General features: G+C 54.3%; 932 protein-coding genes, 21 tRNA genes, 2 rRNA genes, 1 other RNA gene, 2 pseudogenes and 3 CRISPR repeat arrays (2 of these 961 running past the window's edge). Of the genes and pseudogenes, 515 read left to right on the top strand and 443 right to left on the bottom strand.

Annotated elements, in window-relative coordinates; genetic code table 11:
• The 3 genes from Pyrde_RS07320 to Pyrde_RS07310 all read left to right on the top strand — a co-directional run.
• Nucleotides 1–375: the 3' portion of a TIGR04013 family B12-binding domain/radical SAM domain-containing protein gene (locus Pyrde_RS07320; RefSeq protein ID WP_231656709.1), read on the top strand. 1,110 nt of this gene lie to the left of the window's left edge; the window shows 375 of its 1,485 coding nt (coding positions 1,111–1,485); its start codon lies off the left edge, out of view; the stop codon is at nucleotides 373–375.
• An 87-nt stretch (nucleotides 376–462) separates the two neighbouring features.
• Entirely contained in the window at nucleotides 463–1,098 is a 636-nt protein-coding gene (locus Pyrde_RS07315) for a TlpA family protein disulfide reductase (RefSeq protein WP_143522160.1), read from the top strand.
• Between the two features lie 72 nt (nucleotides 1,099–1,170).
• Nucleotides 1,171–3,096 (top strand): aldehyde ferredoxin oxidoreductase family protein, encoded by a 1,926-nt coding sequence (locus Pyrde_RS07310; RefSeq protein ID WP_338050852.1) that lies wholly within the window; start codon nucleotides 1,171–1,173, stop codon nucleotides 3,094–3,096.
• 171 nt (nucleotides 3,097–3,267) lie between these two features.
• On the opposite strand, the gene Pyrde_RS07305 is transcribed toward Pyrde_RS07310, so the two are convergent.
• From Pyrde_RS07305 to Pyrde_RS07290, 4 genes are all read right to left on the bottom strand, one after another.
• Nucleotides 3,268–4,251, bottom strand: coding sequence for an aldo/keto reductase (locus Pyrde_RS07305; protein ID WP_231656839.1), 984 nt, complete (start codon nucleotides 4,249–4,251; stop codon nucleotides 3,268–3,270).
• Nucleotides 4,252–4,497: 246 nt separating this feature from the next.
• The gene (locus Pyrde_RS07300; protein ID WP_231656708.1) at nucleotides 4,498–6,276 is read right to left on the bottom strand and encodes a hypothetical protein; all 1,779 of its coding nucleotides are present in this window, start codon (nucleotides 6,274–6,276) and stop codon (nucleotides 4,498–4,500) included.
• A 171-nt stretch (nucleotides 6,277–6,447) separates the two neighbouring features.
• The gene (locus tag Pyrde_RS07295; RefSeq protein ID WP_055409499.1) at nucleotides 6,448–6,792 is read right to left on the bottom strand and encodes a P-II family nitrogen regulator; all 345 of its coding nucleotides are present in this window, start codon (nucleotides 6,790–6,792) and stop codon (nucleotides 6,448–6,450) included.
• A 7-nt stretch (nucleotides 6,793–6,799) separates the two neighbouring features.
• On the bottom strand, nucleotides 6,800–8,101 hold the full coding sequence (locus tag Pyrde_RS07290) for an ammonium transporter (protein WP_197272667.1): 1,302 nt from the start codon (nucleotides 8,099–8,101) through the stop codon (nucleotides 6,800–6,802).
• 624 nt (nucleotides 8,102–8,725) lie between these two features.
• Here Pyrde_RS07290 and Pyrde_RS07285 point away from each other — a divergent pair.
• From Pyrde_RS07285 to purT, 8 genes are all read left to right on the top strand, one after another.
• Nucleotides 8,726–9,499, top strand: a complete 774-nt coding sequence (locus tag Pyrde_RS07285; protein WP_338050851.1) for a phosphoribosylaminoimidazolesuccinocarboxamide synthase — start codon at nucleotides 8,726–8,728, stop codon at nucleotides 9,497–9,499.
• A gap of 2 nt (nucleotides 9,500–9,501) precedes the next feature.
• The gene (purS, locus tag Pyrde_RS07280; RefSeq protein WP_055409495.1) at nucleotides 9,502–9,756 is read left to right on the top strand and encodes a phosphoribosylformylglycinamidine synthase subunit PurS; all 255 of its coding nucleotides are present in this window, start codon (nucleotides 9,502–9,504) and stop codon (nucleotides 9,754–9,756) included.
• Complete coding sequence (gene purQ / locus Pyrde_RS07275) at nucleotides 9,749–10,426, top strand: phosphoribosylformylglycinamidine synthase subunit PurQ (RefSeq protein ID WP_055409494.1); 678 nt, start codon at nucleotides 9,749–9,751, stop codon at nucleotides 10,424–10,426. Before purS ends, purQ begins: the two co-directional genes overlap by 8 nt.
• A 3-nt stretch (nucleotides 10,427–10,429) precedes the next feature.
• A complete protein-coding gene (gene purL, locus Pyrde_RS07270; RefSeq protein WP_055409492.1) occupies nucleotides 10,430–12,607 on the top strand; it encodes a phosphoribosylformylglycinamidine synthase subunit PurL in 2,178 nt (725 codons plus the stop codon).
• 10 nt (nucleotides 12,608–12,617) lie between these two features.
• A complete protein-coding gene (purF, locus tag Pyrde_RS07265) occupies nucleotides 12,618–13,973 on the top strand; it encodes an amidophosphoribosyltransferase (protein WP_055409490.1) in 1,356 nt (451 codons plus the stop codon).
• Nucleotides 13,974–13,983: 10 nt separating this feature from the next.
• Nucleotides 13,984–15,207 carry a phosphoribosyltransferase family protein gene (locus Pyrde_RS07260; protein ID WP_055409488.1) on the top strand — a complete coding sequence of 408 codons (1,224 nt, stop codon included), beginning with the start codon at nucleotides 13,984–13,986 and terminating at the stop codon, nucleotides 15,205–15,207.
• Nucleotides 15,204–16,682 carry a phosphoribosylamine--glycine ligase gene (gene purD, locus Pyrde_RS07255; RefSeq protein WP_055409487.1) on the top strand — a complete coding sequence of 493 codons (1,479 nt, stop codon included), beginning with the start codon at nucleotides 15,204–15,206 and terminating at the stop codon, nucleotides 16,680–16,682. Before Pyrde_RS07260 ends, purD begins: the two co-directional genes overlap by 4 nt.
• An 86-nt stretch (nucleotides 16,683–16,768) precedes the next feature.
• Nucleotides 16,769–17,986, top strand: coding sequence for a formate-dependent phosphoribosylglycinamide formyltransferase (purT, locus tag Pyrde_RS07250; protein WP_055410850.1), 1,218 nt, complete (start codon nucleotides 16,769–16,771; stop codon nucleotides 17,984–17,986).
• 191 nt (nucleotides 17,987–18,177) lie between these two features.
• On the opposite strand, the gene Pyrde_RS07245 is transcribed toward purT, so the two are convergent.
• Entirely contained in the window at nucleotides 18,178–19,332 is a 1,155-nt protein-coding gene (locus tag Pyrde_RS07245) for a radical SAM protein (RefSeq protein ID WP_055409485.1), read from the bottom strand.
• Between the two features lie 107 nt (nucleotides 19,333–19,439).
• Between Pyrde_RS07245 and Pyrde_RS07240 the strand changes: the two genes are divergently transcribed.
• Nucleotides 19,440–20,459, top strand: a complete 1,020-nt coding sequence (locus Pyrde_RS07240; RefSeq protein WP_055409483.1) for a phosphoribosylformylglycinamidine cyclo-ligase — start codon at nucleotides 19,440–19,442, stop codon at nucleotides 20,457–20,459.
• A gap of 68 nt (nucleotides 20,460–20,527) precedes the next feature.
• Here Pyrde_RS07240 and Pyrde_RS07235 read toward each other — a convergent pair whose 3' ends face one another.
• Complete coding sequence (locus tag Pyrde_RS07235) at nucleotides 20,528–21,892, bottom strand: DsbA family protein (RefSeq protein WP_055409481.1); 1,365 nt, start codon at nucleotides 21,890–21,892, stop codon at nucleotides 20,528–20,530.
• Nucleotides 21,893–22,056: 164 nt separating this feature from the next.
• Between Pyrde_RS07235 and Pyrde_RS07230 the strand changes: the two genes are divergently transcribed.
• Together Pyrde_RS07230 and Pyrde_RS07225 are read left to right on the top strand one after the other, a co-directional pair.
• Nucleotides 22,057–23,592, top strand: coding sequence for a carboxypeptidase M32 (locus Pyrde_RS07230; protein ID WP_055409479.1), 1,536 nt, complete (start codon nucleotides 22,057–22,059; stop codon nucleotides 23,590–23,592).
• A 138-nt stretch (nucleotides 23,593–23,730) separates the two neighbouring features.
• Complete coding sequence (locus Pyrde_RS07225) at nucleotides 23,731–24,324, top strand: tetratricopeptide repeat protein (RefSeq protein WP_055409477.1); 594 nt, start codon at nucleotides 23,731–23,733, stop codon at nucleotides 24,322–24,324.
• Nucleotides 24,325–24,359: 35 nt separating this feature from the next.
• Here the strand turns inward: Pyrde_RS07225 and Pyrde_RS07220 are convergent, their stop codons facing one another.
• Genes Pyrde_RS07220 through Pyrde_RS07210 form a run of 3 tightly spaced genes read right to left on the bottom strand, consistent with a single transcriptional unit; the run spans nucleotide 24,360 to nucleotide 27,719 of the window.
• Entirely contained in the window at nucleotides 24,360–25,202 is an 843-nt protein-coding gene (locus Pyrde_RS07220) for an energy-coupling factor transporter transmembrane component T family protein (RefSeq protein WP_055409475.1), read from the bottom strand.
• Nucleotides 25,184–26,530: an ABC transporter ATP-binding protein gene (locus Pyrde_RS07215; RefSeq protein ID WP_055409474.1), complete on the bottom strand. Its 1,347-nt coding sequence runs from the start codon at nucleotides 26,528–26,530 to the stop codon at nucleotides 25,184–25,186. Before Pyrde_RS07215 ends, Pyrde_RS07220 begins: the two co-directional genes overlap by 19 nt.
• Entirely contained in the window at nucleotides 26,517–27,719 is a 1,203-nt protein-coding gene (locus Pyrde_RS07210) for a hypothetical protein (RefSeq protein WP_055409472.1), read from the bottom strand. The genes Pyrde_RS07215 and Pyrde_RS07210 overlap by 14 nt, the downstream gene beginning before the upstream one ends.
• Nucleotides 27,720–27,722: 3 nt before the next feature.
• On the opposite strand from Pyrde_RS07210, the gene Pyrde_RS07205 reads away from it, so the two are divergent.
• A complete protein-coding gene (locus tag Pyrde_RS07205; protein ID WP_055409470.1) occupies nucleotides 27,723–27,980 on the top strand; it encodes a hypothetical protein in 258 nt (85 codons plus the stop codon).
• Between the two features lie 65 nt (nucleotides 27,981–28,045).
• On the opposite strand, the gene Pyrde_RS07200 is transcribed toward Pyrde_RS07205, so the two are convergent.
• On the bottom strand, nucleotides 28,046–29,695 hold the full coding sequence (locus tag Pyrde_RS07200) for a WD40 repeat domain-containing protein (protein WP_055409467.1): 1,650 nt from the start codon (nucleotides 29,693–29,695) through the stop codon (nucleotides 28,046–28,048).
• Between the two features lie 97 nt (nucleotides 29,696–29,792).
• Between Pyrde_RS07200 and Pyrde_RS10940 the strand changes: the two genes are divergently transcribed.
• From Pyrde_RS10940 to Pyrde_RS07185, 3 genes are read left to right on the top strand one after another with little or no spacing between them, the layout of a single operon-like run.
• On the top strand, nucleotides 29,793–32,183 hold the full coding sequence (locus Pyrde_RS10940) for a cobaltochelatase subunit CobN (RefSeq protein WP_055409465.1): 2,391 nt from the start codon (nucleotides 29,793–29,795) through the stop codon (nucleotides 32,181–32,183).
• 4 nt (nucleotides 32,184–32,187) lie between these two features.
• Nucleotides 32,188–33,723: a cobaltochelatase subunit CobN gene (locus Pyrde_RS10935; protein ID WP_055409463.1), complete on the top strand. Its 1,536-nt coding sequence runs from the start codon at nucleotides 32,188–32,190 to the stop codon at nucleotides 33,721–33,723.
• The gene (locus tag Pyrde_RS07185; RefSeq protein ID WP_055409461.1) at nucleotides 33,713–35,716 is read left to right on the top strand and encodes an ATP-binding protein; all 2,004 of its coding nucleotides are present in this window, start codon (nucleotides 33,713–33,715) and stop codon (nucleotides 35,714–35,716) included. Before Pyrde_RS10935 ends, Pyrde_RS07185 begins: the two co-directional genes overlap by 11 nt.
• Here Pyrde_RS07185 and Pyrde_RS07180 read toward each other — a convergent pair.
• Together Pyrde_RS07180 and Pyrde_RS07175 are read right to left on the bottom strand one after the other, a co-directional pair.
• On the bottom strand, nucleotides 35,713–35,952 hold the full coding sequence (locus Pyrde_RS07180) for a hypothetical protein (RefSeq protein WP_055409459.1): 240 nt from the start codon (nucleotides 35,950–35,952) through the stop codon (nucleotides 35,713–35,715). The two genes, Pyrde_RS07185 and Pyrde_RS07180, sit on opposite strands and share 4 nt — an antisense overlap.
• Before the next feature lie 51 nt (nucleotides 35,953–36,003).
• On the bottom strand, nucleotides 36,004–36,837 hold the full coding sequence (locus Pyrde_RS07175) for an SAM hydrolase/SAM-dependent halogenase family protein (protein ID WP_231656706.1): 834 nt from the start codon (nucleotides 36,835–36,837) through the stop codon (nucleotides 36,004–36,006).
• Between the two features lie 333 nt (nucleotides 36,838–37,170).
• Between Pyrde_RS07175 and Pyrde_RS07170 the strand changes: the two genes are divergently transcribed.
• Both Pyrde_RS07170 and Pyrde_RS07165 read left to right on the top strand, forming a co-directional pair.
• Nucleotides 37,171–37,419, top strand: a complete 249-nt coding sequence (locus Pyrde_RS07170; protein WP_055409455.1) for an AbrB/MazE/SpoVT family DNA-binding domain-containing protein — start codon at nucleotides 37,171–37,173, stop codon at nucleotides 37,417–37,419.
• A complete protein-coding gene (locus Pyrde_RS07165; protein ID WP_156328032.1) occupies nucleotides 37,386–37,850 on the top strand; it encodes a type II toxin-antitoxin system VapC family toxin in 465 nt (154 codons plus the stop codon). The genes Pyrde_RS07170 and Pyrde_RS07165 overlap by 34 nt, the downstream gene beginning before the upstream one ends.
• Before the next feature lie 171 nt (nucleotides 37,851–38,021).
• On the opposite strand, the gene Pyrde_RS07160 is transcribed toward Pyrde_RS07165, so the two are convergent.
• The gene (locus tag Pyrde_RS07160) at nucleotides 38,022–39,008 is read right to left on the bottom strand and encodes an N-glycosylase/DNA lyase (protein ID WP_055410847.1); all 987 of its coding nucleotides are present in this window, start codon (nucleotides 39,006–39,008) and stop codon (nucleotides 38,022–38,024) included.
• A 254-nt stretch (nucleotides 39,009–39,262) separates the two neighbouring features.
• Between Pyrde_RS07160 and Pyrde_RS07155 the strand changes: the two genes are divergently transcribed.
• From Pyrde_RS07155 to Pyrde_RS07130, 4 genes are all read left to right on the top strand, one after another.
• Nucleotides 39,263–40,249 carry a hypothetical protein gene (locus Pyrde_RS07155; RefSeq protein WP_055409453.1) on the top strand — a complete coding sequence of 329 codons (987 nt, stop codon included), beginning with the start codon at nucleotides 39,263–39,265 and terminating at the stop codon, nucleotides 40,247–40,249.
• A gap of 792 nt (nucleotides 40,250–41,041) precedes the next feature.
• On the top strand, nucleotides 41,042–41,398 hold the full coding sequence (locus Pyrde_RS07140; protein WP_055409447.1) for a hypothetical protein: 357 nt from the start codon (nucleotides 41,042–41,044) through the stop codon (nucleotides 41,396–41,398).
• A gap of 299 nt (nucleotides 41,399–41,697) precedes the next feature.
• Complete coding sequence (locus Pyrde_RS07135; protein WP_088171955.1) at nucleotides 41,698–41,964, top strand: hypothetical protein; 267 nt, start codon at nucleotides 41,698–41,700, stop codon at nucleotides 41,962–41,964.
• Nucleotides 41,965–42,036: 72 nt separating this feature from the next.
• Complete coding sequence (locus tag Pyrde_RS07130; RefSeq protein ID WP_055409441.1) at nucleotides 42,037–42,234, top strand: hypothetical protein; 198 nt, start codon at nucleotides 42,037–42,039, stop codon at nucleotides 42,232–42,234.
• 75 nt (nucleotides 42,235–42,309) lie between these two features.
• Here Pyrde_RS07130 and Pyrde_RS07125 read toward each other — a convergent pair whose 3' ends face one another.
• Nucleotides 42,310–42,600 (bottom strand): hypothetical protein, encoded by a 291-nt coding sequence (locus Pyrde_RS07125; RefSeq protein WP_156328031.1) that lies wholly within the window; start codon nucleotides 42,598–42,600, stop codon nucleotides 42,310–42,312.
• 232 nt (nucleotides 42,601–42,832) lie between these two features.
• Here Pyrde_RS07125 and Pyrde_RS10705 point away from each other — a divergent pair, with 232 nt between their 5' ends.
• From Pyrde_RS10705 to Pyrde_RS07110, 4 genes are all read left to right on the top strand, one after another.
• Nucleotides 42,833–42,988, top strand: coding sequence for a hypothetical protein (locus Pyrde_RS10705; RefSeq protein ID WP_156328030.1), 156 nt, complete (start codon nucleotides 42,833–42,835; stop codon nucleotides 42,986–42,988).
• A 121-nt stretch (nucleotides 42,989–43,109) separates the two neighbouring features.
• Nucleotides 43,110–43,451, top strand: coding sequence for a hypothetical protein (locus Pyrde_RS07120; protein WP_055409437.1), 342 nt, complete (start codon nucleotides 43,110–43,112; stop codon nucleotides 43,449–43,451).
• Complete coding sequence (locus tag Pyrde_RS07115) at nucleotides 43,378–43,824, top strand: toxin-antitoxin system TumE family protein (protein ID WP_143522162.1); 447 nt, start codon at nucleotides 43,378–43,380, stop codon at nucleotides 43,822–43,824. The genes Pyrde_RS07120 and Pyrde_RS07115 overlap by 74 nt, the downstream gene beginning before the upstream one ends.
• Before the next feature lie 385 nt (nucleotides 43,825–44,209).
• Nucleotides 44,210–44,425, top strand: coding sequence for a hypothetical protein (locus Pyrde_RS07110; protein WP_055409433.1), 216 nt, complete (start codon nucleotides 44,210–44,212; stop codon nucleotides 44,423–44,425).
• Here Pyrde_RS07110 and Pyrde_RS07105 read toward each other — a convergent pair.
• Together Pyrde_RS07105 and Pyrde_RS07100 are read right to left on the bottom strand one after the other, a co-directional pair.
• Nucleotides 44,417–45,124: a phosphoribosyltransferase family protein gene (locus Pyrde_RS07105; RefSeq protein WP_055409431.1), complete on the bottom strand. Its 708-nt coding sequence runs from the start codon at nucleotides 45,122–45,124 to the stop codon at nucleotides 44,417–44,419. The genes Pyrde_RS07110 and Pyrde_RS07105 overlap by 9 nt on opposite strands.
• A gap of 227 nt (nucleotides 45,125–45,351) precedes the next feature.
• Entirely contained in the window at nucleotides 45,352–46,143 is a 792-nt protein-coding gene (locus tag Pyrde_RS07100; protein WP_055409429.1) for a ZIP family metal transporter, read from the bottom strand.
• Between the two features lie 154 nt (nucleotides 46,144–46,297).
• On the opposite strand from Pyrde_RS07100, the gene Pyrde_RS07095 reads away from it, so the two are divergent.
• Entirely contained in the window at nucleotides 46,298–47,059 is a 762-nt protein-coding gene (locus Pyrde_RS07095; protein ID WP_055409427.1) for an MBL fold metallo-hydrolase, read from the top strand.
• Here Pyrde_RS07095 and Pyrde_RS07090 read toward each other — a convergent pair.
• Nucleotides 47,049–47,621: a V4R domain-containing protein gene (locus Pyrde_RS07090; RefSeq protein WP_055409425.1), complete on the bottom strand. Its 573-nt coding sequence runs from the start codon at nucleotides 47,619–47,621 to the stop codon at nucleotides 47,049–47,051. The two genes, Pyrde_RS07095 and Pyrde_RS07090, sit on opposite strands and share 11 nt — an antisense overlap.
• Nucleotides 47,622–47,884: 263 nt before the next feature.
• Between Pyrde_RS07090 and Pyrde_RS07085 the strand changes: the two genes are divergently transcribed.
• On the top strand, nucleotides 47,885–49,348 hold the full coding sequence (locus Pyrde_RS07085) for a 4Fe-4S binding protein (RefSeq protein ID WP_082419543.1): 1,464 nt from the start codon (nucleotides 47,885–47,887) through the stop codon (nucleotides 49,346–49,348).
• A 205-nt stretch (nucleotides 49,349–49,553) separates the two neighbouring features.
• Here Pyrde_RS07085 and Pyrde_RS07080 read toward each other — a convergent pair whose 3' ends face one another.
• Both Pyrde_RS07080 and Pyrde_RS07075 read right to left on the bottom strand, forming a co-directional pair.
• Nucleotides 49,554–50,453: a fumarylacetoacetate hydrolase family protein gene (locus Pyrde_RS07080; protein ID WP_055409421.1), complete on the bottom strand. Its 900-nt coding sequence runs from the start codon at nucleotides 50,451–50,453 to the stop codon at nucleotides 49,554–49,556.
• Nucleotides 50,454–50,541: 88 nt separating this feature from the next.
• A complete protein-coding gene (locus tag Pyrde_RS07075; RefSeq protein ID WP_055409420.1) occupies nucleotides 50,542–51,354 on the bottom strand; it encodes a metallophosphoesterase in 813 nt (270 codons plus the stop codon).
• Between the two features lie 288 nt (nucleotides 51,355–51,642).
• Here Pyrde_RS07075 and Pyrde_RS07070 point away from each other — a divergent pair, with 288 nt between their 5' ends.
• Nucleotides 51,643–51,912 carry a hypothetical protein gene (locus tag Pyrde_RS07070; protein ID WP_055409418.1) on the top strand — a complete coding sequence of 90 codons (270 nt, stop codon included), beginning with the start codon at nucleotides 51,643–51,645 and terminating at the stop codon, nucleotides 51,910–51,912.
• Between the two features lie 94 nt (nucleotides 51,913–52,006).
• On the opposite strand, the gene Pyrde_RS07065 is transcribed toward Pyrde_RS07070, so the two are convergent.
• The 7 genes from Pyrde_RS07065 to Pyrde_RS07035 all read right to left on the bottom strand — a co-directional run bounded on the left by Pyrde_RS07065 (nucleotide 52,007) and on the right by Pyrde_RS07035 (nucleotide 59,345).
• The gene (locus Pyrde_RS07065) at nucleotides 52,007–52,903 is read right to left on the bottom strand and encodes a DMT family transporter (protein WP_055409415.1); all 897 of its coding nucleotides are present in this window, start codon (nucleotides 52,901–52,903) and stop codon (nucleotides 52,007–52,009) included.
• A 158-nt stretch (nucleotides 52,904–53,061) separates the two neighbouring features.
• On the bottom strand, nucleotides 53,062–54,471 hold the full coding sequence (locus Pyrde_RS07060; protein ID WP_055409413.1) for a DUF7347 domain-containing protein: 1,410 nt from the start codon (nucleotides 54,469–54,471) through the stop codon (nucleotides 53,062–53,064).
• A 269-nt stretch (nucleotides 54,472–54,740) separates the two neighbouring features.
• Complete coding sequence (locus tag Pyrde_RS07055) at nucleotides 54,741–55,415, bottom strand: molybdenum cofactor biosynthesis protein MoaE (RefSeq protein ID WP_055409411.1); 675 nt, start codon at nucleotides 55,413–55,415, stop codon at nucleotides 54,741–54,743.
• Between the two features lie 80 nt (nucleotides 55,416–55,495).
• A complete protein-coding gene (locus Pyrde_RS07050) occupies nucleotides 55,496–56,350 on the bottom strand; it encodes an HD domain-containing protein (RefSeq protein ID WP_055409409.1) in 855 nt (284 codons plus the stop codon).
• 24 nt (nucleotides 56,351–56,374) lie between these two features.
• The gene (locus Pyrde_RS07045; protein ID WP_055409407.1) at nucleotides 56,375–56,851 is read right to left on the bottom strand and encodes a molybdopterin-guanine dinucleotide biosynthesis protein B; all 477 of its coding nucleotides are present in this window, start codon (nucleotides 56,849–56,851) and stop codon (nucleotides 56,375–56,377) included.
• A 179-nt stretch (nucleotides 56,852–57,030) separates the two neighbouring features.
• Nucleotides 57,031–57,912: an SDH family Clp fold serine proteinase gene (locus Pyrde_RS07040; protein ID WP_231656705.1), complete on the bottom strand. Its 882-nt coding sequence runs from the start codon at nucleotides 57,910–57,912 to the stop codon at nucleotides 57,031–57,033.
• A gap of 83 nt (nucleotides 57,913–57,995) precedes the next feature.
• The gene (locus Pyrde_RS07035; RefSeq protein ID WP_055409405.1) at nucleotides 57,996–59,345 is read right to left on the bottom strand and encodes a BMP family ABC transporter substrate-binding protein; all 1,350 of its coding nucleotides are present in this window, start codon (nucleotides 59,343–59,345) and stop codon (nucleotides 57,996–57,998) included.
• Between the two features lie 130 nt (nucleotides 59,346–59,475).
• Between Pyrde_RS07035 and Pyrde_RS07030 the strand changes: the two genes are divergently transcribed.
• Entirely contained in the window at nucleotides 59,476–60,204 is a 729-nt protein-coding gene (locus Pyrde_RS07030) for a phosphoribosyltransferase family protein (RefSeq protein ID WP_055409403.1), read from the top strand.
• On the opposite strand, the gene Pyrde_RS07025 is transcribed toward Pyrde_RS07030, so the two are convergent.
• Entirely contained in the window at nucleotides 60,201–60,650 is a 450-nt protein-coding gene (locus tag Pyrde_RS07025; protein ID WP_231656837.1) for a thioredoxin family protein, read from the bottom strand. The two genes, Pyrde_RS07030 and Pyrde_RS07025, sit on opposite strands and share 4 nt — an antisense overlap.
• A gap of 376 nt (nucleotides 60,651–61,026) precedes the next feature.
• Here Pyrde_RS07025 and hisG point away from each other — a divergent pair, with 376 nt between their 5' ends.
• A complete protein-coding gene (gene hisG, locus Pyrde_RS07020) occupies nucleotides 61,027–61,896 on the top strand; it encodes an ATP phosphoribosyltransferase (RefSeq protein WP_231656704.1) in 870 nt (289 codons plus the stop codon).
• Nucleotides 61,897–61,898: 2 nt separating this feature from the next.
• Complete coding sequence (locus Pyrde_RS07015; RefSeq protein ID WP_055409399.1) at nucleotides 61,899–62,648, top strand: 1-(5-phosphoribosyl)-5-[(5-phosphoribosylamino)methylideneamino]imidazole-4-carboxamide isomerase; 750 nt, start codon at nucleotides 61,899–61,901, stop codon at nucleotides 62,646–62,648.
• 190 nt (nucleotides 62,649–62,838) lie between these two features.
• Here Pyrde_RS07015 and Pyrde_RS07010 read toward each other — a convergent pair whose 3' ends face one another.
• Nucleotides 62,839–63,579, bottom strand: a complete 741-nt coding sequence (locus Pyrde_RS07010) for a DUF2202 domain-containing protein (RefSeq protein WP_055409397.1) — start codon at nucleotides 63,577–63,579, stop codon at nucleotides 62,839–62,841.
• A gap of 504 nt (nucleotides 63,580–64,083) precedes the next feature.
• On the opposite strand from Pyrde_RS07010, the gene Pyrde_RS07005 reads away from it, so the two are divergent.
• Both Pyrde_RS07005 and Pyrde_RS07000 read left to right on the top strand, forming a co-directional pair.
• Entirely contained in the window at nucleotides 64,084–64,686 is a 603-nt protein-coding gene (locus Pyrde_RS07005) for an imidazoleglycerol-phosphate dehydratase (RefSeq protein ID WP_055409395.1), read from the top strand.
• 134 nt (nucleotides 64,687–64,820) lie between these two features.
• Complete coding sequence (locus Pyrde_RS07000; RefSeq protein ID WP_055409393.1) at nucleotides 64,821–66,212, top strand: ATP-binding protein; 1,392 nt, start codon at nucleotides 64,821–64,823, stop codon at nucleotides 66,210–66,212.
• Here Pyrde_RS07000 and Pyrde_RS06995 read toward each other — a convergent pair.
• Entirely contained in the window at nucleotides 66,199–66,906 is a 708-nt protein-coding gene (locus Pyrde_RS06995) for a hypothetical protein (protein WP_055409391.1), read from the bottom strand. The genes Pyrde_RS07000 and Pyrde_RS06995 overlap by 14 nt on opposite strands.
• A 165-nt stretch (nucleotides 66,907–67,071) precedes the next feature.
• On the opposite strand from Pyrde_RS06995, the gene Pyrde_RS06990 reads away from it, so the two are divergent.
• Together Pyrde_RS06990 and Pyrde_RS06985 are read left to right on the top strand one after the other, a co-directional pair.
• Complete coding sequence (locus Pyrde_RS06990) at nucleotides 67,072–68,745, top strand: AAA family ATPase (protein ID WP_055409389.1); 1,674 nt, start codon at nucleotides 67,072–67,074, stop codon at nucleotides 68,743–68,745.
• A gap of 20 nt (nucleotides 68,746–68,765) precedes the next feature.
• Nucleotides 68,766–69,278, top strand: a complete 513-nt coding sequence (locus Pyrde_RS06985; protein ID WP_055409387.1) for a hypothetical protein — start codon at nucleotides 68,766–68,768, stop codon at nucleotides 69,276–69,278.
• Between the two features lie 48 nt (nucleotides 69,279–69,326).
• Here Pyrde_RS06985 and Pyrde_RS10460 read toward each other — a convergent pair whose 3' ends face one another.
• From Pyrde_RS10460 to Pyrde_RS10965, 7 genes are all read right to left on the bottom strand, one after another.
• Nucleotides 69,327–70,124 carry a phosphoribosyl-AMP cyclohydrolase gene (locus Pyrde_RS10460; RefSeq protein WP_197272664.1) on the bottom strand — a complete coding sequence of 266 codons (798 nt, stop codon included), beginning with the start codon at nucleotides 70,122–70,124 and terminating at the stop codon, nucleotides 69,327–69,329.
• A 63-nt stretch (nucleotides 70,125–70,187) separates the two neighbouring features.
• Nucleotides 70,188–70,808: an imidazole glycerol phosphate synthase subunit HisH gene (hisH, locus tag Pyrde_RS06975; protein WP_055409385.1), complete on the bottom strand. Its 621-nt coding sequence runs from the start codon at nucleotides 70,806–70,808 to the stop codon at nucleotides 70,188–70,190.
• The gene (gene hisE, locus Pyrde_RS06970) at nucleotides 70,793–71,098 is read right to left on the bottom strand and encodes a phosphoribosyl-ATP diphosphatase (RefSeq protein ID WP_197272663.1); all 306 of its coding nucleotides are present in this window, start codon (nucleotides 71,096–71,098) and stop codon (nucleotides 70,793–70,795) included. Before hisE ends, hisH begins: the two co-directional genes overlap by 16 nt.
• Nucleotides 71,085–72,368 (bottom strand): histidinol dehydrogenase, encoded by a 1,284-nt coding sequence (hisD, locus tag Pyrde_RS06965; RefSeq protein WP_055409383.1) that lies wholly within the window; start codon nucleotides 72,366–72,368, stop codon nucleotides 71,085–71,087. Before hisD ends, hisE begins: the two co-directional genes overlap by 14 nt.
• 2 nt (nucleotides 72,369–72,370) lie before the next feature.
• Nucleotides 72,371–73,147: an imidazole glycerol phosphate synthase subunit HisF gene (gene hisF, locus Pyrde_RS06960; protein ID WP_055409381.1), complete on the bottom strand. Its 777-nt coding sequence runs from the start codon at nucleotides 73,145–73,147 to the stop codon at nucleotides 72,371–72,373.
• Nucleotides 73,148–73,621: 474 nt separating this feature from the next.
• On the bottom strand, nucleotides 73,622–74,098 hold the full coding sequence (locus Pyrde_RS06955) for a hypothetical protein (protein WP_055409379.1): 477 nt from the start codon (nucleotides 74,096–74,098) through the stop codon (nucleotides 73,622–73,624).
• Nucleotides 74,099–74,153: 55 nt separating this feature from the next.
• Nucleotides 74,154–74,276: a hypothetical protein gene (locus Pyrde_RS10965; protein ID WP_257640412.1), complete on the bottom strand. Its 123-nt coding sequence runs from the start codon at nucleotides 74,274–74,276 to the stop codon at nucleotides 74,154–74,156.
• 78 nt (nucleotides 74,277–74,354) lie between these two features.
• On the opposite strand from Pyrde_RS10965, the gene Pyrde_RS06950 reads away from it, so the two are divergent.
• The 3 genes from Pyrde_RS06950 to Pyrde_RS06940 all read left to right on the top strand — a co-directional run bounded on the left by Pyrde_RS06950 (nucleotide 74,355) and on the right by Pyrde_RS06940 (nucleotide 76,000).
• Nucleotides 74,355–74,744 carry a hypothetical protein gene (locus Pyrde_RS06950; RefSeq protein WP_143522163.1) on the top strand — a complete coding sequence of 130 codons (390 nt, stop codon included), beginning with the start codon at nucleotides 74,355–74,357 and terminating at the stop codon, nucleotides 74,742–74,744.
• A 48-nt stretch (nucleotides 74,745–74,792) separates the two neighbouring features.
• Nucleotides 74,793–75,407, top strand: coding sequence for a pyroglutamyl-peptidase I (locus Pyrde_RS06945; RefSeq protein ID WP_055409375.1), 615 nt, complete (start codon nucleotides 74,793–74,795; stop codon nucleotides 75,405–75,407).
• A gap of 77 nt (nucleotides 75,408–75,484) precedes the next feature.
• Nucleotides 75,485–76,000, top strand: a complete 516-nt coding sequence (locus tag Pyrde_RS06940) for a hypothetical protein (protein ID WP_055409373.1) — start codon at nucleotides 75,485–75,487, stop codon at nucleotides 75,998–76,000.
• Nucleotides 76,001–76,205: 205 nt separating this feature from the next.
• Nucleotides 76,206–77,052: a CRISPR direct-repeat array (repeat unit 25 nt; unit sequence CTTTCAGTTCTATTTGTTATGATTC).
• Between the two features lie 359 nt (nucleotides 77,053–77,411).
• Here the strand turns inward: Pyrde_RS06940 and cas6 are convergent.
• A complete protein-coding gene (gene cas6 / locus Pyrde_RS06935; RefSeq protein ID WP_055409371.1) occupies nucleotides 77,412–78,356 on the bottom strand; it encodes a CRISPR system precrRNA processing endoribonuclease RAMP protein Cas6 in 945 nt (314 codons plus the stop codon).
• A gap of 198 nt (nucleotides 78,357–78,554) precedes the next feature.
• Here cas6 and Pyrde_RS06930 point away from each other — a divergent pair, with 198 nt between their 5' ends.
• Nucleotides 78,555–79,655 (top strand): tRNA-guanine transglycosylase, encoded by a 1,101-nt coding sequence (locus Pyrde_RS06930; RefSeq protein WP_055409369.1) that lies wholly within the window; start codon nucleotides 78,555–78,557, stop codon nucleotides 79,653–79,655.
• A gap of 148 nt (nucleotides 79,656–79,803) precedes the next feature.
• Here the strand turns inward: Pyrde_RS06930 and Pyrde_RS06925 are convergent, their stop codons facing one another.
• Both Pyrde_RS06925 and Pyrde_RS06920 read right to left on the bottom strand, forming a co-directional pair.
• Nucleotides 79,804–80,133: a type II toxin-antitoxin system VapC family toxin gene (locus Pyrde_RS06925; RefSeq protein ID WP_055409367.1), complete on the bottom strand. Its 330-nt coding sequence runs from the start codon at nucleotides 80,131–80,133 to the stop codon at nucleotides 79,804–79,806.
• Complete coding sequence (locus Pyrde_RS06920; protein WP_088171960.1) at nucleotides 80,130–80,375, bottom strand: hypothetical protein; 246 nt, start codon at nucleotides 80,373–80,375, stop codon at nucleotides 80,130–80,132. The genes Pyrde_RS06925 and Pyrde_RS06920 overlap by 4 nt, the downstream gene beginning before the upstream one ends.
• Before the next feature lie 361 nt (nucleotides 80,376–80,736).
• Here Pyrde_RS06920 and Pyrde_RS06910 point away from each other — a divergent pair, with 361 nt between their 5' ends.
• From Pyrde_RS06910 to Pyrde_RS06880, 8 genes are all read left to right on the top strand, one after another.
• The gene (locus tag Pyrde_RS06910; RefSeq protein ID WP_143522164.1) at nucleotides 80,737–82,287 is read left to right on the top strand and encodes a TM1812 family CRISPR-associated protein; all 1,551 of its coding nucleotides are present in this window, start codon (nucleotides 80,737–80,739) and stop codon (nucleotides 82,285–82,287) included.
• 284 nt (nucleotides 82,288–82,571) lie between these two features.
• Nucleotides 82,572–82,982 (top strand): RAMP superfamily CRISPR-associated protein, encoded by a 411-nt coding sequence (locus Pyrde_RS10455; RefSeq protein ID WP_156328029.1) that lies wholly within the window; start codon nucleotides 82,572–82,574, stop codon nucleotides 82,980–82,982.
• Nucleotides 82,924–83,559 (top strand): type III-B CRISPR module RAMP protein Cmr4, encoded by a 636-nt coding sequence (cmr4, locus tag Pyrde_RS06905; protein ID WP_197272662.1) that lies wholly within the window; start codon nucleotides 82,924–82,926, stop codon nucleotides 83,557–83,559. The genes Pyrde_RS10455 and cmr4 overlap by 59 nt, the downstream gene beginning before the upstream one ends.
• A 12-nt stretch (nucleotides 83,560–83,571) precedes the next feature.
• A complete protein-coding gene (gene cmr5 / locus Pyrde_RS06900; RefSeq protein WP_055409357.1) occupies nucleotides 83,572–84,102 on the top strand; it encodes a type III-B CRISPR module-associated protein Cmr5 in 531 nt (176 codons plus the stop codon).
• 17 nt (nucleotides 84,103–84,119) lie between these two features.
• Nucleotides 84,120–85,985 (top strand): RAMP superfamily CRISPR-associated protein, encoded by a 1,866-nt coding sequence (locus tag Pyrde_RS06895; protein WP_055409355.1) that lies wholly within the window; start codon nucleotides 84,120–84,122, stop codon nucleotides 85,983–85,985.
• 22 nt (nucleotides 85,986–86,007) lie between these two features.
• The gene (cmr6, locus tag Pyrde_RS06890) at nucleotides 86,008–86,934 is read left to right on the top strand and encodes a type III-B CRISPR module RAMP protein Cmr6 (protein WP_055409353.1); all 927 of its coding nucleotides are present in this window, start codon (nucleotides 86,008–86,010) and stop codon (nucleotides 86,932–86,934) included.
• A 36-nt stretch (nucleotides 86,935–86,970) separates the two neighbouring features.
• Nucleotides 86,971–90,684 (top strand): type III-B CRISPR-associated protein Cas10/Cmr2, encoded by a 3,714-nt coding sequence (locus Pyrde_RS06885; RefSeq protein WP_055409351.1) that lies wholly within the window; start codon nucleotides 86,971–86,973, stop codon nucleotides 90,682–90,684.
• A gap of 14 nt (nucleotides 90,685–90,698) precedes the next feature.
• Entirely contained in the window at nucleotides 90,699–91,760 is a 1,062-nt protein-coding gene (locus Pyrde_RS06880) for a type III-B CRISPR module-associated Cmr3 family protein (RefSeq protein ID WP_143522166.1), read from the top strand.
• A gap of 294 nt (nucleotides 91,761–92,054) precedes the next feature.
• Here the strand turns inward: Pyrde_RS06880 and Pyrde_RS06875 are convergent, their stop codons facing one another.
• Nucleotides 92,055–92,702, bottom strand: coding sequence for a helix-turn-helix domain-containing protein (locus tag Pyrde_RS06875; RefSeq protein WP_231656836.1), 648 nt, complete (start codon nucleotides 92,700–92,702; stop codon nucleotides 92,055–92,057).
• Between the two features lie 78 nt (nucleotides 92,703–92,780).
• Entirely contained in the window at nucleotides 92,781–93,251 is a 471-nt protein-coding gene (locus Pyrde_RS06870; protein ID WP_156328028.1) for a hypothetical protein, read from the bottom strand.
• A 444-nt stretch (nucleotides 93,252–93,695) separates the two neighbouring features.
• On the opposite strand from Pyrde_RS06870, the gene Pyrde_RS10700 reads away from it, so the two are divergent.
• From Pyrde_RS10700 to Pyrde_RS06855, 3 genes are all read left to right on the top strand, one after another.
• Nucleotides 93,696–94,145, top strand: coding sequence for a hypothetical protein (locus Pyrde_RS10700; RefSeq protein ID WP_156328027.1), 450 nt, complete (start codon nucleotides 93,696–93,698; stop codon nucleotides 94,143–94,145).
• A gap of 1 nt (nucleotide 94,146) precedes the next feature.
• A complete protein-coding gene (locus Pyrde_RS06860) occupies nucleotides 94,147–94,353 on the top strand; it encodes a hypothetical protein (RefSeq protein ID WP_055409341.1) in 207 nt (68 codons plus the stop codon).
• 415 nt (nucleotides 94,354–94,768) lie between these two features.
• On the top strand, nucleotides 94,769–95,353 hold the full coding sequence (locus Pyrde_RS06855; RefSeq protein WP_055409339.1) for a hypothetical protein: 585 nt from the start codon (nucleotides 94,769–94,771) through the stop codon (nucleotides 95,351–95,353).
• An 18-nt stretch (nucleotides 95,354–95,371) separates the two neighbouring features.
• A CRISPR array of direct repeats spans nucleotides 95,372–95,945; the repeat unit is 25 nt; unit sequence CTTTCAGTTCTATTTGTTATGATTC.
• A gap of 356 nt (nucleotides 95,946–96,301) precedes the next feature.
• Here the strand turns inward: Pyrde_RS06855 and cas4 are convergent.
• From cas4 to cas4a, 4 genes are read right to left on the bottom strand one after another with little or no spacing between them, the layout of a single operon-like run.
• Entirely contained in the window at nucleotides 96,302–96,889 is a 588-nt protein-coding gene (gene cas4 / locus Pyrde_RS06850; protein ID WP_055409337.1) for a CRISPR-associated protein Cas4, read from the bottom strand.
• Nucleotides 96,858–97,151, bottom strand: a complete 294-nt coding sequence (cas2, locus tag Pyrde_RS06845; protein ID WP_055409335.1) for a CRISPR-associated endonuclease Cas2 — start codon at nucleotides 97,149–97,151, stop codon at nucleotides 96,858–96,860. Before cas2 ends, cas4 begins: the two co-directional genes overlap by 32 nt.
• Nucleotides 97,148–98,137, bottom strand: a complete 990-nt coding sequence (gene cas1, locus Pyrde_RS06840) for a CRISPR-associated endonuclease Cas1 (protein ID WP_055409333.1) — start codon at nucleotides 98,135–98,137, stop codon at nucleotides 97,148–97,150. The genes cas2 and cas1 overlap by 4 nt, the downstream gene beginning before the upstream one ends.
• Nucleotides 98,134–99,027, bottom strand: a complete 894-nt coding sequence (gene cas4a, locus Pyrde_RS06835; RefSeq protein WP_231656835.1) for a type I-A CRISPR-associated protein Cas4/Csa1 — start codon at nucleotides 99,025–99,027, stop codon at nucleotides 98,134–98,136. Before cas4a ends, cas1 begins: the two co-directional genes overlap by 4 nt.
• A 345-nt stretch (nucleotides 99,028–99,372) precedes the next feature.
• On the opposite strand from cas4a, the gene Pyrde_RS06830 reads away from it, so the two are divergent.
• Nucleotides 99,373–99,873 carry a winged helix-turn-helix domain-containing protein gene (locus Pyrde_RS06830; RefSeq protein ID WP_055409329.1) on the top strand — a complete coding sequence of 167 codons (501 nt, stop codon included), beginning with the start codon at nucleotides 99,373–99,375 and terminating at the stop codon, nucleotides 99,871–99,873.
• Between the two features lie 366 nt (nucleotides 99,874–100,239).
• A CRISPR array of direct repeats spans nucleotides 100,240–100,750; the repeat unit is 25 nt; unit sequence GAATCATAACAAATAGAACTGAAAG.
• A gap of 72 nt (nucleotides 100,751–100,822) precedes the next feature.
• Here Pyrde_RS06830 and Pyrde_RS06825 read toward each other — a convergent pair.
• The 3 genes from Pyrde_RS06825 to Pyrde_RS06815 are packed head-to-tail and all read right to left on the bottom strand — an operon-like array spanning nucleotide 100,823 to nucleotide 104,031.
• On the bottom strand, nucleotides 100,823–101,299 hold the full coding sequence (locus Pyrde_RS06825) for a hypothetical protein (protein WP_055409327.1): 477 nt from the start codon (nucleotides 101,297–101,299) through the stop codon (nucleotides 100,823–100,825).
• A 26-nt stretch (nucleotides 101,300–101,325) separates the two neighbouring features.
• On the bottom strand, nucleotides 101,326–103,032 hold the full coding sequence (locus Pyrde_RS06820; RefSeq protein ID WP_055409325.1) for a hypothetical protein: 1,707 nt from the start codon (nucleotides 103,030–103,032) through the stop codon (nucleotides 101,326–101,328).
• A gap of 24 nt (nucleotides 103,033–103,056) precedes the next feature.
• Complete coding sequence (locus tag Pyrde_RS06815) at nucleotides 103,057–104,031, bottom strand: putative CRISPR-associated protein (RefSeq protein ID WP_055409323.1); 975 nt, start codon at nucleotides 104,029–104,031, stop codon at nucleotides 103,057–103,059.
• A gap of 81 nt (nucleotides 104,032–104,112) precedes the next feature.
• Here Pyrde_RS06815 and Pyrde_RS06810 point away from each other — a divergent pair, with 81 nt between their 5' ends.
• The 3 genes from Pyrde_RS06810 to Pyrde_RS06800 all read left to right on the top strand — a co-directional run bounded on the left by Pyrde_RS06810 (nucleotide 104,113) and on the right by Pyrde_RS06800 (nucleotide 109,723).
• Nucleotides 104,113–105,699, top strand: coding sequence for a hypothetical protein (locus tag Pyrde_RS06810; protein WP_055409321.1), 1,587 nt, complete (start codon nucleotides 104,113–104,115; stop codon nucleotides 105,697–105,699).
• Nucleotides 105,700–105,843: 144 nt separating this feature from the next.
• Nucleotides 105,844–108,147 (top strand): helicase HerA domain-containing protein, encoded by a 2,304-nt coding sequence (locus tag Pyrde_RS06805; RefSeq protein WP_055409319.1) that lies wholly within the window; start codon nucleotides 105,844–105,846, stop codon nucleotides 108,145–108,147.
• Nucleotides 108,148–108,190: 43 nt separating this feature from the next.
• On the top strand, nucleotides 108,191–109,723 hold the full coding sequence (locus Pyrde_RS06800; protein ID WP_055409318.1) for a CRISPR-associated DxTHG motif protein: 1,533 nt from the start codon (nucleotides 108,191–108,193) through the stop codon (nucleotides 109,721–109,723).
• Between the two features lie 151 nt (nucleotides 109,724–109,874).
• On the opposite strand, the gene Pyrde_RS10695 is transcribed toward Pyrde_RS06800, so the two are convergent.
• Complete coding sequence (locus Pyrde_RS10695) at nucleotides 109,875–110,051, bottom strand: hypothetical protein (protein ID WP_156328026.1); 177 nt, start codon at nucleotides 110,049–110,051, stop codon at nucleotides 109,875–109,877.
• Between the two features lie 18 nt (nucleotides 110,052–110,069).
• Nucleotides 110,070–111,137: an SPFH domain-containing protein gene (locus Pyrde_RS06795; protein ID WP_055409316.1), complete on the bottom strand. Its 1,068-nt coding sequence runs from the start codon at nucleotides 111,135–111,137 to the stop codon at nucleotides 110,070–110,072.
• 184 nt (nucleotides 111,138–111,321) lie between these two features.
• Here Pyrde_RS06795 and Pyrde_RS06790 point away from each other — a divergent pair, with 184 nt between their 5' ends.
• Entirely contained in the window at nucleotides 111,322–111,708 is a 387-nt protein-coding gene (locus tag Pyrde_RS06790) for a hypothetical protein (RefSeq protein WP_055409314.1), read from the top strand.
• Nucleotides 111,709–111,821: 113 nt separating this feature from the next.
• On the opposite strand, the gene Pyrde_RS06785 is transcribed toward Pyrde_RS06790, so the two are convergent.
• Both Pyrde_RS06785 and Pyrde_RS06780 read right to left on the bottom strand, forming a co-directional pair.
• Entirely contained in the window at nucleotides 111,822–112,400 is a 579-nt protein-coding gene (locus tag Pyrde_RS06785) for an NUDIX domain-containing protein (protein WP_055409312.1), read from the bottom strand.
• Nucleotides 112,397–114,352 carry a V-type ATP synthase subunit I gene (locus Pyrde_RS06780; protein WP_055409310.1) on the bottom strand — a complete coding sequence of 652 codons (1,956 nt, stop codon included), beginning with the start codon at nucleotides 114,350–114,352 and terminating at the stop codon, nucleotides 112,397–112,399. Before Pyrde_RS06780 ends, Pyrde_RS06785 begins: the two co-directional genes overlap by 4 nt.
• Before the next feature lie 118 nt (nucleotides 114,353–114,470).
• Between Pyrde_RS06780 and Pyrde_RS06775 the strand changes: the two genes are divergently transcribed.
• The 6 genes from Pyrde_RS06775 to Pyrde_RS10690 all read left to right on the top strand — a co-directional run bounded on the left by Pyrde_RS06775 (nucleotide 114,471) and on the right by Pyrde_RS10690 (nucleotide 119,730).
• Nucleotides 114,471–114,812, top strand: coding sequence for a V-type ATP synthase subunit F (locus Pyrde_RS06775; protein WP_055409308.1), 342 nt, complete (start codon nucleotides 114,471–114,473; stop codon nucleotides 114,810–114,812).
• On the top strand, nucleotides 114,809–115,396 hold the full coding sequence (locus tag Pyrde_RS06770; protein ID WP_055409306.1) for a V-type ATP synthase subunit E: 588 nt from the start codon (nucleotides 114,809–114,811) through the stop codon (nucleotides 115,394–115,396). Before Pyrde_RS06775 ends, Pyrde_RS06770 begins: the two co-directional genes overlap by 4 nt.
• Nucleotides 115,393–117,174, top strand: a complete 1,782-nt coding sequence (locus tag Pyrde_RS06765) for a V-type ATP synthase subunit A (protein WP_055409304.1) — start codon at nucleotides 115,393–115,395, stop codon at nucleotides 117,172–117,174. Before Pyrde_RS06770 ends, Pyrde_RS06765 begins: the two co-directional genes overlap by 4 nt.
• A complete protein-coding gene (locus Pyrde_RS06760) occupies nucleotides 117,171–118,565 on the top strand; it encodes a V-type ATP synthase subunit B (RefSeq protein WP_197272660.1) in 1,395 nt (464 codons plus the stop codon). Before Pyrde_RS06765 ends, Pyrde_RS06760 begins: the two co-directional genes overlap by 4 nt.
• A gap of 4 nt (nucleotides 118,566–118,569) precedes the next feature.
• Nucleotides 118,570–119,187 carry a V-type ATP synthase subunit D gene (locus Pyrde_RS06755; RefSeq protein WP_055409303.1) on the top strand — a complete coding sequence of 206 codons (618 nt, stop codon included), beginning with the start codon at nucleotides 118,570–118,572 and terminating at the stop codon, nucleotides 119,185–119,187.
• A 162-nt stretch (nucleotides 119,188–119,349) separates the two neighbouring features.
• The gene (locus Pyrde_RS10690) at nucleotides 119,350–119,730 is read left to right on the top strand and encodes an ATP synthase subunit C (protein ID WP_156328025.1); all 381 of its coding nucleotides are present in this window, start codon (nucleotides 119,350–119,352) and stop codon (nucleotides 119,728–119,730) included.
• On the opposite strand, the gene Pyrde_RS06745 is transcribed toward Pyrde_RS10690, so the two are convergent.
• Nucleotides 119,719–120,744, bottom strand: coding sequence for a V-type ATPase subunit (locus tag Pyrde_RS06745; protein ID WP_055409301.1), 1,026 nt, complete (start codon nucleotides 120,742–120,744; stop codon nucleotides 119,719–119,721). The two genes, Pyrde_RS10690 and Pyrde_RS06745, sit on opposite strands and share 12 nt — an antisense overlap.
• A gap of 4 nt (nucleotides 120,745–120,748) precedes the next feature.
• Nucleotides 120,749–121,081: a hypothetical protein gene (locus Pyrde_RS06740; protein ID WP_055409299.1), complete on the bottom strand. Its 333-nt coding sequence runs from the start codon at nucleotides 121,079–121,081 to the stop codon at nucleotides 120,749–120,751.
• 75 nt (nucleotides 121,082–121,156) lie between these two features.
• Between Pyrde_RS06740 and Pyrde_RS06735 the strand changes: the two genes are divergently transcribed.
• Nucleotides 121,157–122,314: an SPL family radical SAM protein gene (locus Pyrde_RS06735; protein WP_143522239.1), complete on the top strand. Its 1,158-nt coding sequence runs from the start codon at nucleotides 121,157–121,159 to the stop codon at nucleotides 122,312–122,314.
• Between the two features lie 200 nt (nucleotides 122,315–122,514).
• Here Pyrde_RS06735 and Pyrde_RS06730 read toward each other — a convergent pair whose 3' ends face one another.
• Together Pyrde_RS06730 and Pyrde_RS06725 are read right to left on the bottom strand one after the other, a co-directional pair.
• The gene (locus tag Pyrde_RS06730; protein ID WP_055409295.1) at nucleotides 122,515–123,258 is read right to left on the bottom strand and encodes a hypothetical protein; all 744 of its coding nucleotides are present in this window, start codon (nucleotides 123,256–123,258) and stop codon (nucleotides 122,515–122,517) included.
• Nucleotides 123,259–123,431: 173 nt separating this feature from the next.
• Nucleotides 123,432–124,163, bottom strand: a complete 732-nt coding sequence (locus Pyrde_RS06725; RefSeq protein WP_082419528.1) for an SDR family NAD(P)-dependent oxidoreductase — start codon at nucleotides 124,161–124,163, stop codon at nucleotides 123,432–123,434.
• Nucleotides 124,164–124,528: 365 nt separating this feature from the next.
• Between Pyrde_RS06725 and Pyrde_RS06720 the strand changes: the two genes are divergently transcribed.
• On the top strand, nucleotides 124,529–125,266 hold the full coding sequence (locus Pyrde_RS06720; RefSeq protein WP_143522240.1) for a hypothetical protein: 738 nt from the start codon (nucleotides 124,529–124,531) through the stop codon (nucleotides 125,264–125,266).
• A 145-nt stretch (nucleotides 125,267–125,411) separates the two neighbouring features.
• Here the strand turns inward: Pyrde_RS06720 and Pyrde_RS06715 are convergent, their stop codons facing one another.
• Nucleotides 125,412–126,263, bottom strand: a complete 852-nt coding sequence (locus Pyrde_RS06715) for a LipS1 family lipoyl synthase (RefSeq protein WP_055409289.1) — start codon at nucleotides 126,261–126,263, stop codon at nucleotides 125,412–125,414.
• The gene (locus tag Pyrde_RS06710; protein ID WP_088172104.1) at nucleotides 126,260–127,246 is read right to left on the bottom strand and encodes a LipS2 family lipoyl synthase; all 987 of its coding nucleotides are present in this window, start codon (nucleotides 127,244–127,246) and stop codon (nucleotides 126,260–126,262) included. Before Pyrde_RS06710 ends, Pyrde_RS06715 begins: the two co-directional genes overlap by 4 nt.
• 179 nt (nucleotides 127,247–127,425) lie before the next feature.
• Between Pyrde_RS06710 and Pyrde_RS06705 the strand changes: the two genes are divergently transcribed.
• Both Pyrde_RS06705 and Pyrde_RS06700 read left to right on the top strand, forming a co-directional pair.
• A complete protein-coding gene (locus Pyrde_RS06705) occupies nucleotides 127,426–128,199 on the top strand; it encodes a lipoate--protein ligase family protein (protein WP_055409288.1) in 774 nt (257 codons plus the stop codon).
• Between the two features lie 8 nt (nucleotides 128,200–128,207).
• Nucleotides 128,208–129,152, top strand: coding sequence for a radical SAM family protein (locus Pyrde_RS06700; protein WP_055409286.1), 945 nt, complete (start codon nucleotides 128,208–128,210; stop codon nucleotides 129,150–129,152).
• A 146-nt stretch (nucleotides 129,153–129,298) separates the two neighbouring features.
• On the opposite strand, the gene Pyrde_RS06695 is transcribed toward Pyrde_RS06700, so the two are convergent.
• On the bottom strand, nucleotides 129,299–130,381 hold the full coding sequence (locus tag Pyrde_RS06695; protein ID WP_197272757.1) for an AAA family ATPase: 1,083 nt from the start codon (nucleotides 130,379–130,381) through the stop codon (nucleotides 129,299–129,301).
• 154 nt (nucleotides 130,382–130,535) lie between these two features.
• Between Pyrde_RS06695 and Pyrde_RS06690 the strand changes: the two genes are divergently transcribed.
• The gene (locus tag Pyrde_RS06690) at nucleotides 130,536–131,231 is read left to right on the top strand and encodes a CDP-alcohol phosphatidyltransferase family protein (protein ID WP_197272658.1); all 696 of its coding nucleotides are present in this window, start codon (nucleotides 130,536–130,538) and stop codon (nucleotides 131,229–131,231) included.
• Here the strand turns inward: Pyrde_RS06690 and Pyrde_RS06685 are convergent.
• Nucleotides 131,169–131,558, bottom strand: a complete 390-nt coding sequence (locus Pyrde_RS06685) for a MarR family transcriptional regulator (RefSeq protein ID WP_055409280.1) — start codon at nucleotides 131,556–131,558, stop codon at nucleotides 131,169–131,171. The two genes, Pyrde_RS06690 and Pyrde_RS06685, sit on opposite strands and share 63 nt — an antisense overlap.
• A gap of 172 nt (nucleotides 131,559–131,730) precedes the next feature.
• Between Pyrde_RS06685 and Pyrde_RS06680 the strand changes: the two genes are divergently transcribed.
• Together Pyrde_RS06680 and Pyrde_RS06675 are read left to right on the top strand one after the other, a co-directional pair.
• Nucleotides 131,731–132,333 (top strand): MarC family protein, encoded by a 603-nt coding sequence (locus Pyrde_RS06680; RefSeq protein WP_055409279.1) that lies wholly within the window; start codon nucleotides 131,731–131,733, stop codon nucleotides 132,331–132,333.
• Between the two features lie 233 nt (nucleotides 132,334–132,566).
• Entirely contained in the window at nucleotides 132,567–133,388 is an 822-nt protein-coding gene (locus tag Pyrde_RS06675; protein WP_055410835.1) for an aldo/keto reductase, read from the top strand.
• Nucleotides 133,389–133,481: 93 nt separating this feature from the next.
• Here the strand turns inward: Pyrde_RS06675 and Pyrde_RS06670 are convergent, their stop codons facing one another.
• Complete coding sequence (locus tag Pyrde_RS06670; RefSeq protein ID WP_143522242.1) at nucleotides 133,482–134,345, bottom strand: hypothetical protein; 864 nt, start codon at nucleotides 134,343–134,345, stop codon at nucleotides 133,482–133,484.
• A 402-nt stretch (nucleotides 134,346–134,747) separates the two neighbouring features.
• Nucleotides 134,748–135,488: a CdvA-like protein gene (locus tag Pyrde_RS06665; RefSeq protein ID WP_055409276.1), complete on the bottom strand. Its 741-nt coding sequence runs from the start codon at nucleotides 135,486–135,488 to the stop codon at nucleotides 134,748–134,750.
• 106 nt (nucleotides 135,489–135,594) lie between these two features.
• Here Pyrde_RS06665 and Pyrde_RS06660 point away from each other — a divergent pair, with 106 nt between their 5' ends.
• From Pyrde_RS06660 to Pyrde_RS06650, 3 genes are all read left to right on the top strand, one after another.
• The gene (locus tag Pyrde_RS06660; protein ID WP_156328024.1) at nucleotides 135,595–136,536 is read left to right on the top strand and encodes a hypothetical protein; all 942 of its coding nucleotides are present in this window, start codon (nucleotides 135,595–135,597) and stop codon (nucleotides 136,534–136,536) included.
• Between the two features lie 106 nt (nucleotides 136,537–136,642).
• Complete coding sequence (locus Pyrde_RS06655; RefSeq protein WP_055409272.1) at nucleotides 136,643–137,518, top strand: inositol monophosphatase family protein; 876 nt, start codon at nucleotides 136,643–136,645, stop codon at nucleotides 137,516–137,518.
• A 55-nt stretch (nucleotides 137,519–137,573) separates the two neighbouring features.
• Nucleotides 137,574–138,599, top strand: coding sequence for a thiamine-phosphate kinase (locus tag Pyrde_RS06650; protein WP_197272657.1), 1,026 nt, complete (start codon nucleotides 137,574–137,576; stop codon nucleotides 138,597–138,599).
• A gap of 91 nt (nucleotides 138,600–138,690) precedes the next feature.
• Here Pyrde_RS06650 and Pyrde_RS06645 read toward each other — a convergent pair whose 3' ends face one another.
• The gene (locus tag Pyrde_RS06645) at nucleotides 138,691–140,823 is read right to left on the bottom strand and encodes a nitric-oxide reductase large subunit (RefSeq protein WP_055409268.1); all 2,133 of its coding nucleotides are present in this window, start codon (nucleotides 140,821–140,823) and stop codon (nucleotides 138,691–138,693) included.
• A gap of 223 nt (nucleotides 140,824–141,046) precedes the next feature.
• Here Pyrde_RS06645 and Pyrde_RS10685 point away from each other — a divergent pair, with 223 nt between their 5' ends.
• Complete coding sequence (locus Pyrde_RS10685) at nucleotides 141,047–141,556, top strand: helix-turn-helix domain-containing protein (protein ID WP_143522244.1); 510 nt, start codon at nucleotides 141,047–141,049, stop codon at nucleotides 141,554–141,556.
• A gap of 166 nt (nucleotides 141,557–141,722) precedes the next feature.
• Here Pyrde_RS10685 and Pyrde_RS06630 read toward each other — a convergent pair whose 3' ends face one another.
• On the bottom strand, nucleotides 141,723–142,070 hold the full coding sequence (locus Pyrde_RS06630; RefSeq protein WP_055409262.1) for an FmdB family zinc ribbon protein: 348 nt from the start codon (nucleotides 142,068–142,070) through the stop codon (nucleotides 141,723–141,725).
• Between the two features lie 348 nt (nucleotides 142,071–142,418).
• Between Pyrde_RS06630 and Pyrde_RS06625 the strand changes: the two genes are divergently transcribed.
• Entirely contained in the window at nucleotides 142,419–143,036 is a 618-nt protein-coding gene (locus Pyrde_RS06625; protein WP_055409261.1) for a class II aldolase/adducin family protein, read from the top strand.
• Here Pyrde_RS06625 and Pyrde_RS06620 read toward each other — a convergent pair.
• Nucleotides 142,999–143,874: a DMT family transporter gene (locus Pyrde_RS06620; RefSeq protein ID WP_082419525.1), complete on the bottom strand. Its 876-nt coding sequence runs from the start codon at nucleotides 143,872–143,874 to the stop codon at nucleotides 142,999–143,001. The two genes, Pyrde_RS06625 and Pyrde_RS06620, sit on opposite strands and share 38 nt — an antisense overlap.
• A 109-nt stretch (nucleotides 143,875–143,983) precedes the next feature.
• Between Pyrde_RS06620 and Pyrde_RS06615 the strand changes: the two genes are divergently transcribed.
• Nucleotides 143,984–144,868, top strand: a complete 885-nt coding sequence (locus Pyrde_RS06615) for a TIM barrel protein (RefSeq protein WP_055409257.1) — start codon at nucleotides 143,984–143,986, stop codon at nucleotides 144,866–144,868.
• 87 nt (nucleotides 144,869–144,955) lie between these two features.
• The gene (locus Pyrde_RS06610; RefSeq protein ID WP_055409256.1) at nucleotides 144,956–146,761 is read left to right on the top strand and encodes a DEAD/DEAH box helicase; all 1,806 of its coding nucleotides are present in this window, start codon (nucleotides 144,956–144,958) and stop codon (nucleotides 146,759–146,761) included.
• 55 nt (nucleotides 146,762–146,816) lie between these two features.
• Here Pyrde_RS06610 and Pyrde_RS06605 read toward each other — a convergent pair whose 3' ends face one another.
• Genes Pyrde_RS06605 through Pyrde_RS06590 form a run of 4 tightly spaced genes read right to left on the bottom strand, consistent with a single transcriptional unit; the run spans nucleotide 146,817 to nucleotide 150,550 of the window.
• The gene (locus Pyrde_RS06605) at nucleotides 146,817–147,083 is read right to left on the bottom strand and encodes a 4Fe-4S dicluster domain-containing protein (protein WP_055409254.1); all 267 of its coding nucleotides are present in this window, start codon (nucleotides 147,081–147,083) and stop codon (nucleotides 146,817–146,819) included.
• Between the two features lie 15 nt (nucleotides 147,084–147,098).
• Nucleotides 147,099–148,550 carry a Ni/Fe hydrogenase subunit alpha gene (locus Pyrde_RS06600; RefSeq protein ID WP_180385545.1) on the bottom strand — a complete coding sequence of 484 codons (1,452 nt, stop codon included), beginning with the start codon at nucleotides 148,548–148,550 and terminating at the stop codon, nucleotides 147,099–147,101.
• 48 nt (nucleotides 148,551–148,598) lie between these two features.
• The gene (locus Pyrde_RS06595) at nucleotides 148,599–149,582 is read right to left on the bottom strand and encodes an NADH-quinone oxidoreductase subunit B family protein (RefSeq protein WP_055409251.1); all 984 of its coding nucleotides are present in this window, start codon (nucleotides 149,580–149,582) and stop codon (nucleotides 148,599–148,601) included.
• On the bottom strand, nucleotides 149,579–150,550 hold the full coding sequence (locus tag Pyrde_RS06590) for a hypothetical protein (RefSeq protein ID WP_055409249.1): 972 nt from the start codon (nucleotides 150,548–150,550) through the stop codon (nucleotides 149,579–149,581). The genes Pyrde_RS06595 and Pyrde_RS06590 overlap by 4 nt, the downstream gene beginning before the upstream one ends.
• A gap of 365 nt (nucleotides 150,551–150,915) precedes the next feature.
• Between Pyrde_RS06590 and tatA the strand changes: the two genes are divergently transcribed.
• The 10 genes from tatA to Pyrde_RS06540 all read left to right on the top strand — a co-directional run bounded on the left by tatA (nucleotide 150,916) and on the right by Pyrde_RS06540 (nucleotide 161,978).
• Complete coding sequence (gene tatA, locus Pyrde_RS06585; protein ID WP_055409247.1) at nucleotides 150,916–151,287, top strand: twin-arginine translocase TatA/TatE family subunit; 372 nt, start codon at nucleotides 150,916–150,918, stop codon at nucleotides 151,285–151,287.
• A 299-nt stretch (nucleotides 151,288–151,586) separates the two neighbouring features.
• Nucleotides 151,587–152,438 (top strand): twin-arginine translocase subunit TatC, encoded by an 852-nt coding sequence (tatC, locus tag Pyrde_RS06580; RefSeq protein WP_055409245.1) that lies wholly within the window; start codon nucleotides 151,587–151,589, stop codon nucleotides 152,436–152,438.
• A 131-nt stretch (nucleotides 152,439–152,569) separates the two neighbouring features.
• On the top strand, nucleotides 152,570–153,721 hold the full coding sequence (locus tag Pyrde_RS06575; RefSeq protein ID WP_180385546.1) for an MFS transporter: 1,152 nt from the start codon (nucleotides 152,570–152,572) through the stop codon (nucleotides 153,719–153,721).
• 94 nt (nucleotides 153,722–153,815) lie between these two features.
• Nucleotides 153,816–154,928, top strand: coding sequence for a zinc metalloprotease HtpX (locus Pyrde_RS06570; protein ID WP_231656703.1), 1,113 nt, complete (start codon nucleotides 153,816–153,818; stop codon nucleotides 154,926–154,928).
• 548 nt (nucleotides 154,929–155,476) lie between these two features.
• On the top strand, nucleotides 155,477–156,814 hold the full coding sequence (locus Pyrde_RS06565; protein ID WP_231656834.1) for an ABC transporter substrate-binding protein: 1,338 nt from the start codon (nucleotides 155,477–155,479) through the stop codon (nucleotides 156,812–156,814).
• Between the two features lie 412 nt (nucleotides 156,815–157,226).
• Nucleotides 157,227–157,997, top strand: a complete 771-nt coding sequence (locus tag Pyrde_RS06560; RefSeq protein WP_055409238.1) for an ABC transporter ATP-binding protein — start codon at nucleotides 157,227–157,229, stop codon at nucleotides 157,995–157,997.
• Nucleotides 157,998–158,017: 20 nt separating this feature from the next.
• Nucleotides 158,018–158,749 (top strand): ABC transporter ATP-binding protein, encoded by a 732-nt coding sequence (locus tag Pyrde_RS06555; protein WP_231656702.1) that lies wholly within the window; start codon nucleotides 158,018–158,020, stop codon nucleotides 158,747–158,749.
• A gap of 29 nt (nucleotides 158,750–158,778) precedes the next feature.
• Entirely contained in the window at nucleotides 158,779–159,723 is a 945-nt protein-coding gene (locus Pyrde_RS06550) for a branched-chain amino acid ABC transporter permease (protein WP_055409236.1), read from the top strand.
• A 3-nt stretch (nucleotides 159,724–159,726) separates the two neighbouring features.
• Nucleotides 159,727–160,875, top strand: coding sequence for a branched-chain amino acid ABC transporter permease (locus tag Pyrde_RS06545; RefSeq protein WP_055409235.1), 1,149 nt, complete (start codon nucleotides 159,727–159,729; stop codon nucleotides 160,873–160,875).
• A gap of 392 nt (nucleotides 160,876–161,267) precedes the next feature.
• On the top strand, nucleotides 161,268–161,978 hold the full coding sequence (locus Pyrde_RS06540) for a hypothetical protein (RefSeq protein ID WP_055409233.1): 711 nt from the start codon (nucleotides 161,268–161,270) through the stop codon (nucleotides 161,976–161,978).
• Here the strand turns inward: Pyrde_RS06540 and Pyrde_RS06535 are convergent, their stop codons facing one another.
• Together Pyrde_RS06535 and Pyrde_RS06530 are read right to left on the bottom strand one after the other, a co-directional pair.
• Nucleotides 161,979–162,260, bottom strand: a complete 282-nt coding sequence (locus tag Pyrde_RS06535; protein ID WP_055409232.1) for a hypothetical protein — start codon at nucleotides 162,258–162,260, stop codon at nucleotides 161,979–161,981.
• A gap of 312 nt (nucleotides 162,261–162,572) precedes the next feature.
• Nucleotides 162,573–164,105: an HD domain-containing protein gene (locus Pyrde_RS06530; protein ID WP_055409230.1), complete on the bottom strand. Its 1,533-nt coding sequence runs from the start codon at nucleotides 164,103–164,105 to the stop codon at nucleotides 162,573–162,575.
• A 325-nt stretch (nucleotides 164,106–164,430) separates the two neighbouring features.
• Here Pyrde_RS06530 and Pyrde_RS06525 point away from each other — a divergent pair, with 325 nt between their 5' ends.
• A complete protein-coding gene (locus tag Pyrde_RS06525; protein WP_055410829.1) occupies nucleotides 164,431–164,721 on the top strand; it encodes a 30S ribosomal protein S26e in 291 nt (96 codons plus the stop codon).
• A 167-nt stretch (nucleotides 164,722–164,888) separates the two neighbouring features.
• Nucleotides 164,889–165,485 carry an RNA methyltransferase gene (locus tag Pyrde_RS06520; protein WP_143522245.1) on the top strand — a complete coding sequence of 199 codons (597 nt, stop codon included), beginning with the start codon at nucleotides 164,889–164,891 and terminating at the stop codon, nucleotides 165,483–165,485.
• Here the strand turns inward: Pyrde_RS06520 and Pyrde_RS06515 are convergent.
• Complete coding sequence (locus Pyrde_RS06515; RefSeq protein ID WP_055409226.1) at nucleotides 165,442–165,996, bottom strand: class I SAM-dependent methyltransferase; 555 nt, start codon at nucleotides 165,994–165,996, stop codon at nucleotides 165,442–165,444. The genes Pyrde_RS06520 and Pyrde_RS06515 overlap by 44 nt on opposite strands.
• A 423-nt stretch (nucleotides 165,997–166,419) precedes the next feature.
• Here Pyrde_RS06515 and Pyrde_RS10680 point away from each other — a divergent pair, with 423 nt between their 5' ends.
• Nucleotides 166,420–166,632, top strand: coding sequence for a ribbon-helix-helix protein, CopG family (locus tag Pyrde_RS10680; protein WP_143522246.1), 213 nt, complete (start codon nucleotides 166,420–166,422; stop codon nucleotides 166,630–166,632).
• Here the strand turns inward: Pyrde_RS10680 and proS are convergent.
• Entirely contained in the window at nucleotides 166,562–168,013 is a 1,452-nt protein-coding gene (gene proS, locus Pyrde_RS06510) for a proline--tRNA ligase (RefSeq protein ID WP_055409224.1), read from the bottom strand. The genes Pyrde_RS10680 and proS overlap by 71 nt on opposite strands.
• Before the next feature lie 243 nt (nucleotides 168,014–168,256).
• Nucleotides 168,257–168,565, bottom strand: a complete 309-nt coding sequence (locus Pyrde_RS06505; RefSeq protein WP_055409223.1) for an ATP synthase subunit c family protein — start codon at nucleotides 168,563–168,565, stop codon at nucleotides 168,257–168,259.
• A 126-nt stretch (nucleotides 168,566–168,691) separates the two neighbouring features.
• Here Pyrde_RS06505 and Pyrde_RS06500 point away from each other — a divergent pair, with 126 nt between their 5' ends.
• A complete protein-coding gene (locus Pyrde_RS06500) occupies nucleotides 168,692–169,534 on the top strand; it encodes a D-aminoacyl-tRNA deacylase (RefSeq protein ID WP_055409221.1) in 843 nt (280 codons plus the stop codon).
• Here the strand turns inward: Pyrde_RS06500 and Pyrde_RS06495 are convergent.
• From Pyrde_RS06495 to Pyrde_RS06475, 5 genes are all read right to left on the bottom strand, one after another.
• Complete coding sequence (locus Pyrde_RS06495; protein WP_055410827.1) at nucleotides 169,531–170,193, bottom strand: V-type ATP synthase subunit D; 663 nt, start codon at nucleotides 170,191–170,193, stop codon at nucleotides 169,531–169,533. The genes Pyrde_RS06500 and Pyrde_RS06495 overlap by 4 nt on opposite strands.
• A gap of 94 nt (nucleotides 170,194–170,287) precedes the next feature.
• Nucleotides 170,288–171,709, bottom strand: a complete 1,422-nt coding sequence (locus Pyrde_RS06490; protein ID WP_197272656.1) for a V-type ATP synthase subunit B — start codon at nucleotides 171,707–171,709, stop codon at nucleotides 170,288–170,290.
• Between the two features lie 142 nt (nucleotides 171,710–171,851).
• Nucleotides 171,852–173,663, bottom strand: a complete 1,812-nt coding sequence (locus Pyrde_RS06485) for an ATP synthase subunit A (RefSeq protein ID WP_055410823.1) — start codon at nucleotides 173,661–173,663, stop codon at nucleotides 171,852–171,854.
• Between the two features lie 51 nt (nucleotides 173,664–173,714).
• On the bottom strand, nucleotides 173,715–174,347 hold the full coding sequence (locus Pyrde_RS06480) for a V-type ATP synthase subunit E (protein WP_055409219.1): 633 nt from the start codon (nucleotides 174,345–174,347) through the stop codon (nucleotides 173,715–173,717).
• A 7-nt stretch (nucleotides 174,348–174,354) separates the two neighbouring features.
• The gene (locus Pyrde_RS06475) at nucleotides 174,355–174,663 is read right to left on the bottom strand and encodes a V-type ATP synthase subunit F (RefSeq protein ID WP_055409218.1); all 309 of its coding nucleotides are present in this window, start codon (nucleotides 174,661–174,663) and stop codon (nucleotides 174,355–174,357) included.
• A 114-nt stretch (nucleotides 174,664–174,777) separates the two neighbouring features.
• Between Pyrde_RS06475 and Pyrde_RS06470 the strand changes: the two genes are divergently transcribed.
• Complete coding sequence (locus tag Pyrde_RS06470; protein WP_231656833.1) at nucleotides 174,778–176,877, top strand: V-type ATPase 116kDa subunit family protein; 2,100 nt, start codon at nucleotides 174,778–174,780, stop codon at nucleotides 176,875–176,877.
• A gap of 304 nt (nucleotides 176,878–177,181) precedes the next feature.
• On the opposite strand, the gene Pyrde_RS06465 is transcribed toward Pyrde_RS06470, so the two are convergent.
• The 5 genes from Pyrde_RS06465 to Pyrde_RS06445 form a co-directional block, all read right to left on the bottom strand.
• Nucleotides 177,182–178,195: a hypothetical protein gene (locus Pyrde_RS06465; protein WP_055409214.1), complete on the bottom strand. Its 1,014-nt coding sequence runs from the start codon at nucleotides 178,193–178,195 to the stop codon at nucleotides 177,182–177,184.
• Nucleotides 178,192–178,533 carry a hypothetical protein gene (locus tag Pyrde_RS06460; RefSeq protein ID WP_055409212.1) on the bottom strand — a complete coding sequence of 114 codons (342 nt, stop codon included), beginning with the start codon at nucleotides 178,531–178,533 and terminating at the stop codon, nucleotides 178,192–178,194. The genes Pyrde_RS06465 and Pyrde_RS06460 overlap by 4 nt, the downstream gene beginning before the upstream one ends.
• A gap of 126 nt (nucleotides 178,534–178,659) precedes the next feature.
• Nucleotides 178,660–179,970, bottom strand: a complete 1,311-nt coding sequence (locus Pyrde_RS06455) for a cyclic 2,3-diphosphoglycerate synthase (protein WP_372435199.1) — start codon at nucleotides 179,968–179,970, stop codon at nucleotides 178,660–178,662.
• 143 nt (nucleotides 179,971–180,113) lie between these two features.
• Entirely contained in the window at nucleotides 180,114–181,370 is a 1,257-nt protein-coding gene (locus Pyrde_RS06450; RefSeq protein ID WP_055409209.1) for a hypothetical protein, read from the bottom strand.
• 70 nt (nucleotides 181,371–181,440) lie between these two features.
• The gene (locus tag Pyrde_RS06445; RefSeq protein WP_143522237.1) at nucleotides 181,441–181,740 is read right to left on the bottom strand and encodes a hypothetical protein; all 300 of its coding nucleotides are present in this window, start codon (nucleotides 181,738–181,740) and stop codon (nucleotides 181,441–181,443) included.
• Nucleotides 181,741–181,847: 107 nt separating this feature from the next.
• Between Pyrde_RS06445 and Pyrde_RS06440 the strand changes: the two genes are divergently transcribed.
• From Pyrde_RS06440 to Pyrde_RS10675, 5 genes are all read left to right on the top strand, one after another.
• Complete coding sequence (locus Pyrde_RS06440; protein WP_055410822.1) at nucleotides 181,848–184,037, top strand: CDC48 family AAA ATPase; 2,190 nt, start codon at nucleotides 181,848–181,850, stop codon at nucleotides 184,035–184,037.
• Between the two features lie 363 nt (nucleotides 184,038–184,400).
• Nucleotides 184,401–184,604 carry a hypothetical protein gene (locus Pyrde_RS10860; RefSeq protein WP_197272654.1) on the top strand — a complete coding sequence of 68 codons (204 nt, stop codon included), beginning with the start codon at nucleotides 184,401–184,403 and terminating at the stop codon, nucleotides 184,602–184,604.
• Nucleotides 184,562–186,184: a cytochrome ubiquinol oxidase subunit I gene (locus Pyrde_RS06435; protein WP_307772131.1), complete on the top strand. Its 1,623-nt coding sequence runs from the start codon at nucleotides 184,562–184,564 to the stop codon at nucleotides 186,182–186,184. Before Pyrde_RS10860 ends, Pyrde_RS06435 begins: the two co-directional genes overlap by 43 nt.
• A 96-nt stretch (nucleotides 186,185–186,280) precedes the next feature.
• The gene (locus Pyrde_RS06430) at nucleotides 186,281–187,429 is read left to right on the top strand and encodes a cytochrome ubiquinol oxidase subunit I (RefSeq protein ID WP_055409203.1); all 1,149 of its coding nucleotides are present in this window, start codon (nucleotides 186,281–186,283) and stop codon (nucleotides 187,427–187,429) included.
• 17 nt (nucleotides 187,430–187,446) lie between these two features.
• On the top strand, nucleotides 187,447–187,623 hold the full coding sequence (locus Pyrde_RS10675; protein ID WP_156328023.1) for a hypothetical protein: 177 nt from the start codon (nucleotides 187,447–187,449) through the stop codon (nucleotides 187,621–187,623).
• A 332-nt stretch (nucleotides 187,624–187,955) separates the two neighbouring features.
• On the opposite strand, the gene Pyrde_RS06425 is transcribed toward Pyrde_RS10675, so the two are convergent.
• The 6 genes from Pyrde_RS06425 to Pyrde_RS06390 form a co-directional block, all read right to left on the bottom strand.
• A complete protein-coding gene (locus tag Pyrde_RS06425; protein ID WP_055409201.1) occupies nucleotides 187,956–188,582 on the bottom strand; it encodes a KH domain-containing protein in 627 nt (208 codons plus the stop codon).
• A complete protein-coding gene (locus Pyrde_RS06420; protein ID WP_231656700.1) occupies nucleotides 188,546–189,307 on the bottom strand; it encodes a serine protein kinase RIO in 762 nt (253 codons plus the stop codon). Before Pyrde_RS06420 ends, Pyrde_RS06425 begins: the two co-directional genes overlap by 37 nt.
• 171 nt (nucleotides 189,308–189,478) lie before the next feature.
• The gene (locus Pyrde_RS10450) at nucleotides 189,479–190,690 is read right to left on the bottom strand and encodes an MFS transporter (RefSeq protein WP_180385540.1); all 1,212 of its coding nucleotides are present in this window, start codon (nucleotides 190,688–190,690) and stop codon (nucleotides 189,479–189,481) included.
• A 229-nt stretch (nucleotides 190,691–190,919) separates the two neighbouring features.
• On the bottom strand, nucleotides 190,920–191,264 hold the full coding sequence (locus Pyrde_RS06405) for a translation initiation factor aIF-1A (protein ID WP_055409193.1): 345 nt from the start codon (nucleotides 191,262–191,264) through the stop codon (nucleotides 190,920–190,922).
• Between the two features lie 804 nt (nucleotides 191,265–192,068).
• Entirely contained in the window at nucleotides 192,069–193,064 is a 996-nt protein-coding gene (locus Pyrde_RS06395; RefSeq protein WP_055409189.1) for a hypothetical protein, read from the bottom strand.
• Nucleotides 193,065–193,111: 47 nt separating this feature from the next.
• Complete coding sequence (locus Pyrde_RS06390; RefSeq protein WP_055409187.1) at nucleotides 193,112–194,146, bottom strand: C-GCAxxG-C-C family protein; 1,035 nt, start codon at nucleotides 194,144–194,146, stop codon at nucleotides 193,112–193,114.
• Between the two features lie 186 nt (nucleotides 194,147–194,332).
• On the opposite strand from Pyrde_RS06390, the gene Pyrde_RS06385 reads away from it, so the two are divergent.
• Nucleotides 194,333–195,121 (top strand): hypothetical protein, encoded by a 789-nt coding sequence (locus Pyrde_RS06385; protein WP_055409185.1) that lies wholly within the window; start codon nucleotides 194,333–194,335, stop codon nucleotides 195,119–195,121.
• A 519-nt stretch (nucleotides 195,122–195,640) separates the two neighbouring features.
• Here the strand turns inward: Pyrde_RS06385 and Pyrde_RS06380 are convergent.
• Both Pyrde_RS06380 and Pyrde_RS06375 read right to left on the bottom strand, forming a co-directional pair.
• Nucleotides 195,641–196,051: a hypothetical protein gene (locus tag Pyrde_RS06380; RefSeq protein WP_143522236.1), complete on the bottom strand. Its 411-nt coding sequence runs from the start codon at nucleotides 196,049–196,051 to the stop codon at nucleotides 195,641–195,643.
• Nucleotides 196,052–196,211: 160 nt separating this feature from the next.
• Nucleotides 196,212–196,982, bottom strand: a complete 771-nt coding sequence (locus tag Pyrde_RS06375; protein ID WP_143522059.1) for a hypothetical protein — start codon at nucleotides 196,980–196,982, stop codon at nucleotides 196,212–196,214.
• On the opposite strand from Pyrde_RS06375, the gene Pyrde_RS06370 reads away from it, so the two are divergent.
• The 4 genes from Pyrde_RS06370 (at nucleotide 196,974) to Pyrde_RS06355 (ending at nucleotide 200,047) form a co-directional block, all read left to right on the top strand.
• The gene (locus tag Pyrde_RS06370) at nucleotides 196,974–198,062 is read left to right on the top strand and encodes an ATP-binding protein (protein WP_055409179.1); all 1,089 of its coding nucleotides are present in this window, start codon (nucleotides 196,974–196,976) and stop codon (nucleotides 198,060–198,062) included. The genes Pyrde_RS06375 and Pyrde_RS06370 overlap by 9 nt on opposite strands.
• Before the next feature lie 176 nt (nucleotides 198,063–198,238).
• A complete protein-coding gene (locus tag Pyrde_RS06365) occupies nucleotides 198,239–198,688 on the top strand; it encodes a Panacea domain-containing protein (protein WP_143522060.1) in 450 nt (149 codons plus the stop codon).
• Nucleotides 198,678–199,295: a hypothetical protein gene (locus tag Pyrde_RS06360; RefSeq protein ID WP_055409175.1), complete on the top strand. Its 618-nt coding sequence runs from the start codon at nucleotides 198,678–198,680 to the stop codon at nucleotides 199,293–199,295. Before Pyrde_RS06365 ends, Pyrde_RS06360 begins: the two co-directional genes overlap by 11 nt.
• Nucleotides 199,292–200,047 carry a hypothetical protein gene (locus Pyrde_RS06355; protein ID WP_055409173.1) on the top strand — a complete coding sequence of 252 codons (756 nt, stop codon included), beginning with the start codon at nucleotides 199,292–199,294 and terminating at the stop codon, nucleotides 200,045–200,047. Before Pyrde_RS06360 ends, Pyrde_RS06355 begins: the two co-directional genes overlap by 4 nt.
• 300 nt (nucleotides 200,048–200,347) lie before the next feature.
• Here Pyrde_RS06355 and Pyrde_RS06350 read toward each other — a convergent pair whose 3' ends face one another.
• The 5 genes from Pyrde_RS06350 to Pyrde_RS06325 all read right to left on the bottom strand — a co-directional run bounded on the left by Pyrde_RS06350 (nucleotide 200,348) and on the right by Pyrde_RS06325 (nucleotide 203,667).
• Entirely contained in the window at nucleotides 200,348–201,541 is a 1,194-nt protein-coding gene (locus tag Pyrde_RS06350; RefSeq protein WP_055409171.1) for a hypothetical protein, read from the bottom strand.
• A gap of 186 nt (nucleotides 201,542–201,727) precedes the next feature.
• Entirely contained in the window at nucleotides 201,728–202,321 is a 594-nt protein-coding gene (locus tag Pyrde_RS06345; RefSeq protein WP_055409169.1) for a hypothetical protein, read from the bottom strand.
• 189 nt (nucleotides 202,322–202,510) lie between these two features.
• Nucleotides 202,511–202,804 carry a hypothetical protein gene (locus Pyrde_RS06335; protein WP_055409166.1) on the bottom strand — a complete coding sequence of 98 codons (294 nt, stop codon included), beginning with the start codon at nucleotides 202,802–202,804 and terminating at the stop codon, nucleotides 202,511–202,513.
• On the bottom strand, nucleotides 202,780–203,445 hold the full coding sequence (locus Pyrde_RS06330) for a hypothetical protein (RefSeq protein WP_156328022.1): 666 nt from the start codon (nucleotides 203,443–203,445) through the stop codon (nucleotides 202,780–202,782). Before Pyrde_RS06330 ends, Pyrde_RS06335 begins: the two co-directional genes overlap by 25 nt.
• A 111-nt stretch (nucleotides 203,446–203,556) precedes the next feature.
• A tRNA-Pro gene (locus Pyrde_RS06325) sits at nucleotides 203,557–203,667 on the bottom strand.
• A 184-nt stretch (nucleotides 203,668–203,851) separates the two neighbouring features.
• On the opposite strand from Pyrde_RS06325, the gene Pyrde_RS06320 reads away from it, so the two are divergent.
• The 3 genes from Pyrde_RS06320 to Pyrde_RS06310 all read left to right on the top strand — a co-directional run bounded on the left by Pyrde_RS06320 (nucleotide 203,852) and on the right by Pyrde_RS06310 (nucleotide 207,743).
• Entirely contained in the window at nucleotides 203,852–206,479 is a 2,628-nt protein-coding gene (locus tag Pyrde_RS06320; RefSeq protein ID WP_156328021.1) for a hypothetical protein, read from the top strand.
• Between the two features lie 76 nt (nucleotides 206,480–206,555).
• Nucleotides 206,556–207,179, top strand: coding sequence for a hypothetical protein (locus tag Pyrde_RS06315; protein ID WP_055409160.1), 624 nt, complete (start codon nucleotides 206,556–206,558; stop codon nucleotides 207,177–207,179).
• 57 nt (nucleotides 207,180–207,236) lie between these two features.
• A complete protein-coding gene (locus Pyrde_RS06310; RefSeq protein WP_307772124.1) occupies nucleotides 207,237–207,743 on the top strand; it encodes a PaREP1 family protein in 507 nt (168 codons plus the stop codon).
• Between the two features lie 72 nt (nucleotides 207,744–207,815).
• Here the strand turns inward: Pyrde_RS06310 and dcd are convergent, their stop codons facing one another.
• Both dcd and Pyrde_RS06300 read right to left on the bottom strand, forming a co-directional pair.
• On the bottom strand, nucleotides 207,816–208,346 hold the full coding sequence (dcd, locus tag Pyrde_RS06305; RefSeq protein ID WP_055410820.1) for a dCTP deaminase: 531 nt from the start codon (nucleotides 208,344–208,346) through the stop codon (nucleotides 207,816–207,818).
• A gap of 86 nt (nucleotides 208,347–208,432) precedes the next feature.
• Nucleotides 208,433–209,206 (bottom strand): biotin--[acetyl-CoA-carboxylase] ligase, encoded by a 774-nt coding sequence (locus Pyrde_RS06300; protein WP_055409158.1) that lies wholly within the window; start codon nucleotides 209,204–209,206, stop codon nucleotides 208,433–208,435.
• Between the two features lie 87 nt (nucleotides 209,207–209,293).
• Here Pyrde_RS06300 and Pyrde_RS06295 point away from each other — a divergent pair, with 87 nt between their 5' ends.
• Both Pyrde_RS06295 and Pyrde_RS06290 read left to right on the top strand, forming a co-directional pair.
• The gene (locus tag Pyrde_RS06295; RefSeq protein WP_082419666.1) at nucleotides 209,294–210,769 is read left to right on the top strand and encodes an acetyl-CoA carboxylase biotin carboxylase subunit; all 1,476 of its coding nucleotides are present in this window, start codon (nucleotides 209,294–209,296) and stop codon (nucleotides 210,767–210,769) included.
• Nucleotides 210,738–211,202 (top strand): acyl-CoA carboxylase biotin carboxyl carrier protein subunit, encoded by a 465-nt coding sequence (locus Pyrde_RS06290; protein ID WP_055409155.1) that lies wholly within the window; start codon nucleotides 210,738–210,740, stop codon nucleotides 211,200–211,202. The genes Pyrde_RS06295 and Pyrde_RS06290 overlap by 32 nt, the downstream gene beginning before the upstream one ends.
• On the opposite strand, the gene Pyrde_RS06285 is transcribed toward Pyrde_RS06290, so the two are convergent.
• Complete coding sequence (locus Pyrde_RS06285; protein WP_082419665.1) at nucleotides 211,199–212,749, bottom strand: acyl-CoA carboxylase subunit beta; 1,551 nt, start codon at nucleotides 212,747–212,749, stop codon at nucleotides 211,199–211,201. The genes Pyrde_RS06290 and Pyrde_RS06285 overlap by 4 nt on opposite strands.
• Nucleotides 212,750–212,843: 94 nt before the next feature.
• Nucleotides 212,844–213,956, bottom strand: coding sequence for a M42 family metallopeptidase (locus Pyrde_RS06280; RefSeq protein ID WP_055409151.1), 1,113 nt, complete (start codon nucleotides 213,954–213,956; stop codon nucleotides 212,844–212,846).
• A 78-nt stretch (nucleotides 213,957–214,034) separates the two neighbouring features.
• Between Pyrde_RS06280 and Pyrde_RS06275 the strand changes: the two genes are divergently transcribed.
• Together Pyrde_RS06275 and Pyrde_RS10670 are read left to right on the top strand one after the other, a co-directional pair.
• Nucleotides 214,035–216,176 carry a GNAT family N-acetyltransferase gene (locus Pyrde_RS06275; protein WP_082419521.1) on the top strand — a complete coding sequence of 714 codons (2,142 nt, stop codon included), beginning with the start codon at nucleotides 214,035–214,037 and terminating at the stop codon, nucleotides 216,174–216,176.
• Entirely contained in the window at nucleotides 216,163–216,942 is a 780-nt protein-coding gene (locus tag Pyrde_RS10670; protein WP_143522063.1) for a hypothetical protein, read from the top strand. Before Pyrde_RS06275 ends, Pyrde_RS10670 begins: the two co-directional genes overlap by 14 nt.
• On the opposite strand, the gene Pyrde_RS06270 is transcribed toward Pyrde_RS10670, so the two are convergent.
• The 8 genes from Pyrde_RS06270 to Pyrde_RS06235 form a co-directional block, all read right to left on the bottom strand.
• A complete protein-coding gene (locus tag Pyrde_RS06270; RefSeq protein ID WP_055409148.1) occupies nucleotides 216,866–217,591 on the bottom strand; it encodes a VTT domain-containing protein in 726 nt (241 codons plus the stop codon). The two genes, Pyrde_RS10670 and Pyrde_RS06270, sit on opposite strands and share 77 nt — an antisense overlap.
• Before the next feature lie 275 nt (nucleotides 217,592–217,866).
• Nucleotides 217,867–218,388 carry a Mut7-C RNAse domain-containing protein gene (locus Pyrde_RS06265; RefSeq protein ID WP_231656831.1) on the bottom strand — a complete coding sequence of 174 codons (522 nt, stop codon included), beginning with the start codon at nucleotides 218,386–218,388 and terminating at the stop codon, nucleotides 217,867–217,869.
• A gap of 256 nt (nucleotides 218,389–218,644) precedes the next feature.
• Entirely contained in the window at nucleotides 218,645–219,457 is an 813-nt protein-coding gene (locus tag Pyrde_RS06260; protein ID WP_143522064.1) for a CBS domain-containing protein, read from the bottom strand.
• 44 nt (nucleotides 219,458–219,501) lie between these two features.
• Nucleotides 219,502–220,374 carry a CBS domain-containing protein gene (locus Pyrde_RS06255; protein WP_082419520.1) on the bottom strand — a complete coding sequence of 291 codons (873 nt, stop codon included), beginning with the start codon at nucleotides 220,372–220,374 and terminating at the stop codon, nucleotides 219,502–219,504.
• Nucleotides 220,375–220,434: 60 nt separating this feature from the next.
• On the bottom strand, nucleotides 220,435–221,364 hold the full coding sequence (locus Pyrde_RS06250; protein WP_055410816.1) for a CBS domain-containing protein: 930 nt from the start codon (nucleotides 221,362–221,364) through the stop codon (nucleotides 220,435–220,437).
• Nucleotides 221,365–221,556: 192 nt separating this feature from the next.
• Nucleotides 221,557–222,450, bottom strand: a complete 894-nt coding sequence (locus tag Pyrde_RS06245) for a CBS domain-containing protein (protein WP_055409142.1) — start codon at nucleotides 222,448–222,450, stop codon at nucleotides 221,557–221,559.
• The gene (locus Pyrde_RS06240) at nucleotides 222,450–222,902 is read right to left on the bottom strand and encodes a CBS domain-containing protein (protein WP_082419519.1); all 453 of its coding nucleotides are present in this window, start codon (nucleotides 222,900–222,902) and stop codon (nucleotides 222,450–222,452) included. The genes Pyrde_RS06245 and Pyrde_RS06240 overlap by 1 nt, the downstream gene beginning before the upstream one ends.
• Nucleotides 222,903–223,001: 99 nt before the next feature.
• Nucleotides 223,002–223,649 carry a tRNA(Phe) 7-((3-amino-3-carboxypropyl)-4-demethylwyosine(37)-N(4))-methyltransferase gene (locus Pyrde_RS06235; protein WP_055409140.1) on the bottom strand — a complete coding sequence of 216 codons (648 nt, stop codon included), beginning with the start codon at nucleotides 223,647–223,649 and terminating at the stop codon, nucleotides 223,002–223,004.
• Between the two features lie 130 nt (nucleotides 223,650–223,779).
• Here Pyrde_RS06235 and Pyrde_RS06230 point away from each other — a divergent pair, with 130 nt between their 5' ends.
• From Pyrde_RS06230 to Pyrde_RS06220, 3 genes are all read left to right on the top strand, one after another.
• Nucleotides 223,780–224,937, top strand: coding sequence for a PhoH family protein (locus Pyrde_RS06230; RefSeq protein ID WP_055409138.1), 1,158 nt, complete (start codon nucleotides 223,780–223,782; stop codon nucleotides 224,935–224,937).
• A gap of 143 nt (nucleotides 224,938–225,080) precedes the next feature.
• A complete protein-coding gene (locus Pyrde_RS06225; RefSeq protein ID WP_231656830.1) occupies nucleotides 225,081–225,497 on the top strand; it encodes a putative metallopeptidase in 417 nt (138 codons plus the stop codon).
• Nucleotides 225,498–225,535: 38 nt separating this feature from the next.
• Entirely contained in the window at nucleotides 225,536–226,234 is a 699-nt protein-coding gene (locus Pyrde_RS06220) for a hypothetical protein (protein ID WP_055409133.1), read from the top strand.
• Here the strand turns inward: Pyrde_RS06220 and Pyrde_RS06215 are convergent.
• A complete protein-coding gene (locus Pyrde_RS06215; RefSeq protein ID WP_055409131.1) occupies nucleotides 226,231–227,439 on the bottom strand; it encodes a proteasome-activating nucleotidase in 1,209 nt (402 codons plus the stop codon). The genes Pyrde_RS06220 and Pyrde_RS06215 overlap by 4 nt on opposite strands.
• A gap of 91 nt (nucleotides 227,440–227,530) precedes the next feature.
• On the opposite strand from Pyrde_RS06215, the gene Pyrde_RS06210 reads away from it, so the two are divergent.
• The 5 genes from Pyrde_RS06210 (at nucleotide 227,531) to Pyrde_RS06190 (ending at nucleotide 231,440) form a co-directional block, all read left to right on the top strand.
• On the top strand, nucleotides 227,531–228,142 hold the full coding sequence (locus Pyrde_RS06210; RefSeq protein ID WP_055409130.1) for a multiprotein bridging factor aMBF1: 612 nt from the start codon (nucleotides 227,531–227,533) through the stop codon (nucleotides 228,140–228,142).
• Between the two features lie 178 nt (nucleotides 228,143–228,320).
• Nucleotides 228,321–229,433 (top strand): GTPase HflX, encoded by a 1,113-nt coding sequence (gene hflX, locus Pyrde_RS06205; RefSeq protein ID WP_180385438.1) that lies wholly within the window; start codon nucleotides 228,321–228,323, stop codon nucleotides 229,431–229,433.
• On the top strand, nucleotides 229,385–229,954 hold the full coding sequence (locus Pyrde_RS06200) for a tRNA (cytidine(56)-2'-O)-methyltransferase (RefSeq protein WP_055409126.1): 570 nt from the start codon (nucleotides 229,385–229,387) through the stop codon (nucleotides 229,952–229,954). The genes hflX and Pyrde_RS06200 overlap by 49 nt, the downstream gene beginning before the upstream one ends.
• 24 nt (nucleotides 229,955–229,978) lie before the next feature.
• Nucleotides 229,979–230,515: a transcription factor gene (locus tag Pyrde_RS06195; protein WP_055409124.1), complete on the top strand. Its 537-nt coding sequence runs from the start codon at nucleotides 229,979–229,981 to the stop codon at nucleotides 230,513–230,515.
• The gene (locus Pyrde_RS06190; protein ID WP_055409122.1) at nucleotides 230,490–231,440 is read left to right on the top strand and encodes a DNA cytosine methyltransferase; all 951 of its coding nucleotides are present in this window, start codon (nucleotides 230,490–230,492) and stop codon (nucleotides 231,438–231,440) included. The genes Pyrde_RS06195 and Pyrde_RS06190 overlap by 26 nt, the downstream gene beginning before the upstream one ends.
• On the opposite strand, the gene Pyrde_RS06185 is transcribed toward Pyrde_RS06190, so the two are convergent.
• Nucleotides 231,412–231,888 (bottom strand): RecB-family nuclease, encoded by a 477-nt coding sequence (locus tag Pyrde_RS06185; RefSeq protein WP_055409120.1) that lies wholly within the window; start codon nucleotides 231,886–231,888, stop codon nucleotides 231,412–231,414. The genes Pyrde_RS06190 and Pyrde_RS06185 overlap by 29 nt on opposite strands.
• A 231-nt stretch (nucleotides 231,889–232,119) precedes the next feature.
• Here Pyrde_RS06185 and Pyrde_RS06180 point away from each other — a divergent pair, with 231 nt between their 5' ends.
• On the top strand, nucleotides 232,120–232,926 hold the full coding sequence (locus Pyrde_RS06180) for a hypothetical protein (protein ID WP_143522067.1): 807 nt from the start codon (nucleotides 232,120–232,122) through the stop codon (nucleotides 232,924–232,926).
• A gap of 266 nt (nucleotides 232,927–233,192) precedes the next feature.
• Here Pyrde_RS06180 and ahcY read toward each other — a convergent pair whose 3' ends face one another.
• From ahcY to Pyrde_RS06160, 4 genes are all read right to left on the bottom strand, one after another.
• Entirely contained in the window at nucleotides 233,193–234,446 is a 1,254-nt protein-coding gene (gene ahcY, locus Pyrde_RS06175) for an adenosylhomocysteinase (protein ID WP_055409116.1), read from the bottom strand.
• A gap of 183 nt (nucleotides 234,447–234,629) precedes the next feature.
• Nucleotides 234,630–234,766: transfer RNA gene (locus tag Pyrde_RS06170), tRNA-Trp, on the bottom strand.
• A gap of 104 nt (nucleotides 234,767–234,870) precedes the next feature.
• On the bottom strand, nucleotides 234,871–235,365 hold the full coding sequence (locus Pyrde_RS06165) for a helix-turn-helix domain-containing protein (protein WP_143522068.1): 495 nt from the start codon (nucleotides 235,363–235,365) through the stop codon (nucleotides 234,871–234,873).
• A 124-nt stretch (nucleotides 235,366–235,489) separates the two neighbouring features.
• On the bottom strand, nucleotides 235,490–235,678 hold the full coding sequence (locus Pyrde_RS06160) for a chromatin protein Cren7 (RefSeq protein WP_055409113.1): 189 nt from the start codon (nucleotides 235,676–235,678) through the stop codon (nucleotides 235,490–235,492).
• A gap of 282 nt (nucleotides 235,679–235,960) precedes the next feature.
• Between Pyrde_RS06160 and Pyrde_RS06155 the strand changes: the two genes are divergently transcribed.
• The 8 genes from Pyrde_RS06155 (at nucleotide 235,961) to Pyrde_RS06120 (ending at nucleotide 242,260) form a co-directional block, all read left to right on the top strand.
• Nucleotides 235,961–236,037: transfer RNA gene (locus Pyrde_RS06155), tRNA-Ile, on the top strand.
• 221 nt (nucleotides 236,038–236,258) lie between these two features.
• Nucleotides 236,259–236,334, top strand: a tRNA-Asn gene (locus tag Pyrde_RS06150).
• A gap of 95 nt (nucleotides 236,335–236,429) precedes the next feature.
• Complete coding sequence (locus Pyrde_RS06145; RefSeq protein ID WP_055409110.1) at nucleotides 236,430–237,269, top strand: protein-tyrosine phosphatase family protein; 840 nt, start codon at nucleotides 236,430–236,432, stop codon at nucleotides 237,267–237,269.
• Nucleotides 237,270–237,463: 194 nt separating this feature from the next.
• The gene (locus Pyrde_RS06140) at nucleotides 237,464–238,015 is read left to right on the top strand and encodes a hypothetical protein (RefSeq protein ID WP_055409108.1); all 552 of its coding nucleotides are present in this window, start codon (nucleotides 237,464–237,466) and stop codon (nucleotides 238,013–238,015) included.
• Between the two features lie 150 nt (nucleotides 238,016–238,165).
• Nucleotides 238,166–238,831, top strand: a complete 666-nt coding sequence (locus tag Pyrde_RS06135) for a hypothetical protein (protein WP_055409106.1) — start codon at nucleotides 238,166–238,168, stop codon at nucleotides 238,829–238,831.
• Between the two features lie 178 nt (nucleotides 238,832–239,009).
• A complete protein-coding gene (locus Pyrde_RS10900; RefSeq protein ID WP_143522069.1) occupies nucleotides 239,010–240,230 on the top strand; it encodes a signal peptidase I in 1,221 nt (406 codons plus the stop codon).
• 175 nt (nucleotides 240,231–240,405) lie between these two features.
• Complete coding sequence (locus tag Pyrde_RS06125; protein WP_055409102.1) at nucleotides 240,406–241,386, top strand: hypothetical protein; 981 nt, start codon at nucleotides 240,406–240,408, stop codon at nucleotides 241,384–241,386.
• A 28-nt stretch (nucleotides 241,387–241,414) separates the two neighbouring features.
• Complete coding sequence (locus Pyrde_RS06120) at nucleotides 241,415–242,260, top strand: winged helix-turn-helix domain-containing protein (protein WP_143522070.1); 846 nt, start codon at nucleotides 241,415–241,417, stop codon at nucleotides 242,258–242,260.
• On the opposite strand, the gene Pyrde_RS06115 is transcribed toward Pyrde_RS06120, so the two are convergent.
• From Pyrde_RS06115 to Pyrde_RS06060, 12 genes are all read right to left on the bottom strand, one after another.
• On the bottom strand, nucleotides 242,257–242,607 hold the full coding sequence (locus tag Pyrde_RS06115) for a hypothetical protein (RefSeq protein WP_055409098.1): 351 nt from the start codon (nucleotides 242,605–242,607) through the stop codon (nucleotides 242,257–242,259). The two genes, Pyrde_RS06120 and Pyrde_RS06115, sit on opposite strands and share 4 nt — an antisense overlap.
• A 150-nt stretch (nucleotides 242,608–242,757) precedes the next feature.
• Complete coding sequence (locus Pyrde_RS06110; RefSeq protein WP_055409096.1) at nucleotides 242,758–243,240, bottom strand: hypothetical protein; 483 nt, start codon at nucleotides 243,238–243,240, stop codon at nucleotides 242,758–242,760.
• Between the two features lie 38 nt (nucleotides 243,241–243,278).
• Nucleotides 243,279–245,651 (bottom strand): CARDB domain-containing protein, encoded by a 2,373-nt coding sequence (locus tag Pyrde_RS06105; RefSeq protein WP_055409095.1) that lies wholly within the window; start codon nucleotides 245,649–245,651, stop codon nucleotides 243,279–243,281.
• 75 nt (nucleotides 245,652–245,726) lie between these two features.
• Complete coding sequence (locus tag Pyrde_RS06100) at nucleotides 245,727–247,379, bottom strand: type II secretion system F family protein (protein WP_055409093.1); 1,653 nt, start codon at nucleotides 247,377–247,379, stop codon at nucleotides 245,727–245,729.
• 29 nt (nucleotides 247,380–247,408) lie between these two features.
• On the bottom strand, nucleotides 247,409–249,169 hold the full coding sequence (locus Pyrde_RS06095) for a type II/IV secretion system ATPase subunit (protein ID WP_082419516.1): 1,761 nt from the start codon (nucleotides 249,167–249,169) through the stop codon (nucleotides 247,409–247,411).
• Between the two features lie 54 nt (nucleotides 249,170–249,223).
• Complete coding sequence (locus Pyrde_RS06090; RefSeq protein ID WP_055409091.1) at nucleotides 249,224–249,952, bottom strand: ATPase domain-containing protein; 729 nt, start codon at nucleotides 249,950–249,952, stop codon at nucleotides 249,224–249,226.
• On the bottom strand, nucleotides 249,936–250,442 hold the full coding sequence (locus Pyrde_RS06085) for a hypothetical protein (protein WP_143522072.1): 507 nt from the start codon (nucleotides 250,440–250,442) through the stop codon (nucleotides 249,936–249,938). Before Pyrde_RS06085 ends, Pyrde_RS06090 begins: the two co-directional genes overlap by 17 nt.
• A 5-nt stretch (nucleotides 250,443–250,447) precedes the next feature.
• On the bottom strand, nucleotides 250,448–250,939 hold the full coding sequence (locus Pyrde_RS06080) for a hypothetical protein (protein ID WP_055409087.1): 492 nt from the start codon (nucleotides 250,937–250,939) through the stop codon (nucleotides 250,448–250,450).
• Nucleotides 250,940–250,970: 31 nt separating this feature from the next.
• A complete protein-coding gene (locus tag Pyrde_RS06075) occupies nucleotides 250,971–251,708 on the bottom strand; it encodes a hypothetical protein (RefSeq protein ID WP_143522073.1) in 738 nt (245 codons plus the stop codon).
• Nucleotides 251,709–251,862: 154 nt separating this feature from the next.
• A complete protein-coding gene (locus Pyrde_RS06070; RefSeq protein ID WP_055409083.1) occupies nucleotides 251,863–252,087 on the bottom strand; it encodes a hypothetical protein in 225 nt (74 codons plus the stop codon).
• On the bottom strand, nucleotides 252,074–252,904 hold the full coding sequence (locus tag Pyrde_RS10665; protein ID WP_143522074.1) for a hypothetical protein: 831 nt from the start codon (nucleotides 252,902–252,904) through the stop codon (nucleotides 252,074–252,076). The genes Pyrde_RS06070 and Pyrde_RS10665 overlap by 14 nt, the downstream gene beginning before the upstream one ends.
• A gap of 57 nt (nucleotides 252,905–252,961) precedes the next feature.
• The gene (locus tag Pyrde_RS06060; RefSeq protein WP_088171764.1) at nucleotides 252,962–253,594 is read right to left on the bottom strand and encodes an archaellin/type IV pilin N-terminal domain-containing protein; all 633 of its coding nucleotides are present in this window, start codon (nucleotides 253,592–253,594) and stop codon (nucleotides 252,962–252,964) included.
• 220 nt (nucleotides 253,595–253,814) lie between these two features.
• On the opposite strand from Pyrde_RS06060, the gene Pyrde_RS06055 reads away from it, so the two are divergent.
• The 4 genes from Pyrde_RS06055 to gatC all read left to right on the top strand — a co-directional run bounded on the left by Pyrde_RS06055 (nucleotide 253,815) and on the right by gatC (nucleotide 257,396).
• Nucleotides 253,815–254,675, top strand: coding sequence for a helix-turn-helix domain-containing protein (locus tag Pyrde_RS06055; protein ID WP_055409077.1), 861 nt, complete (start codon nucleotides 253,815–253,817; stop codon nucleotides 254,673–254,675).
• Between the two features lie 193 nt (nucleotides 254,676–254,868).
• Entirely contained in the window at nucleotides 254,869–255,885 is a 1,017-nt protein-coding gene (locus tag Pyrde_RS06050; RefSeq protein ID WP_231656699.1) for a hypothetical protein, read from the top strand.
• Nucleotides 255,886–256,068: 183 nt separating this feature from the next.
• On the top strand, nucleotides 256,069–257,100 hold the full coding sequence (locus Pyrde_RS06045; RefSeq protein WP_055409075.1) for an MBL fold metallo-hydrolase: 1,032 nt from the start codon (nucleotides 256,069–256,071) through the stop codon (nucleotides 257,098–257,100).
• 5 nt (nucleotides 257,101–257,105) lie between these two features.
• Entirely contained in the window at nucleotides 257,106–257,396 is a 291-nt protein-coding gene (gene gatC, locus Pyrde_RS06040) for an Asp-tRNA(Asn)/Glu-tRNA(Gln) amidotransferase subunit GatC (RefSeq protein WP_055409073.1), read from the top strand.
• 62 nt (nucleotides 257,397–257,458) lie between these two features.
• Here the strand turns inward: gatC and Pyrde_RS06035 are convergent, their stop codons facing one another.
• The 3 genes from Pyrde_RS06035 to Pyrde_RS06025 all read right to left on the bottom strand — a co-directional run bounded on the left by Pyrde_RS06035 (nucleotide 257,459) and on the right by Pyrde_RS06025 (nucleotide 259,841).
• Nucleotides 257,459–258,190 (bottom strand): methylenetetrahydrofolate reductase, encoded by a 732-nt coding sequence (locus Pyrde_RS06035; protein ID WP_143522075.1) that lies wholly within the window; start codon nucleotides 258,188–258,190, stop codon nucleotides 257,459–257,461.
• A 173-nt stretch (nucleotides 258,191–258,363) separates the two neighbouring features.
• Nucleotides 258,364–259,200, bottom strand: coding sequence for a BtpA family protein (locus Pyrde_RS06030; protein WP_055409069.1), 837 nt, complete (start codon nucleotides 259,198–259,200; stop codon nucleotides 258,364–258,366).
• A 224-nt stretch (nucleotides 259,201–259,424) separates the two neighbouring features.
• Nucleotides 259,425–259,841: a thioredoxin family protein gene (locus Pyrde_RS06025; RefSeq protein ID WP_082419663.1), complete on the bottom strand. Its 417-nt coding sequence runs from the start codon at nucleotides 259,839–259,841 to the stop codon at nucleotides 259,425–259,427.
• Nucleotides 259,842–259,975: 134 nt separating this feature from the next.
• Here Pyrde_RS06025 and Pyrde_RS06020 point away from each other — a divergent pair, with 134 nt between their 5' ends.
• Nucleotides 259,976–260,386: a secondary thiamine-phosphate synthase enzyme YjbQ gene (locus Pyrde_RS06020; RefSeq protein WP_055409065.1), complete on the top strand. Its 411-nt coding sequence runs from the start codon at nucleotides 259,976–259,978 to the stop codon at nucleotides 260,384–260,386.
• Nucleotides 260,387–260,389: 3 nt separating this feature from the next.
• A complete protein-coding gene (locus Pyrde_RS06015; RefSeq protein ID WP_055409064.1) occupies nucleotides 260,390–261,571 on the top strand; it encodes a nicotinate phosphoribosyltransferase in 1,182 nt (393 codons plus the stop codon).
• On the opposite strand, the gene Pyrde_RS06010 is transcribed toward Pyrde_RS06015, so the two are convergent.
• The gene (locus tag Pyrde_RS06010) at nucleotides 261,548–263,728 is read right to left on the bottom strand and encodes a hypothetical protein (protein ID WP_143522076.1); all 2,181 of its coding nucleotides are present in this window, start codon (nucleotides 263,726–263,728) and stop codon (nucleotides 261,548–261,550) included. The genes Pyrde_RS06015 and Pyrde_RS06010 overlap by 24 nt on opposite strands.
• Nucleotides 263,729–263,926: 198 nt before the next feature.
• A tRNA-Met gene (locus tag Pyrde_RS06005) sits at nucleotides 263,927–264,003 on the bottom strand.
• A gap of 177 nt (nucleotides 264,004–264,180) precedes the next feature.
• Between Pyrde_RS06005 and Pyrde_RS06000 the strand changes: the two genes are divergently transcribed.
• Both Pyrde_RS06000 and twy1 read left to right on the top strand, forming a co-directional pair.
• Nucleotides 264,181–264,540, top strand: a complete 360-nt coding sequence (locus Pyrde_RS06000) for an MGMT family protein (protein ID WP_055409060.1) — start codon at nucleotides 264,181–264,183, stop codon at nucleotides 264,538–264,540.
• A 404-nt stretch (nucleotides 264,541–264,944) separates the two neighbouring features.
• Complete coding sequence (twy1, locus tag Pyrde_RS05995; RefSeq protein ID WP_055409058.1) at nucleotides 264,945–266,096, top strand: 4-demethylwyosine synthase TYW1; 1,152 nt, start codon at nucleotides 264,945–264,947, stop codon at nucleotides 266,094–266,096.
• Nucleotides 266,097–266,139: 43 nt separating this feature from the next.
• On the opposite strand, the gene Pyrde_RS05990 is transcribed toward twy1, so the two are convergent.
• The gene (locus Pyrde_RS05990) at nucleotides 266,140–266,889 is read right to left on the bottom strand and encodes a DUF2208 domain-containing protein (RefSeq protein ID WP_055409056.1); all 750 of its coding nucleotides are present in this window, start codon (nucleotides 266,887–266,889) and stop codon (nucleotides 266,140–266,142) included.
• Between the two features lie 502 nt (nucleotides 266,890–267,391).
• Between Pyrde_RS05990 and Pyrde_RS05985 the strand changes: the two genes are divergently transcribed.
• From Pyrde_RS05985 to gcvPB, 3 genes are all read left to right on the top strand, one after another.
• Nucleotides 267,392–267,513 (top strand) — tRNA-Thr (locus Pyrde_RS05985).
• A 317-nt stretch (nucleotides 267,514–267,830) separates the two neighbouring features.
• Nucleotides 267,831–269,261 carry an aminomethyl-transferring glycine dehydrogenase subunit GcvPA gene (gcvPA, locus tag Pyrde_RS05980; protein WP_055409054.1) on the top strand — a complete coding sequence of 477 codons (1,431 nt, stop codon included), beginning with the start codon at nucleotides 267,831–267,833 and terminating at the stop codon, nucleotides 269,259–269,261.
• Nucleotides 269,258–270,817, top strand: a complete 1,560-nt coding sequence (gene gcvPB / locus Pyrde_RS05975; protein WP_055409052.1) for an aminomethyl-transferring glycine dehydrogenase subunit GcvPB — start codon at nucleotides 269,258–269,260, stop codon at nucleotides 270,815–270,817. The genes gcvPA and gcvPB overlap by 4 nt, the downstream gene beginning before the upstream one ends.
• On the opposite strand, the gene Pyrde_RS05970 is transcribed toward gcvPB, so the two are convergent.
• Together Pyrde_RS05970 and Pyrde_RS05965 are read right to left on the bottom strand one after the other, a co-directional pair.
• Nucleotides 270,812–271,210: a YkgJ family cysteine cluster protein gene (locus Pyrde_RS05970; protein ID WP_055409050.1), complete on the bottom strand. Its 399-nt coding sequence runs from the start codon at nucleotides 271,208–271,210 to the stop codon at nucleotides 270,812–270,814. The two genes, gcvPB and Pyrde_RS05970, sit on opposite strands and share 6 nt — an antisense overlap.
• Complete coding sequence (locus tag Pyrde_RS05965) at nucleotides 271,203–272,132, bottom strand: carbohydrate kinase family protein (protein WP_055409048.1); 930 nt, start codon at nucleotides 272,130–272,132, stop codon at nucleotides 271,203–271,205. The genes Pyrde_RS05970 and Pyrde_RS05965 overlap by 8 nt, the downstream gene beginning before the upstream one ends.
• A gap of 91 nt (nucleotides 272,133–272,223) precedes the next feature.
• Between Pyrde_RS05965 and metG (Pyrde_RS05960) the strand changes: the two genes are divergently transcribed.
• From metG (Pyrde_RS05960) to Pyrde_RS05945, 4 genes are all read left to right on the top strand, one after another.
• Nucleotides 272,224–273,945: a methionine--tRNA ligase gene (metG, locus tag Pyrde_RS05960; protein ID WP_055410807.1), complete on the top strand. Its 1,722-nt coding sequence runs from the start codon at nucleotides 272,224–272,226 to the stop codon at nucleotides 273,943–273,945.
• A 59-nt stretch (nucleotides 273,946–274,004) separates the two neighbouring features.
• On the top strand, nucleotides 274,005–274,421 hold the full coding sequence (gene ubp / locus Pyrde_RS05955) for a UBP family nucleoid-associated protein (RefSeq protein WP_143522077.1): 417 nt from the start codon (nucleotides 274,005–274,007) through the stop codon (nucleotides 274,419–274,421).
• A 187-nt stretch (nucleotides 274,422–274,608) separates the two neighbouring features.
• Nucleotides 274,609–275,511: an MBL fold metallo-hydrolase gene (locus tag Pyrde_RS05950; RefSeq protein WP_231656698.1), complete on the top strand. Its 903-nt coding sequence runs from the start codon at nucleotides 274,609–274,611 to the stop codon at nucleotides 275,509–275,511.
• Nucleotides 275,435–276,106: an SAM-dependent methyltransferase gene (locus tag Pyrde_RS05945; RefSeq protein WP_082419514.1), complete on the top strand. Its 672-nt coding sequence runs from the start codon at nucleotides 275,435–275,437 to the stop codon at nucleotides 276,104–276,106. Before Pyrde_RS05950 ends, Pyrde_RS05945 begins: the two co-directional genes overlap by 77 nt.
• Here Pyrde_RS05945 and Pyrde_RS05940 read toward each other — a convergent pair.
• A complete protein-coding gene (locus Pyrde_RS05940) occupies nucleotides 276,103–276,393 on the bottom strand; it encodes a hypothetical protein (protein WP_143522078.1) in 291 nt (96 codons plus the stop codon). The two genes, Pyrde_RS05945 and Pyrde_RS05940, sit on opposite strands and share 4 nt — an antisense overlap.
• On the bottom strand, nucleotides 276,338–278,365 hold the full coding sequence (gene rqcH / locus Pyrde_RS05935) for a ribosome rescue protein RqcH (protein ID WP_055409041.1): 2,028 nt from the start codon (nucleotides 278,363–278,365) through the stop codon (nucleotides 276,338–276,340). The genes Pyrde_RS05940 and rqcH overlap by 56 nt, the downstream gene beginning before the upstream one ends.
• A gap of 179 nt (nucleotides 278,366–278,544) precedes the next feature.
• On the opposite strand from rqcH, the gene Pyrde_RS05930 reads away from it, so the two are divergent.
• Nucleotides 278,545–278,775 carry a 30S ribosomal protein S25e gene (locus tag Pyrde_RS05930; RefSeq protein WP_055409039.1) on the top strand — a complete coding sequence of 77 codons (231 nt, stop codon included), beginning with the start codon at nucleotides 278,545–278,547 and terminating at the stop codon, nucleotides 278,773–278,775.
• Between the two features lie 380 nt (nucleotides 278,776–279,155).
• Here Pyrde_RS05930 and Pyrde_RS05920 read toward each other — a convergent pair whose 3' ends face one another.
• Nucleotides 279,156–279,401: a winged helix-turn-helix transcriptional regulator gene (locus tag Pyrde_RS05920; RefSeq protein WP_055409035.1), complete on the bottom strand. Its 246-nt coding sequence runs from the start codon at nucleotides 279,399–279,401 to the stop codon at nucleotides 279,156–279,158.
• 100 nt (nucleotides 279,402–279,501) lie between these two features.
• Entirely contained in the window at nucleotides 279,502–280,626 is a 1,125-nt protein-coding gene (locus tag Pyrde_RS05915) for a hypothetical protein (RefSeq protein WP_055409034.1), read from the bottom strand.
• Nucleotides 280,627–280,832: 206 nt separating this feature from the next.
• Between Pyrde_RS05915 and nucS the strand changes: the two genes are divergently transcribed.
• Nucleotides 280,833–281,630 (top strand): endonuclease NucS, encoded by a 798-nt coding sequence (gene nucS, locus Pyrde_RS05910; protein ID WP_055409032.1) that lies wholly within the window; start codon nucleotides 280,833–280,835, stop codon nucleotides 281,628–281,630.
• 5 nt (nucleotides 281,631–281,635) lie between these two features.
• Here the strand turns inward: nucS and Pyrde_RS05905 are convergent, their stop codons facing one another.
• Nucleotides 281,636–283,498: a type II secretion system F family protein gene (locus Pyrde_RS05905; protein ID WP_082419511.1), complete on the bottom strand. Its 1,863-nt coding sequence runs from the start codon at nucleotides 283,496–283,498 to the stop codon at nucleotides 281,636–281,638.
• A 240-nt stretch (nucleotides 283,499–283,738) separates the two neighbouring features.
• The gene (locus Pyrde_RS05900) at nucleotides 283,739–285,409 is read right to left on the bottom strand and encodes a type II/IV secretion system ATPase subunit (protein WP_231656697.1); all 1,671 of its coding nucleotides are present in this window, start codon (nucleotides 285,407–285,409) and stop codon (nucleotides 283,739–283,741) included.
• 218 nt (nucleotides 285,410–285,627) lie between these two features.
• Between Pyrde_RS05900 and Pyrde_RS05895 the strand changes: the two genes are divergently transcribed.
• The 5 genes from Pyrde_RS05895 to Pyrde_RS05875 all read left to right on the top strand — a co-directional run bounded on the left by Pyrde_RS05895 (nucleotide 285,628) and on the right by Pyrde_RS05875 (nucleotide 292,514).
• Nucleotides 285,628–289,011 carry an Ig-like domain-containing protein gene (locus Pyrde_RS05895; RefSeq protein ID WP_156328020.1) on the top strand — a complete coding sequence of 1,128 codons (3,384 nt, stop codon included), beginning with the start codon at nucleotides 285,628–285,630 and terminating at the stop codon, nucleotides 289,009–289,011.
• Nucleotides 289,012–289,168: 157 nt separating this feature from the next.
• Nucleotides 289,169–289,591, top strand: coding sequence for a hypothetical protein (locus tag Pyrde_RS05890; protein WP_055409023.1), 423 nt, complete (start codon nucleotides 289,169–289,171; stop codon nucleotides 289,589–289,591).
• A 117-nt stretch (nucleotides 289,592–289,708) separates the two neighbouring features.
• Nucleotides 289,709–290,620, top strand: coding sequence for a lysylphosphatidylglycerol synthase transmembrane domain-containing protein (locus Pyrde_RS05885; protein WP_180385440.1), 912 nt, complete (start codon nucleotides 289,709–289,711; stop codon nucleotides 290,618–290,620).
• Complete coding sequence (locus tag Pyrde_RS05880; protein ID WP_156328019.1) at nucleotides 290,569–291,783, top strand: glycosyltransferase family 4 protein; 1,215 nt, start codon at nucleotides 290,569–290,571, stop codon at nucleotides 291,781–291,783. Before Pyrde_RS05885 ends, Pyrde_RS05880 begins: the two co-directional genes overlap by 52 nt.
• Nucleotides 291,780–292,514, top strand: a complete 735-nt coding sequence (locus tag Pyrde_RS05875) for a polysaccharide deacetylase family protein (RefSeq protein WP_219336915.1) — start codon at nucleotides 291,780–291,782, stop codon at nucleotides 292,512–292,514. The genes Pyrde_RS05880 and Pyrde_RS05875 overlap by 4 nt, the downstream gene beginning before the upstream one ends.
• On the opposite strand, the gene Pyrde_RS05870 is transcribed toward Pyrde_RS05875, so the two are convergent.
• The 5 genes from Pyrde_RS05870 to Pyrde_RS05850 form a co-directional block, all read right to left on the bottom strand.
• The gene (locus Pyrde_RS05870) at nucleotides 292,511–294,187 is read right to left on the bottom strand and encodes a M28 family peptidase (protein ID WP_082419509.1); all 1,677 of its coding nucleotides are present in this window, start codon (nucleotides 294,185–294,187) and stop codon (nucleotides 292,511–292,513) included. The two genes, Pyrde_RS05875 and Pyrde_RS05870, sit on opposite strands and share 4 nt — an antisense overlap.
• A 202-nt stretch (nucleotides 294,188–294,389) precedes the next feature.
• Nucleotides 294,390–294,752, bottom strand: a complete 363-nt coding sequence (locus Pyrde_RS05865; protein ID WP_055409016.1) for a hypothetical protein — start codon at nucleotides 294,750–294,752, stop codon at nucleotides 294,390–294,392.
• A 160-nt stretch (nucleotides 294,753–294,912) separates the two neighbouring features.
• Nucleotides 294,913–295,842, bottom strand: coding sequence for a 4Fe-4S binding protein (locus Pyrde_RS05860; protein ID WP_055410802.1), 930 nt, complete (start codon nucleotides 295,840–295,842; stop codon nucleotides 294,913–294,915).
• Between the two features lie 24 nt (nucleotides 295,843–295,866).
• Nucleotides 295,867–296,868 carry a 4Fe-4S dicluster domain-containing protein gene (locus Pyrde_RS05855; RefSeq protein ID WP_231656696.1) on the bottom strand — a complete coding sequence of 334 codons (1,002 nt, stop codon included), beginning with the start codon at nucleotides 296,866–296,868 and terminating at the stop codon, nucleotides 295,867–295,869.
• Nucleotides 296,869–297,296: 428 nt separating this feature from the next.
• On the bottom strand, nucleotides 297,297–301,055 hold the full coding sequence (locus Pyrde_RS05850) for a molybdopterin oxidoreductase family protein (protein WP_055409012.1): 3,759 nt from the start codon (nucleotides 301,053–301,055) through the stop codon (nucleotides 297,297–297,299).
• A 200-nt stretch (nucleotides 301,056–301,255) separates the two neighbouring features.
• Between Pyrde_RS05850 and Pyrde_RS05845 the strand changes: the two genes are divergently transcribed.
• Nucleotides 301,256–302,221 (top strand): hypothetical protein, encoded by a 966-nt coding sequence (locus tag Pyrde_RS05845; RefSeq protein ID WP_055409010.1) that lies wholly within the window; start codon nucleotides 301,256–301,258, stop codon nucleotides 302,219–302,221.
• Here Pyrde_RS05845 and Pyrde_RS05840 read toward each other — a convergent pair.
• The 5 genes from Pyrde_RS05840 to Pyrde_RS05820 all read right to left on the bottom strand — a co-directional run bounded on the left by Pyrde_RS05840 (nucleotide 302,181) and on the right by Pyrde_RS05820 (nucleotide 306,842).
• Complete coding sequence (locus tag Pyrde_RS05840; RefSeq protein WP_180385441.1) at nucleotides 302,181–303,209, bottom strand: ATP-binding protein; 1,029 nt, start codon at nucleotides 303,207–303,209, stop codon at nucleotides 302,181–302,183. The genes Pyrde_RS05845 and Pyrde_RS05840 overlap by 41 nt on opposite strands.
• A 213-nt stretch (nucleotides 303,210–303,422) precedes the next feature.
• Nucleotides 303,423–304,109 carry a Reeler domain-containing protein gene (locus Pyrde_RS05835; protein ID WP_055409006.1) on the bottom strand — a complete coding sequence of 229 codons (687 nt, stop codon included), beginning with the start codon at nucleotides 304,107–304,109 and terminating at the stop codon, nucleotides 303,423–303,425.
• A gap of 243 nt (nucleotides 304,110–304,352) precedes the next feature.
• Nucleotides 304,353–304,430 (bottom strand) — tRNA-Arg (locus tag Pyrde_RS05830).
• 38 nt (nucleotides 304,431–304,468) lie between these two features.
• A complete protein-coding gene (locus tag Pyrde_RS05825) occupies nucleotides 304,469–306,466 on the bottom strand; it encodes an arginine--tRNA ligase (RefSeq protein ID WP_055409004.1) in 1,998 nt (665 codons plus the stop codon).
• A 52-nt stretch (nucleotides 306,467–306,518) separates the two neighbouring features.
• Complete coding sequence (locus Pyrde_RS05820) at nucleotides 306,519–306,842, bottom strand: DUF167 domain-containing protein (RefSeq protein ID WP_055409002.1); 324 nt, start codon at nucleotides 306,840–306,842, stop codon at nucleotides 306,519–306,521.
• A 124-nt stretch (nucleotides 306,843–306,966) separates the two neighbouring features.
• Between Pyrde_RS05820 and Pyrde_RS05815 the strand changes: the two genes are divergently transcribed.
• Nucleotides 306,967–307,731, top strand: a complete 765-nt coding sequence (locus tag Pyrde_RS05815) for a CBS domain-containing protein (protein ID WP_055409000.1) — start codon at nucleotides 306,967–306,969, stop codon at nucleotides 307,729–307,731.
• Between the two features lie 91 nt (nucleotides 307,732–307,822).
• A complete protein-coding gene (locus Pyrde_RS05810; RefSeq protein ID WP_055408998.1) occupies nucleotides 307,823–308,059 on the top strand; it encodes a DUF2283 domain-containing protein in 237 nt (78 codons plus the stop codon).
• 346 nt (nucleotides 308,060–308,405) lie between these two features.
• On the opposite strand, the gene speD (Pyrde_RS05805) is transcribed toward Pyrde_RS05810, so the two are convergent.
• The 5 genes from speD (Pyrde_RS05805) to Pyrde_RS05790 form a co-directional block, all read right to left on the bottom strand.
• Complete coding sequence (speD, locus tag Pyrde_RS05805) at nucleotides 308,406–308,831, bottom strand: adenosylmethionine decarboxylase (protein WP_055408996.1); 426 nt, start codon at nucleotides 308,829–308,831, stop codon at nucleotides 308,406–308,408.
• 153 nt (nucleotides 308,832–308,984) lie between these two features.
• Complete coding sequence (locus tag Pyrde_RS10660) at nucleotides 308,985–309,203, bottom strand: hypothetical protein (RefSeq protein ID WP_143522080.1); 219 nt, start codon at nucleotides 309,201–309,203, stop codon at nucleotides 308,985–308,987.
• A gap of 216 nt (nucleotides 309,204–309,419) precedes the next feature.
• Nucleotides 309,420–309,794, bottom strand: coding sequence for a hypothetical protein (locus tag Pyrde_RS05800; protein WP_055408994.1), 375 nt, complete (start codon nucleotides 309,792–309,794; stop codon nucleotides 309,420–309,422).
• Between the two features lie 180 nt (nucleotides 309,795–309,974).
• A complete protein-coding gene (locus tag Pyrde_RS05795; protein ID WP_055408992.1) occupies nucleotides 309,975–310,538 on the bottom strand; it encodes a hypothetical protein in 564 nt (187 codons plus the stop codon).
• A gap of 109 nt (nucleotides 310,539–310,647) precedes the next feature.
• Nucleotides 310,648–310,944, bottom strand: a complete 297-nt coding sequence (locus Pyrde_RS05790) for a TIGR00304 family membrane protein (RefSeq protein WP_055408990.1) — start codon at nucleotides 310,942–310,944, stop codon at nucleotides 310,648–310,650.
• Between the two features lie 170 nt (nucleotides 310,945–311,114).
• Between Pyrde_RS05790 and Pyrde_RS05785 the strand changes: the two genes are divergently transcribed.
• Nucleotides 311,115–311,690, top strand: a complete 576-nt coding sequence (locus Pyrde_RS05785) for a class I SAM-dependent methyltransferase (RefSeq protein WP_082419508.1) — start codon at nucleotides 311,115–311,117, stop codon at nucleotides 311,688–311,690.
• A 44-nt stretch (nucleotides 311,691–311,734) separates the two neighbouring features.
• Here the strand turns inward: Pyrde_RS05785 and cysS are convergent, their stop codons facing one another.
• Nucleotides 311,735–313,186 (bottom strand): cysteine--tRNA ligase, encoded by a 1,452-nt coding sequence (gene cysS / locus Pyrde_RS05780; protein WP_055408988.1) that lies wholly within the window; start codon nucleotides 313,184–313,186, stop codon nucleotides 311,735–311,737.
• Nucleotides 313,187–313,274: 88 nt separating this feature from the next.
• Here cysS and Pyrde_RS05775 point away from each other — a divergent pair, with 88 nt between their 5' ends.
• From Pyrde_RS05775 to Pyrde_RS05755, 5 genes are all read left to right on the top strand, one after another.
• A complete protein-coding gene (locus tag Pyrde_RS05775; RefSeq protein ID WP_082419507.1) occupies nucleotides 313,275–314,426 on the top strand; it encodes a radical SAM protein in 1,152 nt (383 codons plus the stop codon).
• 114 nt (nucleotides 314,427–314,540) lie between these two features.
• Nucleotides 314,541–315,104, top strand: coding sequence for a THUMP domain-containing protein (locus Pyrde_RS05770; protein WP_055408986.1), 564 nt, complete (start codon nucleotides 314,541–314,543; stop codon nucleotides 315,102–315,104).
• 100 nt (nucleotides 315,105–315,204) lie between these two features.
• Nucleotides 315,205–316,752, top strand: a complete 1,548-nt coding sequence (locus Pyrde_RS05765) for an ATP-binding protein (RefSeq protein WP_055408984.1) — start codon at nucleotides 315,205–315,207, stop codon at nucleotides 316,750–316,752.
• A gap of 53 nt (nucleotides 316,753–316,805) precedes the next feature.
• Nucleotides 316,806–317,996: a metallophosphoesterase family protein gene (locus Pyrde_RS05760; protein WP_055408982.1), complete on the top strand. Its 1,191-nt coding sequence runs from the start codon at nucleotides 316,806–316,808 to the stop codon at nucleotides 317,994–317,996.
• Nucleotides 317,997–317,999: 3 nt separating this feature from the next.
• Nucleotides 318,000–320,750: an AAA family ATPase gene (locus Pyrde_RS05755; protein WP_055408980.1), complete on the top strand. Its 2,751-nt coding sequence runs from the start codon at nucleotides 318,000–318,002 to the stop codon at nucleotides 320,748–320,750.
• Here the strand turns inward: Pyrde_RS05755 and Pyrde_RS05750 are convergent.
• Nucleotides 320,736–321,698 (bottom strand): hypothetical protein, encoded by a 963-nt coding sequence (locus Pyrde_RS05750; RefSeq protein WP_055408978.1) that lies wholly within the window; start codon nucleotides 321,696–321,698, stop codon nucleotides 320,736–320,738. The two genes, Pyrde_RS05755 and Pyrde_RS05750, sit on opposite strands and share 15 nt — an antisense overlap.
• 203 nt (nucleotides 321,699–321,901) lie before the next feature.
• Here Pyrde_RS05750 and glnA point away from each other — a divergent pair, with 203 nt between their 5' ends.
• A complete protein-coding gene (gene glnA, locus Pyrde_RS05745; RefSeq protein WP_055408976.1) occupies nucleotides 321,902–323,293 on the top strand; it encodes a type I glutamate--ammonia ligase in 1,392 nt (463 codons plus the stop codon).
• A 109-nt stretch (nucleotides 323,294–323,402) separates the two neighbouring features.
• Nucleotides 323,403–324,152: a hypothetical protein gene (locus Pyrde_RS05740; RefSeq protein WP_055408974.1), complete on the top strand. Its 750-nt coding sequence runs from the start codon at nucleotides 323,403–323,405 to the stop codon at nucleotides 324,150–324,152.
• A gap of 260 nt (nucleotides 324,153–324,412) precedes the next feature.
• Here the strand turns inward: Pyrde_RS05740 and Pyrde_RS05735 are convergent, their stop codons facing one another.
• The 4 genes from Pyrde_RS05735 to Pyrde_RS10655 form a co-directional block, all read right to left on the bottom strand.
• Nucleotides 324,413–325,699 (bottom strand): BPG-independent phosphoglycerate mutase family protein, encoded by a 1,287-nt coding sequence (locus Pyrde_RS05735; protein WP_055408972.1) that lies wholly within the window; start codon nucleotides 325,697–325,699, stop codon nucleotides 324,413–324,415.
• Nucleotides 325,700–325,745: 46 nt separating this feature from the next.
• Entirely contained in the window at nucleotides 325,746–326,414 is a 669-nt protein-coding gene (locus tag Pyrde_RS05730; protein WP_055408970.1) for an HD domain-containing protein, read from the bottom strand.
• A 139-nt stretch (nucleotides 326,415–326,553) separates the two neighbouring features.
• The gene (locus tag Pyrde_RS05725; protein ID WP_055408968.1) at nucleotides 326,554–327,177 is read right to left on the bottom strand and encodes a VIT1/CCC1 transporter family protein; all 624 of its coding nucleotides are present in this window, start codon (nucleotides 327,175–327,177) and stop codon (nucleotides 326,554–326,556) included.
• Between the two features lie 152 nt (nucleotides 327,178–327,329).
• Nucleotides 327,330–327,575 (bottom strand): hypothetical protein, encoded by a 246-nt coding sequence (locus tag Pyrde_RS10655; protein WP_088171772.1) that lies wholly within the window; start codon nucleotides 327,573–327,575, stop codon nucleotides 327,330–327,332.
• Between the two features lie 173 nt (nucleotides 327,576–327,748).
• Here Pyrde_RS10655 and moaA point away from each other — a divergent pair, with 173 nt between their 5' ends.
• Nucleotides 327,749–328,879: a GTP 3',8-cyclase MoaA gene (gene moaA / locus Pyrde_RS05720; RefSeq protein ID WP_338050850.1), complete on the top strand. Its 1,131-nt coding sequence runs from the start codon at nucleotides 327,749–327,751 to the stop codon at nucleotides 328,877–328,879.
• On the opposite strand, the gene cyoE is transcribed toward moaA, so the two are convergent.
• Nucleotides 328,876–329,805, bottom strand: coding sequence for a heme o synthase (gene cyoE / locus Pyrde_RS05715; RefSeq protein WP_055408965.1), 930 nt, complete (start codon nucleotides 329,803–329,805; stop codon nucleotides 328,876–328,878). The genes moaA and cyoE overlap by 4 nt on opposite strands.
• Before the next feature lie 280 nt (nucleotides 329,806–330,085).
• On the opposite strand from cyoE, the gene Pyrde_RS05710 reads away from it, so the two are divergent.
• Nucleotides 330,086–330,427, top strand: coding sequence for a hypothetical protein (locus tag Pyrde_RS05710; protein WP_143521996.1), 342 nt, complete (start codon nucleotides 330,086–330,088; stop codon nucleotides 330,425–330,427).
• 139 nt (nucleotides 330,428–330,566) lie between these two features.
• On the top strand, nucleotides 330,567–331,508 hold the full coding sequence (gene argF / locus Pyrde_RS05705; protein WP_055408961.1) for an ornithine carbamoyltransferase: 942 nt from the start codon (nucleotides 330,567–330,569) through the stop codon (nucleotides 331,506–331,508).
• A 13-nt stretch (nucleotides 331,509–331,521) separates the two neighbouring features.
• On the opposite strand, the gene Pyrde_RS05700 is transcribed toward argF, so the two are convergent.
• Entirely contained in the window at nucleotides 331,522–331,875 is a 354-nt protein-coding gene (locus Pyrde_RS05700) for a hypothetical protein (RefSeq protein ID WP_055408959.1), read from the bottom strand.
• A gap of 89 nt (nucleotides 331,876–331,964) precedes the next feature.
• On the opposite strand from Pyrde_RS05700, the gene Pyrde_RS05695 reads away from it, so the two are divergent.
• From Pyrde_RS05695 to Pyrde_RS05660, 8 genes are all read left to right on the top strand, one after another.
• Nucleotides 331,965–332,225, top strand: coding sequence for a hypothetical protein (locus tag Pyrde_RS05695; RefSeq protein ID WP_055408957.1), 261 nt, complete (start codon nucleotides 331,965–331,967; stop codon nucleotides 332,223–332,225).
• Nucleotides 332,226–332,237: 12 nt separating this feature from the next.
• Entirely contained in the window at nucleotides 332,238–334,481 is a 2,244-nt protein-coding gene (locus Pyrde_RS05690; RefSeq protein WP_055408955.1) for an STT3 domain-containing protein, read from the top strand.
• 131 nt (nucleotides 334,482–334,612) lie between these two features.
• A complete protein-coding gene (locus Pyrde_RS05685; RefSeq protein WP_143521997.1) occupies nucleotides 334,613–335,104 on the top strand; it encodes a hypothetical protein in 492 nt (163 codons plus the stop codon).
• Between the two features lie 61 nt (nucleotides 335,105–335,165).
• A complete protein-coding gene (locus Pyrde_RS05680) occupies nucleotides 335,166–335,501 on the top strand; it encodes a transcriptional regulator (RefSeq protein ID WP_055408951.1) in 336 nt (111 codons plus the stop codon).
• A gap of 77 nt (nucleotides 335,502–335,578) precedes the next feature.
• A complete protein-coding gene (locus tag Pyrde_RS05675) occupies nucleotides 335,579–335,818 on the top strand; it encodes a hypothetical protein (RefSeq protein ID WP_088171665.1) in 240 nt (79 codons plus the stop codon).
• A 53-nt stretch (nucleotides 335,819–335,871) separates the two neighbouring features.
• Nucleotides 335,872–336,276: a hypothetical protein gene (locus Pyrde_RS05670; RefSeq protein ID WP_055408944.1), complete on the top strand. Its 405-nt coding sequence runs from the start codon at nucleotides 335,872–335,874 to the stop codon at nucleotides 336,274–336,276.
• 84 nt (nucleotides 336,277–336,360) lie between these two features.
• The gene (locus Pyrde_RS05665) at nucleotides 336,361–336,702 is read left to right on the top strand and encodes a hypothetical protein (protein WP_055408942.1); all 342 of its coding nucleotides are present in this window, start codon (nucleotides 336,361–336,363) and stop codon (nucleotides 336,700–336,702) included.
• Nucleotides 336,671–337,252 (top strand): hypothetical protein, encoded by a 582-nt coding sequence (locus tag Pyrde_RS05660; RefSeq protein ID WP_055408940.1) that lies wholly within the window; start codon nucleotides 336,671–336,673, stop codon nucleotides 337,250–337,252. The genes Pyrde_RS05665 and Pyrde_RS05660 overlap by 32 nt, the downstream gene beginning before the upstream one ends.
• On the opposite strand, the gene Pyrde_RS05655 is transcribed toward Pyrde_RS05660, so the two are convergent.
• Nucleotides 337,207–337,800, bottom strand: a complete 594-nt coding sequence (locus Pyrde_RS05655; protein WP_082419503.1) for a nicotinamide-nucleotide adenylyltransferase — start codon at nucleotides 337,798–337,800, stop codon at nucleotides 337,207–337,209. The genes Pyrde_RS05660 and Pyrde_RS05655 overlap by 46 nt on opposite strands.
• A 73-nt stretch (nucleotides 337,801–337,873) precedes the next feature.
• Between Pyrde_RS05655 and Pyrde_RS05650 the strand changes: the two genes are divergently transcribed.
• Nucleotides 337,874–339,010 (top strand): ATP-NAD kinase family protein, encoded by a 1,137-nt coding sequence (locus Pyrde_RS05650; RefSeq protein WP_082419502.1) that lies wholly within the window; start codon nucleotides 337,874–337,876, stop codon nucleotides 339,008–339,010.
• Between the two features lie 65 nt (nucleotides 339,011–339,075).
• A complete protein-coding gene (locus tag Pyrde_RS05645; protein ID WP_055408935.1) occupies nucleotides 339,076–339,669 on the top strand; it encodes a zinc metalloprotease in 594 nt (197 codons plus the stop codon).
• 32 nt (nucleotides 339,670–339,701) lie between these two features.
• Here the strand turns inward: Pyrde_RS05645 and alaXM are convergent, their stop codons facing one another.
• Both alaXM and Pyrde_RS05635 read right to left on the bottom strand, forming a co-directional pair.
• Nucleotides 339,702–340,445, bottom strand: a complete 744-nt coding sequence (gene alaXM, locus Pyrde_RS05640; protein ID WP_055410796.1) for an alanyl-tRNA editing protein AlaXM — start codon at nucleotides 340,443–340,445, stop codon at nucleotides 339,702–339,704.
• A 99-nt stretch (nucleotides 340,446–340,544) separates the two neighbouring features.
• Nucleotides 340,545–341,387, bottom strand: coding sequence for a hypothetical protein (locus Pyrde_RS05635; RefSeq protein ID WP_055408934.1), 843 nt, complete (start codon nucleotides 341,385–341,387; stop codon nucleotides 340,545–340,547).
• A gap of 160 nt (nucleotides 341,388–341,547) precedes the next feature.
• On the opposite strand from Pyrde_RS05635, the gene Pyrde_RS05630 reads away from it, so the two are divergent.
• Nucleotides 341,548–342,324 carry a hypothetical protein gene (locus tag Pyrde_RS05630; protein WP_055408932.1) on the top strand — a complete coding sequence of 259 codons (777 nt, stop codon included), beginning with the start codon at nucleotides 341,548–341,550 and terminating at the stop codon, nucleotides 342,322–342,324.
• Nucleotides 342,325–342,743: 419 nt separating this feature from the next.
• Here Pyrde_RS05630 and Pyrde_RS05625 read toward each other — a convergent pair whose 3' ends face one another.
• The 4 genes from Pyrde_RS05625 to prf1 all read right to left on the bottom strand — a co-directional run bounded on the left by Pyrde_RS05625 (nucleotide 342,744) and on the right by prf1 (nucleotide 346,458).
• Complete coding sequence (locus Pyrde_RS05625; protein ID WP_143521998.1) at nucleotides 342,744–342,986, bottom strand: hypothetical protein; 243 nt, start codon at nucleotides 342,984–342,986, stop codon at nucleotides 342,744–342,746.
• Between the two features lie 180 nt (nucleotides 342,987–343,166).
• Entirely contained in the window at nucleotides 343,167–343,922 is a 756-nt protein-coding gene (locus tag Pyrde_RS05620) for a DUF2258 domain-containing protein (protein ID WP_055408929.1), read from the bottom strand.
• Between the two features lie 83 nt (nucleotides 343,923–344,005).
• Complete coding sequence (locus Pyrde_RS05615; RefSeq protein WP_055408927.1) at nucleotides 344,006–345,256, bottom strand: Nre family DNA repair protein; 1,251 nt, start codon at nucleotides 345,254–345,256, stop codon at nucleotides 344,006–344,008.
• 89 nt (nucleotides 345,257–345,345) lie between these two features.
• The gene (gene prf1, locus Pyrde_RS05610; RefSeq protein WP_055410794.1) at nucleotides 345,346–346,458 is read right to left on the bottom strand and encodes a peptide chain release factor aRF-1; all 1,113 of its coding nucleotides are present in this window, start codon (nucleotides 346,456–346,458) and stop codon (nucleotides 345,346–345,348) included.
• Nucleotides 346,459–346,613: 155 nt separating this feature from the next.
• Between prf1 and Pyrde_RS05605 the strand changes: the two genes are divergently transcribed.
• Nucleotides 346,614–346,934 (top strand): hypothetical protein, encoded by a 321-nt coding sequence (locus tag Pyrde_RS05605; RefSeq protein ID WP_143521999.1) that lies wholly within the window; start codon nucleotides 346,614–346,616, stop codon nucleotides 346,932–346,934.
• Here the strand turns inward: Pyrde_RS05605 and Pyrde_RS10650 are convergent.
• The 4 genes from Pyrde_RS10650 to Pyrde_RS05590 form a co-directional block, all read right to left on the bottom strand.
• The gene (locus tag Pyrde_RS10650; RefSeq protein WP_143522000.1) at nucleotides 346,931–347,344 is read right to left on the bottom strand and encodes a hypothetical protein; all 414 of its coding nucleotides are present in this window, start codon (nucleotides 347,342–347,344) and stop codon (nucleotides 346,931–346,933) included. The genes Pyrde_RS05605 and Pyrde_RS10650 overlap by 4 nt on opposite strands.
• 53 nt (nucleotides 347,345–347,397) lie before the next feature.
• The gene (locus Pyrde_RS05600) at nucleotides 347,398–347,988 is read right to left on the bottom strand and encodes a transcriptional regulator (RefSeq protein ID WP_055408924.1); all 591 of its coding nucleotides are present in this window, start codon (nucleotides 347,986–347,988) and stop codon (nucleotides 347,398–347,400) included.
• Between the two features lie 87 nt (nucleotides 347,989–348,075).
• The gene (locus Pyrde_RS05595) at nucleotides 348,076–348,435 is read right to left on the bottom strand and encodes a hypothetical protein (protein ID WP_055408922.1); all 360 of its coding nucleotides are present in this window, start codon (nucleotides 348,433–348,435) and stop codon (nucleotides 348,076–348,078) included.
• Nucleotides 348,436–348,598: 163 nt separating this feature from the next.
• Entirely contained in the window at nucleotides 348,599–348,979 is a 381-nt protein-coding gene (locus Pyrde_RS05590) for a hypothetical protein (protein WP_055408920.1), read from the bottom strand.
• Between the two features lie 169 nt (nucleotides 348,980–349,148).
• On the opposite strand from Pyrde_RS05590, the gene Pyrde_RS05585 reads away from it, so the two are divergent.
• Together Pyrde_RS05585 and Pyrde_RS05580 are read left to right on the top strand one after the other, a co-directional pair.
• Nucleotides 349,149–349,457 (top strand): helix-turn-helix domain-containing protein, encoded by a 309-nt coding sequence (locus Pyrde_RS05585; protein WP_055410792.1) that lies wholly within the window; start codon nucleotides 349,149–349,151, stop codon nucleotides 349,455–349,457.
• A 133-nt stretch (nucleotides 349,458–349,590) separates the two neighbouring features.
• Nucleotides 349,591–349,983: a hypothetical protein gene (locus Pyrde_RS05580; RefSeq protein ID WP_055408919.1), complete on the top strand. Its 393-nt coding sequence runs from the start codon at nucleotides 349,591–349,593 to the stop codon at nucleotides 349,981–349,983.
• A 124-nt stretch (nucleotides 349,984–350,107) separates the two neighbouring features.
• Here Pyrde_RS05580 and Pyrde_RS05575 read toward each other — a convergent pair whose 3' ends face one another.
• Nucleotides 350,108–350,422 (bottom strand): RNA-binding protein, encoded by a 315-nt coding sequence (locus tag Pyrde_RS05575; protein ID WP_055408918.1) that lies wholly within the window; start codon nucleotides 350,420–350,422, stop codon nucleotides 350,108–350,110.
• A 239-nt stretch (nucleotides 350,423–350,661) separates the two neighbouring features.
• Here Pyrde_RS05575 and Pyrde_RS05570 point away from each other — a divergent pair, with 239 nt between their 5' ends.
• Nucleotides 350,662–351,705, top strand: coding sequence for an NAD(P)/FAD-dependent oxidoreductase (locus Pyrde_RS05570; RefSeq protein ID WP_156328018.1), 1,044 nt, complete (start codon nucleotides 350,662–350,664; stop codon nucleotides 351,703–351,705).
• On the opposite strand, the gene Pyrde_RS05565 is transcribed toward Pyrde_RS05570, so the two are convergent.
• Entirely contained in the window at nucleotides 351,702–352,325 is a 624-nt protein-coding gene (locus Pyrde_RS05565) for a hypothetical protein (protein ID WP_143522002.1), read from the bottom strand. The two genes, Pyrde_RS05570 and Pyrde_RS05565, sit on opposite strands and share 4 nt — an antisense overlap.
• 526 nt (nucleotides 352,326–352,851) lie before the next feature.
• On the opposite strand from Pyrde_RS05565, the gene Pyrde_RS05560 reads away from it, so the two are divergent.
• Complete coding sequence (locus Pyrde_RS05560) at nucleotides 352,852–353,349, top strand: adenosine-specific kinase (protein ID WP_055410790.1); 498 nt, start codon at nucleotides 352,852–352,854, stop codon at nucleotides 353,347–353,349.
• Between the two features lie 377 nt (nucleotides 353,350–353,726).
• Entirely contained in the window at nucleotides 353,727–354,185 is a 459-nt protein-coding gene (locus tag Pyrde_RS05555; protein WP_055408912.1) for a hypothetical protein, read from the top strand.
• An 88-nt stretch (nucleotides 354,186–354,273) separates the two neighbouring features.
• On the opposite strand, the gene Pyrde_RS05550 is transcribed toward Pyrde_RS05555, so the two are convergent.
• On the bottom strand, nucleotides 354,274–354,591 hold the full coding sequence (locus Pyrde_RS05550) for a hypothetical protein (protein ID WP_055408910.1): 318 nt from the start codon (nucleotides 354,589–354,591) through the stop codon (nucleotides 354,274–354,276).
• 4 nt (nucleotides 354,592–354,595) lie between these two features.
• On the bottom strand, nucleotides 354,596–355,090 hold the full coding sequence (locus Pyrde_RS05545) for a hypothetical protein (RefSeq protein WP_055408909.1): 495 nt from the start codon (nucleotides 355,088–355,090) through the stop codon (nucleotides 354,596–354,598).
• A 241-nt stretch (nucleotides 355,091–355,331) separates the two neighbouring features.
• On the opposite strand from Pyrde_RS05545, the gene Pyrde_RS05540 reads away from it, so the two are divergent.
• From Pyrde_RS05540 to Pyrde_RS05530, 3 genes are all read left to right on the top strand, one after another.
• Nucleotides 355,332–356,063 (top strand): 60S ribosomal export protein NMD3, encoded by a 732-nt coding sequence (locus tag Pyrde_RS05540; protein WP_180385409.1) that lies wholly within the window; start codon nucleotides 355,332–355,334, stop codon nucleotides 356,061–356,063.
• Nucleotides 356,060–356,374, top strand: a complete 315-nt coding sequence (locus tag Pyrde_RS05535) for a hypothetical protein (RefSeq protein WP_055408905.1) — start codon at nucleotides 356,060–356,062, stop codon at nucleotides 356,372–356,374. Before Pyrde_RS05540 ends, Pyrde_RS05535 begins: the two co-directional genes overlap by 4 nt.
• A gap of 74 nt (nucleotides 356,375–356,448) precedes the next feature.
• Entirely contained in the window at nucleotides 356,449–356,892 is a 444-nt protein-coding gene (locus Pyrde_RS05530; RefSeq protein WP_055408903.1) for a hypothetical protein, read from the top strand.
• Between the two features lie 335 nt (nucleotides 356,893–357,227).
• Here the strand turns inward: Pyrde_RS05530 and Pyrde_RS05525 are convergent, their stop codons facing one another.
• Both Pyrde_RS05525 and hxlB read right to left on the bottom strand, forming a co-directional pair.
• The gene (locus tag Pyrde_RS05525) at nucleotides 357,228–358,193 is read right to left on the bottom strand and encodes an SPL family radical SAM protein (RefSeq protein WP_055408902.1); all 966 of its coding nucleotides are present in this window, start codon (nucleotides 358,191–358,193) and stop codon (nucleotides 357,228–357,230) included.
• A gap of 85 nt (nucleotides 358,194–358,278) precedes the next feature.
• Nucleotides 358,279–358,860 carry a 6-phospho-3-hexuloisomerase gene (hxlB, locus tag Pyrde_RS05520; RefSeq protein ID WP_055410788.1) on the bottom strand — a complete coding sequence of 194 codons (582 nt, stop codon included), beginning with the start codon at nucleotides 358,858–358,860 and terminating at the stop codon, nucleotides 358,279–358,281.
• Nucleotides 358,861–359,129: 269 nt separating this feature from the next.
• Between hxlB and leuS the strand changes: the two genes are divergently transcribed.
• Nucleotides 359,130–362,075 carry a leucine--tRNA ligase gene (leuS, locus tag Pyrde_RS05515; protein ID WP_055410786.1) on the top strand — a complete coding sequence of 982 codons (2,946 nt, stop codon included), beginning with the start codon at nucleotides 359,130–359,132 and terminating at the stop codon, nucleotides 362,073–362,075.
• Nucleotides 362,076–362,111: 36 nt separating this feature from the next.
• Here leuS and Pyrde_RS05510 read toward each other — a convergent pair whose 3' ends face one another.
• Entirely contained in the window at nucleotides 362,112–362,729 is a 618-nt protein-coding gene (locus Pyrde_RS05510) for a hypothetical protein (protein ID WP_143522004.1), read from the bottom strand.
• 435 nt (nucleotides 362,730–363,164) lie between these two features.
• On the opposite strand from Pyrde_RS05510, the gene Pyrde_RS05505 reads away from it, so the two are divergent.
• Together Pyrde_RS05505 and Pyrde_RS05500 are read left to right on the top strand one after the other, a co-directional pair.
• Nucleotides 363,165–363,860: a metallophosphoesterase family protein gene (locus Pyrde_RS05505; protein ID WP_055408898.1), complete on the top strand. Its 696-nt coding sequence runs from the start codon at nucleotides 363,165–363,167 to the stop codon at nucleotides 363,858–363,860.
• Nucleotides 363,861–364,152: 292 nt separating this feature from the next.
• Complete coding sequence (locus tag Pyrde_RS05500; protein WP_055408896.1) at nucleotides 364,153–364,896, top strand: TatD family hydrolase; 744 nt, start codon at nucleotides 364,153–364,155, stop codon at nucleotides 364,894–364,896.
• Nucleotides 364,897–364,905: 9 nt separating this feature from the next.
• Here Pyrde_RS05500 and tes read toward each other — a convergent pair whose 3' ends face one another.
• From tes to Pyrde_RS05450, 10 genes are all read right to left on the bottom strand, one after another.
• Entirely contained in the window at nucleotides 364,906–366,729 is a 1,824-nt protein-coding gene (gene tes / locus Pyrde_RS05495; RefSeq protein WP_055408894.1) for a tetraether lipid synthase Tes, read from the bottom strand.
• 103 nt (nucleotides 366,730–366,832) lie between these two features.
• Entirely contained in the window at nucleotides 366,833–368,548 is a 1,716-nt protein-coding gene (locus tag Pyrde_RS05490; protein ID WP_055408892.1) for a radical SAM protein, read from the bottom strand.
• A 15-nt stretch (nucleotides 368,549–368,563) separates the two neighbouring features.
• Complete coding sequence (locus Pyrde_RS05485) at nucleotides 368,564–369,721, bottom strand: radical SAM protein (RefSeq protein WP_420806966.1); 1,158 nt, start codon at nucleotides 369,719–369,721, stop codon at nucleotides 368,564–368,566.
• Nucleotides 369,722–369,809: 88 nt separating this feature from the next.
• Entirely contained in the window at nucleotides 369,810–370,085 is a 276-nt protein-coding gene (locus tag Pyrde_RS05480; protein ID WP_055408890.1) for a hypothetical protein, read from the bottom strand.
• A gap of 75 nt (nucleotides 370,086–370,160) precedes the next feature.
• Nucleotides 370,161–371,543, bottom strand: a complete 1,383-nt coding sequence (gene serS / locus Pyrde_RS05475) for a serine--tRNA ligase (protein ID WP_055408888.1) — start codon at nucleotides 371,541–371,543, stop codon at nucleotides 370,161–370,163.
• Between the two features lie 290 nt (nucleotides 371,544–371,833).
• Nucleotides 371,834–372,226, bottom strand: a complete 393-nt coding sequence (locus Pyrde_RS05470; protein WP_055408886.1) for a metal-sulfur cluster assembly factor — start codon at nucleotides 372,224–372,226, stop codon at nucleotides 371,834–371,836.
• 79 nt (nucleotides 372,227–372,305) lie between these two features.
• The gene (locus Pyrde_RS05465; protein WP_055408885.1) at nucleotides 372,306–372,524 is read right to left on the bottom strand and encodes a hypothetical protein; all 219 of its coding nucleotides are present in this window, start codon (nucleotides 372,522–372,524) and stop codon (nucleotides 372,306–372,308) included.
• Nucleotide 372,525: 1 nt separating this feature from the next.
• Nucleotides 372,526–373,296, bottom strand: coding sequence for a nicotinamide mononucleotide deamidase-related protein (locus tag Pyrde_RS05460; RefSeq protein WP_055408883.1), 771 nt, complete (start codon nucleotides 373,294–373,296; stop codon nucleotides 372,526–372,528).
• A gap of 270 nt (nucleotides 373,297–373,566) precedes the next feature.
• Entirely contained in the window at nucleotides 373,567–374,883 is a 1,317-nt protein-coding gene (glyA, locus tag Pyrde_RS05455; RefSeq protein WP_055408881.1) for a serine hydroxymethyltransferase, read from the bottom strand.
• Nucleotides 374,884–374,955: 72 nt separating this feature from the next.
• Complete coding sequence (locus Pyrde_RS05450; protein WP_156328017.1) at nucleotides 374,956–375,210, bottom strand: hypothetical protein; 255 nt, start codon at nucleotides 375,208–375,210, stop codon at nucleotides 374,956–374,958.
• A gap of 206 nt (nucleotides 375,211–375,416) precedes the next feature.
• On the opposite strand from Pyrde_RS05450, the gene Pyrde_RS05445 reads away from it, so the two are divergent.
• Nucleotides 375,417–375,845, top strand: coding sequence for a thioredoxin domain-containing protein (locus tag Pyrde_RS05445; protein WP_055408877.1), 429 nt, complete (start codon nucleotides 375,417–375,419; stop codon nucleotides 375,843–375,845).
• On the opposite strand, the gene Pyrde_RS05440 is transcribed toward Pyrde_RS05445, so the two are convergent.
• From Pyrde_RS05440 to Pyrde_RS05430, 3 genes are read right to left on the bottom strand one after another with little or no spacing between them, the layout of a single operon-like run.
• Nucleotides 375,795–376,727 (bottom strand): PfkB family carbohydrate kinase, encoded by a 933-nt coding sequence (locus Pyrde_RS05440; protein ID WP_055408874.1) that lies wholly within the window; start codon nucleotides 376,725–376,727, stop codon nucleotides 375,795–375,797. The two genes, Pyrde_RS05445 and Pyrde_RS05440, sit on opposite strands and share 51 nt — an antisense overlap.
• On the bottom strand, nucleotides 376,724–376,969 hold the full coding sequence (locus Pyrde_RS05435; RefSeq protein ID WP_143522005.1) for a hypothetical protein: 246 nt from the start codon (nucleotides 376,967–376,969) through the stop codon (nucleotides 376,724–376,726). Before Pyrde_RS05435 ends, Pyrde_RS05440 begins: the two co-directional genes overlap by 4 nt.
• A 51-nt stretch (nucleotides 376,970–377,020) precedes the next feature.
• Complete coding sequence (locus tag Pyrde_RS05430; protein WP_055408871.1) at nucleotides 377,021–378,376, bottom strand: digeranylgeranylglycerophospholipid reductase; 1,356 nt, start codon at nucleotides 378,374–378,376, stop codon at nucleotides 377,021–377,023.
• A gap of 167 nt (nucleotides 378,377–378,543) precedes the next feature.
• On the opposite strand from Pyrde_RS05430, the gene hsp20 reads away from it, so the two are divergent.
• Nucleotides 378,544–379,080, top strand: a complete 537-nt coding sequence (gene hsp20 / locus Pyrde_RS05425; RefSeq protein WP_055408869.1) for an archaeal heat shock protein Hsp20 — start codon at nucleotides 378,544–378,546, stop codon at nucleotides 379,078–379,080.
• Nucleotides 379,081–379,123: 43 nt separating this feature from the next.
• Here hsp20 and Pyrde_RS05420 read toward each other — a convergent pair whose 3' ends face one another.
• Nucleotides 379,124–379,714 (bottom strand): ZPR1 zinc finger domain-containing protein, encoded by a 591-nt coding sequence (locus tag Pyrde_RS05420; RefSeq protein ID WP_231656692.1) that lies wholly within the window; start codon nucleotides 379,712–379,714, stop codon nucleotides 379,124–379,126.
• Nucleotides 379,715–380,021: 307 nt separating this feature from the next.
• On the opposite strand from Pyrde_RS05420, the gene Pyrde_RS05415 reads away from it, so the two are divergent.
• Nucleotides 380,022–380,315 (top strand): ribbon-helix-helix domain-containing protein, encoded by a 294-nt coding sequence (locus tag Pyrde_RS05415; RefSeq protein WP_143522006.1) that lies wholly within the window; start codon nucleotides 380,022–380,024, stop codon nucleotides 380,313–380,315.
• Nucleotides 380,316–380,417: 102 nt separating this feature from the next.
• On the opposite strand, the gene lrs14 is transcribed toward Pyrde_RS05415, so the two are convergent.
• Complete coding sequence (gene lrs14, locus Pyrde_RS05410) at nucleotides 380,418–380,834, bottom strand: Lrs14 family HTH-type transcriptional regulator (protein ID WP_231656691.1); 417 nt, start codon at nucleotides 380,832–380,834, stop codon at nucleotides 380,418–380,420.
• A gap of 75 nt (nucleotides 380,835–380,909) precedes the next feature.
• Nucleotides 380,910–381,452 (bottom strand): stage II sporulation protein M, encoded by a 543-nt coding sequence (locus tag Pyrde_RS05405; protein ID WP_082419500.1) that lies wholly within the window; start codon nucleotides 381,450–381,452, stop codon nucleotides 380,910–380,912.
• Nucleotides 381,453–381,859: 407 nt separating this feature from the next.
• Between Pyrde_RS05405 and Pyrde_RS05400 the strand changes: the two genes are divergently transcribed.
• Nucleotides 381,860–382,723: a TatD family hydrolase gene (locus Pyrde_RS05400; protein ID WP_082419499.1), complete on the top strand. Its 864-nt coding sequence runs from the start codon at nucleotides 381,860–381,862 to the stop codon at nucleotides 382,721–382,723.
• Here the strand turns inward: Pyrde_RS05400 and Pyrde_RS05395 are convergent.
• The gene (locus Pyrde_RS05395) at nucleotides 382,720–384,033 is read right to left on the bottom strand and encodes a vWA domain-containing protein (protein ID WP_055408859.1); all 1,314 of its coding nucleotides are present in this window, start codon (nucleotides 384,031–384,033) and stop codon (nucleotides 382,720–382,722) included. The two genes, Pyrde_RS05400 and Pyrde_RS05395, sit on opposite strands and share 4 nt — an antisense overlap.
• A 4-nt stretch (nucleotides 384,034–384,037) precedes the next feature.
• Nucleotides 384,038–385,189 carry an AAA family ATPase gene (locus tag Pyrde_RS05390; protein ID WP_055410780.1) on the bottom strand — a complete coding sequence of 384 codons (1,152 nt, stop codon included), beginning with the start codon at nucleotides 385,187–385,189 and terminating at the stop codon, nucleotides 384,038–384,040.
• Nucleotides 385,190–385,860: 671 nt separating this feature from the next.
• On the opposite strand from Pyrde_RS05390, the gene Pyrde_RS05385 reads away from it, so the two are divergent.
• Both Pyrde_RS05385 and ppsA read left to right on the top strand, forming a co-directional pair.
• Entirely contained in the window at nucleotides 385,861–386,238 is a 378-nt protein-coding gene (locus tag Pyrde_RS05385; protein WP_143522007.1) for a hypothetical protein, read from the top strand.
• A gap of 133 nt (nucleotides 386,239–386,371) precedes the next feature.
• Nucleotides 386,372–388,774, top strand: a complete 2,403-nt coding sequence (ppsA, locus tag Pyrde_RS05380; RefSeq protein ID WP_055410779.1) for a phosphoenolpyruvate synthase — start codon at nucleotides 386,372–386,374, stop codon at nucleotides 388,772–388,774.
• Nucleotides 388,775–388,873: 99 nt separating this feature from the next.
• On the opposite strand, the gene Pyrde_RS05375 is transcribed toward ppsA, so the two are convergent.
• The gene (locus Pyrde_RS05375) at nucleotides 388,874–389,494 is read right to left on the bottom strand and encodes a MarC family protein (protein ID WP_055408856.1); all 621 of its coding nucleotides are present in this window, start codon (nucleotides 389,492–389,494) and stop codon (nucleotides 388,874–388,876) included.
• The gene (locus Pyrde_RS10645; protein ID WP_088171674.1) at nucleotides 389,460–389,819 is read right to left on the bottom strand and encodes a hypothetical protein; all 360 of its coding nucleotides are present in this window, start codon (nucleotides 389,817–389,819) and stop codon (nucleotides 389,460–389,462) included. Before Pyrde_RS10645 ends, Pyrde_RS05375 begins: the two co-directional genes overlap by 35 nt.
• Before the next feature lie 313 nt (nucleotides 389,820–390,132).
• Here Pyrde_RS10645 and Pyrde_RS05370 point away from each other — a divergent pair, with 313 nt between their 5' ends.
• Both Pyrde_RS05370 and Pyrde_RS05365 read left to right on the top strand, forming a co-directional pair.
• Nucleotides 390,133–390,462: a hypothetical protein gene (locus tag Pyrde_RS05370; RefSeq protein ID WP_055408854.1), complete on the top strand. Its 330-nt coding sequence runs from the start codon at nucleotides 390,133–390,135 to the stop codon at nucleotides 390,460–390,462.
• A 36-nt stretch (nucleotides 390,463–390,498) separates the two neighbouring features.
• On the top strand, nucleotides 390,499–390,852 hold the full coding sequence (locus Pyrde_RS05365; protein ID WP_055408852.1) for a hypothetical protein: 354 nt from the start codon (nucleotides 390,499–390,501) through the stop codon (nucleotides 390,850–390,852).
• A 29-nt stretch (nucleotides 390,853–390,881) separates the two neighbouring features.
• Here Pyrde_RS05365 and Pyrde_RS05360 read toward each other — a convergent pair whose 3' ends face one another.
• Nucleotides 390,882–391,886 carry a hypothetical protein gene (locus Pyrde_RS05360; RefSeq protein ID WP_055408850.1) on the bottom strand — a complete coding sequence of 335 codons (1,005 nt, stop codon included), beginning with the start codon at nucleotides 391,884–391,886 and terminating at the stop codon, nucleotides 390,882–390,884.
• An 84-nt stretch (nucleotides 391,887–391,970) separates the two neighbouring features.
• Nucleotides 391,971–392,048: transfer RNA gene (locus Pyrde_RS05355), tRNA-Arg, on the bottom strand.
• A gap of 141 nt (nucleotides 392,049–392,189) precedes the next feature.
• Here Pyrde_RS05355 and Pyrde_RS05350 point away from each other — a divergent pair.
• Nucleotides 392,190–395,201, top strand: a complete 3,012-nt coding sequence (locus Pyrde_RS05350) for a DNA-directed DNA polymerase I (RefSeq protein WP_231656690.1) — start codon at nucleotides 392,190–392,192, stop codon at nucleotides 395,199–395,201.
• A gap of 41 nt (nucleotides 395,202–395,242) precedes the next feature.
• Here the strand turns inward: Pyrde_RS05350 and Pyrde_RS05345 are convergent, their stop codons facing one another.
• The 3 genes from Pyrde_RS05345 to Pyrde_RS05335 form a co-directional block, all read right to left on the bottom strand.
• On the bottom strand, nucleotides 395,243–395,767 hold the full coding sequence (locus Pyrde_RS05345; RefSeq protein ID WP_055408849.1) for a DUF2286 domain-containing protein: 525 nt from the start codon (nucleotides 395,765–395,767) through the stop codon (nucleotides 395,243–395,245).
• Between the two features lie 516 nt (nucleotides 395,768–396,283).
• The gene (locus Pyrde_RS05340) at nucleotides 396,284–396,601 is read right to left on the bottom strand and encodes a hypothetical protein (protein WP_055408847.1); all 318 of its coding nucleotides are present in this window, start codon (nucleotides 396,599–396,601) and stop codon (nucleotides 396,284–396,286) included.
• Nucleotides 396,602–396,820, bottom strand: a complete 219-nt coding sequence (locus Pyrde_RS05335; RefSeq protein ID WP_055408845.1) for a hypothetical protein — start codon at nucleotides 396,818–396,820, stop codon at nucleotides 396,602–396,604.
• Nucleotides 396,821–396,969: 149 nt separating this feature from the next.
• Between Pyrde_RS05335 and Pyrde_RS05330 the strand changes: the two genes are divergently transcribed.
• Nucleotides 396,970–398,529 (top strand): PINc/VapC family ATPase, encoded by a 1,560-nt coding sequence (locus Pyrde_RS05330; RefSeq protein ID WP_055408843.1) that lies wholly within the window; start codon nucleotides 396,970–396,972, stop codon nucleotides 398,527–398,529.
• A 21-nt stretch (nucleotides 398,530–398,550) separates the two neighbouring features.
• Nucleotides 398,551–398,988, top strand: coding sequence for a Holliday junction resolvase Hjc (gene hjc, locus Pyrde_RS05325; RefSeq protein ID WP_055408841.1), 438 nt, complete (start codon nucleotides 398,551–398,553; stop codon nucleotides 398,986–398,988).
• Nucleotides 398,989–399,078: 90 nt separating this feature from the next.
• Here the strand turns inward: hjc and Pyrde_RS05320 are convergent, their stop codons facing one another.
• The 4 genes from Pyrde_RS05320 to Pyrde_RS05305 form a co-directional block, all read right to left on the bottom strand.
• Nucleotides 399,079–400,119, bottom strand: a complete 1,041-nt coding sequence (locus Pyrde_RS05320; RefSeq protein ID WP_156328016.1) for a hypothetical protein — start codon at nucleotides 400,117–400,119, stop codon at nucleotides 399,079–399,081.
• Nucleotides 400,120–400,227: 108 nt separating this feature from the next.
• Nucleotides 400,228–401,841 carry a DEAD/DEAH box helicase gene (locus Pyrde_RS05315; RefSeq protein ID WP_231656689.1) on the bottom strand — a complete coding sequence of 538 codons (1,614 nt, stop codon included), beginning with the start codon at nucleotides 401,839–401,841 and terminating at the stop codon, nucleotides 400,228–400,230.
• A 52-nt stretch (nucleotides 401,842–401,893) separates the two neighbouring features.
• On the bottom strand, nucleotides 401,894–402,394 hold the full coding sequence (locus Pyrde_RS05310) for a hypothetical protein (RefSeq protein WP_055408836.1): 501 nt from the start codon (nucleotides 402,392–402,394) through the stop codon (nucleotides 401,894–401,896).
• Nucleotides 402,395–402,426: 32 nt separating this feature from the next.
• Nucleotides 402,427–403,056: a helix-turn-helix domain-containing protein gene (locus Pyrde_RS05305; protein WP_180385410.1), complete on the bottom strand. Its 630-nt coding sequence runs from the start codon at nucleotides 403,054–403,056 to the stop codon at nucleotides 402,427–402,429.
• Nucleotides 403,057–403,296: 240 nt separating this feature from the next.
• Between Pyrde_RS05305 and Pyrde_RS05300 the strand changes: the two genes are divergently transcribed.
• From Pyrde_RS05300 to Pyrde_RS05285, 4 genes are all read left to right on the top strand, one after another.
• Nucleotides 403,297–404,169, top strand: coding sequence for an Mrp/NBP35 family ATP-binding protein (locus Pyrde_RS05300; RefSeq protein WP_055408832.1), 873 nt, complete (start codon nucleotides 403,297–403,299; stop codon nucleotides 404,167–404,169).
• Between the two features lie 59 nt (nucleotides 404,170–404,228).
• Nucleotides 404,229–404,639 (top strand): AbrB/MazE/SpoVT family DNA-binding domain-containing protein, encoded by a 411-nt coding sequence (locus tag Pyrde_RS05295; protein WP_055410775.1) that lies wholly within the window; start codon nucleotides 404,229–404,231, stop codon nucleotides 404,637–404,639.
• Between the two features lie 18 nt (nucleotides 404,640–404,657).
• On the top strand, nucleotides 404,658–405,449 hold the full coding sequence (locus Pyrde_RS05290) for a DUF72 domain-containing protein (protein WP_055408830.1): 792 nt from the start codon (nucleotides 404,658–404,660) through the stop codon (nucleotides 405,447–405,449).
• A gap of 178 nt (nucleotides 405,450–405,627) precedes the next feature.
• On the top strand, nucleotides 405,628–406,389 hold the full coding sequence (locus Pyrde_RS05285) for a DNA polymerase sliding clamp (RefSeq protein ID WP_055408829.1): 762 nt from the start codon (nucleotides 405,628–405,630) through the stop codon (nucleotides 406,387–406,389).
• Between the two features lie 28 nt (nucleotides 406,390–406,417).
• On the opposite strand, the gene Pyrde_RS10440 is transcribed toward Pyrde_RS05285, so the two are convergent.
• Nucleotides 406,418–406,663, bottom strand: coding sequence for a hypothetical protein (locus tag Pyrde_RS10440; RefSeq protein WP_082419497.1), 246 nt, complete (start codon nucleotides 406,661–406,663; stop codon nucleotides 406,418–406,420).
• A gap of 302 nt (nucleotides 406,664–406,965) precedes the next feature.
• Between Pyrde_RS10440 and Pyrde_RS05280 the strand changes: the two genes are divergently transcribed.
• Nucleotides 406,966–407,361 carry a hypothetical protein gene (locus tag Pyrde_RS05280; protein WP_231656688.1) on the top strand — a complete coding sequence of 132 codons (396 nt, stop codon included), beginning with the start codon at nucleotides 406,966–406,968 and terminating at the stop codon, nucleotides 407,359–407,361.
• 11 nt (nucleotides 407,362–407,372) lie between these two features.
• Here Pyrde_RS05280 and Pyrde_RS05275 read toward each other — a convergent pair whose 3' ends face one another.
• Complete coding sequence (locus tag Pyrde_RS05275) at nucleotides 407,373–407,606, bottom strand: hypothetical protein (RefSeq protein ID WP_055408826.1); 234 nt, start codon at nucleotides 407,604–407,606, stop codon at nucleotides 407,373–407,375.
• A gap of 102 nt (nucleotides 407,607–407,708) precedes the next feature.
• Nucleotides 407,709–409,583, bottom strand: coding sequence for an ATP-binding protein (locus Pyrde_RS05270; protein WP_156328015.1), 1,875 nt, complete (start codon nucleotides 409,581–409,583; stop codon nucleotides 407,709–407,711).
• Between the two features lie 60 nt (nucleotides 409,584–409,643).
• Between Pyrde_RS05270 and Pyrde_RS05265 the strand changes: the two genes are divergently transcribed.
• The 8 genes from Pyrde_RS05265 (at nucleotide 409,644) to Pyrde_RS05235 (ending at nucleotide 418,004) form a co-directional block, all read left to right on the top strand.
• Nucleotides 409,644–412,514 carry a DEAD/DEAH box helicase gene (locus tag Pyrde_RS05265; RefSeq protein ID WP_055408822.1) on the top strand — a complete coding sequence of 957 codons (2,871 nt, stop codon included), beginning with the start codon at nucleotides 409,644–409,646 and terminating at the stop codon, nucleotides 412,512–412,514.
• Nucleotides 412,515–412,653: 139 nt separating this feature from the next.
• Nucleotides 412,654–412,923 carry a DNA import protein CedA1 gene (gene cedA1 / locus Pyrde_RS05260; RefSeq protein WP_180385411.1) on the top strand — a complete coding sequence of 90 codons (270 nt, stop codon included), beginning with the start codon at nucleotides 412,654–412,656 and terminating at the stop codon, nucleotides 412,921–412,923.
• Between the two features lie 17 nt (nucleotides 412,924–412,940).
• Complete coding sequence (locus Pyrde_RS05255) at nucleotides 412,941–414,380, top strand: hypothetical protein (RefSeq protein WP_055408817.1); 1,440 nt, start codon at nucleotides 412,941–412,943, stop codon at nucleotides 414,378–414,380.
• Nucleotides 414,381–414,405: 25 nt separating this feature from the next.
• Nucleotides 414,406–414,582, top strand: a complete 177-nt coding sequence (locus Pyrde_RS10640; protein ID WP_156328014.1) for a hypothetical protein — start codon at nucleotides 414,406–414,408, stop codon at nucleotides 414,580–414,582.
• 5 nt (nucleotides 414,583–414,587) lie between these two features.
• Nucleotides 414,588–415,994, top strand: coding sequence for an ATP-binding protein (locus Pyrde_RS05250; RefSeq protein WP_143522011.1), 1,407 nt, complete (start codon nucleotides 414,588–414,590; stop codon nucleotides 415,992–415,994).
• Nucleotides 415,987–416,703, top strand: a complete 717-nt coding sequence (locus Pyrde_RS05245) for a 50S ribosomal protein L2 (RefSeq protein WP_055408813.1) — start codon at nucleotides 415,987–415,989, stop codon at nucleotides 416,701–416,703. Before Pyrde_RS05250 ends, Pyrde_RS05245 begins: the two co-directional genes overlap by 8 nt.
• An 81-nt stretch (nucleotides 416,704–416,784) precedes the next feature.
• Complete coding sequence (locus Pyrde_RS05240; protein ID WP_055410771.1) at nucleotides 416,785–417,219, top strand: 30S ribosomal protein S19; 435 nt, start codon at nucleotides 416,785–416,787, stop codon at nucleotides 417,217–417,219.
• Nucleotides 417,220–417,479: 260 nt separating this feature from the next.
• Complete coding sequence (locus tag Pyrde_RS05235; RefSeq protein WP_197272640.1) at nucleotides 417,480–418,004, top strand: class I SAM-dependent methyltransferase; 525 nt, start codon at nucleotides 417,480–417,482, stop codon at nucleotides 418,002–418,004.
• A 59-nt stretch (nucleotides 418,005–418,063) separates the two neighbouring features.
• Here Pyrde_RS05235 and Pyrde_RS05230 read toward each other — a convergent pair whose 3' ends face one another.
• Nucleotides 418,064–418,516, bottom strand: a complete 453-nt coding sequence (locus tag Pyrde_RS05230) for a hypothetical protein (protein WP_055408809.1) — start codon at nucleotides 418,514–418,516, stop codon at nucleotides 418,064–418,066.
• 268 nt (nucleotides 418,517–418,784) lie between these two features.
• Between Pyrde_RS05230 and Pyrde_RS05225 the strand changes: the two genes are divergently transcribed.
• A complete protein-coding gene (locus Pyrde_RS05225; RefSeq protein WP_055410769.1) occupies nucleotides 418,785–419,741 on the top strand; it encodes an AAA family ATPase in 957 nt (318 codons plus the stop codon).
• On the top strand, nucleotides 419,704–421,722 hold the full coding sequence (locus Pyrde_RS05220; RefSeq protein ID WP_082419495.1) for a VWA domain-containing protein: 2,019 nt from the start codon (nucleotides 419,704–419,706) through the stop codon (nucleotides 421,720–421,722). Before Pyrde_RS05225 ends, Pyrde_RS05220 begins: the two co-directional genes overlap by 38 nt.
• A gap of 25 nt (nucleotides 421,723–421,747) precedes the next feature.
• Here Pyrde_RS05220 and Pyrde_RS05215 read toward each other — a convergent pair whose 3' ends face one another.
• Complete coding sequence (locus Pyrde_RS05215) at nucleotides 421,748–422,026, bottom strand: hypothetical protein (RefSeq protein ID WP_055408805.1); 279 nt, start codon at nucleotides 422,024–422,026, stop codon at nucleotides 421,748–421,750.
• 2 nt (nucleotides 422,027–422,028) lie between these two features.
• A complete protein-coding gene (locus Pyrde_RS05210) occupies nucleotides 422,029–422,604 on the bottom strand; it encodes a YkgJ family cysteine cluster protein (RefSeq protein ID WP_180385412.1) in 576 nt (191 codons plus the stop codon).
• Between the two features lie 614 nt (nucleotides 422,605–423,218).
• Between Pyrde_RS05210 and Pyrde_RS05205 the strand changes: the two genes are divergently transcribed.
• The 33 genes and pseudogenes from Pyrde_RS05205 to Pyrde_RS05040 all read left to right on the top strand — a co-directional run bounded on the left by Pyrde_RS05205 (nucleotide 423,219) and on the right by Pyrde_RS05040 (nucleotide 444,898).
• Nucleotides 423,219–424,079 (top strand): putative RNA uridine N3 methyltransferase, encoded by an 861-nt coding sequence (locus Pyrde_RS05205; protein ID WP_082419661.1) that lies wholly within the window; start codon nucleotides 423,219–423,221, stop codon nucleotides 424,077–424,079.
• 93 nt (nucleotides 424,080–424,172) lie between these two features.
• The gene (locus Pyrde_RS05200; RefSeq protein ID WP_055408799.1) at nucleotides 424,173–425,216 is read left to right on the top strand and encodes a 50S ribosomal protein L3; all 1,044 of its coding nucleotides are present in this window, start codon (nucleotides 424,173–424,175) and stop codon (nucleotides 425,214–425,216) included.
• A 37-nt stretch (nucleotides 425,217–425,253) separates the two neighbouring features.
• Complete coding sequence (gene rpl4p / locus Pyrde_RS05195; protein ID WP_082419494.1) at nucleotides 425,254–426,084, top strand: 50S ribosomal protein L4; 831 nt, start codon at nucleotides 425,254–425,256, stop codon at nucleotides 426,082–426,084.
• A gap of 14 nt (nucleotides 426,085–426,098) precedes the next feature.
• Nucleotides 426,099–426,359, top strand: coding sequence for a 50S ribosomal protein L23 (locus Pyrde_RS05190; protein ID WP_055408797.1), 261 nt, complete (start codon nucleotides 426,099–426,101; stop codon nucleotides 426,357–426,359).
• A 515-nt stretch (nucleotides 426,360–426,874) separates the two neighbouring features.
• Nucleotides 426,875–427,345, top strand: coding sequence for a 50S ribosomal protein L22 (locus tag Pyrde_RS05185; RefSeq protein WP_055408795.1), 471 nt, complete (start codon nucleotides 426,875–426,877; stop codon nucleotides 427,343–427,345).
• Between the two features lie 2 nt (nucleotides 427,346–427,347).
• Entirely contained in the window at nucleotides 427,348–428,058 is a 711-nt protein-coding gene (locus Pyrde_RS05180; protein ID WP_055408793.1) for a 30S ribosomal protein S3, read from the top strand.
• 50 nt (nucleotides 428,059–428,108) lie between these two features.
• Nucleotides 428,109–428,327: a 50S ribosomal protein L29 gene (gene rpmC / locus Pyrde_RS05175; RefSeq protein WP_082419660.1), complete on the top strand. Its 219-nt coding sequence runs from the start codon at nucleotides 428,109–428,111 to the stop codon at nucleotides 428,325–428,327.
• Nucleotides 428,324–428,683: a ribonuclease P protein component 1 gene (locus Pyrde_RS05170; protein WP_055408791.1), complete on the top strand. Its 360-nt coding sequence runs from the start codon at nucleotides 428,324–428,326 to the stop codon at nucleotides 428,681–428,683. The genes rpmC and Pyrde_RS05170 overlap by 4 nt, the downstream gene beginning before the upstream one ends.
• The gene (locus tag Pyrde_RS05165; RefSeq protein WP_055408789.1) at nucleotides 428,619–428,969 is read left to right on the top strand and encodes a 30S ribosomal protein S17; all 351 of its coding nucleotides are present in this window, start codon (nucleotides 428,619–428,621) and stop codon (nucleotides 428,967–428,969) included. Before Pyrde_RS05170 ends, Pyrde_RS05165 begins: the two co-directional genes overlap by 65 nt.
• Before the next feature lie 80 nt (nucleotides 428,970–429,049).
• Nucleotides 429,050–429,466 (top strand): 50S ribosomal protein L14, encoded by a 417-nt coding sequence (locus Pyrde_RS05160; protein ID WP_055408787.1) that lies wholly within the window; start codon nucleotides 429,050–429,052, stop codon nucleotides 429,464–429,466.
• A gap of 77 nt (nucleotides 429,467–429,543) precedes the next feature.
• Entirely contained in the window at nucleotides 429,544–429,984 is a 441-nt protein-coding gene (gene rplX / locus Pyrde_RS05155) for a 50S ribosomal protein L24 (RefSeq protein ID WP_055410764.1), read from the top strand.
• A gap of 31 nt (nucleotides 429,985–430,015) precedes the next feature.
• Nucleotides 430,016–430,786, top strand: a complete 771-nt coding sequence (locus Pyrde_RS05150) for a 30S ribosomal protein S4e (protein ID WP_055408785.1) — start codon at nucleotides 430,016–430,018, stop codon at nucleotides 430,784–430,786.
• Entirely contained in the window at nucleotides 430,783–431,391 is a 609-nt protein-coding gene (locus Pyrde_RS05145; protein WP_156328013.1) for a 50S ribosomal protein L5, read from the top strand. Before Pyrde_RS05150 ends, Pyrde_RS05145 begins: the two co-directional genes overlap by 4 nt.
• A 33-nt stretch (nucleotides 431,392–431,424) precedes the next feature.
• On the top strand, nucleotides 431,425–431,589 hold the full coding sequence (locus Pyrde_RS05140; protein WP_055408783.1) for a 30S ribosomal protein S14: 165 nt from the start codon (nucleotides 431,425–431,427) through the stop codon (nucleotides 431,587–431,589).
• A 24-nt stretch (nucleotides 431,590–431,613) separates the two neighbouring features.
• Nucleotides 431,614–432,015 carry a 30S ribosomal protein S8 gene (locus tag Pyrde_RS05135; RefSeq protein WP_055408781.1) on the top strand — a complete coding sequence of 134 codons (402 nt, stop codon included), beginning with the start codon at nucleotides 431,614–431,616 and terminating at the stop codon, nucleotides 432,013–432,015.
• A gap of 139 nt (nucleotides 432,016–432,154) precedes the next feature.
• Nucleotides 432,155–432,715, top strand: coding sequence for a 50S ribosomal protein L6 (locus Pyrde_RS05130; protein ID WP_055408779.1), 561 nt, complete (start codon nucleotides 432,155–432,157; stop codon nucleotides 432,713–432,715).
• Nucleotides 432,715–433,104 carry a 50S ribosomal protein L32e gene (locus Pyrde_RS05125; protein ID WP_055408778.1) on the top strand — a complete coding sequence of 130 codons (390 nt, stop codon included), beginning with the start codon at nucleotides 432,715–432,717 and terminating at the stop codon, nucleotides 433,102–433,104. Before Pyrde_RS05130 ends, Pyrde_RS05125 begins: the two co-directional genes overlap by 1 nt.
• Nucleotides 433,105–433,178: 74 nt before the next feature.
• On the top strand, nucleotides 433,179–433,643 hold the full coding sequence (locus Pyrde_RS05120; protein ID WP_055408776.1) for a 50S ribosomal protein L19e: 465 nt from the start codon (nucleotides 433,179–433,181) through the stop codon (nucleotides 433,641–433,643).
• A 270-nt stretch (nucleotides 433,644–433,913) separates the two neighbouring features.
• Nucleotides 433,914–434,549, top strand: a complete 636-nt coding sequence (locus Pyrde_RS05115; RefSeq protein WP_055408774.1) for a 50S ribosomal protein L18 — start codon at nucleotides 433,914–433,916, stop codon at nucleotides 434,547–434,549.
• Nucleotides 434,549–435,199, top strand: coding sequence for a 30S ribosomal protein S5 (locus Pyrde_RS05110; protein ID WP_055408772.1), 651 nt, complete (start codon nucleotides 434,549–434,551; stop codon nucleotides 435,197–435,199). Before Pyrde_RS05115 ends, Pyrde_RS05110 begins: the two co-directional genes overlap by 1 nt.
• Before the next feature lie 117 nt (nucleotides 435,200–435,316).
• Nucleotides 435,317–435,859, top strand: a complete 543-nt coding sequence (locus Pyrde_RS05105) for a 50S ribosomal protein L30 (RefSeq protein WP_055410760.1) — start codon at nucleotides 435,317–435,319, stop codon at nucleotides 435,857–435,859.
• 46 nt (nucleotides 435,860–435,905) lie between these two features.
• Entirely contained in the window at nucleotides 435,906–436,364 is a 459-nt protein-coding gene (locus tag Pyrde_RS05100; RefSeq protein WP_055408769.1) for an uL15m family ribosomal protein, read from the top strand.
• Between the two features lie 299 nt (nucleotides 436,365–436,663).
• Nucleotides 436,664–438,052, top strand: a complete 1,389-nt coding sequence (secY, locus tag Pyrde_RS05095; protein WP_055408767.1) for a preprotein translocase subunit SecY — start codon at nucleotides 436,664–436,666, stop codon at nucleotides 438,050–438,052.
• Between the two features lie 178 nt (nucleotides 438,053–438,230).
• A complete protein-coding gene (locus tag Pyrde_RS05090) occupies nucleotides 438,231–438,848 on the top strand; it encodes an adenylate kinase (protein ID WP_055408765.1) in 618 nt (205 codons plus the stop codon).
• A gap of 89 nt (nucleotides 438,849–438,937) precedes the next feature.
• A complete protein-coding gene (locus tag Pyrde_RS05085) occupies nucleotides 438,938–439,429 on the top strand; it encodes a hypothetical protein (RefSeq protein WP_055408764.1) in 492 nt (163 codons plus the stop codon).
• Nucleotides 439,430–439,467: 38 nt separating this feature from the next.
• Complete coding sequence (locus Pyrde_RS05080; protein WP_055408762.1) at nucleotides 439,468–439,770, top strand: 50S ribosomal protein L34e; 303 nt, start codon at nucleotides 439,468–439,470, stop codon at nucleotides 439,768–439,770.
• 243 nt (nucleotides 439,771–440,013) lie between these two features.
• Nucleotides 440,014–440,607 carry a (d)CMP kinase gene (gene cmk / locus Pyrde_RS05070; RefSeq protein WP_231656828.1) on the top strand — a complete coding sequence of 198 codons (594 nt, stop codon included), beginning with the start codon at nucleotides 440,014–440,016 and terminating at the stop codon, nucleotides 440,605–440,607.
• Between the two features lie 53 nt (nucleotides 440,608–440,660).
• Nucleotides 440,661–440,957 carry a 50S ribosomal protein L14e gene (locus tag Pyrde_RS05065; RefSeq protein WP_055408759.1) on the top strand — a complete coding sequence of 99 codons (297 nt, stop codon included), beginning with the start codon at nucleotides 440,661–440,663 and terminating at the stop codon, nucleotides 440,955–440,957.
• Between the two features lie 248 nt (nucleotides 440,958–441,205).
• On the top strand, nucleotides 441,206–442,252 hold the full coding sequence (locus tag Pyrde_RS05060; RefSeq protein WP_055410756.1) for an RNA-guided pseudouridylation complex pseudouridine synthase subunit Cbf5: 1,047 nt from the start codon (nucleotides 441,206–441,208) through the stop codon (nucleotides 442,250–442,252).
• Nucleotides 442,249–442,872 carry a class I SAM-dependent methyltransferase gene (locus tag Pyrde_RS05055; protein WP_231656810.1) on the top strand — a complete coding sequence of 208 codons (624 nt, stop codon included), beginning with the start codon at nucleotides 442,249–442,251 and terminating at the stop codon, nucleotides 442,870–442,872. Before Pyrde_RS05060 ends, Pyrde_RS05055 begins: the two co-directional genes overlap by 4 nt.
• A gap of 54 nt (nucleotides 442,873–442,926) precedes the next feature.
• Nucleotides 442,927–443,014 (top strand) — tRNA-Ser (locus Pyrde_RS05050).
• A gap of 305 nt (nucleotides 443,015–443,319) precedes the next feature.
• Nucleotides 443,320–444,566 (top strand): annotated as a pseudogene (locus Pyrde_RS05045) (ammonium transporter).
• A 2-nt stretch (nucleotides 444,567–444,568) separates the two neighbouring features.
• On the top strand, nucleotides 444,569–444,898 hold the full coding sequence (locus Pyrde_RS05040; protein ID WP_055408755.1) for a P-II family nitrogen regulator: 330 nt from the start codon (nucleotides 444,569–444,571) through the stop codon (nucleotides 444,896–444,898).
• Nucleotides 444,899–444,927: 29 nt separating this feature from the next.
• On the opposite strand, the gene Pyrde_RS05035 is transcribed toward Pyrde_RS05040, so the two are convergent.
• Nucleotides 444,928–445,326: a thioredoxin family protein gene (locus tag Pyrde_RS05035; protein WP_055408753.1), complete on the bottom strand. Its 399-nt coding sequence runs from the start codon at nucleotides 445,324–445,326 to the stop codon at nucleotides 444,928–444,930.
• A gap of 212 nt (nucleotides 445,327–445,538) precedes the next feature.
• Here Pyrde_RS05035 and Pyrde_RS05030 point away from each other — a divergent pair, with 212 nt between their 5' ends.
• A complete protein-coding gene (locus Pyrde_RS05030) occupies nucleotides 445,539–445,814 on the top strand; it encodes a MoaD/ThiS family protein (RefSeq protein WP_055408751.1) in 276 nt (91 codons plus the stop codon).
• Between the two features lie 10 nt (nucleotides 445,815–445,824).
• Here Pyrde_RS05030 and Pyrde_RS05025 read toward each other — a convergent pair whose 3' ends face one another.
• Entirely contained in the window at nucleotides 445,825–446,430 is a 606-nt protein-coding gene (locus Pyrde_RS05025) for a YbhB/YbcL family Raf kinase inhibitor-like protein (protein WP_231656807.1), read from the bottom strand.
• 178 nt (nucleotides 446,431–446,608) lie between these two features.
• Here Pyrde_RS05025 and Pyrde_RS05020 point away from each other — a divergent pair, with 178 nt between their 5' ends.
• The 5 genes from Pyrde_RS05020 to Pyrde_RS05000 all read left to right on the top strand — a co-directional run bounded on the left by Pyrde_RS05020 (nucleotide 446,609) and on the right by Pyrde_RS05000 (nucleotide 451,206).
• Nucleotides 446,609–447,904, top strand: coding sequence for a tRNA (N(6)-L-threonylcarbamoyladenosine(37)-C(2))-methylthiotransferase (locus Pyrde_RS05020; protein ID WP_055408749.1), 1,296 nt, complete (start codon nucleotides 446,609–446,611; stop codon nucleotides 447,902–447,904).
• A complete protein-coding gene (rpiA, locus tag Pyrde_RS05015; protein WP_055408747.1) occupies nucleotides 447,894–448,643 on the top strand; it encodes a ribose 5-phosphate isomerase A in 750 nt (249 codons plus the stop codon). Before Pyrde_RS05020 ends, rpiA begins: the two co-directional genes overlap by 11 nt.
• On the top strand, nucleotides 448,640–449,053 hold the full coding sequence (locus Pyrde_RS05010; protein ID WP_055408745.1) for an SWIM zinc finger family protein: 414 nt from the start codon (nucleotides 448,640–448,642) through the stop codon (nucleotides 449,051–449,053). Before rpiA ends, Pyrde_RS05010 begins: the two co-directional genes overlap by 4 nt.
• An 85-nt stretch (nucleotides 449,054–449,138) precedes the next feature.
• Nucleotides 449,139–450,077, top strand: a complete 939-nt coding sequence (locus Pyrde_RS05005) for a coiled-coil protein (protein WP_055408743.1) — start codon at nucleotides 449,139–449,141, stop codon at nucleotides 450,075–450,077.
• A complete protein-coding gene (locus Pyrde_RS05000; RefSeq protein WP_055408740.1) occupies nucleotides 450,040–451,206 on the top strand; it encodes a DUF373 family protein in 1,167 nt (388 codons plus the stop codon). Before Pyrde_RS05005 ends, Pyrde_RS05000 begins: the two co-directional genes overlap by 38 nt.
• On the opposite strand, the gene uppS is transcribed toward Pyrde_RS05000, so the two are convergent.
• The 3 genes from uppS to Pyrde_RS04985 all read right to left on the bottom strand — a co-directional run bounded on the left by uppS (nucleotide 451,115) and on the right by Pyrde_RS04985 (nucleotide 453,485).
• Complete coding sequence (gene uppS / locus Pyrde_RS04995) at nucleotides 451,115–451,831, bottom strand: polyprenyl diphosphate synthase (RefSeq protein ID WP_055410752.1); 717 nt, start codon at nucleotides 451,829–451,831, stop codon at nucleotides 451,115–451,117. The two genes, Pyrde_RS05000 and uppS, sit on opposite strands and share 92 nt — an antisense overlap.
• A gap of 222 nt (nucleotides 451,832–452,053) precedes the next feature.
• Nucleotides 452,054–452,944: a CBS domain-containing protein gene (locus tag Pyrde_RS04990; protein ID WP_055408738.1), complete on the bottom strand. Its 891-nt coding sequence runs from the start codon at nucleotides 452,942–452,944 to the stop codon at nucleotides 452,054–452,056.
• 91 nt (nucleotides 452,945–453,035) lie between these two features.
• A complete protein-coding gene (locus Pyrde_RS04985) occupies nucleotides 453,036–453,485 on the bottom strand; it encodes a translation initiation factor IF-2 subunit beta (protein WP_055408735.1) in 450 nt (149 codons plus the stop codon).
• 87 nt (nucleotides 453,486–453,572) lie between these two features.
• Between Pyrde_RS04985 and Pyrde_RS04980 the strand changes: the two genes are divergently transcribed.
• A complete protein-coding gene (locus tag Pyrde_RS04980) occupies nucleotides 453,573–453,893 on the top strand; it encodes a DUF424 domain-containing protein (protein ID WP_055410750.1) in 321 nt (106 codons plus the stop codon).
• Here Pyrde_RS04980 and Pyrde_RS04975 read toward each other — a convergent pair.
• Nucleotides 453,841–454,161 (bottom strand): hypothetical protein, encoded by a 321-nt coding sequence (locus Pyrde_RS04975; RefSeq protein ID WP_143522012.1) that lies wholly within the window; start codon nucleotides 454,159–454,161, stop codon nucleotides 453,841–453,843. The two genes, Pyrde_RS04980 and Pyrde_RS04975, sit on opposite strands and share 53 nt — an antisense overlap.
• A 270-nt stretch (nucleotides 454,162–454,431) precedes the next feature.
• On the opposite strand from Pyrde_RS04975, the gene Pyrde_RS04970 reads away from it, so the two are divergent.
• The 4 genes from Pyrde_RS04970 to Pyrde_RS10845 all read left to right on the top strand — a co-directional run bounded on the left by Pyrde_RS04970 (nucleotide 454,432) and on the right by Pyrde_RS10845 (nucleotide 456,479).
• Nucleotides 454,432–454,782: a hypothetical protein gene (locus Pyrde_RS04970; RefSeq protein WP_143522013.1), complete on the top strand. Its 351-nt coding sequence runs from the start codon at nucleotides 454,432–454,434 to the stop codon at nucleotides 454,780–454,782.
• A 229-nt stretch (nucleotides 454,783–455,011) separates the two neighbouring features.
• Nucleotides 455,012–455,779 (top strand): proteasome assembly chaperone family protein, encoded by a 768-nt coding sequence (locus tag Pyrde_RS04965; RefSeq protein WP_055408729.1) that lies wholly within the window; start codon nucleotides 455,012–455,014, stop codon nucleotides 455,777–455,779.
• Nucleotides 455,780–455,812: 33 nt separating this feature from the next.
• Nucleotides 455,813–456,241 carry an Hsp20/alpha crystallin family protein gene (locus Pyrde_RS04960; protein ID WP_055408728.1) on the top strand — a complete coding sequence of 143 codons (429 nt, stop codon included), beginning with the start codon at nucleotides 455,813–455,815 and terminating at the stop codon, nucleotides 456,239–456,241.
• 82 nt (nucleotides 456,242–456,323) lie between these two features.
• Entirely contained in the window at nucleotides 456,324–456,479 is a 156-nt protein-coding gene (locus Pyrde_RS10845) for a hypothetical protein (RefSeq protein ID WP_180385413.1), read from the top strand.
• 52 nt (nucleotides 456,480–456,531) lie between these two features.
• On the opposite strand, the gene Pyrde_RS04955 is transcribed toward Pyrde_RS10845, so the two are convergent.
• Nucleotides 456,532–457,548 carry a DUF1152 domain-containing protein gene (locus tag Pyrde_RS04955; protein WP_055408726.1) on the bottom strand — a complete coding sequence of 339 codons (1,017 nt, stop codon included), beginning with the start codon at nucleotides 457,546–457,548 and terminating at the stop codon, nucleotides 456,532–456,534.
• A gap of 150 nt (nucleotides 457,549–457,698) precedes the next feature.
• On the opposite strand from Pyrde_RS04955, the gene glmM reads away from it, so the two are divergent.
• The 5 genes from glmM to Pyrde_RS04930 all read left to right on the top strand — a co-directional run bounded on the left by glmM (nucleotide 457,699) and on the right by Pyrde_RS04930 (nucleotide 461,995).
• The gene (glmM, locus tag Pyrde_RS04950; protein ID WP_055410748.1) at nucleotides 457,699–459,084 is read left to right on the top strand and encodes a phosphoglucosamine mutase; all 1,386 of its coding nucleotides are present in this window, start codon (nucleotides 457,699–457,701) and stop codon (nucleotides 459,082–459,084) included.
• A complete protein-coding gene (locus Pyrde_RS04945) occupies nucleotides 459,081–459,506 on the top strand; it encodes a Trm112 family protein (protein ID WP_055408724.1) in 426 nt (141 codons plus the stop codon). The genes glmM and Pyrde_RS04945 overlap by 4 nt, the downstream gene beginning before the upstream one ends.
• A gap of 89 nt (nucleotides 459,507–459,595) precedes the next feature.
• Nucleotides 459,596–460,450 carry a 5'/3'-nucleotidase SurE gene (surE, locus tag Pyrde_RS04940; protein WP_055408722.1) on the top strand — a complete coding sequence of 285 codons (855 nt, stop codon included), beginning with the start codon at nucleotides 459,596–459,598 and terminating at the stop codon, nucleotides 460,448–460,450.
• A gap of 172 nt (nucleotides 460,451–460,622) precedes the next feature.
• On the top strand, nucleotides 460,623–460,856 hold the full coding sequence (locus tag Pyrde_RS04935) for a hypothetical protein (protein ID WP_143522015.1): 234 nt from the start codon (nucleotides 460,623–460,625) through the stop codon (nucleotides 460,854–460,856).
• 98 nt (nucleotides 460,857–460,954) lie between these two features.
• Entirely contained in the window at nucleotides 460,955–461,995 is a 1,041-nt protein-coding gene (locus tag Pyrde_RS04930) for an amidohydrolase family protein (protein ID WP_055408718.1), read from the top strand.
• Nucleotides 461,996–462,074: 79 nt separating this feature from the next.
• Here Pyrde_RS04930 and speD (Pyrde_RS04925) read toward each other — a convergent pair whose 3' ends face one another.
• The gene (gene speD, locus Pyrde_RS04925) at nucleotides 462,075–462,470 is read right to left on the bottom strand and encodes an adenosylmethionine decarboxylase (protein ID WP_055408716.1); all 396 of its coding nucleotides are present in this window, start codon (nucleotides 462,468–462,470) and stop codon (nucleotides 462,075–462,077) included.
• Nucleotides 462,471–462,656: 186 nt separating this feature from the next.
• Here speD (Pyrde_RS04925) and Pyrde_RS04920 point away from each other — a divergent pair, with 186 nt between their 5' ends.
• Together Pyrde_RS04920 and Pyrde_RS04915 are read left to right on the top strand one after the other, a co-directional pair.
• Nucleotides 462,657–463,439 carry a nucleoside phosphorylase gene (locus tag Pyrde_RS04920; protein WP_180385414.1) on the top strand — a complete coding sequence of 261 codons (783 nt, stop codon included), beginning with the start codon at nucleotides 462,657–462,659 and terminating at the stop codon, nucleotides 463,437–463,439.
• Nucleotides 463,440–463,473: 34 nt separating this feature from the next.
• Entirely contained in the window at nucleotides 463,474–463,698 is a 225-nt protein-coding gene (locus Pyrde_RS04915) for a hypothetical protein (protein ID WP_055408712.1), read from the top strand.
• A gap of 584 nt (nucleotides 463,699–464,282) precedes the next feature.
• Here Pyrde_RS04915 and Pyrde_RS10435 read toward each other — a convergent pair.
• Entirely contained in the window at nucleotides 464,283–464,999 is a 717-nt protein-coding gene (locus tag Pyrde_RS10435) for a diphthine--ammonia ligase (RefSeq protein WP_082419488.1), read from the bottom strand.
• A 218-nt stretch (nucleotides 465,000–465,217) separates the two neighbouring features.
• Here Pyrde_RS10435 and Pyrde_RS04905 point away from each other — a divergent pair, with 218 nt between their 5' ends.
• Nucleotides 465,218–465,691 carry a hypothetical protein gene (locus Pyrde_RS04905; RefSeq protein WP_055408708.1) on the top strand — a complete coding sequence of 158 codons (474 nt, stop codon included), beginning with the start codon at nucleotides 465,218–465,220 and terminating at the stop codon, nucleotides 465,689–465,691.
• Here Pyrde_RS04905 and Pyrde_RS04900 read toward each other — a convergent pair.
• Complete coding sequence (locus tag Pyrde_RS04900; RefSeq protein ID WP_055408707.1) at nucleotides 465,678–466,169, bottom strand: hypothetical protein; 492 nt, start codon at nucleotides 466,167–466,169, stop codon at nucleotides 465,678–465,680. The genes Pyrde_RS04905 and Pyrde_RS04900 overlap by 14 nt on opposite strands.
• Nucleotides 466,170–466,513: 344 nt before the next feature.
• Here Pyrde_RS04900 and Pyrde_RS04895 point away from each other — a divergent pair, with 344 nt between their 5' ends.
• Nucleotides 466,514–469,636: a DEAD/DEAH box helicase gene (locus tag Pyrde_RS04895; RefSeq protein WP_231656804.1), complete on the top strand. Its 3,123-nt coding sequence runs from the start codon at nucleotides 466,514–466,516 to the stop codon at nucleotides 469,634–469,636.
• Here Pyrde_RS04895 and Pyrde_RS04890 read toward each other — a convergent pair.
• Nucleotides 469,602–470,507 carry a triphosphoribosyl-dephospho-CoA synthase gene (locus Pyrde_RS04890; RefSeq protein WP_055408705.1) on the bottom strand — a complete coding sequence of 302 codons (906 nt, stop codon included), beginning with the start codon at nucleotides 470,505–470,507 and terminating at the stop codon, nucleotides 469,602–469,604. The two genes, Pyrde_RS04895 and Pyrde_RS04890, sit on opposite strands and share 35 nt — an antisense overlap.
• On the bottom strand, nucleotides 470,492–472,042 hold the full coding sequence (locus Pyrde_RS04885) for an amidohydrolase (RefSeq protein WP_055408703.1): 1,551 nt from the start codon (nucleotides 472,040–472,042) through the stop codon (nucleotides 470,492–470,494). Before Pyrde_RS04885 ends, Pyrde_RS04890 begins: the two co-directional genes overlap by 16 nt.
• Nucleotides 472,043–472,269: 227 nt before the next feature.
• On the opposite strand from Pyrde_RS04885, the gene Pyrde_RS04880 reads away from it, so the two are divergent.
• Nucleotides 472,270–473,322, top strand: a complete 1,053-nt coding sequence (locus Pyrde_RS04880; RefSeq protein ID WP_055408701.1) for a 60S ribosomal export protein NMD3 — start codon at nucleotides 472,270–472,272, stop codon at nucleotides 473,320–473,322.
• 2 nt (nucleotides 473,323–473,324) lie between these two features.
• Here Pyrde_RS04880 and Pyrde_RS04875 read toward each other — a convergent pair whose 3' ends face one another.
• Entirely contained in the window at nucleotides 473,325–473,669 is a 345-nt protein-coding gene (locus Pyrde_RS04875) for an MTH1187 family thiamine-binding protein (RefSeq protein WP_180385416.1), read from the bottom strand.
• Nucleotides 473,670–474,062: 393 nt separating this feature from the next.
• Here Pyrde_RS04875 and pstS point away from each other — a divergent pair, with 393 nt between their 5' ends.
• The 5 genes from pstS to Pyrde_RS04850 are packed head-to-tail and all read left to right on the top strand — an operon-like array spanning nucleotide 474,063 to nucleotide 478,480.
• The gene (gene pstS / locus Pyrde_RS04870) at nucleotides 474,063–475,187 is read left to right on the top strand and encodes a phosphate ABC transporter substrate-binding protein PstS (protein ID WP_055408698.1); all 1,125 of its coding nucleotides are present in this window, start codon (nucleotides 474,063–474,065) and stop codon (nucleotides 475,185–475,187) included.
• A 44-nt stretch (nucleotides 475,188–475,231) separates the two neighbouring features.
• Entirely contained in the window at nucleotides 475,232–476,233 is a 1,002-nt protein-coding gene (gene pstC / locus Pyrde_RS04865) for a phosphate ABC transporter permease subunit PstC (RefSeq protein WP_197272749.1), read from the top strand.
• The gene (gene pstA / locus Pyrde_RS04860) at nucleotides 476,226–477,095 is read left to right on the top strand and encodes a phosphate ABC transporter permease PstA (protein WP_055408696.1); all 870 of its coding nucleotides are present in this window, start codon (nucleotides 476,226–476,228) and stop codon (nucleotides 477,093–477,095) included. Before pstC ends, pstA begins: the two co-directional genes overlap by 8 nt.
• 2 nt (nucleotides 477,096–477,097) lie before the next feature.
• Entirely contained in the window at nucleotides 477,098–477,859 is a 762-nt protein-coding gene (locus Pyrde_RS04855; RefSeq protein WP_055408694.1) for a phosphate ABC transporter ATP-binding protein, read from the top strand.
• A 27-nt stretch (nucleotides 477,860–477,886) separates the two neighbouring features.
• On the top strand, nucleotides 477,887–478,480 hold the full coding sequence (locus Pyrde_RS04850) for a metalloprotease family protein (RefSeq protein WP_055408692.1): 594 nt from the start codon (nucleotides 477,887–477,889) through the stop codon (nucleotides 478,478–478,480).
• Nucleotides 478,481–478,506: 26 nt separating this feature from the next.
• Here the strand turns inward: Pyrde_RS04850 and Pyrde_RS04845 are convergent, their stop codons facing one another.
• Nucleotides 478,507–479,379: a shikimate kinase gene (locus Pyrde_RS04845; RefSeq protein WP_055408690.1), complete on the bottom strand. Its 873-nt coding sequence runs from the start codon at nucleotides 479,377–479,379 to the stop codon at nucleotides 478,507–478,509.
• A gap of 109 nt (nucleotides 479,380–479,488) precedes the next feature.
• Between Pyrde_RS04845 and aroA the strand changes: the two genes are divergently transcribed.
• Entirely contained in the window at nucleotides 479,489–480,796 is a 1,308-nt protein-coding gene (aroA, locus tag Pyrde_RS04840) for a 3-phosphoshikimate 1-carboxyvinyltransferase (protein ID WP_055408688.1), read from the top strand.
• A 29-nt stretch (nucleotides 480,797–480,825) separates the two neighbouring features.
• On the top strand, nucleotides 480,826–481,986 hold the full coding sequence (aroC, locus tag Pyrde_RS04835) for a chorismate synthase (protein ID WP_197272748.1): 1,161 nt from the start codon (nucleotides 480,826–480,828) through the stop codon (nucleotides 481,984–481,986).
• A gap of 92 nt (nucleotides 481,987–482,078) precedes the next feature.
• Here aroC and Pyrde_RS04830 read toward each other — a convergent pair whose 3' ends face one another.
• From Pyrde_RS04830 to Pyrde_RS04815, 4 genes are read right to left on the bottom strand one after another with little or no spacing between them, the layout of a single operon-like run.
• Complete coding sequence (locus Pyrde_RS04830; protein ID WP_055408686.1) at nucleotides 482,079–482,306, bottom strand: hypothetical protein; 228 nt, start codon at nucleotides 482,304–482,306, stop codon at nucleotides 482,079–482,081.
• Between the two features lie 40 nt (nucleotides 482,307–482,346).
• Nucleotides 482,347–483,393: a prephenate dehydrogenase/arogenate dehydrogenase family protein gene (locus Pyrde_RS04825; protein ID WP_055408684.1), complete on the bottom strand. Its 1,047-nt coding sequence runs from the start codon at nucleotides 483,391–483,393 to the stop codon at nucleotides 482,347–482,349.
• Between the two features lie 6 nt (nucleotides 483,394–483,399).
• Nucleotides 483,400–484,368, bottom strand: a complete 969-nt coding sequence (locus Pyrde_RS04820; protein WP_055408682.1) for a transketolase family protein — start codon at nucleotides 484,366–484,368, stop codon at nucleotides 483,400–483,402.
• Nucleotides 484,346–485,200 (bottom strand): transketolase, encoded by an 855-nt coding sequence (locus Pyrde_RS04815; protein WP_055408680.1) that lies wholly within the window; start codon nucleotides 485,198–485,200, stop codon nucleotides 484,346–484,348. Before Pyrde_RS04815 ends, Pyrde_RS04820 begins: the two co-directional genes overlap by 23 nt.
• A gap of 148 nt (nucleotides 485,201–485,348) precedes the next feature.
• Here Pyrde_RS04815 and aroF point away from each other — a divergent pair, with 148 nt between their 5' ends.
• From aroF to Pyrde_RS04760, 11 genes are all read left to right on the top strand, one after another.
• Nucleotides 485,349–486,167, top strand: a complete 819-nt coding sequence (gene aroF / locus Pyrde_RS04810; protein ID WP_055408678.1) for a 3-deoxy-7-phosphoheptulonate synthase — start codon at nucleotides 485,349–485,351, stop codon at nucleotides 486,165–486,167.
• Nucleotides 486,164–487,279, top strand: coding sequence for a 3-dehydroquinate synthase (gene aroB, locus Pyrde_RS04805; protein ID WP_055408677.1), 1,116 nt, complete (start codon nucleotides 486,164–486,166; stop codon nucleotides 487,277–487,279). The genes aroF and aroB overlap by 4 nt, the downstream gene beginning before the upstream one ends.
• Nucleotides 487,257–487,937 carry a type I 3-dehydroquinate dehydratase gene (locus tag Pyrde_RS04800; protein ID WP_055408675.1) on the top strand — a complete coding sequence of 227 codons (681 nt, stop codon included), beginning with the start codon at nucleotides 487,257–487,259 and terminating at the stop codon, nucleotides 487,935–487,937. The genes aroB and Pyrde_RS04800 overlap by 23 nt, the downstream gene beginning before the upstream one ends.
• A 213-nt stretch (nucleotides 487,938–488,150) precedes the next feature.
• Complete coding sequence (gene lpdA, locus Pyrde_RS04795) at nucleotides 488,151–489,530, top strand: dihydrolipoyl dehydrogenase (protein WP_055408673.1); 1,380 nt, start codon at nucleotides 488,151–488,153, stop codon at nucleotides 489,528–489,530.
• Nucleotides 489,531–489,611: 81 nt separating this feature from the next.
• Nucleotides 489,612–490,379, top strand: a complete 768-nt coding sequence (gene trpA / locus Pyrde_RS04790) for a tryptophan synthase subunit alpha (protein ID WP_055408671.1) — start codon at nucleotides 489,612–489,614, stop codon at nucleotides 490,377–490,379.
• An 8-nt stretch (nucleotides 490,380–490,387) separates the two neighbouring features.
• Nucleotides 490,388–491,689 carry a TrpB-like pyridoxal phosphate-dependent enzyme gene (locus Pyrde_RS04785; RefSeq protein WP_055410741.1) on the top strand — a complete coding sequence of 434 codons (1,302 nt, stop codon included), beginning with the start codon at nucleotides 490,388–490,390 and terminating at the stop codon, nucleotides 491,687–491,689.
• 6 nt (nucleotides 491,690–491,695) lie between these two features.
• Nucleotides 491,696–492,742, top strand: coding sequence for an anthranilate phosphoribosyltransferase (gene trpD / locus Pyrde_RS04780; protein WP_055408670.1), 1,047 nt, complete (start codon nucleotides 491,696–491,698; stop codon nucleotides 492,740–492,742).
• A complete protein-coding gene (locus tag Pyrde_RS04775; RefSeq protein ID WP_055410739.1) occupies nucleotides 492,724–493,386 on the top strand; it encodes a phosphoribosylanthranilate isomerase in 663 nt (220 codons plus the stop codon). The genes trpD and Pyrde_RS04775 overlap by 19 nt, the downstream gene beginning before the upstream one ends.
• The gene (locus tag Pyrde_RS04770) at nucleotides 493,377–494,669 is read left to right on the top strand and encodes an anthranilate synthase component I family protein (RefSeq protein WP_055408668.1); all 1,293 of its coding nucleotides are present in this window, start codon (nucleotides 493,377–493,379) and stop codon (nucleotides 494,667–494,669) included. Before Pyrde_RS04775 ends, Pyrde_RS04770 begins: the two co-directional genes overlap by 10 nt.
• Before the next feature lie 19 nt (nucleotides 494,670–494,688).
• Nucleotides 494,689–495,279, top strand: coding sequence for an anthranilate synthase component II (locus Pyrde_RS04765; RefSeq protein WP_055408666.1), 591 nt, complete (start codon nucleotides 494,689–494,691; stop codon nucleotides 495,277–495,279).
• An 11-nt stretch (nucleotides 495,280–495,290) separates the two neighbouring features.
• Nucleotides 495,291–496,070, top strand: coding sequence for a beta/alpha barrel domain-containing protein (locus tag Pyrde_RS04760; protein WP_180385418.1), 780 nt, complete (start codon nucleotides 495,291–495,293; stop codon nucleotides 496,068–496,070).
• A 74-nt stretch (nucleotides 496,071–496,144) separates the two neighbouring features.
• On the opposite strand, the gene Pyrde_RS10635 is transcribed toward Pyrde_RS04760, so the two are convergent.
• Complete coding sequence (locus Pyrde_RS10635) at nucleotides 496,145–497,365, bottom strand: helix-turn-helix transcriptional regulator (protein ID WP_055408663.1); 1,221 nt, start codon at nucleotides 497,363–497,365, stop codon at nucleotides 496,145–496,147.
• Nucleotides 497,366–497,697: 332 nt separating this feature from the next.
• Between Pyrde_RS10635 and Pyrde_RS04750 the strand changes: the two genes are divergently transcribed.
• Nucleotides 497,698–500,514: a hypothetical protein gene (locus Pyrde_RS04750; RefSeq protein WP_055408661.1), complete on the top strand. Its 2,817-nt coding sequence runs from the start codon at nucleotides 497,698–497,700 to the stop codon at nucleotides 500,512–500,514.
• 46 nt (nucleotides 500,515–500,560) lie between these two features.
• On the opposite strand, the gene Pyrde_RS04745 is transcribed toward Pyrde_RS04750, so the two are convergent.
• Together Pyrde_RS04745 and Pyrde_RS04740 are read right to left on the bottom strand one after the other, a co-directional pair.
• Complete coding sequence (locus tag Pyrde_RS04745) at nucleotides 500,561–501,454, bottom strand: ferritin family protein (RefSeq protein ID WP_156328011.1); 894 nt, start codon at nucleotides 501,452–501,454, stop codon at nucleotides 500,561–500,563.
• Between the two features lie 202 nt (nucleotides 501,455–501,656).
• The gene (locus Pyrde_RS04740; RefSeq protein ID WP_055408656.1) at nucleotides 501,657–503,426 is read right to left on the bottom strand and encodes a heavy metal translocating P-type ATPase; all 1,770 of its coding nucleotides are present in this window, start codon (nucleotides 503,424–503,426) and stop codon (nucleotides 501,657–501,659) included.
• Nucleotides 503,427–503,565: 139 nt separating this feature from the next.
• Here Pyrde_RS04740 and Pyrde_RS04735 point away from each other — a divergent pair, with 139 nt between their 5' ends.
• Nucleotides 503,566–503,961: a CopG family ribbon-helix-helix protein gene (locus Pyrde_RS04735; RefSeq protein WP_055408654.1), complete on the top strand. Its 396-nt coding sequence runs from the start codon at nucleotides 503,566–503,568 to the stop codon at nucleotides 503,959–503,961.
• On the opposite strand, the gene aroE is transcribed toward Pyrde_RS04735, so the two are convergent.
• Complete coding sequence (gene aroE, locus Pyrde_RS04730; RefSeq protein ID WP_055408652.1) at nucleotides 503,958–504,812, bottom strand: shikimate dehydrogenase; 855 nt, start codon at nucleotides 504,810–504,812, stop codon at nucleotides 503,958–503,960. The genes Pyrde_RS04735 and aroE overlap by 4 nt on opposite strands.
• Nucleotides 504,813–504,946: 134 nt before the next feature.
• On the opposite strand from aroE, the gene Pyrde_RS04725 reads away from it, so the two are divergent.
• From Pyrde_RS04725 to Pyrde_RS04710, 4 genes are all read left to right on the top strand, one after another.
• Nucleotides 504,947–505,873 carry a NitrOD5 domain-containing protein gene (locus tag Pyrde_RS04725; protein ID WP_156328010.1) on the top strand — a complete coding sequence of 309 codons (927 nt, stop codon included), beginning with the start codon at nucleotides 504,947–504,949 and terminating at the stop codon, nucleotides 505,871–505,873.
• A gap of 44 nt (nucleotides 505,874–505,917) precedes the next feature.
• Complete coding sequence (locus Pyrde_RS04720) at nucleotides 505,918–506,475, top strand: hypothetical protein (protein WP_055408648.1); 558 nt, start codon at nucleotides 505,918–505,920, stop codon at nucleotides 506,473–506,475.
• 190 nt (nucleotides 506,476–506,665) lie between these two features.
• The gene (locus Pyrde_RS04715) at nucleotides 506,666–507,127 is read left to right on the top strand and encodes a helix-turn-helix domain-containing protein (RefSeq protein WP_055408646.1); all 462 of its coding nucleotides are present in this window, start codon (nucleotides 506,666–506,668) and stop codon (nucleotides 507,125–507,127) included.
• Nucleotides 507,120–507,398, top strand: coding sequence for a hypothetical protein (locus tag Pyrde_RS04710; RefSeq protein ID WP_156328009.1), 279 nt, complete (start codon nucleotides 507,120–507,122; stop codon nucleotides 507,396–507,398). The genes Pyrde_RS04715 and Pyrde_RS04710 overlap by 8 nt, the downstream gene beginning before the upstream one ends.
• A 289-nt stretch (nucleotides 507,399–507,687) precedes the next feature.
• On the opposite strand, the gene Pyrde_RS04705 is transcribed toward Pyrde_RS04710, so the two are convergent.
• A tRNA-Ala gene (locus Pyrde_RS04705) sits at nucleotides 507,688–507,764 on the bottom strand.
• A gap of 62 nt (nucleotides 507,765–507,826) precedes the next feature.
• A complete protein-coding gene (locus tag Pyrde_RS04700) occupies nucleotides 507,827–508,264 on the bottom strand; it encodes a hypothetical protein (RefSeq protein ID WP_143522019.1) in 438 nt (145 codons plus the stop codon).
• Between the two features lie 235 nt (nucleotides 508,265–508,499).
• Here Pyrde_RS04700 and Pyrde_RS04695 point away from each other — a divergent pair, with 235 nt between their 5' ends.
• The 7 genes from Pyrde_RS04695 to Pyrde_RS04665 all read left to right on the top strand — a co-directional run bounded on the left by Pyrde_RS04695 (nucleotide 508,500) and on the right by Pyrde_RS04665 (nucleotide 517,291).
• Nucleotides 508,500–511,043, top strand: a complete 2,544-nt coding sequence (locus Pyrde_RS04695) for a molybdopterin-dependent oxidoreductase (RefSeq protein WP_055408640.1) — start codon at nucleotides 508,500–508,502, stop codon at nucleotides 511,041–511,043.
• Between the two features lie 22 nt (nucleotides 511,044–511,065).
• Nucleotides 511,066–511,728 (top strand): 4Fe-4S dicluster domain-containing protein, encoded by a 663-nt coding sequence (locus Pyrde_RS04690; RefSeq protein ID WP_055408638.1) that lies wholly within the window; start codon nucleotides 511,066–511,068, stop codon nucleotides 511,726–511,728.
• Between the two features lie 26 nt (nucleotides 511,729–511,754).
• Complete coding sequence (gene nrfD, locus Pyrde_RS04685; RefSeq protein WP_055408636.1) at nucleotides 511,755–512,984, top strand: NrfD/PsrC family molybdoenzyme membrane anchor subunit; 1,230 nt, start codon at nucleotides 511,755–511,757, stop codon at nucleotides 512,982–512,984.
• A gap of 302 nt (nucleotides 512,985–513,286) precedes the next feature.
• On the top strand, nucleotides 513,287–514,510 hold the full coding sequence (locus Pyrde_RS04680) for a pyridoxal phosphate-dependent aminotransferase (RefSeq protein WP_231656802.1): 1,224 nt from the start codon (nucleotides 513,287–513,289) through the stop codon (nucleotides 514,508–514,510).
• Nucleotides 514,511–514,630: 120 nt separating this feature from the next.
• Entirely contained in the window at nucleotides 514,631–515,344 is a 714-nt protein-coding gene (locus Pyrde_RS04675) for a tRNA(His) guanylyltransferase Thg1 family protein (RefSeq protein ID WP_055408634.1), read from the top strand.
• A gap of 86 nt (nucleotides 515,345–515,430) precedes the next feature.
• A complete protein-coding gene (locus Pyrde_RS04670) occupies nucleotides 515,431–516,288 on the top strand; it encodes a 7-cyano-7-deazaguanine synthase (protein ID WP_082419477.1) in 858 nt (285 codons plus the stop codon).
• Nucleotides 516,289–516,499: 211 nt separating this feature from the next.
• Nucleotides 516,500–517,291 (top strand): hypothetical protein, encoded by a 792-nt coding sequence (locus Pyrde_RS04665; protein ID WP_143522020.1) that lies wholly within the window; start codon nucleotides 516,500–516,502, stop codon nucleotides 517,289–517,291.
• Nucleotides 517,292–517,753: 462 nt separating this feature from the next.
• On the opposite strand, the gene Pyrde_RS04660 is transcribed toward Pyrde_RS04665, so the two are convergent.
• Nucleotides 517,754–518,452: an MBL fold metallo-hydrolase gene (locus Pyrde_RS04660; protein ID WP_055408630.1), complete on the bottom strand. Its 699-nt coding sequence runs from the start codon at nucleotides 518,450–518,452 to the stop codon at nucleotides 517,754–517,756.
• 136 nt (nucleotides 518,453–518,588) lie between these two features.
• Here Pyrde_RS04660 and Pyrde_RS04655 point away from each other — a divergent pair, with 136 nt between their 5' ends.
• Nucleotides 518,589–519,728 carry a hypothetical protein gene (locus Pyrde_RS04655; RefSeq protein ID WP_055408628.1) on the top strand — a complete coding sequence of 380 codons (1,140 nt, stop codon included), beginning with the start codon at nucleotides 518,589–518,591 and terminating at the stop codon, nucleotides 519,726–519,728.
• Here Pyrde_RS04655 and Pyrde_RS04650 read toward each other — a convergent pair.
• Together Pyrde_RS04650 and Pyrde_RS04645 are read right to left on the bottom strand one after the other, a co-directional pair.
• Nucleotides 519,725–520,522, bottom strand: coding sequence for a DUF4234 domain-containing protein (locus Pyrde_RS04650; protein WP_156328008.1), 798 nt, complete (start codon nucleotides 520,520–520,522; stop codon nucleotides 519,725–519,727). The two genes, Pyrde_RS04655 and Pyrde_RS04650, sit on opposite strands and share 4 nt — an antisense overlap.
• Before the next feature lie 350 nt (nucleotides 520,523–520,872).
• Nucleotides 520,873–522,561, bottom strand: a complete 1,689-nt coding sequence (locus tag Pyrde_RS04645; RefSeq protein WP_082419476.1) for an ABC-ATPase domain-containing protein — start codon at nucleotides 522,559–522,561, stop codon at nucleotides 520,873–520,875.
• A 254-nt stretch (nucleotides 522,562–522,815) separates the two neighbouring features.
• Between Pyrde_RS04645 and Pyrde_RS04640 the strand changes: the two genes are divergently transcribed.
• On the top strand, nucleotides 522,816–523,049 hold the full coding sequence (locus tag Pyrde_RS04640) for a hypothetical protein (protein WP_055410734.1): 234 nt from the start codon (nucleotides 522,816–522,818) through the stop codon (nucleotides 523,047–523,049).
• Nucleotides 523,050–523,108: 59 nt separating this feature from the next.
• Here Pyrde_RS04640 and Pyrde_RS04635 read toward each other — a convergent pair whose 3' ends face one another.
• Nucleotides 523,109–523,681, bottom strand: coding sequence for a nucleotidyltransferase (locus Pyrde_RS04635; RefSeq protein ID WP_055408623.1), 573 nt, complete (start codon nucleotides 523,679–523,681; stop codon nucleotides 523,109–523,111).
• 162 nt (nucleotides 523,682–523,843) lie between these two features.
• Between Pyrde_RS04635 and Pyrde_RS04630 the strand changes: the two genes are divergently transcribed.
• Together Pyrde_RS04630 and Pyrde_RS04625 are read left to right on the top strand one after the other, a co-directional pair.
• Nucleotides 523,844–525,301, top strand: coding sequence for an oxygen-binding di-iron domain-containing protein (locus tag Pyrde_RS04630; protein WP_055408621.1), 1,458 nt, complete (start codon nucleotides 523,844–523,846; stop codon nucleotides 525,299–525,301).
• Between the two features lie 33 nt (nucleotides 525,302–525,334).
• The gene (locus tag Pyrde_RS04625; RefSeq protein ID WP_055408619.1) at nucleotides 525,335–525,958 is read left to right on the top strand and encodes a hypothetical protein; all 624 of its coding nucleotides are present in this window, start codon (nucleotides 525,335–525,337) and stop codon (nucleotides 525,956–525,958) included.
• Here the strand turns inward: Pyrde_RS04625 and Pyrde_RS04620 are convergent.
• Entirely contained in the window at nucleotides 525,955–526,785 is an 831-nt protein-coding gene (locus Pyrde_RS04620; RefSeq protein WP_082419475.1) for a protein phosphatase 2C domain-containing protein, read from the bottom strand. The genes Pyrde_RS04625 and Pyrde_RS04620 overlap by 4 nt on opposite strands.
• 103 nt (nucleotides 526,786–526,888) lie before the next feature.
• On the opposite strand from Pyrde_RS04620, the gene Pyrde_RS04615 reads away from it, so the two are divergent.
• The 5 genes from Pyrde_RS04615 to Pyrde_RS04595 all read left to right on the top strand — a co-directional run bounded on the left by Pyrde_RS04615 (nucleotide 526,889) and on the right by Pyrde_RS04595 (nucleotide 531,549).
• Nucleotides 526,889–527,647: a hypothetical protein gene (locus Pyrde_RS04615; RefSeq protein ID WP_055408616.1), complete on the top strand. Its 759-nt coding sequence runs from the start codon at nucleotides 526,889–526,891 to the stop codon at nucleotides 527,645–527,647.
• Between the two features lie 97 nt (nucleotides 527,648–527,744).
• Nucleotides 527,745–528,536: a vWA domain-containing protein gene (locus Pyrde_RS04610; protein WP_143522023.1), complete on the top strand. Its 792-nt coding sequence runs from the start codon at nucleotides 527,745–527,747 to the stop codon at nucleotides 528,534–528,536.
• 124 nt (nucleotides 528,537–528,660) lie between these two features.
• The gene (locus tag Pyrde_RS04605; protein ID WP_055408612.1) at nucleotides 528,661–529,704 is read left to right on the top strand and encodes a BUD32 family EKC/KEOPS complex subunit; all 1,044 of its coding nucleotides are present in this window, start codon (nucleotides 528,661–528,663) and stop codon (nucleotides 529,702–529,704) included.
• 82 nt (nucleotides 529,705–529,786) lie between these two features.
• Complete coding sequence (locus Pyrde_RS04600; RefSeq protein WP_055408611.1) at nucleotides 529,787–530,587, top strand: zinc ribbon domain-containing protein; 801 nt, start codon at nucleotides 529,787–529,789, stop codon at nucleotides 530,585–530,587.
• Nucleotides 530,588–530,694: 107 nt separating this feature from the next.
• Nucleotides 530,695–531,549: a hypothetical protein gene (locus Pyrde_RS04595; RefSeq protein ID WP_055408609.1), complete on the top strand. Its 855-nt coding sequence runs from the start codon at nucleotides 530,695–530,697 to the stop codon at nucleotides 531,547–531,549.
• Here Pyrde_RS04595 and Pyrde_RS04590 read toward each other — a convergent pair.
• Entirely contained in the window at nucleotides 531,527–532,189 is a 663-nt protein-coding gene (locus Pyrde_RS04590; RefSeq protein WP_231656801.1) for a hypothetical protein, read from the bottom strand. The genes Pyrde_RS04595 and Pyrde_RS04590 overlap by 23 nt on opposite strands.
• A gap of 131 nt (nucleotides 532,190–532,320) precedes the next feature.
• On the opposite strand from Pyrde_RS04590, the gene Pyrde_RS04585 reads away from it, so the two are divergent.
• The 3 genes from Pyrde_RS04585 (at nucleotide 532,321) to Pyrde_RS04575 (ending at nucleotide 533,817) form a co-directional block, all read left to right on the top strand.
• Nucleotides 532,321–532,397, top strand: a tRNA-Ile gene (locus Pyrde_RS04585).
• 98 nt (nucleotides 532,398–532,495) lie between these two features.
• Nucleotides 532,496–533,494: an SIS domain-containing protein gene (locus Pyrde_RS04580; RefSeq protein ID WP_143522024.1), complete on the top strand. Its 999-nt coding sequence runs from the start codon at nucleotides 532,496–532,498 to the stop codon at nucleotides 533,492–533,494.
• A gap of 71 nt (nucleotides 533,495–533,565) precedes the next feature.
• Nucleotides 533,566–533,817 (top strand): hypothetical protein, encoded by a 252-nt coding sequence (locus Pyrde_RS04575; RefSeq protein WP_055408605.1) that lies wholly within the window; start codon nucleotides 533,566–533,568, stop codon nucleotides 533,815–533,817.
• Nucleotides 533,818–533,985: 168 nt separating this feature from the next.
• On the opposite strand, the gene Pyrde_RS04570 is transcribed toward Pyrde_RS04575, so the two are convergent.
• The 5 genes from Pyrde_RS04570 to Pyrde_RS04550 all read right to left on the bottom strand — a co-directional run bounded on the left by Pyrde_RS04570 (nucleotide 533,986) and on the right by Pyrde_RS04550 (nucleotide 541,382).
• Nucleotides 533,986–535,641 (bottom strand): hydantoinase B/oxoprolinase family protein, encoded by a 1,656-nt coding sequence (locus Pyrde_RS04570; RefSeq protein WP_055408603.1) that lies wholly within the window; start codon nucleotides 535,639–535,641, stop codon nucleotides 533,986–533,988.
• A gap of 12 nt (nucleotides 535,642–535,653) precedes the next feature.
• Nucleotides 535,654–537,702 (bottom strand): hydantoinase/oxoprolinase family protein, encoded by a 2,049-nt coding sequence (locus Pyrde_RS04565; protein WP_055410731.1) that lies wholly within the window; start codon nucleotides 537,700–537,702, stop codon nucleotides 535,654–535,656.
• A gap of 192 nt (nucleotides 537,703–537,894) precedes the next feature.
• Nucleotides 537,895–538,479, bottom strand: a complete 585-nt coding sequence (locus Pyrde_RS04560; RefSeq protein WP_055408601.1) for a CDP-alcohol phosphatidyltransferase family protein — start codon at nucleotides 538,477–538,479, stop codon at nucleotides 537,895–537,897.
• A 26-nt stretch (nucleotides 538,480–538,505) separates the two neighbouring features.
• Complete coding sequence (locus tag Pyrde_RS04555; protein WP_055408599.1) at nucleotides 538,506–539,687, bottom strand: DNA double-strand break repair nuclease NurA; 1,182 nt, start codon at nucleotides 539,685–539,687, stop codon at nucleotides 538,506–538,508.
• 12 nt (nucleotides 539,688–539,699) lie between these two features.
• Nucleotides 539,700–541,382: an ATP-binding protein gene (locus Pyrde_RS04550; RefSeq protein WP_055408597.1), complete on the bottom strand. Its 1,683-nt coding sequence runs from the start codon at nucleotides 541,380–541,382 to the stop codon at nucleotides 539,700–539,702.
• Between the two features lie 94 nt (nucleotides 541,383–541,476).
• Here Pyrde_RS04550 and Pyrde_RS04545 point away from each other — a divergent pair, with 94 nt between their 5' ends.
• From Pyrde_RS04545 to Pyrde_RS04525, 5 genes are all read left to right on the top strand, one after another.
• Nucleotides 541,477–542,733, top strand: coding sequence for an FprA family A-type flavoprotein (locus Pyrde_RS04545; RefSeq protein ID WP_082419474.1), 1,257 nt, complete (start codon nucleotides 541,477–541,479; stop codon nucleotides 542,731–542,733).
• Nucleotides 542,734–542,765: 32 nt separating this feature from the next.
• Nucleotides 542,766–544,133 carry a phosphoadenosine phosphosulfate reductase domain-containing protein gene (locus tag Pyrde_RS04540; protein ID WP_055408594.1) on the top strand — a complete coding sequence of 456 codons (1,368 nt, stop codon included), beginning with the start codon at nucleotides 542,766–542,768 and terminating at the stop codon, nucleotides 544,131–544,133.
• 225 nt (nucleotides 544,134–544,358) lie between these two features.
• Nucleotides 544,359–546,920: a CehA/McbA family metallohydrolase gene (locus Pyrde_RS04535; RefSeq protein WP_231656827.1), complete on the top strand. Its 2,562-nt coding sequence runs from the start codon at nucleotides 544,359–544,361 to the stop codon at nucleotides 546,918–546,920.
• Between the two features lie 324 nt (nucleotides 546,921–547,244).
• Nucleotides 547,245–547,949, top strand: coding sequence for a B3/B4 domain-containing protein (locus Pyrde_RS04530; protein WP_088171701.1), 705 nt, complete (start codon nucleotides 547,245–547,247; stop codon nucleotides 547,947–547,949).
• A gap of 52 nt (nucleotides 547,950–548,001) precedes the next feature.
• Nucleotides 548,002–548,292 (top strand): hypothetical protein, encoded by a 291-nt coding sequence (locus Pyrde_RS04525; RefSeq protein WP_055408590.1) that lies wholly within the window; start codon nucleotides 548,002–548,004, stop codon nucleotides 548,290–548,292.
• On the opposite strand, the gene Pyrde_RS04520 is transcribed toward Pyrde_RS04525, so the two are convergent.
• Nucleotides 548,289–548,642, bottom strand: a complete 354-nt coding sequence (locus Pyrde_RS04520) for a cupin domain-containing protein (RefSeq protein ID WP_055408588.1) — start codon at nucleotides 548,640–548,642, stop codon at nucleotides 548,289–548,291. The two genes, Pyrde_RS04525 and Pyrde_RS04520, sit on opposite strands and share 4 nt — an antisense overlap.
• Nucleotides 548,643–548,774: 132 nt before the next feature.
• Here Pyrde_RS04520 and Pyrde_RS04515 point away from each other — a divergent pair, with 132 nt between their 5' ends.
• The 6 genes and pseudogenes from Pyrde_RS04515 to Pyrde_RS04490 all read left to right on the top strand — a co-directional run bounded on the left by Pyrde_RS04515 (nucleotide 548,775) and on the right by Pyrde_RS04490 (nucleotide 555,835).
• On the top strand, nucleotides 548,775–549,380 hold the full coding sequence (locus tag Pyrde_RS04515) for a LysO family transporter (protein WP_055408587.1): 606 nt from the start codon (nucleotides 548,775–548,777) through the stop codon (nucleotides 549,378–549,380).
• A gap of 151 nt (nucleotides 549,381–549,531) precedes the next feature.
• Nucleotides 549,532–550,879: pseudogene (locus tag Pyrde_RS04510) on the top strand (BMP family lipoprotein).
• Nucleotides 550,880–551,685: 806 nt separating this feature from the next.
• A complete protein-coding gene (locus Pyrde_RS04505; protein ID WP_055408585.1) occupies nucleotides 551,686–552,126 on the top strand; it encodes a hypothetical protein in 441 nt (146 codons plus the stop codon).
• A 166-nt stretch (nucleotides 552,127–552,292) separates the two neighbouring features.
• Complete coding sequence (locus Pyrde_RS04500) at nucleotides 552,293–553,786, top strand: ABC transporter ATP-binding protein (protein WP_055410727.1); 1,494 nt, start codon at nucleotides 552,293–552,295, stop codon at nucleotides 553,784–553,786.
• A 29-nt stretch (nucleotides 553,787–553,815) separates the two neighbouring features.
• A complete protein-coding gene (locus tag Pyrde_RS04495; protein ID WP_055408583.1) occupies nucleotides 553,816–554,946 on the top strand; it encodes an ABC transporter permease in 1,131 nt (376 codons plus the stop codon).
• On the top strand, nucleotides 554,939–555,835 hold the full coding sequence (locus Pyrde_RS04490; RefSeq protein ID WP_231656800.1) for an ABC transporter permease: 897 nt from the start codon (nucleotides 554,939–554,941) through the stop codon (nucleotides 555,833–555,835). Before Pyrde_RS04495 ends, Pyrde_RS04490 begins: the two co-directional genes overlap by 8 nt.
• Here Pyrde_RS04490 and Pyrde_RS04485 read toward each other — a convergent pair.
• Entirely contained in the window at nucleotides 555,820–556,227 is a 408-nt protein-coding gene (locus Pyrde_RS04485; RefSeq protein ID WP_055408581.1) for a gamma-glutamylcyclotransferase family protein, read from the bottom strand. The two genes, Pyrde_RS04490 and Pyrde_RS04485, sit on opposite strands and share 16 nt — an antisense overlap.
• A gap of 31 nt (nucleotides 556,228–556,258) precedes the next feature.
• Here Pyrde_RS04485 and Pyrde_RS04480 point away from each other — a divergent pair, with 31 nt between their 5' ends.
• Nucleotides 556,259–556,909: an L-threonylcarbamoyladenylate synthase gene (locus tag Pyrde_RS04480; RefSeq protein WP_180385422.1), complete on the top strand. Its 651-nt coding sequence runs from the start codon at nucleotides 556,259–556,261 to the stop codon at nucleotides 556,907–556,909.
• Here Pyrde_RS04480 and Pyrde_RS04475 read toward each other — a convergent pair.
• Nucleotides 556,906–557,754, bottom strand: coding sequence for a PH domain-containing protein (locus Pyrde_RS04475; RefSeq protein WP_055408579.1), 849 nt, complete (start codon nucleotides 557,752–557,754; stop codon nucleotides 556,906–556,908). The genes Pyrde_RS04480 and Pyrde_RS04475 overlap by 4 nt on opposite strands.
• Nucleotides 557,755–557,968: 214 nt before the next feature.
• Here Pyrde_RS04475 and Pyrde_RS04470 point away from each other — a divergent pair, with 214 nt between their 5' ends.
• The 3 genes from Pyrde_RS04470 (at nucleotide 557,969) to Pyrde_RS04460 (ending at nucleotide 562,453) form a co-directional block, all read left to right on the top strand.
• Entirely contained in the window at nucleotides 557,969–559,375 is a 1,407-nt protein-coding gene (locus Pyrde_RS04470) for an ATP-binding protein (RefSeq protein WP_055408577.1), read from the top strand.
• Nucleotides 559,376–559,676: 301 nt separating this feature from the next.
• The gene (locus Pyrde_RS04465) at nucleotides 559,677–562,112 is read left to right on the top strand and encodes a heavy metal translocating P-type ATPase (protein ID WP_055408575.1); all 2,436 of its coding nucleotides are present in this window, start codon (nucleotides 559,677–559,679) and stop codon (nucleotides 562,110–562,112) included.
• 155 nt (nucleotides 562,113–562,267) lie between these two features.
• Nucleotides 562,268–562,453, top strand: a complete 186-nt coding sequence (locus Pyrde_RS04460) for a YHS domain-containing protein (protein ID WP_055408573.1) — start codon at nucleotides 562,268–562,270, stop codon at nucleotides 562,451–562,453.
• A gap of 37 nt (nucleotides 562,454–562,490) precedes the next feature.
• Here the strand turns inward: Pyrde_RS04460 and Pyrde_RS04455 are convergent, their stop codons facing one another.
• Nucleotides 562,491–563,051: a rubrerythrin family protein gene (locus Pyrde_RS04455; RefSeq protein ID WP_055408571.1), complete on the bottom strand. Its 561-nt coding sequence runs from the start codon at nucleotides 563,049–563,051 to the stop codon at nucleotides 562,491–562,493.
• Between the two features lie 241 nt (nucleotides 563,052–563,292).
• On the opposite strand from Pyrde_RS04455, the gene Pyrde_RS04450 reads away from it, so the two are divergent.
• Complete coding sequence (locus tag Pyrde_RS04450) at nucleotides 563,293–563,724, top strand: OsmC family protein (RefSeq protein WP_055408569.1); 432 nt, start codon at nucleotides 563,293–563,295, stop codon at nucleotides 563,722–563,724.
• Nucleotides 563,725–563,916: 192 nt separating this feature from the next.
• On the opposite strand, the gene Pyrde_RS10420 is transcribed toward Pyrde_RS04450, so the two are convergent.
• From Pyrde_RS10420 to Pyrde_RS04425, 6 genes are all read right to left on the bottom strand, one after another.
• Nucleotides 563,917–564,042, bottom strand: a complete 126-nt coding sequence (locus tag Pyrde_RS10420) for a PIN domain-containing protein (protein ID WP_082419471.1) — start codon at nucleotides 564,040–564,042, stop codon at nucleotides 563,917–563,919.
• Between the two features lie 318 nt (nucleotides 564,043–564,360).
• A complete protein-coding gene (locus Pyrde_RS04445) occupies nucleotides 564,361–564,564 on the bottom strand; it encodes an antitoxin family protein (RefSeq protein ID WP_055408567.1) in 204 nt (67 codons plus the stop codon).
• 212 nt (nucleotides 564,565–564,776) lie between these two features.
• Entirely contained in the window at nucleotides 564,777–565,916 is a 1,140-nt protein-coding gene (locus tag Pyrde_RS04440) for a pyridoxal-phosphate-dependent aminotransferase family protein (protein ID WP_055408564.1), read from the bottom strand.
• Between the two features lie 200 nt (nucleotides 565,917–566,116).
• On the bottom strand, nucleotides 566,117–566,350 hold the full coding sequence (locus Pyrde_RS10630; RefSeq protein ID WP_143522026.1) for a hypothetical protein: 234 nt from the start codon (nucleotides 566,348–566,350) through the stop codon (nucleotides 566,117–566,119).
• Nucleotides 566,351–566,823: 473 nt separating this feature from the next.
• Nucleotides 566,824–567,717, bottom strand: coding sequence for a hypothetical protein (locus Pyrde_RS04430; RefSeq protein ID WP_143522027.1), 894 nt, complete (start codon nucleotides 567,715–567,717; stop codon nucleotides 566,824–566,826).
• A complete protein-coding gene (locus tag Pyrde_RS04425; RefSeq protein ID WP_143522028.1) occupies nucleotides 567,686–569,074 on the bottom strand; it encodes a hypothetical protein in 1,389 nt (462 codons plus the stop codon). Before Pyrde_RS04425 ends, Pyrde_RS04430 begins: the two co-directional genes overlap by 32 nt.
• A gap of 290 nt (nucleotides 569,075–569,364) precedes the next feature.
• On the opposite strand from Pyrde_RS04425, the gene Pyrde_RS04420 reads away from it, so the two are divergent.
• The 6 genes from Pyrde_RS04420 (at nucleotide 569,365) to Pyrde_RS04395 (ending at nucleotide 575,695) form a co-directional block, all read left to right on the top strand.
• Nucleotides 569,365–570,567: a hypothetical protein gene (locus Pyrde_RS04420; RefSeq protein ID WP_143522029.1), complete on the top strand. Its 1,203-nt coding sequence runs from the start codon at nucleotides 569,365–569,367 to the stop codon at nucleotides 570,565–570,567.
• A 283-nt stretch (nucleotides 570,568–570,850) separates the two neighbouring features.
• Complete coding sequence (locus Pyrde_RS04415) at nucleotides 570,851–572,491, top strand: AAA family ATPase (RefSeq protein ID WP_180385423.1); 1,641 nt, start codon at nucleotides 570,851–570,853, stop codon at nucleotides 572,489–572,491.
• A 15-nt stretch (nucleotides 572,492–572,506) separates the two neighbouring features.
• Nucleotides 572,507–573,520 carry a hypothetical protein gene (locus Pyrde_RS04410; RefSeq protein WP_143522031.1) on the top strand — a complete coding sequence of 338 codons (1,014 nt, stop codon included), beginning with the start codon at nucleotides 572,507–572,509 and terminating at the stop codon, nucleotides 573,518–573,520.
• Between the two features lie 148 nt (nucleotides 573,521–573,668).
• Nucleotides 573,669–573,863: a hypothetical protein gene (locus tag Pyrde_RS04405; protein ID WP_055408552.1), complete on the top strand. Its 195-nt coding sequence runs from the start codon at nucleotides 573,669–573,671 to the stop codon at nucleotides 573,861–573,863.
• Between the two features lie 102 nt (nucleotides 573,864–573,965).
• Nucleotides 573,966–574,910: a hypothetical protein gene (locus Pyrde_RS04400; protein WP_055408550.1), complete on the top strand. Its 945-nt coding sequence runs from the start codon at nucleotides 573,966–573,968 to the stop codon at nucleotides 574,908–574,910.
• 257 nt (nucleotides 574,911–575,167) lie between these two features.
• Nucleotides 575,168–575,695 carry a hypothetical protein gene (locus Pyrde_RS04395; protein ID WP_143522032.1) on the top strand — a complete coding sequence of 176 codons (528 nt, stop codon included), beginning with the start codon at nucleotides 575,168–575,170 and terminating at the stop codon, nucleotides 575,693–575,695.
• Here Pyrde_RS04395 and Pyrde_RS04390 read toward each other — a convergent pair.
• Together Pyrde_RS04390 and Pyrde_RS04385 are read right to left on the bottom strand one after the other, a co-directional pair.
• Nucleotides 575,692–578,835 carry a DUF499 domain-containing protein gene (locus tag Pyrde_RS04390; RefSeq protein WP_055408547.1) on the bottom strand — a complete coding sequence of 1,048 codons (3,144 nt, stop codon included), beginning with the start codon at nucleotides 578,833–578,835 and terminating at the stop codon, nucleotides 575,692–575,694. The two genes, Pyrde_RS04395 and Pyrde_RS04390, sit on opposite strands and share 4 nt — an antisense overlap.
• 62 nt (nucleotides 578,836–578,897) lie before the next feature.
• Nucleotides 578,898–581,552 carry a DUF1156 domain-containing protein gene (locus tag Pyrde_RS04385; RefSeq protein ID WP_055408545.1) on the bottom strand — a complete coding sequence of 885 codons (2,655 nt, stop codon included), beginning with the start codon at nucleotides 581,550–581,552 and terminating at the stop codon, nucleotides 578,898–578,900.
• 166 nt (nucleotides 581,553–581,718) lie between these two features.
• Here Pyrde_RS04385 and Pyrde_RS04380 point away from each other — a divergent pair, with 166 nt between their 5' ends.
• The 7 genes from Pyrde_RS04380 to Pyrde_RS10415 all read left to right on the top strand — a co-directional run bounded on the left by Pyrde_RS04380 (nucleotide 581,719) and on the right by Pyrde_RS10415 (nucleotide 588,629).
• A complete protein-coding gene (locus Pyrde_RS04380; RefSeq protein ID WP_055408543.1) occupies nucleotides 581,719–583,542 on the top strand; it encodes a PD-(D/E)XK nuclease family protein in 1,824 nt (607 codons plus the stop codon).
• Between the two features lie 20 nt (nucleotides 583,543–583,562).
• The gene (locus Pyrde_RS04375; RefSeq protein WP_055408541.1) at nucleotides 583,563–585,143 is read left to right on the top strand and encodes an AAA family ATPase; all 1,581 of its coding nucleotides are present in this window, start codon (nucleotides 583,563–583,565) and stop codon (nucleotides 585,141–585,143) included.
• Between the two features lie 75 nt (nucleotides 585,144–585,218).
• Nucleotides 585,219–585,569, top strand: a complete 351-nt coding sequence (locus tag Pyrde_RS04370) for a YraN family protein (RefSeq protein WP_055408539.1) — start codon at nucleotides 585,219–585,221, stop codon at nucleotides 585,567–585,569.
• 22 nt (nucleotides 585,570–585,591) lie between these two features.
• Nucleotides 585,592–586,716 (top strand): hypothetical protein, encoded by a 1,125-nt coding sequence (locus Pyrde_RS04365; protein ID WP_055408537.1) that lies wholly within the window; start codon nucleotides 585,592–585,594, stop codon nucleotides 586,714–586,716.
• A gap of 172 nt (nucleotides 586,717–586,888) precedes the next feature.
• Complete coding sequence (locus tag Pyrde_RS04360; protein ID WP_156328007.1) at nucleotides 586,889–587,698, top strand: hypothetical protein; 810 nt, start codon at nucleotides 586,889–586,891, stop codon at nucleotides 587,696–587,698.
• 256 nt (nucleotides 587,699–587,954) lie between these two features.
• The gene (locus Pyrde_RS04355; protein WP_055408533.1) at nucleotides 587,955–588,164 is read left to right on the top strand and encodes an antitoxin family protein; all 210 of its coding nucleotides are present in this window, start codon (nucleotides 587,955–587,957) and stop codon (nucleotides 588,162–588,164) included.
• A gap of 18 nt (nucleotides 588,165–588,182) precedes the next feature.
• The gene (locus Pyrde_RS10415) at nucleotides 588,183–588,629 is read left to right on the top strand and encodes a type II toxin-antitoxin system VapC family toxin (RefSeq protein WP_143522035.1); all 447 of its coding nucleotides are present in this window, start codon (nucleotides 588,183–588,185) and stop codon (nucleotides 588,627–588,629) included.
• A gap of 77 nt (nucleotides 588,630–588,706) precedes the next feature.
• Here Pyrde_RS10415 and Pyrde_RS10835 read toward each other — a convergent pair whose 3' ends face one another.
• From Pyrde_RS10835 to Pyrde_RS04335, 4 genes are all read right to left on the bottom strand, one after another.
• Complete coding sequence (locus Pyrde_RS10835; RefSeq protein WP_055408531.1) at nucleotides 588,707–588,931, bottom strand: PIN domain-containing protein; 225 nt, start codon at nucleotides 588,929–588,931, stop codon at nucleotides 588,707–588,709.
• 190 nt (nucleotides 588,932–589,121) lie between these two features.
• Complete coding sequence (locus tag Pyrde_RS10625; protein ID WP_143522036.1) at nucleotides 589,122–589,283, bottom strand: antitoxin family protein; 162 nt, start codon at nucleotides 589,281–589,283, stop codon at nucleotides 589,122–589,124.
• A gap of 208 nt (nucleotides 589,284–589,491) precedes the next feature.
• Nucleotides 589,492–589,908: a type II toxin-antitoxin system VapC family toxin gene (locus Pyrde_RS04340; RefSeq protein ID WP_055408529.1), complete on the bottom strand. Its 417-nt coding sequence runs from the start codon at nucleotides 589,906–589,908 to the stop codon at nucleotides 589,492–589,494.
• Nucleotides 589,890–590,147 (bottom strand): AbrB/MazE/SpoVT family DNA-binding domain-containing protein, encoded by a 258-nt coding sequence (locus Pyrde_RS04335; protein ID WP_055408527.1) that lies wholly within the window; start codon nucleotides 590,145–590,147, stop codon nucleotides 589,890–589,892. Before Pyrde_RS04335 ends, Pyrde_RS04340 begins: the two co-directional genes overlap by 19 nt.
• A gap of 280 nt (nucleotides 590,148–590,427) precedes the next feature.
• On the opposite strand from Pyrde_RS04335, the gene Pyrde_RS04330 reads away from it, so the two are divergent.
• From Pyrde_RS04330 to Pyrde_RS04310, 5 genes are all read left to right on the top strand, one after another.
• Nucleotides 590,428–591,150: a hypothetical protein gene (locus Pyrde_RS04330; RefSeq protein WP_055408525.1), complete on the top strand. Its 723-nt coding sequence runs from the start codon at nucleotides 590,428–590,430 to the stop codon at nucleotides 591,148–591,150.
• A gap of 218 nt (nucleotides 591,151–591,368) precedes the next feature.
• Nucleotides 591,369–591,635, top strand: a complete 267-nt coding sequence (locus tag Pyrde_RS04325; protein ID WP_143522037.1) for a hypothetical protein — start codon at nucleotides 591,369–591,371, stop codon at nucleotides 591,633–591,635.
• Nucleotides 591,598–591,993 carry a toxin-antitoxin system TumE family protein gene (locus Pyrde_RS10825; RefSeq protein ID WP_055408522.1) on the top strand — a complete coding sequence of 132 codons (396 nt, stop codon included), beginning with the start codon at nucleotides 591,598–591,600 and terminating at the stop codon, nucleotides 591,991–591,993. The genes Pyrde_RS04325 and Pyrde_RS10825 overlap by 38 nt, the downstream gene beginning before the upstream one ends.
• A 187-nt stretch (nucleotides 591,994–592,180) precedes the next feature.
• Complete coding sequence (locus Pyrde_RS04315; RefSeq protein WP_055408520.1) at nucleotides 592,181–592,426, top strand: hypothetical protein; 246 nt, start codon at nucleotides 592,181–592,183, stop codon at nucleotides 592,424–592,426.
• Between the two features lie 76 nt (nucleotides 592,427–592,502).
• Nucleotides 592,503–593,003 carry an NUDIX hydrolase gene (locus Pyrde_RS04310; protein WP_180385424.1) on the top strand — a complete coding sequence of 167 codons (501 nt, stop codon included), beginning with the start codon at nucleotides 592,503–592,505 and terminating at the stop codon, nucleotides 593,001–593,003.
• Between the two features lie 94 nt (nucleotides 593,004–593,097).
• Here Pyrde_RS04310 and ileS read toward each other — a convergent pair whose 3' ends face one another.
• Together ileS and Pyrde_RS04300 are read right to left on the bottom strand one after the other, a co-directional pair.
• Nucleotides 593,098–596,055 (bottom strand): isoleucine--tRNA ligase, encoded by a 2,958-nt coding sequence (ileS, locus tag Pyrde_RS04305; protein ID WP_055408516.1) that lies wholly within the window; start codon nucleotides 596,053–596,055, stop codon nucleotides 593,098–593,100.
• A gap of 79 nt (nucleotides 596,056–596,134) precedes the next feature.
• Nucleotides 596,135–597,250, bottom strand: a complete 1,116-nt coding sequence (locus Pyrde_RS04300) for a hypothetical protein (protein WP_055408514.1) — start codon at nucleotides 597,248–597,250, stop codon at nucleotides 596,135–596,137.
• A gap of 199 nt (nucleotides 597,251–597,449) precedes the next feature.
• Here Pyrde_RS04300 and Pyrde_RS04295 point away from each other — a divergent pair, with 199 nt between their 5' ends.
• Nucleotides 597,450–598,019, top strand: coding sequence for a class I SAM-dependent methyltransferase (locus Pyrde_RS04295; protein WP_055408513.1), 570 nt, complete (start codon nucleotides 597,450–597,452; stop codon nucleotides 598,017–598,019).
• Between the two features lie 45 nt (nucleotides 598,020–598,064).
• Here the strand turns inward: Pyrde_RS04295 and rgy are convergent, their stop codons facing one another.
• A complete protein-coding gene (gene rgy / locus Pyrde_RS04290; protein WP_055408510.1) occupies nucleotides 598,065–602,345 on the bottom strand; it encodes a reverse gyrase in 4,281 nt (1,426 codons plus the stop codon).
• 539 nt (nucleotides 602,346–602,884) lie between these two features.
• Here rgy and Pyrde_RS04285 point away from each other — a divergent pair.
• Both Pyrde_RS04285 and Pyrde_RS04280 read left to right on the top strand, forming a co-directional pair.
• The gene (locus Pyrde_RS04285; RefSeq protein ID WP_231656798.1) at nucleotides 602,885–603,847 is read left to right on the top strand and encodes a mechanosensitive ion channel family protein; all 963 of its coding nucleotides are present in this window, start codon (nucleotides 602,885–602,887) and stop codon (nucleotides 603,845–603,847) included.
• Nucleotides 603,795–604,628 (top strand): Rossmann-like domain-containing protein, encoded by an 834-nt coding sequence (locus Pyrde_RS04280; protein ID WP_143522038.1) that lies wholly within the window; start codon nucleotides 603,795–603,797, stop codon nucleotides 604,626–604,628. Before Pyrde_RS04285 ends, Pyrde_RS04280 begins: the two co-directional genes overlap by 53 nt.
• On the opposite strand, the gene Pyrde_RS04275 is transcribed toward Pyrde_RS04280, so the two are convergent.
• Nucleotides 604,625–605,944, bottom strand: a complete 1,320-nt coding sequence (locus Pyrde_RS04275; protein WP_055408506.1) for a radical SAM protein — start codon at nucleotides 605,942–605,944, stop codon at nucleotides 604,625–604,627. The two genes, Pyrde_RS04280 and Pyrde_RS04275, sit on opposite strands and share 4 nt — an antisense overlap.
• Before the next feature lie 352 nt (nucleotides 605,945–606,296).
• On the opposite strand from Pyrde_RS04275, the gene Pyrde_RS04270 reads away from it, so the two are divergent.
• Nucleotides 606,297–608,438 carry an ATP-binding protein gene (locus tag Pyrde_RS04270; protein WP_055408504.1) on the top strand — a complete coding sequence of 714 codons (2,142 nt, stop codon included), beginning with the start codon at nucleotides 606,297–606,299 and terminating at the stop codon, nucleotides 608,436–608,438.
• 77 nt (nucleotides 608,439–608,515) lie between these two features.
• On the top strand, nucleotides 608,516–609,403 hold the full coding sequence (locus Pyrde_RS04265; protein ID WP_055408503.1) for an ornithine cyclodeaminase family protein: 888 nt from the start codon (nucleotides 608,516–608,518) through the stop codon (nucleotides 609,401–609,403).
• Here the strand turns inward: Pyrde_RS04265 and Pyrde_RS04260 are convergent.
• Genes Pyrde_RS04260 through Pyrde_RS04245 form a run of 4 tightly spaced genes read right to left on the bottom strand, consistent with a single transcriptional unit; the run spans nucleotide 609,357 to nucleotide 613,063 of the window.
• On the bottom strand, nucleotides 609,357–610,496 hold the full coding sequence (locus Pyrde_RS04260; RefSeq protein WP_055408501.1) for a branched-chain amino acid ABC transporter permease: 1,140 nt from the start codon (nucleotides 610,494–610,496) through the stop codon (nucleotides 609,357–609,359). The genes Pyrde_RS04265 and Pyrde_RS04260 overlap by 47 nt on opposite strands.
• 24 nt (nucleotides 610,497–610,520) lie before the next feature.
• Nucleotides 610,521–611,480 carry a branched-chain amino acid ABC transporter permease gene (locus Pyrde_RS04255; protein WP_180385425.1) on the bottom strand — a complete coding sequence of 320 codons (960 nt, stop codon included), beginning with the start codon at nucleotides 611,478–611,480 and terminating at the stop codon, nucleotides 610,521–610,523.
• Between the two features lie 43 nt (nucleotides 611,481–611,523).
• Entirely contained in the window at nucleotides 611,524–612,249 is a 726-nt protein-coding gene (locus tag Pyrde_RS04250; protein ID WP_055408497.1) for an ABC transporter ATP-binding protein, read from the bottom strand.
• Nucleotides 612,250–612,256: 7 nt separating this feature from the next.
• Nucleotides 612,257–613,063 (bottom strand): ABC transporter ATP-binding protein, encoded by an 807-nt coding sequence (locus tag Pyrde_RS04245; protein WP_231656797.1) that lies wholly within the window; start codon nucleotides 613,061–613,063, stop codon nucleotides 612,257–612,259.
• 215 nt (nucleotides 613,064–613,278) lie between these two features.
• On the opposite strand from Pyrde_RS04245, the gene Pyrde_RS04240 reads away from it, so the two are divergent.
• Entirely contained in the window at nucleotides 613,279–614,634 is a 1,356-nt protein-coding gene (locus Pyrde_RS04240) for an ABC transporter substrate-binding protein (protein ID WP_055408495.1), read from the top strand.
• Nucleotides 614,635–614,950: 316 nt separating this feature from the next.
• Here Pyrde_RS04240 and Pyrde_RS04235 read toward each other — a convergent pair whose 3' ends face one another.
• A complete protein-coding gene (locus Pyrde_RS04235; protein WP_055408493.1) occupies nucleotides 614,951–615,838 on the bottom strand; it encodes a carbon-nitrogen hydrolase family protein in 888 nt (295 codons plus the stop codon).
• 324 nt (nucleotides 615,839–616,162) lie between these two features.
• On the opposite strand from Pyrde_RS04235, the gene Pyrde_RS04230 reads away from it, so the two are divergent.
• From Pyrde_RS04230 to Pyrde_RS04220, 3 genes are all read left to right on the top strand, one after another.
• On the top strand, nucleotides 616,163–617,764 hold the full coding sequence (locus tag Pyrde_RS04230) for a hypothetical protein (protein ID WP_055408491.1): 1,602 nt from the start codon (nucleotides 616,163–616,165) through the stop codon (nucleotides 617,762–617,764).
• Between the two features lie 201 nt (nucleotides 617,765–617,965).
• Entirely contained in the window at nucleotides 617,966–618,709 is a 744-nt protein-coding gene (locus Pyrde_RS04225) for a hypothetical protein (RefSeq protein ID WP_055408490.1), read from the top strand.
• A 71-nt stretch (nucleotides 618,710–618,780) separates the two neighbouring features.
• On the top strand, nucleotides 618,781–619,647 hold the full coding sequence (locus Pyrde_RS04220) for a cation diffusion facilitator family transporter (RefSeq protein ID WP_055408489.1): 867 nt from the start codon (nucleotides 618,781–618,783) through the stop codon (nucleotides 619,645–619,647).
• Nucleotides 619,648–619,781: 134 nt separating this feature from the next.
• Here the strand turns inward: Pyrde_RS04220 and coaBC are convergent, their stop codons facing one another.
• The 3 genes from coaBC to Pyrde_RS04205 form a co-directional block, all read right to left on the bottom strand.
• Entirely contained in the window at nucleotides 619,782–621,068 is a 1,287-nt protein-coding gene (gene coaBC, locus Pyrde_RS04215; protein WP_055408488.1) for a bifunctional phosphopantothenoylcysteine decarboxylase/phosphopantothenate--cysteine ligase CoaBC, read from the bottom strand.
• Between the two features lie 66 nt (nucleotides 621,069–621,134).
• The gene (locus tag Pyrde_RS04210) at nucleotides 621,135–621,497 is read right to left on the bottom strand and encodes a hypothetical protein (protein ID WP_156328005.1); all 363 of its coding nucleotides are present in this window, start codon (nucleotides 621,495–621,497) and stop codon (nucleotides 621,135–621,137) included.
• Between the two features lie 106 nt (nucleotides 621,498–621,603).
• Nucleotides 621,604–621,807 (bottom strand): hypothetical protein, encoded by a 204-nt coding sequence (locus tag Pyrde_RS04205; RefSeq protein WP_156328004.1) that lies wholly within the window; start codon nucleotides 621,805–621,807, stop codon nucleotides 621,604–621,606.
• Between the two features lie 190 nt (nucleotides 621,808–621,997).
• On the opposite strand from Pyrde_RS04205, the gene Pyrde_RS04200 reads away from it, so the two are divergent.
• The 12 genes from Pyrde_RS04200 to Pyrde_RS04145 all read left to right on the top strand — a co-directional run bounded on the left by Pyrde_RS04200 (nucleotide 621,998) and on the right by Pyrde_RS04145 (nucleotide 633,754).
• Nucleotides 621,998–622,852, top strand: a complete 855-nt coding sequence (locus tag Pyrde_RS04200; RefSeq protein WP_055408482.1) for a GHMP family kinase ATP-binding protein — start codon at nucleotides 621,998–622,000, stop codon at nucleotides 622,850–622,852.
• 168 nt (nucleotides 622,853–623,020) lie between these two features.
• Complete coding sequence (locus tag Pyrde_RS04195; RefSeq protein WP_055408480.1) at nucleotides 623,021–624,022, top strand: acyl-CoA thioesterase; 1,002 nt, start codon at nucleotides 623,021–623,023, stop codon at nucleotides 624,020–624,022.
• A gap of 10 nt (nucleotides 624,023–624,032) precedes the next feature.
• The gene (locus Pyrde_RS04190; RefSeq protein ID WP_055408478.1) at nucleotides 624,033–624,974 is read left to right on the top strand and encodes a ketopantoate reductase family protein; all 942 of its coding nucleotides are present in this window, start codon (nucleotides 624,033–624,035) and stop codon (nucleotides 624,972–624,974) included.
• A complete protein-coding gene (panB, locus tag Pyrde_RS04185; RefSeq protein WP_055408476.1) occupies nucleotides 624,935–625,813 on the top strand; it encodes a 3-methyl-2-oxobutanoate hydroxymethyltransferase in 879 nt (292 codons plus the stop codon). Before Pyrde_RS04190 ends, panB begins: the two co-directional genes overlap by 40 nt.
• Before the next feature lie 422 nt (nucleotides 625,814–626,235).
• Nucleotides 626,236–626,994, top strand: a complete 759-nt coding sequence (locus Pyrde_RS04180) for an ABC transporter ATP-binding protein (RefSeq protein WP_055408474.1) — start codon at nucleotides 626,236–626,238, stop codon at nucleotides 626,992–626,994.
• Between the two features lie 6 nt (nucleotides 626,995–627,000).
• Nucleotides 627,001–628,185, top strand: coding sequence for an ABC transporter permease subunit (locus tag Pyrde_RS04175; protein WP_055408472.1), 1,185 nt, complete (start codon nucleotides 627,001–627,003; stop codon nucleotides 628,183–628,185).
• 57 nt (nucleotides 628,186–628,242) lie between these two features.
• Nucleotides 628,243–629,106, top strand: a complete 864-nt coding sequence (gene nadC / locus Pyrde_RS04170; RefSeq protein ID WP_231656796.1) for a carboxylating nicotinate-nucleotide diphosphorylase — start codon at nucleotides 628,243–628,245, stop codon at nucleotides 629,104–629,106.
• On the top strand, nucleotides 629,100–629,882 hold the full coding sequence (nadX, locus tag Pyrde_RS04165; RefSeq protein ID WP_231656795.1) for an aspartate dehydrogenase: 783 nt from the start codon (nucleotides 629,100–629,102) through the stop codon (nucleotides 629,880–629,882). Before nadC ends, nadX begins: the two co-directional genes overlap by 7 nt.
• A 38-nt stretch (nucleotides 629,883–629,920) precedes the next feature.
• Nucleotides 629,921–631,048 (top strand): DUF917 domain-containing protein, encoded by a 1,128-nt coding sequence (locus tag Pyrde_RS04160; protein ID WP_055408468.1) that lies wholly within the window; start codon nucleotides 629,921–629,923, stop codon nucleotides 631,046–631,048.
• Nucleotides 631,049–631,077: 29 nt separating this feature from the next.
• Entirely contained in the window at nucleotides 631,078–631,863 is a 786-nt protein-coding gene (locus Pyrde_RS04155; RefSeq protein ID WP_055408466.1) for a hypothetical protein, read from the top strand.
• Nucleotides 631,864–632,024: 161 nt separating this feature from the next.
• Nucleotides 632,025–632,654: a hypothetical protein gene (locus Pyrde_RS04150; protein WP_055408465.1), complete on the top strand. Its 630-nt coding sequence runs from the start codon at nucleotides 632,025–632,027 to the stop codon at nucleotides 632,652–632,654.
• A 221-nt stretch (nucleotides 632,655–632,875) separates the two neighbouring features.
• On the top strand, nucleotides 632,876–633,754 hold the full coding sequence (locus Pyrde_RS04145) for a methyltransferase domain-containing protein (RefSeq protein ID WP_055408463.1): 879 nt from the start codon (nucleotides 632,876–632,878) through the stop codon (nucleotides 633,752–633,754).
• A gap of 206 nt (nucleotides 633,755–633,960) precedes the next feature.
• Here the strand turns inward: Pyrde_RS04145 and Pyrde_RS04140 are convergent, their stop codons facing one another.
• Together Pyrde_RS04140 and Pyrde_RS10620 are read right to left on the bottom strand one after the other, a co-directional pair.
• On the bottom strand, nucleotides 633,961–635,904 hold the full coding sequence (locus Pyrde_RS04140) for a phosphoadenosine phosphosulfate reductase domain-containing protein (RefSeq protein WP_055408461.1): 1,944 nt from the start codon (nucleotides 635,902–635,904) through the stop codon (nucleotides 633,961–633,963).
• Between the two features lie 102 nt (nucleotides 635,905–636,006).
• The gene (locus Pyrde_RS10620) at nucleotides 636,007–636,144 is read right to left on the bottom strand and encodes a hypothetical protein (RefSeq protein ID WP_156328003.1); all 138 of its coding nucleotides are present in this window, start codon (nucleotides 636,142–636,144) and stop codon (nucleotides 636,007–636,009) included.
• A 73-nt stretch (nucleotides 636,145–636,217) separates the two neighbouring features.
• On the opposite strand from Pyrde_RS10620, the gene Pyrde_RS04135 reads away from it, so the two are divergent.
• A complete protein-coding gene (locus Pyrde_RS04135) occupies nucleotides 636,218–636,895 on the top strand; it encodes a restriction endonuclease (RefSeq protein ID WP_055408459.1) in 678 nt (225 codons plus the stop codon).
• 13 nt (nucleotides 636,896–636,908) lie between these two features.
• Here Pyrde_RS04135 and Pyrde_RS04130 read toward each other — a convergent pair whose 3' ends face one another.
• Together Pyrde_RS04130 and Pyrde_RS04125 are read right to left on the bottom strand one after the other, a co-directional pair.
• On the bottom strand, nucleotides 636,909–637,355 hold the full coding sequence (locus Pyrde_RS04130) for a PIN domain-containing protein (protein WP_055408457.1): 447 nt from the start codon (nucleotides 637,353–637,355) through the stop codon (nucleotides 636,909–636,911).
• Nucleotides 637,300–637,539, bottom strand: coding sequence for an AbrB/MazE/SpoVT family DNA-binding domain-containing protein (locus tag Pyrde_RS04125; protein ID WP_055408455.1), 240 nt, complete (start codon nucleotides 637,537–637,539; stop codon nucleotides 637,300–637,302). Before Pyrde_RS04125 ends, Pyrde_RS04130 begins: the two co-directional genes overlap by 56 nt.
• Nucleotides 637,540–637,758: 219 nt before the next feature.
• On the opposite strand from Pyrde_RS04125, the gene Pyrde_RS04120 reads away from it, so the two are divergent.
• A complete protein-coding gene (locus tag Pyrde_RS04120; protein ID WP_055408453.1) occupies nucleotides 637,759–638,694 on the top strand; it encodes a molybdopterin-dependent oxidoreductase in 936 nt (311 codons plus the stop codon).
• A 224-nt stretch (nucleotides 638,695–638,918) separates the two neighbouring features.
• Here Pyrde_RS04120 and Pyrde_RS04115 read toward each other — a convergent pair whose 3' ends face one another.
• The gene (locus Pyrde_RS04115; RefSeq protein ID WP_055408451.1) at nucleotides 638,919–639,422 is read right to left on the bottom strand and encodes a hydrogenase maturation protease; all 504 of its coding nucleotides are present in this window, start codon (nucleotides 639,420–639,422) and stop codon (nucleotides 638,919–638,921) included.
• A gap of 373 nt (nucleotides 639,423–639,795) precedes the next feature.
• Here Pyrde_RS04115 and Pyrde_RS04110 point away from each other — a divergent pair, with 373 nt between their 5' ends.
• The gene (locus Pyrde_RS04110) at nucleotides 639,796–640,233 is read left to right on the top strand and encodes an RNA-binding domain-containing protein (protein WP_055410713.1); all 438 of its coding nucleotides are present in this window, start codon (nucleotides 639,796–639,798) and stop codon (nucleotides 640,231–640,233) included.
• Nucleotides 640,234–640,251: 18 nt separating this feature from the next.
• Here Pyrde_RS04110 and Pyrde_RS04105 read toward each other — a convergent pair whose 3' ends face one another.
• From Pyrde_RS04105 to Pyrde_RS04090, 4 genes are all read right to left on the bottom strand, one after another.
• Nucleotides 640,252–641,007, bottom strand: a complete 756-nt coding sequence (locus tag Pyrde_RS04105; RefSeq protein ID WP_055408449.1) for a P-loop NTPase — start codon at nucleotides 641,005–641,007, stop codon at nucleotides 640,252–640,254.
• Nucleotides 641,008–641,013: 6 nt separating this feature from the next.
• Nucleotides 641,014–641,430, bottom strand: a complete 417-nt coding sequence (gene hypA / locus Pyrde_RS04100; RefSeq protein WP_055408448.1) for a hydrogenase nickel incorporation protein HypA — start codon at nucleotides 641,428–641,430, stop codon at nucleotides 641,014–641,016.
• Nucleotides 641,431–641,488: 58 nt separating this feature from the next.
• Nucleotides 641,489–641,908, bottom strand: a complete 420-nt coding sequence (gene purE / locus Pyrde_RS04095) for a 5-(carboxyamino)imidazole ribonucleotide mutase (RefSeq protein WP_055408446.1) — start codon at nucleotides 641,906–641,908, stop codon at nucleotides 641,489–641,491.
• 118 nt (nucleotides 641,909–642,026) lie between these two features.
• A complete protein-coding gene (locus Pyrde_RS04090) occupies nucleotides 642,027–643,499 on the bottom strand; it encodes a hypothetical protein (protein ID WP_231656793.1) in 1,473 nt (490 codons plus the stop codon).
• Between Pyrde_RS04090 and pyrD the strand changes: the two genes are divergently transcribed.
• Both pyrD and Pyrde_RS04080 read left to right on the top strand, forming a co-directional pair.
• Entirely contained in the window at nucleotides 643,471–644,502 is a 1,032-nt protein-coding gene (gene pyrD, locus Pyrde_RS04085; RefSeq protein WP_082419462.1) for a dihydroorotate dehydrogenase PyrD, read from the top strand. The genes Pyrde_RS04090 and pyrD overlap by 29 nt on opposite strands.
• Before the next feature lie 129 nt (nucleotides 644,503–644,631).
• A complete protein-coding gene (locus Pyrde_RS04080) occupies nucleotides 644,632–645,051 on the top strand; it encodes a CBS domain-containing protein (RefSeq protein ID WP_197272741.1) in 420 nt (139 codons plus the stop codon).
• 261 nt (nucleotides 645,052–645,312) lie between these two features.
• On the opposite strand, the gene Pyrde_RS04075 is transcribed toward Pyrde_RS04080, so the two are convergent.
• On the bottom strand, nucleotides 645,313–645,492 hold the full coding sequence (locus tag Pyrde_RS04075) for a hypothetical protein (protein WP_055408442.1): 180 nt from the start codon (nucleotides 645,490–645,492) through the stop codon (nucleotides 645,313–645,315).
• Between the two features lie 95 nt (nucleotides 645,493–645,587).
• Nucleotides 645,588–646,157 carry a class IV adenylate cyclase gene (gene cyaB, locus Pyrde_RS04070; RefSeq protein WP_055410707.1) on the bottom strand — a complete coding sequence of 190 codons (570 nt, stop codon included), beginning with the start codon at nucleotides 646,155–646,157 and terminating at the stop codon, nucleotides 645,588–645,590.
• A gap of 312 nt (nucleotides 646,158–646,469) precedes the next feature.
• On the opposite strand from cyaB, the gene sucC reads away from it, so the two are divergent.
• The 6 genes from sucC to purB all read left to right on the top strand — a co-directional run bounded on the left by sucC (nucleotide 646,470) and on the right by purB (nucleotide 653,558).
• On the top strand, nucleotides 646,470–647,627 hold the full coding sequence (sucC, locus tag Pyrde_RS04065) for an ADP-forming succinate--CoA ligase subunit beta (protein ID WP_055408440.1): 1,158 nt from the start codon (nucleotides 646,470–646,472) through the stop codon (nucleotides 647,625–647,627).
• Nucleotides 647,624–648,493, top strand: coding sequence for a succinate--CoA ligase subunit alpha (sucD, locus tag Pyrde_RS04060; RefSeq protein ID WP_055408438.1), 870 nt, complete (start codon nucleotides 647,624–647,626; stop codon nucleotides 648,491–648,493). Before sucC ends, sucD begins: the two co-directional genes overlap by 4 nt.
• Before the next feature lie 413 nt (nucleotides 648,494–648,906).
• Entirely contained in the window at nucleotides 648,907–649,491 is a 585-nt protein-coding gene (locus tag Pyrde_RS04055) for a hypothetical protein (protein ID WP_055408436.1), read from the top strand.
• A 125-nt stretch (nucleotides 649,492–649,616) separates the two neighbouring features.
• Nucleotides 649,617–650,633 (top strand): adenylosuccinate synthetase, encoded by a 1,017-nt coding sequence (locus Pyrde_RS04050; RefSeq protein ID WP_055408434.1) that lies wholly within the window; start codon nucleotides 649,617–649,619, stop codon nucleotides 650,631–650,633.
• Nucleotides 650,633–652,066, top strand: a complete 1,434-nt coding sequence (locus tag Pyrde_RS04045) for an NAD(P)/FAD-dependent oxidoreductase (RefSeq protein WP_082419461.1) — start codon at nucleotides 650,633–650,635, stop codon at nucleotides 652,064–652,066. The genes Pyrde_RS04050 and Pyrde_RS04045 overlap by 1 nt, the downstream gene beginning before the upstream one ends.
• 88 nt (nucleotides 652,067–652,154) lie before the next feature.
• Complete coding sequence (gene purB / locus Pyrde_RS04040; protein WP_055408430.1) at nucleotides 652,155–653,558, top strand: adenylosuccinate lyase; 1,404 nt, start codon at nucleotides 652,155–652,157, stop codon at nucleotides 653,556–653,558.
• Here purB and Pyrde_RS04035 read toward each other — a convergent pair.
• From Pyrde_RS04035 to Pyrde_RS03980, 12 genes are all read right to left on the bottom strand, one after another.
• Nucleotides 653,555–654,640, bottom strand: coding sequence for a TIGR04084 family radical SAM/SPASM domain-containing protein (locus tag Pyrde_RS04035; RefSeq protein ID WP_055408428.1), 1,086 nt, complete (start codon nucleotides 654,638–654,640; stop codon nucleotides 653,555–653,557). The two genes, purB and Pyrde_RS04035, sit on opposite strands and share 4 nt — an antisense overlap.
• Nucleotides 654,641–654,963: 323 nt before the next feature.
• Nucleotides 654,964–655,710, bottom strand: coding sequence for a hypothetical protein (locus Pyrde_RS04030; protein WP_055408426.1), 747 nt, complete (start codon nucleotides 655,708–655,710; stop codon nucleotides 654,964–654,966).
• 54 nt (nucleotides 655,711–655,764) lie between these two features.
• Nucleotides 655,765–657,033 carry a cytochrome c3 family protein gene (locus tag Pyrde_RS04025; protein ID WP_180385427.1) on the bottom strand — a complete coding sequence of 423 codons (1,269 nt, stop codon included), beginning with the start codon at nucleotides 657,031–657,033 and terminating at the stop codon, nucleotides 655,765–655,767.
• 105 nt (nucleotides 657,034–657,138) lie between these two features.
• Nucleotides 657,139–659,037 (bottom strand): hypothetical protein, encoded by a 1,899-nt coding sequence (locus Pyrde_RS04020; RefSeq protein WP_055408422.1) that lies wholly within the window; start codon nucleotides 659,035–659,037, stop codon nucleotides 657,139–657,141.
• Between the two features lie 172 nt (nucleotides 659,038–659,209).
• Nucleotides 659,210–661,198 carry a multiheme c-type cytochrome gene (locus Pyrde_RS04015; RefSeq protein WP_055408420.1) on the bottom strand — a complete coding sequence of 663 codons (1,989 nt, stop codon included), beginning with the start codon at nucleotides 661,196–661,198 and terminating at the stop codon, nucleotides 659,210–659,212.
• Nucleotides 661,199–661,572: 374 nt separating this feature from the next.
• Complete coding sequence (locus Pyrde_RS04010) at nucleotides 661,573–662,304, bottom strand: hypothetical protein (protein WP_055408418.1); 732 nt, start codon at nucleotides 662,302–662,304, stop codon at nucleotides 661,573–661,575.
• A 19-nt stretch (nucleotides 662,305–662,323) separates the two neighbouring features.
• Complete coding sequence (locus tag Pyrde_RS04005; RefSeq protein WP_055408416.1) at nucleotides 662,324–663,307, bottom strand: MreC domain-containing protein; 984 nt, start codon at nucleotides 663,305–663,307, stop codon at nucleotides 662,324–662,326.
• Between the two features lie 141 nt (nucleotides 663,308–663,448).
• Entirely contained in the window at nucleotides 663,449–666,436 is a 2,988-nt protein-coding gene (ccsA, locus tag Pyrde_RS04000; protein WP_055408414.1) for a cytochrome c biogenesis protein CcsA, read from the bottom strand.
• A 31-nt stretch (nucleotides 666,437–666,467) separates the two neighbouring features.
• Nucleotides 666,468–667,652, bottom strand: coding sequence for a thioredoxin domain-containing protein (locus Pyrde_RS03995; RefSeq protein WP_082419459.1), 1,185 nt, complete (start codon nucleotides 667,650–667,652; stop codon nucleotides 666,468–666,470).
• Nucleotides 667,653–667,830: 178 nt separating this feature from the next.
• Nucleotides 667,831–668,478 (bottom strand): hypothetical protein, encoded by a 648-nt coding sequence (locus tag Pyrde_RS03990; RefSeq protein ID WP_055408410.1) that lies wholly within the window; start codon nucleotides 668,476–668,478, stop codon nucleotides 667,831–667,833.
• Nucleotides 668,475–668,747 carry a hypothetical protein gene (locus Pyrde_RS03985; RefSeq protein WP_143522040.1) on the bottom strand — a complete coding sequence of 91 codons (273 nt, stop codon included), beginning with the start codon at nucleotides 668,745–668,747 and terminating at the stop codon, nucleotides 668,475–668,477. Before Pyrde_RS03985 ends, Pyrde_RS03990 begins: the two co-directional genes overlap by 4 nt.
• Nucleotides 668,748–668,773: 26 nt before the next feature.
• The gene (locus tag Pyrde_RS03980; protein ID WP_219336911.1) at nucleotides 668,774–670,360 is read right to left on the bottom strand and encodes a transglutaminase-like domain-containing protein; all 1,587 of its coding nucleotides are present in this window, start codon (nucleotides 670,358–670,360) and stop codon (nucleotides 668,774–668,776) included.
• Between the two features lie 483 nt (nucleotides 670,361–670,843).
• On the opposite strand from Pyrde_RS03980, the gene Pyrde_RS03970 reads away from it, so the two are divergent.
• The 11 genes from Pyrde_RS03970 to Pyrde_RS10615 all read left to right on the top strand — a co-directional run bounded on the left by Pyrde_RS03970 (nucleotide 670,844) and on the right by Pyrde_RS10615 (nucleotide 681,565).
• Nucleotides 670,844–671,290 (top strand): archaellin/type IV pilin N-terminal domain-containing protein, encoded by a 447-nt coding sequence (locus tag Pyrde_RS03970; protein WP_055408402.1) that lies wholly within the window; start codon nucleotides 670,844–670,846, stop codon nucleotides 671,288–671,290.
• 118 nt (nucleotides 671,291–671,408) lie between these two features.
• A complete protein-coding gene (locus Pyrde_RS03965) occupies nucleotides 671,409–671,813 on the top strand; it encodes an archaellin/type IV pilin N-terminal domain-containing protein (protein WP_055408400.1) in 405 nt (134 codons plus the stop codon).
• Nucleotides 671,814–672,015: 202 nt separating this feature from the next.
• On the top strand, nucleotides 672,016–673,626 hold the full coding sequence (locus Pyrde_RS03960; protein WP_180385428.1) for a type II/IV secretion system ATPase subunit: 1,611 nt from the start codon (nucleotides 672,016–672,018) through the stop codon (nucleotides 673,624–673,626).
• Nucleotides 673,592–674,437 carry a type II secretion system F family protein gene (locus Pyrde_RS03955; RefSeq protein WP_055408398.1) on the top strand — a complete coding sequence of 282 codons (846 nt, stop codon included), beginning with the start codon at nucleotides 673,592–673,594 and terminating at the stop codon, nucleotides 674,435–674,437. Before Pyrde_RS03960 ends, Pyrde_RS03955 begins: the two co-directional genes overlap by 35 nt.
• A gap of 12 nt (nucleotides 674,438–674,449) precedes the next feature.
• Nucleotides 674,450–675,346 (top strand): type II secretion system F family protein, encoded by an 897-nt coding sequence (locus Pyrde_RS03950; RefSeq protein ID WP_055408396.1) that lies wholly within the window; start codon nucleotides 674,450–674,452, stop codon nucleotides 675,344–675,346.
• A 398-nt stretch (nucleotides 675,347–675,744) separates the two neighbouring features.
• Nucleotides 675,745–677,292: an RAD55 family ATPase gene (locus Pyrde_RS03945; protein WP_082419456.1), complete on the top strand. Its 1,548-nt coding sequence runs from the start codon at nucleotides 675,745–675,747 to the stop codon at nucleotides 677,290–677,292.
• A gap of 354 nt (nucleotides 677,293–677,646) precedes the next feature.
• Nucleotides 677,647–677,982 carry a hypothetical protein gene (locus Pyrde_RS03940; RefSeq protein WP_055408392.1) on the top strand — a complete coding sequence of 112 codons (336 nt, stop codon included), beginning with the start codon at nucleotides 677,647–677,649 and terminating at the stop codon, nucleotides 677,980–677,982.
• 139 nt (nucleotides 677,983–678,121) lie between these two features.
• Nucleotides 678,122–678,538: a ParB N-terminal domain-containing protein gene (locus tag Pyrde_RS03935; protein ID WP_231656791.1), complete on the top strand. Its 417-nt coding sequence runs from the start codon at nucleotides 678,122–678,124 to the stop codon at nucleotides 678,536–678,538.
• A 60-nt stretch (nucleotides 678,539–678,598) separates the two neighbouring features.
• The gene (locus Pyrde_RS03930; protein WP_055408388.1) at nucleotides 678,599–679,810 is read left to right on the top strand and encodes a PLP-dependent cysteine synthase family protein; all 1,212 of its coding nucleotides are present in this window, start codon (nucleotides 678,599–678,601) and stop codon (nucleotides 679,808–679,810) included.
• A gap of 52 nt (nucleotides 679,811–679,862) precedes the next feature.
• Complete coding sequence (locus tag Pyrde_RS03925) at nucleotides 679,863–681,110, top strand: aminotransferase class V-fold PLP-dependent enzyme (RefSeq protein WP_088171710.1); 1,248 nt, start codon at nucleotides 679,863–679,865, stop codon at nucleotides 681,108–681,110.
• Between the two features lie 86 nt (nucleotides 681,111–681,196).
• Entirely contained in the window at nucleotides 681,197–681,565 is a 369-nt protein-coding gene (locus tag Pyrde_RS10615) for a helix-turn-helix domain-containing protein (protein ID WP_143522041.1), read from the top strand.
• Between the two features lie 58 nt (nucleotides 681,566–681,623).
• Here the strand turns inward: Pyrde_RS10615 and Pyrde_RS03920 are convergent, their stop codons facing one another.
• Together Pyrde_RS03920 and Pyrde_RS03915 are read right to left on the bottom strand one after the other, a co-directional pair.
• The gene (locus tag Pyrde_RS03920) at nucleotides 681,624–682,109 is read right to left on the bottom strand and encodes a DUF2795 domain-containing protein (protein WP_055408386.1); all 486 of its coding nucleotides are present in this window, start codon (nucleotides 682,107–682,109) and stop codon (nucleotides 681,624–681,626) included.
• 355 nt (nucleotides 682,110–682,464) lie between these two features.
• Nucleotides 682,465–683,262: a helix-turn-helix domain-containing protein gene (locus Pyrde_RS03915; protein ID WP_055408384.1), complete on the bottom strand. Its 798-nt coding sequence runs from the start codon at nucleotides 683,260–683,262 to the stop codon at nucleotides 682,465–682,467.
• A 170-nt stretch (nucleotides 683,263–683,432) separates the two neighbouring features.
• On the opposite strand from Pyrde_RS03915, the gene hemA reads away from it, so the two are divergent.
• Nucleotides 683,433–684,818 (top strand): glutamyl-tRNA reductase, encoded by a 1,386-nt coding sequence (hemA, locus tag Pyrde_RS03910; RefSeq protein WP_055408382.1) that lies wholly within the window; start codon nucleotides 683,433–683,435, stop codon nucleotides 684,816–684,818.
• A 27-nt stretch (nucleotides 684,819–684,845) separates the two neighbouring features.
• Here hemA and Pyrde_RS03905 read toward each other — a convergent pair whose 3' ends face one another.
• From Pyrde_RS03905 to Pyrde_RS03890, 4 genes are all read right to left on the bottom strand, one after another.
• Complete coding sequence (locus tag Pyrde_RS03905) at nucleotides 684,846–685,100, bottom strand: sulfurtransferase TusA family protein (RefSeq protein ID WP_055408380.1); 255 nt, start codon at nucleotides 685,098–685,100, stop codon at nucleotides 684,846–684,848.
• 97 nt (nucleotides 685,101–685,197) lie between these two features.
• Entirely contained in the window at nucleotides 685,198–685,440 is a 243-nt protein-coding gene (locus Pyrde_RS03900) for a hypothetical protein (RefSeq protein WP_143522042.1), read from the bottom strand.
• A 93-nt stretch (nucleotides 685,441–685,533) separates the two neighbouring features.
• On the bottom strand, nucleotides 685,534–686,115 hold the full coding sequence (locus tag Pyrde_RS03895) for a DUF998 domain-containing protein (protein ID WP_143522043.1): 582 nt from the start codon (nucleotides 686,113–686,115) through the stop codon (nucleotides 685,534–685,536).
• Between the two features lie 64 nt (nucleotides 686,116–686,179).
• A complete protein-coding gene (locus Pyrde_RS03890) occupies nucleotides 686,180–686,953 on the bottom strand; it encodes a class I SAM-dependent methyltransferase (RefSeq protein WP_055408374.1) in 774 nt (257 codons plus the stop codon).
• A 183-nt stretch (nucleotides 686,954–687,136) separates the two neighbouring features.
• Between Pyrde_RS03890 and Pyrde_RS10815 the strand changes: the two genes are divergently transcribed.
• The 3 genes from Pyrde_RS10815 (at nucleotide 687,137) to Pyrde_RS03875 (ending at nucleotide 689,538) form a co-directional block, all read left to right on the top strand.
• On the top strand, nucleotides 687,137–687,358 hold the full coding sequence (locus Pyrde_RS10815) for a hypothetical protein (protein ID WP_180385430.1): 222 nt from the start codon (nucleotides 687,137–687,139) through the stop codon (nucleotides 687,356–687,358).
• A complete protein-coding gene (locus Pyrde_RS03885; protein ID WP_055408372.1) occupies nucleotides 687,292–687,777 on the top strand; it encodes a PIN domain-containing protein in 486 nt (161 codons plus the stop codon). The genes Pyrde_RS10815 and Pyrde_RS03885 overlap by 67 nt, the downstream gene beginning before the upstream one ends.
• A gap of 1,287 nt (nucleotides 687,778–689,064) precedes the next feature.
• Complete coding sequence (locus Pyrde_RS03875) at nucleotides 689,065–689,538, top strand: hypothetical protein (RefSeq protein WP_143522044.1); 474 nt, start codon at nucleotides 689,065–689,067, stop codon at nucleotides 689,536–689,538.
• 47 nt (nucleotides 689,539–689,585) lie between these two features.
• Here the strand turns inward: Pyrde_RS03875 and Pyrde_RS03870 are convergent, their stop codons facing one another.
• From Pyrde_RS03870 to Pyrde_RS03845, 6 genes are all read right to left on the bottom strand, one after another.
• A complete protein-coding gene (locus Pyrde_RS03870) occupies nucleotides 689,586–690,014 on the bottom strand; it encodes a hypothetical protein (RefSeq protein WP_055408366.1) in 429 nt (142 codons plus the stop codon).
• Between the two features lie 273 nt (nucleotides 690,015–690,287).
• Nucleotides 690,288–691,265: a WD40 repeat domain-containing protein gene (locus Pyrde_RS03865; RefSeq protein WP_055408363.1), complete on the bottom strand. Its 978-nt coding sequence runs from the start codon at nucleotides 691,263–691,265 to the stop codon at nucleotides 690,288–690,290.
• A gap of 69 nt (nucleotides 691,266–691,334) precedes the next feature.
• Nucleotides 691,335–692,207 carry a ModD protein gene (gene modD / locus Pyrde_RS03860; protein WP_055408362.1) on the bottom strand — a complete coding sequence of 291 codons (873 nt, stop codon included), beginning with the start codon at nucleotides 692,205–692,207 and terminating at the stop codon, nucleotides 691,335–691,337.
• An 89-nt stretch (nucleotides 692,208–692,296) separates the two neighbouring features.
• The gene (gene cimA / locus Pyrde_RS03855; RefSeq protein ID WP_231656790.1) at nucleotides 692,297–693,964 is read right to left on the bottom strand and encodes a citramalate synthase; all 1,668 of its coding nucleotides are present in this window, start codon (nucleotides 693,962–693,964) and stop codon (nucleotides 692,297–692,299) included.
• A gap of 235 nt (nucleotides 693,965–694,199) precedes the next feature.
• A complete protein-coding gene (locus tag Pyrde_RS03850) occupies nucleotides 694,200–695,384 on the bottom strand; it encodes an NAD(P)/FAD-dependent oxidoreductase (protein ID WP_197272738.1) in 1,185 nt (394 codons plus the stop codon).
• A 1,006-nt stretch (nucleotides 695,385–696,390) separates the two neighbouring features.
• Nucleotides 696,391–697,098 (bottom strand): DNA/RNA nuclease SfsA, encoded by a 708-nt coding sequence (locus Pyrde_RS03845; RefSeq protein WP_055408360.1) that lies wholly within the window; start codon nucleotides 697,096–697,098, stop codon nucleotides 696,391–696,393.
• Nucleotides 697,099–697,336: 238 nt separating this feature from the next.
• Between Pyrde_RS03845 and Pyrde_RS03840 the strand changes: the two genes are divergently transcribed.
• A complete protein-coding gene (locus Pyrde_RS03840) occupies nucleotides 697,337–698,044 on the top strand; it encodes an acetate--CoA ligase family protein (protein WP_055410700.1) in 708 nt (235 codons plus the stop codon).
• Here the strand turns inward: Pyrde_RS03840 and Pyrde_RS03835 are convergent.
• The 14 genes from Pyrde_RS03835 to Pyrde_RS03770 all read right to left on the bottom strand — a co-directional run bounded on the left by Pyrde_RS03835 (nucleotide 698,041) and on the right by Pyrde_RS03770 (nucleotide 711,815).
• Nucleotides 698,041–699,159: a formate--phosphoribosylaminoimidazolecarboxamide ligase family protein gene (locus tag Pyrde_RS03835; protein WP_082419451.1), complete on the bottom strand. Its 1,119-nt coding sequence runs from the start codon at nucleotides 699,157–699,159 to the stop codon at nucleotides 698,041–698,043. The genes Pyrde_RS03840 and Pyrde_RS03835 overlap by 4 nt on opposite strands.
• A 67-nt stretch (nucleotides 699,160–699,226) precedes the next feature.
• Nucleotides 699,227–699,814 carry a DUF445 domain-containing protein gene (locus Pyrde_RS03830; RefSeq protein ID WP_055408358.1) on the bottom strand — a complete coding sequence of 196 codons (588 nt, stop codon included), beginning with the start codon at nucleotides 699,812–699,814 and terminating at the stop codon, nucleotides 699,227–699,229.
• Between the two features lie 91 nt (nucleotides 699,815–699,905).
• On the bottom strand, nucleotides 699,906–700,571 hold the full coding sequence (locus tag Pyrde_RS03825; RefSeq protein WP_055408356.1) for a CDP-alcohol phosphatidyltransferase family protein: 666 nt from the start codon (nucleotides 700,569–700,571) through the stop codon (nucleotides 699,906–699,908).
• A complete protein-coding gene (locus Pyrde_RS03820; protein WP_082419450.1) occupies nucleotides 700,546–701,307 on the bottom strand; it encodes a phosphocholine cytidylyltransferase family protein in 762 nt (253 codons plus the stop codon). The genes Pyrde_RS03825 and Pyrde_RS03820 overlap by 26 nt, the downstream gene beginning before the upstream one ends.
• 238 nt (nucleotides 701,308–701,545) lie before the next feature.
• Nucleotides 701,546–703,438, bottom strand: a complete 1,893-nt coding sequence (locus tag Pyrde_RS03815) for a CBS domain-containing protein (protein WP_055408352.1) — start codon at nucleotides 703,436–703,438, stop codon at nucleotides 701,546–701,548.
• 299 nt (nucleotides 703,439–703,737) lie between these two features.
• Nucleotides 703,738–703,815 (bottom strand) — tRNA-Glu (locus Pyrde_RS03810).
• Nucleotides 703,816–703,992: 177 nt separating this feature from the next.
• Entirely contained in the window at nucleotides 703,993–706,785 is a 2,793-nt protein-coding gene (locus tag Pyrde_RS03805; RefSeq protein ID WP_055408350.1) for a hypothetical protein, read from the bottom strand.
• Nucleotides 706,760–707,212 carry a hypothetical protein gene (locus Pyrde_RS03800; protein WP_055408349.1) on the bottom strand — a complete coding sequence of 151 codons (453 nt, stop codon included), beginning with the start codon at nucleotides 707,210–707,212 and terminating at the stop codon, nucleotides 706,760–706,762. Before Pyrde_RS03800 ends, Pyrde_RS03805 begins: the two co-directional genes overlap by 26 nt.
• 139 nt (nucleotides 707,213–707,351) lie before the next feature.
• Nucleotides 707,352–707,684, bottom strand: coding sequence for a hypothetical protein (locus tag Pyrde_RS03795; RefSeq protein ID WP_055408347.1), 333 nt, complete (start codon nucleotides 707,682–707,684; stop codon nucleotides 707,352–707,354).
• Between the two features lie 233 nt (nucleotides 707,685–707,917).
• The gene (locus Pyrde_RS03790) at nucleotides 707,918–708,160 is read right to left on the bottom strand and encodes a zinc ribbon domain-containing protein (RefSeq protein ID WP_197272735.1); all 243 of its coding nucleotides are present in this window, start codon (nucleotides 708,158–708,160) and stop codon (nucleotides 707,918–707,920) included.
• Nucleotides 708,161–708,307: 147 nt separating this feature from the next.
• Nucleotides 708,308–708,386 (bottom strand) — tRNA-Gly (locus Pyrde_RS03785).
• A gap of 107 nt (nucleotides 708,387–708,493) precedes the next feature.
• Complete coding sequence (locus tag Pyrde_RS03780; RefSeq protein WP_231656789.1) at nucleotides 708,494–709,249, bottom strand: anaerobic ribonucleoside-triphosphate reductase activating protein; 756 nt, start codon at nucleotides 709,247–709,249, stop codon at nucleotides 708,494–708,496.
• On the bottom strand, nucleotides 709,237–709,842 hold the full coding sequence (locus Pyrde_RS03775; RefSeq protein WP_055408340.1) for a hypothetical protein: 606 nt from the start codon (nucleotides 709,840–709,842) through the stop codon (nucleotides 709,237–709,239). The genes Pyrde_RS03780 and Pyrde_RS03775 overlap by 13 nt, the downstream gene beginning before the upstream one ends.
• 53 nt (nucleotides 709,843–709,895) lie before the next feature.
• Complete coding sequence (locus Pyrde_RS03770; RefSeq protein WP_055408338.1) at nucleotides 709,896–711,815, bottom strand: anaerobic ribonucleoside triphosphate reductase; 1,920 nt, start codon at nucleotides 711,813–711,815, stop codon at nucleotides 709,896–709,898.
• Nucleotides 711,816–712,260: 445 nt separating this feature from the next.
• Between Pyrde_RS03770 and Pyrde_RS03765 the strand changes: the two genes are divergently transcribed.
• Together Pyrde_RS03765 and Pyrde_RS03760 are read left to right on the top strand one after the other, a co-directional pair.
• On the top strand, nucleotides 712,261–713,019 hold the full coding sequence (locus tag Pyrde_RS03765) for an MFS transporter (RefSeq protein ID WP_257719969.1): 759 nt from the start codon (nucleotides 712,261–712,263) through the stop codon (nucleotides 713,017–713,019).
• A gap of 14 nt (nucleotides 713,020–713,033) precedes the next feature.
• Complete coding sequence (locus Pyrde_RS03760) at nucleotides 713,034–713,486, top strand: MFS transporter (protein ID WP_231656788.1); 453 nt, start codon at nucleotides 713,034–713,036, stop codon at nucleotides 713,484–713,486.
• A 71-nt stretch (nucleotides 713,487–713,557) separates the two neighbouring features.
• Here the strand turns inward: Pyrde_RS03760 and Pyrde_RS10395 are convergent, their stop codons facing one another.
• The 3 genes from Pyrde_RS10395 to Pyrde_RS03745 all read right to left on the bottom strand — a co-directional run bounded on the left by Pyrde_RS10395 (nucleotide 713,558) and on the right by Pyrde_RS03745 (nucleotide 716,373).
• Nucleotides 713,558–714,418: an integrase gene (locus Pyrde_RS10395; protein WP_082419448.1), complete on the bottom strand. Its 861-nt coding sequence runs from the start codon at nucleotides 714,416–714,418 to the stop codon at nucleotides 713,558–713,560.
• A gap of 182 nt (nucleotides 714,419–714,600) precedes the next feature.
• Nucleotides 714,601–714,906 (bottom strand): hypothetical protein, encoded by a 306-nt coding sequence (locus Pyrde_RS03750; RefSeq protein WP_055408330.1) that lies wholly within the window; start codon nucleotides 714,904–714,906, stop codon nucleotides 714,601–714,603.
• A gap of 186 nt (nucleotides 714,907–715,092) precedes the next feature.
• Entirely contained in the window at nucleotides 715,093–716,373 is a 1,281-nt protein-coding gene (locus Pyrde_RS03745) for a hypothetical protein (RefSeq protein WP_156328002.1), read from the bottom strand.
• 84 nt (nucleotides 716,374–716,457) lie between these two features.
• Here Pyrde_RS03745 and Pyrde_RS03740 point away from each other — a divergent pair, with 84 nt between their 5' ends.
• The 9 genes from Pyrde_RS03740 to Pyrde_RS03700 all read left to right on the top strand — a co-directional run bounded on the left by Pyrde_RS03740 (nucleotide 716,458) and on the right by Pyrde_RS03700 (nucleotide 725,990).
• A complete protein-coding gene (locus Pyrde_RS03740; protein WP_055408327.1) occupies nucleotides 716,458–716,790 on the top strand; it encodes a hypothetical protein in 333 nt (110 codons plus the stop codon).
• 4 nt (nucleotides 716,791–716,794) lie between these two features.
• Nucleotides 716,795–718,030 (top strand): type II/IV secretion system ATPase subunit, encoded by a 1,236-nt coding sequence (locus tag Pyrde_RS03735; protein WP_055408325.1) that lies wholly within the window; start codon nucleotides 716,795–716,797, stop codon nucleotides 718,028–718,030.
• The gene (locus Pyrde_RS03730; RefSeq protein WP_197272734.1) at nucleotides 717,940–720,069 is read left to right on the top strand and encodes a hypothetical protein; all 2,130 of its coding nucleotides are present in this window, start codon (nucleotides 717,940–717,942) and stop codon (nucleotides 720,067–720,069) included. The genes Pyrde_RS03735 and Pyrde_RS03730 overlap by 91 nt, the downstream gene beginning before the upstream one ends.
• A 98-nt stretch (nucleotides 720,070–720,167) precedes the next feature.
• On the top strand, nucleotides 720,168–720,941 hold the full coding sequence (locus Pyrde_RS03725; protein WP_156328001.1) for a hypothetical protein: 774 nt from the start codon (nucleotides 720,168–720,170) through the stop codon (nucleotides 720,939–720,941).
• 231 nt (nucleotides 720,942–721,172) lie between these two features.
• Nucleotides 721,173–721,586 carry a hypothetical protein gene (locus Pyrde_RS03720; protein WP_156328000.1) on the top strand — a complete coding sequence of 138 codons (414 nt, stop codon included), beginning with the start codon at nucleotides 721,173–721,175 and terminating at the stop codon, nucleotides 721,584–721,586.
• A 44-nt stretch (nucleotides 721,587–721,630) separates the two neighbouring features.
• Nucleotides 721,631–721,960, top strand: coding sequence for a hypothetical protein (locus Pyrde_RS03715; protein ID WP_055408317.1), 330 nt, complete (start codon nucleotides 721,631–721,633; stop codon nucleotides 721,958–721,960).
• Nucleotides 721,961–721,965: 5 nt separating this feature from the next.
• The gene (locus Pyrde_RS03710; RefSeq protein ID WP_156327999.1) at nucleotides 721,966–722,592 is read left to right on the top strand and encodes a hypothetical protein; all 627 of its coding nucleotides are present in this window, start codon (nucleotides 721,966–721,968) and stop codon (nucleotides 722,590–722,592) included.
• Between the two features lie 34 nt (nucleotides 722,593–722,626).
• The gene (locus tag Pyrde_RS03705; protein WP_055408313.1) at nucleotides 722,627–724,528 is read left to right on the top strand and encodes a VirB4 family type IV secretion system protein; all 1,902 of its coding nucleotides are present in this window, start codon (nucleotides 722,627–722,629) and stop codon (nucleotides 724,526–724,528) included.
• 1 nt (nucleotide 724,529) lies between these two features.
• The gene (locus Pyrde_RS03700; protein ID WP_055408311.1) at nucleotides 724,530–725,990 is read left to right on the top strand and encodes a hypothetical protein; all 1,461 of its coding nucleotides are present in this window, start codon (nucleotides 724,530–724,532) and stop codon (nucleotides 725,988–725,990) included.
• A gap of 499 nt (nucleotides 725,991–726,489) precedes the next feature.
• Here the strand turns inward: Pyrde_RS03700 and Pyrde_RS03695 are convergent, their stop codons facing one another.
• Entirely contained in the window at nucleotides 726,490–726,780 is a 291-nt protein-coding gene (locus tag Pyrde_RS03695) for a hypothetical protein (RefSeq protein ID WP_156327997.1), read from the bottom strand.
• 286 nt (nucleotides 726,781–727,066) lie between these two features.
• Between Pyrde_RS03695 and Pyrde_RS03690 the strand changes: the two genes are divergently transcribed.
• Nucleotides 727,067–729,169, top strand: coding sequence for a hypothetical protein (locus Pyrde_RS03690; protein ID WP_055408307.1), 2,103 nt, complete (start codon nucleotides 727,067–727,069; stop codon nucleotides 729,167–729,169).
• On the opposite strand, the gene Pyrde_RS03685 is transcribed toward Pyrde_RS03690, so the two are convergent.
• Both Pyrde_RS03685 and Pyrde_RS03680 read right to left on the bottom strand, forming a co-directional pair.
• The gene (locus Pyrde_RS03685; protein ID WP_055408304.1) at nucleotides 729,138–729,641 is read right to left on the bottom strand and encodes a hypothetical protein; all 504 of its coding nucleotides are present in this window, start codon (nucleotides 729,639–729,641) and stop codon (nucleotides 729,138–729,140) included. The genes Pyrde_RS03690 and Pyrde_RS03685 overlap by 32 nt on opposite strands.
• A 3-nt stretch (nucleotides 729,642–729,644) precedes the next feature.
• Entirely contained in the window at nucleotides 729,645–729,950 is a 306-nt protein-coding gene (locus tag Pyrde_RS03680; protein WP_055408302.1) for a hypothetical protein, read from the bottom strand.
• Between the two features lie 129 nt (nucleotides 729,951–730,079).
• On the opposite strand from Pyrde_RS03680, the gene tnpA reads away from it, so the two are divergent.
• On the top strand, nucleotides 730,080–730,469 hold the full coding sequence (gene tnpA / locus Pyrde_RS03675) for an IS200/IS605 family transposase (protein ID WP_197272732.1): 390 nt from the start codon (nucleotides 730,080–730,082) through the stop codon (nucleotides 730,467–730,469).
• Nucleotide 730,470: 1 nt separating this feature from the next.
• The gene (locus Pyrde_RS03670; protein WP_055408300.1) at nucleotides 730,471–731,811 is read left to right on the top strand and encodes an RNA-guided endonuclease InsQ/TnpB family protein; all 1,341 of its coding nucleotides are present in this window, start codon (nucleotides 730,471–730,473) and stop codon (nucleotides 731,809–731,811) included.
• A 25-nt stretch (nucleotides 731,812–731,836) separates the two neighbouring features.
• Here the strand turns inward: Pyrde_RS03670 and Pyrde_RS03665 are convergent, their stop codons facing one another.
• Both Pyrde_RS03665 and Pyrde_RS03660 read right to left on the bottom strand, forming a co-directional pair.
• Nucleotides 731,837–732,292 (bottom strand): hypothetical protein, encoded by a 456-nt coding sequence (locus Pyrde_RS03665; protein WP_156327996.1) that lies wholly within the window; start codon nucleotides 732,290–732,292, stop codon nucleotides 731,837–731,839.
• A gap of 21 nt (nucleotides 732,293–732,313) precedes the next feature.
• A complete protein-coding gene (locus Pyrde_RS03660) occupies nucleotides 732,314–732,691 on the bottom strand; it encodes a hypothetical protein (protein ID WP_231656787.1) in 378 nt (125 codons plus the stop codon).
• A 126-nt stretch (nucleotides 732,692–732,817) separates the two neighbouring features.
• Between Pyrde_RS03660 and Pyrde_RS03655 the strand changes: the two genes are divergently transcribed.
• The gene (locus Pyrde_RS03655) at nucleotides 732,818–733,324 is read left to right on the top strand and encodes a hypothetical protein (protein WP_156327995.1); all 507 of its coding nucleotides are present in this window, start codon (nucleotides 732,818–732,820) and stop codon (nucleotides 733,322–733,324) included.
• A 257-nt stretch (nucleotides 733,325–733,581) separates the two neighbouring features.
• On the opposite strand, the gene Pyrde_RS03650 is transcribed toward Pyrde_RS03655, so the two are convergent.
• Together Pyrde_RS03650 and Pyrde_RS03645 are read right to left on the bottom strand one after the other, a co-directional pair.
• On the bottom strand, nucleotides 733,582–733,881 hold the full coding sequence (locus Pyrde_RS03650) for a hypothetical protein (protein ID WP_055408291.1): 300 nt from the start codon (nucleotides 733,879–733,881) through the stop codon (nucleotides 733,582–733,584).
• A 25-nt stretch (nucleotides 733,882–733,906) separates the two neighbouring features.
• Nucleotides 733,907–734,425 carry a hypothetical protein gene (locus Pyrde_RS03645; RefSeq protein WP_156327994.1) on the bottom strand — a complete coding sequence of 173 codons (519 nt, stop codon included), beginning with the start codon at nucleotides 734,423–734,425 and terminating at the stop codon, nucleotides 733,907–733,909.
• Between the two features lie 169 nt (nucleotides 734,426–734,594).
• On the opposite strand from Pyrde_RS03645, the gene Pyrde_RS03640 reads away from it, so the two are divergent.
• Complete coding sequence (locus Pyrde_RS03640) at nucleotides 734,595–734,864, top strand: hypothetical protein (protein ID WP_156327993.1); 270 nt, start codon at nucleotides 734,595–734,597, stop codon at nucleotides 734,862–734,864.
• A 115-nt stretch (nucleotides 734,865–734,979) separates the two neighbouring features.
• Here Pyrde_RS03640 and Pyrde_RS03635 read toward each other — a convergent pair whose 3' ends face one another.
• From Pyrde_RS03635 to Pyrde_RS10960, 3 genes are all read right to left on the bottom strand, one after another.
• The gene (locus Pyrde_RS03635; protein WP_055408285.1) at nucleotides 734,980–736,779 is read right to left on the bottom strand and encodes a hypothetical protein; all 1,800 of its coding nucleotides are present in this window, start codon (nucleotides 736,777–736,779) and stop codon (nucleotides 734,980–734,982) included.
• 110 nt (nucleotides 736,780–736,889) lie between these two features.
• Nucleotides 736,890–737,213: a hypothetical protein gene (locus tag Pyrde_RS03630; RefSeq protein ID WP_055408283.1), complete on the bottom strand. Its 324-nt coding sequence runs from the start codon at nucleotides 737,211–737,213 to the stop codon at nucleotides 736,890–736,892.
• A gap of 13 nt (nucleotides 737,214–737,226) precedes the next feature.
• Nucleotides 737,227–737,355 (bottom strand): hypothetical protein, encoded by a 129-nt coding sequence (locus Pyrde_RS10960; RefSeq protein ID WP_257719968.1) that lies wholly within the window; start codon nucleotides 737,353–737,355, stop codon nucleotides 737,227–737,229.
• Nucleotides 737,356–737,518: 163 nt separating this feature from the next.
• Between Pyrde_RS10960 and Pyrde_RS03625 the strand changes: the two genes are divergently transcribed.
• Nucleotides 737,519–737,797 carry a LexA family transcriptional regulator gene (locus Pyrde_RS03625; RefSeq protein ID WP_156327992.1) on the top strand — a complete coding sequence of 93 codons (279 nt, stop codon included), beginning with the start codon at nucleotides 737,519–737,521 and terminating at the stop codon, nucleotides 737,795–737,797.
• Between the two features lie 324 nt (nucleotides 737,798–738,121).
• Here the strand turns inward: Pyrde_RS03625 and Pyrde_RS03620 are convergent, their stop codons facing one another.
• A complete protein-coding gene (locus tag Pyrde_RS03620) occupies nucleotides 738,122–741,772 on the bottom strand; it encodes an ATP-binding protein (protein ID WP_055408279.1) in 3,651 nt (1,216 codons plus the stop codon).
• Nucleotides 741,773–741,879: 107 nt separating this feature from the next.
• Here Pyrde_RS03620 and Pyrde_RS03615 point away from each other — a divergent pair, with 107 nt between their 5' ends.
• Nucleotides 741,880–742,101, top strand: a complete 222-nt coding sequence (locus Pyrde_RS03615) for a hypothetical protein (protein ID WP_055408277.1) — start codon at nucleotides 741,880–741,882, stop codon at nucleotides 742,099–742,101.
• 116 nt (nucleotides 742,102–742,217) lie between these two features.
• Here Pyrde_RS03615 and Pyrde_RS03610 read toward each other — a convergent pair whose 3' ends face one another.
• Entirely contained in the window at nucleotides 742,218–742,517 is a 300-nt protein-coding gene (locus Pyrde_RS03610) for a hypothetical protein (RefSeq protein ID WP_156327991.1), read from the bottom strand.
• A gap of 5 nt (nucleotides 742,518–742,522) precedes the next feature.
• Nucleotides 742,523–742,726, bottom strand: coding sequence for a hypothetical protein (locus tag Pyrde_RS03605; RefSeq protein ID WP_055408273.1), 204 nt, complete (start codon nucleotides 742,724–742,726; stop codon nucleotides 742,523–742,525).
• Nucleotides 742,727–742,835: 109 nt separating this feature from the next.
• Between Pyrde_RS03605 and Pyrde_RS03600 the strand changes: the two genes are divergently transcribed.
• Nucleotides 742,836–743,042: a hypothetical protein gene (locus Pyrde_RS03600; protein ID WP_055408271.1), complete on the top strand. Its 207-nt coding sequence runs from the start codon at nucleotides 742,836–742,838 to the stop codon at nucleotides 743,040–743,042.
• Here the strand turns inward: Pyrde_RS03600 and Pyrde_RS03595 are convergent.
• Both Pyrde_RS03595 and Pyrde_RS03590 read right to left on the bottom strand, forming a co-directional pair.
• Nucleotides 743,039–743,365: a hypothetical protein gene (locus Pyrde_RS03595; RefSeq protein WP_055408269.1), complete on the bottom strand. Its 327-nt coding sequence runs from the start codon at nucleotides 743,363–743,365 to the stop codon at nucleotides 743,039–743,041. The two genes, Pyrde_RS03600 and Pyrde_RS03595, sit on opposite strands and share 4 nt — an antisense overlap.
• Before the next feature lie 79 nt (nucleotides 743,366–743,444).
• Nucleotides 743,445–743,783: a hypothetical protein gene (locus Pyrde_RS03590; protein ID WP_156327990.1), complete on the bottom strand. Its 339-nt coding sequence runs from the start codon at nucleotides 743,781–743,783 to the stop codon at nucleotides 743,445–743,447.
• 65 nt (nucleotides 743,784–743,848) lie between these two features.
• On the opposite strand from Pyrde_RS03590, the gene Pyrde_RS03585 reads away from it, so the two are divergent.
• A complete protein-coding gene (locus tag Pyrde_RS03585; protein WP_156327989.1) occupies nucleotides 743,849–744,556 on the top strand; it encodes a hypothetical protein in 708 nt (235 codons plus the stop codon).
• 728 nt (nucleotides 744,557–745,284) lie between these two features.
• On the opposite strand, the gene Pyrde_RS03580 is transcribed toward Pyrde_RS03585, so the two are convergent.
• The 17 genes from Pyrde_RS03580 to Pyrde_RS03505 form a co-directional block, all read right to left on the bottom strand.
• On the bottom strand, nucleotides 745,285–745,899 hold the full coding sequence (locus Pyrde_RS03580) for a hypothetical protein (RefSeq protein ID WP_055408263.1): 615 nt from the start codon (nucleotides 745,897–745,899) through the stop codon (nucleotides 745,285–745,287).
• A gap of 20 nt (nucleotides 745,900–745,919) precedes the next feature.
• Nucleotides 745,920–746,285, bottom strand: coding sequence for a hypothetical protein (locus Pyrde_RS03575; protein ID WP_055408261.1), 366 nt, complete (start codon nucleotides 746,283–746,285; stop codon nucleotides 745,920–745,922).
• A gap of 6 nt (nucleotides 746,286–746,291) precedes the next feature.
• The gene (locus tag Pyrde_RS03570) at nucleotides 746,292–746,531 is read right to left on the bottom strand and encodes a hypothetical protein (RefSeq protein WP_055408259.1); all 240 of its coding nucleotides are present in this window, start codon (nucleotides 746,529–746,531) and stop codon (nucleotides 746,292–746,294) included.
• 2 nt (nucleotides 746,532–746,533) lie between these two features.
• Nucleotides 746,534–747,475, bottom strand: coding sequence for a hypothetical protein (locus Pyrde_RS03565; protein ID WP_055408256.1), 942 nt, complete (start codon nucleotides 747,473–747,475; stop codon nucleotides 746,534–746,536).
• The gene (locus Pyrde_RS03560; protein WP_055408254.1) at nucleotides 747,472–747,783 is read right to left on the bottom strand and encodes a hypothetical protein; all 312 of its coding nucleotides are present in this window, start codon (nucleotides 747,781–747,783) and stop codon (nucleotides 747,472–747,474) included. The genes Pyrde_RS03565 and Pyrde_RS03560 overlap by 4 nt, the downstream gene beginning before the upstream one ends.
• Nucleotides 747,776–748,051: a hypothetical protein gene (locus tag Pyrde_RS03555; RefSeq protein ID WP_055408253.1), complete on the bottom strand. Its 276-nt coding sequence runs from the start codon at nucleotides 748,049–748,051 to the stop codon at nucleotides 747,776–747,778. Before Pyrde_RS03555 ends, Pyrde_RS03560 begins: the two co-directional genes overlap by 8 nt.
• A 14-nt stretch (nucleotides 748,052–748,065) precedes the next feature.
• A complete protein-coding gene (locus Pyrde_RS03550; RefSeq protein WP_231656786.1) occupies nucleotides 748,066–748,719 on the bottom strand; it encodes a hypothetical protein in 654 nt (217 codons plus the stop codon).
• Between the two features lie 4 nt (nucleotides 748,720–748,723).
• On the bottom strand, nucleotides 748,724–748,921 hold the full coding sequence (locus Pyrde_RS03545) for a hypothetical protein (RefSeq protein WP_143522051.1): 198 nt from the start codon (nucleotides 748,919–748,921) through the stop codon (nucleotides 748,724–748,726).
• A gap of 6 nt (nucleotides 748,922–748,927) precedes the next feature.
• Entirely contained in the window at nucleotides 748,928–749,191 is a 264-nt protein-coding gene (locus tag Pyrde_RS03540) for a hypothetical protein (protein ID WP_055408247.1), read from the bottom strand.
• Between the two features lie 4 nt (nucleotides 749,192–749,195).
• Nucleotides 749,196–749,675 (bottom strand): CopG family ribbon-helix-helix protein, encoded by a 480-nt coding sequence (locus Pyrde_RS03535; protein ID WP_197272731.1) that lies wholly within the window; start codon nucleotides 749,673–749,675, stop codon nucleotides 749,196–749,198.
• A 12-nt stretch (nucleotides 749,676–749,687) separates the two neighbouring features.
• Nucleotides 749,688–750,005: a hypothetical protein gene (locus Pyrde_RS03530; protein ID WP_143522052.1), complete on the bottom strand. Its 318-nt coding sequence runs from the start codon at nucleotides 750,003–750,005 to the stop codon at nucleotides 749,688–749,690.
• A 198-nt stretch (nucleotides 750,006–750,203) separates the two neighbouring features.
• Nucleotides 750,204–750,641, bottom strand: a complete 438-nt coding sequence (locus Pyrde_RS03525; RefSeq protein WP_055408241.1) for a hypothetical protein — start codon at nucleotides 750,639–750,641, stop codon at nucleotides 750,204–750,206.
• Nucleotides 750,620–751,477 (bottom strand): hypothetical protein, encoded by an 858-nt coding sequence (locus tag Pyrde_RS03520; RefSeq protein ID WP_143522053.1) that lies wholly within the window; start codon nucleotides 751,475–751,477, stop codon nucleotides 750,620–750,622. Before Pyrde_RS03520 ends, Pyrde_RS03525 begins: the two co-directional genes overlap by 22 nt.
• Nucleotides 751,478–751,484: 7 nt before the next feature.
• On the bottom strand, nucleotides 751,485–751,784 hold the full coding sequence (locus Pyrde_RS10890) for a hypothetical protein (RefSeq protein ID WP_156327988.1): 300 nt from the start codon (nucleotides 751,782–751,784) through the stop codon (nucleotides 751,485–751,487).
• A 16-nt stretch (nucleotides 751,785–751,800) separates the two neighbouring features.
• Complete coding sequence (locus tag Pyrde_RS03515) at nucleotides 751,801–752,199, bottom strand: hypothetical protein (RefSeq protein WP_143522055.1); 399 nt, start codon at nucleotides 752,197–752,199, stop codon at nucleotides 751,801–751,803.
• A gap of 103 nt (nucleotides 752,200–752,302) precedes the next feature.
• Nucleotides 752,303–752,380: transfer RNA gene (locus Pyrde_RS03510), tRNA-Val, on the bottom strand.
• Nucleotides 752,381–752,456: 76 nt separating this feature from the next.
• On the bottom strand, nucleotides 752,457–752,738 hold the full coding sequence (locus Pyrde_RS03505) for a ubiquitin-like small modifier protein 1 (protein ID WP_055408235.1): 282 nt from the start codon (nucleotides 752,736–752,738) through the stop codon (nucleotides 752,457–752,459).
• Between the two features lie 172 nt (nucleotides 752,739–752,910).
• Here Pyrde_RS03505 and Pyrde_RS03500 point away from each other — a divergent pair, with 172 nt between their 5' ends.
• A complete protein-coding gene (locus Pyrde_RS03500; RefSeq protein WP_055408233.1) occupies nucleotides 752,911–754,020 on the top strand; it encodes a single-stranded-DNA-specific exonuclease RecJ family protein in 1,110 nt (369 codons plus the stop codon).
• 19 nt (nucleotides 754,021–754,039) lie between these two features.
• Here Pyrde_RS03500 and Pyrde_RS03495 read toward each other — a convergent pair whose 3' ends face one another.
• Nucleotides 754,040–754,255 (bottom strand): hypothetical protein, encoded by a 216-nt coding sequence (locus Pyrde_RS03495; RefSeq protein WP_055408231.1) that lies wholly within the window; start codon nucleotides 754,253–754,255, stop codon nucleotides 754,040–754,042.
• 160 nt (nucleotides 754,256–754,415) lie between these two features.
• Here Pyrde_RS03495 and Pyrde_RS03490 point away from each other — a divergent pair, with 160 nt between their 5' ends.
• Entirely contained in the window at nucleotides 754,416–755,621 is a 1,206-nt protein-coding gene (locus Pyrde_RS03490) for a Clp1/GlmU family protein (protein WP_082419446.1), read from the top strand.
• A 19-nt stretch (nucleotides 755,622–755,640) separates the two neighbouring features.
• On the opposite strand, the gene Pyrde_RS10955 is transcribed toward Pyrde_RS03490, so the two are convergent.
• Complete coding sequence (locus Pyrde_RS10955) at nucleotides 755,641–755,763, bottom strand: hypothetical protein (RefSeq protein ID WP_257640420.1); 123 nt, start codon at nucleotides 755,761–755,763, stop codon at nucleotides 755,641–755,643.
• A 181-nt stretch (nucleotides 755,764–755,944) separates the two neighbouring features.
• Here Pyrde_RS10955 and Pyrde_RS03485 point away from each other — a divergent pair, with 181 nt between their 5' ends.
• The gene (locus Pyrde_RS03485; RefSeq protein WP_082419445.1) at nucleotides 755,945–757,240 is read left to right on the top strand and encodes a molybdopterin molybdotransferase MoeA; all 1,296 of its coding nucleotides are present in this window, start codon (nucleotides 755,945–755,947) and stop codon (nucleotides 757,238–757,240) included.
• Here the strand turns inward: Pyrde_RS03485 and Pyrde_RS03480 are convergent.
• The gene (locus tag Pyrde_RS03480) at nucleotides 757,237–757,935 is read right to left on the bottom strand and encodes an orotidine 5'-phosphate decarboxylase / HUMPS family protein (RefSeq protein WP_055408225.1); all 699 of its coding nucleotides are present in this window, start codon (nucleotides 757,933–757,935) and stop codon (nucleotides 757,237–757,239) included. The two genes, Pyrde_RS03485 and Pyrde_RS03480, sit on opposite strands and share 4 nt — an antisense overlap.
• A gap of 131 nt (nucleotides 757,936–758,066) precedes the next feature.
• Here Pyrde_RS03480 and Pyrde_RS03475 point away from each other — a divergent pair, with 131 nt between their 5' ends.
• From Pyrde_RS03475 to dph5, 3 genes are read left to right on the top strand one after another with little or no spacing between them, the layout of a single operon-like run.
• Nucleotides 758,067–759,032 (top strand): beta-ribofuranosylaminobenzene 5'-phosphate synthase family protein, encoded by a 966-nt coding sequence (locus Pyrde_RS03475; RefSeq protein ID WP_055408223.1) that lies wholly within the window; start codon nucleotides 758,067–758,069, stop codon nucleotides 759,030–759,032.
• Between the two features lie 45 nt (nucleotides 759,033–759,077).
• Nucleotides 759,078–760,229: a DUF1464 family protein gene (locus Pyrde_RS03470; RefSeq protein WP_055408221.1), complete on the top strand. Its 1,152-nt coding sequence runs from the start codon at nucleotides 759,078–759,080 to the stop codon at nucleotides 760,227–760,229.
• A gap of 23 nt (nucleotides 760,230–760,252) precedes the next feature.
• Nucleotides 760,253–761,065, top strand: coding sequence for a diphthine synthase (gene dph5 / locus Pyrde_RS03465; RefSeq protein ID WP_055408219.1), 813 nt, complete (start codon nucleotides 760,253–760,255; stop codon nucleotides 761,063–761,065).
• A gap of 25 nt (nucleotides 761,066–761,090) precedes the next feature.
• On the opposite strand, the gene Pyrde_RS03460 is transcribed toward dph5, so the two are convergent.
• Both Pyrde_RS03460 and Pyrde_RS03455 read right to left on the bottom strand, forming a co-directional pair.
• Nucleotides 761,091–761,603, bottom strand: a complete 513-nt coding sequence (locus Pyrde_RS03460; protein ID WP_055408217.1) for a hypothetical protein — start codon at nucleotides 761,601–761,603, stop codon at nucleotides 761,091–761,093.
• An 81-nt stretch (nucleotides 761,604–761,684) separates the two neighbouring features.
• Complete coding sequence (locus Pyrde_RS03455) at nucleotides 761,685–762,923, bottom strand: M20 family metallo-hydrolase (RefSeq protein WP_231656785.1); 1,239 nt, start codon at nucleotides 762,921–762,923, stop codon at nucleotides 761,685–761,687.
• Nucleotides 762,924–763,138: 215 nt separating this feature from the next.
• Here Pyrde_RS03455 and Pyrde_RS03450 point away from each other — a divergent pair, with 215 nt between their 5' ends.
• Nucleotides 763,139–764,053 (top strand): thiamine-phosphate synthase family protein, encoded by a 915-nt coding sequence (locus Pyrde_RS03450; protein WP_156327987.1) that lies wholly within the window; start codon nucleotides 763,139–763,141, stop codon nucleotides 764,051–764,053.
• Complete coding sequence (locus Pyrde_RS03445; protein ID WP_197272729.1) at nucleotides 764,032–764,505, top strand: DUF488 domain-containing protein; 474 nt, start codon at nucleotides 764,032–764,034, stop codon at nucleotides 764,503–764,505. Before Pyrde_RS03450 ends, Pyrde_RS03445 begins: the two co-directional genes overlap by 22 nt.
• Here Pyrde_RS03445 and Pyrde_RS03440 read toward each other — a convergent pair.
• The gene (locus tag Pyrde_RS03440) at nucleotides 764,489–765,283 is read right to left on the bottom strand and encodes an ATP/GTP-binding protein (protein WP_055408210.1); all 795 of its coding nucleotides are present in this window, start codon (nucleotides 765,281–765,283) and stop codon (nucleotides 764,489–764,491) included. The two genes, Pyrde_RS03445 and Pyrde_RS03440, sit on opposite strands and share 17 nt — an antisense overlap.
• 153 nt (nucleotides 765,284–765,436) lie before the next feature.
• Here Pyrde_RS03440 and Pyrde_RS03435 point away from each other — a divergent pair, with 153 nt between their 5' ends.
• From Pyrde_RS03435 to Pyrde_RS03410, 6 genes are all read left to right on the top strand, one after another.
• Nucleotides 765,437–765,808: a hypothetical protein gene (locus Pyrde_RS03435; protein WP_055408209.1), complete on the top strand. Its 372-nt coding sequence runs from the start codon at nucleotides 765,437–765,439 to the stop codon at nucleotides 765,806–765,808.
• A 148-nt stretch (nucleotides 765,809–765,956) separates the two neighbouring features.
• The gene (locus Pyrde_RS03430; protein ID WP_055408206.1) at nucleotides 765,957–766,160 is read left to right on the top strand and encodes a ribbon-helix-helix domain-containing protein; all 204 of its coding nucleotides are present in this window, start codon (nucleotides 765,957–765,959) and stop codon (nucleotides 766,158–766,160) included.
• 196 nt (nucleotides 766,161–766,356) lie between these two features.
• Nucleotides 766,357–766,626 (top strand): hypothetical protein, encoded by a 270-nt coding sequence (locus Pyrde_RS03425; protein ID WP_055408204.1) that lies wholly within the window; start codon nucleotides 766,357–766,359, stop codon nucleotides 766,624–766,626.
• 97 nt (nucleotides 766,627–766,723) lie between these two features.
• A complete protein-coding gene (locus tag Pyrde_RS03420) occupies nucleotides 766,724–768,088 on the top strand; it encodes an NfeD family protein (RefSeq protein ID WP_143522232.1) in 1,365 nt (454 codons plus the stop codon).
• Between the two features lie 166 nt (nucleotides 768,089–768,254).
• On the top strand, nucleotides 768,255–769,142 hold the full coding sequence (locus tag Pyrde_RS03415) for a CBS domain-containing protein (protein WP_088172074.1): 888 nt from the start codon (nucleotides 768,255–768,257) through the stop codon (nucleotides 769,140–769,142).
• Between the two features lie 352 nt (nucleotides 769,143–769,494).
• Nucleotides 769,495–769,983: a Fur family transcriptional regulator gene (locus Pyrde_RS03410; protein WP_055408198.1), complete on the top strand. Its 489-nt coding sequence runs from the start codon at nucleotides 769,495–769,497 to the stop codon at nucleotides 769,981–769,983.
• Nucleotides 769,984–770,119: 136 nt separating this feature from the next.
• Here the strand turns inward: Pyrde_RS03410 and Pyrde_RS03405 are convergent, their stop codons facing one another.
• From Pyrde_RS03405 to Pyrde_RS03390, 4 genes are all read right to left on the bottom strand, one after another.
• Complete coding sequence (locus Pyrde_RS03405; RefSeq protein WP_055408196.1) at nucleotides 770,120–770,479, bottom strand: hypothetical protein; 360 nt, start codon at nucleotides 770,477–770,479, stop codon at nucleotides 770,120–770,122.
• Nucleotides 770,480–770,700: 221 nt separating this feature from the next.
• Nucleotides 770,701–771,138, bottom strand: coding sequence for an HTH-type transcriptional regulator LysM (lysM, locus tag Pyrde_RS03400; protein WP_055408194.1), 438 nt, complete (start codon nucleotides 771,136–771,138; stop codon nucleotides 770,701–770,703).
• Nucleotides 771,139–771,231: 93 nt separating this feature from the next.
• Entirely contained in the window at nucleotides 771,232–772,848 is a 1,617-nt protein-coding gene (locus Pyrde_RS03395; protein WP_055408193.1) for a CTP synthase, read from the bottom strand.
• Nucleotides 772,849–772,870: 22 nt separating this feature from the next.
• Complete coding sequence (locus Pyrde_RS03390) at nucleotides 772,871–773,872, bottom strand: PLP-dependent cysteine synthase family protein (RefSeq protein WP_055408191.1); 1,002 nt, start codon at nucleotides 773,870–773,872, stop codon at nucleotides 772,871–772,873.
• A gap of 113 nt (nucleotides 773,873–773,985) precedes the next feature.
• Here Pyrde_RS03390 and pyrF point away from each other — a divergent pair, with 113 nt between their 5' ends.
• The 7 genes from pyrF to Pyrde_RS03355 all read left to right on the top strand — a co-directional run bounded on the left by pyrF (nucleotide 773,986) and on the right by Pyrde_RS03355 (nucleotide 780,268).
• Nucleotides 773,986–774,654 carry an orotidine-5'-phosphate decarboxylase gene (pyrF, locus tag Pyrde_RS03385; RefSeq protein ID WP_082419444.1) on the top strand — a complete coding sequence of 223 codons (669 nt, stop codon included), beginning with the start codon at nucleotides 773,986–773,988 and terminating at the stop codon, nucleotides 774,652–774,654.
• 4 nt (nucleotides 774,655–774,658) lie between these two features.
• Complete coding sequence (gene pyrE / locus Pyrde_RS03380) at nucleotides 774,659–775,261, top strand: orotate phosphoribosyltransferase (protein ID WP_055408189.1); 603 nt, start codon at nucleotides 774,659–774,661, stop codon at nucleotides 775,259–775,261.
• Nucleotides 775,242–776,213 (top strand): aspartate carbamoyltransferase, encoded by a 972-nt coding sequence (gene pyrB, locus Pyrde_RS03375; RefSeq protein ID WP_231656784.1) that lies wholly within the window; start codon nucleotides 775,242–775,244, stop codon nucleotides 776,211–776,213. The genes pyrE and pyrB overlap by 20 nt, the downstream gene beginning before the upstream one ends.
• Nucleotides 776,214–776,219: 6 nt before the next feature.
• Nucleotides 776,220–776,714: an aspartate carbamoyltransferase regulatory subunit gene (gene pyrI, locus Pyrde_RS03370; protein WP_055408187.1), complete on the top strand. Its 495-nt coding sequence runs from the start codon at nucleotides 776,220–776,222 to the stop codon at nucleotides 776,712–776,714.
• Nucleotides 776,715–776,724: 10 nt separating this feature from the next.
• Entirely contained in the window at nucleotides 776,725–777,513 is a 789-nt protein-coding gene (locus tag Pyrde_RS03365) for an iron-sulfur cluster-binding protein (protein WP_055408185.1), read from the top strand.
• Nucleotides 777,498–778,742, top strand: coding sequence for a dihydroorotase (gene pyrC, locus Pyrde_RS03360; RefSeq protein ID WP_055408184.1), 1,245 nt, complete (start codon nucleotides 777,498–777,500; stop codon nucleotides 778,740–778,742). The genes Pyrde_RS03365 and pyrC overlap by 16 nt, the downstream gene beginning before the upstream one ends.
• A 143-nt stretch (nucleotides 778,743–778,885) precedes the next feature.
• A complete protein-coding gene (locus Pyrde_RS03355) occupies nucleotides 778,886–780,268 on the top strand; it encodes an RAD55 family ATPase (RefSeq protein ID WP_055408182.1) in 1,383 nt (460 codons plus the stop codon).
• A 56-nt stretch (nucleotides 780,269–780,324) separates the two neighbouring features.
• Here the strand turns inward: Pyrde_RS03355 and Pyrde_RS10390 are convergent, their stop codons facing one another.
• The 5 genes from Pyrde_RS10390 to Pyrde_RS03335 all read right to left on the bottom strand — a co-directional run bounded on the left by Pyrde_RS10390 (nucleotide 780,325) and on the right by Pyrde_RS03335 (nucleotide 787,148).
• The gene (locus Pyrde_RS10390; protein ID WP_180385536.1) at nucleotides 780,325–780,696 is read right to left on the bottom strand and encodes a hypothetical protein; all 372 of its coding nucleotides are present in this window, start codon (nucleotides 780,694–780,696) and stop codon (nucleotides 780,325–780,327) included.
• Between the two features lie 76 nt (nucleotides 780,697–780,772).
• Nucleotides 780,773–781,087, bottom strand: coding sequence for a signal recognition particle protein Srp19 (locus Pyrde_RS03350; RefSeq protein WP_055410689.1), 315 nt, complete (start codon nucleotides 781,085–781,087; stop codon nucleotides 780,773–780,775).
• Nucleotides 781,088–781,195: 108 nt separating this feature from the next.
• On the bottom strand, nucleotides 781,196–782,416 hold the full coding sequence (locus tag Pyrde_RS03345; protein WP_055408180.1) for an ABC transporter permease: 1,221 nt from the start codon (nucleotides 782,414–782,416) through the stop codon (nucleotides 781,196–781,198).
• Nucleotides 782,417–782,418: 2 nt separating this feature from the next.
• Complete coding sequence (locus Pyrde_RS03340; RefSeq protein ID WP_156327986.1) at nucleotides 782,419–786,342, bottom strand: NEW3 domain-containing protein; 3,924 nt, start codon at nucleotides 786,340–786,342, stop codon at nucleotides 782,419–782,421.
• A gap of 74 nt (nucleotides 786,343–786,416) precedes the next feature.
• A complete protein-coding gene (locus Pyrde_RS03335; RefSeq protein WP_055410687.1) occupies nucleotides 786,417–787,148 on the bottom strand; it encodes an ABC transporter ATP-binding protein in 732 nt (243 codons plus the stop codon).
• Nucleotides 787,149–787,724: 576 nt separating this feature from the next.
• Between Pyrde_RS03335 and Pyrde_RS03330 the strand changes: the two genes are divergently transcribed.
• Entirely contained in the window at nucleotides 787,725–788,138 is a 414-nt protein-coding gene (locus tag Pyrde_RS03330) for a CopG family ribbon-helix-helix protein (RefSeq protein WP_180385535.1), read from the top strand.
• Between the two features lie 4 nt (nucleotides 788,139–788,142).
• On the opposite strand, the gene Pyrde_RS03325 is transcribed toward Pyrde_RS03330, so the two are convergent.
• From Pyrde_RS03325 to Pyrde_RS03305, 5 genes are all read right to left on the bottom strand, one after another.
• Nucleotides 788,143–788,709, bottom strand: coding sequence for a hypothetical protein (locus Pyrde_RS03325; protein ID WP_055408174.1), 567 nt, complete (start codon nucleotides 788,707–788,709; stop codon nucleotides 788,143–788,145).
• A 172-nt stretch (nucleotides 788,710–788,881) separates the two neighbouring features.
• Nucleotides 788,882–790,768, bottom strand: coding sequence for a nickel-dependent hydrogenase large subunit (locus Pyrde_RS03320; protein WP_231656783.1), 1,887 nt, complete (start codon nucleotides 790,766–790,768; stop codon nucleotides 788,882–788,884).
• Nucleotides 790,769–791,357: 589 nt separating this feature from the next.
• Nucleotides 791,358–792,479 carry a saccharopine dehydrogenase family protein gene (locus Pyrde_RS03315; protein ID WP_055408170.1) on the bottom strand — a complete coding sequence of 374 codons (1,122 nt, stop codon included), beginning with the start codon at nucleotides 792,477–792,479 and terminating at the stop codon, nucleotides 791,358–791,360.
• 121 nt (nucleotides 792,480–792,600) lie between these two features.
• Nucleotides 792,601–792,942: a methionine--tRNA ligase subunit beta gene (metG, locus tag Pyrde_RS03310; RefSeq protein ID WP_055408168.1), complete on the bottom strand. Its 342-nt coding sequence runs from the start codon at nucleotides 792,940–792,942 to the stop codon at nucleotides 792,601–792,603.
• Nucleotides 792,943–793,018: 76 nt separating this feature from the next.
• Complete coding sequence (locus Pyrde_RS03305) at nucleotides 793,019–793,309, bottom strand: DUF211 domain-containing protein (RefSeq protein ID WP_055408167.1); 291 nt, start codon at nucleotides 793,307–793,309, stop codon at nucleotides 793,019–793,021.
• Between the two features lie 262 nt (nucleotides 793,310–793,571).
• On the opposite strand from Pyrde_RS03305, the gene Pyrde_RS03300 reads away from it, so the two are divergent.
• The 5 genes from Pyrde_RS03300 (at nucleotide 793,572) to Pyrde_RS03280 (ending at nucleotide 798,225) form a co-directional block, all read left to right on the top strand.
• On the top strand, nucleotides 793,572–794,033 hold the full coding sequence (locus tag Pyrde_RS03300) for an Lrp/AsnC family transcriptional regulator (RefSeq protein ID WP_055408165.1): 462 nt from the start codon (nucleotides 793,572–793,574) through the stop codon (nucleotides 794,031–794,033).
• Nucleotides 794,034–794,113: 80 nt separating this feature from the next.
• Nucleotides 794,114–794,359, top strand: coding sequence for a 50S ribosomal protein L13e (locus Pyrde_RS03295; RefSeq protein ID WP_055408163.1), 246 nt, complete (start codon nucleotides 794,114–794,116; stop codon nucleotides 794,357–794,359).
• Between the two features lie 77 nt (nucleotides 794,360–794,436).
• The gene (locus tag Pyrde_RS03290; protein WP_180385533.1) at nucleotides 794,437–795,951 is read left to right on the top strand and encodes an ABC transporter ATP-binding protein; all 1,515 of its coding nucleotides are present in this window, start codon (nucleotides 794,437–794,439) and stop codon (nucleotides 795,949–795,951) included.
• A gap of 389 nt (nucleotides 795,952–796,340) precedes the next feature.
• On the top strand, nucleotides 796,341–797,375 hold the full coding sequence (locus Pyrde_RS03285; protein WP_055408159.1) for an ABC transporter permease subunit: 1,035 nt from the start codon (nucleotides 796,341–796,343) through the stop codon (nucleotides 797,373–797,375).
• On the top strand, nucleotides 797,368–798,225 hold the full coding sequence (locus Pyrde_RS03280) for an ABC transporter permease subunit (RefSeq protein WP_055408157.1): 858 nt from the start codon (nucleotides 797,368–797,370) through the stop codon (nucleotides 798,223–798,225). The genes Pyrde_RS03285 and Pyrde_RS03280 overlap by 8 nt, the downstream gene beginning before the upstream one ends.
• An 8-nt stretch (nucleotides 798,226–798,233) precedes the next feature.
• Here Pyrde_RS03280 and Pyrde_RS03275 read toward each other — a convergent pair whose 3' ends face one another.
• Genes Pyrde_RS03275 through Pyrde_RS03260 form a run of 4 tightly spaced genes read right to left on the bottom strand, consistent with a single transcriptional unit; the run spans nucleotide 798,234 to nucleotide 801,841 of the window.
• Complete coding sequence (locus Pyrde_RS03275) at nucleotides 798,234–799,610, bottom strand: hypothetical protein (protein ID WP_055408156.1); 1,377 nt, start codon at nucleotides 799,608–799,610, stop codon at nucleotides 798,234–798,236.
• Nucleotides 799,611–799,659: 49 nt separating this feature from the next.
• The gene (locus Pyrde_RS03270) at nucleotides 799,660–800,586 is read right to left on the bottom strand and encodes an AEC family transporter (RefSeq protein ID WP_055408154.1); all 927 of its coding nucleotides are present in this window, start codon (nucleotides 800,584–800,586) and stop codon (nucleotides 799,660–799,662) included.
• 57 nt (nucleotides 800,587–800,643) lie between these two features.
• A complete protein-coding gene (locus tag Pyrde_RS03265) occupies nucleotides 800,644–801,666 on the bottom strand; it encodes a PP-loop family protein (protein WP_055408152.1) in 1,023 nt (340 codons plus the stop codon).
• Nucleotides 801,632–801,841, bottom strand: coding sequence for a MoaD/ThiS family protein (locus tag Pyrde_RS03260; protein WP_055408150.1), 210 nt, complete (start codon nucleotides 801,839–801,841; stop codon nucleotides 801,632–801,634). The genes Pyrde_RS03265 and Pyrde_RS03260 overlap by 35 nt, the downstream gene beginning before the upstream one ends.
• 59 nt (nucleotides 801,842–801,900) lie before the next feature.
• Here Pyrde_RS03260 and Pyrde_RS03255 point away from each other — a divergent pair, with 59 nt between their 5' ends.
• Nucleotides 801,901–803,088: an MFS transporter gene (locus tag Pyrde_RS03255; RefSeq protein ID WP_055408148.1), complete on the top strand. Its 1,188-nt coding sequence runs from the start codon at nucleotides 801,901–801,903 to the stop codon at nucleotides 803,086–803,088.
• Nucleotides 803,089–803,182: 94 nt separating this feature from the next.
• On the opposite strand, the gene udp is transcribed toward Pyrde_RS03255, so the two are convergent.
• The gene (gene udp / locus Pyrde_RS03250; protein WP_055408146.1) at nucleotides 803,183–804,034 is read right to left on the bottom strand and encodes a uridine phosphorylase; all 852 of its coding nucleotides are present in this window, start codon (nucleotides 804,032–804,034) and stop codon (nucleotides 803,183–803,185) included.
• Between the two features lie 90 nt (nucleotides 804,035–804,124).
• On the opposite strand from udp, the gene udg reads away from it, so the two are divergent.
• On the top strand, nucleotides 804,125–804,841 hold the full coding sequence (udg, locus tag Pyrde_RS03245; RefSeq protein ID WP_372435198.1) for a type-4 uracil-DNA glycosylase: 717 nt from the start codon (nucleotides 804,125–804,127) through the stop codon (nucleotides 804,839–804,841).
• Here the strand turns inward: udg and Pyrde_RS03240 are convergent.
• Nucleotides 804,800–806,557, bottom strand: coding sequence for a S16 family serine protease (locus Pyrde_RS03240; protein ID WP_055408144.1), 1,758 nt, complete (start codon nucleotides 806,555–806,557; stop codon nucleotides 804,800–804,802). The genes udg and Pyrde_RS03240 overlap by 42 nt on opposite strands.
• 189 nt (nucleotides 806,558–806,746) lie before the next feature.
• Here Pyrde_RS03240 and Pyrde_RS03235 point away from each other — a divergent pair, with 189 nt between their 5' ends.
• Nucleotides 806,747–807,199 (top strand): hypothetical protein, encoded by a 453-nt coding sequence (locus Pyrde_RS03235; RefSeq protein WP_055408142.1) that lies wholly within the window; start codon nucleotides 806,747–806,749, stop codon nucleotides 807,197–807,199.
• Here Pyrde_RS03235 and Pyrde_RS03230 read toward each other — a convergent pair.
• A complete protein-coding gene (locus tag Pyrde_RS03230; protein ID WP_055408140.1) occupies nucleotides 807,196–808,053 on the bottom strand; it encodes a class I SAM-dependent methyltransferase in 858 nt (285 codons plus the stop codon). The genes Pyrde_RS03235 and Pyrde_RS03230 overlap by 4 nt on opposite strands.
• Nucleotides 807,992–809,137 (bottom strand): NAD(P)/FAD-dependent oxidoreductase, encoded by a 1,146-nt coding sequence (locus Pyrde_RS03225; protein ID WP_197272727.1) that lies wholly within the window; start codon nucleotides 809,135–809,137, stop codon nucleotides 807,992–807,994. Before Pyrde_RS03225 ends, Pyrde_RS03230 begins: the two co-directional genes overlap by 62 nt.
• A 186-nt stretch (nucleotides 809,138–809,323) precedes the next feature.
• Between Pyrde_RS03225 and Pyrde_RS03220 the strand changes: the two genes are divergently transcribed.
• Together Pyrde_RS03220 and Pyrde_RS03215 are read left to right on the top strand one after the other, a co-directional pair.
• A tRNA-Cys gene (locus Pyrde_RS03220) sits at nucleotides 809,324–809,431 on the top strand.
• A 142-nt stretch (nucleotides 809,432–809,573) separates the two neighbouring features.
• Nucleotides 809,574–809,942, top strand: coding sequence for a hypothetical protein (locus Pyrde_RS03215; RefSeq protein ID WP_055408135.1), 369 nt, complete (start codon nucleotides 809,574–809,576; stop codon nucleotides 809,940–809,942).
• A 97-nt stretch (nucleotides 809,943–810,039) separates the two neighbouring features.
• Here the strand turns inward: Pyrde_RS03215 and Pyrde_RS03210 are convergent, their stop codons facing one another.
• Entirely contained in the window at nucleotides 810,040–810,264 is a 225-nt protein-coding gene (locus tag Pyrde_RS03210; protein WP_055408133.1) for a hypothetical protein, read from the bottom strand.
• Nucleotides 810,265–810,464: 200 nt separating this feature from the next.
• Between Pyrde_RS03210 and Pyrde_RS03205 the strand changes: the two genes are divergently transcribed.
• Complete coding sequence (locus Pyrde_RS03205) at nucleotides 810,465–811,565, top strand: hypothetical protein (RefSeq protein ID WP_055408131.1); 1,101 nt, start codon at nucleotides 810,465–810,467, stop codon at nucleotides 811,563–811,565.
• On the opposite strand, the gene Pyrde_RS03200 is transcribed toward Pyrde_RS03205, so the two are convergent.
• From Pyrde_RS03200 to Pyrde_RS03190, 3 genes are all read right to left on the bottom strand, one after another.
• Nucleotides 811,522–812,640 carry a glycoside hydrolase family 130 protein gene (locus Pyrde_RS03200; RefSeq protein ID WP_055408129.1) on the bottom strand — a complete coding sequence of 373 codons (1,119 nt, stop codon included), beginning with the start codon at nucleotides 812,638–812,640 and terminating at the stop codon, nucleotides 811,522–811,524. The genes Pyrde_RS03205 and Pyrde_RS03200 overlap by 44 nt on opposite strands.
• Nucleotides 812,641–812,894: 254 nt before the next feature.
• A complete protein-coding gene (locus tag Pyrde_RS03195; protein ID WP_055408127.1) occupies nucleotides 812,895–813,578 on the bottom strand; it encodes a phosphoribosyltransferase in 684 nt (227 codons plus the stop codon).
• 48 nt (nucleotides 813,579–813,626) lie between these two features.
• Complete coding sequence (locus tag Pyrde_RS03190) at nucleotides 813,627–814,043, bottom strand: cupin domain-containing protein (protein ID WP_055410684.1); 417 nt, start codon at nucleotides 814,041–814,043, stop codon at nucleotides 813,627–813,629.
• 563 nt (nucleotides 814,044–814,606) lie between these two features.
• On the opposite strand from Pyrde_RS03190, the gene Pyrde_RS03185 reads away from it, so the two are divergent.
• A complete protein-coding gene (locus Pyrde_RS03185; protein ID WP_055408125.1) occupies nucleotides 814,607–816,670 on the top strand; it encodes a DUF460 domain-containing protein in 2,064 nt (687 codons plus the stop codon).
• Here the strand turns inward: Pyrde_RS03185 and Pyrde_RS03180 are convergent.
• The 5 genes from Pyrde_RS03180 to Pyrde_RS03160 all read right to left on the bottom strand — a co-directional run bounded on the left by Pyrde_RS03180 (nucleotide 816,638) and on the right by Pyrde_RS03160 (nucleotide 821,385).
• Nucleotides 816,638–817,867, bottom strand: a complete 1,230-nt coding sequence (locus Pyrde_RS03180; protein WP_055410682.1) for a methionine adenosyltransferase — start codon at nucleotides 817,865–817,867, stop codon at nucleotides 816,638–816,640. The two genes, Pyrde_RS03185 and Pyrde_RS03180, sit on opposite strands and share 33 nt — an antisense overlap.
• A gap of 65 nt (nucleotides 817,868–817,932) precedes the next feature.
• Nucleotides 817,933–818,217, bottom strand: a complete 285-nt coding sequence (locus Pyrde_RS03175) for a U6 snRNA-associated Sm-like protein LSm6 (RefSeq protein WP_055410680.1) — start codon at nucleotides 818,215–818,217, stop codon at nucleotides 817,933–817,935.
• A gap of 98 nt (nucleotides 818,218–818,315) precedes the next feature.
• A complete protein-coding gene (locus tag Pyrde_RS03170; protein WP_055408123.1) occupies nucleotides 818,316–819,365 on the bottom strand; it encodes a PhoU domain-containing protein in 1,050 nt (349 codons plus the stop codon).
• Between the two features lie 406 nt (nucleotides 819,366–819,771).
• Complete coding sequence (locus Pyrde_RS03165) at nucleotides 819,772–821,067, bottom strand: S8 family peptidase (RefSeq protein WP_055408121.1); 1,296 nt, start codon at nucleotides 821,065–821,067, stop codon at nucleotides 819,772–819,774.
• Between the two features lie 240 nt (nucleotides 821,068–821,307).
• A tRNA-Val gene (locus tag Pyrde_RS03160) sits at nucleotides 821,308–821,385 on the bottom strand.
• Between the two features lie 194 nt (nucleotides 821,386–821,579).
• Here Pyrde_RS03160 and Pyrde_RS03155 point away from each other — a divergent pair.
• On the top strand, nucleotides 821,580–822,158 hold the full coding sequence (locus Pyrde_RS03155; protein ID WP_055408119.1) for a macro domain-containing protein: 579 nt from the start codon (nucleotides 821,580–821,582) through the stop codon (nucleotides 822,156–822,158).
• 162 nt (nucleotides 822,159–822,320) lie between these two features.
• Here Pyrde_RS03155 and Pyrde_RS03150 read toward each other — a convergent pair whose 3' ends face one another.
• Together Pyrde_RS03150 and Pyrde_RS03145 are read right to left on the bottom strand one after the other, a co-directional pair.
• Nucleotides 822,321–822,674: an ArsR/SmtB family transcription factor gene (locus Pyrde_RS03150; RefSeq protein ID WP_055408117.1), complete on the bottom strand. Its 354-nt coding sequence runs from the start codon at nucleotides 822,672–822,674 to the stop codon at nucleotides 822,321–822,323.
• 148 nt (nucleotides 822,675–822,822) lie between these two features.
• Complete coding sequence (locus Pyrde_RS03145) at nucleotides 822,823–823,722, bottom strand: RIO1 family regulatory kinase/ATPase domain-containing protein (protein WP_055408115.1); 900 nt, start codon at nucleotides 823,720–823,722, stop codon at nucleotides 822,823–822,825.
• Between the two features lie 153 nt (nucleotides 823,723–823,875).
• On the opposite strand from Pyrde_RS03145, the gene Pyrde_RS03140 reads away from it, so the two are divergent.
• Entirely contained in the window at nucleotides 823,876–824,340 is a 465-nt protein-coding gene (locus Pyrde_RS03140; protein WP_055408113.1) for a hypothetical protein, read from the top strand.
• A 109-nt stretch (nucleotides 824,341–824,449) separates the two neighbouring features.
• Nucleotides 824,450–824,905, top strand: a complete 456-nt coding sequence (locus tag Pyrde_RS03135) for a hypothetical protein (protein ID WP_055408111.1) — start codon at nucleotides 824,450–824,452, stop codon at nucleotides 824,903–824,905.
• Here Pyrde_RS03135 and Pyrde_RS03130 read toward each other — a convergent pair.
• Together Pyrde_RS03130 and Pyrde_RS03125 are read right to left on the bottom strand one after the other, a co-directional pair.
• Nucleotides 824,902–827,040, bottom strand: coding sequence for a metallophosphoesterase family protein (locus Pyrde_RS03130; RefSeq protein WP_055408109.1), 2,139 nt, complete (start codon nucleotides 827,038–827,040; stop codon nucleotides 824,902–824,904). The genes Pyrde_RS03135 and Pyrde_RS03130 overlap by 4 nt on opposite strands.
• Before the next feature lie 241 nt (nucleotides 827,041–827,281).
• A complete protein-coding gene (locus Pyrde_RS03125; RefSeq protein WP_055408107.1) occupies nucleotides 827,282–828,646 on the bottom strand; it encodes a hypothetical protein in 1,365 nt (454 codons plus the stop codon).
• A gap of 279 nt (nucleotides 828,647–828,925) precedes the next feature.
• Between Pyrde_RS03125 and Pyrde_RS03120 the strand changes: the two genes are divergently transcribed.
• From Pyrde_RS03120 to Pyrde_RS03110, 3 genes are all read left to right on the top strand, one after another.
• On the top strand, nucleotides 828,926–830,491 hold the full coding sequence (locus Pyrde_RS03120; protein WP_156327985.1) for an ABC transporter substrate-binding protein: 1,566 nt from the start codon (nucleotides 828,926–828,928) through the stop codon (nucleotides 830,489–830,491).
• The gene (locus tag Pyrde_RS03115; RefSeq protein ID WP_055408105.1) at nucleotides 830,481–832,358 is read left to right on the top strand and encodes an ABC transporter permease; all 1,878 of its coding nucleotides are present in this window, start codon (nucleotides 830,481–830,483) and stop codon (nucleotides 832,356–832,358) included. Before Pyrde_RS03120 ends, Pyrde_RS03115 begins: the two co-directional genes overlap by 11 nt.
• A 72-nt stretch (nucleotides 832,359–832,430) precedes the next feature.
• Nucleotides 832,431–833,534 (top strand): ABC transporter ATP-binding protein, encoded by a 1,104-nt coding sequence (locus Pyrde_RS03110; protein ID WP_055408103.1) that lies wholly within the window; start codon nucleotides 832,431–832,433, stop codon nucleotides 833,532–833,534.
• Nucleotides 833,535–833,596: 62 nt separating this feature from the next.
• Here Pyrde_RS03110 and Pyrde_RS10600 read toward each other — a convergent pair whose 3' ends face one another.
• The 3 genes from Pyrde_RS10600 to Pyrde_RS03100 form a co-directional block, all read right to left on the bottom strand.
• On the bottom strand, nucleotides 833,597–833,770 hold the full coding sequence (locus Pyrde_RS10600; protein WP_156327984.1) for a hypothetical protein: 174 nt from the start codon (nucleotides 833,768–833,770) through the stop codon (nucleotides 833,597–833,599).
• A gap of 321 nt (nucleotides 833,771–834,091) precedes the next feature.
• Entirely contained in the window at nucleotides 834,092–835,951 is a 1,860-nt protein-coding gene (locus tag Pyrde_RS03105; protein ID WP_055408101.1) for an ATP-dependent DNA helicase, read from the bottom strand.
• A 39-nt stretch (nucleotides 835,952–835,990) separates the two neighbouring features.
• Nucleotides 835,991–836,638 carry a cysteine hydrolase family protein gene (locus tag Pyrde_RS03100; protein WP_082419438.1) on the bottom strand — a complete coding sequence of 216 codons (648 nt, stop codon included), beginning with the start codon at nucleotides 836,636–836,638 and terminating at the stop codon, nucleotides 835,991–835,993.
• Nucleotides 836,639–836,737: 99 nt separating this feature from the next.
• Between Pyrde_RS03100 and Pyrde_RS03095 the strand changes: the two genes are divergently transcribed.
• Together Pyrde_RS03095 and Pyrde_RS03090 are read left to right on the top strand one after the other, a co-directional pair.
• Nucleotides 836,738–836,944 (top strand): DUF5622 domain-containing protein, encoded by a 207-nt coding sequence (locus Pyrde_RS03095; protein ID WP_055408098.1) that lies wholly within the window; start codon nucleotides 836,738–836,740, stop codon nucleotides 836,942–836,944.
• Between the two features lie 202 nt (nucleotides 836,945–837,146).
• The gene (locus tag Pyrde_RS03090) at nucleotides 837,147–837,773 is read left to right on the top strand and encodes a DUF1028 domain-containing protein (protein ID WP_055408096.1); all 627 of its coding nucleotides are present in this window, start codon (nucleotides 837,147–837,149) and stop codon (nucleotides 837,771–837,773) included.
• A 25-nt stretch (nucleotides 837,774–837,798) separates the two neighbouring features.
• On the opposite strand, the gene Pyrde_RS03085 is transcribed toward Pyrde_RS03090, so the two are convergent.
• Entirely contained in the window at nucleotides 837,799–838,533 is a 735-nt protein-coding gene (locus tag Pyrde_RS03085) for a DUF357 domain-containing protein (RefSeq protein ID WP_082419437.1), read from the bottom strand.
• 74 nt (nucleotides 838,534–838,607) lie between these two features.
• Nucleotides 838,608–839,231 carry a YkgJ family cysteine cluster protein gene (locus tag Pyrde_RS03080; protein WP_055408094.1) on the bottom strand — a complete coding sequence of 208 codons (624 nt, stop codon included), beginning with the start codon at nucleotides 839,229–839,231 and terminating at the stop codon, nucleotides 838,608–838,610.
• A 136-nt stretch (nucleotides 839,232–839,367) separates the two neighbouring features.
• On the opposite strand from Pyrde_RS03080, the gene Pyrde_RS03075 reads away from it, so the two are divergent.
• A tRNA-Thr gene (locus Pyrde_RS03075) sits at nucleotides 839,368–839,443 on the top strand.
• A gap of 343 nt (nucleotides 839,444–839,786) precedes the next feature.
• Here the strand turns inward: Pyrde_RS03075 and Pyrde_RS03070 are convergent.
• Nucleotides 839,787–840,767, bottom strand: a complete 981-nt coding sequence (locus tag Pyrde_RS03070; RefSeq protein ID WP_055408093.1) for an aldo/keto reductase — start codon at nucleotides 840,765–840,767, stop codon at nucleotides 839,787–839,789.
• Between the two features lie 316 nt (nucleotides 840,768–841,083).
• Here Pyrde_RS03070 and speE point away from each other — a divergent pair, with 316 nt between their 5' ends.
• A complete protein-coding gene (gene speE / locus Pyrde_RS03065) occupies nucleotides 841,084–841,905 on the top strand; it encodes a polyamine aminopropyltransferase (RefSeq protein WP_476726659.1) in 822 nt (273 codons plus the stop codon).
• A 133-nt stretch (nucleotides 841,906–842,038) separates the two neighbouring features.
• On the opposite strand, the gene Pyrde_RS10385 is transcribed toward speE, so the two are convergent.
• From Pyrde_RS10385 to Pyrde_RS03040, 5 genes are all read right to left on the bottom strand, one after another.
• Nucleotides 842,039–842,449, bottom strand: coding sequence for a helix-turn-helix domain-containing protein (locus Pyrde_RS10385; protein ID WP_180385529.1), 411 nt, complete (start codon nucleotides 842,447–842,449; stop codon nucleotides 842,039–842,041).
• 115 nt (nucleotides 842,450–842,564) lie between these two features.
• A complete protein-coding gene (gene lysS, locus Pyrde_RS03055; protein WP_197272726.1) occupies nucleotides 842,565–844,256 on the bottom strand; it encodes a lysine--tRNA ligase in 1,692 nt (563 codons plus the stop codon).
• A gap of 182 nt (nucleotides 844,257–844,438) precedes the next feature.
• The gene (locus Pyrde_RS03050; RefSeq protein WP_055408089.1) at nucleotides 844,439–844,870 is read right to left on the bottom strand and encodes a hypothetical protein; all 432 of its coding nucleotides are present in this window, start codon (nucleotides 844,868–844,870) and stop codon (nucleotides 844,439–844,441) included.
• Entirely contained in the window at nucleotides 844,827–845,351 is a 525-nt protein-coding gene (locus Pyrde_RS03045; RefSeq protein ID WP_055408087.1) for a hypothetical protein, read from the bottom strand. The genes Pyrde_RS03050 and Pyrde_RS03045 overlap by 44 nt, the downstream gene beginning before the upstream one ends.
• 449 nt (nucleotides 845,352–845,800) lie before the next feature.
• Entirely contained in the window at nucleotides 845,801–846,736 is a 936-nt protein-coding gene (locus tag Pyrde_RS03040) for a transcription initiation factor IIB (protein WP_231656781.1), read from the bottom strand.
• Between the two features lie 191 nt (nucleotides 846,737–846,927).
• Between Pyrde_RS03040 and Pyrde_RS03035 the strand changes: the two genes are divergently transcribed.
• The gene (locus Pyrde_RS03035; RefSeq protein ID WP_055408085.1) at nucleotides 846,928–847,521 is read left to right on the top strand and encodes a hypothetical protein; all 594 of its coding nucleotides are present in this window, start codon (nucleotides 846,928–846,930) and stop codon (nucleotides 847,519–847,521) included.
• A gap of 79 nt (nucleotides 847,522–847,600) precedes the next feature.
• Here Pyrde_RS03035 and yciH read toward each other — a convergent pair whose 3' ends face one another.
• Nucleotides 847,601–847,912: a stress response translation initiation inhibitor YciH gene (gene yciH, locus Pyrde_RS03030; protein WP_055408083.1), complete on the bottom strand. Its 312-nt coding sequence runs from the start codon at nucleotides 847,910–847,912 to the stop codon at nucleotides 847,601–847,603.
• A 192-nt stretch (nucleotides 847,913–848,104) separates the two neighbouring features.
• Between yciH and Pyrde_RS03025 the strand changes: the two genes are divergently transcribed.
• Nucleotides 848,105–848,251, top strand: a complete 147-nt coding sequence (locus tag Pyrde_RS03025; RefSeq protein ID WP_055410670.1) for a TFIIB-type zinc ribbon-containing protein — start codon at nucleotides 848,105–848,107, stop codon at nucleotides 848,249–848,251.
• Between the two features lie 16 nt (nucleotides 848,252–848,267).
• Here Pyrde_RS03025 and speB read toward each other — a convergent pair whose 3' ends face one another.
• Nucleotides 848,268–849,194: an agmatinase gene (gene speB / locus Pyrde_RS03020; protein WP_231656779.1), complete on the bottom strand. Its 927-nt coding sequence runs from the start codon at nucleotides 849,192–849,194 to the stop codon at nucleotides 848,268–848,270.
• 98 nt (nucleotides 849,195–849,292) lie between these two features.
• On the opposite strand from speB, the gene glyS reads away from it, so the two are divergent.
• The 3 genes from glyS to Pyrde_RS03005 all read left to right on the top strand — a co-directional run bounded on the left by glyS (nucleotide 849,293) and on the right by Pyrde_RS03005 (nucleotide 852,312).
• The gene (gene glyS, locus Pyrde_RS03015; RefSeq protein ID WP_055410668.1) at nucleotides 849,293–851,065 is read left to right on the top strand and encodes a glycine--tRNA ligase; all 1,773 of its coding nucleotides are present in this window, start codon (nucleotides 849,293–849,295) and stop codon (nucleotides 851,063–851,065) included.
• A 116-nt stretch (nucleotides 851,066–851,181) separates the two neighbouring features.
• Nucleotides 851,182–851,562 carry a hypothetical protein gene (locus tag Pyrde_RS03010; RefSeq protein WP_055408079.1) on the top strand — a complete coding sequence of 127 codons (381 nt, stop codon included), beginning with the start codon at nucleotides 851,182–851,184 and terminating at the stop codon, nucleotides 851,560–851,562.
• A 309-nt stretch (nucleotides 851,563–851,871) separates the two neighbouring features.
• Nucleotides 851,872–852,312, top strand: coding sequence for a hypothetical protein (locus Pyrde_RS03005; protein ID WP_055408077.1), 441 nt, complete (start codon nucleotides 851,872–851,874; stop codon nucleotides 852,310–852,312).
• Nucleotides 852,313–852,376: 64 nt separating this feature from the next.
• Here Pyrde_RS03005 and Pyrde_RS03000 read toward each other — a convergent pair whose 3' ends face one another.
• Nucleotides 852,377–853,942, bottom strand: coding sequence for a B12-binding domain-containing radical SAM protein (locus Pyrde_RS03000; protein WP_055408075.1), 1,566 nt, complete (start codon nucleotides 853,940–853,942; stop codon nucleotides 852,377–852,379).
• A gap of 179 nt (nucleotides 853,943–854,121) precedes the next feature.
• On the opposite strand from Pyrde_RS03000, the gene Pyrde_RS02995 reads away from it, so the two are divergent.
• From Pyrde_RS02995 to Pyrde_RS02985, 3 genes are all read left to right on the top strand, one after another.
• On the top strand, nucleotides 854,122–854,820 hold the full coding sequence (locus Pyrde_RS02995; protein WP_055408073.1) for a DUF47 domain-containing protein: 699 nt from the start codon (nucleotides 854,122–854,124) through the stop codon (nucleotides 854,818–854,820).
• A gap of 176 nt (nucleotides 854,821–854,996) precedes the next feature.
• Nucleotides 854,997–855,545 (top strand): tRNA-intron lyase, encoded by a 549-nt coding sequence (gene endA / locus Pyrde_RS02990; protein WP_055408071.1) that lies wholly within the window; start codon nucleotides 854,997–854,999, stop codon nucleotides 855,543–855,545.
• Nucleotides 855,546–855,677: 132 nt separating this feature from the next.
• On the top strand, nucleotides 855,678–856,106 hold the full coding sequence (locus tag Pyrde_RS02985; protein WP_055408069.1) for a hypothetical protein: 429 nt from the start codon (nucleotides 855,678–855,680) through the stop codon (nucleotides 856,104–856,106).
• Between the two features lie 80 nt (nucleotides 856,107–856,186).
• On the opposite strand, the gene Pyrde_RS02980 is transcribed toward Pyrde_RS02985, so the two are convergent.
• Complete coding sequence (locus Pyrde_RS02980) at nucleotides 856,187–856,735, bottom strand: UbiX family flavin prenyltransferase (RefSeq protein ID WP_231656778.1); 549 nt, start codon at nucleotides 856,733–856,735, stop codon at nucleotides 856,187–856,189.
• On the bottom strand, nucleotides 856,716–857,540 hold the full coding sequence (locus tag Pyrde_RS10380; RefSeq protein WP_197272724.1) for a class I SAM-dependent methyltransferase: 825 nt from the start codon (nucleotides 857,538–857,540) through the stop codon (nucleotides 856,716–856,718). Before Pyrde_RS10380 ends, Pyrde_RS02980 begins: the two co-directional genes overlap by 20 nt.
• A 203-nt stretch (nucleotides 857,541–857,743) precedes the next feature.
• On the opposite strand from Pyrde_RS10380, the gene Pyrde_RS02975 reads away from it, so the two are divergent.
• Nucleotides 857,744–858,289, top strand: a complete 546-nt coding sequence (locus Pyrde_RS02975) for a class I SAM-dependent methyltransferase (protein WP_055408065.1) — start codon at nucleotides 857,744–857,746, stop codon at nucleotides 858,287–858,289.
• A 23-nt stretch (nucleotides 858,290–858,312) separates the two neighbouring features.
• Here the strand turns inward: Pyrde_RS02975 and Pyrde_RS02970 are convergent, their stop codons facing one another.
• On the bottom strand, nucleotides 858,313–859,278 hold the full coding sequence (locus Pyrde_RS02970) for a deoxyhypusine synthase (protein WP_055410666.1): 966 nt from the start codon (nucleotides 859,276–859,278) through the stop codon (nucleotides 858,313–858,315).
• A gap of 110 nt (nucleotides 859,279–859,388) precedes the next feature.
• Between Pyrde_RS02970 and Pyrde_RS02965 the strand changes: the two genes are divergently transcribed.
• Nucleotides 859,389–860,096: a hypothetical protein gene (locus tag Pyrde_RS02965; protein ID WP_055408063.1), complete on the top strand. Its 708-nt coding sequence runs from the start codon at nucleotides 859,389–859,391 to the stop codon at nucleotides 860,094–860,096.
• A 4-nt stretch (nucleotides 860,097–860,100) separates the two neighbouring features.
• Complete coding sequence (locus Pyrde_RS02960; protein WP_055408061.1) at nucleotides 860,101–860,856, top strand: 5-formyltetrahydrofolate cyclo-ligase; 756 nt, start codon at nucleotides 860,101–860,103, stop codon at nucleotides 860,854–860,856.
• Between the two features lie 53 nt (nucleotides 860,857–860,909).
• Here the strand turns inward: Pyrde_RS02960 and Pyrde_RS02955 are convergent, their stop codons facing one another.
• The 8 genes from Pyrde_RS02955 to Pyrde_RS02920 all read right to left on the bottom strand — a co-directional run bounded on the left by Pyrde_RS02955 (nucleotide 860,910) and on the right by Pyrde_RS02920 (nucleotide 869,871).
• Nucleotides 860,910–862,097 (bottom strand): radical SAM/SPASM domain-containing protein, encoded by a 1,188-nt coding sequence (locus tag Pyrde_RS02955; RefSeq protein ID WP_055408059.1) that lies wholly within the window; start codon nucleotides 862,095–862,097, stop codon nucleotides 860,910–860,912.
• 80 nt (nucleotides 862,098–862,177) lie between these two features.
• Nucleotides 862,178–863,188: an Lrp/AsnC family transcriptional regulator gene (locus tag Pyrde_RS02950; protein WP_055408057.1), complete on the bottom strand. Its 1,011-nt coding sequence runs from the start codon at nucleotides 863,186–863,188 to the stop codon at nucleotides 862,178–862,180.
• A gap of 29 nt (nucleotides 863,189–863,217) precedes the next feature.
• A complete protein-coding gene (locus Pyrde_RS02945) occupies nucleotides 863,218–864,489 on the bottom strand; it encodes a TIGR04053 family radical SAM/SPASM domain-containing protein (RefSeq protein ID WP_055408055.1) in 1,272 nt (423 codons plus the stop codon).
• A gap of 298 nt (nucleotides 864,490–864,787) precedes the next feature.
• Entirely contained in the window at nucleotides 864,788–866,116 is a 1,329-nt protein-coding gene (aspS, locus tag Pyrde_RS02940) for an aspartate--tRNA(Asn) ligase (protein ID WP_055408054.1), read from the bottom strand.
• Between the two features lie 60 nt (nucleotides 866,117–866,176).
• Nucleotides 866,177–867,133 (bottom strand): transcriptional regulator, encoded by a 957-nt coding sequence (locus Pyrde_RS02935; protein WP_088172041.1) that lies wholly within the window; start codon nucleotides 867,131–867,133, stop codon nucleotides 866,177–866,179.
• A 23-nt stretch (nucleotides 867,134–867,156) separates the two neighbouring features.
• Nucleotides 867,157–867,591 carry a DUF61 family protein gene (locus tag Pyrde_RS02930; protein ID WP_055408050.1) on the bottom strand — a complete coding sequence of 145 codons (435 nt, stop codon included), beginning with the start codon at nucleotides 867,589–867,591 and terminating at the stop codon, nucleotides 867,157–867,159.
• A gap of 245 nt (nucleotides 867,592–867,836) precedes the next feature.
• A complete protein-coding gene (locus Pyrde_RS02925; protein WP_055408048.1) occupies nucleotides 867,837–868,544 on the bottom strand; it encodes a fibrillarin-like rRNA/tRNA 2'-O-methyltransferase in 708 nt (235 codons plus the stop codon).
• Between the two features lie 67 nt (nucleotides 868,545–868,611).
• Entirely contained in the window at nucleotides 868,612–869,871 is a 1,260-nt protein-coding gene (locus Pyrde_RS02920) for a C/D box methylation guide ribonucleoprotein complex aNOP56 subunit (protein WP_055408046.1), read from the bottom strand.
• 105 nt (nucleotides 869,872–869,976) lie between these two features.
• On the opposite strand from Pyrde_RS02920, the gene Pyrde_RS02915 reads away from it, so the two are divergent.
• A complete protein-coding gene (locus Pyrde_RS02915) occupies nucleotides 869,977–870,327 on the top strand; it encodes a hypothetical protein (protein ID WP_055410664.1) in 351 nt (116 codons plus the stop codon).
• Nucleotides 870,328–870,489: 162 nt separating this feature from the next.
• Here the strand turns inward: Pyrde_RS02915 and Pyrde_RS02910 are convergent, their stop codons facing one another.
• A complete protein-coding gene (locus Pyrde_RS02910; protein WP_055408044.1) occupies nucleotides 870,490–870,912 on the bottom strand; it encodes a hypothetical protein in 423 nt (140 codons plus the stop codon).
• A gap of 144 nt (nucleotides 870,913–871,056) precedes the next feature.
• Between Pyrde_RS02910 and Pyrde_RS02905 the strand changes: the two genes are divergently transcribed.
• Together Pyrde_RS02905 and Pyrde_RS10375 are read left to right on the top strand one after the other, a co-directional pair.
• Nucleotides 871,057–871,791 carry a hypothetical protein gene (locus Pyrde_RS02905; protein ID WP_055408042.1) on the top strand — a complete coding sequence of 245 codons (735 nt, stop codon included), beginning with the start codon at nucleotides 871,057–871,059 and terminating at the stop codon, nucleotides 871,789–871,791.
• Complete coding sequence (locus Pyrde_RS10375; RefSeq protein WP_082419433.1) at nucleotides 871,760–872,413, top strand: tRNA(Phe) 7-((3-amino-3-carboxypropyl)-4-demethylwyosine(37)-N(4))-methyltransferase; 654 nt, start codon at nucleotides 871,760–871,762, stop codon at nucleotides 872,411–872,413. The genes Pyrde_RS02905 and Pyrde_RS10375 overlap by 32 nt, the downstream gene beginning before the upstream one ends.
• 53 nt (nucleotides 872,414–872,466) lie before the next feature.
• Here the strand turns inward: Pyrde_RS10375 and Pyrde_RS02895 are convergent, their stop codons facing one another.
• On the bottom strand, nucleotides 872,467–873,354 hold the full coding sequence (locus Pyrde_RS02895) for a geranylgeranylglycerol-phosphate geranylgeranyltransferase (protein ID WP_055408039.1): 888 nt from the start codon (nucleotides 873,352–873,354) through the stop codon (nucleotides 872,467–872,469).
• Nucleotides 873,355–873,423: 69 nt separating this feature from the next.
• Between Pyrde_RS02895 and Pyrde_RS10995 the strand changes: the two genes are divergently transcribed.
• The 5 genes from Pyrde_RS10995 to Pyrde_RS02875 all read left to right on the top strand — a co-directional run bounded on the left by Pyrde_RS10995 (nucleotide 873,424) and on the right by Pyrde_RS02875 (nucleotide 877,593).
• Nucleotides 873,424–873,759, top strand: coding sequence for an SWIM zinc finger family protein (locus Pyrde_RS10995; protein ID WP_372435197.1), 336 nt, complete (start codon nucleotides 873,424–873,426; stop codon nucleotides 873,757–873,759).
• 117 nt (nucleotides 873,760–873,876) lie between these two features.
• Nucleotides 873,877–874,803 carry a class I SAM-dependent methyltransferase gene (locus Pyrde_RS02890; protein WP_055408037.1) on the top strand — a complete coding sequence of 309 codons (927 nt, stop codon included), beginning with the start codon at nucleotides 873,877–873,879 and terminating at the stop codon, nucleotides 874,801–874,803.
• A gap of 109 nt (nucleotides 874,804–874,912) precedes the next feature.
• The gene (locus Pyrde_RS02885; RefSeq protein WP_055408035.1) at nucleotides 874,913–875,737 is read left to right on the top strand and encodes an S-methyl-5'-thioadenosine phosphorylase; all 825 of its coding nucleotides are present in this window, start codon (nucleotides 874,913–874,915) and stop codon (nucleotides 875,735–875,737) included.
• Nucleotides 875,704–876,654 carry a hypothetical protein gene (locus tag Pyrde_RS02880; protein ID WP_055408032.1) on the top strand — a complete coding sequence of 317 codons (951 nt, stop codon included), beginning with the start codon at nucleotides 875,704–875,706 and terminating at the stop codon, nucleotides 876,652–876,654. The genes Pyrde_RS02885 and Pyrde_RS02880 overlap by 34 nt, the downstream gene beginning before the upstream one ends.
• A 51-nt stretch (nucleotides 876,655–876,705) precedes the next feature.
• Nucleotides 876,706–877,593, top strand: a complete 888-nt coding sequence (locus Pyrde_RS02875) for an ATP-grasp domain-containing protein (protein ID WP_055408031.1) — start codon at nucleotides 876,706–876,708, stop codon at nucleotides 877,591–877,593.
• 152 nt (nucleotides 877,594–877,745) lie between these two features.
• Here Pyrde_RS02875 and Pyrde_RS02870 read toward each other — a convergent pair whose 3' ends face one another.
• Complete coding sequence (locus tag Pyrde_RS02870; RefSeq protein ID WP_055408029.1) at nucleotides 877,746–878,495, bottom strand: DNA polymerase sliding clamp; 750 nt, start codon at nucleotides 878,493–878,495, stop codon at nucleotides 877,746–877,748.
• Between the two features lie 145 nt (nucleotides 878,496–878,640).
• Here Pyrde_RS02870 and Pyrde_RS02865 point away from each other — a divergent pair, with 145 nt between their 5' ends.
• Both Pyrde_RS02865 and Pyrde_RS02860 read left to right on the top strand, forming a co-directional pair.
• Nucleotides 878,641–879,540 carry a polyprenyl synthetase family protein gene (locus Pyrde_RS02865; RefSeq protein WP_180385525.1) on the top strand — a complete coding sequence of 300 codons (900 nt, stop codon included), beginning with the start codon at nucleotides 878,641–878,643 and terminating at the stop codon, nucleotides 879,538–879,540.
• Between the two features lie 19 nt (nucleotides 879,541–879,559).
• Nucleotides 879,560–880,627: an NAD(P)-binding protein gene (locus Pyrde_RS02860; RefSeq protein WP_055408025.1), complete on the top strand. Its 1,068-nt coding sequence runs from the start codon at nucleotides 879,560–879,562 to the stop codon at nucleotides 880,625–880,627.
• A 629-nt stretch (nucleotides 880,628–881,256) separates the two neighbouring features.
• On the opposite strand, the gene Pyrde_RS02855 is transcribed toward Pyrde_RS02860, so the two are convergent.
• Nucleotides 881,257–881,994: an HD domain-containing protein gene (locus tag Pyrde_RS02855; protein WP_055410662.1), complete on the bottom strand. Its 738-nt coding sequence runs from the start codon at nucleotides 881,992–881,994 to the stop codon at nucleotides 881,257–881,259.
• Nucleotides 881,995–882,329: 335 nt separating this feature from the next.
• Here Pyrde_RS02855 and cca point away from each other — a divergent pair, with 335 nt between their 5' ends.
• From cca to Pyrde_RS02835, 4 genes are all read left to right on the top strand, one after another.
• A complete protein-coding gene (cca, locus tag Pyrde_RS02850) occupies nucleotides 882,330–883,760 on the top strand; it encodes a CCA tRNA nucleotidyltransferase (protein ID WP_197272723.1) in 1,431 nt (476 codons plus the stop codon).
• Nucleotides 883,706–884,485: a hypothetical protein gene (locus Pyrde_RS02845; RefSeq protein WP_055408021.1), complete on the top strand. Its 780-nt coding sequence runs from the start codon at nucleotides 883,706–883,708 to the stop codon at nucleotides 884,483–884,485. Before cca ends, Pyrde_RS02845 begins: the two co-directional genes overlap by 55 nt.
• An 82-nt stretch (nucleotides 884,486–884,567) precedes the next feature.
• The gene (locus Pyrde_RS02840; protein WP_143522228.1) at nucleotides 884,568–885,008 is read left to right on the top strand and encodes a hypothetical protein; all 441 of its coding nucleotides are present in this window, start codon (nucleotides 884,568–884,570) and stop codon (nucleotides 885,006–885,008) included.
• A 61-nt stretch (nucleotides 885,009–885,069) separates the two neighbouring features.
• Nucleotides 885,070–885,157 (top strand) — tRNA-Leu (locus Pyrde_RS02835).
• A 70-nt stretch (nucleotides 885,158–885,227) separates the two neighbouring features.
• Here Pyrde_RS02835 and Pyrde_RS02830 read toward each other — a convergent pair.
• Nucleotides 885,228–885,935, bottom strand: a complete 708-nt coding sequence (locus Pyrde_RS02830) for a DUF367 family protein (protein WP_180385523.1) — start codon at nucleotides 885,933–885,935, stop codon at nucleotides 885,228–885,230.
• A 70-nt stretch (nucleotides 885,936–886,005) separates the two neighbouring features.
• Here Pyrde_RS02830 and Pyrde_RS02825 point away from each other — a divergent pair, with 70 nt between their 5' ends.
• From Pyrde_RS02825 to Pyrde_RS02810, 4 genes are all read left to right on the top strand, one after another.
• Nucleotides 886,006–886,251 carry an Lrp/AsnC ligand binding domain-containing protein gene (locus Pyrde_RS02825; protein WP_082419431.1) on the top strand — a complete coding sequence of 82 codons (246 nt, stop codon included), beginning with the start codon at nucleotides 886,006–886,008 and terminating at the stop codon, nucleotides 886,249–886,251.
• Nucleotides 886,252–886,492: 241 nt separating this feature from the next.
• Entirely contained in the window at nucleotides 886,493–887,737 is a 1,245-nt protein-coding gene (locus Pyrde_RS02820) for a TiaS agmantine-binding domain-containing protein (protein WP_055408015.1), read from the top strand.
• Between the two features lie 513 nt (nucleotides 887,738–888,250).
• A complete protein-coding gene (locus Pyrde_RS02815; RefSeq protein WP_055408013.1) occupies nucleotides 888,251–888,445 on the top strand; it encodes an SEC61-beta family protein in 195 nt (64 codons plus the stop codon).
• A 165-nt stretch (nucleotides 888,446–888,610) separates the two neighbouring features.
• Nucleotides 888,611–888,940, top strand: coding sequence for a MazG nucleotide pyrophosphohydrolase domain-containing protein (locus Pyrde_RS02810; protein ID WP_055408010.1), 330 nt, complete (start codon nucleotides 888,611–888,613; stop codon nucleotides 888,938–888,940).
• Nucleotides 888,941–888,954: 14 nt separating this feature from the next.
• On the opposite strand, the gene Pyrde_RS02805 is transcribed toward Pyrde_RS02810, so the two are convergent.
• From Pyrde_RS02805 to Pyrde_RS02795, 4 genes are all read right to left on the bottom strand, one after another.
• Nucleotides 888,955–889,698, bottom strand: coding sequence for a phosphoglycerol geranylgeranyltransferase (locus tag Pyrde_RS02805; RefSeq protein WP_088172092.1), 744 nt, complete (start codon nucleotides 889,696–889,698; stop codon nucleotides 888,955–888,957).
• Nucleotides 889,643–890,053 carry a zinc-binding protein gene (locus Pyrde_RS02800; protein WP_055408006.1) on the bottom strand — a complete coding sequence of 137 codons (411 nt, stop codon included), beginning with the start codon at nucleotides 890,051–890,053 and terminating at the stop codon, nucleotides 889,643–889,645. The genes Pyrde_RS02805 and Pyrde_RS02800 overlap by 56 nt, the downstream gene beginning before the upstream one ends.
• Nucleotides 890,054–890,192: 139 nt before the next feature.
• Nucleotides 890,193–890,517: RNase P RNA component (gene rnpB / locus Pyrde_RS10325), an RNA gene on the bottom strand.
• Nucleotides 890,518–890,656: 139 nt separating this feature from the next.
• A tRNA-His gene (locus Pyrde_RS02795) sits at nucleotides 890,657–890,732 on the bottom strand.
• Nucleotides 890,733–891,137: 405 nt separating this feature from the next.
• Here Pyrde_RS02795 and Pyrde_RS02790 point away from each other — a divergent pair.
• The 4 genes from Pyrde_RS02790 (at nucleotide 891,138) to Pyrde_RS02775 (ending at nucleotide 894,823) form a co-directional block, all read left to right on the top strand.
• Nucleotides 891,138–891,214, top strand: a tRNA-Ala gene (locus Pyrde_RS02790).
• A 413-nt stretch (nucleotides 891,215–891,627) separates the two neighbouring features.
• Nucleotides 891,628–892,629 carry an ABC transporter ATP-binding protein gene (locus Pyrde_RS02785; protein WP_055408004.1) on the top strand — a complete coding sequence of 334 codons (1,002 nt, stop codon included), beginning with the start codon at nucleotides 891,628–891,630 and terminating at the stop codon, nucleotides 892,627–892,629.
• The gene (locus Pyrde_RS02780) at nucleotides 892,607–893,584 is read left to right on the top strand and encodes an ABC transporter permease (protein WP_055408002.1); all 978 of its coding nucleotides are present in this window, start codon (nucleotides 892,607–892,609) and stop codon (nucleotides 893,582–893,584) included. The genes Pyrde_RS02785 and Pyrde_RS02780 overlap by 23 nt, the downstream gene beginning before the upstream one ends.
• Before the next feature lie 69 nt (nucleotides 893,585–893,653).
• Entirely contained in the window at nucleotides 893,654–894,823 is a 1,170-nt protein-coding gene (locus Pyrde_RS02775; protein ID WP_055407999.1) for a hypothetical protein, read from the top strand.
• Here Pyrde_RS02775 and Pyrde_RS10595 read toward each other — a convergent pair.
• A complete protein-coding gene (locus Pyrde_RS10595; RefSeq protein WP_143522227.1) occupies nucleotides 894,820–895,011 on the bottom strand; it encodes a hypothetical protein in 192 nt (63 codons plus the stop codon). The two genes, Pyrde_RS02775 and Pyrde_RS10595, sit on opposite strands and share 4 nt — an antisense overlap.
• Before the next feature lie 621 nt (nucleotides 895,012–895,632).
• Here Pyrde_RS10595 and Pyrde_RS02770 point away from each other — a divergent pair.
• From Pyrde_RS02770 to Pyrde_RS02755, 4 genes are all read left to right on the top strand, one after another.
• Nucleotides 895,633–897,129 (top strand): 16S ribosomal RNA (locus Pyrde_RS02770).
• 135 nt (nucleotides 897,130–897,264) lie between these two features.
• Nucleotides 897,265–900,371, top strand: a 23S ribosomal RNA gene (locus Pyrde_RS02765).
• The 16S and 23S rRNA genes sit together here, the layout of an rRNA operon.
• A gap of 360 nt (nucleotides 900,372–900,731) precedes the next feature.
• On the top strand, nucleotides 900,732–901,235 hold the full coding sequence (locus Pyrde_RS02760) for a hypothetical protein (RefSeq protein ID WP_143522226.1): 504 nt from the start codon (nucleotides 900,732–900,734) through the stop codon (nucleotides 901,233–901,235).
• Nucleotides 901,236–901,263: 28 nt separating this feature from the next.
• Complete coding sequence (locus tag Pyrde_RS02755) at nucleotides 901,264–901,578, top strand: nucleoside triphosphate pyrophosphohydrolase (RefSeq protein WP_055407995.1); 315 nt, start codon at nucleotides 901,264–901,266, stop codon at nucleotides 901,576–901,578.
• An 18-nt stretch (nucleotides 901,579–901,596) separates the two neighbouring features.
• On the opposite strand, the gene Pyrde_RS02750 is transcribed toward Pyrde_RS02755, so the two are convergent.
• Nucleotides 901,597–901,995 (bottom strand): CBS domain-containing protein, encoded by a 399-nt coding sequence (locus Pyrde_RS02750; RefSeq protein WP_055407994.1) that lies wholly within the window; start codon nucleotides 901,993–901,995, stop codon nucleotides 901,597–901,599.
• A gap of 78 nt (nucleotides 901,996–902,073) precedes the next feature.
• Between Pyrde_RS02750 and Pyrde_RS02745 the strand changes: the two genes are divergently transcribed.
• From Pyrde_RS02745 to Pyrde_RS02735, 3 genes are read left to right on the top strand one after another with little or no spacing between them, the layout of a single operon-like run.
• Nucleotides 902,074–904,035 carry an aldehyde ferredoxin oxidoreductase N-terminal domain-containing protein gene (locus Pyrde_RS02745; RefSeq protein ID WP_231656823.1) on the top strand — a complete coding sequence of 654 codons (1,962 nt, stop codon included), beginning with the start codon at nucleotides 902,074–902,076 and terminating at the stop codon, nucleotides 904,033–904,035.
• A gap of 6 nt (nucleotides 904,036–904,041) precedes the next feature.
• Nucleotides 904,042–904,806 carry a sulfite exporter TauE/SafE family protein gene (locus Pyrde_RS02740; protein WP_055407990.1) on the top strand — a complete coding sequence of 255 codons (765 nt, stop codon included), beginning with the start codon at nucleotides 904,042–904,044 and terminating at the stop codon, nucleotides 904,804–904,806.
• 33 nt (nucleotides 904,807–904,839) lie between these two features.
• On the top strand, nucleotides 904,840–905,502 hold the full coding sequence (locus Pyrde_RS02735; protein WP_055407988.1) for a hypothetical protein: 663 nt from the start codon (nucleotides 904,840–904,842) through the stop codon (nucleotides 905,500–905,502).
• 153 nt (nucleotides 905,503–905,655) lie between these two features.
• On the opposite strand, the gene Pyrde_RS02730 is transcribed toward Pyrde_RS02735, so the two are convergent.
• Together Pyrde_RS02730 and Pyrde_RS02725 are read right to left on the bottom strand one after the other, a co-directional pair.
• Nucleotides 905,656–906,207: a hemerythrin domain-containing protein gene (locus tag Pyrde_RS02730; RefSeq protein ID WP_082419429.1), complete on the bottom strand. Its 552-nt coding sequence runs from the start codon at nucleotides 906,205–906,207 to the stop codon at nucleotides 905,656–905,658.
• Between the two features lie 395 nt (nucleotides 906,208–906,602).
• Nucleotides 906,603–906,680: transfer RNA gene (locus tag Pyrde_RS02725), tRNA-Asp, on the bottom strand.
• A gap of 123 nt (nucleotides 906,681–906,803) precedes the next feature.
• On the opposite strand from Pyrde_RS02725, the gene Pyrde_RS02720 reads away from it, so the two are divergent.
• The 20 genes from Pyrde_RS02720 to pcn form a co-directional block, all read left to right on the top strand.
• On the top strand, nucleotides 906,804–907,211 hold the full coding sequence (locus Pyrde_RS02720; RefSeq protein WP_055407984.1) for a translation initiation factor IF-5A: 408 nt from the start codon (nucleotides 906,804–906,806) through the stop codon (nucleotides 907,209–907,211).
• A 176-nt stretch (nucleotides 907,212–907,387) separates the two neighbouring features.
• Nucleotides 907,388–908,470, top strand: a complete 1,083-nt coding sequence (locus tag Pyrde_RS02715; RefSeq protein ID WP_156327983.1) for a hypothetical protein — start codon at nucleotides 907,388–907,390, stop codon at nucleotides 908,468–908,470.
• A gap of 52 nt (nucleotides 908,471–908,522) precedes the next feature.
• Nucleotides 908,523–909,872: a signal recognition particle protein Srp54 gene (locus Pyrde_RS02710; RefSeq protein ID WP_055407980.1), complete on the top strand. Its 1,350-nt coding sequence runs from the start codon at nucleotides 908,523–908,525 to the stop codon at nucleotides 909,870–909,872.
• Nucleotides 909,835–910,332, top strand: a complete 498-nt coding sequence (locus tag Pyrde_RS02705) for an RNA methyltransferase (protein WP_143522224.1) — start codon at nucleotides 909,835–909,837, stop codon at nucleotides 910,330–910,332. Before Pyrde_RS02710 ends, Pyrde_RS02705 begins: the two co-directional genes overlap by 38 nt.
• Nucleotides 910,283–911,677: a tRNA pseudouridine(54/55) synthase Pus10 gene (locus Pyrde_RS02700; protein ID WP_055407977.1), complete on the top strand. Its 1,395-nt coding sequence runs from the start codon at nucleotides 910,283–910,285 to the stop codon at nucleotides 911,675–911,677. Before Pyrde_RS02705 ends, Pyrde_RS02700 begins: the two co-directional genes overlap by 50 nt.
• A 41-nt stretch (nucleotides 911,678–911,718) precedes the next feature.
• Nucleotides 911,719–912,048 carry a 50S ribosomal protein L21e gene (locus Pyrde_RS02695; protein ID WP_055407974.1) on the top strand — a complete coding sequence of 110 codons (330 nt, stop codon included), beginning with the start codon at nucleotides 911,719–911,721 and terminating at the stop codon, nucleotides 912,046–912,048.
• A 176-nt stretch (nucleotides 912,049–912,224) separates the two neighbouring features.
• Complete coding sequence (locus Pyrde_RS02690; RefSeq protein WP_055407972.1) at nucleotides 912,225–912,563, top strand: hypothetical protein; 339 nt, start codon at nucleotides 912,225–912,227, stop codon at nucleotides 912,561–912,563.
• A 244-nt stretch (nucleotides 912,564–912,807) separates the two neighbouring features.
• Nucleotides 912,808–913,524: a DUF655 domain-containing protein gene (locus Pyrde_RS02685; protein ID WP_082419426.1), complete on the top strand. Its 717-nt coding sequence runs from the start codon at nucleotides 912,808–912,810 to the stop codon at nucleotides 913,522–913,524.
• Entirely contained in the window at nucleotides 913,508–914,269 is a 762-nt protein-coding gene (gene rsmA / locus Pyrde_RS02680; protein WP_055407970.1) for a 16S rRNA (adenine(1518)-N(6)/adenine(1519)-N(6))-dimethyltransferase RsmA, read from the top strand. Before Pyrde_RS02685 ends, rsmA begins: the two co-directional genes overlap by 17 nt.
• Before the next feature lie 120 nt (nucleotides 914,270–914,389).
• The gene (locus Pyrde_RS02675) at nucleotides 914,390–914,965 is read left to right on the top strand and encodes a class I SAM-dependent methyltransferase (RefSeq protein WP_180385520.1); all 576 of its coding nucleotides are present in this window, start codon (nucleotides 914,390–914,392) and stop codon (nucleotides 914,963–914,965) included.
• A complete protein-coding gene (locus Pyrde_RS02670; protein WP_055407967.1) occupies nucleotides 914,941–915,672 on the top strand; it encodes an RNA methyltransferase in 732 nt (243 codons plus the stop codon). Before Pyrde_RS02675 ends, Pyrde_RS02670 begins: the two co-directional genes overlap by 25 nt.
• On the top strand, nucleotides 915,662–916,708 hold the full coding sequence (locus Pyrde_RS02665) for a THUMP domain-containing class I SAM-dependent RNA methyltransferase (RefSeq protein WP_055407965.1): 1,047 nt from the start codon (nucleotides 915,662–915,664) through the stop codon (nucleotides 916,706–916,708). The genes Pyrde_RS02670 and Pyrde_RS02665 overlap by 11 nt, the downstream gene beginning before the upstream one ends.
• Nucleotides 916,709–916,786: 78 nt before the next feature.
• The gene (locus Pyrde_RS02660; RefSeq protein ID WP_055407963.1) at nucleotides 916,787–917,311 is read left to right on the top strand and encodes a 50S ribosomal protein L16; all 525 of its coding nucleotides are present in this window, start codon (nucleotides 916,787–916,789) and stop codon (nucleotides 917,309–917,311) included.
• A gap of 236 nt (nucleotides 917,312–917,547) precedes the next feature.
• Complete coding sequence (locus Pyrde_RS02655) at nucleotides 917,548–918,618, top strand: 2-(3-amino-3-carboxypropyl)histidine synthase subunit 1/2 (protein WP_055407961.1); 1,071 nt, start codon at nucleotides 917,548–917,550, stop codon at nucleotides 918,616–918,618.
• A gap of 15 nt (nucleotides 918,619–918,633) precedes the next feature.
• Nucleotides 918,634–919,311, top strand: a complete 678-nt coding sequence (locus Pyrde_RS02650; RefSeq protein WP_055407959.1) for an METTL5 family protein — start codon at nucleotides 918,634–918,636, stop codon at nucleotides 919,309–919,311.
• Nucleotides 919,277–919,879 (top strand): exosome complex RNA-binding protein Csl4, encoded by a 603-nt coding sequence (locus Pyrde_RS02645; RefSeq protein WP_055407957.1) that lies wholly within the window; start codon nucleotides 919,277–919,279, stop codon nucleotides 919,877–919,879. Before Pyrde_RS02650 ends, Pyrde_RS02645 begins: the two co-directional genes overlap by 35 nt.
• Before the next feature lie 88 nt (nucleotides 919,880–919,967).
• A complete protein-coding gene (locus Pyrde_RS02640) occupies nucleotides 919,968–920,594 on the top strand; it encodes a DUF2067 family protein (protein ID WP_231656822.1) in 627 nt (208 codons plus the stop codon).
• Nucleotides 920,595–920,617: 23 nt separating this feature from the next.
• Entirely contained in the window at nucleotides 920,618–920,923 is a 306-nt protein-coding gene (locus Pyrde_RS02635; protein WP_055407953.1) for an RpoL/Rpb11 RNA polymerase subunit family protein, read from the top strand.
• A 434-nt stretch (nucleotides 920,924–921,357) separates the two neighbouring features.
• Nucleotides 921,358–921,699, top strand: a complete 342-nt coding sequence (locus Pyrde_RS02625) for a transcription factor S (RefSeq protein WP_055410658.1) — start codon at nucleotides 921,358–921,360, stop codon at nucleotides 921,697–921,699.
• Between the two features lie 307 nt (nucleotides 921,700–922,006).
• Nucleotides 922,007–922,746: the 5' portion of a proliferating cell nuclear antigen (pcna) gene (gene pcn, locus Pyrde_RS02620; RefSeq protein WP_231656777.1), read on the top strand. Its footprint extends 10 nt past the window's final position; only the first 740 of its 750 coding nucleotides appear in the window; it begins with the start codon at nucleotides 922,007–922,009; its stop codon lies off the right edge, out of view.

Genomic DNA, 922,746 nt, shown 5'->3' with positions numbered 1-922,746 from the left:
GTAGTGGATCTTATCTTTGGGCTCCCCGGGGAAACTGAGGAGGACGTAGAAGCGACAATCGAGATAATGTACAAGCTGGCCGACATGGGTGCCCGTCTCCGGCTCCACACCTTCCTTCCCCTCCCCGGCACCCCGCTAGCTAAGGCGAAGCCGAGGCCGGTACACCCAAGGTACAAGGAGGCAGTCAAGCGGCTTCTTGGCCGTGGTGTGCTGGAGGGAGACTGGGAGCCACAAGAGAAGCTAGCCATGGACATGTACTGTCTAACTGCCCTAGACCCAGTGCCGACTAGGCACCCCCGGCCTCTACCGGAGGCGGAGACGCTCTGCACGGCTAAGTGGGCGGAGTGGGCGAGAACACTAGGGCTAGAAGCATAGGGCCTTCCTTGGGCAGCCTTCCGGCATATGGGCAAGTGCTTACTAGTACCCGCCTCTAGCTCCCAGGGTACAACGGGTGCCCGCGGCGTGGAGCTGAGGGACGAGGAACTCGAGAAACTGCTGGAGAAGAAGGCTCGCGAGCTAATGAGGAAAAGTAAGGGAGGCTCAGGAGAGGTCGTAGTTAAGAGGGTTGGCGCGGGGAGCCGGAACGGGATCTACGTCTACGATCGAGAGCGTGGCGTGTGGCGGCTCTACCGGGTGGAGGGTGGAGCTTTCCAGCTTGGCGAGCTAGGGGACGGCGTCTACGTAGTCTACTTCGGCAATACCAGGTGTAAGGCGTGTAGGAGCTACGACGAGTACTGGCACCCGTTCGTCGAGACTGTGGGCAGGGAGCTGGAGGGCTACCACTTCGTAATAGTGCTCTGCGACTGGTTTACACACCGCTGCTCGTCTCCGGCTGCCTCCGCGAGCTTCCGGGAGCACCGCGTCCTAGCGTCGCCCACTACTCTGCTAGCCTACGTGGTCGGCGGTAAGACGGTGTACCAGGAGAAGTACGAGGGTGTGCTTACCAGGGATGAGCTGGAAAAGGTGGTTCCATCGTTCAGGGAGCGTGGCGAGCGGGCGCAGCGCGGCGAGAAGGTAGAATCGCCTCTACGGGAGAAGCTTGCAAGAGACGACATAGTGAAGCTTCTAGAGAAGATGCTGGGAATCAGACTCATGTAGCCCCGTTACGGGGCGTACCCCTAGAGGTAGTAGCACCTATCACGTTTTGAAGCCCCTCCCGCCTAGTTCTCCCTGCTTCGCGGGTGCTCCGCCCTGAGTGTCCCAGGATATGCTGGCCGGATAGCGTTCATCGACCTCTCCTCGGGCCGGGTCAGCGTCAAGGAGCTAGACCAGGATACCGCTAGGCTCTTCCTGGGCGGTAAGGGGCTGCTCTACCTACTCGGCTACCAGCTTATAGCGCCAAGCGCTGAGCCGCTCGACCCCCGCGAGAACAAGCTAATCATCGCGGCGGGAGCGCTGGCAGCTCACGCCCCGGGAGCCTCCAAGACAGGATTCCTGGCTAAGAGTCCTTTGACGAGCATCCTCTGCGACACCTACGCTGGCCAGGTGTTCGCAGGCAAACTCCGCCTAGCTGGCTTCGACGCCCTCGTGATCAGCGGCAGCTCCGACGAGCCCGTCTACATCTATGTGGAGAACGGCGAGGTCGAGGTGAGGCCAGCCCGGCACCTATGGGGCAGCGGCGCGGTAGAAGTCGTGGAAGCTATTCGGAGAGAAACCAGACAGGGTGCCAGCGTAGCGGCGATAGGCCCTGCTGGGGAGCGGCTTGTACGCTACGCCAACATAATGGTTGACGGGTTCCGGGCTGCGGGCCGCTGCGGCCTCGGCGCGGTCATGGGCTCGATGGGGCTGAAGGCGGTAGCTGTCTGGGGCAACCGCGTCCCCGAGAGGGCCCGGCCAGGCGAGTGGAGGCGGCTCTACCTCGAGGTCTACAAGCGCATACGGGACGACGAGCCTACCCGGAGCTGGGCCCGCTACGGCACGAATGACGGCGTCTCCGTCTGTAGCAGGCTAAGCATGTGTCCGGGCTGGCACTGGAAGAGGCCCTGGCTTCCCCCAGAGGAGGCCAAGAAGCTAGGCGGCGATACAGTACTCGAGCGCGAGACGCCACGCAGCGTCTACAAGAAGTATGCCGGCGTCCTCTGGGGCTGGGGCTGCCCGATAAAGTGCAGCAAGCTCGCCGCGCCCAAGAAGAAAGGGCTCGAGCACATAGTGGTTAAGCCCGAGTACGAGAACCTCGCTATGCTCGGCCTAGCACCCGGCGTCCTCGACGTAGACGAGGTGCTCTACACGGAGTGGCTGGTCAACAACCTGGGCCTAGACAGTATAAGCTTCGGCGAGGCAGCGTCCTGGCTCATGGAGCTCTACGAGGAGGGCCTAGTGCAGAGGGGCGAGCTAACAGGCATGGAGAACGAGCCCAGGTTCGGCAGCCCGGAGGCGGTACGAGAGCTAGCCCGGCTAGTCGCGGAGCGCCGTGGAATAGGCGCGGTGCTAGCCGAGGGCGTGGAGAAGGCCTCCCGCATCCTCGGCCGCGGCTCCGACCGGGCAGTCCACGTGAAGGGTCTCGAGGCAGCGGCCTGGGACCCGCGTGGCCGCCGCGGCCTAGTAGTGAGCTACGCCACAGCCGACGTGGGTGCTAGTCATCTCCGGGGCTGGCCGAGGCCCCACCAGCCGCCGAGCCGCGGCCCAGCAGCCGAGATGGTGAAAAGCCTGATAGCTGACAGGGACTGGAAGGTACTGCTGGATAGCATGGGGCTGTGCAGCTTCCTCCCATACACCCGCGAAGAGGTCGCCAAGCTATACAGCGCAGTCACAGGCTTCGAGACCACGCCGGAGGAGCTCGTGCTGGTCGGCTGGAGGGCCGAAGCCCTCGCAAGGATACACGCGGCGCTAGCCGGCAGGGTCCCCGAGGGCGACACGGCGCCAAAGCGGTGGATGGAGCCAGTCCCCGAGGGCCCAATGAAGGGCGAGAAGGCGGCCCAGGACTGGCGCGACCTAGAAGAGGCGATAAGGGAGTACTACCGCCAGCGCGGCTACCACACAACCTATGGCATACCTCTCCCCGAGACGCTCGAGAAGCTAGGCCTAGGCTGGGCGGTAGGAGACGCCGAGAAGGCGCTGAAGGAAGCTGAGAAGCGGATAGCGCCAAAGGAAGAGTAGGGACATGCCAGAACCCTCTTCCGCATGGAGTAGACACGCCGCCGGCCAGATGTAGAATTGTAAGAAATAGAATACGACCCTGACGTGGGTGGTCCCCTGGGGCTATGGCGAGGCTTGGAAGGAGGGAGCCCCCAGGAGGGGCGGTGACCGGAAGCGGGGAGCCGAGCCCCGCTATATACCCCGCAACAGGTAGCGGAACAGCAGTGCCTGCAGCGGACCGGGCACAACACGGCTCCAGCCTAGCTCATTGTAGCATGTACCCCAGCGTGTACGGTAGTGCTCGCTAGCCCGGTCCAGCGCCTCGACGATGCTGCTCGGCAGCTCTAGCCGCGCGGCCTCGGCCACGGCTTCGGCATGGCTCCTCCGCCTGACGCCCACGAGGGGAAAAGCCCCCTTAGCCGTTAGCCACGCCACCGCTACTACCGCCTTGGAGACTCCTAGCCTCTCCGCAGCCTCCCCGAGAACCCGCTGCAGCTCCTCATCGCGGGCGACAGCCCGGAAGACGGGGTCGAGGCGCCGAGCCAGGTTGTCGGCCCTGGTCTTGCCGGCGAGAGCACCCTTGTCGAGCGGGCTCCACGCCTGCAGCGCTACACCATGCCGGTCCATGAAGGGCTTAAGCCTGTTCTCGACGACCCTGTACCCGAGGCTATAGTGTACCTGGTTCACTGCTATCTCGTAGCGCCTCGTACACTCCATGGCCCTGGCTAGGAGCGGTTGAGGGTAATTAGAGACCCCTATGTACCCGGCTAGGCCCCTCTCCACCGCCTCCTCTAGGCCCCGTACCACCCGGCAGATATCCACGTAGAACGGCGGTGGCCAGTGATGCAGGAGTATGTCCGGCGCCCGGCCTAGCCTCCTCCGGCTAGCCTCGGCAGCCTTCATTATAGAGTCCACGGTTGTGCGGAACCCGGCCACCTTCGTAGTCACGACCGCGTCCTCGCCTGCCTCGTGCAACGCCTCGCCCAGCAGGCGCTCCGAGGCCCCACCGCCGTAGAGTTCAGCGGTATCAAACAGGTTAACCCCGAGCTCCAAAGCATGCAGTATGGCCTCCCTGACCTCTCGTAACTGCTCTCCACGCGTCCCCCATAGCCGGGAGCCGGCCTGCCAGAGGCCCACCCCAGCACTCGAGACACGAAGCCCAGTCTTCCCCAGCACACGGTACAAGCTAGCAACGCCTCCCCGATTAAGAGGTCCCCAGGCAGGATGCTACTTAGCCTCATCCGTAGCTCCTACTCGGCCCGGACAATGTCAGGGCTTCTAGATGGGTTGAAAGCAGTGGCACGTACAATATGGACTAGATGCTACTGCCAGGGGGACTTTCCGAGTCTCTGGAGACGAGTCAGTTTCATGGAAGCTCTGTGTAGCTGGTGAATAGGGGATAGGAAAGTGGTGTAAAGCGGCCTAGCCCTCTTGGCCTCCGGTGGTACTGTTTGCTACTAGGCGTCGTAGCTCTTGTAGCTCGCGCTGTATCTCCTCGAGGGCCTTTATCGTCTCTGCTACACGGCGTTCGAGCGCTGCTATCCTCTCCTCTAGGCCTCCGGTGGTGGGCTTCTCGACGGCCTCGCGGCTCCAGAGGGCGTGGAGGACGTCGAGGTACGTCACCTTGCGCCGTGGCTGTAGCGAAATCACCTCGCCGCTGGCAGCGTTAACGATATCCACCGAGACTAGGCCCCGGTAGTCCTTGGTCGTGACTGTGGCCTTCCAGTAGAGTGTCCCGTTAAGCAGCGTAGGCATGGGTTCCTCTATGCTGAGCTCGCCCCAGTCGTAGGTTGGGTGGGCCTGCTTTACGTAGCTCTCCACTTTGCTTATTCCTATCGCGGGCTCGGGTAGCTCGTAGAAGAGCAGCCTCGGCGTTGAGGTGCTGCTTGTCTCAACGTATATGATGTACTTGGCGCTATAGGTCTCCCCTGGCGGCTCCGCGACAAATACCCAGTACAGCTGGCCGTCGCTTCTCTGCTCTAGGTAGGGCTGCGGGTTCGTGCCGATGTCGCGGATCACGTAGGTGTTGTGGTACAGGTAGAACCCTACTAGGCCCACTTTGTATCGGTAGGCCTCTACCCAGTCCCGGGCGACAGCCTCTGGGAGCAGGGGCATGCCCTGGAGCCGTGGATCGCTCGCTAGCCTGTCGCCGGTGACCACCTCTATGTTCTCGTCCTCGTCCACGATGACATAGCCATGTAGCACTGGGAGACTGTAGAGAAGGCCCCGCTTCCAGGTCACGAGGGGCACGAGGATGTAGATCTTCCCGTTATAGAGCACCTCTATGTTATCCTCCAGTAGCGGCTTGTACTGAAGCCCGGCAGTCATAACTATGCGGCGCTCGAGCGTGTCGAAGAAGAGTAGCCTGAACCTCTTGTTGTGAAGCCCCCATTCCAGCGGCCTCGCGACGAGCTTGACGCGTGGCGGGTATTCGTCGCCGTAAACGAACACGGCGCCTAGCGGGCTCTTAGTGAGCTGGTTCCAGAAGCCCTCTGGCTCTATTATCCAGTTGTAGACGCTGCTGTTACCCAGATAGTAGACATAGCTGTCCTCTGGGTAGATACGGTGTGTCGGTATCTGTATGCGGTCACTAGCGTACGCGTAAGCTGTCATCAATGGTATGAAACGACGGAGGCCATTAACGTCGATGGGTCCATTGAGCTTCTCAACTGTGATATGCTTGCTAGCCTCGACGGGGGCGTAGAGCGACACGAACCCGAGCATGGCAAAGAGGGCGATAACGATGGCTGCGTAAGCGGCTAGAGTACGGCGGCTCTGTCCCGAATTCTCGTAGACGATTGCAGCGGATACAATACCTCCAGTAAGCCAGAAGACTAGCAGGGCAGCACTACTGGCAATACCATACACGCCGATCAAGACAATAACAACAGCTCCGAAGCCGATAGGAATCCAGAGACCACTTTCCCTAGACGCATTCTCCGTGGCAAGTCTTATTTTTATAGAGCGTAGCCTTACTAGGCCATAAAATAGCGGCGCTAAGCCCACTACTGTGAGCAATGTACGTAGGACGAGAACGAGAAGCGGCGTAGACGCAAAAGCTACAAACAGTCCATGGAGATAAAGTATGTATCCACCGGAAACAAGCGAACCCAGTACAAAGCCAGCAACAACACCTAGGATTAATCTGCTCCAGCTACTCCTATTGGGAGGCTTCTCGCTAGATACGGGCGCAGGTTCCACATTCACACCAATTTAGGTAATGCAGCTTGGCACTCAATATACGCCTAGCGCGGCATATAGCTTTCCTAGAAACAAAGCATCGAGGATGCATAGGTATCAAAAACGCGGGCAATGCATCTGGCGCCGGGATACTCGTGTGACGCTAATCCTCTTTAACCCTGCACGTAGAAGCTAGAGTACGTTTTCTCCCCTTTCGCCTGTCCTTATCCGGACAGCGTCTTCGACTGGCAGTATGAATATCTTGCCGTCGCCCTCCTCGCCGGTCTTTGCAGCTTCTACAATAGCCTTCACCGCGTCTTCGACCTGGCGTTCGCGCACTACAACCTCTATCTTCACCTTTGGTAGGAGGTCTAGCTGTAACTTGCCGCCCCTGAACAGTATCTTGATTCCGCCCTGCCTGCCCCTGCCGTACACCGGTACGACGGTTAAACCGCCGACACCTATCTTATCCAGAGCTTTCTTGACGTCGTTTAGCTTCTCGGGCCGGATTACGGCCTCAATCTTCTTGAGGGGCATACATACATCACCCCGAACTATTTATGATCATGTATTTTATTTGTCCAATCCATTGGCGTCGTTCTTCTTTTATTATTGTTGGTGATGGTGTTACTTCCGTCTGCACGAAGTAGGGGTATGCTACCGCCATGTGCTCGGCGACATCGAGGCCAATCGTCTCCTCCTTCGGGCTGACGCGTAGCCCGCCCACAAGCTTGTCTATAGCCATGTACACTATGTAGCCGGTGCCGAAGGCCCACGCAAAGTTCACGACCGCAGAGATTAGCTGCACTGCTAGGAAGCCGGGATTCCCGTAGAGAAGGCCCGTGACCAGCGGCGGCTCAGTGGTGTAGACACCGTACGTGCCGTCGGCGAATATGCCGAGCGCTATGAGGCCCCAGGTACCACAGAACCCGTGCACTGGTACGGCGCCTACGGCATCATCTATTCCGCGGCGCTCGAGCCACCAGTAGCCGTAGGTCACTATGAACCCTGCAACCGTCCCGATGATTATGGCTGCCCAGGGTGCGACCCATGCACAGGGCGCGGTGATAGCTACTAGTCCGCCTAGCGCGCCGTTGAGTGTTAAACCGAGCTCCGGCTTACCGAGCTTGAGCCAGGTTATAACCATGGCTGTTAATGCGCCGGATGCAGCGGCTAGGTTGGTGTTAGCTGCTATGATTGATACCCTTAGCTCGTGGGCTGAGAGTGTTGAGCCTGCGTTGAATCCGAACCAGCAGAACCATAGTATGAATGTGCCTAGAGCTGCTAGCGTCATGCTGTGACCTGGTATCGGCCTAGGGTTGCCCTTCTCGTCGTACCTGCCGATCCTGGGTCCTAGCACGAGGAGGGCAGCGAGGGCTACGTAGCCTCCAAGTGCGTGGACAGCGCCGGAGCCGGCAAAATCGAGTGCACCATAGCCCCCAGCGAGCTTCTTAAGGAATGGGTGCTCGGCGAGCCATCCGCTGCCCCAGATCCAGTGCCCGTATATCGGATATATGATAGCGCTTACTACTATGCTGCCCAGTAGATAGCCTATGAACTTCGGCCTCTCGGCAATGGCGCCGGAGACTATCGTTGCTGCTGTACCAGCGAAGACCAGCATGAAGAACCATATCAGTATCTCCTGGACATCATAGTAGTCTCCTAGGAGTGCGAAGCCGCTGGTACCTATGATGCCTTTCCAATCGTCACCCATCATGAAGGCGTAGCCGACGAGGAAGAATGCTATGCTCGCGACAGCGAAGTCTGCAACATTCTTGAACAGCACGTTTACGGCGTTTTTGTGTCTAGTGAAGCCGGCCTCGACCATAGCGAAACCAGCTTGCATGAAGAATACTAGAAAGGCTACAAATGAGAACCCAGACGAAGTCAATGGGGATCTCTGGACTCTCGCTTAAGGTAGTGGCGCCACTGGGATCGCCTCCAGCATAAGCATTTACTACACTTAAATTCATGAAGATAGTTAGGGCTAACAATGCAACTGCTATGTGTTTGCTAACCATATTCTCACCCGCCTAAGACAATGCCTGTAGTCAGTTATCGTACGAGGTTAAAAGAACATTCACTATCGCTTCCGAACGTTGATTGCATCATTCGTCTAAATTCAACCATGAACTTTTGGACAAATGTACTGCCAATACTATATTTTACCGAACAATTATTAATAATCTCTTCATTGAAAATATTGTATGTAAATGTTAGCTTGAACTTGACTCCAGCGTCGTATACGATAAAGTCATGTCTAGGTGATGCAGGATTGCTCACATTGGATCTGTCTTTGCCGGAGTTAGCTCATTGATGATCTCTTTTTAGTGATATTAGTAGTACTTGGGGTTCTCGTTTCTCTAATCGATGATGTGGCGTATTGTTATCTAGCGTCAAGGTAACTAGGCTGAGTAGCTTGTACATTTACTTGACTAAGTAAAGATAATGGGTTCCTTCATTCTGGAATATTTTTAGGCTAGTTACTCAGGCAAGTCTCTGGGCACGGGGGTCTAGGCTGCGCCCCGGAGAGCTACTCTACGAGGGTAAGGCCAAGCGGGTTCTTGACGCAGGGGACGGGCTGGTAGTCCTCGAGTTCAAGGACGAGGTCACGGCGTTCAACGGGAAGCTACACGATAGGGCGCCGGGCAAGGGTGAACTAGCAGCCAGGCTCTCTGCCAGGATGTTCGAGCTGTTAGAGGAACACGGGATCCCGACACACTATGTGTGCTACATGGGTGGTTCGCGGCTCCTTGCTAGAAGATATAGTGTCGTCCCTCTGGAGGTCATAGTGAGGAACTATGCTTACGGCTCACTTCTCCGCAGGATGCCCTTCTTCAAGTCCATGGAGAGGCTTTCGAGACCCATAGTAGAGCTGCACCTCAAGGATGATGAGAGGGGCGACCCGCTAGTACTGCCCGAGGACGCAGTTGAGGCTGGGCTCCTATCGTGGCGGGAGCTTTGGGATATCCGGAGCCTAGCCCTCAGGGTCAACAGTGTCCTTGAGCTGTTCTGGCGCCGCCGGGGGCTCAGGCTAGTAGACCTCAAGATAGAGGTGGCCCGGGACAGCCATGGCTTCGTAGTAGTTGACGAGGTCTCAGGCGACACTATGAGGCTTGTAGACTCTAGCGGCAGGCATTTGGACAAGGAGGTCTACCGGCGTAGCAGCAGCGTTGAGGCCCTGCTCGAGGCATACCGCGAGCTAGCCCGGCTAGCCGGCGAGCCCAAGAGGAGGTGCGAGTAAGTGTGCCCCGGCACCGTGTGCTAGTCATCGTCACCTACAAGCCGTCAGCCCGGGACCCAGAGGGCGAGACGCTGGCAGCCGAGTTGCGGAGGCTAGGCTACACCTGGGTCCAGGGGATACGCGCCGGGAAGGCGTTCATAGTCGAGGTAGAGGCCGAGACAAGGGAGGAGGCAGAGAAGCTCGTAAAGGAGATGGCTCACGAGACCCGGCTCTTCAACCCTGCGGTCCACACGCTCCTGGTGATCCCTCTTGCCTAGAGTCGCGGTACTACGGTTCCCCGGCACCAATTGTGACCAGGAGACAGCCTACATGCTGCGGGAGGTAGCCCGTGCCGAGGCCCGCGTCGTGTGGCACACTGAGTACCGTTGGAGGGACTGGGACGCTACGGTGATCCCCGGTGGCTTCAGCTATGGGGACTATGGGCGCGCAGGGCTCCTAGCCTCCTGGAGCCCGGCAGCCGGGCAGCTCCGCGAAGCAGCTGAGAACGGTGTCCCGCTGCTCGGGGTATGCAACGGGTTCCAGGTCCTCGTGGAGGCGGGCGTGCTTCCCGGCGCACTGCTACCCAACGAGAACGGTCGCTTCGTGGCGAGGTGGCTCCGGGTCCGCGTCCACAAGCCCAGGGGGCCCTGGCTCCTTCACGTAGAGGATAGTGCTGTGCTCGACATGCCGGTAGCGCACGCTGAGGGCCGCTACTACCACCCAGAGCCCGGGAGGCTCCTCCAGTCTAGGCCCTGGCTGGAGTACCTCGAGAACCCGAACGGAAGCATAGCCAACGTCGCTGGCCTGGCTTCTGAGGACGGCTCTGTGCTCGGGCTGATGCCGCACCCGGAGCGCGCAGCAAGCCCGCTCCAGGCTCCCCGTGGCTGCCGGCCTGGCGGCCGCCCGTTGTTCACATCGATAGGCGAGGCGCTGCGCCGGGGATGGTAGAGGATGCCGCTGACGGAGAGGGAGCTGGAGGAGATACGCCGGAGGCTGGGCCGCGAGCCGACCCGGGAGGAGCTAGCACTATTCGAGGCCACGTGGAGCGAGCACTGTAGCTACAAGAGCACCCGGCGGCTCCTAAGGATGCTGCCCACCGAGGCCCCATGGGTGCTCGTGGGCCCCGGCCGCGACGCGGGCGCGGTGAAGCTCTTCGACGACGTAGCGGTAGTGGCTCGTATCGAGAGTCACAACCACCCGTCGGCTGTAGACCCCTACAACGGGGCTGCGACCGGTGTAGGGGGCATAGTCCGCGACGTGCTGGGCCTCGGAGCCCAGCCAATAGCGCTGCTCGACGCGCTCTACCTGGGGAGCCTCCGTACCCCGGTCTCCAGGTGGCTGACCAAGGGCATAGTGCGGGGTATAAGCGACTACGGCAACCGTATCGGAGTCCCCACGGTGGCAGGTGAGACGTGGTTCCACGCTAGCTACGAGAGGCAGCCCCTAGTCAACGTGGCGTGCATAGGCGTAGCACGGCCCGGGGACCTGCTCCCTGGCAGCGTCGAGCCCGGAGACGTGATGGTTCTCGCGGGCAACTCTACCGGTAGGGACGGTATGCTTGGGAGTAGCTTTGCTAGCCGGCCCCTGGGCAGCCGGGAGGAGGACATAGCTGCTGTCCAAGTCGGGAACCCGTTCCTCGAGAAGCTGCTCATCGACGCGCTCACAGAGGCTTTCGAGAAGAAGCTGCTCCGCCACGTGAAGGACCTGGGCGGCGGGGGCCTGGCGACAGCAGTGTCGGAGACAGCTGCCTCCAGCGGTGTTGGCGCCGTAGTGCACCTCGACCGCGTCCATCTCCGCGAGGGTGACATGGAGCCCGCGGAGATACTGGTCTCGGAGAGCCAGGAGCGCATGCTCCTAGTACCGTGGAGGGATAAACTCGGCGAGCTACTCCGGTTGCTGGACCGCTACGGCGTGGAGGCGAGCGTCATAGGCTATTTCGACGACACGAGGAGGCTCCGCGCGGTCTACCGTGGCAGAGTCGTGGTAGACCTCCCCGTGGAGCTCGCCGCATCGGCGCCGCCTGTTGAAAGGAGCGCCGAGTCACCACCAGCCCCCCGTGAGCTGCCGGGCCTCAGCCTAGCCGAAGAGGAGCTAGGCTGGCTGCTGGAGCGCGTAGTCTCCTCGCCCCGGGTAGCGGGGAAGGCCTGGGTCTACGAGCAGTACGACTGGGGCGTCCAGGGCCGTACGGTCGCGCCGCCGGGCTACGCCGATGCAGCGGTTCTCTGGCTCCGCGACGGTACGAACCGCGGGGTAGTAGCAGCTCTTGCAGGGAACCCGCGCTATACCCGGCAGGACCCGTTCCGGGGAGCTGCGCTCAGCCTAGCCGAGGCCTACCGGCACGTAGCAGCCGTGGGCGGCGAGCCACTAGCAGCTCTTGACAACATCAATGCAGGTAACCCGGAGAAGCCGCGGCAGTTCTGGTACTTCAAACGCATAGTAGAAGGCCTAGCCTGGATGGCCCGCGGCCTCGGCATACCCTTCATCGGGGGCAACGTGAGCCTCTATAACGAGGACGAGCATGGCCACATGGTAGACCCGGTCGCCTCCGTGCTAGTCGTAGGCAGGATAAGCGACGTCTCCAGGGCAACAAGCCTAGCTCTAACCGGAGAAGGCGTCCTCGTGGCAGTGGGAGAGACGCGGCCAGAGCTGGGCGCGAGCGAGGCAGTTGAACTCCTCCTAGGGGAGCCAGCGGGGCTCCCACCCAGGCCTCGGCCTAGAGAAGAAGCAGCTGCCGCCAGGCTGGTCAGGAGCCTGGTAGAGGATGGGCTTGTGCTCGCAGTCCACTCGGTCGGCCTAGGCGGTGCAGCAACAGCTGTAGCCCGGATGGCGATAGCCGGCGGCGTCGGCGCCCGTCTTGACCTCTCAGCCATCTGCCCGGCATGCCGGAGCCTACTCGAGGCAGGGTTCTCGGAGACCCCGGGCCGCTACATCCTCGAAGTACAGCGCGACAGCGTTGGCGAGGTTCTGCGTCGCGCAGAGACAGTAGGTGTCTGGGCCCGTGTCGTGGGCGAGACGGGAGGCGACTGCGTAGAGCTGGCCTCGGGCAAGAGGACTCTAGCCAGGGTGCCTTTGGTCAGGCTCTCCGAGGCCTATACCACTACCCTAGAGAAGCTGATGAGGGAGGGGTGAATACGGCGCCGTGTGCGGCGTAGCTGCATGGCTAGGCGATGACGCGGCCTCGGCAGTCTATGAGCTACTCCTGGAGCTCCAGCACCGGGGCCAGGAGGCTGCCGGGATAGCGTTCCTAGCCAACGGTGGCATCAGGCTCGTCGGCGGCCCGGGGCTTGTGCGGGAGGCGATACGCCTCCCCGCTGCAGCGGCTAGGGCTTGGGCAGCTATAGGGCATGTCAGGTACAGCACTAGCGGAAGGTATGGCGGCGAGCAGTACCAGCCAGTAGCCGGCAGCAAGGGCCTAGTCCACATCGCCTTCAACGGGAACATCGTCAACTACCGGGAGCTTGGCCGAGAACTGCTAGGCCGCAGCTACACCTGGGACGCCCAGCTAGTAGCAGACCTCGTGGAGGCCCTCTACCTGGAGCAGGGGAGCCTCGCTGACGCGCTCCGCGAGGCCGCACAGCTGCTGCGCGGGGCCTACAGCCTCGTAGCAATCACGTCCCGCGGCGAGCTAGCAGCCGCCCGGGACCCCTACGGGGTTCGCCCCCTAGCTTACGCAGTGGGCGACGGCTACGCGGCCGTGGCCAGCGAGACAGCAGCGCTAGACTCGCTGGGGCTCCCCTGGAGAGAAGTAGGCGCTGGGAGAATGCTCTACTGCAATGGCTCCCCCAAGGACTGTGTAGAGACGGGGTTGGCTTCCGGGCACGAGCCGCGGCCCTGTGCGTTCGAATACATCTACTTCCTCAGACCCGACAGCGTCTTCGAGGGCGTCGAGGCGCACGCGGCTCGGCTCGAGATGGGCCGCCGGCTCGCCCGCCGCGACACGGTGGAGGCAGACCTTGTGGCGCCGGTTCCGGATAGCGGCAGGAGCGCGGCGATAGGATATGCATTGGAGCGGGGGCTCCCCTACACCGAGGTCTTGTACCGCAACCGGTACGCTGGTCGCGCCTTCATAGCGCCCCCAGGGGAGAGGAACGGGAGGCTCAAGCGCAAGTTCAACCCGATACGCTCGACGACTTGGGGCCGTAGAATAATCCTCGTAGACGATAGTGTCGTCCGCGGCGATACTAGCAGGTGGCTAGCCCGTATCCTCCGTCGCTCGGGGGCCCGCGAGATACATCTCCGCGTCGCCTCGCCGCCCGTGGTTATGCCGTGCTTCCTCGGCATAGACACTCCTAGCCGCGGCGAGCTAGTAGCCCACGGCAGAAGCGGAGACGAGATCAGCCGGGTCCTAGGCGTTGACAGCATCCTGTACCTCGGTATGAGGGACCTAGAGGAGGCTGTTGGCCGCCGTCTCTGTCTTGGATGCTTCGGCGGAGCATATCCCTTCCCCCTAGACGTAGCCCGTCTCGAAAAGGTGTTTACAGAGGATCGGAGGTGAAGTAGGCAGCATGGGGCTGCTACTAGTCTACTTCTACGAGCCGGACCAGCCCGCCAACCTCTACGCCCGATACGGCGTCATGGGGCTACGGCACCGCGGCCCAAGAGTCTCCTACGCGGTCCTACGTGCCGACGAGCTGGGGCATGGAGGACTCAACCCCTGGGGCAACGGCTGGAGTCTACCCGAGGGCAGCGCCGTACTGGCGGCAGTAGAGCCCACTGGGAGCCTCGCAGTCTCACGCCACGCAGCGGTTGCCGTGGATGGTGCCTGTAGCGCCTCCGAAGCGCTGAAGCTTGTAGAGGCCGCCAAGAGCCCCCGCGAGGCCGCCGAGACACTAGCCTCTAGCACCAGGTTCGACGGCTGTACAGTAGCGGCGCTAACCCGCGACGGCGGCTACGTGCTGTACCGGGGGAGGAGCGGGGTACGGCCCCTCAGCCTGGGTGGCTACGGGTTCGACGCAGTCTACGCCGCCACCGAGACGGCGCCCATAACTCTGATGGGTGGGGAGCCCCGCCGCGACCTCGAGCCAGGCGAGGCTGTCTACGGGGACCGCTACACGCTCGACACCTACAGCGCGGGAGGGGGCCGCCGCGCCACCTCGCTCTTCGAGTACATCTACCTGGCCAGGCCTGACAGCCTAGTGGACGGCGTGAACGTGTACATGTTCCGCCGGGAGATGGGCCGTCGGCTAGCACGTAGCCACCCCGTGGAGGTTGACGTCGTAGTCGGGGTGCCGGAGACTGCGCTCCCCTACGCGCTGGGCTACGCCGAGGAGAAACAGGCCCCGTTGGAGCTAGCACTCGTCTCCACAATAGGCCGGGTAAGGACAGCCATAGTCCAGGCCTCACTAGAGGAGAGGCTGATGATGCTTAGCCTCAAATTCAACCCCGTACCCGGGGTCTTCGAGGGCAAGAGGGTAGCAGTCGTCGACGATAGCGTGGTGACCGGGCTCACGCTAAAGACATTCATCCACCGGCTGTGGAGGACCCAGGCTCCCCGCGAGATACACGTAGCAGTCTCAAGCCCCAGGATAGTAGCGACCTGTCCCCACAGTGTCCAGCTCCTAGAGCCCCGTAGCCTGATAGCCCGCCAGCTAAGCGACGAGGCGATTGAACGCGTCCTCGACGTGGATAGCCTAGCCTGGCTCCCCCTAGGCGAGGCCGTCTCCTACCTCCGGAGCCACGGCATAGACCCCTGCACGGCATGCATGCTGGAGGAGGTGAGGCGGAAGTGAAGGTACTCCTAATAGGCAGTGGTGGCCGCGAACACGCCCTCGCACTGCTCATGGCCAGCAGCAGTATGGAGCCCCGTATAGCGGTGCTGAGCGACAAGAGGAACCCAGGCCTAGTAGAAGCCACCGAGGAGACTAGAGGCAGGTTCTATCCCGGCAAGCCCACTAGCCCCAGCGACGCTGTCAGGGCTGCTGAGGACTTGAGCCCGGACCTCGTGGTCATAGGCCCCGAGGAGCCCCTCTTCGCTGGCGTCGCGGACGCACTCCGGGAGAAAGGCTTCACAGTCTACGGGCCGGGCCAGGCCCAGGCCCGGATAGAGAAGGACAAGGCTTACGCCCGCGGGCTCATGTGGCGCTACCGTATCCCTGGGCGGCTACGGTACCAGGTCTTCACAGACCCGGAGGAGGCCTCGGAGTACGCCCGCGCAGCGGGCGACGTGGTGGTCAAGCCCGCTCGGCAGGCTGGCGGCCGCGGTGTACGCGTCTTCGCGGAGCCCATGGAGCACCTCGGGGTAGCTGTGCGCGGGGCAGCGGGGAGTTACGCGGAGAAGCTGGCCCGCGAGGTACGGGAGAAGTACAGCGACATAGAGTACTCGGTGATAGTCGAGGAGAGGGTGGAAGGCGTAGAATACACGGTCATGGTTGTCACCGACGGCTCCACCCTAGTCCCGCTGCCTGTGGTGCAGGATCACCCTCACCTCTTCAGCTGGGACCTGGGCCCCGAGACGGGTGGCATGGGCGCGGTCAGCGGCCCCGGAGTCGTGCCGCCGTATCTAGAGCTGAGCGAGTACCGGGAGACGGTCGAGATACTCGAGAAGACTGTGGAGGCCCTAAGGCGGGAGACCGGGGAGCCCTACCGTGGCACGCTGAGCGGCCAGATGATGCTCACCAGCCTATGGGGCCCCACGGTCATAGAGTACTACGCCAGGTTCGGCGATCCCGAGACCGGGAACCTGCTCCCGATGATACGGAGCGACTTCCTAGAGCTACTAGACCGCGCGGCCTCGGGCAGGCTAGCCGGTTACAGGCTAGAAGTGGATAACGATGTCTACGTGGTCAACATCGCGCTAGCGCCGGCAGGCTACCCGAACAACCGAAGCATAGCCCGAGGCCACCCAGTAGCCGTCGACGAGGACGCGGTCGAGAGGCAGGGCTGTAGGCTCCTCTACGCCGGGGTAGACCAGGGCCCAAGCGGCCTCGTCTCCACGGGCTCCCGGCTCGTAGAGATAGTCTGCTGGAGCAACCAGGGCTACGAGGACGCCGCGACTAAGGCGCAGCGCGCAGCCGAGGCGGTTAGGCTGCTCGATGGACACCCCCTCGTCTGGCGCCGCGACATAGGCTCGAGGAGTCACATAGAGAGTCGTGTGGAGCTAGCCGAGCGGGTGAGGAAGGCCTACCTGAGGCGGAGAGCCCGGGGCGAGGCCAGGGTCTACGACTGGATACCAGGCCGCGGCCTTATAGTCCACGACTACAGCTAGGCCCCACGTTTCTTCGGGTCAAATCCCTACCTTGTTCGGTTCCACAACCCTTGTAAGGTGTATGAGCCGTGGGCATACCCCCTAGGATGGACCGTATACCTACACCCCTGGGCCCAGGAGCAGCAAAGGTGCTCCTACTGGGTGGGGGCGAGCTAGGCAAAGAGGTCGCGATAGAGGCGCAACGGCTCGGCCTAGAGGTTGTCGTGGTCGACCGCTACGACTGGGCCCCGGCGATGCACGTAGCCCATCGCCGTTATGTCGTGAATATGCTCGACGCTGGCGCGGTAGAGGCCATCGTGGAGCGCGAGAACCCAGTAGCAGTGATACCCGAGATAGAGGCCGTCAACACCGAGGCGCTGGAGAGGCTCGAGGAGAAGGGCTACCACATAGTGCCCAACGCGCGCGCAGTCAAGACTGCGATGAACCGTATAGAGCTGCGGCGCTGGGCAGCCGAGGAGCTAGGCCTACCCACCACCAGGTACGCCTTCGCCGAGACGCCGGAAGAAGCCTACGAAGCCTGCGAGAAGGTCGGCTACCCCTGCCTAATCAAGCCGGAGATGAGCAGTAGCGGCCACGGCCACGTGAAGGTTACGGAGCCCAGCCGCTGGGCGGTCGAGAAGGCCTACATGGAGTCGATAAGCCACGCTCGGGGTGCAAGCCGCCGCGTCATAGTGGAGGAGTACGTAGAGCTAGAGACGGAATACACGGTGCTCGCCTACAGGTGGCTCGACGGCGACAAGGTGAGAACGGACACTATGGAGCCGGTCGAGCACTGGAGGTACGGCGAGTACCACTACATAGAGTCCTGGCAGCCCAGCACCAGGCCCCGCGACTTGCTCCAGCGGGCCCGCGAGATAGCGCTTCGAGTGGCAGAAGCCCTAGGCGGTGTCGGGGTATTTGGCGTCGAGCTCCTACAGACCAGGGACGGCCGGCTCCTCTTCAGCGAGGTAGCACCCAGGCCCCACGACACGGGCCTAGTCACGCTGGCCAGCCAGGATATCAGCGAGTTCCAGGCCCACATACGCGCAGCTGTAGGCCTACCAGTCCCCAGGCCCAGGATCCTAACCCCCGCAGCCAGCATAGCAGTGTACACAGACCTCGAGGACGAGTGGTACCCGGTACTCAGCGGCGCCTACCAGGCCCTAATTGAGCAAGGCATAGAGCTGCGTTGGTTCGGCAAGCCTAGGACCTACCCGGGCCGCCGCATGGCAGTGGTACTAGCCCGCGCCGAGACTGTAGAAGAGGCCCGTGAGAAAGTTCGGCAAGCAGCAAAGAAGCTGAAGATAATACCACGCAATGCCTAGAGGGGACACGCATGCAGCACACCTTCACTTCTCGGCATGCGGGTCTCGAGTGCCGCAACTATTACTAGTTCATGGGTAGGATATACTGCTGCTAGATGGGTGTGGCCAGAACATAACAGCTATCAACGCTAGCCGGGAGGCACTGAGGTTCCCTAGTCAGCGCCGGTACAGCTGCAACCCGAGCTGCGGCGTCAGTAGTAGTCTCCGAGGAGCCAGACGTTGCCCAGATAGACCTCCCATATCCCAGCCTCTAGCGCTGCCCTCCGGGCCTCTAGGGCGTGGCGACGGCTCGTGGGCGGGAGGTCCCGCATCCGGTGGTCCGGGTGGAAGGCCAGCAACACCATAGGGATGTTCACGCTGTACTCATCCATGAGGCCCGCTATGTAGCCTGCCACGCCTCTGACTTCCTCGGCGTCGACGTAGCCTGGGACTAGGAGCATGCTGACCACGAGGAGCGGGGGCTCCGGCCTCTCCACGGCCATCTCTGCAACGATCCTAGTATTAGCCATGAGTCTCCTTACAGCTTTTTGGCCGTCTACACCTGTTAAGGCCTCGTATATCCCGGGGCTCCAGGCCTTCCAGTCAACCTTTACAATGCCGCCGCTCTCTAGGCTGAGCCGGGCCGCCTCACGGAACACGGCAGGGTTGGCTAGGCCGTCGGTTTCCCAGCATACCCTCAGCGGTAGGCCCCGGCCCCTAGCCCGCTCAAGCGCTCTGCGGGCAACACTTATCAGCATGGGCATCTGCGGGGTGGGGTCACCGCCGAAGAAGCATACACAGGTAACCCTCGTATCCAGCGCCTCGTCGACGAACTCTCCGAGGCTCTTCACGTACCGCGGCTCTACCCGGCCCCGGGCCGCCATAGCCTTGTGTTCAGGATTCTGGCAGAATACGCAGTCGAGCGGACACCCACCCGCAAACACTGCAAGATTGTAGAAACCCTTCTCGACACCCCGGGTAAACGTGTACTGTGGATAACCACGGCTCGTAGCTGCAGGGCACACTGGCTCAGCTACACAATTAGTTGGGTGAGGATCTAAGTATGTGAACAATAGGAGCTGGCCAGGCCCCGCTAGGGGCTCTAGGCGTCCACCTCGGTTAACCCATACCCCGCAATACCCCCGGCCTCCGCGGGGAATACGGCACTCGTTAACGCAGAGCCTGCACGGAAGCCCCTCCGGGTCGCGGGGAGCCACAGGCGGGAGCCCATAGCGGATCCTCCACTCTTGATGCCTCCTACGGGCTACCGGGAGGGCCTCCTCTGGCCTCTCACGGAGACACTGAGCACATACACCGATGGACTCTGAGACGAGGGCTTCTCTGCCACAGAGGGCACAGCGGGGCATGATCCTCCTAGAGCCCCTCTACTCCCCGTCCTAGAATCTACTTGGGCTGAGGGAGAATAGCTTAATGTCCGCCCGACGCGACCCTCCCTGCAGGGTATAGGTCCCCCTTGGCCCGGAATAGGAGTACCGCGGAGACAAGCCTAAGCTACCGAGACGCTGGAGTAGACCTCGACGCGAGCGAAGCGCTGCATACTCTCGCCTCCAGGCTGCTAGCTGGCCGCCGAGAAGCCTATACCTCCTCCGTGGAGCTAGCAGGGCTAGAACTCATCCTACACGTGGACGGAGTGGGCACCAAGACGCTCGTGCTAGAGAAGCTCGGCAGGCTACGTGTAGCCGGCTGGGACTGCGTAGTGATGAACACCAATGACGTCGCGTGCGACGCGGCCAGACCTCTAGCCCTAGTAGACTATATCGCAATGCCCCGGGCTGACGAGGCGATATTCCGCGAGATACTCGAGGGCATCAGAGAGGCTGCAGCCGCCACAGGCGCCGTTCTCCTCGGCGGCGAGACGGCGATACTCCCAGGCCTAGCTCAGGGGGTGGATGTTGTCTGCACCATCCTGGCTGTGCGAGAGCCTGGCTGGCGGGGCAACCGCGCCCGCCCAGGCGACGTGCTGGTTGGGCTCGAGAGCAGCGGATTGCACGCTAACGGCTACAGCCTAGCTAGGAGGATAATCGAGGAGCGGTTAGGCGGCTACACGGCGGAGATCGAGGGCCTAGACCTAGCCGAGGAGCTATCCAAGCCGGTAAAAGATTACACCGGGTTTCTCCTCGAGGCATGGAGCCAAGGCTTAGTAATAGCAGCAGCTCACATCACCGGCGGAGCCTTCACTAAGATGAAGAGGATTCTACCATCCGGGGCAACGGCGGTCATGAAGATGCCAAAGCCTCCGAGGATCTTCCAGGTACTAATGGAGGCGGGCAACGTGGAGCCTAGCGAGGCATACCGTGTATGGAATATGGGGATAGGCCTGGTAGTTGCAGCCCCGAGGGAGAGCGTGGACGAGTTGCTAGACCTAGCAGAGAAGCATGGACACAAGCCACACGTGCTTGGCCTGATAGAACAGGGTAGAGACGGGGCTAGAATATTGCTTGATACTCCTTACGGCAAGGTGGCCTACAGCTAAGATATGCTCTGGGGCTCGAGAGTGAAAATACGACCAGGGAGTCGGGTATCAGAGTCTTCTCCTGGCGTTTACCCTGCCTGCTGCTCTAGAGCCTCTACAAGCTTCTTGAAGAACTCAGCGTCGTGGTACCCCGTTACGTAGAGAACCTTGTCGCTGCCATCGACCCATATCGCGAAGCTCGGAGTGCCACGTAGCCCAGCCTTCATGGCCTCGTGGGTCGCCTTTTCTACCAGCTCTGCGGCTGTACAATTGTAGTCTACGCCGAGCCTTGTCTTCTCCTCTTCAAGTATTCGACCCATCTTGTTGTAGAACTCTGTCATAGAAGTTATGTTGCCTGCCTCGGCCTCCTTGTATAGCATGCCAACCTGGTGGTATACGCGTATTATCGCCTCTAGGTACGCCTCGGCGTTACCAGTCGCGTTGTAGTAGCATAGCAGCAGCTTATGGAGGTTAGTCACGTTAGCATTAGTGTGTACTACGAGGTCGGTGATGTGGAAAGTCACCTTACCCTCGTCGATCATCTCCTTTATGGCTGGGAAGGTGTCGTTATAGAACTTGACACAGTATGGGCATGCAAGATCCTCGTAGATCGCTATATGTATCTTTCCGTTGCCTACTGCCGGGTGGCCTTGTATCGCGGGTGGCTGTCCAGTCTTCTCGACGGCCTTGGCTGCGCCTAGGTTGAGAAATACATCAGCCATATCTAGGTCTACAGGTTCATAGGTGTAGTCTCCGATCTTCCGTAGCCCTGGGACACCCTCGTCTAGAGGATCCTTGGATACTGCATAGGCTACGGGTAGGCTAGAGGGGCTGACACCCGCCGGAGGCTCCTTAGTATATTCTACACTAGTTATGTTAGCTACGAATATTGCAGACATTAGGGCGAGTACCCGGCTACCCGGCTCCATCATTGTCCTGTTTACGCTGGTGTAGGGCGTCGAGCCCTCTACAACGATCAGCTTAGCGCTATACTTGTAGACAGGCATGGGTAGGTGGAACTGCATAGCTAACTGTGTGTCGAACGCCGCGGTATAGTCGTACCTCATAGGCTTCCAGCCGTCCCCCACAGTCTCGTTGAGCAGGACACGGGCAAGTATAGTGCTCACGTTCTCGGCTCGGACTAGTATCGCGGGGTAGACTCGTAGCCCCTGGAGCCCGGTCTCGTCCACGCTAGCACTACAGAACTTAGTCTCCTGGGGCACATGCCCGAAGAGCTGCTGTTTGAGCATCTCCTTGATAATCATTGCTAAGTCTTCCTGCCCCTTCTGGTAGACAACCATTACTGCAGGGCCTTGACTACACTCCTCAGCACCGCCCGCACTGCTTGTCTCTAGGGTTTTGCCCCCACTACTCTTCGTGTAGAGAAAGTATCCGGCCACAACGGCTGCTACAACAGCCAGGGCTAGTACAACATATAGCTTCTTACCGCGCAAGGCGCTACCAGACCTCGGTGCTAAGCCAGCCGGTATGCCCCTAAATTATCGCTCCCCTAGACGTAGGCGGCGACGAAACACGGAATAATCCAAGCTGCTGCGTACACGGCTCTTCAACTCGGAGTAGGGCTGCCGAACACTATTCTGGAGGGATGTAAAAAGCTATGAATGAGGTCGTACAAGTGGAGTCACCGTTCCGTGACGAGACGGTGAAGAAGATCCTAGCCAAGTATAGGCTCCTATGGGCCCTAGACCACGCCATGGGCCTCATGGGTTGGGATCTGGAGACCTACATGCCGCGCGAGGGCATAAGCGACCGCTCCGCGGCAGCCGAGGAGCTAGAGGGTCTCCGCCACCGGCTACTCCTCGACCCAGAGCTAGAGAAGCTCCTACAAGAGGCCGAGAAGAAGATAGACGGTCTGAATATCTACGAGCGCGGTGTCGTCCGTGTCCTCAGCCGTGAGGTACGGATAGCCAAGGCTATACCAGAGGAGCTAACCCGCCGCGAGGCGAGAGTGACTAGCAAGGCCACGGTTGTCTGGCGGGAGGCGAAGAAGAAAGCCGACTTCAAGCTCTTCAAGCCCTACCTTGAAGAAATAGTGGAGATCCAGCGCCGGAAGGCCGAGCTACTCGGCTACGAGGACCACCCCTACGACGCGCTTCTAGACCTCTACGAGGAGGGGCTACGGGTCCGCGACCTTGACGCGCTCTTCTCCGAACTAGTGCCAGCGACTCGCCGCGTACTCGACAAGATACTATCCGGCGGCTTCTACCCCCAGCGCCACCCCCTCGAGGACAAGGAGTACGACGTCAACAAGGCCAGGGCGCTGATGAAGAGGCTCCTCGACGACCTCAACTGGCCATGGAGCCGCGGCAGGCTCGACGAATCCGCTCACCCCTTCACGATGGATCTGGGCATAGACGATGTGAGGATAACAGTGAGGTACGAGGGCCACGATATAAAGAGGGCGGTCTACAGCCTAGTACACGAGTACGGCCACGCACTCTACCAGCTCCAGATAGACCGGGTGCTAGCCCGCACCCCGATAGCCGGCGGCGCCAGCATGGGCGTGCATGAGAGCCAGTCGCGGTTCTGGGAGAACATAGTAGGCCGCGGCCCCTGGTTCATGAAGCTGCTCGGCCGGAGGCTCAAAGAGTACATAGGCGTAGACATGACACCCGAGGAGCTATACCGCTATGTCAACACTGTCCGCCCGGATCTCATAAGAGTAGACGCCGACGAGGTCACATACAACCTCCACATATACCTACGCTACACCCTCGAGAAGAAGCTGATAGAGGGCAGCATGACTGTCAACGAGCTGCCAGAGGCCTGGGACACGATGATGGAAGAACTACTTGGGGTAAGGCCGCCCAGCCCCCGTGAGGGCGTGCTACAGGACATACACTGGAGCCACGGCAGTTTCGGCTACTTCCCAACGTACACTCTCGGCAACGTGGTAGCAGCCATGATATGGAGGAAGATATGGAGTGAAACTCCAGAGCTGCTAACAGGCCTCGACCTAGCAGGGCTACGAGAGTGGCTGAGGGAGCGGATACACCGCTGGGGTGCAACCTTCCCGCCAAAGGAGCTAGTCGAGCGGAGCCTAGGGGAGCAGCCAACGGCAAGGGCGCTGGTAGAGTATCTCGAGTGGAAGTACCTGGAGCTACCCGGCAGGCTCCACGAGTACCTAGACTAGCCCATACAATCAGTACCCGGTGTTTTACCTCTCCCGGGGTTGCCTGGTCCCCCTTCTCAATGGCGAGCAGAGAGGCACATGTCTTACAGCTGGGCTAGAAATACGGGGCTGCTCTATAACTGTATTACAGGGTAACTGTTGTCCCGGCTTCTCGTAAAGCTAAAGACACTAATCATGGCGTGGAGGCTCAAACGCATAGTCTGGGGCCTCGAGAGGAGGGGCCGGTATAGTGAGGCTGAGGAGAAACTACTACAGCTCCTCGGCAGGGTAGAGAAGTGGAGCGACTCACCGAAGAAACACGAGGTAATCGCGTTCATTAAGATGAGGCTTGCCAACATTGAGAGCTATAAGGGCAACTACGACAGGGCACTCGCCTATGCTAGCGAAGCTCTCTGGCACGCAGAGCATGCCGGAAGCACAATAGAGGTTGGCCAGGCATACCTAGTAGAGGCAGCAATCTACTACAACATGGGGGAACTGGATAAGGCTTGCGAGAGTCTAGCCAAGGCCCAGGTTGTACTCATGAAGGGCGATAAGGAGCCCTACTTGCAGACTTACGCCTGGAGCAAGCTGCTAGAGTCACGCATACTCCTAGCGAAGGGGGACAGAGAGGGAGCGCTAAAGGCGCTACACGAGGCAAAGGAGCTCAGCACTAGGGTTAAGCATAGGGAACCTCTCGTCGAGAAGATAGCGGAGACAGAGGACAGAATAAACAAGGTTTTCGGCGGATAAATGTCCCTCCTCAAGGCCCCTCCAGGTAGGTCCCCCTATGCCATCCAGAGCCTCAATATCTCGTAGAGCCGATGCAGCCATGAGTCATGCACGATGCCAACCGAGTATAGCATGTAGATAGTGTATAGCAGAGCAAGTGCTATGGTGGCTGCTAGTAGCAGCACAGCCACCGTGCTCCACGCGCTGTACACACGTACCGGGGTCGAGTACTCCATGGCTAGGGCGACAGACACGGACATGGATTCTATGCGTCTTGCTACTAGTGGTACCAGCCGGTGGAGCCTAGAGAGCCCTAGTCGGGCCCCCGAGAGCCGTGCTGAGGCTAAGCTCTCTTCTAATTCTCTTAGGAGCTTCTCGAGTCCACGGAGGGCGGCAAGGAGCACGACGAGTAGCTTACGGTGTCCGGCCAGTAGTGTATAGATGTCTAGTACGCTCATAGATGCGGCGAGCCCCGCGCCCGTAAAGAGGCAGGCTAGTGCCCGGAGGCTCTGCCGTAGACCATAGAGGACACCTTCATAGTAGACGTATACGCCGCCCGTTAGCGCGCCTATGACAGGCGTGTTGGAGGGCACTATGACCGCTATTGGGGTCCTCGGCGTCCCCTGGTAGAACAGCGCCTGGCTGACCATGATGCTCCACACTACTATAGAGGCGAGGAGGGCCACAGAGGCGACTTTACGCGGCCCCGGCCTCGATGCCGCGAAGAACGCTACACCAGCAACAGCTAGCAGGGCGAGAGCTTCTATACGGCCAAACACTATACTGGACACAGATACGAGCAAAGCATAGGCTAACCTCGTGCCGGGTCTCAGCCTCGCTAAGGGTCCCCGGCTACGCGCTACATAGCTACGGGATAGCCTCACGAGCTGCTCGGCCAATCCAGGTAGCACCCCTTGTCAAGTCTAAACACAGCGTCAAACTTCGAGAGGAACTCGAGATCGTGCGTCACAACCACCGAGCAGCCGCCAAGCCGGGCGACAAGCCGGGCAGCCTCCAGAACCGCCTCCGCACTACGTCTATCCTGGCCCCGTAGAGGCTCGTCCAGGAGGAGAAGCCTAGGCTTCTTCACGATAGCCCGGGCCACGGCTAGCCTAGCCATCTCGCCGCCGCTAAGCCTCCAGGGCTTCTCGCCCTCATAGCCCCTTAGCCCGAGAAGCTCCAATGCCTCGATAGCATCCTCTACGGGCGTAGTGCTGCCAGCACGGTGTGCCACCGAGGCTACTTCGTCGAGCACCGACTCTTCGAGGAACGACAGCCACGGCGACGATGGAACATAGCCTATCATTCTCCAGTCCCAGCGGCCCCAGCTGTACCACACGCGGCCCCTCCAAGGCCTCATGAGCCCGGCTAACAACTTCAACAGAGTAGTCTTCCCAGAGCCGTTAGGCCCAACGACTGCCATCAGCGAGCCACGAGGGCAAACAAAGTCCAGTCCCTGGAGGACAAGCCTGCCACTATATCCCACGTAGACCTTGTTGAGCCCAGCTACGGGCTCGCCTTCAACACAGCTACATGGCTTCTCGAGCGAGACACCGCTGACACGTACAGGGCGTGCGCCAACACGCTCAGCCACCTCGAGCCCCTCCTCGGGGCTTCCGCGGAACACCAGCCTGCCTCTACTCAGTACGAGCATCTCTGAGGCGAGGCCCGCGACCCGTGAGAGACGGTGCTCAGCGATAACTACTGAGACACCGTTGCGGATAAGCTCCCGGATAGTATTGTATGCCTGAGACGAGGACTCTGCATCGAGGTTCGCAAGGGGCTCATCTAGAAGTACGATGTCTCTATCTCGCCCCGTGACGGCTGACAATACTAGGCGCTGGAGCTGCCCACTACTCATCTCGTAAATCCTCCTATCGAGTAGATTGGCGAGAGGTAGGCGGGGCTTAGCCCCGTAGAATAGGAGGACTTCGGCGCCGTACTCGCCTAGGGCCAGTTCTCCTGGATCCTGTGGCAAGTATGCTATGGGTCTACGCCCCGGCGGCAGCTGGTCTAACCTCTCGCCTCTAACCCGTATCTCGGCCTCGACGCTCGCCTCCTCTATGAATGGTACGACCCCGGCGAGTGTCTTGAGGAGTGTACTCTTCCCCGAGCCGCTAGGCCCGGCTACGAGCAGTACTGTGCCCGGCTCCAGCTTCAGTTCTACGTTCTCGAGACCGATTCTGCCCCTAGGGTATGCTACACGCTCTATCTTAGCTTCTAGCACGGCTAGACACCATTCTTGTCACGGCTGCTGAGCCGAGGAGCGCATAGAGGGCCATACCAGCACTATAGACAGCTATATACCAGCCTGCATAGTATAGTCGATAGGCGTACGCGTAGATGTTAATATCTACATAGCTGTCCAGAGCCTTCGCAGCCGCGAAATAGACCGGCAGAAGCCTCAGATCCGTAACCCTAGCTGCATAAGTGGCAGCAGCCACAACGAAGAGGGTGGTAAACGCCCAGAACGCTGATAACACAAGGTTACCAGAACCCAGGATGAGGCTCGAGAGAAGCCACTCTACAAGCACGGCGCCCGCAGCGACCATGGGCTCGCCGGTTGCAGCTAGGCATGCAGCCAGGAGCCCGTAGTAGAGGCCGCTAGTTATAGGCCCGTAGACTATCCAGTCAAAGGGACCTAGGACGCTCGATAAGCGGAATACTACGCCGCCTATAAGCCTAGAGAGCGCCGTAAGCGAGGCCCCAGTGAGGGCCATATACGCTAATCTCTTACTATCACTTATCCTCGCAAGAAGCGGTAGCACGAGAACACCAAGACCTGCAACAATAGCGGCGACGCCTATGTCGCCGTAGCTCAACAGCCTTATGTAGACGTTGTGCTCGTATACAGCGATTGGCCGATCCGAGCCGGGTATGTAGAGGTTCAGTACCAGCCTATAGACGCCAGGTGGAGCTATATCCTCTAGTAGCCATAGAGGTATGATTGCACAGCCACTACACTTGCTTTTTGCACAACTGGTTGTCGATATCGTAGTCCTAAGGTATGAGGTTCCGGTACCGGGCTCGAGTACGGTGCTTGCTAGCGGGGCCGGACGGCCCCCAGCATCGTAGAGCCCGCCAACTACTAGGAAGTCAAAGGGCTGGCTAGACTCTATGCAGACAAGCATGTAGCCGAGAAGCACACGGCTATTGCTCGCGCCTAGGAGGCGGCCGAGGAGCGATGGATAAGACTCGACGAGGGTGAAGGGCTCCCTACGCGGATCCTCGTTACCAAGATGGTCTACAGGTAGATGGACGCGGCTAAACTGGGCCTCGATCCCCGACTCGGCTACACTGAGTACGATAGACCGGGTGCAGCCCTCAGCCTCAAGCATAGCTATTAGCTTGAACCCCTGCGGCCCAGCGTTAACGATGCCATAGGCTATGCTCCGGTCGCCATAGCCAGATAGCACGCCTTGAAGCGGGCCAGAGAGGCTCTCGAGGCGAGCATCGCCGTCAACCACGATGCTAATCTGGTACTCAACGGGCTTACCCGTTTTCGACTCTACGATCAGCCAGAAGAGGTAGCGGCCCGGAAGAGGGAGCTCGAGGGAGCTGTTGTACCGATGCTGCTGACCCAGTGGAAGCTCGACGGCTATGTCGACTTGGGGGCTACAGCTGTGGGCATGGGCGTATACAGGGACCGGGATAATGGAGGTGGCGAGAAGTACTAGCAAAAATACTGTGACGCGAGTGGACTGGGCCAAGCCGTCCTCATCCCCAGGAAAATGGCCTGATTCTAGTCTATCCCGTAGATGAGGATACGGTAGTCGCCGATGAATACGGGACTGTCAGCAGTACCGGCGTTAACTGGGTATGTTATGGCTACTACTCTGGCGCCGTCTGGGCTTATACCGCCGCCGATGACGACGCCGCTATCAGCAGGAGGTTTGATGGTCAGCGCTAGCGCTTCGCCGCTCCTCACAGCGTTGATGTCTGTGAGGTTCAGTATGTAGATGCCCGTGTAGATTGTGCTTCTAGCTACGTAGTCGTGGCCTACAGGGACTGCGAGTAGACCATGCTCTGGGGAGTAGCTGGCCCAGTTCTCGTAGCTCGGCTTGCCCCTCAAGGGGTACTTTGCGATGAATGCTAGTCCTCCGTCGCGCCACTCGTATATGAATATCGAGTTCGCGTCAGGATGATTGATGGTTGGTTTAGCGCTCTTACCGGCAGCCGTTACTCCGTATGTATTGCTAGTCCTCACGAGCAGCAATGTGTGACCGGTAGGCGTCTTTACTACCCTGTTGTAGCCGCTAAAGGCGTAGACATAGCCCTCCTCGGTGGTGTTAGCCTTCCTGGGGAGCACGAGCGCGGGCAGCGGGGATGTCACGTCGACCTCTTCTACCGTATTGAGGCTCGGTGCCTCTAGCACATAGAGCCTACCATCGTCTAGGACGTAGGCTATGTGCTTCTCGTCGAGCCAGTCTACGCCGCTCCAGCTACCAGCCCAGCGGAAGGGGCTACGGGTACCTGGGTCAAAGCTGGCGACAAGGCTGCCGGATGTAGTATCTAGTAGAAGGAGGACACCGCCCTTCCACTGCTCCCCCTTGTAGTACCATGTGGCTGCGGCGAGGTAGTGGCCGTCGGGGCTCAGCTTTATCTCGGGCACCATTGTGTCTATGAAGCCTTCCCTGGGGTACCTCCAGACGAGGCTCCCATCCCTAGCGTCAAAGCAGTATATGGCACATATCTTCCCGTACTTCGGCTTCTTCACAGTCCGGCAAGCAGAGGCGTATACTTTACCGTCGCTGTACTCTATACTGTAGATCGTGGGCCAGTAGTACCTCGGCTGGCTGGGGTCGCTGGTGCCGAGCTCGCTGCTAGTCTTGTAGCTCCAGAGCTGCTCGCCGGTAGAGGCGTCGAGGGCTACCAGGGTGCCTTCGATGCTGTTCTCTCCAACGAAGAGTATCTTGCCGTCGCTACTCCAGGCTAGTGAACGGATGTAACCACTCCCTGTCTCAAACCTCCACAGCTCCTCGCCGTAAATCGTGTAGACGCGGACTTCGCTAACGGGTTTGTCCTCCACGTACCTCGTGACGGTTACGGCGAACATGCTAGAGTCGGGGGAGAAGACTACCAGAGTGTATGGTGCATGGCTCCTCCACGTATCTACTTGTACGAAGCTGCTGGGTGGGAGTGAGCTTCTGTCAGCCACCAGTATGTCCGCTACGAGTTCGGGCCGGAATAGGCGCGTCTTTACGACTTCTCGGATCGAGGTGACTGTTTCCGTTACTGCCTTTGTCTCGGTGACAGTACTCGTTACAGTGACCGTCCCAGCTGTACTAGTTGAGGGTACTCCAGCCCTGGAAGTGTTGGCCACTACGTAGCCCATAGCTACGCCTACAGCGAGTACGATGACCAGTATTGTGGCAAGCTTCGGGGCCTCCATGGTGTCTCCCAGGTGTACCCGAGGCGGCTACGCTGCAAGTATTTAAACGTGTGCACTTTCCGGAAGTGTACGGTGCACCAAGAGGAGGGCGCACTGGTTGACGCTTGTAACGCTGATAATCGGCTACCATAGCCCGGTAATAGCTCTGCTACGTAAGCTCAAGTCAAGGCTAGGCGGCGCTGGCCAGTTCGTTCAGATACTCTCCCCCGATACAGCGCCAAGCTACGTAGAGGCGATACGTAGGTCCAAGGTGGTATTCCTTTACACTCATACGCTCCCAGAAGAAGTTGAGAAGGCTATAGCCGAGTCCAGTGCACAGCTCATAGTGTCTGCATCGGAGAACTACGCACACCTAGCCCGCGGGAGCCAAGAAGCAGCATCCACGGTCATAATGTACTTCAAGGCAGGAGGCGAAGAGAACATCCACAGTCTCCTCCTCTACCTCTTATACCTGGCAGGCATAGTCGAAGAGGAGCCTCCGCCCCCAGAGGAGCTACCCTGGCACGGTGTATGGCACCCAAGGCTCGGAGTATACGAGGACGTAGACGAATATCTACGCAGCTACGGCATGGCCGGCCGCCCTCTCGTTGGTATACTCTACTACCGCAGCCTATGGTTGTACGGCAACCGTAAGCCCCTCGAAGCGCTCATAGAGGCGCTGGAAGCGGAGGGGCTGGGTGTAATCCCGGTCTTCACGACAGGTTATAGGAACGAGTTGACCGGTGAGCCGAGCGCCGAGGACACTATACGTCGTTTCTTCCTCGGGCCTTGGGGGCCCCGGATAGACGCGCTCATAGACATGCTTAGCTTCTTCCTCCTAGACCACGGAAGATATAGTCGCATGAGCGTCAACGACAGGTTTAGGGTGGCTCATGGGGTCGAGCTGCTCCAGCGCCTAGGAGTCCCCGTGTTCAAGCCTATCCGCGAGTTCTACCAGGACGAGAACGAGTGGCTGTCGAATCCTCAAGGCGTTAGCTACCTCACGCAGGTATACGAGGTCGTGATGCCTGAGGTTGATGGCGCAATAGAGCCCATACTGGCTAGTACCTCTGTTAGGGTTGAGGACTACAAGCTCTACAAGCCCTACCACCCCCATATGAGGCTCGTAGCTAGGAGGGTGAAGCGCTGGGTAGCCCTCCGCAGGAAGAAGCCGGGCGAGCGACGAGTAGCCATAGTGCTCAACAACCCGCCGTGCCGGCAAGTCGAGGCCTCCATAGGGATGGGCCTTGGGCTAGACGCGCCAGAGAGTGTGGCCCGGCTCCTAGTCCGGCTCCGCAGCCTAGGCTACGATCTCGGCAGCGACAGGCTCCCCACTAACGGCCAGGAGCTCGTAGAGCTCATGCTCCAGAAGAGGGCTACGAGCGAGTTTCGCTGGACACCAGTAGAGGAGATCGTCCGGCGAGGCGGCTACGTAGGCATGGTGGACCTAGAGACTTACATGGAATGGTTCATGGAGCTCCCGGAGCAGGCTCGTCGTGAGATGCTAAAGTGGTGGGGTGACCCCCGCGACATACTGTCCGGCAAGGTCCAGCGCATATTCGCCGGCGCAGTCTACGACGGCAAGTTCGTCATACCCGGGCTACGCTTCGGCAACGTAGTCGTGATGCCCCAGCCCAAGTTCGGCTGCGCCGGCGCAGCATGCGACGGGAGGGTCTGTAAGATACTCCATAACCCGCGTATACCGCCTCCCCACCAGTGGCTAGCCGCATACAGGTGGGTAACCCGGGTCTTCCGCGCCGACCTCATACTACACGTCGGGACCCATGGAACCCTCGAGTTCCGGCCCGGCAAGGGCGTGGGGCTGTCGCCAAGCTGCTGGCCCGAAATAAGTATAGACGATGTTCCCTTCCTCTACATCTACGTCGTGTCGAACCCCATGGAGGGTGTTATAGCTAAGAGGAGGGGCTACAGCGTCATAGTGGATCACGTCCACCCGCCCTTCATGAAGGCTGATGCTGCTCTCGAGGAGCTCGATAGGCTACTCGAGGAGTATAGCCGAGCCAGGAGCCTCGGCGAGGAGGCGCGTGCAAAGATAGTGTACGAGCAGATACTCGAGGAGGCGCGTAAACGCGGCCTCGACGTGGGGCAGGGGAGCCCCGAGAGGACCGTTGACCGGCTCCACGATCTCCTCACGGCTGTACGGGCTAGCGCTGTCGAGAACGGGCTCCACGTCTTCGGTGAGACCCCTAGTGAGCCTAGGAAGCTCGCAGAGCATGTAGCAGCGGTAATGGCTTCTGATACGGGTGAGTGGGTGTCGATAGAGAGGGCTGTAGCTGACATACTAGGCGTAGACTATGACAGCATCCTAGTAGAACCAAGCGGGTTCTGCAAGAGGCTCGGCGTCAGCAACAGGAAGGCCCGGGAAGTACTCCACCGAATAGCCGTTAAGACGCTTGAGAAGCTCATATCCATGGGAGTTGAGCCCGAGAAACTCACGCCCGAGCTCCTGCAAGGCATTGTTGTTGATTCTGCGCGGGAGGGGGCATAAGGCCTTGAAGCCAGAGACTCTAGAGGCTTTCAGGAAGGCGCTTGTACTCGCAAGGCTCTATAGAAGTAGCGGCCGCCACGAAATGGAGGGGTTGCTTACTGGCCTCTCGGGCGGCTACGTCGAGCCAGGTCCCTCAGGCTCGCTGACCCGCGGCAAGATAGACGTGCTCCCGACGGGCCGGAACTTCTACGCAGTGGACCCTACTGGTGTCCCGACCCGGGCGGCCTGGAGGCTCGGAGTCGAGACTGCTAGGCAACTCCTCGAAGAGGCCCGGAGGAGGCTAGGCCGCTATCCGGAGACTGTGGGGGAGGTTCTCTGGAGTATAGACGCCTATAAGGCTGACGGTGAGCAGCTTGCCCGAATACTCTACCTGCTTGGTGTCCGGCCAGTCTGGGATGCTAGTGGCAGGGTGAGAGGCGTAGAGGTCATACCGCTCCGGGAGCTGGGGCGGCCAAGGATAGACGTGACTGTGCGTATAAGCGGTATTGTCCGTGACACACTGCCCAACTACATAAGCCTGATAGACGAGGCAGTGGAGAAGGTTGTAGCGCTGGATGAGCCTCCTGAGCTGAACTATCCGCGCCGCCACTACCTCGAGTTCCTCGAGAAGCTCCGCGAGAGTGGCGCAACAGAGGACGAGGCAAGGGAGCTAGCACGTGTACGTGTGTGGAGCGCCCCGCCGGGCGCCTATGGTGCCGGGGTGAACTACGCGATATTCGCATCTGCGTGGCGTAGCGAGGAGGACCTGGCTAGGACGTGGCTCCAGTGGAGCGCCCACCCCTATACCCGGAGGCTACGAGGAGAGACTTCGCCCGCGGCGGCTAGGGCGCTGGTTCTCCAAGCCTCTAGGATAGACGTAGTAGCTAGGAACCATATGAGCGATGAGCATGATCCCATCAATTGCTGCTGTTACTTTGCCTACCAGGGCGGTATGCACGTCCTCGTCAAGACTGTTAGGGGACGTGACCCGCTAAACTTCGTCATGGATACCCGCGAGCCCCTCCGCCCCCGGCTCCGGGAGATGCGGGACGAGCTATTGCGGGTCGCCTACGCCAAGATTCTGAACCCCCGCTGGATCGAGGCCATGAAGAGGCATGGCTATCGCGGCGCAGCCGAGGCTATGAAGAAGATACAGAACCTCTACGGGTGGCACGCGACGACCCGAGCGGTCCCGGACAAGGTATGGGACCAGATAACACTGACGTACCTGGGCGACGAGGATAACCGGAGGTGGTTGAGGGAGAACAACCCCTATGCGCTCGAGGAGATAACCCGCCGCCTCCTCGAGGCGGCCGAGAGAGGGCTATGGAGGCCCAGCCCCGAGGCCCTCAGGGTGCTCCAGAGGGCGCGGATCGAGGTCGAGTCGCTCCTGGAGGGCGAGTTCTCCTCCGGTATGGCCCAGGCCGGTGAGGTTTGGGTCTACACGAGCAGCGACGTCCCCGCCTGGACGGAGGCTAGCCGGGCAGCCGGAGAGGCACTCAAGTGGATACGCACATCACTCAAGCTAGCCCGGAAGGTGAGCGGAACGCATGGACGCTAGGCGGGCTAGGAGGATATACTTCCCGTTCACCGCTATAGTCGGGATGGAGAAGGCTAAGACGGCGCTACTAGCAGCAGCAGTAGACCCCGGTATAGGCGGCGTACTGCTAGTAGGCGATAAGGGCACGGGGAAGACCACGCTCGTCCGCAGCCTAGCCCAGGTCTTGCCGGAGATACCTGTTGTCAAGGGGTGCCCCTACGGCTGCAACCCCTTCGATCCCAGGGAGATGTGCGACACCCACTACGAGGCCTGGCTACGTGGTGAGAAGCCGGAGATAGAATGGAGGCCTATGAGGGTCATAGACCTGCCACTAAGCATAAGCGTTGATAGGCTCGTCGGGAGCATCGATGTCGAGGCCGCGCTGCGAGAGGGCCGCGTCGTCTTCAAGCCTGGGCTGCTGGCAGAGGCTAACCGGAATATACTCTACATAGACGAGGTTAACCTCCTCGACGACTACATAGCCGACATTATACTGGACGCCGCGGCCACCGGCTGGAACACCGTGGAGAGGGAAGGGTTCTCGGTCCGGCACCCAGCTCGCTTCATACTAGTCGGCAGCATGAACCCGGAAGAGGGCGAGCTAAGGCCTCAGCTCCTAGACCGTTTCGGCCTCTACGTAGAGGTCATGGCCTCCCAGGACCCGGAGGAGAGGATGCTGATAGTAGAGAGGGTCGAGGAGTTCCACCGTGACCCGATAGGCTTTATGAAGCGGTTCGAGGAGAGCGAGGAGAAGCTACGCCAGAGGATAATCCGGGCTCGCGAGCTACTGTCGAGGGTTGAGATGCCGCGGAGCCTCCTACGCCTCATAGCAGAGACCGTGGTCAAGCTCGGGATAAGAACCCATAGGGCCGAGATAACAGTCGTACGCACGGCCAGGGCTCTAGCAGCACTAGACGGCCGCGAGAGAGTATCGCTCGACGACGTCAAGAGGGCTATGGAGCTAGCGCTGCCGCATAGGCTACGTTCACACCCCTTCGAGAACCCTGAGCAAAAGCTGCAGAAGCTCCTCCAACAACTAGACCAGCTCCATGTGGAAGACAAGCCAGAGCCCCAGGGCAGTAGAAGCGCCGAGGCAGGGGCACAGCACGGCGGCGAGCAAGTGGCTGCCAGCGGCACAGGGGGAGGCGGCAATAGCGGCGGAGAGCCAGGCGGGGGCGCTGAGATAGGTGGTGGGGGAGCATCGTCCAGCATGAGGCCTCTAGCCCGGCTCGGCGACGTTAATGCCGAGCCCCAGGCCTCATTGTTCCCGATGTCTCCGCCGAGCAGACTGGGAGGCAAACGGCGAAGCCTAGGGCATGGAAGGCGCAGCTACCGGCTACGCCCCGGTGCACAAGGATACCCTGTAGACTCTATGCCGCCCCTCCGCGGGCTAGAAGCATGGGATGTAGACCTCTATGCGACTCTCCGTGCGGCACTACAGCGCGGAGCTGCAAAACCGACTCACTGGGATGTCCGGGTTAGGCTGCGGCGTGAGAAGCCTCAGAGCCTACACATAATCCTGCTAGATGCCAGTGGCAGCATGTACGCTGAGAATCGGCTCGCTGCGGCGAAGGCTATAGCCGAGGGACTAGCCCGTAGCAGCTACGTTGAGCGAGCCTGGCCAGCCCTCATAGCCTTCCAGGGCAGCAGCGCCCAGACGATAGTACAGCCTACACGCAGCTATAGAAGACTCATAGAAGCTATAGACGGCATAGCTGTAGGGGGTTCTACTCCGCTCCCCGCGGCACTACTAGAGGCGGCCAGGCTGGCTCGGCTATTCCGGCTAAAGAGGCCGGGTGCACGTATCGTGCTCCACCTGGTCACCGATGGCAGGGCCAACGTACCCCTATCGGATAGCATCGAGGACGACCTTGTGGCCCTTGCGGCAGAGCTACGCCGGCTAGGGGTAGAAGCAGTCATATACGACACGAAGAGTGCTAAGAGCATGAGGCTGCTAGACTATACGGGCCTGCTAGCAAGGCTGCTAAAAGCCCGCGTAGTCTCCGCCGGCTAGCCATTCTTTATCTCGAGCAGCTTCTCGACATCCTTTCTTCTGAAGTAGAAGTAGTAGCCCTCCGGCGCCTCCACGACTATCTCCTCGAAGGTCTTTAGCTCCTCTAGGAGTTCCCGGGGTAGGTCTGCTAGGCTGAAGCCCCGCCCGCCGCGTATACGTAGCCGGCCATCCTCTGGTGCAGCTTCTAGCCCGAGGCCCCGGAGCTTCTCCAGGAGGCCGTCTATACTGCCTGCCACGTCTCCTCGCCTCGGCTGTCCCCGCCCCGGTACCCGGGGGTTTGCTGGGCTCTAAGGCTTCTCCTTGGCCTGGACTGGGCGCATTACCACCCGGCTGCCCACCTGGAGCCCAAGCTCCTCCGCGGCGCTGCCCAGGTTTACTGCTAGCTCCGGGAACCCGAGGCTGTTCATGTAGAATACTAGCTCGCCGGGTTCAGCGTGGCTGAAGACTGGTAGGCAGCGGGCTCTTCTCTTCCTCTTCCCCGATACAACCTCTACCTCGCCCCAGCGGCAGAGCGTGTTGAGGCAGCCCCGTTCCAGGCCGAGCGCTGCGTTCCCGAACCGGTCTATGTAGACCACCTCAGCCTCTATTTCCTCCTCGGTCCCACTGCATTGCTTGCGGAGGCTGAGCTTCACCAGCTCCCCGGGCTCCATGGGGCTCCCTAGGGCCTCTATCCCGACTCCGAGAGCTAGCAGCGCAGCAGCAGGGGAGAAGATGTCGCGGCCGTGGAAGCTCATGGAGACGGGCTTCCGGTAAACGGCCTCGTTGTCGAGCACGTGGACGCGGAGTATCCCGTCCTCAGCTGCGGCTGGGTAGAGGAGCCCGTTATCTGGGCCAACGAAGTAGTAGTTCCGAGTCTCTATTGCGACCGGCTTCCTCTCGGTCCCCACGCCCGGGTCTACCACGGCTAGGAACACGGTGCCGGGCGGGTAGTACCGGTAGCTCGTATAGAGCACGTAGGCCCCCGAGATCACGCTAAACACGGCAATATCGTGTGTTAGATCAATTACTCTTATCCTCCCCATGCCGATCGACTCTATTACACCCTTGACTATCCCCACGTAGGGATCACGCCACCCAAAATCACTCATGTAGACTACCAGCCCGCGGCCTCGCGGAGCCAACCCCCAGAGCACCAGCCGTAGCAGCACCCGTGTCAGCACTTTATGCAGCCTGCGGGGAGGCCTAGAGCCGGGGCAACACTCCTGCTTCGGCATACCATTGGAGGCAGTAGCCCAGCCTCCTGGCAAGCCTGGGTACAGATACTGGTGTGTAGCGGACTCCAGAGGGCATCAGCGCCAGGGGACGATATTGTCGCAACGAAGACACGCGATACGGCACAAAGGACTCACGCCAAGTGCGGCATAGCGGTACCTGGTGCCCCTAGCTGGGGCCGTGGAGCTCCCCGGGTCAAACCTATATGGAGGACCCTATAGTCTAACCTATCGGTGCGACCAGTGGGCCTAGTTGTCCGCGTAGGCAGGAAAGGGGTCATAGTGCTGCCTAAGGCGGTACGGGAGGCCCTACACCTCGTGGAGGGCTCTTTACTAGAAGTGGAGACCAGGGATGGAGAGATAGTGCTCCGGCCCCTAGATCTCTGGGAGCGTGTCTGGGGCTGCTGCAGAGGCTCGGCAGAAGCAGCCGAGGAGGAACTCGATGGAGAGGAGGAGGCGTGGTGGAGGAAGAGAAGCCTAGAAAGGTCATAGTAGACACCTACGTGCTCCTAGCAATGGCTTTCGGGGAGTTGGGCGAAAAAGCGTCACAGCTACTCCAAGACGTTAGGAGAGGACGTATAGTGGGGCTGCTACCGGTGACAGTGGCTTACGAGTATATCGTCCACTGGCGTAGAGGCAGGATACCCGTCCTTACGTCGCTAGAGGAGGTCGTGACCTTCCTAACCCGGTACTTCAGGGTAGAGAACCTGGACCTAATCGACTGGGTGAAAGCGGCCGAGATAAAGCATAAGGGGGACAGTCTACTCCGTGATGCGGAGGACCCTGGTCTGAAGAGAAGGAGGCTAAGCATAGTAGACTCAACAGTGATAGTGCTAGCGCAGAAGCATAGAGCGCCTATAGCCACGGGTGATAGGGACCTAGCCTACGTGGCCTCAAAGCTGGGAATAACAATAGCATGGTAAACCCTAGCTTACACCCTTCTTGGTGCAGTGCATCATGAAGCTGACACACCACATGCAATACGAGCATGGGGTATATACTGTGGGCCTCGGTAAGGCCAGGACTCGTCATCGCCCGGGGTCGCAGGGCTACAGTGGTAGCCAAAGAGCTGGTCCTCACCGGCCCCGTAGGGGCTAGTACCACCAGGTGTTTAGGAACCTATGCTCCTCCAATGGTCTCCTCAGACCCAGCCCTGTAGGGCACACATTGCGGAAGATACACTCGCCCTGGCTACACATTTCGTGGCCCTGGCAGCCTGTGCAGCGCGGCCTGTCGTGTATGCAGAGCTTCCTCCCCATGGTCCAGAGGAGGTCGTCGAGGATAAACTCGTCTACGCCTGCGTACCGGGCTACTAGATGCCAGGCCTCCCGTACCGCTGTGCGGATTAGTACGTCCTCCCAGGGCGTCGTATCCGTCTGCTCCTCGACCTTTCTCTGTAGGCTGGGCTCGAGCTCCACTAGGCCCAGACGGAGAGCTATACGGGTGAGATGATTGTCCACGGGGACCCTCTTGTTCCACGGGTCACGTATCTCTAGCAGCCCCCGCCTCTCCAGGAACTTGGCGAGCAGCATCGGCTTCTTCTCCACCGGGTCACCGTAGGCCTCGAAGACCCTTAGCCTCTCCACTAGCCCCGGGCCTGCGGGGTCCCAGGTGTGGAGCATCCCTCTACTCTCCTCTAGGAGCCTGGTGGCGCTGCCCCCGTAGAGCCTCTGGAGCTTAGAGCCCAGGTCACGGAGTAGCGCTGTCCTCGCCTCGGGGTCCGGCGGGCAAACGTTGCCCACGCATAACCAGCGCTTCACATCCTCGACGGTCACTCGTGCTAGCCTCTCGGGGCTATAGAAGCCCGGGTCGCGGTCTAGCATCAGTCGGCCAAGCCTGTAGAGGAGATCAGCGCCGTGGAACCTCTCCCCCTCAACCACCGCCTCGTAGGGGCGGCCAGGCCTCGAGAGACGGTGATCCATAGCCACCATGACGAGGAAATACCGCGCCACAGTCTCCGGGTCGCTGCCCACGTCGGGGTAGTAGCGCGGGTCCGTAAACGCATCGGGCCTGTAGCTGCCCACAGCCCGCATTATGGCCACCGCTACGCGGGCCGCCTGCTCCTCGACAATCCTCGGCAAGGCGCCTACACCATCCCCCGGGAGGCCGCCGGGGGCCAAAGCCTATTAGGCCTAAGCCCCGGAGAAGCAGTGTAACGTTAATACATGCTGAAAAGCTATAGACCATGCATAATATAAATTGATCCCCGGTCTATATCTCGATACATGTTATAGCCCCTACGCTACATGGATATATTCCTCAACGGTCAGTCTTGTACAATAAGGAGTGCAGCAACTACTAGCAGCCTGCCAGAGAAGAAGGAGGTGCCCCTGGAGTGACGGGGCACTCCATCCAGAATACCAATAACAGCACCCTCAAGAAGACAGCACTAGTGCTGCTCATACCGCTACTCCTACTACCACAGCTACCCCCCGCACTAGCCCCAGCAGCACACGCTCTAACCCCAGACACAAGCCAACTCCTCGTAAAAAGAGCCATACTAGCATGGCTAGACAACCGCAACAGGCTACAACTAAACATAACAGAGATAAACAACTACATCGACCTAACAAACATAACACCTTGTACAAGCTGTACCGAGTCCACCACAACATGTCCACTGCAGTCAGCTAACCTCAGCGTAGCCTTTGAGACGCTCTACGAGTACAATACAACTAGCAGAGATCTCAAGCTCATAGAGGTAACCCTATACAATGAGACCTTTAGCTACCAGTACTACCTGCTGCTATACAGGGCGGAACACGACAGCTACAACGTGACAATTGCTACAAAGATTATAACGGACCCCGAGACAGGCGAATATAAGCTCTTCATGACGGCAGCAAACATAGCACCCATACCGGAAAAGACCCAGCCAATAGCAGACATGGTATTCATAGCGAACGAGACAACGCTCTCGCAGCACTATGCCATACTGGCAAAGACTCTGAAGAAGGTGGCCGCTAGCGATACTAAGGAGACAAAATGGTTGTGGAATAAAATAGCTAAGGAGCTAGACACCCTTGCAAAACTAGTAGAAAAGAAGCTAAAGGCATACAATAAGTCCGCAGCCGGACTAGCAATAGTACTTGATGGGGATCTATCATGCATACTCTACTGTATACTATGTGGAGCTGCGCTAGGCGCTGTCATCGGCTGTGCAATAGTAACTGCTGGTGCAGGTCTTATAGCATGCCTTGCAGAGGTATTTGGAGTGTCTAGTGAGGCAGTACTTGCAGCGTTATACAGCGGTGCTGGCGTTATATTTGCATGTGTAGAATGTTGTTGCTGCATAGGTTATCAGTCATGTTGTGATCTCTAGTAATCATGCATAGCACGATACGACATTTTTTATCTTATAATAAATTGAATTGAATTTAAGTAACTCTATAGTTAACGGTGAATATAAGGAATATAAGGATTAACTACGGTCATCAAGGGGGTTCATAATATGCACTCATACAGATTTCAGAGAGTGCTTTCATGTATGCTGTTTATGGTAGCCGCAACTGGTGCTCTTTACAGTTTGTGGTCATATAACATTAAATCATTCATCCTTTTCACGTTCCTTGCGCTAATGTTTATGCCTAAAAATATTGTAGAGAGATATATGTATATCAGGATTATCAGGGCTGTTGTATTAGTACTTCTTGGAGTCTTCGGGCTGTCTTGTTGCGTTCCCTTGACTAAACTCTCGGGGATATTTCTTGCCATTGGAGTCGTGCTTGGAGTGTCTGAGCTGTTGAAAGTAGCTAGAGCCCGCTGGAGGCCCTAAGGGAGGAGCCTTGCAAGACCCGGCTCCAGGAATATTATGAACCTTGAATCGGAAGGACAAGTGCAGCTAGATAGACTCTTTTATTTGCTTCATAATGTTTAGAATTCCAAAGTGATAGTGTCTAGGGTGTTAACCTATGCTTTCGGCTACTAGATTTGTGCTGATAGTCTTTAGTGTTTTGTTTAGCTTGCTTATTGTTTTAGGGATTGAGCGGAGGGCGAGGGTCTGGTATCTCGTGGGGCTTGCTGGCCTTGCCGCTAGTTCTGCTGCGTGGATCTTCGCTGCTCTTCAGCGCCAGGGCTGGGGCCCCCCGAGGCTGTCTTCCCCGCTGTGGGCTCCATGACGGGGTTCGCTGTCCTGGGGGTCTACTTGTGGCTCTCGGCTAGGAGGGGGCTCAGCTTCGAGGAGCTGGTAGCGTGCTCGGCTCTAGACATTAGGGCCTTCCTGAGGCTCGTAGCGGTGGTGTCCGCGTCTACGCTGGCGGTGGGCGGCGCGCTGATCCCGCCCATAGTGTATCTAAAACGCCCAGCCCTGGAGGCCAGGGACTACATCCTGCTGACCGTGGCCTCGCTGCTGCTTGTCGCTGGAGGCTCCTCTGCAGCCTATAAGCTGCTGATGAGAGACATAGAGGAGTGCAGGATACGCGTGAGGAGGCCAAGAGTAGAATCGCAGACGCAAAAGCCGCACAGCGGCTAGCATGTAGTTCATCGGAGGTGGTTTCATAGATGAATGTGGCATATCCTCCGACCTCGTTCACGCACTGCTATGGCTTGTTGCAGTAGTGCTCTTCCATCGGGAGTGCCGCGGTGGCGGTAGGCGGGCATGCTACCTGCGGGGAGTGACGGGGCGTTTGCGGTGCTCTCTGCCTGCAGGGCTGCTAGCATCGACTACGGTCTGGTACCCTAGGGCCCGGTCGTAATCTCTGTGCATTGACGGCGTCTTTGTCTACATGTTGTACAAGGCTTTGAAGACATGATGGGGGTGGCTAGGCGGTGGTGGATTACGCTGGTGTGGTACTTGTGGTTGTCTTGCTTGTTGAGGCGCTTGTCAGAGTGTTTGCCTCCGGCGTGTGGCGCGGGAGTAGGCTGGTGAGGGCGCTGTGGCTGGCTGGTGTCCTGGCTGTCTTGTTTGCTCCGCTGCTCTGGGCGCCGAGAACGGTCTCAGTGGGGCTCTTCGCGGCCCTTACGCCCGCCGCTGTCTTGGGGCTCGCTGCTGCGTCTATGGTCTATAGCGCGAGGGCTTACGGGGTCGGTTTCGAGTAGCTGCTAGCCTGCAGGTACGAGAGGAGGAAGCCCGTCCGGCACGCCTTCCTCTGGGGGCTTGGCGGCGCAGCCATGATCGTTGGGTTATTCACCGTGCTGGCCGGCGGCGCCGGCTCCGACGGCAGGGCTGTTGCCGTGGGGCTCGCGCTGCTTATTCTCGGCGGCGCCGTATTCGTCTATGTTGTGCGCGAGGCTGCGAGGCTTTGCCGGCAGGCCGTGGAGGGCGCGGCTCGTAGGCTGCAGCCGCGGGCCCTGGGTCCTGTACAATAGCTGTGTAGGCCATATAGACGGGTGCTAGATGCTTGCCGCAGAGATGCGTAGAGAGCTGGTTCACAGTGCGCGGCTTTATTCACGGGTGGTGTCGCGGAGTGGCCCGGCGCCGGACTCTATGCCTCCGTAGCGCTCTCCATCGATAGCCACATTAGCTATGTAGTTTTGACAGTGTTTTCCCTTGTTGGCTAGTATGACGCGTTCAGGAAGTGTAGGAGGGGTAGCCGCGTACACTGCAGTGTGATGTACTTCCTCGGGGTTACCATCGTGCACAAGGGTGTATAGGTATCTCGTCGAGCGGGGCTTGCTCCCGTACACACCTCGGGTGCTGGCCTTCGTTGGCGTGGTGATGCTGTACGCCAGCATTGGGCTGCTGGCCTGGCGGGGGCAGGAGCTGAGGAGGAAGCGGGAGAGGGGCCTACTCTAGGAGCCCCGCCCCGTGGCCATGCGCCGCGGAGAAGCCTGATGGGGAGGAGACCCCTAGGGCGGGTACAGAGCCCCGGCCCCTTTGATGGCCGTGGCCGCTGGCGCGGCGGGGTTCATCAGGCAACCGGCTTGGCCGGCAGGCTGCTAGAACAAGGCAACACAATGGTCGGCATTGGTAACCTCTCCGCGGGCTGCTTCGAGAACCTTTCAGCTGCTTTCGGGGCCCGGGGGCTGGAGGCTACACGTGGACGAAACCGGGATACACGAAGACGAGTTTGCACAGATGGTCCACAGGATAGCAGATGAACGCGTCGAAGCCTTCACCTAGAAGACAGAGGCCTGCCTAGAACAGTGCAGGGCTGCGTGGTTATACGAAGGTTATACTAACTATATACTATATATATACAGTAGGGCGCGTATCCCCATCCAGGTACCCGGGGGCAGACACCGTGTCTCTAGGCGCTGTTGCCGAGGAGCTGCAGCGGAGGTACCCGGGCCTCCTACGCTCATCACTGGTCGAGGCTATCCGGAGGCGCCTAGCCGAGGCCGAGAGGGAGCTACGCGAGGTCGAAGCCGAGCTGGAAAAGCTACGCAGGAGGTACGGCACAGACCTGGAGGAGTTCGAGAAAGCCATGGATGATAGCCTTGAGGCGCACGAGGCCTGGATCGAGTGGAGGTTCCTCCACGAGGCCAAGAAGAGCCTAGAGGAGGAGATAGGTGAGCTACGCCAGCTACTTAGAAAAGCTCTTGGAGAGGTACCGGGGCATAGTAGCGAGGCTAGAGAGGCTTGAACTCACCGTAAGGGGAGACATAGTAGTGGAAAAGGCCACAGCAGCACTAGTAGACGGCTCAAAGCTCCACCTACGCCAGATCCGCCGGGGCGACAAGGTGATAGCCTACAGCTACTACTGGCTCAGCCAGAGCGGAGAAACCATAGAGGGATGGGATAACGCCCCGCACCACCCAGAGGTGGAGACCTACCCGCACCACCGGCACGTAGGAGGAGAGGTAAGACCCCTAGAAGACCCTAGCCTAGAAGCATTCCTAGAACACGTCAAGGGGACACTACTCGGAGAACCAGGCAGCACCAAGCAGCCAGCAGAGGAACAACAGAAACCCCGGAGAACGGGCACCACCCGGCACAGGGGCCACGCCCACACATGACCGGGGGAAGAGGGGTCATCAGCCCCCGTTGCCTCCGGCCTGCTGCCCCCGGAGAGCCAGGGCCTACGGGCTACGTAACTCCGTTAGCGGCGGTAGCCCGGGGCAGCCCTGAGAGAACCAGGGGCGTAGAGGGGGACCCAGTAGAGCAAGTCAGCGGCACGCCGCCCTGATGGTCCCTGGTCACCGGCGCGGCGGGGTTCATAGACAATCACACGGTTGAGAGGCCCTGGCGGAGCAGAGCTACACCTTGGCTGTGGTGGGCAGCTTCCTGTGCTGGGTCCCCGGGCAACCGGTCCAGCGCCCCCGAGGGGGTGTGGGCTGTGCCCGGCTCTAGGGCTGCCAGCCTGCTCGTCGTGGGCGCGGCTCTCGTGGCGGTGCTGCCCGGGTGTGTGAGGGGTGTAGCGGGGCCTGGCGGAGCCTCGTCTACTGGCTCCTCGCCGCGTGGACCCTTCCGGCCTGCAGCCTCGTAGGGGTGTGCCCGCTCGCCGGCTGGGTGAGGGCGGCCCTGGCGGCTGTGCTCCTAGTGGTGTTGGCTGCTGAGGCCCCCCGAGTGGCTAGCGGAGCTGAGGCGGCCCAGGGGCGGCTCACGGGGCTAGCCTAGCTCCAGTAGCGCCACAGCCTCGGGTACCAGCGCGGCTAGGCGGCGGCGCCACTCCCTGCCAAGAGCGATAAGCACCATCGCGGCTACGGGCTCAGCACCGGCGGCATGTACTATCTTGGCGAGAGCCTCTAGGGTCGCGCCACTCCGGGCGAGATCGTCTACAAGGAGGACGTGGTCGCCTCTCTCGAGGCTCCCCGCAGTCACGTAGAACACCTTGACGTTGAACGGGGGCTCTCCCGCCTCGCCGCGGAGGTAGTCCCGGTAGGGATTCTCCCGGCTTCTCCGGGCGAGCACGAGGTCTGCGTTGAGGCTGAGTGCTATAGCCGTAGCCAGGGGTACACCAGCTGTCTCGGCGGCGAGGACCTTGGTGACGCGGCCCCGGTAGCGCCTGGATGCCCAGAGTGAGGCGAGTCGCAGCACAAGCGGGTCCAGTACGAGCTCCTGGAGGTCCAGCATCTCTTGTTGGCCGCGTACCTTCTCGCCTAGAAGCCTACTAGGCGGGAGCCTCTCGAGAACACGCTCGACTATCAGCTGGGCCTGGCCTTCGCTTGGCACACGGTTTCCAGAGACGTAGTGGGCGAGGACCCCGCGTGGAAGCCCCGTTATCTCCTCTAGCTCCCTGAGACTCCACCAGCGGCGAAGCAGCCGGAGCAGTTCGACAGCCTCGAGGCGCAGCCGCAGCTCGTCGACCCGGTTCAACTCTGGCACCTACTCCCAGGAGGGCATGCAGCCGGGCTCGCGGACGGCGAATTAAGAATGTCGGATCCCTTGGCTCTTAGAAGAGCCTTTGCATGTGTTAGAGTATTCTGTTTTGGAATGGTATGTTCGGACTGTAACCCGATATCCCTGATGGCTTCATCCGTGCAGCCGTGATGGGGCGTCCTGCATCCCGGCCAGGCTCTAGACTGACCTCCCCAGCCCTAGGGCTAGATCGTGGTGTCCAGTATCAGCATAACTATGAATCCTAGGAAGTAGCCCAGGGTAGCCACGTCCTCGTGTCCGCTACGGTGGCTCTCTGGAAGCGCCTCGTGGCTGACCACGTAGACCATGGCACCGGCCCCGAAGCCCAGTATCACGGGCAAATGGGTGGCTGCGGCCTCGCCGAGTAGGGCCGTGGGTACGGCGGTGGCTACCTCGCAGAGGCCGCTGAGAGCACTGAGCCCCAAGGCGGCGAGCATGTTCCCAGTAGCGAGGAGGACCGGCATAGCTACTGCGAGCCCCTCGGGCACGTCTTGCAGGGCTATAGCGAGCCCGGTAGCTATGCCCTTCTCGACACTGTACGCCGAGGCAGCGCCTATAGCCATGCCCTCTGGCAGGTTATGGATGAGTATCGCTACTGCTACAAGCCATGCTGCGCGGAGCTTCCTCCGGCCCCACTCCGGGCCCTCGTAGCGGTCGAGCAGTACGTGCTCGTGCGGTAAGAGCCGATGGACAACAGCGATAACGGCAGCACCAGCTACGAAGCCGAGAAGAGGAGTCCACGGCTGTCCAGCAGACTCTATAGCGGGGAGGAGTAGGCTCGTAAAGCTAGCTACAGTCATCACGCCGCTGCTGAACCCGAGACCAGCGTCTAGTATCCGTGGGTCGAGCCTCCGCCCTCCCAGGGGGAGAGCAGCGAGCCCGCCCACAGTAGTTGCAACGGCGGCGAGTAGGCTCATAGCGAGCGCGGCTTCTACGGGGCCTAGCTGCTGCAGACCCAGCAGGCTTGGCGGTGCCAAGGATTCCACCACGCTTGTGCCCGTGGCGCTATACTGGTATCCCGTCGAGCTACATGTCTACCGTAAACGGGGGTTAAAAGCGCTGAGAGTCAGGATAGGGGCATACTAAATAGCCTAGAGCCCCAGGCTCCTAGGGCCTTGGGTCGCCAGCGCCATGTACATCGTCTTCCTCGGCACGGGTGGCTCGGGGGCGCCACCAGGGAGGGCTGAGAACTGTATCCTAGTAGACAATGGTGAAGTCCGGATACTACTTGACGCGGGACCCGGCTGCGGCCAGAAGCTCCAGGAGGCCGGGTACAGTGTCTGCGAGATCGACTACGTCTACATAACGCACCTACACATCGACCACTGGAGCGGACTATTTGACATAGCAGTCTACGCTGCGGCGGAGCAGTGCAAGCCACCACGCATTGTAGCAGCATCACCGGTAGCAGGCGAGGCTCTAGGCACTCTCCTCCCTAGGCTTCCCCGCGTCTACCGCGAGTCGTGTAGCAGCCTAATCGGGGTAGAACCCAGGGGAAGGTGGAGCCCCGGCGCTACGCTGGAGATAGAGCCCGTGGAGGGCCAACACTCGATCACCAGCTATGGCGCTATAGTCTACGAGGACGGGAAGCCACTGCTCTACTACAGCGGTGACACAGCGCCAACTAAGGCTGTAGAGGAGGCTGTGAAACGGGTAGCGCTCGCAGCTGTGGAGACCACGATACCGAGCAACCTAGCCGAGGTTGCGCGAGAGTCTGGGCACCACACCGTGGAGCAAACGCTAGCCTACAGAAGCATCATGAAGAGTGATGCCATACTCGTAACAATGCATCTGTCCCGCGAAAGCCTTCAGGAGCTCCAGGAAAAGGCGAGAGGAAAGAAACTCCCCCGAAGAGTCATAATCCCCGTCGATGGACTAGGCATCAACCTATAAGGGAATGTGTATGCTCGGTTCGTTTGTATATCCGGCCAACAGCTTTCGCTAGCTCGCCAACTCTCCCGTGTATCTTTACGTTAAAGATACAACTGTCGTCGCCCTTAGCTGCACACTTAGTTTCACGTGCATCAACTCTATGACCGTAGACATGTTCGAGCCAACCAGCTATATAGCCCGCTAGGGGCTGGTCAACCGGCCTCTTCCGGCCCTTCAATCTAGACCCGAGCAGCGTGCCTATAAGCCGGAGCTCCACCTCAGTATCCTTCTTACCCATCTTAACGTCTACTATCTCAACCCGGTCAGCATAGCCAGCTGCAGTAAAGCTCCAAAAGAGTAGATCTAGAGCATTCTCCCTATTGAGGATCCCCTTCTTTTCCAGTCTCTCAGCAGTTAACTTGCCGGCTCTCTTTGAAGCTGTGTAGAGGAGGCCACCAACGAACCGTAAGACTTTCTCAAAACCGGTGTATATGTCGACAATGACGTCACGGTCTATCAGTATAGCGTTCTCGGTTAATACTTTGATATCATAAGTGGTTTTTGCGCCTGCCTCGAGACTCAAGACGAACCAATCCCCATGGAGGATTTTTGAAGATTAGTATGCAAGTGGATTTATTTCTAACTCTCGATCACTCTCAATAATTATTGGAATAATGAATGCTATAGTTAAGGCTTACTCCGCACCAAAGAGACACCATGTATACATTGTCCGGGAGTGCTTGAGGGAGCCGTGCCGCAGCCTCGGTTATAACCCCCTAGCAGGCTCTTAGCCAGCCTATATCTAGCGGAGGGCCCCAGGAGACGCTAGGGAGGAGAGCAAGTCCCTTGGCTACGTTAGTCGTGTCGCTTCCCGGAGTTCATGTGGCTGGCGCAACAAGCTCTAGCAGCTTGGACGACGCAGCTGAGAAGGCGGCCCAGGCGGCAGAGGAGGGCAGGAAAGTACTCATAGTGGGTGAGGGTGCCTGGCGGGCAGCAGAGGAGGCCTGGAGGATTCTCGACAGGGGCGGCGGCAATAGCCTCCTCGTATGGGGCCTCGACACGCTAGAAGCCCGGCTGGCGGGCGTCACGCTAGAAGCTGCCGTGGCAGCCCGTGTATCGCTCATCGAGTGGCTACGGCCAGGCGAGGCCGGGCTACGCGCCTCCACCGGCAAGAAGCTGGCTAGGCGCGATCTGCTACGCAGCGGCCCTGTCGCCGTCTTCCAGGCCGTAGACACGCCCATCGTCACCGAGCCGGAGGCCTGCAGTAGGCTCGGGAACTGCAGGCTATGCCTTGAGGCCTGCCCATACAACGCGCTCGACGGTAAGCCGCCGCGTGCCGACCCATACCGGTGCACGGGCTGCGGGCTCTGCACAAGCTTCTGCCCTGTTGGCATACTCGAGCACGCTGCTGCAGGCGATGACCCCGCGTGGAGATACATAGGGCTGCTAGGAGCCCAGGGCCCCGGCTACCTCGTCCTCCTATGCCGCAACGACGCGGCCGGGATGCTCGATGCGCTGAGGAGCGTCGATGGACTCCCGCGTACAGTGTTCCTCCCGCTTACATGTCCTGGGCAGGCCGGTCTGCGTCTCCTCCTAGCGGCATGGGGTGCTGGCTTAACGCCGGTCTACGCTTGCAGCAGCGGCGCTGTGAAGAGCTGCGGCGTAGAAGCGTTTGAGAAGTACCTGGAGACCGTGGTGGCGGACTACGCCCGGCTCACTCGGGTGAAACCCGTCTTCGCCCCCGGGTCAGGCGAACTCCTCAAGGCCCTCCAGGCGGAGCCTCATCTAGGATCCGTATCTGTTGAGAGCCGTGCTGTCTGGAGAGCAGCTGTCGAGGCCCTCAAGGCCCGGCTACCGGAGACTCGGGTCGAGACGTCTACGCCACTACTCGGCCTCGCCACCGTGGATCCAGACCGGTGTACTCTTTGCGGCGCCTGTGCGAATACCTGCCCCACAGCAGCTTTAGGCCTCGTCGAGGACGAGGAAGGCTCTAGGCTTGTCTTCTACCCGGACCGCTGCGCGCCCTGCATGCTATGCGTCGAAGCCTGTCCCGAGGACGCCATCACAGTAAGCTACACTGTAGACCCCGGCATACTAGCCAGAGACGGTATAATCCTGCACCGGGAGGAAGTAGCTCGCTGCCGGGTATGCGGCAAGCCAGTAGGCCCACTACGGATGATAAAGACCGTGGAAGCCCGGCTACGCGCTGCAGGAGCCCCACAAGCGGCTATAGACAAGCTCTACCTATGTACAGAGTGTAAGCAGAAGGCAGCCTTAGGTCTGATAAGCCTCCGCAACGAGCAAGAATAGCGCCGGACTGATAGGCTGTAACCCGGATCCTATCTCTACGACCGCGTCCGGGGCCTGCTCCGGAACTCTCATCCATTCTCCATCGTAGGCTACGTAAGACGCTGCTCAGCAGTATCTTATAGTTGAGAAGAACCCCCTGTTGAGATGACAGATGGTCCGGAAAACCGGGACCAATGAAAGAGTTTAGACATCGACTCCATACTGTTTACGTGTCGGCTACTACGGGGTTTTCTATACAGCCTATGGACTCGACGCACACAGTGACTGTGTCGCCGGGTTTTAGGTAGCGTGGCGGGCTGCGGGCGTGGCCTACTCCGGCGGGGGTGCCGGTGGCTATTACGTCGCCGGGTTCTAGGAGGGTACCCCTGCTCGTGTAGGAGACTAGCACGGCGACGCTGTGGATCATGTCCCGGGTGGTGCCGTCTTGGAGGGTTTCGCCGGAGATGACTAGCCTTAGGCGGAGCCCCTGCACCGGGTCTAGGAGGCTCCTGGGCACTATCACGGGGCCTATCGGCGCGTAGGTGTCACGGCTCTTGCCTCTCCACCACTGTGTGGCGCCGGATAGGAGCTGCTCTGTCCTCGCCGAGACGTCATTGAGGCATGTGTACCCCCATACGACGTCGAGCGCCTCTTCGGGCTCTAGGCTGCGGCCTGGTAGCCCTATGACGGCTGCTAGCTCGGCTTCGGCGTCTACCCGGAGCCCCGGGTCGTGGAGGATTATCGGGTCGCCGGGCCCTATGACAGCGTTGCTGGTCTTGGTGAAGAGGTCGGGAACCCTAGGCGGCTTCATGCCTACCTCGCGGGCGTGGTCCATGTAGTTGAGCCCCACGAGCACGAGCTTACCCGGCTTGTCCACGGGTGCTGCGAGCCGTACCCCGTGTAGTGGGAGCCCCCGGTCGCTGGACGCGACGCTGCGGGCTAGGCGCTCGAACTCCTCCGGCTGGGTCTCGAGCATGACTTCCCGTACGTCGCGGTAACCCCAAGCCCCTAGGGGGTAGACCCGGCCTCGGTAGACCACAGCGGGCTCTACGGTACCGCCCGGCGCGAGCACCCGGACTAGGCCCAGCTGGGCCTCCACAGTGAAGCCCTGGCCTCTAGCAGCCAATACCCTGGTCCCCAGCCCCGGGAGGGTTGGTAACACCTGCATCTAGGCCCCGGGCCTAGCTCATGGAGCCATAGTAATCTCTCTGGTGTTACTCGAGGAGCACGGCCTGGTAGCGGCAGTAGAGCCTGGGCGGAATCATCTCGCCCAGGCCCCGGCTCACGTACAGTGTTGCCTCGCCGCGGCGGTAGAGGCCCCACCGGTAGCCGTAGATGCTGTTAGTGAAGGGGGCGTAGCCGCCTGGGAGGCACCATTGTCCCCCGTGAGTATGCCCCGAGAGCATGATGAGCCTCCTCGTGTAGCCTGGGAGGTGGTTGAACGCGTCGGGGCTATGGGAGACAATTATGTCGGCTTTTGGGGCTAGCTTGTGGAGGGGCTCCTCGTAGTGTCTTGGATTATCTCTCCATCGGAGTCCGGCGATGCGGATACCAAGTATCTCGGCGTCTGCGTCAATGAGCACTGTATAGCCCGTATCCTCGAGGACACGTATCCCCTCTTCAATGCTTATCTTATCCCGAGTCCATTCCTCGTGGTTGCCCAGTACTGCAACTCCACAGCACGTATACCTCCGGATCTCTCTGAGGGTCTCCTCGACAGCGACCAGGCCTGGGCTATGCTCGTCCCAGGTATCCCCGGCGACCACCACGATGTCGGGTCTTGTAGCCTTGGCGGCCTCTATGGCCAGGTGGTTGGGTTTGCCGTGGATATGCATGTCGGCTAGGAGCAGTACTCGGCGCCCTAGCCCCAGCTGCACCCGGGTGAGTTCGGCGCCGGCTAGAGGCGGCTCCAGAAGTCCTGGCGCGACTAGTGCTCCCGCTAGCAGGGCTAGCAGCTGTAGTCTTCTACGCTCGACCAGTCCCGGTGCACCCCTCCACGGTCTCTTCGACTCAGCTCTTTTTAACACCCGACTACATGGTGTGGGGCGAACAGTTTAACTAGCCCCACGCGGGTGGGCTAGCACTGGCACAAACCATCCTGATACAACCCAGGGAACGGAGGTGGCCGCGTATTATCCCTCCAGCCGCGTGTAGAAACCCGTCCCGGACATACTGAAAGCCCTAGACTAGAGAGGCTAAAGGGAGGCTCAACCCTAGTCCTTGGAGAAGCAGGCTGCATCGTCCTCCTCGTCCTCCGGGGTAACGTAGCAGCTGAAACCCCGGCGGGCTCTGTCAGACTCCGCCAGGGCTCATTAATGGCAAAACCGCCGGGCGCCTATCTCCTAGCAAGAGCGGAGAGGGACTCCGAGCTACTCCTACTAGAGGCTCAAGCCTGCCCCGCCCCGGAGCCGAGGGCCTACAGCCCACCATACACTGTGGAGGCGGCGCCCTACACACTGACTGCTAGCAGGAATCCACAACTAGGCCGCCTAGCACCTACAGTCCTCTTAGCGCCAGTGCTACAGGAAGAGAAGGACTACACATGGATCATAGTAGAGTACGAGGATCCCGGCCCACCAGCCTAAGAGACAACGGTAACTGACAATAGGGCCGAGATCCTCAAGGACGCTATGGCGTCCCCGTGAACCACCTTTAGACGCTTTTATGCATTGATTGGTACTACTCAGCCCCAGCTCTCTGTGATGCTAGCTGTAGCTGTCTCCGCGCCGCTAGTGCTAGGCTCAGCAGTATCATCACGGTGCCTGCCAGCTGCAGCCCGCGCGGCTTCTCGCCAAGCGTCACGACCGCCAGTAGGAGGGTCGCTGGAGGCAGGAGGTCTACGAAGAGACTCGTAGTGGTCGGGCCTAGCTCCTTGACGGCGTGGAACCAGGCTAGGTAGGCGAGGAAGCCTGGCACAGCCGCTATGTAGAGGAGCAGTGATAGGAGCAGAGGGTCTCCTAGCGCGGCTATGCTCTGGCCGAGCCAGGGCAAGGCGGCAACTGTGTTGAATGGTGTGCTGAGCACTGTGCTGCCGGTCAGCGCTGCTAGGGGGTGCAGTCCTTGGGTAAGTCTACGGGACTCGATAGTGTAGAGAGCCCATACAGCGACGTCGGCGAGCGCCAGGAGTACTCCCAGCCACTCCATAGTGCCGGGGCTCCGGAGCCCCTCTGCCTCGAGAAGTGCGACGCCCGCGAGGCCCACGACCGCCGCTACTGCTAGCACCTTGTCGCCCCGCTCAACCCCTAGGGCGCGGGCCATGAGCATAGTTACGGCCGGGAGCAGGCCGAACACAAGGCCAACTAGCGCAGCTGGGGCGTAGCCTAGAGCCAAGTAGAGCAAGTTGTTGAACATGGTTATCCCGAGGAGCCCGGCGAGCAATAGGCGGCGCCCAACAGGCACTCCCAGGCCCCTGGCGAGCGAGTAGACAACCATGAGCAGAGCTGCGAGGGCCCATCTCACCGCGGTTAGGGCGAACGGGTTGACCCCGCTCGTCACTAGGACGCGGGAGGCCACCACGTTAGTAGCCCAGGCTAGCGGGGCAGATGCAGCCAGTAGGAACGCCACAAGCCGCCTCAAGGCGCTGGGGCACCCGTGTGGCAGCAGAGTAACTGTGGCGGGTAAGCAGCTGCCGTAATCAGCATTTATCGATTACCACGGATCGGGCCTCTAGTGTTACTAGGATCCCTGGCTAGACCCTTGTAACGAGCTGGGCCTGGTTGTTGCCCCTACTGTTGCTAGTCCTCAAGTCTTCTAATGTTTACCTTGGCTGAGCTTGCAGTGCCTTCTACTATTATCCGGAGCTTCTGCTTGGCTTCCTCGTAGCCGGGCTCCTGGAAGCCCCCGTGGACCCGCTTTCCGTCAACCATGATACTAGCAGATGATGCGGACAACTGGGTCTCGACGGCTACGCGTACATCCCGGGGAACTACTAGCTCCAGCTTGGCGGAGGAGGCGCCTAGCCTTAGCGAGACTAGGGCTTCGCCACGCCAGTCTCCCTTGAAGTCTATCTGGAGGGCGCCTGTGCTGCACGCTATATCCGCGGCGGGGTTATCGCCTACAAGCCTAGCCGCTATCATCAGGGCCGACGCGCTGGCCTTGATGCTCAGCTTCTCCAGCTCCAGGTCCGTGGCCTTGACGCCGGCCGCCCGGGCTTCTAGTGCTAGGCGGCGGGGCCATTTAGGCGGCAGGTCTAGCTGTAGCTTAGTCTCGCGCGAACCACGTATAGAGACGGCTAGTCCATTCTCGGCTTCTATAGCCTCTACAAAAGGTTCCCCGCGAGAGCGGCCGTGGAGACGTATAACGCTGCTATTTCCGGGCAAGACCCGGAGGGAACAAGCCTCCGTGCGGAGCCTCAGCTCCTCGCCGTGCTGGCTGAAGACCCTATCCACCTCTACTGGCTGCTTGCCCATACCCCTAGCTATGGCTGCTGCCTCGACCGCCTTAGAGATGAGGGAGCTAAGCGCCTCAATGAGTGTCTCGAGTAGACCTGGCTGCGGCACACCCTCTGACGGGTCGTAGTATTTTACCGTGAGTACATCGTGCATTTTTTCGTCTAGGACTGCTCGCAGGTACTCCGGGGCGTAGACACGCGCAACGTCCACAACAGCGTGGACAGCTTCCTCGAACAGTTCCTCGGGGACCGGCTCTACGACGAGTGTAGCTATGTCAGTTAGTAGTATCTTCTTGCCACGCCTGAGTGCTCTCTCCAGATGCTCTCTTGTAAGCCGGAAACTGGTACGGTCGCTGATGACCCAGAGCGCTTTCTTGCCATGTGGCCGCCTAATCTCCTCCCGTGAGGGCCGCCTACTCTCTGCATGCTCGTCTGTAGCCCTTGACTCGTTAGTCCTTACATCCTCAGCGACCCCCGTCTTGACCAGCTGGAGTGCTTGATAGGCCCGTAGCCCTAGCTGGGTGAGCCGGTAGACACCGCGCTTCTCGTCTTTCTCCACAAGTCCACGGAGCCTCCGGAGATGGAAAGCGAAGGTCCCCGAGTCGTCGATCCCCACTCTCCTCATGAGCTCAGCGTAGCTCATCTCGCCGCTCTCGGCCAGAGCCTCTACTATGCGGCGGCGTAGTGGATGCCCAAGCGCCTGAAGCACAGCGTCGATATCACCATTCTCTATGCTCTCCCTGGCATCTGGCAAAGGAGAACCCTCCGTCTTTAAGCTAAGAATAGGCGTCTACACCTATAGCGGCTCTGTGGAGCCTACTGCTGAATACAAGTGTGGAGCCGGCTCCACATCATGACAGGCAGGATGTAGGCCCAAGCCATATTACATGGCGTAGGGCAGTCGCTGAAACGGCGACACTGTTCACTATAGCCTAGGCTAGGCCGAGACCCGTAGCCGCTTGGATGATATGAGGAAGAGTGACCGAAACACCAGGTTTAGGCCTATAGCACGAGAAAGTGTTGTCACTTGGCTCTGCGGGGTATCCTGGTGCCGTCGCCTAGTATCCAGTAGTCGCCGTCGCTGCGGCGTTCGAGCTTGTATATGGGGACGCTGTGCTTGATCTCCTCCAGCAGTAGCGCAGCAGCGTGGAATGCGATGTTCCGTGTCACAGCTGTGACGAGGATGTATATCGTTGGGTCGCCGGGCTCTAGGCCCCCGTGGTAGTGTATAGCGGCGACGTCTATCACGCCGGGGATCCTTGCGTATTTCTCGGCAAGCTCCCGGAGCTTCTGTGTAGCGAGCGGCTCCAGAGCCTCATACTCCAGCCTCGTCACCTGGGCGCCGCCTACCCGGCCCTTCACGAACCCCATGAAGGCTACGAGGGCGCCGCCTCCGAGGACAGTGGCACGCCGGGCCATGAGCCTGGAGAGCTGGTCGAGGTCTACCTTCTCCCCGGGTCCGGTCACCTTGGCGAGTAGTACACCGGGCGGCGGAGCCAGCACAGTGACGCCCTGGCAGCCCCCGGGTAGTGTGTCGCCGGGCTCTAGCCTCTTGCCGCTAGCGTATACCGTGGCGTCGCCTAGGCCGAGTCGTTCGAGAAGCTCGCCAGCAGTAGAGGCTCCCTCTACTATGCGTTGTTCATCCAGGACAGTCCCGTCCTTCACGCCTATGATGTGGACAATACACTCCTTGGCCAAGAGGCCGGAAACCCCCGGAGACTCCTAGAGTGCCAGGGACTGATACGTTCTGCTACGCGCGGATAGTCCTTGCCCCTTCCCTAGTCTTGGCAGCTCGGACACAAGCTCCTAGAGCTCCCGAGGCCACTGCACTGCCTCCTCGGGAGGCACACGCCACCGGAGGCAACCCAGCCGCAGCTGGGGCAACGGTGTACAAGCTTGTAGCCCCGGCATACTCGTCCGCGGCGGGGCTCTAGCCGCTTCTCCAGCCCTCCGCGGAGGCAATTGGGGCAGCGATCCAGCGTAACGAAGACCGCGATGACTCCCTCGATGCTCTCCTCTACGAGCCTTAGGCCTAGGCCTAGCGCCTCCTCAGCCTCCTCCAGGAGCCTCTTGTATACCTCCAGGGTCTCCCTGGCGAGGGGCTGGGCTAGTTCCTTGGCGGCCATGGTGCAGAGGTACTGATCCACGTTACGGGCTACTGTCAACTCCCGGGGGAGCCCCTCGACCAGCATGCCTACGAGGTCGCTGCCCCGGGCCGTCCACTTCGCCACGAACTCGGCGAGGCCCCGGAGCCCGAGCTTCGAGAGCACGTCAGCGTCGCCGAGCACAGGGTCGTTGGTGGTCCCGCGGCTGAGCACTCCAGTCACAGCCTCGACGATCTCCTCGGGCGCGCCGAGTCTCTTCAGAAGTTCCCTGGCGGCCGTGACGGTATACTCTTCCTCGTCGAGGCCCCGAGCCCGTGCCTCCAGCTTACCGTAGTCGTGGAAAAGCCCTGCCAGATAATACGCCACAGGGTTTAGGCCAAGCCTCGCTGCTATAGCCGAGGCATAGTAGGCTACTAGGAGCGAATGGCCCCGGAGTGTACGTGTCCCCGAGAACTGCTCCTCCTCATGGTCGATGACTTCTAGCACACGGGCTGCGAGACCCCGCACCTCCTCGGGTATAGCTGCCACCCTGGGAGCCCCTCCCATCCGGCTCTACATCTCCCTGAGTCTGCAAAGCCCTTGCTCTAGCAGACCTAGCACACGGGCAAGGGCCTCCTCCAGTCCGCGGGCAAGTGTTGCTACCAGTCTTTCGCTGCCAGCCTGTGGCCGCTCACCCGGCTCACGGGCTATGTAGACAACACAGCCACCACGGCCGATGACCTCGCCAATTTGCTCCCGGAACCCCTCTACGACCACAATGTCCACGTCCCCTAGTAGCCCGAGGGCCTCCCAGAGGCTTATGCGCCTCCTCTCAACAATCATGTAGTCCTCGGGCCCGATGGCCGCGACCCGCACAGCACCGGCCCCAAGATAGCGCCCTGTATCCTTGACCCGGTAGTCCACCCCGTGGTGAACATGCTTGACCACAGCTACGTGCAGTCCCCGCTGTGCCAGCTCCTTTACCAGCATTGTGCCGAACGTGGTCTTCCCAACATTGCTACCAGAGCCCGTTACTAGGACGAGCTGCAAAGCTCCTCTAGCCCACGAACTTCTGGACACCCGCGGGTTGAAGAAAGCCGCGGAGACGTTGTCCCGAGATAACTAGTGATATCCATCATGCGTACCCGAGGCTTGTAGTGTATAGCGGTTATGCAGTAACGCTGGAGAAACTCCGTCACATACGCGGGTAAAAACTGTGTAGAGTTGAGTTAGCTGGTGGCTCTCTGGCCTCGGCGGACTGGGTGCTGTGGCAGCGGCTGGGGAATGAACTCTACGCCGGGCCGGTTGTGCGGGGCCTGTGGATACAGCTCCATTAGCTGGTAGACTTCTGGCGGCACTTCGGTCTTTACGGGTAGGCCTAGCTCCTTGGCCTTCTCCACGGTTATCGGGTAGTCGTGTGTCCACTTGCCCTCGGTGAGAACCTTGGCTATCTCGCGGGCCTTCTCCTCGCCCATCTTGTCCTTCAGCAGATCAGTTATGACCTCCTGCATCTCCATAATGGCTTTCTCTGCTATGTCGGCTACGATCAGTGTAGTGTCGCTGGCCTTATCGCCCTTCATCTTCGCGACTTTGAGGATACTCGGCGCCGGGACTACTGGGCCCTGGGGGCCTAGCGAGAGCTGGGGGTCGAGTGGGCCGAGCACGGCGTTGGGGTCCATGAGTATCTCGTCTGCTGCTAGTGCGATGAGCGTGCCGCCGCTCATAGCATAGTGGGGCACTATGACTATCTTCCTGCCCGGGTGCCTCTTCAGCGCCCGTGCTATCTGGCTTGCTGCGAGTACTAGCCCGCCCGGCGTGTGGAGTATCAGTGCTATCGGCTTATCTGGAGGCGTCGTCCTTATCGCCCGGAGCACGGCCTCAGAGTCGTCGATGTCTATGAACCGCTGTATCGGGATGCCGAAGAACGTTACCCTCTCCTCGCGGTGGATTAACGTGACTACGCGCCAGCCATACTTCTGCTCCATCTGGCGTATCAGCGCTAGCCTAGCTGCCTGCAGCCTGCGGAGGCTCAGTATAGGCTCCATTATACTGAAGAGCAGCAGGAGCCAGAACAAGAAGAATATCATGTTGCTTATAGGGTCTCCATTCAAGGCTGCTACTACACCAAGTATTAGATGGAGAAAAAGAGGCAATGGCCCCCTTTTATCTACTTGTACGCATGGGTTAGCTGGGGCTAGCCACCCAGGGTTATTATCTTCTCGTAGAACCAGTTCATCGTCTTCTCGCTCCAGAGCTCGTCGCGCCCCCAGCGGACGCCAGCCGGCACCTTCACCTCCACGTCGCTGACCTGCTTACCGCTCGCCGGGTCTATCGTGTAGCCGCGTATCGGGCCAGTGAAAGGCTCGAATAGGAGCTCCTTCATGTCCTCGTAGAGCCTCTTGATCTCCTCCACGGCCTTTGCCGGTATGACCTCGGTGTTGAGCGGTGCTAGGTAGGCTGCGCCCTCCGGCTTACCTGCTGTAGACTGGGCTACTGGCCTCCTCCAGCGTATCGGGACGAAGTCGCCTATCCTGGCCCAGATATCCTCCTTCTCGGCTATGCCGGTTATCTTCTTGGCGAGAAGGTAGACGTATATCGGTGTCCAGTCGGCTATCTGGCCGGTAAGGTGGGCCCGGGTTATCTTCTTCGCTATCTCGGTCTCAGCGCCCTTACCGTGGACGAAATAGTCTAGCATGTTGCTGTAGTGGCTGAAGCTGTACACGCCGTACTCTGCGGCTGTCTCGAGAACGGCGGTGGAGTCCTCTGTGAAGGCTATGACGTCTACCTTGTACTGGTTGATGAGTGTCTCTGCGTACTGGCGAGCCTTGTCGGGGTTGAACCAGCTGCGTAGCGGCGCAGTGACGTAGATCTCTAGGTTCTCGCCGCCCCCACACTTGCCCATGAGCTTGGCGCCGTGTACCGCGCCTAGCGCATAGGCGTTTATGTGACGTACTACTTCTGGTATTAGGAAGGCGGGGACGTAGCCCACCTTACAAGTCTCTGTTACCGCGCCGGCGGCGATACCGTTGAGGTAGTATAGCTGATAGAACTCGGAGAAGTATGTGGCTACGTTGGGGAGGTCCTGGAAGGCCTCCCAGGGGCCGCTACAGTGGTAGAACATCACGTCCGGGTACTCCTTGGCGAGTCTCTTCACAGCATCCATGAAGCCGAAGCTCGTGGCAAAGACTGCGTCGAAGTGCTCCTGCTCGAGAGCCTGCTTTATCGCCGGGTAGGCCTGGTCCTCAGCCACCTTCTCCAGGTACTTGGTCTCCACCATTCCCTGAAGCTTCTTCTCGGCATTGACTCTGCCTTGATTATGAGCGTGAGTCCAGCCGTAATCGCCTATGGGGCCCACATAGACCCAAAGCGCCTTAATCTTGCGGGTCCTGCCTGTGACTTGCGCCTGGCTCGTGGCCTGAGCCGGGCTAGTGACTGTCTGCTGCGGCTGCGGGCTCCCACGGAGAGCGTAGCCCAGGCCCGTGCCAACGACTAGGCCTGCTACGCCCGCACCGAGGATCTTGATGAACTCGCGCCTAGAGGCCACGGCTCAACTCCCATGACGCGTGGCGGCGCGATTTACGGTTTATAAGCGGGTTCTTCAACGAGTACCACCCGGGTTGTTCAATCAGCTCGTTTAACAACGCGTCTTAGTAACCGGGTGGTGCGCTAGCGGTATGCCCGTGGGCTCTGAGAGACTAGAGAAGGCCCGGCTATCCCTAAACGTGGCTGCAGCGCTCCGGCTAGCCAAGAGGAGGTACAGCTACCGGGAGCTATCCCGGGCCACCGGGATACCCGCGCCCCTCCTATCCCGGTACATAACGGGGAAGAGCCTCCCTAGCCCCGAGAAGGCTGTGGAGATCCTTGAGGGTCTGTGGAGGCTCGCTGACCCCCGCCGCGCCCTAGCAGAGAGGATGGCCGAGACAGGAGGCGTCCTAGACACGAGCGTGGTGCTCACGGAGCCTCTCTACCTGCTCCTAGTCACTCTCTACTATGCCCGCCGGCTCCAGGGCAAGAGGATAACGAGGATACTCGTGCCCGAGGCCTCGGGCATACCGCTCGCCGCTAGCCTGAGCCTAGCCCTAGAGACACCCTTCACGGTGGCCCGGCGGCGCCTCGGGCTGCCCGAGGAAGAGCAGTGCAGCCCTGGGGAGCCTAGCTTCTGCATCCCCCGGGGCGCGCTGGGCCGGAGCGACCACGTGCTCATAGTCGACGATATCGTCGAGACAGGACGTACCCTCCGTGCTCTCCGGGTTCTCGTGGAGGAGGCACGCGCTAGAATAGAGGCAGTAGCAGCGATAGCCGTGGTCGGGGAGGAGTGGAGAGAAACGAGCGGCATAGAGGAGGTCGACGCCCTGATATACCTCACGAAACCGGGTATGAAGAAGAGGCTGCCCGGGCTCTAGGCCTCCCGGATGTACGGCTCGACCATCTCCGCGAGGGTCTCCTCATCAACCATGCCCACGAACCCGTCCACCGGCCGGCAGTGTCGGAACACAACGGTTGTCGGCGTAGCTGATATGCCCAGCTCGACAGCCTTGTCGTATACGTGGTATACGTCCGCCTCGACGAACTCCACCTTGTCGCCGTACCGGCGGCGGGCTTCGCCAGCGTAGTGGTAGAATATCGGTCGATATGCGTGGCAGGCTGGGCATCCCGGGCTTGTGAAGAGCACTATAGCTACGGGCTTGCTGCACACGATCTTCTCTAGCTCCCTGTCGTCGAGCACTAGCTTTACTGGATGCTCCTCGCCTTCCCCGCGTTGGGAGTCCTCCTCTATGGCTGGTTTGGCTATCATCCTGCGCACCATGTCCTCTATCAGCTTCTCTAGCTCCTTGTCCTCTTGCTCCATCAAGGCCTGCTCCACCACCGGGGAGACAGTGAGCCTAGGTCTCCTCTAGCACGTCATAGCGACCTGGTGGAGGTGGCTAGGGTAAAGTAGGGCGTAGCCGTTCACACCATGCTATGTTGTACCCGGCTATAAGGGCTCTATGTTTAAATCCCTGGTGGGACGGGTAGCCCATTCCCCGGGAGAGGAGGGGCTGGAGATGAACTGGGTTCACCTCTAGGCGCTACAGCATAGAGGCTAGTCGCCCCGCATACTACCCGGTTCTCCTAGGCACGGGGCGCTGCAGAGCAAGCATGACACCATTTAGACCGTTGTATGCGGCCTACGCCTCTCCGATTCTGCTGCTCATGAGCAGGAAGCTATGCGGGGTGAGTATGGAGTGGGCATAAGGATAGCTGTCCCGAGCAAGGGCCGGCTACGGGAGCCGGTGCTCCGACTACTAGAGGCGGCAGGCATAGAGCCGCTCTATAGCCCCGACGCGACCCGCGCGCTGATAGTGCCCACTAACTGGGACAACGTGTCCCTGGTCTACGTCCGGCCCGAGGATATACCGGCGATAGTGTCTGCGGGCGGCGCAGAGCTCGGCATCACGGGGCTCGACTACATAGAGGAGCATGGCGGCGAGGGCCTAGAGATCGTCGAGGGCCTGGGGATCGGCCGCGCCCGCCTCGTGGTCGCAGTGCCGGAGGAGGCGCCGGTGGAGAGCATCAGGGACCTCCCCGATGGGGTCCGGGTGGCGACTAAGTTCGTCAACATCGCCCGGAGGTTCTTCGAGAGCCACGGGGTGCGGGCCCGGATAATCAGGATAACGGGCTCGGCTGAGGCGATGCCCAGGCTAGGCGTGGCAGACGCTATACTAGACGTCTCATCGACCGGGACTACTCTCCGGCTACACGGGCTACGGGTAATAGCAGAGGTTATGCGGACAGAGGCTAAGCTGATCAGGGGCAGCCACGTAGACCCCCAGGATCCGCTCGTCGAGGTCATCGTGGAGGCTGTGAGGAGCGTGCTGAGGGCAAGGGGCTACAAGCTAGTCCTCATGAACGTGCCCGAGGAGGTACTGGAGCAGGTAGTAGAGGTATTGCCCTCGATGTCGGGGCCGACTATAGCCAGGGTGGAGGGCCCCCGGCCCATGTGGGAGGTGATAACAGTGGTGCCGGAAGACCGGCTAGCACATGTCCTCGTCGAGGCCCGTAAGCGCGGCGCCCGGGACATACTAGTGCTCAGCGTGGACAGGGTGATACCCTAGCCATGCCCTGCCCGCTCTCCAGGCCCCGGCTCGTACCCAGCATAGACGTAGCCGGCTGCGAGGCCGTCAAGCTGGTCCGCGGGGTTCCCGGCACCGGGCTACGCCTCGGAGACCCCAGGCGCCTCGTAGCGCTCTGGCACACGCTGGGCGCCAGGACCCTCCACATAGTCGACCTAGACGGCGCGGCCAGGGGCAAGCCCAGCAGCTGCGTCCTAGACCTGGTCAAATGGGCCAAGAGGGAGACAGGGGTCACGATCCAGCTCGGCGGCGGGCTCCGCACCATAGAGGCCCTAGAGGAGGCTCACAGCGCGGGCGCCGACCGCCTAGTAGTGGCTAGCGCGTGGCTCCGCCGCCCCGAGTTCCTAGAAGAGGCTGTGGCAGCGCTCGGCCCAGGCATAGTAGTACCAGCCGTCGAGGAGTCCTGGGAGGCGCTGCCCGCGACCAGCGCGTGGAGAGCACGGGAGCCGATGACCCTAGCCGAGGCCGTGAAGCTGGCAGCCGGAACCCGGGGCATCTGGGGTATATTCTACACCCAGGTCTTCCACGAAGGCGAGCTACGCGGCGTAGACATCCACCGCGCGGCAAGGCTAGCCCGGCTAGCCCGGGAGGCAGGTGCACCAAGGCTAGCATACAGCGGAGGCATAGCAAGCCCACGGGACCTAGAGCTCCTCGCAGCACTAGGCTACGACGAAGCAGTAGCAGGCATGGCCCTCTACACCTGGCGGCTCAACCCACTAGGCATGCTAGAATAGACGCTAGAGCGAGACCTAGGAAAGGATCTAGATACGAGCCAATAGTCTTGGGTGTTTTAGAGACTAAGGCTCGGTGTCTACACTATAGCCGACTGTAGCCAAGAGGTATTAATGAAGACACGACAAAGGGTAGCACTAAGCCAAAATAATAATAATATGGATGCCTCGTGTCCCCACACTCTCCAACTTCTTACTGCTTGGGGCCGCCCATGGAGCAGCTGGATATGATGCTGTTGTATGTCTCCTCGTCGAGGAGTACTGGCTTGTAGTCTATGCCCAGCATGTTCTTCAGCGTCCTTGTGAAGGCGCATAGGTGGTTGAAGCTGCCGTGCATAAGGTTCTCGTAGACTAGCTTGATGTCCTCGTTGTCTACCTTAGCGAGCCAGTCCTTTAGGTCAACTATGTCCTTCTCCTCTATCAGTGCGCCCACTTTCAGTGCTTCTTCTAGGCTCTTAGAGCCGCGGTCTACTAGCTCGTTGTAGAGCTGCTGTAGCTCCTGGTTGTGGAACTCGCCGGGCTGCCCGAGATCTATCTCCAGCCCGTACTTCTCTATTAGCTGCATTACCGAGTCTACGTGCTGCTGCTCGCTCCTCGCAATATTTGCGAACACTTGCACCTCAGGGTACATCTCTGCAAGCCTGTTGTAAACGTCGCGGGCCAGCTTCTCCTCCTCGACCATGAAGAGTAGGCTCTCCTTCTCATCCTCTGAGAGAGGCTCTGCCGGAAGCTGCTGAACCATCGTCGAGACGCTTGCCCCTCCAGCACCGGGGCCGTGGCCTCCGGGTATCGACTGCCCCGTCATGGTTTGTGGAGTGGTACTCGCTACAGTGGTCTCCGCTGTCGGAGCCTCTGCGCCCTTGAGGTAGACGTATCCTGCAGCTGCTAGCGCGACTAGCACTACGGGTATTAACACGTATACGAGTCTGTTCATGGCTTAGGATGCACCTCTTTCAGACTTTGTACCTGTTCTCCAGATGGTTATACTCTGTAATTGGCCAGTTATATACTGGGCGCACGTCTGAAGTATACAATTTGTTCATTAGCTCAAAAGTTCTGATAACTACACAAATAACACACTATTATACCTATACCAAGGTAATAGTGTATGCACACTGCGCAAAGAACTAGATATCAAGATAGTGTATCAGAGTATACTAGCACTGATTATAGAGCGGCTATCTTGATCGGTCTAACCAGCTACAAGTTTTGTGCCATTTCTCTACGTTGTATTAGACTTAGAGTATCTTATATTCATTCAGCAAAGTTATAGTAATATTGTTCTATAATGGAATGATATATCAAACATAGGGGCTATGTTTCACCTGGCTTACAAGATAAGCTATCTTTAATATAGTTAATGTTCTGCACGACAGCCTGGGGCTTCACTGCATCTATTTACCAGCCCAGCCCCTAAACCACTTTGGGGCGAGCTGTATTGGCTCGGAGAGTAAAAGTCGAGCGCCGGACGAAGGAGACCATAGTGCGGGTAGACGTCGATCTCGATGGCTCTGAACTGCGGGAGATCGGTGTATCGACCAGTGTACCCTTCCTCGACCATATGGTGGAGACTCTTGCCTACTATGCTGGCTGGGGGCTCCGCGTCGAGGTGGAGGAAGTTAAGCGTGTAGATGATCACCACGTGGCTGAGGATCTTGCGCTGGCGCTGGGCGAGGCTATAGCCAAGGCTGTGGCAGCAGGGGGCTACCGGGTGGCGCGATTCGGCTACGCAGTGGTGCCCATGGATGAGGCGCTTGTCCTCGTTTCTGTGGATTACTCGGGGCGGCCTGGGGCCTGGGTAGAGCTACCTCTACGCCGCGAGTCTATCGGAGGCCTTGCCACGGAGAATATTCCGCACTTCATGCAGAGCCTAGCCGCCGCTGCCGGTATGACCCTGCACGTGGTCACGCTTCGCGGTGAGAACGATCACCACGTGGCCGAGGCGGCCTTCAAGGCCCTGGGCATGGCTCTGCGGCAGGCCTTGGCCCAGAGCCAGGGGGTCGTGTCGACTAAGGGCGCGATACTGCCTCCGCGGAGCTAGCCCATGCATTGCTTCCGGAGCTGGGCGCAGCAATACGGGTAACACCCATGTAGGGGGGGGGGGGGGGGGGTGGCCCTGGGTCTGTCGTAGCTGTTTTAGCGCCTCTCGCGGCGTCGCTTCCAGGGGCGAAAACTGTGGAGTTACTGGTTGACCGGGAGCAGGAGCTAGGACTGCTTGAGCGGGAGTACCGTGAACCGGGCTTCCGGCTGCTAGTGGTGTATGGGCGGAGACGCGTCGGGAAGACGTATCTGCTGCGCTGGTTCTGCCGCGGTAGGCCCTGCGTCTACTACGTGGCTGCTGAGTTGCCCTATGAGAACCTTGCCCGGGAGTTCTCCCTAGCGGTGAGGGATACTCTAGGGCTCCCCGTTGCTGGGGATGTTGTGGAGGTTCTGGAGGCACTCGTCAGGCTCCACCGGGGCGGGGACAAGCTGGTGGTTGTTCTCGACGAGTTCCAGTACCTGGTGGAGGCTGACCCGTCGCTGCCGAGCCGGCTCATGAGGAGCATAGACACCGTCCTACGGGGCTCGGAGATGGTGCTGGTACTCTGTGGCTCATCGGTCTCCTTCTTCGAGAAGCGGCTACTCGGGTACCAGGCGCCGCTCTATGGCCGGCGTACTGGGCAGTTGAAGCTACGCCCCATGATGTTCTGGGAGGCTTGGGGCTTCAACCCGGGACTAACAGCGGTGGAGGCGGCCCGGCTCTACGGGGTAGCTGGGGGCACACCGGCCTACCTGGCCCTCCTGGGGCCCAGTGCTTCGGCTGAGAGGCTCGTGGAGGAGGCTACGCGGCCCGGTAGCCCGCTCCTCGATGAGCCGGTGTGGCTCCTCAGGCAGGAGCTACGCGAGCCCCGAACATACCTCGCTGTGCTCCGGGCTGTCGCCGAGGGCAGGGTGGAGCCGAGCGAGGCCGCCCACGCTGCGGGGGTCGATCCGAGGAGTATCGGTCGCTACATCGAGGTCCTCGAGGAGCTGGACCTGGTGGAGAGGGTGCGGCCCCTAGGCCGCCGTAGGCCCGTCCAGCTCCGGTTCAGGGACAACTTCTTCAGGTTCTGGTTCAGCTTCATACTCCCGTTGAGGAGCCTGATAGAGTCTGGTGCTGTGGAGAAGGCGCGTCGCGTAATACTCGAGGAGCTAGACAGCTACATGGGACGGGCCTTCGAGGAGACCATCGTGCCGCAGCTGGCCACGCGTATGATAGACCGGGGTATCCTGCCCGTTGAGCCGCGGCAGGCTGGGCCCTGGTGGCACCGGGGAATCGAGATAGACCTAGTCGTGAGGAGCCCCGGCAAAGCCACGGCCTTCATCGAGGCTAAGTGGGCCCGGCTGAGCGTCTCGGATGCGCGCCGAGTCCTGGCGAGGCTCGAGGAGAAGGCGGGCGAGACAGGGCTAGCCTCGCCCCGGAACTACTACGTCCTGGTAGCCCGGGAGCTAGACGAGCCGATACTGGAGGAGCACCACATAGCCGTGGACCTGGAGTGGCTCCACCGCCACCGAGTAGTGGAGCCAGCCGCCTCTAAGACGGTGTAGCAGCTGCAGCGGTCACTACGCTGGCTGTCCCTGGCTCGCCGCCGGGGCTAGTCAGCGTTGAGAGCGCTGCCTGTACTACTAGCACTTGTAGGCCGGGGGCGCGGCTCGGCGGGGCCCAGTAGGCCGAGGCGTTGTCGGGGTCGAGGAGCAGCACCGCGTCCAGGTGGGCCTGCTGGAAGGCCTCTAGGGGTATGGGTGGCCTCTGGTAGAACCTGTCAACCAGGCTCTTCAGCTCAGCTAGCATCCCTGGGCTACGGCGCCACGGGGGCTCGAGCAGCGCGGGGTGGATGGGCGCAGCGTAGCCCAGGGGGTAGGCGAGGGCGAACCTGTCGCCTAGCCGGCTGTATCTGGCCGTCTTCGCTGCTAGCCGGGCCGCGTGGTAGGCGAGGGGCGCGTGGCTCCACCGGGGCGGAGTATAGCCCGTCTCGACCTCCACCACGAGCCTCTCACGACCCATACGGGCGAGCACATCCACTATTAGCCCGTCAACAGGCTCCTCCACGGACACCGTGTAGCCCTCGCGGGCGAGCACACCAGCCGCGACGAGCTCGAGCACCACGTGCCCCGCACCCAGCACACCCCGGCTATAGAGCACAGCGAGCCTCTCCACGACCGGGGCGAGGAGCTCGCCGACACCCATTCTCTCCGCGAGCAGGGCTAGCCGGGTGTACATACGTTCGAAACGCTTAGACAAGACCAGGAGAGCCCGCCTACAACACCCTCCGGTATCACCGAGAAAAGAAACACGGACAAACAATGATGCAGAGTACGCAATGGGGCCGGCATCACCAGTGCCCAGGAGCCATAGACGCTTATGCCCCGGCCAGCCGCTATACTACGACACACGGGAGGAACAAGGGTGCAGAACCTCCAGCCCACGTGCTGCAGGCTCGCAGAGCTACGCGTCTCCGGTTTCAAATCCTTACGGGACACTAGGCTCGAACTCCCAACCAGGCTCACGATACTCGTAGGCCCCAACGGCTCGGGCAAAACAGCCATCATAGAGTCGCTGCTACTCCTCCGGGACACCCTCGACTACCTCCGAGGCCGCATAGCCAACCCGTTCCTACGCTGGTGGGGATACCGCCACGCTGTATGGATGCACGATGAAACCAAGCCCATAACCATATCCATAACCCTAGACTGCAGCGCGTGTAGCAAAGAAGAACTAGCAAAACTCCTAGAAGAAGAGCTGGGAGCAGAAGGCGTTAAGAGCGCAGTACGTGGCGGTATGGGAGCGGTCAAGTATAGGCTTGTAGTATCCGGCACAGGAGGACAATTCCAGATAGTCGAAGACGAGGTATGCGTTGATGGAGCTGGTTGCCTAGCTTTCAGCCCAAAAGGCGTGGTCCTCAAAATAGCAAAACCATTGGCATATAGACCTCCAGTATACCATGGAAACATTGCTATGGATATCTTACCTATAGCCGCGAAAATAGCCGAAAGAGCCGACAACATAGTAATTATTGGAGATGTTCTTACTACATGTAATATCCAGATGAATGATATGCTAGAGCAGCTTAGAGACCAAGTTGTTGCCTTACTTGAGGAGAAGACACTAGCCGGAGGCACTCCTACAGCGGGAGTCATACCAGCTAGAAGCGTTCTTGATCTCTACCTCGACCGTGTCGGTAAAGCAAACTACCCGATCGATATCTTTGAAGAAGCAGATGCTATTGTTTCACATCTCTCATGGGAGAGCATAGCTGCTGTAATGCTGAATAAGCTGGACTTCACTAAACTCGCTGAGCAGCTTGTCAGCTGTCTCATGAGCAAGCTGGTAGGAAAGCAAGAGAAGGTAGACAAGTTGCCGGGTATTGTGGGCGATGTTGCTAGGAAACTGGCCCTAAGCCTGGGATCCAGTATAGCCACGAGCATCGTTGCAGTATTGATTATGGCCGCATATCTGGTTGGAATATTCATTGACGGTATTACTGTTCTTCGTTTGCTTGATTATCGTTCTCTGCGTTCGCCGCAAGTGTTGGAGCCTGCAGGGAGGCTCAGGGAAGACGCGTCTAACCTTCTCTCGGTGCTGTTCCGGCTCGGGCGTGGCCGTCTCCCAGAGGATGTTGCCGCCGTGCTTGCTGACGTGCTGAACGCTAGCAGTGTCTCGGGGTTCTTTGAGCCTACGCCAGATGGTAGGGTAGCGTTTCGACTCGTAGTTGACAACGTGGAGGTTGCCCAGCCTTCTGTGCCTGAGGGTGCCTGGAAGACTATGGCTGTGATGGCTGCTGTGCTGAGCGGGGCTAGCCTCGTGGCTGTTGACGAGTTCGAGAATAGCCTTCACGCGTCCGCCCAGGAGCTGCTGCTAGAGGAGCTTAGGCGTAGCGTGCCGACAGCTATTGTTGCCACCCATTCTCCCGTGGTAGTTGACGCTGCTAAGAGCCTGGACGAGGTAGCCCTAGTCGAGATTGGAGCGGGTGGGACTAGGGTTAGGAGGATCCGCGACCCTGAGAAGCTTACGGAGAAGCTGAGGGAACTTGGCGTGACGCCTAGCGAGGCGCTCCTCTACGGCCTCCTAGAGACAAGCTAGCCCGGAGGTCATTGCCAGCCTTGGCGAGCGGCGGCAGAGTCGTATTAGTCGTCGAGGACCGCTACGCGAAGAGAGCTCTAGAGCTGCTCCTCGGCCGCCGGGGCCTCCACTGCTTCATGGTGCTGCACCTCCCGGTCTGCAGCGCGAAGATGACTAGGATAGTCTCGGCCCACCTGAGGAGTGGCAGGCGCGTGGTCATCCTCGTGGATGCCGAGCTGGGCCGGGCTAGTGAACGGGAGAGGAGTGTCCGTGAGAAGCACAGGCTAGGTGGGGATGTCGAGGTGATAGCTATCGACCCCTGCATGGAGGCGCTAGCATGTACTGCGCTCGGGCTACGGGGCTGCCGAGACAAGCCGTGCAACGGGGGACCAGTGAGAGCTGTAAACGAGTACTGGAGGCGGATACACCGGAGGGACTACGAGAAGCGTTTCCTGCCCCAGCTGCTCCTAGAGGCCGACAACGCTGGCAGCCTAGAGAAGGTGGATGAGTTTAGGCGGCTCCTAGGGGCCGTGGCAAAAGCTTGTAGGCAATAGTGGATATGCAACATAGGTAGCATCGATAGGAGCGAACAGGTAATGTGGCTAGAGTGCCAGTCTCGGGCGTGGCGGCTGGCCGGGCTCGACCCGGATGAGCACGTCTACGCCCCTTGTGTCCTCCCCGGCGGGGGCTGCTAGCGCAGCCACTGCCGCCACGTGGGCGCCTCGCTGCCGCGCAGCCTCTGCTAGCGCCTGGGCCTCGGCGGGGCTCGGCGCGTAGACCGCCACTCGGTCCGTCTCACCGATGCTCTCGGGTACGCGGCCGCCCTGGGCTAGGTGGAGGCTGACGTTGAGCTTCTGGGCTGCTAGGAGCGCGAGGAGCCCGCCGGGGGCCTCGGGCGCGAGTACTGCTGTGAGGCCTGGGCCCGCCCTGGAGCGTATCCTCTCAGCTAGTAGCTCTGCCGCTAGGGCTGCGAGCAGGGGCTGCGGTGGCGGCGTCCACGTGGAGAGCGGATGCCTCACAGCGCCCCCGTCTAGCCGGGTATGGGGCCCCGTCTCCTCCAGCAGCTCCTCGAGTATCTCGCGGCGGCGGTCGAGCAACGTGTTGTGGAAACAGCTCCTCTTGCCCAGGTGGCATACGTGCCGCCGGGGCCGCGCCACGTAGGCTGCTGCGTCGCCGTCGCAGTCGCCTAGTACCCGTATCACGTCGAGTAGCCCGCCGCTCGACGCTCCCTTGAGCCAGAGGCTAGCCCGGCTACGGGAGTAGAAGTGGGCCAGGCCCGTCTCCCTGGTCCGCTCCAGGGCCTCCTCGTCAGCGTAGGCGAGCATCAGGGGCTCGCCGGTGACAGCGTCGACCACGGCTACGGGTATGAGCCTCCTCTCTTTGCCCTCCTTCTCCTCCACGGCGTGTACGCCCCCTGTGCGCCTGGCTCCAGCTGGAGGAGCTGCACCGGTGGATGTACGGGGCTAGCGGCGGAGCAGCGCGACCCAGTTCCGGAGCACCCTTTGGCCGAGCCTGCTGCTCCTCTCGGGGTGGAACTGGGTAGCGTAGACCGGTGGCTGCTCGACGACCGCCGCGTAGACCGTCTCGCCGTAGCGGCTCACGGCGCAGACCCAGGGCTCCCAGACGCGGGTGTAGGCGTAGCTGTGCACGTAGTAGAAGTGGCTGCCGTCCTCGATGCCCTCTAGGAGTCTGCAGTCCCGGCCTGGGACGCGGTAGACCCTGCTCCAGCCGATGTGGGGCAGCTTGGCTGCTGTGAGCTTCTCGACGGTGCCGGGGAGTAGCGAGAGCCCGTAGCTGTGCTCCCCCGCCTCACGGCTATCCGTGAATAGTAGCTGGAGGCCGAGGCATACCCCGAGGAGCTGGGCGCCCATCTTGAGGGCCTCGCGTATCTCCCAGGCGCACCGGTGGAGCCTCATCGAGGCTGCAGCGTAGGCGCCGACGCCCGGCAGCACTACACCGTCCCAGTCGCCTGGGTCTCGGAGGCAGTCCATCACCGTGGGCTCTGCGCCGGCGCGGCGCAGCCCCGAGACGATGCTGTAGATGTTGCCGACGCCGTACTGTATCACTGCTACCCTCGGCGCCAACCAGCCCTCGCCTCCAACGCCCTGGCCACGTCGCATAGGCTTGCGCCGCGGAGCCGGAGCAGCACCATGAGGTGGTACAGTAGGTCGGCGGCCTCCTCTACCAGCCTCTCCCGGGTGCCAATCAGCGCCTCGACCATGGCCTCGGCGGCCTCCTCGCCGAGCTTCCTGGCGGCGAGCCCCGGGTCCCGGAGTAGCCTGGCGGTGTAGCTGCCCTCCGGCATCTCCCTGGCCCGCTGCTCGATGACCCGGTCGAGCTCCTCTAGGAAGCCTAGGCAGCTACTGCCCGTCAAGGCTCCTTCCTCCCCTCCTTAGCTCCTCTAGCCTGTGCTCTAGGCTCCGAGCGTGGTTCTCGAAGCCCTCCAGCCTGGCGAGTGTGATCGCTGCCTCGAGGTAGCGCTCCTCCAGCCCCGGCTCCACGTGCGCCACGGGCCGGAGGAAGGTGTAGACACTGAGCCCGCCCATCCACCTAGCCGAGCCCCCGGTGGGCAGCACGTGGCTGGGGCCATAGGCGTAGTCGAGTAGCGCAGGCGGCACCCCTAGACTGACCACCCCGGCGCTGACCCGGCGCTCTAGCACCGGGCCCGGATCCCCAAGGTAGGCTACGAGGTGCTCCGGCGCCATAGCGTCTGCCAGCTCTAGGGCCTCGTCGAGCCCCGGGGTCACCGCGACCGCTAGGTCCCCTATCCCCTCCCGGGCCTCCTGCCTGAGGATCTCGTAGACCCTCTCGGCTAGGCCCCGGCACGGGGTGGCTAGGACCGCGAGGCTTAGGGGGCCGTGCTCGGCCTCAGCTAGCATGTCGAGCGCTACCTGCCGCGGGTCCGCCGTGCAGTCGGCGACCACTGCTACCTCGGTCGGCCCGGCTATCATGTCTACGCCGACGACGCTGGATACGAGGAGCTTAGCGGCCTGCACGTAGGGGCTCCCCGGCCCCACCACCATGTCTACCCTCTCCACCGGCTCGGCGCCGTAGGCTAGCGCTGCTACGGCCTGCGCGCCGCCCAGAGCGTAGACCATGTCGGCGCCCGCGAGGTATGCTGCGGCGAGTACCGCGGGGTGTACGGGGAACCCGCGGCAGCCCTGGCCCCGGCACGGCGGCGACGCGACGACCACCCGGCTGCAGCCAGCAGCCTTCGCGGGCACGACCGTGTGTACGACCGTGGACGGGTATGGGTGGGCGCCGCCCGGCGCGTAGACGCCGACGCGCTCCACGGGGAGCCAGCGCAGCCTTGCCCCGGGGACCCCGGTCTCCGCGGGCCTGGTGGAGACATGGTAGAGCCGGACCGCCTCCACAGCCTTCTCCAGAGCCTCCACTATACTCGTGTCGAGGCTCTCTAGAGCCTCCCTCATCACGCTCCTGGGAACCCTGGGGTCCTCTGGCGCTACGCCGTCGAACCTCCTGCTGTACTCCCTTGCCGCCTCGTAGCCCCGGCGCCGCACGTCCTCGACTATAGGGCGGACACGCTCCACGTACTCGTCGAGGCTATAGCTCCTCTCGAGGAGGCCCCGCAGCTCCTCGGCGCCGGGGCCCCGGGGCCACTCCGCGTAGACTAGCCTGGGCACGGCTAGAGCCTCACCTCCACACCGCGCTCCGCGAGGTACTCCTTGACCTCCCTGACGCTGTACACCCTGTAGTGGAAGATCCCAGCCGCGAGCGCCGCATCGGCGCCCGCCACGGTGAACGCCTCGAGAAAGTGCCGGGGCTCGCCCGCCCCACCGCTAGCTATCACCGGTATATCCACGGCCTCCACCACCGCCCTGGTGAGCTCGAGGTCGTAGCCCTCCCTAGTCCCGTCACGGTCGATGCTCGTGAGGAGTATCTCGCCAGCCCCCAGCCTGGCCACGGTCCGGGCCCACTCGACCGCGTCCAGCCCGGTGGGGACCCGGCCACCGCTGACGTAGACCTCCCAGCCGCTGGGGATCCCCCGGCTCCTGCCGACCCACTTAGCGTCGATAGCGACCACGACAGCCTGGCTCCCGTACTCCCGTGCAGCCTCAGCGACCAGCATCGGGTCACGGACAGCCGCGGTGTTTATCGAGACCTTGTCGGCGCCGCTATCCAGCATCCTGCCGAAGTCCCGCAGACTCCGGACCCCGCCCCCCACCGTGAAGGGTATGGAGACCACGGAGGCCGTGTCGCGTACGACCCGGTAGAGGGGCTCCCGCTCCTCCGGCGTCGCGCTTATATCGAGGAAGACGAGCTCGTCCGCACCCTCCTCCTCGTACCGGGCAGCCAGCTCCACCGGGTCGCCAGCGTCCCTGAGGTTCTGGAACCGGGTCCCCTTGACTACTCGACCACCAGCCACGTCGAGACACGGGATAATACGGCGAGCCGGCTCCAAGCCACGCCTAGCTACGAGACCAGCATCACTCCATGCAATAACGCCCCACCAGCCTAGGGGAGCCCACCAGCAACCCCTCTTAAAACCCGCCCCCAGCAGCTACGCTTACGCCGATGTCCCACCTATACACCCTCTAACAGCTCCCTTAGGATTCCATGCTCTCTGTGTTATGCCCTGCCATCTACCTGGGAACAACCCCGGTTCCGCTACCGTCGGGCATCATGTCCCCGTACACCTTGTTCCCATGAAAACTTATAAGGGGAGAGGTTGCATTCCAAAGAATGCTTTCAACTCCGCTAATTACATGTCCCACGGATTTGAAGTCGGATTTGAAACGCTTTGAAACGCTCTAGAACAGAGAATCGACGCACTAAGCAAAGCCTGGGAGAGAATAGTAATTGTGTTGTGGTGTGCTGTGTAGCCTAAGTTTCTGAGTGGTTACAGTGTTGTGTGATGTATTCTATGTTTTCTTTGCTAGGCTTGTTGTGCGTCTTGCTGGGTTGTCGTTGATCCTAGTAGTGCTTCGCGGAGCCGTATCATGAGTTGGTGCGCGTTCTTGTCGCCCCTGAGTACTATTTTGCCGCCGGTGTAGTGGATCACTATGCAGTATCTATTTATCCATCCATATGCCGCCATGACCAGGCCCACGATGGTGAGCGGGAGGAATTCTGTGCCGTGGAGTTGTGCTGGGGCTTCGCTCCCGGGTGGCTGTGCTGCTAGTATCAGTATTGCTGGCAGTACTAGGGCTATGAAGAGGCCTAGGATTACTAGCCTAAGCGAGAGTGTTAGCTCTACCGAGTGAATGCTCGATAGAAGGACGTCCTTCAGCCATAGGCCGCGCGTCACTATGAGCCGGAGGTTTGTGATCGCGATTCTCGTGCCCTTGATGGTGCCCTCCCAGAGGAGGTTCTCGCTAGGGGCTAGGACGGGGATACCCTTACCCCTGGCCAAGCCTATGTGAACCCTCCGGGGTAGTATACTCTAGATGGCGTCTGTTCCTATAAATCTAGTAGCTTGCGTGTACATTGCCCGCGAGGTGTATGACTGGATACTGGTATCCCCCGTGGCCTGGTTTAGCTATCGCCGAGGCTGTAGCGTAGAGCGTAGGATGGTGCTCTAGCACCTCCACGTCTTCGTAGAGCCTCGGGGGCTAGTAGAGCTATAGCTTGGGGGAGAGGCTTTATAGAGGGCTGGATGGTGGGGCGCTGTGGGGGCGTGCATAGTGGCGGCTAGGCTATGCTTTAGTGGCAGCCTAGGAGAGCTACTGATTCGTTACCGTGTCTGGTTCCCGACCTGGCTCCCCGTAGCGCCCCACCTTGTCAGGGTCACGGCTCGGGGCGACTGTGGGCTACTAGACCGCCTAGTAGAGAAGTCTAAGAGGCTACTCGAGCCCAATAGGCTCGGCGAGCTACGGGACCTCCTCCGGGGCTACATAGTGGGCTGCCGCACCACGCGTACCGGGCCAGTCGCAGTGATGAAGCTGCGTGACCCCGAGACAGGCGAGTCCCTAGAGGTTACTGTGGAGAGCGATGACGCGGCCCCCCGCGAGGTCCTCGAGGATGTGGCTAGGAGCCTCTGCGAGGGAGCCGGTGGGTAGTAGCAGTAAGGGGCTCCCGAGGAGCCACCGGCCCGGGGGGCGGCTACGGTGGAGGACGTTGTCCTTGTCGCGGGCTTCACCGTGTTCGCGGGCTTCCAGTTCAACCCGGCTGAGGAGATAGCGAGGAGGCTCGACGGCCAGGCGATAAGGGGTCACCGTGTTCGCGGCCTGGTTCTACCCGTGTCGCTGAAGCGGGGCCTTAGGCTACTCAGGGAGCACCTGGAGGCGCTGAGGCCCCGGGTAGTGCTGGGCCTAGGCCTAGCGCCCTGGGCCCGGCGGGTAACCCTCGAGCTGGCAGCGGTAAGCCTCGTGCATTACCCCGACTACCCGGACGAGGACGGGCACCGGGCAGAGCTACAGCTCCTAGACGGGGGCGGGCTACGGGCGTACACTACGCGCCTCCCCCTGGAGGCTGTACAAGCCTGTAGCAGGCAGGGCCTCCCCGCCACTGTCGGGGTCACTGCGGGCACATACCTATGCAACGCAGCCGCCTACACGATACACCGCTATGCCCACGAGAACCGTGTAGCAGGTGGCTTCCTACACCTCCCGCCCTCGACCGAGCTAGCACACCGGCACAGGTTCACGGCCACAGTACCGCTCTGGCTACAGCTAGAGACAGTCAAGTGCATACTAAGGGAGGCAATCCGCCTCAACGGCTAGCCCCGGCGCCGCGCCGGAGAGCGATAGCTATTTGCTCTAGCAGCTAGCCTATAGCCCGGACGGGGGCAGTACACCCGGTGAACACGGCAGACATACTGCTGGGAGTAGAGGCTGGGTCCCCCATCCTAAACCAGCTCGGGCAGGCACTAGCAGCCGCCACGATAGGCGGGCTCATAACAGCACTCCTTATAGCCATACCCCTCATCATAGTATTCGTGATAGTGGAGGCGGCGTCAATGCTCCGGCTCGACAGCCACGAGTACATAGTGGAAATGCCCGCGGAAGACGCCAGGAGGAGGCTCGCCGAGCTACTACGGTTCCGGGGCCTCAGCGTAATAGAGGAACCAGACAGGATAACAGTCGACGACATAGTACGCATAGTGATATCAACGAGGAGAGACACCGACGGCACGCTACGCGTCCTCTACTACGCAGAGCCCAAGACATGGCTCGTCGCAGCCATAATCATCCTACTAGTGATAAACGTGGCACTCGGACTCGCAGTCGCCGCCATAGCCTACCTAAAATACGACGAAGCCCGCAAAGCCGTCAAAGCCTCCCTCAACGAGCTCAAAGCACGCCAAATATACTAAAACAGGCAAGCCACCAAAAACACCCACAAAGCCCAGCAACACAACCATCCCTACAACCCCAGCTCACCAACACCCCAGACAATAAGCCCCCCCCCCCCCGCATCGAGAGAAGCCACTACACATCATCTCCAGTTACTTCAGCCCCATTTTGCTTATGATTCTTTTCAAGTCCACTTACTCAGTCCATCCAAGAGGACAAGCCTAGTTTTCAATTCTATTTGTTATGATTCACGTCGAGTCTTAGGGAGTGGGTGAGGAAGCGCTTCAACGGAGTCTTTCAGTTCTATTTGTTATGATTCGGGGCCTCTGGTACCGGGTCGTGGTGCCAACCCCCAAGTACCGCCTTTCAGTTCTATTTGTTATGATTCTCTCCGTTGTTGTCTAGCTGGAGTATCTTTGCTGTAGACCTTTCAGTTCTATTTGTTATGATTCGAGAAGCTCGGTGGAGAGGCGGAGGCAGCGAGGAAGGCTGTGAGCTTTCAGTTCTATTTGTTATGATTCTAGCGGTGTGATTTTATGTATGGCTGTAAGGATTCCAACTTTCAGTTCTATTTGTTATGATTCTCTAGGCTTCCGCATGGAGGGGGTGTAAAAACATGCCTTTCAGAGTCTTTCAGTTCTATTTGTTATGATTCTGGCTCAACTACCAGCGATGCCTGGAGCTAGGACCCGGTGCTTTCAGTTCTATTTGTTATGATTCTTGCAGCGTCAACGGCGTCTCGGAAGCGTGCGTAGTCGTCGTATGACTCTTTCAGTTCTATTTGTTATGATTCATAGCGAGGGCTCTAGCCTCTGCCGTCGAGATGGGCTACGTAGACTTTCAGTTCTATTTGTTATGATTCCATATATATTGATACACGGGGCTAACCCGAGCGGGTGATAGTACTTTCAGTTCTATTTGTTATGATTCTCTGATCCGATACCAATGAAGGAAAATGATGACTACATACGAGACTTTCAGTTCTATTTGTTATGATTCGTGATGCCATGGCTAAGATGAAGGTTGAGATAAGACTCACGGATTTGGCTTTCAGTTCTATTTGTTATGATTCTGCATGTTGTCCACTTGATGTTATGTATTTGCTACGTATATTTATGCCTTGCTTTGTGGAGTCTTGGGTTCTCCTGGTGTTTATTTATTGCGTCTATGGTGGAGCTATTCCAGGCAATAGTGTGATCATCGGTGATGGTCTCATCGATGGCGTTGTTTCTACATGTCTAGCGTTTTTCTAAACGGTTTTACGGGTGTAGTGGTATTTATGTGTTGCCCCTGGTGCCTGGGGCTATGGCCGCTAGAAATAAGAGGTTCTAAACCGTTCACGACAGCTTACTGTCATGGGCTGTGTTTTTCTGGGAGGGTGTGTATGTTGTAGTGTTAAATATGTATCTTGGCTTGTTTTAGTTTCGTGGTTTACTGGTTTGGTTTTGTTTTGTTGTTTTTGGGTTGTATCCATTGTGCGTGTGTGTCTCCTAGTCCTATGCCTCGGCTTCTGCCGAGTCCGAGGGTGTTTGTGAGTGCTAGTAGTCTGTCGAGTAGCCGGGCGAGCCTGGGGCCTGCGACGCGGTAGGTTATCCAGCCTCGCCAGCCCCGTGCTAGGCGTAGCCTGCCGGAGGCTCCGCGGCCTATTACTACTGTCTCGGGGTGTAGCTGGTAGTCTATCTCGGCCATGTATACCTCGGCTGCCCGGGCGACCATAGCTGCGTCGTGGTTCCATGCGTCGCGCCAGTAGACTGCGTAGCGGGGGCCGAGGGCCCGGTTCCAGAGCCTGAAGGCGTAGGCGGCTACTAGCCCTGGTGATGGGAGGAGCCGGTGGAGCCTGGGGATCCGGGCGCCCGGGGGCGGCTCCGTGGCGACGAGGACCTTGGAGGTGAGCACGACGGGTGTCCGCGCCTCTACGCGTAGCACGCCGGTGGGCCCGTCCGCGGGGCTGGGGAGCCGTAGCTGTTCTGGTGTCTGGATCCTTGCCTCCTCGACCACGGTCTCGACCGGGCCGTAGGGGGTCTCGCGGCGGCCTCCGAGGACGGCTGCTAGCTCCCAGGCAGCTGAGGCGTCGTGGGCCACGAAGGCTACCCGCGCCTCTAGAGGCTGGCCAGCGCGGGCCACGAGGGGCCTCCCGGCCTGGGTGGTGGCTGAGTAGAGGGCTCGGCGGCCGCGGTACAGCATCGAGACGAAGAGCGGCTTGTAGCCCCGCCTAGCCTCCACTAGCTCACGCATCCACCCCGGGACGGGCGAGGCCAGGAGGAGGCTCTTTACGAGCTTACTGCTCACTGGTGGGAGCACAGTATCCCGTAGCGGCGTGACCCGTAGCCTCAGCTCGCCGATATAGAGGGCCTCGTCGGACAGAACCCCTAGCACCTCCGCCGGAGGAACCCATGAGGGGTAGACAGAAGAGTATTGGGCACAAATAAACAAGGATACTCCGGCGCCAGGCCACCACCCAGGAGCAGTGCACGATGGCCTACATGGGGGCCGCCGTCCACCGGGGTATAGATGCCCGAAGCCTTATGATGGCAGCTGGGCGCGTAAGCCCCGGCTCCGGGGAGGAACGGGGTTATGAGCCTACTCCCCGGCGCGGAGCCGCCGGTGATTGTCCCAGTCCACAACCTCGGGGCGGGCGGGAACACGCCGCCGTTCTGGCTGCCGCCGCCCCGCGGGCTGGGATGGCGCCACGCCATGTTCAACGCGTTCTTCCTCGGCGACGGCCACCGCGTCTCAGCGCTCGGCAGCCTCTACGCCTGGGTTGATAGCGGCGCCTTCCTCTTCCTAGAGGCCCCGCAGCGCAGGCTCGCCGGGCTCCACCGCCGCAGAAGGGAAGACGGTAGAGGCGGTGGGGCACCCAGCGGCTGGAGCGAGGACCTGGTGGAGGAGGTTCTCCGGCGCCAGGAGCGCTTCGGCGCCAGCGTAGCCTTCACCCTCGACTACCCCCTGCCCCCTAGGAGCCAGGTGGACCCCGGCTGCTGCCCCGGGACGGTGGCGGAGAGGATCCGGCTCACCGCGCGCGCCGCGGCCCTAGCATACCAGCTCCGCCGCCGCAGCGGGATAAGGCTCCTTGTAGTCCTCCAGTACAACAGCCCCGAGGCCCTACAGAGGCTCCTCGCCACGCTGGAGAGGGAGCTACACGAGCACGCCGGCATGGGCCTGGGCGACGTCGACGGCTACGCTGTTGGAGGGCTGGTGCCGCACTCCGCCAAGTGGTGGCTACTAGCCCAGCGCCTCCAGCAGGCAAGAAGACTCCTAGGATGGGGCACGTGGATCCACCTCCTAGGAGTCGCGAGCCCCCGGAACACAGCGCTACTATACGCCGCGGGCGCCGACAGCATGGACTCCAAGACCTACATCATAGCAGCCGCCAAACGCCTCTACTACCAGCCCAACGGAGCCAAGCCAGCCAGGATAAGCCTAAGAGAGGCAGACCCCAGCCAGAAACCTCTATGCACGTGCCCAGGCTGCACCAGGCACCAGACACTACAGGAGATGAGACACGACACACAGAGCATAGCCCTCCACAACCTCAGCATAACCCTACAGGCAGCAGCCGAGGCCCGGCAAGCCTGCACCCAGGGAGAACTACACAACCTGCTCAAGAACCAGGCCAGAAGCGACCCACGCCTAAGGAAAGCACTAAGCCACATACACGAGCCCAGACCGTGCTAAGAACGCCGGAGTATTGCCGTGATAGGCTCTGCCTGCAGTACTGGTAAGAGGCATAGCGTGACTCTGTCCTAGAGAGACGTACTCCCAGCCGCCGTAGCGGACTAGATTTTGAATATATTTTGAATATATCCGGTAACAAGAACCAGAATTAGGGTATTAGGCGCAGCTTTAAGTCGGATACCCTGGCGATGTCGAGATAGTCTCTATCCCTTGCCACAAGTTCTTCCCCGCGGTTTATAGCTACAGCCGCTATAAGGAGGTCGGCAAGGCCCTTAGGCTTACCCATCCTGCGTAGCTTTATCTGCAGCTCTAGGGCTAGACGCCAGTCACGCCGCTCTACAAGCACTATGCTGCCTGTAAACTCCCTGTAGGCCAGTATGGGTGGATACTCCAGCACCGTTACCTCCACAATGTCCTCCGGTATCTGCTGCCTAGCCCGGACACGGTCTATAACGACGCTAGTATCGAGTATAGTCAAGGATGCTGGGCCCTCCTCTTCTCCCTCCCCCTCATAGCCATGAGTACGCGTTGATCGTCCTCGCCGGAGTCGAGCCCCTCCAGAAGCCTAGTGTCAAAACCCTCCATCTCCAGCAAGAGTGTATACTCCTTACGGGTTAGCCTCCTCTTCGACTCAAGGAGCGTAGCGATACTCCTCTGCACATCGTCCACGATGCTTCTCGGGACCCTTATCTCCACCAAGGGCTCATCCGTGTCACTCATTCTCCCGTACACCTCTCATCATAGTTATAGCCCCCGATCTGGAATCCAGGCGCGATACCGTGTAGACTAGAACTACACTCCGGTATAAGCCCGATACCCTCCTACCATGTCCATATAGTGTACCCACGAGGATTGGAGCTGATTGACAGCCACAAAGAGGGTGTTTAAACCGGTGTAGTTATGCATATTGCACATTTGCATGTAGCCTGTATACTTGCGTTGAATGCTATTGCCAGCGTATGTATACGTGCTGCCACGCTCCTCTACGGTACTGAGCTCAATGTGGACTCAATGAAGGTTTGGGAAATATTTATAGCGATATCAAGGCTCTACATGGTACTATCCTTTCTAGAAGTAGTGCTTGCCGAGGCTCTGTGTATTCGAGGTTATAGGTGTTCCTGGAAGCTATGAAAAGGTCTCATATAGCATCCTGGGCGAGTCTATGCGGGAAGAAGCGTATACACGGGACGCAGTACTGCCAGCCGACGTACTATGTAGCAGCTCTAGCGATGAGTGCTACACGGTACTCTTAGCTCCAGAGGCGCTTGCAGCAAGTATCGCCGAGACCCCATCAGAGGCTGTTGACCTCGCTAGTAACTGGCGCAAGCTCGAAACACTGCTGGGAGAGCTGTACAGCTCGGTCCTCGAAAGCCCGGAGAAGATAGAGGTGAAGGCCCTACCCTCGTATGGCGTTTTCTACGGCGGCAATAACCTAGAATTGTCGATCTACGGCCCAGAGTACGGCGACCTGGAACTCTCCATCTTCATGGCGATGCTGGAGGCCCTCGGACAGTATAGCTGCGACCGCGTAGTCCTAGATACATCGGTGGGCTACAATATCTACGTCTCAGCAGCCTCTAGGGCTTTCCGGACACTTGTGGTAGCGTACAAGCTCGGTATACTCGATAGACTCCTGCTCGGCGGCGACAAATACGCTAAGTTCTATGTCTCGGCGGCTTCACCGGTACGGAGGGGGTATAAGGGCCCCTACCCGTTGAGCCTACAGGAGGTCGGAGCAAAAATATTCCCATCATTTCCGCTGCTGTCGTCTGCTATATCGGGGCTCAAGCCCGAGTCGTTTATCAGCTATTCAAGCCTCAAAAGATGCCCATGCATAGACGAGACAGATCTGGACAGAGTCCTACCTGGTCTCAAAGCGGAGACGGGCAGGAAGTGGGGGAGACTGGTAGCAAGCCTGAAGGTATTCCTAAAGCAGGGTCTAAAACTGTTTACAGCACTCCGGCTTAACACACCCCTAGTACTCTACCAGCCAGACATAGTCCTCGACGAGGAGCCCCCAGGCCAAGGCGAGGTCGAGGAAGCGATAAATGGGTTAATGGAGTTCATAGCCTCCGAGGCGTGGAGGACGATAAAATCGGCCGTGGATGAGGGCAGAGCAGTAGTCTGCCGGCTCGCTGCAACAAGGAGTACAAGCCTCTACACCATCCTAGCCCTGCTAGAGACGATGTCACTCATACGCTTAGCTAGGCACCTCATGAGCCGCCGAGCTGGCGGCATGGTGCCGCTACGTGAGCTGGAATGGTTCAAGGAGGAAGTCTATGAGGGCCGGCACGAGTTCGCCGAGGAGCTCAGACTAAACGCCAGGATGCTCGAACGAGACCTAAAAGAGCTAAAGCTAGCTAGCACCAGGCTCTCTCAGCAATGCCAGCTATATAGCACTCTACGCGGCCCCGTGGAGGAGCAAAAACAAAGACAGAGCAGGGAAGATAGTAGGAAGCTGCGCCGGGGAAAGCCCATGGCGGGCGATATAAAGCGCAACTTCTTCGCACACAGCGGGCTACTAGACAGCATAGTGAACGTGTGCAAGAGCGGAGACGAGATCACCGTCACATACACGCTCGACGAGAACATGAAAAAGCAGCTCAACTCATGGCTACTCTCGCCAGAGTAGAATACAGCCAGCGAGCTGCACCATGCAGCCAAGCGTTTTTCCGACGAAGATAGTCGTAGAAACAGCCGAGGGAGACACTGAAGCCAGTCCACTGCGAGAACTACGCCAGATACAGCCCCGGCACCCTGGCCTCGGCTATCACCGGCACCCGGGGAACCGGCATCTAAGCAGTACACTGTTCCGTCTACACCACATATGGACGTCATGTATAGCTGAATTTAATACTCGTCCCCACGACCTGTATATCTGGTGGACATCCTCACATATTGCGGGGCTGGTGCATAGTGGCCATTGGTTACTTTGACAGAATGGATCCGGTTCTCGCCTCTGCTCTGACACCGCTCCACCCTGGTGCCGGCCGCGCACCTGGCGTGGTTGATCTCCCGGTGCAGCGCGACCCCTACGGCTACCCCCTGATACCCGCGTCGAGCATTAAGGGTGCATTAAAGACCCAGGCGGGCCAGCGGAGGAACTGCATAAGTGGCGGCCGAGTGGCATGTAGCAGTAGTGATTGCAGAGCGGTATGCTGTATATTCGGCCCGGAGCCCGGAGAAGGCGACGAAGGAGCCTCAGCAGTATCGATTATAGACTTCTTCCCCCCTGGCTATACCGGTTCCCAGTCTAGAGTACGGCTACGTGTACGTCACGACTCCCATGCTCCTAGCACGCGCCAAGGCTATCCTCGAAGCATCTAGCATCAGCAACATGTTTACGAAGCTCTATAACGTCATAGATGTACTCCTGGGCGACTCTAGGGAAGTTGGGGGGCATACCGTCCTAGCACCTAGGCTCCGGGATAAGGGGGAAAGCATAACACTTGGTCTCGAAAAGTTTACTATAGCAACTACATCACAATCCAAAAGCATCGAAGAGGTCAAACTAGACAACCTTAATCCGCTCTACCAGGCACGCCCTCTCGTGGACAACCTAGTAGTCGTTGGAGACGATGTTGCCCCCACCGTGATAGAGAGAGGACTAATCCGCGTTACACGCATAAGTATAGACCGCGAGAAAAAGACCGTCACACAGCGGGCTCTCTGGACTGAAGAATATCTCCCGCCTGGTAGCCTCTTCATAGGCGCAGTCGCGTTTACCAGGCCGAGAAACAAGTATTGCAACGGCATCAGCGCCGACGCCTCTGTCGTGAAGGATATGTTCTTGGAGCTCCTGGGCGCTGCTTCCAGCAAGGATACTAACACCAGGGTGCTTTACGCGAGTATAGGTGGCAAGGAGACCATAGGCAAGGGGTTGATGAAGCTAATGATAGCCTAGCGGTGATCGACCATGACACCTACAGTAGATCCTATATCCATGGCTATAGACCACATACTGCTACTACGGGATCTCGTCGAAAAGGCTACAGCCAATTGCAAAAACAAAATGCGAGACAAGGGAGACGCTATCCGAAGAAGAGCCAAGGACTTACCTAGCATGGTGTACACGGTAGGACTAATACCAGCGCTCACTTTCTACATGTCCAAGATCGAGAATTCCAAGCTCTATACCGACCTTTACAAGCTGCTAAGAAACCGCGACAAGAAACTGGGAGAGCAGCTAGCTGGAAACCCGAGCAGCGACCTGTGCCAGGAGATAGGCGGGAAAGAAGCAGCCGGCTATACTACACTACTAGCACTAGCCGCTGCCGCACTATCCGAGGCAGGAGTAGCCAATACCGATCTATCAAGTCTCCAGAATCTAGCTGCTTCATTGAAATCGCTGAGAGAGCAAGGCAAAGAGCACTATGCTGCAAGACTACTAGTGGAATACCTCAACGAGGTCAAGAAGCTAGCAGAAGCGTTCTTCGCTAAAGGCTAGACTGATGGTGGTAAACGATGCCCGTGGAGCCTAGGGATGCTCTAGAGTTCGAAGACATTACAGACACTATAAGAAGCCTGGAAGGCGCTAGAGACGTCTTTGCCGAGATAGTGTTTACCTCCGTCACGCCCTACTGGGGTGGCGGCTACACTGGCAAAACCTTCCACTGTGTCGACGGAGAGTGCAGCGACTACGAGTTCCTATGGCAGGGCTCAGAGCAGCTCCGCGGCATGCTCCGCTGGCTCGCCCGCACAGCAGTAGCCAGCTATATCAGTGACGAGGATCTCGGAAAGAACGGCTATAAAGCGACAGAGGACGACCTCCTCAGGAAGCTCTTCGGCTCAGTTGAGAAAAACGCACGAGCCGCTTCATTCATCCTAGAGGCCAGGCTCGAGTCTAGGCCGGAGCCATTTGCAGAGTACAAAACCATAGTAGCCGCTGTACAAGAAGCTTTTGATGAGGCAAAGAAGAGGATAGAGAGGAGAGGAGATAGATCCAAATCGAAACAGAGCCCTAGGCTTAGACAAAGTCATGTCATGCAAGTACTCGAGGAGAAAGCCTATAGACGTCTACGTCTCGGCCAGTGCGGAGATGATGACTTTATCTGTCTATTTACGGTGCCAAGGTTCCACCTACTCGCTCTAGGGGTAGAGGCAAAGCCGGAAAGCCGGGATTTCGTCAACAAAACGGCCCAGTATCTATTTGAGCTGCAGCCGGCAAAGCCCGGAACTGTCGTATTCCGTCTCAGGCTCCGTGAAAGGCCTGGAGCCAAGCTCGAGCCAGCAGAGAAGTTCCTCCTCGCAAGCCTAGCACTCGCAGAGCCAGTACTCCTCGGCCTCGGGAAATCCGTCTCAAGAGGATTCGGCCGCTTCCTTCCCCGCAGAGGCAGCTACAGATTCGATACCGGTGACGGGGACTTTAACGGAGAGCTAGCAGAAGTAGCAGAGAAACTCGCCACCAAGCCGGACAAGAGCACTATAGAGCAGCTTATCAACCTCGTGCTAAAAGCTACAGCAAAAGCATGGGGTATATCGCACGAACCATACAAGAGTCTTGCAAGCGTGCCACGGCTCAGCTATGCTCACAAAGAGATGAGATACGTGGAGCAGCTAAAGCACCCCTGCATGCTGGCAACAAGGGAGTACGCGCCTAGAAAGAATGACCATGAAGGCCGACAGCTTGTATTAGACTACTGTAACCCCTCTAAGAAAAAACCCGTAGTTGGCGTCTTAGAGGCATTAAGCGCCGTCGGTAAGGCAGCTACTAAGGCTGTCTGGAAGATCTACTACTACAGCTACTTAGCGTCTAACAAGCTGCCAAGCGGGCTAGCCGTAAAGATGCCAGGCGTAGGGTTCCATACGTGGATCCTCGGCCTACCCCGGCAGCAATGTCAAAAAGTTAAGCAGAAAGCTAAGCAGTATAGAAAGTGCAGGGGATACGCTATAGGCAATATAAAAGTCAACAGAATTTTGAAATGCATGAGAAATGAACCGAAAGACCTTGAAGCTGGCAGAAGAATAAGCAACGTGATAATTAGCGTTCTACCTGGCCGGAAAGGCTACGCGGGGGTCATTCTACCACTAACCGCAGCAATAGATATTCCTAACGCTCTTAAGAGAGATCCTTCCAAAGCCCGACTACTCCATGTCGGCGAACACAGCAAGGGCAAAATAATAGTCGTAACTGATGTCGAAGCCGTATCATCGCTGCAGTACATAATCCCTCATCAATACGATCCTCAATGCGGGAAATGGGCGAAACCAATGGATGCCGGTATCATAGAACCGGGCCAGCACAACAACGGATATAATGCAAATAGCAAGGAGTTCGTCGAGAACATTCTCCACGCTACCTTTGACTGGTTGGAGACACTACTAAATTAAGACACTAAGAGGTGAGTTCACGGTGAAGAAGTTTGGTAGTATCCTCCTACGTACAATTAATGATTATACAGAAGCTGTACTCGGTACGGTCAAGAAAAAAGGCCTCCTCAGTCTAAAGGATGAAAAACCTGAAGTGCTCCGACAGATTAGCGAAAGCCTCACATCGTTAATCGTAGGGACGTCGAGTGCCAGGATAGCGCTAGTACGGAATCTACTAGACGAACAAGTAAAGGGATTACTGGAGACTGGCCACGCGGTCGTAGTGATTGATGCCAAGCTTACTGATCGTGGCCTAGTGGGTGCTGGGGGTGGGCTTCTAGCCTCTGTGTTCGAGGTGGGACTTGCCTGGGATCTCTTGCTGGACTTGCCGTATGTGCCCGGGTCTAGCTTCAAGGGCGCAGTCTCCGCGTTTGCAGAGGTGTCTGCCGGCTGTGATAGGCTCCGTGCAAGGCGTAGAGGATCGGAGGATAAATGTGTTGCCGAGAAGGAGCATGCTGAGAGGCTTGATGCTCTAAGAGCACTCTTTGGCGATAGTAGCGACTCCGACGGCTCTATGGGTTCTCTGCTCTTCCTTGATGCATACCCGGTAGAGCCTGGTCGCCGTGGCCGCCTCGTGGAGCCAGCCGTCATTACGCCTCATTATCACCGTGGGGGTGAGCCGGTTCGCTACGAGTACGAGGCACAGCCAGTCCCTGTACCGCATGTCGTGCTGGCACCGGGCGTAGTCTTCAGATTCATAACAGCTCTTCCTCTTGATAGGAGGAACGAGATAGCAGAGGCGCTTGGGGCTCTAGGGCTGCACGTTAACAACGACTCTGTAGAGGTTAGTGTTGCTGCTCTCGTGTCCTCTGCTCTTGCGAAGGGCGGTATCGGTGCTAGGACGACTAAGGGCTATGGTGTTTTCCAGCTTGTCTCAGCCCGCATAGCTAAGCCCAAACCCAAGGCATAATTCTCTGTCGCCCCGCATATGCGGGGGTGGCTCTCCATGACCCGTCTCGAGGCTGTCAAGCTAGCTATACTCTTCCATGATCCGCCGTGGAAGCCGTGGACGGTGCTAGGTAGGCTGCCGGGTCTCCACGAGAGGCTCTACCAGGTGTTTAGGGATAGCGTGAACTATGCCTTGAGGGAGGCAGGCTGCGGTAGCTACGAGGAGCTGAAGAAGAGTCTCCGGGCCCACGAGCTGCAGGGTGCTCTCTTCCTAGCAGTTCTTGCAGGGGAGCTAGGCAGAAGGCGTGTCGGGGATGCAACTGGTGTAGCGTTTGAGGCTCTCCGGCTACTCTGTAGGCGCGATTCCAGCGTGGAGAGGGCTGACGCGTTCTCGTCTGCACTCGATAGGCTTGTGGTACATGCCGCTGAGAACGCGCTAGGCAGGAAGCTGGGCACCAATAGGCTTGCCTACAAGAATCCATTCGACCCAGAACTCGTCATCGTGAACAGCTCTGCCCCGTCTATCGACCGTTTAGAGGAGTTTGTCAGAGTCTATGCCAGTACTGTAGCCAAGCTTGTAGAGAGAGCGTGCAGTGCCGGGGGTAACTATGGCTGTGGCCTGCTACTAGTCCATGTCGCGACCTTGCTCATGGAGCATCTATGGTACAAGGTGTTCCCAGGGCAGGCGCCGCCTGCTGATACACGTGTACCGGGCCATACGGTGTTCGACCATGTCTCGGCAGCTATGGCTATGGCCAACTGGTTCAGCGGCGCGAGGGATGGGGATGTCACTCCGAGGGGCTACCTAGTCGTTGTCGACCTTGCCTCGGTGCAGAGCTGGATAAGCGAGGCTCGGCGGCTACGCGACATGTGGGCTGCATCGTGGCTTGCTAGCTTCCTTGCGTGGAAAAGTGTTGAGCCTCTTGTAGAGAGATTTGGCCCGGATGTACTGCTTCAGCCGCCGGCCCGGCTACACCCGTTCTACACGGCGTGGCTGCTCAGCAAGCTAGGCTTCAGAAGGTGGAGCGACCTGGAGAAGGAGGCCCGGGAAAGCCGTGCTGTTGATGTGCTCCATAGTGTGCTTGAGCCTTGGTTCCAGGGCTGGCCAATAGACCCCACTGTGCCGTCACGCGTGCTCATCATTCTGCCGCGGGAGGCTGGAACACCCCAGGAAGTGGAGAAGAACATCGTATCAAGTTATGCTGCTGTGTGGCGAGGTATCATCGGCGAGCTGGCAAGCTACGTCGAGGAGCTGGTAAAGGTCCTTAAGGAGGGCGAGGTTAGGAAGCTGCTAGAACAGTACGAGGATGGAGAGCTACGGAGAGAGTTACAAGGGCTCCGGGTGCTTCTACGCCTAGCCGAGGCCAGGGATATACGAGAGCTACTAGAGGGGCTGGAGCCGCCGCTGCCTCTACGCATCACGGTAGTCGACGTTGCAGAGGCCTATAGGGAGTATGAGGAGTGGCTCCGGGAGTGCCGGGTATGGGATCGGGCACGGAGGAGACTGGGAGGCGGAGACGACGATTACGCTGTCAAGGTGCTAGAGGGGCTACGTGGCGACCGTGACCTACTCTTCTACGCATTCCTCCAGCTAGTATATCTGCCGAGGGAGGAGAAGGAGGCCCTCATAAGGGCTAGCCGCCGTAGCGGGAAGGGCTACCTAGACTACGCCCAGAGCATGTACAACACGTACCTCGGCACCATTGATAAACAGGAGAAGGTGCAGCCACGACTCTGTACCGTATGTGGCCGCGCGGTAGCGCTCATCAACCCCCCGGAGCCGGGGAGCAGAGCGTATGAAAAGTTGACAAGAGTCATAGATGAGATGCGAAGAAGTAGTGGAGAAGCAGAAAGTGCCACAGCCGCTAGGTTGCTAGCTGAGGCTCGTGGTGAGAGACTTTGCCCATACTGTCTAGTCAAGCGTATGCTCCGTACCATGCTACAAGGCATCCAGGAGGCAGGCAAGAAGGGAATAGCAGGACAGCTCGTGGGCCTAGAGCTTGAGGAGAGTCACAGAGAGAAGCTAGTGGCTAGCAGTGTTGACGCCTACACTTCCAGGCTACACGTGAACCGCGCCAAGCTAGCAGAGGCCTTAAAGAAGTTCATAGGGGGGCTCAGCGTCGACGATCTACGTAAGCTGTACTCTCTCGTCACGAGTGGCCATCTCAGCTACGGCGTGGAGAAGTGGCTAGAGGAAGACAAGAGGAAGGAGCTGATCAAGATAGTCCGGGATAAGCTTCAGGAGGATGAGGAGGCAGCGAACATTAACACGGAGAGGCTAGTAGGAGCTCTAGAGTCTAGTGTGCCCTCACTCCTTGTTGACGCTGGGCTGCGTAACTCTGTTGCTAACGCCTATGCTGCAGGCGATATCGGCGCCCGGCTTATCAAGGCCCTGGATGAGGCTGCTGGGTATGGCTCAGCCTACTATGCTGTGGTGGCTGCTGACGGCGACTTCATGGGCCGGGGGGTGCTGCAGGGCCGGCTCGGCGTAGAGCCCCACAGGTACATGGAGACGCTGCTAGAGGTAGCGGACCCAGAGGCTAGGAGGGCTATAGCTGAGGCCTTCGCGGCACTCGTAGACGCGCTAGATGAGGTGCTCAGGAGGCCGGAGGCTGGAGGAGGGGAGCAAGGCTATAGGCTAGGGTGCCCAGAGAGGAGGCTAACACTAGTAGTTACGCCCTCCTACCACTACACGGTATCCAGAGCCCTGGCGGCATCCGCTGTTATGGATCGCGCTATTGTGGAGGTGCTCGGCGGCTTCCTAGTCTACGCTGGTGGCGACGACCTTGTGGCCATCCTGCCGCCTGGCACCGGGGATCCACGGGAGAGAGGTGTACCCTACCCCGCGCTCGCTGCCGCTATAGCGGCTCGGCGGAGCTACTGGGGGCTAAAGGCGTACCCTAACGGGTTCCACGTCTACGTGCCGGGCGGGAATGGTGACCACAGAGAGCATCATAGGCCTCTAGGGGTCGTGGTCCCGGCTATCCGGGGCGCTGGCCGCAGCACAGTGGTCTACTATGCACATGCTAAGACTCCTATGTGGTTAGCATTCCGCACTGCCCACGAACTGCTAGACGCTAAGGACAGTATAGCCTATCTCGAGTATGGAGGTAGTTGTCTCGGTGGTGTAGCCAGATGTAAGGATGCCCTGATAGTTGCTAGCGAGGTTAGCGGCGTAGCAGTGCTACCATTTACTCTAGGCCTAGAGCCCGGGGGAGGAGATGCCGGGCTAACCGGCGCCCTAGTCAAGGCCATACTGTTCTCTATAGAGGAATGTGGAGCTAAGAGCTACGAGCTGGCACTCTCCGCCAGCGTTATACGCGACCTAACCGGCGATACAAGGCTACTAGCAGAACTAGCTGAGAGAGATATGAGGGCCGCTCTGAGCCTTATCGAGCACTATCTGATGCGTAATTGCTGCGAGCGCAGCCGCTGCAAGAAGCCAGGCGAGGAGGACGAGTATGCTGCTACACGCAGGCTCGCCGCTGCCGCCCAGAACGAGCTAGATAAAGTGGCGGATATCCTGGGTAGCAGGATTAGCCTACCGGATAGGGCTAGAGAGGACCTCATCAATGCAGTAGCCTCTGTAGCTGTGGCTACCGAGAAGGACAGCATGGTAGCCGCTATACTGGAGAACTCTGGACTGGCTGTCGAGCTGTGTGAGTGCCTTGTAAGAGCCCCTCTAGCCTCCATGGTTTTCCATGCAGCGGGAGTCACGCGTACAGCTGCTAGGAGGCCCCCGAGGCGGAAAGAGGGCACCACATCCTCCTAGGGGGTGGCCGCGGCGTGCCCGTGTTGGAGGCCGCGTTCAGGTCGGCTTGGCCTATGTCGTTCCGGCGTCCAGGCGTGTTCGAAGCCCGTGTCCACGGCCCCGGCGCAGCCAGCGAGACCCTAGCATACCCCATGCCCTCAACCATAGCGGGAGCACTAGCCTCTCTAGCCTACGAGGCGGGAGCCTGCAGCAGGGCACAGAGACCCGGGGTCTACGGTGACACTGAGGCCTGCCTGGAATCGCTCTTCGGGGAGAAATACCACCTGTACACCGGGCTAGCTAGGCACAGCGGCAAGCTCTACGTCTACACCAGCAGGGGCTACGCTCCCCTAGATACTGTGAAGAAGCTACTAGCCAGCGTCGCACCGCTCAGCGGTAGACCCCGGCTCCTCTTCGAGGGGCTCATGGAGGGTCTGAAGGCCGGCTCGTCTCTCCAGGCTAGGGTGTTGAGGCGCACCGGTATAGCCCTAAACCGTTCTAGTAAGACAGCTGCCCCCGGGATGCTCTATACTATAGGGATGCTGGACCCCCTTCAGGGCACAGAGCTTGTGGAGTTCGTAGCCCTAGTGGAGGCCTCCAAGAGCCCCATAGAGGAGGGTGAGAAAAGATTTATGACCACGCTTGGGGGAGAGCAGCGTCCAGCCCAGCTAGTCCTACGTAGCTCCGACACCGAGCCAGTGGGCCTCCTCTCTGCATGCAGCGGCAACAACACGCTTCTCCTGCTACTAGTCTCGCCAGCATTACTAGACGAGAGCCCCTGGGCCGGCGTCATAGAGCTGACAAAGAGCGCCGCGAAGAGGCTAGCCGAGAGCCTAGTCAGCGCCGCGGGGCTCGAGAGCATCCTCGAGCCCAGAGAGCCCTACATAGTGCAGCTGACACGCGAGCCAGTAGAAGCCGTGATGCCTGGCTGGAGTATGGCACGGGAGGTGCATCGCCCGCCTCTCCTACTCGTACCAGCTGGCACAATCGTGGTAGCGACTACCCGGGAAGACCCCTGCAGAGCTGCAAAGGAGGCCGCCCGTAGAGGTCTAGGAGCCTATACGAGGCTCGGATGGGGCACCGTGGTAGTCGCCTAGACATCATGTGCAGCTTTTCTCCAGACGATTACAGTTCTCAGCGTTTCCAATCCCCTCGTATAATCTTCTCTAGCTCCTTGCTAGCTGTAGCCCCGAGAGGGCAGTTGGTCTGCTGCTTCGAGGACAGCCAGTGGGTGTTGGAGTAGCTCTGCTGCTAGGGCATCTCCCATAGAGACTGCTTGTATAGCTGGAGGGCGGAGCGTGCATCCTAGCGTCTGGCTCTCTAGAGGTGCCGGGACGGCTTAGGCTATGCCGGTCTTCACCGCCGATAATGCGTCCCGGGGCTGCGGGACGCTATGCTGAGGCTATGCCGCGGGGTGTCGCCCTGTAGCCGTCCTCGGCCCTGTAGGCGAGCCCCTTCTCGGCTAGTGCCTGGAGCCGCCGGTGCACGGTGGACCGTGGTATGCCGAGTAGCTCGGCTGCCTCCCGTACGCCGAGGCCGCGGCCTTCCAGGGTATGCTTGGCTAGGAGTCTGAGTACTCTCCTCTCCTCCTCGCCTAGCTCCACCGGGGCTAGCGACGCCGCGTCGGTCTCGTAGACGGCGCCGATGCTCTCCTCTCGTAGGAGCAGTGTGACTCTCTGGCCGGGCTCGAGGGCGAGCCCCATAGCGGCCACTGTTAGGACTACCGTGAGTACCCGTAGCCCGGCCCTCGGGGCGAACACCACCCGGTCGACGCTGCACTCTCTGACGAGTCTGCGGACGTGCTCCTTGACCATGTAGACTAGCTCCTCGAGCCCCGCGCGGCCCACGTCGAGCCAGTAGACCTCCAGCCTCGCTCCGAGGGCCTCGGCGAACCTCCTCACGAGCAGCAGGGCGTCATCGAGCCGCCGTGTCTCCCCGCCTACACGGGGCGCGAAGAGGGCTACACAGCGGGGCCGCGTATCGGCCATGGCGTGGGTAACTGGCCGCTCGTCGAACCCCAGGCTCGCAGCGAGAAGCATGCCGCCCAAGACGAGGGGGCACCCTCTGGGGGCTCTCCGTGTAAACGTCTTAGGTACTGGCCCTCTATGCCCGGGTGTTCACCTATATGCTCTCAGCGGGTGCCTAGCCTTCCAGTTGATGTACCACTGCTTCTCGCTGAGGAAGCTGTCCACTATCGCCTCTGGTGTCTCGCCGAGCCGCCTTAGCGCATCCGCGTATGGGTGCTCCCTCGCGTACCTTAGGAGCCGGATCATTACTGTGAGCTTCTCGTCGTCGTAGAGGTCGCTCTCTAGCGGCGGGAGTAGCCCGTGGACTAGGAGTGTTAGGAAGACCTCGGGTTTGAGGCGCTGCCAGTGCTGGGGCTCTAGCTCCCTTAGGATGCGCTGGTACTCCTGGCGGAGGTCCTCCTGCAGCCGCCTGGCTGCTAGGCTGCGTGTACACTTGGGGCAGAGGGTTCTGCCGCCGGCTAGCCAGTACTCGCTCCCCCTCCCCAGTACTCTGCCGCACTGCTTGCAGGTGCGGCGCCTCTTGACCCGGAAGGGGCCGCGGAGACTAGGCCTACGCGGCAAAGCGGCCGGCACCACTACAGGCCCAAGCCAGCCCAGCAACATAGTATACACAGAGATATATAAGTGTTAAACGGTGGCGCAGCCCGCCCCAGTCTCACCCGGAATCCACCACCCTACAAGACACCAGGGATCCCAGATCCTAACAGCAGATACACACCCAGAATGCAGCTCCACAGCACGCTACTGCAGACACAAACACTACACTTACGGGAAGGACTGCCCCGGACCCGGGGGCCGCCGATTCCCAGCAACCAGGGTTAAGCAGCCAAAGAGAGGCTATGATGGGCCAAGACACTATCTAAAAAGTCGCCAGGGTACCCTCTCCCCCGCACTGTACGTGTATATATAATGTCTGCACCAGGCTGTACACCTTGCAGGGCTCTCCAGCGTTTCTTCTTGTTCTTGGTATGTGTGGACGCCGTAGTTACGCACCGGGCCTAAATAATGGTCTTAGGTGTCCTAGAGGGTGAACACTGCCGTGGCCACAGCTGGTCGGCTACGGCTCTACCTCAACACCAGCGTCGTGATACGTGCCCTGGAGGACCCCCCGGGGCCCGGGGGTTCCTCGAGGAGTGCTGCCGCCGGCACCGGTGCCTGGTTAGTAGCGTGCACTGGGAGGAGCCGTGGAGGCCCGAGACCATGAGGGAGGCTGTAGAGCTGCTGGAGAGGCTGGGCGTGGAGAACGTAGGAGTAGACGTGAGGGCTCTAGCTAGGAGAGCCTATAGGATGGCAGCGGAGCGGGGCTGGAGCCCCCGGAGGAGGCTAGACCTCATGCACCTGCTCGCGGCGGTGGAGCTGGGCTGCCACGGCGTCGTGGCGGTGGACAGGTTCATAGCCAGGCGGGCGAGGGAATATGGCCTGCTCTACGTGAACCACTACACGGGGTGCCCCTAGGGTGGGAAGGCTATACAGGGAGTGGAGGAGGCTACGCGACCAAGCCGGAGAGCTACTAGGCTACGTAGTCGAGGCCGAGGATGCCGGGAAGGGCGAAGAGGCGTGGCGCATCTACGAGGAGTGGAAAAGCTGGAGAATAAGCTACGAGGAGGCCAAGAAGAGGCTAGAGCAGCTCCTCGCAGAAGCCACAGCGGCAGCCCGGGCCTAGCCCTGGCCCCTCCTATATACCGGCTCCAGGATTATCCCCGTGCCCTCGTCCATGTACACGATGTAGGCCTCTGAGCCCCTCTCTACCAGGGGCCTCGACATCTTTGGCTTCATAGATGCGTACACGGCATAATAGAAACCATCATGCCAGACAATTTTACTACTTCCCAACAGCGATGGCTACATTGTTGGTATAATCGCTAAGCATGATAGCGTAATAGAAGTATTTTACGTACTCTAGCCAAGTGATAGACAGAGAGCGCGGACACCGAGACAAGAGATAGAAAAACCATCAAACACCCATTCACCAGATACATCTTCTAGGTCTAATATCATTACCCCCATCTAGACAGTCCCGAGGAGCACAGCATACATAGGCCTATCCGGGCTTCAGAGACCGCGACCAGGTGCATAGCATGCAGATAGTTGGAAAAATCGTAGACTTTGCTAACGCCATGGTGCTGCTCATTAGCCTCCACGCCTTAACACCCATAGCCGTAGCAGCCCTAGGCCCATGCGCGCAGAAAGAGATTGCCCTCCTCTGGGCTCTAGTAGGGCCATGGTTCACCATACTGTTCCTCAGTGCAGACTCTAGGCTGAGACGCCGCGAGACTAGAGGCATAGAGGCAAAGATACTCGACACCACAGCAACAATATCCTTCACAATCATATTACCGAGCCTAGCCGCTGCTCTCCTCGTCTCCGGGTTAGCCAAAGAGGGTACCGACAAGTCAGTACTCGCCTTCACCTATTTCGCCATCACAGCACTCTCCTCCCCTACGCTCTACGCAGTATGGATGCTCTGCGACTCCGCAGTAGAGAGCCTATTCATACGACTTTCCGGAAAAATCAACACCTCGAGAAAACGCCTACCTTCTCGGGCCAGATACATTGTAAAGACAGTAAAGTGGACACTCCTACTAGCAACCATACTCCTCCTAGCATACATAGCCTACGTATACTGGTCGATATGGGGCATAATCTGCACCCACACAGAATGAGCCCAGAATTGTTAACGCCTTCCAGTTCTATTTGTTATGATTCTACAGCAGCCATTGGTTTCTCCCGGCTCCGGGCTACCTAATCTTTCAGTTCTATTTGTTATGATTCACCTGGACTCAGTGGCGTTCATCAAGGACTTGGACGGCGAGTACTTTCAGTTCTATTTGTTATGATTCAGGCTAGCGTTTTTTGCTAGACCAGAGGCACTGAAGTTTGACAGCTTTCAGTTCTATTTGTTATGATTCACCATTAGCGAAAAAATGTTAGAGTACATCAAGGAAGGGAGATACTTTCAGTTCTATTTGTTATGATTCGTATCCGATAAGGTGTTCAGGCATGGTTTTCGCGTCGTTAAGGTCTTTCAGTTCTATTTGTTATGATTCAGACGGGCCGGGAAGTCGTTCTTAGTAAAGAAGCTCTACGTGGAGCTTTCAGTTCTATTTGTTATGATTCCATCTACTGTCAGAGGTTGAAGTGAGAGACAGCGGTGAAGTCTTTCAGTTCTATTTGTTATGATTCGCGTGGGCGAGCTAATCGAGAAATCTGCGTAGGGGGCGGGGAGCGGTCTTTCAGTTCTATTTGTTATGATTCTGCATGTTGTCCACTCTATGTGCCTCTGTTATAGCTGTATTTATTGTTTTCTTGAGAGTCTTCTAGCTGGTGTCTCGGGTGTCTACATTGTAGCTATGCCGGGGGATAGTGTGATCATTACTGATGGTCTCATCGATAGTATTGTTTCTGCATGCATAATGCTTTTCTAAACTATTTGATGATTGTGGTTGTATTTATGTTTTGTCCTCGGTGCCTGAGGCTATGGTCGCAAAAAATAAGAGGCTCCGGGCCGGCTATGGCGGGGAGCTGTCATGGGCTGTGTTTCTCTGGGAGTGTGTGTATAGTGTAGCGCTGGTTGTGTATCTTGGCTTGTTTTAGCCTGGTGGTTTACTGGTTTAGTCTAGGTTTGGGTATGGGCAGGTGTGGCGGTGTGTGCAGTAGCGGCATTTCTCTCTGGGCTGTGTTACTAGGGGTGGGATTGGGCTTTCTATTGTCCTCCTGGTTCTCTGTATGAGGTTTCTGGCCCATTGTAGGGTGTAGGTGTCGGCGGGGAGCTCTGCTATTATCCTGGGCTCTGGTGTCGCTATTGCTGCTCGTCTTGGTTTGAGGTTGTTCTCGGCTGCTAGGAGGGTGTAGACTGCTAGCTGGGCTAGGTGGCTGCGGTGTGGCTTCCTCCTGGCCGTTGCTTTGACCTCTATTATCGTCCCTGTCTCCTTGTCGATTATGTCTATGGTGCCGGTGGCGCCGTATTGTGTGCTTGCTAGGGCTACCTGTACTGCTGGCCGTCTTAGGCCTAGTTCCTCTGCTACGCGTCTTAGCTCCTCCCTGGTGTGGCTGCGCCTCCCCTCCCTCATGGAGGGTGTCGGGGCTATGCGGGGGAGGGTGTTAGCGGCTAGCCATGCGAGGAGTGGGCACCACTCGTGGAGCTTTACGAGAGTGGCGGTGACTAGTCTAGGCGAGGTGTACTCCGGGTGGATGTGCACGCCCTGGCACCCTTGCTCTGCCATTGCCGACCTCTATGCGGCGGCTCCACACGTGGTCTGGGAGGACGAGGATATCTGCTACGTCGGTCTCGGGGTCCAGGATGCGCTCGAGAGCCCGGGCTATGTCCCTGGCCTTGGCTGCGCCGCCTCGGCCCGCGTAGAGGCTCCGCTGGAGACGCGACAGCCCCATGCTCTGTAGCAGCTTGGCTGCCCGGTCGCGGCGGCCCGTGTCGCTTATATCGTAGGCTACTAGTATGATCACGGCCTCCAGGCCTCTACGAAGCCCTGGTAGTCTGTACCGGCGCGGAGGCTCTGGGCTAGCCGGCGGGCATAGAGCCTGATGTGCCTCTCCAGGGGCTCGGCTTGGCCCCTCGAATCCACGGCGCGGCGGCGCAGCCACTCGTACATGCGCTTCACTAGCTCTGCCCGGGTCTCGCGGGCTAGCAGCCCGGTCTCAGGGTCTACCCTGATGCCCGGGGCGTCCCGGCTCGCGAGCATCGTGTAGACTAGGCTGTCGACGGCGCTGACGCGGAACATCTCGGCGTAGTCATATACCAGTGCGGGGCTCCCAGGCCGCAGGGCGTGGAGGAACCCGACGTAGGGGTCTAGCCCGTGGACCACGAGGGCCTGGAAGACCTCGGCGTAGAGCACGCCGTAGAGGTAGTTGAGGACAGTGTTCACCGGGTCCCGGCTCCCGTGGTCGCGGCCCTGGAAGCCCAGGCTCTGGGGGAGAAGCCTGGCTAGGGAGCCCCAGTAGCGGCGGGCGGCCTGGGCCTCGAGGCCCCGTATCTCCTCGGCCGAGCCCGCCGAGTAGACGCGGAGCATCCGCTCCTCGACCGCGGCCGCCTCCTCGCGTAGCCAGGCTGCGCTGGTCCGCCGGGCTAGGCTGCGGAGGAACCCAGCTTGGTTCTCCAGCTTAGCCGCGACCATGGCCCTGGCGAGGTTGAGGGGCCGCTCCACGCTAGCCCGGTACTGGGCGAGCCGTGTCTCTGCTGCCGCGTTTATCCAGGGAGGCTCCAGCGAGACTATGGGTTCCCCGTGGGCGTCGAGGAAGACTATGCCCACCCCGCTCCTGGCTAGTAGCCGGATAGCGCTGCTCGTCACCGAGACCCCGCTCGTGGCCACGACTACGCGGTCTACCTCGTGGAGGGGCGCTACCATCCGCTCCCCGTTGCTCTCCACCACGAGGCTGCGGCGGTGGACCCGTATCCTGGCGCCGTGCGCCGCCACTACGAGGACGCGGGTCAAGCCACCGCCTCCCCTGCTGCCTCGCTGCCGCCTCGCGCCGGCGCTGTGGGGCTACAGAGGCGGGCGAAGGGGCAGCCCCGGCTGCACTCAGAGGGCGTGCCAGGGTCCTGGCCGCTGAGGAACATCTCTATCGCCTCGTCCCTGGCCTCGATGAAGGCTATCCTCTCGTCGGCGCCGAGGTAGACGGGGTGTGCCTCGACCCTGGAGGCGTCGCCGGAGACGAGGAGCACGAGGCCATAGTCTACGGGGATCTCGTGGCTAGCCTCTAGGGCGAGCGCGTAGCCCGCCAGCGCGGCGGGGTAGTCGTCTCTCCAGCCCCCGAGCTTGACCTCGACCACTATGCCTACCCCGAGCGCGTTGACCCGGAGCCTCGGGGAGAGCCCCAGTAGCGAGCCGTCGATAGCGTACTCGGTGTACCATGGGGGCTGCCCTGTCTCCTCGACCCAGCCGCTCCAGAGGAACACGAAGCGGGTGTAGGCCCTGGCTGCTAGGTCCTCGAGCCCCGGGGCGCCTGCTTCCTCAGCTATGCCCCTCGCAGCCTCCTCGGCATCCGCGACGAGCTCCGCCACGATGCCTGGGGGCTCTCGGCCTAGCACGTGGAGCCTAGCCACGTCCACGGCGCTGCGGCGGAATGCCTCGTGCACGACTCTCCCGCGGAGCATGCCGTTGCTAGGCGGCGGCTCTAGGCCGCGGACCCGGCGGAGGTAGAGGTCGCGGCGGCTAGGGCACCAGCGTATCGCCGCCTCGCTCACGCCTAGGCCTAAGTGGGCCCGGGGCCGCAGCGGCGGGCTCCACCAGCTCCAGCCCCTCAGCTCCTCGGGGACAGGGTCGCGGCTCCTCAGCGCGTGGAGCCGCCGGAGCAGCCTCCCGACACTGCTGGGCGAGAGCATCAAGGCAGCCCAGAACCCACCCGATATAAGGTAATACCGTGACTTATCTAGCACCACCCTGCCCCGGCGGCACGGGACCCAACACCCATAGGCACCCCGCAAAGCCCGGAGCAGGCAACAGGGACCATAGGCGACGAGCACGTAGCCAACAAGGATAGATGGACCGCAGAAGCGTAAAACACAATACATACAGCACTAGGATACACGTAGAGGAGGGGAAGGCTTACGCGCCACACCGTCATAGCGCCACTAACGCCCACGCCCACACCCGCCCTCAAAGCACTACTAACAGCCACCGGAGGAGCCGAGATAGTCCTAGTAGCAGAACAGCCCGTAACCATCCCGATGCAGGCAACGCTACAGCAGGTAGCCACCCTGGCAGAGCTAGCAGGCCACCCCCAGCCAAGACTAGTAGCCATAAACCCCCACGAGCCAGCAACAGCCATAGCACAGATACTCGACACACTAGACACCAAGACCACGGCAACCGCGATCATCGAGCACACCACGCCAGAAACAACCCTAGCCATAGCCCTAGCCCTCCTCATCCACACAGCACGGACAGAAAAAACAGCAACAATCCGGACAACAGAGACAACCATACCACTCCACACAGTCCACACGATACTGACAAACAGCCTACCCGGAATCCAGCGCAGAATAGCCAACCACATACACGCCAACGGCCCGGCAACAATACCCCAGCTAGCAGCAAGCCTCAACCTCTCAGAGCGGACAATCCGAAGACACACCCGGACACTCCAACGACTACAACTCCTAACCCAGCGAGCAAACCTAATCCTACCAACACCATGGCTAACACTCTACCACAAAACAAACACCTAACACAACAAACACAAGGTTAAAACAAGCTACCAAGCCAGACCAATAGTATAGAAACCACACACTCCCAGAGAAACATGATCCATGACAGCTCCTCGTCATAGCCGGCCCAGAGCCTCTTATTTTTGGCGGTCATAGCCCCAGGCACCGAGGACAACACATAAATATCCTCTCCACCATGGAACTTGTTAGAAAAACGCTAAACACGTAGAAACAATGCCATCGATGGAACCATCAGCGATGACCACACTATCCACCGGCATGGATAGGATGCAGACACCTCTAACACGCAAAGGAAGAAGCACTATAAACCCAGACAAAGAAATAAATACATGCACCACAACAACTACACTAGACAGAGAAAATGCAGAATCATAACAAATAGAACTGAAAGGCTTTAGCCTCTTCCTTGGGCTGCTCCCTCTTAGCCGCCGGTGGAATCATAACAAATAGAACTGAAAGTCAACGTTTTCGTTAATACGTTGGATAGCCACCAATCACTAGCTGCCTTCAAGAATCATAACAAATAGAACTGAAAGATGACTCTGTAGTCCTGACAAATGGTGTACTTACATATTCTGAATCATAACAAATAGAACTGAAAGGTGAATGAGGGGCTCCTCGGGCGTGAGGAGCGCCAACTCCCGAAGGAATCATAACAAATAGAACTGAAAGACTATGGCTTCTAGGAGTGCCTTAGCTTCCTCAACATCACCATGAATCATAACAAATAGAACTGAAAGACACGTATCATTTGTGCCTCCTCGTACCCGACTTCAGTTACTAGGAATCATAACAAATAGAACTGAAAGTCCTGCTAGCCGACGTAGCGGTCGAGGCCGCTGTTCACGCTCTGAATCATGGCAAATAGAACTGAATGGAGTGTAATTTGTGGCCGTTGTGTGCGGTGGAGGGTGGTTCTAGGTGTCTTTTTGTGTTCTTAGAGTTGTTCTTAGAGTCTTGTTAGGTGTGCTGTGCTGGGGTTTTGGATTGTTTTGTCGCAGGGCTTGGTTGCTCTGCGTATCCGGTCGTACTCGTGTATGGGTATTATCGAGGCTGTGATGGTTGCGCCTTTTCTTAGGGCTTCGAGGGCTGCTGCTATGCTCATGAGTTTCCGGCCGCCTGTGACGTCTAGTATCGTGTCTGGGCCGAGGAGCCTGGATAGTGTTTTTCTCAGCTGGGTGATGTCCTGGGGGCCTGTTATGTCGGTGGAGGGGAGTAGTAGGAGGCGTGTAGCTGGTGGTGCTGGTGGTGCTTCTTCTCCGGGGCAGGGGCAGCTCCTGGCGATCTCTATCGCCTCGGTGCCCCATTCGTGGCGTGTGGCAACCACTACTACCTCGTCCACCTGTATGCCTTTCCGGCGTAGGAGGCAGAGGGTGGTGTGTAGCACCCCAGGGCTAGCGCCGATGAGCGCTACTAGCCGGGGCATCCTTGGCGCCCCTCTAGTTGCTGGTGCTATTTGCTGTGCTTGTTCTCCTCCTTTGCGGCTATGTAGCCGTCTTGGCGGCATAGGGCTACTGTTCTGGCGTCGCCTTCTACCAGCACGCTGCCCTTGCTGCAGGGAATGATCATGGCGAGGTATGCTATGAGCTGGGCTGCTGCGGCTGCTGCCTGGTGCTGTGTCCAGGGCTTCTCCTGGTCTGGGTGCGCTGGGCTACTCGGGTGGAGGTGTAGTAGCGGTGCGCCGGTGGCTTTTGCCAGGTTTGCTATTCCAGTGTCTGACGTGGCTACTATGTACTGCTCCTTCCTGGCCATCTCGTAGACTGTGTAGTCGCAGCGCTGCTCGCCGGGCGTCTCCACTACGGGGAGCCCGCTAGCCGCCTGGTGGGCTAGTAGTGTTGAAGCGAAGCATGGGCTTGCCAGGCCTGGCTTCTGCTTAGCCTCCTCCATCAGCCTGTTGCGTAGCTCTCGGAGCGCGCATGACGGCACGTGTAGCGGGTTGCTGCGGGGCTGTGGCTGCACCGGCCTAAGAGCGGCTATGGTCTCGGCTTCTAGGAGGCTGTTATGAGCACCGTTGTACAGCGCATTAGTGTCCAGGACGATGCCTCTGCCATCCTGGGCGGCGCGGATCACCGCCTCCGAGAATGGCCTCCCCCTTAGACCGCTATAGTCCCCGCTGGCGTCCCGTACCGCGAGGCGGGCTACCGCGAACCTGGCTAGCCTCGAGAAGCACTTGGGGAGCTGCTCCACCTGCCTGTCGTCATTGACGCCGAGAGCATCAGCGTAGCTGTGAGCTATATTGACCCAGCCCTCGTCCCACAGCAGCCTGGGGGTATCCAGCTCTAGGGCTGGCTTCTGCCAGTCTATGGTGGCTATTCTCCACCGCCTACCCGATATGGCGAGGGTTATGGCTGCCTCTCCACAGGTAGCGGCGTTGACGACCCGGGTGGACCACGCGACCGCGTCTAGGAGGGGGCTAAGCCCCGCGTCCGGGTCGAGTACTAGGCCTAGGCGCTCCGGGAGCCTCAGTAGCCCAGGCATGCACGCGTAGCGGACAACGCCCCCGCTGGCTGGCTTCCCGGCTACAAGGGCTGCATCGACCAGTATTAGCTTCTGCAGGGGCCTCGGTATGTGGGGGTAGCTTCTGCCTCCCCACCACCCCGCCGGGGCGTTCTGCCGGAGCCCGGGGCGGCTGAAGGCCTCGCCCGGCGCATACGATATGTAGACGCTTCTACCCGCCTGGTCTTCGGCCCTCTTCTCCCCCGTGGACATGGCTGCAGCGACTGTTAGCGTCGCGAGCGCACCCGCCATGAGCTTCGTGCCGCCGGTTATGTCCGCACCTATGAGCCGTATATCCCCCTCCCTAGCCTCCCTCAGTATAGCCGCCATCAACCTGCGTAGCGACTCGATGGCTGTGGACGGGTCGTCGAATATCCCGGTGTAGACGCTCCCCTCCCCGGCGTCGGCGTCCACAATTATGCGCGCCCTGAGAGAGTCGAAGTCCATTGCCTTGCTGAGGATCTCCGAGGCCTTCCTAGCCACCGTGGCGCTCTGCGGGGTTGTGAGCAGGATGATGCATGTCTCGTCGAGTAGCCCGGTCTCCGCTAGCCTGGCTAGCGCGGAGGCGACGGCCTCGGGGCTTGTGCCAGCGTTGGCGAGGTATACCCGGCTGCAGCCCCGGAGCGCCCCGGTGAGGGCCCCGGCGGGCTGCTCCCAGCCCACGGCAGCCGCGCCCTCGTCGCCCCTCTACTGCCCGGGGACTGGGCAGCCTGGCTCGCAGCCACCGGCGCCGAGGACTACGCGGAGTAGCCTCGTGAGCTCCCGGGCCCTCTCCTCGTCCACCATGTAGCAGCCGGGCTGCCTGGGCATGGGCCTGGCGGCGCCCGCCTGCACTGCTAGCGCGAGTAGCTGGTCGTCTACCTCGCCCTGGCAGACGCTGCTCCGTGTCTCGAGCGCCGCAGCTCCGTGGAGGAGCCTGGAGGCCTGCCGCGCATCTACTACCAGCGGTGGGAACGGTATGAACACGGGCTCCCTCATGGCCTCGTGGACGTAGTAGGCTGCTGTCGCCCCGGCGAGGCCCGCTGCCAGCACCGCCGCCGCTGACTCGGGCTTGAAGCCGCCAGTCGGGTTTACGTAGACCCGGCAACCCCGGGCTGCTAGGCAGTCTGTGTGGCAGATTATCCTCCGGGCTAGCTCAGCGATGCCTTCCCACAGCTCCTGGCCGAGGCCCTTGACGACCTCTACCCGGGCCCGGCAGCCGATGTCCTCCAGGTAGCCTCTTAGGATCTCCGCGGCTAGCTGCCCGGCAATGGTGTCGGAGGCGTAGAGGACGAAGAACACGCCGCCGGGGCAGCGCGGGGGGCTCCCAAGCCTCCACCGGGCCGCGTTAAGCTCCGCCGAGGCCGTGTACGGCTCAGCGTATAGGACTAGCTCGACCGCTCTCCTGGCCGGCGTGTCGCCCGACATGCAGCGCCTACACTTCTCCTCGTCGATACGGGCTGGGTCGGCGCAGCTGGCAAGACACTCCTCCACCTCCCTGAGGGCCCCGGGGCCGCCGAGCTGGCTGAAGTCCACCGTGACGCTGCCCAGGGGCGTGGCCAGCCTTGCCTGGGTGGAGCCGGAGGCCAGGGCCTGGCGTACTAGGCGGAGCGTGTTGGCTAGCAGGCTTGTCCCGACTGTGGCTAGGTGGGCCTCGCAGCTGCTGTATAGAGGCTCAGGCAATAAGGGGGCACCCCGTGTTGAAGCGGCAGCGCGCTAGCTATATCGGTAGCGATTCTATGCAGTATAGTGGGCAGGGATACGTTGACGCTGGAGCCCTACCAGCTACTCTTCGCCGCCCTAGCCCGCTACGGCAGCGGCGGCTTCTGGCTCCCAGGGGAGAGCCTGCCCGGCCCCGAGAGGCTCCTCGACGCCGATACGGCGTTCTTCTACGTGGACGCCGGCTCGAGGACTGTCAGGCAGCCGGGCGGAGAAGCCTTCGCGGTCAAGCTAGCTGTACTCGCTAGGGCTAGCAGCGGAGGCAGAGTTGAGGAGCGTGTTCTCCACCCAGCACCCGTGCACGACGACGGGAGGCTAGGGCCCTCAATCTTCACCATGGCGGGGAGTGATAGAGCTAGGCAGGGCATAAGCTACCTAGTCGAACTCGCCATGCTGCTCACACTATGCGAGGGATGGCAGAGGCTCCTCGATAGCCACGGCCTACCAGGGGCAGAGCACGCCATCGTAGTACGCCATGGCCCTCTCCTACAGCAGGTACACCATCTACTCTCCAGGGCATACGATGTGCCGGAGCGGGTGCTCCGGGCTGCCCTAGGCTACGCCGGGCTAGGTCCCGGGACGGTGAATAGCATTGTCGGTGATGCTAGGCTCTGCAGGGATAGCGGCCGGGCTAACATCGGGCTTGCTGTGCTCTCCCTGCTCCGCCGTCTAGCCGAGGACGCCTCCCACGGCGACTGCGGCGTAGGGGGCGTTGTAGAGAGTGTCGAGAGGAGCCGCATCCTAGCAGCCTCGGTGGTAGCCGACATAGTCCACGACGTAGCGAGAAGGTCTGCTAGCGAGAATGTAGCCAGCAAGATATGGTGGATGAGCGAGCTGCTGAAACGGAAGATTGTTGACGCGTTGAAGGCTCTGGGAGGCCCAGACTATGCGGCGGACTGTCTCTGCGACGACCCGGGCGCTGTAGCCGATGCGCTGGACTCTAGGCGTGAGTGGGAACAGATGCTCACAGAGCTTGAGCAGGAGCTCCAGCTCCGCTACGGTACTGGGTTAGAGACGGCCTCCAGGGAGCAGCTAGAGGCCGCGATACGGAGTAGCGGGGTACTCCCCACGAGCTATAGTGATAGCGACCTTGTCTACGGCTTCTACTACCTTAGCCCTGCCCCCGGCGGCGGGGTCTACGCTGCTACGCGGCCGAGGCCCCGGCGCGGGGACACAGGCTGGCTAGAGATAGTGCTCGAGGAGCGTGGGGGCGAGCAGAGGCTCCGATGCCACATCGACGAGGCGTATAGGACCCTAGACGAGCTACGCAAGATAAGATACGCCTACATAATGCCCCGCCGCCCGCCGGGCTGTAGCGAGCTACGCGGGAGCCTAGGCGAGGCAGGCCTTTCGCCGTGCGAGGCAGCGCGGCTCCTAGTAGTGCCGCCAGCTTTAAGGGTTGAGTACGTGGATGGCATGCAGGGCTGGGACACTCTGCTGTCTTTCACCGGCCTCTCGGCATCCCTAACAGTCTACGGGTATCCCCCGCAGCTCCTGGTAGTGGACAAGTATAGCCGTCTTAGCCTAGACGAGGCGCATATCCTCAAAACACTCCTCGAAAACATGTCCAAGAAGAGTCAGCCATACCTCAGCTTCATAAGGGGCTGGGAGACCCGCACCCTCCTAGCATAGCACATACAGCGTAGCGGAGACGATGCTATGGGCGTAGCAGCGTTGGAGGACATGCTATGCTATCCACGCCCTGGGGCAGCATATCTAGAACCCTTATCTAGAGCCCAGGGGAGACATATACCCTGCTCGGGGCTGTAGCTGGCCTTGACTACGCCGCCTAGCTCCACGCCCCCTCCAGGCAGCCAGGGCTTCGTAGGCTTCATAGCCTCGGTCGAGTCCTACAGCGAGCTACGCGGCGTAGTCTACAAGTCGGCTACCACGCTACTCCGCTACGGCGCCCTAGCGCTGGTACGCGACGAGCAGAACAAGCGCCACTACCTAGCACTAGTGGTGGACGTGTCCGAGCAGAGCCTCATACCAGCCCTCGACACCAAGAGGCTAGAAGAGATAGCAAGGATACTCGAGGAGAGGGGTTCGAGCCTAGCCGATGCCCGCCGCATACTGGAGGCCTTATTCTCGCCCACGAGCAGCCTAGTCGCATGGCACAGCCTACGGGAGATAAAGCTGCGCCTCCTCGGCCAACTAGCCCAAGACGAGAAGGGCCGTCCAGTACTAGTCCTCCCCGAGCAGCCGCCGCGGCCAAGCAGCATCATAGAGGAGCCAGACACCAGCACCATCGAGGCGTTGTTGCACCGCGGTATCGAAGGCGGCAGGGGGATCTATCTCGGCAAGCTAGCATACAATACCGGTATACGCGTCTATCTCGACCCCGATAGGCTTACAATGCACCTGGCTGTGCTCGGGCAGACAGGCAGCGGCAAGACGGAGACCGTGAAGAGGATCGTAGCGGAGTACGCCTGGAGGAAGGACGAGTTCAGCGACTCCGGCGGGGTCATAGTCTTCGATATAGCGGGGGAGTATACAGGCTACCCCTACCGCAGGGAGGACATCGTACCCCTGCTCGACGCCGTGATGCAGCCCGAACTGTATACCAGCTTGCCGGCAACATGGGCTAGGAACACGAATAAGACCATTCTAGTTCCCTACGATCTCTCATCGGTTGGGTTCAAGAGGGCGAGCGACGAGAGGTATGCAGCAAGTCTTGTGGGCCTCCTAGGAGACCTGGAGAAGCGCTTTGGCAGGAACTTGCGGGGGCTAGTATATGGCCGCCACAGTATATACTTGGTCGATTCAAGTGGTGGCATAAAATCCGTCTCCAGGGAGACTGCAGCTAGCCTCATCAAGTACGAGCCTATGCTCGTGGTTGCTACTCCGCTTCCCTCGAGGCTCAGCGTCGAGGAAGTCTACGAGCTCTCGCATACAACGTCGTCGGCATTCGTAGACGCCCTGGAAACCGTAGCCGATATTTTAGGGCTCCTCGACGTAGGTGTAGTGAACGAAGTCAAGGGCCTAGCAGACATAATGGATATGCTTACACGATACAAAGTTGAGCCCAGGATTCTATTACAGCACGTAATAGATGCTGCAGATGAGTATAGACGTGTACTAGTAGGCCGTAAGAGCCCCGCCGAAGCCGAGAAGGAGGCGTGCATTACGCTCTGGAGGAAGCTCAAGAGCATGGGTGTCCCCTTTGTGGACTGCCGCAGCATAGCAGGGATCGTAGCCTATAACCTGGCATCAGAGGCTGAGGAGAGGCTTAGCCAGCCCGGGGTAGATGAGAGCCCTCTAGCAGGTTTTCTCTACAAGATCGCAAGCTACCTCCCAGCACCTAGTAGGGGGTCAAGCGACCCGAGTATAAGCCCCTGGGAGGTGATAGCCACAGCACTAGAGCACGACGAAAAACTTGCCAGCTTGAAGCCGCAAAAGCTACCCGAGAAGGCTAGCGGAGAGCTAGTAGGCTCGCTCCGTGCCAGCTTCTCCCGGGTCAAAAGCTCCCTTGAAGGTTATGCAAAGGGCACAGTAGAGAGCCTAGCCCGCGGCCTACGCCGCGTAGCCCGCCACGTGTCACCCCATCTAGACGCTACACATTACCGGCTCATCGCTCAGAGGCTTGTCGAGGGCTTCAGCATAGTACACCTAGCTCCCCCGAGCCGCGGAGACACCGACCACGCAGTAGCCAGGCTCATAGCGGAAGCCTTCACAGTATCGACTACAAGCTATAGCCCCCAGCGCCGCACCCTAATAGTCGTCGAGGAGGCCCACAACCTGGCTCCTGCCGGAGAGAACCGAGCCTCCAAGAGCCTGCTGCTACGGGTGGCACGTGAAGGCCGAAAGTGGGGGCTAAGCCTGATCCTGGTCAGCCAGAGGCCCGGCTTCATAGACCCCGGGATACTCAGCCAAGCAGCTACCCTGATAGCCCTCCGTATAACTAACCCCGACGACTTGACGGGGATAAAGAGGGGTGTCGGGTCGGTAAGCCAGGAGACTGTTGAGAGGCTTCCAGACCTAGAGCCAGGCCAAGCCCTCGTATCAGGTCTCGCAGTACCCGAGCGCCGTATACCTCTCCTGGTAAGAGTCGAAAGGCTTGCAAGGAGCCCGAAGCCATAACATGCTAGTGCTGGTTCTAAGCTAGCAGTGTGGTGTATGGTTTATGCGTGAAACTGACCTTCTTATAGCGCCGTGGGGGTTACCGTGGAGCTGGAGACCAGCTAAGTACGTGTTTATGGGCTACGAGGAGGAGTCTACCACGAGTCTCTCGTGCCTAGCTAAGGCGCTAAACCCGAGACGCATCCTGATAGTCATCTCCGAGAGTGCACTATGCAGCAACAAGATGATAAACAAGTTTCTAGAGAGCATTCAGAGAGACAGCTACGGAGAGGCATTAGACGAACTCAAGACAGCCATAGTAGAATACGTTCGGGAAAATAGTGGCGTCGATATTGCTGGCAGAGCTGTGCGTATCGCAGTCTGTCCAGCCCACGGCCATTTTAAGCCGCAGGAAGCCTCTATTGGGTGTGAGTGGCGTAGCTTCCTCGGCAACCCTGTCTCTGACTATGCTTCTTGCGTCATAGCCTATACGCTTGAAGAACTAGCGGAGATCAACAGTCGTGGAGAAGTGAATGGGAAAGTAGAGATAGCTTTGGACATCACGCATGGTATAAACTACATGCCTCTAGCCGCTTTCCGGGCCGTAATGGCTGCAGCGAGGATTCTCTCTGCTTCAGCCGGTGTAAGGATCAACGTTGACGTATTCAATAGCGAGCCATACGTGCCTGACCAGACTCTAGAGATACACCTAGTAGACCGCGAGGCTGTCACTAGCGTCAAGGCTGCGACGAGGCTCGTATACACCATGGCGAGGGCGAGAGATCCTACACCTGTACGCATAACCGACAAGCCTACTCTAGAGAGGCTAGGGCTCGGCAGCGACACTGCAAACTATGTGGCGAAGGAGCTAGGGATTGCAGAGGCTAAGAAGGCATGGCGCCAGGTATACACTATGGGTAAGAGGGCTTCAGCAACACTCCACTATGGCCTCCCTCTGGCACTGCTACAGTACGGGTATGAGAACGCCCAGCCACCGGGAAGCTCATGGCTAGCATACGTGACTCACAAACTCGTGGACATAGTGTCGAGGAGCCTAGAGTCCTCTGTAATTATCCGTACTGGTGTCAGCTGGGTGCGTGTACTAAGACTTGTGGGGTTTGATTACGATGACGTCAAAGCTATTCTCGCTTCTGCTGCACTCCTAGACTATGCATGCAGAGCATACCTCGAGTACCGCGGCAATATACGGATCAGCGATTATGGCGCCTTAGAGGTACCTGTGGACACTATACGTGGTCTTGCAGAGAAATACTTGCCACCAGCTCAGCAGGAGCTTGTAAAAAGCGAACTCACTAGCCCTTCTACTCCATTGAGACGGGCAGGCCCCGAGTGGACGTGGCTAGGCGAGAAGGGTAGACGCGCTGACACCAATACTAGGAACTATATAGCTCACGCTGGCTTTGAGAGGAACCTGATAGAGGCCAAGAGGGAAAATGGGGAGACACTTCTCGTCCGCTTCTGCCGGGATGCACTTGCTCCGAGAGGCAGGAGAAAGGTTAGGCGGCTAGATCAAATTCATGACGAACTGGCAGATAGGATCGCATCATTGGTACAGGGAGTGGAGGAGGCCGCCTAGCATGCGTTGGGGCTGCGTGCAGCAAAGCAGCGAGTTAACGAAGCACCGGGATAGCATAAATTGCTGCCCCTCGGCAGGTTTCTCCTTTTGAGCTCTTGCCGAGGCCTTAGCGTTATGGGGGACCTCTCCTGGGCTTGATGTCGATGGTAGGCTAGTCCCTCTCAATCGCCAGAGATGTGATGTATGCTGCTAGGAGTACTAGCGTCGCTGTTACAGTCATTTTTAGCAGTGTGGGTGTACGTGCTAGTTTTAGGAGTAGTGCTGCTGCGAGCAGCGTGTCGAACGCTATGAGCGTTATGAGTGCTTGTTTGAGGTACCGCCGTAGCACTGCTGTGCTACCCTCTGTCTAGCTCTTCTCGTCTAGGGGTAGTATGCCTATGATCGGTATGCCTAGGGGTAGTGTGGCGTTTCCTGGTACTGTTACGACTGTTATCTTGGCGTTCTGGAGTGCTGATGGGAGTACTTCGCGGTAGAGCTCGACCATCTTTATGTAGTAGTATATCTCTGCGGCCTTATCCACCGTGACGTTGAGTGTCTTTGCTATCTCAGCGATGGCCATAGCCTCGCCGGTGTACTGCCGGGCTATGGCTTCTGCCCGGCCCTTGGCCTCGAGGACTAGCTTGGTGGCTGTGGCGTTTGCCTCGATTATCCTCTTCTCGGCCTCGGCTTTAGCCTGGATTATCTGCTGCTGGGCTGTAGCGTTCGCGGCTATTACCTTCTTCTCGGCCTCCATTTGGGCCCGGATTATCTCGCGCTGTGCCTCGTATTTTGCTGCCTCGGCTTCCTGCTGGGCTGTGAGCTTCCGGAGTATTGCCTGGGAGAGCTCGGGCGGTATGTCGATCTTCTTTACTACTACGTCGATTACCTCTATGGCGTTCTTTACGCTGGGGTCTTCTAGTAGTAGGTTCTTGAGGTAGACTGCTATCTCTTCGCTTATCTCCTGGATCCTCGGCACGATATCTACTAGCATGTATTTGCCCACTACTGCTCTCACGGCCTCGCTAGCTGCTCTCTCTATGACGTCGCGGCGTATACGGTTGTGTATGTCGTACTGGTACTCTTCTACCAGCCATAGCACTGCTCCGGGTTCTTTCCGCACCTTGTACCGTACCTGGATCTCTACGGGCACGCGGGCGCCATCCTTAGTGACGGCTACTATGGCGCTATCGCCTTCTAGGTGGACTGTCTGCACGTATATTGGTACGAGCTTTAGCTCTGCCCAGGGCGCTTTAATGCCCCATGTAGGGCCGAATACTACCTCCTTCCTACCCAGAACCTTGTCTACGATAACGCCTGCCTCGCCTATGTCGAGCTCGTACTGCGAAGTCAGGGCCACAGCTACTAGAACAGCTACTACGAGCACGGCTGCGAGCTTGAGGGCTCTAGCACCAGGTATGCCCATAGCTGGGGGCATTCGCAGCGCCACCGTGTGCTACACAGCACTGCCCCGGATATTTCGGCTACTATTCCACGACGCTAGAGCGCCGGTGCCCCCCCCCGCCGGGGCCGGGCTATCTCTGTAGGCGTTGCGGCCACGTGATAAGCGAGTCTGTATAACCCCCTTCTAGCCCCGGGGTCGTTCGTCACGGTGACGCTTAGTGGCTAGGCACGACGCTGGAGAAGTCCAGGGAGAGAGGGCTGGCGGTGAGCCTGTCTGCCGGGAGCTGCTCCTGGTGGATCCGGGTGATGCGCTGCGGGCTGCTGAGTTTATGCATCGTCTCCAGCCAGTAGTTGTACCAGCGCTGCCGCTGGCTAATGGCCGGTACCTGGTGCTGCTCGGCACCATGGAGCAGATGCCCTACCCCGCGTGCACGGCTGCCGTGCTCGACGAGAAGGGGCTGGAGGAGCTGCGCCGCTACGCCCTAGTCATGAGGGTCGAGCGGGTGCTAGAGGTGCCCAAGAGCCTCCGAGACCTCCCCCGTGCCTTAGAGGAGCTCCTCGGCAGACTTGGGAGCGGCGACACCTCGTCTAAGCCTAGCAGTTAGGTGGCCTTTCTGTCTCCCGGGGGCTGGGCTTCCCGGGTGGCTGGGTAAATCATTATTGTGGACAGCTTCAACTATGGGGGGTAGAGGCTGTGCAGTTGCGTCTGCATCTGCCTCTACTCCCGTGTGCTGCAGAGACCGCATTGTTCTAGCCTTGTGTGGAGTAGCCTGATCGCTCGTAGGGTCATGCCCCATACTAGGGTGCCGTACCAGTCCCGGTAGCCCTCCACGACGACTCCTCGGCGAGGATGCATCTGCGGCGTTGTTTCTAGCCTGCATGGGAGCCCAAGTATCCCGGCCCAGGCTGTCTCGGGGCCACGACAGTCGTGGAGCCGTTCTAGGCAGTGGCTGCTGCGGAGCAGAGAAGCGACGACTGCTACGCGGAGCCAGGGGGCGTTACGGGGCTCTACGGCGCCTATGACGCCTACTGGCTCTAGGCAGTCCAGTGGTATGCAGGCCTCCTCTGTTGTCTCCCTTAGCGCGGCCGTGACGGGGTCCTCGCCGGGCTTTAGCCTGCCGCCGGGGAGTACTGTGTCGCCGCCCCAGGGGTCGTGTAGCCGGGCCGGCCTCTCTACCACGACTAGGCCGGGCCAGGGCCGGTAGACTAGTACCAGGTTTACCGCCGCAGCGTAGCCGCTGCCGCCGGTTTGTAGAGCTGCGCGGGAGAGGCACTCCGCGGCCTCTCTGGGGGTCATCGCTTGCCGGGCCTCCCTGCTACGGCGCGTAGCTCTACCCGTACATGCCTCCCGCTCAGCTTTACAGGCCGGTAGGGCCTCCCAGACCCCTCGTAGAACTTGGTCATGAACTCGTAGAAGTGGAGACGCGACGCCTGTATAAACGCCATAAGGCTCTCGAGAGCTATTATCCCGGCGTTGCCTAGCACGAGGAGCGGCAGGGATAGGAGGCCTATAGCGTGCCAGGCCCTGGCGAGCATCGAAGTGAGGACAGCGTGTATGAGGTAGAGTATTGCGAGACGCATGTAGGATAGCGTGTTAGAGGCGAGCTCTACCACGGATAGCGCGTACTCGAGTAGAGCCTCGCCTAGCACGTGTAGAGGCTTTACGCCCGAGAGCCTAGAGGCCGTGAGGGAGGCTGTTAGGAGGAGTATAGGGGACGCTGTAAGCAGTATCATGCCCGCCTCGCCCAGCCACGCTGGGAGCCCTGCTAGCCTAGAGGCGACGTAGAGTACCCCACCCGTATAGAGTAGGAGTACTGGTGCTAGCCCGGCTGCTGCGCCAGCATAGTCGCCTCTACGGAGACGCGTATAGATCCCGAGCACAAGCGCTAGGGCTATGTGGACTACCCCTGCGAGGAGCGAGACTGCTAGAGCTAGACGGAGCTTCTCGGCCGACAACCGGTCGCCAGCGAAGAGGCTTAGGGGAGGCTCGTAGCCCGGGAAGAGGGCCATGTGGAAGCCAAAGACCTCGCCGCTTAGCACGCCGAACACCATTGACCAGAGCCCGCAGAGGGCTATGATGATGCCGTAGCCTCTGTAGTCCTCCCGGAGCCTGTAGAGCCCAAGCCCCAGAAGCGCAAGAACAGCTCCATGACCTATATCGCCGAACATTAGGCCGAAGAACAGCGGAAAAGTGGCGGCGATGACCGGGGCAGGGTCTACCTCCCGGAGCCCCGGGGGACCGTAGAGGTCACGTATATGCTCGGCAAACGCTCTTATCAACGGGTTACGGGTAGGCGGTCTCGGCGCGTCATCCCCGGGCTCTGTGACTTCTACGCGTAGCCAGCCCTCCTTCCCCGCCGCCTCTAGAGCCCGGAGAGCTGTAGAGACAATATACCCCTTCACGATGACTCTATCGCCTACTACTAGCCCGGTCTCGAGCACTGAGAACAGCTCCGCAATCCTAGAGAGTAGCTCGTAGAGCCCGAGTATGAGGCCGGCCTTGCTCGATACGAGCTTCTCTAGCTCCCGGCGAGCCTCCCTTAGGGCTTCCTCGACCTCCTGGAGCCGGATATCAGCTAGCATTATGGCTTCCTCTGGGGCCTCGACAAGCTCTCTAGGGGGGACTAGCTCGCGAAGACCCATAGTTGCTTCGAGGCGCTCTACTAGCTCCCTATCACTGGGCCTATAGACTACTAGGAGGAGCTTCTCGCCGGGAGACGCGGGGTAGACCCCATAGGCGAGGCTAGTAGCTGCTAGTACCCTTCGTACCTCGTACTCGAGCCGCACGTCGACTATGAACAGCTTTGCCCGGAGGTTCTCTAGGCTCTCTAGCCTCCGGAGGGCGCGTGCCACGCTTACTCCGCCGTGGCGCGCGGCTAGCCCGGTAAGTGCTTCGAGGCGCTTCTTTTCAGCTTCTAGGCTCTCTATGTGGCCTTCGAGCTCCTGGATCTCTTCAAGGAGCTTTCTAGCACCGGCCAGCGCCTCCTCGATGACGTTTTTGAGCGTTTCACCCCTTACTACTAGCTTCTCCTCGCTCTCCCCGAGGAGGCTAGAATATCGCTCAATCAGCTCGCGTAGCCCCGCGGCAAGCTCTACTACTTGGTCACGTAGCCTGCGTATGTGCTCTGGTAGCTCGGTGTAGCGGGAGAGTGGTTGGGGCACAAACGCCTCTAAGGACGCGAGTAGCTCGAGCAACCGGTACACATGGTTCACATCGGTTTCTAGTATTACGCGGACTACACTGGCCACGGCTTCCCAGCATTATACGCGTTGTTTGGGATTCATTAGAATTGCTTCTCGCTCTCCTAATAGGAGTTATTAAACGGTTAGAAGACCTCTATCCTTCTGTGGGGCGTGTTCCCGGGCTATGGATAGGACTAGTAATGGTAGAGGCTACCGGGTAGTAGTCATTGGCGACGAGGAGACGGTGAACCTATTCCGTCTCATCGGCTACGTCGGCCACGTAGCCTCAGCTAGCGAGCTGCTAGACGTTCTGGGCAAATACGTAGGCCGGGAGGACGTAGGCCTAATAGTCGTCACTTACGACCTAGTCGAGGAGAATATCGACAAGTACTTCGAGCTCAAGGCCCGGCTTAGGAAGCCACTACTCGTCGAGATACCGAGTATACGGAACCCATGGAAGACCGGCATAGACTACCTTGAGTTGTTTAGGAGAGTCGTAGCCGGCAGCGGGGCTGAATCCCCATGACAATCCATAATCTCGACAAGCTCCTAGACAGACTCATAGCTGACAGTATAGACCTCACTGGTTTACGTGAGCGGTACTATGGCATAATCGATAGTTATCGCAGCCGTGCGCTCCACGAGGTAGAGAGGCTAAGAGAGGCGATCCTTCAGCGTGTTGAGGAGGAAAAGGGCGCGCTCAATACCAAGTACTCTAGGCTCCTACGTACAGAGGAGCTCCGAGCCCGGGAAGAGGTTTTCCAAAAAGCCCTTAGGCTGGCACAGCAACTCATAGAGAGCCTCCGCGGTACAGAGGCCTACACTAGAGCGCTTGAACGCCTCCTAGAAGAGGCTGTTAGTGCTATAGGCGAGCCTGTAGTCGTAGTCTCTACCCGTAGCGAGGATAGCGAGCTACTGGCTACTATAGCTAGGCGCGTCTCCTCCAGGCTAGGCGTAGAGATACGTATAGGCGATCCCATTGACACGGTCTTCGGGCTTGTAGCGCGGAGTGTCGACGGCAAGGTGGTCTATGACTGTAGGTTTGAGTCTCGTCTAAGACTGGCGCTTCCACGTCTACGTGCCCGGGTCTATCGTATCCTCTTCGGATGAGAACCGTGAAGGGAGTCATCACGTGGATTAGCGGCCCCGTGGTACGGGTTGAGGGTGCTAGAACTGCCCGGCTCTACGAGGTAGCGGAGGTTGGCGAGGAGAGGCTTCTAGGCGAGGTAGTCGCCCTCGAGGGCGGCGAGGCCGTCGTTCAGGTCTACGAGGATACTAGTGGGCTCAGACCAGGCGACCCCGCCTACTTTACTGGCGCATTGTTCAGTGTAGAGCTAGGCCCAGGCCTATTATCGACGATATTTGATGGCGTTCAGAGGCCTCTCCCGCTTCTCGCTCAGCTCTCGGGGCCCTGGATTAAGCGCGGATTAAGGGTCGAGCCTCTTCCTAGGAACCGGAGGTGGCACTTCACCCCGTCAAGGCATGTAGCTCTAGGAGACCGTGTCGGGGCAGGAGATATCCTGGGTATAGTAGAGGAGACTAGTCTTGTACGGCACTACGTGATGATTCCACCGGGTGTACGTGGTAGACTACGGGAGCTTGCAGTAGAGGGTGACTATAGGGTAGACGACGTAGTAGCTGTAGTCGAGAACAATGGTAAACGTTTTGAGGTAAAGCTTGTACATAGATGGCCTGTTAGGAGGCCGAGACCTTTCCGTGCAAAGAAGCAGCCATCGCTCCCCCTTGTAACTGGCGTCAGAGTGATTGATACCTTCTTCCCCGTGGCACTCGGCGGTACAGCTGCCATCCCCGGCGGGTTCGGGACTGGCAAGACAGTCTTGCTCCAGACCCTAGCTTCTTGGTCACGTGTAGACATAGTGGTGCATGTAGGCTGTGGTGAGCGAGGCAACGAGATGACTGAGCTCCTCGAGCGATTCCCCAAGCTGAGGGACCCTGCAACCGGGAAACCCTTGATGGAGCGTACAGTGCTCATAGCTAACACTAGCAACATGCCCGTAGCAGCCCGTGAGGCAAGCATATACACCGGCATAACCATAGCCGAGTACTACCGCGACATGGGCTACCACGTACTACTCACAGCTGACTCTACGAGCCGCTGGGCTGAAGCCCTACGCGAGGTTAGTGCGAGACTTGAGGAGATACCGGGAGAGGAAGGGTATCCTGCATACCTCTCCTCGAGGCTAGCCGGGTTCTACGAGCGTGCCGGTCGTGTCGAGTGTCTCGGGAAGCCGCAGAGGGAGGGAAGCCTCACAGTTATAGGGTCTGTATCGCCACCCGGCGGCGACTATTCAGAGCCCGTTACTAGCCATACCCTGAGGTATGTTGGTAGTCTCTGGGCGCTAGACACACAGCTAGCGTACTCCAGGCATTACCCGGCTATAAATTGGCTGCTGAGCTACTCGGTTTACGTGGATAGGGTTAAGGGCTGGTGGGAGCGCATAGCTCCACGCTGGAGCGAAATCCGGAGCCGAGCACTTGAGATTCTTCAGCGCGAGGCGAGTATAAGGGAGCTAGCCAGGGTCATAGGCGTAGAAGCGCTCTCGGAGGAGGATAAGCTCGTACTCCTAGCTGCATGGATGCTCCGGGAAGGGTTCCTCCAGCAAAACGCCTTCCATCCAGTAGATGCTTTCTCGTCGCCCGAGAAGCAGGTGAAGCTTCTCAGCATTATACTAGAGTTCTATGATGCAGCTCGCGCAGCGCTAAGGGAGAATCCAAGCCTCACAGTTGATATGCTAAAGAAGCACGCCCTGACAAAGAGGATTGTGACGCTTAAACGTGAAGTCAGGGATGACGAGCTCGACAAGATAGACGAGCTCGCAGAGGAGGTTGTAAAGGAGATAGAGAAGCTGAAGGTGGCAACGCCGTGAGTAGGAGTAGCCACGGTATACGCGAGTATAAGAGCATTAGGAGGATACGTGGCCCCCTAATGGTAGTTGAAAGAGTCCACGGTGTAGCATACAACGAGCTAGTAGAAGTAGAGGACGACAGCGGCAACCGGAGGCTAGGAAGGGTAATAGAGGTTGGCAGAGGCTTCGCCGTCGTACAAGTATTCGGCGAGACACATGGCCTCTCTACTGGAGCGACTACAGCACGGTTCCTTGGCAGCGCCTATACTTACCCAGTATCAATCGACATGCTCGGCCGTATATTCAACGGCGTTGGAGAGCCAATCGACGGCGCTCCTCCACCCTCCCCAGAGGATACGTTAGACATCAACGGCTATCCCTTGAACCCGTACATGAGGGAGTTTCCACGCGACTTCATCCAGACGGGTGTATCCGCTATAGACGGCATGAACACGATGGTGCGTGGCCAGAAGCTGCCAATCTTTAGCGGCGCTGGCCTGCCGCACAACAAGCTAGCCGTGCAGATAGCCCGCCAAGCAACTGTGCCCGGGGAGGCAGAGGATTTTGCAATAGTCTTTGCAGCTATAGGTGTAAAACATGACGAGGCTCTCTACTTCCGTGAAGAGTTCGAGAAAAGCGGCGCCCTAGACCGGGCGGTACTCTTCATTAATCTTGCAAGTGACCCTGCTGCAGAGAGGCTAGTAACGCCGCGTATAGCACTAACAGTAGCAGAGCACCTAGCGTTCAACCACGACATGCACGTGCTAGTAATACTGACTGATATGACTAACTACTGCGAGGCTCTAAAAGAGGTAAGCGCTATGCGCCGTGAGGTAGGTGGTCGGCGAGGCTACCCTGGCTACATGTATAGTGATCTTGCGAGTATTTACGAGCGCGCTGGCAGGATACGTGGACGGAAGGGTAGTATTACTCAGATGCCTATACTCACGATGCCTAACGATGATATTACTCACCCGATTCCCGACCTTACAGGCTATATTACTGAGGGCCAGATTGTGCTTAGCCGTGAGCTCTATAACCGTGGTATCTACCCGCCGATAAACGTGCTAATGAGCCTATCGAGGCTGATGAAGGAGGGTATCGGCCCCGGAAAAACCAGAGAAGACCACCAAGCGGTAGCTGACCAGCTCCATGCAGCCTATAGCCGCGCTATGGAGGTACGTAGCCTAGCCATGATAATAGGCGAAGCAGCCCTCGGCCCCGACGAGAAGAAGTACCTGCGGTTTGCTGAGGCTTTCGAGCAGCGCTTCCTCAAGCAGGACTTCTACGAGAACCGCAGCATAGAGGAGACCCTCGACATCGCCTGGGAAGTACTATCAATACTACCAGAAAGCGAGCTAACACGTATACCGGACGAGCTGGTATCGAAGTATATGAAGGCGGTGGGCTAGAGGAATGGGTATCAATCGATCCGAGCTGCTAACAGCTCGCCGGCAACTAGAGTATTACAGGAGGGCATACGAGGTAGTTAAGAGGATTAGAGATGCACTACTAAGCGAGATAATGACTTCGATAAGGGAGCTAGAGGAAAAACGCAGCATTATAGAACATAAGCTCAGGGATCTCTACCAGCTCTACCTCTTGGCGTATGGGGAGTCCAGCCCCGGCGAGATTGTCGGTGCACAACCAGGCTCATCATTCATAGTGTTGAGGGAGCATATACGTTATGGTGTTCCCCGGTACAAGGGGGAGGGTGTATGCAGAATTAGTGACGTACCTTCCTACAGTCTTACAGCTACGTGGCCAGTACTGGATGATGTTGTCGAGGGACTCTGTAGACTACATAACGCCTTGGTGGAGCTAGCTAGTGTAGAGCAGACTCTGCTCCGTGATATAGAGTTGCTAGCCTTCTACCAGAGAATACTCAATATCCTTGAACACATACATATACCCAGGATGATGCGGCGAGTAAAGTACCTTGAAGAGATGCTCGACGATTACGAGCGTTACGAGGTTACAATAAAACTCGTGCTCAAGGATATACTTGGGGCTCGAAGCAATGAGCGAGTATAATGGGTATAAACGTCTACAGGAGGAACTGCACAGGCTGGTAGAGCGGATCATCAGGGAGTATACTAGCGAGGCCGAGGAAACCTGGTCTCGACTAGTGGAGGAGTTTTCCCGGAAAGTGAGGAATATTAGGGGAAGAATTACTGCTTAAAATGGTGGCTAATAGTGTCTAGTACACACGCCCCTAGTCTCCCTACAGCCGCCGCCTACGCTGGCTTCGCGCTCGTCCTGGTAGCAGCTCTCCTGACTACACTATTGTTCTTCATCACTCGTCCACTCATAGAGACCGCTATAGCGGCTGAGGGGGCGGGCGGAGAAGCGGCTGAGCCGGGTCTAGTAAAGATGGCTACCGTCCTGGCAGCCTCGCTAGCATTCTCGACTTCAGTACTAGGCGCTGCTATAGGTATAGCACTCGTAGGTTCTGCCTCGATAAGCGCTATGGTCGAGAAGCCCGAGTTACGCGTATGGGGGCTCATACTTACAGCACTAGCCGAGGCCCTAGCCATATACGGTATAGCTATAGCGTTCCTTATCCTAACGAGCTAGCAAGTTGTAGCCATACTCACGCGCAACGGTCTTCATGCAAATACTGTAGAGCTTTTGTACCTCAAGCTCTAGCAGCTTCAGCGCTGCAAGTATGCCAGCTAGGCTGAATTGATTCCACAGGCTGGTTCTCCAGGCTATCCTCCAGGTATAGCTGTACAGCCTGCTAGCTAGCTCCCCGGGGCTCTCTGGCTTACAGAGAGTTGAGGGCACCTGGAGCTTGCGGCAGAGAGCGAGAGGTTTTTCCGAATACAGTAGCAACATGGTTCCGATAGGTTCTGGTATTAGTGTCGATACGTACCCCATGTCTAAGCCTAGCCTAGTAGCACGAGCCATAGTCAGTGATACGAACTTTATCGCCTCTATTCCTAGGAGACTCTCTAGCCTCGTCCTCTCATCTACTGGGAGCCCGCCAGCTCTATAGAGGAGCCTAGAAAGGCTAAGAGCCTCGACGACTATGTCGACGAGAGCTAGGGGTCCTCTACGCTTCTCTAAGAGGGGCTCCAGCGTCCTGATGCGTACTGAGTAGTCGCTGAGCCCGGCACGGTGTAGGGCCTCTACTAGGTCTCGCCTAGAGCCCCTAGAGAGGTATACGCCCAGCAGCTCGGTGTATCCTTGAATGGCTTCTATCCTCGCGTCTATATGCCTTAGAGCAGATTCATCACTTGTATAGGTGTACTTGAAGTATAGCCTCACATTACGTGCAATGTGGCTCTCCATGTACCCGTCGAGGACGGGGAGCGCGTAGCCGGGGACTATCCTCCTAAAGCTCTTGTAGGCCATGACTAATGGGGTGCGGAGAGCGAAGGCTAGCTCGCTGCAGTTGCTGGGCTCTTCTCTTCTAATGTACTCGCCGTAACGTGTAGACTGGAGACGCCGTAGGAGATCCCTAAACGATGTAGATGCTTCTAGGAACGTTATCTCGTCTACGGTGAGTAGACGCGACCTTACCCCAGCTACCCGGGGCGCGCACACCGAGTAGATAGTAACGAGGTCCGTCTCGCTGCAGCTAAACACGCTCCTAGACCTCTATGCCCGTGGTCTCCCGGACTATCAGGCGCGCAGCTTCTTCGAGCCGTGCTTCGGCTCTCCTCTTCATCTCCTCTATGCGCCTAGATAGAGTCGTTCTACGCTCCTCTAGCTGCTGCTGGTGCCTCCTTACCTCCTCTAGAGCCCAGTCCTCTAGGAATCTCCTAGCCTCCTCCACAATCCTCCTATACATCGTCCTCCCGATGCGGTGTGCCTCCGAAATGGCTCTTTTCTCGAGCTCACTGCGGGCTTCACGGATACGCGCTACCGCCCTGTCTAGCTCTGCAATGGTCTCTACGTCTTTCTCGAACTCTGATTGTTGCACAGAGAACCAGCCCCAGTCTCCCCAGCCTATAGAAAGCCGTATCTGCTCTATAAGAGGTGCGACGGGGTACCCTACGTGGTCGAGTGGATGGAGCTGGGGATAAAGCCTAGCAGCTACATCTCGTCGCTCTGCTACTCTGTGCTCCGGCTAGAGCCCTTCACTGGCTGCAGCTTCGGCTGCACATACTGCTACGCGCGCTGGTACCGCGGCGCCGGGCCGCCCTGGGCTAAGCCCTGGCTCCCCAGGGTCTTCGAGAAGATTGCCAGGAGGATGCAAGAGCTACCCCGGCCGGTGTTCCGGCTGGCTACGCTCTCGGATCCTCTCCAGCAGCGGGGCGGCGCCGTACCAGGCGTAGTGAAGGCGTTGCTGCGTACCGCGCTCCGCTACAGGGTGCCCCTAGTGCTCAACACGAGGGGTGACGTAGCCGGCGACCCCGAGGTCTTCGCGCTTCTGCTCTCCCTGGCCGAGCACCGGCTCGTCCTGGTGCAAGTGACCTTGGGGCTCCCCGAAGGACCTGCTCAGCTCCTCGAGCCCGGGGCGCCGCCCCCGAGCAGGAGGCTCGACTCCATAGAGGCCCTCGCCAGGCACGGCGTGCCGGTCGTCGTCCGTGTCCAGCCCCTGGTGCCCGGGCTTGAGGAGTGGCACCTACGCGCAGCTACTGAGGCCCTCGAGAGGGGCGCCCGGGGGCTCATAGCCGAGCCACTGCGAGAGACCCAGAGGGGCCTCGAGGCGCTCTACAAGCTCCTCGGCGCAGGGGTGCCCAGCGCCGGGTGGGAGGGCTACCAGCTAGGCGAGGAGCCAGGCCGAGAACCACTACTACACCCTGGGCCCGCGTGGCGAGAGAGGATGCACATGGCGCTGGAGGCCCTGGCCCAGCGCTACGGCGCCGTCTACGCGCCGTGCAAGGACGCTCTACTGCCCCGGCTAGCGCACTGGTACAGACCAGGCCGTAGCTGTTGCCTGGAATGGCTCGCCGTCGAGGAGCCGGTACTGGTACGGCCTACACTCCACGAGTACGTCTACTGGCTCGAACAGGGCGGAGACGGCTCCTGGCAGGGCTTCAACGGGTACATCTGCAGCCTCCCCGTGTTCGAGCCCTTCTGCAGCATGCTCGACTACTACCCCTCCCCGGTTCGTAAGGCGCTGCGCGCCCATCACCGGAGGCTACAGAGGCTCGTGGAGAACCGCTCGAAACTTGAAGCTCTGTTATCGAAAACAACTATGTGGAGGTAGACGTTGAAGGGGATGCGGAGTCAATAGTATTAGGATTCGCGAGGCCGTGCTAGAGTTAGACTCCTAGCAGCTCTATTCACAATCCCTTAGTATGTTGAATCCCTCTGGCATTACGTTGCCCTGCCGCTGCTTTGGAGTGGCTGTACAGGGTTGCCAACAAGAGCCCCGGGGGATGCATCTCACGACTATCTATGGTGTCGCTACTGTAGTCTTGATATGGATTCTAAAGTTGCTCCGTGGTTGAGTACTGTCGTGTATAGACCTAGAGGGTTCCGTGGACTCGACCCAGTATGGTTTGTATGTTGGTTCCCCTCAGCATACTGGCCGGCAGACTTTGTTTCGGAACTAGTACTGTTATTGCTGATGCTTCTGAATAATTCTGCCGGTACTAGTAATCGGAATCGTTTGAGCTCCCAGTCCGACTTAAGGAATGCACACTCCACACTAATACCCAGCTTGTCGAGAAGGAGTCTGATAGCCGTGTTCCTCCTCAGGAACTCTTTTACAAGCTGGTTGGCACGGTTACTAGCCGCCGTTATATCGGCATTAAGGCCTTCGATATCGCATTCTCCTCTAGTACAGTACGATTCTAGTACAGCCAGCGGGTTTACAGCAGGTATGAGACGTACACGGTATTCGCCGGGCTTTCCTGCCACCTGTTCCACGTCATAGGTGAGGTATACTAACGGCTTCGAGCCACGACCCTGGAGAATGACTTCAATTATCTCGCCCGGCTTCTTACCGTTGAAGAGCAGTCTTGCTACTAGCTCGACCGCAAGCCCGGGGTCGGAGCCCAGCTTGAGCCGGTAGAACTCTACAAGCCGTTCAACAGCCTCGCCGGCGCCCTTGAGGCCTTCACGACGAGCTATCTTAGCCACCTCGCTGTACACCGACTCGCTTACACTTATGTTCCTGCGCCCCTCGACGCCATACTCTTCGGTCATTAAAAACCACCTCCAGGCAGGGCAGCGGCCCGGCACCCCCAGAGCAGTGTAGGGCACTGCGCCTGGGGGTCATAAGAGTTATAACCTATTCTATTGCGGCAGGTCTGACATTGCCAGCATAGTATACTACAATTTATCGCACATACTGTTGCCTAAAACTTTAGAAAGCGGGCTTAGAGTAGCCCACCACTAATAGTGAGCACGTCACCCGTTATGTAAGGGTTCTCTACTGCGTCTAGAACTAGCCTGGCAATCTCTTCGGGCCGGGCTAGCCGGGCCAGGGGGATCTCCTCCTCGACCCAGTCCATGTCGCCCCAGACCCGCGCCATATCGGTGTCCACACCGCCGGGAGCCACGGCGAAGACACGTATCCCGTACTCCGCTAGCTCCTTGGCGGCTGCTACACTCCAGGCTATCAGCGCAGCCTTGGCAGCTGAGTAGTGGCTCGTAAGGGGCTCGGGGCGGAGCCCGAGCACAGAGGATATGTTGACTATTACTCCTCTCCTCTGCCGCATCATGTAGGGTAGGGCTGCCCGGGCGACGTTTAAGGCGCCGTAGAAGTGTACCTCTATCATCCTCTGCCAGTCCCGTGGCTCCATCTCATGGAACGGCTTAGGCTCCAGGATCCCCGCGTTGTTGACCACCACGTCTACGCGGCCCCAGCGCCCCACTGCTGCCTCTACTAGGCGCCGAGCCTCCTCCCACCGGGACACATCGGCGCCAACAACCAGAGCATCACCGCCAAGACCCCGTATCTCCTCCGCAACCTTCTCCGCCGCCTCCCTTGACCGTAGATAATTCACTACAATGCCCGCTGCTCCGCGGCGAGCAGCCTCTAGGGCTATCGCCCTGCCTATCCCTCGACTAGAGCCAGTTACTATGAAGACGGAGCCGTTGACCTTCATTGCGCATCCACCCATGCAGGCAAAAGAAGCTGCTCCGAGGCTTAGTATATAGCAATAATATTAGGATCCTGCTACCAGTATGCCGTTGAGGAGGTGCTAGCCCTCCCTACCCTCTACGGGAGGACAACACTGTTCCCTGGAGGGCCCTAGGGGGCCGATGATAGTCCTCCTTCCTTGCCAATAGCTTGTAGACATACAGACGCAATGCCCCGTGTATATGTAGCCCTATAGATCATTGTGTAGTCCCTCTGCTCTCTAGCTGTACCGCGCCGCGGCGTGCCACGGAGAGACTCTGAAGCTCGGCTGCAAGCGCTAATGCTTAGACCCTCTCAGCCAGGGTGTCAATATGTAACGGCTGGCTGGTCTTGGCCTTGGAGGGCTTACCCGGCTACGTGTACCTCGTCAAGAACCTACGCGGGGTCTACGCGGGGCTCGAGGACGACGACCACGAGCTTTATGTTAGCTGGCTTGCCCGCCGGTTCCGCTATCGCGACCTGGGCGTCGCACCCTCCCTCGTAGAGGCTGCCATGGATGTGTTTGAACGCTTCCTGGGCGGTAAGCCCTTCCACGTCCTAGGCTACCCTACCGAGAGGCTCGCTGCTGCGGCGAGGCGCGCCACCGAGGCACTAGCCGATGCTGATGTGCCGCGTGTACTAGTTGAGTCGCTGCTGCTGAGCCTAGTCTACGCATCGCCACTGCTCGTCACGGGCAACGCGTACAGGGTGTTGGAGGAGGCAGGGCTCGTCATACATGTGGTCCGTGGCCCGGCTCTGGGGCTGCAGGACGCAAGGCTCCACATGAGGATAGCCGGGTACAGCGCTCTAGACTTCCTCGTGCCCACGGCGGAGGCTGTTATTGAAAGGATACAGGCCGGGAGCCTCGGGGAGCTGTACAGCGAGAGACGCGGCTTGACCGAGAAGGATGCAAAGCGGTACTGGAGGATAGCCGGCAAGGGCGACAAGCCGGTGATAGCCTACCTCGACCACCTCCCCCTCCTAGGCGATACCATTAGGAACCTGGTGGGGCCCGAGGAGCGCATCCTCCTAGCACTCCCCGTAGCCTTCATACTCGACTCAGTTGAGGACCTAGCCAACCCATCCTAGAAGTGGTATTACAATTAAAGGCATTGATTAGCTGACTGTCTGGGGCAATATCACGGCAATGAATTCCTACCAATACGATTTAAGTACATGTACCGCTAAGGTAGACCAACACTACCATGCGTATAGCAGTGATGCAGATCTGGGGCTATTTGACACGGAACCTTGATAGAAGGTTCTCGGGTAGGCTACAGCAGGCATCATAGAGGGTGTGCTCTACCCTGGCTTCTCTTAGGGCGCGGGGGCTTGGGTTCGCTATCCTGTCCACTAGGCCCTCCTCTACCGCAGCGCGATCCAATATTGGCTTGACGCTGTATGGCCTCATGCAGCCTAGAGCTAGCTCCCCCGGCCAGAGGCTGCGGGCTAGACGTAGCAGTTCTACGAGCTTCTCGGCGGGTGGCTGGGGCTCGCCGGGCGGGGGTATGTAGACGAGTAATGTGGCCCGCTTGGCGCCTAGGTCGGCCGCTATGGTTAGCTCCTTCTTTAGCAGCTCTGGGCTGCTCCAGGGGTGCCATAGGAAGATGTGGGGTACCACGTCGTGGCCGTGCTCCATCATGGCCTCCATTACTTTGACCGTATGCTCGGGGCTGAAGGGGAGCCGGCGCACCCCCTTGATCATCTCGGGGCTGAGACTGAGCTCGTAGTCCAGCACGTTGACTGCGTCACGGAGCTGCTCGAGCACCCGCGGGCGGTCCTCGTAGCCGGGGTGGAGGTTGATCACGAGGCCTAGCCTCTTCCGGGCCTCGCGGAGCTGGTCGAGGTAGAGCTCGAGGGGGAGCCGGCCGTCCGGCCGGAGCCCGCCGCTCACGAGGACCCCGCGTACCCCGCGCTGGCTGAGCTTCTCGAGGAGCTGGAGGAGACCGCGGGGCCCCGACGGCACGGGGGTCATGCCCTTTAGGTAGCGGCCGCGGCAGTGGCTACAGTTTAGTGGGCAGCTGGCGCCGGTGAGGCTTACCTCGGTGAAGCGGCGGATCATGCGGAAGGCCTTTAGCCTGGTCACTCTCCTCCACCTAGACCTATCTCCTCTAGTTGTCTCTTTACCGCCTCCCGGTCGCGTCGGAGCAGCTCCATGGAGGGATAGTTGTAGATGGGGCCACGGGGTGGCTCGTTGTAGAATGGCCTGTTGCAGCCGGGACAACCGCTAGTCAGCAGCCCGTAGCGGGGGTCTAGCGGTGGCTTCTTGGTGAACCGTAGCGGGGGCCGGGGGTCGATGTAGTCTAGCGGGTCGAGGCCGTGCTCGAGTAGGAGCCGAGCGAGCTGGTAGACACGGTACGTGGCCGGGTCCACCCCGGGGAAGGCCCGGGGGCTGCCGGGGAGCCGGGTGTAGTTGAAGAGCGCCACCCTGGCGCCCATAGCGTAGAGGGTCTTCATGGCCTCGAGCATCTCCCTGGGTGTCTCGCCGAGCCCTGCCACGAGGTGAGCATAGACTCTGCCGCGGCCGTAGACGCCTATAGCCCTGCGTATGAAGTCGATATACATGTCCCATGTGTAGGGCTTGCCTACCTCGCGGAAGACCCGAGGCGAGGCAGCGTCGAGCCCTACGCCAAGCGTGTCTACGCCGAGGCGGCGCCACTCGTGGAGCACCCAGTCCTCGACCGGCGTAGTGGTGACCGACGCCGGGATGTCGGGGTCGGCTCTGCGCAGCTTCTCGAGTATCTCGGTTGCCTCGCAAGCAAAGCCCGGGCGGAGCACAGTCTGGAGGCAGACCCGGGCGAACAATCCCCTCCTCCAGGCCCCGAGGAGCTTCTCCAGCTCAACCACAGGCCACGTGACTCTGCCCAGCAGCCGCCGGGGCGTCCGCGCCGGCGCGGACTGGCTACAGAACATGCAGCGCGCTATGCAGCCCCCGGGACTGTACTGGAGCAGATAGGCTGTAGTAGGCCGTGCAGCTAGCCGGACTCTCTCCAGGCCTAGCACTGCTAGTGTGCCGAGCGAGGCGCGTACTAGCACTTCTACACCGTCCCCCAGGGCTGGAGCTGCCACGCCTCCTCGGTGTTATCTCCGGCGCCGAGTGCGTCCAGAAGGGAACGGTATCCGCTGCTCACGAAGATAGAGTGGCTGCTGTACACTGCATCCAGACTTGCATAAAGGGCCACTAGGCTGTACACGTAATTATCTCAGGGAGGGGCTAGAGCCGGCGGTAAGAGTCGCGGGGAGACGCCATGGCTAGAGTATTGCGGGTAGTTCTCGACCTAGAGGGCTCGCCGGCCGCGTGGCAGATGGCTGTGGACGAGGCTCTGCTCCGGCTCCGCGACGAAGACGCTATACCGGATACGCTCCGGGTCTACGTGTTCAACCCGCCCGCCGTGACGATTGGACGGTTCCAGAGGCTCGAAACCAGCGTCAACATGGAGGAGGCCCGGAGGATGGGAGTGGAGGTCGTCAGGAGATTCACGGGCGGCGGGAGCGTCTACCACGACCCAGGGGGCGAGGTGACCTACTCGATAGCGCTAAGGCTCGACTCCATCCCGGGGCTACGGGACGTCGCAGAAAGCTACCGGATAGTCTGTAGCGGCATAGTCGAGGCACTGCGGGTCCTCGGTGTAGTGGCCGAGTTCAAGCCCGTGAACGACGTGGTTGCTGGGGGCCGGAAGATATCTGGGAGCGCGCAGGCCCGGGCCCGGAGGGCGCTGCTACAGCACGGCACCCTGCTATACGCCGCCGACCTCGCAGTGATGGCGCGGCTGCTGAGAGCTCCCCGGGTGAAGCTGGAGAGCCACAGAGCCCGGGGCATAGAGGACCGGGTCACCACTGTGGAGAGGCTCCTCGGCCGCCGTCCCGCTAAGTGGGAGGCTGCGCTAGCCCTCGTGGAGGGGTTCCGCCGCGCCCTAGGCTACGACACTATACAGATAGACAAGCTCACAAGGGAGGAACGGGAACTAGCCGAGAAGCTTGTCGAGAAGTATCGGGACGAGAAATGGCTCTACCGGAGGTAGGGCGACAATTGACAGAGGCCGTGTGTGCACGCTGCGCCCTACACTGCCGCGGCAAGAGCAGTTGTGGCGTCGTAGACCCGGAGCGCGGCGACGAGGCGCCCTGGAGGGCTCTATGGCTCAGCGTCCTACGGGTCGAGGACGTGCCCCTAGCCCACACGTGCCCCGGCGGAGCTGCTGCCCGCCTAATGCTAGCCGGCTCGCCTTGGAGATGCAGGCTCTGCAGTTGGCGCGACTACACGGACCCACGTGCCGTTGAGCAGCGGGAGCTAGCCCCGCGTGAGCTATCCCGGCTACGAGTGATAGAGCCGAGCGTCTTCCTGCTCGACGGCGGAGAGCCTCTAGTCCAAGACTGGGCTCTACAACTCCCGGAGATACTCCGCAGGGAGGTGCCTGGGCTACGCTACGTGCTCGCCCGCACCGCTGGCCTCCTAGCCCTAGATCGGCTCCGGCAAGCCCACGACATGGGCTTCGACGGGCTAGTCTTCGAGTACCTCCTGGCTGTGGAGCAGGTTCCCCGGCCAGACCACGTAGCCGAGGCGCTGCGAGAGGCGCACAGAGTATTCGACATCATAGAGATCCACGTGCCCTTTGACGGCTCGCCTCGCAGCCAGGCTGTAGTAGGTGACCTCGCCGAGCGTTACCCCGAGACACCGATACACGTACTACCAGCCGAGGGCGTTGAGGACAAGGCTTACCGGCTTGTCGAAAAGCTGCGCGAGAAGGGCAGAGTGTACGTCTACCTCTATCCAGACGAGAGCTATACCCTCACTGACACGCTCTGCAACAGCTGCGGCTCGCCCCTAGTCTCCCGGAAGCCCTGGGGAATTAGGGTCTATGCAAAGGAAGGAGACGCGGAGCCACGTTGCCCGAGATGTGGTGCCCCGCAGCCTAGGCTCCGGTTGTGCAGAATAAAGAAGAGGGGAGCACTTCATAGAGAAGTAATCATCTGGTAAGATGAGCACATGCCAGGGTAGTCATACAGTGTTATGCCTTTCTCTGTCTCCACGTGCTCCTTGGGACGTCGTGGCTATAGCTGCGGGGGATAATGCAGGGCATGAGGGAAGAATGATATTCAGTATGTATAGTGTAGCGTAGAGGGCTAGCCTCGGAACTGCTCGTACCACCTCTGGTAGGCCTCTATCATCTCCCGTGTTATGCTTGGGCGACGGGCCTTTATCGCCTCAATGAAGTCCTGCATGGTTATCGGGCGTGGCTCGCCCTCGCCGCCTCCCTGCTCGAATAGCTCCCTGACCGTGCGTAGGTGTGCCTCCACGACAATGTCCTTGATGTCGCTCGCACTGTAGCCCTCAGTCATCTCTGCCAGCTTCTCTATGTCCACGTCTGGTGCTAGCTTTAGGCTCTTAGTGTAGAGCTTGAATAGCTCAACACGGGCACGGATGTCAGGCGGGGGTATGAATATACGCTTCTGGAACCGGCGTATGAAGGGCTCGTCGAGCTTCCACGGCTTATTAGTGGCGCCTATCACGTAGACGTGAAGCTTATTGCTCTTATCCTGGAGGCCGTCCATCTCCTTTAGGAACTGGTTGCGTACACGGACCTCGCCACCCACCTCGCTCTCGTGTACCCCGAGGAGTGCATCTATCTCGTCAATGAATATTATCGCGGGTTTACCGTTTCTCGCCGCTTGCCGGGCCTTCTCGAAGAGCATCTTGACCTTCTTCTCCGCCTCGCCGAGCCACTTACTCATAATGCTCGCCGCGTCTACGCTGAAGAAGACACCATCGACCTCGTTTGCCACAGCCGCTGCTAGCATAGTCTTACCGCAGCCTGGCGGCCCGAAGAGGAGAATGCCCCGGGGCCACCCTAGGGGGAAGAGGTCCGGCCTCTTGACGGGGTAGATTATTGCCTCCTTTATAGCCTGCTTAGCGTGCTCGAGGTCAGCTATGTCGCTGAACCTCACATTGGGCTTCTCTGTGACTATCCACTCCTCCAGCTGCTCAGCCTCCGTCGGCGCTGCGGGGACGCCGAGCTTCTCCAGCTGCTCGACGCGTTTACGGTACTGCTGTATGATGCCCCTGTAGACGTGGGCAAGGGGGTTATCGGGGTAGAGGCGAACTATCTTGGTCAGTATCTCTATGGCCTTGCGGTAGTTGCTTATCGCTTCTTGTACCTTGCCCTCCCGGTCAGCTCGGACGGCTGCGAGAGCATAGCTACGGGCCATAGCCTCTAGCTTGTGCAGCCCCGCAGACACTGCAGGTAGACCCCCGAAGATGGTATTGTATCCTGGACGCTATGGCTGCGATTATAAGGCAGCAGACACATCACATAAACAGCACATGCATCCAGACCCGAACCAAGGCGGGGAGGCTAGTGCCTTGCCTAGGCTTGCAGACACAGTAACTCTGGCTGGCGGCTTCGCCGCCGGCGCCGCGGTAGCATTAGCCTCTGCTGGCGCGCTTGAGGCTGCGCTGAGGCTCCTTTTCGTCTCCTATGCTCTCGATGTTCTCGACGGCTGGGTGGCCCGCCACACTAGCGGCAGCACGCCCCAGGGCCAGATGCTGGACCGGGCGCTCGACCGTGTATCCCAGGTAGTGGCGCCACTCGTCGTCTACGCCTCCTGGCTCAGCACTCAGGACGCCGCAGGGGCCATGGATGCCCTATTCGCGCTCTATGCCGGTGGACTGGTGGCTGCTGGGTTCTGGAGGCTCGTGTACAGGCCGGTGCCCAGCCTAGACTACTTCTCCGGGCTCCCCATGTTCGTCCACGCCGTGGTGCTGCTCTCCAGCGTGCTCTCCGAAGAGCCCGTGCACCCAGTCATTCTGCTCGCTCTGCTAGCTGCCTCGACTGCCCCGGTCCCGTATACAAGGAGGCTACGAGGCCGGGGAGGACCTAGCCCGGCGCCCTGGCCACGCCTGGCAGTGATGCTCCTCCTAGCAGCCGCGCCCTACGACAACGGGCTCATCGCCGAGCTCGCCTCCCTGGTGAGAGCTGCTATGCTCGTCTACGCTCTAGTGGGCTGGCTTCCTCCGGCCCTCGGCATCACTCCGGGCCCCCGGAGGGCAGCGGGCTAGCAGCTCCTCGACTAGCCTCTCTAGCTTCTCGACACGCTCCTCTAGCAGAGTGAGCCTCTCGACCACTGCATCCAGATCGCCCCGGAGCCCGTAGCTCCCTGGACGGCGTAGCTCGCGCCGCGGCAGCCCCTGAACAGCCGGGGCCACAGCATAGTAGCGGCCCTCCTCGCCCCTGGCAGCGAGCCCCGCGTCGCGCAGCCTCTGCAGCGCTATTCTGACACGCTGCAGGGACTCCCCTAGTGCGTCGGCTATCTCCCGGGGGCTACTGCCCGGGTGGTCGCGCAGATAGCTCAGCACCCTCTCCTCTACGTCGCCAAGCCGCGCCATAGGCTCCAGGCTCCTCCCGCGGAGAGGATGTGCTCGGAGGTCTACGCCTCCAGGCCCAGTATAGCCTGGTAGAGCTACATATAGATGGCTCCATCAAGGCATTACACTGGGGCCGGAGGACGAAAACCTGGGAGAAGCTCGTTGGAACACATGGACTCGGAGGGCCGCTACTATGCCGGAGGTGGGACTGCTGGGACAGTTCATCTCCTATTACGCTACGCTGGTTTTCATAATGAACCCGTTCGGCGCCGCCCCGATATTCCTGGATACAGTGGAGAAGCTACACCCATGGGAAAGACGGAGGCTAGCAAACTTCGTAACCATGGTCGTGATAGGACTACTTTTCTTCGTAGCCTTCACCGGCGACCTGCTGCTAAGACTCTACATGATAAGCATTGATGAATTCCGGTTCGCCGGCGGCATAGTGCTGCTAGGGATAGCGTTACACCGGCTAGAGGGCCACGCTAAGACCCAGACACCAGACCCACGCGACGCGGCCCTAGTACCGCTCACCATGCCGCTACTCGTAGGCCCAGCCACCATAACCTACGTGATAGTCTTCACGACTGAGGGGAACAGGATAGCACTACTAGCAGCCATAGTGGCTGCCGCAGCTACTGTCTGGGCGTTCCTCGTAGCAGCAGAGGCGGTACTCAAGTTCCTCGGCCGGAGCACTATGAGGGTGCTAACGAGGATAACTTCGCTCTTCGTAGCGGGCGTTGGTGCCTCGATGATACACGCAGCGCTAGTAGACTGGGGCATAGCAGTACGATAGCTCCACGACTAGGGGAGTTCCACCAGAGCTAGATGTACTTCACCCCTGCCAGACCAGAAGACTCTCCCCCGTCAGCTTGTACCCCAAAACCGCTAGGACAGATTCACACTTCTCCCACGTTTGGACAAATATTTCTTATATTCCCTCTAGTTGATGCTGGTTCCTTCTGCTGCCGAGCCGCCTAGCGGTAGGCAAATCTGAGGCACATGGTTCTTCTCCCGGCTGGTGCCTATATGCCACTCTTCCCCGTGGACCCGAGCGACCGTAAGCCCATCGGTGGGGATACTGTCTCGGCTATTGGGCTTGGTACCTGGGCTATACGTAACCCGCGGCGGGCTCTCGAGGTCCTAGTAGAGGCTGTCGAGACTGGCCTCGTGGACAACGTGGACACGGCTGAGATGTACGGTGATGGTGCTGCCGAGGAGCTTGTGGGGAAACTTCTACGAATCGTGGGCCGGGACCGAGTGTTCGTGACGACGAAGGTGCTACCCTGGAGGCTATGGAGACCCGAGGAGCTAGAGCGGGCTCTAAGGGCTAGTCTCCGACGGCTGGGCGTGAGTACTGTAGACCTGGTTCTCATCCACTGGCCGCTCGACGATATGCCGGTGGCGGAGCAGGTGAAAAAGCTAGAGCGCGTAGCCATCAGCAGGGGGTATGCCAGGTATATTGGTGTAAGCAACTTCGACCACAGGCAGCTAGAGGAGGCCCTGGAGGCTACGGCCTCCGCCGAGATAGTGGTCAACCAGGTGCATTATAGCGTGCTCCACCGGAGGCAGGTGGAGGAGAAGCTCCTCCCGCTAGCGCTCCGCAACGGGGTCACTATCCAGGCCTATACGCCGCTTGAGCGCGGGCTTGTAGCCCGGCACCCGGTCGTTAGAAGAGTTGCAGAAAGGCTCGGCCGTACACCGGTACAAGTGGCGCTCAACTACCTGATATCGAGGCCCCGAGTAGTAGCTATACCGAAGACCGAGCAGAGGGATCATCTAAGAGAGATACTCGGAGCCCTGGGCTGGAGGCTACCCGTAGAAGCCCTCGAGGAGCTCGAGAAGCTCTAGGAGGAGCACAGCTACGAGAGGAGCCTCCCGTGTAAAATCGTCGAGCCCATGTGGCCCCGGGGGTCCGGGGGATTGTAAATAGCTACGCGGGGCTTAGGCTAGGGCTATGAGGCCTTTCTCGGCGAGGCTGTGTAGCGCCCTTAGCACCTCGCTCTTGGACACATTGTATGTGGCTGTGAAGTCGCGTATGTCTAGGAAGCCGTTGTGCTGCTTTATGTAGTCTAGTACTAGTTTTTCTAGCTCCTCGCCGCTAGGCTTGCGGCGCCCCCGGTAGCTGGCAGGGATAGCAGCTGCCGGGGCTGGTCCCGCTGCCGCGGCCAGGGCTACTGCTGCCGCTGCCTGCTGGCGGCTCGGCTGTAGTTGTATCACGGGCTCTACTGGTGGCTCTGGGAACTCGCTCTTTATCCTCTCCTCGGCCTTCTTCATAGCCTCTTGTAGTACTTGTACTGCACTACTGCTTATCACAGCCGGGTCTATGTCGCCTATAGCGTCGACACTGGTCTCCACTATCATGTTCTTGACGCTCCTGGATAGCTCCTCGAATGCTAGATTGAGGTTGGGGTATATCGCGCGTACCTGGTCCTTCACCTCCTCTAGGGCTGCACCGAACACCATTAGTGTCTGGCCTAGCTCGCGTGTATCCCTCACGGTCTTCAACCTCTCCTTTGTCATTATCACCAGGTTCTCCACCGCCATTACCATCTTGAGTATGTTCCTTACCTGGCTTACTTCTCCCGCGTATATGGCTGCGCGGCTCTTCTCGCCGCGGCGGAGTAGGGTGATGACCTTCTCGAAGAGCTCACGGCTCCTCTTCTCGAACTTGTAGCGGAGCTCAGCCACATTGTCCTCTATTAGCTCGAGCTTGACTATTACCTGGTCTATCTTCTCGTGTAGGCTCGGCTCCTGGTTGCCCCCGAGCCCCAGGGCCTGAAGTAAGCGTGCAACTATCGCTGCCACCGCGGGGTCACCTCTCTGCACTAGTGGTGGTATCGCTCCCACTCACAGTATTCGCCATGATGGTGGATAGCTAGCCCCTCCACCCCGCTAACACACAGTAAGTACCCGTCACAGCCGCAGTCTCCGCCGGCGCTATAGCGCCGGGGGCTGCACGACGATGAACGCTCTGATGCTATGTAGAAGCTATACCCAGGTAACACTGGGAGGATGCAACAACAAGCAGGACGCAATTTTGGTGCAAAAGAGAGGACCATAGTGTTACATAGCAGGGGTGTAGGTGTAGAGGGGGTGGCGGAGGCTGCGCGGCAGGAGGAGGGAGAGATTGAGCTCGCATCGGAGGGCTGGCTAAAAACTGGGGCTAGGGGTCGAGGCTTCGTCCCGGGGTCCCTCCCTGGAGAGGGTTTAGCCCTCTATCACCTTGACTGGTATCGGCTGTAGCCCTTGTATCGGCGAAGCCGGGGCTTTTGATGGCTCTGGTTGTTTCTTTGCCTCAGTCTTCGACTCGGCTGGCTTTGACTTCACGAGGTCTAGTGCGCCGCTCTCGAGGGCCTCGACCTTGCTCTTTGTGGCCTTGAGGTCTTCTAGCTCCCGCGTGTTACTGTCCTTAGCGCCGCGGAGGTGCTCTATTGCAGTCTTGTAGGCTTTCTCGCCGATCTCGCCAGCCATGTAGGAGACCTTGAGGTTGGCTATTGCACGGTCTAGCTTAAGATTATTATCTTCTATGTCGTGCATCCTCCGGTTTATCATCTCCCGGAGCTTCTTGGCTTCGTCCTTGAGCCTGGATAGACTGGCGTTGAGCCTCTTCCTCATCTCGTGATAGACTACACTAGGTATCTCGTTCCTGCTGTACATGTCTTCTAGGCCCTTGAGCCTCTTGAGGGCCCGCTGGTAGCTAGCTATGACCTTGTGGGCTACAACCTTCCACTCGGGCCAGACTATTATGCGCCCCTCCTTAATCTCTATGGCCTCTGCGGGTATGAAGCGTACATCCCGGGACTCGGTCTCTACGACGACGTTCTGCACTGTACCATCCACGTCGCTCTCGAAGCTCACAAGCCTGCCAGCAACACGGCCATAAGGATCATAGACGGTTTCGCCTATGAATTCTTGTACCTTGTCTACTGTGAGGGGTGCCCGGGGCATATCCTAGAGCCACCGCTGGGAGTGATTCTAGAAGGCGGCAAGAGCGGGTATTTAAGCCGGGGGGCTTGAGCCGCCGGGGAGAAGGAGCGTCACGAGGGTAACAGCTGTGCCCGCCGTGAGAGCAATCGTCTTCGACTATGAAGTCGTCGGTACATTCCACGGAGAGGCGCGTGGCTCTGGGCTAGATTCATGGCTCGGCAATAGTTCACGTGTAGAGGTCGAACTCAATGTCCTCCGGGTTAGGCAGGTCGGGCTCCTGGTACAAGAGCTACCGGGGCAGAGCGTCAGCGTGGTCTGGGAGCCGATCCTCTTAATCGAGGAGCTAGGAGAGCTACTATGCAGGTTCCATGAAGGTCCTCGGGGCGAGCCGTGGCGGCACCGGTACTGTACTAACCCTGCTGTGACCCGTGACGGGTACTGCCGGGTCCACCGGGGTAGCTGGAAGGCTCTCTACGAGCGCTGCGCCCAGGGCTTCGATCCCGCATGCCTCGAGGCGTACCGGCTCAAACCTGACGAGGAGTTCTCCGTATACGTGTTAGACTATGGCGGCTCTCGGGTCAAGGTGGGGCTTACTCAGTCCTGGAGGTTTCTCTGGAGGATAGCAGAACAGCCTCACGTAGCAGCAGCCCGTGTCTACACGGGCAGACTACTCGACGCGCGTGAAAGGGAGAAGAAGCTAGGCCGGATGAAACTGGCGACAGAGGGTGCTGGGGCCAGGCTAGAGACGAGACTCCGGCTGGCTACCGGGCTACTTTCTAGACTTAGGGAACGCTGGGAAAGGGCTGCAGAGAGGCTAGCAGGCATGCTCGCTGGGCTAGGGCTCGAAGGGAGTTTCGAGGCATACGCCGTAATGCCGCGTAGCACTAGCTGGCTGTTGTCGGCCCAGCGGATCCAGGACCCCGTGTGGCTGCTGGGCCGGCAGCTCCAGCTCGCAGACTACTGGGCTGGGCTACTAGCCTTCCGGAACAATACTGGTGTAGCTGTTTTGCACCGAAGGCTGTTGCAGCACCGGCTGCTACGGGGCACCATCAAATCAGGTCCAGCATAATAAATTGTGTCGGGCTGTGTGAAGCGGGTATCACGAGTCCCGGATTCGCTGACAACCGGAACCTGGATAAAGGGGTCGGGAGAGCCCCGGGTCTCCAGGGAGCCTGGTGGAGACTCTCCTCGCGGAGCGCCGCGAGCTCGAAGACCTTCGGAGGCTCGCTGTCCGCGTCGCAGGAGAGGCTGCTGCGTATCTCCGCGACCGCTTCGGCCTCGAGGAACTCCTCAGCGTCGTGGCTGTCCACGGTCACGATGGAGACGAGGGCATGAGGATAGACGTTGAGAGCGAGCAGAACATTATAGAGCTTTTAGAGGCTGAGGGGTTCCGCGGCCTCTTCCTGGGCGAGGAACATGGCCTCATAAAGCTCGGGGATGATCCCTACATAGTGGTCGCAGACCCTCTTGACGGAAGCAAGAACTACGCCGGCCTAGTCCCCTGGAGCGCTGTAAGCATCGCTGTCGCACCCTTGCCCGCGGGACGAGAGCCTAGTCTAAGAGACGTAGTAGCAGGTGCTGTAGCACCCGTCTTTCCCTGGCCTGTCCTTAGTTTCGCTCGGGGCAGGGGCGCTTACGAGGGCGGCGCTAGGGTTGTAGTCGAGAACGGTCGGAAGACGAGGCTAGTCCTAGCCTACGTGGAGAAGCCGGAGCAAGCTGCGGTTGTGCACGAGTATCTCCGGCTAACAGGCGACAAGAGGAGTGTAAGAGCGCTCGGCAGTGCTAGCCTCGAGATAGTCTGGGCTGGGCTCGGCCGCGCTGAGGCCTTCATAGACGTCCGTGGCCGGCTCCGCGTAGTAGACGTAGCTGCTGCCATCTGGCTCGCCCGCGAGGCCGGGGCGCACGTAGCAGTCGAGAAGCATGACGCAGTCCTTACACAGGTAGTGCGTGTCGGCAGCGTGGTTGTAGCCGCAAACGAGGAGGCATGGAAGCGTATAGGCGAGGCGCTGCGCCGCACCGGACACCAGAGCCTCGACGCGATCACGCTGTAACGTGCAGTTTTCCTAGCTTCTTAGTCCTCGCCCTGCTGATCCTCGAGGGGTGGTTTTGCAGAGGCGCAGCAGCATAAGGCTCGCCGACATTGGGGAGCATCGTACAGCCGAGCTTCTAGCCGAGCTGCTCTGGGGCCAGTGGCGCTGCCCGAGCCTAGCCCCAGGTGATGACGCCTCCTGCGCTGGACCGGGTAGCCCCCGCCTACTCGTCAAGATTGACGGGGGTAGTATAGCCTCCAACATGGCGCCGTGGATGAGTCTAAGGGATCTAGGCTGGCTCCAAGTCGCAGCAGCTGCCAGCGACCTTGCAGCGAAAGCTGCCCGGCCGCTCGTGTTCCTAATCTCACTCGGCCTAGCCCCTGAGACGCTACTAGAGGAGCTTGAAGAGCTAGTAAGTGGTGCTGCCGAAGCAGCGAGAGTCCACGGCGGCTGGCTAGCGGGTGGCGACCTTAACAGCTGCCATGGACAAGGCTGCGGCTGGGTCAACGTAGCCGCTGTAGGCGTCGCCCGAGCTGCGCCGGTGCCGCGCCAGCCCAGGAGGGGCGACCTAGTCTATACTACTGCTGGACGGCTCGGGCTCGGCGGGCTCGTCTTCCACTCGCTCGCCGCCGGCACGTGGAGGGAGGACATGGAATCCTACCCGAGGGCATTCATGGATATGTCTAGGCCTATTGCCCGGCTGGGCTTCGCCGAGCTTGCTGAGAGGCTGCCCCGAGGCTGCCTAACAAGCTCCGTAGATACTAGCGACGGGCTCGCATATAGCCTCTGGCTACTCTCCCGGGCCGCCGGGGCAGCAGTAGAGGTCGAAGACACCCCGGTTGAGAGGGAGGCGATAGACTACGCCTCGGAGAAGGGCCTAGACCCGCTAGAGCTGGCGCTCTATGGGGGCCAGGAGTTCGAGATCGTCTTCACCGTGAAGCCAAGCTGCGCCAGCATAGTAGAGGAGGAGGCGGAGAAGGTCGGGCTACGCATAGCCCGTATGGGCAGAGTTCTGGACGGGCCGGGGCCCCGGCTGCTTCATCGGGGGAGAACTCTGGAACCCCGGGGCTGGGACAACTTCCTAGGATGGAGCGTGAGTTAGCCCCCAGGGTACTGTAGTGATTGCAAAAAGGATTCGTCCCTTGGGGCTACGTCTCCTAGAGCGTGTACCCCGGCCTCAGTAGAGGTGCTCGTCAACTCTTCAGCGCTCTCGGGAGAGCCTTAGCGATCTCTACCAGGAAGACTAGCAGAGCTGCCGCCACAACGAGGTCGCCTAGCAGCCTAGCCCATACTAACGCCTTCACCGTGCCATCCATCCAGAATCCTGGCGAGCCGTCAGGCGTCACTAGACTCTTTATGAACCAGTAGCCTTGGCTGCTCCCAGCGTCGAACTGCTTCAGCATTAGTGGGCCTAGCGAGACGAGTATCTGGAGGTAGAAGCCTATAGCCATCACTATCGCTGCCTTGCGTAGCTTGCGGAGTGTCGTGTCGCTAAAGCCGCCGGCAAGGTAGAATGCTACAACCCACATCAATATGCTTGGAATACCATAGGCCAGCGGCATAGCTAGGTGTGCGTGCACCATCGTGCCTTGACTGCCGTGGAGGTAGTAGTTGACTACTGGCATATTGATGAGGCCGGCGCCGAAAGCTATGACGCCTATCGCGCCGCCTAGCGCTGCCACGAGTATGAAGGTTACCAGGGTCTTCTGCAGCTCGGTCTTCATCTCACCACGGCGCCATAGGACTATAGCGTAGGCTATCAGGAAGCCTATGGGGAGCACCTCTAGTGTGCTCATAGCAGCACCGACGTACATCCAGAAGGTTGGCTCGCCGCCCCAGTAGTAGTGGTGGGCCGTGCCTATCATGCCGGTTGCTATCTCGAGGGCCGCGTCCATACCAGCTACTGCTATGCCTAGCTTGGGCGGCACCAGGCCTGTTACAATTAGCAGAGCTACCAGTATCGGCACCAGTATCGCTGGCCAGAAGCCCTCGACAAAGCTGTGGATTGTTATCCAGCGGAAGTACTCGTCGACGGTGAAGTGGCTCCAGGGCCGCACTATGGGCAGCGCGCCTACGAATGCGCCCGCCGCTGCGCCAGCGAGGCCTATTGCTAGTATCTTTAGCAGGGGCCGTGCCGGCTCTAGCGGCGTGGTCTTCGCTGTCCGGTAGACTACCAGCGCCAGGTATGTCAGGAGCCCGGCTACTAGTAGGAGCCATAGCGTACCCTGGGAGATGACGGGGCGGCCCTGGCTACCCAGTATGAACCAGATGCTGTCGGGCATCTTGCCCAGGTATGTCAGCCATATTCCGAAGAGTATGCCTAGTGCTGTTACAGCGCCTGCTCCTAGTATGGCTAGGGCGTGTTTCTCGGTTATCTTGGCGCCGAAGTAGGGCAGTATAAATATGGCGAAGGATACCCATGTCACTACTATCCATAGTATTGCTAGGTTGTAGTGGAGGGCACGGGCAACGTTGAAGGGTAGTATTCCGGTGAGGTCTACCCCGTAGAGTGTCTGCTCAGCGTAGAGGTGCATCATGTAGCCGCCTAGTAGCCCTTGTACTGCGAGGCCAAGCGCTGCTAGGGCCATGCCTACTAGTGCTAGTCTCTGGGCGCGGCTCGGCGGCGGCAGCTCGACCGTCACGCGCCGGTCGCGCCAGTAGTCGATGAACTTTAGCAGTACGTAGCCTACTAGGGGCATTACTACTAGAAGTAGGAGGAATATCGTTACCCAGGTCGCCTTCACGCTGGATATGGTTGGCTCTACTAGGCCAGGGTAGTAGGGGAACCCATTGGTATAGCCCTTGATGGCTATCATTGCGCCCCAGGTGAAGAACGCTGTTATCTTCTTGGCCTCGTCTGGTGTAAGGTCTAGCGGTGCTAGCCTTGTCTCCTGTGTTATTTCTCCGCGGAAGAATCGTGTGTAGAAGTCTAGGGCGCGGCGATAGCCTTCTGCGAAGACGTCGCTAACTACTGCTATTGTCTCGCCGCCCTGTTGCTCGAACCTGGGCTCTAGTGCTGCCTTAAGATCCTCTATGCCAGCCTCCTTAGCGGTCTCGGCTAGTATATGGAGCGTATATGCTGTATAGTCCATGCCGAAGTAGCCGCCAAAGCCTAGGAAGCTACCGTAATCCTGAAGTCCATAACGTTGTACTAGCACCTTACCGTCTACCACGTCTTGACCGGTAAAGAGGAGTTCGCCAGTCTCTGTCACCACCTTATCGGGTATCGGTGGGAGGTTCTGGAACGTGTAGAACGCCATTACACCATACACTATGTAGACTAGTATCGCTGCTACGAGTACTAGCTTTGTAAACCCGTTCTTCACTATAATCCAGCCCCCTCTCCTTGTTCACGCGTGTAAGAAGGGGTATTGACATGCCGCGTTACTAGTGTAGAGGCTACAGCGCGAAACCACAAGATTTATCACTGTCCATCTCCATGTTTTGCGTAACCGATTCGGATACGTTGAGACCTCTGGCAAGGGTAACCGGGGGTGGGTATAAGCCCCTCCTTGAACACGTGTTAGCAATTCTCGGGAGAACAGGGCCTTGAAGCTCGCTGTAATCACTATGAAGCAGTGCCAGCTCCTGCGGGAGCTGAAGCCCCGCAGTTATCTGGCCTTCGGCTCCTGTGGTGCTGCTCGCAGAATGATAGAACATATTATCGAGGACCAACATGGCCGTATTGAGAAACTGCGCGTCAGCTGCCGGGACTGTATACTCGCCCAACTGTTACAAGGAAGCTACATCGTGGGTCAGCCTGTGCTCCTACCCGAGGGGCTTATACGCTTCGTAGCAGTCTATACCAACGCTACCCGCAGAACAATATCTAGGAACAGGAGCCGGCTCGTAAGCGTCGAGATTATTGATGCACGTTCGCTCCTACTCACACCTCGGCAGAGAGCAGTACTCAGAATGCTAGGCGACTCTGCGACGATAACGGGAATAGCCTCCCGGCTAGGAGTATCAAGGGCTGCTGCTGGCAAGCTAGTACGCCGGACATTACAGAAATTAGCACTACTGTACGCCGCTGAACCAAAAGCTGCTGGAGCACAATAAACCGAAACAACTAGCAAGGAACTCTGGCAGGACCCACACAAATTTAAGAGTGTAAAAGAGGTGGCTGTTCAACACCTCTTCCGGGGCTGTGACGAGTGTAGCCTGCCCCGAGAGCCCCTAAGTGCTGGGGGCTATGTGGAGCCTCGATCCCGTCAGAGCCCCGCTTCTAGGCTTCTATCGCCACCGACCCGCTGGTGGACGATGGGGCTTCGACGTTCGTGTGTACGCGGATTGTATGGCGTAGCTCTGCAAGGTAGCGCTCGAGGCTCCGAAAACTTATCCTCATGCTGCGCTTCGCCTCCTCTAGCACTGCTATCAGCTCCTGTGGTCCATTCGGCTTTATCACGATGTCATTGAGCGTAGGCGTATTGAGCATACTGCCGCACCGAGGACAGATTCCCCCGAACTGGCTCGAGAGTTCGCTCGGAGTGGGTATGCCGTAGCTATTCTGCCCGACTTTGACGAAGACGTGGAGTATGAAGCCGCATGTACGGCAGCGGTAGACTATCGGCACGGCAGGAGACACCCGGTTAGTCGGAAGTACTGCTAGAGGGGTATGCTTCAAGGAATAGCCCAAGTAGGCCTCCTGTGGGAGCAGTAACACGTTTAACGCAGCCGCGTTAACGCTGCGTGAGTGGTACTAAGGCGTCTGTGTAGTGGACCCACCGGTAGTATTCACACAATTAATAATGTGAGTAATACGGCGCGGAGAGGGCGCCCACTACCGTACCCAGCTGCTCTCCATAACAATTAGAACCAAAGAGGTTCCAAGTGTACAGGGAGCACCGGGAGAGCCACGCAACATAGATACCTCAGCCCAGTAGCCCGGCCCTGGAGCCCCTTCCCTCATGCAGCGGGGTGTTTGGCGCTGAGGCAACCGGGCTACGAGATCAGGCAAACCCTAGTTGACGCCATGAGGATTCTTCATGACCGTGGTTTGCTTAACCTCCGCGGCGGCAACGCTAGCGCTGTGCTAGAGTTACCCGACGGTACAAGGTTCATCTACATAACCCCAAGCGGCGCCATAAAGACCCGGATGAAGCCTGAAGACATAGCAGTAATGAGTCCCGAGGGCTACGTGTACGAAGGCAAGCCAAGCAGCGAGTATCGGCTCCACCTCGCAGTCTACAGAACACGGAGCGATGTCCGAGCCATAGTTCACGCCCACAACCCCTACGCCGTCCTAGCCCGCCGTCTCGGGCTAGAGCTTAGGCCCGAAGCACTAGGTGTCGAGGCACGCTACTACCTAGGCAACTGCGTCGCTGCTGTACCAGAAGTCGAGCCGGGTACGGAGGAGCTCGCGAGGCTAGCAGCTGAAGCACTCCGGGACTGCGACGTTGCCGTACTAGAGGGCCACGGCGCAGTAGCCATCGGCGTCTCCAAGGACCCCGTGGAGGCCGTCTATGAGGCCGTGGACCGGTTAGAGGCGCTCGAGGACCTCGCTAGGGCCGTCGTCTACGAGAAGCTCCTCCGGGGCTGATTGCGAGCCAGGCCCCGGTGACCGAGAGCACGAGCCCCGGTATACTAGCCGGCGGCGGCTCCTCGCCGAGGACTAGCCAGGCAAGAAGGCTCGCGCCGTAGGGCTCGAGCAGCGCTACCCCGGTCACTACACCTGCCGGGTAGTAGGCTAGCGCGTAGTTCAGCATAGTATGGCCCATGATCATGGGGGCGAGGCCCAGCGCTACCAGGTAGGATAGGCTCCGTCCCGGCGGGCTCCAGGCCTCTATACCGGCTGCGAGGCAGTAGAGAGTCATTACTAGGAACGCGGCCGTGTAGACTGTCGCTGTGTACTCTAGCGTTGTAGCGCCCGATACGCGTAGCCGGCGGCCCGTGAGGAAGTAAGCGGCTGCCGTGAAGGCGCCGGCAAGGGCCAGCAGTGCGCCGGGCAGCGTGGCGCCCGCCCAGGGCGTGGAGAGCACAGCGACACCGGCAAAGCCGAGGACTACGCCTAGGAGGCGGCGGGGCGGGAGGCTAGCCTCGACCAGCGCCTCGTAGGCCGCCGCGATAACGGGGTACGACACAACTATGCCCGTAGAGGATGCTACGCTCATGTAGCGTAGGCTCTCGAGCCAGAGGGCCAAGTGCGCCGCCAGAAAGACACCGCCGGGGAGGCTACGTGTCACGAGCACGCGGCTGCGGGGCAGCTGGCCGGCGAGCAGCGCGGCCACGAGGGTGATGCCGCTACCTACTAGGAGTCTCCACCACGCTGCAGTAGCGCCGTCTACCCCGGCTAGCCTAGCCAACGGCGCAGCCGTGGATATGCCGATTAGTGCCAGGCCCAGGGCTAGCCAGGGTGGCAGCACCCATTGCCGGGTCATGAAGCGACCTCCTCTGCCTCTTCTCCTCGCCTTGCCTGCGGCGCTGCTCGCCGGGGGCTATGCATTTAGCTATCACTCCATACACTATGTCTACTGGTGAAAGACGGACATGATACTCTTTGACTGGGGCACCTACAACGCCTTCTCTAAGCTCCCCATAGCAGCGGCACTCGGCACTAAGCTCACGGAGATCCCGCCCTACGACTTTGCCCGGCGTAGCCGGGGCGAGGACTACTTCCAACAGTACCGCGAGTTCGCCTCAAAGGCGTTCACCACAGTTACCGCGCACGCCCCCTACTACAACGTGGTCTCCACCAACAAGTACGTGCAGGAGAGGACGGTCAAGGCCCTAGTAGCCGCTGTCAGGAAGGCGCGGCTAGCAGGCGCCGAGGTATTCAACCTCCACCTAGGCTGGCGCGCCTACATGGACCACCGGGACCTCGAGGTAGCCGCCGACGTGCTGAAGAGGCTAGCCGAGGAGGCCGGTGAGGGCATGGTTATCAGCGTCGAGGTGCCCTATACGCAGCGGATGCTCGGCCTCTGGGACGAGATAAAGGCCCTAAGGGAGATGGTTGGAGAGGAGCGGCTGATAGTCTCCGTACAGCTAGAGAACGCATGGATGCTCGAGACTGGGGCTAGCGAGCACGGCGACTTCGAGCAAGCCAACCTCATGGCGGACGAGGCGTTCTGGACCAACATACTCCGCAAGACCCTAGAGTTGAGCCACGGCTTCCTCTCGCTCCGCTTCAGCCAGGTGGTAGGCTTCGCGCTCGGCAGAAGGATACTCAAGAAGCGCGTGCCCCTCGGCAAGGGCTACCCAGACCTAGCACCGCTGGCACGAGCCCTCGCCAGGTTCATGGTGAAGGAGGTCCGGGAGAAGGAGTTACCACTAAGGATGCATCTCATCTACACCGGTATACCGGAGACAAAGTACCGCGACACCGTAACCCTCTACGCCGAGGTAATGAAGGAGGCTGTACAGTACCTCAGCTAACCCCTCTTCTTTACCCTCAACTGTCCTCACACTTCTCAGAAGGACATCCCACATCGAGGACATAACCAGGGCTAGGGGAGCGGCTAGGTGGCGCGGCTAAGGCCGAGGGACTACCAGCGCGAGGCTGCTGAGTGGGCGCTCCGCGAAGAAGCAGCCGTCGTATGCATGCCTACCGGTGCCGGGAAGACTCTGGTAGCTGTGCTCTGGATAGAGGAGCTGCTCCGCAGCGGACGTGCCCGCCGCGTGCTAGTTCTCGAGCCTACTAGGTTCCTGGTAGAGCAGAGCGCGAGGTTCCTCCGGAGCCAGGGCCTCGACGCTGCACCGGTTCACGGGAGTCTGAGCAGGGGAGAGAGGAGCAGGGGCTGGAGAAGCCGGATAGTAGTAGCTACGCCGGAGATAGTGGTAGCGGAGTGGGAGGAGTTCAGGAGCCAGGGCTTCGACGCAGTCGTGGTCGACGAGTGCCACCATACTACGGGCCAGGATGCCTACAAGAAGGTGATGGCGGGGTACCAGTTCCGCTGGAGACTAGGCCTAACCGCCTACGTACCGCCTAGCAGGAAGGAGGAGATAGAGGAGCTTATAGGCAAGATACGATGCTGGGGATGGGATGATCCTAGGCTCGCCCGCTACATACCGGCTTGGGAGGCCGAAGTATACGAGTCACCCTTGAACGATGCCGAGATGCAGCTCTACATGATCCTCGAGGACGCCTGGGACAATGCCTCTGGAAGCAACCGGAGCCTCCTCGGCAACGCTATCAGGTGGTTTGTCCGCGACGGCGCGCTCGCGCTCCGGGAGAGCCTCGAAAGAAGCCAGAGGCTAAGGAGCCTAGTCCCCGAAGAGGCAAGAAGGCTCCTCTATAGCGGGGACGTGAGGCCCGCCCATAAGCTGGATGCCCTGGAGAGGGTGCTCCGGGACCACGAGGGCTTCGACAAGGCAATAATCTTCGTAGATAGGGTAGTTATTGCAGAACATATCGCAGAGATACTAAGCGAGTATAACCCGGCTCTCATCCTGGGCCGTCACCGGATCGACCCTAAGAAGGCGCTAGAGATAGCCCGGAGGCCCGAAACACGCATCGTAGTCTCCACTAGCGCGGGCGAGGAGGGCATAGACCTACCTGAGGCGAGTCTTCTCATAGTGTGGAGCCACACTGCTAGCCCACTCCGGTTCATTCAGAGGCTTGGCCGTGTACTCCGTGCCACTGATGCAGCGAGAAAGAGGCCACGCTGGGTAGTGTTCATCGTTACTCCCGATACAGTGGATGTAGATAGTCTTATCGACGGTTTATTGGAAGCTCAACGTGCCGGGATCCACGTCAACATAGACCCTGGGGTAGTAGAGTACGTCTGGAGTTTCAGCCGCCGGCGCCGCGTCCTAGAGGCTATAGAGGAGCAGCCAGCACCTCTCGACGTAATAGCACGGGCGCTAGGCATGCCCATCCCCAGGGCCCGGGAGGCCCTGGAATGGCTCCAAGCCAGGGGCCTCGTCGTCTACATCTACACCCACATGGGCCGTGTCTACGCTGCCCGCTCGGCCCTAGAGAAGCTCTACCAGCTGTACCCCGACGCTCTAGAGCCTAACACCGAGCTAGAGGCTAGAATAACCGCCTATCGCGACGGGGAGAAGCTCGCCGGGCTCCGAGGAACCTATAGAAGGGTGTTCGAGCGGCTAGAAAGGCTCCTAGCACGCGAAGGATTATTCACACGCATAGCGTTTACAGCCCAAGTGCCCGTAGGCCGGGGCCTAGTTAGGCTCGCTCGGCTCACCTATAGCTACCGGGTGGAAAGCAGAGAGGTACTTCGACTGGTACTCGACAACGCGTATAGCTGCCCCCGCTACCTGGAGTACCTTAGCCGGGCTAGTCCCCGGGAGGAGGACACAGAGAACTGAATGGAGCCCCGAGGAATAGGCCCCCGGGCGCGAGGCAGGAAACAATATTGACGTGCTATATCATGTTACGGTAGCGCTGCACTATGGCCTCATCAGGGTTTATCAGCATAGTCTTCCGGTAGTTCTCGTGTACTATAGCGTTGGTCGGGCACACCGTATGGCATATGAGGCACTGGACGCACTCCTCGGGTCTGGCTACCACCGGGTAGCCGTCAGGGCCCTCCTCGTAGACACCGTCGAAGGCTGTACACACCCTCACACAGTTGAGGCACTTCTTGCACCTATCGACACGTATCTTTATCGTAACTGTCTGCACGGGCATCTCTAGCCCACCCCTCTAGGGTTTTATGACTCGTATTGGCTTCCAGTTCTCATCTGCTACGACTATCCTTATCGGTGACACCTTGCCCGTGTATGTGGCGTGTGTAGCACAGGCCATACAAGGGTCGTAGCTGCGGGCTATGGCTACTGCTGCGGCGTAGACGTCGCGGTCCCTCATCTCGTCTAGCCGCTTACCGACGAAGTAGTCGCGGAGGTCAGCCTCTATAGCCGCAGCGTTTATCGCCGTAGGAGTTATTATGTTGACGAATGTTGTCTTGCCCTCCTCGCCGCGGTAGTGGTGGATGAGTGTACCCCTTGGCGCCTCTATGACACCTACGCCTTCACCCGTATCTCTTAGTGGTGGTGTGTATATGTTATCGCCAAGAGGCTTCTCAAGTTCCCGGGATATTGTCTCGTATAGTGCTATTGTCTCTACTACGCGGAGGTATGTCGCGAGCAACGGATGGTTAAGTGGCCGACCCCATTCCTCGAAGAGCCGGTCGCGGAGCTCGTCTGCCCACTCCACACCATAGCTCTTGACTATGTTTGCGCGGGCGAGGGCACTGACGTGTATCGTGCCCTCACGGGGGTTCTGGGCTCTCCATTTAGTCGTGACCATTCTAATGTAGCTGTAGGGTACTGTGTACTCCTTGAGGTACTTGAGGTACTCGGTGGTACGATCGCTGAACTCTGCTACCACGGAGCCGGTCTTAGCGTCTATTATCCTCACGCGGCCGTTGACTATGTCGTATTCGCCGTTCTCCCCGGCCACGGCCATCATGTAGCTATAGCCTGGCTTATACGTCTCTATCTTGTCCTTGGACTCCTCCATTATCTTTATAGCAGTCTTGGCAAACACTTCTAGGTCGCCACGATGCTTCTCGAATAGATCCCTTAGCTTCCCAATCTCCTCGCTAGAGGGCTTACGGGCTACACCGCCGGGAATAGCGTTTATCGGGTGTATATCCCTGCCACCGTACACTGCTACGACTCTGTGGCCAAGCTCCATTATCCTTACGCCAGCCTTGACCAGCTCCGGGTACTTTTTGGCGAGGGCTAGCATACTCCGCTTCTCAACATCCACGGGGAGGAAATCTGGGAGGCCAAAGACTAGTGGGTGAAGTGCCTGGTTGTTAAGATGTATACCTAGGTTTATCATGTAGCGGATACGCCACGCATCCTCGGGGACTTCTGCACCCCGCACACCGTCTGCAGCCTTCACGCTGGCTATGTGGTGGGTAGCGCTACAGACGCCGCATATCATAGGGGTTACCCGGGGCAGCTCGTCGATCATCATACCTATCCACATTGTTTCGAACATCCTGGTGTCTACTCCCTCGTAGAGTACGTCCTCTACACGGCCGTCCCTGCCGGTCTTGAATATTACGAAGGCGTGGCCCTCGATAAGCGTGACGAGTATCTTCTTGAGCTTCCTCCGGGTCCCAGCCTTCTCATCTACAGAACCCATTGTGTCCATCCCTCTGCTACACATGGTTTTAACGAACGTATAAGAGGCCTACTCTTCTCCTTGGGCGAAGCGGGCACGCTCCTCAAGCCTCTTCACGAAAACCGGGTTACGCCGCGTCGAGGCCAGCGCATGCACTGCATAGCCGTGGGGCTTGCGGCGGAGCACCTGGGAGGCGAAGGTGAATACATAGAAGCGGCGCGGATCGTACGTCTTCAACAGCATGTCCACGACCTTGTCGAGGTCGTTGGCCGGGTCTAGACCCGCTAGCGTCGCTATCTTACGGGCCAGCGCCGTGACTATGTCCATGTCGCGTCTCTCAGCTATCTCCAGGTGTGGGCCTCCACAGCCGAAGCACGGGATTCCATGGCGAGGGCAGGGTGCGCCACAGCCGACTGTGGTTACCGAGCCTAGGCAGAGGTAGCCCTGACTGAGGAAGCACGTGTTAGGATCAGCATCAGGCCCGGGAAGCCCAGGCTTGAACTCTAGTTGCTCTATGGGCTTCATTTCGCGGGGACACTGGCTGCACACAGTGCTGTCGGCTACGGGTACCCGCTTCCCCTCCGCTATCGCGCGGAGCGCTAAGGCTATGTGCTCGACGGGCGGCGGGCACCGGGAGATAACGTAGTCTACAGGAACGAGGTCGGCTGCAGCGTAGGCGCGTGGGAGCATCTCAGCGCTTTCCTCTATCTTCTCCCTCCCATATATCGCTTTCATGCTGAGCCACGGGTTGAACGAGTCAGCTGAGCCTCCTATCCCGCCCCAGGCAGCGCAGCTCCCTAGGGCTATGAGGGTACGGCTCCGTAACCGTGCCTCGCGAAGCATCTCTAAGTTCTCTCTGGTCCTCACGAGACCCTCCACTATCGCGACGTCTATCTTCTCGGGTAGCCTTGTCTCCTCAACTACTAGGGGCCAGTAGACTATCTCGTAGCGCTCCTGTAGATCCTCGTGGAGTGCTAGCGCTCTCAGTGCCTGGACCTCGCAGCCGCCGCAGCCACTGAGGGGTATTAGGGCCAGAGTGAGCTTCCCGGTCACAGCTGCATCACCGCATAGACGTTGTGCTCCTGGGTCGAACGGAGCTCTATCCTACGCCCAACAAGCATCTCGAGGACACCAGCTATGAAGCCCTGTACGAGCCTGTAGATGAACTCAGGGTGCTGAAGACCCTCCCTCTCGACAATGTCATGGAACCAGCTCCACTCGAGGACAAGCCTATCGCCCTCCAGCCGGGTCTTCACCATTCCCTGGAGACCCTCGTTGAGTATCTCGACAGCCTCCTCTAGGTTCTGAGCCTCATAACCCTCAGCGAGTATCATTGCACCGAGTCTACGTCCATAGCTCTTACCGGCACGGTAGCTCATAGCAGGATTACTGCCGAGAGTCAGGTAGAGAGCGCGGGAGAGCCCGTGGAGTATAGCTGAGAGCATATTGCGCAACTGTTCTACATACTCTTCCCGGCTCGGGGGCTCGGTGTAGACATCTACGTCGTCTGGGGGCGGATTCCCCGAGACGACTACCCCTCTTAGGAGGCACGCGTTGGGCCCCGAGCGGACCAGTCTTACACGATAGCGGCCACCAAGCCTCTCCGCGAATAACCTTTCAAGATAGCTGCACATTATCCTGCAGAGTGTACCCCCGGCAGGAAGGTCCTCAAGGTATAGTATCTGGCGTACCGGACACTCGTGCGCTATAAGGTAGAACGCTTTTCCTTCATCTTCTTCTCTGCAGAGCTTGCCCTGGACACGGTAGGTATTCACGCGAAAGACGGTATTCCTGCCAAGCCACTCTAGTGCGTCCTTGATACTGCTCCCAGGGGGCTTATACTTTGCCATGATCTCGCGGGCCAGAAGGTTAGCAAAGCCACCCGTTATATTACGGCCTACAGCCTCTTCAACACCTACAACAGCCATAGCAATGAGCCTAGAATACGCCTCTACCTCGCGTAGTGTGTCATCTGCGTACCCTGCACCGTCTAGGAAGAGAGTACTACCCTCAAGAGCCAAGGTAAGCACCCTTGCTCTTAGAGCTGCTTCTAGCGAGATAGCTTTGGGGCAGGCGTCATTATTACAGCTGCTATTCTCGTTACTATAACTATATGGTTAAATCATTTATGTCAAATACTGGCTATGAACATATTGCATAATTGAATCATCAGCCGAACCAACTCTAGAGCCGTATCACACAATTGTACGGCAGAACAGACTACACGGCATTGCAGTAGGTATTGTCAAACCACAGTACTTGGCTAGAATTCAGCACGTGCCAGAGGGCTTACCATGGTCTGACATTAATCTGAGGCAAAGAGTTAATATAGTGGCCGGCAGGTTTACCATGATTCTCCGGGTATGAGGAAGGGAAGTGGTACGGCATGCTCCCAGGCTCCTTCCAGGGAATGGAGTGGGTAATAATCCTCCTAATAGTCCTGCTAATATTCGGCCCGACCAAGCTGCCACAGCTCGCTAGGGGGCTCGGCCAGGCTCTCTACGAGTTCCGTCGCGCTAGCCAAGGTGTCGTTGAGGATCTAGAGCGCTCACAGTCAGAGGCCAAAAAAAGCTTACAGGGCATAGATGACGAGACTCTCCGTAAACTAGCCGAAAAGCTCGGCGTGAAGGATGCCGAGAAGAAGAAGCGGGACGACCTTATAGTGGAGATAATAAACGAGGCTAAGAAGAAGGGTCTCCTTGACGAAATCAAGGTAGAGGCTGAACAGTCTACAAAGAGCACTAATACAGAGACCTAAAATTGAATAGAGACTAACGATACTAAACAAGTCTAGCATCGTATATATGGCAGAGTCCTTTATTGAGACCTCAAATAAAAAGAGCTTTAGGTTCAGAGCTTGTCTTCCAAAGCCACCCTTACACAGATTAGGAAATAACCGACTAAACCCAAGCTATCGGCGGGCAACGCCGGGACTCCATAGTCACTCCATAGTCCCGGCTAACTAGTGGTAGATGTCATCACAAACGTGTAACCGGATAAGGTAGGTGTGGCTTAGATAGCACAACATGATTAGGAGTTACATCCAGGGTCAGGACCATGTCTGCAGCTTCGCCACCAGGCGACAGGGAGGCCTCCCTCTGGGAGCATATAGAGGAGCTAATCATTAGGTTACGCCGAATAGTCATAGCATTCATGGTATCTGCCGCTATACTCTCACTCGTACCAGCTGGAAGCGGTGGATTACTTTACACCCCCCTTGTAACTAAGATTCCAGCGCTGATATTCGCACATACCGTGCCAAAGCAGATAAAGACGCTAGACGGCAAGGTCTACAACGTAACTGTACTGCCTTCAACGGAGTTCGAGTCTATACAGATAATGATGCAAGCTGTAATGCTGTTAGGATTAATCGGCGCAGCACCAGTTGCCGCCCGAGAGATATGGGCTTATGTAGAGCCAGCACTATATCCACATGAGAAGGCATTTGCAAAGAAGTTTATAGTTCTATTCGTAATATCATTCTTCTTTGGCGTCTTCTTCGCAATATATATTGCTGCACCACTAATAGTAACTATGATGCTTAAGCTTTACCCACCACTTGTGCCGACAGGATATGAAATGATACTGACTGTAAGAATTAGCACTATAGTAGGTTTTGTACTGAAGTTGGCACTGGCATTCGGCCTGCTATTCGAGTTACCAATAGTATTGTATTTGCTGCTTGCTTATGGTATACTGGATCCAGAAATGTTCGGCAAAGATACAATGAAGTATATATTCCTAGGCACAATGATACTTGGTGCCATAATCTCTCCGGATCCCAGCGGTCTAGGCATGGTGCTGATAGGTCTTAGCCTCTACATACCATTGCATATAGCAATAACTTTGGGCAAGAAGCGGGGTCTAGAACGCCGCGCCATAGAGGAGGCTAAGGCATTAGCCCGCTAGACAGCATACCCTTTCTTCATTACCCAATTATTTTTAAATTTTCTATTATACTGGTTTCCCCCGGCTAGACCACCTTCTACAGCATCCTTAATTGTTTAGCTCTTTGTAGCTCGGTGCCCGGGGCTGTCAGAGTGACTGGGCTCCCCAACCTACTCGCCGCGACGTTACTATTCTTTACCTCCGTATCTGCTACGAGCTCCGTTATATCTAGGTATACTAGGGATATCGGGGCCAGTGTAGCCGCCTCAGGCCAGGTTTACGCCCTAACACCCCTCGTGGCAGCGCTTCTCCGAATACCAGTCGGTATTGCAGCCGATCGGGGCAATGCGAAGCGCTTCCTAGTCGCTGGTGGGTTTGCAGCTACAGCTGCGGGTATCGCTGCAGCGTTCGCCTACACAGTACCGATGGTTGCACTGGTAAGGGTGCTCCAAGGGTTAGCCTTGGCTTTCTTTGTAGCCCCATCAATAGCTGCTGCAGCCGCACTGGGCGGCGAAGCCTTTACACGCGCGATATCGATGCGGGCAGTCATGGTTACAGCAGCACTGATCGTAGGACCGCTAGCAGCGGGATTCATAGTTGACTGGCTAGGCTATTGGGCTGTATTCATATTCACAGCCATAACCGGGTTTGCGGCCGCCGTTATCGCTACATCTATTCCGCTCCGCCAGGCGCGAATAGATAGACTTCATAAAGGTCCCGGGTTACGCGATGCACTAACACTAGGAGTTCTGCTAGCCATCGCGCTTGCCGTTGTAGATGGTATGGTGTTCTTCAGTGTACAATCGCTGCCGCAAATGCAGCTCCGCGACCTCGGCTATAGGGCGTCAGTGTTTGGACTCTTCCAGAGCTTGACCGCTGCATCTGGCCTCGTGGCGCGGGGTTTGTCAAGCCACGTGTATACGAGGCTTGGGCCTAGGAGAATGCTAGCGCTAGGATTCGCCCTTGAGGCAATCGGGCTGTCACTGCTTGCTGAATATCCTGTGCCTCCGTTACTCTACCTGGCTGGCATCCTCTACGGGTTCGGCTCGGGCACTTCGATACCCGGGGAACAGATGCTTGCAAGTATGTCTGCTCCACGGAGCGCGGGGAATCGGGCTGCAAGCCTCTACACGCTTGGCTTCGACGTGGGCGGCACCATTGGTCTCTTCGTGCTCTCCGAGATAGCTAACAGTATGGGCTATAGCCCTGCCTACAGCATAGCTGCTCTAGCCGCTGTTGCTGCTGGTACACTAGCCCTTCTCGTAGCTGGCCGTGCTACACGTAGGCAGGAGGCAAGGCTATAAGAGGGGCTGCGGAGATTCCGCATCCTTTCTGTATAGGAGTCTAGCTGGAGTAGGTGCCGCAGCATAAGGGATTCGGGTAGGGGTGCACAGCCATATGATAGGGTTTATGTGGTTCTACGACCCGATCACAATGTTTGCACTCATGATAGCATATGTGGCTGGGTTCCTCGTGCTCCAGCTGCTGGCAGCAAAGATAGCTCCAAAGGTAGCTGCATCACTGTCTGGGAGGCTTAGCCTATACACGGCTATGCTGCTTACAGCAGGACTCATTGTGGGTGGTGGAATTCTAGCAATCTATGGACTCTACGTTGCTGCTGCGAGCGCTGGTTATCAACTCCCCATCGGCACACTGGTGCTGTTTGTAGCCGTTGCCAACCTGTTTAGCTACCTCTTCGCCCCCTATATGATAAACATTGCGTACGGGGCTCGGCCTAGCCCGGAGCTGCAGGAGATAGTAAACGAGGCGGCAGCAAAAGCTGGAGTAAAGCCGCCAAAGGCTGTCATTGTTGATGGGCCGCCAAACGCGTTCGCCTACGGCAACTTCCTAGCAGGCCGCTATGTGGCCGTGAGCCGGAGCCTATACGAGATGCTGCCCAGGGACGAGCTGCTAGCCGTTGTTGGCCACGAGCTAGGCCATCACCGGCACCGCGACGTCGTCATCATTATGCTGCTCGGCCTAGTACCGAGCATACTCTACTACCTCGGAGTATGGCTGCTACACATCGGGCTCTGGAGCGGCACCACCGGGAGAAGAGAGCGCGAGGGCGGCGGAGGCATATACCTAGCAGCACTCGGGCTCCTAGGCGTGGTACTGAGCTTCGTGATGCAGATAGCTGTGCTCGCCTTCAGCAGGCTACGCGAGTACTACGCCGACGCCCACGGCGCCATGGTGGCGGGTGCCCGGCCAATGCAGAGAGCGCTAGCAAGACTCCACCTCTACTACCAGAGCAGTGGTGCACACGAGATAGTCGAGAAGAGCAGCATCAAGGCACTATTTATCTACGCGCTAGTCGAGGCAGTCGCTAGCCCCTTCTACAGCGGCGGCTGGGGACGCTGGGGTAGCGGCAACATAGATGCTATCATCGAGCAGCTGAAGAGAGCCGAAGTAGACCCGGTACAGGAGGTACTCAGTGACCACCCACCGATACCTAAGAGACTACGTTTCCTCGACAGCCTTGAGGCGCATCTCTATTCAAGACCTTATTAGAGGAGAAATATGGATCGGATGAATAAAGTCACCAGAACTTGAATCAACTCTATTTTTAAAGACTCATAGATTGTCAAGAGTCTCCTCTTTTGCCTTCCTTCGCTACTTACACCGTGGGTACTGTATAATGCCTAAGCTTAGTCTCTGCATTGCTACCACAATGGTTAAGCATCATACTGTTATGCAAGTACAATATTCTGCCCTATTCATTGAGCAACGATCAAGCATAGCCAGGGAGCACAATTGAAGAGGAACATATAGCGAGACAGACAGTATGTGTTACGGACAATTGCTTAGAGGGCCAGGGTTCAACTATTGGTTGTGTTTAAACTGTCAGAAAGCTTTTATCCCGTGGCGAGGGGGTTCTGGGCACGGTGCAATCCTAGGAGGGCCCAACCCCTCTAGCCTTTCCGAGTCTCTGTACAGCCGTCTTGTCGTATACCCCGGGCCCACAATCCTTGGATGCCCGCTCCCTAGGGGTTGGGCCCTCTCAGAGTGTAGGACGAGTAAAAGGGTGTAAGAAGGAGGGGAGACCTGTCTTGGCGAGGATGGATCCACGCATAGTAGGTGTAGCTATAGCCCTAGTGGCCATCGCCGCTATAGGTTATCTAGCATTTACCGGTGAACAGGCTGCACCAACGCCTACACCGGTTTCGCCGACCAGTGCCCCCGCCACTTCACCAATAGCCACTGTAACACCATCAGCAACCGCTACACCTACTGCCACGCAACCACTACAGACAACCCAGACAGCTGAAGGCCTTCCAAAGGAGATACCAATAGGCCTTGCCATCGCTGTGAGCGGCGGCTACGCTGTAGACGGTCCACGCCGCCTCAAGGGCGCACTACTAGCCATAGAGGAGATGAACCAGCTACTAGAACAGGCTGGCGCACCGTTCCGGTTCAAGCCGATACACGAGGACACGAAGACCGACCCCCAGGAAGCCGTCAACGTGATTAAGAGGTTCGCTAGCCAGGGTATACAGGTAGTAGTAGGTCCACTGTCTACAAGCGAAACACGTGCCGTAATGCCCATCGCTAATGAGCAGCACATAGTGATAATAAGCCCAAGCAGCACTGGCGCAGCCGCAGCCTTCCCGGACGACTACGTCTTCAGAATGGCGCCTCCAGACACAGTCCAGGGCCCAGCACTAGCCAAGATAATCCACAGCCTAGGCTACACCAAGCTAGTCATCATAGCACGTAACGACGACTACGGTAGCGGCCTAGCCAAGCTAGTAGAGGAGACCTTCAAGCAGCTAGGCGGCCAGGTAGAGAAGATACTCTACCAGCCCGACAAGCCTGACCTAACCAACGAGGTCAACCAGCTAGCCGTCAAGGTACAGCAGATGGGCGCAGACGATAAGACTGCCGTGCTCATAATCGCGTTCGACGACGACGGTACCAAGATTCTAGAGCAGGCCTCCAAGATAGACGTGCTAGGCAAGGTACGCTGGTTCGGCCCCGACAGCATGGCCCGCAAGACATTCCTAGAAAAGCCAGAGATAGCCAAGTTCCTAGAGAAGGTGAACCTCCTAGTAACCAAGCCAGCCATAGCTAGGAACCCTGTGACAACACACTTCGAGAAGCTCTACAAGGAGAAGTACGGCGAGGACCCGACAACATACGCCTACTATGCTTACGACGCTGCATGGATAGCAATGCTAAGCGTGCTAGCCGCTGGCAAGTACGATGGCCAGGCAATCAAGGCTGTACTACCGACAGTAGCATTCCACTTCATGGGCGCCACCGGCCATAAGATGCTAAACGAGAACGGTGACGCCGCCTTCGCCGACTACGCGCTAGTAACCGTAGCAGACGGCCAGTTCAAGGAGGTAGGCATCTGGCACGCCTCCACTGGGCAGATAGAGTGGTACAATAAGTAGACATAGAGAGATTAGAGAACATGCTTCACGTCACATATATTTTTACTATTTCACTTTTCAGCTAGTCATTGCATCATATACTACTCCCATTCTAGGTATGTTGCACTATTGTTCCCGCAGCCACATTTTGTCTAGATGACATACACTATTTTCCATCAGAGAGCCTTTATTAGGGGTTGGGCCACTTAGCCCCCTTCCGGGCTGATTTACTATTCACGCTCGGCCGCTCCAAAAGCATACACGTCTCCGCGCCTCGAGAGGCCCTATGTAGGGCCTCTCTAGCGTCACCACATCACCCCTATGAGCTGCATCACGCACCACAAGGCTTGGATGCCTGTGGTGTTTTCAGAGCCCCATAGAGCGGTATAGGATTCATGATTAGTTTGCGAGCTATGGCTGGAGGGATGCAGTATTGGCAGGCGTTGAAGTACTCAAGACGGTCGACCTCCGCAAATACTTTGGCGGCGTTCGTGCACTAGATGGCGTCTCTATATCTATTCGCGAGGGCGAGTTTGTCGGCCTAATAGGACCTAATGGTAGTGGAAAAAGCACACTCTTCAACGTCATTTCAGGGATCTATCATCCTGATGGTGGGGATGTCTATCTCTATGGTGAGAAAGTTACTGGACTTCCACCTTACGAGCTGTATCGGAGAGGGCTTGTCCGAGGCTTTCAAGTGCCCCGGCTCTGGCATGGGATGACTGTGGTTGAGAACTCTGCCACCGCTGCCCGCGATCGCCGGGGTGACGGTCCTTTCTCCGCTATTTTGAGAAGGAAGGAGTGGCTACAGTGGGAGGAGAGGAGCCTAGTAAAGCGCGTCCACGATGTTCTAGAGAAGCTCTCGCTTACCCGGGTAGCGCTTAACCGTGCCTCAGAGATTAGCGGCGGGCAGATGAAGCTCACCGATATCTCCCGCGCATTGATGGGTGAGGCACGGATTCTCCTCCTCGACGAGCCCACAGCGGGAGTAGCACCTAAGCTCGCACAGGACATCTTTAAGCTGCTAGAGCGTTTGAACAGTGAAGGGCTCACAATATTCGTTATTGAGCATAGACTTGAGGTCTTGTTCAACCACGTTGAACGCGTCATAGTTATGCACGAGGGCCGTGTGCTCGTCGAGGGGCCCCCAGAGAAGGTTGCGGAGGACCCACGTGTCCTCGATGCCTACCTTGGCTCGGCCTAGAGGGCTGGAGGTGTGACGTGGTGCCGCGGAATACTATACTATACACTGAGAAACTCGTCGGCGGTTATGGTAAAATGGTGATTATCCAGGGTGTGAGCATCCACATAGAGCGGGGCGAGATCGTAGCACTAGTCGGGCCTAATGGTAGCGGAAAGAGTACACTTCTCAAGACCATATACGGTGTAGCCAAGGTGTTCGACGGCAAAGTTGTATTCGAGGGCCAGGATGTTACCTGGTTCCCGCCTGAGGCCAAGACAAAGCTCGGCATGGGCTATGTACCGCAGACCGACAACGTGTTCCCCGACCTCACTGTAGAGGAGAACCTAGAGATGGGTGCTTACCTGGAGAAAGACGAAGAAAAGATTCGGGAAGCCATGGAGATAGTGTTCAACATATTTCCTGTGCTCAAGTCGTTCCGCAAGACACTAGCCGGCGCACTTAGTGGCGGCCAGCGCCAGATGCTGGCCGTCGGCCGCGCGCTCATGTCTAGGCCAAAGCTTCTACTCCTCGACGAGCCAACCGCTGGCCTCGCTCCTAAGATAGCTATAGAGCTTCTTGAGTCGCTCAAGCAGATACGCGAGGAGGCCGGCGCCTCTATACTTATAGTGGAGCAACATGCTCGTCGTGCCCTCGAGCTAGCCGACCGTGGTTATGTACTCGTCGCCGGGCAGGTTGCAGCCAAGGGTACAGGCCAGGAGATCCTTTCCCGCCGTGATCTACAGGAGCTCTTCCTCGGCATACACCACAGCTAACAAATCCGGATACACGGAGGTGTCGCACGATGGTTGACTCCGCGATACTCTATGGTGTTCTCGGAGCAATAGTGAACGGGCTACGCGTCGGAAGTCTTTACGGGCTCATGGCTCTCGGGCTTACCTTGATCTTCCGCGTAACTAAGGTCCCTAACTTTGCATACGCCGAGTACATAACTTATGGAGCTTATGCTGCATACCTGGCAGCAGTAGCTGCTGGCGCCAATGGTGTTGAGCTGGTAATAGCGCTCATCGCTGCCGTGATAATAGGTGCTATAGCAGCACTAGCCAGCGATGAACTCGCATTCAAGCCGCTATGGAAGAGAGGCGCTACACCACTGCACCTCCTGGTAGCCAGTATAGGTGTAGGACTAGTACTCCGCTATTCCCTGCTAGCTATAGCAGCGTCTGCAGCAGGGCTCCTAGAGGCAGCGCTACCTGTCCGTAGCAGTACTCTCATAAGCATAGGTGGCATAGTATCGATAGAGACTAGCCATCTACTCGCAATGGGTGCTGCAACCGCATTTGCCATTGCTCTTCACTGGCTCTTCACGAGGACCAGGACAGGCAAAGCAATGAGAGCTACTGCTAGCAATCCGGTACTAGCGCGTGTCTCTGGCATCAACATCTATGCTATAAGGCGGACAACCTGGCTCATAGGCGGCGGATTAGCAGGCTTCGCCGGCTTCGTCTACGCCTACTACTATTACGTGAACCCTGAGTCCGGCTGGCTGATGCTACTCTGGATCTTCGCCGCCGCGACCATGGGCGGGTTCACGTTCTACGGCTCTATAATCTCCGGTGTGCTCCTAGGCCTAGCAGAACAAGTGATCAGCTTCCTAGCCAACATGTATCTTGGGCTAAGCACAGCCTATGCCCCAGTAATAGCCCTCGTAGCGCTCATAATCGTGCTCATGTATCGGCCTGAGGGCGTGATAAGGCTCGAGTCGCTATCACTCCGAAGGAGGGCGTAAGCCATGGAGGGTGTAATGGGTATAGTCTCTCAGTGGATTGTCTGGTTCGGTGTCTACGCTATACTATCCCTTAGCTTCAACCTAGAGTACGGCTATGGCGGCGTACCGAACTTCGGTAAGGTACTGTTCATGAGCCTCGGCGCCTACACTGCTGGCGCCCTAGCCGCATGGCTCGGGCTACACTGGGCCGCTCAGAGCGCTGGAGTGGCGGTAGCTGCTAGCACTGAGGGCCCGGTGTACTGTAGCCCCGAGGCCTACAACATACTCTCCAACGCCGCCTCGCAGCACCTGCTGACGGCAGGCCAGTACCTCGAGCTATTCGCGCTAGCACTGGTAGCGGCTGGGCTCATCGGTGCCGTATCTGGTATACTCGCTAGCTATCCCACACTACGGCTCGGCGGCGACTTCCTAGCGATAACCCTGCTAGCTATGGGCGAGGTGGTACGACTCATAGCGTATAACAGCCAGTGGCCCGCCTGCAGCTTCAACGGGCTCACAGCTATACCTACACCCTTCGCCTGGTACCCAGTAAAGGCCAGGATAGACCTAATGTACGCCATGCTCGTGCTGCTATTCGCAGCATTCTTCTACGTCTATACGGAGATGCTGGCTAACAGTCCCTGGGGCCGCGCCCTAAAGGCGATGAGGGACGACGAGCTAGCTGCGCAAGTCTACGGCTACAACGTGGCCAGGCTCCGGCTCCAGGTGCTAGCCGTCGGCTCCGCCATGGCCGCGATAGCGGGTGCACTACTAGTATTCTACTCTGGGAGCGTGCAAGCGAACACCTTCAAGCCAGAGAGGACCTTCGAAGTCGTAGTAGCCGTGATGCTCGGCGGCGCTGCTAACAACATAGGTGCGCTGCTCGGTGCCGCCGTAGTAGCAGCGATAAACGTGTTCCTCAACACCTCGGCGCTAGAGACGCTCGGCATAAGCGTACCAGACGCTGTGGCAGCAGCGCTGCCATTCCTACGCTACGTGATAATGGGCCTGATAATAGTGGCTGTGTTGCTGTACAGGCCGCAGGGCCTGATACCGGAGAAGCCGTTACGCACACCACTAGTCGAGAAGACTGTCGAGAAACTGCAGAAGCTAGGCTTACTAGCCCAGCAGACTGGTAGTCTGCCAGTAGACACAGCTGCTGGGAAGAGCTAGAACATTCCTCTAGTTTTCTTCCCTTAGGCCCGAGCTTCACGGGTTTACACTATAAGTCAGTCTCATCAGCCCGGCTACCAGCTACGGAGAAGTGATTATTATTCTCGATCCCCATTGTCTTGACCCTCTTTACCCATATCTACCTTGTCCACGACCTATCCTACCATCCTAATGCTAACAGGGGTAGAGTCCAAGGATAGTCGTGAACTGTGGCATCGTTGTAGACTATCTTCTCGTTCCAGCGCTGCACGAGATGTTAGCCTCCCAGAATGGCAGTAGAGTGCGCTCGGCGCGGGGCTACACGGAAACATCTATTATAAGCGCGGGGCCTCCTAGCACTGAAGCCTGGACACTAGGACTATCTATTCGGCGCTACGGGTGTGTATATGCCGTTGAGGCTCGAGTCGCACCACGTCCTCGTTGTACTGTTCCTCGCGATGTATAGTGTCGTGTTCTATTACCTAGGCCTCTGGATTGGTAGTGGTTTCTCTATAGATATCGTGGAGAGGCCTATACCGGAGCCACAGAGACTAGCCTTCGACGACTACGCGTTTTCCCGGTTCCATGTAGCCATGCGTGTCTGGGGCCTCGCCTATAACCAGACATTTGTGGATGCGAGCAAGGAGCCGGTTACGCTACACGGTTACCACTTTACTTCAGGGCTCGAGTGCAGCCGCGTCAAGGGGACTGAGGACGTCTACGAGTGTACTGGCAGCGGCTATGTGTATACGCCCCAGGGGTTCCGCGAAGACTGCGTGCCCCGGGGCGGGGTGACCGCCAACTACTATGCCGGGTGGGTTCGTATACTCCTCTACAGTGTCCACCAAGCTGTGGCGACAGTCCTCGTAGCCGCTGCAGCCTCAGGCCTTGCCGTCTATGTGCTGGCACACTTGTCTCTCAACGCTAGGCTGCATGCACTGACTGCTGCTGTAGGGTCGCTGAGCCTACTGATAGGAGGCCTTCGAGGGCTAGGAACAGTGCCCAGAGGGGTCCCCGGCCTATACGAGGCGTTGCAGCCTCTTGTCCCCCTGGCTGCTGTGGCCTCCCTAGCAGTATACACGTTTACCTATGCCTTGTTGAGGCGTAGAATGAGAAACAGATAGTTAGGCGGCTTTTAGGACTAGTGTCCTACCCTGTCTCTCGACTATCCCTGCTGCTTCTAGGACGCGTAACGCCTCTTCTGCGTCGGGGCTCCATAGCCTGCCGCTGGGGTGGCGGTATAGCCTCATTACTACGCGCTCCCCGTTCCCAGCTTCTACGTAGCGTGTCCAGACCTCGCGTAGCAGGGTGTCTATCTCCGCGCGGCCGCCGAGGTCGCGCAGTACACGCTCGATAGCTGCTACGAGGCTTATGTAGCGTACTGTCGCGTGCTGCCCTATAGCCAAGGCTAGTGCGCCCCCTAGAGGGGTTATTGCTGTGGTATCACCATCTAAGCGGCACGGCCCGTGACGGGGCGGCGGGGTCAGGGGAGGCTGAAAGAACAGGGTATGATTAACGATAAGACGCTGGCTATCCCCGTGAATGATGTGCTCTGAGGTTTCTTAGTGGCCTCCTATTAATAGTGAGGTAGTGTAGCATCGTGTCACGGCTCTACACGATCAAAATGTATACGTTTAGTTCGCACCGCTAACGGTCGTGAAGGCTGTCAAGGGCTAGAATGCGCTAAACGAGATAATATTAGGTAGTTGATGTAGGGTCTAGGCTCTTGCTGTCTTTTCCTGCTCCTTCTGGAGGCCCAGGAGTATCTTCATGGCTTTCTCCGCCTGTTCCTCATACTCGGGGGTCGTGAATACTGCTATCCTGTAGAGCCCTAGCTCCGGGCCTAGGTCTGCGAATCTCCGTAGCCTGCCTAGCTCCTGGCGCGCCTCCGTCCCGGCCTCGTGGAGCTCTACGGGGGCGCCGCGCTGCCGGCTGTAGACTCCAAGCTGCTCTAGACTCACGAGGTCGACACGCAAGGGCCGTATCATCACTAGGGGGTTCTCCCGCTGCATCTCCAGGAGCTCGTCCAGTAGTGGCCGCGCCCAGTCCGGCGCCACGGCCTCTTCTAGGTAGCGTGTGTAGAGGCCCCAGGTGCTCCGCGACTCTAACACCCGGTAGACCTTGGGGTGGCGACGCTCCACTAGCATGCCTGCCAGCGTCTGGGCCTCCTTGCTAGCCCTTGCCTGGCCCCTGTAGACGCGGCGTATGAGCATCCACATCGTAGTGTCGTCGAGCATCCTCCAGGTCTCGAGCGCCTCCTTCCTCCCCTCCGCTATGCTCTGGGGCGTGGGGATGTCTAGCTCGCAGCCCTGCTCTACGCAGACCAGGCCGTCGCGGGCTAGGAGGCTGAAGAGCCTGGCGTAGACCGAGTTGTAGGCCTCCACTACACGGTGGAGGTAAACCTCGCTGAACATGTAGAACCTTGCGAGGAGGAAGGACTCGACTATACTAACACCCTTATCGAGCACCATGACGCGGCACGCGTTCCGGCTAAGCCCGGGGCTGTCCCCGTCTTCGCGTAGCAGTGGCGTCGCGAGGAGAACCCTGATGAGCCGGTCGACGTCGAAGACGCCGTAGCGGACTCCCGCGTAGAGGCTATCGCGGATAAGGTAGTCCATTCTGTCTACGTCCAGTCCGCCGGCTATCAGCTGGTGCAGTATACTGGCTGTGCACTCGCTTAGCAGGTCTCGGGCCTCCGGCCTTCCCGCCGAGCCCCGGAGGATGAGGCCGAGGTCTCCTGCCACGCTGCCGGTGAATACCGGCTCTACGCCGCGCTCCTCGGCCTCCCTGGCCACGTGGGGGAGTAGGCTATAGGTGTACGCCTCATGGCGCAGGGGGAGCCTATCGAACCCCTTTATCCGGTAGATGAGCCTCGCCTCGGTAATGCCCGCCTCGCTCGAGTGACTATAGGGTAAGTGACCAGCATCGTGGACTAGGGCTGCTAGCTGGAAGACCTCCTCTGCGCGGAGCAGGTAGCCCGCCAGCTCGGGGCCGCCTGCGCTACGATAGTATAGCCTCGTGTTCCCCGCGAGGAAGTGGAGGACCTCGCGGGCTAGGTGGGCTGAGCCGAGGCTGTGATTGAACCTGCTATGCTCCATACCGTGGTACACAAGGTAGGCGAACGCTGTCTGCCTTATCCCGCGGAGCCTCTGCACTATCCAGGTATCAACGACTCCTGCTACCCTACCGCAGAGGTCGACATACCCATGGACCGGGTCCTTGAAGCTCTTAATGCTTGTACAGACGCTCACCGTCGCTCCCTTCCCTCAGCGCATCCCGGTAGAGGCCCTAGAGCCCCGTATGGAAGGCAGGTATAACCCTCTTCAGCTATATAGTTGGCACTCTACACACTGTAGGAGACGCGATAGACAAGCTAGCCTAGCTAAGCCGGGGACGCAGCATTATAATAAGTTGTAATGTAGCGTAGTATATCAGAATGCATGGAAGACGTTGCTGACTATTACACCTAGCCGTTGGCATATATGCGTATTATCCATCTCTTCCCGTTCGTAGCCGCTACCGGGGCGGGCTAGTTAAATAGGCGGCAGCTGCCCTCTGGGGTGCATGGGGGCTAGGATGCCCAAGAAGAGGCAGAACAGGGGTAGGCACAAGGGATCCAAGGGACACACCCGCACTGTTCAGTGCGACAACTGCGGCAGGATAATCCCCCGCGACAAGGCGATCTGTGTCACCAGGTGGTACACCCCAGTAGACCCCCAGCTAGCCCGCGAGCTTGAAAAGAGAGGCGCCATCATAATGAGGTATCCTGTAGAGAAGTGCTACTGTGTCAGCTGCGCTGTCCACTACGGCCTAGTAAAGGTCAGGCCCGAAGAGGAGCGCAAGGCCGTACGTGGCCCAGTAATCTAAGGCCTCTTCTCAGCCATCCCACGTACAGTCTACTCTACGCCCCTGCGGGGGCCTCCGCTCCCCAGGTTTTTGGCAGGAACCCTAGACTGATCTCGTTAGACCGATACTCACCTCCTATATGTGCCCCCGTTACGGTCAGCTCCACCAACCATGGGGGCTGCCAGGGTTTGACCATTTCCAGCAAGATCCTAGACTCCGTCTCTACCGGGTCGCTTGATACTGTCTGGATCGCCTATGGGAGGCGGCCGGAGGGGCCTCCGCCCCGGCGGTGGAAAGGCCTCGTGGGCTACGGCCGCCTGGATATCGCCGCACGTGTACTTCTCGCGGCACTCTATCCCGGGGGCACATTGGAGAGAGATAGTGCTCTCCTTGTCTACCTGGACTCCGATGAACCCCTCCTGCTTGTTTTCGAGCCGGGCTGCCTCCCGGATGTGATGATCTACGAGCACGAGTCCGGGGAGGTACTCGTCCAGGCACTCCGAGGCCAGGTCTGCCACCGAGTCGAGCCTGCGCCCCGGCTCCCAGAGCTGCTAGAGATGCTCCGGGGCCAGGGGTACCGAGTGCTCCAACTCAGCGAGAAGGGGGAGAGACTACAGGGTCACGTTCCCGGCACCATGTACCTGCTGGGGCTCCGCGTCGATCCACCGGAGGGTTTGCCAGTTGACGGCTACGCGAGCATCGGGCCTTGCAGCTACCTCGCTAGCCACGTCGTGGCCTACATTAACGCGCTAAAGCGGCTCGGGGGAGAGGCTGGCTCCTCCTAGCCTTTATGCATACGAAGCCTCCTTTGGGCGTGGGCTCCGGCTCCTCGACGCGGGGCTCGGCCCATGGCGGGAATCGGAGAACCGAGCTGTAGGCCTCCACTATTAGCCCTGCCTCCCGCATAATGGCTTCTATCTCCCTGACTGTGTAGAATCTGGCTACGGCGTAGAAGGGGTTGTTACGGCGTTGCTCCATGTAGTAGCGGCCCCACATGCTGTCGCGTGGCACGATGCAGGCTGCTACGGCGCCGCCCGGCTTTGCTACACGGGCTGCCTCCTGGAGCACTGCTGCTGGCTCGTCTACAAAGCAGAGAGTTACAATGAGCAATACGTAGTCGAAAACATTGCTGCGGAAGGGTAGATTCTCCCCGACGCCGAGGACTGCCTCCACGCCACGGCTACGGGCTACGCGTAGCATCCCCGGGCTCGGATCCACGCCGTATTCGACGCTGAGCCTGGATGCGAACCAACCTGTGCCTACGCCGACCTCTAGCCCCCTGCCTCGGAGACCCAAGGGCTCTTACCGCACGTAGCTCGTTCTCGGCGAGCACCTGGTTACGGGTATACCAGTCGTTGTAGCGGCGCCATAGCCTGTCAAACACTGGTGCTGTAGACATAGGATGCACTACACCGGCTAGTCTCGAGGCTTCAGGAGTACCAGTAATATTACACCCTCTCCGGCAATTCTAGGATACCGATGGGCTAGTGATGACGGTTAAAAGCGGCCATAGGCCCCTGCCTAGGGGCCGATGGGCTGAGCCAGGCCGCTGAAGCACCTAATACTGGTGGCTGTATAGCCAACAGCTGCTAGCCCTAGACTCGCTCACTGGTGTTACCGGACTCCTTGCCTAGAGTCTTCTAGTTGCCTGTCAGGCTGTGAGGCTACCAGTTTCTAAAGGTAGCACCATACCCTCTAGAACGTGCGGGGAGGGGAGCTGTGGCAAAGGTCCTGGTAGCGGTTGCGCTGAGCGACGAGGAGGCGGAGGCTCTGGAGAAGGCTGCGCGGAGAGAGGGGCACGGAGACCTAGGCAAGGTGTTGGAAAAGGCTCTCCGCCTCTACCTGGAGACGGGTGGTGGTGCTAGTATTTCTTCGCGAGCCTTATACTCGTCACAGCAGGCTGGCCGCATACGGGGCACTGTTTGCCCCTGACCCACTCGGGCCTCTCGAGCGGCGAGCCAAGGACGCCTGCGTCTATGCTCTCTTCTAGCCGGAGGCCGCATTCCTCGCGGCCACACCACGGCAGCTCTACTATGCCCCTCTCCTCCTCTATGACGCAGCGAGCCTCCTCGACGGTCTCGACACGCTTTACTTTGCTCTGAAGCCAGTTCCACGCGCGCTCGCGGAGGCTCCGGGCTATGTCCTCAAGGAGTTCGGGTAGCTTCTTCTCTAGCTCGTCTATGCTTATAGTGGTCTTCTCGAGGGTGTCGCGCCTGGCTAGCACCAGGGTGCGTGTCTCGGCCTCGCGTGGCCCAACCTCTATTCTTACTGGTACGCCGCGGGCCTCCCACTCGTAGAACTTTCTGCCGGGCCTCACGTCCTCCCGGTCGTCGATCCGGTAGCGCACACCTAGCCGGCGTAGCTTCTCCTCTACTTCGCCTATGTAGTCTTGGAGTCGTTTTCGTTGCTCCTCGTCCCGGGCAGGTATAGGGACTACCACTACCTGGATGGGCGCTACTATGGGCGGTAGTACTGCGCCGCGGTCGTCACCGTGTATGGCTATCACTGTGGCTACTACACGGTCACTTAGCCCGTAGCTTGTTTGCCAGGCGTAGTCGAGGCTCTCATCGGGGAGCTGTATCCGGACCTCGAAGGGTATGGTGAAGTTCTGGCCTAGGTGGTGTGCTGTGCCTATCTGGAGCGTACGCCCATCGGGCATAACGGTGTCGAATGCCACTGTGTAGATTGCGCCGGCGAATTTGTCCCACTCGGGTCTCCTGCTTATCACGTAGGGTATGCCTAGCTCGTCGAATATACGCTTGTAGAGCTCTATTGCCTCGGCTACCTGGCGGTCGGCATCCTCGAAGTCTACATGGACTGTGTGGGCTTCCTTGAACGTGGTTACTTCGCGGAGCCTTATCAGCGGCCGGGTAGCCTTGGTCTCGTAGCGGAATATGCTGACTATCTGGTAGAACTTCCGGGGGAGCTGCTTGTAGCTCTTTATCCAGAAGCTCTCCATGTAGGTTATACTCGTTTCGCTCGTTGGGCGCAGAGCTAGCTTAATGTCAAGAGGCTCTGTACCGCCATGCGTCACCCAATAGACCTCGCCCTCGAAGCCGCGAATATGCTCGCTCTCCTTGCGGAGCAGAGTCTCGGGTATAAGCAGGGGGAAGAGGACTTCCTCGTGCCCCTTCTCGTCAAGGACGTCACGGATGAGTTCGACGACACGGCGCCGAATCTGGTAGCCGTAGGGCATCCAGATGCCCATACCCTTGACGGGGTAGCGGCCGTAGTCGTAGATCTCTGCCTCCTCTAGCACCCAGTCGAACCAGCGTGAGAACTCCTGGCTCCAGCGTTTTCTCTCGGCCGGCAAGACTTCTACCCCGGAAGCCCTTAGCTTTGGAACCCTAGCTTTATGTAGCTATACCTCGGCTCTAAAGGGGAGAAAGTCCTCCACTACAACACGCTCAACGGCATACAGTGCTAGCAGGTGTAGAGAACGGGCTCTCACCTATGAAGCTGTGGTGTCAGAGGAGCCAGCCGACCAGCTACTGTTAAAAAATGATCCTCTGCTTCTAACGGCTTATAGTGATCCGGGCTGCAAGTCTACCGGGTGTTATGCAGCGAATATTATGAGTATGGCTACTAGTAGGCCATATATGGCGATACCCTCGCCAAGTACTAGGTAGATTAGCAGCCTACCTGCAACCTCGGGCCTCTCAGCAGCAGCAGCGCTGGCAGCAGCACCAGCCTTTGCGAGCGCGTAACCGGCACCGAGAGCGCTAACACCCATAGCGACAGCTGCAGCTATTGCCTTATTTGTCGCCATGCTAGCTGCACCAGCTTCTTCTGCATGGGCTACTGGGACTAGGGCTAACAGAATTATTGCCGTAAGAGCCACTAGTAGGCTGGGCCAAATCCTCATTGTTTGCACCGGTTGAGCGTGTACGTGACGCGAAGATAAAAAAGGTTACCAGCATCAGTGCCCATCAGCCAAGTATTATAGCTATGTCAGGAAAATGCCGCACCCCGAGGGGTGCCGCTAGTGTCCATGGAGAATAGAGATAGACGTATCCTGGTTGTATACTCGGTATCCGACCCTGCTGGGAGCGGTGCTGCAGAGGCTCTTGCCAGGCTCTCAGACTGGGAGAAGTGTAGCCTTGACAGAGCTGTCTCGTGCCTCTACGAGCCGGGGCTAAGCGTCTATCTCGCCGGGTTCAGGGACGACTCTATACATATGGATTTCCTTGACGAGATAGCGCCCAGCAAAACCGCAGCATACATAGTGTTGAGCCGACATAGCGGCGGCAAACCGACGCTCACAGTCCACTATACGGGTAACCCTGGCCCGGAAGCACCCTACGGGGGCCGGCCCTACGAGTTATCCTACACTTGGCCCAGGCTCATGGCCTCGCTGCTGCGTGAGTACAAGCGTGTAGCGGAGAAGACGGGGTTGCTCGGCGAGTTTAGCCTAAGCCTCGAGGCGACTCATCACGGCCCAACCAGCCTAGCCAGGCCAATAGTGTTCATAGAGATTGGTAGTAGCGAGAACGAGTGGAGACGCCGAGACACGCACATGGCAATGGCAGAAACTGTTTACAATGTACTGCTGCGTGGCTGGCTAAACGAGCCCTGCAGCAAGGTGGCTATAGGCGTAGGCGACACACATTACCCGGCAAAGCACACAAAGGCTATACTAGAAAAAGGTGTATGTTACACACATATATTCTCCAAACACGTCTTAGAGAACCTAAACGAGGAGCTACTAAAACAAGCCGTAGAGAAGAGTATGGACCCTGTGGATACGATACTCTACTCAAAGATACCATCCAGGATACGCAGCATCATCAAGATGTTTGCTGAGAAGAAGGGGCTCGGTGTGGAAAAGGTTTAGGCGAGGCCCTCGCCGCCGCGGAGCTTGGCTAGCCTCCTCTTGAGCGTCTTGAGCCTTATTACCTCCTCTCTCATACGGTCGTCGAGCACCAGCCTTATGTACTTGATGTTGTTCTCATACGTTGGTATTATGTTATAGTCGAGAGCGTTCAGCAGTCTCTGTGTATCCTTTAGCTCTTCTAGGAGCCTTACTAGCGCAGCCTCGGCCTCAACGACGCGTAGTAAGCTCCTTAGAGCCTCTATGAGCTTTTCACGAGCCTGTAGTAGTGTAGGAGACAACCTCGCCGCTGATACCGGCATGGGTGGGATAGTGTCCTCGCGGAGCTTGTATGCCGGCGTCTTCACCGCAAATAGGATGCGCGTAGTAACGTCTACCTGGAGGCTCGAGGGCATAGCCTCTAGTATTGGCTTCGCCTGTTCAAGACCGCCACTAGACATTAGGGCCACGAAGAAGTTACGGTAGGCCTCGGCTAGGGTCTCAGCAACCTCGTTATAGGCTTCCTGATACTCCTTGCCTAGCTGCCGTATGTAGAGGATAAGGACGTCTCTTTTCTCCTCGATAACCTTCCTGATTCTCTTCATGTTACGTAGTTCACGTCGTAGGCGGATAAGGTTGATCTTAGTAGGCAGCACTTTTGAACCGCCGCCGAACGTTGACACCAATGCAGTATTCACCTCTATACTGGGGTACGAGCTGCGATATGTGCCTCAAAACATTCTGCTAGACACGTTGTACTGGATTGTGTAAAGGGTGCTAGGAGCTGGTCTCGCTGGCTGCCTTCTTGCGGTACTTGGGGTGGTATTTGCGTATGAACTCGTCCTTGATCCTGTATAGCTCGCTTTCTGGTAGTATTGATAGTACTTCCCAGGCGATGTCGAGGGTCTCCTCTATGCTGCGGTTCTCGTAGAAGTCCTGCTTGAGGAAGCGCTGCTCGAAAGCCTCAGCAAACCGCAGGTACTTGCGGTCTACCTCGCTTAGGCTCTCCTCGCCGACGATGGCTGCAAGGCTTCTTAGCTCTACCGCACGGCTGTAGGCCGCGTATAGCTGGTCCGAGACGTTGGCGTGGTCTTCTCTGGTTTTTCCGGGGCCGATACCCTCCTTCATCAGCCTCGATAGGCTCATTAGCACGTTTATCGGCGGGTAGATACCACGGTTATAGAGCTCACGGCTAAGCACAATCTGGCCCTCAGTAATATAGCCTGTAAGGTCGGGAATCGGGTGAGTAATATCATCGTTAGGCATCGTGAGTATAGGCATCTGAGTAATACTACCCTTGCGGCCGTGTGCGCGGCCGGCACGCTCGTATATGCTTGCGAGGTCGCTGTACATGTAGCCTGGGTAGCCCTGCCTGCCGGGTACCTCTTCGCGTGCAGCGCTTATCTCGCGGAGAGCCTCAGCGTAGTTGGTCATGTCTGTTAGTATGACTAGTACGTGCATGCCTAGGTCGAAGGCTAGGTGCTCGGCTAGGGTTAGGGCTATACGTGGCGTGATTAGACGGACGGATGCCGGCTCGTCGGCTAGGTTTATGAAGAGTGCTGCTCTCTTGATTGCGCCGGTCTCCTCGAAGAACTTCTTGAAGAAGAGTGCGTCGTCGTGCATCACGCCTATCGCTGCGAAGACTACTGCGAACTCCTCGCCGCTGCGCACGGTAGCCTGCCTAGCTATCTGCACGGCTAGCTTGTTGTGCGGCAGGCCAGCGCCGCTAAAGATTGGCAGCTTCTGGCCACGCACCATCGTGTTCATGCCGTCTATAGCGGATACACCCGTCTGGATAAAGTCCTCGGGGTAAGCACGTGTAGCAGGGTTTAGAGGATCGCCGTTAATGTCGCGCCATACGCCGCTAGTTATCGGTGGACCACCGTCTATTGGGTCGCCTAGGCCGTTAAACACTCTACCGAGCATCTCGTCGGATACCTTTACCTCGAGTGTCCTAGCGAGGAAGCGTACCTTGGTACCCACTGCTGTTACTCCTGTTGTACCCTCGAACACCTGGACTACTGCATAGCCCCTAGCCGTCTCCAGTACACGGCCGCGGCGTCTCTCGCCGCTAGGGAGCTCGACCTCTACTATCTCGTCGTAAGCTGCATCACTTATACCCTCGACTATTACCAGTGGACCACGTATCTCACGAATGTTCTCGTATTCACGTATGACCTTGGACTCGGATGCCGCCAAGCCCGATCACCACACGGCCCCACTTTTACCCGGCCAACCAGCTTGCCCCGGGTGTACGTGCGTATCTTGAAGCTTCGAAGGGTTCATCACGGAATTGTACACGTTTTCGAGTAAAAAGGCAAAGTATCTGGCCATGTCAGTGCTAGGCTGTTTGAGCGAGTGCTGCGGCTCCTCCGTGCTTCTTTACTAGCTCCTCGATACCCTTGAGTAGCTCTTGCTTTATCTTATCGATCTCCTCTATCTTGTCGTTAGGCACGTTATACCTCGCCATGATGAATGCGCGTATCTTGTCTGCAAGCTTCTCGCGTATCTCCTTCACGGTGACGCCGTGCTGTATCGCGTCTAGCGCGGCGTGGTAGAACTCTATTATTGTCTCTAGCTGCTTCCACTGCTTCTGCGGAGTAGCAAACGCGTCTATCTTGTCGAAGGCGTTCTGCTGGAGGAAGCCCTCCCTTATTATACGGGCTACTTCTAGGATGAGCTTGTCCTTCTCGCTGAGGCCCTCAGTACCGACTAGCCTCACGATGTCTCTTAGCTCGTCCTCACGGAGTAGTAGCTCATAGGCTAGGTCTCTGTACTCGCGCCACTTGGGGCTTACGTTCTCGTGCCACCACTTAGCTACCGTGTCTACGTAGGCGGAGTAGCTTAGCAGCCAGTTGATTGCCGGGTAGTGCCTGCTGTAGGCTAGCTTAGCGTCAAGGGCCCAGAATACTCGTATGAAGCGCTTAGTGTTGGCTGTGACTGGCTCTGTGAAGTCGCCGCCCGGCGGGGATACGGCGCCTACCACTGTTACGCTGCCGATACGCTCAGGCTTACCTGGTACACGTACACGGCCTGCACGGCTGTAGAACTCGGCTAGCCTCGAGGCTAGGTAGCTCGGGTAGCCCTCCTCAGCGGGCATCTCCTCTAGACGGCCAGCTATCTCACGTAGAGCCTCGGCCCAGCGGCTCGTAGAGTCTGCCACGAGTAGAGTGTCGTAGCCCATGTCGCGGTAGTACTCGGCTATGGTTATGCCGGTGTATATGCTTGCCTCACGGGCTGCTACGGGCATGTTGCTAGTGTTAGCTATGAGCACTGTACGCTCCATCATGGGCCTTCCGGTCCACGGGTCCTTGAGCTTGGGGAACGACTCTAGTACCTCGGTCATCTCGTTGCCTCGCTCACCACAGCCAATGTAGATGACGATCTTAGCGGAGCTCCACTTAGCGAGGCTCTGTAGGGTGACCGTCTTACCGCTGCCGAAGGGTCCTGGTATAGCGCCTGTACCACCCTTCGCCATGGGGAACATAGTGTCTATTACACGTAGACCGGTGATGAGAGGCTCTACAGGCTCGAACTTCTCCAGTATGGGCCTAGGCTTACGGACAGGCCACTTGTGGTACATCTTTATCTCTATCTTCTTGCCGTCAGCCGTCTCGACTTCGGCTATAGGCTCCTCTATGGTGTACTCGCCCTCTGGTGCTATCCAGCGCAGCACACCGTGCACGTCCGGAGGCACGAGAACTCTGTGAGTAACCAGTGGCGTTTCCGGTACCTCGCCTAGCACATCGCCGCCGGAGACCTTGTCTCCCACGCGGAGACCAGAGGGCTTGAAGTGCCACTTTTTGCTCCTATCGAGCGCCGGGACCTTTACACCTCTACGTATGAATATGCTCTGGGTCTTGTCCCTTATGGCGTCGAGCGGCCTCTGGATACCATCATATATCTTGCCTATAATGCCTGGGCCTAGCTCGACACTCAGAGGCGAACCTGTGCCGTAGACGGGCTCGCCAGGCTTCAGTCCGGTCGTCGTCTCGTAGACCTGGATGTAGGCCTTGTCGCCTACAATCCTGTTTACCTCGCCTACTAGCCTCTCCTCGCCGACCTCGACCATTTCGTACATCTGTACGCCCTGCATACCCTCGGCTACTACGAGTGGGCCAGCAACCCGTATGATCCTGCCCTTCACAGGCATGTAGATCGCCTCCCTTACCTCAAGGTTCCTCCTATCATACACCATGGATCATTATGTTCTAAAAAGGAGTTCAATTATCTTGGATCTAGCCTCCTCGATAGCAGAGGCAAGAATAACCTCGAGCCTATAGTCTAGGGAAAGGCCGTCACGCGTACGGAGAACGAAGCCACCAATACCCTCAACAGTGCTGTCTGCTAGTTCTACCTTGACACCGCTAGGAGTCTTCACCTTCTTTAGGGCCTTGCGTACAGCGCCTACGTCACTCTCAGCAGGCACCACTATTAGCTCACTCGACTGCTGGGATGCCCTACTAACGGCTTCTTCGAGCCTCTTTGCGAGGAACTCTACGTAGTCATCCTCCCCTACCCTGCTGCGGAGCTGCTGGAGCGCCTGCCCCAGAATCTCCTCGACAGCTTCTGCACGTATCCTTGCAAGCCTCTTCCTAAGCTCTACCTCCTGCTTAGCAGAATAAGATTCGAGCTGCTCCCTGGCGTTCCTCACACTCTTCTTTAGCTCGTCCTCGAGCTTGGCAAGGTTCTCCTCATAGGATCTCTCCACTATCTTCTTTGCCGCCTCTAGCGCACTATTCACCTTAACCTCTATATCTTCTCTAACTTTCCTAGTGATCTCATCAGCAAGCTTCTCCGGATCACCAAGCAGCCTTATGGTTGTGGGCCCTGCCACCCTTGTGTCACCCCATGCCCAGGGCTTTTAGCAGCTCCTTTTGTACGTCCATGGGCTTGCCGGGCTCACGGACCGTAGGGAGCCGGGCGACCACGACATCACCATGCACCCGCCGGAACTTCTCTATAGCTTCACGTGCCTCATCGTAATACTCCGCAGAGAGTAGAACAAGACCTATATCCTCGCGCGGAACGAGTTCCTCAATTACCTTGGCTACCTCTTCTGGAGAGCTTACCGCATAGCCCTCCGCGCCTAGCAGGCGAAATGCATAGACAGTATAAGGATCAGCTATTACGACAACATGCTTCGCCGCCAAGACTAGGCTCTCCTAAGCCAACCCGCAGAGAGCTATGATATTTAAATATTGTAGTGCTAAACCCCGCGCTAGAGGGGAAGGTATACAGCGGCAGCGGTGATAGGTGTCTTGGCTGTGGCAGCCACAGCTACCCTAATAGCTCAGTCAACAAGCCAGACATACATAATTATACCGAGAGACCGGCTCGCCTACGCCCTAAAGGCTCTCGCTGAGTGTAACTGCTTCCACCCTGAGCCCGAGCAGCATGCTGCTGGCAGCGAGTTTTCTGCCAGGATTAGGCACATCAAGAACGAGCTAGACACGCTCGAGCAGCGGCTACGCGAAATGCTCAAGGTGGCGGAGTCAACTGGGCTAGGAGAGGAGCAGGCCGTCTCCGAGCAGGTTCTACGCCTCAGCAAGACAACAGACATGGGGCTATCAAGGGTAATAGAGCAGCTTACTACCGCGATACAAGACATAGAGAAGCTCGTAGAGAGGCTAGCCCAGCTTAAGAGCCCGGAGTCCGAGCTTGCAACACTCCTAGCTGTACTAGAGACCTATAGCTTCATAGACGTAGACATAGAGGCGCTCAAGAGGGGTAGCTATATCCGGGCTAAGGTCTACCGTGTACCGACTGACCGTACACAAGCATTCCTAAGAGACCTAGAAACGGTAGGCGCCATAGCAGGCCTACACGTCTCCGGCATAGAGACCAACATGGACACAGTGGTGGTAGCTTATCCTGCATGGCTGGAGGCAGAAGTCGGCAAAACCGCCCTACGCAACCGTGCCACGCCCCTAGAGATACCAGAGGATATGCCGCGAATACCTTCCGAGGCGCTAAAGAAGGTGCGGAAGGAGCTCGACGAGCTACCAGTAGTGTTGAAGAGGCATCTGCCGAAGCTGCGTGAAGCACTAGCTGTTATCGATGCTGCGAAGAGCCTTCTCAGCCTACTAGAAGCAACGAAGCTTACACAGCTAGTAGCAGTAGTCAGCGGCTACGTGGCTCCCGAGAAGGAGCCAGTACTTAGGAGGACCCTCGAATCACTAGGCGCAGGCTACGTAGGCGTAATGGCCACACCATCCATGGAGGGGCATCACGGCCACGGAGAGGAGGAGCTTCCACCCAGCTACTTCACGATACCCTCCAAGCTAACACCCTTTGCCAGCCTCTTAGAGATGGCTGGCCATCCACGGCCCCGCGAGTTCGTACCACTAGCATTGCTAGCTGTAACACTGCCCATCGTCTACGGCTTCATGTTCCCTGACCTAGGGCATGGCTTAGCGCTGTTGCTAGCAGGCTACTACCTCTTCTACAAGAAGATGGGCAACCGGGACCTAGGCAGACTAGTCATGATATTCGGCGTTGCCGCGATGGCTGTAGGCTTCTTCGCCGGCGAGTTCTTCGGCCCACACCCGGCTGTAGCTGGCTGGCTCGACGCTATATGGCATGGCCACCCGCCACTAGCTAGCCCACTCCATCCATTCGTCAAGGAAATGGCTGCCGGAGGGCTCCATGGCGGCGAGGAACTAGCAGAGGAAGCTAAGCTGCTCATATTCCACGCGATATACGTGTCGCTAGCGATAGGCTCTCTACTACTAGCACTATCATCATGGATATCCGTGGCTAATGGCGCACTACTGCGCGACAAAGAGGTACTAGCAGCTGGTATAGGTAAGTCCCTGGTGTTCACCGGCATACTGATAGCCATAGTTATAGGAGGGATGGTGGGCAGCGGCGGCACCGCCATAGAGAGAGCAGGCTCAGTACTCTATGATGCTGGGCTTACACTGACACCACAGACTGCACTAGGCACACTCGTGAGGCTCATGGTCACTGTAGGGCTGCTAGTGCTACTAGCATCGCCGATACTCTTCGGCCACGGCTCAACCGGCGAGAGGATCGTAAACGGTGTAATGGAGGCATTCGACGTCCTGCTAATGGCGATAGGTAATACAGCATCGTTTATGCGAATCATGGGCCTGATGCTGGCGCACAGCGGCCTAATGTTCGGTTTCACCATACTAGCCTTCATAGCAGGACCAGTGCTAGGAGCTATAGCATACATACTGGGCAACCTACTAGTAATAGGTCTAGAGGCGCTAGTAGCCTATGCACACTCGCTGAGGCTGCACTTCTACGAGATGTTCAGCAAGTTCTACATGGACGGTGGCAGGCCGTACAGCCCGGTAAGAATGCCAGAGCTAGTAAAGTTGGAGATCGAGAAACGATAAGGAGACTTAATCATCCGTACATCACTAAATCCCCGTTTTTAGACGATATAATGTATGGTAACTGTTCAACCACCTAGCCCTACACTATTCCTCAATTCCCTCTCCCGGCTAGAACTCTAGACTAGTAGCAAGCATTCTACCACTTCACAGGCTCTAGAGTCGAGCTAGTCGACGAAGAGGTCTGTGTCGCGTCTACACTGTCCACGTTACACCGCTGTTACGGCAGGACTGATTCCTTGCCAGTTAGAAGCAGAGTTATATGCGGGGCGGAACTTGCTACTAAGAATCAAAAACATTAGCGCCCTTAGAATGATACTAGCTCTGCCACAATACTCTTGGGCTGCTTACTGTAGCCCGATAGGGCTATTATTATGGCGTCCTCGGCGTCGAGAAGTAGCAACTCGAGAAGCCCTGCTATAACATCTAGCGAGAGAATCTCTCTCACGAATATACTTTTAGCCCGTTTCCGGTTCTCTTTACGGATGCTTGATATGAAGGTATCTAGAGCCGTGAGTCCCTCGGCGATCTTGCCGCCAGTAGCCCCAATTAGTATCCTCTCCAGAGTCTCAACGTCTCTCGTCTCTATGGCTTCTAGAAGCTTCCGCTTAGGCAGCCTATGTGTTTCAAGTACAGCCTCGTGCATCGCCAGAACTTCCCTGTCCAGCTGAATTGTCGCAAGCGTTACCGCTGTCCGTGCTGCAAACATATCCTGCCTGGCTCCTAGTATGTCTCTACCAGTGTCTGTCTTGGCCACCTTCTTTGCCTCATTGAAGAAGTTAAGTATTTCAATGTCTATTGCAGCGCTCAGCAAGTCAATGCTACGGCTCTTCTTAATTATTTCAGCTGCCTTGTTCATACCCGCTGCTGATAGTATGCGTGCAGGGTCTACATCCTCCTCTGCTAGCCTACGTGCCCTAGCAACCTCCTCGGCCTCTGGATAGATTAGCTCCTCGGCACCAGCTATCTTGCCTTCTACGTTCTTCATCCTTATTATCAGCTCTATGTCACGCGCTATAATGGCTGCACGGTAGGCCTCATAGATCTTGAAAGCTATGCCTGGTGTCCTGCCACGGATAGCCTCTAGAACGCCAACATAGTACTTGAACGCTGCTTTCTCGATTATACTGGGCTCTACGACCTTCATGTCGGTTGGGATAAACCTAGCTAGCTTTGTTGCCCGAAAGAGCTCTAGTGTAGCTTCGTCCCCAGTGTACTGGGCTAGGAGGGCTCTCAGGTCGTCCTCGTAGCTCTGCGCCTTGATTACTGCAGCCTTCGTGTAGAGGTACTCTGCGCCAAGCATGTCATAGGTCAGCTTCAACCACGTATCACCTTCACTAGTACACTGACGGCGGCCTCAAGGGCCTGGCTCCTATTACGTTCTATCTGCTCCTTAAGCCTCGATACCTCGTACTCCTCTCTCTTCTTGAACTCCTCTTCGAGCTTCTCTAGCTCCTTCTTAAGTTCCTCGTTAAGCTTGCTCCGGAACTCCTCGATCATCTTCTCTGTGTCGCTGGTAAGCTTACGGGCAGCCTCATCAGCCTTTGATAAGAGTGCAGCAGTATCCTTGTCTAGCTCGCCCTCTATGCGTTTGATTGATTCTTCGACCTCGGCAACAGTCTTTAGAAACCTATTAATGACATCAGCTCCCTGGGTCAAGGCATTCCCGCCAATAGCTGTTACGCGGGCTCCTGCACTATTTAAGGGTATTAGAATGTGGAGTATGTGCCGGTTTTCGCAGCCATCTCGGGCAGTAAAAGGGTAGCGGAGACAGGCCTAGAAGGCCTAGACTTCGGGAACTGGGTGGCGTTCTAGAAGTCTATCAACCATGTCCCTCGGTGTCGGACCTTCTAACACCTTTATCTCGTAGCTTACCCGTGCTACAGGCTTGTTTATGTTTATCATCTCTTCTATCCGGGCAGGGCTCGCCACGATCACTGTGTCTGCTGGCACTCTGTTGAGGGTCTCCTCTAGGCTCTGAAGTTGCTCCCTAGTGTACCCTGTTGAAGGTACTACGGGGCCCATATGGGGGTACTGCTGGTACATCTCCTTGATCGCGCCCACTGCATAGGGCCTCGGGTCAACTACTTCAGCGCCTAGCTTCTTCGCCGCTACATAGCCTGCAGCATATGGTGCACCACCGTGGGTGACTGTGGGCGAATCCTCTACGACTACCACCCTTTTGCCCTCTACTAGCTCGGGGCGGTCTACGCTGACCTCTAGGTCTGCTACTGCTATCTCTAGCTGCGGGTTTATCTTTAGGAGGTTCTCGCGGACCCGCTTCACGTTCTCCTCGCCCGCCTCGCTAGCCTTTGTTATTACCGCTATCTCCGCCATTCTCACGTTGACTTCGCCGGGGAAGGTCGAGTTCTCCATGCCGGGGCGGAGGGCATCAGCTACTACCACCCAGAGGTCCGGTCTTATGAAGGGCCAGTCGTTGTTCCCACCGTCCCAGATTATCACGTCACCGAGCCGCTCTGCCTCCCGCACAACCAGGCCGTAGTCTACGCCGGCTAAGAGCGGGGTCTCTAGGTCGAGGTATGGCTCGAACTCCTCCCTCTCCTCGATCGTCAAGGGGTACTTGGTGAGATCCTCCGGCGCCATTACTACTATGAGCTTCCTAGCCTCGAGGTCGCCGTAGGCCATCGGGTGCCGTACCACTACAGGAGCTAGCTGACGCAACTTGATCTCCCGGACGAGGGCCCGGGAAAGAGAGCTCTTACCTGCCCCTGTCTTCACAGCTGTGACAGCTATCACGGGCTTGTAGCTCGGAATCATGGTCTCGCGGGGCCCTATTATGCGGAAGCTCGCGCCGGTAGAGAGGGCCATACTCATAAGGTGGCCTAGCTCCTCGTAGGTTAGGTCGCTGTAGGCGAGCACTACCTCGTCTACAGCCTGGTCCCGTACTATCTCTGGGAGGAGGCGCTCGGGGTAGATCGGTATACCGTCGGGGTACCGGTGACCGGCTAAGCTTGGGGGGTAGCGGCGCCACTCTATCCCGGGTATCTGGGCCGCCGTGAACGCGACTACCTCGTAGCTGGGGTTGTCGCGGAATATGGTGTTGAACACGTGGAAGTCGCGGCCACCTGCGCCCATTATTACTACTCTACGCTTGTGGGCCAAGAGACTCCTACACCATACTGTATAAGTCATAGGCGGGGGTTAAACGGGGCAAGGTGTGCCCCCGAGGGGTTCGCTGCAGAGCGAGTAGCCCTATAGCGGGAGCCGCCCGGCTGCTGCTACAGCCTATCTACCCTGAGCCCGAGCATCTCAGCCGCTGTTGTCAGCGCTTCCACCCAGTCGCCTGGGACTAGTATGTAGTGATTACCCATGCTATCCCGTAACAGCTTCTCCGCGTCACCACCCTCTAGTCTGACCCATATCTGTGTCCGGCAGTGTAGCTCGCTACGGGGCTCACCCTCCTCCACAGTACCACGAGCGACACGTAGCCGGGTAAGCCCAGGGTCTACCCGTGCCAGCGTCACTGTCTGGCCCCTCGGGATCGTCACTGCCAGGCCTACGCTCATACCGCTCTCGAAGTGTGTACGCAGCCGATAACCGACGCCCAGGCCCCGGGCCGCCGTGCAGTGGGCTATCATCACCCGGTCCCAGTCTATGATGGAGGGGTTAGCCATAAAGCCAGGTCTGCCGGAGGCCCAGGAGGCTAGCATCATCGCAAGCGTCGCCGGTACATCGCCCTCGCAGCCCGCTACTAGCCCGCTGTCGTTGAACAGAGAGAGGGCTAGGCACGCTGTGACACGGAGCCGGCCGATGATGCTGAAGCACTCGATCGTGAAGGCGTCGAGCCGGTACTCCTCTACTAGGCGGCGGAGCGCCGCGTAGAGCTTAAGGGCCTTGGAGACCTCGCCACGCGGCACCTCTACCCGGCTCGCGCCCCGAAGTATCTCCTCCAAGAGCCCTGGGTCGGCCTCGACGCGCTCGTACATGCTGTAGAGCTCCTCTAGGGGTATCTCGACTAGCTCTACGCCGAGCCTCTCACGGAGCCTCTCCGGCTCGACCCTGCTGTAGACCAGCCAGGGACTAGGCCGGCCGAATATCCCGAGCCGGGAGCCCCGGAGCCTCGTGGCGGCACGGAGCCCCGCCAGGCCCTGTACCAGCTTCTGGCGGGCACGCTCGTCGCCAGGGTCTAGGCTAGGGAGGAAGACCGCAGAGGCGCCCATACGCCGGGCCAGCGGGTATACCTCCATGAGCGCGGGGAGGCTGTTAGCGTAAGGGTGGGCTACCAGCAGCGCGGGTGCCTGGAGGGCCTCGAGAGCGCCTAGCACTATGTGCTCAGTGCCCCCGGTCGAGACAACTATGGCTGCCGAGGGGCAGCCCTTTAGACGGCGCGCAGCCTCCTCGGGATCTGTGGCAACGCCGACGTCCCTGAGCTCTATCCCCTGGTACGTATCAGCTATGCTTCTACGGAGTCTCTCCAGGAACTCCCGGCTGTGTAGAGGGGATACAGCGTAGAGTAGACAGGGAGTCCTAGCCAAGACCCAGCCCCAGGGCCCTCTAGAGGCCGGGGAGTCTACTAGAAAGAAGGTTCGGCAGCCGAGTCATCCTCTATAGCGGGCGGGCTAGTGGCTCGACCCCGATAATGTTTGCAGCGCGGCCTAGGAGGGCTAGCACGTCTAGCACGCCGCTACAGCTCGAGACTAGGCTCGGCATCGGCGCCGGCGGGTCTAGGCCAGCTTCCTCGACTAGGATGGCTGCGTCCTCTAGCGGGGGCTCGCCGCCGTCTGCTAGCTCGCAGAAGCCTAGCTGCCGGGCTAGCTGGCATAGCAGCCTAGCCGTGACGTAGAGTGCCTCACGCAGACCTAGACACGTCTCGTACACGTAGTCCTCCACGCCAGAGAGCCCCAAGAGGACGCCAGCCTCTCCAGGAGACTTAATACTACACCCATACTCCATAGACCATGACTATATAATCCGGCGCTTATAGCAATAAGACTCTAGGGGTGCTAAAAGGAGTGCCTTCCGAGATTCAGCTCCGCGTTGCCGAAGCCCGTAGCAGGGATGTAGGCAGGAAGATTGCAAGGATAAGCCGCGACGCTATGGCCAAACTCGGCGTGGAGGTCGGTGACTTCATAGAGATTGAGGGACCCCGCGGCGTCGCTGTGGCGCAAGTCTGGCCTCTCCACCCGGACGAAGCCGACAGGAACATTATAAGGATCGACGGCTTCATAAGAGAAGCCATAGGCGCGAGCATAGGCGACATGGTAACAGTGAGAAAGGCCGCCAACGTGCAGCCCGCGACGAGGGTCGTTCTGGCACCAACCGAGCCTATACGCTTCAGCAGGGACTTCGTAGAATACGTGAAGGAGTACCTCATAAGGAAGCCTGTCACCAGAGGCGAGACAATCATCATCCCGGTGCTCGGCAGCGGGCTACGACTAGTAGTAGTCTCGACCCAGCCAGCACAGTTCGTCTACATAACTGAGCAGACACAGCTCGAGATACGCGAAGAACCTGTACGCGAGGATCAACTACGCCGCGGTATTCCACGGGTAACCTGGGAGGACATCGGCGACCTAGAGGAGGCCAAGGAGAAGATAAGAGAGATAGTAGAGCTCCCAATGAAGCACCCGGAGCTATTCAAGCACCTAGGCATCGAGCCGCCTAAGGGTATACTCCTCTATGGCCCGCCTGGCACCGGTAAGACACTGCTAGCGAAGGCGCTCGCCAACGAGATTGGTGCATACTTCATAGCTATTAATGGCCCGGAGATTATGAGCAAGTATTATGGCGAGAGCGAGCAGAGGCTAAGAGAGATATTCGAGGAAGCTGAGAAGAACGCGCCAAGCATCATATTCATAGACGAGATAGACGCGATAGCGCCACGCCGTGAGGAGGTCACCGGCGAGGTCGAAAAGCGCGTAGTAGCACAGCTACTAACCCTCATGGATGGCCTGAAGGGCCGTGGCCGCGTCATAGTGATAGGCGCTACTAACCGGCCAGAGGCGCTAGACCCCGCACTCCGTAGACCGGGCCGCTTCGACCGCGAGATAGAGATACGGCCGCCAGACAAGAGGGCCCGCAAGGAGATACTCCAGGTACACGTTCGCAACATGCCTCTCGCCGAGGACGTAGACCTCGACAAGATCGCTGAGATGACGCACGGCTACACTGGCGCCGACCTAGCAGCACTAGCCAAGGAGGCCGCTATGAGCGCGCTCCGGAGGTTCATCAAGAGTGGTAAGATAGACCTTAACAAGCCGATACCCGCTGAGGTGCTCAAGGAGCTAAAGGTGACTATGGCTGACTTCCTGGAGGCGATGAAGTACATCCAGCCTAGCCTGATAAGAGAGATCTACATCGAGGTCCCGGAGGTCCACTGGGACGACATAGGCGGTCTTGAGGAGGCTAAGCAGCAGCTCCGCGAGGCCGTCGAGTGGCCGCTGAAGTACCCAGAGGTCTTCGAGCAAATGGGCATCAGGCCGCCTAAGGGTATCCTGCTCTTTGGCCCGCCTGGCACCGGTAAGACGCTGCTAGCCAAGGCTGCTGCCACGGAGAGCGGAGCCAACTTCATCGCGGTACGCGGCCCCGAGGTGCTAAGCAAGTGGGTAGGCGAAAGCGAGAAGGCTATCCGCCAGATATTCCGGCGCGCACGCCAGGTAGCACCGACCATCATATTCTTCGACGAGATAGACGCGATAGCACCGGCGCGCGGCATGAGGCACGATACTAGCGGTGTCACAGACCGTATAGTCAACCAGCTGCTAACAGAGATGGATGGCATCGAGCCGCTACAGCATGTGGTCGTGATAGCTGCTACGAATAGGCCGGACATACTCGACCCAGCACTGCTCCGGCCAGGCCGGTTCGACAGGCTCATCTACGTACCGCCGCCAGACAAGAAGGCTCGTCTAGAGATACTCCGGATACACACCAGGAAGATGCCGCTAGCAGACGACGTAGACCTGGAGAAGATCGCGGAGAAGACTGAGGGCTACACTGGCGCAGACCTGGAAGCCGTCTGCCGCGAGGCAGCGATGATAGCTGTGAGAGAGGCCTTCAAGAAGAACAAGAAGCCTACCACGACGGTGGTAAAGATGGAGCACTTCGAGAAGGCGCTGAAGGCTGTACAGCCTAGCCTCACACCAGAGGATATAAGGCGGTACGAGAGACTCGCAAGAGAGCTCAAGAGAATGGTACTCTAAACTCCATAGTGCCGGAATTCATTGCGTTCAATTATTTTCTTGGCCTATATCAAGTATTTTCATACCATTTCTCTTGACGGGAGAATTTCGTTCTCTATAATACTGCATTCTGAACCCTATCTCTACTAAATCATCTGTCTGCTATTGACATCCACATTTGATGTATCCTTGTTATCTAACAGCATATTTTTACCGAATTAGTTTCTATTATATTTCGTTTGATACTATTACAGTTATACTTAAAACTCGCAGGTGATGACAACATATGTAAACGGTACACGGGTTAAAAGCGATAGACAGTGCTTTCTAATCTGTACTTTACTTATGTAATATCGTGTTCCGGGCAAGAGGTGCCAGAGGACTATGAACCCGGTAGCTACTTGGGCATCTTACCCCGCTGCTGGCGAAAGAATCCTATCGTTCATCGGCATAGAAGTTCATTGGGCAATACTACAGTACGTCATTGGTTTGCCGTTCATGGCGTTTATAGCACTACTGTTGTATCTACGAAGCCGTGACGAAGACTGGAAGAGGTTAGCACATACACTAACCAAGGGCTTATCATAGTATTCGCTGTAGGTGCTGCTACGGGTACTGCTAGCGAGTTTGGCCTAGTGCTGCTCTGGCCGAATCTCACCGAGGCTGCTGGCCGCTACATCTACTTCCCGCTATACATGGAGATCTTCGCCTTCATCATGGAGGTAGTATTCATCTATATGCTGTGGTATGGATGGAAGCGTCTGCCCCCGAAGGCGCTAGCACTTGTAGCGTTCCTAGGCTTCCTTGGCGCCTGGTACAGCGCTGCTATGATTATCAGCGTCAATAGCTACATTGTTGCCCCGACCGGCATCATGCCAGCCTACAAGCCCGACGGTACTTACCTCTACGAGCAAGGCTACCCGAAGATAACTGTCTACATGCCCAAGGATATTGCAGCGCTCCTAGACGTGCCTAAGCTCCAGGCAGCCGGCGTAGAGGTGCTCGAGGACGCTGGAGACTCTGTGGTAGTAGCTATCCCGGTTAGGATAGTACAGCAGCTCGTCAGAGAGGCGTGGACTGGTGTAGCGCTAAAGGACAGTATACTCGCTAAAGGCGGGTTCATCGATGTCGAGGCGGCTAGTGGGCTTACTATGGATCAAGTTAGGGCACTTGCAGAGAAACTGGGTCTACCAGAGGCCACGCTGGCCGGCGCGGAGAACCCTGTTCAGGCTCTACTAGCTGTACCAGTGAAGAACGTGCTAGACTATATGCTGATGACTACTGTGAAGAAGATCGGCTACATGAGCGTGACCTTCAAGAGCCCCGTGTACCCGGCCAGCATAGTCCACACCATAGGCTCCGCATTGACAGTGGCTGGCTTCACCGCTATGGCCGGCTACACTATGAGGCTCCTAAGGATGCCCGAGAACACTGACCCAGGCTACCGTAGGTACGTCGAGAAGGCGTTCAAGTTCACCGCCATGTTCGCAGCCATCGTGATAGCTTTCCAGGGCATAGTGAGCGGTCACGAGATGGGCGTCGCAGTAGCCCAGTGGAACCCAGAGAAGCTCGCCGCTATGGAGGGTACTAGCGAGCACATATTCAGCCTCTCCCGGACGCTCGGCATAGAGAAGCTAATGGCCTTCATAGCCTACGGCTCTACGGAAGCACAGTTGCCAAGCTACGACGCAATACCAAGCGACTACTGTAAATGCGGGCTCGCAGGCACGCCGCCGGTAGAGGATTGCAGGCCACCGATAATGCTCCATTACGTCTACTACACGAAGATCAGCCTAGCTATGCTGATAGGTCTCTACGGGCTCCTGATGGGGCTGGTTGCTCTCCGCCGTGACTGGAGCCTAGCCGACCGGGTACTAAACACGCTAGGGCTACGGGAGAAGTATCCCCGGCAGCTGCTGAGGCTAGCGCTTGTCGCCGCTGTAGCTGCGCAGGTGGTCAGCACACTGGGCTGGGTTGTGAGGGAGGTAGGGCGGAAGCCCTGGACCATATACGGCGTGATGACTGTTGATGTTGCCCGTAGCTTTAACCCGCCGTCAACAGGGCAGCTAGTGCTAGTATCGCTGTACTTCATAGTACTGCTGGCAGCTTTGACGTATGCCGTTTACCGGTTCATATGGCTGCCAGGCAAGCCCCCGAAGACCATGTAGGGTTTTTGACCTATGTAGAGCTCCTACACGTTCCACGTACATTCATGCATCACATGCACCGTGTATGAGGGTTAAGGAGGCGAGGTGGCCTAGGATATGGTTGGTCTAGCGCCGCTATTCCTCGCTTTTACATTTGGGATACACGTGGTAATGGTGAACCTCGGTATAGGGCTAGCGTGGCTCGTGCCCTACTTTAAGATGAGAGCAGAGCGGGGAGAACGCGAGTTCGAGGACGTCGCTAGGACGTTGATGAGGTTCTACGCCGCCACGTATGGCGTAGCCGGTGTCTTCGGTACAGCGTTCACGGTATTCCTGCTGAGCTACTACCCGGGCTTCCTCGGCGTAGCCGGCAACATAACACTGATACCATTCGGGCTCTCGATACTAGCCATAGCGCTACACTTCTTCTCTATAACAGCATATTGGTATGGCTGGGGCCGCTGGAGCCGCCCAGTACACAACCTGATAGGCCTACTGCTAGGCGTATCAGCACTGCTAATACCCCTAGGGTTCCGCGTAGTCTTCGCCTTTCTCAACATACCTGCAGGCCTAGGCTACGACCCCGCTGAGGGCAAGCTGTACTTAGACGTAGGCGCTGCACTAGCAAAGAACCCGACATTCCTACCACTCTACCTAAAGAGCATAGTAGCAGCGTTCACCGCCACGTTCATGGCCGTTGCCGGCGCCTACGCATACAAGGCATTCTTCCGCGCCGAGAGCGAAGAGGAGCGGAGGATAGCGCTACGCGTAGCAACTATGCTCGCTAAGCCAGCCATAGCCGGGCTAGTGGCTATGGTGTTGCTAGGCCTCTGGTACGCTATCTCCCTGCAAAACATACCCTACAAGTTTAACAACGTGTTTGCCGACCTCGGCTGGAATGTTGGCAACGGCAAGGCCTACTACAGCGTGTCTTGGCTCTTCCTGCTAAAGATGATGCTACTTGCTGTACAGTTCGCAGCTCTAGCCTACGCGCTACCAGCCCTAACGAAGGGCAGCCTCGACACCAGCAGGGCCAAGCTACTACTCTACGGCGGCCTAGCAGCACTAGCCACTATCGCTGCAGGTGAATACGTTAACGCGTTCAGCCAGTACCCGTTCTTCATAGCAGTCTGGCCCGATGTGTTAGCAGGAAATGTGCCTATAGACGCGCTGCAGAGTTTCGGCATCAGCATACCTGCTGAGGCTCTACCAGCAGTAGTCAGTGCCGTTAACTCCATTGTACTCCTCGAGGGGGCGACAAGGTAGCAACGATACTCTCGGAGATGGGTATAGCCAAGTACTTCAACTTAAACGAAGTAGTCAATAGGATAGCGATAGAGCCCGGTGTAATAGCAATAACTCTAGTGTTCATAACAGCGTTGATGATAGGCGTCGCGTACCTGCTATACATACTATTGTTCCCGCTAAGAAGACTTGTAGCTTCAACAGCTAAAACGTAGAGCGAAGACCTACTGGTCCATATACTAGCTCATTTTTCTATCATACGGTTTCTTCTCGGTTATCCCCTCCTCCTCTGCCTCAGCTCCCCTCATATCCTCTAAGTCTATACAGCATATGGAACATCATATGAAGGTTCAACTAGACGGCCGTTATCCTCGCTATTGGCGCGAAGCAATCCCGTCCAGGCACGTATCTTAGAAAACTAGCAAACCTTCATAGTATATTGTTCTGGTATGGGGGCTCAGTCTTCAGGAGACACCCCATCCCTGGGGTCGGCTTTCCTGGCCCTCTTCACAGCCCCTAGAGGGCGGAGAAGAGGGCATAAGTTGGTCTAGAAGGGCTGCTCCCAGAGCTGGGTCATGCGGCTTCTGCGTACCTTGAACATTGTACGCTCCAGGAACCTGTAGACTGTGCTGTGTTGTCGGCCCTGGATGAGCATTTCTATTGCTTGCTTTGCTATGTTTGCTGTCTCGAAGTCACCTATTATGGCGACGTAGTTATCGTATATCGAGATGTATGTGCCAGTCATCTCCTCTATGGTCTTCCGGGCCTTCCCCTTCTCGCCTATAATCCTGCCCTTCACTCTCTGGAGGTGGTTAGGCGCGTCTCCCACGTACTGCTTGAGGTCCACTACTACTAGTATCTGGTCGTCATCGAGTAGCCTCATCGCCCTCTCCGGGCTAAACCCGTAGGCTATGGCCTTCACTATCTCCTGGGCCTTCATCACCATGAAGGGTGGTACGTCCGGGGACTCCGGCTCGATTATCACCATGCCCGTGGTGCTGTCCACAGTTATCTTGGTGCGGGTCCGCTTCATTATCTCGGTCTTGACCTTACCTCCCTCGCCTATGAGTACGCCTACCCGCTCTGGGGGCAGCTTAGCGTAGAGCCTTAGCAGGCCCGGCACAGCAGCCTTCTGCTCTACTCGCTTCTCTTCTCGGGGCACTGTATCCTGCATGCTTTCACCCGCTCTAGCAACTCCTCTGGTTCGGGCAGCTCCACTCCTAGCTGCTTAGCGAAGAACCTGTATATGTTCTCCACGTCGTGGCGAAGAAAGTCCTCAGCATTAGGATGCTTCAGAGCCACCGCTTGCGCTACATCGATGACATAGAGTTTACCGTCGATATACATTAAATTATACTCGCTGTAGTCGGCATGAACGAGTCTAGCGCAGCAGTATATCCGTGTGTACTGCTCTAGGGCTTCCCAGGCCAGCTGCTCGGCCTCATCCGGCTCGATCTCGTGCCTTATCTCGTGGAGCGTCGGCGCCCGGAGCCCATCGCGGCCAATAAACTCCATGACTATGATGTTCTGGTAGACTAGGTAGGGCTGAGGTACCCGGACGCCGGCCTCATACATCCTCTTAAGGTTGCGGAACTCCTTCCTAGCCCAGGCGAAGAATAACTTCTTAGTGTTGCTCGTGTCTACGTTCTCGAATCGGGGGTCGCCGAGCAGGTACTTCTGTATACTCTTCCGGAACTCCGCCGTCACAGTGAGGTATATCTTGACAGCGTATTCGCGGCCATCCCTCCCGATCGCCCGGTAGACCCGGGCCTCCTTACCCGCGCTCAGCACGCCCGCGAACCGATCTAGCCGGAGCCGCCTCATGACCTCGTAGGCTGCGAGAAGCGTCTGCCGGTCCCAGACCTCCTCCACAGTCTCGAAGAGATCCTTATCCTTCAACCGTTTATAGCGCCGGCCACCCAGCAGTCAACACCCCGAACAGCTGTACCCCGAGTAGACTACGCCTTCTAACAAGGTGCGTATGCTCAGGTATAACTTCTACCGCCTAGCAATATCGGCCAGACCGCCAGGCTGATCAGGCATCTAGTCCCGGTCCCCTATAGCCGGTTTCTAGCTCTTCTCCCCGCCATGCCGCCGCCTAGCGCTCGCCGGGTATAGGGCTAGCGTGACTGCGAGCAGCACCGCAGCTGTTAGGAACGGCGTAGCCTCGCCCCGGAGCCCGGCCAGGGTCTGGCCGTGGAGCGTGTCGTAGAGCCGTCCTGCTATGATTGGGCTCACCATGTGGCCTATGTTCGAGAACGCGTTCGAGGCGCCTACGAGGGTGGCCTGGAGGCCCGCTGTGAAGGCCGCCGCGTTCCTGGTGAGCGGCAGGCTGCTCCGGGCAGCCGTCATCGCCAGGGCGAGCCCCAGGAGAGCCCCAGGGAAGCTCGGGGAGAGGCCTAGAGCTAGGCTACCCACGAGCCCCATGGCTAGTACTGCTGCGAGCACCGGGGCCACCCCTACACGGTCCGCTAGGGGGCCGACGGCGAGCCCAGCAACGAACGAGACCACGCCTGCTAGGGCGAGCGACGATGCTAGAGCCTGGCGGTCTAGCCCGTAGACCTCGCCGAGGTAGATGTAGAGGAACTCTTTGAGGAGGCCAGAGAGGTAACCGGCAGCGAGGGCCGAGAAGAGTATCCACACAGCTAGCCCATCACTCAGCACGTCTGGTAGCCGGCTCCGGCCAGGCCCCTTTCTCCCCGCCCGAGGACCGGCCGGGGGAGCAACGCGGGACGCGTAAGCCATAACGGCCGCCGAGGCCGCGAAGAGCCCGGCTGATAGCCGGACCGCGTCCTGGTTGCTGAGAGGCAACAAGCCATAGAGATACTGCCCCGCTGAGACGCCGAGGCTCCCCGAGGCAAAGTACACCGACATGATCGTGGAACTCCAGGGAGCCGCGAGCACCGCCGCCACTGTCTGGGTGACCGGCCACAGAGCACCGCTCAGGAACCCCCACACCGCGTTGAGCAGTATTATGGCCGAGGGCGACCCCAGGGAGGGGATAACGTAGACGATGACGGCTATCAGTACTAGGGGCAGGAAGAGGAACAGCCTCCGAGCAGCCGGGGAAGCATCGGCAGCAAAGCCGGAGAATACTGACAAGAACGCCCGCGCACCCATAAACCAGCTAGTAAGGCTCGAGACCAGCAGCGCAGACGCGCCGAGATCGTCGCGCAGATACTTGGCGAGCGCCAGCCGGGAGAGACCCGCAGCCACACTAGCCAGGAAGACAGCTGCGATAATGGCGGCCAAGGCCGTAGCCGCGCCACGCCGTAGAGCCAACGCTACACACCACGGGCCCGGTTTTATGCTCAGCCGGCGGCTCTAGCCACCCTGCTGGGGCGGCTATAACACCGGGGAGGCCGGGGAGCCCCAGTAGCCGTAAATGAGGCCAGAAAGCAACTAGGTATCCAAAGCTCCTGCTGGCAGGAAAGGAGCCTAGACATAAGGCCTGGCAACGTAAAAACTGAGGTAGCTGATCTCTCGCGCCCTGACACCTATACACCGGCGTTTAGGCTAGCTCCTCTGCTAGCTCTAGCAGCTCCTGCGGCACAATACCTTTCTCCACTAGTTTACGGAGCTCCTCCCGGGAGTACCGGTATACAACGTCAGCACGATCCGGCTTGAAGTCCCAGGGAGCCGCGAGCACTATGTCGCCCTCCCGCATCCACATGCGGCGCCGGAGGCTCCCCGGGATACGCGCCTTCCTCTCGACACCATCCTGACACCTAATGAGTAGGTGGTCTGCACCGAGGAGCCTAACCACTACACATAGCATGGTACCCTCTTCTTGATTCGGAAGAGGTATCTCCTTCTTACTCTCCTCCTCTCTCCTCCCACGCTTCCTTTTGACCAGGGTAGCCTCACCCTTGGTTCCAAAGCATATAGGCCTATTTTTAGTTCCTCAGCCATGCAATCCGAGACGGCCGGGGGACCCTAAAGAGCGAAACGCTCCATGTCTTGCATATCAAGGCTAGAGGAAGCATCTAGCTAGCCTTCATGGCCAAATGCCGTACACATTCATCTTTAATCACAAGCAGTACATCCAAGGGAACACCACGGGCTATCATTTGAAAGCGGGAGCTAGAATAGGCTTCCTCCACTTCTATAATGACTTCATTCCACATAAGACGTACAACACACCGTTTCGCATCACTCATAAATACTTCAAAAACGGTCTCTAGCGAGATAACGTTTAACATATTTAGACGTTCTTTGATACGCTTCATAAATTTCCGGAAGAGTTTACAATCACCCTCAACATAGACATTGACTATACCTAGTGTTATGAAGCCTAAATCGAAGCGCCCTCTGCTAAGAATATCTGAAATCCCGTAGTGTTGAAGCAACGTCGCCAAGCAGCCACTATAACAGAGCCCCCCCCCCCCCCCCGGGAGCACTCTGTGTGCTACGGATTTTAGTTGGCGTACTGGCCATAGCAGACACCATTTCCCGACAATGCCATAAGCCCGTGTACGATATTCCGTAGCCAGTGAAATACTCTCCTCAAGGTCCCCCAAATATCTAGTACCCCACACACAGCTTACTAGAACCCAACTTTAATCAAACCCAAAACTCTAAGCAAACATACATTTTAGCATAAACATATATAATAAAAATATTAAAATATTTCAGCCTTGTACGGGACTATGTACTATTCTTACTTGCTATCATCGGCTGTAAGTGCTGGGTCACTCGAACCCGTTAGCTCACGTATCCATTCGGGGTGTTCTTCCTTAGCCCGCTTCACCGGCATCTTGCCATGGATGAATGTTGGATCCATTGGGAATATCTTCGGCCTAAAGTGCGTGTATGCTATATGTACCATTAGTATGAATGTTATAGCTAGTATCGCCTCTTTGAAGTGCATGACCCAGAGGACTCCGCCGAGCACATCGGGGCCGTATAACAGTATCGCTACACCTGGTATCCCTAGTACCGCCATACCCCAGTAGATGCCCCAGTACTCGAAGAGCTGCTCTGGATCATACTTGCCGAAGGGCTCCGGCTTCATCCTCGGGTTGAAGGGCCTCAGCAGGGTCTTTACCACGCCGCGTATGAACTTCCTACTATAGATCTCTAGCATCGGGAACTTCTCGCGTAGGCTCTCCCCGCGGGCCTTAGCTATCAGCGCCATCGTCGTATACTGTGCGAAGTGTATGATAGCTAGTAGCCCCATGGCTATACCCGAGTATACATGTATCGTGAGTAGTGTCTGCCTGGGCGCCAGCACGTCCAGGTGCGCAGCCATACCCGTCACAGCACATACTGTGAACGTTATTATCATCCATAGGTGCTGGAGGCGCTGCCAGAGGGAGAGCCTCTGCACCCACTTGTCCTTCTTCGCCTCCTCGCTCCTGTAGTACCTCCTCCACTTACCGGCTTCGCGCGCTTCTACGATGAAGTTCGCTAGCACCCACCACGTGCCGATGACAGCTATCACTATTATGAGTACGTCGAAGGCTACGGCTATGAAGCTGCGCCACCACAGGGTGCTGGACAGGTTTATACTGCTTATCTCCTGGAGCTTCACAGCACCGTCCCGGAGTAGCACCTCTATGGCGTACTTGTAGACGAGTAGCCAGCCTAAGCCGAGCAGTACGAGTGTACCTATTAGGCTCCCTATGAGGCTCCCGAGGCTGGAGCGCGCCGACAAACCACTAACCACCCCCCTACGCCGTCAACATGGCTCAGCTAGGCTCGCTACTGCCGCTCCTCCTTGTTCTTCGAGGATGCTAGTGCACCAGCTACCACTCCTATGGCTGCGCCAGCTGCTGCGCCGGCTGCGAGGAGCCCCTTAGACGAGCCAGCCTCTTCCGCGGGCTCGCTGCTAGGCCTAGCTATGTCTACGAAGGTGTGAGCGTGGGGCCTCATGTCGGTGTGGCAGCTCTCGCACTGCATGTAGCCGCGCGTGAACTGCCCTATCTCATAGTCCTTGCCCTTATAGTGGCAGACACGGCAGCTAGCAGTAGTGGGTGACAGTGTGAGCGAAGCTGCTACCTCCTCGAGTCTGCCACGCTTGTAGGCGTTTAGCAGCTCGACCGCCCTAGCCGCTATGTCCCCGGTTAGGCGGGCGCAGCGCTCCGCCCTCTCCTTGGAGCCGCTCGCGTAGCCGGAGACCCGGCACCACTTGCTCACGGATACGTGGCATAGTACTGAGCCGCTCACGCTCTGCGGGAGCCACTTGTCGCTCTTGAGCTTCTTGACGTAGAACTCCCCCTTAACCGCGTACTCGTTGCTCTTCTCAGTCGGCAGAGGCGTAGTCTCATAGTACCTCATCAAGAGCTTCCCTATCTTGTCCCACTCCGCCTTCTCGCCGAGCACCATGTTTATCGCCATGAGGGCGCCGTTCAGCGAGCCGCATAGGCTCGCCCAGCCCACGGCGCCGCCGTAGCCATACTGCATGAGGCCGGGGATGTGCCTCCCCTCCTCCAGGGCCTTCATGACCTCCTCACGCGATGGTATGGGTAGGAGGGTCCACGGGTAGCCTATCTTCTCCTTGAGCTGGACTGTTATCGCCCAGAAGGCTCCGCCCGCGCACTCGAACATGTAGTACCCTAGGTGGCCTAGCTTCCGGGTCTCCTCCGGGTCCAGCTCTACGTAGGGCCATGGGAGTGATGGAGCCTCCTGCCCCGCGGCCTCCCCGGCTGCACGGGCTAGGGGTGTTAGGCGCGATACTGCTAGGCCTCCTAGGACGACTAGCATGGTCTTCTTTACGAATTCCCTCCTAGACACCATCGCCGGACTCCAGGTTGGTAGCCATCACCACCATCGAATCTAATTCATTTTATTATCTAGAATGTTAGCAAATATTGACTATGCTCGCCAAGAACATATTCTCAAGGCTTTTGAGAAGACTCTATTATCAACAAGTATTAATTAGGCATTTACTTAAGACAATTGGGTAGCGATAGGAGGTGGAATATGCAAACCCTCGATGCATTCGAAGAGAGGGTACAGAGGCTGTGGCAACGCCTAATACCCGAAATGGACGATAACGAAAAGAGGATACTACTCTGGTACCTCAGAACCGGCACAGCGACACCCTACCGCATAGCACGCCTAGCACACATAAACACAGCAACAGTCTACCGCAAGGCAAAGAAGCTAGTAGAGAAGCGCGTCCTCCTACCCATAGAGTCCAACAAGGGGAGCCTAGCACTATCCGCCAAGGGGTGCATAGCACTCTACACCAGCAGGTTAATCACCGCAGGCACGCTAGCAAGATGCATCAGCGACGCCTGGGGCTTCCAAGTCACAGCCAAGGAGCTACTCGGATTCCTATACCTCCTAGGCCTCGAGGCCGAGAAACGGAGACTAGACCTAACAAGCATAACAATCTGCAAATTCGACGAAGCCTCCATACACGTACTAAGACTACTAAAAGACGCGATACTAGCACACATACGCGACGGCACCGGCATCACAGAGGCCCTAGACGAGATCGCCTCCGGGTACGGGATACCACCAGACTACCTCCGCGAAGGCATCCAGCTCGCCCTCAAAAGCATCTCGAAAACACTACCGCTAACGATACATACTGAGCACCATAAGATAATACTTTTCGTACATGGGAGACTAATACTTCCTTTCGTCGTCGAGTGTAGAAAACGGTGTAAGCACTATAGGAAGAGCCTAGGCTTCGACTGCCCCAAGGCTTACCGTGAATTGCAGCGCTATCTTGCAATAGCAGTACAGAAAAAAACATGCTAGCTTCTACTGAAATTCCATTAGGTACCGCAACAATGTTATCAACATGCTACTAAAAACAACATAACTTAGAGGCATTAATCCAACTATCATGGCTTTATGAAGCTGTTCAGCTTATATCTTAATACTTCTCTACGTAACACATGTACACATTTATTAGAAGGTCTAAGCTACAAATCTCTACTATCTCACACAGCCCGCAAGCCCTATGTAAACCAGAGCCAGGAGGAACTATGGAGCCATGAATCAAGACTGCCCCATTGCAGTTGCCGGCATGCCATCACTGTAGCGCATTACGAAAGTCACGAGATGCCTAATATGAAGGTATGGTGAGGACTACAATACCTCCAGCCTAGGCATATTATGGCATCACTCTCCATAACCCCTATATTAACCCCCATATAGCCTTGCAGTCCGGAAGCTCCACAAGCCCGCTCGACAAGCGTTGATGAGACTAAACCTGTTAGAGAGACTCCATTGCGACGCAGCTATTCACCCACCACGGTGCCCGATTGATTCCTTCTAAGTGTTATAGATCCTGAGAGTAATTAAGGCCTCCTTAGGTATGCCGCGGATAGTAACGCTGAGCCTCCTACCGCTTTGTTCCTCATCCTTTATCTCAATATTGACCTCATTCCACATCAAGCTTATCCTATGGCTATCAGCGGCTGAGAGAAGCCCTTGTAGCAGGGCGGTAAAGGCGTCGTGCGCGTCCGGGTTGATTCCTCTAGCTACCTCCCTAACACGTACTAGTATTTTCTCTAGCAGTTCACAATCGCCTTCTATAACAGTATACGCAGTACGTATGGCATGAATGATCTCGTCTGGCACATCAATACTCTCCAATGCTGTGCCTTGAAAACGGTGCATCAGCTCGTATAGACCGCCACTATAACAGACTCCCTTATGCTCTTCCCTCCGATGTGTATCCATTCATCCCCCCCCCCCCCCGAGAACAAGATTCATGAACTCAAGCATTCACACAGAGCTGGGACAAAACTACAGCAATACCATACGCCAAGACCGCAGCACCCTTATAGTTACCCTCTTAGCAGCAAGTGCGTAATATACCTTGTCGCTTAGGCCTTGGAATCTAAAGCCCTAGCAGCCCCGGGCTCCTGCCACCGGAGGATAGGGGTACGTTTTCGGCTACCCCGGTCTGGGGCCCCCAGGGGACTCTGCTACCCGGGGGCGGGCTGAGCCCTAACGAGGGGCTGGGGAAGCTCCTAGCCGAGAGGTGGGAGGAGGCGTTCCGAAGCGAGGTCGGCGTAGACGACGAAGAGGCCAGGATGCTGGTTTGCCGGAGCGGGAGCATGTGCTGCGGCGTCGTCTGCGGCGAGGTGCTCGCGGTAGAGGGCTGCCTCTCCAGGGCCTGGGAGCTGCTAGAGCAGCTCGCCCGGGCCTCGAGGTGTAGCCGCCAGGCCCGCTCCGAGGCCTCGCGGAAGCTCCACAAGCCTCCCAGTATGCTGTCCCTCAGAGCTATGCATGCTGGGCAGACGGCGAGCCCCCGTGGCTCCCCGCGGGGCCCCACCGTGTAGACGAGGAGCGCGCCGCCGTCGCTCGCCCCGGCCCTGCACCGGTGTAGGCAGTGCTCGAAGCAGCCGACGCTGCGCTCTACGCTGCAGAGCTGGTGGAGCCTGGAGTAGAACACCAGGGAGAGAGCTCCTAGGCCGACAAAGTAGTCCCTGCCGCCCAGCTCCAGTCTGAGGATGGAGCCGGGTACCCCGGCCCGGGAAGCCTTCACCAGGGGCCAGGGAGGCTGCAGCCAGCCGGAGCCGGCCCTCTGCAGCCTCCTAGAGGGCCGCGTAGCCGAGGCCGGCGACGTGCCGGAGCTGTGCCGCGGCCGCAGCTTCCCATGGTCCATGGCCATGCCCGGGGGCTGGGCTGGCCACTACTCTCCACCCGGGAGCCCTGGGCCCGGGGCGCCCCCGTCGGCTACGTGCTGGGGCCGGGCGGCCGCCGCCGCGCAGTCCTCCGGGCCCCCGTAGACCTCGGCCACACGGGGATACTCGGCGCCACGGGCTCTGGCAAGTCCACCACGCTGAAGGCCCTCGCACGCGCCCTGGCCCGGCAAGGCGCCTCCGTTGTCATCCTCGACTGGGAGGGCGAGCACACCGACACGGCCGACGAGGCCCTCGAGCCCAGCGAGCTGCGAGCCAGCCTGCTAGGCGCCCCGGACCCCCGCGAGGCCGCCGAGGCGCTCGAGAGCCTCCTAGCCGTGCTCGGCGAGAGCTACCAGCTAAGCCCCCTCATGCACATCCTGCTCGCCAAGACCCTCTCCACGACCCGGCGGCGGATACACACAGTCCTAAGAGCCCTCGAGGAGAGAGCCGAGAGCGTGCCTGCCCGCGACGTGAGGAACAGCATCTACGCGCTACAGCGGAGGCTCCAGGCACTCCGCCCAGTCCTAGAGTTCCTGAAGTCCGGGCCCGGCAAGAAGCTCGACCCAGCCGAGCCCAGGCCAAGCCGGGTATACGCCGTCGACCTCAGCGGGCTCCCGCCACGCAGCCGCAGCCTCTACGCCCACGCCGTCGCCGCCCACCTCCAGCAACACCGCCGCCCAGGCCAAGACCCCCTCCTATACCTCGCCGTCGAGGAAGCCCACAACACCACAGCCCCAGCCACGCCCATGGAGCAGCTACTCCTCGAAGCCAGGAAGAAGAACACCCGCCTAATCCTAGTCGCCTCACACCCAGCCCCACACATACACAACCTACACACAATCATAGCACACCGCCAGCCAGGCACCGAGCCAGCCCACCGCCTCGCAGAACAACTAGCACCCAGACCCGAGGCACGCACCGAGCTAGCCACACTACTCCTCAACCCCCAGAGGACAGGCAGTAGCAAGAATAGCAGGAGCAAAACCAGTACTAGCAGAAATCACAACACCAGGCTAGAGGCGCAGAGCCCCGCCCAGAGCGACGCCGCTAACATACACTAACATACAATAACCAGAGCAGTATTACCGCTATGCGTGTCCTAGGCCCCACATAGCTATGTTCGGGTGGTGTGGAGTATGTGCCGTGTAAACCGGCCCGCTAGACTGTTATAGGTGAATAAATAAAAGACTTGTTATATGAGTACCCGTAGTACAGGAGGGCGTGTGGGGATAAGCTTGTGCCAAGGTTGGATAGGCGTCAGGCAGCCGTTCATTACTTGCTAGAGGTGCTGGGGAGGCCCGCATCGCGCACAGAGATAGTTAAGATGATGTTTCTGGTTGACCTGGAGCTGGCGCGGAGGGGGCGGAAGCCTCTCTTCCACTGGCTACGCTGGCACTATGGGCCGTTCTCCCGGGAGGTGCTCGACGTCCTCGATGCGTTGGAGGAGCAAGGCCTCGTGGACGTAGAGAGGATTATCGACGTCTGGACGCTTACGGTGCGCAAGATAGAGTACCGGGCGGCCCGGAGGCCCGCCGCTCTATCACTCGATGATGATGCTCGCTTGGCTGTGGAGAGGGTTGCCAGCTGGTGGCGGGGCCGCAGCCTCGAGGAACTCATACGCTATGTCTACAGCCTCCCACAGGTTCGGGGGAAGAGGCTGGGGGAGGTGATAGAGCTTGAGCAGTAGCACGGCGCCCGAGGCTCTGCTAGGCGCTAGCCTGCTAGGCAGCGTGCTGGGGGAGCCGGAGGAGCACGAGGAGATTATCCGGGAGGAGGTGGAGCATCGGCTCCGAGAGCTAGCCCGCCGGCTAGTAGAGCGCCTGGAGGAGAGCTATACGTCCTCCACGCCGTGCAGCGGCTGGGAAGCTGTCAGGAGAGCCGAGGAGATTATAGAGGAACTCACACAGGGGGAGGAGACCCAAAGCATTAAGCACCTTCTCGAGTATATCGATGTCGAGAGCTACGTCCGGGAACAGGCTAGGCTCTTCGCAGCACGCGTCGACGAGCTGTATGAGGACGTCTATAGACGCTATACTGGCGGCCGCGAACTCGCCGAGATAGAGCCGATACTAATGACGCTGACAGCGGTCAAGACACTATACCTCACCTCCGTAGAACATGTGGAGCACATACATGTCTCGCGAAAAGCCGTAGCCCTCCTAGCAGCACTAGCCGTACTAGCGAGGCAGAGGCGCCTAGACATAGTCAAGCAGCTACCCCGGGTAGCCGAGGAGATACTAGCCGAGCACCTCGCCGGGCTCCAGAGGCTAGAGGAGGCCAGCCAGATGCTTTGAAGCTCTACGCCCTCGACGTAGGGGTGTACGCCAGAGCACCACTCCTTCCCCATCTAGCCCAGCTTACCAGTGGTGGCCGATGCATCGTCACCCGTGCAGTGCTCCAAGTGTTCCGGCACCGGCTCCAGAACAGCATACGGTACTTCCTAGAGAACTATAGGAACATTAAGCAAGCCGTGTTAACACTGTTTCCCCGTCATAGCCGCAGGCAGAGCATACAGCAAGCACTCAGGCTCCTCGAAGCGGCGCGGCAAGGCATGGAGGATGTTCTACTCTACACAGCCCTACGGGCCATCCACACCGCACCCTCTCCGAGACAGAGCGCAGGCCTCCTCCTAGAGAAGCTGCTAGTACTGTTAGATAACACACGGCACACCATTGGGCTGCTTGACACCCTCTACTTCTGGCTGCGCGCCGCCTCGTCAACGGGACCCATACACTCCCTCGCAGCGAGCATAGAGCATGTACTGAACCACTACTTGGAGAACACTCTGGGCTGTACAATCGGTGTAGGAGAAGACTATACAGCACTAGCACGAACTGCCACACGGCTAGCAGAACAATCCAAGCTAAAGGATAGAGAGGACGTAGCTGTACTGCTAAGCCTCTGCACCCTAGAGAGAGAAATAACGAGCAATGCCAGCGAAATAGTACTACTAACTACCGACCACAGAGTAGAAGACACCCTCAAGAAGCTGCGGAGCCATAACGGATGCCTTGCAAAGATATCCATACACGTAACCCAGGCATAGCCTCTAGCATAGACACGCCACCCCACGATAACCGCAGGAGCCGCGCATTCAGCGAACAACGCCACATTCCTAACGAGCTTCCCAGAGCGGGCATAATAGGAGTTAATTGTGTAGTATAGGGGAGCATGTGCACGGCAAGGGAATCCGTCACAAAGCTATAAGGCCTGAGATATATAAATTTCTATTTCATACTGAAACACTAGAGTGCAGCAGCAATGCATACCCTGGGCTTCAATGTTGATGACATAAATGTAGAATGGAGCCGCTCACTAATAAGTATGTAGCAGTATATCAAGTAACCTAGCGTCCAGGTGATGTGATGGTAGTTGCCTTACTGGTTAAGTCTTCTAGGAGTTTATGGAGGTGTTTGCGTCTCACTCCTATTCTAGAGCCATTGCGTATAAGGTAATTCTTTAGCTCTTGGAGAAACGACCCAAAGGACGCCTTAGACTTCGCGCCGTATATTATGTTCTCTACTATTTTATCTAGTGCGCGGCTGTTGGATAACGTGTTTACTATGTAGCTTAGGGCTTCTAGCTCCTTGAGTGTAGCTGACAGCTTCCTGTTTAGCTCTGAAAGCTCTCTTGTGTCACAGTGTTCTGTGTTTGCTAGTTCTACGAGGTAATTGTAGCGCTGGATTAGTAGGCGCTTGGCCTCGCTGTAGAGCCTCGCCGTGGCCGTACACCATTCCTGCGGCGTGAAGGGTGGGCAGACGGGCTCTTCTGCTTCTAGGGCTCCTAGGATATCCATGTAGGCTGTGGGAAGAGTGGAAACGTCCCGCTCAATTAGGGCTTTTACGAGGTGTTTTAGTTTCTGATGCTCGGCTCGTAGGAAACGGTCTAGCTCCTCTCTGCTAGGCTCTACGAAGCCCTGGCCCCTCTTCCACAGCACGATGTAGGGTACGCCGGTAGCTAGTCTTGACGACCTGCAGCCCTCGTCAAGTGGGTCTACATGTATCTCGAGTCTTTTCCCGCTCCACCCCTTTCTGACAAACCTATCTAGGAGCCCTACTGGCCTTAGTCGGGGCACGGCGGGGAGCCTAGCTACATAGCGTAGCCAGGATATGGTGAGAAAAGGAAGCCAGTTGTTGAGCCATTTCTCCTTGAACCCTAGTTCTAGCAGCTCTGCTCTATATATCCTGGTCAAGGCCTCCATCGTGGCCCTGCCGGTCTCGTAGCTAAGCTCATAGGCCATCTCTAGTAGCATAAGTACGCTCTTCCGTAGTATCTGGTCGAACTCCCACCATTCCTTCATACGTTCCTCTCTATGGCGGCAAGCAAGCACCACATCAATATCGCCAGCATCCTCTATGCGTAGAGCTGAGCCAGTTAGACCCACGGCTTCCACGGCCACCGGGAACTCGGAGTGGTTAAGTTCCTCGACCCGACTCACCGCGTGCAGGAGAGCCCTCAATGCAGTTCTGTCGCGCACAAGATTTGTAAGCCTTCTTTCTATGTTTGTATTCTTCTCCGTAGCTGTTCCCCCTATAGTCAAGACTGAGACCCAGCCTGGTCAACTACGCGTCAATATGGCGGCTAAGATAAGATATTAGCCAGGTAGTACCGTGAATAACCGGTAACCAATACAAACCTCTCTACGCAATCAGGCTTGCCATTCTCTCGGGCAAGCCTCCCCCGTAATACTACGTATCATGTCTACGTTTAGTGGAGCAAGAAACAGCTACCGGATCCGTATCACACCATCCCTACACACCCTCAGCTCTACACCCTGGGCTATAGTCACCCACTCGTCCTCCTCCCTCGAGGCCTCTTCGTCCCCGCGCTTCTCGAGCACTGCCCGGAGGTATGGCGTGCATAGGAGGGGGCCCTCGACCTCTAGGCAGTCGCCGTCCACGCGCGCCTCCCAGAGCATGGGCTCGTCGCACGCCGGCCACGTGGAGAGCCCAGCGTAGGCCGCGGCTGCCGCGCCCGCCTCGGCGAGGAGCTCCAGCGTGTCCACTGCCGGTGGGATGAGGCCGCGGGTGCCCCGCCACAGCTCCTCGAGGCCCACGGCCCGTAGCTCCTCTACCTCGACGGTGCAGCTGGTGGAGGCACCTAGGCGGCACTCGCCGCCGACAGGGAACACCTCGGCAGCCAGCACGTCGCCCTCGAGGCGGCCCGCCAGGTAGAGCACACCCGAGAAGCACTTCCCGCGGAGCCGTAGCCGGGCCAGCCCGCCCTTCTCGAGGGCCCGCCTCGCGGCCTCGGGGAGCGGGTCGAGGAACCGGACTGCGAGGCTACAGGTCTCCTCGCTAGCCTGCAGCTGGGCACGCATAGACCCAGCACCCCGCACGGAGCTGTGCATGGTGTGGCTTGTGGGAGGGGGAGGACTGGGGCTGGTCCTCCCCCTGCTCGTCGGCCCACCGGGCCGTGGAGGCCAGGGCTAGGGCCTCGTGCTTGACCGTCTCCGCGCACTCCTTGCAGCCAGCCCTCTCCCTGTACATCGCCGCCCTTAGCCGCCGGGCTATGGCCCGCACTGCCTCGACGGCCTCCTCGTAGGGGCCGCCGCGCCGGGCCAGCTCGGTACCAGCATCCTCGCAGCCAGCAGCCTCTTGCCCGGCTCGTAGATGGCGTTGACTAGCCTCCGGGCCCTGTCCCCGTCCGCAGTGCTCAGCGACAGCCTCAGCATAGCCACCCCGTCGCCGCGCACCCTGACCCCGGCCACGTTGAAGCCCTCGCCGCGGAGCCGCTCGTAGAGGGCCGTGAGGAGTTCGGCATCCTTCATACCTATCTCTATAATGCTCGCCTTTGAGCGCACATGCCCCTCGCTGTCGATGAGCCCGCCACCACGCTGTAGAGCGCCCCGGAGCCGGACTCCAGGCACCGCATTAGGTCGCTACGCACACCGGCCTTGCCCTCAGCGATGCCGCCGAGCCCTAGGCTCCTCAGCGCGTCAAGATCCAGCGGCGCCTTGAAGCACATGTTCAGCCCCGGCCGGCCATCAGAGCAGAACGCAGAGCCCATACTCCTCCTCCCAGCGAACACCATTATCCGTAGAGCCCCGGCGAACAGCGTCGCAACCCTAGGCGTATTGACCCTAGCCACCACCAGCACCCTAGTCTTCTTCACACGCACCTCCACCACGCCGTCGCCGTAGACGAACGCCAGAAGCCCACAGGCCTCAGCAAACCCCCTACCACTCGGCCTAGGCACCGCTTCCACGCCAGCCATGACGCCAAGCTGCCTCGCAGGCCACGCCTCCAGCAAGCCCAGCACGCTGCACCTCGCCCCGGCCTCCTCGGCACCCCAGCCCCCTAGGCCACGAGAAAACACGCCAAGACCACGCGCACCCGACACACGCCCAGAGCCAGATACGACGCGATACACCCCGCGGTAGCTGGTGGCAGCTCCCCGGGGCCCCGGGGAAAGAAGTCCTCCTTCTCCAGCACAACCAGTCACAACCACAAAGCCGCTGCAAAACCACAACAAGACAGGAGAGACGGCAAGAGCCCGAAGCTACACAAACGCCAGGGAGAACGAGGAGGAGATTAGGGTTTAATTGTTTAGCAATGGTGGGGCCGCCGGGATTTGAACCCGGGACCACCAGCGCTCTGGCGCCCGCCCTGGGGGCGGCGGGGTGCGTCCCCAGGCTGGCATCCTACCAAGCTAGACGACGGCCCCTTCTCTGGTGTTCCGTGTTTGTTGGCTTGTGGTTGTTGGGCTGGGGTTTATTTGGGCTGCTGTGGGTGGGGTGGTGTTTTTGTCGGCGTGTGTGTTTGTGTTTGTTTTTGTTTGTGTGGGGTTGGTGATAATAAGGTGTATAGGTGTGGTATAGTTTCTTGTTATACTCTGGGGCGTGTCTGGTATGCGTGGTTTGTCTAACGCTGTTGCTGGGCTTATTGTGTTGAGTTTCCTGTTGGTAGCTGTGATGCCGTTTGTAGTGTCTAGTGTGCTTAGTTCTACTAGTGTTGCTAACTTGGTGGTTGTCGGGCTGGGGGAGAAGCTTAGGGCTACTGTGCCTCGGCTTAATATTACGTTGACTGATACGGGGCCTCCTGTTGTCTACCGTGTTGAGAATCTTGAGGCCGGGGATGTGCGTGTTGCTGTGCTTGTTGTGAAGAGTGATTCTGGCGATGTGCTTGTGTTCCGGCCTGGTGGTTGTCTGGAGGGCTGTGTGGTTGGTAATGTGAGTGTTGATGTCGACTTGGTCCGGGACGCGTCTGCTAGGGGTCCGGAGGTGGTTATGGCGCCTGGCGGCGTGTTTGAGGTGCGTATTGGCGGTGGTAAGCTTCTGGGTGTTGCTACTGCTTCTGGTGGCTATGCTCCTGTGTACGCGTCTACTGTAGCGCAGTTTGCACAGGAGGCTGCTGTGGCGCAGAGCCTTAAGGGCACCTACTTCACGTTCTCTAATGCCACTACTCTGCTTGATCTTACCGAGAATCCTGACGTGGTGTTGACGACTAACCTCACGTCGGATACCACGAATACGTCTATACTCTATAGTGGCGTTATGAAGTCTGCGTGCTACTATGGCTATTCGCTGAGTGCGAGCGGTGACGATGACGAGTCTGTCTCGGGGACTTATAGCTATGTTGAGGGCGCCTTTATGCCGTATATAGACTACCTTGAGCTCTCGAAGGTGTTCATGTCGAATGCTGTTGTTGTTGCCGGATCCAGTATTGTAGGTGGTGCTGGCGGCGACTATAGCAAGCCCCTAATACCAGTATCAGTCATGGTGTCTGCGTACGCGCTAGCGCCGGATCCTATCCTGCAGCCCCGGCCAATGCTCATGTATATCGAGCTCGGCGACGGCGAGCGCGTATTCTGTATGGCGTCGTACTTTGGCAGCGTCGCGTACCCGTCGGGCGCGTCGACCGACGATGACGACGAGCTGGAGGGCCTCCGGCTCGGCTGGTTTGGGAGAGTATTCGTCTCCAGCGGCGAGACTGCTAGCGGTAACTTCATCAAGCTATGCTGGAGTAGCGGCGGCGCTACCGCTGAGCGTATAGAGGAAGTACTATACAACATGACGCTATCATCTATGAATGCTGCGAGGAAACCGTCCTTCGAGCTAGTACTCGACGGCGCAAGCTTCGACGTACTAGCCGGGGGCATAGACATAGCTGACTACGACTACGGGCTCTACGCAGTGCTTAAGGCTGTGCCCTCGCCTAACTACGAGCTCTACGGCATGTTGTACTGCCCCTCGTCCTCGATAATATACGTCAACGCCTCCAGTACTGGGCTCGACGTAGTAGCCGGGACGGCTGAAAGCCCCTGCAGGCTCCTCGTAGCCTACAACGATACGAGTAGCAGCCAGGACTACTACTTCGAGTACAGTGTCAGCTACCTCGAGCTTGTGTCGAGCAACACGACTTACAGCGACGGCGTCGGCGAGATACTCAGCGGCACTGTAACGGTGTACAACGCTACACTAGTGGACTCCGGCAGCCTGGTAGGCGAGACGGCTGCGGGCACTACCGGGTCTGGCAGGGGTAGGTGGTGGGTCTCCGAGGCCTCCGGGTCATCCGGCTACGTGTTCGTGAACAAGTTCCCGTATAAGTTGAAGTTTGTCAGCGTTAACGTCCCGAAGGGCAGCCTAAGAGTGTACTACAGCTATATAGACCAGCTTCTAAACGATACAGACGCGTTCGGGTTCTACTACTATAGTGGATGGCTGTACAACGTTACATCGGCTAGCCAGTCGGCCGCCGCGAGCATATACGTCAGGATAGACAGGTTCAGCGGCAGCGGCGGCGAGATAGCAATCTACCGCTTCGTACCGGGTGTCACCGGCGGTCTAGATCCATACTTCTTCCTAGCCGATACCGACGGTAACGGCCTCACAGAGATGATATTCATCACGGAGGAGGTTGCGCCGGGCTACTCCGGCACACGCGACGACACCATAGCCAGCGACGGCTCGATAACCTATGTCTGGATACCGTCGCTAGGCCTAACACTGACGGCGACATCACTGTTTATACCGCACTACGGGTACGCGTCGTTCTTCGACGCGAGCGACTATACTACCCCGATAAACTACATAGGGTGCCAGGACTGGTCTACAGCCATGATCTACCTCAAGTTCGCCAAGGACTTCGCGGTCAACGGGGCGCAGATAGCGCAGGTCTCGGTGCAGTTCCGCTACTACTTCCACGACAACGCCGGCGACGACACCGAGGACGTGGAGAACCCGCTTAACGGGCTCTTCGGCTTCTACCTGGTAGACGCTAACGGCACGATAACGACGAGCCGTGAGTACATCTACCAGGAGTTGTCGATATACGAGGACACTTGGCCGCCCAACAGGAACTTCATAACCGATGCTGTCTACCTACCGGTCCCCGAGGAGCCGAAGACCTTCTACGTCGTGTTCGGGTTCAACGACCCGTATGGTGTCAGCCAGCAGCTAAGCGGCAGCGGCGCGTATAACGACCTCGAGTTCAGCGTCGCAATAGAGTGGCTTGGCATGTGGCTGCTCAGCCGCTAGCCAGTATGGGGCCGTATTTTTGGGGCAATAATGCCCCCGTGGCTGTACCGGGTCTCCAGCTAAGGGTGCCCCAGCCGTGAGGGCTCAGGCAGAGCTGGTATCGACCGCGATAATAGTGAGCATAGCTGTGGCGATAGGGCTAGCGCTAGTCTACTACCTGACGCCACTGCTTGCCGAGAACCGGGCGAACCAGCAGCTCGCTAGCTACCTAGCCGAGGTTAGTAGCGGGCTAGACGCGGGCATAGTATACTCCAACGAGACAGGCTCCGGGTACCTAGCAGTATTCAGCGTCTACGCCGCGAGGCTAGCCGACCCTGTACATGTATACCTAGCCGTTGTAGCCGAGTATGCTAACCTTACGGGCCGGCTACTAGCATACCCCGAGTACAACTACCAGTTCTCGCTATTAGCCGCCAACGCCACCCTTGTCGACGCTTCCACGGGCTGGATAAACCTCACATGGCTGCTAGCCGAGGCAGACACGGTCTACGCTGGGCCCTATGATGGCCAGCTGTACCCCTACTCTAGCCTATCAGACGCCACCGTTATCCCCCTATACGACGGCAGCGTGCTACAACCCCTCGAGGAGAAGATCTACAGGGTAGTGATCGACGGGCCCACCTCGGGGATCGTCTACAAGATACTCGTGCTCGTAGAGGTCAGCGGCCGCTACTATCCCGTAGCAGTCCTTGTTCCCTAGGCGGCCTGCTGTAGAAGCGGGATGTAGCTACCGAAATAGTGGAACCAATGCCCTATAGTGCCTAGGGGTCCCGGGCTTGTCTGTCCTTATCGCCTTGCCCCGGGGGCTCGCGGAGAGGGTCCGCCCCGGGAGGCTGAGAAGCTAGGACTAGGCCTGGAGGAGTACATAGTCGAGCTCCTTGTCCAGGGCCTCGACCCCGAGGACCGGGCAGAAGAGTACGTCGAGGCAGCTATAGCCCTCCTCGAGCGGGCCCGGGAGGAGCTAGCTAGGGGTGATGTCCGCCGGGCCGCGGAGAAGGCTTGGGGCGCAGCAGCGCTGGCCGTGAAGGCATACGCGTGGTGGAGGGAGAGCCGGAGGCTGGCGAGCCATGGTGAGCTGTGGGAGTATGCCCGGAGGATGAAGAGGGAGCTAGGAGGCTGGGTGTATGATGCATGGATGAGCGCTAACGGTATGCATACTCGCTTATACGAGGGCTGGTGCGCCCGGGAGGACGTAGAGGAGGCCCTCCAGCGCGTAGAGAGACTAGTCAGGGAGGTAGGAGCGAGGAGAAGGCAGGGACGCTAGGCCGTGAGGGCTTGTCCGTGCAGCGTCAGAGCCGCTGTGTAGCCGGCAAGAGTGGTTCCCCGTCTTTCCGCCCTAGTCTGGCCTGGGCGGGGTTACGCCGCGCTGGCCCTGGTACTTGCCCCGGTAGGGGTTGGCCACGGGGCTCGTCGTCTTGATGAATACTACGTGGAGGAAGCGCTGGCCCGGGTAGACGCGTATAGGGTAGGCGGAGCCGATTATCTCTATGGTTACCTGGCCGCAGAACCCCGCGTCTATCACTGTCGGGGGCACGAAGAGGCCTAGCCGCGCGTAGGTGCTCCGGACGTTAACCAGGCCTACCAGGTCGTCGGGGAGGCAGACGGTCTCGGCGGTGGTTGCTAGGACGTGCTCGTAGGGTTTTATCACGTAGCCCTCGTCCGGGTCTACCCGGGTGCAGATGTAGTAGGTCTTCTCGTCAAAGCCCCGGGCCGTGTCGAGCTCTGGCGCCTCGGGGTTGAAGCGGCAGAACTCCTCTGCCAGCCGGAGGTCGACCCCATTCTCCCTTATCGTGTCACCCATGAGTGGCTCGATTCGGAGTAGACCCTTCTCCACGTACCAGGCTATATCGCGGTCTGACAGGATCACGGCGGGCCCCAGACTAGAGGAATAGACGGCAAGCGGAGGAGTACCCCCGGGGTAGACGTAGTAATACTTCAGAGGGCTCCTTGCACCTAGGCCGCTGGGTCCCGGCATAGCCCGCTAGAGCCAGTGCCCAGCTCTCTCCAGGACAGAACCGTGCAGCAGTAGGCTTCTACCACACCCTTGGCGGTCTTGACCCGGATAGCACCGGTATCGGTGATACCGATGGCTATTCCGGCTAGCCGGCCGGTAGGTGTCTCTAGCTCTACGTGGAGGCCCCTTAGCATGTCCCGTTTCCGGGCCGCCTCGAGGCCCCGGTGCGGCTGCTCTAGGGCTGCTAGTGCCGCCTCAAGAGCGGCTAGGTGGACGAGGGCCAGCGGGCCCCGGTAGCCATGGTCTGCTAGCCGGGCGGCGCCGGGCGGTGCCCTGTTGTATACGTTCACGCCGACACCTATCCTGAGCACACCGTTGCGTGTCTCTACGAGTATTCCGGCCAGCTTGCCCTGCCTAGTGTAGAGGTCGTTGGGCCACTTGACCATTATTGTCCCGGGTTCTACGCCGGGGAGCTGCTCCAGCGCCTCTGCCAGGCAGCCGCCGAGCGCGACGGGTAGGAAGCCAGGCGCCGTGGGTTGCTGCCCGGGGAGGTGGAGTGTTAGCCAGGCGCCGCCACGAGGGCTTATCCAGGTGTTACCACGCCGGCCCCGTCCTTTTGTCTGCTCGAGGGCTATCGTGGCGCCGGGTAGCCGCGGCGGGGGCTGGTCCATCGTGGAGTCGATTCTGTCGTAGACCTCTATGGCTAAGCGTCTTGCCTCTCCCCCGGTGATACCCGGGGGTATACAAACGTATCTACGGCTAGCGTCGAACACGGCTTTCGCCCCCTGCCTTAAGCCTTATATTTTTAAGCCTTGAGATCCAACGTTTGGTCGTGTGGAATCAAGAGGGTGCCAGCAGCCGTGGCAAAGAGGGTACTCATAGCGGCACGTGGCGAGATCGCTGTCCGCGTCGCCCGTGCTGCCCGGGAGCTCGGCTGGGAACCCATCACGATATACGAGGATGCTGACCGTTCTAGCCCCCACGTGCGGGCCGGTGTAGTCTCTGTCCCCGTGAAGAGCTACACGGACATGGACTCGATTATAGACGCCGCGCTCAAGACTGGGGCTGACATCGTCCATCCTGGCTACGGCTTCCTCTCCGAGAGCCCAGAGTTTGCCGAGCGCGTTCTCGACGCGGGCATCTCCTGGGCCGGGCCCCACCCCAAGGCCATGAGGATGCTCGGCGACAAGGCCAGCGCCAAGGCCCTGGCAGAGAAGCTCGGGGTACCGACTCTCCCCTGGTGCCGCGCTGAGAGCCCCGAGGAGGCTGAGGCTTGTGCCGAGAAGATCGGCTACCCGGTCGTCCTCAAGGCGTCCCGGGCTGGCGGCGGCCGCGGTATGAGGGTCGCCCGGCGCCCCGGCGAGGCAGCTAGCCTCTACAAGCTGGTGGCTATCGAGTCCCGGCTGGGCTTCGGGAGCGGCGGCGAGGTCTACGTGGAGCGGTACATAGAGGGGCCCCGGCACATCGAGGTCCAGGTTCTCGGCGACGAGGACGGCAGGATCCTCCACCTCTACGAGAGGGAGTGCTCGCTCCAGCGCCGCCGCCAGAAGATAGTCGAGGAGGCACCGAGCCCCTTCGTCCAGAGGCTGCCCGGGCTCCGTAACAGGCTCCTCGGCTACGCTCTCTTCCTCGCCGAGTCCGTCGGCTACACGAGCGCCGGCACGATCGAGTTCATAGTCGATAGGGACGGGAACGCGTACTTCATAGAGGCTAATACGAGGCTCCAGGTCGAGCACGGCGTCACAGAAGAGGTCACCGGCGTGGACATCGTCAAGATGCAGCTCCTCGTAGCCGCGGGAGGCAGGCTACCGCTACGCCAGGAGAATATAGGGCTCCACGGCTGGGCGATAGAGGCCAGGATATACGCTGAGGACCCGTGGGCCGGGTTCCAGGCCTCCGAGGGCGTCGTGACCCGGTACCGTGAGCCCCGGGGCCCCGGCGTAAGGGTCGACTCGGGCGTCGAGGAGGGCCAGCGGGTATCGAGCCGCTACGATACACTCCTCGCCAAGGTCATAGCGCGGGGCATGGATCGTGGCGAGGCGATAGCCAGGCTCCGCACAGCGCTACAGGAAATGGTCGTCTCGGGCGTCGAGACGAACCTCGACCTGCTACGCGTAGTCGTCGGGAGCTCATGGTTTGCTGACGGCGAGTACTCGACCACCCTACTCGAGGAGAAGCTACCAGAGCTCCTCCGCGAGGCTGAGGAAAGGCGGGCACTCGTAGCCGCTATAGCCTCCCAGCTCCATGGCAAGACTAGCACGGGACGAGGCAACAGCTTCGCCCATACAGTGGTGAGCCACGACTATGGATGGCCGTGGCCGCCCTGGAGGAGCTAAGCTCCTAGAGCTGAGAGAGCTGGCCCCAGGCCTTTACGAGGCCCGACTAGAGCTAGGCGGGCGCATAGTTACCGTGCAGGCTAGGCTAGTCGGCGACGTGATAGAGACACCTTATGGGAGCTACCACGTCACCTCACTGAGGCATAGAGCCCGACGCTCCTCGAGGACGGGGAGCCGCCGGGAGGGCTGGCTAGTCTCAGTCGAGGCCTCGGGGGCTATACGTGCCCGGCTCCCCGTTAAAGTCGTGGAGACGCGTGTAAATCGGGGCGACCGGGTCTCCGAGGGCCAGGTTATAATCCTCCTCGAGACCATGAAGATGGTTAACGAGGTCCACGCCCCCTGCCACGGCGTAGTCGAGGAGATAGCTGAGCCGGGGCAGGGACTGGATAAAGGCGGGCTCATCGCCCGGATAAAATGCCTAGAAGAGAGCTAGAGCGGTATATTGCCGTGCTTCCGCGGGGTCCGATGCTCCCGCTTCTTCAATAGCACACGGAGTGCCTGGTAGAGCTTCGGGCGAGTCTCCCGTGGCTCTATCACGTCGTCTATGAGCCCTAGCTCTGCTGCACGGTACGGGTTCAGGAACGTCTTACGGTACTCCTCTATCAGCTGGCGGCGTAGCTTCTCCGGGTCCTCGGCTTTGGCCAGTTGGCGGCGGTAGAGTATCCTCACCGCAGCCTCAGCACCGAGCACTGCTATCTCCGCAGTGGGCCAGGCGTAGACCAGGTCGGCGCCCATGGACTTGCTCCCCATGGATATGTAGGCGCCGCCGTAGGCCTTCCGGAGCACCACAGTTATCTTCGGCACTGTGGCCTCCGCGTAGGCGTATAGCATCTTAGCACCATGCCTTATGATGCCGCCGTGTTCCTGGCTCGTTCCCGGCATGTAGCCGGGTACATCCACGAAGGTTATCACGGGGAGGTTGAAGGCATCACAGAACCTCACGAAGCGGGCTGCCTTACACGAGGCGTCGATGTCTATCGCGCCGCTCATGACCAGTGGCTGGCTAGCCACCACGCAGACCGGTATACCGCCGAGACGAGCGAAGGCCGTTACTATGCTCGTGCCCCACTCGCTCTGGACCTCTAGCAGGCTATCAGCGTCGAATACCCGCTCAAGCACCGACCTGACGTCGTAGGGCTTCATAGGGTCTGGGGGTATAATCGAGTCTAGCTCCGGGTCCTGGCGGTCCACCGGGTCCCCGGTATCCTCTATGGGGAGGGGTGCCTCATTGTTGTCGGGTAGGTAGCTGAGGAGCCTCTTGACGGTCTCGAATGCCTCTTCCTCGCTTGAGGCCCGGAAGTGTGCTACTCCGCTACGCTCGCTGTGTACACGGGCGCCGCCTAGCTCCTCGAAGCCTACGTCCTCGCCGGTAACCTCCTTCACTACGTCGGGGCCGGTTATGAACATGTAGGTTATCTTGTCCACGACTACTGTGAAGTCCATGAGGGCTGGCGCGTAGGCGGCACCGCCCGCAGAGGGGCCGAGGACCAGCGATATCTGCGGGATTACTCCGCTAGCCTGTATTATTGCGTTGAGTATCCTCCCGACGCCGTGGAGGGCTGCGACGCCCTCCTGGATACGGGCGCCGCCAGAGTCCCACATGCCTATGACGGGGACACCGCTCTTCACTGCTAGCTCTATCGTGCGTACTATCTTCTCGGCGTGCATCTCGCCTATACTGCCGCCCATAACCGTGAAGTCCTGGGCGAAGACGTAGACTGGGCGGCCGTTGATCCGGCCGAAGCCTGCTACCACGCCGTCACCGGGTACCCGGTTCTTGTCGAGGCCGAAGAGGCTGCTCCGTGTGGTGACTAGCCAGCCTATCTCCTGGAAGCTGCCAGGGTCGAGAAGCGCCTCTATACGCTCGCGGGCAAGCAGTTTGCCCTTCTCGCGCTGACGCCTTATCTTGTCGGGGCCGCCGCCCTGCTGTGCGCGGCGGCGGAGCTCCCGCAGCTCCCGGAGCTTCTCCTCGATATCCATCTCCATACCTGACTTGCCTCCTCCCGGAGAGGGCCTAGACCGTACGGAAAACCAGGGGCTATCGCGTGGCTATGCCCCGGCTATGAGTTATATGCTAGGCTTTGAGGCTGGCGCCCCAGAGTATCTCCCGCTCGTACCACTCCCGGGTCATGCGCCGGGTCGCCGCCTTGACCAGCTTGGCCGCGTTGACCGCGTCGTTTAGGCTTAGCAGCTCCACGGGGCTGTGTATGTAGCGTGTAGGCACCGCCACTACGGCGCTGGGTACGCCCTCACCGGTGAGCGCTATCGCTGTCGCGTCGGTTGTGCCTCCGGGTAGTATGCTGAGCTGGTGGGGTATGCCCTCGCTCCGTGCCGTCTCTAGGAGCAGGCGGAGCATCTTCGGGTGGGCTATTAGCCCGGACGCGTTCCTGCCGTCGGCCACCTTGATGACGGGGCCTTCGCCCAGCTTTGCCACCTGGTCTTTCGGCTCCACGCCAGGCACATCGTTAGCCGTGGTGACGTCCACCGCTATGGCTGCGTCGGGGCTTATCTGCTGGGCCGCGACACGGGCACCCTTCAGCCCGACCTCCTCCTGGACGGCTACGACCAGGTATACTGTGGGCTCGAACCCGTCTATCTCCTTGAACGCCTTTATCAGCACAGCCACGCCTACCCTGTCGTCGAAGGCCTTGCCAGTCACCCGGTCGCCCAGCAGCATCATGGCCTCGCGGTCTAGGTCCACCGGGCTGCCGACCCGGATCCCGGCGCGCTCGACCTCCTCACGGCTCGACGCGCCTATGTCGACGAAGAGCTTGTCAAGTGGAACCACCTGGTTCCTCTCCTCGGGCTTCATGAGGTGCGGCGGCTTTATCCCTATGACGCCGCGTACTATGCGACCATCGTCGGTGAGTATCCGGACCCTCTGGCCGGGTAGGACACGCTCACTCCAACCACCGACAGGGGAGAGGTAGATGAAGCCCCGGTCATCGATGCTCTTCACGAAGAATCCTATCTCGTCCATGTGACTGTCCCAGAGGACCTTGATACCACCACGCTCGCCCTTCTTCACAGCTATAACGTTGCCGAGCTTGTCGACACGCAGCTCGTCTGCAGCCTCGCGTAGCTCGTCTATCACTATGCCCCTTACTTCGTCCTCGTAGCCAGATACCCCGAAGGCGTCTGAGAGCCTCTTGAGGAGGCGGAAGAACTCCTCCAGCTCAGCCTGCATACAGGACGACCCTCCAGGCTTAGGAGTCTAGGCCGAGGCTATTATGCCGAGAGCCCTGCAAAGCCCCGGGGCGAGGCTGTGGCGGCGAGCATACCTGCCATGTTGAGGAATTGGCTAGACGAGCTTAGGGCGACGGGATACCGGGGGCTAGTTGTGCTCCATTCTGTCTCCCCGGTCTATGCTGGGGGCCTGCTGGCGCGCATCTTCTCCGACGTGTACGGTGATGTGCTCTGTCTTGCGCCGCGCGAGGCCCGGGAGGGGCTACGGAGCGAGTGTAGCAGGCTAGAGAGCCCGGGCGCGATAGACAGGCTGCTCGGGACCGAGAATAGCTCGGTAGTCCTCGTTGTGCCCCAGCTTCTCCGGCCCAACCTGCTGGCCGCTGCCGCTGAGACTGTGCGGGGCGGCGGCGTGGTAGCGCTGGCAGTGCCGCCCCTCGGGGAGTGGCAGCCGGGCGGCAGGGATAGCATCGGCGCCTACCGCCGCTACCTGGTGAACCGGCTCGGCGCCGCAAGGGCGCTGTTCTGGGCGGACTACGACGCTGGCATCCTGTACCGACAGGCGCTGCCCCGGGAGAGGGCCTCGCCGCCGCCGGGCCCCGAGGGCTACCGGCCCCGGAGCCCTGTCCACCGCCGCCTCCTGGAGGCCGCGGCTACTCTCGACCAGGCCCGTGCGCTAGACGAGATAGTCCTACATCTCCGCAGGAGGGGCCGTAGCGTTTTCGTCACTGGGGACCGGGGGAGGGGTAAGTCGGGGCTACTAGGCCTAGTGGCGGCCTATCTCGCGGCTAGCCACATGGTGGGCTTCGTCCCGGTCACGGCCCCTAGCCCGGGCAGTGTGCAGGGCTTCTTCCGCGTACTAGACATGGCGCTGGAGAGGCTAGGGGTTCGCCACTGGGCTATAGAGCGCGGCGGCTTCGTGGCCGGCGTCGCTGGGCCGTGGTTCCACTTCCGCTACCATACCCCGGACCGTGTAGAGCCCGGAGCCTTCACCATTATTGACGAGGCGGCAGCGGTAGGGCCTATGAGGCTGAGGCGTCTAGCATCACGCAGCCCCAGGCTGCTAGCAGCCACGACGATACACGGGTACGAGGGGAGTGGCCGGGTACTCGCAAAGATGATAGAGGCGATACTGCCGGAGCCTCGGCTCGTAGTAGGGCTCGAGCATCCTGTCCGTTACCCGCCCGGCGACCCCCTAGAGGAGTGGCTGTACGAGACGTTCATGCTCCGAGCTGAGGCACCCCGGCCGCCGAGCTGGCCCCCGGAGAGCCTAGATGCCGTGGAGCTGGACAGGTTGAGGCTAGCAGACGACTACGCTACCCTAGCCCAGGTCTACGGGATACTAGTCCAGGCCCACTACCGGAACGAGCCGGACGACCTAGCATTGATCCTCGACGCGCCGCACCACCGGCTCTACGCGCTCCTAGCCGACGGCACCCCCGTAGCAGTGGTGGATGCCTCCCTAGAGAGCGGAGACACAGCCTACGAGGCCCGCATAATGCCGGACTTGCTGGCACAAGCGTCGCCCAGGGCTATGGAGGCCCGGGGTATGCGGGTAGTCCGGATAGCTGTGCACCCCGAGCTGCAGCGCCGCGGGCTAGGCTCCAAGCTGCTAAGCTACGTGGAGGAGCAGGCCCGGAGCATGGGGCTAGACTGGCTAGGCGCCGTCTTCGGGCAGCCGGATGTACTCGGGTTCTGGCGGCGTAACGGCTTCCACGTGGTCTACGTGTCGCCACTACCCAGCAAGGCCACGGGAGAGCACAACATAGCCGTGGCTAAGCCTCTCACTAGTCTCGGCTACGAGGTCGTCTACACGGCTGCCCGCGATATGCTGCGGAAGCTGCTCCTAGCCGGGCATAGCCTCTACCGGGGCCTTACCGCGGAGGCCTACGCAGCCGTCCTCGAGGGAAGCCCGGAGCTAGCCCAGCAGCCGCTAGCCGTGCTCACCGAGGAGCAGAAGCACCGCCTAAGGCTAGTCCTCGAGGGCCGGCTAGACGTGGAGGCCGTGCTCGACGTGCTCTGGCTTCTACTAGTCAACCACATCCTATCCAGTGGCGGGCTCCGGATCCTCGAGGAGAAGGACCGCTGGATAGCCGCCGCCCGGGTGCTCCAGGGCAAGACGATGAGCGATATAGCTGCGGGGCTCCGTGTACCTATCCAGGAGGCCCGGGAGAGGCTACGCCATCTACTAGAACGGCTTTCCAAAGACCATGCAGCGGGTTAATGTATATACAGCCGAGGCTAGATCCTCTGGGCTCCGGAGGCCCGAAGGAAGAATAGCAATGGCCACCGTTACTCTACATATCATGCTAAAAGTCGTGACAATATTATACGCGTTGACTGCTCCAGTTACAGTGAGTATTGACAACACAACATGCACTATACACGCTACCGCCGTGGCCAAGGTTGTAGAGCCTTTACCTGGAGTAGCTACAGGATACAGGCCCATAGTCACAATATGCATAGAAGCCGGCGCTACCACCCTAGAGCTAGGAGCGACTCTGCAAGACACACCAGGCTACGTCATACCGATAGAATATCACTGGCTCAACAATACGTGTCTACAAGCATTCACTATGGCCACACTCCCCCTGGACGCCGGGCTGAAACTGAACATTAAAACCCAGGACTGTACTTCAACACTGTCCATAGAGCCTCCTAAGACACAAGTCCATAACAATACTATAGAAGACAGGGACATAGCTGGTCTCCGGCAACCCAGACAAGTCCGAGGACCTCTTGGACTCCCAATGGATCCCCTACACCTGGTATACCCGGGAGAAGACACTGCCTCCGTCGTTGACACCAGCTTACTGCATTCCAGTACCCCTGGCACTGACGCCAGGCAGGCCGAAGGCGGCGCTACCACGTCTAAAGGGGAAGGCTCTTCTATTATACCAGTCATCGCGCTGATTATCGGCTTCGCAGTACTCTTATTAGATCGTCTATCTTATTCTCGACCCTCCTTGCCACGGAAGAGGGGAGCATAGCTAGGAAGACTTGCTTTATCATCTCTAGGAAGGCGAGAACAGGGCCTTCCTCGTCATATACTTCTACTATACGCTTCCAATTCATCCTGGCGACTATAATAGAGACTATTATGCTGCCTATAGCTAGGCCTGCGACTACCCTAGGGTCGAATCCGCCCTGCTCCGAACCCACCAGCATGGCTACAACATCGCCAAAAAGCACAGCCAAGGCTGTAATCACTATCTTTCCTAGTGTCACCGCTACAAAGAAGAGGACAGGGCTATAGCCCGTCATGCCTACCGGTATGTAGAGTATGTCGTCGGGGAGGGGGAGGGCAGCAAACAAGAATACCGCAATGAATACACCACGACGGAAAGCCCTCGCAAATAATTCCACATTCTCTCTAGTATGCTCGGGGAGTATACGATGGACACCACGTCCCAGGAGGTAGACAACAACCTTTCCGAGACCTGCGCCTACACCGCCAGCTATCGCTACTAGTATCTTGTCTAGAGTGTTTGTTAGTGCAGCCCCATAACCAGCTATGACTATCAAGTATGGAACAGTCATATAGGGAATAGCATTACTCACAAGCGCTATAAGGAATGCACCTATGACGGTATTATAGCCTGCAAACAACGCCATAGTTATGTTCGCTATGTCCGGCATCGCCCCTCCACTCCTAGGGAGGAACAATCAACATCATATTACCCGATTACCTGATCCCAGTACTATATGCCGCCATACACGCCTAAAGCGAGTATATAAAAGCGCATACCATTATGCTCCTTCCTACGCTTTCCGGACGGGGTGCGTAAACCATGCCTCCACCACTAGTCCAGGAAGACACAGCTACTAATAAACCGGCACCACTAATACACAGGATAGCGGCGGGATGTCGACTGCAAACGCGGCTGAGCTGTGGTGCTGAGGCCCTCGATCGCTCACCGCCGCCTCCTAGCCCTAAGCTTCTCAGCCCATCGACGGGCTTCCTTCAGCGTCTCCTCTATGCCCCTCCAGTGGCCACCACGCCAGTAGACTTGACCACACCCGCTACATACCCAGAACTCGTCATAATGTTCATAAACTCTAGGCGGTACCCGGCCCTTAACCTCCTCCTTGGCGGTACGACGTAGCGGGCTATTACAAACCGGGCAACGACTTCTATCCGGCGCAACCTCGAGCGGGATACCATACTTCGTACTAATCAGTGCTAGTGCTTCTACTATATTATCGCTCACTAACACCGCGTCTAGGCCACGCTTACGAGCCCTGTTAAAGAGTCCACGATCTCTCGTAACTATTATCCGGCGTGCACTCTCTGCCTCTTCAAGTATCCTAGAGTCATGCCAGCCCTTAGCATAAAGCGTGTCACAACCTATCATCCGTAGCCATCTAGCTAAACTTCCCAGCATAGAATCCACTATGAACCTTGCAGCCTTCAGCCTCACTTCCAGCCGCGACACCAAGGGCCTCTGCCGCCTCCTATCCCCATAACCCGAAGAAGCTCCACTAGAGCCAGAAACCCCTCTTATAAGTCATCACTTACTTTGTAAATACCCTCCCTTCCAACAAGCATACCTTTTAAAAACAATATACTCTGGTCCATGTTATGTATGCAGTACTTTCAATACTTTATCCATTAAAGAGTGTCAAAAACATACAATAGCCGCAGAGTACGGAGCAGTCATTATACGACTCTGACCGGGTAACGACTACTGCTTATGACCCCCTAGTTGCAATTAGCTTGACTAACTCATTAAGAGTTACTATGCCGACCAGTTTACCATCATGGACTACTGCTACGCCCTTAGTTTTCTTCAGTCTCATCTTCTCTAGTGCTTCGACTACACTACTGTCTGGCGACACCGTCGGAGGGCGTAACCTCATGATATCGTCTACTAGTAGATGCTCTATACGCTCTTTACGGAATTTCTCTGGAACTATATCATGGAATGCTAGGAAAGCGTCGGCAACTTCATCCACAGTCAAGTAACCTACTAAGCGTCCCTCCTCATCAAGCACTGGCAGGAAGATCACATTGTAGCGCAGCAGAAGCTGCCTTGCATGTAGAACCTTATTGGTTGTCCGCAGTACCTCCGGTACCGTAACCATGACATCAACAACCTTCACGTCTGCACCTATCTCTTCTACCAGGTTTGCTACCTCCCAACGCGTTATAAGACCAGCAACCTTACCATCATCAACTACTGGGAGACTACCTATACCTTCGTCGACCATAACTTGCGCTATAGTAGCTGCATCCGTTTCTAGCCCTACCGTCTTAGGATCTGGCGTCATGAAGCTTGACACATGCATTCTGCCTAGGGCAACATTTCTTGTCCGTAGCGTAGCTAGTTTAACCATTATATCTTTCTTAGTCATTATACCTACCAGTTTATCGTCTTCAAAGGTTAGTACACGATCACTATCATACTTCTTCATCACACGTACAGCATGCTCGAGAGTTTCATCCTTATCCACAGCAGGGTAATCGGTCTGCATTATGTCTCGAGCCTTCTTCGTTATGGCCATGCTTCTCACCCCTTGTCCTCACTCTCGCCCATAGGTCCCCGTAGCTAGGACTCTGATATCGCCCGTAGAATATTATGTTTGACCACAACTCCTACCGGAGAGTCCTCAACCATAACTGGAAGCGAGCTAAACCCATGCCTTATCATTAACTGAGCTGCTGCTGCAAGATCCTCCTCCGCCTCTATAGTCACTGGGTCAGGTGTCATAATGTCCTGGGCTGTAGGCAGCATGTATTCATATACAGGACCTATCCTACCTTTTGGCAGTTCGAAGAACCTTCTAGATATCTTACTCTTGCCCTTGACCACTCTCGGGATGACATTTACGAATGCTATATCACTGGGAGCTATAATGCCTACAAGCTCGCCCCCATCAACTACTAGCACACGACGAGCAGGATGAGTCTCTAGGAGTTCTACTACGTACGCTACACTATGGTTGAGCGATGCTTGCGGCGCGTCTACATACATATAGTCTTTTACTTTATATTTTCCACGGAGTTTCTCGGCATAAGCCCTCACTACATCGGTCTTCGTTATCATACCCACTAGTTTTCCACTCTCATCTACTACAGGGAGTCCACCTACTTTATGCTGCAGCATTAGCCTAGCTGCTTCCCTTAGTGACCGATCAGAACGTATAACAACCGGGTTTTCAGTCATGACCTCTTTCACTATTATTGCGTCAAGTGGACGCCGGGTAAGCTGGCCTGACGCTAGCCTAACAAAATCCGCCTTTGTGATTATTCCAATAGGTCTCTCCTGGTCATCTATGACGACTAGCCTGCCTATACGATATCTTATCATAAGCCTCCTTGCACGTGCAAGGCTATCATCTGGCCTAACCACTACTACAGGTGTGGACATATATTCGTCTACGCGTGGATACTTCATCATATCGTAACAACCTCTAACCATGGAGCTAACTAAACCAGGGTTTATGGAGTTTCGGAATAAAAACCTAGGGACTAGGTAGGGTTAATCAGGCATTGTGGCTAAGGCGTAAAGCACATCCCTCTCTGTAATTATACCTACTAGTTCATCGTCTTTAACAACGAGGAGGCTACTTACACCTTTATTCTTCATAATTGTCGCTGCGTCTCCTACATCTGCATCCGGGTCTATGGTTACATATCCACTGAGGCCAACAAGCTTTACTGGGGCCTTTAGGGCTTCGTCTATTGAGTCGGTTTCTATGAACCTGAAGACATCGTGGCTGCCAAAGAATCTCACTATGTCTTTCGCTGTTATCATTCCCCAGAGAGCGCCATCCTCGGTAATTGGGAGACGTCGCACACCATACTTTATCATCATTTCTGCTGCTTCCTTAATAGTTGCACTTGCATCAATTGTGATTACATTTGTAGTCATTACTTCTGATACTTTACGGCCAGTAGTCTTCTCGGCCAGATGCTCCACGAGATCATGCTCTGTTATTATACCCCATAATGTCCCGTCTTCGAATACTACTGGTACAACACCGACGTTTTTGGTAACCATTATCTCTAGTATCTTGGTTAACTTCTCGTTAACTGTGACATATACTGGGTTAGGATTCATTATGGATGCTACATGCTCCTTTAGTAGAGCTGAATATATGTTTCCTTTATGACGATTAACTACTATATTAAACAGTTCACCTCCACCGAGATAGCTTACAAGATCTGTTGCTGTCACTATTCCTTCAAGTTTGTCTTGATTCGGAACCACTACTGGCATTGCTCTTACACTATATCTGCTCATGTCTTCAGCGAGACCCAGTATAGTGGCGGTCTTAGTGGTAGTGTATACGGGGCGTTTTGCCAATATCTTGGCGTCTCCTTCGCTCCGGTGAATCCGGTCACTGAAGTTGGGTGTACCGTCACTCCTAAGCCAACGTATACCTTCGGGTCTCCTTGACGGTATCATGGGTATCTTTCTCACGAAGATTCACCCCCAAAGCTCATGAATACTACACTCCAACCGAACCTATGATAAGGAAAACATCATGCTACATGAGAGTAACAATTACACCCTCATGGCTAGGGAAACATCATATAGTTAGTTCTGACCCCCAGATGGTATCATACAGTATTATACAGTGGATTAATAAATTCGAGGTCATAATGGCTTTAAGCCGAGTTCTCTAAGCCACGCTGCAACAACATCGCTTCTGTCTACTACTCCTTGCAATATGCCATTCTCGTCAGTAACATAGATTCTACCAATATCGCGTTCAACCATGAGTGACGCCACCTCTGCTATAGGAACATCTGGCTCAACCGTTACTGCAGGAGTTGACATAACTTCACCTACCGTAGGACCTCTACGATGACCCGACGGCGATTCAAGGTACGGGCGTGTAAAGCCATGCATTATCAGATCGTGTTCCGCTACTACACCAATTATTTTTCCACTCTTTATGACTGGTAGAGCTGCAAGACGGCGGGAAAGCATCATTTGCCATACCTTATATATTGGTGTATCTGGCTCTACATAGACTACCTTTGTCTCCATAATACCCGACACGGGCTTTTGCAGCTTTTCCCGATAGTTATCTAGGGCATACCTTATCACATCATCAAGACCGAGTACACCAATATATCTCTCCTCATCGTCGATAACGGGTGCATACCATTCGTCTGCACGAAGCATATTACGCGCAGCTGTAGTTACATCCTCCGAGGGAAGGAAGACCACGCTAGGTTCCTCTACAAGGTCTTTCGCAGTTATCTCTACACGTGTAGATGTTACAAGAAGCAGGGCACCTCTACGTATGATACCTAGCAACTTCATCTTCTTTTCATCAGCTACTACTGGCAACATCCTAACACGTTGTTCCCTTACAATACGCCGTAGCTCGCCAAAGCTCGCATCCGGCAGTACGTAGGGGTATCGTGGTGAGAAAATGTCTGCTATACGGGCAGTCAGCCCTAAACACCATATAATGTATAGTATCGTTTCATGAAGTAAAATTTCTTCCGTAACATATGTGCAGGTTGTAGTGGTATACACTAAGCCTGTCCTTCTTCTCCTCTGCGGATGTAGAGGACTTCTATGAGGCTCGGTGCAAGCCGGACTATATCGCTACGAGATATTATACCGACGAGTCTACCATGTTCATTAACCACCGGCAGGTGACCTATACCCTTCTCTCTCATGTATTCTGCTGCAGCAGCAAGTGTTGCATCCTCGTATATAGTGACCGGGTTTTGGGTCATTATGTCGCGAACCACAGTTTTTGAAGGATCAAGGCCACGTGCCACCACACGGCGTACTATATCGCCTTCCGTTACTATCCCGAGTATGGTTCCCTTCTCGTCGACAACTACTACACTACCTACATCGTTTTCAGCCATCTTTCGGGCTGCTTCTACAACAGTCTCTTCAGGCTTAGATGTAATTACGTTTACAGTCATCACGTCAGATATGCGCAGCTCCTCAGGAGGAACCTCCTCCGGGCTCAACGCAGAGGCTACACCCCGCTCAATCCATGATTATAAATGTCTGTTAGAGGTTAAAGAAGAGTCGGCTAGCTCAGCAGAAGTCTCTGAAACAGCCTAAGGCTATTCTAGGAAACCTAGTTGCCGTGCTTTCTCGACAGCTGGCTGCCATAGTTCACGAGACCTTCTCCTACGTAGAGCCGATAGTAGCCTCCTGTTCCTCTCCTTAGCCTGCTGCAGCACATCGTTAACAGTGTCCACTATGCGGCGCAATGCCTCCTCATCCACAAGAATATTCTCTTCGTCGGCAAGCAGTACGTCGGCGCGTACTCCGGTGCGGAGTTCAACGAGAGGAGTATCGCCGAGCACCATTACTCCGCTGTGTTTGAACCCTGCTTCTCGTGCCGCTGCGAGTATCTCCTCGGCTTCTGACAGACTGTCGACATATACATGGTATATCGGCCCCTGCACGCTGAGCCAGAGCCGGTACGCCCAGGGCCTTGAGAGTACCCTTTCTATCTCCTCGTAGCTAACCATGCTGTGCTTTTTGAAGACTGTCATCGTGTCGTCTTTAGCCCATGGGTACTTGGCGTCTATCACTGTTATTCTACCGGAGCAACTGCTCTTAGGATAGCTACCTGGTCTAAGGAAGATCTCTATTAAGACGTCCAGTATGTCTTCGTCAAGATAGCCTATCCTTAGATCTTCCCATAGCCTCTCCCAGGCCTCTATCTTTGCCTCCTGCCAGGTTTTTCCTCCGCTCTGCGCCATCAGCTCGTATCCCCCAGCAGGTGGAGAGTCTTCAGCGGGGTCTAGAAGATTGATAAGGGCTTGCTCGACTGCTCCTCCACTAGTCTAGATGGATGCTATGCTGTGAAGGGGCTGACGAGGTGGGAGAACGATGGGGGCACTACTGGAGAAGCTTAAGCCCATGAGCCCTGGCCAGGAGGAGATGCTCGAAGCACTAACGAGCGACGAGTACGAGATAATAGGTCTCTTTGGTCCAACGGGTAGTGGTAAGAGCCTCTTCAGCGTACTCTACGGCATCGACGCCGTGCTCGAGGGGAAGTACAAGAGGCTCATCATATCGAGGCCCGTTGTAGACGTTGTCACAGGCCGCGAGTTAACTGCGCAGGAGCTTGGCCAGCAGTACTACGACATAGTCTCGGCCTACCTACGCGACATACTGGCAGGCTTCATAGACTGGAAGGAGGTCGAGAAGCTCATAGACGAGGGCCGGATAATGTTTGCTGACACTCACTACCTACGCGGCAGGACATTCGACGACTCGATAATCTTCCTCGACGACTCCCAGAACATACCGCCGGAGAGCAGCGTAGAGATACTGATGAGGATTGGCCGTAACAGCAAGTTTATCATAGCCGGCGACCCGGTGTTCCAGAAGCCACACAACGTGGAGCGCGACGGCGCGACTGTTATGAGGGAGGTGCTGCTCGGCGAGGAGAATGCTAAGGTTATAGACCTGGGGCTAAAGGACATCGTGCGGCCGGGTGCACGCCGCGGTATAAGGCTGCTAATAGAGATGAGGATGAGGAACCGCCCGCTCAACGATGTCGAGAAGCGCGTGATAGAGGCTGCCAGGATATATGCTCCTGACGCCGACGTGATAACCGTTGTGGAGTTCATTGATGCCAAGAAACAGTTCGAGATAACAGCCGAGCACGTGCCAGACGCACTGATACTGGTCAAGGAGGGCTACCTGGGGAGGCTCGTCGGCCGCGGCGGCGAGAGGATACAGAAAATCGAGCAGGATACTGAGCTGAGGCTACGTGCCGTAGAGCTGACTCTAGACTTCACTAACATAATACGGGCTGTACACCCTGTGAGCTGGATATACAAGCACATAGTTGACGCAGACTTCCAGGGCCCATACCTAGCCGTGAAGGTGAAGAGCAACGAGTTCGGCGCCTTCGTGGGCCAGCGCGGCTTCCACGTAAAGTTCCTCGACGCTGTGTTCCGTAAGCTGCTAGGTGTAGGAGTGAGAGCGTACGAGGTAACAGAAGAGGAGGAGTCGAGGCGTAAGAGGAGACGCCGCTAGGCGACGTCATCCCACTGTTTTTAGCCGCTCTGGGCCAGCAGCCAGCCCTATGGGTTCCTCGCAGTTTACCTCTCTTAGAGGAGGCCTCCACAGCCCCTAGAGCCGGAGCCTGCGGCAATGGTGTAGCCCAGGCCTTGCCGAGGGTGAAGTATAGGAGGGATCAACGGCTCGAAGAAGCCATCCATCTCCTCATAGACGCACTTGGTCTAGACTACATAGACAAGGGGAGAGTTTACGCCGCCTGGAGCACCGGGTCGACAACTCGAGCCTATGCACGCATATGGGGACTCCCTTCACCCTTTGCTAGGCTAGGTTTATGCAAGCCCATGTACGTCATAGAGCTTGTGTCCGAGAACTTCCGGGAGCTCTCCTGCAGAGAACGGATCTCGGTTCTTGTGCACGAGCTGCTACACATACCGCGTAGCTTTAGCGGAGGGCTCCGCAACCACGGCGAGTGGAGCCGCTGGCATAACATAAGAGGCTTGCTGGCCAGGATTCCTCGTGACGTGGCGGAGCGGGTCTGTAGACTCCTAGAGGAGTCTACAGAACCTCAGCCATAGAGCTGCAGGCGCTATGGCAGTTGTAACCTAGGAGAGGCGTGATAGTCTTGGGCAAGATATACGTGCTCAAAGAGCCTGGGAGGGACAAGGCCTGGAACATATACGCGCTGAGAGAGGCTGCACGGCTTAAGCGCTGGTTCCAGGGAGTCTACTATAGTCCCCGGCTCAAGAGGCTCCTCGCAGTCTTTAAGCCTACGCCTGGAACACACGTGAACATGCTGGTCTTCGAAGAGATGGGGGAGAGTGTTCTCCGTGACGCCTACCGCATGGAATGCCCGCGAGGCTGCAATCGCTGCTGCGTCCTGAGGAGCGGCGCATTCATGATAGAAAACGAGCTCCGCAACCTTCCCGGCGACGTGAGAGACCGGGTTACCCGGCAGCCTAGCGAGCTGATCAAGACCCCTGGGGGCTGGGTTAGAGTTTACCGGCTAGATACTGAGCCTATGGGCCGTTGTATTTTCTTCGACGTGGAGAAGGGCACATGCATGCTAGAAGGGCTAGGCAAGCACAATAAGCCCATAGTGTGCCTGCTAACGTATTGCACGGTATTCGCCACGCGTGATGGGAAACTCTACCTCAAGAAAGGCTATCGAGTGCATCGCGACGGCCGTGCAGAGATACACTACGAGGAGGTAGACGAGAAGACATGGCGCCGCATGGTAGCGAGAATGGGCTCTGTCTGGACCAGGTATCGTAAAATCTACAAGCAGCAACAAACAGAAGAAGGGACGGCTTAAATATGCATTACAGCGCTCTCGCCGACACCAGCTATGGGGTTACTCTCAAAGTACTCTGGATTATCAACGTAGGGGCGACGCCTCTTCTTCATCACCTTCTCGACCGCTGATAGGAAGTCTTCCATAGTGACATATCTGCGGTTGTTACGCAATGCTGCAAGTCCTGCCTCCATCACTATTGCCCTAATGTCTGCACCAGTAGCTCCCTCTGTTATCCTAGCCAGGTAGCCTAGGTCAACGTCGTCCGCTAGTTTCATTCTCTTTGTGTGTATCTTGAATATCTCTAGGCGCCCTCGCTCGTCCGGCGGCGGCACGTAGATGAGTCTGTCGAAGCGACCTGGCCGGAGCAGTGCTGGGTCGAGTATGTCGATTCTGTTTGTAGCAGCTATCACCTTTACGTCGCCGAGCGGGTCGAAGCCGTCCAGCTCTGCTAGTAACTGCATAAGCGTGCGTTGTATCTCACGCTCACCGCTAGTGCCTATGTCTATTCTCTTAGCTGCTATTGCATCTATCTCATCTATGAATATGATGCTTGGTGCCTTCTTGCGGGCTAGCTTGAATACCTCGCGCACTATCCTGGCGCCCTCGCCGACATACTTGTGCACGAACTCAGACGCTACTACGCGTATGAATGTAGCATTGCTCATAGATGCTACCGCTTTTGCTAACAGTGTCTTACCACAGCCGGGCGGACCATACAGTAGTACACCCTTCGGCGGCTCTATACCTAGCTCGCGGAACGCCTCCGGCTTCACTAGCGGTAGTATGACGGCCTCATAGAGCTCGCGCTTCTGCTCTTCGAGCCCACCTATATCGTCAAACGTTACCTTGGGTCTCTCGGTGACTTCCATAGCCCTTATGTATGGGTCCTCGCGCTCTGGCAGCACTTCTACTATCGTTGAGCCACGCTGGTTGAGAGCGACGTAGGCTCCTGGAACTAGCTTAGAGGGATCAACGTTTGACGACACGTTGACTACTAGGTTAGGGCCAGTACTGCTCTTGACCACCACACGGCCGTCAGGTAGGACGCTGAGCACCATAGCCTCTATTAGTGGTGGGCTTAGGAGCTTGTCAACCTCCATTCGGTAGCGGCGCAGCTCGCGCCGCAGCTCTGAGCGCTCTGCTTCAAGCTCCCGGATCCTCCGCTCAAGGTAGTATATGTAGTCCTTTGAGAACTCGTTATCGGCGCTGCCGCGGTGCTGCATACCCTAGCGCCACCATGCACCTATATTAGGAAACCCTATGAAGACCTAAATAATGGTTTGCGGCCCGTGAGTACGGTGGTGATACTCCAGTATGCCTCTACAGAGGCGCCGCGAGATAATATACTGTGAGATGTGCGGGGCGCCGATAGAGGGCAGGAGTTACACCATAGTCGTCGAGGCCACCGATATGGTGGTCTGCGAGCGCTGCTACCGCCGCTATATGTCTCGGGCCACGAGGACTGGCACCGACGAGCCGCTACGGTTCCGCATCGCCCCGCGTAAGGAGAAGCCCGGGCCGGCGAGGACCGCCCCCCAGCGTATAGAGCCGCCGCGACCCGCTGTTCAGAGGACGGCCCGGCGGCCGCCTAGGCCGCCAGTCCGACGCCGGGGCACTGGACTCGGTGCCGTGGAGCGCTACGAGGTGGTAGAGGACTATGCCGAGAAGGTTCGGAGGGCCCGCGAGAAACTCGGGCTGACGCAAAAGGAGCTAGCAGTCAAGGTAAAGGTAGGCGAGAACGTGATAAAGAGAATCGAGGCAGGCACGCTCGTGCCCCCGATAGACCTGGCCATGAGGCTTGAACGCGTACTCGGGGTAAAACTGCTAGAGCCAGTAGTAGAGGAGGAAGAGGAACCCGCTCCAAGCAGTAGGAAGGGAGACTTCTACCTAACCCTCGGCGACATAGCTGAGCTACGCGAGGACTAGGACTCTCTTTCCCCTCTCCTCGCTACTCCGATGCCCAGATGCTACGAGCCCTCGGATTCTCCGGATTACGCTATAGGGCTATACGCTGGCTCCCGCTTATAGCCTACACTGAAGAGCCCCAGGAGGCATAGGGATGGGATAGAGAGACTTAGACTCTGTGAGGATGTGTGAGTCCGCCTTGAAGCGCGCATTGCTTGCTCTACCCCGGCGGCTGACTAGCTGGGAGGAGAGGGAGGCTTACGCTCTGCTAGAGACTGCAGGCTACACCGTGGTAGACGTTGTACGGTACCGACCCATATCCAGGTCCCGGCTCTTCAGCAAGGCTAAGCTAGAGGAGCTAGCTGAGAAGGCTAAGCCGCTTCGTGGAGACGAGGAGGCGAGGATAATCGTTTACGACGAGTTGCGGCCCCGAGAGTACTTCCGCATAGTGCGCGAAGCCCGGGTAGACGCAATTGACAGGACGTTGCTCATTCTCGAGATCTTTGCCTTGCACGCTGGTAGCCGGGAGGCTAAGCTGCAGATAGAACTCGCCCGGCTTAAGCACCAGCTACCCGTGATAAAGGAGGCTATAAGATTGGCCAAGATGAGGGAGCTGCCAGGCTTCCTAGGCCCTGGCGGCTACGCTGTAGACGCCTACTACCGGTACATGGTCTCACGCATTGCTAGGATCCGCCGCGAGCTGCAAGAGCTGCGGAGGCGCCGTGAGATAGAGAGGGCGAAGAGGAGGAGTGCCGGCCTACCCCATGTCGCTATAGTAGGCTATGCGAGTGCTGGGAAGACAACATTGTTTAACAAGATTAGTGGCGAGAAGAAGCCGGTAGGTCCAGAGTACTTCACCACCATATCCCCTAAGGTCAAGGCTACGAGTTTCGACGGGCTACGCTTCGCTGTAGTCGATACTGTCGGATTCATATCTAGGATCCCGCCCGAGATAATCGAGGCTTTCCACTCTACACTCGAGGAGGCCGCTTATGCCGACCTCATACTCTATGTGTTGGACGTTTCGGAAGACGAGTACGTTATGACGGAGAAGCTTAGCGAGGGCCTTGACACGCTCCGCCGGATAGGCGTCGTGGATCGTCCAATGATAATAGCTGCCAATAAGGTCGATTTAGTCCGCGATCGAAGCGACCTAGAACGTGTACTCAACCTGATAGAAGCCATGGCTGAGTCCGTCTACCCGGGGCTCCAGGGAGTTATACCAGTCTCTGCTGCGACAAGTGAAGGGTTGGGCAGACTGCTATGCCGGGTGGCCACCCTGCTGAGAGGTACGGCCGGGTCTATGTGCTGAGGATAGGACACCGGCCTCAGCGCGACAAAAGAATAACGACACACGTAGGTCTCGTAGCGCGTGCCTTCGGAGCTAACGGGTTCGTACTAGGTGATGTCTGCGACGACCATGTGATGGACTCTCTCCGGGGCGTCCTAGAGCGTTGGGGCGGCTCTATGGAGCTGTTGTGCGGCGTCAATAGCCGGCGCTATGTCTCCGAGTGGAAGAGGAATTGTGGAGAAGTCATACACCTCACTATGTACGGGCTCCATGTCGACGATGTTATAGGCGAGATACGGGCTAGTCCCCGGCCGAAGCTCATAGTGGTGGGGGCCGAGAAGGTGCCTCCATTCTTCTACGAAGCGGCAGATTACAATGTGGCTATAGGGAATCAGCCGCACAGCGAGGTAGCAGCGCTAGCAGTTTTCCTCGACAGGCTATACGAGGGGAGAGAGCTACGCATAGAGTTCCCTGGTGCACGTGTGAAAATACTGCCCTCGCCTCGCGGCAAAAAGGTAGTAAGCCTAGAAGAGGACAACTAACATTATACCGGGTGTACTGTAGAGATGTCCAGCGGCGGTGAGGTGGAGAAACTCTACACGTTCATAGAGAGGCTGATAGACCGGGATGCGCGGCTAGTCTTCCAGGCACTGTATGAGGAGGGCGGTGAACTCTCAGAGATAGACTTAGCCGAGAAGACTGGACTAAAGCTGAACGCTATACGCCGTTCCCTTAACCTTCTCGCGGAGAAGGGGCTTGCAGTATACCGGAGGCAGAAACACCCCGAGAAGAATAGGCTAGTCTTCTACTGGAGGATAAACTACGAGGGACTCCCAGCAATAATAGAGGCGCGTAAACGGGCTACGCTAGAAAAGCTCAGAACGCTACTAGAGCGCGAGGAGACAATCAGCTACTATATGTGCCCCAACGACGGCACTAAATATACCTTCGACGAGGCCCTCGACCACGAGTTTGCATGCCCGCGTTGCGGCACAATGCTGGTCCCCGACGAGGATAGGGAGCTACGCATACAGATTATCCGGCAATACATAGCCCTGCTGGAGGCGGAGCTCGGCAGTGCTAAGCCTCGTAGACCTGTTTAGCGGCGCAGGAGGCTTCGCTGAGGGGTTCCGCCGGGCAGGCTTCCGCGTACTTCTCGGCGTGGACAACGATCCTGCAGCGATCCGCAGCTATAAGGCTAATTTCCCTGAGGCGATAGCCCTAGCTATGGATATAAAGGAGGTAACAGGGGCGCTGATAGAGAGGCTTGTAGGCCGCCCCGACGTGGTTATAGGTAGCCCGCCTTGCGAGCCCTACACTGGGGCCAACCCACGGCGCATGAAGAACCCCATAGACAGGCTATACCAGGATCCAGCCGGGCAGCTGGTTCTCCACTTTGCCCGTATAGTTGGCGAGCTGAAGCCCAAGGTATTCGTGATGGAGAACGTCCCGGGAATACTGGATGTGAAGGGGGAGCTTCGCCGCATATTCGCGGAAGCCGGGTACCCGGAGGTATACTTTAATATACTAGCAGCCGAGGACTATGGCACGCCTAGCCATAGGCTACGCGTATTCATCTCCAACATCCGGATAAAGCCCAGGAAGCACCCCCGCAGGATAACCGTGGAGGAAGCCCTCCGAGGGCTACCAGAGCCTGGCAGCAGTGACGTGCTAAATCACGAGCTGCCTCCGCTGAGTCCCCGGAAAGCACGCCGGATAGCGAGGCTACGCTGGGGCCAAGCACTGATATATTATGAGGGTGCAGAAGGGCGTCGTTATCCCAACCTCATAAGGCTTGACCCGAGGCGCCACGCACCCACTGTGCTAGGGTCGAGCAGGTTCATACACCCTTACGAAGATAGGTTCCTCACCGTTAGAGAGCAAGCGAGGCTAATGGGGTTCCCCGATAACCACGTCTTCCTAGGCGGAAAGGACGAGCAGTATAACCAGGTGGGCGAGGCAGTCCCGGTGCCTCTAGCAGAGGCTATAGCGTGGGAGGTTAGGAGGTTTCTTGAGAAAGAATCCTAGACAACGGGTAGAGAAGTAGAGCCGCCTCCGCTACCGGGGTTAACCGCGTCTCCGCCCCAACAGGGTATACCGGCTCGCCAAGGCCTACTACGTCCTTACCGGGCGCAGCATCTATACCACCAAAGATGATTAGCACGCTTTGTTGCCCGGCTAGCTTCTCTGCATAGCGCCAGGGATCCGTAGGCTCACCATACTCCCTCGAAACCACCACAACCTTGTCTGGCGATAGAAGCTCTATGGCGTCCTTTACGCTAGGCAGCACTGAGAAGCTCCGGCCCAGCCGGAGGGCTAGCCGAGTCACCTCGGGGACGCCACTAGACGCGGCCGCGCCATAGACCTTCGTAGCCACTAGGTGAGTGAAGCCTAGTCCATAGACTAGTTTAGCCATGTCTATGAGCCGCTGGGCACTCGACACATCGTGAACTAGCACTGCTACTCTCGCCTTCAAGGACGCGCTGACACCCCGGGGAGCCGCTAGGGCGGGGGCTCAGCACTTAAAGGTGTCCACATAGCTGCCTCGGCGAGTACAGCCTTCAGCACCGCCCCGAGTCTCTGGTGGAGAGGCTTAACCCGAATTTAGGGCTCGCCTAACTCTACTATCCTCTGGCGGGGGCTCTGCGCTTAGTCTAAGCCTCTGAGTTGGATACAGTCAATCCTTAGCCTCGTGAGAGTGGTCGCTATGCCACGTATCGTTGCTGTAAAACTTCCCGACAATGTCTACCGGGAGCTAGAAGAGAAGGCTAAGCGTGAAGGCTTCCCGCTAGTATCAGATTATCTACGCTACCTGGTTATGCGAGAACTCGGACTCCTCAAGGGCGAGGGCATAGAGGCGCTAGTGGAACGCATAGTATCGGAGAAGCTGGGAGAGATTACCGCCGACGGGAAGATAGAGGTTGTTCCGCCTGACTTGGAGAAGCTTGCTGCCAGGCTCGAGCGCCGAATACAAGACATGATCAACCCATGGACCGCCAAGATAGACTCTCTTTCCTCTAAGCTTGCAGAGGCTATTGAGAGGCTCGAAGCTCTAGAGGAACGTGTTAAGAACATAGAGGAGGCGCTGGAGAGCCAACGACGCCGCGAAGTTGCCCTGGCCCGATACCAGCCCCAGCAGGCCGTGGAGAAGAGGGGAGAGCACTACCAGCGGGGGAGGCGGCGTTCCGCTATAGAGAGGCTACGGGAGCAAGGAGTAGTCTTTGAGCATGATGTCCAGTGGCTCCGAGACCGCGACGCGTTCTTCGAGCGGCTGAGGCGCGAGGGAGCTCTCATACTAGACATAGGTGGCGAGCGGGTGGCGGTGGACCGGGGCTTCTGGGAGAACTTCCGCGAGAAGATAGAACAGCTCCCCACAGCCAACGATGACGAGATAAAGCTGCTGCTGACGGATACCCAGTACGCGCTCTTCCAGAAGCTCAAGGAGGCCGGGCTAATCTACTTCGACGCGTCGAAGAGGGCATGGCGTTTCGTCGAGGAGCCCCAAGCCGGATAGGCTCCCTGGTGCGCCTCGGAGCCAAGTCATTCTTCACGGCCTAGAGTAGGCGTAGAGGCTCCGACGCTGGCGTAGTCTTCATCGGCTCTGCTGCAATGCGAGCTTCGTACGAGCTATGGGGGCTCTAGAGGGGCGAAACTCCCCATCCCCCACTAGTCTAGGAAGAGGGGTTCGGATCGGCTGTAAGGCTTCACAGCCCCCGTGTTAGGGAAGATGGAGTAGTACACTCTGGGGCTCTAAATAAAATGGCGACGCTGTAGGGATTGTTAGAGCTGCCAGCTGGATAGGTACTCCTTCTGCTCCTCCGTGAGCGTGTCTATGCTTATCCCCATGGCCTTTAGTTTGAGCCGTGCAACTTCCTCGTCTATTTCCCGGGGGACGACGTAGACACGTGGCTCCAGCTTGCCACGGTTCTTGACCAGGTACTCGGCGGAGAGGGCCTGGTTCGCGAAGCTCATGTCCATTACCTCGCTTGGATGACCCTCAGCTGCTACTAGGTTTACTAGGCGGCCCTCGGCTAGGAGGTATATTCTGCGGCCATCTGTTAGCCGGTACTCAGTGACGTAGGGCCTTACCTGCCTCTTAGCTACAGCCATCTCTTCGAGGTCGGGTACCCATATCTCTACGTTGAAGTGGCCTGCGTTAGCCAGTATGGCACCGTCCTTCATGACCTCGAAGTGTTCCCGGCGTATGACCTTCTTATCTCCCGTTGCTGTTATGAATACGTCGCCGCGGCGGGCAGCCTCTATCATCGGCATCACGTCGAAGCCGTCCATGACTGCTTCTAGCGCTCTTATCGGGTCGACCTCCGTGACTATTACGCGAGCACCCATGCCCCTGGCTCTGAGGGCTATACCGCGGCCAACCCAGCCGTAGCCAGCTACGACTACTACCTTGCCTGCGAAGAGTATGTTGGTGGCTCTTAGTATACCGTCTATTGTGCTCTGCCCGGTGCCGTACCTGTTGTCGAACATCATCTTTGTTCGTGCATCATTAACGGCTATAGCAGGGTACTTTAGTACACCATCCTTCTCCATGGCACGGAGCCTTATCACGCCCGTGGTAGTCTCCTCTGTGCCTCCCCACACACTAGCCGCTATCTCGGGGTACTCGCGGTGAAGCATGGCGTGGAGGTCGCCACCGTCGTCTATGACTATGTTGGGTCTCCACTCTGTTACCCAGCGTATACAGGAGAAGTACTCCTCCTCATTCATCCCGCGCCAGGCACAGACCTCTATGCCCTCCTCACGGGCAAGAGCCGCTGCCACATCGTCCTGAGTACTCAGCGGATTGCTTGCAGCTAGCCGGACCTCAGCGCCGCCAGCTGCTAGTGTGCGAACGAGCGCCGCCGTCTCCTTGGTTACGTGGAGGACAGCACCTATCCGGACGCCCTGGAGTGGTTTCTCGCGGGTGAACCTCTCGCGGATGAACTTGGCTACAACAGGCATATGCATTTCTGCCCATTCTATCTGGAGTGCGCCCCTATCCGCTAGAGCTGGGTCCCTCACCCTGCTCGCCATCGCCCTTCCTACACCTCCTACGTGGGCCGGCTACCTCTACCCAGGGCTAAAGACAGTAACCCCTGCCAGGGAGGCTCCGAGGGCAAGACGCAGAGAAAGAGGGTGGCACGCTAGCATAACAAGCATTCTAACTAATGCAAGCCGTGGACATGGGGAGGACGGTGGAAGCGGCGAGTAGATGCATGGTGGGCCCGGGGGGATTTGAACCCCCGACCGCCGGGTCTCTCCCTCTCATCCAGGGGCTCGACAGACCCAGCGCCTTTGTGGACCGGCAACCGGGGTCTGGAGCCCGGCGCTCTGCCTGGCTGAGCTACGGGCCCATCCAGGCACGCTTCTCAGGGCCCACCATGACGCTCATCCCCGCGCATCATGCGCGGGTCAGCCGGGGGTTCAACCCATGGCTGTATGCTACTAGGGGAGGGGTTTATTCCTTACCGCCGGGGCCGCAGAGCTCAGCGAGTACACAGTCTGCGCCCGGACAGTCGAGGACCTGGAGCGCCCGCATCACTATAGAGGCTGTCTTCGGGTGAGTACCAGTCCTCGCTGCAACCTCGCGCGGGCTATCCACGCCGCTGGCGACCACACTGTAGACCTTACATGCTAAGCTAGAGGGTATGCTGTAAGCACGTAGCCCCCGCCGAGGCCTAACAACAACCATCAACAAGCGGCCCTGCACAAGGAATACTAGCTTGTTAGCTCTCCTCGCAACATACTCTACCTTCTCTATAAGCTCTAGACCCCGAGTAGTAGCCCGGATATAGCCCTCCTCTACTCTGACGAGCCCCCGGCGAGCAGCTGCCCAGACCAGCTTCTTCGCGGTAGAGCCGGGCACTCCAAGCAGCCGTGCAAGACTTGTACGGTCCAGCCCGGCTCTAGTACACGTTAGGTAGACTACTGGCAGGAGCCAATCTCCCTGCATACACCCCCTGCCCAGGGAGAAGAGGCTACCGTACGTGACACCCAATAGGGCTAAGCCTAGCGGAGGGACACAGACGGGGGAAAAACCATGAGTTGAGATTGTGGGCTCTCCCTCGAGCACGGGTTTAGCTGCATATTGGGTAGTCGTCTGGTACCTTGGCGCGGAAGTACTTGCCGGTTTCTGGGCTCTTGAATAGGCCTATCTTTACGCCCTTCCTGCCCCTGGGGGCTAGCTGCCACACCTTGATGGGTACTAGCTCAACCTCCTTACCAGTAGTCGGGTCACGAACCTTCACAGCCTTCTCACACGCCATACACTACACACCTCCGCATACTCTACTCTCTCCGTGTAGCTACACTGCTATGCGATGTAGTTGAGGTTATGCCCGGCCAACTTCCATCGTATAGTTATATCTCTTTCACCTTATGGAAGCACTATCCCAATACCAGCGTATTATCCAATAACCATAGTGGGTTTTATGCTGCTAGCACGAAGCCTATACTATTCGATAATACCGTCAGCTGAATCCCAAGAAACTGAACCGATAACTTGATAAAACCCAGCCCCGGGTCCTAGACTAGTAATCACGGGGTATGGGCCCGTAGCTCAGCCCGGCAGAGCGCCCGGCTCATAACCGGGTGGTCGGGGGTTCGAATCCCCCCGGGCCCACCATCGCTGGGCCCCGGTCCACAAGACTTCCTTCTACTTCGCTCTACGACTTATAATCAACTCCTTACTGTGTACGCACCAGACTTTAGTCACGCATAGTCCTAAACCCTTCTAGACCTAATACGCAATTGTAGTAATCTTCATACTGCATTACATCTGTAGCGCGTAAACTTGATAAAACCTCAGCTTGTCTCCTTGGTGACACGGCCGCCGGGGTTCCGGGTGCCGCCGTAGCTCAGCGGGTAGAGCGCCGGGCTGTTAACCCGGTGGTCGGTGGTTCGAATCCACCCGGCGGCGCCACAAGATTAACCCTTAATTCTAATCGCTGTACCCTTAACCATATCTTCACCGTCTACAGATCCGTATCATTACTGAGACATAGCGGAGGCTAAACCTTGGTAGTCTTTGACGTGTTTCCAGTCGATGAATACGTGGCGTTCTCTCCGATGCTTGATAGAGCCGTACTGCCTTACATTACTAAAGAATTTGATGTAGTTATAGCTGCTGTTGAAACCCACGAGCTAGCCTATGATCCTTCGCTGTTACAAAGCCGTGTCGAGTACATCCACATCCCTATACCGGATTTCGCATGGCCGAGTCTCTGGCAGCTTTATCGTGCTGCTAAGATAACACTAAGTGCTGCTAAGGAGGGCAAGAGAGTTCTAATACATTGTTTTGGCGGAAAGGGGCGCAGTGCAACGCTAGCTGCCGGATACCTTGTTTATCGTTACGGTTTCTCTGCAAGACGGGCCGTAGAGGTAGTTAGATCAATAAGGCGTGGAGCCATAGAAGCTGTAGGACAGCTAGGGGTCCTCCGAAGCTTCGAAGCAGCTCTAGTGTTAGATGAGTTGACTCTCCGGAATCTCTATGGCAACGAGGCAGCTGGTGAAGCGCTGAGGTTGGGTGGACAACTTGCCGAGGCATTGAAAAACAGTAATCTCGGTGCCATGTGGATAGCTCATAGCCTAGTCTTCAAGATTGTTGATAGATTTCGTAGTACACTAACCAGCCAAAACACCGAATTCGTAGAAGATATAGTTTTAAAAGTATTTGATATACTTGACGTCTCACATGGTATTGCAAGCATTGATCTCGATCGTAAAGATGATTCCTATAACCTTATAGTCGTTTGTACTAGTTTTATCGAATATTGCGAATCATTCGTATACAATATAGCCAAAACTCTCTCTAAAATTCTGCGTACAAGTATAGAGACTGAGATTCTCTACGAGTAATTTACGAGTAAAGCATACCAGTAGTATATTTTGTAGCTAGTTCCTTACTATATTTACTGTTAGTCCTTATCAGTACTGTATCTTTCTACAAAGTATTTGTAATACCTATCCTTAATAGATTCTAAGTATAATCAACGTTTTTATGTCTTATTCATGACTATTACTACTTGACCAAAGTGCGAGTTGAACCAAGTATGAGAAATCCCATATACAGCATAGCCCTTCTAGGCATCGTGTTAGCATCCGTAGCTGGCGCCTTTGCAATGTGGAGTGAAACTCTGATGATAAATGCTGAGGTCAATACCGGAGAAGTCGATGTAGCATTTACAGACTGGATGTGCAGCGATACTGGCCCGGACCCACAAATTCCCAACTCTCAATTCCATAACGAAGAAGGTAAAGACGTAGCCTCCTGCAACGTTGATGTAGAGATTCTAGACGAAGAAGGCGACGTAATAAAGCTACTAGTCACAGTGGACAATGCCTATCCAGGGTACAATGTGCAAGTATACATGAATATATCCAACATAGGCACTATACCAGTCAAGCTTTACAGTAGCAGTATAGATGGCGTCAACACGACAGCTCTAGCTGTAGGTCTGCTAACGCCGCAGGATACTCAGCTACATCCAGGTGACACCCACACATACACACTAGACATAGCTGTACTCCAGGACGCTGCGGAGAATGGCAGTTACACATTCGAAGTAACACTAGTATTCGCTCAGTGGAACGAAGTACCGTAATCATTAAGAGGACAGAAGACGTTCTGCCTGGAAGCATCATATAGCCACATAATTTTTAGAATCATATCTATGTGGGGGTGGCTGGGTACACACCCTCCAGCTCCATCAACAAACCAGATCAAGTCTTGGATATGCGTGAGTTGAACACACATGTATGGGAGCAAACTATTCATACCATCACTCATAGCTATTATAGCAATGTCTATAGCAAGCGCCTATGCTCTCTGGAGTGAAACGCTAAAAGTGAATGCCGAAGTAGCTACCGGCGAGCTCGATTGGGAAATAATGGACGGAATAATCTACCTTGATGGGTGCGGACTACCTCCAGGATATGGCTATACAGGAGGATACGATTGGAACGCGTCCTATCTACCGTCACCTGGAGCCCTTCAACTCGATAAAGATACGGGCTGCACAGAGGTAGAACTACTTGACACCGATGGTGATGGAGACTACGATGCCATGCAGATAACGCTGCACAATGTTTACCCATGGTACTACACACACGTGGCGTTCAAGGTCCATAACGACGGAACAATACCGCTCAAGATATGGCGTATACTCCTCGACGGCACGTATTACTTTGAAATTAATGAACATGAACTACAGCAAGGTGTAGAAATAGACGTTACCGGAGACGGGCAAAACGACGTACTTATATGGTGGGGCGACAATTTTGGCAAACAGTTACATCCATGCAACTCTGCAGACATCAGCCTTGACATAACTGTATTACAGGAAGCTCCTCAAGGTGAAACCCTAACAATAACTATTGAGTTTGACGCCATAGCCTGGAACGAATATAACGTACCATAAGTGCTTAATGTAGGAAAGATTGTTAAATAATTCAAAGTCGTTAGTGGTGCAAACCTCGATCATTGGCTAACCCTTTTTAATTTATCTTCGTTTATTATAATCTCATTTATATCTTATATTGAATAATCAATGAATCTATGATACAATAAATAAACCAGTAATTCAGGGGCAAGTAGAGTTGGGTAGCGCGTCGCGAAGACTATTAGCTTATTTGGTGATATCGTCGTATGCAGCTGTGTTTGTATTTCTGATGCTACAAGTATATCGGGGTATATACAGTTATGTTTTACCAGCTCTAGCATCAATAGTTGCTATTGTAGCCGCATTAATCTCTGGAGGTCTTTCAAGAAGTTATGGTTACTCTAGAGAGGGTTCATTGTCGACCATCTTAGCATTAACATTCTGGATTGCATTGCTTTCAGGGCTAGGTCTAATAGGCGGATTTGCCATTAACCCGTTAGCACCATCAATAGACTTTGCAGTATTTAACACTATATTCCTGTTACCCCTAGCTGCCGGTAGAGCTGCGGTTGCCTCACTGGCAGTCTACTGGAAAAACCAGCGATTCCTTTCGTGGCTGGCCCACATCGGATATATTATATCTATGCTTTCTACGAAGTTCACTATGTCCGAAATTGAGCTAATGTTGTCCGGTACTCGAGCCCCCCTGGCAACAGCTATGGGGTTGCTACCAGTAGCCTTTACGGCCATAGCTATATACATGCTCGCCAGATACGCTTCTGGAAACCATGCCATGGTATATGCTATAGCAATAGATGCGCCCGCTAAGCTTCTACCCATACTACCTGCCGTAGCCGCACCAATCTATAATATGGCCATCCTTCTACCAGCAATACTTGTAATCACTATTCTTGGTCAAGGCATTGTTCTCCACCGCGAAAAGAGGGCCTCAAAAGATAATGGTAACCCCTACTGGATAGCAACAATATCATTGCTAGCAATGTTCCTACTCATAGCTCTATGGATGGGCTACTGGCCCCTCATGGTACTCACAGGGAGCATGAAGCCTACACTAAACCCTGGCGATATAGTGATAGTAAAACCCACAGATCACGTCAGGACAGGTGATATAATAGCCTATAGGCTTGGCGACGCTATAGTGCTACACCGTGTCATAAACAAATCAATTGACGAAAACGGCAAAGTAATGATTACAACAAAGGGTGACAATAATCGTGCACCGGATGCGCCGGTAGAAACCTCTAGTGTGTTAGGTGTGAAAATAGTGAGGATCCCCTATGCTGGTCTACCGCTTCTACACTTGGCTCGACTTCTGGGAGGGAGTATTCAAAGCGCTCAATTGTTCATAGCCATGCTCGTGTCTCTAATGCTCATTAGGCCCTCTATCCCACAGCTAGTTAAAAAGAAGGTCAAGTAGACTAGAGATTAGGTCCATTTACAATCTCCAAAACATTTTACAGAGATAGATACCCGTAAATAGTAGCGGGAGAGGTCGAGGCTGGCTCTACGCCCTTTTCTATCAAGCAAGAGGGCAAGAGCCATGGCCTAACCTCTCACCATAGTGTATCATCACGGAGTGGTGTATACGTGTAATGAATAAGAGCAAAAATAGCCGCAAAGGGTTTATTCTCCTTCTTTTAATGAGTCTTGGATTAGCTTTGGCAGGTTTCTCTGGAGCTAGTCTAGCTCTAGTTAAGGCGTCTCCACAATCTCAATCAACAAACATAACTCTAGACTATGGTGCATTTATAGAGATAGATGCCAAGGTACACAAGTCTATCTTATATCCAACCGGTGAAGTCATTATACGCAACGATTCAGCTATTCCTGCTAGACTACTGGACAGCTTCAATGTATCAGCAATTTTATCTATCACTACAACCAATACAAGCATAATGCTACCACAACGTATAGAGTATCAGCAGAACAAACGTGTTGAAATAGGACCGTTTATGATAAGTCTAGATTCCTCAACAGGATACATGGAAATAGGGGAGAAGCTCAATACGACGATAAATATACAGAGCATAGACGAACTAGTCTCGAAAGCTATGAGAGAGGCAGGTATACCTACCGGTACAGGCTATAAGGTGATAGTGGAATATACCTTCAAAGTTCACGTTATGAATGAAACTATTTATGCTCCTGCTTCCGTTACCTTAGAATATTTACCTAGAGACAATATATATTATATTAAGCTTAGTGAAACTAAGGGCTCAAAGGTCTATGAAGTAAAATTATACACAAATGATAGCAATGAAAATAACAGGCAATTGTTTATGTATCTCTTTGGTACCGGTATTATAATGGCTATCACCTCTTCACTGTTTTACGCCAAATCCGAGATAAGGGAAGAACAAATAGAATCCTTGCTAAAGGCTACAGCTGAGCCATTCGCAAGGAAGGGTGAGCTCCCATTATCACTCCCAGTTGTCATGAATAGTGATCCTAGATACGTGATTACTGTAGCAGAGAGGCTTGGAAGACCACTAATATACGAAGCTACTACCAATAGATTGTGCGTGTTATTGGAGGGATACGCTATATGTTCGCTGTATAAACATTCAGAGTAATCATATATTTTAAAGCGACTTATATACATTGCGTATCTGTAGTACACTACAGAAATATACACTAAAACAACAGTATTACCAGGTGTGGGTCGTCGTCTCTTACCATGTTTTGATAGTCTATGGTAGAGATGGCGTCCCACAACGTATCATAGGCTGGGACACCATGGGGATAGACTCTAGGCCAAACATAAAGCGCCGCGATTCCCTCCTCATAATCTCCGACGTACTAGCTATACTGGAACATCGCGGACCACTACGTAAGACAAGGCTTATGAATCTAGCCAACTTAAATCCTCGAAGTTTCCAAAACTATGTTGAGGAAGAACTTGTACGTTTAGGTCTCATAGAGGTAAGAAAACACAACGGACATCGTAGTTATGTTATAACACCACGCGGTATCCATGTACTAGTGCTTCTACGCTTTATAGAAAGAGGATTAGAAAGAGAGGGTATTGAAGCCGGCTGCCGGCATTGCAAAGAGCTACGACAGCAGATAGCAACTAAACTCGAAAATGATGGATTCAAAATTCTCTCTCTAGCTTATATACATGGACAAAGCGGTGCAAAATACTTCCATGACATAATAGTTACGATTGATAAGAGACCAATAGCATGCATTGACATTCATTCATCGTTATCGCCTACTACTCGTGTGATGGAGGCTAGTTATACTGTCACAAGTTGTATTGATACTGGTTTACCTCATATAGTTGTAACACCTTATACGTCGCGTAAGTATTATGAAGCCATTTCGGAAAATTTGCCACAACAATGTAGGCTTCTCATAGAAAACTACACAGGTGTGTCTGACGAAGGGGAACAATTAGCTACACGGATTTCGGAAATCATACAACAGCTAAAATCGTATGGCTAAATTCCGGCATTCTCGTAGTCAACTGGCCGTATACCCCTGATACGAAACACGTATACAACCAGTAGGAAGCCCTCCGGTGTGACACCAACTCGGCTATGAGAGAGATCGGGTTCGAGACCGAGTACTGAAGTTATACGTTCTTCCATCTCTATTATACGCCATGTAGATATTGTTGCATCGTCACGTCGCGGCTTCATGACAACTGATACTCTTAGTTCATTTTCGCCGCGTTCTACATCTATTCCCTTGATTATATAATTATAATCAAGAGTTGAAAGTGCTTCAAGAAGTAATCCTTTGACGGGGTCGTCCATCACCCCCAGCGGGTTCTTTCGCCCAATGAGCATCCTCCATACCCCTCTAGGGGCATTAACGATGCGTACTGACCTATTATCGTCCTCCGAAGATGTGGCACACGAGCCGATGAACACCAGGTAGACTTTCAGTATTCCATTTCATAAACACTATACTGTCGGCTTCAAATTATGCGCTTAAGCCTAGATGCTCTCGAGCCAGCGACGTTTATCGAAGTATTTCTCGCGAAGCTTTGTAATCAATTTTTCGCCACGTTCACTGAATATAAGCATTCCACCCTCCACACGGACAAACCCCTTCCTCTCTAGTTCATGCAATGCCTTCACTATCTCTTCACGGCTAGCACCCACGCGCAGCTCTAGCTCCTCTATAGGCATTGCACGATACTTGTCAAGAACGAGCAAGAGCCTTGATGTCACTGTTTCACTAGCCTCTCTCCCAGTTTCACTGGTTGAAGACTCAGAGGTCCAGCCTCCTGTTTCCCCGGCAGTAGCAACGGCACCGCCAAACCCGAATGATGGAGCTCCTTCTTCACCACTATAGGCCCTATGCCCGCTCTCGTTCTTTCTACTACGTCTACTACGGTTTACACTGATTATGATTGCTACTACAAGCACAAAGAGTAGTAGAATTGCCAGAACAAATATGGTTAAAAGTATCTCCATATTCTACCCTCTGTGTACTACCCAGAGTATTAGCATTACTAGCGCTTGCGTATAGCTCTTATGCTCCACAGAATGGCTATTGTAGCAGCCCCCGCTATCACCGTTGGAAGCATGTTAGCTGGAACGATTTCTTTCACAGCTCTACCAGTGACCTCTAAAGTTACCACGTTGCTCTCAGCATTTACTGATGGAATAGTAGCTTTAACACGGTATGTTCCGGGCTCGCTCGGCGCATCAATGACTATAGTTGCCTCGTTGCTGCTTACAAGCTTAGAGACTAGTGTTCTCCACACACCATCCGGATACTGGATCATCAGTACTAGGTTTACCGGGCTCGTCGGCTTTGGCTGTATTTCGATCCTTGTCTCTATTTTGCCGTTAGGCTCCGTCTTCGTGGCGTTTAGTGTAAGCGTTATACCATACATCATTTTAGTCACATTAACTAATGTAGTGTTCTCGATCCTGTACTCGGGTACGAACACCTTGATAGTATAGACGCCGGGTTCTTTGGGAGCAGTGAGCTTAGCTACCGCTTTCCCGTCAACCATGAGCTTCTCCGTACTATCGATTACTGTATTGCCTCTAGACAGCGTGAATACTGCCGTACCATTCAGAGGCGCCGATAATGTTGCCTTTACATTTATCGTGTCTACCTCGCCTGCGCGCAGCTTCTGCGGCTCAGCTGCTACTAACAAGAGGAGCTTCTGGACTGTTAGCACAAGCGTCTTTTCTAACTTTACACCGTTGATTGCTACCTCTATTCTTACGTCATAGACGCCTTCCTTGTCAGGGGCTAATAGGGGTACTGTCACACCACCGGGCTTCCCAGTAGTATTAATCCAGTTATCCATCCAAGAGGGCTTTATGGAGACCCTATATTCCCTAATAGCTGGATCCACCTTTACTAATAGTTCAGTGGACGAGCCTGGTGCAGCTATAGGCGGCACAAGTCTAGCTACAAGCTCCGGCTTGGCAACTATCCTAATACTTGCTGCGTTACTCGCTATAGTGTAGCTGCCCAACTGGACAACGGCGCGAAGTGTGTGATTACCTACACCTAGTTCCGACGCGAATATATTTACGATACCTTTCCCATCACATATGTTGATTTGCTTGAGCGGCGTCCATGTTAGTGTCTGTGTATCTAGAGCCTCTAGCCTCCCGGTAAGACATCCAGGTAGTGTAGGCGATAACGTCACTACGGCACGAGCTTCCCCACCCTCGTAGATCATTGATGGCACAACTACTAGCTGAAGGCTACTCCGCGACAGAACAGATGTAATAGGTGTTACTGTTACCTGCACGGTATTGCTATAAGATGCGTACTCGAGCCCGTAGATTCGAAGCAGTAGTTTTGCGCGGAACAGGTAAGCTGTGGTTCTATCTCCTGCTGTACGTGCCTCCCAACAGTATGATACATTCTCTCTACCTTTTTTAACATAGACCGGATTCCATTGATCTTGACCGGCGCCAGGAGCAGAGTATTCTAGCACTATGTTTGGATCAGCAAACTCGGGTACACCATTAACATATATCGTGAAACATACTTTCTCGCCTTCGAGTACGGGTGTAGAGTTGACAAGTACTAACTGGATAACGGGTCTAGGTATAACAGCCATTATGAGGCTTGTTGATTTCTCGTAGCTTACAGCACCCACTATCGCTCTCGCACTGACTGTTAGTGTGTAGACACCTGGCTGTACTGGGACAGGTATCGTAGCCTCCGTCTCTGCTTGCTCACCTGGCTCTAGGATCGTGGCTACTGTACCAGTGTAGACTGTATTATTACCCAATAGAATTGATACCTTAAGATTACGTGCCTGTATTTCTCCAGTATTTGCCACACGAACAACGATTTTTCTAAACATGTCACGACCTATTACAGCTACTGTATAGGGGCTCCCATTGTCAAAGAATGCGTCCACCGATATGCTAGGTTCCTTCTTTACTACTACTACGGGCACCATTATGGTTTGTACGGCTTTTTCGTTGCCACGATAGGCTTTTACTTTGACCTCTATGAAGCTTAGACCGCTATGATATGTTATCTGCTCCGCAACATGCGGCGGTACAATTCCACTGATAACTATTTCGCGAGTCGGTGTTTGATCAGATAGATACCCTGCCATGGACGAACCTATAGCTACGCCTGCAAGACTTGCCTCTACTGACACAAATACAGGTTCAGCGCTAGTTGAATACGCAAGTCTAATATTCATCTTCATGTAAAGTGTACTCGACGTTTCTACGAAATAGCCAGTAGACATATTGATATATAATACATATAGATCGTCTCCCAACCGTAGCTCAACAGTATAAGTTTCTTGCGCATCTTGGGCATTTGCCGAGAGTGCAGCAATACTAATTAATGCGAGAATTCCCGCAAGCAGCGCCGCTATTGTCCTCCTCAACACTACTCCCCTTCTATATGAGGAAGTAGGGGCTCAAATTACATATTACGCGTCCTAACCCTGGAATCTCCAGAATCAGCTCGTTGGCCCAGGTATTAACACGGGCATTATCAACATACGGGATATTACCTCCATTGCCTTTACTCCTGCGACAGTTACTATTGCTAGTACAGCTATGTGGAATAATGCTATCTCGAATATGCTGCTACGCACATATGCTATCATGATCGCGTTAATGAATATCAATGCGGCAAGGAATATAGCTATAGCCCATGATACGAGCGTCATGTTTGGTATAGTTATAGCGAATGGGAGATATTGTACGACTTCAGGCATTGTCTGCGACATTCCTATGAGTTGTTTATAATACCCCATAAACAAGATTAGTATATTTACAACTGCAGAAGATATTGCTGCCACAAGACCCTGCATAAGGTATACAACTGCTTCAAAGGTGCGTGCTACACGGTCTCTATCTATGCGTAGATCTCCCAGCCTAATGAGGAGGCTACTTAACATAAGCCCCGTCTCAGTAGCATCGCCACCAGCATCTATTGAGTCGACCATAATGTTTGTTCCACGTAGGACATTTGTACTCATTGTCTCCAATACGAAATAGCGAAAAGCTATGTGGGGGTCAATACCATTAGTTATCCTGGCATGGAGCCGACGTAAATAAGGTGTTAGAACGCCATAATCTGCGGACAGGACAGATGCAAGGGCACTAGCATAGTTAGGCATAACCGAGAACGTGAGCCCGAAACTGCGGACAAAGACTTGATAGAACATGTTTATACGTTTTATGAATCCTTCTATACGCATTGCAACTATGCCAGGGACGAGAGCGGGTAATGCGAAAGCTAGTATTGTGTACATGGGGTCACGTGTAATAGTGTATGTAAGAAGCCCCAATACTACTGATGCGGTAAAGGCCAGTCTTGTTATCCTAGCAAGCCGTGCTAGCATTGGATTCAAGACTTCCTTTGACCTATAAATTATTGGGTCACGGGGCGATATCATCTTAGCGATAAAAGCGAATACTGCAATAGTTACAGTGAGTGCCATAATAGATACTACGAATACTGATGAGTCGCCGCCCATGAACACTGCTAGTATTGTAAAAGTCAGTATAACAAATGCTGAAGCACTCATAAGCGTCGTGTAGAGTCCAAGAAATATACGCATGAGATCTATTGCACGCATATAGCTACTCGTAAATTGGCGCATAGCTGTCTCGAGCTCCACCCTAAGAAATCTTACTACGTCATCACCCGTACGGAGAACCTCGCTCATACGTATGAGGAAGCCGCGGAAGGCATCATTCCTAACTTGATTAGCTAGCATGCGTGTTGCGCGGACAAATCCGTAGCCCCACTCGACAGCTAACACGGCTATCCTACGTAGTACGCGCTGATAGTCACCATATTCGCCTACAAGTGTGTTTAGCTCAAAGAGACGGCGACGGGCTGGTCTTCCCGTGGATACCGCATACATGTGGGCAAGGAGGAACAGTAGATCCATATCCATCTGGTTTGTACGGGCTTGTCGCCTAGCTATGGGTAGTAATATTCGCCATACACCAGCCAGTGCTGGTACGACAATGGCTGTATATGCTACTGGGCTACTAATTAGAGCTATTGCTGCTACGGGGACAGCTAGGCTTGCAAGGAATATTGGGTCTAGTAGTTTACTTCGCTCAATCTTTACCTCCGTTGCTGTGATCGACAAATCCCGAGACCTCCAGGCCTATTAAGCATCTACTTTATGAGGTCGCCACGCTGTATTCTCCTAAGAGCATCCTCGAGCGCCTCCACTATCGCGTATGGCGCCTCCTCCTTAGAGGCCTTACGCGCGTACTCGGTTACAAGCCCGTAGATTCTAGCCAATGTTCTGAATACTTGATAGTAGTTGAACACCTTCTTCTCTATGAGAGCACGTATTATTTTTGCACGTATATCCATCTCATCGTATATCAAGAACATATTGCGTCTAGAGAGGCCTCGCTTTACACCTATTTTCTCTTCTAGCAGGTAGCTAGTACCACGCCCTCTGAAGGTGAAGCGGTCGCGTACTGGGTCCCAGGTGAAAGCTGGCACGTAGAGGGCTGAGTCGGCCTTGGGATCGTACCCTATTATCTCATTTACGCTTAGAACTCTTCTCACCAGCACACCTTCCCTATATATAGCGCTCTGGATTACTACGAAGTTCAGGTTGTCTAGCTGTGATTTTGGCACGTTTATCGGTGGAGACGTAAGCCTCTGAACTAGCCTCTCTACACTAGCCGCATGGAACGTAGCAAGCACTGGGTGACCTGTCTGCATAGCTTGAAACGCAATGAGGCCTTCCGCTCCACGTATCTCGCCCACGATTATGTAGTTTGGCCTTTGACGAAGCGCCGCCTTTAGCAAGTCGAACATCGTTACACTCGTCTCTGGGCTACCAGTATCTCGAGTTAGTTCACGTACCCAGTTGGGGTGAGGTATGTTCAGCTCAGCTGTATCCTCGATAGTAACTATTTTTGCAGTAGGATTGATGAAAGCTACTATGGCATTAAGTGTAGTTGTTTTACCTGATGCTGTCTCGCCTGATACGAAGCCGCTATTACCCTCAAGTAGTAGTATCCACAGGTAAGCTGCAACACGTTCATCAAAGGTGTTCCAGTTTACCAACTGTGTGACACTTATGGGTACTTTTGCAACACGGCGTATAGTAAAGTTGCTGCCCTGGAGACTTACATCAGTACCAAACACTATGTTGATACGACTGCCATCAGGCAGCGTAGCGTCTACTATAGGACGTGCATGGCTAACGGGTTTCCCAATGCGCTCGCTCAACTCTATTATAAACCGGTCTAGCTCTTCGGCTGTTTCAAACTTGAGATTTGTCTCAAGTGGCCCAAATATCTTGTGCACTATGTAGATATAGCCTACACCAGGGCAGGATATATCCTCTATATATGGATCCTTAAGCACTGGTTCAAGTATGCCAAGCCCTGCCTTGTCGCGAATCATATAGTAGATTAAGTTGTCGAGATGAGCCCTGTAGACTGGTATACGGGGTAGCAAGTGCACACGGGGGATAAGTGCACGATAATCTATTGGAGCGTCAACAGGCTCTATTATGAGCTTTAGTTTTTCGAGTAGCACACGTTTTCTTTCTTCGAGATCACGAACAGTATCCCTTTCTGTTATCACAGTTGCCAGCTTCTCTTCTATAAGATAGAACAGTTCGCGCGGAGGTCGTTCCGGCTCGACTGCTACATATTTGCGGTAGCCTGATTCTGTACCTTCTGGCGGCATATATACATGAATGAATATACCAGCCTCTTTATCTATTATATACATGACATTTATGTAGGAGGCTTTACGAAGGTCACGTGGCACTTCTTCGCCATAGTATGCAGGCCATCCTAGTCTTGGCACAATTTTATTTAGATAATTAGCAAGATGCGGGTAACGTCTGGCCAGTCTTCGTAGCTCCTCTACACCTTGGGTTGTAGCCGGCCTTGTTAGCGACATACTGCTTGCCACCTCTACAGTACATGTCTAAATACACTAAGAATCATCTATAGCTTATGCTTGTGCCACAACTATTGGCACTATTTTGATTCCGAAGGCTGGGTCTACATCGAAGGCTACTGTACCCTCTACTACGTCTGGCACTCCTCTAGCTTTAACTACTTTGAGCACCTTTACTTGTTTCCCACCAACACTTGCGAGGCTAAGTTGATAGTAGACATCTGCCGCCGCTTTAAGGTGTTTAGCTATTTTTTCATCAATTACTCCACTATGTGTAGTAACTATGAGTGACGAGCCGTCAGCTGCGAGGAGCCGTGCTATGTATATCAAGCGCGATATGTCTCCCGGCTCCAGATATTCTAATAGGGGCGTAAGAGAATCGATTATGGCAACCTGGAAGCCTCCACGGTTCTCAGCTAGAAAGCTAAGGAGCGCATTAAAGCTCTCCTTTACCCACTCGGGACTCCACGTTACACTCTTAAGGTAACTACTATATATGACTAGCTGCCCCTTAATGTAGTACTTTGTTAAGTCTATAGTCACGTTTCTAGTCTGAGCAAGTAGCTGTTTCACTGTAGACTCGGTAGTAAAGAATACTACACGAAAACCTGCTTGTAAAGCACCAAGTGCGAGTTGTGCAGCAAACGTTGTCTTTGCTGTACCGTTTTCACCTTCAATTATAACGAATGCTGGATGTGGTACCCCTCCACCCAGTCGGCTATCAAGCTCCTCGTTACCCGTTGAGAATATCGTGAGCCCCTTGAGGCTAGCTTTGGAAGACATAAGTAGCAACCACCCCCTTCCCATCACTGATTATGAAACGAATAGAGGTGTTAGCATCGGGTATACGAGTTATATTGAAGACTAGGTGCATTAATGCTCCAGGTTCTAGTGAGAATGGTTCGCCTGGCGCGATAGAGCGAGACAATGTGCCGACTACTACTTGATCTACTATCCAGTCTTTCCCGTATACCCCGATGTCACGCCTCTCAACGCTAGCATTAATGTAAACAGCAATGACTATTGAGCTATTGTCTATTATTACATCAACGCCGCCATTGTTTTCAACATACGCCTCTATCGTTGTACCCGAAATGAGACTTGCATTGACTACCTTAAATGACGCCTTAGATCTATAGCTGACATACTCGGATAATTCACGGAGTCCAGCTGCAAAAGTCATTACATAGTTGTTCCATATACTGGCAAACCATACAACAGACAGTACTAGTATGAGCAAGCCTAGGGCTATTCCTATGACAGTAGATGTCATTGTCGTCACCCAGTGTAGCTTTCTGACAGCTTTACACCACTAGACAGCGTCATGACAAAGCGATACGGAGGCTCAATCACTGTAGGTGGGCATGCTAACACTTCTATGGTCTCGCGCGGCTCCCAGACACCGTTAGGGTTCTCAACCTCTGTATAGCTCCAGCATCCACAGCCAGAAGAGGCTCCTGAGGGATTGTAGTTGAGTAGTATTGCATAGGTGTTATTACCAATTATAAGTGTGGATGAACCTATATCACCTATGACGGTGTCACCAACGTTCTTCAGAAATATGTGGTGACAGTTGTCAGATGAATTAACGAATGCATACACAAACGCTACGCGTTCGCTAATGTATTTTCCTGCCTCAGCGCCTGCTGCAGCCATGCGGTTGCTTATGTAGGATGCGTTATACAGTACTGCGCTCGCGACTACCATTGCTGCAGTTATAGCTGCCACTACGAGTATTGCTTCTGTTAATGGCGCTGACAGCGCTCTCATAGTTCTACACCTAGATTACTAGGGGTAGAGTTTAGCCGGAGACAAGGAGAGGGATTAACGTCGATTCGTCAAGTTTCTTACCACGTAGCTTATCGAGCGTCCGTGCAATCGCCTTAATCTTGCGGGCCTCCTCCTCTTTTAAGACGCCCGCCTTTACATATTCGTCTATCAATTCTTCTACGGTTTTTAGTCCTACTTGTTCGATAAGTTGCCGTAGAGACTGGACTAACGCTACCAGTTTGCTATCACCGTTGCCTGGTAACGGCGGATGGGCACCACCCAGAACAGCCGGTCCTATACCCGGTCTAGACGCCATGGCGAAGGGATTGTTCAACTCAGAAAGAGCTTCACGAAACTCAACAATCATATTCTCCATGCTGGATACTAGACCTTGAATCTCCTTACGTAGCTTACCAACATTCTCTTCTATCCTTTCAAGGCGTTCCACCAGAACCTTGTTACTCCCCTCTAGAACCTCACGAATACCTTCACTTATCTTGGCCGCCAAGCCTTCCATTATCTCTTCTGTTATCACTGGCTGCTGCGGTTGAGCTAGAGGAGGTGTTTGCATACCAGGTGTCCCGCCTACAGTTTCTGCCTCGGCCCCCGGCCCACCCATTATCTCTCCTAGCCCCTGGGGCTTAGGGGCCTCTTGCTCTGCTACAGTTGCTCCCGGCCTAGCTTCGGCTGCAGAGCTACCCCCGGCCCTCCGTAGTACCGGGTGTACTAGTAGCCGGCATATCGGGCAACTACACCGCCACACGGCCATACACAATCCCTCTCATCAATGCATATTAGGGTGGGCCGGGGGCGAGTATTCTACGAGCTAAGGCACTCCAACTTATAATACTTGCCAAGCAGACTTTATCAAATGTTTCTCTACCTCCCATGTAGCGTAGAAGCGCAAAACTATTAACACCGTATCATACCCCCTGGCTTGCTCCACGTAAGCTAGCAATACCTACCACTACCCAGTGCAAACCTATCACAAACAGTACAATGCTAGCAAGAAGCACCACCATCTGCATCGTAGTTCCATCTACCACAACCACGCCAGTATTAACTAGGTAAGCTCCAAGCACACCAATAATAGCCAGTATGACTCCTATTAACATATAGAGTATTACGAGTGTTCTAGCCCCGCTCAATGCTATACACCAATTCAACTATTCCACTATCTCTGGGTGCACGTGCAGATACACCATCAACTACTATACGGTAGGTTGTATCATTAACACTCATATTCATTAGGAAACCGCCACTACCACTACCAACTGGTATAAGCACAGTCACAACATCTATAGTGCTGTTAAACCCGCTTAGTACTAGCATAGGCCTACGTAACGTATAGGCTAGTATAACTACAGGCACATCCCTGAAGGCATCTGTCGGCCCCAGTTTTGCTAACAGTAGCGGTATACAATCAATTACCGGGCTAGCCGCCTCTATACGACATATTCCGGTACCAGTGAATTCCACTAACATTCTACCCATTTTCTTTATACCTACATGGGGTATACCATTTTCATCTATATATACTTCCGTAGCATATTTGAAACTGTTGTACTCCACTACTGTACTCCTAAATCCATCTGGCAGCACCGCACCATAGAGCATGAACGATCCAAAGCGACCTATTACTTTAAAGCTATCAAAGCTATATACAGATCCATCGATATTAAGCGATACATTGTCGATTTCATACAGTGAAATGGGGTTTGCAAGCCTAATATCTACCCGGTATAGGCTACTATTTACGAAAACCCCATCGACTCTAAGTATCTGTAACTGGTAGCTTCCACTATCCCCGGAACCTAGATGTTTTACAAACGTCGTAAATACAACTGTAAAAGCAACTAATGTAACTATAAAGGCAGTAAATATAATTACATGCTCGGGTATCGAGGCACCACGAAGCCTGAATTGTCCCCGGAAACGGGGTGCACAAAAAACCGATAGGTGCATTTCCTTCCCACCCCCTGTATGCTGTAACTTAACTAGTTAGCTATAGTACTATACAGATTAACCACCAACTACTAGGTCTATGTAGTCGCTTGTTAGTACGGGTGGTATCTGATACTTTACTACTAGGGGTGCACCTACTGGTGGCTTTATCTCTACCTGTACAGCGCTGTATGCTGGTAGACCGCCAGCTGTAGTATCAGTGACGTTTATGGCTAGTATTGCTAGCTCACCAGGCTCAAGTAGCGTGTTCGTGTCACCTAGAGATATGAACCACTTTGCCTCATAACTGTTTATCGTGCCGGTGGCACCTAGATCTGTCAGTGTTGTTAGAGCTGTTGGGGGTGTTGGTATCGCGTTGGCTATAGCCTTGTCGGCTGCGTCAGGCCTCTGTATGAGGAGGGATACTACAGTTTTGCTTAGGTCTATGGGGCTTGTACCAGCCGTTAGCTTTATTGGTACATATACCATAGTTACAGTACTGGTTGCTGTGTCTACCTTTGCTATTGCGTCTCCCGCTATGTCGAGTGCTCGTGTGCTGGACTCGTATGCCTTGGCCATTACTTCCTTGCTCTTCTGGCTAGCGAACATACCCATGTTGATTGCTACGAATGCTAGCGCGCTCGCGACGAGGACGAACGCTATTAGTACTATTGCTGCCTCTATACCTACTATACCTCTCATACGGGCCATGTTCCAGACCACCTCGCTTCTGGGGTGTACACCTTTTTCTTCTGGTTGTTTGGCCGTGCTATGTGAGGGTTTCCTGTTTGTTTTAAGCTGGTGGCTTGGTGTCGCCCAGTGGGCGAGCTGAGTTTTAACATTGACTCTACATGGTCTCGTGGCGAGTAGGCGACGGTGGTTTAATCTACTGCATCCTCCTGTATTCTTCTCTAGTCTCTGGGGTACTGCTTTGGCTGCTACGCGACAGACGCTCGTCCAGCAGAACAGGTTTTTCGAGAAGCTGGAGCTATTGCGTCGTGTTGACTCTGTTATAGACTTGTCTCGTGGCTGGCTTCAATTGTATATATTGATGCTTGTTGGCGAGAATGGTGCATATGTAGATGAAGTTGTTGCTGCGCTAAACGTTCCGCGTAAGGCTGTACTTGATAGTTTACGTAAGATGAGAGTCAAGGGGCTTGTAGACATTAATGATGGGTTTATTCGGCTTACCGAGAAAGGGATTGAGATATATGGTATCCTTCGGAGCGTCGCAGGTACAGATTCTATAAGCAGTGATATGACAACTTCTCGTTATAACGCTTCTAGTGTATATGATGTACTGTCCTTCGTTACTCGCTATGTTTATCTCTATGATGTTATTGTCGCGCTTGGTTCTAGTCCCGGCTATGAGCTACCGCTAGAAGACTTGGCTGCCATTGCTCGTGTAGGGTCGAGGCAGCTCGATGAATACTTATCCGTCTACACGAGGCGTGAGCCTCGTCTTCTTGCCCGTGTTCTGCGCAATAGTGGGTGGGGGCCTTTCCGGAGAACTCGTGTTTATTATAGGCTTACTCGTGATGGCTTGAAATTGTTGCACCGTTTGCCAGAGTATATGCGTGTCCGCCGTTCTACCGCTGCCAGGATTCTAGTATCAATAACGAGGACGCTTCATCCTCGTCTTGTTCTTAAGAGGCTCATGTTTATAACCTCTCTCGGTTCCGCCATAGCTATGAGTATTGTTGTAATTAATCCCAATGCAGGAGTGGTTGTGCTTGGTGCTTGGCTTGTAACGCTTAGCTTCCTTGCTGTACTCGTCTCACAGAGTTACTGAAATATTACTCTTTTTGTTTATCTTATCCAATTTTGAGACAACTGTGGTTTTGCCTTGTCCAGCGTAATACCGGAGTTATTATACACCTGGTCTCTGTTAAACATGCTAGTCCTGGATTAGCGGCATACCGGGTTGAAGAGGGTAATTTTTAACTCCTGGCTTCATAGGTACTTGTACGTGGAGTGGTGGGAGTATGCTGCTACCCCCTCTGACCCTAGAGGCTAGGGTACCTAGGAGGTTCAAGGAGCTAGCCGCTGCAGCGCAGGGTAAGCTGGGCGGTGTGTCTGGTCTAATAGAGTTCTACAAGGACATGCTAGCAGGCGCCGCTGAGCCTGGCCAGCCGCCGAAGAAAGTCAGTGAAATCGTGGGCGGCATTGTCCGCGTAGAGATGCTCGGCGAGAAGTACGTAGCTCTCAAGAACTTCGGCATGAACGACCTACTATACTACCTACGTATGATGCAGAGCTTCGGCCTAGTCCGCGTTATAGCCTACAGCGAGGCCCCGAGGAGGCTAAGCGACGTCGCCCTACAGAGGACCTTGCTCGGCGACACAGTGTTCAAGGCCGCTGACAGACCAGAGGCTGCTGTGATGTTCGGCTTTTACATGGGTGTTGTGTTCGATACACCTGCCCGCCACACGCTATTCGTAGGTAGCAACGCTGAGAGCATCATAGACATAGCACTCGACGAGAAGTTCAAGAAGGCCTACGCCTACAACACTGTGCTCAGCGGCCAGGTGCTCCTACGCGCCAGCGCCGAGCAGATGCCCGCCGGCGGCCGCGGAAGACCATGGTATGAGCCCTTCAGCGACCTCAGCGGCATAGTAGCACTACTCGGCGCTCTCCAGGTGGCCAAGATAAGGCCCTCGCCGGAGAAGATCCTAGGCATAAGGATACTAAGCAAGATTAAGAAGCAGGTACTAAAGCTCGTCGACCCCTACGGCGACTACATGCTCGCACGCGGTACACTAGTGCTAGAGATAGACAAGCTAGTCAACGAGCGCGAAGAGGATCCACTCACCGGCATAAAGTACGACAGCATTGGCGTAGGCATGGCCAAGGATGTGAGCTGGTTCCGCGGCAAGATACCGAGTAGAGCATACAACGCCCTAGAAGCCGTAGTGAAGGCCGTTAAGGAGAAGAGAGACGAGATCAAGGCAGAGCTAGACCAGCTCTTCAACCTAACCTTCGGCTTCGCTAAGCAAGCCTAGACAAGCCCATATCCAGGGTTTCCCTCCTAGCTGCCTTTTTCCCCTCAAGAGACATTATCACCATTTCTCACCGTCCTTGCTTCTTATAAGCCTTGAACCTCGGCATCAGCTATAGTGGAGTTGGGCCAAAGCTTAATTGTAATACCATAGCGGTATAGCCATTATTCTAGGGAGTATTAGGGGTTGCAAAGACCGCTAAGCACTGTTGGTGTGTTGGAGACGGGTGCCATAGTACTTGGCACTAATATTATTGCTGACGGTCATGCTGTTGGATTTAGCGTCCGTGTAGTGACACATATTCATCAAGATCACATTGTAGGACTTTCTAGGAGTATCCGAGAGTTGGGACTGATAGCTGGTACTCCACTGACGCTAGACCTGCTAGAGGTGTCTGGATACAGGATTCCTCCCAGTAAGAGGCTTGTATTACCCTATGGTGTCTCTGTATCTATTGACGGTGATGTGCTGACGCTTAAGCAGGCTAATCATGTGCCGGGTGCTGCCGAGGTTGTTGTAGAGCTTGCTAATGGCACACGAGTCGGCTATACTGGTGACTTTAAGTTGCCTGGCACTGATATACTGTACGAGCTGGACGTGCTGGTTATAGATGCTACGTACGGGGTCGAGGAGTGGGTACGCCCGTGGCAGGAAGAGATTGATTTACTGCTGGCCGATGTTGTGCAGGAGGGATTGATGTACGGCCCAGTGTACATTTATGGCTATTATGGTAAGATTGAGGAGATTATGCTCCTGCTTAGGCGGCATGGTGTTGACGCACCGTTTCTTGTCAATCAGCGGGTTGGCAGGAGTGTCTCTGTGCTGGAGCGCCATGGCTATCGTGTTGGTGACGTGGTTGTTGACGGTACTCGTGAGGCTCGCGAAGTTAAGCGTAGTGGTTGGTATATAGGGTTCCGGCATTATAGTAGCTGGCGCCGTCGCCGTGTGTTACCTAGCAATGGTTTGAGGCCTGTACACATATTGTTGACTGGCTGGGAGTTCCGGGAACCCTTACGCCGGGTTAGTCCCCGTGAGTGGATTGTATCGTTTAGCGACCATGCTGATTTTCGCCAGCTTGTCAGCTACGTCGAGGAGGCTAGGCCGAGAATGCTCATCGTTGACGGGTATCGTGGTGGCAGGGCTGCTGCTTATTTTGCATCCTATGTCTCTAAACGCTTGGGAATACCTGCAACTGTTATGCCGGATGTGAGAGGCTGACCACAATGAGGGAGAACATAGACGTTAAACATCTTGCATGGCTTTCACGCATCAGTCTTGACGACGAAGAGGCGAAAGAACTCGAGAAGAGAATTGTAAAGGCCCGTAGACTTATCGACACGCTTCTCGAGGCCGAGCTTGAGGGTGTTGAACCCCTCTATCACGCTGTTGATAAGGAGGGTCTATTGAGGCCCGATAACCCGAGCCGGGGACTTGACAGAGAGGATGCTCTACTTAATGCTGCCAAGACGGAGAAGGGATTCATTGTAGCACCGCGTACCGTAGAAGAGGAGTAGGCTAAGAACTTAACATTCTAACATTCCCTACTAGTTTGGTGCACGGTCTTTGTTAGTTCAACCTAGTCTAGCCGTAGTTCCTTCTTTATCCGCCGGGCTGTCTCGCTAATGGTATCAACATCGCCTGGGCTTGAGATTAGTATACCATCCACTAGTCCCTGTATCTTAGTGACGAATCTTACTGCCTCGTCTATGTTGTATACCGGCTGGCCTACTAGCATCTCTCTCAACTTGGAGTAATTTCTACTGCTAGCTACTATGACGTATGTATAGAGGCGCTTATTGAGACTCTTGGCAAGCTTGCTTACTTGTTCCAGCTTTTCTAGGGAATGGCTAGGGCGCAGTACTAGGTAGAAGTCCAGGGGCGCCTGGAGTCTTTTTGTTATTGCTTCTAAGGGGTATCTTAGGCTCATCATTGCGCCTAAGCGTGGCTTACCACCTAGTCTTGACGAGGCTACTTCCGCAGCTGACTCGACTGTTAGTTCCTCGACCTCTTTGCCTACTATTGGTTGGTCTCCTTTGAGGAGTACTGCCTCTTCTATGCCCGTGGCCTTAAGACCGCCAAGGATGCTAAGCAGTCCTACAGTGTTTAGATCTGATACACGTACGTGTGGGATAGCATCTATGCCGTACTTGGCCTTGATATATGCTGCTAGTATAGCCGCATGTGCTATTGGCTTTCCCATAGGGGCTTCTGGTATATCTATTGCATCGACTACTCCTGCAAGCTTTTCTACCCTCTTTGCAAGCTTTTCATTGTTCTTTGTCGGTTCCAGCTCTCCTAGTATTCTCATTGGCCCTATCACCTCACATCCCGTTACCTCGTGCTAAATCGCTACTTCTATCGCATAACTAGCAAGCAGTAGGCGACTCTAGGAGCTTGCTCTGCGGCTAGCCCAAGTGTTCTACTATTTATATCCTCTACGTCCGATTTAGAGATGGTAACATGGTAACTCTGATAGAGGCTTTACACTGGAAAGGTCTTAGCGCGTAGATTTTCTACCATTTCGGCCAGCTGTTTAGCCCGGCGTATGTCTATCGGGTTCTCGGCTCTACCCATATACTTGATCGATGACCCTACTATGAAGCCGTCTACGAGGTTCCAGTAAAGTTGTACATTGTTGATATTCAAGCCGCTACCGAGTATAACTGGTTTAGACGAGTTACGCTTAATGAACGCTATGTACCCTGGCTCTGGCGGTTTGGATGTAGCTGTGCCGCTAGCTATTATAGCATCCATATGACCGCGTTCTATACAGTTATAGAGTACGTTGCCTAGGTTGTAAGCTCCAAGAGGATCGCTATGCTTTACATCGATATCTGCTAGAACTAGAATGTTTCTATCTAGCTGTTTTCTAAGCTGTTCAACTTCTCTCGCAATGGGTAAGAGGACACCCTCGGGTGCTACGCGTAGTTCGCAATATGCATTTACTCGTACAAATCTAGCGCCGCTAGCATAGGCTACTGCTATTGATGCTTTAGCATTGTTTCGTAGAACATTAACTCCCACTACTAGCTTTGTGGATTTTACTGTTTCTCTCACTATCACGGATAACACGGATAATAGTACTTCGTCGCTAGATTCTATGTCGAAGGGTTTGTCGCCGTAGTTCTCTATTATTACTGCGTCAAATCCTGCTTCCTCTAGCTTGGCTATCTCGCTTAGCGTGTACTCTATGAGTCTATCTACGCCCCCATAGCCTCTGGGCGATGAAGGTGTTGGCGGAAGATGAACAACGCCTATGAGTGGCTTAAATCCGAGTATTGGTAGCTTTATGGGCTCAGTGCCATCCTCTCTCCGCATCTGGGCTCGGACCTCGGCCTAATTTCATCACTGCTATACTCAAGCTCCTTATACTTGAACTGACAGGGCCAAAAACAGAGTTTTAAGTCTCGTCTCGGAACCCATTATTCATCCTTGGCGAATGTGGAGGCGCTGTCCCCAAGCGGACCCTGCATTAGGGGATGATGCACCTCCCCCTTTGCCGAAGCTCGAAGGTGTATTCTCTTAGTCTACTCTATCATTACTTAATGGTCTAGCACTTCTCGTGCTATACTCAGTATCTTATCCTCAAGCCGTGACTCCTGCGTCGCACCCATAATAACGTCCGCCACATGACCGTTAACGAATACTATAGTTGTGGGAATGTTCTCTACGGAGTAGCGGTCCGCTATTTCCGGGAGTTTGTCCGTATCGAGGTACACGAAGACTATCTTGTCTCCGTATTTGTTCATGAGTTTGCGTGCTACTCTCCGGAAGACTGGTGTATATGCTTTGCAGGGGTTGCACCAGGGTGCTGCAAACTCTACTACTACTATTGGGTATTTCTCTAGTAGTTTATCGAAGTCCTTATCAGCGTATACTAGTGGATCACCTAGCTCTAGCTCTAGCTGCTTTATCTTCTCCTCTACTAGTTTTTCTATCTGTTCTCCTATGCTCTTCATAGCATACCGCCAGATGAGCCATGTCAACGCTCTGAATTAATATGTACACTGTAGCTTGGCTCGAACAATTCTTTTGCGCCTACTCTACGCCTTAGAAGCTAGGGATTATTTCGAGGCTATGAGGTGGCTTTTGAATGAAGATTGTAGTCAAAGAGCTTAGTGTTACCAGTACGAGTCGTTTCGAGATCATAGATTTAACTAGTGACGTTGAGGCTATTGTCCGTGAATCTGGTATTAAGAATGGTCTATGTCTCGTATTCGTACCTCACGCAACAGCAGCCATTATGGCCAATGAGGCTGAGCCTGGTCTTCTTGGCGACTACATCGAGTTTATACAAGAAGTCTTTAAGCCGGATTATGATTGGAGGCACAACAGGATAGATGATAATGCTCATGCACACCTCGCTGCCGCAGTTATAGGTCCTTCCAGAGTGTTCCCTATTCTGGGCGGGAGGCTTGTCAAGGGGACATGGCAAAACATCCTTCTGGTAGAACTCGATGGCCCTCGAACTAGGAGGATAATTGTCGAAATAATGGGTGACTAAGATATGAGTAAGCCGCGCCTCTACGTAGCCAGCATAGATGATATACTCAAGGGTAGAGCTACTGACGTGTACTTTACGAGGACACGCCGCATCCTAGAGGCTAAGGGCCTCTGCAATACTATTGTGAGGGCTGAGTTCCACGCCTATAGTTTGCCTAGAGGATATAAGTGGGCAGTGTTTGCCGGGCTCGAGGAAGCTTTAGCCATCCTCGAGGGAAAGCAGGTCAACGTTTATGCCATGCGTGAAGGCACTATATTCAAGCCAGTAGAGCCGCTAATGGTTATTGAAGGACCTTACTGTGAATTTGCCGAACTAGAGACAGCTATACTTGGCGCTCTACGCCATGAAACGAGCATAGCCACCAAGGCTGCTAGAATAAGACTTGCAGCAGGAGATAAGACTGTGTTATTCTTCGGTCTGCGCTCAGTACATCCAGCACTCGCCCCCATGGTTGACAGAGCCGCCTACATTGGTGGCTGCGACTCAGTCTCCGGGCTGTTATCACGGGAATTTCTAGGCATCGAACCCCGCGGCACGATGCCACATGCTTTGATAATACTGTTTGGCGATCCTGTAGAAGCATGGAAGGCCTTCGACGAAGTTGTTGAGCCTGATGTCCCACGGATAGCTCTTGTCGATACATTCTATGACGAGAGATATGAAGCACTATTAGCTGCGCGCACACTAGGCAAGCGCCTCTATGGTGTAAGACTAGATACTCCTAGCAGTAGGAGAGGCAACATGAAGAGAATAATCGAGGAAGTTCGATGGACGTTAAACCTCAATGGCTACAAGGATGTAAAAATAATAGTCAGCGGAGGCCTCGACGAGGAAAGCATCAAGGAGCTCAGAGATCTAGTTGACGCATTCGGTGTTGGCACATCGATAGCATTTCCGCCGAGCATAGATATAAGCATGGACATTATAGAGATTAAACGCGGCAATGAATGGATCCCCATAACTAAGCGCGGAAAGCTTCCAGGCATGAAGCAGGTATATCGATGCCCACCATTGAACGACGTCATACTTCCTTGGAACGAGTCCCCCTCGTTCAAGTGTAATGATGGCTCTGAGCCACGCCCACTACTAGAAAGAGTAATGGAGAATGGCAATCTCGTCACTGAGCTACCAGACACCAGTAGAATTAGAGACTATGTGTTGTCACAACTTAAGATGCTTAGCTAATTCAACCCCAACTCTCACAGCCATCCCTAATAATAGTCTAGGAACATTAACTACACCCTCTTTTAATGTTCCATAACCTATGCTTATTATCTTGCAAACATCACCAAGGTTAGCTATATCGTTCAAATCAACGTATACACTCCTCCCGCTTACTAGAACATGTTTACCACATAGCAATGTACAACCCACATTACACTTAAATTCAACTATATGCTTATTAACTAACTGTACAAGAACAGTGTTACCCTTTACACCAAAAGTAGTAAAGCTTCTAATACCACTCCTATCCCGGAGTACTACACTACCCATACCACCTGGCACGCGCAAATAGAATTCTCCTCCAACTTCAATAGGCATATCTATATCATTCACCCTAAAGACTATATGTCCACTCTTTCTAAGTACTACCTCCAAGAGTTCAATATCGTTATTAACTAATATATCTAGACTATTAATTATTCCAAACATATTAATTATCTCTCCTCTTACGTCTACAGAACTAAGTATCCTAATATTATTGTCACTTACCAAGAGTATATTCAGCCTATACCTATTAGCATATAATTCGTCTATTTCAACATTAATTATTGCTTCTGCTTCATAAATTATTCCTCCACTGTCACTATTCATCTTCAATTCTCTATATATTATCTTAGCTTGCTGATATCCTGGGAGCACGAAGAGCTTATACAGCTCAAAGTTACTTGTAATTCTGAGACGTATCCGGACCGTACTGATGTCTTGCAACGCTATGTCAACTATGTCAGTGTTTACATAAACCTTTCTTATATCAATTTTTTTAATTCTTACAGATATACCACTAGATTTCTCAACTACGTATAATCCATCAATATTATCCAAATCATCTAAATGCTTTGGCATAACATATTCTGCGTAAAAACTGCCATTGTTAAACTCAAGTACGCTCGGCCTAATATGATCCTCATTAACTACTAGAACTGGCTCAAAACTATTCATGTCAAAGCCTACGAGCCTCCCCCATACCCTAAGAATCTTATCAGAGCAAATACCGTCATACTGTATGCATATTCCACCTTTATCGATCCTTTGCAATATGCACCTTTCTAGTATTATTGAATAGTCAATAAATCTTCCTGTAACCTCATTCTCCATTACTGATACGACTCTGCCAACAGTGTCATGGTCTATTCCGCCGTATAATCCAAAAACCCTAATTTTCTTGGCAATCCCATCCCATACTACATCGGCTAGAACGCTAGTGATCTTTCCAAGCTCGATTATAGATATATTATTATCTACTAGTACTATATAGGGGAATATTATTAGGGACCTACGTGAAGATATAAGTTGCCTTAATAATGCTAGACCATATGATGCTACAGCACTTACACCGCCTATTACCCTATGGTCACACTCAATGATACTATATCCCTCATATGAGGGCATAACACTTATGCTATTACAACGAATTACCGGCTTAATGCCGCCAATTTTATCAATAGCATAAACCACTCCATCATTCCTATTGTAGAGAAGGATATCTCCTTCAGAATTGTACCCAAGCGGTTCAAGACTACTTTCCGAAGAAGGTATGTCTATGAATCCCGTAATAGGACTTAGGAGCCTAATATAGTCCTTAAAAAGAGCCATAAATACTCCATTTCTATGCTTAACCTCTAGAGGTTTCTCGCCAAGTCTCACATGAATAAATGAAGTAGCAGTATCAAATATTAAATAGTACTCGCCAGCACGACGGTAGAGGACATAACTAGAGACGAGATCTTGATCCGACTTTATAGTACTAGCCCTGTTAATTACATCACCTCTCCTACAACCGCTAGCACGAAACAATATACTCAGGGATCTCCCTAGTAGACCTTTGTGCTCATATACTATAGTATGGGGACCACGTATAACTTGTATGGAGTTATTATCGTCTCTACGGTTACTTGCACACACACGTTCATTATCATATAACTCATAGTCAACATCACCATCATAGTCTAGCGGTACAAAGACAAATTTATCGACACAATCTAGTTCAATTAGCTTCCCATGACCCTCAGCCACGACTAGCAGACTAGATTTACAATTATCAATATTAGTATAGTTCATATCGCTAACACGTCTTATCGAGAATGGTAACGCAAGCATAAACTGTTTCTTAATAATCATGGATCCCCTTTATCAGAACAGCATGGAGGTACCAGATTCTTAGAGATAGCTGATCGTAACTAATCCGAATACCGATTATTAATACAATAATCGTATCAGCAGAGAACCGTCAATAACTTGTGAAGAGTAGACGTGGACGTTCGCATTTTCGTGAAAGGAGGGAGAATTGGCGGCGGGGGCCCGCGCGCGGCGGGCTTGTGGTAGCGGGGGGTGGATTTGAACCACCGACCTCGGGGTTATGAGCCCCGCGGGCTACCAGGCTACCCTACCCCGCTATGCTACCCCGCCATCCACCATGCTGTAACATCATCTCTGTACAAACCCTTATAAATGTTTTGCACAGGTTTGATAGAGTACATCTCAAAAGGCTGAGACCACGGGGGATGACTGGCCTCCCCGCAAAGATGCCGATGAACCCTCCCTAGCATCAAGATGTAAAGGGTGAGGAGAGGGTGAGCTGGAAGGACCCCCGTTCAAGAAAGGACATAGTCTACTTACTCCTTATGATGGTTCCAATGGGCTATACGGTGACTTATGGGGCTCTAGCAGAACTTTGCGCGACCACACCCAGAGTAGTGGGCATGTACATGCGTCAGAATAAGGATCTTGTGATAGTCCCCTGTCATCGAGTGGTCTCAACACGAGGGCTTGGCGGTTTTAGCAGAGGTTTAGAATTTAAGAGGAAACTTCTTGAACTCGAAGAAGCACTAGATAACACCCGTGGGAAACCTATAAGGGTTATTAGATCTGCTAATGAGTTCTGGGATGTAGTAGAGAAAAATGGGTTACAACTACACATAGATATCAACTAGACATACTATATTTGCATATGTTGCATAGAATAGAATGGTATACCATAAGGGGCTCAGACCACAGGGAATTCATCACATTACCACATAATCAGCTAGGTGTTGGCTCAGCATGTTCATGATGAAGACCTTTGGGTCTGACAAGCATCACCCGACCATATTGTAAGGGCTGCAGAGGCGTGATGAGTAGGCGGAGCACTGAAGCATAAGTACACATTTATGGGGTTCGGTCCTGGCCACTCCCCTCATCCCGCCTTGGGGTCGGCTAAAGGGTGTGCACCACACCCCTTGTCGCTAGCAATGTAATAAGTTATGTCTAAAAATTCTCTCGACAATCAGTTGACAAACCCTACCAGCAGAGCTGCTAATTAGGGGTCTAGAGGTGAAGCAGGGTTAACGGGGGTTGAATGACCCAGGCGGACTTTAGGCCCAGAACTGTTAGAAATAAGAGATGGAAGTATCGTATAGACGATTTTCCAGAACCTTACCGCAGCTTATACCGTATACTTGAGAGGCAAGGCTACATAATTGTTGGCCGCCACAGCGTCGTCAAGAAGTGCCATTGGACACACGCGGCTCTTGTAGAGAATAGGTTCTGCTACAAGTGCCGGTTCTATGGAATAGAGAGTCATCGCGATATACAAATGAGCCCTGCTGCACTATGGTGTTGGAATGCATGCCTACACTGCTGGAGGCTACGCCCAACAGACACCATACGCTGGGACGACACTAAGCTACCATGGATAGACGACCCCGACCTCATAGCAGAAGGCAGCATAGAGGCGCATCGAGAATCCCTTATGGGCTACTGGGGCCACCCCAAGGCTGACGAAAGAATGAAGCGCATGCTGGAAGAAGCAATGAATCCAGTCCACGTGGCTATAAGTCTCACCGGTGAGCCCACACTTTATCCACGCCTTGGCGAGTTAATACACGAGTATCATAAACGCGGCCTTACAACATTTCTAGTAACCCGTGGTGTACGCCCTGACGTACTGGCTAACCTTGAGGAGGAGCCTACACAACTCTATATCAGCATAGAGGCGTGGGACAAGAAGAGCTACAACGAGTTTGACAAACCACTCGTGCCAAGGGCCTGGGAGTTAACTCTGAAGACTCTAGAAATGTTGCCAAGTTTCTCAAGCATTACAGTGATAAGGTTCACACTAGTGAGAAGCTTCAACATCCACGACACAGCACTCAAAGCCTGGGCCAAACTCGTAGAGATCGCACAGCCTACTTACATAGAGTTTAAATCCTATATGCACGTCGGTGCTGCACGACACCGCCTCTCCAACAAGGACATGCTACGTCACATAGAGGTCCTCGCATTTGCAAAGAAGTTCGCCGAGCTAACCGGATACAAAATACTCTCGCAGCAGATAGAAAGCCGTGTAGTACTCCTATCGCGCATAGACAAACCTATCCGCGTCGGCGAGGGATGCAAAGGCGAAATAGAAAAGGAGAAGAGTAGGCTTGAAGAGATGCTGGATAAGCTTAGAGTCGATAACCATCTCGACGAAGTCGAATACAGGATGGTACTAGACCAGAAAATCTAAAGCATTACTTAAACCAAACTTTAACCATACTACATTATAGCCTCTAGATTGCCTCTGTACCTTTGTCCTGGCCTTCTTCCCGGCGTATGCCATAGCGTTGTATGTACTCGTATAGTTTCCGGGCCTTACGTGTATACAGTCTTATCCTATTACCCCGCGGATACTTTATCTCAACGTAATTCTTAGTCTCATTCAGCTTTACCTCGCTGCCATCAGGAAGCGGAAATCCTATAACTTGGCCGAGAGAGCCCTTAACAATGATCCCCCTCTCGGTTACACGAAAGCCGTGGGGAACCATTGGTGGCTGTGCACGCCCACTCCTGGCTACTATCCGCCTAGACAACTGGCTTATCAAGAACATAGACTCGAACACGGACAACCACACTATGAATCCTGCTGTCGTCTCGTTGGGTACGCCCAAACTCTGCAGCCTAGCTACGAGGTCATTATAGTAGGTTGTTGCAGCTCTAAATATGACAATGTAGACTGGGAATAGCATAAACATTATCAGCATTGTCTTCGCTTGACCAGCAAATTGCCTTACTAGTTCCTCATCCTCCATAGCTAGTTCAAAGGCCTTATCCTCTTTTAGTAATGTACGTGCTTTCTCGACCTCCTCTCTGGGAACACGAGTGCCTCCTCCACCACGTGCGGTATACATACCTAGACCCATTATGGCTATAAAGTATATGATAAATACTAGCATATAGTATTGTGGTGCTACAGCTAGTACAAGCGACAGTATTGCGAGGTAGATTTGACTCACAAGCAGCATCATACGCTCCGAGAGCACGTCAACTACACCTCAGACTCAACTATCATTAGCTACTAGACTCCGCGCTACGAGCCTCCTCCGTTCAAGTTCAAGCGCCAGACCTACTAAACCCCTTAATAAGAGCATATAGACCTAATGGAGGACGGTGCATCATCTCCAGACCCCACTATATGATGAATGTGGCCGGCCCGAGCCCCGTTGAAGAGGAATCCGGAGCTGAAGAGGTAAATGCAAGAGTGATGTATGTCATGATGTAGGCGTCCTACGCAGAGGGGCTATGAGGACAAGGCTGAGCGCTGATACTTCTAACTCATAGAGATATGGCGTGTTTTGTAGACACACGGGCCAAGTTAGGCCTCGGCCGTGGACGGGCTATAGCATCCCCTCCCCAGCACCACCACTAGAGAATCGGGGAGGGTCTACTAGGCCTGCGTGTTGCGTCATCGGCTTCCAGGATGAATTATTGCACGATAACCCTATAAAGCCGCCTCTCACTGTAGACTCAAGCCTATACATGGGAGCCGCCGTAGCTCAGCGGTAGAGCACCGGCCTCGTAAGCCCCCGCTGGCGTCCACTGGCGGGATGAGCCGCGGGTTCCGAGGGAGCCGGGGGTCCCGGGTTCGAATCCCGGCGGCGGCTCCACTGCGGGCCTTCTACTCTTTCGATGAAGTCCTCTAGCTACATCAGTTTGAGATGCCTAACCATATATTTCAACTATCACCAGTTTGGAAGCGAACCCGTAGACCCTGCTGATAGTATCATAATCGTTACAGCCGAGACACCCTAGCCTATATGGTAACGGGGTTTGTATGCGGGGCTCTGCTACCCCAGGGGTGTTAGCCTCATCCTCTCCGCGTCGGGTGGCATGACTCTCATCACAGCCCCGGGGTTCTAGTAAATAACGACAACCTAGTTGAATTATACTTACTTCTTGGTTAGGACTGGATCCCATGTATCCTATGTCTATAAACTGGTGCAATACCGCCCTACAGCCCCGGGTGTCACAGTCTTTGAGACTTCCATGGGCTCCTGCTGCTAACGAAAGAGACCGCAGAGAGATGCTTAAGCGGATAGGCGTAAACGATGCAATGGAGCTGTACAATGACGTACCGCCAGAGATAATGCTTAAGGAGCCCCCAAACGTTGGGTTCGGACGCCAGCTCTCGGAGTGGGAGCTTCAGCGGCTGGTAGACTCGATGCTCTCCAAGAACAAGGTCTTCACTGACCCGCCACCCTTCCTCGGAGGAGGCATCTGTTTTCATACCGTACCAGCTGTTATAGACGCTATACTCTCGCGCAGCGAATTCTACACAGCGTATACACCATACCAGCCTGAAATAAATCAAGGACTCCTCCAAGTGTTCTTCGAATACCAGAGCCTCATGGCTGATCTTCTAGAGATGGACGTAGTTAACGTATCAATGTACGACTGGAGTACTGCCGCTGCAGAGGCCATACTAGCAGCTATGCGCGTAACGAGAAAGAAGCGCATAGTGGTGGCTGGGAATATACACCCTGAGCGCATGGAGGTTATAGAGACATGGCTCCTCGGCAAGGAAGCAGACATTCGGGTCGTGGAGTTTGATCGTGAAACAGGAAAAGTAGACCTAGATCGACTGGAGAACACTATAGATAGCGACACTGCTGCTGTATACGTAGAGGTTCCAAACTTCTTTGGAGTCATAGACGATGGTGTTGAGGCTATAGCCGAGATAGTCCACCGGAGAAAAGCGTTATTCATAGTAGGTGTTGACCCTCTAAGCCTCGGCATAGTGCGCTCGCCGGGGAGTTACGAGGCTGACATAGTTGTTGGCGACGCGCAACCGCTGGGCCTGGGTCTGAACTATGGAGGCCCCTACCTAGGGATATTTGCCACACGGTGGGACCGGAAGCTAGTAAGACAAATGCCCGGCCGTCTGATAGGATTGACGAAGACCGTTGACGGCAGCGAGTACGGGTTTACAATGATTCTACAGACACGTGAGCAGCATATCCGCCGCGAGAAAGCGACGTCGAACATAACTAGTAACGAGGCGTTAATGGCCGTAGCCGCTGCAGCATACATGGTCCTCCTTGGAGGCAGTGAGCTACGCGAGCTAGCCCGCAGCATATGGTTGCGCAGCCACTACGCCGCAAAGAGGCTCGGAGAACTCGAGAGAGTAAAGGCGCCACAGTTTAGCGGAGAGTTCTTCAAGGAGTTTACTGCACGGTTCCCAAAGCCCTACCATAGTATACACAGAGCACTCCTCGAGAAGGGTATCATGGGTGGTCTCCCTCTGGCAGATAAACCACCACTCATGGACGAGTACTCTGCGCTTTTCTGCGTAACAGAAGCCCACAGCATGAAAGACATCGATAGACTAGTCGAAGCTATAGGTGAGATGCTATGACTCTCAAGCTGAGAAGCGGCTGGAGGCAAGCAAGATGGAGTGAACCCCTAGTATACGAGCTAGGAGATCCAAACAACTCCGGATTCGTACGCCCCTATAGCCACGAGGATGCAGAGCTGGAACGTATACTCGACGTCACACCAGAAGAGATGCTTGGACACATGTTCCGAGACTCTATCCCAAATATACCGGGGCTTAGCGAGGTAGAGGTCGTACGTCACTTTACACGACTAAGCCAGATGAGCTACGGTGTTGACGTAGGCCCAGTGCCTCTAGGCTCGTGCACCATGAAGTACAACCCTAAGATAAGCGAGGAAATAGCCAGGGATCCTCGGATACGCTACCTGCACCCATACCAGGACCCGGAAACTGTACAAGGCTTACTTGAGATGCTCTACCTCCTTGAGCGCTGGCTTGCAGAGCTAACAGGTATGGATAGGTGCAGCTTGCAGACTCCCGCCGGGGCTGCCGGAGAACTAGCAGGAGCACTAATGATACGCAAGTACTTCATAGACAAGGGCGAGGACCGAGATGAGATGCTTGTCCCGGACTCCGCTCATGGTACTAACCCTGCCAGCGCTGCTATGGCGGGATTCAAGGTAGTGAGGATACCGACTTCTGAAAACGGAACTGTTGACATGGAAGCACTAGACGCAGCATTATCCGAGCGGACTGCTGGCATAATGCTGACAAACCCTAATACATTAGGGATATTCGAGGACCGCATACTAGAGATAGCAGATAAGCTCCACAGTATCGGCGCGCTATTGTACTACGATGGCGCTAACCTCAACGGCATAATGGGTATTGTGAGGCCCGGCGACATGGGCTTCGACATAATACACCTAAACCTCCACAAGACTTTCGGCGCGCCTCACGGGGGCGGAGGCCCGGGCGCAGGCGTTGTCTGCGCACGGGGAGAGCTTGCCGAGTACCTCCCAAGACCGCTCATAGCCAAGAAGGGTGATCGCTACTATTGGGACTATGAATGCAAGAAGTGCATAGGAAGAATACGTATGTTCTACGGCAACATCATACCCCTTGTTAAGGCGTTCGTGTACATAGCTATGTTGGGTGGCAGAGGACTGAGAGAGTCCGCAATACAGAGCGTCATTAACACAAACTATTTCATAGCATTGATGAGAAGCGTAGATGGCTACGAACTCCCATATGACCCGGAGAAGCCGAGGAAACATGAACTAGTCCTCTCCGCTAAGCCGTTAAAACGGGAAACAGGAGTTACAGCAGAAGACGTGGCAAAGGCGCTGCTCGACAAAGGGCTACATGCACCAACCATATACTTCCCCTTGATAGTGGAGGAGGCATTGATGATAGAATTTACAGAATCTGAGCCGAGGCGTCAGATAGAGGAATATGCTGGTGCCCTCCGGGAGATAGCTGGGGAGGCCCGCCGTAACCCTACAGCGCTTAAACAGCTACCGAGGAACACCTCTACAGGCAGACTAGACAACGTATATGCTAACCATCCACGTAGCGTCACACCAACATTCCGAGTACTCCGGAGAAGGTTACAAGGAGAACAATTATCGCTATAGACTTCCATATATTTCTTCAACGAGACGAATGACTAAGGGTGTGAGTCTTTCTACGGTCTTTTTATCAATAGTATAGGCCCTCGGACACTCCGGATCAACGTCCACTCCTTTGCCTGGCACGTATACTAGCGGGTAGAGGCGACAGCCCATAGGCCTATAGGGGTAGATCTTACATTTCCCGGTAGAAGGGTCTAGGAAGACGCAATGTCCATCGACGTTCCTCAGTCGTGGCACCCCATTCACGTAGTCAGCAAAATAGTCTATACTATAGCCTAGAGAGGTTATCCGCTCTATGTCTTTCCTAGAGAGGGGCATTTCGGTTGAATAGCAGCAGAGAGCACAGTACCTGCCATCTGCTAGGCGGCAGTCTAGCCTAAGCTCTGCTTCATACATGTTTATGGACTCTCGGCGGCTTCTCGCGGAGGAACCTTTCGATCTCTTCTCTGCTCGGCGCACTCTGCGCTCCCCTGCGCGTAACCTTGATGCCCGCTGCTATCGAAGCCGCCTGGAGAGCAGTGATATGGTCTCCTTTCTCGACTAAATACGAATTAAATACTGCTATGAATACGTCGCCCGCCCCAGTAGTGTCTACAACTTGCCCGGCACGAAATGCCTCCACATGCCAGAGGCCGTCACGTGATATCAGCGTAGCGCCTTCAGCACCCATCTTGACTATGATGTACTTGAGCCTCCCGTTAAGCAAGCTCTGTGCTTCGGCGAATGGCTTGTCACCCACTACTAACTTGTACTCGACACGGTTGAGCACAAGCACATCTACGGCATTCCGTGCAATATCTAGTATACGTGATGCCTCTCGACGAGCTGCTGCACCACCCGGGTCATACGATACCAGGCCTGCACGTATACTTGAGATTACCCGCTGGAGTACGTCGGTGCCACGGCTAGCCACATGAAGTACATCGACCGTTACACCCTGGACTTCATCACCTCGTAACCGGTTGTTGGCTCCACGCATGGTTATCATTGTCCGCTCTCCGCCCGGGGCTACTAGGACTATTACTATGCCTGGCATTTCGTTATCATGTATCCTTACCAATGATGTGTCTACTCCGCGTTCTTGTAGTAGTTTTAGAACACCGAGTTGCTCTGCAAGCTTACCAGTATGACTCAGCAAGGATACTTTGTGGCCAAGCCTTGCTACGGCAACAGAGTAGTTTGCTGCAGCTCCGCCAGGCCCAATGTAGGCCTCTCTAGCTACTGAATTTTCGTCAGGACCTGGTATATAGTCAACAACCATGTACACATCTATGTTGAGATTACCCACTGCTATATGCCTTGGCGTCTTCGGCTCCACTGAGGAGCCCCGAGTACCCTATGGCTAGCTGAGAGCACCTAAAATAACAAGGGCCTAGTATGTGCACTCTATCGCCGGGGGCCCGGAGACTATGGCACGATGGGTAGTCACGTCAGCATGGCCGTATGTAAACAACGTACCACACTTAGGCAACTTGATAGGCTCAATACTATCGGCCGACGTGTTTGCCCGCTACCTGAGGCTCCGCGGAGAGGACGTAGTATTCGTGAGCGGTAGCGACGAGCACGGGACACCTATAGAGATAGAGGCTATACGTAGAGGCGTTGAGCCCAAGCAGCTCACAGATCAAGCTCACGAATACGTCTCCAAACTCTTCCAGGAGTATCGTATAAGCTTTGACAATTACACCCGCACCGAAAGCCCCGTCCACAAGAACTTCGTTCAGGAGTTTATGATGAAGCTTTACCAGAACGGGTATATCTTCGAGCAAGACGATGTACTTCCCTACTGCCCTCGCGATAGAATGTTCCTCCCTGATCGATTCGTAGTAGGTACATGCCCTTACTGTGGCTTCGAGAAGGCTTATGGAGATCAATGCGACAACTGTGGACGGCTACTACATCCAACCGAGCTAAAGAACCCTAGATGCGCTATATGCGGTGGTCCCGTGGAGTTTAGGAAGAGCCGCCACTGGTTCTTCGACCTACCTAAATTGCAGGAGAGGCTGCTACGCTGGCTTCAAGAGTCTCGTTTACCGCCAAACGTTAAGAACTACAGCTTGAACTGGGTCAAAGAGGGGCTTAAGCCGCGTAGCGTTACACGCGACAACAAGTGGGGCATACCAGCACCCTTCCCGGGTGCTGAAGGTAAGACTATCTATGTCTGGTTTGATGCGCTTCTAGGATATGTATCCGCTACAAAAGAATATGGTATAAAGAAAAAGAGTGACGATGAACTTTGGAAGCGTTATTGGTTTGATAAGGAGACTAGGACAGTATACTTCATAGGCAAGGATAATATCCCATTCCATGCTATTATACTACCAGCAATGTTCATGGCAAGCGGTGATCCCTATACACTGCCATGGTACATATCCTCGACAGAGTACCTGATGTATGAGGGCGAACAGTTCTCTAAGAGCCGGCGCTGGGGCATATGGATGGACGAGGCATTAGAGCTGCTGCCAGCTGACTATTGGCGCTTTACGCTCATCAAAATGCGGCCCGAGACCAAGGATACTAACTTTACATGGAGCGAGTTCACAAGGATAGTGAATAGTGATATGAACGATGACATAGGTAACTTTGTACACCGTGTCCTCAAGTTCATAAAGTCCCGCTTCGGAAATAAGGTACCAGAGCCTAGCAATATGAAGGAACTGGACAAAGAGTACCTTGACTACATATTGTTGGCACCCAATAGAGTCGGTAGCTACATAGAGTCTTTCCGGCTGAAGCAAGCATTAGAGGAAGTAGTAGAACTAGCCAGGAGAGGCAACCAGTACCTAAATGCAAAGGCCCCATGGGAGAAGATTAAGACAGATCCCCCAGACGCAGCTACTACTATGTATGTGGCCGCCAACGCCGTCGCTACACTTGCAGTACTTCTAGCACCCTTCACACCAGACGCCGCCGAAAGGCTGTGGAGAATGCTCAACATGGAAGGTTCAGTGCACAGGTCTGGTCGTTGGCTAGAAGCATCTAAGCCACTGCTCAAGCCGGGCCACGTGCTGGGAGAGCCAGAGCCTCTCTTCCGCAAGCTGCCCAGCGACTTCCCCGAGAAGGTTAAAGAACTACTAGCAGAAGCCAGAAAACGCGTCATGGAGAAGAGGCCTCCACTACTACGCTGGTAGATACACTTCCCCCTTTCACAACTTTTGCATTGTTATTCCTTGGCATCTGGGACCGTGCTATGCCTAGGCGCAAGTACCTGCGCGTAATCAACGGCCTCGACGCAGTGGAGAAATTCCTCGAAGAATACAAGCGCAGAATATACCGCTACAACAGCTTGATACGTGATGCAGGGTTCTACCTCAAACCACTCCACATAGTCTCGAGACAGGTTGCCAACGGGCAGCGAACATACTACTATATTGGCAGGTATTGGTGGCGCGTAGTCTACGCCGGCAAGGCCGGAAAGACGTCTAGGGTGAAATGGATCTATGTCGGTAGGGAAAAGCCTCCAGAGCTAGCTGGGTACCCTGATCCGCCTTCTCATCCTATTGCAGGGCTTAGGTTTAGTGTAGATGGACGAGATGTTATAATAGATAGGCGTGTATATGAGAAGTACAGGTGGGTCTTTGAAGGCTACACTGTTGTAGAAGAGTAGAGGCGGACAGTGTTAATTACCTCTCTAGTCTGCTAGTAGGCTATAGGACAGCACGGTGTGGAGCCTTCCCCTCAGCCGAGCCTTACAGCGCTGTGAGGAGGTTTGTCGGCTGGCGGCCGCCACCGAAACCCCGACACTACTTTACATACCTACTACTCCTTGCCCGTGGGAGGGCTGAGCTCCGCCCTTGACGGAGCTGCGGATCAAGATAGTAGGCGCTGATAGCTTCGGTTCACGCTCGATGGCTACAGTAGTTGATGCGGGCGGCGTTAAAATATTCGTAGATCCTGGTGTAAGCTTCGCGCCACGTCGCTACGGCCTCCCGCCACACCCTCTCGAGCTAAAGAGGCTTGAGGAGATACGCGAGCAGATATACCGGGAGCTAGAGGACACAGACATGGTTGTTGTCACTCATTATCACTACGATCACTACTTGTACCACGGTGATGAGGCCGAGTTTTATCGGGGCAAGGTTCTGTTAGTAAAACATCCTACGCATGACATAAACGTGAGCCAGCGTATCCGTGCTCACCGCTTGTTGAAGCGTAACCGTGTAGCAGAGCTTGCCAAGGAAGTAGTGTACATAGACGACAATGTCTACGTTGTAGACCGGGGGCTAGAGATCCGTGGCTCGCCGCCTATGCCACACGGCCCTGACAGCACAAAGCTAGGCTACGTTGTCATGGTTATGATTAGGTGTTGCGACTCATCCTTTGTACACGCCTCGGATATCCAGGGACCTATCTCCTCTAGGCCTCTAGCTGTACTTAGAGACTGGCGCCCAGACATAGTGTTCCTCAGCGGACCACCGACGTATTTTGACGGCTACAAGATAGATGTGGAAAGTGTTGAGAAGGGACTCGAGAATCTAAAAATGCTCTGCAATCTCGCCAGAGACATGGTGATAGCCGACCACCACTTCGCGAGGGACATAGAGTACCCCAGACATCTCGAGACACTACGGGCCTCATGCAAGAGGATACTGTCGGCAGCTGAGTTTATGGGTGTAAGCTATGAGCCTCTCGAAGCGCTACGCAAAGAGCTATGGAGATCTAGCAAAGAGACCACTGATAGTGATAGAGCATCTTGAGGACCACACCTCGCGTTGGATAATGCTAGAGTACCAGCACGTAAGCAGCCTAGCCGGCAAACGTCTCGTATTCACAAACGGTAGAGAATATTGCGGCAAGCTGTCGAGGCTAGCCCCTTGTTACCGGGAGAGCCTCCTCGACCTCGAGGGTGTGCTCTATACCGAGCGCAGACGTGTGATAATCCTCGACCCCTCGGCTGATAGACTATTAGACCCCGAAGAGGCTGCCAGGGCTGATGCTATAGTGATCGGGGGCATTCTTGGCGATCACCCCCCACGACGTCGTACATGGGAGATGCTGACTAGCCGGGCTAAAGGCATGATAGCGCGTAGTCTTGGTCCTCACCAGCTGAGCATAGACGGCGCAGCCTACGTCGCCATAAAGGCGCTAGAGGGTGTTCACCCAGCTAGTATTCCGCTTGTACACCGTCCACGTCTCGAAATCCAGCTCGATGACCTGGTCTCCGTAGAGGTCGAGCTACCTTTCTCTTACCCCCTCGTGGATGGCCGTCCACTCTTTGCACCAGGTCTTGAGGAGCTCTTGGCCCGCGGCCTTGCCTACGAGGAGGTCCGAGAGCTAGAGGGACAGGCCTAGGAAGCGAGTGCGGAGGCGAAGAAGACTCCTAGGATGTAGGCCGCGAGCCCGCTCACTATACCAGTGGTGTATGGCTCATAACTCTCGAGGAGTGTGTACCTTTTTTCCGCGTAAAGACTACTAGCCAGCAGCATTAGTGAGTATACTGCAAGGCTCACGAGGCATCCACCCGGCATCGCCATCGTCGAGAGCCCTGCCACCATGCCCAGGGCTATGCGGAGGGCTGAGAGCTTAAGCTTCTGAACCCTCTTCTCCACGTAGACCTCTAAGGGGTCTTGGCGGTTCAACGGCTTCACCCCGGCCAATATACACTATTCTCGATCGCCCTGGCAGTCTTTCCCTAATCTCGTCGTGTCTTAACGCCTCTATTATAGGCCTATACTCCTCCGCCGCCTTGTTCGCAAACAGCTTTTTCATCCGCTGGGCTAGCTTCGTTGGATCCTCGTCGCCTGGGACTAGGATTGCATACACTATGCTACGCCTGCGGACTAGCTCTACCGGTCCCACAATGACTACTGGGGCTTCATCCTCGGCTCCCACACCCACAGCAAGCCGTAGCTCCACGTTGCGTATGTAGTTCCTCTTACCGTATACCATGAAGGCGCCCCGAGCTAGGTACTCTCCGGGTGGCGGCGACTTCGAGACCTGGTTACCCCAGACCCAGTATACGTCTACAGAGCCTACACCAGCCTTCCATGCCTTGGAGTACGCTGCAGTAAGTAGAGCCGCCTCCTGCAAGTCTTTCTCTGACGGCTCCTGGCCCTCCGCGAACAATACCACTGCCGGCGCTCCGTGCACGTCTGCATGCATGAATATCCTCTTGTCTGTCAGGTAGCGCTTCACCACAGACTCGTTCTGACTGGCATCCCGACCGCCTATTGCGAGAAGCCCACTGCTCGTAATGAGCCAATGGTAGCGTTCATACCACTCCCGGCGGCGCACAACCGCGCGTGCTCTCTTCGCTCTCATAACCGCCTTCTTCTCCAACTCTGCCAGCTTTTGCTCGACCTCCTCGACTGCACGACGACCACGCTCTATCTTAGCACGTATCTCGCCCGCACGCCGGTAGAGATCTACTACGACGCGGCTTGGATCACTCCTTATGTCGACATCAACAAGCTCGTCTCCGAGCTGCAGGACTATAACACCGCGGGCCGGCTGTACATCAACAACCCGGGGACACGTGCCCGGTATATGCTCCCAGCCAGCTGTCTCGCGAAGCCGCCTTGCACACTCAAGAGCCTCATACACCTCGGCCATACGCTCGGCGAGTAGCTGAGCCCTCTTCTCTATGGCTTGGAGCTTCTCCTCTAGCTCTCTGAGATTCCGCTTAGCCTTCTCCAGCGAAGCCAGCAGCTTTCTACGCTCCGCCTCTATCTCGCGCGTCGCCGTGTCGGCCTCTAGCCTGCGGAGTTCCTCTACAAAGTACTGGTCCAGCGCCTCGCTGAGACTCTGCTTTGCGACAACCTTCAAATCATACCTCTCGATGAGCCCTCGGGGTTCGAAGGGTACAACTGTTACCGGGGAGCCACCCTCGTCGTAAAGGATGTAGGCCCCCGGCTCTAGGGATTCCTTGTAAATTGCGCGGAGCGTCTCGACCAACTCTTCTTCGCGGCCACGGAGAGCAGTAACGCTGTCGGACGGATTTACGCGGAGTCTCGCTAGCGCCTCCTCTACCACCTCGCCGGGATAACCTAGAGCCCTAGAGAGTGTGCGCGCTGCCTCACCCTCTCCCTCCACGACACCAGCCACGTGCTCTACACTGAGCTCCAACGGATGAAGACTCGAGCCGGGCGGAGGAACATAGTTGGCGCCACGCTTTACCACCCGGTCTTTCATCACGCGTTGCTCATCTAACTGAAGTATCCTACCATCCTCGTCAACGAGTACGGCCACACCGCGGGGAAGGATCTCGGCTATGAACTTGTACTTGTGCCCACTACTTTCAAATGCCATCTCAACTATTCTGTCAAACCCTCGCTGTTGTATTTCTACAAGACTTGCACCGCGTATGTACTTCCTAAACCCCATTATGAACGGGGGTGGCATCCCCTTATCACTGATGTCGAAGGAGGTCAAATGAATGCGCTCGCCCGGAACTATGGCTACACGTACATCCCTCCCTAGACCCTTAAACCGAAGTAATATGACACCTCCAACATAGTATATGTTGTTAAGCTTAAGGCCCTGCAACTGCTTAAGCTCCTGCACAACCGCCGCTATATCAAAGCTTGTCATCGAGCGCTTTCTCTTGATCAAGGCCTTCAGCCCCGCCCTACACCAGGCCCGCTACCTCTATAGACGCCTCTACTCCATAGAGAGCGCCAGACAAGTCTCTCAAGCTATAGCACTGTCTGACCCCTAGTCTCGCCCCCTATGGGGCATTAGTACTTATACCCGGGAGGGGTACTGGCACGCCTCCGTCTGGGGATAGCGGCGTGTCTGAGCGCAGCGGCCGCGAGTATACGGCATTCGTCCCTGAGAGTCTCTACAAGAGGATAAGCAAGGAGATAAAGAAGGAAAAGTTTGTGACACCATACATGGTTGCAGAGAAGTACAACATGACAGTGAGTCTAGCTAAGCAGGTTCTACGCAGGCTAGAGAAAGAGGGTATAGTGGAACTATACGCTCCCAACAGAAGAGCACCAATATATATAATTAAGAGTTAAATCTACACATAATTTTCTCTACACCAGTAGCATAAGCATAGATAGAGGCTTTTGTAGAGGATTACACCGCTTCTATGAAGGCTTTCCTGTCATAACGACTAGTCAGTACAATGCTAATACGGATTGAGCATAATTAGATGACAGAGATAATCTACACAACTATGTAGTTATCATTATAGACGTAGAACTTGATAGATACTTGTGCGGATATACGTTCAGCTCAATATTAATTACACTGCAGAACCGGCTTGCTACATAAAGACGCAGCAGAGGATGAAAACCAGGAAAGGGACAAAGGCGCCAAATATTCGAGACAACACGGAGACTATAAAGTATAGAGGCTACCTCATAAAAATAATAACTGTTCTAACAACCCAATGTTAGCTGTGCTCTTCGATGACTTTAAGGCCGCTTTCTGTTATGCTGTAGAGCCCTTCTTCGCTACGCTCTACTAGGCCTAGCCGGAGCAGTTTCCGCATCTTAGCCGCCACACGACGTGCATCGAGGCCTGCCTTCTCCGCTATATCTTTGGGCTTTGCGGGGCCACCTATTTCCTTTAGAGCACGTAGTATTGTTATGTCTATCTCGTCAGGCCCAGTAGCTCTAGCCCTGCAAGCAGAGGGCATAAGGCTCCCCTCCGCGAGGGGAGTACTAATTTCTACTCACAACCGTTTGGCTGTTTTTAGTAGCTAAGTGGCAGGATTTTAAACCCTTATACGCAGATATTTACATCTCTGCCTTATCCTGTGAAGACCCCGCCTCTAGACGCTTTGATGATCTTATGCGACGATAATAGGCCGATATGGGACTTCTTGTGCCACAATCTGCTCTGCATATGCCTAGGGTCTTCATCTTCTCGCAACTGTATACACGGTATTTCTTCCCAGAACCCCGTAGGCCGGCTAAGTGCTCTACCTGGTACCTAGCTATCCTCTCGTTGAAGTCCGGCATGTTTCGGAAATAATCTAGTACGTACTCTATGTCGGCCCCGAGGTTGAGGAGGAATGTAGCGAGAGCAAAACGTTCATGGTGGCTCAAGTGCTCACCTTTCCGGGCTCTAGTAGCTAAGTCGGCTATACAGGGCGGAAACGCATCCTCTATGATAACGCCTTTGGGTATCTCGACACGGCCTCCCTCTATCCTAGGCTTTTGCCTTGCCGATATGATCTTTTTAACATGTTCTACGAGACCCGCTATAGGCTCGATGAGGCCGGGGTCTACACCCTCTCCGAGGCTCCTTATACGGTTCTCAATATACTCTGTTAGTACCTCCTTCAAAACACGCAATACATGGTGTTTCTCGAGAAAGATAACGCCCTTCTTAACCGGGTAGTTTATTGGCTTCCAGGAGTCGTCACCTAGTAGGCGACGTGCAGCCCTTATGTACTCTAGTAAACTCATGGAATAGCTGTATATCCGGTACACCGGAACCCCACGAACCATAGCTATGGGTTCACGATATGTCCTACCATATGCCAGGCTTCTAATACCCACTACTCTACCAAGATGAGCTACAACCTCGTCCTTCTCGTCCTTAAGTAGCTCATAAGCTCTATTAGCCTCCGCAAGAGCTAGACGAGAGATCACCCACCGGTTCTCCGAGAGACTGGCCGCAAGCGCCGCGTAGTAGAATGAGAGAACCTCTTCCTCAAGAGTCCTCCAAGGCCCAGGTATGAAGGCACGTCGTAGAGCTGCGTCAAGCCGTTTAAAAGCTATATCCACGTATTCATGGCGTCTACGAGCTACCTCGAGGGGATCTACCCCAAACCTCTTACGAGCAATAGCTACGGGATCAGCGAGGAACGGGTATAGACGTGTATCGAGCAGTGCCAGGCTGGTAGCATAGCTCATAGCTCTTGTAACCCCACTAGACTGGTAATAATACGTTCTACCGGTATCTCCGCTTTGGGGCTTCCACGGGGGAGTTTCTCCTACACCCTCCATTCTAGGCGTTAAGGCTTAACCCTCTTGAACCCTGGGCGCAACTCAATACCCCTATTGGATCGTCACCACCGATAGCAGAGCGTTTCCCAAGTCCCGGAGAGCGTGCAGACGCTATGACCACCGTCAAGTACCTAGCCGAGCCAGATCTCGACAAGGCTCATAATTTCATTAGCTCTGCCGTGGCTCAACGCGATATGATAGTGATGGCTGTCAAATGTAGCGTAGCATACGAGGGGCGTGGAGCTAGCCGTCTCGGCGAAGGCGATCGACTAGTCATAGTGAAGCCCGATGGTGCTGTACTCGTCCACAGACCTACTGGTTATTCTCCAGTAAACTGGCAACCTGATAGCCACGTGATAACGGTTGAGAAACAAGATGGCCGTATACTCTTCCGGAGCGTGAGAAAACGACCACGCGAGGTTCTTGAAATACTGATATCCAGGGTGTACTTTGTTGTAGCCATCCACGGGCTCTTAGACGATGCAGAGTTCATAGAGTATCTTGATGAGAGCGAGATAGCCGATTACCTGGCACGCCACCCCGATCTAATCGAGGAAGGACTAAGAGTGGTTCGTAGAGAGCGCCCCGTAGAGGGTGGATACGCGGACATAGTAGCAGTAGACAAGCAGGGCCGCTATGTAGTGATAGAGGTCAAGCGCGTCACAGCTGGCATCGACGCGGTTAAGCAATTACACCGATACGTAGAGATGTTCCGAAAGGCTAACGCAGAGGCCAAGGTCAGAGGTATATTGGTAGCTCCAGCCATAACCAAGGATGCACTCTCTCTTCTCACTAGCCTTGGACTCGAGTACAAACATGTAGACGTAGCTAGAATACACAAGAAGGCCAAACAAGAGAGACGCCATAGCGGATCCCTGTCGCTTCTAGACTTTATCGGAAAACGGGGCTAGAGCGACTACAGTGATGCCAGCATAGAACTCGATAGTATTAGCGAGAGAATTACAGAGAGTAATGTTATAGTTGTTAGTATTGTTGCGTGTAGGAAGCCTGCTGCGAGGCTTTGATCCTGTATCTTACCGGCTACAAGACCGCTTAGCCATGCATTGATTATTGATGCTACCGAGGCTGTTACGAGTAGCTTGTTGATGTTCTCTGGTGATATGTTTACGCTTAACCCACCCAGTCTACCTGTAGCACCGCCAAGTCCTGCACTCACAACGGCTTGAACCATCATCGACAACGTTAGTATACCCGTTATAGCCACCATGATCGCGCCAAAGTACGGCATCATTATGTATGGTTTTAGCCTCTTACGCATACTCTCATGTATCTCTATTAGCGTCGATATGAAGCGGGCAAGCGAGTCAACCGTGGTCGGACTACCGCCACCAACATCTATGGCGTCTACGAGAAACCTCATTGTTACGCGGAGGAGCCAGTTCCTGTAGCCACGTATAGCGCGTCTCACAGCTTTCTCGACGTGTAAGCCCGCAGCAAGCGCACCAGCTATTCGCTTTACTATGTTACTTAGTTCTCCATAGTCTCTCTCAGCGAGCACTATGATGCTCTTCTCTGGGCTTAGCCCAGTACGTCTGACCTCGGAGAGGTCGCGGAAGAACGATGACAGTGCTCGGCTTATTTTGCGCTCGCGGCGCACTTGCTTCATGTAGGCTACTGCCGGTCCGATGCTAGCTACTATGAAGCCGAGACCAACTGCTGTAACTAGCTTTACTATGTCGTTGACATTGGCTTCTCCTCTTAGTGCCGCCGTTCCTCCGCTAAGTGCTAAGAATGCCAGTGTGATAAAGACTCCGAGAGGTACCGTGACTAGTAGATAAGCATAAGGCTCTCTTATGTTCTCTTGGCTCGGTAGCAATGAGTTGAGCATGGCTATGACGGCCACTGTTACCAGTGGTAGGATCACGAGACTGTAGATTATTATGCCGGTCGTGCCAGCCATACCTCCGCCTCCTATTAGACCTGCGACTATAAAGAATATGTACAGCGATAGTGTACCCATAATTGCTACAGCAGCATAAGCCTCCACTATGAGACCCACGCGCTCAGCTCTGCTCTTGAGATCCTCCATCCTTGCTTGGAAGAGTTCTTGAGTACGTATCTCAAGATAGTGTATGATGTCGCCACCCGTTCGTAGAGTCGTGAGGTACCCGAGCATAAAGTCCCTGTACATTCTTGAAGGATGTCTCGCCGCATTACGCTCTAAGGCTGTCAATATATCACTACCAAACATTTTTACATCACGCAGTATCCGTATTGCCTCGTCACGCATAGCCTTGAACACTTTAATTTCAGCAAGCCTCTCTATGACTTTTTCCGGTGGCACACCGCCATAAGCCATAGCTGTTAGATACGCTGCAAAGAACGGAAACTCGTTGTCAACTGCCATGGCACGCGCCGCTGCCTTTGAATGCGGATAGTAGAGTCCAAGCGCAAATACTACCAACGGGATCATGAAGGCCATGAGTGCAATCACTATCTTAATAATTAGTGACACGTCCAAGAGGGCTACAAAGATTGCCAGAGAACCAAGAGTTAGAGACAATAATAGAATTCCGAAAAGGAGACGAGCCGCGTAGAGCCAAGGATGTACAGCCATACCAGCCTTGCTTATAGCTTCGTTGAGCTCAAAGCTGCGTGCAAATTTCTCAGCATACTTGCCAAAAGTAGCAATAGCCAAACTATCGTAGAGAAGCGTAAGCGATAGTCTGGTGCTCACTTTTCCATTCCGTTCACTCTTTTCTTTACCTTTTTTGTTAGCAGCCCCAGTCCTAGCACCACGCCGACGAAAGATCGCCATCTCCGCATTAGCACCTCGTAGTGTTCTCCATCCCTCGCTCTATCACCATCCTTCTACTACTCCAATAATACCCTATAAAACACCATAGTTATCATAGCGAAGTATAAACCTCATCCGGTAATAGAACATTAATTATTTCAAACCTGTTAAGGCAAAAAACACGACCCGCCGACTATACTATTAACGCTTAACAATGGCTACACATTAGCCCCACACGACTGATTAACGAGTAATAATAGTCTACAGTTTATCCTCACCGTATGAGCCCTCCTCGAGCTCTATTATTGCACGCTTATACACTTTGTCAGGCTCCAGGTAGTATTCACGGATAACCCGGGCGACTTCACGATAACTCCTCATGTTTCTCGCTGCCATCCATTTCATCACTACCGCTCTGCGGTCTATCTCCTCCAGTATCTCATCCATGCTCCATCCACGAAGCTCCGCTATAAGGTTAAGCAGCCTGCTAGACTTCAAGTTCAGTACATGCTCGTCACGACGTGCATCCCACTTATGCACTTGTATGTACTTACCATAATCTTCTATCTCCCATGTGTCGGTTATCCTCCGTGTCACCCGCAGCCTGCCAGTCTCTTTATCAACAACCTCTACACGCCGGATCAACAGTGCAAAGTTCATTAGCGGTATGTAGCCCTTAGGGATGTTCATAGGCGGACTTGTAAGCCTCTTCGCAGCCGCATCAATATTCTCTGCATGCAGGGTTGTCATACCACCATGACCGGTTGCTATGGCCTGGAATAGGACGTAAGCTTCTTCGCCACGCACCTCGCCAACCACTATTATGTCGGGACGGTAGCGTAGGCTTATACGTACTAGGTCGTAGAGAGTTATCTCGCCTGCTTTCTCGCTCCCAAAGCCATAGCTCATACGGGGTACGAGCTGCACCCAATTCTCTAGGGGAAGCTTAAGCTCCGGCGTATCCTCTATAGTGACGATCTTTACGCTCGGCTTAAGCATAGTCAATAGCGCGTTCATAGTCGTAGTCTTACCGGAGCCAGTTACACCCATGACCATTCCTGGCCGTTTATGCTCCATGAGTATCCAGTAGTAGGCAGCAAGCATCGGGCTCAAAGATTTGCCTTGTATCATGTCAACAACTGTTAGAGGGTCTTCGCGGAACTTTCGTATAGTGAAACTCGAACCTCCCGTAGTTACTTCCTTCTTATAAGTGGCTGCCAGACGGTGGCCACCGGGAAGTATAGCGTCAACCACCGGGAAGGCCACTGATATATGTTTGCCAGCCATATGTACAAGTTTCACAACAAGATTGTCCAGCTCTTCTTCCCTCTCGAAGACAAGCGATGTAGGTATGTACTCGTAGCGTCGATGCCACACATACACCGGGCGACGGACGCCGTTACACGAAATGTCCTCTATGTTCGGGTCCTTCATCAAGGGGTCTATAGGCCCGAAGCCGATCGAGTCGCGAAGCACATAGTAGAGTATTTTCCTCCAAGACACACCCGGGGTACGTCCCAGCCTTATTTGGAAAGTCCTCACTATACGTCTAGCCTCGCGGCTAAAGTAGGCAATAACATCCACGCCAGATGGCGGTGGCTTCATCTCCCAGTAGAGTATATCCATTACCTGCTTGTAGATCTCCTTCTCCCGGCTAGAGAGTGGTATCTCGTCTATCCAGTACAACAGCTCCTTTGTCTCCCGATGCCTCAATATTCTAGCATAAACCCATGGTTCCTCAAGCGGATAAGATTCTATCTCTTCATATCCTCTCAATGAACGCCTGGCTAAAGTAGTTGGCCTAACCATAATTTCCTCTGGTATGATCTCATCGAGAGGTGGTGCGGCAACGGCTTCAGCCTTCTCCTTCACCTTTCTCTTCTTAATCTTAAAGCTTAGCCGCAGTCCCTTAAGCTGCAGCTTCAACTTCACTGTATAAAGCCCCCCAAGCCCTGGAAACATGAAAGAAGACTCTGGTATTAAGCACTTCCATGTAACACGCTACCAGAGAGACTTAGAATGAATCAAATACCGATAAAGGTAGACCGAATATATGGGAATCTAGCATAAACGCTAAAGTATCTCGAATCAAGGGATTGGTTCATGAGAAGGCGTCGAGGCTGAGAAACACCAAAGCGGTGAACAACACAATGCTAGCAACTACCAGTGCCAAGAAGTATCCAAGAATCTATTTATTTGAATCGACATTACTGCTGATGCTTCTCGCTGTGATTACAATTATGTTGGCACCGCCTGCACATGCAAAGACAGATGTGCCAGCCATCGCATCAGCTCTCGTAAATGACACTATAATTACGGCATTAAACACGTACATGAATAAACTGGTATATGTGCGAGCTACAGATGAAGGTCTCTTCTTAAACATTGCACACATAAACACTAGCAATCCTGTTCCTTCGCTCACTATACTGGATGAGACAGAGTTAGCAACACTACCATCTTTACTTACAATCGATAACTTATATGATCCACGCTACATCATACTCGGCGACCTTCATGGCAACGTTATTATAAAGGATCTTCATCTTAATAGAACTCTAGAGTTCGGAGTCATAGGTTCTGTTAAGAATGCAGTCTTCCTAGACCGGGTTGGCGTAGCAATACGTACTAGCGCTAATGCTCTCTACGTAATAAGACCCAGCGAACTTGGCTGGTTTGAAGCAAGAGTGCTCATAGGCAATCTGCTACCTGAGAAGCTCGAACATGTAGAAATTACGGACTTAAAACCTATACTCAAGCTGGAGGACAACAGAATAGAATATCTTGGCAAAGGCCTAATAGCTCTTAGAGTTGCAAAACTAGCCTATAACACCCTTGTAAAAGCTGCTCTAATATGGAGCAACGGTACACCGGTAGCCAATGCCACCGTCTATGGCTATATAGATTCTATCGGTGCATTTACTCCGACGACTACTACGGACTCTAACGGCGAATTCACACTAAGAATACCACCAGACACATTCTATATAACATTGTTCATAAAAACGAACAACACGTGTTATTCAACGCATATCACACTTCGCGACATTAAGTCTGGCACCCTAAACATTGTAACTAAACCTATAGTTATTGATCCCCAAAACAGAGCTGTATGCCCTCCCCCAACTTTTGAAACTAAGCTACTAATTCTTAAGAATAAATACCCACCTACACTAACGGTGCTTAAGGAAAGTAGTAGATTAGGCGATGCCAAAATACTTACTGCATACATGCTAAACAACATCCTATATATATGGGTAACTGGTAGGAACATACCATTATTCAACGTCACCGCACCAGTATTTGCAGTCCTAGCATTTAATGCAGCTACGGGAGATCCTGTAGAATCTATCTGGGGATACTATGTTTCTAGCTCTATTGCAACTACTGCAGCAGTAGCACCCTCCGGTGAATTATTAGTTATTGGCACATCGGATGGCTCGATCTACATACTTGGAAAGAGCAATAACACTTACACCCTACTATGGAGCCAAAAGCTAGCCGGATCAATTATACATGTAACATTGTCTAATAGGATAGACGGTTTAGGCTATATAATAGCAGCTACCGATGCCATGTCGAATCTGATGTTACTAGCAGTAAACCCGGACAATAACATGGTAAGAATTATCACACGAGGACCAAGGGGCGAACCATACATAGACTCTGGCATGGACATAAACTACCTTTACCTGAGCCCCAATGCTGAATACCTCCTAATTGCCGGATCCAAGGGGATAATTGTATTCAACAACTTTCAAGCCGCTATCACGGGGGAACTTAAAAGCCTAGATGACTATATGCTAAAGAAAATACCATTACGTATATACAATGAAGACGGTGAGCCCGTAAAGGGCTTCATAGTACTAGCAACACTGCTTTACGGAAATAATTCAATTTATGAAACAACAGTTGAAACCAATAATTCGAAAGCATACATACCTTGCGTTAGCGGTTCAAAATTACTTATATCTGTCTATCCCAAGGACAACATTTATCTACCAATAACACTAGCTTATGACGCCATCAGGGCATGTACGGCTGATGGGGTAAGTATTACGGTCCCATACAGGCTAATGAAGGTAAGGCTTTTCGTAGTCGATAAATATACTGGTTCCCCACCATTACATGACATAGACATAACTATATATGATGTCAAAAGAAACCATACCCTGAATTACACATATAATGCTGGCCAAGAGGCACCCTTACTCATAGAGTTAAAACCCGGCATATATGATATAATAGCCTCAGATACAGATAAAACATTCTATAAATTATTTAGAAAACAGTTTGGCATATTTAACGATACAACCATAATCATAGATCTTCAGCGTGTTCCCGTAACAGTTGAGATAACTATAACTGCTGACCTCCTAGCTTATCCTCTAGACAGGTTGAAGGTGTATGTGGTAAGCCATGACGATAGGCCAATATATACTGAAACAACAAATGCACCTACACCTACTAATGCAACTAAAGTAGTGTTCACTACAGCATATAGAGGACCTGCAAGGATAATCATTAAAGACATTCCACCAAAAGGCCTTCCACCGTTCTTTATAGATACTAGCATAAATATCAATATAACCAAACTCGTTAACAAGGCTAACATCAATCTTGTACCAATGAAATATCCCGTGACTGTGACTGTAATCGATAACTTCACAAAATCAAAAGTTCCCGCTAAACTGGTAATCAGTCGTATATACGATAATAGGTCGCTTGATCCGCATCTAGAACTAGAATCCAATGGTACACTTACTCTCAATTTGCCACGTGGCATATACCGTGTATATGTGGAACCACTTCCTATCAATGGAAGCCTGCCACTCAATGCTCCAAGAATTATTTCAATAAACGTTAACGGCTCTATGAACATTGTTATTGAACTAGAACGTATACGTGTATTAACGCCTCTAGTAATAATTGACCCTATGTCGCCCGGCGAAGTAGTCATAGACAATATAATAGTATCAGTTGACGGACATAACATTACAAAGGTGTTAAGCGGGCACTCAGAACCCATAAAAGTACCATTACTCATAAACGGTTCTGAGATAGAACTCATCTCAGAAAATAGGATCTATGCACAATATAAGGGCAAGATAAAGCCTACGTTAAACGACACTATTGTAAAGATTAAACTGTCACGCATAAACCATGTATTAACAATAACAGTTTTGAATGATATCGGTGAACCAATACCTGGCGTTAGGGCATGGGCTACTGGATTAGACCTAGAGTATAGTACTGATAGCGTTGGCACACCAGAGGGCATAGTAAAGCTCGCACTACCCTTTGGTAGTTATGACCTCTGTCTATCGGCTGCAGGCTATAATGGAAAATGCATGACCGTAACATTGGCCACCGATGCATCTCTGGTGGTAACACTTACTCCCAAGCCGATAACAATCATAGCAAGATACTCTACACTGATAACCGCCGTAATTGTGGGCGTACTGGTATTGGCTGTGCTAAGGTTCTACTTTAAGAAGATAGTTGAGCGACTTTCTACAGAGGAAGAATTCTGATCCTATTAGTATTTTCGATGTCGGAATATACTGTATTGTAGCTATGAACTTATAGACTGGTAGACTTTTAGCTATAGACGCACTACCTCTAGCTGGGGTAAAACCGTTTGGCCTAACTCGCGTTTCCCCACTACTATATAAATGAGGTGCAAAGAAGATGGTCATTGGCATAAAGGAGTTTAGCTCTCCGCAAGAACTTCTCAAATATATAGACTCGCAAATGTCTGAGCTAAGACGAAAGCTCGGCGAGCTGCTACGTCTTATTGAAGAGCTTAGGGCTAAAAGCGAGCAGGATCAGAGGCTGCGCGCATTAATTGCATCACTAACCGGAAAGCCTGCAGAGAATGTCTCAACACCAGAAACCGTTGTAGAAATAGAGAAAGTTGTAATAGCTATTAACCCATCACCGTCGACGGAGCTCCGCGTAATGGAGGAATTGGCTGAAGCTATTAATAATAAGATAACCCGGCTACAGAACACGAAGAAGGCTCTAGAAAGGCTTGCAGCAGCTGGCATAGAGGCCAAGCTAGAAGTTATACTGTATGATGACGTGCCCAGAGCGGTTATAATTAGGATCTAGTAATATGCAATTACGATATTGATAAGTAGTATTTGCCAAGTCTATGCATATGGCATATATCATGCTTTGCTAACATAACTGAGCTAATATTGTTTGTACCGGTGAAACACCCTGGAGGTGCCTGAATGGTTATCGGGCTCACTTCAAGTTCTCTCACGCGCTGACATAAGGTACGTCTTGCTTACATTAGTTCTCTATATCACATCTGTATCTATTTATGCTGTCCGCTGGATTGTCGTACTACGCAAAGTTGGTGTAAAGCTCAGATTCAGGGACTCCTTTGCTGCGTATCTTGCCTCTATACTTGTTAATAATATAACTCCGAGTGCACGTGCAGGCGGAGAATTGATGAGAATAGCATATGCCTATATTAAGACAGGTACACCGATGATCAAGTTACTAAATACAGTAGCTTTCGAACGTATATGTGAATCAGTACCCGTGATATCCTTAGCAGCTATTGCCATATTTGAGGCCCTAGTTGCTGGCGATAAACCTATCGGAATCATTGTAGAGTTCTTCTTGATAGTTGCAGGTGTTGCCATAGGCGTTAAGTACTGGGATAAAATTCTAGCCATAGCAGCTAGAAAGCTTGGCTTCGGAGATAACTTAGACTCAAGCGTATCCATAAAGCGGCTAGTTAAAGACCGTAGTCTCTTCATTGTTACTGTTGTTCTTAGCTCTATTGTCTGGATTCTTGACGTTCTAAGACTCTATACAGCTGCATTAGCTGTCGGCTGGGAAGCTCCACCTCTACGTTTTGCGCTGGCCTCAGTGATGTACTTAGTCGTAGGCTTGCTCGCTGTTACACCTGGCGGCATCGGCATCGTAGAGGGTGGACTTACAGCCGTCTTCATAGCCTTAGGTGCATCACCGAGCGTAGCCCTAGCTACAGTTATGATAGAGAGGCTTATCTCCTACGGTTTCGCATCGCTAATTGGACTCCTCGTCATAATCGCCGGCGGAGGCCCACAGGCTTGGACCCTCTTAAGATCGCGTTGGCGTCAGACTGGTTTTACCCCAAGATAGGCGGCATAGAGACTCATATTCATGAACTGGCACTCAACCTCCAAAGAATGGGGCATGAGCCTCACGTCTTTACTCACGATTATAGACCTTTCAAGCCTTACAGCGATGACTTCCCTTACCATGTCCACAGGCTTAAGGGGGCTATTTATCTCAAGTCTGCACATATAAGCCTAGGCCCGGGCTCGCTCCTAGAGGCTAATCGCATCTTCAAGAAGATAGGCTTTGATATTACACATATCCACAGCATCTATTCTCCCTTGGCAATAGCTATAGCTAATCTCTCGAGAGGTATTCGCGATGTACCTGTTGTCGCTACTAATCATTCGCTTTTCAGTTGGCGTTTATCGACAATACCCATAGCCTATATGCTTCGTTATTTTCTCAAACGCGTAGATGCATTTGTTGCTGTGAGCCGAAGAGTTGCGGAGGATACGCGCAGACTGCTTAATATTAATGGCCATCCACTCTATATTGTCCCCAATGCTGTAGATCCATCATTCTGGAGGCCACCAGAAGCCGAAGAACGGGCCCGAGCTCGGAGGATGCTGGGGATACCGGAGGATCGGTTTACAGTTCTTGCTGTAGGCCGGTTCACTAAACGCAAGAGGATACACGTAGTGCCACGAATAGTAGCTGAAGCTGCTAAACGTGCTGCCAAGCGTCTTCATGTCGTTATCGTAGGCGATGGACCATTAGCAGAATTAGTCAAGGATGAAGCCCGCAAGTATAGTAACTACATCGACGTAAAGGTACTTGGCTTTGTTGAGAGACCGCAGCTGCGCGAGATATACTGGGCCACTGATGTAGCTATAGTGCCTGCTAGACTCGAGGCTTTTTCAATAACTGCTCTTGAAGCTATGGCCTGCGGTGTTCCCGTCATAGGGTTTAAGGAGAGCGGTGTTAGCGATGTTGTAGCTGACGGAATTACTGGATTTCTTGTCGAAAGCGATGAAGAAGCCTCAGCGAGGATTACCGAAATTGCCCTTAATAGTGATCTTCATGCTCGGCTGTCGCATAATGCCCCAGCACACGTAGCAAGTCACTTCTCATGGGAAAAAGTAGCCCGAAGCATACTGGAAATATACCGAGCTACCATAGATGCTGCTTCTGGGAGCGATAAACGCTATCTCCTATACCGATTGTGGCGGTGGATCCGGGGTTGACGCTGAAAATTGCTGTATTAAGCTTCGATGTTGAGCAAGATTGTCCGCCTTATCTATCCTCTACTAGGGGGATGGAGAGGGGGCTGCCACGCATACTCGACTTACTGGCTGAAGAGAGGGTCAAGGCAACATTCTTCTTTACTGCTGAGATGGCGCAGCTCTTTCCCCGCCTAGCCCGCCGAGTTGTCGACGAAGGTCATGAACTGGGTTCCCATGGCTACATGCATGAGCGTCTCGATAAGCTTAGCCTCTTCGAAGCTAGTTATCTCCTCGAGAAGGCAACAGCTGTGCTAAGCAGGTTTGGCATGGTACGTTCGTTTCGTGCACCGAATCTCCAGCTCCCCGACGAGCTGCTTCCTGTCTTGGAAAAATTAGGCTACTCTGTAGACTCCTCTCTGGCCAGATATAAACCACCATTTCCGCGAGTGGTGCGCAGAGTTGGGAGGATTGTACGTATACCAGTTTCGGTTACCTCCTCCGTGCTACGCTTACCTTGGCTGCTACAGCAGTTTATCCATAAGAGGCTGACACCGCCATTGGTGTACTTTGCTCATCCCTGGGAGTACGTGGACATGCGCAATGAGCTGGTCCGGTTCGACTGCCGTTTTAACACTGGAGACGCTGCGTTAGAGCTTCTAAGAAAGCTAATAGTCCTTCTGCGTAGGGAAGGATACACCATAGTAACCTTATGTGAAGCTGCTAGGTTGCTGGGCTACGAAGTCAACTGCTAATTGTGTTCGGCTGTTAGTACTCTTTTCGCTAACTCTACCAGTTCCTCGCGAGACGGTTTTCCAGTCTTCATCTGATAGTATAGCTTTGCTATCTCCATGCTGCCTGTCGCCGCCGCAATAGTCATCATTGCCTTTATTCCGCCCCTCTCCCGTTCGTCGAGCCCTAGTATCTTCTTGCCGGCCTCGCCGCCGCGTAGGTAGAGGAAAGTCCGAGTTATTGGAGGCCTTATAGCAACATCTATGTCTCGGCTCCACAGCTGCTCGGCTTCACCGCCTCTTAATACGCGGCGGATCGATTCGAGGTATGCTCTAGAGTATTCTGCCAGCTTACGCGCAGCCTCTAGGGCGGAGCCTTCTGCCAACGCATCTGATACTGATGCCCTGTATACGTATGCGGAGGTGCTTGCCTTAGCTGCCTCTAGTACCTTGTCAAGCCTTTCTCCGAGAACCACTATAGCTGATGCCACTGCCCTGGCTATAGCTACTAGCCTCCATGGCGACAAGTTATCCGGCGTATCGAGGCTAGAGTGGTAAAAGCGGTCGGGCCATTCATTGACAAGCGAGCCCGGTATCCCCATTCCTATTGCTACGTCGTGATCGCTACCCCACTCGTACTCTCTTAGACCGGCATAGGGTCCCTCGACGCTCGATGAGAGGGCTGCATCCAGCACTGGATCGAGCAGAGATATGAGAGGAGGCGGACTCCCCACTAGCTGTAGTACTCCTCCAACAACGTCTAGTTTAGCTCCAACCATGTCTATGCTGAGAGCTGCTAACAGATTATCAGCATCCACGAGGCCCTGGGTGAAGGCTGCTGCTAGCCCCGTCCATTCTGGGGCTGCAACACCTATCACTGAGATACCGTTCTCCTTCAGCCGCTCTTCCATAGCTTTGAGGGCGACCATGATCTCTACGAGGGCTGCTACACCACTAGCATTATCATGAGCGCCGGGCCTTGGGTGACAAAGATGAGCCACTAGCAGTACTGCGGGGTCGCCCTCGTTGCCTACACGGGCTAGGAGCACCGGTGTCTCGGGAAAAGTATGATACTCTGCATCTACCCTTACTCTTATCCTCTCACGGTTTAGCTTGAGCGCTTTCCCGTACTCTATGCTCACCGCCGGCACACTTGGAGGCTCCTGGAAGAACGGTGGATAAAGCCCCCAGTACCTAACGCCGGGCCCCTCGTGGAATGCTATCACTGCCTCAGCGCCAGCCTCGACAAGCTTGTAGTAAGCTTCCCATGCTAAGCTAGATACAACTGGTATCTGTTCACCCCCATAGTTCTCAGGACTGCCTACAAGTCTAGCCTCGCCTTCCACAATACCGGGCGGCGAATGTACGACTGCAACCAAGTAGGTCTCCCTGGTAGACGCAATAGTCTCCCAGGCACCGTCGCTCCGCTTTCTCTCAAGCACAGCAGAGTAAAGACGCCAACCTCGGGGCTCCCAGAACCCCCAATGCTCGTAAAGCCCCAACGGACCACGGAAATTCTCCAGGCTCGCCTCTACACCTAGCTCCTCTAGCATATGAGCAACATGCTCACCTGCAACTGTCACTTCATTGCTACCTTGGACGCGGTGGAACCGCGACAAGAGCGAGATCAGTTCAAAAGCGCGAAGCCCGTCAACAACCCCAGAAGTCTCTTGGAGAATTTGCTGCAGAGCACCCATAACAACGCCCCAGGCTATAGAGCATGACTAGACCAACAACCAATAAAGGAATACTCCCATAGACATCTGCGAATATAAGGTGCTAGCTTGACCTCACAGACTTCATGGAACTAAGACCAGCCTTTAGAAGCGTTTAGGATACTCCAATCTCTATTCCTTTCTAGTCTAGTTACCTTCGACATATCTACTATCGCTTTCACAGCTATGTTGTAGCCCTATTGGGCGCTATCCTTGCCAGTATGCCGCGTATGTAGTCTTTCGTGGACTGATCCAACTCTAGCTCACCCCTAGCTAGCGCATCATTAATCCATTCCTTAACACTATTGTCTCCCATGAAGCCGAATGCTATATAGGCTTTTGCAACACCATCATGTTGTTCTGCAGTTTTGATAACGTCTTCCAGAGCCTTAGGGCTAGGCGCTTCGATGTAGAAGACAATAAATGACGACTTATTCACCTCGTAAAGTTCGAAGCCAAGACCTTCTAGATGTCGTTTTACTTCACTTCTCTTGGGTTCCTCTCGATAGTGAGGAGCTATGAGGAAGAAGCCTGCAGCGAATGCCAAAGCAACACTCACCTTCTAGCTCTGCCTACTCCTACTTACACACATGCACGACTGGCCCCTTATACGGTATGTAGCGTTCTTTTACGGTGTAGAGAGTCTAAAACATATCTGGTGTAAGAGATACTATTGTTTCTGATATTTACGTTCTAAGTTCTAATATTTAGGTTCTACGTGTTTTTCCGAAGCGGAAGCCAAACTTTAGCACACCATGCGGACATACCTCGACGCAACGGCCACAATGGAAGCATCTATAGTCTATCACATCCTTTCCTGCATGTATATATTCTAGAAGATCTATGCTTACAGGGCAAGAGATGCTACAGAGGTTGCAGCCAAGACACTTCTCCCTGTTTATGACCTTTACACGGAGCGGGCTGTAGCGATTCATCACGTACCCATATATATTACCTATTGGGCAGACGAACCTACACCAGAACCTCTTTATCCCGAACACATACTCTGCAATTATGTTCACTATGAGCGCAAAGCCCGTAACCGTGGCCCACGCCATTGCCAGACCTATTGTGGCGCCGGGTATGTTGTATAATACACCAACCAGCACCGAGCCTAGCTTCGTGGCACCTGCTACTGGCGATATGGTTGTAAAGAATGGCTGACCCAGCACTACCGACAACCCAAGATACACGATCACCATTATTAGCGGTACGATTTTTTCGACGAGACCAGCACGGTGAGGCCTTGTAAGCGGTGGCGCCCTCGTGCTTGACAACTTACGCTCAAATAAACTGAAGATGAGATCCATCGGGCAGACCCAGCCGCAAAAGAAGCGGCCTAGTACACTATACAGTGCAAATACCACTAGTACCGCAATAACAGACTCTATTGTTGGGCTATGAGTTGCTGCTGCTTGTTCTAGCCAGGCTAATAAATCCATCATAGGTATTGCTCGGAAGACCCTGCTTGAGGCAAGACTTCCTTCTATAATTGCCCCTGATACCAACATTTGCGTAGCAAAGAGGCCAAGCACTATTACCTGCAACAATCTTCTTGCTATGGTATATTTGCCGCGAGGCGGTATACCACGTATGCTGAGCCAGAGCTTACGACCAAGCTTACTACGTGGAGGCATCAATGCCCACCTCTCACGTTGCGTCTAATCCCCCTTATGCCTCCTCACAGAAGTTACATTGATGTCACTTGCACCTAGTTCTGTAGCTATTTTCTCTTCCTCGATTCCCCTCACATTCTGAATATAATCTGTGTTTATAGCCGCCCTCCAAGTGGCCTTGAAGGGGTCATTCCGCTCTGTCTCTAGTATCAACCTTAAGTAGTCATCATAACTCATACCCGTATTCTTGTAATTCCGTATCCTTCGTTCATATTCATCCAATGGGAGCACATGTATTGCCGAACCGCCTATAGGACAAGCCGGAACACATAGGCCACAGCCCTTACACTTATCCGCGTTGACCCTTGTATGCACGCCCCACTCATTGAACGTAAATTCAAAGACCTCAGAGCCAAAGGGACAAGCCTTAGCGCAGCTCTTACAGTCTCCACTATTCCATGCCCAACAGAGATCTGGATCTATCAAAGCTATGCCCATCTTCACGTCTTCCTTAGGTATCTCTTTTAGCGCACCAGTAGGACAAACCTTGGTGCACTCCATACAAAGTGTACACGGGTATGTAATCATATTGTCGACAGCGGGGCTACCAAGTTTATGGAGGCCCTCACGCAAACTCGCCAAACGTATGGCATGGTAACCCATGTAGCTACACGCAAAGTAGCAGAGACCACAACGTATACACCGCCTGTAGAAGTCCTCCGTTGCACCTGGTGGAAGGAGAGGAAATCTATCATCCCTATATGGTTTAGTATAAACCATACACTTATTAGGAAGTAATGGATTCGCAACACACTTCTTACCGTTTTCTTCAACTACAAAGCCTAGTGCTTCATAGTAGGCTATACGATCCTCATCACCTTCAAGGAGAAATGGTTCATAGTATGAATCGTTATTATCTAGACTCGGCGGTGCCTCGAAACCCGCAACAAGCCTAGGAGTAGAAACCGCTGCAGCCGCCGCCACCAGTATGCCTGCTTGAAGGAATTCTCTTCGCGTCAACCCACATCTCTCTGATCTCCTAGACAATTCGGTTCTCCTCCTTGAATTCATTACCTGCCTTCTTGGATGTGAACTTAGCTCATCTCCATTACGTTCCTTTGGCGTGTAACTGACTAATCAATCCGATTTTCTAAACTATTACAAAACCATTAATGAACATACTTCTAGATACTTCAGCCCCCTGTTGCAAGCACTCTTGAGTATAGCGAATAACTCTTCACCGCTATTTTTCGGCAAACCCTACATGCCATGTTGCGTACACTGCCATCTGCTTCCTTTAGTTCAATAGACACCTATACTACAATACTGACTAGTCTAGAGATAATTATGGAGTATAAAGTGATATTTCTCGCGCCTTTCTTTTTAGGATAGGATAATTGAAGAAAGCATATAGTAGCCCTACAAGAAAACAATTAATGTTAAAGATTAGTATAAAAATATTGGATGGAAATATTTTAGTAAACCTTTATGCTGTAGTTGGGCTTGCCGGTTTGCTGAGTCTCGCTCTTAGGTATTTCGTCTGCTGTTGCCTTTCTTATCCTAGCAGCACATGTCTTGTAGTCTGGCTGGAAGAAGTACGGCTGTACATCATAGTTGTCTAGCGTTAGTGCATTCACTAGCTTGTTTTCATCGAACCATGGTATGAATACATAGTCCTTCCTGGGGCCGCCTAGACCTGTCTTCGGGTCCAGTACTACCGCTTTGACTGTTACCTTGCCACGTGGGCTTTCCACCGTCACCCAGTCACCATCCTTAATACCTAGTTGTTCAGCTAGCTCCTTGCGTATCTCGACGTATGCCGCCGGCTTTACACGCCGTAGTTCTGGCACCCTACCTGTCATAGTGCCAGAGTGCCAATGCTCTACCACACGGCCAGTAGTAGCCACTAGCTCGTAGCCTGATGCGTCTCTTACAGTTACCACTTGACCGTTATCAAGTTTGTATTTTACGGCAAAGCCTGGCACCTCTGCAGGTGCTAACGCTATTTCGAAGATAGCCTCTATGTCACCATAATTGCTCTTTAGTGCCTCACTCCAAGTCTTTGTTGCAAGTACTTGTAAGCCTCTCTCTGGATCGCCGCTGGCAGGCACTGCAGTATGCTTCTCAATTATCTTGAATGGTCCCTTGGGCTCGCTGAATACCGATATCTTGCCCTTGAATACATCATCTACGCTTAGCTGCTCCTTAGTAATTATCACTTCCTTGTTGATCTTTATCTCGCCACTCTCATGGTCTACTATTACTGGCAGCCACGGCCTAGCCCAGATGGTCATTCTGCCAGTTGGCTTAGCATAGAAGACTACGTACCAGTCTGCCGGTACTCTACTCGCCTTCTTGTAGGCCTGGTCATCTATCTCTTCAACTATCTGCTTGAGCACCCACTTCATAAGTACAGGATTGTGCGATAGTTTGCCTAGCCACTTAGCCTTATGTACCGGATGTACTACATTGGGATCTAGCTTCTTTACATACGCTTCAGTTTCCTCAGCACTATTCATACCCTTTATATCATTGTACATCTTTTTGATCACTTCGGGATCTGGCATTAATGGATCGTAGGGGTATGCATACCTGCTAGCAGCCTCGTACTTGTCGTAACGCATCTTCACACTCGGGTTTGTAGCGTACTGCTCAGGCCACGGCCAGCGGAAGCCATTAATCATCTTCCTAAACATTTCACGCTTCACATAGCTGAAGTCGTAGTAGGTATTCTTAGCTAGACTTAGTATGTCGCGATCCCATAGTCTGTTGAGGAACTCTTCATGCCACTTCTTGTCGCGGCTCTTTTCAACAACGTACTGTACCCAGCTCTTGCCAGCAGCCTTGGCGGCCTTATCTACGTCCTCGGGGAAGAATCCACTCACAATACCCTTAGGTACTAGACCTTCGTCTTCCAGCGCCTTACCGATCATGGCGAATATCATGTGGTCGCCTACAGCTTCGCCAGGTGGCGGTATGATGTATCTAGCCACACTATAGCGACGCTCTGTACAACCGTACTTGAATTCTTCTTCGCCCCATGCAGCTGCCGGGAATATTAGGTCAGCCAGGTCGGTGGTTCTTGTTGGATATATGTCCTGGACTACTATGAATGGGAATGCCGGATCATCGTCATGCGGCTTGGCCATACCAGCACGGAACTTGAATACGTTTGGCAAGCTATGACCTGGGTTCGTCTCGGCTATCCAGACTATCTTCAGCTGGCCAGCATTTACACGGCGGAACATCTCTACGACGTGTGGACCTGGCACGGGATGAATGTAGACCTTTTCAACCTCCTTCTTTATCGCGTCGGCTGAGAAGCCGCGTTCCCTGAGATAGTCTTCGGTTAGCTTCTTCCAGATGTTCTCTACTTGCTCTCTTGCAGCTTTGAGAGCTATGAGTCTACCATAGGGTAGTACATGTGCCAGACCGCCTTGGTCGCGGATACCGCCACACGCATTAGGCTGGCCAGTGAGGCTAAGCGCACCAGCACCATACTTGCCTATTTGTCCAGTGAGTGCTAGGAAGTTCAGTATGGCATTTACACTATGCACACCCTGTATCTTCTGGTTAACGCCCATTGTCCATAAGACTAGGAGACGCTGCTTGGCCATCCACTTTGCAGCAAGCTTCATAGCTTCCACAGGGTCTATTTCGACAAACGGTTCATTGCCAGCCATGTTAACTTTTTCTGGACTGAGTTCACCAGCCTTGATGAGCTGTTCTGCAGTCTTCCTATTTATCAGCGGCTTTTCGTCACCAAAGAGTATCTTTACCATTATCTCTGGCTTGTACAGCTCGAGGAACTTTAGGTAAAGGGCAAAGCCCTTCCACCAATCCCTCTCTATTTCATCCTCACTCTTATACTCCTTACCAACACTTGGATAGAGTTTATAGTTTGCAGCACTGCTCGCTGTGGTACCCATGTCCCAGACTCTGTTCAACTCTCCCATATTGTTGTACTTATTGTTGTATTCCTTGAGAGCCCACGTCTTAGCTGTAGTAGTCGGTATTGCAAAATCAGCATGGCGCTTCAACCACTTTATGTCCACGTACTCGCCCTTACATTCAACCTTACCAGTTTTAGCGTCTACCTTACAACCGTCTAGGTCGTATACCACTATGTGAGCTAGCGTATGGAGGAATGCTACATCCATACTCCAACGCAGTGGGAGCCATAGATCAGCTATGCTACCGCTTCTTGTCTTACGTGGGTCAGCTAGAATCACCTTTATCTTGTCTGGATTCTTCTGCTTGACTTGAGCTATACGACCAAAGACTATTGGATGCGCTTCTGCCGTATTGGTACCTATTAGCAGGAATGTCTCAGCATGTGTTCCTGTATCCGGCTCTGGTATATCAATATGATCATAGCTTACTTCCGGTTCGTCGGCTCCAAAGCTGGTTATGAAGCCGCCTACAGCGCTAACCATACACATTCGTGGATTTCCGTCAAGGTTGTTAGTGTGGATACCACCCTTCGTGAGCTTGTTTATTACATAACTTTCCTCTGTACCTAGCTGGCCGCTGCCGTAGTAGGCAAAACTATGAGGTCCATATTTCTGTAGCGCATACTTGAATACAGCGGTAAAGAATTTTACAGCCGTATCCCAGTCTACCTCAACATAGTTCTTCTTTATGTGCTCCACAGTAGGCACTGTGGCGTCAACATTCTTGCTTACCTGCTTATTCTTAACCCTAGGAGCTTCTGGTATTTCCTCAGGCGTGATTGGCGGCCTATTCTTACCAGGTATTATCCAATCCTTGATTACAAGTGGCCTCTTAAGCCTCTGCTCGAATGCTTCCTTGTTTCCACCACGACCAATAGCCTTGTGTATATAGAATGCCTTGGTACAGAGAGCACCTCTGTTAACGGGGTAAGTAGGTATACCCATTAATGCGATGATATCCTTAGCCATACCAGTCTCCGGGTCGAGCACTACTTGTGCTTGAACACCACATCCTGTTCCACAGAACCTGCAGGGGCCTACAGGGACTACCGCCAGCTTGGGTTTAGCTGTCTTAGTCTCTTCCGCCTTTGTTGTAGTTTCGGCGGGTGCTACAGTCTCGGTTACTGTCTTCGTCAACGTTTCTGTGAGTGTCTTAGTCACAGTTTCGTATATTGTCTTCTCCCTGCCAGTACCATAATAGGTGACTGCTCCACCTACAGCAGCTAGTGCTGCACCAAGGGCTATAGCTTTGAGCACATCCCTGCGAGTCTCATCCGGCAATATACAAACCCCCTTAGCAGTTTGTGGAAAGGGCCGCTAGAAAGACACCCCTTCAGGACTCCATAGGAATCTGCACATTCAAACCAATATTTTAGTGGTCACCCATATTGTTTCGGGCCTCCAGAGTATAAGGGGGATAACAACGTGCTGTCATTAATCGGCTGGAATTAGCATTACACCGTAGTGGGGTATAGGTCGGAATGCCTAGAACAACACACTACAACAATCATATACTCATAGTAGGGCCTGGCCTTGACGAGATACTTGAACCTGGTAGAAGAATATTACTATTTGACGAATTTTATGCAGACATATATGGGGACTATGTGTTTCTAGGCTATGATGTCGCCGCGGAGAGCATAATAACTGAAAGAGCTGACCTTGTAGGCCTCTATACAGCAGCTGTACTACTTGACTCAGACCCGTCAATAATTGTTTGTGGTAAGAACCCTAGCCAGTGCCTCTTAGCGCTAGCTTCACACTTGGTCTATCGCAACATGAAGAAGCCACTTGAAGCCCTAAAGGAGGCTACCAATGTATTAGAGCAGCTATACCATAATAAGAATAAGCTAAGACCTTCAATACAAGGTTTAATAGGATTAACCGGTCTTTATGCGTCACTCCAAGTAACCAGAGGAGCCTCTAAACTATCACCGATAATAGCGCTTGCATCAAACTATGAATATGGTCACGGCAGATTACATTACGGCGAGACTGTATCATGGCTAGCACACTTAGGCGCGAACAAAGAAGTAGTACTGGCTGCTCTCCTGCATTTTCTCGTAGAGGGACCTGGATCTCCAAGGGAGCTGTTGGAGAAAAGGCTCAGTGCAATAGGTAGAGATAATCTAGTTACACTCCTCGGAGATGATAGCAAAGAAGCTATAGACATACTCCAGGACTACGCTAACAACATGGAACACGAATACTCACGTATGTTAGCTCTGATCGAAACCTTAGGCCCCGGCGAACCTCAGATAATCCATGTTGACCGACGAGACAGAGAACTCATAGTATATTGTAAAGAAGGTAGCCATGGAGAACCCGTTAAAGACTGTGTACTAGCCGTCGGTAAAGCCTCAAAACTGCTTCCACTCAGAGAGATAGGTCTAGAAGAAATACGTATCACGACGAAATTCGATTCGTCGCACTCTCCGATGATGTAGCAGAGTAGAGAGATTTTGTCATTAGTTCGATTACTTCCTCAAGGCTCTTCTTAGGTCTTATATATCCTGTAAGTGCTGCAGCACCAGCCTCAGCTAAGTTTTCACTAACATGAACACCATTAACCCGAAGCATGTCAATAGCCTTGAACCCAGCAGGCTTCAAGCCACACTCTTCACATACATTTTTGTCGGCATACACTTGTACGTAGATGCCAAGACTCACTAGAGACTCGAGCAGCCTGGGACTAAGCCAACTAACACACGGCACATGAAATGCGAGTAGCCGTGCTGGGCTAGCTTCTACCGCCGATTTGTCTAACTGTTCGAGCTTATGATGACATATGAATAGGATACCATCAAGCCCGTATTTATCAATAAATCTGTAGGCATAGAGGAGGCCTAAAGGACCTGTCCAAAGAGGAGCCTCAACGGCCTCCGGGCACGTCCAAGCACATAACATACAGCCCTGGCATTTGTCTTCATCAAACCTGCCTGCTTCTAGAGCTGAGAATGGACACACATCGTCCCGCCTACAATTTACTGCCACAGAACGCAATCGAGGCAACATAACATATTTAGGAGGTATCAGGAAAAGTCGACGCAAGACTTCACGACGTGAGACGCGTGGGCTTCTCCGCTTTGCGCCTTTCCTCTCAGTAAGAGTCGCGGTAAGCATGCCAGCCCAATACTCAATTACAGTATCAAGCGGTAAGCCGGACAACATAGTTTCTGGTATCCCAGTAGCCTCGATAAGGAACGGATTGCTTCCCGATTCGCTGATTTCCTTTATAAGCTTTCCAAAACCGCTAAATGCAGTAACCACAAGTAATATTGGTTTAGACGGTTCGTCCGCCCAAATATTCTCAATTAAGTTTATCACATTACTTGTCTCACTTAGCTGAACCTCAACTCTTCTTGTACATTTCTCCGACACTAGTCCACCCGTACAAACTATCTCAACAGCATTATCGTTCTTACCATTCGGCAAGATCTTCCTCCACCCTAACATTAAACTTAGGATTATTTTAAGCCCCCATCATCATCGTATTATAAAATAGTATAGTACCAATCATAACTTTAACCTAACAGAATAACCCTGACGACTTGACTGAAGCTAGTATTATTTGCATTTTACAAAAACATTGATTCCCAAGTAAAAATAGTAACATGACAAGCTCAGTAATAGCTAGTTTTAATTCCTCTACTTTCTTGTCAGTAGTATATAGCCACCAACCACAATGATGAACACTACTATAGCTATGCCAATCGCTAGTGTTGTGTTATGCTCGGTAGTAGTACCAACCGGTGTTGTAGTTACCATTGTAGTTGTCGTTGTTTCCGTAACTATCTTAGTTGTAGTTGTTGGCGCTGCCTGGCCTCCTGCAGGCTCAACAGTTACCTCCTTAGCTGCGTATGCATCACCGTTGAAACTGCCGTCTCCGTTAGCCGCTATCACGGCTATCTTGAACGTTACTGGCTCTGCCGTATCAGGAGCCTTCCATTCAAATGACCATTCACGTTTCATAGAGCCGTCCTTTGTATGAGTTAGCAGCTTTTCACCAGTAGGTGTTGTAGATATGAATGTATTCTTGTCATCAGTTACTATGAGCTCGCCAGCATTCACTTGCACCGCAAAACCGCCACATGCTACTCCACCACTACAGTCAGGCCCTTTCGTTATCTTGATTGTTATCTTGTATGTCTTGCCGGGCTCATACTTGTCGGGGAGTCCTTCGACGACAAAATCAGCTGGGTTCTTGTCAGCACCAACGTGGCACTGAATACAATTTAGCTGCGGTGCACCATTGCTCATTGAACTGGCATGCAGTGCCGCTATACCTACTACTATAAGGGCAAATACACTAACTAGAGGTAGAAACCGCTTCATGGTAAGGTCTCACCATTTCTCGTTCTGCTTGATTTACCAATTTTAAACACAGCCCCTCGCATATGATAAATTAGTACTGTGCCACAAATCTTCGGGCCTTCAGCACGCTAAGGATCTAATTTCCGTGTAATCTTCAAAAACTCTGAAACAAGAGCTTATACACTATCCCGAAAACCATGCGCGGATATCTGTAAGAGAAGAATCAATGCCGAGCAGAACCATCTGTGGGAAGATGTGTAGCCATGGCGGGCCCGCGGGGATTTGAACCCCGGACCACCGGCTCCGAAGGCCGGCGCCCTATCCTGGCTAGGCTACGGGCCCGCCTTTCTCGGCCGGGGTTAGCCGTTTAGATTGCTTTATCACATCCGGTCTATTGCTTTTATGCCTAGCAGGTCTAGAGCGTTTGCTAGTATTTGTTTGACTGCGTATACTAATGCTAACTTGAACATCTGTTTACCTTGATCTTGTTCGTTTACAACGCTATCGCCACTTGTATACCATCTGTTGAAGATATCTGCTAGACGGTTTAGATATGCGACTATTAGTTCTGGGCGCTGCTCGTCCGCAGCCTTAGCGAAGACATAGGGGTAGACTAGTGCTTGAATTACCAGGCTACGGCGGAGCATGTTCTCGTTGGCGGCACTGTAGTCTATCCTGTCCCAGTCTAGCTGTATGCCGCGCTCGCGGGCCTTTGCTAGGATGCTAGCTGCACGAGCATGTGTGTATAGTATGTAAGGGGCACTGTTGCGCTCGAAGTTAAGAGCCTCGTTGATGTTAAAGGTCATAGGTTTGGGCGCGGAGACTGATACTAGAGTGTAACGTACAGCTGCTGTGCCTACAGCCTCAGCTATCTTCTGTTTTTCTTCTTCAGGTAGGCCCGGGCTCCGCTTCTCTACCTCTTGGCGGGCTATAGCTACTGCTTGGTCTATTAGCTCGTCTAGGGTTATGTAGCGTCCTCGCCGGCCGCTCATCTTCTGGCCGGGGAGGTTCACCATCTCGTAGGCATAGTGTATCATGTTTAGTCCTTCACGGCGGTATCCGAGCGCTATGAGTGCTAGCCTTACTTGTAGCTGTTCTAGTCTCTGCTCTGCGGCTATTACATTGAATACGCGATCGGCGTTGAACTCTCGGAACTTCTTGATACTGTATGCTATGTCTCTGGTGGTGTATAGTGTTGTGCCATCACTCCTCTGGAGTATTAGGGGTGGTATCTCGTAATCCTCGGGTAGGCCTAGACGCTCCCGGACCACGGGGTCGCGTAGGAGGGGCTGCAGGTTTAGGGCGAGCGCGCCCTTGTGTACTGTGGCATAGGGACTACTACGAGCTTGCTCAAGTATCTTGGATACCATGCTTGTCCACGCTAGCTCGCTTTCCCAGTCCCATTTCTCTATCTCTATGCCGAGCCTTGAGAGCGTTTCACGGAAGCCCTGGAGGCATAGTTGGACCACTTTGCGGACGAGCTCCACTTTCTCCGGATCTTGGCGGTATTCGTAGACCTGCATCAGCTTTGATATCTCTTGGCTCGGATCCTTACCCTTTAGAGCCTCTGCTATTCGCTCGAACAACTCTGGGTCGCGCTCCCGCAGCCTAGACGCAGTTGCCACCAGCTCGTCGAGTTCACGGAGGAGCTGGCGGTACTCCTCGTACTTCTCCTCCTGCTTCAACTGCTCGAGCCGCTTCTTCAATTCCTCTATGTCCGACAAAGTATGTGTTATCGCATAGACTAGGCCTATCCAGTGATCCGGCTTAACATCCTTAGGCGGCTTGTCCAGCCCCGCAGCTATGTAGCCATAAGCTAGCACCGCTACTTGACGTCCCATGTCGTTTATGTAGAACCGTGTCTGCACTACGTGGCCCCGCGCACGGAGCAGTCTAGCCAGGGAATCACCCAAGCTCGCGTTTCTCGCATGGCCTATATGGAGGGGATGTACAGGGTTAGCACTTGTATGCTCAACTACTATCCTTTCCGGTTTCTCTGTCTTCACACGACCATACTCGAAACCCTCTGCCCGAACCGCCTCAAAGACAAGTTTAGCAGCATAGCCCACGTCTATGGTTATGTTCAGGTAGCCGCCTACCCGTTTAGCCTCGGCGACTACGGGCTCTTGCTGCAGCAGGGCAGTTGCCTTCTTGAAGAAGATGTCCAGATCTATACCGTAGCGTTTAGCATACCTTGCTGCTGGTATTCCATAGTCCCCCAGCTCTGGGCGCGGCGACTCCGCGACGATATACTCTATTTCTTGGCGCTCCCGGGGTCCTAGTTCAACCCCTTGCTGTTCGAGTACTCTTGCTACTACCCGGCTTAGCACCCGCTGGGGCGCAGACTCGTATACATTCCTCGACGGCTGCTCTGGCAAAACGCGTAGCCCCCTGGCTAGAACGCGGGGTAAAAACCGCAGGATATAGGCTCTAGCTCTTCTCACCCTCTCTTAGAGCCTCGATAATCTTCTCCATGGCTTGCTCAAGCGTTACGCCCTTGACGCGTATACGTTTAGTTCTGCTACGTGCTCCATAGACTATATCAACCATCGATGGAGAAATACCGAAGAGCCTCGAGAAGAAGCGTACAATACTGGCATTAGCGCGGCCTCCTACCGGCGGTTCCTCCGTGTAGAATACAAGCTCTCCAGCCTCCATACGGAGTCCTGTGAACGCTGCCTCTGGCTTGACATGGAGTTGTATGTCTATGTACCCTTTCCCCTCTGTTATATGCGCTTTGAGTACCTCTTCCATCACGCCTCACCCGATTCCGTTAAATCTAAGTATAGGACAACTGAAAGAAAAAGGATTCTAATCACCCCACGCTATACTTGTCTGGGTACTGGGTGTACCCGGCCTGACACTACGTTTCTACGAGATGTTCGACCCATCAACTACTATTGCAAAGGCAATCCGTCTCATGGGCACGCGAGGCATTAGTCACGCCGCTGTAGTAAATGATGAAGGTCTGCTTGTAGGCATAGTGTCTGTAAAAGATCTAGCACGTCACATATTAGATGTATTCGAGGAAGCGGGTACTGTGGAAAGGTTTGACTTCAGCGCTGCCCTAGAAGCTAGTATACATGACATAGTGAGCAAGCCGCCTTACGTAGTAAGTAGGACGATACCTCCAGAGGAAGCTGCTGAGATAATGCTACAACGCGACATAGGCTTCTTACCTGTTGTGGATGAAGTGGGGCGGCTCGTAACGGCCTATACAGAGCTAGACTATGCTGTATCACTTGTAGAGCGGTTTGATCCCGCTCGATGCTACGCAACACACAACATAGTCATGGGCGATCCAAGCGAACCTCTCATTGAAGCCCTTGGTTCAATGTATGAAAAAGGGTTCCGCCGGCTACCCCTCAGCATCGATGATGAATACTATATGGCTACAATGTCGTCAATACTTATGACTATAGCTAGACGTCCTACTGAGGAAACCCTTCTGGAACCATTAGCTTCATACTCCGTACCAGCCCCCATGCTGGAGTATGAGACTGCACTTGTATCTGATGCTGCAGATGTCATACTGGCTGTAACGGAGAGAGCACTACTACTGGTTGACAAAGAGAGATTAGCACGTGCAATTATAACGGAGCGTGATCTAGTCGAAGCATATCTGGGCAAGAAGGAATGCTGACCGAGCTTCAACTTGCTTCAACGATATTGTCTATCATGGCAGCGAGCTTCATTATCCTCGGCCGGATTCTCTGTAGCCGCGGAGAACAGCCATGCAAGACAAGGACTCGGGAGAAATCCGCAGAAAGAGCTTCTGTATAGAGGATGTCGAAAAAATATGGCTAGAATACGATAGACAAAGTGATATACTATACATACACTTTGGAGATATAAATGAAGAGGCTGACGAGGCCATATTAACAGAAAACGACGTTATAATCCGTGTAAAGGGCGACAAGATACTTACAATGACTATAATGGAGTTCTCACGCAAAGCTGGATTAGAATAGCAACCCTTTAAATTGTTAACAACGAACTGTTAGATGCTTTGCAGTATGTTAGCAACATGATATAGACTAGTTGATGAATACCATTATCTAACCCTTACATAATCCGATGAAGAGCCGTGTTTCAATGAGCACTTGAGCGATGAAGAGGCCGCGGCCGTCTCTGAGGAGTACCCAGTATCAAGATCATAGAAGCTTAAGAGCAACCTAACCAGAAACTAATTTTAATTAATTGTTAATCCAATTAGTGCTGCTACAATACGAGTATTTTTGCCGGGGTATATTTAATTGAAATTGCTTTTATATTCACTTTCTTCTTAGTAAACCCCATTAGTTTTACTTCACTTTTCTACTTTCTCTCGTTTTCCGTTGCACCAGGTATACTACTACGGTCAGCATAGTGTACTATGTAGTATTTAGGCTTCAGCCTAGTTATTATGTAGTTGAACGCTTTCCAAGGATCACTTTGAGCTCCGCATGTATAAACATCGACCGTCGCATAGCCATAATCCGGCCACGTATGTATCGCTATATGACTCTCAAGTACTAAGGCGATTATAGAAACACCACCATGATAGCCGGTAAACTTCCAGGACTTTAGCTCTACTAGGTGCATATTTGCTACCTTTGCCGCCTCCACTACTATCTTCTTCAGACTCTCTTCATCCCAGAGTCTCTCCGGGTCAACACCATAGAGATTTCCATAAACATGCTTACCTACGATAAAGTCTTCAGCTACACTGTGTCCCTGCAGCTCTCTCCTAACTACCTCCATCGCTATTACACCCCACTATTCTTCAGCCACGCCGAACCCCTTACGCGTGGAACCTCTCAAGGGGAGGGGCCCTCATCGCTCAGTTTTTCACTCTTACGCACAGCAGGTACGTTTCTCTCCTTATACGCTAGAAAAGGGTCTTACAGCTTAACCTTATCCACGTTTTTTACAATTATATCCAACTATTATGAGATTTAACCTTTCTGCTAATCGGCATACTTCATCCTCAGGCACTACAGCTATTGCGCCATCTTCTCCACGAAGTATCACTATACCACCCTTATTATCGGCATAGAATTTCATGGGCTTCTTGGGCCTTGCCAGCAAAACTACTTCTGAAATATTTGTCTGCCTTTGTCTACGGGCTGGCATCTATGCACCCAACCCCAGAGGTACAAAGACTGGCTAGCATCTATAGGTCTGTAGGCTAGATAACTATGGCTTTTCTAGTTCTGGCTCTAAGTATAGTCCATCTACACAACCGTATAAGTTGGCTTTGAAAATAAATCATACATTTCTACATAAAAATGCTCGTCTACACCGGAGACAGTGGCTTTTAGTTCTATCACACTATATATCTAGCTGATACTAATTTGTTGCCCTTACACTCTTCTTACGCCTTGGCGGTCCATATAGCTTCCATTCGAGACTGAGAGCTTCGCGGAGCATCCTCCTACGCCTTCTTTCCTCAAGCTCCTCTAGTACTCCAGGCATGTCAGGTGTAGCATACCTTCCTCCACGCAGCTCTACTATATCGCCGCGCATGCGTAGCCGGCTTAGCGCTTTGCGTAGCCTGTCCTCGCCAGCTGTACCGCTGAATGCATCACGGAGTTCTTTCCATGTTACTGGCCGTCCCTTACTACGTATGAACTTGTATACTAGTTCTACTAACTCTTCGTCTGTTGGTGCCTTCATTAAGACTAGCTCTTCGTCTTCGTATAGTACCTTTAGGTCTAGGCTCATAACTTACTCCCCGTTAACAAGTGTTCATGTTCGTTCTTGATAAGTATTACTCTATACACTACACATATAAATTAACAATTTCAATAATAGAAAAGATGCATTTCTGTAAGCAAAACATAAACAAGTTGTAGAGTTGAATAACGGCTCCACCTACACAGCAAGACAATAGTGTGGACTGTTTCACTCAGTTTCATATCCTTCGGTGAAACGTTTCACAGTGTCGAGAACTTGGGCACTCACCCTAGCCAGTTGTGCAAGCACAGCTGTGCTCAATCCAGTTATATACATATGAAGAGATAGATATAGAGGCATTAAACTGGGCTCCTCAGCATACGATTCTATTAGGCCAACAGTGCTAGCAAATGCTGTAACAAGACTGGCAAGGATATCATCTTCAGTAGCTACACCATCCACCACGTTATATGCCAGAGATCTCATATTCTCAAGAAACTCTCGTAAGGCCGTAGACAACTCTATACCAGCGTCAGTAAGCCTGCACAAATTATCGTCACATTCTATAATGTCGTGATACGAGAGCATATATAATGCATCTTCCAGTTTATTACATTTAAATCCATAACTCTCTATTTGCATTAACAACTCCTCGATATTTGTACCCTCCATTCTAATCATCCGGAGAGCTAGTATAATGCATCTCGCTCGCGGCGATAATATCCTAAGTACTTGTCTATCTGCCTTCATCAGTAGTTTCTCTACATGTACATCTATACTAGTCCCCGCCACCGCCTACACCTAGTGGACTAACTGCACCCACAATATCCTCGAAACACATACCCCTTATAAGACAATGTAGTAATAAACTGTGCGATACAGTACTATGCTGAGTAAATCTCTACCTAGTTGGCATAATACTCCTACCAGCTAGCAAAGGCAACAGCATTATAATTAAAGCCAGAACCATAATTACAATTGCACCTATCACTGCAATTTTGACTGCTTCACTACTCGAACCGAATACTATGGGCAGCGGTCCTATCACTACAACTCCACCGTACTCGCCCTTGCCAGCATTACGCATTATACTGTAGAATACACCTACAAACACTAGCAATATACCAACGAATACTAGGATTATACCCGCCGGTATGAGTTTCGATGCGACGCCATTGTGTAGTGACGGGGTATCCATTGTATCCCCGAGACTGTGCTATAGTAACGTCTGAAGCGATGCTAATAAGGGTAATTTTTACACGAGGACTAGACGTAGCGGGTATAATTGCAGGTACAGAGTCTCTAAACCTCTCGGAGCCCGCACGATGTGAGCCCAGCTAGGCTGGAGACAGTAGGAGGCATATAGTCATGATTGGGCTTGGGTATCAGCCCTCTGTACCATGGGTCCCTACACGTGAAGAAGTCATAAAGACTCTCATAACTATACTACAACCCAGAAGTGGAGACATTATATACGATATAGGTTGCGGGGATGGCCGCGTAGCTGTAGCACTTGCCGAGGCATTTCCACATGCGCGCATAAAGTGTATTGAGCTTAGAAAAGACCTTGTTGAGAAGGCTCGCAAGCTTGTGAGAGACCACAACCTCGTAAACCGTGTAGAGGTTATTGAAGCTGATTTCTTCCAGGTACCACTAAGAGACGCTGATATAGTATACATGTACCTGCTTACGAGCGTTAACCAGAAGCTCCGACCCAAGCTCGAAGCCGAGCTGAAACCAGGCACAGTAGTAGTATCGCTGGACTTTCCTATCCCCGGCTGGAATCCCGTAGTTACATACGAGCTTCAACGTTCATGGCAAAGAACATTCTATATCTATGTCAGAGGTGTTTCCGACCAGAGCCTAGAGCCGCTCGAGAGAGATAAACTTCTGCACGAAGCCCTCGAGAGAATAAGAAAAGGAATAGCCTCCAACAATGTTTGAAAATTCAAGAGCTGCCAACGATATTACCCTATTGGATCAACTGCTTATTCTATACGCCAAGTCGTCTTACCGCCTGGATGATCATAGAGCCTTATACCCAGCTGCGACAACTCAGACCTTATACTGTCCGCTATATCGTATATCCTGCGTTTCCTCAGCTCCTGCCTCACTGAGACTATCAATTCTATTAGTTTTTCTACAGTCTCGCCGCCAGGCGCAGCCGAGCCATATAACACGTCGTCTATGACGCTGAACACGCTATTGAATTCCTCGTAGAGTCGTAGTGCTAGCATACCTGCCGTGTAGTATTCGCCGGGTATGATGGTGCTGTTTACCAGTCTCGTGAGTTTGAGTATGGAAGCTAGAGCTGCTGCTGTATTGAAATCATTACTCATAGCTTCATGGAATTCTAGGTATGCGTGACTTGTATCCTCGATAGCCTTTAGCTCGTCGTCGCTTATTCGACCTTCAGGTGTGGCTCTCTCTAGCATTCTAGCAAGCTCTGAAACTGTGCCACGTATCCTGCGTAGGTTCGCTTCAGCTTGTGCTAGCGATTCCTCACTGAAATCTAGCTGAGTGCGGTAATGCGCGCTGAGGAGCCACATTCGTAGCACGCTGGGGTTCCATTTCTTAGCTGCTTCACGGAACGGTATTATGTTTCCTAGGCTTTTGCTCATTTTCTCGCCGCGTATAGTCAGATACCCGGTATGGAGCCAGTATTTGACCCAAGGCTTCTTGCTGAAGTAGGCCTCGCTCTGTGCCTTTTCGTTCTCGTGATGTGGAAATATTAGGTCCTGGCCTCCGCCGTGAATGTCGAACTGCTCGCCAAGATATCTCGAAGACATCACGCTGCACTCTATGTGCCAGCCCGGCCTTCCGCGCCCCCAGGGGGCCTCCCAGTAGGGCTCGCCAGGCTTCCAGGCCTTCCATAGAGCGAAGTCATAGGGGTTCTTCTTTTCGCGTAATACGTCTTCTTCCTGCCGCCAGTCTTCTGGATGGAAGCGACCACTTAGGCTACCATACTCTGGGTATGCATCGACGTTGAAGTATACGCTACCACTCGGAGCTACGTAGGCATAACCCTTGTCTATCAGACCTTGTATGAAATCTATTATTTCCTTTATGTGTTCTGTTACGCGCGGGTGTATGTGCACCTTTATGTTGAGCTTCTTCAGCATGTCGAAGTAGTCGCGGCTATACTCGTCTACTATTTCGCGCCAGTCTCTGTTCTCGCGCTGTGCCCTATTGATTATCTTATCATCTATGTCTGTTATGTTCTGCACGTGTATAACATGGTAACCGCGTAGCACAAGATACCGTTTTATGGCATCGAAGGCCACATATGTTCTCGCGTGCCCAATGTGTGTGTAGTCGTAAACTGTAGGACCACATACGTACATGCGTACTATGCCTGGCTTTAGTGGCTTAAACTCCTCCAGTCGCTGGCCCATAGTGTTGCGTACACGTATCGTCGGCTTGCCCGACCATTTTATCATACTGAAGCTTTGAGACACAATAACTTCCATCCCCCATCGGGCCTAATAGCTGTGTGTCTGGCTCTAGTGACTCATTAGGGGTAAGTGGTTGAAGAAGCTTACGAGCCTCGTAGAGAGGCTTATAGCTGAGAAACGGAGGCTAACAGCCGAATTAGAGTCCAAGCTAAGCGATAGAGAGCAGCAAGAAGCGCGTAGGGATCACCATGCACGGCGCCGGCCTATACCCTGCGGCATGACCATTCATACGGGTATTGGCTGTAACTTTGGCTGCCTCTATTGCTACGTGCCTGAGATGGGATTCCCGCAAAGACCCAAGCCTTATCCGCTCTCCGGCCTGCAGCTAGTCTATGCTCTGCTCATCAACCCCTACTTTGTGCCAGGCAAGCCGGGGACCCTCCTGGCATTTGGATCTGTCACCGAACCATTCATGAAGACTACTGTAGAGAGGGCTCTAGAGTACTTAGAAGCCACGTGGCGTTATCTAGGCAACCCTCAGCAAATCTCTACAAAATCGATGCTGGACGGCGAGCACCTAGAGAGATTCATGTCAAAAGCTGACCCCAGGATAAGTGTACTATTATCGATAACGACTATACACTATGCCGCTGTGCTTGAGCCTGGCGCTCCTAGCCCCGATGAGAGGTTCGATTTCGCCAGCAAGCTAGCTCGTAAAGGCATGCATGTGACATTGTTCCTGCGACCTATAATCCCCGGGGTTACCGACAAGGAGTTTGACGAGATAATGCGGCGGGCTAGGGATGCAGGCATACGGACTATGGTTCCTGGCAGCTTGAGGGTTACACCCGGCATTTTACGTAGGCTCCGGGCATCGAGAGTCGTAGACGTATCCCTCATGGAGAGGAGGCTGCCGAGGCAGCCCCGGAATAGCCGCGACCAGGTGGTTATACGCGAAACCGACCTCAAGAACCTTGCTGCGAAGGTGGCTAGGCGCTACGGTCTAGCTGTTCTGCCGAGCAGCTGCTCAGCCAACATAGTGTCGCATGGGCTGGCGTGCTGGGCATGCAGGTGGGGGCCATGCGGCTCTGCCCCGAAGCCACCTAGCAGCGATGAGGTGGCAGAGGCTGCCGAGATTCTCGGATGCAGGAAAGCGCGGGCCAGGGTTACACGCAACATGGCCTATGTAGAGTGTAGAGGTGATAAGCGCTTGGTAGACGTGGTCGCGGTATGGATAGAGACCGTAGCTAAGATAAGGGTGGTTGCCAGACCATTGAAGGCGTGAGCAATAGACCCCATGCAGAGCCGAGCCCCAGAAAAAGGGGCATAGCCCTACCACTAGGCGTGTGACCGGCTGTCAGCGCATCATACTCTCGGCGACGTGGGAGGAGCTAGTACTATGGGAGCCGAAGAGGTGCCACGTTATAGACTCTTCAACTTAATAGTGGCTCACGAGCCCGGCTACTACTCTATGAGGAGAGCGTTACGCGAGATAGAGAGCATACTTGGACGCGCCAGGGTATTTGATGCGCCACGCTCACTGCTTCTGCTAAAGGTCAGCGACCCCTATGACGCTGTAAGACGTATAGCGAGAGAGGTTACAGAGGATAGCGCCATACTAAGAGCTATACCCATCGATCTTGAAGTGCCTCCATACGTAGACTATGTGGCTAGCACTGCAAAGGAGCTGCTTAGCGCTAAGGCAGATCGTAGCACGCGTTTCGCAATAAGGCTTGAGGGTCGGCTCTATGATAGAGAGACTGGTAGACTGCTACACAAGAGGGATGCGATAGAGATTATAGCCGATGGTATAGAGCTGCCGGTGGACTTAGACAATCCCGATTTACTAGTGCTTGTTAAGGTTGTACGTGTGCACCGCTCCCTAGGCTACGCTGCAATCATGGTTGCGCCGCCATGCGCTGTCTATTCTCGTGCACACCACAGCCGAGGCGTCTGCATATAGCTCCTAGCACCAGGAGTAATAGGGGCCTCGATTACTGCTCTAACTCTATGTAACTCGATACCATACTTGAGGCAGCATAGTGTCTGGGGGTTGCCCTAGAATGCACGAGATAGAGGACACTGGCAGCAAGGCTGGCGCCATAGAGCTGTCGGGTTTAGAGAAACCATTAGGCTTCGTGGTTGACAACTCGACGCCGGTCGTAGCCAGGTTTGTGTCCTCGAACCCGCCGCCTGTCGGCGACTATGTGGTAATAGAGCATCCCGACGGCATTGTGCTCGGGATGGTCGAGCATGTAGGCACGAGGAGTATAACGTTGAATGCTTTGCCCGGCGTATACGACCCCGCTATAGTCGAGAAGCTTAGTGCCGAGATGGGTGATGAAGACGTATTCTTCGAGTGTACTGCGAGGCTTCTAGGCGACGTTGAGACATTACGTATGCCTCGTCTACCTCCCCTACCCGGCGCCAGAGTGTACCGCGCCCCCAGTAATCTACTCAAACACGTCTTTGGCGGCAAGGAGCCGTATTGGATACGCTTAGGCGTGCTAGCCTCACGACCCGATATACCCGTCTACATTAATGTTAACCGCTTGGTTACTAGGCACACGGCAATACTCGCCGTAACCGGGGCCGGCAAGAGCAACACCGTCGCAGTAATAGTGGATAGGCTGGTTAAGCATGGGGGCACCGTCCTGATATTCGACTTCCACGGCGAGTACGTGGGCTCAAGCCTAGGCGGCCGTGTCAACGTAATAGAGCCGCTGCTCAACCCCCGCCTCTTAAGCATAGCAGAACTCATGGTTCTACTTGGGATAGAGCAGCGCTACTATAATCAGGAGCGCGTGCTCCGCAAGGCGCTGGCGAAGCTAAAGGAGGCTGGATCTGAGGAGAAGGGCGGCTTCCTCGATACATTAGCCAGTATAGTGGAGCACATGGCACACCGGAGGAGAGAGGAGTCCACCGCTGCAACCGCGGTTGTTAACAAGATTGAGTCGCTCCGGGAGCGCTACGGCGAGATAATACGCGACGATGCTGTGGATCCGGTATCGAGGATCCGTCCCGGCTACGCCAACATAGTTGACTTGAGCCGTGTTGACCGGGATGCCGCCGATGCAGTAGTGAGCCATATGCTACGTATAGTCCTGGCTGAGAGGAAGCGACACAAGCTCACCGGTTCTAGCCAGGTACCGTTCCCCGTTCTCATAGTAGTGGAGGAGGCACACATACTAGCTCCGAGGGACGAGGACACACTGTCCAAGTATTGGCTCGCCAGGATAGCCCGTGAAGGACGTAAGTTCGGCGTGGGCCTCATGCTTGTTAGCCAGAGGCCTAAGGGCCTCGACCCGGATATACTTAGCCAGGCTAACAACCTCGTAGTACTACGCATCGTAGAGCCGAGCGATCAGCGCTACATCCAAGCCGCTAGCGAGAGTCTAAGCGACGACCTCGTAGCCCATCTACCCTCTCTTAACACGGGAGAGGCTGTTGTTATAGGCCCGTTTATACGCATACCAGCCCTCGTCCGCATAGACAAGTATGAGGGCCGCCTAGGAGGGGCCGATATAGATGTCGTAGCCGAGTGGCAGTCACTCAGTCGTACGCTAGATGAGGCAGGGAGTGTAGATGATCTAGTCTCAGAGTTCATGTAGTAACACCCTATAGCGAGGAAGGATAAACTGGGGCCTGCTAGGTGCACAAAGACATGACGAGAGAATCTATCCAGATACTTCACACATCAGACACCCACCTAGGGTACAGACAGTACGGGCTAATAGACAGGGAGATGGACATCTACAAGGTGTTCGACGAAGTAATAGAGACAGCGCTGAGAGAGAAGGTTGACGCCGTAATTCACTCCGGCGACTTCTTCGACTCAACACGGCCCCCGCCACAGGCCATACATTATGCGATAAGATCTCTTCGCAAGCTAAGCGAAGTGGACATCCCATTCATAGTTGTCCCAGGCGATCACGACCTACCCCGGAGACGTATGCTTCCACCACTCCTCATATTAGAGGATGTAGTAGAATCCGTGACAGTGCTTGGACTCAAGGGCCCCGAGTACCGGCAGCTCCGCGTGCGTAGTGGGCTCAAGCTCCTAGTAGCCGGATTGCGTAACGAGAAGGGTATAGGAGCACGACAACGCGTCCGTGAACATCTTTCGAGACTTCCCGTAGACCCTGACCGACCATCGGTACTGGTTCTACATCAGACGCTCCACGAGGTTGCACCGGATTACGAGCTTGAACTAGGTGATCTACCTAAGGGCTACTCGTACTACGCTATGGGCCACATACACCTTTACCGTAGATTCGCCCTAGGAGATTCTGTTGCCGCTTATCCAGGGTCTATAGAAGCTCTACGTGTAGATGAGGCGGCTGCCCAGCCACAGAGATACGTCATAGTCGCCGAGATAGAGACTGGTAGGACTATTTCGCTCGACCGCATAGCACTACAGAGTGCTAGACCACAGATAGTCGAGGAGCTAGTGTTTAACAGCCTAGAGTCGCTGCGCTCGAGTCTCACCCAGCTCCGGGACCGGCTAGCCCGGTACCCCGAGGATAGGAAGCCTCTCCTCCACCTCACAGTGACGAACGTACCTAGAGGGATTAAGACTTCTGTCTACAAGCTTGTCGAGAACATTGTGTCACGATATGTTCTCTCATACCGTCTAAGGATAGACACTATTGAGACAAAGCTACCACCCTCTATCCAGAAGGCCTCCTCGTCCATAAAGCTCGAAGAGCTGTTGAGGGACGTACTGAGGGACGAGGAGCTGACACACCTAGCAATGAGGCTAATCGACGTCCTGGGCTCCGATCCCCAGAGCCATGCTGTACAAGAGGCGACACGACTAGTCGAGGAAGTATTCGGGCTAAGAGGGAGGCGATAGCCAGTGATAATAGAGCGCGTGGAATTGGAGAACGTGTTGAGCCATAGGAGGACAAGGATAGACTTTGGCCGCGGAATAATAGCTATAGTTGGCCCCAATGGGGCCGGCAAGACAAGCATCATAGATGCTATAACTTATGCATTATTCGGCTCCCACAGCCGCGGCACTCGTAGCCGTAAGGACGCGCTTATACGGCTAGGCTCGTCTATTGCACGTATCAGTGTAGAGTTCACAGCAAACGGGCACAAGTATCGCCTACAGAAGACCATCCAGCGCAATGGAGCAACCCAAGCCCTCCTATACCTCATAGACGGGGGAACAGCCAAGCTCATGGCGCGTGGCGTCGAGAGTGTAAAAGCTGAGCTTAAGAGAATTATCGGGATAGACCCGCTCCTAGCTGACTTACTGCTTGTGACAAGGCAGGGCGAGATAGACGAAATACTCGTAGACCGGGATAGACGCATAGACGTCATGAATACTATCCTACGACTACGAGCCATAGAGAAAGCCTATGAGCGCCTGGCGGTTATAATTAGGATGCTGCGTAGAGACAAGGAGAACAAGGAGGAACTATACCGCACTGAGGAAGCACGCCTTCGTGAAGCTGAAGAAAGTGCCCGTGAGTACGAGAGGATAGTTAAGGAGCTGGAGAAACTGAGGCCTGCTCTCGAGAAGGCCGAGAACGAGTATAGCCGTCTACAAGAGCAGGCCATTGAGCTACGGAGACTAAAACAGCGTTTCGACTTTCTAAGAGCAAAAAGGGAAGAGCTAGCAAGGGAGCTCAATAGGTTAGAACGCGAATATGAGGAGGCCAGGAGAGAATATGAAATAGCACTTAACGCGAAGGAGGAGCTGAAGGAACTTGAGAGACTCGAGAAGGATCTACAACTCATAGAGGAAGCTGTAAACCTCGTAAACGAGATTAGACGGGAGAAGCAACACCTGGAGTCCTTTGCATCAAGAATGGAGAGAATTAAGGAGGAGCTGCGAGACTTTCCAGAGGCTGAACGCAAGGCAAATGAGTATGAGAGGCTCAGATCACTTCTCGATGAGCTAGAGCAAGACAGCAGGCAGTATCACCAAGTTAAGTCTCAGCTAGAACAACTAGAGGCTCGAGCAAAGCTTCTTAGAGCGAAGGCCGAGGCTGAGACTAGTAGACTACTCGAGAGGCTTAGGACAAGTATACCTCTGGACTTCCCCCGTGAACCACACAAGATTATCGAGAAGCTTGAATCAATGCTCGCTAGCCTAGAGAGGACCATAGATACTACCAGGGCGAAGCTCGAGAACGTACATGGACAAGTTGAGGCTAAGCGATCAGAGATACGTGACCTTGAAGACAAGCTTATGAAGCTTACAGAGGCTCAGGGGAGATGCCCTCTATGCGGTAGACCGCTAAGTGATGAGCATCGTGTGGAGCTTATCTCTAAGATACGTGCCCAGAAGAAGCGGCTAGAAGCTGAGCTAAGGAGGCTAGAGAGTCAGGAAACCCTGCTGCGTAACGAGCTTAGGGATCTAGAGTCGCGAAAACGGCTAATAGAGCGGCTCGCAAGGGATGCCCAGGGAGCCGCTAAGAGAATAGAGTTAATGCTTCGAGAGGCCGAGGACGCTGAACAACAGAAGCAGAGGCTCCAGCAACAGTATCTCGAGCTTTTCGCGAAGTATAAGGAGTACGAGGAGGCAAAACAGAGACTACGCGAGCTGGAAGCATGGGTAAGTAAGTACCAAAAACTCCGGGCACGGATGGATGAATACAAGTCTCTCGAATCGGAGACCACTAGACTCAAGGCCGAGATTAGCAAGCGCGAGCAAAAACTCAAGGAGATACTTGATAGTATTAAGCTTAGCATTGAAGAGCTCGAGGAGGCCTCTAAGCGGATAAGCTACTACAGAGAATACATTGCCGGCGTGAAGAGCGAGGCTGCTAGACTCCCCCGGGCTGAGGCAAAGTTACGCGAGCTAGAGGCTGAGATTGATAGGGTCCGGAGCGAGCTGGAGAGTATAGACTCCGAGCTAGAGGAGATGGGCGATGTAGATACTGCTCTAGAGCAGACAGAGGTCGAACTTAGAGAGCGTGAACAAGAGCTTAGAGAGCTCCGGGATAGAGTCGCGCGGCTAGAGGGTATGAGGGAGAAACTTGAAGCCATGGCAGCGAAGACTGAGCTTCTACGGAGCCGGGTATCACAGCTACGAGAGGAACTCAAACGGTACCAGGAGGCGCTTCAAGCCCTGGAGAAGATACGTCGTGCACTAGGCCCTGACGGTGTACCACGGATAATTAGGCAGGCTGTGCGCAATATTCTCGAGTACCATCTACGGGATACACTGATGAAGTTCAATATTGACTTCCTTGATGTAAGGCTTGAAGATGATTATAGCGTTGTACTAGTGACGCGTGAGGGCGAGAAGACTGTGTCTATGCTCAGCGGCGGTGAGCGCATAGCACTTGCCATAGCTTATAGGCTTGCGCTTGCCCGAGTCGTCGGAGAGCGCATAGAGTCCATGATAATGGATGAGCCTACCATACATCTTGACGAGGAGAAGCGACGCGAACTAGTAGAGATTATCAAGTATGGATTGGAGGCTAGCGGTCTGTTACAACTGATAGTTGTGACCCACGACAGGGAGATAGAAGATGCTGCCGACAAAGTAATAGAGGTTACGAAGGTTGACGGTGCTAGCATTGTGAGAATACGTTCTCCAGGCGACGAGACCACCAGCATCCGAGCCGAATACGGATTAGCCGCGCATTAGCCTAGATTTCTCGAATCTCGATATAGGCTCCCAGCAACTTCTACACACCACAGCTATCTCTTCATATTCCTCGTCGAGGATTAACGACTCGTCCTCGATCCTAACCCCTACTATCCTCTCTACCCCAGCCGCCTCATGGCGTCTGAGCCATACCACTGTGCCGCTTAAACCCTCAAGTTCTAGTACTCCGTCACGCTTATCTACTATGATGGGTGCTAGCTGTCCTTTCTCTAGTAGCATTGACGCCAGAGAAAGTGGCTCCATAGCAGAGTTGACCGCCGTGCCTGCATAGAGTCGCGACGCAAAGGCTTCAAACGCGATGCCCTTTGAGAGAAGGCTTCTAAGTGTTGTTAAGCGCTTACCAGCCTCTATGCCTCCTAGCCTGTTTATACATTCACCCCATGCTGTTAATCCATACCCCTTGTTCGCTTCACAATATTTTACTTCATCCACGCTTTCTATACCCGATAGTAAGGGGTAAGACGTCTCTATGGGGTCCAGCTGTCTCACTACAGCTGTCACCTCATCAATGATATCATCGGGCAGAGCTATCTGGAGTATCGAGCGGCCCTCGAGCAATATGCGCTGTGTAAGAGTGATGACTCCTGTTCTCCGGAGTGGCAGTCCGTAGACGTCTAGTCCCGGCTTCGAATCGATTATTATGCTTGCATCAACTACTGTATAGGGTGGATAAGGTTGTGGCAACGATGCGTGTACTGGTGTAGAGTTTAGCAGGTCCCGCAGGTTACCATTATACTTTAGGCTTAACACCAGTCTGCCGCCCTTACTTCTTGCTACCATACAGCTGCCAACTTTATGTAGCTCTACATTACCATCTACAACTTCTACGCCACTGCTACATGTATATACTGCTTCGCAAGTTGTTTCATAGGTTACTCTTGCCTGACTAGCCTCTGCATCTATGTATATATTGACGCTGCATGCCACTAGTCTACACCCGTCCAAATAGTATTGAATAGGCAGAGTTTTTGTCTAACTTGTCCCTTTGTTTTCCCTAGCCCTAGTTCTACGAGGATGGCGTCCCTTTTCTATCACTACAGAACCCCTAATTCATAGTATAAGTGTACGGGAGCTAAGATAGCAATACTTAGTTATGTGTTCGGTAGCTGCGGAGACGCGGGCGAACAGTTATGCAGGAGATAGTTAAGCTGCTCGAGAAGGTTAGGTGGGTAGAATTCCACTTTGTGGATGTAGCTGGCTATCTACGCAGCGTCTCTGTACCAGCAAAAGAGGTTGGCGAAAAAGCCTTTGAACAAGGGCTAAGCCTACTGGACGGCAGCAGTGTCGAGGGATTCGCAGGTATCCATGAGAGCGACTATAGGCTCCGCCCCGACCCTAACACATTTGCAGTACTCCCGTGGAGGAAGGACACCGCACGCATGATAGCTGACGTGTTCTCCGTCAGCGGAAGGTTCCCTAAGGATCCCCGCTACATAGCCGACCGTGCACTCGAATACCTAGATTCTCAAGGCCTTGCTGCCTACTTCGGTCCCGAAGTAGAGTTCATGATTGTAGATGAGCTGTTCCTCGACATCGAAACGCCTACAAAAGGGCTAGGTTACCGTGTATCCTCCCGCGAGTACATTGACTTCGATGAGGACATAGGGTTCCAGAGGATAAAGAAGGCATACCATACACCCACCCCTATAGACAAGGCTGCCGATATACGTTACGAGATAGCCACTGTACTCGAAGACTACTTCGGCTTCCAGGTTGAAGCCCACCACCACGAGGTAGCTGCGCTCGGCCAGGTTGAGATAGACTTCAGATTCGGCGACCTCAAGACCACCGCCGACCGTGTTATAACCTTGAAGTATGTAGCGCGAAACATAGCAGCCAAGTACGGGCTAGCTGTCACATTCATGCCTAAGCTCGTTGCCGGCGACAACGGTAACGGTATGCACGTCCACGTGAGCCTATGGGACAAGAACGCCAATAGGAACTTATTCTTCGACCCGAGTGACGAATACGCCGAGCTGAGCCAGACAGCTAGGTACTTCATAGGCGGTCTAATAGAGCACGGTAGGGCACTAGCCGCCCTAGTAGCACCAACCGTCAACAGCTACAGGCGTCTAGTCCCCGGCTACGAAGCTCCGGTATACCTAGTCTGGGCTAAGGCAAACCGTAGCGCCGCAATACGTATACCATTCTATGAGAAGGGCGTAGAGAAGGCGAGGCGTATAGAGTTCCGCAGCCCAGACCCATCAGCTAACCCCTACCTGGCCTTCGCAGCAATACTCGCTGCAGGCCTCGATGGTATAAAGAAGAAGATAGACCCCGGCGACCCGATAGACCGCAATGTATACGAGATGACGGAGGAGGAGAGGAGGAGACTAGGCATAAAGCAGCTACCACGAAGCCTCGATGAAGCCCTCGACGAGCTAGAGAGCGACAACGAGTTCCTAAAGCCAATATTCACCAAGGAGATAATAGAAGCATACATCGAGGTCAAGCGCGCAGAAGCAGGTGAACTCCGCCAGTACCCCAACCCAATGGAAGTATACATGTACTTCAACCTCTAGCCCAGCTAGAAAGTAGTTTTTAAACATCCCTAAGAAGTCACCTTCTTCGATACTGGCCCGTGAGGAAGGCTCCGGGCTCTAGGGAGCCGAGAATTATGAGGACTAGGGGATGCCGGCCCGAGGCCCTGTCAAACTATTAGACTCTATTGAAGCCAAGAAAACAGCACGGATTATCACATGTCTTGGCTTGTCCTTCCACATCCTAGCATACTACGAAGAAGATACTGGGCTTTCAGCCCGCATCAAGCCGCTCTGCAGTAATAATGAGCCTCACATCATAGTCTACGCGGATAGATGTATAGACGAAACTCTCGACGTCCTTGTCTCTACCCTGCCGAGAATGCTTGGTGCACCACTTATAGACTATACTGTTGAGTGTAGCGAAGACATTGATGCAGAGAGCTTCTACTTCGACGAGATAACGCGGCGCCTTACCAGCGTGTTCCGCGACAGCTTCTATAGACCGTTACACAAACTCTCGACAACTAATGTTGAACACTTCCTAGCTATCGGGTGGAACGCTGAAATAGCATATGGTACGGGAAAAGAATATGAAGTGAATCTACCACTTATACCTGCCGTAGTCTTTGCACACACCCACCCAGGTCTCTCGTGTTATCCTTCTGCACGTGACACGACATCTACCGCTGAGTTCCTAGCGCAGGGTGGCATCGCGGAGTTTATTGTTTCAAGGAGCTGTATGTCGGTGACTAGGCTTCGGAGGCCATTTAGCGAGGAGGATTACTGGAGGTTGAAGGAGATTTCGAGATGTATCAAGAGAGCTTCAAGCGACGAAGACTATCTAGCATGTTTACAGGAAATGGCTAGACTTGGCACAGTTGAGTTTAGCGTAGCCTAGGGGGCTCTGCTAGGAAGGCCCCGGCCATCGGCAAAGCTCCTCCCCTATCTTCGGGGTCTTCATCGCCCAGCTATTAAACAAGCCATGATATGGCTATTATGTTAGGCCTCTGCATGATCTGCGTTCGTAGAATGATAGTTATTACCTCTAGCACGGCTTCTAAACTTCTTGGGCCGTGCTGAAGTGGACCGGAGCTGAAAGAAGGGGTTACTGCGTTCTGCATAGCCCTCTAGTGTGTGAGGGTGATGACGCTTCGGGCGCTACTGAGCCCTCTTCTTGATAAACTCAATCACATAGGGGAGCAGCAGCCAGCCATGCTCAAGTATTTGTCCACCATACTCCTTGCAAGCTATTTCGCTAAACTTTTTGGGCCCATCGGGTATCTTACCCCAGCTGAGCATCCAGGGCACCGGATCACCACTGTGGCTCTTGAGGCTCCATGGTGTAGCATGATCTGATGTTACTAGTATTGCTGTCTCTTCCAGGTCTATTTTATCCAGTAACGGTACTATGAAATACTTATCTATTAGTTCTATCGCCCTCTTTTTGCCCTCGAAACTGCCATCGTGCCCAGGCTCGTCAGGCCCCTTCAAATGCACGTATATGAAGCGGCTATCATCGCTAAGAGCCTTTAGCACCGCCTCGAGCCTCTCAGGGAGATCGCGAGCTAGGTCTCCTGAGGGAGGCGATACGGTGTAAGCCTTCATGCCAGCTGCCTTAGCTATGCCTATTTCGACCGGCATCTCGGCTACTGCGGCCGCTGGCGATAGCCCTAGCTGCTCAGAAATAGGCGGCATCTCGGGTAGCCTATCTCCAGCATCCCGTAGGAGGATAGCGTTAGCCTTCAAAAGACCTTTTTTACTACGTTCGATGTTAACTGGATGATTATCGAGAATCTCTATAGCCTTCTCCACGAACTCATCAACCATCCGACATGTTCTGCGTGCCTCTTCGGAATCATCGAGGGGTTTACACCTTGGCAAAGTCATGTCCGGATTCTTTACAGCCTCCGAGATTAGCCCTTTGCGAACGTACGCTGGATCAATGTTTGATACAGCTGCGCTTAGTCTACTACTCTCGCTCCCAATTATCACTACTGCTCGGTGGCCTATTGTCGCTTCAACCCTAGCATAGCCGTCACTACTGAGCTGCATCCCGTCAAGCGCACGTGCCAGCTCTTTAGCCTCATTGCTTGCTAGGCTCCTGCCAACCCTACGGTCTATTATCCGCCGGGTAGCTGGATCGATTGTAGCGAAATTGGCACGGAATGCTACCTCGTACCCCTGCTTGAGGGCTAGGCCTATGCCAAGTGCTTCGAGAGGTCCCCGCCCGGTGTAGTACTTTTCCGGCATGTAACCAAGCAGCGATATAGTTGCAAGGTCGCTTTCGGGAGCTATGCCTGGAGCTACTGGATAGTGAAACCCGCATACCGCGTTCCGAGCTAGCCGGTCGAGACCCGGCGTCTCTGCCTCGGAGAGTGGAGTCTTACCGTCTACTGGCCTATCTGCTGCACCATCTAGTATGATTAATATGAGACGTTTAGCCACTCTTACCCACCAGGCCCTACTCTATGACTCCTAATCATTGTTCCTGTTACCCGTGTAGGGGAAAAGCCTTATCCACCACATTTACTAGGTCTGCATATTCTCTGGTCTCCTCGTAGAGCCAGTTTACGAACCTCTTGAGCCTCTCTAGAAGTATTTCTGCCTCTCTACGTGCCTCCTCAGTGCACATGAGCTGTGGAAGCTTTGAAAGCTTCTCGTGATAGTGGCCGAGTGTATCATGCATGTTACGACTACGCTGAGCTGAGGTCTCTACGAGCCTATAGATCCCTATTGCACCTAGGGCGTCAAGCTTGTCAGCATCGCTAAGTATGCACGACTCTATGCTAGATTTATTACTGCTTTTTACATCCGGCCTAGATGATGCAAGGCTGAAGCTGTGCTCGAGTATAGCTTTCTCTACATGAGCCACCTCTTCAGGGCTAAAACCAAGGCCCGGCAGCACTAGTCTAGCGATGAACGCTGAGAGAACAGCATGATGCACACCTGTCTCGTTTTCAAAGGGCCTGCCTATATCATGCAAGAGCACAGACGCTATTAAGACCTTGTAGTCTACATTTTTGCCTTCAGCCAGTTTTAGCGCTCTACAGAGTACACGCAAGGTGTGAGGATATCCATGTGACTCGTCCTTACCCTCAACAGCTATTACTAGCCTGACTAGCTCGCGGCACCAGTTGTTTCTTAAACACTTATCCTCCAAAGCCTTTCTACACTCCAATCCCGGGCACCGATGAGGTGTTCCGGCGGATCTGAGCCTAGAAGCCCTTTAGGGCTCTGTAGCATTGATGACCTCTTCGCTGTCCCGAGGCCCCTACAGCACCTTGTTTATGCCTACATTATTACATTATCACTGATGCAAGTGTAAAGAATAGTACCGCTGCTAGCCCTATGAGCGCCAGTCTCGCGCCACTGACAAACATGTTTTCACCACTAATCTTGCCCAGATAGGCCCCGAGCGTAAACAGCTCAGCCACCATTATCCCTGCAGATGTATATACGAGTACTGTCACCGATACGTCAGCTTTAAGTATCTCCGCAAATATAAAGGGCGATACACCTATGACCGGCAACAACATGGCGCCAAGACCACTCCATAAGGCTACATATATCGGCACTATTTTGGCTGCCTTTTCGTATATACTTCCGCGTAGTGGGTGCAGCATTGCACGCTCAGTCTTTCTAAGCTCCTGCAGACGCTCAGCACGCTCAGAGAGATACGTTGCTACCACACCACTGAAGAACCCCATTGAAAACGATGCTCCTATAACACTACCAACATAGTTTATAGGATTTGATGCACCGCTAAGATAGCTACCCAGTATAACGCCTAGCCCGGAGAGTAGGCCGTCAAAGCTATTAGTTACAAACATTCTCCTAGCTATGCTGTGCGCGTTTAAGATGCGAGCATATTGCAGTATTTCGCGGTAGGGTTTCACTAGCTTCTCTAGTATCCTTCGCAACAAGGCTATCTATTCAACCCCCAGCTTAGAGGCAGCTACCTCCGGCTATGCAGAGCCTCGGTTTGCAAAGCACTACTTAAGAATGACTGATGTTCTCGTTGTTAACCGGAACTAAGTTTAAGGAGACTACCTACATTTCAATTCTAAAAACCTCACTATGCGTTCACAGCTGCTTTATTCCGTTCAGTTTTTCTCTCAATGTATTCCTCGCGCTCAACTATTACACCGCCATTATCGCCACGCTTAACAACTATTACCAAGTCTTGCAAACGATAGCCACATCGAGGACAACGGTAATAATAGCGTATACGCCTCATACCATTTTCTCCAAACTCCATTTCAACTCTATATTCCATGCGTGTACGGCATCGCGGACATGTTTTCTCATACATCCTCTCCAAGGCTTCCTAACCCCCAGTGTCGCTATAAGTCATGACCTAATTGCTTCGCTGTGCTTCCTTCTGCCCTCTATTGCTCCAACTACCTAGGGGTAGCCCGCCTTCCGGTAATAATGGGTTAGGGCCGTATACTACACGAGCATAGAACAGAATAGGAGCCGAATAATAGTCCGAGGCTGACAGCTATACACTGCCACACGGGTGGCTCCGCTACGCCGGTTATAGATAGGTACGGGAGACCATTAACTAACCTTAGAGTCATGGTTACTGGACGGTGTAACTTCTCATGCTTCTTCTGCCATATGGAAGGGTATCGAGAACAGGATATCGCGCAGCGAGAGTTGACCCTCGAAGAGATAGAGCTTATTGTAGAAGCTGCCCGCCGTCTCGACATACGTGCATTTAAGGTGACCGGTGGAGAGCCTACAATACGTAACGACCTGGCTGAAATAGTATCCACAATGAAGAGTCTGGGTAACGCTTATGTCTCAATAACTACTAACGGTTCGCTTCTACATAATCATCTGCCCAGACTCGCCGAAGCTGGTATTGATCACATAAATGTAAGTCTACATGCATTATCGGATAGGGCTTTTAGAGCTATAACTGGGTCATCATTACTAGACAGAGTCATTAACAACTTAAAAATAGCAAGGGAATATGGAATACCAATAAAAATAAATTTTGTCATATTGAAGGACATTAATGAGGACGATATACTCAAAATCATAGACTTTGCTGCAGAAATAGATGCATCGGTACAGTTTATAGAATTACATCCTGTAGGTAAGGCAGTAAAGAGGTTCCGCGAGCATCATCTACCACGTTGGCGTGTACTAGAGAAGCTCGAAAACCGTATAGTTGAGATAAAGTATCGTATAGGCCTTCATAACCGACCCGTACTCATTCTGGATAACGGGGTAAAAGTAGAGATTGTAGGTCCTGTAGGCAACTTCATATTCTGTGCAGGTTGTACACGTATACGCGTAACATATGACTTCAAGCTCATACCATGCTTAAACTGGAAGGGCGATCCAATAGATGTAAGGTCCCGACTTGTCGGACTGGAAAGCTTCGAAGATAAGGTAGAGGCGGTAATATCAGCCATAAAAGAGGCTAACCGTTTGCGATCGCCATCCACATTCTACCCAATAGGCTCAAGGCTACCTATGCCTCGAAGACGCTGGACTACAGCTAGGCTCGGACTACCAAAGAAAGACGGTTCGCTAAGGTTTACTGGATCACATGCAAAAGAAACAGCTAGAAAAGTGCTTGGAGAATGGGGGGATTACTCTTCTCTAGTCTAACATGAATGCAATAATTTTTCGAGCACCATAAAGAGGTATAATACACCAAGATGCATATTGCTAAACTTAAACGCCTTTCTGGCGTATGCTGCATCACCATGCGTGAAACTATAGTTTACGGCCATAACAAATATATGTAAAGCTGCAAATAAGCCATAAGCAAGCGGTATTATTCCTATTACACCATTGAGCCATAAGCCTACAACAATATAGCCCATTATGAGTGCACCTAATCCTATACCCATGGCCGTTACATTGGGGTCCGCTACTACTGGCAACATAGGAACAGCAGCCTTTCTATAATCATCTTTATAGTATGTAGCCAGGAACCATATGTGCGCCGGAACCCAGACCACAACAAGAAGCGAGAGTAACAGCGCGTTTACGTCAATTACACCAGTTGCAGCTGCCCACCCTCCAAGTGATGGTGCACCACCAGCCACAGCACCAGCAACTATGCTTAGAGGTGTTCTACGCTTAAGCATAATAGTGTAGGCTATTATGTCGAAGACGAAACCTATGAGTATTGCAATACTATAGTACATGTTTATGTAGATGCTTGCGAGGACTAGCGAAGCCGTGTAGAGTAGCGAAGATACTATTAGAACTGCTCTGGAGTCAAGCCTACCACTAGCTAGAGGTCTATTACTGGTTCTAGGCATTAATGCGTCTATATCTCTATCAAGATACATGTTGATAGCCGTTACTGCCGAGATAGACGCGTAACCTAACAGTAGTACAGCAAGATGATCAGTAAGTGGCCTATTGAGGCCGCCACCGAGTATGAAAGCCGCATACATTGATAGTACTAGGAGTGTTGTCTGACGGAGTTTTATTAAGGCCATAACATCAGCGATTAAGCTTCCTCGACTCTTCCTTTGCGGCTCTAGATAGCTAGCCTTAAGTGATGGATCCTGCCTACCCATGTATTATCATTCCCCTTAACCGGGTAGTAGCCTTGTGTAATATCAACCCACTTCACGATATCCATGATACGACGTGATGGGGCTCGCCCTAACCCGTTTAACCCGAGTTTCCTAGAACATTTCGGGAGGGTTTAGATACCTACTCTCGAAGCAACGCCACTTAGTTCCTAGATTCCTAGAATTATACTCCGCAAACTTCATGATAGCGCCAACACGTAAAATGAAGCCTCTAGGAAAGCCCTCTTGGAGCATAGGTACTATGGGTCTGGGTGACAGTTGCTTGACCGACTGTCTTTATGATATATCGTTTAGACTTGTTTCCGCTGATGTAGCTAGACTCTACAACTGTATACCCGTAATTATAGGAAGGCTATGTAACGATTCAAAATGCATAGCCGGAGAGAGAAATGGCTGGCTGATTTCACACTACAACTCGTGTCTAATACTCCTAGTACCCCCGCGTCCTGTTGCCGCCAGTCTTCAGACGCTACCTGCATCCTACGAGGCTATTTTATGGCTGAAGTGTAGAAGTCCTGAGGACGTAGTGGAGACTGCAAAGTTATTGGAGGCTTCAGTTGCCGAGTGTAAGGGAGTGGGGCTAGTGCCCAGAGAGCAGCAGTGATGTGGATGAGCGGTCTCCGACCATGCTCAGAGGGATGAAGAAACTCCCATGGACTGAGCACTTCAAGTCCTATCCAGCGCCTGCGGCTACACTATTATCCCACAGGAATATGCCCGTTACACTACGGTGTTAAGGAGAATTGACGAACCCGCTTTCTGGCCGCGATCTACTGTCTATTCGTGATCTATCCCCAGAGGAGGTTAGGCTAGTACTTGATACTGCAAGACAACTAAAACTCCGCTATTACTCAGGGGAACGCATTATACCTCTTCTTGCCGGAAAGACTATAGCGTTAATTTTCGAGAAGCCTAGTACAAGGACGCGCGTCAGCATGGAGGTAGCTGCTATACAGCTCGGTGCACATCCTCTACCTCTCCGGCGAGACGAACTCCAGCTAGGCCGCGGCGAGCCAGTAAAGGATACCGCACGTGTACTTTCCCGGTATGTAGATGCTATCGCGGCTAGGGTATTTAGCCATGAAAGCCTGGAGGAAATGGCAGCCTATGCAACAATACCGGTCATAAATATGCTCAGCGACCTTGAACACCCTCTTCAAGCACTAGCTGACGCAATGACTATAGAGGAGAAGAAGGGCGACATCAAGAACGTCAAAGTTGTGTACGTAGGCGATGGGCGGAATAATGTAGCGCATAGCCTTCTACTAGTTATTGCGAAGCTTGGAGGCCACATAGTAATCTCGTCACCGCCCGCGCTTTATCCAAGGAGAGACGTTCTTGAGGCTGCCAAGGCCACTGCTGCAGAGACCGGAGCTACAATAGAGATCATTAGCGACCCTAGAGAGGCTGTCAAAGGCGCAGACGTAGTATATACAGACGTATGGGTTAGCATGGGTGAGGAGTCTGTAGTAGATGAACGTAGAAGACTCCTCCAGGGATACCAAGTGAACGTAGAGCTAATGTCGCTAGCATCTAATAATGCCATATTCATGCACTGTCTACCCGCCCACCGAGGCGAAGAAGTCACAGAGGACGTTATAGAAGGGCCCTGGAGCGTTGTCTGGGACCAAGCCGAGAACCGTCTTCATGCACAAAAAGCTGTTCTAGCCCTAATCCTCTCATAGACTAGTAGCCATTTCAGGGACGTACCCTTTTGATCTCCACACCGAGTTCTTTTGCAGCAGCCCTGGCCTCGTCGGATAGCCTCGGCCCTGCACCATAGAGTATCAGCACAGGCTTGGCGTTAATGCTCTTAGCCTTCTCTGCCACCGCCTCTACAACATCTCTGCCCAGCACCTTACTCACTGTTACCACATCTACTGCCAGGAGCTGGCCACCCTTCTTCGCGACAAAGGAGAGTCTACCCTTGCTCGTGTTAAAGTCCATCCTCACATCATAGCCTGCCTCTACATAGGCGCCCGCAACCTTACCCTCTACACCATACTTTTCTTCAAGCTTCTTCTTCTGGAAAACTATCTCCGCTAGGGTCATGGCTATTGCGCCACCCCGGTGCTGCGTGGCTCTGTGCTCAGCCTTTTTATGCTTCCTAGTAGACCCAGCCCACTCAAGGATACCCTGGCATGGCTGAGGCAACGACCGTCATAGGCATAGTAGGCATGCTCTTTATAGTAGCTGGCTGGGCCATATCACTGTCAGCCGTACCGCCTCTAAGGCTTAGTGCCCTCTACTTCATAGGGAGCATTTTGTTAACTGTATACGCTGTATTGCTTAACGACCCGGTTTTTACACTCCTTAACGCCTCGGCATCCATACTCGCGTTCGCGAATATAGTTAGAGCACTTAAACTTCGCACAAGAAGTAGCCAGGCCACCGGGTCCTGAGGTGGAGCAACTGTGAACAATAGACCCAACATTCATCCAAGACTTGACAGAAATATTACAAAGTTCATAGCCATAGCATTGGTTATACTCTTTACTGCTATTGCATTCTATCTACGTGCACTACCATACAAGAACTACCAGATGGTTTATGACAACGCCGTTAAACTAGGTCTAAGCGACAAAGCCAAATACGCATTCCTAAATGCCAACGACCCATGGATAGAGTACTGGCTATCAGACTACCTACATCAGCATGGAATAACATCGTGGGCCAGCCTAACTAGGGATAATCCTGCCACACATATCTTCTGGTATCCGTGGGGTAGAGACTTCACGAACACTGAGCATCCATTCATACCAGTGATAGGAGCATTACCTCTTGGGTCTCTTGACACTGTGCGTTGGGTCTCTCTACTCCCGCCAGTCTTTGGTGCATTGATGATACCAGTAGCTTACGCATACATTAGGCGTCGCTATGGAGAACTAGCAGGCATAATTTCAGCGCTACTCCTTGCAGTACTGCCGGCATCAAGTGCGAGAACCTTCGCGGGCTTCGTAGAAAAGACGGGGATAGCAGTACCCTTCCTTATAGCCGGGTTTATGTTGTATAGTGAAGCTCTTCGGAGGCTAGATGCCCGCATTGCTGTAGCTGCTGGCACAGTGTTTGGCTTCATAGGATTTATATGGGGTGGATACTCTCTTGCCGCTGTATTAATCGCTGTAACGTCGTTACTCGCACCACTTGCTGTTGAGTGGAAGCATGCCAAGAATGTTGCTATTGTTAACATTGCTATAGCCGTTGGCTTTACCGTGGTATTGTATGCAGCGTCGCTATATGCACCCGTGTCAGCTAAGTACGGCTTCATAGCCATACTAGGTGCTGTAGTGTCATATGCTACTACACGTATCATCGAACAGCTACAAGCAACACGCGGCATAAGACTAGCCATGTTCTCAGGACCCCGGCTCTATGCTACAGTAGTAGTAGCACTACTAGCTGTGGGCACACTGGCAGCACCTCTACTAGGAATCCGTGGCAGAGCGCTATTCGCACTAGCGTGGCCCCTCCGGATGATGGGTAAGTTGCACTTGTCAGCCCTAGCAGAGACTGTTGCAGAGCACTCATCGCCTTTAGCTAGGCCCGATCTCTTCCAAGACTTCGTGAGACAAGCAAATATAGCAGCACTGTTTACACCTATAGCTGCACTATACCTGCTTTATAGAGCATTCCGTCGAAAGGAGGCAGAGCATCTACCGCTCGGGTTAGCCGCCCTGGGACTCTACTATGCTGTGATGGGAATGCTCTACTTTCTTCAAGTATCCTCTGTCATTGGTATACTCGCTATAGCAGCCGTAATTGGGTTAGTGACTACCCGAAAAACGTCTGATAGTCCTCACCGAACTAGGGTCAAGCGCACTCAGCATGACTCTAGCGAACTGAGAATGGTTGCCACAGGAGCATTATTCATTGTTATCTTAGTGGCTGCTATAATCGGCGCAAGAACCACGTATGCCATGATGTCTGGCCAGGTTGCAACCATAACTGGATACAGCATCAACGCTCAACAGTATGGCTGGCTCTATATGCTAGATCTACTAGACCGTGATACGCCTAACGACACTGTTGTAGTAGCATGGTGGGACTACGGTTACTGGATAAGTGTTGGGGCACATCGGCCTACTCTGGCCGACGGCGCTACTATAAATGGCACGCAGATACGTATGCTTGCAGAGTTCTACACCGCTACTAGCGAAGATGAGGCTGTTAAGATACTTGAGAAGCTACACCTTGAGCCTGGCAAAACACTGATATTCATCCACGATAACGCGCTCTATGATCCCAAGAATGGCAATCTGGCATACGTCATAGGTCTTGCCGGGTTCCCGTCAATAGATATAGCTAAGTCATGGGCTATGCTCCATATAGCTGGAAAGGATAAAATGGGCTTTACTGTGGGTAACGACAAGTACAAGCAAACCATCATATACAAGATGTTTGCAAGTGCACCCTACAGCTTCGGAGACGTAGGTACTGTATTCCCCCAGAAATACCTCCAGCTGGTTGGAACTAAGACTATAGAGTCTGTGACATTATTCGGTGAGAAGACAAAGCCTATAGAGTTTAAGCACTTCAAACCATACAAGGTAATCATAAGCTTCTACACTGATTCTAAGGGGCGTCTTCTAGCTGTAAACTATGGTGGCAGCGTCTATTATCTTGTACAAGTGCTTATACTCTATAAGTGGATAGGCTAAGGGCCTTACCCCTTTTCTTCCCTAGCCCAGTGCCCTAGAGATAGTATAGTATACGGGGTCTGCCGGTCATCCATGATTAGCTGTAGCTAGCAGTGTCTCTGCTAAGACTCTCCGGCCGGGGGTCTAGGGGCGTGATGTTGTTTAGACGGCGGCGGCAGAGGACATCACCTAGGATTAAGCTACTTGAGCTAGCTGTTGCTACGCGTTATGCTGTTTCGAGACTCGGCTTGTTAGCCGCAAGGCTGAAGGCAAGCTACGAGAGGACTGGTGATGCTTCCCTACATCAGATGCTTCGTAATGTTCTCCGGCTCCAGGCTGTGCTTGAGGTTCTTTCTATACGGCTAGAGACTCTAGCCAATATAGGTGCTATATCATCGGAGGACTTATCCATAGTTAAGAAGACGCTACTTGAGGCTAAGCAAGCATATGGAATTATAGCCCCCGGGATAGCAAGCATGCTAGCCGACCTAGAGAATATGGTATCCTCTATAGCCTCGATGTCCGGAGTCGAGGTATCTGTTACCGAAGATCCAGTAGTAAATGAACATGTGAAAAAGATTCTTGAAGAGGCTGAAGCCGTAGCCGAGCAACGACTAACAGAGATTATAGAAAAACCCGCATAAGGCGCGACTAGTATACATCACTTTTCTGCCATCCTTAGCTACAACATCTTGTGCCTGGTGTATGGAAGCCTTGTCGCTCGAGGATACAATACGTAAACGCATTATACGGATCCTGTTAGAGAGCAAGACCCCCCTAACTGCTAGGGAGATAGCTGAACTCGCCGGTATTGACCCGGTAACCGGCGAGCATGAAGTCTATATACATCTAAAACACATAGCCAAGAGTCTCAGGCGGAGCCATGGAGGAAGAGCCGTCCTATACATGATCCCACCGCGTTGCAGGAATTGTGGCTATGTGTTCACCGACCTAGATTCCCCCAAGAAGCCGAGCAAGTGCCCAATGTGCAAGAGTCAGCGCATAGAGCCGCCGAGATTCTATATAGAGGCCGAAGACTAGGCCCTTAACATTTTGTTCGGACCGTTCGGGTAAAAAGGAGCCTAAGAGGACTATCACTAGCATGGGCTGTGAGAGTAATGGCTGTGACGCTCCTCTTCCATATACGCGATAAAGGAGTTGTAAAAAAGCTAGTCTACGACAATGCCGGTAGGAAGGTATCAGAGGAGAAGTTCAACGACATAAAGAATGTCGTACTCGAGAACACCAATGCCAGGTTACCAACCGGCTTGTATAGCAATATAACGCTCTACGTAATAGATGGAAATGTAGACGCAACGAGAAATAACGCCATACTAGTGGTGAAAAAGAGCAAATGAAATGATAACACCCACAGCATACTACCCGAACGAGTTGGGAGGGTAGCATCAGTATGTTAAATGTCCGTATAGAGATGAGTAAGAGCCGTAGTGGAAAGCATGCTGTTCGTAGCTTAGCACTACTTGTATCAGAGAAGGGCGATATAGTAGAACCGCGGCCAAGGATGACCCAGCGCGAGAAGCCTCTATATAGTAGGGGTAGCGCCTACATAGCATCCATAAGTGTCCCTAAAGGCTGGTACCTTGTATACGTCTACTTGGTGAAGAATCTCCGGGGCCACGTCAAGGGATATATCGAGGTCTATTCCCCTGATGCACAGCTCCTCTACCGAGCCGTATACCGTAAGCTTAAGCTACGCTATAGTGCTGGTGACCCGCGCTATGCATGGATAGTACAAAAGGTTGTAGACTATCTCAAGCTCCCCGTCAAGAATATGAATCTAGGTGAGCCCAGCTAGCTAATACTGGCCGATGACCGGGGCCTTGTAGCTAACCCTCCGGGTATAGAGGGGATGTAGACTTCACGGACCGGGGGAGGCCGTATGGCATACGTGCGTAGGAGGCTCCTTGATAGAAAGCTTAAGGAGATGCTGCTTCATCGTGCACGTGAAGCTGGACTAGATCCAGCAGATCTCGCGGAATGGCTCTACGAAGAGGCTGGCGTAAAGGCACAGCCTAACTGGCGTGACGTTGAGAGAAAAGTCCTCTATAGCGAGGAGGTTACAGCGAGAGAGCTAGCAACGTATCTTATCTCTGAGGGCATTGAGATCGATGAGAAGGAATGGATAGAGATTGTGAAAAGGTATAGTATTGGTACCACCGTGCCTCGTCTCCCAGCCGAGGAGGACAAAGATGTGCAGGAGGGCAAGAGAGATCATAGCTAGCCTAGAGTGGTGCCGTACGAGAGAGGATCTTATAGACGCCCTGTCTGTCCTCCTCTTAATCCGCGACCTAGGACCTATTGGTAGGCCCAGTATATCACGTATATTGGGTCTTGGGGATAAGCGTACGCGTAACATTCTATTGAAGCTCCGCGAAGCAGGCTTACTGGGAACTAGTAGAGCAGGGGCATTCCTCAGCAGTTCCGCTAATAGGCTTCTCAATGGCATTTACTGTAGCAGAAAGGGAGACTATACTATAGCCGGAGTTGCATGCAACATTGAAGACCCCGAGTTAGTCTCTAGAAATATCATGGTACTACGCGACTCTATAGTCATAGCGCTCTCGGATCCAGGCTCACTAGAGGTAATAGGCTGGTTCAATGGAGACGAGTTAGCTCTGCCTAGGGTCTCAGAGGAGCTTGCCAAAGGCTACCAGGAGCTGGTAAAGGATAGTGTAGCGTGCAGCAACGGCTGTCTAGTTAGCCTCTTTCGCACGGAAGGAATATGCTATCGCTGTTGTGCTAGTCTCGTACATGCAGCCTCTATTCTGTAAATATTATCGCTTACTATTTCACGTATCCTCGACACGCCGTTTATACTGTCTATTATCTCCGGCACAGGACTAGGAACTAGATCTCTCCAGGATTCATCACCCTTAAGCATTAGGCATCTTATGTACTCACCACACCAAATATGCTTGTTTACTAGCGGAGGTTTTACCGTCTTTACTCCGGCATCACGGAAAGCCCGGTTTACCGCCGGATTAGCCGTGGCTACTGCATCCACTGGGGGGACATAGCCTAGTACGAATCCAGAGTTACCACTGTAGACCGTTAATGTCTGTATAGTGGCAGTTATTATTCTGGAGAGGTCTATTCCGGCGTGTCTAAGCGCTTCGCGTATCATTAGCAAGCGTTCCCCTGCGGTGAACGGGTTACGCCATGTATGACTCTCATCAGCCATGCCTACAAGTATCACTACCTCCTCGTAGCGATCTAGAAGCCACTTGACAGCCGCGAGATGCCCGTTATGGAATGGCTGGAATCTCCCGAAGAAGAGTACACGCCTATCTGCTCCAAGCATGCCGGTTTTTAGACTCATACTGGCCCTACCTCATCCCTATTTAGGCTAAGTGATGTGCCTCACCGAGCTTGGGTTGTGCCGGGGATTGTAATTGAAGCGTAGGCTATGCTTCGTAGTGAATCCTTTGGCGGGTATAGGCGGACCGCTAGCCCTCAAGGGCAGCGACGGGGAGGCCGCGCTTATAGCTCTTGAGCGGGGAGCTGAACTGACCTCACCGCAAAGAGCTACCAGGTTCCTAGAGAGGCTAAAGAGTCTAGGCCTCGACAGTATGTTAGAGCTACTCACCAGTAGCGGGGCTATGGGCGAGGAAGAAGCTAAGCTTGTAGACCTCAACGTTACTGTTGTCTACCGGCCTCCTAAGTGGCCTACTACCCGCCTAGACACAATAGCAACTGTGAAGGCATGCATCGAGAAGGGAGCAGATATAGTCGTATTCGTGGGCGGAGACGGAACTGCTAGGGACGTCTTAGAGGCTCTGAGGATCTCTAGAGCCGAGATGCCAGTTTTAGGCGTCCCCGCAGGCGTCAAGATGTACAGCTCTGTCTACGCCGAAAACCCGGAGGCTGCCGCTGACGTCCTAAAAGAGTGGCTTAGCTCGGGCGGGCTATGCGAGGCTGAGGTTCTCGACATAGATGAGGACGCGTTCAGAGCCGGAACGTTGAAAGTGAAGCTCTACGGTATAGCTCGTGTTCCCTGTAGCGCAAGACTCGTAGGGTCTAGTAAGCAACCGACCCCCTCTAGCCCGGAGGAGGAAGAGAATAAACAAGCCATAGCCAGGTACATAACTGAGGCAATGGAGGAGTGCACGCTTTACATCCTCGGGCCGGGTTCTACCGTCAAGGCTATAGCTGACGAGCTTGGTGTTGAGAAGACCCTTCTAGGTGTAGACGTGATACATAATGGGAGGCTAGTAGCATTAGACGTTGACGAGGAGAGACTCTACAATATTGTTCGGAACCATATTGCTAAGGGTGGTGTTGTGAAGATAATTGTAACTCCGATAGGCGGCCAGGGATATATACTAGGTAGGGGCAATCAGCAGATATCGCCTCGCATAGTGGGTCTGGTCGGTAGGGAGAACATAATAGTAGTTGCTACGAGGAGCAAGGTTGGACGGTTGAAGAAGTTGCGTGTGGACACGGGAGATCCGGAGCTTGACAGGAAACTGAAAGGGTACATACGGGTGGTTGTAGACTACGGGGAAGAACTAATGATGCGTGTGGAGTAAGCCTCCGGGTCTTGAAGACTATTGAAGATCTTGTCTCTTAGGGGTATAGATGGGGTGTACCTCTCTTGGCGTTCACGTTCAGCGACAGACCAATGTATATGGATGAGTGGAAGGCGTTGATAATAGGTGCGCTCTCGGTAGCATTTGGCTATGCTGGCATAGGCTTGCTAAGGGTGGCAGAGTCTCCGTTAAATTTCTATGGTGGTATACTCGCTGGCGCAATACTAGGTTTTCTCGTACACGAGTATTCACATAGAGAGATAGCTAGGAGACAGGGATGTATAGCCGGCTTTGTTCTAACACAATTTGGACTAGCACTCACGCTATTCTCGGGCCTGCTAAGGAGCATAGGAGTACCATTCGTTATCCTCGCTCCCGGTTACGTCGCTATATACTGTCGGGGATTTGCGCGAGAAGACTACGTTGCCGCAGCTGGCCCTATATCAAACATTGTCATGGCACTAGTAGCCATGATTGCAGCGAGGTTTGCTGGCTATAGCGGACTAGCGTTCTTTCTTTATGGGTTATCGGCGATAAACGCGTGGCTAGCATTCTTCAATCTGCTGCCCTTTAGCCCGTTAGACGGTTCAAAAATCGTTCAGAGGAACCCGCTAGCCTGGCTAGTAATGATAATTGTTGCCGCATGGCTAGCATTTTAGTTGCTGTGACAACTAGTTTCTTCTGTCAAGTGCTACTCCTCCCTCTTTTGCTCCTCTACGAGAGCGTAATAGACACGTTTTCTGCGCTTACCTCTACTCTGCAGCTTTACTGCAACAATACCAGGTACTTCGCAGGTGTTCCGTACGTGCGGCCCACCATCAGCCTGAATGTCTACACCGGGTATCTCAACTATACGTAGCTGCTCCACTGAAGGCGGTATACGGTCAGCGAGCTTCACTATCCCAGGTATTTTTAGCGCTTCTTCGCGTGGAAGCCAGTAGATCTTCACCTCTATACAACGCTTCAGTATCTTATTGGTCTCCTCTATGGCATCTAGTATAGCCTTCTTCCAGTCGTCAACGTTTATCTCAAAGTCATCACGAGCCATGTCGGGCGATATGTGGCCTCCAGTAACACGAGCCCCATACTTCTCGTAGAGAATAGCTGCAAGCACATGACTTGCCGTGTGGAGCTGCATCATCCTATATCGACGCTCCCAGTCTAGAACACCATGCACTTTCTCGCCCACAGAGACCTGCGAGAGATCACCTTCAATTATGTGTGCTACTTCATCACCTTCTGCAACAGTATCTACCACCCGGAGTTCGTATCCACTACTCGTTACAAGCCTACCAGTATCCGCGTCGAGCCCGCCACTAGGCCGGGGATGGAAGGCTGTAACGTCAAGATACACTTTATTGTTCTCGATCCTAGTGACCGTGGCGTCAAATTCCTTCATATAGCTATCTTCCTGGAAGAGTAGGCGTGTAGGCATCTCAATATCCACCTCCCATTCGTAGACTAATAGCCCGACAGACTTTGCCTAGAGTACGGAGTCCTCGCATCTATCGCTATTTTACTATACCTTGTGAGGTTACGGGGCTATAGCCTCCGCGACAGGAGAAAGATACTGGGCTAGCTCTGTAGGGCTCTCTACTAGTGGCAGCTCTAGTGTTACAAGCGGCCTTGAAAGCGCTGAAAGAAGTCTATCCACACGACTAGCACCGCCGAGAATACTATACACATTCCTAAGCCTGTCACCACTGTACAACATTAACCTCCCAGGAGCAACAATTATGAAGAAGTCGACTAGATCCACAACTCTCGTATAGGGTGCGACAGCATTATTGAAAGACTCTACTATCAGAACGTCTAAGCCCTCTTCTAGAACTTCTCTACATCCTTCCAGAACGGGTACAGCGCCATGCCCGGAAAGTGACTCGAGCATACTCCTTGGATCCGCCGGGACTGCCTTAAACTTCTCCGCGAGATCCTCTACATTTCGCCTTACAGAGTTTGTTAGCCTAGCAACATTCTCTACGAATACATAGTGCCTAGCTACATTTCTCTTACAATCATAAACACGTGCAAGCACAAGCATAGAGGCTGTATCACTGAGCATAGACAAGTACTGCGCAACTCCACGGAAACTGAGAGGATCAGGATACGCTAGAGCCAATGCTATAGGGTTACTAGGGCCAGGCTTAATGTCGCCAAGATACTCCATGTATGCCGTAACATCGTTTCCGACCAGCATACCTACCTCAATACTCTTTTTGAGAGCCTTCACGGACCCCCAGAGATTATGGCCTGCTACAGGTTTGAATACGGATACACGCAAGCCTAGCTCTCTAAGATGCTTAGCCAACGCTATTACGGTCCACGTCTTGCCAGAGTCAAACTCGAGAAGTCCAGAGACCAGTATGCGTAACACCATTCGTTATACACCTCAGTATTCCCCCTCTAGGATTCAATAAACCCAACCCGTCGCCACGCCGTCATATTGACACTCGTAAAGACGAGATCCGGGTAGAGTATTACTAACCCGACTGGCTGAGCTTCTATACATATCATCCATTTCTACACCGGGGCTGTCTATGAGAAGACGCTATACTGCCACCGCAGATGCTGCACCAGGACTCGCCGAGAGCAGCAGGTACGAGCCTGACGGGAAGCAAAAGGGAGGGCCGCGTAGCAGACTCGTAGAGGCGATAGCTGTTCTGCTACTCGCCCGGCCGATGAGGGCCGCCGAGATAGCACAAGTACTCGGCAAACCTACCAGGTACGTGAGTAGTTACCTAAGCTACTGGAGGACCCGTGGTCTATTCGATTACGAGAACGGATTCTGGGTGCTCACACCTGCCGGAGAAGACTTTGCTAAAAACATCCTTGAACGTGAGATGAACTCTAGGGTTGCACAATATGCCGCTCTAGCACGTCAAATAGCTTCATCATCTGTAGAACATAATTCTCTGGCAATGAAACACAAAAGTAGCCTTACCCCCCGCCAACAGTCAGGCGAATTCCAGCCGTTTATTGCACAATTAACTATTAACGCAGACAATAAATCACAAGAACACCTACTGGCATCATGCAGTAGAGCGCTGCTGGAAGATCTGGAGATAGATGAGGACGAGAGGCAAGTACTCGAATTACTGTTAGAACACTATAGACGGTGGGGCATGACCTACATGTACCTAGACCAGCTAGAAAGAGAGCTTGAAGCAGATAGAATATGGTTAATGAGTATCCTTCGAAGTCTCCAGACAAAGGGGCTTGTCTATCTATATAATGATCGTAGGCTCGGCATGCGTGTTGGACTATCAAAAAAGATCAAGAATGCCATCTCTGCGTGCATTCGTGCTATATCATAGACTGCAGTTCTATATCCCATCTATATCCTCCACCCCTACGTTTCGCCTGGAACATGGGTATTCTTGTCACGGGAATACCGTAAGCTTCACTGTCTTGCTTGAAGTTATTGCTCTCACCTATATTATCTCTACTAAGATAAAGACTGGTTTATACAAACCTGCAAAACTTATCCATAATACATGTAGGTGCTTGCCAGAATATCCTGTTGGGATAACAATCAAGTTACCCTGATTCAGAGAAATACTGCAGGCATGCTCAGCCTTGTAAGCAATACCGTAGCAACCAGGCAGTCAGCTAGGAGTAGTTGTAGTAAGAATACCAGCAAGTCACGAGAAGCTGGTGGAGAAGAAGCCTTCATAACGTTATTAAGCCGTAAAAGAGAAGTCTATACAATAGTGAGACCCTTACCATGTATTTGCTAGAGCCCGAATGCTCTCCTGCGGTTTCGGAGTTTCACCTCCCAGTATATCGATGTTGTATGCTTATTGGCTGGAATTGATAGTATCTTGCCGTTTGCGAGCTGGAGGTAAATGTAGCCATGCTGAATCCATGCATCACTTATAGCGTCAAGAGGTATGTCAATAATCGATTTATTATTTTGCGTGTCTAGACTTATGCGTTGTTTGTCTTCAATGTTTGGAGAAGCTGTAGTCTTATCCATGGCGGTAGTATTCACCGATTCTTATCATACTATACTTGCAGGTTATATAAAAGGGTATTCTTACTTGGCAAAAACGGTATCTCGTGCTGGGTCGGCTGTGATGATGCCAATTTATGCCGAAAGAATAGTATGTGGTGTGGAGACCTCGCTGAGCCGGCATTTTCTGGCATTCAAGGATGTCTATAGCATTTCCTCCATCTTCTCTCTAATTATTTTCTCTGCTTCACTACGGCTTATCTTTTCGAAACTAGCATGCTTTACGGCTTCAACTATTTTTTCAGGATTATTGCTTAGCTCCTCTATCTTGGTGTCCACAGTGAGTTCAGTTTTATAAGCATCCTTTCCGGGGACAAGCACTACCACTATGCGTGTAATGTTGTCTTGACCACTTAGTATGGCTAGTCCGACATTGTTCTCGTTTTCATCCTTTAGTATTGCGAGGTGTTCGTCTCTCCTAGTTCGGCCGTAAACTATAGCCTCAGCCAGTTCTACTGGAGGCTTTTCCTGCTTTTGCGACTCTTTTATCTCATGCTCGACCTCGGCCTCGGTTCTCGTGGTCCATAAGCGCTCTTCTTCTGTTTCTGGCCGGGCTAGAACATCTTCAGCCTTCTCGACTACATCGCGTATAGCCTTCTCTATGTCGCTGTCGGGTATTCTCCGGAAAGCTTCTATCCTTAGCGTATTTAGCCTCCAGACTATGTCACCATCCCTGAGTTCGTACTCTACACGTATACGGACTGCATCGCCCTTGTCGAGCTTTAACCTGTTAACAAGGATCTCGAAGAGGAGACGATTCATTTCGCCTGCACGGCGTGCAACTTGCTTGGAGTCTATCTTGCCACTCTTGATATCGTTCTTCAGCTGAGCAAATAGTACGCGGCGCAGCTTATCCGCATACGCACCAGCTATAATGAGCCCTGTTGAGAGCTGGGGCACAGTCCACCCCCAGCACTAGAAGTCTCGTGTAATGTTGTAGGGTTAAATGGTAGCTACCTCTTCAATGTAGCCCTGCGTAGATGTTACCTCTTCAGAAACATGTCTAGAGTGGCAGAGGACCGTATCTTCCTTAGAAGCCGGCTATTCCTAGCCTCGACAGCAGCCTCTCTCGATTTTGCCAGCTTCTCCACTATGGGTATGGCCGAGTCTACATCATCTAACGTAGCTATTGGTTTTGATGACAGTATTCTCCGGACTGTTTCGCGAATATGCCAGTTACCGACTGGAGCATAGTAGTCTCTAGTAATCTCTCTCACTATGAGTACCTTGGCTTGTCTTCTGCGGCGGTAGAGATGCTCTGCCACGGCGAGCCTAGCAGCTATATAGCCTCCATCAAGTGGCTCGATGCGAAGGCTAGGATACTCCACTATACGGAACGATACAGGACGACTGGTGACGCGAGTCCAAGGTGTGAGCGGGTGCCAAACCTCTATCATTTCTGCTTCATAGCTCCCTGGAATCAATATGACGGTGAAGTAATTGCCAAGATAACCGCCATGGTAAACCTCGACATAGTTGATAGTGTCGTAAGTTCTAACTTCGTGTAAGAGCTTATTGGATATAGTCTGGTCCACTGCCGTTATGGCCCAGCGTGTCGGAACGAGTCTCCGGCTCCGGAGCCTACCCAGTAGTCCCAGAGATAACGCCCTAATAAGTAAATATATGTCTAGACCACTCTGGTAGAGTTCTATTATTGCGTCGCTACTCTTTGCATCGTCCCATATGAGCTTCTCGAGTCTCCTAGGGGGTTTTGGTGAGCCCTCCACGTCTATTCTCTCTGCCGGAGCGGTGGGCCCTTGAGGTGCTAGGATGCCGTCGAACCGGAGACTCGGCAGCGGAGGCTTGGCGAGTACGGCCCGGCTCTCTACGGCTCTCTCCGATACAGCTGCAAGGGAGAACTCTTTCTCATAGAGCCTCCAGGGGTTCCGTGCATCGAGCCTTGTAAGAGAAGCTACTAGACCTGAGCGTAGCCTAAGCAGCTCTCTTAGACTGGGCCGAGTCTCCCTCCATACCTCAGGAGCATCGTAGAGATGGGCATCTTCTCCGTAGGTCTCCGGAGGGATGTTGAATAGTATTGGGACCCGCGGGTACCCAGCCTCACCCACAACTATGCTAGGCGGGGTAGCACCCTCGACCTCGCGACCTCTTTGCAACCTCGATACCGCTGCTGCTTGGAGTCTAAACTTCTCTAGGATTGGGCAGGTAGATAGACCACAGAGCTTCTTGTAGCCCTTACACCGGGCGCATAGTTGTGGTGGTATACGGCGACCCAAAACAAGCGCCCCTTCCCTTCCCCAGGCTATCGGTTATGAATGGCTTTTCCGGCCTAATCCTCTATGAGGAGATGTAACGATGCCTGGGTTTAAGTGAGTCTGAAACGGAGCACACCTACAAGACCCTTGAAGGTTTTTCGTATCCACTCTGCTTCAGGTATATCGCCGCTAAGGAAGTATACTTGTGTACTATACTTCTTGGCTTCATCGGCTAGCGCATCTGCGTCATCCCTGTTCTCATCGAGAATTATGAACTTTAAAGCACCCATCTGTAGGGCTTGCTTCACCATCTTGTCACCATAGACGGCTAGCCCGTCATCCTTAGCTAGGTGCAGCTTAAACTCTTCAATAGCTTTTACAAGCTCTGCATACTTGTTCTTAGTTATTACATCAGAGGCCTTTATGACTAACTCGCGGAGACCGGCCTCGCCCTGATATGCTACGTCGATAGTCTCCTTGGCTATCTTCTGTCTTACGCGGTAGTCTAGGAAGTCCTTTGCCTCTTCGAGGAAGTCTTGCTTAGCATAGCCAGGCCCGCCAATTATTATGGCTTTCAGCACGTTCTTCTGTATGAGTGGTAGAAAGTGCTTATTCATAGCTTCTGCTACTTCACGGTAGAAGCCCTTGACGAACTGCTCTATTTGGCGGTCGAAACGTCTCTGGCTCTGGCCGCCCTTATGGTGTTTGCCTGGCACGTAACCCTCCATCTCTTCTAGTACTTGTATCCTGCTGCCCTTTAGCAAGCCTATAGTGGCTTGGTCCCTCTCGACGATTACTAGCCCGAACGTCTCCTCGTGCTCTACCATCTCTTCGAGAAATTCTGTATGGAACCACTTGTCTGTACGGTAGAAGAATACTGGTACTGGTTCTGGTGGTGAGAACATTAGGCAGATGAAGTCTCGCGTTTCCATGTCCTCGCCACAGAATAGTACGAGGCCGTTGGGTGGAAGCTTCTGTATACGGCTCAGTCGATCCATGGCGGCTGAAAGTGCACGCTGTACGGCGTCGCGGGTCCTCTTCAGCTTAATGTTGTCTGTTATTGAATACTCTGTGCGAAGGAGGCTAGCTACGTCGCTTATTGGCCTCCCTGGCGGTATGTAGAGGCTCAGAAGTACAGTGGCTGGTGCCTTCCACTTCTTGAGCTCCTTTATTATCTGTTTTAGCATCCTCTTATCCACGGTGAGCTTCTGGGCATCCTGCATTGCTATTGGTCCCCCAGTGTATCGGTTTAGCAGGCAGTGACGGCTTATATCGGGTATCACAGCTATAATAAGCTAGTTGCTAAATAGCGTATTATTTCGTCTGTAGGCTAACCAGCCTCACAGTAGCGCTATACCCGGCAGATATGGGGCTAGCTATGCAGCCTCTGCTCGAAATAACGGTCATACACGGATACGGCCCGATAAGTCATGGCGTACGCGAGAACGCGAGAGCTGTAGCCGAGCTTCTAAGAGAGCTTGGCATACCGGTAGACTATACAGAGGTTACAATACCAGCACTCGATATAGAGGACTCCTTTGAACCAATAGTGTTTGTGAATAATGTTGAAGTGTATCTTCCCTCGGTTAGGGCTGATGTGGAAAAGCTTGCAGATTACCTTCTTGCAATGGTAGGTGGTGCGGCTGGTGTTGGTGTGGCGGGGTTCCCTCTGCCTCCAGTAGCAAACATAGCAGCTTAGGCCTCTTCTGCACTTCTCTGGTGTAGTCCCATTCGGTAGAAGGGGCAGGAGGACCAGTACTTCTCACATGTCTCTGCTTCGCTTCTAGTAAGTAGTCTGCCTAACACTTGGCACTGGGCTAGGTATCCACCGCTATAGTCGTAGATCTTTATGAACGGGCAGCGTGAACGTGGTTTAGAGTGAAGCAGATGTATGGGTGGATAAGGCCTTAGCTGCTGAGCTATTGCGGGCTTTACTCCAGATTCTAGTGGTGAACGTCGTTTACTCCCGCTGTCGGGCTCTACGTAGAACTGGCATGCAACATACTCTGCCTCGTTACCCTGGCACCTTGTAGGCGATGTAACGGCAGATGATGGTCTTGATAGTTTGGGTGAAGTGCAGAGTCCTCCACGAAACCAGGGACACGGCAACTCCGATCCCTCTAGACAAAGTATGGCTGTGCATATAGATGGGGAGCTGCTAGTTACTCGGAGCTACAGACTATCTTGCGAACTTCATCGAGCAGCCTGGTCTTCTCGCTGCACTCCTCTAGGCGTGTCTCTAGCTCTCTCTTTTCAGCCTCTAACTTCTCTATTTCTTGTCGTATCTCCTCTAACTGCTTCCTAACAGCCTCGACATCTTGGCACTTTTCTATCTCGCGCTTAAGTTTCTCATTCTCGTGTCTAAGTCTTTCTAGCTCTTCGCGTAGCTCCTGGGCCTCGCTGGATATGAATGGTATAGTTAGCTCTAGTTCGCCTCTTGCAATCTTCTCGTAAGTTTCGCGGACAATTTTGCCGGCCTTTGTTTTGCCGCTTAAGTGTGCACGTATTGTAGTCTCGCTGCGGCCCAGCTCCTCTGCGATCTGGCTCACGGTGTAGCCAGCTTTCTCCCTTGCTAGCGCTGCAGCAGCTACAGCAAGGCTGTCTAGCCACGTAGCCTTCTCTAATGGGTCCTTTATCAGTTCCATTATGTCTGGGCGATAGAGCGTTCCTACTATGAGTGCTGTCTCAAGAAGCTTGATCTCTCTCTTCGAAGTAGGCCTAAGCGGTACGTTTGATAAATCGAGCTTCTCCAACGTCTCCTACCTCCTCTTATAGGCACGTTACCCTGTTATACTACAAGTGGCCGGGAGCGTATGATCTAGCTATCGGCCCCGTGGAGACTAGACTAGATTGCAACATGGCGGATTCTTACAGCACGGATCGTTTCCAGCGCTACATCTAGTCCTAACCCACTCACGTATCAATGCTGCTATGCGCTCGTCTAGCGTCATTAGGGCACCTACAACGAAGCTATTGGCATGACAGTAGCCTTCTCTACGAAGAAGCCTAGAGAGAGGCGATAACAGCGACTTTATCATAACAAGCCATAGATTCCAATCGGGCAGTTCATAGAGCTCCCTTGTACTTCTTATGTTGTATGTTTCTAAGACTTCTTCAACAAGTGCTATGGCTTTGGCTGATACTTGTCCCGGCACCTTTGCAGCTTTAAGACTGGTGCGTATAGCGTCGATTAGCTGCAAGGCCCTAGCCCCACTATGGTAGCCCAGAAACAGCTGGGAAGCTATATAATCAAAGCTGGTCAGCCACTACAGCGTACTGGGGGATGATAGGTAAAGGCCTCTACCGATAGCAGGCTTTGGTGACGACGCTTTAGGCCGTTGACCCCGCAGACTCTCCTGCTTCTTACTGATTTGCAAGGATCTTGAGCATCCTGTATATCTCATAGAAGGCTGACCTAATCGAAGCTGGTATGGGCGTATTCTGGCCTATCATGATCTTATAGTATGTTTTGTCAGCTATATAGTATGCCTTCATTATAGAGGCTAGCGAGGGGTCACTGTCACATACAAGGTTGCTTATCCTGTCAACAGTAATCATAACGTTATCTATGCTTTCGAGGATCCCGGCGATTATTGCTCTAAGCCGTTCAGCTGCCTCAGCATTTTGGGTATTTGTGTTCTCGAGCTTAACAGTATACCTCTCTCGATACCTCGCGAGATTGTTTCTTAAAGCTTCTATCTGTCCACAAAGTCCCAGCAGGTCTGTTCGCAGTCTAAGCGTCATAGACGATGCATCCCCTAGACAGTGTTAGAGACGGGTACAGAGCCAAGGTAGTTTGGGGGTCAATAATACGTATCTTCATCTGTGCTGCATGATAGACTAGTTCAAGCTATAATCTAACCCCTATATAAGGGTGTGGACGCGCGGCTATAAACCCTGGAGGCGTGGGGCCGTGTCGGTTAGCCCTAGGCAGAATAACTACACTGGCGACAAGGAGACCTATGTCTACAACAAGGATATAGTCCTCCACAAGCTCTACGAGGACGAAGAGGTCGTTGTAGTAGTAGCCCCGAACGAAGATCAATTGAGGGATATTATCCTGCGCCTCCTCAGAGAGAGGCCTATGACTGTCCGAGAATTGCACTCGATTCTATCCGGTCTAGCAAGCGAGGACAAGATACGCTATGCCCTAAACAAGCTCGTAGAGGAAGGTATAGTCGAGAGCGACGAAGAGGGCAGATACTACGCATACTACATTTAGCTCTGTCTTTTATGAAGTCATTAGAAGCTTCGCTTAACCCGCAATATCTTCGTGGCTTGAGTTTGAGCAAAAGTTCTATGACAACCCTTTTGAGGTTTCATGATTCTCCTAGACTTCAGCTAGGGACTAACAGTTGAACCTGGCAGATATCATCCTTGCAACTATAATGTCTGCACTACTATACTCTGTAGTACACGAGCTAATACACTACGTAACGGCTCTCATGTTAGGGTACAATGCACGACTGTATATAGCATCAGATGGTATACTTCCGTCACCAGCTGTGGAAATCAAGAACGAGCCCCAAGGAGTAAACAAGGCAATAATACTCTATTCACCGTATATATTTAACTTAATTGTATTAGTTACGGTTAACACGGTACCACTGAGGCTCATAGCTCTGCTTACACTTCCAAACATTCTTCTCGAGGAACGTAGAAGTATACTAAGGACAACCATAGTTGCCATAGGCATATCCATGTTAATCTTGTTTATCGGAAAGAATGGTATAGGTATGTCTTACTAAGAGTTTCATCATGAAAAAGAGCTAATGGTGCGCCAATCCGGCATATATGCTACTTGTTTGTGAAGTTAAGGGGTCTAGGGTAAAAGGCCATAGAATCGCTAATAGTTGTTTGCTACGACAGTCGTTAGACTGATAGCGTTAGATCAAGGAAGTCCATGGGTAGTGGTCTTCCCTTCGACTTTAGCTCGTCATACTTCTGCGACAGCCATTCTATGAACACAGGGCACCCGTCGAACTTTCCATCGCGCTCGCACTTCTCGCCAAGCTTTAGGAAGCATTTGCCGGTGCGCTTGTCATAGTACGGACACATTTTGTGGTACTGTTTGGCGCTTCGCATCATGCGTGTAATCCATCTCTTCTTGGGGTCCTTGCGTTCCTTTTCCTCTGTCTGGCTTAGGATCTTATCCAGCTCCTCGTTAGATATACGAGTGCCGGCCATGGCTACTCACCACAGTGGATAGACTTGGACAGCGTTAGCCAAAAACACTCATACCCTGTCATTCCTTGTGCTTACACTACAGCTTTCCCATCTTTAACTTTGGCGCCCTAGATGCCAGCATTACTGCTATAAAACCATGAATGCAGATACTCGGTTCAGCATTAGCTACTAATCCCTATCCTGGTGCTATATCATGCATCTGGAACAATCATGACTCAGCATATGGTGGGATGAAGCACATGAAGAGAACTGGGATAGCTATAGTCGGAGCTGGTGTAGCAGGCTCAGTGCTAGCAAGGCTGCTATCGGCTAGAAATAGTGAGACGGGACAGGACATTACGATCTACGATATATCAAGGTCATACGCTAAGCCATGCGGAGAGGTCGTTCCAGCGCGTCTTGTAGACACTATAGTACCTTCACTTGGGATACCACGGCCACGAGTACTCAATAGTATACGTCGCTTTGTACTTAGTGTAGGTAGCGAGACTGTACGCGAGTATAAGCCAAGGTCTGTGATATGGTACTCTATCGACAAGAGTGAGTGGGTAAACAGCCTTAGGGATGGTCTTAATGTAGTGTATAAGGGCGTTGATCCGGCAAATCTTGTTAATCGTTATGGCGTTGTAGTTGATGCCAGAGGACCATTCTCTTCTAGAGGGAGAAAGATAGTCGTTTGGAGGGCCTATGCAGAGAATCCTGGATTAGAAAGAGACATGGCGTATATAATAATGAGTGGTAGAAACGCGGGACTAGTTTGGATATTCCCTCATGGTGATAAATTCAACGTTGGTGGCGGATTTATTGGCCTAAACAACCCGAGGGATAGAGTCATTAGGACGTTGTATGATGTTATGGGAACAAACCTAAAGCTTTACAGCGAGGCATATTCTTTAGTTACAGTCTATCCAAGGATACAGTATACTAGTCCAAGGGGTATAGTAAGAATTGGTGAAGCAGCAGGACTAATTATGAGTCTTGGTGGTGAGGGGATAAGGCCAGCAGTCCTCTCTGCAGCAGCTCTCGCAAACGCTTTGGAGCTGAGCAGAGACCATGTAACATTTCATGTAGATAGATATATCAGCAGTATCAGAGGTATCGTGGAGGAGGTAAAACTACACTCATTAATGCTACGGCTAGCTTCTATAATAGGTGACGTGGGGCTCAAAAGAATTCTCAGAAATGTTGACGAAGAGTTCATCGGGGCTTGGTTACAGGGAAGACTCACTAGTGTAAAATACCTAGTGAAAAGCCTTTATGCTCTGGTTCGGAGCCACTCCTAATGGTCACCTTTACCATGTAGCGCTGATATGAGCCTCTGGAGGTACTCTTGGGCTTCACTGAGGTTATCGAATTCAAGTGAGCCCTCAGCTTTATAGCTTAGCATGTATGTCTTCCTATCTTCGTCGTAGCGTAGTGTTGCTGTAAACTTGCCATCTAGCGCTATTACTCGTATCTTGTTCTCCTCCTTATCGAGTTCTACTTTGGCCTTGACTTTCTCAAGGTCTTTGAGAAGTGTATATGCATTATTAAGCTTCTTCTCTTTCTTCGACTCTTCTGCGGCCTCGAGTTCTTTAAGTCTGGCATCGATTGCCTCAACTATTTCAGGAATTTCACTGTATGCCTTTCTAGCTTCGTTGAGTATTCGCTTGAGAATCTCTATCCCTTGTCCACTACGATCAGTACGTACAAGTGTGATAAGGTCGTCAAAGTCGCGACTACGTAGATAATCAGCCAGCTTGCGCACGTCGCCGCCAAAAGCATTAAACTTGTATTTATCCTCAGCCTTACCTATCATTCTACGTATATCGTCCACCAGCTGTCTAGGTGCCCCTGGCTCGGCAAGTATCCTGTTAACTATATGTCTCAGGAAGTCTACTCTCCTAACTTGCTGTAGAGTCACAGTTCCACCCAATACCACTAGACTATGACTTCAATGCGCCTAAACCTTTACTCCAGGTGAAGGATTGGATAAAGCTAAACGAGCTAAAAGCCTCTTGTAGCATCCCTAGCCAGGAGCAGATCAGCATTGACAAAAGAACTTGGGGTATGTCTGGTTGCATACTACGCTAAAGTATAGGTATATAAAGTATGGTTGATACGAAATGGCTACGTAAATACATTATCACATAATGGTAAAAGAATATGTATTCAAGGAGCATAAAACATGGGTAAGTAACTTGACGATTATAGGCTAGAGACTGGCTATGTCGGGCTGTATAGAGGGGTGGCATAACCATTAACACTGTTTTTATGAATCACTGGAATGTAATGTGAACATATATGAATAATGTAACATGACTTATAGAAGACATCATAAGATAGAAATAGTCTATAATGGTAAGCGCTATAATAGAGTAATAAGCAGTATTAAGTGTATACGCATATTAAATAATAACAGTTATCCTATACCTATACGGTGTAGAGTCGTGGAGAATGACGCTGTGCGGATTCATGTTGTCGACGTACCTGTCCCTGAAGGGGTAAATGTAATCATAGGTCAAGCACACTTCATAAAGACTCTAGAGGACATTTATGAGGCGTTAGTGACCAGTGTGCCCGGAGTAAAGTTTGGTATAGCGTTCTGCGAGGCAAGCCAGAAGAGGCTGATAAGGCATGAGGGTAATGACGACGAGCTACGCAAGCTAGCGATAGAGGCAGCTAAAAGGATAGCTGCTGGCCACGTTTTCGTCATATACATTAAGGATGCCTGGCCTATAAACGTACTCAATTCGATAAAGAACGTGCAAGAAGTGGTAACAATATTTGCTGCTACTGCAAACCCTCTACAAGTAGTAGTTGCCGAGACCAAGCAGGGACGAGGAGTACTAGGCGTAATAGACGGCTATACACCAGTGGGCGTTGAAACAGAGAATGACATAGCCGAGAGAAGGATCTTCCTCCGAAAGATAGGATACAAGAAGTAGACCAAGAGCATCCTACTCCTTTTCAGCCTAACAGTCTAGGTTTTAGTTTTGTGTAAGGCGGCCCTCCAGGCCCGGCTGACTCGTCATAGCACCCCCTTATCCCTTCCCGGGGCTCAGCCCCGCCGTAGTAACGCTTGGAGGTTCCTCTTCACCGGGCCGCGTATACAGAACTCCGTATGCTTGTATTTAGTGCGAGTACTAGTCTAAATAGGCAGCCTTACTAGGATTACCCTTCTGTCTACTGCTTGACTTATTACTGTACGATACGGTTAGAGCAGCATGGAGCAGCTAGCTCAAAGAGTGGTGGCATCACACCACTACTATACTTAGCTGCTGCTAGCTATTGTTTATAGTAGCTCTGGAGGGTGTAGTGTGCCATGCCGCGCTCAAAGACTGTAGCAAGATTCTACAAGGCGATCGATGTAGGAATAGCTGGGGTGAAAATGACTGTACTAAAGCTAGAGAAAGAGGTAGACTATGTGTCGGCTGACGTACTTGACGTGATAAGTGATCTGCATGAAAGATACTCACGTACACCAGGTTACGTTGTTGAGGTGATAAGGTTCAACCACCGAGGAGAGGAGGTTGAGACAGCTGGGTTCGCCACCGTAGATGGGGTCATACTGTTTCCTCGGCCTGCAAAGCTAATCTCGCTACGCGTTATAGAAGATGGGGTTGATGGTACTCTGCCGCTCGACAAACTTAGAAGAGCTAGGCCACGGGAAGCATTCTACGTGTCAATAGGGAAAATAGAACTCCCGAAAGGCGTATGGGGTGTAGTGATAGAGACCGATAGAGGGTTCCGCATAGTCACTAAGAGTAACTTGAGGGGGTGAAGATAGACTCCAGTGGCGAGCCCATAGTCAGATGCATACTAGCTGGGCGATGAGCGTGCTCCACCCCTTCAGACCCTCATGATGCTCGCTATGTGTTCCTAAGCCTCCACAAGTAGGCTTCTAATTCGCTCTTGACTATATCATAGACTGTGTCGAGATGGACGCGTCTTATGTGGAGGTAGAGCCCCTTACGGGTAAAGGGTCCTCTGCCGCAAATCCTACAGCGCAGTGTGTCATTATCGTCTACTACTAGCTGCTCTGCAACTCTTTCGACGATTTCCTCTCCAGCATCTTGGAGGCTTCTCGGTATATCATTGAGGCTATAGCTTAGCCCTGTAGCCTTCCTTATAGCTGCTTCCGAAAGCTTGCCGACAACGTATAGCAGGTCTAGCCTTGCATAACCCAATGGGCTAGCCCCTCGGTGGAATCATTAAAGCTAGAACTATGAGGCTTCTAAGCCTCTTGCAGTCGGCTTCTGCTGCCAGCGCGTTAAACTCTCTAGCAGCATCGCTGCTGAAACCCAGAATCTCTGTTATCTCCGTTACGACCTCTCTAAGTAGGTCTATATTGCAGGAGTCGGAAGCTACGTAGCTTAGTACTAGTGCAAAACCCTCCTCTCCCCATATGTTGACTAGCGTTGTGGCGTCCCTCTTCTTGTCTGCTGCTATGACTGCTGCGTCCCTGATGTACTCTGCCTCTACTTGCTTAGCCCACTCGGAGAGTAGTGTGTAGAAGTGCTCCTTACACTCGCTACACTGTATGCCTAGCTCGTCGAGAGCAGAGCTTATTGAAGCTACTAAAGCTATGTCGCGTACTAAGCTGTGTTTATCATCGGTTTGGCTGGCTATCGGCTCAGCGGCCGGGAGGGGAGCTGGCGTGAAGTGTTCAGCATCTATGGCTACCACAGGCTATCCCCGGAGCTAGATAAGCAGCCTATAGGAGGGGATAGGGTTACCGGGCTGGTAACACCACGCTTGCGGCGGCCTCAGCTGGACTAGGATACGTCACAGCCACTGGGCCGAGAGCACGGCCCGCTCGGCTCCACCCGGGTCTATCTCATCACAGCGCGTAACCAGCTGGATGGCGCCCTGGTAAGAAGTATAGGACGCTACCAAGTTATTAGAGGATTCAATGGGAGCAGCTGAGATGGAGCGTATATGTGCAAGGTGTGGCCGAGTTCTTAGAAGCGGCGAAAGTGTTGGTGCCTTTTGCCTTGGCTGCTACCTGGAGACACGCCGCGTCCTGTGCGTCCCAGAGAAGATTAACTTTGAGTACTGTAAGCAGTGTGGATCTATAAGACTTGGATACCGGTGGGCTGAGGGTGGCGACCTAGAGGTTGCGGGTACAGAGTTCCTCAAATGGTATCTAGTGGAGAAAGTAGCTCCATGCAGCGATATTGTAGAGTACTATAGGCTAGAGTCTGTAGAACCTCTCACGGTGCCCTCATGGAGGACGATATACCGAGCCATATTCAGAGTACGGCTTAGAGGTGTTGACACGGAAGTGACTGTAAGCTACGATATAGACGTTAGAGCGAAGCCCACTATATGTCCGGCATGTAAGGACGTTAGAGGAGGAGACTACAATGTTCTACTCCAGTTGCGCGGCGAAACACCACAAAGGCTGGCAACGCTGCTTTCACCGGTTATTGAGAAGAGCAGCCAGATAGCAAACTCGATAGTTGATATTATAGAGTACGATAATGGCGTGGACTTTCTACTTCTAGACCGAGGTAGCGCGTCCAAGATAGTGAGGCATTTGAAGAAGCACTATAATGTGAGAGTTCAGAGCACTGGAGAGGATGTAGGAGTAACCTCGCGCGGAAAGCTGAGGAGACGGCTAGTGGTATCAGTGCATCTAGAGGAGAAGAGGCGTTGAGTGACGAACTAGACTACGTCCCAGAGGACGTGCTTGAGGAGGTACTAGAAGCGGAGAAGACCATATACCCTAGGCAGCGGGCAAAAATGAAGCCATATCCTAGTGCTCGTGATGTGGTAGAGGCTGTCGTGGAGGCTGTTAGGAGTTTCTCGGGTCATCCCGACGAGTTCCCCGACTATGTCCTTGAAATCCTTCATGAGAGGGGATTCGATGTAAGACATGTGACTATGAAACGTATATGGCGAACGTATGAGAACCTTGTGCGTAAGGGTGTGATATCTGATAGGCTTGGAGTACTCTACGGTGATTAACACGTCTAATCAGTCGATTGAGGTCAGTCTTAATATAACAATAATCTCTACTAACTATGTCCTGGGGGACTGTTTTGAAGGTGCTGATAAGGCATGGTGATACCTGGCTATTGCTAAAAGAGGTCTATACAATACAGCAGCAGCGGCGTAAGCGTGGCCGTCAGAAGACCCGAGGTGCTGCACCTTACGGTATGGTTGCGGAGAGTGTGGACAAGCTTCCAGTAAATGGGATGAGATACCGGACAGAGGTTAGTGTGCCTGCAACTAAAGTTAGCAGATTTGCTACAAAAATGTACATGGCGGCAGGGAATGCAGTGATAGCTATCGAGCCTGATGGCTCAGATAAGTATAGGGCGGTAATATATGCGAGGACCAAAAACGAGTTGCTGAGGATAAAGGAGCTCGCAGAGTCGATTATAGCATCGCTACAGGTTAGGCGTGGCAGAATAGAGCCCGAGGAGGAGGAAGAATCTGAGGAGGTAATTGAAGAACTTGAAGAGAGTGAGGCAGAAGAATGAGGACTAGTGTAGCCCTATGTGAAGTTTGTGGTTCATCTCAAGCCAGTTACGAGTGTCCCGTATGTAGGCGTAGAGTCTGCCACAGTGATTGGGCTAGAGACAAGTGTATAGTGTGTAATGAGGCACGTTGCCGTCTTTGTGGCGAGAAGCTAGCAATAGCTAGCTGCAATATTTGTGGCCGCCCTGTGTGCGAAGTCTGCTCTATACAAGTAAACCCAGTTGTGCGGGTTTGTAGGGAGTGCGTGAGACAGCTCAAGGATGATATGTCCGGATGGCCTCCGCGCAGGCTTGTACTCGCCGAGTTGAGAAGGCTCGGCGAGAGTCTGCGTGGCTTCTTATCCTCTCAGCCAGTTGTCTAGCTCTTTCTGTCGGTGCTCTGGCTTTATCCTTAGAGGTATGAGGTGTGAACCATCGCATGTGGGTGCAGTGTTCATTTCAGGGAATCCTTCACGGCATGTAGCGAACTCGAAGCCGTAGCTTAGTGCCAGTGTCCTAACTCTATCCAGGATTTTCTTCCTAAGATGTCTAGGTGGGTACCAGTAGCCGCTAATCCTCTCTCCCTGTCTACGGTATATCTCGTTGTAATTTTTCTCGAGCTCGGGGAATGCTGAAACGACTCTGCGTAGGTTGTCGGGCCTAGCTTTGTACACGGAAGTGACAACAAACCTCGCTCCAGCGTTCCGTACAGCTTCTAGAACTTCTTTAATCATGTGCTCCTCGTCTGTAAGTAGAGGGAAAACGGGATCTAGCCGTATCCCTACCGGGACGCCTGCCTTCGATAGTTTTTCGAGTGCACGTATTCGCTCTTGTGGTGGAGGCGCGCCAGGCTCTAGTTTAGCAGCTATTTCTCGATCCATAGTAGTGATTGTTACTGTTACGGCGGCGTTACCCATAGATAGTATGTCTGCGTCACGTGCAACGAGGACTCCTTTAGTAACTATGAGTATGCGGAAGCCCTTTGGTATGAGCTGTTCTAGAGTCCAGCGGGTTATCTTGTATGTTGCTTCCTCCGGGGGGTAAGGATCGCTGCTAGTAGAGATGTCTATATGGTAACGTGGATCTATCCTACTTATATCGCGTAGTAATCTTCTTCTATAGTCTTTCTTAGGAGTGCTCTTCCTCCGTCCTATGTATGACGTAGCGTAGCAGTAGAGGCAGAAATGGCTACACCCAGTATATGGATTAAGAGAGTACTTGAGCGGGCACGTGCAGAGGCTACTTCTCCAGGGATCAAAGACGCCTATAATGCTCCCTTGAGGTATCTTGGGCCGAGGCCTCTTCCCAGAATCTCTGGATGACATTGCAATCCCTTAGGAGACCGAGAAACGGAACAACAAGTGTAAAGGGTTACGGGGCACAATACAATGCTGCTAGGCTGCTCCAAACTTAGAGTTCTATGTTGGCGTGCTTGGCTCGCAAGTCAGCCTCGCTCTTTCCAAGCCTATGCATTAGCTCTACTACTACTCCATCGAGGAACACCAGCGCTGTATCCTCAAAGAGTGTTCCTAGAGGCGCTAGTGGCTCATGTATGCCTAATATCTGGCGTGCGAAGTAGTCTATATCTGGGGCCATTTTCGTCCTTCCCGGTATCTCAACTACAATGTCAGCTAGTTGGCCTAGGGGGCTGTCGGGATAGCTAGTCACTGCTATTATAGTGGCATTAACCTTCTTGGCAGCTTCTGTGGCTGTAACTATGAGCTTTGTCCTACCTGATCCTGATATCGCTACTACTACGTCGTCCTTCCCTATACTTGGAGTTATCGTTTCGCCTAGTACGTATACGTTGAAGCCGAGATGCATAAGCCTCATTGCAAAGGCTCTACCCACGAGCCCGCTACGACCGGCTCCCATTACTAGTACCTTGTGACCGCTACGATAGGCCTTTTCGAGAGTATCGAGCATCTGTTTAACCTGCTCTGGGTTAAGCCTATCGATAACCTTGTCGACGAACAAGACTATTTCCTTCATAGTCTTTCGTACATACTCCAAGAGGTCTCTTCCTCCCCGCCCATTAGGCCTCCGTGGCGGCACCAGGAGTTAGCCTCCTAAATTGCTTCTACACCTTTAGCTTGTAGCCTAGCTGTATTGGCTGAATACTTATTTCCCCAAGATGGGCTCGCTGCAGCGTGGACGGGACCCCTACGAGTGCTGTTCGCTAGGTTTAGTGGGGCTGTTAGAATCCTCGAGGGGGAGGGTGGTCAGTTATTGCTTCGAACATAGTGTCTAGAAAAGAGCCCATAAACGAGTTTGCCGCAAAGCTATACGAGATAGCCCGTAAGTGGCAAGAGAGGTGGATGAAGTCTAGGATATTCGAGGTAGAGCCCGACGAGAGTAAACCCAAGTTCTTCATAACAGCTGCATTCCCGTATCCTAATAGCCCGCTACACCTAGGGCACAGTAGAACATATACCATAACAGACGTCTATGCACGCTATCTACGAATGCGCGGCTACAATGTGCTATTCCCTATGGGATTCCACTATACTGGCACCCCAATACTCACTATGGCAGAGTCAATAGCTAAGGGTGACCGTGAGCTAATAGAGCTAATGATAGAAGTCTATGACGTGCCACCCGAGGACATAGAGAAGCTAAAAGAACCGCTATCGCTTGCAAGATACTTCCACAATGACGCTAAGATGGCTATGATAGAGTCAGGCTATAGCATAGACTGGAGAAGAGAGTTCACAACGATAGACGAGGAGTTCAAGAGATTCATAGTATGGCAGTTTACGAAGCTCAAGGAGAAGGGACTGATAAAGAAGGGTACGCACCCAGTTGGCTGGTGCCCCTTTCACAACATGCCAGTAGGCATGCATGATACTAAGGGTGATGTAGAGCCTGAAATAGGCGAGTTCACACTGATACTATTCGAGCTCGAGAAGGACCTATACCTGCCAGCAGCGACGCTGCGGCCTGAGACCGTCTTCGGTGTTACCAATATCTGGGTAAACCCGAAGGCTGAGTATGTGGTAGTAAAGCTAGACGGTAAACGATACATTGTAAGCAAGCGAGCAGCATTCAAGCTACGCTTCCAGCGTGACGATGTAGTAGAGGAGGCTGCCATAAAGGGTGAAGAGCTATTAGGCAAACGTGCAAGAAACCCTGCAACTGGTAAGGCTGTGCCGATACTTCCCGCAGAGTTCGTAGATCCTGACACGGCTAGTGGCATAGTAATGAGCGTGCCAGCACATGCTCCATACGACTATGTGGCCCTAGAAGAGCTGAAGAGAGAGCATCCCGAGGTACTTGAGAGGTTAGGCGTTGATCCAGACGAGCTACGGCCTATACCGCTCATAAGGGTAAAGGGCTATGGGGAGATACCAGCTAAAGAAATAGTAGAGAAAATGGGCATAAAGAGTCAGAAAGAGCGCGATCTACTAGACGAGGCTACAAAGAAGCTGTACAGCGATGAATACCACTATGGTGTAGTACGCGAGGATATAATTGAACATGTCTACAGTGATATGCCAGAGCCGTATCGTAGTTTCGCGGTAGCTCCAGTGAAGGCATGGATAGCTGGCAAGAGTGTTGTAGAGGCCAGGGAGGCGGCGACGAAATGGCTGGCTGCGCTAGGTTATGGGGACAAGATGTACGAGGTACTCAACCGGCCAGTATATTGTCGCTGTGGAACAGAAATAGTAGTTAAGGTGCTCAAGGATCAGTGGTTCATAGACTATGGTAACTCTGAGTGGAAGAAGCTGGCATACGAGCTCCTAAACTCTATGAGGATCGTGCCAGAGGATATGCGAGAGGAATTCGTTAAGACCATTGACTGGCTGCATGAGCGTGCAGCAGCACGTACCCGAGGACTGGGCACCGAGCTGCCATGGGCCAAGGGCTGGATAATAGAGAGCCTTAGCGACTCTACAATATACATGGCGTTCTACACTATTATTCATAAAATAAGGATGTATGGAATTAAGCCGGAACAGCTAACAGTAGAATTCTGGGACTATGTACTGCTAGGAAAAGGCTCGGCCGAGGAAGTAGCTAAAAAGACTGGGATAAAGAGGGAGATAGTAGAAGAGCTACGGCGTGACTTCGACTACTGGTATCCACTAGACTCACGGCACAGTGGTAGAGACCTAGTGCCAAATCATCTAACATTCTTCATATTCAACCATGCTGCCATATTCCCTAGGGACAAGTGGCCTAGACAGATAGTGGTAAACGGCTTCGTGCTGTTAGAAGGAAAGAAGATGAGCAAGAGTCTACGCAATATAGTGCCGCTACGCAGAGCCTTAAGAGTATACGGTGCTGACACCGTTCGGGCTACACTACTAGCTGCTGCAGAGATACTACAGGATGCCAACTTCTCGGAAGACCTAGCAAAGAGTGTGATGAGCCAGCTCCGCAAGTTTGAGAACTATGCTAGGCTCTCCAGAAGCATGGACAGCGAGGAAACTATAGCAGATAAGTGGCTGCTAAGCATGCTACAGCAGCGGATCGAGGCAACTACAAAGGCGCTTGACGAGCTACGTACAAGAGCTGCCACTATAAACATACTCTACGAAATGGAGAACGACGTAGCCAAGTACCTAGAACTACGCGGCGGCAAGCCTGGCCCAGCCCTAAAGGAGTACATTGAAAGCTGGACAAAGATGATGACACCAATAGCGCCTCACATAGCCGAAGAGGTATGGCATGAGATCCTAGGCAAAGACACATTCGTCTCCATAGAGACGTGGCCATCAGTAGACCCGGAGAAGCGTGACCCTGAAGTGGAGCTAATTGTCAGCTACGTGGACAAGATAGTTGAGGATGTGAAATCTATATTGCGTGTATACAAGGGTGAAGCTAAGAGACTAGTAATAGCTGTTGCAAAGCCAGAAAGCTGGCACATAGCTAGAATAGTCTCATCCTATGTCGCTAAGCGTGGTCAGCTCCGTGACGCGATAAGGGCAGTAATAAACGCAGGTGTTCCCAAGAAGGACGCGGCACAGATTACACGTAAGCTCTACGAGTTCCTCCGCAGCGCCGACGAGGCGTTGCTATCGCTGATAGATGGTGTGCAGGAGTTCGACGAGAAAGCTGCAATAGTGCAGCTAAAAGACTACATAGTGCGTAAGACGGGCATAGAGCAAATAGAGGTATACTACGTAGACGAAGCCGAGAATAAGATGCCGCAGCAGAAGATTAGACAAGTGATACCACTACGGCCAGCAATACTTATAGAGTAGAGTAAAACACGGTCAACCTCGCTATTTCCCTAAGGTCTATACTCCGAGTCTTACAGCCTTACCACCGTCGACCAGCTCTACACACCCCTTTTCTGCAAGCTCTAAGACAAGTCTCCTGGCTTCTACGCGCCTCACGCCTAGAACCGAGGAAAGAATGTCGACGACGTCCCGTAGTGGGGCAACACCTCCCTCTATGGCCTCACCTAGAATCTCCATGACATCTTCTCTGCAGGGGGGCTCTGTGGGTACCGGTATGTAACCGCTTAGCCTGACATACTCGCGCATACCCCTCCTAGGAACCTCAAGCAGATAGACACCAACTCCAATAGTCTTCACGATCATGCGCTCTAGCCCGTATCTAGCCAGTTGTCTTATCTCGGGACCTGCAACAAATAGAGGACTATCTGCCGGGCTACACCAGAGAAATACAGCGTTCTTGTCAGCATCCTCGCGGCATCTCTCGACCTCAACGTCTAGACCAAGGGCATCCGCTACATGTTCTACAATGCTCTTGATGGGGTCGGCAGCATATATTGTCGAACCGCCTGCATTCCTTGCAGCAAGTATCCCAAGGCCTATTGATATCCGTTGCAGCGGAGGCTTCACGTAAACTCTCAGGCTTCGCCCGATCACAGAGAGTAGCCTGGCATCCATCTTCGAGTAACCCCGTCGGAAGGGGTGCTCAGCGTAGCTCAGCCTCCTCATAGCCCTGCTACAGGAGGCTCAGCCCTCAGCTCCTCATCCTCCAGCAACTCCACTAGCAGCTCCAGCCCCTTTATGAAGCCTTATCAGCTCCGGCACTAGTAGAGGGCTGAGCTTCCTGGAAGATCACCACGCTGTAGGGCGTGATGTGTAAGAGGGTCGCTGAACAGTTCAAGACTCGTGATGAATGCCGGAACGCTACTGACCCTCCACTACTAGTGGAGCCAAGAAGCCCTTATAGAGCCCCTAAAGGCTAGAGAAACTCAATGGCCCTGCAACAGCTCCGCACGGAGCACTAAGGGATGAGCAGGGCCGGGACGTATTCACCGCGCTCCCTATCCTCCTTTAACTACTCGCCCCAAGAGAGCTAGTGCCGGTGCACGCCTCATGATTATAATCGCTACTAGTGATGTGCATAGCCCTCGCTACTTGTTGTACTACATGGCTTCGCTTAGTCGCCATGCCGAGGATTGCAAGAAGGCCAGCCTAGTGATATGGGCTGGAGACATGGTTGAACGTGGACGCGTAGAGGCGCTACGCCCAGTACTAGAAGCTACTCAGAGAAAATGCCCCGAGGCGCGAATAGTGGCTGTGTTTGGTAATGAGGAGTATATGAGTCGTGAGCACGAATTCGTCAGAGCATATGACAATGTAGTATGGCTCAATGATAGCTACATAGTGGTAGAGGAGGAGGGCAAATCAATAGCAATATATGGTAGCAGAGGAGCCCTTGACAGACCTACAAGGTGGCAGCGCAGAAACATACCAGGCATAGAAACTATCTACAAGCGTAGAGCTGAGAGAATGAAAATCGTGCTCAGCCAGCTTCGGAACCGGACAGACATAGTAATAGTGGTGACGCATTACGCTCCAACGTACCTTACACTCGAGGGCGAGAAGCAAGAAATCTGGCCAGAGCTTGGAAGCAGAGCAGTAGAGAGAGCGCTCCTCGAAGCCAGACCCGACATAGCTATACACGGGCATGCACATAACTCGAGGCGGCTTGAGGCAATGCTCGATGGTATAAGAGTGTTAAATGTCGCGTTCCCAGCGCGTAAAGACATCACAATAGTGAAACTATAGTCCTGTAGTTAAGTAGCCCCCTGTGATGCCCAAGGCCGCCTAAACTGACGCCGGCCTCTGTAATGATGAGTCTTTTACGGGCTGAGGGGCTCAGCCAGCCGCCACAGTGTCATCGGAAGCCTCTATGTTCGGGATGGTCGTCACCGCCCCAGGCTATTACACTGCGGCTGCTAGCCCATATTACATCCTAACGGTCATCAAATGTCATCCAGGTTCTACAATATGGTGGTGCTCGGCGAGAACTTAGTTAGGACGGACAAACCTAAGCCTATACCATGAGAGGGAATGAACAATGGCCGGGTCAAGCCGGTATGTGGATGCACATTGTCATCTACATGAGTACAAAGAGGAAGAACTCAGACGGTTTACATCGAGCGATATAGTGATAGTGGCTGTCGGCGACGACCTAGAGACAAGCAATAGGGTGGTAGAAATAGCAAGGGAGCACAGGAATGTAGTGCCATGCGTAGGTCTACACCCGTGGAGCGTGAAGAAGAGAGAAGAGGCGCTAAATACGGCAAGAAAGATCATAGAGCTTGCGTTGGAGAACAACATTAAGTGTCTAGGCGAGATAGGGCTTGATACAAAGTTTGTAGGCGAAACCATAGAGCTACAGCGTGAGGTCTTCAAGATATTTCTTGAAGCAGCCAGAGATAACAAGCTAGTGCTAAACCTCCATACTGCTGGTACGTGGGAGGAAGTGTACAGCCTCCTAGTCCGCTACGATATAGAACGTGCTATGTTCCACTGGTATACAGGGCCTCTATACTTGCTAAAAGACATTGAAGCATCTGGATACATGATATCGATAAACCCGGCAGTAAAGATACAACGTAAGCACCAAGCAGTGGTCCAAAACGCACCATTATCAATGATGCTCACCGAGAGTGATGGACCCTATGAGTACCGTGGAATGAAGCTAAACCCGGCCATGGTACGTGAGGTAGTAGGTGTTATAGCATCTATAAAGGGTATTGAAGAAAACATTGTACAAAATCACGTGCTACGTAATGCTGAAAAACTATTCAAGCTATAGACAGAGCATTTACTCCTTCTTTCTTCCATAGAGTATGTCGTCAGGTACTATTCCTTTATAGGCTTCATAGTATATAGGTGAACTCTTTAGCAGCTTTATATTGCGCACGTACTTTACTGCGGGCCCTATTGAGTCTTCACCGTGTATCTTTGCATACTCTTCTAGAGATATCTGGTACTTGCGCAGCACATAGTCTCTATATATATCATTCAATACATTATAAGTACAGAATGGTATTACTCTGCCGTCGGGTGTTAGGTAGTGTATGTTACACCTCATGACGCGTTCAACATCGTAGTTATATTGATCCATGAAGTGCATGTTGCCTAGGAATAGCATCCTATAGTGAAGCTCTCCTAACGCATCGTAATTCCTCTTGACGAATACGTTGACTAGCAGCTTAGTTATGTTGAGGTCTTTGGGTATCCGCTCTCTGTCGACAAACCTTGATATGTCTTTGACTATGGCGGCGAGGCGTATTGTACGCTTAAACTTACTGGTTGAGGTGAATTCCTCCTTGCGGAGTTCAGCGGTTTTTTCATCTATATACTCTACGAAGCCTTCTACATCGAAGAACTCTGTTATCGGTATAAAGCGCTTGGGTAGTCCGTCATTTCCCCTCTCAACAAAGACGTAAGTGGCGGACCCGCAAGCCGGATGATTACCCATACATACCTTTAGTTCGCCACTCATTGCCTCAAGGAAGTATGCTACCTTTGCTGCAACTGGTATAGGGAACCATGAATCGGCCGGTATCTGACCATCAGTCTGCTCTTCCACCCACTTTAGGACGTCGGGTATTGTCACGCGATAACGGCGCCGCTCCTCCTTTCTCATGCGGCCTGTCAAGCTTACGGGCTGGAAGTTTACGCCGCGGATTACGTCCATGTGTTTTGCTGCAAATTTTATTATAGCTCCAAGTTCGTTATCGTTGATAGTCTTTATCACTGTTGGTACTAATACGACGCTTGTCATACCTGCCTTTCTGAATACCTCGAGCGTGTATGGTACTTCCCAGTGGTTCTTAGGGTTAGCCCGTGGTGTTACACCGTCGAAGCTCATGTATATAGTGTTTAGACCTGCCTCGCGAAGTGCTCGTGCATAGCTGACAGCAGCATCTATGCCCTTCTCGAACCATAGTCTAGCAAAGGTTATGCCATGCGTGTTTAGCTGTATGTGTGTCACACCTTCCTCTTTCAGCAGTTTTATTATCTCGACTAGGTCTGGACGTAGTGTAGGCTCGCCGCCGGTAATCTGTACCGACATAGTGACGCCTTCTTTCTTGTACTGTCTTATCATTTCGCGTATCTGTTCGAGCGTTGGTTCATACACGTAGCCCATTTTCTCTGCATAGAAGAAGCAGTACCAGCAAGAGAGGTCGCAGCGGTTAGTGACAACAAGATTAGCTAACGCTGTATGGTTCTTGTGACGCGGACAGAGACCACAGTTGAAAGGACACGGTGCTGCTAGTTTTACATGTGGTGTTACACCCACGCCCTCCTCTTCTAGGCTCATGAAACGATAGAATTGTCTAGCGTCGCTAAAGTATAGCTCATCTATAGTCCCGTGGGTTGGACACACCTTCCTTATGTATATGCTTCCATCCTTCTCGTATATGACTGCGGGTAGTAGACGTGTACAGTAGGGACATATGCTAGTAGTGTATGACACGAATTTCTCGCTATCTCTCAGCTTCGGTACTGGCCCTCCAACAGCTATGTGCCTGCCAGCGATAGATACGGTCTTCGTCTTGGCATCATAGCTTGCAGGAGCATCTAATACGTTCTCCTCGGCTCCGCCGCTACTCCTACGCGTCACCGTTGTCAACGCCATAGCGTATCACCCAGGCAGCCCCGTTCTCGCAATTATTAGCTTTCAGCAGCTGTATAAAAGCGGCTAGTCGTCTGTACCGAAAGGCATACGCAGCCATAGATACTTAGCATGTAAACCCGCTAAGAGAGAAATACCTATACTCCTCAGGCTTTAGGACACTATATAGCTCCTCAACGCTTCGGAAGGGCCTACGAGAAGCTATAACTGCTGCCCTGCTCCTTCCTAATAGCTTTGCAATAGTTGTAACTCTAGCAGTATTAGCATTAAGAGGTACAGGTAGACCTCTTACGCTCCGCCCCGAGTAACCATAGATGGCGACTCTAATCACGGCAGGAGCATCGACTCGGCAAGGCATCTCGACAACAATAGGATAGCTGCCAGCTTGCCTAGCAAAGGTAACCCCAAGTCTAGCATCATAGCGCTCGACATAGACGTAGCTGAGCATAGAGCCGCGGGGTAGTAGACGTTCGAGGAAACGCCTCGAATACTCGTTCACAATACGTTGAAATCTTTTTGCAAGACTTCGATGCTTCTGTATGATCTTTGTACCTACTCGTGCCATTGTAGTCCCTGGAAGTACGAGGACTTTTCTAACATTAATGCGGCGGAGTAGCAGCCCCCTCTCATAGATAGTCTTTATGAATTCTTCATTTAGCCTATAGGTTTCAGCAGTCTCGCCAGCGAGCCCTAGTACAAAGTTTATGCCTGGCAGCAATTCAGGAAGACCGTTATAGCCTGGTCTATTGCCATAGTGGTTGATGACTTCTATGGCCTTGAGGGACTCTTCGGGGAGAGTCTTGAGATTATTAGCCTTCACTACACGCGGGTCAGCAGTTTCTATGCCTAACGCGGCTACGTCGCCAGGAGTATGATACTTTATTATCACTTTCAGTGCTTCTATGCTCTCGTCTAGATACCGGACGATAGTGCCAGCATTCATGTTATCAATGTGAAGAGTCTTCAAGCCGGGTGCAACACATCTAATTCCGTAGAAGAGTTGTTCAAGTGCCCGGGGGTTCGGACGGGGCCACTCCTCCTGTCCGAGCGAGGTGCTTCCATAGACGAGTATGTCAGCTTGTCTCCCTATGCGGAAATGACGTACTCTGGCACGGTATAGTGCTTCAACTTCTCTCACAATGTCTCGAGGGCTACGCTGTTTTGGCCTCCCGTATAGCTTTGTTACACAGAAGCTGCAGCCTCCACTGATCCATCGACTGCAGCTTCTAAAAGTCTCTATCTCCGCTATGAGGTTATATCCGTGGTTGGGGTGCTGTCTGACAATCCTGGCTCCCTTAACTGCTACTTCGCTTACGATATTCATGTCGTCTACTATACGCCATGGCTCGGCGTGTTCGGGACCATAACGGGTATAGTCTAAGATGTATGCCTCGGGGTCGCCAGTCACGATTACGTCAAAGTTCTCCTTTACCGACTTTGGGAGCGATGCTACAGTTCCTCCCTCGTTGCCTATTCCCCAGCGTGCAGCAGCACCAACAAGTATCTTGAAAGGCTTATCTACGAGTCTGAACCATTGCTTAAGCTCTTCTAGCTTTATGGGCTCGCCGCCTAGATACTTTCCTGGCACGACAGCACCAGCTATAACTACTACAGTGTCGTAGGTGTTTGCCTTCTTTACGAATTCTCTTATGTCTACTCGTGCCTGGTCTACGGTTAGATAGTGAATTTCTATTGACTTGTCAATATGCCAAAACGCGCCTGCAATATATCTTGGATATACGTCTATGTATGGAGGAACCCCGAATCCCGCCGGCTCGTCAGTATAGCCATCCAGGATCAGCACGCGGCGAGGCTTAGCCATGGAAGAGGCCGCCTCCTAGCTAACAGGCTCATAGATTATGCCGAGTCTTTTGGCGTAGGCACATACACGATCTACTTCCTCACGGTATACGGGCCGTGCTAGCTCAGGCCAGCGTTTCGGATACTTTGCTACAAGGTGTTCCGGCCTATACTGATCCATTATGTTTACCAGTATCCGGTCGAGTGGCAAGTTAGCCGCTATCCACTTGAGCACCTTTATACTACAGCATTCAACATGCCCCGGTAGCACGAGATGCCTAATTATCATATCTCCAGACTCGACAGCTATTCTCAAGTTACGTGTAACTACCTCAAAATAGCGTGGTACAGCTGAAAGTCTCATAGCACATTTATTGTTGCCATACTTGAAGTCTGGGAGCCACAAGTCTATTATATCAACAAGGATATCCATAGTCTCTACGGTCATGTACATATTTGAGTTCCATATATGAGGTACATTAACATCTAGATAGAGTAGAGACTCGACTATAATGGGTAAGTTGGGTGTAGGTTCTCCTCCGACATGGTTTATGTTACGTGCGCCATGCATACGCAGCATGCGCTGAATCCAAGCAAGTCTTCGAGTGTCCACAACCTCTCCATACCGCGGTACTACTTGGCTAATATCGTAGTTCTGGCAGTAGACGCATGAGAAGTTGCATCCACCATAGAATATTGTGCCGCTGGGCACTAGGGGAGCCTCTTCGCCGAGATGGTGGAACCAGCTATGCACATAGACTTTATCGTCTAGCCGGCAGGCGCCAATACGTTTACTCCTATCAATCATGCAGCGCCTCTCGCAGAGTCTACACGGCTTAGACAACAGCCTTGCTAAGGCAGCGTCAACGTCTAGTAGAGAGTATCTTGGTCTTTCCTTGAATTCTCTAGCAAATATGTCAAATGTTAGCCTACCAGAACGTGCTTGATTAAACAGTTTTTCAAATTCTTTCTTAGCCCTCCTTTTAACATCGGTTAAGCTATCATAATCCAGACTGTATGGATTCTCATCGACTTCAACGACTCTGGCAATCATGAACTTGGCCGGAAGTTCGTTTGTCATTACTCCGTAGTACCATGATAGTCTCTTGCGTACTTCTTCGTCGCTCCATACGTAGACGGCGTCGGGTCTTACCATTCTCCATAGCCTCTCTGGGGCGTAGCGGTCAAAAACCAATGTTATACAGCCCTCGTAAGTCTAGAGATACAAACCCCTCTATTTCTACTACCTCATATAAGTTCATGATAGATTGAATATATTTGGTCTAGTTCTTTCTAGTAGTTCGACCCTCAACTCTTTCCTTAAAGATGCGGTAGGCTTTCCATGGAGGGAGTGATGCATAGTACTTTGCGAGTTCATAGAGCTTCTCTAGCTCCTCCGGCGTGGCATAGTCTATCGGCTCTCCCTGGTATCCCGCTTTTTCCCATCGAGACTGCAGCTCTTCTACCATGCTCTCAACGATTGGGTCACTATAGAAAGCTGCCTTGTTCATCTGTGGGGCGTTCTCTACAAGGTCGAGAACTCGTTGCTTTAAATCCATAAAGTTCTGCACCCCAGCCGGTAATACAACATAGAAGCTTCCTATAGTGTTAGTGTGTAATGAGTACGGAAGAAGTTACTCCTTCTCCTTCTTCACTGGATGTATAGCATCCTTGGGTGCCTTGGTGAAAGGCTCTAGATACTTTCGCAGAACCTTAGGTATTACGACAGTACCATCCGGCTCTTGGAAGTTCTCAAGGATAGCCGTAATGGCTCTTGTGGAGGCTATAGCTGTAGAGTTAAGAGTATGTACGTACTCTCGTACCATTCCCTTTCTTCTCACGAGTCTTATGTTGAGTCGATAACTCTGCCAGTCAGTAGTATTGCTAGCGCTAACCATTTCCCTGTACCGGCCCTGGGCAGGCATCCATACCTCTAGGTCGTATTTCTTTGCGGCTGGTGCTCCTAATTCCCCAGAGGCGACATTTACAACGCGGTAGGGTAGTCCAAGTCCCTGGAATAGCTCCTCGGCGTTACGTATAAGCTCCTCTAGTAGATCCCAACTCTCCTCAGGCTTAGCGTAGATGTACTGCTCTACCTTGTGGAATTGGTGTACTCTGAATATGCCCTTGAGATCCCTGTTACCGGCACCAGCCTCTTTGCGGAAACAAGGGCTGACGCCCACCAGCTTTAGCGGAAGCTCGTCTTCCATTATTTCCTCGTTGTAGTATAGACCTGCCAAAGGATGCTCGGCTGTTGCGATCAGGTATAGATCCTCACCCTCTATCTTGTAGATGGCATCCTCGAATGTGTCCATGTCTATGACGCCCATGAGTATCTTGTGTCTTATCATGTATGGTGGTAGTACTAGCTTATACCCCTTTGATGTCAGATGATCGATAGCGTACATTAATAGCGCGAAGTCTAGCCATACAAGGTCGTCGAATAAGTAGTAGAAGCGAGAGCCAGCTACCTCTGCAGCTTTCATGGTATCGCCAAGTCTTAGGACGTGTTCTAGCATGTCAGCGTGGCCTATGGGCTTCCAGTCTATGACTTCGTAGTCTACCTTAAATCCCCACTTCTCTGTTTGTTCGCGGAAGGCTTCAAGGAAACCTCTATACACCTTGGGCCGGCCCCAGAATCTTATAGGGACGTTATACTCGTCAGAATCTCCTACAGGGACGGACTCGTGAACGATATTGGGTAGTGATAGCAGCAGCTTTTCGCGTTCAGCTTCCACACGCTTTAGCTTCTCTTCAAGTTGCTCTCTCTCCTTGAGCAGTTTTCGAGCTTCCTCTATGAGTCTCTTGCGTTCTTCGGGATCCTTAGTTTTTGCTATACTCCGTGTTATTATGTTGTGACGATGACGGATTTCATCTACAGCCCTTTTTAGCCTACGCCACTCCTCGTCTAGCTTGCGCAACTTATCAACAAGTGATGGATCCATGCCACGCTTTCTTAGGCTCTCACGGAGTATCTCTGGATTCTCCCTAAGATACCGTAGCAGGCTCCACGTCAACTCTGTTGACCCCTATCATAGGCCTTAGGCTTACCACTCTATAAACCTAGACATTAGGGTACACCGTGGGAGAGTATCCCCTATACTGGGTGATTCGGTAGAGCAGCTGTAGGGCCGGGTCTACCTATGGTGGTCCCTTCCCCATCCAGGGATAGACTCAGTCGGTTGCCAGCCTCTAGCAGTTACGTCACACCCGGCCCTCCGGAGTAGAAGAAATGCTCGGAGCCTTCTTAAGGTCTCCAAATACATCCACATATGGTTGATGCGCGTCGATAGTAGTATCTTGGCAATTATCCTTGCATTTGCTCGTATCTTTTTATCCATTCCTCAACGACATCGTAGCCGAAGAGTTCCTGGAGTAGCTTTCTGCCCTCCGGTGTTACACGGCGTGGATCCCAGGGTGTTTCTAGGTCGAGTTCTACTTCGACGTCTTCGATCTCTGGTACGTTTTGGCGAATAGCTTCCTCGGCCATCACAGCGATTTGGCCGGCTATCGGACAACCAGGTGCGGTAAGCCCTAGCCTTATCTTGACCTTCTTGCCTTCGAATTTCATATCATATACGAGACCGAGGTCATATATATTGACTGGAATTTCGGGGTCGTATACTGTTCTAAGTGCCTCGACTATCTTACGTTTTATTTCCTCGGTGTTGATTTTGTCCCCTGGCCGTGTATCCTTCATGGTGGTTAGCCCTCCTAGACCTCTATCCCGCGAAGGCCCGTACTTCCGTGTATATCTCTAGCGTCTTGTATAAATTTGGCTAGTTTGTACGTTGAATAATTTTGGCTACTAGTCTGCTTGTAACAATATAGGCGAGTAACGGGGATATGGTTGTAAGTACTATTCCTGCAAAGAGTATTGTATCCTTGTCTCTTGTCCCACCAATATAAACCATGTAGAGTGCGATAATGGCTAATGGTATTAGGATAGCATTGAATATTGCTATACCGCGCATCAGAGGAGAAGTTGTCTCAACCATGTTAGATGCCTCCTATGTATTTCCTTAGAGCGTCCAGAACTCTAGTTGCCTTAGAGCGTGCGGTATCGCAGTCGGGTGCCGATGCTAGCACTTTGACTTCAACAATGGGGTTGTCGATTTCGTGACCCTTTGGGTGACTTTTCACGTAGCAGTCGCTGCATAGCTTAGATGCCTTCCTAAGCAGGGGTGCAAGAGACGACTCAGGTATCCCGGTTACGGTAATCCCTTCCTCGACTATGCAGAGTTTGGGGAGAAATGGGTTCAGTTTTTCTATCGCTATCTTAAGCATCGCCTCCATTTCGCTGGGCACGCCTGGCAATACTATGATGTGTACCCCTGAGTAATAGATGTATGCTCCGGGGGCTGCACCTACTGGATTAGGTATGGGTTCGGCGTTCTTAGGAAGATAGGCCATCTTGATGCGTTCTTTCGTAAGCTCTAGGCCGCGCTTATGGTAGAATTCTCTGACCATGCCTAGTGCGGCGGTGTTGAGGACTAGCGGTAGGTTCAGGGCGGCGGCTACTGCCTCCATAGTAATGTCGTCGTCTGTCGGGCCAAGACCTCCAGTGGTTACAACTATATCTGCCCGTCCTATAGCTTCACGTACAGTTGTGGCTACTTCGTCGAGACTGTCGCTGACCACTATAATGCGTTCAACTCTAACGCCTCGTAACGTAAGCTCGCGGGCTATATAGGCTCCATTGGTGTTTACTATTCGGCCTATGAGTAGTTCGTTACCGATGTTTAGTATCCATGCGCGTGGCCTGTACACTGGACGCTACCCTAAAACCCCTGGAGGAGGGGTAGTATACAACATGCGCGCCGCCCCCCAGACAGCCCCGCGGCACGGGGCATGGATGAAGGCTCGGGGACTTGCCTCCCGCAATTCCTTCTTGTTCTGACTAACTCTGGGTTTATGGCCTTGTACAAGGTGTAGTTTTAATTAAACAATAAGCGAATCAATAGCAACACTAAAAATGATAATAAAGAGTTATGCTTTAGGATAGCTAAAATAGATGCGATTATGCTGGGGCTTGATAGTCTAATATAGAAGGTACAGCTTCCCATCCTCTAGGGTGTTTACGTCAAAGCAATAGTGTACCTTGGTGTACTCACGACGATAGGCTTTGACCTCCTCGGCTATCTTGCGGGGATCTTCGCCATCTATAAGTACCCTCCTCATGAACCTTGCTATGTCCTTCATGTTATCCTCTTTCATACCATATCTCGTCATCTCTTGTACACCTAGCCTTAGGCCGCTCGGATCTTTTATGGCGTCTGGCGGGTCATAGGGCAAGAGGTTCTTGTTAACTATTATATTTGCTTCTTCAAGAAGCTGAGCAGCCTTAGCGCCTCCACCTTGTTTGCGTACGTCCAGGACTACCTGGTGGCTCCTGGTGTAGCCTAGGTGTTCTCCAAGAACCTTGAAGCCCTCAGCTGCAAGGGCCTCTGCTAGTGCTCTAGCATTACGGACTATTTGATCAGCGTATGCCTCGCCGAAGTGCTTCATTTCAACAGCTGTTACAGCCAGTGCTGGGAGACGGTGAAGATGATGGTTGCTCACGAAGTATGGAAACACAGCACGTGATATAGGCTTGTAGAGTTGCTCGTCGCGCGTAGCTATTATGCCTCCCTGTGGCCCAGGGAACGTCTTATGCGTTGACGCTGTAAGCAAGTCGGCGCCGTGGTCTAGGGGGTTGCGCCACCTCTTACCAGTTATTAGACCGAGAACATGGGCAGCGTCATAGACTAGCTTCGCGTTAACACTATGGGCTGCATCTGCTATCTCACGTACCGGGTGCGGGAATAAGTATACGCTTGCACCAAGCACGACAAAACTCGGCTTCACTTCTTCTATAAGCTTGACTGCGTGGTCAACATCTATATTCATCTGGTCAGGGTCGTAGGGCATCTCTATGTGCTCTATGCATAGTGCCCCAAGTGTCCCGAACTTTGTGTGACTTACGTGAGCGCCTGCCTGGACTGGAGCTATAACAGCCTTGGAGCCGCATTTGCCGAGGACACGGAAGACCGATGCGTTAGCTGTTGTGCCACTAATAGGGCGTGGATCCACGTAATCTGCGCGGAGTAGCTCACCCATGAGCTTCATAACTCTAACTTCTATCTCGTCGACATATCGTGTACCCTGGTAGTAGCGTTTGAATGGTTTACCTTCTGCGTACCGGTGCATCATGTCTGACATGTAGGCCGAAGTTGCTAGAGGGCTCATAGTGTTCTCGCTAGCAATTAGGTTTATAGTCTCATACTTTCTCCACCTATTATGTTTAGCAGTAATGTCGAGGATTTCCTTCAGCTCTTCGGGTAGGAGGCTTACTTCATCTCTCCAAGATTCCTGCAAGACGGGTTCACACCGCTAGTCAGCAACATACTGCTAGGGGTAAAAGAGCCCACTAGCTTCTCACTAAAGACTCTAAACCTTGACCTGAGAGACACTATGGTCTGTGGACTCTAGGGTCTTACGAACCTTTTCTACAGCTTGCTCCACTATATCATATGTCACTGGTATGCCTACTTCGTCTTCGTGGCGGCGTAGAAGCCAATATGCATCGATTGTATCGCTCCATTCACTTATGTGTTCTGCTAATATCTCAGCTGCCTTGTCAACAGCCATTAACAGTTTTTCATCGATGTAGTCTCTCTCTGTATATTGTTTCATGTTCGGCATCTCGGTATACCCTTGCTAGAGGTTTGCAGATAGCCTCTATTTGGTGTTACTTTATTCGAAGCGTACTACCGGATTAGAATGATAAACGTTACCTTGTCCTGAGCTGTTGCACGTCTTTAACTAATGGTATGATTGATGTAGGGTTACCGGGCTGTAGTGGCTTAAGCAGAGGTAGAGACCTGGAATAGTTGCGCCGGGGTCTCTCCGTGTCTGCTGCCCTTGATGCCGGGATAGCCATAGCAGTGCATGAAGCAGGTGTACCGGCCGAAATAGAGGCAATGTTCACAGCAGACATAGAGATAATAATATATGGAGCATTAGATGCAGCTACAGATGAGCTTATAGAGAATGCACGTAAAGCGGCAAGAATTCTAAGAGAAGAATATGGTGTTGAAGCTCTTGTGATACCCAACACTGTATACTGGGATGTATCGCATGTGGGTATGCTTACTCCATACAATGTCCCAATTCTAGTTATAAACGGGAGAGAGGTATCAGAAGGCCGTGTGTTAAAGGCCGAGGAGATAGTTGACATAGCACTCTCACTACTTGGTTATCGTAGTGATAAATCTCCGAGTTTACCCTTACTCAAAAGCCGAGATGACACAATCAATGCTGTGGCAACTACCTGGTAGTCTGTATAGTTTGGCTCTGTGTCCATCTGTGTATGCATTTGTACACAAATTATACCCTTTATCAGATACTTTATCTCTTCTTTCGAGAATGCACGATACTGCTGAAGCTGCTTTTAATACAGAGTAGTCGAGATCATAGCCACTCCAAAGACTATAGAGAATGAGTGTAGCTAGCATATCGCCTGCACCTGTAGGCATATTCTCAACCGGGCGTGGTTTTACGATGAAAGTGTAGTCTTCATATGTTACAAACACTCCCTTCGGCCCATTTGTTATAATGAGTGCCGTGTTGCTAGATGAGGAGCTGTAGTTGAGCAGCCTCTCCAGCATCAACATATTGTTTATGTCCTCTATACTAGCTTTAACTGATGTAAACCGATTGCTATCGGCTATAGAGGCAAATTGTAAGGCAAGCTCGCTAAAGCTTACCACATTATGACCGTCATGTAGCCTGGCGAAGCCTTGCAAATCGAGTATGGATAAGCTATAATGGCTAGCTATACGGGTGACGACATCGAAACCGTATTCGTAGAGGACTGGCGATACGAGTGCAGCAACTCCACCCGGGTAAACATCTTCAATCTTATACCGCTTGAGTAATCTCAGTCTCCTCCTATCTATACCCTCTTCGAGTGCAAACATGGTTACGCAGCCACGTATGCTAGCCATGATATTGCTATCAATGTTGTCTAAGCACCATTCAGTCCTAAGATACCAGCTAGTATCAATACATGGATCATATGGTAGTCTAACCTCAAAGTCCAAGGCTCCAATGGCTTGGAGGGCTAGGTTTGCATAGTATGCTGGCCCTCCTCGGCATAGACGTCCGTCTATGAAATCTAGTGTTGGTGAAGAGAAAACATCGAGTATGAATCGCCTCATTCCTCTTCATCTTCCTCCTCAGTAGCTACTGGTGCAGCTATGTATACCTTCTGGGCCTTCATTGTGTGTGCAAAAAGATGGTTTACGAGATCTCGTGGACTAAAGAAGTACGAGGCCTTCTCACCGGTGCCACAGATAGGGCATGCTATTAGCCCTGTAACACGGTCGCGGAGAACTTTCACTCGTATACCCTCAACGTCTACTACTACCTCCTCCCACTGAGGATCCCACTGCAGAGACATAGAGCCAGCACCGTTTACCAGGTTCACATTCCCAATGCTTGTACTAGAAGCCTACTTCTCGAGCTTCTTCTCGAACTCGCTAACTAGTGCATCTACTCTTCTAACCCAGTCGCTAAGCTTATCCGGCTCCTCTGGGTACTCCTCATAGAGCTGCTTTATGCTCTTCATGTAGTCTGCTACGAGCTTCAGCTTAGCCAATAGGCCCGGCCTCTGCAGGCCACGTAGCACTATCATAGCCTTATCTACTACTGATATGTTGAGGTCACCCTTACTGCTCGTATAGTATACGTCTTGTTCCGGAATGAGCCTCTTCTCCATGCCAAATCGTATTTCATCGTTGCTGAGCCTCTGTAGAAACCTCCTAAAGATGTCAAGAGCTGCCTGTTTTCCTCCTATATCCTTCATGTAACGTATGTTTAGGCTCCAGAGCCCGTGTTCGCTGAAGTCGTTCTTGTCATGTGCCTCCTCTATAGCCAGGACAGCGTAGTGAGCTGCCCGGAAAGCATAGCCCATACCTCCGCCATGCACAGGGTTGACTGTATAGCCTGCGTCTCCTATGACTAGTAGACCTGGTCCAACTAGTGTGTTAGATGGACGGCGTGTAGGTAGAGGTGCGCCTGCCGACCTCACTACATGGTAGCGGTGCTTCATGAGTGGATGATTTAGCAGCTTCTCGCGATACAGTGTCATTGGGTTGGGGTGGCCCATGCCGCCCTGTACACCCAGGCCAACATTCACACCGCGTCGTGATTCTGGGAAGTACCACCAGTACCCTCCAGGTGCCACTTCTTGGTCCAGGTATATCCTTATTACATTAGGTTCTTCAATCTCATAGTCTTCGTACTCGATTATCTCCCTATAGGCAATATTCATATCCTTCGGGTCAATGTCCTCGTAGACGGGCCACTCTCTAGGTAGCTTCATCCGAATAGCTCGGGAGAAACCTGTAGCCTCAATAACTACGTTAGCATGGACCTCTCGTACGCGGCCGTTAGCCTGGATCTTTAGCCCAACGATTTTACCGTCCTTGATTATGGGGGCGAGGACTCGGGTCTCGAGGTAGGCCTCGGCTCCGCTAGAAATGGCTTCGTCAAGAAGCCACTTACCGAACTTAGACCGGTCAATAATGTAGCCCTCGCCATATACGCGGTATCTTGTCGTCTCGCCGGGCGAGTAGATGTCTATCGCTGTCACTTTGTTCTTTATAACATGACTCGGCGGATCTGGCAGGCCTGCCTCGCGTGGATGATGTGCGCCAAGAGCGTCACCGCAAGGTTTACCCCATATGTCGCCAGGCTTTCTCATATCAAAGCCTGCTACACTGAACCCCTTCTTCGCTAGATGCCAGAGAGCTACAGTGCCAGCAGGACCTAGGCCAGCTATGATGACATCATATCTATCGCGCATTAGTAACCGCCTCGCCCACAAATACCGTGTGGATGATTTAACGGCTTGAAGGGGGTCTTTATGCAGCTCTATAGCTACTGGTGGGCTAGTAGTTACACTTGTACCATGAGTCCAAGAATATTAATAGGGCAAGATAGTAGATACGAAATAGGTTATGGTGAGAAGGGATGTCCTTCATATGGCGTCGCAGATTTAGTGACATATTCGATGAGATTGAGGAAATGATTAGAGAGATGGAACGTCTAGCCATGAACATGTTCGAAGAGTTTGAGGCTAGGGCAAGCCAGCTACAAGGTAGAGAGATAAAGGGCCCAATAGTTTACGGTGTCAGGATAACGATAGGGCCGGATGGCAAACCAATAATTGAGGAATTTGGTAATGTGAAGAGACGTGGACGTAGGGCTATAATAGAGGAGAGACTTGAGCCACTAGTCGACGTGATCGACGAAAAGGACCGCGTGGTAGTTGTCGCCGAGATACCTGGAGTAGATAAAGACAAGATAGACGTAAGAGTAAAGGATGGCAAGCTAATAATTAAGGCAGAGAACAAGGATAGGAAGTACTACAAGGAGATAGAACTACCGCCTGGTATAAAGCCTGAAACAGCGAAGGCTCGTTACAAGAATGGCGTGCTAGAGGTGACAATAGAGAAGGAAAAGACCGAAGAGAAAGATGAAGGTGGCTTAAAGATAAAAGTAGAGTAAACACTCTGGTAGCTGCTAGCCTCTTGAGCTTTCTTCCCAGTTTTTAGTCCTCAGCCACGATATAGCCTAGCTTTGCTAGTTCCTCCTTACTGACTGGTTCCTCTCTAGCCTTATCAGATACTATAGCACTTACACCTTCTGGATCTACGATTACTAGTGTAAACTTCCGTTTTCCTTGTTTAGCTTCCTCTATCATGTTTCTCGCTTTCTCGCATGCAGTCTTATCGGCTTCTGGATCTGCACACGCAGCATCAACAGCTTCTAGGAAACGCTCAAGTACTCCCTCAACAGTTGTTATGAAGCCCTCTGAGGCGGGACCAGGTATCATGCTAAGGTCTAGTTCAGGAATAAGTATGGAAGCGGAGGAGGCTCTAACCACAAGAGCGTTCAAGTCCTCTGGTCTTTCAATCTTCAGTACAAGCTTTCGAGGTTTACCTGCTTCAGCAAGTCTAACGTCATTAAACTTATAGCCGCAAGTGCTACACTTACCACTTGTCAATATAACCTTACCTATGATAGGCATGTTGTAAAGATAGTCTTCTATTTTCAGAGATTTCTCCTTGCAAACTGGACACTCTATTATCATCTCATTTATCTTCTGAGGCTCTCTTGCGTCGATGTCAGTGCTCTGCACGGCATCTCCCTAGTATCTTATGCTCACTTGCACTAGTACTTGTTGCCAGCGCACTATCGCCAGGAGCAAACCGACGTGAATAATTATGGCTACATGTAGTATAGTTGAAATGCCAATTATATTACACATTATTTAGTAGTACAATGATAGCTCTAGCCGGTACTACCGAAGAGCTGTTAAATCATATTAATGTAGTATATCTGAAGTCTCAGTACAACACTTTGCTACGGTTGATTAAAAACTCCGTTATAGGCTAGCCAGTTACGTGATAAGTTATGGCAGTGCTGGCGCGTATGGTGTGCTTACAATGGCTGGGAGACAGAAAGTGTATGATGTTGATAACGTGTTTGACATTCCAGTGCCGCCGCCTAAGAAGGTCGTATCAGTAAAACTTGAAGTAGACATAATAGAGGAGATGGATCGCGTATGGCGTTCACTGGGGTATGCAAGTAGGAGCGAGTTCATACGAGAAGCCATACTATATTATATGCAAGTAGTCATGTCCAATCAAGCAGTAGCTAGGACTGCAAGTATGGATATTGTCGCTGCAGAGAGCGACTCTGGTGACTATCAAACTGAGGAAGACGTAGAAGAGTTTTAACGCGGAGAGGGAAACAACTCCAAGCTATGTAACCTTGTAGTTTAGTTGCTTACGATGCACTAGCACATTCTGATTGTATTAAATTCTCTTCAAAGTAGAAAGTTAAGCTTGTTGTCTTTTCCTTTTGGCTCTCTCCTCCTCTATTACCTGTAGGAGTTCCTGTAAGGCTTCCTTGAAGGCTGATGAGCATCTCTCAAAGTCCTCTATTACCCTCATTATAACCTTTCGCGGATCTTCTACATAGTAACGGTAACGCGGCCTTCCTACGCCTGCGCGTTTTTCTCTAGCTCTTGATACGAATCCTATTTCGACTAGTTTAGAGAGGCTTCTGTTCACGGTAGCCTTGCTTAGGCGTAGTTCACGTGTAAGGTCATCAACTGTATACTCTCCACCCTTGAGTAGCTCGAAGAGGATTATTGCATCTGTCTCGCTCAAGTCGTAACAGAAGCGTAACCCCTCTACAAGAGCAGCTTCGCGTCCTGTTGGAAGCTTTAGCCTAAATTCGAGTATACCCGCCACTATCTCTCCCGCGTAGGTTTCTCTAGTAATCCTCGTATATTTACTTTCAATCTTTTAGGCTAAAGTAATGCAGTCTTAAATTAAAGAAGATGCTAAGCGAGGCGTCAGTAATACTTCAACAGCTGCTGCGAGGAGAAGCAAGTATACAGCTATAGGGAGACTAGCTAAGGCCCGCTCTATGATACCTTCACGCTTCTTGTTACTCATGAGTATAATTGCTATCGATAAACCTATAGAGGATGTATAGAACAGAGCTGTAAGCTCTATAATCCCGTGGGGGAGTATTAGCATCAACAGCCTCCATATGGGCTGGTCTACATGGAGCCATAGCGCAGTTAGGGTACCTAATACATAGCCGTTATAGGCTATAATAGCTAGACCAGGTATTACAATGCTAGATGATACTACTAGTATGAAAGCAAGAGCTATGTTGTTGACAGCTATGAGAACATAGCGATGAAATAGAGGAAGGTTTTCTATTCCACTAAAGCTCTTCAGTGCCGACTCAAGCATGTTTGCATTCGGCGAAGTAAATCCAGCAACAAACCCAACCATATAGATGACTAGATTTAGTATAAACGCTAATCTAATAGCACGGCTCCAAGGACTATCCGCCATAGCGTAGACCCCGGCGCTTCCGCTATACACTACCTGGTAAGTATAATCCTACTGCCTGGATAAACAAAACCAGGGAGGCAGAACATAGGCGTGATGAGCGATTCCGGCCAGAGGCTCTACTGTAGTGCCTATGAAGAGCCGTGTGAGGGCTGATAAAAGTCAGGAGGGGAACAGCTTTCGGTAGTTAAACACGCGACTATCAATTCAAGCTTGCATCAATGCATCGGGGTATGAGGAAGCCCCTACCAGGGAGCCCCGGGTGAGCCCAAGCCTCCGGGGGATGAACGGGTGGTCCTACACCGACCCTTCTAATTCTAATCAAGCACTGATAAAATTCTCCGTAGTCTTCTTCCGGAAGGTCTCAAAAATCCCAGGCCTAAGCCTTAGTGCATGAGGGTTATCCCGCTATGAAGGGTCTTGTTTTCGCAGATGCTCATATGCATAGTAGTCCTAAGGGCTTAGGTGCCGCGGCTATTGCTGAGAAATTTATCAACAAAGGCGGCTGGTTTGCTGCGTTGGTAATGCTGCCTCCGTGGCATTATAATATTGATGTAGAGCCGACATTCGAGATGTATACTAGGGCTATAAAGCAACATCTTGACGAGTGTAAAAAGGCCCGTGAGACTGGTCTACGCGTTTCTTGTCTGGCTGGATTCCATCCAGCTGAGGTAGATAGACTCATATCAATGGGCCTCTCGCCAGAGGATACACTAAACCTCGGGCTCAAAGTGATAGAATACGTAGCCGACTTGTGCAAACGTGGACTCCTAGACGGTATTGGAGAAGTAGGCAGACAGCACTATAAGACGATGCCCGAAAGGGTTGCAATAGCATCCACAATAACTACTAGAGCTTTAGAGCTAGCACGTGACTATGACTGTATAATACACTTGCACCTTGAGAATGCAGGACCTGCCACAGTGGATACTATGACAAAGCTGGTGGAACTCGTATCTATACCACGCACAAATATACTCTTCCACCATGCATCTATAAGGGTAGCAGAATATGCTACTCGAGGCGGATACTGGGCCACGATAGCGGGTAAAAAAGAACTAATGAGAAAAGCTTTCGAGAGAATGTCGGGCACGTCAATTATGATAGAATCGGATTATATAGATGATCCGAAGAGACCTTGTGTCTCATCATGTCCCTGGGAGATAATCGATAGACAACTAGAGCTACTCAAGGAAGGCTTAGTAGACGAAGAAACCCTTCATAATGTCAATATTGACAATATTGTGAAATTCTATAGAATCGAGCCGCCCTAGGTGCCGGCCATTATCACTTTGAGGGCTTCTTCTCTGTCTAGTTTCGTAGCCACCATGTAGCTTTCCGACACTACTCTCAGGTCTGGATTGTTTCCATATATCATTACTGTGTGTAATCTGGCATTAGCACGTGCAAGTGCGCGACGAACGGTATCTATAGCTACTCTGTCCTCGCCATCAGTTATCAGTATGATATCTGAGACTTTCGATGTTGATGAGCCAGATATTATGTCGTCCACGGCAGTCAGTATTGCACGTGTTATGTCTGTGCCGCCATTAGCTCTTATCCTTGCTATGTACTCGAGCAGTTTTACTATGTCTCTCCCGTGTATCCTCTTGGGTATGTGGAGTGGTGGGTAAGGTATGCTATCGAAGAACCGTATGTAAAATTCTCGTCTCTCTCTAGCTGCTCTTTGGGCTAGAGCTAAAGCCACAGCCTTAGCCCATATAATCTTCATCCCCATCATGCTTCCGCTCTTGTCGAGTAGCACGTAGAACTTCCCGTAATCCTCGTTGACAACTTTCCGATAGAGTAGTAGGTTTCGTTCAGCAAACTTTACGAGAAACAGTTCGTGGGGAAGGGCTAGCTCGCTTGCAGCTACACGTTCTATATCATTGCCTAATTCGTAGCCGTCTAACTCGCCTCGTGGACTCTGTATCTTCCTAGTCTTTATATATGCCTCGGAATCTTCTATGGTCTTGAGGGCTTCGAGTAACATACGTACATCAGTATTGCGTGCCAGGTTAATGACATCCCTTATAACGTCATCCAAAGTTAGTATGGAGGTGCTTCCTGCGGCAAACTTCATAGCAAGATTAGTTATTTCCTTGGCTTGCCGGGCTGCATCTTTTGCAGTCTCAAGTGCCCTCTCGACGCTCCTCTCCAGTTCGCTCTCTTGGGTAGATTCCCTGCCAGAGTCATACTTGTTTGATGTGCTTGCTTCGCCATCTTGGGGACGTGGTAGCTTGTTTAGCTCTTGAGCAAGGGCTTCTAGGAATACAGCTGACGCCACCATGCTCGTAGTGGAGTCAGCTATAGTGTGCTTTTTTACCTCGACAAGCCGAGGTGATGCAAGCATCTTGGATATTATCATGTAATGTAATAGGTTTTTCCGGTCCTTGACTTTGGGTTTTTGAAGCATTGGGTAAGGGAGGAATAGCGAATAGTACACTGTTATCGCAAAGTCTGTATCTAGATAGTCGGGTGTCTCAATTGGCTCGGGTAGAAGCTTACGAAGAAGTGTTATTATACGCTCTCCCCTATATCTTATGGGTGGATCGTTGTAGTTTACTCCCTTAAGTATAGTCATTATCTTACATCCCCAGCTTGTAAGATATCTTTTCTAGTAGTTCGTCTATCTCATGGAGGGTCTCGTCGGCAAGCATTCTTACACGTTCATCGTCTGCCTCCTTTAGTATGTTCAGTATCCTGCTCTTTGCTATCTTTAGGCTCCTAAATAGGTCGACAAGACGTGGGTCGTAACTCCTCATAGAGTCTACGAGTCTTGCAGCTTCTTTGACGTTAGCCTTAATATCGTTTAACTCTTTTATAAAGCGTTCCGGCATACGTAGTTCTTCTGAAAGCACTATGCTAACCTTGTCGAAGTCCTCGATATCCCTTGGTGCTATGTACTTGAGGACTATGAGGTCACGTTCCTCAGCTTTCAGCCTTCCTTCGAGAAGTGCATTAGCGGCGATTATCTTTAGTGATTTTGCCTTACGCCTATCTGTTAGGTGGAGTCCCCTTTCTTCTAGGACAGCAAATAGGCGTAAAAGTTTAGGCTTAATATCAGACATGTCAACTTCGAATATTAGTTTATGAAGTTCGTTTAACGTGTCTATGTCGAGTACAGGCTGTGCTGGAGGGATTTTGCCGGCTTCTATTCTCCAGCCGGCGTCGAGAAGTTCGCTCCACTTGTTTTCTGGAAGTGGCTTAGCATACTGGCGGACAAGGAACCTATCATATATAGCTTCTAGTTCCGGCTCCTCGGGTACTCTGTTGGTAGCGCCTATGAGTGTCCATAAAGGCACATGTACCTCGGTGTAGCCGTCATACCATACACGCTCCTGCATAATGCTTAGCAATGCATTGAGAACGGCAGAGTTCGCATTAAATACCTCATCGAGGAATACTATTTCGGCCTCCGGCATTTTGCCTCGAGTTATTCTGACATATCTACCCTCTCTCAATGCGTTAAGATCTAGGGGGCCGAAGAGTTCACTTGGCTCGGTATACTTTGTCAAGAGGTATTTAAAGAACTTGGCATTAATTAGCTCGGCGCTACGCCTAGCTATAGCCGATTTTGCTGTACCAGGCTCTCCTATTAATACTACATGCTCACGTGCAAGTATGGCTAATGTTACTGCTCGCGCTTCTTCATCTCTACCTATGAATGGCTCAGCTAAAGCCTCGTAGAACTTACGTATACGTTCTAATAGGTGACGTGTACTAACATTTCCCTGCAAATTGCTACTGCCCAAGGGGACAACTCTCCCACGTCAGGGAATATATCTACCGCCCTTACAGCTTCACGTTGTAAACGAGTGGGGCGGCTGGCTGGGAGGAGCCCGGTTTTCAGCTGATGATGTCGTGACGAGGAGTTGCTCTGCCGATGCCAGCCGCCCCAAACAGTCGTGAGGTTGATACAAACCTTGTCTGCCTAGCTGGCAAGGAATCTTGCATGGCCGATATCAAGGCTATGATTTATCGCGATATGACGATATAGTAGTGGGTCGGTAACCGGTGCACTCTTCACGGCGTACAAGGCTCACGAGACGGGGTTTATCCTCATCCCCGAATGCAGTGTTGTCACTTCGCAATCTATAACCTAAGCTGACTTAAAATAGGGTAGCCGAAGAGGTCAAGTAATATCCAGGAGATGATGACGATTGCACGTCGCTAAGCCCGTAACAGGGGGATGCCTGGCCTCCACCGGGTCTGATCCTTGCTGCTCGAACTGCTGAATAGATATTTTAGTTAGCTAGAGAATTAAGTTAATTTAGATGTGATAGGCAGTTTTTGCTTCTACGAGGTTCAGTTCTGCATTAATTGTTAGGGTTTCTTAACGTGCCTAAGCCTGTTTAATGACTCTGTATAAATACCAGTTCGTGGACAATACTAGATGGAGGTGGGCTTTTTGTCTCTACCAGGTACGGTAGTAGAAAAGCTAAGAGGATGCATACTTTATAGTGTTGACGGGCCATATATAATTGTTGTAAACAAATGCAGCGAAACGTTAAAAGTGCATGCAATCGAAGTTAAGTACTATATAACTGTTACAAGGAGTGAGACTACGTCGACAGAGCTCGAGCCGCAGACAATCAGAAAGGAGATAACGGAGCGTATAACTGTGGATCAGACAATTGAGTCAAACTCTAGATTAGAAATATACTTTGGTCCAATAGAGAACATTGATGAGGTATATGCAATAATCGACTACGATGGCAGTAAGTACAAGGTACCTTTAAACTATGAAGCATCCGAATTGGGTAAAGAATCTAAGGAAGCTAAATGAGACTGGCTTCCATTTTAGGCAACGTTTTGGACACCCCAATGTTATAGTAACCGATATAGCGTTCTAGCATAGTTTACACTGTTTAAAGGTTTATATGTGTGTTCCCGGGGAGCAAGAGGCACGGTATGGCACCATGTCTGAGCAGAGGCCACTAATAATCTGGATTGAGAACTTACGTGCCAAGGATGTTGACCTGGCTGGCGGTAAGGGTGCCAACTTAGGCGAGCTGGTTTCAGCTGGCGTCCCGGTCCCGCCGGGCTTTGTTGTTACAACTGAGGCGTATTGGCGCTTCATGAAAGTAACTGGCCTCTGGGAAAAAATCAAGAACATTCTTGACGGTATTAATGTAGAAGATACTAAGGCTCTTGACGAGGCAAGTCGGAAAATTAGAGAGATGATATTAAAGGCCGAGGTTCCAGAAGAAATAGCCAAAGCCATAAAGAATTCATATAGAGAACTAGCAAAGCGTGTGGGTGTAGAGGAGCCACTAGTTGCTGTTCGAAGTAGCGCTTCTGCAGAGGACCTCCCCGAGGCCAGTTTTGCTGGACAACAAGATACATTCCTCAACGTCAAGGGTGAGGATGCAGTAGTCGAGAAGGTCAAGGCTTGTTGGGCCAGCCTTTTCACAGCTCGCGCGATATTCTATAGGGCTCAGCAGGGGATAGACGATTCCAAGGTAGGTATGGCTGTAGTGGTCCAGAAAATGGTTAACTCACGCTCAGCTGGTGTCATGTTCACAATACACCCCGCAACTGGTGACCCAAACGTAATAGTTATAGAATCCAGCTGGGGCCTTGGCGAGGCAGTAGTAGGAGGTAAGGTTACACCCGACGAATTCATAATCGATAAGAAGACGCTCGAGATAGTTGAGAAGAAGATTAATCCTAAGAATATAATGATAACCTATGATCCCGAGCGTGGCGAAAACGTAGTAATAGAGCTGCCCAAGGAGAAGGCTCTTGCACCCAGCTTGAGCGATGAAGAGGCTAAGATACTGGCTAAGTATGGTATAAAGATAGAGCAGCACTACGGCAATCCTATGGACATTGAGTGGGCCATCGATAAGGACATAAAGCCGCCCAACAATATCTTCATAGTGCAGGCTCGCCATGAGACAGTCTGGAGCAGGAAGATGAAAGAGGGTAAAGTCGAGGAGAAAGAGAGTGGTACTGAGGCGGTTGAGGGTGGTCGAATCCTAGTACGCGGTCTGCCGGCAAGTCCGGGTGTAGCAACTGGTGTAGCTCGGGTAATCCTTGACCCGCACGGCCCTGAGGCCCAGCAGTTCCAGAAGGGTGACATACTCGTAACAAAGATGACAGACCCTGACTGGGTTCCATTAATGAAGAAAGCGGCTGCAATAGTCACAGACGAAGGTGGTATGACGAGCCACGCCGCTATAGTGTCCCGCGAGCTGGGCATACCAGCTATAGTGGGTACAGGAAATGCTACACAAGTAATAAAGACTGGAATGCTCATTACAGTCGATGCTAGCCGTGGCGTCGTCTACGAGGGCAAGGTAGAGATAGGTAAGAGTAAGAAAGAAGAGGAGAAGGGTACTGGGGTAAGCGCTGAAGCACTCCGTGAGCTATATCCTGTAACAGCGACAAAGATCTACATGAACCTTGGCGAGCCAGATGTAATAGACAAGTATGTAGACTTGCCCTTCGATGGTATAGGGCTTATGAGGATAGAATTCATACTAACTGATTGGATAGGATACCATCCAGTATACCTCCTAGAAACCGGGAAGGCAGACTTCTTCGTACAGAGGCTGGCGGAGGGTATAGCCAAAGTCGCGAGCGCAATATACCCGCGCCCCGTGGTAGTGAGATTTAGCGATTTCAAGACTAACGAGTACCGTGGCCTCCGCGGAGGTGAGAAGTACGAGCCGGAAGAGCGTAATCCGATGCTAGGCTGGCGTGGTGTCTCTAGATACATCCATCCAGCATACGAGAAAGCATTCCGGCTAGAAGTGAGGGCTATAAAGAAGGTACGCGATGAGATGGGGCTCAAGAACGTTTGGGTAATGCTACCTTTCGTGAGAACGACATGGGAGGTAGAAAGAGTACTAAACATAATGGCTGAAGAAGGACTGGAGAGGAACAAAGACTTCAAGGTATGGATAATGGCGGAGATTCCAAGCGTGGTTCTACTAGCAGACGAGTTTGCGAAGCTAGTAGACGGTTTCAGCATAGGCAGCAACGACCTAACACAGCTAGTCTTAGGAGTTGATCGTGACTCACAACTACTTGCTGGGATGGGTTACTTCGATGAGCGTGATCCAGCAGTACTAAAAGCGATTAAGATGCTCATTGAGGCTGCACACCGTCATGGCCGCACAGTCTCGATATGTGGTCAAGCTCCAAGCGTGTACCCAGAAATAGTAGAGTTCCTAGTAGCTAACGGGATCGATAGTATAAGCGTCAACCCAGATGCTGTTATACCAACGAGAAGGCTAGTAGCCTCAATAGAGAAGAAGATTATGCTCCGTAGACTCGAAACGATCGAAAAAATGCTACGGAGCCTAAACACATAATCGTAGGCTTTTTACTTAGTTAACTATGTTTCTGCAATCGTCTACTATTTTTAAAATCAGTCCTGGCATTTAGGGCAATAACTAGAAACCTAGACTAGCCTAACCTCCCATTATTTCGAGTACTCCCTCTCTTATCATAGCAATAGCTATCGCTGCAAGCAGTATAGACATTATCTTTGATAATGCTATGGCGCCGTTCCGGCCAAGTATATCCATGAGTTTTTGGCTGTTGTTGAGCATAACGAACGTTATCAAGGTGTTCACCGCAATACCTACGAGAGCGTATTCTATTCCATAGACTGCCTTTATGTACAAGACTGTTGCAATGGCAGCGGGACCTGCGAGTAATGGTGTAGCTAGTGGTACGACAGCTATAGTTTCTGCTTCCTCGGGATGTTTTATCATGGATGCTTCTGTCCAGCCAAGAATTCCAGCAATACCGTAGATTAATAGGATTATGCCACCAGATATTCTGAAATCAGCCACAGATAAGCCAAAGTATGAGAGCAGCATATCGCCTCCTATGGCGAAGACTATTAGTATTATTGTTGCTATCTTGCAGCTTTGGCGGACTATTACACGTCTTTTCTCATCGGATAGAGTTGCTGTAAGACCGTAGAACAGGGGGGCGTTGCCGAGGGGGTCTATGGCTATGAAGAGTACTAGCATCGAGCGTACTAGGTGGTCAATGTTTATTGGTTCTAGATTTGCGCTCAGCATACTTGTTTAACGCCTCCGCTATCTTGTTTATCATTCTCGACCGGCAGTCTTGCATGCATTTTTCGATACAGTCGTGGTCGCTGGGGCTACAGCCTTTCTCGTATATGCACTCTGTTCTGCAGCCTCTGTCGTTTAGTAATAGTGCGTAGAGGCCGTGTTGTTGGCTGAGGGTAACCGTGCTTAATAGCATAGCGATTCCGGAGGATCTCACGACTGTGAGTACGGCTTTTGGATCGTCTATGTCTTGCTGGTATATAAAACCTTGGAAGGTTTTTAGTGCCAATGCTATTCTTCTGGCTAGCTCTGCCAGCTGTTGACCGTCCATAATTCCCGTACCCGCAGTTTAGCCTATTTAACGGCCTGGCTAAAGACCCTCGGCTTTGCCCTACTTGTGTGGGTGGCGTGAACTGACGTGGGTATGCGGGGACTCGACAATAGTCATAGCTGGGGCGGGTCTATCGCTGGCAGCTACTGGAATGCTTTTGCAGCGAGTGTTCGTGAGTCGTAGCAGGAGGCCAGATGCTATACTTATTGTAAACAGGGTAGCGATACTACTGGCTCTTCTATCGTCTCTAATTGCTCTACTTCACTGTCACTAGGATAGTAGATTCACCATAGTTTTCAGCGGTAGAGTTAAGATGGATACAAAACTTATGGCAAAGGGATGGGGCGGCATGGACGCTATGGCTGGTCAGCGTAGACGCTTGTACGTTGCTCAGCTGGAGGGCATGGCCGCGGTAGGCCTTGTGAAGAGCTATTGGCTGGAAGATTGTGGTATACCCGGCATGAAACGTGTAGTAATTGAAGATAATAGCGGGGTTGTGTATGAGACTAAGTGTATCGACTATAGAGCGGCTAAGAAGGTTATAATGTATTTGGCTAATGCTATACAATATAGTAGTGATATTGTAAGAGAAAGTGATGTAGAGGATAAGGAGGAGGTTTTTGAGGAGGCGGACCAGAGTTAAACCCCGCATGCCTATAGCGTGTAACGGTGCATGAATATGGGTAAACGTATGCGTATGACTTTGCCCAAGAAAGAGGATGATTTACAGAAGGTCGTGGAAGAAGTTAGTGAGTCCCATCATCACCATGATCACCACCACCATCATCATGGTGTTGAGGGGTTAGAGGAGGTACTCCATACTTTAGATGTACTAATGGATACAATGAATACGCGTATAACAGATCTGGAAGAGAAGACAGGCAAACTTAGAGAAGAGATAATAAATCTATACAAACTGTTCGCAGCCGTAGTAGAGGCGATAACGGCGGAGAATAGTGAAGAGAAAGAAAAAGCGCTTAAGAAGGCTATGGAGTTACTAAAGAAGAATATTGAGGTAGAGGCAACAAGCTAACTATCCTTCTCCAAAGCATTAACCTTGTTTTAGGGATGCTGCAACGGTTCAAGAAAAGTGACAGCTTCACGGGCACCTATGATTAGTGCATCGAATTCCCCACTTTCGGTCAAAATCTTAGAGGTGATGCCACGTACCCTAAACCGGCCCCCATCGTACAGTGGAGGGACAAATAGCCCGTCATAGACTACCAGATAGATGCCCTCTAGTGTTTCAACTATTGCGGGAAAGTCTGCTAGTTCAATGTTTCGTGGCTCGACTCTGACCACAATCTCTTTAACCTTGTTGCCTGGAATAACGACTCTACGTTCTTCTTTCCACCGTGCAAAGGCCGAGGCAAATACAAGCGACACAATTCGTCTCCCTAGGACAAAGCGTGCCCAAGGGCGATAGAGTTTTGCTACAAGTCCAGGCGGTAGACCACGTGTAGAAGCTTCACGGTTGGCCCATTCTTGAAGCTCTCTGGGGGGAAGAGGTTGGATATGCTTATTCTGGGTATGCTCGTCTAGTGTCTTCCAGCAAGCAAGCCTATCAGTTACATAAACTACGTCTATATCCGAGAAGCTTCTAAGGGAACCCATTAGCGCGGACCCGGTCGGCCTCCCGCACTCCGTGAGTCCGGGCAGAGTCTCTGACAGCATGCTCCATACGCTGTCAGTAAACTCGTTCAGTTCGTCTATGATATCGTGTAGTGGTGGCCTGAGGGTACAGAGGAGTCCTCTAAAATTACTCAGACTTAGAACTGGTATTTTGACGCCATAATTAGGACTATATACGGAGTCAATAATTCTGGCTGCTATGTCAACGTCTTTGGGGGAGTATGTTTTGATGATACGCTTTAGGGTGGTGAAATAAGCCACACTCCATGGACCATTGCCAGCTGTGTATTTGGGTACTACAATTACATCTGTGCCGTGGATGCGTCTTACATAGAGTAGTACATTGCCATTATCGGTTATTAGGAGATCGCCGGGCGTTAATCCATTGCGTGTAACACTATCTTTACACCATGTACACCATACTGGTAACCTCATACAGAAACCCCAAGACCGGAGTAGACAGAAAGCTGCAAGAGCCTAACGTGTTGGATAGTCGTGTATGCTATGTAAGGTGATTATTGGCGGGCCCGCGGGGATTTGAACCCCGGACTACCGGCTCCGCAGGCCGGCGTCCTATCCTGGCTAGACTACGGGCCCACTTTGCTCTGCCGATGGAATTCTTCCAGTGTGAATCCCTTTTTAAGCATTACATGTGATTCCGCGTTGAACCCTTATGGTGTTATAGGTCAACCACCTTATACGGTGTTACATTAGAGTAGCATGGTATGGGGGCGTTGTGTGCCAAGGCGTGTGCGAAGACGCACCGGCGAGAGGAACCTGCTTGAGTTTCTAGCACCCAGTACGAAATCCGACAACAAGAAGGGTATTGAGGAGTATAGAGGGGCTAGAGCTACTGCTAACCCCAGAGATACTGGTAGTGGTTTTAGAAGCGGCATTGGCTCCGTTGAGGAGATTTATGAGAATAAATTTCGTGAGCTTCTGTCCGAAATATCTCGTAGGGCTGAGGGCGGTGGTAGTGATACAGAGAACAGTGGCATAAAGGGAGAAATAGTGAGTAATAGTGTCTATGCTTCGAGTAGACAGTACGGCAGCATAAGCAGTAGCGTAGGCATAACAAGTGGAGGCGTGCTAGAGGATGTACGGGGTGTCGGCAGAGACGCTAAAAAGGATATGTACAATAATGTTGAGAGAGAAGTAGAACATGACAAGCCTAAGCTAATACTTGGTGAGCGTAGGGTCAGCTTCTTTGAGAAACTTTCCTCTCATCCGCTTGTAAGGAAACCTCGAGAAGCGGTAAGTGGTGTTGAAGGTTTCCTGCTTCAGACTGTTTATGACAGTGAAACTAGTGTTGCCGCTGCTAAGATCTATGATGACCGTGAAGGAGTAGTTTATATATACAGGGACAAGACAGGGTACAAACCCTACTTCTTAACCGATATACCTCCTGATAAGATTCAGGAAATTCCGGACATAGTTAGACATAAGGGTTTTGACCATGTTGAGGTTGTTGAAAAGTTTGACTTGCTCAGATGGCAACAGAGGAAGGTTACAAAGATAGTAGTGAAGACTCCTGATGTAGTGCGTATTCTACGTGACAAAGTTCCACGTGCCTGGGAGGCGAATATCAAGTTTCATCATAACTATATATACGATTACGGTTTGATACCAGGGATGAGGTATAGGGTAGAAAACGGAAGACTGGTTGCAGTGGATATAGAGCCTAGTAAGGAAGACGAGAAGCGTATTCGCGAAATATTTAGTGGTGAGGACGAGAGCACTATAGAGATGGCTGTTAAGTGGTTCCCACTATTCGAGCAGCCCCCGCCCAAACCTCGTAGGGTAGCTATAGACATTGAGGTATTCACGCCTTTCAAAGGAAGGATACCTGATGCAACTAATGCTAGTTACCCAGTTATAAGCGTCGCATTTTCCTCGGACGAAGGTTGGCGCGCTATATTCGTTCTTGCACGACCTGGTATGCCCATGGAGCAGCCTAATGAGCCTCTCCCTGACAATCTTCATATAGAGATATTTGATGACGAACGTGCACTTATCCTAGAAACGTTCCGTATAATAGCCAATTACCCGATTGTACTCAGCTTTAACGGCGACAACTTCGACTTCCCTTACTTGTACAACAGGGCAGTGAAACTAGGCATACCGCGCGAATTCATCCCGTTCCGCGTCAAAGGCGATTATATGACTGTAGTTTACGGTTTCCATATAGACTTGTACAAGTTCTTTAGCATAAAGGCCATACAAACATACGCTTTTGGTAACGCCTACCGTGAATTCACGCTAGACGCCATAGCCTCAGCACTGCTTGGAGAACGCAAAGTAGAGATAGAGTCTACAGTGAGTGATCTCTCATTCTTCGATCTTATAAGATATAACGTGCGTGACGCGGACCTGACACTAAAGCTTACAAGCTTCAATAACGACCTTGTATGGACATTGATAGTGCTCTTGATGCGTATATCTAAGCTTCCCCTAGAAGATGTTACGCGTAGTCAAGTCTCGGCATGGATTAAGAGTCTATTCTACTGGGAGCATAGGAGGAGGGGCTACCTAATACCTACGAAGGACGAGATAATAAAGCTGAAAGGTGGTACAAAGTCTGAAGCCTTGATAAAGGGCAAGAAGTATCAAGGTGCTTTAGTTCTCGACCCGCCTAGCGGTATCTACTTCAATGTTGTGGTATTGGACTTTGCGAGCCTATATCCGAGCATCATTAAGAGATGGAATCTGAGCTATGAAACAGTTAATCCTGTATACTGTCCTGGCTCTAAACTTGTAGAAGTACCCGATGTAGGACATAAGGTTTGTATGAGCATTCCCGGGCTTACATCACAGATAGTTGGTCTGCTCAGGGACTATCGTGTGAAAATATACAAGAAGAAAGCTAAGGACAAGTCTCTGCCAGACTTGCAGCGTGCATGGTACAATACTGTGCAAGCAGCTATGAAGGTATACATAAATGCTAGCTACGGTGTATTCGGTGCCGAGACGTTCCCCTTCTATGCACCTCCTGTAGCTGAAAGTGTTACAGCTATAGGGAGGTACACTATTAGGCAAACGTTGCAAAAGGCAGGCGAAATAGGCTTAAAAGTGCTATATGGAGATACAGACTCTCTATTTATCTGGAATCCAAGCGAAGAAGGGCTCAAGGAGCTACAAGAATATGTGGAGAAGAATTTTGGCTTGGATCTTGAGGTTGATAAAGTATACAAGTTCGTAACGTTTAGCGGCCTAAAGAAGAACTACATAGGCGCATACGAGGATGGAAGTGTAGACGTTAAAGGCCTCGTAGCTAAGAAGCGTAACACCCCAGAATTCCTTAAGAAGGAGTTTATCGAAATACTAGCCATACTCGGCTCTGTAAAAAGTCCAGAAGACTTCATTAGAGTGCGCAACGCAATCAGAGAAAGGCTAAGAAAAGTCTACCACGGTCTACGAGATATGGAGTTCAATCTTGATGAGCTGGCTATACGTATGGCGTTAAATAAGCCGGTTGAAGCATACACCAAGAATACACCGCAACATGTTAAAGCTGCTAAACAACTAATTAGAGCTGGCGTTCAAGTTCTACCAGGCGACGTTATATCATTTGTCAAAGTTAAGGGTAAAGAAGGCGTAAAGCCTGTCCAGCTTGCACGTCTACCTGAGGTAGATGCCGAAAAGTATATTGAGAGTGTTAAGAGCGTATTTGAACAATTGCTATTAGCTATAAATATGTCATGGGACGAGGTAATAGGTTCATCAAGACTTGAATTATTCTTCAGACGTTGACTAAGAACATAACAATAGTGAGTTTAATTGAAATATGTTTTTTACTTCTTCTTTCTCTTGCTTCTGCGACGCTTAGGTTTTTCCTCTTCTATCTCTGTTAGACCCTCTTCAAGCCGTCTTAGCTCCTCTTCACCTAGTGTTATTGATTGACCGGTATCAATTCTCTTTGGTTCCTTGGTGGCTTCTATAGCATATTCCTCGAGCTGCTGTTTTGCAGCGTCATCTAAGTATATTGATACTATATACATGCGTCTATCTAGATAGGCATCGTCTAACCATGCATTGTCAAAGCTTATGGTTAGGACGGGAAGATTTACTATGAGTTCGTTACCTTCACGTACCAGCTCTAGGTTTAAATCCATTATCTTGTCGTAAAGATCTGGGTCTATAGGCAGTTTATAGCGTAGCTCAAGCTTGGTCCTTATTGCTGTTAGGTCGCTTTCTCCGGGGTTCCATTCTTCTAAAGCTCTCTTGACAACTTCTTTGGCAATCGCATTATAGTCTCCATCTATTATCTCAGATGATGTAAGTTTTCCCTCATCAGCTCTTATCACAAGTACTTTCATACCTAGTTCACCCTATGGATAGGTAAGACTTAAGCCATAGTATTACTAGGCTATCGTCGCATAATTATCTCGGTTTGGAACGCTTGGATCGCCCCACTATATATAGGTATATGCTATGTTAAGTGTGTCCATCATTTACTGGAGCATAAACCAAATGGTATCACGAAGTTGTTCTGAACTTATGAGAAACAGTTCGTTGTACACTGTGAAACTCTATTCTCTAACGGTTATAATGAGTATGCGAGTATCTCCGTATTTTGAAGTCAAAGTCAAAATAGCATATTGTTGTTTGATGCAATGACAACTTCAAGCATCTTACGGACGACGCAATAGTGGTAGGAGTGTAGGATACTAGAGGAACAGTTGTATGCATATAATATCACACGTTTGAGGCTTACATGGTCTGCATATTTTACGTTTGCAAATCATCAATTTATAAAGCTAAGCCATGTGTCGGATTAAACACGGATATCACTACTACAACAATATTGAAGAAACAAAATATTGTAGATAGTGTTAATTCGTTATCTCATTAAGTTTGCTCATCACTATCTGTTTTGCTTCCTCGACATCTGGTTTCAAGTTTTTGTCAAGCGGTAATCGTGATATGAGTACTTTGACCGAGTTGTCATCTAATTGAACTAATAACTGAGGTAGCCATGGCATGCCTAGATCATCTGTATCTCCGTATTCGGTTAGCAAAACATAGTCCTCTATCCTTACTTCCTTGCTTAGACCCGTTTCTTTTGCTACTTCGTCTACAAGCTGTAACCATAGCTTATGTTGTGGATGATGATCTGCTGTTACTAGTATTAGTTTAACCGGTTTCGCCAACTACTTATTCACCTCGGTTAGCTGTAGAAGTTCTAGCTTATATGCCCTCCTGCTCCAACGTCTTGCTAGACCTAGTCTGGCCATTTCGGCCAGAAGTCTACCTGCTGTTCTAGTCGACACACCTAGTATAGATGCTAACTGGTCCACTGTAACATATACATAACCAAGTACAACTAGTGTTGAGGCAAGTCTGTGTACGTCGATATGTACACGAGGCATTGCATTCGCCCGAAAAATCAGAAGAGGATGCTAGGCGCACTCCAGCAGGGAGCTAAGCGAACCTAAAACAGTGTGAGGCTGATAGTGGTAAGAATTAGAGCTATAGGGCCAGCCCGATGCGTAGTCTTCGTTGGGGGCTGTAAAGAGCCGTGTATAGCTTTGAGCATACACCAGCGTACGTTCCGGATACAAGTGTACTCATAGAAGGAGTAGTATCGAAACTTGTGGTAGAAGGAAAACTTAGAGGCAAAATAATAATCCATAGAGCAGTGCTTGCAGAACTAGAGAACCAGGCTAATCAGGGCAAGGCAACCGGATATGCAGGCCTCGACGAAGTAAAACGATTAAGAGAGCTAGCGGTTCAAGGATTAATAGATTTCGAAATAGCTGGACAGAGGCCTTCAATGTATGATATTAAAGGAGCACGATATGGTGCTATAGATGCATTAATACGGGAGTATGCCTATGAAGTAGGTGCAACACTAATAACTGCAGATAGAGTGCAAGCTCTCGTAGCAGAAGCTATGGGAATCAGTGTAGTGTATATTCAACCTCGGCGCGAAGAAAAACTAAGAATAGATGAGTTCTTTGATGACAACACTATGAGTGTTCATCTCAAAGAGGGGAGTCCACCGCGTGCAAAGAAAGGAACTCCGGGTAACTGGGTGCTAGTGGATCTTTCATCAAAACCTCTTTCACGCGAAGAAGTAGAAGCTATTGCTAGAGAAATAGTCGAAGTAGCTCGGCGTAGACCCGACGGATTTATAGAGATAGACCGGGCAGGATCAACAATCATACAGCTTGGTAGATACAGAATTGTAATAACCAGGCCACCATTAAGCGAGGGCTGGGAAATAACTGCAGTAAGGCCTGTGAAGCGCCTACGGCTCGAGGACTATAAACTTCCAACTAAACTTCTACGCAGGCTTGATGAGCGTGCTGAAGGTATACTGATAGCTGGCGCACCTGGAATGGGTAAAACAACGTTCGCACAGGCACTAGCAGAATACTATGCAAGCAAAGGAAAAATTGTAAAAACGATAGAGTCTCCTCGCGATATGCTGCTTCCACCAGATATAACGCAATACTCCAAGAATTACGCAGATATAGGGGAGTTACACGATATACTGCTACTAAGCAGACCCGACTATACGGTATTTGACGAGCTACGCGACGACCAGGACTTCCGTCTATATATAGACCTTAGGCTAGCGGGCATAGGTATGATAGGTGTTGTTCACGCTACCACGCCTATAGATGCAGTACAGAGATTTATCCGAAGAGTAGATATAGGCATGCTGCCAAGCATTATAGATACAGTGATATTCATAGACAAGGGACGCGTTGAGAAAGTCTATGAGTTGCGAATGACCGTAAAGTTGCCAACAGGGTTGCGCGAGGCAGATCTGGCTAGACCAGTCGTGGAGGTACGTGACGCACTAACAGACGAGCTTGCATACGAGATATACACATTCGGCGAGCAGACGGTCGTGGTTCCAGTCAGAGAAGTTGCGACATCGGCCTATGCTGATAAGATAAAGCGTCTCGTAGAACGCATAATACCTGGAGCAGATGTAGAGGTAAGAGATAATCTAGTAATAGTCAATGTTCCTAGAATAGCAGCTAAAACTTTGATGAAAAAGATGAAACGGCTTAAGAAGCTCGAAGATAAGTATGGTATTACAATACGCGTCAATATGGTAGGTTAGGGTATGTGACGGGAGAGAAGTATGGACAATGCCAGGCGTAGAAGAGGATTCGAAGCCGAAAGAGAGCTGGTAAGAAAGCTCTGGAGTAAAGGTTTTGCAGTCATAAGAGCACCAGCTAGTGGGGCTAGAACCAGGCTAGCAGCATATCCAGATATAGTCGCAATCTTTAAAGGAAGAATATATGCAATAGAAGTTAAGTATAGGCGTGATAATGCGCCAATATACATAGATAGGACACAGCTAGAGAAGCTTATCGAATTTTCACGGCGGGCGGGCGCAACTCCATTAATAGCTGTAAAGAGACCACACAAGGGATGGAAGCTTATACCCATAGATCAAGTCAAGGAGACAAATACCGGTAGAATTAGGATAGACGATGAAGTATTAAACAATGGAGTAAGTTTGGATGAATTCATCGCCATAGTCACAAATACTGGACTTAGGAAGTTTATGAAATGAGTAGTGTAGAGCTCAGCTGGGTAAGTTCTCTTCATCTCTTGCATAGTCTGTCCGGGAGTAATTCATCACTGTGACTATGAGGATATGGAGTTAGCTTTCGGTTCTAACTTTTAAGTCCTTAAAGAACGTCTTGCCCCTATGTTTCCATATTACACGAATCGTATTTATAGCTCCATGCTTTATCTTGAGCTGTAGCTTCTTAGCATCGCCGGGCTCAAGCTTACCCAGGACCTTTCTGTCTATAACATTTCCAACAGCTATAGATACTACAACAACATTCTCGGCTGCATCACTGCCGCTGTTAGATAACTGTATCTCGGCAATATCGTTTACAATTCTATGATTTACATCTATGCTGGGCTCAGGAACGTTCATCTGGTACACAAGGATAGATGACAACAGTATCTCCCTTGGGTAGTAACTGCCAGTTCCTCTATGCTCAAGCTTTAACCTCTTGGTTGTGCCCAGATCAACAATTAACTCGTTCATACCAGTTGTTCTCTCTATTATAGTGTTAACAGAGTCAGAACTAATGAGTAACTTGGCATCGCTGTGAGGTAGATAAGCGATAATCTTTGCCTTTGCATGCTCGAACTCGTACGGAAGCTCGATATCTGTCGCTGATCCAGGTTGGAGAGATACAGCGCCGCTCCAATAACTATAGATCGACATAGCTTCTTCATAGGAGCCCAGCATGAGAAGACCTATGTGATCTATAGATAATTCTTTTACACCGATGTATTCTATGTCTACTTTGTGTTGGCTGCTATCCTTTGAAGTTACAATGGGTGTCACATCGAAAACTATCTTGCAGAAGTACCCATTGCTTATCTCAACACAGAGTAAAGGTTTGAACTCCCGTGTGAGCACAACATCGTTAAATGATATCTTCCACCTAGGTATTTCCATGGATGCTACTCTAATGCCTAGCTCGAGAAGAGCCTTATCTATGGATCTTGTCTTTAATATATGTTCGAATGTAACTGTATAGCTAGTGGGGTGTCCCGCCCCTCCAAGAGTTATCTCTGGCAAGCTATTATCATACAATAGATCAATATTACCGTTGCCGCTAAGGTACAATTGTAGACTGCCACTGCTCATACAAGTAGCCCCTCCTTCTCCTATCGCCAATGCTGCAACACCACGCCTTATATTGCATTACGCGCCTATCTTCCGAATACAGCCTAGCCTAGTCATAACATAACCCTATACCTGGCCATGGATAGTGGTTTGTAGGACTTATATAGAATTGAGAAGCTTTTTAAGAGCTGTTTCTTCTTGAGTCCCCTTTACAGCAATATAGTATAGCTTTGCCACCTTACCTGGTTGGGGTCTAAGCAATCTCCCGAGTCTCTGGATGAACTGTCTACGCGAGGAAGTTCCAGACAAAACTATTCCTACATTGGCATCTGGTATATCAATGCCTTCATCGCCAACGGTGGTCAAGACTATGGCTCTGAAACGTCCACGCTTATATAACTCGAAGATTATCCTCCGTTTGTGTTTCTCTGTCTTGCCTGTGACCACAGGGATGCCAAGCTCCTTTCCTATAGTCTCAGCTTGATCAACATACTGTGTAAATATTATTATCTTTGAGCCCTTTGCAAGCTCGTTTTCAACGATTCGTCGTGCCTCCTCTACCTTGGATTTAGATAACGCTAGGACACGTCTTATGCGTGAGAGTAATTGAAGAGCTTGTTTAGCTGAATCGTCGCCTGCGGAGGCTGCTTTAACGAGCTCGTCCACCTTCCTTCCACGCGCCATAACTATAAACTTTTTCTTTAACTTTTTATACTCTTCGAATTCCTTTCTTTCGAGCTGGACAAGTACCGGTACGATCTCGAAAGAGGCGATGAATCCTTCCTCTAATAGCTCACTAAGAGAACGTTCGTATACAACACCTCCTACAAGTCGGAAGAGTTCTTCGTGACGCCCGTCTTCTCTATATGGTGTCGCGGATAATCCAAGCCTGTAAGGGGCTAGTATAGACTCGGCAATTGCTCTGAACTTTTCTGCAGGTAAATGATGTGCTTCATCAACTATCAGTAATGAGAACTTGTCGAATAATATATCTATATTTCTAAAGGCAGATTGATATGTAGCTATAGTAATTAATTTAATAGATTTTTGTTCAGAATAGAATAGTCCTATATTATTTTTATCAAGATTAGTAAACTTGACTATCTTTTCAGCCCATTCATTCAGCTGTTCGCGTGTATAAACAACTATGAGTGTAGGGACGGATAGAGTAACCATGGCTGCTAATGCCACTATGGTTTTACCAGATCCAGTAGGTAGAGCTATTACACCTCTATAGCGGTTCTCACGCCAGGCATTGATGGCCTCCTCCTGGTAGCTACGTAACTTACCATTAAACACTATGTTGAGAGTTTTCTTGGAATAAAGGAGACCAGTATTATCTTTCACCTTAAATCCTTCGCGTTGTAACCGGTCAATGACATCTACAATAGCATATGGTTTAACTATAAAGCCTCTGTAATTTCTTGAATACCTAACTAAGCCTTTTGCACGGAAAGTGGAGAGGTAATCTAAGAGAAGCCTTCTAGATCTTACTAGGAATCCTGAAGTAGAAGCATCTATTTCAACAGTATTGGCTTCAGCCAGAAGTTTATCTACAATTTGCTTAGATCTTTGATCAAACTCAGCTCCAAATGTTTTCAGAGAATCTAGTAGATCAAGCAACTTGTCTACATGTGAGTTGCTAAAACTAATCTCGAACCAGCTGCAGCCATCACGCCTACCAATATAAGAAGCCAATCTGACTAGGTCCTTGAACTCGTCCTTATCGAGCCAACGGCATATCTTAAACCTCAGGTACAATTGTTTGCTCACCGCAACATCTCCGCCGGTTTGAAACCATCACTGTATTATAGTTGTCATGTAGCTATTTGTGGCTAGGTAATACATCATATATTTTATCAGGAAGTTCGTTAAACGAATTAACACAGAAATAGTTGATATTATTAAAGTCTATAGTATTTGTGAAATCAATTATTTCTTCCAAGGCATTGCTGTTAGTGGTTACTAGGATAAGTATCGAGCCGTCTTTGTATATGTATGATGTATGCTCTATATCTAGATTGTTTATGCGTGCTACTACTTTTCTGTTACGTAATGGTGTAGCTATGAGTACGCCGTGTTCCAATAGTTTTGGTGTGGCATAAGCATCTATTGGTAGTATTGCATGATAGATGCAGCCAACAAGTAGTGGTGTTGACTCTTCTGCAGAAATACTTGGAGCATACACTATTAGTAATTTGCAGTCATTTATCTCAGCATATGCCTCTAGCTCTAAGCTTCGCGATCTAAGTATATTGTTGCAGAAGCGTGCTCCCTGCGTGGGTTCGACATCATCTTGTAAATCAGTGTTTAAAACCCCGGTCATCGCTGAATGGCCTCTCAACTATACAATTTACCCTAGCTCTCCGTTATAAAGCCGCAGATTATCTTTTCGTCATCTAGATTGCTATTGCATAACGGTGCAAGTATGCGTATATTCCCAAAGAAGTCCATGAGTTTACTTTTCACATGAATGCTATATTCAAGTGGTAATGTTAGAGGGTGTACAAAGAGTGCACTAGATCTACGTAGTTTGCCGATATTTCTTGCTTTTAAGCATATAGTTAACGAATTAATGTACTGTCCTATAGTTATACATAGATCTGCACCGGGAGGGACGAGTGGAGGAATGAATCCAACAATTACTTTAGCTCTAAGTTGTGATGCTATGCGCAAACCTATAAATGAGGAAATATCATTAATTATAACTATATAATCAAATACTGGATCTATTTTACGTGCTTTCTCTAGAGATATAAATGCCAATATCTCAAGTAGGTCGTTATCTGAGACTATCTCGTCTATAGCGCCTCTAGAAAGGAGTTTGCCAAGGTAATCTCTAACGATGCTACTTTTCATGAAGAAGTCTATTATTGCATCTGCGTGATACTCACTTGGGAGGTTGTGTCCGCGTATATACCTGCTTATCATAGATTGTGGTATTGAAAGCTTCTTGCTGAGTTCTTTGTATGTGTAGAATTTGTGCAAGTAGTTCAACATAGTAACGGCAAGCGTTCTTTTGACTAGATTACTTCGTCTCATAGCTTGTAGCCCTCGTTATACCCCAGCCTGCCTTATAGGACTATGTGCTACTAGTAGGTCTATCTTACATGTCTATTGCTGGCTTAGGTTGCTAAGTGGTAGTATACTAGGGTGTGAATATAATACGTTATATCGTGTAGAGCCTATACACGGAGATGTAGTGAATCCACGATTAGGGGAAGCTATATGGAGTCACAGCAGAGGATTCCGCCAGAAGTTAAAGCGCGTATAGAGGCATTCAAAAAGATACGTGAACAAGAGAAAAAGATACAAGAAAACATGAAGAAGATTAAGTACAAGGTTGCGATCCTCAGCGGTAAAGGTGGTGTAGGTAAATCATTTGTCACTGCTAGCTTGGCCTTCGCTATGAGTTATCTAGGTAGAAAAGTAGGAGTGCTAGACGCCGACATCTACGGTCCATCGATACCAAAGATGATGGGGGTACAAGGAGAAACAGTTATGGCCACAACTGATGGTAGAATAATACCAGTAACAGCGCCGCTCGGTGTAAAGGTTCTCTCAATAGGCCTGCTGCTCCCACAAGAAGATGTGCCAGTAATATGGCGTGGAACCTTATCTACATCAGCTATCCGTGAGATGTTGGCATACGCGGACTGGGGTACACTCGATTACTTGTTCATAGATCTCCCGCCAGGTACAGGAGATGAACAGCTCACAATAGCGCAGCTTATACGTGATCTTACCGGCACAATAATAGTTACAATACCATCTGATGTCTCTCGTGTCGTCGTAGCTAAAGCGATTAACTTTGCGCGTAAGATGAACGTAGACATAATAGGGGTGGTAGAGAACATGAGCTACTTTGAATGCCCTGATGGTAGTAAACACTACATCTTTGGCGAAGGTGCAGCTAAGAAGATATCAGAGCAGTACGGTGTGCGGTTCCTCGGCGAGATACCCATAGATCCACGTATATCACGAGCCAATGATGCCGGCGAGCCATTCTTTGTAAAGTATCCTGACAGCAAGGCGTCGAAAGCAATACTAGAGCTTGCAGAGAAAATAGTAGAGATTGTCGAGAAAAACATGGACAGGTAGGGTGTTGACAAAAAGTTATATTATTTCATTACATTTCCACATGTGGAATGGTGGTAGGAGTGCGGCTAGCTGAGATAGTAAAAGTTGATAGCAAGGGTAGGGTGACAATACCTCTGGTAGTTCGGGAAGCTTTAAACATCATCGAGGGTATGAACCTTATACTAATAGCTGACCCTGATAAGCGTGAGATCGTATTAACGCCGTTGCCGAGCGCTGAGGGCAAGCTCTTCGAAATGCGTATCGAATTTAAAGATGTGCCGGGTGCGTTAGCTAAAGCATCTGAGAAACTGGCCGAGCTTAATGTAGATCAAGTCACCACGCAGTGTACTACTGTCAAGCGGGGTGAGTATGCAGAGTGTATAATAATAATAGATTTATCGCGGAGTGGTATAGACATAGATGCGGTCAAGACAGAGCTATCAAAGCTAGACGAAGTCCGATTCATACAAGTCAGGCCTCTCCAGCGCTAATAGGAACTAGGGGACCCCATGGATGGTGTGAAAGTTTTTGTTGGTTGCTGTGGCTTCCCCTTCTCACGCAAGAAATACTACACGTTGTTCAATACCGTTGAGGTACAGCAAACATTCTACAAGCTGCCGCAGAAGAGCACGCTTGAGCGATGGCGTAGAGAGGCGCCTAATAGCTTTGTCTTCAACATTAAAGCGTGGCAGGTTATAACTCATCCAGCCTCAAGTCCTACGTGGCGGCGGGCTGGTATAAAGCCGACAGGCAATATAGAGAACTATGGTTACTTAAAGCCGACAAAGGAGAATATAGATGCATGGATAAAGACTATTGAGGCTGCAAGAATACTTGGTGCAAGAGTAGTAGTGCTGCAGACGCCACCAAGCTTCAGCTATAGTGAAACAAATGTCAAAAACGCTAAGGAGTTCTCCATGCTGGCAACGCGCTATACGGGTAACACAATAGTTATTGGATGGGAGCCTCGCGGGGACTGGCACGAACACAGAGACATACTGGAAGACATAATATGCGGGGTAGGAGTCATACATGTTGTTGACCCGTTTAGGAGAAAACCAGTAGTGTGTAGTGGCCAGAAGATTCTGTATCTACGTCTTCACGGTATTGGTGGAAGAGAAGTGAACTACAAATACAAATACACAGATGAAGACCTAAGAAGGCTTGTCGGGATTGTACGAGGCTATATAGATGAATATAGGTTTGAAGAAGTTTACATAATGTTCAACAATGTGTACATGGGAGAAGATGCACAGCGATTTAGGGATATAGCGCGCGCGGAGGGGCTAGAGGTGCTCTAAAGCATGGCTAAACTGAGAGAAGGCTCAGCCGGTGGTAAGGTCCTCACTGCCCCTCAACCGTCATGTGTGAGGGGCTCGAGGCGGGTAGAGCTGCATCATTGCATAGTTGACCCTATACCTCAGGTGTCGGAAATAGTAAAGCTGGTTCCTCTTCCAGTTTTCTCCTAGCGGGGATACTATGGGCTTTCGAGCAGTATACCCAGCTGCAACTAAGTTCAAGTATATAATCCAGACAATAGCCAAAGTTATGGATGAGATACCATTCATAGCAACTCAGGACGGCATCGATGTGAGAACTTTAACACCTGATAAGACTACTATGATAATACTACGGTTGCCAATGGTGGCTTTCGAGGAATATGAGCTAGATGAGGATAAGAAGACGTTCATTGTGCCAGCTGACGAGCTTAACCGTATAGCTAAGAGGGGGACGCGCAATGACCTAGTAGAGTTAAAGCTTGATGAAGAACGTAGGCGTCTAGAAGTAAACTTCATAGATAAGAAGACTGGTGTAGTGCGTAGTTTCTACGTTCCGTTGCGTGAGGGCGTAGTAGAGGAGTTTAGTGAACCGCAGGTAGAACTCACAGTTACGGCGCGCATGATGGCGGACGACTTCAAGAACATAATAAATGATGCCAAGATAGTTAGTGATGAGGTAGAGTTTAGCAGTTATGAGGATAGGATTGAGGTTTATGCAGAGTCTGCTCAGAAACGTTACATGGGAGTACTACGGGTCGGTGAGCCCCTCATAAGCCTGGATGTTACTGGTAACACGCCAGTCAAAGCTAAGTACTCGATAGATCTGCTAAAGGCGAGTGTAAAGGCTACAACGGCTGCCGATACAGTTACAGTGCAATACGGTGAAGCGCTTCCAATGAGGATAAGCTTTGACTTGCCAAGCGGAGGCACATTAATATACTGGGTATCGCCACGCATATAGAGAATAAGTGATGTTAGTATTTTTAGCTCTAGGATGATTCAAGTCTCTTCAAGAGTTCTTCAAGAGCCTTCCTCGCTTCTACCCTCTCTTCAGATCTGTCACGGGTTATACGGGGTTCTCGTAGCTCGGGGAACCATACAGGCTTGGGGCACACCTTCCGCTCCGGACACGCTATACAGCAATATGCACAGATGTTGCGATCACTGTGAATCCAGCACTGACGTAGCGGACGATGCCTACCACATATACTACAACGCTCCCAAAATATGCTCATGGCTATCTACCCTTCCTCGCAGAATACCCTCTACCACTTTGAGTTATAAAGCTCCTAGGGGTAGAACCCTGCTATACAATCGTGTAGAGCGATGCTTAGACTTTATGTGGTGGGCCGTAATTCTAGACTACCGGCTGACCGATGAGTGTGCAGTAATCGCGGCGGGGCACATTACAGGAGAACTGTGGTGAAGCCCCGTTTTGTAGGCTGGCACGAGGGATGAAGCCGCTTTCCATGAATGCATAATGGTATTATTAAAAATATATGGCTTGAAAGGATAACTTATGTGGCGCTTAGTGTACGTGGAGGGTGAGAGCATGTCCAAAGTGGTAGTGGAAGTCGATATGGCGAAGTACAAGTCTGTTGACATACCAGCGCAGGATGCTATAAAACTTTTAGAAAAAATAGCGGAAATCATGGGCAAGATGACACCGGACATGCAAGAGACTATAAGGTATATACGCAATTTTGATGAATTCTATGAGTATATGCGCAAGAAGTTCAAAGACTACATCGCGCCGCCCCATAGACCTGATGATTATATTAAAGGTAATGCAGTAATAGACAAGGTTAAGCTCTACAAAAGGGACGAAGAAAAGCATGTTGTAATAATTTTCGATAGGAGGGTAAGTGTTGAAGCGATAGTAGAAGCTCTTAAAGGGCTAGGATATGACGTCGAAATAAAGAAGGCATTCTAATTCATGGATGTTTAGCGTTTTCTTCTCCGCCTCTTTTCGAGGGATGGCACCTTTACTGCCTCTAGAAGGCTACCAGCCTCTGTCGCGTCTACCTCGCCTTTGGTGAACCTCTCCAGTATTTCTGTGCGTTTGACCATAGCTTCTAGAAGTGCGGCATTGAGGTCGATAACTTCCTCAACTTCCTCACTCTCTTCTACGGTTGCTGACGTAGCTTCTTCTTCGATAATAGCTTCCTCCTCCGACATGCCGCATTTCACCCTAGCAGTTCTCCCTCCCTGTTACCCCTTAGGCAAAAATCCTTACCCTAATTATACTCTTTACAGCCCATATATAATGCTATTTTAATATCATTCTTGAAGCTTAACTAGGAGAGGCGTCTCAATCTCTATATCGCCTACAACTGCATAACCTTTAGGTAGAATCGATAAAGTATATACTAGGATCTCTTTAGCGTCATTATTCAAAGGGTTTTTGGATACAACCTCTGCTATGAACTTAGACTCTCTGGTGTCTGTATGTTTTAGACATATATATGTACCCATATTGGCGAGTATTGTTTCATCTAGTTCGCTTGCCCGTTGAGTTACGAGGATCAATGCGACACCATACTTACGCAGCTCTGCGGCAATCAAGGGTAGGACTGCTCTTTTCCGTGATGTCTTACGCGCGAAAATGTGTGCTTCATCTACTAGGAGTATGTAACGTAGACTATCTGCAGGACCGAGCGCCTTAACCAAGTTATACAATTTATATAATATTGTTTCAGTGTAGAGTACCATCTGTTCGCGTGTAGCTAGCCGAGATAGGTCGAAAATAATAGCGCTAAGGCTGCTATCTGGTGTCGGAAATGGTAAACGGTCTTGGCTAAAGGCTTTTGCCGCTAGAGACGACAGGTACATAGCTACGATGCGTGCGCGAGCGTCTTGTCTAGACATGTCTTCGAGTATCGCGATTACATCTCTAATCGTTGGTGGCGATCTCCCCCACGTTGACGGATCATCATCCCTTATGCCGGCATTCTCGTATGATAGTAGTATGGCGTCCTCTAGTATCCTTGCTTGAATTGGACCTAGGTTGTAGAACTCCGAAACGAGTTCTACAAGCTCGGCTGCCCGCTCTCGTGGGCTTCGTCCAATGAGTTCCAGGGGGTTAGGAGCTTCTTGGGAGGCATCTACGACTCTAATATCTACTGTATGGTTGTTTAGTAGATTCTTATACTCGCCGTGCGGGTCTATAACTATGAGTACTGCTTTATTGTCAAATTTCTCCAATATAGCTCTTGTCAACTGCATTGCTGTAAAGGATTTCCCTGACCCTGTAGTCCCCGTCACGATGATGTGGGGATTCTCTTTTACAGTTATTTTAACACTATACCATGATGATGTAGGATATGCGGGTGACCACCAGCTACGTGTTGTAGAGAAAGACTTCTGGCCTTCTATATTATACTTTAGTGAAGGTGAATCAACTAGAACTGCCTCGAGATAACCAATGCTAAACCCGTTTCGCTTTTTGAGCTTAATTGTGACTGGTGTAGTCTCTATGGGAAGCATAGCTATAAACGCCATTAAGAGCAAGGGTTGAGGTGCTACAACAGCAGCTACTGTTACAAGTATAGCGGTAATGGTGGCAGAAATTTCTATTGATGCCAGTATGACTGCGAATGGCACCAATGCCATGGAAGTGTAGAGTAAAAGGGAGCACAGCATATCACTATGTGTATAGAATAGTGGTGAAGTAGAAGAAAGGGAATATACAGCAGCAGATGCAGTTATCAGTGATAACGCGATATAGCTTCGTCTACAACATAAGGCGTATATTAGTACATCTTTCACGCCAACATATGCTATATTACGAATAAATGTATCAATATGATATTTGGAACGTAGAGATGACATCACCTTGGTTACAATCATAATTGCTATGAGTGTCGTTTCTGCCAGAATAATTATTGTGCTATAAGCATCTTTCTCCAAGGTTAATTGCATAATGGTGTTATGTGTAAGTGACAGTGGCACGACATAAAGTATAAGTGTAATGTTGTAGATTAGTGCAGCTATCGCAATAATTATGGATCTAGCGACCAGCACCAGTAGTGTTGATATTGTCGAGAGTAGTATAGATAGGCGAGGATCCATTATTCTAGATAAGAGTATCAATGTTGTCGAGATTATTGAGAGTAATAGTAGACGAGTAAATAAGCTGGTATTACCTTTGGTCAAAACGCGGCGCCCCCAGGTTCTAGCTGCAAAGGTAGTGCTACAAGGGTGAAATAACACACTATGAACGCGCAGGAGAGAATTGAGAAGCGTAGAGTAAGTGGAGCGTTTAGACTGCTACACCCGCTACTTCAGCGTGTACTAGAGAAACACGGGTACGTAAAACCTACCGAGATACAAGATAAGGCCATACCAGAGATTCTTAGAGGTAACAACGTGTTAGTTATAGCGCCGACAGGCAGTGGTAAGACTGAAGCCGCCCTTCTTCCCGTACTCTCGAGACTCATAGGTGTACGTTCCAGAGGCATATATTGCATATACATTACTCCTTTACGTAGTCTTAACCGTGATATATTCAAGCGAATGTCAGGTATAGCTTCGAGTCTTGGTCTAGATCTCGAGGTTAGGCATGGAGATAGTACTACTGCGGAGAAGAGAAGGTTCCTCGAGAATCCACCGCACATAATGGTAACAACACCAGAATCATTCTACTTCTTACTTAGTGTAGAAAAATTCAGACATAATATAAATAACCTTAAATATATAGTTATTGATGAGATTCATGAACTGGTTTCAGATAAACGAGGAGCAGAACTATCCTTAGCACTAGAACGCGTTGCTAGGTTATATACTAAGGCTAGGCTCCAGCTTATAGGTCTTTCAGCCACTGTGAGTAATCCATACCTAGTTGCTAAGTTAATCATGGGTGAAAGATATGTCAGGATAATTGAGGCTGAGAAGACGAAAAAACGTTATAGTATACTAGTTACAGCACCGGGAGATAGCTCTAAGAATAGCAATAATGACACTAACAGCGTACGTTCTAGAGTTCATAATGAAACGTTGACACGAGTAAATCTAATCAAGAATATCCTTGCAAAGAGTCGAGGAAACGTGATAGTGTTTGTAAACACTCGTGATACTGCAGAGGTTCTAGGTGCATTACTAAAACAAGTTGTGGGTGACGAGTTTATAGAGGTGCATCATGGAAGCCTTAGCCGTGATAAACGTGTAGACGCTGAGCAGAAGCTTAAGAGCGGTAAGATAAAAGCACTTGTAGCTACGTCGAGTCTTGAACTTGGTATCGATATAGGTAGTATTGATCTTGTTATACAATACATGTCGCCTAGGCAAGTTGTGAAGCTTGTCCAGCGGGTAGGTCGTGCAGGACATAGAGCGGGCAGTGTTTCCAGAGGAGTAATAGTAGCGTCTAACAACATATTTGATATATTGGAATCTGCAGTTATAGCGGCTAGAGCTATGAGGGGTAACTTGGAGAATATACCACTCTACAACAAACCTTATGATGCCCTTATTCATCAAGTGGCTGGTATGATTATAGAGTCTGGTGAAATTGATGTAAATAAACTTTACAATGTTATAACAAGCAGTGGTTATTATAGAGATCTTAGCATAGATGAGTTATATCAGATATTATACTATATGGATAGCTCTCGGATAGCCAGAGCAAAGGAGTCAAGAGTGTCAATAGGGTCTATGAGTAAGAGCTACTACTTTAGTGTTACTATGATACCGGATACTAGGCAGTATAATGTTTACGAGGTAGCTAGCGGCAAGAAACTCGGTGTTCTCGATGAGGAGTTTGTAGCAACTCTAGAGAAGGAGGACAAGTTCGTACTAGGTGGACGTGTCTGGGAGGTAGTAGATATCAGTGAAGATCATGTGAGAGTGAAACCCGCTAGAGAGGACCGTCTAATACCTCCGGCATGGGAGGGTGACCTAATCCCCGTAGAATATGGAGTTGCGCGAGAACTTGGTAGCATCTTGCGACGTTACGAAGAAATTGGTGAAAGAGTATTAGACAATTATCCGCTAGATGATAATGCGAGAAGAATAATTGTAGACAGAATAACTAGACATATATCAAAAGGTTTGCCGCTACCGACAGATAAAAGAATAGTAATAGAGCACTATGGGGATACATTCATTATATATAGTTTCCTCGGTAGCCGTGGTAATAAGGCTCTTGAATATTTACTATCTGCCTACATATCTGAGATTAAAGGTTACTCGCCAGTAACTACGAGTACACCATACATTGTGGCTGTTAGGCTGGCATCTCATGAAAGGCCTAGTTTTATAGCTGATTCGTTGATGAAACTTGCCAGCTTTACACGTGAGGATGTAGATAATCTACTACGTAAGGCTATCTATAGAAGTCGGCTCTATCAGTGGATTTTACTCTATGTTGCTCTCCGTGCAGGCGCTGTGAAAAGAACTAGAGAGACTAATTTGAAACAGATAAAAACTATTATTCTAAAATTGAAAGATACTATACTTGGTGAGGAGGCGTATAAGGAGATAAACGTAAGAAAAGTAGACATCAATGCTCTATATTCATTCCTTGAAAGGATTAGAAACAAAAAAGTTGAAGTAAGAACAGTTAGTCTAAGGATCACATCCCCTATAACAGAAGATGCTGTAGCAGAGGCAAGATTTGGTGATCGTGTCTCTGTTGATAGTTTACCCTCCACAATACTAGTCGAAGCGATTAAGAGAAAGTTGTCGTCGAAAGAGGTAATCTTCTTGTGTGTAATGTGTGGAAAAACATGGTCAAGAAGACTATCACATCTCAGCGATAAAATAGAATGTCCGCGTTGTGGCGCCCGAATGATCTATCCAGCACTATCAAGGGAACGTATAGAGGTTGCCAAAATTGTTCTTGAGAAGATAAAACATAACAGTAGGCTCTCTAATAGTGAAAAGAAGCTTTCGCGTGAGGTAATGGATGCAGCTGGATTAGTATTAAACTACGGTAAGAAAGCTATAGAAGCTTTAGTATCAACGGGGGTAGGTGTTCATACAGCGAAACGTGTTTTACAGAAGCTGGTATTTGGAGAAGAAGCATTTTATCGTGCACTCGTGGAAGCTGAGGTGAAATATCATAAATATAAGCACAGGTTAGAGAAGTAAGACTAATTGTTGATAGCATGTCTATCCAGTTAATTATTATGATTTATATAAAAGCATCTTTAAGGGTGGCAAGTTCGGATACTTACACTCTGCACAGCCTCAATAGCGAAATGCTATACACCTTATCTTAAGGGGAATTATGAACATTATAGAGTTCATAAACTCTCTAACCATAAAGGTCATGAGTATAGCCTGGGGTCTGTTTCTGCTGACATGGAGTATAGGTTGGCTACTAAAAGGCTCACCCATACCATTCATGAGAGTAAAACGTGCCGGACAAGACCTCATAGAGGATGCTGTATGGGCAGCATTTTGGCTCGCTCTCGGTTCTTCGATATTTGCACTGGTATCCTATATTGTTAGCTCCGTTGCGTCGCCACCGCCAGTCATCTACAACGGTACAGCATAAGCCTAGGGTGCTAAGTCGTGCAGCTTGTGTCATACTTTCTGCTCATAGCGGCTCAGCTTGCTGTACTGACATACTACATTGGTGTACTTGTATACATGCTTCCAATACCGTTACGTAGCGTAAAGCGTTGGGCGCCGCTACTTATACAAGACGGTCTATGGGCTAGTATATTAATCACCTTATTCACTGCTATGCTGAAATTTTCTGACGCCATAGCGAGCATGAGTGGACACACGGTAGAAAGTATAGTATCATATATGCAAGTGCGAATGAAAGCCATAATAATGATGGAATATATCACACGTTTAACTGTTGGTGTACTGTCATCAGTGCACAGTATAATTGGGAAGTTCTTTAGCATATACATGTTACCTATGATGTTAGTACACTATGGCATGTTAACAGCTGCAGCAACAGTCATAGTAATAGCCAGTATACTTTCAGCTGCTAAAGCTAAACTGGCTGCTCTCGGTATAGCACTTATGGCAATACCCTTTAGGATAGGTAGGAATGCTGGTGCGTCGCTTCTCGCCTTTATAATAGTAGGTAATGTAATGCTACCATTCTTGCCATATTGGATATCCTTGATATATGGTAGTCTTGCTACGAGCTATTTGAGCGAAGTATTTGTTCATAACTATACAGAGTCTATAGCACTGGTACACATGTGGGGTATTGTAAGAGACAAATATGGGTATAGACCGGTTACAGGGCTAGTAAAATTCATAGATATAGGCAACAATGGAATATATAGATTCGTAATACATGAGGATGGCGGGTACTACATAACTAGGCCACTAAAAGCGCTTCCAAGCGGCAAATACCATGTGGAGATTGAATACCTTGGTCACAACCTAGGAGTAGAAAAATCGATAGTTAACATACCGGAAGACGCCAGACTAACTTATGAATTAGATGAGGCAGAGTATAGGCTAGATTTCACGGTTAGCGATGCAATCTTTATAGAGCCGGTAGGCTTAATGATAGTCAGAAGTTGCAATATAACTGATATTCATCAGACAGTTTATACGATAAATGTACAGTGTAAGCCTAAATCGAAATGGATAATGTTGACAATTACTATCCCAGATAAGGCAAATATGACCATGATTTCACCGGCTAGAGAATTCTTCGAAGAATATAATGTAGTTGAACTAACGAACCCTTGGAGGGGTATGCAAGTAAGGACAATAATTTTCAGTCTAAGAGTACCGGACGGCATCAAATTACTTAGCATTAAATTCAATAAAAGAATAGATAACTATACATATAATTTAGAAATAAGTGAAGGCTACAATTACCCTAACATGACCATGGAGGACGCGATAGTGTACTACATAGTCTACGGAACCGCGTTTCCTGTAACTGTATTTTCATACTTGACCATAATGTCTATGATGACCATAAGTTTTGCTAGGCTGATAGGTGCATCGTCGCCCCGCATAATATTCGACTAATCAGCCTTAGTAAAGGTGAATTAGGATGAAGCAGACAAAGGCTATAACGAATATAACATTCAGAAGGTCTCTACATATTGCTTTAGCATTATCATTATATGGTGTTATTGAGGGATTATATTCAAAAAATATAACAATAATACTGATATCATTGATAAATATTGTTCTATTTATGATTGTTAAAAGAACTCTAAGTTGGTGATTTACATGATTATAAGTACCATTGCTACGTATTTATACAAGCTAGTAAAGCTTACAAAGGGTAGAGATAAAGTTGTGAATACTCTTTGTGTCTCGGAACTAACAGATGGCGTTCTTGGCGTACTCATCGAGATTAAGGGCGACGAGACATGCTTCACAAAGCTACTGGGCAACAAATCTAAGTTACTGGATAGAAGAATATGTGGCATAATGCTACTCTATAAACATGTTAGAGGTAATTATGCTGCGAGGATTCTAGAGTCCAAAATACTATCCTACGAGGTTGAGCTAGAACGCAATCCTAACAATATGCGTGCAAGAAACAAACTTGAGGTGCTTAGGAAGATATATGAAAACATTATGGTTTATGATGATCCCGTCAAGCCGGCACTATACATACTAGTATGTGGTAGTACAAAAAGTATTGAAGAAAATTACAATAGTGTTATTGATATGCTTGCCGTACTTGGTTGTAAACCTAAACGTAAATGCCTAAGTGTGAGTTTTTTAAAAAACAATAGTGGGAATATTATTCAATCACTCAGTAGCATTATAGGCTCGAGTTTAAGTTGGATGGAGTATGTACGCATGTTAGGTAAGATCCTTGATGGTGTGAAAACCGTTCCTATCGGACACGACCTGGTGTTGGGAAAACTTGTCGGGCTACCTTTATGGGATAATAGGGGTGCTCAACATACTTTAATTGTGGGGCCAACTGGTAGGGGGAAGACAACCCTTGCAGTCCTAGTTGCATTACTGGCTACGTTACTTTACGACGTAAAAGCAGTGTTGGTAGATCCCAAGGGAGATGTTTGGAGGTTTTTGAAGGGGACCAGACTAGCAAAACATGTTGTAGTAGAGGATGGATATAGTTATCATCACTTAATTGTCTCCAACTTATTTAGTGATAGCTTCCACGGTATTATGGTATTAGACTTGGCGTATCTAAGTGAGAATGAAAAGTATATCCAGCTAGAAACTATATTAGATACCATCTTTGATGTGCTTCGAAACAATAGTGTGAGTTCGGTACTTGTAATAGACGAGTTTTGGAGAATTAAGAACAGTGATGTTGTTAGAAGGTTAGTTCGTGAAGGCAGGAGTAGCAATATTAGTCTCGTTCTTTCATCGCAACAGCCAAGCGACTATAGCTCTGAAGTATGGAATAATATCAGCAATGTGATTATGTTCGGATCAGTAGATGATGTATACATAAGAGATGTCAGTAGGTATAGTGGTGTCGTGTATGAGGATCTCGATGTGCTTCGTAGACTAGGTGTTGGCGAAGCTCTTCTCCGCTACCAGCAGGCGCAGAGAGCGATTCCTTTCAAGATACTCCCTATACCGATAACAGTTAAGAGTCAGAGTATACCAGGGGCGACGCACTGGGGACGGGTGCTACGCTATGGGTAAGCGCTTGATAGTACAGCGTAGAGGTAAGGGCTCGCCAGTATATCGCAGTAAGCCGTGGTTACACCCAGCGCCGGCCAAATACCCGCCTCTATCGCCAGCCACTCTAAGAGGACGCGTAGTGGAACTAGTGCATGATCCCGGCCGCTGGGTTCCACTAGCTCATGTAGTGCTCGAGAATGGTGAGGAGTTCTGGATCCCTGCAGCTGAAGGTATGTATGTTGGCCAAATAATAGAGGTCGGGCCGGATGCTAAACCTGCTAACGGTAACATACTTCCAGTAGGCAAGATACCTGAGGGTACGCAGATATATAATATAGAGATAAGGCCTGGTGATGGTGGGAAGCTAGCCCGCTCTTCCGGGGCTTATGCTGTCATACTTGGTCGTAGCGGTAATAAGACTATAGTACAGTTACCCAGCGGGAAAGTGAAAGAAGTCCCTAATGATGCTAGAGCAACTATAGGAATAGTTGCAGGTGCTGGTCGCTTAGAGAAGCCCCTACTCAAAGCTGGTGCGGCCTACTACAAGTGGAAGGCTAAGGCCCATGTATGGCCACGCGTACGCGGTGTAGCAATGAACGCTGTGAACCACCCACATGGTGGTGGTAGCCACCAGAGTCCAAGCTTCCCAACAACAGTATCCAGAGATGCTCCACCAGGCAGAAAGGTCGGCCACATAGCAGCGCGCTCGACTGGCCGCAAGAAGAGGTAGCGTTAAACCCCCACTTGTCACCAATCCCCACTACCCTGGGTGTATACGATGCAGCGTGTAAAACCACAATTAGATGAGGAAATGAAAAAGTGGCTTGAGACACTGCCGCAAGAGTGGAGAAAGTTCCGTTACCGCGGCTACACCCTAGAAGAGCTACTCTCAATGCCCATGGACACATTCATAAAGCTACTACCTGCTCGCCAGCGCAGAAGCTTACTAAGAGGCCTAACAGACCCTCAGCGTAGACTCCTTTGGAAGATCCGTAAGGCTCGTCAGAAGATACTACAAGGCAAAAAAGTCGTAGTAAAAACACATGTGAGAGACATGATAATACTGCCAGAAATGATTGGAATGACGATAGCGGTCTACAATGGAAAGGAATTCGTGCCGGTGCGCATAACACCTGAAATGATAGGCCATTACCTAGGTGAGTTCAGCCCAACATGCCGCCAGGTACAGCACGGAGAGCCTGGACTCAAGGCTACAAGAAGCAGCTTACACGTGGCCCTAAAGTAGCGCTGTATATGCTCCCGTATGTTTTTACGCAAAATGATCACAAGCAATATTTTCATTAACAAACAGTGTGCTTTAGTCAATAACATCCCTAGCCATATGCTGTATTTGTGCTGAAAACATTTTCTAGGTCATCTGTTTGTGTATCCTCGGGCAAAGATGAACACTATAGAGTGTTGGGAGTGCTGTAATAGGGTAAGTGTTGAGTATTGGTAGGGAGAGCATAATTGGGTAGAAAGGCTGTACTAAGAGAGAAATACAACGTGACAAGCGCTGGATACGACGAGCTCTATCGGGAAGAGCAGTTTGAAAAATACAAGTTGGCACTAAATGTTGTCGGAGTGTGTGGGACAGTATTAGATGACGGTTGTGGAACCGGGCTATTACTGGAATACCTAAAGTCTACAAGCAAACTAGCTGAAGTAAAATTGTATATATGTCTTGATCTATCGCCCGGGATGTTAGAACGTGCAAAGAGTCGCATAAGCATGCTCAACTTAAGGCATCTTGCAGAACTTGTGGAGGCTGATGCTGAGAATATACCGCTACGTGTAAAAAGCATAGACTATACCTTATCGTTCACAGTAATAGACCTTGTAGATGATAAACTAAGGGCTATAAATGAGATAGACCGTGTGACTAAGACTGCAGCAGTAGTCACGAGCCTAAAGAAGGCACACAGTATGAAAGCATGTTTGCCAAATTATGGGAGATATGTAGGTGAAACGTCAAAGGACTACATATTCATAAGATTCGTGAATAAGTTATCCAAAGGCTCCGACGGTTGATCCTTCATCACACTAACACATTTCAGTCTATCGGGCCCTCTTCATCGCCCTAGGACGCGCTAGCCGCCATCCCTACATTTCTCTATGCCCCTGATCACATATCTCTTTACAGCAGACTTAACAACCTCATAGACCTTAGGTGAGAACTCTATACGTACGCGTCTCCCGTCCCGGAGCGTCAGCTCTAGAACACCAGGGGTTACATCGCCTTGAGGTGATGCGATACGCGGTCTAACTAAATTGTAGCTCTTTATGCTGCAATAATCAATAGTAAATCCATGACTAGCCTCTCCCATGTTTCGTTCGCGTCGCTTCCTAAGCGAGTATATAAACAGGTCTACTCGCTGTTGTAGTCCGGTTCTAGGTCTAACACGCTGCCAATACTCACCCAGATAGATAAGTCTTATACAATCTTCTTCGAATACCATATCATAGTGGATTGTATCAGGACCGTGACGTATCCATACACTATAGATAACATTGTCCTCTTTACTTCTTCTCGCCTTGCCCAAACTAGCGTACCCCGACTTAGTATACTATGAAAGGGAAGCACATAACATCTAATAGCGGTACAGTCGGACCATAATTAGTATTAAGCGCATCAAATATGACCTAGGGTTCTCCGAGGAGACAATGGCCAAGGTATGTAAAGAACCTGGTGGAGTAGTAAATTATCCCCTACACCTTCTGGGAATAGTAATGAAGGGTGTAGTAATGGACAGAAAGAATGTGGAGAGTCAAGAGGGTCTAGATGTAGAGGCTATAGTAGGAATGGTTGGCATGGGTGAAGAGAATAACCCGGATAACGCTATGGAAAGTGTTGAAGAGAAGGTTGTTAATATATATTCTGAGATAATGAGTAAATATAAACGAAAACCAATTAGGAACGTTAATAAAATGATGGAAATCCTAAAAACCGAGTATAAACTGCTTGTAGATAAGAAGCTAGTAACGTTAGTAGTAGCGGCTTTTCTTGCAGGGCGGCCAGTGCTCTTCGAAGGGCCGCCAGGTACAGGAAAGACGGAGATAGGTGAAGCAATACTAACACTATGGGCAGGCAAGCCAGCTCTTGTCATACCATGTAGTGAGAACTATGACGAATATAGGGTTATTGGAGACTTTCACCCACTCATGGCGTTTAAGTATGGGTTTAACGAGAAAAGTTTCATACCACGCCCCCTGCTTGCAGCATTAATACTCGACGCTGGTGTACTGGTCGACGAGATAAGGAGAAGTAATGAAGAATTCCAAAACATGCTCCTAGATATAATAGATAAACGTCGCATAATAGTACCTGAACTCAGGAAGATTTTTTACGCAAAAGGCGAGGGTTTCCAAGTAATATTCACCAGTAACCCAGAGGACTATGCTCAGAGCGAGCTAAGTGATGCATTTCTACGGAGAGTTGTAAGAATACCATTCAACTATCCGCCCCCTGAAGTCGAGATAGAGATAATCCGGCTCAGATACGATGTAGATGTCGAGCTAGAACCTAAGATACTCGAGGGAATGGTACAGGTAGTTAACCTTCTACGCCAAAAAGCTGCATATAAGCCGGGGCCTGCAGACACGGTTCTATGGTCCCGAATAGCTGGCAGGTTAGCATCCTTGCGTGGCAAACAGCAAGTGACAGTAAGTGAAGTCGTAGATGCAGCAACTATAGTTCTCTACAAGAGGGTTGGAGAGGAGGAAATTGTAGATGAGGCCCTCGAGAAAGTATTCGGGCTACACCCATAAGCTCAGCGATCAAGCTATGTACCAGATTGCTTACGAGACTGCACTAGAAGCGAGAAAGAGGGGGCTTCACGTATCAACGGCTGAAGTAGTCGAGGCCGCCCGCCTACTAGCACTGTACATGGCGGTATCCGGTGCAAAAACCCTTGCTCCAGACGATATAGCGTTCGTTCTTTCATCTGTATACGCCAAGAGAATGCGTGAAGGCGCCATAATACATGAGATAGTTAGAGAAATCACAAAACGGCGTCAGCCCAGCCAAGCATATGTTGCAAAACACATAGAGGCTGAAATAGATAAGGATCTGCAGGCACTAGGACTACGATATGGTTCAAAGATACGCCATCGGAGACTGACTAGCGAGAAAGCACAGAGTGCATACGCTAGACTCAAGCTACTAGGAATAATACGTAGAGGACGAAAAGGCGAGTATGTCGTACACAGTAGCCAGGCGCGTAGAATAGCAGAACAGCTAGCAAGACACTACAGAGACTATAAAGATGCAATAAAGGATGTAATAAGACGTAACATAACCCGTAACAGTAGCATAGTAGCGTCAATGGGAACTGAACTACTCAACTACATAGATCTCGAAGATCTCAGCATAGACGAGCTAACAAGACTCTATCGGCACGCTGGCAAGAATGAACATCTAAGATACATTGTGTCAAGGACCATAGAGGAAAAGATAAACAAAGGAGAACACTATAGCGACGCATCAAGCATCTACGAGATTCTACGCAAAGAAAAACTGCTCCAGAAGAAGCATTTGCGCTATCTACTCGAGCAGAACCCAAAGCTAGCAGAAAGGGCAGTCAAAGACTTTGGAAAAGAGGCAGTACTAGATGTCGTAGCTGAACTCTCTACGTACAATAAGGAGGGTGCAGTCGAAATAGCTCTCAAAGCTATAGGTATGCAAGCTTCCCGACGCGGTGTCGTAACAGAGATCCTCAATAGGAACCAGATAAGCCTACTAAGTAGTATAGGATCAAGCCAAAGCGAGGCCCTAGAAGTCCTTAATAGGCTTGCTACCGCGAAAAAGTATCTCGCAAAAAGTCTAGTTGACGATACACGTGCCCTATTGGACTATGCAGAATATGAGTATACACGTGCAGTAGAAGAATGGAGTAAAATAAAAGACCATTACGAAAACATTGATTTAGCGCAAATAGTAGAATCTGAGATAACGCGGCTTAAGCAATTAATTGATGCCGCAGAACGTGGCGACATCTATTCACTCATTAAGAGCATTGTAAAGAATATGGATGTGTTCGAGGCACTAAAGCTACTCAGCACTATATATAACGATGCAAACAATAAGAGAGTACGAAGCTACGCGATAATGCTTATGCGGAGTCTCTGGCGTGAATCTCGTGGAAATACCGGGCTAAGACCGTCTCGGAAAATCCGTCTAAGCAAAACCAAGGGAAGACTTCACATACGCAAGACCCTAGAAAAGATAGTACGCTTTAACCCCAGCCCGTTAACCAGGATAACCAAGCACACTACAAGACAATACATAGTGGTCGTCGATAAGAGCGGCAGTATGCGGTCATACGCACTCTACACGATTCTAGCAGCATCTGCGCTGGCCACGAGCATATCAAAGCTCATAGTATTCGACGAAAACATAACAATATACAGAAACATAAAGCACATCAACCCACTTCATGTAGTAGACCTAATACTCTCGACGAGGTTTTCAGGCTACACAAACATAGTTGATGCTCTGCGCTCAGCAGCTAAAGGCTCAACACCACGTCATATAGTGCTCATAAGTGATCTCAAACAAACCATAGCAACCGATGCCACTGTCGAAGAGGTGATCCGTGAACTAAGATTAAAAGGATGGCAAATAACCATAGTTCTTCCACCAAAGCATGACGCCAGAGTGCTGAACAGAATCAAGCCCTATACAAGATTCTACATCATAAGAACTCCCCAGGACATACCATCCATTATGCGTAGAATACTCCGCAGTTAGCCCCCAGTAGTAGCTGAGAAGCCGGCTATGATGAAGACGTATCGATACTATACACTTTGATGCCGAACACAAGGCCTCTGTGTTTTTCCCTAGTATCTTCTAGCAGGGCCCGTACTTTTTCTGCAACATCTCTGGGATCGGTATTGCCGACATTTATCTCAACGTAGTATAGCTCTGGGACTACTCTAGAATTAGTAGCCTTTACCTCGTAGCCTAGGCTCTTAAGCTCCTTGAGAACAGCCTCAGCTACATCAGTATAATATGTGTTGAAGAATATCCTAACGAGGCGCCGCTCCTTCCCCAAGGCTACTCAGACCTCGCCATATACTCGTCTATGTCGTAAACGCTTGCGCATTCACTTAATTTACTAACGTCCATTGGCCGTAGCCCGTGTCTCTCTATAAATGAATTTATAGTCATGAACTCTATGAATACTCTTTTTGCGGCCTCAAACTCGTTAGGGAATAGTTCTGGTATAAGCTCTGGGCGTGTAGACAGATGCTCCATCAGTTTTGGTCCGTGCTGTTTTATCCAGTCGCATTTACCGGAGGCCATTAGCTTTCCAGAGGGAAGCTCTACAAGCAGAGGATACATCTTACACGCTAGCGGTTTATCCTCGTGTATCATACAATGCCTACTGGCTCGATTAAAAAACGGGCAGAACCCTTGTATGATCCACTTATAGAGTGTTACGACACATGCCCCGTCCTCGTCTATGAAGGCTTGCGATGGTTTGAACCCTAGCTTAATATTCATTTCCGCTGCTATTTTTTCTAGTTCCCGCTTCTCCCAGGGGAAGACTATTGGCATCTCGTGCTCAGCACTAAAATAGCAACAGTGCTCACAGAATAAGCAGCTAAACCGTAGCCTTCGCCTAGCCAAGTCCCCCAGGCCCTAGTTTAGCGGCGTCCGCGCTGCTCAATATTTATCAGGACCTACCCTTCCGTCTACGGGCTGTGATGAGGGGTGCAAACGCCTAGCATTCCTGGCTATGCGGTGACGAGGTGAACCCGTCTGAGCCCCATATAATGATCAACGGTTGCGTAGATTCTACATGACGGCCTCAGTAGAAGGGGATATTCAGCACAACTGAATCAGTCCGATGTCTCAGCACTCGGCAAACACGTCACCGGCCCAGGATATGGGAGAGGAAGCGTAGCAGTAATGTACCTAGCCCTCTTCCCTGTCCCTTGCGGGGTGTAGAGGATGGGTGGCCGGCAGAGGACAAGCCTATTCATGGCAAAGGAGGAGGTAAAAGCCGCAGCCAAGCAGGCTAGGCAGCAACAGCAGCGTCGTGGCAAGGGGCGTCGGTAACCACACCGATTTCGGTGAGACATCTAATACCAGTGTGATGTGTTTTTACACTGCCTTCGCCGCTGTGTATATGGCCGTGGTTGTTCGTAGCTCGCGGCGACGAGTCCTTATGCGTATGGGTGCCAATTATGTTTGCTTAATTCTAGCTCCGGGTGAAGCATCCTGGCTCGAGGCTACTAGGGATGAAGAGCCGTAGTGTACCCTCAGCTAGGAGGCTTGAGCTAGCTGTAGCAGTGCCAGCCTCCTATCTTTCGACAGAACATGGTTTGATGTTAAAGACTATTAAGACTGGTATCCTTGCAAGAATACTAGCTGTATTCCGTGCTACACGGCTTATAGTATATGTTGACAGAAATGATGCTGAGAAACATGCTAAGTTGATGGAGGAAATAATAGGCTATATGCTTACGGCTCCCTACTTGAAGAAAAAGCTTTACCCATACAAGCCGGAGCTAAGGTATGTTGGTATCCTCCCGCCGCTACAGCTGCCTACGCACGGTGTAGGCGGGCCTCACGTGGGCGAGATTCGCGAAGCGCTGGTTGTACGCGACCTTGGTGGCCTAGTGGTGCTCGATGCTGGGTTGGGCAAGTATGTTAAGTGTGCGAAACCCCACTGGTTAAAGCGTAGTAAACGTGTACTCGTTAGAATCGAGTCGCTAAATCCTCCCAAGCTACACATACTAAGGGAGGACGAGGCAGGAATCTATACAGGGTTCAGTATAACCGTAGTACGAGGTCTCCGGGAAGCACTAGAGACTGCTAGCGGGTTGCTCCGAGTAGCCACTAGCCGTTTCGGCGAGGTTCTAACAGCGGACAAGGCAGTGAGAGATGCTAGGGAAGCCGCTAGCCGAGGCGGGATAGCGTTATTCTTTGGAGCCCCCGACAAAGGGCTTTTTGAGATAGCTAATAGTGAGGGCTTAGAGCCCGAAGCGGTCTTTGATAGGATATACAATACTATACCGAATCAGGGTACACGTACTGTCCGTGTTGAAGAAGCTCTAGCAGCGACACTAGCAATCTACAACATGTTCCTGGAGCAGTAGGTCATTGAAGGCTTAGGGTTAAAAGCTAGTAACCGGGGAGCCCACGTGAGACGGGGGTAGACTCTAGTACCGGCATGACGGCGGTGGTGTCTAGTGGGCGCAAGAAAGAAGCACGCGCCTCGTAGAGGCAGCCTGGCTGTAAGACCTAGGAAGAGAGCTTCCAGCATAGTCCCCAGGATCAAAACGTGGCCAGAGGTTCAGAGTGAGACGCCTCTACCGCTTGCATTCCTAGCCTACAAGGCCGGAATGACTCACGTATTCGTGATAGACGATGAGCCTGGCTCGCTTACGCAGGGTAGAGAGATATTCATGCCAGTAACGGTTGTTGAAGCACCACCGATGATAGTCACAGCCGTCCGTGTATACGGCTACGATCCAAACATAGGCCTCTACACTCTAGGTGAGGCATGGGCTCAGCCTGAAACCCTCATAGAGAAGTATAAGCTCGACATATACCGTGCGATACCCCGGCTACGCTTCCCTGATACCGAGAAGGCGATCAAAAAGCTTGAAGAGAGACTCGAAAAGGTATACGATGTAAGAATAATAGCTGCTACACAACCGAGGCTCGTAGGCGGTCTAAGCAAGAAGAAGCCAGACCTCATAGAGATAAAGATAGGTGGCGGGAACAGCATAGACGAGAGGTTTAACTATGCCGTTAAACTCCTCGGCAACCCACTCAAGATAACAGACGTCTTCAAGGAGGGTCAATTCGTAGACGTAATAGCGGTAACCAGGGGTAAGGGCTTCCAGGGCGTGATAAAGAGGTTTGGTGTAAAGGAGCTGCCCAAGTGGCACAAGCACAGGAAGGGTAGCCGCAGCGGTCCCGGTAGCAGAGGCCCCGCGACGACGTTCTCGTGGAGCGAGGTACCCCAGCCGGGCCAGATGGGCTTCCACAGGAGAACAGAGTACAACAAGCGCATCATAAAGATAGGCGAGAATGGTCTAGAGGTAACACCTGCTGGAGGCTTCCTCCACTACGGTATAGTGAGGAGCACTTACGTGATGCTGGCTGGAAGCATACCAGGCACACCCAAGAGACCGATAGTACTCCGCCACCCAGTGAGGCCACGCTGGATCCCAGAGGCAGCACCTAAGATAACATACATCAGCTTACAGAGCAAGCAAGGCAATTAACCCTTTAGCATGGCAGCAGCCCCTGGGGTGCGATACTATGGCAGGTAAAGTGGGCTCTATGGTATTCCTACTAGCGGCGGAGCCGCCAGTCGTCCCGGTATTCAACGTTGCAGGCGAAAAGAGCGGCGAGGTAGCGCTACCCAAGGTCTATGGGCTGCCGGTACGCGTCGACCTGATAAGACGCGCATTCCTATCAGAGTTCACAGCGAGACTCCAGCCTAAGGGCCGCGACCCCATGGCTGGCAAGAGGACGACTGCTAGGAGCTTTGGAGTAGGCTTAGGTATTGCCAGAGTGCCTCGCATCCCCGGCCTAGGTCGTGCAGCCTTCATAAACTCTGCTGTAGGCGGTCACCTGGCGCACCCACCTCGCGTAGAGAAGAGGATACACGAGGAGATCAACAAGAAGGAGAAGAAGCTTGCTACAGCTTCGGCGCTGGCTGCTACTGCTAGGAAGGAATTCGTCGAAAAGCGTGGCCACAAGTTCACGGCAGAGGTCCTCCCAATAGTCATAGATGATGAGGTTGAGACAGCTATAACCAGGGTTCGCGAGGCACGTGCACTCCTAGAGAAGCTAGGCGTCTGGGTCGACATAGAGCGCGCAAAGGAGAGGACAAGGATACGCGCTGGTAAGGGTAAGCGTCGCGGGAGGCGGTACATAACACCGCGGAGTATACTCTTCATACTAAGCAACCACAAGTCTCCACTTGCAAGGGCTGTCTCAAGCCTACCTGGTGTAGATGTAGCAGACCCTTGGCATGTCAACGTGCTACAGCTTGCTCCTGGCGGTGTACCTGGGAGACTAACAGTAGTTAGCAAGTCCGCACTGAGTGAACTATCTAAGAGGTTTGATGGAATACTACTAGCCTAAGGGGGTGTCGTACAATGAGCGCCTGGAGTATCATAATACGTCCGGTACAGAGCGAGAAAGCGTTGAGACTAATCGAGGAGCAGAACACGCTGACATTCATAGTAGATAGGAAGGCCACTAAACATGATATCAAGAGGGCGGTTGAACAAGCGTTTGGAGTCAAGGTAGAGAAGGTTAACACCCTAATAACTCCCCGTGGCGAGAAGAAAGCCTACGTTAAGCTGGCCAAGGAGTACAGCGCCACTGATGTGGCCGCACGGCTAGGCCTACTCTAACCACCATACGATGGTTTTAAGATGGCGTCTATATCCATTGTATCCCACTATATTTGGTACACACTTCTACTCTGATCCTTGTTCAGTGTATATAGTATAATGTGCCTCCTAGACTGTATTGTAATCCCCCAACACCATCCATTATCCAAAGGTCGTCGGGATACTGGAGCATCTTGGGCGAATATAGAGAAGACTTGATAGAGGTGTCTGATCCTACACTAGGCTGGAGCAGGCCCGCGCGAGTGCCCCGTGTCGCTCGGGGCTCGGTGAGCGCGTGGAGGCTCCACCCCTAGGCGTCAGGCCTCCCTAACACTTTCACTTCTTACGGTGTAGTAGAGGAATCGAGGGTCGCCAACAGATGGTCTTCTCGTCACGGCGTGTGCTCTGTGCAGGTCAGCTCGCTCATCCCCGGCAGCTCCGTAGATACTATCCGGTAGCGCTCTATTCACTTATTTAGGCGTGCAGTGCTGTGAGCGCCTCCTGGGGATGCTGTAGCAAGAGAGGTGGGCCTCGGGTTGCCGACATGGCATTACTCAGTACGAGTTGACGAGGAGCGTTCAGCTAAGGCTATGGTATGGGATGCGCCCATATCGTACAAGAAGATTGTCGAGTTAGCTCGTGTCATACGTGGTATGAGGCTGGAGGAGGCTCGTAAGTTTCTCGAGCGTGTTGCTGCTGGTAAGGAGCCTATACCTGTGCGCAGGTATGCTAGAAAGCAGGCTCACCACCGTGGCCTCGCTGCTAGGTACAAGTGGCCGATAGGCCGCTATCCGGTCAAGGCTGCTCGTATCCTGCTCAAGCTCCTTGACAATGTGGCCAACAACGCTGAGGTCAAAGGGCTTGACACGGAGAAGCTGCGCATTGTACATATAGCTGTTCACAAGGGGCGTGTGCTTAAGAGGTGGATGCCACGCGCCTTCGGCCGCTCCACCCCTAGGTTCAAGAAGTACAGCCATATAGAGGTAGTTGTGGCGGAGGAAGAGTAACCATGGTACTTATAAAGAAGCATTTCATAAAGAAGTCGATAGCCCAGACAAAGATAGACGAATACCTAGCCAAGAGATTCTATCGTGCAGGCTATGCTGGCGTACAGATAATACAGTTCCCATTAGGCACTAAGGTTTTCATCGATGCTGAGCGTCCGGCAATGATTATTGGCCGGAGAGGCGAGACCATAAGGCAGCTTGCTGCTATATTCGAGCAGCAGTTTGGCTTGCAGAATCCCCAGATAACGGTGCGCCGTGTAGAGAACCCGGACCTCAACGCTCGTGTAGTGGCATCTAGAATAGCTGTGTTCCTGGAGAGGGGTGCGTACTACCGCCGTGTAGCTAACGTGATGGCACGTCGTATAATGAACGCGGGAGCCATAGGTGCCCAGATAATCATCAGTGGTAAGCTACGTACAGAGAGAGCACGCTACGAGAAGGTGCGTATAGGCAAGGTCTACTCTACTGGCAATCAGGTAGAGTATATGGTCGACAGAGCAGTTATGCACATAACTCTAAACCCCGGTGTATTCGGTATAGAAGTCACGATAGTGAAGCCAGCGAAGCCCAGTGACTATGTACGCATAAAGCAGCCTGAAGAGGCTAAAGAGTTCATAGAGGAGATACGAGAGGAGCTAGAGAGGCAGCGCGCTGCGGAGGCCGAGAAGCTAAAGGAGGCCAAGCCCGAAGAGGCAGAGGAACAAGCTGGCTAGGCGCTTAGACAATCCCTCTCAGGAGGTGAGGTCGTGTGACCAAGTACATGATAAAGACTGATGATATAAGAAAGATGAGTGCCGAGGAGAGACTAAAGAAGCTTGAGGAGTTGCGTGAAGAACTAGTAAAGCTACGTCTAAAGGCTGCTGTCGGTACACTCGAGAACCCGGGCGCTATACGCGCTATAAGAAAGACCATTGCAAGGATCCTTACTGTTATGCGTGAGGAAGAACTTGCAAATCAGCGTGGAGCAGGCAGCAAGGCTTGAAGCACACGGAGTGGAATATAGTTTTCCATACCCTCGTGGGCCTTAGAATCCATGTTCTACTCCATCCAGATCCGACTCTCCGTGGCCTCGAGGGAGTTGTAGAACTCGAAACTCGCCGCGGTCTTCTCGTGAGGCGTAATACTGGAGACACAAGCTGGGTCTCTAAGGCAAACGCTATATTCCTAGTCCAACTGCCCAGCGGCACATGGGTTGTTGTACGAGGAGAAGAAATACCGGGAGTGCAGCCCGAGCGTCTTAGGCGGCTAGAACGGTACAAGGGGGTCGGATGGCTTGTCCGCGCGGGTGAGAAACGTAGGTATACCTGGCGTCAACCCACCCGAGAAGACATGCAGTGACCCGAAATGTCCATGGCATGGTAGCGTCAGAGTCCGCGGGCTAGTGCTAACTGGCGTCGTCATAAAGGCCAAGATGAAGAACACGGTTGTTGTCGAACGCGAATATGTGTACTATGACAGAAAGTACAAGAGGTACGAGAAGAGGAGAAGCCGTATACACGCACACAACCCTCCCTGCATCAATGCACAGCCTGGGGACGTAGTAATCATCGGCGAGACTAGACCTCTAGCGAAGACGGTGCATTTCGTGGTACTAGGCGTGGTTGGCAAGAAACCCATGAGCTAAAAGCCTAGCCACAGAGTGTCTTACTACCGCTTAAATAACTCTAACCGAGTTTCTCCGAGCGCCCGGGGTGTAGAGCTGCTATGCCGAAGGGTGGAGCTGGCGCAGGCCCCCGGAGACACATACCTGCGGGTCTACAGGTAGGTAGCTATGTACGTGTAGCCGACAATAGTGGCGCCAAGGAGGCCATGATTATAGGTGTCATAGGGTACCATGGCCGTCTACGTAGAATACCACCAGCAACTATAGGCGACATGGTAGTTGTCACTGTGAAGAAGGGTACGCCAGAGATGAGAAAGCAGGTAACACGCGCTATAGTGATAAGGCAGAGGAGGCCATACCGCAGACCCGACGGCACATGGGTAGCCTTTGAGGACAATGCAGTGGTTATCGTCAGCCAGGACGGGTCTCCTAAGGGTAGCGAAATACGTGGCCCTGTCGCCCGCGAGGCGGCGGAGCGCTGGCCAAAGGTGGCCAACATAGCTAGCATAATCATCTAAATCCCTATATTTATCGTCTTGCTAGAACGCTTGCTTATAGCACGTGGACACGACGATGTATGAATGGGTGCGGTAAGATGCGCTGGGTGAAGTCGAGTCAGCCTCGAAAGCAGAGAAAGGCACTCTTCAACGCACCGCTCCATAAGAGGCAAAAGCTCATGGCTGCACCTCTTAGTCCCGAGCTACGTAAGCAGTACGGCATAAGGAGTCTACCAGTGCGCGTAGGCGACGAAGTCGTCGTGATGCGGGGCGACTTTAAGGGTCACAAGGGTAAGGTTGTACGTGTAGACCTACGCCGTATGAGGATATTCATAGAGGGTGTCACGATAAACAATGCACGTGGTGAGCCCCGCTACTATCCGGTGCACCCCTCGAAGGTCATGATAGTGTCTCTGAACCTTGATGATAAGCGGCGCCGCGAGATAATAGAGCGCAAGCGCCGTCAGCGCGAAGTCCAGCTGGCCCTCCTCCGCGGGAGAGAGGGGTCTATAGGGGGCCAGAAGCCTGAGGCCCAGTAGCAGATGGGGACCACGCTAGGGGTGGCAAGGCATGGCTAGAATGGGTGGTCGTAGGCACCTGAGAACATTAGCTGCTCCAAAGTTCTGGCCCGTACGTCAGCGTGCTGGCGTCTTCACAGTAAAACCGTCGCCGGGCCCTCATCCCATAGAGAGATCCATACCGCTACTGATACTTGTGAGAGATGTGCTAGGCTATGCTAAGACTGGCCGTGAGGCTCGTAAGCTTATAGCGGAGGGCCACTTCAAAGTAGATGGTAGAATTAGAAGGAACTACAAGTACCCCGTAGGCTTCATGGATGTAGTTGAGATAGTTGATACCGGTGAGGCCTACAGAGTACTCCCGTACCCTGTACGCTTCTTCACACTACACCCAATACCAAAGGAGGAAGCAAGTTTCAAGCTAGGACGGCTGGAAGACAAGTCTACAGTGAAAGGTGGACATATACAGCTACATCTACACGATGGCCGCAACGTGCTCATACGTGTCTCCGACCCAACGAACCCAGTAGAAGCTAAGGAATACAAGACCCTAGGCACAGTAAAGATATCAATACCTCAGCAGGAGCTGCTAGGTTATGCACCGCTCGATGTAGGTAGCCTGGCCATAGTATTCGGTGGCCGCAACGTTGGCCGTGTAGGCAGGATAGTGTCAATACAGCGCGGCCTTGGACGTAAAGGCAGCATAGTCACGCTTGAGGATGCCCGCGGAGAGAAGCTCCAGACGAGTCTCGATTACGTCTTCGTAATTGCACCGCCCGAGGAAGAGCCCTGGATAAGCCTCCCGGAGGGTGCATGGAAATGAGCTACTTTAGCTATACGCCGGTTGTGCAGCAGCCTACATCCCCGCTTCCACTGTCACAGGAAGAGATAGAAGCTATCAAGAAGCGCTGGGAACAGAACCCTATGGTAAAGCCCCGCCTAGTCAAGGTTACAGTCAACATTAGCGTCGGCGAGTCCGGCGAGAGACTACAGAAGGCTATACGCGTGCTCGAAATGCTAACCGGTCAAAAGCCATCGGTACGAAAGGCTAAGAAGACAATACGCGACTTCGGCATAAGGAAGGGCGAGCCCATAGCAGCCGTTGTAACCCTTCGCCGCGAAAAGGCGATCGAGTTCCTACGCAAGGCGCTCCAGGCTGTTGGCAACAAGCTAAAGGCTAGCCAGTTCGACGAGTTCGGCAACGTAGCGTTTGGCATAAAGGAGCACATAACTATACCAGGTGTACGCTACGATCCAGAAATAGGCGTATTCGGAATGGACGTAGTACTAACCATCGAGAGGCCAGGTTACAGAGTAGCACGGAGGAGGCGTGCACGCAGCAGGATACCACGCCGCCACCGTGTAACAAAGGAAGAGTCTATGGTGCTTCTACACGAGATGTTCGGAGTAGTTATAGAGCCGAGGTAGAAATGCCGGGTCTAGACTCGGGGGTGCCTGGTTATGGGGAAGTATAGGCCGCCTAGAGTAGTAAAGTACGGTAAGGGCGCATACAAGTGTCAGCGTTGTGGCAGCCACGATGCTGTAATAAAGAAGTATGGATTGATGCTCTGTCGCCAGTGTTTCCGCGAGCTAGCAGTTAGTCTAGGCTTCCGTAAGTATATGTGATCAGGCATAGCGGGGTGATACAGGATGGTTATGCTTGATACACTTGCTAACGCGATGGCTGCTATAGTTAACGCTGAGATGAGGGCCAAGCCGGAAGTAGTCATAATGCCAGCGTCGAAGCTGATAGCTAATGTACTCCGCGTCATGCAGCGAGAGGGCTACATAGGTGAGTTTGAATATATAGATGATGGTCGCTGGGGCAAGATACGCGTAAGACTACTAGGCCGTATAAATAAGGCCGGCGTCATTAAGCCAAGATATTCTGTGAAGTACACCGACCTAATCAGAATGCCAGAGTGGCTTCGTAAGTATCTACCAAGCAGGGATATCGGTATACTGATACTGTCGACAAGCCAGGGAGTAATGTCGCATCGCGAAGCACTAGAGCGTAAGATAGGTGGTGTACTGTTAGCATACGTCTACTAGCGGGCATTACCTAATTTTACAGTGTCTAGGCTTGTCGTCAGCCTCCTGGGGTTTGTAGAAGCATCTGTGCGGGAGGTAGTGGCGTTACAACCTCATGCTCATCGCTACATCTACATGCAGTAAAGGGGTGTGCGGCAGGATGGCTAAACTTGTACATATAGCTGAGGAGGTGCCTATACCAGAAGGTGTAGAGGTAAGTGTAGATGGGTTAAAAGTTACTGTCCGAGGTCCCAAGGGGGAACTAACGAGAGACTTCTCGCATGCACGCGGTGTGATAATAAGGGTCGACGAGGACGAAGAAGGTAAGAAGGTAGTAGTTGAGGCATACTTCGCCAATAGGAGGCTTAAGGCACTAGTGGGTACAATAGCAGCTCACATAGAAAACATGATTACTGGTGTAACTAAGGGCTTCAGGTATAAGCTAAAGATAGTGTTCTCACACTTCCCTGTAACAGTTAAAGTGCAGGGTGACAAGGTAGTCATAGAGAACTTCCTTGGCGAGAAGGCGCCGCGTGTTGCTAGGATAATGCCGGGCGTTACGGTAAAGGTCCAGAAGGACGATGTCATTGTTGAGGGTATAGATATAGAGGCTGTAGGCCAGACAGCGGCCAACATAGAACTCGCTACAAAGGTTAAGGATAAGGACAGACGTGTTTTCGTAGACGGTATATACATCTATGAAAAGGGGGTGGCTGAGTAATGGAGCGTGGCAAAGATATAGAGAGGCTGCTTAGAGTAAGGCGTTTGCTGAAGTCCAAGAAACCTGAGTTCCTACGTACACTATGGTGGAAATTCCCCAAGTTCAAGAATGACCCGAAGTGGCGTAAACCAAAGGGTATAGACAATCCTATGAGGCTACGGCTGAAGGGTAGACCTCCAGTAGTGGATGTCGGGTACCGAGCACCAGCAGCAGTACGTGGACTACACCCTACTGGGCTAGAACCTGTACGTGTGAGCAGTCCCTCAGAGCTAGACAGGCTGGACCCGTCAAGACACATAATATACATAGCGGCGGGAGTCGGGCTGAGGAAACGTCAGCAGATACTAGAGAAGGCGCGTGCTAAGGGCTTCCGTGTAGCAAACGCATAAGCACCTCTTTCTTATACCGGGGTGATTGCTCTCCGAGGTCAGGGAGCTGGGAGAGGCTGCGGGGTGGCCTAAGAATGGCTCAGGATTTGTCCATGCAGCGTAGACTCGCGGCAGAGATACTGGGTGTAGGCGAGTCGAGGATATGGATAGATCCTTCCAGAATAGACGATGTAGCTAGTGCCATCACTAGGGAAGAGGTGCGCCGCCTAATCAAGGAAGGCGTGATAAAAGTCAAGCCTAAGCACAGCCCCTCTCGGGGTCGCTGGCGTGAGAGGCACGAGGCCAGGAAGAAGGGCAGGCACCGTGGCTACGGTAGACGGAAGGGCGAAGCCTCGGCGAGGCGTGACCCCAAGGAGGAATGGATGCACCGGATACGTAAGATGAGAAGATACCTCCGCTACCTTCGTGACCATGGTGTAATAGACAGGAGGACCTACAGAAAGCTCTACATGTGGGCTAAGGGCGGAATGTTCCCAACATTTGCGTCGCTCAAGAGATGGCTAGAAGAACACGGATACCCTACAAGCGTCCGCAAATAGAACTTTCTCATAATACTCAATACTCTTCTTTGATTCCCATACTCCTAACAATCCTCCTACCCGTCTGGTATAGTCTGCTTATAAAGCTCGGTTGGCTAGTTAAACCTCTTTATGCTAGCCTTTGTGTGCTCCCCTTGTTTACGTAATGGGCTCAGGGTGTGGTAAGGTAACAGAGGGAAACTGTGCCCCTCTCTACGATTTGTATTTATTAAGGGAGTGTGGGGTTGCGCTTCTCCGCACCGGGTACGCGGTTAGGGCCGGTGGACTGTCATGGCTCATGGACCAAGATACAAGGTGCCGAGGAGGCGGCGTAGGGAGGGTAAGACCAACTACTATAAGCGCTACATTATGGTACTCTCTGGTAAGCCCAGGCTAGTCGTTAGGAAGACTAACAAGTACATCTGGGTTCAGGTAATCATTGCTAAACCTCAAGGCGATGTAACAGTTGCTGCGGCTCATAGCAGAGAGCTCGTGAAGCGTTATGGTTGGCTAGGCGGAACGAAGAACACCTCGGCAGCCTACCTCACCGGTATGCTTGCTGCCCTGCGCGCCCTCAAGGCGGGTATAGACTACGCGGTACTCGACATAGGGCTACACAGGCCAGTACGCGGCGCTAGGGTCTTTGCTGCTCTCAAGGGAGCTGTCGATGCCGGACTAGAAGTGCCACACAGCGAAGAGATATTCCCGGAGGATTACAGGATACGAGGCGAACATATAGCCAAGTATGCTGCTATGCTTGCCCAGGAGAACCCAGAGCTTTACGAGCGCAGATTCAGCCTATACCTCAAGAGAGGTCTACGCCCCGAAGATCTGCCTAAGCATTTTGAGGAGGTTAAGAGTAAAATACTAGAAGACTACCGTGATGTTGTTGAGAAGGTAAAGGCTGCTAAGGAGGCTGTTGCGTGATGAGCCTCTCGCCTTACGAGCTCGAGCAGGAATGGAAGCCACGTACATTCGTAGGGAGGTTGGTAAAGGAGGGTCGTATACGCAGCCTCAGCGAGATATTTGAGCGTAACCTGCCGATACTCGAGCCCGAGATAGTGGACTACTTGATAGGCCCAGAGCTAAAGAGCGAGACTGTTGACGTAAGACTGGTACAGAAGATGACTGACGCTGGCCGCATAAACAAGTTCCGCGTAGTAGTCGTCATAGGTAATGAGAACGGCTTTGTAGGCGTAGGCCAGGGCAAGGCTCGGCAGCTAAGGCCAGCAATAGAGAAGGCTATACGCAACGCCAAGCTCAACATAATACCCGTGCGGCGTGGGTGCGGTAGCTGGGAGTGTCTCTGTGACCAGCCACACAGCGTACCCTTCACAGTACGCGGTAAGAGTGGTAGCGTAGAGGTGGTCCTCAAGCCAGCGCCCCGTGGTACAGGGCTAGTAGCAGGCGACGCAGCCAAGGTAGTCCTAAGGATGGCTGGTATACAAGATGTGTGGAGCTTCACTCGCGGCGACACAAGGACTACGCTGAACTTCGTAAAGGCTACCTATAACGCGCTAAAGCAGACCTACAAGTTCGTAACTCCGCTCGACTGGATACAGGCTTCGCAGAGCTAAACCAGGCTCTAACGCTCTAGCCTCTATAAGCCCTTATTTCCAATACCCATGAATTAACCGGTGCTTGTCCAACCCCTGGCTATACGCTTGTCCGTATACGGAGAGGTGGATGAAGAAATGGCAGTCGCGTCTGCGGAGCAGAAGGCAGCCCCAACGGGCCAGGTAAAGCTCTATGCTATAATCCGGCTCCGCGGTAGGGTAGATGTACATCCCGACGTAGAATACACACTATCACTGCTAAGGCTCCACCGTAAATTCCACCTAGTACTGTACCCGTCAACTCTACCTGGCATAGAGAGGATGATACACAAGGTTAAGGACTGGGTAACCTGGGGCGAGATCGACCGCGAGACACTCATAGAACTGCTGCGTCGCCGCGGCCGCGTATCTGGCAACAAGCCTCTAACCGACGAGTATGTGCGCGAGAAGCTTGGTCTACAGGGTGGTATCGAGGAACTCGCGGACAAGCTGCTAAAAGGCGAGATAATGCTACACAAGCTCTACGACAAGAAGAACAAGATATGGATAATAAAGCCTGTGTTCAGACTACACCCGCCACGTGGAGGCTTCAAGGGCAGCATAAAGAAGCCATACGGTGCTGGCGGCGAGCTGGGCTACAGAGGTGCTGGCATAAACGAGCTTATAAAGAGAATGCTCTAACCACTCCCGGCCCGGGAGCCAGCGGAGAACGCTCTGGGTGTGGGCAATGGTTGTCCGCCGCAGGAAGAAGAGTAGACGTCTACGTGGCCGCACTAGGACAATGGGCTGGGGCCGCATAGGCCAGCACCGCGGCAGTGGTAGCCGCGGCGGTTTTGGAGCTGCCGGTATGCACAAGCACATGTGGACATGGGTAGTGAAGTATGCTCCTACATGGTTCGGCAAACACGGCTTCAATAGGCCACTAACCTATGAGGTCAAAGTGAACGAGATAAACGTGGGTGAGCTAGCAGAGAAACTTGACGTATGGCTCCGTGAGGGCAAGGCTAGCGAGGAGGGCGGAAAGATAGTAGTAAACCTTGCTAGTCTAGGCTACAACAAATTGCTAGGCCGCGGAAGCATAACAAAGCCTGTGAAGGTAATAGTACCAGCGGCCAGTGAATCAGCTATACGCAAGATTGAAGCAGCTGGCGGCGAAGTAGTAGTCTTAAATAACGAGGAGAACTAACCCTAACTAAGAATCCTTTCCCCGGCTTTTAGTTCCATCATCCAGCTCTGCCTCTGCTAGGTCTCTTTCTGCCCTAACTTGGGCCTGGTGGTGTACTATTTCTTGGACCCGTTTTACCCTGCAAGGTCTTCTATGAATATTACTATACCTTAGTACTTGGTATGAGCCGCTTCAGCTTGATTAGCTCCATTGGTTGTTTTTAGTATGACAGTATTGAGTAATCGGAAACGCTGGAAGCCTAGTCGGTGGCTCTTTTAAGCTGGACGGGAGCTTCGCCTGGCCTGGGGGCGACGCTCGCAATGGGTGTACTGGAGGCGCTCGCTGCAGTCTCACGGTATATCCCGGCAGTGGAAAAGCCTGCTCGCCGCCCGCCTCTTCCTACTAGACTGGCATGGACCGGCATAGTCGTCTTACTATACCTCATAATGAGCGAGATACCTCTGCTTGGTGTGCTGGGATATCAGCAGCAGCAGGCTAGCCAAGCTCTCGCATCATTAATCCTGGGTATGAACATTGGATCGTTGATGACGCTTGGTATAGGCCCCATAGTGACAGCTGGTATAGTCCTTGAGGTGCTAGTTGGTGGCGGTTTAATCCAGATGGATCTCACTAAGCCCCGTGATAGAAAGATATTCATGGGTGCGCAGCGTACTCTTGCCCTCCTATTCGCTGTGCTCGAGGCAGCAGCTTATGCTGTAGGCTGTCAGTTCTGGGTGACAACACTAGGTGGCGGCGGCTGTCCTGTAGGTACCGGAATAAAGCTACTAGTGGTTGCGCAACTAGCGTTCGCGACGCTCATATTGATGTGGTTCGATGAGCTAGTACGCAATGGATGGGGTATAGGCTCGGCGCTAAGCCTCTTCATTGTAGCTAACGTCGTAAAGGGCCTTGCCTGGCAGTTTGCAGGCCCCGTCCCTGTACCGGTTGGTGAGAACCAGGTAGACTACTATGGCTGGCTAGCACACGTGATAAAGACAGGCGACTTTGCAATACTTCGCCATGGTCTCCCGGACTTCGTGGGCTTCCTAGCCACAATAGCAATCATAATGATATTGGCTTACTTCCAGCTAATGAGGGTCTACATACCGGTGACAAGCCCACGCTACGGCAGCATAAAGACTAGGATCCCACTAAACTTCATCTACGTGACAAACATACCTATACTCTTCGTCGGTATAGTAGTATCTGACATAGCAGTATTCTACCAGATGATAGCAGGCATCACGGGCCCCGACAGTGCAATAGCCAAGGGCCTAGCAGTACTTTACCACTATGTAAGCCCGCCCAGAGGACTCCTCGAAGCGGCAGCCGACCCCCTACGTACAGTGATATTTGTCATAGCATGGCTGCTACTCGGCCTATTCTTCGGCTTCATCTGGGTCGAGATAGCAGGGCTGAGCCCGAGACAGCAGGCAGAGAACTTGATAAAGTCTGGTATGGAGTTGCCAGGGCTTCGCCGGAACGTGAAGCTACTCGAGAAGATACTCGCTAAGTACATATACCCGTTGACAGTAATTAGCTCGCTACTAGTTGCTGGCATAGCGGTTCTCGCTGACATATTCGGCGCGTATGGTACAGGCTCCGGACTGGTACTGCTGGTAGGTATAGTGTATAACTTCTACCAGGCGCTAGCATATGAGAGAACACTAGAGATGTACCCGATGCTGCAGAGGCTAATAGGCGAATAAGTGGTCTAATTTTTTATAACACCGGCTCCAGGCCGACAGAGTGGGCCTAGCGTGGCCCGATTCCTCAACAGTTTAGCATACAGAATGTATCCAGCTCAGCCTTCAACCCGCAGCAGCGTGTTTGCATCTCTAGGCTTCACAGCTCAGCCTCCAGAGAGTAATGCGGGGTAGGTAGGACATGGTGCTGCGCAACCCCTTCGTAACTGTAGTGGTGACCGGTGTACCTGGCGTAGGAAAAACTACAGTTCTTGGCAAGGTTGTAGAAATAATGAAGAATAATGGCGAGCAAGTACTTGTAGTAAACTTTGGCGACTATATGTTTCGTGTGGCTTCGGAGCAGGGGCTCGTAAAACACCGTGATGAGATGAGGCACCTCCCGCTCCGTAAGCAGCTTGAGCTCCAGGAGATGGCGGCAGAGAGTATACGCCGCGACGCCGAGCAGAAGCTATCAGAGAAAGGGTTCCTATTCATCGATACACATGCCGTGATAAAGACTTCTACGGGATACTGGCCGGGACTGCCAGAGAATGTTGTAAAAGAACTCCGTCCAGACTCCATAGTCCTAGTTGAGGCTGCACCGGAGATAATCCTGGCGCGGCAGCAGCGCGACAAGGGCCGAGTAAGGAGTGACATAGGTAATGTGGAGGCCATAAAGCTGCTCATAGAGATGGCGCGTGTAGCTGCAATGGCTAGCGCTGTACGCGTCGCTGCTAGTGTCTATCTCGTCGAGAACGTGGAGGGCGATCCTGGTATAGCCGCACAGAAAATAGTGGAGCTAGCGCTAAAACTACGCTAGCTTAGTTCTACATGCTTTTTATGACGTTGCCTTGACCTTGATGTAAGCCCAGAAGCTTCCCGAGTCCTTCAGAGGGGCTGATGTAGTATATGGTTACCAGTATCCTTGTTTACGAGGTCTATGTGGTAATGCTCGCTATTATCGGGGTCCTTGTCGCGGAGTACCTATTCTACCGCATAGCAGGCTCCTCTTATCTTAACGCGAGGGCTGAGCTAGAGCAGATAGTCAGTGATTTCCGGAACATCGAACATGCCACTGATAAGCGGGTTAGACGGCGTGCGGGGAAACTATACTCTCGTATAGCATCACTCCAAGGGATGGTACGTCGATATACGCTACTCCGCTTGGGGCTCTTGACTCCTGTATATCTTGGCGCTATAACAGTCTTCACAATGCGTCCCATACCGCTCCCGTCGCTGTGTTGTATACCCGTCTTGACGCTAGTTCCCGGAGACTCTGATGTATGTGTGACAGTGCCGAGCCTCCTGGCAGCACTTACATTCCTAATCTCGCTGCCCATTATACAGTACGACCTCGTAGGAATACTAATGCTTAAGAAAGCCCGGCAGCAGACCAGCTAGAGCCCCGGGGAGCCTATAGCGCGAGGTGTGGACAAGGGATGCCCAGGCCTAGGTATAGGAGCCGCTCTCTAAGGAGGGTATTCGTTCGCACCCCGGGCGGCGAGACGCGTATACACTACGAGAAGCGGAGGCCAGGGCCTGCCAAGTGCGCTATATGTGGTAGTCCGCTCAATGGTGTGCCGAGGCTACGTCCGGTAGAGCTACGTAAGCTGCCTAAGACGGCTAAGCGCCCCGAACGTATGTATGGCGGTGTACTATGCCCGAAATGCTTGACAAAACTGCTAAAGAAGACTATTAGGACGCAGTTGCTCCAGCAGTTGCAGGCTAGCCGGCAGCAATAACGCGCCTCTTGCTGAACAGTAGCGCTTCATGTATTTCCTGGCCAGAATGTTGTAGAGCAAGGGCTCTTTCCTTCTCCGCATAGCGTTCTTGACTCTTCTCAGTTTCTACTTTCAGGGCATAGTGTACACCAAGGACTGAGAGCTGTGTACTTCTTATTTGTGGATGGATAGAGGTAGTAGCGGTTACAATCATTATTAGCTCGTTAGCCTGCTTAGCGGCATGGGGGTCGGAGGGGCGGCTTGATCGTACGGAGATGCAGTACTAACAAGAGGGGTCCTACAATAGCTGTTAGCGGGCCTCCGGGCAGCGGTAAAACAACATATGCTCGTCGGCTAGCCGAGGAGCTAGGTCTCGAGTACTACTCGGCGGGTATGATTTTCCGGATGGTGGCACGGGAACGCGGGGTAAGCATAGAGGAGCTGAACCGGATAGCTTCGGAGGATCCGAGTATAGATCTAGAAATAGACTCGAGGACACTAGAGATAGGCTGTCGCGGAGGAGTAGTCCTCGAGGGCCACCTCGTGGCATGGGTTCTGGGAAGTGTTGCTGATGTAAGGATCTACGTTACGGCGCCACTAGACGTCCGGATAAGGCGCATAGCGGCGCGCGAAAACAGGCCCCTAGACGAGGTCTATCGCGAGACTGTCGCGAGAGAGTACATGCATTGGCGCCGCTTCCTAGACTACTACGGGATAGATGTCAACAACCTGCAGATATTCAACCTAGTACTCGACACCGAGCCGCTAAGTGTTGACGAGGCGTACAACGTGATAAAGACGTATACGTGCCGGCTACTTGCGAGGAAGGGGTTCAAGATTGAAGCTTGTAGCCGGTAAGGCTTAAAGAAGCTCAGACCCCTGGTGGCCCTTAGGCTGGGGGTAGAGAAGCGATGCCCGCGATAGAGGTAGGCCGTCTCTGCGTAAAGCTCCGTGGCCGCGAGGCGGGCAGGAAGTGTGTAATAGTAGAGATAATTGACGACAATTTCGTCGTGATAACTGGGCCTAAGGACGTCTCAGGCGTCAAGAGGAGGCGTGCCAACATAAACCACATTGAGGTGCTCCCGGAAAAGATAAACATAGAGCCAGGTGCCAGCGACGAGGAGGTAAAGAAGGCCCTAGAAGAGGCAGGGCTACTAGACTTCATGAAGGAACGTGTACGCGTCGAGCTAAAACCCGGGCTACTCTAGCCCGCGGCCAGCGGCTACAGCGTTTCCTCCTTGACTCTTGTCTCCTCAGCCAGCCTTTCCGCGTCCCGGCTCCTCTCCGGGGCATGCCGACAGCTTCTAGCAGCTCCTCCTACAGCTCTCTGCACCGTATACCGGGCCTCTACGTTTCCTCCTGCTTCCTGTACAGCTGTGGTGCGTATACTGGGGAGTTATAGGGGGCCAGGCCCTCTACTAGGACATAGATGGCTGAAGGGGAGGGTAACGCCGCTATGTCGAGTAGCCTAACCCGGCAAGGTCTAGAGTTTATAGAAGAACTTGATCGGTTTGCAGGGCTTGAGCGCCACTGGATAGTAAAGCTCGAGGAGGAGACCAGTCCAGACTATGGCACACTGCCCTGGAGGAGGCCTATAGAACAGTACATAAGGCTCGGTGTAGTAGCGCTAGACAAGCCGCCGGGGCCTACAAGTCACGAAGTAGTAGCCTGGATAAAGAGGATGTTTGGCCTTTCCAAGGCAGGACATGGTGGCACGCTAGACCCGAAGGTCACCGGCGTTCTACCTGTAGCCTTGGAGGAGGCTACGAAGGTCATAGGCCTAGTAGTCCACACCGGCAAGGAGTACATGTGTGTAATGCAGCTACACAAGCCCGTACCCGAGCAAGACCTACGCCGCGCGCTGGAAATGTTCGTAGGTGAGATCTACCAGAGGCCACCCCTAAGGAGCAGTGTAAAGAGGAGCCTAAGGACTAAGAAGATCTACGAGATAGAACTCCTAGAGTATAACGGCCGCTACGCCTTGATGAGGGTGTTCTGCGAGGCAGGCACCTACATGAGGAAGCTCTGCCACGACGTAGGACTCATACTAGGCGTGGGCGCTCACATGAGGGAGCTACGCCGCACCAAGAGCGGTCCCTTCCGCGAGCAACATGGTCTGGTGCGGCTTCAGGACCTAAGCGAAGCACACTACCGGTGGCGTAACGAGGGCAAAGAGGACCTCCTAAGGAAGTACATAAAGCCAGTAGAGTACGCGGTAAGCCACCTCCCCAAGATAGTGATACGTGATACAGCAGTAGACGCGATAGCCCACGGCGCGAACCTGGCAGTACCCGGCATAGTGAGGCTGCATGAAGGCATCAGGCGCGGAGACCTAGTGGCGCTCTTTACACTCAAGGGTGAGCTTGTAGCAGTTGGTGTCGCGCAGATGAGCAGCGAGGAGATGGCAAAGGCGCGGCGCGGCATAGCGGTGAAGATCCGCCGCGTTATAATGAAGCCGGGCGTCTACCCCAAGGCATGGAAGCAGCGGGAGAAGAAGCGTTGACCTCAGGCCACTACTATCGTCCACGGAGCCGCCGCGGTCCCCGGAGACTGATAAGCGACCACATACGCGGCGTCACAGTAGAGTTCTACGTGTCCAGCGACGTCTTCTCCCCCGACGAGGTGGACACAGGCACCCGGCTCCTCATAGAGCACGCCGAGGTACCAGATAAGGGTGTAGTACTCGACCTAGGCTGTGGCTACGGAGCAATAGGGATAACACTAGCCAAGGCTTATCCAGGCCTGCGCGTAGTAATGGTTGACATAAACCCCCGGGCCGTAGAGCTGGCAAAGCTCAACGCCCGCCATAACGGAGTTGATGACCGAGTCACGGTGCTACACGGCAACCTATACGAACCGGTAGAGGGTATGGAATTCAATGTGATAATCTCCAATCCCCCGTTAGCAGCAGGGATGGCCACGATAGAGGAGATAATACGTGGGGCGCCACGCCACCTGGCCCAGGGTGGCACACTACAACTCGTTATGAGGAAGGGAGCTAACCGGGCACTAGAACTCATGATGGACGTGTTTGGAGACGCCCGGGTAGCCCTCAGGAAGAAGGGCTACACGATACTCTACGCGAAGAAACAAAGCCGGGAGCCCCGCGGGGAAAACCAATAACCCTCTACCCTCCAGAGCCACTACCTCTACACGGGGCCCAGAGGCCCTCTGGGCGCCGGGGTGCCCGAGCGGACCAAGGGGCCGGCCTGGAGAGCCGGTGGCCGTCGAGGCCGCGCGGGTTCAAATCCCGCCCCCGGCGCCACAATTATCTAAAAACAGTAAGTGCGTTATGGTCTCATTATCATGGTTCTTCTGTGTCTTCTAACTATATTGTAGCTTGGCTGCTCCTAGAGGTCTCATGTCTTCTTCTGAGTTCCGGTCGGTTGTCCGGTTCTACAGCGTGCCTGCCTCTATGATGTTCGCTTCAGCTAAGAACTAGACTGTACAGTGTTTGTGTTTTTCCAGCATTCGTGTTGTTGTAGAACTTACGTAGGCAATTCGTATCGTTGCTGGTAAGTATTTTAACAGTGTTCGTGGCCATTCTCGGGCGTCGCGGATGAGTGGGGTATGTCTGGGTTCAACCCGGGAGATACTGCCTGGATACTGACGGCGACGTCTATGGTTGTGTTGATGACACTGGGTCTTGGTTTCTTCTACGGAGGCATGGTGCGGAGGAAGAATGTGATATCAATGGTGTCGCTATCATTTGTATCGTTGGCGCTGGTAAGCATCCAATGGGTAGTAGCAGGCTACAGTCTTAGCTTTGGCAGCAGCATCGCTGGCGGCTTTATTGGAGGCCTTGAGTACGTTGGTCTCAGTGGCATAGGGGTAGACGAGCCAGCGCCAGGGCTTGAGAATCTGCCGCATCTAGCATTCGTGGCATTTCAGATGACCTTCGCCGCCATAACCCTAGCTATACTGACGAGTGCGCTGGCAGAGAGAGTAAAGCTAGGAGCATTTCTAGTCTTTGGCCTACTCTGGACAACGCTAGTCTACGATCCGGTAGCCCACTGGGTATGGGGTGGTGGCTGGCTCCACACATGGCTACACGAGTGGCTTGGTGCTGCGCCATTAGACTTTGCCGGCGGTACTGTGGTGCATATAACGTCGGGTTTCGCGGCACTAGTACTAGCTATCATAATAGGCAAGAGGCTGGGATATGGCGAACACGACATGACACCCCATAACATACCGCTAACACTTATCGGGACAGCACTGCTCTGGTTCGGCTGGTTCGGATTCAACGCAGGCAGTGCCCTTGCAGCAGGCGTGTCGGCTGCTAACGCGCTACTAGTGACACACATAGCAGCCTCAGCAGGAGCCTTAGCATGGCTTGCTGCGAGCTGGTTACGCGATAAGCCCGGCTCACTAGGCCTTGCCAGTGGCGCCGTAGCCGGTCTTGTGGCGATAACGCCTGCAGCTGGCTACGTTGGCGTTGGTGCAGCAGTAGCAATAGGTGTAATCGCGGGTCTACTGTGTTATGGTGCTATGTTGTTCCGTATAAACCGTGGTCTCGATGAAAGCCTTGATGCATGGGCAGTTCATGGGGTCGGTGGTCTTTGGGGGCAATAGCTACAGGGATATTCGCTGATGCTAACGTAGGCGGTGTTAGTGGTCTCCTCCAGGGTAATGTGGCACAGTTCGTGGCGCAAATAGTGGATGCCGGGGCGGCGATAGTCTACACTGTAGTGGTTACCTATATTCTGGCAAAGATAGTTGATGCAACTATAGGCCTACGTGTATCTGAAACAGAGGAGTACGTCGGCCTAGACATATCACAGCACGGAGAAGAAGCTTACGCATGGGGTGGCTAGCTTTGAAAAAGATAGAAGCAATTATACGTCCTGAGAAGTTTGACCAGGTAAAGAAGGCGCTCGAAGAGAACGGCTACATAGCTATGACTGTAACCGAGGTTCGTGGACGTGGCGAGCAGAGGGGGATAAAGCTACAGTTCCGCGGAAGGACAGTAACGGTAGACTTGCTGACGAAGATAAAGATAGAGATAGTGGTCCCGGACGAGGAGGTTGATAAGGTAGTAGAGATAATAATGAAGCATGCAAGGACCGGAAAGCCGGGTGATGGAAGAATATTCATCATTCCGGTGGAGAAGGCTATACGGATACGCACCGGCGAGGTTACCGAGTAATTACTGGGTGTAAGGAAAAGACTCGGCGGCTAACTCTGCTCTTCAACATACTGTTTTACTATCTCCACAAGTCCCTCTTCATCCAGTATTCCCACGAAGCCGTCAACGGCCTCTCCATCAACATACACTATGGTTGTAGGTGTAGCTGTTACGCCGGATTCAAACGCTGCTTCTGGAGCCTCATAGGCGTCTACTTCTATCCACTTAGCCTTATCTCTGAGCTTCTCTGCAACCATGTAGAATATTGGCTTATATATCATGCATGCACTGCAGGTAGGAGTTGTGAAAACAGCTACGACTACTGGGTGATTTTCTATTATTTCACGAAACCTATCATAGCTCGTAACATATTCTACGACACCCTCCTTACGTAGCCTCTCTATTTCGTTGTACATTTTAGTATAGAAGTCTAGTTCGTCGCCATACATGGTTGTGGTTCACCCGTCTTTGCTACTCCTTACATGCACAGCCTTCTATGTGGTGCTCTTTTCTCAGCCAACCTACGCAAGCAAGAATTCGACTATAACGGTGCCGTCGTTCACACAGCGGTGTTGTACGAGAGGAGTCGAATATAATCGTGGCTGCTGGGGGCACTAATAACAGAAGAACTCTAGTCCAAAAACCGTCGTGGTGATATGCAATGGCTAAGGTGAAGATCAAGCTAGTATCTCTCCTACGTGAAGCGGTGAACGGGAAGGGTGAGGTAGAGATAGAGATAAACAATGACAAGGTCACGCTCGGTGAAGCCATAGCCAAGCTTTTCGAGGAGTATCCACGCCTCCAAAAACTGGTGAAAGAGCTGGAAGAGCGCGGCCTCACGGTGATATACACGGTTAATGGACATAGTGCATCTAGAGATACTTCAGTATCCGACGGCGATGAGATAGCAATCTTGCCTCCTGCTTCAGGCGGCTAACACTTAGAAGCTACCTGCCATACACGCCGTAGGTGTACCCGTAGCCGACTACATGCCCTCTAGCGGCTTCGAGGATGGTACGGCAAGGGGCACCAGGCTCTATTCCTAGATTATCCACATCAAGGGCTATGATGAGAAACACGTAGCGGTGCGGTCGATCGCCGGAGGGCGGGCATGGGCCTCCATAACCTATTCTGCCAAAATCGTTACGTCCTTGTAGTCCCAATCCCTTTACTACGGGATCCTTAGGGATGTCTTCTGGTATCCTGGTAGTAGACACCGGTATGTTGTAGAGTATCCAATGATAGAATGTACCCTTGGGTGCGTCAGGATCATAGACTACTAGGAGGAGACTCTTGGCGGATGATAGAATGTTCTCCACTACTAGCGGCGGTGACACGTCTAGACCGTCACACGTATATTTTGTGGGGATAAAGTCTCCTCGAGAAAAGGCAAGTGAATATACTTTTAGAGTCTCCGGGGCATTCTTTACCACGTCTGGTAGGGGTACCTCTTTAGCTCTCTGGGGACCCTCGGCTTCGCGTATGATAGTCATGGCAGCTATAGTCATGAATACAGCGAGCAATAATGCCAACACTAGCTGTCTTCTAGGCAAGAGTGCTCAACCCCAGACCCTGAGATATGTTGTACTGACGTTTCTTGATTCGGTTCTACCCAACTATTCTAGTCCCGGGGAATCCTTGATTAGCTCTCCTCCGGGCTTACTACGTAGCATAGGCCCAAGGGGACGGTTCAAAAGAGCTAGTATAAGCTGCGGTGTGGTGTAGACAGCAATGCCACGCGTTTACTTTGAGACCTATGGGTGTGCATTAAATAACGCTGATACGGCTATCATGAAGAGTGTATTAGCTAGCCGTGGGTATGTGATAGTAGACGATATAGATGACGCCGATATTATTATATTAAACACGTGTACTGTAAGGATGGACACTGAGGAGCGAATGAGAAGGAGGATAGTAGAACTATACAAGACCGCGAAAAAGCGCTCCGCAGTGCTCGTAGTAACCGGTTGTATGGCCTCAGCACAACCTTACACAGTGAAGCGCATAGCACCAGACGCAATACTAGTCTCGACCCACAACGTACACAGGGTAGACGAGGCACTCGAGACGGGCAAGAGTCTACTAGGAGAACCTTCAAGGCCTAAGACACTCTACACCCCGGACCCCGGGCTAATGCAGAGAGGAAGGATAGCAGAGATACCAATAGCTGACGGCTGTGTAAACGACTGCAGCTTCTGCATAACCAAGCTAGCTCGGCGCCGCGTATACAGTAGGCCGATGGAGAACATTGTCCGGCTAGTCGAGGCGTTGGCACGCCGCGGTGTCGTAGAGATAAGGATAACGGGTCAGGATGTCGCAGTCTATGGGGTAGACATCTATGGGAAGAGAATGCTTCCCGAGCTTCTAGAACGCCTAGCAGAGATAGAAGGTAACTTCATGATACGCGTCGGGATGATGAGCCCTGAGCAGCTGGAGCCAGTACTAGACGAGTTCATAGAGGCTCTCCGAAAGCCTCGCTTCTTTAAATTCGTTCATCTACCTGTGCAGAGCGGCGACGACCGCGTATTGAAGATAATGAAGCGCCGATACACTGTGGACCAGTATCGCGGGATAGTAAAGGAGATACGGAGGAAGATACCGGGAGTAATGCTGGCAACCGACATAATAGTAGGACACCCTGGCGAGGACGAGGAAGCCTTCATGAATACTGTGAAACTCGTAGAAGAGTTGCGTTTCGAGCGTGTACACCTAGCACAGTATACACCACGTCCACGCACAGTGGCAGCAGGTCTTCCCCAAGTACCAGATCCGATTAAAAAGCAACGCTCAAAACAACTCATGAATATCATAGAGCGGATAGGGCTCGAGGAGCACATGAGGTACGTCGGTACACGTGCTACAGCCCTGGTAGTATCCCTTGGAGAGCGTGGCGGACTTGATGCTAAGCTCTACAATTATATGCCAGTAGTACTCCCGGAGGGTTCAGCCAAGCCTGGAGAGTGGAGATGCATTGAAGTAACCGGAGCCACCTGGTACGACCTCCGGGGGCGCGTTATTGAGTGCTAGCATCGCCAAGCAGGTAGCTGCGGAAAAGGCCCTCAGCCTCCTCCGCGGTAGGCTAGTAGAAGCCACACGCATAGGTGTAGGCACCGGATCCACGGTTGCCAAGATAGTAGAACTGATGATGAATGACCCGGAACTCTCAAGGATTCTAAAGACAAGGAGAGTCTACGCATCCAGCCTAGCTACGCTCCTCCTCCTCCGGAAGCATGGTGTCGAAGCCTATAACCACGCACCCCGCGGTGGTCTAGACGTCTATTTTGACGGTGCAGACGAAGTAGCCATAGATGCTACTGCATGCATGCTGGTCAAAGGCCGCGGAGCTGCTATGGTTAGGGAAAAGATACTGGCATATAACAGCCGCTACACTTTGATAGTTGTGGACGAGAGTAAGGTTTCTAAGAATTTGGGTGAGAAAGGTAAACCTGTTCCCGTAGAGGTGCTAGAGTATGCTCTCGAGCCGCTTCTGGATGAGCTGAATTTCCGAGGAGTACGCGTAGAGGTAAGGAGTAACTGTGGTTGCCGTGACGGTCCAGCACTTAGTGACAATGCCGGCATTGTCGTTGACACATGGCCTTGGGGTGTTATGGCTCCGCAACAGTATGAGACGCTCCTAGATACGTTGCCAGGCGTAGTAGGTCATGGTCTCTTCATAGGTTATGCAGACGCTGTCGTCATCGGTCATAGTAACGGTAAAGCAATGGTCCATAGCTGCAAGAGGACTCGGAGGAACCCAGCGCTTTGAGTCACAATGATAACCGACTTGGCGAGCTTAGAGAACGTATCCGCAAGCTAGGAGAGGAAGCGCATGGCGATGCAGCAGCTACTGCTGGGGAGATGCGTGCTATCCGTGTCTCTGTGCAGCCCGTAGAACTCTGGATAGTTATGGGTCGTGGAGCAGACTATGTAGTTATACCAGGTACGTATTGTAGTTGTCCACATTTTACTATACGTGTAGTGGGCCGGGAGACAAATGAACCTTGCTATCACCTGGTGGCTGTCGAAATCGCTAAGCGTAGTAGAAGGTTTCACGATCTTTCTGCCAGTATAGATGGTGACAAGCTTATCGACATACTTCTTGAGACACTTCTTGAGAATAGGACACGCACACTAAGACGCATCCTCTACCAGAGCCGTAGAAGACCTCGGTCCTAAAAGCAATAATATAGCTCTAGGGGTGTGGTCTCCTACCCCGGTGCTATAGGCTAAAGCCCCCATTTCGCGAAGGGTTGATGCGCCCTTGCAGCCAGGCATCATTGAAGCTTCGGAGAAGGAGATACTTGACAAAATAACAGCTCTGCGCGAGGAAATTAAGCAGCTAAAGGAGAAACGCTACAGCCTCATTGAGGAGGTCCGCGGCCTTAGACAAGAAAGACGGCAATTGATAGAGCGTGCAAAGCAACTTCGTGAGCAGATACGTCAGCTTAGGGAGAAGCGCCGTCAGTTGGTCGAGGAGGTCCGCGGCCTAAGGCAGAAACGCCGTGAACTTCTAGAAAAGTTGCGTAACTTAGTAAATGAACTTGAGCAGCAAAAGCGTATAGCGGCGGAGTTGAGGCCCCTTGCACGTCGAAGTATAAATGCTATTCGTCGCCGTATAGAGGAGCTTGAGTGGCGGCAGCAGACACAGATACTTACCCCACAGCAGGAGAAAGAGATCATTGACGAAATAACCAGGCTCGAGGCGCTCCTCCAAAAGACCCTGGAGGCGAGGCAACTTCTCCAGGAACTCGCCGAGAGACGTGCCGAGCTTATGGGACTCCGCCTACAGCTACGCAGCTACGGCGAGGAAATACGTGCTCGTAGTGAACGTATATCCCGCATAGACGAGCGTATCAACTCGCTCCGTCAAGAACTCGATTCTCTCAGTCCAAGGATAGACGAGCTTGCGAAAAAGATAGAGGAGATGAGTGCAGAGATAGATAGGCTTCGTGAGGAGATAAACACTAAGGTGCAGGAGCTTCGACAGCTAAGCGAGCAGCTGAAGAGCATATACACTGGCAGAGAACGCGAGAAGATGCTACAAATCTATGCTGAGAAGAAGCGCCAGGTAGAAGAGAAGCTTAAACGCGGCGAACCGCTTACACTGGAAGAGCTGAGACTGCTATACGCAACGCAGTTAGACGAACTAGAGGAAGAGGGTAATGAAGGAGAAGAAGAGACTGCTAGTACTGGCAGTTGACCTAGATAACGACCTAGGCCGTGCAGGTATAGCTACACCTATACTTGGCCGTGAACACGTACTAGACGCGGCTATACGTTTTGCACTCTATGATCCTGAAGATTCCGATGCAAACGTTCTTTTCGCTGCAATAAGGCTGGCAGATGAACTAAAGCGTAAAGGTTACGAGGCGGAGCCAGCGGCAATAGCAGGCAGTGAACTTGGGGGAGCAGAAGCCAGTATACGTGCACGCCAAGAACTCGAAAAGCTTGTTGAGGAATATCAGCCAGACGGAGTAATAGTTGTCTCCGATGGGTCAGAGGATGAACTCTTAGTTCCAATGGTGGCGTCGCTTGTACCCGTCTATGGTGTCCACCGGCTCGTGATAAAGCAGCTAAGGGGTGTTGAGGAGACATACGTGCTCTTCGTCAAGTATCTGCGAAAGGTGTTGACGGAGCCCAGGTTTTCCCGCATGTTCCTAGGCGTTCCCGGCGTTATATTAGTCATGTTCTCAGCCCTAGCACTGATGAACATGCTTCGTGAAGCCCTTCTTCTAGTCTTCATGATAGCAGGTGCGGCTATGATAGTTCGGGGCTTTGATCTTGAAGACAAAATAATGAAGGCTCTGACAGAGACTCCTGTGACACTTGTATCATACGCTACAGCTGGTCTCTCAGCAGCACTTGCCATCGGCCTGGCAATTACGCAGCTCATGAACGCGAAGTCTATGGGGAGTATATCGCCACAAGATCTTGCTGAGACGCTACGTGGTGTAACTGGGTTATTGGGTTTTGCAGCTAGTATTGCAATACTAGGTCATGCTGCTTCAAAGTTTGTCTCCGGTAGCCTAAAACTGACAAGAGAGCTAGTATCCATAGCTACCGTGATAGTTGCAGTAGTATTGCTCGACACTATAGCCTCAGCGCTAGACATGATGAACGAGATGAGTCTAGGGAAATTCATCCAGGCTCTCATAGCGAGTAATTTTGCTCTCTATGCGGTAGCCTCAGTAATACTAGTAGCTGTTGTATGGCAGCTTGCGAGAATACTAGAACACTCTATCTTCCGAAGCGCCGCTCCCGCCTCTGAAAAGAGAGAAGAGCCCGGTACAGCTCAGCCTCGTCAAACTCGGGCCACAGACGACGAGTGAAATACAATTCGGTGTACGCGATATGGTAAAGGAGGAAGCCGCTTAGCCTCATCTCGCCTCCCGTCCTTATAAGTAGGTCGGGCTCAGGAAGCCAGCCGAACAGCATACTGTCCCTCAATTTGGCGTTATCGTTGCAGCTACGTCGGACAGCCTCTTCAACCTCCCAGCGCCCGTTATAACATACAGCAATAGCCAGCGTGCGGGGTTTGTTATTAGCCGTAGCGGTGTTTATCTCTTCTATGCGTTCGACGAGCCAGCCGGGAAGGAGCGAGAGGTCGCCGCCGATGAACACTCTTGTAGACCCGTCTTCTACTCTTTCATCTTGCCATAGCTCATCGATAGCGCGACTAAGCAGTTTGTGGATGTTCTCGAGCTCATCTCGCGGCCGGTAGAGACAATTCTCTCTAGAAAGCGCATAGAAGGTAACATTATCTATACCGAGGCTCCACAATCTATTGAGAGTATTCTTTGCAACGTAATAACCGTGTACGTGGCCGACTATGGGGCTAAGTCCTCTCCTACGGGCCCAGCGGCGATTACCATCAGGTATTATGGCTATGTGGCGGGGCAGCTTATCTTTTGACAGATTACGTTGTAGCAGCTTCGCGAGTATCTTCCTATACACTATCCTCGCCACCCTTGCCTGAGGCCAGCTCCACGTGGATCTTTTCCCGCACCTCCGCGTTGATTAAGGATTCTAGCCTGCATCCTTTGTGACTACATTATGTATTATATACATGAAGGTGTAACGTTTCTAACAATAGTTTGGTTAGATACAAACTTTACCGAGTGAAGTTTTTAGTACGGTACATTATTTAGTTATTGTATACCTTCACGAGGATATAAGTCAGGATATTACCCTTGCTACGTATAGGCGTGAGCGTGCATAATCATAGAAGATCTCTGTGCCTACCAGCTTTGGCATCTTCACTACTATATCCCTCTCCGTTATTATGCCTTCGAGTATCTTCTCTCTACCGACAACTGGTAAGCCGCTTATTCCTCTCTTACGCATCAAGCGAAGAGCTCTGCCCACGTCTGCCTCCGGGTCTATAGTGGCCGGAGCTCCGGTGGCAACTTGAGTGACGACTGTGTCAAGCACTTCGCTATCAAGCCCCTCTTTGAGTTTGCTGAGAGTGTTTTCGAGAGCTATATAGTCTAGGACGTCGCGGGCTGTGAGAAGTGCCACAACACGATCATGGTCATCTACTATGGGTATGTGGCGGTAGCGGTGTACTGCCATTAACTCTATGGCGTCTCGGAGCTTTGCCCCTTCGCGGAGGCTGCGAGCAGGCTTAGTCATGACCTCGTGTACAGCGACATGTATATCCACTAGAGCCATTATTCCGGTTATGTGTTTCTCGGAGATTATGCCCAGTACCCTCTCATCCTTGTCAACAACAGTTATAGCGCCAACATTAAGCTTGGAAAGTATATACACTACATCGTCTATACCAAACTCGCCCACAACTACGCGCGGTGGGTTGCGCCACATTACGTCAGCTACGGTTGTCTCCTGTAGTCCCTGGTATACATTGCCGCTTACAGCCCGGCGGTGTATAAACGATAGTATACGTCTTATGGATAGGATCCCCTGGAGCCGCCCCTCATCATCCACTACGACTGCGTGACGTACACCCCTCTGGTCCAGAGCTAGAAGGGCTTCGAGAAGGCTCTGCCTAGGGTCTAGAACAACAGTAGGGGGGTACTGTCCTAGTAAAACGAGTTTCCCCGGCAAAGAGAACCTACCCAGACTATCTACGTATGTCGCTGAGAGGGAATTAAGCTAGGCGAAAATAAAGTTAACATGCTTCAGAATGGAGGAAAGGCTAGAGTGGAGGTACTGGCTGCTCCGCGCCACACGCTTCGCAGATGAGTATCCACGCCTTTCCTCTTCTTTCGAGCTTTGTGTCGGGTGCGCCGCAAGTAGGGCAGATGACGTAGGTCTTGACGAACCTTTGTATGAGATTACCTAAGGTGGTGCTCGATACTTTGGCATTTATCACCAGTATACCGTTTTCCTCATCATAGTTGCCGCTGGTACCTAGCTCCTTCAATAGATACCTCATTACTAGCCGTGGTTCCCTCCTCATGACGCTTGACAGTTGTTTAAAGTTGCGAATCATAGTCTTCGTTCCTATCCTCTCTACCATGAGCTTTGGTAATTCGAATCGTGAAGCTTTAGCGGTCCTAGCTGGTAGTCGCGAGTAGAGACGCTGCAGAAGATAGTCATAGTCATAGATTAGCTTCAGTGCCTCGCTTCCTCTAGCCTCGCTCAATTCTCCGTCCCCACGCTACACTGCGGACGTGGCGGCTAATTAACCTCCTCTAGCTAAGACGCACACCTAGGGGTGCAGGAGGGTCCTATGGAGTCTGAAAGTGAACCCCTAGTATACATAAATATCATTGAGGCTCAGGGAGAGAAAATAGTAGCTATGTGTGACCGGGACCTTCTAGGGGTAAAGCTAGTGGATGGTAAGCTTGTCCTCCACGTGAACGAAAGATTCTATGGTGGCGAATTAGTGCCGCTAAGCTATGCTATGACAAAGGCACGTGAAGCTACGGTGCTTAACCTTGTCGGGGAAAACGTAGTGAATGCTGCCATCCGAGAGGGGCTTGTTCATCCCGAGGCCGTTATACGTGTAGCTGGAGTACCTCACGCACAGGCTGTAAAGATGCCCTATTAGTCTCTCTGTCTTCCCCGTAGAGTATCAAAGTAGGGTTAACGCCGTACCATTCTCTGTACAGGTAGTCACGGAGAACCGTTTCGACGAATACAGCGTTCTCGTGGCCAAGACCTATAACATGCTCTATATATTCATGGATAAAGCTTTCGTCAATGAACCACTCGGCTTCATCCTCTAATTGGAGCCAACGTACATTAATGTATATAGTTCCGTTGCTATACCATGCAGCTCCATCATCGTCTTGTGTGGTTATGACGATCTCCGTCAACTCTCCCTGTCTACCCCCGGCAGCTCTGGGCGGCTCCTCTAGGGGCGCCCCTAAAACGTGTTTGAGAACCATGATATTTATTAGTACGACGATATGTACCATGACTATTGTAGTGAAGTGTGTGTCGTGGGCCGGGTTACTAGAAGTTCAGCCTGCGAGGCTTTCACGGACAGCCCGGGTAATACCCGAGTAGTATCAGCCCTGGCAGCTTAGTGCAGCCGGCTGACTCATACGAATATAGTGGATATGGTAGGTGAAGAGGTGGATACAATGTACAGCGAGGCAGAGCTAGCTGCTAGGATAGCTAAGGAGCGAGGGAGGGCCTACCGTGAGCTAGCAAACAGTATAAGGAATCTCGCTGAGGGAGCGTATACAACCAAAGAGGCTATTGAAGGTATCTACGTTAATAACGGCGATAGAGTACGCTTAGTAGCCGCTCTTGCCGGTATACCTGCTGCAGCAGTAACGCTGGCGTCCGGAGCCCCTGCCTACGTGGTGGCGCCACGTCTAGCTGGGGCGGCTTTCACGTTGCTAAGGGCGGGTGTACGGGTGAGAGCTACTAGGGATGCCTATGTGTCTCTGCGCGAGGTCCTTGAGGAGCTTTCACGGATGGCAATTTAGCGAAGTGGAATAGCTTACACTATGGCATCACGTTAGACATTCTATAGGATGAAGTAGCTATAGGGATAGGGGAACAGTTTGTGGTTCTATGGCTATGCCCTAGCGTGAAGCATAACTACGGTTAACCGGTCTAGACAAATACATGGCTTTAGTTCTTGCCTGTATAGGGATCCCTACACTCGTCTCACGTGTTTGAGTAAGAATAAGGCGTGAAGGGAGTGATACTGGCTTGGTCAGGCCCATATACGAGGAGGAACTGGATGGACTCTTGCTGATGGAGTATGAGGAATTTGAGCTTAAAAAACCGAGCTTTATGGTGCTTGGTTTACCTGACACGGGTCTTGTCGGCGTAATATCTTCGAGCCATCTTGTAGAAAATCTCGGAATGAAAGAGGTTGCGGGGATAGACATACTCTCTATGATGCCGCCTGTGGCTGTAATCTCTAAGGGTGTCGTGAGGCCGCCTATAAGGATATACCTTAGCGACAATGTTATGGCAGTCTCTGCTGAGACACCAGTTCCTCCCCAAGCGGTGTACCCTCTGGCAAAAATGCTCGTAGACTACGCAATGAAGAGGGGTATAGACTACATAGTATCGATAGTAGGCATTGCGTCGCCCAACAGGATAAACCTTGAGAAACCCGGGATTTACTGGATAGCAAGCGACGAGAAAACGCGGAAACTAGTAGAGGGGCTCGGTATAGAGAGCTTCACAAACGGATACCTCGTGGGGCCGTACGCGTTGATACTAAAGCAGGCTATACGCAGCCGTGTATCCAACCTAGTACTATTAGCTGACGCCTACATAGAGTTCCCCGACCCTGAAGCAGCTGCGGAAGTGTTGTCAGTCGTGTCAAAGCTGGTAGGAGTAGAGGTTGATGTCAAGAAACTGTTAGAACAAGCCGAGATGATACGGATCAAGCTACGAGGGCTAATGAAGCAGACTAAGCAAGCCATGGCGGAGATGAGAACACCTAGCTCTCTAATGTACGCCTAAAGCGGCTATGTGTAGGCGTGTGGGGTGAACATGTTGACCCTCTATGAGGAACTGCGCCGCGAGTGGGAGAGGCTACGACGCAAGATAATGGAGGAAGTAGATAGAATGCTATACGAGCTAGAAGAGTCAATGCACTACGGCTGGTCGCCTGACGGTAGCCTACGGCCCCTCTACACGGTATACGATTATCCTGACCGTTACACCGTACTCGTCGATTTAGCAGCTGCCGATACTTCGTCGCTCGAGGTGAAGGCTACAGAAGACCGTCTAGTAATAGAGGCCAGGCTTGAGCGTGAAATAAGATTCAGCGACGTTTACGGAACCCCTCTTGGGCGTGAAGTAAAATTCCGCCTATACAGGCACGAGATACCGCTGCCGCCGGATGCAGACCCTAGTGACATACACGTGAGAATACGCCCGAACAAGATTGTTGAGATAATAATCCCCAAGAAGAGGGGCTAGGAAGGGGAGCTGGATTTCTACCTACATACATCTTCTTAAAGCCCTTAGGCTAGAGCTGCTAGGCGTGGAGGTGCTATCCTTCATGGTCTACGAAGGTGTGATAGATCGGGACGAGAAGGGCTACCTCATAAGGCTCCCGGACGAGTTAATGGCTAGCCTACGCTGGCGCGAGGGTGACAAGGTAAAGATAGAGATGAGCGAGTGGCGCGGCAGACTCGTAATTGTCGTCTACAAGTAACCCTAGAACACGGCTAACAGCTTCCCAACAGGAGTGGTTCACTAGTTTTTACTTAGTCAGAAGCTCCCTGGATCCGTCTTCTACCGACGTTCCTGAGCTCAAGGAGTTTCTTCGGAGTGAGTCTACCTAGTACTATGTACGGGTGTATATCCTCTTCAAGGTCTAGCTCAGTGTAGACACCTATGCTGTTGAGCCTCCGGCGTGCCTCCTCGAGGCTAGAAGACCCGGCTACAGCCTTAGCGGGTGGTGTGTGCTCGTAAGTCTCCCTGGCGTTGAGGAAGACTGTGGCAGCCTGGTATACTGTTATTCTCACTACGCGTGTCCCGCCCCGTATAGCCGTAGAGCCGTATTGCCCCCGTGCGGCTAGGAGAGCTATTTTGCCGGCCTCGGTCTCAACGTGCTGGAAGAGTTCCTCGAGAAGACCAAGATCAATGGCGTCTAGCCCGCGTATCCAGCGGTAACCTCCGCTTCTTGCTATCTGTGCTATTCTCTCTAGCAGCCTCTCTTCCGGCAACTCCCCGTCAGCCCCGAGGCTATGGACAGCGAGGACTGCGGGTAGGCCTGAGTTAGCGGCAGCTGCTAACCCGAGGCTGTCACCCAGGGGGCTCCACAGCTCCTCTTCGTGCCCCTCAGCTAGCACGTCGCCGCCAACGTCTACGTCTAGCAGTGCATCACAGCCGTGGATACCCGCTATCTCCTCTACGGCTCTGCGTATAGACAGCTCTCCACCCCACGTATTCACCGCATAGACTGGTATGGGAAGCAATGAGGCTACTTTACACGCTGCAGGCTCGAGGAGTCGTCCCTCCCTTAGGGCTGAGCAGCCCGGAGAGAGCCGGGCTGCGTCGCCGCTGGCTATAGGTTCGGCTCCGCTAAGAGCTTCGAGGGGTATAGGCCCTGGCGCTGGATCACGTACAAACCTCTCCCACAGTGAGGCGGCGATGACAGTCCCAACTCTCTCTCTGCGGAGGGCCTCTGCTAGCATAGCAGCCGTAGCTACATCGCCACCGCCACCGGTTGAGAGGACTAGCACGCACCGTGGCTGGAAGCCGTAGAGACTTGTAGCCATGCACATACCGTGGCACCACGTGCCGCCATTGTAGGTGATCTGCGCCGGCCTCGAGGCGGCGCCGTGGTGTCCAAGGGATACCGCCTCTTAGAAAAGGGGTTTCCTTGTATAATGGTGTATGGAGGCTCTTAGAACCCGGGGGTGCTAGCCCTGGGCAGACTATTCGGTACAGATGGGGTTAGAGGTGTCGTCAACGAGCTGCTTACCCCCGAGCTCGCTCTAAAGCTGGGTGCGGCGATAGCTACTTACTATGGCGAGGGTGCGCGCATCCTAGTTGGTCGTGATGCGCGTGTAGGAGGTGACATGATACTCCACGCTGTTGTAGCAGGCCTCCTTTCCTCCGGTGCTAGGGTGTACGTGGCGGGTAGCCAGGGATTTGCACCGACACCAGCTGTGCAGTACGCGGTTAAGGAGTTGGGTTACGATGCGGGGGTAATAATAACGGCCAGCCATAACCCGCCCCAGTACAACGGTATCAAAGTCGTAGGTCCACTCGGGATAGAGATTGACCGTGACACGGAGAGGAAGATAGAGGAAATATACTTTGAGGAAAGATTTCGTCGTATCCCGTGGAGTAGAGCGATAAACGAGACTAATACCGAGCACCGTGTGGTAAACTTATACGTAGACGCTGTAGTGGACAGAGTAGACAAGAATCTGATAAGGAGACGGGGCTTCCGAGTACTCGTTGACTGTGCTAACAACGTCTCCTCACTTACAAGCCCCGAGATACTCCGGAAGCTCGGAGTCAAGGTGTATACCCTCGCGTGTAACCCGGGCCCCTTCCCCTACCGCGAGCCGGAGCCAACCCCAGACTCGCTCGCAGAAGTAGCAGCTGTTGTCAGGACGCTCGGGCTAGATATGGCGGTAGGGCATGACGGTGATGGTGATCGTGCCATAATATTGGATGAAAAGGGAGAGGTGTGGTGGGGAGACCGGACTGGCACACTACTGGCAGCCTACATTGCTGAGGAGAAGCTCCCCGATGTACCGAAGAGACTCTACACAGCAGTGTCAAGTAGCAGGCTGGTCTCGGACTACCTAGAGCCGCGCGGTATAGAAGTGGTGTGGACTCCAGTCGGCTCGATAAACCTCAGCTATCGGTTGCTAGAGGAGGGAGGCATAGCGGGCTTCGAGGAAAATGGAGGATTTATATATCCGCCTCACCTCCTTGCCCGTGATGGCGGGATGACTTTAGCTCTGTTCCTCGAAATGCTTGCCAAGAAAGGTGTGAAGGCCTCCGAGTTGTTCAGCGAGCTACCTCGCTACTATGCAGTAAAGACCAAGGTGCCCATGCAGCGCGAGAAAGCTCTGAAAGTGGTAGAGGCTCTCCGCAACGAATACGAGGGGAAGCCCGGCTATAGAATAGTAACCGTCGATGGGTTACGTGTTGAGGCGGACGACTTCTGGTTCTTAGTAAGGCCAAGCGGCACAGAGCCTGTCCTGCGGATTATGGTTGAAGCTAGAAGCCCAGATAGAGCTAAAGAGCTAGCAAATAACCTCGTCGAGAAGGCGAGGAGGCTGGCCGCGCTATGAAGTATCGGTTTATGGACCTGGCTGCGTGTCCTATGTGTAAGCACTTTCCCCTAGAACTCTACGTCGTTGAGGAGAAGAGTTACCCGGAGCGCGAGCAACAGATACGAGAACTGCTGGAGCGGTACAAGCCGCCGCTTTGCGAGCTATACTGCTACCGTCTACAGACGCCGGTTGGCAAGAAGATAGAGGAGGTAGGCTCAGCAACGCCCTGCGCTGACTGCCTAAAAATAGAGGTGGTAACGGGCGTGCTATACTGTCCTAACTGCGGCCGCTGGTACCCGATAATAGACGAGATACCTCGCATGCTTCCCGATAACCTGAGGAAGAGGGATGAGGATCTTCGCTTCCTACGTAGATATCAGGACAAGCTACCCGATAAGATAGTCTACGAGGGGAAACCCTGGAGCCTAAGCCGGGGCTAAAGTGTGTTACGGCTTTCGAGCCCTTGACTGAATATCTCTTCTCATAGCTGTTAGATTGTCGTACTGAACGGGAGAGGTGTGTGGAAGCAATGTCTCACGATTCACCAAAGATATTAGTGACGAACGATGATGGCGTTCATAGTCCTGGGCTCCGATTACTATATGAAGCAGTGAAGGATTTAGGTAAGGTCTATGTCCTAGCACCGGAGACGCCGAAGAGCGCCAGTGGCCTAGGCATAACATTGCATAAGCCTCTTCGTATAATGAAGGTGAAGCTGTGGAGCGATGTAGATGTGTACATGACTAACGGTACACCGAGCGACGTCATATACCTTGCTATAGAGGAGTTCTCGCCCCGCTTCGATGTAGTAGTATCGGGTGTAAACATTGGCGACAATACTAGCATCCAGGTTATACTATCGTCTGGCACTGTGGGTGCGGCGGCCCAGGCTGCACTACTAGGTATACCGGGTATAGCATTCTCGGCGAACGTGGATGAGGCTAACCAGCTTGAAGAAGACAAGGAAACGTGGGACAATATCAAGAAGATTATACGTCGTACTGTGCTGTGGGTGTTGGAGAACGGTATACCCTCCGGAGCAGATCTTCTCAGCGTGAACTTCCCTCGCCGTGTAACGCAGGGCACCCGTGTCAAGATAGCACCGGCAGCGCGGATGAAGTTCCTCCAGAAGGTCAGCGTGCTCTACGATCCCCGCGGGAAGAAGTACTACTGGCTATACGGTACGCTTGTGGATCCGGAGCCAGGCTCAGACGTCTACGTGGTTCATGTAGAGCAAGCTGTAGCAATAACACCCTTATCACTCAACTTAAACGTAACTGGCGAGGCTTGGAGCCGCATAGTCGAGGAGCTCAAGCCAGTAGTCAGAATGCTAGAGGCCGAGCTTGCAGGAGAAGAGGAACAATCAAGTACCTCCGAAGCATGATAACCCTCTTTCCTGGGGGTGGTGGCCCGGCGGACGAGATGACCCCCGCTCCGGGGTGATGTGGCGCCGGGTCCGACCTCGGGTACACAGCATCATCCACTAAACTCCCGGCTCTCTTATTCCTCGCAAGTGGAATAACCTTACGAAACTATAGTCTAAGGGAATGGATGGGATGGCATGGAGAGCTAGGCCGCAGAAGCCCTGCCACATAGTTGTACAATCTATCGAGATAGTTGGAGAGCTTAGCTCCGAAGAATGTGGCGATGTATGTCCCACAGAGGCGCTACGGTTTGAGAGGGACCATGTCGTTGCAGAGCCCGAAAGATGTCTGGCATGTCTGGCATGTATGGCGCTCTGTGGCCCCTCCCGGGTGCGCATAGTTACAGACTGGATATGTCCCGAGTAGACGTATGTACAAGCTATGTCTCTGGGGCGACAATAAGTACTGCTGACACGGAGGATATCCACCGGAGGAGCTGTTAAAAGCATAGGGTGTGTTCAGGAATGCCTCTCCGCATACTTTTCTACGACGTATACATAGTCGATGAGAAGGGTGCAGTCCAAGGACCCGGTTATATACACATCTCTGCCGGAACTATAAACTACATTGGGATCGGCGAGCCTCCTGAGGAGGCGCAGTATGCGGAACTAGTAGCAGGGGGGCCCGGTCGAGTAGTATATCCAGGCTTTGCAGCGCCTGCAGTCTTCCTTGAAATGTACCCTTTTCGCCACCTCCTTGTTGATGTTAGGCCGCAAGAATATCCAGAGAGCAAAATCGCGGAACGAGTACGTTCGATGAGCAGCCGTGAGGCATACTATGCAGCACTCATGGCTCTCCATGAACTCTCTATGCATGGCTATACCCGCGTAGTAGCGGTAGATCCTCATATCGATGCAGTAGCCCGTGCCATAATAGACTCGGGACTAGAAGGAGCAGTCCTCTACCCTTATGGTTGCAGCCTAGCACCGACTCAGGACTTCAATGAACTCGTCAAGAAGATAGAGGAATATGGGATTGACCGACGTCGTATACGTGTAGGAATAATGGTCTGTGAGGATAGAGAGCCTCCAGAAGTAGTTCTCGAGAAGGCAGAACTCGTCTATACGAGAAGATCCGGCATGCTAAAGGCCTCGAGCGGTGAAAGAAGCATTGTTATCTCGCCGAGGCCTCTTGAGGGCGCGGTACCCGGCCCCCTATATCCTCACACCGCTAGTCCCTGGGCACTACTAGCTCAACATAATGGCTGGAATCCTAGGGACGTTTACAGGGCACTTACACAAACTCTACATGAGATCCTCGAACCAGGCTACCGGGTATACGAGAAAGGCCGGCCAGCCCACATAGTGGTCGTCGATGTGTCGGAGCCCCCCGGCTGGCTGCCGACGCCAGAATATGCGGCACCTTGGAGCCTCTCTGGCTCAAGGCCACGTGTCGAGACAATAGTTTCAGGTGGTAGACTAGTGGTAGATGGTGGCGAGCACCTAGCAGTAGGGAGTAATGCAGCGCGACAAGCGTCAGAAGTTCTACGACAAGTATTAGGCTAGGAGGACTGTGCGAGGGGTACCTGGCTACGGTTATGATGCTGGTGTCTAAAAACCAGGGAGGTTTTAGCCCTGGGTACTCCTATTCTAGGTTCCTCGTAGTGACCTTTCTTTCTACGCGCTGGGCACGTAGAGCAGCAGCGATGTAGTCGAATGCCTTCTCCGGGTTAGTGTGCTTGCCGCAGCTATAGACGTCTACAGTGGCGAAAGCGTATTCGGGCCATGTGTGTATAGTTATGTGGCTCTCGAGGACTATAGCTACGATGCTGACGCCCTCGCCTATCTTCCAGCTGCGGACATCCAGCAAGGTCATGTTGCCTAGTTTGGCAGCATTTACGACTATCTGGCGTAGCCTCTCCTCGTTACTGAGTACTTCACGATCACAATTGTAGAGATTGCCGTATACATGCTTGCCATACACTCTAGGCTCTCCTGGCGCTGGCTCCGGCCTTGGCCTGATAGCGTGTGTTATCTCCATCGCTCTCACCGGGGAGGGGCACCCCCTATAATTACCTTTAAGAGTTACCCCCCTCCGCCGCCTGGTTACGTCGTGCAGACAAGCCGGCTAGCTGTAGTACTCTCTCTTCTCGCTGGAAGCTTTGATAAACCCAGAGCGGCTACTCCCGGCTCTCATCTCGGGCACATATACCGGGGGCATAGGGTATTGCCTAGAATCCAGCCTTTCACCAAGGCCGGTAAAGGTGATGTGTCGTCACATGTACTGGTTACCAGCCTCGAGGAGGTCTACGAGAACGCTATTAGTCTTCTACACGACGTGGTAGAAAGGCCGGGGAGGCCAGGTTTCCGTCTGGCGACAGGTAGTCTCCATCGCGCGGAGCTCTCTGTAGCCCTCCGGCCGGTCGGTCCTTCGGCTCTAGCGATACTTGTTGAGGAACTCTCAAGGCTTGGTGCACGTGTCATAATGCATCTTGATACGGGTCTAGCTATATCACCGAGCTTGGGCATAGGTAGTGTCGTGCTGGCAACAGCAGCTATAAAGGGCGATGGAGTGTCGAAGACGTATGCACCGATAGAGGTCCCGGCTATTCCGGACTACTCGCTGCTACGCCACATACAGCAGTCGCTCGAAGTGCATAACATAAAGACTGTAGCCGGGGTTGTCTGGAGTCTTGACACGTTCTACCTTAACGAGCAGCTACTAGAGCATGGAGCCAGGCTCTACGGCAAAATAGCACTCGCAGTAGACATGGATACAGCGTCACTCTTCACTGTCTCGATGAACAGAAAGCTTATGTCCGCATCAGTGCTCGTGATAGAGTCGAGTCTACCCAAGGGTATCGAGCGCGGTTCTTCCTACCTCGAAGATGAGTCTGACGAACTGCGTAGGAAAGTGTTTGACAGTATCGATAAGCTGCTAAAACCGCTGCTTGAAGCTCTAGCGCTCCACATGGAGAAAATGAAGAGTAAAGTTAACGCGAGGATATAGGATGTAGGAAGGTTAGCTGTAAGGGATACAAGCTATGAGCTGCGTCAACAGAGTAGACGAGGCACTGCGGTTGCTAGACGAAGCTATGGCCCTAGTAGAGCGCGTAGAGGAATCAATAGGTGAGATTGCAGCAGCTGCCAGTAGCGGGCAGCCGGCCAGCCGGGGAAGTCTCTACGCAGCCTACACCTACATAGTAAGACTACATGACAAACTTGCTCAGCTCCGCAACGCTATATACAATCTAGCTTCCAGTGAATAGGCATAGCGTTACACCCTTAGCGCGGCTAGAGGACACTAGAAGGCCCTGGCTAGGTGCAAAAACTCTGGCATGGTGGGTGTAGATTGTATGGGAAGCTGCTACAACAGCTGGGCCTTGTGAGGCAAGCATGCAAGCTAGCGTCTCTAGTATCAATGGTGGCCTTTATAGCCTCTATAGTGGCGTTGCTGCTAAACATGCCTGGCCTAGCCATAGGTTCCTGGCTCATTGCGGGGGCAACAGCCGCTACTGTATCATTTCCAGCTGCAGTCTACACGGAGCGCGTTGCACACCTACTGGTAGAGAGGGTTGAAGAAGCTGAGACACCACCGCCCAGGCCACCTATAGACCCTTTGATGGCAGCAGCGGCCTCCATTATAGCGCCGCCAGCTACAGCCCTCATAGTCCGGAGCATAGTTGAGTGGCTTGCGTCTATGATAGACTGGCTCGTACAGGTTATCCCGGAAGCTCATGTAGAAGTAGAGAAGTATGAAGTAACTCCTATAGACAAAGGCGTATATGCAGCAGGAGTCTTGATGATGGGTTTGCCGGCCCTGGTAGACCCCTTGTGGAGGCTACTAGACCAGCTAACATGCCTCGCACTCCGAGTGCTCTCTGTCAGAGATAACTCCCTTAGGGACAAGCCATGCACGAGTAACCTTGTAGAAATAGTGGTCTGGGCCAAGCCTCTCTACAACGCCCTCGACGCAAAGCTCTTCTCTGAAAAGTGGAGCATCAAGGACTAGAGTTTCGGCCTCGCCGCCTTCAAAGGCTGGGTTAAACCCGTACCTCTTAGCCAGCCTTATCACGGTCTCAACAAGTTCCTCGTCTAGAACTCGCCCCACGAGCCACCCTGGGAGGCCATAGGCCTGGACGCTAACAATCATCACCTTGAAACCCTCACGTACAAGACTTCTCATGTAATCCTCCTGGCTGATCCTCCATAGAGGTGTAAAGATACGGAGTCCCGCCTCTTCCGCAGCCGCAGCGAAGCGGAGCCTTTGATAGTCACTTAGAAGAGCCCCAGCTACGACCGCTTCACACCCTCTCTCCTTCGCCTCCATGAATATTTCTAGCAGGCTTGCCTCCTCGTCCTCGCCAGCCTCCCTCGATATGAGGGGAATGCGAAGCGCCCTAGCCTGGAGCTCTGTAAGCTGGATGCCCGGATAATGGAATAGCATACTAGCCCATCCACGATTAGGTCGTAACGATAAGAGACAGCATACATCAAAGCCGTGAAGTACTGCCCAGTGGAGCGCATAGGTGCTATCCTTTCCGCCGCTAAACATGCTGCAGACACGCAAAGAGGGCCACCGGGGCTACTACAACCACATATGCAGCCAGGAAGGGAGCTATACCCGAAGCAGTATATGAAGAATCATATGCTCTACACGGCGTAGATATATTAGTGGGGCTTCTGTCAAACCGGTTACTAGAAGCTTGGACGAGAATTGCTGCCTCGTAGATGCCGTGACTTGCTGCGAACTGTCTACGAACTAGAGCGTGGAGGTGACTGCTATCCATGAAGGTGACGCTGATGATTGTGACGGTAGCTGTAGCTCTAATAGTCATCTACCTACTTGTCCAGGGTATCGGTATGGAGATAAATGTAGGTGATATAAGCATCGCATCCGGTTATACGCCTACAAAGCCGTACTCTTCAAATCTCGTAATCTATGGCGATAGCCACGTAGTAGATAGGCAATTGTATGGCATGCCGCTACTGAATGTACTTGAGCTGTATCTGCACGTAGGTGCTAGAGATGAAGCGGTAGAAATATGCGGCATAGAGATACCAATCATCAATGAGGATATCCAACTATATGCCAGACTTACCCCGGGGTCATCGGCATGGCTTACTCTAGACGGTCTTTCCGAAAAGCCAGCTCCTATAGAAGTGAAGGCGCAGCCGTATAATAGTATAGACTCGGAGCTGGATATAGTCATCAAGCTTTGCGACGGCTCTATCTACTATGCTAGGGTCACCGTACGATAGAGCCGCTAGAGAAGTAAAGTGGTATCACTGCATACTGTGTATGACCGCAACAGAACTCCAGAATAACGGGCAGAATGCCCTTCTCTACGTAATCCGCAGGAAGACCATCCACCCGGAAATGTACAGTTATCTCGGTCGATACACTGGTATGCTGTGTCGCACTGGGCAGCTCAACATCAAGCGGTATACTTGCAACGCCAGGTATCACTAGATTGCAAAGCTTCGCAGAGGAGGAGTGTGCATATACATATACCCTAATTGTTACCCGGAGATTACTAGCCTTAGTACTGTCGAATATGGCGTAGCTCCCGGAGCCGAGTACAACCGAATCTATTTGCTCGTCCTCCCCTACAATCTCATTGTATATGTTTCTAACAGTAGTCAATGGGTTGGTGTTATATGCTATGGATGCAGCTACAGCGAACAATACGTTAGCAAGTGCTAGGGCTGCAATGGCGGCTAGAAGAGTATCTCTCAAGATTAAGATCTACCTCTACATACCCGGCATCCGGGGCTACAAGGCTTCTTCGGGAGGCTATAGCAGCCGGAAACCCTAACCGGCGCGTTAGAGCTGCCAGCTCTATAGCCTCCATATCGTCTTAAGCTCTCTCTATGCGAAATAATGTATCGTTGAATAGCTATTAAGACTGAAACTTATATCGATCCCTACCAGGAGAAGTTGCCCCAGAGCGATATTGATGGATAACTACTTCCTTGTGACACTTATATTTCATCATAAGCCCCATTATAATGTTTATCTATCCTAGTTATGAGTTCGAGGTTTAAGGAGGGTCATTGTTTCTAAGGAGTCTCTACTAGGAGATGGGTAGGCGTAACAACATGGGCGGGGCCAGCAAGGTCGCAGCAGCGCTGAGGAGCCTCGGCTACGAGGTGTTGCTCTGGGAAGAGCCGGGCGAAGAGCCAGAGCAGACCGGGAAACGTTTTGGAGACATCGTTCCGGCCCTCGCGGGTAGCGGGAAAGGTGAGCTACGGCTTTATCGTCACCAGCTAGAGTCCATAGAGGCGCTAACTGCCGGTATGAACGTTGTGCTGACAGCCCGGACAGGTTCAGGTAAGACTGAAGCGTGGGCACTGGCAGCTTTACGTGAAGGCTGGCGTGTCCTAGCAGTCTATCCTACTCTAGCTCTGGCTGCTGACCAGATACGGAGGCTCGAAGAGTACTACAGCCTGGCGGGACGCCGTGGAGCAGTAGTGCGTATAGACCGGCCTAGTATAGAGAAGAAGGGACAACGTGGCGATGAACTGCTAAAGTTAATCCACCAAGCACGAATCGTGGTAACGAATCCAGCGTTCCTCCTCGCCGAAATGAAGAGACTAGCCCTCCACCCGCACCGTGCTGTGTTGGAGGACTTTATCTCGTCGCTAGACCTCATAGTGTTCGATGAGCTAGACTTCTACGGGCCCCGGGGCGCTCACCTCCTACTAGCCATCGTGGAGCTAATCTCACGGTACCTTGCCTCCCGGCCGCCGCGCGTTGTCGTGCTCTCAGCGACGCTCGGCAACCCCGATGAACTGGCATCACTGTTGACGAGGCTTACGGGCCGCGAGACCAGGATAATCGAGGGCCGACCATTCAAGACGCCTAACCGGACAATCATAGTGATCGGTAAGGGTCTGGAGGCACTACGGGACTATATACGTGCATACTCTAGCGTTATAGCTTCCCGTGCACCCTGGATAATGGACATTGTGTATAACGAGGAGGAGTTCCGCGAACACCTCTACGAGGTCTACGAAGCCCTTGAGGCCCTAGGGCTGAGACCTCCCCGACCCGGCCTAGATCCGGTAGAGATACTCCAGACCATACTAGAGGCCTCCGAGCCGGGCAACGTGACCCTAGTCTTTACCCGGAGTATACGCATGGCTGAGAGACTGTACCGCGGCCTCCTCGAAAGACTACCAGCAGACAAGCAGAGGCTCGTAGGTGTGCATCACCACCTTGTCTCTAAGGAGCGGCGTGAGAGGATAGAAGAGGCTGCTCGCAAAGGACAGATCGCGATGATAATAACGGTCAGAACGCTCGCCCAGGGTATAGACATTGGGAGTGTCAACCGTGTCGTCCACATAGGGCTCCCAGCCGACCTTCGGGAGTACATGCAGAGGGAGGGGAGGAAGGGGCGTCGCCGCGAGCTAGGCGTCACAGAGACCATAGTCGTGCCTTCGGGGCTCTGGGACCGGAAGCTGCTGGAGGCCGGTAGCTCGGCCCTGAAGCAGTGGCTCGGTCTACCCCTGGAGAAGCTCTACATAAACCCATCCAATGCCTATGCAGCTATATTCAAGGCTATGTGGAAACTACTGCGCGGCCTAGAACTCGATCCAAGTGAAGAGCAACTTCTACGCCGGTTGGGCCTAGTAGAGGAATACACCTCTCTCAACGGCAGTAGGCTCACCTTGAGCCGGCGAGGCAAGGCGTTCTGGAGCGACCTAGGCTTCTATGAACATGGTCCGCCCTATGGCTACCGTAAGGTGCTTATCCGTAGAGGCCGGGAAACACTGATACGTAGCGAGGAAATATCACACCGTGATGCGGTCGAGAAGTATCAGCCCGGCACCTATGACCCTATGAGCGAGATGCTAGTGGTAAAAGTAGAACCTCGGGAACTCCGGGTCTACGAGCAGCCTCCCGACGAGGCTATCGCAGAACACGACTGGATAGCCCGTGCAGTATCCAGGTATGAGGATCTTAAGCGGGCGTGGGGCGAGAGACCAGGCTTCGAGAACGACCTCCGCTACGGCAGGATATACACTGCCGTGGTGCTCAACGTGTCTGCGCCGACGGGAGGTTTCGGTGAGCTAGTAGAGGAGCCAGTGGAAGTCGAATGGCTCGTTGAGAGCCGCCGCCCCCGCCTAGCTAGCCGGCCTACCGGGATGGTACGGGTCTACCATGAGATGGCGTCGATAGAGCTTAACGCGCCGGTTGCCGGGCGGTATCGTGACTACACCTATGGCTATGTATTTGAAGCCCCGGGTACGTTATCGGCTGAGGATCTCCGTCTAGGTCTAGCAGCGCTAATGGTGTACTTGCGGCTAGACCCTCGCTACGCTATACCTCTAGGGCTCATACGTTATCGCGTCGTCTCCGCGGGGCCTGTGAAGCTGATACACCTCTGGGAGCGCGAGTCAGCAGGACTCCTCGATACGCTTGATTGGCTCGAGGTCGCAGAGAAGGCGCAGAGTTACGAATACCCGGGCATAACAGTGCCCCTGCTAGCAGCTGTTGATCCTGTCTCTGCGCTGCGCGTAATGCGTGGAGAAGTCTCCATAAAGCGGCTGAGGGAGCTCGCTGCCCAAGCAGCCCGGGTAATAGCGGGCTCAAAGACTATACAGGCCGGCGGCGTGATAATAGAACATCCCAGGCCTTCGCGGAGTCATGGGCTTGGAGCAATAGCGGTAGTACATGAGACCATTGAGGACAATGGTCAGACTGTGGCAGTGGCAGCCGTAGCCAGCTATGACGGAGAGCGGGTAGAAGTGGACAGCTATAGGGGTAGAGCGAGCCTGGAGTCGGCATCTGAGATGGCTCGGCTAGCCCTCCGCCATCTAGACAGGATACTGAGCCAGGGCTTGCGCGTAGCCTACTACGGGCAGGATCAGCGCAACATGCTCCTCCGCATGCTCGCTGGCAGCTATACGGGCGTACTAGCGCTCCGCGGGGCTGAGCACGAGGGCCGTCTCGTCGACGCAGCAGAGCAGGCTGCCAGGCTAGCCGGCGACACACCGCTGCTCATGCTTGTAGAGCCGCGGATAAGGAGCTACCTAGAATGGGCTAACCGGGCGAAGGCACGCCACGACTCCGAAGAACTGGAGACAGCCCTCCGGAGCCTAGCCTCCGCCATGGCTATTGCTGCGTACCGTATCGCGCTGGCAGCCGAGAAGGGTAGGATAGTCGTCATGCGTGGCAAAAAAGCCTCGGAGCAAGCATAGAGCCGTGCAAATACTCGTAGAGAAGCCTGGCAACAGCGTTAACCACTACATCGGCTATCGAGCCTGGCCCGGTGCTCTCCAGAACCCTCCATAGCTCCTTTTCGGCCCTTCTATCGCCTTCGGCTGCTCTCAGCCATAGCTCGGAACAGATAGAACCAGCCTTCCTCGACAGTAGCAGGTCGCCCTCAAGCCCAGCTAACGTGTACGTTGCCCGACGCACACCCCTTTCTAGGCAGTCCTCCTCCCGGAGAATAGGCAGCACCATGCCAAGACTAAGCGCCATAAACGAGACGGCATCACGGGACACCGGGTCGTAGAGCGAGGCAGCCTCCAACAAGGCTCTCAGCGTCACCCTGGCCTCGCGGAGCATCTCAAGCGAGTGCCTGCCATCGACCTCTGGCAGTCCGCTCCACGATATTCGGGCCAGGTATCTCGGGCTTACGAGCTGGAGGCCACGATAGAAGGCTACAGCAGCTTCAACACCACTCTCATCGACTACTATGCGGCTAGACGCCATAACAGCCTCCACGGAGTCTCCTCTGCCTCGGCGGAGTGAGAGGCCGAGCGCAGCAGCCTGTAGCGATAAGAGGAATAGGCTCCCGAGCCCGGGGTTTCCCCAGCTCGTCGCCATGGCCCCCACGGAGGATAACCAGCACTCCACCCAGTCACTAGCTGAGCCGTGGAGCGCCCCTAGGCAACTACAGAGGCATGCTTCATACGCCAGGGGGGCGAGTCCGGCAAAGCCCAGAGGGTCTAGGTCTCGTCTCGGCCTCTGGAAGCTAGAAAGCCCGGGCCGTGGGACAGCAGCATCCACCACTACGGCGGCTGCACAAGCCCGAGCTAGGCTCTGGCATGCTAACTCCTCTGCCATACGGTCTCTCCCGCCACTATCGTGGCGTTGAAGCCTATTCCAGTGATCTCCTCTACGTCAACTTCCAGCGGGTCGCGGTCAAGCACAGCCATGTCCGCGAAGCAACCCAGCTCAAGGCAGCCTGCTCTCGTCTCGCCTAGCAATAGGGCGGAACCAGCAGTGTAAAGATGCAACGCGGTTTCGACGTCGAGAGCCTCTCTCATAGTATACTGTGCTAAAGTGCCACGCGTGACGGCGGAATAGATTCCTTCAAGCGGGTTTAGGGGCTCTACAGGAGCGTCACTCGAGAACCCAAGTAACACCCCGGATGTAAGCATGCTGCGGAACGGGTATAGCCACCTAGCCCTCCCGGGGCCGAGCCTATCCACGGCCCAGGAATCGCTCACCAGGAACCGGGGCTGAACTGCGACCCTCACCCCTAGCGAGGCCATCTTCTCGACTAGGTCAGGTGGCGCTAAGCTAGCATGTTCAAGCCTACACTTGCATCCCGAGGCAGCAAAGCCCCTTAACGCCTCTTCTACAGCTGCGTCGCCTATGGCATGTACAGCCACATCTAGCCGCCATTTACGCGCCCTCGATGCAATATTGGCAAGATCTTCTGCGGAGAGAAGCCTCCGGCCCCTCGACCTGGGCTCATCGCTATAGGGCTCTCGGAGCCATGCAGTCCGCGCGCCAAGGCTCCCGTCCATGTAGAGCTTAACTCCAACAACGCGGAGCAAGTTGTCTCCGAGCACCGGGACAGCCCCTAGCTGGTCCAACTTTTCGAAAAGCTCTTGTGAAAGGTAGACGCGGAGGCGTAGACGAAGCAATCCCATCCGCCTAGCGGCGACGAGGCCCCGGAACACGTGAGCATCCACATCCATTGCACCGGCCAGTGTTATACCGTATCGTAGAGCCTCTTCAGCACCCTCGACAACGAGGCGGACCGGGTCAAGACTCTGTATAGCCTCACGGTAGGCCTGGGCAGCTAACTCCTCAAACACGAGGCCTGTAGGCTTGCCGTCGCAGCCACGGTCTACGAGTGGGCTGCTAGACTCTAGCAGCCCTAGAGCCTCCATTGCTTTGGTATTCAGTGCTGCGGCGTGGCCACAGACACGGAGCAACACCACGGGTTTATCAGGGACGACCTCGTCTAGCTCGTAGCGTGTAGGCCAACCGCCTAGCCGCTCCTGGTCCCAACCCCTGCCGAGGACCCAGTCGTTGAATCTATCCGCCTCATGCCTAACAAGCTCGAGAAGCTCCTCCAGGGACTCCGTGTCTGACAAGTCGATAGAGTACTTCGTGGCACCTATGCCGCGTATGTGTAGGTGAGCGTCAACAAACCCTGGCACAATAACTCCATCGAACTCCACAAGTCTTGGCTTGCCGCAGCCAACAGCAGCGGATATCTCCTGTGCAGCACGCATGGCATCGCCGAGGAACCCAGCATAGACCACGTATCCACCGTAGACTGTTACTGCCTCAACGTATCTAGTCGGCTTAAACCCTGTATAGATCCGTTCAGCACTATATACTACTGGACACCGAAAGGACAAGGCATCATGACACCTTACCTGATAGAATACTTCCTCGAACCATCTTAGGGATGCCCCTACCATGAGTTAGAGGTCACCGTGCTGGAGCTTTATAACTATAACATTGTTTCCCGAGAGGTCCGCAGAATAGATACACCCCCAGACGAGCAGAAAGTAGCCGTGAACCAATCGGGTCACGGGGCGTTACATGTAGCGACATCTGCTGACATGGGAGGGTGTAGGCTGAGATGCCTATGTGTATACGCTGTGGACGTGAAGTAGACAAGCTTGTAGATGGAAGGTTATGTTCCAAGTGTTATCTAGAACTATATGGGTTTGGTAGGCCGCCTGCAAAGCTGCAGCTAGCGGTTTGCACGAGATGTGGGAGCTACCGGTATCAAGGGCGTTGGTTCCCTCCACCAGGTGATGGCGGACTGGAGGATGTTGCAGCACTAGTATTCCAGGCGAGCTTCAAGCCAACCGAACATACAGAGTACTACCGGGTTGAGGGCGTCGAAATAGACTATGATGCTGAGCAGGCTCTGGTGCGTGTAGCTGGCCGGCTACAAGGCATGGAGCATGAGGACACCATAGTCTATAGTGTGCCTGTCGTGGTACAGAAGCAAATATGCCCGGTATGTTTCCAGCGGGCGGCAGGAGTTCCTACAGCTATCGTGCAGGTTAGAGGATACAATGGTAGGCTAAGTGAGGACGATAGAATCGCTGTTGAAGAGATTATAGACGAACTGGGAGAATCCATAGAGAGCGTTATCCTATCGGTAGACGAACTCCGTGAAGGTATAGACCTCAAGATGTTAGACCAGAATGCAGCTAGAAGCCTCGCTGCGAGGCTGCGCAGCCGGCTAGCAGCCAGAGTGAAAGAGAGCCATAAGGTAGTGGGCAGGAGGAACGACGGCCGCCGCGTGTCGCGACTCACGCTATCTGTTCGTTTACCCTTCTTCAAGCCGGGGACGTTAGTAGAGTACCAGGGATCGCTGGCGCGCGTAGAAGAGATAGACCGTGGCTATGTATTGGTACGTCAGCTCGGCAGTAGTAGACTACACCGGTTAACAGTGGAAGAGGCGTGGCGGCAACTTCACGAGCCCCGGCTAGATGACCACCGGCGTGTACTTGTAGTAGCGCTAGAACCGGGCTGGATACACCTGCAATATCTCGACGGCAGTTATGAATATCTGGAAATTCCTCGTCGAGATACCAGTATTGAGGGGAAACTAAAAGAAGGGGTAGAGGCAGAATTGCTTGTCTACAATAACCGTTACTACCTCTTACCTCGCTACTAGCCCTACATCACGCCATGTACGTCTCCACGAACGTTCTTCCTCTCTTCCTCAATGTGTCGTATCACTCGTTGTACTAACTCTTCGGGGCTGGATTCTTCGACGTCCCTCCTGTCATCAATCATGACTATCGTTACTATACGTGGAACACCCATGCTATATAACTCGTCGTGAATCATTCTGACTATTGCACCAACTTCGCTTAGATCTCGAACATGAATGACCGTGGTGTCGGGAGTGACTATGGGTTTGTACCCGTGAGCCTCTAATAGGGCTACGACTCGAGCCACATAGCGAGATAGACTAGTACCTACGCCTACAGGTAGGACTTTAAGCGAGACTACAGGCATAGCTTGGAGTCCCTCCAGGCACATATAAAGGGGATTCCGTGGAGCCCAGGAAACCCCAATAATTGTAGTACGTGGTGTAGTTCTGAGACTTATACCTACCCGTACAAGCCTTAGAAGTATTCCGGGAAGTGCTGACTACAGCCGAGGCCGAGCCCCGGAAGCCCCGGCCCGGGGCCATGCGGTACAACACCTAGGCTGAGCATCCTTCAGCCTTCTATATACTCCCTCTATACTCCTCTAAATACACCAGACCCCTCTACATCGGCGCTAGACGGTCTATAGATGCTATAAGTAGAACTCTATAGACCCTAGAGCACTCGGCCCTAACACGGGACAACGCTATAGACTCGAAGCCCGGTGCTAAATCGGTAAGGAGTCATGAGGTGTACTGGTATGGAAACCCGTATGATCGCGGTAGTGGCACTAATAATATCCCTAGTAGCCTTGGGTATTTCACTCAAAGCTCTAAACCAGTACAAGGAGTTAACTCAGAGGCCAGTGGCTAACAGCGTTGGAGAGGAGACGGTAAGCCTGCTTGGCAGCGGATCAACATTCGTGAAACCAGCTATGGATAACTGGATAGAAGAGTTCACGAGGGGACACCCTAATATCGAGATAGAATATACTGGTGGCGGAAGCGGTAAAGGTGTAAGCGATCTCCTCAGCCGGCTCGTAGATTTTGCTGCCAGCGATCCTCCGCTACCCCGCAGCAAGTGGCAGAAACACCAGGGTGAGATACTACAGTTCCCAGTAGCGCTTGGCGCGGTGGTCGTAGTATATAATATACCGGAGATAGGGGATGCACAGTTAAACCTAACAGGTGAAGTGATAGCAAAGATATACCTTGGCGAGATAATCTACTGGGACGACCCGGCCATAAAGCAGCTCAACCCGGCAGTTGCGGACAAACTACCACACCGGGAGATAATAGCTGTGCATCGTAGCGACTCGAGTGGTACTACCCAGATCTTCACAACCTTCCTCGCAAAGACTTGTAGCGAGTGGAGAGAGAAAGTAGGAGTCGGAAAAAGCGTCGAATGGCCTGTTGACAAGACGGGCCGGGGTATAGGCCAGGAGGGCAACCAGGGCGTAACCCAGGCGATTAAGTCCACACCCTACTCGATAGGCTACGTTGAGTGGGCCTATGCGCTAGAGTACGGGTTGCCCTATGCGAGGCTCCAGAACCCAGCAGGCAAGTTTGTAGCACCCAGCACAGAAAGCATATCGGCAGCCTTCGCTATAGATAATCCGCCTAGCCCGCTAGACGATTGGAGTGATGTAGCTAAGGAGTTTGTATACTCATCGGCAAGCCCTGATGCATACCCACTTGCGGGCCAGACATTCCTCCTAGTGTGGAGAAGCTGGGATGATTCAGCCAAGTGTAACGCTATGAAAGCATTCATAGAATACATAGGGTCTCAGGGTCAAGACAACCTGCCTAGGGGCTATGCACCGTTACCCGAGCAGCTAAAGAAGGTAGTATCCCAGGCAGCCCAGCTCCTGGAGTGCGGAGGTTAACGCCCAGCAGTAGCTCATGAACTAGTAGCGGGGTATCGCTGGAGTTGAAGGGAGGCCCGGCCTCCGCAAGGCGTAAGCGCGTTTTTACCCTAATGGTAGGGGGATTCCTTCCACGGCTCCGTAGCCGTGACGATAAACGGTTCTTCCTAGTCCACCTCCCCGTACCACTTCTAGTCTTCCTTATACTGTCCTCGATGCTTGCAGTCATATTGCTAAAATCGCTCCCGATACTCAAGCGTGAAGGCATATCCATATTCATTGAGAATGTATGGAAAGCGGTAGAGGACAACCCAGAGAAGGAGAAGTATGGATTACTTGCAGCAATCTATGGGACACTCTACACTAGCACAATAGCCATACTAATAGCTGCACCACTCGCAGTAGGCTTGGCTGTAGCCATTGAGGAGCTTACCCCTAGACGCCTCCGGGGTGTGGTGTCGATACTAGTAGACCTCATGGCTGCAACACCCACCATAGTCTATGGTGTCTGGGGCGCCACCTATCTAGCACCAACCATGAAGGAGTTCCTAGACTTCATGTACCAGCATTTCAGCTGGATACCCTTCTTCAGCGAGCCACCAGTGACGGGATACACTATAGCCACTGCAGGTGTAATGCTTGGCATAATGATCGTGCCCTACGCGGCAGCAGTAATACGCGAAGCATACTCCATGCTGCCCCGGCACATACGGGAAGCGGCTTACAGCATCGGGGCTACGCGATTCGAGACAATAAGGATCCTCCTAGGCGCGGTAAGACCCAGCATAATAGCGGGTCTCGTGCTCGCCTTCGGCAGAGCCATGGGCGAGACCGTAGCTGTAAGCCTGGTCGTAGGCAACTCGCTCGATACACCGATAGCAGTGACGCGTCCCGGTATAACTGTGTCGAGCCTAATAGCTAGCATGTTCAAATCGGCCAGCTACTACGAGTACATGGAGAGCGCCCTTTTCGCCGGAGGCCTAGCCTTGTTCGTTATAGGCCTAGTCGTGAACACGCTAGGTATACTCTACATAAAGCGCTGGGAGGAGGAGATGAACCGTGTCTAGCGACACTCCAAGTATAGAGTCAAGGCGTCGCCTAGCTAACATTCTAGGTCTCGCAATTCTAGCCCTACTAGCGCTCCTAGCAGTAGCACCCCTAGCCCACATAATCTACACTGTAATAGTCAATGGTGCCAATGTAATAGCGAAAGTAGGCTTATTCGACTTTCTCACATCGCCGCCAAGACCGCAGAACCCCCAGAACCCTGGAGGAATAGGCCCAGTCCTACTCGGCTCTGCCATGCTCATAGCGCTCGCCTCTGCTATAGGTGTAAGCCTGGCCCTCGTCGCCGGCGTGTTCGTGGCGGAATTCCGGCGTGCTGGTATCTCGAGGCTAGTTCTCATACTCAGCCTTCTCCTTGTAGAGTTCCCCACAATACTCGTAGGCCTCTACATATACGCAACCATAGTTCAGCCTATGGGTACCTATAGCATGCTCGCTGGCGCGCTAGCCCTCTCGCTCGTAATGATGCCCTATGTCGCCGTTCAAGTGAGCGAGGCTCTCCGTGGCGTCCCCCAGGACTTACGTGAGGCTGCCTTTAGTCTAGGCATTTCGAGGCTCAAAGCAGTGTATCGTATAATCCTTGGCATAGCGCGTCGCGGAATACTAGTCGGCATACTCATAGGCGTGGCCAAGGTTGCTGGCGAAACTGCGCCCCTCCTATTCACTATTGGAGGCGCGTTTAACAAGCCCCCGACCAGCCTAACGGAGCCCGGCGGGGCTGTGCCCCTCCTCATATACGAGTTTATACAGCAACCAGGTCCAGGCTATCATGAACTCGCCTGGGGTGCGAGCCTCATCCTCTTGACCATAGTGTTCAGTATAATGGTGATTGCCAGGCTCCTCGTAAAAGGGGTGCGGTTATAGCCATGGCCAGATATGTGTTGAAGGCGGAGAAGCTTAACATATGGTTTGGCGACAAGCACGTAATCAAGAACGTCAGCCTAGAGGTGCCAGATAAGAGTGTTTTCGCTCTAATGGGGCCTAGTGGTAGTGGTAAGTCCACACTACTAAGAGCATTTAACAGACTTCTTGACCTCTACGAGGATGCTCATGTAGAGGGCCATGTATATTTCGACGGTGTCGACATCTACGCGCCTGATGTTGACCCCATATGGGTGCGGCGCCGGATAGGTATGGTATTTCAGCATCCCAACCCATTTCCGCACATGAGCATATACGACAACGTAGCAATAGGCCCACGGTTAAACAGGATGGTGAAGAGTAAGAAAGAGCTGGACGAACTAGTACGCTGGGCGTTAGAGAAAGCCTACCTCTGGGATGAGGTCAAGGACCGTCTGCACATGCCGGCCGCTAAGCTCAGTGGAGGCCAGAAGCAGAGGCTAAGTATAGCCCGCGCCCTCGCTCTAAAGCCCAAGCTCCTCCTCATGGACGAGCCTACGGCCAACCTAGACCCCGTAGCTACCGAGAAGATAGAGGAGTTGATACTCGACCTCAAGCGGGAGATACCGATAGTAATAGTAACTCATAACCCGCAACAAGCAGCCCGTGTTGCGGACTATACTGCGTTCCTCTACTACGGCGAGCTGGTAGAAGTGGGGCCGACAAGTAGGATATTCACAGAGCCTCGTAGCAAGCTGACAGAGAAGTACCTTCTGCGCCGGCTCTAGGTGCTATCGAGTGGCGCGGCTAGGACCATGAAAAGTGCAGAAGAGAAGAAAGTCATCGTACGAAGGGCCTGGAGCATATATGCCGGCCTCGTAGCAGCCCTCGCCACACCCATAATAGTAATGTATCTCATTGCACCTCTCTGTGGCAGAACTATAGGCTGTAGTCCGGGTGGCTGTGTTATCGAAGTAAACATGATTGTGCTTGCCGCGTCGCTGGCGAGCGTGGTCGTACTCCACGAACTCATCCACATGGTTTCTGCGAGGCTTATAGGTGTAGAGGGTGTCCGGCTTAGGCTTGTAGCACGCATGGGCGCTATAATGATCGACTATTCGTGGATGACCCCCCGCCAGTACCTCGTAGTTGCTCTTACACCGCAGCTCTTAAGCATCATAGCGTTAGCTATGATAGCTTATGGGATGATTAGGGGTACATTAGGCCTAGCTCTCTGCATAGCTTTTGTCTTCAACGTGTCGGGAGGCATGGTCGACATAGTTAATGCTGTCTACTTCAGCTTAACCCATTGGTACGCTAAACGCTTCCTCCTCCTCTACAGCGAGAATGGAGGCGTAGCCGGTGGTGTAGTAGAGTATGATGATAAGCTGGTGGTCTACATGTTATAGTTATGAGACTATAGAACTAGGATAGCTCAGTGCAAGTGAGAGTTGCAAGGGGTTATCCTAGAGACTAGGGTAGGAGCCCCCATTGCCTTCTCTAACATATCCTTGACCCTGGGAACCACATCTCTGCTACTAGTAATAGCGTAGACTGCTGGTCCCTTGCCCGATACACCTACAGCATCTACGCCCTCCATAGTTAGGAGCGCTAAGAGCTTACTAGGCTCTGAGCCGGTAGCCATCATCGTGGCTACGCCATTTACTGTCGCGGCTGCATACCAGTCACCTGCAAGTACAAGCTTCCAGGCAGCAATGTAGAGCTCCTGGTACAGCCGGAAGGTCTCAAGGTCTATGCCCCGTATACTCCGGCGCCCTGGTACAGCTATCACAGCATAGCCGCTTAGGCTGGGCTCGCGGGTCACTATAGCTTGACGTGTGTTATCAGTGGCGTAGGCGCCGCACCCGCTCACCGCTAGGTGATCGTCTAGAGCACCAGTGACAGTAAGTCCAGCACGTCGTGCTGCATCGACGCCTAGCCTGGCAAGCTCTTCCACGCCGAGGGAGACCCCGTAGAGGCCCAGTACTGCCTCGAGCAGTGCGTTGATCAGTGCACTGCTTCCTTTAAGCCCAGCTTCTAAGGGTACCTCTGAGAAGCCCCTCGCACAGATAGGGGCAACGTGGCGTCCGAGAACGTTGCTTGCCGTCTCCGCGACTGCATCGAGTATTGCTGGGTCTATGTCTACGTGCTGGCCTCGGGTAACCGTGTAGCCGTGGGAGCTGCTACACAGCCAAACCTCGACCTCGACGGAGAGGTCAAGGGCGGCGGCCGCACCGTAGCCGCCACTACCTATAGCGTTAACAATCCCAAGCGCCCCGTGAGCTTTTCCTCTCCCACGCTTCTTCACGGCGACCGCGATACCCCCAAGTATTTCTGTGGGAACGGGGTGGGCCCAGGGTATAACTGCCCCTCCCTAAGCCCAGGTTTGAGGGAGCCAACTAGAGGCTGGCCGAAAGATGCAGAAAGCGATACTGCCCAAGAGGATAATAATAACTCCTTCGAAACCCGAGGGCAATGTCAAAGCGCCGCCTTCAAAAAGCTATACTCACCGTGCAATCCTCGCTGGACTCTTGGCTGGCAGTATAACAATAATTGAGAATCCCCTATGGAGTAGCGACACAGAGGCTACACTAGCTGCTGCAGAGAAGCTGGGCGCAAGAGTAGATAGGGCAGAGAGCCTTCTGGAGTTGTCATCGCCTGGTGCAGGGGCACTGGAATGGACGCCTTGCATAGATGCGGTAGAATCCGGCACCACTATGCGGCTTATAACCGGTATTGTATCGCTCCTTGATAAGCCAGTGATTATCTACGGAAGGGGGAGGCTCCACCAGCGTCCTGTACGCCCTCTCCTCGAGGCCCTTACTAGGCTCAGCGTCGAGTACATGGTATCTAATGGTTGCTGTCCTCCCCATGCCGTGAAGGGACCAGCACAGGGCGGTTCTACACGGGTAGATGCGAGGGAGAGTAGCCAGTACCTCTCAGCACTCCTTCTCCTTGGAGCCGGTCTACCCGGAGGCCTAGAAATGGCGGTCGATGGTTTAGAGTCCAGGCCCTACGTGGACATAACCGTCCGTGTCCTTGAAGCTTTCGGAGCCAAGGTCGAGAGGAGGGGCTACGCCTGGTTCCGTGTCGAGGGTCCCCTAAGGCCGTCCAGATACCAGGTTCCAGGAGACTGGAGCAGTGCTGCACCTCTCCTCGCGGCGGGAGCACTAGCAGGCGAAGTCACTGTGGAGGGTCTAGACCCTAACGACCCGCAGCCGGACCGCGTCATAGTTGACGTGCTCCGGGGCATGGGCGCTCCCGTAGAGGTTGCTGGCCGGAGTGTAACCGTAGGGGCACCGTCAAGGCTTCAAGGCTTCAGCGTCTGCATCCGCGACTCTCCCGACCTTGCCCCCGCTCTGGCAGCCCTGGCTGCGGCTGCTTGTGGCCGGTCGAGAATATGCTGCATAGAGAGACTCCGGCTCAAGGAGAGCGATCGCGTTGAAGCAGTGCTTGACTTGCTCCGCCGCTCCCGTGTCGAGGCAAAGCTGCTGGAGTCGCCTAGCGAGGGACTCTGCATAGAAATCACTGGGCGGTGTGGTAGACTCCCCGGCGGAGTAACCTATAACAGTCATGGTGACCACAGGATAGCTATGGCAGCGGCGCTGCTCGGCCTAGTCTCCGAGAAGCCAGTTATAGTAGAGCCAGCGGACGTAGTGGCTAAGTCGTATCCCGGCTTCTGGGATGCGCTAAGAACCCTAGGCGTTGAGATAAGAGAAGCCTAGGAGTCCATAGCAAAGCAGAGGTGTATCTGGTGCCGCTGGGCTCTGCTCTCCGCCTGTCGATATTCGGGGAAAGTCACGGCTGCTGTATAGGCGCAGTGCTAGAAGGAGTACCGCCTGGCATACCTTTGTCGCCTGAGGAGATCAACAGGGAGCTAGAGCTACGCCGCCCGGGCCGGAGACTCACTACGCCACGCCGCGAAGAAGACCGGGTAGAGATACTCTCTGGAGTCTACATGGGCTATACGACTGGCGCTCCTCTCGCCATGCTGATACGCAACCGGGACGTGGACAGCAGCTTCTACGAGCAAGTGGTACGCCACCGGCCGCGCCCGGGCCACGCCGACCTTACTGCCCGGCTTCGGAGTATGGGGTTCAACGACTACCGTGGCGGAGGCCCCTTCTCCGGTAGACTAACAGCAGCCATAGTCGCAGCCGGCACGGTGGCCAAGAAGATAGCTGGCCTCCACGGGGTAAGGTTCTACGCATACCTCCGGGCTCTAGGCCCGGCTGAGTGCCCGCCGCCCAACGGGTCGGCAGAAGACTGGATTCAACAGCTACAACAACTACGCGAAGAGAGGAACAAGAGCACGGTATTTTGCCACGATGCCGAGGCCTCTAAGGAAATGGAACAAGCATTGATAGAGGCTATGAAGAATGGTGACAGTCTTGGTGGGCTCGTCGAACTCTGGATACTAGGCGTGCCGCCAGGTCTCGGTGAGCCGCCATTCGATACCCTAGATGGTGACCTGGCTAAGGCGTTCTTCGCTATACCCGGTGTCAAAGCAATAGAATTCGGCACAGGAATGGCCATAGCCCGCATGAGGGGCTCCGAGGCCACTGACAACCTCGTCCTGAGCCCCGAGGGAGCACCCATCCCAACACCGGGTCACAGCGGCGGAATCCTAGGAGGACTCTCCACCGGGGGTCCGATAGTAGCTAGAATAGCCTTCAAGCCAACATCAACCATAAGGTTGCCGCAGCGAACTATAGACTGGCGGGGCCTCGAAGAGACAGAAATGACCGGCGGAGGACGCCACGATCCCGCAATAGCGGTTAGAGCAGTACCAGTGGTAGAAGCCATGGCAGCACTCGTAGTAGCAGACCATTTGCTCAGATGGCTCTCCTGGAGACTAGAGCACTACCACCGGCTAGAGAGAGGCCTAGAAGCAGAAAAGGAGAACTGGTTTTGAATGAATAAGTCCTATCAATACTTCAGAGGAAGGTTGAGGAAACAGAATTAGCCAGTTCTCCGTAGACTATTAGATCTGCTAGCTGGTTTCTCTCAATCTCTTCTCTCCGGCGGCCTAACAAGTAGGTAGAGCAGCAACACTAGCAAGCCGCCAAACACGACAGCGACGGTCCATATGAGTGGTGCTAGGCTTCCCCGCGGATACCTCTTAGACGAGTCACTATAGACGTAGAACGCTATGAGTAGACCTATGAGGAGCCAGACTAACCCCATTAGAGGGTTAAGGAGATATATGCCGTGGCCGGTAAATGCTGGTGGCAAGGCTTCTCCCGTGTATGGTTACAAGAAATCTGAAGTTATATTATGAGTGTCGGGTTTGTCTTGATAGCACTTCTAGTGCCTGGCTGAGTGCCTCCAAGACTTCTCCGGTATAGGGGTTCTCTCGCCGTATCTCCTCGACGACGCCTCTCAGCTGCTCTAGTCTAGCAGCGACGCTCTCCGTCCTCTTTAGGCTCCAGGTAACCAGCTCCTTAGAGAGTCCTGGGTCTATGCCTAGCTTTTCGTGTAGTATCTTTGCAGCTTCCCGGTAGAGGTCATAGACTAGATGATGTAATACCTGGTTGACAGCCATTATACGGTCGTGGTCCTCAGCGGTGACGTATACCGGGTTGAGCCCGATCCCCGTGAAGAGCTTCTCTAGCCTTCCACGCCATCGCTCTAGCTTCACCGGGACTACAGCGATACTTTCCCCTGCAGGACATGCGAGCGGCCCGAATAGCGGGTGAAGGCTCACATATTCCGGTGAGTCCTCGCCGAGCAATGACGTTATCTGCTTCACTACTGGGGTCTTGACGGAGGCTATATCTGCTATCAGCATGCTTTCCCGGAGCAGTGGTAGATGCTTCTTAAACAGTTCTGGTACAACATTGCCTGGTACAGCATATACTAGCATGTCGGCCCAGTCAACGGCCCTCGATGGCTCCATATAACGTGCCCCTATGGCCTGGGCTGCCTCCTGCGCTTTCTTGGGGTCACGGCCAGTTATTGCCACCCAGCAGCCGCCGCGGGCGAGTATACCTGCTAACATTCTAGCCATGCGGCCGTAACCGTAGAATGCTATCCTTAGCGCCTCGGGGCAGTATACTTGGCGGCACCTGGACTCCCTGGCCAGCATGAAGTATATCTCCTTGACAAGGCTGTCTGGCACACCAAGGCTCCGAGCCTCCTCCGCCAAGAGGTTTGCGACAGTTATCTCCCGGGCTCGATCGTAGACCGGCATGCCTTCGCTCCGCTTAACGCCTCCCAGCACATCAGCTATGTTGAGCCGTGCTGCTATCAAGCTGACTATTGAGCGATCTATCCGGAGCAGGCTCGAACGTAGAGCCTCAGCCGCATCTCCACTTGTCACGGGCCTTCACCTCTTATGCCGGCCTATTATCTCGAGGATGCGTGAGGCTATCGAATCAGCTAGGAGGGCGTGCTCACGATAGAGGTCGAGCACGCTGCGCGCGCTATGCCCGTAGCTCTTGGCGGCGATCGGGTATACTGGAACCGGGTAGCGCTGCGCCAGTGCCTCTGCTACGGCGCCGAAGAGCCCGCCTCTGGGAAAGTGCTCCTCAACGACTACTAGCAGCCCGGTGCGCCGGGCTAGAGCCTCTAGCCCTTGCTCGTCTAGCGGCTTAACCGTGTGTAGATTCGCCACTGCGGCGTCTACGCCTTCCCTCTGCAGAGCCTCGGTAGCCTCCAATACCTGGGCGAGCAGTGGCCCGGCGGAGACGATGGCTATGTCGGAGCCGTCCCGGAGTATCTCCAGCTCTCCGAACTTGTAGTCAGAGGCGGGGTCAGTGACAGTGGGAGAGTAGTCACGCCCTATTCTGAAGTAGACAGGTCCCCTTACTTCCTCGTGGATCCTCACTACAGCCTTGTAGGCCTGTGGTGGATCGGCAGGAACCACTACAGCCATGTTATGGAGGACACGCATTAATGCTATGTCCTCAAGGCTCTGGTGGCTAGCACCGTCACCATGATCGCTAAACCCGCTATGTGTGGCTATTAGCTTCACGTCGAGGTTCATTCGATCAATACTGTTCCTTATCTGCTCCCAGGCCCTCATAAGGAACATTGCGAACGCGGCTGCGTAAGGCTTCTTACCGGCTAATGCTAGCCCGGCGGCGAACCCCACCATGTCTTGTTCGGAGATGCCTATGTTTACGAACCTCTCGGGGAACCGGTCTGCAAACCATGAGGTCCTAGTACTCCTGGCAACATCGGCTGTCAGTACCACTACGTCGGGGTCAGTGTCGCCGAGGAACAGTAGTGCCTTGCCGACGGCATCACGTATTCGTGTGACACCCTTTAGCTCACTCGGTAAACCGGTCTGCATGCTTGCGGTCAATGTGCTGACCCCCACTAGCTTCTAGGAAGCCGAGCCCCTTTCCGCGGCGTGTGTAGGCTAGTATGACTGTGGGCCTCTTCTCCTGGTCGGCCACCCTCAGTGCTGAAAGGAGCATCTCATAATCGTGGCCGTCAACCTCCACTACGCTCCAGCCTAGACTACGCCAGCGGAGCACCAGGTCGCCCTTAGTCTTGATAGCCTCGACAGGACCGTCGAGCTGGAATCCGTTAACATCAACAATAGCTACTACGCTGCGAAGCCCTAGGTGTGCCACGGTTGCTGCGGCTTCCCAGACCTGGCCCTCGTCTAGCTCGCCGTCGCCGAGTATCACGTACACTCGATGCCTATCCTCGGTGCCATCCAGCCTCATAGCGTAGGCTATGCCGGCGGCTATGCTTAGACCTTGGCCGAGGCTGCCCGTAGAGACGTCAATGCCTTCAGTAGTATAGTCGGGGTGCCCCTCGAGCCCGTCGATAGCCCTTATGGCGTCTAGGCGATCCTCTGGTATTAGCCCCTTCTCTGCTAGGACTGCGTAGAGCGCGGGTACAGCGTGACCCTTGCTTAGTATTAGCCAGTCGCGCTCAGTGGGGCGGTTGCCGGTCCTCCGGAGCCCCCGGCCGAAGTAAAGCGTGACAAGGATATCAAGGACGCTGAGCGAGGCACCAACATGGACGCTTTTCTCGATAATGCCCATGCGTATAATGCGCCGACGGGCCCGGAGGGATATCTCGTGGAGCTTCTCGCTCAGCGAAATTCCAATAGCATCACCCGCCTGAGCTATTCCGCCTAGCTTCGATACAATAAGCTGTCCCCCCTCCACAGCTAACTCGCTTCGTTTTAGAGCCCAGGGAGGCCCACCAGAGTGGGAACGGTATAAAGCCCTTTCGCGTCCCGCTGCTCCCAGGGCGCTAAGCACAAACCCCAAGAGCGGCTCGTATGAGTGTGATGCAGAGGGGGTGCTAAAGAGTATGGAGTGCAGACGTGTACTTCGCGAAACCGGCGAGCCGGTGCGCTTCCGGGTAAGAGACGTCGAGATAGGCGGCGAGACCCCAGTAGTCATAGTTGGGCCATGCAGTATAGAGGATAGGGACATGATTATAGAGACTGCAGAGGCGATAAAGAGAATATTCGTCGACAAGCATGGCTTCAGGAACGTAGTGATACGGGGTGGTGCCTGGAAGCCCCGTACTAGCCCCTACAGCTTCCAGGGCCACGGGGCACGCGCGCTTGAGTGGCTCCGCGAGGCCGGCGACAAGGTGGGCCTGCCCGTAGCCACCGAAGTAATGGATCCCCGCGACGTAGCAACGGCGGCAGAATACGTCGACATAATATGGGTTGGAGCCCGTAACATGCAGAACACGCCGCTCCTACGCGAGCTAGCCAAGGCCGGGAAGCCAGTCCTCCTAAAGAGACACTTCGGGGCCACGATAAACGAATGGCTATGCAGTGCCGAATACCTCCTAGCAGGCGGCCTAGAAGAGGTAGCTCTCGTCGAGAGAGGAACAAGGGGCTTCAACGAGTACGCACGCTTCAGCCTAGACATAACGGTAGTCCCGATAATCAAGGAGATCTCACGGCTGCCCGTGATAGTCGATGTAAGCCACCCTGCTGGTAAACGCAGTCTAGTACCTCCGCTAGCCCGTGCAGCCCTAGCAGCCGGAGCCCATGGAATAATGATGGAGGTGCATCCGAGCCCCGACAAGGCGCTCAGCGACTCGAAGCAACAGCTACCGTTTAAGATGCTCGAGGAGCTTGTAGACCAGCTACGGGGAGCTGGGCTCATATGAACCAGGTAGAGCGTAGCTGCTGGGTAATCCAGGACAGCCACGACGTAGCTATAATTGTTGGTCCGGGAGCTAGGCGGCAGCTAGGCCAGCTAGCGCTAGAGCAAGGCCCCTACTCTGCAGCAGTAGTGGTCGCGGATGCTGGCGCGCCACGAAGCATGCTCCGCGACTTGCTTGCAAGCCTACAGGACGCTGGAATTCATGTCCACTTTACAGAGCTGCCCGGCGGCGAGGAGACAAAGAGCCTGGAGACTGTCGCGTGGCTCTGGAACTGGATGGCCCGGGAGAATATCCCCCGCGACGCGCTCCTAGTAGCCTACGGTGGTGGCGCAGTCTCTGACACGGCGGGCTTCGCGGCAGCCACCTACATGAGGGGGATAGACTGGGCTACGGTGCCAACCACGCTCCTAGCTATGGCCGACGCGGCTGTCGGTGGCAAGACAGCGGTGAACCTTGAGGCTAAGAACATCGTGGGAGTATTTCATCATCCCCGGATAGTGATAGCCGACGTGGACCTTCTAGAGACGCTGCCCGAGGAGGAGTACATCTCTGGTCTCGCTGAGATAGTGAAGCATGCGGCTATACACGGTCGTAGCCTCCTTGAGTGGCTCCGCGAGAACTCCCAGAAGCTGCTAGATAGGGATCCGGAGGTGCTGACTAAGGCGATAAAGTATAGCCTAGACGTGAAGATGGACATCGTGGTGAAGGACTATAGGGAGAAACGCGGGGACAGGATGATACTCAACCTAGGCCATACAGTCGCACACGCCATAGAGAAGGCTATGGATTACTCGATGAGGCACGGATATGCAGTGGCCATCGGTCTAGTTGTGGAAGGAATTGCTGCAACACTGAAGCTGGGCACGCCCAGGGAGGACATAGAGGAGATACGTCAACTCCTCTCAGCCCTAGGCCTCCCCACAGCGCCGCCCCCCGGACTAGACCCCCAGGAAACACTCCAAGCAATAATGCTGGACAAGAAGAGGCGTGGAGACAAGATACTCGTACCTATGCTCAAGGAGATAGGTAGCCCTACACTAGTCGCCATGAAGGTGGATGAGGCTCTAGAGCTGCTTGCTGAGGCGTGGCACATTGCAGCCAAGTCTACTCAATAAGGTAGCTTGCATACCGGAGCCGAGCGAGCCCAAGCGCCTAGCAGAGGCAGCTGCAGGAGAGGGCTGCCGAATAGTCGAGCTAAGACTAGATCTACTAGGCTATGGTCTCGAGGAGGCTCGCTGCGCCGTAGAGGAGCTCTCTAGCCGGGGGATTAGGGCTATAGCCACGCTCCGCGATAGCCGCGAGGGCGGCCGTTACACTGGCCCCGACAAGGAAAAGCTGGACACGCTACTGGCGCTACTGGATCACGGGGCCTGGCTCATAGACCTCGAGTACCGGTTCAGCCTCCTCGACGAAGCACTCTCCGTTGCGAAAGGCCGCGTAATAGTCTCGATCCACGATTTCCGCTGGACACCCCCATCCGAGGTGCTCTATAGCTACGCGGGCGACATGATCCGGCGCGGCGCGGCGATAGCCAAGATAGTGACAACGGCTAGAACCCTAGAGGACAACTGGAAAGTACTAGGCATTAACGCCAAGTGGCCGGGCAGAGTAGCAGCGTTCGCCATGGGGCCGCAAGGCAGGCTATCGAGGATACTAGCCCCGTTGATGGGTGGTGCCCTCACCTATGCTAGCCTCGGCGAGCCCGTAGCACCAGGCCAGTTAACACTGAGAGAACTAATCCAGGCATGGAGGCTCCTGGGCGCTTTAGACTAGCTTCCAGCACTTCACGATTAAACCCGGGACGATAGCGAGTATAGACACGGCCTCGGTGAGTCTTAGTGGCCCCTGACCGCCTATGGTCTTCTCGGTTTGGTGGAGAGAACGCCGTTAATCGAGCGGCCGTATTTTGAATCTGTTCTGTTATGATGGTCTAGGGCTGGATAGAGTTATCTCCGGAAGCTCGACCCCCGGCCTTGGGGCTGGACTTTGGCTGAGACTCGTAGGTACGACTTAGTGGTTATCGGTGGAGGGCCGGGAGGCTACCCTGCGGCCGTCCATGCAGCCCAGATGGGTCTCCGCGTGGCTCTCGTAGAGGCACGAGCCCTTGGCGGCGAATGTACGAACTACGGCTGTATACCGACTAAGGCTCTGCGCCGCATAGCACTCGCTGCTGACATAGTCTCCTCTGTAGGCAGGGTTGAGCTTGAACGCGGGAAGCTGATCCGTGAGGCTATGAGGGTTGTCGATAGGATACGGGCCGGGATAGAGCAGCTCCTAGAAGGCTACGATATAGACGTCATCCGGGCTAGGGCTCGGCTCCGTCCCGGGGGGATAGTGGAGGCTGGGAACCTCGTCCTCGAGGCCGAGAAGGTGGTGCTGGCTCCTGGTACCGAGCCTTGGTCGCCGCCGGGCTTGGAGCCCGACGGCCGCCAAGTACACGATAACCGTAGCTTCTTGAGTCTAGAGGAGCTGCCCCAGAGGCTCCTCATAGTAGGTGGGGGCCCTATCGGCGTCGAGTACGCGGATATCATGGCCCGGCTCGGCGTCGAGGTCTACCTCGTGGAGCTGATGCCCCGGCTACTGCCCGGCATGGACCGGGACCTGTCGCTAACCGCCAAGAGGTGGCTCAGAAGCCTCGGTGTAAAGGTGTACACGTCTACCCGGATAGCCAGGCTAGAGCGCGGCAAGAATAACGTGGAAGCGGTGCTAGAGAACGGGGAGAGAATAGAGACTGACGCGGTACTCGTTGCCACTGGGCGGCGGCCCTCGACCCATGGCATGGGCTTAGAGGAGGCTGGCGTGGAGCTGGACGAGAAGGGCTACATAAAGGTCGACGATTACATGGCCACAAGTGCTCCAGGGGTCTACGCGGCGGGTGATGCAGCGGGGCCGCCTCTTCTCGCACACAAGGCTATGGCGCAGTCCATCGTCGCTGGGGTGAACGCTGCAGGCGGCAAAGCGGTCTACAAGCAAAAAGCAGTCCCGATGGTGGTCTACATGGAGCCTGAGCTAGCACAGGTGGGCTACACGCTAGAGGAGGCCCGTAAGGCGGGCCTAGATGCTGCTGAGACCCGGATAAGGCTGGGAGGTATAGCGTCAGCAGTAATGGAGGGTGCAGAGGCGGGGCTCGTCAAGATAGTGTACGAGGAGCGGAGCCTCCGGGTGCTAGGCGTCGTCGCGGCAGCGCCACGCGCTTCGGAGTTCATAGCTGAAGTCGCTCTCGCGGTAGAGAAGGGTGTGACTCTAGAAGAACTAGCCAGCGTTGTGCACCCACATCCTTCGGTTAGCGAAGCACTACAGGAGGTTGCTGAGGTGGCTCTGGGTAGGCCCACCCACTATATGACCCGGAGAGTCCGGCGCCGCTAGTTTTTTATAGTGGGAGTTTAGTGGGCCAGCTAGTCCTGGACAAGGCCTTCTGGCGGAGGGAGTGGGAGTGATGTCCTGCCAATGGAGTTAAGCCGGCCGGGGTTTAGCGTCTACCTCACCCTTGGGTTCCCCGAGCCGGCCCAGTTCTCTCGGATCCTTGAGAGATTCTCTAGCTGTGTGGACTTCTACGAGCTGGGGCTGCCGACAGCGAGGCCTAAGTATGATGGGCCTACAGTACGCGCGTCGCACCGTCGTGTAGTCTCAGCAGGGCTGCGGGGTCTGAAAGCGCTAAAACTTCTAGAAAAGACTAACGTGGACAAGCCGTTCACCCTAATGGCGTACATGGAGGATTATGTAGACAATCTACGCGAGCTGCTCGAGGCAGCAGCATCTGCTGGCGCTGGCTGCGTATTGCTACCCGACCTCGCCTTCGACTACCCCGAGATGCTCGACACATACGTCGAGGAAAGCGAGCGTGCAGGACTGCGACCCTGCTTCTTCGCCTCGAGCAGGTTCCCGCACAACTGGCTGCAGCGCTACGCGGCGTTAAACCCGCTCTACATCTACCTAGGTCTACAGCCAGCCACTGGAGTCGAGCTGCCGATAGCCGTGGAGAAGAACGTCCGTCTAGCCAGGATGCTGATCGGCGACCGGTACCTGCTCACCGGGTTCGCAATACACCGGCCAGAGACAGCAGCAGCGCTGATCCGGAGCGGAGCCGACGCGGTAGTGGTCGGCTCGGCGATCATACGGCTCCTCGAGGAGAAGGACATCGACGAAGCCAAGAGCCTAGCCTGTGGCATCTACCAGGCCGTACACTCTGTAAAACACAGCCAAGAGGAGAGGTGACCAAGCTTATGGTTGATGTGCCCCGCTACTGGTACAACATAATAGCCGACCTGCCGGTGCCGCTGCCACCGCTCCTAGACCCACTCGAGGACGAGGACTCGAGGATAGCACTGCTGGTAAGGATACTACCCTCCAGGCTCATAGACGAAGAGTATACGCTCAGCCGGCTCATACCGATACCCGAGCGCGTCCGCGAAGTCTACAGGAAGGCCGGCAGGCCGACCCCACTCATACGCGCCGAGGGACTAGAGAAGGCCATTGGAGTCCACGGTAGAGTGCGAATATACTATAAGTACGAGGGTATACTGCCCACAGGTAGTCATAAGCTCAACACGGCTGTACCGCAGGTCTACTATGCTCTCCTCGACGGCGCCGAGGAGGTTGCCACTGAGACCGGGGCGGGCCAGTGGGGCCTAGCAGTCTCCATGGCAGCAGCCATGCTGGGGCTCAAGGCAACAGTCTTCATGACGCGGAGCAGCTACGAGAAGAAGAAACCCCGCCGTGTAGCCATGCAGACGCTAGGCGCCACTGTACACCCCAGTCCTAGCACCGTGACGGAGGCGGGCCGGCGGGCGCTACGAGAGCGTCCCAACCACCCCGGCAGCTTGGGTCTAGCAATAACAGAGGCAATAGAATATGTGCTTGAGAATCCCCGGCGCCGCTATGTCGCAGGCTCTGTGCTCGAAAGTGTTATCACACACCAGACAGTGATAGGCCAGGAGCTTCTCCAGCAGCTCCCCGAGGAGCCAGACTACATGATAGCATGCGTCGGCGGCGGCAGTAACATGGCTGGTTTCACCTACCCAGCACTAGGTATGCAGCTCCGCGGCGAGGGCTTCGAGAAAACACGATTCATAGCGGCAGAGTCCCAGGCAGCGCCTAGGCTCAGCAAGGGTACATACCGCTACGATGGTCTTGACACGGGGCTAGTCCTCCCCCTCGCCAAGATGTATAGTCTCGGTAAGGACTATGTACCGCCGCCGATACATGCTGCTGGTCTCCGCTACCATGGTGCTGCCCCTAGCCTATCACTCCTTAGGAAACTGGGCTTAGTAGAGGCAGTGGCTTACAGCCAAGAAGAGGTCTTCGAGGCGGCACGTATCTTCGCCAAGGCGGAGGGCATACTCCCGGCACCTGAAAGTACTCATGCGATAAAGGCTGTCATCGATACGGCTCGCCGCGCCGAGCCAGGCTCTGTCGTGGTTTTCAACTTAAGCGGCCACGGTTTCATGGATATTGACGCCTACGAGAAGATAAGCTCTAGGATAGTGGAGGGCCGGATCCCCGAGCCCAATGATGGGAGGAGGTGATAGCTAATGCAGAACGAGGGCATAGACTTACCTAGGGTACTAGAGGCACTTCTAAGCGGCGCGGGCATAGGCTTTCACGATGCCAGGAAGATAGCAGCAGCCATGCTGAGTGGTGGGCTAGACGATGTATCAATAGCCGCGATATTGGTAGCCCTACGGGCCTACGGCGAGACACCAGACATAGTAGCGGGCTTCGCTACAGCGCTGCGCGAAGCCTGCGAAAGAGTAGACGTCAATGGCCTAGATCCCATAGACACTGCGGGCACGGGAGGCGACGGCTCCCATACATTGAATGCCTCGACGTCAGCCGCACTGATAGCAGCTAGCCTCGGCGTACCAGTCCTAAAACATGGTAATCGGAGTGTGAGCAGCCGTAGCGGGAGCGCAGACTTCTTGGAGGCTCTGGGCTACCGGATAGACCATGGCCCACGCGAGGCAGAATGCATGCTGACACGCGTGGGCTTCGCCTTCCTCTACGCGCCCCGCTACCATCCCGCGATGAAGAGGGTTATGCCGATCCGCCGTAGGCTCGGCATAAGAACGGTCTTCAACCTCGTAGGCCCCCTCGCGAATCCTGGTATGATTCGCCGCCAGGTGCTAGGTGTAGCACGGCCAGAGCTGCTAGACGTGATGGTATCGGCGGGCGCCATGTTGGGCTACGAGCGGCTCCTTGTAGTCCACGGTGAGCCGGGGATAGACGAGGTAAGCGTATCCGGCGAGACAATAGTCTACGAGCTAAACAATGGTGTGCTCGAGAAGTACACAGTAGAGCCTGAGGACCTGGGGCTGAAGCGGTACAACCTCAGAGAGCTCCAGGTAGAGACGCCTAGCGAGAGCGTTGAACGATTCCTAGCAGTAATCCATGGCGGAGGGAGGCCCAGCGACCGCGACTTCATCGCGGCCAATGCGGCTGCAGCGCTCTACGCGGCAGGGCGTGTAAAGAGCCTCCGTGACGGTGTAGAGGCGGCTATCCAGGCTCTAGAAGACGGTACAGTAGCCGGGTTCATAAACAAGCTCCGCGAGGCTTGTCAGCAATGCTGCGGCCAAAGCTGAAGATATGCGGGCTCACACGTAGAGACGACGTCGAAGCGCTTGACGGGCTAGCCGACTACCTCGGCTTCATAGTAGCCAGAGAGAAGGTGTCGCCCAGAGTGCTCGAACCCAGCAAGGCCCGCGACCTCGTGGAGACTGTAGCAAAGAGCCGTCGCGTCCTCGTAGCTCACGGCTATACACCGCATGAGGCCCTAGACCTGGCGGCGAGGCTAGAGGTGTTCCACGTGCTCCAGTATCACCAGCCTGCCAACCCAGGAGAGCTGGAAAGTCTGGCAACCGGTCTAGAGGAGCTAGGCATGGGACTGGCCCCCGTCTCGCTATGGAATGGAGAAAGACTAGCCCCTGACCCCTGCAGCGTAGCACAAGCCGTACCGGTCCATGAGTACCTCCTCGTAGATGCCTTGAAGACTCTCAAGAAGCGCTACCGGGCCGGGCTAAGGGTCCCTCTCGACGCCTACTGTCGTGCCGTCAGTTGTACAGAACGCGCAGCGGCAGCTGGCGGCATAGATCCAGGTAACGTCTGCCTAGCAGCTTCTACCGGGGTCTACATGATTGATGTGAGTAGTGGTGTTGAGGCCGAGCCTGGCCGCAAGGATCTAGAGAAGGTGAAGCAGCTGATAGAGGTGCTCGGGCAATGCAGCTAGCAGACTTCATGTGGCAAGACTGTCGCCGTATACCCCTCTCTAAGGCGCCAGAGTCTCGCCGCCTCGCAGCCTGGGCAGAGGAGCGCACCGGGTACGTCGCGCTCCTAGAGAGCGGTAGCGGGCCTAGCGAGAAGGCTCGCTACACGATAGTAGCCTATGGCGCCCGCCAGGTGGTAGAGGAGTACAACCCTCTAGAGGCTTACAACGCTTTACGGCGGGTCGCCGGGAGCGAATGTACCAGTATACCATGCCGGAATATGGTGTTCGGTGTAGTCGGCTACGAGGCGGTAGCAGCAGCTGAGCCGTGGCTAGCACCCATACTGAAGCAGCATTCGTGGCCTGTAGTAGCGGTCTTTGAGCCGGAGACACTCGTAGTCTATGATAATGCACGTGGACATGTAACAATATGTCCGGGAGACGCTGAGATCGGCGAGCAGAGCATAGACGGCTGGGTCAGGGCCCGAGGCCCCGTCGAGGAGACACCTCGTCAAGCGTTCGAGGCCTGGGTCCGAGAGGCTATCGAGCTGCTGGCGAGAGGTGAGTTCCTCCAAGTGGTGCTCTCCCGGCTGGAGCGCTACGAGTACAAGGGGAGGCCCATAGCGCTCTATAGCCGGCTTGCGGACGGGAATCCGTCGCCCTACATGTTCTACATGAGGCTCGGGGAGCGCTGGATAGCGGGGTCTAGCCCAGAGCTGCTCGTCCGGATGGAGAACGGCCGGCTAGAGACGCACCCAATAGCCGGGACGAGGCCGCGAGGCAAGACGCCGGAAGAGGATCTCGCGCTTGAGGAGGAGCTACTCCGGGACGAGAAGGAGCAAGCTGAGCACCTCATGCTGGTGGACCTGGCTCGCAACGACCTGGGTCGCTACGCAGCCCCAGGCACAGTAAGAGTGACCCGGTTCATGGACATAGAGAAGTATAGCGCGGTGCAGCACATAGTTAGCCGTGTAGAGGCGGTGGCGCTCCCTGGCGTAGACTATGCGACCGTGCTAGCAGCGGTGAATCCTGCGGGTACGGTTTCAGGTGCCCCTAAGCCGCGCGCTATGGAGACAATTGCGCGTCTTGAGGACAGCCCCCGGGGGCCCTATGCAGGGGCTGCAGGCGTCTATGCAGGCTATGCTGGCGAGACAGCCATAGTGATAAGGAGCATATGGAGCATAGACGACTCGACGGTGGAGACACGAGCGGGCGCCGGCATAGTCTACGACTCCCGGCCCGAGCGGGAGTACATGGAGACACACCACAAGCTGGCTGCGATACGTCGTGCTCTAGGCGTAGAGTAGAGAGGGGGTTAGGAGACCCTTGGCCTACGACACACTCGTCCTCATAATAGATAATTACGACAGCTTCGTCTACAACCTGGTGCACGTTCTTGCCGAGCAGGGCGCCCGCAGCATAGTGGTGAGGAACGATGAGATAACAATCTCAGGTGTCGAGAGAATAAACCCGGACAGGATCATAATATCGCCAGGCCCCGGTAACCCGCTGGTAAAACGCGACGTAGGCATATCAGTGGAGCTAGTCCGCCGCCTCGGCCCCCGCATCCCGATACTAGGCGTCTGTATGGGCCACCAGGTAGTCGGAGTGGCCTACGGTGCCAAGATACGCCGTGCTCGCAGGATAATGCACGGGAAGCTAGACGTGATAGAACACTACGGGAACAGGCTCTACCGCGGCGTCCCCCGAGTCTTCACTGCGGTCCGCTACCACAGCCTAGTCGTAGGCGATCCACCAGAGCACCTTGAGGTCACGGCCCGGAGCCGGAGCGACGGCGAGATAATGGGGCTAAGGCACGTCGAGTACCCCGTCCACGGAGTACAGTTCCACCCCGAGAGCGTAGCATCGCCCACAGGACCCAGGATACTACGCAACTTCCTAGACGACCCATGGTGAGGCAAGAGAACATGGAGCACATCCCCAGGGGCTTCCTAGCGGAAGCCTACAAGCGGAGCCGGGAACGGACAGAGCTACTATCATCACCCCCGGAGCCGATGAGCCTTCGCCAAGCAGTAGAGCACACCGTCCAGCAGGAGAAGAGACCAGCACTGATAATCGAGTATAAACGGTGCAGCCCCCGAGGCTTCGTAGCCTACCACACGCCCTGGAGCTACCTAGAGGCAACACTGCCCGCCGCGGACGCCTACTCGGTGCTCGTAGAGCCCTACTGGTTCTGTGGCAGCACCGAACTCGTTGCCTTCTTCGCCCGGTACCGTCCCGTGCTAGCCAAGGATTTCGCCTCATCGCGGGCCCAGCTGGAGGAGTACCGGCGCGCTAGCGCCTCAGCTGTACTCCTCATATTGGACATGCTCGGCTGGAAACAGCTCGACACGCTCTACCAGGAGGCGAGAAGCCTGGGCTTAGAGGTACTCATAGAGACCAACAACGCGGAAGACGCGGTAGAGACCATGCACACCTACCCAGAGGCACTAGTCGGGATAAATGCACGAAACCTAGAAACCCTAGAGATAAGCTACCAGCGTCTCCTCCAAGAGATAACCAAGGCATCAGCCCGCAAACCTACTGCTGCACTACTTGTTGCAGAAAGTAGCATAGATAGTGCTGAGAAGGCTGTAAGTCTGGCACAAGCTGGGGCAGATGCTCTACTAATAGGCACCTGGGCAATGAAGAGTCCTCTGGAGGTACGTAAGCTCCCAGAAAGGCTAAGAGGATACAAGCTGGCATAAACTCCTTAATCAATTTTATGGAAAAAGACTCATATTAGTTGCGGAATGCGGAAAATCGGTACACGTAGCTTACGCTACTTCCGTTGGTTTTCATCTGGCGGCTCCCTTACTAGCGTCAGCCTATTGGACTTACCTTCCTTTTCTATCTTGATGTAGCCTTGCTCTGCTAGCCTCCTCACGTGTCTCCATAGCGTGGTCTTCGGTATCCCGGTCTCTCTCAGCAGTTGACTTTGCAGCATCGAGCCGCCGTGTTCACGTAGTTTACGGAGTATTAGCCGGTCTACGTCGTCGAGGGTAGCGCCGGAGACTACTTGGAGTGATGCGGGAGAGCCTACGCCCCCGCTACGAAAATTTCCCCTTCGCAACACCATGTAGCCGCCGATGGCAGCGACAACTATTATGACAGCTACTATCGGTAGTATGGAGGTACCGCCTCTCGTCTCTTCAGCTGCTGTTGCGGCTGGTGCAGTTGATGTAGCAGCAGGCATAGTGGCTGTTGTTGCAGCCGTAGTCTCTGTCTCAATGTGAGTTGTGGTGGTTGTTGTGGTCTCTGTTGGCGAAGTTTCTGTCTCAGTAACTGTTTCTGTAATTTGTGTAGTCGTTGTCTGAGTGGTTGTCGTCTCCTGTGTCTGTGGAGGGCTTGTCGTAGTCGTCACTGCTGTGGTTGTAGTCTCTGTTGGTGTTGTCGTGGCTGTAGCAGTTACCGTAGCTGTAGTGGTCGTTGTCGGTGTAGTCTCTGTCTGGGTCGTTGTAGTTGTCGTGGTCGTTACAGCTGGTGCTGGCGCAGGTGCTGCTACGATGTACTGTACAGTGCTAGGCCCCTTGACGTAAAGTATCAGCGCGCCCCCACTGCTAGTAGCGTTTACCAGGCCCTGGGGGAGGTCGAGAAGCACAACACCGGGGCTTATGTAGAGCTTTACGAGTCCATCGTATGTTATGTTGAACGCTAATATGCCGTTAACCTCGGCTACGTCGGCTATATAGCGTATAGAGACGTTGCCGCTCGTGGAGGTCGCTATGAATACACTGTTGTTAGAGTAGATAGCGGGTACTATCTCGCCATCAAGCCGCGCCTCTATAGTAGCGGGTATAGCTGGTACTGGCGCTGGGTATTCGTTGAGACCAGGCTCAGCATACCCTTTAACCTCTACAGTTACAACACCGTCGCCGCCTATGGTAACAACCGGCACGTTGGTTAGCTCGGCTTCTGCATGGATTGTTCCTAGCTGGATTATCATAGCTACTGCCAGTAGAGCTGCAGAGACAACTATTACACGGGATCTTACAGCCTGCATGACTATCCTCCTCCGGTTTGGGGATCATCGATCTCTACTCGGGTTACTGCACGGGCGTGCCAGCACCCAGACCCCCAAGGGGGCCTAGTAACCCCAGGGACTAGTATTACGCGGTTCCGCTGCCGGCACGCCCCTCCGGGTTAGGGGCTTTCCACGAGCTGCCATGCCCCCTTACCAGCCCCATCTTTTAAGACATTAGTGTTTCAGTTAGTTTCTGAAACCAAAGCTTTGTTTCACAGCATACGAAACACTGTGAATTCTCGTTGTCCCGGCCTCCCCCTTTTGAGAGCCAGAGCCCCCTACTGACTCCTGGGGCACAGACGGTGAGAACAATGACCCGGACCCAGGCATACAACATAAACATGCTCCGTATGCTCGCTCTAGGATTCATAATGTTGTTAATGATTAGCAGTGTTTCGCCACTACTAACAACCATCGCGGCAGCCGAGGACACAAACACAATGGCGACAAATACTACCCTAGATAATACTACAGATACCAACCTCACAGTAACTGCTGTGGCTGTGAATCTAACAGAGACGAATACCACCCAGGAAATGAATACAACAAACGCTGTAGTCGAGACAACAACGGCTGCTGAGACAACAGCAAGCAATGAGACCGTAACAGTGAACGTGACCGTGAGTGTATCAGTATCCACTCCAGGTACTACATTTGATATGACGTTCACACATCTAACCAACGTGACGCCTGGCGAGGCGCGCGCACTAGTAATGATATACAGTAGCATGGTGCGCAGCGCGCTAGCAGGTCTAGGCCTGCTCAACGCGACACCCGAGCAAATAGCAACGGTTCTAAACGTGACACCCGAGCAAGCAGTAGCGATATACAATGCTGTGACAGTTACTACCCAGCAGCTAGACAACATGACCGATGAGCAGGTCTTGCAGCTGTTACACGAGGTAGTGGTGGCACACAAGATCGTAGTGGAGCGGATAAAGGAGATGACAGAAAAAGTTGCTGAGAAAGTGAGGGAGAGGATACAACAGCGCGTCATGGAGCGGATAGCCGAGACTGTAGAGGAAATGGCTCACCAGCTGAATGACACTGAGCTGGTACAGCTAGCTGAGCAGCTCAGGAACATGACCCGGCTCGGCAACTATACTGCAGAGAACGTGACGCAGCTCATGAAACAGGTGGTAGCCAGAATAGAGGCTCACAAGGCTTTCATGTTGGCTATGCAGATAGACAATGCTACTATGACTCGACTACTACAAATGGTTAATGCTACCAACGTGACTGACATAGGTCAGTACATGAAGCAGCTTCAGGAGAGCCTAGCTAAGGCTCTCAAACTGCTAGAGCAGGTGCGTGTAAGGCTTCAGCAGATGGAAGCCGATCCCGAAGTGCAGAACATGGTGCAGACTGCTCTGAAGAGTATGACTGGCGCGAACGAGACGGTACAGCAGGTAATGACCGCAGCCAAGATATACGCTAAGGCGGGTGTGAACGCTACAAACACTGCAGCTGAGGCAGTCAAGGTAGCGTTCGCGGCTAGAATAGACAGGTTGGCGGCGAGGATAAGCACACTAGAAGCAGAGATAACTATGTTAATGAACGTAACCAGCGATCCTAAAGCACTTGATCTACTACATGATGCAATGGAGGAGCTAATCGATGCTAACGCGACACTTGCAGAGGCCCGTGTAGCGCTAGAGCAAGGTGACCTAGTCAAGGTGGTAAAGCTACTCGACGACGTGGAAAGGAGTCTAGCAGAGGCCGAGAGGTATGTCGGCAAGGTGCACGCCTACCTAGCAATGATGGTCACTGCGCAGCGTCAGGGAGAAGAAAAGCCTGAGAAGGAGAAGCAATGGCAGACTGGTATCAGCAATGAGACTATTGCTGCGCTAAAGGTGAGAGTGGAGGCCAAGATAAGGGAAGCTGAGCAGGCGATAAACCAGGCAGTACAAGCTATATACAAGATAAACGATACGGAGGCACGGGAGGAGGCTCTAGACGAGCTACATGATGCTCAAGAGGAGCTACACGAAGCACTAGAGTATATGAAGCAAGCGCAGGAGGAATTCGCGAAAGGCAACATAGCAGAAGCACTTGAACTATACACTGAAGCGCTTGAGAAGGCGGGCGAAGCTCTCTTCAAGGCACAGCTAACTATCCAGATAGCAAATATGTATATGAATGCAATAAAGATTGCAGAAAAGAGCTACCACAAGGAAGATCACGAGGAGAAAGCGGAAGAGGCCAAGAAGGAGGCTGAAGAGAAGAAAGAAGAAGCCAAAGAAAAGGTCGAAGAAAAGAAAGAAGAGGCGAAGGAAAAGATAGAGGAGAAGAAGGAAGCTAATAGCGAGGCTAGTGAAGAATATGAAGAAGAGTATAGTGAAGAATATGGCGAGACCGTTAGTATGAGCAATCAGACGCAACAAATACAGCAGGGTAACTACACTAACATCACAGCATGGCTAAGTGCTAAGATTGGTAACCTATACCAGAGAATAACTGTGCTTGAGCAACAGGTAACGAATATAACACAACAGTTACAGAGCCTTGAATCTATCAACGATACGTCAGACCTAGCAGATATCTACGAGTATTTAGCAGAGGCACAGAATAGTCTTGAGAAAGCAAAGACATTACTCTCACTAGCAAACGATAGCCTAGCAGTAGGTGACATCGAAAAAGCTAGAGAGCTAGTTGAAGAAGCTCAGAGTGAAATCGATGATGCAGCAGAGTATCTGAAGGAAGCTAAGCAACTTCTTGAAGTAAATAGCAACTACTATGCTACAAACCTAGAGAACGATATAGAGAATCTGCTGGAGAGAGCTGAACATCTACGCGAACGCATATACAAGTTAGAGCCAATAGTGACTGCCAACGAAACCTTGGCAAATATGGTGAATGAAGCAGCTAAGTTGGTAGACAATGCCACTAGTCTGCTATACCAGGCAAAGGAAGCTCTAGATAACGGAGATGCTGCGACAGCTCAGAGCTTAGTGGCACAAGCACGCACACTACTAGACCAGGCGCAACAGATACTAGATAATGTGCAAGAACAGCTGCAGCTACCTGCGAACAACATGAGTGAGGAGCGCGAAGAACACGGTAAGAAGGCATCTGCTAGTACCGAGGAAAATAATGAAGCCGAGAATGAAGAGAGTGAAGAAGGCTAGAACACTTTTTAATTTAACACATCTCGGTTGGTAAGTGAATCTGATACTAATCGTTATTTTCGTCCAAGAGTATATCATAGATAGTCCTAACTATCTTTTCATGATTTTCTTCGTCCCTAATTATGGATTCAAGGAGACCATGGAATAGACGTAAAGTCTTGCCTTCAAAAGCGTCTTCCAAAAGTGGGACTAGTAGCCTCATGTATTCCTCCTCGCTAGTAGTTGCTTCTGCGCTGGCAAGCTTATTTAGTATTGCGATTGCTTCTCTTCGAGATATCTTGTCTCTATCCTCTAGCCATTCAAGTAACTTCTCAAGCTCTGATATGATGTCATTAGCCTCTGGCATACAATGCTGCGTTTCCAACTTGAGTGTTTCAGCTATATGCTCGAGTACATGTGCGTGAGCTTGACTACCACGAGCTATATAGTGTAATGCTGCAGTGAGTGTATCATCGAGCTTTTCGGCGAGTTGACTATAGATCTCGGCTGTAAGTTTTTCAACTCTTAATGCGCATGCTAGTGCAGTTGATACTGCCTTATAGAGCTCGACCTTAGAATCTTCATTATATACTTCTCCTTCTGCTAGACCGAGGAGTATCATTATGCCTCTGTCATCGCCTTTAGCAGCAAGTTCAACAACCTTGTTAATATCAACATCTATTACACCTAGAGCTTCTATGAGTGGTTTTGCTAGGAGATTACGTGCTACATAGAGTGCTCTGCTTTTGTATGCTGTCTCAAGCACGTTAAAAGCGGAAGCAGGGGAGCGAGCTAGTACGACATGGTACTCGTAACCATATATTTGACGGGAGTAGAAGTTTAGCACAGTAAGGAAACCAGAGGCCTTCTCACGGAGAATAACCTTCAACTCCTCGGCAAGCCGAGAATCGTCATAGGAGGGTCCGGTAGGTGGACCTCGAGGCTTCCGGGGTACTGGCAAGTAACACCTACCAGTAGTATGTAGTGGTAGGTGATACCCCTCTTATTACTTGTGTAAGATGACAGCTACCCCTCCTGTATCCCACCCAATGATAGGGACACTTTAGAACCGACCCTAGTATCTGATACCCCATTTCATGCCTCTAAAAGCTCTGAGCCTTTTCCCGTCTACTTCTGGAGTCAGCACCCATCTAGTAGACTGCTTAACGCCCCCTTATCAGTCTAGCAGTGGCTGCTACTACGGCTGTCAATGTTGCGCCATCATCTCCAATTACTAAAACTACTGGGAGAGATGCTCCTCCGATACCTACTACCAGTGCTAGGAGTTTGAGGATTGTTGCAACTATCAGGCTTGACATAATTGCGGTATGAAACCTTAGCGATACGTTGAAGAGGTCTCTGAGGCCTACTAGACCCTTTAATAGTACAGCATCCGCGCTCTTGGCTACTGGGGCTATCCGGGCTACTGCAGCACCTACATCTGCGGCTGCAAGCATAGGGAGGTCGTTAACTCCGTCGCCCACCACCATTACGGGGCCGCGGGCCTGCAGCTTCTCTACGAGCTTGGTCTTATCGCTTGGCCGGAATCCTGCGTAGAATTCTACCCCGAGCTTCTCTGCTACTCGGCGGACTGGACCGTGGGAGTCTCCACTCGCGATCAATACCCGGAGTCCCATGTTTTTCAGATGTTCCACGACCTCAACGGCGCTGGGGTCTAGTTCCTCCTCTAGACAGAAGGCTGCCACGTAGACGCCATTTACAGCAGCGTAGACGGTTGTCGTGCTCCCACAGGGGCTTGGAGGTAGCTTCTCCCCTGTATACTCTTCCACGAAGCTGCGGGAACCAAGCACCACGTGGTGACCTGCGACCCCAGCTACGACGCCACGGCCTGGCTCTTCTCGGGCGTAGTCTACGGGTAATGGCTCCTGGGATAGCTCTGCGATAGCCCGTGATGCAGGGTGTAGACTTGCACGGGCAGCTGCTGCCACAATATCTACTACCTTTTCGTCGAAACGTCTCCCCGGTACTATCTTTGCAACCTTTAGCGAGCCTAGGGTAAGCGTACCTGTCTTATCGAGCACTATAGCCCATACACGCGGCACCTTTTCGAGGACCTGTGCTCCTCGGACTACGATCCCACGGCGAGCTAGCAGACTTATCGAGAGCATGTAGGTGTAGCTAGACGCTATTATGTAAGCACTCGGGCACCCAGCCAGTATGACTACAAGACCCCTATCAGGCCCGAGGGTTATCGATGCGGCAGCGTACAATGCGAAGAGAAGCACAATATACGCGGGGATAACACGCTCGAACAATCTCTCAATGCGGGTCTTTCGGGCTAGAGCCTCTTCGGTTTCACGCACTAGTAGCTGTAGTAGACTCTCCCCTGCAGGCCGGATAGCTCGAAGCTCTATGGCAGCCCCTGTCATGTTAACATAGCCGCTCTCGACCAGCGAACCTCGCTCGAGTCGTCTCGGTATGTGTTCGCCAGTCACCATGGAGGTGTCGAATACAGCATAGCTGCTTAGCAGCACCGAGTCTACGGGCACGGTGCCGCCGTGAGGGACTATTACTATATCCCCAGGCTTTACATTACCTATTGATACTTCCACTACTCTCCCGTCGCGGCGGACAAGTGCACTACGTGGGAGTAACTCCTCAAGACTTGTCAAGCGGCGTCTTGCAAGCTCCTCCACCAGGCCCTCAGCTATCTCAGCAACGGCGTAGAGGCTAGCTACTAGCGTAGCCTCGAAGACCATGCCTTCCAGGTAGAGTACTAGTAGCGAGAACCCCATGAGGAGGTCTATGGTTACTCTTCTCTCTCGAAGCTTCCATGCAAACCTTGTTAGAAGCACCACAGCGAGTAGTGCTATGAGTGAGCTGGCGTCCCAGCCTAACAGCTCTAGAGCTAGTGCTGTAAGGCTGACTGCTAGCACTGTAATCCATAGTCTTACGGCGTGTGTTTTAGCCACTTTACTGCCCCTTGAGAGGCCGTAGTGCGTGCTGATATAATAACAGTTATTGTTAAAAGCTATCATTGATAATTATATCAGGAATATTAAGGAGTAGTAGTGGTTCTTAGTATATGGCTTGGCTCCATGGGTGGGAGAAATGCCCATAGTGAGTGTCTCTATACCTGAGAGCCTGCTTGAGAAGGTGGACAACTATGTGGAAAAACTAGGCTTCGTGGGTCGCTCGGAGCTAGTACGGGAAGCACTGAGGCGGATGATTGAACAGCTAGAGGCGACCGGGGAGGACCGAGAGAGGAGAACCTGGATCATAGTGACAGTTACGCGACACAACGGGGGCTCGGCAGCAGATCGCAGAGTCATAGAGGCATTCCATAGCCACCAGCCGCTAGTGAGAGCGCTCTACCACCAATTGCTCGACGACAACCGCTGCATAAACATAGCAGTAGTGGAGGCATCGACTATCGAGCTGAAGCCCCTAATGTCTACTGTAAGGCGGATACGAGGCGTAGAAAGAGTATGGTTCATACCCATCTAGGCCTTCATAGCATCGAGGGCAGCCCTTCGGGCAACCTCGTATAGCTCAGAGGTAGGCTCCACTCCAAGCCATATCTTGTCCGCGTAGAGGGCCTGCCATACAAGCATGCACAGCCCGTCCACGGTCCTGGCTCCAGCCTCCCGGGCCCTCTTCAGAAGCAGCGTTTCCAGCGGCCGGTATACCATGTCAAAGACCACCTGGCCCTCGTGTAGTCCATCCAGCACTGGGGGAGCCTCGCCTGGGCAGCAGGCCTCGCTGCCCAATGGCGTCGCGTTGACCACTGTGTCTGCTCTTGATGCCCATCCTGCAGCCTCGCTTAGGGAGACGGCGAGAGCGTCGAGGCCCAGACTCTTGCTCCACTCTGCCAACCTCTGCGCGCGTCCAAGGCTACGGTTAGCGATAATCACCTTCACAGCGCCAAGGTCCCGTAGCGCGTAGACAGCGGCCCGGGCTGCGCCCCCAGCACCCACGATGAGGGCTACCCGGGGTCTGTGGCCTCGCAGACACTCGGCTACGCCTAGATAGTCGGTATTATAGCCGGTTAGACTCCCGTCCTCAACGCTGACGGTGTTGACAGCGCCTATCGCTTCGGCGGCCTCGTCTAGGCTGTCTAGGAGCCCCAGTACCGCCTCCTTGAGGGGTATAGTGACGTTGAAGCCTCCTGCTAGGTTGCGGAGCGCTTTTACCCGCTCCTCTAGCTTCTCCTGGGGGGTGTCCCAAGCCAGGTAGACAGCGTCGATACCGGCTGCACGGTATACAGCGCAGTGTATTGCTGGGCTTAGGCTATGAGATATAGGGCTCCCGATAAGCCCGTAGAGTCTAGTCGAGGGACTGCAGCCTAGAGCCCCCACGTCTAGCCCACCGTACTTCAGGTCTTAGGCTGCTGCTGCGTAGGGTATTAGCAGCTACCCCGGGTAGGGAGTCACTAAGCAGCTGGGGCCCCTGGCTGATCAGGGAATAATAATAATGCGTGGATTGAGCAGCGATGAACAGCGGTAACTCAGCTAGCAATAGGCCGGATAAATACGAGCTTGTTGAAACTATACAGCGAGAAATCCGTAGACATGCGCCAGGGCTATCTGCTGTATTAAATCTACACTCTAAAAGAAAGTATGGTATCAGCTTTGCTAATCTCTCATTGATGTCTCCCTCTAAGGCATATCGTCTGCTAACTGAATTATACGGAAATGAACGCGGCCGCCTAGTAGCCGAGCTGGTAATATCTAAGCCGCTTGCAGCACTAGCTAAATCAAGGATAGACCCGAATCAATTATTGAAACTGGCTGAAAAGGGCAAAGATGCAGAGATATTAAGAATGCTAGGTCTTTTCGGCTTCGAGGCTGAAGCCGAAAAAACAACAGCAGACATGAGCGCAGTAATCAGCGAAGCACTATCCTGTGCAATCCTCATCGAGGAACTCACATCTAACATATACAAGCGGCTCGCTGATTGTGCTGGAGGCGTTACGAGCATCGCTTTCACCTATATAGCTAGTGAAAGTAGTACGCACGCAGACATCTTTGGCTTCATTGCGAAAGACCTTGGGATAGACGTGGACGAGAACAAGTGCCCGGTCGAACCTGGCGGACTAATGGAGCAGCTCAAGAAGATGAATAGGAAGCTTTCCGAGGAATGTCCCAGAAGAACTGAATTATTCAATATTCTCCGCTTCCTGGCATCACTTGAGGAACATGTTGGCGAGGAAGACTATACTAGAATACTCATACCAGCACTTAGAACAGTAATGAGCAAGAAGGATATCGACGTATATGAGACGATACTTGAGTCTATAATTCGTGACGAGGAGAACCATGCAACAATTCTGCAACGTGTCTACGAGCGTCTATCCTCCCTTAGCCAGTCTACTGGCCACTCTGAACGCCAAACATCCAATAGGGTAGACACTACATAATGTCATACTCTGGAAGCAACAATTGGAAGAGGTGAATACAAGTCATGAATGAGGATGCAAAGAGTGAACACAAGCAAGAACCATCTAGTACTGCCCGTGCAGACGATGTAGAAGAGCTTAGGCAAGTACTAGGTGCTATAGCAGAGTTTTTAGACAAGTTAAGCAAGACGGTAAGAGAGTCGCTAGAGACCGTCTTAAGTGGTGTTGATGGATCTAGGCTCGGAGAAGACGTAGGAAACTTCTACAAGAGACTCGTAGAGAGCGGTATACCACCCGAAGAGGCTATGAAGCTAACTGAAGAATACTTTAGGAAGAGGTTAGACAGTGTTCCGTCGCCGTCTAAGCTTATTGAAACATTTAGTAGGTTCGTAAAGCGGCCACGTGCGATAATCACATCAGGAAAAGTTGGAGAGAGGAAGACCGGCACTATAGAGAACGTTAGTTCTGAATCGCTAGAGGACAAGCTAGAGGAGGTTATAGAGCGTATAAGGGAAGCTCCTATACCTGACGAGAAAAAAGAGGAAGTTATAAGACAACTTAAAAGCATCGTCGAAGTGATGAAGGACTCTAGGAGGGAAAGGAGAGAAGGAGGAGGAAGTTAACTAGCACCCAAGAAGGATTACTAGTACGTAATTAGCTTGACTACATGGTCCTAGACTTATTTTACAAGCATACGAAAACTGCTATCAAAACAAAATCAGTCTAGCACTGCTACTAGATTTGAGGCCTACTGTCGTGGGGCTGTGTTCATTCAAGCCCTTGATGAATGAGGAGCTGTGAGGATATGCGGTGTTGAACGAGAAGGATACACATAAAGTAGATATTGAGGAGAGGCTTGAAAGGCTCGAGATACTCCTAGAAAAGGTGTTAGAACGTATATCCAGGCTTGAGAGGATCCTAGCCTTAAACAATGATGAAACGGCGAGGATTGCTAGCCAGTTAGTAGTAGCGCTAGCGTTACCAGCCATAGAGGCTCTAGAGGCTGCACGACGTGTTGTAGCGGTAACTAGTAGCCTAGAAGACCCTGTCTCGCGTAGCATAGTAGAGGTTCTTGCGGACTGCGAGCCCTTATCCATATCGGAGATTACGCGTCGTCTCCGAAAGCTTAGAGGACATGCATCGCGTACAACAGTACGAAAACGTCTTCAAATCCTAGAAAAACGCGGAATAGTAGCAAACATCGGCACAACTGCTAGGCCGCTCTATACTCTCACGATATGCATTAGAGAGGATGGTGAACAAAACTATGAATAACAAGTTGAAGACATATCTTTCGCTAGTAAGGCTGACGACCAAGATATTATTGACCCTACTTAGCTTCGTACCCCTCTATATTAAAATCAAGCTACTGCTAACATGGTTCCGCATCTCATTCCACATAGCTCTGGTACGCCACCACGTCCCACGAGAGCTGCGGAGAAAACTCTACAAAGAATGCAATAGAGAAATCGGGTACCTCTCGAGCAAGCTGAGCCTAAAGAAATTCATGAAACTTGTTAGAAGAAATACCACTACGCTCCTATAAGCTAGGTTCCGGTAAAAGCCGGTAACACTATTGCACATGTAATCGAGGAACCGCGCAACCTGCTTGCCGAGGGATAAAGGATTGACAGATATCTCAGCATGCTACGTGATAGACCAGGCTATCGACTCTAAAGCCAGGGCAAACAAGGCACTGGAAAAGAGCTCAAATACATATGTTCACGGATAGGAATATAGTCATGGACTCGTAATTAAGCGTATCAATACGTATTCACGGAAACCATGAAAGATGGTAACCCCTACCCAGTGCGCGTGGAGATAGAGAATGGGGGTGGTGGACCGGCCGGGATTTGAACCCGGGACCTCTCGGGTGCAAGCCGAGCGCTCTTCCAGGCTGAGCTACCGGCCCACCCTCCCTCCCGAGGGGAGGGCTCCGTTATCGAAGGATAACGCTGCGGGCTGGGGTTATTTTTAGGGTTCGCCCCGTAGCTGCTGTAGCGTCTCCTCGAGGAGTTTGTGGACCTCTTTTATACTCGGTAGTTCTGCGAGAAGTCGTGCATGCAGTGTTATAGTGACTTCGCCCTCCTCTGGGTCGTAGGATACATCGTATTCCTCTACGCTCTGTGTCTCTGGTGACTCCTCTATGAGTTCTGCTAGTGTTCCCTCGAGCTCGTTCTTGTCGAGTCCTCTAGGCGCCTCTAGGGTTACTACCGTTTCGACGCCGTCGGGGCTGGCGTCGAGGAAGAGGCTGCGCGCGCCATGCTTGCTAGGCTTAGCCTCTAGCACTATGCGTGGCCCATATGGATCTATTTCAAGGCTCTCTATATCCTCGATACTTATACCTAGCACATCTACTATAGGTCTAAGGGCTTTTTCTAGTAATTTTGCAAGTTTTTCCGAGTTGTCCATCAGGTATCTCCCCGGTGTTGTTACTGTTACCACCGGTCTATAGCATGTTATGTAGCACGACAAGGCTCCGGATGATTGAGATATATGTTTGTAGTGATATTATGGAGTATTCTTTTAATCGATAGTTTAATATATATAGTATGTTTTAGTGGGTTGTATTCAATAAAAAGGAGTTAGCTTTATATTCAATTTATAATTACATTTTTGCCATGGACTGGTGAGGGTGGAATTAGGGTTGGGCATTACACGCCGTGAGATGTTAAAGCTTACAGCTGCTACAGCTGCTGCAACTGCTCTCCCATTATCGCTACCTAGGCCTAGGACAGTTATAGCAGGAGCAGAAAGTAGTGGGTCTCTTACAGCCACGAGGATAGCCAAGACAGCTTGCATAATCTGTGGTCAGAAGTGTCCAGTAGAGATACATGTGGCCAAGGTTGGTGGTAAGGAGATAATATCCAAGGTAGTCTACAACCGTGACCCCGAGTACGACCAGTTCTTCGCGGTCTGTGGACGCCCACAGACCATTCCGGAGCTAAGGTTCCTGCCCGAGCGTATACGTAAACCACTTCTCCGTGTCGGTAAGAGGGGCGAAGGCAAGTTCAAGGAGATAAGCTGGGAGGAAGCGTTCAACATACTGGCGGAGAGGATAAAGAAGTACATGGATGAGCCTTGGCGTATTGTGGCTGTGAGTCACCAGGGCTTCGAGGGCGGTCTAGTACGTGAGTTCTTCAAGAAGGTGATAGGTACTCCGAATACGACACAACACTGTGACACTTGCCACACTGGAATGGATATAGGACATAAGTTCATATTCGGCTCCCCCAAGGGGCCCTCGGCCTTCCAGCCCGATTACGCTAATGCCGATCTAGTAGTGCTTATGGGCAGGAACCCCGCGGGCGGCATAGTAGCCTCAGCATGGTCCAAGATATTCACTGAGGGTCGTGCCAACAAAATGAAGTTAGTTGTGTTCGATGTGCGTGAGAGCCGGTTGACAGAGCTGGCAGACAAATACTACATCATACCTCCCGGTACAGACCTTGCTATAGCCCTGGCGCTGCTTAACGTAATCCTAAACGAGCGTCTATACAACGTGGACTACTTGATTAACTGGACTAATGCATCTATGCTCCTCTATGTAGACACTCTCGAGCCGGTAAAGCTTGAGGACAACCCGTATATGGAGAAGAAGAAAACGTACCTGGTTTACGACGAATACGACCAGCGCTTTAAGCTAAAGACGGAGGCTAAGAAGCCAGCGCTGGAGTTCGAGGGCGAATACAATAGACGCCCGGTCAAGACAGTGTTACTAGTGCTGAAGGATGCCGTTAAGGAGTACACGCCAGAATGGGCTGAGAAGATCACTGGTGTACCGGCTGAGGAGATACGCTGGCTAGCTCACGAAATGGCCCGAGCAGCACCTAGGACCTTCATTGACCACAACTACAAGGCGACAAGGTACTACAACGAGGGCATGTTTAGCAGGGCTAAGATGCTCGTCAACGTGCTGCTTGGAAGTGTGGGCGTTAAGGGCGGGCTCGCTTATCCTGCTGGCAAGCCTAAGTTCAAGTCGCCGATAAGCATACTGGGTATAGAGACCACCAAAACACAGGGCGAGGCGATATACAAGTACTGGAGCAAACATGGCGTAGAAAACGTGGTATCTAAGTGCTGGTCCCAGCTCCTAGTCAAGTCTATCATAGAGGGTAAACCCTACCCGATAGGTGTGCTATTCATACACCTAGAGAACCTCGTGGCTCATGCACTCACTGGCCGCCGGCTAGCAGAGGCGTTGAAGGATGAGAAGCGTGTCGAGTTCATAGTGGTCCTAGATACCACGTTCAACGAGACAGTGATGTATGCTGACCTAGTGCTACCGGTGCCATTCTTCTTCGAGGCCGAGTCGATAACGCTAGGCTATGCCAAGAAGAGCTATGTAAGCATAGTGGTTGATGCACAGAAGGCGGTAGACCCGCCGGAGGGTGTAGATGCTAGGCCAACCTGGTGGATACTCGTAGAGCTTGCGAAGAGGCTAGGTAAGCTAGACCAGGGAGTCAAGGTAGACCCCGTCGAGGTCAAGAAGAAGCAGGCGGAGGAGGCAGGTCTAGACTACAACGAGCTCCGCGAGAAGGGCTACAAGCTACTCTGGACTAAGCCCAAGTATCACCCGTGGGGTGGCAAGCCATTAGCAACTGTAACTGGCGAGCTCGAGTTGATAAACGTGGCTATGCTTGAGAGCTACCGTGACTACATTGGTAAGGAGTCGCCGCTCAACCCGCTACCCTGCTGGGTACCGCCTCTCTGGATGAGGAAGGGTACGCTAGCAGACAACGAGTTCGTAGTGGTAGAGTACCAAGACTCGCTAACATCTATAAACACGTTTATGAGGTTCTCGAGGCTGACAAAGGACGTTCTCGAGTGGAAGCACATCTATGGTGTATTGATGCATCCGTCGAGGGCTAAGAAGCTTGGAATAAAGGACGGTGACATGGTCAAGCTAAAGGGCCCCAATGGCGAGATAGTAGCAAAGGTTAGGGTAACCGAAGCTGTCCACCCATACGTACTTGCAGCGCCTCATGCAACAGCCGTAGACAAGGCCATTATACCAGGAGAGGCAGTCATAGAGACTGCAGGTGGCACAGTGAAGGTAAAGCTGTTCAGCAACGGTGGCGGCTACGGTGTCAATAATAACTTCCTAGGAGATCCATTAGAGAGTGTCGTTCCTGAGGAGGGCTATAGAGCTGCTCAACACGATTTTGTAGTCAAAGTAGAGAAGCTCTAAACCATGGACGGAGGTGACGCTGATGGCCCGGATGGGTATGATAATAGATCTTAACCGCTGTATAACATGCATGGCTTGTACAATTGCGTGTCTACGAGAGAACGTGATGAGGCAGACCGGAGACGCAGTAGAGCTGCCAGAGGGCAACAGCACCTACTACGCACGCACCAAGCCAGCTAAGATGACAATGGAGGGCTACCCGTTCAGTGGCGTCACGTACTTCATACAGTGCCTGCATTGCGAGAACGCTCCATGCGCCATGGCGTGCCCGACTGGCGCCACCTACATCACCGAGAACGGTGTAGTGATGCTCGACCACAACAAGTGCATCGGCTGCCGAGCATGCGTCATAGCCTGCCCCTACGGCGCTAGGACGATGTACCGCGGCAAGATAGGGGGACCAGCACCCCACAGCGAGGCACTACTACCAGGCTACCCTGACAAGTGTACCTTCTGTATACATCGCGGTAGCGCTTCCTCCAACAACTGGGTGCCAGCCTGTGTAGAGGCGTGCGCCTTCGGTGCAAGAATGTTCGGCGACCTAGACGACCCAGCAAGCGAGGTATCGAGGATCGTCAGGAGCGGCAAAGCAGTGACGCTAGCACCCGAGCTGGGCACAAGACCCAAGCTGTTCTTCATACCTCCACAGCGTACTCCAGCCGTATCCCGTACAGGTAGAAAATAAGCCGTGTACGCGAGAGGTGAGTCTCCATGGCGGGTGAAAAGGCGAAGACAAAGGACATGGGCGTAGCAGGCTACGCGCTCCTAGGAGTCGGCGCACTGCTAACACTACTATTCATCTACGGCGTCTACGGCTACCAGACACTGAGCGAAGCATCGCCGCTACACGCGCTAGTACCCTGGGGCCTGATGGTCACCGGCTACGTGTTCTTCGCGATATCGAGTGGCGGCGTGTTCGATGCGCTTGCGATAAGGCTGGGCATATACTGTGAGGAGGAGGCGCTGCCCCTCGCGAGGAAGACGCTGTGGCTCGCACTAGCACTGCTGGTGCCCGGTATACTACTTGTGTTCGCCGACTTGACACACATAGGGCACAGCATGTGGATATACCTGGGCTTCAACCCCTCGGCGAGGATAGCGTGGAACGGCATACTCTACATAGTGTACGCCGGCTTCGCAGTGACGACACTACTGTACACCATCATGAAGGGTGAGGAGGCGCTGACTAAGCCGATCGGCCGCGCCCTGCTGCTAGGCGGTCTGCTAGCAAGCCTAACGCTCGAGTACAACCTGGCGCTAGCCTTCGGCCAGAACCTGGCGGTGCCGGCATGGTTCTCAGTACCGCTCGGTGTGCTCAACATAGCGCTAGCATTCATGCTGGGCGCCGCGTGGACAGCGATAGGCCTAGGCGAGGTGGCGACGAGGCTCACGGCACTGCCTTTGGAGCGGTGGCGCGAGTGCTGCGTCCGCGGCGTCTCCAAGGAGCTGGCTGGCATGGCTGTTGCTGTAGGCTTCCTGGTGATGTGGAGCCTGGTACAGCAGGAGGGCTGGGGCCTAGCAACAGTGGCTAAGAATCTGCTAGTCGGTGGCGAGCTGGCAGGAGTCTTCTGGCTCGGCGTGCTGCTAGCAGTGATAGCACCAATAGTATTGGGCCTCTATGCCGGGACTAGGGTGAGTAGACCAGCAATGGTCGCTGGCTCCATCGCGGGCATAGTAGGCGCCTTCCTGCTGCTACACTCGCTGGTAGTGGCCGGCCAGCTGGCGAGGCTCGAAGCTATGCCCAGTTACGAGGCATTAGCAGCGCACGCGCTAGGCCAGGAGTACAAGGCTGAGGTGCTACACGAGCTGCTGGCTAGCCCAATCGAGGCAGCAGCAGTAGTTGGCGGTTTCGGCCTCTGGCTATTGCTCTACATCATAGGTCTAAGAATACTAGCCATAGAGCCCGGCGAAAAACCAAACAAGATACTAGTGCTAAGGTGACTTTAGCTAGACTATTCTCGATACTTTTTACTCAAATTCCTCGGCGCTCTTTTCTGCTACCACGGCCTCCTCCTACTCATGCTATGCTGCATCTGCTTTAGGCATTCTATTCAAGGTCGATAGTCTACTTAGGCGTCAAAGCCAGGGGCTTCTGCACACTGGGGGATGAGCTGGGCCTTAACAGCCGACCCTCCGGGTGGGGAGGGACGCCCTTTCGGCGACCCCGCCCTAGAGGAGCTACGCGAGCCTTACTACCCCCTCCATAGCCGTACTCTCGACACGCGTGTGGGGTGCTGTAAGACGTGTCGGCCGTCGAGAAGCTCATGCGCTCAGTTATCACCGGTCTACGCGGCGAAGCCGGCTTCCTCTACATAGCTAAGGCTCGTGAGCTTGCCCGTCGTGGTGTAGATGTGATAAGCTTCGGTGTAGGCCAGCCCGATATCCCGACCTTTGACCACATTATTGAGGAGGGGAAACGGGCCCTCGAGGAGAAGTTCACAGGGTACACCGAGACCGCTGGTATACCCGAGCTACGCGAGGCAATAGCTGAGTATCTCAACACCCGGTACCAGGCCGGAGTGAAGCCCGACGAGGTGCTCGCGACAACTGGTGCTAAGACGGCTATCTTCCTGGCAGTTGCCGCCTACCTGGGCCCAGGCGACGAGGTGATTGTACCCGAGCCGAGCTACCCAGCCTATCCTGAAACAGCCAGGGCTATGGGCGCACGGCCAGTGTTCATCCCGCTTAAGTGGAGGGGGCCGGAGCACGGCTTCGAGCTAGACGTAGAAGCTATCGAGAAGGCTGTCACCGAGCGGACCAAGATGATTGTATTGACTAATCCGCATAACCCGACAGGCGCCCTCTTCGGCCCTGAACAGGTAGAGGCAGTGCTAGAGATTGCGCGTAAACACGGCCTCGTAGTGCTCGCAGACGAGATCTACGACAACTTTGTCTACGAGGGTGGGTTCCGCAGCATACTCACCTTTAGCGGCTGGAAGGACCACGTGCTCTACGTAAATGGGCACTCGAAGACCTTCTCTATGACTGGCTGGAGGCTCGGCTATCTCGTCGCTGCAAAACCCGTAATAGAAAGGATAAAGAGGCTCGCTGTGAACGTCTACAGTTGTCCGCCGAGTATAAGCCAGCGTGCAGGCGTCGCTGCGCTCAAGGGGCCCTGGGAGCCCGTAGAGAAGATGGTGGAGGAGTTCCGCCGCCGCCGCGACGCAGTGGTCGAGGAGCTACGCCGCGTCCCTGGCTTCGAGGTGGCAGTACCCCGTGGCGCCTTCTACGTGTTCCCCAGGGTGGCCAAGGTTCTAGAGGAGACCGGGATGTCTACCGAGGAGTTCGTAGACCACCTGCTCTACAGCCGTGGCGTAGTAACGCTGCCGGGCACGGTGTTCCCCGAGAAGGCCGGCGAGGGCTTCATCCGGCTAAGCTACGCGATAAGCGTGGAGAGGATACGCGAGGGCGTCGGAAGGATACGAGAGGAGGTAGAGAAGCTCCTAGCAGAGAAGACACGCCGTTAGCCCTCTCGGCGGTCCAGTGCCCCGTGTATGGCTATCCACTTTCTCTCCATCTATTGGCCCTAGGGCGGTATAGCGTAGGGGGTTGTTCTTCCTCTTTCTCCGCAGCACAGGTGTAGTGTATTGGACGCTGGGCTTCTCCAGCGGCTCTTCGAGGTCAATCCTGCCAAGCTCGAAGAGGAGTATAAGGCTCGTGAAATCTTCCAGAGGGAGCGAGTCGAACCGCCCTTTGCACTCCGTCTTGACGGCGTCGGGTGGGGTCGCCGACTCCATGGCTTTGAATGGCCCAGAGACGAGCGGGTTCACCGGGCTCTAGCGCGTGCAGCTGTAGAACTGCTACACGTCATGGGTGGTTGCTGTATCCTTGTGGTCAGTGATGAGGTGAACCTTGTGTACACTGGGGAGCCGCCTTATGGAGGACGCGTCGAGAAGCTAGTCAGCATATCCGCCGGCATAGTATCGGGCTACGTGTCCCGGGCGCTCGGCCGCCTTCTCTTCCTCGACTCTCGGGTGGTCAAGCTCTACTCTGGGAGAGACGCGGCACGGTACCTCCTCTACAGAGCACGGGTGGGCTTCAACAACTACATTTCAAGCCTATACCATGCAGCCGGCCTCGGCCCAGCCCATACCACCCCTGGGCTCCACGAGATGATCGAGGCTCTACGCCGTGCCGGCCGCGACCCACTCCGAGAGCCTAGCTGGAGGCTAGTCGGTAGCTGCGCCGCCTACACGTCCTCTATTAGGAGAGTCAAACCGCCCGGCGTTACTGTGGAGAGACGCCGCCTCATAGTTCTTGACGGCGGGCTAGAGATGTGCCTCGAGGCAGCCCAGGGATAGACACTTGTGTCTTCCCGGGCAACCAGTATAAGGACGTGTAGATGGTCATCCATCCTGGTTAGTATAGAGCCAGGGTGGCATAGGCCGTGGAGAAGTGTGGCGTCGAGCCTGTCGTGCGTAAACCATGCCGCGTAGTAGCGGTTGTGAGCGGCGGCCCGGACAGCTTCGGCTACATGGTCCAGTGGCTCTCTAGGGGATGCATGGTTCACGCGCTTAGCTTCAACTACGGGCAGAAGGGCAGCAAGGAGCTAGAGGTGGCGAAACGGCTCATAGAGGAGGCTAACAAGCTAGCCGAGAGCCGTGAAGGCTGGGGCAGGATAGTAGAGCACAAGGTAGTCGACATGAGCTTCATGGCCAGGCTCTGGGTGGGGAGCCAGCTGACAGACGAGAAGGTAACGGTGGAGAAAGAGTACCAGCCCACAGTGGTGGTGCCGATCCGGAACGTGGTTATGCTAAGCATTGCGAGTGCATACGCTTATAGCTTGATGGGTCTCTACCCGGGCGAGAACATCTACGTCGCCTATGGTGCACACTACAACGTCATAGCCCCGAGAAAGGATACGTGGGAGCCTCTCTACCCAGACTGTAGCCCCGAGTGTATCGAGGTACTCCAGGCAGCGTTCCGGGTCTGCCACTTCCGTGGTGAGCGCCGGCTAGAGATATGGAGCCCGAGCCGCCAGGGCCTCACTAAGGCAGAGAACCTCAAGAGAACCCATGAGCTTATCGGAGACTTGATATACGAGACTTGGAGCTGCTACCTCTCGGGCAAGTATCACTGTGGCCGTTGCGAGAGCTGCCGCAACCGCCACGCAGCATTCAAGGAGGCAGGTATACCTGACTGCACACTCTACGAGCAGCCGCCAGGCGACCCCAGCGAGTTCGTCAAGGTGGGTGACGCGTACGTTCACAAGAGTTGCACCAAGCTAGCGGAGCCGAGGAGTTAGGTTAACAAGCAACGAGCAGGCCTCATTACTGTCTAAGAGTTTTTGCCCCGTATATCCACAATGTAAACACTTATTGCTACCCGTGGTGCTATGATAGATTCTGGTGCCTAGAGGCCCCAGAGGGTTACACAACAAGCCGGCCCTCTGGGGCTTCTCCGAGGAAATTAATGATTAGTATTACGCTGGTATTAGATGGAGGTGCCCCCTCTACGTGGAGACTAGAAATCGTCTGGCTTCTAGAGAGGTTTTGCCACCACGTCCGGACATAGGTGCTATAGCCGTAGCAGGAGCAGTCATAGTATTAGCCGTAGCTACTGGTACGCCTGTTGGCGTAGCACTAGTTACCGGAATTGTGGTTGGTGTAATCGCGCTCCCTATACTGTTCCTCGTCAGGGAGATGGCTCTATTCCATAGTAAAAGACCGCTTCGACCCGAAGAAGCAGGTGTCGTTGCCGAATGGTTTAGTCGAGCCAGCAGCATTGTTGGCGCCAGAGAGGTAACGGTTCTGTATACCTACCGTCGTGGTGCAGGACTCCAAGTAATGCAGTTAGGGCTTGCTGGCAATAGCCGCAGCAATGAAGCGTTGCAGGGTAACCTTGTGGCGCTTATACACCGCGCAGCCTGGAATGCTTTGCCAGCAGCGTTAAGCGCGGGAAGCCGGGTCTACATAGCCGTACCAGCCCGGATAATGGAGTACCTCTACCGGCTCTCGGGCCGTAGTCGCACAACAGTATACCTTCACCTACATAGCCGTGAACAGGTAAGGATGGTTTACCGCATCCTCCGGGAGATAGCACAAGCTGTGAACCGTGGTGCTGGCCGCTTATACGTAGCCTATATGGCCACCAAGGCGTTCACGAGACTCCTAGTAGCTGGCGCTATAAGACTTGATCCAGGGGTGGCAGAGAACATCGATAGTCTAGTGCCAGCAGAGCCGCCGTGGATACGCCGTAGTATAGCCCGGCAGCTCTATGAAGAAGCTTTACAATCTATAGAGCCTTAAGGAGGGCCTCTAGACAGCTGCTATGGAGGGTCAGGAGGAGACGGCTCCTCCCACGCCACCGCCCCGAGAGAGTAGGGGGCTCCGCCAAGGGTGGGCTCATCACCCCCGGAAAGAACCCTAACAGTGAAGGGGCTCGGGGCGGCAAGCGGTCCACACCCGGCTCTTCGGGTGAAAAGCACGTCCTCACAGCCCCGGTAGTCCTCTAAATCTGGGTCCCCGGGCGAATATAGACCCTCAACTTGGAAGTATAGAGTCCTCCCTCGGGGCCCGCCGGTGAGGCTCCGGGATCAACGCGCAATAATTGCGGGGCAGAATGCGAAGGGCCGCCCCAAGGGGCGGCTGATGCGCAGGCCTGCCGCCCCCGAGGCCTGGGCCCCTCTTTGCCTGGAGTGGCAGTGATGATGGGTAGCAATGCCGAGAGATCGGACAGCGTTGATGTGGAACCCTAGTGTGGCTGAGCCCTTAGAGTTCTATCACGTCGCCAGCTGCTACATTGATGTAGCTGCCCGGCTTCCTTGAAGCAAGGTATTCTGCGGCTCTACCGCTGCAGTGTATAGGTGCTATCCGGTCAACTAGCTCTAATAACGCTTCAACCTCGGCTGCCTCCGCATTGTGGAGCCCACCTATCGCTAGACACGCGTGCTCAGCTCCGAGTATTCTCAGGGCTGTTGCTGCTAGTCTGCTGGGGCCTGGATGGCTACAGCCTAGAAGCACGGATACACACTCGTTCTCTTTGACGGCTAGTGCGTGTTCACGTAGCCCGGCTCCATCTAGGGCGGGTGATATAGCTGCGTTTGGGGCAGCTTTCAGCCCCTTAGACTGGACTACGGGTACGAGTCCCAGTTTTCGTATCCACGAGACAACATGGCTTGGCGAAGGGGGCATGTAGACTACTGTACCAGGGGCAACCTCGGCTACACATGGGAACCCGCCGTAATGATCCCGGTGCGGGTGGCTAAGCACAGCAAAGTCTATGTCGAGGCTGACTCCGAGTCTTTCAGCGTTCCGGCAGAGGAGTTCAGGACTCGGGCCGGCATCGAATAGGATACGCGTATCCCTTGTCTCAACGAGTATACTGAGGCCCCAAGCGCTCTCTAGCCAGCTACGAGCTCTATTATCTACGAGTATTGTGAGCCGCGAGGCACGGCCCCAGGGGGACACGTAGGTGGATCCCGGTGGTCCCTTCTAGCCTTAGCGTCTATAGGGTAGTATACTGCAGCCTCAATCAATGCCGATAGGTGGATAACTAGCATTACCCGGGGCCGGGTCTAGAAGAATTCCCCTGGGGCGTGTACGGGTGTCAGAGCTTAGAGATTTCATGAGAGAGTACGCGGCTAGCATTTACCGACTGGCTTCGGGGTTTCTTGAAGCTCGTAGAAGACTGATAGCTACGCTGGAAGGGCGAGAGTTAGCCGAGCTAGTGGATGATGAGCATACCGTAGAGATGTTGTTGGGCGGCTTTAAGCCGGAGCGGCGGGGCCAAAGGTATCCGCCGCGGAGCCTAGCTAGATTCTACCGTGACGTCATAGGCGTCTATATCCAGCAGCCTGAGAGGCTCGCTGCAAGGCTGCGTGACGGGCTTCCACTCAGCATAGCTAGTAGGGGTATACGCGTAGCGGCTTCGAAGACACGACCTGTCTCCCAGATAGAGGCGCTCCGCGATGCAGCCCGAGCGCTTCTCGAGAGTCTCGGCACAGATGCCTCTGAGCCTCAGGAAGTAGACACAAATGATCCCATGTGGGCACCGGAGCTCGTTCGCCAACTCTTGTCAGCTATAGTGGATGGCATGCCTCCCTATAGTAGAAAAGCTCTAGTCCTCTATAGTGCGTGGAGCATCACTGCCGCGCTACTGGAGAAAATAGCCGAGAAAGACGAGCGAAGGGAATTAGAGGAGCTAGGCTTAGAAGAATATGCCCGTTTCTTTGGGGCTGATGTTGACCCGCTGAGGATAGTCTACCGGGCTCAGCCGGGTTCACCTCTAGCGCGTTATCGATGCCTAGTACACGCTGGAGCTCGGCTACTACAGCTCAGTGAGCTAGAAGCCTTCTACAAGAAGCCCGACCCAGTAAAGGACATGCTCCAGGCAGCCATGAGGCACGTATCGCGTGCCTCAAAGGAGCTAAGAGAATTATTAGACCTCATGGCTTCAAATGCGTCACAACGCAGCCAGTGCCTCCCGAGGGCTGAGTGCCCCGGCGAACCGCCATGCCTCCCTCTGGGCGCTGTATGGGCTGAGCTAGACGTAGAAGTGGAGGACACTTTAGCTAAGCTAGGAAAGGGAGTAGAAGCCGGCGTAGGAGAGCTACTATCAGCTTTATCTCCGTTGATGATCTATGGGTTAGCTATTATAGAGAAGAGATACGACGGCGGGGATAAGGGGCTAATACGTATAGCATTTGTCGCCGAGCAAAAACCGCCCCGAGACAAAGCGGGCTAGAGCTTAGCTAGAGCCTCTACGAGCATGGGCTCTAGCCGTTCGTGCTCCGCGAAATGCTCATTAGGATCCCTGGTCACGGCATAGATCCAGTAAAGGAGAAAGACTCCTAATGTTAACACTGAGAGTATAACGTATACAACAGTATTCCTATACGGTATGACACTCCGCGGCTCCTCAAGGTATATGCCACGCTTCTGGAGGATGCGGGAAAGAGTCTCTAGGAAACTCCTTTCCCTCTGTTCGTGCTCGTAGAAGTCTTTTGTGAGGAAGTGTAGCACGTAGATGTACACGATGTTAAACACAAGTGATAGTACTATCCAGAGAACTGGACTTCGGCTCTTTTCCTGCATCCTCATTTCGTAGATGAGGCTTCGGAGTGTACCCATCTCTGGGTCGCTGACGCCGCGGGCATCTAGGTAGGATACGACGGTTTCGAACATCCTTAGAATCCTTTCAAAATGCGTGTTACGCCGGTCAATCCACTTGTACACTACATAGATGTTTAAGGCGGCGGCAGCCAGCAATATGATAAATACTGTAAACACTAGTACATTGCCAGTACTGCTGGCTACGATGTTTCCACTGCCCTGTAGAAACATGGTATACTTGTTGGTTTCTACCACCACGAACGTGTTGCCCGCGATAGCTAAGATCGCAGCCACAAGGCTTAGAATAGCAGGGATAAATGGAAGCCAAAGTGGCATAGTATAGTCGGTTTCCCGTCGCCGCTCAGACTCACGCCGTATGATCTCGAGATATTGTTTAGCTATATCGCCGCGGCTTGTCTCCAACACGAATCGCCCCACACATGGAACCCACGTATACGGGAATATCGCTCCTGTCTTATCAAAGGAGACTAGGTTTACGAGTACACCTAGCACAGGTAGTAGACACTACGTTAAGGGGCTCATAAATAGTAGGGTCTCGGCACAGATAGCCCAGTATAATGCATGAGCGGTTATACTTACGGGTTACGCTCCCACTTCAAGGCCACTAGGGATATAGGATAGGAGATGCATAGAAGGGAGGAGTGGGTGGGAGCCCGGGAAACCTCTCCCCTCTCCCCGGGATAGGTGGCCCAGTATCTCAGCCAACCCCATTTTACCTACACACGCCAGTGTAACCGGATATTTCAATGTTACTCTCAGCTGCCGGTCTCTTGTTGAACCTTAACACTCGGTATCCTGTTAATCAAGTGTATAACATCAATGCCTCGAACCTCAGCGTAGCCTGGTCCAGGTTCGCCACGGAGGAGCTGTTGGAAGCCCTCCCTCGTGTCTTGGTCTATACGATAGGCTATGCTGCGCATGGATAGACCCTCGAAATGGTTTAGTCTAGCTGCGATTGCCACTAAGAGGCGTAGCTGGCCCTCCTCGACGAGCTGCTCGTTCGACTCAAGAGTGAGCGGCTCATCGAGATTCTTAGCAACAAGCCAGGGGCCCCGGAGCTTTGGCTTAACAAGCCTCGGGGCTCTGACGAGGACGCGGCTACGCGGGGCATGATAATCCTCGGAGGCTGTGATATCCCTGGCGAGCTGGTGGGCCTCGGGCGTAACGTCTCTCGGCTTGTAATCCTCCATGATTATGACGGTGTCTGCAGCGGCTATGAGAGGCATCGAGCCGCTTGAAACTATGACGAGGGATACGCCCTTTGATGCCATAGAGGCTGCCTGCTCGGCTATGGTGGTTACCGTCTTCCTGCGGATGAGCGGCGCAGCGCGCTCGTCGTAGAAGAGTAGGTTAGTAGCCGAAGTATCCTCGTCGATGAGTATGAGTTTGGCACCGGCCTCTACTGCCTCCTGTATAGCGGCGGCCATGCTTGTAGCGCCGCTAGCATCGCTCGTAGTGAAGCAGCTAGTACTGCGGCCCCCCGGCAGACTGTGGACAAAAGTAGAGATATCGACACACGCTACGCTTCTACCGTCCTCAGCGCGTACCTTGACGGCTTCACGGATTGTGACGACGCGTTCTCTGCCATCGCCGGGTACGTGGTTGTACACGCCGTACTGTATGGCTTCTAGCAGTGTTGTCTTGCCGTGGAACGCTGTACCTGCTATGACTGTGACACCGCGGCGCACACCCATGCCGGTGACACTACCTAGGCTCGTCTCCACCTCTACGCGGAGGCTCGGAGGCGACTCGAACGGTACAGCACCAGGAAGCGGATCGTCGCAGCTGCCACAGCGTCGTGGGAGGATACTGCCGTCTCCAATAAATGCTACGAGGCCGAGGCGCGGCAGCTTGCTGCGTATCTCCTCCTGGAGGCGCCAAGTGTCGACGTGCCTCCTGAGGGCCTCAGCATCTACGCGGATGGCTTCTTGTACTGCACGGGGTATACGGTGGAGTAGGAGATCCTCGGCGGCATCTGCCAGGACACGTCGCCGCCGGCTTGGGAGGCCAGCCCAGACGCGGACTACGAGATGCCCGCTATTGTCTAGCTCTACGCCGCTGCGCTGCAGCATAACAGGGCCGGGCCGTGGGACGCCGAGGAACCCGCTGTGGCCCTCGCCGAGCCTCGCCGAGAGCCTCCGAAGAGCACGGTAGAGCTGGCGGTAGATATAGTCGGCTGTTGCTACTGGATAGCGGATAGCCCACTGCGGCAGCCTCGGCTTGACGTCAATCCGTACTACGCTTGGTGGGGCGAAGGGGTCACCCTGGACGCGGGTAACTCTGATGCGGAGGCCCTGAATAGTCTCGGAAACGCCTAGGAGTTCGCGATAAGCCTTGTAGCCCCTGCCGTCTATGCGTCGGAGCACATCAGATATGGTATGAACCACTTGCTTAGCCACCATGGGGCAACGATAACTGACAGGGGCAAAGAAGGGTAGCATCATGAAGCCCCGGGGAGAGGGGAGGGGCCCAAAGGGCTCCGTTCCTCTTCGTCCCTCACTTCTAGCGGTAGTGTTCCTACACTTGTGGTTTGGGGATGCCTCTTCTGCAACGCGTATAGGCTTGTTTAGAGTCCCGTCTTAGTTGGTTTGCTGTTTTTGTCAGTAATTCTACATAGAAATATTTTGCTATAGGAAGCATAACCAAATAGTTTATTAACATGAGTTTACGGGTGATGCTACTCCATGGGGTGGCGCGTATGGCTCGCCGTGTAAAGGTCGGGATAGTAGTGTACAAGGAGGTTGAAGAAGACGGTACAACCTGGTACGTGGCAGTCGAGCCTATGAGCGGGGCTCAGGCTCAGGGAGAGAGCCTCGAAGAGGCAATTGAGAAAGTGAAGGAAGAAGTTGTCAGGATGAGTGAAGCCTGGTGTGAATCGGAGGTGCGCGAGGCGGTAGACGCCAAGATAGTCGAGGTGGAGCTTCCAGAGTAACCCCCGGGTTCCCGACTACCAGGAGAAAAGTCGTCAAAGCGCTATGACTGTTGTACCGCCTATACCCTAAAGCCTAGCTCGCGGAGCTTGTTTACCACGAAGCCCCGGTCGTCCTCGGGTAGGAGTTCTACGTCGCGCTTGATTATCCTCTCGTCTACCCGCAGCTTACCCTCATCGATGTACTCTCGGACTATCCTCAGGTCCTCGATATCAGCTTCTCGAGCAGCCTTAGCCTTGAGAACTATGTAGTCCTCTGGGCGGATAAACCGGGCCTCTGTCTTGCCGATCCTCTTCTTTGGTGCATTCTCGAGTATCTCGGGAGGTATATAGTAGTCGAGGATGTTCTCGTAGAGCTCTACTACTACCTCCTCGCCGCTGGGGAGCTTTGCTACGAGCTTTGGAGTTCCGAGAGCAGTATAGCTTATCTGCCATCCTTCTTCTTCAGCTAATCCGCGGTAAAAGTCTTCTTCGATGAGCGGACTTGGCTCTATCACGAATATGTCTATATCGTCTTCGAACTGCTTCTTCCGGAGCTCGAGATCAATGACGGTGCTTCCCACTACTACACCTTTGACGCCCTTTGTCTGGAGTTTTTCGAGAAGCCAGGCGAGGTCTTTGAGGCTGTACGCCATCCCAGCTTTACACCCAGTCTAGGGTCAGCGTGTCCTGGAGTATTTTACCCCTAGTAGCGGCTTTATCGTCCGGGCTTGCCGGAGTTCGAGCTTCTGTAGCGGGTAAGGCTCTAAATGCTAGAGTTAGGTTAGGAAAAAAGGTAACTGGGGCTGAAGGGAGGAATGAGCATACGGCTCACAGTCGCGCTGGACTCCGAGAGTGTTAGGAAGCTCCTAGGCAGAGTTACTGAGCTCTTAAAGGGTATTCCCAGTGTTGACGAGGTTGGCGAAAGCTACATAGTAGTCAAGGTGCCACGTCTCCTGGGATTTGGTACTAGGAGAATAAGGCTAGACGTAAAAGTCTATGAGACCGATGAAACTATATTGCTAGTCATGAAGGGTGATATGGATTCACTCGTAATAGCTATAGATATACTCGATACGGGTGAAGGTAGTCACATACTTGTTAGTGGAGGTGGCGGAGGTAGAGTCTCAAAGCTAGTCAATGAATTTGTGAAAAGTATAGCAGAAGGCATCTCTAAGAGGATTGAGGCATCCCAGCCCAAGATAAACCTAGTGTCAGCCGACAACAACCTCGCCGCGCTGGAAGAACCACTTCCACCCGTTACAACTCTCGTCTACTATGATAGTTTCACTCCAGTCTCAAATGTCTTGACAGAAGCAGCTTTAAGGCTTACAGCAGTACTGGGCTACGACGACTACCTTGCAGAAGTTAAGGACTACAAATCTAGGTATCTACTACGCTTCGTGCTACGCGGTAACAAGGTAACAGGTGTCTATGCCGAGATAAATGGCAAAAAGGCTAAGGGAGAACAAGCTATAACAATAGCTCAAAGGCCGCCAGGCCACCGTGTACGGATAAAGGCATGGAGCCTCACGGGTAGTAGTGAGGCACTCCTCTACGAACCTGAACCAGTCTACGAGAGTACTGGGCACAGAGTATACTGGGTCGGTGGCAAGACCCGGCTAGAATATGGTGGCATAGCCCCTAACACGTATATCATAGTTGATAACTACGAGGCGGCTATAATTAATCCCAGCGGCGATGAGAGACTACTACGTGGTCTACGCAACGTCATAGGCGACATGGATTATGTAAGGTACATACTACTCACGCACGCCGAGGCCGACGTTGCAGAAGGCCTAAAGGCGGTAGCATCCAAAGTAAATAGAGCTAATATACTAGCCACGTCCTACTGGGCCGGTCTCCTGGCTTCAGCGGCACGAGAGGTAGCCGGAAAGCTCACAATACTACCGGCGAGGGAGACCGAGCTAGAGCTAGGTTCTACAAAGCTCCTCATCATACCAGCTAGGACACGGGGTGCACCAGTAGTCTCGATCTATGACCCGACAGCGAAAGTTCTGTTTACAGGAAACGTGCTCGGAGCAGTATCACCACCGGGTCTCTGGAGCATATACGTCGACGACTTCGACGCCTACCTGGACATGGTAAAGAGCTATGTCAGCTACACGGCGGAGTCAAGGCCTCTCCGTGAGTGGCTTGAACGCGTAATCAGTCTCGACATAGAGGTGCTGGCCCCACACCATGGCCCGATGCTTGCTGGCCGTGCGCGCGTGAAGAAGCTTCTATCAGATCTACTCGAATTCATAGAGAGCTAGAAGTAGGATAATCAGGGAAATGGGGTGACGTGTTTGACCGAGAACAGTCTTGAGCTACGTGGTATGGGTCCATTTATACCCTATAACCTAATCGAGAAGCTCATTAGAAGAACTGGCGAAGCTATAGTCGATGTCGACAAAGAAGCAGTCTCTGTTGTAGAACGTTGGGCAGCTAAGAGAGGCTATAGCATAAAAAGACTCAACGATTATAGGATACGTATCTCCATAGTAGCTGGTGCAGCGGCGAAGCTAGAGACTGTACAAGCGAAGGCTCCAGCTAGGCCACAAGCAGCGGAAGAGAAAATGTTCAAACTTGTAGTTGACGAGAAAAAGTGGAGCAAGGAGATGTCTGAGAAGCTTGCAAACGTAACCTATGTTATCGAGACAGTTCTCCGTGCACCCATACTCTACCGTGGTCCCCTCGCAGGGGCTGATTTTGTCGCAGCATTGTCACGGAAGAAACTAGTACTTCTCCGTATATCGGTAGATAACTCAGACTACTTTATAGCTGCCGACAATGGTCGGGTGGTAGCGGCTGCGCAGCTAGGAATGCCGTTGAACCCAGAACAGGTAAAGAACGTCATAGAGAGTCTACGTGGCCGTAGTGATGTGTTAGTCACCATCTACGATATATCCTCTATAGATAAGAAGAGCTAGCTTGTATGGTATATGAACACTAGAGATGCATCGTCATCAAAGCCGCCAGTTTTTTCGAGAATCTTCCTAAGCAAGTATGCTGCGGGATTGCCCACACTAGTTGGTGATGGGTAATTTAGTACGATATCCATTAGTGTTTCAGCCAATGCTGCGGGATCAACACCATCAGTCGCCAGCACGTAGACGTGGCCAGGCTCGCTTCGGAGAACCATCTCTACGGGGTGGCCGTGGAGTCCACTACCTATTTCTACAAAGCGGGCTAGCCTACTTCCCTCAAAGAACTGGGGCAATGCGCCCCACAGCAGCCATGTCTCCTCCTTGGATGTACCTGCACCTATTACTATGCCATCGCCTGCTAACGTGAGTGCAATAGTGTCTCCGGCAAAGAGCGCTCCTAGAAGCGTTGTGGCAGGTATTTCGGCTCCTAGCTCTCGTGGTTGTGGCTGGGCTGCTTTGAGAGGCTTTAGAGTTATTGTGTCGAAGTCTAGCGGTGTGACGCACGGTGTCCCGTCCTGGCTACACTCCTTGTAGTATCTCCTCTTTACCTCAGCGATAGTGTCGGCGTCTGAGATATTTGATTCGCGTGCCAACTTAGATACATAGGATAGGCAGGATCTTAAGGTGTTGAGGCTAGCTTCTCGGGCTAGTATGCGGCATGCTAGGGTAAACCCGTGTGCTGCGAGATATGATGCGCCTCCCCCGCCAGTTGTTGATACACCGTCAGCTACAGCCGCGGCACCCCTGTTAGCGTCTTTCGACAACCAGTAGCTGATGTCGTCTTCTCCGTGTACTGTATTGAGCGTCGCGACCCACACTCGCCAGGGCAAGGCTTCCCCTCACACCCGTAGCTCTTTATCCCACTGATGGCCCCCTAAGTAATAATATTCCTCCCCAAAAGGCTAACAAATTCAGGCTGGGGTGCAAAGTCTGGTGCCTAGTATTCGTAGAGACGTTGTTCTAGATATACGTGCGCCTTGTGATAGAGTCATAACGTTTCTAGCCTCCAAGAACCCGGGCGACTTCTTTGCAGGAGCCGCAAGACTTGTTGAAAGAGGCGAAAAGAGAGACGCTGCGATACTGGTATTCTCCTCTACGCTGAAGCGCGAATATCGCGTAGAGGTTCGTCTAAGGAAGGAACCCGACCGTCTAGTATACGAAGCAAAGGGTGATCTTAATGGCAAAGTGATAGTCACGGCAGTAAGCCGGGGAGCAACTTGCCGCCTCTATATAGAGGCGGAGATGGGAGGCCCTCTCGTAGAGGAGTATGGCGGCGATGCTGTCTCGAGGATAGTTAACCGATTCGTTGTTGGACTCGTTAGCTCATTCCCTGCAGTGCTCCAGCCGCGTGCACCAGGCGGCAAGCTAGGAGACATATTCGTAGAGCTTCTCAATCTTCTCTCAATGGCTCAAGGCGGTCAAGCAAAATTCGCCGGCGGTAGCACTATAAGGAGTATGGCGGTGGACCTCACTACCAGCAATATGATAAACGTTGATGGATTACCTGAGGACCAAGCAGCAAGGGCAGCCCGTGGTTTATCGGAAGCTATCTCTATTCTCTCTAAAGCACTTGAAGAACTTGGTGAAGGACAAGTACAACGCATAGTAATAGCTACTCAGAATTCGATAGTGTTTGCTAGCGTTGCTGGCGGAGTAGGCGTCATCACTGTGTTAAAGCGCGAAGAAGAATAGAGATGTATCAGTTAAGTAACAATATATAGCACTTTAGAATAGCTTAGGCCCGGATTATAGAAACGCTGTGGGTCTTACGGGGGAGAGGAGGATTACTATGGCGCTTCCCTCGACGATACTAAAGGTGTTAAAGAAGCGGCCACTTAGCTATACTGTGCTAGTAGTATTCGTTCTTGATCGTTCACTTAGCATGAGCGAGCCGAAGACTTATGACCATAGAGGTAAGTGGGATCATTTGGTAGAACTTGTTGAGAAGCTATTATATCGTTTGAACAGAAGCAACATGGCGCCAGCATTTCGTGTAGGCTTTGTATGGTTTAGTGATGATGTAGCAGTTGTTGAGAGAGGCGGGCAGGTGTATTTTCCCGTTACTGGGGATAACCCAGCTCTACAAGCCTTCAAAGAAAGTCTAAACGAGAATGAACCATATGGCATGACTGCAATGGCGGATGCTATCGAACAAGCTATGGGTGTAGTTGAAAGATATATAAGTGATACGAGTCTACCAAGCGAGAAATACGTCACTGTATTCCTCTTCACTGACGGTAAAGAGACCAAGAGGACACCGGAGGATGTGGCTACTGCGGCGGAGAAGCTCACGGGAGAGATGCTGGCAAAGCTTCAAGAACTTAACCAGAGGAATAGGATAGGCTTAGCTACTATAGCACTCGGGCTTGACGCAGACCGTGAAACACTACGCGACATAGCTAGCTTTCTCCGAGAGGCACAACGCAAGGTGCTAGAAGAGCGCGGCCTTATAGACATAGTAGATCCGCCGTACCACGAGAAGATGTTCATCGATGCACCAAGGGATGATAGGATAACGAAAGAGTGGGAAGAGGCTGTACGTCGCTTCGTAGAGAGACTGAGCGAGACAGCAGTACTCTAGCTCCCGGGTAACTTTCGTTATCAGTCTAGTACATGGTTTCTTAGCATTTGTCTTTTGTATCTCCCGGATAGTCCCTAACTGCACTAAGTAGCTCCTTAGACTATGGGTAGTCAGGAGGTAGGGCATGGTGGCCAAGATAACGCTAGTATTTGTTGATGGCCGTGTCGTGTCGAGTGATACCTCTAGCTGGGAGTTCATAGATAGCGGTGGCGAGGCTGACATATACGAGCTCAAGATAGGTAATCAGAGATACATAGCTAAGGTGTTTACTGAGAAGCAGACCCAGCTTGCTAAGCCCATAGAGCGTATAGCGGAGATACTCCGCAGGCTAGTTAGACTTCGTCGCCGCTGTGGTCCAGCACTTCCCCGTAGCCTCGTTAGTCGCGGACTTCCCCTTGCAGTGGGGGCTCTTGGCGAGCAAGCGGTACTTGTCTTCCGGAGCGTGGAGGGCTTCACTACTATAGCGGATATAGTTAACGATGAGGAGAAGCTGCACGACTACCTCCTGATGATAAATGATGGTGAACGTGCTGCAATGGCGCTCGACGTGCTTAAGGCTCTAGCCTGTCTCGAGGCTGCCGACATAGTCCATGTAGACGTGACTACCTCTAATGCAGCGCTAGGCATTGTAGATGGTCGTAGGTGGGTCTACCTCTTCGACATAGAGGCTGCAGCAGTTATGAGTGAGCCAGATTACCCGCTTATAGTTATCCCGGCGCGTGACGCCCACTACATGCCTGTCGATCTACTGGCTGACCTCGGTATAGAGTTGCGTAGTCCCGATCCAGGCGAGCTGCCGATACCGTTGCTCCCATCGAAGCTCCCGCACAACATACTATCATGGGTTGCATGGACCCCCACCTGGTATGGTCTACAGCTCGTAGCTCATGTGTATGCGGGGCTTAGCCCCTTCCAGGGCCTTCCAGCAGTCTCTGCGAGCTACTGGAGGGACGTAGTAGAGATCGAACGTGAGAAGGGCTATCCTGGTGGCTGGCCACCCCAGGCCATGGTTGACCTGGGCTTCCTCGATAATGGGGAATTCCGGGAGCTCCGGCAGCTCTGGGGTAGGCTCGGCGATGAAGTGGTTGCAGCATTCTATCATGTATTCGTGGTGGATGTTGCCGAGAAGAGGAATATGCCGAGTTACACATTATCGGCCATAGTCTAGTACAGTGATTTTGCTAGACGCGGGAGTATATTATTAATGCAGAGCCTTAAACCCTCCTGTAGTAGCGGGGTGTTTCTACGTCGTGACCGAGGCGCTGGCTGTGCCGAGGATAGCTTCTCCCGAGGAGAGGATTACCAGTATAATTGCGCTCGCATCCTCCGTCGACGGTGTTGATATAGTTGTTGCTGCTCATGAAGGTTTCACTTATAGTGTACAAGCGCTGAACCCCGAATATGAAATATACGCTGACGAACTTGCCGCAGCGAGCGCTGTTTATCTCGAATCTAGCTGGCAGAAGCTTACTGGTAATGCCCGCGTCATACTAGCCGATCAAGGCGGTAAGGCTCTCCTTGTAGCTGATGTAGGTGAGGGATTCACAGTAGCTATCCTAGGTGAACGCCAGGCAGTAGAGAGTCTGCTTGACCCGGTGAGGAGGCTGGCTACGGGAGCGCCAATCTCTTGCCCGAACTGTAGCGCGGTACTCGACGTACATACCTATACCTGTCCGAGCTGCGGCAAAAGAATACCATTTACGGCCACTCTTTGCCCCTACTGTGGGACAGCAAGTCCTGCACGTAGTTGTCCCAATTGCGGCGCAGAATTAATGCTCGCGCCAGGACGTGTTGAGCCAGCTAAGGCGGAGAAACAACGCTCAGCAGTAGCAGTGACTCCACGTGCTCAGAGCAATGAAGGTGAAGTAGTCTCAGAAGAGAAGGGCGAAACCCCGCTCCTAATAAGATTGACTATAGGTGGAGGAGTAGTTGCGGCATACTATGCTAGCTCGCTCCTACTCGGCATAGACCCAGTCATAGCCACTATAGTTGGCGCAGCACCTCTAGCAGCGTCGCTGGGTCTAATACTGACGGAGAAGAGAAGGCAATAATTTATCTGCATCCCGGGCTCGTCGAGAGCCGGTAGTGTTTACAACGTAGTCCCGACTCATAGTACTCCTATATTATCAATACTATCAAGAGAGGTGCGGATCAAGCCTTGTTTGTAACCCGTGGCCATACTCTCCGCCTAGTAGACGCTTCAAGGCTTCCTCTCCGTAACGCCATCGTGGAAACTATTAAGCTAGGCTATGCACGCCTCGTTTACTACGCTCCCCACGGCTTCACATTCCATTTAGAGGTTTCTCGCGATGGAAGGGCGGGCTGTATAGCGGTTCGATCCCGTGGAACGCCATTATATGGACAGCAATGTCTCCAAGAGCTTGCTAAGTTTCTAGACGCGAAGCAGGGCACTATAGAGATAATTAAACTCAGCGATGACAGAGTGAGGATAGACTTCCAGGCAATGCCTTCAAGTATCATACCTGGTGGCGTTGCTGCCGTAGCACAACTTGTAGGGCTACGCTCCCAGCAAACGGGCTCACCAGCTGCACAGGCGACCCAAACTAGGCAGGTCAGACCTATGGAGCCAGCTAGGGTACAGCAGCCGGCTACGCCGCAGCCTAGGCTGACAACGATACCCTCCCCGGCAGGCTCTATGTACGCTGCGATTGTCAGGAGGAGAGGCTTCGAAATAGGTGACATCTTCAACATCCTTGCTGCTAGCGCTATAGCGCTGAGGGGCCAGGAGATAGGGGTTCGCACAGCCGGCAGAACATGCATTGACATCCTCGATGAACTATTAACGGTGAACGCCAGGCTATACATGAGGTGCCGAGGAGAGCAAGGTGAACTACACGTCTATAGTGACCCCTCACCTAGGAGGATCGAGCTACTCCTAATATCGGGTGAAGAGACGCTAGTCGGAGAGCGGGCTCTCGAAGGCGCGGCTCGGCTCCAGGCAGAGGAAGTAAGAGTCTACGTAGAACAAGCTAATCTTCCTCGTCCCCGGTGAACCCCGCTACTAGCTGTCCGGGCTCGGGCATCCGGAAGACTATCTTCTCGTAGCCGCCTGTGCGGCCGCCTCGATGCCCGTAGATGGCTAGGGTATTCTTCCCGACTATCTCCCAGTCCTCAGTCCCAGTACCCATATCCACTTCGAGTATCCTCGAGCCCGGCGGGAATATCCAGTAGGCTTCGTAGCTATACTCTATCTCCTCCGGCTCATAGTGGTTCTCGTACACGTTTACGCCCGGTCTTATAGGCGCTGTGAACCGGAGCGCGAAGACTATGAAGACCCGGTTCTTGCGGCCCCGGAACCCTATATCGACCATCGCGACCCGGGGTCTTACACGCTCGCCGTTGACGACCACCTTCTCCTGGTCAACGAGCTCCTGCATCCCGTAGTAGAGCCGTAGAACCTCCTCCTCGTAGAGCCTCGGGTCCCGGAGTACAGCGTCGTAGTAGCCCAGTGGATCCAGGTAGTCGAAGACAAGGTAGTATGCCACGTAGCCGTAGCCCACGTAGAAGAACCCCTGCCCATGTACGGGCTCAACGGCCTCGCTAGCCTCTCGTAGGAACGCATCACTAGCCCCGGGGCCTCGTCGTCCACCACTACTGCCGCTTCGCTGCATCCTCCGCCGGCGGAGACTCAATCTTCCTGCCCCCTACTCCCGGCTACAACCCTCTGGGTGCAAGACTCAAATAACCCTAGACGGGCCTCTAGCTCACCAGACGGGGCCTGGGGGAAGCCTCGGCCAGGGCGGTCTGGTCCACGTTTGGCTGTGGGCCCGTAGCTCAGCCCGGCGGAGCGCCCGGCTGATAACCGGGAGGTCGGGGGTTCGAATCCCCCCGGGCCCACCACCCTATTCTCCCCTGCTCCTTGCGGGCTTCTACGGGATGCAGTGGCTTCTTTAGGTCTCTAGCCTCTGTGCTAGAGAGTATAGTGGGTGTAGTTGGGCATGGCGTCAAGCTTCTACGAGTATTACCTCAATTGGGCTGGGCCAGCGCGCCGAGCCTATGCTTCGGGGCTTGCTCTCCAGCTCCCTCCGGGCTACGCGCGGGCAGAGAATGTCGTAGTATGTGGCATGGGGGGCAGTGGTGCGGCAGGAGACTACCTAGCAGCGCTCTCTGCCGCGTATGGAGGGCTCCCAGTCTATGTGGTGAAGTCGGCTGAGCCTCCGAGGTGGTGTCGGGGGAGCCTAGTCTATGCTGTCAGTTTTTCGGGGAACACGCGGGAGACGCTGAACTGTGCCTCCAGAGCCTACAGGCTAGGAGCCAACGTGGTGGCCGTCACTACTGGTGGCCGGCTAGCTGCCTGGGCTAGGCGTGTAGGCGTGCCGGTAGCGGTGGTAGAGGAGGCTCCGGCGCCGCGTGCAGGCTGGCCACAGTTATTCTACACTATGCTTGGCAGCCTCAAGGCAGCTGGTCTCATCCAGGTGCCGAGTAGCCATGTGGAGGAGTCTATCCAGCTCCTCGGTGACCGTGAGAAAGCCGAGGCGGAGGCCCGGGAGCTGGTTGAGTGGCTACTGGGTAGCAGCGGTCGTCTCGTAATCCTAGCCCCGGAGCCTTACTACCCCGTAGCGGTGAGGATGAGGAGCGAGCTAGCAGAGAACGCTAAGCTGGCAGCCGATACCGGTCAAGTTCCTGAGATAGGCCATAACATGATTGAGGCGTGGGCTGCAGGGGGTGATGCCAGGGTACTAGTACTAGACCCCGGAGAAGAGCCATGGAGTACGCTTCTACACCAGGTTGTGGGCCTAGCGAGGCCGGCTAGCGTCCACGTGGTGAAACTCCGCGGCGGCAACATGGTCTCGCGGATGGTCTGGGGTACGTGGCTCGCGGGTCTCGCTTCTGTGCTGTACGCGCTGAGGAAGGGTATCGACCCAGAGCGTATCCGGACGATAAAGGCGTTCCGCTCGGTGGTAGAGGGTACGACGGGCTGGGACGCCCTGGACTAGGGCCTGGTATTGTAAGGCAATATTTAATACAGTAGCAGCGCCTCGGGCCCCTGCATGGAGGGAGCAGGCCTATGGCCAGCGAGTACCTATCCAAGCTAAAGGAGCTAATCAAGCCCAAGCTACAGGAGAAGGGCATAAAGGTAATGGTTGTCGGCTCGACAATGAAGCTCATTAAGGAAGGCGAGACTCTGATGAACATTGCCGACAAGGGCGAGATAGTAGAGCTAAGCTTCAAGGGCAAGAAGTACACCTACGACAAGTGGTACACGAAGCCGGAGCACCTAGCAGCAACTATAACCCGTACAATCGATGTACAGCTCTAAACGGCTCTAACACGGACATATTCTGGAGCCTAGAAACCGAGGACAGTCCAGCGTTTTTGCAGAAATGTGACGCTCCTGGCTGGTGGCCCCTGAGCAGAGGAGCCCCACGAGGGGCCTCGGGGCGTCCACCTGGATGAAGCGATGAGGGGCACTATTTCCTCAGCGGCGCTAGCCCTCGTAGCAGTAACCGTGTCTTGCAGCCTCGGGGGACACCTTGCCGTCTTCTATGTCGCGTTCTACTAGCTCCCGGGGCCTCTCGCAGGGATCCCCATAGCCGCCGCCCCCCGGCGTCTCGACGTAGACGGTGTCGCCGCGGCCTAGCCTCAGCGTGGCCTTAGGAGGTAGCTCTACCTTCTCCCCGCCAGCCCTTATCACGTAGCTGCGGAATGGTGCTCCAGCTCCTCCACCCTCCAGCCCCCATGGTCTTAACTGGTGGCGCTCCGCGTACACCGTTACGGTGACGTCGTCCTCGAGCACTGTGACAGCCCGGACTATGCCTAGGCCTCCCCGGTTCCGCCCTGGACCGCCGCTGTCGGGCCGTAGCTCGTAGGCGCGGAAGAGTAGCGGGTACTCTGCCTCAGCCACCTCTATCGGGGTGTTCAGCGTATTGGTCATATTGGTGTGTACGCCGTCTACGCCGTCGCAGCATGGCCTGCCGCCAGAGCCGCAGCCTATGGTCTCGTAGAATGCCCAGCCCTTGCCGCCCAGGAGGAGGTTGCTCATAGTCCCGCAGCTCGCGGCGGGCACGCGGCCAGGGAACGCCTCAGCTAGGGCGCGTAGGACAACGTCTGCTATCCTCTGTGATGTCTCCACGTTGCCCCCGCCGACTGGGGCAGGGGGCACAGGATTGACCAGTGTCCCCCGGGGCGCCCGTATCTCGACGACCCTGTAGAACCCGCTGTTCATCGGCATGTCGGGGTCTATCACGGCCTTTATCGCGTAGGTCGTAGCGGCCACGGTTACGCCGTAGACCGCGTTGAGAGGCTCCTCGACCTGCCTAGCGGTCCCCGTGAAGTCAGCTACTATGCGCTCAGGGCTTATCTCTAGCCGGACCCGTATCTTGGCCAGCTCGCCGCTCTCCAGCTCCACGTAGTCCTCTGCAGTGTAGACCCCGGTTCTCTCCTTGGCTAGGCTGCGGAGGATGGTCCGGGTATAACGCTCGGTGTAGCTTAGTATCTCCTCCCAGGCCTCGAGTAATGTCTCAACGCCATAGCGCCTAGCTAGCTCTTGTACCCTCTTCTCCCCAGTGTTGAGGGCGGCTAGCTGCGCCATCAGGTCGCCGCGGAGATACCTGGGCGTCCTCACGTTGGACTCGATGAGTCTCACAATGTCCTCTCGTAGCCGGCCATTCTCGACTATCTTCACTGGGGGTATCACTAGGCCCTCCTCGCGTAGGCTGCGCACCCCCGCCCCGATGCCACCGGGTATGAGGCCGCCCACGTCTACGTGGTGGGCCTTGTTGGCCACGTAGGCTACGAGCACGCCGTCCACGTAGACGGGCTTAAGCACCATAACGTCGTTGAGGTGTGTCCCGGTTATGTATGGGTCGTTGGAGACTGCGACGTCGCCGGGACCCAAGCTGACACCGTTTCTCTCCAGCGCCTCTACCATGTTCCTTACTCCGACGGGCATGCTGCCGAGGTGTACTGGGATGTGCTCGGCCTGTGCTACTAGCTCCCCGCTCGGTGCCAGGACTGCGCAGGAGTAGTCGAGACGGTCCCTTATGTTTGGGCTGAACGCGGTGTTCCGCAGGACGATGCCCATCTCCTCTGCGGTGAAGATGGCTGCGTGTCTTATCACTTCGACTGTTATCTTGTCCAGCATGGTTGTTCCCTCCTAGAGCCTCTCTATGCGGATTGTGTAGAACTCGTCAACGCGGGCATAGTGGCCGGGAGGAACAAGCACAGTGCTATCGTCGGACTCTATGACGGCGGGGCCCTCGATCTCGGCGCCAGGGCGTAACCCGGCCCTCCTGTAGATGGGGGTCTCTGTCCACCCGGCTTCGTCGAAGTAGACGCGTCTCCGGCCGGCAGGCTCTGGCCGATACGGCTTGGGCTCTGCCCGGGGGAGCCGGGGCTTAGCCACGATGCCGTAGGCTGTGAGCCTCGCGTTAACCACCACCACTGGGGCGTCGGGGAGGCTGAACCCGTACCTCTCGCGGTGCATCTGGTGGAACTCCTCCACGGCCTCCCTTAGGCTCCCGCGGTAGGGGATGCTCAGCTCGTAGGCCTGGCCCTGGTACCTCATGTCGAGCCTCCGGACTAGCTGTACCCGGTCCTCGGGCACGCCCTCGCCGCGTAGCATGGCTAGTGCCTTCTCGGCCATCTCGGCGAAGACCTTCTCGAGCTCCTCCTCGGCGAGTTTGTCCGTTCTCCGCATTACTGCCATGTGGAAGTCGTGGCGGTAATCCGTGACGAGTAGCCCCAGCGCCGAGAACACGCCGGGCAGCGGGGGAATCACTACCTCCTTTGCTCCCAGCTCGTCTGCCAGCTCCACGGCGTGGAGGGGTCCAGCGCCGCCATACGCGTAGAGGGCGAAGAACCTGGGGTCATATCCTCTCTCGATGGTTACGAGCCGCAGCGCCCTCGACATAACGGTGTTGGCTATCCTTATGATAGAGGCGGCGGCCTCGACAGTCTCCATGCCGAGCCTATCGGCTAGCCTCCCTATGGCCTCTTCTGCGAGGTCTCTCCGCAGCCTTATCCTCCCACCAGCCAGCTCCTCGGGCAGCCGGCCAAGCACGAGCTGGGCATCAGTCACAGTAGGCTCGCGGCCTCCACGGCCATAGCAGGCGGGGCCCGGGTCGGCGCCAGCACTCATCGGGCCCACGCGTAGCGCTCCGCCGGCGTCGACCCATGCTATGGTGCCGCCGCCCGCGCTGACCTCGGCTATGTCTATGTAGGGGTAGCGGACAGGGTACCCGGAGCCCCGTAGCAGTCTCCCCATGTGGACGCGGCCGCCTACCTCGTACTCTGGGACCACGAGGGGCTCGCCGCCGACTATGGACGAAGCCTTAGCCGTGGTGCCGCCCATGTCGAAGCCTATAGCGTACTCTATGCCCATTAGCCGGGAGAAGTAGGCCACAGCCACGGCGCCAGCAGCGGGCCCGCTCTCGATGAAGGCCGCGGGCCTCTCCACGGCCTGCTCTACGCCGGCTACACCACCACTACTCTGCATGACTAGCAGCCGCCCCTTGAACCCCGCGGAGCGGAGCTCCCCGGCGACCCTAGAGAGGTAGGAGGAGAGCACTGGCTTCAGCAACGCGTTCACAACCGTGGTACTTGTGCGCTCGTACTCCTTCGGCTGTGGGTCCACTTCGTGGCTCGCCACTACTAGGGCGCCAGGACACTCTTCCTCGATGATCTGCTTGGCATGCTTCTCGTGGCTCGGGTTAGCATAGCTATGGAGGAATGCTACTACGAATACCTTGGTTCGGCTGCACCACTCCCGGGCTATCCGGCGGACGGCGTCCTCGTCGAGGGGCTCTAGTTCCTCGCCCCTGGGCCCAATCCTCCCTGCCACTGTAAGCCGCCGCGACCGGGGGATGAGCGGCCGAGGCCGCTGGAAGAAGAGATTGTATAGCTCTGGACGGTTTTGCCTCCCTATCTCCAGTATGTCGCGGAACCCCTTGTTAGTTATCAGCACGGCGGGCGGGGGCTCGAGCCCCACCTGGCCTAGGAAGAGGTTGGTACCTAGCGTCGACGCGTGGATGACAACCTCAACACTGTCTAGCTCCCAGCCAAGCTGGCGTAGAGCCTCCATGAAGCCCTTCCAGGGTTCACGGGGCGTCGTCAACACCTTGAGGCTCTTCAGCTCGCCGGTCTCGTCGTCGAAGGCCACGAGGTCGGTGAAGGTGCCACCTATGTCTATCCCTACCCTCCTCAACTCCAGGACACCCTTTACATACAAGCCTGCAGAATCGTAAACGGGACAACAGCCTCCCCGGCGGCTCCAGGGGCACGCGGTACTGCACAGCAGCAGCTACACGGGGCCACCACTTCGGCTCCAGCATTCTTTAGTATTCTCTACAAGCCAGTCTCCATACACGTATAGGGGCCCGTCAAAGCAATGCATGACTTAGCTCTGGCGACGGGGGAGCTGAGTGTAACCCCTTACTAGCCTCTCAGCAAAGGTGATCCATGCGAGCACGGCTAGGACGGTGTAAAGCCGGGCTGCGGCCTCGAGGCCCAGCCGCGCGTGGACTAGGAGTACTATGAGCTGGGCGGCTAGCCGGTCGCTCCTCTCTAGTAGGCCGATGCCCTCCATGCTTCTTCCTGCTAGGGACTCATAGCGTGCCCGGGCGTAGCTGGTCAGCAACGCCCCTGTGAGGAATACTAGTACGCTCCACACCGGGTAGCCGAGGGCGAGGAACCCGGCCGCGTAGGCTATGTCGGCCACCCTGTCGAGGAGACTATCGAGATATGCTCCCCGGGGGCCAGCTTCTCCCCGAAGCCGGGCGACAGCCCCGTCGAGCGCGTCGAGGAGACCGCTTACGGCGAGCAACAGGGCTGCGAGCCCTACGTTCCCGCTGTGGGCAGCCCAGAGGTAGGCCAGAGCCCCGGCTAGTCCGAGCACGGTGTAGAAGTCGGCTGGCAGCACGGCTAGTGGGGCAGCAGCGGCCTCCAGGACGACTCTAACCCTGCCACGTAGCCTGCCTAGCACCGCTCCCGGCGCCCCGCGCTCGGCTTCTAGGACTCATCCAGCTTGACCAGGAGGGCCTTCAAAGTGTCGGCTAGCGGGTCGCCCTCGGGCAGCGAGGCGCGAGTCAACACCTCCCGGTAGACTAGCTGGGCCAGCCCACGGCGTATCCTGGACTTCTCGTGCGCGAGCACCACCGGCAGTGGGTAGCTCTGGCCAGGCACGGTAAGTCCGTGAGCAGCCGCAACTACCCTCTTTATAACCTCGCCTGGATCTGCACCTTGGTCCACGGCTACTTCGATGCGGTAGGGTCGGAGCGTGTACCGGGAGAACGTGTAGCTAGCATAGACGCGTAGCCCTGCGACCCGGTACTCCCGGTAGACGTCCTGAGGCAGACTTGTGGCCTCTATTGGCTCGGTGTAGAACACACCACTTCCTCTACTCTTCGCGGTAGCGGTAAGGGCTAACACTAGGTCCTCGTCACCCATATAGCCGTCAATACTGATGCCTATCTTCGCTAGATGTGAGGAGAGCATGGATACCTGGCCGATTCTCTTAACAAGCCCTACCACCGTGTGTCCATGCTCCACAAGCTCTGCTAGAGTCCTAGCCCGTAGCCGGTGGTACTCCTCTACAATCCGTAGTGCCTCCTCGGCTGGCGCGTTGAGGAGCTCCCTCACTGCCTGCACCGAGTTGCTGGGGTCGAGCCGGGCTGGTGGGTCCACGATAGGCCCGTCTATGAAGACTAGCCCCGGCTCGACATTTGCTAGCTTGCGGAGCGTCAGCGTCTCCAGAACCATCATAGCGGCCTCCGCGGCGGCTTCGATGCTAGCCCCCGTGGGGTCCACGACCTCTATTATGTCCACGCCCGGGAAAACTATGTTGATCCTAGTACTCCTCAGCCCCCGGGGCAGAGTCACCAGGGTAGTGGAGAGGAAGATGTAGTAGCGGCCGAGCCGGCCCCCAACCACCTGCCGGGAGCCGTCGACGCCGTAGCTGGTCTCGCCGGAGAGGGGCTGCGGTACAGGGTGGAGCAGTCCACGCCTCTGCATCTCATCGTAGACTAGCGGGCCGAGCCGGCGGAGCACGCTGTATAGGGCCTCCCGCTGCCTCCGACGCCTCGACGCCTGCTCGATGATCCTCATTACTAGCTCTGGCTCGCTCTGCTGTACGTCTAGCATCTCTCGCATTTTACGCTCGAGCGGTTCTGGCAGCTTATCGCCCTCCTCCACGGCCCCCGGCCCTCAGCCTCCCGTGCTGTAGAGGCGGCGCAGTGTCTCGACTACCCGGGTGCGGCCCATAGCGTGGCCTACGCTCCTCCTCCCGGTTCTAACCAGCACTGGGAAGCCTAGCACGTTCATCTGCCCGGTGACTACGGCTACGCCGCGTGGGAGCTTGGTGAGCCTCCGCTCCAGCGTCTTGGGAAGCCCGCCGCTAGCCCGCGAGACGTAGCCCACGTCCTCTACGGGGAGCCTGTATATTATCCACGTGTTGAGCATGGAGAGTACAACGGGGTCCACGAAGATGGGTCTCTGGCTCACCAGGACGAGGCTGAGGCCGAACTTCCGGCCCTGCGTCGCTATCAGGGAGAGGTAGTCCCTTGCAAGGCTCCAGGCTACCGGGTAGCTCCGGGGGTTCGGCGCGTAGTTCTGCGCCTCTTCGAGCACCAGCACCAGGTAGCGCTCCTCGCCCCTTATCTTGTAGAGGGTGAACTGCTTGTAGAGGAGCCGGGCCAGGTACGCCACTACTAGCTGGCGGACCGGGAGTGGTACCCCTGGCGCGCCCTCCGCTGAGAAGTCCAGTATAGCTAGCCCCGGCTCCCGGGTAAGTTCCTCGATGAAGCCCGTGTCGAGGCCCGGCTTCCGGGATATGACGCGGTAGCCCTCCACTATGTCCCGGTGGAACTTCTCTAGCGCTGCGCGGATAGCCCGGGCGGTCTGCGCGTGTATCGCGGCGCTGCGGCCTCGGCTAAGCTCGTCGAGCATGTCGTAGACGAGGCTTATCCTCTCCGTGAGCAGCTCGGTAAATCCATAGCCCATGGCCTCTAGCTCCCGGAGGACCCGCTCCAGGCCCGAGACCTGGAGCTCGTTGAGCTCCACACCTCCAGCCTTGTAGGTTATGATGAACTCTGCTATCTCGCGGGCTGTGAACCCGTCCAGGTCTATCGTTACGGGCTTGGTGTAGGGCCGGTACCGGGCAGGACTACTAGGGAAGACTAGCCGGTAGACCCGGCGGTACTCGCCCACCTGCTTGCCGGAGGCGTAGGCCTCGTAGTAGTCCAGGTAGTCGCCGTTAGCATCCACAACTATGGCTGGCAGTGCGCCGTAAGCCCCGTCGCCTAGGGGGATGCGCGATAGGAGCTCGAGGAGGTAGCCGACGCCGTAGCTCTTCCCGCTGCCAGTCTCTCCGAACACCCCTACGTGCATAGTAATGTTCTCCACGTCGAGAGGGAGCCCGAGCCCCTGGTAGCCCAGTAGCTCTCCAAACCAGACTATCCCGGGCTCGTCCTCCGAGAGGCCTAGGGCCTCACGTAGCTCGCCAGGGCCCAGGAGCCTCACGCGGTCACCGGGAAGCGGTGGTGCACTCAGCTCTTCGAGGCCGCGGGGCCCGGCCCGGCCTAGAACAGCAGCCTCAGCGAGGGTGTAACGGCGTGCCGCTTCCTCGAGAAGCGGAGGCTCTAGGCCGCGGCGCCGCGCCTCACTCCAGAGGTCGCCTTCCAGATAGAACTCGTTGACAGGGACTATCCTCTCTATCCGGGCTATCACCTTCTCCTCGCCACGGCGAGCCTCCACGAGCACTAGGAGGCCCTCGCGAGCTACCCGCTCGCCCGCCACTGTGAGCTGCATCTTAACGGTATCAGTCGTGGAGCCACTAAGCACTATAGCTATCGTGTCCAAGATGTTATCCGTCCTTGTTTGCTCCTTCACCAGTATCTCAACCCTGGTTCACAGATTAAAGGCAGACGCCAAGATATAATGCTAGGCTTGTCACGGCTATACACGTGGCGGAGGAGTCTACACCTTGTGCGGACATGACGGCATTCACAGAGGGCACGAGGTGTTTCATACAGGTCCTCGTGTACGTGTTGAGAAGATATCCCCTAGCGTCTATTTGATCCGTGTAGATGACGAGAGGATAAGATTCTTCGAGGCCCTCTGGGAGATACCGGAAGGCGTAACCTACAACGCCTACATCGTTACCGGGCCAGAGCGCATAGTGCTCATTGATACCGTGAAGAAGGGGTTCGAGGGCATCTTCCTCTCCGCGCTGCGCCGCATAGTAGACCCCAGAGATATCGACGCCATAGTAGTTCAGCATGCTGAACCCGACCACAGTGGTGCACTCCCAAGGGTTCTAGGCCATGCGAGCCGTGCCACGGTCTACGCGCATCCCCTGGCTAAGGGTATGCTTGAGGGCCTCTACGGGCTCCGCATCGAGAGGTTCAAACCGGTAAAGGACGGCCTAGAGCTAAGCCTCGGTGGCGACACAAAGCTGGTCTTCATTCAGACGGCGTGGCTCCATTGGCCCGAGACTATGATGAGCCTACTGGAGCCCGAGCAGATCCTCTTCACGGGGGATGCGTTTGGTGCCTACTCAGTGCCCGGCGTACTAGTGGATAGTGGGAACCCAGAAGTCTTCAAATACTACATCTATTTCATGAGGAAATACTTTGCAACAATCATTGGTGCATATAGGAGCTGGGTGACAAAGGCACTGGATAAGCTTGCAGGACTAGAGCCCAAGATGTTGGCACCCCTGCACGGTATGGTTATAGAGAAGCATGTACAGGAAGCTATAGAGCTCTACAAGGGCTGGGCCCAGGGACGGCTTGATCGAAGCCGGGCGGTGGTAGTCTATTCAAGTATGTACGGTGCTGTGGAGGAGGCTATGGAGCGTATAGCTGGTATGCTGGAGGCACGGGGTCTAGAAGTGTCGGTCTATAGGTTCACAGACGCTGAGAGGGCTAGTATAGCAGACGTGATAGGCGAGGCTCTCGACGCGGGATATCTGGTAGTTGGCGCCGCCACCTACGAGGCCCACGTATTCCCGCTGATGGATTATGTGCTGGGCTTGCTCTGCAGTAAGGCCTCAGCGGGGCAACGTGTCCTCGTTGTGTCGTCCTACGCGTGGGGAGGAGTAGCAGCACGTAAGATAGCCGAGAAGCTCGGTGGCTGCGGCTTCAACGTAGCCGCGACTGTCGAGGCTAAGGGCCGTCTACCCGACCATGCCCTAGAGGAGGCGGTAGAGAAGCTGCTATCAACGGGCCCGGAGCAGTAGCCCGGCGGCCCAGGGGACGGGGAGCAGCGGCTATGGCGCTGCAGGGGCTGCTAGAGGCGCTGGAGAGGCTCGGCTGGCTCCGCGACCCAAGCGTCCCTGTGCTAGGCTGCCGGGGCTCCGGCAAAGTGTGCTGGCGGGTCCGGGGAGACTACTGGCTAGCAGGCCGCTACGAGCGCCGCCTCCTAGACACACTGGCTAGACTAGCCTTCGGTGCTGACCCGGGGCTCCGGGATAAGCTAGTCGTATTCCACCGAGTACCAGCGCCGAGCGGCGAGTACGCAGCCGAGGTCTTCGCGGAAGCCCTCCGGCTAGGCGTGGTCGAGTATAGCCGGCGGGGATGGGTGCTCCACCCAAGCGGGGCCCTAGCCAGCCTAGCAGCAAGCCTAGGCGCCGGGGTCGTGGAGGCCCGCGGCCCCGGGCCCAGGCTAAAGGGGAAGAAGATCCGACTCAGCCCGGAGAGCTGCCTGGGCCGCCGCTGGGTCATAGTCGGTTCGCGAGGCTGGGTCGGGCCAGCCCGCGTAGTCGAAGCAGACGGGGAGGAGTGCACAGTCAAGGTCAAGGACATGGCGCCCCAGGGGCTCAAGCCCCTCCCGCCAGCCGAGCTAGACGCAGCAGTGGAGCGCAACGCGGAGATAGTGGGCGGCCTTGCCTCCGAGGCCCGGGAGTTCATCCGCCGCGCCTACGCCCGGGTACAGGCGAGCCAAGGCCGGGTCTACGTCGCCTTCAGCGGCGGCGCGGACTCCACGGCTGTGCTCAGCCTGGCCCGGGAGGCCCTTGGCCCGGAGAGGATCGTGGCAGTCTACGCCGACACCGGTATGGAGTACCCCGAGGCTAGGAGGCACGCCGAGCGGATAGCCTCAATACTAGGCGTGGACCTCGAGGTAGTAGAGCCCGACGTGGACCCCCTAGAGGAGGTCGCGAAGCGCGGGCTCATGACCCGGGACGACCGCTGGTGCACCCGGCTACTCAAGCTCCAACCTCTCCGCCGCTTCTACAGCCGCGTCGGCGCAAAGCTCGTCCTCGACGGAGCCCGGCGCTGGGAGAGCACAAACCGGGCCCGGACGCCGAGGCTCGGCCAGAACCCCCTCATACCCGGCGTGGCACGGGCGCTGCCGATACACCACTGGCCCCGGCTAGTAGTCCAGCTATACCTCGCTGAGCGCGGGATCCCCCTCAGCCAGTTATACCACTACGGTCTCACGAGGATAGGCTGCATAGCCTGCCCGGCAATGCACCTCTACGAGATACACATCGCGTACCACTTGCACCCCTGGTGGTACAGAAAGCTGGCGAAGGCGGTAGCCGAGCACCAGGGCATAGACGAGGCTGAGGCCCTCCGCCTAATCCTAGCCGGTGGATGGAGGCGGGAAGGCGAACCCCAAACATGGCTCCAGCAGTGAAACTCTGATCCTGCACTAGCGCTCGGCCGTGCAGTTAAATAGTAAGAAACATGGTACAGCGGTGAAGTAATACCCTCTTGTGAGCCAGCTTGGTTTCGTAAAGGCCTGCCAACGTGTAGCCCGCGGAGCTTCATGATAGTTCATTTTATGTAGTGGGCAAGACTAGCATTATTATGTCCCCCACATCTCTCCCTGTGTAAGTTATCGGAGGTGGCGCCGGTGAGGATGTGGGCCCTTCTCCTACTAGTTCTAGCAGCCCTCTCGGCGGTGTCCCCCCTCACAGCGGCCGCATCGTCCCCTGAGACCGGGGCAAAGATAATCGTAGGCCCTACCCCGATACCGGAGGGTGAGGCTAACGGCGAGCATGATATTACGCTTATGAACCAATATCTTGCAGTCACATTCGGTATAAGCACTAGCCCGCCGTGGGGCGTGCCCCGCGGCTTCATTGTCGATGCTGCCCCGGTAGAGAATGGTGAGATCCTCCAGGACACCCTGGCCCAGTTCAGCTTCCTAGCTAACGGGTGGGGCCGCTGGCCCAAGATAGACTTAGAGAGCATAGAGTATGGCAGCAACGAGACGGGGGTCTGGCTCCGGGAGGTCGGGTACTGGGAGACCCTAAAGGTGGAGATAACATTCTACCTGCCGTCCGACAAGCCCTACCTGGTAATCACGGCGGAGGTGACCAACACTGGCGACAAGGCGTTAGAGAACCTTGTACAAGGCTTTGCTATGAGTCTTGAGAGAGGCTGGACCTTTAGCCCAGGATTCGGCACGGGTAAACACTACAAGCCGACGCCCCTAGCAGAGCTAGGCATACCCGAGGACGCTAAGTGGGTTGTAGGCTACCATAAGGACTACACAATTGGCCTCATAGCGCCGTACTACACACACCTCTCGACCAGCACCTCATGGGTAGACCCGCTCACCATAGCCACTATACAGCCGGGCGAGACCAGAGTCTATACGGCTAAGCTAGTATTCCTGCCCGAGCCCAACTCATGTGCCGTCGCCGCAGAGGCTGCTGGCGAGACTGGCACTGTTGCGGGCACAGTAGCTGCTGGCGGCGAGCCAGTAGCACCCGCGTACATAGTCGCTTTCCTCTCGACGGGGAAGCCGTTCTGCTGGGGCTATAGCGAGAAGCCCGAGTACACCATTGCACTGCCATCCGGCAGCTACGCGCTCCAGGCCTGGGCAGAGGGCTACGGGCCCAGCAGCAAGCACTCAGTCACAGTAGAGGTGGGCGCTGAGGCCCGTGTAGACTTCACCGACCTAAAGCCCAGCGGCAAACTGATACTCCACATACGCGACGCAGACACAGGCAGACCCCTAGATGCTGCGGTCCTCCCCGAGGGCGGCGAGAAACCGCCACTAATGTTCCTGGGCAGCCGCATCTTCTACACGCTCCCTGAGAAGCAGGGAGAGGCGATAGTAGAGCTGGCGCCCGGCGTCTACAACATCACTGTGAACCATGCTGGGGGCTTCCTAGCCAAGCCGGTCGTGCTCACAAACGTCGAGGTGAAGCCAGGCGAGACAATCGAGAAGACCGTGGAGGTAAAAATCCTCGTAGATCCCAACCAGTACGGCTACTACTGTGCCGACCTCCACCACCACAGCGACATAGCTGACGGCAGAACCCCGCCGCCCTACCTGGTCGTAGCTCAGAGCGCAGCAGGCCTAGACTTCGCCTTCGTCAGCGACCATGACAGTGTAGCTAACCAGGCTGAGATAGCCAAGTGGGCAGAGACCCGGGGCATGCCATTCATACCAAGTATAGAAGTATCGCCGGGATGGGGTCACTTCAACCCCTACCCCGTCACCAGGACGATCAACAAGGATACCCCGGAGAGCCTCATAGAGGACGCCTGGGAAGCAGGGGCACTAGTAATCCGCGTAAACCACCCGTTCCGGGGAGGATACTGGGAGAGCTGGCTTGACGACAAACTCCCAGGAATTTATAATCCATTCTACACTAACGTCGAGATAAACGGCAGGTGGGATAAGACTGACAACCAGACAGTAACACTCCTATGGAAGATGTGGAGTAACAACATCCGCTACTACCTCACAGCTGGAAGCGACACCCACGACATATGGAGCGGCTTCACAACCGGCAGTCCACGCGTATGCGCTTACCTAGGAAGGACAGCTACAGTTGAAGCATTCGCTATGGCCGAGAGGCACGGACACACATTCATAACCTACGGGCCCATGGTGTTCATGTACCCGCTACCGGGTAGCACGATAGCACCCGAGGACGGGAAGATAGTACTAGAACTAGATCTATGGGCGGTCAACGGCCTCAAGAAGCTCGTGGTAGTAGCCAACGGTAAGCCAGTCAAACAGATCCAGTTCAACGGAGAGCAGCACAGAGAACTAGCACTAGAGCTACCAGCAGAAGAGGTGCTAGCAACACCAGGCCAGCCCTGGGTACAGGTAATAGTCTACGACACGGCAGGAAAGCTAGCAATGACAAACCCAGTCTGGATTGACACCACCGTAAAGAGCCTAGCTATGCCCGAGACAGTAGAGACAACAACAGTCACAGTGACAACAACACTAGTAAAGACAGACACTGTAACCCATACAGCCACCGTGACACAGCCAGTCACGAAGACAGCAACAACCACTGTAACAACGACAGAGACGTCGACAATAACCAGCGAGAAGATAGTCGAGAAGAAGGTAACAGTTGGTGGAGGCGCGGCGACAGCAGCGCCAGCCCTCATACTCGGCGTGGTAATTGGTGCCGCGATAGCCTACCTTATGGTGAGAAGAGCCTCCTAACCCACCTTTTTAGGCAGACCCTAAACAATAATCAATCCCACTTTATGCATCTATACGTACTCTACTAGTAACTTTGATGCCCGTGGATACTACTCTCCTCTTCCCTAAGCCGGCACATTTGATGTTGAAAGGCCTTCTATAGCTCAAGATCTATTTCCTTGTAATTCTTTCTCAAGGTTGTGATGGTGGGCGGGAAACTGGTATAGTGGTTCGGCACTTAGCCTTGGCATGGCTGTGGCTGTGTAGGGGCGTGGACAGTTTAAGGAGTGGTCGTTTTGTTCCCCTCTGTAGCTTCCTTGCAGTCGTCTCTTGGGGTGTTGCGGTGTGGCTAGCTGTGAGGAGTTCTGCAGAGAGCTAAAGGGAATCGTTGTCGTCGAGGAGCCTGCAAGGGGGCTGGGTATACGCGTAGCCTACAGTCTCGCGTGGGGTAAACCGGTCAGCGAGCTTGACCCTGGGCCGCTACGGGCCGAGGAGGAGCGGCTTCTTGAGGAGCTCAAGAGCCGCTATAGCCTTGAGACCCTAAGGAACGATCCGGTGGTCCGGGCGTACCGTGACTTCTACTGGAGGATAGGCATAGACCCGACGAAGACCCGGCCTAGCAGCGAGGCTCTGGTGAGGAGGGCGCTGCGGGGCCGCTGGCCGAGGATAAACCCGGTTGTGGACGCGGGCAACATAGCGTCGGCCCGGTACATGGTGCCTATAGGCCTCTACGATGCTGGGCAGTTCCAGCCACCCGCTAGGATAACCCTAGCCCAGGGCGGAGAGGAGTTCCACCCCATAGGTGGGGACCCGGAGCGGCTCGAGAAGGGCACGCCGATAATGATCGACTCGCGGGACGTCGTGATGCACCTCTACCCGCACCGCGATAGCAGGGAGACGATGATACGCCCCGAGACCAGATGCATCCTCATACTAGCAGCTGGGGTGCCCGGGGTGGAGCAGACGAGGCTGGAGGCGGCGGTCCGGGAGGTGCAGAGGCTCCTAGGTCTCCTAGGCTGGCAGAGCTGCAGCGAGCTAGAGCACGCCTAGCCCTTCTTCACGGGGCTTGTGTGTCCAGTAGGGCTACGGGGCTGGCGGAGGGATGCTGCTACTCGCTGCCGCGCTGGCCGCCGGAGTAGTCCTTGGACTCCTCTTGGCCCGGCGGGGGCTCTACCGTAGACTAGGCCGCGCTGTGGACGGGGCGCTCTTCTTGATGGTCTACGGGATAGTCTTCACAGTTGGCGTAGAAGCGGGGAGCAGCCTGAGAGGGAGCAGCCGCGAGATGCTAGCAAGTATAGCCTTCTCGAGCATAGCCTATGCTGCCGTGACAGCGGCTGCTAGTCTCGCGGCTGCTGTCCTCGTCCTCCGGCTCACTCGTAGGGATAGACGCTAGGCCCCGCGTGGTTCCTCCGGGCAGTCCGCCCCGAGCCTCCGGGCCAGCTCCAGCCGGTCCCTCGTTAGGGGCGCGTTAACGTCGACCACCAGGCTGTCCTCGAGGGCCACGGCCCAATGCGGGACACCTGGGGGTATTACCTCGTAGTCGCCGGGGCTCAGCACCCTCTCCCCACGGCCCTCTATCCCGAGCAGGAGCCTCCCGGCGAGACAGAACGTCGCTTGCACCGAGCCATGGCTGTGCTTGGGTACGCGGGCGCCACGCTGAATCCGGGACTCCATGACGACAAGGTCTCTGCTACAGTAAGTTATCCTGGAGCAGACGCCCTCCAAGACCTCCCTGCAGTCCAAGATGGCTACACCAGTCGGAGGCCACAACTAGCCCATACTCTAAACTGTTAGCCCGCGCAGCAGGCTAGAGTGGTAGACCCGCCTCTTTATTCGGCCCTTGCCGGGCCCCTTGGGCAAGGGGTGCCTAGAGCGGTGAAGCCCAGCGCCTTACTGCAGCCCCTCTCGACACTGCTGGTTCTCCTGGCCGGCATACTCCTCGGCCACATGGGCTACACACCGCCGCCTGGAGTCGTCGACACGCTCCTCATAGTCCTCGTATTCGCAGCGGGTGTAGCTATAGGCGGACAGCTGCCTGCGCAGCGGCTCCGCCTCCGCCAGGCGGGGCTCCAGGGCCTCTTCCTCGCTGCATCTACTACAGCCTCTAGCGCGGCGGCTGCAGCAGTACTAGCGGCTATAACTGGCACTATGCCTCCGAAGGTGGCTGCTGCTCTGGGCGCAGCGGCGGGCTGGTATAGCCTCGCAGGCCCGGCCATAGCCCGGGTAGACCCCGTCTACGGTGTAGTAGCGTTCCTCTCCAACCTGCTCAGGGAGAGCCTCCACATAGCCCTATACCCGGTGTTCGCCCGCCGCGGTCTACGGCTAGAAGCCATAGCGGTAGGTGGAGCAACCACCATGGATACCGGGCTCCCAGTGGTGGCTCTCCACGGCGGAGCGTACGAGGCGACAGTAGCCCTAACGCATGGCTTGGTGGTAACACTAGTAGCACCAGGGGTTATCGCGCTACTCCTAGCCTCCTAGGCTCTAGCCATGCCTGTAACCGGCCAGACCACAAACTGAGACGGCTAGATGGTGTAGCCGGGAGCGGGTATCACAGGTACGGGTGTGGCTCAACGTGGTAAGCCTATAGAAGGGTATCCCTTCCAGCCTCTCACAGCCCGGTGAGGCTAGAGTGGAGACTAGAACACTCCTCGCAGCAGTAGCAATCCTCGTAATCATAGCGGGTGTCGCAGCTTTCACCCTAATGCGTGGCGGCGAGCAAGCTGCACCCGTGGCTGAGAAGACCGCTACTACGCCGGAGACAACAGCAACACCAGCAAAGGAGGCCACAGCAACTACCACAACTGCGCCGGCCGGGCAGAAGCTTGAGCGCAACAAGATCTGTGTCGTCTACGACGTTGGTGGCCGTGGCGACCTAAGCTTCAACGACATGGCCTACCTCGGCGCGAGCAAGGCCTCCAAGGACTTCGGCCTAGAGGTCGTGGAGGTTCAGAGCACTAGCGAGAGCGACTACCTCCCCAACCTACGCACCCTAGCCAAGGACGGCAAGTGTGCCGTAATAGTGGCGGTAGGTTTCACTGATGACTGACGCGGTTAAGCAGGTGGCCGACGAGTACCCTGACCAGCTCTTCGCCATAATAGACGGCTACATACCCGACAAGCCTAACGTGCTAAGCGTGCTCTTCAAGGAGCACGAGGGCAGCGCACTAGCTGGCGCCCTAGCCGGCATGGTGGCCCACTACTACGGCTGCAAAGCAGTAGGCGTAGTCCTGGGTATGGAGATACCGGTACTCTACAAGTTCGAGGCAGGCTACTACTGGGGCATACGCTACGGTGAGAAGATATTCGAGCAGCACGAGGGTAAGAAGGTCGAGCCCCTAAGGATACTATACACCTACACTGGTGCCTTCAACGACCCGGCCCGCGGTAAGACTGCGACTGAAGCCCAGCTAGGCCAGGGCGCCTGCGTAGTCTACAACGTGGCCGGCGCCACCGGCCTAGGCATCTTCGAGGCAGTAGCAGAGGCTGCTAAGAAGCAGGGCCGCGACATGGGCCCGCCATTCGCCATAGGCGTTGACGCGGACCAGGACTGGATTAAGCCAGGCTTCATACTAGCCAGCATGATGAAGCGCGTAGACGTAGGCGTCTACAAGGCCGTTGAGAGGGCCCTAGCCTACTACGAGGGCAAGATAGACAAGTACGGCGGCATAATGGAGCTAGGCCTCAAGGAGGGCGGCGTAGGCCTAAGCAAGCTAGAGGACCTAGAGACCTTCCTAGAGATAGCAGTCGAGGCCGGCAGCATCAAGCCTGAGCAGAAGCAGGAGATATACGAGAAGGTCAAGGCGATGAGGGAGCAGATACCAGACTGGATCTGGGAGGAGGCCTACAAGCTAGGCGAGATCCTCAAGGAGAACAAGGACATAGAGGTCATGGGCCTAAAGTTTAGCGACATAGAGAAGATGATACCAATGGATGCCAACGAGATACAGCAGATACGCGAACAACTCAAGGCAGGCTAATAACCCTCTAAGCCTCCGAAGCCCTACTCTACAGCATTTTTCACGCTCTCCCCATACCCCTCTTCCAGCCTTACCCTTCTAGGGCTCTCGCATCCTGTAGACGCTTAGCCTCGTTCTGCATGGCCCGGTAGTACCCCTGAGGGGCTTCATGGAAGCAGCCCCAGAGCAGTGTATACCACCGGAAACGGTGGGTCGGAAAGCATGTGGATGGAAAGCATATACTGTGATAGACCGGGCATATAGTAGTCTGGGAGGTGTCCTCTTCTGCTCCGCCTAGCACACCTAGCCCTGCTTCTAGCTAGCATACTAGCGGCTCTCCACGCTCTCCAGGCGCTAGAGAACCACGGCTACCATATAGTCTTCCCGAGACCGGGCCAGGGGCTAGAGGTAATAGTTGATACTCCGAGCGGGGCACCTCACGATGGAATAAGGCTTGTCCTACGGGCTCCGGGTGCATGCAGGCTATGGGTCTACCGTCTACCCCAGCAGCTGTGTCCTTGCTGTGGGGCAGCGGGGGATGTCAAGTGTCCCTGCGCGACGATATTGGTAGTAGCAGCTGCTGCTCTACCTGCTAGCGGGAGCTGTAGCGGCGCAGAAGCAACGGTAAACATACCGTGGAGCCTACTGCCCAATAGCACTTGTTGTCTGAGGATACGCGTAATACAACTACAATGCCGGGGTCTATAGGGCGCCGGTACAGGTACGGGTAAAGCAGGAGGCTGGTACCAACCCCGTTAACATACTCTGCCTCTACAAACCCAGCGTTCCTCAGCATTAGGGAGCTTGCGTCGGTTGAGGTCAAGTGGGTGCGTTATACAAGCAACCTGCTAGGACTATGCCTCATCCTAAACCACGGAGGCCCCATAGGCGTCTACATAGACCCGCTCGACCAGCCACCTATAGGCACCGAGGCTCCCTACGGGCTAGCTCCTGCAGCAACTACCACCCTGTTGCCAAATGGCACGCTAGTCGTAGACTACCACATACTATCCCTCCAGGGCTACTTCGTGACGCAAGCACTGATTATAAGGCCTTATAGGGGTACAGTCTGGCTCCCACCTGTTACAGCAGACAAAGTGCTTGTACGGATCAACGTGAATGGCGTGCCCGTGGCTAAAGCATGGGCCGAGAAGGGAGATCCTTGGGGCAGCTGTACAGTTGTCCCTGAGGAGCTGGTAGCCGTGCTTGAGGCCCTGAAAGAGGCTCTAGAGGAGAACACTACGACTAGTGGCATACAAGAGCCCTAAGCATTGGTTCTACCTCGTACTCTGGGCATAGAGGGGTCTGTGGTGCTACCGGGCTACTGGTCTTTGGTTCTTCCGAGGGGCTCGGTGTTGTTTTAGGGGTGTCTCGTGGCCGGGGCTGCTGGGGGGCTGGGCTGGTCTCTTGCCCGGTGGCAGTCCCGTTGTCGAGATGCGGGGTATAGTTAAGGTCTATCCTGATGGTACTGTGGCTCTCCGTGGCGTTGACCTCCGGCTTGAGCCGGGGGAGATTCACGGGCTTCTCGGCGAGAATGGTGCTGGGAAGACTACGCTGATGAAGATCCTGGCGGGATTCCTCCGCCCGACTCGTGGCGAGATAATCCTGCGTGGGCGGCGCGTCAGGTTCCGCTCTGCCGCTGACGCATTGCGTCATGGTATAGGGATGGTTCACCAGCATCTATCGCTTGTCCCCGTGTTTACAGCCTATGAGAACATTGTCCTCGGCCTAGGTGGCCGGGAGCTACGGGGCGCCCGGGAGAGGATCGAGAAGCTGATGCGGGAGACCGGGCTGGAGGTTCCCCTGGACGATGTGGTTGAGGAGCTGCCTTTTGGTGTAAGGCAGAGGATCGAGATTCTCCGTATGCTGTTCCGCGAGGTAGACGTGCTTATCCTGGACGAGCCTACGACTAACCTTACCCCGATTGAGACCAAGGAGCTGTTCCGCGCGCTCCGCCGGCTCCGGGACAGCGGGAAGACAATAGTCTTTATCACGCACAAGCTCCGCGAGGTAATGGAGATCGCTGACCGGATCACCGTGATGCGTCGGGGCAGGGTGGTTGGTAGTCTCACCCGCGAGGAGGTCGAGCCCAGGAAGCTCGCGCGGATGATGGTAGGCCGCGAGGTAGTGTTCCGGATAGAGAAGCCTCCGGCGAAGCCTGGCGAGCCGGTGCTCCGGGTGGAGGATCTCTGGGTTAGGGGCGAGCATGGCCGCTGGGCGGTACGTGGTGTGAGCTTCGAGGTGCGCCGTGGTGAGATCTTCGGCATCGCTGGGGTGGAGGGGAACGGCCAGGCGGAGCTAGTCGAGGCGATAACGGGGCTGCGCCCGGCTGAACGCGGCCGCGTATACCTCGCGGACCGGGACGTGACGAACCTGCCTCCCTCGGAGCTCTACAGGCTGGGCCTCGCGCATATACCGGAGGACCGGCGTAAGACCGGCCTCGTCCTAGACATGAGTGTCGCCGAGAACAGTATTCTGGGCATCCACCGGTGGAGCCGGTTCCTCCGCCGCCTCGGCCTCGTAGACTGGAGTAGCGTTGCAAGCCATGCTGAGAGGATCGTCGAAGAGTATGAGGTGGTAGCGCCGAGCCTCCGGAGCCCGGCGAGGCACCTCAGCGGCGGCAATCAGCAAAAGCTGCTCGTAGGCCGCGAGCTCTCGAAGGACCCGCTGGTGGTGGTTGCTGCCCAGCCCACGAGGGGCCTCGACGTCGCAGCTACCGAGTATATTCGCCGGCTTCTCGTCAAGCTACGTAACGAGGGCCGGGCTGTTCTACTAGTCTCTGCTGACACTGACGAGGTCATGCAGCTCAGTGACAGGGTAGCGGTTATGTACGAGGGTAGATTCGTTGCAGTCGCGAAGCCCGAGGAGCTGACCGAGGAGCGGCTAGGCCTCCTAATGGGTGGCGCTGCCGAGACAACCCATGCATAAGATGGATACGCAGCGGGGTGGATTAGGTAATGCATGTTCCCAGCTGGGTCCGGGATGCACTGCTCAAGCTGGGTGAGACCGCTATAGCGCTTGCAGCGGGTATACTCGTCGGCGCAGCTATCATGTGGCTTAGCGGCTACAATCCCTGGGAGGCGTACCGCTACCTCCTCGAGTCCAGCATCCTGGACACCTACTCGCTCACTATGACGCTTAGCTTCGCAGCTCCTGTAATGCTCACCGGCATCACCTTCGCGGTCGGCGTCCGGGCAGGCCTATTCAACATAGGCGCCGAAGGCCAGCTCTACATGGGCGCTCTAGGCGCCGTCCTAGTGGCCTATGCTGCGCGTAGCGGCCTAGGCTTCCTAGACAGCCCCCTGGGCACAGTGGCAGCTTTGCTGGCGGGTGTAGCTCTGGCCTCCCTCTGGGGGCTAGCTGCTGCACTACTGAAGGTACGGCGGGGAGTCCACGAGGTAGTATCCACGATAATGTTGAACTGGATAGCCTTCTGGCTAACCGAGTACATGAGGGTCTACGTGGTCTATGACCCCCACGACCCGTCTAAGACTGTCTCGGTGCCGCCGGGCGCCCGCCTCCCGCTGCTCGCCAGGGGCACTGAGCTCTCGGCGAGCCTGCTCATATCCCTGGGCTTCACGTTGTTCACCTATGTGCTGCTATGGCACATGGTCCACGGCTATGAGTTGCGTGCAGCAGGGCTCAACCCCCGCGCAGCCCGTTACGGCGGGATAAGTGTAGAGCGGATGATGGTGCTCGCCTTCCTCGTCGGCGCCGTGGCTGCTGGCCTCGCGGGCGCCGGGGAGGTGCTGGGGAGGCCGCCACACTACGCGATAACCACGGGGCTGAGCAACCTAGCCGGCCTAGGCTTCGACGGGATAACCGTGGCTCTCATCGGCGCGAACCACCCGCTCGGGATAATAGGCGCCTCGGTCCTGGTGGGTGCGCTGAAGGCCGGGGCCAAGGGCATGCAGATCTATGCCCACGTCCCGCTCGAGATGGTTCGTATAGTCGAGGGTGTGATAATCATAGCCCTGGCTGTGCCGGGTACACTGCGCCTAATCCTTGAGTATAGGCGTAGGAGGCTCGAGCTAGCTCGCGTGGAGAAGGCGGGGAGTACCATGGAGGGGGCTGGGAGCCGTGCCTGAGGCCAGCGTAGTCCTGGACTTCACCCTGGGAGTACTCTACGCTATGACGCCTATACTCTTGACTGCTGTGGGCGAGATAGTAGCAGAGAGGGCCGGCATAGTCAACATAGGGCTTGAGGGTATCATAATGCTCGGCGCGCTAGCCGGCGCGATGGCGGGCGAGGCTGCTGGGAGCCCCTGGGTCGGTCTCGCAGCTGGCATACTGGTTGGCGCCGCGCTGGGCCTGTTACACGCTGTGCTGACGGTCTACCTCAAGGGCGACCATATTATCCCAGGTGTGGGTGTCAACACGCTCGCCTACGGCCTAGTCCCCTACATGATTATCGTCTACTGGCATAGCGCTGGCCAACACCAGGTGCCCGAGTATGCCCGCGTCCCCCACGTGGCCGGTATAAGCCCCGTCACCATAGCAGCGATAGCTATAGCCATAGCGACTTGGTATGTACTATTCCGTACCAGCCTCGGCCTTAAGCTGCGTGCTGTGGGCGAGAACCCGGAGGCAGCTGACACAGTGGGTGTGAGGGTCGAGAGGCTCCAGACAGCCGCAGTAGTCTACGGTGGTATGCTCGCCGGGCTCGCGGGCGCCTTCATGAGCATTGACTGGCTCAGCACAGTGACCAAGGAGATAGCCGCGGGCCGTGGCTTCATCTCGCTAGCCCTCGTCGTGTTCAGCAACTGGAACCCTCTACTAGCCCTCGGCGGCGCCGCGCTATTCGGGTTCTTCGATACGTTCCGCGAGTGGGTAAAGGTGCTCCCAGGTGTCAAGGGCGTGGTGCCAGACACGCTGCTGAACACGATACCCTACATAGTCACCCTAGCCGCGGTCGCCGGCGTACTCCACCGCGTAAGGCCGCCGAGCCACGTAGGCGTGCCTTATCGCCGCGAGTAGCCCCATCCCCCTTCTTTGGTCTTTGGATCCCCTCTCCTCCTGCTTCTCCACCGGGCTAGCAGCGGGCCCCAGGCCGCGGCGCTGCCGCGGGCAACGTAGACCCAGGCACGAATCTCCCTCCCGCCATGCTCCACGGGGAGCAGCCTCCTCTCGTACAAGGGGCCCTCGTACCGGTCTAGGCCAGGAAGGAGCCAATAGGGCACCGTGTAGAGCTCGCCCTCCACAGCACAGTCCGCCTCGGGGCGGCACGGTAGGGCGGCTGGATAGCCCTCCAGCACAGCCAGCGTGTAGCCCCGGAGCAGCGCTGAGCCCTGGAACCGGGCCCCCTTCATCAGCTCGTGGGCGCTGCCACGGCGGCGGAGCGAGCCGTATACGAATAGAAGTTCTATCACCCTCCTTCTCCCCCTACACGGGGAGCCTCTAGTGGCGAGACCCAGGGTTATCAGGGTAGACCCCGAGCAGCCAGACCCCCGGGCGATAGAGGAGGCAGCCCGCGCCGTAAGAGGAGGCGGGCTAGTAGTCTACCCTACCGATACTGTCTACGGGCTCGGCGCCGACCCCCTTAGCCGCGAGGCCGTGCTACGGGTCTACCGGGCCAAGGAGAGGCCTCTCGGCCGGCCGCTACCCGTCCTAGTCTCGGGCTCCGAGGCCGCAGAGAGGCTCGCCAGGGTCACACCGGAGGCCAGGAGGCTCATGGACAGGTTCTGGCCCGGAGCCCTTACCATAGTCCTGGAGGCCCGGCCCCAGCTGCCAGAGGAGCTCCACGGCGGCACCGGGAAAGTCGGGGTACGGATGCCCGCGCACCCCGTGGCGCTGGAGCTGATACGCGCCTCCGGCGGCGCACTCGTCGGCACGAGCGCTAACCTCCACGGCCGCCCCAGCCCGAGGACCGCGGAGGAGGCCCTGGAACAGCTCGGCGATCGTGTCGATATAGTTCTCGACGCTGGTCCAGCACCCGGTGGCACACCCTCCACAGTAGTAGACCTCACGACCCGGCCGCCCAGGATACTGCGGAGGGGGCCGATAACCCGGGAGGAGGTCGAGAAAGTGCTAGGCGTAGAGGTAGAGGGCTAGCCCGGCGGCGTGCAGAGCCCGAGGACAACCGTGCTCAGCATTAGCATGCCCAAGCCGAGGGCTAGGGGAAGCGCTACGAGGGGGAGCCCGGGATCCTCCTTGGCGAAAGCGTAGAGCACCCCCGTGACGGCAAACCCGATGGCCGATACTACCGTTATTATCACCAGTAGCTCGGTCTTAGAGCCCACTTTGTCAGGCCGCCAGTCCCCGGAGTAGTGTACCGGGACCACGTCGGGGAGCAGCGGATAGAGCATCACAGCAGCCAGCGTGAAGAAGGCGAAGACCCCGAGGGCGGCGGCCGCCAATCTCCGGCTCCGGGGCTCCAGCACCGGCCTCCCGCGGGGCCCCTCGCCGTTCCTCCCCTCCAGCTCCCTGAGCGCCTTTGGGGCGTCGCCGCCCAGCACTATCCTCTCGCCGTCCTCTGTGACCACTAGTAGCAGGTTGTCGAGCCTCTCGCTATAGAGCCTCACCTTGCCGAGATCGCTGTCCCTGAAGAGCCCAGAGTAGTAGCAGCCGGGTACTGCTGTGCCGGCGAGCCTGAGCACCGGCCGGGCGCGGTCTAGGAGCCGGGCCTCTTTCACGCTGCCCAATGGGACGCGGAGCACCCCGCAGCGGCCCAGGCGTGCGACCAGGTAGCCGTCCTCGATGCTTGTGTTCACCCGGCAGAGCCGCGGCAGCAGCACTAGCGCGGTGAAGAGCCCGAAGCCCAGGGCGAGCCAGCTACCGGCTATCAGTACTGCCCCGGGTGGGCACCATGCCGGGAGCCCTACCACGTAGGCGATCACGGAGAAGACAATGATGCCCGGGAGCAGTAGGGCAATGAGTCCAGCGGCGCAACTAGACATAACACTGCGGCACCCGTGTATAAGGAGGGGGCCTCGGCGGCGCCCAAAAAGCTCACAGCCCTCCCCAGGGGGCTCGTCCCCCGCAAGGTGGACGGCTCCTCACAGGCCCTCGGATACAGAGTGTCGAACCCCCTTCATAAGATGGCTGTAGGCGCGAAGAGTACAGACTTTAGAGTCTGAGACTCCAGAGTCTGTACTCTAGGGTCTGGTACCAGTGGCGCTGTTTGTTGACCGTAGGCGGGAGCTGGGCTGGCTCGAGGAGCACTGGAGAAGCGGCCGTGCCGAGCTACTGCTGGTCTATGGGCGCCGCCGGGTTGGGAAGACCCGGCTTGTATGGGAGTGGATGAAGGGGCGTCGGGTCTTCTACTTCGTGGCGGAGGAGGTGCCAGAGCAGAGGCTCCTAGAGAAGCTTAGCCTGGAGCTAGCAGAGTTCACGGGGGACGAGCTACTCGAGGAGAGGCCGTTTACCAGCTGGAGGCAAGTGCTCCTCTACCTGGCCCGTCTCGCCGAGAAGGAGAGAATAGGGTTTGTCATCGATGAGTTCCAGTACGCGGCCGCGGCTAGCCCTGGGCTCCTCTCTACGCTACAAGCCGTCTGGGATACCAGGCTATCGGGGACGAGGGTGTTTATCCTTCTTATGGGTAGTCTCGTCTCCTTCAGTGAGGGCGTGCTTTCGCAGCGTAGCCCCCTCTACGGCCGGCTGACTGGTGTGATGAGGCTCCAGCCTCTCGGCCCCCTGGAGGCTAGGTGCTTCACCCCGGGCTGGAGCCCAGGCGACTCTCTCCGCCTCTACGGCGTAGTAGGCGGCGTCCCCGGCTACCTAGCCGAGGTAGACCCCAGCGAGAATCTCTGGGAGAACGTCGAGAGACTCATGCTGAGGCCCAACGCCCGGTTCCTCGACGAGGCCAGGTACTTGCTCCGGGAGGAGCTACGCGAGGTGACCCGGTACTACGCGGTACTAGAAGCCATAGCGGGCGGCGCGACGAGCTATGGCGAGATAGCCTCGCGGAGTGGCGTCCCCGCGGAGAGCCTCTCCAAGTACCTCCGAGTCCTAGAGGAGATGGGCCTAGTGGAGCGCGTCGCTCCCATACTTGGGAGGGGTAGGGCCCGCTACCGGGTCGCAGACCGGTTCCTGGCTTTCTGGTTCCGCTACATACCCCGCCACCGCTCTGCAATAGAGCTAGGCCTCTCTAAGAAGGTCGTAGAAGCTGTCCGGAGGGACTTCGAGGCCAACGTGATGCCCGGCGTGTGGGAGGAAACCCTAGCAGCGATAGTCGGGCGGATGGCGCAGAACGGCGAGCTAGGGGTAACCCCGACCCGCATGGGCCCCTGGTGGCACCGTGGCATGGAGATAGACCTGGTAGCACTAGACGAGACCCTAGAGCCGCCACGGCTACTCGTAGCCGAGGCAAAGTGGGCAGCCCTAACAGCCGTGGAGGCACGCCGCGAACTAGACAAGCTGCGGGCGAAAGCCCAGCATCTACCGGTCAAGCCCTCTGAGACCATCTACCTGCTAGCAGTACGCGAGCTTGAAGGAGAGCCAGCAACACTACCAGACGAGCACATAATCACCCTGGAGGACTACGAGCGGCTGAGCAGAGAGGCATGCAGCCCAGGCTAACAACATAGACAGACAATGCATAGCAGTGTAGCTTAAGGAGCGACAGCTACCCGGCCTCCAGGCACTCTATGGCGTGTTTCCTCCAGGCTCCTCGTGGGCTTGCAAGGGTTGCAGACGACACTTGATTGCCTCTAGGATCCTTGTTGTGGCTGGCCAAACGCTAGAGTGTATGGAGCAGCGGGCATGACTGCTGGTATTGTACCCGGTGCCGGGGATATAAGCATAGACGTGCTCTAGCCTAGCTTTCTGTGGCCGGGGTGGTGCTGGTACGGCCAGCGGCTCCACGGGTAAGAAGAAGAGCATGAGGATAACTACTGAGGAGCAGAGACGGGCAGCGATGAAGCTACGTGTGCTCGGTATGCACTGTGCGAACTGCGCGGTAACTATCGAGAAGGCTCTGCGTAGAGTGAATGGTGTCAGTGGGGTCTCAGTAAACTTCGCTACAGGAGAAGCTGTAGTTGAGTTCGATCCTTCAACCACGAGTCTTAAGGACATAGTTAGGGTTGTACGCGAGGTCGGCTACGACGTTTACCGTGAAGAAGCAGTGTTTATAATTGAGAACCTAAGCACCCCTAGCGACGAGCTCACCATAGAGAACAAGCTGTCGAAGATACCAGGGGTTGTCGAGGTCAAGGCTCTCCACACAGCTAAGAAGGTGATAGTAACCTATAACCCGCTGACACTTACTGTGGACGAGATTAGGAAGCACCTGGAGTCAATGGGTTACCGTGTAGTCGAGGTTGGAGCCGAGGAGTCTGATCTCGAGGGTATTGAACAGCGGATAGCAGAGCGCGAGGTTGCTGAGCTGAGGCGCCTTGTACTCCTCAGCCTCCCGCCCTCGATCATCCTAGCTCTACTCATGTATCTAGCAAAGCCCCTACTAGGGCTCCCCAAGCAGGTAGTAGACCTTGCGGGCTTCCTCATAGCTACATTCGTGCTAGTAGTCGGGGGACGTAGATTCTTCGTCGGCGCTGTCAGGTCTCTGAGGAACCTGTCGGCTGGTATGGATACCCTTGTAGCCCTCGGCAGCGGCGCCGCCTATGTCCTCAGCGTAGCCGCTATGTTTGGCCTCATAGAGTCCGAGACATACTTCGAGGCACCAGCCTTCATAGTCTCCTTCATACTGCTGGGCAGGTACATTGAGGCAAAGATGAAGCTGCGTACTGGTGAGGCGGTCCGGAAGCTGCTCGAGCTGCAGCCCCCAGTAGCGAGGCTGGTAAAAGATGGAGCCGAGGAGGAGGTGCCGCTAAGCCGTGTCCGGGTCGGAGACCTGGTCGCCGTGAAGTCTGGTGAGCGGATACCGGTCGATGGCATTGTCGAGGAGGGCCATGGATACGTCGACGAGTCAATGGTGACTGGTGAGCCTATACCAGTGGAGAAGAAGCCAGGCGACCCCGTGATAGCCGGGACCATGCTAACGACCGGCTACCTACGTGTCCGCGTAACGCGCGTAGGCAAGGACACGGTGCTCGCCCAGATAGTCAGGCTTGTAAGGCATGCCCAGGCAGGTAAGCCTCCGATACAGCGCCTCGTCGACAGAGTTGCCGGCGTATTCGCGTGGCTCGTCATGGGGATTGCAGCTGCGGTGTTCATCTACTGGTATTTCGTGGCGGGTCTGCCGCTTGGAAAGGCGCTCGTCTTCCTCGCCTCTGTGCTGCTCATCGCCTGCCCCTGCGCTCTAGGTCTAGCCTCGCCCCTAGCAGTAGTCGCGGGGCTCGGCCAGGCTGCGAGATGGGGCGTGGTGATAAGGAACGTTGAGTCCATAGAGAAGGCGGTAAAGCTGACAATGGTAGTCTTTGATAAGACTGGTACCCTCACCATCGGCCGTCCAGAGGTCATAGAGATTGTGACCTACGGCTTCCCGAGGGACGAGCTGCTAGCTCTAGCCGCGGCGGCCGAGAAGAGGAGTGAACACCCGATAGCTAGGTCCATCGTGGAGGCAGCCAGGAAGGCTGGAGTAGAGCCACCGGAGCCAGAGAGCTTCACAGCGATCCCCGGCCAGGGCGTCGTGGCGGTGGTCTCCGGTGGGACTGTAGCGGTGGGCAACGAGAAGCTGATGAAGGGCTTCGAGGTGGACCTTGCGCAGGCGGAGGAGGACGTGAGGAGGCTCCGGGAGCTAGGCGCGACGATAGTATACGTCGCGGTGGACGGTAAGCTAGCCGGCGTCGTAGCGGTCGCCGATAGGCCTAGACCCCATGCACGCGAGGTCATCGAGACTCTGCATCGCATGGGGCTGCGCGTGGCCATGCTGACCGGCGATAACCGTGTGACAGCATGGGCTGTGGCGAGGCAGCTGGGCATAGACCACGTCATAGCCGAGGCAAGCCCGGAAGACAAGGCGGAGATGATACGCGGGCTTCAGCGCCGCAGCGAGGTCGTAGCAATGGTGGGCGACGGGATCAACGACGCAGCGAGCCTCGCACAGGCCGACGTAGGCATAGCCATGGGACGAGGCACCGATATAGCCAAGGAGGCTGGCGACATAATCCTCGTGCGCGACGACCTACGCGGAGTAGTAACAGCCATAAAGGCTGCCAGGGGCATCTACAGGCTCATCCGGCTAAACCTCCTCTGGGCCTTCCTCTACAACGCGACCCTAATCCCGGTCGCAGCAGGCGCGCTCTACCCCTCGCACGGGCTCATGCTACGGCCAGAGGCGGCAGCTGCAGCCATGGCGTTGAGCTCCATATCCGTGACCCTCAACACGCTACTCCTAAGCAGACGCCTAATACAGTAGCCAACACGCCCAGCAGACGTCTAGCCCAGAACCCCTCGAGCTCGAGACAGCATACCAGCTTAGCATTACGGACTGGCTACACCCCGGGTAGCAGCCGACCAGCACCAGAAAACACCGGAACGGCCAAGTAGATGTAAACCCGGGAGGGAGGAGGCGTGGCAGGCCACGAGGCGGTAGACCCTGTCTGCGGGATGAAAGTAGACCCGGAGAAGACGCCCTACAGGACGGTCTACAAGGGCCGGATATACTACTTCTGCAGCCCGATGTGCAAGAAGGAGTTCGAAAAGAACCCAGACTACTACCTAGAGCACGGTCCACAAGGCATGCCAGGCCACAGCTAGGAGAAAAGCGCCAGCTAAGACCCCAGGGCGGACGGGGCTAGAACTTCACGTATCTTTCCCGGGGGGCGCCGCATATGGGGCACCGGTCTGGGGGCTCTGGGCCGACGTAGGTGTGGCCACAGACGGGGCACACCCAGATGTTGCCGTCGATGGCGAGGTCTTCGCCCCGGTCTACGGCCTCCTTGGCTCTGCGGAAGAGCTGGGCGTGCGTCTTCTCGGCCTCTAGGGCCCAGCGGAAGCTGAGCGCAGCCTGTTTCTCCCCCTGCTGCTCGGCTACCGCGATGTAGGCTGGGTACATCTCTTCTACCTCGAACTCCTCGCCTCTGATCGCCATCTCTAGGTTCTTCGAGGTTGGGCCCGGGCCGAACGGCGCGCCGGCGACAACCTTGGCGTCCAGGTCTAGGCCGCGGAGCTTCTCGAAGTGGTTCCGGGCGTGCACCTGCTCCGCGAACGCCACCGCCCGGAAGAGCCTCGCGACGTTCCCGAAGCCCTCCTTCTCGGCTATCTCGGCGAAGAGGAGGTACCTCATATGGGCCATAGACTCGCCGCCGAACGCGGACAGGAGCGCATCCAGGGTCATGGGCCGGGGAGCAGCCATGATACACCACCTGTGGCGTACAGAGTATGGATGCAGGCACTAGGTATATGTATGGCATGGGCTCCGGATTAAAACAGTCGCCCCGCCTAGAGCCCGGGGGCACCATACCCAGCCCGTAGAGGAGCCCCCGGGGGCGTCCGGGGGGTCTCCTTGTCCTGCCTCGTGCTACGTCTGGCCGTGTATACGGCACCACTGATATTAACTTGTGTAAACATCGTTTTGTTCGCGGTGAAACACGGGAATGCAGGAGCACCAGATACCACCCATAACCGTAGAAGCCGAGACAACACCCGAGACACCCACAGCCACGATCCACACCGGCAACGGCGCGGTCATAGAGGCCTCGGAGCCCCCAGAGTATGGGGGAGAAGCGGGCAAGCCCACACCCCTGGAGCTATTCCTAGCAGGCTTAGCCTCATGCGAAGCGTTCATGTTCAGGATGATAGCTAGCCGGCTAGGCATAAACAAGCCCTACAAGGTCCGGATAAAGGTCAACGGCAGGTTCCGGCTAGGCCACGGCCTCCAGCAGCTCGAGATACGGGTACACGTAGCCGGGCTAGACCGGGACACCGCGGAGAAGCTATACAGGCTAGTCCGGAACAGCTGCCCAGTATACGCGAGCATAAAGAGGATCAACCCGGAGATAAAAGAAGAGCTAGTAGTCGAAGACTAGCCCCAGGGGCCCTCATCCTTCTCCCCGGATAGCTCAGCTAACACACTAGGCCAGGCAACACCATATGGCGCCTCTCACCACATAGTTATGGTTGTTATCTCCAGTAAGCCTGCTATACTACATCCTACCCCTAAGGAGGATTCCATGTAGGGGTATAGCAGAGTATGGCTAACTATGTCGTCCTACGCCGAACTAGGGTATTACTTCTAGCCACGGTACCCGTTTGAAGTCCTCGTCGAAGGTCAGTATTCTCCCGATACCGTAGCGTCTACATGTAAGGGCTATCAGTGCATCACCTGGGAGAAGCTTGTACCTCACATGGTTTCGTGTAGCTCGTCAAGAGCAGCTATGTCGGGTAGCACTTCTACACCATAATCTCTGATAATGCCGCGTAGCTGCTCCAGCTCCCTCTTCACGAAGCCAAGCCCATAGCGCTTTATAGCCTCTCTTACCCCATGTACTCCTCGTACCCCATACTGCCTCGTAGCCTTTACACGTATCAGGACGTAGGAGACCCCTCTAAGGTGCGTAGACTAGTGTATACCCTATCCTCCCGGCTCAGTACATCCTCTACTATATCGGATCTAGGCCTAACATCATGGAGGAGGTATACCAGGGCATTAGCATCCACATAGATCAAAGAGTTTCTGCCTCCTCCAGCGCCTCCTCCAACAATTCCTCGTCAACAGGACCCAGGACACCCTTATACTTCCTCAATACACGACGTCTCTCCTCAACACTAATCACTCTTATTATCACTTCCTCACCCTCATCTAGCCCGAGATCCTCCAAAGGCCTTAGTACGCCCTTCTCGTACCGGGCACGAACTATCCTAGCCACAGCCGCAGCCCTCCAGCTCTAACAACAATCCTCGTAGCCTTAAATAGCGTGGCAGCAGCGGTAGCGGTACAGCAGCCAGGGGATACAGAAACGAACCAACCACCAGGACCCAGCACTAGTCCAGGGGCTGCCATGACTGCCCCTGCAGCTACGAGGGGGTAGAGGGTGTGTCGTGCCCTACGGCCCGCCGCCCAGGATCCCCCGGGTATCGCCTAGTATCCATGGCTGTCTAGGACTTGCTGCATAGCCTCTAGCCCCTTGCCTAGTTTAACGCTGTAGCCTAGCCTGGCGAGTACCCTCTCGAGCACGGCTATCGTGGCGGCTATGTCGTTTACCGTGGTTTCGCCCATGTGTCCTATCCTGAATATCCTGCCCTTCAGCTCGCCGAGGCCCCCGGCTAGCTCTACGCCCCTCCTCCGGGCCTCCGTGTAGAGCCTTGGCCACTCTATGCCCCGGGGCAAGTAGACGGCTGTGACTGTGCGGGCCCGGAAGGGCTTCTCGGCGACCAGCTGGAGCCCCAGTGCCTCGACAGCGGCCTGCACAGCCTCAGCCATGACGCGGTGGCGGCGGTAGCGCTCCCCGAGCCCCTCCCCCTCTATCATCCGCTTGAGCGACCTGTTGAGGCCGTATACTAGGTTGACTGCTGGTGTGAGGTAGTAGTTCCGGGTAGACTCCATCTCCGCGAGGAGCTTCTCCACGTTGAAGAAGAGTGTCGAGGTGTCCCTACGGGGCTCGAACCCCTCGCGGAAGGCCACTATGGCTAGGCCTGGCGGAGTGGAGAGCGCTTTCTGCGAGCCCGTGAAGCACACGTCTACGCCCCACTCGTCCATCCTCATCTCCATACCGCCTATCGAGGCCACCCCGTCCACCACAACCCGGGCGCCGTGCCTCCTAGCCACCCTAGCTAGCTCGGCCACCGGGTTAGCGACAGAAGTAGAGGTATCCACGTGCTGGAACAACACAGCGGAATAGCTGGCCCCGGACAGGTACTCCTCCAGCATAGACGCCGTAAACCCCTTGCCGGGCTCCACCCGGGCCACGTCGACCCGCGCCCCAACGCTCCGGGCCGCCTCGGCGAGATAGTCCCCGAACACACCCGCACGGAGCACGAGCACACGGTCCCCAGGGCCGACGACACTCCGCACCGCCAGCTCCATCGCGGCAGTACCACTCCCCGGGAACAGTATGACACGGCCCCCGGTGCCGAACACCCTCCCCAGCAGCCCCAGTGTCTCACGGTGCAGCTCGTCAAACTCCGGCGACACATGGTTCATCGTCGGCCGGGCCATCTCCAACAGGACGTCGGGATCCACAACCGTCGGACCCGGCGTCATTAGGAGGAAGCGCGCCACACCAGCACACCACCCCCGAACCAGTAGAACCCGCGATAAAAACCTACACACGCCCCCCCCCCCCTACAGAGGGACCACCACCCAGAGCACCCCCGGCAGCACGCCAGAGCCACAGAAGAGAGGTAACCCCGGAGAGAACCACCAACACGGGCACAGAGAGCAGCAACCAGGCCAGGCCACAGACACCCTACCAGGGGTCCCTAGCCCCGCCCCTCCCCCTTCTCCTCCATCTCCTCCCTCCTCTCCCCCGACGGCCTAACCACCAGGTATATGAGCAGCACCAACAGCCCGCCAAACACCACACCAACCGCCCACGCCAACGGCGCCAAGCTACCCCGCGGATACCTCCCCGACGCATCACTGTAAACGAAGAACGCCACAAGCAAGCCCAGAAAGAGCCACACTAAGCCCCCAAAACCCCAGAACAAGCCCATAAACGGGAACACCCACGGAGACCAGGGGTACATATGGCCCCAGGAGCCACCCCAGTAGCCAGCCTCACCACCCCACCACCAATGCATCCCGGACAACACACCAAACCAGACAAAGAGCAAACCAGCCCTTATATCAAAGGCCCCGGCCACAACCCCTCCACAAGCCAGCCCGGCGCATGTCTCTCCAGCCAGGCTCCCGGAGCACCGCCGGGGGTGCCTGCTGACCCTTCACCCCCTCTTGTGGTATCCCTCTGTGTGATCATGTCTACCCCGTCCCGGGGGCTCTACTACTGCGGTACCGCACAGTAGAAGCACCCCGCTGTCCTCCTGCTGGCACCACCTCGGTCTTGGCCTGGAAGCGGCAGGCAAGAGGAAGCCAGGGCCGGTAGGAGCGAGACCCAGCCACCTCCCGAAGAGCACCAGGAAGCCATAGACGCGCCCGAGAGACAACTCCAGCCCCACCAAGCCCGGTCTTAGAGCTCTGCCGTGTCCAGGTGCCGCCGGAAGAACCTTGCCAGCTCCCTCTCTTCGATGTGTATCGTCTCCACCTTGGCGGTGGCTAGAGCATAAAGCAGCTCGTGCAGGGTAAACGGCCTATCTTGCTCCCTCTCCATCTTCTTGCAGTACTTCTCTAGGCCAGGTATAGTCAACAATGTAAGCAAGTGGATGTAGCCCTTCTCCCTCTCGCCGATACCGTAGAAGTATGGTATTGGCTGACCGTTGGTCGGTATAACGATAAACGCCACCGGCTTCCTCTCCCACTGGTAGCTCTCCCTAAGGTGCATGAAGGTCTTCGCAATCTGGTCTGGAGTGCTCTTGGCCGGCGTATCCCTTATGTCCTTCGGCGACTTGATGTCTATAGCCACGGCAGCGTCGCGACACTCTATGAATATGTCTACCCTGCTTACGTCAAACCGTGGATGGCTCTCTACTCCTACTATGCAGTCTGGGAGAGTGATACGCAGAAGTCCCTCGAGGATCCTCTTAAACATCACCTCGTTGTTTATCCGCATCTTGAAGAGTGCGCTCAGCAGTCTTAGAAAAACAACACAACGCTCCAGGACATGCTCTTGCCTGGAGACGCCCTTAAGGCCGCCCTGTATACAGCTGGACGCTATCAGTTCCTCGAGGCCACGTGCCCCTACGCAACGCGCTACATAGATCGGCGGCCACAACGACTCCACACAGTCCCCGCAGACACCTCCCTCCCAGCAGCAGACACTCCTCGCACCAGGCAACGACTCCATCTCGTCCACGCTTATGCCCAGAAACGGGAGCTGAGACTCAACCACACAGTAGTACCGCTCCCCACCAATCACATACCCCTCCGCAGCACTAAGCAGCATTAACAGCCTTCTGCAGTCCATAGCCCCGCTGCACCTGCCTAGCGACCTCATCAAGCACTCTCGCTATAGAACTCTCCAGGGGCTTCACAACATTCTCGTATGCAGCCTCCTCCGTCATGTTAGAGAAGTAGTCTACTCTCAGCCTAGCCGGCTTAAACCCAACGTATGGCTTGCTAACGCTGCTGACTATAGCCTTGACAATGTCGCTGCTGCCTCCCATTATACCCTGCCTCGCATCATCCAAGATCTCGCTATATAGGTCTGGATTAGTTACATTACTTAGCTTCATATAGCCTATCTCATAGCCCCTGGCTAGGACATTCTTTACGAAGTCCTCGACGCTCATCTCGCCATTATTAACCTTCCGGATAGCCTCTATGAGCTTCTTTATCTCCGAGTCTCCGTCATCATCACGCATAATCGGATAGACAAGCTTTCTCCCAAATATCATAAGGGCGAAATCCATCCCCCTCAGGGCCATAAACGATAGCTTATGACTGCCGTTCAACGCCTCCCAGAGATTAGACGCGATAAACGCTCTATAAGGCCTTATAATGGGGAAACCCGCATCAAGAACAATGGTCTCTCCTTTTCCGCTTAGCCTACCGTTCATAAGGGCTGTAAGGAAGGATACTATGCTGTCAAACATCCTAGCCAGTCTCCGCTGGGCATAGACCCTTAGCTCGACAACAGACCAGCCATTCCCCAGCCTCCTACTAGTTACCAACAATGCACCAAACGGGGTAAAGGGGCGAATCTCGCTGATACCCTTGTCAGTCGAGGGAGCCACACCCAGCTCAAAAGCCTCCCTCCTCCTCGCCGTGAACAAGTACAAATACCACCTAGCGTCGCCGAGCTGCAACATACCATCAGAACTATCCGGGCTAGGAAGAGGAGCCAGAGTGATCTTACCCACGCTCGAGCGTACAACGATAGCACCATTATCTAGAAGCTCCACACTACCCCTAGGCCAGTCACCCAGCTTCACCCCATACACAGGCCTAGCCTCGACACCCAGCCGGCCAATCAGCATACCATCTGAACGACGAATAGAGATCGGAGGATCCTCGGGATAATGAAGCACATCGCCCAGCCTTCCGGCATCAACAGCCTCTAGCACGGGAAGAAAATACGACCGCGTATTCTTCGCAACTATAGTCTCACAGCCCTTAAACCCGCTATCAAAAACAAGCCTCTTTATCACACCAAAGCATTCATCAACAAGACCAAACGCACAATCATACTTCAAATCGTCCTTCCTGCATGGCGCGCTTTTGCATAGCCTCCTACTCAGCCCCCTCAGTGTGCTAAAGGAAACCAACCGGTAGAGCGCCATACCATAGTAGCCCTGTACATTTACTCCTCCATCGTTGGTCAAGACACCGACCCGTATTACCTCAAAGTAGTATTACCTCTTCAATATAACTCTACAAGTGTTAAGGCCTAACACAAATAAAAAGCCACGTAGCAGTCAATTAATTCTAGATAATAAGCTAACTAATATATAGCACGTGAAAAGCACGGACACTAACTACACTAACTAGCCTAAACCATCTTGATGAAGATAAAGTATAGCATTGTTTCTTACTACAATCCAAGAGCTATGGTACGGTACTACTAAGAAAAGTTTATATATATGTATGTGCATATTTTTTCGTGGTGTCAGAGATGCCGAAGGAATCGTACCGTACCATAACTATTAGGAAAGAAGTCTATGAAACTCTTGCCACAATAGCAGACATACAAGGCAAATCTATCAGCGAACTTGTCTCAGAACTCGTTTGGAACTATGTTAACGAAGGGAAGGATAAGGGCTTCATGGTAGACCTTATGGGAGAACTTGGCATAGACTTAGCCGAGGCCATAAATAGGCATGCCAAGCCCCGCATAGAAGTTGACGAAACGGATCACATAATCTTTCGGTGCCCCAAATGCGGTGAAAGCTTGGCCCTATTACGCATAGGCTACAGCGGTGATGCTTATGGGACTCTGTACCTTTACTTCCTCTGTCCCCTCTGCGGTACAGTAATGTATCGAAAAACGTACGCGACGGGGTTCCCGCCACAGACAATTAAGATCAGTAGCGTGGAAGATATACCGCGCATAGCCCACAAAGCCCTAAGCACCTACTCAAGAGCCGAGTACATTATAGAGGACACTGGATCTACAGTCCTAGCCTCGCTAGCTCCCAGTGGCTATGGCGTAGGTTTCCGGAAACATGGAGTGTGCATTGATGCAGGCATATTAGACTTCCCAGCCGTAAAGAGCGTCCTTGGGTACTACGGAGTATCTAGCAAATTCTTTAAGGACTACCCAAAGGTGAGCAATGATAATAGAATGGTGCTGATAAACGATAAACTATGCTTCAGCTATGACTACTTCGCAGACGTCTACCGTAGGATCCTAAACGATATAGCCAAACAGCTCAAGCCCAGCCACATACTAAGTGACGGCACACAAGTCTATGAATTCACAACAGACTTCTATAAAGAACCACCAACCCTTCTCAAGCCACTATACGGTATAGCTGTCGCCGAAGCAGGTACTCTGCTTAGCGGAATGGATGCTCTAAGAAGCATATACCGACTAACAACAATAGGCGGTTTTGACATCATCGAGGACTGCATGGAGAAAACAGCAGAATATGCACGTAATGCAAAGAACTACAAGCAGCTCCTAGAAACAATCGCTCCCATTGCTGATTCCTGCACACGCCACCCTAGTGCACTACAGCAGCTATGGAGTACAGCAGAGGCGCTAGCAGTATTCCCGCTAGAGAGGAAAAGGAGGAAAAGCATCCAGAAAGCAGTCATAGTGTTCAAGCCCAGAGAAGGAGCCAAAGAGGAATACATGTACGAAAAGGTAGCGTAGAGCCACATCTCCAATTCTCTCGTTCCTATTGTCGGGAGTAATTTTAAACCAAAGGTAGTACATAATGACTGTGAACTGCATTAAAGGCTCAAAAATTATATATTTTACTTGAAAATCACCACTTTACGTGAGAGCCATGGATGTGCAACGATGCTATCAATGCGAGAATCCGAAGGTATCATACGTTAACGCTAATAGATTTCATGTTTACTTCTACTGTACTAAGCGTGAAAAATCGTTATCATGCTATGTAATACTAGAGAGTAATACTGACATCTATATATTGGATGAATGGAAGTCTATAAATAAACTCACGAGAGAATATAGGTGTAGAAGATTAATACCTAGACCATGTAAGAAATTTGATCATGCTAAGAAAGTAACAAAAGCGTCTTTAAGCGCTATTATGCAGTCAAAAAAGACTAAGACTAAAAGTTCCTCACAACCCCCTCAGCTATTATCTTCGGCTGTTCGAGCAAGTCAAAATAACTGGCAAGATCATAAAGAAAAAACGGTTTTGGATTTACAGCATACTCAGTTGTCTTTCCGTACGCAAGAGGAAAAGAATCAAAGTAAAAGTAAAAATGAAGACGTCTCGCGACAGCTTGGTGAGGCCGCTCGTTTAATTAATCCTAGACTTTGTATTGAAGAAGTTAAAGAAATAAAGGAGAAAGTTAATATTTTTGAGAAAAACTTAGAAAGTATTAGAAGCGATTTTCAGATCTATGTTAGAAGTATTATGGAGAGCGAGCTTAAGGACATTATAGGGAAGATTGTCAAAGAAGAACTAAACAATTTATTTAATAATATAATGCTAGATTGGCCACTAATAAATAGAACCATAACGTATTCTAGTAATGAAAATGCTGAAATAGATAAGTCAAATGAAGTAGTTAATAATTTAAATTATATTATAAATCTGCTTTTGAAGCTCGCGAAGATTAATGATGACGAAATAGATGAATTTATAGTAAATACTGTTGAAGATATTTGTAGAAATATTAATATAGGTGAATTAAGAGAGGAATGCAAAACCATTTACACGCACATACTGCGGGAAATGTTGAAGCATGTCTTGGTTAGTCGTAGAGTATTCATCGTTGGACCACCACGGGCAGGAAAAACATACTTATCAGTTGAAATATTACCTAGACTACTTGAAAGAATTGTTAACAATATAGATAAGAATGCTGTAAAAGTAGTTGTCGAATATTGTCCCATAAGTATAGATACTGGTAGAGCAGAATTGGTGGGTACAGTTGTTAGCGATAACAATGGTAGACTTGTGTACTTGCCTGGCTGTATTGCGAGGGCACTGAACTACGCCGCGCAAGGCATATTGCCAGTACTTGTCCTTGACGAGGTGAATAGAACCGAAATAGATAAAGTTGGTGGCGAACTGTTAAGCATGCTATCTTTCGAGAGACGGATTGTTGTAACACCTCGCTTAAAGATACTTGCAGAAGATAATGTAGCTGTCTTTAATGACTATGTATACTTAAAACACCTAATTAGTACTTTGGCCAAAGAAGGAGGATATACAATAGAACAGCCATTTATAATTGTATCAAGCGCTAACGATGTCGAAACTAGCTTGCTATTTCCCTTTAGTATTGCATTTCAACTCCGCTTCCCTATTATAAGGGTAAACGGTATATCGCTTGGAACTCTTCTTAACATAATGAGATTTAAAGAGGGGCATAATAAGTGTATATGTAGAAAGCTCGCTAGTATAGGCATAAACTGCGATATTTTCGAAGTAGGTATTTGGGCTGTAAGAGATATAATGAATATATACAGGGCGAGCTTCATCGATGATAATGACAAATGTAATCTACTATCAGAGCTACTAGGCTTTACTCAACATAGCTTAAGGGACGGCATAAAGACAATCTGTAGCAGCTGTATTAGGATGCCGCAATAATATAAGGTGATTCTTGTGACCTATGAAGAAGCTAGCAATATTGAAAATACTTACATAAAATATATTCTACGATTTTCATGGCTCTTAGAACAGCTAGAAAAAAGTAGTATTAGAGGAGTTAACAGGCTACATAACTTAGTTTCGCGAGAGTTCAATATACTGTTCACTAATAGGAGTATTCGAAAAAAGATAATAGATTTCTGTCTAGATAACAGCAGCTATACTAGGTTATGTGAAACTTTCATAAAAAATTTTGTGTACAATAGTAGATATGTCCCACGTATGCGGCTTTCTTTCGATTATGCTTTCGATGAGGATATATACGATATGTCATACCTTGTCAACGATGTTCTTGCATCGAAGCTATTGTTAAAAGCAAAATTATCTACTGATATATTAAATGACTTAATTTTTAAAAAAGCTTATTATATTAAACTTGCCAGTGATAAACTCATGGGTTATATTGTACAGTTCCTCGCTATACTCACACTATACTTGCTGATGACGGTTGGCCATGCGTCTGCTGATCAAGGATGCGAAGTTTATCCCTTCTATAGCGGGCATGCTCTAAAATTCAGGATTAGAACTGAATGTGTGGATAACACTATAACACTTATGCATGAATGGGGTGTCAGAGAAGAGTTTTCCCTAGGGAAAATTAAGCCCTTAAGACCGGATGCTCTTATAACTCTAGTTAATAAACCGGACCAAACAAGGTATAGAGTTATTGCTGAGGTCAAGCTTAGGACAAAGTTTAGTCGGGAAAGTATTCTGAGCTATAGAAAACAAGTATATAGCTACATGTACCTAGCTAATGCGAGATACGGCGTACTAATACTAGCAGGTGCAAGCGAAAAAGTCATAGGCAATAATTGCTTAGTTGTGAAGGCTAGAAGACGTGAAGAAGTAGTTGCGACGGTAATAATAACTAGCTTTACGTACTTGCTCAATAGTCTCGAAAATATAATAGGGCAAAAGTCTGCAGCCCCGGCTCCGGATAAATCGATTGAGCGAATTCTTTGCCATTAATATTTAAGGATTTGTCAAAATTAGTTAGCTATGATGAATAATTCGCCACGCATGCTCTCACTACGGCTGCATAAATACAGGATTAAATATAGGTACAGTAATATAGTTGTATTTGTGCAAGTTGACTGATATGGTAAGGTAGAAGTCTATGCCGCTCGTCGAGTCATATCATGAGGTCTGTAGAACCCTCGGCAAGTTGTGTCCAAGGCTTGTGCCTAGCCCCTTATGGGGCATTAGTCTAGCGAAGCTCGCCCGAGCAGACCCCTGGCTGATCGATGATGCCTTCTGTAATGGTACTGGCCGCTGTGCAGAGGCCCTAGAGAGGCTCCATACGTGGTGGTAGGGTATCCCCAGAGGCGGCGCTTGTGGCACATGTGGTGCGTCCCCTGCCTACGATGTCGATGAGGACTGGAGGTACTACCTGGAAGACGGTAAAGGAATAGCAGTGCTAGCTGGAATCCGGCTTCTCTGTAAAAGATGTCATCTCGCTAAGCACCAGGGCTATGCACTAGTAATCCACAGAAGGATGGAGGCGATAGAGCAGCTAGCTGCTGTTAATGGTCTAGACATTGAGGCCGTCAAAACACTCGTAGAGAAAGCATTCAAGGTATGGAGAGAGCTAAGCAGCATCGATGACTGGAGGATAGTGCTGGAGGAACTGCCAGGCCTAGACGTGGAGACGAGAAGAACAATAGAGAGCATACTCAGCACAATGGCTTCCGAGGGCTACAGTCTAGACAACAAATGGCTGCACTACCTTAGCCCAACGAACACTAGAAGACTCGAGGAGGAAGCCCTGAGAGAATCCGTAGAGTTCCTCCGCCGGGCATTAGGAGCCGATAGAGACGAGCCGCTAGAAATGCTTCTAGCCGAGCTACTAATAGCAGACAACCAGCAACGAGTCCTACAAGCCTTGAAACATAAGCTGGGCAAGGCCGGCATAGAGGTGCTCAGCAAAGAGGCTAGCCACGCACTAACATGGCTTAGACCCGATAGACTCGAAGTAGGCCCCAACGGCAAACAGCTGCTCGACATAACTAGCACCTCAGGCAAATGGATGGTATTCGTGAAGAGAAGGCTCCGCGGGAGATTCCTAGCAGAGGTCATTCGAAGGCTCAGGGAGAAGAAGCTAGACTACGCAGCCAAGACGGTCGGAATAGTGGAGAATAGTGAGGAGCAGCCAGTGATAGTCTATGTGCCCAGCTTCCTAGCAGTAAGCCTAGTCGTAGAAGTAGCCAAGACAATAGCGGAAGTAGCTAGGGAGTTCAGAGTCAGAAAGCCGATAATGTTCAAGCCGGACACCTTCACTAGAAGAGGAATCTACAGCCACGCAGGACACAGCACAGGGCCATCCATTAAGCCATACATATACGTGGTTAAAGGCTACTAGGAGATCATGATACTCTAGACGCCCTTAGATCTATAAAGATTAGTGTGCTTATTTGACTGAGCATGATAGGGTAGAAATACACTGCAGATGCCCTTCCTCCTTAGGGAGACTACACACTTTGCCCATTCTAGGTTCGGGTTCTATTATCTCTATGATGCTATTCTGTTCAGGAGTTGTGTCTCTAGACGTGCATGGTGTTACTATCGCAGAGGCGGGTGTTCACGCCTCATTCGGAAGCTGCGTTGTGGGGCTGGCAGGTGGCTGCTCAGCGAACGCTAGACGAATACCTGAGGGCTGTAGGGCTTGCCAAGCCAGCTAGGCCTGGGGGGCCTCGGCGTGGCCGGGGCGTGGACAGTAGTGTGGGTGATGTGCGGGATCTTGTGATGTGTCTCCGGCCTGGTTCGCGGCCGCGTAGTGTGCTCGTTTGTGGCTCGCTCGAGGATGCCCGGGACGAGGCGGGTGGCGACCCCGGCGGCTACCTGGAGCTGGGTGTGGCCGAGGCTGCTGGGCTGCTGTGCAAGGGTGGCTGCCCCGGTGCTGGCACGGTGGTGCTGCTGCTCGACGGTGCTGACCTGGGTGACCGGTGGTGGCGGCTGCTAGTCTTCTGGACTATCCGTAGCCTGCCGCAGCGCACGCGCGTGGTGCTCGTGCTCCCGGGGCTCGCCCGGCTCGTCGAGGAGGCGGGCGGCGAGGAGGCGCTCCCCCTCAAGCCCCCGGGGGAGTGGTCCTGGCTCGTGACCCTCGTCTCGAGGAAAATAGGAGTGTGCTGGGAGGCGTTTGTCTAGCCCCGTGAGAGCTCTATGTACACGTCCTCTAGCTGTAGGCCGGGGTACTTGGCCAGCATCCTGCGGTTCAGCGCGTCAGCTACGTCGCGGAGTAGTAGGGGCTTGCCCTCCCGCCTCCTTAGGTCTATGTCGAGCCGCACCTCGGCTATGCCTCCCAGGCTCCTAGCTACGTCTAGGATCCTGTAGAGCTGCTCTATGCTAGCAGTCTCAGCGTCTATGGTCACGCTTGATACCCTGCTCTCTGACCTCACCACGGCCCGGGCGTTTAGGGAGTAGCCGCTCCCCCGGGACGCCATGTCCTTCACGGCCTGTAGTAATATCTTTAGCCCGGAGACGAGCTGCTGGTCCACCCCGCCGCTCAGTACTAGCCGGAGGCTAATGGCCTCCACGGGCTCCTCTAGCCGGTCTGTCTTCAGCAGCTCCTCGCGGAGCTGGTACGGGTTGATGCCCCGATAGCTCAGCGTCCACGGCCTCGCCGGCTGCCTCGGGGGCTCGGCTACGGCTCTGCCTATCTCTCGGCCGGTCTCCTCTGTTTCTCCTGTCTCCTCTCCTGGCTCGGCTTGCTCGGTGCACTTCCAGGTTCTGGTCTCGGTGTCCCATACGGGGCTTCTGCAGTCCTGCGGGGGCTTGGGGCGGCACTCGAGGCCCTCATCCCCGGTCTCCACTACGCAGCTCTGGCGGGCCTCTGGGGAGCTGCAGGGCGCGAAGCGTACGTCCTTGCTGGCTAGCGCGGGCCTCTTCATGCAGACGGGGCCGCTGGGGGTGAGGGCTACCAGTCTGCCGCGCTCTACGAGGCTGGCTAGCTTCTCCCGTACAACCTTCTCCGGGTCTATGAGTAGTACGCTGCTGGGGTCCTCGGTGAACGCTGAGGCTATCTCGTCGACGCCTAGTGGGCGGCGTAGCGCGTTATACCTCTTGGCTAGTATCTCGGTTAGCACGTACTCCTCGGGCACGTCCGTGGCTAGTTTGCCTATCTCGCGTAGCTTCTCCCGCACTGTCTGCCAGAGGCCGCTGCCCCGGATCTTGGAGGGGTCTAGCTCGGCTTTGTCGAAGACCACGCTGCCGTCGGGCCGGGCTTCGAGCGGGTAGTAGAGCGTCGCGTAGAGTGCAGCAGTGTCAGAGGCGATCTCGTCCAGCAGCTCGTTCCTCATCCTGTTCAGCTCGTCCTCGTCGGCCTTCTCTAGGCCGTAGTACTGCTTCTGCTCTGGCTGCATCAGTCTCTCGACAGCCATGAGCCTGGCTATGCTCTGGAGTAGCTGCTGGTAGAGCCTCATATCCGGGACCAGGTAGAGCACGGTGTTCCGGTGCTTCCGGTAGGCGGCTCCGGCGCCTGCCTGGCTGTACATGGTGAACCTCTCTAGGAGGCCGAGGAGCCTGCCCCCGCCCGCGGCTACGGCTGGCTCCTCTGGGTCCAGGAGCACCAGCTTAATCCTCGGCGTGTCCTCCACCTGGCCGGGGTGCCGGGGCCAGACAACTATCCTGCACTCAGCCGTGGGCTTCGCTATCTTCCCTATCTCCCTGCGGAGCCTCTCTAGCACACGGTCCCTGCTCCTAGCCAGTATCTCGCCCGCTATACGGTGGACCAGCATGTAGATGTTGGCGCGGGACTTGACCATGTACAGTGTCTCGCCGCCCCGGTCGATGCGGTGGAGGTGCGCGGTCTTCCTTAGGAGCTCGCTCTCCAGCATGTGCTGGACGAGCTGCACAGTGACGCCGCGGACCGGTGTGACGGCGCCCAGCGCTACCTCCTCGGGCCGGGAGGGCTTGCCAGCAGCGCTCCTTACTAGTACGGCCGAGTAGGTGAGCGAGGCGACGCGTGGCAGTCCCTCGCGGGCCAGCTTCTCGTCAATCTCCTCTATGACCTCCACGTCGTAGGACACGGCATTGCGGAGCTTCTTCAGGAGCTCGTTCCTGGTGAGGAGCTCGTCTAGTATCTCCCTCCTGGTGGCGTCCAGGTCGCCTAGGACAAGCATATCGTAGGTGTCGCCGCCCCGGCTCCTCCAGTACAGCGCCCACGCCACGATACGCAGTATGTCGCGCGTACCCTGGAACCCAGGGACCTCCGCAAGCTCCCCATAGAGCACGTCCACCAGGAACGGGTGGAACGGGTAGCTCGAGGCCATCCGCCGCCGGTACTCCGGCATAGAGGCGTCCACGGGGAACCGGTCCCGCTCCCCCTCGTAGAGCCTCGCATACTTCTCAGCCACAGCGGCGGCAGCGGCCTCGTCCACCTCCTCTAGGAGAGCAGCCCGGAGCACAGCAGCAGCATCGCCCCGGCCCACAATGGAGGTCGGCATGGCTACCCTCTTCACGTCCGAGAGAGTGGCTATCACCTGCTGGGACTCCCCCTCGTACTGCTGCGGTGTAGCGATAGCCAGCACAGCGTACCTGGAGTTCGACACTGCCACGGCGAGGTTGTGGAGGAATATCCTAAGGCCCTCGGCCTCGCGCCGAGCCTCCTCGTCGCCACGCACCTCCAGGTTCCGGAGATACATCGCTATTTCGTCGATGAGTATAACCGGCCTGACCCCGGCCCCCTCGAGCCGGGCAAGAATCTCGCCAATCTCCTCGCTGCCCGGCGCAGCCCTCCGGTAACGAGCCACACGTCTAGCCAGCTCGCTGGCGCCTGCCGAGCGGACAAGCTCCTCGAGGATAAACACCCAGGCGTTAGGCGCCCCATAGACATCGCGTAGCCGCACCGGGTCCACAGCAGCCCCGTCGAACACCGCTACCGCCGAGCGGAAGCCCGCCTCCCCCGGCTCGACGCCCACCTCGTGCAGGAACTCCCGGAGCCGGCGGCTCCTAGCCGCCTCCCCGAGCCCCCGGGCAACGTGGTATATCGAGAGAAGCGTGTGCGACTTACCCCCGCCAAACCCGGTGTGCAGGAGCACAACAGCGTTACCCTCGCCCCCGTAGACCAGCCTCCGCACCACGTTGCCGAGGACCTGCCGCAGCCCCTCAGAGAAGTAGGTACGGTCAAAGAACTTCACCGGGTCACGGTAGCGCTCATCAACGCAGCTCCAGCCGCCACCCGGGCAGCCACGGTGCACATACCAGAGCTGCACCACGAAGCTACTATCCGTGATATGCCCCTCCCGGATCTCCTCAAACGGGACCCAGCCAGCACGCCCACCAGCCAAGACAAGCCACCCCGACTAGCACCAGGCCACAACACGCACAAGGCTAGGCGGTACACGGGGCGCTACCTTCTGCCCAGGAACTCGACGAGCGTGCGCTGGCCGCCGGAGCCCTCGCCCGGGCCTCTGCCGCCGCGGCCGCCGGCCAGGCCACGCTGCACACAGGCCGCGTAGATACCCTGAAGCGCCTTCTTCTCGCCGCCCTCGCTGTCAGCCATAAGCGCCTCCACGTACCGGCACACAGCCGTGTCGAGCCCATAGCCGGCCTCACGCAGCGCCTCCAAAGCCTCCTCCACGCCAGCCACGAGGAACCTCCGCACGGCGACAGCCAGAGCCTCCACCAGCGAGCCCGGCCTCAGCACAGCGTCTATCTCGTCGAGCCTCTTCAGCGGGTACACCTTCCGGCCACGGCTCGTCCTCGATCCCTTGGTGAACCTCTCTATGAACACCTCGTGGCTCAGCCCAGCAGCATAGCCCAGCCGCCTAAGCTCGTCGTACTCCGGCTCGCCGTACACGACCCTGGCGAGGAAGTACATGGTCGACAATGGGTCGATCTCAGCCCGCAGCACCTCCCGGGTCACAGCACGGCTCGCAACACGGCTAGCAAGGTCAACCACCTCCCTGACACCGACCACGCCGCCCTCGAGCCTCTGGAGAGGCCAGCACTCCCCAGCAACACGAAACGCGGCACCAACACCAGCCAAGACCGCGTCGACAAGGCCAAGCCCGAGCCCTAGCGTCTCCCTCACAGCGGCCTCAACGGCCTCTTCGACACGGCGCTGCAGCCGCGCATCCCAGAAACACCCAGAGCCGCCACTACGGGGCACAGCGCCTATGACAAGCATGCTCCGGGCAGCAGCCTTGCCCACAATATGCTGGCTACGAGGCTGCTCCGCAGCAACGCCCCACACGCCAACAGGCTTCCAGCCAGCCCCAAGAAGCGCCCCAAACATCGCGTAGAGGCCCTCACTGCTCCGGTGAGCATACATCACAGCAAGCCTCCCAGCACCCTGCTCCCTCACAAGCTCAAACACCGCCCGAAGCCTCGACTCAAACCACGCCCCATCCCTCCCACGAGCACGGTTAACAACAATCTCAGAATCCTTAGGCACAGTATCCCAGACAAACGCCTCCGGATACAACTCGCCAAGGCTACGCTTAAACCAGACATAGAAGAAGTCACTAAGCTCACCATACTGCACATTATCGTAATACGGCGGATCAGCAACAACAAAGTCTATACCATCGACTCCAGCATAGGTAGCAGGATCAGCAGCATCACCAAGAACAACCTCAACCTCACCGCTAGCACCCTCGAGGAGGCCAACAATACGCTCCAAAGCCTTCACGATACCCGTATTGCTAAAGAACACCCAGCTCAGTAGATCCCCCTGCTTATTGCCAGGAATAATGTCGCCTTCGGCAAAGTCGTTACCAAATGTGTACGCATGACGAGCAAATGTGTGACCTATTACTCCTTTAATATGCCACATGGTCATAGTAGAGCTATAGTCTAAAAGCTTACCGTGACCGAGAGCAAGATAGGTTACAACCGCCTTTGCATAGTCCTCGTCGTAGCCCTTGTTCAGCATTTCTTGGTAGGCTTCTCTAATGTACTTCACTACTATCGCATGGACTAGCAGCTGGCGTGCATTGAAGAGTTTGTAGAACTTGTCTATGCCGCGTAGTAGTACTTCGCGGGTCTTCTCGCCCTCGGGAATCTGCTCTGCCGGGATGAGGTCTTCCGCTAACAGCTCGTCCCAGTGCTCTCGAAGGTACTGTTCAGCTTTTCGATATGCTTCTATCATCTCTTGTGTGGGCTCTGCGTAGCTGCCGTCTTCTAGCTTGACGGCTGCTAGGACTGCTGGGTGGTAGCCGTAGCGTCCTTCTTCCTCCCACTGCTTCATGGCTTCTTGGTACTGGCGTTGGAGCTCCTTGGAGTCGAGGGTGGCTGTGGGGCAGCGTAGCTTCTTGCGGCGTATAGTGGCGTACTGCTCCTTAGCCTTACTTACATCGTTTACATTTACTACCCTTAGTATTGGGTTGCCTTCCTCGTCGAAGCCTTCCAGCTTTAGCGCTATCTTGTTGTCTTTTGAGAGTATGGGGTTGCTGAGGCTTGGTACCTTTTTGCCGTCGGGGCATGTGTAGACTCTTACCCAGATGTAGTTTGTGGGTCGTCCCTTGGGGTGTGGTGGGTAGTAGGGGGCTAGCTCGCGGCGGACGTTCTCTACTAGCCACTTGGCCCAGTACTCTACGTCTTTTACCAGCTTCTTGCCGTAGCGGAGGGGGTACTCGAGGGTTGCTTTGAGTATGATGTAGGCTACGGGGTTGTACTCGACTGCCACTACCTTCTTGAATCCTAGGCGGAGGGCTTCGAGGGGGATGCTACCGCCCCCGGCGAAGGGGTCTAGGAGCGTGGCCTCCTTTACGCGGCTGTGCCTGGCTATCCATTCCCGGTCCGGGCTGTAGTTGTACGCTGGCCGGGGGAGCCCTGGCACGAGCTTGATGGCTTGGAGGAGCTCTTCTACGAACCTCTTGTCGGGTGGCTTGTTGGTGTCTACTGCGAGGGCTGCGACTGTGGCGCGACTTGCTGCTAGGGGGCGGCGCGCCCACCAGAGATGGAGATAGAAGAGCGGTGGCGGTATTCTTGTCCCTCGTTCTCTTTGTGACTCTTCTCCGGCTTCTTTGGTTGGGTAGTAGTGTGCTATGAGCGGCTCCAAGGTGTTGTTGCCCTTGTGCCCGCGGTGGGTCTTGATTGTTATATATGTTCTGCGTTTCTTGGTAGCCGGTGGCCGGGGTGTTTTGGCTTGTTGTGTAGATGTGTTGTTGCGCTGTATTTAATACTGGGTTTTATGGCGCGGCGTGTGCTATATGGGGCCTCGTGTCTTGCTTGTTGAGAGGTTCTTTGTGGAGGCGACCGGTCGGCCTGGCTGTGGGGAGGATGGTGGCCGTCTTCTCGGGGCTACTGCGCACCTTGTGAAGGCCCGGAGTGTTGCTACTGCTGCTGCGCAGTGCGTGTTTATGGCGCGTCTCGGGGAGACGATGGGTGTTCGTGGGTTCTATCACTCGGTGCTGCCTGGTAAGGGTGAGGCTGTCCACCTGGTTCTTGCCCTGGTGTTTCCCCGGGCGCTGCGGGAGCATGTGGGCGGGGGTAGTGTCGACTACGGTGGGCTTGTGGAGGAGGCGTTTGGCCGGCTTAAGTCTGATGGGGTTCTTGATGTTGAGAAGATTGACCAGTCGCGGGAGGACGAGATAATCCGGACCTCGGAGGAGCTTGCCCGGGCTGGCGTGGAGTTCGTGGAGACTGCGTTCCGTGCTCTGGCGGGCGATGAGGCGGAGGAGGCTCTTGCGAGGAGCCGGGTGCTTGCTGAGCACCAGTTTATGAGCTATCGTCTCCACGTCTGGGGGGTCGCCGATGTTGTCGTGGAGGACCCGGTGGGCAGGTACGCTGCGGTGATCGAGTGGAAGTCGTATAGCCCTGGGGAGGGGAGGACGGCCCAGGTCACCAAGGTGGACATAGCGCAGGCGTATGTCTACGCTATGCTTGAGGCGGAGCGGCTGGGCCTCGCCGGGGACGGGTTCGAGAGCTACGTCTCCGCCGTGCTCGGGGAGGGGCCGGACGGCAGGGGCGCCCGCGTCGTGCCTGGTGTTGTGAGGCCCTCGCCTACGGGGAGGGCTTCGAGGGTCTACGTGAAGCACCCCCGGCTGTGCATCGGCGGGCGGGGCGGCTGCGACTACCACGAGCTGCGGAGGCTCATGGCGGGGCTGGTGCTGGCGGCGGAGCACCTCACGCTCTCTGTCACCGACCTGCGGGAGCACCTCAAGTATGCGCGCAACGTGGAGGAGATATGCAGCGTCGTGACTAGGGGCGGTAAGAGGAGGCCGGTGTTCCGCCTCGTCCCCGAGCTGGTGCTGGACGGGGACAGGGTACGGCTCCCCATGGGTAGCCCGCTGCGCGAGGAGCTCCGCTGGCCCTGCAAGCTGTGCCCGGACAACGTCCGGGAGGCCTGCGTCTACTACCTCAGTAGCGGCCGGGACCCCCGCTACGCGGACTTCAAGGCCTTCCGCAGCGAGTCCTGGAGGGCCCGGTTCGCGATATACGCTCACCGCGAGAACGCGCTCGCCCCGTACAAGCACTTCAGGGACCTAGCACTGAGGTACGGCAGCGGCATGGACTGGATACGCGGCAGGCTGGTCAACCGGGTGCTGCCCGACGGCTCCAGGGTGGACCTGTTCGACGAGGCCTGGGTTGATGGCGGCGAGCTGGTGCTGGCGAGGCCGCCGCTCCGCTGGGAGCGGGAGAACATGCACCTCTTCACCCTGCGGGAGGGCAAGCCGGCGGCGGTGTTCCTCAACGAGGGGCATGTACGTGACCCGCTTCTCCGGGCAAGCTTCCACGGCTCTGTCAGCAGCGTGGAGTACGACGAGGGGGCCGACCGGGTCTACGTGAGGGTCGCGCCTGCCAACAAGCTCTCCAGGATATACCCGGCGCTGCTCGAGCACCTGGCCGAGACGAGCCCCGAAGTGTTCCACGGCGTTGTGGCGCTCGAGGTGAACGTGGAGCTGACCCAGCTAGAGCTGCTGGGCGTAACGGCGGCGGAAATGGGCACTGTGAGGAGGGGTGCTGAGGCGCTGGAGAGGCTGGGTAGGGAGGAGCAGCTGGAGGCCGAGGACATGCTAGCCCTGCTCTTCGGCGGCGTGAGGATATAGCCCGACGGGGTGCGCCGGGGATGGCCCGCTACAATGTCTGCGAGCTGCTCGCCGAGGCGTGGAGGCGCGCCGAGGAGGCTAGGTCTGGTAGGCGCGTCCTCCGGCTGAACAGTAGCCAGCAGAAGGCGGTGGACATACTGGTCCGGGTGATGAAGGGCTCGGCTAAGGCGCCGCTGGGCGGCGTCCAGGGGCCGCCGGGGACGGGCAAGACTAGCGTAGTCGAGAGCTTCGTGCACGACCACATGGCCGACATGCTTGACGATATGCTGGATGAGCTGGTGATATATGTTGCCCCTACGAACCACCTGGCTGCGCAGGCGTTTGAGAGGGTTGCTGCCGCGCTCCTAGCACGGGGCTACACGCTCCGGGACATCGTGGACCGTGCCCGCGTCTACGGCTCCAAGGTGACGGTCAGGGACTGCGAGAAGGTGTTCCGGGCAAAGGGGGTGGACGAGAGCCCGCCGAGCGAGACGGCGCTGAAGAGCATGGTCTACGGGCCCGTGGACCCCAGCGTGGTCCGGATAGTGTTCGCGACGGAGTACCAGAGGGTGAGCGGCCGCTTCACGAGCAAGCCGGGCAGGATACACCTGGTGGTGGACGAGGCTAGTAAGAGCCCCTACTACCGGGCCTTCATAAGCATAGCCGACGCTATAATGAGGTACAGCGACTACCCGGCCTCGCTCGTCGCCCTCGGCGACCCGGAGCAGGCGATAACGGTACCGGAGGCGTTCCGCGCCCAGAGGGTAAGCCTACTGATGAACAAGGTCATGCACCTGGTGCGCCAGCACGGCCTAGAGCGCGACAACTTCGTGATGCTCGACACCACGTACAGGCTCCCCGGGCCCAGCGAGCAGCCGATAAGCCACGGGTTCTACGACGACAGGCTACGCGCCTACGAGCCGGCACACTGGAGGCTACGCAGCCTCCGCGAGCTATTCGAGGACGCGAGGACCCGGGTAGAGCGGATGCTGCGCAGCACTGTCTCCTGGAGTACCGAGCTGGACAGGCTCTTCAACGCGGTGTACGAGGCCGTCACCTCGGAGAAGCCCCTCGTAGTAGTCGAGACAGGCGAGTTCAGCGCCTCGAGGACGGCGTCCACCTATGACAAGAGGAGGACCAAACTGGGGCTCGAGGTCTCCCTCATACTACAGGCCTACGCCAAGGCTGCCCGCGAGCTGGGGAGCTACGCGGAGCCCTCTACGATGGTTATAGCCCCGTACAGCGACATAGTCACCAACGTAGCCTTCAACTTCAAGCACAACTATGGCCAGTACTTCGACCCGCCGCTCTCAGCCACGGTCCAGGCCGTTATAGGCGGCGAGGCAGACGCAGTAGTGGCGATACTCGGCAAGGAGTATAGCGGGCGCAGCGACTACGACCCCTGGGTAGACGACAACTTCTACCAGACAATGTACTACAACGAGCCCCAGGTGCTGAACGTCCAGCTCAGCCGCCACCACAAGCTAATGGTCGTCATAGGCGCCGTAGGCAAACTCGCCAGGGCTGGGGGCAGCTGGGCTGGCCGTAGGCTATCACGTACAGCCCAGAAGATGCAGGAGCTAGCCGAGCAGGGAGACGCCGTCCGGGTAAGGCTAGCCTAGCACACTCCCCTCAGCGAGCATCTCCCAGGGCCACGGCTGCATGTCCGTGCTTCAGCTCCCCCTAGGGTGGCGGGAATGCCCCGCCGGAGGGGGCGCGGGAGCGGCTACGAGTCCTTCGTGGCCAGGCTGCTAGAGTCCAAGGGCTACTATGGCATAGAGAGGAATATCGTTAGGAGCTACGGGGAGATAGACATAGTGGCGTGGCACGCGGGGAGGAGGTACGTGTTCGAGGTCAAGCACCGCCCCTCGAAACCTGTGACCAGGAGCGAGGTAGAGAAACTAGCCAGGAAGGCCGGGAGGGCGAGGGCCATACCAGTGCTAGTGCTTTCCTACGAGACAGGGATAACTACCGCAGCACAGAGGCTCGCCAGGCAGCTAGGCGTGAAGATCCGGAGAGTCAGGTACGGCTACTACGACTGGCTCTAGAAGCGCTTAGAGGAGGGCCGGGTTGCCTGCTCTGGCTAACCCTTGGCGCAGTATCGCGGTTCACCGTATCGGCGTGTACACCGAGCACGGGCTCAGCCCAAGCCTCGTAGAAGAGTTCATGCAGGCCGCGAGGGAGGCGGGCTGCCGGGGCATCGTAGACCCGTTCGTGGGGAGCGGCGTGGTAGCAGTCGAGGCGCAGAAGAGGTGCTTCTCCTTCCTAGGCGTAGACGCCGACCCGTGGAGCCTCATCCTCGTAGCCGCGAAGACCAGGCCCCTCGACTACGACGCGGTACTCAACTGGACCCTGGAGCGGCTTGGCTCGGTGGAGGAGCTGGAGCCCCTAGTGCCGAGCCCCAGGCTAGAACGGTACCACCCACGGGAGGTGCTCACTGCTCTCGGCCGCCTCCGCCGCCTCGTAGAAGAAGCACCCCGGGACTGGAGGCCCCTCCTACTAGCGGTCCTCGGCCGGGTGGCAGGCGAGTATAGCCTGCTCCGCCGCAGCCCGGCTCCCAGGTTCCGCCGGGGAACAGTAGAGGCCACAAGGCACGATGTGTACCAGGGCTTCGCGGAGGCCCTCCGCGGGGCCGTCGGGGACCTCCGTGGCCACCGGTTCTGCGGCCCAGTGGACCTCGTATGGGGTGACTCCACCGCGTGGCTCCCAGGGAGGATCTGTGGGCTGCTGACGAGCCCGCCCTTCGCCAACAACCTGGACTACGTGAGACACACCATGCTCGAGCTACTCTGGGCCGGCCTGGCCCACGGCAGCGAGGACCTCGGCTGGCTCCGAGGCATACAGATGCCGGCATGCGAGGCAGCCGCCAGGGCCTGGAAACAGGAGACACGGCATCCCTGGCTCCGCGAGCTAGCCTCTAGGATAAGGGGGAGCAGGGCCCGCGGCTACCGCCGCTTCCTCCTCCAGTACTTCCACGCCATGGAGAGGCACATCGAGCTTCTAGCCGGGAGGCTAGAGTGGCAGGCATGGTACACCATCGGGGACAGCATACTCGGCGGAGCATACATCCCGGTCCACGAGGCCCTCGCGAGGCTAGCCAGGGAGTACGGCCTACAAGCGGAGACGAAGCCGCTCGGCGAGAGGTTCCGGCCGGGCAGGAGGCTCTACCTACTAGTCCTCCGGAGCCGCAGGTAGCTGCTGCTTAGCCCCTGGGCCGCTGGCTCTGGGCCTATCCTCTGTGGATTCCTCCATTAGGGGTTGTGTCTTGTAGAAGGCCAAGGATGTTGATTTCTGGCTTCTAGTTTGAAGGTAGTTAGTAGCATAGTTATGGTAATACTGATGTTCTGCTACGTATGGGGCATTGTAGATGAGTAGTAATGTGCTGCTGGTACTCATGGTCTTTCTGGTGCTGGTTCTGGTAATAGTTACAACAATTATGATAGTTGATAGCCAGGCTACTCTAGTTAACTCGGTTAGGGATCTGGTTCTGGGTCAGCATAGCTATGGCAGTGCCCTGTCGTATTATATTGGGTCGGTTTACAGCGCTGCGTCCCGCTATGGGTATGATGGGGTAACACGTGTGCTGGCGAGTGGTTTTGCGGGGCTGCCGTTGCTGCCGGAGTGTAGTATGCATGATGCTATCGCTGCTGCCGGGGGCGGCTATGATAGGGTTTACGAGGTTTTGAACGAGTATAGGAATCTGGTAGAGGGCCTGGAGAAGGATCTGGGTGTACGCTTGCCCTACCTGTCTTACCGGGAGATTAGGGGGCTGATGGACTCTGCTGGACGTGGCTCCGTGGAGGCCTTGCAGACCCTGTGCGGCTTGGCGAGGGACTATAACGGTCTGGTGAGAGCGGCAAATCTAGTACTGATGTATGATAGTGGCTGGGCGTGGAGCTGGTTTTACGGGAACTTGACGAGGCTGGTGCTCGACATTGTGCTTATACGGCTCGACCCTACATATGGCCTCGCGTTCAAAGTCGTGGGTAAGGTGTTTACCTCTACGGGGCTGGCCCGCGTAATCCTGGAGTACGGCGGCTATGCCGCGCTCGAGTACTCTATGAGTCTCTCCCACTGGCAGCTAAGGCATAAGATACACGAGATCATAGAAGAGAACGTAGCCAATCCAGATAGGATAATACATTCGCTCCAAGAGTACCTGGGCCTTGGGCCCTAAGCCCAGGCCTAGGGTTCAGGGATGTGAGGCTACTACGGAGTGCGGGGCTGCCGGAGGGCCGAGTTTTCTGGGGTAGGGGGAGGGGTAGAGTCCTTGGAGCCGGGGGATGCGGTGTAGCGGTTGAATCGTTGCCCCTTTTTACCAGAGCTGCTATGGCCGCGTTGGCGTCTAGAACTACTGCTGCGTAGCGCTAGGGGGTCTAGTAGCGAGTGGTAATTAGGGCATGCACTGGTCAACTGGTTTGGGTGGGCTGGCCTTGTCCAGGGTTGTAAGGGCTAGGTATGAGGGTGGTGTCCTCAAGCTGCTAGACGATGTGGACCTGGAAGAGGGTGAGGAGGTTTTCGTCCGCCTGGAGAGGTTTGAGGATAGGGTTAGACGTCTACGGAAGTATAGGGGGATGCTTGGCAGGGCGAGTAGGGAGGAGATAGAGGAGCTACTGCTTGAGGCGGAGTTCGAGCGCCTCTAGGCTCCGTGGGGGTAAGGGTTGAAGCTGGTTGACTCGAACGTATTCATACACTACCTGCTTGAAGGGGAGAGAGCCGATGAAGCAGAGCTCCTTCTAGCATCTCACCCGGACTTAGCAGTGACAGTAGGGATAATCAATGAGGTCGAGTTCGTCATAATACGTCGTCTAGCCAGGGTCAGGCTGGGGATTAGGAGGCTTGACAGGCTGAAGGAGCATATAAGAGAGAAGGGGCTGGGCTTCGCAGCTGATAAGCTAGAGGAATACGTGGAAATGCTCCGGGAACTCGGTATTACGGTTCTAAGAGATCATGCAGAGCCAAGCGAACTACTAGAGGTCATGAAAAACTATAATCTGACGCCAAGCGACGCTATAATAGCCCTTACATGTAGGCACTACGGCATAGACACTATCCTGACGTTTGACGGGGACTTCAGGAGGGTGCCGTGGCTGAAGGTAATCTCGTGAAACAAGCTTGCTCCCTGAGGCTCCTCGCCGAGGCGCGGAGCAGAGATACGTGCTGGCTCCGGGGTGTCTCCCCCGGGCTATGGTATCACCTTGAGCCATGGTATCTGCTTGAAGTCCTCGTCGAAGGTGGCTATCGCCTCTATACCGTGGCTCCGGCACGTCGCGGCTATCAGCGCGTCGTTTGGCAATAGCCTGTAGCTGGTCATGTACTCTACTATCATGTCTACTCCAGCATTGGTCGGGATGTGCCTGAAGCTCGTGAATAGTGGGTAGACGTCCTGCTCTAGCAGCTCCTCGACCACGTCTATGTGCTTGGCTATGTAGTCTCTAGGGCTTGTACCTGGAGACGTTGAGGGCTAGTCTCGGGTAGCCGTAGACGACTTCGCTGACCACGATATCGTTCACATAGTCCTCCCATTCGCCGTGCTCAGCCATATCTACAAGCTTCTTGGCCTCCCTGGCGCCGGCGAGGCACCGAGGAGGACGTTGGAGTCAAAGAATACCTTCATCATCTATCTCCTCGATAACCCGGTCGACGTCCTCCTGCCTGAGGCTGGGCCTCCGGCGGACGATTATCTCGACCTCCTCCCCCTCCTGGAGGCCGAGATCCTGGAGGGGCCTTAGCACGCCCTTCTCGTAGATAGCCTTGGCCACGGTCTCCTCCTGTAGGCTGCTCAGGGAGCCCCTATACTCTATGGCTATGAGGACAACTGCATAAACACATGCTTCTTGAGGTAATAGAGAGTGTGAGGCAGACACTAGCCCGGGCAAGGACAGCAAGGCTGACAGACTACTATACCCGCAAGACACAGCTGATAGCCAGGCCCCAGGGGTATCGGGGTGTGCCCTTCCGGCTTGCGGTCTAGAAGACGCGCTTGAGGGGTGTCTTGTCGAAGTCGGTGTCGTTTGACACTATCTCGGCGGCTTTGTGTCGTAGCGCGACGGCTAGGTGTAGGGCGTCTTCGAGGTCTAGGCTGTAGGCCTCCATGTAGCGGGCTGCGTCTAGGTAGTCTTGCTGTGTTGTCTCGACTACTCGTAGCCCCTGTAGCCCGCTGAGCGCCTCGAGGACCTTGTCTACGAGGCTCTTGTCGCTGAGTTTTCTCCCGGTGAGCCGTGCGAGGACTACTATGAGCTCGTAGATGGTGATGCTTGCTGTTATGTATGTGCCTCTTGTGGCGGCTTCTACTCTCTTCACCCACTCTAGGGCTTTTCTGCCGTACTCTGGGTGCCCGGTGAGCCAGTAGACGAGGATGTTTACGTCTATGTATCTCCTAGCCAAGCCCTGTACACCGCCTCCTCTATCTCCTCCTCTACGTCGTCTACGCGTCTACGGGGCCTGAATACGCCGTAGTACCTCTCGGCTATGGACTCTGCTTTCTCGATTATTATCCTCCCCTTCTCCTCGTCGACGAGGACCCGGAGCTGGGAGCCCTCACGGAGCCCCAGCTTCCTCCTAACCTCTAGGGGTAGGGTGACCCGGCCCTTAGAGTCAAGCCGGACTATCGTCCCACTACTCACTGTGGTCCCACCATACTCTACCTACCCACTAGGCGCCGCTAAAATTAGGCACCGCCCTGGAGAGGCGAGGAGCGCAGACGAAGACTAGCCTATAGAGGCGTACCTAGAAGATTAGGCTGACTGTTGTCACCAGTGTGGCGGCCGGCTATACAGCCATAACAATACTTCTCTACACCCTACCGATGTCCCCCCGGGTGGAGAATCTGCCAGATAGCGCCTAGGCTCTAAGAGCCAGCGCTACCCTATATGCTGTTGATATTTATATTTCCTGCTGGCGTGTATGGTGCTGGGGCTGCCCGCCGTGGATACCGGCCCTACCGGTGGTGCTGGGGAGCCTGGGCTTCTCCGGCGGGGCGCCGGCTACGTGTACCAGTACTTCCTGGCGAGCCTCGGGCTGGGCCTCGCCCACCGGGCTGTAGGCGCTGTCGTGGGCGACCTGCTGGCCCCGGGGCCGGGGGCGCCGTCTGGGAACCCGCCGCTCCTAGAGATGTTTCTCGCGGGTTTCGCGCTGCTGGCTGTCTATGCTTTGCCGGTCTACTTTCTCTGGAAGGGGTTCGGCTTGCTGAGGCTCTACCGGCCGGGCTACAGCCTGGGGCTGACAGGCGCTAAGCTCGTCATTGCTGGTCTGGCCTCGGTGACGCTGGCCGGCGCCATGCTCGTCTTGGCTGCGTCGTGTGCTGCCTCCCCCGGCTGTGTAGCCTCTGCTGCCGGCGTCTTTGCCGGCGTGTTCGTGTTCGCCGCGCTCGCGTTGACTCTTATCGGTATCGTGGCTGGCTTTGCCGGACTGGCTCTGGAGACTGTGGCGCTGTGGAGGCTGGGAGGCGAGCCCGGCGGCAGCCCGATAAGGGCCGGTATAGTCCTCTGGCTTGCTGGGCTCCCTCTGGGCTTCTCCTCGGCCCTACTGGGCGACGCCCTGTGGCTCGCTGGCTCCCTGCTCGGGGTGCTGGGGGCTAGGAGGCTTCGCGGCCAAGCCGCGGCAAGAGAGGAGGCTGGTACTGTGTAGGTGCTCCAGGGGCTACAGGGGTGCAGGGGTGCCTGGGGACTGAGTGACCCCAGGCGGCTCCTTGGCGGGGATTTGTCCAGGAGGTTATGCTCGTGGAGTGTTCGCCTATTGTGCGTGGGCTCTGGATAGTCTGAGGCAGCTTTTTGCCCTGGCCTGGGCCTTGGAACTAACTAGGGGCTGTGTACAGAGCCCTCCCTGATACTAGAGGTGTTGTGGGTGTGGCTGTCGGCATAGTAGTCGACGCGCTTGCGAGAGAGGCTAGGCTTCTACGGGCTAAGCTACGGATGTACGAGACCCGGATCAGCCGGCTCGAAGAGAAGTACGGTATGAGTTCTAGCGTGTTTCTCGAGAAGTTTGAGAGAGGCGAACTAGGTGACGATGAGGACTACTTCCTTTGGTGGAGCTATCTGAGAGCAAGGAGAGTTATAGAGGAAAGGCTGAGGGAGCTTGAGAAGGAGCTACAGAGGCTTCAGAGACTACGCTAACTGGGTTGCCGAGACGCTGAAGAGCTTCACGGATATAATTGTTGACTACGAGCTAAGCGTTGAAGAGGCTACACCAACTGAGGGCCTTGTTAGGGGTAGAATAGTCTTCGTTGATGGGTCGCAGCTAGAGTTCCTAGAATACGTGGTAGTCTCGAAGAGTGATATATCTAGGCTCAAGTACAGATATCATTACGCCGACCCCGATGGTAAGCTCGTATTTAGGTATGATAACGCGCCACATCATCCGGAGGTTCCTTCTCATCCACACCATAAACATACTGGAGACGGCAAAGTAGTGCCAGCGGCTCCTCCAACGCTCCGGAGCATACTGGAGGAGGTGCTAGAATACATACCGTAGCGTCTTGGACCACTCCCCGGGGCTAGGGGTTCTCTGCTCTACAGGATGGTCAGCGGACGGCAGGGATGCCAACGCATGACCCTAGCGGGACTGTTGACCGAGGGATACCCGGCGCGGGTGTGATAGTGGAGGCTATACTCTTCTATAGCCTGGTGGCGTCCTAGGGCTGGGTCTGGGGTGGGCTGGTATGGCTGGCTATGAGTGCGGGGAGCCGCCCTGCCTCCACGTGGCTGTGGATTACCGGCGTAAGCGGTTCGCGGTGTTCCTGGAGACGGGGGACGGGGAGCTGATATACATACCCTTGGAGAGGCTGGAGAAGGCCTACAAGGAGGCGAGTGAGCTGCTCTCTAAGCGGTTCCGGGAGGCCCGCGGCGATGAGGTTGACGCTATAGCTGAGGAGGTGCTAGGGGCGGAGCCCCTAGAGGAGGAGTAGCCCCCTGGGGCGCGTGGGCCGGGCTCCTTATCTAGCCCCCTGGGGCTCATTCTCTCCCACTGTGGTGCCACCTGGCGTGCGTCCTGGGCGGGCGGTGCGGGGCCCTGTGGTGGGCGTCGGCGCCATAGTGCCCCGCGATAGCGGTGACGGGCTGGAGATTCTGCTGGTGCGGCGCCGGTACCCACCGTTCCCTGGCCGGTGGAGCCTCCCCGGCGGCCACCTTGAGCCCGGGGAGACGATACTCGAGGCGGCTCGGCGGGAGCTGCTGGAGGAGACTGGGGTTGAGGCGGAGCCCCTCGGCGTGGCGCATATCCACGAGCTGGTGGCGGTGGGGCCTGGCGGCCTGCCGGAGCACTACGTGATAATAGACGTGCTGATGAGGTACCTGCGGGGCGAGCCCAGGGGCGATAGTGACGCGGAGGAGGCCAGGTTTGTGCCCTACAGGGAGGCCCTAAGGCTCCCCCTGACGCCGGGCGCCCGTGTCCTCCTAGAAATGCTCCCGGAGATACTGGGCAGCTGCACGCTGAAACCGATCAGGACGGAGGCCCTGGAAGAGGAGCCGAGAGCCCAGGAATAACCCTAGGCCCGGGCCGGCACCGTAAAGGGGCTCCATGCAGAGCCTGGAACGGGATAGGTGCCGGCCTCTCTCTGGGCTAAAAGAGAAAGAGGGGCTAGGGCTCTAGGGCTACTACTAGCTCGTCCTCTTCTATCCGCCAGCGCTTCCCTTCGGCGGGCGGTTCTGCTGCCAGCTCTACCCGCTCGACGCGTACCTCGCGGGCTATGAGCTCCATGTGCCGCTCTACGGCGCTGCGTAGCCGGCCGGCGGCGTACACTATTAGCCTCTTGGCGGTGTGGTCTACTGGGAGGTCTAGCTCCTTCCTTAGCACCTGGGCGCGGCGTATAACCTCCCTGGCTAGGCCCTCGAGCATGGTCTCCTCGTCTAGCTCCATGTCCACGTAGACGACCATGCTGTCTGTCTCTAGCTTCTCGGCGCCAGCCGCCCACTCGGGCGCCCCCTCTACGACCTCGACCGTCTTTATGTTGGCGAACCTGGCTAGCACGTCAGCGGCCTCCTGGAGCCGGCTGGGGCTCAGCATGGTGCCCGGCTTCGCGGCTACAGCGGCGCGGCGGAGTGGCCAGCGCCTCTTCAGCCGGCGCTCGCTGCGGAGGGCCAACACCTTCTCTGCAGCGTCTAGCGCCTCCTCTACGGCGCGGTAGCTCTCCTCGTCGAGCAGCTCCCCGGGCACCTGGGGCCACTGGAGCATGTGTACGCTCTCGGGGGCGTCGGGCTCATACTTCCGTATGAAGGCCTGGTAGAGGTACTCCGAGAGGAACGGCACCACCGGGGCCATCGCTGCCAGTGTCGCCTTTAGCACGTAGTAGAGGGTGGCGTAGGCGGCGTCCTTGCTCTCGGTGGCCTCCTCCTCCCAGACCCTGGGCCTTATCAATGGTATGTAGCGGTGGCTCAGCTGCTCCACTACAAGGTCTACCAGGGCTTGGACAGCCTGGTGCATGTTGTCGCTCTCTATAGCCTCTTCGACCCTCCGCAGCGCCTCGTGTAGCCTGTAGAGTATCCACCGGTCCTCAGCCTGGAGCCGTGCCTCGGTGGGCGGCTTCGGCTTCCACTGGTCTAGCTCCATGTAGGTGTCGGCGAACTTGACTGTGTTCCAGAGTATGTTGAGGTAGCCCTGGTACCGCTTCACCTCGTCTGGGTCGAAGTTTATGCTGTCCCACGGCGCGCGGCTTAGCAGGAATATCCTCATCGGGTCCGTGCCGTTCTTCTCCATCCAGTCCATGGCCCATATCACGTTGCCCTTACTCTTGCTCATCTTCTTGCCGTGCTTGTCGAGCACGTGGCCCTGGAGCAGCACGCTACGGTAGGGCGCCCGGCCGTGCCAGACTACGCCCGTCACGAGTAGCGTGTAGAACCAGCCACGGGTCTGGTCGGCGGCCTCGGTTATCCAGGTGTAGGGGTATAGCTTGTCCCACAGGCTGAGCCACCCGTACTGCCGGAGCGCAGCAGTGTGCGCTACGCCGCTGTCCATCCACACGTCTACCACGAACGGCTCACGCTTCATCACGCCGCCGCACTCTGGGCAGCGCAGCTCCACCCGGTCTATGTGAGGCCGGTGTGGGTCCTCCGGCACACTCTCCGGGTCCACGGCCAGCTTGCGTAGCTCCTCTAGGCTGCCCACGACCACTATGTGGCCGCAGCCGGTGCACCGCCAGACGGGGAGCGGGGTGCCCCAGTAGCGCTCGCGGCTTATACACCAGTCACGGGCGTTCTCCACCCAGTCGCCCATCCTCTTCACTGCCCAGCCCGGGGCCCACCTCATCGAGTATACTTCCTCGGCCATCTTCCGCTTCAGCTCGTCGGTGAGCCTTATGAACCACTGCCTCGACGCGTAGTAGAAGAGCCTGGTGCCGCAGCGCCAGCAGAACGGGTACTCGTGCCTCACCACGCCAGCGTGGACAAGCAGCCCCTTCTCCTTAAGCACCTCGACTACCTTCCTGCTAGCGTCCTCGAACCAGAGCCCCTTGAACGCGCCAGCCTCCTCGCCGAATACACCGTCCTCCCGGAGCGGCGTGTACGCCTCCAGGCCGTGCTTCTGGCCTAGCTCGAAGTCCTCGGGGCCGTGGGCGGGCGCGGCGTGTACTACCCCGGTACCATCCTCCATGGTCACCCAGTCTGCCGCTAGCACAGTGTGGTACGGGGGCTCGTGGCGCTGGTGGTAGGGCACTTCCTCGAGGAGCGGGTGCCGGTACCTCATGCCTACGAGGCTGGAGCCTGTCACCCTGTTTATCACGGTGTAGTTCTCTAGCCCGACCTCCTTGGCAAATGCTTCTAGCCGCTTCTCGGCGAGTATCCAGACCTCGTCGCCGACTGCTATGAAGACGTACCACTCCTCAGGGTGGACCACAGCAGCCTCGTTGGCTATTATGGTCCAGGGGGTGGTGGTCCAGGCGACTAGGTAGGTGTTCTCGAGCCCCTCGAGGGGCAGCTTGAAGTAGACGCTGGGGTCGTCTACCTCCTCGTAGCCCTGGGCTAGCTCATGGCTGCTCAGTGCCGTGCCGCAGCGGGGGCATCTTGGCACTACGCGGCGGCCCTCGTAGAGTAGGCCCTTCTCGTGCGCCCGCTTGACGAACTCCCATATGGCCTCTATGTAGCGGGGATCCCTTGTCTGGTAGGCGTGCTGGTAGTCTAGCCAGAGGCCTAGCCGCTTGCTCGCCCGCTCCCAGTGCCCGAGGTAGTAGTCTACGAGCTTCTTACACTCCTCTATGAAGCGCTCGACGCCGTACTCCTCTATCTCCTTCTTGCTCCGAAGCCCCAGCCGCTTCTCTACCTCGAGCTCTACGGGGAGCCCCTGGGTGTCCCAGCCGGCCTGGTCCCAGACCCTGTAGCCCCGCATCCGGGCATAGCGGAGCTTCACGTCCTTCAGCGTCCTGCCCCGGGCGTGACCAACGTGCATGAAGCCGTTAGCGGTGGGCGGGCCCTCGAGGAACGCGAATATCGGGGCGTCTTTGCGCTCGTCCCAGGTCATCCGCTTGACTTTCTCGTATATCTTATTCTCCTCCCAGAAGCGGAGAACCCATTCCTCGACCTTGAGTGGGTTATAGCCTCCTTTCAGGACGGGCCTCCCGGATAATGGACATCACCATGTTCATCGCGTCCCCCGGGGCCCCTTAAACTCTCCGCGCCCCTGGGGCCTAGAGGATGGCCACCGAGTAGAGGTGGTAGCGGGCTAGCCTCCCCGATACCGGGTCCCGGGGGTAGAGCCGGAGCTGCCGGGGCGCCGCCCCCATGCTATGGAGTATCGCTGCTAGCTCCTCTGCGCCCCGCGCGGCGAGGTCCACGTCCACGAAGCTCGGCGTATACACGGCGACCGGGGCGGGGTCGCTGGGCTGCCTAGGGGTCTCTACCCGGATCGCCCACGTCTCGCCTCTACCCAGTGCCTCGATGAGCCTAGGTACTAGCTGGGCCCGCTGCCCGCGAGGGAGATGGACCACCCATGCTGCCTCCAGCGCCCAGGCAGCCTCCTCGGGGCCGCGGATACAGAGACCCCAGTCGAGGAGCAGGTCTATGTGCGTGTGTAGCGCAGTCCAGTCCGGGCTGAGGCCCCGGCGCTGAGCCCGAGCCGCGAGAATTGAAGCATCTACGCGCCGTGAGCAGAGCGCATCCACATCATCGAGGACCATGACCCTGATAGTGTCTAGCGCATAGTTGATAGCAGAGACAGTCCCTTCCGCGAGGCTATAGCGGCCAGCCGCGGCGCCTCCGAGAAGACGCTCGAGAGGCTCGTGGTCTACACCTAGCTCTCCTAGTCTTGAGAGGTCTACACTCCACTCAGATACCCGGGATGCAGCCCTCCACTCCTCTAGAACCCTGTCGAGTAGCTCCTCTACCTCGCCCTTGTCCGTACCGTTGACTTTCGCAAGCCACTTAGCAGTCTTCCCTAGGCGACGCGGGCTAAGTGCTTCAGGCCGTAGAGCTTCTAGACACCTATCACAGAGGGGGACTAGATCCTCGAAGACAGCGAGACCCTGGGAGCCCTCTATCATGTAGCTCCAGAGCTCAGCCATACCCTCTGTCTTGCGGCCACAGACATGGCAACGATCAGAGACGCGTGAGGCGAAGAATTCCTCTAGCCCTGTAAGGGCGGACGCTATAGTGTCCTGATCTACGCTTGCCAGGCTAGCCGCAAGCTGCTCGTCGATTTCCCGCAGGTTTGCCAGGAGTACACCTTGTTCACGTAAGTGTAGCGGAGTCGGCCGGGGGCACAGCTTTTGCAGCCTGCTGCATGCCTCCTCGTAGAGCCTATGCATTTCAGCCCCTCCATCTCAACCAGCACCGGCATGTACTGGGCACGAGTAGTGACCACGTGACTAGAGTCCAAGCTAGTCCACGTTTATATCACGGAGGTGACTGGCTATACATCTTCCCCCGCTAGGAGCCCAGCACTACCGTTATTAACACGAGTATAAGTGTATCACTGGTGTAGGGGCTAAGAGAGTGTAGCTAAGCATGATTGAGAGTATAGGCCAGCAGCTGCTAAGAATTATGTACACACGGGTAAGGCCGAAGATACATACCCGTGCTGCAGAGCTAGTCACGTCTATGGAGCCGCGCGTACTCCTCGACATAGGCTCTGCTAATGCCCTCCTAGCCAGTGCACTAATGGATAAGGGCTACATGCCGCAAGTATATGTGGCACTAGACCCCGACCCAGTGCTCCTCACGTATGCTGAGCCCGGGATAGCACTTGAACGAGTAATGGGGGTGGCGGAGAGTCTGCCGCTGCGCAGCTACTCTGTCGACCTCTCGGTCTTCCACGACTCGCTACACCATCTCAACGACCCCGACAAGGCTCTAGAAGAAGCGGCTCGTGTCTCAGAGTGCATACTAGTCGACGACATAGACCCCGACAGTCTGCCCGGGAGGCTTGTAGCCCTACTAGAGCGGCTCGTGGGCTTCCCCGCCCGGTTCATAGATGCAAGTACACTCGTAGAGAAGCTGGAGGAAAGAGGGCTACGAGTGATAGTTGTCCGTAAAACCCGCCGGCTACCAACTTACCGGATACTAGCCTGCCGTTAAGCGCTAGCCCCTACCTGCTCTGGGAGCCCCGGGAGTACCGTAGCCTTAGACCGGTAGTAGGCGGCGGGCCTCCTCCTCGGGTAGGCCGCTCTCGGGGCTGTAGAGTGCTTCCCGGAGCTTCTCCAGCACCTCCTCCAGCACACGCTGGTAGTCTACGAGGCCCTCCTCTATACGGTCCATGGTCTCCTGTAGCCTCCGAGTCACCTCCTCCGAGACTAGGCCGCCAAACCGCTTCATTAGGAAGTCGTAGACGCCTATACCCCTGCTCGTGGCTATCATTGAGCCTGCCCGACCAGCAGTAACGACGTAGCCGCGGCGCAGGAGTGTGTCTATTATCTTGGCGTAGGTGCTCGGCCTGCCTATGCCACGCTCCTTCATCATCCGGACGACCTCCGCCTGTGTCAGCAGCTGCACCGGGCTCCATACCCGGACACGTAGCTCCTCTAGCCGGTATTCGCCCGGCGCCACTCTGGGCTGCGGCCTCGCTACCGGGTATACCTCGAGCCAGCCCCGCTCCAACACCTCCACTGTCCTCTCCACGACGCGCTCGATCCTCTTGGGCTGCTCACCGGGGAGACGGATCTCCAAGACCACCTTCGCGCGCTGCTTCCTCACCCTGGCCGGCCGCATCTGGCTCGCTATGAACCTGCGGAAGATGAGGTCGTAGAGCCGGTAGTGGCGCTGGGTCAGCGGGCGGGCTAGCTGCAGCGCGCCCTCCTCTACTAGGCGGCGGAGCGTCTCAGCGTCAATTGGCCTAGTGGGCCTTATCGCCTCGTGGGCTCCGCCCTCGCCCCAGCGCCGGGGCTGGAACACCTCCTCCAGCCTGTCCTCGCCGTAGCGGTAGCGGAGGTACTCCCAGGCCACTGCTATGCCCGCGTCGCTGACCCGGGTGCTGTCGGTACGGTGGTAGGTTATGAGACCCAGCTCGAACAGGTCCTGGGCCAGCCTCATGGCCTCCGGGGCTGCGAGGCCGAGCCTTGACGCGGCCTCGGCCAGCAGGGCGTCGGTCGTGAACGGTGGCAGCGGTTTTAGCTCATCCTCCCACTCCTCCACGTCGCCCACAGTGGCCCTGACTGCGCCGCCACGCTCCAGAGCCTCGTTGACCTCTCTTATCACCCTGGCTTTGCGGCGCCGCACCGCCTCTAGCTCCTCGAGGCTCTCCAGCACGTTGTGCCGCTGGAGGGCCTCCTCTAGAGCACGCTTGGCCTCCTCGAGGGCAGCCCGTATCCGGTCGCTAGCCTCGTCGCCCCGTAGCTCGAGCTCTAGCTCGCCCTTCTCGCCGCGTAGCCGTAGACGGTAGAGCGGTACTCGGAGGAACCTGCTCCCGAGCGTGTGCTCCACGATCCAGCCGAGGACCGGGGTCTGGACGCGGCCAGCGCTCAGGTTGTAGTTGGGCCGGTCGCACTCCTCGCGGAGCCTAGCCATCTGCTCCATAGCGTTGAGCATAGCTGTGGCTGTCTTCAGGTTGCGGCGGGCACTACGGTGCCTAGCTGTGAGGCTCCAGCGGCAGAACCATGGCCAGAACCTTGTCCAGAGCACCGGGCTCAGCGTGAAGCCTATCCAGCGGTCCTCAACCCTCCGGACTATCTGGGCCTCTACCAGCCTCTCTAGGAATGGGCGGGCGCCGTGGATAGCCTCGAGTATCGCTCGACGGGTTATCTCGTGGAACTCGACCCTCACAATCCCCCGGGCAGTGGGCCGGATCAGGCTAGCCAGGTCCCAGCCAATCTTCTCACCCTCGGTATCCGGGTCAGTGCCTATCATAACCACGTCGACTTCGCTGGCTAGGTCGCGGAGCGCCTCCACAATGTCCCAACTGTTCTTGACCAGCGGCGAGCCGCAGACTGGGCAGCGTAGCTCGCCCCGGCCCGTCACCGGGTTGTAGTCCTCGGGGCTCACCGCCCACTGGTGGCCACATGCAAGGCAGCGGGCTAGCGGCGTGTAGACCGGGAGGAACCGCCGGCCGCCATCGCCAGCCACGAGCACTCCGTGGACGTTCCGCGCCGACTCCCAGTCGTAGCCCTCCACCGAGTCCTTTAGGAGGTCGAGGAGCCAGCCCGGCTCCACCACCTCCCGGGGCGTCGCGGGCTTCACCAGGTCGTAGATGTGACCGCCGCTCGCGGCTACGAGGAGCACGTAGTCGCCAGTGGAGACCTCGTAGACCCTTAGCGGGCCTATCTGCCGGGCGCTAGGCCTCCCGAAGAACCCGGCTATAGTGCGGGCCTTGTTCGGGCTCTCGACCACGAGTAGCGCCGTCTTCACCAGCTCCATGAACTCCGGCTTGACCCTGCCCTCGAGTACAGCTCTTACCCTCTCCCTGTCCCTGTTTATCTCGCGCAGCAGGCTGGGGAGGTCTAGCTCCTCGAACCGCTTCCACTCGGCCTCTACGAGCCACCGGGTTCTCCGCATGAGCCCGTTGAGGAGCCTGGGGTCGTCCACCACTACTACGCTGAGGCCCCGGGTTATACCGCCCGCGAAGAGCCTGCTAGTCCTACCCGAGGCCTGGATGTAGGTCGCCACGTCGGGGACTAGTATATAGGCCCGCTCGCCCTCCCGGACCACGGCTATGTCGTCGGCCTCCTCTAGCGCCTGCCAGACATCCTCCCTCTTCATTGTCTCGCGGAGCCACTCGAGGGCCTCCGCAAAGGCCTTGGCAGCATCGCTCTCTAGGGGCCGCTCGCCCCTCAGCTCCTCCGCGACTCGGGCGAGCGCGGCCTGGCTAAGCCTCCTCACGATACCCCGTAGCCTACCTAGCAGCATCTGGGCCCGCTCAGCCACGTCCCTGGGCCCGTGCTCGGCGAGAACCGCGAGAGCGCGGAGCATGCTGACGGGGTGGGGGTCCTCGAACCGGGCGCTGAACTTTAGCCGGGGCACACCGGCGAAGACCGCGTAGCGTATCCGGTCGGGCAGGTCGAGGCCGCGGACCGCGACGCCGTAGTAGACGGCTACGCCTACGAGGACCTGGGTCTCCCCCATGCGGAACCGGTCGAGCGCCTCCTGGTTCCGGGAGGTGAACGCCTCAGCCGCGATGCCGTGCTCGCGTAGCAGCTCCGCGAGCCTCTCAGCGTACTCGGCGCCCCGGTCAACCGGCACGTAGACTAGGCCGCCGTCGCCTAGCTTCGCTACGAGCTCCACCACCTTGGCCTCTAGGCCCTCGGGGCCGGGGAACGTGTAGGAGTCGACGATGTTCCTTATCGCCTCCCCCGCCGAGCCGGCCTGGAAGCCTAGCAGCGCCTGGAACAGCCGGACCCTGCTGCCCCTCGGCCTCCCAGTAGCACTGCTCACGACGAGCACGGCGGCCCGGGAGCGGGCTTCCTCGAGCCTCTGCTCAACCTCGCGTAGCTCACGGTAGAGGGGCTCCAGCCGCTCCTCGAACACCCGTTTCCGCAGCTCTCTTATGTCCTCGGCGCGTATCCGGCGCCCCCGCCTCCTCATGGCCTCGCGTAGCCGCTGGAGCCTCCTGTTGAACTCCTGCTGAGCCCGCTGCGCTTCCCAGACTAGGCGGCGCTGTAGCTGCAGCAGCCGCCAGCCCAGCTCGACCTCCTCCTTGCCGAAGCCGACGACGCGTAGTACAGCGTCTACGCTCTTACCGCTCTTCAGCACAGCGTCGACGTCGTCTACGAATACGAAGCGGAATCCACGGCCCCACCTCTCCCGTAGACTAGCCAGCGTCTCGGCGTTCCGGATCATGTACTGGCTCGTCGTTATCAGTATGTCGAAGTCGCCCTCCTCTACCAGCTGTAGCAGCTGCCTCCTCTGCCGCTGAGAGAGCCGGCTATGCAGCGCGATTATCCGGGCCGGCACCCCCGCAGCATCCGCTAGCCTCCTCGCCCTCTCCTCAACCATCCGCACCAACGGCGTAGTAGGAACCACTATGTAGCTCTTCTCACCCCGCAGCGCCAGGTAGACAGCCATCAAGACGCCGAACGTGGTCTTACCCACGCCAGTCGGCGCTATAGCAGCAAAGCTCTTCCCCTTGAGGACACGACGCACCCAGGTACGCTGGGCACTCCACAGCCGGGAGCCAGTAGCCTTCTCGAAGAGCGCCTCGACCTCCCGCGCCTCCCTCTCGACACGCGCATAGAACTCTAGAGGGCTCCCCTGGCGCAGCCTCCCAGTCTTAGCGAGAACCTCCGCAGCATCCAGCGGGCTCTCAACAGCCACACGCTCCGGGAGACAACGAGGACACGGGAGCCCGAGGAGGAGCCTATCGTCTCCCACGGGGCCGCCACAGTTGGGGCACGAGTACACGTAAACGCCCCGTGCCGGCTCCCAGCCAGCTCCACCGGCTCCGCCTAGAACACCGCCACTACTACCAGCCTGCAAGCCAGTATCAGTCCCCGCACCAGGCCACGCCAGGTACCCAGGTACAACTACTTTAGGTATTGAGACTAGAAAGTCTAGGGCATAGCACCGGGGCTTATATTGTACTGGGCCCCGGCGCCCTGGTAGACACTAAGCTCTGATAACGCCTAGACTTAGGCTTACCCCTCCCATAGAGGATATATCGTTCCCGGATGCTGTTAGAGCAGCTACTTGGGGGCAATTCCGGCTAAACACGGCTGCCTCGGAGCACCTGCATTGATGACGCTCATTGCCACATTGTCTAGCCGTCGCCGCCTCGACACTACGACGCTATACTTCAAGAATGGGGAAGCTACGTGCCAGTTCATTGTGACGATTAGATGAAATTATGACGTGAGGGACTGGGTAGTGAGCGTGGAACTGGGCGCCGCCCGTGTGGACCCCGCCCTCATCCCTTCCCGGGGTGCCGCCCCGGTGTCAGGGGCGGGTGAGCCGCCCGCCCAAGGGCTGTGTGTCTCCTAGGGCCCTGGGGCTTAAACCCTCGGCCAGGTCTCCATAGAGTGTCTACGGCTAGTGTAGAGGACGAGGCATCGAGGGAGGGTTCTGGCTGGAGGGTTGTTGGTGCTGTGGCCGAGTCGCTTACGCAGCTGCTGGAGACTGTCGGGGTCTACCTCTACAAGGGCGCTGTATTTACTGCCGTCCTGCTAGTGGGCGTAGCGTTGTCTATGCTTGTAAGGCGTATGGTGCGGCGTACGCTCGAGCTGAGCCAGCTGCCGACTTCTGTGGTGGATGTGGCGTCTAAGCTGAGCTACTACGCGTTGGTGGCGCTGGCGGGTGTGATAGCGCTCGGCGTGGCGGGCTTCGATGTGACGGGGTTCGCGTTCGCGGGTAGCCTGATAGGCGTAGCGCTTGGCTTCGCGAGCCAGACTGTGGCGTCGAACTTCTTTAGCGGCCTCTTCCTCTACTTCGACAAGCCGCTGAAGCCTGGCGATATTGTCGAGCTGCCGGAGATGGGTATAATGGGCCGCGTCGAGGACATAACCATGTTCTCAACGCGTATAACGACGCTAGACGGGCTCCGGCTCCGCGTCCCCAACGAGACTGTGTTCCGGAGCACCATTAAGAACCTCTACAGCCACCCTGCCCGGAGGATAGAGTACCGGGTCGGGATAAGCTATAGGAGCAGCATAGAGGAGGCCAGGAGGGTGATACTCGGGATCCTCGAGAAGCACCCCCTAGTCTTAGCAGAGCCCCCGCCCAGGGTTTTCGTTGAGGAGCTGGGCGATAGCGCCGTGGTGCTCCGGGTGATGTTCTGGGTGCCTAGCTTGAAGTGGCTAGAGGTAAAGTGGGAGCTGCTAGGGAGGATAAAGGAGGAGCTAGACCGCGCCGGGGTGGAGATACCGTTCCCGCAGCGCGTAGTCTGGCTAAAGCTGGAGCAAGGAGCCGGAGAAGCAGAGGAGGCGGTGCCTGGTGCAGCAGTCGGCCTGGAGGAGGCTCTCGCGGGCACTACTGGAGGCTCTTGACGGGCCCCTACGCCGCTGGGCCGGGCTCCACCTGGTGGACGCGTTCGCGGGCCGCAGCCACGCCTACGTGGAGCTCGAGGGCGGCTGGTGCGGTGTCAGCCTGATCCCCCACTGGCTCCCCCTAGAGCCGTTCGACGAGCGGCTAGAGGACGCCACCCCCAGGATGCTAGCCCGTCTAGCAGGCCGGGGCGAGCCCCTCGCAGCAGCGCTGGCCGTGGCGGCTGTGAACGCAGTGACGAACGCGTGGATAGAGTGCACCACCGAGCCCCCGGTGGAGGTGCAGCGCCGGAGCCTATCAGAGATACTAGGCGTCAGAAGGGGCGACAGAGTGGTACTCCTAGGCTACATGGCCGGGGTGGCGGACGAGCTACGCAGCACCGGCGCCGAGGTCTTGGTCGCGGAGCTCGACCCAGCCCTCCGGGAGGAGGCGCGCCGCGCGGGCTACCCTGTGCTGGAGGCCCGCGAGGAGGCCCTCGAGGCGCTACGCAGCGCCGACATAGCCGTGGCCTCGGGGAGCGCTGTACTTGACCCCCCGCTGCTCCTTGAGGAGTTCGAGGCAGCAAGGGCTGCGCGGGAGCGAGCCCTAGTAGGCCACACTTCTAGCTTCCACCCGGTGGTCGGAGCGAGGCTCGGGGCAACCCTCGTCGCGGGCACCTACATCGACCGGAGCATATGCCGCGAGATCCGCTGGACTGTAGCGGCTGGCGGCGGGCCACACCGCGCTGAGACGAGGAGGCGCGTGAGGCTAGTCAAGTGGGTCGCGAGGGCCAAGAAGAGCTAGGCGCCGGTCTTCATGCCCCATTCGCGTAGCCCGTTTACTGCCATGTAGATGCTGCGCTGAACCGCGTGGGCTGCGTAGAGGCTGCCCGGTGTCTCCAGTACGTAGCAGCTGCCGTCTCTCTTCTGCTCGCCCAGTATCCTCAGCGCTGCCGCGACCATCGCGTTGAGGCCGCGGGCTAGTAGGCCGTAGCGCTTCCTGAGCTGCTCGGGGCACCAGCGCAGCCCAAAGGCCATGGAGGAGGCGTAGTAGAGCATATCCTCCTCCACGGTGAGCTTCTTAGCTAGGGCCGCTGCGTGGCCCCTCTCCGCCACCAGCTTCACGTAGCGCTCGGGTGTGAACGTGTTCACGTATATGTAGCCCTCTGTGCGCCCAATGGCGCTGAGCCCTATGGCTAGGAACCGGTCGTAGTCAACCACGTACTCGTCTATCAGCTCCGACCCCTGGTCCATACACCATGGTGTCGCAGGCCGGTAGCCCGCATCTCGAGCAGCCTGGAGCACCGCCTCGTAGAGCCTGGGCTCCATGGGATGCCAGGGACCCTCCCGTCTCTCGCGGAGCAGCCTCCGCAGCCCCGGAGCGGGCATGAGCGGGTAGAAGGTTACCTGGCTAGCCCCCAGCTCGAGGGCCCGCCTGGCCTCGTTGTAGACCGTCTCCGGGGTGTCGCTCGCGATACCCCACACTATGTCTATGTTGAGGGTCTCGAACCGGCCCCGGGCTGCTTCTACCGCGCGTAGCGCGTCCTCGACCGTGTTGCTGAGCCTGCCTAGGCGGCGTAGCCTCTCATTGCTCAGCGCCTGGATGCCTATACTCAGCCTCTTGACCCCGGCTGAGCGGAGCACCTGGACAGCCTCGTCGTCTATGTCTAGTGGGCTAGCCTCCGTGGAGACGTCTATCCCGCGGCCGAAGTAGCTCCGGAGCACGTCTACAAGCTCCGCGAGAGCGTAGACGTCTATGCTCGGGGTGCCCCCGCCTATGTAGACGAGCGGCACCTTCGCGGCCTCAGCTGTTGAGGCGAGCCAAGTGGCCTCGGCCGCGAGGGCCTTCATGTAGCTCCGGTTCATCTCCCTGTCGAACGGGTAGCGGACGAAACAGCAGAAGCGGCAGAGAGGCTGGTGGCAGAACGGCATGTGCACGTAGAGTGCGTGAGGCCCCTCCGCCCTAGCTAGGGCCTCCACGTGGCGGCGCGGGTCGGCAGGCATCTTCTCAAGTGTCTCGAAGAAGGCGTCGGCACGACGTAGCGCAGTAGCAGCTATTATCCTGGCGAAGCGTACTACTGTTCCCGGCAGCACGATGTTGTCCCGTCTATTTCCTTCCACCTCTAACCCCTCACCATAGCTATGGCGTGGTTATAGTGCAGTAGGCGGGCCCGCTTTCCTCCAGCTTACCGCATGCCTTTATCCTGCAGAGGCGGGTATACCTGCGTTAACCCGTTCCCCTACCGTAGGGGCATTTATAAGCCTAGGCCACGGCATGGATTTGTAAGCCGTGATAGACCTTGCATATGCGTTGCTAGGCTGATTCCCGGTCTTATCCTGTCAGGCTGGGCGGGAGAGTCTTGGAGGCCTCTACTTAAGGTAATACGGCTCCTTATTCTCCGGGGGCCGGGGCCGGTCCGGGGCCCAGCCAGAACTTCTCCCCAATACCGAGGAGCGGGGCTGTAGAGAAGCCTTGGGGAGGCGCAGCAGGGGCGGCGAGCCTATAGGAATGGTTACCGGCGACTCTAGGCCAGACTACTTCGTGTTCACAGTAGATCCGGACAACATCCCGCCCCTCTACGACTACGTCTACGTTGAGACCTGGGAGACACCGCCCGGCGAAGACACCCGCGTCACAGTGAAGGTCCTGGCCCAGATCCGGGCTGTCCGCAGGCTCGCCGTAGGCGTCTCCCCGGAGCACCCTTGGCCCGTTCTACGTAACCTCAGCCTACCTCGCGGCAGCGACACCGTGGTCGCGGCGGCCCGGGTGTTGGGCTACAAGTGGAGGGGCCGCATTTACCTCCCCCGCCGCGCCCCGCCCGTGGGGAGCTGGGTCTACCTCGCCCCCGACGAGCTTCTCGAAGACTTCTACGCTGTGGATGAGCCTCGCCGGCTCCACGTGGGGAGCCTGATCTCCCGGCCGAGCGTCCCCGCATACCTGGATCTGGAGGGCGTTAAGCGCCATGTAGCAATCATAGCAGCTACGGGTGCGGGGAAGACGTGGGCTAGCGTAGTGCTAATAGAGGAGCTGCTGAAGAAAGGCGCCACTATAGTAGTGTTGGATCCTCACGGCGAGTACACGGCTATGAAGAGGACTGTCTTCCGGCTCGGCCCTGGCTTCGAGAACGCGGTCCGGGTCATCAAGGGGAGGCGGGACCAGGAGGGTGATATCCAGTACCGGGTTAGCGTAGCCGACATGTCGCCGGAGGAGCTCGCCTCAATAGCCGGGGTGCCGGCTAAAGCGACCCGTATAAGGAGCGTGATATACGGTGCAAAGAGGCTCGCCCGCTGGGTGGCAGAGGCTACTGGGCAGAGGAAGTGGCTAGGCCTACGCGGCATGATCAAGGTGGTTCACGCTGCTATAGACGCTGTGGAGGTCGCCAGGCTCCAGGGTGGCCGCCTCGACCGCTTCGCCGCAGAGCTGCTCCGCCGGCTGAGCGCGGCCGCGTCCCAGGACCTCTACAAGGCAGCTGCAACCGGTAGGAGGCTGGAGGAGCTGCTGGCAGCCGACGAGAGGCTGGGCCGGGGTATCCGCCGGCTCTGGCTAGCTCTGAGCAAGGATAGTAGCCCGGGCTACGACGCGATACGCTACCTGGAGGAGCTCCGCCGCATAGGCGTCTACGGTGTGCGTAGCCTTCCCCTCGACCAGCTACTAGAGCCCGGCACCGTGACGGTCGTGAACCTGGCTGGGCTCCGGGCTGAGGTGCAAGACCACCTAGCCTTCAACATACTAGCAAGGATATTCAATGCCCGGCTCCGCTACGTGAGGGGTGTCGACGGCGAGAGCTACCCTTACCCAGTAGTGATCGTGGTCGAGGAGGCCCACCGCTTTATGCCGCCTAAGAGCCAGAGGCAGACTCGTAGCCGCGACGTAGCAGCCACTATTGCGAGCGAGGGCCGGAAGTTCGGCGTCTTCCTGGTAGCCATCACTCAGAGGCCTTCCCGTATAGACCCGGACGTGCTCAGTCAGCTCCAGGGCCAGATCATACTGCGTATAGTTAACCCCAGGGACCAGGAGGCTGTGCGGGATTCGAGCGAGCAGGTGAGCCAGGACTTACTCGACAACCTTCCAGGCCTCAACACCGGCGAAGCTGTGGTTGTCGGGCCGCTCGCCCCCAGTCCATTGATGATAAGGCTTAGGGACAGGGTCCTCGACTATAGCGGCGGCGACCTAAGCCTCGTAGAGGCTTGGGCCGGGGGCCGTGAGGACTTACGCCTCGTAGAGGAGCTTCGGGCAGAGGCCCTGGAGAAGATAGGCCAGCTCCTCGGCGAGCAGCCCCCAGACCTAGCCGAGGCAGTAGCCGCAGTAGCGGGGATCGACCCGGCACCGGATACCGTAGAGAGGGCGCTACGGCTCCTAGCCCGGGAACAAGTCTGGGCAAGCTACAGCGAGGAAACCGGCACCGTCTACGGCGAGGTAATGACCCAGAGTGGTTACTCCTACGAGGCACACATCAGCCTCCCCGAGCGCAGGAGTAGCTGTAGCTGCAAGGCGCGGCAGCCCTGCAGCCACGCTGTCGCAGTGCTGCTCCGCGCTGTGCTCGACGGGCTACTATCAGCGCCGCGGAGCCAGCAAGCACGGGCACCTGAAGACTGGTGGAGCGAGTTCCTCTAGACCCCTCTTGCGGCCCACACGTATCCCACAGTATAATACCCCTGCATTCCGGGGCCACCCTGGGGTGTAGCCCCGGGGTGGCAGTATACCTGTCAAACAAGGAGGTAGACCAGCTAGTCGACCCAGCGGAGCTCGTTGAGGATGTCGAGAGAGTGCTTCGGAGCACAGGCGTTGTAGCCCCTGCAAGGCTTGGGCTAGAGCACCGGGGCTCCTGGCTCGGTGTAATGCCTTCCGCAGGCCAGGGCTTCTACGCTGTCAAGGTGGTCGGTGTCTACCCGGGGAACCCTGGGCGGGGATTGCCGCTGGTTCGTGGCCGGCTCTTCCTCGTCGACGCAGAGACTGGCGAGCTACTCCTAGAGGCTGACGCCGAAGCGGCTACCGGCTGGAGGACAGCAGCAGCCACTGCCGTAGCACTCCGGCTCCTAGGCGGTACAGGCGGCGTGCTCGGGGTTCTCGGCGCGGGGGTGCAGGCCAGCTACCACTTGAGGCTCCTTACGAGGCTCTACAGGTACGAGCACGTAATGGTCTACTCTCCTACCCGCAACCGGGCCGAGAAGCTCGCGGCACAGTACGGGGGCGAGGTTGCAGAACCCGGGAGGCTACTCAGGGAGGCCGACACCGTGATCGCTGCGACCACGTCGCGCGAGCCTGTTGTCCTGGGGAGGCTGCTCCGTAGCGGCGCCGTAGTGGCCAGTGTTGGTGCGCCACGGCCTGTCCGGGAGCTTGACCAGGATACCCTGGCTAGGGCGCAATGTGTACTCGTGGACACGCGTGAGGGTGTACTGAGCGAGAGCGACGACGTGGGCGAGAAGCTGGTTGAGGTTGTTGAGCTCGGCGAAGCGCTTCGGGGTGTGAAAAACTGTATGCCCGGGGAGATACGTGTCTACAAGAGTGTAGGGACGGCTATACTCGACCTAGCTATCGCGCTACACCTTTACCGGAGGCTGGGGCACCAAGACTCTTAGCCTTCTCCTCGAGCTTCTGCCGTGGCAGCGGGTACATCGTCTTCTCTGGGAGTACTCCCTGCGGCCTCACCATTAGCACTATCACCAGCAGTGCTCCCAGTATTAGTGGGTCTAGCCATGCGGGGTCGAATGGCAGGTAGGGCGCTATGAGCGTCTTATTGTAGGTTATCATCTGCCTTACTAGTACCAGTATGAATGTACCCACGAGGGTACCAATGTTGTTAGCCATACCGCCTAGTATCATCATAGCCCAGACCCAGAAGGTCCAGGACACTCTGTTGTAGCTGGTAGCCATCCAGCCTAGTGTACCAGTGATGAATAGCGCGCCTGCTACCGCGGCTAGCGCTGAGCCTATCATTAGCGTCTTGAGCTTCACCTTCGTCACGTCCTTGCCTAGGGACTCTGCTGCTACCTCGTTGTCACGTACACCCTTCAACAGCCTGCCCATGGGGCTACGGAGCACCAGCTCTAGGTATGCAAACACTACTATGGCTACCATTATTGCTACTATCAGTGTTGATATTATGTGGACGTTTGTCGAGACGAACCTGCTTACTATGTTGTCAAGCCATACGAGAGTATTGGGTACCGTCAGGCCGAGTGTGCCACCGAGCTGCGGCGCGTTATACGCTACTATCATGGATGCCTCTGCAGCCGCTAGTAGCGTTATAGCTAGGTACTCTTCACGCAGCCTCGCCGCAGGGTATGCAGCGAGCCATCCCACAGCTGCGCCGAGAAGCGCTGCTGTCGCTAGTACTAGCAGGAAGAGTGCTAGTGATAGCCCTGGGTGCTGAGCAAAGTACTTGTTCAATGCATCAGCAATTAGAGAGTTATAGTCGCCAGCATAGCTGAGTTGGCCTCCAGTCATGGCCTCTAGCTGCTGCTTTACATCGGCCGGGAGTAGTGCTAGGCCAAGATAGCCTGGCAGTGCAGCAGCAACTATAGCACCTACTAGCACTGCGAGGTGCTTACCAAAGTTTGGTATGCCCGTTACACCAGCCTCGATGTTGAGGCTTAGGGAGACAATAGCGTATATAGCCACCCATAGCCAGAAGCTAGGCTCGAACAATACACCTATGACCGGCACAGCCATGGATATCCACCTCCGCTTTACCCTTTAGCTTCTCTCACCCTTAGCCCTGTTCTTCAGCTTGCGCAAAATACTGCGCCAGTTAACACCCATAATACCCTCTGGAGCAACAAGGAGCACTACCACTATGAGGGCCAACGATACAACTTTACGGTACGCTGCTATCCCGGTAATGCCTAGCAGCTCGCCGAGGAGCCTTGTACCAACAGTCTCGCTGAGGCCAACGAGATAGCCGCCGACTACACCGCCTAGCAGGCTCTGCAGCCCGCCCGCAATGCTCGCTGCGAATACGCTTACTACCTCGATGCTACCTGTAGCAGGGTTTATCCTCATTACGAACGACATGAGCCCGCCCGCTAATCCTGCAAGACCACCAGCTATCAGCCATGATATCGCGTAGACTAGGTCAACGTTGACTCCCAGCACCTGTGCTAGCTGCGGGTTCTCAATGCTAGCCCTCATAGCAACGCCGAACTTTGTCCGGGTTAGCAGCAGATAGAGCGCCACTAGGCTAGCCACTACGAGGCCTATGGATATCCATGTGCCCTCAGTGAGACCTGCTACACGGCCTAGTACGAAGCTACGGAGGCTCCAGTCACGGCTAGTCCCCGTAACGGGGTGCATATCCCTAACTATGTCGGCATAGATGTTCAGCGCACCTATGAGGAATATGTCCACACCCAGCGTCGCTATCATGAGGCCTAGTGCATCTGTTCCCCTCCTCTGAAGCGGGCGGAGAACAACAAGGTACTCCAAAAGCCCCACAATAGCGCCCGCAAGGAATGCAGCAATAAAGCCTAGAGCGATACTAGCCTTGTACACAGCCACTACTGTGAAGAGCAGGTATGCACCGACTATCGCTAGGCTGCCATGAGCGAAGTTCGGTATCTTAGTAGTCAGGTAGGTCATCGTTAGGCCTATAGCTAGGAGTACAAGCGCATTACTGTATACGAGACTGTTCTCGAGGTAAACGAGGCTAATCGGCATGCCCATCACACCCCTACTGGCTTAACATTGTTCATTCTCGTCATTACTCTGCTCCCGCGACTAGGCCTAGGTACATGCGTGCGAGGTCTGGGTGGTGTAGCAGCTCCTCGGCCTCGCCTTCGAAGGCTACCCGGCCGCCGACGAGGAGGACGGCACGGTCGCCATACTCTAATGCCTTCTTAGCGTTCTGCTCTACTAGTAGTATAGTTATCTTGTACTCGTCGCGTAGCCGGGCTATTATGTCGAGTATCTCTATGGCTATCTTCGGTGCTAGTGCTGCTGTAGGCTCGTCGAAGAGCATAAGCTTAGGCCTCCTTATCAGCGCTATGCCTATGGCGAGCATCTGCCTCTCGCCACCGCTGAGAGTACCAGCTCTCTGGTCGAGCCTCTCCTTTAGGATCGGGAACATCTCCAGAACCTCTTCCACCCGGTCTTGCGCACTCGACTCATCCATACCATATGTGGCCATTACGAGGTTCTCCTTGACGGTGAGTTTTGCAAACACGTTATCCGTCTGGGGGACGTAAGCTATACCCATCTTTGCTATACGATGCGGAGGAAGTCCAGCTATATTCTTACCATCAAAGAGTATTTCGCCGCTATAGATAGTAGTGAGTCCGAATATCGTCTTAAGGGTGGTACTCTTGCCGCTACCATTGGGCCCCACTATCACTGTTATCTTCTCTGATGGCGCTGAGAAGCTTACATCGAAGAGTATCTGGAGTTTACCGTAGCCAGCATTTAAGCCGCGAATTTGAAGGCTAGGCATAGCTTCATCACCCTCCTAGATAGCTATCTATTACAACGGGGTTGGAGACTACTTCCTCAGGCTTGCCTTCAGCTATCACTCGGCCCCGAGCCATGGCATAGACGTAATCGACATACTGCATAGCTATGTCGAGCCTATGCTCAATAATGAAGAACGTTATTCCCTGGTCACGAAGCTTTACGAGGAACTGAAGTATCTCATGAGCCAGAGTCGGGTTAACACCGGCAATAGGCTCATCCATGAGAATCATCCTGGCACCGCTCATGAGTACACGAGCGATCTCTAGTAGCTTCATCTGGCCGCCGCTGAGCTGGCCAGCAGGCTGGTCCCATAGGTGGATAAGCCCAACGAGCTTAAGAATGCTGAAAGCCTTATCCACTAGTTCCTCCTCGCGGGGCAGCCACTTGCTCCTCTGCAGCGGCGCTGCAAAGGACTCGCCGGGATGACCCCGAGCGGCAAGAAGCACGTTCTCAAGCACTGTGAGCTTATAGAAGGGCTGAGGTACCTGGAAGGTACGCGCCATTCCTAGGTGATATAGCTTATGTGGAGGCCATCCCGTCACATCCTTGCCGTCGAAGATAACCTTGCCGCCGTCGGGCTTGTAGAAGCCTGCTATGACGTTGAGTAGTGTCGTCTTTCCGCTACCGTTGGGGCCTATAAGGAGCGTGATAGTCTTCCTCCGCACCTTGACCGTAGCGCCATCTACCGCGATGAGGCCGCCGAACCTCTTCTTTATCCTCTCCGCGACTAGTATGTACTCGCTACTATAGCCGATGTTTGTCATGGCCTCCGCCTTGCTCTCCACGCTCTCCATGAGGGCCCCGTGGCCCACTGCTGTGGTACTTAGAGTCTTAAATACTCTTGTCCCAGTAGACACATCATGTAAAATATTGTAAATAATAGCGAATCTTTAGGTTGTGACAACACGCGTATCCTCGCCTCGAAAATATAAAAGGGGCTAGGAAACCGGTTTCCTCGTGGCCCATACATGGTACTCAGAGAGCTACTAGACCGCGAGGTGTATAAGTCATGGCAAGCCCGCGTACAAACATAGCAATAGCAGTTATTGCTGTACTCGTAATAGCTGGTATAGCCCTCTACCTAGGCGGTAAGGGCGGGGCACCCGAGGCAACACCAACACCTACGACAGCTGGTACTCCAGCGGCATCTCCTGTTACCACACCGACTCAACAGCCGCAAACACAGACTGCCCAGGCTGAGGCTACAACAGCCGCCGGAGGCCTCAGCGGAGAGGTTCAGATTGGTGCGCTCCTCCCGCTAACTGGTGACCTAGCCAGCTACGGTGAGAACAGCAAGGCCGCCCTCGAGCTAGCTGAGAGAGACATCAACGCCTTCCTAGAGAAGGCTGGCGCGCCATTCCGCATAAAGATAGTAGTAGAGGACACCGAGACCAAGCCCGAGGTAGCTCTACAGAAGATACAGGCGCTAGCCGCTAAGGGCATCAAGTTCTTCATAGGCCCACAGACCAGCGCCGAGGTGCGCCAGATCAAGAACTTCGCTGACCAGAACAAGCTGCTAGTAATAAGCCAGAGCAGCACTGCCCCAGCCCTAGCCATACCGGACGACTACATATTCAGGTTCTGCCCGACCGACAACATACAGGGCCCAGTAATAGCCAAGATGGCCAAGAACTTTGGAGTCAAGGCTATAGTGATAATGTGGCGCGGTGACGCCTGGGGTGACGGCCTACACGACGCAATAAAGGAGGCTGCTACCCAGCTAGGCATAGAGGTGATCGACGGCCCCAGGTACGACCCCAAGGCCAAGGAGTTCAGCACCGAGGTAGACCAGCTAGCAAGCCTAGTACAGGAGGCCGTGAACAAGTACGGTAAGGATAAGGTAGCAGTAGTCTACATAGGTTTCAACGAGGTAGTACAGGTATTCCAGGTAGCCAGCCAGTACGACATACTCAAGCAGGTAAGGTGGTTCGGTAGCGACGGTACAGCCCTACTCGACGAGCTAGTCAAGGACCCAGTAGCTGCAGAGTTCGCTGCCCAGGTGAAGTTCCTCAACCCGATATTCGCCGCCTCTAAGAGCCAGAAGTACGACAAGATAGTTGAGGAGCTACGCCAGAAGCTAGGCCGCGAACCCGACACCTACGCCCTAGCAGCCTACGACGCCGCGTGGGTGATAACACTATCCCTACTGGCAACACAGAAGTACGACGCTACAGCAGTCAAGAACATACTACCTGACGTAGCTTACAACTACTTCGGCGCCACCGGCTGGATAGTACTAGACAAGGCCGGCGACAGAGCCTTCGCCGACTACGACCTATGGCAGGTAGAGAAGACCGCTGAGGGTTACAAGTGGGTACTCAAGGGCGTCTACAACTACGCCAGCGACAGCTTCACCTGGAAATAACCCATAACAACTTTTCTCAGACCGCTCCTCAATGCCGGGTAGCATTTTTTAAACTATTTATTGTTGCTGCATAGTACCGTTCAGTCCTCACATTTCTCCACCTGCATTCACACCTCTTTTTGCCCAAATCATTGTCTCAGTCTCGGTTTTAGTTGATACACGTAGCCTCCACTACCAGCGATTGAACAGAGTAAGGTGGTGCCAGCATAGCTAGGGAGAAGTAGTAAGCTAACGTTACAGCATTATAGTGTTAACTTGGGGCTACTTAAGTGGCTAAGAGGCTCAGACAGAGGCAAGGTTAAGAGAAGTTATTATCCTAGCCTTCGGGTTCTCCACTACTAGCTAGCTTGTAGCGCCCTGCTAGATTCTCCACCAGACTATCCTTAGCAGCCTTACAGTATATCGATGCCAGAGTTTTTGCACGTAGACTCGTCTCTACTATGTCCCTTATATTGCTCGGTTGCTCCATTACCTCTACTAGAAGGAACGTATCCTTGGGCTCATTAATCTCTTCTACTATCCCGTTCTGTGGGTCTATAACCATAGTTGGTATTTCTACCATTTTGTCCGTTGTCTCGAAGACAGCGCCGACTGCTAGTATGGGAACGTTGTTCTCCACGCTGCGGGCGAGGAGGCTGAGTTTAACCTTGTTCTCGTTCTCACCGGGCCGGAGGGTTGCTATGAACGCGGTAGCGCCTTCGAGGAGGAGGCTACGCGCGACCTCCGGGTAGTATATGTCGTCTTCTGCTAGAAGCCCTATGCTTCTGCCTATGTCGTCTATGACTACAGTGTTGCGACCGGGACTTATGCCTAGTTCCTCGTCGAGGCCGTTACTTGCTATCTTCCTGTACTTGGCTATGAGGCTGCCATTAGGCGATATCACTATGGTTGTGAGGAATATTTTGGGGCCTGCTCTCTCGATGAGCGGGCCTGCTACGATGTAGACACCGTTCTCTAATGCTACCATTGAGAGGTACTCGTAAGTGTTTCCGGGTATACGCTCCGCCTGGTTCCGGGTTATGGCGCGATTGCGGGTCCGCGGGTAGTGCAAGAAGAATGGACCGATGTTCACAAAGGCTGGCAGAACAACGAGCCTTGCACCCTTAAGTGCCGCTTCTTTGATTAATTTTCGAGCTTTTTCGAGATTAGACTTCTTGGCAAGGGGCTTTAGCCTCATATGTACTAGCGCTACGGTTATAGGCACAGGCCACCAACCCCCACGGTTTTACAGAGCTGAGGCAGTATTCGTTATGCAACCCGTTTGCAACATAGAGATGCACCCCCTTTCAGGGGGAGAGCCGCTAGCATGGAGAGGCAAGGGTCTCTCTAGGCCTATGGTATATGGGCTTATACGAGGGAACCCCGGATAACTCCTATACGGTATTCCAAGGGATAAAACCTCTTAGGCCCCCTGGACTTGGCCGTTTTTGTAGTGTTATTCTATACCCCCTGTTGCAAAGTCTGAGACAGAGTATATTGCCTACCAGATAGCTAAGATTAGCAAGAGAGGAGAGGTGTAGTATAGTCCATGTATGTTCATTCTACACGCAGCTTAGCAGCAGCTGTTATCCTATTAATCCTTATAGCCGTGCAACCAGCACTAGCAGCTGCGCAGCAACAGTACCAAGAGCAGCTCCGTATAGACGTGAAAGAGTCTCTTTTCAAGCTGGTAGTGTACAATGATGGTGCAGTACAGCCCGTCTACCGGCTAGATATGATCGTCTACCCTTCAGGTGGGATAGATGCTGTAGGTAACTTCCAGCTAAATTATCAAAGCAGCTATACAGGTTCCGAGTCCCATACAGTAGTGGAGGGTAGGGGCTCCTTTACGTTCCCCGAGCCAGCTACAAGCCCAGGCATAGTAACTGCTGACCTTAAAGGTGAATTCAACTACGAGGGAGGCAATGGAGTCTTCACCGTAACAGGTGCAGCTAGCTTCCCGGCCGAAGACGACAAGATAGCTCATATCAGGATAGAGAAGCTTGAAATAAGGATATCCAAGGGTTCATACGCGGTTATAGTACTTGACGTGACTGCTCCTTCTAGCGGCACCGAAGAGGAGACCCCTCATATACCAACTGTCGACGAGATAAACAGACAACTAGCTTTCATGGGGCTAGGTTTTGTCCGCGTCGAAGAGCTAGGTGCTGTAATGCAGCAAGGTGGCCAAGTCAAGCTACACCTAAAGATGAGTACCGATCTTAACCAAATGCTTGCAAGTGCCGAGGCTATGGGACTGTCTAGAGATGACGCCGATAAGATACGTAGTCTTCTAGAGTCGCCGGTGAGCATAAAGGGAGAACTAGGTCTAAAACTTGAAGTTAAGGTTGAAGGAAGTCAGGCCAGCATAAACCTATACTATGAGAGCATAAGCAGCGGGGATCTCGAGGAAGCTCAAAAGCTTTGGGCAGATGCTTCTCCAGCTCTACAGAGGCTAATGCTGATTATCGCCTCGAGGCTAGGCCAGGCGAGTGGCGAAGTAGGCCCTGAAGCTGCTATCGCCATCTCGGGGCTAGGAGCCGTACAACAGCAGACAATACCTCAACTAGCTAAAGCAGCACCGAGTAAGGCTAGTGCTAAGCTCGACGTCAACGTGAAGCCAGACCAGGTAGAGATAAAGCTAGACTATACTGGCCATAGAATGAGGGTACCAGAGCCCAGCGGCGAACCAGCCCACGACGCCGAGAAAGCATTGACCCTACTGGCAGCCGGCTATGGCCAGCTGGTTAAGCAGCTGCTCCAGTTCGCGGTATTTGCTCCTGGCTTGGAGAAGGCTGTCCCGACCGAAGTTGTTCTGGAGGCAGCTGATCCAGCAGTAAAACTCTCTCACCAGCGGGTAGCTTTACATCAGCTAGCCTCGGTTCGTGTAGAGATGGCAAGCGGCCAGGTATCCAAACCACAAACAACAACTACATCTACAGCGACGTCAACACCAACAGAAACCATTACAACTACAACTACAGAGACACAAGCTACACAGACAACAACACCTACAGAACCCACGGAGACAGCACACCCGACAAGCACCGAGACGAATACAACTAGCAGTGTTAACACGACTCTTGTGGCAGCTGGAGTTGTTGGCATAATAGCCGCTGTAGCCCTGGCAACACTTCTACGACGCGGCTAACTCAGATGCGGTAATGTTTTATGCATCAAACCTGCATGTTTTTAGCTAGGCCATGAAAGCTTATGTCGGGTAACAGCTTCCCGGCTTCTTACCGCGTCAAACTAGCTTCTCTACTGGGGGTTACAACGCCGGAACGCCTCTTCAACACAGCGTTAAAAATAGGCATAGGGGAACGCCAGTTGTGAAGAGGGGCAGGGCGGCGTGGTGCTCCGGGAGCTATTCCGGCCACCACGGGAGCCTAGCGCGCTAGGGATAATGGTTTTCAGTGCGTTGGTAGGCATAGCTACCGCTGAGCAGCTCAACGCTATAGGGACAATTCTCGCGATATTCGCTTTACTCCTTCACATATTTACATTTGATGCAGCCTTTACTGCTGCACAGCTACGTAGAAAAAGTAAGCTAGCATTAATCACTATATTGAATGCTGTTCCCTACCTTGCCGCTACAGTAGCCTGGCGTGACTATACACTCATCGTAGCGTTACTAGCCTATACACCTGTATTGGCAGTCTATCTGGCACTCGGGCTAAGGGGCATGCTAAGGACTCCACCAGGCTACGTAGCTGGAGCTGCGCTACTATCATATGCTGCTATACTCTCTGCCGCACTAGCTGGGAATCCTACGCGGCTCACGTTACTAGCATTCGTGCTAATGATGTTGTATACGGCTAGCACTGCAGCTTATGTAGAGTCTAGACTACCGATAAGGAAGACTAGCCCGCTTCTCCCCCTAGTGCTCTGGCTGCCAGCACCAATCCTAGCAGCCGTAGAGGAGCCAATCCTCCTCCTGACTTGTATAGAGCCTAGTGCAAAGTTCCTAGCCAACGCGGCTAGGAACACCAAGATAGACATGAAGATGATTAAGAGGCTCGGCTGGATAGAGTTTGCACGACTAACATTCTTCACAGCATTACTCGTAACAGTCCTTGTCCTGCTTAGGGCCTAGTCGCAGGAGCTTAACACCCAGGGCTTTTATCAAGGGGTAGAGGGACACGTCCAGCCGCTAGGGGCGTAAGAGTGCTAGACCGGGGCCTAGTCGCGGTCACACTCCTCAGCCTCGCTGGCGCTGCTGTAAAGATCTACGGCTCGTTGTTCTACGGTAGCCGCGCGCTGCTAGTAGACGCGCTCACGTGTGTCGCTAATATCGCCGCGCTTGCCGCTGTGCTCTGGTACCTCCACGTAGCCAGTGCCCCGCCCGATGAAGACCACCCGTATGGCCATCAGAGGCTGCGGTACGGCGGCGCACTAGCGAGCCTCTCAGCCTACATGTTCGCCGCCGGTGCCTCCACGGCGGCGCTGATGTACAGTATCAGCGGCTACACGGTTGAGGAGGGTAGCACGGTGGCGGCCCTGGTCGGCGGTGCATTCTACGCCGCAGCTATACTCGTAGCCAGGGATATCGACCCCGTGCTCCGGGTCTACGCCGGGTTCACCGCGAGCGAGCTGATAGAGAGCGGGGTCACAGCTGCTAGTAGCTGGCTCGGCGCCAGCATAGGCTACCTCTACGACTTAGCCGGCGGCGTGATTATACTCGCCTACCTGTTCCACGAGGCGGTTGAGACCCACCACAAGCTCATGAGGATATTCGCCGACACTGCTGCCCCGCAGCACTTCTATGAGCTGGTAGAGCGGGAGGCGCTGCTCCGCGGCCTCCACCCTATACGCGTCCGGCTCCGCATGATAGACGAGAGACACTGCAGCGGAGACCTCATAGTAGCGCCCGAGAAAGGTATGCCCCCAGACGTAGCCGACGTTCTGGCCGACGAACTGCAGCAGGAGCTTCACCAGCACGGGTGCGACGTGGTAATACACGTCGGGCTAAGCGAGAGAAGGAACCACAGTAGTGAGTCACGAGAGCATCGGGGAAAGGAAGCGAGGAGTTGAGGCCTCGGGGTGGGACCCGCCGGTTCACCCTCCTCCGGGCACACGGGCCCGGCGTCACCGGCGCGGCCTCCAGGGGGATTAGGCGTGTAGACCCTTTGATAAACGCTCTCTACGCCGCCAGGGGACCCTCAATGCTAGGGACGTGGCCTTGGGCCCTCCCGGTGGAGCCTCGCCGCTATGTCTAGTAGGCGCCGGGCAACCATCCGCTTGGGCATCCGGGGTATCTCCTCCCGCCCGCCGCGCCACGTCACAACTATGAGGCGGTTCGTGTCACTAGCGAAGGCGGCGCCCGGCTCTAACGCGTTGTTGGCGGCCACCGCATCTAGCATGTAGCGCTCCAGCTTAGCCCGGGCCCGGGCCTCTAGCTCCTCGTCACTCCCCGCAGTCTCTGCTGCGAAGCCTACGTGGACTGCGCGGGGAGCAGCCTTCACTGCCTCCTCGACTATCTTGGGAGTGGGCTCGAGCTCGAGGACTAGACGGCCAGTCTCTGTCGGCACTTTCCCGGGCGAGGCCCTGGAGGGCCGGTAGTCGGCTACGGCGGCCGCGTAGAACGCTACATCGGTACCCCTGATCTTTTCGAGGACGGCACGCCTCATCTCCTCCGCCGTCTCGACGCCCACAGTCTCGTCTAGGTAGCCCTGCCAGCCCTGGGGTAGCCCAGTGCACAAAGGTCCGTGAACCAGCGTTACGCGGGCGCCCCGCCAGGCAGCCTCCAGGGCTAGGGAGACACCCATCTTCCCCGTAGAGGGGTTGGTGATCACCCTCACGGGGTCTATGTGCTCCCGGGTAGGCCCAGCTGTTACAAGGACGCGTAGCCCCTCGAGGTCCCTGCCCCGGGCCAGCAGGGCCTCTGTCCACCAAGCGACGAGCTCGACCGGCGGGTACTTCGCCTGCTCCCCCTCCAGCACGGGCCTCATGACGTAGAAGCCCTGCTTCTCCAGCTCCTCGACTAGCCTGGAGGCCCTCCTCCACATGCCGAGGTGCATAGCCGGGACGAGTAGCACTGGCTTTCCGAGCCCCGCAGCCTCCTGGGCGAGAGCCGAGACCGGGGTAGAGGCACGGTAGCCAACTATCTCGGCCATTGTGTCGAGGCTCGCGGGGGCTACCAGCACAGCGTCGCAGAGCCGGGCAAGCGACACATGCTCTATAGCGCCGGTCATCTTGGTTACGGCGGGCATGCCAGTAGCCCACTCGAAGAGCGTGGGCGAAACCAGCTCAGCTGCAGCCGGGGTCATGACAACGCGTACAACAGCGCCATACCGCATAAGGAGCCGGGCAAGGTCCAGGCTACGGTAGATAGCAGCGCTACCCGTTACCCCTAGAGCTATACAGCGGCCCTCCAGATCCCCCCTCTTCTCGCCCACAATACCGCTGCTGGGGTGTAGGCGGCCCCATAGCATCGGCTCCCAACGGCCCTCCATGTTCCTGGCTCAGCCTCCAGGAGCCAGGTAGCCTCTAGGGGAATTAGTCGGCGGCGTCCTAGAGGCTTAGCCCAGCGGATTCTCTTGTGTAAGCCTTATAGTCCCTGTTGCGAGATCGACTGAGATCAAATACTTCTTGCCAGCCTCGTTTACGTGGAGTAGCGCCAGGCCCTCTGGATGATTCTTGTCGTATATCACGGCTGTAAGGTATATGGTGGTATTGGGTTCCTCTAGGAGGTTAGAGAAGACGGTGCTCTGTGCAAGTATCCCCCTTACCCTATCCGCTACAGAGAGCTTGGATGCATCGAGTCTTGCTTCCTCTGGGGGCCAGGAGAGCTCCGGCCATATACCAAGGAGCTCGCCGTCCTCAGTCGCGTATACACGGAGCGTGTCCAGCCAGATTACTGCCCTCATATGCTGTCCGGTCACAGGGTGCTGGAACTCTGCCTCCACAAGCCGGCTTTTCTCGAGCCTTAACCTTATACACCATATAGTCTTCTCTACCTCGCCCTCCCGTAGCTTGACGGGAACTATCCTAGTTATTATTGTAGTTCAAGCCACCGATTATGCTCGAAACTTGCTGAGTCTTAACCAGCCTCTCAGCTACTTTGTACAGCTTTTGCTCGGGTGTAGACTCTGTAGGCGGGCCAGCCTTATCGCTCAGATTAGACACCACCAGGATAGCGAATACTACCGTTAGTATGACAAGTATAGTCACAGCAGCGAATGTGCGGGCCATCACAGATTCTCCAGATTTGATTACTATCGAGTGTAACTATTTAGCCCCTATACCGGCCGCGGACGGGCAACCATTACCCATAGATGCCCGGGGAGCCCTAGGAGAGCAAGCCCTGGGGTGGCCAGGGCTGCCGGAAGACTGCATCTACCAGGTACACGTACCACTACACGTTACCGGGATCTGGCTCCCCTTGTGGAGGCCAGCACGCCGCGAGACAGGGAGCCTCGGAGCAGGGCTCCTTCTAGAGCCGGGAGCCGAGGCTGAGATCCACACATGTAGCAGCGTGGGCTGCGGGGCAGAGGTCCACGTTGAGGGCCACCGGCTGGATGGGGTGCCTAGTGTCCTCGAGGCGCTCTGGAGGCTCCTAGGCGGGCCCAGGGCCCGGGTCGTGGTCCGGCTCCCTGTACCCTTGGCTGTAGGTTACGCCGCCTCGGCCGCTGTGGCGCTAGCTGTGGCCGTGGGCGAGGCCGCACTACGGGGCATGAACGTGGAGGAGGCTGCTGCGCTAGCCCACGAGGCGGAGGTTGCGGCTGGCACCGGGCTAGGCGATGTCGCGGCCATGTTCCTGGGCCGCGGGCTCGAGCTACGCCTCGCACCCGGGGCGCCGGGGCTAGCCCGGGTAGCGAGCTACCCCATCCCCGTGTCAACTATTTACAGCCTGGAGCTGGGCAGAATGACGACCTCCGAGATGCACCGGGAGCTAGGCGAGCGGCTCTATACGCTAGCCGCGCCCCGCCTCGCCCGCCTCGCCCAGGAGCCAAGCCTGGAGCGCTTCCTGGAAGAGGCCAGGGGCTTCAGCACCGAGGCAGGCTTTGCTCCACCCTGGCTAGTAGAGTCTCTCGACAAGCTGGTAGACATGGGGCTGCTGCTCGGCTGGTACGCCAAGAAGAAGGTCACAGTAGCTGTGCCCAGGCCCGGTAGAGAGGACGAGGCCCGCCGGGAGCTAGAGAAGCTAGCCCAGGAGCACAGTTTGATGCTGCGGAGCCACCGTCCAGCCTCTGCACCTCTCTCGATACGGCCGTGCAGGAGTTCAAGGAGCCACTAGGTGGTGCCCCAAGTCCTTGGCTGTTTTCACTTTCCCTGGAGGCGGCGAAAACAACCCACTCTTCACGGACTCCAGTCACTATGCTGTATAATGAATTCTCCTTAGGGTTCTTGACTGCGCTGGATTCTTCGTCTGGCGAGTTACGCTCTACACCGGGGTTGCCTGGGTTTGACCGGCAGGAGGCTGTGTATCGAGGAGAGCCTCGTCACGCTGCTCCACCCCATCTACCCCCGGCATACTAACAGGTATGGAACGCTACATGGCGGGAGGCTTGCCGGCTGGATGCTTGAAGCCGGCGGTATGGCGTCTATGAGGGCTGCGCGGGGCTATACCGTGCTAGGCGCTATGGACTATCTGTTCATTCTTAGCCCGGGCCGCGTGGGAGAGAACCTCCACGTCTACGCCTGGGTAGTGGGCTCTACGCAGCGGACGCTAGACGTGCTGGTCTACGCCGAGGCTAGGCCGCTAGGCGGGGCTGAGCCCCGGCCGGTGAGTCTCAGCCTCCAGACCTACGTGGCTGTAGATGAGAATGTGCGCCCCCGTGAGCACGGTGTAGAGGTCGCGGCGTGTAGCCTCGAGACGGAGCCTCTGGTTGAGGCGCATCGGTACTGGCTAGAGGCGCGGCTACCACTAATAGAGAAGCGGAGAGAGATAGCCGGGTCAACAGCACCGCTTGACGCCGTTTACCGTAAGACTAGCTACTTCTTTACATCGCCTGAGGACACCTTCACTATACCGACGGTGATGGATGCTTCCCGGCTCTTCTACCAGATAGACCAGATGGCTGCTGTGCCCGCGATAGAGTATACTGGTGCAGCCATGGTTACAGCGGGGTTCGACGCTGTTGTGTTCGCCTCCCCGGCCAGAGTCGGGGACCTGGTTAAGCTCGAGGCCGGGATAACAGGGGCGGGGAGGAGTAGCCTAGAGGTCGCGGTCAGGGTGGCGGCCTACAATCCCGTGACCGAGGACCGAGAGAGGACAGTGGCGTTGCTCTACGCGACAATGGTGGCTGTGGACGAGCAGGGTCGGCCCCAGCCGCTGCCCCGCCGCCCGGTGCTGAGCGATGAGAGGATGCAGGAGTACCTAGAGAGGCGCCGGGTCCGCGAGGAGAGGCGGCGGATAGCATGGCAGCTAATAGAACACGCTAGGGAACTCGTCCGCGGACGCTGAGGGCACAGCCATGAAGGTGGCTGTGGTCGGAGGCTGCGGCGCTGTCGGCAGCGCCGTGACAGTAGCGCTCGCCCTCGCCGGCGCCGATGTGGCTGTGGTTGCGAGGCGCCGTAGCGGCTGCCATCTAGAGCGGGTGACCGTCGAGGGCCTGGGAGAGGCTGCAGTCAAGGTTTGCGGCTGGGATGCCGCTCCCGGCTTGGAGCCTGAGGTAGTGGTCTACGCGACTAAGGCCTACGACCTCGAAGCCGCAGTAGAGGCCTCGCTCAACGCGGGCTGGAGCCCGGGCCTGGTCGTCTCTATGCAGAACGGGCTGGGAAGCCTCGAGCAGCTTGAGCGTGTCTACGGCTCCTCTAGGGCCGTGGCTGCATTGGCGTTCTACGGTGTCTACCGGCCCCCCGGAAGCTGTCATAGCCGACTCGCCGGTAGAAGCCGCCGCGTAGTGGTCGGCTGCCGTGCTGTCTCCGGCCAGTGTAGCCCGTCGGCCCGGCTGCTAGTCGAGCTCCTCCTGGCGGGAGGCCTAGACGCCGAGTACGTGGCTGACATCGAGCCGTATCGTTGGGCTAAGCTCGCGGTCAACGCGGCGGTCAACCCGGTGACGGTGATTGCGTGGGATAGGAACCGGGTGGTCGTGGAGAATCCTTACGCCCGACAGCTCGCCGTGGAGCTCGCGGCTGAGACGGGCCGGGCTGCGGCGGCCGCGGGTGTGGAGCTCCCCGTGGACCCGGTCGAGGAGGCTCTAAGGGTCGCCGATGCTACCGGGGACAACTGCTCCTCCATGCTACAAGACGTAGCCGCGGGGAGGCGGACCGAGATAGACTATATCAACGGCGCTGTCTGGAGGACGGCGGAGAAGCACGGGGCGCAGGCCCCCGTGAACAAGGCTGTGTACAATGTTGTGAGGCTGCTAGAGCCATGGCTGGCCGGGAGAAGATCACCGTGCGCCACATACTGAAGGCTAAGCAGCGTGGCGAGAAGCTCGTAATGGTTACCGCCTACGATACGCCCACCGCCCGGCTTGTCGACGAGGCCGGCGTCGACATGATCCTGGTGGGCGACTCGCTGGGCATGGTTGTGCTCGGGCTTCCCTCAACCCTCCAGGTAACCATGGAGGACATGGTGCGCCATACAGCCGCCGTAGCCCGGGCCCAGCCCCGCGCAATGATAGTCGGCGACATGCCGTTCATGAGCTACGAGGCCTCTGTCTCCGAGGCCGTGAGGAACGCTGGCAGGTTGCTGGCAGCAGGCGCCGACGCAGTGAAGATAGAGGGCGGCAGCCTCTACACGGACGTGATAAAAGCGATGCGCCGCGCCGGCATCCCGGTAATGGCTCACGTCGGCCTAACGCCTCAGAAGCACAAGCTCCTCGGAGGCTACCGCCTAGTAGGCAAGACCGCCGAAGAGGCCCTAGAGATCATACGCGACGCCGAGGAAGCGGCCGAGGCAGGCGCCTTCGCGATAGTCGTGGAGTTCACCGCCTGGGAAGTAGCCAGGGAGATAACCAGGAGGATACAAGTGCCCACCATCTGTATCGGCAGCGGCCCCTACTGCGACGGCCAAGTACTTGTCATCCACGACCTACTAGGACTAACCCCAACACCGCCACCCTTCGCCAAGCGCTACGTCGACCTAGCCTCGATAATACGGGGCGCCGTTGAGGCGTACGCCCGCGAGGTACGGAGCAGCCAGTTCCCCGCCCAGGACATGTACTGGGGGATGAAAAACGGCGAGTACCAGCGCCTCCAGAAGCTACTAGAACGAGAAAATCAAGAGGAGCATGAGAACCAAGGCTAGCCGGTGAGGCGGGGTCGGCTTCGCTCCCCTTCCACACAGCCCTTGTCCAAGGGGGCTCGGCGAAGCCAAGCACTACCTCATTCCCAGGCTTTTGAGCAGCCCGGAGGCTAGACTACGCAAGTCTTTCGCTCTTAGCAGTCTACGTCGGCTATTTAGCTTCTCTATGGCTGGGAGATATCGCCTTGGCAGGGTAGAATACCTATAACGCGTTTCTCTGTAAGCAGCGGCGGCATGACTCGAGTTTACTCGTGGCAGTTCTTCTCTAGTACTCTAAGCCGGTTAATTATCTTCAGTGAGCTTCTAAGAGACTGGCGAATAGACCAATAGCTCAGCCAGATAGAGAAAATCGACAAATATATTATTTCGGCTTTACCCCGCCCTTACAATATTCTCGGAGGTGTTGGAAGGAGGCTCTAGAGAATATGTCAGTACTCGTCGTCAATGATCTCGTGAAAGTCTATCCTGGAGGCGTCGAAGCTCTCCGCGGCGTCAGCTTCCGTGTCGAAGAGGGTGAGGTCTTCGGCCTAGTTGGGCCGAATGGTGCAGGAAAGACTACCACGTTCCGGATCATTGCAACACTGCTCAAGCCTACTAGTGGCCGCGTTATTGTGGATGGTGTAGACGTTGCTAAGGAGCCTCTAGAGGCGCGGAAGAGACTCGTCTACGTGCCAGAGGAGGTCGGCGGCTACCGGCGGCTCACAGGCTATGAATACCTGTCCTTTGTAGTCGAGACATTCATGTCTGCGCGTGGCGCTTCCCGAGACGATATTGATAGGGCTCTAGAGGAGGCTGTGAACCTCACTAGCCTCGATCCAGATGTACTGAGCAAGAAGCGGATGCAGGAGTATAGCAAGGGTATGAAGCGCCGCGTCCAGGTTGCCTGGGCCTTAGCTGTGCGGCCTCGGCTCGCTATACTCGATGAGCCCACGTCGGGACTTGACGTCGAAGCCAGCTATGAGCTACGCCGTGTCATAGTTGAGTACGCTAAGAGTAGAGGAGTCACCGTGTTGCTGAGTAGTCACAACATGCTAGAGGTCGAGTATGTTTGCGACCGTGTAGCCCTCATAAAGGATGGCAGGATCATCGAGATTGGCACACCGCGGGAGATTATTGAGAAGTATGGTGCCCGTAACCTCGAAGAAGCCTACATGAATGCTATAGCTGGGCACCGTGAGGGGTGATGTTGTATGCGTAGACTGCTTGAGAAGGAGCTTAAGACATTACTACGGGAGCCTATGGTAATAGCTATGATTATTCTCCCATTTGTTATATACTCGGCAATGACTCCATTCTATGGTGCTGCCTCGGAACAGATAAGGAAAGCTGCTGAGCTGCGTGGCACTAAGCTAGCATTAGCTGTCTGCCCGGAGAGTCCTGCCCAGACTACCATGCTTAACATGATAGCTGCTGGATTGCGGGCAAGCAACGTGTCTATCGATGTAGTTGAGACGTGTAACCCAGTAGAGCTACTGAAAACAGGCGGATATGACGCCATCATGATGCTGAATGTAACCAATGGAAAGATAGCTGTAGATGTGTATGTGCGTGGTGAGCTATCGCAGCTAGCACGCACATTAGCGTTACCAGGTTCTATAAGCAGCCGGATAGCACGCGCGCTATCGCCAAGCGAAAACATAACATCTAACGCATATATACTGCTCAACGATCGATTATGGAGTATAAATGAACTCAACAATGTCCATGGAGCAGGAATAACACTGGGATATGCTACGTTCTTCATACTCTTCCCGGCAGCATCGCTTGGTGCGACGCTCATAGGTGCTGAGAGAGAGGAACGCATGCTTGAAGTATTGTTCTCGCTTCCCGTGAGCCGGCGGCGTATAGCGTTATCAAAAGCTATCGCGGCCCTCATAGTAGCTATACTCGCTGCTATCTCTGCAATGGCAGGGCTCTATCAACTCTTCAGCTCCGTAGGCGTTAGCCTAGATTTAACCAAATACTATACTTTGACGGACATGCTCGTGTATGTCGTCGCTCTGGCATCGGAGGCATTCTTCGTCGTAATACTGTCAATGCTCGTCGGGATGTTTGCTTCAACAGTACGTGGTGCACAGTCTGCCGCGCCAATAGTAGTGATCCCGGCAATAGTGCCAACAGTAATGACCATGACAGGCATACCAGCATCCAAGATATTCACGCTGCTGCCTTATACAGCCGTCATATACGCAGGCATGTCGCCCCTCATAGGCTTGGACTACGCCGTGACAGCTACTATTGTGCAGCTTGCCGAGACCTTACTAGTACTAGTGGTGCTCCTTAAGGCACTTGAATCGGAGACCGCCGTGACAGGGCCGGAGACTCTCAGGCAGTTCCGGGCCCGTATAGCTGCACGGTTCAAAAGCCGCCGGTAGCTCCGAGAAATCCATAGACTCAGGCTTGAACGCACTGTTTTCTCTGGGGCGTGTATATTGGCGCTAGCCCGTATGATGGCTGAGGAAATTCTCCAGTGGCTCCGGGAGGATATGCCCCACTGGGACCTCACTACGGATGCTCTAGGCCTAGAAGATGTATGTGCTGAGGCCGTGGTTGTTGCAAAGAGCCGGGCCGTAGCTGCATGTACAGCCGAGCTTGCTAGAGCACTGCGTATCCTAGGGCTGGACGTTGAGGCCCCAAAGAAGCCTGGCGAACTAGTAGAGCCGGGAGACATAGTACTTCGGATCCGGGGGCCTGCCGGGCTACTACTGGCGCTGGAGCGCACAATTCTGAACCTCCTCATCTACGCGTTTGGCGTGGCCACTCAGACACGCCGTATGGTGGATACTGCTAGACGCGTAGCCCCGGGGGTGCGGGTTGCCGCGACGCGTAAGACGCCTCCGGGGCTACGCGTCTGTGCGAAGAGAGCCTTTGCTGCTGGTGGCGGGGACACCCATAGACTCGGGCTCAGCGACGCGATTCTGGTAAAGGACAATCATGTGGCCCTAGTGGGAGACTATGGCGAGGCTCTACGGAGGGTGCTGGAGCAGCGGAGCTTTATGCACAGAGTTGAGGTAGAGGCCTCTACGCCGGAGGAGGCCCTCACTGCTGCAAGACTGGGTGTAGATGCTGTACTCCTTGACAATATGTCTCCCGATGAGGTTCGGGAGACAATCCTTCTGCTAGAGAGGGAGGGGGTGAGGAGTAGGATTGTCGTCGAGGCTAGCGGCGGTATAACGCCCGAGAATATAGCCGAGTACGCTGCTACAGGCGTTGACGTGGTGAGTACTAGCTATCCTCTGCTATACCCGGCTCGTGTCGATCTGTCTATGAGAATGAGGAGGCTGGACCAGTGTTGAAAAAGCTAGCACTCATAGGCTGCGGCGCTATAGCTAGCGAGATAGTAGAAGCCGTTAACCAGGGTGTGATAGAGGCGGAGATAACAGCCTTTATGGACCTGGCGCCGGAGAAATGCCTGAGACTACAACAGCTAGCCCCCCGAGCCCGGATTGCCCGGAACATCGAAGAACTCCTTGAGACTAGGCCAGACCTTGTAGTGGAGGCTGCTAGCCAGGAAGCTGTCCGGCAGTACGCCCTCCGCGTAGTGGAGGCTGGTGTAGACCTCGTAGTGCTTAGCGCCGGTGCACTGCTCGACAAGGAGCTGCTCGAGAAGCTTAACCGAGAGGCGGAGCAACGAGGTGTACATGTCTACGTCCCTACGGGGGCGCTCGCAGGCCTTGACGCTGTACGAGCACTACGTCGCGCTGGGATACGGAGACTGCTGCTCCGCACCGTGAAGCCCCCAAAGAGCCTCGGTGTGGAAGTCAATGAGCCCAGGGTGTTGTACCGTGGCCCCGCGAGTGAGGCTGTTCGACTCTATCCCTTCAATGTGAACGTCGCTGCCGCGCTGAGTCTCGCTGCGGGCATGGAGGCTGAGGTCGAGATAGTAGCCGACCCGAGAATTGAACGTAACACCCACATAGTAATAGTCGAATCCAAGGCATCTAGGCTTGAAATACGCGTAGAGAACGTGCCCTCGCCCCGTAACCCGCGGACAAGCCTGCTCGCAGCTCTCTCGACGATAGAGCTGCTCCGCCGCATCACGCGTAGCGGCGGCGTAGAGGTAGGCAGCTAGTCCTCCAAGCAGCGCTTTAATCACGGGGTTACACCGTCTTGCCTACTCTTACTGTATCAGGTAGAGAGGGCTTCCGTGCACTTCTCATCGGCCTCTCCTTCTACGCCACCGGTGGTGGAGGTAGCTGGGAGCGGGGCTGGAAGATAGTAAACGAGGTCTACATAGCTAAGTCTCGGTCGCTCATACTCTATGACATCGACGAGGTTAACGAGACTATCGTCTCTGCCTATATGGTAGGAAGTATGGCCCGTAGTGCTAGCCATCAAAGCCTCGATGCTGTACGCGTCCCGTTGGCTAGAGCCCTCTCCACCCTACGTAGACGTGTTGGTGTCAACATAGGGGCTATAGCCCCCGTCGAGCTTGGTGCTGGCAATACACCAGTAGCCTTCCTAGCTGCTTCGCTTGCAAACGTCCCCGTAGTTGACGGGGACCGTGTAGGAAGAGCTGCGCCAGAGATACACCAGGACACGTTAAACATCTATGGTCTAAGCTTGGCGCCAAGCGCGGTAGCCTCTAGGACGGGTAGTCTTCTAGTGCTCTATGAGTATGCGAGTATAGACGAGTACGAGCACATAGTGAGATCGCTTGCTGCATCTTCCGGCTCGTCCGTGGCTGTCGTCGATGCACCACTAGGGCCGGAGGAGGCTAGGAGGGCTCTGATCCGGGGAAGCATCTCCCGGGCTTTCGAACTCGGTGCTAGAGTGTTGGAGGCACGCGCTACAGGCTCGAACCCTCTTGATGCTCTTCTGGAGGCATGTCGCGGGTGGCTTGTCTTCGAGGGCGTTGTAGAGGATACACAGCTTAGTGATAATGCGGGGTTCCTAGAAGGCTATGTAACGATAAAGGGTATAGACGCTAGTGGAGGTAGAGAACTCAAAGTGTGGGTTAAGAACGAGTACATAATGGCCTGGCTCGACGGAGAACCCATCGTTATGCCTCCCGACATTATATCGCTCGTGGATAGTAAAGCTGAGCTTGTACTCGTTACGCGGCTTAGGCCCGGCCTACATGTATATGTTGTCGCGGCTAGAGCACACGAGGCGTGGAGGACGCCAAGAGGCCTTGAACTCTTCGGCCCGAGGCATTTCGGGTTTACATACGACTACAAGCCGGTGGAGACTCTTGTAGCTGCACATGGCACACAAGTTCTCCCAACTAGCTATTAGTTTCAAAGCCTACTGATGGGGGCCGTGCTTTGGGGCGCATAGAGCGGCTAGCCTCTGTAACTGTAGCCGTAATAGAGCATGGCCCCATCCCCGGCTCCACGATTTCCATTATGCTAAATCAGCTCCGCATAGTCTACGAGAGAGCCGAGCCCGGGAAGAAGCCTGACTATGTGGAGCTACACCTCTACCAGAGCCCCCTCCAGCTGGCCGAGACGCTTACGGGGGAGGCTCTACGGGTCGGTGCCGGGGTTTCGGCGCTCTACCCTACAGCCTACGAGGCGTGGACTGGGATACCCCGGATACACGTCGTTCCAGGCGAGCTGGCCGGGCTCGAGTATGGAGCCGCGCTGCTGGCTCACGAGGCTGTGCACAGCATCCTACACCCTGGGCCGAGTTACTACCTGGTGGAGCTGCCGCGTAACCTGCCTGCCCAGCAGGGCCTCCTAGTGGCGCACGTCGCCGCAACCGCTGTGAAGGACCTGGAGGTACACGTATGGATGGCACAACGGGGGCTCCAAGAGGAGCTAGACGCTCTGAAACGGTATTGGCGGTACAGTCAGCTCGTGGAGCCCCGCTGCACGTTAATTGACGAGGCCGGAGACACGCTTCGGGCAGCAACCGTCTGGATAGCCCTAGGGGAAGATCCCCCAGTCGAGCCCCCGTGTAGGGAAACGCTAGGTCGACTACTACAGCTCCTTGACAGACTTGCCCGGGAGCAGCGCGCCGGGGGCCCGCGGCCCTGGAGCCGGGTAAGCTGGGTTGCCGAGGCTCTCGCAGAGCTAGTCATGGAGGGAGCTGTTGTAACTATTGCTTAACAAGAGGAGTCGATGTAGCGGGAAGCCGCCGCACGGACCCCGGGTATTTATAGCTTGCTCACAAGTGGTGTGCTCCTCCAGTGAGCTAAGGGTATACCCCTCCTCACACCCTAGAAGTAGAACACGGAGCAGCACAGAAAGAAAAAGAGAGGTGAACCTGCATGGCGAAGACAGGTCTAGCTCTACTAGGTATCGTAGCCCTAGCCCTCGCAGGCGGAGCAATAGCGGGCGCGTGGGGCCCCTGGTGGATAGGCCAGGCTAACGTCACTGCGCCTGCTATCCCCGCAAAGCCCGTGGCCAACCCAGCCGGCTACGGACACTGCCCGATGTGCCCAATGGCGACGGGCCAGCAGCCAATGGCGGCCCCTGCCGCTGGTATGCCAGCAGCTGGTAAGCCTGGAGCAGCTGGCCCCATGGCAGCCGCCGGCGCCGCTGGCTGGCACGGCCACCACGGTGCCGCCCGAGGCGCCTGGGCAACAGCATCTGAGACCACAGTAACCGGTACCGTGACCGAGATCTATGAACCACGCATGCTGGTCATCGATACCGGCAGTGGCACCGCAATGGTAGTACTACCATACATGATGAAAAGCCCTAGCGGCGGCCTAGTATCCGCAGAGACCATACTAGCCAAGATACAGCCAGGCACAACAGTAACCGTTGAAGGCTACGCCAAGACTCAGCCGCTAACCGGCTACACCATAGTCCACGCGACAGCAATCACCGTCGATGGCGAGACCTACACCTGGGCCAGGGGCTACCTAGCACAGCAGATAGCCGCAGGCAGCTAACGCGTAGCCAAGAGAGGGCTAGAGGTACATCAGTTCCCTCCTCAGTTTTTATCACAAGCCTCCCTTAATGGGAGCATTTTCTACGCAGGACGTGAGCCCATGAGTTCTGAACCCAGTATGTCCACCCCATTAGCCCAAGGCGCCGGCTCCTTCGAACCCAAGCAGCAAATGTTATAAGGAAAACCTACGCTTATAGCATGTACTAGGTGCGAGCACGGACCATGTCAACCGATAACACTTATTCTGATGCCCTTGAGAGACTTTATAGCCAGTGGCTCTGGCCGGAGGACCCCTCCACCAGAGAAGCCCAGGAGCGCTTCAACACGCTGCTTGAGTATGCCCACAGCCTAGTCTCCACGAGGCTCGCCTACCTCGCCGAGAAGGACCGCGTAGCGGTGCTCGACGTCGCAGCTGGAAGCGGTATCGCTGGTGCAGCCTTCGCAGCCGCCTTAGCACGGCGTGGCGCCAGGGTCAGCCTGGTAGTCACCGATCTACGCGTTAGCATTCTTGAGAAAGTTCACGTATGGCTAGAGAAGGCTGGCTTAAAGGAGGGTGTTAGAGTCGAGACTGTTGCAGTCGACGCTGCTAGGCTCCCCCAAAAGCTTGATTGCTGCTTCGACCTAGCGCTTCTCTGGGGGAGTTCGCTCCCGCACTTCTCACCTTGGAGGTTACTCCTCGCACTAGCAGGGGTAAGAGAGCTACAGCCACGCCACGGCATACTGTTGATAGAGCAGCGCGACCTCCTACCACGTCTACTTTTCAACAACCTTTACACGAGAATCCGCGTAGAGTACGTGAAGGAGGACGGCCGTGGCGTGGTAGGAGTGCATGCAAAGTATGATCAGTTTAGGGGCATTGTTGCACGGGTCTTCTACGAGCTGCCCGGCTACAGGTACCTCACGACGATGCCTACGAGGCTCTGGGACCTGGCGTCAGTGGCCGCCATGCTCTGGATCTTCTACAATCACGTCTATCTGGAGAAGCCGAGCCGAGACCCCTGGGGAGCAGAGGTGCTAGTTGCAATGGAGCCTCGTGAGACCGCGCCTAGTAGCGGGGAGCTCTGGGAGACTCTGCCAGAGCAGCTCCATGAAGAGCCATAGACCGTATGGCTGGTCTACTTGCTCGTCACACATTTCCACATTGAGTTGTTCTGCCAGCTGCTTGGCTGTTCGGGTTTAGACAAGGTGGCAGTGAGTAGCCGTGGCTTGACACATTGTTATCTTTCTGTGGTAAAGTCTTTTGAGGCTCTAGCCCAGCATTGCTATACAAGTTTGATGAGGCACTTACGCTGGCTTTCCCTTCGGGCCTAATTCTCCTTAGCTAGGCCCTCGATGAGCTGTACTACTTGTTCCGCCTTGTTGGTTGCTGGACACGCGTTTATGCATGCACGGCACCCCGTGCACTTATCGGCATCAATGACTGCGGGGCCCTTGACTGCGTCTTCTGGGCAGCTACTGGCGCAGAGCATGCATTGTTCCCCGATGCAGGCCGAGGCCATGAGGAGTATCGATGCTGCGAGCTTTGCCAGTCTCCTCCTCTCCTTGGGCGGCGTCGCCGCGGGGATCTCTACGCGGCCGCTACGGGTGACACGGGCCCAAACCCTGCCGTCCCGGAGGGTGATGTTATCGTCCTCCACACTGTAGGCTAGGCCGGTAGCCTTGGCTAGCCCCGGCATCTTGTCCCAGTCTGGTTCGCTGGGGAGGCTGGGAGAGGCGACTAGCAGTTCTCCCTCCCGGCTATACTCCCGTGCGGTCATGGCCCCGTAGGTGTTGAGCCTCCCTAGGGTCACGTCTGGGTCTAGGCCGGCTCGGTTGGCTAGCCTTCTGGCCTCGGCTGGGAGGCTCCACCTCCACCTCCATAGCCCGAGCTTCACCCAGCTGCGGGGCAGCTCGTGGCGCCGGGCGTAGCGGCGGAGGAGCCTCTCCCATTCCTCCCATAGCTCGGGGTGCCTCCTGGCGGTCTCCCGGAGTTCGCATAGGTGGCTGGCGGGGCACATCCAGCAGCCTATCCTGTCGAAGCCTAGCCGGTATAGCGGGTTGAGGGGTAGCCCTCGTAGCCGTATGTAGAGGAATACCTCGAGGCTGCTCCACTCCTGTATCGGGGCCGCTACTAGGCTGCGGCCGCGGCCTGCCGTGCCGCTCCCGGCCAGCCGCGGGGATAGTGCGCGCTGGGTGCTCTCGGCGCCCCGCTGACCCGTCACCGTGAGGACCCGGCCCCCTGGTGCTAGCTCCTCTAGGAGCCTGGCTAGGGAGGTCATCTTCAGCAGCTTGGTGCACCACCGGTAGTCCCTGGCAGGTGGGCCGTAGAGCTCGGCACCTCTCCAGAACATCCGAGGCCCCGGTGATGCGACGTGCAGCCTTACTCCCAGGGTGCTGGCTAGCCGTTCCACCGTTTCCAGGGTCTCCGGGTGCTCCATCCCCGTGTCGACGCTGTACAGGTCCTCGACGCCGGCCAGCGCCGCTATAGCTGCTGAGACTGTGCTGTCCTTGCCCCCGCTCACAGAGGCTAGCGGCTTGGCACCCGTCTCGCGTATCACTTTCTCTAGCCAGCTACGGGCCTCCTCCTCGCGCTCCTCGAGCCAGCCCCGGTTAGCCTCCACGACCTCGTCTAAGCTGCGGGCGCGGGGCCGGTGCCTCCACTCTACTCTGCGCCAGCGTTTCCAGGCCTTCACTACCCGGACCGCGCCGTCCCCGAGGACGCGGCCGATACCGTAGCTCGGGCCCCGGCCAGCCAGCGCCACGTAGCTGCCTGACTGGGGCTTCTCGCCCCGGAGCCCGCCTCGGAGCACAGCCCCGGGGCGGAGCACAGTGTCGGCATAGAGCACTGGGCCTGTCTCCTCAGCGGCGAGGATCTCTACGCCTATTCGGTCTGGGCGGACAAGCCACCGGTCCTCGAGCGGGTCGTAGAAGAAACCGGCTACAGTGTGCCCGTCCACTATGACCTCGTAGCCCGCGTCGACGCTCTGCACGGGGTTGAGCAGAACAAGCGCCCACGGCCCGCCTAGTAGCCGGCGGGCTGCCTCCCTTCCGAGGCTCTCGAGGGCCGCCCTCCAGAGCCGCTCCCTCTCCTCGGGCCAGGCAGGGCGGAGGTCGCCGGGAGGCGCCAGCTTCACCTCCAGGGTGCGGCCCCCGCAGCGGGGGCACTGCTCCCGGCCCAGCACGGGGAGACCACAGAAGGGGCACCAGCGTAGCCGAGGCATGTAGCGCCTCAGAACCTCAAGAGCATCCCGTCCCTTAAGCCTCCTAGGCATACCTTGGGGCACCGTACCCGGGAGCTGTAGCCTATGCTAGGCCTTCGTGTACAGCGTATTTGTGGATAAACCCGCCGGAGCACTCGACCTGTACATGCACGGTTACACTGCATCAACGCTAGCACGTATCTCGACATCATGGCTGGTGTTGCCTCGGTGTCTCCCGCTACAACCATCCAGGCAAACAGCGGGCTTGCCAGCGTCCATTCCGCCGACCATGCCCAACCCAATTGCTGTCAATCGCTCTCAAGCCGCCTAGCTGGCTTCTAAAGCCCCGAAACCCCAGAGGGCCACCATCTAGGGGCCTCGGGCTGTGGCGCTGCCTCTAGCCGCTGTAGCCGCCGCGCTACTCGGAACTAGGGAGGACTGTGTCACAGTCGATGAGCTTGCTGCGAGACTGTTCCTGCGCCCCGGCCTAGTCCGAGCCGCCCTGGAGAAGCTTGCCGAGGCTGGGGGTCTGGAGCTAGACAGCGACAGAGCGTGCGTCGTGGAGCGCATCGAGCTAGCGCTTGCCGCCGTACGGCTCGGAGTACCAGAGACAGTGGTGGCGCGGGGCCTCGACTGGAGGATGTTCGAGGAGTACGCGGCTCGAGCCCTCTCCGAGGCGGGGTTCGAGGCGCGGCGGGGGCTCCGGCTCCACGGCCGCGGGGGCTTGGAGCTCGACGTGCTAGGGCTCGATAGAGCTGGAGGCCTCGCGGTGGCTATCGATTGTAAGCACTGGAGCCCCAGGATATCGACGCCCTCTCGGCTCCGCGCCGCAGCAGCACAGCACCGGGCCCGGGTGGAAAAGCTCGCAGCCCACTGGCGGCGGCTAGGCCTCCCCGGGGGCAAGTGGAGGATCGTACCCGCACTCCTCGTGCTAAGGGAGAGCGCCCCCAGGCTAGTCGAGGGCGTAGCAGTGGTACCGGCTTCGCGCCTCCGCGGCTTCATAGAAGAGCTATATGTGCTAGCCGAGGAGCCCGCTATACATGTGGTAAAGCTCAAGGCATGAAAGGCCAGCTCTGTCACGGGACTGTCTCTACTCCCAGCTTCTTAGCTAGCTTTCTCAGCTTCTCGTCGAACGTTGTGAGCACCGCGCCGTGATACATGGCTGTAGCAAGTACTATATAGTCGTTGACCTCGCGCGGGCTAGCATCATGTTCCTCTAGCAGTCTTAGAGCCTGGTATAGCACGGTAGGGGGCTCTGCTAGGTACCTGGTCCGAGGGTCTCCGAAGTACTCTTGGAGCTTCTGGGCCACAAAGCCTGGCGGCACTCCAAGCTTCCTCACCATAACCCAGATATACTCATGTAGCACTATCGATGAAAGTATAATCTCGCCCGCAGAGTCTATGATGTCCGCAGCTTCTTCATGATGGGGGCTATCCTCGACCGTCTCGTAGACGAGTACATTCGTGTCAGGGAGAAGTGGCTTCGTCGAGGAGTTCCTCGACCGCCTCTTCGATCTCCTCAACCGTTATCCTCCTCCCAAGCCTTATCGTGAGCCTCTTACGCCTTACTGGGATGATCTTGATCACGCCTTCCTCTTCATCGTAGAGCACCTCTACAAGGTCGCCCTCCCTTATATTGGCCTTAGCCCTTACCGTAGCTGGTATGGTTACCTGGTAGTTCCGTGTAACCTTAACCACTTCACCCAAGCTATCCCTAGTAGGGGAACGATCCTACTAATAGATAAAGATTTCTACTAGGAACTGTAGATGCGCGTGGGGCTGCAACAAGCTTGAACACCTAGACGTTTATGGTGCTCATCCAGGGGTCCTAGGAGGGGATCTGGTCTGCCGGCTGAGGTTCTCGGGTGCAGAGCCTACCTGAACCGGCTAGCCGCGCAGGAGCCCATACTGGTCGCGGATTGCAGTGTGACCGGCAGAATAGACTCCCGAGACGAGGCCCGTGCTGCGCTAGAGGGTCTCCTCCGCCTCCTAGGTGAGGGCCTCGGCCTCGAGGACGGGCTCGAAGCTGCGGATTACAGCGTGGAGCTGCTTGCGCGCAGGAGGTTCACGGTACATAGCACCCCGCTGCGGAGCGGAGGCGAGGCCCGGGTCGTAGAGGCCCGGGGCGTCGTGCTAGCGGCTGCGGCCGTGCTCCCCGCAAGCGTCATGGCCCGTATAGACGCCAGTACCAGGGAGCGTCTGGAGAAAGGCACTGTACTGAGAGTAGGTGACGCCGTGGAGCCGCCCGTCTACCTTCCCCGGCCGGTACTCGAGCCCGGCGACGGCGAGCCCGCTGGCCAGAAGGCTATACCGCGTTTCGTCACCTACGCCGCCGAGGGGCTCCCCAAGACAGTGCCCAGCGGCGCCGCGATAAGGGTCTACACGCCCCAGGGCACCACGATGATAGACCAGAGGATCCTCGAAGAGACCGCTGAATGGCTTGTACTCGACATGCACTGCGTCACAGGCTGGAGCGTCGAGGGAAAGCTCTGGCTCGCCGCCCCGCTACGCGAGGCTCTCCGCCTGGCCGGGGTCTCTGTGCCCTGGGAGGGCTGGCTACTAGCCCGCAGCGCCGGGGGTTATGCCTCCGTCGTCCCGCTTGAGGAGGCCCTTGAGCACGGCTACATAGCTGTAGGCCTAGAGGGGAAGCCGCTCGGCCGGGATCGCGGCGCACCAGCAAGGCTAGTACTCCCCAGGCTATACGGCTGGAAGCACACCAAGTGGCTCACCGAGATACACCTACTCGAAGCCTACACCGACGGCTACTGGGAGGCCAGGGGCTACCACGAGCGCGGCCTTGTAGCGCTAGAGGAGCGGTTCAAGATCCGAAACCCAGAGCTCATAGAAGCAGCTGAGCACTAGAACGACGGAAGCCAATAGGAGCTTACCTGTTCACCCCCATAGTCTCACGAAACACAAGGTCTTCATTGACGAAGGGGACACTACGAGCCTTGCTAAACTCTATGACTACGGAAAACCACGAAACAGTACTAATCAGTGTCTACAGCTAATATGGAATAACATGTCTGCAATCACCTCAATTATATCCTCTTCCTCCCCGTATGCCACGCATAACCTTTACCTTCCTAGCATTGTAGTACCCCAGCGAGCAAGTCTGCAAGAGCTCGTGCCGCTCTTACGACTTCTTTCGAGGCTTTGTCGCCCAAGCCTAGGTTACGAGGATTAACATTAACCCCTACTATAAGCAGTCTAGGACCAAGATACCTGGCAAGTCTGCTTACCGGAAGAAGGTGAGTTGATGGCAACAGATTCTCATCCTCACTTAGCTCCTCAGTTGTAGCAATAATAATATCTCCTATTCCACCCTTTCTGCGAATGACTGCGTCAACAACTAGGACCTTGTACCCCTCTAACGCTAGCCCTATGATGCTGGCAGCATCCGGCCCTGCATAAACTATGTATATTTTCCCGTCACATGACTCGGATAGACGCTCACAGACAATTTTCCCGACGATATCGTCTCCTCTAAGCTCATTACCCAGGCAAACTACAGCGAGCCGCCTGCTAGAATCTACGAAATCTTTTACGATGTTGAGCATATGCGCCGGTATATCGAGTACCGTGTTCAATATCTGTCACAGCCCGTGTTCCTAGTAGTGCTTGGAAAGGATTAGAGGGTGTTTACGCCGGGGCGACTAAAACCGAGTACTATGAGATGCTTTAACCGCTTACAGCTTCTATCGGAAATATCTATATGGAGGCTTCTAACACTAGCTTACAAGCCTCCGCTCGACGCTGCAGAATATCGTCGAGGACTAGGGAGTACATATCTTGAGCCATAGCCATGTACTGTGACTAGGTTTATACGGATGTTTTGCCCCAGTTTTATGCTGTGTTCGTCTTGATTATGTCTCCCGGAGGGTAGATAGGAGGGTTCGCGAAGCATACCCTATGAACGGAGCAGAGTCTATACGAGCTATTGTTGTAGGGGTGCTGCCGAGCTTGACGCGTGTACGTGTAGAGGCTGAAGCACGGCCCACAGAAGACGTAGAGAGAGTTAAGCGTGCCATACTCAACGTATTCGCGCCGGAGAGGATATGGGTGGAAGACCTGGGACGGGGCTACCGGCTAGTAGTGGCTGAGTCGTATAGCCTCCGAGGACTCCTCCGACTGCATGAGAGGCTGCGCCGCGAGCGGATACTAGACGCTGCGCGGGGCTACATGCTCCGCGGCATAGACCAGGGGGTGCTAGTGTTCCGGCTGAACAAACAAGCTGCCTACGTGGGCCGCGTAAGCCTTGTAGACATGGATGCCGAGGCCGCCTTGGGCCCGATAACGTTCATCGTCGAGCACAGAGACCCTAGAGCGGTGGTGGACTGGCTTGCGCCTCCAACCCGTATGGGCCGGCCGCTCTACGAAAACCCGATGCCCGAGGACTAGGGTTCGGAAAGGAGCCTGCTAGAGCCCTAGCTCCTCTAGGAGCTTCTTGGCGATCTGCTCCACGTCCTTGGCCATGTCCGTGTCTAATAGCTTCTCGGGGCTCCCTAGGGCCTCCTCGACGCCGGGGTCGTAACGGATCCTGCCAAGGTAGCGAGCGTGGTACTTCTCCGCGAGCTCCTCAAGGCCTACTGCGCCTATAGCCATGTTTTCTACGATGTAGCGCTCTAGGCCCTGCTCCTCGAGGATCGCTAGTAGTCTCTCGACGCCTGCCCGGGCTAGCCGAGACGGAGTCGCAACAGCCAAGACGCGGGGCCTGGGAAGGTACTCGAGCACGTCAAGGGCCTCGTCGCGGAGCCCCGGCGGGGTGTCCACGACGAGGAGGTCCAGCTCACCCCAATTGGTGACAGCCAGCACCTCCCTGATAGCATCGTCGACTGCCGGGCCGCGGAGCGGGGTCGGCTTGTCCCAAGTATAGAACGCTACCGTCATGAACTTGACGCCCGCCACATCTGGGGGTACTACTCCGTCCCGCTCCTCTGGCTGGAGCTTCTGGGGGTCAACACCGAGCGCTATGTGGGCGGATGGACTGGTCACGTCTAGGTCTAGAAGTCCTACCCGGCGGCCCATCCGGGCAGCGTGCAGCGCTGTGAGCACTGCTACCAGTGTCTTACCGACGCCACCCTTAGCGCTCATAACCGGGACTACTGCCTTCACTTTGGAGAGCATTAGCCGGGCTCCAGTTAGCCGGGGGTCGATTGAGCCAAACTGCTCCATACAAGTTCACCTCGTCTCTCCGGTCTCCTCCTGCCGGCGGCTGGTTACGAGGGCTAGGCGTACCCCGCGGCCCTGAGTTATCTCGTAGTCGCGGCTCCCGCAGAACGGGCAGCGGACGAAGCTGTAGACGGCCTCCGGGACGAAGTGTATGGCCTCTCGAGTGGCTTCATCAAGCTCCACGGCGTCTAGGCCCCATTCGCGGCCACAGACGCGGCAGCGGAACCGGGCAGGCTCAGTCTCGTAGCGCACTTGGGCTCCGGGCGCGATCTGGGGGATAGCTTCATTTAAGTATGCCTCCATTACGCTCTTGTCCACGTTTTGCAGCTCGCCAAGATATACTGTTACCTCGTCTACCTTGTAACCCTTCTTAACGACTTCCTCTACTTCTGCTATGATTGCCCGTATGAGCGCCCATTCATGCAAGGGATTAGCACACCCAAGCAGTAGGAGAGGTGCACCCCTGGGGTTGAAGAGTACTCCCCTAGCCGTTACATTTTCCAGCCACGCGTAGAATGCGGAGAGCTAGCAGCGCCGCGTTCTCTGCAGCCCCTATGCCGACGCCTGCTACCGGGACGCCGCGGGGCATCTGGACTATCGAGAGCAGTGCGTCGACGCCCTTCAGGGGGCCCGCAGGTATGGGGACACCAATGACCGGCTTGTCCGTACGGGAGGCTATGTAGCCGGGGAGTGCTGCTGAGAGCCCCGCCATGGCTATGTAGACGTCTATCTCTCCATCGTTCTCCTTTATGTACTGGTCGAGCGCCTCGGGGTCGCGGTGCGCGCTTAGAACTCGTACCTCGGTCTCGACTCCGGCCTCACGGAGGACCTTCTCGGCGCGCTCTGCATACTCGAGGTCGCTCTTGCTCCCAATCACTATAGCTACCCGGCCCTTACACTTCACCTCGACACACCCCGCGTATGCAGAACCATCTGGAGGAGTGGATACTGCTACGAGGCCAAGTACATGGGGCCGTGTCGGGCAGCAAGTCGCGCCACGATAATAAGTGTTGTGGACAGGGCTAGCCTCTCCTCAGCCACCGGTCTAGCGCGCCATGCTTCTCTCTCACTTTCTTCAATACCTTCTCGACGAAGTGATCGCGTACAGGCTCGTAGACCTCCTTGTAGAAGCGCTGAGGATCACGCAGCACGCTCCTAGGGAATCGCTGGAGGTACTCCAGCGCTGCCCGCCAAGCCTCCTCAAAGCTTATTCCCGCCTCCTCGAACTTGCGAGCCACGTTGCGGTCGAAGTCCTCGGGGCGCTGCTCGACACCACCTATCACGTACCAGCCCCGCGGAGAGACCTGGGCCCGTTCGCCACCCACCTCCTCCCAGCGGAGCTCGTCCTCGTCCACTGTTGACCCTCTCGTGGAGTAACGGTGGGCACGGGCTGCTAGCTGGGGGCGGCGGGCTGGCCCGTAGTACTTGGCCCATGCATAGAATATGGCGCGGTTGAGGCCCCAGCTCTTCGCCCTCTCCAGGTTCCCGGTGAGGAGGTAGTAGCGGGCAGCCTGCAGCAGCGCCATGACGGGGAACCTTCCGGGCTCCCTGGGGGAGCCGGGAGCACTCGCTACTGCGGCCGGTAGAGAGAGGCCTCCCGGCGGCTCGGGAACGGGGAGCGATAATTTGGCGGCGCGTGCCTCCATCAATGTCCTATGTCGGACCTTGCCTATACGCTCGAGTGCCCGGCGTGCATACTCGTCGGCTTCTCCCCTCTCGTAGCGGCGCCAGGCCTGAGGGTTATGGTGCGGGTTCTCGGGCCTGCTCCAGTCGGGGCTGAAGTCTCCTAGCTCCTCAGGCGCCAGAGCTACTGCTACACGGTCTAGGCGGCGATGTAGGCTGAGCGGCGCCGTGAATACCCTCTTCGGTGCTACGAGGTTCTCGATCTTTATCATGCCCTTACACCTCCTTATCAAGTCTAGGAGCTGCGGCTCGAGCTGCTCTAGCACATACTCCGCGGCCGCGAAGGCGACGTCGAGGGGATGGTGCTGCTCTAGCAGCTTGCTGCTGAAGGCGTTCTCGTTCACCCTGACGTGTATCCCAGCACCACTCCAGACCATGTAGATGCTCCGGCATAGATTGTAGCTGCTACAGAGGTGATTGTAGATAGTCTCCGCCGCCTCGACTACACAGCGCCATGCATCGTCCACTCGGTCCTCGTCCACTATGTCTACGTCTATGAATGGTGTTGCACGGAGAACGTTAGCCTCGTAGTCCTCCTCGACGTCCCGGCTCTCCTCCAGCCTCTTGAACACCTCTATAGTGCCATAGAAGCTACGAACCCCTATGCCCCGGAGCCTCTCGACAAGAGCCGGGACATCGCTGGGCCGGTCTACGCGGAGGGGCCGGCCGCTAAGCCACCGGACCCACCGTTTACCAGTGCCCTCTACCGCTGCCCAGCGGCCTCGTAGGAACTCGGCTATCTCCTCGGTCACTCGGGGCCGACGATAGTACTCAACCGGGTTAATGCCGCGGCCAGCAGGGTTCAGGGCCAATAGTGGCTGCCCCCGGGTAGAGTCCTTCTACTACCAGGCAGGATGCCTCTTCATAACCCTCAAGCCTACTGCCCAGAAGCCGGGGGCGTTGAGAGTGGCTGTTCTACGCATACACGTGGCAGGGCTAGAGCTAGAGCACCCGGTAATGAATGCTAGCGGCATCCTCGGCTCAAGCCCAGAGGCCCTAGGGAGGCTTGCGCGAGCCGGCGCCTCAGCCCTAGTCACGAAGTCATTCACAAAGGAGCCGCGGGAGGGCTACCCTACGCCGATAGCCGTGCCGCTGCCCTATGGCCTGCTAAACGCTGTAGGGCTCAGCAACCCCGGCCTAGAGGGCCTACCAAGCCTCGTCAAGGCCGCCAGGAGGCTCGGACGGCCAGTCATAGTCAGCATAGCGGGCTCCGAGCCAGGCGAGTTCGCCGAGCTAGCCGCGGCCGCCGAGGAAGCCGGTGCAGCAGCCGTGGAGCTGAACCTTAGCTGTCCGCATGCCCGGGGCCGGGGCCTCGAGCTAGGCATGGACCCCCAAACCGTCGGGGAGATAGTCGCCGCAGTAGCCTCTACCGTGAAGATACCTGTGTTGGCTAAGCTGGGTCTCGTAGACAGGCTCGTAGAGGCCGCCGGCAAGGCTCTTGAAGCCGGCGCCCGGGGCCTGGTGCTCATCAACACGCTCCGGGCAATGGCGATAGACGTGTATGCTATGAGGCCGGTGCTCGGCAACCGTGTCGGCGGGCTCTCGGGCCCCGCGATACACCCGGTAGCTGTACGTGCCGTCTATGAGGTCTACCGAGAGCACAACTGCGACATAATAGGTGTCGGCGGCGTCGAGGACTGGCGCTCAGCCGCCGAGTTAATCCTAGCAGGAGCACGGGCAATACAGGTTGGCACAGCTATAGTGACCAGAGGCGAGCAAGTAATAGACGAGATCGTCAAAGGCCTTGAGAACTACCTCAATGAAGTCGGTGTAAAGAGCCTGGAAGAACTTGTAGGTGCAGCACATAAACAATAGAATTATTCCAGCCCATCTATCAACCACTATGAAACCGGCATGCAACACAGTCACTCTCATCATTATCATTACACCTAACCATTATCTACATTAGCAATTCGAGAAACCAGGTATAGAGGGGTTGCTAGGTTGTCATGCGTAGAATGTATAGACTCCTACGTGGCAGGCGACATTATGACTTCAAGCCTCGTGACCGTAAAGCCTAGCGACAGTATACGAGTCGCCGCAAAACGCATGAGCGAGAAGAACGTTGGCAGTGTACTAGTGGTGGACAATCATGGGAACCTCGTAGGCATCCTCACTGAACGCGACCTGGTACGGATAGTAGCGGAGGGTGTGGACCCGGATACACCGGTGGAAAAGGTCATGACGCGAAAGCTAGTCACCGCAGAGCCGGGCGAATCTCTTGTCGGCATTCTCTGCAAGATGCTGCGCCATAACATACGTCATGTACCGGTGGTTATGGATAGAAAACCCGTCGGAATTATCAGTATGAGGGACCTTGTAAGGATCGAGGCAGCAGAGCAACAACTATGTGTTCCCGGCTAGACGCTATGCGAGCACCCCCGCTCCCCGCTGCTCAGCTAGCAGCTAAACGGCCTTCAACAGCACCTAGCCCTCTCCCGCCAAGCACTACGGACGTCCTCCCCACCCATGCTTCATTGGTTGTCTGAGTCTGCGTCAGCCATGTGAGCACCCTACCAGCCTAGCAGTAGCAGTATACCTGCTATCCACTAACTTGCTATTTCCTCTAGCCTTCTGGATCCACCGGCGAAGCGCCTCAGATGCCACCCAGCCTCTAAGTATGAGCTAGCCCGCTCTGATAAACACAAAGTCGACTCGCTTCCCACATCCTCTGCCAGAAAACACATCCTTCTCGAGATGTTCTCGTGCCTCCTCGCGGTACTCCTCTATGCTGTGGAGGCCGCTACCCCTGCCTCTCCCGTAGCTCCGGGGAGAAGCTGTAGTATAGCTGTAGGTAGCCGTCAAGATCCTCTAGGCCGGCCCGGCACCCAGTCACCGTCAGTAAGCAGCCCCGGAAACACAATATCCACATCTATTACGGGACGCTGTTGTTATATAGTTTATGGCTCTGCTCCCTGTGCCTTCATCTTCTCTAGTAGGAGCTCGAGGTAGGACTTGTAGATGCGCTTCCTAGTGGCTATGCCGAGCTTTTCGAGAACCTCCTCGATGAACTGCGAGGCCTGCTCGGCGCTTCCCTGGCCTTTGTATTCTGCTTCTAGGAAGCAGCCGAGGCCCTCAACCCTGTCAAGGGAGACAGACACATCGCCGAGCCGGTAGTAGCTGCGAGTCTTCCGAACCACCACTACTGGACGGAACCCTAGGCTCTCTAGGATGCGGGTCGCCGCTGCCGGGTCTCCGACGCTGGTTGTGTACTCGGCGCGTGCCTTAGATCCCCCGACTATCCTCTTTGGCCCCTTGTATGTTAGCTCGGCCTTACCGCCAACGATGCGGAGCCGTAGGGCCTCGTCGGTCTCGGCGAAGTCGCGGCACGGGTGCTGGAAGTAGGTATCCTCCTCGACCACTTCTTCCTCGTGAACAGCACCCAGCTCCTCGAGCCTAGAGCGGACCTCCTCTAATTCCTTGCAGCTGGCTAGCTGGAGCTTAGCTTCTACCTCGACACTAGCCGCCATGCGCACCCCCGGGGCTAGCTCCAGCAATTTAGCCATAGAAGTGTAACGTCTACTCAGCAGCCGCCGGGATTGAGTAGGTTCTGTGCACATACGGTATAGCTTATGCTGTTACAATACACAACATAATACATAACAATGCAGTACAATTACTCAATCTATGCAGCTGCACGACACATACGCATAATAGCAGAGCAATAGAGTCAACACATTTTCACATCATAAACAAGGTTTAACTATTATAGTTGCTCTAGCCTACTCCTTCGTGGAGCTGTCTCAGAAGCTGGCCAGCTCTACTCCTTACGGTGTATACGTTTGAGGCTATTCGAATACGAGTCGAAGAAAATACTCTCGGAACTCGGTGTTCCAATACCCCGTGGCGTCATCGTTAGGCGTGGCGAAAATATTGCAGAGAGGATTCGAGAAGCTGGACTACAACCACCGCTTGTCGTAAAGAGCCAAGTACTGGTGGGAGGCCGAGGCCGGGCAGGCGGCATACTGTTCGCCTCAAGCATCGACGGAGCCGTAGATGCCGCTAAGAAGCTCTTCGAGACACCTATTCACGGGTTATCGCCGCATCATATCCTAGTCGAGGAGGCCTTAGAGCATAAGCTGGAACTCTACCTGGCCATAGCACTGGACCGTGCTGCTAGGAGACCAGTACTACTGGCTTCACGAGAGGGCGGTGTCGAGGTAGAAGAAGTCGCCAAGAGAAGACCTGAGGCAATAATTCGGGCTGTTATTGACCCGTGGTTGGGGCTACGAGGCTACGTGGCACGGCGAGTTGGACTCTCGCTAGGGCTACGAGGCCGCCTACTAAGAGGCTTTGAAGCAATTGCTCTCGCGCTGTACCGAGCATGGAAGATGCTTGATGCTGAACTCGTAGAGATTAACCCGCTCGCTGTTGTAGGAGACCAGCTAGTCGCACTTGACGCAAAGGTAATTGTAGATGATAACGCGCTGAATCGTCATCCAGGGCTAGGAGATCGTGGTCTCAGTGTGACGGGAGAGTATACTGAGTTCGAGACTCGGGCACAGAAGCTTGGCCTACCTCTAGTTGAGCTTGGGCGGGAAGGTGTAGCCGTAGTAGGCAACGGAGCAGGCTTGACAATGGCTACTATGGATCTAGTTTACGAGCGTGGGGGTCAGCCCTCTGTATTCCTTGACATTGGAGGAGGAGCCTCCGCTGATAGAGTAAGAGCGGCGCTCGCCCTCCTAGCCAGCCACACGAAGTCAAGAAGTATACTCATGAACGTATTCGGCGGTATAACTCGGTGTGACGAAGTAGCTCAAGGTATAGTCTTGGCGCTCCACGAGCTAGACCTAGGGAAACCACTTGTAGTACGACTCGCTGGAACCAAGGAAAGCGAAGGACGACGTATTCTAGCCGAAGCCGGGGTTGAGGTCTACAATGACCCAGTTGAGGCTGTGGATCGTGCAATAGAACTTGCAGGAAAGAGGCGGATAAGATGACTGTACTAGTGGATCGCAGAACACGCGTAGTAGTACAGGGGATTACGGGACGTGAAGGCCGGTTTCATACACGACTAATGCTAGAGTATGGCACTAGAGTTGTGGCAGGAGTCACACCCGGCAAAGGCGGCGAGACTGTACACGGGGTGCCTGTCTACGATACTGTTGAGGAAGCAGTGAAGATGCATGATGCCGAGGCTAGTATAGTCTTCGTCCCCGCTCCTGCAGCTGCTGACGCCGTCTACGAGGCCATAGACGCCGGCCTAAGACTGATAGTAGTTATCACAGAGCATATACCGGTACAAGAAACAATGCTCTTTATAGACTACGCCCGTAGGAAGGGCACAGTAATCATTGGCCCAAATACACCCGGCATAATAGCCCCAGGGAAAACCAAGATAGGGATAATGCCTGGAGATGTATTCGCTCCTGGTCATGTAGCAGTACTTAGCCGTAGCGGAACCCTAACATATGAGGTCGCAGCGGCAATGACCAGGGAAGGAATAGGCCAGTCAATCGTCATTGGTGTGGGCGGTGACCCCGTGGTTGGTCTAACCCTAGCCGAGGCCATGGAGATGCTCGAGAAGGATTCTGAAACACAAGCATTGGTATTGATAGGCGAAATAGGTGGCGACATGGAAGAGCGGGCTGCTAGGATGATTAGAGAAGGATTATTCACTAAACCGGTAGTAGCATACATTGCCGGGAAGACAGCACCCCCAGGCAAGAGGATGGGCCATGCAGGCGCAATAATATCCATGGGCTCCGGGAGTTACGGGGAGAAAGTAGAGGCTCTGCGGGCTGCAGGTGTCCAATTGGCGCAGACACCATATGACATACCAAAGCTTCTCGCCAAAACCCTATAGGAGGCCATGTCTTTCATTCCGCCCCGCATAGTTGTTCGCGACATTTCGTTCTAACTACTATATCCAACCATTAGTAGTTATAGCCGCTAAGACAATGCACATAACCCTGCTTCTGTGGAGAGTACCATCGAATGCTTAGAGACAGCCCAATATTGATCCCGTAATCCACGTGGAAAACTACACCATGCCCTCTACCGCTCCTTAGGTATTAAGGTTACGCATCTAGCAGAATATACTACCAATACACTAGAGTTATAATAGGCTTCTATTGACCAGTAATACCCGGTTTAGGACAAAACCCCTTGATCTTTCCAACTGCCGTGATTCGCGGCAGTAGTCTGCGAAGTGCGTCTGCGTGGAGCCGCGAGCGGCTCCACGGACAGCACGCACCCCGTAGAATGGGGGTGGACTAATTGGTTCACAGGTCAGAGGCTCTAGTATCTCCTTGGCGTAAGATAGAGTTGGATATAGAACAGCCCGTCATACTAAGTGACGGGCTCTATAACGTTTGTCTGCTCGTCTCCTCCAATGGTAGCGGGGAGCAAAATCTCCAGCTTGCCTACCTGGCTGTTGAACCTATTCCGGGTAAGAGGCTTGTCGATGAGCCGCGGCATTATGTGAGAGCGCTGCTTCTAGCCCATGACGAGGAACTTGATAATCTTCGGCAGATATTAGAGAAGCTTCCCTATAGATTCCGAGATCTTATCGAGAAGCTTAGGCGCTCCGACTTAGCTCTCCTTGATACTACCAATAGGCTACTGGTACGTTATGGTTTTCTCTCCTCGCCGCCGGGGCCTAAGATAGTATATGTACCAGAGCCTCATCGCGTGTTAGTCTTCATGAGGGATTTAGAGCCTTTTCTTGAACGTATTGCAGCATTGCCCAACAATGACTGGGCCAACATTATTGCAAGGGCTTTAGCTAGATGTCGTGAGCTGCACCCCACTGGTATAACCTACGTTTTTGACGAAGGAGATGGTATAAAGTTTAGGTGTTGACTTTGGTGTACCAATACATTTCATTATTCAATCAGTTGATGTAAAAAGGTGTTCTGGTAGACCACATTAGAAAATGTTATATAGAGTGCTGAGTCGCCTCCTTAACACAAGAGCTTGGGAACCCTGTGCCTGTGCACATAGTGGTCGGCGGCTTCTTCGGTGACGAGGGGAAAGGCCGGATAGCCGCATACCTCGCTCTATCCCGGAGGCCCTGGGGGAGCGCCCGCACCGGCGCCACGAATGCTGGCCACACCGTTGTACACCGGGGGCGGGTCTGGAAGCTCCGCGCTTCTCCGAGCAGCTTCCTCAACCCTGAGACCCGGCTCTACATAGCCCGTGGCGCACTGGTTGACCTCGAGGTCTTCCTCTCAGAGGTCGAGGCTCTCGGGCTCCGGGGCAGGATATGGCTAGACTACAAGACGGGCATTATAACCTCGGAGCACGTGACCCGTGAGAGGAGCGATCAACACCTCATGAAGCGGATAGGCTCAACGGGGACCGGCGTAGGCACTGCAATGGTTGACCGTGTGCTCCGCCGGCTCCGGCTAGCCCGCGACTATCCTGAGCTAGAGGACCTGGTTACCGATACCCAGCTCGAGATGCTCGAGGCTCTTGACCAGGGTGAGTTACTCCTCGTGGAGGCCTCGCAGGGCTACTGGCTCAGCCTCTACCACGGCACTTACCCCTACGTGACGAGCCGCGACACCACAGCCGCTGCCGCGTTAAGCGAGCTAGGCCTCGGCCCCCGCAGCGTTGAGAGGATAACAGTAGTCTTCAAGGCCTACGTGACCCGGGTCGGAGCCGGGCCGCTGCCCGGCGAGCTGCCCCACGAGAAGGCCGTAGAGCTTGGCTGGGCCGAGTACGGGACTGTCACCGGGAGGCCTCGGCGGGTTGCACCTTTCAATCTCGAGCTAGCCGAGAGAGCAATACGAGCGAACACCGCCACAGACATGGCGCTGACGAAGATCGACCGCGTCTTCCCCGAAGCCCGGTGCCGGAGGAGCTGGGAGGAGCTGCCCAGGGAGGCCCGAGTCTGGATAGAGGAGGTTGAGGATAAGCTAGGGATCCCAGTAACGTTGATCGGGACCGGCGAGGACGTAGAATGCACAATAGACCTCTCCAGGGAGAAGGGGATGGAGTAATGCCGGACTACGACGTAGCTATAGTGGGTGCTGGGCCCGCCGGCCTCTTCGCCGCACTAGCCCTCGCCGAGGAGACCAGGCGTGGCAGGCTACGAGTAGCACTGATAGACGAAGGGCTACGGGCCTCCCAGAGACGTTGCCCGCTACGCGAGACGGGGCGTTGTGCGGGTTGCAAGCCTTGCTCCATAATGCAGGGTATCGGCGGCGCTGGGACACTTAGCAGCGGGATTATCAACCTACGGCCCGACGTGGGTGGTGAGCTACATCGCCTCCTGGGCAGCTGGGAGGAGGCGCAGAAACTGATTGAACTCGTAGACCGGGTGTTCCTCTATTTTGGTGCACCCAGGGACCGGTTGTTCGAGCCCGACCCTTCCCGGGTCTCGGAGCTAGAGAGGAAGGCAATAAGGGCGGGAGCCAAGTTTATCCCGATAAGACAGCGGCACATGGGCACCGAGAATACTGTGAAGGTCATAGAGGCTATGACCGTCTACCTGGAGGAAAAGGGCGTCAATATCCACACACTGACGAGGGTGTTCCATGTAGAGCCACGGCCGGGAGGCGGCTACCTGCTGAAGACGAGCCGAGGCGAGCTTGAGGCCAAGACGGTCATCCTGGCTCCGGGGCGTAGCGGGGCGAGTTGGCTAGCCCGAGAGGCGCGGCGCATAGGCCTAGAGACAGAGCCAGGACCCCTGGACGTTGGCGTGAGGGTAGAGGTTCCTTACCGGGTGATGGAGCCGCTTACGAGCATCGTTTGGGATCCCAAGATTATATTCCATACACGGACGTTTGATGATCGTGTAAGAACGTTCTGCACCAATCCGGGCGGCTACGTAGTCAAGGAGGTCTACGGCGACGGGCTAGTGGGCGTAAACGGGGAGACCTTCGCCACGAGGAAGAGCATGAATACGAACTTCGCATTCCTCGTGACTATAAAGCTTACAGACCCTATGGAGGACGCGCTGGAGTACGGCCGGAGCATAGCCAGGATGGCTACTAAGCTTGGCGGCGGCGAGCCCCTCGTCCAGAGGCTCGGCGACCTGCTAGCAGGCCGGAGGAGCACAAGGGACCGGATAGAGAGGAGTGTAGTGGAGCCGACGCTCCGGGAGGCTACGCCCGGCGACATAGGGATGGCTCTGCCCTACCGAATACTCACCGACATACTGGAGGGACTCGAGAGACTAGATGACTTAGCACCAGGCGTCTGGAGCAAGCATACGCTGCTCTACGCTCCTGAAGTAAAGTATTACTCGCTACGTGTCCGCGTCCAGACGCCTTCGATGGAGACAAACCTGCCCGGCTTATACGCTGCCGGAGACGGGGCCGGCCTCAGCCGGGGGATAAACGTGGCCGCCGCTACCGGCTATCTTGCAGCCAGGGGGGCTGCAGAGAGGCTTGGTGCCGAGGTACAGCTCCCCATAGAGATTCAAGACTAGAACCATCGTAGTAGTACACATCGAGGTTAGTGCAGGATTATGTATGGTGATTCAGTTTCTCTACTGGTATGGAGGTGCCTAGCCGGCCTTGAGCAGGTTCGAGCCCAGCGAAGATACATTCTATGAAAGTTGTCCTAACTCTGTCTGTGCCTTTGATTGGCGCTACGGTAGCCCTCAGATGAAGTACGTGTTATCGCGCCGCGAAATGCTCCGCAATATGATACTAGTGGAAATAGCGCTCATGGACGCTCTCGTCGAGGTCGGGTTAGCGCCACCCGAGGCTGCGGAGAAGATCCGAGAAGCGGCGAAGAAGATAACACCGGAAGAGGTCGCGGAGAGGGAAAAGCAGACGGGGCACGAGGTCATAGCGCTCGTAGAGCTGCTTGCAGAGAAGGGTGGCGATGAGGTAGCACGGTGGGTCCACTATGGGGCGACGAGCAACGATATCATAGACACGGCGTGGGCGCTCACGCTTCGCGACGCCCTGGTGATAATCGAGAGCAAGCTCGCCAAGATAATCGAGGCACTCGCCACCCGCGCCGAGGAGTACGTAGACGTAGTCATGGTCGGGCGTACACACGGGCAACACGCACTCCCGATCACCCTGGGCTTCAAGTTCGCAAACTACACGTACGAGCTAGCCCGGAGCTACGAGAGACTCTGTAGCGCTATGAAGAGGGTACTCCGGGCCAAGATAGGTGGCGCGGTCGGCACAATGGCCGCGTGGGGCCGTAAGGGGCTCAGGATAAGGGAGATCGTCTGCGAGCAGCTAGGCCTAGAGCCCCACATCATAACTACTCAGGTCGCGCCCCGTGACGGCTTCGCCGAGCTAGCCTCCGTGCTCGCCATCCTTGCGAGCCAGCTAGACCGGTTTGCTACCGAGATACGGGAGCTAGCAAGGCCCGAGATAATGGAGATGTGGGAAGACCGCACCGGCAAGCTAGGTAGTAGCGCTATGCCGCATAAGGCAAACCCTGTAACTGCTGAGAGGATAAGCGGGCTAGCCCGGGTAGCCCGGAGCCTCGTCACCGCGTTCCTCGAAAACATAGTACTCTGGCACGAGCGTGACCTAAGCAACAGTAGCGCGGAGAGGATAATCATACCACATCTACTGCTGACGATCGACCAGATGCTCGACGATACCTGGAACCTCATACTCCGGCTCCGCTGGAGCCCGGAGAGAATGTATGAAAATCTCATGAAGAGTAGAGGTGCAATAATGGCTGAGGCGTTGATGAACCTGTTGATAAGAGAGCTCGGGATGAAACGGCCTGATGCCTATCGGATTGCCAAAGAACTCGCCGAAAAGGCCGCTAAGACGGGGAAGCCCCTCTACGAGGTCGCCGCTGAGGACCCCAGAGTGGGCAAGTACTTTGGCCTATCCCGGCTCTACGAGGAACTCGACCCCCGCCGCTACCTAGGCCCCGTGAAGTACCTGGTACAGCAAGCAGTCTACTACGCCGACGAAGTCCTGGAAAAGTGCGAGCTCTAGGGGATAACCTCCGTCGACTCCTCGAGCGGATCGTAATAGACGCTAGACGGCTCCATAAGCCCTTTTTCCAGGGCTCTTTCCACCGCTGGCACTACCACCGATAGGACGATGTCGATGGTTCTCCGGGTGACCCAGTCCAGCTCCTCTAGCAGCTCCCGAGGCCAGTACGCGTCCTCCATCTGAGCGTAGAGACAACGGCCTCCGCATAGCGGGAGGTAGCTGCACCTCCGGCATCGCTCTGGGAGAAGTCTCGGATGCGCTAGCTGGCCTCTCCACTCGCCCAGCCGGCCCAGCACCGCCCACTCCTCGCGAACCGCGATAGGACAGGCGAGTATCCTCCCGTCGGTGTTCACCGCCACTGCGTCACGGCCGGCGCCGCAAGGGTACCAGCGGTAGCCCCCATTGTAGAGCGCTGAGACTATCCCGTGGAAGGGGACCACCCGGCTGAGCCTCTCCCAGGGCTTCTCGGCAACCCACTTTGCGAGCCTCCTTAGCCCCGGGAGGTAACTCTCCCTAGCCCAGCGGCCTATGGGCCACGGCGGGCTCCAGACCGCGTCAAGCTGCCAGTGAGCCTTGTCGAAACCAAGGTCCAGGAGGAGGTGCAGCACATCTCTGTCGATAACCGTGTCATGGGTCACCGCCATCCTGGCTATGACAGCCCCGGGGCCTCCTCGGCGCCTCTGCAGCTCTCTGAGGAACCTTAGGGCCTTCAGTACGCGGCGGTAGACGCCGCGGCCCCTCCACCGGTCAGTGATCTCCTCGACGCCGTCTATGCTGAGCAGGACGCGGTGGAACCGGGCCCAGTACTCCTCGGGGAGCTGGCGGTAGAGTAGCCCGTTGGTCTGTATCCCGTAACGGGCCTCCGGCAGGAGATCCATAACCTCCATTATCAGCTTCGGGTTAACTAGTGGCTCTCCGCCGTAGAAGAAGATCACCGGATCCGGGTCTAGCCGTCTGATGGACTCTACGAGCTTCTCGGCCCCATATACTGGACGAGGGGGCGAGTATTCTGGGGGAAACCCCCCGCCACAGTACTGGCAGCGCAAGTTGCAAGCCCCAGTTGTCAACACGAACCAGAGCATAGCCCAGCAGCCCTTCCTCGGCGCTAGACGCTAGCCAGCCCGGAGCCTTCATCCCAGGAGAAGAGGAGCTAATGCCGCTACTGTAGGTTTATAGCCTAGAGGCGGTCATTACAGCTACAAGACCGTATACTAGCCCAAGACGGCGGGTTACAGCGGCAACAAACGCTCCATAATGTCTCGGGCATCCATAGTCCTTATACTGAGCGAGTAGGCAGGCTCTGGGGTAAGGTACAGGTTATGGAGTGAGAAAGAAGCGGAATTAGCACAGAGTCTATTATAATGCCGAATATGATGTCAAAAAACTATGGTTTTGTGGAGTATTATTAGCGTAGTAGGCTTACCCATGGATCTTCTTCAAAGATATCTCTGAACACTCTTTCCGGGTAGCGATTGAATACAACCACGTATAGCAGTGTCAGCGCTGTGCCTACTACACGGTAGGCTAGTCCGCGTATCGCTAGCGAGTAGATTATCCAGAAGGTTCCTATAGCGATGTGTGGTGCAAGTGCTTGTAGCCCGGGCACCAGTGCACCCTCAGCCGCCATCTGTGGCGCTATTACTGCCGCAGCCCAGGCTGTGAGGAAGCTTAGCACTAGCAACAAGTGGTCGGAGACGTCCCTAGCGTTAATTCCTCGCGGGAATAGGAAGCTGCGCAGCCATTCGTCCTTTAGCAGGAAGGCTGCTACTAGAGCTGCTGTATAGGCTGGTGCTGCAAAGTATAGCGCTGTGATTATATGCGCATGATAACCCATACCTATTGCTAGCTGTGGCCAGCTTATGAACAGTTTCTCGAGCGCTGGGCTGATTATAGGAAGTGCATGAGGCCTTAGGACCGTATTAGCTGCAAGCACTACACCACGGGTGGCTGCTGTTATTATTGCTGTAAGTATAGCGCCAACAAGACCTAGGTAAGTCAGCCACGCTACAAGCCACTCACCTAGGTCGCGGCGACGTCTGAGAACGCTGAGCTGAAGTACCAAGTCGAATAGTGCGCGTAAGCGGCGCCACATGTGTTCCTCTAGCCAGCTAGGGGCCCGTCCCCCTTCAGCCTCAGCCCTGACAACACTCAAGGTTTACATGCCACCTCCTATCCACACTTCTAAGAGGAATGAGAATGTACATGACTAGCTTCCCTCCCCTTTACTCTTGCCGTAGATTATCCTAGGCTTGCCTGCCACATGCCACTCGTCGTGGCACTTGAGGCAATTGCCTTTAGCCTTCTCCACTAGCTCTACATGTCTAATGTCTTCGCTGAATGATAGGGCTGTACTAGTTCTCAGTCCCTGAAGCGCCTCAGACTTGACTCCTGCGGCCTTCGTGTGGCAGTCGAGGCACTTCTCTGGATCGCTTGCAGACTCTACGAATCGGCTATGGCTTCCCGATTCAACGTCATGGCATTTGCTGCACGCATAGTAGGGTATGTGGCTAGAGTGTAGCCCTATGCCTACAACCTTCTCGAGAGTGTCGCCGTGACAGCCTTCACAGCCTTTGCCGGCCAGGTAGAGCGTCTCATTAGCCAGCGCGAAGCCGCCATGGCACCGGTAACAGTCTAGTAGGAACTCCTCAAAGCCCTTGTCATGGCATTTAGTCTCCTTGGGATTATGACAGTCGAGACATACGTTCGTTCCTATCTTCTCGCCATGGGGTATATCATTCTTGTGACAATCTAGACACTCTACCCGTTTACCATTGTATTCTTTGCCCATGTGTTTTAGGTGACCCTGTGTCTCCGGTATATTGTGGCAAAGGAGACAGCCCGGGGCCGTTGTTTTCACTACGCCGAGGTCTGCTGCAAGTGCTAGGCCTGCGTCAGCTACAAACCCGTAGCCTATCTGACCCTTCTTGAAAATCGCCCAGTCTACAGCAGGCTCCTCAGAGTGGCACTTGGTGCAAGCTGCGACCAATTTTTTATTCATATCTGGATGAAGCTTCTCGGCATCGTGACATTTTAGACATACGTCATCCTTTGGCCTGTCCTTGTGACCTCCATGGTAGGCTGTGGTGTGACAATCTGTACACTGTACCGGGCGCATTAGCTCTAGCTTGGCTAGGTCTTCCTCAGTTGCGTTAATGTGCTTCCAGTGGAACTCTCCGGGTACACGATGGCACATTAGGCACTCGCCGTGCTCCTCCACTAGCATCTCTAGCTCGTGGTCCCGGTAGAGCGGGATCCCGGGCAGGATCTCGCTCTTTACGCCGAACCCGTGGCAGCCTATACACCAGAAGGGGTGGTTTATCTTCTCGTAGTCGAGGACGCTGGTCACGTGGCAGCCTTTGCCACATAACTCTACGCCCTTAAAGTATCCTGGCACTGTCAGCTGCCAGTAAGCAAAGAGTGCTACTAGAAATACCGCTACTATTATCAGCGTCCTGGCGGCTTTCGTGGTGTCCACTGTAGCCTCGCCTCCCTCCACCAGTTTTATAGGAAAGAGCATTTACAATAGCTTTTAGCCTTTGTCTTAAAAAAATCGATACATTCAACCTAAACAATTAATTATCTAGCCGCTTCTACGAACATTGACCAGAAGTGGTGCGACAGGAGCAGCAACCAGGCACCCCATGTAGACAACTAGGGCAATAACGCCTAACGAGGCTCTTGCGACGCTAACCTCCGAAGACACGTGGTTAGCCACAGTATTGTTACCGAGCAACGAATCGAAGATCAGCTGCGCCGTCATATTCAGGGTGCCCGTTTCTCTCCAGCTTACAGCCATTGCGGCAAATATCGTGTAGCGAAGAGCATCATCACCAGCTAGCTTTGGATCAGAGACTAAGCGGAGGTAGATATCAGTCAATGCCTTAGTGACATTGCTAGGCAGCGTGACGGATACGAGGTCAAGCCCGGCCCTCTCGACACCGCTAGTGTATGGATGGCCGTAGAGTATACTTGAAGCCGGTACATTCACTGTCGCTGATACGCCATTGGTTTCGATCCTGGTCTCGAGGCTAGGCATTTTACGAGGTATATCAAGCTCGGTTATGTTATAGGGGTCGTTTATCCCACGCTTTTCAGCTGCCAAGCGGACGGCATGAGCAAACTCAACCATTTTTAGTGCCTCATCTTTGCCCAGCTTCGGCGCGAGTAGCGCGTATAGCAATGTCTCGTTCTTGACGCCGAGATAGAGCTGGAAGAAGGCGTGCGTCACCTCGTCGCTTGGCGGCTGCACTAGCTTAGCGGGCCCAAGCCCAGCTACTGTTATCGAGGCTTCAGCTTGCATACTGTGACCAAGCGTAGCTGCTATGTAGCCTCCTGCAGCAAGCCCAATGACCACCAGCAATAGCCCGTACACGAGGCCCTTAGGGGGATTTAATGGACCTAGTCGCTGGTTCCGTAGCAGTGCTGGAACCGCAACAGCCGCTATAGCAGAAACCACTATGCCTAGTGCGGGACTGTAGATAGCAGCTATAGCGCCTAGGAATAGCACAAGCGCCGAAGCAGAGCCCCCGCCAGCAGCAGCTGAGGCCACTAATACGCTCACAGCAGCTACGGTACCTATGCTCAACGAGCCTTGAAGTGAAGCCCATGCAGCTAGTCCCGCCAGCAGCACCGAAGCCGAGGCAAGTGTGGAGGGCGAGAACACTGTCTCCAGCCCAGCAGCACGCATCCTTCCACGTACCGTCTCGGCTTCGAGGTATAGCCGAGGCGCGGCCACGACTATGACGAATATGAGCCATGCCGTGGCCAGGGAGCCGCAGCTACCTGTGCAAGCTATGTAGGGGACACCACCCGCGAGAAGCGAGCGGCCCGCGAGGAGAGCCGCAATCACGCCGGATGCCAGCACCAGGTATGGGGATAACCTTGAAGCAATGGCAGCACCAGTTACTAGCAGCGCGAGCAGAGCCATACTGAGTGCGTCCCCGTAAAGCGGCGATCCGATCCTAGTATTGAAGAGCAGCCAGAAACCTAGAGCCGCCAGTCCTACACCGCCAAGTAGACCCATGACTGCAGCAATGCTCCTCTGGGGTTCGCTCATGGTTACCAATGCCGCTAGTAGGCCCCAGCCAGCCGCCAGCGTTAACAGAACCCACGGAAGTAGTGCTTCACCACGTGGATCCAGGTCGAGCACTGCTGCACGGGCAGCGAGCGATGCTAGAGCGAACGAGTAAAAGGCTATGGTGGAGGCTAGTGCTTCAACTGGACTCATTCTCAACCGTAGCCGGGCTCCCGCGAGGACTGCTAGACTAGACGCGAGCAGCATGAGACTAGGCACAGTCACCATTACGTCGAAGCGTAGCGCGAGCAGGAAAGAAACCGCCGTAAGCACGAGGCCTACACGGTATACCGGTCCAGTCTCGAAGGGTCTATCATACCCCTCTCGCATCCCCCTACCTACCGCGTAGGCTGCTGCGATCGCCTCAGCCGAGAGAGCTAGGTAAAGTGCTGGCTCCCAGTACAACTGGTCTCCCCTAACCCCATATTAGTCTCCAAAGCCATACAGCTCCTTGATAAAGTTAGGTACGTTATCTTCCGGCGGAGCGAAAGAGCCGGAAACGAGAAGGAGGGATTCAAAGAGGTCTTGGAGGAGAAGAAAAATCACCGGGTGGTCTAGTCTCTCCCCCTTGCCCAGCTTATGCTGCTACAGCGCGCTTTCTGGATACGAAGACTAGTAGTAGAGGTGCTGCCGGGAACACCGCGAATACTGCTACCGGCACCTCGCGGCTAGCATCGCTGCCTGGCAGTGTTAGGCTGAACTCGCTGACCTCACCTAGGGTCTTCACCGGCGCCTTGGCTACTAGCGGCTTTGCTGGCGGTTCTAGGGTCTCTACCTTCTGAGCATAGGCCTCTATGCTCGGCGCCTCGACGGCCTTAGCGATAGCTGTCTTCACCTCTGCAAGGCTGTGTACTGTGCCAGTGCTGCCCTCGCCCTCCCACTGCTCCTTGAACCATGGCAGTATCTCTTCGATCTTCTCGCGTATCTCTGGCGCCTTCTTGGCTACAGCAGGCCTCTCGTATACATCGATTAGCCACTCCTCTATCTTCTCAGCGAAGTGCATTATGCCCTCCCACCAGGTGAAGTCGGGGCCGAAGTGTGCTGCAGACATCTTAGTGGGCCTATTGGCCATAGCACCTAGGTTTCTCACCATCCACTCGTCCATTGGTGTGAATAGACCCTTTGCCTTCAGCATGTTGGCTACGGTTAGTACGTACTCGTCTCTCATGTAGTCTACTAGTATGATCATCCAGTCGTAGGTCTTCAACCATGCCGCCGCGTACTCCTTGGTGTGGCACTGGGCACACATGTCAATTGCTCTCTGTCTGCGTGCCTTCCAGTCGGGCTCTGGGTAGACTAGTGTTATCGTGTCGCCTGTTGTCGGGCTCTTGAATACAGGTGCCTGGGTCGCTGTGGCTGTCGGTATTGCGAAATCTGGCAGGCCAGCTACACGCGGTAGAGTGTATACCCACTTGCCTAGCTTGAACTTGCTGATTATGGCTACGTCGTGGCTGCTAGCATACTTGACCTCGCCACGCTCGTTGAACACTGCAGCCATGTGGCAGGTTACACATGTGGGTGCCCTGTAGTCGCGGCCTGGCATCCAGTTGTTGACAGGCTTGTCCCAGTCCCAGTCCTCGGCCTCGCCCCAGAATATGGCGCCGTGTACGCTCTTACTCCACTGCTCGTCGTTCGGATGGTCTGGTCCCGTGTGGCAGCGGCCACATGCCTGGTAGGCGCCCTTCCTGGCTATCTTTACGCTGAAGCCGTGATACGGGTGGCATGCCTCACAGCTGCCTAGACTGCCGTCAGGGTTCACGCGGCCGATACCGTGGTTGTGCATGAACGCCGGGTCATACACTACCTTCTCGGGAGCCTTGCCCTCCTTCATGTACTGCATTAGCTCGTCTAGACTCGGGAAGGCAAACGCGTCCTTGACGTCCATACGTACGCCGTGGCATCCTAGACAGCCGCGTATACCCCAGATGTAGAGGGCCTTCTGGGCAACGTAGTTGTCAATACTTAGGCCAAGCGGGTTGTACGGGATTATAGCGTTGGTTGGATCCTCTTCTAGCACGACTTTACCGTAATTCTGATCGCCGACGAAGTCACGCACTATCTTAGGTACCCACTCCGTCTCGATATACTCGGCTGGCACCTTGAAGTGCTCGTCCCAGCCAAACTGCTTCGCTAGGATCATCCAGTAGGCTGGCTCCTCCTTCAGCACGTAGGCGTGTACTCCGGCGAACGCGTGGACGCTCTTCTGGAACTCCTCGGCTATTGCGGGGTGGCAGCGGCCACACTGCTTGGGCGTCACTAGGGTTGTTATGTAGTAGCCGTAGTGCTCGTAGACGTCGGGCCTTGTTCCGGGCTTAGCACTGTGACACTCGTAGCAGCCTACGCCGACCATGCGGTGCTTGCTCTTATACCAGTCGTATACTATGAAGGGTGTAGCACGCATGTGGCACTCTACACAGTCCTTAGACTCTGTTGTTAGCTGTACACCTGAGAGGCTGATCTCTTCGCCCCAGCTGTAGGTTGCTGCTCTTGCTAGGGGTGCTATGCTGGGAAGGAGGAAGAGTGCTATTACCCAAAAGACTACAATCTTGGCTAAGGGTTTTTGCATCCTCCCACCTTACACTGCTTGTCCAGCTTCAATGTGAGTTCTACATGTTATTTAAATTTAATTTATTATTTTTACGTTGAGCGAGATATTTGATGCATCAATAAAAGTTTGTCTCCGTCCTGGTACTGAGCAGTCATTTTAACACATGAAAACCCTAGAATAGCTTAGAATAAGTTTACAAAGATTAAATGATGCTACACAATGCAGTGATAGCCCAGTTTAGAGCACACTAGGGGCTCCGAGGGAGACATAGCAGCGACAAAGACTACAAGGGCATGGTAGGATTCTGGAGGCTTTACAATGGAATATTGTGGCCGAGAAACCAAGGACATACCCAGGCATTATGTACGACTGGTTGTCAAAAAGACCGGGGTCTAGCCTCGTTTACGCCTCACAAGATACTCTACTACAGCGTAGCCTACAGCTACTACTGCCGCTGCTATACCAGCATTTAGTGCTATAGAGCCTGCCAGCCTATTGTCGCCCCCAGCTTCGGGTTCCTTGACTACTATCAGTTTGATCATTGGTGCTGTTTCGCTATCCGTGTAGATGTTCACATCGCCTCCCAGCACTTTGCTGCCATCAGGCTTGAAGAATGCTAGCCGGGCTTTGAAGAAGTATTGTGCCGTGTACTCGCCACTAGGAGCAGTAAAGTAGCGCTCGTGGGGCCTCAACACCACGGTCATGTTCTTGACGCTGCCCGTATAGGCGCCACTAGCTATGTGGAGCGCCCCAGTACCAACCGTGTCGCCGCCCTCAGCCCACGCATTCACCGACTCGACGGGCTTGAACGTAGTTGGATCAATGTGGTAGCCTGGGTCGACTACTTGTACCGTTACTATGCCGTCCCAGGGACCAGTCCAGTTAGTAGTTATTGTGAAGTTTACTGTGCCAAGACCCTCCTCGGGGCCACGGTAGACAAGCGTGTCGGGGAAGTAGACGTCTATCTTCACCATTATCCGGCGGCCGTCTGCGAGTGTCTGTATGAAGGGGCCTAGCTCTGCATGATATATCTTGACTTCCAGTCTTTCCGCGGCCTGTGCTGGCGCGATTACAGCTAGTTTTGCTATAAGTAGTAGGGCTAGGACTGCAGCTACGCGATGCATGGATTATCACCTTGGACATCTAGCCTTGACCAAGGGTCTTCTCCTCAATTGTGTGAATGACATTGTAAGGTACATCCTCGATGTACTCCTTGTTGTTGAACGCCACCATCCTGCGTACCTGTTCCATGGACATGCCCACGTATCCTAGCCAGTCATCGAGAACACTACGTAGGCTCTCAGCTTTGCCGTAGTAGTCTAGCGTGGGATCTGCAAGTATGAAGGTCTTCTCAGGCCCGATCCACGCTATTGCTACGCAGTGGTCGTACTTATCCGAGAACATGCAGAGAACCCATGCATCACCAACGTCTCCTAAGTAGATCTTATACATGGACGCTAGCAGTATCGACTGGTCCTCGCAGTCACCGGCCATGCGTTGTAGGGTCTCTGACGGTGACTGTATATAGTTGTCTACTATGTCTATCTGGAAGCTGTAGATGTACTTGGAGCCACCTATCTCCACGTACTCCGGGTCCTTCACGGCAACGAAGTTATGGTCCGGCGCGTCTTGTATGTTCTCCTGGACCCAGTCGTAGAGCTTCTCCATATCCTGGAGTGCTGAGCCTTGGGTGTAAACTGGGTGCCCTGTTATCGCCATTACTAGGTCTGCTACAGAGCCTGGTGTGAAGAGGCTGCGCACGCGCGGAGTGTAGTAGGCATGTGTATTCGTGTAGGTGTAGAGTGTTGTTAGGCTTGTGTTGAGGTTTTCGATTAGCCTTGCCACTACAGCTGCATTAGCTATAGTGCTATTAGCTTGCTGTAGTAGACCGAGGAGCCGCTGATAGCGAGTACTGATGTCACGGAGCTGGAGCAAAAGTCTCGTATTATTCTCATCTAATTCCTTAACCTTGTTGGCAAGTAGTTCTAGCTGCCGACTCAGCCTCTGATTCTCCTCAAGTAGGTTCTCCGTATTGTACTTGCTATGGCTGTAGAGCGTCACCCAGGCAGCATTCGAGGCTGCCAGAGCTACAAGTAGCACCAGAATTACGAGGCTCGTGCGCTCCAACGCCGGATTCCTCGCTACACTCGCCGCTTATCGTGTAGCTCTCTGTTTAGAAGTACTTAATATCGGTGGCTCCGAAACAAAAGAAAAATACAATTGAGAGAAAATTAGTCAAATGGAGTAAGCAGGATAGCCCTCACTCCCTTATGCGCGTCCCTTCCTCGCAGTATATGCTGCAATGATAGCTGTATAGACTGCTGAAGCCGCCATGATCACTGTACCATACCATACTAGCGCTACACCCGGGACCAGTTTGACCTGGATAGGGAGTCCCTGCCGAACTATGGTGGTGTTCTGAGGATTGAAGCTCTCTGCCAGCAAGTAGAGTTCGAGCGCTGCTTGCTCGAGGAAGCGGCCGCGCTGAGCTGGATCGTTTATCGAGAGAGCTGTATCCATCATGTAGCCTGAAGCCATGAGTGCTGCTAGGGCTATACGCTGGGCAGGCGTCAGGTTCATCGACTGGTACACCGCGTGTAGATAGTAGACCAATAGTTCATGGTACCCGGCGACCCCCCACTCTGGAGTAACCACTGGCGCATGTATCGCTATGTAGACGTCTGTGAGTCCTACCCGGGGATGTACAACCTTAGTTACTAGGCCGTGTATACCCTGTACTTCTCCGTACGACTCGAACCGGAGTCCAACAGTCTCCTCACGTACCTTATCACCACGTTCAATACGTAGGTCTAGAATTAGCCATGCAGTCTCGGGAACCGTGCGAGGTACATCCACGTAGCCGAAGCAACCTCCGTGAGGTGTCTCTGCTACTGGTTCACAGCCTGGAGGGTTCAGAGCTTTCACTACAGCATCGCTGCTCAGTATCTCAGCTAGGCCGCTGTTGAGAAGTCTCTGTAGGAAGGGATCCCGGCGACTCTCTATGTAAGCTGCGAGGCTCGCTGGCACGTCTAGCGGATTAGCGATATGGTATCCTCCTACCTCTACACGGCCGCTCGGGATAACCACTACGGGCTTATAGGTGAAGGTATTGCCTCGATGTTCTACTGCTGGGTGACCGGTATGGCCTGTCGCTAAGAGGTACAATTGACTTATCTCAAACGATGTATTCCCAAGCACTAGTTTTACCGGATCCGCGAACCCTATATCGAGTACCGTGCGGGCTGTAATGTTGCCGCCCAGTAGCCCCGCCACAATGGCTTCATCAGCACTAATGTATATGCGGAGTTTGGCGGCTTTTACCCTGCCTAGATTGTCCCGTAGAGGCTCTAGGGCCGCCATAACTCTTGGATTCACGAGTTCTATTGTTATGTTTATGTTTTCTGCTATAGGTGTCTTGGCTCCCGTGAATAGGTCTATACCTGTCACATTAGCGGCGCCTGTTATAGTGATGTTGCCGCGTGTTGCGGAGATATGAGCCTTTACAGCCAGCTCAACAAGGGTACGTAGTGTTTCGTTTGCCTCAAGCAGCTTCTCAGCCTCAAGCGCTTGCTTAACCTTCTGGCCGTAGTCTGAGGCCAACATCGCCAAAGTATTCCAGGCGAGAAGATAGCTAGTCGCTCTCCCTGCATAGCCTGTATAAATGTCTACCATGGAGTTGCTTAGCTCGAACCGATAATCAACAAGCTCTATTTTCACACCATTCGGGAGTACGAGAGGCTCGCCGGGCTTCAGACTAGCATCGATGAAATAGGCCTCGTTGAACGAGTATGTACCGCTGAGCAAGACACCGATGACGACAACAGCTAGACCCAGGTGTAGCAGACTGATCCCCGTCATGCGCTCCCATGCGAGTCTACCGCCGCGGTTACGTAGCCGCAGAGCTATGTAGAGTATCGTTGCAGCAGCTGCAAGCCCAGCCCAGGGAAGCCCAAAGGCCATCAATGCATTTGTCTCTCTGCTGCTGAGTGGCGCAAGCACAAGAGAGCCTTGAAACGCCGCAAGCCCAGCTAGTATCGACACTATTGTTGTTGTTAGGAGTAGTGCTGTGTATCCTTTCCATCCTAGTTTGTCTCCTGTGAATGCTAGCGGGATTGCTGCTAGCATCGCTACTAGTAGCGGGTAGAGTACGGGGTGGAAGTAGCGTACACCACTCTGCATCTGAGGAACACTAGCCTCGTACCCGGCGGCAGTGAGTACTGAGGGGAGAAGCAGTGTCGCGTAGACAAATACGGTCGCTGCGAAGAGGGCTATGGTGGCTATCAGCATGCCTGCCTGGAAGGGGCTCCTTCGCACATTCTCTAGGCTTGGGAGGCGGAACTCGCCTAGCCGGCGGAATGCGAGGAAGAGTGTAACAAGGGCTACGGCGAGGAGTACTAGCACACCTATGTTGGCTGCGGCGAAGCTGTGGAGAGGGCTGAGCCCGCTACGCGTCACGTACATGCCGAGGAATACGCTAGAAAGCGTTAGGTACTCGGTGAACGCGACTAGGCTCGGCACGGCCACCATAGCGTGAGGTAGCAGCGTGGCTGCAAGCCATACCATTAGTTCGCTTGTCTCTACGGGGTCCCATGCCCAGTAGCCTCCCCAGCCGAAGGTCTCGTAGCTCCAGTAGCCGCCAATCATGATGCCGAGGGTTAGGAGAGCCCAGCCAAGCTCGTAGACTAGGAAGCCGCGGCGGCGTAGCCCCGCGAGCAGTGCTAGCATGCCTACCGCGAGTAGCGCGTAGCCGCCGAAGGTACTGAGGGGGTGCGGGTAGAGCCACGGACTCTTAAGCAGCGGGTTAAGCCCAGCACCGCTAGCCGGGCGTTCCTCCATCACGCTGAAGGCGCCGTTAGCGAATGCGCTAACTATGGCTGCCAGCGTTACAGCAGCAGTACCCATTACCAGAATATCCTGCTTCTTAGCTTCTGCTAGGCTACGGATTACATAGAGTGTTGCTATGGCCGATATTGTTGCGAATAGGTATAGGCTTCCTCCTCCACCCGCCCAGGCCGAGGCAAGCCTCATCCATAGAGGGAGCCCTGGACTAGTATTCCAGAATACTTCGCGGAGACTATAATCTAGTATCGCAAATGGTATCCAGTATATTAGCCAGCCTACTATAGTGAGTATAGCAGCCCTCTTTACAAGTTTAGCAGATATCTCAATATCGCGGCGGAGAAGCATGTAAGCTAGTGCCGCTACGTAGACGAGTGCAGCTGCCGCAGGGACTATACCCGTATAATGTATAGCCATTACAATGCACCACCTCTCATACGTAATTGTGCTATATGAGGCCTAGGCTGTAGGCTAGGAGCACGGCTCCAGCGAGAACCATCACGGCGCCTCCTAGTCTTTCGAGTACCCCCGTTCGGCTCGTTAGCACAGCTAGACGGGGGCCGAAGTAGACAGCTACAGAAAGCGGTAGGGAGAGACCCAGCGAGAATGCAAGGAGCACAAGCAAGCCCTGGGTGAAGCCACCACTACCCGCTACTAGCAGTAACGCGCCGACGACTAGAGGAAGGTTACACTGAAGAGCCAAGAACCCGTAAAGTCCGCAAAATGCTGCTAGGCTGCCAGAGCGGATACTGCGAGTAACTGGTATCTCGGCAGGAAGGCCGAACAGTGATGAAATACCTGCCGCCATCACTGCCACGGCTACAATTCCCGTGAGCACTGTTTGTACTCCGGCAAGGAGGCCGGAGGCTAATAGGAACACTACACCTACAGCCATGATGCCGGCAAAGGCTGAGAGGCTGCAGACTAAGCAGCCGGCTATACCTGGATTCTTGCGACGCCGAGCTAGAGCAACACTATTGGTTATGAGCAGCGGTAGGACACAAGGAGAGAAAGCCGACACAACACCGGCAGCCGCTGCAGCTGCTACAGAGGCTGCTAACGCCGCTCCCGCCGCCCACGTCTGCTGGTCTGTGGCCGACTCAGCCTTCTCGGCCCCGAGACTGCGGCCCTCGAGAGCACCTAGCACCCAGTCTATCATCGCCCTGGTCACGTTTCCGTCCTCAGGTGTGAATGGACCCACGTACCTGGCTATGGGCTTGCCATCGTAGAATACTATAAATGTAGGAAGATCTTGAACCATGTACTTGTTGAATATAGTGCTAGTGTCCCGTGTGAGTTTCACATCATAGGCTTTAAATCCTAGAGACAAGGCCTTCTCCTCGAGCATCCTCCAGTACGGGTACATACGTTCACATGTCGGACACGTGTCTGAACGGAACATTACAGCTACGGCTCCGCCAGTATCTAGAACCTTTTCTTGGAAGAGCTTGCTACTCGTAATCGTGTAACCGCCTTCGAGGAATTCTGTATATACTTTCGACGCATCAACATCAACCATTATTGATACAAATACTATTAACGCTGCTAGTGCCGTAATCGCTACTACAATAGCTCCTGCTAGCTTAGTACGGCTAAAGCCCTTCATATCGAGCCTCATAGAACTCCTGATCATGGCTTACCACGCTACCGAAGGAGAAGTAAACGGTTCTAATGGTTATTGTTAGCCATAACTATGACCCGTGAAGGACAAGCGTCCTCCATTCTCCCTTATTAATACTACACAGTTTTTCTCGTTAAATACAAGAAAATGCTACATATCAAGAGCTGCTAGCAAGCAATCCCGCTGGTATCTAGCCCTGCCTCACGGTTGTAGTGTTCGCCGCGCCCGCCCCGCTGCCAGCTATCAGGTATGAGAGGCTTGCATACGCATTGAACCCGGGTGTGAGAGCAGCAGCGGGCGTTAGGTTCACGAGGAGAACCGCCAATACAGCGGCTAGGACGGCGCGGACGTTGTATCCAAGCATGCTACAGGTAGCCCATAGTAGGAGGGCAAACGCCACAATCATGGAGCCATAGTAGCTCAACGCTATCAGCGTTGACGTAGGCTCTAGCCCGAGAACAGTGTAGAGAACTACGAGCACCAGCGCAGAGACTGTATGCGCTATCGCTGTGTACGATGCTGCCACGAGAGCACGTCTCCCGTCTAGCCCCCGTGCCCCGAAGAGCCAGGCTGATAGCCAGAGTCCTCCCATGTAGAAGAGCCAGCGTAACACAGCCAATGGAGCCCCGGCAGCTGCCAACTTGAGGTAGAGTAGTAGGCCACGAGCCGAGAGACTTATCCCATGTACATCTGCGGCCAGGACGGCGTAGTATACTGCCTCGAGCAGCCAGAGCCCGAGAACCACTATGAGGAGGCTCCAAGGCCCGGATTTCTCCACGAGCCTCCCAAGGGGGCCCGGGAGCCCCCGCTCCTGGCCAACTGTATTGCTGCGCGTCAAGCTCCTGCATCCCCTGGCATAGTTTTCTCCACGAGACTGGTGCAGAGTCTGGCGAGCAGTGTGCGTAGCTGTTCTAGGGCTTCCCGGTTCTCGGACATCCAGGGCCGGTAGACGTGGAGACGGCACTCTTCGTCGTAGACGTGCAGTGTAGCGACTATCCTGTCGGAGTGCATGACGAGCATGCTGGAGGCGTGCCTAGAGACGTAGAAGCCGCTACTCTGGAGCAGGGCTTGCACCTTGGAGGCCTTCTCCACAGCACGGCTCGTCATACCTAGCCCCTCCACACGTCCGCTCATTAGCCCCCATTATCTCGGGGCACAAGAAGCATCTCGTATAACTCCCGGTCGCCCGACCAAACTACTAGGAGAAATGGAGGCTCAACACCCAATCTAGAAGCCTTCTCTTCGACAGCACCAAGCAATTTACTATATTCAATCACTATCAGGGATCCATTATATTCCGTGGTCCAGTTGAGAGCCTCTACAGTCTCCAAGCCGGGGTAGAAGGCCCCGGGCTTAGCTACGCCAACTAGCTCTACAAGATCGTCACCAATACCCGCACCGTAGACAAGTATTGAAGTGATATTGTTCTTCGAGTATATTACTAGTCGACCATCTTCAAGGGTTACGTTCGCCGTAAACCAGGGTAGCCAGGGCCCGCTAAACACGTGGAGCACCGTAGCCGGCGCAAGGCCGGTATAAGCCTTCAGAGCGCCACCAGGCGTATAACGGAATAACTGCATTTCAACATTCTCTGCTTCGGCGTGAACAACTACACACCAGTGATTCTCCTCCCGTAGCCAATGGTCTAACCCCTGGGCCAACATCGATGCGAGGTAAATACGTGCCTCCACAATGGCATAGGAGAGAGGTTTTGACTTATACAATGTAATTGGCACTGCATACATGTAGTAGCCAACCGGAATCATTGGCGGCTCCTGCTCCGGCAGATAGCCGGCCATCCAGTCTACCACTCTCTGCACAAACCCGGGACAAGGAGGCTTCCCGTAAAGGCCCTCTATTAGCTGCAAAACTTCAGTTTCGAGTACATCAAGATAAGCTCTTGGGGGTCTCCAAGGCTCTGTTGGAGGCATAGGAGGTCTGAGTTCTTCAGCACCTACTCTTATTACTAGTGCTCCATCATTTCTAGAGACTTTGACGTTATAGACTTTTACACTGGCTAACCTATAGCCCTGCAACGACATGTAGCCTGCATAGTCTTCGAGTTCAAGAGGCAGTGAAACATTAACTGGCGGCAGAAGATAAAGGGTACCATTAACTATTACTCCGGCCTCTACGTGTCCTATGTCAGTATCGTTAAACTCAAAGGATACCAGCACTACATTATCTATCCCCGCTGCTATGAGGAGCGCAGCCTCAAGGAGAGCACGGTCCTCACAGTCACCCCCACCTCGTGTAAGAGTCTCTGCTGGTGTATACACGTACTCGACGCCTTCGCCGTCTGGTATATACTTGGTATGTAGTGCCGTCCATACAGCAACTCGCGCAGCTGTCTCAAGTATACTAGAAGAATTCTCTGCTAAAGCTCGAGCCAATCTTGTAAATGCAGGCGCCTGGAGCAAGCTGCACCTTACAGCAGACTCGTTAAACACGCCGGGATCAAACCTACAGCCCTTCGAAAGCAACTTAGTCGTCTCGACATCAACGAGACCCCTCCATCCTAGTTCTATCCATTTCCAACTCCATTTGACAACTGGAGGCTCCCATTGGAAGTTATCCTGCATTAACTTGTTTTCTTCTAACACAGTGGTAGTAGTAGTGACAGTAACAACGCCAGTCATCTTGGTCTCTATATCTTCGTTTTCTGTGGCATCCATTGTTCTAGCAATCTCGTTACTGGAAATCGACGACCAGCTCGTCACGGTATTGTTGCTACTACCTTCAGAATTAATCTTCGTTGAGTTATCCGTATTCGTATACATAGATTGCTCTGGAGAACTCTTTACAGTACTTGACATGTATCCTTCATTTCCCATAGGAATGTATTCGAGTAAGACTAGTATTGCTATGACAATGAACATTGACACCATTAGTGTACGGATAGCGGTTCTTGGTATGTCTCAGCACCTCCTCCGGGGACAGTAACACACCATGCCAGGGTAATAACGTGGTAGCAACCAATATGAGTCATTTTCGACTAGGCAGGAATCATCTAGACATATAGACATATATATTAGGAAGTCCTATACTGTTCCATAGCTTCATAGCTTCGATCTAGGAGGACAGAATTACCACACATGTACACTATTCATACCTGCCCATCCGCAAAATCTTTAATAATACATTTACGAGTGTTACATACGACTGGTGGATAGGAGTCTGAGAGCCGGCCGAGGTGAATGATCATGGTCAAGGTCCTTAGAGGCGTATCCCCCGTAGTAGCTACAGCACTACTCGTACTCATAGCAATAGCAACAGCCGTGATACTCTATCTATGGGTGAGTGGAACAGTCCAGACAACACCTCAGACAAGTTATCAGCTACAAGAACGGATAAAGATAGATACCGTTGATGTGCAGTCCAACACTACACACTACAACTTCACAGTATATGTACGTAATGTTGGCGATGTAAACGCTACCCTGTCGACAGCATACCTGGTAGATCCCCAGACTAACAGCATCGTAAAAGTAAACGACACGTTAAATATTGAAATCAAGCCAGGCAACGTTACGCCCCTCATCAACGTGTTCGAGAACATACCCGCCGGGAGCTTTACCGGTAACACGGCCCTGGTGAGGATAGTGACAACAAATGGTGTTGAAGCTACGTACATGGTACCACTCAAGTAACAAAGCTAAGATGTTTCCCCCACCACTCAGCTATCACCGTGTCGTATCTTGATTCCGTTTAATAGCGGGAATGTGTTTCACCAAATCTAAAACATAGCACGTGTAAGGGTGAATATCCATGCAGTATGGGATACGGGGTATATCTCCTGTAGTAGCTACAGCACTACTAGTACTCATAGCAATAGCAACAGCCGTTCTCCTATACCTGTGGATAAGCGGAACAGTACAGAATGCTCCCCAGAACGACATACGGTTCCAGGAGCGTATAAAAATCGATGGAGTAGATAGAGTCAACGACATAGTATATGTGCGTAACGTAGGCGATGTTCAGGTCACCATAAGCGCTGTATACGTGATCAATCAAACAACCGGCGAAGTGGTAAGCAGCAATACATCGGTCAACACACCCATAGACCCTGGCAAGATAGGCCAGATTGCAGTAACCATACCAGACAGCGGTACTATCATAGTAAAGGTTGTTACAAAGAACGGAGTCGAAGCAATAGCAGTAGTACCCGGCTAGCCCCACTGATTCATGAGCCGGCGTTGCAACATTAATTTCTACTTCTTATGCAGATCTTTTTTACCGAGCTAGCTGCTGAATATATAATTAACGAGTTCTGGCAACATTGGGAAGCCGTTATAACCTAATACATAACATAGAGCGATGACCGAACCGCTAGACAGGTAGAACGACGAAGTAATTTATGAGCTAGGTGGAGAGGTTGGCCGAGAACAAACAAGCCGATGGGAGAACTGTCGAAACTCTTAGCGAATATAGTGTTCTTGATGAACCATCAATAGTTGTTCGCATAGTTGAGGACGTTGACGGCCGACGTTTCTACCATGTCGAAGAGCCCCAGCTTACGGATATAGGTAAGAAGGCCTATAGCATAATTCTCTCACGCATAATGAACGACTTACGCCTTCTCCGTAGATTCTCCGAGCTTGAGGATCTCGGCGAAGGATTACGCGAGGCATACAAGCTTGCTCACAGTGTTATTAAGCGGTGGAAGGGGAGGCTAAGGAGGCTAGGTCGTGACCCCGAGCAGGAGGCTCTAGGCGTAGCTTACTATATAGCGCGAGACCTTGTTGGCTATGGCCGTCTTGACCCTATGATAAGGGATCCCTATATCGAAGACATATCGTGCAACGGGCTCTACACTCCAGTGTTCGTTTATCATACTGAGTTCGAGTGGCTGACTAGCGGGCTTACCTTTAGCGATCCGGTCGAGCTAGAGCGAGTTGTTATGAAGCTCGCGCTACGGGCTGGCCGTGAGCCTAGCCTCGCTAGGCCTATCGTGGAGGGTGTGCTGCGTCCTGAAGGCTACCGTGTCCATATTGTACTTGATATAGTGTCGCGGCGAGGCCACAGCTTTACTGTGCGTAAGTTCAGGGCTGAGCCCTTCACAATCGTCGAGTTGATTAACCGTGGGACACTTGACGAGGGTGTTGCGGCTCTTCTCTGGGCAGCTATACAGTATAAGCAGGGTGTTGTTATCTATGGACCCACGGGCTCTGGCAAGACCACGCTCCTGAACGCACTTGCTATGCTGCTTCCGCCTGAGTACAAGATAGTGACTATTGAGGATACACCAGAGATCTATATACCATTCCACGATAACTGGACTGCCATGCATACTCGTCTCTCCGATATGCCAGGTGTACAAAACGTCACACTCCAGGCGCAGGTAGAGAGCGCGCTCCGTATGAGACCCGACGTTATAATTGTCGGTGAGATACGCAGCCGGGAGGCTTTCGCCTTCTTCCAGGCACTAGCCACGGGCCACGGCGGCCTAACCACGGTCCATGCTGAGTCCGCAGGTGTACTCATACGTAGACTCGCTTCGCCGCCGATGAATGTACCTAAGAGCCTCATAGCGGCCGCGAAGCTCTACGTGAATATCCTCCGCATCGAGAAGGGTGGCAGGGTGTACCGTAAGATTACGAGAGTTGACGAGACGAGGCTATACGATGTTGAGCATGATGAAGTCACATTAGGTAGGTTGTTCCAGTGGGATAGCCGAGGCGATACATGGATGCTCGTATCTCGCAGCAGCAAGTTCGTGGAATCTATAGCAGAGCTTCTAGTCACGACTCCTCGGGATGTGTGGCGTGACCTCGAGATGAGGGCCACAGTGCTACGCTGGGCAGCTATAAAGAAGATGGATATGCTAGAGCTGCACGAGATTATACGTATGTATATGCGTGACCCCGACTCCGTATACCAGGAGGCCGTCAGCGAGACTGACCCTTACGTGTTCAAGCCCGCCCAGGCGGAGGCTGCCGACGGTGGGTCTAGTGGAGGCGCTCGAGAGGCTGGGAGAAAGGTTTAACCCCGACCTACGCTACCACGTACTAGGGTCCGGGCTCTCATCCAGTCTGGAACGTTACACCTTAGCCTACCTAGTAGTCATGGTCATCGTTGTTTCCTCTGTTGCTATGATTGTCTGGATAGCCTTGTACCTAAGACTCGGAGTTCAGCCAGTTATAGCAAGCATTGCCGCCTTAGGAGCCGCATTCGCATCATTTGTATTGATGTTGGCGCTCTACATTGCTATACCTGTTGTCGCGTATAAAAACCGTGGAGGACGTCTAGAGCCTCGGTTCCTGCTCTTCGCCGAGGCGCTGGCTACGAAGCTTCTCGCAGGTGCCGGGCTCGCCGAGTCATTTATGAGACTCTACGAGAAGGAGCTGAAGGAGCTCCGTGAGTTCCGCATTGAGCTCGAGTACATAGCTTCCGGTATTAAGGCTGGGATGCCAGTGGAAACCGTCCTCGAGGAGGCTGCGCGAATCACTCCAGTGTATAGTCTCCGTAGACTTCTAGCAGGGCTTTCTGCCGCTGCTCGGACGGGAACTGGCGTCAATGAGATAGTCTTATCGTCTATAACGGAGTACCTCTACGGCTTAGAAGTAGAGATAGAGAAGCTCTCCAGTAGCCTGGGGGCTATACTTGAGGTCTTCGTAGCGGTTAGTGTAATGCTCCCCGTAGCCATAGGCGTCGTTGGGCTCTTGTTAGTGTTCCAGCCTATACCGGGGCTGAGCTTCGACAGCCTATTGTTCCTCTCTACTTTTATACTTGTCCCAATGATGAGCGCTGCTGTGATAGTAATAGTTGACTCCATGGTGTCGAGAATTAGAGTCTAGGGGGCTGCCACGATGGATGAGACAGCTACCAAGGTTGCTGTAGCACTGTTGGCCATAGCATCTGCCGTTGCCTGGCTACTAGCCTACCCCTTGTTAGCTGGAAGGCTAGCCACCATACTTGGCGTCGACTGGCTAATACCCCGGCATAGCTTCAAACTATTCTACATGATTCCAGTTGTCACCGACAAGGGAACTATGATACAGCTTGCAGGCGCTCTTGCCACAGCCTCTCTACCAGTCTACATCTACGCGCGACGCACTGCAAGACTAATAGACATACTCGACGAAGAGCTTGCCGAGTTCCTCTCGACGTACGCTGGACTAGCCGCCTCCAGCGGCTCTACTGCCGATGCGTTGCTCCGTGCTGCTCGAGTGCTTAAACCCCCCCTAGCTCTCTACGTGGAGCGAATGGCCAGGATATACCGCACCACCGGCGACCTTGACAAGGCTTTTGAGGAAGCATTCCGCCGTGCACCCCGCAGAATAAGACTACTAGCACGAAGCATTGTGACTGCCTCAAAGAGTGGCGGCATGATACACGAGGTCCTCACAGCTGCTGCCACGCACTCAAGAGAGAGCAGGAGACTGATGAAAATGACCCAGTCCAGGCTCTCAGAGTATAGCTTCGTGGTTTCGCTAGCCTCACTCACCTACGCAGTAGCAGCCGGCATAGTCCAAGCATTAGTGGAGAAAACAGCCATGAGCAGCATACCCGGGTTCGGCGGGGCAGTCGATACGGCCATACTTGCTGGCCTCTATTTCTATTCATTGAACACAATAGTATTGGCATCAGCTATTGTCATAGCAAAAGTCGTCCACAACTATACACTCCTTGCCTCAAAGTATGTTGTCCTGTTAACTCTCGCCAGTATGGCTGCCTATCTTCTCTCCCCCACAATAGTTAGATAGCTTAACTAATCTATTTAGTTGACCTCACGATAATATAAATGTATACACGAAATATCGAGTCGGACTCGAGTGAGCGTAAAGTATAACACATATCTACCCCCGCGCAGCGGGGGAGTACACGAAGACTGTGTTCGTGTCTTGTTCGAAGCTAAGGTGGAGCTACGCATATGGTTTGCTTAAAGCTTTCTGTGCTATGTGCTAATAGGATAGCATACAACTAACCCCTTTCAGTGCTAGACTTGACCAAGGTTGGTTAGGGAAACCCGTGGCATGCATTATTAGGGTAGGAGGATATATATAAAAGTATGGTGAGTTTGAAGTTTGCAACAGAAGTTTCGGAGGCGTGTCTGTTACAAGAGCGCAAAGACATATAATAGCGAGACTGAGGGATAGAAGTCATGAAGGCGGAAGATTTGATGAAGGAATTAGGTGGAATAACTAGGCGCGTCGAGATAGTGCCATCTGGGATCTATGGGCTTGACCGCTTGTTAAACGGTGGGTTTCCTCGCGGCGCCGTCGTACTTCTTGCCGGCAATCCAGGTACCGGAAAGTCTACATTTGCCGCAAAATTCCTTTATGAAGGAGCACGACGATTCAAGGAACCAGGTATATACCTTAACTTTGTTGAACCACGTAACGACTTTCTCAACCACATGGCCATGCTTGGCATGGATTTTGAGTCTCTAGAAAAGGATGGCCTCTTTCACTACGTAGAAGCCCTTACAATAGTTGACGAAGATGCCCTTATCTCCCAGCTAGAGGAGGTCCTAAGGCTAGTAGACGAGGTAAAGGCGCGGAGAATAGTAATAGATAGCATAACAGCAATGCTCCAGATAGTACGAGATAAAGCAAAAATACGAGAATTGTTGCAGAACTTCTTCGTAAACGGACTCAAACCTCTGGGCGTGACCTCGATTCTCATAGCTGAGCATCCCTATGGAGCACGGGTAGTAGGCTACGGTATAGAGGAGTTCATCGTTGATGCTGTGTTCATACTCCGGTTCCAGATAGAGCAAGGCAAGCTGCAGCGCATCCTAGAGCTGCGTAAGGCCCGCTGGGCTCCGATACACCAGGCCGAGCTACCCTTCTACATGAGGCCCGGGGTGGTAATCGAGATCAGCCTCCCCGAAGAACCAGAGGAGGTACCTCCATTTGACATAACGAAAACGTATGATCTCTGTAAGCTGCTAGGCTCGCTACGTGTCAACGATAGGTACCTTATACGGATTACTGCTCCCGGCTCCGAGCAGGAGACCCAGGCAGCATTACGCGCCATATGCCGTGTGTTATCAATTCCTCGTGGTGCCCAAGTACTAATAGGCTTGTCAACTACTGTTAATAGTAGACTTGTAACTTCTATGCTAGCAACATCGTTTATAATGAGCGAACCAATTAGTGTATTGGTGATAAGTTTCAAATCAAGCCCCCAAGCGATTTCCAATATGGCGCGCTGTATGCTCGATATGAGTTCTAAGGGGAGAAATACGGCAAGCAAGCTTCGCCAGCTTCATGTCATTTCATTGAACCCTAGCGCATACACTGTAAATGAGCTAAATGATATAATGCATTTAGCTATGGAAAAAATACGTCCCGAAATAGCTATATTTGAAGGACTAGAAATACTCAAGGCAATGGTTGAAGAGAGGGAGCTTTTGTTCAACCTTTACAACATGCTACTCCGCAATAAGAGGAACGGTATAACAGGGTTCTATCTCTACTCCCTACCAATGCGTTCAGCAATGTCTGAACTCGATCTTGCAGCAATGTTCGATATGGGTATGTATCTAGAAACGAGTCCAGGGCGTTTATCGGACTACTACAATGAAAAACGATACTCCGGCTTAACGTTAGACATGGGTGTAGAGGTATATCACCAGCTGGCCCATATACACTTTAACATGTCGGTTGATACGCAAAAGCTTGCAGAACTCCACTGCATCGGCTAGCACTCCACGCTTTTTGAACACAATAGAATTAATGATAATTAATGATACAAGTTTTCCCTAGAGAGCTGTTGCAGTACAGCCACAGGCATTTCCCAAAAGCGGAAACGACAGAGCGTATAGGGTTAGGGTACCATACACTACCTATTACCTGGATTGTGAAAACATCCATGCTCGCCTCTTAGAGACCATATGTCGTATTCTTGGAGAGTCGTTATACACGGATCACCACGACCGGAAAGGTGCGTACTATTATTAAGACCCATCAAATAGTGCCTCTTATTCATAGGTCTAAGTGCACATATCGATGCCTTGCTAAGTCTATACCCGCTCCATATATAGAGGTGCCAAGGGCTTATGCAGGATAGCAATGTTATCCAGCTTGTACGTGAACGTCTACGCTCTGTAGCCATGGGCGCCCTTGCGGTACTTGACAACCGTGCTTTTGCTTCCTATCGTGTAGATTTTGCTACCCTCCTAGTTCGTGATCCTCTTGCCGCCTACAAGGTTCTTCTCTCTTACCAGAAGGATCCGCGTAAGGCTCGTGTTATTCTCCGGAGTGTGCTCCTAGGATTCTCCCGCTCTGCGCTTGAGGTTTTAAACGCGATTAATGCTCTTGAGAAAGGTGATCCAGAGCCGGTTAAGCGCATACTGAAACGTGCTGCGGACCGGGGGAGAGGTGGCAGATTCTAGGGCTCCTTGGATTCTCGGGCGTCGCCATAATAGATTTACATTTTTGTTCTGTTTATTATGGATAGTTTTTACACTAATGGGGAAATACTGATAAGCTCTATAACACTGTTATAGGCGGGTTCTGGAGGCTGGGGTAGGAGTGCAGAGAGCAAGTCTCCGGCAAGCCTACCGCATCAGTCTAGTCCCAATAGACGCCCTGCGCCCACATGAGGAGGTAGTAGAGGATCACGTCAAGAAGATAGCCGAAGATATCCGTCGTCGTAGTCGCCTACTATACCCAGTACTGGTAGACGCCAAGACCATGGTTATACTTGATGGACACCACCGGGTGGCAGCACTGCGCCAGCTCGGTGCGAAGTATGTACCAGCAGTACTGGTAGAGTACGACTCGCCCTGTGTAGAGGTCGGCTCGTGGAGACCCAACATAAGTGTCGACAAGAGCCTAGTAGTTAGGGCTGGACTTGAGAAGAAGCTACTCCCACCTAAGACAAGCCGGCACCGTGTCTGCTTCGAGATACCCCGAGTAGACACCCCCCTCAAGGTGCTCCTTAGTTAGCCTAGACTTGACGTACGGTGTTTAATCCTGCAGGTGGTTCTAAAGGTGGTGTAACAGGCCGTGGCCGGATTCATACTTGTACCCATAGAGGAGCTAGACGCTGGAGCACGGCCTAATCTCCAAGAGCTACTAGGCGTTATGGCCGAGCTTCTACAGAAAAACAGCCTGACCTCTGCAATACCCGTTGATAGCAGCGGTAAAGTGCTAGGCGAGGAAGCACGACGGATCTACTGGTCGCTGAGACTGCTCGGCGTTCGTCGCATCCCAGCATCACGTGACAAAACGGTACCTATTGAGCTGAAGCTCGAGGATCTAGGGTTCTACGACGACATTGATCCCGCCCCGATGAGGGTCTTCCGGGACACTATGGAGCTGTTGTACCGGGGCTGGCCTACGCCGCTAGTAGGACTGCGTAGCCTCTCGGGGGACGGGTTCCGGGTATGGGCTAAGCTGGAGTGGTACAATCCCTACAGCATGAGCGTGAAGGACCGTATAGGCTGGTACATGGTCAAGCAAGCCCTTGAGAACGGTTGGCGCGGCGACAAAGTGTACGAGGCTACATCAACTAACACGGGTATGGCACTAGCCGCCATGGCCGCTATACATGGGTTCAAGGTACGGCTGTACATCCCCCGCGTTATACAGAAGGCTAGTGACACGCTGCTACGTGCTCTCGGCGCCGAGGTGATAAGAACCGAGAAACCACTCACTGTCGACCTCCTCGAAGATGTACGGAGGGACGCTGCCCGGGACAGGGCTCTCCACATCGACCAGTTCGGCAACGATGCTAACTTCTTGGTGCACCTGCGCTATACTGCTAAGGAGCTCGAGCTACAGCTACGCACAGCCGGGGTAAATCCCCGAGGCATAGTGGGCGGCATAGGGACCTCCGGCCACATGGCAGCGATAACGTTCTACTTCAAGAACCGGGTCGGCGGCACGAAGATCTACATGGTTCAGCCAGCCAAGGGCGAGGTGATACCCGGTATACGCAGGGTCGAGACCGGCATGAAGTGGATACACTGGGTCAAACCTGACGCCGTGGTAGAGGTCACGAGACGCGAGGCGATAGAAGCACTACTGACTGTGGCTCGCCGGGACGGCATTCTACCCGGCCTCAGCAGCGGCGCCGTAGCAGCAGCCTTCATGAAGCTCAGGGACCGTGGAGAGCTGGAGGAAGGCGATTACGTCCTCGTCTTCCCCGACAACGGCTTCAAATACGTGGAGCAGCTCAACGAATACTTCGAGAGCCAGAGCACAGCTGGGAACTAGGCTCTACACACCCTCTTCATCCATGCCTGCTGTCTCTACGGGTGCTTGAACCGTGCCAGGTATAGGTTTCCTCTTAGACTACGAGAGCATTCGCACAGACTTCCCCATATTCCAGGAGAAGCCGGGGCTAGTCTACCTCGACAACGCCGCTACTACACAGAAGCCGCACCGCGTCATAGAGGCTGTCGACCGGTTCTACTGGCATAGCAATGCGAACGTAGCCCGGGGGCTCTACGAGCTGGCTGTAGAGGCTACCCGGCTCTACGAGGAGGCCCACGAGACCATAGCCAGGTTCATAGGCGCCCGGAGCCCCGGCGAGATAATATTCACACGCAACGCGAGCGACTCCGCCAACATGGCCGCATACATGCTGCTACTCAACAACGTGATCCGGAGGGGCAGCAAGATAGTGGCCACTGTGATGGAGCACCATAGCAACCTACTGCCCTGGAGGACTGTTGCCCGGCTCGCCGGGGCCCGCCTGGAGCTAGCTCCCGTGCGCCAGGAGAACGGGAGGCTAGACCTAGACGTATTACTCAGTATGATCGACGACCAGACAACGGTAGTGACTCTAACACATGCTAGCAACGTGCTGGGCTACGTTAATCCAGTTCGGGAGATAGCCCGGGAGGCACACCGTCACGGCGCCCTAGTGGTGGTCGACGCGGCGCAGAGTACACCCCACATGAGGATAGACGTATACAGCCTCGAGGCCGACATGCTGTTCTTCAGTGGACACAAGATGCTCGGCCCCACGGGTATAGGTGTGCTCTGGATACGGAGCGACCATCTAGAGGAGATGGAGCCAGCATTCCAGGGCGGCGGCATAGTCAAGAGTGTCCGGCTCGAGGACGGCGAGCTCAAGGTCGATTTCGCGGAGTCCCCTTGGAAGTTCGAGCCCGGGACACCACACATAGCCGGAGCCGTCGGTCTAGCCGAGGCCGCCAAGTACCTAGCAGAGATAGGCATGGACAAGGTAGAGGCGCACGAGAAGACCCTCCTAGAGTATGCGCTGAAGAGGCTAAGGGAAGTGCCGGGCTTCCAGCCAGTGAGCTGGGAGACCCAGGACAGGCTAGGGATAGTAGCCTTCAACATCGAGGGCCAGGCGCCACACGCCGTCGCGCTAGCTCTAGGCATGGAGGGGGTAGCTGTACGCGCCGGCTTCCACTGTGCCGAGCCGCTGCACCGTAGCCTAGGCCTCGAGCGGGGCACCGTACGGGCTAGCTTCTACATATACAACGGACCCGAAGACATAGACCGCCTCGCTAAGGTCCTTGAAAAGTTGACGAAGACGGCTTGATCGCCACAGAGCGGTAGACAGAATTGCAGCCCAAACTATAGCATAGGGTCAAGGGTACCCCGAGCTAAGGATAGAAGGGATACAGCATGTCAACTATAAATAAATCGCTGATAACACCATCTGTTTGCGAAGAGTACGTAACCCGGTACTCCCGGCTCATTAGGATAGCCGTCGCTATACACCTAGTAAAGAAACATGGCGTTACCCAGCTAAAAGCAGCCAAACTCACGGGAGTACAACAACCACTTCTCAACTATGTACTCCGTGGTCATCGACGCCCTCAGGGACTAGACGAGCTAGAAAAGTTGTCAGGCTTCAGCGAGCTAGTAGAGTGGATATCCCAGCGTCTCCTCAAAGGGGAACCCATAGACATGTGTACCATATGTCGTCAATTACTCAGTTTGATGGGTAAAACCTGTCCAACAGAGCGGCCAAAATATCAACAAGTGAAATGATCCACAGTTGCTACATATGCTACATACAAAAATGATCCGATTATGGTAGCTACCGGTGCTAGTGTTGGGCTACCTGCAGCTCGCCTCTCTCCTCAAGCCTCCTTATTGCCTCCGCTAGCTCCTTTAGGAGCTCAGCCGGGCTAGCGAAACTCTCCCTCTCCACCTCGTCGAGGATTCTCTCAATGTTAACGCCGTGCCAAGCCAGCCCAGCGAGTCTCTCCTTCACCTGCTCCTTGGATGCGGGGAAGCTTAAGCCGCGTATCCTCTTCAGCACCTCAGCAGCCCAGTTAATGCCCCTCCTAGCAGTCACCGGTAGTTCTCCACGCTCCTCAAGCCTCCGTATAGCCTCTGCCAGTTCCTTTAGGAGTTCAGCCGGGCTAGCAAAGCTCTCCTTCTCTACCTCGTCGAGGATCCGGGTCGCCGGTATACCGTAGTAGTAGAAGTCCCTGAGCTTCTCGCGTAGCTGCTCCTTAGTCACTGGGAATTCTAGCCCCTTAATCCTCCGGAGGACCTCAACTGCCCAGTTGATACCCCTCCTCGGCATGGGTTATCCACCCCCATGCCTCCGGTTCTCTGGAAGCCCCAGTTATACTAGTATTAGATAATAGTAGGAGCTACCGGCTTAAAGGTTGCCCGAAACTACCAAAGAAAGAGCAAGGCTAGAAACGAGGCAACATCCAGCTTATTAGGGATACAGAGAGTTGACAAGTGGGCTGATATACCCCCTAGTGTATCGACCAGTATACCCACCAGCCCCGAGGCATGCTCGATTCTCTAGAGCATAATGGGACAAAGGATGCACTAGAGCGGGGAACAACCAGAGCCAATGTATGATACCTAAAACCCGCAATCAGTGAGACGTGGATACCTAGGTGAAGGTGCTGCACGACGGAGAGCTACTAGGACTGTGTCTTGCCAGAACGACCTTCTCGGGGCACCGGTATAGCATACATAACCTGGTGTATCAGGTAGTGAGGCAGCTCCTCCATGACGTAGCGTGTTATCACCTTTAGCTCTGCTTTGCGGAGTAGCTCCGCTAGTGCCGAGCTCGATATGCGAAGCTTAGCTGCTAGCTCCTTGATGCTTATCTTCCTGGGGTGGCTGTAGTAGCCGTAGAGGTAGGCTAACACGAGGGCTAGCTCCTGCTTCGCGGTAAGGGCGAAGTCTACCTCCTCTACACGAGCACTATAGACTATCTCGAAGCCACGACTCTCCAGCGCCTTCAATGCCTGTGTCTTAGCCACTACAAGCTCTACTAGCATGAAGTCGCTTGTCATGAGGACACTCTTCACCATACTGCCAGGCGGGGCTCTGGCTAGGGGGCACCACTGGCAGTTACTACACCATCTATCCTTGGAGAGTATGAGCCGTACAATTATGCTGTACTTATTCTCGCTGACTATTTGGAAGCTTACACCCTTCTCCCTTTTCATTACAGTCTCAAGTGCCTGAAGGGCCTGCGGCTCGCCACTAACGCGGAGCCAAACCTCTAGATTGTCCTCATGGTTAGAGGCATAGAGGAGCTTAGCAGCGAGAACTGGGCGTAGAAGCTCGCGGCCGCTCTCGCCCAGCTTGCAGCCTACAAGACTACCCATGTTGCATAGTTGCTCGGCTTTTTGTATAAGCTCTTGTGCTATACACGTGCGGCCTTCGTTGCTATAGCGGAGAGCGAAGACGAGTAGCGGGTCTGCTGGCAAGGCTTATCCTACCTCCTCGCCGATAGTTTTCGGGGGCAACCCTTTATGGATATAACGGCCATTGATGGATACGAGTATGCTGTTTGAAATACTTATGAATCGTGTAATACTGGGGATTGATTTGAGAACTACATATCTCCGGCACGCCCATGACTGGTTTAACCTATTTAATGGGGATAGGTGGTTATCAATCTATACCCGGACAAGCCTCCGCATGGTGGAGCCAGCGCTGTCTCTGTAAGCTCCGCGGAGAGCCGCTGGTGGTACCCGTGGCAAGGACTCTTGACGAACTAATACTGATAACCATCAACCACCGTAGTGCACCGCTCAAAGTAGTTGGGAAGCTTGAAAATCTCGTAGAGCAAGCCTATGAGCGCCTCTACCCCTATACCGATGAACTCGTCATCCTTGCTACGTGTAACCGTTTCGAGGTTTACGCGCTTGAATCGCCCCGGCTCCTAATCGAGGCGGAGAGCCTACTAGGCGACGCCGCGAAGTACGCTGTCGTCCTCCGGGGGCTCGACGCGGCTCGTCACCTATTCCGTGTCGCTGCCGGCCTCGAGTCAGCTATCCTCGGAGAGAACGAGATCCTCGGCCAGGTGGCGAAGGCCTACGAGTCCGCTAGGAGCCGGGGCTATGCGGGCAAATACATGTCCCTCCTCTTCCACTACGCCGTTAAGACTGGTAAGCTAGTACGTAGCAAGACCATGATATCCTACGGCAACGTGGGCGCGCCCGGAGCAGCCGTGCATGCCGCCGAGAAGGTTCTCGGGAGCTACGATGGGAGAAGAGTCCTAGTCGTAGGCGCGGGTGAAGCTGGCTCAATAATAGCCACCCTGATTCGGCAAAAGAGCAGCAGCGCCCGACTAATGGTAGTCAACCGTACCTATGAGAGAGCAGAGAGGCTGGCAAAGAAGGTAAGCGGGGAGGCCTACAGTCTCGACAAGCTACCAGAGCTCCTAGAGTATGCCGACGTCGTCTTTGTCGCTGTTACTGTGGATAAGCCTCTACTCACCCGGGATCTGCTAGAGAGGATGAAGCACGGTGCACTGGTAGTAGACGTCTCAAACCCCTCGGCTGTGGAGCTACCGGTGCCCAGCCACCTCGGCTACATAGGGCTCCAGGGCCTCGAGAAGGTGATACAAAAGACCCTGGAGCGTCGCCGCCAGGAGGTCCCAAAGGCGGAGAGGATAGTAGAGGAGCAGCTCGCCCTCTTCCGGAAGGCCTGGATGAGGAGGGCCGCTGACGAGGCCATAGCGGTTATGATGGAGTATGCGGGCCGCGTCGTGGAGGAGGAGCTCCAGGAGCTACACGGCAGGCTACGGGGCTTGGGCGTCGACGGCGCCGCGCTGACGGCCACGGGGGACTTCGCCCAGAGCCTGGTCAAGAAGCTGCTACGCCCCATGATAGTCTACGCTCACCGCGCCGCAGTGAACGGGCAGGCTCACGTGCTCGAGGAGATTGTGGAGCAGTTCCGCCGCGAGATAGAGAAGAGGGTCACCAACCGTCCCGAGCGCGACTCGCCGCCCAGGAACCGGCTACGCTGCCCGCCTTAGCATTAGCACCGGGGCCTTAGAAGGCATCTAGCTCTTCTCCTTCTTCTCCTCAACGCTCTTCTCTATCGTTATTAGAAAGCTCTTCTCGTCATGCTTAGCTACATCCACCTTCATACCAAGCGCTTTAACGGCTGAGACAAGCATTATCACGCGGCGCCAGGAGTCCATTACTATCCTTAGCACCGAGCCCTTCGGAGCCTGCTCTAGGAGCTTCATGGCCCGTACGTAGGGCTCCGGGCATATCTTGCCACGTAGGTCCACGACTTCGCCCTGCTGCGCCACCAGATGCTCCCCCAGTACCGTCGTTGGCCTAGAAACGTGACTGGGGGTTCTAGGTGTAGAGGCGCCCAGGCCAGGTGATGGTGTCCCCGCTTCTGGGCTAGTACTTGACCCTTATCCGGAGCGTCTTGTCCTCCTCCCGTACCTCTACCACTTCTAGACCACTACGCTCGATGTACTCTAGGACGAGGCTACGCGGCGCCATGTCGCTGTCGAGTAGGAACTCGTACTCTTGGCCCCGCTCACCACTCGTCTTTATCCTCGAAATATGATCCACTAGTAGTACTATGGGACTCGTACGGCACCCGTAATCACCGCCTCGCAGGTCTATGACACGCACCATTACCATCCACCCCCTTTCTCAGCTCCTCAAATCTCATAGCAGATGCCTTAGCGCCCGGCGTTCTAATGTTCTCCTCCGCCCGCGAAAGAGCACCTATACAACCGTGCACCGGTAAGCCGCTGCCAGAACTGCTGCACCAGCATCAGCAGCGAGTACTGCATAAGTCTCGAGAACTGCTATGGAAGGCCACCCCATAGTGTACTCGACTAACACTGCGAGAAGGGGCGCTAGCACGCCTATCAGCGCCAGAGCCCGGCCACGCTTCTCCAGCCCCCTCCGGTATAGCGCCATACCCAGCACTACGTAGGACGTGTATAGCTGGAGAAAGAACCACGCTGCTACGAAGCTGTGGGGCTTAGTTCCCTCAGGGAACATGCCTACAAGAGCCAGGAAGACTCCCGCCTCCGATAGGAGAGCTGCTCCAGCCGCCTCAAGCCTCAACACCGAGACACGATAGACTGTGAGGCCCAGTAGCATCACCAGAAGCCCGGAAACTATCATACCCAGGTTGAACACCCAGGGGAGATGCGCCCTGGGGGAGCCGAGGTCGCTAAAGGCGCCCCGTAGCGGGTCAAACCACGGGTTAAGGCTCCACGAGAAGGCTATCACCAGCCACGGCAGCACTATGACAGCTGCAGAGAGTACAGCTACAAGCCTGCAAGACAGACTCGCCATGCCGGCTCCTCCCACTGTTAACAACTATCATGGCAACTCCTACTATATCCCGGGGGCCCGGCTTCTAGGCTGTGGCGACAGCCACTATCCTCCTGGGGTTGGGTTCTCCGTTTACATCGCCGTATCCCTGGTAGAGGTGGGCTTCACGGAACCCTGCCTCCCGTAGGGCTAGCCGGTACTCGTTAGGCGTGTAGAGGTACACCTCGTCGTCAACGAGATACGTTCTCGCTCCTCCCCTGCCGTCCAGGACCATTATGAGGCGCTTGAACCTCATCACCTGCTTGAACGGGTCAACATCCCTGTAGTCCACCATGAATAGGTGCTCGCCCCTGGGGCCAGGCGCGTCCCACACAACCTGCCTAGAAGCGTCCACCGCCAGAGGATTCATAGCATCGAAGACTAGGACTCCTCCAGGCCTCAGGTGAGCCCTAATCCTCTCCAGGACACCGACCAGCTCGCCGTAGGAGCCCACGTACTGGATGCTAGAGAAGAACACCGTAGCAGCATCGTAGTCCCTACGTGGCAGATCCAGCTCCCGCATATCGGCCTGGACTAGCTCGACCCTCAGCCCCTCCCTCTCCGCCTTCCGCCGGGCAACCTTCAGGACCTCGCCGTGGAGGTCCACCCCGGTTACACTGTAGCCCCTCCTCGCGAGCTCGAGCGTGGGACTGCCCGTGCCACAGGCGAGGTCGAGAACCCTCCTAACCGCGCCCCGGGCGTGCCTCCGGAACAGCTCCTCTACAGCGTCTATGATTGACGGCACCTGCTCGAGGTAGCGGGCGTAAATGTAGTCGTAGTACTCCGCGAGAACCGTGTACATCAAGTGCTCCCCGGCCAAGCACGGCACCCCGCCATGAGGGTCTACAGCACACTGTGTAGCCTCTGGGCCCAGCGCTCTAGATCAAGCTCTTACCGCGGAAGCACTATATAGCGTTAGGGACACCCCCAGTGGGTCAATCGGCGTCCATAGAAGCATAATTAAGCGAGGAGAGCCTACTAGGCCATAGAATGGGGCTCTGCTGTGGCGAGAACAGTCAGAGTCACACTACCTGACGAGGTGAGTAGAGCGGCAGAGAAGCTCGGCCTATCAGAGGAGGACCTCGTAGTCGTCGCCACGAAGCTCGTGTTGATCGAACAACTGCTACCGAATGGGGGCCTCGACGAGGAGGAGGCCGAGTGGCTCGAAGAAAGGGTGAGGGAGGGTCTGAGGAAGCGATTGTCCTCGATACTAACACAGTCATAGCCGGGCTCCTACGGAACGGGTTCACGCGGAGGCTCATACTCCTAGTCTCCAGGACAAGGCCAACATACTATCCGCAGGTCCTGCTAGAAGAAGTAGAGGAGCACCTAGAGGAGCTAGCCAGTAGAACCCACGTAGACCCTGAGAGCCTCCGCGACGCTGTAAGACTCCTCCTATCAGACGCTAGGCGGATAAGCACCGAGGAGATACAAGGGTACCTACACGAGGCAACAAGGTACGTTAGAGACCTCGACGACGCCTTCTTCGTCGCATCAGCCCTTCTCCTCCGGGAGCGCTACCCGAGGGTCATACTGCTCTCGTGGAACCTCAGGAACTACGACCTAGACAGCCTAGCCAGGCTCCAGATAGAGGTTCTCACACCACCACGCTACGCCCGGGAAATAGCCAGGCAGGAACAGTAGAGCCTAGAGCCCACCCGCACCAAGCTCGGCCCCGTCCCCCGTGCTAGGACGTTCCAGGAGCCACGTATCTGCGGGGCTCCGGGTTCCCCGTGGCGACGGCCAGCCCCCCGGGCCGGGCCCCCGGTACTTTCGAATCCACCGGGGGTGGTTAAATCTACTGGCGGTGAAGTTAACCGGGAGTTAACTCGACCATGCCCCGAAGACCCCACCCATACATCACCACGCTGTCCCAGCCCACGACGAGGCAAACCCCTCCAGAACCCGGAGAATCCATCACCAGGCCATAGTACTGCAAGGGCCAGACACTTTAGAGCCTCCAGGGCCTTCAAGCCCCAGCCAAATCACACCCTGGGTATTACCCCACGGTAGACTGCCACGTAGCCGGGGCTCCCCTGGGCTAGCTCTCGTACAGTCCAGAGGACCGTAAAGAATGACAAATAAATTTAAGCAATATAGCTTACCTATAACAATTAAAGCTAATATGTATCGCTATTAATTTAACATCTGCAGTACTTCCAGGGGCTAGAATATACGAGACAGGCTACTCCCTACACGCAGCCCCCTTAGAACCCCGGCCACTCATGGATAACCTTGAGGAGCCCGCCTTTGTCATATACTCGCATTATGTGATTGCAGGCTGTCCTCCTCTGGAGCTACTGGCTGTAGAATTAATGGAGAGTCCTGCATCCCGATTAGCGTGTGCGCAGTCATAGTTATATGATATTGAGTGTTGTTTATCGGAGATTGACGTATTATAGTTATTTAACAATAGCTTGTATCAGCTATGATATTATATTGTTCAAATTTTCTTTATTATTTAAACTATGATACATGTTAATATATAGGCTAATTTTTGACCAGGACCTATCACCTATGAGCTGGTACCATGAGTGATACTGTTCATTGTAGTGTGATGTGTAGCTAGCTTGTTTGGGCTAGATACTCTAGTGCCTAAGGTGTGTTCAGTTTATCTCTAATCTATAACTCGTCTAGCTCACATATCTACTTGTTATGTGTTCATTTGTTATATTTTTGCCTTAGATGGATACTACCTATTGGTGTACTTCTTCATGGACTTCGCGTTACTGGTTCTCCCTGTGGTCTGCCAAGTGAGTACTGTCTTGGCCTTACCTGTTCTCGTTCTATTATATGATATCTGTCTGATCCTAGGTGGATGCACCGGTATACGGGCCAGTGTATTACCCGGTGTATCGGCGAGCCCCCTACTGTATGAGGAGTTAACCGTTTAGCCTCGTGGAAGCCTAGTTAAGTACAGTGGGGGCTGCTTTGCCTAGTTCTTTGTCAATACCTGATACAATTTTACGTGCATTGGAACGAGAAGCTGAGCGGTTAGGGAGCACACCCGAGGCTGTTATGGTTGATATCCTTCTCCGTCTTGTAGAGCCGGGTGAACGTCCTAGTGCACTCCTCGAGGCGGCCCAGGCAAGCCTAGATCACGCTGCAGAGTTAATGGCTGAGGGAAGGCTTGGAGATGCTTTTCGTCGTGTCTGGGTGGCTGTGCTGCTTGCGCTCAAAGCCTACAGCTACATGCGCGGCAATGATATTCCTAGTAGTCTCAGTGATTTTTGGAAGCTTGCTTCGGAAGCCTCAAGGGAGCTCGAAACAGTGCTTGATGCATGGTATGCTGGCTTGGCAGCATTTATCGCGGATCGGGAGGGTATAGAGGATACTAGGCATTTGGAGAAAATGCATGAACGGGCTCGTAGACTAGTAGAAGAGTTGACCTCTGTCAGGTCTTAGAGGTAAATGTTGAATTACTTCATGGCATCTTGTGTCAGCTGCCAGGGTCATTCGCTAGTAGTTCTTTCGCGAATATTCTGCCCACATATCTTCTTGACGATGAGTATCGTTTCTAGTGGTGCGCCGTGTATCGTGATATGGATCCTTTTCCCAGAACTAGGATCCCGTATTGTAATGCCTATTGTGTCCCACATTATGCTTACACTACATTTCTCGGAGTCTGCAGCTATCGACTGCAGCATAGTAGTGAACACATCGTTAGGGCTAGTATTCTCTATCACGTTTGCTAGGCGTGTTTCGAGCTCGTCGAGAAGCTCGCAGTCACCTTTTATCTCTACATAAGCTCGACGTATTGCATGGACAAATGCGTCGGGTATATCCGTATCCTTGGGTACGTTCTTGAGAAGTTCACTGATTAGCTCTGAAAAACTACCACTAAAGCATATTCTCTCCTGTACTGCATTACTATTGTTCATCTTGTTCCCTCCCTAGTATTGATCCTGCAATACACGGTTGCTACGTATGCTGCAGGGCTTACGGGTAGGGGGTACGAGGGTTGAGGAGTAGGCTTCGGAAGGTTTACGGAAGCTCCTGGCCCTCGGGGCCAGCGCTGATATTGCGACACCGTTATTACTGAGTGTAGGGCTAACGTTTAAACCTAGTCATTTTACACAACACACACAAATCGATGTAGCTGGTGTTATTTATGCTACTATTGGTATTAACGATATAGTTAACGATTCGTGCCCTTATCGTCTCGTTTTCACAACAATTATCTTTCTCTGCGTAGTATCCACTATGGCTAGCTTTCCTGTCTTCTTACAGTAGGTTAGCCCGGTGCCTGGCTCTATGAACCCTGTTAGCTTCGCAGAGTATTCGCTGCTAGCTTCTAGCCCTATCCATGTGTAGATGTGTAGGCTTGTGGTGGTTGTAGCTGCGAGGGTGTCCTGGTCTATCCAGAGCACGTTCGTGTACCAGTCCTGGGGGCTCTTCCAGACGAGTGTTCCTGTCTCGGCGTCGTATACGTGGAGGCTGTCGCGGCAGGCTACGGCTATGAAGCTCTCGTCGGGGCTCCAGGCTGCCGAGAAGCATGTCCATTGTAGCCTTGTGAGGCGTTGTAGCACGCCGTCGCGTGTGAGGAGGGCTGTGAAGCCCTCGGAGCCGCTGCCCCCGGTCACGGCGAGTAGGTCTCCCCCGGGGCTCCAGGAGAGGCTGTAGACGTAGAGGTGGTCGCGGCTCGTGAAGAGGAGCCGGTGGAGTCCCTGGTTGCTCCACTCCCAGGCTGGCTCGGGGCCCCGGCGCCGTACCTTGTAGACGCGTATCCAGCGGTCGAGACTATTGCCCGCTGCGAGTAGGTCGCCTTGGGGGCTCCAGGCTAGCGAGTAGACTGCGCCGTAGGTGTAGACGCGGTGGAGGCGGCGGGCTCGGCGGAGCCAGGCTGTCAGGCTCCTAGCCCCGACGGCCTCGGAGACGTCGTATACAGTGAAGCCTGCAGGGGTTAAGCTGCCGTAGCGGGCTGCGACGGCGAGGAGGCGGCCGTCGGGGCTCCAGGCGAGGGCACCGGTGAGGTAGAGGCCGGGGCTGCTGCCCCAGACCGGTTCTAGGCTCTGGTCGAGGATTACTACCCGCTGATAATGCTCGGCGACTGCCAGGAAGCCCCTGGGGCCCCAGGCGGCGCCCCTGGGCTCGCTGTCTAGCCTCCTCTCCCCGGCCAGTGTCAGCTTCATGGACTGCCCCGGCCCAGTATGTTAGCCATATACTTGTCTAGCCCGTGTTATAGGTGTGGCGGAGCCGCTCTAGAGTGGCTCCATCCTCGTCGTGAGGTCGGCTGGCTTGGCCCAGTAGGGCGCACTCGTCACCAGAACGTCAGCGCCTGCCGCCGCGTACTCTGCAACGTTGTCTAGGTTTATGCCGCCGCCCACAGCGACCCTTATCCCGGGATTTACGCTGCGCAACTCCTCTACGAGCTCTTTGAGCCTCCTGGGCTCTATGTGGTCTAGCTGAATCTCGTCTACGACGCCGCTCTTGGCTGCGAGGAGGGCGTCCTCGGGGGTCTCGGCCTCTACTACTACGCTGCGTTCCCCGATCTGGCTCTTTGCCCGGTGGAGCCTCTCTAGGGCCTTCTCTAGCCCGCCTAGGAACACGACGTGGTTGCGAAAGACGAGTATTGTCTCGGAGAGCCCTAGGCGGTGGAGCGTGGCGCCGCCGCAGAGGACGCAGCGGTAGTAGACGTGGCGTATCCCCGGCGGCGCCTTCCGGGCCACGGCGACTACTATGCGGGGGTTGGCTGCCCTGGCGCGCTCTACCAGCCGCCGAGTGTAGGTGGCGACGCCGGAGCCTATGGAGGCTATTGTCTGGGCTAGCCTCCAGGCCGCGTGTAGCGCCGCCGCGGGCCCCTCTGCCTCGAGTAGAGCTGTGCCTGGCTCTGCCCACTCGCCCTCGGGGTGGAGGAGCCTTGCCTTGGCTCCGAGCCTCTCGTAGACTATGGCTGCCTCGCGTAGACCGCAGGCTACTATCCTCTCCCGCGTGGTCAGCCTGGCGCGGCCCGGGGCCCAGGATATCCCGAGGACGCCTGTGGTGAAGTCGGTGTAAGCTGTGTCCTCGCGGATCCACTCGTCGATGAGGCTAGTGGGGGTAAAGAACCACCATGTACAGCCTTCGCTCTCCAATCGCGTTCGGGCCTCCGGCGGCCTTCCAGACTCTGTGTTGGAGCCCCGGGGGCGTCTAGAGGGTGTCGTCCCGGCGCTAGCCCGAGGGGCTAGGCTGGTCGCGGCGCCTCGGGGGCTTCACTACGGCTTCTAGCCAGCTGGCTGCGGAGCAAGTAGTACTCTATGCCCTGGGCCAGCGCGTCGAGGCTAGCCTCTATGATGTTGCTCGACACCGATGTAGTGGTCCAGGCCGAGGTACCATCTGTGAACGTTATCTCGACCCTAACTGTGCTAGCAGTGTGCCTGACAGCGCCTGGTAGGGTGACGCGGTAGTCTATGAGCCTCACCTTCTCCACGCTCTCGGGCAGGTGCTGGCGGAGCGCGCCGCGGAGAGCCTCGTCAACGGCGTGTACGGGGCCGCCTCCCTCGCCCGCTGCTAGGATAGTGCCGCCCGGCGTCTCCAGCTTTACTAGGCCCCAGCTCCGGGCACCCTTCTCCGAGCCCTCGCTGACTACCCTCCAGGCCTGGACGCGGAAGGGGGTCTTGCGGAGCCCTAGCTCCTCTAGGAGTATGAGGAGCGCCGAGGCCACGGCATTGTCGAAGCTGTAGCCCATGTTCTCGAGCTTCTTCACACGCTCTAGGGCGCGGCGGAGCCGGGGGTCCCGCTTGTCGAGCTCTAGACCTAACTCGCGGCGAGCCCACGCCACCAGGTTTGCCGAGCCGCTGAGCTCTGATACCACGAGGCGGCGCCGGTTGCCCACGGCACCGGGGTCTACGTGCTCGTAGGCCCGGGGCGTCTTCAGCACAGCGTCTACGTGTACCCCCGCCTTGTGGGCGAACGCGTTGTCGCCGACGTAGGGCTGGTAGGGGTTGGGCTGGAGCCCTGCTAGCTCGTAGACTAGGCGGGAGAGGCGGCGGAGATGCCGGAGGCCCTCCGGGTTGGCGAGCGCCCTGACTCCGAGTTTTAGCTCGAGGCCTGGCACTACCTGGCATAGGTCCGCGTTCCCGGTGCGCTCGCCTATACCGTTGACCGTCACCTGTACGTGCTCTGCGCCAGCGAGGACGCCCATGAGGGTGTTTGCTACCGCGCAGCCACTGTCGTTGTGCATGTGGAGCCCTAGGGGCGTCTTTATCCTCTCGCGGACCTCCCGCACGACGCGGTAGACCGTGTGGGGCAGCATACCACCGTTAGTGTCGGCTAGGACTATCCTCTCAGCACCGGCTTCCACGGCTGCCTCTAGCACCTGGAGCGCGTACTCGGGGTCCTCGAGGTAGCCGTTGAAGAAGTGCTCTGCGTCGAATATCACCCGGATGCCGTGCTCGCGGAGGAACCGGACTGTGCCGTACACCATGTCGAGGTTTTCTTCCAGTGTCGTCTTCAGTACTTCGCGGACGTGGAGCGTCCACGACTTGCCGAAGACCGTGACCCACCGTGTCTCGGCGTCGAGCACCTTGGCTAGGATGGGGTCCTTCTCGGGCCTTACTCCCTTGCGCCGGGTGGATGTGAATGCTACTATCTCGGCATGGCTGAAGCTGTACTCCTTTATCGCGCGGAAGAACTCCTCGTCCTTCGGGTTGCTACCCGGCCACCCAGCCTCGATAAAGGATACACCGAGGCGGTCGAGCTCGAGGGCTATCCGGATCTTGGCCTGGAGGCTGAAGGAGACCCCGTGGGCCTGCGCTCCGTCGCGTAGAGTCGTGTCTAGGACCTCTACTTTTTCGGGGAGGCTTCCTGCTAGAACCGGGTCCAGGCTCAGGCTAGTGAATTTGGCGACCACCCATACCCCGTTCACCCCAGCCTAGTGGGATGCCAGTGGGCCGGATGGACGGCCAGAGCCGTGACCGGTATATAAGCAGTACGCGGTACTCTGCATCGAGTGTCTTCTACGGAGCGTATACAGCAGCCCAGGGCAGAGCCCCACTTGGTGTCCCTGGCCCAGCAAGAGCCCCTGGCAGGCAGTACTAAGGAGGAAGGAGGACGGGGGAGTGAACCCCGCACGAAACAAGACAATATCACTTGGGATGGTATAGCCGGTTGAGGTAGCTTTGTTCCCAGCGGTCTTTCTGCATCGTGTAGTCGCGTCGGGGCTCAGTGTCCTTGGTGGGCTTTGGCGGCTTTGTTGCGAAGTTTAGGCCGAACTGGATGCTTAGCGTCTCTAACCTGCCCTGCCGGTTGCCTATGTATACCCATCCTAGGAAGGTGTACTGTACACTTGCCGGTTCACCGCCGAACTCCTCGATTATCGTGTTTGAGGCGTAGAGGGCGCTCTCGTAGGCTATTTCCTGGTTCTTGGGGAAGGGTAGCTTGGCGGCGTCTCCCGCTGCTAGTATGTCGTCGTAGCTGGGTGTACGGGGTTTCTCGGGAGACTTCACCTCTATCCATGCCTGGCCTAGGCCTGCGTCAGCTATGAAGCGTGGAGCACGGTTGGGCTCTAGTAGGGCTAGTATCGTGTACTCTATACGCTCACCGCTCTCGAGAACCACCTCGTTGGCTGTTATCTCGGTTATCTTCTGGCCTGTTATGAACTCTATTCCTGCCTCCTCATAGATCTTGGCTATGGTGTCCGCTAGTGGCGGGGGCTGGAGCTTCGGGTTCGCGTCAACATGCACTATGCGGAACTTGTCGCGTACCCCGCGGTGGCGTAGGACTGTGTCTATGACTAGTGCTGTCTCTGCTGGCGCGGGGGCGCAACGATAGGGCATGGGCGGCGCGTAGACTACTACTGTGCCTTGGTTCTGGCTCCAGACGCGGCTGCGTAGCACATCTACGCGGCCTGGTTCGTAGACGCTAGCTGTGCGGTGCCAGTGCTCCCTGTAGCCTTCGATGCTGGAGCCATCGTAAACCACGCCAGGGGCTAAGATCAGGTAGTCGTAGTCTAGGCTGTTCTCGCTGGTTGATGTGTAGCTCCTAGTGGGGGACTCTGTGTAGTATACGCGGCGCTCACCGGGGTCTATGCGGGTCACGTTTCCGTACACGATCTTTATGCCACGGGCTGCTGCCTCCTCGTAGCCGCGAGTTATACGGTCGTAGCTCTGCTCCCCGGTGAGCAGTAGAGGCCGGCTAGGCCCAGCCATGTAGAATGGATCCTTGGTGACAACTGTAACTTCTACTGCATCACCTATCCTCTCTAAGAGGCTGTGAGCAGCAGACATACCGGCTATACCGCCACCTACTATGACTATACGCTTCTTGACCACAGTTACTCCCTCCACAGGGGGATTGAAACATGTGTTGTAGTATTCACGTGTACAAGAAACCAGGACACCTAGGCTATAAAAATCTATTGTTTGAAAGAAATTATTACGGAAAAACGTGGCAATGGGACAGTCTAACCTCTGAGACATCATAGATGCATGACATTCTTACGACAAATAACAGAATCACAGCCTTGACAAGCAATAGCCCTCAAAACACAAGTGCCAGATAGGTATCCCTTACATTACACAGCCATCTTGCTATAAGCTTTCCCTAGACACGTAAAGGAGCCGCAATACCCGAAATGTTTACACAATAGAGCAGCAATCGCCGATGCTTTTGAGAAGCAATAACTCCAGCTCAGTATGCAAAGTCATGTCTTGATAGCTTCACTAAGGGAATACTAGAGAGAATATCGCAGTGCTTGACTTTGGAACCAGAGCTAGTGTTAAGCCGTGACAGGATTGGATTAGCGTTAAGCCCATTAAGCAATATACTTAAATACCATGGAGTGCATACATACTACTGGGTCCTCTGCAGGGCCGGAAGAATACCCAAAGAGGGGCAAAGACCCTCGAAAGAGGGGTAAAGGGGCCAGACTCTCAAGGAGCGCTGAAAGGCTCGGAGACAGCCGCAATCCCCAAGATTGCAGCTGCTCTGAGTTCCTTCCGCGACTCCAAGGTGGAGTCAGAGGTTCCTCGCCTCTCCACGGGGGTCGATGCTTCTCCAGGGGCTCTCCGGTCCCGGAGAGGACCCGCTTCAAGCTCCTAGTCCTAATCTGGCTCCCTGGCATTCTATCTGATTGCTAGGTCTGGATCGGGTATGTTCATAGTATTGTTCTGGTATCATGCCCGTGACGCTCGGCGGGCAGTGAATGATGCTCAGTGATGCGGGGCTCTACTCATCCCCTCCCGCCAAGGGGAGGGTGGTTAGCCGGGTCACCGGGGTTACTCATCACCGCCCTTACGGCGGGGTCTGAGCTATCGCGCACAGCCAGTGTGCGAAGCGTTATAGCTGTACTCCTACCTCGCCGCCGTATACTATGTCTAGTTTGTCGCCGTTAATGACTACCCTTACCCGGTATGCCCGGGTTGATACTCTTCCTGCTAGCACTCTTAGTAATCGCAGCAGTACTGGATCCCCTACAGTACTTATCCTCACTCTATCTACGCGGGGCTCTGTGACTGCAATTACTATCTCGGCTCTTGCCGCTAGCGCCTCGGCTGCTCTCCCTAGTACCTCTAGTTGCCGGCGTAGCCTGGGGTTCGGCGCTGGCGGGTAGAGTGTCTCGGGACTAGGGCTGGCGGGGACGTGGGTCTTGTGCTCTACTAGTATTAGGCCCTGGTTTGTCGAGACTAGGTAGTCTACACGTGTCCCGTTGATCCATTGCTCCCGCTTAACCAGGGGCTGGGGATCATTGTAGATTATCCCGGCTACATGGGGGAAGAGGTTCTCCACGACCCTGTTGTCAGTCAATATCGCTGTATCGCTAGCGTCTATGACGGCTAGAAGCCGGTACTCGTAGAGACCTTGTCGCCTCACCAATAGCTGGGTTGAGCGGACTAATAGTCTTCGAGGCGCAGCGCCAGCATGTACTCTGATACGGGCACCTCTCACGGTCTCTGCTTCTATCCATGGCCAGCTAGCTATCCTCCGCAATACCGCTCTTTCAGCTGTGAGCCTGGCTAGGGGTATAGCCACTGTTTCCTTCGTCACCCAGGGCTAGCAGCTACGCGGCTAGGTTTCTTAGGTTATCTACCAGCGGGCCCTACACATTATGTACGCTAGCTGGAAGATGCAGGTGATGCCTAGCTGATTCATGCCGTATAGCAGTTCTCACCCTATCATGGCTGCCTTGGCCTCTGAACAGGTTCTCCTAGGTTCCGGCTGACTGTTAACCTATATTCCCAGAATATGCGCATGAAGCATCTGGAGGAGCAATCTAGCCTTGAAGCTGACCCCACGAAGCATTATAGAAAGAGCTCTTGCCGAGAACCGTAGCAAGCTGCTTGAGCACGAGGCGCTAGCCTTAGTCGAGCATTACAGGGTACCGGTTCCAGGTTATCGGCTAGTACATAGTTCCCGTGAGGCTGCAGAGGCTGCACAGGAGATAGGCTTCCCCGTCGTGCTCAAGATAGTCAGTCCCGATATAGTCCACAAGAGCGATGTCGGCGGAGTAGTAGTTGGGCTCGAGACACCGGAGGAGGTCGAGAAGGCCTACGACGAAATACTAGAAAACGTGAAGAAACACAAGCCGGACGCGAATATCGTGGGTGTGCTTGTACAGGGTATGGCACCTCCAGGCGGTGTAGAAGTGGTTGTAGGTGGCCTCCGGGATCCTGTCTTCGGCCCCGCCGTGATGTTCGGGCTTGGAGGCATATTCATCGAGGTATTCCGTGATGTGAGTTTCCGCGTCTCACCCTTCACGCGGCGTGACGCTGTGGAGATGATACGGGAGGTGCGTGCTTACCGTATACTCCGCGGCATCAGGGGCCAGCCGCCCCGCGACATAGAGGCACTAGTAGACATCATAATGGCTGTACAGAGGCTTATGGAGGAGAATCCGGAGGTTAAAGAGCTAGACTTGAACCCGGTGCTCAGCTATCCTAAGGGAGCCATAGCGGTAGATGCTCGCGTTATACTCGAGGCCCCGCAGGGCTAGGTCACTAGCTCTGCGAGCCCCTCTAGCCCATCCCTCTTCAGTGCCTCATGTATCTCGTGTGCTATCCTCTCGCCAAGGCTAAGCGGCTCAGGGAAGTAGAGGCTACTATACTGCCCGCCCCACGCCATGACTGCGTTTGTCCCGCCGCCTATCCGGGGCGCTATATCGTAGACCACGAGGCCTAGCCCCGGCGTGGCTATAGCTTGTAGCGTGAAGGGGCCTATGACGCCCGGCGGCTCTAGCCTGGCAGCTGCTTCTACGAAGCGGAGGCCCAGCTCGAACACCTTGTGAAGCATGCTCTCCCTGATAGTCACGGGTATATGGCCTATCTCTATCATACGGGGCTCTACCGCACCCTCGAGCTCCGCCTGGACCCAGGCAGGGAGCCTGTTGAGGTCATCGATGTTTGTCTGGAGTCTCCGGTCGATACTGTGTAGCTCGAGCCTACCGTAGACCGGGCTCTGGAAGAAGTTTAGGTTAAAATGGGCTCCATCGACGTACTCCTCTATGCTCATTGCCTTGAGGCTCTCCTCGTCAACAATACCCTTCTCCATGAGCTCCTTGATCTTCTTTATGGCGTCGCGGCCGCTCCGGGCTATGAAGAAGGCGCGTTCTACGCGGCGCCGTGCCTCCGGTAGCTTCACTATGACGGGGCCTTCTGCGTCTTCGAGCCTCTCGTACACCTTTGGCCGGGGGATCCCGGCCTCGTCTAGGAGCCTGTAGTAGTTCTCCTCGCCGACCCTCTCCTCCCAGCGCAGTAGGAACCTGTTACCAAACATCGGTACTAGGAACTCGTTCTCTATGCCGTCGTAGCCGACGTAGACGGCAAAGCTCCGGTTCGGCACGAAGACCACGTTGCGGCGCCGGAGCTCCTCCTGCACATCCTCCCGGAGGAGGTCCCTGTAGTCGTCGAGAACCATGAGCTCGTCAACTACGGGGAACATGCGGTAGGCTAGGTCCCGGCCTCGCCGCGCTACTGCCAGCGTGCGGAACCCTAGCTTCTTGGCCCCACGGAGCACGTCTAGCGCGGAGTGGCTTGCCAGAACTCCGATGGTCACCCGGGAGGGGTCGTAGCGCCGGAGAACCTCGTGTACCTCGCTACGACTGATAGGCAAGGGAGCACCCACACCCGTGGGCTCAAGTGCTCTGGGGACAGATAAAGCCGCATGTGGCCCGCCGCCGCTAGGAGATGGCCGTGAGTACGAGCCCCTCGATCAGGCCTATCATGGCTCCGAGAGCTAGACCGGCTATCTCTATGAACCGTAGCTCCCGGCCTGCAATCCGCCGGAAGAGCATCTCTATCTCGCGGGGGTCGAGGTCGCGAATCCTTTCGGCCACTATGCCGGCTACGTCGAGTCTACTAGTCGCTGCTGGGAGGATACTCTCGAGCAGCGGGCTTGCGACTTGCCTAGAGACGCCATCTGCTATACGGGGTATGTACTGGGCAGCAGCCGCGTACACCAGCGGGTTACGGGCCAGGAGCCGGTGAAGACTCTGCTCGAGTGCTTCTCGTATAACCTTCTCCATGTTGCGCTGTAGCTCTTGTTGTAGCTTCGGCGTCTTCATGTACTCCTCGGCTAGCTCTCCCAGTCTTTTCGCGAGCTCGTCTCTCTTAGCCGGGAGGAGCCCTTGCACCTTCAATCCGAGGACGGGTATCTTCACCGGGCGGTAGGGGTGGAAGAGGAGGCGGACCGCGACCACGTTAGTCACATAGCCGACCAGTGCACCCACAATGGTGGATACTGCTATCACCATCATGGACTCGGCCATGTTCTAGGCACACCCCGCGAGCCGGCAGATACCGTCGGGTTACAGGTAACACTAGCCTAGAGCACAGGAATAAGAAGGAGGGGCTGGTGAGTCAACTCGTATGCTGATTCTCTTTCTCGAGGAAGCTTAGCAGCTCCACAGTCTTAGCTACTGTATAGCTGTGCCCGAGCAAGGCTATAGCCGCTAGGCCTTCGAGGGGCCGGCCAGCGAGGCCCGCGAGGAACGCTATGAATAGCCTCACGTCGCGGCTCGCGACCCCGGGTATACGGCCCACTAATACGGGGTGGCGCTGGGCCAGCTTCTCACCCACAGCGTGTATATAGGAAACCATGAGGTCTCCAGTAGCCGCTAACAGGGACACAGCTACAACGAGCAGTGGGCTGTAACCTGCGGCCACCGCTGCGAGCGACATACCGAAGAGCAGCGCTATGTCTGCCAGCCGGTCAAGCACCGTATCCAGGAGCGCGCCGGCTCGGCTCTGCCTACCGAGCGCCCGCGCGAGCTCACCGTCGACACCGTCTATTATTGAGCCTAGCTGCGCCAGCAGACCCCCAAGAGCCGGATAGCCCGAAGCGAATGCTAGGCCGCCGCCAGCAACCAGAGCCGAGGCTACCACGGTCACTGCGTCGGGGCTGGGAGGCCTCCGTAGCCCCGCGAGCACACGGGTTATCCGTGTGGATATGCGGCGATTGATCAGCCTAGATACTATCCCGTCAGTACTCTTAGTCAGCCTAACTGCGGATCCACGAGAGGACATGCTCGACCACCCTCCTCCTCCTGCCCTTCTCCGCCTCCTCAAGGTCCCTGGGTGTGTCCACCTCGGTCCAGGGGAGGCTAGAGGCCTCGGAGACATATAGACCGCCTAAGCGGGCGAGGGTGTCCGTCAACATGTTGAGGCCTAGCACACCCTGGCTCCAAGCCATCACTAGCTCTGAGGCCTCCCTTATAGCGTCGAGGCGGACAGCATGAACTCCCATGTCTATGTGGCTCCAGAAGCGGAGCCCCTTACCCACCGCGTAGCCTACTCCACCCACCGCGAGTATCTTCGTAGCCTCATCCGCGTCAACATATGCCGGCTCACGGTCACCAGCTATACTGTATACAGCCCACCGTGGCACCGCGAGCCGAGCCGGGACTAGCGGCGAGTAAACGTGGTCACTCATTGACACGTACACGGGCTCGCCCACTGGGCACGGGCAGAGCCGCGATGCTAGCAAGAGGCTGTAGCCGTTCTCCCTCCACGGCTCACTATTGATCACAACATGCACAGCCCCGGAGCCATAAACACTCTCAGCTAGCTGACGGAGCTCACCTTCCAACTCGCTGCGCGTCACTATACATACTTCAGAAGCACCCACAAGGTGGAGGACACTTAGAGGATACCAGGCAAGCGGCCGTCCATGCAGCCGAACTAGCGGCTTAGGGCCGCCTAGCCGTGTCCCGAGACCCGCAGCCAGCAACACAGCATACCGGGCCGCCATAGTTACTGTCACCTCCTAAGCCCCTCTGGGATGCTAACCAACGTCAGGTACTGCTAAATGTGCACGGAAAAGGAGGGGTCGCCATCGCTGGGCGTCAACACGCCCCCAGAGGGGCTTCAGTGTCGGTGGTTTCGCTCACCCCCAGGAAACATTATAAAATGACAACTAGAGAGGTAAGAGGATTACTTCATAGAGGGCTTCGTTCTCCTAGAGACCCTTCTGGTTGCTGAAAAGAAACGTGTTTTGGGGCTTACTGTGCTTTGGGCTTTGCTTCGGGCTTCTCCTTCTTCTCTATCTTCACGGTCTCGCCGCGCTCTATGCGTAGCCTCGCCGTCCTTGCTAGCTCTCTCACTATGTCAGTCTTCGTGACCACGCCTGCTACGCGGCCCTCCTCGTCAACTACTGGTATACCGTCCACGTTGTACTCCCGCATCAGCTCTATGGCCTTGACTACGTCGTCGCTGGTCTTCACGTATACATCGCGGAGCGGCACAGTAGCGTCCATCACTAGTAGTGGTGTGACCTTCACGTAGCGGCCCTTCTTGGCGGCGCCGCGTACGAGCTTCCTCACCCATACTAGGCGGCGGCTCTTGATACCCGTGACAGCATCCTCGTAGGCTACGAAGGGCAGCCTGTTAGCAGACACTACTCCTATTATCTTGGAGCCGTCGTAGACTGTTAGGGCGTCTAGGTAGAATGTTTGCATCTTCTTAACGGCGTGGTAGAGGCTGTGGTGCGGGTGTACGATGCCTATCCTGCCGGGTGTCATCACGTTTTCTACTTTGGCGCGGCCTGCCTGTAGTTTGGCGTAGGCGTCTACGAGGTCGTCCTTCGTTATGAAGCCTACCGGGCGGCCCTCATCGTCTACTACTATCGCTACCTCGGCCTTAGCCTCGGTCATCTTGAGCGCTACCTGCTCGATGCTGTCGTCAGCCTTGACCCTGGGTATCTCTGTGTCCATCACGTAGTCTATGAAGTAGCGGTCGTGTACCCTCCTCTTCCAGATCGGGCCCTTGAGGCCTATAGCGCGGAGCATGCTCCACTTGCTCACTACGCCTACTATCTCGCCCTTCTCGTCGACTACTAGGAGGTAGTTAGTGCGGTAGCGTAGCATCATGCGGCGAGCGTGTTCAACAGTATCGTTCACTGTGACTGCTGGGAGCTCGGGCCTGGCTATGTCAGCCGCGCTTAGTCCTATGAGGGCCTCCACCTGGGGCTTAGCCACTAGCACTTGCTGGAGGACAGTCTCCGCTGTAGCGTAGGTGACGCGCTCCTCTGGCTTCACCTCTATCGGTAGCGCCGCTTTCTTGACAGGCTTAGCGCGGCCCGGCTTAGCGCCCTCTAGGTAGGCCCTCACTACATCGTATATCGTCAGCACGCCGACAAGCTTGCCGGTCTCCTCGTCAATGACGGGTAGTATTGGGAAGTCGTTCTCAGCCATAATCTTGGCAGCATACTGTATTGGAGTCTCCGGTGTAGCCACTGGAGCACCACGGAGCATTATGGTGCGTACCCTTGCCACTGTCTTGAGGCCGCGCTCGCTCTCACGGTGGAAGAACCAACGACCGGTCTCCACGAACTCGCGTAGAGATATAATGCCGACGGGTATCGGCTCCTCCTTGCTCCTCACGACAACCTTGCCGAGCTTACCATGATACACCAGGTCACTCCATACCCTGTTGACTCTCTCCTCCTGTGTAGTTATGTACTCCTCGAGCTTCTCAGTAGTCATAACCTCTGCCACTGTCTCCGCTATAGGCTCGTACCCAGCAGCCATTAGAGCCCTTACTATATCCGCTATACTCACTACGCCAACAACGACAGGGTTATCCTTGGAGTCGAGGACCGGTACTGCGTAGACCTTTTCCTCCTCCATCCTCTTGACAACTTCCTCTAGGTCGTCCTCCTTGTAGGCTACTGGCCAGTCTAGAGCAACATCCTTGGCACGAAGGTTTGAATAGTGACTAGTTATCTGTATAACCTCCCTCCACGTGACGTAGCCCTGGAACTTCATGTTCTTCTCATTGTCTACCACAACTGCTATCGGCTCCTCGTTGTCGCGCAGCAAGGCGCGGACAACAGTCGCTGGCGTATCAGGGCCTACTATTACGCGCGGTTTCCTAGCAACCTCCCATACCTTCATAACGTTGCTTCACCCAGATAAGATAAAGCCATGCTATGAGGATTAAAGGCTCATGGTTAGATAGACTTTTAACAAAAAATAGCATCCAATATCCGTAGGCCAGACCCTAAACCATGTTACCATGTACAGTCCCTAAACCAGGCAAGAGTATCTAATCGTAGAAGACTTTTGAGGAAAATCCTAGCATAGGAACTAATCAACGACGACATCATGATCGTCCCACACTATCGTAAAAAGAGCCATAGATCATGCAACGTAGAAGTTGCACGAGGAATCCGAAAGGAGAGGGGATGTGGATTTGGTGCCGCGGCCGGGATTTGAACCCGGGTCACGGGCTTGAAAGGCCCGCATACTTGGCCGGGCTATACTACCGCGGCACGCCGCGCAGCTATGGCCCTAAGTCAACGGGCCGCGGCCATGAAGGGTCAATGTACGAGCCGGGGTATTTATAGTTTCCACAGGACTCTCTTTGAGCTACAAGCTTTGCTTCATTCCTAAGCCTAAAGCAGTGTTTTAAAGTCAATCTTTCTACAATGTAACTCGTATGCCGTGTCTTAGCCTATCCCTATTAGCCATACTTCGCGGGTGGCATCCGCTCTTACAAAGAGTAAGTGTGTAGCATTATAGTACTCTAGGCGGTCGCCAGGACCCCAAGGGATAAAGTCCAATAGTCCTGGTATCCTCGTAGTGTTCCACTGGTTTACCAAGTATAAGCTGCCTCGTTCGAGTAATAGTTGAAGCCCGGAGGGTGTCCAGGTCAAACCTAGGCTATGGCCACCAGGTACTTTACTTGTATAAATACTCCATGAGCCCACGCTTGACGCACTCGTGTTGATTATTATTGGCGTATTTCGATCAAGACTATAGACTAGAAAGTATGCATCCGCTTGGTCTTCACTATGGGCTGAAGCAGGATACACGTAGGTTACATTCAATACTATATTCTCGTTAAGATAGGCGCTAAGGCTGCCAGCGACAATAGTAGTGTTTGTGGATAGATCTACTATGCAGTACTCGTCGCTGTCACCACCTCGTAGGACTACAAGATAACTGTTATTCGTTGTATTAATTGCTTCTACCTCTACACCTCTGCCTAAAGAGCTGCAGGCTGTAGCTACTAGGGTAAAGTTGGCATCAGGTTTCAGCTTAGCCGCGTAGACGCCAGTAGTATTAACAAGTAGTACAACGTTATGATAGATGTCGTAGGCTATTGCGGCCGAGCCATCGAACATTGTATAAGCGTTGAGACTGTATTCATAAATTACTCCATTGGCAGTAAAGCTGTAAAGGTCGATACGGCTAGATCCGCCTACTGCAACTAGTAGAGCCTGGAAGGTTGATGTAACCAGGTATTCGTATATTGCGTTCTCCATGTCTATGCTAATGCTGCTGGGTCCACTAGTTGTCTCAAATACTATTCTCAGGGAAACTGTGTTATTCGCAGTATTCATTATACCAGAGTTAACCGGGTAGGATTTTCTTACGTCTATATAGTCTCCAGCACCTACACTGTAGATACCCACCGGCTGCCATACGTCGCTCGTCCAGTTGTAGAAGTATAGCCTAAGTGTTCCAGAAACATTTGCTAGTATTGTGTATCTTGCACCAACACTTAGTAGCTGTAGTCCGGCTGGAACCACCGAACTAACAGTAACTCTTGTCCGGTAGCCTGTCACGAGGTTGACCGTATAGGCATTACCACCGTACATCTTGTCTGTGCCCAGGTAGAATGATGCATCAACTCTATCCACCAAGACGCCATTATTGTCATATATGAGGAGATAAGCGCCATGTATAATAGGCCTCCAGGTTACGTCGAGCACTGCAATACCATCAGCATTAGTCGTGTTACTAGCGATAAGATTACCATTACCATCATAGAGTTCTACTATCCAGCCACTACCTACTGATACTCCGTCGAGGAGGACTGTTATATTGAGAAATCTTGGATTTGCCAGACTTACTATAAGGTTGTCAAATATTGCAGTGCCTTCGTATGTACCTACTGCAAAACTATCAGGGAATATCGTATCGTCAGTCACCTCAAGAACCCACACATTCTTGGCTTCATCTATGACTGTGAATTTCATATATCCAGTATTAGGGTCGTAATATGCTAGCGACGTGTACCAAGTATACGCAGTTATCTCATTATTTATTACTCCTAGTCTTCCCCAGCGCCCGTAGTAACGCCATATTTCTATATCGTTTCCATCTGCATCGAGTGTATAGCAGTAGGCATAGCCAGTATTGGACTCATAAAGTACAAGATCGTCGAAGCCCGTCTCGGCATATACGTGAACCATCATATAGAATGGTTTATTTGGAATCGTATTGATAGTGGGGAACGCTATTACTTCATAACCATCAGCAATGCCTCCAACGGCATTATTGTCTATCTGTCCTATACCTGCCGTGCCCCCGTAGCCAATATCGTCTCTCCATATCCATGTGCCTCCTCGTGTACTCCATTCCCCGCCAGCAAAAGGATCACTGCCCTCGAAGTCTATAGCATATATGAGGTTGTTCTGACTAAGGGTGAAATTATCCACTACTATCGTTTGTATGCCTTCCACTACGTATAAATCTTTGTCAGCGTTGCTTAGGCTTTTATATGTGCCTGAAACTACTTCACCAAATACGTACACCTTATCAGCATCGATTATACCTATGCCTTGTTGTTGATGATACGCTGTTAATGTACCTAGCCATGTCTGTGTCCAGTCGAGTGATGTAGCGTTTAGCTCGGCATATAGGCTGGTTATGGTGTTTACGTTAGCCGTGAACTGTGTTACATTAGGATATATATCGTAGTAGTTTTTGAGCGGGATGACTGCTACTACTGGGCTTGCGCTTAGTGTTAGAGAGACTGTTACAGCATCGCGGCCTGCTGCATAGCCGTTGAGCGTTATGTCTAGGGTGTAGCCTGGGCCAAGGGGTATGGGGAAGTTGTCTACTGTAGTTGTCGACCCTGTTGGACTGGTTAATGTTGCTGATATATCTAGAGCTGCTAGGGAGCCGTTGTTCCGGTCTACTATCGTGTAGCTTGTGTCGTCCCATACTACTGTGAGGGATGTGACTAGTATGGTCTCGGGGTGGCGGCTCTCTAGGTGTATATAGAGGTTGCTGCCAATTTCTAGCCAGTAGCCGGTTACACCGCCTGCTAGCAGGCTTGTGGTCGCGCGCTCCCCGGTTAGCTGCATTACGGTCTCTGTGTAACTGTTTATGAGATCCATTATTGCTATGAAGAAGCCTATGATGGCTAGTAGTATGACGGCTATTATGACTGCACCTACTAGGCTACCGATACCTCTACAGCGTCTATACTGGCTGGGCCCGTGTAGCAACGCTCCCGCCCTCGTAGACTATTTTCACATCTGCGTAGCTTGCTGCTCCTACACTACAGGTTATGACTACTATACTGTAGGGTTGTACCACGAAGCCCTCTATCGGCCCAGTACGCCCAGCCGATGCGGCCCTACATTGACTACTCCATAGTGTGTCATTGATGTACACATCCTGAAGTTTTACAGGGAAGTCTCCAGAGACTAGAACCACTATAAGATTACCCAGGGAGTCTATATATGCTGCAGTAACCCCCAGGGCTTGACGTAGGCTCATTTCTGCCTCAATGAGCTGGTTAGTGGCCTCCTGTATCCCGGTCTGTATAGACTCTATGACCCTGATTACTACTAGGCCTCCTATGCTTATTACTATCAATGCTAGTAGCGCCGCAGATGTTAGTTCGCTAATACCGCGTAGATGTTGCCTCATAGTACCAACGCCTCATAGCTAGGCTTGGTGCTGCTTCTACCTACTTGCCTAGCTAGCCCCCTAGGCTTCTAGGACTCCTATAGAGCCTCTTTTACGCATACCCGGTGTCTAAATGTAATGAAGGTGAGGGCTCAAGGTTCTAGAGTATCAGTGCCCGGCGCAGAATGATACTCAACGCTGCAAGAAATGCCAAGAACGACTCATGGCTACGAGGCGGGAAGACTGGGAGATCACTCGGCTTGAAGAAGTACCCCTCCTTGATATATTCATGGATGAGGACTAGTATTGAGGCTAATACTGTTCTAGCAGCTATAATCATTCTCCCAGTAATGCGGCTCCGGAGGATACTGCGGATCAATAGCTCGCTTGCTACAAGGAGCCCCAACGCCGCCACAGTGTCTACAAGAAGCGCAAACACGGGGTTAATCATGTAAAGTCTCACCAAGCTCAAAACAAGTGATTCCAGTTCCATGAATCGTCCCCCGAGATGACATATGCCATAGCAGTGTTCGCTACAGCACCTTAGGAAAACGGGAACACTTCACCAGGTAATATCTGACACCTCTAAAACACTTATAATTGAACACTAATACCATGGTTTGCCGAATTCAAGCACTTGTTTGTGGCATCTGCTCAGTCTACAAACGGAAAACATGTATAATTTAATCACATTATTTCTGGCCAAGGGTGTTGCTGCGAAGCCGTCTAAGAGCCGAAGATTAAATCTAGAATCTTAACAGCATTCCTCTCGTCACCCAGTATAGCCTTGTTGTAGAACTCTGTATAGCCACATTTCTTGCAGGTGACAGCTACATACTCGTAGCTCTGCCAGTCAAGAAGTCTACTGAGGCCTGTACCCGTAAATGCATGCTCATTAACGATTATCTCCATGGAGCCACATTTTGGGCATTTCCACCGACCCTCGAAAACCTCAAGCCAGCGAGACAAGACGCTATACCACCCTTCCCTCAGACACTATGTAGAAGGAGTCCAAGTTATTATTGAGTACTTCAGTGCCGGGACTAGGACTGTACAGCTAGCAGCCATTTTAGAGTCGAGCCAGCACAGAAGGAGGATATGCTTAGAGGAGGAATGTGGTGCGGCGGCCGGGATTTGAACCCGGGATCGCCGGCTTGGCAGGCCGGCGTCCTAGTCCAGGCTAGACGACCGCCGCACCCAGGGTTCCGGCTCTTGCCATGTAAGGGTTCTACCACTCTAGCGAGGGGTTAAGAAGATTTCCCAGAGGGCTAGCCCTGGGCCTTTCCATCAGTTTACGTCTTGCTAGGCAGAGAGGAGCGTACGGTTGACATACACCTTTCCGGCGAACTTTCGTGCTACTTCTACAACCTCGCCAACGAGTCTTTGCTCGGGGTTGCAGTACTTGGTACACCAGTCATTGTCTCTAGGGGTTACTAAGGGTTGACCCCGGAGTGGGTTCACAACGACGTACCACTTTGTGCCCTGAAGTGCTTCTGCTGCTTTTCTGAGGCTCTCCCCGAGCAGCTCCACGTAGCCTGGTATCTCCCTAGGCACAGGTATACGTAGCTCGACTTCGACCCCGTAGTCTGCCAGCATGCTGAGACATTCTAGGAACCCATTGTAGAGCCGCTTTGCCGCATCCTCCTGTAGGCCGGTTAACTGCTGGAAGGGCGTCTTGAGGTCGGTTGCGACATGGCCCACGAGGCCGCGGTCTAGCATTGGCTTGAGTATGCCGGGGAGTGTACAGTTAGTGTTGACGCTGTTACCGAGGCCCAGCTCGCGGCTCGCTTCTAACAGCTTCTCTAGCCCCCGGGGCTGTAGTAGGGGCTCGCCGCCAGTCACGTGGAGCATGTCTACAAGCCTAGCAGCTTCAGAAAGCGCTTCTACTACTCTATCTAGCTCTACTCTACGGCAGACTTCAGGCGATGTCTCTGCTAGCCGCCAGTTGTGGCAGAAGGGACAGCGCAAGTTACAGCCACAAAGCCAGAGTGTGAAAGTGGCACGTCCCCTTACGTCTACTAGGCTAGGCGCCTTCCAGCCCCCGATTAGTAGCTGCAAGCCCAGGCGCCTCCGGCTAGCCTAGTGTACTCCGCGTGTACTCGGCGCACCTTCTCTTCTAGAGGCTCCCCGGCCTCGAGGACTATTATCCTCCGGGCTAGTCTGCCACCATATTCTTCGACGATCCTCGAGGCCTCGCGGTCTATGAACGATATGTACTCCGGGTTGGCCTCCTCTTGGGCGACCTGGCGGCCCCGCATGAGGATGCGTTGTGCTATCTCCTCGGCGCTCTGGGCCCTTATGTAGACGAGCAGGTCTGCAGGCGGGAGCGCCTGGAGTAGCTTCTCCATAGCCTCTATGGCCTCCTCTGCTTGGCCTCGGAGCCACCACCGGCTATAGATGGGGACGAGCACTGGATGACTATCCATGACTATTGCCTTCCTGTTTCTCTGAGACTCCCTGTACGCCCGGAGATACCCGTCTATGAATCTTGAGAGGAAGAGAAGCTGACGCGCAATTGGTGGCAGGCCGTGGGCCTCGTCTATGGCCTCTAGCTCGCGGTAGTTGTAGCAGTCTGGGTAGAGCTGGGCTAGGAGCCGGGCTGTAGAGGTCTTCCCGGAGCCGTGGACTCCTATAAAGGATATGAGCGGCAAGGCGGGTTCCAGGCCTCCACATAAATGCGGGCATGGGAGAATGTAATGAGGCGTTAGATTCTGCTGTAGTGGCGGCGTGTCCAGAACTCGCGGCGGCGAGCCGGGTTCCAGTTCTTTAGTGGCCGGTAGTATCCGATTATCCTGCTCCATATCTCTGTCTCCGAGCCGCAGCGTGGACAGGATGTTATCAGGCCTATTCCGCTCCAGCCGCACTTGGGGCATACTGTTACTGCTGGCGTGTAGCTCCAGTAGACTAGGTTTGTATTCGCTGTGAGCTTCCTGGTTAGGCTTGCGAGGGCCTCTGGGTCTGGCTCCTCGCCGAGGAAGATGTGCATCATCACGCCGCCGGTGAAGACCGGTTGTACGCGTTCCTCGACCTCGACGCGCTCCCATAGCTCCATAGGCGCGTAGTACGGCGCTATGCTCGTGCTGTACACGGGCTCTTCTGGGTCCGGGAGGTAGTCGAGGACCCGTGGGTAGAGCCTGGAGTCCCGCCGGGCCAGCTTTGCTGCGGCGCTCTCGCCGGGCACCTCTTCGACGTTGAAGGCTAGCCCGGTGCGCATGCTCCAGCGGCGTGTACGCTCCACGATGTACTCTACTGTCCGCCGCATCCACTCGGCCATCTCGCGCCACTGGCTCCTGCTGCCCTCACGCCAGGCCTTGGGGTCGCCCATCATTATAGCTGCTGCCTCGGGGAGCCCTATGACGCCCACTGTTAGGAAGTACGGTGTACCGGTCAGCTTGAAGACCTCGGGTAGGTAGTCGAGCACCATGCTGTAGAAGCCGGGGTAGAGCCGGGACAGCTTCTCGTAGCGCCGGGCAAACCACTCTAGGCCTTGCCTTACGAGCCGCAGGGTCTCGTCAAGTGCCTCCGTGAAGGCCGCATCATCACCACGGGCCTCGAGGGCTAGCCTAGGAAGGTTGACGGTGATGACGACCTTGCTGCCAGTTATGTCGGGGACTGCCCAGAGGCCACCCATCCTCTGGCGCTCGAGGCTCCTGATGTACTCCTCGCGGGCTTCTTCGAGCTCCCGCCGGAGGTCGCGTATCCTCATACTCTTGGGCCCAACCCTCATAGCGTGGAGAAGCTCGTTCATGTCTATGTTTATCCTACAGCACATAGCGAAGCTCGCGTCCGGATCCACGACTCTGGTATTGAGCCAATACCCGGTACCTCTCCGTGCCGCCGCGTTGAACACCGCCTCGAATACCTCGGGGTCGTCGAAGAGCATCCTACTCGTCGTCATTATGGTGGGTATTGGGAAGGTGAAGGGCCTGCCAGCGGCGTCACCCTCCCCGTGGACCTCGTAGAGAGCCTTCACGAAGAGCCGCGCTTCGTCAAGATACTCGCCCAGCTTGCCCGTGGGCTCGCCCGCATAGACTGCATCATCCTTCTCTAGCTTGCTCCGCGCCGCGTCTAGGACCACCGTGAAATTGGTGAACGGTGTCTGCATGCCCGCGCGGCTGGGGAAGTTGAGGTTGTAGATGAGCCTCTGTACACCCTGCTTCACTGCGCGGTAGTCTAGGCCGTCGCGCCTTATGAAGGGACCCGCGTAGAGCTCTACCGCGCCGAACGCCTGGGCACCGCTGAAGTAGTGCTGCATGGCTATCAGGTAGTTCGCCACATGGTCCACGTAGGTGTCGAAGTGCCTGGCAGGACGCGCTGATATCGTTGGCGTGCGGAGCCCCTTGCGGAGGAGCCTTTCCACGCTGTGACCACTACAGTAGGGTATGTAGAGCGCGTAGGGGAGCTTGTGCACGTAGACCCTGCCGTCGAGGTGGGCCTTCGCCAGGGGCTCGGGCAGCTCACTATAGACTATCGTGTCTAGGGCCTTCTCCGCCACGTATGTGAGGAGGCCGCTTGGCCCAGGGTAGCGGTTAGCGTTCTCGAAGACGTCGAAGCCAGCGGCCTCTAGATACTCCGCTACCGTTGCAGAGCCCGCTGGGCGCGCTGCATTCTTCGCTGCCTCCATGACAGCATCCCCATTGGTATATGGCGCTAGCCGTATAGTTAGCCTAGCCGGGTTGGAGGCGAGCCAGTCAGAAAATGCGCAGGTAATACGATATGAATTATCGGGGTGGTACCCCGCCACGTCACTGGTTAAAACCTGGACCCAGGGTCCATGCCTTCATCCGGGAATACCCGGAGAAAGACCGCCTGTACAGGAGAGGAGAAGGCAGACAGACATCGTAAGGATAACAAGGAGGGGCTTCAGGAGTCGGGGCTCACACCACCCCCGCGGGCCGAGGCCCCCGGGTCAGCTAACGAAAGGGCCTCTACATCGCCCTGGGGAGGAGTTACAGCCCTGTCCCCTTCTATAGCGTAGCCTGCCCAGGGATAGAAACATGGATTAGCCATATATGTGGGTATGAGGGGCTACCTGCGTGGATGCAACTGCCAAGAAACGGTGACGAACCATACCGCGCCCAGAGAGGGGCCCCACTGCTAGGAGGAACTACGTACTGCTACTAGCCATGAACACGCTGTATACCGGGCTCTGCGGCATGTGGATAATGTTCTTCCCGCTGTACGCCTCCCAGAGCCTAGGCCTCTCCAAGACCACTTTGGGGCTCCTCTACACCGCCTCCGAGGTAGGCATACTGACCGGCAACCTAGCCGGCGGTGTGCTAGCCGACACGCTTGGCAGAAAGAAGGTCCTAATGGCCAGCCTCTCGGCATCGGCGCTAGCCCTCGCCTCCATGTTGCTGCCGGGCAGAGTACCGGTCTACGCTGGCTTCCCCGCGTACTTCCTCGCTGTTGGGCTCGGCTCGCCAGCCATACACGCGCTAGCGCTAGAGTCGTCCCCGCGGAGGATACAAGGGACCCTCTACATGCTAGCCGTCCGCGTCGCGCCCTCACTGCCGCCACTGGCTACGCTGCCGCTAGCCGGCTACCTCTACGAGCAGGGCATGTACAGCCTACTACTGGTCATAGGAGTAGCCACCCTAGCACTACAGCTACTACTTGCTACACTCCTTACAGAGACAGAGACAGTATCCGTACAAGCCGGTGAAGTTAGCCAGCCCGTGCACCACGTGCTTAGACGAGTACTGAGAGTAGGCGACAAGTGGCTCCTCCTACTCGTAGCAGCCTATGGGCTGGACATGCTCACCTCCAACGGCCTAGAATGGTATATACCAGTATATACATGGAAGAGGCCGGGTTCACGGCGGTAGAATACGGAGCAGCGATGGGCATAGCCTCTGTAGCAGTAGCTCTAGGAGGCCTCGCCTCTGGCGGCCTAGTAGACACCCTAGGACCAAGAGCCACAGCCATCCTGGGCTGGAGCCTAGCCGCGTTAGTATCACTACTCTTCGCCTACAAACCAGAACTATCGCTAGCTGCGCTCCTCCTCTGGCGAATCGCTAACACACTACCACAGGCCGCCCCACCAGTAATGATTGCCAGACGATACATAGCCAGCAGAGCTACAGCGCTAGCAATCTTCAACACGGGCCGGAGACTAGCAGCGCTACCAGGCCCAGCACTAGTAGGCCTAACAGCCACAATAGACTCAACACTACCCTTCACGATAAGAGCAGCACTACTAGCAATATCCATAGCGATACTATATGCCATGCGAGAACGGAGACACGTGACGAGGACTATGACCCCCGCTAAAGAGGTGAGGGGAACATCATAGAGGAACCGAGGATGGTGGGCCCGCGGGGATTTGAACCCCGGACCTCCGCCGTGTGAGGGTGGAGTTCCTTGCTACTCGAGGAGCCGCCTGACAGGCTCTCGTAGGGCTGGTAGGTACCATTTCCTGTAGATGACTGGGAGCTCGGCTGCATTGTAGTGTTTCATGAGGATTTCGGGCCCTGTTCTGCCCTGTAGCCCGTCGACGAGCCAGGCTGGCGCCCCGGCCTCGAGGAGTAGCGTGGCGTTCGCCGTTCTCAGGTCGTAGATGCGGTAGACGCGGTGGTCTAGGCCCAGCTCCCGGCAGGCCCGCTTCCACTGCATGCGCAGCCTGGTGTAGCTGACCCCGTGCGCGTCTATGGTCTGCAGCCTCGAGTCTATCTCCGGCGTTAGGAGCGCTAGCCATGCACGCTTGCTGCCGTTATCCCACGATAGCAGCAGGTGGGGGACGCCCCAGCGCTCGACCCGGTACACATGGTAGCCGCGGTACGCGTGGAGGGCCTCGAGGCTCCGAAGCCCCGTCGCCAGCATGAAGGCCGCGAATAACCGGTAGTTGCCCGGCAGCCTCCTCGCTATGGACAGCAGCCTCTCCACGAACCCAGGCTCCTCGCGGAGGTACCTGGGCACACGACTCCGGGGCAGCGCCCCACGGAGCCTATACCTGAGGAGCCGGCGTATCGCACGCCGGCGCCGGGCCCAGTCCTCCTCGACGCCAAGATGCTCCGCCAGCCTCGAGAGGGCCGCGAGGACCTTCACAGCCACATGAGGGCTCTCCACGGCGATGACCCTAGCAGCCTCCACCGGGCTAGCCCATAGCAGCCTATAGTAGCGCTTAGCATAGCGCAGGAGGTCGCTACGACGCTTCCTCGACAGCCCGAGGAGCTCGAGATACTCCCCGAACCCCTCCCAGTCTATGACAGCCTCTCTGGCCCGCATTGTGTCACCCGTTCATGGCCGTAGCGGCGATAGCTAACGTTATCCCTATCGGTAATGTATACCTGATAGTACTGTCTTCGCTGGTACTGAGCTAGTATAGAAGGATAGCTAGACATGGATGCCGCATCCACGTGCCTGGAGGGAGGAGAGACGGGACGAAAAGAGGAGATAGGGCTGGAGCACTAGTCTATGCATATGGGCCATGGGCGGTCGAGCTGGTCGAATTCGAGGCGTAGCTTTGCCATCCTCTTGCGGTCGGCTACGTAGATGCGGTGTATGCGGTCGAGGCGGCAGTTCTCTATGGTCCGGTGCATTAGTATGCCTAGTTCTCGTAGCCTCTTGGCTACGTGGTACTTGATGCTCTTCTCTGGGTCGCTCCGGGCTATGTGTATGTAGCCCCGTTCTACGAGCTCGTCGAGCAACTGGTTGCATATCTCCACGGTTTTCTCGCCGTAGAAGAATATCCGGCAGAGGACCCAGTCGCCCACAGCCCATCCCTCCGTCTAAGAAACGGCTGACCGGGGAGACGGCGCCCGGGAAGCCGGGGCGTCAGCCGGCTCTTTGACTACTGTCAGCCAGCTCCTAGGCCGAGACCCCACCCTCGAGCACTCTAGCCGGCTAGCGTAAACCGGAGGGTAGGGGACACGGGGCTGTTCAAAGAAAAGGCTGGCAGGCTAGGGGTTCTCGAAGAGCGAGCCTGTGAATGTCCTTGGTGGTAGTGTTATCCACACGCCGTCGAAGTTTACCGTTATGTATCTCGATGGCCCGGGGTTGGTCACGGTTATGCACCTGCATGTCGTCCAGCTTGTTGTCGCCTCTGACGAGACACTATACACTATGCTGCTGGCGCTACCCGGCGTTAGTACGGGCTTATCGAGCTGGCTGCTCACGAGGACGCAGCTCGCGCCATAGTTCTGTACTTGGCGGCAGTAGAGCGTCTGGAGGTCTACTAGGAGTACCTGGTTCGCAGCGAGCTCGTTTATTGTGTCGTATCTGTAGCTCCCGGTCCACCTGAACCAGTCAACGGGCCATTCCACGTCCGTCGTGGATATATATAGTGTAGCGCTTCTCTCGCCAATGATCCGGATTGTGACCCTGTAGAGCCACGGGATATACGTGTACTCTCCGCACCACGTATATCTCGTCCAGGAGAAGTAGCCGCTGACAGTGACCGTGTAGCTCCCGACGGTGAAGCTGAAGCTACGCCACGCACTGCCCGTAATGTTTGCTACGAGGACGCTGGTCCCGTTAGGCCAAGTCACCCACCACTCCACGTAAACCCTGTCGCTGCCCTCGCTACTCTTCGTGCCGACGACGCTGATGCTACCCCCATCGGGCAGACTTATTGTCATCAGGTTCATCTCTACAGTCCTTCTACCATAGTCTATGCAGACATATGGGCTCCTAAGCTGCACCATGGGAGGCCCCAGTGTGTACCCGCCCACGTACACGTAGCCACGGTACGCGTTCGGATCCAGCACGTCGCTATACTCCACGAAGAGTGGATCCAGGTAGCCATTAGCTATCAGCTCTACCGCAGATATAGTGGAGCTGAGCTGGCTTAGGGTGTTGTTGAGCTGCTCTACTGTGCTGTCAATCTCGCCCAGCGCCTCGTAGACCCTCGTGGCGTTTATGAGTGATTGTAGGGGCTGGGCTGCGGGCCCCACGAGGATCCAGCCCCGGCTACCTTGTGGCAGGGCTAGCGTCTCGCCCGGGTCCACTTGCCTCAGCAAGAGCTGGCCGTCGCTGGTCTGCACGAGCACGAGGGCACTATCCCTAGCATGTAGCGCTGTGTCGTTGAGCATCTCCGCTGCGTGGGCGACGCGGCTCCTGCTGGTCTGCACCAGCTCCTCGACGCTCGCCATCTGCTGCCACTTCAGTATAGCGGCCGCCGTGGCTGCTATGAGGATGGGGAGGACTATCGCGGCTGCAACGACCGTGCCCTGTCCGCGCACCTCTCCCACCCCTCCGTCCTAGAGGGGCGGGCCGGGAGACGCGCGTCTCCCGGCGCCTGCTCTCCTAGCGGGGTGCCCGGAGGAGTGCGCGGGGTCTCGGAGATAGTGGGCGCGGTGGCCCTCGCCGTCATAGCCTCCGTCTTCGGTGCTCTCCTGGTCAGCTATCTTGCCCCGAGGGTTGAGCTGCTCCAGCATACCGGTGATGTGGACGCGTTCCAGAGCATACGCGTCAACAGCACCCATGCCGTCTGCTACGCCTTCACCAGCATAGACGTGGATGAGCTGCGGGAGATGGGGCTGAAGGTCTGGGTCTTTGCGGATATAGATAACGACGGTTGGAACGAGACGGTCCCCGTCTTTAACGGCACTATCCCGCCCGGCCAGTACTACGTCGTATCCCCGCCCGTATGCGGGTGAGAGCGTGGAGTACACGATAGGGCCTGTCAGGTACATGGTGGACCCAAGGACCCGGAGCTACGTCGTCGAGGAGCCGGCGCTGTCACCAGAGGCTGCTGAGGCCGTCAAGGCCATCGAGGAGTGGCTATCGCTCCGGGGCCTGGAGCCCGAGAGCGACAATATCGCGACGGCCGCCGATCACTTGGGCTACGCGGAGGTCTACCAGCGCGAGGCCACGGCGATAGAGTACCATGTCCGGCGCCTCATGAGCGGCTGGGGCCCCCTCTACCCCATGGTGCTGGACGAGGGCCTCGAGGAGGTGTCGGTGCCGCGGCCTGGGCCCGTGTACGTGGTCCACAGGGAGGTGCCCGGCGTCTACCTGGAGTCCAGCGTGGTCCTGGAGAGGGAGGCGCTGGAGGACGTTATACGGGAGCTTAGCGTACGCGCGGGGACCAGCATCAACCCGGCCTACCCCATCGCGGAGTTCGACTACGGGCGGGCCCGGGTAGCCGCGGCCCTGGGGCTGGTGGCCTCCACGGGGCCTAGCCTGACTGTCAGGCTGTTCCCCAGCCAGCCCTACAGCCTCGACCGGCTCGTGGAGCTCCGGCTCCTCCCCAGGGAGGCCGCCGAGTACCTGCGCTGCCTACTCCTCGGCGGCGGCATGGTGTTCGTGATAGGGCCGCCGGGCGCGGGGAAGACCACGCTCATGGCCGCGCTGCTCGACAGCCTGCCGGACCCCGACTGGAAGGTGGTGGTTGTCGAGGAGACCCCGGAGGTCCGGCTCCGGAGGCGTAACTGGAGCAGCTTCCACACAAGGGAGCCAAGGAGCCTAGCCGAGCCCGAGAGGATAACCGTGACCATGGAGCACCTGCTGAAGCACGCCCTCCGGCTCCGGCCGCATGTGGTCGCGGTCGCGGAGGCACGGTTCCGCGAGGTAGTGTACCTCTTCCACGCCGCCTCCCTAGGGGTCGCCAGCGCCGCCACATTCCACGCCCGCAACATCGAGGAGCTAACAACCAGGCTCACGCTGCTAGGAGTCCCCAAGGAGCTGCTAGACAACCTCCACGCCGTGGCACTGCTCGGCATCGTCGAGCTGCCCGAGGGAGGCAGGGCCCGGAGGATGCTCGGGCTCTGGGAGCGCTGGGAGGGAGAGTTCAGGCTGCTATGGGAGTGGAGCAGCGACACCGATACGTGGGAGGAGCGCGGCGAGCCGCGGCGCTGCGTCTCCCCGTCCGGCCAGGAGAGCGGGGAGGCTGGGTGAAGCGGGGCCGAGCCGAGGAGCTGGCGTACGCCGTCGTGAGCCTCACAGCCCTAGGGTTCGCCCTCTGGCTCGCCCTCCGCCCACAGGTCCCCACGCGCGGCATCCTTCTCGCTGTTGTGGCTCTCTCGCTGCTGGCTGGGCTGGCTATAGCACTATGGCTTTACGTCAGGCTGACCGGGCGGCTCCTCAGCGAGGCACTATGGAGACTCATAACTGTCATGGAGGAGCGCCGCCGCCACGCGCCCTACAGGCTCTGGAGGATACGTCTCAGCAACCCCTACACATTCATCGCTGCCGTGCTAGTCATAGCCGAGGCCACGGTGCTCATAGCCTCCACAGCGCTGGGCATGCTGCCTGTCGAGAGCGGCCTGCTGCCGGGCGCCGGGGCCCTCGCCGCCGGTGTATGGCTCTTAGGCCGGTCTCTCTACCACCCCGTAGTGAGGGTAGGTAAGAGACGGCCGCCGTGGTACGTGGTTGCCCGGAGCACCTTTCCGGCCATGGATAGGCTGGCTGAGCGGCTCGACCAGAAGCTGCGTGTCAGCGAGGACCTAAGGCTATCCGGCGCTGGCTTCACCCGGCGTGAGGCAGTATACCTGGTATCTAGTAGTATACTGCTGGCCGCTGTGGCTGTCCTGGCACTGGTACCCCTGGCGCTGCTCTTCTCGCCGTGGATACTCGTAGCCGCAGCCCCTCTGCCGCTGCTAACGGTTCTCGGGATAAAGTCCTACGCCAGGGCGAAGCTAGCCGAGAGAGCCAGGCTCGCGGAGGAGGAGCACCCCTACGTGGCGTTCTGGATGTGGCTCATGGTCTCGGGCGGGGGCGCCGAGCCCGAGGCTGCGCTGATAGAGGCGGCGCGCCACAGGGAGCTCTTTCCCGGCACATGGCTCGACGGGGTCTATGCCCGCCGCGGACTAGGCCTCGTAGCTGCCATGCAGCCTAGCAAGGTGTTGAGGGACTTCTACAGGTTCGTGGACGCTGTGAAGAGCAGTGGTGGGGACGTGGCAGCCTACCTCGGCGACGCTGTCTGGAGGGCGATGGAGGCTCTGCGCGTCAGGCTGGTGGAGTACGCGGAGCGCGCAAACGCCGTTATGGCGCTCGTTGTCGTGTTCCTCGGCGTCGGTTTGTTCGCCGCCTTCGCCTTGGTCTTGAACATGCACGCTGTAGTGGCGATGCTCTCCGCGATGACTGCTGGCCTCCCGCTGCTAGCCACAGCATTCTACCTCATGCTGAACGCAGTGCAGCCTCGGCTCCGCGAGAAGTACCGGGACGCCGCTGGCGTGGCTGCGGCAGCCATAGCTGCGAGCATCCCGCCACTCATGGCATTCCTAGGCTTCCTCGAGCCCGGCGCTGGCGTGGTGTTTGCGAGCCTAGCGCTCGCCGCCGGCGCCTACGGCGCCATGTGGCTCACACAGTACAACGTGAAGAGGGCCGAGGAGGCTAGGCTGGCAGACGCTCTGAGGATTGTGGTAGAGTACGTGAAGATGGGGCACCCGGTCCCTAGGGCGCTGGAGCTGGCTGCCGAGCACGTGGGCGGTGTGCTGGCGCTCAGGCTGCGCTCAGCAGCCCGTGGCCGCGTCGAGGCCCAGTCGTGGCTCCTCCGCTACGTGCTCTCGACGCTACACCTCATGTCAAGGTATGGCGCCGCGTCGCCGGAGGCCTTGGAGAGGCTTGTAAGGCTCGTAGAGATGCACTTGCAGGCATGGAGGGAGGCCCGCGAGAGGCTGAGGATGCTGCAGCTCATGGCGGTGCTGACGCCCGCTGGCGCCGTGGCCTCTCTGCGCTTCCTGGCGCCGATAGCCCGCCGCTACCTGGAGACGGCTGTGCTCTCCAAGGGCCCCATGGCGCTGCCCCGGGAGGTCCTCGCGGCCTTCGACGTAGCCTACCAGTGGAGCCTAGCCCTCGCCGGGCTAGCGGGGCTAGCTATGGGGCTGCTCGCGGCCAAGGCCAGCGACCAGACACTGCGCAACACCCTCTACGCGCTGTTGGCCGTGCTGCTTGCAGCACTGGCTGCTATGGCCCCGCTGCCCCTCCCCCGCTAGCCCCTCTTCCACCCCCTCCATACAAATCCTCAAGAATTGCAAGCGGGCAACGCTAAACGGGTATGACCTGTTCGGAGATGGCCCTCGGGAGAAGTGTCTTGGAGGTGCTAGTGCGACGTCTTCCTCCACCACCGATACCGGAGATGCCCGGGGCTCTCGAGTACCTTCAGCACGTCGACAGGCTAGCCAGGAGCCAGGGATACAACGCGCTCGAAGCTGCCCGTCTCGCCAGGCTCCTAGCCCAGCTGGTGGGCCCAGGCCGCGGCCGCGACCCCAGGGCGCTAGCGGCAGCCACGATATTCTGGATAGATACTGTCGAGGCTGCCCGGCAGCGGCGGGAGAGGATGAAGCCTGAGGAGGCTTGGAGCCTAGCAGGGTCCTCGAGGGCTAGCTTCTACCGAGCCGTAAGGCTTGTGGCGGAGAGGCTAGGCATACCCCACCGCGAGCTCCTACGCGGCGGCTACGCCTACAAGCTGTTGGGCGTCCACGCTGGCAGGGTCAAGGCGTACGCCTCCATAGTCGTGGCCCTCGATGGCTATACGCCGCTCTGCCGCGGCATAGAGACGTGCTACGTCGGCGACACGTGGCGTGGCGAGGTGGCTGCTCTCCTTCTCCCGGCACGCTCTAACGAGTGGAGGGCTGGGAGCGTGGGCGAGCACTACATATCCGCACGGGTCAAGATAAACGTGCACGCGCTCCTCAGCAGCATGAGGAGAGTCTTCGGGGATAGAGAGTTCTCTACAGACGACTTCGCAGAGCTAATGGCTCTGACGCCGAACTCTGCTGGCAAGCTGCTAGGGAAGCTAGCAGACATGGGCTACGTAGCGCGGGTGGCGGAGGGCCGGTGGCGGCTCCTGGGAGACACTCCATGAAGCGGGTGTTACGGGAGAAACACATCGGAGACCGATGAACGACTTGATTCTTCTACACGGCCCCCTTTAACCCCCACGCATCTACGCCCCTCCATGCCTCTCCATGCATTACTCTCCTCAGCCATGGCCCCGTGGCTGCTCTTTCTCCCGGTCTCGCCCCGGCTAGCAGAGCCTCCACGTCATGGCAGTCTCCCTTGCCAGCTTGTAGGGCGGAGAGAACGGGGTGGGGCTATGGGGCGCTCGAAGCTGCGCGGGGTAAGCTACGTGGTAGCCGCGATAGCCCTGACGATTGTCAGCATCGTAGCGGCCTACGGCATCTATAGCTGGGCTCAGGGCCAAGTATCCTCGATGACGCACGGCAGCCTTGATGTAACGGTTAAGCCGATAACGCTGGACGACGAGACACACCTGGTCATAGCGCTGCGTAACAGCGGTGGCTCGGCGATAAAGGTCCTACAGGTCTACATCGACGGCACGAGGAACATAACGAGCGACCTAGGGCTCCCGAAGAGCCTCGGCCCCGGCGACGAGCACAAGAAAACCATAGACCTCGACGAGCTGCTGCCCGGCGGCAAGCACGTCATAAAGGTGGTCTACGAGGAAGGCGGAAAGACCAAGGAGGATGAATTCTCATTCCAGGTCTAGCCCTCCTTTTTCATCTCCAATCCACGCCGTGGAGGTGCATAGCCGTGAGGCGTGTGGAGCTATGCGCGGTAGCCGCTCTCGTGCTGCTCGTGGGGCAGTTCCCTTTGGTGGCCTACGCGGAGACAGCTACAGTGGTTAAGCCGCCAGAGCTGAACATAACGCCGGATGCTCCGCCGGAGGTCAAGGGCTTCTTCAGCCGCTTCCTAGGATTCATCATTTTCATAGCATGGATGCTGTTCCTCGGCGGGCTGATATGGACGGGGATACAGTTCTACCAGGGCGACAAGGAGGCTCCGCAGAAGCTGCGGAACGTGCTGATAGGCGGCTTCATAATAACTTTCGCGCTGACGATAGCCTACTTCCTCTTCGGGTGAGAATAGTGGTCGACGTGGTAGCCGAGCCCGAGCGGGGTTTTCTTGACGAGCCTCTCGTCTACTTCGGCTCCTTTGCTCTCACCCTCCGCCGCCTAGCCTACCTAGCTGTAATCATAGCCCTGGCCCTCGTGGACGCACTCAAGATGCCCTCGGAGCCTAGGGTCTATCTGCCCGGCCTCGAGCTCGAGGCCGGAGTCTTCAAGCTCCTGGGGCTCCTACCCCTCCTCCCCTTCGTGTACTTCTTTCTCGTAGACAGGCCTGTGCGTCCAGAGGCGGTGCTGCTCTACACACTCCTGGGCCAGAAGACGCAGAAGGCTGGCAGGAAGAGGAGGGGGCGGAGCGGGGAGGAGCAAGCCGGGGCAGAGGAGCGGGAGGAGCCCCGGGTGGTCGAGAAGCGTGTCACGCTTAGGATGCGCGAGACCGGCTACGCGGCTATGACTCTTAGCGGCTCTGCTGAGCGGGAGACTGTGCTCCGCATAGTTGTAGACGGTGTCGAGGTGCGCAGGCTCCGGGTCGCCGGGCAGTGGTCCTCGAGGGTGGAGTTCGAGGAGCCCGGCGAGCACACGGTAGAGGTGTATAGCGCCGAGCCCCCGGCCCTCCTAGCGAGGTATCGCGTCCTCGTGGAGCGCTAGTCTCCCCGCCCCGGCTAGAGGGCGGGGAGGCCGGTTGTGGTACCATATCATACCCGAGCCATTCGCCGCCCTAGGCGAGCGGGAGAGAGCTAAGCTCCTAGCCCGGTGGATGTCCCTGCTAAACGCCAGCCCGTGGCTCCTTGTATCGTTCTTCCTCCTAGAGGAGGAGGCGTGGGGCTTCAGGTTCTACCGGTTCAGCCTCTTCGCGAAGAGCCCCGTAGACCCCTCTAGCTTCGGGTTCCAGGCAGAGCCCGCTGAGCCTCCACCGAGGCCGAGGCCTAGGGGGCGGACTATAGCGCGTGGAGAGGTACCAGTCTATAGCGAGGATGAGGAGGGGAAAGCGAAGACCCGTACTGTCTCTATGCCTGCTGTTATCCTCGAGGACGGTTCGCTGGCGAGGAGCTACGTGGTAACAGGGCTGCCAGCGTTCCTGCCTGAAGCCGTGGTAGGAGAGTTCTACGGTATTGCGTCAGAGGTCCACTTGTTCTTTAACCGTATTGAGCCTCGGGAGGCCAGCAAGAAGCTGCCAGGCCTCATAAGGCGGCTCGAGGCACTCCTTGCGAATGATCCCTCGAACGCCGAGCTGCAGAGGAGGATAGCAAAGCTACGGGCATTAGAGCAGCTGCAGGCTGAGGCTGCGGCCCTCTTCCGGTTCTCTGCGATACTAGTTGTCCGTGCCAGGAGTGAACACGAGCTAGTCGAGAAATGCTATGACCTTGAGAGCCTGGCGGCCTCTAGGAGGATAGAGCTCTACGCCCCCGGGAGCCTACAAGCACCCCTCTACGAGCTACGCAGGTCATTCACGCTGTTGTCGAGGCACTGGCTCGTGCCACGCTTCGTGACGGACACGTTCAGCTTGGCAGCTTTCTACCCCTTTGTTAGCGAGGAGCTAGTTCATCCGGACGGTGTCTTACTAGGTAGGAACGTTGACACTGGCACGCCGGTTATTGTGAACCCGTTCGCCTACGATAACTACAACTGGGTCATTATAGGGCAGAGCGGCAAAGGCAAGAGCATGCTCACCAAGGTCTACCTCTCTCGGCTAAGGGAGCGCTACCCGTACCCGCCCTACATAGTGGACCCCGAGGGGGAGTATGCGAGGATCGTAGACCGCCTAGCACCCGGCGCCGCTGTAGTCAGGCTACATGGGAAGGGCGCGGGGCTGGACCCGGTCCGGCTCGCCCAGAGCGAGCTAATCACCACCAAGCAGGCTGTAGCGATTCTCCGTGACGTCTACGGTATACCCCGGGAGCTGGAGGGCGAGCTTACCAGGCTAGTGCGCTCCTCTACTAGCATCTTCGAGGTGTACGACAAGGCCTCGCAGAAGCTGAAGAACTACATGGAGAACGTGGTTGGCGCCGACGCGTGGATATACGAGGGCGAGCCGCCCCGGGGGCTGCGGCACGGCGCGGTATTCGACCTAAGCGGGATACAGGACAAGGATACAAAGGCCCTGGTGGCGAGCCTGGTTTCGTCGCTTCTCTCGGCGCTTCTAGGCAGGCGGAGCATCCTAGTGGTGGACGAGGGATGGCTCTTCATGCAGTACGAGAGCCTGGCGTCGCTTATGGCTGACATTGCTAGGCGTGGCAGGAAGCGCGGGATACACTTCGTGTTCATCAGCCAGAAGCCCGGGGACGTCCTCGAGAACCCCCATGGGAAGACTGTGGTGACGCAGGCCCAGGTGCAGATACTGCTAGGGCTCGACGCGGCAGCCCTCGACGAGCTTGTCAAGGTTATACCGCTGAGCGAGAACGAGCAGAGCTTCCTCCTAGACGCTCCAAGAGGCTACGCGCTCCTCCGCGCCGGCGGCTACAGGCTAAGAGTAGAGGTAATGATAAGCAAGGACGAGCTCGAAGCCTTCTCTACAACACCGTTCAGCGAGAAACCAGCGCACACCGCCCCCGAGCCAGCAGGCCTCGAGGAGGTAGAGGTCTAGGATGGACTCCTCGAGGCTAGCCCTCTACGCCGGCGCTGCCCTCGTGGTAGCCTTCCTCGCTGCGGTGGTCCACGCCCGGCCGGGCGATGCCGGTACGGCCCTCGACCCGTGGCTCGAGGACAGCATGTACCGCTGCATGAACGCCACCGCCTACTACCACGTCTCGAACACCTTGGCTGACACTAGTCCGCCACCGTGGAGCCCCCGCTGGGGCCCCAGCCCCCCGGCCTTGCTGACGTGCACCTGCAGCCTCCGCGGCGACCTAGAGCTGCTCGGCAGCAACTGCCCCGCAGCTATCACGCTTAATGAGAGCGAGGGCGTGGCGTGCAGCGCTGTGTGGCACGCCGGCGAGGCGGCGAGCCTGAGAGGGCACGTCCTGGGCTACGGCTGCAGGTGCAGCTACATTGCGTGGCAGCGCTACACCACGAGCATCTGCACCAGGACCAAGACGGAGACAAAGACGATAACGACCACGACCACGGTGACCACCACGATAGGCAACACAACAACCACTACGGTAGTCAACACCACGACGACTACTACTAAGAAAAAGTGCGCCGGCTATGAGACGCTCACCAAGACAAGGACCAAGACGACCACCATCACGCTTGCGGACGCCGCGACCGTGACCATCATCCCCCGTGTGCTCAACAAGACCTACCTGCCCGTGGACGTCTACTGCGAGTGGCCTAGCCCGGGGCTCCCGGGCAACTGCACCCTGAGAGTATGGAACATAGCCACAGGCCTGGAGGAGCATGGCGAGGAGCTCCTGGAGCCCCTCATGGGCCAGCTCCTGGTCTACATGCCCCGCGTCGAGGTGTGGAGGGGCTGGCAGCTGCTCACAGCGTGGAGCGCGGACAACTACACCTGGCCGCCTAGCCTCGACAAGCCGGCACTGGAGCTACCATTCCTCCTGGCGCCTCCCACGCCGCCCTCGAGGAGTATCGAGCTACGAGTAATAATCGAGGCCACGGTGGATGATGCTACCAGCGGGAAGGCCTACAGGGAGAGGCTAGAGTACAATGTTAGTATAGTATACCCGTACGGTTGGCTCCTGGTCCGGGACGATGAGTGCCGCATAATCCACTGGGAGCCGGCGGAGGAGCCCACGGTGGTAGAGCGGGTAGAGGACCACCGTGCGCCGACGTGGAGCCGGAGCGGCGACACACTGGTCTTCGAGGATCCCGGGGAGTGCGGTAGCCTGGCGAGGATAGTCATAGAGAGGGGCGGCGGGGTCTACAGGGAGCTAGAGCCCCGGGGCAGGGTCTACAGGCTCGACGCCGCCTCGCTGCCCCCAGGAAACTACACCGTCATAGCTGTAGACCAAGCAGGCAACAGCATCGAGGTAAGGCTCCACGTAGAGCCCGCGAGGCAGGGCCGGTGGCTGGCGCCGGCACTAGTGCTGCTAGTGGCGCTGGCGGGGCTGGGCACAATGACGGGCCGCAAGTGGGTACGGGTATAGCCGGCGTCCACGCCTAACACGTTTAACACGTTTCACGCAAAGTATAACACATAGTACACGCATATACTACTCCTTGAGCTAGAGTGTGGTACCGAGCCCACATGCCTGAACAATATTCAGCGATGTAGAGCCATGAGGCAATGTATGCATTTCTAGAGGCAGTCTGGCTGCACAACGTTTTTACGATTGAATGGGTCCAGCGTAGGTGCATGGGGGTCAATCCGTGCCCGAGAAGTGTGTGGAGTGGGAGGTTGTCCGGGCCGCGTCGTGCTCGTCGGTGGCTGCGCCGCCACCCCGAGGCCATGGAGTACTATGAGAGAGCCAAGTAGGTCGTCGCAGCCGACCCTTATGCGGGGGAGCCGCTGCACGGCCGCTGCCGCGGGCTGTGGAAGCTACGCGTGGGGAGGATAAGGCTCGCCTACAGGGTGCTCCCCGAGAAGTGCATGGTGGTCGTGGAGGCTGTGGGCTACCGGGAGAACGTGTACGAGGAGCTTGGCTGCTAGCAAAGCAGCTCCTCGGCGGCCTTGCTCAGCTTCTTCTCGTCGCACAGCCTGTCGAGGAGCGCGTTATCCTCCTCCCGGATATAGAGGTCCGGTACGCCCCGGGGGTCGGGCATAACGTAGACCCTCACCCCGAAGCGCCGCAGCTCCCCAGCCACCCGCTCCAGAACCTCCATGGGCACCGTGTCCCCCACTGTGCTCTTCGTCGCCTCTGCGCGGCTCATAGCCTGTAGCCCCCTGGTGTAGTATGGGCCCAGAATACATGTAATATATGTATGCAGGGCTTCCATCGCCGTGCTCCACCCGTGCGTGACTGCCGCGTAGACATTACAGCCATTGATAATCTCTCCATCGGGGTTATCAATGGTAGTCATGTGTATACAGTGGACACGCGTTCTATCTCTACAGTATCGGGCCGGGAGCCATAGACTCTACATTACCTCAATGAATCACTGATAGGCTTGAGTGATTCACGGCGGCAGTGTAGCTGTGTGCATCGCGTGCTGGGTGGCCGCTGCTTCCCCGGGCGTCTCCCGGGCCGGGGCTAGAGGGTGGAGCACCCAGGGGCTGGGAGCAGTGGGAGACGCCTACGGCTGGGTCGCCGCCGCGGGTATGTGGACCTCGGTGTTCCTCTTCGTGGCCGCTGCCATCAAGTTCATGGCCAATAACCCGGAGGAGGCGAAGAGGCTCTTAGTAGCAGGCCTCGTGGCACTGTTCATAGCCGCGGCTGGGCCGGCGACGCTGAAGTGGCTCACCAAGGACCTGAAGGTACAGGCCGCCACGGCGAGCCTCGTGGTTGCTGTGCCACCTCCTAGCAGGGTAGCTGAGGAGTTCCCTGTCGAGGCTTGGTTTGTCCACACATGGCTGACCAATACCAGTGTATGCGTCGGGGTCCGGTGGGGTGACGGAAGCGAGAGCACGGCTACGCTGGCGCCCGGCGGGAGCCTGAAGCTCGTGCACAACTACGCGCTCGGCACGGCTATGGAGAGGAGCTTCAATGTGGAGATGTACGCGTGGACTGGGGACTGTGGGAGCATCCCGGCGGGAGCCAGGCTCCTCGCCTCGATGACGCTGACGGTGGAGAAGCTGGGCTACCGTGTGGCGAACCTCTTCATCGAGGCGGGCGACGCGCTGGAGAGGCAGGACGCCGGCGGCTTCATCGCTAACAGCATCAAGGAGGTGCTGGCTAGGCTGCTGAAGGTCATGGGGCCCGTGTTCGGCGGCGCGGTAGAGGCGACCGCGAAGGTCATGGAGGTGTCGGGGTTCAGCCCCGGGGAGGCCTTCTACTGGCTGCTAGCGCTCCCAACGCCCGACATGCCGGGCATGGAGCAGCTCTGGGCCAGGGCCTCGGTGTGGATGCCCCTCCTCTGGCCCCTAGCCGCGATAGCCGGGGCGCTCTGGAGGGTCTGGCGGGACCCCAAGGGGCTGGACCTCTACGAGTACGCTAGCGACATGGTGCTCAGCCTGATAGTCGCCGTGGCGGGGCTGGCCCTCTACGCGCCGCTGGCGAAGCTATACAACGCGCTTGCGCTGAGCATAGCCAACATCAGCCAGGCTAACGTGGCGTACAGCTTCCTGCTGGGCCACGTGCTGCTCGGGGTCGCGCTGGGCTGGAACGCCGGCGCCGCCGCCGTCGCGTGGACAGCGCTCATAGCGATAATAGCCGTGGTGGTGATAGGCGTTCTCAAGTGGCTCGCAGCAGGCGCGATAATAGGCCTCGCCCCCGTCTGGGCGGCCGCGTGGCTCTTCCCGCCGCTACGCGGCATGGCCCGGAGCGCCGCCCTCCTGCTAGAGAAGATAGCAGTCCTCGGCCTCGTGGCCGCCGGCATGCTCTTCCTAGCCAGCCAGGGCCTACTCTACGCGGGCCGCGAGATAGTCAACATAGCCGTGGCCTACGCGCTCCCCATAGCCATAACCCTCGGAGGCCACATCATACTCAACCAGCTAGGCCTAGGCGGGCTCCCCGGCCTCGGAGCACTCAGGGCAATCCGCGCAGCCAGAGCCGCCCCCGCGGCAGCCGCCGGGGCGGCAGCAGGAGCAGCCACAGGAGCCATAGCGGCAGCCCCGGTAGCAGCCACAACACTCCCCGCCGCCGGCGCCGCAGCAGCACCAGCAGCGGCAGCCTACAGGCACACCGAGGCGGCAAGACAGCTAGCAACGACACAGGGCATGGCACTCCAGCTGAGAAAGAAATGGCTGCAACCGAAGCCCATAACACCAGCCCCAGCAAGAGCAGCAGAAACCGTCGAGGAGGCCAGACCGGCCATAGAGGAGCACAGGCTAAGACACCCCAGGGCCGCGGCGGTAGCCGCAAAGGCCGCCGAGATAGGCGTCAAGGCGGCCTCGCTCCTAGAGAACAGGGCGAGGGGCTTCGCGAGAGAGTTCATAGGCATCGCCGAAAAAGAGCTGGGCATACGCATCCCAGAGCGCTTCAAGCCACGCGTCCTAGACAAATACGATATAGAGACACGAGCCTACAGGGCAGCACGCATAGGCGAAAAAGCGGGAGAAATAACAGCTGAGGTTGGGATAAGAACTGGCAGGTTCGTTAAGTCGAAGAGTGTAGAGCTTGCAAGAAGTGCTAGGGAGAGGATGAAGGCGCTATCAAGGCACCTTACTAGTACAAGGCTCGGCAGGAAAATGTGGGCTAGTAGAGGAGGCCACGTTCCTTCAACATAGCAGTGGAGCGATAGAGCATGGAGTAGAAGCCTGTAAGGAACTCCTTATCGTTTTTCTCTAGCTTTTCCCTTACCCACTCGTCCTCTTCCGCTATCTCGGCAACGAGCTTCGCAATTATATCATTCAATGGCCGAGAGCCGTCAGCCTCAGCCATTATATTGAACGTGATTATATCCACAAGGAATATTCTTCCATCATCCATGAAGATAGCCGCCCCGTAGGGGTACCCGTTAATCTCTATAGGCTTTTTAAGCGGGCGCCCCTCAACCGCAGCAGGATTTCTCCTGGGTTTCCATATCTCGGCATTTAGTGTGACCCAGCCCGTTATGTAGTCGCCAGGCCCCCACGAGTCGTCGGCAAAGTGAGGCAGCGGCTCTGCTCTCTTTAGTTGCTCCTCGGTAAGCTCTATGGCTATGTCGTCGTCTGTAGCCTGAGGCTCCTCCTTTCTCCTCCTTAGGCCTAGGAGTGGCATGGTTTAGCCCTTCTCTAGTAGCTGTTGTAGCTCACGTAAATGTTGTTCTATCTTTGGGACAAACATACGCTGCCTGGGGCCGCCGTAGAATAGTGCTTGAGCGATGAGGCTTAGCGTTGCCGCTATCTTCTTCATGGCTTGCTCTAGCCTGTCTCTATCCCCGGCCTCTTTCTCGGGCAGTATGACTATGACTGGGATTGTCTCCCCGTGGAGCTTCTTGAGCTCTTCCTGTTGCTCGGCTGGGGGGTAGAGGCAGACCCTGTCACCCGAGTACTTCACAACCCGCGCGTGGAGCACGACTACACCCAAGCCTGGCACCCACACTATCTCTGGCTGGCAGAAGCTTATAAAGACTGCCAGAAAGCCTATAGGGTGTTACCTGTGGCCCCGTAATTCCCGGGGGCTGGGCCGGGGTTGGGCTGGGGCGGCCCGGAGCCGGTGAGGCGCCGGCATAGCGTGAGTGTGCTCCTATACCACTACGTCTGGGTGCCGAAGTACCGGCGGTGTATCCTCTCGAAGCCTGTGGAGAGGATGCTGGGTAGGCTGCTCCGTGAGGCGGCTGAGAGGGCTGGGTGCAGGCTAGTAGAGTGGGCCGCCCCCATAGACCATGTGCATGTCCTTGTGCAGTGCCCTCCTCGGCCCAGCCCCTCCCGCGTAGCCAACGTGTTGAAGGGCTATACGGGCTACATGCTGCTCAGGGCGCTGCCCTGGCTGGAGAGCGGGGCTTCACGCGGCAGCCTGTGGGCGCCAGGCTACTACGTGGCAAGCGTCGGCCACGACGCCGCCATAGTGGGGCGCTACATAGCGGGGCAGAAGAGGTGCTGCTAGAGTGCCGTGGGGGAGGCGGGCAAACGGCGTCATTAGGACAGTGGTGCTCCGCCTGGAGCCCGGGCCGGAGGAAGAGGAGAAGCTAAGGCTAGTATGCGAGCTAGCGTCGAAGCTCTGGAACGAGCTCAACTACCGCCGTAGACGCCTCTTCTTCGAGGGAAAGCTGACCCAGCAAAAACTCTACGAAACCTACAAGGAGTTCTACTACATGTACAACAGGCTCTTGGGCAGCGCCACCACACAGGCAATTATAGCTAAGAACGATACCGCGTGGAGAAGCTTCTTCCGGCTCCTAGCATTGAAGAAGAAGGGGAGGCTGCCACCACACATAGCGAAGGCCAGCCCGCCGGGCTACCGTAAGAGGAGCCGGCGGCGTAGGAGGCTATGGCTGGCCCTCAGGCAGGACCAGTACCGCGTAGACACGGAGAGAGGTATTGTCGAGATAAGGCGCCTAGGCGTTGCCGGCGTGGTGCGTGTCAGGTACCGCGGGTTAATCCATGTCCGGGGCAGGCAAAGGGGCGCCGAGATATGGTACGACCACGATAGGAGGCGCTGGTACATAGCGATATCGTACACTGTGGAGGAGAAGCTGATACATGGAAGGGGCTGGGTCCGCGTACCCATGAAGCCCCGCGGGAGCCTGGAGGCGGGGGTAGACCTTGGAGTAGACAACCTCTTGGCGGTCTACGTTGAGAACGGCGAAGGCTTCCTCGTGAATGGGCGTCCCCTGAAGGCTGAGAGCTTCTACTGGCAGCGCCGCATAGCCAGGTACAAGAGTGTTCTCGACAGAGCCGATGGCGCGGGGAGTACGAGCCGCAGGCTACGCCTAATGTACCGCCGGTGGAGGGCTAGGATAAGAGCCTACATAGACGCTGCCGTGAGACGTGCAATGGAGGAGCTCTACAGCCGCGGCGTCGCGAGGATATACGTGGGCTACCCGAGGGGCATAGCCCGGCGTGGGGACGGCAACGGGAAGCTGAACTTTGAGCGGGTCCATGTCTGGACCTACGGGCTCCTCCTCCGCCGCCTAAAGGAGGTAGCATGGGAGTACGGGATAGAGGTTGTGGAGGTAGACGAGGCATACACTAGCCAGCGCTGCCCCCTATGCGGCGCCGTACACCCCCGTGCACGTGTGCACAGAGGCCTCTACATCTGCCCCCACCGCAGGCTAGCAATGAACGCCGACATGGCTGCAGCCTACAACATACTAGCCAAGGGCACAAAGCGAACCATAACCCCGAGCCCCGAGGCCCTCACACACCCCCACCGCCTCGGGGTAGGGGTAACACCCCCAAGACCGGGGGCGAGGGGCGGGGCCTATCCCCGCCCCTCAAACCAATGAACCGCCCCAAGGGGAACCCTCGCCCCTAAAGGGGCGGGGAGGAGGTCAGGCCTGAGTAGAGCCCCAACAGCTCTTTTTCATCATTCTCCTCCAATGCTCTCCTTATGACTTCATCAACTCTAGCTATATCAGCTGCTATTTTTGCCAATATCTCGTTTAATGTCCTCGTGCCGTCAGCTAAGGCCATTATATCGTAAGTTATATTATCCGCAAGGAATACACGGCCATCATCCATTATAATGAGGCCCGCGTAGGGTGCACCGTCAATCTCTATAGGCTTGGGTAGTGGTCTCCCTTCGATAGCCGCTGGGTTTCTCCGGGGCTTCCATTTTTCGGCATTCAGTGCGACCCAGCCCACAAGAGCATCATCAACAGTCCAATCCGGCTTGAAGATGTTGGGTAGTGGCTTTGCTCTTTTCAGCAGTTCTTGTAGCTCGTCGTTTTCCTTGTCTTTTTGCCTCTTTAGGCCTAGGAGGGGCATGGCGGGGCGCCTCCTCAAGGTTTATTCGCTGGTCTGTTCTATATGTTGTGTTCGGGGTTCCCGGCCCCGCCGGAGGGGCTCTGGGGCGGAGCGGTCTGCGTCGAGCGGTCTCGTCACGGTTCTGCGTGGCGCGTGCTCTTCCTTCCGCCCCTCCTTCACGGCCCCTCCGGCGGGGCTCTCGGGCCCCTCTTCCTCCCCGGCTGTTCTGCCTGTGTGCTCCTCTAGGAGCCTGTGGAGTAGGAGCTCTATCTTGCGGAGCCTGGGCTCTATGTCGCTGCAGAGCCGGGCCCGGTCTGCTAGGACTAGTATGGTCTCGCTGTGCGTGGCTGTGCCGAGCTCCTCGCGGAGCCTGTTCAGAAGCTCGTATGCCTGGTCGCTGACGCTTATTTTACGGACCACAGCCGCTACCCCCAGGTAGCATATACTACCCTGCGGTAGCATATAAGGGTTACCCGGGGTAGCATGTAGGGTAGTGCGGTAGGCCTATATGACACATCCATGCCTCTCTGGGAGCGGGGTGTGGGGGTGCCGCGGGGGCCTGGGCGGCTGTACAGGATGGTTGCTATGGAGGTTGCTGGCGCGGCGTGGAGGGCGTCGATTAGGTCTAAGGCCCGGGTAGAGGCTGTCAGGGTGCCTAGCCTCAAGGAGGTACACGTGGTCGTCGATGGGCGCTGGGCTGTCTCGGTCAAGGTGGTGGAGAGGGCGTGGAGGGTTCCGCCGCGGCTCCTAGCCCGCTACGCCGCTATGCTGCTGAGGCATTCGAGGGACTACGGTAGGAGGGCCCGGCTCCTCCTCGTGGTGCCGCGGCTAACGAGCGGCGCGCTGCGGCTCGCGCTCCGGAAGCGCTGGTTCCGCGTCCTCCCCCTCAGCAGCGTCGGCGTCCGCGGGCTCGCCTGGTGGCTCCTAGCGCTCCTAGAGGAGCTCGCCGCGGGCATCCCCTCCCGGAGCAGGGCGCTACACGCCCTCCTGGAGGAGCTGAGGAGGAGCCGGAGAGACACAGCCGGAGCTACGCTGCGGAACCGAATGGAATAGTTTCGGTCGCCAATTCCGAGAGCTATGCCCTTATAGGCGGGGATGCTACGCGCGTTAAAATCGAGTAGTTTCGCCGGGGCCCCGGCGAGGCGGTGGGCTAACCGGTTCCGCCCTGCGTGTATCTCTGCCTGTGGGCGCGGGGGGCCTCGCCGCGGCCCCCGTGGAGGGGGCACGGCTCTACGCCCTTGTCTAGGGCTCTGTTCGGGTGCGCTCGGTGCCCGCGGGCCGTGTGCAGGAGGCACGGCACGGCTCTGGGCTCATCGGCCCCAGCTGCACTGGCGGCGGAGCTGCTTCAATATGTGTGTCGCGAGGTCTCTGGCGCTCTTCCGCTCCGCGTACCCCTGTGGTATCTTGGCCCAGCAGGCCTGCATCGTGGCCCGGACTATGCGCTGGTCTGTGGTGGCTACGGCGCAGCCGGCCCTGGAGGCCATGTAGTCTATGGCGCGGTCGGGTAGCCCGCTCCGGCACACCACCCTGACGCCCAGCGGCTCTAGCCGGGCCCGGAGCACCCGGCAGGCCTTCAACAGGCTCCCGTCGAGCCACAGGCAGCGAGCCAAGGGAGAGCCCCCGCCGGGAGGGGTGCTAGCCCTCCACGCTCCTAGCCCGCTCCAGCAGCTCCCTGAGGGTCACGGGCTTGCCGGGCTCCAGGCCGAGGCGCCTGAGCTCCTCCTCGCTGGCTATCACGGTCACTGTGCGGTACTCCTTGCAGAGCTCCTCTGGGGCGTGGCCTAGCATGCATATCTCGGCCTTTACCCAGGGCTTCTTAATCGCCTTGAAGCGGCTGCGTAGGGGCTCCTCCCGGTAGTCTAGGAGGTGGTACCACCGGGGCCTGGCAGCCTGGAGGAGTATCGTGGCCTCCCCCCGGAGGCCTAGGCGCTCCACCACCTCCTTGGGTATCCTTACCCGGTAGCCCGTGTAGACCCTCTCCTCGCCGCTGCGTAGCCTGACACGCTTCCTCTCCACACCCAGGGCCGCCACCAGGGGGACCCACTCTAGGGGCTTCGGGGGCTCAACAGGCCCCAGTATCTCCTCCAGCTCGCTCTCCCCAGCCGCCCTCTTGGCTACGGCCTCCAACGCGAACCACCATTGCCTCCTTGGCATCGCGGGAGGCCGCCCGGGGGCCGCGATGGTATGTCGCTTTCATGTATGCCTGGGTTCTTCCCCCCGGGCGGTCCCCCAGGCATAGGTATGTACGCCGGAGCGGCCGGAAATAATGTTTTCCGGCCGGAATATTTACCCCCTCCGGGCCCCCTTATCCAGGGAGCGGGCTGTGGGCAGGCCCGAGCCGGAAGAGATAGAGGCCGTGATGTGCGCGCTCTACGAGCTATGCCCGAGCCCGAACTGCCATGCTCCCCTGGAGGCTATCCGGCGGCTCGCCCGCCTACCGGGAGACAGGTTCTCGAAGACCCTACGGTGGCTCGAGAGGAAGGGGCTCATCACCTGCAAGAGGCACAGCAAGGGGCGGACGAGCTGCTACCCTACAAAGAGGCTGCTGGACGAGGCAAAGGAGAAGTGCCCAGAGATGTGGGAGAAGCTCTAGCCGCCTAGCCTGTCGAGGAGCTCCAGTACGTTACTTAGTACGACGTTTCTAGCCCCAGCGATTATTGCGGCACTCATTTTGCACCTCAACACTTTATCTTGGGTGATACTTGGCATCAGCTAGAGGAGTCAAGGGCTTCATACCTGCTTCTCGATATAGTCTCACGTAGCACTTCAGCTATGGTTTCTCTAAATTCACGCAGAGAGCTTATCAGGCTAGACTCAGCTACTACACGGTCGCCTAGTATGTCAAGACCTCTCGGAAGTACATACGTAGTTGTAAACACCTTTAGTAGCTTAACAGCATTGTCCGACGCCGGCCTAACTATAAATCCTTCTTCAAGGTTGATAAGCCCTATCTCTTCTAGCCTAAAGAAGTACTTCGATAGTATACTTAACGTACGCCTGTCGCCTGCTTCCTCGAAGAGATCCACGACACCGCTTCGCAGCAATCTTTCAAGTATTTCCAGAAGATCTATACCTTTTTGCGCGAGAACGGTATCATACCTTTTTGTAATATCGTACAGGTAGATGTATAGGTCCCTATCAATTGCTTCTTCTATGAATTTTGCTGGTGCAACTCCAACCCATAGATACCGATAACTTGAAGGTATAAGGAGGCCATGGTCGCTTAAAACCCGTATAATGCCTACTGCGGCTTCTTCACTTATCTTAAGTGAACGTGCTAGATCTCCCGGCGATACGCTCACATTGGTCACTATGTATTCAAGTACCGTTCTCATGATTCGTGAAGATCTTTCAAATAACTGGTTAACGCTCCTAATTACGTCACTCAACTCGGTACCGCGTAGAAGGACAAGCCTATGGAAGATAGCTTTGGGGACAACAAACCTGTCCGGTCCTATAAGCTCTACTATGCGGTACCGAAGTAGTCTACGCATGAATACTCTCTCCATTACCTCTGTATACGTTTTCGTACCCGCCTCTTCCCGTGCACGCTCTAGTATGGGGTCACCTATGCCTTCTAGGATTTCGTCGCGCGTGAGAACTTTATTATAGGCTATGCTGTAAAGTGCTACTGCTATGGGCTGATAGAAATCTGGTATTGAAGACATTACAGAGTCAAGCTTCTTTGTTAACCACTTATATGCTTCAAGGCCTGTTTCATGGAGTGGATAGAGTATCTTACGGTTCTTATCAAACCTGGCAAGATACAATGCGTCTACTTGTTCGAGGTAACGGTATCTTACGCTTCTATGCCTTGCGAGGCTCTCGACAAAAGCCCATTTTCTTCCAACTTCCTCTATTAGTTTATTGATGTCCATTGGTTCGCCTAAAAGGTTGGGTGGAAGCGAGAGAGCAAATAGACGCGTTACTCTCAAAATTCCTGAAAGCTCTGCCCTTTCAGCTCTAGCCATACTGTTATTGTCGAGCATGCCACTAGCCTTTACACGTTCATAATCTGTAACTATGTATATAGCTCCCGAGAAACGCCGAATTAAGGGTAAACCCTTCCAAAGTGCTTTTTGGAGGATGATTTTAGGGGATGGAGCTATATCGCCGTTGAACGCCTCAAGGGGTGAGTCACGTATTTTTGCGACACTGCGTACCTTGTAGAATATATGTTTCTCGCGCACCGTTTTTATCAATGAGGAGATATCAATATCGACTTGCTGCTCTAAGACATTCTCTACTCTCGAAATTACTCTCCATCCGAGGTCTGATAGTGATAGCTTATAGTTTTCATCATGAACAACAACGCCTAGTGAAATGAGTTTAGAGAGTATCTTCCATGCACGGTTATCGTTGACACCAAGCCATTCTATAAGATCCTTTACTGTGGCGTTTATGCCAGCCTTGTTCTTTGCTGCTATAACTATTAAGGCTTCAAGTGCACGTGGAGAGCGTACTATCCGGCTAAATGCCTCGTCTTCGGATAGGGAGTGGATCTGCAAGTACCCACCCCTCCAGGGGTGGGTACTTAGCCTCTATTTAAAAGCTTTACGGAATTGAGAGAATTTGATGGGGATATTTCTATAGCAGGGGTGGGTACTTGCAACTCCTATTAGCCTGTCCCGGCTAGCTTCCCTGCGGGCTCCTCCCGGGCATCGCCGGCGCCGCCGCTGTCTCGGCGCTGCTCCCTCCTCAGCTGCTCTAGGAGCCGGCGCCTCCTCTCCTCCAGCCTTCTATCGAGAACCCACCAGGGCTCGCCATGGAGCAGCTCTGGGGCGGCGTAGAACGCTACCGGCTCTCCGCGCTCATCCCTGTAGACGTAGAGCCTCCCCTCCCGGAGCCATTCTGCGACTTCCGTCTCGGTGATTACCCCCCTCCTCCGCAGCAGCTCCCGGGGCTCTATCCTCCTACGCTGCCTGTCATGCTTCCCTGCCATGTCTTGTCACCTCCTATGCTTCTTCGCATATCACTTCGTCGGGGCTGCCGTGGGCCTCCCGCTGCGCTAGCTTCTCCGCCTCCTCCACGCTGCCGGCCTCGACCTCGACCACGTATGTGACCCAGCACAGGTAGAGGGGCACGGCTCCCCGCCTCCACCCACACTACCCCGCGCCGGGAGAAAGCCATGGGCTGGATGGGCGCGGGGAGCGGCTACTAGATGCTGGTGGCAGCGGAGGCTGCCGATTGCCGCCAAGAGTTTCTCCCGGCAGGGGCCGGTAGGGGTGGAGGAGCCGGGTGGTGGCTGTGCCTAGGAGGCGTAGGCTCGTGGACCTGGAGATAATAATGGAGTCTCTTAAGGCCCGTAACCCGGAGTATGCGCGGCTCCTGGAGGAGCTGAGGAGGAGGCCGCTCTCCACCAGCGAGGCAGCAGCGCTCGTCGAGGGGAAGAGCAACAAGACCGTGTACGGGTTCCTCCGCCGCCTAGAGGCCAAGGGGCTTATCGAGGGCCGGCTGAACCCGGTCACCAATGAGGTGGTGTGGTACTTCAAGCAGAGCCGCGGCGGGAGAAGGTCCGAGGAGTAGGGCCGTAGGGCCTACGCGCCGTAGCTATGGCCCCGTGTTTTCTCCCCCATGTACTCCTCCATGCCTTCTCCTCGGCTTCTCTACACCAGTGTTGTGCTTCTCCGTGAGGCCTCTATGCGGGTGACGGCTGTCTACGCGTCTCCTCTACGCCTCCCACGGGCCGGTTACGGTCCGAAGCATACCCGGTGGCGTGTATGTCCTGGGCGCCGGGCAGTGAGAAAAAGCATAGTCATGTGGGGGCAGCGGTCCATGCGGGGCCTAGAAGCCGGGTAGAGCGTGGGAAACAGCGGTCCATGCTCAGGGTGGAGGCTCGCCGACGAGCTTCTAGGCCGGGGGTGGATCGTCGCCGCCGCGCGCGGCGCCCGGTTTCACTCTATAGGGGTGTGTCTGGGCTGTGGGTTGGCCTGTGTGTCTGGTTTCTGGGGTTGGGCTGGGTTGCTGGTTCTGGGGTAGCTGTGTTAGTGGTCGTGTGTATCCGGTGCGTCTGGCGTAGAGCCAGTTTCCTCTGGCTACTAGCCTGTAGCCGCGTCTGCGGAACTCCTGTGCTTCGCGGGCTTTGTCGCCGGGTAGGCATACTCTGTGGCCTGGGGGCTGGTCTAGCGTGATCCAGTAGCAGTCCTGCTCGGGGTCGTATTCGAGGCCCTGGGGCTCCGGCGGTGTTTCCTGTGCCTCTCCTCTCGGGGTTTCCGGCGTCTCTCTGGGCTGGGTTGCGCCTCTCTCCTCCCTGGCTGGCCTGGGCCCGTGGGGCTGTGCCGCTGACCCCCGTGTCTCCGGCGTGGCTCCATGCTGCTGGGCTGCCGCCTCTAGCCGGTCGAGCCTCTCCATGAGGCCCGCTAGGAGCTGCGTTACCCGGTCCATGTTCTCCGCCAGCTTCTGGAGCGTCTCGGTCTGCCGCGCCTGCGCCTCAGCGAGCCCCCGAACCGTCTCCCCGAGCGCCGCCAACATCCTAGCCTGGGCCTCGAGCAGCCCCCGGAGATCCTCCACGCTGGGCTGCCCCCGCTGGGGCTCCTCGTGCTCCCCCTCGACGCCGGCACCAGCCTCCCCGGCCCCTGCATGATCCTCCACGGGCTCCTTGAGGCTCCCCGCCGGCCCTCCATGCAGCCCCGGAGATCCCTCCCCAGCCTCCTCGACGGGCCCAGCCTCTTCGCCACCCGGAGCCTCCCCGAGGACCTCCCCCACATCACCGGCCTCTGCGCCCTCGACAGCCTCCACGCCGGCACCCGGGGCGGCCGGCGAAGCGGCGCCGCCACCGCCGCTGATCTCCTCGAGCGCCGCCTCCAGCAGCACGGCGCGGCGGCCAGTGAACGAGACCGGGAACAGCTTCACCGGCTTAGGCTTCCGGGCGGCGCCGAAGGGCCGCTGCATATCGGCCAGGCACTTCTTGGGGAACCACAGGTGGACCTCAACGAACGGCGTAGAACCATGCTTCTCGATGTTACGCGCCACCTGCTCGGGGTGCGTCGACAATTCGTTACAAGTTTCGACTTCCACGGCGACGGCCTGGCTGTACCTCAGCGCCAGGCCGGCCTTGTCGAAGGGTATGGCGACCAGGTCCGGCTTAGCGCTCAGCCCCGGGTCCTGCCGCGCCGGGGCCACATAGTAGCCGTGCTCCAGGTAGTAGAGCACCGCCGCGACCGCGAGCCTCCAGCCCTCGTCGCTGGGAGCCACCTGGCGGAGGCCGGCGAAGAGGCCGCCACGGTAGCGGAGCAGCAGCCTGTTCCCCTCCCGCCGCACCTCCACGAGGCCCCGGGCAGCCAGCTGGTCCCGGGCAGCCTCGGCGCGCTTAGGCGGCAGCCCCAGCCGCATCCGCACATCGCTCCACTGGGCCCAGCCGTCGCTAGACCCCCTCGACAACACGTAGACATGGTAGAGCACCAGCTGCTCGACGGGGCTGAGCCGCTCCCTCGGCAGGTAGCGGAGCACGGGGTTGAGCAGCTCCTCCACCGGCCGGCTCACAGCGCCCCGCGGCGGGAACCGGGGGAGCCGGCCACGGGCCTCCTCGAGCTCCCTCCTCTTGGGAGGCGCCGGGTCGGTCCGGACGAGGATAGGCGGATACCGCTCCTCGCCAGGGCCCCCGCGTATACGCACAACAGCCATGCCAGTAGCCAGCGAGGGCAGCAGCTCCTCCAGCGCCTCCGCGAACCTCGGGTCAATGCTCTTCAGCCGGTCCACGTCCGGGCCCTCGACGCTAAACACAACCTTCAACGCTGTGTTGCTGAACAGGCTCCGCAGCAGCTCCTCCGGAAGCTGCCGGGTATGCTGATGCGCAGCAATGACGTGTAAGCCATACTTCCTCGCCTCCGACAACATGGTCTCCAGCACCGGGAGGCCCGACAGGTTCTGAAACTCGTCGACAACAAGGAACACAGGGACCATAGGCACATCCATGCCCCTCTCCCGCGCCTCGCGGCGGGCGGCGGCGAAGAACCACAGCTTCATAACAATGAGGCTGGTGAGCAGCTCCGAGAACTCCTCACCCAGGTCCTTGGGCACATTGAACAGTACCAGGGCGCGCTCCTCGACCAGCCTCTCCACCGGCAACGTATCCTCGCTGGTAAGGTCACGGAGCAAGGGATGCGTAGCGAAGGGCTGGAGCCTCACTAGGGTTGAGAGGAAGCTCTGCTCCTGGATGTTCCGGAGAAGCTCCACCTGCGCCCTCCAGACACGGTCGAGCCTCTCGTCCCCCAGGTCTAGCTCCAGCTCGCCCCCGTAGAGGGCTAGCACAGCCTCGAAGAGCTGCTCGAAGGTCGGCACCCCGCCGCGGGCATAGAGAACCTGCAGCAGCGTACGGACGATGAACTTCACGTTTACAGCGGTCTCCGGGAGCCGCAGCACCTTCTCCATCACCTTCACGGTGTTGTCGACAGCCACAGCCCTAGCGAGCTCCCTATCGGGTATAGGCGGCGGCACGAGCGGGTTTACGGCGAAGTCGCGGCGCCGCGCATCCAGGTAGTATACCCGCTCGAGGCTGGGGACACGCTCCAGTATATCCCGCACAAGGTCGCCATGAGGATCGATAACGAATACGGCGCCGCGCCCGGTCTCCCATAGCCGCAAAACAAGGTTGAGGAGGAACGTGGACTTCCCCGCACCAGTACTGCCTATGACGTAGGCGTGCCGGTACAGGTCGTCTACGTCGATACGGACCTCCCGGCCGTCATGGAGCACCCCTATCCTTATCTCGCTGCGCCGCGGCGCTATCGAGGGAAGCCCAGCCCGGTGGGCGAAGTCCACGGGGAGCGGGCTAGAGGGCTCAGGCAGCTCTAGTACCGCCTTGAGCCGGTCCTCGGGGAGCCAGGGCCGCGAGGTGTCGCCCTTCTTCAGCCGCAGCGGGTCCCTCAGCCTAGCCATGTCCTTGCTCTTCTTGACCTTGATGCGTTCCAGCCGCCAGTGCTTCTCATCATCCACGAGCAATCGGGCTATGAGCTGCTCGGCCAGCTCCCGGGCCTTCTCCTCGCTTCCGGCGTAGACGCGGAAGGCCAGCTGCCAGACGCTCTGCGCCCGGCGGCGGAGCTCCTGCGCCAGCTGCTCGTCCCGCTTAACATTGAACACGGACTCCCCGAGAAGCACGCTCGCTAGGACACGGCCAGCCGTGTACTCTCTCCCCTCCTTTAGGCTCTCAGCCTTCTTCAAGAGCTTCTCCTTCAGCTTGTAGTCGCGGAGGGCCACGACCTGGACAACGGTCCCCGGCCCCATAGCCTCTAGGAGCCCGTGCCAGTCCCGGACCTCTACGGGGAGCCACCACTCCTTGCCGCGTATTCTAACCTCGTAGCCGTACGGAGGCAGCTCGGGCGGAGCCTTCTCCTCGGCGGCGGCCACCCTGTTGAAGCTGACCCGAGACGCCTCGGACAGGTAGTATATCTCGAGCCGGTCCTCGCTCCTGTGATACTCCAGCACGAAGCCGAGGCCGAGGACCGGCAGAACCCGCTCCCTGGAGCCCAGGAGGGGCCTGACGCGGAACCACCTGAGAGGCACAGCCCATGCACCCCCGGGGCTACAAGCCCTCCACCAGATAGCCCCGGGGCCGGGAGAAACAGAATTGCAAGAATTTGCACGTTTTTATAGTAGCCGTGCCTTAAATAGTGGGTGATAGCCTGGACCCCCTCTACGCCCTAGCCCCTGCAGCTCTAGCCCTCGCAGCCCTAGCCACAGCCACAATCCTGGCACTACTGAGACGCGACGCCAGGATACACATCCAGCTATGGAGACTACTAGAGGTCAAGATAGAACCCGTACGAGGCGAAGAAGACACACATGGAGACAATAGAACTCAGCCTAGCGCCAGGCTAGAACGGGAGAAGTAGGAGGGGAGGGGTGCGAAGGAGGGCGGCAGGGGGCGGCGGCAAGAGGGCGGGGGCGGCAGCCCGGGGCTCCAATTCTAGGCTATATCCACTTTGGGATAAGTGCTGCGGAGCATGGGCTAGCCTGTGGGCTCGAGCGCCAGGAAGAGCTTCTCGGTCTCTACCAGCTCCACGGCGTCGCCGAGCTCCTCGAGGAAGACCCTCCGGGTGCCCGTCACCCTGCTGCACATCTGGTGCCATGCGCTAGCGTAGTCGCTGCAGCGGAAGCCGCTGGCCTCCAGCTCCTCTAGCCTCTCTATGAAGGCCTCCCTGGCCTCCTCCCAGTCGCTGAAACGCTGCTCTTGCTCCGGCTCGACGCGCCACGGGTCCTCTGACACTACCCTGTAGAGCCTAACAACATAGGCCGCGGCTACTGCCACGGGTCTCACCCTAGCCTGGAGACTACTGCTAGCTTCTTGGAGGGGCTGGGTACTAGCTGCCACAGCCACCCCTCCTTCTCGAATACGTAGACGCCCCAGCCAGCCCCGTACAGCACAGCATCCATGGGCGCCCGGTCCATGAAAACCACCCTGAAGCCTAGCCCGGTGAACCGGGCTACTAGCTCCCGGAGGGTCTCGGGGGCCTTCACGGCTCTCAGCCCCCTGTGTAGCTTACGCTACAGGGCGGGGGTATAAAAGGCTTGTGGCGTACGCTACAAATATCTCGCATGGGCTGCGAGAGGATGGGGGAGGGGAGGCTTGCCGGGGGAGAGGAGGGAGCGCCTGGCCAGGGTAGTGCGGACAACCAAGACCGTGAGGGGGCGGCGGTACCCCTCATACTACGTGAAGATAGACATCCCGGAGCGCATCGCAGAGCGGGTCGAGGCCTACCGGGTCCTAGTCGACGAGGAGACCGGGAGGATAACCCTGGAGCCCATACCCCGCAGCCGGGGAGAAGAAAGCTAGTGGGCGAGGGCTAGGAGCAGCCCTATGGTCGCTATCAGCAGCGCTAGCACGCCCCACGGGAACGCTAGCAGCCGCGGGTCCCGGCCCAACAGCTTCCCCCAGAGCCTCTCAGACTCCATCCGTAGCGTATAAACGCTAGCCAGGAGCACGGCGAGCGCCACCGCCACCATCGCCACCGCAGCGGCTAGGCGGAGCCCCGTCAGCTTCTCCAGCACCGGGGAGGCCACCGCGGCGGCGAAGAGCACCGCGGCGAGCCTCTCCAGCTTCTCAGCCAGCCTCTCCAGGTACTCTATCCTGCGGAGCACCAGCTCCTCCCGCTCCACAGCCCCACACCCACCATGTAGCTTACGCTACACAGCTATTTAAACCCGGCGCGGGCGAACCAGCCTACAAGCCCATAGCCTAGAGCGCGAGAAGGGCTAGGAGGACAGCGAGGACAACCAGGCCCGGGACCAGCAGCACCCATGAGGGGAGCACTACTACCCGCTCCTCGCACTCTCCGCGGAGCCGCCTACCCGCCTCCTCCATGTAGCGGTCCTCCCACTCCTCGACCACGTCCCTGCCCTCAAACACCTCCACAGCCTCCACGTAGAGCCAGACCGCCCGCCTAGCTAGCCCGAGGTCCACGCCCCCAGGGCAACGGCAGCGGTGCTCTACGCAGAGCCACGCCTCGTACGGGTCCCGGAACCCCAGCCTCTCGAAGACACCCAGGATGCGAGCTAGCAGCCCAGCATAATCCACCACGGGCCCCAGGCCTATATAGGCGGCACACAGTGCACCCTATAGAGCCCAGCGGTGCTACGGACATGGTGTACGACGAAATAACAACCATACTCGCCATAGGGCGCCCCGACGATGTACTGCGCCACGGTCTCCGCGACGTAAACATAGTGGTCACAGAGAAGTACACGGTGGAGCAGCGAGAGCTTGACCTAGTAAGAAGCCTGGGAGGCAAAACAAGCTCACGCATAGTACACGTAATGCTTGACATGACAAAGCCCATAGAGGACAACATTGCGAAGCTGACCGCATGCTATCTACGCGTACTCGACGAGCCAAACACGCACATCCACGCTGTGAAGATAATACTACCGCTCAGCCACGAATGGCTCACAATAGTGCTCTTCTACACAGCAGCCGCGATAGACTACATAGGAGGCATATACCCACCCTCAATAGAGGTGCTCGTATACAACATAGAGAGCAAGGGGAAGAAGAAGGAAGTCTACACCATACTACCGCCGCCGAGGCTCCTGGACCCGCTCAATACACTAGCAGTAGACAGCCGGCTAGTCAGGCTCATAATAGAGAAGCCCCGCACGCTAAGGGAGCTCGCAGACGCCGTTAATGAGCCCTCAGACCATGTCGTGTACAAGGTGAAGAGACTCCTAGACCTAGGACTAGCAGAGATAGAATGCAGACCCCAAGGCCCGGTCTACACCGCCACAATCCTCGCAAAGATACTCTACCCCTCAAAAGACCTATGTCCATGGCCGGAGGCGAACCGTGAATAGCGAATAGCGTTCGCGCAGCAGGCTAACCGCCACAGCCACGAATCACCACAGAGCAAAGGATGCTAAACTGAGAGCACTCAACCGACAAAGAGAGACCAGGCAAAGAACCCAGCGGTGAAAGAACCCCCTCTGCAAACCACAGTAGTATAAATAACATGTATACTACTATGGAAAGAATACTTTGTAGTATTCTAGGCCCGGATTGACTCCCACCACGTGTTTAGGGAGAGCTCAGGCGAAGAGGCCCCGGCCCCGTGCAACTCCACATGCCTCTCCTCTGCAGACGGGCTAACAGCTGCGAGCTCGAGGAGAATACGTCAGCCTGGCAGCTAATCTTACTCTGTGGGCTTACCCGGTGGTTAGGCGATAAGCCTTGCCATGTCATGGCTGTCAGGCGATAGGCCCCAGCCATAGAAGCGGCGGTGTCTGCACCCGGCCGAAGCTACTCCACCGGGCATAGGGGATCCCGGGGAGAGCTCACACCCGTTGACAACATGGAATACTTCCGGCCCAGGCCTTGCCCCAGGACAGTTCCGGCCGCCTTTGTTCTAGGACCAGTTTACCGGGGATAGCTCGAGGAGAACCGGTCTGCCCTGGGACAGGCTACAGGCTATAGCCTGGGGCCTGGTAACTTGTTCTACACGTATTACCCATTAGGAGAGGTTAGCGATTAAGGGAAAAGGTAGTATTACCTTTTAACCAAATGCGCATAGGGGGTCCTTGGCTGGCTAGGCGCGGCGGGCGCGAATCATGGCCTCGACTTCGTGGAGGGGTATGCCGACTGGCCCTAGCCTGGAGGCTAGGAGGTAGAGGACGCGGAGCAGCTCTGCCAGCTCGCCGTAGGCCTTGGCCTCCTTCTCCCTGAGGCTCTTGATTAGCCCCCGGAGCCTCTTGACCAGGTAGCCCCGTAGCGCCTTTAGGGCGTCCTTTACCGTGCCTAGGGCCACCTTGCTCCTCCTGGCCCTCTTCTGGGCGGGGCCTGTGGCCCGGGCCCGGGGCGACGCCGTCACGACGGCTACGAAGGTGTCCCGGGCTGGCGGGGCCCGCTGGGCCGCGTAGCGGCGTAGCCGGCGGAGCTTCGCCTCCACCCTGCTCCAGGTGAGCGGCCGAGCCTCCTCCGTGGTGGAGTAGACCGCTATCACCAGGGGCGCTGAGGCCGGGAGCTCTACCTCGATGAGGAAGACCCTCCTATCGCTGCTGCCCTCGTCGAAGCGGGGGCGCAGCCCCTCCAGCCCCAGCTTCTCACGCACAAACCTCAGGGAACGGGCCACGGCCAGCATAAACTCGTTATACGCGTTGAGTGCTAGCCCCATCCTCTCCCTAGCCCACCGCTCGCCGGGCAAAGGAGGCTCACCTCCGGCCGCTAGTCATCAGCCTCTACTGCTCTGCAATCCCATCTCCATGCCCCTCCTCGCAGTAGAACCCCGGTACACCCCCATGCGGGGCCCTGCTCGAACCGGAGGAGCATCCTCGCTCTCCGCACCCACCGGTCTACCGTGAGGCAGCCAGCGGACGCCTCCATGGCGCACATGGCGTGGAAGAGGTCGAGCTCCAGGAGGTTTCTTAGGCGCCGGAAGCGCTGCCGCGCGGCCCTGCTGTACTCGGCTCCGAGCTCCCCGGCGAGCCTCTCCACTACGGCGCGCAGCTCGGCCCTCACACGCTCGCACTCCATGTCCCGGTCCACGCAGACCCGCAGCCCGCCACCGACACGCTCAACACTCACAGCCACGGCCCCTCACACCCTCTCCTCCGCGCAGTATACGACGTGCCCGTCCATCTTCATCCTACGGAAGAGCCTCCCCGTGTACTCCACGAGCGCGTCGTTGATCTTGCCGCGGCTAGCGTCGAGGCCGAGCTGGCGGAGCCTCTCAGCAACCTCCCTGGGCCCCATACAGCCCTCCAGCCGGAGCAGCATCCACACCATCCCCGCAATCACCTCCCTGTAGAGCCCCGGCCGTAGAATCACCTTGGCCACGGCTAGCCACCACCATGCTCCACGAGCAGCTCTACGAGGCGCTCGAGGAACGTCGTGAAGTAGACTATGCGCATGGACCCGTCCTTGGCCGACCAGAGGTAGGGCACCCTGGGGAAGGTCCACGTCTTGCTGTCCCATGAGCCCGGCGGCAGCTTCTCGGCGGCCACGATGTCGAGCGGCGCGCCGAACAAGTGGAGCCGGACGTTGGCTAGCCCGTGCTCCTCGAGGAGGCCCCGGGACCTGTAGACAGCATCCCTCCACAATGCCTTCTTCCTGCCGGCTAGGAGCTTCAGCGAGCCCAGCGCCACGCAGCCATACTTCTCCACGACGCCGGTCTCCACTAGCCACGCTAGGTGCTCTGTGTGGGGCGTCTCCCGGCTAGCCTGCGCGACCGGTATCCACGGTAGCTCGGGGTGCTCGCTGAGGAGCCGCTCCTGCAGCCTCATGGTCAGCGGGACGTTATCCGGCACAGTGGCCGGCACGTCGGGGAGCACTATCCTCCACTCGAACCCGTACTCCCGGGCCAGCTCCCGTAGCCTGTCGACGGCCTCCCACAGCGTGTCCCAGAACTTGTCGCTGTACTCCGCGGTTCTACCGTTGAACCAGTCCATTATGCCCACGTCGAGGATAACGCTGCTGGGCCTCGCCCCCAGCCTCCTCATGCTCTCCAGTAGCTTCTCCAGCGCGTCCACGGACTTGACGGGGACCAGCAGCCACGGCCAGAGGGGTACTGGCGACAGCGTGTAGTAGGCTAGATTCCTCCTTGCCAGGGCCAGCGCTGCCTTGATTACTGTCTCCACGGCGCCTCCGTGGATAATTCCCACGTCGGGATTATCCATGCGCCTCATGTGCCGGGGCCCAATGCCCAGTAGGCGCCAGAGGCTACGGTACGCGGTAACGTAGGGCACGCCTAGGCTGGCGGCTATGGCTCTAAGGCTGGTCATGGCTCCTCGGCCTCCCACTCCGGCTCTCCGAAGGCGTTGGGCACACCGGCCTCGGTGAGCGCCTTGGCTAGCACTATGGCGTGTTCGCCGCGGCACGCGCCGCCCTCGCAGCGTGTACCATCGCTCGCGGTTACCCGGCACCTCCACGTCTTGAAGAAACGGCACTCGGCGCGCACCACCAGCCCCGCTGCCACGTACACGGCGCGCGCCTCGCAGCCGTCGCCGGCTATGCGGGAGCCCACGGTGTGGCGGAGTACAGGCATATGCCGGTCCAGCGCCTCCGCGAGCCGCTCTAGAGCCTCAGCCATGGCTCCCGGCCCTCTCCAGGAGCTTCCTCAGCTCCTCGGCCCTGGCCGCTGTGCACTCGTCCATGCAGTGCTCGGGGTCGCAGTAGTCGCAGCTCCTGCACTCCACGTCGCAGATGCTCCATGCTACCAGCTCCACGGCCTTCCCTGGGGGCAGCTCGTCGAGCGCGTCGCTGAGGACTAGCACCAGCCTGCCCAGCACCATGGGCGCCGGCAGCCCAGCCATGCTGGCTACGAGCTTCTCCGCTAGCACCGCCCCGTGGCCCGCCACCCTCCATCACCCCGCTACAGGAGCTCCTGTAGCTCCGGCACCCTGCGGAGAGCGTTGAGCGCGTCGGGGAGCCCGTCGAAGCCGAATATCGTGTACCTGGTTACTGTCTCGCTTGGCCACCTTGCCGCCCGCTTCTTGGCCTCGTTCCAGAGCCTTAGGTGCTTCCTCGGGAGGAAGACCACGGCGCGCTCGAGGCCCCGGTCCATGAGCCTCTCTATGGCCTCTGCTAGCATCCCGGATACCATGCTGCGTAGGAGGGGGCGCTGGAGGACCTCGTCGGGGTGGAGCTCGTAGCAGCAGGCTGGGTACTCCTCGGCCCGCTCGTACGGCACCAGGAGGAGCAGGTCGCTGAGGTAGAGCCACTCGATGCCCCTGGGCCGGTTCTCCCCCGCGCTCCAGAGCCCGAGGCGGCGGAGCAGCCCCCGTATCTTCCGCGACGTGGGGCTCCTCGTGTAGGGCTTCACGCTAGAGCAGGGCGTAACAAGCGCCACGCTAGCCCGGGGCCTGTACTCCCGGAGGAGCCACATCCACCACTCCTTTACAGCCGGGTGCTCGAAGGCCCTGGGGCCCACCAGCCCCGGGTCCAAGCCGTTATGATGCCTCGGGGGCCATGTCCCGTTCTCCTTCCGGACCACGTACCTGTAGCCGCGCCTCACGGTCGTAGCCACTATGTCACCCCCTCGCTAGTATCTTGTAGAAGTTCTTGGAGTAGCGTATAGCCAGCCCCTGCTTCTCCATGGCCTTCAACAGTCTGCCGGCGCTTCTCGACGGGATTCCTAGCATTGCTGTTAGGTCATGGGGGCTGACGTATACGACGCCGAGCCTTCTCAGCACTTGCGCGATCTTCTTGGGGTCAACCGTCACCCTCACACCCGGTCACCCCAGCCGCAGAGCCATGATCCTGTGCATCTCCGGCCCCATAGCCCACGGGAAGGGCTCGACGCGGGCCTCGCAGCCCGTAGCCTCCTCCACCGCCCGCCGCGTGAGGATGGCCATGGCGTCGCAGTCCCGGAGCCCCCGAGGCACTGCACCAAGCAGAACCAAGTCCTCCATCACCTGCTCAAGGTCGGGTACTGGGTGCCCATAGCAGTCGGTCAGTATGACCTGGAGGACACAGGGGCCGACCCTGAACAGCGCCACGGCGCTAGGCCTCCGCTCTGCTGTCGCCGCTAGACTCCTCCCGCGGTGGGAGGAGGCCGCGGCGCTCGAGGAACTCGCGGAGCGCTTCGCGGATGATCTCGCTGCGGGAGTCGTAGCCCAGCATGGCCACGGCGTTGTCGAGGGCTGCCAGAAGGCGCGCATCGAGCTTGAAGGTGACCACCCGTAGCCCAGTGAGCGGCCCCTCTCCGCGCCTGGGAGGCTCCGCCGGCTCATCGCCCCGGCTGGGCTCCTGGCCGCTGCTGCGCCGGGGAACCGGGATTGTCAGCACGTAGCTGTTACTGTTCCACTCCCTCGCCAGCCCCAGCCTCCTCATCTCCCGGACAATGGCGCTAGCCTTCCACGGCGACACGCCGAGCATACGGGCAAGCCGCCTCACCGTGAAGAACTGCACACCATTCTCCGCCAGAACCCGGGCAGCAACCCCAGCCTCCACACTCAGAGACACAACACCGGCCCGAGCCACACCCAACCACCCCTACGGAGAACCATCGGAAGAAGCATAGGACTCCGGGCTACGGAGAAGGGAGCGAACATCCTCCTCTAGGAGACGTAGACTGTGGAGGAGCTCAGAAGCAGGGACACCCTCCTCGAGGTCTTCGAGTAAGTCCGTCAAGCGGACAAGAAGATCGGAGGCAGCACGAACCACGCGGCTGTCGCGACTGCGGTAGGCAAGCCACGCGACACGGTTCTTCAGGAAACGGATACGAGCCTCGAGCTGCTCCACAGGAAAAACAATATCTGGAGATACCGTGTCCCTACCTACCCGAACCCGAAGAGCCGCCGTACTGGTCATACCCGGGCCTCCGGGCCCCCGCGGGGCCACAAGCGCCCCCGGGCGGCCCACAAATTGGACAACCGGTTGTCCGATTTATAGCTTGCCCCGGGAGACTATGGGCTGCTCCTACATGGCGGGTTCTGGCCTTGGTCTAACTCCAGCATAGAATCGGCATGTACAGGACGTGGCTTCTCGATTGTTGTAGGGGGAAGGAGGCTATGCGGGGGCATAGTCGGGGTACTTCTTGTAGATGTAGGCTATCAGCTCGATGAGCCTCCGCTGGGCCCATTCGCGGTAGACGCGGTCCAGCTCCTCGACTATCTCTGGGGGTAGCTTCTGGCGGGCCTTCTCAGCCTCTTCCCGTCCCCTCCTGGTGAGGAAGTACCTGAACCGGGGCCCGTAGCTGGTCTCCTCCACCTCCTCCACCACGAGTCCCTCCTGCTGCAGCTCCTCTAGGACCATTAGCACCTCGTAGCTCCACGGCCCAAAGCGGTAGGGTATGAACTCAAAGCCCCCGTCGAGCTCTATGCCTCGCTTCCTAGCCCTATCCTGGGCTAGGAACAATAGCTTCATCATGCGAGTCCGGCCCTGCACAGGGCCGTTACCTAGGAGTGCTAGCACCATAAGCTTCTTCAGCCCACCAGCTTCTTCCAAGAACCTACCGCCTCCCCGAATAGCTTGTCGCAATCTACCCCGGGGCCCTGTTTTCTGAATCTAGCCACTAGCTGCCTAAATTCGCTAAACCAGCGCCTCAGGACAGCATAGTCTAGGAGCCTAGAGGCACCACGGTAGAGGAGGTAGTTTGAGAACGTGTAGAGGGCTAGGGACGCTATATAGGCTGCTAGTAGGGCGTGCTGCTCCAGCGGGACTCCGTGCTTCAATATACCCGCTGCGGCTATGCTGAGCACCAGCAGAAAAGCCCCCAGGGGCATGTTGTGTTTGTATTCTTCCCAGAGTTTTTCCTCCCTTCTCTGTGCCTCTAGGAGCGCAGCCTCTAGGAGGTCTAGGCTGCTTCTACACCGCTCCAGACTACCTAGCCTCTTATGTAGCTCCTCAAGCACATGGGGCTGTGCGAGAACCTCCTCAACAAGCTGTGCGGCAGCACTACTCTGACCCGCGCTCGCTAAGTCGTCCTTTATGTAGCCTAGCTCTTCCCGGAGCGAGGCAGCCATATTCCCCAGTATCTGGTTCGTGACTCGTACTACTTCTCTTCTGAGCTGGCTGTCTGGCATCCTCGATAACCGGGTCTTGAGGTGGACTAGAACATCGGCTAGTGCCTCGCCGAGGGTGCCCATGTTTCTCTCAGTCTCTCTCAGCATGTGGTCGAGAAGACTCTCAGCTGCCAGCAGCATGGCAGTCTTGCCGACCAGCCTCTCGTGGCTCTTTCTGAGCTCCTCTATCTCGTTCCTAGCCTTTGCGAAGTCTTCCGCCGGTATCCGGCGGAAAAACTCGAAGAACGCTGCGATAACAACGGGCAGGCTGACGTTCACTCCCTCTTCACCTTGAAGCCGTGCTCTCGCCCGTGGAAGCACTTGGGGAACTTCTTGACGCGACGCTCCATGTACTCAATGGGCTTCTTTTTCGTCTCGGGCTCCTTGGGGCTAGTCTCTCGGCCAGCTCGGGCATCATGAAGAGGAGCTGGAAAGGCCGCAACAACACGACTCCAGCCAGCACGATACCGAACACAAGCAGGTAGAGCCAGTCAAACCCAAGCCATGCATAAAGAACATAAGACAACGAGAGGAGGCCGAGAAGCATCACAGAAAACACGATAGCATACAAGCTCCTACGTTGCAAAAACACACCCCGCCCTTTAGGCGGGCTCCACCACGATCCTGCCATCCTCAACCCGGACACGGACGTAGCTAGGAGAACCAATAGCCTCAAATGCGCCCTTGGGTATGGTTAGGCGGAGCCGGCCGCCGTATGTACGGAGACGTGCCACCCCCTTCTCTACAGGGATATAGATCAGTTTTTTACCTTTGATTTGTATAGCGTATTCCCCAACAAGCTCAGTATAGTTGTTCGGGAGTGTTACAAAGTAACTGGCCCTCCCGCCTTTTGATACCTTCCTTACAAGCTCGCCGCTCTCTATAATGCTTGGTCGTATCTTGCTCTCGGCTATGCGGAGTACTTGTAGCCTGTAGGCTGGGGGGATATCGCGTAGAATATCCAGGATACTGTCGACTGCTCTCGCTATGCTGGCGCTCACTTCCGGCGCCCCCGGTGCTTCTGTGGGGCGCCGTATCACTTTTTGAGTCTCGGCAGCCATGTTCCCCAAACCTGTTCCTGTAAGCGCGAAGGAGTGCGGAGAATGGTGGGCCCGCGGGGATTTGAACCCCGGACCTCCGCCGTGTGAGGGCGGCGTCCTAACCAGGCTAGACGACGGGCCCAGCCCTTCTTTGGGCCTCCATTAGCTCTGGTTGTTCTTTGTCTGGGGGGCTTTAAGCCTTATAGCGTGTAGGCTTGTTAGCCTCCGGCGGCTGGCGGGAAGAAGGCTACTACGTCGCCGTCGTGTAGCTTCGTCTTTTCCTTTTCTAGCCATTCTATGTTTCTACCGTTGATTAGTACACGTGCCTCTTCGCTTATGCGGCCGTCTTCTACTAGTTCGCCGCGGAGCTTGGGGAATTTTTCTTCAAGCAGTTTTGCCAGGTCTAGCACGGTGGCGCCTTCTGGGAGGTCTACCTCTAGCTCGCGTGTACCTGCGGCCTCGTAGTATATGGCAAATAGCTTGACTTTCACCCGGGGCACTGTGTGCCTCCCTCCTCCCTGAGGGTGTCTGTGGGTCAGCAGAGTGGCTGGCAGTTGTTTCTGCCCTGTGTACCCACTTTTCTCCCCTCTCCCGGAAGGCATTAGTGTTATATTCAGCCGGAGTATTGCATCTATCTCGGATTGTACCCGCGGCTAGTCAGCTGGTGCAACCATGGGCAACGAGATATGGTTGTCTATGGAGAGTCTGTGGAATAGCCTGACTACTGGTAGTGTGTTTGCCGTGTTCCACTGGGATGCCGACGGTATAGCATCTGCCGCCATCCTGTTAAAGATGCTTGGTGAGCGCATTGTAGGTTTCTATCCGCCTAGGGTGGGTGTCTACTCTCTTGAGGCTCTTCCCTGGCGCCGTATATCGGAGAGCAGAGCTAGTGTCCTGACAGTGCTCGACTATGGGCTTCCCGGCACCGCTTACGAGGATTTGTCCGATATAGTGGCTCCTAGGAGTGTCGCAGTCCTCGATCACCACTTGGTCGAGCCTCCCCGGGGTGGGGGGAGGGGAGTTCTCCACTACGTGAACCCCGTGGCGCAGAGCCTTGGGGGCGAGGAGGACTGGCCGGCTACATCCTTCCTGGTCTACAGTATTCCGGGCGTCGGCGAGGCATGCGACGCGCGGAGGTGCAGCTGGCTAGCAGCCGTGGGGATAGTCGGCGACCTTGGACCCGTAATCGAGGCTAGACCTAGGGCTTACGGCACTGCCGCGAGGCTTGCAGGGAAGAGCGGCTATAGTCTACGCGATATCGCGAAGGTTGTTGAGCTTGTTGACTCTTGCTACCGGCTTCTCGACGAGGAGTGTATAGTGCATGCTGCCCAGCTACTGGGCTGGGCTAGTGGACCCCGCGACGTACTCGACGACAACCGGTTGAGCCGGGCCGCAGAGGAGGCTGCAAAGGCACTGAGAACTGCTATGGATAGGGTTCGGTACCTGTTCCAGCGCCACGGCATAATAGCATACTATGTCGAGTCCGACGCCCACGTGACATCCTATGTTGGTAGAAAGCTTGCAGCTATGCATTCTGATAGCGTGGTGCTTCTGCTACACTGGGCCCCGGGCCGCAAGAGAGGCTTTGTCTACGCACGTAGCATGCGCCACCAGCTGACGAGGGTCCTTCGCGAGCTTAGGGAGAGCGGTGTCCCGGCTGGCGGGAAGGAGCATGTACTAGCGTTTCCCGTCGAGGAGCCGGATAAGGGTCTTCTAGAGAAACTTGCAGACCTTGTAGAGCGTCACGTGTTCGGGAGGTCCTCAGCCGACGGGGGGTGGTAGGGGTCGGAGAAAGAGCGTTCTATGCGACTTTGAAGCCGTGCTTTGCTAGGAACTTCTTAACCTGCTTAGGTATCTTGGGTGCTGTCTGCTCGTGGACAGCTATGTAGACTGGCTTGCTTAGCCGGGGCCCCTCTATGAGGGCTCCGACTACGCGACCTTCACTATCGTAGAGCAGAGTTACACGGTACTTACCTACCTGGTGTTCCTCCCTACGTGCGATCTGGAGTAACACCATTCGGGCTTCACCTCCTACACATTGTAGCCCTCTAGCCTTGAGGGCCTGCTGCTAGAGGGTTAGATGTTGTGGGAGCAGAGTGGCCCAGAGGTATGTTACAGCACAGAGGTAGGTAATAGGTGCTAGCTCTCTCAGAGCGCTAGAAGCGGAGGCGCGGGGTATGCCGGAGTGCGTGGATCTGCAGAGCGGCGAGGGCCTCTGGGTCTCCGGCCCGGCACGGGTAGCCGTGGAGAAGGGAGGCGTCTATGCGAGCGGCTATACCGTCGAGGCCGGCGGAGAGGTGCTTGTCCGGGGTACACGGGGCTTCACCTTCTATGCCCGGGAGGCTTCTAGGCTCTGTGTCTATCTTGGCGCTGGGGGCAGCTACCGTGTAGTACGCGAGGGCTTCAGCATCGTTGAGGCGTGGAGCCGGTTAGTAGAGGATCTCCGGAGCCGCGGTGTCCGCCGCATAGTGGTCGTTGGCCCCGTTGAGTCGGGCAAGTCTACGCTCACAGCCTGGCTGCGTAACGGGCTGGAGCTCTGTGTAGTCGAGGCAGATGTGGGGCAGAACGAGCTAGGATTACCCGGCATGGTGGCCTACGCGCCGTGGACAGGGAGAGCCCTAGTCCTGCAGGACGTCGAGCCGGCTGGCGGATTCTTCGTCGGCCACGTCTCGGCGGAGAAGGCAGGGTTCCTCACAGTCTCTGCTGCTGTGCGCGCCTCTCGCGCATGTAGCGGAGGCTTCGTCGTGGACACTGACGGGTACGTGAGGGGCAGGGGTGCTCTCTACAAGGCTGCTCTCGCGGAGAGCGTTGGAGCAAATGTAGTCGTCGTGCTCGGCGGCCGGGAGGCCGACGAACTCGCCCGATTGCTGGCCGCGCGGAGGCTGGAGGTTGTCCGTGCGCCCAGCCCGGAGCTTAAGAGGGAGCGGAGCCGCGTAGACCGGAGGAGTTTCCGACAGAGACTTTACGCCGCCCTATTCTCGAAGAGCCGTAGTCTCGTCCTAGATGCTTCACTCGCTGCTAACATCTGCCCATATACTGTGGCCGGCGACAACGTGCTCTACAGCTGTGACTCATCACTCATTGTCGAGGCCCAGCGGAGGCCAGACGAGGGAGTGTGGTTGCGGCCAGGCTGGGCCCGTGGACTGCTCGCTGGGCTACACCTTGCCAACGGCCTGGACGAGCCCGCACTAGTCGAGCAACTTAACCTGGCCCGTGGGAGGCTCGTGGTCCGGGTACGGGAGGACGCCAACATAGAGCCCGGCAGCGTCCGGGGTGTGACCCTTGGCTGGGTCAGGCTTGGCGACAACTTCGTGGAGGAGGAGCATCTAGACCCTGGTGTCTACCCCGAGGTTGTTATTAAAACGCGTAGACGTAGAAGATAGGATGGCCTCGCTTCCTCTTCTACCTGCGCTCCCTAGCCAGTGGAGTCGATAATGCTACTACAGGCTGCAGTGGGCGAAGCATAGCCGCTGCCTGGGGTGTTATCCGGGGAGCCGCGTCAGGGAAGAGGAGCTTCCTCTGCACCGGGAGACCCCCGGCCGAATCTATCTGGTCGTGGAGTGACCTCCCCTCTGCGCCCCCGTAGCACCCCAGAGCACACGGCCCCCTAGCCCAGAAATACCCGGGAACTTCCATTCCAGGTCTTGCAGCCCGTAAACCGTAAGTTGAGGCCAGATGCCCCGGCGTCTACACGGATTGAGGAGTCATGGCGTCTAGGCGTGTACCCCGCTACCTTGAACGGTTGACCCCAGTTAACGAGGCCATACAGATAGTAACCTCACGAGTCAAGCCGGTCGAGGAGACTGTAGAAGCCCCGGTATGGGAGGCTATAGGTCTAGTTCTCGCGGAGGATGTGCGAGCGCCACACGACTTTCCGCCTCGGCCAAGGGCTGCTTACGATGGTTATGCTATACGTTCCTCCGATACGCCTGGCAGACTCCGCGTAGTAGGCGAGGCCACTATAGGCAAGGTGGACGTGAAGTACCGGGTCGAGCCCGGCACAGCCGTCTACGTATCCACGGGAGCCTATCTCCCCGATGGCGCTGACACTGTTATCCCAGAGGAGGCCGTCAGAAGAGAGGGCGACTACATAGTAGTTGAGAAGGAGTTCCCGGCCGGCAAGAACTTCGACCCTGTAGGCGCCTATGTCCGTAAAGGCCAGGTCCTCCTTCCCCGAGGCTACGTTGTAACCATGCTCGACGTGGCCGGGCTCCTCGACGTTGCCGTGACACGCGTCAAGGTGTATAGGCCTATCAGCGTTGGCATCATAGCTACTGGCACGGAGCTATTCGAGCCCGTGGACCCTGCCGAGGCTGAACAGCGCATACTTCGCGGCGAGGTTGCCGAGACTACCGCTAAGCTCATAGAATGGGCTATAGACAGGTATACCCCCTGGACAGTGGTCGAGGAGCGCATACTACTCCCAGACAACGTGGATACTATAGCCTGGTACCTCACCCGGCAGATGCGTCACCTCGATCTCGTCATCCTCACCGGCGGTACCGGGCCGAGCGATGTCGACCCCTTCTACCAGCTTGCAGAGATGTTAGACGGTGAGGTGCTCTTCCGCGGCCTCTTCGTGAAAGGCGGGAGACCCACCTCGGCCATGATACTGCCGGGTGGGCCTCTGGTACTAGCGCTCTCGGGCCACCCAGTGTCAGCACTTCATGGCTTCATAAGGCTAGTCTACCCCGTGCTAAAGCATATGGGTAACGTAGTGCGTGGCGTCGAGCCGCCTCTACCAGCTATAGCAGAGCTAGCAGGAGATATACGCGCCAAGAGGCCACAGCCCGTCAAGGTGAAGCTCTACCTGGAGGACGGTAAGCTCTACGCAGAACCACTACCCCTAGAGAGGCAGCACAGCTCCGTGACTGTGAGTAACTGTGAGGCCGACGGCCTAGCTATTGTGGAGAATCGGCAGTACCAGAGGGGCGAGCGCGTACCAGTGATGATATACCGTGAACCCGGGCAGAAAGAGGGCGAAAAGAGAGAGGAAGCCTAAGCCCTATTCTTCTTTATCGCTTCTATAACTGCCCTAGCGGATGCCACTGGGTCCTCGCTCCTCGTGATAGCTCCGCCCACGATGATTATCGCCGCACCCGCCTCGACCATAGCTGGTGCTGTCTTAGCATTAAGGCCACCCGCGACAGCCACGAGGCCAGGGAACCTCTCTGCTATCTTCTTCACTGTGCTGCGCAGCTCTGCTGCAGTCATGCCCAGCGCCTTCTGGGCGTCGATACCCACGTGGAGCTCTACTATGTCTACGCCTAGGCTTGCGAGTTGCTCCACCCGGGCCACAGGGTCGCCGACAGCTATCAGATCTGCAGCCACTACCGCGCCGTAGCGGTGAGCCTCCCGCACGGCAGCCTCTATGGTTTCGTCGAGGCTACAAGCAAGCACCGTGACTATCGAGGCCCCCGCTCTGGCCGCGAGGCCAGCCTCTAGCGCCCCAGTATCAGCAGTCTTCATGTCCGCGACGACAGGGTTTGGCCCGACTACCCTGGCTAGGAGGGTTACACTCCGGAGCCCCTCGCTCTTTATGAGGGGAGTACCGGCCTCAGCGAGCCATAACGTGTCAAGGTTTCTTCGGAGCTCTGCGGCGAGGCCTAGAGCATCTTCTAGGTTTGTGAAGTCTAGCGCTACCTGTAGGACTGGCGCCTCTTTCTCAAGCCTAGAAACTATACCGGGCTTAGACACGGCTCATACTCCTCGCAGTCGTCTGGGGTTTCCCGTTAATCCTCGACAGGGCGTAGGCCGGTACATAAGGGCTCGTTTGCCAGGGCTAGCAGGCGGGACAGGAGGTAGCAAGGGGAGGGAGGCGATCATTATTGCCTGAGAGAGTCATCGTGTCGACTCCTGCACACCTCCACGCTGGCAACATGGATCTACATGGTGGTCTAGGTCGGCTCTATGGCACAGTGGGCTTCACCGTCTCGCAGCCAAGGCTAGTGCTGGAGGCGTGGCGCTGCCCAGATACTCGCGTAGAAGGCGCTGATGCTGACCGCGCACTGCAGATAGTTGATCGACTCCAGGAGGAGTTCGGCCTGCCACACATCTGCATACGTATCCACGAGGCTATACCGAGGCACGTCGGCATGGGGAGTACTACTTCACTAGTACTGTCTATTGCCCGAGCATACCAGCTGCTATATAGCGCTGGCGTAGGCCTTGCCGACGCCGCTCTTGCCCTCGGACGCTCTACCGTGTCTGCTCTCGGCTTCTACAGCTTCACCCGAGGCGGCATGATTGTCGAGGGTGGTTTCCTTCTAGAGGAGAAGGGACGTCACATACCCCCACTCATAGCCAGGTATGAGCTACCGGAGAGCTGGCGTTTCGTCATAGCTATCCCCTACGAGCCACTACCTCGGATACTCGAGCTGAAGGCTAGGGAGGATGAGGTACTAGAGTCTATGCCCTCTATGCCGGAAGAGATGGCTATGAAGGCGTCAAGAATAGTACTCATGAAGCTTATGCCTGCCGCTGCTGAGGCTAGGCTCGAGGAGCTGCTCGAGGCGCTTGAAGAGTTCAACGGCCTCCTCGGCGAGTACTGGGCAACAGAGCAGAAGGGACGCTACTGTTGCCCGCTAGTCGAGGAGGGCATAAGGCTGCTCCACAGTCTAGGCTCTGCTGGTGCAGCCCAGTCTAGCTGGGGGCCAACTTTCTACACAATAGCACCGAGCCTCTCGAAAGCCAGAGCGATAGCGTCTAGGCTCCGAGAGTGGCTAAGCGAGAGAGGAGGCGGAGCTGTCTACATAGCCGCTCCCGACAACCACGGAGCCACCGTCATTGTGTAGCTATGATTTTCAACCATGAATGATATTCATGGAGGGTTATACGTGATGACCGGGCTTAGGAGTGCTGGCGTTGACTCGGGCACGTATAGCGTGGACATAGTAGCGATAGAGGAGACTGACAACGGGTTCCGGGTATTCTACGAGGAGGCTATACCTAGGCGTCTGGTGGTAGAGCAGCCAAGCATAATCGTGGAGAAGCTGGAGAAGCTCGTAGAGGAGGGTGTCTCATCTATAGTCATGTCTAGCGGCTACGGTGTGCCGCTGAAGCGAGCCCAAGAGGCCGCCATGGCCGAGATAAGGGCTGCTACCTTCATACACCAGGCCGACGAGGAGCGGGGGCTCCGCATCCTAGGCCTCCGCCGGGCTATGATGCTCCTTGCAGAGAGCGGTCTACCCGTCTGGTTTACGCCTGGCGTAGTGCATCTCCCGACAGTCCCTCGGTGGCGTAAGCTTAACAAGATAGATATGGGTACCAGTGATAAGGTCTATTCTGTCGCCGCAGCGTTGCGCGAAGAGGTGGAGGACAGGGGCACCCCTATAGAGAAGGCTGACCTCATAGTATTGGAGGTTGGTTACGCGTATACAGCAGCTATAGCCGTCAGCTCCGGCCGCATAGTCGACGGGATTGGGGGCTCTGCAGGCTTCACGGGATACATGGGTGCTGGCGCTTGGGACTCGGAGCTAGCCTATCTGGCTGCCTTCATCGAGCCAGGGTTCAGCAAGGAGAGGCTATTCGAAGGCGGCGCAGCAGCGCTCCTCGAAGACTCATGGCCTCCACCCGGGCCCGACACAGTAGCCAGGAGAGCCGCTGAGGGCGATATACGTGCACAAGAGGTCATTGAGGCGCTAGCAGAGTCTGCTGCCAAGGACGTGTTAGCGTTGCTCACCGCCGTCACACCCCGCCGGGTATACGTGACAGGACGATGGTGGCGCGTAGGACTCTTCCGCCAGGCGCTAGAGGAGAAGCTCAACCCCGTACTCTCGAGACTGGGCATAGAGACCACTGGGCTCAGTTACAAGGGCACAGCTAAGGAGGCGGCGCTAGGGGCCGCATTGCTCGCCAATGGCCTCGCTGGGGGCAGGTATAGCTGGATAGTGGAGGCGTTGAGGCTCCGGGAGAGCCGCGGCACGATATTCGACTACATAGTGGTCGGCGGCCTGGCCGAGAAGGCTAGGAGTTACTACGGCCTAGACTAAGCGCCCCCGGAGGAGGACTGAGAATGGCGCTCTACATAGTCGGTGCTGGTGTTTCCTCTGAGTACCTTACCCTGAAAGCCATACAGGTTATCGGAGCGGCTGACAAAGTCTACCTGGACACTTACACCAGCATCGCGCCGGGCGTTGACCGGGAGCTCGTGAGGCGGCTAAACCCCAGGGCAGAGGTAGTCGAGGCACCACGTCGCCTCCTAGAGGACGAGGCCGGGAAACTGATCCAGGAGGCCCGTGAGAAGACTGTTGTGCTCCTCGTGCCCGGCGACCCGCTTCACGCTACCACCCACATAGCGCTTTTCATCGAAGCACGCAGACGCGGTGTAGAGGCACACGTAGTGCCCGGCGTATCGGGGCTACAAGCTGTGATAGACGCTACTGGCTTGCAGGTTTATCGTTTCGGCAAGACTGTCACCCTGGTGTATCCGGAGGAGGGGTTCAAGCCCTACAGTACTGTCGAGACTATCTGGGCTAACCGTGAGAGGGGGCTCCATACACTAGTCCTCCTCGATCTTAGGCTTGACGCCGGCCATGCAATGACGATCCCGGAGGCTATCCGTATTCTTCTTGAGCTGGAGGCAGAGCTTGCAGCCGAGGAGGGTAGAGAACCCGAGATACGTGGTGCCGTAGTCGTTGGTGTCGCTAGGGCTGGTACTAGTGAGCAACGTTGCATTGCAGGCACTGTGGAGGAAGTTGCGGCTGCTAGCTATCCGCCGCCACCACATAGCCTAGTAGTAGCTGCACCAAGACTTCACCCGGTGGAGGAGGAGGCCCTCGAGGTACTCTGCGGCTGCAAGACATGCAGGGAGAAGGGCAAGGCCTAGAGAGGCGGAAAACACCTTGACACTACTACATGTGTGTTGGAGGCTGTTCCTGCTCCTCTATATACTCGCAAGACTTGGGCAACATCATCAGCATGGGCCCTGCGTCGGTCGGATCCACTAATATAGCCGCTACTGGGGCTTCCTCCCCGTCGACTACCACGCGGAGCTTGTACAGTTTTACATCTGCCCCCGTCTCCCCCGCATAGGCTATTGCTGCCAATCCCCAGTAGTGATCTACCTCGAGATCGCCTATAGCTATGCGGCCACGGTTAACCCGGAACTCGTTGACCTCTACTGCCTCACCAGCCTTGAGTACAGCTTCTATGTTCTCCTTACCGAAGGTAGCTAGGAGGCAGCCCTCGAGCACTATTACTGGTACAGCTGAATCGCCGGTCTCGAGGGCTGCCACACCCAATGTGTAGAAGTGGCAGACTATCTGGCCCGAGTCAGGGTCTATAGCGCCCCTCATCTGCAGGAGGACGTCGAACACGCTGTAGGGTATGCTGAAGTACTTCGAGCTGTCTAGCTTGAGCTTCACAGCCCCTCCGCCCTCTATAGCCAGCTCTCACGTTCCCTGGCCTACTGGGGCGTTGAAAAACAACTCACTCCAGGGAGGTTGTCACGCAACACGCAGCAGGTAGTACAGTATTGTGTCTACGTCAGCTATAATGTAGCTGAGCCTAGTGTACTCGTTCGGCTGATGCGCGGTCTCGTCACACGTCATCCATACTAGTGCCTGGTACCCGCGTCTGCGCAGATACCTGGCTACTGTCCCACCACCTATCCCTATCGGCTTCGGCTCCAATCCTCTCGTTTCACGTATAGCTCGAAGGAAGCCCCTGACGAAAGGATGCTCCGTGTCGGTAGGCTTACCGGCGTCATCGGCCGCGACGACATCTACCTCGACCTGTACCCCGGTTCTCGCCGAGAACCCGTAAGCCGCTGCCCTGACAGCATCTAACACCTTTTTGATGCTATATCTGGGTAGTATCCTCATATCCCAGTAGACTTGGTCCACGCCAGGTATCGTGTTTATGTTGTCAACATTAGCATCCTTCCTGGTGGGTTCAAAAGTCGATACAGGAGGCTCAAAGACTTCATCGTATTCGGCGAACTGCGAATGCAGCATGCTGTCCAGCTCCAGGTTGAAAATCATGCCGAGACGGTGGGCATTGAGCCCTGTGTGTGGCATACTCGCGTGAGCTTGGCGGCCACGGACTGTGACCTTTACCCATAGTATATGCTTCTCAGCTACTATGACCTTTGCGCCGTCTGGGCTTCCCGCATCAGGTACTAGGAACCAGTCAGTTTCTGGCCCACCGAAAGCCCTCTTTTCGAGGAGGTACTTTAGCCCGTAGCGGCTACCTGTCTCTTCATCGCTAACCAACGCTATTCCTAAGTTTATCCGTGGCTCGAGGCCATGCTTTACGAGGTACCAAACCACCGCAAGCGCCGTCACTATACCCTGCCCGTTATCCTCAACACCTCTCCCATACACCTTGTCCCCATCAACCACTACCGTGTAGGGGTCAGTTCGCCAAAGACCCCGGTCGCCCTCCGGTACGGTGTCAAGATGCGCCACTATCCAGAGCGTATGACGTGTGTCTTTGCCAGGGAGAATTGCTAAAATGTTAGGTCTCAAACCACCATCGGCTCTATCGTCATGTGCGTCTACTCTCTCAGTTTCTAAACCGAGTTCAGACAGTTCTTTTTCCAGTACTTCAGCCCTTCTTAACTCCCCAGCGCCGCCAAGGTCAGGAGGTATAGCCTTGACAGGTATGAAGCTCTTGTAGAGTCCGAGTATATACCCTCTCAGCTCCTCCATGTCCTTGTCTGCGAGTATACGGGCACGAGCCACGTCTACACACCGAGAACCGTATCCGGGACGTTGCTAGGCTAGATACGCTATCCGGCCCTACACTGAAGACTTCAGTGCGTTGCATTGCACGACATTTTTCGTGCCCTACCCTCTCTGCCTACATTCCCGGACGACATCGTGTCAGCGTCAATCTACAACGACAATACTCTAGAGTGGTTCCAGATACACCACTAGGAGCGGGGATAGAGGACGTCTTGCTACCCCACGAGCTTGCAGCACGCTACATAGTTCCACCGCTAAAGGCTATCGTTGCTAGGATACTTCGCGACAAGGGCATGGGACAGGAGAAAATAGCTAAGCTTCTCGGCGTATCACAGCCAATGGTGAGCAAGTACCTCCGAAAAGACGTAGAAGAGCTTCTGAAGGAGCTTGAGGAGGCCGGTACACCAAGAGAAGAAGCCTGGGCTGTAGCCGAGGTCCTAGCTTCACAGCTACTCCGAGGCGACTACGGCGGCTATTTCTCCCTCTTCACGAGTTATGTCAATAGCCTACTCTCCCGCGGCGCTCTCTGTAGTCTCCACCACCGCGTAGACTCCAGGCTTCCGCCGGACTGTAGCGTGTGCACCACACTGTTCCAGCCAGGCAGCGATCCATTCATACTCGAAGTTGCTGAAGCTGTTGAGACGTTCAAGGGTACGCCGGGCGCTGAGAGATTGATACCCAACGTCGGCTCAAACATTGTCGTGGCCAAGCCCGGTGCGTCCACGATAGCTGAAACTGTTGGGCTAACGGGGGCGCTCGTTCGGGCCGGCGGCCAAGTGGTGGCAGTGGGAAGCCCTGCATATGGAGGTAGTAAACATACAGCCAGCATACTCTTACTTGTTAAACGTCGCTGGCCTGACCGTAGGGCAGCTGTTGTCATAGCATATAGTCCCGGCTGCGTGAAGAAGCTGAAAGAGAAAGGGCTAAACGTGATAGAGGTGGGGCCGCACAGCAGCCCTCAGAGTCTACTCTATGATATAGCTGAAAGTATTTCTAAAGTAGAAAAGCCGGTAGATGCTATAGCCGATCTCGGAGGTCACGGACTTGAGCCGGTTATATACGTCTTCGCTCGTAGTGCGACAGAGGCTGTAGAGGTTGCATTCACGTGTCTCGAAGACGGGGGCTAAGGCTAGTATACACGCTCGGTCATAGTAACCGGACAATAGGAGAGTTCATGTCGCTGCTCAAGCTTTATCATATTGTTCACGTAGTAGATGTTAGAAGGTTTCCTGGAAGCCGACGGGTCCCCTGGTTCAACAAGGAGGTTCTTAGGGAGACTCTACTTAGCCGCGGGATAGGGTATACATGGCTCGGGGATCTACTGGGAGGGTTCCGTCCAGGCGGTTACGAAGCCTATATGGCTACCGAGGATTACCAAAGAGGGATAAATAAACTCATAAATATTATAGAGTCAACGTCCGGCCCTGTCGCTATTATGTGTAGAGAGAGGTACTGGAGGCGATGCCACCGCCGTTTCATAGCCAACACACTGGTTTACATGGGATACCAGGTGGTCCACATAATTGATGCCGATAAGGCCGAGCTACATCCTCCACAGTTGTCTAGTGGCGAGGACTAGGCTCTTCTGTGTAGAAGTCTTCACCGCCGGCTAGTACTTGCTGTAGCGCTGCATAGACATCGTCTAATCCATATCCAGAGAGCGCTGATACAAATCTGATAGCAGCTGGGGTTGTAGAGCCCTCGGGGGCAAGAGCCTCGAGAGTCTTAGCGGCAGCCTCGGCCATCAATGGGTCCATTCCTCTGGCCACAAGCGCGTTGTAAAGGTTCTCTGGACTGTTAATTTGTTCCTCTATCTCGTCCATCTGCTCGGGTTGTAATAGATCGGCTTTGGACACCGCATTTACCTGTGGGAGCCCTAGCCTAATCCGGGTAGAAAGAGCGAGGAAGAGGCTAGAAGCTAGGCTTCTGGGGTTCGATGCAAAGACTGCATCAAATATGAAGAGCGTGGCTGCCCGACTATCTTTGATTATCTCTCGTACCACATAGGGTCCGGTGTCACGGAAGGCAAAGAGCTCCATTTGGCCGGGTGTGTCAATGAGAATGTAGTTTGCTTGAGCGGCTTCTATGTCAGAACGTATTTCATCTACATAGTCTATGAGCATGTCTATAGATGCTACCAGAGCGCCGTTGGGCCCGAGTCGGTGTTTCTTCATAACAGCCCTTGCATCCACGTATTCACGCACATCAACATCAGGCTCGTAAGGAAGCCACTCCGCCGCCGGGTCTAGGTTCACCCGGGCGACGCCTAGCTCGTTAGCTTCAAGCCAATCGCCAAAGGCATCAACGAGATGTGACTTACCGCTACCTGCCGGCCCGACAACGACTACGAAGAACATCTGGCTCTAGACACCCCTCCCGAGCTTCTAGACTCCCATACTCGCCCTTAGGCGCCTGGGGGTAATGTACTGATGAGGAGTTATCTAGGCCGCTGAGGAGGCCTAGCGCTTATTATCGCCACACTTGCGGCTTTGCCTGGGGGCCCGGAACCCTTGCCCGATGACAGGCAGGGAGAGAGGCTCGTACCGGTAAGAGTCTCTGCCTTGAGAGACCTGGCTAGGATAGCTGCTAGCATCGTAACTCTAGGACAGCCAGCATACCTAGTGAGATTCCCTGGCAAGAATGGCGGCAAGGTTTATGGAATCATAGCTGTGCTACGGGACTACTACAAACTCTATGGATTGCCAATGCTCTACTATTATATCGATGGTGATGGTAGTTTAGGTGATGGGAATTACTTGCTTGTAAAGGTTGATGATCAAGGCGAACACATCGAGGTCTCACGGAGTACCAGACCCGGCTGGATAGCAATACCGATAATAGACTTGGCAGAAAAACCGCCATTCTTCCCCGAGAACGTTTAAATCAAGATGAACTGTACAGAGGCCCTTCCTCCACACTTCAAGGTCTCTATAGGCTGCATAGGAAGCAGTGGAAGCAGTAACACAGCTCCCCTGGGTTTAAACCTTACCCTCTACACACCATAATGCTACTCTCCGGTGAGCCTCAGAGATGCGACTCGTAACAGTCAAGATGCCTGAAACATACCTTGAGGGTCTCGACGAGCTCGTGAAGATGGGTAGGTATAGCAGCCGTAGTGAGGCCATAAGAATAGCTGTCCGTGAACTCCTGAAACGAGAACTGTGGGGTATACCAGAGCATCCTACTGGTTTCGAGCTGACTCCGAGAAGGGAGCCACGCCGTGTAACAATCTAGGCAAGATGCCCTCCTTGCCATCCATAACCCCTCCCAATGGCCCAGTCTTTTTGAGCCACGAAAGTTTAATGAAGAGACAATTTACTCCTCACCAATTCTACCGTAAAATCCTCTTGAACTACTCCCATCATTATTGCCAGCGCCATAGTTTTACCCTTCCTATAGTCTGGTCATATTCTGGGGTGGCAAAGAGGACGTGATAGAGATAGTAGCTGCCGCAGGTGTAGTCATAGGTTTCATCTACGCGCTTACACAGAAGAAGAGCCTACGCGAAGCCGTCATTTACGCTTTCGCTGGCGGCGTTATACTCCCCATAGTGTATATGGTCGCAAAACTAGCTGTAACCGTAATAGTGTTCCTCATGAAGATCCTAGTGCTCATAGCTATACTGGCTTTGCTCTATACACTTCTCCGGGGGTTCCTACGCGAAGTTCGGGAAGGCTATAACAGAGCAAAAAGACCGTAAGAGGTATTGAGCCCCCCTCTACGAGTACAAAACACCATAAGACCTCTAATACCTCTATACCAATGCTATCTCGTAAGTGGATGGGAGCATAAAAGCCATGAAGGTTGCCAGGCGTCTCGCCTCCTATGCCCCTTTTCTAGCTCTACTAGCATTATTGCTAGTGATGCTAGTAGCTAGCCCAGTCGCTGCCGAGCAGAAGAGCTTAGTCATAGTAATCAAAGTTAAGGGCGTAATTGATGGAGCAACCCGCGACTATGTAGAGCGTAGCCTAGACTATGCAGAGAAGGTTGGAGCAGACGCGCTGGTAATCGAGCTGGATACCCCTGGTGGAAGCCTTGAGGCCGCGTTAGACATAGCCACGATGATAGAGAACTCGCATATACCAGTCATAGGCTTTGTCACCGGGAAGTGGGCAGTAAGCGCGGGCACAATGATACTCATGTGCAGCCATTATGCCGTAATGGAGCCCGGTACTATTATTGGTGCTGTACAGCCTGTAGCACTAGGCCCTTCCGGCGAATACACCCCTATCAATGAGTCTAAGGTGCTAAACCCTGTCTATAAGAAGATCGAGGCATGTATGAAGCTTCATAACCGCAACGCTACGGTTGCCAGGCTCTTCGTCTACCAGAACCTAGTACTCGACGCACAGGAAGCCCAGCAAATGCATGTAGTAGAAGCCATCGCACACAATGTTTGGGAAGTATTGACCGAAAGTAACGGCACGATCGTAAACACCGGGGCTGGGCCGGTTCGTCTCCTCTTTTTAGACCCGGAGATAGAGTACTACGATATGCCGCCAGGCCTCTTGCTGGCACATATACTCTCCGATCCACTGGTTAGCTCTATAATATCTAGCATAGCCATGCTAACCATCTTAGCTGCCTTAGCGTCTGGACATCCCGTACTCATCGTTGTAGGTATAGCGCTTATGCTGCTAGGGCTTTTCGGCCTCGGGCTGAGCGCTAGCTTAGTGTCAGTTGTACTGTTCGTAGCCGGGCTAGTATTGTTGATAATAGAGCTAGCAGCCATACCGGGCTTCGGTGTTGTAGGCTTTACAGGTATTGCGTTGATGCTAATAGGTCTTTTCGTAATGTTTACAGGCAAGCCAGTATATCTGGTCAGCGAGAGCCTACAAACCGCCTTCTATATTCTTCTAGCAGTATTGCTACCTCTAGCGGGACTAATGGCTGTTGTAGTGTATAAGGCTGTACAAGTATGGCACCGGGAACCCGTCTACAAACCTTCAATGACAGGCAAAAAGGGACACAGTCTAGACTATATACCGCCCGGTAAGGATGGCTTTGTAATGGTTGAAGGAGAATACTGGAGAGCACGAAATGTTGGAGATAAACCCCTTAGTCGTGGAGACAGCGTGCTGGTTATCGGCAAAGAGGGGTCCATTCTCTTGGTCAAACCTCTCGAGGACTCTTCTGACACTACATCCACAACAACAAGGTAGCCGGTATTATTCACGTAATATTTCGGGAGAGAGAAATATTAGTTTTATATCTGCGATAGCTGTTGCCGGAATAACACTATAATGAGGTTAAGACACATTCTACCCTATAAAAAGCAATTAATATTGCTGGATGCATGTAAGTCTACAGTGTGAGAGGGGGTTAGGGGTGGCCCAGTATAGGCTTACTATGTCGCAACGCGAGGTACTAGAGGCGCTCATCAGGCTTTACGAACAGAAGCGTCGCCTCATAAAGAGCAAGGAGATAGCTGAGCTTATAAACCGTGATGAGGGAACTGTACGTAACATCATCCTTAGCCTCAAGAGCCTAGGCCTTGTAGAGTCCAAGACCGGGCCTAGCGGAGGTTATATGCCAACACTCAAGGCGTATGAAGTCATGAAGGGAGCTGTCACACAAATGCCTGTTAAGCTCCGCAAAGACGGCGAGGAGCTAGACATAACGGTTGTCGGCATAGAGGTTCTCGATATACTGAACCCGGAGGGCGGTAGAGCAATCCTTCGAGTCCATGGCGATGTAAGAAGGTATGTCCGGCCTGGCGACCATATAGAGATTGGGCCTGCACCATTCGCCGGCGTTAGGATAGAGGGTGACGTTATACATATAGACCCAGCAAGTGGCCAGATAAGCATCAAGATAACCCGTATGATAAGCGTGCCCAAGGCTCCCGTGATGGAGGCTGCATCACGCAACCCGATAACAACCACACCTGATACTCCTATAACAGAACTAGCCAAATTACTCTCCGAGAAGAGGATTCGCGGTGTACCTGTTGTAGAGGATGGACGTCTTGTCGGGATAATAACTCAGACAGATCTTACACGTGCTCTGGCAGAAGGCAGAGTAGACGCTACCGTCAGAGACTACATGTCCACTCCTGTGATAACCATCAGGGAAACCGATGACATCAACCACGCTATAGAACTCATGAACAAACACGATATAGGCAGGCTTGTCGTTGTAGATTCCGCAAACAACGTAGTAGGCATGATAACGAGAACTGATGTACTCAAGTTCATCGCTGGTCTAAAGAAGTAATTAATACCAAAAACATCTTTATGTTAATTAAGCTTTCTAACGCTTGATAAGTGTAATGGGTATTACGCATAGATGTATCTAGAGTATTTGGTTTTAGTACAATACATTTTCTATACTGCTTTGCCTCAGTGCTTAGCGGCATGTTTTAGGGGTTCTAGCTAATCAACGCCCTTTGGGGGGTCAATGAGGAATACTCCCCAGCAAGAGCCATATAGCGATGATGTTAATTCCTTTAGCCGAGGCCCCATCACACGAGAGTACACTGTATCTCTTGACTCCACGTGACTAAACATATATTAGGTTGAATTGACTCTTAATTCGAAGTAGTTACGGTAGATGGTGATAAACAGTGATGGACAGGGTAAGCAATACGACGCCCAATGAGCAACAAGTTGAAGAGAAGCTAGTTAGGCTTGTAACAGAACTACGTAAGCAAGGCTTGCGAGTCACAGCCCAGAGGCTAACGATAGCACGTATTGTATTCGAGAATATCAAGGAACACCCAAGCTTCATGCAAATACTTGAAAAGGTACGTGAAACCATGCCCAGCGTAAGCCCAAGCACCGTTTATAACAATCTCCAGCTACTTGAGAGGCTAGGCCTTATAAAGAGCTTTGATGTTGCAGGCGAAACCAGGTACGATAATGCTCATCCACATGTTAATGTTGTATGTCTTGATACTGGTAAGGTATTCGATGCAGAGGACAACGAAGACTCTGTGGAGATAGTCCGCAAGCTTGAGAAACTATTGGGCGGCAACACGAGGGTCTATGAAGTTGTAGTCTACGCGTTCTGTAGAGAAGAGGAGTCTGCGAACAGGGAGGCCTCAGGGCCAGGCTGACATCCTCACATTCGTGTCGGTGTGGGCGACAGCTCCTCAGCGGCCCCCACAGGTTAGATTTATGGGATCATCTGTTAAGCGTTAATCATCTTTCCTGCACTTAACTTGTCATGGTCGAAATCGACGCCAATGAGACCTACGAGATCGTTTCCTCAAAACTTCCGATCTCTTTACCGCTCTCAGCTTTTGGTGCTGAGGGGAGCGGCTCTACGAGGTTAAGCTCCTCGAGTACACGTAGAAGTTCCTCTATTTTCTCGGCTACACGTAGACCTTGCTCAGTTAACTTTGCGCATTTACTATTTCCGCAGTAGAAGAGATTTATGAGGCCTAGCATGGCCGCTTCCCGCGCACTACGATAGGTAGTTCCTACACCCATGCCGTAGCGTGGTATCCTGTGTATGGGCATAGGGCCATGTTCATAAAGTATTGCCAGTATACGTAGGATTCCTGGACGGGCAAGCAGCCAGTATCTACGAGCTAGGTTATTGCCGTTCACGACTCTATCACCGCCCCTTAACACAGCCCCGGGCTACGAGGACGGCGGGGCAGTATACTTGGCCACTTACTGTGGTTAATGATTGGTACGAAAGGGTCAGGGGTATCCAGACGCGTCTTAGCATGCTTCTGTCTAGACTACTGTGTTATGGGGGAGTTAAGGGTGTTAAGCTCCTACACGGGTACAGATTCAGCTTATATTTCCCTGCAGCGGTTGTCACTTCAGACCCACTGGCGAAGTACTATCATAGAATTGGTTCCTGAGACACCGGGTATAGATCTTATGAAGTCTATACAACGGTTTACATCGTCTATTTTCTCGCCGCGTATAACCACGAGTATGTCATAGTCTCCTGTGACCTCGTATACTGCCTCAACCAGGTCGAGAGAGAGTATCTTCTTTGAGACTTCCGGCACCGATACGGGGGGCTGTGTCCGAACAAGTATGAAGGCACGTATCTCGCTACCAGTATCGTATATTATCGTGAACTTCTTTATGACGCCAGTCTTTATCAGCTTCGCTATTCTCTTGCGTACAGCTGACTCGCTGAGGCCAAGCTCCTGGGCAAGCCTAGCGTAGGACATACGCGCATTGTCGCGGAGAAGACGGAGCAGCTTCAAATCTATCTCGTCTATGTTCGGCTTCTGCTGACCCTGCATGAAGACTAGTACACCTCTGAGCAGCGCGTAGCCATTATGTAAAGAGCCGGGAGGTCATGGTAAAAATTTGTCTGGCGAGATCACGTAGTTCTGCTACCCTACTGGGTCTAGTCCCTGAGCCGCCCGTAGCAGCCCGCGGAACAGCGGTGCTGGCTTCATGGGCCGGCTTCTGAACTCGGGATGCGGCTGACTACCGACGAAGAATGGATGGTTCTTCAGCTCTATGAACTCGACACGACCACCCTCAAGACTGTAGCCCGAGACATCCATACCCGCAGCGACAAGCTTGTCGAGGTACTTGGGGTTTACCTCGTAGCGGTGCCGGTGCCTTTCATAGACTATCTCCTTGCCGCCGTAGAGCCGGTAGACTAGCGTGCCATGGATGAGCTTTATTGGGTAGGAGCCGAGCCTCATAGTGCCTCCTAGCTGGTTTACGTAACGCTGTTCCTCCAGCAAGTCTATGACGGGGTAAGGCGTGTCCGGGTCTATCTCGCTACTATTAGCGTCCTCGAGGCCCGCAAGATACCTTGCTATAGCTACTACTGAGAGCTGCATACCGAAGCATATGCCTAGGAATGGTTTCTTCCGCTCTATTACCTCCCGTATGACGGCTATCTTGCCCTCGGCACCACGCGCGCCGAAGCCCGGTAGCACTATTACCGCGTCGTTCTCTTCAACCGGCTTCTCCGGATCTAGCTTACCTTTCTCTATCATGGTTGACTCATACCAGTTGAGGACTGGCTTTACACCGAGGGAGGCGCCGGCATGACGTAGCGCCTCTATTATGCTTAGATAACTGTCCTTTAACTTCGTATACTTGCCCACCATTGCTACGCGTACCGGTTTGCTAGCCTCCTTGACTCGGCGGACAAACTCCTCCCAGGAAGAGAGGTCGGGCTCGCGCCGCTCTAGGCCTAGACGCTCTGTTATGAAATCGCCAAGGCCTTGCTGTTCTAGGACTAGCGGAACCTCGTATATCACGTCTACGTCTGGATTACTGAACACTGCGTGCGGAGGTAGGTTAGCATATAGGGCTATCTTGTTACGCGCCTCCTCTTCTAGGGGCCGGCTGCTACGGGCTATTATAGCGTCTGGCTGTATTCCTATCCTACGTAGCTCCTGCACACTGTGCTGCACGGGTTTGGTCTTTTGCTCACCGGTGGTCGATAGCACCGGGACTAGGGCCACGTGTATGAAAAGTGTGTTGTTGTAGCCTTCTTCCATTCTCATCTGTCTTACTGCTTCGAGGAAGGGTAGGCCCTCTATGTCGCCTACAGTACCCCCTATCTCGACGAGGACTATGTCTGCCCCGGTTTCCTTAGCTACGCCCCTTATCCTGGCCTTGATCTCGTTAGTTATGTGTGGTATTACCTGGACTGTCTGGCCTAGATAGTCTCCACGTCGCTCGCGTTCTATCACCGTGAGGTATACCTGGCCTGTTGTAATATTGTTCTTCTTGGAGAGGAATGTGTCGAGAAACCGCTCGTAGTGACCCAAGTCCAGGTCTGTTTCACCGCCGTCCTCGGTGACATAGACCTCTCCATGCATGTATGGGTTCATTGTACCGGCGTCTACGTTTATGTAGGGGTCTATCTTTATTGCCGTAACATTGAAGCCACGCGACTTGAGGAGGAGACCTATAGAGGCCGTAGTTATTCCCTTACCAACGCTGCTTAGCACGCCACCAGTCACGAAGATGTATTTTGTCATGCTACGCCCGGCTGGGTGAGAGCTAGCCTAGCCAGCTATTAAGAAGAGCGTTTCCCCTACCGCTGCCGAGTCTTAGCCTATCCGATAGCCGAGGATACCTAGCCAAGCTGTCGGCAGCAATTATCACCACTGTAGAACCGGGATCCACAGCTCCCTCCGCTATGAGTCTTGAAACTGCAGCAAAGGCAGCGCCTGTCGAGGGACCTGCTAGAAGGCCGGTGGCCTGCGCTAGGGCCTCAACCCCTGCTAATGCTTCGCTCTGAGAGACCTCTAGGACTCGATCTACGAGGCTACTATGTCTCTGGTAGACCTCTGGCACCGTATAGGAGGTAAGACCTTCTATTGTGTCTGCCCCAGGACCCCCGGCTAACTTTGAGCCACGTGGCGTAACCGCCACGACTAGAGTGTTGGCGTGATGTTCGCGTAAACGACGGGCTACCCCCGTAACTGTGCCACCCGTGCCTACACCCATCACGAACGCGTCTATCTGTTCTACTTGCTCAAGTAGCTCCACTGCTGTTGTCTCATAGTGTGCGAGATGGTTTAGCTCGTTACTGAGCTGATCGAGTAGTATACAGCCCATCTCCTCTGCGCGTTCGCGGACCCAATCCCTACCCAGACCTTCGTCATGGATCTCTACTAGCTCGCCGCCAAGCATCTTTATGAGGTTCTTCTTAGTCTCCGAGGCACGGGCCTCGACGAATAGTACCGGGCGTAGGCCGAGACTCCACGCTATCCAGGCTACTGATGCTGCTGTGTTACCACTACTTACTTCTGCGACACAGCCCCCAGGGCCGAGGCTGCCAGATTCTACAGCACCACGCACCATGTATAGCGCTATCCTGTCCTTGTGGCTTCCTGTCGGGTTTACATATTCGAGCTTAACACACAGACGATAAATACCTATATTGAAGCACTTCACCGGCGTGGAGCCTATTATCCTTCGTATCTTATCTATGGAGGCTAGTAGCTCTTCGCGGCTGGAGGCGCTACGTCCACCGTAGAGGAGCGTATTGTGCCTCAAAGATTCTCCCTCTCTGCGAGGCCCGGTGGCTCCTAGCTGCTGGGAATCCTATGTCTCATAATGACCTATTTTAGGCCTGGCCCGGAGCCAGGGTAGCCGTGGGCAGTACTCCTATGAGCCTGATAGTCGCTCTGGACTCTCCAGACCGGGAGTTCGGCAGCCTCGTCGAAGATCTCTGTGACATTGTTGACGGGTTTAAACTTGGCCTCCCGCTCCTTATGGGCCGTGGCGTAGATTATGCTGCTAGGCTGAGGAGTCGGTGCAACAGAGGTTTATGGATAGCTGATCTAAAGCTGGCCGACATAGGCCACGTGATGAAGCTTACTACAAGCCTGGTAGTAGAGCACGTCGACGCTGTCATAGCTCACGGGTTTGTAGGTATACAAGGCGCGCTCGGCGAGCTAAAAGAGTTCCTCAACAGTCTCGGCAAGAAGCTAGTCGTTGTGGCCTCTATGAGTCACCCCGGTGCACGCGAGGTCTACGACAAAGCGCTACCACTAATCCTCAACGTGATTGGAGAGCTCGAGCCCTGGGGCATCGTAGCCCCAGCCACGAGACCCCAGGTCATAACGAGTATACGCGAGAGGCTTGGAGACAGCGTCACTATACTCTCGCCGGGCGTGGGAGCCCAGGGAGCAGAGCCTGGAGCTGCCATCTGCGCCGGGGCTGACTACGAGATAGTAGGGCGCCTCATAACCTCGAGTAACGACCCTCGCGCAGCTGCACTGGCTGTCAAGGATGCACAGAAGCAGAGACTCCAGGCCTGCAAGAGGGGTGCCTAGGGGCATGGAGGCCGAGAAGGTTCTAGCCCGATTGCTCGTCAAGACGGGGGCTCTGCAGCTAGGCGAGTTCAAGCTTACAAGCGGGCTCCAGAGCCCCATATACATTGACCTTCGGAGGCTGCCAAGTTACCCGGACGCGTTCCGTACAGTGCTAGCACTCCTTTACACTACATCCCTAGAAGCCGACCACGATGTCGTTGTCGGCGTCGCCACTGCCGGCATAGTGTGGGCCACGGGGCTAGCTCTCTACTCGGGGAAGCCAATGGCCTATGTGCGGAGTGGAAGGAAGCAGCACGGCCTTGGTAGACAGGTAGAGGGATTGGTCGAGGAAAAGAGAGTGCTTGTAGTTGACGATGTAGCTACCACTGGAGGCAGCCTAGCAGCTGCGGTAGAGGCTCTACGCAGTGCCGGAGCACAGCCGCGCTACGCGCTAGTCATAGTGGACCGGGAGCAAGGCGCACGCGAGCGGCTACAAGCTATGGGCGTGGAGCTTCTACGCGTAGCAACACTCCGCGGCATACTCCGCGCTGCTGTAGAGGAGGGACTTGTAGCCCGGGAGGACGCCCAGAAGGTTATAGACCAGCTATATGGGGGAGAATGGGGCTGAGATAGCTATGATTCAGAAGGGCTGGCTCGGACGCGACGTCATAAGCATCCTTGACTTTACCCGGGATGATCTCGAGACGCTCTTCGAGACAGCTGAGCAGATGAAGAAGATGCTCACAGAGGGGCGTGTCCCCCGGCTGCTAGAGGGACGGATAATCGCGCTCGCATTCTTCGAGCCATCTACGAGGACACGGCTAAGCTTCGAGACTGCCGCCAAGAGGCTTGGCGCCGAGACGATAGGATTTGCAGGGGAGGAGGCAACTAGTCTAGCTAAGGGAGAGAATCTTGCCGACACTATACGTATGCTCGACGGCTATGCTGACGCGATAGTGATACGACACCGCTACGAGGGCTCAGCACTATACGCCGCCGAAGTTGCCGAGAAGCCGGTCATAAACGCGGGGGACGGGCGGCAGCACCACCCGACACAAGCTATGCTCGACCTCTATACAGTGAAGGAACTCTTCGGGACAATAGACGGGCTGGTCTATGGAGTGCTTGGCGACCTTCGCTTTGGCCGCGCCGCTTCGAGCTTCATACTCGCCCTCACGCTGTATAGGCCGCGGAAGCTCTACCTCGTATCACCGCCTCTGCTGAGAGCAAGACCCGAGGTTAAGGCAAGATTAGAGGAGGCCGGCGTAGCCTATGAAGAGGTCGAGAGGCTAGAGGATGTCCTAGGTGAGCTCGACGTCCTCTACGTCACGCGTATACAGCGGGAGCGGTTCCCCGACCCCAGAGAATACGAGAAGGTACGCGGCAGCTACCGTGTGACGAGGGAACTCCTGGAGAAGGCTGCCAAGCCTGAACTACGCGTCCTACATCCGTTGCCTAGGGTGGACGAGATAACTGCAAATGTTGACACAACTCCTTATGCTGCCTATTTCCTCCAGGCTCGTAATGGCGTCCCCGTACGTATGGCTCTCTTATCCCTTATACTTGGTGCAGAGGTGTAACCGTCAGTGACCCCCTCAGAGGGTCTACTTGTACGCAGGATCCGAGAGGGCACAGTTATAGACCATATACCGGCTGGCCGCGCACTTGCAGTCCTGAGGATCTTGGGCATCACTGGCCGTGAGGGCCTACGCGTCGCCGTTGTGATGAACGTTGAGAGCCGCCGGCTAGGCCGCAAGGACATAGTGAAGGTCGAAGGACGTCATCTTAGTAGCGAGGAAGTAAACCGCATCGCACTAATAGCCCCCTCGGCCACAATAAACATCGTGAAGGACTATCGTGTTATAGAGAAGAAACGTGTCGAGCTACCCGAACTCATCGAGGGGATAATAACATGTACTAACCCTACATGTATAACGCGTAAGCCTGGAGAGCCCCTAAAGCCCCGCTTCAAGCTACTCTCGAGGAGACCTCTACGCTTACAGTGCACATACTGCGGCACAATCATTGACGAGGAGGACGTGCTAGAGCAGCTAGAAGAGGCAAGCGAGGAGAGGAGGTAGTACGGTAGCCTTGAGGACGCCCATAGGCTATAGCTACTGTAGCCTTCGGCTAAGCCGTGTACTCTGGCGGGGCAGAGGAGCTATACTCCTATCCTACGAGCCGCATGGTTGCGTTCTCCCAGAGTTTCGGCCAACGCAGTTTGCGATGTTCTGGGTACCGGGTCTTGAAGCGATACCGTTAGCCCCCATCTACGCTTCCAGAGACCGTATAGACTTCCTTGTAAGGCTCCGGGGCTCCACAACGAAAAGCATCATAGAGGACCCGCCCCGGCGCGCCGGGGTCATTGGACCGATGGGCCGCAGCTTCACCCCCAGTGCTCGTAGTATGCTGCTAGTAGCTGGCGGCACTGGGGTCGCCTCGCTGATCCCGTTAGCTGCCTGGGCAGCTAGAGAGGGGACACGTGTAGTACTGGTCTATGGCGCCCGCACTGAGAGCGAGCTAGCGCCAATCGAACAGTATCTAGGTGATGATGTGGAACTCGTAGTTGCCACCGACGACGGGAGTAAGGGGTTAAGGGGAACGGCAGTGGACGTTGCCAGAGCTGCTGGGCTAGAGGACTTCGACATAATAGTAGCCGCTGGCCCACCCGCCATGATATGCGGCGTGTATAAGCTAGTGGGGAGCCAGGGACTTCTCAACAAGTTCTATGCAAGCCTCGAGACAATTGTGCGCTGCGGCATGGGGTTCTGCGGCTCATGTATGCTTCCATGTACCTCTAGCTTGCTCTGCCGCGAGGGCCCCGTGTTTCCAGGTACTATGCTAGGCTGTTGGGTAGAGGAGGAATGCAGCCTAGCATAGCGGTTTGCGGAGTCCTCGCCGACTATAGAGGTATACAAGGCGAAGGCTGTGTCATAGCCGAGGACGAAGTTATAGTCGGTATCACCGGCAGTCCGCCGGCTGCCCAGCTTGTACTCGACTACCGCGGCCAAGGCGTCTACGTCACGCCAGGATTCATAGACCTCCACGTACACCTCCGGGGGCTTCTGCAGAGCTACAAGGAGGACGAGTATAGTGGGACTGCTGCAGCCGCATCGAGCGGCATAACAATGGTTGTCGACATGCCAAACACCCAGCCCAGGCTAGCTACCTTAGAGGCCCTTGACGCAAAGCTCGCTGCACTAAGGGAACAGAGTGTCACAGACTACTCTCTATACGCCGGCGTACCGGATAGCATTGAAGAAGTACGCAAGCTGGCCTCAAGGCCCATAGCTGGGTTTAAAGTATACCCGGATGACCTAGCTCACCGGCTGGACGTTGTACACTACATACTTGACCTCAATAACGTGCTTGTTGTCGTCCATCCGGAGCTGCCAGAAGCCGAGAAGCCGATAATAGAGTCAAATACTCTACGCAGCCTACACCGTGGCTGCCACTGGGAGACAGCCGCTGTCGACCTCATAGCATCGTTGAGGCCTCGTGCACGCGTCCACATTACACATGCATCTTGCCCTTCAACACTCGAGCACGCCCGTGCCTACGGCTTCACAGTTGACATAACTCCTCACCATTTACTGCTAGAAAATGGAGAAGACTGTCTCCTACGTGTAAACCCGCCTCTACGCAGCAAAGCCGAGCAAACCCATTTGCTTAAGAAGCTCCTTGAAGGCGAGGTGGACGCTATCGCTAGTGATCACGCTCCACACGCGTGGCGCGAGAAGCTAGAGCCGCTGAGCTGCAGGCCCGGAATACCGTGGCTCGAGGCTTGGCCTCAGATGCTCTACTGCCTGGTCGAAGCAGGGGCCCTTAAGCTCCAGGAATACCTATGGCTCACAAGCCGAGGACCCGCTAAGATACTCGGCCTGGATGGCTACGGCGTGCTCGAGCCCGGAGCCAGAGCTAACATAACAGTGTTCAGGCCTGCCACCAGGAGGGTGCACATTCCACGCTGGAGCAAGGCTAAGCAGATACCATACTTCATGGAGAAAAGCTGCATGGATGTAGTAGCAACCATTGTAGGCGGCTCCATAGTATATGACGGCTACAAAATATCTAGCGACACAAATCCGATAAACCCATATAAGAGCTAAATATAGTCCCACAGGATGCCGCTGTATACTAGAGTTAAGCATTTATCGTAAGACTGTTGCCAAATTCTTCACATTCCACAGCCCTAAAAAGTCCGGCACACGCTGTCATACCCAGGTAGGAGCAGTCTAGAGGCATAATAAACTTGGGCAAGAAGTCTGATACCGCGTTAATCCCTCTAGGTATAAGTGGACTCGATGAAGCCCTTGGCGGCGGAGTACGCCCTGGAAGCGTAATACTAGTCGCCGGAGCCCCGGGAAGCGGCAAGACTAGCTTCGCTGCCCGCTTCATATACGAGGGACTAACCAAATTCAATCAACCTAGTGTCTACCTCAGCTTTAACGAATACAAGGAAGAGTTCTACGAGAACATGGCAAATCTCGGCCTAGACTTCCAGAGCTATGAGAGCAAAGGCAAGTTCATATTCATAGAGGCACTCAACATAAATGATGATGAAGCCGTCATGGCTATTCTCGAAAACCTCCTTACAATTATAAACACTATAAAAGCAAAAAGGGTAGCTATTGATACTATAACTTCCCTACTTCAGATACTCGGAAGCGCCAAAAGAGCACGCGAACTGCTACATAGCCTTTTCATACATTATATGAAGAAGCGCGGGATAACAACTGTTTTGACAGCTGAGCTACCTATTGGCGATCCCAAGCTAGGCTACGGAATAGAAGAATTCATAGCAGATGGATTGATAATTTTAAGGACTAAGTTTAGTGGAGACAAAATTGTTCGAATAATGGAAATTCGTAAAATGCGTGGCCACCGCGCCACACTTGCCAGACTAACATATGCCATAGTGCCAGGCAAAGTCATAGCTGTAAGGACGCCACCGAGAATTATCGACATTCACGCTCCACAGGAAAATCTAGCCTTTCAGCTAGAGACAGGTGATGCAAACTATAGCTTTACTCTACCTCGTGGCGCCCAAGTACTTGTGGCCATAAATCCAGTTCTCGATCCCTTGTCGACTCTATTTGGTATAGCATGTAAGACCCGTATCAAACCATCTATTAAACTACTCTATAGAACCTTTACACGTTCACCAGAAGAGATCCAGTGGGTTCTTAAAGAATTGAAGTGCAAGAACCCTACGATAGAGTTTGTACATTTAAGCAGCATCAATCCTACACTCTACTCTGTGACCGAGCTAGCAATGATGAATATAGAAGAGGATCTCGCTGTCAAACCCGATATTGTAGTAATCGATGGTATAGAACAAGCCTTCTGGCTCTCCGGCGGACAAGAAATAGGTATACGAGAACATTATAACAACATTCAATACCGTAAAATTCATAACATAACTGGAGTATATGTCTATACAATCACTCTTAGGAAGCTCCTAAATGCTAATCCACTTCTCAACATATACGATGCAATATTCTACTTTACCCCTAGACGGGTTAACAACAAAATCCATGTAAGCATTAGAGTTATAAAGTCGCGTTACAAGATACCAACCAACCACATCACTCTTCCTATTGAAATGTTTGCTATAAATGGTGGTACTAACTAATCATAACGAATGCCCGTTTCTCGCTATATGTTACCAGGATATATAATTAGCCTACTCTATACTTTGCATGAGGATAACCGCTGAAGCTTCACCACATCACATAACAAGTTTCGGCTAGTATCTATGCAACCACTGGACGCCAACCTAGTATATATCTTACCGCCTAGCCTTTGACCAACAAAGTACATTGCTACAAACGCTATTATCGCTACAATGTAGTCTAATGAAAGCATTATTCCAACCCATTTACGCAACATCACTATTAACGGTACTGGTGCATGCACTGCTATAATCCACTCTATTTTTCGATTATTATTTCTAGCATATGCCCGCCAATAGCCGAATGGCACATTGATTAGAAGGGTCAGAGTAAGTGCTACTACAAGTTTTACAGGATTTATATTGGTTGGTGGCATATACACCGTCATAATCCATCGCCGCCAGTTTAGTGTTATTTCCTATTCCTTAACTTAGACAGTAGAGAGGCAGACAAAACACAAGACTCTACGTGTAGCGGAGCCGGCGTTTCTCCTCCCTAATTTTCCTTATTTCAAGAGCCAATGCCTTTAATGTTGATAGTTTTGAGCCCATTTTATCTACTAATATGCGACGAGTATTCTCCCACCAACTACGGGGGTACCTGGCTTCTTCGACTTCTGGATTTAAGCCAAGCCTCTTAGCAGCCTCGACTATCTCCTCTACTCTAGGCTTCCGCACTGCATCTCGTAGGGGTATCTTCCTGCCTTCGCTACGCGAGGCAGATGCATCAAGATAGACTGGCCACACAACTATTCTTCTTCCTTTGTACTCTTTGCTCACGCAGGCTACACCCTCGCTGCTCTTCATGCTTCCTACAGAGGCCCCATCCCTATAGGGTGTAGAGCCGGCTGGGCCTAAATTGTAATGCTGGTGTTGTAGCGTGTCGCACTACTCGTAACGTAGAGCTACTGCAGGAGGTATCCTCGCCGCCTGGTATGCCGGTAGTGCTCCCCCTACAACCCCCACAGTTATTGTCATGACTAGCGTTAGCCCTATCAGCTTTGGTGTTATAGCCGGCTCAGCCTTTATCACTAAAGTATGAACACCCTTTATCACCATACCTTTCCCGGAGAGGGCGTAAGCTGCCGCCACACCTATCGCGATGCCTACAGCTGCCCCTATGAGGCTCATTACTAAGGCCTCTATGAGTATCATAGCTACTACTTCTCTGCTCGTGAAGCCTATAGCCTTTAACACGCCTATCTCGCGAGTACGCTCCATAACCGAGGTTATCATAGTAGCTGCTACGCCCGTCACCGCTACAACGAACGCCGCGCCACCCGCAGCCATGGTGATAAACTCCATTGCAGCCGTTATCGTGGAGACTACCCGGGATATCTCTACGAGCGATATGACCCCGACTCTCTCTTGGTAGACCTCTCTAAGAGTCCTAGTAAGGTTCTCAACGTAGACCGGGTCCTCAACGACCACTATGACGCCACTCCACTCCTTCATCCCTAGAAGCCGGGAGCCCGCGCTAAGTGGCAGAAAGATAGTAGTATCAGGGTTGACGAAGAACGCGTTGCCAAACTCGGCGAGGACTCCGCGCACGATTACGTTTATCCGCTTCTCGGTTGGCCGGCCGCCCGGTCTTAGCTCATAGTAGCTGACTGTGAGTACGTCACCTAAGCTGTAGTAGCGGTGCCCTCTCTCGCCAAATGCTATGTAGTGGCCTATTACCGAGCCTATAACCTCACCTGGGGGCGGTATACTGCCCTCCTCGACCCGTAGCTTGCCGAGCGCTTTGAAGAATATCTCCATGTCTACAGCGTATATCGCTGCCTCTACCTTCTGAGCACCTTGCTTCACCTCCGCGCGTATGCTATAGAAGGGTGTCACAGCCTCTACACCCGGGAGGCTCTTGAGGAACTCTACATCATCCTCTGTCATCTTATAGTCTGCCCCTGGTACGAGCACGATAAGGTTCTGGCCTAGCCCTGCTAGCTGCTTTATAACGTAGCCGGAGTAGCCCTGTACTACTCCCATGATTGCTACGAGAGCTATCGGACCTATAGCTATCCCCACTATCGTCAGCAGACTCCTGATCTTGCGCTCGCTGAGCACTTTAAGCGCAAATACAAACATGTCTGCTAGCTCACTGGCATTCATCTCTACTCTTCACCATTGCTAGCTTCTCCACTGTCTAGGAGGCTGTCTAGCTGATTCTCACTTGGTATACGCCTAAACCTCCTGTAAGCTATATACCCAACTATTACAGCTAGCATTAGTAGCACTACTGTAATCATCTTTAGCCCTCCTTCTGGTATCGGCGGCTCTGCCTCGACACCCTTAGCTTCGCTCAGCGACTTCTCTGGCCTAGCCTCGACAACGGGGGCTGTGGCGTTGAAGCTGTACGTTATACCATACCTGTCGCTATAGCTGATTACCACGGTCACGTTATCCGGTTTACTTACAGTGTTCAACTCTATGCGGAAAGGCGTCTCGCTTGAGGGATCGAGTGAGCCTAGGAACGAAGAGCTCCAGATTCCGTCGGCCACTGCGTCTACTCGTATAGCCTCTGCGGATTCTATACCTTCGTTGGCTATCACACCTTTCACTAGTACCGTCCCGTTGCGCCATTCCGCATTCATGCTTGTGATCCGAAGTAGTATAGTCGGCTTCATTATCACTGCTATGCTGGTATTGAAGCTGGTCATTCTTCCGACCATATCCTCGTAGACCGCTGTGAGCACGCCTGTGAAGGTGTAGCTTTCCACACCTCCAAAGCCAGCTGGATTGTATACGAGCGTGTAGTTCAGTTTAACAGGCTTGCCGGGCTCGAGCACTGGTATATGTCTCACCGATGTATGCGGGTACCCAGCAGCTGATGTCGGCACGAGGACTGTGTACACATTGTATACAGGCGCGTCACCCGTGTTGATTATCGTTATGTCTAGCTCTGCTACGCCACCTCGCAGCTTCGCGTAGGGCTCAAAATGCACGCTGAGAATGCTTGGTGCTCCGGGCACGTAAAGCTGGAGTCTCTTCTCCACTCTATGCAGGTAGCCTAGTCTGTCTACCCAGTATACCGTCAATGCTATCGGCTTAGGACCGGGCTCGGTGACGTTGACTGCTACCTGTGCTAGGTAGACTTCCACGCCGGAGGTAGTGCTCTCTAGGCCCTGAATTATGCTAGCTATACTAGCAATGTCTGTCTGTCCGCCCCTAGTGGCTGACGGAGTCATTTGGAGACTTGCCTGGGGCACCGCGATTACTGTGCTGCCGCTGGTCTGGGGATTCGAGAGCCCCTGGGGCAGCTCTAGCACTACCGAGTGGATACGTGCCACCTGCGAGGGGTCGGGATAGAGCATTATGACAAGCATGGCGGAGCGTGTTCCGGGCCTCGGCGCCGAGGCCCAGGAGAGATCTACTATCCCTATAGCCTCGGCAGGGTCTGTTACTTGCAGCGTTATAGTCTCTTCACGAGTAATGTTGAGGTGTGCGTTAAACGCCGTGAAGATATAGCTTATGACGGCTCTAACCCTGTAGAGCCCAGGTTCGGCCTCTGGGTCCACGTCTACGTAGGCTGTTAGGCTGCAAGTCGAGCCCGGGGCTAAGCTATTACACACTGCAGGTTGCTCCACTACATGGAGCCCCTTGTCCAGGGGCTCGAGGCGTACAACGACACCTATGACTGTGTAGCGACCCGTGTTGTATAGCTCGAGTTGTAGTGGGGCAGCACCGGTACCCGGATATACCTTGACCGGTGCTACTCCGGGGGTGGGAGCCCAGTAAGCTCTTGCTACAATAGGGCTGGGATCATAGGCTTCTATAGGCTCTACTTCCAGGGGTATGCTGAGCACTTGTCTTCCCGTGACCACGCTCCCAGCGTTACCACGGTAGCTGTACCACAGCCTTAGGGGGATGCTATAGGAGCCTGGACTAGCAGTACTAGAGACATTCAGCATCAATACGAGTGTACAGCTGCTTCCCGGTTCCACCCTTGCGGTTATACAATCGCCTCCGCTAAGCCATGCCTTAATGTTTGGGGCTTCTAGGGGTTCTGCGGAGAGTATTGTCACGGGTTCAGGCGCAGTGTTTACAACATGTACGTAGACCTCTACGTTGCTAGAGGAGGGGAGTATGTGGCCAGTGTCCGCCTTGGTGTAGCCTAGCTGGAGAGGCTCCTCGCGAAGCAGCTCAAGCCGGATTATCCTCGAAAATGTAACGTTGTATACCCCGCCGCTTGGCGACACTACTATGCCCGTCATCGTCACATTTAGACTGACGTCTTGGGACGCGTTGTAGACCCTTATGCCTGGTATACTCACTGAGGCTATGTCGCCAGGTGCTAGTTCTACCTGCTGTACTAGCGTCAGCTTCTCCGCGCCAGCGCGCAAGCCCGCGCCCTCGATGGGCTCTACTGTTACGACTAGGTAGCGAAGCCTACCCCTACCCCAGTACCCAACATCTATCACTGCTGTCGCAGCGTAAGCGTCGTCCCCTACGATCCACATGGACCAGCGGCTAGACACTATGGACACGTTCTCGACAGACCTGGGACTAAGGTCAAGCCGTAACGGTAGACGTACATACTTAATCCTTGTACCTCCACTGCTCGACATGATGAAGACTAGGGTCATGTTACCCATGTAGCTGCCAGGTTCTAGGCTGCTGGAGACATCTATGGCTGCTGTGAACTCTACTAGATCGCCATAGCCTGCCGCCACATTGTCTAGGGTTATCGTCGCAACTCTCCTCCCGTCAACGGCGAAGCCCCGGGGTAGTTCTAATACGAGCATAGCCGTGGTGACTGTTGAGTCTTCAAGATTCTGCACGACGACCCGAAGCGGAGCTGACAGCTCGCCCGGGTATGCGTAGCCATCACTCCAGCCCATATAGACCACGTCTACGTTTAGCTTGCCGGGACTAGCCACAAGTAAGGGTATGACAAGCTGGCCTGGCAGGATTGTTGTCGCGCCCTGACTGCTGACAACGAATCTAAGCCAGGCCGAGGCATTGTAGAAGCCCGGGGGAAGTCTCTCGTCTATATTAATGTCAATGCTTAGACGGATTGTATCACCATAGCTGGCTGCTATGTTCTCGACCACAGCCGTATAGGTCTCGTTAGCAGTACCAGCTACCCTCATCCCGCTTGGCAGCTCTACACGCGCTATGACTGCCGTAACTGTCACCGGCTCCTGGTTTAGAAGCACTATATCAAGTGGTGCCGAGGCCTCGCCCGGGTACGCTACTCCGGCCCTCCAGCCTAGTACTAGCGGCTCAACCCTTAGCGGCCTTGGTTGCTCTACGCGAATGGGCAAGGAGAATGTGTAGTTGAAGAACCGAGTCGTATTGCCAACTACACAGTAGTAGCTCATCCCCAGGGTGGCATTGTAGAGCCCTGGCTCTATCCAGGCAGGAACATATACTCCCGGCACCATATGGGTCTCAGAAGAGTTCGCCCACAACACCTCAATGTTCCAGCTGATATTGCCCGTGGGCTGCCATCCATCTGGCAGTCTGAGGGTTAGTGTAACGTTCTCTACATCCTCGGGGCCACGGTTTTCTAGCATTACGCGGAGTTCTACGTTGTTCGAGCCCGGGTAGCTGAAGGGCTCAAGCCGTGCTGAGATCCTTAGTCCCGCCGGGCATCCAGCCACCTCTAGCTCCACGGTATAATTATATGTGTAGACATTACCGCCTACGACTATGTAGAGGGTTATGAGGCCCTGGTAGCGGCCCGACGCAGCCCCCTGGGCAACGTTAATGCTTCTCACGAGCTCTAGCGTGTCACCAGGAGCAGCCGCACCTAGCTGAGCCGAGAAACTGCTAGGACCGAAGATGCCCGGTAGATGAACTACTGCGTAGACCTGGTCGGCCACATAGGGGCCTCGGTATAGCCACTCAACCCGGAGTACTGCTGTATCACCAGGCCAGGGAGCTGCACCCATAGGCCCCATGAAGCTTGCATTAAGCAGGATTGGAGGTGGCGGCTGTGGCGAGAGAGCGGAGACACGGATAGCTACTGTTACAACAACCAGTGCTAGGAGAAGCATAGCCGGTAATAGTTGTGCCGCCAGTTTCTTCTGCAAGGCGTGCTTCTCCAAACTATATCCGGGAAGCACTCTCTGCTCTAAAAGAAGAGTGTCGAAGTCGATAGAAAAGCCTAGGGCTTGACTGTTGACAGTATGCAGCGACTCGGATCGGGCTCTTTGATGCCAGCAATCTTGCCGTCACGTATCTGGTATATCTTGTGAGCGCAGTTGGCCACCTCGGGATCATGGGTTACAACCATTATTGTCTGGCCGCGCTTGTTCAACTTGACAAAGGTCTCTATGACTAGCCTCGCTGTTCTGCGGTCAAGCGCGCCGGTAGGTTCATCTGCGAGAATTATGTAGGGCCCGCCTACTATAGCCCGGGCTATTGCTACGCGCTGCTGCTGGCCGCCACTGAGTTGTAGAGGCTTCTTAGGCAGCCAGGAGACGTCGCCACCTACGCTCAGCAAGGCCTTTATGGCTCTCTTGCGGCGTTCCTGCCTCGGTATACCCCTCGGTATCAGCGGTAGCTCTATGTTCTCAAGCACCGTGAGCCGGTTTATCAAGTTGAACTGCTGGAACACGAAGCCTATGTAGCGGTTTCTTAGGCGTGCCAACCAGTGGTCGCTCAGCCGTGACACATCCACACCCTCTATGTAGACCTTGCCGCGAGTTGGCCGATCGAGGAGGCCAGCTATGTTTAGGAGCGTTGTCTTACCTGAGCCGCTAGGCCCCATTATGGCTATGAACTCGCTCCGGTAGACTCGTAGGCTTAGGCCCCGGAGCCCCCAGGTGACCACTTCTCCGGCCCGATACACCTTGACTACGTCTACTAGCTCGAGTACCGGCCTTCTACTATCCACGCTCAAGACCGCCTACACCGCTACAACGGTGGGGAAGACGATGCTATCAGGCGGGGGCTCCGCCAGAGGGTACTCTCCACACAGCCTCCCAGCATCGGCCCGATAATCCTTCTTCACAGCCCCAACTTAGAAGCGAGAGCGACTATATAGTATATGCATTTGCTTAATACAATTCCTATCACGACATGATGTTATACATTGACGCATACAACATAGTGCCAGTCAGTGATACAACTTTTAATCACATCAACTTCTTAGAGAGTTGTTGCCAAAATAATGCTGACACAAAGTCTGCCTCAGTCTCTAATAGACAAATTAAACCATCATCTAACACTCACATTATGGATCGAAGGTACTGAATACTCTCCAAGTTACATAAGAGTATAATAACGGTCAGGGATGCTACCAAGAGTTTTTGCTCTATTCTACGTCCTATCCTGCCATATGCGCTAATTATGCGTGTCACAATTGCTTGTATCCATAAACCTTAAGCTATAAGGAGACTGCTACGCCGCTGATCACGATTTAGCTGATTTTTGTCGCCTCATGTCATTAGTATGCTTGGGTGAACTAAGTATGGTCGTAAAAACAGGTGTAGCAATACCAGATAATATATATAAACAACTTATTGAAATATCCAAAAATATGGGGTATACTAGTATATCACGAGTTATACGTGACGCCGTAGAATTATTCATAGCGTTCAACCAATGGTGGACCCACAACGGCACTGTGGGAGGCGCTCTCCACTTATTAGTACCGGAAAATAATGATACGATAGCTACATTAGTTCAGAAAATACTGAGAGAATACTCGGACATAATAACATCCAGTATCGTGGTGCGGCCAACACAAGGCTATATACTATACACAATGCTAGTACACGGCGCAGGAAAGAAGGTCAAAGAACTCTATAGGCTGCTTGCCAAAACGCGTGGAATCCTGAGTCTACAAGCCTCATTATTCCCGATACCTAAGACTCAGACATAGCACTCTAGACTTTAAGCTCTACATTCTCAAGCTCCTTAGGGAGAAGCCCCATTGCCTTTAACCATTCACGAGAATCATCTATTTTCCCTGTAAGCTTATTATACCAAACAGGTACAACATCGTCAAACACCACTAGATAATCGAATATATCGTCAATATACATTATTCTTGCTCCCATTCTTTCGAAGGGTTTTAGTAAATCCGGCACATCATCTACCTTGCGTCTCTTATTAAACAGTTTCAGCCTCTTACTCCAAACGTCGACTTCGTATGTTGATATAAGCTCAATATGCTGACCTATAGCATCAGGAACTAAGTGCTCGTTCACTTCAATTATTTCTCCATCCTTAATCCTTACTACGCGTACACCCCAGACACTATACTTGTCCGCCGCTACAGTTATATAGCGAGAACCATCATCCATATTGATATGATTTACATATAGAATCCCTCGTCCATGTCTATTACGTACAAGTATAACGTCGCTCATAAACTTCTTAGCATATATCGGAAATCCCTTCTTTATGGCTTCTATGAATGCTATCATAGCGTAATCTGCGAGCTGCCTCACTGTAATACCCCACGAAGTTTACTGAAGCTCTTGTTTTTCTGTATTAAGGTGATAAAGCAAAGACATAGGGCCACGCTTATATTAACCATGATGCCGATAAGCAAAGTCAATCGAAAAGAAGGCGGGAAGAGGATATCAATCATATACACAAAAAGAAGGCATATTATCTTGTTTAGCAGTAGTGTGCTGTTGTTATTACCTTTTTGACTTTCTTTATTAACTTTTCACCTTTCATGAACTGGATGTGTGCTGCACATGCCAGGCATGGGTCGAAGCTCCTTATAGAGCGTACGAAGTCTAGTCCTGTCCATTCCTCAGGCTTTGTCTCCTCAGTTACTATGGTGTTAATTACGCTCTGTTCGAATGGGCTGTAGCCCCACTTGTCCTGTGGACTCACATTGCCGGTCGATGGTGCATGTATCTGTATATTGAGTGTTCTACCAGCTTTCTGTACTACCCAGTGCCTCACTGTACCGCGTGGAGCTTCGGTGAAACCTACGCCGAAGGTGATCTTGTTCGGTGTCTTCCACGGTCTGCTTGTCTTTACTGTACCTGCTTTTACATACTCTAGGGCTTTTGTTGCATTATTCCAAGCAACTGCAATGTCGATTACTAGGTTGAATGCGCGAGCCCATAGCCTATAGAGGGTTGAGCTAAACTCTGGCACCTTCCACTCAAAGGTCATCTCTTCACATACACTCGCTGGGAGCTCATCTGTGCATGCACGTGGCAGGGTTACTCTTAGTGTACCGTTACCGTCACTCTTGTATAGACCGATATAGTCGCTGCCTGGTTGTTTGCTTGCCACTAGGAGCCTCGCGTAGGGGCCAACCTCGAATGGTGTTATCGTACCGTCCTTCCACACGAGGCGTATGTGTGTTACCCAACTATACTTGCCTGCCCAGTCTCTGGCACTAGGCTCCGGTATGGTCACTTTAATCCATGGATGGTATACCGGATCGTACTTGCCCCATAGCAGTTCATTACCGAGTGGATCGCGGAAGTTGCGGGCTTCCAGCTCACCATACCATGGGAGTTCCTTGGCTTTGTCCTTCCAGTCCTTGAAGAATGCACGTTCAGTATGCTCCATTATGCTTGCATTGTAGTCAGCATAACTTGTCGTGACTAAGTTGCCCTTGAGTACTATGCCAGGCTTTATCATTCTCTTCTTTGCGTTCTCGTCCATCTTCTTATAGAATTCTTCCCACTCCACGTAGTCACCTACACTTTCATATGTTTCTGGGTCATCGAATATACCGCTACTTGCGACAGCAAGTACAGTTGACTTAGCCGGATCAGGGTGGTAACTGATACCATTTTCGGCGTAGCCTAGATCTTCATAGAACTTCAGTAGGTCGTACCATGCTGTGTACATATACTTTGTCCAGGCAGTAAGCTTTGTTAGACGGAATATGTATCCAGTTACGAGGTATTCCGCGTTGCTTAGGTCGGTTGATATACCGCCAGGTATTAGAGTTGATGGATGGCTGTGTCTACCATATATGAGTACGCCTGCCTCTCGGGCATAACGCTGGAACTTAGCTGCTAGTTGCCAGAGTTTACCTGTTATAGGAGTCAAGGCATCCATTATCTCTGCTATCGTGGTGAATCCATGTATATCACGATGCTCTGCGAGCGTCTTCTTTGCTTGGTCATAGACCGAAGGTGTCATGAAAGCAACCACTGCGCTACTATAGTCTGGCCCTTCCAACATGTTAAGTATTATTGTATGATCGTAGATATGGTCAGTCATAGCAAAAGCCATGTTCCTAAGGGTGACACCCATACGGTAAGGCGATACACCATAAGCCATGTCTACTGCAATAACGCTAGCATTAGCATGGCTTGCTCCACATACACCACAGATTCGGCTGTTAATGTGGGGGAGATCCTCCGGCGGTCTCCCGAGGTCGAAGACTTCGAAGCCACGGAACATAGTAACGAAACTACGAACACTATCCTTGACTGGCTTCCTAGCTTCAGTGTCTACGATAACGCGCAGACCTAGATGACCCTCAATACGGGTTATCGGGTCTATCAACATTTCACGGGTGGGCAAAGCTTTCAATCCTCCACTTTACAATGGTTAAACTATTTGGATCCCACCACCGAAACTAATATACCAAATACTTAAGCCTATCTCTCAATTAACCCTTGTGAATCCAAACCCAATCGATGTCTATGCTTAATCATTCTGATAGCTCGGACTTTATACCTTTGCCCAATGTATACACGACTCATCCCTACTGGCAAAGTACATTATCTAAAAAACATTTCAATTAATTAAGTCCCACACAACTTTTGATACCTCAAAAGGTTTGATGAACACGATAGTAGCTATACGAGAGGACAATATAGTGGTCAGCACCCCCACCTTTTATAAGTCATCGTCATAGCCCCGGAGCCCAGGGCTTTGTTCGCCAGCTCCTCATCATACCGCATGATACAGAGCCGCGAGCTAGAAGTTACAACTGCTAACAGTTTCGATAAAAATGCATACTGTATACAGCCATTAAGGGGCTCTGCAGCGGATGGGCCCAATCATCCCCTCACTGGGTCAGCGGTAATACCAGTCTTCACTGCCCATTGTTCTACACTACATTACAACTTCTTTTCATGCCCTATACCATGTCTCTTAGCCCGTATGCTTAGTACTCGTAGCAATATCTTTTGTGAATATAAATACCCTTGCTGTGCAAGAACTTTTCAAGTTCTTCAAGTTTTTGCGCCAATTCTTCTGGTGCATTTACACCTGGATGACCATAGCCTTTCATAGCCTGTATCGTCGTCCATGCATGAACGAGTCCAGTTAAGTAAGTTAGTACTGGTACATCTATTTCTAGGTCTTCTTGAGTCACGTCCAATGTGTAACTTAGTTTCGCCCAGTAGCCGTTTTTCTCGCCTTCTGCTTCTATATGGAGTATTACACGGTCTCCATTCCGGGGAAGGTGGTCCTCCAACAACCTTACAAACACGTCACGCGGCGATATCGCACAACCCGCTACAACATGAGGCTTATTGTCAAACATACCTAGACGGTGCAGCGAGCGAAGCAGCTCTACGTGTCCCGGATAGCGTATTGTATACTCTACCAGTGTTGGCACTCTAGCAAGACTACGAAGTAGTGTCCGTAATCCGTCAGTAGGCAGCGCATCGAACTGACCTAATCCCGGCAATTCTATCCTTACAGCATCCCATATGGGGTCTAGGAGCTTCTCCTCGCCAGCTATACGGGCTCTCGCTTTACGCGTGTACTCCTCGACTAAGTCGTCGACAGCCCACGACGCTACGAGACCAAGAAAGTCATCCTTGTCTGCCGATATACCACCTACATAGATAAAGAGTTTATCTACTCTATCTAGACGAGACTCTACACGTTTAGCAAGCATATTCGAAAATCCTGGAGCTAATCCCGCGTCCACGAACACTTTAACACCATGCTCCACAGCTGGTCGATGGAAAATCATTGGGTCAGCTACGTAGGATACATCCACTATTACATTAGCCCCGGCTTCAATAAGTCTTGACACAACACGTTCTGCTATCCGGCTTGGAAGAGCTGCTACCACTATGTCGCATTCAGCTGCTATTCTAGCCGCGACACTAGGATTAGATACATCTGCGAGTCGTGCTTCTAGCCCCCTCTCTCTAGCCTCCTCTACTCTATGGCCAGAAGCATCAAAAACTAGCAAGTCTACGTTATAATCCCTAGTGAGAATTGATGCCGTTACCTTCCCTACACGGCCATAACCTATAAGACATGCATTCAAGGAGTGTCTATCCCCTTTAATTTGAACCAACTTCTTTGAGGTATGCACGGTTCAATAGCACAAAATGATTCCCAGTAGTGTTATCGTTAAACTACCAAGATAAAAGATTAGATTCAACTATCTAGCAAATCTTCCAGCCGGGCTCCGCCTCGTCACCAACAGTGACTAGCACGGGACGCTGATTCTTCTCGCAACCAGCTGCAAGTATCATTCCCTCACTGAGATAACCCCGTATCTTCTTAGGCTTAAGGTTGGCAACGACTACAACCTTCTTGCCTAGCAAGTCCTCAGGGCTATAGTACTCTGCTATCCCGGATATTATCTGCCGTTTCTCACTCCCTAGGTCCACGACGAGCTTTAGCAGGCGTGTACCCGGTATCCTTTCAGCCTCTACAACTTTACCTACACGCAGGTCTATGCGTGCAAATTCGTCTATAGTAATGTAGGCTTTCTCTCCAGCCATACGAGAGACACCTCTTCCGAACCCGGTAGACCGTTAATCTTATAACAATTAAATCCAGAGAGGCAGAGTTGAGTAGTTATTCACGTGGCCTCCTAGGTATCTCGACTAGGCGTTCTCCTGCAACTACCTGGTCTATGCTATGTATTGCTGCGCCAACTTCTTCTAGCACTGCTCTCACGCGCTCAAAGTCTATGTTGTCGCCCTCGACAACCACTGTCAAGCTGAGGGTCTCGACGTCTACTTCGTTTACAGTAATATTTACAGCTTCTACACCCTTTACCTTACTGAGTTCAAGGGCAACATCCACTATAGATGGGTCTTTGAGGGGTTTTAGAACGTCTAGCACGAGGCGGCGGAGTCCTGCCAACTCCTGGTTTACCCCTCCACTCGGTAAACGTGGGCTACTAGTGTAGCCTTATAGAGGCTTTCCCCGGCTAGCGCTACATCTCATCCATAATATCCACACCGTGGTCTCTAGTTTAGCTTTAGCTACAACCGGTCGCAAATGTAGGATTTAACGCGAAATGTTTCTTATTGGACTAGCCATAGTCTCTAACATCTTAGGGCTGAGTGAGTGCTATACACTAAGTATCACCCTACCATCTACACTATGATAAGGTGGTTACGGCTTGACAGGTCTAGGCGTCGACGAGACTGATTTAAAACTCATACGTCTACTAGCAAAGGACTCACGACGCAGCATAAGAGATCTAGCTAGGGAGCTAGGTCTAGCAGGCTCAACAGTCCATGCCCGTTTACGCCGCCTTGTTGAAAACCGTGTGATAAAGCGTTTCACCATTCTGCCGGACTACGATGCACTAGGTTACAACGTTACGGCCATCGTGCTACTACAAGTTGAAGGAGGTAAGATACTCGACGCTGGCGAATACATTGCAAGGGATCCAAGCGTTATGGCCGTCTACGACATAACCGGTGACTACGACCTCGCAGTTATAGCTAAGTTCCGTAATGTCAACGAGCTGGACCGCTTCCTGAAGAAGATAAATCGGCTACCCTACGTGCGGCGAAGCGTAACTAGCCTGGTACTCCGCTCGATAAAGGAGGACTTCGTATCACCGCTGACCGGGTAAAGGACTGACGCCTAGAAGGCTCCTGGGGAGGCTAGCCTTAAAGCCACCCTTATCTCTCCGGCTTCGGGCGGGGAGCCGGTATGGTTGAGGCGCCACGCGCTATAGTGAAGAAGCCTAGGCTGCTCAAGTATGGCGGTGCAGACCCAGGTGTACGCGAGGGACGAGGTTTCAGCCTAGCTGAGCTAGCTGAGGTCGGACTAACACCGGAGGAGGCGCGAAGGCTAGGCCTCTACGTCGACTCCCGGAGGAAGAGCAAGTGGGAGTGGAACGTAGAAGCGCTGAAGCGCTACCTCGAGGAGATAGGCTACAAGCCCAGCGGCAAGTAGACCCTCATGATCTGGTATGCTAGGCTTAGCTTCATTAAGCCCAGTTTTCTAGCCCTCGATGCACCGGGGCCATAATGGTGGCTGACTGCCAGCCTCTCCTATCACTCCGGGGTATAACCAAGGTCTACCCAGGTGGTGTAGTAGCCAACGATAATGTGTCGCTCGACATTTACCAGGGCGAGGTTCTAGCTCTTCTTGGCGAGAACGGTGCAGGGAAGACAACCCTCGTCAGCATAATCGCGGGGGTCCAGCAGCCCACGAGCGGCGAAGTACTCTACTGCGGGAAGAAGGTGAGATTTCGGAGCCCGCGTGATGCCGCTGAGTCTGGTATAGTACTTGTACCCCAAAACCCGAGACTTGTTGACGCCTTCACCGTAGCGGAGAACATCGCCCTAGCTGCTAGACTGGCGGGCAAGGAGTTCAGGCTACATGAGGTCAAGGAGCTGGTCCGGAGCCTAGGAGAGCGCTATGGACTCTCTGTCGATCCCGATGCTCGAGTGTGGAGACTCTCCATGGGCGAGAAGCAGCGGGTAGAGATACTGAAGGCGCTTATCCTCGACGCCCGACTCATACTACTCGACGAGCCCACGACACATCTCTCCCCCATGGAGGCTGACAAGCTCCTAGACCTCGTCGTCAGACTGGCACGTGAGGGGCATTCGATTGTATTGATAACTCACCGGTTACGAGAGGTCATGAAGTCTGCAGATCGTATAGCTGTTATGCGTAGAGGGCGCCTTGTAGGCGTCCTCCGCCGCGAGGAAGCAAGCCAGGATAAGCTGCTACACCTCATGTTCGGGGAGCGGATTCCCGTCGCACGCGTCGAGAGGAGGCGCCGCTCTAGCAGCGAGCGAGTACTCGTGGTTGAGGATCTCTGGGTTTGGGGCGAGCACGGCGTCCTAGCGGTTAAGGGGGTTAGCGTGGTTGTAAATCGATATGAGATTGTGGGTGTAGCAGGCGTAGCCGGTAACGGACAGCGCGAGTTCTTCGAGGCCCTCATAGGTCTCCGGAAGCCTCACCGTGGTAGGATCCTGATAGGCGATGTAGATGTCACCAGGGCTCCACCCTCCGTGCGTGGAAGGCTAGGAGTGGCTGTGATCCCGGAGGAGAGGCTTGGCTGGGCACTTGTACCGGGCAAGAGTCTCGTATTCAATATTGCCCTCGGACTCTATAGCACCCCTCGCGGCCCATTCCACGGCTTCATAGTAGATTGGAGACGTGCAAGAGAGCTAAGCGAAGAGATAGTGGAGCAAATGAAGGTGAAGGTATCTGCTGTCGACGCACCAGTCGAGAGCATGAGTGGTGGCAACATGCAGCGGTTCATCGTAGGCAGAGAACTCGCCAAGCAGCCTACACTAGTTCTCGCCATGAACCCAACGAGTGGCCTAGACGTCGACGCTGCCGAGAAGGTGCGGAGCTTGCTCGCAGAGGCTGCAGACTCGGGTGCCGGAGTACTACTTATCTCCGAGGATCTGGACGAGCTACTCGAGATAGCCGACCGTATAGTAGTCATGTCTAAGGGTAGGGCCACGCTGACAGCTGAGAGGCCTTTCGACGTAGAGAAGATAGCCACTGCTATGACGGAGGGTTAATCCTCTTTAGCCAGCAGAGCGCTTGGTCTAAGAGTCCACACGGGAGCCATTGCCTCCACCGAGAGGGGCGCACGCCCCTGGGCTTCTATGAGGTGGAGGCGGGGCTTCCCGCCCTGCGGGCCTTTTCCTCTAAGCAGTTACACTTGCCTACCCATGCCAGCCTCTACAGGGTTGCCACCACCTGGTTGTGGCTGGTATGCGACAGTAAAGCCTTGGGCACCGCCTAGGTTTAAAGGATGGGTCCTGCTCTCCGCGCAGCAGTACACGGGGGCTGGTTCCGCGCTAGCGGGTTACCTCAACCTCCCGGAGCTTCCACACCACCAGGATATCGCCCCCATGGATTTTCGGAGCGCCTAACCGGGGAAGGATGCAGCAAAGAGGGTGGCGGCTTGAGGCTGACTCTCGAGCCGCGCGCGCCGAATGAGAGGAGGAACCCGCTCCTCTACGGCCTTGCCGGGCTTGGTGTAGGATTCCTCATCTCAGTACTGCTTGGATCGCTCACCCCGGTTGGAGTAACGGGTGTTGCACGAGCATTCTATGTCAACCTATCGGAGCCGAGATTTTGGCTCTTATCTCTCCCCTACTTTGCTCCCATAGCTGCTTCTGCGGCTGGTCTCGCGTTAGCCTACCGCGCTGGCTTCATAACTATAGGGTCTGAGGGCCAGGTAATCCTGGGCGCTGTAGCCGCCTACGGTCTACTATATTTCAAATTATCCACAATACCAACAGTTCTCGCCTTGGCTGTTGCCGTCCTGGCAGCAGCCCTAGCAGGAGCACTTTACGGATTCATTGTGGGCATTCTACGTGTCTATCTCGGTGCCAACGAGACGTTAGTAAGCCTCATGCTGAACTACATAGCCGTTGCTCTGGTTAACTATCTAGTCGCCGGGCCTTGGCAGTCCGGCCCATTCACACGTACCGAGCCGCTCCCCGACAAGTTCTGGGTCAGCGGTATAGCTGCTGCTGTCATAGCCACCATCTTCATCGCTCTTCTAGAGGCACTCTATATCTATACACGGCTCGGCGTAGCTGTAGACTCCATTAGCCGAGCACGACGCGCTGCAGAGACTTACGGCATAAACCCTGGGCGCGCCATCCTGGCTGTAGCGTTACTTGCGGGAGCCGCCGCTGGGCTCGGTGGGGGCTTGTACATGGTCTCAGAGCAGCACCAGCTCCTAAGTCTTGGCAAACAAGGCCTCGGCTACGGCTACATGGGTATCCTCGCTGCATGGCTTGCAGGCCTTAGACCTGCCGCCACGATAGCGGCTGGGCTCCTCATAACACTCCTCTACAACATGTTCGTGAGTCTCCAACTCCAGGGTATCCCTGCCAGCTTCGTGCTCGCCTTTGAAGCTGTAATTGTTCTCTCAGTGCTTGCCTTCTCGACGCTAGCCCGCTACAAGGTGGTGATACACGATGGTTGATGTAGTAGCGTTACTCGTACAGGGAGCCCCTGAAGCCACTGTGCTAGCACTCGCCGCGCTTGGAGAACTTGTGCTAGAGAGAACCGGCTTGATAAATCTGGGCCTTGAAGGCATGCTCTACCTTGGTTCTGCTCTCGCCGCATACGTGGCTGTATCTACTGGCTCACTTGCAGCCGGGTTCGTTGCAGGTATTCTTGCAGGCATTCTACTTGCACTAGTCTATGCACTCCTAGTTATAGGACTGAAGGCTGATCAAGCTGTGACTGGACTTGCTCTTGTATTTCTCGGCATAGGGCTCGGCGACGTAATAGGCTCTGCTACTAAAGGCGTATTAGCCCCCGCGCTTTCACCACTAGGAGAGGACGCAGCCATGGTTTTAGTTATGTTGGTATTGCCACTATTACTTTACATAATCCTTTACCGTTCATGGCGCGGCTATGCGCTAAGGAGCCTTGGCGAGAATGAAGAAGCTGCACGGATGATGGGCGTAGATGTAACCAGGATGCGCATAATCGCGTTGATTGTGGCAGGAGCTGCCGCTGGAGCTGCAGGGGCATTTTTCCTAGCTGGTCCCTCTAATGGCCGTTGGAGCGCTGGACGAGCCATAGGCTGGGGCTGGCTTAGCCTGGGCACCGTAATCCTGGGCTATTGGCACCCCGTGGGCGTTGTGGCTGCTGCATATCTTCTTGGCATACTTTATGCCGTTACACCGCTACTCCAGGAAATAGGTGTACACGCCGCACTTGCTGATGCAGTGCCATACATAGTGGTAGTGGTAGCTCTCACAGTGATATCATGGATATACGAAAGGGCTGGAGTACGGCCTCCGGCAGCTGTGTGGCGACGCTAGCTGTTTCATTACATGCTGCCAGTTTTGACCTCCACAAGCCTCGCTGCCATTGTTTCTAGTTTCTTTATATGTTCTTCTAGCGAGACTAGCGAGCCCGAGGACATGTCTAGAGTGTAAAATTCTACACGCTCTATGCCATCATATTTCCGCAGCAGCGACAGAAGCTGTGGCGCGTAGATGGATGCCTGGAATGGGGGAATGACGATCCAAACACTATATCCCATGGCCAGTCTGTCCCGTACTACTGAGGAAAGTCTCACAACAGGGTTACCGGTACCGTAGAGCGTCTCCACTTCAACTACCAGAACGCTAGACCAGCCTCGGCTGGCCATAATGTCTAGGGCTATGCTGCTAGACGTTCTTACTTCTACGTCAATGCTTCTTTCGTCGAATCCTGCTTCAAGCAAGTAGCTTACTACTGCCATCTTGAATGCATAGTGAATAAATCCTTCATCGGGTCTTGTTTCCTCATCGTCTACTGGCGGCCGTGAGAGAAGCGCCAAAGTTGGGTCATTTGCAAACGCTTCTAGGAAGCTGTAATAACGATGCTCCGCCATGATTATTGCATCTACTAGGCTAGAGGCACCTTGTATGTCACTCGGCTCTAGCCCATACATAGTAGCTACTAGGTCGAAAACGGCGTCGTCCTCGACTATGCTTAGCTCAAGGGGTGGCGGCAAACGAGTATAGAGTAAACCGCGGCTAGCGAGACGGGGCTCCCATAGCCTCTGTATGTTCTGTAACATGTACTGGGAAGCATAGAGGACTAAGAATCCAAAACCTTGTGCATATGCCTCTCTAGCACGATCCTCCAGGCTCTTTACCACCCGCGAACTAGTAGTGATCCTCTCGGTTTCAGCCTCGCCTCCCGCGAGTTCATCTAGATCCACCACGTAGATGGCTGCGCCTGCACGCATCATTGCAAGCTGGTATTCGGTAAGTCTCCTAGCTACATGCTGTGTGTAGAGTGGCGCTCTCCACGAGACACGGTAAATCTCGCGCAATACACGCTTTAGCAGCTCTATGTAGTCATACCGCATGTTTAGCGGCTTACGGGCAAGTACCAATAGTGGACGTTCGCTATAGACGCGTAGCCTCGAAGTACCAAACAACGCTTCTAAGGGATCTATGCTGGTCTCGGGTAGTCGGCGCTCTGGTTCCAGTAGGATTGGCTTCTCGAGTTTAATTGTCTCTAGGCCCGGTAACTCTATTCTGAGTTTAGAGGGTTGCGGCAATGTTTCATCAAGTACTTCTAAGACTACGCGGGGTCTCGGGATTATGGCTACTTGATTTATGGCCATGGGCTTGCTAGTTTCTGTTGGGCTTGTATCTAGGGTTTCTAGCTCTACGACGTTGTCGCCAGCTATCCTGTCTACCGGCTTCATGGCCGCCAGCCCTCTTCGCTATATTCTCTGCATCTATCGAGCTACTTCTCTAGACTATTAGACGCACAAGGATTGCCGCTATTATTGATAGCGGCATTGTGAAACCTATAGCTCTTGCTACAAGCTTCTCGTCAAGTCCATAGCTTATAGCGAACACTATGTTCATCGTCGCGGGCGGCATACATGCCTCTATGAGTGCTCCTGCAAGCCATATCCCTTCAAGACCAAGTATTATTGACGCCGCGATTGTCAGGAGGGGCTCAACTAGGAACCTCCAGGCAGCGACAACGAGCACTGGGCGGTCTACCGCTAGTCCTGCTAATGCTAGCGTTGTCCCTACAAGGTAGAAGCTAGATAGGGTGGACTCAGCTGCTGCCCTACCGGCTACCTCTAGGAGCGTGTATAGAGTCTCACTGGGCCACAAGACCCGGAGCAGTATGCCCGCCAAAAGCGCATAGAATGGCGGGAAGCGGGCCAGACTGTTTACAATACGTCGAGCCGTGCTTCCCCCAACTACTTTTTCGCTATACATTCCAACGATCACAGGAACGACGATAACTATTATGACGTTGAGTATGGCCGAGTATAGGGCTGCCGGGCCCGCATCACCGTAGAGTATGAGCATTAGCGGTATAGGCAGGAATGCGGAGTTGTGTATACCAGCAGCTAGTATCGCGGCACCTATGCTGGGAGCAGGGAGGCTTCGCAGTAAACGCGGCACTACGACAGCGGCTGTTATTAATGAACCTAGCGCGCTCACCATAACTAGCATGGTATATTTGAGCGCCGTCGTCGGATCAACTGTATAAACCTTATACAGTAGTATAAAAGGTATAGAGAACCATAACAAGAGCTTCGAAATTGCCTTGGATAAATTGTTTGCCATCCTTTTACGGCCCGTGACAAACCCCGCAATAAATAGAATCAAAGCAACTATTATCCTAGCTACTGCATCACTGGCTAAGGCATCGGACACCTCCTTTATACCAATTCAAGAAGAGCTTGAACATGCATGAGAGGAGTTAATACTCCTCTACCCATCACTTAGCCTTGGTATCTCAGCTGCTAGTCTCCTTACAGTCTCTCTGATATGCTTGCCCTTAGGTTCTCCAAGTGTCCTTCTTGTGAGACGGCAAAAGCTACACTCGCTGCCAGCACTTAAGAGGTCACAGCTCTTACACCTCTGTATCTCCCACCTTTTCGCTTCAGCCAGCTTCTTGTACACATCTATGTTCAATGCAAGTCTACGTATGTAGCTTATCTTCATCCCCGGATGCTCTTCCTCAACCTTGTTCATGAACTCTTTCACGCGCTCCTCTATTGGCACCTCTGGCCTAAATGGACACTCTTCATGGAGGAACGGTGTAGACGATACTATAGCGTAGAGTAAGGACTCCTTCTCTGTCACCTCGTAGAGTGGCCGGAGCCGAGCAACCGCTATACCATCTATACTCTCGGTAGCTGGACCAAACTTAGCTATGGCTGCCAGATCCTGGTTTAGAAACATCTTCACTGTATACGCTATTATGTCGTCAGCATTATGCCCCATAGCTACGTAGTCAGCACCCAGCTCTACCGCTGCAGCATTTATGACGTAGCGTTTTATGAGGCCACAGACGCTGCACACAGGCCTCCGAGCCCGCCTTGCTATCACATGTACCGGTGCACCCAGCGTCTTGTCAATATCGAGCATAATGCATGGTACCTTGTTAGCCTTACAAGCCTCCTCCGCCGCCTTACGACTCCTCTCAGAGTAGGGTCCAAAACCGAGGACAAGATGTAGCCCTATTACCTCAACACCATGACGTTTTGCCACCCTAGCCAGTGCCGTCAACATCGCAGCACTATCCTTGCCGCCAGAGACCGCTGCAAGTATCCGGACACCATTCCTCAAGGCACCAACTCTGCGGAGAACACGCTCCACCTTACGCTCTATGAACTCCATGAAGTGCTGAGGGCATAAAGTAAGCCGGGCATAAGGGATACGTGCTACTGCTGGTGCTCCGCAGATACTACATCTTCTAACCGCCGCTTGCCGCTCTGTAGACTGTGACATTGTCGCCGTCCTCCAGCTGCTCGTCCTCGAGTAGCGGGCGTCCATTCTTTATCACTATAACACCTTCCGTCGCATAGCCTAGCCGGTGTATCAGCTCCCGGACTAGCCCAGTCTCCAGCTCCACCGTCGTGGAGCGGTGTTCGGGGAGTATCAGCACCGAGACTTTAATCCCCATAGCTCCTCGCCTCGCTCCCTGGCTACCTCTGAAGCGGCCGCGCTGACAAGGGAGGCCCCGTGGAGCGGCGCAGCAGCATCCATTCAACAGCTACGGCTGTTCTCCCCCTTATAGTGGCGAATGCCGCTCGTGGTATGGTTATACCAGTGTACCGAGCATATAGCTCCGCACTGCTAGCACTCCAGGGGTATAGTGGTGCCGAAATAGGCGCTGGACTCTCCCTAGCCAAGCTTATAGAAGCCCTAGGATTCCCCCTAGCAGGCATACTATCTGACCGAGGGCTCTACATCGTCCTAATAAGCATGTCTGTAGCCCTCATGGGGCTGGCGGGGCTGCTAGTATGGTCTGTACACGGCATAGTAGGCGTCGTGGCAGCCTACACTCTTATGAACCTCTCATTAGCCCTATGGGTTCCATCACGTAACACAGCACTATCAGCTCTCCTACCGTTCACCTGGCGAGGCCGTGGGATAGCACTTGTTAGCATAGCCTTCAATGTCTCACGGATAGCTGGCCCATTAATCTTTGCATACTACTTCGCCGGAAGGGGTATTGAGTGGTATAGGCTCGGCTTTCTCGCTATAGGAACGCCAGCGCTCGTTGCAGCTCTGCTTGTTTATGCTCTACTCCGGAATAGGCTAAGCAGTGTCACCAAAAGACGCACACCGTTGAAGACACTGATATCGCTTCCTGACCGAAGGCTTACATCACTATACCTCTACGCGCTGCTATCTAGAGCCGGCGTGGGGACATGGATAGCACTCATGGGCGCTGTCTTCGTTAAGGGGTTTGGGCTGCCGGAGGACGCGCCAGGACTATACATCTCTATCTCGGCGGCCTCGTGGCTGTTAATAGGCTACTTCTCTGGCGCTCTCACAGACAGATTCGGTCCCCGTACTAGTCTGCTCTTAGCCGAGGCGGCATTCATGGCTTCATTGTTCCTAGTCTCCTTAATCCCGCTACTTGGTAAAACGTGGCTATTAGCAGTAACCCCTGCAGCAGTGATGGAGACGCTAGCCTTGAGTACCTATGTTTCGGCCGTAAACAAGCTACTAACTACCGCGAACCACGTAGGTATAGAGACCGGCCGACTAAACATGCTCGTAAGCCTAGCATCTACCCTAGGCATCTATGTGGCAGGCCATGCTTATGAGTACTCACCATTCCTCGTACCAGGCGTAGCTATACTGTTTCATGTAGCTGCGTTTTTGCTGCTAACTGTTTATAAAGTGGCAGAGAGAGCGTAAATCACGGTAACAAATATACCCCTCATTGAGGTTACTAACTGCCATCTGAGGCACGAACTCCTATAGTATTATTATGCATGCTTCGACATACTGATTAGTCACCATAAAGTCTGCGTACAGCCTCAGCTAGGTCAGTTATAGAGTGCGTCATACCAGCTTTACCGCGATCAGCTTCCTGGAGTATTCTCACTGCCTCGTTAGCTACCATTATGGCTTCTCTGACGCCAGCACCAGGCACAAACTCGTCTGTTATCCGGTTCGCTATCACCGCGCAGACGCAGCCGGCTCTTAACCCATAGAGCCCTGCTAATGTGAAGAGGGTTGCAGCCTCCATCTCGAAGCTTAATACCCCCATACGCCGGAGGTCCTCTATTCGCTCGCGGCTCTTGCTCCATTCGTAGCCACGGTAGCCAGGCCGGCTCTGCCCAAGGTGGAATGTAGCCGTGGAGGCCACTACGCCTACATGGTAGTCTACTCCGAGCCTACGTGCCGCCTCTACGAGAGCCAACACGACCTCTGGACTAGCAGATGCCGGATACTCAGGTGGGGCGTACTCGTGACTTGCACCGTCATAGCGTACTGCTGCTGACGCTATGATGAGGCTGCCTACCTTTACGTCCTCCTGTATGGCACCGGTTGTACCCACTCTTATCATTGTGTGGACACCTATACGGGCCAGCTCCTCAATAGCTATGGCAGTCGAGGATCCGCCTATTCCGGTACTTACTGCCGCTATCTCAGCACCACGGTATACTCCCCGGGCGCTACGATACTCTCGATGAAACGCTACCTCGCTAGCCTCGTCCCATGTCTCCATTATCTGCTCGATACGGCCGGGGTCGCCGGGTAGAAGCACGTAGGGCGGTATGTCGCCTGGACCAAGCATTATGTGGTACATTTTCCCTTCTACTGTAGGTGCACGCGCCGAGCTAGTTTGCCCCGTCATACAGTGTCTACCCTAGTTGTGTACAGCATAGCAGAATACTCTAAGGGTTTGCCTAGAAGCTTAGACCAGACGGCCGACAACACGCCGGGCATGATTGCTATGAGCCCAGGCAATGTTGAAGAAGAGTATAGGAGGCTTGTAGAGGAGATCCAGAACTGTACCAAGTGCCGGCTCTACAAGACTAGACGTAATCCTGTACCCGGCGAAGGCCCAGTAACCGCGCACGTAATGATTGTAGGTGAAGCACCAGGCCGGAACGAGGACATGCAAGGAAGACCCTTTGTAGGTGCTGCAGGCCAGCTGCTCACACGACTCCTAGAGTTGGCGGGCTTAAAGAGAGAAGAAGTATATATCACTAATATAGTAAAATGCCGACCTCCAGGGAACCGCGACCCGCAAGATGATGAAGTAGAAGCATGTCTACCCTATCTGCTACGTCAGATCCAACTGATAAAGCCCCGCCTAATAATAGCCGTAGGCAGACATGCTGCGAGAAGACTACTAGAACTTGCGGGGCACAGATGGCATAGCATGACTACACAACATGGTAAAGTATATGAAGGAGTTATAGCTGGTGTCCGGCTCAAGATAGCTGTAACATATCATCCAGCCGCCGCGCTCTATAAGCCACCATTACGCAATAAACTTGAAGAAGACTTCAAGGGACCTATAGCCAGGGTAGTAGCAGAGATAGGAAAGGAGTCTATAGAGGAGGGGCAGCACAGAGAAACCGAGAAAGTTCGAGGAAGCAGACAGTCTACACTACTAGACTTCTTCAGCTCTAGCCCGGCGAGAGATCACGGCTAGACTATAGCCTATTACTGCTAATGTCACAGCTTCAACCGTTATCCCGAGAAGGTAGTAGTTACTCCAAGCCACGCTCACTGTCTGGGATCCCGCCGGTATGTCTGCAGTCAAAGCCTCAACGGTCAGCGAGTGCAGCAGCCAGGTTATTGCATCTATCTCAAGGCTCTCTCTTAGCAATGGATTCTTGGTCACATTCTCTATGTAGTCTCCATAGCCCAGTGCGTACTCTAGTACAAGGGCTGCCGGGAGACTCGAACCACTGCCAAGCACCGACACTTCTTCCAGAAACATTACATGGGAGTCTATACAGCTCGCTGGAAGTCGAGCGCCATGAGACAACGACTCCTCGAGAGACGATATGACGTATACCGCTAGCCCTAATGCTAGAGGATAGTTACCTTCATCGAGACTCCTCTTCGCATCGCTTATCCATGCGGAAACATCTCTATCATCAGGCATAGGGATGTTAAAGAGTACATGCCCCACTATACTCCTTATATAGTTGTATGAAAGCTGCATATAGTCTACAAAGAATTCGGCAGCCCGGCCTAGCAAACTACAGGAAACCATAGGCCCATAGTCTGGGTCTGCAAGACGGGCCCAAGACTCTGCTGAGAGAGCACGAAGCAGTGCAAGGACCCGGACATCAGGCTTATCAGAGTCCGCTGCATGCTCGGCTAGATATAGCCGAACCGATGCGGCTGCAAGAGCTTCATATCCCCACAGTCCGCATATCTCACGACCACTAAACTCCTGGAGACGCGCCTCTACAACACTGCTAGCATTTGCAAGCACGGCGTCAAGACTTAGCCCCGTCTTCTCCTCTAGGTAGTTAAACCCATACTCCATTGCCACACTGGATGCCGCCATATAGAATGCCATGAATGCCATACTAGCAGCACTATAGGGGCTATTGTCGAGTATGTTACGCGCTTTATCCAGAAGCATCTCAATTACGTATCGCGTCTCATTCCGTGGCAACAGGTCTAGGAGCTGCGAAGCTTTCTCTATGAAGAGTTCTGCATGCTGCCTAAACTCGGCTTCCCGGCTCTTTATAGGCCCTGGGGGTTGCTGACTCAACTGACTAGTCTTCGTACCGAGAGCATAGTTATCCGAGAGAAGCGATGCTGCTTCTTCAAAGGTACATACCCCTTCTACAGCTATTCCTTCCGTCGTGTTACTAGCTTCGCTTAATGGCACAAGCACCCTCTTATACCCAGCAGCTTTAGCCGCTGCTACTTTGTCGCTTACACCAGCTACCGGTAGTATAAACCCAGTAAGTGAAACCATTCCTGTCATAGTCGTTGTATTATCGGGGATTAAGCCGCGTAGAGCTAGCAAGCTAGCAGCTGCGATGAATCCACTCGCACTTGGTCCACCCACTGGACTATCCGTCTCAAATAAGACATGTATATCAAATAATCTGGGATTTAGCCCATTCACTATGCTAGCTAGATAGAAAGCAACGCGTGTTGAGAGCACAGTACTCTCTTCGACAAGGTCGCTAGGCTCTAGCTCAACTTGACCACTACCAGGTGATCGTACGGAGAGCCATGCATCAACAACTATACCGTTCCCAGTAGCGCCGTCCACAGCTAGGAGTCCTAGCTTAACACTGGCATTGTACTCTGCCAGCGCGACAGAAGAGTAGAGACTAGTTACGACGAGAACCAGCATTATCACCGCAAGAGAGGTCCGGATCATGCCGGACTGCATAGCATTCAGTCCTCCTCCCAAGCCCATCTAGCAAGGAAAACCTCACACTTTATGCCCTTCTAGACACTCTAACCCTAAATAGCAGAGCCATACCGTAAGAACTTGGTTAGGATTAGGAGAGCCTCTCAAACGGGCTAGACTCTATAGAGCGTTATTCTACGTCTCTGCGTTTCTTCCGGGGGTACAGATATGGCTGAGAAGCCTCGGATCGAGGAGCTACGCGATCTCCTAGAGCGGGAGATAGCAGAGCTTGAGGCGAGACTTCAGCTATACCAGCAGCTCCTAGCACTGCTTGATGAGTGTAGTGCCGGGGCGTTATCCTCCACCCGGGGGATCCGTCGCGGCAAGGAGTTCCGGTCTAGGGACGGCCGTGTTGCAGCGAGGCTTGCCACGACAAGGGACACTATTCGACTGAGCTTCACTAGGCCTGTTCCCGAGCAGCATCCCTATGTTAGGTACATGCTCACCGCACTAGAGCGCTTAGCTAGCGAGTATGAGGGCCTTGAGTACACTGTTGAGCGGGATGACGAGGGGAGAATAACATCGGTTATCGTTACTGGCATATCACGGGATAGTGAGGATGAGGTGTATGCTGTACTCGAGTTCGCAGCCAAGAAGGTCTCTGAGCTGCCTCTACGCTAGGGCTCTACATAGACGTCTACTACTACTTGGCTGCGTCTAGGCCCAACTGTGCGTACAACACGACTAAGCTCTACCCGGTACTGTGCACCTAGTTCGTCTAGTCTCTTAGAGAGCATCTCTATAGCCTTCCTACGCGGGTCTATACCCTTCTCGGCGAATACGTGGAGGTACACGTGGAGCCAGCCTGGACCACGCAGCCCCTTTAACGCGTAGGGAAGGTGCTCTAGTGCTAGTTCTGGTAGCGGCATCAGTATCCTGTCTGCTGTATGCTGTAGTCGCTCCTCCAACACTTTGGCCGCATCACCAAGTATGGGTACTACTTTGTCCTCTACCCGGTTGAGTTTAACATTCTCCACCATCATCTGGTAGGCCTCCGGGTTTATGTCGATACTGTATACTTTCTCTGGTTGTGAGTGCTTAGCTATTATTATCGAGAAGAGGCCAGCACCCGCGTACATGTTGATTACTACTTCTCCGGGCTTTACTAGGCGGGCTATGCGCTGGTGCTCGTACGAGAGCCTAGGAGATATATAGACCTTTGTTATGTCTATCTTGAAGCTGCAGCCATACTCGCGGTAGACTGTCCAGCTCCTCTTCTCGCCAGCGAGATGTGTATACCGCCGGAGTCGGAACTCGCCCTCAACAGGGCTCGAAGCTGCCCAGACACTCTTAACGTAAGGGAGTCTTCTCAGCAAGGCCTCTGCTAGCGGTTTCAACTCCTCTAGCTCCACTCCAAAAGGTTTCCTTATGACCGCTATATCGCCTATTATCTCTATTCTCTTCCAGAACCGGTCAGCCTGCTCTGAACCATAGACCTCGGCTGCTATCTCTTTCAGCAGCTTCCTCTTGGCCAACCCTCAGAGCACCCCTCCTTGGAGTAAGACACGAGACTAGGCTACTATGTCTGTCATAGTCTATCCTACATTCTCCCCGAGCAGCCGCCGAGCAGACAGCCCTAAGTGCAAGCTTCCAGAGGGGCAGAAACACTCTCGCCGCTCTTGTAAGGATATATTGCGCCTTGAGCTCGCTGCGCAGACGGTTCCACGTCTCGAGTAGGAGTTGGTCATCGTCGTGCTCGATAAACTTAGCTAGAGGCCCAGCTAGCATGGATATAGCATATAGTCCTCCACCGGTGAAGGGCTTTGAGGCACAGAGCACGTCCCCTATGCCTACCAGCCTTCCCTTAAGCGGGCTCGGCGCTGGCGGCCCTAAGACTATGCGCCCACCACGATGGCTCTCTATGCTTGACACTTCCACCCCTATTCTATGAAGCCGCTGGATCAGTTCTTCGAGCCTCTCGACAGGATGGCTACCTCCAATCCCTATGAGGGCTTCGCGACCGTCCCGGAGGGGGACTAGCCACGCGAAGAACTGTGGCGCTACACGCCACCCATGAATGGTGTAAAAACTGTCCTCGTTTACCCTGGCATTGAGGCGGACACGTATCTCGAAGCCGGGGATAACTCTACACCTAGCTGCCCTGAATACGCGCATGAATCTCGGGCTAGCGCCTGCAGCTAGAACTATTCGCTCACCACAAATCGTGCCGCGGCCTAGTATTGATACACAGCCGCTCGGACTAACCTCTGCTACTCTCGTACCATATAGTATCCTATGGCCTAGGCTCGTGACGCGCTCCGCAAGTGCTTCTTCGAGGAGGGGCCTCGAGAGCCTTACGGCTAGTGGTGAGCCATCTATTCTGCATATCTCTCTGAACTCGTCATCGAGAAATACCGCCTCGCGGTATACTTCTGTAATGGCATCAGTTACGCCGAATCTTCTCGCAGTATCTGGGCTCACAAGCCCAGTACAGTGGGGCGGCCAGCCAGGCCTAGTAGACGCCTCGATAACGACCACGTTGGGGCCGCGGATATTGGCAGCCGTTAGCAGCCCCGCAGGGCCGCCCCCTACAGTTATTACCTTGTGGCGGTCAACCAAGGCTAAACTCATCACCTTTCGGAGGCTCAGCTCCGCCTGAGCCTATCATCCCGACATCATACCTCAACGCGACGATGCATGTCCTCCAGGAGCCTATGCCCGGGGAAGCTGCAGTGCATACCCTGGCTCGTTCTACTACACCCGATGCTTTAATAAATCCGGCCAGAAGCTATGAGAGTAATGGACGCCGGGGTGGCCGAGCGGTCGAAGGCGGCGGGCTGCAGTGGCCTAGACGTATCCGCCCATCGCGTAGAAACCCGTTGATCCCGGGTTCAAATCCCGGCCCCGGCTCCATCTCAAAACCTCTGGTGTCCCCTCCTTCCCTAGCTCGTCATGACAACGGATGCGCTACCAGCCCTATGGTTGTTGTGCCCAACACAACCCCCTTCCTTCATTAGGGGCCGGAAACGTGGAATAGTGGTATGGGTGCAAGAGCTTGGTAGAGCTCCACAGCCTAGAGAGCATAGTTAGGCCCATAGCCAGGAGGAGGGGCTATAGCCTCCGTAGCGAGAAGGATGTATTGAGGATTAAGCATCCCGATGCTCCATTCTTCATCGAGGTCCGTCCTACAAGTAGTGGCATACTCGTGAAAGTTGGATACGAGGGACTTAGAGACTATATTAGAGACGTCATAGACGCCGAAGAGGATCCCCGATCATTTATCGAGGATGTACTTGACGAGATAAGCATGGTTGCACACGAGATATACGATGCATTAAAGCGGGCTGGCATGAACGTCAAACTAGACGCTAGGACAGCAGTCATGGATACCCTCGAGGAGCTTGAAGAAGCCGAAGAGGAGTAGACAGGGCTCGGCACCAGAAACCATCATCACCTTACCGGTTCTCAGCGTATCTAGCCTTCCTCATAGCCGGTAGAATGTTTCAGGCCGGCGGGGACTCTCATAGGTTCTGCTCAGCTAGAGCCAGGAGGCGTAGCAGCGTAAACGCGAACATGAACGCTATGGCGGTGAATACTAGTATTAACATGCCTCTGTCAACCTCCTCCTTTAACACCTTGATGTTAGCTTGTGCACGGCTCTTCTTTGAGGCTATGAGGGCCAGGAACGCCATACCCAGCAAATTGGTAGTAAAGCCTGCAAGTAGCAGCAAGTCCTCCGGGTACATAACACGATCGTCCTCCAGGCCCAGACAGGCCCTGCCGATACTGCGTGATGCGGAGTTGCAATAGTGTTACACTATTAAGTCCTACCCGCGTGGAGCTGGTCTCCGGGCTAGAGACTGGTAGCCAGGCTATGACTGTTCCGGCTCGGGGAGGGGTTGATGAGCCTCCTCTCACCCCCATGCTGAGCCGTGGTAGCTAGGCTATGAAGTGCCTCACGGTAGCTGACCAGCATTGCTGCGAAGAAAGGTGCTACCAGGAGCTACCTCGTTACAAGCTACTCGAGATGCTGCAAGAGCGCAGTTGGTACTCTGTCGGCAGCCTTGTGCATCTCGACGCTGGTAGGGTGCGCCGTAACCCGTTCCAGGAGCTCCTCGTACGCATACTAACCTGGGGCGGAGGATTCGTCGAGGCATCCAAGTGGAACGGCCTCGTGAAGTTCTGCGAGGAGTACCGTGATAGAGTCTTCCGCTACATAGCTGGCAGAGGCGAGATAAGGGCCGACGCTGTCTATAGTCCGGAAGCTGACTGGCGCCACGAGCTGCTAGAGAGGCTACCAGAGCCGCGACCCCTTATAGTCATAGATCTTAGCCTACTACACACGCACATAGCTATGAGCGAATACCGAAGCCTTCGGCGTCAGATAGGCGCGACACTCGGCATTGTTAGAAGGTATCTCTGGGACCGGCACCTCCTCCTTGCCGGAGCCCCGCCAGGAGCTTATGAATGGCTGCGTGCGTTCCTAGGCCGAGGCTTGGTGGATGTCTCCACGCTAGCCTCTGATGAAGCTGCGCATATCCGTGGTGCAGACAGAATTATCCTTCTTGATCCGAACGCTGAGCATGACCTAGAGCCGCGCGACGTCCTAGAAGCTGATGCATTCATAATAGGTGGCATTGTAGATAGGCTCCCACGCCCCGGGGAGACCAGGAAGCTAGTACTAAAGGGGCTAGCCGAGCCGCGCCGACTAACACTCCGTGGGAGCGTCCACGGCGTACCGTCTAGACTAAACATGGTGGCCGAGATAGTGCTTATGGCGCGATACGAGACCTGCGGCAATGTAGAGGAGGCTATAAGGAGGGTTATGAGCCCACGAGATGCCAAGCTCCGCGCATATGTGGAATTAGCTAGATGGAGCCGTGGCAGGAAGAAGAAGGTGCCATGGAGCCTCTACGAGGAGCTTGCAAAGTGGCTACCACTGACGCCAAAAGACTTTGTAAAAGCTGCGAGGATGGCAGGACTCGATGTTGAGGAGCCTCCAGCTAGTATATCCGACCGCGGTCAAGCTCGGAGAGCAACTCGTTGAGATCTATTGCAGCTATACCTACGAACTGGTCTGCCGCGCCATAGCTTAGCAGGAGTGTTGTGCTATCCACGCGCGCAACACCGCATGGGAATACAACATATGGTCTATCACCATATACCTCGTATAGCTCACGAGGCTCCATTATATACCTCGGCGTGACAGCCTTGACTACTATGCCGTCGCTTCGACTATACTCCATGAGCATGGCGAATACACGGTATACACTCGTATGTTTGTCTACACCATGTAATAGGACAATATAGTCCTTGCCGAGCCTTATTGGTGGAGCAGCCCATCCGTTCTTAGACTCGAAACTTGCACGCTCTATTGCTACTACAGTGTCCTTTGAGACTAGCTCTCTGAGCCCTTCCTCGTTGACCCGACTAGATTCTTCTACACGGCTAACAACTGTAAAGAATTGGTCGCTAACGGTGTGGAGCCTGTGGAAGAACAACCTTTCTCCGTCCACATCGTACATGAATGCATTCTTGTCACTTATTACCGCACTGTTTGCTCCATGAGGGAGTAGGTGTATGTAGCTCTTCTTCCATGTGAAGCCCCCGTCCCCTGACACAGCCGTTATTGGTGCTGTACGCCCGACAGAGTTGATGTCAAAGTATGATATAGTACGCCCAGTATATGTCATATACAGCTTATCACCCATACTATATACACGCGGGTCCTCAACACCCCATATATCATAAGATGTTGATGGATACACTACAAGGCTAGCCTCAACCTCGCCCAGCACTACGGGCTCTTTACCTGATAGGAGAGTGTCCAGCTTAAGTCTCGCAAACGCTATAGCCGAGGCATAGCGATAGTAACCAACCGTTACACGTATGAAGAGCCTTACTTCATCTCCCTCGACGTAGAGCGAAGGGTTAAACGCTGTAACCGGGTGCCTCAAGGGATAGTTTGTTAACCGTATATCCTCAGGCGATATGACTGTGATCCTCCTAGCTATGTCATTTGTCTCATAACGCCTTATTCTCGACACTTCCTTCGCGCCCGCAGCTAGCCCCGAGACAACCACTCCCTCTGTCTTCTTGTGCCCGGCATACTCCGCGCCCATAATGCATCACATCACACTGAGTCTATAGCAAAACGCCTAGTCAAAATTCTGCCCGATAAACTATAACCATTTAGGATGCTGTCATAGAGGCTGGGATCTACTCATAGTCTTAGTGTCTTAGTTGGAGAACGTGCCACATGTATGAAGAGCATAAACCTGTAGGATTGAGTTCGGGTTCAGCAAAGGCCAAATTCTTCACCGGCCCCGGAGGGGCTCCGCGATAGCTGGTTACATCACCACCCCGGCATCACTATCTAGGCTTGGCCGCGAAGCCTATACTTGTCACCACTCTTCTCTAGGAATCCGGTCTCAACCAGCACTTCTAGGGCGTCCTGGTAGTAGAACTCCTCTACTTCTATACCGTACCACTCCTTGAAGAGGCTCTTTATTTCATCGTAGCTCCACTCCTTCTTGCCAGTCTCCTTGCTGTGCTCGGTGAGCATCCTACGTATGAACTGTGTGACATCCTCTAGCCTTGTCCACGGGTACTGGAACCAGACCCACTCCTTCACCTCTATGTAGTAGTAGTCGGGCTTCAGCTTAGCCACCGGGCTTATCCACTGCAGCGTTGCTATCCTCAGCTCATCGGGCCTCCACTCCTTAGCAATGTAGTCGCGAGCGAGCTTCAGAGTCTCGCCAGTATCAACGATATCGTCTACGAGGAGGGCTCGGTGCCCTTGAAGGTCCACCTTGTAGGGGAATTTTAGTATAGCCTTCTCGGAGGCTTTGGCTGCTTCTGTCCAGTGCTGGCTCTGTATGCTCAGTAGGTTCTCTACTCCGAGGAAGTCGCAGAGGAGCCTAGCAGCTACGTAGCCACCACGCGCAACAGCTATCACTACGGTTGGCTTATAGCCTGACTCCTTTATACGGCGGGCAAGGCCACGGCTCCATTCAACAACTTCCTCCCAAGTGACGAGCTTTACTGGCACACGGGGCACGGCCCTGGCTCACCCTCGGAGTCGGCCACACCCAGGGCTTCAAGTTTCTTACTCAGCATTTCTGCCACAGGGATCATAACTCTCGTCTACACTGGGTTTTAGCGGAATTATGCAGAGGAACTCGACACCATCTTTTCCAATGAAATACTCGTGATCTATGTTTGGTGGTATGTATATGAAGCTACCAGCAGAGACTTCATAGTCTTTTCCGCCTATCTTCACCCGCATAGAACCCCTAAGCACGTATATTTCGTGCTCCCAGGGGTGCCGGTGGCTAGGTATATGAGCGTCTGGTTCGGCCGTGAAGAGCCTCATAGCAAAGGTCGGTGCGCCATCCTTTCCCGATATGAGCCAGCGTATGTACACACCCTCTACCTTCTTTCCACTCTTTAGCATCGCTTCTTGGGGTTCTACATCCAGTGCTTTTCCGACTTTTTCACCACACGGTCCACGTTCAACGGGCATGGCTTCTCGCACCGGTACCTTGTAGCAGGATGTAGGCTGCCAAATTATTGTTAGCCACGCCACACTCTCAGGGCTCGCAGGCCTAGTCTCTGGACTAGGCATCTATACGCATAGGGCCAAGAACAGCTAGAAGCTACTAGATACGACACAATAGTTATTATTAAATAGATTGAATTGTAGCGGTCGCGTCCGGCCCGGTACACGTCACCGGCGCGCCCCCGTAGCCTCGGCGGGCAAGGGGCGCGCGAGGGGGCGCGCTCATCCCGCCCCAGGCTTGGAGAGACGAGAGAGGAGTGATAATAAGGTAATTTTGTTGTTCATTGCGTTGTGCCCCGCCTGACCGCCCCGCTTCATAGCCCCGCTGCCGGGTCTCGGCGGGTGTGAGACCGGCGGGGCCCAGGTGTATAGTCGATGCAGCAACAGTGGCTATTAGAGGGTGCCGCAGCGGATCATGTAGTAGTATCTACCCGGGGACTGGTGGCTTCGCTAATGCTCTCAACTAGTAGTCGAGGTTTCGCCGGGCTTTACGGCCGCATGCTGCCTAGGGGTGGTCATCTCTGCGTGTGATCGGTGTAGATATCGAGCCCGGCTGCAGCAGTGGGGCTAGGTGTTATTCTGTAGCGGTAGTTGATGATGGGAAGCTTGTAGCCAAGTATGAGTCTGTACCATTGTATCGACTTATCAGGCTTATATGGGAGTATAGGCCGGATATCCTGGCTATTGACAACATATACGAGCTCGCCTCGAGCGAGAGGGAGCTAGTAAAGATTACATCAATGCTTCCTCCAGACCTAAATATAGTTCAACCCACCCGCTTACCCGACGGCTCCCTCGTCGATCTACGTAGACTGGCAAAGCTCGCCGGCCTTGACACCGGCTCGGGAAAGCTTTCACCAGCACGCACAGCCTACCTGGCCGCACTCCTCGCGTCTATGGGCTACGGGTCTCGGATCCGGTTCGTCGAAGAGAAGACCAGGATTGTGATAGCTAAGTCGCGCAGGCTAAAGCACGGCGGGATGAGTAGCCCGCGTTACCAACGTAGAGTGAGATCAGCTGTCCTCCGGGCTGTAAAGGATGTAAAGCGTATACTTGACCGGCACAGGCTAGACTACGACCTTATGTTCCGCAAGAGTGGCGGAGGTCTAGATAGCGCGGTCTTCATAGTATATGCGCCGAGAAGCCGCCTAAACGGGATAATTAAGCCACATGAGGACTCCGACGTACGCATAGAGATACAGCCCGTATACAGTAGCCGTATAGTCTTCGAGACAGAGGCCTCTGACCAACTGAGCCAGACAAAACCTTACATCATCGTAGGCATAGACCCCGGCATATCTACGGGCGTAGCCGCTGTCGACTTGAACGGCCGGCCCATCTTCGCCCTCAGCAGACGAGGCGTAGACCGCAGCGAGGTCATAGAGCTGATAACCCGTCACGGAATACCCGTGCTCATAGCCACTGATGTACGGCCAGCCCCCGAGTTCGTTCGCAAACTCGCAGCCGCCATGGGTGTACCCGTATATGAGCCGCCAGCCTCCTTGAGCGTCGAGGAGAAGCGCTCTATAGTGGAGGAGTATACCCGGCGCTACCCCGAGCTACGCAGAGTAACAGATGCCCATGTACGGGACGCACTAGCCGCTGCCGTTAAGGCTCTACATATACACGAGTCTAAGATGAGACAGATAGAGTCCTACACGGCTAGACTAGGCCTGGACATAGACGTGGACGCTGTAAAAGCCGACGTGATAAAAGGTGCAACCATAGCCGAGGCCGTCGAACGGGCAATACACGCCGCACTGAACGATGTAGGGCTACGCAGCTACCTCGTAAAGAGTGTGCGCCGGAGCCAGGTAGAGAGCACGCCAGAGCCACAACAAGCCGAGAACGAGGACCAGGTTAGCCGCTTACGCATGGAGATAGAGAGGCTGCGCGCCGAGAACATAGCATTGCGTAGAAGACTTCGGGAAGTAGACGAGCAGCTCAAACGTCTTGAAGCCGAGTATAGACTGTTGCAGATAGAGTACCGCGAGAGCCTCGAGAAGGATAGGGAGATAAACAAGCTCACTAACGAGGTCAAACTCCTCCGCTCTGAGATAGAGAAGCTGCGTAACGAGGCCAAGACGCTCTACGCCGAGTTATCGGAGCTACAAGACGCCTTGTTCCTCGTGGCATCCGGGAGAGCACTTCCAGCCCCGAGACTACACGAGCTAGACAACGAATCCATGAATATGCTAGCAAAACTCGTGGAAAACCATGGACGCATAATAGCCGTTATGGATACAGTGAACCCGGTACAGTGGAACAGACACGGGGCTATTGTCTCGAAACTTCTACTGGCCGTACTCGTGCCAAGAGAGCTTCTGGATAGACGCGGTGTTATAGAGGCTTATAGTGTGCCCGTCCTCCCTCTCGAGGACTACGAGATAAAGACGCTGAATGGACTAGTCCTGCTAGACGAGAAAGTCATAGCGGACGCGTACTACCGGCTAAGCGAGATAGAGGCTGCCAGGAGGAGAGCCGAGAAACGAAGGCTAGGCCTAGAGGATGTAAAGAAGATGTTCGAGGAATACCGGGCTAAGAGGATGAAGCTGTTGCTAGAAGACGCTGATCTTGCCTTCAATGAATAGCTTTGTTATCTTGTGGTAGTTGTCGAGTTCCTCCTCTACTATAGCTTCTATCTCGCGCACCGCGTCGCTTGGCAGCGGCTCTCCAGGCTTCTCCGTGAGCACCTTGACGTTGGCTACCAGCGGGTCGTTGAGTGGCCTGCCTATCTGGCTCAGTAGCTCCACGTAGACCTCCTTTAGACCCTTTACATTCTCATAGACTCTCCTAGCGATGTTCATGGCCATAACGTTGTAGATCTTGCCTACATGGTTTATCGGGTTCTTACCGGCAGCAGCCTCTAGGCTCATCGGGCGAAGCGGTGTTATAAGCCCGTAGCTCCTGTTACCGCGGCCAGTCATACCGTCATCGCCGTGTTCTGCGCTAGTACCAGTGACGGTCAAGTATACTATGCCCTTGTCTGGCTTGTCTGCCGTGTTTACGTATACTTCTACGTCGTAATCTGGTGCTATCCTGCTAGCTAGGTCTAGCACAGCTTCGCGTATGGCATCCTTTACGGATAGGTAGTGGTCCATGTCAGATACCAGACTGGAAATAATTGCTGCTGCTATTGTTAGTTCTATCTTCTTGCCCTTACGTAGACCCATTACCTTGATGTCTTCTCCTACTTCGGGGGTCTTCTGCTTGAACTCTTTACTGTTTAGCAGCTTCTCTGTCTCGTATACAAGCTGCTCAAGATGCGAGAACGGGGCGAAGCCGACGCCGACGCTAGTGTCGTTAGCTAGTGGCACTTGACCTTTACCCAGATCGAAGATGCCCACGAGGTCTGTGCTGCCGTGGCCTATCTTGTAGTCTACTATGACGTGATTCTCTGGGTCGAGGAAACGGAAGTGTTCCTTTATCCAGCCCTTAACAGCCTTCATTATTATTGGGCCTATCGGTACCTTCTCTACACTACCGTCTTCGAGTCTGACCTCAGTAGTAGCCCTACCGGAGACTATGATGTAAATAGGCTGTAGTACTTCGCCACCACCGAACTTTGGCGCTGCCTGGCCACCAACAACTAACACCTTGTCGAGGTTATGATGAAGTACCGTACCGTAACGCTCTAGGTAGAACTGGGAGAGTATACGGCTTGCCTCTTCTGCCGCGGCATCCGCTATCGTGTCAGGGTGGCCAAGTCCCTTTCTCTCTACAAGTTCTACACCATGTTCTTCTATCGGCTGCCATCTAATACTCTCGACCACAATGTTCCGCGCCACTTGTCTCACCACATCGGCAGCCGGTGTTACTAGGCCCTTAAAGGTGTAAGCTCCGTTTATCCGCTTCAACCTATAGGCAGCGAGCCACCAGCCACTATCTCAAAGTCTACACTTACGTAGACTACATGACTACCGCGTATCAACACTCTACCATACTTCACCTTAGGCTCCATGGTGCCCGGTTTTAGCTCAACACACTCGTCTAGCACTAGGTTCATCGTTGAATCAGTTGCATCAAGCTTCCCTATGTACTCACTCCCGTCCTTGAGCTTGACAAATATTACTCTACCAACAGCTTCCCTCAACACTCGTAGAGGGCTAACCGGCTTGACACGCTGGCGCTGAGCCATCTCCACTACTACACCTCCAACCCAAAAACGTTCAATACCAGCATGTACGCCGGGTTGCTAAGCCGGCTTAGCTAGGCTATAAACCTACATGTCCTACGCTACCCGGGATTCTCCTTCAGCAACTCATGCAACGTGGAACGATTTAAGGCTAATTCTAACAAATCTATATTGTAATCTATTATTCTTCTACTACTCTCCATGACTCTACGAATGAGCAGCATCGATGCTGGGTCACGTTCACATGTGATAGATTTTAGTATATCATCGTTCTTCTTTTTGAGCTTAATACCCTCCTCTATACCCTCATCTGCACGTGGTGGATTAGGATTTAAAAAGGTTGATGTAGCAAGCCTATAGTGGTCGAGGATCTCCCTCAAATGCTCCGGTATTCCCATTAGACATTCTACATTGAATCCCACGCCCATATCCAGGAGTTCAATTGCCGCCGAAGCTATGTTAGTTGCGTGATCACCTGCTCTTTCTAGGTGCTTAGCAGCAGTCATTATGAGACTAGCATCTGCCAGGTTATCCAATCCTATCTCGCTTGGTGACTTATAACCCGCCAAAACACTTACAAGTTGTCTAGATATAAACATGTAGAATTTATCTACTACGTCATCTCTTTCATCAACTTCAGCTAGTATATCGCGGGCCCCGCGTCGGAGCCCATCTATTACATCTTCAAGCATAAATCCAACAGCCTTAATTAGCCTCTTTATCGACACCTCGAGGGGAAGACTTGCCATATCAGCTATAACCTGGAAGACTATCGATGACGACGATTCTTCAACCACCTCAACACCTATGAGTCTGCTGGCTATAAACTCCCTAAGCTGCCTTGCAATCTGGGAACTAGACGTCGAGCTAAAGATGACCTCTATTATATCGGCACCCGCGATATAGTAGGATATAACTCTTCTAGCTATACGCCAGAAGTCCCACTGAGGCTCAGCCTTTATCTTAGCAATTATTGATCTTCGTTGTTCCCTCGCACTACTTACAGGCTCTATACGAAGCGAACCATCAGGTTCAAGAATTATTGACACTTCCGAGCCCTTACCAAGGTTATGGAGCTGCACCCACTCCTTGGGCAGAGTTACTATGTAGGATCCACCACCTGTAAGCTGTATACGTCTTCTCTCCCTCAAGACTTAGTAGCCCTCGACAACAATAGAGCAACTAGCCAGAATAATTAATGCGGGGCTCTAGGAGCATCCCCTCCACCGAACGGGAGGGCTTCCTGCTCAGCCCCTCATCACTTCATAGCATCAGCGGGGTTCGATTAACAACCCCGTGACTAGGCATAGCAGACGCAGGTCGGACACTAAAACTCTACTATCAAGGAGCATGCCTTGACCGGTATTCACAGCTTAACGTAAGGGTTTTACTCGTCTATTATCATCAAAAAGCACTGCCCTGAAGTGACCGGGATACTAAGCCGAAGGAGATAGTATAGTGGGAGAACAATAACACACCAATATAGAGATTGCTAAAAAGAAGGTAAAAAACTAATGATCGTATAGGTAGAGTTTCTTATAGGACGAATCTACTTCATTAAGGTAGCTGCAGTGCATAGTTTACAGCTGCGTATGCATCTACTAGACCGTACCCTGTGAAGTTATCGAAACCTGCCGGTCCAAGGTCTATTGCAGTCGTTGTCAGTGCATCGTAGACTTCCTCGAATGTTAGCGGCGCCTTGCCCGAGGCTATACGGAGGGCTTGAATGAGCGCTACAACGCCGCTTACATGCGGTGTGGCCATGCTCGTACCACTTAGCACAGCGTAGTCGCCACGTGGATATGTGCTTAGTATGTCTACACCAGGTGCCGCGACATCAACCTCCGGGCCTTCACTACTCCATGTTGGGCTATCACCGTTAGCATCTACGGCTGCTACTGCTATTACCCAGGGATACTTAGCAGGGTAAGCCACTTCATCAGTTGTAGGATCGCCGTCGCCTTCGTTACCAGCAGCCGCTACTATTATCGCGCCGTTCTGATATGCCCAATAAGTCGCGTCGCTTAGCAGCGGATCGTCTGTTGGTCCTCCAAGACTCATGCTTAGGACTTCGGCGTCGTCCCAGGTGCCTACTACACCGTCAGGACCAGCCACAGCGTAGTATATACCATAGGCTATATCACTTATATAGCCGCTACCACTATTGCTCAGTACTTTAATCGCGTAGAGCGTCACTGCTGGTGCTACTCCAGCCACTCCAGTACCGTCTAGCGCTGCAGCTATCGTACCTGCCACATGGGTTCCATGTCCATTCACGTCACGACAGTACCATGGATTACTGCTTACCACTATCCATGGGTAATCGGCTGTGTTAACACACCAGACTACCTTGCCGTAAAGCTCTGGGTGAGTATAGTCTATACCAGTGTCTAGTACTGCTACTTGCACACCATAGCCTAGCGCATAATCGCCTACATAGGGGTAATATGTATCCCAGACTGTGGGCGCATTCACCATGAATATGTCCCATTGTATGTCTGGGCTGTCGCTCAGTGCAAAGGCATAGAGCTTGCGATCCGGTTCAACATACCGGATACCGATCCCGCGAACTTTAGCATGTTGCTCAAAGCCTTTACGAGCTTTCTCGACCGCATCACCGGGGCTTACCCCCTTTACTTCAACTACTATTGCGTTGAAGGCATCAAGCTCACGTAGTATCTTGAAGCCAGCAGCCTTGGCAGCAAGCTTCGCTTGGCTAGGATCTCCGCTATAACCTATTATTACACGATAACTACTAGGTGCAGGTGCTGCCATCACTGGCACAATCTGTACAAGCATAAGTAGTACAATACCGATCGCCAGCACTGTGCCTGGCTTCAACTGCCTAAACATTCAACCCCACCCCATTGTTTAGGGTTTCTGGTCGAGTGGGCTTAATGTGGTCCAATATAAAAATCTATTTCATTATTACTTGACATATTAAGCAGTTCTTATGCCATGAAGTTCATAGACTAGCCAACACCAGTTATCATGTCAAAATATAACTCCACATCAACATGGAGAATAGACAAAGAGATACTCTTACGGCAAGGTCGTGTGGGACAAGGAATAGAGTAGAAGCGAGACAAGAAGTGGTGGGCCCGCGGGGATTTGAACCCCGGACCTCCGCCGTGTCAGGGCGGCGTCCTAACCAGGCTAGACGACGGGCCCAGCCCTAGTAGCTCCATGTATTAGTTGGGCAGAAGATATGAGGGCGTTATAAAGCTTCACGCTACCTTCTGCAGAATAAGTTCAATAGATATACACAAGAAGTATATGAAAATACTATAGCATTATCTACACCGCGTACTCAAAGTTATAGCCTCTATGTACAGTAATATAATAGTTGGTATGGTGTCTGTACCATGGTAGCCGAAGTAGAAGTGGTAAAGAAGATTAGCTGCGGAAATCGTGAAATAGTAATAGCTAAGGGCGATATAACAACCATAGAATGCGATGCTGTGGTGAACCCGGCCAACAGTCTCATGTTCATGGGAGGAGGCGTAGCAGGTGCTCTCCGAAGAGTAGCTGGGAAAGAGGTAGAGGAGGAAGCCCGAAAACATGCACCAGTACCCGTAGGAGAAGCGATAGCTACTGGAGCCGGCAAACTAGAGCCGAGGATAAAGATCATCATCCACGCCCCAACAATGGAAAGACCCGCCATGAGGACTACTACAAGCAAAGTGAGAAAGGCTGCTACTGCAGCCCTAGCATTAGCTGCTGAGAAGGATATTGAATGCTTAGCTTTTCCAGCCATGGGTGCGGGCGTCGGCGGCCTCAACGCCAAGGATAGCCTGGCTGCAATGCTTGAAGCTCTTGATGAACATTGGAAGTCAGCCAACACACCAAAGAGAGTAATATTTGTGGCCTATAACGACAGAGACTTAAGACAATTCCTCGATGTTATTGAGCGATCTAGGATGACAAGCTGCAAAGACTCATGAGTATCTAAACTCAAACCACTATCTACAATCGCATTATGAAAACGACTTAGCCACCAACATACTGTTAGCATTTTCCACACATTCTAAAAGGAGCCCTATATTACAAAATATACGTAAGCTAAATCTCTTTGCAGCTTCTGTCTTTACTCTTTTCAACTTGGCTTAACTTGGCTCTAGTATTATGCGTATTTCTTTTACAGTAGTTTTCACTACCTTCCTTACGCCCCTAACGCCCGGCTTGTACTCCGAGCGTACCAGGCCTATCTCCTCAAGTCTACGCACTTGTGTTGAAGCATTCGCTTTACTCTGGTTTATCATCTCTGCTATCTCCCCTATGTCCGCTTCCCTCTTCAAAAGTTCTGACAATATCTTTATACGTGTTGGACTCGCTAAAGCACTACATACTCTATAGATATACTCCTCTCCTGAAACAATGAGAACACCATCCTTCTCGATAATACCTTCCCGAGTTACTTCGGTAGAATTCTTTACTCCGCTCTGCTCTGTTGAAGCCATTCGCGCCACCCATGCTCGTAACCTAGCTCTCCTGCACTTTTTAGGGCTTCGCTTCAACGATAAGCAATTACTTACGTATATTTTCGGGTTACACAGTAGTGGCTTTTACAAATATAGGCTCACATTTGCTTATATTCACTAGAATAATTCAAACATTCTCTATCTCGCCCCTAACGTATTTGATAAGTTTCTCGACATCCGCTTCGACGCCATACCTTTTCCTAAAGAATCTGACGACATACTCTATGTCTCTACGCAGAAGTTGCTCAGCCGAGGGGTGCTCTTTCTCGACATACTGAGGCCAGTCTATTATATAGGGACGTTCCCTATCATCCTCTATTACTACAAGTATATTATATTCGCTTAGATCACCATGGACTATTCCTACGTCCAGGTATGCTTTTCGGAGTGTATCAATTATATCTCTAAGCATAGACTCGGGGTCCATGGCGTCCTTGTACATGTATAACTCAACACCCTCAATATAGTCTGTCACAACTGCATGGCGACTATAGCCTAGGGGCTTGGGAACTAGTGCTCCGGCTCGGTACAGCTCGTCAAGAGCTCTGAATTCGCGCTGTCCAGCTAGCTTGGCTAGTTGTAGCCACGACGAGTATGGCTTGTCCGCCGCGTAGTGTCGGACCCTTACTATCTTCTGGAAGCTTGTTCTCCCCACACGATGAAACTTTACTATAACCCTAGTACCGCTTGGAGTCAACCCCGAGTATACATCGCTCTCCTTTCCCACACCAAGCTTGTCGCCAAGAGCATGAAGTATGCCGCGTTCGACAAGAGAGTGGAGTGCAAGCATATCCAACCCCATGTAGGTTAACCTATACCCGACGTAGTCGCCTAGACGTCTCCTCACTAGCTTTAGCTGGTTCAATTTCTGCAGACTCATAGCCACATGGCTCGACGGCATACGCAGCCTTCTCTCAATAACTTCTATCGGCACATACTCGTATCTTGGCATCTCCCTCTCTATCACTGAGAGTACACGGAAATCCCGGCCTACTAGCTTCTTGTAGGTTAGCGCTAACAACACCATGTCTTGTCTACACCCTCACATTTCTGGCAACATACCTCAAGACTTTTTCTAGGGGCAGAGCCCCAGCCCTCGAAGTTTGACCCGCATAGTTGAGCCAAAACACTCTCCTATATTAGGGACTGGCTAGTAGTTAACTAGCGGGGCACTAGTGGGATGAAACTTGCAGTGTTTGATCCGGAGGTAGAGGAGTGTATAACATTATTCACTAGACTTAAGAGCAGTCTTCCGCGTCTGAATTCGCCACGAGACTCCTTCCTAACAGAATGGGCTCTCTTCAAGCGCCGTGCTGCCAGCATAGCAGCTAATTGTATAAACAAGCTTTTGCCAGGATTAATAGAAGCCATATACTATATAGAACTCTCAGACTCACATGTGGGACGCGATATAGATTTACTCATAGCATTACGAGATGATATAAAGAGCATTGACATGGAGGAAGTTGAGGAGACTATAGAGTCGTTACTTACAAAGCTTGCAGAGTTAGCAGGCTTGAACTTCCATGCATATACTAGCAGTCCAAACCTTTTCGAAATACACACAATTGAACGTGGAGTTTATGGCTCAAAAACCAGACTATACTATGCAATTCAACTCATTAACGGGGATAGCCGGATTTAACCCTGATAAATAACCCAAGAACTCGAACATTACTCTCCCCATATACCTATATTCGGCATTCTGATATCCCTGTAGCTGTAACACCAATTAGCTAGGGAGAGTTAGCTCCATGAATGTAGATGAACTCCACACATGCATCTTTCACGGACTTGAACGAGTCTCTGTTGCAATACGCAACACGCTTCAAAGAAGAAAAAACGGCGTCCTTTGGAAAACCATGGAGTGGCAACGTTCAAAACGTCTTATTGCACGCGTCCTCTCTGACTGCATATGCAAGCATACCAGTTGCCATGTATACTTTCTTGACATCCACGGCGGCGAGCCCAGTACTGGCCTTGGGGACAAAGATATAGACCTGGTACTAGAGTGTCCAACCGAGATCAACATAGAAAGAATCGAAACTATAGCAGAAACACTTGTGCTCGACATTTTAAAGACTGTTCTAGGGGATAATCCGTACAGAATTCTCGGAGTGCCTAATATAGTGGAGCTTCATTTAAGCAATGAATACTTGTTTAAAAAATACTTGAAGGCAGGACCTCCATACGCCTTTAGGATATGCTAACGTCTTGTTATTATTAGAGCGAAAGCTGCGAGCGAGATCACTACTACTGCTGCCACTATGAGTCCTGTGTTATCTACTGGAGCGGCCGGCTTTGCGGCTGATGTTGTTTCCTCGATTTGTAACTTTGGCACTGTCAATGTTATGCTAAACCCTGATGGCTTCTCTGGGGTAGTCGTCTCTGATTGCTGTGTAGATGTTTCAGCATATGTCTCAGCCGCAGTCGTTGTAGGCGTCTCGCTTTCAGCGACCGTAGTTGGGGTGGTTACAGCCGTAGTTATTGTAGTAGTCTTGTACTCTATTGTCTTTGTGAAGACAGTCTCCTTTCCTGAAGCGTCGATTACTACAACTGTTATTTTCGCCTCCGTCGCTTTGAGAGGAGGCACCACTATACGCATATCATTGCCAACTATCATCGGCTTGATTACTATCTCTTGCCCATCATATTCGATCTTGGCATATGTCTCCTTGATGCCCCATGAATCGTCGCCTACCTTGAAGCTTAGCACTAACTGCCGGCCTTGACGCGGTGACGATGGAGTCATTTTCACGAGTTCTAGCACTGGCGGTTTCTCGTCAGGCTTTGTGAACAGTGTCGCCTGGTACTCAAAGCCCTGTACTGGCTTCTCCTTGGCAAATGCATAGAGTATACAGCCTAGAGCTGTACAGCGTAGCTTGTAGGAGTCTAGGCCCTTCATGTACAATTTCACGGTCTTGCCCAGCCACTGGCTTGGCACATGCAGCGCTACGACTGTTTTCTCCATATACTCTGTTATCTTGCTGTCATCTATCCTCAGTGTAGCTGTGACAGCGTTCTTGGTCTCTACATAACTCGCATGTATCTTGTCCACGTTGAAGCTGGCGTGGCGTGTCCAGTAGTCGCCATCACCGTGGAACTCTACCTTTCCTGATGGATCTACGGTGACTATTCGGAATCCGTGGTAGTCTCCGGGTCTTACGCTTCCGGCCGTGGTTACTGTCACTATGTAGTGTATCTTTGAGCCGTCGGGCCTGGTTACTACAGCGTAGGAGTCCAGGTGTACGTGCCCGGAGAATACAAGTACTGCTTCTGCTTTGGCATTGAGCATTCCATCTACTAGTGTCTTGAGTGCTTCCTCGTTGGTTAGCCAGCTGCTATATATGTAGGTGTACTTGCTGTTTGGCTTCTTGCTAGTTAATAGTTTGAATAGATCTTCGCTGCTCGACACATTGAATTGGAAAGGTATGTCGCCAAACATGTGTGTGAAGTGCGGATGATGGAAGATGAGTATCTTTATGGGCTCCTCTGTAGAGGTTAGAATGTTCTTTGCCCATGACGCCTGGCTCTGTGTAATGTAGCCGTCACCGCCACTGTCAATACCTACTATACGGTAGAGCCCGAATATATCTAAAGTATAATTGAATGGTCCACGGTATGCCTCGTAATTTGTAGAGCCACCTACGTGGTCATGATTGCCTGGCACACCTACGACCGGCTTGTTGAGTAGCGAGTCTACTAAGAGGCTTTCCGTATATTCGCTATCGCGCGCTGTATCGGCGAGGTCACCGCTGTCAACTATGATAGTGTTCTCTGGAAGCCCTAGTACTACAAAGTTTACTGCCAGGTCGTAGTTAGATGCCTTTCTTCCGTTGGGGTTTATTACGCCGAAGTGACGATCTGTTACATGAACTATGTTCAGCTTCTCGAACGAGCTAGCATTACCAACATATATTGAGTTGGGCTCACCATAGATGCCTTCACTTGTATATTCACTTGTATATATTATTAGGTCATAGAGACCTTGTTCAGCGCTGTCAGGGACTTTTACGGCGAATACGGTATCGCTGAGCTTGTTATACTCACACTCATAGGATCCTCCATAACCATTGTCTATCATAATTTTCTGAATGCCTAGTGGCTTACTTACTATCAGCGTGAACGATCTGCCCGGTTCGACAAAATACGGCCTACTTATCTTCGGCATAATTATTAGGCCTGGCTTGTACTCGGCTTTCTGTTCTATTGCAGGTATCGTTATCTCTACAACCTTTTCGGCCTGCTCAGCAGAGACTAGTGGAGCTATAAAGGATACAGCTAGTAAGTACACTATTAAGAGTGTTGCCATTACTCTCCTGGCAGCGATACCCACGCTCTGCACCGTTGTAGCTAACCTTATGATAGGGCTTCATAAAGTCAATCCAGCGTATATGTAGCAAGTTGCTACACTATTTACCCTAGATGAGATTCACAATAATAGTTTAGTGTAATCAAAACTGACAACCTTTAGCCAAAATTTTCCCATAGGATGTTAAAGCAGAACCGGGCCTAGATCAAGCAGGCGAGAGGGTAACCAAAAAACTTGAAGTAATGTGTGGCTGCTAAGGTATCAACCTGGCTATCTAGCCTTTGCGTAGAGCTAGGGCGGCTGCTAGTAGCGCTATTATGCCGAGTACTAGGCCACCCATGGCGAAGGTCTTGGCGCTGGAGGCAGACGCCTCAGCCGCGTTAGCAGCGTTAACTGCATTACTCACCTTTTGATCTACGTATGTCTTTATCTGATCCACTATCTGGTTAATGTTCTGCTGGAGCACCTCGTTTACTAACTTCTGTACTTCGCCTAGTTTCGAGTCTACATAGCTCTTAGCCTCTGCGGCAGCCTGCTCCGCTGCTTGTTTAGCTTCCTCGGCCTGCTTTGCTGCCTGCTGTGCAGCACTCTCAGCTTGTTTTATAGCCTCCATCTGACTCTTGAACGTCTTTAGCTCGCTATAGTTCTTCGTAGCCCACAGTATTAGGTTGCGGAAGAACCTCGGGCCGTCTAGTGGTATACCCTTGTAGGAGTATGTCACTAGGGACTGGTAACCGAAGTATGGAGACTCACCACTTACTATTACTACTTTGTCTCCGCTCTCTGTCTTAACAATCTCTGCCGCCATTATGACGAATTTCCCTGTCTCGCCCGCCTGGTGTGCGTAGCCAAACTCGCCTGGCTCGCCGGGGTTCTTGGGCTGATGCTCTACCACCTTACCATTCTCGGTTGTGACGAGTATTGGTATGATTGTCTCAGGTGTGTTTGGGTCTGTTACCTTGTGCCAGTCACCGTTCTCGTCGACCCATGCTACTGCACCGGGTCCGTGCATCAGCACTTTCTCGGCTCCTAGGGCTAGTAGTTCTGCGTCGTAGCGTGGTGCTGGCTCTACTAGGGCTATTACACGGTAAGAGCGGCCAGCGTTACTCTTAGTGTCCTCGATGCTTACGTAGTCGCTGCGCAGCTTTACGTCAAAGCCCTTCTGGGCTAGGTAGTCTAGGAGGTCATTGCATATGTGTTGTGCTAGCTCGAGATTGCCCCCCTGTGCCGGGTAGTCACTGTCAGTGGCACACCAGAGGGCGCGTGCATCTTTGCTACCGAACCAGTTTGCCACAGCTTCCTTCTCAGCATCGGTGAGCGGGTCTACAGGTTGACCTATTATCACCATGTCTATTGATGGACCGCTGCCCAGGGCTGTCAAGTCACCAACTACTATATCGTATGCCTTGTTCTTGATACACTCTGGCAGCTGCTGTGCTTGCTGCTCATCCTTGACGAGGATTATCCAGTATGCATCGGGAACTACACTCATCATAGCACAGACGCCGTTATACTGTTGCCCGTGTGCCAGATCTACGAGTATGGTTGGTAGTTCGAGACGCGCTGCATGGGCAATGGGATACACCGCTGATGCTATTAGAAGTCCTACTACCAGGATGTGGGAGAGAAGCCTCTTCATATTACACACCCACCTCGGTACCTAGCCTTCTAATGACCGGTTGAAGGTTCACTATTCCCATGTCGCCTAGAGCCGGTATGAGGGATTTAAATCCACCTCCTTGAGGTGGAGAGACAGTCACCATACTGGTTCCATTACTCCATATATTGCCCGCATGACAGCGCATACTATACTACTGTCACAGCATTACCGCTCCTCTTTACATTGACTGGGAGCTTTTAGCGAGTGCTACATTTACTGCCGCAGCCGGCTACCAATCTAAATGGTGGTGATAAGAGGGTGAACACCCGCCTCGTAGCTATCATTGTTATAATCCTAGCAATAGCTGCAGCAGGAATCCTTCTCACCAGCCGAGAAACAACAACCCAGCCAACAGAAACTGCGACTCCACCGTCGCAAACAACAACGTCCTCGACACCCGCTATTACAACAACCACTACTGCGACCAAGACTACGTCGGCAACACCTACAACAACTACAAGAACAACAACGACAACTACGCAGGCCACGGAGCAACCGGCAGAGTGCAAGGAGAATATAGAGCTTGTAGTACTCACACGGCATCCAGCAGACATCCAGGAGAAAGCCAAAGATCTCTTCCTGAAGTCTGATATTGCCAAGCGTTTCTGTATAACCAATGTAAGGTTCCTACCGATACCTGCCGGGTTCTGGCCGACCTACATCGAGAAGCAGAGTATAGACGTTGCATGGGGTGGTGGCCCGACCCTCTTCGACGACCTCTACATGAAGGGATTGCTACGCCCACTTGAGACCAAGCTTGCACTCGAGGCTGCTAGCCAGGTTCCTGACAAGTTTGCCGGCATGCCCATGAAGAGGATAGGTGATGACGGTAAGATATACTGGATCGCGGCCGCGATAGCAAGCTTCGGATTCACTGTAAACACCGAGGTAGCCCAGCAACTAGGCTTTGACGTGAACAAGCTCAACTCCTGGCGGAGTCTAGCCAGCGACGACCTTGGCCTAATTCTCGTAAATTACGGTGTGCCAGCCCTCGCTATAGCTAATCCACTCCAGAGTACAAGCAATACGAGAATATACGAGATAATTCTGCAGGCGTACGGCTGGGAGGAAGGCTGGCGCGTCCTAACATTGATGGCCGCTAATGCACGCATAGAGGAGGGCAGTGCGCTTGTTCGCGACGATGTAATAAACGGCGACGTCATGGTAGGTATAACTATAGACTTCTACGGCTACACTGCTGAAAGGCTCAATCCAGCGTGTAAGTACATACTACCACAAGGCGAGACTATAGTAAACGGCGACCCAATAGCGGTGGTGAAGTCTACCAAGCACCCAGAAGCCGCTGAAGCTTTCGTAGCATGGATACTCACCGAGGGACAGAAGATATGGCTTGACCCCAACATCAACAGGCTTCCCGCTAACCCCAAGGTGTTTGAGACGCCAGAGGGCCAGAAACGCCAGGACCTCAAGGAAGCCTTCTACCGTGCAATGCAAGCCAAGGTAATAGAGTTCAATGATACATTAGCTCTTGAGACTGAGTTCGCTATGCAGCTGTACTTTGTAGCAACACTAGTAGACCAGCACGACATACTACAGAGAGCATGGGCAGAGCTACTACGAGCATACTACATAGACCATAGGATAGACGAAGCAACCTTCAACATGCTGAAACAGAAGCTAACAGACATAGTAAAGTACAAGGACCCTGTAACCGGCGAGGAGAGAGTATTCACACTAGATGATGCATTGCGAGTCAACAAGATTCTAAAAGACCACATAAACCTTAAAGAAGCCTACATGAATGCCTGGCGTGAGGCCGCCAAGCAGAAGTATGAGGAGGTATTGAAGGCCCTTGGCGGCTAACACATCGCCATCCCTAAAGCGTATAGTATCGCGGATAGCTCCTAGAGCCAAGACTGATATAGAAATCGTGCTCCTACTCTATATCCCGCTCTTCGCGATACTTTTTGGATTCGTAGCCCCACTCTTCATAGTGGTAGTTGAAGCCTCTAAAATGGACTTCAGCGAGCTAACATCAAGTTACTATATTAACTTAGATAAAGACGCTTTCGCCGACTTTATAACAGTAAGGAATCTACCAAATATAGTACGCATTTCAGTAAATGGTTTTGATCTAGGCGTCATAGGGAATAGCGTAGTAAATGCATTACTTGTTACCTTCATAGCTGCACTCATAGGCTCGGCGTCTGCCATACTAATTGGATTCTACCGATTCCCCGGCAGAAGACTCTTCGCTATACTAGCATATATACCTCTATTAATCGCACCATTTGTCAATGCCTATGTTATGCAGCGTTACTTTGGCAAAAGTTTCACACTAAACACGTTCTCTTACATCCTAAGCGAGATAACAAGGCCACTCATAGGTAAGGATGTGATGATAGAGTTTAGCGGGCAAGCAGGCGTGGCCCTAGCGCAAATACTAATGTTCTACCCAATCGTCTATATTAACACCATGGCTGCTCTAGGTGCTATTGATGCCACACTTGTAGAGCAAGCCATTAACCTAGGTGCACGTGGCTGGAAGCTCATAAAGGACATAATCCTTCCCCTCGTAATGCCAGGCGTGCTTGCAGGCTCTACCCTCGTCTTCATCCTCAGCCTCGAGGATGTAGGCGCACCAATAATATTCAGGTTCCATAAAGTAATGGCTTATCAGATATATCAGTACTTCCAGAGTGTTGGAAGCGAAGCTTCACGCCCAGCTGTAGCTGCGCTAAGCTTCTTGATGCTAGTCTTCGCTACCTTGCCCCTGATAGTCGTCAGGAGGTATCTAAGCCTCCGCTACTATGCCCGCCTGGCACGTGGTGCTCCCAGACCTTTCCGTGGGCTCCAGCTAGGCCGAAAAGGACTCTTGTCAGCCTACCTCGTAGTCTTGCCTATCATAGTTACAGCTGCAGCACCACAGATAGGCGTCATCATACTCGCATTTAGCAAGAAGTGGATAGGGCCCCTCCCAGAGCCACTACCGATGGACAGCTTCTTTGCCAACTTCATCACGTTATCTGAAATGGAGGGCGTAATGAGAAGTATATATAACAGCTTAACGTATGTTGCCCAAGCATTGGTCTTCATAGCCATAATAGGCTTCATGGCCGGCTATGCCACTGCCCGTGCACGGCTTCCAGGCGCCTCCGTCCTCGACATACTATCATCGCTGCCACTAGCAGTACCCGGCCTAGTTGTGGCATTCAGCTACTATGTATTCTTCACGACATACTTCCACGGCACATTCCTCGATCCAGTGCTCTTTCCAGCCCACGTACTGGTGTTAGCATACATTATGAGAAAGTTGCCTTTCACCGTACGCTCCGTCTTCACAGCAGTCATACAGACCCCAGAGGAGCTCGAAGAAGCTGCTAGGAGTCTAGGTGCACGACGTGCCCGTGTAATCCGAAGAATAGTGCTACCACTAGTATGGCGAGGCATCATAGCTGGACTTCTACTGAGTGCTATCTACGTCTTGAGTGAGGTGAGTGTTAGCATAACTCTCGGCAGCCTGAGGGGCAGCATAATATCTCCAGACCACATAGGCCCGATAACCTTTGCAATCCTCCAGCTTACGACACAAGCTACCGTTGTTGCTGGCGGTACACAACCCCATGCCAAGGCTGCTGCGCTGGCCGTTATACTGATGGCTATAGAGGCTGCTGTCATTACTATAGCGTCGAGGCTGGCACGCCGCGGCCAGGCTCTGGTTACCGTCTAGGCCCTACTCTTTTTACACCATAGTTAAGATGTGTACACGACAGGGCAACAGGAGTAGGGATGGTGGGGCGAATTGCCATTCATAGATGTCAGGGATGTTGTTAAGCGCTTCGGGAAGACTGTTGCCCTTAAGGGCGTGAGCCTAGGGATTGAGAAGGGAGAGCTTTTCACTATACTAGGCCCAAGCGGCTGCGGAAAGACCACGCTTCTCAGGATTATCGCGGGCTTCGAGACGCCAGACGAAGGCAGAATATACTTCGAAGGAGAAGACGTAACCGATATGCCGCCAGATAAACGTGGCACCATCATGGTGTTTCAGAACTGGGCCCTATGGCCCCATATGACCGTCTACGAGAACATAGCTTTCGGGCTCAAGCTACGTAAGCTTCCACGCAACGAGATAGATAAGCGTGTAAAATGGGTCCTTGAGCTGCTCGGCCTAGAGGGGCTAGAGAACCGGTTTCCCGGGCAACTTAGTGGCGGCCAGCAGCAACGAGTCGCGTTGGCCAGAGCACTAGCTGTACAGCCTAGAGTACTACTCCTTGACGAACCACTTAGCAACCTAGACGCTAAGCTACGGCTCAAGCTACGCGGCGAGCTCAAGAAACTCCAGAAGCAACTAGGTATAACAATGATATATGTTACTCATGACCAGGAGGAGGCGATGTCGCTCTCAGACAGAATGGCCATTATGAGGGATGGCCGTATAGAGCAAGTTGGGCGACCGGAGGATCTCTACTTGAATCCACAGACACTCTTCACAGCAGTATTCCTTGGAAGAACCTCGCTCATATTGGGCAAGGTTGAAGATGCCTCGAACAGAGAGGTAATAGTAAGAGTGGGCGATACCGTCATACGTGCCATAAACCACGGACTATCGCGAGGCGACGATGCAGCTATTGTGGTTAAGGCCGAGGGTGCACACATAACTAAGCCTCAAGCATTACACGAATACGAGACCCTAAGGGGACGCGTAACAGTAGCAATGTACCTAGGCCCATTCATAGAGGTACGACTCCTACTCTCAGGCGTTAAGCACGAAATACTCCTAGACCTTCCTAGCGATATAACTCCGCCAGCCGTGGGGAATGAGATAGAGGTATACGTGCCACTCCGGAACATACACGCGTACCCTATAGAAGAGGAGATAGTACGAGAGGCTATGGAGCAGACATGAAAAATACCCAATAGAGCGAATGTAGCTGATAACTGTAGTAGTCTTGAATCCGCCGAAAGGAGTTACAGGGATCTAAGTGACCCAATTATTTCCTTCTTTATAGGCTCTATCTGGCGTAGCCTCTCGGAGAGGATACGGTTAGCTTCTTCCTCGATTTCACTTACATAGTTGCGGAACATCTCCTCGAGTTTTTTACGAGCTTCGGCCACCATACCCTCGAAGTCAACTGCCGACACGGCACACACCTCTACCTAGGCCCGTCCTAGAGCGCTCCTCAAGCCGTCTGTAGACCCCTCTTCCATTCTAGATTTTAATTCTAACCCATTCCTGGATGCGTCAATGAGGTGTGCTGGGCTAATCACTATGAAGTGAAGAGTACTATCCATCTTAGCGGCGGAGATATGTTTGTTAGAGGTGGATGCGGCCGGGAGTGACCCGCCCCCTGCCCATCTATCCCCGACGACACGGGGTCGTGTTGCAGGGGACCGGGGTTCACTCGTGTACAACTCCTTTACTCGGCTCGGTTTTAAGTCTCGTGCAGTATTGCCCAGAGAATTCTAGACACCGAGAGCCTCTGCAGCGCTTCTAAGAACACTACTATATTCCTCAAAATTGAATGCTATTTTGTCTATCTTTATCCTTAGATAGTCGCGAAGAACCCTCCTCGTGAACCTGCTATCTCCGAGCACTATTATTGCGCGATCTTCAGTACTTCTCCGTGCTCTTCCTATAGCCTGCCTAGCTCTTACGGCTGCTGTATAGTCTAAGAGCAGTTTGCGGGTATTTTTCTCTCCGAGGCGCTGCTGGAGAGCATGATATTGATCTTGAAGGTAGTCGTCTGGCTGCGGATACGGTACACCAGCTATGAATACTACTCCAATTAGGCTTCTGCCATTCTCGTCTACTATTTCTATGCCTTCTGTGAGTTTTCCGCCGGCCACAGCGTTGACAAGCATATGTCGACTACGTCTCTGTATTTCCTCTACTACATCTTCTATACTGGTAGCCTTATCTTCAACTATCATGTTTAATTTCTCGTACCTTGCTATATCTTGTATGTTGCGTAGTATGTTATGCATGAATTCGTAGCTCGGATAGACTACTAGTACAGCCTTGACCGTACTTCGGTAGGTCTCAAGTATGTAGCGTGCATAGAGCTGATAGGTTTCGCGTCCCCGACTAGTGTATTTTGACGTCAGCTCAGCTGCTACTATGACATATTGGTTCTGAGGCGGAAATACGGGACCATGAAGGAGTTCTACGTCATAGACTCGTACACTCTTCTTTATGCATAGTAGGTCCCGGAGCATCGATGACGGGGGTAGCGTGCCACTTGCCAGTACAGCTGCTTTAGACTCGTTTAGAGGTTCTCGTGTGACAAGACACGGCTCTAGTGGGAGAACCGTAGCACCCACACGCCCATTGTTAGTAAATGTGTAAGCCCCGGTACCCTCAACTGCTAGTAGTTCTGCAAAACGGGCTACACGGGTAAGCGCGACACTAATCTTGACAGGCTGCCCCTCTTCTAGCCGCTCCTTTATCTTAGCTATCCGCACGTCTTGTGCCGCGTCAGCCCATGCCTCGGGGTCGCCGAGTATTTCTAGTAGTTTTTGTCTGTCCATCCTGCGTAGTTTCTGACCTATCGGCTTATTTCTGCTAATCTCGGAGCCTAGCGCTACTAGTGCCTTCTCCATTTCCTCTGGAAGGCCATATTCTTGTATCTCGGTTATTGAACGCCTTATATTATCAAGTGTTATTCTCGCCTCAAGTAGACTGCTTATGTTTAACAGTGAGTGGGCTTCGTCTACGACTACTACAAAGTCACTGTAATCGAGCGGCTCAAATGTGCCCTGAAAGATGTCGGGCCTGAATAGGTACGGGTAGGTAGCTACTATGAACTGTGCCTCAGAAGCAGCCAGCTTTAGCGCAAAGAAGGGACAGTATCCCTGGACGGCTAACAGTTTTACAGCCCTCTGGGGCATCCCGTCTACACTTCTCACAACCTCTATTGCATTGTGTGCCTCCATCTCCGATATCATGTTGAAATAACTGCATTCACCCCGGAGGCGTAGGAGTCGGCACGTCTCCCAGAAGTCTTCGTGGCTAAGATCCTCTCCAGATAGTAGGGGGCACATGCGCCGGGCACTGTATAGGAAGCTATACTTTTCGGCATTGAAGCGTTTTAGCTCGCGCAGCACGGGCTGTATTTCGTTCCTAGTCCTCACAACGTAAAGCACTCTATCAACATTAGCTTGCAAGAGCCCATATATGATGCTCGATGTCTTGCCAAACCCTGTAGGCGCATGCAGTATGAATACTTCGCCACGCTGTACTGCCTCTGCTACACTTCTAGCTGCTTCAAGCTGCCCTTTCCTCGGTGTAGTGTAGGGGAAGTCGTGTTGATTGTTCAGCCCCATGTCTACCTCCGCGAAGCCTCTAGGTGCTTTCTAGGATCGTTACGGTTGACTTTGCCGTGCCCGCCGCCAGGGACCCTCGCCGACGAATCTTATGCCGTCGACACTCTTCACTATGGTTCCCAGGTATAGGAATGATATCTGGCGAAGTGCTACATAGTAGTCGAACTCGTTGAGAGCACTAATACCGTCCATTGGTACGTATATCTTGTACCATCTCAGCGCGGCACTACCAGCTGTATGAAGGACGCAGATATTAGCCACAGTACCCACTATGATGAGGTGCTCTATCCCGTAGACCCTTAGAAGATCGTCGAGCGGTGTACCGTAAAACCCGTCGTACCTTGTCTTCTCTACCACTATTTCACCTTCTATAGGCTTCAGCTCATCTATTATCTCCCAACCCCATGTTCCACGTAAGACGTGTTCGCCCCAGATCCGGTGCTCTGGATCACCTGGATAGTGGGTATCCTTGGTGAATATCGTCATTACCCGATGGCTGCGGGCCCGCTCTAGCAGGCGACGTATTGCAGGGACAGTCTTCTCTGCATCGGGGACGCGGAGCTTGCCCCCAGGTTTGACGAAGTCATTCTGCATATCGACTATTATTAGGGCTGTCTTGTCTGCCGGAAGTTCTACTACCTCCTTCACCGGTATCTCCGGGACCTCTACCCTAATCCTACCAACCACTACTCCTCACCCCTATACTCTAGTCTAGCTCCGGAAGCCTAACTCTAAGGCTTATAGCCAGCCGGCCTCTGGAGCTGTGACCCGGGGTGCAAGGAAGAGATGGGCGGGAAGCACGGCAAATACGCCTATGTGCTCCGCAACGATGGATGGTACGTTAAGGTCCGTGTGCTGAAGAGCAGAAAAGACGACGATGTCTCCAAGTATGTCGTAGTTGGGCCTAAGAGGAAAGAACCACCAGCAACCTTCCCGGTGCTAAAGGAGGACGAGGTACCGGAAGAAGTTAGACGCCAGCTCTACCAAGTATAACTCGGCTGGAACTGATAGCATATCATGGTCTGACATGAGTTTAAGCTTATTGCATGTCTAAAACATTTCTAAAGTCTGTTAGCGGCCAGGCCTAGTTCTCTATAATGCTGCAGCTAAGCCCACATATATTGGCTCGTCTAATCCTAGTCTCTACGTCGGGGCCTCCCGGTCAACTGTTACGCCCATATGGGTGGATTATATCTTGACTTATAGCATTCTAGCTTATGATCCTTTACTAGGCCAGGCGGGTGTCGCAGTCGTATCTGGCAGCATAGCTGTAGGGTCACGCGTACCATGGGGGAGGCATGGAGTAGGCGTTGTAGCCACCCAGGCCTACACGAATCCCGCCCTAGCCCCAATGATACTCGAACTTCTCTCTAAGGCCTCTAGCGCCGAGGAGGCTCTCCGTCTAGCTCTTTCTAGAGATCCTAGCCCGGCACACCGCCAAGTCGCGGTAATAGATTATCGAGGCGACATAGCTGTACACGACGGCGAATGGTCTCCGAGCTGGCATGGCTACATAATACATCCCCAGGAGCCCCTCGTCTGCATAGCTAACCTCGTCCGAGGCCCCGAGGTCTGTAAGGAAGCTGTCCGGGCCTTTGTAACTGCCAAGGGCGGGCTTGTAGACAAGCTACTCGCAGCCATAGAGGCCGGCCATAAGGCTGGTGGCGACCGTAGAGGTGATAGATCTGCAGCCATAATTGTGGTCGGACAAACAGAATACGCGCCATATTACGACCGTGTGGTCGACCTCAGGGTAGACTATTCGAAAGACCCAGTTGAAGAGTTACGGAAGATCTACGCTCTCTACACTGAGGGCTACTAACACATTTGCTATGGCTGCAAGGTTCTTAGCCTTCTTTGCAGAGACCACTCGACTCTACTATATCAACTGCCTTGCATGCTATTCTTGTTGTGCTACATAGACTGCATTGTTTCTTTTCCCTTAGCCGCTCTATACGTGGAGTAATGCCCCCTTGTTCCAACCTCTCCTGGAGCCAGCTCTCGTCAGCCCACTGGTCTGGACCGAGGAGTATTATGTCGGGTCTGATAGCCCTAACTGGTTCAAGTACATCTTTCTCACTCCCCAGCACCGCCTTATGCACGTAACGAATCGCTGATACTACTTCTAGGCGCTGCTCCTCGGGAACTATAGGGTCGCGGTTCTTGAATCTGCGAACAGTCTTGTCTCTAGCCACAACCACGTACACCCTGCCACGAAGCCACGCTTGCCGTAGTAGCTCTATATGGCCCGGATGCAGTATATCGAACGTACCTGCTACGAGAACCTTGGGGCGTTCAAGGAGCTTGCTAGTAGGCTGCCATTCAAACTCTACAAGGCCTAACCAGCGTAGCGCATCAATAAGCCCCTCAGCATAAGCTATATCTGCTAGAGCAGTAAACACGTCACCCTTTTCGAGATAGTAACGTGCGTCGTCTACATACCTCTTAGCTAGCTCAACTAGCTTCAAAGCTCTAGCGTCTAGGTTTTGCTTAGCTGCCCCGAGCTTTTCGAGAGCAAGCTCTACGTTGAGTATGTAGGCCTCTACGCGTCTTCTCGGCTGCACTGATGCTAGGTCAGCCAAGTCTGCACCACACCACTAGGCGACCTACACTATGTCCAGAGGGCCAGTTTTATCGTTCGTGAGCAGGCAAGAGGCTAAACCGTGCCTAGTCCTGCAAGGCGGTCGAGGTCAGCCCATTCCGCACCATGTTCAGCCTCAAGCCACGCCTCCTCTAGGGCACGGTAGAGAGCCTCTAAGGGTTCATAACCCTCTCCAACCACTAGGCGGTTGATTCTTCGATAGTGTTCACGCCGCTCCCAGATATACTGCTCTACTAGCCTTGATGGTGTTCTCCTCTCCGGCCCCTGGCCGACACCCGGTGACTTAGGGTCAAGATAGAGGCGGCGCGGCATGAGCCCTTCAACTAGTAGTGGGTAGAGGCGGCACCGCATAGGTCTTGCAGGGTAGACTACACATAGCTTAACCCCGTCGTGTCTCTCCGCGAGGAAGAGACAACGACCCCGCTCATCCCCGCGGAGAAGCATATGGGGAATAATATCAGCTATGATGACTTTAACATAGCCGCGTAGGAAGTCACGCCAGCTAATACGTAGAAAACGGGCCATACGAACAACATCGAATACCGTCAACGATACATTGGGGCCACCACTGCAGCATCCCCCACACCTAGTACAGCGGAACCTGAATACACCACCAGGCTCTACGGGTATGAGGCGGCTAGTATACTCCTCAAGCTCCTCTAGGTTAGGCCCGCTCAACGCCTAGGAGGCACCCTAGAGGAAAATCACAACACAAGCCACCCTCTTATAGGGGAGGTGCATACAGAGGCGTAACCGTTAAACACCCCAGCTCCTCAGGGATAGGTACCTCACGGAGCCGCAGAGTCTGAAGCGCGCCGCCGTAGCTCAGCGGGCAGAGCGCCGGCCTTGTAAGCCGGTGGTCGCGGGTTCAAATCCCGCCGGCGGCTCCATTTAATCACCCCTTCTCTATACCTCCGCGGCAAATAACGCTAAACATCCTGCCTCATAGACCTAGTGAGTCGGCGCATCACATCATGATACGTAACCTAGACTGGTAGTTTCGCTGGGTGTCGCTACAGCTAGGATCCAAGGCACCATATCGCTTGATCCGCCGAGTCTCTGGTCACCTAGTACCATGAATGTTTATAGATTCTGACTCGGAGTTCCTTCTGCTTATGCATTAACGATTTTGTTTGATACCCCAACCCTAACTGGAATGTTGGCTCCACAATGAGGTGCTTGGAGACAGGTAAAAGATCCTAACTGTACGTAGAGGCCCGTCTAGGTGTATTCTCAATGTTCCTCCACCTTAACATCCTTCTCGACGTACACTACTGAGTAGCTTATGGACAAGTTTCTTGTTGCCTCGTCCAACCGTCTCCAATCTTCGTAGGAGAGCCTCCAGCCGACACTATCTGCAAGCTCTTCGACCTGCTCTGGTGTCTTAGCACCCGGTATGGGTACTATAACGGGGCTTGTCGTTATGAGCCAGTTTAGTGCTACCTGAACGGGCTTCTTGCCGTATTTCTCGCCTATCTCGCGGAGCAATTGTACAACACTCCATACTTGTGTATAGTTCCCAGGATGGAAGATGGGATCGCGGCTACGCACATCCTGGAACTCTAGTTTACCGGGCTCATATTTTCCCGTCAAGGCACCTTTGGCTATAGGGCTCCAGGCCTGCACGGTCATATTGTATTTCTCAGCGTAGGGGACATGTGTTCTCTCGGCCCACCTCTCCACGAGGTTGTAGCGTACCTGGAGAATCTGTATGTCGATCCTCGAGAGGCAATTGCGGAATGCCTCCACTAGCTCTACTGGGTAGTCACTCAGCCCCAGGTAGTGCACCTTACCCATCAATACCAAGCGCTCCATTGCCCGGGCATACTCGCATGTTGGGAAGTTGTGCCAGCAGGGCGGCCAGTGTGCCAGTAACACGTCGATGTAATCTACTCCGAGGTTGCGAAGGCTCTTCTCGACCGAGCGGAAGATGTCTATAGGATTGAGAAATTCACCGGGAATCTTGGTTGAGATAACAATGTGATCCCTCTTCACTCCAATCTCGCGGAGTGCACGACCTAGAAATACCTCACTCATCCCCATGCCATACACCATTGCAGTATCGAAGAAGTTTATGCCAAGCTCCACAGCCCTAGCAACAACAGCCTTAGCAGCACGATAGTCAGTGAGCCCCCAGGCTTCACTAAACTGCCATGCACCAAGCCCCACACGAGAGATTTTTATTCCAGTTTTACCGAGAATAGTATACTCCAAGCCAATCAGCCAAGTATGGAATGGAATCTTTTCAAGAGATAAATACTAATTTCTGTATAGCACACTTGTTATTGTTAATCTCTCGCAACTATGATATATTCAACTTTTATCAGCCGAGGGTACTTACTTCATCGCCGCCTGCTCTGTCCTAAAGGCCCTCATCATACTACCTACCGCAATTGATTGCAGCCAGTCTCCTCGGGATGCTAAGAGCCGAGCTGTATTAATGCGGAAGCGGGTTCTTCTCGTTGCTGCCTGGGGTTCAGCAGTGGAGCTTGGTACATTTCGCCTATCACTATATCAGCCCGGTGGACCTATGGGTACTATTTACTCCGTAGAGGATGTACTATACCACTCGAAATCAAAGTACCAGGACATAATGATAGCCATACTTAAGGGGTTTGGTAAGACGCTTATACTTGATGGACTTATCCAGAGCACTGAAAGCGATGAATACATATACCACGAGGCACTTGTCCATCCTGCTATGATACTACATCCAGAGCCCAGACGAGTTCTAATACTCGGCGGCGGTGAAGGAGCTACACTCCGCGATGTATTGCGTCATAACACTGTGGAAAGGGCAGTAATGGTTGACATCGACGGCGAAGTTGTTGAAGTGTCTAAGAAGCTCCTACCAGAGTGGCATCAAGGTGCCTTTGAAGATCCGCGCGCCGAAGTAATGATAATGGACGGGTTCGAGTATGTTAGAAAAGCGGCAGAAAAGGGAGAGAAATTCGACGTGATAATAATGGATTTGACCGATCCTTACGGTTCGGAAATAGCTGCACAACTTTACTCAAAAGATGCATTTGAGCTAATAAAGAAAGTTTTAGACGATAAAGGTGTTATCGTGACACAGGCTGGTTGTTCGACACTATTCCCCGAGGCCTTCAAGAAGGTCTATAATGCTATGAATAGCGTGTTTAAGTTCGTGAAAGAGTACGCTGTATGGGTGCCGTCATTCGCATATACAAACAGCTTCATAATAGCATCTGATGTATTCAGAGTAGAGGACTTATCTATAGAAGAAGTAGACAATAGGCTTCAAAAGCGTAGCGTGAAAACAAGGTTCTACAACGGCTTGAGACACATAGCCATGATAGGCATGGCTGGAATAACTCTGAATCAATCATAATGTAGAGTCCTAGATGTACCTTATTCTTTTATACAACTATCATTTTAGCAAGTATAGTTAAGATCTAGCTTCACCTAGCAAGACCGCTACATCAGTGCACAAGAGCTATCCATGGATGAAAAAGGCGACAAACCTAGCTCCCTTCATTACCACGTCTATTACTGTTAATCATTTCTATTACTTCGCTGACCTTGCTACAGATCTCTGTCAGAGCAGTTACAATATTGTCTGGCACCTCATAGAGATACGCTCTGCCGCCACGTCTCAGGGGGTACGGTCTTCGGATTACAAGGGACTTCGAGTGAAGACTCCGGAGTGCACGACGCACAACCTCGGGATTACGATCCAGGGCTTCTGCAATGTCTTTGGCGATTGCACCGCGACTGCGACTTACAAGATATGCAAGTACTTGTGCCTCCTCTTCATTTAGAGAGAAGGCGCACTTCAGAATACACTTGAGGCGAGCAGCGTTTGCACGGACCACAGGCCTTGCTGTCTCAGCCTTATACCACGGAGTTACCCCTGAACGGGTTAGAGGCTGCAAAAGCATACACCTCCTAGGGACTTGAACCCTGTTGTAGGTCTTAGAATAAGGTAGAGTTAATATCTTTAACGCTCGTTAACTAACGCCCGTTAAAGATATTAGGAGTTATGTATTCCTAAACACTCCTAAGCCGCTCAACAACAAACTCTCTGTCGAGCAATGAGAGCAATGGTGCTGCCCGAGGCCCGCTCTCCCGCCCTACGAATATCATGTAGAAGTAACGGTAGAATGTTTTTCGCTCCTTGCTATCCCATCCACGAGTATATTCTATCATAGCCTGCTTTATTGCATCCTCATTCCATTCTGTAAGCACCGCCAATGCGTCTCCAAGACCGCGGAGTTTCTCGCGTATTTCAGCCGGTATCTGTTCGAGTATTTCCTGGGGCAACTCTTTGAGTATCTTTATCCTCATATATTCTGGCGCATAAAGTTCGGCCCACCGCTTGGCTCTGGGTAGTAGACTGCGGATTCGCTCAAGGTCAAAGTCTGAGGGCTTCTCTGGGAGGTGGCCGCTGCGCTGTAGTCTACGCGGAGCCTCGCTCTCCCATAGTTCTTCGGGAAGTATTTGTGCTAATATAGCAATGTGGGTGTAGGGCGGCTGGGCCGGCATAGTGCTCGGCGGCTTGCCGCGAGTATAACTTAGCTCATAGCTCCGGGAGAGCAGGATGTCCTCTTCGCGTCTTCCCGTAGACTCGACCCTATAGTATACACGTTCGGCACGGTAGTACTGGTCGTAGTAGAGTGGTATCTCGCGGAGTCCTAGGCTTAGCTTCCTCATCGGTGGTGTTCGGAGTATGAGGAATCGGAGTACCTCGGGATGGGCTACTTCCAGCCATTCACGTGGAGTGAATCCTATGAAGTCGCTGCTGCTCATGTCTGACTCTCCGCTACGCGTCTTGAGGGACACCCACTCGTACGGTAGTCCTTCGGGTGGCATAATTCCGTAGACCTTTACTGCTAATTCGTTAGCACTGTCCCGACTACCACCTGGAGTTGCATGATCCTTGCCATAGGGCTCAAAGTCTACACCTAGTGCCCACCAGACACCTACCCACTCTATACGCCAGTTGAGCTTGCCGTCCCATAAGGGCGCCCAGCCCTCGTGGCCGCAGCCACGGCAGCGGTAACGCACCCTTTCGTTTTCAAAGTCTACTTCGAGGGCTTCTGTAGTGTCTATTCTGCTACAGTTCTGGCACCGCGGCTCAAAGGGAATCCAGCCTGGCGGATATGGCTTACGGCCACGGTATTTGTTTACTATCTGTCTTATCTCCTCACGCCTGGCTATAGAGAGCTTGACGAACTCGAGAAGCTTGCCACGATACATGTCCGTGGTTGTCACTACCTCGACCTTGCCATCGGTGAAATCCTTTATGTAAGGGCCGAAGTCGGCCCAGAACCGGTCTATCCAGCTCGGCAACTCGCCCTTGGGATCTGGCACACGTACAAGGGGCCAACCCGTATACCTCTTTGCTGATTCTGGATCCGAGAATGCACGACGCTGGCTCTCCTTACCCTTCCACGCGTCCTGCGTGTAAAGGGTTAGGTACTGGCGTACTTGGAGCCCACGGGATTCTAGTATACGGCGGACTACCTCCGGAATTACGACTTCGCCGCGAAGTCTACCGACATGTTGGAGGCCTGAAACCGAGAGTCCACCATTGACTACATACACGTCTTTACTTCTGGCCTTAAAGCGCTCCTCTAACCAGTCTACCAGTGCATCTATCCAATGCTTAAGTTCGCCCTTGGACTCTACTACTGGTTCACGGAGAAACCTCTCCCTGCGTATATCCCCCGCCTCGACCACGTTCAACCCCCAGCGCAGCCAGGTTGAAAGGTCTATAGATTAACAGTTTACCCTTCACAGACCTAATTCTGATACATCAACTTAATAGTAATATAACGAAGTATTGTTGGCTACAGCTGAACTTGCTGTAATAATATATTGCTACGTACACGATATGCTATCTTCAGTACTATTTAGAAAGGTTAAGTACCATACAGACCAACAGATTTACCAGAGTATAACCTCTCGTAGACCCGACGTACCATTACTGCGTGGTTCTTTTCATCACGGACTATGGATGCAAGAACCGCCTCTAGCATATCAAAGGTTTTATCACCAACTACTTTTCTAAGTTCTCGCACGAGTACTCTCATGTAGTCTTCCTCGCCTACAATTTCTTCCTTGGAAGCTAGGAAGCAAAGCACTTTAGAGAACTCATCTTTTTTAAGACATCCGCGTGCAAGCTGCCTATCAATTTCCTGTAGCCTGTCTACGAATCCGCCTGGCTCTATAGGACATATGTTTTCATCAACTATTATTCCAAGGCTTGCAGCGATGGATGCAAGAATTCTGGAGTGTACAACACTCTCATCAGCTATATAAGCAAAAAACCATACCCGCCATACCAGTAACACACGCTGCAAACTTCCTATATATACTAGCGAATAGTTTTTCTATCAACACAGCACATGAGAGAGCCTCACCAAGAGTAATACCTTCCTGAGCTAAAGTTCCAGCAACCTTCCGTCCACGGCGAGAATTAGGGGCTTGAGCACGTATACCAAGCATCATATGTATTTCTTCATCTTTCCCCTCTTCTACAAGCCTTAATATTACACGATAGCTTTGTTTCGGCTTAGCTACTGTTGCGAGAGGCTTAGCTATTACTGACTCTGCCAACAAGTGACCACGATCATTGCCATACACATCAATTAGTAGCTTGTACGCCTTAGATGGCGAGGCTAGTAAGAGCCTTGCAAAGTCTACACCATACCGTTTCCAAGAGTGTACATTAAGTATCGTAGCTAGCCCTGGCGCGTGACGGCATATCTCACGCTGTATACGCTCGGCTAGCTCATGTATGTTGGACTCCGCAGTAACTTTGTTGCTGTGCATTACGATCAGTCCACATAAATCCTAAAAACTTAGTACAAATCCACACCCTACTAGTTAACGACTTAATGAGCCTATTTTTACAACTGATTGCTGGCTAGACCGGAGTAACTGCTAATACACACCACTTAGAGCACCCAGAATTTTTCGGCTACACATGCAATCGACTTCTTCAACACATCCAATTGGGTAACGCAATATGACAACGATACACCTTTGCACCATAGACATAGATATATTTTAGAAGTTGGGCCAAAGCGCTTCGGGCTAGCCTCAAACCAGAACACATCGTTATAACAAAAATTGATAATTATCATAATGGTACCAATACTAGATTCAGACGGCGATGTAGCTAGTAGTCTATAAGCGGCTCCTTCATTAGACAAATATTTACAAACTATAGAAAACTCAGTTATGCAGATATACTTTAAAAAATGCGAGGACAGGACAGGTTACTGGGCCGGTAGAGGGATGTTGAGTCTTTGAACGAGTTCTTTGTAGCGGTTACGCACAGTTACCTCAGTTACACCAGCCGCTGCTGCTATCTCTTTTTGTGTGCGTCTCTCTCCAAGCTCTAATGCTGCTATATATATAGCTGCAGCAGCTAGTCCTGCAGGGTCCTTACCAGCGGTTAGTCCCATCCGACGCGCTTGCATGAGTATCTCTGCTGCACGCCGTTCGACCGCAGGGCTAAGGCGTAGAGCAGATGTAATTCTAGATACATAGCGCACCGGGTCTACTATAGGCATACGTAGCTTAAGCTCACGCACTATTAGTCTATAGCACCGGGCTACCTCTTTACGACCACCCTTGACCATTTCAGATATATCGTCTATGCCGCGCGGTATGCCGCGGATCCTACAAGCCGCATAAACTGCTGCAGCAGCCATAGATTCGAGACTACGCCCGCGTACTAGACCCTTCTCCGCAGCCTGCCTATAGATCATCATAGCGGTATCAATTATACTGCGAGGCAGATTGAGTGCCTCGACTAGACGTGTTATCTCGCGGGCAGCTTGCTCTATGTTCTTCTCTATGCTTGTGGTTGCACGGAGCTTGGCCTGGAGCCTACGTAGACGGCTTGCCTCTATACGGAGACGTGCCTCTAGCTTGCGTCCGGTCGCATCCCGGTACCCGGATATGGTGGTTAGTATACCGTAGTCGGGGAGCGTATGTGTTAGAGGGCTACCGACACGGCTCCTGCGTGTCTTCTCCTCGGGCGTGTAGGCTCTCCACTCGGGACCAGTGTCTATAACAGTCTCCTCAACCACTTCGCCGGTGAGCGTACAGATATACTCACCACGCTCCTCATCAAACACGATATATTCCGGCGGACACTTCTCCTCCCTATCCCCCGAGGCCTTTTCAATATACTCCTCGACTACCAAGGCCTGCCACCTAGTAGCTATAGGGCGGGCCCCCGGGGGAAGCTAGCCCGCCAGGGCTTGCCCCCGAAACCCTTAAAGCCCCATCCATCCTATTCCGAGGGCCTCATTTAAATCTTTTACTATCGGGTGACACCGCCCCATCATACTATAAAAGCTCTGTACACCCTGCCTCGGCAGAGGAAACACGGAATATGAAGCCCATAGAACAATATGCCAACGCAGAGAACGAGTTCAACAAGCTCAAATCTGTAGCAATATACTACCTGACCCGCATGTACTCAAAGAACAGCGCATGGGCTCTTACAGCCTGGCCCATAGAAAAACTAGCAGGAGAAAGCCTCGAAGGAAAATATGCACAGACACTAGAGAGCTTACGTAGGAACCTCTACCACTATCTATCGGAGATAGGAGCCGAATGGACAGAAGTAGATGAAGAGACTGGAGGTTTTAACATTCTTCTTCCAGGAACATACATAGAGGCAGCAAAAGCTCTTCAAACCCTCTGGTTAAGCCTACACCTAGTCTACATGACATCCGCGAACGAGCCACAGTATACACCAGACATTACGGACCTTTACACACTATATAGCTCCTACATCAGCTTAGCAAAGAAACTATACTGGATTAAAGGTATAACATTTAGACAGGCAAATTCCTGGCTTGAAACCGCGGCTTATATAGCACTTTTAATCGGTCCAGTAACCCCTGATCTCTTCGAAACACTCATGCTTGAAAAGCCTATAGCCACTATAATTTCCGCATTGACACTTTACATGAAGGGTTAGAAATAGAGTTGTTCGGAGGAGGCGTGGAACATAATATGGCCGAATATCTGTTACCCATCGGTGGATGGTAGGAGGAACTTTACTCTACTATTATTATGTTCTCTTCAGGGAACCCCATCTCTATGAGAATTTCCTTGACCCGATGCCTGTGATCTCCCTGCAGTTCTATTCGCCCATTCTTGTAAGTTCCCCCAGTCGCGAGCCTAGACTTAAGCTGTGACGCAAGCTTCTTCAAGTCAACATCGCGCTCGTCAAGGCCTTCTATTATTGTTACTTCACGGCCATAACGACGCTTCTCGAGCTTTATCTTGATTACCTGCTGTTCTCTAGCAAGCTGCTCGCAGAGTTCTGGCGGAAGACCACCACATAGGGAGGATAGATCCCCACTCATGGAGTACACATCCCTTCCTCTAGCTTTTCCCCTTATGCCTATCTCTTTTCTGTAAGCTCTCCGTTAGCCAGACACCGAGGGCTATTCTTATAAGGATTTCGCGTGCGGAGTACGTAGCCTCCGGGCGAGCAAGCTGTGGCGCTCTACGAGCCTAGGGGAGAGGACGAGTTTGGAGTCATAGAAGATAAGGCTATGATACGTTATAAATGTGGCCGCTGCGGTATGGAGTTTACAGCACTCGACCTAGAGTACATGCCTAGTATTAAGTGCCCCTATTGCGGCTATCGCGTCGTATACAAAGTTAGACCGCCGGGCCGCAAAATAGTTAAAGCCATCTAACCGACATCGCCTCATTTCAACTCATCCTCCTAGCTATATACGCTGCAAACACCTCAAGCAGGGTCTTGGCTGCCAAGACTGACGTCACTCCCCCACAGTCATATGGTGGTGATGTCTCCACCACATCGAACAGCTTCAGCTCAACATCAGCCTCTTTTACCACACGGAACACTATATCTAGTAGCATCCAGGGCTCTAGCCCTTCTGGTTCAGGGTTTGCTACACCTGGTGCATAAGCAGGATCATACACATCCATATCGATGCTTACATACAAGTTTTCACATCCTATCCTCTTTATCCACCGATTTACTCGGCTGATTACCTCCCTCGTACCCAACAGTCTAGCTGCACTACTAGTGATGTATTCTATCTGTTTATTCCTAGCAAATTCTAGCTCTTCTTTTGCAAACGCTCTTACCCCAATATAGAAGATGCGATCACTTCCAAACGTCTCAGCTATCCTTCTCATAACACTAGCATGGCTGTACTGTTCCTCCATATACTCGCTTCTGAGGTCGAAATGTGCATCAGCAACTAGTAGACAAGGTTCTTTGACGCGCTTGGCCAGCGCTTTGAAAACGCCAAGAGTTATACTATGTTCCCCTCCTAGTACTGCCGTGAGCTTTTCTGGATATCTGTCTATAAGATCCGTGACCACAACTTCGAGTCTTCTCGTAGCCTCTTGAGGACTTACTGGAAGCACCACGTCGCCTAGATCGGCTATTTTGTAGTCTTCTAGGTCTATCCCTGCCCGGAGAGAGTAAAATTCTATGTTAGCAGCTGCTTCACGTATAGCTCTCGGAGCAAATCGAGAACCTGGCCGATAACTCGATGTTGCATCGTAAGGTGCTCCTAATACTAGCAGATCCGCTCTCTCGGGTTCTGCCTCTACACCGCCGAAGTATAGCGGTGCCCTAGACACGTAGAGGTCGGCTAACCCCATCGCCTCCCCGCCCCCATACATAACCGTATACTATGGGGCTACGCCAGGACAGTATAATAGGGCCCTGCAAGTCATCCCCTGATCCAAGGATGCAGACTATGGGCTCACGTTCTATAGCTAGCGAGGACCGATATGAGCAGGTAATGGAGCTTGCCAAGAGGAGGGGCTTCTTCTGGCCAAGTTACGAGATCTACGGCGGCGTAGCAGGTTTCTACGACCTGGGTCCTCTGGGGGCAAGACTTAAAGACAAGATAATAGCGCTGTGGCGCCACTATTTCATACGCCGCCACAGCCACATAGTAGTGGAGATAGAGACTCCGGTAATCGCCCCTGCGCGGGTGTTCGAGGCTAGCGGCCACCTAGAGCACTTCACTGACCCTATTGTCGAGTGTCTAAACTGCCGGCGCAAGTTTAGGGCCGACCACTTGATAGAGGAAAGACTGGACATCAAAGCAGAAGGCCTAAGCCTTGAAGAAATGACACGGATTATACGCGAACACAATATACGTTGCCCAGTATGCGGTGGCCCCCTGGGCGAGGTCAGAAGCTTCAACCTATTGTTCAAGACTACTATTGGCCCATACAGCGAGAACGTCGGCTACCTTCGCCCAGAGACCGCTCAAGGCATGTTTGTAGCATTCAAGAGGGTCCACGAGGTTACAAGACAGAGGCTCCCTCTAGGCATCGCGCAGATAGGCAGAGTAGCACGCAACGAGATCTCACCTAGACAGGGAATGATACGTCTCAGAGAATTCACGATAGCTGAGATGGAGTTCTTCTTCGACCCGGAGGATCCTTGGCACGGTGGCATACTCGAGGAGCTTCTAGACCGTGTAAGCCACCGGAAGCTACGCATACTCCGTACCGACGCCAAGGCTAAGGGCATTGACAAGCCCGAAGAATACGGTGTACGCGAAGCTATAGAGGAAGGCATCATAGTTACACCATGGCTTGCCTACTGGATGGCTGTGGCCCGTGACTTCATAATGGAGCTCGGTGTACCCTACGAGAATATGTACTTCGAAGAGAAGGCTCCAGAGGAGAGAGCACACTACGCAGCACAGACCTTCGACCAGCTTGTCAAGGTTAGCAGGCTAGGCTGGGTAGAGGTCTCCGGGCACGCGTATCGTACAGACTACGATCTGAGCAGACACATGAAGTATAGTGGTCAAGACCTACGCGTCTTCAAGCAGTTCAAGGAGCCCAAGGTGGTAAAGAAGCGGGTAGTGATTATTGACCGGGCCTGGGCTGGCCGCACATTCCGCCAGCGAGCTAGAGAGATACTAGAGGCTGCACAGAACCTTGACCCTGACGAAGTAGAGAAGATACTCCGCGACAAAGGCTTCATAGAGGTAGCCGGTGTAAAGATACCTGCAGAACATGTGAAAATCATAGAGAAGGTTGAGAAAGTTACAGGGAAGAGATTCATCCCACACGTAGCCGAGCCCTCATTCGGTGTTGAAAGACTGCTATTTGTAACGTTAGACTACGCCTACAGCGAGAAAGATGGCAGAGTTGTACTACGGATACCCAGACGTATAGCACCCATAGAGGCAGCTGTATTCCCTATAGTCAGGGATGAGAAGCTGGTAGAGATAGCCAGGTCTATATGGTGGAGAATCCTAGAGAACGGCATGTACGCTATATATGATGACGACGGTAGTATAGGTCGAAGGTATGCACGGGTAGATGAGATCGGCGTGCCCGCAGCTATCACCGTGGACTACCAGACACTAGAGGACAATACTGTGACGTTGAGAGATCGGGATACCTGGAAGCAGGTACGAATACCTGTAGACAGTGTAGTCGATGCCCTTAGAAGGTTCATCGAGGGTGCAGACATAACCGAGCTAGGCAAACCCATAGAGTAGCATGTAGGAGAATAGTTGTTTTCATACCTATCTTTACAAACCCGGTACGAGTAAACAGCAGCTATTAATCCTGGCTATATGCATGGTATTGTCTAACCTGGAGGGTGCAGGGATCTATGAGTGCTGAGGAGGCTAAGAAGCAGCAAGAGCAGGAGGAGCTTCCCCGCAAGAAGATAGACGTGCGGAGCGCTCTAGCACTAATTCCTCCTGCCTCCCAGTTGCTAGGCAGAGAGAAGAAGCAGCGCGAACGTAGAGTGAGGCTACGCTTCCACGACGAGCTTAAGGAGGGTATAGCTAAGGTCAACCCTGAACTCCTAAAGGAGATAGGAGAAGGAGAGTACATAGAGATAGTTGTCGCACACCGCCATAAATTCCGTTATAGGGTGGAGAAGGACGATAGTGTACCTCCTAACGAGGTATGGGTTAACGGAGCAAAATTACCAGAATACGGCGTATCTGATAATACGATAGTAACGGTGAGAACCATCAAAGCCTAGAAGTACTTAGCATCAAATATACTCTAATATTTAGCTCGAATGACATACATCCTTGTTTTTACAACGCCGAATCGATACACTAGGACTAACACAGTACCCGTCCAGTTTCCTCTTTGTAACTTTGCTATATTTACTACCACAATTCTGAGCCTCATTATTACTTCATGCCAGCACTTCCGAGCATGACAGATAGAGTCTATTAGAGGGCCTTGTCAACATTATGCTACGTGAGAAAATCCGAACAAACTGAATGTCTATGAACTAGATAGTAGCACATAGACGAGAGAGTGTCTGCTCAGGGTGCGTAAAATGGATGTAGAATATATCGATCCTTACAAGCTGCTACGTACACTAGAGGATGTAACAGACAAGCACGCACGTGCAATGAAGTCACTAAACCGTGCATTAGTTAGGTTGCGCAGAGATTTAGACGATGAAGAGCTTCAAACACTCGTACTCAACTATATACGTAAGCTACGTATACTCCGCCGTCGTTTAGCTCGCAGTCTCAATGGAGCTGTTAATCTAGATAGCGTTGCTGCAGAAGTTAGGGATAACATTGCAACACTGAGCGAGTACATGATAATAGTTGGTGCAGAATACGAACGTGACTTATTGAACAAGGCGCTTATCCTCGCTAAGCGTGGAGCGAGACTACTCGAGGAGAGCAGGGAAGCTATAGAGGATGACTTACGCCAGATTGACGAGCTTGTCGAAAAGCTTCAAGATATAGTTGATCGATACTATTAATCGTAATTATTACACATGGAACACTATGTAATATGACCCTTACCCATATTATACAGAATTCACGCTATTTCATCTTCTCGACGATTACTCCTTCGACCATACGGTCTGAAGGCACTCCCACGATCCTAATTGTTACAATATCTTTCTCGCGAAGATCCTTGTTGCCATTCTCTATGACTACGACAGGTCCATGGTTTATCGGGTACCCTATCCACTTTCCAAGCTTGGGATGTTTACCTACAACTATTACTCGTACTCTCTTACCTATCATCCTCTTCTTTGCTCTCTTGTTTATCTCTATAGCTTTTTGCTTCACTGGATGATTATACATGCATCTAATCTCTGCTATTGCTAATTTTTCTAGTGCAGAAAGTGGTAAGGGCATGAACCTATACGCTGTTATCTTTTCTGCCCCTACCCGGTACAATGTCTCCATAAGTCTTACAGTTTTCTGTATGGTCTTGCTTGTCTCGCCGGGAAGACAGTACATTATGTAGACGTATGGCCGAAGACCGTGCTTCTTAAGCCTCTTAACAGCTTCAACAGTTTCACGTATAGTCGTTGGTCTTCCAAGTTTCTTCAGGAGCCAGGCATCACCTGTCTCTGCTCCTATATGGACTGGAGTTCCTTTAAGGTACTTGCCCAGGGTTTCTGCAGCAGCCTCGGTCACGAGGCTTGGCTTAACATTCTCAACCATTATGGAGACTTCGCCTGAAGACACTTCTGGTATAGAGGTGAGCCTTCGGAGTAACTGTCTAATGGCCTGAATGTTAGGGCCAGGATTCCGAGGGTTGACAAGAGGACGCGGCTCTACGAGCCAGTCGCGACCATAATCTAGGAAATCTGGACCACTTAACACGATACGGTGGACACCATAGTCTATTAGCTCCTTAACTTCTCTGTATACGAGATCTATACTACGGCTCCTAGCGTATCCCCACAAGGGGATTACACTACAGTACGCACATCCTGGCACCGGCTTGTCTGGTAGCAGCTCCTCCGGGAGTACTTCTGCTAGTTCTGGTATAGTGTAGTTGCTGCAGCCACGTACAGTTTCTACATAGACTCTGGCTGCCCAGTAGAGCGGATAGCCTTGTATAGCCCTAGTGCTTGGACGATACTTTTCCCACATCTGCCGTGTCATTATAGGACATCTCTTATTAACTATGAGCCGACTATCTAGTACGTAGGCTGTACCACACACGTCTTTGAGCCTTGTATAGTCTATCCCTTTCTCATCCACTATACCGCTCTCTATGAGCTTTTCTATAACGGGCTCGGCTTCTCCGTGGACACCTATATCGCCTCCAACGCGCAGAATGAAGTCTGGATCAGACGCTATTGGCCCCCCGATTATTACTGCGCGGGACCCTCGCTGCCTACGCCACATCTTGACTATCCTTGCCACTGTTTTCTCGTCAATACTCATAGCACTTATCATCACAGCATCATATTTTCTCAGCATATGAGGTTTTTCTAGCACCTTTTCTGCAACTGTCAGTTCTACATTTACCCCGAGACCCTCTAAGACGCCAGCAACAGTGCGTGGTCCTGCACCAATAGCGTCTACTGTTACCATACGTTTTCCGTAGCTACCCCTCGCTAATGCGTCAATTATCAACGCCTCCATCGGGTTAGCCCTCGCCCTTCATCCCAGCACTACATGAGATCTAACTTTATATTCCTGCCACTTTAGTGTCTAGCCAGGCCTAGCTGTAACAACTTACTTATTTACTACGCTCCACGACATAACAGCATTACTATTCTAATACCTCCATCCTACCTAGGTTGCACCACGGGGTAGAGCACATGGCCGAAGAGTACTATGACTATGATATGGAGAGAAGAAGACGACAATCGCTAGCTGAAGAAAGCCTAAATGAGCAATTGCTGGGTGTAACTCGTGCCCTCAGCGACACCATTACTAGTATGAGAGAGATTGTAATAGCGCTGGCCAATGCCGACGATAGAAAGCTAAAGGAGTTGCATAGGAAAGTGAAAGAGGCCAAAGAACGCGTGGAGTCTATGAAGGAGGACGCTCTAACTTACCTGGCCCGGCTCGGCGACTTGCTAAATACAAGTACACTCTATAAAGATATATTCCTAAGCTTAACGCGTGTGGCACAGATGACTGAAGGTATAGCCTATAGAGCATACCTCTTAGCATCTAATACTAACATCACTAGTAACACGATATCAGAGTTATTGACGTCAATAGCAGACAGTATCCAAAAAGAATTTGATAGACTCGAGGTAGCCATCCAAGCTCTCAGCTCCAATCCAAAGAAGGGATACGAAGAAGCACAGCTAGTTACAAGCATTGAAGATGAAGTCGACAACCTCTATCGCCAACTGACGTACTCCATGTACCGCGAATTGCGTCAGGACTTAGTAGCTTTGATGTTACTCAGAGATATCGTAGACATGATCGAGGAAGTGGCCGACACAATAAGAGATGCGGCAGAGAATGTTAAGTTCCTAGCGTTATACCGAGTAGCCCGACACTAGTGATAAATTTCATTAGCCTTAACAAGAAGGATCAATCCCAAACCTATCTGAGCCTACATTACACCCATGAAACCTTTACGAATATAAACTAGTCTATCTGTTCATCTGTTTACTGAAAAAGTACAAAATTACATACTCTTCATGACTATCTATACCGCTAAAAGGGGTAATTCGTTATGAAGTTTAGAGGCGTACTCCTAGGGCTACGCGTTATTGTGTTTGATGTAAATCAAGCTCGCGAACTCTACCGTCTAGGCTTCTACGGCAAGCCTCTAGGCATACCTAAGCCTAAAGATGCGGAGTTTACTGCTCCCCTAGAATTAGGGCTCGTAGAGGCCATATACCTTGCTGAAAAGGGATTACTATCTATAGTAGATGGAGAGGGAAGAGAACTTAGTACCAAGGATATAGCTTCGCATGCCCGCAGATTTATACCTAAATTTGACATAATCTACAAGGTGTACAAGGAGCTGCGGGATAAGGGCTACATTGTACGCTCAGGACTAAAATATGGTGCTGATTTTGCTGTTTATGAGAAGGGGCCTGGAATAGACCATGCACCTTATCTTGTACATGTGATAGAGGCTGACGAAGAGATAGATCCGCTGGGTATAGTTCGTGCTGGACGTCTTAGTCATAGTGTGCGTAAAGCATTCATACTAGCTATAACAGGATCTGGTGAGACGCCGACAAGGTACTTGATGTTTAAGTGGAGTAAGCCCTAATAAGATAGTCTAACTTTCTACATACCGTGGTGCAGCACTACCCCTCTTGCCGGAGGGCGCCGGACAGATGAGAAGCCTAGAGATGAGCTGGACTTCCATCAACACTGTATTTCTAGCGTGAGGTGGCAGAACATGTCATATCGCCGGGGACGGTACCCTTCTGGGGCACCTCGCAGGGGACCTCCACGAGGCGGTGGTCCAGCAGGAAAGCCTAGACCGCTACCTCTTCCTGACGGAAAGTGTAATCCTCTCTGCCCACATTTCAAATGCCTAAACAATGCACTGACAATAGTAAGGAAGCCTTCTCACGGCAAGATGCATCGTGTAGCGTATTGCCGCTGGATAGGCGACGAGTGTATAGGCGGTTCGTGCCAATATGCTGCATGTACTCTAAAGGCATTGCTACCAGACGGCACATGCTTATATGCTAAGGAGAAGCAACAAAGAGAGACCAGGATAGAGGATCTCGAGAAAGAATTAGCAGCAGAAGAAGAGACCATGTCACGTGTTGAGAGACTAATGCGGAAAAAGGGCTATGGGTTCGACGAGGACTTGCTCTAGAAGGCAACTACATAACTGCCCAAACTTTATGTCTAAAGAGTATTTTACAGATAAGACAACCTTAGTTCCTTGAGTTGAGTTCAGCTACGCCACCTATGGTAAAGGTTATGCTCTATACCAAGCACGTCAAGAACTTTGCCTACAACGAATGATACCATATCATCTATAGTCTTAGGCTTATGATAGAATCCTGGGGATGCTGGCAGTATTACTGCACCATTTTCTGCCGCCAATAGCATGTTACGCAGCTCTGCAATACCAAGCGGTGTTTCCCTAATTACTAGCACTAATTGCCGCCTTAGCCTTAATGTGGAGAGGGCTGCACGTGTTACTAGATTATCCGGCAGGCCATTAGCTATTGCAGCAAGTGTACGCATACTGCAAGGCGCAATTACCATACCCCCATACGGTATACGACTGCTACTGGCATAAGGCGCATCTATTTCATCTTCACGATAAACCTTTACATCCCCTATTCTTAGCATATCATCTAGGGTTCTATCCATTTCTTCCTTAGCTACACGTTCAGCACTTCGCGTGTAGATGATCGCCTCAAGGAGGCTCATGTTATATAAGATCTCGGCCAGCCGTACTCCGTAGATTATTCCACTAGCTCCAGTTATGCCCACTAATACTTTCCTTTTCGACGAATGCAGCGACATACCCTAATCCTCCAAACACATAACTATGAGATTCCACAATAAGCTGTTTACCAAATCTTTTCGATAATTGTTTAAGATATGTCTTTACATCTTGTACATCACACCAATCCTTTATTGTAACACACAATCCTTTGTAGTTTTTCCAATATTTTCCAGCTAATAGCATAGCTAGCATAGGAACTATACGGCATACCCATGCCTTCACAAGTAGCTTCTTGACCGGATGCTTCGGTAGAAAAATATCACCTATAACGAGTCCCCTCCTTGTAACACTAATCATCGATGCCAATGCATCCGAGAGAGACTGAAAGTCGCGCGAAGCATAGAATGATGTTACTATATCTGCTCCATGTCTCCGTATAGGTAGATTCTCTGCAACTCCTACTACACGGTCACATAAAACATTATTACATGCTGTACTTAGAAGTGAAATCGACGGATCTATGGCCACTATATAGCTGTTAGTAAGCCTTCTCCATATTGCTTTAAGAGAGTCACCAGGCCCACTTCCTACATCAACTATTATCAACTGTCTAGATAAATTATCAAGCCTTTTAGCTATAACATCTATAGCATTAATTCTAACTCTATTTTCGAAACCAAGCGACATAAACTTATTCATGAATCCATAGATGTGTTTAATACCCTCTATTTGTGATATAATTGTGGCCCATGTGCGTGGATCTAAACATCGATGCTCAATAGTAGACCTAGCATATGCTTCCCATAAAGTTACCCTAGTACGGTGACTGAACCTCCTAGCCTTTGCCAATTCTATGCTAACCTCCAAACGCCTTTGTGAAGGCCAAAGCATCATAGTTGTCATTGAAATAATGCTAACGCTTATCCGTGATGACTCAATAAACCATGCTCATAATAGCGTAGCCGGATGGATAAAAGTGTTAAAGTTGCTTAGCCAGTTACTAAAAGTTAACCTGCGTTACGGCTTATCCTATAACTGGCTGGGTGACCAGCATGCTGGCCGGAATCTTTGGTGCCTTGCCACTAGCTGCCATAGGTTCTTACGATGTACCCTGGGTTCCTACACGCCGACAGCTAATAAGCCAAGTTTTACGTATAGCAAGAGTCAGCAAAGGCGACATTTTTTATGATCTTGGCTGCGGAGATGGCCGCGTAGTTATAGAGGCTGCCAAACGCGGAGCCAAGGCTGTATGTATCGAGCTCAGACGAGAACTCCTGGAGTCTGCTATAGAAAACGCCAAGAAGGCTGGCGTTTACGATAAAATCGAGTTCATTAATGATGATTTCTTCAATGTATCATTACACCGTGCTTCTGTAGTCTATATGTATCTGCTAACCCGTGTTAATGCAGCGTTGAGACCGAAACTTGAAAACGAGCTTAGAATCGGTGCACGCGTAATCACACTAGACTTCGCTATACCGGGATGGAATCCTATACACGTCGAGAAATACTATGTAGGAGGCTTAGTGCGCACCATTTACCTTTACACGAAAGGTGTAAGTGATATAAAAACCCAAGCATATAGTCTTAATAAATAACTATTTCACTCAATTATATGATTCTACTTCTTGTTATTCCGCTTATACGCCAGTACACCTGCTACTAGTATCGGCAACAGTATTGTTGCATCACCATAGACTACTATACTCTCACCCTCTGGACGGAGCTTATTCCAGCTTATAGCCTCCCTTGGGTGAGCACCGCTAAGACTACCATCGTACTCTACAGCTGTAGTCATGTATACTGCACAGTCAAATCCTTCCCTGAACTGTGCCCACCATATTGTATGATGCTTGCTAATACCACCACCTATGATGAGTGCTGTCGCATGCTTCGCTGTGAAAAACTTGTTTGACATTACCTCCTCGTCCCTAAACGGGTTTACTCTTAGGTCGCGATGCGTCTGCAAGTATGTAAAGAGCGCTGTACCGAAAGCCCCGTCTAGGAAACCAGGGACTATTATGGGGGTCTTCGTTTCGGCAGCTGCCGCGAGTATACTGTTCTCGTCGTTGCTTAGCTCCTTGCCTATCTCCCAGAGTATTTCATAGATACCCCACTCTCTGGATCTATCGAGTCTATCAAGTACACTGTATGTCATCTTCTCGACGCGTGGCCCATAGTCCTCCATAGGTATGAATACGTTGCCGAGCCTATGCACGTCGACCTCGTGTAGCATGCGGTCGTCTGTCTCGAAGAACCCCTTGTAGTATACGCCTCCGCTCCCCCTGGATATGTCGTGATCTATTGTTCCACATGTTGTTACAACCAGGTTGAATATACCCTCGCGTATCAGTTGTGCAAATACACCTCTAAGCCCAGTTGCTACGAGATTCGCTGTGAACGACATTACACGTAGGTCAGATTTCCTGAGACAGCTCGATAGCAGTTTTACCGCACGTGCCAAATGACCAGCCATAAAGCCGTGTATGTCGTCAAGCATGTTGACTAGGTCCGCTAGCGTTGCATTCGGGTCTACCTTTACGTCTTTAACCGGCTCTGCTAATAGCTTGCTACGTTCAACCTTCACTGTAGTCTCCCGGAACCAGGCACTCGGTCTAGGAGAGCCATATAGGGTTTGTAGGCCCTCTAAGAACCAGGGGAGAGGCACCACAATGACGCGGATAGGGTGTCGCAGACTTGGCCAAGGGTGGTGTTAGGCGCTGGCTAGCCAGTGAGAGAATAGCGTTCCGTCTGCTTGAGCAGCGCGGCTACCGGGTACTCGAAACTCATAAGCGTATAGTAGTTGATGGAGTCGAGATAGGTGAAGTTTATGCATTGGCTGAGGATAGTGAGGGAAACTTGTATGTTGTAGAGGTTAAAGCTGGCAGATTGGATATCCACGGTATCCGCCAGGTGTATAGCAACGCTGTACTGCTTAACGCTAGACCCCTGGTAGTGTGTAAAGGGTTTGCCGATGAGTCCGCCCGTGTGCTTGCGGAGAAGCTCGGTGTAACCGTTATAGAACTGGAGGACGTATTTCTGCTCGACGCTGAAGAGTTAGAGGATATAGTCTATGGCGCTGTACTGGAGGCGTTTAGCGAGGCTGTAAGGCTGCTCCTCGACCCTTCTATCCGGATAAAACCAGAGCAGCTAGAGGTACTTCGCGCTATAGCAGAGTCCAGTGCTGTTTCCGAAGCTGCAGCCAAGCTCGGCAAGAGTGTACGCAATGTCGCGAAGACGCTGGAGTGGCTACGGAGCCTCACACCACTTGCGAGGAGAGGTTATCGCTCTGCCAGGATTGCAGCCGCCGTGCTACTACAGCGGGCTAGGATACAAGCGCTAATCGAGAGTCTCGAGAATAGCGCTGAAAGGGTTGAAGCCCTCCTGGAGAAGCTAGGGGCTTAGAGCTTTGGAGAGTAAAACCTCCAAGGAAAAGCAAAGGATAAGGGAGTACATATGGAGGCTTCTGGAGGAGCGTGGCGTCGCAACTTTCCCACGCCCAGTCTACGGGCGTATACCCAACTTCAGGGGCGCGGACGAGGCTGCAGCTAGGCTGTCTGAGACACCAGAGTGGAGGAGAGCTAGAATAGTCAAGGTTAACCCGGATGCACCACAGAAATGGGTTAGATTAGCGGCTCTACGTAGCGGCAAGATAGTCGTGATGGCCACTCCCCGTCTACGAGAGGGCTTTCTCCTGCTGGATCCACGACTCATACCGGAATCCCTATACGAGAGAGCTGCTACCATACGGGGCGCCTTCCAGCTAGGCAAAAAACTGTCTATAGACGAGCTAAGGTCTATGGGCGGCATAGATCTAATTGTTACTGGCTCCGTCGCAATAGATAGGAAGGGGCATCGTATAGGCAAGGGCGAGGGATACGCAGAGATAGAGTATGGCATTATGCGCGACCTTGGATTAGTTGTGGAAGACGTTCCAGTCGCAACCACTATTCACGATCTCCAGCTCGTTGATTATATACCGAAAGAACCTTATGACCTAGCTGTAGACATAGCTGCTACCCCGCGTAGACTGCTCCGGTTCGAGTCTGCTGAGAAACCACCTGGAATCATATGGGACATGCTCCCGTGCAAGAAGTTTAGAGAAATACCCATACTCCAGGATCTCGCAAGACTAAGAAATGTAGAGAAGCCGTGCCGGGAGTAGATGACCAGGCACCAAACTCGAATCGCAGGGCCACTTGACTGGAGGCTCATCGGCTACACGATAGCTGCTGGATCTATTCCACGCTTCTTAGCTATCTCTATCGGGTCTATGAAGCAGAGCGGGTCATCACCCCACTCATCACCATAGAACTCTAGGGCCCTTCCACGACTACCTCCGCCACATATCCTACGGAATGGACACTTGCTACACCTGGGGCCGCGCAAATGTCTCTCTATCTCTAGGAACGGTTTTAGTTCCGGATTCTCTGGATTTAGTATCTCGCGCAGTGGTTTTTCGCGCACATTGCCTAGGCTTACCCAGTCTACGAACTGACAAGGCTTCACAGAGCCATCGGGATATATGCTTACGCTTTTCCGTCCACAGTTACCTTGCGCATCCAGCATCTTTATGTAATCTATGAACTCCTCGTTTGTTCTCGATATCTTATCAGCTATGTATATCCCCATGAATTGGCCTCTAACTATGAGTATTTCCATAGCATCGGCGTACTTTCTGGCCTCATCTATCAATACATCTGCAAGCCATTTTAGCTGATCATGTGTTGGAAGCCAGTCCTTTATTCCTGTACCACGGCCCACCGTATCTAGTATATATAGGCTTATTCTTTTTATACCCATATCATACGACCAGCGCAGAATTTCGGGGACCTCTTTAACATTGTATCTCGTTATTGTAGTCCTAATGCCGACATCTATTCCTGCATCTATACTATTCTTTATACCACGCAGGGTAGCCTCAAAGGCGCCTTCAACTCCTCTGAACTTGTCATGCCATCCAGGCTTTACACTATCAATCGATATACCGACATAAACGAACCCATATGATGCCAACTTCTCTGCAACATCACGCGTTATTAGCGTACCGTTTGTACTCAGAGAGAGGCGTGGCCTCTGCTTGTTAGCCATGGGCTCCATTATGTCCCAAAAGTCATCTCTCACAAGTGGTTCGCCGCCGGTTACGACGACTAGTGGAATGCCTATCTCGACCATCTCCTGGGATAGTCTACGAGCCTCTTCGGTGGAGAGTTCCTTGGGTAGCTTGTTCTGGAGTGCATTTATGTAGCAATGGGCACATTTCAAGTTGCATTGATATGTTATATTCCAGAATACTATTGGCCTTAATACGTCAGAGAACTTGGATGGTCTCCGAGGTCCATAATGTCCCTTTATACGGGTAGATACAGTACCCTTACCTGCAACCATTACGGTGACAGGTATCACTTATCCTTACACCCCCTATCCTACAACTACATTAGCCGACTGTTTTGGCTCCTAAAACCATGTGCTTGTATGGATACTTGTTATCTTATCACACCTGGGAGTAAGTCTTCTAGACTCCTAATAACCATGTAGTCGTCGAGATATGGGCAGTCGTCCAAGCGTTTAAGTACTGGCTTGACCCTATCTTCATCAACACTATGGACCATGAAGTAGCATAGATGTCTCCAAGCTCCCTGAGGTGTCACGGATCGCTTAACTACATGAGTGGCTTCACTGATGTTGTTTACAACCCATTTACATAGATCGTCCAGCTGATCTATTTCTTTCGGTGCCAGGGTTACCATCCCGTTGTACTGGAAGCCTAACTTGTGACCATCCAATGCCGCTCCAGGGTCTCCTAGTATACCTCTATCGAGCATTACACGCGCAGCTTCTATGACCCGATCCTCTGTTAGCCCGAGCTGCCTTGCTATCACCGCATATGGTCGTTCTTCGAGTGGTAGGACACGCAAAGCCCTAGCTAAGGCCATGCTGTAGCCTATATCCTCTGGTCTCGGTGGGTTGGCTGCAACCGTGCTGTAAGGGCCAGCTCTGCTTATACCTTTTTCAAGATCGTATTTTACACTTAGCCGGAGAGTTTTCTCGCCCCAGAGTACTAGCCATTTGCCCTTACCGTATCGTTCTGCGGCCTTGCGGGCCGCCTCAACTATTCTTTCTGGGTCTTCATGCTTTCCTACAACCCACAGGTTGTATACTGGGTGGTCCCTGAGATAGCTATGCGTGACCTCTAGTATTTCAACTAGGTACTTAGTTGCTTCCCGCGGCGTTTCCGTTGCTATAGCTATGAGGGCTGCCCGTTTCCTAGCAGCTCTGTAGTTCAGGTAGAAGCCTACACGCTTCAGTATACGCTTTTCCTTTAACATTCTCAGTAAGTCTAGAAGCTCGTCAACATTGACACCCAATCTTTCCGCTATATCATTGTATGGTGTTGCTGTCAGCGGGAAGTTATACTGTAGCTCCATAAGTGCTTCGGCTGCCAGTTCGCTGCCAAGCTTCTCGATAACTTGTGGAACGAATCTGCTCTCACTCATCAATATTTACACCTACAACTTACCGGTATTCATGGCTTGGATGCATCAGGCTTGGGTGGAAGCACATATTTAAGTCCTTCTATATCCTTTATTGCTTTATCTGTATCAAGTCCGAGCTTTTCAACGAGTCTTGTAAACTCGCCTGGATTGTATGGGCATGCAGGATCCTCTGCAAGTGGATCGCCAAGAAGTGTATACGCACGCGCTCTGCTACCGCCACATATGTCTCGGAACTCACAGATACCACACTTGCCCTCGAACTCTGCAGCACGTATCTTTCTCAATAGTTCATTCTCACGATATATCTTGACTATACTTTCTTTCCGCACATTACCTACAGGATAAGGCATGAAGCCGCTCGGGTACACAAGCCCGTCATGAGATATGAATAGTATACCCTTACCATCTCGTGTTCCTGTCGTTGACGCCAGGGGTTTACCTTTGGGCTCTCCAAGAAGGCTACGCAGCCTTGAAACAAGCCTATGGTATAGGGGGCCAGGCTTAAGGATCTCATCGGGATCATAACCGTGCAGCTCTAGCAGCCTACGCATTACTGCAACGCGCCTAAACATTGGCCCCTCACTGGTACGCACCACTATACCATACTTTGACGCTTCATAGAGGAAGTGGCTTACATCTTCCCACTCTTTGGGCGAGAGGTCTAGCTCCTTCTGCGCGCGTCCCACGGGTATGAGGTAGAATACCTCCCATACACGCACGCCAAGGTCAATTAGAAGCTTAACTATGTCAGCCAAATCTTCAACATTGTCTCTCATTACCGCTGTATTGACCTGGACACGTAGACCACTGTCAAGCATTGAGCGAATTATCTCTATACTCCGCTTGAAGACACCGGAAACACCGCGTATACTATCATGTATCTCTGGCCTACTACCATCAAGACTTATACTTATACCACTTACTCCCATCTCAACCATTTTCCTTATCTCAGCATCCGTGAGCTTCGGTGTAATGGCGGGTGCCATAGCTACAGTTATGTCATGCTCCTTTGCCCTAGCTACTAGACTCCATATATCCTTCCTCATTAGTGGATCGCCACCAGTAAACACGAGAATTGGGGAAGGCTTACCGAAGCCAGCTATATCGTCTATAAGCTTAATCCCTTCCTCGTGGCTTAATTCACCAGGCAAGGGCTCGAGTATTGCTGAGGCACGACAATGCTTACATGCAAGCATACATGCCTTAGTTGTCTCCCAGAATATTAGTAATGGCTTCTCGTCAAACGGCCATTTCCGATGAATAACCGCTGCTGGACGTGGACCTCTAGAGTCATGGTGCATCATTAACTCCCATTTAAGCAGCCAGCTTCGATAACCATTAATAATGATTCTCTCGGAAACCTCGCACTGGCGTGATGAGGCTAGACGACGCGGAGAACTAACGATTCATATCGATGAAGAGGCGCTGGGGGCTGAATCCTGCAATCTGCAATATTCCATGATTGCAATAATTAGACTATGTGCTGGCATAGCTAGAGTTCTCATTGAAATTAACTTTAGTCGTAATGCGCCGGGAGACTAGATGTTGAGAAAGCGATCGAGGCTGAGCTAAAAGAAACGGAAGCTAACTATGGGATGGCTAGGGGGTTAGCCTCTCAGGATCACGTGGCAGCAAGCGGGCTTCACGTATGTTGCCGAGTCCTAGTAGCTGCATAGCAACTCTCTCAAGGCCTATACCTGCACCTCCATGCGGTGGTGCTCCATAGCGGAACATGTTGAGATACCACTCGAAGTTCTTGGGATTTAGTCCTTTCTCTTCTATCTGCTTGACTAGCACCTCGTAACGGTGCTCACGCTGACCACCAGTAGCTATCTCTAAGCCGCGGAAGAGTAGGTCGAAGCTTAGAGTCCATTCTGGGTCATCTGGTTTCTTCATAGTATAGAATGGCCGAGCCCGCCATGGATATTCGGTCACGAAAACTATTGGTGAGCCGTATTCACGCTCTATTATCTCGCCTAGTTTTCTCTCACCCTCGCTGCTAAGATCGTCGCCCCACTCCACCTCTACGCCAGCTGATTCTAGCAGCTTGTATGCTTCACGAATAGTTATCCTTGGTATGTCCTTGGGCTCCTCCAGCACAGCGTCAGGGAAGTATTCTCTTATCTGGTTACCGTAGACTGATATAGCCCGCCTTATCATCGCACGAACTACTCCCTCAACAGCATCCATAACATCCTCAAAACTGTCTATGAATCCCATCTCTAGGTCAACACTTGTATATTCTGTGAGATGACGCGTAGTATGGTGCGGCTCTGCACGGAATGCAGGTCCTATCTCAAATACGCGTTCAAACCCAGCTATTACACCCATCTGCTTGTAAAGCTGTGGAGATTGTGCTAGGAAGGCTGGCTTGTCGAAGTATACTATGCTGAAGACCTCGGCTCCGCCTTCCGTCGCCGCACCTACTATCTTTGAGGTGAATATCTCTACGAACCCATGCTCATAGAACCACTCGCGGGCCGCTCTAGCCATCTCTGCCTCGACTAGGAATATCAAGAGGTTCCTCGGGTTACGCAGGTCTAGGAACCGCCAGTCGAGCCTCTTTGCAAGTATAGTCTTAGAGTGATCCTTTATATCAATGGGCAGTGGATCGGCCTTGGAGTATACTACGAGTTCGCTTACTACTAGTTCTCGACCTCCTAGAGCCGCCTTGCTCTCTACGAGAGTTCCGTGTGCAGCTATCACACTCTCTGGTGTCAGGTTCTTGGCTGTCTTCCAGGCGTCTTTTGAGACATTTTTCTTGACTACTAGCTGTATCTTTCCTGTACGATCACGTAGCACAACGAACACTATACCGCCATGAGCTCTTACGGTATCAACCCATCCAGCGACTGTATACTCCTTACCGACCTCACCCTTGCTGAGAAGTTCAGCTACATGTATGCGGCTACGCAGGCTTATCGCCAATGAGGCTCCCGGAGGGCGGGAGGAGAAGAGGTCCCTCTTAAGAGCTGTTATTAGTGTTCCTTATTCCCGGTCCTCTTCGATGCTAACTTCTGATATAAACTCGTCAATACTGGTATATACGTCTACACCGTAGTCCTCTAGCTCGTTGCGGTATTCGCGTCTGTGCGTGACAGCTATGACTTTCGCGACAACCTTCATGGCCACCTTTGCTGCTTCATAGACTCTCTTTTCAAGGCGACGCTCGCGTTTACGCTCTATAACTATTAGCATCTTGTCGTCTCTTAGCCTAGCTACTACATCTGGTGGTATACGCTTTGTCTCGACAGCCTCGCCACCAGCCCTGACTATGGTCTCTACTGCCTTCTCCGTCTCAGAGGGTTCGCTGCCAACTCTACGGCTTGGAAGCCTCTGGATACGTCGCTGTTCCGGCTTCTCACGGAGTATAGGTATAGGCTTAAACACTTCCTCACCAAATATGTCCATTAATCGCAGCGCAGTGTTCAACGATATATCTACTTCCTCTTGCTCATACATGTATATGCTTCTACGGCTCACACTGAGCATTGAAGCTAGATCGCCTAGGCTGTAGCCTTTCCTTGACCTTTCTTCTCTAAGCTTCTCCCCGTCTACCCGCATGTAGTAGTTGCCCTGCCTCCTTACAACGTAGATGGAGTTGCTAAGGGCCGCTCTCAAGCCAGCTGCACTCACTATATAGACGCCAGAGCGCTCATGCGCCACCATGTCGTCTATTTCGATACCATTATCCCTATCAGCTACTACTAGCCCCGCTGCGTCCAGGAGCAGGCTACACTCTCTAAGTTCTCTGAGCTCTCTTGGCTGCAACTGTATAGCATCATCAATGACTTTTACGAGTAGCGGGTTATCCCCCTTACGTGAAGCCACAATGTCTATGCTACGCTTCCTAGGATCCTCTGGGTATACTACCTTGTCAACACTGTATCCGTACATTTGCAGCGTCTTTATCGTTTCACGCACTACGTCCTCTACGACTCGCATTGTTTCTAACCCCACCCCATTATTTATAGTGAAATTGATAGAGAGACTATTATAAGGCTTTTAAGCAACGCAAGTAATCGTTCCATTTCACTCCCACTAAGCTCCCACTTCTCTTGTGTAAGGTCGCCCTCTAGGATATACCCTATTGCCCGTGCAGCCCACCTATCCGGCCCTACCAGCTTATAACTACCGACGTGCCCAGTACGTGAGTATATGAAGAAGAATGGAAGCTTTACTAAGCTATGTAGATACCAAGGAAGCATATTCCTCAAAGTCTCTAGATCCTCTCTGCTGAACATATAGTATTGTCCAGATGCCAGCCGTACACCTGGCTCATCTTCTTCTAGTAACACAGATAGGTTCTTATACTCTGCTGGGCGCAAAGATTCGAAGAACTGCTTGTCTCTATATGCCTTGTGATATATGTATCGATGTAGTCTCTCCCCAGGATAAGCCATAGCCTATCTTCCCTTAGTCCGTGCAGCTAGGTTAGAGTTAGAGTATACTCCTTCTGGCTTCCCGAGATATACTGGAAAGTATGAAGGTTACCAATATAATCAATGCAGTGTTGCCAACCATATCCTATAAGTAGCTGATTATTATAATCTACAAATGGTTATCAAACCAAAACAAGATATCAACAGCATAGTATTAGTCTATTGTTGATTTTCATAAGTGTAGTTAAAAGATTGTGTTTTGGAGCTTATTTCTGCGGCTTATACCTTGCATAAACCATTGCGTGATCTTTATCGAAGGGCTCTAGGTGCACCATGTCTACTATTTCGAAGCCACGGTTCTTTAGCACCTCTATCTGGTTGCGGAATACCTCGCTAGGCTCCTTGGTGACGTCGATGCTCCTAGCCTTTATCGCTAGTAGGAGGTAGCCGCCCTCCTTTAGGAAGAAGTCCGCATTATCCGCGACTATTTCTGCCTGCTCTGGCTGTGCAACATCCGCGTATACGCCGTCAACAAGCTCAACTATGTGACGGTACTCGTATGGCTTCTTAGCGTCTGCTAGGAGTGGTAGCATGTTTGGCCGTGTCTCACAAACCGCTATCAGTTCCCTCATAACACGTGGAGCTACATCAAGCGCGTATATCTTACCTTCTAGCCCTATTATGTCGGATACATGGCTGGGTGTGGTACCTGTTGCTGCACCTAGGTATAGTATTCTGTGCCCTGGCTTTATTGGGAGCTCTTCGATACCCTTTAGGAGTGCTGCTGCAAGCTTACTACGATAGGGGTTCCACTCTCTGAGTTCCTTGTCCTCCCACTTGAATAGCCTCTCGCCGTACACTCTTTTCCCGGGTGCTAGGTTTACTGTGGCGAGGCGTGTAGATCCATCTTCGAGTTCTACTACGTAGACGCCCTTGTAGCGCTCGTGCTCATAAACGTTAACTACCTCCACCATACCAGACCACCTATTCAATTACCTCATGAGTTTGACCGGCATGAGGAGACCTTAAAACTTGGTAGTGTTACCTCCTTTTGCCTTTACCCTTGCCCTTTCTGCCCTTTCTAGCCTTCTTGCCACGTGCCGGGCGGGCTGGCTTAGCGGGCTTTGTTGGCTTAATCTCCTTCCTCTTTGGCGGCTTCTTGTATATCCTCTTGATCTCTTCAATCCTCTTACGGAGAGCCTCTTTCAACTTATCGCCAATGAACCTGCCCGTGAAGTAGTCTACCTTAGCAGCAATGGCTAGCTTGGCTGCTAGCGCTCTAGCTATCTTACCACGCTGCCAGCGCGGGCTACGATGTATGTCGGGGTACTGGAATATTATGCCATGCTTTGGCGGCTTTCCTCCCGTTCTTAGAGCGCGGAAGAGCGCCTTCTCGGCGCCCAGTACCTGTATAGTGCTTGCAGGTAGGTATGCTAGCTCCTCTAGGCCACCAGCAAGGCTTATGAGGCGCGCACCTAGCAGTGGGCCTACTAGTGCTGTTATGTTTGGTGCTACCTCCTTCATTACCTGGGCTATGTAGTCTGAGAGGTCTCTACGTAGTTTGTACAGCTCTAGAGTTATCCTTGCTAGCCTCTGCATAGGCTGTATATCGAACTCTGGGTAATCTGCACCCATACTCTTTGATGCTGCCTCTGCTATTTTCTTGGCCTTTTCTTCGCTGAAGCCCAGCTTAATTAGGTTCTCAACCGTTATGTTGTCACGATGACCGAGTTCAGCCACTATCTTTACATAATCCTCGTGCTCACGCACAAGGTCATCAAGCTCGGGGAAATGTAGGCTATACCATTCACGCAGCCTCGCAGCGAAGAGGTTTGTTGTCTTATCTATATCATCTATAGCTCTTATGGCTTGTGCTGCTAGTAGGTCACGTTTCTGTGCTGCTCGACGCAGCTTCCTCCTAGTAGTCTCTATAGTGAACTCATGGAGGAGCTTGTAGAACTCTTCCTCATTCTTTACAAATTCTGTGCTAGTCACTATCTCTACTACATTACCGCGGAAGTAGCGTGCAATCTCATTGGCAGGCTTAACCTCTACCTCAAAGCCTCTACCAGAGGCTACTCTAGCCATCTCACTAGTCTCGACTACTAACGTCGTAATACCCATCTCCTTTAGCTTGTCGAGTAGCCTAAGGTAGGCTGCAGTAGGCTCACCACGCTCTATCTTGAGTGCCTCCTCGACCATATCGTCGAGGCTCTTTGGGGCATGCTCATAGGCTACTAGGTCCTTCTGCTCATTGAGCGCATAGCTGCCGGTAAAGTGGTCAACGATATAAACCTTCATGGCTGAAGTTACCTCCTTCCTGCACCCCTTTAGGGCTAGCCATACGGAGGAGACTATTTAAGTATTCCATTCCACTATCACCGGCTAAAATGGGTGGTTGGAGCTATGAACGAAAACACCCAGCGCGCCGGTAGCGAGGAGATAAAGAAGCTCGCAATATTCGAAGGTGAAGCCAAGATCGGAGAGATCATGCAAGGACTACAAGCAATCCAGCTAAGGCCAGAGGATTTCTCAAGCCCTGTGGCACTTCAAATGGCGCTAAGCAGGATATATGAGGCCGTATTGAAGGTGTTCGAATCTGGACCTCGAAAGCGGTACGTAGCTGAAGTTAGGTTTACAGACAGCCTCGGTAACTCAGTAGTATTTGCGGTCGATCTAGGTGAATCTCCACCACCATTCTCTAAGGATAAGGTTAAGGCTCGGATTATAGTAGAAATCTACGAAGATGAAGACTAGCACTGATCCGGTTACATTCTAGACTTCACCACAAGTACGCGATATTCTTATGTAAACAATCAATGTTTAAGGCTAGGCTAGATTAAGATAGAAGCATCCTTAACCACGTGTTATATATAAACCTTGTGACTATGTGCAGCTGCAACTCTAGACTGTTCAACGTTACTGAATGTCTACACATTGCACCCTCAGCCCAATTTTAGCCAGAATCTCGGCCACGCCGTCATCACAGCTATTCTTGTCGAGCAAGAGTACGTTGGATGTTCCTTCTACTACCGCTTTTACCCCTCGGCGCCGTAGCCTACCAGCTAGGTAATACACTAGGGCTTCATCTAGCAGTTCAGCTATGTCTCTTGGACAGTATATTAGTGAAGCCCTTCTGGCTAGGAATCCCCTCTTAACTAGTTGCCTTAACAGCGATATAGCCAGCTTTTTGCTTCCCGTGAACACCCTTAAAACATCTATAGCCTCGCCAGCATTTATGCAGCCATCATCACCGTTTTGTCTAACTTTCTTAGCCTTAGCGTATTTTAGCAGAAGATAGTAGGCCAGGAATTCACGGCGCTTGGGCCAACGTTTTATCACGGATCGCCCCCTCCAGCTACTAGGCTACATTACCGAAGGGTAGATAGGGGCGCTAGGCTGCCAGGCACTACACCCCGATGAAGAACCATGTAAGGGCTGAGCACCTGCGATGATATATAACCAGGCTGCTGAGGGGATACTATCATGCCACAACTTCCGGCGGGCAGCACTATATATCCTATAGAGCTACTCATAAAGTCTCCAGAGACTATACAGAAGATAGCGCTAACTGCTAGTAGCGATAACTGTAGATGTATGATAGTAGATACCCCGTTTACAGCAACTGTTGAAAACAAAGGATTCATAATTGATCAAGTCATAGGCGTTGGTAGCATTATCTGCTCTCCAGGATGTGGTGACAGCGATATAGTTCTGCACAGCTCTACGTGGAGCTATGGGAGGATAATAGCACGTGACACGAACTGTATAGCTGCTGCACCCTCTGATTTCGTAATGGCCCTAAAATCTGTGGGTATAAGCGTACGAGAAGTAGATTATGAAGAGTTCTTCGACAACGTGCTAAAATACGGCGCAAATGGCGTAATGGTTCTGTTTGATGAGCTTAACAGGCTAGAGATAACACGTGAGAACGGGCTCTGCGGAAGCCTTTACTCCCACAACCCTCTCCACCCCGCAGGTGTAGTAGGAAAGCCAGGCCTCCATTGTTGCATAGATGAACTCTACGAGATTGTAGGACCACGCTCCAGGCTTATGAGCCCCATATTGGCTGTAGGAAAGAAGATAGTAATTAGCCAGATCAAGGGGATGGGTGAAGCAGTAATATTGTCATTTAACCCGGCATCTAGCTCTGGCTACGCCTCCCTCGCCGGCTGGCTGGGTGCACTCTATGCATGCGGATCTACCACCGAGCACTTGTAACACGGAGTCTTGGACTAAGCTAAGAGACCAACTGCGCGAAGGCTTTACCCGTGCACTTAAAGACAATAAGATAGATAGCGATATCGTAGACCTACTGTTAGCCCTCAACTCCATACCTACAATAGCTACGTCGAGTTCATGTAGCGGCCGTATCGCAGTGTTTTCGGCTCCCTCGCCTGGCGATAAGCGCCGAGGAGGTATAGTGTATAAATGGCATCGGCCAGTAAGTCCCATGGAGCTAGGGAAAGCGATAGAGGAGGCTATAAAGATAGGCTATAGACACGTCTGGGTCTCGGCACAACCCCCTATACTAGCACTACACACTTGCTGCATCAGACTAGCCGAGCTTATAGCAGACATAGCTATTCAAGCTGGCTACAAATATACTGGCTACAAGTTCACCTCTAGATCCTACTATATGTTCATAATTGGTTCTGAAAGAATAGACGTACCGGTCTCATTCAATAACCGGATCATAATTGATCTCGACTATACTATACTTGCAGACATGCTTAACACGTATTTATTACTAGGCAAGCGTAAGCTCAATAGACTACGTAGAGCCATATCGTCTAGCCTAGACGTGTTGCAGAGAGGCTGTGAAGAAGCTACCCTAGACTGAGGGGAGTCTCTAAGGGATGCTGAGCATCGACCTCTCTGAGCCTCCCCATTAAATCATAGCAGGCCCAGTGTAAAGGCGAGTCCACCTGCTAGAAAGCCGACTTTAAGGAGGCTCCTTGCCTTCCTAGCTGCGGCTATGATCTCGTCTATATTGTTAGCCTTGTAAAGTGTAATAAGTGATAACAGTATCGTCACATCCACTATGACCGCAAATACCGCGTATAGCACGTTATATATGCCTAGTAGCGCCGGTATTGGACTTATAGCAACAACAGCTCCTAGGAGGAGTATAGCCATGCTACGTGCACGCTCAGCACCATACGCTACCGCTATAGTGTAGATACCAGCCCTTCTATCGCCTTCTATGTCTTCGATACCCTTTACGATCTCCCTACCCAGTACAAAGAGGAACGCATAAATGGCTGGTATTAATACTGCATAAGGCACTAGCGCGTCTAGCTCTATACTTCTCGTTAGCCCTCCAAAGAGTATTGTTGCAGCAGAATTATATGCAACGACGGTGTTGCCTATGAATCCTGTTCTCTTTATCCAGCGTGAATACTCGTGAAGCAACAATGCATTAGCAGCAACGAATAAGAGTATGTATGGATTCATAATAGCTGATATTGCTAGGCCTAGCGCGAATAGGGTATAGGCCAGTATTCTTGCTGTATGTGGTGACACTATGCCAGAGACTAGTGGTCTCCAGGGCTTAGCTATTCTATCAGTTTCTATATCGTAGTAGTCGTTTATTACGTAACCAGCAGCCGCGATGAGCACGACAACTAATGCAGGCCATATGAATGTCTTGTCTGCTAGTTGATAACCATACGTCTTTGATACTATGCCATATCCTATGAACGTAGTTACTACTGCTACTATTAGATTATGCGGTCTTGTTAGCTCTGCAACTCCTTTTACGAAGTCTATAGCTTTAGTCATAGTTACACCTAGCTCTCTTAGGGCTCATTGCCACTTTCGCTCAACTAGTGGTGATTTGTGTTGCATTCAATGAGTATACCTTGCTCTGCGCCAAGTAGCTCCAAGACGTACTACAGGGGCTCTAAAAGACTACTTTTAGAAGCAGCACGAATAATAAATCAGGGCAGACTAGTATATATTAGGAGACACGACAACAATACCTACGTTGCAGTCGTTAAGGGGAGCAACGGCTACTACATAGTATACTACAACAAGCTCAGCGGTTACTTACGTTGCACATGTCCCGCATCTATGTATAACAAACCATGTAAACATACAATTGCAGTGAAAATGTACATAGATAATCTGTTATTAAACACTGGGGAGCAACATTGGGGTCAGCCGAAACCTCCTTCATCAACCTAGCTTCTACATCAGTGTGAGTCGTGCACATCATACCCCTCTCATCCATCCTGCTTACCATACGCCTGCCTATATTTAGGAGGGTACCTACTCACGTATATCACTACGCGGCAAGGAGACATGTCCACCGAGCTATTAGATGATACGTCGTCCCCGGTAGAGCTTTACGAGTTCAAGCCGCGACCCTATGCTATCCCAGGTTACATCATACACGATACCCTGAGCAAGTGCAGCGCCAGCTCAATGACAACGGCCAGGGGGCTATACGGGGTTATGCTGCGCTGTAAGGATAATTACTTAGAGATAAGAGTTGGAGACAAAGAACTCTTACTAGATTTTGATGAGGTTAGCAACATTCGTGATAACTTCATCTACACCATACTGAATGACGATAATCCCGTATTATACCCTATAGAGATTAGGCGCGGGAATGCATACATGAGGCTTCATTTTACTCGGGATCTGGATGCACCTACCCTAATAGTGAATGGAGTGCATATGCATAGGATGAGTAGTGACATAGGTCCGCTCCGCGACGCCAACTATAAGGTTAGAGCAGCCCGTGTAAGACGAGGTCATATAGTGCTTGATGTCTGCACAGGCCTAGGCTATACAACAATAGCTTCGTTACATCATGGCGCCGAACGAGTATATACAGTCGAGGTGAGCCGTGAAGTCCTAGCAATAGCACAGCTTAATCCTTGGAGTGCAAAACTAGCCAACAGCAAGGTAAAGATTATACTAGCCGATGCCAGCAAACTTGTAGAGCGTTTGCCCGATAACACCTTTGACCGGATTATTCATGATCCACCACGTTTTAGCATGGCCGGCGAACTCTATAGCAGGGATTTTTATAGGGAACTATTCCGGGTACTTAAGCCCGGAGGAATCCTCTTTCATTATACTGGCGAGCCGCTACGTTCACGCGGCCACGGTCACGGCCCCATAGTACGGGGTGTTATACAGCGACTACAGTACGTGGGATTCGTAAGGGTGAGATACGACGATCGTGCCCAAGGCGTGGTAGCAGTTAAGCCCCGCGAGTAGCCGTATTCATACATCCATTCCAACAACTGTGTATACCACTATGATGCCTGCTCACTAAGATTATAATCCTTCTCCACCACCTCCAGATATTCCGACACGGTGTACCTAAATGGTGCAGTTTCCTCCAGAGCCTCCTGTCAGAGCAGAGATAGGCATCATAGGTGGCAGCGGGCTTTATGACCCAGGTATAGTTGAGGAGCCCCGTGAAGTCAAGGTGTATACGCCGTACGGTGAGCCTAGCGATTACATTATTGTCGGGACTGTTAGGGGAAGACGTGTCGCGTTCCTCCCGAGGCACGGCAGGGGCCACCGCATACCCCCGCACAAGATTAACTACCGTGCCAACATCTGGGCTCTCAAGAGCCTAGGCGTTAGATGGATTATATCTGTGTCAGCTGTGGGGTCTCTCCGGGAGGATTATCGTCCAGGCGACATGGTTGTCCCAGACCAGTTCATAGACATGACTAAGAAGAGAGAGTACACCTTCTTTGACGGTCCAGTGGTCGCACACGTGAGCATGGCTGATCCGTTCTGCGAACACCTTAGACAAGAGATCATAAAGGTTGGTAAAGAGCTAGGCTTTAGGATACACGAACACGGTACATACATATGCATTGAAGGGCCACGATTCTCTACAAGGGCCGAGAGTCGGATATGGAAGGACGTATTCAAGGCTGATATCATAGGGATGACACTAGTACCAGAGGTAAACCTTGCCTGCGAGGCACAGATATGCTATGCCACTATAGCACTCGTAACAGACTATGACGTATGGGCTGATAGACCTGTCACAGCAGAGGAAGTAACTAGGGTCATGAAGGAGAATACTGAGCGTGCACGACGGCTGCTATACGAGCTTATACCCAGGCTACCAGAGGCCCCCGACACGGCGAGGTGCAGTTGCTGCCGCTCACTCGAGACAGCACTACTCTAACAGCATCCACGCTAGCAGCGATAGAAGCCGATGCCACAAGCAAGGCTAAGACAGTCACAGAGCTTGCTGAGTCGCCAAACACTATCTATGTAGCTTTCGCCGGCAGTTTTTACGCACAATCTGCTGCACACCTATTCTATTGGATACTACGCCAGCTAACTGACAAGACTATATACATACAGCCTATTGAGGCATTTCTATACCATACACTCGCATACCACGAAGAGACTTCATTACTAGTGCTATTCGCGGAACCAGGAGCCGAGAACATTATAGCTAGAACAGCAGATGCAGCCCGAATAACAGAGACAAGATTCGTAATAGTGTCAACGCCATTACCCGATATAATTGCAGCCCGTATAGGTAAGGAGAACTTGATAGAGGTGACATCACAGCGCCCATCTGTTCACTACATGTTGCTTGCAGCAAAATCCGCTACATACCTTGCAGAAAAGTTTAGCGGTATCAGAATTAGAGTCAATAGATTGCTAAATGAGCTATCGGATATATCTTATGTATATGACAGTCTTATTGATAGGTACAAACAATTCATAAATGACTTTGTAGAGGCTGTGAAAGCCGGTAAAGAGCTAAGCGTTTACGCATCAACCACAATGCTTCCAACAGCCTATATCCTATCAGGCTATATCCACAAAGCAAATGTATATCCTGTATCAAGCCTACCGGTGCACATGACCGCAAGACTTCTACATGGTACTGTGCTAGCAATGCTTACAGACGTAGAAGCGGACATACTAAAAGAAGCCAGATTTAAGCTCTCCATGTATACACCTAAAGACACAAAAATCCTCGAACTAGTTCTACACACGGATCCATTAACGGCGCCCCTCTACGGATCGCTCGTTGTTGAACATGCAATAGACAAGATTGAACATAGCCTACCTTCCACATCATAAATATCCGAGGAGTATAAGTTGAGCATATACTAGTTGGGGTCTGGCCAAGACATGGTTAGGATTGCAATACTACATAGTGCACCGCGACCTACATGGTCTTCGAGACAATTAATGAAATCCTTTTCTGAGCTAGGAGCCCAGCCCATCTACATCTTGTGGAACTATACCTCTGCTAGTATAAGCTCTAGATGCCCTCTACGATATCATGGAAAATGCCTCGATGTAGATGCTATAATTGTGAGAGGACTGGGGCGCGGTCTAAGTGTGGAAAAATACATGTATAGATATGCTTTCTTGAAGACTGCTGAATCTCATGGCATAGCGGTAGTAAATCCTGCAGATGCACTTTTTCTGGCACGCGATAAGTTTACGAGCCTAAGAATACTGCATGAAAATGGCATACCGGTACCTGATACTATAGTCACTGAGGACCCTTCCGAAGCACTTAGAGAAGTAGAGAGACTAGGTAGCGCCGTCCTAAAACCCATTACGGGCAGTTTAGGCCTAGGCTCATTTATGGTAGACGACACCGATACTGCCTACTATGTTGTTAACTTGCTATCCTCGCTTAACCAGCCCATATACGTTCAGGAGTACATCGAGAAGAAGAATAATAGGGATATACGTATATTTGTTGTTGATGGTAGAGCTATAGCCTCAATATACCGCATAGCACCACAAGGCTACTGGAAAACCAATATAGCGCGTGGTGCAAAGGCGTTACCTGCATCACCATCTAGCGACATTCTAGAGACAGCTGTCCGAGCTGCCTCCGTGCTAGGCTTAATATATGCAGGTGTCGATATAGTAGAGAATAATGATGGATATGTTGTAATCGAAGTAAATGCCTCACCGCTATGGAGAGGACTCCAGGCTGCTACGGGGGTTAATCCTGCCAAGGAGCTGGCGCAAGCAGTACTCCAGAGGATAAAGAAGTAAAGCTACATAATGAAGAATAGAGTGTTGATACATATCCTGTTGTGTCAGCTGTCCTGGCCTTCTGCATCAATGCATAGCTCTACGCTGAGCCGGTGACTATTTTTCATCACGCCCCAGAGCGTTAGATACCCTAGAGAGGTGCTGATTTTAGTTTATGCTACTTTGGGTGCTAGCAGATAGGTTACCTTACCTCCGGCTGGCAGCTGGAACTGTAGCCTCAGTGGCATATCCTGCGAGAACTCTATTGATATTGTGTCGGCAACTTTTGTTAGCGAGACGACATGTTTTAGATAGTCTATGCTATAGGCCGACTTTCCTGGCTCGTCGACGCTAAACTCTACTACCGCCGGTGAGTCACTTCTGATCTTAGCCTCAGCTGTCGCAGCTCCCACACCTCTTATGATGAACGTGCTCTCGTCGGGGGCTTCTAGCTCTACCGTATCGCCAACAGCTTCGGCGTCCTTCAATGCATTCTTGAAGGGATCGACTATCATTGCTACCCTTATCTTGAACTCGAGCTGAGCCTCCGGGATCTCAGGGACGGGAACGTCAAGGTTTAGTACACGGTAGCGCTTTATAGTAGCACCTACGATTGACCATGTAACTCTCTCTTCGTCTACTTCTATGTCTAGCTTGTCTCCTTTCTTTCCTCGTTTGATTAGCTTAGCCGTGTTCGCTACGTTGAATCCTAGCTTTACTTCGTCGCCCTCAACCTCGTACTCTATGAAGCTCTCTGGTGGCAACTCTATAGTTATTAGTGCAACGTGAGCAGGGTCCAGCGCTATTGCTTTGATACCGTCATTTGTTATTATCATTGTAACTTCATCCACTATCTTGGATATAGCGTCAAGCATGTTGTAGAACGACTTTGCGTCAGGATATGACAGTCTAGCTTTCGCCATTACCGGGCGCCCCCACGCTATAGAATTCTCCGAGGGAAAGGGTATAAGAGTGAGAGGAGGGCATTGCGCTTGGAAGATTGGACAGAAACCGGCTATAAATGGTATCATGGCTTCTCACTAACGCTGCCCGAAAGGTAGGATGGGTATGCAAGGGCTAAACTCTAACCAGCTGCTCGAGCACTGGCGCGAGATGCGCCAGCTAATAGACGATGCTATTGAGCGTTGGCTAAAAGAGCTACCAGAAGCAAAGGCCATTGATGCTGCAAGATATATAGCTATGGGTGGTAAGAGACTTCGCGGCTTCCTGGTACTAGAAGTAGCAAGGAGTCTAGGTGCACGCGTAGAGGACGGCCTCGATGCGGCTGTAGCTGTGGAGCTTGTACATGCTGCCAGCCTAGCCCTAGACGACATAATAGATGAAGACATTACGCGGAGAGGAGCAGAAGCTGCATGGGTGAAATACGGGTTAAAGAAGACAGTTATGGTATCTAATCTCCTAATACCCTTCGCCCAAAGAATAGTGGCTGAGCGCTACGGTGAGGAGGCGTTACGACGTACTGTTCAAGCATGGCTAGATATTTCTAGAGGCGAAGTCCTAGACGCATTCACATCCCCGGAAGAACTCCATCCCGACTCATATATAGAGATGATCCGGCTTAAGACTGGAGCACTTTTCAGGCTAGCCGCAGAACTAGGAGTCATAGCTGCTGGACGCTATTCCCTTATAGATATAGCCTCGAAGTACGGCGAAACTATAGGAATAATGTACCAGATAGCAGACGATCTACGTGATAGCAATGATAAAGAAAAAGTTCGAAGCGAGCCCAGTCTACAGTTATTCCTAAGATGGCTTAACGGAAGTGGCGTAAACAAGGCATACACTATGATAAAAACACTGCTGTCAAAGGCTATAGACTTCTCAATAAAGATAACAGGCAACTTACACGACTCCTACCTTTCACATCTTCCTGGTTTCATAGTCAACGCTATGCTTGGATGGGTGCCACAAGTAGTAACCAGGGGCACTACTCCCGACACTTCCTAAGCCTAAGAGGTGCCTAGAGATGCCAGAAACCAGTAAGCCAGACTTTGTCGTAGTAGGCGCCGGGCCTGCTGGCGCTGCATTCGCCTACTATGCCACAAGTGAGGGCTACTCAGTGGAAGTTTACGAAGGGGTAAACTTTGCTTCTAAGCCATGCGGCTGGGCCGTTCCACTTCAAGTAGAGAGGTATATCAAGGTACCCAATGAGGTAATCCTAACTACGATAAACGGTTTCCGCATATATATAGATGGAAAGCTAGTACACGAGTCTAGCGGCCAACGCTGGGGTTACATACTAGACAAGCCAAAGTTTATTGAAAGCCTCCTCGAAAACGCTACTGTCAACAAGAGGTTCGTAGATATATCAGACTCGTCAAGACCCCGAGTAAAAGGCGAACCCTTGTTTGCAAGGGAACGAGTAGTCCTAGCCCCTGGCCTTGTAGGTCTACCAGGCTATGCAAACAACGCAATACTCGCAGTTCAACAGATATTTAAGACCAGCGAACCCGTGGACACCGACATAATTGAGATATGGTTCGACAGTAACCTTGTAGGCTATTACTGGGTGTTCCCAAGATCCGATAGAACTGTGGACATAGGCGTTGGTGGATATGAAGACGCAGAGAGTCTGAGATCTAGGCTAGAAAAGTTTGTTGAGACCAGGTTCAAAGGCTTAGAACCCCTTACACCTGTCAAAGGTGCCAGGATAAACGTCTCCGGGGCCAACACAAGCCTTCTACTAAGAGAAGTACCCATCATAGGCGAGGCTGCTGGCTTCGTCTACCCCCTAACCGGTGAGGGTATACGTCCATCCATAGCATCAGCGTATGCACTATTTAACAATATAACACGGGGGGACGATGTCTCAAAACATCTTGGCAGCATCACTAGGTGGATAAACCTACAGCTAAAACTGCTTAACAAGATAAGAACGGCGTCGCCCGAAATACGAGCAAACATACTCGCAGCACTGCCTATTGATGTATTCACATCACTTGGGCTAGGAGAGCTTAGTCCTCGTCAATTGCTACGACTACTACCACGCCTGCCAAAGGGAGTAGCCTCAATTCTACGAGTGCTCATAAGCTAAGAGCTAGGCATAGAGACTAACTACCCCGAGCCCGATCCTGTATACAATATCCCGCGGGCGATGAAGAATAGCAAACCATGCGACCAACCCGGGGATGAGCTAGAGCTCTCACACAGAGCCCTCAACATGATAACCATGCATACAAGTCTACGCAATTTTTGCAATCACATAAAGTCTACTTGAACCTAGTTAGTACAACTCAGCCACGTAATACGGATAACAGGCCATGAAGACGGTACCGGTCGACTGATACAAGATAATGGAGTGATGAAGCCGGACCCACCTCAGAGCCGTAGAAATACACTCGACAAATCCCTAGTTTTGAGCAAACAAACTGTACCGGCTTATTCTATACCTGTTCCGCAAGAACCTCAGTATATAGTGTTCAGGGCCTCAGAGGAGCCAGGGGATCATTCATCGCATACCATGTATTAATGCTCTTCTACGTCCGACGGTTCTTCATCGGCTCTAATGCATATTGGCGGGCTTCGGTAAATCGACCCCTCTTCATCCACCCACTACACGGGAAAGAGTGTACGCCTATGTCGGCCTCCACATAGCCCCGTGTACGGACCTGAATACTAGCCAGGGTATAGAGGTTTCCACGCAAGAGCAACACCGTCTCTAGGCTACTTGCCGAGGCTTAGCAGCTTCTTTATGTACTCTCTCAACTCATCACGGCCTCTGGTGTAGTATATCTTTGCGTATTCGAATATTGGTGCCCTCTTCATAGCTTCGTTGAACACCTTTATGGCCTTTACATCTCCCAGCTCTAACTCTATGTCTAGACATGCACGCCATACCACGTCCTGTATCTGAGAGACCATCTGAGAATCTGTTGTGTCGGCTTGGTGCACAATCTGAGACTCTATAGTGCTAAACGGTACCGTTCCATGTGTCTCAGCTACTACTCTTATCAGCCTATCCGGGGCACCTCGGACAGATAGCTCAGCCACCATGGCGAAGTCGTGGCTGAAGTACCAGTCGCTACGAGGCCTATAACCGCCAGTCAAGGGGTCGTGCTCGTACTGGTAGTACTTGAAGAGGTCATGAAGCAGCGCTGCGGCAATAACTAGGTCTCTATCAACATTTGCGCCATAGATCCCAGCATATACGTCTATAAGCTTCTCTGCAATCTCCGTGACGCCAAGCGTATGATCCAGTAGCCCGCCAGGGTAAGCATGATGCTTCTTAGGGGCGGCGGGGCTTTCGTGGAAGCTTATCTTCGGCTCAACCTTAGTGAATGTTATTACCGGCTCCTCTAGGAGACTCAGCACTATCGAGCGTATACTCTCGTTGCCTATACTACGAGCCTTCTGTAGAAGCACATCGTGGACCTTCTTGGCACGCTCCATGAAGACATCCATGACCATACCACCAGGGCAGGGAATCCCTACTTCTGGCCCCTTCTTAATCTTGGCATGGTCTCTAATAATTGTCAACCACCTTGCTGTCTAGGCATTTGTTTGCAGCACAGCAGACGGAGCCCATCATTATTACTAGAAGATGGGAGATGAAGGCTCGGAGCTGGTGTCCATCGTCACTGAGGCCTTACGGGCCCTCTCAGCAATACCAGCCCTCCTCACAGCCGCCCAGTCTGGGAGCAGCTATACCGGTATAGTGTCTTCTGTAACCTGCCTAGCCAGAGGAGCACGGCAGTTACCCAGAGGGTAGCAAGGACAACCATGAGGTGTACGCTAAGGTGCCAGGAGCGTGTAAACTAGCTAGAGTAGAAGAGGAGATACTCTCTGCGATAAAGCCCTCAAAGAAGGAAAAGGAGAGGGCTGAAGAGGCCGCCAGGAGGGCTAAGAGCCTGGTCGAGAATGCGCTACGAGATCTAGGTATAACCGGCGTCAACGTGACTATCGAGGGTAGCTATGCTAAAGATACGTGGATTAGTGGCGATCTCGACCTGGATCTCTTTATCCTGCTACCTCCCAGCGAATGTCTAGACGTGATAAAGAGCGGCATAGTAGACCGGCTAGCTGCGAAACTATCCTCAATGGGTCTAACCATAGAGAAGCGCTATGCGCAACACCCCTACTTGAGAGTACTAGTCAACGACATATGGGTAGAGATAGTACCAGGATGCGCGGTACCCGACCCTGATAAGCCAGTTACCGCTGTGGATAGAACTCCTTTCCACCGGCAGTACGTGATCTCTAAGATGACTCCCGAGATGAGAGACGAGGCACGCTTACTCAAGTCCTTTATGAAGGGTGTAGGAGTCTATGGTGCAGAGATAGCTATACAAGGATTCTCCGGCTATCTCGTAGAACTCCTCATAATACACTACGGATGCTTTCGGAGTGTCCTAGAAGCAGCACAGTCCTGGAGACCCCCCGTGGTTATAGATATTGAGAATCATTACCGGGACAAGCGAGTACTCTTGAAGAAGTTTAAAGACGCGGCCATGATAGTAGTAGATCCTGTCGATCCTGACCGCAATGTCGCAGCCGCTGTCTCGAGGCAGAGTCTCGCACGGTTCATAGTAGCCTCGCTCCTCTATCTCAATGAGCCGCGTAAGGACTTCTTCTACGTGCCCGGAGCCGTAGAGAAGCCTAGGCCTCTTCCCGGGAAAGTACTAGCTGTATACGGCTCCAGGGCTGGCAACACCATAGTGGCTCTCTTCGAGTCGCCCCAGAAGCTTCCGCCAGACAACCTCTGGGGGATAGCCAAGCGTGTACTAAGAGCCGCTATAAGGCTGCTAGAGCACTGGGGCTTCAGAATACTAGACGCCGGAGCATACGCATCCGAGGAGGGTAGACGTTTCATAGTACTAGTGGAGCTCGAATCAAGGACACTGCCTCAGCTCCAGCTTCACCTCGGCCCGCCCGCATGGAATACTAGCAACGCGTACCGGTTCATAGAGAAGTATCGGGCCGACGAGACGGCTGTAGGCCCGTGGATTACCAGCAATGGTAGACTAGCCGTAGCTAGGCCGCGAAGATATAGAGACGCCATTGCGCTTCTACGAGACCGTATGAGTGAGTGGCTACCGAGTAGTGCCCAGGGGTTCACCGTATCGGTGGCGACGCTTCCGGAGGCTATAGACCGGCTCCAGGGTGACGAGTTGGCATGGCTACTAGAGACGGGCTACAAAGCACCACACTGGATGAAGCCGAGAAGATAGAGCTACAGGAGGCAGCCTCTGCCATCTGCTACCCGGACCCAGAGAGCAGACACTGTAAGCATCTACTCTCGGAGCTACGGGAGGCGGGCATTACCCATTACATAAGCTATGGCGGAGTCGAGATACCCGGAGGCTACCGGCTGCTTGGCAGAGGCTGGGCTGGCAACGTCTTCCTGGCGATCTGGCGTGACACCATAGTCGCCGTTAAGGCTCTACATCCTCGCTCCCGGCGCGGTTCAATGCTGTGGGAAGCCGCTGCATGGACTGTAGCCGCGTGGGCCAACATAGCCCCAAGAATATACATGGCTACGAGACTATTTATACTAGTCCAGCCTATCTATGGCCCCCAGCTAGGCGATTTCCGTCCAAGGAGCTGTGGATGGGCACGACACGTACTTCGGCGGTTACTCTGGAAAGCATACCGGCTCGACAAGCTAGGCATAAGACACGGCGAACTCGCGAGGCCTGGAGGCCAGGTGCTCATAGACCTAGCTAGCAGCGAGCCCTTCATAATAGACTATGATTCTAGTACCCTTCACCAAAGCCCTGGCAACCTTACACAGCTAGTCGGCGGGCTCAAAAGGCTAGAATGGGTTAGACGCTGCGCAAAAATAGGAGTAGAGAACCCTACTTTACGCGCAACACTACGCGCCTACAAGCGTAGCCCTTCACTATCACTCTTCGAGCAAATACTTGCCCTGCTAAGCCTAGACTCGTTACCCTAGGATCCAGTGCATCTACCTACACAATGCTCTGCACATAGCCTAGCATCTTGCGTACATTACACACTCGGGGGTGACCATCGTTATGAGCCAAACTCTGGGAGACGTATGCGAGGCTGTAGCACTCCTTGACTCGAGGACCCGGCGTAGACTAGTCGAGATAGCACTTGAGAACGGTTATGCAGCAAAAGACATAGCCGCCATAATGGGTGTAAGCCCGGCCGCCGTATCCCGCTATGTACACGAGAGCTTAAGCCCCAGCACTGAAACACTTTGCAGAATGATATACGGTATAGATGATGAGACGAGAACTAGGATCCTAGTAGAAGCTGCCCAGACTCTCTGGAACGCTCTTGAAAGACTATTACACGCAATACCCCCTTCGCCGGATAAGATGATGCTAGCCGAGGGGATTGCAGACAAAATCTCGATAATACTAGCCGAGACAACAATATACAACAACAAGAAACCTACCAGAGACAATCTAACACAAATCCTTGACACCGGAAAAGCCGAACAAGCATAAGGGCATTTAAGCCCCAGCAGCCCCACTCATTGCCTCCCGGAGCCTCGCTAAGGGATAGGGTGCGGGGGTGCCCGAGCCAGGTCAAAGGGGGCGGGCTTAGGACCCGCTGGCGTAGGCCTGCGTGGGTTCAAATCCCACCCCCCGCACCACAACATCACCTTCTAGTCCTCCTTCTGAACCTTAGATCAGTCCTAGGAGAGGTATACCTGGAAGGGATATCTAGCGACCTTTCTCTTCGTAGCTTTCTAGTACACGCTTGTAGATTGCTAGAAGATTCTCTCCGGAGCATTCGTCCAGCTCAAGTCCTATAGTATCTCTCAGTATGTTACACTCTGATTCAATTACTTCTTTCTGTGTTTTCCCAGTGTACCTCTCTAGTAGTGACTTATTCAACTCAATGAACGTGTAGCCCCACTTGAATACGGAAAGCACCCTTAGAGCTTCGTCTATGAAGCCAGTGATGTAGAGTGTAGCTGCTAGCGCCTCAGCACTACTGAGGAGGAACGGTTTCCCGTAGTTTACAGGGTTGGCTGCAAGAAGGAGTGGTAGTCTTCTCTTAACTCCTCCCGGTATACGGCCTAGTATCCTTATTACTTTACGCCATGACCCGTCTATCACACAGACTCCATGGGTCCCTACGAGCCCCCTATCGGAGGCTGAGACAGGAAATGGAGATAATGGGTCAAGCACTATACTACCGCGCGGCGGCTTTCTGACCTCCCTGACTATTCCTAGCCTTATGAGCTTGGCCGCAGTATTGTACTTAGGGTTATCATGCCGGAGGTATATAGCGTAAAGCCTTACGCCAAAACCGTCACCGCTGCCCCGCATTACTACATCACTTCGCCCTAGAACACCTATCCACCCTGCTATAGTAGTGAGTGGCGGAGGCAAGTGTTTAGGTACTGTACGAAGCCTTCTATACACCCACCCACTATCTGTATTAATCTCCCTGGCAACAACCGTAGGACTATGGAGGCCTGAAGGGGTGTAATTCGTGCCCAAAGCTGTCATCCTAATAAATACCGAAATGGGGGCCGACGAAGAGATCTTTGAGACCCTAAAGAATCTCCCCGAGGTACGTGCAGTATACATGGTGTACGGACTCTACGACATAGTCGCTATAATAGAGAGCGATGACATGGGTAAACTGAGGGACATCGTGTACAAAAATCTGCGCAGCTCACCGAGAGTACGATCAACACTAACAATGATAGTCGTAAAGGATCATGAAAACTTCTAGCCATCCTAGAGCCGCCCTATCCACATAACCATATTACTTGATACGATTTTGGCATTGAGTACTCTTAATCACGCCACTGGAACCACGATAGATACATGATGCAGGGGAGAGCTACTGTCACGGTATCAACCGCATTTACCCCGTGAAAGTACACCACTGACTCCCTGAAAGAACCCAAGATACATAGTATAACACATACCTCATTACTGTGACTACATGTTGAAGGTAGAGGCGAAAACACTTGATAGCCGCTGTAGGCCTTGATAGTTTTGATACATCGTTTGCCGGCTGCACTACACACCTAGCCTCGCTAATAACTCATAAAGCCGTAGAGGAGGGGTTGAGCCTAGTAGACTACCCGTGGCTTATCCGTCTAAACCCTGCAGTACCCTGGAAAACAAGAGGCAACGGTGCAGTAGCACTACTTTTCAGCATAGAGAGCAGACGGGATCTAGAGAAGCTCTCAGAACTACTCCACAGAGCTGCCAAGCTTTACTCGGCCAACCCTTCCAGCAAGGAGGCATATGTGCTACTTCTCCTAGAGGAGGCAACCACGCTTAGAGACTACTTCACCGTGAGGCCTAGGTGCCTAGAGAGACTCTACCTGAGGGCAGTCCACGAGGCCCTGCCCTTAAGACTGGCACAAGAATGCATAGAGGAAGCTGGGAATCGGGCAATAGCTGCATATGGTGTTGACTCGCGAGGCATACTAGGCGCCCTAGCCGCCCTAGGTGCTGTTCTAGACGACTTCACATTCGAGCTAATAACCTACAGGAAGATAGACCGTTGGACCTTTGAGCGAAGAATAGACGAGCTGAGTGTGATAGAATACGACCTACGTACACGACCTCTAACATTCATGAACTACGACTACTTGGAGAAACGTGTACTGATACATCCACATGGTTACGACCCTGTACTCTATGGTGTCCGCGGAGAAGAGCCAGGCATTCTGCTCAAAGCACTAGATATCATCGATGCCGGAGAGGAGTACAGCCACTGGATACTCTTCCGAACTAATCAAGCTACAAACGCTCACCTGCGGAGAAAGAGGGTCTCAGAGACTAGGCCCTATGATAACCCTGTACTCGTGGGGTATGTATCCTCGGTGCAAAGGATTCCAGGTGGCCACGTAATAACAGAGCTCTGCGACGACACAGGGTGTATAGACGTAGCGTTCTACAGAGAGACTGGTGTGCTCAAGAGGATAGCATTACGTCTGCCACGAGGCTCGCAGATAGAGGTTGGTGGACAAGTAAAGCCACATAGGGGTGGCATAACCCTCAATGCCGAGTATCTACGTGTTTACGAGCCTGGCCTCACGGCTGACAAGGGCTGCCCTACAGAGGAGCTTCGCTACTGCGGCTACTATACTCCACCCTTATCCTCATTCCACCACCTTATGCTGCCTCCAGGCCGCCATCCGGTAGGGAAGTCTGTAACTCCGCCCTCGACACCGATAATGAGCGATGATGTTTACCTCTAGGTAAACAACCCCTCAGTTTCCACTGGAGCCCACCATATACCCACAACAGTACTACTGGCATTGCTGTAGCTGTGCTGGCGCCAAGGGTGACAACTTAGCAGTACTCCGGAGACAGACCCCGCCGTTTCAAGTAGACAATTTGCGCAACATTACATGGACCGCAGATATGTTGGCCATTCGTTTCTGTCATTACAGCTTTAACGCTCAACATTAAATTCCATATAATTTGGTTTGTCTAAACTTTCATTCAATACTAATGAGTGAGACATAATAGATCCATAGATTGATTGCGACGTCTGTACTTATCCAGTAGAAACAGAGGGGTCCCTCCCAAAGACAAATATTAGCATTGTATTGAATAAGTGAAAAGGTTAGTCATACAACCCCTAGCTTTCCTGTGGAGTGGGACAGTAGTGGGTCTAGTACTGTCTGTGCAGCCTCTAGATCTGGAGGGAAAGAGGTAAGACACTCTCCAGCGGTACGCAACAGTTACCGGGGGGTGACGCCTAGCTCATGGCGCGTAATGCAAAGAAGAGTAGCAAGAAGGAGAAGGAGGGTAAGGGCAAGGATACTACACCGACAGTCTTCACAGCAGCTGGTCTACTGGCCTTCAGTGAAGAAGATGCATTGTTTAGGATAAAGCCACTCCATGTAATGATGATAACAATAGGGTTCATCGCTGCTGTAATAGTATTTAGCTTAATATAACTGTGGGGCGGCTTCTCACATAGCTAATTTGTATGGGTGATTCACTGGTCTTCAAGGCCATCAGCTTCTCAGTTTGCATGTCTCGGTATGGGCCTAAGATCATGCGCTGAAAGAGGCTAGAAAAGTCGTTAGCCATATGAATTTGGGTTTATCTGGTGGCCGGCGATGGAGCTGTCATGTATACAACGTGCTATGGAGAAGGCTTTCCGTCATAGAGATGTTGGCCGTGGACTCTATGCTACATTTACATGGCTCGTGGAAGAGGTTGGTGAGCTTGGAGAAGCCCTCCTTAAAGGTGATAGAAAACAGATAGCCGAGGAGATAGCTGATGTGATAGCATGGACGCTCAGCCTAGCAGCTATGGTAGGTATAGATGCTGAGGAAGCTCTAAGGGTCAAGTATAGTAGTGAGCTCAATGCGGCTTCATGTTTAGATAATCAGATAGATAATCAGAATAATAAAACAGTGGACAAAAAGGATAGAAAGGAGTCCTAGAAGTTTGTCTGACACTATTTCCTCTTGATCGCCTCTAGTATCTTAATTGCTTCACCGGGGTTCTTCTCAGCGAGTGTACCTACCACTATGGCATCCGCTCCAGACTCTACAACGTTCTTGGCATACTCTGGTGTCTTTATACCTCCGCCAGCTATCAGTAATGTATCCTCTATTGCTGCTCTTGCATGTTTAACGGCATCGAGGGGGACAGGCGTAGGTGATCCTGAGCCAGCTTCTACATATATGGCGCGAAAGCCTAGTAGCTCTGCTGCAGCAGCGTAGGCCGCCACTATGTAGGCATTCTCCAGTGGTACTGGCTGGGCCCTACCTATGTGGCCGGCGGCGCCACCATGCCCGATTATGATGTAGGCTGTTGGTATAGCCTCGAGGCCCAGGCGTTTTACAAGCATAGCTGCCGATACTTGTGCGCCTATGAGCCAGTAGGGATCAAGGCTATTAAGCAGCGACATAAAGAGTATCGCATCAGCGCTTTTAGCTATGTTATTGAGGCCTCCAGGAAACAGTATAATCGGCAGCTTTACGCCCTCTGCCCGGAGCGAACTAATATACTCGTCTATATCGTATGGAGTGACGTTCAAACTACCGCCTATCAATAGCGCGTCGGCACCGCTCTCCTCGAACTGTACCACTGTATCGACTTCCAGGGGCTTCTCGGGGTCCGAGAGAAGGAAGAAGAGCTTCTCACCAGCCTCTACCTTCCTTCTCAGACTCGACTCCACTCTCCCAGGCTTCGCCACCCTCAACCGCCTCCTCGCCTTCCTCGCTCTCCGAGGCTAGTTCTTCGAGCGAGATAGTAGCCTCTCCGCCCTCCTTGATGAACGTGTACTCTAGCCTCCCCTCGAGGTACGCGTCTAGGAATCTCGAGTACACGTCGACGGGCTGGAATATCTGTGGTACCCACATCTCGGCGTATAGGCCGCACTTACCGCACTTAACTATAGCCTTCACTTCTCCACGCTCGTTCTTCTCCTTCTTCCTTATCTCGACGCTCACAGCGCGAGCGCCGCAGTGAGGGCAGTCGAATATGGTAGGGAGTGTTCTAGGTGCTCTCAGCAGTTGTGGCTTCCGATACTTACGCCTCCGCCTACCCATCCAGGGCCACCCAGGAGCCAGAACAGCCCAGCATACACCTAATATGTGGCGATGAGTCCGCCGGATAAGCCTCCGGACCGTCTCGTAGGCAGACCGTGTGGTCCGTAGGGCTCCGGCATCATTAGCTACGGGGTTCTCCGGGCCCCGGCTATAACCCGCCTTCTGTACCTACGGCCGCATTCGACTAAGCGGACACCGGCGCGCCAGTCGCGCGGCCCTCATCGGCGCGCCGCCTTGCTCCCCGGGGGGACGGCCGTTTCAACGCACCCGCCCGGGTCCTCAGCGGGTTACTGGCCCACCGTTACCGGCGGGCCCTCTCCGCATCACAGTCCTCCCGCGGGCGGGCGTGCCGTTTCTGTGCCGTTGCCGCGGGTTTCACCCGCGCCCCTTGCGGGGCCCCGGTGCCGCGGGGAGGGCGGAGTTTCCTCAGGCCTTTCCGGCCCGTCAGCGGCCAGCCGAGGCCCGGAGAACCCCGTGCATACTTCGTCCCAGGGCATCAATTAACCTTAAGGTATAAGCGCTGAAGGCAGTTGTCCTCCCTGAAAGCCATGCATCCATATAGCTGGGTCGTATGGCGGTTGCAGAAGGTATAGAAGGTGTGAATGGGGCCGCCGCCGGGATTTGAACCCGGGACCTCGGGGTCCACAGCCCCGCGCTCTACCGGCTGAGCTACGGCGGCCTCTCACGCGTCACAGCTGCCCTCGCTGCAGGGTGCTCCCGACGCGAGGCCGCTGAGCCTCATCACCCGCCCTTTGGGCGGGCTCTCCGGAGGCGGCCCTGTCTTCCGTGTCGCAGTGCTGTCAGCCTGGGAGTGGCCTAATATAGGTCTCCGTGCCTCCCCGGACTCTGGCGGCAGTGTCACAAATAGCACAGTATATCCAAAGGCTGGTCAGCGGGGCCATGAAGAGGGAACCCGGGTTGAAGACCCGAGCTAGCTTCGCTAAACCCCGCGCTATGCGCGGGGGATGGCGGTAAGGCCCGCATCTGAGCCCCTACGGTGTGTGCCTAGGTATCACTGGAGCAGATGATGTAGGGAGAACGCTTATAGGCTAGTCATACCGAGTGCCAGCTACTCATGGAGGGTGGGCCGGTAGCTCAGCCTGGAAGAGCGCTCGGTTCGCACCCGAGAGGTCCCGGGTTCAAATCCCGGCCGGTCCACCACCCCAGGACCCGGCCGCCTCTTTACCTATCTTCTTCCTTGGCTGTGAGGACGCTCTGCCGGACACCCGAAGCCCTGTACAAGCGTTGTCGGGACTCCTCAGGGGGCGGTGTGGGCGAGGCCGCGCACCGAGCCGCTTGTAGCAGTGTTGCAAGGCTTAAGCAGGCTGCTCCTTTAGTCTCCCTGCTAGTATTTTTACTCCGTGTGCAGTAGGTGTCGTAGCTGTGCTGCTCGTCGAGTGGTAGTGGGTTGCTTGCTTGTTGAACAGCCTATCCTACTTAATTACCATGTGTGAACATAACCTAGCCTTTATCTAGCATAGTTGTACTGTTTGTAACTATACTTGTGTATGGTATACTGTATATTTGGAGAGCTAGGTGAGCCGTTTCTATGGGATGCCAGGGATCTCACGTGAGTGCGTCTAGCTAGGGGACATGATGTGGTTTTCGGTGCTGTCCTTTCAGTAGAAAGCCTCGTTAAGAGGTATGGTACGCTAGTAGCAGTTAACGGTGTCAGTTTCCAAGTCAAGAGGGGTATTCATGGCCTAGTGGGTCCAAATGGGGCTGGGAAGACTACCACCATGAAGTGTATTGTTGGTCTAGCGGTCCCCGATTCCGGCAAAATACTATTCCACGGATACGACCTCGCCTCGAGCAAAGGATGGAGGCTCCGGAGCCTCATAGGCTACGTTGCGGAGGTTCCAGTGTTCCCCGGCGAATATACGGTGGAAGAACTCCTCATAGAGCTAGGTGTGCTCGAGGGTCTCTCCCGGCTAGATGCGGTCAAGGCTGCACGGCAGGTGCTGGAGGCTGTTGGCCTCTGGGAGCTGCGGAGCCGGAGGATCCGGGGGCTGAGTAAGGGCGAGCGTAAGCGCCTACACTTTGCTCAGGCCCTTCTGCAGCCCCGCGAGCTCTACGTACTGGACGAGCCCTTTACCGGTCTAGACCCGGAGGGTGTTGTATCAATCCGTAGCCTCGTGGCGGATCTCTCCCGGGAGACTGCAGTCCTCCTCAGCAGCCACCTACTAAGAGAGGTCGAGGAACTGGCCTCCGAGGTCACTGTGATCTATCGTGGCAGGGTCGTGTATAGTGGTAGCGTCGAGGAGCTGAGAAGGAGGCTATCCGTGGGAGTAGTCGTTGAAGCCGAGGTGGATGACCCAGGCAGGGCTATTGAGGTGCTTGCTGCGAGGGGCTATGAGGTTTCCCGGCTCGGCACGGGCCGCCGTGTAGCTGTACATGTGGGGTCCCGGGACGATGTACCCGGGGTCGTGGAGGCGCTCGTAACGGGCGGTGTACGCGTCTACACCATAATAGCTCGGAATATAAGCCTAGAGGAGGCATATATACGATTAGTATCTGGTAGTCGTGGGGAGGTGCTGGAGGGCCGGGCTGGCCGTGGAAGAGGCACAGCAGCGTAGGGCTCCAGCCGTGCCTGGCTTCCGGGCCCTACTCTGGGTAGAGATAGTCTGGCAGGCTAGACGCCGCGGGGTACAGCTCCTCCTAGCTATATCGCTGCTACCCCTCCTGGTAGGCTTCATGCTCCGGGGGAGCCTGCACGAAATCGTCCAGATGTATGGCCTCGAGAACCTTGTACGCCGGATGTGGCTAGTAGCCCTAGGAGCCCAGACAGTCCATGGCGGCGATGTTTCAGTGCTATCCGGTATACTCCCTATACAGATAACCAGCATATCGAGCTTCGCCTGGCTATTCTCGGCCATACTGGGCGCCTCGCTTCTTGCGAGCGACGCTGGTAGTGGGAGACTACAACTCCTAGCTCTACGGCCAGTCTCCAGGAGAAGGATACTAGCAGCAAAGATACTAGCCATGGTAGCTATGCTGACACTCATCTACATGGTCTCTGCTGCCTCAGTCTACGCCTCAATGAGTATAGCATTAGCTAGGCAAGAAGCACCATGGATAATACCTGTCTACGGTCTACTCCTAGCAGTTGCAAGCCTACCCCTAGCTCTAGCAGCTGCCTTGCTAGGCCTCAAGCTACAGCGTGTAACCACGGCAGCCATAGCGGCGGTAGCCCTCTATGTGGCGGGCAGCATGGTCTCAGCTCTGCCCCTCCTACTAGGCCTAGCATCACTCAGGGATCACCCTGGAGCGCTGGCTGACGCGGTGTACCAGGTATACTTGCTCAACGCGCTAGAGCCGCTCCACGGGAGCTTCCAGCTTCCTGCGAGGATAGCAGACCTTCTCATCTCAGGCCCTGGCGCGTCGCCAAGCCCATCAATGCTAGGGCTCCCCATCCATTCGCAGCTCCCCACAGTAGGCACGCTAGTACTTCTAGGCGCTGTCTCGACAGCCGTGGCTACAGTGGCGCTGTGGGCGCTACTAGACAGGTACTTTGCCCGATACACCCTCTAGCCTCCTTGGGGGTATCCCTCTTTTCCTCCTCGACGAGGAGCTACGGTTCTTAGGGTGTAGTGGAGGGCCTTGCCCGGGCTAGCAGTATACGTCATGGGGAGTCCCTTCCGGAGAAGCGAGAAGCTCGAGTACGTCTACGGCGCGGCGGCTGCTGAAGCGCTAGACCCAGTGGCACCACTGCTAGACCCAAATGTCTACGACAGCACAGGTCTAGTATTAGTACCAGACATCTATAGTGTGTGGCCGCAAGTCAGCGCGTTCCCGCGTTCCGAGTCCTACAGCGAAGTGCTAGAGAAGCTGCAGAGCTACATGGAGAGGCACTGCGGGCTGCGTCTTCCGCTCTCGGCCTGCCGCCGTACAGTCTACCGTGCTGTGCCCTGGAGGGGTGTAATGGGTGGCTGGAGGTTCACGGCAACGCCGGGCGATGCCTTAGCCTTTACGCTCTACGCGGTCCTGGAAACGGTCCAGCAGAGCCGCCGGCCCCCATCGGTTATCCGCGTCCTCCTAGACGAGGAGGGACACAGCGCGCTACAAGCTCTATCCCTCGAGGCGGCTGCAGCCGCAGCAGCACTAATCGGCGCTGGGCTCGAGGCGGTTGCTGCTGAGCAGCGGCCCTACCCGGCGAAGCGCGGAGACGCAGTAGAACTCATAGAATACATGTCGATGGATTCAATTGGAGCTCTCCGCTATACTGTATCGCTAGCCCCCGGTAAACTGCCCAAGCGGATGCTAGAGCCGCGGACCCCCAAGGGCCGGGCCCCCGCACCGGGGCGGGAGCAGCTCCTAACACTCCTCAGCCTCCTCTTCGCCCGCCGTCGCTGGCTACTACCCCTAACCTACAGTGCCTGTGGAGCCGGCGACCCTGCCGGGAAGCTCACAAAGTTGCTCCACAGAGCAATAGAGGCGTATATTGCGGCTACGCAGCTCTCAAAGAAGAAGATTGGCGGTATCATGATGCACCACCTAGGATTCCAGCTTGAGGCTGTGAGGGCCCTAGCAGCCGGTGCAGCAGTAGAGGCTGCAGCGGCCCGGACAATTAGAAGCCTCTATGACTGTGAGGACGTCTACAGGAAGGGTCTACCCTCTAGAGTCCTCGAAGCGCTCGAGGAGGTGCTAGGCCCAGACGATACACCTAGGGAGTGCCTAGAGGAGGGAGAGGCGGGGCCAAGGCTCCGCGAGGGGTGTCTACGCAAGCTAAGGGTGGCGGCGGCCGAGGAGGCGGGGCTCACCGCCCCCTAGCTCCGGGCCCCGGGGAAACCCAGATACACTGGAACCTGCATTATCCCGCTTTCTACACGGCCCCCGGCTTCCCGGCGGCGGCGCAGCCGCGACGCCGGGCAAAGCCCGGCGGGGGATGGGCGGTCTAGCCTCCAGCCGGGGGCACACCCACATTCTTCACTCATCGACCTTCTTACGCTCACCGTCAAGGGTCAATCACTTCTACACTCTTGCCCTACCCCGTCAACTACCCAACTATATCACCAGTATCTATAATGAAGAATAGTTGCAGAGGGTAGATACCAGCTCCAAGGCAATCCCCTAGTGTGCCCACCGCATCACAGTATAGTGTGCCGCATAGAAGATGCTAGCCCCACCTCACAGCTACCACGGCACATGCATGGTGAGGATACACCCCAGAACATGTTAGCCAAGAATCTTAAATCAGGCCTGATGAGGCATACATTAATCGGGGCCGACGAGCCAGACACGGTATTGAAAAAGCCTCAGTAACACCGGGTTTTACCGGGATACAGCGGCTCTGAAGAGTTAACACAACACGTCCCCGAAATACTTATATTCTCTCCGAGTGCGGTAAGCCCTCAAACACGGCGAGCCCCGCCGGGGAGACAACCCGGCGGGGCCGCCGGGGACGATCACGCGGTAACAATGGGGGCCCAAGCAAACCCGGGGGCCGTACCCCTGGGACGCTTGGGCCCGACGGGGGCCCAGACCCCGCCCGCCCACCGGGCCCGGGGCTAAACCCCGGGCATCCGGGATAGCAGGGCGGCACCGGGGTGGCCCGGCCACGGGCCCGCCTTGCGGCCGTGACTCCGGTTGATCCTGCCGGGCCCGACCGCTATCGGGGTGGGACTAAGCCATGGGAGTCGTGCGCCCCCGGATGCGGGGGCGCGGCGGACGGCTGAGTAACACGTGGCCAACCTACCCTCGGGACGGGGATAACCCCGGGAAACTGGGGCTAATCCCCGATAGGCGAGGGGGCCTGGAACGGGTCCCTCGCCGAAAGGGCGCGCGGAGCTTCCCCGCGCGCCGCCCGAGGATGGGGCTGCGGCCCATCAGGTAGTTGGCGGGGTAACGGCCCGCCAAGCCGATAACGGGTAGGGGCCGTGGGAGCGGGAGCCCCCAGATGGGCACTGAGACAAGGGCCCAGGCCCTACGGGGCGCACCAGGCGCGAAACCTCCGCAATGCGGGCAACCGTGACGGGGTCACCCCGAGTGCCGCCGATAAGGCGGCTGTTCCCCGCTGTAGGAAGGCGGGGGAGTAAGCGGGGGGCAAGTCTGGTGTCAGCCGCCGCGGTAATACCAGCCCCGCGAGCGGTCGGGATGATTACTGGGCCTAAAGCGCCCGTAGCCGGCCCGGTAAGTCCCCCCCTAAAGCCCCGGGCTCAACCCGGGGAGTGGGGGGGATACTGCCGGGCTAGGGGGCGGGAGAGGCCGAGGGTACTCCCGGGGTAGGGGCGAAATCCGATAATCCCGGGAGGACCACCAGTGGCGAAGGCGCTCGGCTGGAACGCGCCCGACGGTGAGGGGCGAAAGCCGGGGGAGCAAACCGGATTAGATACCCGGGTAGTCCCGGCTGTAAACGATGCGGGCTAGGTGTTGGGCGGGCTTGGAGCCCGCCCAGTGCCGCAGGGAAGCCGTTAAGCCCGCCGCCTGGGGAGTACGGCCGCAAGGCTGAAACTTAAAGGAATTGGCGGGGGAGCACCACAAGGGGTGGAGCCTGCGGCTTAATTGGAGTCAACGCCGGGAATCTTACCGGGGGCGACAGCAGGATGACGGCCAGGCTGACGACCTTGCCCGACGCGCTGAGAGGAGGTGCATGGCCGTCGCCAGCTCGTGCCGTGAGGTGTCCGGTTAAGTCCGGCAACGAGCGAGACCCCCACCCCTAGTTGCTACCCCGGGGGCCACCCCGGGGGCACACTAGGGGGACTGCCGCCGTCCAAGGCGGAGGAAGGAGGGGGCCACGGCAGGTCAGCATGCCCCGAATCCCCCGGGCTGCACGCGGGCTACAATGGCGGGGACAGCGGGATCCGACCCCGAAAGGGGGAGGCAATCCCTTAAACCCCGCCGCAGTTGGGATCGAGGGCTGCAACTCGCCCTCGTGAACGCGGAATCCCTAGTAACCGCGCGTTAGCATCGCGCGGTGAATACGTCCCTGCTCCTTGCACACACCGCCCGTCGCTCCACCCGAGCGGGGGAGGGGTGAGGCCCTGCCCCGCGAGGGGTGGGGTCGAACCCCTCCCCCGCGAGGGGGGAGAAGTCGTAACAAGGTAGCCGTAGGGGAACCTGCGGCTGGATCACCTCCTGTGGCTGCAAGGGGCCCGCAACGGGCCACTACCGGTTGCCCTGCTATCCCGGGCCCGGGGGCCCAGACGGGCTCGGTGGGCGGGGGTAGGGCCCAGGGGCCGGCCAAACCGGGCCCTGGACCCCGCCCTGGGCGGGTCTCACGGCACGGACGCCGCCCGGTGGATGGCTCGGCTCGGGCGCCGACGAAGGGCGCGGCAAGCGGCGAAATGCCCGGGGTAGGCGCAGGCAGCCGTGGAACCCGGGATCCCCGAATGGGGCCTCCCGCCACGGGCGAAGAGCCCGTGGCGCTCGGGAAACCGCGGTTCTCCGCGGGAGTACCGAGCGGGAACCCCCCGAACGGAAACATCTTAGTAGGGGGAGGAAAAGAAATCAACAGAGATCCCCTGAGTAGGGGCGACCGAAAGGGGGAGAGCCCAAACCAATCCTCCGCGGGATAACCGCGGAGGGATGAGGGGTTGCTGGCTCGGCGGCTGGGGCTTCGAGCCCCAGCGGGCCGACCCTGGGTAGCCGAAGTGGGCTGGAAAGCCCCGCCGTAGAGGGTGATAGCCCCGTAGGCTAAACCCAGGGGGCCCGCGCCGCCGAGCAGAGTACCACGGCTTGGTTCTGCCGTGGGAAGCTGGGAGTCACCGACTTCCAAGGCTAAATACGTCCCGAGACCGATAGCGAACTAGTACCGTGAGGGAACGCTGAAAAGCACCCCGGAAGGGGGGTGAAAAGAGCCTGAAACCGGGCGGCTAAGCACGGGGCGGCCCGAAAGGGAGGAGGCCCCCCGAAGGAAACCGGCGCGAGCCGGGAGTACGAGGGGGGCGGACCGGGGTCGCCCCGTCCGTCTTGAAACACGGGCCGGGGAGTTCACGGCCGTGGCGAGCCTAAGGGGTTCACCCCCGAAGGCGTAGGGAAACCGACGAGCCCGCAGCCGGGGGTTACCCCGGCGAGGGGCGGGGTCCGCAAGGGCCCGGAGTCACGGCCGTGAGACCAGAAACCGGGCGATCTAGGCGGGGGCAGGGTGAAGCCGGGCGAAAGCCCGGTGGAGGCCCGAAGGGGTTCTGACGTGCAATTCGTTCCCCTGACCCCCGTCTAGGGGTGAAAGGCCAATCTAGCCCGGTGATAGCTGGTTCCCGCCGAAGTGCCTCGCAGGGCAGCCCCGTCGGAGGCCGGGCCGCGGGGTAGAGCACTGATTGGGGGTGCAGGGGGCGTAAAGCCCCCGGCCCCCTATCAAACTCCGAACCCGCGGCCGCCGTAGATGGCGGGAGTGGGGCTCCCCGGGGTAAGCCCGGGGGCCGAGAGGGGAACAACCCAGACCGGGGTTAAGGCCCCCAAGGGCCGGCTAAGTGCCAACGAAAGGGCGTCCTCGGCCTCAGACAGCGGGGAGGTGGGCCTAACAGCAGCCATCCTCTAAGGAGTGCGTAACAGCTCACCCGCCGAGGCCGAGGGCCCCGAAGATATGTCGGGGCTTAAGCCGGCCGCCGAGACCCCGGGGGCGGCCCGCTATGCGGGCCGCATCCGGTAGGCGGGCGCCGGGGCGGCGTAGAAGGCGGGCCGTGAGGTCCGCTGGAGCCGCTCCGGGTGCGGATCCCGGCGGTAGTAACAGCGAAGAGGGGTGAGAATCCCCTCCGCCGGAAAGGGCCAGGGTTCCTCGGCAACGGTCGTCGGCCGAGGGTGAGCCGGCCCTAACCCGGGCCGTAACACGGACCCGGGGAAAGGGAAACGGGTCAATATTCCCGTGCCGCGGGGGTAGACGCGGCAACGCAAGCCCCGCCTCCGACGCCTCCGGGTAGGCGGACCGGGGGCGGCCGAAGGGCCGCGACCCGGCTAACCGCTGAAGGCCGGGGAGAGCCGTAATGGCGAGAACCGGCCGAAGGCGGGAATGGGGGCCCGTTAGGGCCCTTCCGCCGATCCCGGGGGCCCTTGAAAAGGGGGCGGGGAGCGATCCCCCGCGTCCGTACCGAGAACCGACACTGGTGCCCCTGGGTGAGAAGCCCCAGGCGTCTGGGGGCTAACCCGGGCCAGGGAACTCGGCAAATTGGCCCCGTAACTTCGGGAGAAGGGGTGCCCGCGGTCTGGAGGTAAACCCTCTGGACCGCGGGTCGCAGTGCCTAGGGGGGCCTGACTGTTTAATAAAAACATAGGTCCCCGCGAGCCCGAAAGGGTGTGTACGGGGGCCGAATCCTGGCCACTGGCGGTCCGTGAAACCGGGGTTCAACCCGGCGAAGCGCCGCTGAAGGCCGGGAGTAACTCTGACTCTCTTAAGGTAGCCAAATGCCTTGCCGGGTAAGTTCCGGCGCGCATGAATGGATCAACGAGGTCCCCACTGTCCTGGCCCGGGGCCCCGTGAACCCACGGAGCCGGTGCACAGGCCGGCATCCCCCCGCAGGGCGAGAAGACCCCGTGGAGCTTTACCGCAGCCTGGGGTTGCCCTTCGGGCCTGGGTGCGTAGCGTAGGTGGGAGCCGGTGAGCCACCCTCTCCGGGGGGTGGGGAGGCGCCAATGAAACACCACCCACCCAGGCCCGGGGGGCTTACCCCCGGCGGGAGCCGGGGGGACAGCCCCAGGTGGGCGGTTTGGCTGGGGCGGCACGCCCGCGAAAAGGTAACACGGGCGCCCAAAGGTCGGCTCAGGCGGGTCAGAGCTCCGCCGTAGAGTGCAAGGGCAAAAGCCGGCCTGACCGGACCCCGAACAGCAAGGGGTCCGGCCGGGAAACCGCGGCCTAGCGAACGCTCGTGCCCCCCTCGGTGGGGGCCGGGCATGACAGAAAAGTTACCCCGGGGATAACAGAGTCGTCGCGGGCGAGAGCTCACATCGACCCCGCGGTTTGCTACATCGATGTCGGCTCTTCCCATCCTGGGGGTGCAGCAGCCCCCAAGGGTGGGGCTGCCCGCCCATTAAAGGGGAACGTGAGCTGGGTTTAGACCGTCGTGAGACAGGTCGGACTCTACCCGCGGGGGGTGTGGGCCGCCTGAGGGGAAGGTGCCCCTAGTACGAGAGGAACGGGGCGCCGCGGCCTCTAGTGTACCGGTTGTCCGGCAGGGCAGCGCCGGGCAGCCACGCCGTAGGGGGTAACCGCTGAAAGCATCTAAGCGGGAACCCCTCCCCGAAAAGAGGCGGCCGCCCGGCCTCCTCTGGGGGCCGGGCCCGGGCTCCCGTAGAAGACGGGGTTGATGGGGCGGGGGTGTAAGCCCCGAGGGCCGTAAGGCCCGAGGGGTTGAGCCCGCCGCTCCCAATCGCCCGGACGCCGTGGGCTTCTCGCCCAGGGGCGGGCCACGCTGGGTATAGGGCTGCGTGGCCCGCCAAGGGGTCCAGGGCCCGGGGCCTAGGGCTCCTGGGCTCTACCTGCGGGGTCTGGGCCCCCGTCTCTGACTGCGTGGCGCGTCCCATTGTTGCTGCTGGTAGAGCTGGTTCTGTTCAACCGATAATTCCTCCTGGTGTTAGTCCTACTGCTCGGCGTATCTTATCTGCTGGGCTAGCTAATGTTGCTCTTGCTAGCCAAGTGTTGCGGTGTTCTCTGCTGTTCTTCCTTGGGTGTCTATAGTTTGTGTTCTGCATGCTCTGTTGCATATATAGCGGGGTTTGACGCCTGTAATTCTGGTTGGGGCTTGCCTAGATGCGTGGAGGCGTTCACGAACTAATTCCGGTGCTCATACTTGCTGCGGTGGGTGTTGCTGCGGTATTTGCGGTTCTCAGTCTGGTGCAGACTACATGGGGCAACATGGGGTTTAGTAGTGTCGAGATAGTGCGTATAGGTGCTGACACTAAGGTTACGTGGTGTAGTCTCCCTAATGGGACTAGTGTTGCTGTGATCGCGCTGCAGTACTTTAACGAGGGTCTGCATGATGTGCTCATTTATAAGGTTGAGATTGTAGGATTTGGCTGGTATGATGTAGAGAAGGTGCTCGAGAATGCTAGGTTTAGCGGTGATACATGTATCGCCGATGGGGTAACGGTTGTGCCTGGCGGGGTTGTACTACCTCATGGAAGTAGGGGGTACGTTTTCATAGTGATTCCGGACGAGATTGCGTCAAGGCTCCCGGGTCAGGTAGTGGTTAAGGTGAAGCTCTATACAGGGCAGGGTAGCATCTTCCTCTCTGCCCCGGTTGTACTGCGCTAGTCTCCTCTGCTGTGGGGCTGGTGGAGGCTTGGTGTGCTGGAAGCTTGTCCGCAACGGTATAGGCCGGGAGCTTGAGAGCCAGGAGGGTGTGGCGGTTTACCGTGTCTCTGGCGGGGAGCTCGAGGCGCTGCTACGGGCTAAGATCGTGGAGGAGGCGATGGAGCTGGCTGAGTCAGGGTCTCTAGAGGAGGCTGCCGACCTCCTGGAGGCTCTGCGTGAATGGCTCCGTTTGAGAGGGCTGGCGCTGGAGGACGCTCTGAGGGCTGCTGACGAGAAGAGGAGGCAGCGTGGCGGGTTTTCTGGTGGCTATGTGGCTGTGTGGCTTGATAGGGAGGTGTGCTAGAGGGTTCCCTTCCCTCTGCTAGGGCCACTCCTCTCGGGGTAGCATGTGGCGTAGTACGCGGCGTATGCTCACCACTCCTAGCAGTTTGCCGTGCTCGTCTACAACCGGGATGTGGCGTATGTTGTGTTCCATCATCTTGTAGGCCAAGAGCGGGAGGGGATCGTCGGGGTGTGCTGTAACAGGATTCGGGGTCATAGCCTCCTTTAGCGGCTTTTCTAGGCTCTCGCCTCTGGCTACTAGTCGTGTGAGGTCGCGCTCAGTGAATATCCCTACGAGCCTACCTTCCCTGTCCACTACAGGTATGCTGCCGACATTATGCTCGGCCATGAGCCTTGCGGCCTCCCTTATGCTTGTCTCGGGGCTCGCGTAGACGGGGTGTGTGTCCCGGATTAGATCCCGTGCGCGGATCGAGGGCACGGCTCCCGCCTCCCGGGGACTAGATATTACGCGTGGGGGCTGCTATACTGTCTCTGCGGGGCGCTTGCAGCCTTGACGGTGCTACGGTTTCTCCGCGTGGACGTGGCCTCGGGATCCGCGAGGCTCGTTGAGGCTAGTATGCCAGGTGTGCTCGGCCCTGTGGACTATGGCGTAAAGCTGCATATGGAGGCCGGGAGCTACGGCTACCCAGTGTTCTCGCCCCGGAACCTAGTTGTAGCAGGCTGCGGCCCCTTTGCGGGCGGCCGGGTGTTCGGGGCCCATAGGATGGCGCTAGTGTTCCGTAGCCCTGTCACCCGCGGGCTCCATGTAAGCACGGTGGGTGGTGTCTGCTACCGCTTCATAGCAACAGGCGTCCACGGTATAGTGGTCGAGGGGTGGCGCGAAGAGCCTGTGGTCATAGTGGTCAAGGGTAAAGCTGGGGGCTCTGTAGAGGCGCGAGTCGAGGAGATCGGGTGGGAAACCCTCTGGACCATATGGAGGGGCTACAAGGGCTTCCGTGGGACCCGAGCGCTCGCAGCCTACCTGCTAGAGCAGTACGGCAAGGAGCTCCCCCGGGCTGGCGTCCTGGTGGTAGGGCCGGCGGCAGCTCGGACGATAATGGCCGGGGTGTTCAGCTTCGACGTCGAGCATGGCCGGCCTGGAGGAGTAGTGGACTCTGCTAGCCGGGGCGGCGCGGGAAGTGTCCTGCTACAAGGCCATGGCGTTGCTGCTATAGTGTACGGCGGCGAATACGACATGTCCCGGGATAACCCCCGGCTACGCGATACAAGGCTCCTTGATGAACTCTCTCGCCGTGTGATGGGCAAGAGCTACATTGGAGCGGTGGAACAGGCTACGGTGAAGTACAGGTACGATCCTCGGCTCGGCACAGGGGGTACGTTTGGCGTAAACTATGTCCATTACCGGGATCTTCTTCCCTTCTTCGGTTTCAACACGGTATACCTCTCTAAGGCTGCTCGTAGCAAGCTAGTCGACATGGTGCTTGAGGAGCTATGGAGGCCTGTGCAGCGCGACGTCTTCGAGCAGCCTGGCGCCAAGCCCTGGAGGACGTGTGGTGAGCCGTGCCCGGCAGCATGTAAGAAGCTGTGGAGAGGCGTGAAGATAGACTATGAGCCCTCTAACGCTCTCGGCCCGTTCTCTGGCGTGCTCAGAGCCGAGGATATGGCGAGCCTAGTAGAGCTGGCAGACGAGCTAGGAATCGACGCCATCGAAGCTGGCCATATAGTGGCATGGCTTTTCGACCTTCTGCAGCGCGGTATGCTGAGTCCCAGTGATCTCGGGCTCCAGGGGCGCCCTGTATTTGATCCACTCGTATACCGGGTAGAGCACGATAGCAGGGCTAACGCCGAGGCAGCCCGTAGAATCCTTGAGGGCCTCGTGGAGCAGCGTGGCTGGCTTCTCTCGCTCATAGCGACGCGAGGGCTCCGTGCGGCAGCACACGTGCTTAACCTCCGGTATAGTGGCAGGGTCTACATGTACCGGACAGGCTACCAAGACGTGGCAGTCTACTCCGCCTACGGCGGGCAGGGCTACATGACGCCGAACCTCTACTGGAGTCCGGGCCTTGTAGCACCGGTACCTGTCCCTGGTAGGTACTGGACAGTCTATAGCCCGAGCTTTGCCTCGCCCGAGGAGCTGGCAGAAGCAGTTCTCGACAGGATGATAGCTGAGTATCTGGTCGACAACGCGGGGTTCTGCAGGTTCCACCGACGCTGGGTCGAGAGGCTCCTTGAGCACCTCTACCATGAGCTACTAGGTCTAGAGGTGGATCTCCGTAAGCACGCGCTCGAGACGCTCCGTGTTATAGTTAGGTACCAGATCCTGGCAGGCGCGGAGCCCAGGCCCTGGGAGAGTAGAAAGACGGTAGACATGATCGCGGGTATCGCGCTGGAGCTTGGCGACCGCGAGTGGGGTCCTCGGATAGCCGAGGATCCTGCATCAGCTCGAGAGTGGTGGAGCCGGTTCCGTGAAAAGCTGTGGGGCCTACTAGGCCTTGGCGGCGAGGAAGCTGGAGGCTAGGCGCTGTTGAACCCGGTAGAGCCACTAGCGATAGGATTCGCGGCGGGTTTTCTCGGGACCCTCCTGGGGATCGGCGGCGGCAGTATAATGGTGCCGTTGCTGGTCCTCCTCGGCGTAGATATCAAGAGGGCGGTGCCAGCTAGCCTAGTAGCTATACTGGGTACTAGCCTCGGCGGGCTCCGCCGCCTCCACAGCCGCGGGCTCGTAGACCCCCGGATGGCGGTGTTCCTCGAATCGGCCTCTATAACCGGGGCAGTCGTCGGTGTAGAGATCCTAGGTAGACTCGAGAGCCGCCTACTCACCCTCCTGCTTGGCCTAATACTCCTTGTGTCGGCTGTAGGGTTCACGGCCCTCAAGAGGCTCAGTGCGGGACAAGGCTGGGAGAGATTGTCGGATATACCGGTCTGGAGGCTAGCCCTAGGCTGGCTCGTCTCCCTCGTGGCTGGACTAGTCTCGGCTGTCTTCGGGGTTGGGGGCGGCGTACTGAAAGTCCCCTTGCTAGTCCTTGTGCTGGGCTTTAGCGTCCACGCGGCCGTTGCCACGAGCAAGCTCATGGTAGGCATAACTGCGCTCACGGGAGTAGTCGGCCATGCCCTGGCTGGCCGCGTAGACCCCATGCTATCGCTGCTACTACTTGTCGGCACATATACCGGCGCGACGGTCTCTGCGAGACTGCTTCTCAGGGTGAGGGCTAAGACGCTAAGACTGATAGCAGCCCTATACTACCTGGCTATGGGCCTCTACATGGTCTATAGGGGGTTAACGGGATAGAAGTACTCTCTTCTTAGGCTCTGGGGGAGAGGTGTGGCGCGGCTCCACCCAGTAGTAAGGCTCGTAGACTACGAGCGTTTAGTGAAGAGGCGAAGGCTCCGGGTCAAGGGGCCTCTCGTGCTGGAGGAAAAGCTGGACGGCTACCTCTTAGTAGTCTATAATGGGGCTTTCTATACAGGCTCGGGGCGTAGAGCGCCAAACTGGCTCCTCCGGGCCCTAGCCGAGGCAGGAGCGGACCCTCTGCCTGCTTCTCGTAACCGCCTTCTCTACGTAGAGGTGTATGGTCGCTGCCTCTCTCCCGGCGGTTTTCATAGGAATGATAAGCGTTGCTATCGAGCAGCGCTAGTAGACGCAGCCAGGCCACCTGCCTATGCAGGTAATATAGAGGAGGCAGTCCTCCTTTCTCGTACATTGGACCCCCTAGAGAGAAGAGGCATAGCCGAGGATACAGGGCTAGAGCATCCAAGAGAGACAGTCATCACGGTTGATTCGGCGCCGCGGGCTCGGATGCTGATAGAACTACTTGAAGGATTCCAGGACCGTGAGGGCTACGTCCTCAAGCTCTACAGCATCCATGGTCATGTCCTGCTCCCAGACTATGGCGCGAAGATACGTGGCCTCCTAGAGGTGAAAGTGAAACATAGTTACCGTGACCTACTCGCCGGAATTCGGGCTACCCATAATACTGTATTCTAGGGGTCTAGGCATCCTCTACAGTTTCGAGGCAAACTACGCTGATGACGTAGTCCTGGTGAAGTGTGCTGATAAGCCTAGCAGCTTAGGATAGCCCAAAGAAGGCATATAGCGGCAAAGGACGCCCCTTACACCCATCAACGGTATAGGGGCGTTTCAGCCATTCGATCTGGCCGCCTCAATGATCCTCCGTAGCTCATCTAGCTTCCTAAGCATCTCTTCGTGTCTGTGTCCTTTCTCTACCTCCTCAGCTTCCTCTACTAGCTCGCCTTCGGCGATAACCTGCTTAGCCATAGGGAAGAGTACGTTATTCTCCTTGTCTATGTGCTGGATAAGCAACTCTCTATACGATTCAGCATACCTCCTTAGATCCTCTATGGCGCTATGTTCACCCCTCCTCAACCGGTCAAGAACACCCCTGGCATTGCGCAATAGGTATCTTCCAATACCATGCTCGCACACCATGACGCCTATCGGGCCGCCATGGAGTGGTATGCCGCGCTTTTCAAGAACCGGGAAGAGAACCAGCTCTTCCTTACCGTGATGGCACTGATCAGCGAAGTTTGAGAGAAAGTCTATCAAGCCCTCCACAACGTCGGGGCTAAGTCTTCCCTGCTCAAGCAGATTCACGGACTCCACGAAGAGGTCGAGAGCCTGGAGTATATGGTCATGATCTTCGACTAGCCCATCCACAACATGTCTGGTCATGGTTTGAACCCCCTCAAAGGCTAGGCGCCAGGAGATTATCTCCTCCTCTTACAGCTAAAGAATGAGCGGCGCACGGTTACCCTGATGTTGTCCTTTTTAACAATTCCTTAGGCATGTAGCTACATGACTGATAATGTAGAAGAGTGGGATTCATAGAGGCTAATGGACAGCAGGTTTTGCTCGGCACCTCTTGCCTGCCACTCCCCGAGCAACACCATAGAGTTACCCGCTGAACATTTACGATACTAATTGCAGACTTGTTCATGCTTCATGACTACAACATGATGTATAGAGTATATGAGGTAGAGGAGGAGACGTACAAGGTAGGTCAAGTAGATAAGCAGGTGAGGAAAGAGGTGCCGCGGTACGCCGCGGGCTATATCCGAGTTTATAGATGGCGCCGCGGCCGGGATTTGAACCCGGGTCACGGGCTTGACAGGCCCGCATACTGGGCCAGGCTATACTACCGCGGCACCATGTGGGAGGCACACCCTACTCTAGCCGGTTTAAATAAGTTGCTATCATGGCTGTAGGGTCGGGAAAGCTAAGGCTATAAAGTTGGGTAGGCACAGGCGCTGAGTCTGGGGTAGAGTGGTATGAGCGTAACCTATGCGACTCTAGGCGAGCTACGCGTTGGCAGCTACATAGTTATCGATGGTGAGCCTTGTAGGATAGTTGAGATGAGCCGCGCCAAGACAGGTAAGCATGGTAGTGCTAAGGCCCATGTAGTAGCTGTATGTCTCTTCTCGGGCAACAAGAAGACTCTAACAGCACCCGTAGACGCACGTGTAGAGGTACCAATAATCGATAAGCGTGTAGGTCAGGTAATAGCCGACATGGGTGATATGGTACAGATAATGGATATGGAAACGTTTGAGACATTCGAGGTAGAGAAGCCTAGCGATGAAGACCTCCGCGCGAAGCTGCAGCCCGGTGTAGAGGTAGAGTACTGGGTCGTAATGGGTAAGTACATGATAATGCGTGTACGCGGTGGCCAGAAATAGCCGCTATACCCTCTAATCCGCACCCTCCCCTAGATATAATCAAAGTTATTCAACTCTTCTCCAACCATTACAATTCCTACCCGGTTTTTAGCAGAGTGGCAACCATGTATAACCTGTGCGGATTCTAGTATAGCATGGCTCTGCCTCTTATGAGATTCTGTATGTGGCGCCATATAGTGAATAATGGTGCCGGCTGGGATCAGCCCTATAGGGGTCTAGGCGTGGAGCGTAGAATGCATAAAATGAGATTATGGAGTATCAGGATCGGAGTAATAGTCTCGGTTTTCTACAGTGGTTTGGGCCTCCATGCAGTCCTCCAGGGTGATATACACAGACATGCAACCTTCATGGTGCCCGGTGGATTAACCCTCTTTGCAAGCACCATAGCCTACTCATACTCGGCGCTTGTACTCCGTCGGCTAGGAGCAGGTGTAGAGACACTAGGGATGCTCCTTCTAGCAATGCTTGCACTGTTTCCAATATTTCTCTATATTGGTGTTTCCTATGCATGGATGCTCTACACAGTGCCAGCAATAGTTATGGCTATCATTGTTGGGTTTGGCGCGCTCAAGCTCAGCAATAGGGTTAGCAGAGCTAGCTACCTTAGCCTAGCCTTCTCCTATGCAGCGTCAGGGATCCTAATGCCGCTAGCCTATCAAGCTACTGATGTCTATGGTGTTGCTGTCTTGCTTTCACTAAGCCTACTAGTCCCAATGATATATGCCGTGTCGTTCCAGTCATATACACTGACTTGTAGCCTAAGACCAACAATCTGGCTCCTACCGGCCTCAGTGCTAGCATCTATAGCGTCCTCTGTAGCGCTACTCTATAGGATAAATGATGTAAGTAGTGTCTTGGTACTCTCCTCTCTGCTCTTCTATGCTGTGGGTGCCCGGCTATACGCAGCAGCTAAGTGTCAACGGGGGACACGGGCACACCAGTACTTCGCCCTAGGCCACTATGTAGTGTTAGCCTCCATAGCCTACGCCTTCTATGCAGTGCTAACAAGCTCTATATCCGTATTGCTGCATTCTATCCTCATAGGGTTCATAGGGCTCCACATAGCTGTTCATGCACCAATGATGGTGCCCGTTGCGGCAGGGATTCCAAACGCTCGGCGCTTCACGCCTCTACCGTATGCATTGCTTCTAGCGGCTGCTGCAGCATGGAGGTATTCTTGCATTGTAAGCCTGGCACTGGTTGTATTCTCTCTACTGTCAATCGTGGCTATTGTGGCCAGGAAGCCGCGGCTACGATAATTAGGTGCGAGGAAGCCTCTTGTAGAGACCTGGGGTAGGGGTAGAGAAGGCTATGCCGGGTCTCGACGACCTGCGGAAGGCTGTCGGCCGGCTGCTGAAGCGCAGCGGGCCCTACGAGGCAATAGTGAAGGAGTATATACGTGATATACAGCGTGCTCTAATCTCTGCTGACGTCAATGTACGTCTTGTATTTGATCTCACTAAGAGGATACGCGAGCGTGCCCTCAGGGAGCAGCCGCCGCCCGGTGTTAGTAGACGAGAGTGGCTAGTCAAGGTAACTTATGACGAGTTGGTAAAACTCTTTGGCGGTGATGATGAACCTGAGGTAAAGCCGCCATATACTCCATACGTGATCATGATGGTAGGTGTACAGGGTAGTGGTAAGACAACCACGGTGGGTAAGCTGGCAAAGTTCTACAGGTCTATGGGCTACAAGGTGGGCGTGGTCGCGGCTGATACTTACCGGCCTGGTGCCTACGAGCAGCTTCGCCAGTTGGCCGACCGCGTCGGGGCAATGTTCTACGGGGAGCCCGACTCCAAGGATCCTGTCTCTATAGCCCGGAGGGGCGTAGAGGAGCTAAAGAAGAGAGGGGCAGACATAATCATTGTCGATACTGCTGGACGCCATGGTTACGGTGAAGAAGAGGCTCTGCTAAAGGAGATGCAAGACATAGCGGCAGCTGTAAAGCCGGACGAGGTTATGCTAGTCATAGACGCCGCTATGGGGCAGAAGAGCTATGACCTGGCTAAGCGATTCCATGAAGCAACGCCTATAGGAAGCATAGTAGTGACGAAGATGGATGGTACTGCTAAGGGTGGAGGAGCCCTCTCAGCAGTAGCTGCTACCGGTGCAAGGATAAAATTCATCGGTACAGGTGAGGATGTTGATGAATTTGAGGTATTTAGACCGCGTCGCTTCGTAGCACGGCTCCTTGGTATGGGTGACCTCGAGTCACTTCTAGAGAGGATAGAGAGACTACAGGGAGTTGAAGAGTTCGAGAAAACAGTGGCCGAGATGGTTGCCGGCAAGATAACATTCCGGGTACTCTATAGGCAGCTCGAGCAGATGAGGAAGCTAGGCCCCTTCAGGAAGGTGCTTCAAATGATACCTGGCTTCTCTACTATGTTAGACTCGTTCGATGAGGCAGCTAAGGTTAGCGAGGAGAAAATGAGAAAATGGATGAGCATAATGAATTCTATGACCTACGATGAGCTCGATAACCCGGAGCTTTTAGAGCAGCGTAGCCGCGTCAAGAGAATAGCTATTGGAGCTGGGGTAGAAGTAAGCGATGTACGCGAGCTGTATAACTACTACAAGACGGTTAAGAGAATGATGAGGCAGCTCCGGAAGAGGAAGGATATACTTGAGCGCTTCGCGAAAATGGGACGGCTGCCGGGTTAGGATAGTTTATCGCGACGAACCTTCCCCGGACTCTCTTCTCCGCGCTGGGCTCGTGGCTGTCTCCGCACTGTTGCTGTCTAACAGTATTCGGAGGCACGTGTGTGTAGAGCTACTAGCATGGCTGGAAACGGGTAGTGGCCTACAGCCTGTCACACTACGCATAGACGGGGCTAGGGTGAAATGGCTCCGCGCTGACGAGTCTAGCCTCCTCGGCGTATTACGAAATGCTGTGAGGAAAGGCGGCTGGCCTGGCATAGAGGTAGCTCTCGGCGATGGGCTAAAGAACCTAGAGGGTTGTATCGATGCAGAGAGTGTTATAGAGGGCGAGTGTAGCAAATGCATACGCGTCAAGGGGCAGCGTATCGGGTTAAAGCCCTGGTGGCTTCTAGCAGCAGCAATGGTAGCGCATGATGGGCGGTGCTGGCAAGACTGTAGAGAAGAGAGAAGAGACCGAGATTAGCGGTGCATTAGTAGAGGAGCTGGCTAGTGTTGAGTACATAGTCGAAAAGGCCTATAGAATTCTCCGGGAGTATCCGCTCTGCGACTACTGCCTAGGTAGGATGTTTGCACTACTCGGTAGGGGTTGGGGCAACGCTGAGAGAGGAGAAGCGCTGAAACGTCTCATCGTAATGGCGCTCCATGCCGGTATACGTGAGGGCAGTGAGGCGAGTCGTAGAGTTCTTAGCGAGACGGCTGCTAATATTGGCTCGGTCGCTGAGGGACTCTATAGTGAAATACATGGAGGAAAACTAGAGCGTAGGAGCTGCTACTTATGCGGCTCGAGGCTCCCCCGACTCTTTGACGAAGCTGCTTCACGTGCGGTAGAAATGCTGGCCAGTATGGATGTTGGTAACTTCCTTGTAGCTGCTAGGGTGGACCCGAAGCTGCGGGAGCGCGAGGATGAGATTAAGAGGCGCTTTGGTCTAGTCTATGCGGAGTCGATAGCTTCTGAGGTGAAAAGAGAGGTCAGCAAAAGGCTTCAGAGGCTAACGGGGCTCCAGCCAGAATTTGGTACTCCAGATGTAGTGATTGAGGTCGGAGTCCCCGAGGGCAATGTAACTATACATGTTATGCCTCTGCTCCTGCGGGGGAGGTACTGGAAGATAGCTCGGCGTGTCTCACAATCTGCATGGATAACGCGGTACGGTGAGCGCCGTTATCCGTTCAGCGTCGAGGACTCGTTCTTCGTCCTAGCTGAGGTAATGGATGCAGATGATGTTGTGCTGCACGCGTCTGGCAGAGAAGATGCAGACGCTAGAATGCTTGGGCTCGGAAGACCCTTCATAGTGGAGCTGAAGAGGGCTAGACGCAGATGCTTTGCTACAAGCTTCATAGAGTCGATAGTCAACCGCTATGCTTCGGGCCTAGTAGAGGTCATCCTAGAGGGTAGGGCACTTCGCAGAGAGGTATCAGAGATCAAGGGCGAGCATTCTAAGAGGTCGAAGATATATAAAGCGTTAGTTGTCGTCTCCAGGGAGGTAACCGATGAGGAGTTACGTGGCCTAGAGGAGTTCTTCGCTGGAGCGTCAATACGGCAGCGGACCCCGCGTAGGGTGAGACATCGGAGACCGGATATAGTCCGTGAAAGGATAGTGTTTAGTGTCAAGACCAGGCGTATAGCTAGCAATGTGTTCGAGGCCCTAATAGTTGCTGAGGGAGGCCTCTACATCAAGGAGCTTGTGAGCGGCGATGGAGGTGATACGAGCCCCAGCTTCGCCGAATACCTTGACGCGGAGGCCTACTGTGCAGAACTCGATGTACTCGGCGTAGTAGAGTCTACTCCGCAACACCCTAAGAGGATATAATACCGGGCCTTCCTCACGGCGGCTGTACCGGGGGATAGAAAGTGAAAGCGTCTAGGGGCTTTAGGCACCGTACTAGAAAGCTGCTACGTAAGCATATACGTGAGCGTGGCGCAGTTCCGCCTCTCAGCCTACTAATGCACGAGTACAAGCCTGGCGACAAGGTCTACATAATAATCAATCCCTCGGTTATGAAGGGTATGCCGCACCGCCGCTACCACGGCAAGGTAGCTACAGTCGTGGGTAAGAGAGGTAAGGCGTACATAGTACAGCTAAAGGTTGGTAGCAAGATAAAGACGCTCATAGTTAGGCCTGAGCACCTACGCCCTGTACCACCCGAGGCACTGACACCACCAAAAGAGAAGAAGAGATGAAGCTGTACACCGGCTCATCTTTACGGCTAAAATGTATATTCGTTCAATGTTTTAGCAACAGTGAATTTAGGACTCTTTTACAAAACTTTGATTACAATAGTCTCCGGGCATGGAAATCGTATGAACTGTAGCCAACTGTGAGGTAAGGCTTTACCTTCGATAGAAGGGTGTTAACCGTGGTGGAGATCTTAGAGTCAAGGTACGCTCCTATACCTATAGCCAGAAAGATACTCGAATCAGTAAAGGATCTCGTAGAGGAAAACCCCGTAGTAGCCAGGACATATGAGTATATAGTCAAATTCTCTAAATGTAACCCCGAAGCAGCCGAGGAGGCGCTCAACAAGCTCACTAATGAGGGATTTAGTGAGTTTGCTGCATCGGTACTGATAAATATACTGCCATCGAGCCTAGAGGAGGCAAAAGCTATACTCGGCGACATTGATGGAGGCTATGATGATGAAATGATAGAAAAGGCACTTGAAATTCTGGAGGAGAGCTGTGGCAGGAAACAGTAATGATAACTATGCAAGCATTAATTCGGATCTTGGAACTGGAGAATAGGTTGGCACTCTGTTTTATCAAACTGATGTAGATTCCACTTGCCATAAGAGGTTTGATGACGCCCACCCGTGCTGGTGCTGTTAGAAAAAGAGGCAGATAGAGAACGGAATCCCGGAGGCAGGGGGTGCGGGCTCCGGCCTCTTTAAATCCCTTGAGTATAGTGCTCTAATATAAGCGAGAGCGAGGAGGGCAGGGGCTATGCAGCAGCGTAGAGCAAGGCGGCGACGTAAGGGCGGCGGCAGGCCCTACGAAGAGTACGCCTATGTCCTTGACTACCTGCCTATGGGTAACCCTACGGATAGGCATCCATGGCACCGGAATAAGCCGGTTATACAGCTGGTCGGTGAGGACTACTTCATACTTATGGAGGCGTCGCCCCGGCATGGTGCGCAGCTAGAAGTTGGTGAGAGAGTATATGTAGGCCCCGTAGCGGAGATGCGTGATAAAGTGTTTCGTGTAGAGGCCGATATAGAGTATGACGACTTGACTGGATTTGCCAAAGAGACGCTTCCGAGCATTATAGAGCAGATTGTGAAGAAGAAGGAGCCAGTATTCGTGGAGTTCTTCAACATAGCTGGCCCGATAACTCTAAGGTTCCATAGCCTTGAGCTGCTACCGGGTGTCGGGAAGAAGACCGTGATGAAGATTATTGAGGCACGCGAGCGCGAGCCTTTCAAGAGCTACGAGGATATAAGAAACCAGGTTCACATAGATCCTGTGAAGGTGATTAGTGAACGCATAGTAGAGGAGCTCAAGGGTGGGCAGAAGTACTATCTCTTCGTAAAGCCTCCGAGAAGAGAGCTAGAGCAACCAGTCAAGCCCTTATTCCTAAACTACCTAGGCACGATATATGCTAAGCTTGGGAGGCAGCTTCTAGGCGCGGAGGAAGCAAGCAGCGGTGAGGGAGCTGCATAGAGCCTCCAAGAAGCTTGGTCAGAATTTCCTAACAGCGCGGTGGGTTGCAAGAGAATTTGCCCGATGGGCGTGTAGTTTTAGAACACTCCTAGAGGTAGGAGTTGGTACCGGATTTCTCACATCCGAGATACTAAGGCAGTGTAGGCCGCAGCTCCTTATAGGAATAGAGGTTGACGCGAGACTTCTAGATTGGCTTGCAAGTCTCTCCTTCTTCGAGCCCCGGTTCGCTCCGCTACATGGAGATGCCTTGAGTCCACCACTCGTCCTCAACCGGGTAGACGCGGTATATGGGAGTATACCGTATAACATAACCGGACCACTTCTATCATTGCTGGCAGTAGAGGCCCAAAAGCCGGCAATGCTACTGTTGCAGAGGGAAGTCGTAGATAGGCTTGCGGCAAGACCTGGAAGTAAGCAGTATGGAAGGATATCAGTGCTAGTTCAGCTAGTCTACAAAGTTAGGCCGGGCAAGGTGGTCCCACCGTCAGCCTTCCGTCCAAGGCCTAAGGTCTTCTCGAGAATAGTCGTCCTAGAGCCGAGAGATGATCGTCCACCTAGAGATATGCTTCGCCGGCTCGAGGAAGTGACTAGGTGTATATTCTCTGAGAGGAACAAGAGGGCAGTAAAGGTCGCGAGTAAGTGTCTAGGTCTAGACCGCGACACGTTGGAGGAGAGAGTTGGCGAGCGTCGGGTCTATGAGCTCTCTCCTGAGGAGTTCTACATGCTTCTCAGCCTGGGCACTTGACGCAGTGGTTGACAGGATCGGGGTTTCCCAGGTATGGGAGATAGATTAGTCGGCTATGGATGTGAGGCTCGATGTGTCAAGAATGTGTATGTTGACGAGAGTAGCTCAGTGTGCGTGTGTGTGCATGTATATGAGCCGGCGGAAGATACGTGGCTAGCACTAGAAGTGGTAAGAGAGCTGATAGAGGCTAATCGCGGGGCTAGTTTAGAGCTGTGCATAGATGTTGGCTCTGGAACCGGCGTGCTAGGCTTAGAGTGTGGCTCTAAGGATGTCCCCTACACTCTTCTCCTGGATGTGAATCCTTGCGCAGCCTACTGTAGCAGACTGAACGCTGAAAGACGTGGCATGGATACTCTCCTAGACGTGGCTCAGTGTGATGGTCTGTCGTGTATTCGTTGCCCTGGTAGACGGTTTTTGGTAGTATACAACACGCCGTACCTTCCAGTAGATGATGGAGACTTGGAGGGACTTGCGTGGAGTGGTGGTATACGTGAGGCTGAAAGACTGGCTCGCTATGCCGGGAGCTGTCCGAGGCTCGGTTGTATCGTGCTTGTCTACTCTTCGCTTAGTGGAAGCGATAAAGAAGTACTAAAGACTCTCCGAGAGGCCGGAGTAGCTGTAGAGAGAAGGAGCTTGCACATATTCTTTGAGGATATAGTGGTGGTGTACGGTTGCAGGAAGAGAGGGTTAGGATAAGGCTAGTACTCGTTGGTACAGAGGGGGAGATAAACCTAGGCTTCATAGCCAGGCTTGCAGCTAACTTTCAGGTAGACGAGTTTTACCTTGTCAGTCCCCAGGCTAGTCCCTCGAGCGAGGAGGCTAAGCGTTTTGCAGCGAATGGGGCATACATGCTTGAAAGAGTCGAGATTTTCAATAGCCTGGACGAGGCATTAGCTGGTGTAGACATTGCGGTGTGTACAAGTGCTAAGACGGGTCAGCGCAGTGATGTACTCCGGCACGCTGTCTCTGTGAGAGAGTTTGCGCAGGACATAGCACCGCGGTATGGCAGCATAGCAGTAGTGTTTGGGCGGGAGAGTGTAGGCCTTACACGCGAAGAGCTGTCCAAGTGTCATCTCCTTGTCCACATACCCGCGAATCCGGACTATCCTGTGCTTAACCTGAGCCACGCAGTTGCTATAGTACTCTACGAACTCTGGATTGCGTTACGGTTTAGGGGGCAGCTCCACGAGCAGGTCGATAGTAGGAGTCTAGAACGTGTATACAAACTCCTACATGATGTAGCCGAGAAGCTAGTTGATAGAGAGAGATTTCCTGCCGTAGACGCTGCAATAAAGCATCTGCTATGGCGCTCTGGTATGACAAGCGGTGAGGCGTCAGCATTATACCAGTTCGCGAAAAAGCTCCGCCGCCTAGTGGAGGAGTGTAGCAGCAGTGACGCGTAGAACGGTCATACTCACTACGAACCCAGGTATTGAGGACATAGTTGCTGAAGAGGCACGTGCTAGGCTCGGTGCAGAGGTAGTAGAGATAAGGGCTGGCCACGGGAGAGTCATAGTAGACATTGACGAGTCTAGTCTATACCTCGTAGAGTACATGAGGTCTATACACAGGGCTAAGCTCTTACTTGCTCGGGATAAAATATGTGGTTCGAAAGAGTGCCTCAGTAAGGTCTACGAGGTAGTAGCCTCTAGCGGTGTCGAGAAGTATGTGACGCCCTATACCAGCTTTGCTATAAGGGCTGAGCGGGTAGGGATGCACGAATACTCTTCGCTCGACATAGCCCGTGTGGCGGGAGACGCTGTCATAGATGCGGTACGTCGTCTCTACGGTCTACGTCCCCCGGTGGATCTAGACTACCCCGCGGTAGCAGTCTCGGTAGACGTGATAAACGACGAGATCTATGTGTCCATAGAGCTTGGTGGAGAACTGTCGTGGCATAGGCGGGGCTACAGAATATATGATCATCCGGCTGCTCTCAAACCAACACTGGCCTATGCAATGGTAGCAATGTCGGGGATAGTTGATGGCGAGACTTTGATGGACCCTATGTGTGGAGGAGGTACAGTCGCTATAGAAGCAGCTCAGCTCCTAGAGCATTCCCGCATAATTTGTATGGATAGGAGTCGCCGTCACATAGCCGGTGCTAGGCTCAACGCGAGGGCGGCAATGGTTGAGAATCGTATAAGGTTCATAGTTGGTGATGCTACACGTCTAAGCAGCTATGTAGATCAAGTAGACGTAGTAGTCTCTAACCCGCCCTACGGTATACGCATGGGCAGTCCGCACGAGGTTAGACGTGTATACCGGGAGTTCCTCCGAGAAGCAGCAAGTGTTGTGAGAAAGAGCATAGTCTTGATAACAACTGAGCATAGGGTTGTGAAGCGTACGCTAGAGGAACACGGCTGGAGGATAGTTCATGAGCGCCGAGTAGCGCATGGTAACCTCTATCCTTACATAATCGTGGCTAAGCCTAGGTAACACTCTCCACGCTGACCCTTAGAGAGAAGCCTTCATAACCAGGCGGCATAAGTCGGGTCTAACCCGGTGCCTTAGGGTATGCCGCAGAAACCCGCGAGGTGCTACACTAAGCGGCGCTCCAAGGCGTTCTCGGGCCCAGCGTACACGAGGAAGGAGTATATCCATGGTGTACCGCCGCCGAAGATACAGAAGTTCACAATGGGCAACCCTCATGGCGACTATGACTACATATTAGAGGTCTACGTGGAGGAGCGTGGCCAGATACGTCATAATGCGCTTGAAGCGGCCCGTGTAATGGTGCACAAGTATCTCTCGACAACGATAGGCGACCAGAACTACCTATTCAGAGTAAGGGTCTATCCGCACCATGTATTGCGCGAGAACAAGATGATGGCCTTCGCGGGTGCAGACCGTCTACAGGAGGGTATGAGGCAGGCCTTCGGCAAGCCTGTAGGCACAGCGGCTCGCGTCTATCCAGGCCAGGCAGTGCTAGAGGTACGAGTCCGCAAGGAGCATCTAGACCATGCTAAGGAGGGACTGCGCCGCGGAGCAGCTAAGCTGCCGTTACCGACACGTATACGTGTCATACCGATAAAGAAGTGATGTAGAATTTCTTACCAGCATTTCCATTACTTAATACCTTGCCCAATTACTGTGTTGCTTCGATAATACTATTGTGATGCTTGGTACTCAATTCTAAGTAGGAATGGTGTGGAACCGAAGTAGATTATTCTGCGTACACTAATAGCATGGTGTGTTACGTCCTTCTATACTCTAGCGGTTGAGACTAGGTTACGATAAGGCTTGGAGTGTGTGGGAAATAGAGGTGTAACAGCGTATTGGAGCTAAATTGTGGAGGGTGTTGTATTGTATTAGATGACTATCTTTTCGACTTCAGTAGAGTTGCTGAGGCTGTCAAGAAAGCGAGACCAGCTGCTATAGTGCTAGAGGCACCGCAGGGAATGGTTAGGCTGTTGGAACGGCTTGCCAGTTTCCTTACCGATGAATGTCTTGATAAACAAGATGTTGATGTATACATAAGGCTTGAGCCCTCCTTTGGCTCATGCAGCTTGTCCCTAGACGCAGTAGAATTGGTCAATGGGAATTCGATACTCGTGCATATAGGTCATGGAGAGTATGCTTACCCACTCTGTGCTGGAGGGGCTTGCTCGCGTAAGCTACCTCGTAATGTATACCTTGTTGAGGCTGAATACCTGGGTGGAGACGCGGAGCTGTTAGCCCATAAAGTTGTTGAAACCTTCTCTGAAAATGGTTGGAGCAGTACAGCTATAGGCTATTCGATACAGCATAAACGTTTGGCAGAGAAGATTGCAGTGATATTAGCTGATAAAGGTATAGATGTGGTGCTTGTGGATAGTCTGCTTGGTTGTTATTACTACAAACATGTAAAGCTTCGCGAGAGTGTTGACGCTTACATAGTTGTTGCCGGTGGTTACTTCCATGCATTAGGTCTTGGACTGGCCCTAGCTGGTGCTAAACCGGTGCTCCGTGTAGATCCATATACAAGCAGTATCGAGGACATATCAAGTCTGGTAGCTAGGACCCTTGCTAAACGCTATTGGGTCATGAGGCAGGCTGTAGAGGCGTCTAGGTTCGGTATAGTATTAGGACTTCTTCCGGGCCAATACAGGCCCTGGATTGCAGAGCATATTGCACGCCTTGTAAAGAAACGTGGAGGCAGATATAGGTTCATACTGGCGCGATATGTTACAAGAGAGTACTTGGACAATCTTTCCCCGGACGACTATGATGTATTTGTAATGGTTTCGTGTCCGCGGTTGGCTATAGAGGATCTATCTGACTACTGGAAGCCGGTGCTCACGCCAGCGGAGGCACGCATAGTGTTAAGTGGAGACATAACGGGCTCGAACTATACCTTTCCATGGTGAGGGGCTGGAAGCAGCGTGAGGCTTGCACGTATATCAAGACTAAGGATGGTATTGGAGCGGCTAGTTCCGCGGCTGGAGAGTCCTAAGCGTGAGCTTGAACAGTACCGTACGCCCCCAGAGATAGCAGTTGACATTGCTATGTGTATAGCTGGAGTAGCATGTAAAGTAGTAGTGGATCTCGGCTCAGGTACTGGCATGCTGAGCTATGCTGTGAGCCTAGTTAGTGGCAGCTATGTTGTCGGCTTCGATGTTGATGAGGCTCTAGCAGTGCTAGCGCGGAGTTCAGATCTCTACGAGGCCAGTATTGTAGACTTTGTTGTAGCTGACGTAGCCTACTTGCCTCTACGCCCTCTAGGGAATGTATGCGTGGTTCAGAATCCTCCATTCGGTGTATCTAGGCGTGGAGCAGATAGAGTCTTCATGAAAGCTGCTATGGGTATTGGGGCCAGAGTTATATGTAGCCTACATTATGCTAGCGTGGGGGTGGAGAGATACCTTAAGAGGCTCTTCTCCGAAGCCGAGTATATAGTGGAGTTCATGAAGGTGTATAGGTTCCCTCTTCCGGCTATGTATCGTGATCACGTTAAGAGAATACATTACATACCCGTGTTGCTCCTAAGGGCTTGGAGAGGCGAGGAGAGGGGGAGGCAGAGAGGCGATGCTAAGAAGTGTCGAGGAGCTGGCAGGGCGTAGAGTCTTCCCTGGCGAGCCATTGTGTACAGTAGAGGAATTCATACCTGGCGAGGGAGTCTATGTTGACGACGGCTATATACGTGCAGCGAGGTTTGGTCAGGTAGAGGTAGACCTCGTGACCCGTAGGATAAGCGTGAAGCCTGTATCACTGAAGCCTAGGCTTCCTAAGAGGAATAGTATAGTATATGGTGCTGTTTATGCAGTGCCGCGCGACGAGCTAGCTCTCGTCAAGATATTTGCTGACGAGCGTATGGTGCCCTATAACGGGACGTTTAGCGGTGTGCTACATATACTCCAGGTGGCTGATACACCTGGAGGCAAGAGTATGTATGACTTCGTGAAGCCTGGTGACTTCATCCGTGCCACTGTATTGTCATCGGCTATCCCATACATGCTTTCAATTAAGAGATCGCAGGATGGTGTGGTACTTGCTTACTGTTCTGTGTGTGGTTCACCTCTATACCGTATACCAGGTAGTCCACGTCTAGCTTGTCTACGCTGTGGAAACGAGGAGCAGCGACGCGTATCACCGCTCTATATACTCTCAACACGGCGTAGAAGAAGATAGAACATCATACTCGCAATACATTCGTAAGTAGTGAGTCGTTCTACACGACTTATACAATGAGGCTGCGGGGGAGTACAGTGTTTTGGGCGTGATTAAGAGAAAGCTCTATGTTGCAAACCTACCACCAGGAATACCCATCGACAAGGTCTACGAAAAGATTAGTAGTGCTATCCGCAGCGGTTATGCTGAGATAAGCATACGTGGGGGTAGAGTGTATATAGAGATCGTTGGTACAGAGTTCGAGATAAAGGATAGCTGGTACCGCGTACGCCAAGCACTAGCTGATCTCTGGGAGCTTTACCGGCTAAGGACGAGAAGGGAAGCATCAATAGAAGCCATAGTAAAAGAGGCCGGGAGAACATTTCCACCAGAAGCTCTTGTCTATGCTCTAGAACTACGCGGCTATGAGGCTAGGCTAAGTGATGATAAATCGTTGCTATATACAACGGCACCTCCAGAAGAAGTGATAACGACTGCGAGAAAGATAGCAGATGCTATAGACCAACTTAAATACCGTGTGAGAGGCTCAGCAGCTAAACGTATGATAGCAGCTATAGCAGCAGGACTGGATGTTGATGTTGAGCACGTAATAGAATACGGTCTGCGGAGCCGGGTCCTAGAGGAGACTGAGGACGGGATTATCCTACGCGAGGAATGGAGAAGAGGGCTTCGTAAGATAGCAGTCATGCTTAAGGGGGCTCAGACTCCAGGCTAACCCTTCCCGGGGGTAGAGTCTACGTGACTGGTAAGGTAAAACTGCTAAAACGTGAAGGTAATACAATAGAAATAGAGCTTATAGGAGAGGATCACACAATAGCAAACTTGATAGCAAAGTACGCGATAAAGAAGTCAGGCGTAGTCTACTCCTCGTACATAATATCGCATCCCTTGATAAGCAATCCTGTGATAGTACTATCAACAGATGGTAGTAAGGATCCGCTGGACGTTATCGAGGAGGTACTTCACGATATAATAAAGGATGCTAATGAGTTCCAACAGATGTTCGAGGAGGCTCTAAAGAGTAATGGTGAATGTAAAGCATGAGGCGCGTTTTCTGTACGTCTATATGTGTGATAGCGGTTTCTGGGTAGCAGCTATATTTAGGGGGCCGTCCAGAATAGAAGCAATCTTTGTAGACAAATCCCTCAATACATTAGTACAGCACATAAAACGCAGTAGTTTGTTCAAAGAACTGCGTGCGGCTTGGCCAAGCAAAGTCGCCGAGGAAATGTATGTGGGGGTTATTTCTCCGGAGGAGTATCTATCAGACTGTACCTCTTGTATATATAGTCTCTTAGAAAATCTATGCCATGAGATAGTTCTGCATGAAAGGTTTGAGGACAATGATAACGTTGAATATGAATAGTTGATAGTGTAGAAAAAGTTGTAAGAGTGGAACATAGTTTATCCGTGCAAGCTGGCTCAAGCCAGTAGGGCAATGGTGCTTCAATAGCGTAGGGCTACAGAGGGTGATAGAGATGAAGTTCTGTCCTAGCTGTGGCAGCTTAATGATGATGCGTAACGTTGATGGTAAGATGTCATGGGTATGTCCAAGCTGTGGATACCGAGAGGTAGCAGAAGGTGGCACTCAAGGATTTACAATACTTAAACAGCAGATAAGGCATAGTGAAAAGGAGCGGATAATAGTAGTAAACGATCAGAAGAAGCTAGAAGCTCTACCCAAGACCCGAGCTATATGTCCTAAGTGTGGCTATCACGAGGCTTACTACTGGGTCGTCCAGACTCGACGAGCTGATGAACCGCCAACAAGATTCTTCAAGTGTGCGCAGTGTGGGCATGTATGGAGAGAGTATGACTAGCGATGTATGCGTGCTGGGTAAGGACTACGTGGAGTACTTTGTTCGATTGTTCAGCAAGCTATACGAAGATTTGTTCGAAGCATATAGTCGTACTCCGAACTTTATTACGTCAAAACCCTATGTTGAGAGAGCGCTGCGGCTTGCTCAGTCTGGGCTATCTGCTGCCAAATCTCTTCTAGAGGATTGTAAGAGGCAAGAATCTCTGGAGGGGTCAGACCCCAATTTTACCCCTCACAATAGCGTATAGTATCTATGCTCGGGCGTAGCGGTAAGAAGGGAACGGCCGGCCATCAAGAACTAAGAGGTGGTGGCTAAGTTGAAAATAGTGTTCTTTGATGCCCGTGTATGGAGGTATCTTGTCTCAGCAATATCTAAGGTCATAGAGGAGGGTGTGTTCGTTGTAGACCCCGAGGAGGGGTTAATGTTTAGAGCTATGGACCCCTCTCACGTCATAATGTTAGATATGAGGTTTCCGCGAGATTCATTCGAGGAGTTTGATGTAGAACAGCGCACTGAGCTTGGCGTGAACCTCGAGGATGTTGCCAAGATATTGCGACGTGCAAGTAAGGAGGATCGCCTTGAGATAACCGCTGACGAGGATTCCATATCGTTCGCGTTCATAGGGAAGAGCTACCGGAAGTTTACGCTTCCGTTACTCGATATCACGGCAGAGCAGCTTCCAGAGCCCCAATTAGAGTTTAAGGCTAACATTAAGGTTATGAGTGATGTCTACCGCGATACGATAAAGGATGTGGAACTTATCGGTGACGTGATAAGGTTTGTGGCGAGTAGCGATGAATTTAAGGTGGCCTCTTCGAGTGAACTAGGTGAGGCAGAGATAATCTATACACGTGAGAGCGGCAGCCTCATAGACCTTGTGGTCGAGGATATGCAACAGGCTAGCTATACTCTGGAGTACTTTAGTGACCTCTCGGGGGCGTCTCGCGTAGCAGATACAATAACGATACAGTTCAGCACAGATATGCCAGCACTAGTAGAGCACGAGCTACCTCAAGGAGCCAAGTTTAGTTTCCTCATAGCCCCGAG

Source organism: Pyrodictium delaneyi (assembly GCF_001412615.1).
In the GTDB taxonomy this organism is placed as follows: Archaea; Thermoproteota; Thermoprotei_A; order Sulfolobales; family Pyrodictiaceae; genus Pyrodictium; species Pyrodictium delaneyi.
The sequence above is the reverse complement of the archived record's forward strand: the minus strand, read 5'-3'. Positions and strand labels throughout refer to the sequence as shown.

Coding starts and splice junctions, on each gene's coding strand:
- Pyrde_RS03135 (WP_055408111.1), top strand. CDS start 824,450: ATGAATGTAGATGAACTCCACACATGCATCTTTCACGGACTTGAACGA.
- Pyrde_RS04370 (WP_055408539.1), top strand. CDS start 585,219: ATGCCCCGCCGGAGGGGGCGCGGGAGCGGCTACGAGTCCTTCGTGGCC.
- Pyrde_RS02645 (WP_055407957.1), top strand. CDS start 919,277: ATGCTAAGAAGTGTCGAGGAGCTGGCAGGGCGTAGAGTCTTCCCTGGC.
- Pyrde_RS03985 (WP_143522040.1), bottom strand. CDS start 668,747: ATGACGAGCCGTGCTGTGGAGAAGGCCTCCAAGGTGCAAGCCCTGCTC.
- Pyrde_RS03770 (WP_055408338.1), bottom strand. CDS start 711,815: ATGGAGGCAGCGAAGAATGCAGCGCGCCCAGCGGGCTCTGCAACGGTA.
- Pyrde_RS03000 (WP_055408075.1), bottom strand. CDS start 853,942: ATGGAGGCGTTGATAATTGACGCATTAGCGAGGGGTAGCTACGGAAAA.
- aroB (WP_055408677.1), top strand. CDS start 486,164: ATGAACCAGGTAGAGCGTAGCTGCTGGGTAATCCAGGACAGCCACGAC.
- Pyrde_RS02920 (WP_055408046.1), bottom strand. CDS start 869,871: ATGAAGGTTTATATCGTTGACCACTTTACCGGCAGCTATGCGCTCAAT.
- panB (WP_055408476.1), top strand. CDS start 624,935: ATGGCTGGCCGGGAGAAGATCACCGTGCGCCACATACTGAAGGCTAAG.
- Pyrde_RS04465 (WP_055408575.1), top strand. CDS start 559,677: ATGAGGATAACTACTGAGGAGCAGAGACGGGCAGCGATGAAGCTACGT.
- Pyrde_RS06695 (WP_197272757.1), bottom strand. CDS start 130,381: ATGGCCCGTAGCTATGCTCTCGCAGCCGTCCGAGCTGACCGGGAGGGC.
- Pyrde_RS05285 (WP_055408829.1), top strand. CDS start 405,628: ATGGGCTTTCGAGCAGTATACCCAGCTGCAACTAAGTTCAAGTATATA.
- Pyrde_RS05680 (WP_055408951.1), top strand. CDS start 335,166: ATGGAAGCCTTGTCGCTCGAGGATACAATACGTAAACGCATTATACGG.
- Pyrde_RS05860 (WP_055410802.1), bottom strand. CDS start 295,842: ATGCCTCCACGTAGTAAGCTTGGTCGTAAGCTCTGGCTCAGCATACGT.
- Pyrde_RS04360 (WP_156328007.1), top strand. CDS start 586,889: ATGAGTAGTAATGTGCTGCTGGTACTCATGGTCTTTCTGGTGCTGGTT.
- Pyrde_RS06795 (WP_055409316.1), bottom strand. CDS start 111,137: ATGCCCCCAGCTATGGGCATACCTGGTGCTAGAGCCCTCAAGCTCGCA.
- Pyrde_RS05670 (WP_055408944.1), top strand. CDS start 335,872: ATGTTAAATGTCCGTATAGAGATGAGTAAGAGCCGTAGTGGAAAGCAT.
- Pyrde_RS02710 (WP_055407980.1), top strand. CDS start 908,523: ATGCCGGGTCTCGACGACCTGCGGAAGGCTGTCGGCCGGCTGCTGAAG.
- Pyrde_RS04500 (WP_055410727.1), top strand. CDS start 552,293: ATGCGGGGTATAGTTAAGGTCTATCCTGATGGTACTGTGGCTCTCCGT.
- Pyrde_RS04140 (WP_055408461.1), bottom strand. CDS start 635,904: ATGCCTAGGAGGCTTAAGGGACGGGATGCTCTTGAGGTTCTGAGGCGC.
- Pyrde_RS04430 (WP_143522027.1), bottom strand. CDS start 567,717: ATGGACTGCAGAAGGCTGTTAATGCTGCTTAGTGCTGCGGAGGGGTAT.
- Pyrde_RS04375 (WP_055408541.1), top strand. CDS start 583,563: ATGGCCCGCTACAATGTCTGCGAGCTGCTCGCCGAGGCGTGGAGGCGC.
- Pyrde_RS04315 (WP_055408520.1), top strand. CDS start 592,181: ATGGCTGGCTATGAGTGCGGGGAGCCGCCCTGCCTCCACGTGGCTGTG.
- Pyrde_RS02890 (WP_055408037.1), top strand. CDS start 873,877: ATGTCCACCGAGCTATTAGATGATACGTCGTCCCCGGTAGAGCTTTAC.
- Pyrde_RS06035 (WP_143522075.1), bottom strand. CDS start 258,190: ATGAGAATACTAGGAGAGCTGGAACCGACAAAGAACAATGAAAAGCTT.
- Pyrde_RS04495 (WP_055408583.1), top strand. CDS start 553,816: ATGCATGTTCCCAGCTGGGTCCGGGATGCACTGCTCAAGCTGGGTGAG.
- Pyrde_RS06280 (WP_055409151.1), bottom strand. CDS start 213,956: ATGCAGGCTGAGCTGGAGGAGTTCTTCCGCCTCCTCAAGAGGCTCTCA.
- Pyrde_RS03125 (WP_055408107.1), bottom strand. CDS start 828,646: ATGAAGAGGCTTCTCTCCCACATCCTGGTAGTAGGACTTCTAATAGCA.
- Pyrde_RS04635 (WP_055408623.1), bottom strand. CDS start 523,681: ATGGCGTACAGCCTCAAAGACCTCGCCTGGCTTCTCGAAAAACTCCAG.
- speD (WP_055408996.1), bottom strand. CDS start 308,831: ATGGAGGTAGTTAGGAGAGAGCTGCAGGGACACAGTGTAGCTGAAGAC.
- Pyrde_RS05060 (WP_055410756.1), top strand. CDS start 441,206: ATGTCGAGTAGCCTAACCCGGCAAGGTCTAGAGTTTATAGAAGAACTT.
- Pyrde_RS06855 (WP_055409339.1), top strand. CDS start 94,769: ATGCAGATAGTTGGAAAAATCGTAGACTTTGCTAACGCCATGGTGCTG.
- Pyrde_RS05225 (WP_055410769.1), top strand. CDS start 418,785: ATGGGTGAAGAGAATAACCCGGATAACGCTATGGAAAGTGTTGAAGAG.
- Pyrde_RS03630 (WP_055408283.1), bottom strand. CDS start 737,213: ATGGCAGGGAAGCATGACAGGCAGCGTAGGAGGATAGAGCCCCGGGAG.
- hsp20 (WP_055408869.1), top strand. CDS start 378,544: ATGTCCTTCATATGGCGTCGCAGATTTAGTGACATATTCGATGAGATT.
- dph5 (WP_055408219.1), top strand. CDS start 760,253: ATGGCGCTCTACATAGTCGGTGCTGGTGTTTCCTCTGAGTACCTTACC.
- Pyrde_RS02720 (WP_055407984.1), top strand. CDS start 906,804: ATGAGCGTAACCTATGCGACTCTAGGCGAGCTACGCGTTGGCAGCTAC.
- Pyrde_RS03150 (WP_055408117.1), bottom strand. CDS start 822,674: ATGGCTTCAACAGAGCAGAGCGGAGTAAAGAATTCTACCGAAGTAACT.
- Pyrde_RS03005 (WP_055408077.1), top strand. CDS start 851,872: ATGGATGTAGAATATATCGATCCTTACAAGCTGCTACGTACACTAGAG.
- Pyrde_RS05290 (WP_055408830.1), top strand. CDS start 404,658: ATGGATGGTGTGAAAGTTTTTGTTGGTTGCTGTGGCTTCCCCTTCTCA.
- Pyrde_RS02865 (WP_180385525.1), top strand. CDS start 878,641: ATGCAAGGGCTAAACTCTAACCAGCTGCTCGAGCACTGGCGCGAGATG.
- Pyrde_RS06600 (WP_180385545.1), bottom strand. CDS start 148,550: ATGGGTTCTGTAGATGAGAAGGCTGGGACCCGGAGGAAGCTCAAGAAG.
- Pyrde_RS06675 (WP_055410835.1), top strand. CDS start 132,567: ATGCCACTCTTCCCCGTGGACCCGAGCGACCGTAAGCCCATCGGTGGG.
- Pyrde_RS05890 (WP_055409023.1), top strand. CDS start 289,169: ATGGTCATTGGCATAAAGGAGTTTAGCTCTCCGCAAGAACTTCTCAAA.
- Pyrde_RS04820 (WP_055408682.1), bottom strand. CDS start 484,368: ATGCAGACCGGTTTACCGAGTGAGCTAAAGGGTGTCACACGAATACGT.
- Pyrde_RS10700 (WP_156328027.1), top strand. CDS start 93,696: ATGGTCTTAGGTGTCCTAGAGGGTGAACACTGCCGTGGCCACAGCTGG.
- Pyrde_RS03920 (WP_055408386.1), bottom strand. CDS start 682,109: ATGCCGAGGAGGGGTATCAACTGGGCAGTTGAGGTCCTCCGGAGGATT.
- Pyrde_RS04630 (WP_055408621.1), top strand. CDS start 523,844: ATGAGCATACGGCTCACAGTCGCGCTGGACTCCGAGAGTGTTAGGAAG.
- Pyrde_RS05150 (WP_055408785.1), top strand. CDS start 430,016: ATGGCTAGAATGGGTGGTCGTAGGCACCTGAGAACATTAGCTGCTCCA.
- Pyrde_RS06385 (WP_055409185.1), top strand. CDS start 194,333: ATGCAAACCCTCGATGCATTCGAAGAGAGGGTACAGAGGCTGTGGCAA.
- Pyrde_RS02885 (WP_055408035.1), top strand. CDS start 874,913: ATGGTGCAGTTTCCTCCAGAGCCTCCTGTCAGAGCAGAGATAGGCATC.
- Pyrde_RS04575 (WP_055408605.1), top strand. CDS start 533,566: ATGGCCAGCGAGTACCTATCCAAGCTAAAGGAGCTAATCAAGCCCAAG.
- Pyrde_RS05845 (WP_055409010.1), top strand. CDS start 301,256: ATGCCTAGAACAACACACTACAACAATCATATACTCATAGTAGGGCCT.
- Pyrde_RS03265 (WP_055408152.1), bottom strand. CDS start 801,666: ATGTCACAGTCTACAGAGCGGCAAGCGGCGGTTAGAAGATGTAGTATC.
- Pyrde_RS04640 (WP_055410734.1), top strand. CDS start 522,816: ATGGCTCGCCGTGTAAAGGTCGGGATAGTAGTGTACAAGGAGGTTGAA.
- Pyrde_RS07260 (WP_055409488.1), top strand. CDS start 13,984: ATGGGGCTGCTACTAGTCTACTTCTACGAGCCGGACCAGCCCGCCAAC.
- Pyrde_RS03695 (WP_156327997.1), bottom strand. CDS start 726,780: ATGGAAGCCCTGCATACATATATTACATGTATTCTGGGCCCATACTAC.
- Pyrde_RS03700 (WP_055408311.1), top strand. CDS start 724,530: ATGGACTCCTCGAGGCTAGCCCTCTACGCCGGCGCTGCCCTCGTGGTA.
- Pyrde_RS06095 (WP_082419516.1), bottom strand. CDS start 249,169: ATGTCGCTAACAAGGCCGGCTACAACCCAAGGTGTAGAGGAGCTACGA.
- Pyrde_RS07185 (WP_055409461.1), top strand. CDS start 33,713: ATGGACGCTAGGCGGGCTAGGAGGATATACTTCCCGTTCACCGCTATA.
- Pyrde_RS06200 (WP_055409126.1), top strand. CDS start 229,385: ATGCCGGGTGGCCACCCTGCTGAGAGGTACGGCCGGGTCTATGTGCTG.
- Pyrde_RS05770 (WP_055408986.1), top strand. CDS start 314,541: ATGGGAGCCGAAGAGGTGCCACGTTATAGACTCTTCAACTTAATAGTG.
- Pyrde_RS06505 (WP_055409223.1), bottom strand. CDS start 168,565: ATGAGGATTTGGCCCAGCCTACTAGTGGCTCTTACGGCAATAATTCTG.
- Pyrde_RS06895 (WP_055409355.1), top strand. CDS start 84,120: ATGCCCGTGGAGCCTAGGGATGCTCTAGAGTTCGAAGACATTACAGAC.
- Pyrde_RS07070 (WP_055409418.1), top strand. CDS start 51,643: ATGGCAAAACCGCCGGGCGCCTATCTCCTAGCAAGAGCGGAGAGGGAC.
- Pyrde_RS03430 (WP_055408206.1), top strand. CDS start 765,957: ATGCGACTCGTAACAGTCAAGATGCCTGAAACATACCTTGAGGGTCTC.
- Pyrde_RS06425 (WP_055409201.1), bottom strand. CDS start 188,582: ATGCAGGATACAGTGCCCCGAGAAGAGAAGCGAGTAGAGCAGAAGGCT.
- Pyrde_RS04015 (WP_055408420.1), bottom strand. CDS start 661,198: ATGCAAAAACCCTTAGCCAAGATTGTAGTCTTTTGGGTAATAGCACTC.
- Pyrde_RS06195 (WP_055409124.1), top strand. CDS start 229,979: ATGTCCAGCGGCGGTGAGGTGGAGAAACTCTACACGTTCATAGAGAGG.
- Pyrde_RS05180 (WP_055408793.1), top strand. CDS start 427,348: ATGGTACTTATAAAGAAGCATTTCATAAAGAAGTCGATAGCCCAGACA.
- Pyrde_RS03500 (WP_055408233.1), top strand. CDS start 752,911: ATGGGCAACGAGATATGGTTGTCTATGGAGAGTCTGTGGAATAGCCTG.
- Pyrde_RS04890 (WP_055408705.1), bottom strand. CDS start 470,507: ATGGCAGAGGAGTTAGCATGCCAGAGCCTAGCTCGGGCTTGTGCAGCC.
- Pyrde_RS03035 (WP_055408085.1), top strand. CDS start 846,928: ATGAAGCCCATAGAACAATATGCCAACGCAGAGAACGAGTTCAACAAG.
- pyrD (WP_082419462.1), top strand. CDS start 643,471: ATGCCGCGGCCAGCAGGGTTCAGGGCCAATAGTGGCTGCCCCCGGGTA.
- Pyrde_RS03240 (WP_055408144.1), bottom strand. CDS start 806,557: ATGCAGTCCGGCATGATCCGGACCTCTCTTGCGGTGATAATGCTGGTT.
- secY (WP_055408767.1), top strand. CDS start 436,664: ATGGGTGTACTGGAGGCGCTCGCTGCAGTCTCACGGTATATCCCGGCA.
- Pyrde_RS06830 (WP_055409329.1), top strand. CDS start 99,373: ATGCAGGCAACGCTACAGCAGGTAGCCACCCTGGCAGAGCTAGCAGGC.
- Pyrde_RS05915 (WP_055409034.1), bottom strand. CDS start 280,626: ATGAGCTATGCTACCAGCCTGGCACTGCTCGATACACGTCTATACCCG.
- Pyrde_RS04955 (WP_055408726.1), bottom strand. CDS start 457,548: ATGGCTACAAGTCTCTACGGCTTCCAGCCACGGTGCGTGCTAGTCCTC.
- Pyrde_RS03585 (WP_156327989.1), top strand. CDS start 743,849: ATGGTGTACGACGAAATAACAACCATACTCGCCATAGGGCGCCCCGAC.
- Pyrde_RS07245 (WP_055409485.1), bottom strand. CDS start 19,332: ATGCCCCGCTGTGCCCTCTGTGGCAGAGAAGCCCTCGTCTCAGAGTCC.
- Pyrde_RS05035 (WP_055408753.1), bottom strand. CDS start 445,326: ATGTATGGCGACGAACTAGACTTCTATACTAAAATGTACAACGAAATA.
- Pyrde_RS05765 (WP_055408984.1), top strand. CDS start 315,205: ATGCACGAGATAGAGGACACTGGCAGCAAGGCTGGCGCCATAGAGCTG.
- Pyrde_RS06390 (WP_055409187.1), bottom strand. CDS start 194,146: ATGGTGTCTAGGAGGGAATTCGTAAAGAAGACCATGCTAGTCGTCCTA.
- Pyrde_RS05500 (WP_055408896.1), top strand. CDS start 364,153: ATGGCCGGGTCAAGCCGGTATGTGGATGCACATTGTCATCTACATGAG.
- Pyrde_RS03495 (WP_055408231.1), bottom strand. CDS start 754,255: ATGGTGTTACTCCAGATCGCACGTAGGGAGGAACACCAGGTAGGTAAG.
- Pyrde_RS04150 (WP_055408465.1), top strand. CDS start 632,025: ATGGCGAAGACAGGTCTAGCTCTACTAGGTATCGTAGCCCTAGCCCTC.
- Pyrde_RS06135 (WP_055409106.1), top strand. CDS start 238,166: ATGTATGGGAGCAAACTATTCATACCATCACTCATAGCTATTATAGCA.
- Pyrde_RS05810 (WP_055408998.1), top strand. CDS start 307,823: ATGCAAGACAAGGACTCGGGAGAAATCCGCAGAAAGAGCTTCTGTATA.
- Pyrde_RS03940 (WP_055408392.1), top strand. CDS start 677,647: ATGCAGGATAGCAATGTTATCCAGCTTGTACGTGAACGTCTACGCTCT.
- Pyrde_RS06930 (WP_055409369.1), top strand. CDS start 78,555: ATGAGCCTACTCCCCGGCGCGGAGCCGCCGGTGATTGTCCCAGTCCAC.
- Pyrde_RS05435 (WP_143522005.1), bottom strand. CDS start 376,969: ATGTCTCTGCAGTGGGATCCTCAGTGGGAGGAGGTAGTAGTAGACGTT.
- Pyrde_RS03345 (WP_055408180.1), bottom strand. CDS start 782,416: ATGAATGCCAGTGAGCTAGCAGACATGTTTGTATTTGCGCTTAAAGTG.
- Pyrde_RS06115 (WP_055409098.1), bottom strand. CDS start 242,607: ATGCTCATTGGGCGAAAGAACCCGCTGGGGGTGATGGACGACCCCGTC.
- Pyrde_RS05590 (WP_055408920.1), bottom strand. CDS start 348,979: ATGACGCTTAGACTGCGAACAGACCTGCTGGGACTTTGTGGACAGATA.
- Pyrde_RS05375 (WP_055408856.1), bottom strand. CDS start 389,494: ATGCTGAGCGCAAATCTAGAACCAATAAACATTGACCACCTAGTACGC.
- Pyrde_RS02870 (WP_055408029.1), bottom strand. CDS start 878,495: ATGGCGAAAGCTAGACTGTCATATCCTGACGCAAAGTCGTTCTACAAC.
- Pyrde_RS05630 (WP_055408932.1), top strand. CDS start 341,548: ATGAGAAGACGCTATACTGCCACCGCAGATGCTGCACCAGGACTCGCC.
- Pyrde_RS03965 (WP_055408400.1), top strand. CDS start 671,409: ATGCAGTATGGGATACGGGGTATATCTCCTGTAGTAGCTACAGCACTA.
- ccsA (WP_055408414.1), bottom strand. CDS start 666,436: ATGGCTATACATTATACGGGTATAGTCCCTGCGGCAGCTGCACTCGTC.
- Pyrde_RS06455 (WP_372435199.1), bottom strand. CDS start 179,970: ATGGGCGCAGGTGGCCGCGACTTCCACGTGTTCAACACCATATTCCGC.
- Pyrde_RS05360 (WP_055408850.1), bottom strand. CDS start 391,886: ATGAGGTTACCAGTATGGTGTACATGGTGTAAAGATAGTGTTACACGC.
- purL (WP_055409492.1), top strand. CDS start 10,430: ATGCCGCTGACGGAGAGGGAGCTGGAGGAGATACGCCGGAGGCTGGGC.
- Pyrde_RS03210 (WP_055408133.1), bottom strand. CDS start 810,264: ATGTACCCGGAGGACTTGCTGCTACTTGCAGGCTTTACTACCAATTTG.
- Pyrde_RS03330 (WP_180385535.1), top strand. CDS start 787,725: ATGGTCGTAAAAACAGGTGTAGCAATACCAGATAATATATATAAACAA.
- Pyrde_RS06140 (WP_055409108.1), top strand. CDS start 237,464: ATGAGAAATCCCATATACAGCATAGCCCTTCTAGGCATCGTGTTAGCA.
- Pyrde_RS06430 (WP_055409203.1), top strand. CDS start 186,281: ATGGTTGGTCTAGCGCCGCTATTCCTCGCTTTTACATTTGGGATACAC.
- Pyrde_RS03945 (WP_082419456.1), top strand. CDS start 675,745: ATGAAGGCGGAAGATTTGATGAAGGAATTAGGTGGAATAACTAGGCGC.
- Pyrde_RS05450 (WP_156328017.1), bottom strand. CDS start 375,210: ATGCCGAACATGAAACAATATACAGAGAGAGACTACATCGATGAAAAA.
- Pyrde_RS03760 (WP_231656788.1), top strand. CDS start 713,034: ATGGGCATAGCCTCTGTAGCAGTAGCTCTAGGAGGCCTCGCCTCTGGC.
- Pyrde_RS04605 (WP_055408612.1), top strand. CDS start 528,661: ATGGTGGCCAAGATAACGCTAGTATTTGTTGATGGCCGTGTCGTGTCG.
- Pyrde_RS05660 (WP_055408940.1), top strand. CDS start 336,671: ATGTGCAGGAGGGCAAGAGAGATCATAGCTAGCCTAGAGTGGTGCCGT.
- Pyrde_RS04245 (WP_231656797.1), bottom strand. CDS start 613,063: ATGGAGAGCGTGGAGAGCAAGGCGGAGGCCATGACAAACATCGGCTAT.
- Pyrde_RS04450 (WP_055408569.1), top strand. CDS start 563,293: ATGCAGGAGCACCAGATACCACCCATAACCGTAGAAGCCGAGACAACA.
- Pyrde_RS10670 (WP_143522063.1), top strand. CDS start 216,163: ATGCAGCGGGTTAATGTATATACAGCCGAGGCTAGATCCTCTGGGCTC.
- Pyrde_RS05000 (WP_055408740.1), top strand. CDS start 450,040: ATGAAGGAGAAGAAGAGACTGCTAGTACTGGCAGTTGACCTAGATAAC.
- Pyrde_RS06210 (WP_055409130.1), top strand. CDS start 227,531: ATGCCTCTACAGAGGCGCCGCGAGATAATATACTGTGAGATGTGCGGG.
- Pyrde_RS04850 (WP_055408692.1), top strand. CDS start 477,887: ATGAAAAGTGCAGAAGAGAAGAAAGTCATCGTACGAAGGGCCTGGAGC.
- Pyrde_RS03145 (WP_055408115.1), bottom strand. CDS start 823,722: ATGGTGTTGTTAGCGCTAACCTACAAGAAGCTAGTAGGCCGGGATTTC.
- Pyrde_RS06565 (WP_231656834.1), top strand. CDS start 155,477: ATGGATCCACGCATAGTAGGTGTAGCTATAGCCCTAGTGGCCATCGCC.
- Pyrde_RS07130 (WP_055409441.1), top strand. CDS start 42,037: ATGATCGTTGGGTTATTCACCGTGCTGGCCGGCGGCGCCGGCTCCGAC.
- gatC (WP_055409073.1), top strand. CDS start 257,106: ATGAGGGAGAACATAGACGTTAAACATCTTGCATGGCTTTCACGCATC.
- udp (WP_055408146.1), bottom strand. CDS start 804,034: ATGACGGGGCAAACTAGCTCGGCGCGTGCACCTACAGTAGAAGGGAAA.
- Pyrde_RS03895 (WP_143522043.1), bottom strand. CDS start 686,115: ATGGCGAGTCTGTCTTGCAGGCTTGTAGCTGTACTCTCTGCAGCTGTC.
- sucD (WP_055408438.1), top strand. CDS start 647,624: ATGACTGTACTAGTGGATCGCAGAACACGCGTAGTAGTACAGGGGATT.
- Pyrde_RS05820 (WP_055409002.1), bottom strand. CDS start 306,842: ATGGAAGAGGTACTCAAAGCGCATATAACAGAGGGGAAAGGGTACATA.
- Pyrde_RS05335 (WP_055408845.1), bottom strand. CDS start 396,820: ATGCCTCGTGTACATATCGACGTACACAGACTTGCCTCAACACTAGTT.
- Pyrde_RS05415 (WP_143522006.1), top strand. CDS start 380,022: ATGGCTGGGAGACAGAAAGTGTATGATGTTGATAACGTGTTTGACATT.
- Pyrde_RS04980 (WP_055410750.1), top strand. CDS start 453,573: ATGGAGTCTGAAAGTGAACCCCTAGTATACATAAATATCATTGAGGCT.
- nucS (WP_055409032.1), top strand. CDS start 280,833: ATGACCACCGTCAAGTACCTAGCCGAGCCAGATCTCGACAAGGCTCAT.
- Pyrde_RS05145 (WP_156328013.1), top strand. CDS start 430,783: ATGAGCTACTTTAGCTATACGCCGGTTGTGCAGCAGCCTACATCCCCG.
- Pyrde_RS02945 (WP_055408055.1), bottom strand. CDS start 864,489: ATGCACCATGACTCTAGAGGTCCACGTCCAGCAGCGGTTATTCATCGG.
- Pyrde_RS03440 (WP_055408210.1), bottom strand. CDS start 765,283: ATGTTCTTCGTAGTCGTTGTCGGGCCGGCAGGTAGCGGTAAGTCACAT.
- Pyrde_RS04045 (WP_082419461.1), top strand. CDS start 650,633: ATGCCGGACTACGACGTAGCTATAGTGGGTGCTGGGCCCGCCGGCCTC.
- Pyrde_RS06525 (WP_055410829.1), top strand. CDS start 164,431: ATGCCCAAGAAGAGGCAGAACAGGGGTAGGCACAAGGGATCCAAGGGA.
- Pyrde_RS05505 (WP_055408898.1), top strand. CDS start 363,165: ATGATTATAATCGCTACTAGTGATGTGCATAGCCCTCGCTACTTGTTG.
- Pyrde_RS03665 (WP_156327996.1), bottom strand. CDS start 732,292: ATGCCCCTCCTAGGCCTAAAGAGGCAAAAAGACAAGGAAAACGACGAG.
- Pyrde_RS10675 (WP_156328023.1), top strand. CDS start 187,447: ATGGGTATAGCCAAGTACTTCAACTTAAACGAAGTAGTCAATAGGATA.
- Pyrde_RS02975 (WP_055408065.1), top strand. CDS start 857,744: ATGCTGGCCGGAATCTTTGGTGCCTTGCCACTAGCTGCCATAGGTTCT.
- speB (WP_231656779.1), bottom strand. CDS start 849,194: ATGGGGTTAGCCGACCTCTACGTGTCTAGGGCACCGCTATACTTCGGC.
- Pyrde_RS05405 (WP_082419500.1), bottom strand. CDS start 381,452: ATGGCGGATAGTCCTTGGAGCCGTGCTATTAGATTAGCGTTTATACTA.
- Pyrde_RS04540 (WP_055408594.1), top strand. CDS start 542,766: ATGGCGCTGCAGGGGCTGCTAGAGGCGCTGGAGAGGCTCGGCTGGCTC.
- Pyrde_RS06765 (WP_055409304.1), top strand. CDS start 115,393: ATGAGAACCGTGAAGGGAGTCATCACGTGGATTAGCGGCCCCGTGGTA.
- Pyrde_RS05160 (WP_055408787.1), top strand. CDS start 429,050: ATGCCGAAGGGTGGAGCTGGCGCAGGCCCCCGGAGACACATACCTGCG.
- Pyrde_RS05085 (WP_055408764.1), top strand. CDS start 438,938: ATGGTTACCAGTATCCTTGTTTACGAGGTCTATGTGGTAATGCTCGCT.
- Pyrde_RS05430 (WP_055408871.1), bottom strand. CDS start 378,376: ATGCGCGATAGATATGATGTCATCATAGCTGGCCTAGGTCCTGCTGGC.
- Pyrde_RS05130 (WP_055408779.1), top strand. CDS start 432,155: ATGGCTAAACTTGTACATATAGCTGAGGAGGTGCCTATACCAGAAGGT.
- Pyrde_RS05115 (WP_055408774.1), top strand. CDS start 433,914: ATGGCTCATGGACCAAGATACAAGGTGCCGAGGAGGCGGCGTAGGGAG.
- Pyrde_RS04610 (WP_143522023.1), top strand. CDS start 527,745: ATGGCGCTTCCCTCGACGATACTAAAGGTGTTAAAGAAGCGGCCACTT.
- Pyrde_RS03010 (WP_055408079.1), top strand. CDS start 851,182: ATGAGTGCTGAGGAGGCTAAGAAGCAGCAAGAGCAGGAGGAGCTTCCC.
- Pyrde_RS06025 (WP_082419663.1), bottom strand. CDS start 259,841: ATGAAGAGCATAGGAGAACAGATAGAAAAACTAGTAGAGGAGAAGATA.
- yciH (WP_055408083.1), bottom strand. CDS start 847,912: ATGAGTGGGGATCTATCCTCCCTATGTGGTGGTCTTCCGCCAGAACTC.
- Pyrde_RS04525 (WP_055408590.1), top strand. CDS start 548,002: ATGCTGCTACTCGCTGCCGCGCTGGCCGCCGGAGTAGTCCTTGGACTC.
- Pyrde_RS04230 (WP_055408491.1), top strand. CDS start 616,163: ATGTATGTTCATTCTACACGCAGCTTAGCAGCAGCTGTTATCCTATTA.
- Pyrde_RS06370 (WP_055409179.1), top strand. CDS start 196,974: ATGGTCCATGGCCATGCCCGGGGGCTGGGCTGGCCACTACTCTCCACC.
- Pyrde_RS05275 (WP_055408826.1), bottom strand. CDS start 407,606: ATGTCGGAGGAGGAAGCTATTATCGAAGAAGAAGCTACGTCAGCAACC.
- Pyrde_RS02985 (WP_055408069.1), top strand. CDS start 855,678: ATGTCATATCGCCGGGGACGGTACCCTTCTGGGGCACCTCGCAGGGGA.
- tatA (WP_055409247.1), top strand. CDS start 150,916: ATGCTCCCAGGCTCCTTCCAGGGAATGGAGTGGGTAATAATCCTCCTA.
- Pyrde_RS06215 (WP_055409131.1), bottom strand. CDS start 227,439: ATGCAGCACCGCGGCAGCGCCGATAACGAGTTCTCAAAGGACTACATA.
- Pyrde_RS05575 (WP_055408918.1), bottom strand. CDS start 350,422: ATGGCCGGCACTCGTATATCTAACGAGGAGCTGGATAAGATCCTAAGC.
- Pyrde_RS04180 (WP_055408474.1), top strand. CDS start 626,236: ATGTCAGTACTCGTCGTCAATGATCTCGTGAAAGTCTATCCTGGAGGC.
- Pyrde_RS03295 (WP_055408163.1), top strand. CDS start 794,114: ATGGTTGAGGCGCCACGCGCTATAGTGAAGAAGCCTAGGCTGCTCAAG.
- Pyrde_RS05030 (WP_055408751.1), top strand. CDS start 445,539: ATGGCTAAGGTGAAGATCAAGCTAGTATCTCTCCTACGTGAAGCGGTG.
- Pyrde_RS03950 (WP_055408396.1), top strand. CDS start 674,450: ATGGATGAGACAGCTACCAAGGTTGCTGTAGCACTGTTGGCCATAGCA.
- Pyrde_RS05465 (WP_055408885.1), bottom strand. CDS start 372,524: ATGGTTGAGACAACTTCTCCTCTGATGCGCGGTATAGCAATATTCAAT.
- cysS (WP_055408988.1), bottom strand. CDS start 313,186: ATGATAAAATGGTCGGGCAAGCCGACGATACGTGTACGCAACACTATG.
- Pyrde_RS02625 (WP_055410658.1), top strand. CDS start 921,358: ATGAAGTTCTGTCCTAGCTGTGGCAGCTTAATGATGATGCGTAACGTT.
- Pyrde_RS05440 (WP_055408874.1), bottom strand. CDS start 376,727: ATGAGGCGATTCATACTCGATGTTTTCTCTTCACCAACACTAGATTTC.
- Pyrde_RS02800 (WP_055408006.1), bottom strand. CDS start 890,053: ATGGGTAGGCGGAGGCGTAAGTATCGGAAGCCACAACTGCTGAGAGCA.
- udg (WP_372435198.1), top strand. CDS start 804,125: ATGATTGCTATGAGCCCAGGCAATGTTGAAGAAGAGTATAGGAGGCTT.
- Pyrde_RS05625 (WP_143521998.1), bottom strand. CDS start 342,986: ATGGATAAGACTACAGCTTCTCCAAACATTGAAGACAAACAACGCATA.
- Pyrde_RS04255 (WP_180385425.1), bottom strand. CDS start 611,480: ATGCCGATTAGCCTCGTTTACCTCGAGAACAGTCTCGTATACAGTAAT.
- Pyrde_RS05400 (WP_082419499.1), top strand. CDS start 381,860: ATGAAGGGTCTTGTTTTCGCAGATGCTCATATGCATAGTAGTCCTAAG.
- Pyrde_RS04720 (WP_055408648.1), top strand. CDS start 505,918: ATGAATGAGGATGCAAAGAGTGAACACAAGCAAGAACCATCTAGTACT.
- Pyrde_RS03900 (WP_143522042.1), bottom strand. CDS start 685,440: ATGGTGCGTGTCATAGACCTGCGAGGCGGTGATTACGGGTGCCGTACG.
- Pyrde_RS06260 (WP_143522064.1), bottom strand. CDS start 219,457: ATGGCCATAACGAAGAAGGCTCGAGACATAATGCAGACCGATTACCCT.
- Pyrde_RS05365 (WP_055408852.1), top strand. CDS start 390,499: ATGGGTAAACGTATGCGTATGACTTTGCCCAAGAAAGAGGATGATTTA.
- Pyrde_RS03280 (WP_055408157.1), top strand. CDS start 797,368: ATGGTTGATGTAGTAGCGTTACTCGTACAGGGAGCCCCTGAAGCCACT.
- Pyrde_RS05760 (WP_055408982.1), top strand. CDS start 316,806: ATGACGAGAGAATCTATCCAGATACTTCACACATCAGACACCCACCTA.
- hjc (WP_055408841.1), top strand. CDS start 398,551: ATGGACAATGCCAGGCGTAGAAGAGGATTCGAAGCCGAAAGAGAGCTG.
- Pyrde_RS03175 (WP_055410680.1), bottom strand. CDS start 818,217: ATGGCTCAGCGCCAGCGTGTCAAGCCGGTTAGCCCTCTACGAGTGTTG.
- Pyrde_RS04405 (WP_055408552.1), top strand. CDS start 573,669: ATGCCGCTCGTCGAGTCATATCATGAGGTCTGTAGAACCCTCGGCAAG.
- Pyrde_RS04420 (WP_143522029.1), top strand. CDS start 569,365: ATGCCGAAGGAATCGTACCGTACCATAACTATTAGGAAAGAAGTCTAT.
- hemA (WP_055408382.1), top strand. CDS start 683,433: ATGGGGATAGGTGGTTATCAATCTATACCCGGACAAGCCTCCGCATGG.
- Pyrde_RS02855 (WP_055410662.1), bottom strand. CDS start 881,994: ATGGATGTCTTCATGGAGCGTGCCAAGAAGGTCCACGATGTGCTTCTA.
- Pyrde_RS05675 (WP_088171665.1), top strand. CDS start 335,579: ATGGCTGTGACGCTCCTCTTCCATATACGCGATAAAGGAGTTGTAAAA.
- Pyrde_RS06375 (WP_143522059.1), bottom strand. CDS start 196,982: ATGGACCATGGGAAGCTGCGGCCGCGGCACAGCTCCGGCACGTCGCCG.
- Pyrde_RS05785 (WP_082419508.1), top strand. CDS start 311,115: ATGATTGGGCTTGGGTATCAGCCCTCTGTACCATGGGTCCCTACACGT.
- Pyrde_RS06050 (WP_231656699.1), top strand. CDS start 254,869: ATGCTGCTACCCCCTCTGACCCTAGAGGCTAGGGTACCTAGGAGGTTC.
- Pyrde_RS10615 (WP_143522041.1), top strand. CDS start 681,197: ATGTCAACTATAAATAAATCGCTGATAACACCATCTGTTTGCGAAGAG.
- Pyrde_RS07230 (WP_055409479.1), top strand. CDS start 22,057: ATGAATGAGGTCGTACAAGTGGAGTCACCGTTCCGTGACGAGACGGTG.
- Pyrde_RS05510 (WP_143522004.1), bottom strand. CDS start 362,729: ATGGATGCCAGGCTACTCTCTGTGATCGGGCGAAGCCTGAGAGTTTAC.
- Pyrde_RS06270 (WP_055409148.1), bottom strand. CDS start 217,591: ATGCCGGACATAGCGAACATAACTATGGCGTTGTTTGCAGGCTATAAT.
- Pyrde_RS02905 (WP_055408042.1), top strand. CDS start 871,057: ATGCCACAACTTCCGGCGGGCAGCACTATATATCCTATAGAGCTACTC.
- Pyrde_RS04145 (WP_055408463.1), top strand. CDS start 632,876: ATGTCAACCGATAACACTTATTCTGATGCCCTTGAGAGACTTTATAGC.
- Pyrde_RS04970 (WP_143522013.1), top strand. CDS start 454,432: ATGTACAGCGAGGCAGAGCTAGCTGCTAGGATAGCTAAGGAGCGAGGG.
- Pyrde_RS05870 (WP_082419509.1), bottom strand. CDS start 294,187: ATGGGTGCTCTGCAGCAAATTCTCCAAGAGACTTCTGGGGTTGTTGAC.
- Pyrde_RS04190 (WP_055408478.1), top strand. CDS start 624,033: ATGAAGGTGGCTGTGGTCGGAGGCTGCGGCGCTGTCGGCAGCGCCGTG.
- Pyrde_RS06825 (WP_055409327.1), bottom strand. CDS start 101,299: ATGCCCCGGCTAGTAGCGCTCATCGGCGCTAGCCCTGGGGTGCTACAC.
- Pyrde_RS04760 (WP_180385418.1), top strand. CDS start 495,291: ATGGAGCACATCCCCAGGGGCTTCCTAGCGGAAGCCTACAAGCGGAGC.
- Pyrde_RS05105 (WP_055410760.1), top strand. CDS start 435,317: ATGGCAGTCGCGTCTGCGGAGCAGAAGGCAGCCCCAACGGGCCAGGTA.
- Pyrde_RS03685 (WP_055408304.1), bottom strand. CDS start 729,641: ATGCCACTCCTAGGCCTAAGGAGGAGAAAGGAGGAGCCTCAGGCTACA.
- tes (WP_055408894.1), bottom strand. CDS start 366,729: ATGGCGTTGACAACGGTGACGCGTAGGAGTAGCGGCGGAGCCGAGGAG.
- Pyrde_RS07290 (WP_197272667.1), bottom strand. CDS start 8,101: ATGCAAGCTGGTTTCGCTATGGTCGAGGCCGGCTTCACTAGACACAAA.
- Pyrde_RS04175 (WP_055408472.1), top strand. CDS start 627,001: ATGCGTAGACTGCTTGAGAAGGAGCTTAAGACATTACTACGGGAGCCT.
- Pyrde_RS03485 (WP_082419445.1), top strand. CDS start 755,945: ATGGCGTCTAGGCGTGTACCCCGCTACCTTGAACGGTTGACCCCAGTT.
- Pyrde_RS06080 (WP_055409087.1), bottom strand. CDS start 250,939: ATGAGAGCGCTGTCAGCGCCATTAACAGAAGCAATACTCGTAGTGGCA.
- Pyrde_RS05100 (WP_055408769.1), top strand. CDS start 435,906: ATGGTTGTCCGCCGCAGGAAGAAGAGTAGACGTCTACGTGGCCGCACT.
- Pyrde_RS07125 (WP_156328031.1), bottom strand. CDS start 42,600: ATGCTGGCGTACAGCATCACCACGCCAACGAAGGCCAGCACCCGAGGT.
- Pyrde_RS05815 (WP_055409000.1), top strand. CDS start 306,967: ATGTTCGACCCATCAACTACTATTGCAAAGGCAATCCGTCTCATGGGC.
- Pyrde_RS05470 (WP_055408886.1), bottom strand. CDS start 372,226: ATGAAGGATACACGGCCAGGGGACAAAATCAACACCGAGGAAATAAAA.
- Pyrde_RS10845 (WP_180385413.1), top strand. CDS start 456,324: ATGGTCTACGAAGGTGTGATAGATCGGGACGAGAAGGGCTACCTCATA.
- Pyrde_RS03095 (WP_055408098.1), top strand. CDS start 836,738: ATGGGCGGGAAGCACGGCAAATACGCCTATGTGCTCCGCAACGATGGA.
- Pyrde_RS05265 (WP_055408822.1), top strand. CDS start 409,644: ATGAACGCGCAGGAGAGAATTGAGAAGCGTAGAGTAAGTGGAGCGTTT.
- Pyrde_RS06725 (WP_082419528.1), bottom strand. CDS start 124,163: ATGAAGGTCAACGGCTCCGTCTTCATAGTAACTGGCTCTAGTCGAGGG.
- pyrE (WP_055408189.1), top strand. CDS start 774,659: ATGGAGGCCGAGAAGGTTCTAGCCCGATTGCTCGTCAAGACGGGGGCT.
- Pyrde_RS03995 (WP_082419459.1), bottom strand. CDS start 667,652: ATGATCAGGAGTTCTATGAGGCTCGATATGAAGGGCTTTAGCCGTACT.
- Pyrde_RS03205 (WP_055408131.1), top strand. CDS start 810,465: ATGAAGTGCCTCACGGTAGCTGACCAGCATTGCTGCGAAGAAAGGTGC.
- Pyrde_RS04880 (WP_055408701.1), top strand. CDS start 472,270: ATGCCTATGTGTATACGCTGTGGACGTGAAGTAGACAAGCTTGTAGAT.
- Pyrde_RS04895 (WP_231656804.1), top strand. CDS start 466,514: ATGGGTAGGCGTAACAACATGGGCGGGGCCAGCAAGGTCGCAGCAGCG.
- Pyrde_RS05090 (WP_055408765.1), top strand. CDS start 438,231: ATGGTGCTGCGCAACCCCTTCGTAACTGTAGTGGTGACCGGTGTACCT.
- Pyrde_RS06235 (WP_055409140.1), bottom strand. CDS start 223,649: ATGGCGCAGAGCGGAGGAAAAACCTGGCAGGAGGCAAAGATAGAGGCC.
- glyS (WP_055410668.1), top strand. CDS start 849,293: ATGGGCTCACGTTCTATAGCTAGCGAGGACCGATATGAGCAGGTAATG.
- speE (WP_476726659.1), top strand. CDS start 841,084: ATGGGTACTATTTACTCCGTAGAGGATGTACTATACCACTCGAAATCA.
- Pyrde_RS04875 (WP_180385416.1), bottom strand. CDS start 473,669: ATGCCTGTAGTCTCGCTTAAAGTCCTACCTGTAGGCGTAGGTACTAGT.
- Pyrde_RS04330 (WP_055408525.1), top strand. CDS start 590,428: ATGGTGCTGGGGCTGCCCGCCGTGGATACCGGCCCTACCGGTGGTGCT.
- Pyrde_RS04250 (WP_055408497.1), bottom strand. CDS start 612,249: ATGCCTAGCCTTCAAATTCGCGGCTTAAATGCTGGCTACGGTAAACTC.
- Pyrde_RS03825 (WP_055408356.1), bottom strand. CDS start 700,571: ATGTCCTCTCGTGGATCCGCAGTTAGGCTGACTAAGAGTACTGACGGG.
- Pyrde_RS05245 (WP_055408813.1), top strand. CDS start 415,987: ATGGGTAAGCGCTTGATAGTACAGCGTAGAGGTAAGGGCTCGCCAGTA.
- Pyrde_RS05220 (WP_082419495.1), top strand. CDS start 419,704: ATGAGGCCCTCGAGAAAGTATTCGGGCTACACCCATAAGCTCAGCGAT.
- Pyrde_RS06620 (WP_082419525.1), bottom strand. CDS start 143,874: ATGACCCGGCAATGGGTGCTGCCACCCTGGCTAGCCCTGGGCCTGGCA.
- Pyrde_RS06180 (WP_143522067.1), top strand. CDS start 232,120: ATGCCACGTATCGTTGCTGTAAAACTTCCCGACAATGTCTACCGGGAG.
- Pyrde_RS06010 (WP_143522076.1), bottom strand. CDS start 263,728: ATGATTATTAAGAAACAGTTTATGCTTGCGTTACCATTCTCGATAAGA.
- Pyrde_RS02810 (WP_055408010.1), top strand. CDS start 888,611: ATGGAGCTGTCATGTATACAACGTGCTATGGAGAAGGCTTTCCGTCAT.
- Pyrde_RS05790 (WP_055408990.1), bottom strand. CDS start 310,944: ATGGATACCCCGTCACTACACAATGGCGTCGCATCGAAACTCATACCG.
- Pyrde_RS03795 (WP_055408347.1), bottom strand. CDS start 707,684: ATGGAACTGGAATCACTTGTTTTGAGCTTGGTGAGACTTTACATGATT.
- Pyrde_RS05310 (WP_055408836.1), bottom strand. CDS start 402,394: ATGACCGGGGTTTTAAACACTGATTTACAAGATGATGTCGAACCCACG.
- Pyrde_RS06090 (WP_055409091.1), bottom strand. CDS start 249,952: ATGTCTTCCAAAGCTAGCCTCAAGGGGCTCACGATATTCTCAACGGGT.
- Pyrde_RS02845 (WP_055408021.1), top strand. CDS start 883,706: ATGGCTACTAGAGACGGGCTACAAAGCACCACACTGGATGAAGCCGAG.
- Pyrde_RS05135 (WP_055408781.1), top strand. CDS start 431,614: ATGGTTATGCTTGATACACTTGCTAACGCGATGGCTGCTATAGTTAAC.
- Pyrde_RS02995 (WP_055408073.1), top strand. CDS start 854,122: ATGGCCGAAGAGTACTATGACTATGATATGGAGAGAAGAAGACGACAA.
- cyaB (WP_055410707.1), bottom strand. CDS start 646,157: ATGGCGGCTAGTGTCGAGGTAGAAGCTAAGCTCCAGCTAGCCAGCTGC.
- Pyrde_RS03565 (WP_055408256.1), bottom strand. CDS start 747,475: ATGACCAGCCTTAGAGCCATAGCCGCCAGCCTAGGCGTGCCCTACGTT.
- Pyrde_RS05020 (WP_055408749.1), top strand. CDS start 446,609: ATGCCACGCGTTTACTTTGAGACCTATGGGTGTGCATTAAATAACGCT.
- Pyrde_RS02915 (WP_055410664.1), top strand. CDS start 869,977: ATGAACGAAAACACCCAGCGCGCCGGTAGCGAGGAGATAAAGAAGCTC.
- Pyrde_RS06320 (WP_156328021.1), top strand. CDS start 203,852: ATGCGTGGTTTGTCTAACGCTGTTGCTGGGCTTATTGTGTTGAGTTTC.
- Pyrde_RS03235 (WP_055408142.1), top strand. CDS start 806,747: ATGGCTGAGAAGCCTCGGATCGAGGAGCTACGCGATCTCCTAGAGCGG.
- Pyrde_RS05480 (WP_055408890.1), bottom strand. CDS start 370,085: ATGGATTTAAAGCAACGAGTTCTCGACCTTGTAGAGAACGCCCCACAG.
- Pyrde_RS06605 (WP_055409254.1), bottom strand. CDS start 147,083: ATGCCCGTGCAGACAGTTACGATAAAGATACGTGTCGATAGGTGCAAG.
- nrfD (WP_055408636.1), top strand. CDS start 511,755: ATGGCGGGTGAAAAGGCGAAGACAAAGGACATGGGCGTAGCAGGCTAC.
- Pyrde_RS10630 (WP_143522026.1), bottom strand. CDS start 566,350: ATGGGCTTGTTCTGGGGTTTTGGGGGCTTAGTGTGGCTCTTTCTGGGC.
- gcvPB (WP_055409052.1), top strand. CDS start 269,258: ATGACTCTCAAGCTGAGAAGCGGCTGGAGGCAAGCAAGATGGAGTGAA.
- Pyrde_RS06380 (WP_143522236.1), bottom strand. CDS start 196,051: ATGGATACACATCGGAGGGAAGAGCATAAGGGAGTCTGTTATAGTGGC.
- Pyrde_RS06060 (WP_088171764.1), bottom strand. CDS start 253,594: ATGGCCCGTATGAGAGGTATAGTAGGTATAGAGGCAGCAATAGTACTA.
- Pyrde_RS05740 (WP_055408974.1), top strand. CDS start 323,403: ATGCCGGCCCGAGGCCCTGTCAAACTATTAGACTCTATTGAAGCCAAG.
- Pyrde_RS02930 (WP_055408050.1), bottom strand. CDS start 867,591: ATGGCTTATCCTGGGGAGAGACTACATCGATACATATATCACAAGGCA.
- Pyrde_RS06165 (WP_143522068.1), bottom strand. CDS start 235,365: ATGCAGGGAGATTGGCTCCTGCCAGTAGTCTACCTAACGTGTACTAGA.
- Pyrde_RS06085 (WP_143522072.1), bottom strand. CDS start 250,442: ATGACATCTACTGTCATAGGAATAGCCCTAGGCTTGCTCATACTAGTA.
- Pyrde_RS03490 (WP_082419446.1), top strand. CDS start 754,416: ATGCCGGAGTGCGTGGATCTGCAGAGCGGCGAGGGCCTCTGGGTCTCC.
- cedA1 (WP_180385411.1), top strand. CDS start 412,654: ATGAACATTATAGAGTTCATAAACTCTCTAACCATAAAGGTCATGAGT.
- Pyrde_RS05945 (WP_082419514.1), top strand. CDS start 275,435: ATGAGCCTCTCGAAGCGCTACGCAAAGAGCTATGGAGATCTAGCAAAG.
- Pyrde_RS10640 (WP_156328014.1), top strand. CDS start 414,406: ATGAAGCAGACAAAGGCTATAACGAATATAACATTCAGAAGGTCTCTA.
- metG (WP_055410807.1), top strand. CDS start 272,224: ATGGCACGATGGGTAGTCACGTCAGCATGGCCGTATGTAAACAACGTA.
- Pyrde_RS04770 (WP_055408668.1), top strand. CDS start 493,377: ATGCAGCTAGCAGACTTCATGTGGCAAGACTGTCGCCGTATACCCCTC.
- Pyrde_RS06800 (WP_055409318.1), top strand. CDS start 108,191: ATGCGTGAAACTGACCTTCTTATAGCGCCGTGGGGGTTACCGTGGAGC.
- Pyrde_RS07015 (WP_055409399.1), top strand. CDS start 61,899: ATGCCCTGCCCGCTCTCCAGGCCCCGGCTCGTACCCAGCATAGACGTA.
- Pyrde_RS04945 (WP_055408724.1), top strand. CDS start 459,081: ATGAAGTATCGGTTTATGGACCTGGCTGCGTGTCCTATGTGTAAGCAC.
- Pyrde_RS06665 (WP_055409276.1), bottom strand. CDS start 135,488: ATGCCCCGGGCACCCCTCACAGTAGACAAGGTACAAGAATTCATAGGC.
- Pyrde_RS02950 (WP_055408057.1), bottom strand. CDS start 863,188: ATGAGTGAGAGCAGATTCGTTCCACAAGTTATCGAGAAGCTTGGCAGC.
- Pyrde_RS07095 (WP_055409427.1), top strand. CDS start 46,298: ATGTACATCGTCTTCCTCGGCACGGGTGGCTCGGGGGCGCCACCAGGG.
- Pyrde_RS03105 (WP_055408101.1), bottom strand. CDS start 835,951: ATGGGGCTGAACAATCAACACGACTTCCCCTACACTACACCGAGGAAA.
- Pyrde_RS05800 (WP_055408994.1), bottom strand. CDS start 309,794: ATGAGCCTAGACCTAAAGGTACTATACGAAGACGAAGAGCTAGTCTTA.
- Pyrde_RS04580 (WP_143522024.1), top strand. CDS start 532,496: ATGGCGTCAAGCTTCTACGAGTATTACCTCAATTGGGCTGGGCCAGCG.
- Pyrde_RS05700 (WP_055408959.1), bottom strand. CDS start 331,875: ATGACCCTAGCGGAGATAGTTTTCCAGAAGAAGAAGCTTGAAGAAAAG.
- rplX (WP_055410764.1), top strand. CDS start 429,544: ATGCGCTGGGTGAAGTCGAGTCAGCCTCGAAAGCAGAGAAAGGCACTC.
- Pyrde_RS04570 (WP_055408603.1), bottom strand. CDS start 535,641: ATGCTGGACAAGATAACAGTCGAAGTGATAAGACACGCAGCCATCTTC.
- Pyrde_RS06875 (WP_231656836.1), bottom strand. CDS start 92,702: ATGCTTCTCGCTGCGAGCCTGGGGTTCGACGAGCGGCCAGTTACCCAC.
- Pyrde_RS10995 (WP_372435197.1), top strand. CDS start 873,424: ATGAGTATACCTTGCTCTGCGCCAAGTAGCTCCAAGACGTACTACAGG.
- Pyrde_RS04700 (WP_143522019.1), bottom strand. CDS start 508,264: ATGGACAACTCGGAAAAACTTGCAAAATTACTAGAAAAAGCCCTTAGA.
- Pyrde_RS03410 (WP_055408198.1), top strand. CDS start 769,495: ATGGACAGGGTAAGCAATACGACGCCCAATGAGCAACAAGTTGAAGAG.
- Pyrde_RS06885 (WP_055409351.1), top strand. CDS start 86,971: ATGACCCGTCTCGAGGCTGTCAAGCTAGCTATACTCTTCCATGATCCG.
- Pyrde_RS02875 (WP_055408031.1), top strand. CDS start 876,706: ATGGTTAGGATTGCAATACTACATAGTGCACCGCGACCTACATGGTCT.
- Pyrde_RS03275 (WP_055408156.1), bottom strand. CDS start 799,610: ATGAAGCCGGTAGACAGGATAGCTGGCGACAACGTCGTAGAGCTAGAA.
- Pyrde_RS05570 (WP_156328018.1), top strand. CDS start 350,662: ATGAAGAGAACTGGGATAGCTATAGTCGGAGCTGGTGTAGCAGGCTCA.
- Pyrde_RS05605 (WP_143521999.1), top strand. CDS start 346,614: ATGCAGCCTCTGCTCGAAATAACGGTCATACACGGATACGGCCCGATA.
- pstS (WP_055408698.1), top strand. CDS start 474,063: ATGGAAACCCGTATGATCGCGGTAGTGGCACTAATAATATCCCTAGTA.
- Pyrde_RS05555 (WP_055408912.1), top strand. CDS start 353,727: ATGCCGCGCTCAAAGACTGTAGCAAGATTCTACAAGGCGATCGATGTA.
- pyrB (WP_231656784.1), top strand. CDS start 775,242: ATGGGGGAGAATGGGGCTGAGATAGCTATGATTCAGAAGGGCTGGCTC.
- metG (WP_055408168.1), bottom strand. CDS start 792,942: ATGGCTGGAGAGAAAGCCTACATTACTATAGACGAATTTGCACGCATA.
- aroA (WP_055408688.1), top strand. CDS start 479,489: ATGCAGAAAGCGATACTGCCCAAGAGGATAATAATAACTCCTTCGAAA.
- Pyrde_RS06160 (WP_055409113.1), bottom strand. CDS start 235,678: ATGGCGTGTGAGAAGGCTGTGAAGGTTCGTGACCCGACTACTGGTAAG.
- Pyrde_RS05120 (WP_055408776.1), top strand. CDS start 433,179: ATGGCTCAGGATTTGTCCATGCAGCGTAGACTCGCGGCAGAGATACTG.
- Pyrde_RS03140 (WP_055408113.1), top strand. CDS start 823,876: ATGAAACTTGCAGTGTTTGATCCGGAGGTAGAGGAGTGTATAACATTA.
- Pyrde_RS05835 (WP_055409006.1), bottom strand. CDS start 304,109: ATGAAGCGGTTTCTACCTCTAGTTAGTGTATTTGCCCTTATAGTAGTA.
- Pyrde_RS02895 (WP_055408039.1), bottom strand. CDS start 873,354: ATGACTAAAGCTATAGACTTCGTAAAAGGAGTTGCAGAGCTAACAAGA.
- aroF (WP_055408678.1), top strand. CDS start 485,349: ATGGAGTGCAGACGTGTACTTCGCGAAACCGGCGAGCCGGTGCGCTTC.
- Pyrde_RS05695 (WP_055408957.1), top strand. CDS start 331,965: ATGGCTGAGGCAACGACCGTCATAGGCATAGTAGGCATGCTCTTTATA.
- Pyrde_RS04710 (WP_156328009.1), top strand. CDS start 507,120: ATGAATAACAAGTTGAAGACATATCTTTCGCTAGTAAGGCTGACGACC.
- Pyrde_RS10375 (WP_082419433.1), top strand. CDS start 871,760: ATGCATGCGGATCTACCACCGAGCACTTGTAACACGGAGTCTTGGACT.
- Pyrde_RS05635 (WP_055408934.1), bottom strand. CDS start 341,387: ATGGTGTTACGCATACTGGTCTCTGGACTTCTCGAGTTTGACTCTGGC.
- Pyrde_RS02660 (WP_055407963.1), top strand. CDS start 916,787: ATGCCGCAGAAACCCGCGAGGTGCTACACTAAGCGGCGCTCCAAGGCG.
- Pyrde_RS02815 (WP_055408013.1), top strand. CDS start 888,251: ATGGCGCGTAATGCAAAGAAGAGTAGCAAGAAGGAGAAGGAGGGTAAG.
- Pyrde_RS05920 (WP_055409035.1), bottom strand. CDS start 279,401: ATGCCCTCTGCTTGCAGGGCTAGAGCTACTGGGCCTGACGAGATAGAC.
- ppsA (WP_055410779.1), top strand. CDS start 386,372: ATGTCTGAGCAGAGGCCACTAATAATCTGGATTGAGAACTTACGTGCC.
- cyoE (WP_055408965.1), bottom strand. CDS start 329,805: ATGGGTAGGCAGGATCCATCACTTAAGGCTAGCTATCTAGAGCCGCAA.
- Pyrde_RS05080 (WP_055408762.1), top strand. CDS start 439,468: ATGCCCAGGCCTAGGTATAGGAGCCGCTCTCTAAGGAGGGTATTCGTT.
- Pyrde_RS04455 (WP_055408571.1), bottom strand. CDS start 563,051: ATGGCTGCTCCCCGGCCCATGACCCTGGATGCGCTCCTGTCCGCGTTC.
- Pyrde_RS03470 (WP_055408221.1), top strand. CDS start 759,078: ATGACCGGGCTTAGGAGTGCTGGCGTTGACTCGGGCACGTATAGCGTG.
- Pyrde_RS05240 (WP_055410771.1), top strand. CDS start 416,785: ATGAAAAAGTGGCTTGAGACACTGCCGCAAGAGTGGAGAAAGTTCCGT.
- Pyrde_RS10645 (WP_088171674.1), bottom strand. CDS start 389,819: ATGGACGGTCAACAGCTGGCAGAGCTAGCCAGAAGAATAGCATTGGCA.
- Pyrde_RS03420 (WP_143522232.1), top strand. CDS start 766,724: ATGAAGGTTGCCAGGCGTCTCGCCTCCTATGCCCCTTTTCTAGCTCTA.
- Pyrde_RS03970 (WP_055408402.1), top strand. CDS start 670,844: ATGGTCAAGGTCCTTAGAGGCGTATCCCCCGTAGTAGCTACAGCACTA.
- Pyrde_RS03645 (WP_156327994.1), bottom strand. CDS start 734,425: ATGCCAAGGAGGCAATGGTGGTTCGCGTTGGAGGCCGTAGCCAAGAGG.
- Pyrde_RS03870 (WP_055408366.1), bottom strand. CDS start 690,014: ATGAACAATAGTAATGCAGTACAGGAGAGAATATGCTTTAGTGGTAGT.
- cmr5 (WP_055409357.1), top strand. CDS start 83,572: ATGACACCTACAGTAGATCCTATATCCATGGCTATAGACCACATACTG.
- Pyrde_RS03815 (WP_055408352.1), bottom strand. CDS start 703,438: ATGAAGGTATGGGAGGTTGCTAGGAAACCGCGCGTAATAGTAGGCCCT.
- Pyrde_RS05345 (WP_055408849.1), bottom strand. CDS start 395,767: ATGAAAGTACTTGTGATAAGAGCTGATGAGGGAAAACTTACATCATCT.
- Pyrde_RS06015 (WP_055409064.1), top strand. CDS start 260,390: ATGAGTAAGCCGCGCCTCTACGTAGCCAGCATAGATGATATACTCAAG.
- Pyrde_RS04300 (WP_055408514.1), bottom strand. CDS start 597,250: ATGCATAGGCTCTACGAGGAGGCATGCAGCAGGCTGCAAAAGCTGTGC.
- Pyrde_RS06705 (WP_055409288.1), top strand. CDS start 127,426: ATGGCTAGAGTATTGCGGGTAGTTCTCGACCTAGAGGGCTCGCCGGCC.
- Pyrde_RS06485 (WP_055410823.1), bottom strand. CDS start 173,663: ATGCCTGTGAAGGGCAGGATCATACGGGTTGCTGGCCCACTCGTAGTA.
- Pyrde_RS03200 (WP_055408129.1), bottom strand. CDS start 812,640: ATGGGCGCGGAGTATGCCGGGCACAAGAAGACAGAGGGAGTGGTTGTC.
- Pyrde_RS04535 (WP_231656827.1), top strand. CDS start 544,359: ATGTGGGCCCTTCTCCTACTAGTTCTAGCAGCCCTCTCGGCGGTGTCC.
- Pyrde_RS04010 (WP_055408418.1), bottom strand. CDS start 662,304: ATGCATCGCGTAGCTGCAGTCCTAGCCCTACTACTTATAGCAAAACTA.
- trpA (WP_055408671.1), top strand. CDS start 489,612: ATGGAGTTAAGCCGGCCGGGGTTTAGCGTCTACCTCACCCTTGGGTTC.
- Pyrde_RS07200 (WP_055409467.1), bottom strand. CDS start 29,695: ATGGAGGCCCCGAAGCTTGCCACAATACTGGTCATCGTACTCGCTGTA.
- Pyrde_RS06285 (WP_082419665.1), bottom strand. CDS start 212,749: ATGGATATCGAGGAGAAGCTCCGGGAGCTGCGGGAGCTCCGCCGCCGC.
- Pyrde_RS06755 (WP_055409303.1), top strand. CDS start 118,570: ATGGGTATCAATCGATCCGAGCTGCTAACAGCTCGCCGGCAACTAGAG.
- endA (WP_055408071.1), top strand. CDS start 854,997: ATGAAGTTTAGAGGCGTACTCCTAGGGCTACGCGTTATTGTGTTTGAT.
- Pyrde_RS10665 (WP_143522074.1), bottom strand. CDS start 252,904: ATGCACCTATCGGTTTTTTGTGCACCCCGTTTCCGGGGACAATTCAGG.
- Pyrde_RS05395 (WP_055408859.1), bottom strand. CDS start 384,033: ATGACTATACTTAAGGGAGTAAACTACAACGATCCACCCATAAGATAT.
- Pyrde_RS10390 (WP_180385536.1), bottom strand. CDS start 780,696: ATGACGGTGTATATGCCACCAACCAATATAAATCCTGTAAAACTTGTA.
- tatC (WP_055409245.1), top strand. CDS start 151,587: ATGTCTGCAGCTTCGCCACCAGGCGACAGGGAGGCCTCCCTCTGGGAG.
- speD (WP_055408716.1), bottom strand. CDS start 462,470: ATGGAGATAACACACGCTATCAGGCCAAGGCCGGAGCCAGCGCCAGGA.
- Pyrde_RS06110 (WP_055409096.1), bottom strand. CDS start 243,240: ATGGAGATACTTTTAACCATATTTGTTCTGGCAATTCTACTACTCTTT.
- lysM (WP_055408194.1), bottom strand. CDS start 771,138: ATGCAGGGTCAGCAGAAGCCGAACATAGACGAGATAGATTTGAAGCTG.
- Pyrde_RS10635 (WP_055408663.1), bottom strand. CDS start 497,365: ATGCAGGCTGTAAGATCCCGTGTAATAGTTGTCTCTGCAGCTCTACTG.
- Pyrde_RS06785 (WP_055409312.1), bottom strand. CDS start 112,400: ATGACCCCCAGAGAGGCCGCGGAGTGCCTCTCCCGCGCAGCTCTACAA.
- Pyrde_RS03190 (WP_055410684.1), bottom strand. CDS start 814,043: ATGCCCGTTGAACGTGGACCGTGTGGTGAAAAAGTCGGAAAAGCACTG.
- Pyrde_RS05525 (WP_055408902.1), bottom strand. CDS start 358,193: ATGTCATCCAGAGATTCTGGGAAGAGGCCTCGGCCCAAGATACCTCAA.
- Pyrde_RS06615 (WP_055409257.1), top strand. CDS start 143,984: ATGATACTCTTTGACTGGGGCACCTACAACGCCTTCTCTAAGCTCCCC.
- Pyrde_RS03560 (WP_055408254.1), bottom strand. CDS start 747,783: ATGGCTGAGGCTCTAGAGCGGCTCGCGGAGGCGCTGGACCGGCATATG.
- pyrC (WP_055408184.1), top strand. CDS start 777,498: ATGCAGCCTAGCATAGCGGTTTGCGGAGTCCTCGCCGACTATAGAGGT.
- prf1 (WP_055410794.1), bottom strand. CDS start 346,458: ATGCAGGATGCCCAGAAGCTCACCGTGGATAAGAGGATGCTAAAACAG.
- Pyrde_RS02700 (WP_055407977.1), top strand. CDS start 910,283: ATGGGCGGTGCTGGCAAGACTGTAGAGAAGAGAGAAGAGACCGAGATT.
- Pyrde_RS03830 (WP_055408358.1), bottom strand. CDS start 699,814: ATGGCCGAGTCCATGATGGTGATAGCAGTATCCACCATTGTGGGTGCA.
- Pyrde_RS05490 (WP_055408892.1), bottom strand. CDS start 368,548: ATGGCTAAGCCTCGCCGCGTGCTGATCCTGGATGGCTATACTGACGAG.
- Pyrde_RS02730 (WP_082419429.1), bottom strand. CDS start 906,207: ATGACCAGACATGTTGTGGATGGGCTAGTCGAAGATCATGACCATATA.
- Pyrde_RS06075 (WP_143522073.1), bottom strand. CDS start 251,708: ATGGCCGTGTGGCGGTGTAGTTGCCCGATATGCCGGCTACTAGTACAC.
- gcvPA (WP_055409054.1), top strand. CDS start 267,831: ATGTCTATAAACTGGTGCAATACCGCCCTACAGCCCCGGGTGTCACAG.
- Pyrde_RS07140 (WP_055409447.1), top strand. CDS start 41,042: ATGACGGGGTTCGCTGTCCTGGGGGTCTACTTGTGGCTCTCGGCTAGG.
- Pyrde_RS04475 (WP_055408579.1), bottom strand. CDS start 557,754: ATGTCTAGTTGCGCCGCTGGACTCATTGCCCTACTGCTCCCGGGCATC.
- Pyrde_RS04905 (WP_055408708.1), top strand. CDS start 465,218: ATGAAGGTGACGCTGATGATTGTGACGGTAGCTGTAGCTCTAATAGTC.
- Pyrde_RS04725 (WP_156328010.1), top strand. CDS start 504,947: ATGAACAGCGGTAACTCAGCTAGCAATAGGCCGGATAAATACGAGCTT.
- Pyrde_RS06290 (WP_055409155.1), top strand. CDS start 210,738: ATGGATGGCCGTGGCCGCCCTGGAGGAGCTAAGCTCCTAGAGCTGAGA.
- Pyrde_RS05300 (WP_055408832.1), top strand. CDS start 403,297: ATGGAGTCACAGCAGAGGATTCCGCCAGAAGTTAAAGCGCGTATAGAG.
- Pyrde_RS04775 (WP_055410739.1), top strand. CDS start 492,724: ATGCTGCGGCCAAAGCTGAAGATATGCGGGCTCACACGTAGAGACGAC.
- Pyrde_RS03800 (WP_055408349.1), bottom strand. CDS start 707,212: ATGAGGCAACATCTACGCGGTATTAGCGAACTAACATCTGCGGCGCTA.
- Pyrde_RS06770 (WP_055409306.1), top strand. CDS start 114,809: ATGACAATCCATAATCTCGACAAGCTCCTAGACAGACTCATAGCTGAC.
- Pyrde_RS06500 (WP_055409221.1), top strand. CDS start 168,692: ATGGAGAATAGAGATAGACGTATCCTGGTTGTATACTCGGTATCCGAC.
- Pyrde_RS02935 (WP_088172041.1), bottom strand. CDS start 867,133: ATGCGAGTCGTAGAGGACGTAGTGCGTGAAACGATAAAGACGCTGCAA.
- Pyrde_RS02860 (WP_055408025.1), top strand. CDS start 879,560: ATGCCAGAAACCAGTAAGCCAGACTTTGTCGTAGTAGGCGCCGGGCCT.
- Pyrde_RS05125 (WP_055408778.1), top strand. CDS start 432,715: ATGGAGCGTGGCAAAGATATAGAGAGGCTGCTTAGAGTAAGGCGTTTG.
- cas4a (WP_231656835.1), bottom strand. CDS start 99,027: ATGCTCTCGCCCAGCAGTGTCGGGAGGCTGCTCCGGCGGCTCCACGCG.
- Pyrde_RS06030 (WP_055409069.1), bottom strand. CDS start 259,200: ATGCGGAGAGAGGATGGCACTGAGCCCATAAAGCTACCAATACTCGGA.
- Pyrde_RS06255 (WP_082419520.1), bottom strand. CDS start 220,374: ATGGTTAGAGGTTGTTACGATATGATGAAGTATCCACGCGTAGACGAA.
- Pyrde_RS06685 (WP_055409280.1), bottom strand. CDS start 131,558: ATGGCGCGGCTTGGCGACGTAGAGGAGAGGGTGCTGAGCTATCTGCGC.
- Pyrde_RS06550 (WP_055409236.1), top strand. CDS start 158,779: ATGGTTGACTCCGCGATACTCTATGGTGTTCTCGGAGCAATAGTGAAC.
- Pyrde_RS05370 (WP_055408854.1), top strand. CDS start 390,133: ATGGATACAAAACTTATGGCAAAGGGATGGGGCGGCATGGACGCTATG.
- Pyrde_RS04260 (WP_055408501.1), bottom strand. CDS start 610,496: ATGGCTGTGCCGGTCATAGGTGTATTGTTCGAGCCTAGCTTCTGGCTA.
- Pyrde_RS04295 (WP_055408513.1), top strand. CDS start 597,450: ATGATTGAGAGTATAGGCCAGCAGCTGCTAAGAATTATGTACACACGG.
- Pyrde_RS04935 (WP_143522015.1), top strand. CDS start 460,623: ATGGCATGGAGAGCTAGGCCGCAGAAGCCCTGCCACATAGTTGTACAA.
- Pyrde_RS05895 (WP_156328020.1), top strand. CDS start 285,628: ATGCTAGCAACTACCAGTGCCAAGAAGTATCCAAGAATCTATTTATTT.
- alaXM (WP_055410796.1), bottom strand. CDS start 340,445: ATGCCTACACGCCTACTCTTCCAGGAAGATAGCTATATGAAGGAATTT.
- Pyrde_RS05665 (WP_055408942.1), top strand. CDS start 336,361: ATGGCATACGTGCGTAGGAGGCTCCTTGATAGAAAGCTTAAGGAGATG.
- Pyrde_RS05250 (WP_143522011.1), top strand. CDS start 414,588: ATGATTATAAGTACCATTGCTACGTATTTATACAAGCTAGTAAAGCTT.
- coaBC (WP_055408488.1), bottom strand. CDS start 621,068: ATGGAGGGCCGTTGGGAGCCGATGCTATGGGGCCGCCTACACCCCAGC.
- Pyrde_RS05110 (WP_055408772.1), top strand. CDS start 434,549: ATGAGCCTCTCGCCTTACGAGCTCGAGCAGGAATGGAAGCCACGTACA.
- Pyrde_RS05655 (WP_082419503.1), bottom strand. CDS start 337,800: ATGAGTCTAAAAACCGGCATGCTTGGAGCAGATAGGCGTGTACTCTTC.
- Pyrde_RS05905 (WP_082419511.1), bottom strand. CDS start 283,498: ATGGCGATCTTTCGTCGGCGTGGTGCTAGGACTGGGGCTGCTAACAAA.
- Pyrde_RS02685 (WP_082419426.1), top strand. CDS start 912,808: ATGCAGCAGCGTAGAGCAAGGCGGCGACGTAAGGGCGGCGGCAGGCCC.
- Pyrde_RS06775 (WP_055409308.1), top strand. CDS start 114,471: ATGGATAGGACTAGTAATGGTAGAGGCTACCGGGTAGTAGTCATTGGC.
- Pyrde_RS06920 (WP_088171960.1), bottom strand. CDS start 80,375: ATGAGTGACACGGATGAGCCCTTGGTGGAGATAAGGGTCCCGAGAAGC.
- purT (WP_055410850.1), top strand. CDS start 16,769: ATGGACCGTATACCTACACCCCTGGGCCCAGGAGCAGCAAAGGTGCTC.
- Pyrde_RS04735 (WP_055408654.1), top strand. CDS start 503,566: ATGCCCATAGTGAGTGTCTCTATACCTGAGAGCCTGCTTGAGAAGGTG.
- Pyrde_RS06230 (WP_055409138.1), top strand. CDS start 223,780: ATGGGGGCACTACTGGAGAAGCTTAAGCCCATGAGCCCTGGCCAGGAG.
- Pyrde_RS06020 (WP_055409065.1), top strand. CDS start 259,976: ATGAAGATTGTAGTCAAAGAGCTTAGTGTTACCAGTACGAGTCGTTTC.
- Pyrde_RS04750 (WP_055408661.1), top strand. CDS start 497,698: ATGACCCGGACCCAGGCATACAACATAAACATGCTCCGTATGCTCGCT.
- ahcY (WP_055409116.1), bottom strand. CDS start 234,446: ATGGCGAGCAGGGTGAGGGACCCAGCTCTAGCGGATAGGGGCGCACTC.
- Pyrde_RS06345 (WP_055409169.1), bottom strand. CDS start 202,321: ATGCGTGCCCAGCTGCAGGCTAGCGAGGAGACCTGTAGCCTCGCAGTC.
- Pyrde_RS02840 (WP_143522228.1), top strand. CDS start 884,568: ATGAGCCAAACTCTGGGAGACGTATGCGAGGCTGTAGCACTCCTTGAC.
- Pyrde_RS06545 (WP_055409235.1), top strand. CDS start 159,727: ATGGAGGGTGTAATGGGTATAGTCTCTCAGTGGATTGTCTGGTTCGGT.
- Pyrde_RS10660 (WP_143522080.1), bottom strand. CDS start 309,203: ATGCCAGCCCGTAGACAAAGGCAGACAAATATTTCAGAAGTAGTTTTG.
- Pyrde_RS04205 (WP_156328004.1), bottom strand. CDS start 621,807: ATGGCCCGCACATTCGCTGCTGTGACTATACTTGTCATACTAACGGTA.
- Pyrde_RS03395 (WP_055408193.1), bottom strand. CDS start 772,848: ATGACAAAATACATCTTCGTGACTGGTGGCGTGCTAAGCAGCGTTGGT.
- Pyrde_RS06570 (WP_231656703.1), top strand. CDS start 153,816: ATGATAGGGTTTATGTGGTTCTACGACCCGATCACAATGTTTGCACTC.
- Pyrde_RS03720 (WP_156328000.1), top strand. CDS start 721,173: ATGGGGCGCTCGAAGCTGCGCGGGGTAAGCTACGTGGTAGCCGCGATA.
- ubp (WP_143522077.1), top strand. CDS start 274,005: ATGCCTAGGCGCAAGTACCTGCGCGTAATCAACGGCCTCGACGCAGTG.
- Pyrde_RS04855 (WP_055408694.1), top strand. CDS start 477,098: ATGGCCAGATATGTGTTGAAGGCGGAGAAGCTTAACATATGGTTTGGC.
- Pyrde_RS03025 (WP_055410670.1), top strand. CDS start 848,105: ATGATACGTTATAAATGTGGCCGCTGCGGTATGGAGTTTACAGCACTC.
- Pyrde_RS05190 (WP_055408797.1), top strand. CDS start 426,099: ATGAGCGCCTGGAGTATCATAATACGTCCGGTACAGAGCGAGAAAGCG.
- pyrF (WP_082419444.1), top strand. CDS start 773,986: ATGAGCCTGATAGTCGCTCTGGACTCTCCAGACCGGGAGTTCGGCAGC.
- Pyrde_RS03045 (WP_055408087.1), bottom strand. CDS start 845,351: ATGCACAGCAACAAAGTTACTGCGGAGTCCAACATACATGAGCTAGCC.
- glnA (WP_055408976.1), top strand. CDS start 321,902: ATGCAGGAGATAGTTAAGCTGCTCGAGAAGGTTAGGTGGGTAGAATTC.
- trpD (WP_055408670.1), top strand. CDS start 491,696: ATGCAGAACGAGGGCATAGACTTACCTAGGGTACTAGAGGCACTTCTA.
- Pyrde_RS10860 (WP_197272654.1), top strand. CDS start 184,401: ATGAACCCGGTAGCTACTTGGGCATCTTACCCCGCTGCTGGCGAAAGA.
- Pyrde_RS04105 (WP_055408449.1), bottom strand. CDS start 641,007: ATGGAGCAGTTTGGCTCAATCGACCCCCGGCTAACTGGAGCCCGGCTA.
- Pyrde_RS05205 (WP_082419661.1), top strand. CDS start 423,219: ATGAAGAGCCGTAGTGTACCCTCAGCTAGGAGGCTTGAGCTAGCTGTA.
- Pyrde_RS06730 (WP_055409295.1), bottom strand. CDS start 123,258: ATGACCGAAGAGTATGGCGTCGAGGGGCGCAGGAACATAAGTGTAAGC.
- Pyrde_RS05065 (WP_055408759.1), top strand. CDS start 440,661: ATGCCCGCGATAGAGGTAGGCCGTCTCTGCGTAAAGCTCCGTGGCCGC.
- Pyrde_RS07010 (WP_055409397.1), bottom strand. CDS start 63,579: ATGAACAGACTCGTATACGTGTTAATACCCGTAGTGCTAGTCGCGCTA.
- Pyrde_RS03865 (WP_055408363.1), bottom strand. CDS start 691,265: ATGAAGCTGACACTGGCCGGGGAGAGGAGGCTAGACAGCGAGCCCAGG.
- surE (WP_055408722.1), top strand. CDS start 459,596: ATGTCTCACGATTCACCAAAGATATTAGTGACGAACGATGATGGCGTT.
- Pyrde_RS02760 (WP_143522226.1), top strand. CDS start 900,732: ATGCGTGGAGGCGTTCACGAACTAATTCCGGTGCTCATACTTGCTGCG.
- Pyrde_RS03530 (WP_143522052.1), bottom strand. CDS start 750,005: ATGACCAGTACGGCGGCTCTTCGGGTTCGGGTAGGTAGGGACACGGTA.
- Pyrde_RS04240 (WP_055408495.1), top strand. CDS start 613,279: ATGGCAAGCCCGCGTACAAACATAGCAATAGCAGTTATTGCTGTACTC.
- hxlB (WP_055410788.1), bottom strand. CDS start 358,860: ATGAAGGAAATAGTCTTGTTCGTCGACAAGGTTATCGATAGGCTTAAC.
- Pyrde_RS04645 (WP_082419476.1), bottom strand. CDS start 522,561: ATGATGCTACCCTTCTTTGCCCCTGTCAGTTATCGTTGCCCCATGGTG.
- Pyrde_RS03260 (WP_055408150.1), bottom strand. CDS start 801,841: ATGGGGATTAAAGTCTCGGTGCTGATACTCCCCGAACACCGCTCCACG.
- Pyrde_RS06250 (WP_055410816.1), bottom strand. CDS start 221,364: ATGATACCGTCAAGGAGACCCGAAGGTATACGTTGGCTTAGGAGTGAC.
- Pyrde_RS06680 (WP_055409279.1), top strand. CDS start 131,731: ATGCCGGAGGTGGGACTGCTGGGACAGTTCATCTCCTATTACGCTACG.
- Pyrde_RS10395 (WP_082419448.1), bottom strand. CDS start 714,418: ATGCGGGCCAGAGAGGCTGTCATAGACTGGGAGGGGTTCGGGGAGTAT.
- Pyrde_RS10440 (WP_082419497.1), bottom strand. CDS start 406,663: ATGAGCATATTTTGGGAGCGTTGTAGTATATGTGGTAGGCATCGTCCG.
- Pyrde_RS05140 (WP_055408783.1), top strand. CDS start 431,425: ATGGGGAAGTATAGGCCGCCTAGAGTAGTAAAGTACGGTAAGGGCGCA.
- Pyrde_RS04690 (WP_055408638.1), top strand. CDS start 511,066: ATGGCCCGGATGGGTATGATAATAGATCTTAACCGCTGTATAACATGC.
- Pyrde_RS04035 (WP_055408428.1), bottom strand. CDS start 654,640: ATGCTCTGGTTCGTGTTGACAACTGGGGCTTGCAACTTGCGCTGCCAG.
- Pyrde_RS07030 (WP_055409403.1), top strand. CDS start 59,476: ATGCCCGTGGGCTCTGAGAGACTAGAGAAGGCCCGGCTATCCCTAAAC.
- Pyrde_RS05540 (WP_180385409.1), top strand. CDS start 355,332: ATGGAGCGTATATGTGCAAGGTGTGGCCGAGTTCTTAGAAGCGGCGAA.
- Pyrde_RS04915 (WP_055408712.1), top strand. CDS start 463,474: ATGAGCTGCGTCAACAGAGTAGACGAGGCACTGCGGTTGCTAGACGAA.
- twy1 (WP_055409058.1), top strand. CDS start 264,945: ATGACCCAGGCGGACTTTAGGCCCAGAACTGTTAGAAATAAGAGATGG.
- Pyrde_RS02925 (WP_055408048.1), bottom strand. CDS start 868,544: ATGGTGGAGGTAGTTAACGTTTATGAGCACGAGCGCTACAAGGGCGTC.
- Pyrde_RS03165 (WP_055408121.1), bottom strand. CDS start 821,067: ATGTTTAGGCAGTTGAAGCCAGGCACAGTGCTGGCGATCGGTATTGTA.
- Pyrde_RS07295 (WP_055409499.1), bottom strand. CDS start 6,792: ATGCCCCTCAAGAAGATTGAGGCCGTAATCCGGCCCGAGAAGCTAAAC.
- Pyrde_RS04930 (WP_055408718.1), top strand. CDS start 460,955: ATGCCTCTCCGCATACTTTTCTACGACGTATACATAGTCGATGAGAAG.
- Pyrde_RS04785 (WP_055410741.1), top strand. CDS start 490,388: ATGGTTGATGTGCCCCGCTACTGGTACAACATAATAGCCGACCTGCCG.
- rpl4p (WP_082419494.1), top strand. CDS start 425,254: ATGGCAGGTAAAGTGGGCTCTATGGTATTCCTACTAGCGGCGGAGCCG.
- Pyrde_RS07025 (WP_231656837.1), bottom strand. CDS start 60,650: ATGGAGCAAGAGGACAAGGAGCTAGAGAAGCTGATAGAGGACATGGTG.
- Pyrde_RS05970 (WP_055409050.1), bottom strand. CDS start 271,210: ATGTATGAAGCAGAGCTTAGGCTAGACTGCCGCCTAGCAGATGGCAGG.
- Pyrde_RS06125 (WP_055409102.1), top strand. CDS start 240,406: ATGAATAAGAGCAAAAATAGCCGCAAAGGGTTTATTCTCCTTCTTTTA.
- Pyrde_RS03155 (WP_055408119.1), top strand. CDS start 821,580: ATGGTAGCCGAAGTAGAAGTGGTAAAGAAGATTAGCTGCGGAAATCGT.